Annotated in this window: 841 protein-coding genes, 4 pseudogenes and 3 riboswitches (2 of these 848 only partly in view); of the genes and pseudogenes, 423 read left to right on the forward strand and 422 right to left on the reverse strand. The window is 67.6% G+C overall.

The window, feature by feature from the left end:
• Positions 1 to 179 carry the 3' end of a MarR family winged helix-turn-helix transcriptional regulator gene (locus NA12_RS02780; protein ID WP_067445625.1) on the forward strand. It extends 301 nt beyond the left edge of the window, so only the last 179 of its 480 coding nucleotides appear in the window; the start codon falls outside the window, past its left edge; its stop codon occupies positions 177 to 179.
• A gap of 28 nt (positions 180 to 207) precedes the next feature.
• Here NA12_RS02780 and NA12_RS34930 read toward each other — a convergent pair whose 3' ends face one another.
• Both NA12_RS34930 and NA12_RS34935 read right to left on the reverse strand, forming a co-directional pair.
• Entirely contained in the window at positions 208 to 513 is a 306-nt protein-coding gene (locus NA12_RS34930) for a class I SAM-dependent methyltransferase (RefSeq protein ID WP_307188338.1), read from the reverse strand.
• Complete coding sequence (locus NA12_RS34935) at positions 468 to 920, reverse strand: hypothetical protein (protein ID WP_307188333.1); 453 nt, start codon at positions 918 to 920, stop codon at positions 468 to 470. Before NA12_RS34935 ends, NA12_RS34930 begins: the two co-directional genes overlap by 46 nt.
• 308 nt (positions 921 to 1228) lie before the next feature.
• Between NA12_RS34935 and NA12_RS02790 the strand changes: the two genes are divergently transcribed.
• Entirely contained in the window at positions 1229 to 1669 is a 441-nt protein-coding gene (locus NA12_RS02790) for a hypothetical protein (RefSeq protein ID WP_067445627.1), read from the forward strand.
• Between the two features lie 36 nt (positions 1670 to 1705).
• On the opposite strand, the gene NA12_RS02795 is transcribed toward NA12_RS02790, so the two are convergent.
• Positions 1706 to 2827: an acyl-CoA dehydrogenase family protein gene (locus tag NA12_RS02795; RefSeq protein ID WP_067445630.1), complete on the reverse strand. Its 1122-nt coding sequence runs from the start codon at positions 2825 to 2827 to the stop codon at positions 1706 to 1708.
• Positions 2828 to 2944: 117 nt separating this feature from the next.
• On the opposite strand from NA12_RS02795, the gene NA12_RS02800 reads away from it, so the two are divergent.
• Complete coding sequence (locus NA12_RS02800) at positions 2945 to 3643, forward strand: winged helix-turn-helix transcriptional regulator (protein WP_067445632.1); 699 nt, start codon at positions 2945 to 2947, stop codon at positions 3641 to 3643.
• A gap of 18 nt (positions 3644 to 3661) precedes the next feature.
• On the opposite strand, the gene NA12_RS02805 is transcribed toward NA12_RS02800, so the two are convergent.
• A complete protein-coding gene (locus NA12_RS02805) occupies positions 3662 to 4213 on the reverse strand; it encodes a hypothetical protein (protein ID WP_067445634.1) in 552 nt (183 codons plus the stop codon).
• 129 nt (positions 4214 to 4342) lie between these two features.
• On the opposite strand from NA12_RS02805, the gene NA12_RS33480 reads away from it, so the two are divergent.
• Positions 4343 to 4582 carry a hypothetical protein gene (locus NA12_RS33480; RefSeq protein WP_132369842.1) on the forward strand — a complete coding sequence of 80 codons (240 nt, stop codon included), beginning with the start codon at positions 4343 to 4345 and terminating at the stop codon, positions 4580 to 4582.
• 75 nt (positions 4583 to 4657) lie between these two features.
• Positions 4658 to 5860 (forward strand): site-specific integrase, encoded by a 1203-nt coding sequence (locus NA12_RS02815; protein ID WP_067445638.1) that lies wholly within the window; start codon positions 4658 to 4660, stop codon positions 5858 to 5860.
• Between the two features lie 500 nt (positions 5861 to 6360).
• On the opposite strand, the gene NA12_RS02820 is transcribed toward NA12_RS02815, so the two are convergent.
• The 4 genes from NA12_RS02820 to NA12_RS02835 all read right to left on the reverse strand — a co-directional run bounded on the left by NA12_RS02820 (position 6361) and on the right by NA12_RS02835 (position 9041).
• Positions 6361 to 6819, reverse strand: coding sequence for a hypothetical protein (locus NA12_RS02820; RefSeq protein WP_067445640.1), 459 nt, complete (start codon positions 6817 to 6819; stop codon positions 6361 to 6363).
• Between the two features lie 363 nt (positions 6820 to 7182).
• Positions 7183 to 7551: a hypothetical protein gene (locus NA12_RS02825; RefSeq protein WP_157106374.1), complete on the reverse strand. Its 369-nt coding sequence runs from the start codon at positions 7549 to 7551 to the stop codon at positions 7183 to 7185.
• A gap of 366 nt (positions 7552 to 7917) precedes the next feature.
• Positions 7918 to 8241 (reverse strand): YcxB family protein, encoded by a 324-nt coding sequence (locus NA12_RS02830; RefSeq protein ID WP_132369844.1) that lies wholly within the window; start codon positions 8239 to 8241, stop codon positions 7918 to 7920.
• An 8-nt stretch (positions 8242 to 8249) separates the two neighbouring features.
• Complete coding sequence (locus tag NA12_RS02835; RefSeq protein WP_132369845.1) at positions 8250 to 9041, reverse strand: hypothetical protein; 792 nt, start codon at positions 9039 to 9041, stop codon at positions 8250 to 8252.
• 254 nt (positions 9042 to 9295) lie between these two features.
• On the opposite strand from NA12_RS02835, the gene NA12_RS02840 reads away from it, so the two are divergent.
• Both NA12_RS02840 and NA12_RS02845 read left to right on the forward strand, forming a co-directional pair.
• A complete protein-coding gene (locus NA12_RS02840) occupies positions 9296 to 9565 on the forward strand; it encodes a metal-sensitive transcriptional regulator (RefSeq protein WP_067445649.1) in 270 nt (89 codons plus the stop codon).
• A gap of 31 nt (positions 9566 to 9596) precedes the next feature.
• Positions 9597 to 9989: a DUF302 domain-containing protein gene (locus NA12_RS02845; protein ID WP_067447374.1), complete on the forward strand. Its 393-nt coding sequence runs from the start codon at positions 9597 to 9599 to the stop codon at positions 9987 to 9989.
• Between the two features lie 87 nt (positions 9990 to 10076).
• On the opposite strand, the gene NA12_RS02850 is transcribed toward NA12_RS02845, so the two are convergent.
• Complete coding sequence (locus NA12_RS02850; RefSeq protein WP_067445651.1) at positions 10077 to 10559, reverse strand: nitroreductase family deazaflavin-dependent oxidoreductase; 483 nt, start codon at positions 10557 to 10559, stop codon at positions 10077 to 10079.
• Between the two features lie 308 nt (positions 10560 to 10867).
• On the opposite strand from NA12_RS02850, the gene NA12_RS02855 reads away from it, so the two are divergent.
• Together NA12_RS02855 and NA12_RS02860 are read left to right on the forward strand one after the other, a co-directional pair.
• The gene (locus tag NA12_RS02855; RefSeq protein WP_067445654.1) at positions 10868 to 12190 is read left to right on the forward strand and encodes a family 1 glycosylhydrolase; all 1323 of its coding nucleotides are present in this window, start codon (positions 10868 to 10870) and stop codon (positions 12188 to 12190) included.
• A gap of 38 nt (positions 12191 to 12228) precedes the next feature.
• A complete protein-coding gene (locus NA12_RS02860; protein ID WP_067445656.1) occupies positions 12229 to 12951 on the forward strand; it encodes a TetR/AcrR family transcriptional regulator in 723 nt (240 codons plus the stop codon).
• Between the two features lie 18 nt (positions 12952 to 12969).
• On the opposite strand, the gene NA12_RS02865 is transcribed toward NA12_RS02860, so the two are convergent.
• The 4 genes from NA12_RS02865 to NA12_RS02880 form a co-directional block, all read right to left on the reverse strand.
• Positions 12970 to 13968, reverse strand: a complete 999-nt coding sequence (locus NA12_RS02865; protein ID WP_067445659.1) for an AurF N-oxygenase family protein — start codon at positions 13966 to 13968, stop codon at positions 12970 to 12972.
• Between the two features lie 117 nt (positions 13969 to 14085).
• Positions 14086 to 14679 (reverse strand): hypothetical protein, encoded by a 594-nt coding sequence (locus tag NA12_RS02870; protein ID WP_067445661.1) that lies wholly within the window; start codon positions 14677 to 14679, stop codon positions 14086 to 14088.
• Between the two features lie 84 nt (positions 14680 to 14763).
• On the reverse strand, positions 14764 to 15504 hold the full coding sequence (locus NA12_RS02875; RefSeq protein ID WP_067447376.1) for a TetR/AcrR family transcriptional regulator: 741 nt from the start codon (positions 15502 to 15504) through the stop codon (positions 14764 to 14766).
• A gap of 7 nt (positions 15505 to 15511) precedes the next feature.
• On the reverse strand, positions 15512 to 16243 hold the full coding sequence (locus NA12_RS02880; RefSeq protein WP_067445663.1) for a MerR family transcriptional regulator: 732 nt from the start codon (positions 16241 to 16243) through the stop codon (positions 15512 to 15514).
• A 100-nt stretch (positions 16244 to 16343) separates the two neighbouring features.
• Here NA12_RS02880 and NA12_RS02885 point away from each other — a divergent pair, with 100 nt between their 5' ends.
• Entirely contained in the window at positions 16344 to 18071 is a 1728-nt protein-coding gene (locus NA12_RS02885; RefSeq protein ID WP_067445666.1) for a GMC oxidoreductase, read from the forward strand.
• A 46-nt stretch (positions 18072 to 18117) separates the two neighbouring features.
• Here the strand turns inward: NA12_RS02885 and NA12_RS02890 are convergent, their stop codons facing one another.
• The 7 genes from NA12_RS02890 to NA12_RS02925 all read right to left on the reverse strand — a co-directional run bounded on the left by NA12_RS02890 (position 18118) and on the right by NA12_RS02925 (position 26009).
• The gene (locus tag NA12_RS02890; protein WP_132369846.1) at positions 18118 to 18999 is read right to left on the reverse strand and encodes a DUF5995 family protein; all 882 of its coding nucleotides are present in this window, start codon (positions 18997 to 18999) and stop codon (positions 18118 to 18120) included.
• Positions 19000 to 19153: 154 nt separating this feature from the next.
• On the reverse strand, positions 19154 to 20746 hold the full coding sequence (locus tag NA12_RS02895; protein WP_067445670.1) for a permease family protein: 1593 nt from the start codon (positions 20744 to 20746) through the stop codon (positions 19154 to 19156).
• A gap of 15 nt (positions 20747 to 20761) precedes the next feature.
• Entirely contained in the window at positions 20762 to 21448 is a 687-nt protein-coding gene (locus NA12_RS02900) for a cysteine hydrolase family protein (protein ID WP_067445672.1), read from the reverse strand.
• Positions 21445 to 22830: an allophanate hydrolase gene (locus NA12_RS02905; protein ID WP_067445674.1), complete on the reverse strand. Its 1386-nt coding sequence runs from the start codon at positions 22828 to 22830 to the stop codon at positions 21445 to 21447. The genes NA12_RS02900 and NA12_RS02905 overlap by 4 nt, the downstream gene beginning before the upstream one ends.
• A gap of 57 nt (positions 22831 to 22887) precedes the next feature.
• Positions 22888 to 23553: a GntR family transcriptional regulator gene (locus NA12_RS02910; RefSeq protein ID WP_067445676.1), complete on the reverse strand. Its 666-nt coding sequence runs from the start codon at positions 23551 to 23553 to the stop codon at positions 22888 to 22890.
• Positions 23554 to 23595: 42 nt separating this feature from the next.
• On the reverse strand, positions 23596 to 24915 hold the full coding sequence (locus NA12_RS33485; protein ID WP_132369847.1) for a DUF8017 domain-containing protein: 1320 nt from the start codon (positions 24913 to 24915) through the stop codon (positions 23596 to 23598).
• A gap of 164 nt (positions 24916 to 25079) precedes the next feature.
• Positions 25080 to 26009 carry an IclR family transcriptional regulator gene (locus NA12_RS02925; protein ID WP_243654889.1) on the reverse strand — a complete coding sequence of 310 codons (930 nt, stop codon included), beginning with the start codon at positions 26007 to 26009 and terminating at the stop codon, positions 25080 to 25082.
• Positions 26010 to 26096: 87 nt separating this feature from the next.
• Here NA12_RS02925 and cysD point away from each other — a divergent pair, with 87 nt between their 5' ends.
• From cysD to NA12_RS02950, 5 genes are read left to right on the forward strand one after another with little or no spacing between them, the layout of a single operon-like run.
• Positions 26097 to 27002 carry a sulfate adenylyltransferase subunit CysD gene (cysD, locus tag NA12_RS02930; RefSeq protein WP_067445682.1) on the forward strand — a complete coding sequence of 302 codons (906 nt, stop codon included), beginning with the start codon at positions 26097 to 26099 and terminating at the stop codon, positions 27000 to 27002.
• On the forward strand, positions 27002 to 28876 hold the full coding sequence (gene cysC / locus NA12_RS02935) for an adenylyl-sulfate kinase (protein WP_067445686.1): 1875 nt from the start codon (positions 27002 to 27004) through the stop codon (positions 28874 to 28876). The genes cysD and cysC overlap by 1 nt, the downstream gene beginning before the upstream one ends.
• Positions 28873 to 30090, forward strand: coding sequence for a hypothetical protein (locus NA12_RS02940; RefSeq protein WP_067445689.1), 1218 nt, complete (start codon positions 28873 to 28875; stop codon positions 30088 to 30090). Before cysC ends, NA12_RS02940 begins: the two co-directional genes overlap by 4 nt.
• Positions 30087 to 30872 (forward strand): SDR family oxidoreductase, encoded by a 786-nt coding sequence (locus tag NA12_RS02945; RefSeq protein ID WP_067445692.1) that lies wholly within the window; start codon positions 30087 to 30089, stop codon positions 30870 to 30872. Before NA12_RS02940 ends, NA12_RS02945 begins: the two co-directional genes overlap by 4 nt.
• Positions 30873 to 30884: 12 nt before the next feature.
• Entirely contained in the window at positions 30885 to 32018 is a 1134-nt protein-coding gene (locus NA12_RS02950; RefSeq protein WP_067445694.1) for a sulfotransferase family protein, read from the forward strand.
• A 67-nt stretch (positions 32019 to 32085) separates the two neighbouring features.
• On the opposite strand, the gene NA12_RS02955 is transcribed toward NA12_RS02950, so the two are convergent.
• Positions 32086 to 32679: a hypothetical protein gene (locus NA12_RS02955; RefSeq protein WP_067445696.1), complete on the reverse strand. Its 594-nt coding sequence runs from the start codon at positions 32677 to 32679 to the stop codon at positions 32086 to 32088.
• Positions 32680 to 32931: 252 nt separating this feature from the next.
• Between NA12_RS02955 and NA12_RS02960 the strand changes: the two genes are divergently transcribed.
• On the forward strand, positions 32932 to 33168 hold the full coding sequence (locus NA12_RS02960; RefSeq protein ID WP_084472309.1) for a hypothetical protein: 237 nt from the start codon (positions 32932 to 32934) through the stop codon (positions 33166 to 33168).
• 222 nt (positions 33169 to 33390) lie between these two features.
• On the opposite strand, the gene NA12_RS02965 is transcribed toward NA12_RS02960, so the two are convergent.
• Positions 33391 to 33870: a MarR family winged helix-turn-helix transcriptional regulator gene (locus tag NA12_RS02965; RefSeq protein WP_067445699.1), complete on the reverse strand. Its 480-nt coding sequence runs from the start codon at positions 33868 to 33870 to the stop codon at positions 33391 to 33393.
• Positions 33871 to 33976: 106 nt separating this feature from the next.
• On the opposite strand from NA12_RS02965, the gene NA12_RS02970 reads away from it, so the two are divergent.
• Entirely contained in the window at positions 33977 to 35107 is a 1131-nt protein-coding gene (locus NA12_RS02970) for a GDSL-type esterase/lipase family protein (protein ID WP_067445701.1), read from the forward strand.
• A gap of 223 nt (positions 35108 to 35330) precedes the next feature.
• Here the strand turns inward: NA12_RS02970 and NA12_RS02975 are convergent, their stop codons facing one another.
• Both NA12_RS02975 and NA12_RS02980 read right to left on the reverse strand, forming a co-directional pair.
• Positions 35331 to 36764 (reverse strand): MFS transporter, encoded by a 1434-nt coding sequence (locus tag NA12_RS02975; protein WP_067445704.1) that lies wholly within the window; start codon positions 36762 to 36764, stop codon positions 35331 to 35333.
• On the reverse strand, positions 36764 to 37204 hold the full coding sequence (locus NA12_RS02980) for a helix-turn-helix domain-containing protein (protein ID WP_067445706.1): 441 nt from the start codon (positions 37202 to 37204) through the stop codon (positions 36764 to 36766). Before NA12_RS02980 ends, NA12_RS02975 begins: the two co-directional genes overlap by 1 nt.
• Positions 37205 to 37428: 224 nt before the next feature.
• On the opposite strand from NA12_RS02980, the gene NA12_RS02985 reads away from it, so the two are divergent.
• Positions 37429 to 38085, forward strand: coding sequence for a TetR/AcrR family transcriptional regulator (locus NA12_RS02985; protein WP_067445708.1), 657 nt, complete (start codon positions 37429 to 37431; stop codon positions 38083 to 38085).
• Entirely contained in the window at positions 38082 to 38924 is an 843-nt protein-coding gene (locus NA12_RS02990; protein ID WP_067445711.1) for an LLM class flavin-dependent oxidoreductase, read from the forward strand. Before NA12_RS02985 ends, NA12_RS02990 begins: the two co-directional genes overlap by 4 nt.
• Here the strand turns inward: NA12_RS02990 and NA12_RS02995 are convergent.
• The 4 genes from NA12_RS02995 to NA12_RS03010 form a co-directional block, all read right to left on the reverse strand.
• Positions 38913 to 40538 (reverse strand): dipeptide ABC transporter ATP-binding protein, encoded by a 1626-nt coding sequence (locus tag NA12_RS02995; protein WP_067447385.1) that lies wholly within the window; start codon positions 40536 to 40538, stop codon positions 38913 to 38915. The two genes, NA12_RS02990 and NA12_RS02995, sit on opposite strands and share 12 nt — an antisense overlap.
• Positions 40535 to 41350, reverse strand: coding sequence for an ABC transporter permease (locus NA12_RS03000; RefSeq protein ID WP_243654947.1), 816 nt, complete (start codon positions 41348 to 41350; stop codon positions 40535 to 40537). Before NA12_RS03000 ends, NA12_RS02995 begins: the two co-directional genes overlap by 4 nt.
• Before the next feature lie 89 nt (positions 41351 to 41439).
• Entirely contained in the window at positions 41440 to 42393 is a 954-nt protein-coding gene (locus tag NA12_RS03005; protein ID WP_067445713.1) for an ABC transporter permease, read from the reverse strand.
• Positions 42394 to 42399: 6 nt separating this feature from the next.
• On the reverse strand, positions 42400 to 44016 hold the full coding sequence (locus NA12_RS03010; protein ID WP_067445716.1) for an ABC transporter substrate-binding protein: 1617 nt from the start codon (positions 44014 to 44016) through the stop codon (positions 42400 to 42402).
• A 243-nt stretch (positions 44017 to 44259) separates the two neighbouring features.
• On the opposite strand from NA12_RS03010, the gene NA12_RS03015 reads away from it, so the two are divergent.
• The 6 genes from NA12_RS03015 to NA12_RS03040 all read left to right on the forward strand — a co-directional run bounded on the left by NA12_RS03015 (position 44260) and on the right by NA12_RS03040 (position 49252).
• Positions 44260 to 44742, forward strand: coding sequence for a nuclear transport factor 2 family protein (locus NA12_RS03015; RefSeq protein WP_067447387.1), 483 nt, complete (start codon positions 44260 to 44262; stop codon positions 44740 to 44742).
• A gap of 378 nt (positions 44743 to 45120) precedes the next feature.
• Positions 45121 to 45612 carry a nuclear transport factor 2 family protein gene (locus tag NA12_RS03020; RefSeq protein WP_067445719.1) on the forward strand — a complete coding sequence of 164 codons (492 nt, stop codon included), beginning with the start codon at positions 45121 to 45123 and terminating at the stop codon, positions 45610 to 45612.
• A 29-nt stretch (positions 45613 to 45641) separates the two neighbouring features.
• Positions 45642 to 46067, forward strand: a complete 426-nt coding sequence (locus tag NA12_RS03025) for a MarR family winged helix-turn-helix transcriptional regulator (protein ID WP_067445721.1) — start codon at positions 45642 to 45644, stop codon at positions 46065 to 46067.
• Between the two features lie 16 nt (positions 46068 to 46083).
• On the forward strand, positions 46084 to 46971 hold the full coding sequence (locus tag NA12_RS03030; RefSeq protein ID WP_067445723.1) for a TIGR03621 family F420-dependent LLM class oxidoreductase: 888 nt from the start codon (positions 46084 to 46086) through the stop codon (positions 46969 to 46971).
• 40 nt (positions 46972 to 47011) lie between these two features.
• Entirely contained in the window at positions 47012 to 48295 is a 1284-nt protein-coding gene (locus NA12_RS03035) for a Rieske 2Fe-2S domain-containing protein (RefSeq protein ID WP_067445725.1), read from the forward strand.
• A gap of 12 nt (positions 48296 to 48307) precedes the next feature.
• On the forward strand, positions 48308 to 49252 hold the full coding sequence (locus NA12_RS03040; protein ID WP_067445727.1) for a PDR/VanB family oxidoreductase: 945 nt from the start codon (positions 48308 to 48310) through the stop codon (positions 49250 to 49252).
• An 82-nt stretch (positions 49253 to 49334) separates the two neighbouring features.
• Here the strand turns inward: NA12_RS03040 and NA12_RS03045 are convergent, their stop codons facing one another.
• Complete coding sequence (locus NA12_RS03045; RefSeq protein WP_067445729.1) at positions 49335 to 50120, reverse strand: IclR family transcriptional regulator; 786 nt, start codon at positions 50118 to 50120, stop codon at positions 49335 to 49337.
• A 174-nt stretch (positions 50121 to 50294) separates the two neighbouring features.
• Here NA12_RS03045 and NA12_RS03050 point away from each other — a divergent pair, with 174 nt between their 5' ends.
• From NA12_RS03050 to NA12_RS03060, 3 genes are all read left to right on the forward strand, one after another.
• Positions 50295 to 51056 (forward strand): CoA transferase subunit A, encoded by a 762-nt coding sequence (locus NA12_RS03050; protein ID WP_067445731.1) that lies wholly within the window; start codon positions 50295 to 50297, stop codon positions 51054 to 51056.
• The gene (locus NA12_RS03055) at positions 51053 to 51694 is read left to right on the forward strand and encodes a CoA transferase subunit B (protein WP_067445734.1); all 642 of its coding nucleotides are present in this window, start codon (positions 51053 to 51055) and stop codon (positions 51692 to 51694) included. The genes NA12_RS03050 and NA12_RS03055 overlap by 4 nt, the downstream gene beginning before the upstream one ends.
• 102 nt (positions 51695 to 51796) lie before the next feature.
• On the forward strand, positions 51797 to 52129 hold the full coding sequence (locus NA12_RS03060; protein ID WP_084472438.1) for a carboxymuconolactone decarboxylase family protein: 333 nt from the start codon (positions 51797 to 51799) through the stop codon (positions 52127 to 52129).
• 71 nt (positions 52130 to 52200) lie between these two features.
• Here NA12_RS03060 and NA12_RS03065 read toward each other — a convergent pair whose 3' ends face one another.
• Together NA12_RS03065 and NA12_RS03070 are read right to left on the reverse strand one after the other, a co-directional pair.
• Positions 52201 to 52392, reverse strand: coding sequence for a ferredoxin (locus tag NA12_RS03065; RefSeq protein WP_067445736.1), 192 nt, complete (start codon positions 52390 to 52392; stop codon positions 52201 to 52203).
• The gene (locus NA12_RS03070) at positions 52389 to 53816 is read right to left on the reverse strand and encodes a cytochrome P450 (RefSeq protein ID WP_307188334.1); all 1428 of its coding nucleotides are present in this window, start codon (positions 53814 to 53816) and stop codon (positions 52389 to 52391) included. Before NA12_RS03070 ends, NA12_RS03065 begins: the two co-directional genes overlap by 4 nt.
• Before the next feature lie 108 nt (positions 53817 to 53924).
• Here NA12_RS03070 and NA12_RS03075 point away from each other — a divergent pair, with 108 nt between their 5' ends.
• Entirely contained in the window at positions 53925 to 54575 is a 651-nt protein-coding gene (locus tag NA12_RS03075) for a TetR/AcrR family transcriptional regulator (RefSeq protein WP_067445738.1), read from the forward strand.
• A gap of 24 nt (positions 54576 to 54599) precedes the next feature.
• On the opposite strand, the gene NA12_RS03080 is transcribed toward NA12_RS03075, so the two are convergent.
• The 6 genes from NA12_RS03080 to NA12_RS03105 are packed head-to-tail and all read right to left on the reverse strand — an operon-like array spanning position 54600 to position 74356.
• Positions 54600 to 56198: an MFS transporter gene (locus NA12_RS03080; protein WP_067445740.1), complete on the reverse strand. Its 1599-nt coding sequence runs from the start codon at positions 56196 to 56198 to the stop codon at positions 54600 to 54602.
• Between the two features lie 39 nt (positions 56199 to 56237).
• Positions 56238 to 57755: a GMC family oxidoreductase N-terminal domain-containing protein gene (locus tag NA12_RS03085; RefSeq protein ID WP_084472313.1), complete on the reverse strand. Its 1518-nt coding sequence runs from the start codon at positions 57753 to 57755 to the stop codon at positions 56238 to 56240.
• Positions 57752 to 58519: a thioesterase II family protein gene (locus NA12_RS03090; RefSeq protein WP_067445742.1), complete on the reverse strand. Its 768-nt coding sequence runs from the start codon at positions 58517 to 58519 to the stop codon at positions 57752 to 57754. Before NA12_RS03090 ends, NA12_RS03085 begins: the two co-directional genes overlap by 4 nt.
• A complete protein-coding gene (locus NA12_RS03095; protein WP_067445744.1) occupies positions 58516 to 59727 on the reverse strand; it encodes a cytochrome P450 in 1212 nt (403 codons plus the stop codon). The genes NA12_RS03090 and NA12_RS03095 overlap by 4 nt, the downstream gene beginning before the upstream one ends.
• 30 nt (positions 59728 to 59757) lie before the next feature.
• Complete coding sequence (locus NA12_RS03100; protein WP_067445746.1) at positions 59758 to 64749, reverse strand: thioester reductase domain-containing protein; 4992 nt, start codon at positions 64747 to 64749, stop codon at positions 59758 to 59760.
• Complete coding sequence (locus NA12_RS03105; protein ID WP_084472316.1) at positions 64739 to 74356, reverse strand: type I polyketide synthase; 9618 nt, start codon at positions 74354 to 74356, stop codon at positions 64739 to 64741. Before NA12_RS03105 ends, NA12_RS03100 begins: the two co-directional genes overlap by 11 nt.
• Positions 74357 to 74693: 337 nt before the next feature.
• Between NA12_RS03105 and NA12_RS03110 the strand changes: the two genes are divergently transcribed.
• Positions 74694 to 75635 (forward strand): SDR family NAD(P)-dependent oxidoreductase, encoded by a 942-nt coding sequence (locus NA12_RS03110; RefSeq protein WP_067445750.1) that lies wholly within the window; start codon positions 74694 to 74696, stop codon positions 75633 to 75635.
• Between the two features lie 208 nt (positions 75636 to 75843).
• On the opposite strand, the gene NA12_RS03115 is transcribed toward NA12_RS03110, so the two are convergent.
• Positions 75844 to 77082 (reverse strand): PucR family transcriptional regulator, encoded by a 1239-nt coding sequence (locus NA12_RS03115; RefSeq protein WP_067445752.1) that lies wholly within the window; start codon positions 77080 to 77082, stop codon positions 75844 to 75846.
• A gap of 222 nt (positions 77083 to 77304) precedes the next feature.
• Complete coding sequence (locus NA12_RS03120; RefSeq protein ID WP_132369848.1) at positions 77305 to 77982, reverse strand: TetR/AcrR family transcriptional regulator; 678 nt, start codon at positions 77980 to 77982, stop codon at positions 77305 to 77307.
• Positions 77983 to 78093: 111 nt separating this feature from the next.
• Here NA12_RS03120 and NA12_RS03125 point away from each other — a divergent pair, with 111 nt between their 5' ends.
• The 3 genes from NA12_RS03125 (at position 78094) to NA12_RS03135 (ending at position 80967) form a co-directional block, all read left to right on the forward strand.
• A complete protein-coding gene (locus NA12_RS03125) occupies positions 78094 to 78771 on the forward strand; it encodes a hypothetical protein (RefSeq protein WP_067445754.1) in 678 nt (225 codons plus the stop codon).
• The gene (locus NA12_RS03130) at positions 78768 to 79577 is read left to right on the forward strand and encodes an SDR family oxidoreductase (RefSeq protein WP_067445757.1); all 810 of its coding nucleotides are present in this window, start codon (positions 78768 to 78770) and stop codon (positions 79575 to 79577) included. The genes NA12_RS03125 and NA12_RS03130 overlap by 4 nt, the downstream gene beginning before the upstream one ends.
• Positions 79578 to 79737: 160 nt before the next feature.
• Positions 79738 to 80967, forward strand: coding sequence for a metal-dependent hydrolase family protein (locus tag NA12_RS03135; protein ID WP_067445759.1), 1230 nt, complete (start codon positions 79738 to 79740; stop codon positions 80965 to 80967).
• A gap of 210 nt (positions 80968 to 81177) precedes the next feature.
• Here NA12_RS03135 and NA12_RS03140 read toward each other — a convergent pair whose 3' ends face one another.
• Complete coding sequence (locus NA12_RS03140; protein WP_207905592.1) at positions 81178 to 81975, reverse strand: TetR/AcrR family transcriptional regulator; 798 nt, start codon at positions 81973 to 81975, stop codon at positions 81178 to 81180.
• 135 nt (positions 81976 to 82110) lie between these two features.
• Between NA12_RS03140 and NA12_RS03145 the strand changes: the two genes are divergently transcribed.
• Together NA12_RS03145 and NA12_RS03150 are read left to right on the forward strand one after the other, a co-directional pair.
• Positions 82111 to 83565: an MFS transporter gene (locus NA12_RS03145; RefSeq protein WP_067447397.1), complete on the forward strand. Its 1455-nt coding sequence runs from the start codon at positions 82111 to 82113 to the stop codon at positions 83563 to 83565.
• A 15-nt stretch (positions 83566 to 83580) separates the two neighbouring features.
• Positions 83581 to 84687, forward strand: coding sequence for a GGDEF domain-containing protein (locus NA12_RS03150; protein WP_084472318.1), 1107 nt, complete (start codon positions 83581 to 83583; stop codon positions 84685 to 84687).
• A 143-nt stretch (positions 84688 to 84830) separates the two neighbouring features.
• Here the strand turns inward: NA12_RS03150 and NA12_RS03155 are convergent, their stop codons facing one another.
• The gene (locus NA12_RS03155; protein WP_067445765.1) at positions 84831 to 85190 is read right to left on the reverse strand and encodes an Rv2640c family ArsR-like transcriptional regulator; all 360 of its coding nucleotides are present in this window, start codon (positions 85188 to 85190) and stop codon (positions 84831 to 84833) included.
• Positions 85191 to 85288: 98 nt separating this feature from the next.
• On the opposite strand from NA12_RS03155, the gene NA12_RS03160 reads away from it, so the two are divergent.
• The 4 genes from NA12_RS03160 to NA12_RS03175 all read left to right on the forward strand — a co-directional run bounded on the left by NA12_RS03160 (position 85289) and on the right by NA12_RS03175 (position 87774).
• Positions 85289 to 85807 carry an ArsI/CadI family heavy metal resistance metalloenzyme gene (locus tag NA12_RS03160; protein WP_067447398.1) on the forward strand — a complete coding sequence of 173 codons (519 nt, stop codon included), beginning with the start codon at positions 85289 to 85291 and terminating at the stop codon, positions 85805 to 85807.
• 76 nt (positions 85808 to 85883) lie between these two features.
• Complete coding sequence (locus tag NA12_RS03165; protein WP_067445768.1) at positions 85884 to 86258, forward strand: ArsR/SmtB family transcription factor; 375 nt, start codon at positions 85884 to 85886, stop codon at positions 86256 to 86258.
• Positions 86255 to 87343: an ACR3 family arsenite efflux transporter gene (arsB, locus tag NA12_RS03170; protein ID WP_067445770.1), complete on the forward strand. Its 1089-nt coding sequence runs from the start codon at positions 86255 to 86257 to the stop codon at positions 87341 to 87343. The genes NA12_RS03165 and arsB overlap by 4 nt, the downstream gene beginning before the upstream one ends.
• A complete protein-coding gene (locus NA12_RS03175) occupies positions 87340 to 87774 on the forward strand; it encodes an arsenate-mycothiol transferase ArsC (protein WP_067445772.1) in 435 nt (144 codons plus the stop codon). Before arsB ends, NA12_RS03175 begins: the two co-directional genes overlap by 4 nt.
• A 50-nt stretch (positions 87775 to 87824) precedes the next feature.
• On the opposite strand, the gene NA12_RS03180 is transcribed toward NA12_RS03175, so the two are convergent.
• Positions 87825 to 88394, reverse strand: coding sequence for a helix-turn-helix domain-containing protein (locus NA12_RS03180; protein ID WP_067447400.1), 570 nt, complete (start codon positions 88392 to 88394; stop codon positions 87825 to 87827).
• Between the two features lie 110 nt (positions 88395 to 88504).
• Between NA12_RS03180 and NA12_RS03185 the strand changes: the two genes are divergently transcribed.
• Together NA12_RS03185 and NA12_RS34875 are read left to right on the forward strand one after the other, a co-directional pair.
• A complete protein-coding gene (locus NA12_RS03185) occupies positions 88505 to 89881 on the forward strand; it encodes an MFS transporter (RefSeq protein ID WP_067445774.1) in 1377 nt (458 codons plus the stop codon).
• Between the two features lie 69 nt (positions 89882 to 89950).
• Complete coding sequence (locus NA12_RS34875) at positions 89951 to 90541, forward strand: nitroreductase family protein (RefSeq protein WP_279388135.1); 591 nt, start codon at positions 89951 to 89953, stop codon at positions 90539 to 90541.
• Between the two features lie 171 nt (positions 90542 to 90712).
• Here NA12_RS34875 and fabD read toward each other — a convergent pair whose 3' ends face one another.
• The 16 genes from fabD to NA12_RS03270 all read right to left on the reverse strand — a co-directional run bounded on the left by fabD (position 90713) and on the right by NA12_RS03270 (position 108476).
• Complete coding sequence (gene fabD / locus NA12_RS03195) at positions 90713 to 91666, reverse strand: ACP S-malonyltransferase (protein WP_067445777.1); 954 nt, start codon at positions 91664 to 91666, stop codon at positions 90713 to 90715.
• The gene (locus NA12_RS03200; protein WP_067445779.1) at positions 91663 to 92922 is read right to left on the reverse strand and encodes an MFS transporter; all 1260 of its coding nucleotides are present in this window, start codon (positions 92920 to 92922) and stop codon (positions 91663 to 91665) included. The genes fabD and NA12_RS03200 overlap by 4 nt, the downstream gene beginning before the upstream one ends.
• Complete coding sequence (locus NA12_RS03205; RefSeq protein ID WP_067447406.1) at positions 92915 to 93934, reverse strand: LLM class flavin-dependent oxidoreductase; 1020 nt, start codon at positions 93932 to 93934, stop codon at positions 92915 to 92917. Before NA12_RS03205 ends, NA12_RS03200 begins: the two co-directional genes overlap by 8 nt.
• A gap of 14 nt (positions 93935 to 93948) precedes the next feature.
• Positions 93949 to 94158 carry an acyl-CoA carboxylase epsilon subunit gene (locus NA12_RS03210; RefSeq protein WP_067445781.1) on the reverse strand — a complete coding sequence of 70 codons (210 nt, stop codon included), beginning with the start codon at positions 94156 to 94158 and terminating at the stop codon, positions 93949 to 93951.
• On the reverse strand, positions 94155 to 95726 hold the full coding sequence (locus NA12_RS03215) for an acyl-CoA carboxylase subunit beta (protein ID WP_067445783.1): 1572 nt from the start codon (positions 95724 to 95726) through the stop codon (positions 94155 to 94157). Before NA12_RS03215 ends, NA12_RS03210 begins: the two co-directional genes overlap by 4 nt.
• Before the next feature lie 37 nt (positions 95727 to 95763).
• Positions 95764 to 97719 (reverse strand): SDR family oxidoreductase, encoded by a 1956-nt coding sequence (locus tag NA12_RS03220; protein WP_067445785.1) that lies wholly within the window; start codon positions 97717 to 97719, stop codon positions 95764 to 95766.
• Entirely contained in the window at positions 97700 to 98647 is a 948-nt protein-coding gene (locus NA12_RS03225; protein WP_067445787.1) for an aromatase/cyclase, read from the reverse strand. Before NA12_RS03225 ends, NA12_RS03220 begins: the two co-directional genes overlap by 20 nt.
• Positions 98648 to 98676: 29 nt before the next feature.
• On the reverse strand, positions 98677 to 99459 hold the full coding sequence (gene fabG, locus NA12_RS03230; RefSeq protein ID WP_067445789.1) for a 3-oxoacyl-ACP reductase FabG: 783 nt from the start codon (positions 99457 to 99459) through the stop codon (positions 98677 to 98679).
• A gap of 33 nt (positions 99460 to 99492) precedes the next feature.
• Positions 99493 to 99756, reverse strand: a complete 264-nt coding sequence (locus NA12_RS03235; RefSeq protein WP_067445791.1) for an acyl carrier protein — start codon at positions 99754 to 99756, stop codon at positions 99493 to 99495.
• A gap of 14 nt (positions 99757 to 99770) precedes the next feature.
• Entirely contained in the window at positions 99771 to 100994 is a 1224-nt protein-coding gene (locus NA12_RS03240; RefSeq protein WP_067445793.1) for a ketosynthase chain-length factor, read from the reverse strand.
• A complete protein-coding gene (locus tag NA12_RS03245; protein WP_067445795.1) occupies positions 100991 to 102268 on the reverse strand; it encodes a beta-ketoacyl-[acyl-carrier-protein] synthase family protein in 1278 nt (425 codons plus the stop codon). Before NA12_RS03245 ends, NA12_RS03240 begins: the two co-directional genes overlap by 4 nt.
• A complete protein-coding gene (locus NA12_RS03250; RefSeq protein WP_067445797.1) occupies positions 102265 to 102591 on the reverse strand; it encodes a TcmI family type II polyketide cyclase in 327 nt (108 codons plus the stop codon). Before NA12_RS03250 ends, NA12_RS03245 begins: the two co-directional genes overlap by 4 nt.
• A 23-nt stretch (positions 102592 to 102614) precedes the next feature.
• Complete coding sequence (locus NA12_RS03255; protein WP_067447407.1) at positions 102615 to 104069, reverse strand: FAD-dependent monooxygenase; 1455 nt, start codon at positions 104067 to 104069, stop codon at positions 102615 to 102617.
• 20 nt (positions 104070 to 104089) lie between these two features.
• Entirely contained in the window at positions 104090 to 105844 is a 1755-nt protein-coding gene (locus tag NA12_RS03260) for an acetyl/propionyl/methylcrotonyl-CoA carboxylase subunit alpha (protein WP_067445799.1), read from the reverse strand.
• A gap of 29 nt (positions 105845 to 105873) precedes the next feature.
• Positions 105874 to 107049, reverse strand: coding sequence for an acyl-CoA dehydrogenase family protein (locus NA12_RS03265; protein ID WP_067447408.1), 1176 nt, complete (start codon positions 107047 to 107049; stop codon positions 105874 to 105876).
• A gap of 284 nt (positions 107050 to 107333) precedes the next feature.
• Positions 107334 to 108476, reverse strand: a complete 1143-nt coding sequence (locus NA12_RS03270; protein WP_165914799.1) for a helix-turn-helix transcriptional regulator — start codon at positions 108474 to 108476, stop codon at positions 107334 to 107336.
• A gap of 800 nt (positions 108477 to 109276) precedes the next feature.
• Here NA12_RS03270 and NA12_RS03275 point away from each other — a divergent pair.
• Complete coding sequence (locus NA12_RS03275; protein WP_067445803.1) at positions 109277 to 110155, forward strand: sulfurtransferase; 879 nt, start codon at positions 109277 to 109279, stop codon at positions 110153 to 110155.
• A gap of 129 nt (positions 110156 to 110284) precedes the next feature.
• Positions 110285 to 110854, forward strand: a complete 570-nt coding sequence (locus NA12_RS03280) for a GNAT family N-acetyltransferase (RefSeq protein ID WP_067445805.1) — start codon at positions 110285 to 110287, stop codon at positions 110852 to 110854.
• A gap of 11 nt (positions 110855 to 110865) precedes the next feature.
• On the opposite strand, the gene NA12_RS03285 is transcribed toward NA12_RS03280, so the two are convergent.
• A complete protein-coding gene (locus tag NA12_RS03285; protein ID WP_067445807.1) occupies positions 110866 to 111297 on the reverse strand; it encodes an STAS domain-containing protein in 432 nt (143 codons plus the stop codon).
• Positions 111298 to 111625: 328 nt separating this feature from the next.
• Here NA12_RS03285 and NA12_RS03290 point away from each other — a divergent pair, with 328 nt between their 5' ends.
• The gene (locus NA12_RS03290; RefSeq protein ID WP_067447409.1) at positions 111626 to 112570 is read left to right on the forward strand and encodes a helix-turn-helix transcriptional regulator; all 945 of its coding nucleotides are present in this window, start codon (positions 111626 to 111628) and stop codon (positions 112568 to 112570) included.
• A gap of 25 nt (positions 112571 to 112595) precedes the next feature.
• Here NA12_RS03290 and NA12_RS03295 read toward each other — a convergent pair whose 3' ends face one another.
• Entirely contained in the window at positions 112596 to 112976 is a 381-nt protein-coding gene (locus NA12_RS03295) for an ATP-binding protein (RefSeq protein WP_067445809.1), read from the reverse strand.
• Between the two features lie 320 nt (positions 112977 to 113296).
• On the opposite strand from NA12_RS03295, the gene NA12_RS03300 reads away from it, so the two are divergent.
• Positions 113297 to 113653, forward strand: a complete 357-nt coding sequence (locus NA12_RS03300) for an STAS domain-containing protein (RefSeq protein WP_067445811.1) — start codon at positions 113297 to 113299, stop codon at positions 113651 to 113653.
• On the opposite strand, the gene NA12_RS03305 is transcribed toward NA12_RS03300, so the two are convergent.
• From NA12_RS03305 to NA12_RS03315, 3 genes are read right to left on the reverse strand one after another with little or no spacing between them, the layout of a single operon-like run.
• The gene (locus NA12_RS03305; protein ID WP_067445813.1) at positions 113650 to 114111 is read right to left on the reverse strand and encodes a response regulator; all 462 of its coding nucleotides are present in this window, start codon (positions 114109 to 114111) and stop codon (positions 113650 to 113652) included. The two genes, NA12_RS03300 and NA12_RS03305, sit on opposite strands and share 4 nt — an antisense overlap.
• Complete coding sequence (locus NA12_RS03310) at positions 114108 to 115730, reverse strand: sensor histidine kinase (protein WP_067445815.1); 1623 nt, start codon at positions 115728 to 115730, stop codon at positions 114108 to 114110. The genes NA12_RS03305 and NA12_RS03310 overlap by 4 nt, the downstream gene beginning before the upstream one ends.
• Complete coding sequence (locus NA12_RS03315) at positions 115727 to 116887, reverse strand: PP2C family protein-serine/threonine phosphatase (RefSeq protein WP_067447410.1); 1161 nt, start codon at positions 116885 to 116887, stop codon at positions 115727 to 115729. Before NA12_RS03315 ends, NA12_RS03310 begins: the two co-directional genes overlap by 4 nt.
• Before the next feature lie 458 nt (positions 116888 to 117345).
• Between NA12_RS03315 and NA12_RS03320 the strand changes: the two genes are divergently transcribed.
• Positions 117346 to 118122 (forward strand): SDR family NAD(P)-dependent oxidoreductase, encoded by a 777-nt coding sequence (locus NA12_RS03320; protein WP_067445817.1) that lies wholly within the window; start codon positions 117346 to 117348, stop codon positions 118120 to 118122.
• 46 nt (positions 118123 to 118168) lie between these two features.
• Here NA12_RS03320 and NA12_RS03325 read toward each other — a convergent pair whose 3' ends face one another.
• The 9 genes from NA12_RS03325 to NA12_RS03365 form a co-directional block, all read right to left on the reverse strand.
• Positions 118169 to 118966 (reverse strand): SDR family NAD(P)-dependent oxidoreductase, encoded by a 798-nt coding sequence (locus NA12_RS03325; RefSeq protein ID WP_067445819.1) that lies wholly within the window; start codon positions 118964 to 118966, stop codon positions 118169 to 118171.
• 134 nt (positions 118967 to 119100) lie between these two features.
• A complete protein-coding gene (locus NA12_RS03330) occupies positions 119101 to 120426 on the reverse strand; it encodes a TerD family protein (protein ID WP_243654891.1) in 1326 nt (441 codons plus the stop codon).
• A 148-nt stretch (positions 120427 to 120574) separates the two neighbouring features.
• Positions 120575 to 122410: an ATP-binding cassette domain-containing protein gene (locus tag NA12_RS03335; RefSeq protein ID WP_067445823.1), complete on the reverse strand. Its 1836-nt coding sequence runs from the start codon at positions 122408 to 122410 to the stop codon at positions 120575 to 120577.
• 12 nt (positions 122411 to 122422) lie between these two features.
• Positions 122423 to 123592: a type III polyketide synthase gene (locus NA12_RS03340; protein WP_067445825.1), complete on the reverse strand. Its 1170-nt coding sequence runs from the start codon at positions 123590 to 123592 to the stop codon at positions 122423 to 122425.
• A 45-nt stretch (positions 123593 to 123637) separates the two neighbouring features.
• Positions 123638 to 125104 (reverse strand): fatty acid desaturase, encoded by a 1467-nt coding sequence (locus tag NA12_RS03345; protein WP_084472322.1) that lies wholly within the window; start codon positions 125102 to 125104, stop codon positions 123638 to 123640.
• 252 nt (positions 125105 to 125356) lie between these two features.
• A complete protein-coding gene (locus NA12_RS03350; RefSeq protein ID WP_067445827.1) occupies positions 125357 to 126163 on the reverse strand; it encodes an LppX_LprAFG lipoprotein in 807 nt (268 codons plus the stop codon).
• Positions 126164 to 126342: 179 nt separating this feature from the next.
• Positions 126343 to 127242: a helix-turn-helix transcriptional regulator gene (locus tag NA12_RS03355; RefSeq protein WP_067445829.1), complete on the reverse strand. Its 900-nt coding sequence runs from the start codon at positions 127240 to 127242 to the stop codon at positions 126343 to 126345.
• 93 nt (positions 127243 to 127335) lie between these two features.
• Positions 127336 to 127950, reverse strand: a complete 615-nt coding sequence (locus NA12_RS03360; RefSeq protein WP_067445830.1) for a YdeI/OmpD-associated family protein — start codon at positions 127948 to 127950, stop codon at positions 127336 to 127338.
• Positions 127947 to 128912, reverse strand: coding sequence for a helix-turn-helix transcriptional regulator (locus NA12_RS03365; RefSeq protein ID WP_067445833.1), 966 nt, complete (start codon positions 128910 to 128912; stop codon positions 127947 to 127949). Before NA12_RS03365 ends, NA12_RS03360 begins: the two co-directional genes overlap by 4 nt.
• Positions 128913 to 129023: 111 nt before the next feature.
• Here NA12_RS03365 and NA12_RS03370 point away from each other — a divergent pair, with 111 nt between their 5' ends.
• Positions 129024 to 129968, forward strand: coding sequence for an alpha/beta fold hydrolase (locus NA12_RS03370; protein WP_067445835.1), 945 nt, complete (start codon positions 129024 to 129026; stop codon positions 129966 to 129968).
• 24 nt (positions 129969 to 129992) lie between these two features.
• Here the strand turns inward: NA12_RS03370 and NA12_RS03375 are convergent, their stop codons facing one another.
• Positions 129993 to 130940, reverse strand: a complete 948-nt coding sequence (locus NA12_RS03375; RefSeq protein ID WP_067445837.1) for an LLM class F420-dependent oxidoreductase — start codon at positions 130938 to 130940, stop codon at positions 129993 to 129995.
• Positions 130941 to 131032: 92 nt separating this feature from the next.
• A complete protein-coding gene (gene car, locus NA12_RS03380) occupies positions 131033 to 134524 on the reverse strand; it encodes a carboxylic acid reductase (RefSeq protein WP_132369849.1) in 3492 nt (1163 codons plus the stop codon).
• A 205-nt stretch (positions 134525 to 134729) separates the two neighbouring features.
• Between car and NA12_RS03385 the strand changes: the two genes are divergently transcribed.
• From NA12_RS03385 to NA12_RS03395, 3 genes are read left to right on the forward strand one after another with little or no spacing between them, the layout of a single operon-like run.
• Positions 134730 to 135857 (forward strand): sulfotransferase family protein, encoded by a 1128-nt coding sequence (locus NA12_RS03385; protein WP_067445839.1) that lies wholly within the window; start codon positions 134730 to 134732, stop codon positions 135855 to 135857.
• Positions 135858 to 135868: 11 nt separating this feature from the next.
• Entirely contained in the window at positions 135869 to 137104 is a 1236-nt protein-coding gene (locus NA12_RS03390; RefSeq protein ID WP_067445841.1) for an aminotransferase class I/II-fold pyridoxal phosphate-dependent enzyme, read from the forward strand.
• A 2-nt stretch (positions 137105 to 137106) separates the two neighbouring features.
• Entirely contained in the window at positions 137107 to 138399 is a 1293-nt protein-coding gene (locus NA12_RS03395) for a cytochrome P450 (protein WP_067445843.1), read from the forward strand.
• A 1-nt stretch (position 138400) separates the two neighbouring features.
• Here the strand turns inward: NA12_RS03395 and NA12_RS03400 are convergent, their stop codons facing one another.
• From NA12_RS03400 to NA12_RS03430, 7 genes are all read right to left on the reverse strand, one after another.
• On the reverse strand, positions 138401 to 139285 hold the full coding sequence (locus tag NA12_RS03400) for an acyl-ACP desaturase (RefSeq protein ID WP_067445845.1): 885 nt from the start codon (positions 139283 to 139285) through the stop codon (positions 138401 to 138403).
• Between the two features lie 15 nt (positions 139286 to 139300).
• Complete coding sequence (locus tag NA12_RS03405; protein ID WP_132369850.1) at positions 139301 to 140134, reverse strand: SAM-dependent methyltransferase; 834 nt, start codon at positions 140132 to 140134, stop codon at positions 139301 to 139303.
• The gene (locus NA12_RS03410; RefSeq protein ID WP_067445847.1) at positions 140131 to 140394 is read right to left on the reverse strand and encodes an acyl carrier protein; all 264 of its coding nucleotides are present in this window, start codon (positions 140392 to 140394) and stop codon (positions 140131 to 140133) included. Before NA12_RS03410 ends, NA12_RS03405 begins: the two co-directional genes overlap by 4 nt.
• The gene (locus tag NA12_RS03415; protein WP_067445849.1) at positions 140391 to 140930 is read right to left on the reverse strand and encodes a PaaI family thioesterase; all 540 of its coding nucleotides are present in this window, start codon (positions 140928 to 140930) and stop codon (positions 140391 to 140393) included. The genes NA12_RS03410 and NA12_RS03415 overlap by 4 nt, the downstream gene beginning before the upstream one ends.
• A gap of 5 nt (positions 140931 to 140935) precedes the next feature.
• Positions 140936 to 141724 carry a ferritin-like domain-containing protein gene (locus tag NA12_RS03420; protein ID WP_067445850.1) on the reverse strand — a complete coding sequence of 263 codons (789 nt, stop codon included), beginning with the start codon at positions 141722 to 141724 and terminating at the stop codon, positions 140936 to 140938.
• Entirely contained in the window at positions 141619 to 143394 is a 1776-nt protein-coding gene (locus NA12_RS03425) for an AMP-binding protein (RefSeq protein WP_084472324.1), read from the reverse strand. The genes NA12_RS03420 and NA12_RS03425 overlap by 106 nt, the downstream gene beginning before the upstream one ends.
• 115 nt (positions 143395 to 143509) lie before the next feature.
• The gene (locus NA12_RS03430; RefSeq protein ID WP_067445851.1) at positions 143510 to 144877 is read right to left on the reverse strand and encodes an FAD-dependent oxidoreductase; all 1368 of its coding nucleotides are present in this window, start codon (positions 144875 to 144877) and stop codon (positions 143510 to 143512) included.
• 141 nt (positions 144878 to 145018) lie between these two features.
• On the opposite strand from NA12_RS03430, the gene NA12_RS03435 reads away from it, so the two are divergent.
• The 3 genes from NA12_RS03435 to gad all read left to right on the forward strand — a co-directional run bounded on the left by NA12_RS03435 (position 145019) and on the right by gad (position 147518).
• Entirely contained in the window at positions 145019 to 145582 is a 564-nt protein-coding gene (locus tag NA12_RS03435; protein WP_067447417.1) for a TetR/AcrR family transcriptional regulator, read from the forward strand.
• 130 nt (positions 145583 to 145712) lie between these two features.
• Entirely contained in the window at positions 145713 to 146111 is a 399-nt protein-coding gene (locus NA12_RS03440; protein ID WP_067445852.1) for a DUF7144 family membrane protein, read from the forward strand.
• A gap of 24 nt (positions 146112 to 146135) precedes the next feature.
• Positions 146136 to 147518, forward strand: a complete 1383-nt coding sequence (gene gad, locus NA12_RS03445; RefSeq protein WP_067445853.1) for a glutamate decarboxylase — start codon at positions 146136 to 146138, stop codon at positions 147516 to 147518.
• A gap of 21 nt (positions 147519 to 147539) precedes the next feature.
• Here the strand turns inward: gad and NA12_RS03450 are convergent, their stop codons facing one another.
• Entirely contained in the window at positions 147540 to 147878 is a 339-nt protein-coding gene (locus NA12_RS03450; RefSeq protein WP_067445855.1) for a hypothetical protein, read from the reverse strand.
• Positions 147879 to 148304: 426 nt separating this feature from the next.
• Between NA12_RS03450 and NA12_RS03455 the strand changes: the two genes are divergently transcribed.
• Positions 148305 to 149222: a DAPG hydrolase family protein gene (locus NA12_RS03455; RefSeq protein WP_165914800.1), complete on the forward strand. Its 918-nt coding sequence runs from the start codon at positions 148305 to 148307 to the stop codon at positions 149220 to 149222.
• Positions 149223 to 149385: 163 nt separating this feature from the next.
• Here the strand turns inward: NA12_RS03455 and NA12_RS32950 are convergent, their stop codons facing one another.
• Positions 149386 to 149697, reverse strand: a complete 312-nt coding sequence (locus NA12_RS32950) for a hypothetical protein (protein WP_132369851.1) — start codon at positions 149695 to 149697, stop codon at positions 149386 to 149388.
• A 13-nt stretch (positions 149698 to 149710) separates the two neighbouring features.
• Between NA12_RS32950 and NA12_RS32955 the strand changes: the two genes are divergently transcribed.
• Together NA12_RS32955 and NA12_RS03465 are read left to right on the forward strand one after the other, a co-directional pair.
• Positions 149711 to 150037 (forward strand): hypothetical protein, encoded by a 327-nt coding sequence (locus NA12_RS32955; protein ID WP_243654892.1) that lies wholly within the window; start codon positions 149711 to 149713, stop codon positions 150035 to 150037.
• A gap of 323 nt (positions 150038 to 150360) precedes the next feature.
• A complete protein-coding gene (locus NA12_RS03465) occupies positions 150361 to 150870 on the forward strand; it encodes a MarR family winged helix-turn-helix transcriptional regulator (RefSeq protein WP_067445859.1) in 510 nt (169 codons plus the stop codon).
• 71 nt (positions 150871 to 150941) lie between these two features.
• Here the strand turns inward: NA12_RS03465 and NA12_RS03470 are convergent, their stop codons facing one another.
• Entirely contained in the window at positions 150942 to 151721 is a 780-nt protein-coding gene (locus NA12_RS03470) for a hypothetical protein (protein ID WP_067445861.1), read from the reverse strand.
• Positions 151722 to 151799: 78 nt separating this feature from the next.
• On the opposite strand from NA12_RS03470, the gene NA12_RS03475 reads away from it, so the two are divergent.
• Complete coding sequence (locus NA12_RS03475) at positions 151800 to 152264, forward strand: SRPBCC family protein (RefSeq protein ID WP_067447421.1); 465 nt, start codon at positions 151800 to 151802, stop codon at positions 152262 to 152264.
• Positions 152265 to 152280: 16 nt separating this feature from the next.
• On the opposite strand, the gene NA12_RS03480 is transcribed toward NA12_RS03475, so the two are convergent.
• Entirely contained in the window at positions 152281 to 153111 is an 831-nt protein-coding gene (locus NA12_RS03480; protein WP_067445863.1) for an SAM-dependent methyltransferase, read from the reverse strand.
• A 173-nt stretch (positions 153112 to 153284) separates the two neighbouring features.
• On the opposite strand from NA12_RS03480, the gene NA12_RS03485 reads away from it, so the two are divergent.
• Positions 153285 to 154709 (forward strand): MFS transporter, encoded by a 1425-nt coding sequence (locus NA12_RS03485; RefSeq protein ID WP_084472327.1) that lies wholly within the window; start codon positions 153285 to 153287, stop codon positions 154707 to 154709.
• An 87-nt stretch (positions 154710 to 154796) separates the two neighbouring features.
• On the opposite strand, the gene NA12_RS03490 is transcribed toward NA12_RS03485, so the two are convergent.
• On the reverse strand, positions 154797 to 155288 hold the full coding sequence (locus NA12_RS03490) for a glutathione peroxidase (protein WP_067445865.1): 492 nt from the start codon (positions 155286 to 155288) through the stop codon (positions 154797 to 154799).
• Positions 155289 to 155468: 180 nt separating this feature from the next.
• Between NA12_RS03490 and NA12_RS03495 the strand changes: the two genes are divergently transcribed.
• Positions 155469 to 156950 carry an FAD-dependent oxidoreductase gene (locus NA12_RS03495; protein ID WP_243654893.1) on the forward strand — a complete coding sequence of 494 codons (1482 nt, stop codon included), beginning with the start codon at positions 155469 to 155471 and terminating at the stop codon, positions 156948 to 156950.
• Between the two features lie 145 nt (positions 156951 to 157095).
• Entirely contained in the window at positions 157096 to 158685 is a 1590-nt protein-coding gene (locus NA12_RS03500; RefSeq protein ID WP_067445867.1) for a GMC family oxidoreductase, read from the forward strand.
• 92 nt (positions 158686 to 158777) lie between these two features.
• Here NA12_RS03500 and NA12_RS03505 read toward each other — a convergent pair whose 3' ends face one another.
• Entirely contained in the window at positions 158778 to 159254 is a 477-nt protein-coding gene (locus NA12_RS03505; RefSeq protein ID WP_067445869.1) for a hypothetical protein, read from the reverse strand.
• A gap of 182 nt (positions 159255 to 159436) precedes the next feature.
• Here NA12_RS03505 and NA12_RS03510 point away from each other — a divergent pair, with 182 nt between their 5' ends.
• On the forward strand, positions 159437 to 160666 hold the full coding sequence (locus tag NA12_RS03510) for a PucR family transcriptional regulator (protein WP_067445872.1): 1230 nt from the start codon (positions 159437 to 159439) through the stop codon (positions 160664 to 160666).
• A 67-nt stretch (positions 160667 to 160733) separates the two neighbouring features.
• Here NA12_RS03510 and NA12_RS03515 read toward each other — a convergent pair whose 3' ends face one another.
• From NA12_RS03515 to NA12_RS03525, 3 genes are all read right to left on the reverse strand, one after another.
• Complete coding sequence (locus NA12_RS03515; protein ID WP_067445874.1) at positions 160734 to 161915, reverse strand: esterase/lipase family protein; 1182 nt, start codon at positions 161913 to 161915, stop codon at positions 160734 to 160736.
• 185 nt (positions 161916 to 162100) lie between these two features.
• Positions 162101 to 163462, reverse strand: coding sequence for a lipase family protein (locus NA12_RS03520; RefSeq protein WP_067445876.1), 1362 nt, complete (start codon positions 163460 to 163462; stop codon positions 162101 to 162103).
• A gap of 252 nt (positions 163463 to 163714) precedes the next feature.
• Positions 163715 to 164944, reverse strand: coding sequence for a lipase family protein (locus tag NA12_RS03525; protein ID WP_067445878.1), 1230 nt, complete (start codon positions 164942 to 164944; stop codon positions 163715 to 163717).
• A gap of 274 nt (positions 164945 to 165218) precedes the next feature.
• On the opposite strand from NA12_RS03525, the gene NA12_RS03530 reads away from it, so the two are divergent.
• The 4 genes from NA12_RS03530 to NA12_RS03545 all read left to right on the forward strand — a co-directional run bounded on the left by NA12_RS03530 (position 165219) and on the right by NA12_RS03545 (position 167317).
• A complete protein-coding gene (locus NA12_RS03530; protein WP_067445880.1) occupies positions 165219 to 165470 on the forward strand; it encodes a hypothetical protein in 252 nt (83 codons plus the stop codon).
• An 81-nt stretch (positions 165471 to 165551) separates the two neighbouring features.
• Complete coding sequence (locus NA12_RS03535) at positions 165552 to 166043, forward strand: DUF2599 domain-containing protein (protein WP_067445882.1); 492 nt, start codon at positions 165552 to 165554, stop codon at positions 166041 to 166043.
• Positions 166044 to 166055: 12 nt separating this feature from the next.
• Positions 166056 to 166712, forward strand: coding sequence for an SDR family oxidoreductase (locus NA12_RS03540; protein WP_067445884.1), 657 nt, complete (start codon positions 166056 to 166058; stop codon positions 166710 to 166712).
• Positions 166713 to 167065: 353 nt separating this feature from the next.
• The gene (locus NA12_RS03545; protein ID WP_067445886.1) at positions 167066 to 167317 is read left to right on the forward strand and encodes a hypothetical protein; all 252 of its coding nucleotides are present in this window, start codon (positions 167066 to 167068) and stop codon (positions 167315 to 167317) included.
• 105 nt (positions 167318 to 167422) lie between these two features.
• On the opposite strand, the gene NA12_RS03550 is transcribed toward NA12_RS03545, so the two are convergent.
• Both NA12_RS03550 and NA12_RS03555 read right to left on the reverse strand, forming a co-directional pair.
• Positions 167423 to 168307: a Sco1979 family transcriptional regulator gene (locus NA12_RS03550; RefSeq protein WP_067445888.1), complete on the reverse strand. Its 885-nt coding sequence runs from the start codon at positions 168305 to 168307 to the stop codon at positions 167423 to 167425.
• A gap of 18 nt (positions 168308 to 168325) precedes the next feature.
• The gene (locus NA12_RS03555) at positions 168326 to 168559 is read right to left on the reverse strand and encodes a DUF397 domain-containing protein (RefSeq protein WP_067445890.1); all 234 of its coding nucleotides are present in this window, start codon (positions 168557 to 168559) and stop codon (positions 168326 to 168328) included.
• 353 nt (positions 168560 to 168912) lie between these two features.
• On the opposite strand from NA12_RS03555, the gene NA12_RS03560 reads away from it, so the two are divergent.
• The 6 genes from NA12_RS03560 (at position 168913) to NA12_RS03585 (ending at position 174991) form a co-directional block, all read left to right on the forward strand.
• Entirely contained in the window at positions 168913 to 169101 is a 189-nt protein-coding gene (locus NA12_RS03560; protein ID WP_067445892.1) for a hypothetical protein, read from the forward strand.
• A gap of 88 nt (positions 169102 to 169189) precedes the next feature.
• On the forward strand, positions 169190 to 169624 hold the full coding sequence (locus NA12_RS03565) for a CBS domain-containing protein (protein WP_067447426.1): 435 nt from the start codon (positions 169190 to 169192) through the stop codon (positions 169622 to 169624).
• Between the two features lie 86 nt (positions 169625 to 169710).
• On the forward strand, positions 169711 to 170979 hold the full coding sequence (locus NA12_RS03570; protein WP_243654894.1) for an aminotransferase class V-fold PLP-dependent enzyme: 1269 nt from the start codon (positions 169711 to 169713) through the stop codon (positions 170977 to 170979).
• 39 nt (positions 170980 to 171018) lie between these two features.
• A complete protein-coding gene (locus tag NA12_RS03575) occupies positions 171019 to 172272 on the forward strand; it encodes a heavy-metal-associated domain-containing protein (RefSeq protein WP_067445894.1) in 1254 nt (417 codons plus the stop codon).
• Positions 172269 to 173678, forward strand: a complete 1410-nt coding sequence (locus NA12_RS03580; RefSeq protein WP_067445896.1) for a type III PLP-dependent enzyme domain-containing protein — start codon at positions 172269 to 172271, stop codon at positions 173676 to 173678. Before NA12_RS03575 ends, NA12_RS03580 begins: the two co-directional genes overlap by 4 nt.
• Positions 173678 to 174991 carry a pyridoxal-phosphate dependent enzyme gene (locus NA12_RS03585; RefSeq protein ID WP_067445898.1) on the forward strand — a complete coding sequence of 438 codons (1314 nt, stop codon included), beginning with the start codon at positions 173678 to 173680 and terminating at the stop codon, positions 174989 to 174991. The genes NA12_RS03580 and NA12_RS03585 overlap by 1 nt, the downstream gene beginning before the upstream one ends.
• On the opposite strand, the gene NA12_RS03590 is transcribed toward NA12_RS03585, so the two are convergent.
• Positions 174992 to 176512, reverse strand: a complete 1521-nt coding sequence (locus NA12_RS03590; protein WP_243654895.1) for a condensation domain-containing protein — start codon at positions 176510 to 176512, stop codon at positions 174992 to 174994.
• Between the two features lie 216 nt (positions 176513 to 176728).
• On the opposite strand from NA12_RS03590, the gene NA12_RS03595 reads away from it, so the two are divergent.
• From NA12_RS03595 to ligD, 3 genes are all read left to right on the forward strand, one after another.
• Positions 176729 to 177109 carry a cold-shock protein gene (locus NA12_RS03595; RefSeq protein ID WP_371855970.1) on the forward strand — a complete coding sequence of 127 codons (381 nt, stop codon included), beginning with the start codon at positions 176729 to 176731 and terminating at the stop codon, positions 177107 to 177109.
• Positions 177110 to 177294: 185 nt separating this feature from the next.
• Positions 177295 to 178374 carry an ATP-dependent DNA ligase gene (locus NA12_RS03600; protein ID WP_207905594.1) on the forward strand — a complete coding sequence of 360 codons (1080 nt, stop codon included), beginning with the start codon at positions 177295 to 177297 and terminating at the stop codon, positions 178372 to 178374.
• Positions 178371 to 179369, forward strand: a complete 999-nt coding sequence (gene ligD / locus NA12_RS03605; protein WP_067445904.1) for a non-homologous end-joining DNA ligase — start codon at positions 178371 to 178373, stop codon at positions 179367 to 179369. Before NA12_RS03600 ends, ligD begins: the two co-directional genes overlap by 4 nt.
• 3 nt (positions 179370 to 179372) lie before the next feature.
• On the opposite strand, the gene NA12_RS03610 is transcribed toward ligD, so the two are convergent.
• Entirely contained in the window at positions 179373 to 180080 is a 708-nt protein-coding gene (locus NA12_RS03610) for a hypothetical protein (protein WP_067445906.1), read from the reverse strand.
• Positions 180081 to 180341: 261 nt separating this feature from the next.
• On the opposite strand from NA12_RS03610, the gene NA12_RS03615 reads away from it, so the two are divergent.
• The gene (locus tag NA12_RS03615; protein ID WP_067445908.1) at positions 180342 to 180695 is read left to right on the forward strand and encodes a hypothetical protein; all 354 of its coding nucleotides are present in this window, start codon (positions 180342 to 180344) and stop codon (positions 180693 to 180695) included.
• Here NA12_RS03615 and NA12_RS03620 read toward each other — a convergent pair.
• A complete protein-coding gene (locus NA12_RS03620; protein WP_371855971.1) occupies positions 180692 to 181261 on the reverse strand; it encodes a TetR/AcrR family transcriptional regulator in 570 nt (189 codons plus the stop codon). The two genes, NA12_RS03615 and NA12_RS03620, sit on opposite strands and share 4 nt — an antisense overlap.
• A 235-nt stretch (positions 181262 to 181496) precedes the next feature.
• Between NA12_RS03620 and NA12_RS03625 the strand changes: the two genes are divergently transcribed.
• The 3 genes from NA12_RS03625 (at position 181497) to NA12_RS03635 (ending at position 184840) form a co-directional block, all read left to right on the forward strand.
• Complete coding sequence (locus NA12_RS03625) at positions 181497 to 182927, forward strand: SDR family NAD(P)-dependent oxidoreductase (protein ID WP_067447439.1); 1431 nt, start codon at positions 181497 to 181499, stop codon at positions 182925 to 182927.
• 69 nt (positions 182928 to 182996) lie between these two features.
• Positions 182997 to 183371 carry a DUF2784 domain-containing protein gene (locus NA12_RS03630; protein WP_067445910.1) on the forward strand — a complete coding sequence of 125 codons (375 nt, stop codon included), beginning with the start codon at positions 182997 to 182999 and terminating at the stop codon, positions 183369 to 183371.
• A 101-nt stretch (positions 183372 to 183472) separates the two neighbouring features.
• Positions 183473 to 184840 (forward strand): CoA transferase, encoded by a 1368-nt coding sequence (locus NA12_RS03635; RefSeq protein WP_084472446.1) that lies wholly within the window; start codon positions 183473 to 183475, stop codon positions 184838 to 184840.
• 10 nt (positions 184841 to 184850) lie between these two features.
• On the opposite strand, the gene NA12_RS03640 is transcribed toward NA12_RS03635, so the two are convergent.
• Positions 184851 to 185420 carry a TetR family transcriptional regulator gene (locus NA12_RS03640; protein WP_067445912.1) on the reverse strand — a complete coding sequence of 190 codons (570 nt, stop codon included), beginning with the start codon at positions 185418 to 185420 and terminating at the stop codon, positions 184851 to 184853.
• Positions 185421 to 185526: 106 nt separating this feature from the next.
• Between NA12_RS03640 and NA12_RS03645 the strand changes: the two genes are divergently transcribed.
• The 3 genes from NA12_RS03645 to NA12_RS03655 are packed head-to-tail and all read left to right on the forward strand — an operon-like array spanning position 185527 to position 188714.
• The gene (locus tag NA12_RS03645; protein WP_067445914.1) at positions 185527 to 186741 is read left to right on the forward strand and encodes an FAD-dependent monooxygenase; all 1215 of its coding nucleotides are present in this window, start codon (positions 185527 to 185529) and stop codon (positions 186739 to 186741) included.
• Between the two features lie 54 nt (positions 186742 to 186795).
• Positions 186796 to 187836, forward strand: coding sequence for a nucleoside hydrolase (locus tag NA12_RS03650; RefSeq protein WP_067445916.1), 1041 nt, complete (start codon positions 186796 to 186798; stop codon positions 187834 to 187836).
• Positions 187833 to 188714, forward strand: coding sequence for an amidohydrolase family protein (locus NA12_RS03655; RefSeq protein WP_067445918.1), 882 nt, complete (start codon positions 187833 to 187835; stop codon positions 188712 to 188714). The genes NA12_RS03650 and NA12_RS03655 overlap by 4 nt, the downstream gene beginning before the upstream one ends.
• On the opposite strand, the gene NA12_RS03660 is transcribed toward NA12_RS03655, so the two are convergent.
• A complete protein-coding gene (locus tag NA12_RS03660; protein WP_084472329.1) occupies positions 188715 to 189752 on the reverse strand; it encodes an alpha/beta hydrolase in 1038 nt (345 codons plus the stop codon).
• Positions 189753 to 189959: 207 nt separating this feature from the next.
• On the opposite strand from NA12_RS03660, the gene NA12_RS03665 reads away from it, so the two are divergent.
• On the forward strand, positions 189960 to 191312 hold the full coding sequence (locus NA12_RS03665; protein WP_067445922.1) for a TIGR01777 family oxidoreductase: 1353 nt from the start codon (positions 189960 to 189962) through the stop codon (positions 191310 to 191312).
• 187 nt (positions 191313 to 191499) lie between these two features.
• Here the strand turns inward: NA12_RS03665 and NA12_RS03670 are convergent, their stop codons facing one another.
• Positions 191500 to 192336, reverse strand: a complete 837-nt coding sequence (locus tag NA12_RS03670) for a MerR family transcriptional regulator (RefSeq protein WP_067447441.1) — start codon at positions 192334 to 192336, stop codon at positions 191500 to 191502.
• Positions 192337 to 192509: 173 nt separating this feature from the next.
• Here NA12_RS03670 and NA12_RS03675 point away from each other — a divergent pair, with 173 nt between their 5' ends.
• The 7 genes from NA12_RS03675 to NA12_RS03705 all read left to right on the forward strand — a co-directional run bounded on the left by NA12_RS03675 (position 192510) and on the right by NA12_RS03705 (position 199229).
• Positions 192510 to 193103 (forward strand): lipocalin family protein, encoded by a 594-nt coding sequence (locus tag NA12_RS03675; RefSeq protein ID WP_371855972.1) that lies wholly within the window; start codon positions 192510 to 192512, stop codon positions 193101 to 193103.
• Positions 193100 to 194410, forward strand: coding sequence for a cryptochrome/photolyase family protein (locus NA12_RS03680; RefSeq protein WP_067445924.1), 1311 nt, complete (start codon positions 193100 to 193102; stop codon positions 194408 to 194410). Before NA12_RS03675 ends, NA12_RS03680 begins: the two co-directional genes overlap by 4 nt.
• A gap of 63 nt (positions 194411 to 194473) precedes the next feature.
• Positions 194474 to 195367: an alpha/beta fold hydrolase gene (locus NA12_RS03685; protein WP_067445926.1), complete on the forward strand. Its 894-nt coding sequence runs from the start codon at positions 194474 to 194476 to the stop codon at positions 195365 to 195367.
• A gap of 129 nt (positions 195368 to 195496) precedes the next feature.
• Positions 195497 to 196150, forward strand: coding sequence for a fasciclin domain-containing protein (locus NA12_RS03690; RefSeq protein ID WP_067445928.1), 654 nt, complete (start codon positions 195497 to 195499; stop codon positions 196148 to 196150).
• Between the two features lie 113 nt (positions 196151 to 196263).
• A complete protein-coding gene (gene sigK, locus NA12_RS03695; RefSeq protein WP_067445930.1) occupies positions 196264 to 196911 on the forward strand; it encodes an ECF RNA polymerase sigma factor SigK in 648 nt (215 codons plus the stop codon).
• Positions 196908 to 197639, forward strand: a complete 732-nt coding sequence (locus tag NA12_RS03700; RefSeq protein ID WP_067445932.1) for an anti-sigma factor — start codon at positions 196908 to 196910, stop codon at positions 197637 to 197639. Before sigK ends, NA12_RS03700 begins: the two co-directional genes overlap by 4 nt.
• Before the next feature lie 48 nt (positions 197640 to 197687).
• Complete coding sequence (locus NA12_RS03705) at positions 197688 to 199229, forward strand: molybdopterin-dependent oxidoreductase (protein ID WP_084472331.1); 1542 nt, start codon at positions 197688 to 197690, stop codon at positions 199227 to 199229.
• Between the two features lie 4 nt (positions 199230 to 199233).
• On the opposite strand, the gene NA12_RS03710 is transcribed toward NA12_RS03705, so the two are convergent.
• On the reverse strand, positions 199234 to 199707 hold the full coding sequence (locus NA12_RS03710) for an SRPBCC domain-containing protein (RefSeq protein ID WP_067445935.1): 474 nt from the start codon (positions 199705 to 199707) through the stop codon (positions 199234 to 199236).
• Entirely contained in the window at positions 199704 to 200069 is a 366-nt protein-coding gene (locus NA12_RS03715) for an ArsR/SmtB family transcription factor (protein WP_067445936.1), read from the reverse strand. Before NA12_RS03715 ends, NA12_RS03710 begins: the two co-directional genes overlap by 4 nt.
• A gap of 171 nt (positions 200070 to 200240) precedes the next feature.
• Here NA12_RS03715 and NA12_RS03720 point away from each other — a divergent pair.
• Positions 200241 to 201305 (forward strand): annotated as a pseudogene (locus NA12_RS03720) (magnesium and cobalt transport protein CorA).
• Here NA12_RS03720 and NA12_RS03725 read toward each other — a convergent pair.
• The 4 genes from NA12_RS03725 to NA12_RS03740 form a co-directional block, all read right to left on the reverse strand.
• Positions 201247 to 201630, reverse strand: a complete 384-nt coding sequence (locus NA12_RS03725; protein WP_067445937.1) for a hypothetical protein — start codon at positions 201628 to 201630, stop codon at positions 201247 to 201249. The pseudogene NA12_RS03720 and the gene NA12_RS03725 overlap by 59 nt on opposite strands.
• Before the next feature lie 193 nt (positions 201631 to 201823).
• Positions 201824 to 202921: a methylmalonyl Co-A mutase-associated GTPase MeaB gene (gene meaB, locus NA12_RS03730; RefSeq protein ID WP_084472332.1), complete on the reverse strand. Its 1098-nt coding sequence runs from the start codon at positions 202919 to 202921 to the stop codon at positions 201824 to 201826.
• On the reverse strand, positions 202918 to 205182 hold the full coding sequence (gene scpA / locus NA12_RS03735; protein ID WP_067445938.1) for a methylmalonyl-CoA mutase: 2265 nt from the start codon (positions 205180 to 205182) through the stop codon (positions 202918 to 202920). The genes meaB and scpA overlap by 4 nt, the downstream gene beginning before the upstream one ends.
• Positions 205182 to 207053, reverse strand: a complete 1872-nt coding sequence (locus NA12_RS03740; protein WP_067445939.1) for a methylmalonyl-CoA mutase family protein — start codon at positions 207051 to 207053, stop codon at positions 205182 to 205184. Before NA12_RS03740 ends, scpA begins: the two co-directional genes overlap by 1 nt.
• 173 nt (positions 207054 to 207226) lie before the next feature.
• On the opposite strand from NA12_RS03740, the gene NA12_RS03745 reads away from it, so the two are divergent.
• The 7 genes from NA12_RS03745 to NA12_RS03775 all read left to right on the forward strand — a co-directional run bounded on the left by NA12_RS03745 (position 207227) and on the right by NA12_RS03775 (position 215091).
• Positions 207227 to 207913, forward strand: a complete 687-nt coding sequence (locus NA12_RS03745) for a TVP38/TMEM64 family protein (protein WP_174551044.1) — start codon at positions 207227 to 207229, stop codon at positions 207911 to 207913.
• A gap of 50 nt (positions 207914 to 207963) precedes the next feature.
• On the forward strand, positions 207964 to 208905 hold the full coding sequence (locus NA12_RS03750; RefSeq protein ID WP_067445940.1) for a glycoside hydrolase family protein: 942 nt from the start codon (positions 207964 to 207966) through the stop codon (positions 208903 to 208905).
• A 275-nt stretch (positions 208906 to 209180) separates the two neighbouring features.
• Positions 209181 to 210608 carry a condensation domain-containing protein gene (locus NA12_RS03755; RefSeq protein WP_067445941.1) on the forward strand — a complete coding sequence of 476 codons (1428 nt, stop codon included), beginning with the start codon at positions 209181 to 209183 and terminating at the stop codon, positions 210606 to 210608.
• A gap of 2 nt (positions 210609 to 210610) precedes the next feature.
• On the forward strand, positions 210611 to 211867 hold the full coding sequence (locus NA12_RS03760; RefSeq protein WP_067445942.1) for a glycosyltransferase: 1257 nt from the start codon (positions 210611 to 210613) through the stop codon (positions 211865 to 211867).
• Complete coding sequence (locus NA12_RS03765) at positions 211864 to 212826, forward strand: ATP-binding cassette domain-containing protein (protein ID WP_067445944.1); 963 nt, start codon at positions 211864 to 211866, stop codon at positions 212824 to 212826. The genes NA12_RS03760 and NA12_RS03765 overlap by 4 nt, the downstream gene beginning before the upstream one ends.
• 29 nt (positions 212827 to 212855) lie before the next feature.
• On the forward strand, positions 212856 to 213680 hold the full coding sequence (locus NA12_RS03770) for an ABC transporter permease (protein ID WP_067445945.1): 825 nt from the start codon (positions 212856 to 212858) through the stop codon (positions 213678 to 213680).
• 10 nt (positions 213681 to 213690) lie between these two features.
• Entirely contained in the window at positions 213691 to 215091 is a 1401-nt protein-coding gene (locus NA12_RS03775; protein ID WP_067445946.1) for an amino acid adenylation domain-containing protein, read from the forward strand.
• A gap of 19 nt (positions 215092 to 215110) precedes the next feature.
• Here the strand turns inward: NA12_RS03775 and NA12_RS34055 are convergent, their stop codons facing one another.
• A complete protein-coding gene (locus tag NA12_RS34055) occupies positions 215111 to 215509 on the reverse strand; it encodes a DUF779 domain-containing protein (protein WP_067445947.1) in 399 nt (132 codons plus the stop codon).
• 569 nt (positions 215510 to 216078) lie between these two features.
• Between NA12_RS34055 and NA12_RS03785 the strand changes: the two genes are divergently transcribed.
• From NA12_RS03785 to NA12_RS34060, 6 genes are read left to right on the forward strand one after another with little or no spacing between them, the layout of a single operon-like run.
• Complete coding sequence (locus NA12_RS03785) at positions 216079 to 217128, forward strand: 3-oxoacyl-ACP synthase III family protein (RefSeq protein WP_067445948.1); 1050 nt, start codon at positions 216079 to 216081, stop codon at positions 217126 to 217128.
• 9 nt (positions 217129 to 217137) lie between these two features.
• Positions 217138 to 218037, forward strand: coding sequence for a beta-ketoacyl-[acyl-carrier-protein] synthase family protein (locus NA12_RS03790; RefSeq protein WP_067445950.1), 900 nt, complete (start codon positions 217138 to 217140; stop codon positions 218035 to 218037).
• Positions 218034 to 219692: a fatty acid CoA ligase family protein gene (locus NA12_RS03795; RefSeq protein WP_067445953.1), complete on the forward strand. Its 1659-nt coding sequence runs from the start codon at positions 218034 to 218036 to the stop codon at positions 219690 to 219692. Before NA12_RS03790 ends, NA12_RS03795 begins: the two co-directional genes overlap by 4 nt.
• Entirely contained in the window at positions 219689 to 220732 is a 1044-nt protein-coding gene (locus NA12_RS03800; RefSeq protein WP_067445958.1) for an NAD-dependent epimerase/dehydratase family protein, read from the forward strand. The genes NA12_RS03795 and NA12_RS03800 overlap by 4 nt, the downstream gene beginning before the upstream one ends.
• A gap of 60 nt (positions 220733 to 220792) precedes the next feature.
• Positions 220793 to 221995 carry a peptide synthetase gene (locus NA12_RS03805; RefSeq protein WP_067445959.1) on the forward strand — a complete coding sequence of 401 codons (1203 nt, stop codon included), beginning with the start codon at positions 220793 to 220795 and terminating at the stop codon, positions 221993 to 221995.
• A gap of 53 nt (positions 221996 to 222048) precedes the next feature.
• Positions 222049 to 222210, forward strand: a complete 162-nt coding sequence (locus tag NA12_RS34060; protein ID WP_165914802.1) for a hypothetical protein — start codon at positions 222049 to 222051, stop codon at positions 222208 to 222210.
• Positions 222211 to 222593: 383 nt separating this feature from the next.
• Here NA12_RS34060 and NA12_RS03815 read toward each other — a convergent pair whose 3' ends face one another.
• Positions 222594 to 224066 carry a PLP-dependent cysteine synthase family protein gene (locus NA12_RS03815; protein ID WP_067445961.1) on the reverse strand — a complete coding sequence of 491 codons (1473 nt, stop codon included), beginning with the start codon at positions 224064 to 224066 and terminating at the stop codon, positions 222594 to 222596.
• Between the two features lie 211 nt (positions 224067 to 224277).
• Here NA12_RS03815 and NA12_RS03820 point away from each other — a divergent pair, with 211 nt between their 5' ends.
• The 8 genes from NA12_RS03820 (at position 224278) to NA12_RS03855 (ending at position 232593) form a co-directional block, all read left to right on the forward strand.
• Positions 224278 to 225018, forward strand: coding sequence for an IclR family transcriptional regulator (locus tag NA12_RS03820; RefSeq protein WP_067445962.1), 741 nt, complete (start codon positions 224278 to 224280; stop codon positions 225016 to 225018).
• 327 nt (positions 225019 to 225345) lie between these two features.
• Positions 225346 to 226428: an ABC transporter substrate-binding protein gene (locus NA12_RS03825; RefSeq protein WP_067445964.1), complete on the forward strand. Its 1083-nt coding sequence runs from the start codon at positions 225346 to 225348 to the stop codon at positions 226426 to 226428.
• Complete coding sequence (locus tag NA12_RS03830) at positions 226425 to 227288, forward strand: ABC transporter ATP-binding protein (protein WP_067445966.1); 864 nt, start codon at positions 226425 to 226427, stop codon at positions 227286 to 227288. Before NA12_RS03825 ends, NA12_RS03830 begins: the two co-directional genes overlap by 4 nt.
• On the forward strand, positions 227281 to 228174 hold the full coding sequence (locus tag NA12_RS03835; protein ID WP_067445968.1) for an ABC transporter permease: 894 nt from the start codon (positions 227281 to 227283) through the stop codon (positions 228172 to 228174). The genes NA12_RS03830 and NA12_RS03835 overlap by 8 nt, the downstream gene beginning before the upstream one ends.
• A 13-nt stretch (positions 228175 to 228187) precedes the next feature.
• Entirely contained in the window at positions 228188 to 229528 is a 1341-nt protein-coding gene (locus NA12_RS03840; protein WP_132369854.1) for an LLM class flavin-dependent oxidoreductase, read from the forward strand.
• A 108-nt stretch (positions 229529 to 229636) separates the two neighbouring features.
• Positions 229637 to 230572 carry a TauD/TfdA dioxygenase family protein gene (locus tag NA12_RS03845; RefSeq protein WP_067445972.1) on the forward strand — a complete coding sequence of 312 codons (936 nt, stop codon included), beginning with the start codon at positions 229637 to 229639 and terminating at the stop codon, positions 230570 to 230572.
• A gap of 93 nt (positions 230573 to 230665) precedes the next feature.
• A complete protein-coding gene (locus tag NA12_RS03850; RefSeq protein ID WP_067445973.1) occupies positions 230666 to 232258 on the forward strand; it encodes an FAD-dependent oxidoreductase in 1593 nt (530 codons plus the stop codon).
• The gene (locus NA12_RS03855) at positions 232255 to 232593 is read left to right on the forward strand and encodes a 4Fe-4S dicluster domain-containing protein (RefSeq protein WP_067445975.1); all 339 of its coding nucleotides are present in this window, start codon (positions 232255 to 232257) and stop codon (positions 232591 to 232593) included. The genes NA12_RS03850 and NA12_RS03855 overlap by 4 nt, the downstream gene beginning before the upstream one ends.
• A gap of 13 nt (positions 232594 to 232606) precedes the next feature.
• Here the strand turns inward: NA12_RS03855 and NA12_RS03860 are convergent, their stop codons facing one another.
• Complete coding sequence (locus tag NA12_RS03860; protein ID WP_132369855.1) at positions 232607 to 233302, reverse strand: 2'-5' RNA ligase family protein; 696 nt, start codon at positions 233300 to 233302, stop codon at positions 232607 to 232609.
• A gap of 185 nt (positions 233303 to 233487) precedes the next feature.
• Between NA12_RS03860 and NA12_RS03865 the strand changes: the two genes are divergently transcribed.
• Complete coding sequence (locus NA12_RS03865) at positions 233488 to 233829, forward strand: hypothetical protein (RefSeq protein WP_067445979.1); 342 nt, start codon at positions 233488 to 233490, stop codon at positions 233827 to 233829.
• Here the strand turns inward: NA12_RS03865 and NA12_RS03870 are convergent, their stop codons facing one another.
• Positions 233830 to 234231: a YybH family protein gene (locus NA12_RS03870; RefSeq protein WP_067445981.1), complete on the reverse strand. Its 402-nt coding sequence runs from the start codon at positions 234229 to 234231 to the stop codon at positions 233830 to 233832.
• A 79-nt stretch (positions 234232 to 234310) separates the two neighbouring features.
• Complete coding sequence (locus NA12_RS03875; protein ID WP_132369856.1) at positions 234311 to 234886, reverse strand: hypothetical protein; 576 nt, start codon at positions 234884 to 234886, stop codon at positions 234311 to 234313.
• Positions 234887 to 235627: 741 nt separating this feature from the next.
• Between NA12_RS03875 and NA12_RS03880 the strand changes: the two genes are divergently transcribed.
• From NA12_RS03880 to NA12_RS03900, 5 genes are read left to right on the forward strand one after another with little or no spacing between them, the layout of a single operon-like run.
• On the forward strand, positions 235628 to 237169 hold the full coding sequence (locus NA12_RS03880; protein ID WP_067445984.1) for a condensation domain-containing protein: 1542 nt from the start codon (positions 235628 to 235630) through the stop codon (positions 237167 to 237169).
• 4 nt (positions 237170 to 237173) lie between these two features.
• Positions 237174 to 238529 (forward strand): glycosyltransferase, encoded by a 1356-nt coding sequence (locus NA12_RS03885; protein WP_067445986.1) that lies wholly within the window; start codon positions 237174 to 237176, stop codon positions 238527 to 238529.
• Entirely contained in the window at positions 238526 to 239473 is a 948-nt protein-coding gene (locus tag NA12_RS03890) for an ATP-binding cassette domain-containing protein (protein WP_067445988.1), read from the forward strand. Before NA12_RS03885 ends, NA12_RS03890 begins: the two co-directional genes overlap by 4 nt.
• 20 nt (positions 239474 to 239493) lie before the next feature.
• A complete protein-coding gene (locus NA12_RS03895; RefSeq protein WP_067445989.1) occupies positions 239494 to 240330 on the forward strand; it encodes an ABC transporter permease in 837 nt (278 codons plus the stop codon).
• A gap of 9 nt (positions 240331 to 240339) precedes the next feature.
• The gene (locus NA12_RS03900; RefSeq protein ID WP_067445991.1) at positions 240340 to 241713 is read left to right on the forward strand and encodes a hypothetical protein; all 1374 of its coding nucleotides are present in this window, start codon (positions 240340 to 240342) and stop codon (positions 241711 to 241713) included.
• Positions 241714 to 241724: 11 nt separating this feature from the next.
• Here the strand turns inward: NA12_RS03900 and NA12_RS03905 are convergent, their stop codons facing one another.
• The 10 genes from NA12_RS03905 to NA12_RS03950 all read right to left on the reverse strand — a co-directional run bounded on the left by NA12_RS03905 (position 241725) and on the right by NA12_RS03950 (position 251397).
• Positions 241725 to 243098: an FAD-dependent oxidoreductase gene (locus tag NA12_RS03905; RefSeq protein ID WP_067445993.1), complete on the reverse strand. Its 1374-nt coding sequence runs from the start codon at positions 243096 to 243098 to the stop codon at positions 241725 to 241727.
• Between the two features lie 89 nt (positions 243099 to 243187).
• Entirely contained in the window at positions 243188 to 243991 is an 804-nt protein-coding gene (locus NA12_RS03910) for a HEAT repeat domain-containing protein (RefSeq protein ID WP_165914803.1), read from the reverse strand.
• Positions 243992 to 244146: 155 nt separating this feature from the next.
• Positions 244147 to 244650, reverse strand: a complete 504-nt coding sequence (locus NA12_RS03915; RefSeq protein ID WP_067445997.1) for a hypothetical protein — start codon at positions 244648 to 244650, stop codon at positions 244147 to 244149.
• The gene (locus NA12_RS03920) at positions 244644 to 245294 is read right to left on the reverse strand and encodes a hypothetical protein (RefSeq protein ID WP_067445999.1); all 651 of its coding nucleotides are present in this window, start codon (positions 245292 to 245294) and stop codon (positions 244644 to 244646) included. Before NA12_RS03920 ends, NA12_RS03915 begins: the two co-directional genes overlap by 7 nt.
• Positions 245287 to 245910 carry a hypothetical protein gene (locus NA12_RS03925; RefSeq protein ID WP_067446001.1) on the reverse strand — a complete coding sequence of 208 codons (624 nt, stop codon included), beginning with the start codon at positions 245908 to 245910 and terminating at the stop codon, positions 245287 to 245289. The genes NA12_RS03920 and NA12_RS03925 overlap by 8 nt, the downstream gene beginning before the upstream one ends.
• Positions 245907 to 246662, reverse strand: coding sequence for an ABC transporter ATP-binding protein (locus NA12_RS03930; protein ID WP_067446004.1), 756 nt, complete (start codon positions 246660 to 246662; stop codon positions 245907 to 245909). The genes NA12_RS03925 and NA12_RS03930 overlap by 4 nt, the downstream gene beginning before the upstream one ends.
• On the reverse strand, positions 246655 to 247662 hold the full coding sequence (locus NA12_RS03935) for a FecCD family ABC transporter permease (protein ID WP_243654896.1): 1008 nt from the start codon (positions 247660 to 247662) through the stop codon (positions 246655 to 246657). The genes NA12_RS03930 and NA12_RS03935 overlap by 8 nt, the downstream gene beginning before the upstream one ends.
• A 55-nt stretch (positions 247663 to 247717) precedes the next feature.
• Positions 247718 to 248788 carry an ABC transporter substrate-binding protein gene (locus NA12_RS03940; RefSeq protein ID WP_165914804.1) on the reverse strand — a complete coding sequence of 357 codons (1071 nt, stop codon included), beginning with the start codon at positions 248786 to 248788 and terminating at the stop codon, positions 247718 to 247720.
• Between the two features lie 312 nt (positions 248789 to 249100).
• On the reverse strand, positions 249101 to 249796 hold the full coding sequence (locus tag NA12_RS03945) for a hypothetical protein (RefSeq protein ID WP_067446009.1): 696 nt from the start codon (positions 249794 to 249796) through the stop codon (positions 249101 to 249103).
• Between the two features lie 140 nt (positions 249797 to 249936).
• Entirely contained in the window at positions 249937 to 251397 is a 1461-nt protein-coding gene (locus tag NA12_RS03950) for a dihydroorotase (RefSeq protein ID WP_067447454.1), read from the reverse strand.
• Between the two features lie 139 nt (positions 251398 to 251536).
• Here NA12_RS03950 and NA12_RS03955 point away from each other — a divergent pair, with 139 nt between their 5' ends.
• From NA12_RS03955 to NA12_RS03965, 3 genes are read left to right on the forward strand one after another with little or no spacing between them, the layout of a single operon-like run.
• The gene (locus tag NA12_RS03955; protein WP_067446011.1) at positions 251537 to 252724 is read left to right on the forward strand and encodes a CaiB/BaiF CoA transferase family protein; all 1188 of its coding nucleotides are present in this window, start codon (positions 251537 to 251539) and stop codon (positions 252722 to 252724) included.
• The gene (locus tag NA12_RS03960) at positions 252721 to 253539 is read left to right on the forward strand and encodes a cyclase family protein (RefSeq protein ID WP_067446013.1); all 819 of its coding nucleotides are present in this window, start codon (positions 252721 to 252723) and stop codon (positions 253537 to 253539) included. The genes NA12_RS03955 and NA12_RS03960 overlap by 4 nt, the downstream gene beginning before the upstream one ends.
• A complete protein-coding gene (locus tag NA12_RS03965) occupies positions 253536 to 254954 on the forward strand; it encodes an MmgE/PrpD family protein (protein WP_067446015.1) in 1419 nt (472 codons plus the stop codon). The genes NA12_RS03960 and NA12_RS03965 overlap by 4 nt, the downstream gene beginning before the upstream one ends.
• Before the next feature lie 14 nt (positions 254955 to 254968).
• Here NA12_RS03965 and NA12_RS03970 read toward each other — a convergent pair whose 3' ends face one another.
• Positions 254969 to 255886, reverse strand: coding sequence for a hydroxymethylglutaryl-CoA lyase (locus NA12_RS03970; RefSeq protein WP_067446017.1), 918 nt, complete (start codon positions 255884 to 255886; stop codon positions 254969 to 254971).
• 93 nt (positions 255887 to 255979) lie between these two features.
• Between NA12_RS03970 and NA12_RS03975 the strand changes: the two genes are divergently transcribed.
• Together NA12_RS03975 and NA12_RS03980 are read left to right on the forward strand one after the other, a co-directional pair.
• Positions 255980 to 257194 carry a CaiB/BaiF CoA transferase family protein gene (locus NA12_RS03975; RefSeq protein WP_067446019.1) on the forward strand — a complete coding sequence of 405 codons (1215 nt, stop codon included), beginning with the start codon at positions 255980 to 255982 and terminating at the stop codon, positions 257192 to 257194.
• A gap of 9 nt (positions 257195 to 257203) precedes the next feature.
• Positions 257204 to 257821, forward strand: a complete 618-nt coding sequence (locus NA12_RS03980; protein WP_067446022.1) for an isochorismatase family protein — start codon at positions 257204 to 257206, stop codon at positions 257819 to 257821.
• A gap of 9 nt (positions 257822 to 257830) precedes the next feature.
• Here the strand turns inward: NA12_RS03980 and NA12_RS03985 are convergent, their stop codons facing one another.
• A complete protein-coding gene (locus NA12_RS03985; protein ID WP_067446024.1) occupies positions 257831 to 258574 on the reverse strand; it encodes a maleate cis-trans isomerase family protein in 744 nt (247 codons plus the stop codon).
• Entirely contained in the window at positions 258571 to 259140 is a 570-nt protein-coding gene (locus NA12_RS03990; protein WP_067446026.1) for a TetR family transcriptional regulator C-terminal domain-containing protein, read from the reverse strand. The genes NA12_RS03985 and NA12_RS03990 overlap by 4 nt, the downstream gene beginning before the upstream one ends.
• A gap of 81 nt (positions 259141 to 259221) precedes the next feature.
• Here NA12_RS03990 and NA12_RS03995 point away from each other — a divergent pair, with 81 nt between their 5' ends.
• Positions 259222 to 260115, forward strand: a complete 894-nt coding sequence (locus NA12_RS03995; protein WP_067446028.1) for a DUF4437 domain-containing protein — start codon at positions 259222 to 259224, stop codon at positions 260113 to 260115.
• Between the two features lie 45 nt (positions 260116 to 260160).
• Here NA12_RS03995 and NA12_RS04000 read toward each other — a convergent pair whose 3' ends face one another.
• Positions 260161 to 261042, reverse strand: a complete 882-nt coding sequence (locus NA12_RS04000) for an alpha/beta hydrolase family protein (RefSeq protein WP_067446030.1) — start codon at positions 261040 to 261042, stop codon at positions 260161 to 260163.
• A gap of 95 nt (positions 261043 to 261137) precedes the next feature.
• On the opposite strand from NA12_RS04000, the gene NA12_RS04005 reads away from it, so the two are divergent.
• Positions 261138 to 261845, forward strand: coding sequence for a hypothetical protein (locus NA12_RS04005; RefSeq protein WP_067446032.1), 708 nt, complete (start codon positions 261138 to 261140; stop codon positions 261843 to 261845).
• Between the two features lie 2 nt (positions 261846 to 261847).
• Here NA12_RS04005 and NA12_RS04010 read toward each other — a convergent pair whose 3' ends face one another.
• Positions 261848 to 262633, reverse strand: coding sequence for an IclR family transcriptional regulator (locus NA12_RS04010; RefSeq protein ID WP_067446034.1), 786 nt, complete (start codon positions 262631 to 262633; stop codon positions 261848 to 261850).
• Positions 262634 to 262810: 177 nt separating this feature from the next.
• On the opposite strand from NA12_RS04010, the gene NA12_RS34065 reads away from it, so the two are divergent.
• From NA12_RS34065 to NA12_RS04035, 5 genes are read left to right on the forward strand one after another with little or no spacing between them, the layout of a single operon-like run.
• The gene (locus tag NA12_RS34065) at positions 262811 to 263296 is read left to right on the forward strand and encodes a flavin reductase family protein (protein ID WP_165914806.1); all 486 of its coding nucleotides are present in this window, start codon (positions 262811 to 262813) and stop codon (positions 263294 to 263296) included.
• Entirely contained in the window at positions 263293 to 264735 is a 1443-nt protein-coding gene (locus tag NA12_RS04020; protein ID WP_243654898.1) for an acyl-CoA dehydrogenase family protein, read from the forward strand. The genes NA12_RS34065 and NA12_RS04020 overlap by 4 nt, the downstream gene beginning before the upstream one ends.
• Positions 264732 to 266120, forward strand: coding sequence for an aldehyde dehydrogenase family protein (locus NA12_RS04025; RefSeq protein WP_067446037.1), 1389 nt, complete (start codon positions 264732 to 264734; stop codon positions 266118 to 266120). The genes NA12_RS04020 and NA12_RS04025 overlap by 4 nt, the downstream gene beginning before the upstream one ends.
• Positions 266117 to 267256 (forward strand): FAD-dependent oxidoreductase, encoded by a 1140-nt coding sequence (locus NA12_RS04030; protein ID WP_067446038.1) that lies wholly within the window; start codon positions 266117 to 266119, stop codon positions 267254 to 267256. Before NA12_RS04025 ends, NA12_RS04030 begins: the two co-directional genes overlap by 4 nt.
• Positions 267253 to 268674, forward strand: coding sequence for an aldehyde dehydrogenase family protein (locus NA12_RS04035; protein WP_067446040.1), 1422 nt, complete (start codon positions 267253 to 267255; stop codon positions 268672 to 268674). The genes NA12_RS04030 and NA12_RS04035 overlap by 4 nt, the downstream gene beginning before the upstream one ends.
• A 111-nt stretch (positions 268675 to 268785) precedes the next feature.
• Here the strand turns inward: NA12_RS04035 and NA12_RS04040 are convergent, their stop codons facing one another.
• The 3 genes from NA12_RS04040 to NA12_RS34070 are packed head-to-tail and all read right to left on the reverse strand — an operon-like array spanning position 268786 to position 271054.
• Positions 268786 to 269376: a neocarzinostatin apoprotein domain-containing protein gene (locus tag NA12_RS04040; RefSeq protein ID WP_132369859.1), complete on the reverse strand. Its 591-nt coding sequence runs from the start codon at positions 269374 to 269376 to the stop codon at positions 268786 to 268788.
• Between the two features lie 20 nt (positions 269377 to 269396).
• Positions 269397 to 269975, reverse strand: coding sequence for a neocarzinostatin apoprotein domain-containing protein (locus tag NA12_RS04045; RefSeq protein ID WP_067446042.1), 579 nt, complete (start codon positions 269973 to 269975; stop codon positions 269397 to 269399).
• Positions 269972 to 271054, reverse strand: a complete 1083-nt coding sequence (locus NA12_RS34070; protein ID WP_067446047.1) for a hypothetical protein — start codon at positions 271052 to 271054, stop codon at positions 269972 to 269974. The genes NA12_RS04045 and NA12_RS34070 overlap by 4 nt, the downstream gene beginning before the upstream one ends.
• A 316-nt stretch (positions 271055 to 271370) precedes the next feature.
• Here NA12_RS34070 and NA12_RS04055 point away from each other — a divergent pair, with 316 nt between their 5' ends.
• The 9 genes from NA12_RS04055 to NA12_RS04095 are packed head-to-tail and all read left to right on the forward strand — an operon-like array spanning position 271371 to position 279639.
• A complete protein-coding gene (locus NA12_RS04055) occupies positions 271371 to 272996 on the forward strand; it encodes a carbon-nitrogen hydrolase family protein (protein ID WP_067446048.1) in 1626 nt (541 codons plus the stop codon).
• On the forward strand, positions 272996 to 273802 hold the full coding sequence (locus NA12_RS04060; protein WP_084472337.1) for an oxidoreductase: 807 nt from the start codon (positions 272996 to 272998) through the stop codon (positions 273800 to 273802). Before NA12_RS04055 ends, NA12_RS04060 begins: the two co-directional genes overlap by 1 nt.
• Positions 273803 to 273816: 14 nt before the next feature.
• Positions 273817 to 274773, forward strand: a complete 957-nt coding sequence (locus tag NA12_RS04065) for an alpha/beta hydrolase family protein (RefSeq protein WP_084472450.1) — start codon at positions 273817 to 273819, stop codon at positions 274771 to 274773.
• Entirely contained in the window at positions 274767 to 275888 is a 1122-nt protein-coding gene (locus NA12_RS04070; protein WP_067446052.1) for an aromatic ring-hydroxylating dioxygenase subunit alpha, read from the forward strand. The genes NA12_RS04065 and NA12_RS04070 overlap by 7 nt, the downstream gene beginning before the upstream one ends.
• Complete coding sequence (locus NA12_RS04075; RefSeq protein WP_067446054.1) at positions 275885 to 276589, forward strand: hypothetical protein; 705 nt, start codon at positions 275885 to 275887, stop codon at positions 276587 to 276589. Before NA12_RS04070 ends, NA12_RS04075 begins: the two co-directional genes overlap by 4 nt.
• Positions 276586 to 277494 carry a hypothetical protein gene (locus NA12_RS04080; protein WP_067446056.1) on the forward strand — a complete coding sequence of 303 codons (909 nt, stop codon included), beginning with the start codon at positions 276586 to 276588 and terminating at the stop codon, positions 277492 to 277494. Before NA12_RS04075 ends, NA12_RS04080 begins: the two co-directional genes overlap by 4 nt.
• Complete coding sequence (locus NA12_RS04085) at positions 277491 to 278261, forward strand: SDR family oxidoreductase (RefSeq protein WP_067446058.1); 771 nt, start codon at positions 277491 to 277493, stop codon at positions 278259 to 278261. The genes NA12_RS04080 and NA12_RS04085 overlap by 4 nt, the downstream gene beginning before the upstream one ends.
• Positions 278258 to 278899, forward strand: a complete 642-nt coding sequence (locus NA12_RS04090; protein ID WP_067446059.1) for a hypothetical protein — start codon at positions 278258 to 278260, stop codon at positions 278897 to 278899. The genes NA12_RS04085 and NA12_RS04090 overlap by 4 nt, the downstream gene beginning before the upstream one ends.
• Positions 278896 to 279639, forward strand: a complete 744-nt coding sequence (locus NA12_RS04095; RefSeq protein ID WP_067446061.1) for a maleate cis-trans isomerase family protein — start codon at positions 278896 to 278898, stop codon at positions 279637 to 279639. The genes NA12_RS04090 and NA12_RS04095 overlap by 4 nt, the downstream gene beginning before the upstream one ends.
• A 13-nt stretch (positions 279640 to 279652) precedes the next feature.
• On the opposite strand, the gene NA12_RS04100 is transcribed toward NA12_RS04095, so the two are convergent.
• The gene (locus NA12_RS04100; RefSeq protein WP_067446062.1) at positions 279653 to 280471 is read right to left on the reverse strand and encodes an HpcH/HpaI aldolase/citrate lyase family protein; all 819 of its coding nucleotides are present in this window, start codon (positions 280469 to 280471) and stop codon (positions 279653 to 279655) included.
• A gap of 113 nt (positions 280472 to 280584) precedes the next feature.
• On the opposite strand from NA12_RS04100, the gene NA12_RS04105 reads away from it, so the two are divergent.
• The 7 genes from NA12_RS04105 to NA12_RS04145 all read left to right on the forward strand — a co-directional run bounded on the left by NA12_RS04105 (position 280585) and on the right by NA12_RS04145 (position 286993).
• Positions 280585 to 281541 carry an alpha/beta fold hydrolase gene (locus NA12_RS04105; protein WP_067446065.1) on the forward strand — a complete coding sequence of 319 codons (957 nt, stop codon included), beginning with the start codon at positions 280585 to 280587 and terminating at the stop codon, positions 281539 to 281541.
• A 253-nt stretch (positions 281542 to 281794) separates the two neighbouring features.
• The gene (locus NA12_RS04115) at positions 281795 to 282022 is read left to right on the forward strand and encodes a hypothetical protein (protein WP_067446070.1); all 228 of its coding nucleotides are present in this window, start codon (positions 281795 to 281797) and stop codon (positions 282020 to 282022) included.
• A gap of 158 nt (positions 282023 to 282180) precedes the next feature.
• Entirely contained in the window at positions 282181 to 282636 is a 456-nt protein-coding gene (locus tag NA12_RS04120) for a MerR family transcriptional regulator (protein ID WP_067446072.1), read from the forward strand.
• A 98-nt stretch (positions 282637 to 282734) separates the two neighbouring features.
• A complete protein-coding gene (locus tag NA12_RS04125; RefSeq protein WP_067446074.1) occupies positions 282735 to 283754 on the forward strand; it encodes a zinc-dependent alcohol dehydrogenase family protein in 1020 nt (339 codons plus the stop codon).
• Between the two features lie 33 nt (positions 283755 to 283787).
• On the forward strand, positions 283788 to 284201 hold the full coding sequence (locus tag NA12_RS04130; RefSeq protein ID WP_067446076.1) for a (R)-mandelonitrile lyase: 414 nt from the start codon (positions 283788 to 283790) through the stop codon (positions 284199 to 284201).
• Positions 284198 to 285091: an aldo/keto reductase gene (locus NA12_RS04135; RefSeq protein ID WP_067446077.1), complete on the forward strand. Its 894-nt coding sequence runs from the start codon at positions 284198 to 284200 to the stop codon at positions 285089 to 285091. Before NA12_RS04130 ends, NA12_RS04135 begins: the two co-directional genes overlap by 4 nt.
• A gap of 378 nt (positions 285092 to 285469) precedes the next feature.
• The gene (locus NA12_RS04145) at positions 285470 to 286993 is read left to right on the forward strand and encodes a sulfatase family protein (RefSeq protein WP_067446084.1); all 1524 of its coding nucleotides are present in this window, start codon (positions 285470 to 285472) and stop codon (positions 286991 to 286993) included.
• A 66-nt stretch (positions 286994 to 287059) separates the two neighbouring features.
• Here the strand turns inward: NA12_RS04145 and NA12_RS04150 are convergent, their stop codons facing one another.
• Both NA12_RS04150 and NA12_RS04155 read right to left on the reverse strand, forming a co-directional pair.
• Positions 287060 to 287569 carry an SRPBCC family protein gene (locus NA12_RS04150; RefSeq protein WP_067446086.1) on the reverse strand — a complete coding sequence of 170 codons (510 nt, stop codon included), beginning with the start codon at positions 287567 to 287569 and terminating at the stop codon, positions 287060 to 287062.
• Positions 287566 to 288345 carry an SDR family NAD(P)-dependent oxidoreductase gene (locus NA12_RS04155; RefSeq protein ID WP_067446088.1) on the reverse strand — a complete coding sequence of 260 codons (780 nt, stop codon included), beginning with the start codon at positions 288343 to 288345 and terminating at the stop codon, positions 287566 to 287568. Before NA12_RS04155 ends, NA12_RS04150 begins: the two co-directional genes overlap by 4 nt.
• 80 nt (positions 288346 to 288425) lie before the next feature.
• Here NA12_RS04155 and NA12_RS04160 point away from each other — a divergent pair, with 80 nt between their 5' ends.
• Entirely contained in the window at positions 288426 to 289001 is a 576-nt protein-coding gene (locus tag NA12_RS04160) for a TetR/AcrR family transcriptional regulator (protein WP_067446089.1), read from the forward strand.
• A gap of 50 nt (positions 289002 to 289051) precedes the next feature.
• On the opposite strand, the gene NA12_RS04165 is transcribed toward NA12_RS04160, so the two are convergent.
• The 5 genes from NA12_RS04165 to NA12_RS04185 all read right to left on the reverse strand — a co-directional run bounded on the left by NA12_RS04165 (position 289052) and on the right by NA12_RS04185 (position 295005).
• A complete protein-coding gene (locus tag NA12_RS04165; RefSeq protein ID WP_067446090.1) occupies positions 289052 to 289861 on the reverse strand; it encodes an ESX secretion-associated protein EspG in 810 nt (269 codons plus the stop codon).
• Positions 289858 to 292299, reverse strand: a complete 2442-nt coding sequence (locus tag NA12_RS04170; RefSeq protein ID WP_067446092.1) for a WXG100 family type VII secretion target — start codon at positions 292297 to 292299, stop codon at positions 289858 to 289860. The genes NA12_RS04165 and NA12_RS04170 overlap by 4 nt, the downstream gene beginning before the upstream one ends.
• A 62-nt stretch (positions 292300 to 292361) precedes the next feature.
• Complete coding sequence (locus NA12_RS04175) at positions 292362 to 292835, reverse strand: YbaB/EbfC family nucleoid-associated protein (RefSeq protein ID WP_067446093.1); 474 nt, start codon at positions 292833 to 292835, stop codon at positions 292362 to 292364.
• Between the two features lie 7 nt (positions 292836 to 292842).
• Complete coding sequence (locus NA12_RS34075) at positions 292843 to 293184, reverse strand: hypothetical protein (protein ID WP_067446094.1); 342 nt, start codon at positions 293182 to 293184, stop codon at positions 292843 to 292845.
• Between the two features lie 27 nt (positions 293185 to 293211).
• Positions 293212 to 295005, reverse strand: a complete 1794-nt coding sequence (locus NA12_RS04185; protein ID WP_067446097.1) for a WXG100-like domain-containing protein — start codon at positions 295003 to 295005, stop codon at positions 293212 to 293214.
• A gap of 232 nt (positions 295006 to 295237) precedes the next feature.
• Here NA12_RS04185 and NA12_RS04190 point away from each other — a divergent pair, with 232 nt between their 5' ends.
• Both NA12_RS04190 and NA12_RS04195 read left to right on the forward strand, forming a co-directional pair.
• Positions 295238 to 296350: a hypothetical protein gene (locus tag NA12_RS04190; protein ID WP_067446099.1), complete on the forward strand. Its 1113-nt coding sequence runs from the start codon at positions 295238 to 295240 to the stop codon at positions 296348 to 296350.
• A gap of 191 nt (positions 296351 to 296541) precedes the next feature.
• Positions 296542 to 297486 carry an SMP-30/gluconolactonase/LRE family protein gene (locus tag NA12_RS04195; protein ID WP_243654900.1) on the forward strand — a complete coding sequence of 315 codons (945 nt, stop codon included), beginning with the start codon at positions 296542 to 296544 and terminating at the stop codon, positions 297484 to 297486.
• Positions 297487 to 297516: 30 nt separating this feature from the next.
• Here NA12_RS04195 and NA12_RS04200 read toward each other — a convergent pair whose 3' ends face one another.
• Positions 297517 to 298188, reverse strand: coding sequence for a response regulator transcription factor (locus tag NA12_RS04200; RefSeq protein ID WP_067446102.1), 672 nt, complete (start codon positions 298186 to 298188; stop codon positions 297517 to 297519).
• Positions 298189 to 298332: 144 nt separating this feature from the next.
• Between NA12_RS04200 and NA12_RS34080 the strand changes: the two genes are divergently transcribed.
• The 3 genes from NA12_RS34080 to NA12_RS04210 all read left to right on the forward strand — a co-directional run bounded on the left by NA12_RS34080 (position 298333) and on the right by NA12_RS04210 (position 299359).
• Positions 298333 to 298488, forward strand: coding sequence for a DUF6131 family protein (locus NA12_RS34080; protein ID WP_165914807.1), 156 nt, complete (start codon positions 298333 to 298335; stop codon positions 298486 to 298488).
• Positions 298489 to 298607: 119 nt separating this feature from the next.
• Positions 298608 to 298808, forward strand: coding sequence for a CsbD family protein (locus NA12_RS04205; protein ID WP_067446104.1), 201 nt, complete (start codon positions 298608 to 298610; stop codon positions 298806 to 298808).
• A 119-nt stretch (positions 298809 to 298927) separates the two neighbouring features.
• The gene (locus NA12_RS04210) at positions 298928 to 299359 is read left to right on the forward strand and encodes a BLUF domain-containing protein (protein WP_084472340.1); all 432 of its coding nucleotides are present in this window, start codon (positions 298928 to 298930) and stop codon (positions 299357 to 299359) included.
• On the opposite strand, the gene NA12_RS04215 is transcribed toward NA12_RS04210, so the two are convergent.
• Together NA12_RS04215 and NA12_RS04220 are read right to left on the reverse strand one after the other, a co-directional pair.
• A complete protein-coding gene (locus NA12_RS04215) occupies positions 299356 to 299865 on the reverse strand; it encodes a TetR family transcriptional regulator C-terminal domain-containing protein (protein WP_067446111.1) in 510 nt (169 codons plus the stop codon). The genes NA12_RS04210 and NA12_RS04215 overlap by 4 nt on opposite strands.
• A 270-nt stretch (positions 299866 to 300135) precedes the next feature.
• A complete protein-coding gene (locus NA12_RS04220; RefSeq protein WP_067446112.1) occupies positions 300136 to 301233 on the reverse strand; it encodes an MBL fold metallo-hydrolase in 1098 nt (365 codons plus the stop codon).
• A 192-nt stretch (positions 301234 to 301425) separates the two neighbouring features.
• On the opposite strand from NA12_RS04220, the gene NA12_RS04225 reads away from it, so the two are divergent.
• From NA12_RS04225 to NA12_RS04235, 3 genes are all read left to right on the forward strand, one after another.
• Positions 301426 to 303426 carry a CocE/NonD family hydrolase gene (locus NA12_RS04225; RefSeq protein WP_243654901.1) on the forward strand — a complete coding sequence of 667 codons (2001 nt, stop codon included), beginning with the start codon at positions 301426 to 301428 and terminating at the stop codon, positions 303424 to 303426.
• A gap of 209 nt (positions 303427 to 303635) precedes the next feature.
• On the forward strand, positions 303636 to 305309 hold the full coding sequence (locus NA12_RS04230; RefSeq protein ID WP_067446116.1) for an FAD-binding dehydrogenase: 1674 nt from the start codon (positions 303636 to 303638) through the stop codon (positions 305307 to 305309).
• 2 nt (positions 305310 to 305311) lie between these two features.
• The gene (locus NA12_RS04235) at positions 305312 to 306199 is read left to right on the forward strand and encodes an alpha/beta fold hydrolase (RefSeq protein ID WP_165914808.1); all 888 of its coding nucleotides are present in this window, start codon (positions 305312 to 305314) and stop codon (positions 306197 to 306199) included.
• 230 nt (positions 306200 to 306429) lie between these two features.
• Here NA12_RS04235 and NA12_RS34545 read toward each other — a convergent pair whose 3' ends face one another.
• The gene (locus NA12_RS34545; protein ID WP_255284063.1) at positions 306430 to 306558 is read right to left on the reverse strand and encodes a hypothetical protein; all 129 of its coding nucleotides are present in this window, start codon (positions 306556 to 306558) and stop codon (positions 306430 to 306432) included.
• A gap of 313 nt (positions 306559 to 306871) precedes the next feature.
• Between NA12_RS34545 and NA12_RS04240 the strand changes: the two genes are divergently transcribed.
• Positions 306872 to 307810, forward strand: a complete 939-nt coding sequence (locus NA12_RS04240) for an undecaprenyl-diphosphate phosphatase (protein WP_084472451.1) — start codon at positions 306872 to 306874, stop codon at positions 307808 to 307810.
• A gap of 301 nt (positions 307811 to 308111) precedes the next feature.
• Here NA12_RS04240 and NA12_RS04245 read toward each other — a convergent pair whose 3' ends face one another.
• The 4 genes from NA12_RS04245 to NA12_RS04260 all read right to left on the reverse strand — a co-directional run bounded on the left by NA12_RS04245 (position 308112) and on the right by NA12_RS04260 (position 312746).
• Positions 308112 to 309449, reverse strand: coding sequence for an oxygenase MpaB family protein (locus NA12_RS04245; RefSeq protein WP_084472343.1), 1338 nt, complete (start codon positions 309447 to 309449; stop codon positions 308112 to 308114).
• An 887-nt stretch (positions 309450 to 310336) separates the two neighbouring features.
• Positions 310337 to 310978: a TetR/AcrR family transcriptional regulator gene (locus NA12_RS04250; protein ID WP_084472344.1), complete on the reverse strand. Its 642-nt coding sequence runs from the start codon at positions 310976 to 310978 to the stop codon at positions 310337 to 310339.
• A 149-nt stretch (positions 310979 to 311127) separates the two neighbouring features.
• Entirely contained in the window at positions 311128 to 311967 is an 840-nt protein-coding gene (locus NA12_RS04255; RefSeq protein WP_067446122.1) for an SDR family NAD(P)-dependent oxidoreductase, read from the reverse strand.
• Positions 311964 to 312746 carry an SDR family NAD(P)-dependent oxidoreductase gene (locus tag NA12_RS04260; RefSeq protein WP_067446123.1) on the reverse strand — a complete coding sequence of 261 codons (783 nt, stop codon included), beginning with the start codon at positions 312744 to 312746 and terminating at the stop codon, positions 311964 to 311966. Before NA12_RS04260 ends, NA12_RS04255 begins: the two co-directional genes overlap by 4 nt.
• A 219-nt stretch (positions 312747 to 312965) precedes the next feature.
• Between NA12_RS04260 and NA12_RS04265 the strand changes: the two genes are divergently transcribed.
• Positions 312966 to 314327, forward strand: coding sequence for a flavin-containing monooxygenase (locus tag NA12_RS04265; protein ID WP_067446125.1), 1362 nt, complete (start codon positions 312966 to 312968; stop codon positions 314325 to 314327).
• Positions 314328 to 314396: 69 nt separating this feature from the next.
• The gene (locus NA12_RS04270; RefSeq protein ID WP_067446127.1) at positions 314397 to 315335 is read left to right on the forward strand and encodes an alpha/beta hydrolase; all 939 of its coding nucleotides are present in this window, start codon (positions 314397 to 314399) and stop codon (positions 315333 to 315335) included.
• A 205-nt stretch (positions 315336 to 315540) separates the two neighbouring features.
• Here the strand turns inward: NA12_RS04270 and NA12_RS04275 are convergent, their stop codons facing one another.
• The 4 genes from NA12_RS04275 to NA12_RS04290 form a co-directional block, all read right to left on the reverse strand.
• Positions 315541 to 316374, reverse strand: coding sequence for a hypothetical protein (locus tag NA12_RS04275; RefSeq protein WP_067446128.1), 834 nt, complete (start codon positions 316372 to 316374; stop codon positions 315541 to 315543).
• Entirely contained in the window at positions 316371 to 317081 is a 711-nt protein-coding gene (locus NA12_RS04280) for an ABC transporter ATP-binding protein (RefSeq protein ID WP_067446133.1), read from the reverse strand. Before NA12_RS04280 ends, NA12_RS04275 begins: the two co-directional genes overlap by 4 nt.
• A gap of 15 nt (positions 317082 to 317096) precedes the next feature.
• On the reverse strand, positions 317097 to 317570 hold the full coding sequence (locus NA12_RS04285) for an MTB12 C-terminal domain-containing protein (RefSeq protein ID WP_067446135.1): 474 nt from the start codon (positions 317568 to 317570) through the stop codon (positions 317097 to 317099).
• 184 nt (positions 317571 to 317754) lie between these two features.
• Positions 317755 to 318408, reverse strand: coding sequence for a helix-turn-helix domain-containing protein (locus NA12_RS04290; protein WP_067446137.1), 654 nt, complete (start codon positions 318406 to 318408; stop codon positions 317755 to 317757).
• Between the two features lie 78 nt (positions 318409 to 318486).
• Here NA12_RS04290 and NA12_RS04295 point away from each other — a divergent pair, with 78 nt between their 5' ends.
• Both NA12_RS04295 and NA12_RS04300 read left to right on the forward strand, forming a co-directional pair.
• Positions 318487 to 319281: a class I SAM-dependent methyltransferase gene (locus NA12_RS04295; RefSeq protein ID WP_067446139.1), complete on the forward strand. Its 795-nt coding sequence runs from the start codon at positions 318487 to 318489 to the stop codon at positions 319279 to 319281.
• The gene (locus tag NA12_RS04300; protein WP_067446141.1) at positions 319278 to 319622 is read left to right on the forward strand and encodes a cupin domain-containing protein; all 345 of its coding nucleotides are present in this window, start codon (positions 319278 to 319280) and stop codon (positions 319620 to 319622) included. Before NA12_RS04295 ends, NA12_RS04300 begins: the two co-directional genes overlap by 4 nt.
• A 388-nt stretch (positions 319623 to 320010) precedes the next feature.
• Here the strand turns inward: NA12_RS04300 and NA12_RS04305 are convergent, their stop codons facing one another.
• Complete coding sequence (locus NA12_RS04305; protein ID WP_067446145.1) at positions 320011 to 320289, reverse strand: hypothetical protein; 279 nt, start codon at positions 320287 to 320289, stop codon at positions 320011 to 320013.
• A gap of 364 nt (positions 320290 to 320653) precedes the next feature.
• Here NA12_RS04305 and NA12_RS04310 point away from each other — a divergent pair, with 364 nt between their 5' ends.
• A complete protein-coding gene (locus NA12_RS04310) occupies positions 320654 to 321595 on the forward strand; it encodes a methionyl-tRNA formyltransferase (RefSeq protein ID WP_067446147.1) in 942 nt (313 codons plus the stop codon).
• A gap of 74 nt (positions 321596 to 321669) precedes the next feature.
• Positions 321670 to 327585, forward strand: a complete 5916-nt coding sequence (locus NA12_RS04315; RefSeq protein ID WP_067446148.1) for a non-ribosomal peptide synthetase — start codon at positions 321670 to 321672, stop codon at positions 327583 to 327585.
• A gap of 48 nt (positions 327586 to 327633) precedes the next feature.
• On the opposite strand, the gene NA12_RS04320 is transcribed toward NA12_RS04315, so the two are convergent.
• Positions 327634 to 329355 carry an ABC transporter ATP-binding protein gene (locus NA12_RS04320; RefSeq protein WP_132369860.1) on the reverse strand — a complete coding sequence of 574 codons (1722 nt, stop codon included), beginning with the start codon at positions 329353 to 329355 and terminating at the stop codon, positions 327634 to 327636.
• A 16-nt stretch (positions 329356 to 329371) separates the two neighbouring features.
• Between NA12_RS04320 and NA12_RS04325 the strand changes: the two genes are divergently transcribed.
• Both NA12_RS04325 and NA12_RS34550 read left to right on the forward strand, forming a co-directional pair.
• Positions 329372 to 330025, forward strand: a complete 654-nt coding sequence (locus NA12_RS04325) for a TetR/AcrR family transcriptional regulator (RefSeq protein ID WP_243654902.1) — start codon at positions 329372 to 329374, stop codon at positions 330023 to 330025.
• Positions 330022 to 330156 (forward strand): hypothetical protein, encoded by a 135-nt coding sequence (locus NA12_RS34550; RefSeq protein ID WP_255284064.1) that lies wholly within the window; start codon positions 330022 to 330024, stop codon positions 330154 to 330156. The genes NA12_RS04325 and NA12_RS34550 overlap by 4 nt, the downstream gene beginning before the upstream one ends.
• 395 nt (positions 330157 to 330551) lie before the next feature.
• Here NA12_RS34550 and NA12_RS04330 read toward each other — a convergent pair whose 3' ends face one another.
• On the reverse strand, positions 330552 to 331844 hold the full coding sequence (locus tag NA12_RS04330; RefSeq protein WP_067446156.1) for a GAF domain-containing protein: 1293 nt from the start codon (positions 331842 to 331844) through the stop codon (positions 330552 to 330554).
• A gap of 398 nt (positions 331845 to 332242) precedes the next feature.
• Here NA12_RS04330 and NA12_RS04335 point away from each other — a divergent pair, with 398 nt between their 5' ends.
• Together NA12_RS04335 and NA12_RS04340 are read left to right on the forward strand one after the other, a co-directional pair.
• Positions 332243 to 333067: a transglutaminase domain-containing protein gene (locus NA12_RS04335; RefSeq protein WP_067446160.1), complete on the forward strand. Its 825-nt coding sequence runs from the start codon at positions 332243 to 332245 to the stop codon at positions 333065 to 333067.
• Positions 333068 to 333530: 463 nt separating this feature from the next.
• Complete coding sequence (locus NA12_RS04340) at positions 333531 to 334484, forward strand: quinone oxidoreductase family protein (RefSeq protein WP_207905595.1); 954 nt, start codon at positions 333531 to 333533, stop codon at positions 334482 to 334484.
• Positions 334485 to 334577: 93 nt separating this feature from the next.
• Here the strand turns inward: NA12_RS04340 and NA12_RS04345 are convergent, their stop codons facing one another.
• A complete protein-coding gene (locus tag NA12_RS04345; protein ID WP_243654903.1) occupies positions 334578 to 335795 on the reverse strand; it encodes a flavin monoamine oxidase family protein in 1218 nt (405 codons plus the stop codon).
• 1 nt (position 335796) lies between these two features.
• Between NA12_RS04345 and NA12_RS33490 the strand changes: the two genes are divergently transcribed.
• The gene (locus NA12_RS33490; protein WP_165914788.1) at positions 335797 to 336048 is read left to right on the forward strand and encodes a hypothetical protein; all 252 of its coding nucleotides are present in this window, start codon (positions 335797 to 335799) and stop codon (positions 336046 to 336048) included.
• A gap of 159 nt (positions 336049 to 336207) precedes the next feature.
• On the opposite strand, the gene NA12_RS04350 is transcribed toward NA12_RS33490, so the two are convergent.
• Complete coding sequence (locus NA12_RS04350; protein ID WP_207905597.1) at positions 336208 to 337737, reverse strand: MFS transporter; 1530 nt, start codon at positions 337735 to 337737, stop codon at positions 336208 to 336210.
• A 128-nt stretch (positions 337738 to 337865) separates the two neighbouring features.
• Between NA12_RS04350 and NA12_RS04355 the strand changes: the two genes are divergently transcribed.
• On the forward strand, positions 337866 to 338864 hold the full coding sequence (locus NA12_RS04355; RefSeq protein WP_067447465.1) for an AraC family transcriptional regulator: 999 nt from the start codon (positions 337866 to 337868) through the stop codon (positions 338862 to 338864).
• Here the strand turns inward: NA12_RS04355 and NA12_RS33495 are convergent.
• The 7 genes from NA12_RS33495 to NA12_RS04385 all read right to left on the reverse strand — a co-directional run bounded on the left by NA12_RS33495 (position 338816) and on the right by NA12_RS04385 (position 345727).
• Positions 338816 to 338983, reverse strand: a complete 168-nt coding sequence (locus NA12_RS33495) for a hypothetical protein (protein ID WP_157106375.1) — start codon at positions 338981 to 338983, stop codon at positions 338816 to 338818. The genes NA12_RS04355 and NA12_RS33495 overlap by 49 nt on opposite strands.
• Before the next feature lie 271 nt (positions 338984 to 339254).
• A complete protein-coding gene (locus NA12_RS04360) occupies positions 339255 to 341447 on the reverse strand; it encodes an ABC transporter ATP-binding protein/permease (protein ID WP_067446170.1) in 2193 nt (730 codons plus the stop codon).
• Positions 341444 to 342418 carry an ABC transporter permease gene (locus tag NA12_RS04365; protein ID WP_084472346.1) on the reverse strand — a complete coding sequence of 325 codons (975 nt, stop codon included), beginning with the start codon at positions 342416 to 342418 and terminating at the stop codon, positions 341444 to 341446. Before NA12_RS04365 ends, NA12_RS04360 begins: the two co-directional genes overlap by 4 nt.
• A 4-nt stretch (positions 342419 to 342422) precedes the next feature.
• Positions 342423 to 344003 (reverse strand): ABC transporter substrate-binding protein, encoded by a 1581-nt coding sequence (locus NA12_RS04370; RefSeq protein ID WP_067446175.1) that lies wholly within the window; start codon positions 344001 to 344003, stop codon positions 342423 to 342425.
• Positions 344004 to 344019: 16 nt separating this feature from the next.
• Positions 344020 to 344211: riboswitch (cobalamin riboswitch) on the reverse strand.
• A gap of 53 nt (positions 344212 to 344264) precedes the next feature.
• Positions 344265 to 344504: a hypothetical protein gene (locus NA12_RS04375; RefSeq protein ID WP_067446178.1), complete on the reverse strand. Its 240-nt coding sequence runs from the start codon at positions 344502 to 344504 to the stop codon at positions 344265 to 344267.
• Positions 344504 to 344866 carry a hypothetical protein gene (locus NA12_RS04380; protein WP_067446181.1) on the reverse strand — a complete coding sequence of 121 codons (363 nt, stop codon included), beginning with the start codon at positions 344864 to 344866 and terminating at the stop codon, positions 344504 to 344506. Before NA12_RS04380 ends, NA12_RS04375 begins: the two co-directional genes overlap by 1 nt.
• Positions 344867 to 345157: 291 nt before the next feature.
• Positions 345158 to 345727: a hypothetical protein gene (locus tag NA12_RS04385; RefSeq protein ID WP_067446188.1), complete on the reverse strand. Its 570-nt coding sequence runs from the start codon at positions 345725 to 345727 to the stop codon at positions 345158 to 345160.
• A 1046-nt stretch (positions 345728 to 346773) separates the two neighbouring features.
• Here NA12_RS04385 and NA12_RS04390 point away from each other — a divergent pair.
• The 4 genes from NA12_RS04390 to NA12_RS34945 are packed head-to-tail and all read left to right on the forward strand — an operon-like array spanning position 346774 to position 348309.
• Positions 346774 to 347010 (forward strand): hypothetical protein, encoded by a 237-nt coding sequence (locus NA12_RS04390; RefSeq protein ID WP_067446190.1) that lies wholly within the window; start codon positions 346774 to 346776, stop codon positions 347008 to 347010.
• Positions 347011 to 347043: 33 nt separating this feature from the next.
• Positions 347044 to 347679: an LVIVD repeat-containing protein gene (locus NA12_RS04395; RefSeq protein WP_067446195.1), complete on the forward strand. Its 636-nt coding sequence runs from the start codon at positions 347044 to 347046 to the stop codon at positions 347677 to 347679.
• Positions 347676 to 347939, forward strand: a complete 264-nt coding sequence (locus tag NA12_RS34940; protein WP_307188335.1) for a DUF305 domain-containing protein — start codon at positions 347676 to 347678, stop codon at positions 347937 to 347939. The genes NA12_RS04395 and NA12_RS34940 overlap by 4 nt, the downstream gene beginning before the upstream one ends.
• 55 nt (positions 347940 to 347994) lie before the next feature.
• Entirely contained in the window at positions 347995 to 348309 is a 315-nt protein-coding gene (locus NA12_RS34945; RefSeq protein ID WP_307188336.1) for a DUF305 domain-containing protein, read from the forward strand.
• Between the two features lie 175 nt (positions 348310 to 348484).
• On the opposite strand, the gene NA12_RS04405 is transcribed toward NA12_RS34945, so the two are convergent.
• Together NA12_RS04405 and NA12_RS04410 are read right to left on the reverse strand one after the other, a co-directional pair.
• Positions 348485 to 349726, reverse strand: coding sequence for a TMEM143 family protein (locus tag NA12_RS04405; RefSeq protein ID WP_132369862.1), 1242 nt, complete (start codon positions 349724 to 349726; stop codon positions 348485 to 348487).
• A gap of 325 nt (positions 349727 to 350051) precedes the next feature.
• Positions 350052 to 350996: a hypothetical protein gene (locus NA12_RS04410; protein WP_067446199.1), complete on the reverse strand. Its 945-nt coding sequence runs from the start codon at positions 350994 to 350996 to the stop codon at positions 350052 to 350054.
• 467 nt (positions 350997 to 351463) lie between these two features.
• Between NA12_RS04410 and NA12_RS04415 the strand changes: the two genes are divergently transcribed.
• Both NA12_RS04415 and NA12_RS04420 read left to right on the forward strand, forming a co-directional pair.
• Positions 351464 to 352006, forward strand: coding sequence for a hypothetical protein (locus tag NA12_RS04415; protein ID WP_132369863.1), 543 nt, complete (start codon positions 351464 to 351466; stop codon positions 352004 to 352006).
• Between the two features lie 7 nt (positions 352007 to 352013).
• Entirely contained in the window at positions 352014 to 353075 is a 1062-nt protein-coding gene (locus NA12_RS04420; RefSeq protein ID WP_067446203.1) for a hypothetical protein, read from the forward strand.
• Here the strand turns inward: NA12_RS04420 and NA12_RS04425 are convergent.
• The 4 genes and pseudogenes from NA12_RS04425 to NA12_RS33500 all read right to left on the reverse strand — a co-directional run bounded on the left by NA12_RS04425 (position 353050) and on the right by NA12_RS33500 (position 356566).
• Positions 353050 to 354963: a sensor histidine kinase gene (locus NA12_RS04425; RefSeq protein ID WP_132369864.1), complete on the reverse strand. Its 1914-nt coding sequence runs from the start codon at positions 354961 to 354963 to the stop codon at positions 353050 to 353052. The genes NA12_RS04420 and NA12_RS04425 overlap by 26 nt on opposite strands.
• Before the next feature lie 278 nt (positions 354964 to 355241).
• Positions 355242 to 355910, reverse strand: coding sequence for a response regulator transcription factor (locus NA12_RS04430; RefSeq protein ID WP_067446216.1), 669 nt, complete (start codon positions 355908 to 355910; stop codon positions 355242 to 355244).
• Positions 355911 to 356134: 224 nt separating this feature from the next.
• Positions 356135 to 356287 (reverse strand): annotated as a pseudogene (locus tag NA12_RS35000) (LuxR C-terminal-related transcriptional regulator); the annotation flags it as partial.
• Between the two features lie 21 nt (positions 356288 to 356308).
• Positions 356309 to 356566 carry a hypothetical protein gene (locus NA12_RS33500; protein WP_132369865.1) on the reverse strand — a complete coding sequence of 86 codons (258 nt, stop codon included), beginning with the start codon at positions 356564 to 356566 and terminating at the stop codon, positions 356309 to 356311.
• Between the two features lie 369 nt (positions 356567 to 356935).
• Here NA12_RS33500 and NA12_RS04440 point away from each other — a divergent pair, with 369 nt between their 5' ends.
• A complete protein-coding gene (locus tag NA12_RS04440) occupies positions 356936 to 357259 on the forward strand; it encodes a hypothetical protein (RefSeq protein ID WP_067446220.1) in 324 nt (107 codons plus the stop codon).
• 90 nt (positions 357260 to 357349) lie between these two features.
• On the opposite strand, the gene NA12_RS04445 is transcribed toward NA12_RS04440, so the two are convergent.
• Positions 357350 to 358045 carry an ATP-binding cassette domain-containing protein gene (locus NA12_RS04445; RefSeq protein WP_067446223.1) on the reverse strand — a complete coding sequence of 232 codons (696 nt, stop codon included), beginning with the start codon at positions 358043 to 358045 and terminating at the stop codon, positions 357350 to 357352.
• A 505-nt stretch (positions 358046 to 358550) separates the two neighbouring features.
• Complete coding sequence (locus tag NA12_RS35005) at positions 358551 to 358814, reverse strand: hypothetical protein (protein ID WP_165914809.1); 264 nt, start codon at positions 358812 to 358814, stop codon at positions 358551 to 358553.
• An 82-nt stretch (positions 358815 to 358896) separates the two neighbouring features.
• On the opposite strand from NA12_RS35005, the gene NA12_RS33505 reads away from it, so the two are divergent.
• Entirely contained in the window at positions 358897 to 359064 is a 168-nt protein-coding gene (locus NA12_RS33505; protein ID WP_157106376.1) for a hypothetical protein, read from the forward strand.
• A 270-nt stretch (positions 359065 to 359334) separates the two neighbouring features.
• Here NA12_RS33505 and NA12_RS04450 read toward each other — a convergent pair whose 3' ends face one another.
• Positions 359335 to 361512 carry a malate synthase G gene (locus NA12_RS04450; RefSeq protein WP_067446226.1) on the reverse strand — a complete coding sequence of 726 codons (2178 nt, stop codon included), beginning with the start codon at positions 361510 to 361512 and terminating at the stop codon, positions 359335 to 359337.
• 241 nt (positions 361513 to 361753) lie between these two features.
• On the opposite strand from NA12_RS04450, the gene NA12_RS04455 reads away from it, so the two are divergent.
• Genes NA12_RS04455 through NA12_RS04475 form a run of 5 tightly spaced genes read left to right on the forward strand, consistent with a single transcriptional unit; the run spans position 361754 to position 368944 of the window.
• The gene (locus tag NA12_RS04455) at positions 361754 to 362389 is read left to right on the forward strand and encodes a TetR/AcrR family transcriptional regulator (protein WP_067447467.1); all 636 of its coding nucleotides are present in this window, start codon (positions 361754 to 361756) and stop codon (positions 362387 to 362389) included.
• Between the two features lie 2 nt (positions 362390 to 362391).
• Complete coding sequence (locus tag NA12_RS04460) at positions 362392 to 363681, forward strand: acyl-CoA dehydrogenase family protein (RefSeq protein WP_067446229.1); 1290 nt, start codon at positions 362392 to 362394, stop codon at positions 363679 to 363681.
• A gap of 42 nt (positions 363682 to 363723) precedes the next feature.
• Positions 363724 to 365883 (forward strand): choline BCCT transporter BetT, encoded by a 2160-nt coding sequence (gene betT / locus NA12_RS04465; protein ID WP_084472349.1) that lies wholly within the window; start codon positions 363724 to 363726, stop codon positions 365881 to 365883.
• Positions 365880 to 367394, forward strand: coding sequence for an aldehyde dehydrogenase family protein (locus NA12_RS04470; RefSeq protein ID WP_067446232.1), 1515 nt, complete (start codon positions 365880 to 365882; stop codon positions 367392 to 367394). Before betT ends, NA12_RS04470 begins: the two co-directional genes overlap by 4 nt.
• Positions 367391 to 368944, forward strand: a complete 1554-nt coding sequence (locus NA12_RS04475; protein ID WP_067446235.1) for a GMC family oxidoreductase — start codon at positions 367391 to 367393, stop codon at positions 368942 to 368944. Before NA12_RS04470 ends, NA12_RS04475 begins: the two co-directional genes overlap by 4 nt.
• Position 368945: 1 nt before the next feature.
• On the opposite strand, the gene NA12_RS04480 is transcribed toward NA12_RS04475, so the two are convergent.
• Entirely contained in the window at positions 368946 to 369218 is a 273-nt protein-coding gene (locus NA12_RS04480; protein ID WP_067446238.1) for a hypothetical protein, read from the reverse strand.
• On the opposite strand from NA12_RS04480, the gene NA12_RS04485 reads away from it, so the two are divergent.
• The 3 genes from NA12_RS04485 (at position 369217) to NA12_RS04495 (ending at position 371838) form a co-directional block, all read left to right on the forward strand.
• Positions 369217 to 369759: an HNH endonuclease gene (locus NA12_RS04485; RefSeq protein ID WP_067446240.1), complete on the forward strand. Its 543-nt coding sequence runs from the start codon at positions 369217 to 369219 to the stop codon at positions 369757 to 369759. The genes NA12_RS04480 and NA12_RS04485 overlap by 2 nt on opposite strands.
• Positions 369756 to 370010 carry a WhiB family transcriptional regulator gene (locus tag NA12_RS04490; RefSeq protein WP_067446242.1) on the forward strand — a complete coding sequence of 85 codons (255 nt, stop codon included), beginning with the start codon at positions 369756 to 369758 and terminating at the stop codon, positions 370008 to 370010. Before NA12_RS04485 ends, NA12_RS04490 begins: the two co-directional genes overlap by 4 nt.
• 160 nt (positions 370011 to 370170) lie before the next feature.
• Positions 370171 to 371838, forward strand: a complete 1668-nt coding sequence (locus tag NA12_RS04495; protein ID WP_067446244.1) for a vWA domain-containing protein — start codon at positions 370171 to 370173, stop codon at positions 371836 to 371838.
• Positions 371839 to 371847: 9 nt separating this feature from the next.
• Here NA12_RS04495 and NA12_RS04500 read toward each other — a convergent pair whose 3' ends face one another.
• From NA12_RS04500 to NA12_RS04545, 10 genes are all read right to left on the reverse strand, one after another.
• Positions 371848 to 372681 carry a Vgb family protein gene (locus NA12_RS04500; RefSeq protein ID WP_481354940.1) on the reverse strand — a complete coding sequence of 278 codons (834 nt, stop codon included), beginning with the start codon at positions 372679 to 372681 and terminating at the stop codon, positions 371848 to 371850.
• Between the two features lie 218 nt (positions 372682 to 372899).
• Positions 372900 to 373673 carry an FkbM family methyltransferase gene (locus tag NA12_RS04505; RefSeq protein ID WP_067446255.1) on the reverse strand — a complete coding sequence of 258 codons (774 nt, stop codon included), beginning with the start codon at positions 373671 to 373673 and terminating at the stop codon, positions 372900 to 372902.
• Positions 373673 to 398095 carry a non-ribosomal peptide synthetase gene (locus NA12_RS04510; RefSeq protein WP_084472351.1) on the reverse strand — a complete coding sequence of 8141 codons (24423 nt, stop codon included), beginning with the start codon at positions 398093 to 398095 and terminating at the stop codon, positions 373673 to 373675. Before NA12_RS04510 ends, NA12_RS04505 begins: the two co-directional genes overlap by 1 nt.
• An 876-nt stretch (positions 398096 to 398971) precedes the next feature.
• On the reverse strand, positions 398972 to 401782 hold the full coding sequence (gene gcvP / locus NA12_RS04515) for an aminomethyl-transferring glycine dehydrogenase (RefSeq protein WP_067446260.1): 2811 nt from the start codon (positions 401780 to 401782) through the stop codon (positions 398972 to 398974).
• A gap of 155 nt (positions 401783 to 401937) precedes the next feature.
• Positions 401938 to 402037: riboswitch (glycine riboswitch) on the reverse strand.
• 110 nt (positions 402038 to 402147) lie between these two features.
• Positions 402148 to 402705, reverse strand: coding sequence for a MerR family transcriptional regulator (locus NA12_RS04520; protein ID WP_131816826.1), 558 nt, complete (start codon positions 402703 to 402705; stop codon positions 402148 to 402150).
• A 175-nt stretch (positions 402706 to 402880) separates the two neighbouring features.
• Positions 402881 to 403354: a bifunctional nuclease family protein gene (locus NA12_RS04525; RefSeq protein WP_067446263.1), complete on the reverse strand. Its 474-nt coding sequence runs from the start codon at positions 403352 to 403354 to the stop codon at positions 402881 to 402883.
• Between the two features lie 159 nt (positions 403355 to 403513).
• Entirely contained in the window at positions 403514 to 404302 is a 789-nt protein-coding gene (gene ftsR / locus NA12_RS04530) for a transcriptional regulator FtsR (protein ID WP_132369867.1), read from the reverse strand.
• Between the two features lie 70 nt (positions 404303 to 404372).
• Entirely contained in the window at positions 404373 to 404858 is a 486-nt protein-coding gene (gene odhI, locus NA12_RS04535; protein ID WP_067446269.1) for an oxoglutarate dehydrogenase inhibitor Odhl, read from the reverse strand.
• Between the two features lie 178 nt (positions 404859 to 405036).
• Positions 405037 to 405435, reverse strand: a complete 399-nt coding sequence (gene gcvH, locus NA12_RS04540; protein WP_243654906.1) for a glycine cleavage system protein GcvH — start codon at positions 405433 to 405435, stop codon at positions 405037 to 405039.
• 42 nt (positions 405436 to 405477) lie between these two features.
• Complete coding sequence (locus NA12_RS04545; RefSeq protein ID WP_067446275.1) at positions 405478 to 406119, reverse strand: CDP-alcohol phosphatidyltransferase family protein; 642 nt, start codon at positions 406117 to 406119, stop codon at positions 405478 to 405480.
• A 70-nt stretch (positions 406120 to 406189) separates the two neighbouring features.
• On the opposite strand from NA12_RS04545, the gene NA12_RS04550 reads away from it, so the two are divergent.
• The 3 genes from NA12_RS04550 to NA12_RS04560 all read left to right on the forward strand — a co-directional run bounded on the left by NA12_RS04550 (position 406190) and on the right by NA12_RS04560 (position 409223).
• Positions 406190 to 407632, forward strand: coding sequence for a DUF2252 domain-containing protein (locus NA12_RS04550; protein ID WP_067446278.1), 1443 nt, complete (start codon positions 406190 to 406192; stop codon positions 407630 to 407632).
• Between the two features lie 96 nt (positions 407633 to 407728).
• Positions 407729 to 408607 (forward strand): nuclease-related domain-containing protein, encoded by an 879-nt coding sequence (locus tag NA12_RS04555; protein ID WP_243654908.1) that lies wholly within the window; start codon positions 407729 to 407731, stop codon positions 408605 to 408607.
• A 31-nt stretch (positions 408608 to 408638) separates the two neighbouring features.
• Positions 408639 to 409223, forward strand: a complete 585-nt coding sequence (locus NA12_RS04560) for a phosphatase PAP2 family protein (RefSeq protein ID WP_243654909.1) — start codon at positions 408639 to 408641, stop codon at positions 409221 to 409223.
• Positions 409224 to 409286: 63 nt separating this feature from the next.
• Here the strand turns inward: NA12_RS04560 and NA12_RS04565 are convergent, their stop codons facing one another.
• On the reverse strand, positions 409287 to 411218 hold the full coding sequence (locus tag NA12_RS04565; RefSeq protein WP_067446284.1) for an acyl-CoA dehydrogenase family protein: 1932 nt from the start codon (positions 411216 to 411218) through the stop codon (positions 409287 to 409289).
• 101 nt (positions 411219 to 411319) lie between these two features.
• Between NA12_RS04565 and NA12_RS04570 the strand changes: the two genes are divergently transcribed.
• Genes NA12_RS04570 through NA12_RS04580 form a run of 3 tightly spaced genes read left to right on the forward strand, consistent with a single transcriptional unit; the run spans position 411320 to position 414465 of the window.
• A complete protein-coding gene (locus NA12_RS04570; protein WP_067446287.1) occupies positions 411320 to 411940 on the forward strand; it encodes a TetR/AcrR family transcriptional regulator in 621 nt (206 codons plus the stop codon).
• Between the two features lie 3 nt (positions 411941 to 411943).
• Positions 411944 to 412864 carry an ABC transporter ATP-binding protein gene (locus NA12_RS04575; RefSeq protein ID WP_067446290.1) on the forward strand — a complete coding sequence of 307 codons (921 nt, stop codon included), beginning with the start codon at positions 411944 to 411946 and terminating at the stop codon, positions 412862 to 412864.
• Positions 412861 to 414465, forward strand: a complete 1605-nt coding sequence (locus NA12_RS04580; RefSeq protein ID WP_067446294.1) for an ABC transporter permease — start codon at positions 412861 to 412863, stop codon at positions 414463 to 414465. Before NA12_RS04575 ends, NA12_RS04580 begins: the two co-directional genes overlap by 4 nt.
• Positions 414466 to 414525: 60 nt before the next feature.
• On the opposite strand, the gene NA12_RS04585 is transcribed toward NA12_RS04580, so the two are convergent.
• On the reverse strand, positions 414526 to 416025 hold the full coding sequence (locus NA12_RS04585) for a sugar transferase (protein WP_067446297.1): 1500 nt from the start codon (positions 416023 to 416025) through the stop codon (positions 414526 to 414528).
• A gap of 486 nt (positions 416026 to 416511) precedes the next feature.
• On the opposite strand from NA12_RS04585, the gene NA12_RS04590 reads away from it, so the two are divergent.
• The 4 genes from NA12_RS04590 to NA12_RS04605 are packed head-to-tail and all read left to right on the forward strand — an operon-like array spanning position 416512 to position 420246.
• The gene (locus tag NA12_RS04590; protein ID WP_067446301.1) at positions 416512 to 417771 is read left to right on the forward strand and encodes a class I SAM-dependent methyltransferase; all 1260 of its coding nucleotides are present in this window, start codon (positions 416512 to 416514) and stop codon (positions 417769 to 417771) included.
• A gap of 14 nt (positions 417772 to 417785) precedes the next feature.
• A complete protein-coding gene (locus tag NA12_RS04595) occupies positions 417786 to 418562 on the forward strand; it encodes a glycosyltransferase family protein (protein WP_067447474.1) in 777 nt (258 codons plus the stop codon).
• Positions 418559 to 419209, forward strand: a complete 651-nt coding sequence (locus NA12_RS04600; protein WP_067447472.1) for a PIG-L deacetylase family protein — start codon at positions 418559 to 418561, stop codon at positions 419207 to 419209. Before NA12_RS04595 ends, NA12_RS04600 begins: the two co-directional genes overlap by 4 nt.
• Positions 419210 to 419211: 2 nt before the next feature.
• Positions 419212 to 420246, forward strand: a complete 1035-nt coding sequence (locus NA12_RS04605) for an NAD-dependent epimerase/dehydratase family protein (RefSeq protein ID WP_067446304.1) — start codon at positions 419212 to 419214, stop codon at positions 420244 to 420246.
• On the opposite strand, the gene NA12_RS04610 is transcribed toward NA12_RS04605, so the two are convergent.
• On the reverse strand, positions 420224 to 420787 hold the full coding sequence (locus tag NA12_RS04610) for a dTDP-4-dehydrorhamnose 3,5-epimerase family protein (protein WP_067446307.1): 564 nt from the start codon (positions 420785 to 420787) through the stop codon (positions 420224 to 420226). The genes NA12_RS04605 and NA12_RS04610 overlap by 23 nt on opposite strands.
• A 14-nt stretch (positions 420788 to 420801) precedes the next feature.
• Between NA12_RS04610 and NA12_RS04615 the strand changes: the two genes are divergently transcribed.
• Positions 420802 to 421887, forward strand: a complete 1086-nt coding sequence (locus NA12_RS04615; RefSeq protein WP_067446310.1) for a class I SAM-dependent methyltransferase — start codon at positions 420802 to 420804, stop codon at positions 421885 to 421887.
• 41 nt (positions 421888 to 421928) lie between these two features.
• Here the strand turns inward: NA12_RS04615 and NA12_RS04620 are convergent, their stop codons facing one another.
• Genes NA12_RS04620 through NA12_RS04645 form a run of 6 tightly spaced genes read right to left on the reverse strand, consistent with a single transcriptional unit; the run spans position 421929 to position 428827 of the window.
• On the reverse strand, positions 421929 to 423026 hold the full coding sequence (locus tag NA12_RS04620) for a glycosyltransferase family 4 protein (protein ID WP_067446313.1): 1098 nt from the start codon (positions 423024 to 423026) through the stop codon (positions 421929 to 421931).
• The gene (locus tag NA12_RS04625) at positions 423013 to 424059 is read right to left on the reverse strand and encodes a glycoside hydrolase 5 family protein (RefSeq protein ID WP_084472353.1); all 1047 of its coding nucleotides are present in this window, start codon (positions 424057 to 424059) and stop codon (positions 423013 to 423015) included. The genes NA12_RS04620 and NA12_RS04625 overlap by 14 nt, the downstream gene beginning before the upstream one ends.
• Positions 423986 to 425584 carry an oligosaccharide flippase family protein gene (locus NA12_RS04630; protein ID WP_067446319.1) on the reverse strand — a complete coding sequence of 533 codons (1599 nt, stop codon included), beginning with the start codon at positions 425582 to 425584 and terminating at the stop codon, positions 423986 to 423988. The genes NA12_RS04625 and NA12_RS04630 overlap by 74 nt, the downstream gene beginning before the upstream one ends.
• Positions 425581 to 426645: a glycosyltransferase family 4 protein gene (locus NA12_RS04635; RefSeq protein ID WP_067446322.1), complete on the reverse strand. Its 1065-nt coding sequence runs from the start codon at positions 426643 to 426645 to the stop codon at positions 425581 to 425583. The genes NA12_RS04630 and NA12_RS04635 overlap by 4 nt, the downstream gene beginning before the upstream one ends.
• Positions 426642 to 428006 (reverse strand): O-antigen ligase family protein, encoded by a 1365-nt coding sequence (locus NA12_RS04640; RefSeq protein WP_067446325.1) that lies wholly within the window; start codon positions 428004 to 428006, stop codon positions 426642 to 426644. The genes NA12_RS04635 and NA12_RS04640 overlap by 4 nt, the downstream gene beginning before the upstream one ends.
• Positions 428003 to 428827: a glycosyltransferase family 2 protein gene (locus NA12_RS04645; RefSeq protein WP_243654910.1), complete on the reverse strand. Its 825-nt coding sequence runs from the start codon at positions 428825 to 428827 to the stop codon at positions 428003 to 428005. The genes NA12_RS04640 and NA12_RS04645 overlap by 4 nt, the downstream gene beginning before the upstream one ends.
• 302 nt (positions 428828 to 429129) lie before the next feature.
• On the opposite strand from NA12_RS04645, the gene NA12_RS04650 reads away from it, so the two are divergent.
• From NA12_RS04650 to NA12_RS04670, 5 genes are all read left to right on the forward strand, one after another.
• The gene (locus NA12_RS04650; RefSeq protein WP_132369868.1) at positions 429130 to 430530 is read left to right on the forward strand and encodes a hypothetical protein; all 1401 of its coding nucleotides are present in this window, start codon (positions 429130 to 429132) and stop codon (positions 430528 to 430530) included.
• Positions 430531 to 430539: 9 nt separating this feature from the next.
• Positions 430540 to 431859 carry a GNAT family N-acetyltransferase gene (locus tag NA12_RS04655; protein ID WP_132369869.1) on the forward strand — a complete coding sequence of 440 codons (1320 nt, stop codon included), beginning with the start codon at positions 430540 to 430542 and terminating at the stop codon, positions 431857 to 431859.
• Entirely contained in the window at positions 431859 to 433190 is a 1332-nt protein-coding gene (locus tag NA12_RS04660) for a glutamate-1-semialdehyde 2,1-aminomutase (RefSeq protein WP_067446338.1), read from the forward strand. Before NA12_RS04655 ends, NA12_RS04660 begins: the two co-directional genes overlap by 1 nt.
• Positions 433187 to 434299: a glycosyltransferase gene (locus tag NA12_RS04665; RefSeq protein WP_067446341.1), complete on the forward strand. Its 1113-nt coding sequence runs from the start codon at positions 433187 to 433189 to the stop codon at positions 434297 to 434299. Before NA12_RS04660 ends, NA12_RS04665 begins: the two co-directional genes overlap by 4 nt.
• A 276-nt stretch (positions 434300 to 434575) precedes the next feature.
• Entirely contained in the window at positions 434576 to 436588 is a 2013-nt protein-coding gene (locus tag NA12_RS04670) for an SDR family oxidoreductase (RefSeq protein WP_067446345.1), read from the forward strand.
• Between the two features lie 62 nt (positions 436589 to 436650).
• Here NA12_RS04670 and NA12_RS04675 read toward each other — a convergent pair whose 3' ends face one another.
• The 5 genes from NA12_RS04675 to NA12_RS04695 all read right to left on the reverse strand — a co-directional run bounded on the left by NA12_RS04675 (position 436651) and on the right by NA12_RS04695 (position 440372).
• A complete protein-coding gene (locus tag NA12_RS04675) occupies positions 436651 to 437535 on the reverse strand; it encodes an NmrA family NAD(P)-binding protein (protein ID WP_067446348.1) in 885 nt (294 codons plus the stop codon).
• A 68-nt stretch (positions 437536 to 437603) separates the two neighbouring features.
• Positions 437604 to 438797, reverse strand: coding sequence for an NAD(P)/FAD-dependent oxidoreductase (locus tag NA12_RS04680; RefSeq protein ID WP_067446351.1), 1194 nt, complete (start codon positions 438795 to 438797; stop codon positions 437604 to 437606).
• Complete coding sequence (locus NA12_RS04685; protein ID WP_067446354.1) at positions 438794 to 438976, reverse strand: rubredoxin; 183 nt, start codon at positions 438974 to 438976, stop codon at positions 438794 to 438796. Before NA12_RS04685 ends, NA12_RS04680 begins: the two co-directional genes overlap by 4 nt.
• Positions 438973 to 439146 carry a rubredoxin gene (locus tag NA12_RS04690; protein WP_067446357.1) on the reverse strand — a complete coding sequence of 58 codons (174 nt, stop codon included), beginning with the start codon at positions 439144 to 439146 and terminating at the stop codon, positions 438973 to 438975. Before NA12_RS04690 ends, NA12_RS04685 begins: the two co-directional genes overlap by 4 nt.
• Positions 439143 to 440372 carry an alkane 1-monooxygenase gene (locus tag NA12_RS04695; protein WP_067446360.1) on the reverse strand — a complete coding sequence of 410 codons (1230 nt, stop codon included), beginning with the start codon at positions 440370 to 440372 and terminating at the stop codon, positions 439143 to 439145. The genes NA12_RS04690 and NA12_RS04695 overlap by 4 nt, the downstream gene beginning before the upstream one ends.
• 149 nt (positions 440373 to 440521) lie before the next feature.
• Between NA12_RS04695 and NA12_RS04700 the strand changes: the two genes are divergently transcribed.
• Entirely contained in the window at positions 440522 to 441124 is a 603-nt protein-coding gene (locus tag NA12_RS04700) for a TetR/AcrR family transcriptional regulator (RefSeq protein WP_067446363.1), read from the forward strand.
• 6 nt (positions 441125 to 441130) lie between these two features.
• On the opposite strand, the gene NA12_RS04705 is transcribed toward NA12_RS04700, so the two are convergent.
• Both NA12_RS04705 and NA12_RS04710 read right to left on the reverse strand, forming a co-directional pair.
• Positions 441131 to 441784: a cutinase family protein gene (locus NA12_RS04705; protein ID WP_067447475.1), complete on the reverse strand. Its 654-nt coding sequence runs from the start codon at positions 441782 to 441784 to the stop codon at positions 441131 to 441133.
• A 184-nt stretch (positions 441785 to 441968) separates the two neighbouring features.
• Positions 441969 to 442181, reverse strand: a complete 213-nt coding sequence (locus tag NA12_RS04710; protein ID WP_067446366.1) for a hypothetical protein — start codon at positions 442179 to 442181, stop codon at positions 441969 to 441971.
• Between the two features lie 96 nt (positions 442182 to 442277).
• Between NA12_RS04710 and NA12_RS04715 the strand changes: the two genes are divergently transcribed.
• The gene (locus NA12_RS04715; protein ID WP_067446368.1) at positions 442278 to 443966 is read left to right on the forward strand and encodes an FAD-binding dehydrogenase; all 1689 of its coding nucleotides are present in this window, start codon (positions 442278 to 442280) and stop codon (positions 443964 to 443966) included.
• Here the strand turns inward: NA12_RS04715 and NA12_RS04720 are convergent.
• From NA12_RS04720 to NA12_RS04730, 3 genes are all read right to left on the reverse strand, one after another.
• Entirely contained in the window at positions 443963 to 444790 is an 828-nt protein-coding gene (locus tag NA12_RS04720; protein WP_067447476.1) for an IclR family transcriptional regulator, read from the reverse strand. The genes NA12_RS04715 and NA12_RS04720 overlap by 4 nt on opposite strands.
• Positions 444791 to 445051: 261 nt before the next feature.
• A complete protein-coding gene (locus tag NA12_RS04725) occupies positions 445052 to 445972 on the reverse strand; it encodes a LysR family transcriptional regulator (RefSeq protein WP_067446371.1) in 921 nt (306 codons plus the stop codon).
• 36 nt (positions 445973 to 446008) lie between these two features.
• On the reverse strand, positions 446009 to 446614 hold the full coding sequence (locus NA12_RS04730) for a YdcF family protein (protein WP_067446374.1): 606 nt from the start codon (positions 446612 to 446614) through the stop codon (positions 446009 to 446011).
• A 107-nt stretch (positions 446615 to 446721) separates the two neighbouring features.
• Here NA12_RS04730 and NA12_RS04735 point away from each other — a divergent pair, with 107 nt between their 5' ends.
• Positions 446722 to 447723 carry a YeiH family protein gene (locus NA12_RS04735; RefSeq protein WP_067446377.1) on the forward strand — a complete coding sequence of 334 codons (1002 nt, stop codon included), beginning with the start codon at positions 446722 to 446724 and terminating at the stop codon, positions 447721 to 447723.
• Between the two features lie 88 nt (positions 447724 to 447811).
• Positions 447812 to 448072: a hypothetical protein gene (locus NA12_RS04740; protein WP_067446380.1), complete on the forward strand. Its 261-nt coding sequence runs from the start codon at positions 447812 to 447814 to the stop codon at positions 448070 to 448072.
• A 48-nt stretch (positions 448073 to 448120) separates the two neighbouring features.
• Here the strand turns inward: NA12_RS04740 and NA12_RS04745 are convergent, their stop codons facing one another.
• Positions 448121 to 449782, reverse strand: coding sequence for a 2-isopropylmalate synthase (locus tag NA12_RS04745; RefSeq protein ID WP_067447477.1), 1662 nt, complete (start codon positions 449780 to 449782; stop codon positions 448121 to 448123).
• A 265-nt stretch (positions 449783 to 450047) separates the two neighbouring features.
• Here NA12_RS04745 and NA12_RS04750 point away from each other — a divergent pair, with 265 nt between their 5' ends.
• Together NA12_RS04750 and NA12_RS04755 are read left to right on the forward strand one after the other, a co-directional pair.
• Positions 450048 to 450719, forward strand: a complete 672-nt coding sequence (locus NA12_RS04750; protein ID WP_067446383.1) for a FadR/GntR family transcriptional regulator — start codon at positions 450048 to 450050, stop codon at positions 450717 to 450719.
• Positions 450716 to 451498: an ABC transporter ATP-binding protein gene (locus NA12_RS04755; protein ID WP_067446386.1), complete on the forward strand. Its 783-nt coding sequence runs from the start codon at positions 450716 to 450718 to the stop codon at positions 451496 to 451498. Before NA12_RS04750 ends, NA12_RS04755 begins: the two co-directional genes overlap by 4 nt.
• Here NA12_RS04755 and NA12_RS04760 read toward each other — a convergent pair.
• The 3 genes from NA12_RS04760 to NA12_RS04770 form a co-directional block, all read right to left on the reverse strand.
• On the reverse strand, positions 451465 to 452400 hold the full coding sequence (locus NA12_RS04760) for an ADP-ribosylglycohydrolase family protein (RefSeq protein ID WP_067447478.1): 936 nt from the start codon (positions 452398 to 452400) through the stop codon (positions 451465 to 451467). The two genes, NA12_RS04755 and NA12_RS04760, sit on opposite strands and share 34 nt — an antisense overlap.
• 56 nt (positions 452401 to 452456) lie before the next feature.
• Positions 452457 to 452666, reverse strand: a complete 210-nt coding sequence (locus NA12_RS04765) for a hypothetical protein (protein ID WP_067447480.1) — start codon at positions 452664 to 452666, stop codon at positions 452457 to 452459.
• Positions 452667 to 452856: 190 nt separating this feature from the next.
• Entirely contained in the window at positions 452857 to 453351 is a 495-nt protein-coding gene (locus NA12_RS04770) for a hypothetical protein (protein WP_067446389.1), read from the reverse strand.
• 179 nt (positions 453352 to 453530) lie between these two features.
• Here NA12_RS04770 and NA12_RS04775 point away from each other — a divergent pair, with 179 nt between their 5' ends.
• Positions 453531 to 454055, forward strand: a complete 525-nt coding sequence (locus NA12_RS04775; protein ID WP_067447482.1) for a DinB family protein — start codon at positions 453531 to 453533, stop codon at positions 454053 to 454055.
• 1 nt (position 454056) lies between these two features.
• Here NA12_RS04775 and NA12_RS04780 read toward each other — a convergent pair whose 3' ends face one another.
• Positions 454057 to 454713 carry an HAD family hydrolase gene (locus NA12_RS04780; protein ID WP_067446392.1) on the reverse strand — a complete coding sequence of 219 codons (657 nt, stop codon included), beginning with the start codon at positions 454711 to 454713 and terminating at the stop codon, positions 454057 to 454059.
• Positions 454714 to 454869: 156 nt separating this feature from the next.
• Here NA12_RS04780 and NA12_RS04785 point away from each other — a divergent pair, with 156 nt between their 5' ends.
• From NA12_RS04785 to NA12_RS04820, 8 genes are all read left to right on the forward strand, one after another.
• Positions 454870 to 455544, forward strand: a complete 675-nt coding sequence (locus NA12_RS04785; protein ID WP_067446395.1) for a PaaI family thioesterase — start codon at positions 454870 to 454872, stop codon at positions 455542 to 455544.
• Positions 455545 to 455732: 188 nt separating this feature from the next.
• Positions 455733 to 456509 (forward strand): GntR family transcriptional regulator, encoded by a 777-nt coding sequence (locus NA12_RS04790; protein ID WP_067446398.1) that lies wholly within the window; start codon positions 455733 to 455735, stop codon positions 456507 to 456509.
• The gene (locus NA12_RS04795; protein ID WP_067446401.1) at positions 456509 to 456736 is read left to right on the forward strand and encodes a 4Fe-4S dicluster domain-containing protein; all 228 of its coding nucleotides are present in this window, start codon (positions 456509 to 456511) and stop codon (positions 456734 to 456736) included. Before NA12_RS04790 ends, NA12_RS04795 begins: the two co-directional genes overlap by 1 nt.
• Positions 456737 to 456752: 16 nt before the next feature.
• On the forward strand, positions 456753 to 458183 hold the full coding sequence (locus NA12_RS04800) for an ABC transporter substrate-binding protein (protein WP_067446404.1): 1431 nt from the start codon (positions 456753 to 456755) through the stop codon (positions 458181 to 458183).
• Complete coding sequence (locus NA12_RS04805) at positions 458180 to 459109, forward strand: ABC transporter permease (protein WP_243654911.1); 930 nt, start codon at positions 458180 to 458182, stop codon at positions 459107 to 459109. Before NA12_RS04800 ends, NA12_RS04805 begins: the two co-directional genes overlap by 4 nt.
• Positions 459106 to 459849 carry an ABC transporter ATP-binding protein gene (locus tag NA12_RS04810; RefSeq protein WP_067446407.1) on the forward strand — a complete coding sequence of 248 codons (744 nt, stop codon included), beginning with the start codon at positions 459106 to 459108 and terminating at the stop codon, positions 459847 to 459849. The genes NA12_RS04805 and NA12_RS04810 overlap by 4 nt, the downstream gene beginning before the upstream one ends.
• Entirely contained in the window at positions 459846 to 462584 is a 2739-nt protein-coding gene (locus NA12_RS04815) for a fumarate reductase/succinate dehydrogenase flavoprotein subunit (RefSeq protein ID WP_067446410.1), read from the forward strand. Before NA12_RS04810 ends, NA12_RS04815 begins: the two co-directional genes overlap by 4 nt.
• Before the next feature lie 236 nt (positions 462585 to 462820).
• Positions 462821 to 464071 carry a serine hydrolase domain-containing protein gene (locus NA12_RS04820; RefSeq protein ID WP_067446413.1) on the forward strand — a complete coding sequence of 417 codons (1251 nt, stop codon included), beginning with the start codon at positions 462821 to 462823 and terminating at the stop codon, positions 464069 to 464071.
• A gap of 34 nt (positions 464072 to 464105) precedes the next feature.
• Here the strand turns inward: NA12_RS04820 and NA12_RS04825 are convergent, their stop codons facing one another.
• Both NA12_RS04825 and NA12_RS04830 read right to left on the reverse strand, forming a co-directional pair.
• Positions 464106 to 464690, reverse strand: a complete 585-nt coding sequence (locus NA12_RS04825) for an NAD(P)H-binding protein (RefSeq protein WP_067446416.1) — start codon at positions 464688 to 464690, stop codon at positions 464106 to 464108.
• A 25-nt stretch (positions 464691 to 464715) separates the two neighbouring features.
• Positions 464716 to 465006, reverse strand: a complete 291-nt coding sequence (locus tag NA12_RS04830) for a hypothetical protein (protein WP_174551054.1) — start codon at positions 465004 to 465006, stop codon at positions 464716 to 464718.
• Positions 465007 to 465286: 280 nt separating this feature from the next.
• Between NA12_RS04830 and NA12_RS33510 the strand changes: the two genes are divergently transcribed.
• The gene (locus tag NA12_RS33510) at positions 465287 to 465433 is read left to right on the forward strand and encodes a hypothetical protein (protein WP_157106377.1); all 147 of its coding nucleotides are present in this window, start codon (positions 465287 to 465289) and stop codon (positions 465431 to 465433) included.
• Positions 465434 to 465495: 62 nt separating this feature from the next.
• Here the strand turns inward: NA12_RS33510 and NA12_RS04840 are convergent, their stop codons facing one another.
• Positions 465496 to 466140 (reverse strand): response regulator, encoded by a 645-nt coding sequence (locus NA12_RS04840; RefSeq protein WP_067446425.1) that lies wholly within the window; start codon positions 466138 to 466140, stop codon positions 465496 to 465498.
• Positions 466137 to 467309 (reverse strand): sensor histidine kinase, encoded by a 1173-nt coding sequence (locus NA12_RS04845; protein ID WP_243654912.1) that lies wholly within the window; start codon positions 467307 to 467309, stop codon positions 466137 to 466139. The genes NA12_RS04840 and NA12_RS04845 overlap by 4 nt, the downstream gene beginning before the upstream one ends.
• An 84-nt stretch (positions 467310 to 467393) precedes the next feature.
• Between NA12_RS04845 and NA12_RS04850 the strand changes: the two genes are divergently transcribed.
• Positions 467394 to 467942: a hypothetical protein gene (locus NA12_RS04850; protein WP_067446428.1), complete on the forward strand. Its 549-nt coding sequence runs from the start codon at positions 467394 to 467396 to the stop codon at positions 467940 to 467942.
• A gap of 127 nt (positions 467943 to 468069) precedes the next feature.
• Here NA12_RS04850 and NA12_RS04855 read toward each other — a convergent pair whose 3' ends face one another.
• Genes NA12_RS04855 through NA12_RS04890 form a run of 8 tightly spaced genes read right to left on the reverse strand, consistent with a single transcriptional unit; the run spans position 468070 to position 475630 of the window.
• The gene (locus NA12_RS04855) at positions 468070 to 469014 is read right to left on the reverse strand and encodes an ABC transporter substrate-binding protein (protein ID WP_067446431.1); all 945 of its coding nucleotides are present in this window, start codon (positions 469012 to 469014) and stop codon (positions 468070 to 468072) included.
• A complete protein-coding gene (locus NA12_RS04860) occupies positions 469011 to 469730 on the reverse strand; it encodes a class II aldolase/adducin family protein (protein WP_067446434.1) in 720 nt (239 codons plus the stop codon). Before NA12_RS04860 ends, NA12_RS04855 begins: the two co-directional genes overlap by 4 nt.
• A 14-nt stretch (positions 469731 to 469744) precedes the next feature.
• Positions 469745 to 470914, reverse strand: a complete 1170-nt coding sequence (locus NA12_RS04865) for an LLM class flavin-dependent oxidoreductase (RefSeq protein ID WP_067446437.1) — start codon at positions 470912 to 470914, stop codon at positions 469745 to 469747.
• A complete protein-coding gene (locus NA12_RS04870; protein ID WP_067446440.1) occupies positions 470911 to 472011 on the reverse strand; it encodes an LLM class flavin-dependent oxidoreductase in 1101 nt (366 codons plus the stop codon). Before NA12_RS04870 ends, NA12_RS04865 begins: the two co-directional genes overlap by 4 nt.
• Positions 472008 to 473033 (reverse strand): ABC transporter substrate-binding protein, encoded by a 1026-nt coding sequence (locus tag NA12_RS04875; RefSeq protein WP_067446443.1) that lies wholly within the window; start codon positions 473031 to 473033, stop codon positions 472008 to 472010. The genes NA12_RS04870 and NA12_RS04875 overlap by 4 nt, the downstream gene beginning before the upstream one ends.
• Complete coding sequence (locus NA12_RS04880; RefSeq protein ID WP_067446446.1) at positions 473030 to 473788, reverse strand: ABC transporter ATP-binding protein; 759 nt, start codon at positions 473786 to 473788, stop codon at positions 473030 to 473032. Before NA12_RS04880 ends, NA12_RS04875 begins: the two co-directional genes overlap by 4 nt.
• Complete coding sequence (locus NA12_RS04885; protein WP_067446449.1) at positions 473785 to 474600, reverse strand: ABC transporter permease; 816 nt, start codon at positions 474598 to 474600, stop codon at positions 473785 to 473787. The genes NA12_RS04880 and NA12_RS04885 overlap by 4 nt, the downstream gene beginning before the upstream one ends.
• Position 474601: 1 nt before the next feature.
• Positions 474602 to 475630, reverse strand: coding sequence for an NrtA/SsuA/CpmA family ABC transporter substrate-binding protein (locus tag NA12_RS04890; RefSeq protein ID WP_067446452.1), 1029 nt, complete (start codon positions 475628 to 475630; stop codon positions 474602 to 474604).
• 212 nt (positions 475631 to 475842) lie between these two features.
• On the opposite strand from NA12_RS04890, the gene NA12_RS04895 reads away from it, so the two are divergent.
• Positions 475843 to 476589: an IclR family transcriptional regulator gene (locus NA12_RS04895; RefSeq protein ID WP_067446455.1), complete on the forward strand. Its 747-nt coding sequence runs from the start codon at positions 475843 to 475845 to the stop codon at positions 476587 to 476589.
• A gap of 107 nt (positions 476590 to 476696) precedes the next feature.
• Positions 476697 to 478109 carry an MDR family MFS transporter gene (locus NA12_RS04900; protein ID WP_067446458.1) on the forward strand — a complete coding sequence of 471 codons (1413 nt, stop codon included), beginning with the start codon at positions 476697 to 476699 and terminating at the stop codon, positions 478107 to 478109.
• 1 nt (position 478110) lies between these two features.
• Here NA12_RS04900 and NA12_RS04905 read toward each other — a convergent pair whose 3' ends face one another.
• A complete protein-coding gene (locus NA12_RS04905) occupies positions 478111 to 478749 on the reverse strand; it encodes a hypothetical protein (protein WP_132369870.1) in 639 nt (212 codons plus the stop codon).
• Between the two features lie 85 nt (positions 478750 to 478834).
• Between NA12_RS04905 and NA12_RS04910 the strand changes: the two genes are divergently transcribed.
• Positions 478835 to 479665, forward strand: a complete 831-nt coding sequence (locus NA12_RS04910; RefSeq protein ID WP_067446464.1) for a class I SAM-dependent methyltransferase — start codon at positions 478835 to 478837, stop codon at positions 479663 to 479665.
• Between the two features lie 40 nt (positions 479666 to 479705).
• Here NA12_RS04910 and NA12_RS04915 read toward each other — a convergent pair whose 3' ends face one another.
• The gene (locus tag NA12_RS04915; protein ID WP_067446467.1) at positions 479706 to 480734 is read right to left on the reverse strand and encodes a hypothetical protein; all 1029 of its coding nucleotides are present in this window, start codon (positions 480732 to 480734) and stop codon (positions 479706 to 479708) included.
• A 212-nt stretch (positions 480735 to 480946) separates the two neighbouring features.
• On the opposite strand from NA12_RS04915, the gene NA12_RS04920 reads away from it, so the two are divergent.
• The gene (locus NA12_RS04920; RefSeq protein WP_067446470.1) at positions 480947 to 481939 is read left to right on the forward strand and encodes an LLM class flavin-dependent oxidoreductase; all 993 of its coding nucleotides are present in this window, start codon (positions 480947 to 480949) and stop codon (positions 481937 to 481939) included.
• 14 nt (positions 481940 to 481953) lie between these two features.
• Here the strand turns inward: NA12_RS04920 and NA12_RS04925 are convergent, their stop codons facing one another.
• Positions 481954 to 482781, reverse strand: coding sequence for an NADPH-dependent oxidoreductase (locus NA12_RS04925; RefSeq protein WP_067447486.1), 828 nt, complete (start codon positions 482779 to 482781; stop codon positions 481954 to 481956).
• Between the two features lie 136 nt (positions 482782 to 482917).
• Between NA12_RS04925 and NA12_RS04930 the strand changes: the two genes are divergently transcribed.
• Complete coding sequence (locus tag NA12_RS04930; protein WP_067446473.1) at positions 482918 to 483556, forward strand: pyridoxamine 5'-phosphate oxidase family protein; 639 nt, start codon at positions 482918 to 482920, stop codon at positions 483554 to 483556.
• On the opposite strand, the gene NA12_RS04935 is transcribed toward NA12_RS04930, so the two are convergent.
• The gene (locus tag NA12_RS04935) at positions 483499 to 484422 is read right to left on the reverse strand and encodes an SMP-30/gluconolactonase/LRE family protein (RefSeq protein ID WP_067447488.1); all 924 of its coding nucleotides are present in this window, start codon (positions 484420 to 484422) and stop codon (positions 483499 to 483501) included. The two genes, NA12_RS04930 and NA12_RS04935, sit on opposite strands and share 58 nt — an antisense overlap.
• A 294-nt stretch (positions 484423 to 484716) precedes the next feature.
• Here NA12_RS04935 and NA12_RS04940 point away from each other — a divergent pair, with 294 nt between their 5' ends.
• Entirely contained in the window at positions 484717 to 485463 is a 747-nt protein-coding gene (locus tag NA12_RS04940) for a M50 family metallopeptidase (RefSeq protein ID WP_067446476.1), read from the forward strand.
• On the opposite strand, the gene NA12_RS04945 is transcribed toward NA12_RS04940, so the two are convergent.
• The gene (locus NA12_RS04945) at positions 485454 to 485936 is read right to left on the reverse strand and encodes a gluconokinase (protein WP_067447490.1); all 483 of its coding nucleotides are present in this window, start codon (positions 485934 to 485936) and stop codon (positions 485454 to 485456) included. The two genes, NA12_RS04940 and NA12_RS04945, sit on opposite strands and share 10 nt — an antisense overlap.
• 104 nt (positions 485937 to 486040) lie before the next feature.
• Positions 486041 to 488071 carry a CocE/NonD family hydrolase gene (locus tag NA12_RS04950; protein WP_067446479.1) on the reverse strand — a complete coding sequence of 677 codons (2031 nt, stop codon included), beginning with the start codon at positions 488069 to 488071 and terminating at the stop codon, positions 486041 to 486043.
• A 307-nt stretch (positions 488072 to 488378) separates the two neighbouring features.
• On the opposite strand from NA12_RS04950, the gene NA12_RS04955 reads away from it, so the two are divergent.
• Entirely contained in the window at positions 488379 to 489125 is a 747-nt protein-coding gene (locus NA12_RS04955; protein ID WP_243654913.1) for a VOC family protein, read from the forward strand.
• Between the two features lie 5 nt (positions 489126 to 489130).
• On the opposite strand, the gene NA12_RS04960 is transcribed toward NA12_RS04955, so the two are convergent.
• Positions 489131 to 491125, reverse strand: coding sequence for an alkyl/aryl-sulfatase (locus tag NA12_RS04960; RefSeq protein WP_084472355.1), 1995 nt, complete (start codon positions 491123 to 491125; stop codon positions 489131 to 489133).
• 111 nt (positions 491126 to 491236) lie between these two features.
• A complete protein-coding gene (locus NA12_RS04965; protein WP_084472356.1) occupies positions 491237 to 492865 on the reverse strand; it encodes a PucR family transcriptional regulator in 1629 nt (542 codons plus the stop codon).
• A 132-nt stretch (positions 492866 to 492997) separates the two neighbouring features.
• Here NA12_RS04965 and pruA point away from each other — a divergent pair, with 132 nt between their 5' ends.
• From pruA to NA12_RS04980, 3 genes are all read left to right on the forward strand, one after another.
• On the forward strand, positions 492998 to 494644 hold the full coding sequence (pruA, locus tag NA12_RS04970) for an L-glutamate gamma-semialdehyde dehydrogenase (protein WP_067446485.1): 1647 nt from the start codon (positions 492998 to 493000) through the stop codon (positions 494642 to 494644).
• Complete coding sequence (locus tag NA12_RS04975; RefSeq protein ID WP_067446488.1) at positions 494644 to 495600, forward strand: proline dehydrogenase family protein; 957 nt, start codon at positions 494644 to 494646, stop codon at positions 495598 to 495600. The genes pruA and NA12_RS04975 overlap by 1 nt, the downstream gene beginning before the upstream one ends.
• Positions 495601 to 495711: 111 nt before the next feature.
• Entirely contained in the window at positions 495712 to 496335 is a 624-nt protein-coding gene (locus NA12_RS04980; protein WP_067446491.1) for a TetR/AcrR family transcriptional regulator, read from the forward strand.
• Here the strand turns inward: NA12_RS04980 and NA12_RS04985 are convergent.
• The 4 genes from NA12_RS04985 to NA12_RS05000 all read right to left on the reverse strand — a co-directional run bounded on the left by NA12_RS04985 (position 496318) and on the right by NA12_RS05000 (position 501395).
• Positions 496318 to 498381 (reverse strand): AMP-binding protein, encoded by a 2064-nt coding sequence (locus tag NA12_RS04985; RefSeq protein WP_067446494.1) that lies wholly within the window; start codon positions 498379 to 498381, stop codon positions 496318 to 496320. The two genes, NA12_RS04980 and NA12_RS04985, sit on opposite strands and share 18 nt — an antisense overlap.
• Before the next feature lie 248 nt (positions 498382 to 498629).
• Entirely contained in the window at positions 498630 to 499022 is a 393-nt protein-coding gene (locus NA12_RS04990) for a hypothetical protein (protein ID WP_067446497.1), read from the reverse strand.
• A 162-nt stretch (positions 499023 to 499184) separates the two neighbouring features.
• Positions 499185 to 499982, reverse strand: a complete 798-nt coding sequence (locus NA12_RS04995) for an N-acetylmuramoyl-L-alanine amidase (protein WP_084472457.1) — start codon at positions 499980 to 499982, stop codon at positions 499185 to 499187.
• A gap of 174 nt (positions 499983 to 500156) precedes the next feature.
• Positions 500157 to 501395, reverse strand: a complete 1239-nt coding sequence (locus NA12_RS05000; protein WP_067446500.1) for a cytochrome P450 — start codon at positions 501393 to 501395, stop codon at positions 500157 to 500159.
• A 214-nt stretch (positions 501396 to 501609) separates the two neighbouring features.
• Here NA12_RS05000 and NA12_RS05005 point away from each other — a divergent pair, with 214 nt between their 5' ends.
• Entirely contained in the window at positions 501610 to 502164 is a 555-nt protein-coding gene (locus tag NA12_RS05005; RefSeq protein ID WP_067447497.1) for a TetR/AcrR family transcriptional regulator, read from the forward strand.
• Between the two features lie 26 nt (positions 502165 to 502190).
• On the opposite strand, the gene NA12_RS05010 is transcribed toward NA12_RS05005, so the two are convergent.
• From NA12_RS05010 to NA12_RS05040, 7 genes are all read right to left on the reverse strand, one after another.
• A complete protein-coding gene (locus tag NA12_RS05010) occupies positions 502191 to 502568 on the reverse strand; it encodes a DUF5313 family protein (protein WP_067446503.1) in 378 nt (125 codons plus the stop codon).
• Positions 502565 to 503026, reverse strand: a complete 462-nt coding sequence (locus NA12_RS05015) for a MarR family winged helix-turn-helix transcriptional regulator (protein WP_067446506.1) — start codon at positions 503024 to 503026, stop codon at positions 502565 to 502567. The genes NA12_RS05010 and NA12_RS05015 overlap by 4 nt, the downstream gene beginning before the upstream one ends.
• 106 nt (positions 503027 to 503132) lie before the next feature.
• A complete protein-coding gene (locus tag NA12_RS05020; protein ID WP_067446509.1) occupies positions 503133 to 504338 on the reverse strand; it encodes a cytochrome P450 family protein in 1206 nt (401 codons plus the stop codon).
• On the reverse strand, positions 504335 to 504937 hold the full coding sequence (locus NA12_RS05025) for a GTP-binding protein (protein ID WP_067446512.1): 603 nt from the start codon (positions 504935 to 504937) through the stop codon (positions 504335 to 504337). The genes NA12_RS05020 and NA12_RS05025 overlap by 4 nt, the downstream gene beginning before the upstream one ends.
• Positions 504912 to 505262 (reverse strand): DUF742 domain-containing protein, encoded by a 351-nt coding sequence (locus NA12_RS05030; protein ID WP_067446514.1) that lies wholly within the window; start codon positions 505260 to 505262, stop codon positions 504912 to 504914. Before NA12_RS05030 ends, NA12_RS05025 begins: the two co-directional genes overlap by 26 nt.
• Entirely contained in the window at positions 505259 to 505672 is a 414-nt protein-coding gene (locus tag NA12_RS05035; RefSeq protein WP_067446517.1) for a roadblock/LC7 domain-containing protein, read from the reverse strand. Before NA12_RS05035 ends, NA12_RS05030 begins: the two co-directional genes overlap by 4 nt.
• On the reverse strand, positions 505650 to 507029 hold the full coding sequence (locus NA12_RS05040; protein ID WP_067447499.1) for an ATP-binding protein: 1380 nt from the start codon (positions 507027 to 507029) through the stop codon (positions 505650 to 505652). Before NA12_RS05040 ends, NA12_RS05035 begins: the two co-directional genes overlap by 23 nt.
• Before the next feature lie 295 nt (positions 507030 to 507324).
• Here NA12_RS05040 and NA12_RS05045 point away from each other — a divergent pair, with 295 nt between their 5' ends.
• The gene (locus tag NA12_RS05045; protein WP_067446520.1) at positions 507325 to 507756 is read left to right on the forward strand and encodes a type II toxin-antitoxin system Rv0910 family toxin; all 432 of its coding nucleotides are present in this window, start codon (positions 507325 to 507327) and stop codon (positions 507754 to 507756) included.
• A gap of 55 nt (positions 507757 to 507811) precedes the next feature.
• On the opposite strand, the gene NA12_RS05050 is transcribed toward NA12_RS05045, so the two are convergent.
• Positions 507812 to 509344, reverse strand: coding sequence for a DHA2 family efflux MFS transporter permease subunit (locus tag NA12_RS05050; protein ID WP_084472357.1), 1533 nt, complete (start codon positions 509342 to 509344; stop codon positions 507812 to 507814).
• A gap of 65 nt (positions 509345 to 509409) precedes the next feature.
• Entirely contained in the window at positions 509410 to 510300 is an 891-nt protein-coding gene (gene dapA, locus NA12_RS05055) for a 4-hydroxy-tetrahydrodipicolinate synthase (protein ID WP_067446523.1), read from the reverse strand.
• Between the two features lie 71 nt (positions 510301 to 510371).
• Between dapA and NA12_RS05060 the strand changes: the two genes are divergently transcribed.
• Together NA12_RS05060 and NA12_RS05065 are read left to right on the forward strand one after the other, a co-directional pair.
• On the forward strand, positions 510372 to 511244 hold the full coding sequence (locus NA12_RS05060; RefSeq protein ID WP_067446525.1) for a LysR family transcriptional regulator: 873 nt from the start codon (positions 510372 to 510374) through the stop codon (positions 511242 to 511244).
• Between the two features lie 85 nt (positions 511245 to 511329).
• The gene (locus NA12_RS05065) at positions 511330 to 512475 is read left to right on the forward strand and encodes an LLM class flavin-dependent oxidoreductase (RefSeq protein ID WP_067446528.1); all 1146 of its coding nucleotides are present in this window, start codon (positions 511330 to 511332) and stop codon (positions 512473 to 512475) included.
• Between the two features lie 111 nt (positions 512476 to 512586).
• Here the strand turns inward: NA12_RS05065 and NA12_RS05070 are convergent, their stop codons facing one another.
• Positions 512587 to 513360, reverse strand: a complete 774-nt coding sequence (locus tag NA12_RS05070; protein ID WP_067446531.1) for a GntR family transcriptional regulator — start codon at positions 513358 to 513360, stop codon at positions 512587 to 512589.
• 107 nt (positions 513361 to 513467) lie between these two features.
• Here NA12_RS05070 and NA12_RS05075 point away from each other — a divergent pair, with 107 nt between their 5' ends.
• From NA12_RS05075 to NA12_RS05100, 6 genes are all read left to right on the forward strand, one after another.
• On the forward strand, positions 513468 to 514460 hold the full coding sequence (locus NA12_RS05075; protein WP_067446534.1) for a BMP family protein: 993 nt from the start codon (positions 513468 to 513470) through the stop codon (positions 514458 to 514460).
• 6 nt (positions 514461 to 514466) lie between these two features.
• Positions 514467 to 516125 carry an ABC transporter ATP-binding protein gene (locus NA12_RS05080; RefSeq protein WP_067446537.1) on the forward strand — a complete coding sequence of 553 codons (1659 nt, stop codon included), beginning with the start codon at positions 514467 to 514469 and terminating at the stop codon, positions 516123 to 516125.
• A gap of 143 nt (positions 516126 to 516268) precedes the next feature.
• Positions 516269 to 517330 carry an ABC transporter permease gene (locus tag NA12_RS05085; RefSeq protein ID WP_067447503.1) on the forward strand — a complete coding sequence of 354 codons (1062 nt, stop codon included), beginning with the start codon at positions 516269 to 516271 and terminating at the stop codon, positions 517328 to 517330.
• Entirely contained in the window at positions 517327 to 518253 is a 927-nt protein-coding gene (locus tag NA12_RS05090; protein ID WP_067446540.1) for an ABC transporter permease, read from the forward strand. Before NA12_RS05085 ends, NA12_RS05090 begins: the two co-directional genes overlap by 4 nt.
• A 28-nt stretch (positions 518254 to 518281) precedes the next feature.
• A complete protein-coding gene (locus NA12_RS05095; RefSeq protein WP_067446543.1) occupies positions 518282 to 519262 on the forward strand; it encodes an ornithine cyclodeaminase family protein in 981 nt (326 codons plus the stop codon).
• A complete protein-coding gene (locus NA12_RS05100) occupies positions 519259 to 519735 on the forward strand; it encodes a nucleoside deaminase (protein WP_067446546.1) in 477 nt (158 codons plus the stop codon). The genes NA12_RS05095 and NA12_RS05100 overlap by 4 nt, the downstream gene beginning before the upstream one ends.
• A gap of 55 nt (positions 519736 to 519790) precedes the next feature.
• Here the strand turns inward: NA12_RS05100 and NA12_RS05105 are convergent, their stop codons facing one another.
• The 3 genes from NA12_RS05105 to NA12_RS05115 form a co-directional block, all read right to left on the reverse strand.
• Positions 519791 to 521149 (reverse strand): MFS transporter, encoded by a 1359-nt coding sequence (locus NA12_RS05105; protein WP_067446549.1) that lies wholly within the window; start codon positions 521147 to 521149, stop codon positions 519791 to 519793.
• Positions 521150 to 521247: 98 nt separating this feature from the next.
• Positions 521248 to 522534 carry an RNA polymerase sigma factor gene (locus NA12_RS05110; RefSeq protein ID WP_067446552.1) on the reverse strand — a complete coding sequence of 429 codons (1287 nt, stop codon included), beginning with the start codon at positions 522532 to 522534 and terminating at the stop codon, positions 521248 to 521250.
• A gap of 6 nt (positions 522535 to 522540) precedes the next feature.
• Positions 522541 to 522960: a YciI family protein gene (locus tag NA12_RS05115; protein WP_067446555.1), complete on the reverse strand. Its 420-nt coding sequence runs from the start codon at positions 522958 to 522960 to the stop codon at positions 522541 to 522543.
• Positions 522961 to 523214: 254 nt separating this feature from the next.
• Here NA12_RS05115 and NA12_RS05120 point away from each other — a divergent pair, with 254 nt between their 5' ends.
• A complete protein-coding gene (locus tag NA12_RS05120) occupies positions 523215 to 523994 on the forward strand; it encodes a crotonase/enoyl-CoA hydratase family protein (protein WP_067446558.1) in 780 nt (259 codons plus the stop codon).
• A gap of 3 nt (positions 523995 to 523997) precedes the next feature.
• Here the strand turns inward: NA12_RS05120 and NA12_RS05125 are convergent, their stop codons facing one another.
• Entirely contained in the window at positions 523998 to 524606 is a 609-nt protein-coding gene (locus NA12_RS05125; protein WP_067446562.1) for a TetR/AcrR family transcriptional regulator, read from the reverse strand.
• A 119-nt stretch (positions 524607 to 524725) separates the two neighbouring features.
• Here NA12_RS05125 and NA12_RS05130 point away from each other — a divergent pair, with 119 nt between their 5' ends.
• Complete coding sequence (locus NA12_RS05130) at positions 524726 to 525652, forward strand: metal-dependent hydrolase (protein WP_067446565.1); 927 nt, start codon at positions 524726 to 524728, stop codon at positions 525650 to 525652.
• A gap of 12 nt (positions 525653 to 525664) precedes the next feature.
• The gene (locus NA12_RS05135) at positions 525665 to 526816 is read left to right on the forward strand and encodes a hypothetical protein (RefSeq protein ID WP_067446568.1); all 1152 of its coding nucleotides are present in this window, start codon (positions 525665 to 525667) and stop codon (positions 526814 to 526816) included.
• 87 nt (positions 526817 to 526903) lie between these two features.
• Here the strand turns inward: NA12_RS05135 and NA12_RS05140 are convergent, their stop codons facing one another.
• Positions 526904 to 527290, reverse strand: a complete 387-nt coding sequence (locus NA12_RS05140) for a VOC family protein (protein ID WP_067446572.1) — start codon at positions 527288 to 527290, stop codon at positions 526904 to 526906.
• 103 nt (positions 527291 to 527393) lie between these two features.
• On the opposite strand from NA12_RS05140, the gene NA12_RS05145 reads away from it, so the two are divergent.
• Together NA12_RS05145 and NA12_RS05150 are read left to right on the forward strand one after the other, a co-directional pair.
• A complete protein-coding gene (locus NA12_RS05145) occupies positions 527394 to 528380 on the forward strand; it encodes a helix-turn-helix transcriptional regulator (protein ID WP_067446575.1) in 987 nt (328 codons plus the stop codon).
• Between the two features lie 89 nt (positions 528381 to 528469).
• Complete coding sequence (locus NA12_RS05150; protein WP_067446578.1) at positions 528470 to 528829, forward strand: nuclear transport factor 2 family protein; 360 nt, start codon at positions 528470 to 528472, stop codon at positions 528827 to 528829.
• A 61-nt stretch (positions 528830 to 528890) separates the two neighbouring features.
• On the opposite strand, the gene NA12_RS34085 is transcribed toward NA12_RS05150, so the two are convergent.
• Positions 528891 to 529067, reverse strand: coding sequence for a hypothetical protein (locus NA12_RS34085; RefSeq protein ID WP_165914810.1), 177 nt, complete (start codon positions 529065 to 529067; stop codon positions 528891 to 528893).
• Positions 529068 to 529103: 36 nt separating this feature from the next.
• Between NA12_RS34085 and NA12_RS05155 the strand changes: the two genes are divergently transcribed.
• The 3 genes from NA12_RS05155 to NA12_RS05165 all read left to right on the forward strand — a co-directional run bounded on the left by NA12_RS05155 (position 529104) and on the right by NA12_RS05165 (position 531477).
• Positions 529104 to 529742, forward strand: a complete 639-nt coding sequence (locus NA12_RS05155; protein ID WP_067446581.1) for a hypothetical protein — start codon at positions 529104 to 529106, stop codon at positions 529740 to 529742.
• Between the two features lie 349 nt (positions 529743 to 530091).
• Positions 530092 to 530871, forward strand: a complete 780-nt coding sequence (locus NA12_RS05160; protein WP_067446584.1) for a class I SAM-dependent methyltransferase — start codon at positions 530092 to 530094, stop codon at positions 530869 to 530871.
• Positions 530872 to 531039: 168 nt separating this feature from the next.
• Positions 531040 to 531477 carry a hypothetical protein gene (locus NA12_RS05165; protein ID WP_207905599.1) on the forward strand — a complete coding sequence of 146 codons (438 nt, stop codon included), beginning with the start codon at positions 531040 to 531042 and terminating at the stop codon, positions 531475 to 531477.
• On the opposite strand, the gene NA12_RS05170 is transcribed toward NA12_RS05165, so the two are convergent.
• Positions 531434 to 532306, reverse strand: a complete 873-nt coding sequence (locus tag NA12_RS05170; protein WP_067446590.1) for an alpha/beta fold hydrolase — start codon at positions 532304 to 532306, stop codon at positions 531434 to 531436. The genes NA12_RS05165 and NA12_RS05170 overlap by 44 nt on opposite strands.
• 97 nt (positions 532307 to 532403) lie before the next feature.
• Between NA12_RS05170 and NA12_RS05175 the strand changes: the two genes are divergently transcribed.
• Positions 532404 to 532817 carry a winged helix-turn-helix transcriptional regulator gene (locus tag NA12_RS05175; protein ID WP_067446593.1) on the forward strand — a complete coding sequence of 138 codons (414 nt, stop codon included), beginning with the start codon at positions 532404 to 532406 and terminating at the stop codon, positions 532815 to 532817.
• A gap of 6 nt (positions 532818 to 532823) precedes the next feature.
• Here NA12_RS05175 and NA12_RS05180 read toward each other — a convergent pair whose 3' ends face one another.
• The 5 genes from NA12_RS05180 to NA12_RS34555 all read right to left on the reverse strand — a co-directional run bounded on the left by NA12_RS05180 (position 532824) and on the right by NA12_RS34555 (position 535387).
• Complete coding sequence (locus NA12_RS05180; RefSeq protein ID WP_067446596.1) at positions 532824 to 533165, reverse strand: MazG nucleotide pyrophosphohydrolase domain-containing protein; 342 nt, start codon at positions 533163 to 533165, stop codon at positions 532824 to 532826.
• Between the two features lie 83 nt (positions 533166 to 533248).
• Positions 533249 to 533683, reverse strand: a complete 435-nt coding sequence (locus tag NA12_RS05185) for a DUF6086 family protein (RefSeq protein ID WP_067446598.1) — start codon at positions 533681 to 533683, stop codon at positions 533249 to 533251.
• 5 nt (positions 533684 to 533688) lie between these two features.
• Positions 533689 to 534117 (reverse strand): alternative ribosome rescue aminoacyl-tRNA hydrolase ArfB, encoded by a 429-nt coding sequence (arfB, locus tag NA12_RS05190; RefSeq protein ID WP_067446600.1) that lies wholly within the window; start codon positions 534115 to 534117, stop codon positions 533689 to 533691.
• A gap of 14 nt (positions 534118 to 534131) precedes the next feature.
• Entirely contained in the window at positions 534132 to 534482 is a 351-nt protein-coding gene (locus NA12_RS05195; RefSeq protein ID WP_243654914.1) for an HNH endonuclease, read from the reverse strand.
• 113 nt (positions 534483 to 534595) lie between these two features.
• On the reverse strand, positions 534596 to 535387 hold the full coding sequence (locus tag NA12_RS34555) for a lipase family protein (protein WP_243654915.1): 792 nt from the start codon (positions 535385 to 535387) through the stop codon (positions 534596 to 534598).
• A 677-nt stretch (positions 535388 to 536064) separates the two neighbouring features.
• Between NA12_RS34555 and pyrE the strand changes: the two genes are divergently transcribed.
• Positions 536065 to 536613, forward strand: coding sequence for an orotate phosphoribosyltransferase (pyrE, locus tag NA12_RS05205; RefSeq protein WP_243654916.1), 549 nt, complete (start codon positions 536065 to 536067; stop codon positions 536611 to 536613).
• 329 nt (positions 536614 to 536942) lie between these two features.
• Positions 536943 to 538382 (forward strand): FAD-dependent monooxygenase, encoded by a 1440-nt coding sequence (locus NA12_RS05210; RefSeq protein WP_067447506.1) that lies wholly within the window; start codon positions 536943 to 536945, stop codon positions 538380 to 538382.
• A gap of 136 nt (positions 538383 to 538518) precedes the next feature.
• Here the strand turns inward: NA12_RS05210 and NA12_RS05215 are convergent, their stop codons facing one another.
• The gene (locus NA12_RS05215) at positions 538519 to 539025 is read right to left on the reverse strand and encodes a hypothetical protein (RefSeq protein WP_132369871.1); all 507 of its coding nucleotides are present in this window, start codon (positions 539023 to 539025) and stop codon (positions 538519 to 538521) included.
• A 47-nt stretch (positions 539026 to 539072) separates the two neighbouring features.
• Complete coding sequence (locus NA12_RS05220; RefSeq protein ID WP_084472460.1) at positions 539073 to 539525, reverse strand: winged helix-turn-helix transcriptional regulator; 453 nt, start codon at positions 539523 to 539525, stop codon at positions 539073 to 539075.
• A 112-nt stretch (positions 539526 to 539637) separates the two neighbouring features.
• Here NA12_RS05220 and NA12_RS05225 point away from each other — a divergent pair, with 112 nt between their 5' ends.
• From NA12_RS05225 to NA12_RS32980, 3 genes are all read left to right on the forward strand, one after another.
• The gene (locus NA12_RS05225) at positions 539638 to 540921 is read left to right on the forward strand and encodes an MFS transporter (protein ID WP_067446609.1); all 1284 of its coding nucleotides are present in this window, start codon (positions 539638 to 539640) and stop codon (positions 540919 to 540921) included.
• Between the two features lie 260 nt (positions 540922 to 541181).
• The gene (locus NA12_RS05230; RefSeq protein WP_243654917.1) at positions 541182 to 542381 is read left to right on the forward strand and encodes an acyl-CoA dehydrogenase family protein; all 1200 of its coding nucleotides are present in this window, start codon (positions 541182 to 541184) and stop codon (positions 542379 to 542381) included.
• Positions 542382 to 542714: 333 nt separating this feature from the next.
• Positions 542715 to 542885 carry a hypothetical protein gene (locus NA12_RS32980; protein WP_243654918.1) on the forward strand — a complete coding sequence of 57 codons (171 nt, stop codon included), beginning with the start codon at positions 542715 to 542717 and terminating at the stop codon, positions 542883 to 542885.
• 77 nt (positions 542886 to 542962) lie between these two features.
• Here NA12_RS32980 and NA12_RS05235 read toward each other — a convergent pair whose 3' ends face one another.
• Positions 542963 to 544861 (reverse strand): LuxR C-terminal-related transcriptional regulator, encoded by a 1899-nt coding sequence (locus NA12_RS05235; protein WP_067446613.1) that lies wholly within the window; start codon positions 544859 to 544861, stop codon positions 542963 to 542965.
• A gap of 416 nt (positions 544862 to 545277) precedes the next feature.
• On the opposite strand from NA12_RS05235, the gene NA12_RS05240 reads away from it, so the two are divergent.
• Genes NA12_RS05240 through NA12_RS05250 form a run of 3 tightly spaced genes read left to right on the forward strand, consistent with a single transcriptional unit; the run spans position 545278 to position 550516 of the window.
• Positions 545278 to 546156, forward strand: coding sequence for a menaquinone biosynthetic enzyme MqnA/MqnD family protein (locus NA12_RS05240; RefSeq protein WP_067446615.1), 879 nt, complete (start codon positions 545278 to 545280; stop codon positions 546154 to 546156).
• Complete coding sequence (locus NA12_RS05245; protein ID WP_067446618.1) at positions 546144 to 549278, forward strand: type I polyketide synthase; 3135 nt, start codon at positions 546144 to 546146, stop codon at positions 549276 to 549278. The genes NA12_RS05240 and NA12_RS05245 overlap by 13 nt, the downstream gene beginning before the upstream one ends.
• On the forward strand, positions 549278 to 550516 hold the full coding sequence (locus NA12_RS05250; protein ID WP_067446620.1) for an FAD-dependent oxidoreductase: 1239 nt from the start codon (positions 549278 to 549280) through the stop codon (positions 550514 to 550516). The genes NA12_RS05245 and NA12_RS05250 overlap by 1 nt, the downstream gene beginning before the upstream one ends.
• Position 550517: 1 nt before the next feature.
• On the opposite strand, the gene NA12_RS05255 is transcribed toward NA12_RS05250, so the two are convergent.
• Positions 550518 to 552287, reverse strand: a complete 1770-nt coding sequence (locus NA12_RS05255; RefSeq protein WP_067446622.1) for an FAD-dependent monooxygenase — start codon at positions 552285 to 552287, stop codon at positions 550518 to 550520.
• Entirely contained in the window at positions 552287 to 553129 is an 843-nt protein-coding gene (locus NA12_RS05260) for a hypothetical protein (protein ID WP_132369873.1), read from the reverse strand. The genes NA12_RS05255 and NA12_RS05260 overlap by 1 nt, the downstream gene beginning before the upstream one ends.
• Positions 553130 to 553385: 256 nt before the next feature.
• Here NA12_RS05260 and NA12_RS05265 point away from each other — a divergent pair, with 256 nt between their 5' ends.
• The 9 genes from NA12_RS05265 to NA12_RS05305 all read left to right on the forward strand — a co-directional run bounded on the left by NA12_RS05265 (position 553386) and on the right by NA12_RS05305 (position 569848).
• Entirely contained in the window at positions 553386 to 559967 is a 6582-nt protein-coding gene (locus NA12_RS05265) for a type I polyketide synthase (RefSeq protein ID WP_067446625.1), read from the forward strand.
• A gap of 36 nt (positions 559968 to 560003) precedes the next feature.
• On the forward strand, positions 560004 to 561290 hold the full coding sequence (locus NA12_RS05270) for an SAM-dependent methyltransferase (RefSeq protein WP_067446627.1): 1287 nt from the start codon (positions 560004 to 560006) through the stop codon (positions 561288 to 561290).
• Entirely contained in the window at positions 561287 to 562381 is a 1095-nt protein-coding gene (locus NA12_RS05275) for an SDR family oxidoreductase (protein ID WP_067446629.1), read from the forward strand. The genes NA12_RS05270 and NA12_RS05275 overlap by 4 nt, the downstream gene beginning before the upstream one ends.
• Before the next feature lie 3 nt (positions 562382 to 562384).
• The gene (locus tag NA12_RS05280; RefSeq protein ID WP_067446631.1) at positions 562385 to 562930 is read left to right on the forward strand and encodes an SRPBCC family protein; all 546 of its coding nucleotides are present in this window, start codon (positions 562385 to 562387) and stop codon (positions 562928 to 562930) included.
• Complete coding sequence (locus NA12_RS05285; RefSeq protein WP_067446633.1) at positions 562927 to 565428, forward strand: FtsX-like permease family protein; 2502 nt, start codon at positions 562927 to 562929, stop codon at positions 565426 to 565428. The genes NA12_RS05280 and NA12_RS05285 overlap by 4 nt, the downstream gene beginning before the upstream one ends.
• Before the next feature lie 31 nt (positions 565429 to 565459).
• Positions 565460 to 566173, forward strand: coding sequence for an ABC transporter ATP-binding protein (locus NA12_RS05290; protein ID WP_067446635.1), 714 nt, complete (start codon positions 565460 to 565462; stop codon positions 566171 to 566173).
• A 27-nt stretch (positions 566174 to 566200) separates the two neighbouring features.
• The gene (locus tag NA12_RS05295) at positions 566201 to 566737 is read left to right on the forward strand and encodes an MTB12 C-terminal domain-containing protein (RefSeq protein ID WP_067446637.1); all 537 of its coding nucleotides are present in this window, start codon (positions 566201 to 566203) and stop codon (positions 566735 to 566737) included.
• A gap of 22 nt (positions 566738 to 566759) precedes the next feature.
• Positions 566760 to 568568, forward strand: a complete 1809-nt coding sequence (locus tag NA12_RS05300; protein WP_067446639.1) for a hypothetical protein — start codon at positions 566760 to 566762, stop codon at positions 568566 to 568568.
• Positions 568569 to 568873: 305 nt separating this feature from the next.
• Positions 568874 to 569848, forward strand: coding sequence for an oxygenase MpaB family protein (locus NA12_RS05305; RefSeq protein WP_084472364.1), 975 nt, complete (start codon positions 568874 to 568876; stop codon positions 569846 to 569848).
• An 18-nt stretch (positions 569849 to 569866) separates the two neighbouring features.
• Here the strand turns inward: NA12_RS05305 and NA12_RS05310 are convergent, their stop codons facing one another.
• On the reverse strand, positions 569867 to 570499 hold the full coding sequence (locus NA12_RS05310; protein ID WP_067447515.1) for a TetR/AcrR family transcriptional regulator: 633 nt from the start codon (positions 570497 to 570499) through the stop codon (positions 569867 to 569869).
• A 298-nt stretch (positions 570500 to 570797) separates the two neighbouring features.
• Here NA12_RS05310 and NA12_RS05315 point away from each other — a divergent pair, with 298 nt between their 5' ends.
• Complete coding sequence (locus NA12_RS05315; RefSeq protein WP_084472366.1) at positions 570798 to 571703, forward strand: oxygenase MpaB family protein; 906 nt, start codon at positions 570798 to 570800, stop codon at positions 571701 to 571703.
• A 17-nt stretch (positions 571704 to 571720) separates the two neighbouring features.
• Here the strand turns inward: NA12_RS05315 and NA12_RS05320 are convergent, their stop codons facing one another.
• A complete protein-coding gene (locus NA12_RS05320; protein WP_371855973.1) occupies positions 571721 to 572545 on the reverse strand; it encodes an alpha/beta hydrolase in 825 nt (274 codons plus the stop codon).
• A gap of 684 nt (positions 572546 to 573229) precedes the next feature.
• Here NA12_RS05320 and NA12_RS05325 point away from each other — a divergent pair.
• The 5 genes from NA12_RS05325 (at position 573230) to NA12_RS05345 (ending at position 578899) form a co-directional block, all read left to right on the forward strand.
• Positions 573230 to 574492, forward strand: coding sequence for an ABC transporter substrate-binding protein (locus NA12_RS05325; RefSeq protein ID WP_174551045.1), 1263 nt, complete (start codon positions 573230 to 573232; stop codon positions 574490 to 574492).
• A gap of 88 nt (positions 574493 to 574580) precedes the next feature.
• The gene (locus tag NA12_RS05330) at positions 574581 to 576593 is read left to right on the forward strand and encodes an ABC transporter permease (RefSeq protein ID WP_067446641.1); all 2013 of its coding nucleotides are present in this window, start codon (positions 574581 to 574583) and stop codon (positions 576591 to 576593) included.
• On the forward strand, positions 576583 to 577380 hold the full coding sequence (locus NA12_RS05335; protein WP_067446643.1) for an ABC transporter ATP-binding protein: 798 nt from the start codon (positions 576583 to 576585) through the stop codon (positions 577378 to 577380). The genes NA12_RS05330 and NA12_RS05335 overlap by 11 nt, the downstream gene beginning before the upstream one ends.
• On the forward strand, positions 577377 to 578162 hold the full coding sequence (locus NA12_RS05340; protein ID WP_067446645.1) for an ABC transporter ATP-binding protein: 786 nt from the start codon (positions 577377 to 577379) through the stop codon (positions 578160 to 578162). The genes NA12_RS05335 and NA12_RS05340 overlap by 4 nt, the downstream gene beginning before the upstream one ends.
• Positions 578163 to 578224: 62 nt before the next feature.
• Positions 578225 to 578899 (forward strand): TetR/AcrR family transcriptional regulator, encoded by a 675-nt coding sequence (locus NA12_RS05345; RefSeq protein ID WP_067446647.1) that lies wholly within the window; start codon positions 578225 to 578227, stop codon positions 578897 to 578899.
• A 68-nt stretch (positions 578900 to 578967) separates the two neighbouring features.
• Here NA12_RS05345 and NA12_RS05350 read toward each other — a convergent pair whose 3' ends face one another.
• Positions 578968 to 579966, reverse strand: a complete 999-nt coding sequence (locus NA12_RS05350; protein ID WP_084472461.1) for an oxygenase MpaB family protein — start codon at positions 579964 to 579966, stop codon at positions 578968 to 578970.
• A 448-nt stretch (positions 579967 to 580414) separates the two neighbouring features.
• Between NA12_RS05350 and NA12_RS05355 the strand changes: the two genes are divergently transcribed.
• Entirely contained in the window at positions 580415 to 581167 is a 753-nt protein-coding gene (locus tag NA12_RS05355; RefSeq protein WP_067446649.1) for an oxygenase MpaB family protein, read from the forward strand.
• 81 nt (positions 581168 to 581248) lie between these two features.
• Here the strand turns inward: NA12_RS05355 and NA12_RS05360 are convergent, their stop codons facing one another.
• On the reverse strand, positions 581249 to 582415 hold the full coding sequence (locus NA12_RS05360) for a thiolase family protein (RefSeq protein WP_067446651.1): 1167 nt from the start codon (positions 582413 to 582415) through the stop codon (positions 581249 to 581251).
• A gap of 570 nt (positions 582416 to 582985) precedes the next feature.
• On the opposite strand from NA12_RS05360, the gene NA12_RS05365 reads away from it, so the two are divergent.
• Genes NA12_RS05365 through NA12_RS05420 form a run of 12 tightly spaced genes read left to right on the forward strand, consistent with a single transcriptional unit; the run spans position 582986 to position 593977 of the window.
• Positions 582986 to 583210, forward strand: a complete 225-nt coding sequence (locus tag NA12_RS05365) for a hypothetical protein (RefSeq protein WP_067446653.1) — start codon at positions 582986 to 582988, stop codon at positions 583208 to 583210.
• Positions 583210 to 583395: a hypothetical protein gene (locus NA12_RS05370; RefSeq protein ID WP_067446655.1), complete on the forward strand. Its 186-nt coding sequence runs from the start codon at positions 583210 to 583212 to the stop codon at positions 583393 to 583395. Before NA12_RS05365 ends, NA12_RS05370 begins: the two co-directional genes overlap by 1 nt.
• 46 nt (positions 583396 to 583441) lie before the next feature.
• The gene (locus NA12_RS05375) at positions 583442 to 584293 is read left to right on the forward strand and encodes an MlaE family ABC transporter permease (protein WP_067446657.1); all 852 of its coding nucleotides are present in this window, start codon (positions 583442 to 583444) and stop codon (positions 584291 to 584293) included.
• A gap of 1 nt (position 584294) precedes the next feature.
• A complete protein-coding gene (locus NA12_RS05380) occupies positions 584295 to 585158 on the forward strand; it encodes an ABC transporter permease (protein ID WP_067446659.1) in 864 nt (287 codons plus the stop codon).
• Positions 585159 to 585167: 9 nt separating this feature from the next.
• Positions 585168 to 586610, forward strand: coding sequence for an MCE family protein (locus NA12_RS05385; RefSeq protein WP_067446661.1), 1443 nt, complete (start codon positions 585168 to 585170; stop codon positions 586608 to 586610).
• Positions 586607 to 587629 carry an MCE family protein gene (locus NA12_RS05390; protein WP_067446663.1) on the forward strand — a complete coding sequence of 341 codons (1023 nt, stop codon included), beginning with the start codon at positions 586607 to 586609 and terminating at the stop codon, positions 587627 to 587629. Before NA12_RS05385 ends, NA12_RS05390 begins: the two co-directional genes overlap by 4 nt.
• Positions 587626 to 588639: an MlaD family protein gene (locus NA12_RS05395; protein WP_067447528.1), complete on the forward strand. Its 1014-nt coding sequence runs from the start codon at positions 587626 to 587628 to the stop codon at positions 588637 to 588639. The genes NA12_RS05390 and NA12_RS05395 overlap by 4 nt, the downstream gene beginning before the upstream one ends.
• On the forward strand, positions 588639 to 589739 hold the full coding sequence (locus NA12_RS05400) for an MCE family protein (protein ID WP_067447526.1): 1101 nt from the start codon (positions 588639 to 588641) through the stop codon (positions 589737 to 589739). Before NA12_RS05395 ends, NA12_RS05400 begins: the two co-directional genes overlap by 1 nt.
• Positions 589736 to 590848, forward strand: coding sequence for an MCE family protein (locus NA12_RS05405; protein ID WP_067446665.1), 1113 nt, complete (start codon positions 589736 to 589738; stop codon positions 590846 to 590848). The genes NA12_RS05400 and NA12_RS05405 overlap by 4 nt, the downstream gene beginning before the upstream one ends.
• Positions 590845 to 592029: an MCE family protein gene (locus NA12_RS05410; protein WP_067446667.1), complete on the forward strand. Its 1185-nt coding sequence runs from the start codon at positions 590845 to 590847 to the stop codon at positions 592027 to 592029. Before NA12_RS05405 ends, NA12_RS05410 begins: the two co-directional genes overlap by 4 nt.
• A gap of 15 nt (positions 592030 to 592044) precedes the next feature.
• The gene (locus tag NA12_RS05415; RefSeq protein ID WP_174551046.1) at positions 592045 to 592647 is read left to right on the forward strand and encodes a hypothetical protein; all 603 of its coding nucleotides are present in this window, start codon (positions 592045 to 592047) and stop codon (positions 592645 to 592647) included.
• Between the two features lie 40 nt (positions 592648 to 592687).
• A complete protein-coding gene (locus NA12_RS05420) occupies positions 592688 to 593977 on the forward strand; it encodes a TetR/AcrR family transcriptional regulator (protein ID WP_067446669.1) in 1290 nt (429 codons plus the stop codon).
• Between the two features lie 70 nt (positions 593978 to 594047).
• Here the strand turns inward: NA12_RS05420 and NA12_RS05425 are convergent, their stop codons facing one another.
• Positions 594048 to 595193: an acyl-CoA dehydrogenase family protein gene (locus NA12_RS05425; RefSeq protein WP_067446671.1), complete on the reverse strand. Its 1146-nt coding sequence runs from the start codon at positions 595191 to 595193 to the stop codon at positions 594048 to 594050.
• A gap of 46 nt (positions 595194 to 595239) precedes the next feature.
• Here NA12_RS05425 and NA12_RS05430 point away from each other — a divergent pair, with 46 nt between their 5' ends.
• The 5 genes from NA12_RS05430 (at position 595240) to NA12_RS05450 (ending at position 600717) form a co-directional block, all read left to right on the forward strand.
• Complete coding sequence (locus NA12_RS05430; protein WP_067446673.1) at positions 595240 to 595485, forward strand: hypothetical protein; 246 nt, start codon at positions 595240 to 595242, stop codon at positions 595483 to 595485.
• 228 nt (positions 595486 to 595713) lie between these two features.
• Positions 595714 to 596700, forward strand: coding sequence for an NAD(P)H-dependent flavin oxidoreductase (locus tag NA12_RS05435; RefSeq protein ID WP_174551047.1), 987 nt, complete (start codon positions 595714 to 595716; stop codon positions 596698 to 596700).
• A complete protein-coding gene (locus tag NA12_RS05440) occupies positions 596697 to 597503 on the forward strand; it encodes an enoyl-CoA hydratase-related protein (protein WP_067446675.1) in 807 nt (268 codons plus the stop codon). The genes NA12_RS05435 and NA12_RS05440 overlap by 4 nt, the downstream gene beginning before the upstream one ends.
• A 28-nt stretch (positions 597504 to 597531) precedes the next feature.
• Positions 597532 to 599103 (forward strand): fatty-acid--CoA ligase FadD5, encoded by a 1572-nt coding sequence (gene fadD5, locus NA12_RS05445; RefSeq protein ID WP_067446677.1) that lies wholly within the window; start codon positions 597532 to 597534, stop codon positions 599101 to 599103.
• A gap of 480 nt (positions 599104 to 599583) precedes the next feature.
• Positions 599584 to 600717 (forward strand): PucR family transcriptional regulator, encoded by a 1134-nt coding sequence (locus tag NA12_RS05450; protein WP_243654919.1) that lies wholly within the window; start codon positions 599584 to 599586, stop codon positions 600715 to 600717.
• Between the two features lie 111 nt (positions 600718 to 600828).
• On the opposite strand, the gene NA12_RS05455 is transcribed toward NA12_RS05450, so the two are convergent.
• Positions 600829 to 602151 carry a PucR family transcriptional regulator gene (locus tag NA12_RS05455; RefSeq protein WP_132369875.1) on the reverse strand — a complete coding sequence of 441 codons (1323 nt, stop codon included), beginning with the start codon at positions 602149 to 602151 and terminating at the stop codon, positions 600829 to 600831.
• Between the two features lie 255 nt (positions 602152 to 602406).
• On the opposite strand from NA12_RS05455, the gene NA12_RS05460 reads away from it, so the two are divergent.
• A complete protein-coding gene (locus tag NA12_RS05460) occupies positions 602407 to 602847 on the forward strand; it encodes a group I truncated hemoglobin (RefSeq protein ID WP_084472369.1) in 441 nt (146 codons plus the stop codon).
• A gap of 29 nt (positions 602848 to 602876) precedes the next feature.
• Here NA12_RS05460 and NA12_RS05465 read toward each other — a convergent pair whose 3' ends face one another.
• Positions 602877 to 604505, reverse strand: coding sequence for an acyl-CoA synthetase (locus NA12_RS05465; RefSeq protein WP_207905601.1), 1629 nt, complete (start codon positions 604503 to 604505; stop codon positions 602877 to 602879).
• Positions 604506 to 604721: 216 nt separating this feature from the next.
• Here NA12_RS05465 and NA12_RS05470 point away from each other — a divergent pair, with 216 nt between their 5' ends.
• The 4 genes from NA12_RS05470 (at position 604722) to NA12_RS05485 (ending at position 609067) form a co-directional block, all read left to right on the forward strand.
• The gene (locus NA12_RS05470) at positions 604722 to 605579 is read left to right on the forward strand and encodes an oxygenase MpaB family protein (RefSeq protein ID WP_067446684.1); all 858 of its coding nucleotides are present in this window, start codon (positions 604722 to 604724) and stop codon (positions 605577 to 605579) included.
• A gap of 10 nt (positions 605580 to 605589) precedes the next feature.
• Positions 605590 to 607527: an AMP-dependent synthetase/ligase gene (locus NA12_RS05475; RefSeq protein ID WP_067446686.1), complete on the forward strand. Its 1938-nt coding sequence runs from the start codon at positions 605590 to 605592 to the stop codon at positions 607525 to 607527.
• Positions 607528 to 607584: 57 nt separating this feature from the next.
• A complete protein-coding gene (hemC, locus tag NA12_RS05480; protein ID WP_067446688.1) occupies positions 607585 to 608514 on the forward strand; it encodes a hydroxymethylbilane synthase in 930 nt (309 codons plus the stop codon).
• Between the two features lie 229 nt (positions 608515 to 608743).
• The gene (locus NA12_RS05485; RefSeq protein WP_067447536.1) at positions 608744 to 609067 is read left to right on the forward strand and encodes a WhiB family transcriptional regulator; all 324 of its coding nucleotides are present in this window, start codon (positions 608744 to 608746) and stop codon (positions 609065 to 609067) included.
• 23 nt (positions 609068 to 609090) lie between these two features.
• Here NA12_RS05485 and NA12_RS05490 read toward each other — a convergent pair whose 3' ends face one another.
• Both NA12_RS05490 and NA12_RS05495 read right to left on the reverse strand, forming a co-directional pair.
• Positions 609091 to 609723, reverse strand: coding sequence for a TetR/AcrR family transcriptional regulator (locus NA12_RS05490; protein WP_067446690.1), 633 nt, complete (start codon positions 609721 to 609723; stop codon positions 609091 to 609093).
• Positions 609724 to 609769: 46 nt separating this feature from the next.
• Positions 609770 to 610513: an SDR family NAD(P)-dependent oxidoreductase gene (locus NA12_RS05495; RefSeq protein WP_067446693.1), complete on the reverse strand. Its 744-nt coding sequence runs from the start codon at positions 610511 to 610513 to the stop codon at positions 609770 to 609772.
• 817 nt (positions 610514 to 611330) lie between these two features.
• Between NA12_RS05495 and NA12_RS05500 the strand changes: the two genes are divergently transcribed.
• The 3 genes from NA12_RS05500 to NA12_RS05510 all read left to right on the forward strand — a co-directional run bounded on the left by NA12_RS05500 (position 611331) and on the right by NA12_RS05510 (position 614191).
• On the forward strand, positions 611331 to 612572 hold the full coding sequence (locus tag NA12_RS05500; RefSeq protein WP_067446695.1) for an oxygenase MpaB family protein: 1242 nt from the start codon (positions 611331 to 611333) through the stop codon (positions 612570 to 612572).
• 70 nt (positions 612573 to 612642) lie between these two features.
• The gene (locus NA12_RS05505; RefSeq protein WP_067446697.1) at positions 612643 to 612921 is read left to right on the forward strand and encodes a hypothetical protein; all 279 of its coding nucleotides are present in this window, start codon (positions 612643 to 612645) and stop codon (positions 612919 to 612921) included.
• 616 nt (positions 612922 to 613537) lie between these two features.
• Positions 613538 to 614191, forward strand: coding sequence for a class I SAM-dependent methyltransferase (locus tag NA12_RS05510; RefSeq protein WP_165914811.1), 654 nt, complete (start codon positions 613538 to 613540; stop codon positions 614189 to 614191).
• Positions 614192 to 614253: 62 nt separating this feature from the next.
• Here NA12_RS05510 and NA12_RS05515 read toward each other — a convergent pair whose 3' ends face one another.
• The 11 genes from NA12_RS05515 to NA12_RS33515 form a co-directional block, all read right to left on the reverse strand.
• A complete protein-coding gene (locus tag NA12_RS05515; RefSeq protein ID WP_084472462.1) occupies positions 614254 to 615282 on the reverse strand; it encodes an alpha/beta hydrolase in 1029 nt (342 codons plus the stop codon).
• A 135-nt stretch (positions 615283 to 615417) separates the two neighbouring features.
• Positions 615418 to 616452 carry an alpha/beta fold hydrolase gene (locus NA12_RS05520; protein ID WP_067446701.1) on the reverse strand — a complete coding sequence of 345 codons (1035 nt, stop codon included), beginning with the start codon at positions 616450 to 616452 and terminating at the stop codon, positions 615418 to 615420.
• Positions 616453 to 616507: 55 nt separating this feature from the next.
• Positions 616508 to 617836, reverse strand: a complete 1329-nt coding sequence (locus NA12_RS05525) for a lipase family protein (RefSeq protein WP_067446702.1) — start codon at positions 617834 to 617836, stop codon at positions 616508 to 616510.
• Entirely contained in the window at positions 617833 to 618792 is a 960-nt protein-coding gene (locus tag NA12_RS05530; RefSeq protein ID WP_067446704.1) for an AurF N-oxygenase family protein, read from the reverse strand. Before NA12_RS05530 ends, NA12_RS05525 begins: the two co-directional genes overlap by 4 nt.
• 84 nt (positions 618793 to 618876) lie before the next feature.
• Entirely contained in the window at positions 618877 to 619560 is a 684-nt protein-coding gene (locus NA12_RS05535; RefSeq protein WP_067446706.1) for a TetR/AcrR family transcriptional regulator, read from the reverse strand.
• Positions 619561 to 619701: 141 nt separating this feature from the next.
• On the reverse strand, positions 619702 to 621927 hold the full coding sequence (locus NA12_RS05540; RefSeq protein WP_067446708.1) for an acyl-CoA dehydrogenase family protein: 2226 nt from the start codon (positions 621925 to 621927) through the stop codon (positions 619702 to 619704).
• Positions 621928 to 621929: 2 nt separating this feature from the next.
• Positions 621930 to 622808 (reverse strand): SDR family oxidoreductase, encoded by an 879-nt coding sequence (locus NA12_RS05545; protein WP_067446710.1) that lies wholly within the window; start codon positions 622806 to 622808, stop codon positions 621930 to 621932.
• Between the two features lie 12 nt (positions 622809 to 622820).
• A complete protein-coding gene (locus NA12_RS05550; RefSeq protein ID WP_067446712.1) occupies positions 622821 to 623693 on the reverse strand; it encodes a MaoC/PaaZ C-terminal domain-containing protein in 873 nt (290 codons plus the stop codon).
• Positions 623690 to 624130: a type II toxin-antitoxin system Rv0910 family toxin gene (locus NA12_RS05555; protein ID WP_067446714.1), complete on the reverse strand. Its 441-nt coding sequence runs from the start codon at positions 624128 to 624130 to the stop codon at positions 623690 to 623692. Before NA12_RS05555 ends, NA12_RS05550 begins: the two co-directional genes overlap by 4 nt.
• Positions 624131 to 624165: 35 nt before the next feature.
• Entirely contained in the window at positions 624166 to 625356 is a 1191-nt protein-coding gene (locus NA12_RS05560; protein WP_067446716.1) for a lipid-transfer protein, read from the reverse strand.
• A gap of 162 nt (positions 625357 to 625518) precedes the next feature.
• Positions 625519 to 625677 (reverse strand): hypothetical protein, encoded by a 159-nt coding sequence (locus NA12_RS33515; protein WP_157106378.1) that lies wholly within the window; start codon positions 625675 to 625677, stop codon positions 625519 to 625521.
• A gap of 426 nt (positions 625678 to 626103) precedes the next feature.
• On the opposite strand from NA12_RS33515, the gene NA12_RS05565 reads away from it, so the two are divergent.
• The 3 genes from NA12_RS05565 to NA12_RS05575 are packed head-to-tail and all read left to right on the forward strand — an operon-like array spanning position 626104 to position 629017.
• Positions 626104 to 627363: a sensor histidine kinase gene (locus tag NA12_RS05565; protein WP_067447540.1), complete on the forward strand. Its 1260-nt coding sequence runs from the start codon at positions 626104 to 626106 to the stop codon at positions 627361 to 627363.
• Positions 627363 to 627791 (forward strand): roadblock/LC7 domain-containing protein, encoded by a 429-nt coding sequence (locus NA12_RS05570; protein WP_067446718.1) that lies wholly within the window; start codon positions 627363 to 627365, stop codon positions 627789 to 627791. The genes NA12_RS05565 and NA12_RS05570 overlap by 1 nt, the downstream gene beginning before the upstream one ends.
• A gap of 2 nt (positions 627792 to 627793) precedes the next feature.
• On the forward strand, positions 627794 to 629017 hold the full coding sequence (locus NA12_RS05575) for a cytochrome P450 (protein ID WP_371855977.1): 1224 nt from the start codon (positions 627794 to 627796) through the stop codon (positions 629015 to 629017).
• A gap of 43 nt (positions 629018 to 629060) precedes the next feature.
• Here the strand turns inward: NA12_RS05575 and NA12_RS05580 are convergent, their stop codons facing one another.
• A complete protein-coding gene (locus NA12_RS05580; RefSeq protein WP_067446722.1) occupies positions 629061 to 630290 on the reverse strand; it encodes a cytochrome P450 family protein in 1230 nt (409 codons plus the stop codon).
• A gap of 204 nt (positions 630291 to 630494) precedes the next feature.
• Positions 630495 to 630818 carry a hypothetical protein gene (locus NA12_RS05585; RefSeq protein WP_243654921.1) on the reverse strand — a complete coding sequence of 108 codons (324 nt, stop codon included), beginning with the start codon at positions 630816 to 630818 and terminating at the stop codon, positions 630495 to 630497.
• A gap of 172 nt (positions 630819 to 630990) precedes the next feature.
• Between NA12_RS05585 and NA12_RS05590 the strand changes: the two genes are divergently transcribed.
• Positions 630991 to 631788, forward strand: a complete 798-nt coding sequence (locus NA12_RS05590) for an SAM-dependent methyltransferase (RefSeq protein ID WP_067446724.1) — start codon at positions 630991 to 630993, stop codon at positions 631786 to 631788.
• Between the two features lie 97 nt (positions 631789 to 631885).
• On the opposite strand, the gene NA12_RS05595 is transcribed toward NA12_RS05590, so the two are convergent.
• Positions 631886 to 632512: a TetR family transcriptional regulator gene (locus NA12_RS05595; protein WP_067446726.1), complete on the reverse strand. Its 627-nt coding sequence runs from the start codon at positions 632510 to 632512 to the stop codon at positions 631886 to 631888.
• A gap of 105 nt (positions 632513 to 632617) precedes the next feature.
• On the opposite strand from NA12_RS05595, the gene NA12_RS05600 reads away from it, so the two are divergent.
• Positions 632618 to 634540 carry an acyl-CoA dehydrogenase family protein gene (locus tag NA12_RS05600; RefSeq protein WP_067446728.1) on the forward strand — a complete coding sequence of 641 codons (1923 nt, stop codon included), beginning with the start codon at positions 632618 to 632620 and terminating at the stop codon, positions 634538 to 634540.
• 19 nt (positions 634541 to 634559) lie between these two features.
• On the opposite strand, the gene NA12_RS05605 is transcribed toward NA12_RS05600, so the two are convergent.
• The gene (locus NA12_RS05605) at positions 634560 to 635267 is read right to left on the reverse strand and encodes a TetR/AcrR family transcriptional regulator (protein WP_067446730.1); all 708 of its coding nucleotides are present in this window, start codon (positions 635265 to 635267) and stop codon (positions 634560 to 634562) included.
• Between the two features lie 212 nt (positions 635268 to 635479).
• Between NA12_RS05605 and NA12_RS05610 the strand changes: the two genes are divergently transcribed.
• The 5 genes from NA12_RS05610 to NA12_RS05630 all read left to right on the forward strand — a co-directional run bounded on the left by NA12_RS05610 (position 635480) and on the right by NA12_RS05630 (position 641187).
• The gene (locus NA12_RS05610; protein WP_067446731.1) at positions 635480 to 636406 is read left to right on the forward strand and encodes an alpha/beta fold hydrolase; all 927 of its coding nucleotides are present in this window, start codon (positions 635480 to 635482) and stop codon (positions 636404 to 636406) included.
• A gap of 20 nt (positions 636407 to 636426) precedes the next feature.
• A complete protein-coding gene (locus NA12_RS05615) occupies positions 636427 to 638205 on the forward strand; it encodes an N-acyl-D-amino-acid deacylase family protein (protein ID WP_067446733.1) in 1779 nt (592 codons plus the stop codon).
• Complete coding sequence (locus NA12_RS05620; RefSeq protein ID WP_067446735.1) at positions 638202 to 639101, forward strand: metal-dependent hydrolase; 900 nt, start codon at positions 638202 to 638204, stop codon at positions 639099 to 639101. The genes NA12_RS05615 and NA12_RS05620 overlap by 4 nt, the downstream gene beginning before the upstream one ends.
• The gene (locus NA12_RS05625; RefSeq protein ID WP_067446737.1) at positions 639098 to 640204 is read left to right on the forward strand and encodes a PDR/VanB family oxidoreductase; all 1107 of its coding nucleotides are present in this window, start codon (positions 639098 to 639100) and stop codon (positions 640202 to 640204) included. Before NA12_RS05620 ends, NA12_RS05625 begins: the two co-directional genes overlap by 4 nt.
• Positions 640205 to 640314: 110 nt before the next feature.
• Positions 640315 to 641187 (forward strand): CE1 family esterase, encoded by an 873-nt coding sequence (locus NA12_RS05630; RefSeq protein ID WP_132369876.1) that lies wholly within the window; start codon positions 640315 to 640317, stop codon positions 641185 to 641187.
• Positions 641188 to 641223: 36 nt separating this feature from the next.
• On the opposite strand, the gene NA12_RS05635 is transcribed toward NA12_RS05630, so the two are convergent.
• Positions 641224 to 643284, reverse strand: coding sequence for an AMP-binding protein (locus NA12_RS05635; protein WP_067446741.1), 2061 nt, complete (start codon positions 643282 to 643284; stop codon positions 641224 to 641226).
• Between the two features lie 254 nt (positions 643285 to 643538).
• Here NA12_RS05635 and NA12_RS05640 point away from each other — a divergent pair, with 254 nt between their 5' ends.
• Both NA12_RS05640 and NA12_RS05645 read left to right on the forward strand, forming a co-directional pair.
• Positions 643539 to 644330, forward strand: a complete 792-nt coding sequence (locus NA12_RS05640; protein WP_067446744.1) for a GTP pyrophosphokinase — start codon at positions 643539 to 643541, stop codon at positions 644328 to 644330.
• A gap of 115 nt (positions 644331 to 644445) precedes the next feature.
• Entirely contained in the window at positions 644446 to 645993 is a 1548-nt protein-coding gene (locus tag NA12_RS05645) for an FAD-binding oxidoreductase (protein ID WP_243654922.1), read from the forward strand.
• A 25-nt stretch (positions 645994 to 646018) separates the two neighbouring features.
• Here the strand turns inward: NA12_RS05645 and NA12_RS05650 are convergent, their stop codons facing one another.
• Complete coding sequence (locus NA12_RS05650) at positions 646019 to 647296, reverse strand: MFS transporter (protein ID WP_067447547.1); 1278 nt, start codon at positions 647294 to 647296, stop codon at positions 646019 to 646021.
• A gap of 163 nt (positions 647297 to 647459) precedes the next feature.
• Here NA12_RS05650 and NA12_RS05655 point away from each other — a divergent pair, with 163 nt between their 5' ends.
• The 4 genes from NA12_RS05655 (at position 647460) to NA12_RS05670 (ending at position 652151) form a co-directional block, all read left to right on the forward strand.
• Positions 647460 to 648920, forward strand: coding sequence for a phospholipase D-like domain-containing protein (locus NA12_RS05655; RefSeq protein ID WP_067446746.1), 1461 nt, complete (start codon positions 647460 to 647462; stop codon positions 648918 to 648920).
• 113 nt (positions 648921 to 649033) lie between these two features.
• Positions 649034 to 650098 carry a PQQ-dependent sugar dehydrogenase gene (locus NA12_RS05660; RefSeq protein WP_084472372.1) on the forward strand — a complete coding sequence of 355 codons (1065 nt, stop codon included), beginning with the start codon at positions 649034 to 649036 and terminating at the stop codon, positions 650096 to 650098.
• A gap of 699 nt (positions 650099 to 650797) precedes the next feature.
• Positions 650798 to 651226 carry an SRPBCC family protein gene (locus NA12_RS05665; protein ID WP_067446748.1) on the forward strand — a complete coding sequence of 143 codons (429 nt, stop codon included), beginning with the start codon at positions 650798 to 650800 and terminating at the stop codon, positions 651224 to 651226.
• Between the two features lies 1 nt (position 651227).
• The gene (locus NA12_RS05670) at positions 651228 to 652151 is read left to right on the forward strand and encodes a DNA-3-methyladenine glycosylase family protein (protein ID WP_067446750.1); all 924 of its coding nucleotides are present in this window, start codon (positions 651228 to 651230) and stop codon (positions 652149 to 652151) included.
• Positions 652152 to 652168: 17 nt separating this feature from the next.
• On the opposite strand, the gene NA12_RS33520 is transcribed toward NA12_RS05670, so the two are convergent.
• Positions 652169 to 652333, reverse strand: a complete 165-nt coding sequence (locus NA12_RS33520) for a hypothetical protein (protein ID WP_165914812.1) — start codon at positions 652331 to 652333, stop codon at positions 652169 to 652171.
• A gap of 211 nt (positions 652334 to 652544) precedes the next feature.
• Between NA12_RS33520 and NA12_RS05675 the strand changes: the two genes are divergently transcribed.
• Both NA12_RS05675 and NA12_RS05680 read left to right on the forward strand, forming a co-directional pair.
• Positions 652545 to 653240, forward strand: coding sequence for an LmeA family phospholipid-binding protein (locus NA12_RS05675; RefSeq protein WP_067446753.1), 696 nt, complete (start codon positions 652545 to 652547; stop codon positions 653238 to 653240).
• Between the two features lie 73 nt (positions 653241 to 653313).
• Positions 653314 to 654657: a PE-PPE domain-containing protein gene (locus NA12_RS05680; protein ID WP_067446755.1), complete on the forward strand. Its 1344-nt coding sequence runs from the start codon at positions 653314 to 653316 to the stop codon at positions 654655 to 654657.
• On the opposite strand, the gene NA12_RS05685 is transcribed toward NA12_RS05680, so the two are convergent.
• Entirely contained in the window at positions 654641 to 655228 is a 588-nt protein-coding gene (locus tag NA12_RS05685; protein ID WP_067446757.1) for a TetR/AcrR family transcriptional regulator, read from the reverse strand. The two genes, NA12_RS05680 and NA12_RS05685, sit on opposite strands and share 17 nt — an antisense overlap.
• An 89-nt stretch (positions 655229 to 655317) precedes the next feature.
• Here NA12_RS05685 and NA12_RS05690 point away from each other — a divergent pair, with 89 nt between their 5' ends.
• Entirely contained in the window at positions 655318 to 655779 is a 462-nt protein-coding gene (locus NA12_RS05690; RefSeq protein WP_067446759.1) for a PaaI family thioesterase, read from the forward strand.
• 42 nt (positions 655780 to 655821) lie between these two features.
• Here NA12_RS05690 and NA12_RS05695 read toward each other — a convergent pair whose 3' ends face one another.
• Positions 655822 to 656904 carry a fatty acid desaturase family protein gene (locus NA12_RS05695; RefSeq protein ID WP_067446761.1) on the reverse strand — a complete coding sequence of 361 codons (1083 nt, stop codon included), beginning with the start codon at positions 656902 to 656904 and terminating at the stop codon, positions 655822 to 655824.
• Positions 656905 to 657152: 248 nt separating this feature from the next.
• Here NA12_RS05695 and NA12_RS05700 point away from each other — a divergent pair, with 248 nt between their 5' ends.
• Entirely contained in the window at positions 657153 to 657413 is a 261-nt protein-coding gene (locus NA12_RS05700) for a hypothetical protein (protein WP_132369877.1), read from the forward strand.
• A 63-nt stretch (positions 657414 to 657476) separates the two neighbouring features.
• Here NA12_RS05700 and NA12_RS05705 read toward each other — a convergent pair whose 3' ends face one another.
• Positions 657477 to 657677, reverse strand: coding sequence for a hypothetical protein (locus NA12_RS05705; RefSeq protein ID WP_067446765.1), 201 nt, complete (start codon positions 657675 to 657677; stop codon positions 657477 to 657479).
• 123 nt (positions 657678 to 657800) lie between these two features.
• Complete coding sequence (locus tag NA12_RS05710; RefSeq protein ID WP_067446767.1) at positions 657801 to 658184, reverse strand: DUF1304 domain-containing protein; 384 nt, start codon at positions 658182 to 658184, stop codon at positions 657801 to 657803.
• 125 nt (positions 658185 to 658309) lie between these two features.
• On the opposite strand from NA12_RS05710, the gene NA12_RS05715 reads away from it, so the two are divergent.
• The gene (locus tag NA12_RS05715; protein ID WP_132369878.1) at positions 658310 to 658873 is read left to right on the forward strand and encodes a hypothetical protein; all 564 of its coding nucleotides are present in this window, start codon (positions 658310 to 658312) and stop codon (positions 658871 to 658873) included.
• 103 nt (positions 658874 to 658976) lie between these two features.
• Positions 658977 to 659543 carry a hemerythrin domain-containing protein gene (locus NA12_RS05720; RefSeq protein ID WP_067446770.1) on the forward strand — a complete coding sequence of 189 codons (567 nt, stop codon included), beginning with the start codon at positions 658977 to 658979 and terminating at the stop codon, positions 659541 to 659543.
• Positions 659544 to 659610: 67 nt separating this feature from the next.
• Here NA12_RS05720 and NA12_RS05725 read toward each other — a convergent pair whose 3' ends face one another.
• The 7 genes from NA12_RS05725 to NA12_RS05755 form a co-directional block, all read right to left on the reverse strand.
• On the reverse strand, positions 659611 to 660702 hold the full coding sequence (locus NA12_RS05725; protein ID WP_067446772.1) for an alpha/beta hydrolase: 1092 nt from the start codon (positions 660700 to 660702) through the stop codon (positions 659611 to 659613).
• Between the two features lie 120 nt (positions 660703 to 660822).
• Positions 660823 to 661500, reverse strand: a complete 678-nt coding sequence (locus tag NA12_RS05730) for a TetR/AcrR family transcriptional regulator (protein ID WP_067446774.1) — start codon at positions 661498 to 661500, stop codon at positions 660823 to 660825.
• Positions 661501 to 661518: 18 nt separating this feature from the next.
• Positions 661519 to 662415: a 3-hydroxyisobutyrate dehydrogenase gene (gene mmsB, locus NA12_RS05735; protein ID WP_067446776.1), complete on the reverse strand. Its 897-nt coding sequence runs from the start codon at positions 662413 to 662415 to the stop codon at positions 661519 to 661521.
• Positions 662412 to 663482, reverse strand: coding sequence for an enoyl-CoA hydratase/isomerase family protein (locus NA12_RS05740; protein WP_067446778.1), 1071 nt, complete (start codon positions 663480 to 663482; stop codon positions 662412 to 662414). The genes mmsB and NA12_RS05740 overlap by 4 nt, the downstream gene beginning before the upstream one ends.
• The gene (locus tag NA12_RS05745) at positions 663479 to 664618 is read right to left on the reverse strand and encodes an acyl-CoA dehydrogenase family protein (RefSeq protein ID WP_067446780.1); all 1140 of its coding nucleotides are present in this window, start codon (positions 664616 to 664618) and stop codon (positions 663479 to 663481) included. The genes NA12_RS05740 and NA12_RS05745 overlap by 4 nt, the downstream gene beginning before the upstream one ends.
• A 7-nt stretch (positions 664619 to 664625) precedes the next feature.
• Positions 664626 to 666125 (reverse strand): CoA-acylating methylmalonate-semialdehyde dehydrogenase, encoded by a 1500-nt coding sequence (locus NA12_RS05750; RefSeq protein ID WP_067446782.1) that lies wholly within the window; start codon positions 666123 to 666125, stop codon positions 664626 to 664628.
• A 186-nt stretch (positions 666126 to 666311) separates the two neighbouring features.
• On the reverse strand, positions 666312 to 666929 hold the full coding sequence (locus tag NA12_RS05755; protein ID WP_243654923.1) for a TetR/AcrR family transcriptional regulator: 618 nt from the start codon (positions 666927 to 666929) through the stop codon (positions 666312 to 666314).
• Between the two features lie 99 nt (positions 666930 to 667028).
• Between NA12_RS05755 and NA12_RS05760 the strand changes: the two genes are divergently transcribed.
• The 7 genes from NA12_RS05760 to fadD11 are packed head-to-tail and all read left to right on the forward strand — an operon-like array spanning position 667029 to position 675503.
• Positions 667029 to 667910, forward strand: a complete 882-nt coding sequence (locus NA12_RS05760) for a metal-dependent hydrolase (protein WP_067446784.1) — start codon at positions 667029 to 667031, stop codon at positions 667908 to 667910.
• Positions 667907 to 668938 carry a PDR/VanB family oxidoreductase gene (locus tag NA12_RS05765; RefSeq protein WP_067446785.1) on the forward strand — a complete coding sequence of 344 codons (1032 nt, stop codon included), beginning with the start codon at positions 667907 to 667909 and terminating at the stop codon, positions 668936 to 668938. Before NA12_RS05760 ends, NA12_RS05765 begins: the two co-directional genes overlap by 4 nt.
• Before the next feature lie 20 nt (positions 668939 to 668958).
• On the forward strand, positions 668959 to 670431 hold the full coding sequence (locus tag NA12_RS05770; protein ID WP_067446787.1) for an aldehyde dehydrogenase family protein: 1473 nt from the start codon (positions 668959 to 668961) through the stop codon (positions 670429 to 670431).
• Between the two features lie 2 nt (positions 670432 to 670433).
• Entirely contained in the window at positions 670434 to 671891 is a 1458-nt protein-coding gene (locus NA12_RS05775; protein WP_067446789.1) for a flavin-containing monooxygenase, read from the forward strand.
• A complete protein-coding gene (locus tag NA12_RS05780) occupies positions 671888 to 672763 on the forward strand; it encodes a short-chain dehydrogenase/reductase (protein WP_067446791.1) in 876 nt (291 codons plus the stop codon). The genes NA12_RS05775 and NA12_RS05780 overlap by 4 nt, the downstream gene beginning before the upstream one ends.
• Positions 672760 to 673707 (forward strand): alpha/beta hydrolase, encoded by a 948-nt coding sequence (locus tag NA12_RS05785; protein ID WP_084472373.1) that lies wholly within the window; start codon positions 672760 to 672762, stop codon positions 673705 to 673707. Before NA12_RS05780 ends, NA12_RS05785 begins: the two co-directional genes overlap by 4 nt.
• Positions 673704 to 675503: a fatty acid--CoA ligase FadD11 gene (gene fadD11, locus NA12_RS05790; RefSeq protein WP_067446793.1), complete on the forward strand. Its 1800-nt coding sequence runs from the start codon at positions 673704 to 673706 to the stop codon at positions 675501 to 675503. Before NA12_RS05785 ends, fadD11 begins: the two co-directional genes overlap by 4 nt.
• 7 nt (positions 675504 to 675510) lie before the next feature.
• On the opposite strand, the gene NA12_RS05795 is transcribed toward fadD11, so the two are convergent.
• Positions 675511 to 675984 carry a MarR family winged helix-turn-helix transcriptional regulator gene (locus NA12_RS05795; protein WP_067446795.1) on the reverse strand — a complete coding sequence of 158 codons (474 nt, stop codon included), beginning with the start codon at positions 675982 to 675984 and terminating at the stop codon, positions 675511 to 675513.
• Between the two features lie 135 nt (positions 675985 to 676119).
• On the opposite strand from NA12_RS05795, the gene NA12_RS05800 reads away from it, so the two are divergent.
• Positions 676120 to 676956: an SDR family oxidoreductase gene (locus tag NA12_RS05800; RefSeq protein WP_067446797.1), complete on the forward strand. Its 837-nt coding sequence runs from the start codon at positions 676120 to 676122 to the stop codon at positions 676954 to 676956.
• A 45-nt stretch (positions 676957 to 677001) separates the two neighbouring features.
• Positions 677002 to 677505 (forward strand): SRPBCC family protein, encoded by a 504-nt coding sequence (locus NA12_RS05805; RefSeq protein ID WP_067446799.1) that lies wholly within the window; start codon positions 677002 to 677004, stop codon positions 677503 to 677505.
• A 28-nt stretch (positions 677506 to 677533) separates the two neighbouring features.
• Here NA12_RS05805 and NA12_RS05810 read toward each other — a convergent pair whose 3' ends face one another.
• Positions 677534 to 678346 (reverse strand): alpha/beta fold hydrolase, encoded by an 813-nt coding sequence (locus NA12_RS05810; protein ID WP_067446801.1) that lies wholly within the window; start codon positions 678344 to 678346, stop codon positions 677534 to 677536.
• 163 nt (positions 678347 to 678509) lie between these two features.
• Here NA12_RS05810 and NA12_RS05815 point away from each other — a divergent pair, with 163 nt between their 5' ends.
• On the forward strand, positions 678510 to 679793 hold the full coding sequence (locus NA12_RS05815) for a class I SAM-dependent methyltransferase (protein WP_067446802.1): 1284 nt from the start codon (positions 678510 to 678512) through the stop codon (positions 679791 to 679793).
• Positions 679794 to 679894: 101 nt separating this feature from the next.
• On the forward strand, positions 679895 to 681376 hold the full coding sequence (locus tag NA12_RS05820; protein ID WP_067447555.1) for an SDR family oxidoreductase: 1482 nt from the start codon (positions 679895 to 679897) through the stop codon (positions 681374 to 681376).
• A 3-nt stretch (positions 681377 to 681379) separates the two neighbouring features.
• On the opposite strand, the gene NA12_RS05825 is transcribed toward NA12_RS05820, so the two are convergent.
• The 4 genes from NA12_RS05825 to NA12_RS05840 all read right to left on the reverse strand — a co-directional run bounded on the left by NA12_RS05825 (position 681380) and on the right by NA12_RS05840 (position 685733).
• The gene (locus NA12_RS05825) at positions 681380 to 682342 is read right to left on the reverse strand and encodes a phytoene/squalene synthase family protein (RefSeq protein WP_067446804.1); all 963 of its coding nucleotides are present in this window, start codon (positions 682340 to 682342) and stop codon (positions 681380 to 681382) included.
• On the reverse strand, positions 682339 to 683865 hold the full coding sequence (crtI, locus tag NA12_RS05830) for a phytoene desaturase family protein (protein ID WP_067446806.1): 1527 nt from the start codon (positions 683863 to 683865) through the stop codon (positions 682339 to 682341). Before crtI ends, NA12_RS05825 begins: the two co-directional genes overlap by 4 nt.
• 34 nt (positions 683866 to 683899) lie before the next feature.
• A complete protein-coding gene (locus tag NA12_RS05835; protein WP_243654924.1) occupies positions 683900 to 685027 on the reverse strand; it encodes a polyprenyl synthetase family protein in 1128 nt (375 codons plus the stop codon).
• A 73-nt stretch (positions 685028 to 685100) separates the two neighbouring features.
• The gene (locus NA12_RS05840; RefSeq protein WP_067446808.1) at positions 685101 to 685733 is read right to left on the reverse strand and encodes an NAD(P)-dependent oxidoreductase; all 633 of its coding nucleotides are present in this window, start codon (positions 685731 to 685733) and stop codon (positions 685101 to 685103) included.
• Positions 685734 to 685869: 136 nt separating this feature from the next.
• On the opposite strand from NA12_RS05840, the gene NA12_RS05845 reads away from it, so the two are divergent.
• From NA12_RS05845 to NA12_RS05855, 3 genes are all read left to right on the forward strand, one after another.
• Positions 685870 to 686508, forward strand: a complete 639-nt coding sequence (locus NA12_RS05845) for a TetR/AcrR family transcriptional regulator (protein WP_067446811.1) — start codon at positions 685870 to 685872, stop codon at positions 686506 to 686508.
• An 85-nt stretch (positions 686509 to 686593) separates the two neighbouring features.
• Positions 686594 to 687520 carry an SMP-30/gluconolactonase/LRE family protein gene (locus NA12_RS05850; protein WP_067446813.1) on the forward strand — a complete coding sequence of 309 codons (927 nt, stop codon included), beginning with the start codon at positions 686594 to 686596 and terminating at the stop codon, positions 687518 to 687520.
• A gap of 72 nt (positions 687521 to 687592) precedes the next feature.
• Positions 687593 to 688306, forward strand: a complete 714-nt coding sequence (locus tag NA12_RS05855; protein ID WP_084472376.1) for a cutinase family protein — start codon at positions 687593 to 687595, stop codon at positions 688304 to 688306.
• 46 nt (positions 688307 to 688352) lie between these two features.
• On the opposite strand, the gene NA12_RS05860 is transcribed toward NA12_RS05855, so the two are convergent.
• A complete protein-coding gene (locus NA12_RS05860; protein WP_165914814.1) occupies positions 688353 to 688904 on the reverse strand; it encodes a DUF2637 domain-containing protein in 552 nt (183 codons plus the stop codon).
• Positions 688905 to 689208: 304 nt separating this feature from the next.
• On the opposite strand from NA12_RS05860, the gene NA12_RS05865 reads away from it, so the two are divergent.
• The gene (locus NA12_RS05865) at positions 689209 to 689877 is read left to right on the forward strand and encodes a hypothetical protein (protein WP_067446819.1); all 669 of its coding nucleotides are present in this window, start codon (positions 689209 to 689211) and stop codon (positions 689875 to 689877) included.
• 7 nt (positions 689878 to 689884) lie between these two features.
• On the opposite strand, the gene NA12_RS05870 is transcribed toward NA12_RS05865, so the two are convergent.
• Positions 689885 to 691054 (reverse strand): serine hydrolase domain-containing protein, encoded by a 1170-nt coding sequence (locus NA12_RS05870; protein ID WP_067447559.1) that lies wholly within the window; start codon positions 691052 to 691054, stop codon positions 689885 to 689887.
• 106 nt (positions 691055 to 691160) lie between these two features.
• The gene (locus tag NA12_RS05875) at positions 691161 to 691643 is read right to left on the reverse strand and encodes a nuclear transport factor 2 family protein (RefSeq protein WP_067446821.1); all 483 of its coding nucleotides are present in this window, start codon (positions 691641 to 691643) and stop codon (positions 691161 to 691163) included.
• Positions 691644 to 691817: 174 nt separating this feature from the next.
• On the opposite strand from NA12_RS05875, the gene NA12_RS05880 reads away from it, so the two are divergent.
• Genes NA12_RS05880 through NA12_RS05890 form a run of 3 tightly spaced genes read left to right on the forward strand, consistent with a single transcriptional unit; the run spans position 691818 to position 693872 of the window.
• Positions 691818 to 692300, forward strand: a complete 483-nt coding sequence (locus NA12_RS05880) for an MTB12 C-terminal domain-containing protein (protein WP_067446823.1) — start codon at positions 691818 to 691820, stop codon at positions 692298 to 692300.
• A 31-nt stretch (positions 692301 to 692331) separates the two neighbouring features.
• Positions 692332 to 693081, forward strand: coding sequence for an ABC transporter ATP-binding protein (locus NA12_RS05885; protein WP_067446825.1), 750 nt, complete (start codon positions 692332 to 692334; stop codon positions 693079 to 693081).
• Complete coding sequence (locus NA12_RS05890) at positions 693081 to 693872, forward strand: ABC transporter permease (protein ID WP_067446827.1); 792 nt, start codon at positions 693081 to 693083, stop codon at positions 693870 to 693872. Before NA12_RS05885 ends, NA12_RS05890 begins: the two co-directional genes overlap by 1 nt.
• A 30-nt stretch (positions 693873 to 693902) precedes the next feature.
• Here NA12_RS05890 and NA12_RS05895 read toward each other — a convergent pair whose 3' ends face one another.
• The gene (locus NA12_RS05895; RefSeq protein ID WP_067446829.1) at positions 693903 to 694439 is read right to left on the reverse strand and encodes a hypothetical protein; all 537 of its coding nucleotides are present in this window, start codon (positions 694437 to 694439) and stop codon (positions 693903 to 693905) included.
• 165 nt (positions 694440 to 694604) lie between these two features.
• Positions 694605 to 695009: a MarR family winged helix-turn-helix transcriptional regulator gene (locus tag NA12_RS05900; RefSeq protein WP_067446831.1), complete on the reverse strand. Its 405-nt coding sequence runs from the start codon at positions 695007 to 695009 to the stop codon at positions 694605 to 694607.
• A 77-nt stretch (positions 695010 to 695086) separates the two neighbouring features.
• Here NA12_RS05900 and NA12_RS05905 point away from each other — a divergent pair, with 77 nt between their 5' ends.
• Positions 695087 to 696904: an ABC transporter ATP-binding protein gene (locus NA12_RS05905; protein ID WP_067446833.1), complete on the forward strand. Its 1818-nt coding sequence runs from the start codon at positions 695087 to 695089 to the stop codon at positions 696902 to 696904.
• 88 nt (positions 696905 to 696992) lie between these two features.
• Here the strand turns inward: NA12_RS05905 and NA12_RS05910 are convergent, their stop codons facing one another.
• The 5 genes from NA12_RS05910 to NA12_RS05930 form a co-directional block, all read right to left on the reverse strand.
• Entirely contained in the window at positions 696993 to 698060 is a 1068-nt protein-coding gene (locus NA12_RS05910) for a family 2 encapsulin nanocompartment cargo protein polyprenyl transferase (protein WP_067446835.1), read from the reverse strand.
• Positions 698057 to 699448, reverse strand: a complete 1392-nt coding sequence (locus NA12_RS05915) for a family 2B encapsulin nanocompartment shell protein (RefSeq protein WP_243654925.1) — start codon at positions 699446 to 699448, stop codon at positions 698057 to 698059. Before NA12_RS05915 ends, NA12_RS05910 begins: the two co-directional genes overlap by 4 nt.
• On the reverse strand, positions 699445 to 701730 hold the full coding sequence (locus NA12_RS05920) for a terpene synthase family protein (RefSeq protein ID WP_067446837.1): 2286 nt from the start codon (positions 701728 to 701730) through the stop codon (positions 699445 to 699447). The genes NA12_RS05915 and NA12_RS05920 overlap by 4 nt, the downstream gene beginning before the upstream one ends.
• A gap of 4 nt (positions 701731 to 701734) precedes the next feature.
• Positions 701735 to 703156: a family 2B encapsulin nanocompartment shell protein gene (locus NA12_RS05925; RefSeq protein ID WP_067446839.1), complete on the reverse strand. Its 1422-nt coding sequence runs from the start codon at positions 703154 to 703156 to the stop codon at positions 701735 to 701737.
• A gap of 1153 nt (positions 703157 to 704309) precedes the next feature.
• The gene (locus NA12_RS05930; protein ID WP_067447563.1) at positions 704310 to 705062 is read right to left on the reverse strand and encodes a bestrophin-like domain; all 753 of its coding nucleotides are present in this window, start codon (positions 705060 to 705062) and stop codon (positions 704310 to 704312) included.
• Positions 705063 to 705617: 555 nt separating this feature from the next.
• Between NA12_RS05930 and NA12_RS05935 the strand changes: the two genes are divergently transcribed.
• Together NA12_RS05935 and NA12_RS32985 are read left to right on the forward strand one after the other, a co-directional pair.
• Positions 705618 to 706613: a helix-turn-helix domain-containing protein gene (locus tag NA12_RS05935; protein ID WP_165914815.1), complete on the forward strand. Its 996-nt coding sequence runs from the start codon at positions 705618 to 705620 to the stop codon at positions 706611 to 706613.
• A 240-nt stretch (positions 706614 to 706853) separates the two neighbouring features.
• Positions 706854 to 707309, forward strand: coding sequence for an NUDIX hydrolase (locus NA12_RS32985; RefSeq protein WP_165914816.1), 456 nt, complete (start codon positions 706854 to 706856; stop codon positions 707307 to 707309).
• 44 nt (positions 707310 to 707353) lie between these two features.
• Here NA12_RS32985 and NA12_RS05945 read toward each other — a convergent pair whose 3' ends face one another.
• The 5 genes from NA12_RS05945 to NA12_RS05965 form a co-directional block, all read right to left on the reverse strand.
• The gene (locus NA12_RS05945) at positions 707354 to 708796 is read right to left on the reverse strand and encodes an NAD-dependent succinate-semialdehyde dehydrogenase (RefSeq protein ID WP_067446843.1); all 1443 of its coding nucleotides are present in this window, start codon (positions 708794 to 708796) and stop codon (positions 707354 to 707356) included.
• Positions 708793 to 709917, reverse strand: coding sequence for an alcohol dehydrogenase catalytic domain-containing protein (locus tag NA12_RS05950; protein WP_067446845.1), 1125 nt, complete (start codon positions 709915 to 709917; stop codon positions 708793 to 708795). Before NA12_RS05950 ends, NA12_RS05945 begins: the two co-directional genes overlap by 4 nt.
• Positions 709917 to 711044, reverse strand: a complete 1128-nt coding sequence (locus tag NA12_RS05955) for an acyl-CoA dehydrogenase family protein (RefSeq protein ID WP_067446847.1) — start codon at positions 711042 to 711044, stop codon at positions 709917 to 709919. Before NA12_RS05955 ends, NA12_RS05950 begins: the two co-directional genes overlap by 1 nt.
• Positions 711045 to 711053: 9 nt before the next feature.
• On the reverse strand, positions 711054 to 712217 hold the full coding sequence (locus tag NA12_RS05960; protein ID WP_067446848.1) for an acyl-CoA dehydrogenase family protein: 1164 nt from the start codon (positions 712215 to 712217) through the stop codon (positions 711054 to 711056).
• Positions 712218 to 712309: 92 nt separating this feature from the next.
• Positions 712310 to 712894, reverse strand: a complete 585-nt coding sequence (locus NA12_RS05965; RefSeq protein ID WP_243654927.1) for a QsdR family transcriptional regulator — start codon at positions 712892 to 712894, stop codon at positions 712310 to 712312.
• A gap of 161 nt (positions 712895 to 713055) precedes the next feature.
• On the opposite strand from NA12_RS05965, the gene NA12_RS05970 reads away from it, so the two are divergent.
• Positions 713056 to 713820: an EI24 domain-containing protein gene (locus tag NA12_RS05970; RefSeq protein ID WP_243654928.1), complete on the forward strand. Its 765-nt coding sequence runs from the start codon at positions 713056 to 713058 to the stop codon at positions 713818 to 713820.
• A 25-nt stretch (positions 713821 to 713845) separates the two neighbouring features.
• On the opposite strand, the gene NA12_RS05975 is transcribed toward NA12_RS05970, so the two are convergent.
• The 3 genes from NA12_RS05975 to NA12_RS05985 form a co-directional block, all read right to left on the reverse strand.
• Complete coding sequence (locus NA12_RS05975; protein WP_084472380.1) at positions 713846 to 714496, reverse strand: zinc ribbon domain-containing protein; 651 nt, start codon at positions 714494 to 714496, stop codon at positions 713846 to 713848.
• A gap of 98 nt (positions 714497 to 714594) precedes the next feature.
• Positions 714595 to 715038 (reverse strand): RDD family protein, encoded by a 444-nt coding sequence (locus tag NA12_RS05980; RefSeq protein WP_067446852.1) that lies wholly within the window; start codon positions 715036 to 715038, stop codon positions 714595 to 714597.
• A 133-nt stretch (positions 715039 to 715171) separates the two neighbouring features.
• The gene (locus NA12_RS05985; protein ID WP_067446854.1) at positions 715172 to 715816 is read right to left on the reverse strand and encodes an LppU/SCO3897 family protein; all 645 of its coding nucleotides are present in this window, start codon (positions 715814 to 715816) and stop codon (positions 715172 to 715174) included.
• A gap of 273 nt (positions 715817 to 716089) precedes the next feature.
• Here NA12_RS05985 and NA12_RS05990 point away from each other — a divergent pair, with 273 nt between their 5' ends.
• Together NA12_RS05990 and NA12_RS05995 are read left to right on the forward strand one after the other, a co-directional pair.
• Positions 716090 to 716698 (forward strand): DUF8020 domain-containing protein, encoded by a 609-nt coding sequence (locus NA12_RS05990; protein WP_067446856.1) that lies wholly within the window; start codon positions 716090 to 716092, stop codon positions 716696 to 716698.
• Between the two features lie 144 nt (positions 716699 to 716842).
• Positions 716843 to 717394, forward strand: a complete 552-nt coding sequence (locus tag NA12_RS05995) for a Cif family virulence factor (RefSeq protein WP_067447567.1) — start codon at positions 716843 to 716845, stop codon at positions 717392 to 717394.
• Between the two features lie 122 nt (positions 717395 to 717516).
• Here NA12_RS05995 and NA12_RS06000 read toward each other — a convergent pair whose 3' ends face one another.
• Positions 717517 to 718596 (reverse strand): NAD(P)H-dependent amine dehydrogenase family protein, encoded by a 1080-nt coding sequence (locus tag NA12_RS06000; protein WP_067446858.1) that lies wholly within the window; start codon positions 718594 to 718596, stop codon positions 717517 to 717519.
• 71 nt (positions 718597 to 718667) lie between these two features.
• Here NA12_RS06000 and NA12_RS06005 point away from each other — a divergent pair, with 71 nt between their 5' ends.
• From NA12_RS06005 to NA12_RS06020, 4 genes are read left to right on the forward strand one after another with little or no spacing between them, the layout of a single operon-like run.
• On the forward strand, positions 718668 to 719411 hold the full coding sequence (locus tag NA12_RS06005) for a glucose 1-dehydrogenase (protein WP_067446860.1): 744 nt from the start codon (positions 718668 to 718670) through the stop codon (positions 719409 to 719411).
• A gap of 29 nt (positions 719412 to 719440) precedes the next feature.
• On the forward strand, positions 719441 to 720526 hold the full coding sequence (locus tag NA12_RS06010) for an S-(hydroxymethyl)mycothiol dehydrogenase (protein WP_067446862.1): 1086 nt from the start codon (positions 719441 to 719443) through the stop codon (positions 720524 to 720526).
• A gap of 39 nt (positions 720527 to 720565) precedes the next feature.
• On the forward strand, positions 720566 to 720823 hold the full coding sequence (locus tag NA12_RS06015) for a hypothetical protein (RefSeq protein ID WP_132369881.1): 258 nt from the start codon (positions 720566 to 720568) through the stop codon (positions 720821 to 720823).
• A 43-nt stretch (positions 720824 to 720866) separates the two neighbouring features.
• A complete protein-coding gene (locus tag NA12_RS06020) occupies positions 720867 to 721721 on the forward strand; it encodes an LLM class F420-dependent oxidoreductase (RefSeq protein ID WP_067447569.1) in 855 nt (284 codons plus the stop codon).
• A 58-nt stretch (positions 721722 to 721779) separates the two neighbouring features.
• Here the strand turns inward: NA12_RS06020 and NA12_RS06025 are convergent, their stop codons facing one another.
• The 3 genes from NA12_RS06025 to NA12_RS06035 all read right to left on the reverse strand — a co-directional run bounded on the left by NA12_RS06025 (position 721780) and on the right by NA12_RS06035 (position 726044).
• Complete coding sequence (locus NA12_RS06025; RefSeq protein WP_067447571.1) at positions 721780 to 723447, reverse strand: 4Fe-4S binding protein; 1668 nt, start codon at positions 723445 to 723447, stop codon at positions 721780 to 721782.
• Between the two features lie 69 nt (positions 723448 to 723516).
• A complete protein-coding gene (locus NA12_RS06030; protein ID WP_067447573.1) occupies positions 723517 to 724416 on the reverse strand; it encodes an SDR family NAD(P)-dependent oxidoreductase in 900 nt (299 codons plus the stop codon).
• An 89-nt stretch (positions 724417 to 724505) separates the two neighbouring features.
• Positions 724506 to 726044, reverse strand: coding sequence for an aldehyde dehydrogenase family protein (locus tag NA12_RS06035; RefSeq protein ID WP_067446866.1), 1539 nt, complete (start codon positions 726042 to 726044; stop codon positions 724506 to 724508).
• A gap of 259 nt (positions 726045 to 726303) precedes the next feature.
• Here NA12_RS06035 and fadD1 point away from each other — a divergent pair, with 259 nt between their 5' ends.
• From fadD1 to NA12_RS06050, 3 genes are read left to right on the forward strand one after another with little or no spacing between them, the layout of a single operon-like run.
• Complete coding sequence (gene fadD1, locus NA12_RS06040; protein ID WP_067446868.1) at positions 726304 to 727908, forward strand: fatty-acid--CoA ligase FadD1; 1605 nt, start codon at positions 726304 to 726306, stop codon at positions 727906 to 727908.
• Positions 727895 to 729019: a TIGR03857 family LLM class F420-dependent oxidoreductase gene (locus NA12_RS06045; protein ID WP_067446870.1), complete on the forward strand. Its 1125-nt coding sequence runs from the start codon at positions 727895 to 727897 to the stop codon at positions 729017 to 729019. Before fadD1 ends, NA12_RS06045 begins: the two co-directional genes overlap by 14 nt.
• Positions 729016 to 730101: a phosphotransferase gene (locus tag NA12_RS06050; protein WP_174551049.1), complete on the forward strand. Its 1086-nt coding sequence runs from the start codon at positions 729016 to 729018 to the stop codon at positions 730099 to 730101. The genes NA12_RS06045 and NA12_RS06050 overlap by 4 nt, the downstream gene beginning before the upstream one ends.
• Positions 730102 to 730139: 38 nt before the next feature.
• Here the strand turns inward: NA12_RS06050 and NA12_RS06055 are convergent, their stop codons facing one another.
• Genes NA12_RS06055 through NA12_RS06065 form a run of 3 tightly spaced genes read right to left on the reverse strand, consistent with a single transcriptional unit; the run spans position 730140 to position 733242 of the window.
• On the reverse strand, positions 730140 to 730919 hold the full coding sequence (locus tag NA12_RS06055) for an SDR family NAD(P)-dependent oxidoreductase (protein ID WP_174551050.1): 780 nt from the start codon (positions 730917 to 730919) through the stop codon (positions 730140 to 730142).
• Positions 730916 to 731863: an alpha/beta hydrolase gene (locus tag NA12_RS06060; protein WP_067446872.1), complete on the reverse strand. Its 948-nt coding sequence runs from the start codon at positions 731861 to 731863 to the stop codon at positions 730916 to 730918. Before NA12_RS06060 ends, NA12_RS06055 begins: the two co-directional genes overlap by 4 nt.
• Positions 731860 to 733242, reverse strand: coding sequence for a flavin-containing monooxygenase (locus tag NA12_RS06065; protein ID WP_067446874.1), 1383 nt, complete (start codon positions 733240 to 733242; stop codon positions 731860 to 731862). Before NA12_RS06065 ends, NA12_RS06060 begins: the two co-directional genes overlap by 4 nt.
• 146 nt (positions 733243 to 733388) lie before the next feature.
• Between NA12_RS06065 and NA12_RS06070 the strand changes: the two genes are divergently transcribed.
• Entirely contained in the window at positions 733389 to 733994 is a 606-nt protein-coding gene (locus NA12_RS06070) for a TetR/AcrR family transcriptional regulator (RefSeq protein WP_084472468.1), read from the forward strand.
• Positions 733995 to 734006: 12 nt separating this feature from the next.
• Here NA12_RS06070 and NA12_RS06075 read toward each other — a convergent pair whose 3' ends face one another.
• Both NA12_RS06075 and NA12_RS06080 read right to left on the reverse strand, forming a co-directional pair.
• Positions 734007 to 734915, reverse strand: a complete 909-nt coding sequence (locus NA12_RS06075) for a hypothetical protein (protein WP_067446877.1) — start codon at positions 734913 to 734915, stop codon at positions 734007 to 734009.
• Positions 734916 to 735029: 114 nt separating this feature from the next.
• The gene (locus tag NA12_RS06080; protein ID WP_067446879.1) at positions 735030 to 736190 is read right to left on the reverse strand and encodes an aminotransferase class I/II-fold pyridoxal phosphate-dependent enzyme; all 1161 of its coding nucleotides are present in this window, start codon (positions 736188 to 736190) and stop codon (positions 735030 to 735032) included.
• Between the two features lie 151 nt (positions 736191 to 736341).
• On the opposite strand from NA12_RS06080, the gene NA12_RS06085 reads away from it, so the two are divergent.
• Entirely contained in the window at positions 736342 to 737400 is a 1059-nt protein-coding gene (locus NA12_RS06085; protein WP_371855974.1) for an NAD-dependent epimerase/dehydratase family protein, read from the forward strand.
• A 27-nt stretch (positions 737401 to 737427) separates the two neighbouring features.
• On the opposite strand, the gene NA12_RS06090 is transcribed toward NA12_RS06085, so the two are convergent.
• The 3 genes from NA12_RS06090 to NA12_RS35125 are packed head-to-tail and all read right to left on the reverse strand — an operon-like array spanning position 737428 to position 740556.
• Positions 737428 to 738456 carry a sensor histidine kinase gene (locus NA12_RS06090; RefSeq protein WP_067447582.1) on the reverse strand — a complete coding sequence of 343 codons (1029 nt, stop codon included), beginning with the start codon at positions 738454 to 738456 and terminating at the stop codon, positions 737428 to 737430.
• Complete coding sequence (locus NA12_RS06095; protein ID WP_067446881.1) at positions 738446 to 739147, reverse strand: response regulator transcription factor; 702 nt, start codon at positions 739145 to 739147, stop codon at positions 738446 to 738448. The genes NA12_RS06090 and NA12_RS06095 overlap by 11 nt, the downstream gene beginning before the upstream one ends.
• A gap of 11 nt (positions 739148 to 739158) precedes the next feature.
• Positions 739159 to 740556 carry a hypothetical protein gene (locus NA12_RS35125; protein WP_424453537.1) on the reverse strand — a complete coding sequence of 466 codons (1398 nt, stop codon included), beginning with the start codon at positions 740554 to 740556 and terminating at the stop codon, positions 739159 to 739161.
• Between the two features lie 115 nt (positions 740557 to 740671).
• Here NA12_RS35125 and NA12_RS06105 point away from each other — a divergent pair, with 115 nt between their 5' ends.
• Genes NA12_RS06105 through NA12_RS06120 form a run of 4 tightly spaced genes read left to right on the forward strand, consistent with a single transcriptional unit; the run spans position 740672 to position 743602 of the window.
• Positions 740672 to 741334 (forward strand): glycosyltransferase family 2 protein, encoded by a 663-nt coding sequence (locus tag NA12_RS06105; RefSeq protein ID WP_243654929.1) that lies wholly within the window; start codon positions 740672 to 740674, stop codon positions 741332 to 741334.
• Positions 741331 to 742014 (forward strand): TIGR04282 family arsenosugar biosynthesis glycosyltransferase, encoded by a 684-nt coding sequence (locus NA12_RS06110; RefSeq protein WP_067446883.1) that lies wholly within the window; start codon positions 741331 to 741333, stop codon positions 742012 to 742014. The genes NA12_RS06105 and NA12_RS06110 overlap by 4 nt, the downstream gene beginning before the upstream one ends.
• The gene (locus tag NA12_RS06115) at positions 742011 to 743189 is read left to right on the forward strand and encodes a molybdopterin-dependent oxidoreductase (RefSeq protein ID WP_084472382.1); all 1179 of its coding nucleotides are present in this window, start codon (positions 742011 to 742013) and stop codon (positions 743187 to 743189) included. Before NA12_RS06110 ends, NA12_RS06115 begins: the two co-directional genes overlap by 4 nt.
• Positions 743186 to 743602 carry a hypothetical protein gene (locus tag NA12_RS06120; RefSeq protein WP_067446885.1) on the forward strand — a complete coding sequence of 139 codons (417 nt, stop codon included), beginning with the start codon at positions 743186 to 743188 and terminating at the stop codon, positions 743600 to 743602. Before NA12_RS06115 ends, NA12_RS06120 begins: the two co-directional genes overlap by 4 nt.
• A 61-nt stretch (positions 743603 to 743663) precedes the next feature.
• Here NA12_RS06120 and NA12_RS06125 read toward each other — a convergent pair whose 3' ends face one another.
• The gene (locus NA12_RS06125; RefSeq protein ID WP_165914817.1) at positions 743664 to 744626 is read right to left on the reverse strand and encodes an L-histidine N(alpha)-methyltransferase; all 963 of its coding nucleotides are present in this window, start codon (positions 744624 to 744626) and stop codon (positions 743664 to 743666) included.
• A gap of 424 nt (positions 744627 to 745050) precedes the next feature.
• Here NA12_RS06125 and NA12_RS06130 point away from each other — a divergent pair, with 424 nt between their 5' ends.
• Positions 745051 to 745518 carry a pyridoxamine 5'-phosphate oxidase family protein gene (locus tag NA12_RS06130; RefSeq protein ID WP_067446887.1) on the forward strand — a complete coding sequence of 156 codons (468 nt, stop codon included), beginning with the start codon at positions 745051 to 745053 and terminating at the stop codon, positions 745516 to 745518.
• 106 nt (positions 745519 to 745624) lie between these two features.
• Here NA12_RS06130 and NA12_RS06135 read toward each other — a convergent pair whose 3' ends face one another.
• The 4 genes from NA12_RS06135 to NA12_RS06150 form a co-directional block, all read right to left on the reverse strand.
• Positions 745625 to 746458 (reverse strand): LLM class F420-dependent oxidoreductase, encoded by an 834-nt coding sequence (locus tag NA12_RS06135; RefSeq protein ID WP_067446889.1) that lies wholly within the window; start codon positions 746456 to 746458, stop codon positions 745625 to 745627.
• Between the two features lie 52 nt (positions 746459 to 746510).
• On the reverse strand, positions 746511 to 746846 hold the full coding sequence (locus tag NA12_RS06140) for a DUF732 domain-containing protein (RefSeq protein ID WP_067446891.1): 336 nt from the start codon (positions 746844 to 746846) through the stop codon (positions 746511 to 746513).
• Between the two features lie 165 nt (positions 746847 to 747011).
• Positions 747012 to 748331: a glycoside hydrolase family 183 protein gene (locus NA12_RS06145; RefSeq protein ID WP_243654930.1), complete on the reverse strand. Its 1320-nt coding sequence runs from the start codon at positions 748329 to 748331 to the stop codon at positions 747012 to 747014.
• A 208-nt stretch (positions 748332 to 748539) separates the two neighbouring features.
• A complete protein-coding gene (locus tag NA12_RS06150; RefSeq protein WP_067446893.1) occupies positions 748540 to 749436 on the reverse strand; it encodes a LysR family transcriptional regulator in 897 nt (298 codons plus the stop codon).
• A 74-nt stretch (positions 749437 to 749510) separates the two neighbouring features.
• Between NA12_RS06150 and NA12_RS06155 the strand changes: the two genes are divergently transcribed.
• The gene (locus NA12_RS06155) at positions 749511 to 751052 is read left to right on the forward strand and encodes an MFS transporter (RefSeq protein WP_067446895.1); all 1542 of its coding nucleotides are present in this window, start codon (positions 749511 to 749513) and stop codon (positions 751050 to 751052) included.
• Here NA12_RS06155 and NA12_RS06160 read toward each other — a convergent pair.
• Positions 751031 to 752587: a WD40 repeat domain-containing protein gene (locus NA12_RS06160; protein WP_067446897.1), complete on the reverse strand. Its 1557-nt coding sequence runs from the start codon at positions 752585 to 752587 to the stop codon at positions 751031 to 751033. The genes NA12_RS06155 and NA12_RS06160 overlap by 22 nt on opposite strands.
• 219 nt (positions 752588 to 752806) lie before the next feature.
• On the opposite strand from NA12_RS06160, the gene NA12_RS06165 reads away from it, so the two are divergent.
• Entirely contained in the window at positions 752807 to 753502 is a 696-nt protein-coding gene (locus NA12_RS06165; RefSeq protein ID WP_243654931.1) for a GNAT family N-acetyltransferase, read from the forward strand.
• 142 nt (positions 753503 to 753644) lie between these two features.
• Here the strand turns inward: NA12_RS06165 and NA12_RS06170 are convergent, their stop codons facing one another.
• On the reverse strand, positions 753645 to 754955 hold the full coding sequence (locus NA12_RS06170; RefSeq protein ID WP_084472386.1) for a lipase family protein: 1311 nt from the start codon (positions 754953 to 754955) through the stop codon (positions 753645 to 753647).
• Between the two features lie 503 nt (positions 754956 to 755458).
• On the opposite strand from NA12_RS06170, the gene NA12_RS06180 reads away from it, so the two are divergent.
• The gene (locus tag NA12_RS06180; RefSeq protein ID WP_165914818.1) at positions 755459 to 756769 is read left to right on the forward strand and encodes a sensor domain-containing diguanylate cyclase; all 1311 of its coding nucleotides are present in this window, start codon (positions 755459 to 755461) and stop codon (positions 756767 to 756769) included.
• On the opposite strand, the gene NA12_RS06185 is transcribed toward NA12_RS06180, so the two are convergent.
• The gene (locus NA12_RS06185) at positions 756731 to 757180 is read right to left on the reverse strand and encodes a tautomerase family protein (RefSeq protein ID WP_067446904.1); all 450 of its coding nucleotides are present in this window, start codon (positions 757178 to 757180) and stop codon (positions 756731 to 756733) included. The genes NA12_RS06180 and NA12_RS06185 overlap by 39 nt on opposite strands.
• A 101-nt stretch (positions 757181 to 757281) precedes the next feature.
• Here NA12_RS06185 and NA12_RS06190 point away from each other — a divergent pair, with 101 nt between their 5' ends.
• Entirely contained in the window at positions 757282 to 758241 is a 960-nt protein-coding gene (locus tag NA12_RS06190; RefSeq protein ID WP_084472389.1) for a GlxA family transcriptional regulator, read from the forward strand.
• Between the two features lie 12 nt (positions 758242 to 758253).
• Here NA12_RS06190 and NA12_RS06195 read toward each other — a convergent pair whose 3' ends face one another.
• A complete protein-coding gene (locus NA12_RS06195) occupies positions 758254 to 758523 on the reverse strand; it encodes a hypothetical protein (RefSeq protein WP_132369882.1) in 270 nt (89 codons plus the stop codon).
• A 226-nt stretch (positions 758524 to 758749) separates the two neighbouring features.
• Here NA12_RS06195 and NA12_RS06200 point away from each other — a divergent pair, with 226 nt between their 5' ends.
• On the forward strand, positions 758750 to 759667 hold the full coding sequence (locus NA12_RS06200) for an SMP-30/gluconolactonase/LRE family protein (protein ID WP_067446908.1): 918 nt from the start codon (positions 758750 to 758752) through the stop codon (positions 759665 to 759667).
• 191 nt (positions 759668 to 759858) lie between these two features.
• Positions 759859 to 759940, reverse strand: a riboswitch (ZMP/ZTP riboswitch).
• Positions 759941 to 760003: 63 nt separating this feature from the next.
• Here the strand turns inward: NA12_RS06200 and NA12_RS06205 are convergent.
• Entirely contained in the window at positions 760004 to 760879 is an 876-nt protein-coding gene (locus NA12_RS06205) for an aminoglycoside phosphotransferase family protein (protein ID WP_067446910.1), read from the reverse strand.
• Positions 760879 to 761298 (reverse strand): MerR family transcriptional regulator, encoded by a 420-nt coding sequence (locus NA12_RS06210; RefSeq protein WP_084472390.1) that lies wholly within the window; start codon positions 761296 to 761298, stop codon positions 760879 to 760881. Before NA12_RS06210 ends, NA12_RS06205 begins: the two co-directional genes overlap by 1 nt.
• Positions 761299 to 761344: 46 nt before the next feature.
• Here NA12_RS06210 and NA12_RS06215 point away from each other — a divergent pair, with 46 nt between their 5' ends.
• Positions 761345 to 762277: an MBL fold metallo-hydrolase gene (locus NA12_RS06215; protein ID WP_067446912.1), complete on the forward strand. Its 933-nt coding sequence runs from the start codon at positions 761345 to 761347 to the stop codon at positions 762275 to 762277.
• Here NA12_RS06215 and NA12_RS06220 read toward each other — a convergent pair.
• Positions 762274 to 762546: a hypothetical protein gene (locus NA12_RS06220; RefSeq protein ID WP_067446914.1), complete on the reverse strand. Its 273-nt coding sequence runs from the start codon at positions 762544 to 762546 to the stop codon at positions 762274 to 762276. The two genes, NA12_RS06215 and NA12_RS06220, sit on opposite strands and share 4 nt — an antisense overlap.
• 72 nt (positions 762547 to 762618) lie before the next feature.
• Positions 762619 to 762990 carry a hypothetical protein gene (locus NA12_RS06225; RefSeq protein WP_067446916.1) on the reverse strand — a complete coding sequence of 124 codons (372 nt, stop codon included), beginning with the start codon at positions 762988 to 762990 and terminating at the stop codon, positions 762619 to 762621.
• Between the two features lie 63 nt (positions 762991 to 763053).
• Between NA12_RS06225 and NA12_RS06230 the strand changes: the two genes are divergently transcribed.
• From NA12_RS06230 to NA12_RS06255, 6 genes are all read left to right on the forward strand, one after another.
• A complete protein-coding gene (locus NA12_RS06230) occupies positions 763054 to 763668 on the forward strand; it encodes a TetR/AcrR family transcriptional regulator (RefSeq protein WP_067446918.1) in 615 nt (204 codons plus the stop codon).
• Between the two features lie 206 nt (positions 763669 to 763874).
• Positions 763875 to 765119: an esterase/lipase family protein gene (locus NA12_RS06235; protein ID WP_067446920.1), complete on the forward strand. Its 1245-nt coding sequence runs from the start codon at positions 763875 to 763877 to the stop codon at positions 765117 to 765119.
• A gap of 145 nt (positions 765120 to 765264) precedes the next feature.
• Positions 765265 to 766608: an FAD-dependent oxidoreductase gene (locus NA12_RS06240; protein WP_067446921.1), complete on the forward strand. Its 1344-nt coding sequence runs from the start codon at positions 765265 to 765267 to the stop codon at positions 766606 to 766608.
• Between the two features lie 13 nt (positions 766609 to 766621).
• On the forward strand, positions 766622 to 768667 hold the full coding sequence (locus tag NA12_RS06245) for an ATP-binding protein (protein WP_067446923.1): 2046 nt from the start codon (positions 766622 to 766624) through the stop codon (positions 768665 to 768667).
• A 400-nt stretch (positions 768668 to 769067) separates the two neighbouring features.
• Complete coding sequence (locus NA12_RS06250) at positions 769068 to 770159, forward strand: phosphotransferase family protein (RefSeq protein ID WP_067446925.1); 1092 nt, start codon at positions 769068 to 769070, stop codon at positions 770157 to 770159.
• 197 nt (positions 770160 to 770356) lie between these two features.
• Positions 770357 to 771577 (forward strand): amidohydrolase family protein, encoded by a 1221-nt coding sequence (locus NA12_RS06255; RefSeq protein WP_067446927.1) that lies wholly within the window; start codon positions 770357 to 770359, stop codon positions 771575 to 771577.
• Positions 771578 to 771670: 93 nt separating this feature from the next.
• Here NA12_RS06255 and NA12_RS06260 read toward each other — a convergent pair whose 3' ends face one another.
• Positions 771671 to 772063, reverse strand: coding sequence for a pyridoxamine 5'-phosphate oxidase family protein (locus NA12_RS06260; protein WP_067446929.1), 393 nt, complete (start codon positions 772061 to 772063; stop codon positions 771671 to 771673).
• A 190-nt stretch (positions 772064 to 772253) separates the two neighbouring features.
• The gene (locus tag NA12_RS06265; protein ID WP_067447599.1) at positions 772254 to 773168 is read right to left on the reverse strand and encodes a TIGR03619 family F420-dependent LLM class oxidoreductase; all 915 of its coding nucleotides are present in this window, start codon (positions 773166 to 773168) and stop codon (positions 772254 to 772256) included.
• A gap of 174 nt (positions 773169 to 773342) precedes the next feature.
• On the opposite strand from NA12_RS06265, the gene NA12_RS06270 reads away from it, so the two are divergent.
• The 5 genes from NA12_RS06270 (at position 773343) to NA12_RS06290 (ending at position 778667) form a co-directional block, all read left to right on the forward strand.
• The gene (locus NA12_RS06270) at positions 773343 to 774602 is read left to right on the forward strand and encodes a CaiB/BaiF CoA transferase family protein (RefSeq protein WP_255284065.1); all 1260 of its coding nucleotides are present in this window, start codon (positions 773343 to 773345) and stop codon (positions 774600 to 774602) included.
• A 4-nt stretch (positions 774603 to 774606) separates the two neighbouring features.
• The gene (locus tag NA12_RS06275) at positions 774607 to 775410 is read left to right on the forward strand and encodes an enoyl-CoA hydratase/isomerase family protein (RefSeq protein ID WP_067446931.1); all 804 of its coding nucleotides are present in this window, start codon (positions 774607 to 774609) and stop codon (positions 775408 to 775410) included.
• Positions 775407 to 776120 (forward strand): TetR/AcrR family transcriptional regulator, encoded by a 714-nt coding sequence (locus tag NA12_RS06280; RefSeq protein ID WP_067446933.1) that lies wholly within the window; start codon positions 775407 to 775409, stop codon positions 776118 to 776120. The genes NA12_RS06275 and NA12_RS06280 overlap by 4 nt, the downstream gene beginning before the upstream one ends.
• A 218-nt stretch (positions 776121 to 776338) precedes the next feature.
• Positions 776339 to 777259, forward strand: a complete 921-nt coding sequence (locus tag NA12_RS06285; protein ID WP_067446935.1) for an alpha/beta hydrolase — start codon at positions 776339 to 776341, stop codon at positions 777257 to 777259.
• A gap of 178 nt (positions 777260 to 777437) precedes the next feature.
• A complete protein-coding gene (locus NA12_RS06290; RefSeq protein WP_067446937.1) occupies positions 777438 to 778667 on the forward strand; it encodes a CoA transferase in 1230 nt (409 codons plus the stop codon).
• Positions 778668 to 778816: 149 nt separating this feature from the next.
• On the opposite strand, the gene NA12_RS06295 is transcribed toward NA12_RS06290, so the two are convergent.
• The 5 genes from NA12_RS06295 to NA12_RS06315 form a co-directional block, all read right to left on the reverse strand.
• Positions 778817 to 780064, reverse strand: a complete 1248-nt coding sequence (locus tag NA12_RS06295) for an ABC transporter substrate-binding protein (protein WP_067446939.1) — start codon at positions 780062 to 780064, stop codon at positions 778817 to 778819.
• Between the two features lie 67 nt (positions 780065 to 780131).
• Positions 780132 to 780848, reverse strand: a complete 717-nt coding sequence (locus NA12_RS06300) for an ABC transporter ATP-binding protein (protein WP_067446941.1) — start codon at positions 780846 to 780848, stop codon at positions 780132 to 780134.
• Entirely contained in the window at positions 780845 to 783580 is a 2736-nt protein-coding gene (locus NA12_RS06305; RefSeq protein ID WP_067446943.1) for an ABC transporter permease subunit, read from the reverse strand. Before NA12_RS06305 ends, NA12_RS06300 begins: the two co-directional genes overlap by 4 nt.
• Positions 783581 to 783914: 334 nt before the next feature.
• Positions 783915 to 784712 (reverse strand): alpha/beta fold hydrolase, encoded by a 798-nt coding sequence (locus NA12_RS06310; protein WP_067446945.1) that lies wholly within the window; start codon positions 784710 to 784712, stop codon positions 783915 to 783917.
• 77 nt (positions 784713 to 784789) lie between these two features.
• Entirely contained in the window at positions 784790 to 785683 is an 894-nt protein-coding gene (locus NA12_RS06315) for an HpcH/HpaI aldolase/citrate lyase family protein (protein ID WP_067446947.1), read from the reverse strand.
• A gap of 278 nt (positions 785684 to 785961) precedes the next feature.
• Between NA12_RS06315 and NA12_RS06320 the strand changes: the two are divergent.
• A pseudogene (locus NA12_RS06320) lies at positions 785962 to 786744 on the forward strand (TetR family transcriptional regulator); the annotation flags it as partial.
• 170 nt (positions 786745 to 786914) lie between these two features.
• Here the strand turns inward: NA12_RS06320 and NA12_RS06325 are convergent.
• Both NA12_RS06325 and NA12_RS06330 read right to left on the reverse strand, forming a co-directional pair.
• The gene (locus NA12_RS06325) at positions 786915 to 787715 is read right to left on the reverse strand and encodes an enoyl-CoA hydratase/isomerase family protein (protein WP_067446951.1); all 801 of its coding nucleotides are present in this window, start codon (positions 787713 to 787715) and stop codon (positions 786915 to 786917) included.
• Positions 787716 to 787731: 16 nt separating this feature from the next.
• Positions 787732 to 788580, reverse strand: a complete 849-nt coding sequence (locus NA12_RS06330; RefSeq protein WP_067446953.1) for an SDR family oxidoreductase — start codon at positions 788578 to 788580, stop codon at positions 787732 to 787734.
• A 174-nt stretch (positions 788581 to 788754) separates the two neighbouring features.
• Between NA12_RS06330 and NA12_RS06335 the strand changes: the two genes are divergently transcribed.
• Positions 788755 to 790440 carry an FAD-dependent oxidoreductase gene (locus tag NA12_RS06335; RefSeq protein WP_067446955.1) on the forward strand — a complete coding sequence of 562 codons (1686 nt, stop codon included), beginning with the start codon at positions 788755 to 788757 and terminating at the stop codon, positions 790438 to 790440.
• A gap of 82 nt (positions 790441 to 790522) precedes the next feature.
• Here the strand turns inward: NA12_RS06335 and NA12_RS06340 are convergent, their stop codons facing one another.
• From NA12_RS06340 to NA12_RS06355, 4 genes are read right to left on the reverse strand one after another with little or no spacing between them, the layout of a single operon-like run.
• Positions 790523 to 791791 (reverse strand): NAD(P)/FAD-dependent oxidoreductase, encoded by a 1269-nt coding sequence (locus tag NA12_RS06340; protein WP_067446957.1) that lies wholly within the window; start codon positions 791789 to 791791, stop codon positions 790523 to 790525.
• Positions 791788 to 791979: a rubredoxin gene (locus tag NA12_RS06345; RefSeq protein WP_067446959.1), complete on the reverse strand. Its 192-nt coding sequence runs from the start codon at positions 791977 to 791979 to the stop codon at positions 791788 to 791790. Before NA12_RS06345 ends, NA12_RS06340 begins: the two co-directional genes overlap by 4 nt.
• 3 nt (positions 791980 to 791982) lie before the next feature.
• Positions 791983 to 792831 carry a mycofactocin-coupled SDR family oxidoreductase gene (locus NA12_RS06350; RefSeq protein WP_067446961.1) on the reverse strand — a complete coding sequence of 283 codons (849 nt, stop codon included), beginning with the start codon at positions 792829 to 792831 and terminating at the stop codon, positions 791983 to 791985.
• A gap of 52 nt (positions 792832 to 792883) precedes the next feature.
• Positions 792884 to 794347 (reverse strand): aldehyde dehydrogenase family protein, encoded by a 1464-nt coding sequence (locus NA12_RS06355; protein WP_132369947.1) that lies wholly within the window; start codon positions 794345 to 794347, stop codon positions 792884 to 792886.
• 169 nt (positions 794348 to 794516) lie between these two features.
• Here NA12_RS06355 and NA12_RS06360 point away from each other — a divergent pair, with 169 nt between their 5' ends.
• The 5 genes from NA12_RS06360 (at position 794517) to NA12_RS06380 (ending at position 799171) form a co-directional block, all read left to right on the forward strand.
• Complete coding sequence (locus tag NA12_RS06360) at positions 794517 to 795737, forward strand: CaiB/BaiF CoA transferase family protein (protein WP_067446965.1); 1221 nt, start codon at positions 794517 to 794519, stop codon at positions 795735 to 795737.
• Positions 795738 to 795774: 37 nt separating this feature from the next.
• On the forward strand, positions 795775 to 795921 hold the full coding sequence (locus NA12_RS06365; RefSeq protein ID WP_067446967.1) for a DUF1059 domain-containing protein: 147 nt from the start codon (positions 795775 to 795777) through the stop codon (positions 795919 to 795921).
• A gap of 54 nt (positions 795922 to 795975) precedes the next feature.
• Positions 795976 to 797274 (forward strand): amidohydrolase family protein, encoded by a 1299-nt coding sequence (locus tag NA12_RS06370; RefSeq protein WP_084472472.1) that lies wholly within the window; start codon positions 795976 to 795978, stop codon positions 797272 to 797274.
• Positions 797275 to 797351: 77 nt separating this feature from the next.
• The gene (locus tag NA12_RS06375) at positions 797352 to 798860 is read left to right on the forward strand and encodes a class I adenylate-forming enzyme family protein (protein WP_067446970.1); all 1509 of its coding nucleotides are present in this window, start codon (positions 797352 to 797354) and stop codon (positions 798858 to 798860) included.
• 8 nt (positions 798861 to 798868) lie between these two features.
• Complete coding sequence (locus NA12_RS06380) at positions 798869 to 799171, forward strand: hypothetical protein (protein ID WP_067446973.1); 303 nt, start codon at positions 798869 to 798871, stop codon at positions 799169 to 799171.
• An 80-nt stretch (positions 799172 to 799251) separates the two neighbouring features.
• Here NA12_RS06380 and NA12_RS06385 read toward each other — a convergent pair whose 3' ends face one another.
• The 10 genes from NA12_RS06385 to NA12_RS06430 all read right to left on the reverse strand — a co-directional run bounded on the left by NA12_RS06385 (position 799252) and on the right by NA12_RS06430 (position 809918).
• The gene (locus tag NA12_RS06385; protein ID WP_067446975.1) at positions 799252 to 799869 is read right to left on the reverse strand and encodes a cysteine hydrolase family protein; all 618 of its coding nucleotides are present in this window, start codon (positions 799867 to 799869) and stop codon (positions 799252 to 799254) included.
• 4 nt (positions 799870 to 799873) lie between these two features.
• Positions 799874 to 800893 carry an aromatic ring-hydroxylating oxygenase subunit alpha gene (locus tag NA12_RS06390; protein ID WP_067446977.1) on the reverse strand — a complete coding sequence of 340 codons (1020 nt, stop codon included), beginning with the start codon at positions 800891 to 800893 and terminating at the stop codon, positions 799874 to 799876.
• A gap of 64 nt (positions 800894 to 800957) precedes the next feature.
• A complete protein-coding gene (locus NA12_RS06395; protein ID WP_067446979.1) occupies positions 800958 to 802106 on the reverse strand; it encodes a thiolase family protein in 1149 nt (382 codons plus the stop codon).
• Positions 802107 to 802123: 17 nt separating this feature from the next.
• Positions 802124 to 802540: a Zn-ribbon domain-containing OB-fold protein gene (locus tag NA12_RS34310; protein ID WP_067446981.1), complete on the reverse strand. Its 417-nt coding sequence runs from the start codon at positions 802538 to 802540 to the stop codon at positions 802124 to 802126.
• Entirely contained in the window at positions 802541 to 803470 is a 930-nt protein-coding gene (locus NA12_RS06405; protein WP_243654932.1) for an alpha/beta hydrolase, read from the reverse strand. It lies immediately after the preceding gene.
• Positions 803467 to 805125 carry a thiolase C-terminal domain-containing protein gene (locus NA12_RS06410; RefSeq protein ID WP_067446984.1) on the reverse strand — a complete coding sequence of 553 codons (1659 nt, stop codon included), beginning with the start codon at positions 805123 to 805125 and terminating at the stop codon, positions 803467 to 803469. Before NA12_RS06410 ends, NA12_RS06405 begins: the two co-directional genes overlap by 4 nt.
• Positions 805126 to 805146: 21 nt before the next feature.
• Entirely contained in the window at positions 805147 to 806349 is a 1203-nt protein-coding gene (locus NA12_RS06415) for an acyl-CoA dehydrogenase family protein (RefSeq protein ID WP_067446986.1), read from the reverse strand.
• Between the two features lie 13 nt (positions 806350 to 806362).
• On the reverse strand, positions 806363 to 807415 hold the full coding sequence (locus NA12_RS06420) for an acyl-CoA dehydrogenase family protein (protein ID WP_067447608.1): 1053 nt from the start codon (positions 807413 to 807415) through the stop codon (positions 806363 to 806365).
• A gap of 27 nt (positions 807416 to 807442) precedes the next feature.
• Positions 807443 to 808276 (reverse strand): amidohydrolase family protein, encoded by an 834-nt coding sequence (locus tag NA12_RS06425; protein WP_067446988.1) that lies wholly within the window; start codon positions 808274 to 808276, stop codon positions 807443 to 807445.
• Positions 808269 to 809918, reverse strand: a complete 1650-nt coding sequence (locus NA12_RS06430) for an AMP-binding protein (protein ID WP_067446990.1) — start codon at positions 809916 to 809918, stop codon at positions 808269 to 808271. The genes NA12_RS06425 and NA12_RS06430 overlap by 8 nt, the downstream gene beginning before the upstream one ends.
• Before the next feature lie 327 nt (positions 809919 to 810245).
• Between NA12_RS06430 and NA12_RS06435 the strand changes: the two genes are divergently transcribed.
• Both NA12_RS06435 and NA12_RS06440 read left to right on the forward strand, forming a co-directional pair.
• Complete coding sequence (locus NA12_RS06435) at positions 810246 to 811064, forward strand: enoyl-CoA hydratase/isomerase family protein (RefSeq protein ID WP_067446992.1); 819 nt, start codon at positions 810246 to 810248, stop codon at positions 811062 to 811064.
• Between the two features lie 48 nt (positions 811065 to 811112).
• Positions 811113 to 812240 (forward strand): NDMA-dependent alcohol dehydrogenase, encoded by a 1128-nt coding sequence (locus NA12_RS06440; RefSeq protein ID WP_067446994.1) that lies wholly within the window; start codon positions 811113 to 811115, stop codon positions 812238 to 812240.
• A gap of 58 nt (positions 812241 to 812298) precedes the next feature.
• Here NA12_RS06440 and NA12_RS06445 read toward each other — a convergent pair whose 3' ends face one another.
• Together NA12_RS06445 and NA12_RS06450 are read right to left on the reverse strand one after the other, a co-directional pair.
• Positions 812299 to 813798 (reverse strand): acyl-CoA carboxylase subunit beta, encoded by a 1500-nt coding sequence (locus NA12_RS06445; RefSeq protein ID WP_067446996.1) that lies wholly within the window; start codon positions 813796 to 813798, stop codon positions 812299 to 812301.
• Between the two features lie 69 nt (positions 813799 to 813867).
• Positions 813868 to 815097, reverse strand: a complete 1230-nt coding sequence (locus NA12_RS06450) for a cytochrome P450 (protein WP_067446998.1) — start codon at positions 815095 to 815097, stop codon at positions 813868 to 813870.
• A gap of 334 nt (positions 815098 to 815431) precedes the next feature.
• Between NA12_RS06450 and NA12_RS06455 the strand changes: the two genes are divergently transcribed.
• Together NA12_RS06455 and NA12_RS06460 are read left to right on the forward strand one after the other, a co-directional pair.
• Positions 815432 to 816607 (forward strand): cytochrome P450, encoded by a 1176-nt coding sequence (locus tag NA12_RS06455; RefSeq protein ID WP_067447000.1) that lies wholly within the window; start codon positions 815432 to 815434, stop codon positions 816605 to 816607.
• Positions 816608 to 816655: 48 nt separating this feature from the next.
• A complete protein-coding gene (locus tag NA12_RS06460) occupies positions 816656 to 817420 on the forward strand; it encodes an SDR family NAD(P)-dependent oxidoreductase (protein WP_067447002.1) in 765 nt (254 codons plus the stop codon).
• 68 nt (positions 817421 to 817488) lie between these two features.
• Here NA12_RS06460 and NA12_RS06465 read toward each other — a convergent pair whose 3' ends face one another.
• Together NA12_RS06465 and NA12_RS06470 are read right to left on the reverse strand one after the other, a co-directional pair.
• The gene (locus NA12_RS06465) at positions 817489 to 818388 is read right to left on the reverse strand and encodes an enoyl-CoA hydratase/isomerase family protein (protein WP_067447004.1); all 900 of its coding nucleotides are present in this window, start codon (positions 818386 to 818388) and stop codon (positions 817489 to 817491) included.
• Between the two features lie 40 nt (positions 818389 to 818428).
• Entirely contained in the window at positions 818429 to 819679 is a 1251-nt protein-coding gene (locus NA12_RS06470) for a CaiB/BaiF CoA transferase family protein (protein ID WP_084472392.1), read from the reverse strand.
• A gap of 109 nt (positions 819680 to 819788) precedes the next feature.
• Here NA12_RS06470 and NA12_RS06475 point away from each other — a divergent pair, with 109 nt between their 5' ends.
• From NA12_RS06475 to NA12_RS06490, 4 genes are read left to right on the forward strand one after another with little or no spacing between them, the layout of a single operon-like run.
• Positions 819789 to 820592, forward strand: coding sequence for an enoyl-CoA hydratase/isomerase family protein (locus tag NA12_RS06475; RefSeq protein WP_067447006.1), 804 nt, complete (start codon positions 819789 to 819791; stop codon positions 820590 to 820592).
• Positions 820577 to 821392 carry an enoyl-CoA hydratase/isomerase family protein gene (locus NA12_RS06480; RefSeq protein WP_067447008.1) on the forward strand — a complete coding sequence of 272 codons (816 nt, stop codon included), beginning with the start codon at positions 820577 to 820579 and terminating at the stop codon, positions 821390 to 821392. The genes NA12_RS06475 and NA12_RS06480 overlap by 16 nt, the downstream gene beginning before the upstream one ends.
• Positions 821392 to 822897 carry a class I adenylate-forming enzyme family protein gene (locus tag NA12_RS06485; protein ID WP_067447010.1) on the forward strand — a complete coding sequence of 502 codons (1506 nt, stop codon included), beginning with the start codon at positions 821392 to 821394 and terminating at the stop codon, positions 822895 to 822897. Before NA12_RS06480 ends, NA12_RS06485 begins: the two co-directional genes overlap by 1 nt.
• A complete protein-coding gene (locus NA12_RS06490; protein WP_243654933.1) occupies positions 822894 to 823316 on the forward strand; it encodes a PaaI family thioesterase in 423 nt (140 codons plus the stop codon). Before NA12_RS06485 ends, NA12_RS06490 begins: the two co-directional genes overlap by 4 nt.
• Positions 823317 to 823382: 66 nt before the next feature.
• Here NA12_RS06490 and NA12_RS06495 read toward each other — a convergent pair whose 3' ends face one another.
• Both NA12_RS06495 and NA12_RS06500 read right to left on the reverse strand, forming a co-directional pair.
• Positions 823383 to 824882, reverse strand: a complete 1500-nt coding sequence (locus tag NA12_RS06495) for a class I adenylate-forming enzyme family protein (RefSeq protein WP_067447014.1) — start codon at positions 824880 to 824882, stop codon at positions 823383 to 823385.
• A 20-nt stretch (positions 824883 to 824902) separates the two neighbouring features.
• On the reverse strand, positions 824903 to 825412 hold the full coding sequence (locus tag NA12_RS06500) for a DoxX family protein (protein WP_067447016.1): 510 nt from the start codon (positions 825410 to 825412) through the stop codon (positions 824903 to 824905).
• Positions 825413 to 825604: 192 nt separating this feature from the next.
• On the opposite strand from NA12_RS06500, the gene NA12_RS06505 reads away from it, so the two are divergent.
• Entirely contained in the window at positions 825605 to 826792 is a 1188-nt protein-coding gene (locus NA12_RS06505) for an acyl-CoA dehydrogenase family protein (RefSeq protein WP_067447018.1), read from the forward strand.
• 48 nt (positions 826793 to 826840) lie between these two features.
• Here the strand turns inward: NA12_RS06505 and NA12_RS06510 are convergent, their stop codons facing one another.
• The gene (locus NA12_RS06510; protein ID WP_067447020.1) at positions 826841 to 827650 is read right to left on the reverse strand and encodes an NAD(P)-dependent oxidoreductase; all 810 of its coding nucleotides are present in this window, start codon (positions 827648 to 827650) and stop codon (positions 826841 to 826843) included.
• A 283-nt stretch (positions 827651 to 827933) separates the two neighbouring features.
• On the opposite strand from NA12_RS06510, the gene NA12_RS06515 reads away from it, so the two are divergent.
• The 6 genes from NA12_RS06515 to NA12_RS06540 all read left to right on the forward strand — a co-directional run bounded on the left by NA12_RS06515 (position 827934) and on the right by NA12_RS06540 (position 833321).
• Positions 827934 to 828755, forward strand: a complete 822-nt coding sequence (locus tag NA12_RS06515) for a mycofactocin-coupled SDR family oxidoreductase (protein ID WP_067447021.1) — start codon at positions 827934 to 827936, stop codon at positions 828753 to 828755.
• 30 nt (positions 828756 to 828785) lie between these two features.
• Positions 828786 to 829514 carry a 3-oxoacyl-ACP reductase FabG gene (gene fabG, locus NA12_RS06520; protein ID WP_067447023.1) on the forward strand — a complete coding sequence of 243 codons (729 nt, stop codon included), beginning with the start codon at positions 828786 to 828788 and terminating at the stop codon, positions 829512 to 829514.
• Positions 829511 to 830395, forward strand: coding sequence for an HTD2 family dehydratase (locus NA12_RS06525; RefSeq protein WP_067447025.1), 885 nt, complete (start codon positions 829511 to 829513; stop codon positions 830393 to 830395). The genes fabG (NA12_RS06520) and NA12_RS06525 overlap by 4 nt, the downstream gene beginning before the upstream one ends.
• The gene (locus tag NA12_RS06530) at positions 830388 to 831599 is read left to right on the forward strand and encodes an acetyl-CoA C-acetyltransferase (RefSeq protein ID WP_067447612.1); all 1212 of its coding nucleotides are present in this window, start codon (positions 830388 to 830390) and stop codon (positions 831597 to 831599) included. Before NA12_RS06525 ends, NA12_RS06530 begins: the two co-directional genes overlap by 8 nt.
• A gap of 2 nt (positions 831600 to 831601) precedes the next feature.
• Positions 831602 to 832060 carry a MaoC family dehydratase gene (locus NA12_RS06535; RefSeq protein WP_067447613.1) on the forward strand — a complete coding sequence of 153 codons (459 nt, stop codon included), beginning with the start codon at positions 831602 to 831604 and terminating at the stop codon, positions 832058 to 832060.
• Positions 832061 to 832130: 70 nt separating this feature from the next.
• Positions 832131 to 833321, forward strand: coding sequence for an acyl-CoA dehydrogenase family protein (locus NA12_RS06540; protein WP_067447027.1), 1191 nt, complete (start codon positions 832131 to 832133; stop codon positions 833319 to 833321).
• Between the two features lie 58 nt (positions 833322 to 833379).
• On the opposite strand, the gene NA12_RS06545 is transcribed toward NA12_RS06540, so the two are convergent.
• Together NA12_RS06545 and NA12_RS06550 are read right to left on the reverse strand one after the other, a co-directional pair.
• Complete coding sequence (locus tag NA12_RS06545; protein WP_067447029.1) at positions 833380 to 834177, reverse strand: SDR family NAD(P)-dependent oxidoreductase; 798 nt, start codon at positions 834175 to 834177, stop codon at positions 833380 to 833382.
• Between the two features lie 152 nt (positions 834178 to 834329).
• Positions 834330 to 835370 carry an enoyl-CoA hydratase/isomerase family protein gene (locus NA12_RS06550; protein ID WP_243654934.1) on the reverse strand — a complete coding sequence of 347 codons (1041 nt, stop codon included), beginning with the start codon at positions 835368 to 835370 and terminating at the stop codon, positions 834330 to 834332.
• A 61-nt stretch (positions 835371 to 835431) separates the two neighbouring features.
• Between NA12_RS06550 and NA12_RS06555 the strand changes: the two genes are divergently transcribed.
• Both NA12_RS06555 and NA12_RS06560 read left to right on the forward strand, forming a co-directional pair.
• Complete coding sequence (locus tag NA12_RS06555) at positions 835432 to 836673, forward strand: CoA transferase (protein WP_067447033.1); 1242 nt, start codon at positions 835432 to 835434, stop codon at positions 836671 to 836673.
• A complete protein-coding gene (locus tag NA12_RS06560; RefSeq protein WP_084472393.1) occupies positions 836670 to 838118 on the forward strand; it encodes an amidohydrolase family protein in 1449 nt (482 codons plus the stop codon). Before NA12_RS06555 ends, NA12_RS06560 begins: the two co-directional genes overlap by 4 nt.
• A gap of 6 nt (positions 838119 to 838124) precedes the next feature.
• Here the strand turns inward: NA12_RS06560 and NA12_RS06565 are convergent, their stop codons facing one another.
• Complete coding sequence (locus NA12_RS06565) at positions 838125 to 838442, reverse strand: hypothetical protein (protein WP_132369885.1); 318 nt, start codon at positions 838440 to 838442, stop codon at positions 838125 to 838127.
• Positions 838443 to 838572: 130 nt separating this feature from the next.
• On the opposite strand from NA12_RS06565, the gene NA12_RS06570 reads away from it, so the two are divergent.
• Both NA12_RS06570 and NA12_RS06575 read left to right on the forward strand, forming a co-directional pair.
• Positions 838573 to 839430: an acyl-CoA thioesterase gene (locus tag NA12_RS06570; protein WP_067447037.1), complete on the forward strand. Its 858-nt coding sequence runs from the start codon at positions 838573 to 838575 to the stop codon at positions 839428 to 839430.
• Positions 839431 to 839490: 60 nt separating this feature from the next.
• A complete protein-coding gene (locus NA12_RS06575; RefSeq protein WP_067447622.1) occupies positions 839491 to 840747 on the forward strand; it encodes an amidohydrolase family protein in 1257 nt (418 codons plus the stop codon).
• Positions 840748 to 840810: 63 nt separating this feature from the next.
• Here the strand turns inward: NA12_RS06575 and NA12_RS06580 are convergent, their stop codons facing one another.
• From NA12_RS06580 to NA12_RS06605, 6 genes are all read right to left on the reverse strand, one after another.
• Positions 840811 to 841968 (reverse strand): phosphotransferase family protein, encoded by a 1158-nt coding sequence (locus tag NA12_RS06580; protein WP_067447039.1) that lies wholly within the window; start codon positions 841966 to 841968, stop codon positions 840811 to 840813.
• Positions 841968 to 842393, reverse strand: a complete 426-nt coding sequence (locus NA12_RS06585) for a hypothetical protein (RefSeq protein WP_067447041.1) — start codon at positions 842391 to 842393, stop codon at positions 841968 to 841970. Before NA12_RS06585 ends, NA12_RS06580 begins: the two co-directional genes overlap by 1 nt.
• Positions 842394 to 842436: 43 nt before the next feature.
• Complete coding sequence (locus NA12_RS06590; protein ID WP_084472395.1) at positions 842437 to 843174, reverse strand: hypothetical protein; 738 nt, start codon at positions 843172 to 843174, stop codon at positions 842437 to 842439.
• Between the two features lie 151 nt (positions 843175 to 843325).
• Positions 843326 to 844120: a CbbQ/NirQ/NorQ/GpvN family protein gene (locus NA12_RS06595; RefSeq protein ID WP_067447043.1), complete on the reverse strand. Its 795-nt coding sequence runs from the start codon at positions 844118 to 844120 to the stop codon at positions 843326 to 843328.
• A complete protein-coding gene (locus tag NA12_RS06600) occupies positions 844117 to 845643 on the reverse strand; it encodes a nitric oxide reductase activation protein NorD (protein WP_067447045.1) in 1527 nt (508 codons plus the stop codon). Before NA12_RS06600 ends, NA12_RS06595 begins: the two co-directional genes overlap by 4 nt.
• Positions 845644 to 845833: 190 nt before the next feature.
• Positions 845834 to 846442: a TetR/AcrR family transcriptional regulator gene (locus NA12_RS06605; protein WP_067447047.1), complete on the reverse strand. Its 609-nt coding sequence runs from the start codon at positions 846440 to 846442 to the stop codon at positions 845834 to 845836.
• Positions 846443 to 846780: 338 nt separating this feature from the next.
• Between NA12_RS06605 and NA12_RS06610 the strand changes: the two genes are divergently transcribed.
• Entirely contained in the window at positions 846781 to 848949 is a 2169-nt protein-coding gene (locus tag NA12_RS06610) for an acyl-CoA dehydrogenase family protein (protein WP_067447049.1), read from the forward strand.
• A 100-nt stretch (positions 848950 to 849049) separates the two neighbouring features.
• On the opposite strand, the gene NA12_RS06615 is transcribed toward NA12_RS06610, so the two are convergent.
• The 4 genes from NA12_RS06615 to NA12_RS06630 form a co-directional block, all read right to left on the reverse strand.
• Complete coding sequence (locus NA12_RS06615) at positions 849050 to 849820, reverse strand: SDR family oxidoreductase (RefSeq protein WP_067447050.1); 771 nt, start codon at positions 849818 to 849820, stop codon at positions 849050 to 849052.
• Positions 849821 to 849869: 49 nt separating this feature from the next.
• Positions 849870 to 850631 (reverse strand): crotonase/enoyl-CoA hydratase family protein, encoded by a 762-nt coding sequence (locus tag NA12_RS06620; RefSeq protein ID WP_067447626.1) that lies wholly within the window; start codon positions 850629 to 850631, stop codon positions 849870 to 849872.
• Positions 850632 to 850660: 29 nt separating this feature from the next.
• Positions 850661 to 851842 (reverse strand): thiolase family protein, encoded by a 1182-nt coding sequence (locus NA12_RS06625; RefSeq protein ID WP_067447052.1) that lies wholly within the window; start codon positions 851840 to 851842, stop codon positions 850661 to 850663.
• A gap of 126 nt (positions 851843 to 851968) precedes the next feature.
• Positions 851969 to 853198 carry a cytochrome P450 gene (locus NA12_RS06630; RefSeq protein WP_067447054.1) on the reverse strand — a complete coding sequence of 410 codons (1230 nt, stop codon included), beginning with the start codon at positions 853196 to 853198 and terminating at the stop codon, positions 851969 to 851971.
• A gap of 168 nt (positions 853199 to 853366) precedes the next feature.
• On the opposite strand from NA12_RS06630, the gene NA12_RS06635 reads away from it, so the two are divergent.
• The gene (locus tag NA12_RS06635; RefSeq protein ID WP_067447056.1) at positions 853367 to 854152 is read left to right on the forward strand and encodes an SDR family oxidoreductase; all 786 of its coding nucleotides are present in this window, start codon (positions 853367 to 853369) and stop codon (positions 854150 to 854152) included.
• 115 nt (positions 854153 to 854267) lie between these two features.
• On the opposite strand, the gene NA12_RS06640 is transcribed toward NA12_RS06635, so the two are convergent.
• The 12 genes from NA12_RS06640 to NA12_RS06695 form a co-directional block, all read right to left on the reverse strand.
• Positions 854268 to 855935, reverse strand: coding sequence for an acyl-CoA synthetase (locus NA12_RS06640; protein WP_067447058.1), 1668 nt, complete (start codon positions 855933 to 855935; stop codon positions 854268 to 854270).
• Between the two features lie 75 nt (positions 855936 to 856010).
• Positions 856011 to 857462, reverse strand: a complete 1452-nt coding sequence (locus tag NA12_RS06645) for a coniferyl aldehyde dehydrogenase (RefSeq protein ID WP_067447628.1) — start codon at positions 857460 to 857462, stop codon at positions 856011 to 856013.
• A 214-nt stretch (positions 857463 to 857676) separates the two neighbouring features.
• On the reverse strand, positions 857677 to 858345 hold the full coding sequence (locus NA12_RS06650) for an Rv1363c family protein (RefSeq protein WP_067447060.1): 669 nt from the start codon (positions 858343 to 858345) through the stop codon (positions 857677 to 857679).
• A gap of 10 nt (positions 858346 to 858355) precedes the next feature.
• Positions 858356 to 859663 carry an MlaD family protein gene (locus NA12_RS06655; RefSeq protein WP_067447062.1) on the reverse strand — a complete coding sequence of 436 codons (1308 nt, stop codon included), beginning with the start codon at positions 859661 to 859663 and terminating at the stop codon, positions 858356 to 858358.
• Complete coding sequence (locus tag NA12_RS06660) at positions 859660 to 860769, reverse strand: MlaD family protein (RefSeq protein ID WP_067447064.1); 1110 nt, start codon at positions 860767 to 860769, stop codon at positions 859660 to 859662. Before NA12_RS06660 ends, NA12_RS06655 begins: the two co-directional genes overlap by 4 nt.
• Positions 860766 to 861872 carry an MCE family protein gene (locus tag NA12_RS06665; RefSeq protein WP_132369886.1) on the reverse strand — a complete coding sequence of 369 codons (1107 nt, stop codon included), beginning with the start codon at positions 861870 to 861872 and terminating at the stop codon, positions 860766 to 860768. The genes NA12_RS06660 and NA12_RS06665 overlap by 4 nt, the downstream gene beginning before the upstream one ends.
• Positions 861869 to 862924, reverse strand: coding sequence for an MCE family protein (locus NA12_RS06670; RefSeq protein WP_084472398.1), 1056 nt, complete (start codon positions 862922 to 862924; stop codon positions 861869 to 861871). Before NA12_RS06670 ends, NA12_RS06665 begins: the two co-directional genes overlap by 4 nt.
• An 8-nt stretch (positions 862925 to 862932) precedes the next feature.
• Positions 862933 to 863973 (reverse strand): MCE family protein, encoded by a 1041-nt coding sequence (locus tag NA12_RS06675; protein ID WP_067447068.1) that lies wholly within the window; start codon positions 863971 to 863973, stop codon positions 862933 to 862935.
• Positions 863970 to 865235, reverse strand: a complete 1266-nt coding sequence (locus NA12_RS06680) for an MlaD family protein (protein WP_067447071.1) — start codon at positions 865233 to 865235, stop codon at positions 863970 to 863972. Before NA12_RS06680 ends, NA12_RS06675 begins: the two co-directional genes overlap by 4 nt.
• 1 nt (position 865236) lies before the next feature.
• Positions 865237 to 866091 (reverse strand): ABC transporter permease, encoded by an 855-nt coding sequence (locus tag NA12_RS06685; protein ID WP_067447073.1) that lies wholly within the window; start codon positions 866089 to 866091, stop codon positions 865237 to 865239.
• Positions 866091 to 866918, reverse strand: coding sequence for an MlaE family ABC transporter permease (locus tag NA12_RS06690; protein ID WP_132369961.1), 828 nt, complete (start codon positions 866916 to 866918; stop codon positions 866091 to 866093). Before NA12_RS06690 ends, NA12_RS06685 begins: the two co-directional genes overlap by 1 nt.
• Positions 866919 to 867656: 738 nt before the next feature.
• Positions 867657 to 869264, reverse strand: a complete 1608-nt coding sequence (locus NA12_RS06695; protein ID WP_084472474.1) for an MFS transporter — start codon at positions 869262 to 869264, stop codon at positions 867657 to 867659.
• 461 nt (positions 869265 to 869725) lie between these two features.
• On the opposite strand from NA12_RS06695, the gene NA12_RS06705 reads away from it, so the two are divergent.
• The 3 genes from NA12_RS06705 to NA12_RS06715 all read left to right on the forward strand — a co-directional run bounded on the left by NA12_RS06705 (position 869726) and on the right by NA12_RS06715 (position 874771).
• A complete protein-coding gene (locus tag NA12_RS06705) occupies positions 869726 to 871939 on the forward strand; it encodes a molybdopterin-containing oxidoreductase family protein (protein WP_243654935.1) in 2214 nt (737 codons plus the stop codon).
• Positions 871936 to 873618 carry a 4Fe-4S binding protein gene (locus NA12_RS06710; RefSeq protein WP_067447082.1) on the forward strand — a complete coding sequence of 561 codons (1683 nt, stop codon included), beginning with the start codon at positions 871936 to 871938 and terminating at the stop codon, positions 873616 to 873618. The genes NA12_RS06705 and NA12_RS06710 overlap by 4 nt, the downstream gene beginning before the upstream one ends.
• A 70-nt stretch (positions 873619 to 873688) precedes the next feature.
• Complete coding sequence (locus tag NA12_RS06715; RefSeq protein WP_067447084.1) at positions 873689 to 874771, forward strand: NAD(P)H-dependent amine dehydrogenase family protein; 1083 nt, start codon at positions 873689 to 873691, stop codon at positions 874769 to 874771.
• Between the two features lie 140 nt (positions 874772 to 874911).
• Here the strand turns inward: NA12_RS06715 and NA12_RS06720 are convergent, their stop codons facing one another.
• The 5 genes from NA12_RS06720 to NA12_RS06740 form a co-directional block, all read right to left on the reverse strand.
• The gene (locus tag NA12_RS06720) at positions 874912 to 875958 is read right to left on the reverse strand and encodes a TIGR03857 family LLM class F420-dependent oxidoreductase (RefSeq protein WP_067447086.1); all 1047 of its coding nucleotides are present in this window, start codon (positions 875956 to 875958) and stop codon (positions 874912 to 874914) included.
• Between the two features lie 293 nt (positions 875959 to 876251).
• Positions 876252 to 876488: a hypothetical protein gene (locus tag NA12_RS06725; RefSeq protein WP_132369887.1), complete on the reverse strand. Its 237-nt coding sequence runs from the start codon at positions 876486 to 876488 to the stop codon at positions 876252 to 876254.
• A 242-nt stretch (positions 876489 to 876730) separates the two neighbouring features.
• Complete coding sequence (locus NA12_RS06730) at positions 876731 to 877558, reverse strand: extracellular catalytic domain type 1 short-chain-length polyhydroxyalkanoate depolymerase (RefSeq protein ID WP_067447634.1); 828 nt, start codon at positions 877556 to 877558, stop codon at positions 876731 to 876733.
• Between the two features lie 156 nt (positions 877559 to 877714).
• On the reverse strand, positions 877715 to 878080 hold the full coding sequence (locus NA12_RS06735; protein ID WP_067447091.1) for a VOC family protein: 366 nt from the start codon (positions 878078 to 878080) through the stop codon (positions 877715 to 877717).
• A gap of 76 nt (positions 878081 to 878156) precedes the next feature.
• Complete coding sequence (locus NA12_RS06740; protein WP_084472400.1) at positions 878157 to 878621, reverse strand: HIT family protein; 465 nt, start codon at positions 878619 to 878621, stop codon at positions 878157 to 878159.
• Positions 878622 to 878809: 188 nt separating this feature from the next.
• Here NA12_RS06740 and NA12_RS06745 point away from each other — a divergent pair, with 188 nt between their 5' ends.
• Positions 878810 to 879706 (forward strand): aminoglycoside phosphotransferase family protein, encoded by an 897-nt coding sequence (locus NA12_RS06745; RefSeq protein WP_067447092.1) that lies wholly within the window; start codon positions 878810 to 878812, stop codon positions 879704 to 879706.
• A gap of 44 nt (positions 879707 to 879750) precedes the next feature.
• Here the strand turns inward: NA12_RS06745 and NA12_RS06750 are convergent, their stop codons facing one another.
• Positions 879751 to 880866: a MerR family transcriptional regulator gene (locus NA12_RS06750; protein WP_067447094.1), complete on the reverse strand. Its 1116-nt coding sequence runs from the start codon at positions 880864 to 880866 to the stop codon at positions 879751 to 879753.
• A 390-nt stretch (positions 880867 to 881256) separates the two neighbouring features.
• On the opposite strand from NA12_RS06750, the gene NA12_RS06755 reads away from it, so the two are divergent.
• The gene (locus NA12_RS06755) at positions 881257 to 883263 is read left to right on the forward strand and encodes a sensor histidine kinase (RefSeq protein WP_165914819.1); all 2007 of its coding nucleotides are present in this window, start codon (positions 881257 to 881259) and stop codon (positions 883261 to 883263) included.
• A gap of 117 nt (positions 883264 to 883380) precedes the next feature.
• Here NA12_RS06755 and NA12_RS06760 read toward each other — a convergent pair whose 3' ends face one another.
• The gene (locus NA12_RS06760; RefSeq protein ID WP_067447098.1) at positions 883381 to 884961 is read right to left on the reverse strand and encodes an aldehyde dehydrogenase family protein; all 1581 of its coding nucleotides are present in this window, start codon (positions 884959 to 884961) and stop codon (positions 883381 to 883383) included.
• A 145-nt stretch (positions 884962 to 885106) separates the two neighbouring features.
• Complete coding sequence (locus NA12_RS06765; RefSeq protein ID WP_165914820.1) at positions 885107 to 886258, reverse strand: PucR family transcriptional regulator; 1152 nt, start codon at positions 886256 to 886258, stop codon at positions 885107 to 885109.
• Between the two features lie 202 nt (positions 886259 to 886460).
• Here NA12_RS06765 and NA12_RS06770 point away from each other — a divergent pair, with 202 nt between their 5' ends.
• Entirely contained in the window at positions 886461 to 887678 is a 1218-nt protein-coding gene (locus tag NA12_RS06770) for a PucR family transcriptional regulator (RefSeq protein WP_067447638.1), read from the forward strand.
• 38 nt (positions 887679 to 887716) lie between these two features.
• The gene (locus NA12_RS06775; protein WP_067447102.1) at positions 887717 to 888412 is read left to right on the forward strand and encodes a dihydrodipicolinate reductase C-terminal domain-containing protein; all 696 of its coding nucleotides are present in this window, start codon (positions 887717 to 887719) and stop codon (positions 888410 to 888412) included.
• A 24-nt stretch (positions 888413 to 888436) separates the two neighbouring features.
• Here the strand turns inward: NA12_RS06775 and NA12_RS06780 are convergent, their stop codons facing one another.
• A complete protein-coding gene (locus NA12_RS06780; RefSeq protein ID WP_067447104.1) occupies positions 888437 to 889174 on the reverse strand; it encodes a GntR family transcriptional regulator in 738 nt (245 codons plus the stop codon).
• A 238-nt stretch (positions 889175 to 889412) separates the two neighbouring features.
• On the opposite strand from NA12_RS06780, the gene NA12_RS06785 reads away from it, so the two are divergent.
• Positions 889413 to 889937, forward strand: coding sequence for an acyl-CoA dehydrogenase family protein (locus NA12_RS06785; protein WP_067447106.1), 525 nt, complete (start codon positions 889413 to 889415; stop codon positions 889935 to 889937).
• A 69-nt stretch (positions 889938 to 890006) separates the two neighbouring features.
• Here NA12_RS06785 and NA12_RS06790 read toward each other — a convergent pair whose 3' ends face one another.
• From NA12_RS06790 to NA12_RS06825, 8 genes are all read right to left on the reverse strand, one after another.
• Positions 890007 to 891152, reverse strand: a complete 1146-nt coding sequence (locus tag NA12_RS06790) for an LLM class flavin-dependent oxidoreductase (protein WP_067447108.1) — start codon at positions 891150 to 891152, stop codon at positions 890007 to 890009.
• 11 nt (positions 891153 to 891163) lie between these two features.
• Positions 891164 to 892270, reverse strand: coding sequence for an acyl-CoA dehydrogenase family protein (locus tag NA12_RS06795; RefSeq protein WP_067447110.1), 1107 nt, complete (start codon positions 892268 to 892270; stop codon positions 891164 to 891166).
• A 2-nt stretch (positions 892271 to 892272) separates the two neighbouring features.
• Positions 892273 to 893340: an SDR family oxidoreductase gene (locus tag NA12_RS34090; protein WP_067447112.1), complete on the reverse strand. Its 1068-nt coding sequence runs from the start codon at positions 893338 to 893340 to the stop codon at positions 892273 to 892275.
• The gene (locus NA12_RS33535) at positions 893337 to 894620 is read right to left on the reverse strand and encodes a nitroreductase family protein (protein ID WP_067447114.1); all 1284 of its coding nucleotides are present in this window, start codon (positions 894618 to 894620) and stop codon (positions 893337 to 893339) included. Before NA12_RS33535 ends, NA12_RS34090 begins: the two co-directional genes overlap by 4 nt.
• A 62-nt stretch (positions 894621 to 894682) precedes the next feature.
• Positions 894683 to 895429: a class II aldolase/adducin family protein gene (locus tag NA12_RS06810; protein ID WP_132369891.1), complete on the reverse strand. Its 747-nt coding sequence runs from the start codon at positions 895427 to 895429 to the stop codon at positions 894683 to 894685.
• A gap of 31 nt (positions 895430 to 895460) precedes the next feature.
• Complete coding sequence (locus NA12_RS06815; protein ID WP_067447116.1) at positions 895461 to 895721, reverse strand: acyl carrier protein; 261 nt, start codon at positions 895719 to 895721, stop codon at positions 895461 to 895463.
• Entirely contained in the window at positions 895718 to 897169 is a 1452-nt protein-coding gene (locus NA12_RS06820; protein ID WP_067447118.1) for a class I adenylate-forming enzyme family protein, read from the reverse strand. Before NA12_RS06820 ends, NA12_RS06815 begins: the two co-directional genes overlap by 4 nt.
• 22 nt (positions 897170 to 897191) lie before the next feature.
• A complete protein-coding gene (locus NA12_RS06825) occupies positions 897192 to 898067 on the reverse strand; it encodes an alpha/beta fold hydrolase (RefSeq protein WP_084472406.1) in 876 nt (291 codons plus the stop codon).
• Positions 898068 to 898235: 168 nt separating this feature from the next.
• Between NA12_RS06825 and NA12_RS06830 the strand changes: the two genes are divergently transcribed.
• Positions 898236 to 900500 carry an MMPL family transporter gene (locus NA12_RS06830; protein WP_067447120.1) on the forward strand — a complete coding sequence of 755 codons (2265 nt, stop codon included), beginning with the start codon at positions 898236 to 898238 and terminating at the stop codon, positions 900498 to 900500.
• Positions 900497 to 901102 (forward strand): DJ-1/PfpI family protein, encoded by a 606-nt coding sequence (locus NA12_RS06835; RefSeq protein WP_067447122.1) that lies wholly within the window; start codon positions 900497 to 900499, stop codon positions 901100 to 901102. Before NA12_RS06830 ends, NA12_RS06835 begins: the two co-directional genes overlap by 4 nt.
• Before the next feature lie 88 nt (positions 901103 to 901190).
• On the opposite strand, the gene NA12_RS06840 is transcribed toward NA12_RS06835, so the two are convergent.
• The gene (locus NA12_RS06840; protein ID WP_067447124.1) at positions 901191 to 901715 is read right to left on the reverse strand and encodes a YbhB/YbcL family Raf kinase inhibitor-like protein; all 525 of its coding nucleotides are present in this window, start codon (positions 901713 to 901715) and stop codon (positions 901191 to 901193) included.
• A gap of 79 nt (positions 901716 to 901794) precedes the next feature.
• Here NA12_RS06840 and NA12_RS06845 point away from each other — a divergent pair, with 79 nt between their 5' ends.
• Complete coding sequence (locus tag NA12_RS06845; RefSeq protein ID WP_207905602.1) at positions 901795 to 902226, forward strand: MarR family winged helix-turn-helix transcriptional regulator; 432 nt, start codon at positions 901795 to 901797, stop codon at positions 902224 to 902226.
• Positions 902223 to 902480, forward strand: coding sequence for a hypothetical protein (locus NA12_RS06850; RefSeq protein WP_067447125.1), 258 nt, complete (start codon positions 902223 to 902225; stop codon positions 902478 to 902480). The genes NA12_RS06845 and NA12_RS06850 overlap by 4 nt, the downstream gene beginning before the upstream one ends.
• Positions 902481 to 902684: 204 nt before the next feature.
• On the opposite strand, the gene NA12_RS06855 is transcribed toward NA12_RS06850, so the two are convergent.
• Positions 902685 to 904115, reverse strand: coding sequence for an MFS transporter (locus tag NA12_RS06855; protein WP_067447127.1), 1431 nt, complete (start codon positions 904113 to 904115; stop codon positions 902685 to 902687).
• Positions 904116 to 904228: 113 nt separating this feature from the next.
• Here NA12_RS06855 and NA12_RS06860 point away from each other — a divergent pair, with 113 nt between their 5' ends.
• Positions 904229 to 904711 carry a MarR family winged helix-turn-helix transcriptional regulator gene (locus NA12_RS06860; RefSeq protein WP_084472408.1) on the forward strand — a complete coding sequence of 161 codons (483 nt, stop codon included), beginning with the start codon at positions 904229 to 904231 and terminating at the stop codon, positions 904709 to 904711.
• 19 nt (positions 904712 to 904730) lie between these two features.
• Here NA12_RS06860 and NA12_RS06865 read toward each other — a convergent pair whose 3' ends face one another.
• Positions 904731 to 904988, reverse strand: a complete 258-nt coding sequence (locus tag NA12_RS06865) for a hypothetical protein (RefSeq protein ID WP_067447129.1) — start codon at positions 904986 to 904988, stop codon at positions 904731 to 904733.
• A gap of 276 nt (positions 904989 to 905264) precedes the next feature.
• Between NA12_RS06865 and NA12_RS06870 the strand changes: the two genes are divergently transcribed.
• The 5 genes and pseudogenes from NA12_RS06870 to NA12_RS06885 all read left to right on the forward strand — a co-directional run bounded on the left by NA12_RS06870 (position 905265) and on the right by NA12_RS06885 (position 910135).
• Complete coding sequence (locus NA12_RS06870; protein ID WP_067447131.1) at positions 905265 to 905762, forward strand: MarR family winged helix-turn-helix transcriptional regulator; 498 nt, start codon at positions 905265 to 905267, stop codon at positions 905760 to 905762.
• A gap of 37 nt (positions 905763 to 905799) precedes the next feature.
• Positions 905800 to 907332: pseudogene (locus tag NA12_RS35015) on the forward strand (MDR family MFS transporter); the annotation flags it as partial.
• A gap of 198 nt (positions 907333 to 907530) precedes the next feature.
• The gene (locus tag NA12_RS35020) at positions 907531 to 908352 is read left to right on the forward strand and encodes an MSCRAMM family protein (protein WP_243654957.1); all 822 of its coding nucleotides are present in this window, start codon (positions 907531 to 907533) and stop codon (positions 908350 to 908352) included.
• 71 nt (positions 908353 to 908423) lie between these two features.
• Positions 908424 to 909170 (forward strand): YceI family protein, encoded by a 747-nt coding sequence (locus NA12_RS06880; protein WP_243654958.1) that lies wholly within the window; start codon positions 908424 to 908426, stop codon positions 909168 to 909170.
• A gap of 278 nt (positions 909171 to 909448) precedes the next feature.
• On the forward strand, positions 909449 to 910135 hold the full coding sequence (locus NA12_RS06885; RefSeq protein WP_132369893.1) for a hypothetical protein: 687 nt from the start codon (positions 909449 to 909451) through the stop codon (positions 910133 to 910135).
• Here NA12_RS06885 and NA12_RS33540 read toward each other — a convergent pair whose 3' ends face one another.
• From NA12_RS33540 to NA12_RS06900, 3 genes are read right to left on the reverse strand one after another with little or no spacing between them, the layout of a single operon-like run.
• Positions 910136 to 911458 carry a hypothetical protein gene (locus NA12_RS33540; protein WP_067447137.1) on the reverse strand — a complete coding sequence of 441 codons (1323 nt, stop codon included), beginning with the start codon at positions 911456 to 911458 and terminating at the stop codon, positions 910136 to 910138.
• Positions 911455 to 912801: a hypothetical protein gene (locus tag NA12_RS06895; RefSeq protein WP_067447140.1), complete on the reverse strand. Its 1347-nt coding sequence runs from the start codon at positions 912799 to 912801 to the stop codon at positions 911455 to 911457. The genes NA12_RS33540 and NA12_RS06895 overlap by 4 nt, the downstream gene beginning before the upstream one ends.
• Entirely contained in the window at positions 912795 to 914189 is a 1395-nt protein-coding gene (locus NA12_RS06900) for a hypothetical protein (RefSeq protein ID WP_132369895.1), read from the reverse strand. The genes NA12_RS06895 and NA12_RS06900 overlap by 7 nt, the downstream gene beginning before the upstream one ends.
• A 60-nt stretch (positions 914190 to 914249) precedes the next feature.
• Here NA12_RS06900 and NA12_RS06905 point away from each other — a divergent pair, with 60 nt between their 5' ends.
• Both NA12_RS06905 and NA12_RS06910 read left to right on the forward strand, forming a co-directional pair.
• Entirely contained in the window at positions 914250 to 914537 is a 288-nt protein-coding gene (locus NA12_RS06905; protein ID WP_371855975.1) for a LuxR C-terminal-related transcriptional regulator, read from the forward strand.
• 81 nt (positions 914538 to 914618) lie between these two features.
• Positions 914619 to 915020, forward strand: a complete 402-nt coding sequence (locus tag NA12_RS06910; RefSeq protein WP_067447144.1) for a hypothetical protein — start codon at positions 914619 to 914621, stop codon at positions 915018 to 915020.
• A gap of 6 nt (positions 915021 to 915026) precedes the next feature.
• Here the strand turns inward: NA12_RS06910 and NA12_RS34580 are convergent, their stop codons facing one another.
• On the reverse strand, positions 915027 to 915302 hold the full coding sequence (locus NA12_RS34580; protein ID WP_067447146.1) for a LuxR C-terminal-related transcriptional regulator: 276 nt from the start codon (positions 915300 to 915302) through the stop codon (positions 915027 to 915029).
• Positions 915303 to 915556: 254 nt separating this feature from the next.
• On the opposite strand from NA12_RS34580, the gene NA12_RS34390 reads away from it, so the two are divergent.
• Positions 915557 to 916789 carry a TetR/AcrR family transcriptional regulator gene (locus NA12_RS34390; protein WP_084472414.1) on the forward strand — a complete coding sequence of 411 codons (1233 nt, stop codon included), beginning with the start codon at positions 915557 to 915559 and terminating at the stop codon, positions 916787 to 916789.
• Here NA12_RS34390 and NA12_RS06925 read toward each other — a convergent pair.
• Complete coding sequence (locus NA12_RS06925; protein WP_067447150.1) at positions 916776 to 918194, reverse strand: phenylacetate--CoA ligase family protein; 1419 nt, start codon at positions 918192 to 918194, stop codon at positions 916776 to 916778. The two genes, NA12_RS34390 and NA12_RS06925, sit on opposite strands and share 14 nt — an antisense overlap.
• A 196-nt stretch (positions 918195 to 918390) precedes the next feature.
• On the opposite strand from NA12_RS06925, the gene NA12_RS06930 reads away from it, so the two are divergent.
• A complete protein-coding gene (locus tag NA12_RS06930; RefSeq protein WP_067447152.1) occupies positions 918391 to 918891 on the forward strand; it encodes a hypothetical protein in 501 nt (166 codons plus the stop codon).
• A 289-nt stretch (positions 918892 to 919180) separates the two neighbouring features.
• Here NA12_RS06930 and NA12_RS06935 read toward each other — a convergent pair whose 3' ends face one another.
• On the reverse strand, positions 919181 to 919651 hold the full coding sequence (locus NA12_RS06935) for a hypothetical protein (protein ID WP_067447154.1): 471 nt from the start codon (positions 919649 to 919651) through the stop codon (positions 919181 to 919183).
• 164 nt (positions 919652 to 919815) lie between these two features.
• Here NA12_RS06935 and NA12_RS06940 point away from each other — a divergent pair, with 164 nt between their 5' ends.
• Both NA12_RS06940 and NA12_RS06945 read left to right on the forward strand, forming a co-directional pair.
• Entirely contained in the window at positions 919816 to 922143 is a 2328-nt protein-coding gene (locus tag NA12_RS06940; protein ID WP_067447156.1) for a tetratricopeptide repeat protein, read from the forward strand.
• A 416-nt stretch (positions 922144 to 922559) separates the two neighbouring features.
• On the forward strand, positions 922560 to 922746 hold the 5' portion of the coding sequence (locus NA12_RS06945; protein ID WP_165914821.1) for a J domain-containing protein. The gene runs 911 nt beyond the window's last position; 187 of the gene's 1098 nt are visible here — the first part of the coding sequence; the start codon lies at positions 922560 to 922562; its stop codon lies beyond the right edge, outside the window.

A 922746-nucleotide genomic window follows, 5' to 3' on the forward strand; every position in this document is an offset into this window, starting at 1 on the left:
CCGCCCCGGGCAAACGCCAACTCCGTCGCCTGGAAAAGCAACTCGCCCACAGCCAAGAAGAACTCCTCGAACCGCTCTCCCCCACCGAGCGAGACCAGCTGACGCACCTGCTGTCGACCCTGCTGAACCATCACAACCGGCGAACCGGCATCGACGACGAGCGGGCACCCCGAACCTAGGCGGTCGGCGCGAGGCGATCGGATGCCATCACACCGCCAGCTCGCACACCAGCATCTCGTTCGCGCCCACCTGGAACTCGTACTCCACCCGCACAATCCGGCCCTCGATGCCCGACACCGACAGATCGGCGAGCAACATCTCGAGTTGCGGATACCGCTGCGAGGAGCCGATCGGCATCAAGGGAAACAGCCGAATCTCGGAGGTAGCGACACGCGCCAATTCGATGATCGATTCGCGGTGGAAGGCGTAATCGAGGTCGTCGGCGTAGCTGAACAGCAGGTGGGAGCTCAGGACCAAATCGAAGGTGTTGTCGGCGAACGGCAGTGCGGGCAGCCTGCCTGGGACGTAGCGGTGCGGGAATGCTCGAGTGTCGGTGGCGAAGTGCTCGGCCGACTCGCGACGGGCGCGATGGTGTTCCCCGGGTCGGCGAAGAAAGTCCAGCGGTAAGCGTCGGCGTGCTCGCGCACATAGCGGTTGCCACGATCGGCCTCCGCGACCGCCGTCGCGGCGACCCGGTCGATACCACTGTCGAAATAGGCTATGTCGCAGGCGGTGACATCACCGCCGCGGCGGCTGACCTCGGCGGCGAATCCGGCCGCACCACCGGGGCAGTCCAGAATCCGGCGCTCGAGATCGTGGTCGGTGAGCGCGAACATCGCCTGGTACTCGCGCAGCGAGCGCGAGCTGACGAGAATCTCGCCGAAGCCACCGGTCCCCGGCGAGGTGTCGTTGTCGATCATGGTCGTCCTTCCATTCCGGGACCGCCCGTCAGGCCGGAACAGATGTCGTCACGACAGATCTGGCCGCCCTGGAGGCGGCCGAGCACAACTCGGTCAGCCGCTAGGTCAGCGGCCACCACAGTTGCGCGAACATCATCACCGGAAGATTGAACCACGCGAGAGTTCGCTCGAGTAGGAGATTTCCGCGCTCTGACGGATCATGTGGCGGTGAATCAAGATCGATGGAGAACCCAGGCGACGGAATTCGCCGGCACGCTCGAGATCCGAATGCTGGTCCGGCACCTGGTCGTGATGATCGGCGGCCCGAAGTGAGCCCGACCGAACTCGCGGCTGACCTGGATGAACGGCAGTTCGCCCGGTACGAATGCCCCTGCTGCGCCGAGCCGATCGAGCGCACCTGGAACATGATCACCCGCGACGGAATCGCCTACGCGGCGTACTTCGCCAACAGCTACCACCACACCGACCAAGCCCACGACACCTGGATCGACGTCATCCTGGGGACCTGGGACTCCGAATCCGATGACGATCACGTAACTTTCGGTTGCCGCGTCGGCCCGGTACAGAGCAACCCGTCCCCCGCGGCGACCCTGGTCCAAGCATGCCTGGACGGATCCGCCGATGATGTACACGGGACGGTGCTCTCGCGAAGGGACGGCCTGGCCCACCCGCGCCTACCAGAATTCTGGGATGTCGTCGACTTCGTCCTGGCCAACGACCCGACCGTCACCGCTCACCTGTACGGGTAGCCAAGGGGTCATCCGGTGCGGATGACCCCGCGTGTATCAGCCGACTGGGCTGTGCCCCAACAGAACTCGCCCACTGAAACGAGTCTGCTTGGCGCGCGGCAACGGGTGGAACTGGCAGCCGTGGATATCGCGGTAGAGCCGTTCGAGGTCGCAGGCGCGGGAATAGCCCGCGCCGCCGGTGGCCTCGATGGCCAGCCGGACGGTGGTGATGAGCGCGTCGGCCGCGACAGTCTTGCGGCACAGCGCACGGGCGGCGTAGGTATCGGTGTTGGGGAAGTTCAGGTTCTCCGACGCGATGAACATGGCATCGATGAGGTCCTCGGCGGTGGTGTAGGCGTTGAGCATCTCGCCCGCCGACTGCACCGTGTGGGCGTCGGACCGACCCTCCAGCAGACTCGCGGTGAGCTCGACAGCGGCGTCGGCGACCCCGAGGTAGGCGGCCAGAACCAGGGGAAGAGCCGCGCCGATCACCACATTCAGCACCGGCGGCCACGGACCGGCCGGGCGGGTCATCGAGATCGCGGCATCCGGTACGAACACCTCGTCGAGCACGACCGTATGCGAACCGCTCGCCCGCAGACCGAACGAATCCCAGGTCTTGTCGATGCTCACCCCCGCGGCGGCCAACGGTATCGCGAAATGCAGCACCTCCCCGTCACAGCGAACACTGGTGACGAGCACGTCGCCCACCTCGCATCCACTCGCGGGCGCCTTGCGCGCGCTCACCCGACACCCACCATCCACGCGCACGGCCTGCCCGTTGGAATCGACCCAATCCGAGGCGCCGGTACTGACCAGAATCGCCCCACCGGCCACCTTCGCGAACACCGCCGAAGCATCCACCCCGTGGTTGTGCCGCCACACCTGCGCGGCTACCAGGTGCGAGTGCATCGCGAACGCGACCGCCGTCGACGGATCATGCCTGCCGAGTTCGCGCAGAATCTCCCCCATCTCCCGATGAGAGGCGCCCCCACCGCCGAACTCGACCGGCACGAGCGCCGCGGACAGACCGCTCGCCCGCAATCGATCGAACGCGGCGACCGAGATCTCGCCGGTGCGGTCGCGCTCAGCGACCTCGAGTCGCAAGGTTTCACCGATCTCGCGGGCCACCGAAACCCGGTCGGTGCTGGACGTGGTGTCAGAAATTGTGGAAGTCATGTTTCGAAGGTAGGAAGCGCCGCGATAACCAGATAGTCCAGAAAGTGGACTCTCCCGGTCCAGAAAGCGGACCCCGTCGATACGACGCAGGAGCAAACGCCGACCACCGAGGTGCCCATGACGATCACGACCGCAGGCTACGGCCAGTACTGCCCCATCTCCCGCGCTCTCGACGTGCTCGGCGAGCGGTGGTCGTTGCTCATCCTGCGCGACCTGTTCCTCGGCACCACCCGCTTCAACGACCTCGCGCGCGGCCTACCGGGCCTGTCGCGCAGCCTGCTCGCCAAACGGCTGCGTCAGTTCGAACGCGCCGGACTCATCGACAAAATCGGCGCCGATCACCTGCTCACCGAAGCGGGCAGCCAACTCGAACCCATCCTGTTCGGCCTCGGCGAATGGGGCGCGCGCTGGACCTTCGGCGCACCACAGGAGGAAGAACTCGACGCCGCCCTGCTCGTGTGGTGGATGCACACCCGCGTCGACACCTCGATGCTGCCCGGCAGACGGCAGGTGCTGCACGTCCGGTTCACCGACGACGTTCGCCGCTTCTGGATCGTGATCGAAAGCGCGGTGCCGTCGGTGTGCGAGACCGATCCCGGCTACCCCGTCGACGTCACGATCAGCGCGGATGTCGCCGGACTCTACGAGGTGTGGTTGGGGCGCATGCCGCTCACACACGCGCAACGCACGGGACGGATCACCTTCACCGGCCCGGCCGCGCTGACCCGCCGCATGCCCGCCGTGTTACGGCTGAGTCCGGTGGCCGGCTACGTCGCGACCACGGCCCACCCGGAACAACGGACCCGCGCGTCGTGAGACGAAAAGTACTGCCGCTCAGCTCGATACAGCCCGCCCGGCGATTTCCATCGCCCAGCGGTACAACGCTACCGGATCTCCCAGCGTCGCTCGCGCTTCAGGTCGCGTGAGAACGCCGTTCGCCGCGGACAACAGGTCGTAGAGGTTCAAATGCACCCACTCCCACAGCATGCTGTCGAAGTTGTAGGACATCATCGCCCGTTCGACGCGACCACGGATCTCGACGATCTCCTGCGCGGCGAGTCCCACCCCGAGCAACCGCGCTTCGGTCGCCCGCTGGTCCTCGTCATCGAACCAGGTGTCGAGAAACGGTTCGAGCAGATCAGCCCAGACATCGAGGCGCCGTCGCACCGCGATCGTGTTGCGTCGGCAGAAATCGTCGAGCGCGGGTCGATGCTCGGCGTGCACGAACAGCATTTCACCGGTGACGGTACGCAGGTGTGGGGGTATCGCGCCCGGATCGGCTTCGGTGATCGCCGATACCTCGATCACCCCGTCGGGGTACACCAACGCGCCCGCGAAAGGGTAGTCGACGAAACGAATCTCCGTGTCGGCGATGTCCACCTGCATCACTCCATGATGTCGAGTCGAACACGCTCCGACCGGGCGTCATGAACAATATGGAACAAAACGTGTCGGTCATCACTACTTGTCACGTCATGTTGGCAGCCGCCGTAATCAAAACGTTAGGATTCGACCATGGTGCGTACCGGAGCAGTAACCTCACAGCCGTACGAGCCGAATGCTTCACTGCCCCAACATCATCCAGCGCGCCTCGAACTCGTCAGCGAAGCCGCGGGCGCCCCTCCGGCACCAGCCGCGGAGGTCGACGACAACTTCCCGCGCCTCGGCGACACCAGCTTCCTCACCGGCGCGGCCCGACACCGCCTCGCCGCCTACATCCACACCCAGCTCGCCGAACTCGAAGAGATGCCCTGACAGCGCGCCGATGGCATAAGCTGCGACGCCGGTAACCATCGGCGACAGCGGCGATTCACCCGAGGAGATGCGAGCTTGAGCGACGCAGCGGTGGTGCTTCCCGAGCAAGTCCGCACCGAACTGCGGCGCGGAGTGCGCAGCGTCCTCGTCGACACCGCCGCCCTGCGCCTGGTCCGCGAACGCTTCGACGACACCCAGGCAGGCGCGCTGCGCCGCTACCTCGAAGCGTCCCAATCGGCGAACACCCTGCGCGCCTACCGCACCGACTGGATCGCCTGGGCAGGCTGGTGCGCGGCCGAACACCGACAGGCACTGCCCGCCGATCCACTCGACGTAGCCGTCTACATCGCCGCCTCCGCCGACGCCCGACGAGGAAACGGCACATGGGCATTCAGCCCCGCCACCCTGGACCGCAAGTCCGCCGCCATCGCCGCGGTCCACGCCGCCAACGGACTTCCCTCCCCGACCCGCTCCGACGTCGTCCGGCTCACCCTGCGTGGCATCCGCCGCACTCGACGCACCCCGCCGACCCGCAAACGACCGGTCCTGCTGCACACCCTCGACCAGCTGCTCGCCGAACTCCCCGAACCCGGCTGGCCCACCGAACCCGCACGCCGCCGCGACAGGCTGGCACTGCTGGTCGGCTTCGCCGGCGCACTGCGCCGCAGCGAACTCGCGGGCCTGCGCATCGGCGACGTGCACGCGCGCACCGACCACACCACCGGCGAACCACTGCTCGTCGTCCACCTACCGACCACGAAAACCGACCCGACCGGTGTCGCCGAACAGCGCATCGCCCTGCCCCGTGGCAAACACCCACGCACCTGCCCGATCTGCGCGTTCGCCGACTGGGTCCGGCTCCTGGAAATCCGCGCCGACACCGGCGACACCGGCACCCGATCCTGGACAACCGACAACCTCGCCACCGACCCCACGATCCACCGCTGCCACGGCTTCACCGGAACCCGGCTCAGCACCGACTCGGACCGGCCACTGTTCCCCACCATCAACCGGCACGGCTCGATCGGCGACTCCGCACTGTCGGGCCGAGCCGTCGCCGAGCTCGTCAAGCGCTACGCGGCCCGCGCCGGCCTCGACCCCGACCTGTTCTCGGGACACTCCCTGCGCGCCGGCTTCGCCACCCAGGCCGCCCTCGGCGGCGCCAGCGACCGCGAGATCATGCGCCAGGGCCGCTGGGCCAACCCCCGCACCGTGCACGGCTACATCCGCACCGCGAACCCCCTCGAAGACAACGCCGTCACCAAACTCGGCCTCTGAATCCGCGCTCAGGATCGGTCCGCGGCGCTTAGCCCTCCCCATCCGGCTAGCGGAAGACGCCGTCACCGGCGACGCAATCAGCGGCGGACAGCTCGGCCTCGGCGCGGGCGCGGTCCGTGCCCACTGGGGGTCCAAGTAGCATCCGCCGAAAATCGGGCGGATATGGCGTAGTTGCTGGTCCAGGTCATCAATTCGGGGATGGCGCTGGGCGGTCGAGGTGGCGGTAGATGGTTTTGCGGGAGACGCTGAACGTTTCGGCTATCTGAGCGACCGTGTAGCGGCATTTGCCGTGTCCGTCGGTTTCGTCATGCATCTGGCGTGCTTTGAACGCCTGCAACTCCGTCAGTGCTCGCCGGGCGCCGACAGACCGGCACGCCCTGCAGTCAATCCGAGTCCTCCCCGTCCGTGTAGGCCCCGGCCTGGACGAACTACTGTCGGGGTCGGGGGCCAACACGGCTGCTCGCGGGACGCACTGTTGGTACTGCGCCGTAGCCGCATGGTCAGTCCGAGGCGACGTGATCCTGGTACTGATCGACAAGGTGCCGGTAGAAGCCATTACTCGGGTCCTGAATCGAGATGGGCCGCAGACCGAGGCTGACGTGCCCTCCAACCGCAGTCGAGTACCCGTCCCTGTCGACTCCGAGATCGGCCACAATCGCTTGCGTCAGTTCGTCTAGCTCGGCATCGGTCGCGTAGACGGCCAGGCTGCATTCGACTGGCAAGGTCGACGGGTCGATATTCTCTCCGAACGCCCTCTGCGCGAATGCCGCGATCTCGATGGATGGACCGTACTCGGTGTAGCAGGGAATGCGGTTCACCCCGCGGACGCGGTGAGCACTCTCCTCGAGAGCTCGTGCGATCGGGGGGATTTCTTCGCTGTCGACGGAATCGTGCGTCGTCGTTCCTGGCCCCAGGCCGACCACGATCTGCCAGACCGAGCGGTCATCGTCGTCGTCCATGCGCGACCCTTCTGTCATTTACTTCTTCCACGTCTTTTCTGTGTTGCAGTGCTTGACTTTCCATCCGCGCTCTGCGGCGGCTTGGGCTTTGGCCTTGGCATCCTTCACTGCATCGACCTCGTTCACCCTCGGACTCGAGCTGCTTGACCCGGGCCGCCAGCAGACTGGTTTTCCCGCTACCTTCGAACTTCTGCGGACCCTTGGCGTGTGGATGATCGCAGCAGCCCCGGACATCTGTGGCCCACAACGATTAGCGGCCACCCAGGAGGTTGCCCGGGCGGCCGCTAACTTCTGTCTGACGGTCTGGTGTGGTCGGATCGGTGGACGATCACTCGTCGGTGATGCTGGTCGAGCAGGTCACGCTCAGGAGCGCTGGGCGTGGTTCTGGCCTGCGCACGCACAGTCCCGCTTGATCACGACCCTGGTGACGTTGCCACCGACGCTGTAGTAACGGTTGCTCTGCGCTCCCGCACTCCAGACCAACGCCCCGCCCGAGTTGTACATCCACACCGAGTACGTGGTCGAGCAGATCGAGCCACCACAGTTGCGGTTCGCCCACAGATTCAGAGTGAAGGCGGGGTGACCGTTCGGCCAGTTCATGGTGGTGGTCACGTCCGAATCGATCGCACCCCACGCATTGTTATAAGTGCCCGCTGACGCGACGCCGGAACTCGCTACCGAAACCGCGAAAGCAGCCATACATCCGGCAACGAGCACACGTGCCCTGGTCATCGAGAGAATCCTGGTCACCACACAACCCCCTTGTGGTAGATGAAAATTAGGCTGCATCGAACGGTACGGGGACCGCGCGCGCCCGGGTATCGGCCGAACGACCGACCTGCCCCGCTCGGCACCGGCTGTACCCTCACCAGCCTTCGAGCTGAGATCGTCGACACCACCCCATCGCGGACAGATCGACAGCGGCTACGTGCTAGTGGCCGCCTCCGCCGAGCAGGTACGAAACCCGCGCGGCTGCACGCTGATACGCATCAAGTGCGGCCGGATCTCGTCGGCGCGCTGATACCCAGGCCGGCCAGTCGTGCTAGCTGGCTGGGCTACTGCTGCTACCAGTCACCAGCTGCGTATTTGTCCTCGCCGTCAACCGCCATCTGACCGACCGTCGGCAGGGACGACAGCGAGAAGACGGTCGATAGCCCAGTCCGGGAACAGTTCTCGCGGGTAGATCCACAGGCCGCCGCCGAAAAGAATCACCGCGTCAGCCGTGCAACGAATCGACTGAATCTCTTCGAATCGGATATCGACGCGGTAGATATCGGTACGAATCTCGAAGCCACCATCATAGAAACGAGAGGACAGGGATTGCCCCGATCCCACAAAGCGGGCTACAGCGGTTCGCCCGCTTCGTATACGGGCAAAGACCCAGGCCAGGTAGACAACCGCGAAGGCGGCAATACCGGTCACGCCTGGAATCAATGCGTGCGCCCCTCCGCAATCCACACGGTCGTCAAGATCAGCGGACCCATCACAGCCAGCAGAATCCCGAGATTGTGAACGGGCCGTCCGGTGTACGCGCTCACCAGCTTCCGTGTGGTTTCCGGACCCGCGACGAAGACCGCGGTCGGCGTATCCAGAGGTGGGATCGGTGGCAGGTCCCGGGCGGGCGGTCGCGTCGTCGGGCGGGCCGGGCGTCGCCGGAACCAACCGCGGACCATCGTGCGAAGGTAGGCGACCGTGTGGTCCGGGAACAGTTCACGGGGGTAGGCGATGCAGAGGCCGTCGTACTCGATGACTACGACATCGGAGCCCGCGTGGATACGGCGGATACAACCGTAGCTGAATCGGGCGTGGCCGCTCGCCTGCACAATATCAACGGCATCGGGGCCGAACTGGGACGTCAAGACCTGGCCACGGCTCGCGTAGCGTGCGATCCGCGCAGCGAGTCGGCGCACCCTACGGCCATAATCGGCCCAATATACGGCGCACGCCAGGAAGACCACAATCACGGCGGGCACGAACCCTGCCATCAGCCCGACGATGCCGAATATCAGGCTCGCCAGAACAAGCAGCTGTATTCCGGTAGCCAAGGAGAACACCGCGTATTTCATGGCGGCCCGCGCCAGGAGATCGGCTGTCTCATCCTGGGCGTGAAAAACCGCAGTGGGCTCAGGCAGTGATGAGCCGGCGGCAGGCCCAGCTGGTAAGGGAACTACGGGCTCCCGCACTTCGAAATCATCGGAACCACTATCAACTGTGCCATCCACCCGGCGAGCCTAGTCTTCGCGCCAAGGTTGCGAACCAGCCTCGGCTCTCAGAAATCTACGACAACGCCGAAACCGGTCCACCACCTGCTGTCGGGCGAGACGGCACTCAGGCGAGGTCCGCCCGAAATACAGCCGATACCGCGGCTACCCCCGCTGCTTCGGGCACGTGCAACGACCGGTACGCACACGACACCGTGATCGCCGAATACCCCCAGGGGTATGATGTAGTGAGGCCGGAGAAGGGAAACCCACTGATGATCAGCAACGACGACGCACTCACTCAGGTGCTCAACAGACTGCGCCGCGCCCAAGGTCAGCTGGCCGGGGTCATCGCGATGATCGAGGACGGCCGCGACTGCAAAGACGTCGTCACCCAGCTCGCCGCGGTCTCCAAAGCCCTCGATCGCGCCGGGTTCAAGATCGTGGCCACCGGACTACGCGAATGCCTCACCGAAACCCCCGACGGCCGGCCCGCGCCGCTGAGCATCGACGAACTCGAGAAACTCTTCCTCGCCCTGGCCTGAACGAACCGACGATCTGGAAATGGAGCACCTCATGGACTTGGCCCTATCGACCACCCTGCGCACCAGCTTCGAGGACGCGATCGAGGCCACCCGCACTGCGCTGGCCGAGCAAGGATTCGGCATCCTCACCGAGATCGATATGCGCGCGACGCTGCAAGCCAAACTCGGCCACGAGATGGAGGACTACCACATCCTCGGCGCCTGCAACCCGCCCCTGGCCCACCGCGCGATCGACATCGACCGCCAGATCGGGCTGCTGCTGCCCTGCAACGTCGTGGTCCGCCGCGACCGAACCGACCCCGAGACAATCGTGATCGAAGCGATGAATCCCGAACTCCTGGTCGAGGCCACCGGACAACCTGGCCTCGACCCGATCGCGAACGAGGCCACCACTCGGCTGCGTGCCGCGCTGGCGGCCCTGTAGCCACGACACTTTGCGGCTATCGCCGCGAGTGTCCGCCCAGATCGGTTAGAAAAGGGTGCCGTGCACCTGCAACGCCCGGATATCCGGTCAGACGATCCGGTCGAGCCGGAAGATGCGGAACTCACGGCCGCCCGAGCGCTGGAATTCCATCTCGTATCCCGGCCAGAACTCCACGGTTCGGTCCCACACACGCTTACGCTCGACGCCGGTGATCTCGGTGACCGCTACCGGGAACGCGGAGCTGCCGTCGAAGCGGGCCGACGCCGTACGGGCGGCGCGGAGGTTCGCCGACCAGGCCGGATGCTCCGGCTTACCCCAGTTCGAGCCCACCAGATAGAAGCCGTCGCCGTCGGGTACACACAGCAGCGAGGTGGTGCGCGGCTGTCCGGACTTGCGTCCGACCACCGTGATCTCGATCGACGGGAGACCGGCTAGGTCGAGCACACCCCACCGACCGCCACTCAGTCTGCGGAGCAGCCGCTCGGTCGGCAGTACGACACCGGCACCACGCATCACCCACGGTTGAGACGCGACAACGCGCGCGAAGTCCGGCACGGGATTCCACACCATCCCCGAATCCTGGCTCGAGCAAGTCCGGATCGCCTACTCACGACGGTCCCCTGAGAGGCAACTCACTCGGCGTCGCCGCCGAGCAGAGGTCCTCCCCTGTCTGTGCCGGTGAGTTCGATGTTTGGTTAGGACATGTTGTGTGGTGAGTGAAGGCTGTAGGACCTGAAGGAACTACATAGTTAGATGCGCATATCTACGTAAGATGATATATTTTTCTCGAGGTACGCCGTTCCGCCCCAATTCCGGCGCGCAATCCCCCCGATACCGCACACTGATCTTGCTACCCTCCCCTAGCCGCCAGGAGCACGATGCCCTCCCCCAGTGGCCGACGCCTCGTCGCTACATTCGCTGTGGCTGCCTCGGCCCTCCTCATGACCGGCCCCTCCCCCGCTCTCGCACGACCACCCGCACCAGCTCAGCTGGCGCCACTCGGGCCCGAATTCCTGTGGGGCGTCGCGGCTTCCGGCTTTCAGTCCGAAGGTGACGCGCCGGACAGCAACTGGCGCCGCTATGCCGAATCGGGGAGTACGGCCGACCCCTACCTGAACGCGGTGGACTTCCACGCCAGGTATCGCTCCGACATCGCCCTGGCCGCGACACTCGGGGTGCGCGTGTACCGCGTCGGCATCGAGTGGGCCAGGGTACAACCGCAACCCGGTATCTGGGACGAGTCGGCGCTCGCGTTCTACGACGACGTCGTCGCGGCGATCACCGAGGCCGGAATGCGACCGATGTTGACCCTCGATCACTGGGTGTATCCGGGCTGGGCAGCCGACCGCGGCGGCTGGCGCGATCCGGAGATCGTCGCCAACTGGCTGTCCAATGCTCGCCGCGTCGTCGACCGGTTCGCCGCGGCCGACCCACTGTGGGTGAGCTTCAACGAACCGACGATGTACCTGGTGAACGAACTGCGCCACGGCGGAATCGGCGCCGCCGACGTGCTGACCATGGGCGAACGAATCACGCACGCGCACAACAGCATCTACGACTACATCCACGCCGTGCAGCCCGGCGCCCAGGTGACGAGCAATGTCGCCTACATCCCGACGGTCGAGGATGCGGTCAGCGGAGCGGTGCTCGACCGCATCTCGGCGCGCCTGGACTACATCGGCATCGACTACTACTACGGCTTCTCCCCCACCGAACTGCAGGTCCCCGATTTCGACAAGTTGTGGACGATGCCGCTACAGCCCGAAGGCATCTACTACGCCCTCGACCACTACGCACGGAAGTTTCCCGGCCGCCCGCTCTACATCGTCGAGAACGGCATACCCACCGAGAACGGACGCCCGCGCGCCGACGGCTACACCCGGGCGGATTCGCTGCGCGATACCGTCTACTGGCTTCAGCGCGCCGTCGCCGACGGGATCCCGCTGATGGGCTACAACTACTGGAGCCTCACCGACAACTACGAATGGGGCTCCTACACACCGCGTTTCGGCCTCTACATGGTCGACGTGCTCACCGATCCCACGCTGACCCGCAGACCGACGGACGCGGTCGAGGCCTACCGCGCGATCACCGCGACCGGTGGCGTCGCCCCCGGATACCGGCCGACGCGCCCCGTCGCCGCGTGCTCGCTCGTCGACGGACTCGCCAGTTGCACCGATCCGGTGTCGCTCCCCCGGTAGCGGTCTGAAGCATCAACGGTTGCTCTACACTCGGGCGGGTGTCGAGCACAGCGTCACACCCCGCCGGCGCCGTGAGCGGCAGGCAAGCCCGATGGCAGCCACACAACGACAGCCGCCGGGAGCGGATCGTGCTGGCCGCTGTCGAACTGATCGAACAGGCGCCCGTCGGTGTCGAGGTGCCGATCATCCAGGTCGCCGAGCACGCCGGGCTCGCGAAGTCGGTGGTCTACCGGCAGTTCGCCGGGCGCGACGAGCTCGATCGCCGGATCAGGACCGAGATCGCCGACCGCTTCGTCGCCGATATCGAGGACGCGCTCGATATCGCCGAGGGCTCCATCCACGAAATCCTGGTGCGCACCATCGGCGGGGTCGTGACCTGGATTCAGGATCACCCCCGATTGCACGAGTTCTTGCGAACAGGTCCGTCGGAGGCCGATCCCGACATCGACGCGATGAGCGCGCTGATCACCACCCTCGCGGCGTCGACCAGAGCTCTGGTCACCGGACTGGCCGGCGTAGTCGGCGTGACCGACGAGGCCTCGGCCGACACCATGACTTTCGCCATCGTGTCGATGACCGAGGCCACCGTCACCCGCTGGGCCAACGACCCCGAGCCCGCGCTCACCAGAGATCAACTCATCGAGGAAGTCGCGTCCTACGCCTGGCACGTGGTCGACGGCGTCGCCCGTCGCCACGGCCTGAACCTCGACCCCGACCAGCAACTCACCGAGATCATCACCCAGCTGATCGCCGGCAACTGAAACGCTGCCGAACCCCGCTCACGCGACGCGACGCGCGCTGCGTTCGGGCTCGCTGCGGTAGCGCGACACAGGCCCATCGATACCGCACTTGCGCCACAGCCACTTGGCGGTCGGATTCATCAGACCGAGGTCGTTGGCCAGTTTGCGCATGTCACCGAAGTAACTCGACAGGATCTGCTGGGAGTGCTCGGACTTCCAGAACGCCTGCTCGATGACCTCGCGCGGAATATCGAACTCGCGCTCGAACGAGCGCGGTGGCGCCATGATCTCGCCGACCAGCCAGCGCATCGCGATCGGGAACGCCACCGAGCAGACCCCACGATTGAACTTGCCCATCCGGCTGATGTGCGCGGTGAGGAAGTCTCCGGCAAAGGAGATGTGGCGCGCTTCCTCGGCGATGTGGATCTGCATGGTGCGCAGCACCATCGGCGGCATCGACGCGCCTTCGCGGATCATCGCCTTCTGGTAGTGATCGATCGGCTCCTCACCGCCGAGGATGCCGATGAACAGAATGGTGTGGGCGTAGCCGCCCGCGACGCCGATCAGCGGCGACAGCGCGCGAAACAGCGGCCGCATCCCGGGCACATCGACATCGATGCGGTTGACCAGCTCCTGGAACATCTGGATGTGGTTGCACTCTTCGGTCATCTCGTGCAGGCAGTACCGGAATTCGGGCGAGCCGTTCGGCAGCTTCATGATGTATTGCATCATTCCGCGGATCAGGATGCTCTCGAAGGCGGCGCCGACCTTGACCGAATTGGCCGTACGCCACTTGCCGATCGCGATCTGCCGGTCGAGTGGTTGGTCGCGATACCACTGGGTGGCGCCGAGTGGGTCGACCCGCGGCGAGAGCACCCATCGCACATCGTTCGGGTCAAGGGCGAGCTCGGGCGAATCCCAGTCGATATCGAGGTAGGGATCGAAATGACGATCGACAGATCCCTGTGACAGGGTTGCCAGCGCCTCTCGGTACTCCTCGGTGATAGGTCCGCCGCGGCTCGATTCGGTCAGCGTCATCGGTGCCTCCTCGGTTCACGTCCGGCGCGCGCGCTGTTAGCGCCGTCACACCACTCTCCGAGAATAACTGAGACCGCCAGTCCCACACAACCCTGCCGCAGTAACGTTTTCTGGCGCCTACTCGACCAGCAGCACTACCAATTGGCGGGCCAGGTCGACGTCGCCGGGGCCGCCGAGCCAGATCAGCGGGCGTCGCTGGTCGAGATGGTCGAGCGCTTCGGGCAGAGATACGAAGACACGATCGGCACGCACGACACAGATCTGCGGAACGGACTCGGAAACGGCGGGCCCTCCATCGACATCGAGCGCCAGCGAACCGGTCGATGCGTCACCGGCCACCGCGTCGCGAACCACCGCCTCGCCGGTCTCGACAGACCCCGGGCCGCTGTGCACAACCCGATGCCCGGGCGCACTGGCCCAGCGATCCAGCCACGCCGGACCCGGCTCGACAGCGGCGAGCACGGTCTGCACGCTCATCCCGTACAGGACGTCGGCGACCGCGGCGGGCAGGCCCGCGATGTCGACAGTACGCACCAGCGAACCGTGCTCGCGCAACCGGTCGACGAACCGCTCGATCACCTCGGCTCGCTCGGTCGGATCCACGATCGCGTGCCTGCCCGCGGATCGACGCATGGGCACCCGACGCTCGTCCTCGGGCAGGTCGAGCAGCCCGTCACGGACTCGGCGCAAGATCTCCTCGCGAGAATTCACTCGGGCACTCTCCTTCGTTGGCGACGCCGATGTCGCCGTTCACGCATTCCCTCTCCCCGCATACCGCGAGAACACTTCGTTTTGCTACCGTACCGACCGGTCCACATGATCTGAGCGCGGCACGACGAAGCCGAGCAGGAGCATTAGCTGATCGACGATCAGGTCGAAGATCTCCGCGCGATTGCCGAAGGTGTCGCGGCCGTACATGTCGAACACGTCGAAGTTCACGGCGCCGAACAGTGTGGTCCACGCGGTGAGGGCGGACGCGATCACCGAATCGGGAACGGCCAGACCGAACTGCTCGCGGATCGTCGTGAAGTCGGCTGCCGTTTGCGCGGAGATCACGGGGTCGATTGCGGGACCGGTGAGCAGGCCGCATCGATACGCGTTGTCGATGATGCCGAGCAGAATCGCGATCACTCGCACGCCCGGCGCTATGGTGTCGGCCGCCGGTGCGGCGTAGCCGGGGACCGGCGTGCCGAAGAGCAGTCCGTACCAGGCGGGTTCGGCCACGGCCCAGGCCCGCACCGCCCGCGCGGTGATCCGGAAACGGGTCGCGGGGTCGTCGGGTGCGTCGGTCAGTGCCGCGTCGACCGCGTCGCCCAGCGCGTTGTAGCCGTCGACGACCAGCATCGTCAGCAACTCGTCACGGCTGCTGACATACCGGTACACCGCCGAGGACACCACGCCCAGATCGCGGGCCACCGCGCGCAACGACAACGCCGCTGCCCCCTGCGTCGCCAGATGCTCACGGCCGATCCGTTTGATGTCGGCGATCGTCTGGGCGCGGGCCAACGCACGCGGGCCCGGATGGTCGGAGCTCATCGTCTGATCATCGCCCACCGGCGACGCGGACCGGATCCGGGCGGGTGGCCGTGTCGCTTTCGGTGGCCGTGTCGTCCTCCGCGGCGGCGCGTTCGACCTCGGCGGCGAAGGTCGCGCCGCCGACCGCCCAGGCCATCGCCAGCAATCGGTCGCGGAAGCGGCTCAGATCGACGCCTACCCCTTCACCGCCGTACCCGGTTTCGGCCGCGTCGCGAACCGTGCCGACCACCTCGTCGGCGAGCTCGGCGATGCGCGACTGGATCAGCGTTCGCAAGACCCCGCTGAGCGTGACGTCGATACCGACGTCGTAGAGCACGAGTGCGGCCTTGAGCATGGTGCGGTCCGCGACGAACCACTGTGCGCCGCGTTGTTCCAGGTATCCCGCCGAGGCCAGTTCGGTGAGTACATCGGTGCCGCGCTCGCCCAGCATCGCGACGAGTTCGGCATCGTCGAGGTAGGACGAGCGTTCGATAGCCTGTCCCGCGCGTGGATCGAACAGCGTGCGCCAGTCACCTGCCTGTGGCTCGGTGTCGAATACCTCACGGATGGCATCGAGTCGCAGCCCGCGCGCCTGCATGGCGACGATGTCGCGCAACCGGTCCAGGTGCTCGTCGGTGTAGACGACTTCCTTGCCCGCGCGGCCGGGTCTCGGCAGCACGCCGAGCGAGTGGTAATAGCGGATGGTGCGCGACGCCACGCCGCTGACGTCGGCGAGTTCCGCTCGGGTGTATCGGTCCACGCGACCAGCATAGGTTGAGGTCGGCGCCTACGTTGACAGCTCTGACTGTCGCCGTTAGCGTTACCCGCGTCACTGTCGACACCGATCGAGGAGCTCCCCCATGCCCGAGCGCACCACCGACTTCGACGTTCTGATCGTCGGTTCCGGCTTCGGCGGCAGTGTCACCGCACTGCGGCTGGTGGAGAAGGGCTACCGGGTCGGTGTCATCGAGGCCGGTCGCCGCTTCGCCGATGACGAACTCCCCGAGACCAGCTGGGACCTGCGCAAATTCGTGTGGGCGCCCAAGCTCGGCTGCTATGGCATCCAGCGCATCCACCCGCTGCGCGACGTGCTGATCCTGGGCGGCGCGGGTGTGGGTGGTGGCTCGCTGAACTACGCCAACACCCTCTACGTGCCGCCGGAGCCGTTCTTCCTCGACCCGCAGTGGCGTGAGATCACCGACTGGCGCAGCGAGCTGACCCCCTACTACGAGCAGGCGAAGAAGATGCTCGGGGTGGTGACCAACCCCCATATGACTCCCGCCGACGAGATCTTCAAAGCCGTCGCCGAGGACATGGGCGTGGGCGAGACCTTCGTACAAACCCCGGTCGGCGTGTTCTTCGGTACACCCGGCGAAACCGAGGCCGATCCCTACTTCGGTGGCGTCGGTCCCGAGCGCACCGGCTGTGTGGAATGCGGCGACTGCATGGTCGGGTGCAAGTTCGGGGCCAAGAACACGCTGGTGAAGAACTACCTCTACCTCGCGGAACAGGCAGGCGCTCAGGTCATTCCGATGACCACGGTCTCGGCGCTGCGGCCGCTGCCCGACGGCACCTGGGACGTGGCCACCGAGCGCACCGGCGCCTGGGTGCGCAAAGCGCCCAAGACGCTGACCGCCGCTCACGTCGTGCTCGCGGCCGGAACGCTCGGCACGCAGAAGTTGCTGCACGCGATGCGCGATGAGGGTGCGCTGCCGAACCTGTCGGACAAGCTCGGGCTGCTCACCCGCACGAACTCCGAGTCGATCGTCGGAGCCGCGACCAAGACACTCGGACCCGATCAGGACTTCACCAAGGGTGTCGCGATCACCTCGTCGATCCACCCCACCCCCGACACCCACGTCGAGCCGGTGCGCTACGGCAAGGGTTCGAACTCGATGGGCATGCTGCAAACGCTCATGGTCGACGGCGGTGGGCGGATGCCGCGGTGGCTGCGGTTCCTCGGTCTGGTGCTGTCCAATCCCCTGATCTTCCTGCGTTTCATGAGCGTGAAGAACTGGAGTGAGCGCACGATCATCTCCCTCGTCATGCAGCACCTGGACAACTCGGTCACCACCTACACCAAGCGCGGACTGTTCGGTGGGCGCAAGCTCACCTCCAAACAGGGCCACGGACAACCGAACCCGACCTGGATCCCAGCGGGCAACGATGTGACCCGCAGGGTCGCGGAGAAGATCGGCGGTGTCGCGGGCGGCACCTGGGGTGATGTGTTCAATGTGCCGATGACGGCGCACTTCCTCGGCGGGGCGGCCATCGGCGCCGACGGTGAGCACGGCGTGATCGACGCCTACCACCGCGTGTACGGCTACCCCACGCTCAGCGTCGTCGACGGTGCCGCCGTGTCGGCCAACCTCGGCGTGAACCCGTCGCTCACCATCACCGCCCAAGCCGAGCGCGCGGCCGCCTACTGGCCGAACAAGGGCGAACTCGACACCCGCCCCGAACAAAGCGCCGGCTATGCCAAGATCGCCCCGGTCCGCCCGAACCAGCCGATGGTGCCCGAGGGCGCTCCCGCCGCACTGGTCCTGCCGATCGTCGAGATCCGTACCTCGGAGAAGACCGCGGGCTGACGAACGCTCGGCGAAACGGGATCTCGCCGGAGCTTCGCGGACAGGTTCAGAGTGCGTTGATCCGGGCCAGGGCTTCGAGAGCCAGATCGGCTGCCTGCCACAGCGCCGTGATCTCGGTGCGGATCGTTGGTGCGAGAGCGGGGTCCTGTAGGGCGAGGCCGTTGGTGAAGATCACTGTGTTCGCGCCCAGGTCGGCGGCGATGAGCAGTTGTTCGGTGGCGACCCCCGTGCCGAACAATTGGTCCAATCCCTCACCGACGAAATAGAACCGCCACAGCGGGCCGAGGTCGGCGCCGTAGGCCGCTTTGGTGCGGTCGATGATCACGTCGCCGGCCGCGGCGATAGCGGCCACGATCTTGAAATAGTCCGGGGCGTTCTCCGGCCTGCTGTGCACGGCCGCGGTCGAGTAGGCCAGGTCGACGGTGAGGTGCGCGTTGTAACCGGCCATAGCGGTGCGGGCGCGCGACGCCTCGCAGTCGCGGGCGAGCGAGAAGTAGTGTGCCCAGTGTGGTTCCACGATGCCGCCGGTGAATTCGGCGTGCAGATTGTCGAGAAATCGGCCGAGCAGTTCCGCGCTGATCGCGTGCGCGTACTCGCTGTCCGCGAACGCTGACGGGTCGCGTTGCATCGGCATCACGGCCGCGTATTCGACGCCGTCGAGTCCGATCGAGAACAGCCCACGCAGGTCGCGGTGCTCGACGAGGATCTCGGTGATTCGTTGGTGGCGGGCCACGGCGTCCTCGAGCCGGGCCAGTCCGTCGATGCCGGAGATCGCCGACGTGTCCGACAACCGCACGATCTCGGCGATGTCGGCCTGCGACAGGGTGGACCCGCAGGCGGTGTCGGCAACCGCGCCCGCGGCATGGCCCGCGGGGATGAGCAGCGCCGCGACAGCGGCGATGGCGGCTATTGCAATCGATACGCGCACAACGCCGATTCCACCATCTCTCGGCATGATTCGCCCATCGACGCGCGCATCGACACACCCGTTTGGCGTGTCGGCCTTCAGCGCCACGGCGAGACCGACACTGGCGACGATCCAGATCCATGACCCCGGCTCCGGCGAGCCGGGGTCGATCGGCTCACGCGGTTGTAGGCTCGGCCGCGGTGGTCTCCTCGGCAACAGGAGTCGCCGTCGGCAGCAGCGAGTACGCCAGGCAGACCAGCGCGAAGAACAAGTAGCCCAGTGCCACACCTGGTGCGGCGGCCCACTCGACCGCGTGCGCGTGGATCAGTCCGATCCAGCTCAATCCGGCCCCGATGACCGCCGCCACGCCCGCCGCACGGAAACGTTTGTCGAGAATGAACGTGACGATCGCGCCGAGGACCAGACCGGCCAGCACCGCACCGGACCCGAAAACCTTCAGTCCGTCGTACACCACACCCGCCTGACCGAGCGCGTCCGAACCGACCTTCTGCGCCGACGTTCCCGCCGCGGACAGCGCGTTGTCGATCTGGGTGACCGCCCACTCCGCCAGGTTGGGCAGCAGCGCCGCCACCACCGCCACCGCGTGGATCCGCGGTACCGCCTGGAACGCCTGGGCGCCGATCAGCAGGCCGATGTAGAGCAGGATCGGGACGATCGCCGGGATGGGCAGCAGGGTCGCGAGGATGCCGAAAAGGCCGAGTAGACACATGATTCCGATGGTCAGGCCGCTGGCGAGCGAATAGCCGGTGCGCCCGCCCGCGTCCTTCCACCCGGGGTGGCCGATGTAGACCGCGGGCGGGAAGGGTGAGCCGAAGCCCGCGCCGATCACCGCGCCGAAACCGTCGGCCAGCAGCACACTGCGCAGGTTGTAGTTGTCGCCCGCGGCCGCGGCGCTTTCCACATTGCTCATGGCTTCGGTGAAGTTGTAGATGCCCAGCGGGATGGCGGTGGCGAGCAGCGGAGCGAGGTTGCCCAGTCCGTCGAAGAGCAGGCCGAGGCGCAGATCGGGCAGTCCGAGCGCGATGTCGTGCGCGGCCTGGCTGACATCAGGTGCCGACATGTACCCACCGATCCAGCCGATCGCCGTACCGACCAGCAGCGCGACCAACCCGACCGGGATGTTGCCCGGCAGCTTGATGTCGGTGAAGAAGCCGATCAGGATGATGGCCAGCACCGGCAACCCGATCCAGGCCACCTCCCACATCTGCGCCGCGGGGCGCATGGCGATGAAGGTGATCGAGATTCCGGCCAGGGTGCCCAGCATCGCGGCACGCGGGGTGACCTTGCGGATGTAGGGACCGACGAAGGCTCCGATCATCACGATCACGCCGATCATGAAGGCCCAGGCCAGACCGGCTGCCCAGGCCCGCAACGGATCTCCGGTCGCCAGATAGATCGGCAGCATCACCACGAACACGACGATGAACATGTGCGGAACGCTCGGCCCGTACGGCAGTGCGGTGACATCGTCGCGTCCTTCGCGGCGGGCAAGGCGCCGAGCCAGCACCATGTAGTACAGATTGCCCAGCACGAGCGCGACGCCGAGTGCGGGCAGCACGGTACCGAGTACATCGGTGCTGGGAATCTTCACCACCGCGATGGTGAGGGTGGTCAGGGTGAGGACATTGACCAGGATGTTGAACGCCAGCCCGAAGAAGGCGTTGGTGTCTCCCCTGGTCCACCACGGCAGGGCCAGGGGTGTGGGAGGTTGCGGTGCGGTGGTCGTTTTCGAGGTGTCGACGGACATGGTGGATCCTGTTCGCTAGGCCGTGACGGTGGCGGTGGTGGTGTCGAGGGCGGCGATGACGGCCGCGGAGTCGGCGACCCAGCCGAAGATCGCGCCCTGAGCCGAGATCATCGACAGTCCGACGCGCTGGAATTCGGGGAAATAGGAGCCCACGCAGTCGGCGATCACGAGACATTCGTAGCCGCGATCGTTGGCCTCGCGGACGGTGGTGTGGACACAGACCTCGGTGGTGACGCCGGTGACGAGCAGCGTGGTGATCGACTGCCGGTGCAGTACAGCGGCCAGTTCGGTCGCGTAGAACGCGCCCTTGCCCGGCTTGTCGATGACGATCTCGCCGTCGATCGGCGCCAGTTCGTCGATGATGTCGTGGCCGTATTCGCCGCGGATCAGGATGCGCCCGAATCGCCCCTGGTCACCGATGCGCTGGGAGGGGTTGCCGCGCCGCAGTTTTGACGGCGGGCAATCGGACAGGTCGGGCAGGTGGCCTTCCCTGGTGTGGATCACGGTGATGCCCGCGGCTCTGGCGGCGGCGAGCACACCGGCGAGAGGGTCGATGACGGTGCGCAACAGAGCGACGTCGTTGCCGAGGCTCTCGCCGAAGCCACCGGGGAGCAGGAAGTCTCGCTGCATGTCGATGAGGACCAGCGCGGTTGTCGTGGGATCGAAGGTGAACGGGCTCGGGGTGGCGGGGATTTCGGTCATCGTCGCTCCTGCAGGGTTACCGGGCCGAAGTGATGGGGTAGTGCCGTGCTGCGTGGTTCGTCCAGTAGCCGGGCGGCGGCGGCGAGAACGACGTCGTCGGCGAGTGCCGGGCCGAAGACCATGAGCGAGACCGGTCTGCCGTCGCGGGTGGTGCCGGCGGGGACAGCGATCGCGGTCAGGTCGAGAAGGTTGCCGAAGTGGGTGTAGTGACCGAGCACGGTGTTGGTGGCGATGGGGTCGGCCAGCACCTGCGCGACGGTGAAGGTGGTGCCGATGGTCGGAACGACCACCGCGTCGACCTCGTCCCACATCCGGGCGACCTCGGCGCGCAGTTCCTGCAGCCGCTGTTGCGCGCGGAACACATCCACGGCACTGAATTGCCTTCCGCTGTCCAGGATTTCCCGGATCACGGGCAGGATCGAGTCCGGCCGTTCGGTCAGAAAATCGTCGAATTCGACCAGGCGTTCGGCGACCCATGGACCCTGATAGAGCAGCGCGCCCGCCGCGAGAAACGGTGCGAGTGTCGTGTCCGGGCAGCGGAATCCCTTGCTCGGCAATCTGTCTCGCGCGGCGATGTGTGCCGCGCGCATGGCCTCGTCACCGAAGAACTCGAGCTCCTGCGGGGCCGGTAGGCCGAGACGGATCGGGCCGCCGGGGAAGCGCCCGCCTCTGGCGCGGGTCCACGGATCTTCGTGATCGACCGCCATGATCACCTCGGCGACCAGATCCAGGTCCTCGACGGTGGTCGCCATCAGGGTGAGACAGTCCAGCGACTTGCACGCGGGCACCAGCCCGACAGTGCTGATCAGGCCACGCGACGGTTTCCAGCCGATGATGCCGTTGAGCGCGGCGGGTACGCGGCCCGAACCCGCGGTGTCGGTGGCCACGCAGAACGGCACCTGGCCGAGGGCGACCGCGAGCGCCGATCCAGAACTCGAACCGCCGGAGATGAGATCGCCACCGAAGACGCTGCGCGGCACCGGGTACGGGGTTCGGGTGCCGTTGAGGCCGGTGGCGAACTGGTCGAGATTGGTCTTACCGACGAAGAGCGCGCCCGCATCGAGCAGCCGCTGGACGGCGGGCGCGGTCCGGGTCGCGAGGTAGGCGTAGTCGGGGCAGGCCAGCGTGGTCGGATAGCCGGCGACGTCGATGCTGTCCTTCACCCCGAAGGGAACGCCGTACAGCGGTAGTGTGCGGGCGCCCGGCATTCGTTCGATCGCCGCTGCGGCGGCGAGCAGTTCGTGCCGGGGAACCGGGGTGATCCAGGTGCCGTCGTCGCCGCGCGCGGCGATCGCGTCGGCCACTCGGGCCGCGGTTCTGGTCGGGGAGCCGTTGCCGCCCTGGTGCTGGGCGAGGATTTCCGTGACCGTAGAGCCTGTCATGTTGTCGATTGTCGACAGAAATTGTGACGACGGAGGGATCGGTCTGTATCGGATGTGTTAGCGGATACCGAGTTTCAGGTATGTTTGCTCGCCGTGCGCGCGCAGCGCGGCCTCCGCACGCAGCGGGTCGTTGCTCTCCAGAGCGGCGAGCAGTTCCTGATGTCTGCGCACGCCTTCGCGGCGGGCGCCCACCTCGGTTTCCTCACGCAGATTGCGTGCCATCGCGAGCTGGAGTTTCACGAGGATCTGTTCGTACACCAGGTTCAGTTGCCGATTGCCTGCCAGCGCGACGATTTCGACGTGGAAGCGGCGATGTGCGTCGTCGCGGGCGACCCAGTCCTTACGCAGGTCGGCCGTGGTGAGGTCCCCGAGTGCCGCGCGCACCCGCTCCAACCGCAGGTCCGCGCTCGGGAGCGCGGCGGTCAACGCGCTCTGTTCCAGCGCGCGGCGCACCTCGAACAGTTCGACGATGTCGTGCGCCGACCACACCACGACCCGGTAGCCGCGACGCGGCAGATGCTCGACGAGACCCTGCTCGGCCAGGCGCCGCAGTGCCTCCCGCACCGGCGCCCGGCTGATGCCCAGTCGCGCGCAGAGGGCTTCCTCGCCCACCCGCTCCCCCGGCGCCAACGCGCCGCTGAGCACTGTCGCGCGCACGTGCTCCGCGGTCATCTCCACCAGACTCGCCGGGAGATCGGTCGGATGCGATGCGGCTGCCGTCATGAGTCGAGTCTACGAACAGTCGGCGGTGTGGCGCCGACGCCGCTAGACCAGACGCAGGCTGTCGATCAACTTCTTCGCCTGATCAGCGGTCAGTTCGCCGGTGGTGCCGCGGTCGACGAGGATGGTCAGGACGAGCACGGTGCCTGCGGCGTTGCGGAAGCCGAAGGTGTAGACGGAGTAGGCATTCGCGGTGCAGCCGGGGACCTGCGGGGTCCATGGGCCTGCGGTCTCGACGAATTGGCCGCTGATTCCGCTCTGGGTCTTCAACGACACCGGCGTGCTGACTTTGCCGCCGGTCGGGTCCGAATAACCGCCTGCCGCGGCTATTTTCGCGACGTTCTTGGCGGCGGCGGCCAGATCGGTCCCGGTGGTCGAGGTCACCGCGGCCATGGCGCGATACACCGAACCGGGGCAGTAGTTGGCTCCCTCGGTCGACTGACCGCGACCGTCGATCGCGCCGGTGGCGTTGGAGAACGACATGGTGTCACTCTCGGAGTGGACGGTCCACGTCGACGGCACGTCGTAGGCGACGCGATAGCCGGCGATGAGCACACCCTTCGAGCCCGGCGTGAGCGGTGCGGTACTGGTGCCCGACAGCGGTCCCGCTTTTGTCGTGGTGGTCGATGTGCTCGCCGCGACGGTGGATTCGTCGGAAGAGCTGGCGGCGAACCCGATGGCTACGGCTACCCCGACCACCAGCACGAGAACCACCGCGATCACCGCGATGATGGTGCCCGAGCCGCCGCTGCGCCGTGGTGGCGGCGAATACTGCGGCGGCACGGGCGCATAGCCATAGGGCTGTTGACCATACCCCGCCTGGGGGGCGTACTGACCCGGCCCGAACTGCGCCCCGTAGGGCTGCTGACCGATCCCGGGCTGGGACGGATAGGCCTGCCCACCATCGGGCTGCGCCGCGTACGGGTTGTGCACGGCGCCGGATTGCTGCTTGTACGCCTGCGGCCCGCTCCCGGGCTGGGCCGCGTACGGATCGTGGCCTACTCCGGGTTGTTGCCCGGTCCATGGCTGACCGGGTGCTGTCGGCGGCGCGTACGGTTGCTGTCCGGTCCCCGGCTGTCCCACTCCGGGCTGCTGCCACTGTTGCCCGGTCCCGGGTGGCGACCCGTACGGCTGCTCGCCCGTCCCCGGCGGTGCGAAGGGCTGCCCGAACACGGTGGGCGGCGCCATCGGATGTTGCCCGCTCCCACCATGGTTCGCTCCCGATTGCGGGCCGGGGGCCGACTGCTCGGCCGGGTTGGCGGGCGAGCGCAGGATGGTGGGGTCGGCGGTAGGCTGCGCGGCGGGGTCAGGGGTGGGGCCTGACATTCCGGGCGCCTCCCACCACCGATCACTGTCGTTTGCCACGGTCCGTCCTTCCTCACCATCCGCCTCCGCGACCGTCGAGCGGGCCGCGTCCGGTCGGATCCCCTCCCAGAGTAATGGCGAACCACCCTCGCCGAGAACTCGAATCGGCGCGTTCCTCGGCCGTTCGGTGGCGACTCCGGTCGCGGTCGAACCCGACCGTGTGGTCAGTCGTGTGACCCGCCGGAGGTGATCCGGTCGGCGGCACTCACCGTCGCCACGCCGAGCTGACTCAAGGCGAGAGCCGACAACCGAGTATCGGGGCAGCTCACGACCGCGGCGACTACCGCACCGGAGCGATCGCGGATCGGGGCGGACAGCGTGACGACGGCGTTCTCGGGGCCGAGTTCGTCGGGAAGGTAGTCGATGGTGATCAGTTCGGTGATGACCGACCCCAGTTGGGCGCGCAGGGCGGCCGTGATCGGTGAATCACGCAGGCCCGCCAGTACTTCCAGCATCGGCGTCGAGTCGTCGACCAGCCGTTCGACCGAGTAGCCGCGGGTTCGGATTTCGGCGAGTACGCGGGCGAGGCGGTCGTGGTGGGCCGGGTCGGCGGTGGCGAGCCAGGCCTGCTGGACGGGCTCGGGCGCCCAGGCGACGAATTCGCGACAGACGGGCGGCGCGAGCGGCAGGCGCCTGCCCGGACGGATCCAGCCGGCCGACGGATGCCCGACCACCTCGGTCACGACGATGCTGTTCCCGGCGCGCTCGGCCAGGAACACCGGGACACCGGCCTGTTCGGACAGCTCCCGCAGGTGCGGCACCGCCGTGCGGCGCAGCGGAAACGCTGCCTCGGCGCGCCTGGCCACGGTCAGCAGCCGTAGTCCGATGCCGTAGCAGCCGTCGTTGTCGCGCACGGTCCAGCCCTCGGCGGTGAGCTGGGCGAGGACAGCGTGCGCTGTGGCGCGGGAGAGCCCCGCTTCGCGCACGATCCGAGCCAGCGACAGGCGTTCGGTGGCATGTCGCGACAACAGCTCCAGCACTGCCACCACACGCTGCGTCGGCGGCGACGCGGCACCGGGGAGCTCGGCATCGCCGATCGAATCCGGGGCCACCTCTTGACCGGCGCGTCCGGCCCGGCTTATCGTCGGTGTCACAATATCGAACAATAGCGTCGAATATTCGACATTGCAACCCGTGGGGCGAAATCGCCCAGCGGATTGCGCGAACGAAGTGGGTGAACAGTGCAGGCGGGGTACGAGTTATCGCATCTGGCGGCCTTGGAGGCCGAGTCGGTGCACATCTTCCGGGAGGTCGCGGCCACGCTCGCGCGACCGGCCCTGCTCTTCTCCGGCGGCAAGGACTCCGCCGTGCTGCTGCACCTGGCGCGACGCGCGTTCTGGCCGGCGCCGCTGCCGTTTCCGCTGCTGCACGTGGACACCGGCCACAACTTCGACGAGGTGATCGAGTTCCGCGACCGCACCGCCGAGCGCACCGGGGCACGGCTCGAGATCGCCCGGGTCCAGGACGACATCGACGCGGGTCGCGCCGTGGAACGTCCCGGCGGCACCCGCAACCCCCTCCAGACCACCACCCTGCTGCGCGCGATCGGTGAACACCGGTTCGACGCGGCGTTCGGCGGTGCGCGCCGCGACGAGGAGAAGGCGCGCGCCAAGGAGCGAGTGTTCAGCTTCCGCAACAGTTTCGGCGAATGGGACCCGCGCGCGCAGCGACCCGAGGTGTGGAACCTCTACAACGGACGCCATCAGCCCGGCGAACACATTCGGGTGTTCCCGCTGTCGAACTGGACCGAGCTCGACATCTGGGAGTACATCGACCGCGAGGCCGTCGAGTTGCCGTCGCTGTACTACGCGCACCGGCGACAGGTCATCGAACGCGACGGAATGCTGTTGTCGGCGACCCGATTCATCACACCGGCAGCCGGTGAACGGGTCTTCGAGGCGAGCGTCCGATTCCGCACGGTCGGCGACGCCACCTGCACCGGCTGTGTCGAGAGCACCGCCGACACCGCGGCGAAGGTGATCGCCGAGACCGCCGCCACCCGGCTCACCGAACGCGGCGCCACCCGCGCCGACGACCGGATCTCCGAGACCGGCATGGAAGACCGCAAGCGAGAGGGCTATTTCTGATGCGCCGCAACCTGTTACGACTGGCGACCGCGGGCAGCGTCGACGACGGCAAGTCCACCCTCATCGGCCGGCTGCTCTACGACTCCAAAACCCTGTTCGACGACCAGCTGGCCACCATCGAACGCGTCAGCACCGAACGTGGTGGGACGGGAGCCGATCTCGCGCTGGTCACCGACGGCCTGCGCGCCGAGCGCGAGCAGGGCATCACCATCGACGTCGCCTACCGCTACGTGACGACACCGCGCCGCAAGTTCGTCATCGCCGATACTCCGGGACACGTGCAGTACACCCGCAACATGGTGACCGGCGCGTCCACCGCGGACCTCGCGCTGATCCTGGTCGACGCCCGCACCGGCGTTTCCGAGCAGACCCGCAGGCACGCGTTCCTCGCGACGCTGCTCGGCGTACCGCACCTGGTGGTGTGCGTGAACAAGATGGACCTGGTCGACTGGTCCCAAGAGCGGTTCGAGGAGATCCGCGCCGAATTCGCCGCGTTCGCCGCCAAATTAACGGTGGGCGATCTGAGCTTCGTGCCCATGTCGGCGCTGCTCGGCGACAATGTCGTCGACGGTTCCGAGCACCTGGACTGGTATCCGGGACCGCCGTTGCTGCGCCACCTCGAGGACGTCCACATCGCCTCGGACCGCAACCTCATCGATGCCAGGCTGCCGATCCAGTACGTCATCCGGGCGCAGGAGGGACTCGACCACCGCAGCTACGCGGGCACCATCGCGGGCGGCATCTTCAAGCCCGGCGACGAAGTGGTGGTGCTGCCCGCCGGGCGGACCTCGCAGGTGAAGCAGATCTGGGGTCCGGGCGGAACGAAGGTCGAGGAGGCGTTCACCGGCATGGCGGTCTCGCTGACCCTCGACGACGACATCGATGTCGGACGCGGCGACCTGCTCGCCCGGCCCGGTAACCGTCCGCACATCGGCACCGACCTGGACGCGATGGTGTGCTGGTTCTCCGAGGATTCCCAGTTGCGCGAGGGCGCCGAGTACCTGGTGCGCACCGCCGCACAGACCTCATCCGCCCAGGTCACGACCATCGACTACCGCCTCGATGTGAACACCCTGCACCGGGTCGAGGACGTCACCACGTTGTCGCTCAACGACATCGCGCGCGTCCGGTTGCGCAGCCGTCATCCGCTGCTGTCGGACCCGTACCGGGAGAATCGGCGCACCGGCAGCTTCATCCTCATCGATCCGGTGACCGATCGGACCGTGGCCGCCGGGATGGTGACGGGCCGAGAATCCGGGACCGACTCCGCGCGCGGCGACAGCGCACACGTGGCCCCGGCCGTGGTCTGGCATCGGTCGGCGGTGAGTCGCGCCGAGCGCGGGCACGCGGGCACGACGGTGTGGTTGACCGGCCTGTCCGGATCGGGCAAGTCCAGCTTGGCGGTCGAGCTGGAGCGGCAGTTGGTCGCGGCCGGTCGCCCCGCCTACCTGCTCGACGGTGACAATCTGCGGCACGGTCTCAACGCGGGCCTGGGTTTCTCCCCCGCCGACCGGGACGAGAACGTCCGCCGGGTCGCCGAAGTCGCGGCGCTGTTCGCAGATTCGGGCGCGGTGGCGATCGTGTCGGTGATCAGCCCGTTCGCCGCGCAGCGCGCCGCCGCCCGGACCACCCACGCCGATCGCGACCTGCCGTTCCACGAAGTGTTCGTCGACACCCCGCTCGCGGAGTGCGAGCGCCGCGACGCCAAGGGCCTCTACGCGAAAGCCAGGGCGGGCGAACTGCCCGGCTTCACCGGAATCGGCTCGCCCTACGAGCGACCCGACCATGCTGACCTGGTCATCACTCCCGAGCTCGGTACACCGACCGAGATCGCCGCCCACATCCTCCGAGAGCTAGGAATCGCAGACCGTTGACCCACTCCAGTACCGCCACCGAATCCGGAGCCGGCGCGCCACCGGAACCGCTCACCGCGCCGTTCCTCGCCGCGGTGGCCCAGGCCGAAACACTCATCGCCGGAGCGGAATTCGTCCGCGACGAGCAGGACCTCGCCGAGGGCTACGACTATCTGGCCGCCAGTGTCGCTGCCTGCCTTCGCCTGTCGGGCGCGCACGGCACCTCGCATCCCTACTTCGTGTCCTCGACGGGTCCGTACGCCAAAATGGGCCTGGATAATCCGGACACGCTCTACTACCACGCGACGATCGAGCCGACCGCCGAGTACCTGGTGAGCGGGGTCCGCGGCAGCACCGTCGATCTCAGTTTCCAGGTACTCAAAGGCGACTACACCGCGACCGATGTGCCCGGCGGCGCCGACGCGTTCGATGACCGGCGCATCCCGATCACCGCCGACGGCAGCTTCTCGCTTCGCTTCGGACCCCCGAAAGCCGATGCCGGGCCGGACTACTTCCCACTCGGGGACGGTGCGTCCATGCTCGCCGTGCGCGAGGTCTACAGCGATTGGACCGAGCACAAGGGTTCGATCCGGATCGAGCGCGTCGATACTGTCGGCACCGCACCGGTGGAACCGGATCTCGCCCGTCTGCGCAAACGGTACGGCGCGGCGGCGAAGATGCTGCTCACCCGCGTGCACACCTGGTTCAACTTTCCGAAGTGGTTCTATCTCGATCTGCCGGTGAACACCCTCACCGCGCCCCGGCTCACCCCCGGTGGACTGAGCACCCAGTACTCCTCGGTGGGCCATTTCGATCTGGCCGACGATCAGGCACTGGTGATCACCGTCCCGAAATCCGATGCGCCGTATCAGGGCTTCCAGCTGGGCAGTCTCTGGTACATCTCGCTGGACTACGTCAACCACCAGACCAGCCTCAATCACTCTCAGGCCCAGGTGGATTCGGACGGCCTGATCCGCATGGTGGTGAGCAAGCAGGACCCGGGCATCGCGAACTGGATCGAGACCACCGGCCGCACCCGTGGCATCTTGCAGTTCCGGTGGCAGCGCACCGATCGGCCGATGACCGAGTCCGATGGTCCGACGATCGTGGTCGTACCGATCGACGCTGTCGCACAACACCTTCCGTATTTCGAAGACAACCGAATCGACGCCGCTGGTTGGCGCGATCGGATCGCCGCCCGGCAGCGGGCATTCGCCGAGAGGATGCTGGGATGAGCGGGGCGCTGTTGGACGGCAAGGTCGTCGTCGTTTCCGGGGTCGGACCGGGTCTGGGCCGGTCGATCTGTCTGGAGGCGGCCGCGGCGGGGGCGACGGTCGTGCTCGCCGCGCGTACCGAATCGCGGCTGCTCGAGGTGGCGGCCGAGATCGAGGCCGCGGGCGGCGCCACGCTGAGTGTGCCCACCGACATCACCGATGAGGCGGCGGTCAGCACGCTCGTGGCACGCACCGTCGACACCTTCGGCCGGGTCGACGCACTGGTGAACAACGCGTTCTCGGTGCCGTCGATGAAGCCGCTCGATCGCACCGATTTCGACCACATCCGATCGAGCCTGGATATGACAGTGCTCGGTGGCCTGCGGATGACGCAGGCGTTCGCGCCCGCTCTCGCCGAGGCCAACGGCGCTGTGGTGATGATCAATTCGATGGTCGTGCGACACTCCGAGCCGCGTTACGGCAGCTACAAACTCACCAAGGCCGCACTGCTGGCCATGTCGCAGACCCTGGCTACCGAGCTCGGCGGCAAGGGCGTGCGGGTCAACAGTGTGCTGCCCGGCTACATCTGGACCGATCAGCTGAAGTGGTACTTCGGTCAGGTCGCCGAGAAGTACGGCATCACCGTCGAGCAGGTCTATGAGCAGACCGCGTCGAAATCGGATCTGAAGCGGTTGCCCGAGCCCGAGGAAATCGCCCGCGCGGTGGTGTTCCTCGCCTCCGATTGGTCGTCGGCGATCACCGGTCAGACCCTCGACGTCAACTGCGGCGAATACCACAACTAGGAGCTTGTCGAAATGACTGTGCGCACCGATGTCGGCACCGTGGCCGACCTGCACGCCTCAGCAACCAAACTCACCGGTCTCACCGATTTCGGGGCCGACGACTACACCGAGGCGTTGCAGGTGCTGCTCGACTCGTATCGCGACGAGGCCGGGCTCACCGAACTCGGCTCCAAGATGTCGCGCTTCTTCCTTCGCGGCACGCTGGTCGCCCGTGCGCTGAGTGAAGCGGCCTGGGCGGCGAACCCCGGCTACGCCGAAACACCGGTCACCCGGCCCATTTTCGTCACCGGCCTGCCCCGCACCGGCACCACGGCGCTGCACCGACTGCTGGTCGCCGACCCGGCCAACCAGGGGCTCGAGATGTGGCTGACCGACTTCCCCCAGCCGCGACCACCGCGCGCGGACTGGGATCACAACCCCGCCTACCAGCAGATCGACGCGGGCCTGCGCCAACACCAGGTGCAAAACCCCGAGTTCATGGGCCTGCACTACATGAGCGCCGCCGATGTGGAGGAATGCTGGCAACTGCTGCGTCAGTCGGGCACGTCGCACTCCTTCGAATGTCTGGCCTACGTGCCGGGCTACGCGCGGTGGCTGGCAGGCCAGGACTGGACATCCGCCTACGCGCGCCACCGTCGCAACCTGCAACTGATCGGTATGAACGACACCCGCCGCTGGGTGCTCAAGAATCCCAGCCATCTGTTCTGCCTGGACGCCCTGCTGGCGAACTACCCCGACGCCATCGTCATCCAGACCCATCGCGACCCCGCCACCATCATCCCGTCGGTGTGCAGTCTCAACGAGCACGCCACCCGAGGCTGGTCGACCGTCTTCACCGGCGACACCATCGGGCGCACCCAGCTCGACCTCTGGGCACGCGGCCTGGCGGAGTTCACCGCCGCCCGTACTCGCCACCCCGAGGCCACCTTTATCGACGTCGACTTCGACGACCTGCGCACCGACCCCCTCGGCGTCGTCGACCGGATCTACACCAGCACCGGAACCACCTTCACGCCCGAGGCCCGAACAGCCGTCACCGCACTCGACCAGGAGAGCCGCACGGGCGACCGCAAAGCCACCCACCACTACTCCCTCGCCGACTACGGATTGTCCGAGGAGATGGTCGCCGAACGATTCCAGCGATGACATCTGCCCTGCCCGCGCGATTCGGTCGTGCGGGCAGGTTGTCCGTTCTCACCCCGGGATCCGGAGTTCACTCCCCGGCCTGCGCCGAATCCATGGCCGCGAGCAGGGCCGCGCCCCGGGGTGAGATCCGGTAGCCGGTGCCCAAGCTGACGGTCAGGCCGAGGTTCTTCAGCTTGCGCACGTTGAGTTTGAAGCGGTACGGGTCACGACGGAGTTCCTCGGCCAGGTCCGGCGCCCGAGTCGCGGGCCGCCGCTGGATGATTCGGAGCGTGTCGTGGGTCCACGGGCCCTCGGGATCGGTGCGGTCCAGGCGGGCGAGGCGGGCGGCCAAGGCCTCGATATCGTCGATCCGGGCGTCGGCGGCCAACGCGTCGCGCGGATCCTCCTCGGCGAGATAGCGGATCCGCAGCAGGTAGATCGGGTCCTGTGGGGCGCCTCTGAGGTCGGCGACCACGTCGGCGGGTGCGTCGTATCCCGCGGCACGCGCGTCCTCGACGCTGATCTGCTCGGCGGTGACCGTCGACATCCGGTCGACGGCGATGCGGCCCGCACCGGTGCGGTAGATCTTGCCTTCGGTGGCCTGCCGATGACGCCACCGGCGAAAGAGCACCGTCACCGCCCCGCTGCGGATGCCTGCCCAGCGCTGCTTCTCGATCAGCATGCGAGCGCCGACCGGCCGGGGTGGATCGTGGTCGGTTCGTCCTCGATCATCTCGCCAGGCTATCGCGAGCAGCGCCGGGCAGGGTACCCCGCGCGTCCCGTTCGGAGGGCATCCACCGGTCTCGATACACAGCCGACTCCCAGCCTGGTCCCACCGGGCTCGACGGTTGCGCCGCGAAGATTCAGCTATCGGCCGCGCATTCGAGCCGGCCGACGATCTCGCCGGTGAGATCGACGATCAGGAGGTACGTGGATGAGAATCAAGTCGACAGTGGCCAAGACCGCGGTGGCGGGCACTCTCGCACTCGGAGTGCTGGGCACCACGGCCGCCGTGGCGAGCGCCGACCCCGGTGAGCACGACCAGCAGCGGCCCCAGCAGGGCCAGGAGCATCGGCCGCAGCAACAGCCGCAGCAACAGCAGGAGCACCACCGCGACGAGGCGCCGCAGCACGGTTTCTGGTTCTTCGGCACCTGGGTTCCCCTGCCCTGAACCCAGCGCGGACCCGGCGTTTGCCGGGTCCGCGGTGCTCGGGTGCGAGTTGCGCTGCGGGACTTGACTATCCAGTTCGAGAAACCCATCCGTGGCGAGGTCGGTGACGAATGGATTGCAGGCGGGTCGGCACCGATAACCGGTACCATTCACTCCCCTGAAGCCGACCCGCCTGCTTTCACCGGCACCGAACAGCGTCCGGCCCACCTCGAGTGACCCTGCTCAGAGCCCGTCGGACCGGGCGGTGGCCGCCGGGTTCGTGGCATCGCGGATCACGCGCAGTCCGGTGATCAAGCCGTCGAGTTGCGCGGGGGTCAGCTGACCGGTGAGCCATTGTTCGAGGGCGGCGAGGTAGTCGGGCAGGACCTGCTCGAGGCGACGAATGCCCGCATCGGTCAGTACCGCGTAGGCGCTGCGCCGATCAGCCGGGTCGAGTCGGCGTTCGACCAGTCCCGCCGTGGCCAGTCGGTCGACCAGCCGGGTGACGCCGCTGGTCGAGAGCTCGGTTTGCGTGGCCAGATCCGACATCCGCAGGCGGCAGCCCGGGGAGCGGCTCAGTCTCAGCAGAGCATTGAGGTCCAGGCCCGAGAGCCCGTGCGCCTTCCAGGTCGGCTCGAGTTTGGCGATGAGCCCACTGTGCGCCTCGAAGAGCAGACCGGAGATGGTGAAGCGGGGGTCGTCGAACAGCTCGCGCACGGACATAGCGCCACTCTAGCCAATATTTGCCATGCGGATAGTTGACACGCGGAATATCTGCGGGTATTTCTATGCATAGACATTATTCCGCACCGCAAATATTGGAGAGATCATGGCGCACACCACATGGGTTGCCGGTTTCCGGACCGGGGTCATCGACCCGACCGAGCAGATCAAGCTCGCCGAATCACGGGAGTTCGGTGACGAGACCGTGCGCCATGTCCTGCGTATGGCAGGCGGTGGCGAGGCGGTGCGGGTGCGGTTGACCAACCGCTACGGTGCCGCGCCCCTGCGGATCGCCGCCACCCGGCTCGCTCAGCGCAAGACCGGCTCGGCGATCGGTACCGATCGCGAAGTCACGTTCGGTGGCGCTGCGGAGGTCACCATCGACGCGGGGGCCGACCTGGTGAGCGATGCGATCGACCTGCCGGTCGAGGCGGGCGAAGACCTGCTGCTCAGCCTCTACATTCCGGCGTCGACCGGCCTTGCCACCTTCTCCCATCAGCCCGGTGAGATCTCCTACATCGTCGGCGGCGATCATGTCGCCGACGTGGAACTCACCGGCGCACAGGAGGTTCCGTTCCGGTTCTTCGTCACCGGGATCGACGTGCTCGTCACCGACCCGACACCGGTCGCCGTCGCCTTCGGCGACTCCTGGTTCGAAGGCGTCGGCACCACGCCGAGCGCCAATCGCCGCTCGGTCGACGCCCTCAACGTCCGCCTCACGCGGGGATGGGTGGTCAACAACGGCATCGCGGGCAATCGCCTCACTGCCGAGGAGATCGGCGAATCCGGTGTGCGCCGTTTCGATTCCGACGCCTTGCGGGTCCCCGGGGTCACCGACATCCTCCTCAATTTCGGAATCAACGACCTCATCCTCGGGGCCATGGGCGGCCAACCGTCCGCGAGCACCGAGGAGCTGATCGCCGGTTTGACCGACTTGGCCGCCCGCGCTCACGCGGCCGGACTGCGCATTCACGCCGCCACCATCGGCCCCTACGCGGGCTGTGTCTTCCCCGGCCTGCCCCTGGTGGAAACCCAGCCGACCCGTCACGCCGTCAACGAATGGTTGCGCACCACCGACGTTTTCGACTCGATCTTCGATGTCGATCGCGCGGTGGCCGACCCGCACCGCCCCGACTACATCCGCCCCGAGTTCGACAGCGGCGACGGCATGCACCTCAACGACGCGGGTGCCGCCGCCATGGCGGCCACCGTCGATCCGACGGCGCTCTTCCGCTGACGCGTCGACCGAGATCGCTACGCGCCCAACGTCTCCTGCTTCGACGGGGCGTCGTCGCACTGAGCCGATAGTGCGGGCCAGTAGACAGCGCTGGGGTCCACGGCAGTGGTCGGTCGGCGCCTTGGAGAAGCTTCTCGCCGCTCGGAGTTACTCGGCGACCACGCCGACCCCTTGTCGAGGCCGGCGCGGCGCCGAGTGGACCGGGTCATCCGTCGCACGGGCCTCAGTCGGCGGCGGCTTCCGGCGCGGGCAGCGCGAAGCAGAGCGCCGCGCTCACCACCAGTGCCGCGATGATCGTGAGGGCGCACGCCGTCAGCGCACTGCGGTAGCCGTCACTGGCGGCGACGCCGAAGAAGACGGCGCTCAGCGATGCGACACCTACGGCGCCACCGAACTGCTGGCCGGTGGTCCAGATCCCCGATGCCGACCCCGCGTAGCGCGTCGGCACCGTCGACAGGAACAGGGTCGTCAACGGAGGCTGCACCAGGTTGATGCCGACGCCGATGACGAACAGCCCTGGCGCGAGCAGCCACGGGCTCACGTCGGTGGTCGCGGTCAGTGCCGCGCCGAGTACCGCCGCGGTGCCGACGGCGCCGAAGAGGGTACCGGCGACGACCGCGTATCGGCCGAACTGCATGGTGAGCCGACCCACCAGCGGGGCGACCGCCAGTCCGCCGACGGAGAATGCGACGGTCACGACGCCCGCGCGCAGCGCGGTGTAGCCCTGGCCTTCCTGGAGCCAGAGCACGAAGACGAGCAGGAATCCGCTGAAGGCGGCGAAGGCGACCAGCTGAACAACGAGCGCCACACTGCTGATGCGCGCGCGAAGCAGTTCCAACGGCAGGAGCGCACCGGCCCGACCGACGGCATCACGATTCTCACCGATGGCGACGAGTGCCACGGCGGCGATGCCCGCGGCCAGCAGCAGCCAGATCCACGGCGCCCAGTCGTAGGTGCGGCCCTCCAGCAGCGGGAACACGATGGCGACCAATCCGGCGGTCAAGCCGACCGCGGCGAGCCATCGCGGCCGCAGCGCGCCTTCGGCCCGGCTCTCCGGAACCAGCCATGCGCCGAGTCCGAGCAGGATCACCGCCGCCGGGACGCTGACCCAGAAGATCGCTCGCCAACCCAGCCCCGCGACATCGGCAGTGACGAGTACGCCACCGAGCAGCAACCCGCCGGCCTGCGCGAGTCCGGCGGCCACGCCGAATATGCCGAGGACAGTGGCGCGCTCGGGGCCGCGGAACAGGACGAACAGGCTGGAGAGCACCTGCGGCGCGAGGATCGCCGCGGACGCGCCCTGGGCGGCCCGACTGGCGATCAGTTCGACCGGGCCGTCCGCGAGTGCCGACCAGGCCCCTGACAGCGCGAACAGCGCCAAGCCGATGAGAAAGACCCGTTTGCGGCCCCATAGGTCGCCCAACCGGGCGGCGGTGATCAGCGCCGCCGCGAAGGCCAGCAGATAGGCCGTCGCGATCCAGCCGACCTGGGAGGCGGTTCCGCCGAGGTCGGCCTGGATCGCGGGGAGACCGACGTTGACGATGGTGACGTTCAGCAGGTCGAGGGTGAACCCGAGGACGAGCACGACCATCGCGGCCCAGCGCCGCGGGTACACCGCCTCGGTCGGGTCGTCTCGGGTGGAAGTCGATGTGCTCATCAGAGGTAGCTCCCTGCGCCGATAGGTGTCGGGTGTGTGGTCGTCAATGGCTCTATCGTGCCGAGCGCCTCGTGGTCCGAGCCGACACCGACCAAACCGTGGCGGCGCAGAATCGCGTGCACTGTCGAGACGGCCGGGACACGAGTCGTACCGGCTCGCAGCAGGTGCGCCCGGATTCTGCGGGCTCCCCACTGCGGGCGGTCCAGCCGCACGCGCACCACGACGGCTTCGATATCGGCCGAGGTCCGGGCGGGGAAGCTCTTGGGGCGGCGCGAGCGGGGCGCCAGTCCCGCCACGCCGTGTTCGCGATAGCGCGCGAGATAGCTGTAGTAGCTCTTGCGCGAGATGTTGTATCGCCGGCAGACCTCGGTGACCGTCAACCCGTTTCGATCGGGTGCCTGAAAGATCTCCAGCCACGGCTCGGCCTCGAGCCCGACCACCGCGCCGCGTTCGTTCGGTGGACGGGTCCCGCCGCGCCGAACATGCTGACGCGCAATCGGATCGAGCCTGTCTCCTGGGGGTTGCCGCATAGATGTCTCCCGACGTGGAACAGAGCAATTGAACTTGCGGGTTCACTTTAATGTCCTCACATACAGCTCGCAACTCGGTATATCAGAATGAACCCACAAGGCAACTTCGTCGGTGGTTGCGCTATGGTTCACAGATGGCTGTAGCAACACCGCCGACCGGACAGTCGGCCTCGCGTGGACGGATCGACAAGCGGCAGGCGATCCTGGACGCGGCGTTCGTCGTCTTCGCTCGCCGCGGGTACGCGCAGGCGGGCGTACAGGAGATCGCCGAGGTCGCCGGTGTCGCTAAACCGACCATCTACAACCACCTCAACGACAAGGAAACGCTGTTCCGGCACACGCTGGCGGCGGTGAGCGACGCGGTGCTCGCCGAGAACCTGGCGGTGGTCGAGCGGCTGCGCAACCCCGGTGCGGATCTGCGCGCCACCCTGGAGGACGTGGCGTACCGACTGATCAGGTCCTGCTGTACCGAGCAGTCGCGGTCGCTGCGCTGGCTCACCTACGGCCAGGTCGCGCAGTTCCCCGATCTGATGGATGTGGTGGTGAGCCGAACCTCCGATCAGCTCGGCGACGCGCTCGCGGATCGACTGGCGCGACTGTCGCTGTCGGGCCACCTGCGCGCGAGCGATCCGGCGATCGCCGCCGAGCAGTTCCTCGTCCTGATCACCGGCCCGATGGAGGGCCGTACCCGGCTCGGCACCCGCAAGGTGTCCACCGCCGAGATGCACGCGGTGGCCGCCGCGGCCGTCGACACCTTCCTGCGCGCTTATGGGACACCGGAGATCCATTGAGCCACCATCCTTTTCGTTTCGGCCTCGTCACTGTTTCCCCCGCCGACCCGAAGTCGTGGATCTCGACCGCGCGTTGGGCCCAAGACGCCGGATTCTCCACGTTGCTGCTGCCCGACCTGCCCGCACCGGTACCCGCGCCGTTGACAGCACTGGCCTACGCCGCCGCGGCGACCACCACACTCCAGGTCGGAACGTGGGTGCTGGCCAACGACTTCCGCAATCCGTTCGTCCTGGCGCGGGAGGCCGCCACCCTGGACCTGGTGTCCGGCGGCCGCTTCGAGCTCGGGCTCGGGGCGGGCCAGACCGCCGTCGGGTACGGCGAACTGGGGATCGCCGCCGAGTCGGGCCGGGTTCGGTTCGAACGCCTCGCCGAGTCGGTGGGCATCCTCAACGCGCTGTTGCGCGGGGAGCGGGTCGAGGCCACCGGGACGCACTACGCGAACACCGCGACGACCCTCGTTCCCACTCCGCCGCGTAAGGTGCCGCTGCTGCTCGCCGCGGGCGGGCGACGAGCCACCGAACTCGCGGCGGCCGAAGCCGACATCGTCGCTTTCAGCACCTTCTCCCGCGACCAGCTCACCCGCCAGGTCACCTGGCTCGACAGTGCCGCGGGCCCACGGCTTTCCGGGATAGAACGCGCGCTGCGCTTCAGCACCCCCACGAGCACCATCGGTCCGCCGATGCCCGACGGCGCTCCGACACTGCTCACCGGATCGCCCGCGCGGGCAGCCGATCAGCTGCGCCGGCTTCGCGACGAGTTCGGCATCTCCTACATCGTTCTCGACGATGACGCGGCCCGCGAACTCGCACCCGTGGTGAGCTTGCTGTCAGGCACCTGAGTCGCCATCCACCCGGTCGGCGCCGGGGATGGCGGCCAGCAGTTCGCGGGTGTACTCGTGGGTCGGCTCGTCGAAAAGCTTTTCGGTGGTGCCGATCTCGACGATGCGACCCTGTCGCATGACCGCGACTCGATGGGCGATCCGGCGTACCACCGCCAGGTCGTGCGAGATGAACAGGTACGCCACGCCGGTCTCGGCTTGCAGCTCGGCGAACAGGTCGAGGATCTGCGCCTGCACCGAGACGTCCAACGCCGAGACCGGTTCGTCGCAGACCACCAGCTCCGGCGACAGGGCCAGCGCCCTGGCGATCGCCACCCGCTGACGCTGCCCACCGGAGAGCTCCGCCGGCCTGCGCCCCAGCGTGGACGCGGGCAGGGCGACCCGGTCGAGCAGTTCACGCGCCCGCGCCACTCGCGAGGCACGGTCACCGATGCCGAAGACCCGCAGCGGTTCGCTGATCACGTCCTGGATCGAGAACCGCGGATCCAGCGACTCGTACGGATTCTGGTAGATCACCTGGGCGCGACGCCGCAGCGCCCGCAACCGAGCACCCTTGACGGCCGTGACATCGTCGTCGTCGAACACGATGCGCCCGGAGGTCGGCGGGGCCAGGCGCAGAATCATTCTGGCCGTGGTGGACTTGCCCGACCCCGACTCCCCCACCAGGGCCAGCGTCTCCCCGCGATGCAACGAGAAACTCACGCCGTCGACGGCGCGGACCGTCTTCGCACGACCGTTGGCGCGCGGCAGCGGGAACTCCTTCACCAGGTTCTCGACCGCGACCAACGGCTCGGTGCCCGATTCGCGGGGCCTGGCCCGCACGCCGGAACGTCCTGGCACGTTACGCAACAGCTGCTGGGTGTACGGATCGCGTGGGTTGTCGAGGATCTCGCGGGTCGGCCCGCTCTCCACGATCCGGCCCCGCGACATCACCGCGATCCGCTGGGCACGGTCGGCGGCGACGCCGAGGTCGTGGGTGACGAGAAGTACGGCAGTGCCCAGAGTTCGGGTCAGGTTCGTGATGTGGTCGAGGATGCGGCGCTGGACGGTGACGTCCAGCGCGCTGGTGGGCTCGTCGGCGATGATCAGCGCCGGATTCGCGGCGATGGCGATCGCGATGAGTGCCCGCTGGCGCATGCCGCCGGAGAGTTCGTGCGGATACTGGTCGGCACGGGTCTTCGGGTCGGGCATACCTGCCCGCTCGAGCAGGTCGACCACGGCTTCCGGCGCGGATCGTCGGGTTGCCAGACCGTGGATGAGCAGGACCTCGGCGACCTGGGTGCCGATGCGCTGCACCGGATTCAGCGAGACACCGGGGTCCTGTGGAATCAATCCGATCTGCGCCCCACGGATCGCGCGCAGCTCCCGGTCTCCCGCTCTGGCCAGGTCCCGGCCGCCGAACTGGATCCGGCCCTCGTCGAGGTGACCCGCGGCGGGCAGCAACCCGGTGATGGCGTGCGCGGTCGAGCTCTTCCCCGATCCGGATTCGCCGACCAGTGCGACGATCTCGCCCGGCGCGATATCCAGGTCGACCGCGCCCACCGCACGCACCCGGCCGGTGCTGGTGCGGTAGGAGATCGACAGGCCACGTACTTCCAGCAGATTTCCGGTCATCGCCGATTCGCCCACTCTCCATCGAGTGCCCGGGCGATCCGGTTGGTCGCGAGCACGACGAACGCCACCATGAGGCCCGACATCGTCGAGATCCACCACGCGTTGGCGAGATAGTTACGCCCGCTCGAGATGAGCGAGCCCCACTCCGGCGCCGGTGGCACCGCGCCGTAGCCGAGGAAGCTCAGCGACGACACCGCCAGCACGGCCGTGCCCAGATCCAAGGTGGCCAGCACCACCACCGGGCCGATCGCGTTCGGCAGGACGTGTCTGCCGAGCACCGTGTACCAGCGCGCCCCCGACGACCACGCGGCCTCGACGAACACCGCTTGCCGCAACCGCAGCACCTCGGCCCGCATCACCCGGGCGAAGCCGGCCACACTGGCCACGCCCACCGCGATCGCAACCTTCACGGTGCCGTAGCCGAGTGCGGTGACCAGGGCCAAGGACAGGAACAGCGACGGAATCGACAGCAGCACATCGGCGAAACGCATCAGCACGTCATCGACCCAGCGGCCGACGAACCCGGCGATCAACCCGATCGCGCCCCCGACGAAGAACGCGACCGCCACCGCGATCACCGTGGCCTGCAACGACAGCGCGGTGCCGTGGACGACGCGGGTGAACAGGTCGCGGCCGAGTTCGTCGGTGCCGAACCAGTGCTGTCCGCTGGGCGGCGCGAAGATCTCCGCCGGGACGCCGAACAGCGGGTCGCGTGCGGTGAACAGCGTCGGCCACAACGCCGCGAGCACGACCAGCACGAGCGTCACCACCGAGAGCACCAGACCCGGCCGGTACAGCAGGAATCGCGGCAGTCTCGGCCAGTCGAAACCCGTGCGGTACTCGTCGTCCGGCTCGTCGATGACGGTTCGGGTGACGGCCGCCTCGGTCAGTACGGTCTCGGTCACGCGTAACTCCTCGGGCGCGCGACCACGATCCGTGGGTCGAGCACCGGGTAGATCAGGTCGACGATGAGGTTCACCACGACGAAGACGAACGCGCCGAACACCACAACGCCCTGCACGAGCGGAATGTCCTGCACGCTCACCGCGCCCGCCATGACCCGCCCCAGGCCGTTACGCGAGAACACGGTCTCGATCACCACCGCGCTGGCCACCAACTGCCCGACGAGCAGGCCGACAATGGTGAGCGCGGGCAACGACGCACTGCGCAGGGCGTGTCGCAGATGGACCCGGATCCGGCTGGCGCCCTTGGCCCGAGCGGTCTGCACGAACGGCGCGTCCAAGGTGGACAGCAGACTCTTCGCCAGTACCTGCGCGATCAGCGCGCCGGTCGGGATGGCGAGCGTGATCGCGGGCAGTACCAACCCGGCCAGTCCGGCGTTTCCGAACGCGGGGAACAGCCGGATCCGAAACGACAGCAGCTGCACCAGCATCAGGCCCGCCCAGAAGGACGGGATCGAGATCGCCAGTGGCGGCAGCGACAGCAGCACGTGCCGCAGCCAGCGTCGCGAGGTGTAGGTGGCCGCCACGGCGAGTCCGCCGCCGAACAGCACGGCGAGCACCAGCGCCGCCGCCGTGAGCTGCAGGGTCGGCGGCAGCGCCGCAGCGATCGTGCCGGTCACCGACCGGCCGGTGGCCACCGAATCACCGAAGTCGCCGACCAGCGCCCGACCCAGATAGTCGAAGTACTGCACCACGATCGGTTTGTCGAAGCCGTACTCCGCCCGCAGTGCGGCGAGCTCGGCCGGGTCCACCGGCGAGGAGGTCAGTCCGCCGCCCGCCATCGCCGACACCGGGTCGCCCGGGAGGAATTCGAGCACGAAGAACGACACGGTGTACGCCGCCCAGAGCACCCCGACCGCCTGAGCGAGGCGGCGTAACACATACCGTCCCATGCCGGTTCAGCTTCGCCAGGTATCGTGCAGCCGGGTCCGGCTCGACGACTCGAAGGTCAGGCCGTGCACGGTCGGCGCCGCCGCGAGCACCGTCTCGAGTTCCACCACCGGGATCACATACGCGTTGCGCACCACCAGCTGCTGGGCCTGTTCCACCAGCGGCGCGCGCTTGGCCGGATCGGCCTCGGCCGCCTGGGCGGTGAGCAGTCCGTCGAGCTCGCTCGGCGCCAGCCGGTAGGCGTTGACCTGCGCGGTGGAGTACAGCGTGCGCAGGCAATCGGGATCGGCCCGGCTCAGGTCGCCGCCCCACAGTCCGTCGAAGTCACCGGAACCGATCAGCGCCGGGAACTGGGTGACCTGCAGCTCCTGCAGCTGCAACTCCACCCCGACCACCTTGAGCTGCTGCTGGACCAGTTCCAGCGCCGCCCGAGTGTTCTGGGAGTTGTTGAACCACACCACGGTCAGGCTCAGCCGGGTGTTGTCCTTGCGCCGGATGCCGTCACCGCCCACCTGCCAGCCCGCCGCGTCGAGCAGCGACTTCGACCGGGCCACATCCAGGGCCAGATCCGCCGACAGATCGGTGTAGCCGGGGGTGGTGTGGGAGAGGATGCCCGTGGCGGGCACCGTTCCGCTGGCGAAGACCGCCTCCACGATCTGACGGCGGTCGACGGCGGACTGAATCGCCTTGCGCACCTGCACATCCCGCAGGATCGGCCGGGAGTTGTTGAGGCCCAGGTTGAAGACCGCGCCCGGGTGCGATCGCGTCAGCAGGGAGATGCCGGACGCCTTCAACCCCGCTTCGTCGGCTCGGCCGAGGCCGGTGGCGACGTCGAGCTGGCCCGACTGCACACTGCCCGCGCGTACCCCGGATTCGGGGATGACGGTGAACTCGATGGAGTCGAGGTAGGCCTCGCCCTGCTTGGTCCACAGCGGCGAGCCCCAGCCGTAGCCGACCCGCTTGTTGATCGTGATCGACTGGTTGGGAACGTATTTCGACAGCACGAAGGGCCCGGAGCCGAGCACGCCGTCGCTGCAGCGCTGCTGGGGAGTCTTGGCGGCGTCGGCCGTCGAGATCAGGCCGAGCGCGGCGGTCGAGGTCGCCTGCAGGAACTGCGCGTTGGGCTGTTCGAAGGTGATCTTGGCGGTGTGCTCGTCGACGACCTCGGTGCCGACGTATCCGGTGATATAGCCCTTGGACAGAATCGCGAGCGCGCCCAGCTTCGGGATCGCGTCGAAGTTCGCCTTCACCACCTGGGCGTTGAGCGGGGTTCCGTCGCTGAAGGTCACATCCGACCGCAGCCGGAAGGTGAACGACCTGGCATCGGGGCTCACCTCCCAGCTCTGCGCCAGCCACGGCACCGGCTTACCGGTCGTCGGATCCTGGTCGGTCAGCGAATCGACCGTCTCGCGCAGCGAGTACAGGGTGTCGCTGCTGCCCACCTGCTGGGGGTCGACGCAGCCCGCGTCGGAGGCGACCGAGAACTTCAGCGTGCCACCGGATCTCGGCGGACCGGCATCGCCGCCTTGCTCGCCACCGGCGCCACAGGCACCGGTGAACAGGGTGACCGCCGCCGCCGACACCACGGCACAACGAATCGACTTCGAACGCACAACACTGCTCACGCCAGAATTCCTCTGTCTACTGCCCGGATTCACGTGGGACTCACGGCGGGCGACACGACGAAACATTCCACATTTTGAAATACCCGGTCAACAATTCGGATCACCGCGCTCGGAACACATCGTCGCACCGAATAGGTGGTATGCCATCGGGCGGTGTACGCCCACCGTGCTAGCTTCGCACCGGGTCGATATTCGAACGACGCGCCGCGCGATGTGTTGTCGTCCGGCAGAGAAAGGACCGACGTGACCGCTGTACATGACAATCTGCTCGCCACGATCGAAGCGGAGCGAGCGATCTTCCGAACGTTCTACAAATTCTTCCGGATCGCCGACACCCAGGAGAGCGAGCGGTTCGGCGAGTGCTTCACCCCTGACGCGCTGATCGAGTACCGGATCATGCCCGGCCCGCCGGTGCTGTTCCACGGCCGCGACGATTTCACCGATCACATGAGCCGGGTGCCCAAGTCGCAACGCTCCCTGGTCGCCCATGTCATCGGGCAGGCCTCCATCGAGTGGAACGGCGACAAACCGCTGCTCACCGCCTACGCGACGGTGTGGCATTGGTTCTCGAGCACCGCTGCCACCGACGTGGGACGACCGGCCGACTGGGTCGTCATCGGGCTGGTGCAAGACGAGTTCGAGCAGCACGAGGGTGAGTGGCTCATCTCCCATCGCGATGTGCGCCATGTCGCGGGCCGGGTCGCCGCGGGCCACGGCCCGGGCTGACAATCACGCAGCACTCCCGCGATTGTCGGGCCCGGCTCGTCGACGAGCCGGGCCCGACAATCGCGTGCGCACGACCTTCGGCGTAATGGCTCGCCGAATTGTTCGGACACATCGGTGACAATTCGTTCCGACGACTCGGGAACAATTCACCGTGTCGATTCGCCGACCCGTGCCAGAAACTGTCACCGATGTTCCGACAACATTTTCTCGACCGTCCAGGTGATATCCGAACCCTGCGGCCGAGACAGCCGAAACCTACGGTCGAACCGCAGGGTTTCCGTAGTGATCTTGTGACCTCCGAATATCGCGTGCAAAGGTGATTTCAGCCCGGCCGCCAGAAAACATGACGGCCGAGGTTCGACGAAAGGCGCCACCGCGATGTCAGAAGTCCTCGACCTGGTCGATCAGGTCGCGCAGCTCACCGAACGGCTCGAGACGCTCGAGGCCGTCCGCGCGCTCAACACCTTGCGTCACGACCTGCCTCGCCACATCAACGAGGGCAGATGGGATCAGGTCGGCGAACTGTTCAGTGCCGATGCCTTTCTCGACTACCGCCATCTGGGTCAGGCGCAGGGGCGAGCCGCGATCGCGGCGTACTTCGCCGGGCTGCCACAGCTCATCGAGGACAACAGCCCGGCGGGGCAGGTGCTGGTCAAGCAGTTCCTGCACGGGCACGACGTGGAAATCGTCGGCGATCGAGCCACCGGGGTGTCGTTCTTCGAGGAGAAGGTCGTCTTCGATACCGAAAGCTCTTTCGTGGCAGGCAAGTTCACCGACGAGTACGTCCGCGAAGGCGGCCGGTGGCGGTTCGCGCGGATCGCCCTCGACCTGTATTGGGTCATCCCGTACTCGCACGGCTGGCAGCAGTAGCCGGCCCGTCGACCACAGAGAGGCTCGTCATGCTCCAGAAGAACACAACCAAGCGCATCGGGTACTGGCTGCTGCACCTGCACCAGCAGTTCGACGCCGCCACCGGCGCCCTGTTGCACGAACAGCGGCTCACCCGCCGGGACTGGCAGATCCTGCACGCCCTGCAGATCGGCCTCGGCAGCGTCGCCGAACTCGACGCGGCCTTCGCCCCGTTCCTGGTCGCCGACGGCGCGCGGACCTATCAGCCGATCGTCGACGACTTCACCGCGCGCGGCTGGGTCGAATCCGCCGGTGCGGCGCTGCGGCTCACCGCCGCGGGCGAGGCGGCGCACGAGCGCGCCGAAGCGCTGGTGAACGCCCACGCCGACGACTCGCTGCGCGGCATCACCGAGGAGGAATTCCTCGCCGCGAACGCGGTGCTGGCCAAGATCTCCGCCAACATCGACACCGACTGAGGACGCGAGGAGCGCCATGACTTCCCTGCACGATCGACCGTTCCGCTTCGGCCTCTGCGTCTTCACCCCCGCCACCCGGGCGGAATGGATCGCCAAGGTGCGCGCGGCGGAGGAACTGGGCTACGACGTCATCTCGGTGTCGGACCACCTCGGCATGCCCGCGCCGATCCCGACCCTGCTGCTGGCCGCCGAGGCGACCGAGCGCATCCGGATCGGCACATTGGTGTTCAACACCGCCTTCTACCACCCGACGGTGCTGGCCCGCGACCTCGCCACGGTCGACCGCTACTCCGGCGGCCGGGTGGAACTCGGGCTCGGGGCGGGCTATGACCGCTCCCAGTTCGACGCGGCCGGAATCCCGTTTCCCACTGCGGGCGAACGGGTTTCCCAGCTGGAACGCACGGTCGCGGAGTTCCGCAAACCGAAGTCCGAGCTCGACCAGTACGCCCGGTTCGAACAGCCCGCGGGTCCGCCGATCCTGATCGCCGGTCGCGGCGCGCGGGTCCTGCGGCTGGCAGCCGCCCACGCCGACATCATCGCCTTCACCGGCACCACCGAGGTGCGCGACGGCGACGGGCTGAAGCTGGGCGGCATCACCGAGGTCACCGACCGGATCGACTACGTGCGCGGGCTGCTCGGCGACCGGATCGACCAGGTGGAGTTCAACATTCCCATCCACAAGGTGGCACCCAAGGGCGCGACCGACGGCGTGACCGATGTCTGGCAGAACCGGCTGGATCTCACGCCCGACGAGCTCAACGAGCTGCCGTCGCTGCTGTTCGGCACCCCCGAGGAGAACGCCGACACCCTGCGCGAACGACGCAAGACCCTTGGCCTCACCTACTACACCGTGCTCGAACCCGAGATGGAGGCTTTCGCCCCGATCATCCAGGCGCTCCGCTAACGGGGCAGCACATCGTCTTTCGCACGCGGAGGAGACCGACATGACCGAACGATCCACGCTGGACACCGGTACCGGGTACGGCCGCGAGGCCCCGTCCTACGACACCCGCCTGACCGAGGTGGGCCCCGGCACACCGATGGGCGAGGCGCTGCGGCGGTACTGGCACCCGATCGCCACCTCGGCGACGCTCACCGCCGAGGCACCGCATCGCACCCGCGTCCTCGGTGAGGACCTGGTGGTCTTCCGGGATGGGAAAGGCCGCGCCGGTGTGGTTTTCGAGCGTTGCGCGCACCGCGGTGCCAGTTTGTTCTTCGGCCGGATCGAGGACGACGGGCTGCGCTGTGGCTATCACGGCTGGAAATACGATGTGCAGGGGCGATGCCTCGAGCAGGCCTGCGAACCCGATCGTGGTAGGCGCCGCGATGCCGTGCGCCAGCCCTGGTACCCGGTCGAGGAACGCTACGGGCTGGTGTTCGTCTACATGGGCCCGCCCGACCGCAAGCCCGTGCTGCCACGCTACGACGTGCTCGAGGATCTCGCTGAGGGCGAGCAGTACTTCGCCGAGTGGCCGTTTCCCGGACTCTCGGTCACCGGCGCCGAGCAGGATTTCCACTGGCTGCTGATCTACGAGAACACGATCGACCCGGTGCACATCAACTGGCTGCACTCCCAGCACAGTGGCTACCAATTCCTCGGCACCGGCACCACCGGCTTTCCCGAGGACTTCTTCGATCCGTACACCCTGCCGGGCCGGGTCAGCTACGACCGCACCGACTTCGGGGCCAAGTACGGCGTCCGGTTCCTGGACAGGGAGCGCGACGGGGAGCGCACCGAGCGGGTGTGGGGCGCCGAGCTGCACCTGCCCAATGCCACGGTGCTGCCGGACTGGGTCGAGCTCACCCCGGATACCAAGGCCGACATGGTGATCTGGGCCGTCCCGATCGACGAGCACCGTCATCGGGCGTTCTTCTCCATCCGGGCCGGCGATCCCGCACGCGTGCGACGGTTCCTGTTCGGCATCACCCAGGACGGCAAGGACGCGTGGGAGCTGACCGACCAGCAACGTCAGCGCTTCCCCGGCGACGGGGAGATCATGACCTCCCAGGGTCCGGTCGCGTTGCACTCCGAGGAGACCCTGGCGACCACGGACCGGGGCGTGGTGTTGCTGCGCCGGTTGCTGCGGACGATGATCGACGACGTGGAAGCGGGCCGCGATCCGCAGGGGGTGAGTCTGGACGAGGAACCGGTGCGACGCACCCAAGCGGGTCTGTTCACCCTCGCGACAGACACCGTGGGCCATGCCGCGCCGGCGGCCCGCGTCTGACCGGGACACCCTGTGACCTGGATCGATGCGGTGGTCGACGCCCGCACCCCGGCGACGCCCGAGATCGCGCTGTTCGATCTCGCTCCGGTCGACGGCACCGAATTCGCTTCCTACACAGCCGGTTCCCATGTGGATGTCGACCTCGGGTCGGGGCTGGTCCGCCAGTACTCGCTGTGCGGACCACCCGAGCCGCGCCGATACCGGCTTGCGGTGTTGAACGTGGCGAACTCGCGGGGCGGTTCGCGGGCGATGCATGCGCTCGCGGTGGGTGATCGGGTGCGGATCTCGGCCCCGCGCAATCACTTTCCACTCGCCGATACCCACAGCCATGTCCTGATCGCGGGCGGCATCGGCATCACGCCACTGCTGGCGATGCTGACACACCTCGAACGGGTCAGGGCGGACTACGTCCTGCACTACAGCGCCCGAACCCGTTCTCGCGCGGCCTTTCTCGACGAACTGTCCGGCAACCCGCGGGTGCGGTTCCATTTCGACGACGAAGACCCGGCCCTGCTCCTCGACATCACCCGCGATCTGGGCGATCCGAGACCGGACACCGCGGTCTACGTCTGCGGGCCGGACGGCTTCATGGACTACGTCGTGGGCAAAGCCGAAGCGCTCGGCTGGCCGCGCTCGGCGCTACACACCGAACGGTTCGGCACGAATCTCACTACCCCCGCCGACGCGGGACAGGCCGGATTCACCGTGCGACTGGCCTCCACCGGCACCGAATACAGTGTGGGCGAGGACCAGAGCGTGCTCGACGTCCTCTTGGACAACGGTGTCGACGCACCGTTCTCGTGCCAGCAGGGCATCTGCGGGGAATGTGTCGTCCGGGTACTCGCCGGCGAACCCGACCATCGCGACGACGTCCTCAGCGACGCCGAACGCGCCGACGGGATGTTCACCACGTGCTCGTCGCGAGCCCACTCCCCGGTCCTCGAGGTGGATCTCTGAGAACTGTCCGCCGAAACGACAGCTCAGATCTCAGCGCCCGACAGTGGGCGCTCGCTCGGGACGCCCCGGGCGGGCTCGGCGTTCACCGGGTGGCCGGACCAGGGCGCCGGGACAGTGCCAGTGAGAGCTCGTGGGCGTGGCGGAGTAACAGCGTGCCCAACGCGTCGTGACGCTCGGCACGGAATCGACTCTCGACGCCGGTCAGGCTCAAAGCCCACCGTGGCTCGTCGCGGCGATCGAAGACGGCCGCCGCCATTCCCCAGCTTCCCTCGACGAGCAGGCCCGGATTCACACACCACCCGGTTTCCCGTGTCGCGGCGATACGCTGCGCGAGCTCCTCGCGCGTGTGGCGCGCACCCCACTGCGCTGCCAGGTCGTTGCGGCTGAGCCAGTCCTCGATGTCGCGGTCGGGCAGGTGCGCGAGCAGCACCAGACCTGCTGAGGCGACGCCGAGGGGAAAGCGGATGCCGACGTGGAGCACGTGCGAGCGCAGTGGAAAGCTGCCTTCCTCGCCGACCAGGCACACCGTCTCGTTGCCTCGCCGCGCGGACAGGAACGCGCTCTCCCCGGTCTCGCGGGCGAGCTCACGCAGCACGGGCCGCGCCACGTCGGCGATGTCGTAGCGCTCGGCGGCGAGCGAGCCCATGAGGAACAGTTCCGGTCCGAGAAACCACAGACCCGAGCTCGCGTCGCGGTCGAGGAAGCCCTCCTCGGCCAGCGAGGAGAGCAACCGATGCGCGGTGGGCCTGGCGAGGTCGGTCCGGCGTGCCAGCTCGCTGGTCGAGACTCCGATGTCGCCGCCCGCGGCGACCGCACGCAGTAGGGACGCCGCGCGTCCGAGGACAGAGGGGCTCGACTCCGCGGTCATGGGTTGCATGATACGTCCACTCAGTGAACATCCTATCCACCACCGTCCACTCGCCGAGCAATTTCACGTCGTCCGGGATAAGTATCTTGCCAGTACCAACAGTCGGAGTGTTCTGTAGACGCGACCAGCGCAGGCGTCCGAACAATGAACGCCTTGATGAAAGGCAGTTCACGAATGAACTCGAAAGTGGTGGATACGGCAGTCGCCGCCGTAGCCGACATCAGCTCGGGGGCGACGTTGGCCGTCGGCGGGTTCGGGTTGTGCGGCGTCCCGGATGCGCTGATCGCGGCGATCACCGAGGGTAGGGCCACCGACTTCGAAGTATTCTCCAACAACTGCGGCGTCGACGACTACGGGCTGGGGATCTTGTTGTCGGCCGGGCGGATCGCCCGGGTCACCGCCTCGTACGTGGGTGAGAACAAGGAGTTCGCGCGCCAGTACCTCGGCGGTGAGCTCGAGGTGGAACTGATCCCCCAGGGAACCCTCGCCGAGCGCCTTCGCGCCGGCGGAGCCGGCATACCCGCCTTCTACACCCCCGCCGGCGTCGGAACCCCGATCAGCGACGGCGGCCTCCCGTGGCGCTACGCATCGGACGGGTCGGTGGCGCTGGCCTCCCCGCCGAAGGAAGTTCGCGAGTTCGGCCGGCGCCGCTACGTCCTCGAGGAATCCATCGTCGCCGATTTCGCCCTCGTGCACGCCGCCGTCGGTGACACCGAGGGAAACCTGGTCTTCGAGAAATCGGCCATGAACTTCAACCCCTTGGTCGCGATGGCAGGACGGATCACCATCGCCCAGGTCGAGCGCCTCGTCCCGGCCGGCGAACTCGACCCGGCGCACGTTCACCTTCCGGGGGTGTTCGTACAGCGGATCGTGCACACCGGCGCCCAGGAAAAACGCATCGAGAAGCGAACCGTTCGACAGGAGGCCACCCGATGAGCTGGACACGCACACAGATGGCCGCCCGCGCCGCACAGGAACTCGCGCCCGGGGAATACGTCAACCTCGGCATCGGTCTGCCGACCCTGATCCCCAATCACCTGCCCGCCGGCGTCGCGGTGGTACTGCACAGCGAGAACGGCATCCTCGGCACCGGCCCCTACCCCGACGAGGACGACGTCGACGCCGATCTGATCAACGCGGGCAAAGAGACCGTGACAGTCGAACCGGGCGCCTCGTTCTTCGACTCGGCACTGTCGTTCGGCATGATCCGGGGCGGGCACATCGACACCGCGGTACTGGGCGGGATGCAGGTCTCGCGAACCGGCGATCTCGCGAACTGGATGGTGCCCGGCGCGATGGTCAAAGGCATGGGCGGGGCGATGGACCTCGTCCACGGAGCCCGCCGGGTGATCGTGCTGATGGAACACACCACCCGCGACGGCGCACCCAAGATCGTCGAGACATGCACCCTGCCCCTCACCGGCCAAGCCGTCGTCCAGCGGGTCATCACCGACCTCGCGGTCCTCGACATCGCCGAGGGCGAGGTGATTCTGCGCGAGACCGCGCCCGACGTGAGCGTCGAACAGGTACGCGCGGCGACCGGAACACACCTGACCGTCGATACAGTGAGCTGAGTGCCCGACCCCGACGACCAGGAGGTAGCAGTGCCTTTTCCGCAGAGCTCGCACGCCGACGCCGGACTGTGGGAGCAGGGTCTGTCGGTTCGCCGGGAGGTGATGGGCGATTCGTACGTCGACCAGGCGCTGGCCCGCACCGAGGGAACCGAGTCGGCCGAACTGCAGCGGTTCGTCACCGAACACGTCTGGGGTGCGGTGTGGACTCGTCCCGGTCTGGACCGCCGCAGCCGCAGTCTGCTCAATCTCGGGATGCTGACTGCCCTGCGAGCACACGAGGAGCTCCCCGGCCACGTCCGTGGCGCACTCACCAACGGCCTCACCCGCGAAGAGATCGTCGAGGCGATCATCCACACAGCCGGGTATTGCGGTGCCCCCGCGGCACTGTCCGCCATGCGTGTCGTGCAGCAGACCTTCGACACGATCACCGAGTAGGCGAACGCGGGCCCGGGCTCGACGAACAGGTGGCTCGCGCGCTGCGCGCGGGCCGACGTGCGAGTGCGCTTTCAGTCGGACAGGCGCAAAGCCTCCACCGGGCAGCTGTCGACCGCCAGTCGCACATCGTCGAGTTCGGCTTCGGGGACCTGGTCCGTCGACACCTCCACGATGCCGTCGTCGTCGACCCGAAAGATGTCGGGCAGCAATGCTTCACACATGCCGTGTCCCTCGCACCGGGTGCGATCGGCGGCGATCCTCATACGGGCACCGAGGCGTCGAGGCGTTCGAGCCGGATGGGTAGGCCATCGAGAGGAACCGGGCCGGTCGCCCAGCCCATCGGCGGTGCGTAGTCGGCCGGCACGGTCCAGCGGTAGTGCAACAGCATGCGGTGCATGATCGCCTTGACGGTCATACCGCCGAAATAGAGTCCGATGCATTTGTGCGCGCCACCACCGAACGGGGCCCAGGTATAGCGGTGCGTCTTGTCCTCGTGACGTTCGGCGGTGAACCGTTCGGGATCGAACACATCGGGCTCGTTCCACCAGTGGGCCTGACGCATGGCCGAGTACGAGCCGATCATCACCAAGGTGTGCGCGGGGACGAATCGGCCCCCGATCGCGGTGTCGCGCACGGTTTCGCGGATCTGCTGCCCGACAGGTGAGTACATGCGCAGGATCTCTCTGAAAACCAGATCCAGGGTGGGTAGCCGGTCCAGATCGGCGTAGTCGAGCGAGTCCTTGCCCAACGCTTGCGATTCGGCGCGCAGCCGGTCCTGCCATTCGGGATGCAATCCGAGCTGATACCCCATCATCGACACCGCGATCGTGCTGGTGTCGTGCGCGCCGAGCAGGACGAAGATCAGGTGGTCGACGATGTCCTGGTCGGTGAATGTGTGGCCCTCCTCGGACGCGGTGCGACACAACACGCTGAACAGATCCTCGCCGTTTCCCGCGCGTTTGGCGGGCAGCTCGCGACGGCAGTAGTCCTCCAACACCGCGCGCCCGCGCAGTCCGCGTGCCCACAGACCGCCGGGCAGATTCGTGCGTACCAGCGCCTGGCCGCCACGCACCGCGTCGATGAACGCCCGCTCGAGCGCGGCGGCCTCCGATCCGAGATCAGCCCCCATGAACACTTCCGAGGACAGGCCGAGCAGCAGGTGTTTGACCGCCGGATACAGCGGGAAATCGTGATTCGGTGTCCAGTCGCGCATACCGCGCGCAATGGCCGGAGTGGTGATATCGAGATAGCCGACCAACCGCGGCCGGGTGAAGGCCTGCTGCAAGATCCGACGGTGGTAGCGGTGTTCCTCGAAGTCGCGCAGCAGGATGCCGCCCTGGAAGAACGGACCGATGAAGAAGGTGTAGCCGCGTTGCGCGGAATACACCTTGTCGCGGTCGGCGAGCACCTCTTCGGTGGCTTCCGGTCCGGTCACCATGACCACGCGTCGCCCGGCGATCCCGATCCAGTGCACCGGCCCGTACTTGTCGAAGCGGCGGCGGGCGAAACCCAGACTGTCGCTCATCGCGGGGATAGCGTGCCCGATGAGTGGAACACCGTAGTCGCCCATGATCGGCCGTAATCCGCTGTCGGGCAGTGGGTCTGCCAACGCGCGGGTCGGCGAGGGATATCGCTCGGCAACAGCGGATACGGCGGATTTCGCCCGTCGTCCCAGGGTCGACATCATGGTGTTGTCCTCTCGCACCGTGGTGATGTGGTGTGACTTGAAACATACAGGAATCAGTCGTTTCCGTATACGGTTGATTCCTGTTTTGGATCCGGCATACTGAGGGTTGTGACACGGGCAGCGACCGGCATCTATCGCGGCACCTCGGCCGAACAGCGACGCGACGAACGCCGTCAGCGGCTGATGGACGCTGCCCTCGACATCATCGGCACCCAGGGCTGGGCCGCGACCACCGTGCGCGGAGTGTGTGAGCAGGCCAAGGTCGGTCCGCGGTTCTTCTACGAGAGCTTCGCCGACCTCGACGCACTCGCCGCCGCCGTACACGACGAGATCATCGAGACCGCGGTCCGTAGTTCGCTGGACGCACTCGCCGCCGCACCCGATGACATCGCGGCTAAAACGCGGGCCGCCGTCACCGCCATCCTCAATTCCGTCGTCGAGGACCCCCGCCGAGCCCGCATCGCTTTCGCCGAAGCGCACGGTAGCGAAATCCTGATGCGCCGCCGCGCCGCCGCGATGCGCACTATCGCCGACGTGGTCGCCGAACAGGAACGCGCACTGTTGAACCCGCCGGCCGGTAGTGAAACCTTGGTCCGTGCGGTCTCTTTGATGATCACCGGCGGCGCAGCCGAATTGGTCTTGGCCTGGCTCGACGGCAGTATGGACATCAGCCGCGACGAACTGATCAACCTGTGCGTCGAATTCGTGCTGACCTTCGCGGACAACCTGACCACGATGGCCGCCCGAATGACCTCGTGAACCCACACCGGACACGCTGTCCGCTCAGCCGTTCACCGGTCGTTCGTCATAGTCCTCGATAGGGACCCCGGGCGCTGCGAGCGCGTTCACGTCCAGATCCTGTCGACGAATCGATAGCAGCGCCACGATGCCTGCCACCCCGGCGACGACCGCCGCCCCGATCAGAACTTCATGCAGACCGGCGATGAACGAACCGCGGACGGCATCGGCCACTGCCGCGGCCAAGGGCGTCGGCACGGCGTCGATGACCTGCTGGCCCGCACCGACGGCGGTCGCCTGCGCCGCCTCGTCGGCGCGCGCACCGAGCAGACCTGCTACTTCGGTCGCATGGAACGCCGTCTCGACCCGGCTGTGGAACACCGAGCCCAGCGCGGCGACCCCGATAGCCATCCCCGCCTGCTGCATCGTCTCGTTGATGCCCGAGGCCATCCCCGCCTTGTCCGGGGTGACCACCGCGATCGCGATCGCGGCACGCGGCGGGTTGAACAAACCCATGCCGAAGCCGATCAGCAGCATCGAGGGGATCAGCGCGGTCCACTCAGAAGAGGCGTCGACCCACAGCACCGCGACCAGACCCGCGGCGATGAACAGCTGTGACGCACCGACGAGCAGCCCGGGATCGGCGCGAGCGGTGAGAATCCCGGCGACGACCGCGGCGGCGAACAGCGTCAGGGTCAGCGGCAAGAACCTGATTCCGCTGTCGAATGCCGTGTAGGACAGCACATTGCGGACGTAGGAGATCAGCAGGAACAGCGCAGGCATCACCGACATGGCCGATAGCGTCGCCACGATCGACAAGCCGTTGAACGTCCGGTTCCGCAACAGCGACAGATCGACCATCGCGTCGGTGCCGCGTCGCCGCTCGATGACGACGAACACGACCAGCAATCCCACTGTCGCGAAGAAACTGCCGACCACCGGCACGCTGGTCCAGCCATGTGTGCCACCTCGCATCAGCCCGAAGACGAGGAGGAACAGCGCCGACGAAAAGGTCAGCATGCCGAACCAATCGACCCTCGGCGCGTCCTTCTCCGACGATTCCCGCATCCGCTGCCGGCCGATCAACAACGCGACCACCGCGAACGGCACATTGACCAGGAATATCCAGCGCCAATTCCACGTCTCGGTGAGCACACCGCCGATCAGCGGCCCGAACGCGATCGCCAACCCGACGACCGCGCCGAAGACGCCGAACGCGCGGCCCCGGTCCTTGCCACGGAACTCGTGCCCGAGCAGGGCGGGGCCGACCGCGAACAGAACCGCACCGCCGAGCCCCTGCACGAACCGCGCGCCGATCAAGACGGTGTCGCTGCCTGCCAGCCCGCAGGTCAGGGAAGCGAGGGTGAAAACGACCATGCCGTACTGGAATACCCGGCGTCGCCCGATGCGGTCGGCCAGCGACCCGGCGGCGAGCAGCACCGTTGCCAATCCGAGTGCGTAGGCGTCGAGAATCCACTGCAGCTCGGTGAAACTGGAATCGAACGTGGCCCGAATGTCGGAGAGCGCTACGTTCACGACAGTGAGGTCCAGCATGAGCATGAAGGTCGCGATCGCGACCGCCGCCAACGTCCAGCCTGCGGCACGGCTGTCAGTTTCGCGAGTGACGTCCACGGACACTGTCACGGTATCTCCCTCTCGGTATCGGATGTGCGGGTCGAGTGGTCAACGGGTCAGGTCCGCGACCAGCGCGCTCGCGCAGCGGTCGGCCAGTGCGGTCACTGTCAGAGCGGGCGGAACCGCTCCGGTCGAACCGGGAATGAGTGAGCTGTCGACCACGTACAGGCCGGGGTGCGCGTCGATGCGCCCGTAGCTGTCGGTCACCGTGCCGAGTACCGCACCACCCAGCGGGTGCGAGGTCACCGCGGGCAGGGCGAGCGCAGGTGCCGATCCTGAACTCACCGAGTCGAGTTTGGCGAGGATGGTGCCGATGTCCTTGGTTACCCGGGCGATCTCGGGAACCTCAGCCGGCCAGCGCAACTCGACGGCATCGATGGCCGCGTCGTAGACCAGCGAGCCCAACGGTGGGGCGATGCTCACCGCCAACGCGTTCTGGCTGAGGCCACCCAGGACCGGCACGCCGAGCGGGAAGTTCAACAGGGTGGTCGGTGTCGGGCCACTGTGCCAGTCGAGGGCGACGATGTGCGCCGGTCCGCCCTGTCCGTCCGCGGTTCTGCCGAGCCGAACGGTCACGTGGTCGCCGGAGGAACCCCACGACCGCCCGACTTCGGTGGACAGGCGGGGCAGATCGCCTCGGGCTCCGGCACGGACCAGCAGCTTCGAGGTGCCGACTGATCCCGCGGCGAAGACCACAGTGCTGGAATGGAATTCGGTGGTGGAACGCGTTCGGCCGGCGGCATCGAGCACGGCGCAGGTGAGGGTGTAGCGATCGCCGTCGACACGGACGTCGGTCACCGAGTGCAGGGCGAGGACGGTGACAAGTCCTGTCGCTTCGGCCGCGGCGAGGATGGTGCGATCGACGCTGAGCTTGGCGCCGCTGTTCACCCCGAGGATGCAGTCCCCGACCGTGGCCGACGGACGGATTCGTCCGCTGATCTCCTCGCGCACCACATCCCAGTCCGTGGCCATCGGCACTCGTCGCACTTGCAAGCCCGCGCGCTGAGAAAGCTCGTCGAAGGCACGGGCGGCCGAGTATTGATCGGCGGCGAGGACATCATCGGGAATCGGGCTGCAGCCGATGAGTTCACGTGCGCGTGGATACCAGCGGTCGACCATCTCGTCGTAGTCGAGACGATCGTCGAAACTGGCCCTGAACAGATCTTCTTCAGGGGTCATCATCACCGTGTAGTTCACCAGCGAGCCGCCGCCGACGCCCGCGCCGGCGAAGCAGTTGATGCCCGAACCGGTGACGACTTCGAGCACGCCGGTGGCCACTCCCGGCAGCCACAGCGCGCGGGTATCGGGATCGACCGCGCTCGCGAAGGTATCCCCGGCGGCGGTGATCGGCCACCGCCGTCCCCGCTCGAGGACTGTGCAGGAGATCCCCTTCTGCGCCAGGCGCAGTGCCGTGACCGCACCCGCGTATCCGCTACCGATGACCACCACATCCGCGCTCGGCTGGGCCCGGCTCATCGGTGCTCGTGCGATCGGCAGCGCGGCGGCCGCCATCGCGCCCGTCGCGGCCAGCAGGACCTCGCGCCGGGTCGTCTTCGTCGTTCTCACTCCATGGTCTTTCTGCCGAAGGCTCGCTCGGCCGACAGTTCGGTGGCGAGTCGAGCGGGGGTGCGGTGGACGCCGAAATGATCGGTATCGAGCACGCGTACGCGAAACCGGCCGCGGGTATGGGCCCGCCAGCCTTCTGCCGTCGCCGCTGACACCAGCGGGTCGCGCAGCCCGGCGATCACGGTGATCCCGCACCCGACATCCGCCGACTCGGCGGCCCGATAGCGTTCGACCGCGCGATAGTCGCTGCGCAGCGACGGCAGGTACATCGCCCGGGTCTCGGGGTCGTCGAAGATGCTCGACTCGGTCCCACCGAGAGTGGTGATCCGCTCCAAGAACTGCGTGTCGTCGAGCTCGTGCAGCGGTGGACGTGGCGAGGGCGACGCGGGCGGCCGCGCGCTGGTGACCGTCAGGTGTCGCACCCGCGTGGCTGTCTCGGTGTCGAGCGAACGCGCGACTTCGAAGCCGATCAACGCGCCCATGCTGTGACCGAGCAGTTCGAACGGACCGGCCACCGTGGTCCGCAGCGCGTCGGCTAGTGCGGCCGCTGTCGACTCGATGTCGCCGATCAGCGGTTCACGGAACCGGTCCTGGCGCCCGGGGTACTGCACGGCGAACACCCGATGCGTGCGGGCGAGCGTCACCGACAGTGGCCGGAAGAATCCCGCCGTTCCACCCGCGTGCGGGAGGCACACCAGCACGGGCAGCTCCGGCGCGCCCGCACCGAACTCCCGCAACCACCGGACCGCCGGGTCGGCACTCACAGGGCCTGTTCCGCCCGCGGATGCACCTTCACCCACATCTGGGACAGCCCGTAGGAGCCCTGCTGCTCGCGCAACCGCGCGGGACGTTCGGCATCGAGGCTGAAGCGGTCGAGTACCGGCAAGAACGCCGCGAACGTGGTTTCGGCCAACAGCCGTGACAACGCCGCACCGGGGCAGAAGTGCACGCCCGCACCGAAAGCAAAGTGCCGGTTGACATTCGGACGACTCAGGTCGAGCTCGTCGGGATTGTCGAACTGTCGTGGGTCACGGTTGGCGGCCCCGAGCACGACATGGATCAGCGCACCGGCCGGGATGGTCGTGTCATGCAGGGTGAGCTCTGTCGCGGTCCGGCGCAGCAGCCACTGGGTCGGGCTGTTCAAGCGCAGGTACTCCTCGATGAACGCCGCGTGCTTGCTCGGATCGGCGCGCAGTTCGGCAGCGAGGTCGCGGTCGCGCAGCAGCAACTCGATGCCGCCACCGAGCAGGTTCATGGTGGTCTCATGGCCCGCGGCGATGAACGACCAGGCCATGGTGACCATTTCGTCGCGCGTCAACGCCCCGCTCTCGTGCTCCTCGACCAGCTCGCCGAGGATGTCGCCTCGGTTGGGTTTGCCGCGGCGTTCGTGGGCGAGTTCTTCCATGTAGTTGCTGAACTCGACGATGTCTTCGAAGAAACCGGGAACCCGGTCCGGGTCCAAGCCCGCCGACACCGCGAAGGAATTCATCACCGCCTGCGACCAGCGCCGCAGATCCGCCTTGCGGTCGAGCGGAACTCCGAGCATGCCGCCGACGACACGCAGCGGCAGCGCGGTGGAGTAGGCATCGACGAATTCCACCGAGTCGTGGCGGTAGAGCTCGGCGAGCAGTTCGTCGACCAAGGTTCGAACCCAACCGCTGAGCTGCCGTACCAAGCGGGCATTGAACGCACGATTGGTCGAGTGACGCAGGCGAGTGTGTTCGGGGGCATCGCGATTCACCAGCATCGGCAGGTTCATGTAGTTGTCCTGCTGGATCTTCGACGAGAACTGGGTCTTGTCCTTGAGTGCGAAGCCCACGTCCTCGTAGCGGCTGAGCACGTAGAGGTCCTCACCATCCCAGCTGCCCTCGGGCATGTAGTACACCGGGTGCTCGTCACGCAGCCGCCGATAGATGTCCCACGGGCTCAGCCGGTATTCCGAACTGGCCAGATCGATCAACGCAGTCGACACGACAATTCTCCTTATCGAGGATGGGGACGCTCAGGACTCGGTCGGCGCGGGCAGAAAGCCCGAGGCGACGAAGGCGTCGAGGTAGCGGTGAATCAGTGCGCGGTCCAACGCTGGACAGCGGATATCGAGTTCGCGCAGCGCCGCCCTGGTGTGGACCGACTCGGAGAAGGGCAGCCGCACGTCGTCGACGGATTCGTGCAGGAACGGTGTCAGGCCGACCAGCGCCATCGTGCCCGCGCGCCGATTGACCACTTGGTCGCGCCATGCTTCGAATGACAGCCCGTCGAACCGGTAGCCGTAATCGGCGATGTGGCCGAACAATTCGGCCCAGCTCAGCTGCTGCGGGTGCACGAGGTGAAAAGTGTGACCGACCGCCGACTCGGTGTGGCTGAGCGCCACGATGCCGCGCGCGACATAGTCGATCGGGGCGGGCTGCAACGGCATCGGCGCCTCGGTCGGCGCGATCCGTGCTTCGACGCAGCCCTTGATCATCATGCTGAGGTGGTCCTGGCGATTGAACGCACCGGTGACGCTGTCACCGCCGGTGTTGATCCGGTGGATGGTCGTGGGCACCCCGCGTTCGTGCGCGATCCGAACCAGCTTCTCCGCCACCCACTTCGACTGCGCGTAGCCGACCGCGAGCGGACCGCTGGTGTCGAGTTCGGCGTTCTCCTCGACGGTGTCGGCGGTGTAGGTGCGAGAGGAGAACACTCCCACTGTCGAGATGAAATGCACCGGCCGGGGGGCGCCGACGGTGGCCAGACGCAGCACCTCGACCGTGCCTGCGACGTTGGCCGGCGCCAGACCTTCGTAGGGGTAGGTCCACTTCACCATGCCGCCGCAGTGCAGGATTTGACCGACGAGCCCGTGTACCGCGTCGAACGCTTGTCGTGACAGCCCGAACCGCGGCTCCGCGAGGTCGCCGACCAGCGGAATGATGCGATCGCGATGGTCGGCTCTGTCGAGGCCGTACTTGGCCAGGTTCGCGCTGATCCGCTCGGCGGCGTGTGTCTCGTTCTCGGCACGGACCAGGCACACCACATCGCTGTCGGTAGTGCGGAGCAGTTCGTCCAGCAGGTAGGCGCCGACGAACCCGGTAGCCCCGGTGAGCAGCGTTGCCGCGGGAGCGTCGGGGTCGGGTGCGCCGGTGGCCGTGATGTCGGGGTCGAGCAGCGCTCTCGCCGACATCTGTTCGACGGTCATCAGGCGCGACCGACGGCGCCGCGGTCGCCGCTCGGGGGCGGCGGGTGTTTCGACGGTCGCCGGGTCCGACGCCGGTTGCGGGGTCGATACCGTCGGCAATTGGTCGGCGATCCAGCCGGCCAATCCTGTCAGCGAGGCCGCGTCGAACATCGTCTCGGTGTCGAGTTCGAGCGGGAAAGCCTGCTCGATACTGTCTTTCAATTCGATGAGCATCAGCGAGTCGAGCCGCTCGACCAGCGATTCGGACGCGGTGAAGTTGGCCGCGTCGTCTTTGGTGATGCGGGCCAACGCCGCTCGGAGATATCCGATCACCCGCTCGACCCGCTCGGTCCGTGGCAGCGCCGCGATGGCTGTGGCGTCTACCTCGGCCCGTGGATCGACTCGCCCGACGGGGGCGTCGCCACTGTGCACCGCCGCTGCCATGCGGGTCAGCATCTCCGGGATGACCTGGGCGAACGAGACGCCTTCCAGGAATCCCAAGTGCTCGCCGTCGCTGCCGACCAGTGTGACGTCACCGAGCAGCTGCCCGTTCGGTCCGGCCACAGCGGTCGCCGTCGCCCGGATCGGGCCGTTCGGAACCTCGGTCCGCATGGCCATGCGTCGATACCCTGTGCCGAGTCGCAACGGTCGCTGCGGGCCTGCTGTCGAGGCCGGGTCGTGCGCTGCCAGGGCGACCAGCTGTACTGCCGCGTCCAACAGCAGCAGTTCGGGGCGGATGCCGGCGCGGACACCGCGAGTATCACTCGCCGGCATCGTGAACGACGCTTCGGCCCAACCGGATCCGCCGCGCGCATCGTCGATGAGTTGGAAGCTTTCGCCGAGCCGAAACTGCGGGTGCCAGAAATCGGTGTAGAACTCGTGTGTGCTGTAGCGCGGCAGGTCGTCACCGCGAGCAGTGTCGACCTGGCGCAGCGGTTCGATCTGTTGAGCTACGCCGCGCCGGACCTGTGCTGACAGATGCAGATGCCAGCCACCGTCGACGCTTCGACTATGGACGGCGGCGGTATAGGCGTTGTCGGCGCCGGTCACCGAGACCTGCACCGTCGCTTGCGCATCGGGGCGCAGCACGAGGGGACGCTTGATCTGGATCGAGTCGATCCCGACCTCGGTACCCAACAGTTCGGCGCCGGCGCGCAGCACGAGTTCGATGAACACCACCCCGGGCACGACGTACTCGTCATACACCCTGTGTTCGACCAGGAACGGCAGGTCAGCGACTGAAATGGTGGTTTCCGCGACCAGCCCGCCCGAGGCCAGTGAGGTGAAGCGGGGTTCCAACGGCCGTGACACCAGCGCGGTGGAGGCGGCGTGGGTGTCGATCCAGTACCGCTCGCGCTGGAACGGGTAGTGCGGCACGGTGATCGGCGGGGATGTTCGGGCGGTGGCGGACTTCCAGTCGATCGCTGTGCCCGCCCGCCACAGCGCCGCGACGGCATGGGCCATCCCCCGTGTCGGATCGTCGCGATCGAGGGTGGAAATCCGGGGGCCCACGTGCTCGACATCGTCGAAAGTCGCGAGCAGCGAGCCGACACCGAGGGCGATCACCGTGTCGATGCCACGCGCCACGATCTCGAGCGCGGCCGGCTTGAATTCGTCCGGCGCACAGCTCCACTCGGCCCAGAGGGCGGCAGTGGTGAAGCGCGCCGCGTCCAGTTCCCGGTCGTCGGACAGGAGCAGGTCGATCCGCGGCGCGGCCAAGCTCACCCCGGCACACAGCTGCGTAGTCGTGGTGTCGGACATGCCGGTCTTCGCGGCGACGATGCGAGCACCGTCGATCACCGAGAAGACCCCGGCCAGGGCGGCAGCGGCGTACCTGCCGAACCCATGGCCGACGAGTACCTCCGGTTCCACCGCGCGCGCACGCCACCACAGGCCGACAGCGACAGCGACCACGTATTCCGCGAGTCGGCCGATCGTGGGGTCAGCCAACTGCGCCCGGTGCTCGGCGCCGTTCTCCAGCAGCACCGATATCGGAAAGTCGGTCGCCTCGACGATGCTGTCCACCGTCGCGGTGACGGCGGGATCGAATCCGTAGACACCGTCGAGGATTCCGACGAGGTCAGCGGCGTCACCGCCGCCGACGACGAACGCCGTCCGTGGTGAGCCGGACACCCGCTCGGGTGCGAGCACACTTGGATCGACCCGCGCTTCGGCGAGGACCCGTAGGCCTTCGAGCAATTCCGCCGGTGTCCGCGCGATCACCGCGGCGCGCTCCGGCAAGTCCGCCCTACCGACGTTGGTCGCACGTGCCACCTGAACCGGATCGATGTCAGGGCGCCGGGCGACGAAGTCGGCCAGCAGCGCGGCCGACTCACGAACGGCCCCGACACTGCTGCCGGAAACCTTGACAGCGACACAGGTTCGCGACCCACTCGGTGTCGCGTTCGAGTCGGTGCGATCCGGTGCGACACCGAGCACCGCGTGCGCGTTGGTGCCGCCGAAGCCGAACGACGACACCCCGGCCACCCGGTCGGACCCGGTCCAGGGGGTGATAGTGGTGGCCACTCGCACCGGGATGGCCGACCAATCGACATGCGGATTCGGGGCGAGCAGATTTCGGTGCGGCGCAATGACACCGTGTTCCAGCACCATCACCGTCTTGATCAGCGCGGCGATTCCCGCAGCCGCTTCCAGGTGGCCGATATTGGTTTTGACCGAGCCGATCACCAACGGGTCCTCCGGGGCACGATCGGGCCCGAATACCGCGGCCAGAGCCCGCACTTCGATGGGATCGCCCAACGGTGTCCCGGTTCCGTGTGCCTCCACATAGCCGACTTCTGACCCCGACACCCCGGCCGCCCCCAACGCGGTACGTATGACATCTTGCTGCGCGCGACCATTCGGCACCGTCACGCCCGAGGACTTGCCGTCCTGGTTGACCGCGGTCCCCCGCACCACCGCCATCACCCGATCGCCGTCAGCGAGCGCGGCGGACAGCCGTTTCAACACCACCACGCCGCAGCCCTCGCCACGCACGTAGCCGTCGGCGGCGGCGTCGAAGGTGTGGCACTGGCCCGAGGCCGACAACATGCGCCCCTTCGACAACGCGACCGTCGTCACCGGCGACGACATCACGTTCACTCCGCCGACGAGCACCACCTCCGATTCCCCGGAACGCACGCTCGCGCAACCCAGGTGCAACGCCACCAACGATGACGAACACGCCGTGTCCACAACCACGCTGGGGCCCTGCAGTCCCAGCGTGTACGACAACCGGTTCGCCCCGAAGTTCGAGGAGTTACCCGTCGCGGCGTAGGCGTCGACTCCGGCCAACCCGGCCGCCGACAATCCCAGCTGCGCGTAGTCGCCCGACGCCATACCCACGAACACCCCGGTCGATGACCCGCGCAGCGAATCCGGAGCGATGCCCGCGTGCTCGAGCGCCTGCCACGCCACTTCGAGCATCAACCGATGCTGCGGGTCCATCGTCGCCGCCTCGCGGGGAGACACCCCGAACAGGGCCGCGTCGAATTCCGCCACTCCGGTGAGGAAACCGCCGTGGCGGGAATAGGTGCGTCCGGCGACGCCGGGATCGGCGTCGAAGACATCGTCGATCGACCATCGATCGGCGGGCACGACCCCGACACCGGAGCCCCCCGCTACCAGCAACTCCCAGAATTCGTCGGCACCCGAGACTCCACCGGGAAACCGGCAACCGATCCCGATCACCGCGACCGGCTCCGACAGGCGCGAGCGAGCCTGTGCGAGTTCCCTTTTGGTAGTGCGTAATTCGATGAGTGCGCGCCGGACGATGTCGTCACGGTCGGGCGTTGCGCCGGTGGTGGAGGCCGAGGCCTGGCTCAGCGACTCAGTTGTCATGGTTTTCCAGCTCCTGATCCAGCAGTGCGAGCAGTTCGTCGGCGGACAGCGGATCGAGTTCGGCGTTGTCGGCCTGCTCCACCACATCGGTGGCGGTGTCGTCGCGGAGATCGAGAATGTCGTGGAGCAGATAGCTGCTCATGGTGTTGACGGTGGGATGCTCGAACGCGGCTGTCGCTGGAACCGATACGCCGAGCAAGAGGTCCAGTCGCCGTTTGAGCGCCACGCTGGCGATGGAATCCATGCCGGCGGAGAAGAAGCCGAGGTCCGGGTCCAGGTGGCTGTGGGGATCACGGCCGAGCACCTGGGCCACCTCGCGCTGTAGGGCGGTGACCATCAGTCGCGATCGCGCGGCCGGGGACGCCGCACCGCGCAGACCCGCGTGGAACTCGGTGGCCGTCGACTCGGTGGCCATGCCCTCGAACTCGGCGAGCAGCGGTCTGGTTCGTTTGGCTTCCAAGACCGGCTTGAACTGCTCCCAGTCCACCGACGCGACGGTCAATTGCGCGATGCCGGAGCCGATCAGCCGATCGAGGGCCTCGAAGGCGACCACGTCGGGCAGTGCGGACAACCCCATCGATTCGAAGTAGGCGTCGTGGTGGGCACCCATGTGGCTGTCCGCGAACCAACCCCAGTTGAGCGCATAGGTCGGCGCACCGGCGCGCGAGCGCCGATGGGCGGTCATGTCCAGGTAATAGTTGGCGGCGGCGTAGTGCCCGGCCAACGCCGATCCCCAGACCGACGAACCCGAGGAGTACAGCACGAGGAAGTCCAGATCGGCTTGTGCACAAGCCTTTTCGACGACACGGGTGCCGCCGACCTTCGCGGTCAGGGTTTCCTGGAAGGTCGGCCAGTCGAGCTGGCTGATCGAGGCCGGGGTGAACGCGCCCGCCGCATGCACCACGCCCGCGATCCGCGACCACGGACGATCCTGGGCGAACAGGTGATCCATCTGTGCCTGATCGGCGACATCGACACTCGGGGTGTGCACAGTGACCCCCTGGCCTCGCAGCCGCTCGATCGTTGCGAGAACTCGGCCGGCGTGTGTGTCGGGCTGTGCCGACTCCGGCAGCGGCGACCGTCCGAGCAGGACCAGCTCCCGCGCGCCCCGGCGTGTCAACCACTCGGCGATGCGAAGGCCCAAAGTGCCTCGCCCCCCGGTGACCACGTAGGTGCGGTCGTCGGCGATGCGCACCAGGGGTGCTGTCGGACGGGCCAGTTCTGACCGGCGCAGCCGGGCGACGAGCCGGCGACCGGCCCGCAACGCGATCTGGTCTTCGCCGTCACCGTCGATCACCTCATCGAGAGCCGCGGGGAGCGAATCGGTGACAGCGGCGGCTGGGTCCAAGTCGATCAGACCTCCCCAGATCTCTGGGTGTTCGAGCCCGATTACCCGGCCCAGACCCCACACCGGCGCCTGCTCCAGGGCGATCGGCGCCGACCCCGCCTCGACAGCGCCGCTGGTCAGCAGCCACATCTTCGCCTCGGAGCCGCGCGCTGCCAGTGCCGAAGCGGTCGCCAGTGCCGCCGCGCAGGAGACGGTGACCACGGTGTCGAACCCCGCGGTCGCGACGTCAGCGGCGGCTACCAGCTGGATCACACCACGCACCGGGCCGCATTCGGCCACCAACGCCGCCACGTGTTCACGAATCCGGTCGCCGTCCAGCACCAGTTCGGGGTCGTACAACGCCGCCTCGACGACAGACGCGCCGCGTTGGTGGAGCAACTCGACCAGCGTGTCCTGGGCTGCGCACGGTTGACCGACCACGAGCCAGCGCCCCGACGCTTCGGTCGGGTGGGCGACACGGTCGACGTCGAGCCAGTGCACGTCGTAGACATTGCGCCCCAACAGGTCCGGAGCAGCCGCCTTCGCTACCGGTGAACCCGACCCGAAGTCGAGCCAGTGCCGCTGTCGCTGCCACCGATAGGTCGGCAGTTGCGCACGCTGTGGTGTTTCCGGTTGGAGTCGGTCGTGGTCGATGCGATGACCACGCACGTGCAGGGCCCCCGCCGCGGTGAGCATGCTGTGGCCCACCGGAGCACCCCGCTTCATCGAGGCCACCGACTCGACGTCCCCGGGCAGGGACTGCGCGATACTGCCGCGCAGGACCGCGTTCGGACTGATTTCGACCACGGTCACCGATTCGGCCGACTCACAGGCGGCCACCAGCGCGTCTTGGAACAGCACCGCGCGCGACATGTTGTCGGCCCAGTAGTCGGGTGTGGGACGGAAGCCGGCCGGGACCCGCCGGCCGGTGACGGTCGAGTAGTACGCGATGCGCGGCGCCTCGACACCGATCGAGCCGATCTCGCCGATCAACCGCTCACGCAGCGGAGTCATCTGGTAGCTATGGAACGCGTAGTCCTGCTGAATGCGCGTGGCGAGCAGGCCACGCGACTTCGCGATCGCCTCCACTCGTTCGACACTGGACTTGGCACCGGCCAGCACGGTGTTGACCGGACTGTTGGCCGCCGCCACGGTGATGGTGTCGGCGAACTCAGCGCTCAACTCCGCCGCGACCGTCCGGGAGGCACCGATGACCACCATCGCACCGTGCCCGAAGGTTTCGCGCATCACCCGCCCGCGCCGCACGGCGATCCGCAACGCCGATTCCATCGTGAGCGCTCCACTGCAGTAGGCGGCGGCGATCTCACCGATGCTGTGACCGACCACCGCGTCGGGTTCGACGCCCCAGCCGCGCCACATCTGGACCAGGGCGATCTGTACCGCGACGATCGCCGGCTGGGCGATCTCGGTGCGGGCCAGCAACGAATACGAGTCGTCCGCGGTGAGCTGCTCGATGAGCGACCACCCCGCGACCTCGTGAATCGTCGCCTCGCATCGCAGGAGGGTTTCGCGGGCGACGTCGTCGGAGAGCAGTGCGGCGCCCATCCCGGCCCACTGGGTCCCCTGGCCGCCGAAGGCGAAGATCAGGCGTGGCGACTGGTCAGGCTTCACCACCGTGGACACCTCGGCGAAGGAATCGGTGTCAACGATCGCGTCGAGCCGGTCGGCAGCCTCGGCCGCCGACCGCGCGACCAAGGCCAGGCGGGCCGGGTGGTGCGGGCGGTAGCTCGCCGCGGTGCGGGTGATCGAGGCCCACTGATCCGCGCGTTCAGGACCCCGCAGCCAGGATCGGTAGGTCTCGGCGGTCGCGCGCAGCGCGTCGTCGGTGCGCCCGGACAGCACCAGCAGCCCCGGCGAGACACCATCGGTCGACACCGGGTTCGCGCCGGGCATCGTGACCGGCGCCTCCTCGACAACGACGTGGGCGTTGGTGCCGCTGAACCCGAACGAGCTCAGGCCGCAGACCATTGGCCGTCGCGCGGGCCAGTCGGTCAGTTCGGTCGCTACCCGCGCCCCGATACTCGACCAGTCGATGTGCGCGCTCGGTCGGTCGAAGTGCAGGGTGGCGGGGACCTGGCGGTGATGGGCCATCAGCGCGACTTTGATCAGGCCGGCGACGCCTGCCGCCGCCTCGAGGTGGCCCAGGTTGGACTTCGCCGAACCGACCAGCAACGGCGTCGACCCACCGCCGTGCGGGCGCAGCGCCGTGGTGAGAGCGCTCATTTCGATCGGGTCCCCGAGTGGGGTCCCGGTGCCGTGCGCCTCGACATAGCCCACCGCATCGGCGGTCAGGTGTCCATCGCGCAGCGCCTCGGCGATCACAGCGTGCTGACTCGGCCCGTGCGGCACTGTCAGCCCCGCACTACGACCGTCCTGGTTGACCGCGCTACCCCGGACGACAGCCCAGATCCGATCACCATCGGCCTGTGCGTCGGACAACCGCTTCACAACCACGACACCGCAGCCTTCACCGCGTCCATATCCGTCGGCGGAGGCGGCGAACGGCTTGCACCGCCCGTCCGGCGACAACGCGTTGAGCTTGGACAGACTCACTGTTGTCGCGGGCGAGAGCATCAGGTTGACGCCACCCACCAGCGCCGCGTCGCTCTCCCCCGAGCGCAGACTGCGCACGGCCAGGTGCAACGCGACCAGCGACGACGAGCACGCGGTGTCGATCGCCATGCTCGGTCCACGAGCACCGAGATGGTAGGAGAGCCGCCCCGCGGCCACGCTGAAGGTGTTGCCAGTGGCCAGATAGGGGTCGATCGCCACCCCGGCAGCCGTCGCCCGCTGCAGGTAGTCGGAGGTGTTGATGCCGATGAATACGCCGGTGGCACTGTCGGCGATCCGGTCACGGCCGTACCCGGCGTCATCGAGCGCCTCGGTGGCCACCTCGAGCAGCAATCGCTGCTGTGGGTCCATGCTGCGCGCTTCGACGGGGGCGATACCGAACGCGTCCGCGTCGAAGCCATCGACGGCCGTGTCGAGGAAGCCGGCCCGGATCGGATAGGTGGTGAGGTCGGCTTGTGGATCGATGGACGCGTAATCGTCCAGGTGCCAACGCTGTTGCGGGACCTCGCAGGTCGCGTCACGACCTTCGCGCAGCAGGCGCCAGAACGCCTCGGGATCATTCGCGCCGCCCGGGAATCGACAGCCCAATCCGATGATGGCGATGGGCTCGTGGTTGTCGGCCGGCTCGGTCGCTACCTCGGCAGCGCGCGCGCTCTCGATCGGTTCCGCGTTGTCGGAGGTGAGGTCGACGAGATAGTCGGCCAGTCGTTCGATGGTCGGGTGGTCGAACACCGCGGTGCTCGGGATGGTTCGGCCGGTGATCGACTCCAATTGGTTGCGCAACTCGACCACCATCGCCGAGGTCAGACCGAGGTCGAACAATCCGGCCGCGGGGCTGAGACTCTCGGTGACCCCCATCAGCTCGGCCAATTGCCGGCCCAGGAGCTGTCGCATGTGGTCCCGGGCCGCGACGTCGACCGGCGGATGCTGTTGCGATTTCCGCCGTCGCGGTGCGGGGGCAGGGCGGTCGGGCTCTGGTTTCACGACCTCGGGTTCGAGCGGTTCGGTGATCCAGTAACGCTGACGTTGGAATGGATAGGTGGGCAGCGTGATCGAGGTGTCGGGTCCGGGCCCGCCTGCGCGCCAGTCGATCCGGACTCCGCGGGTCCACAGCAATCCGAGCGCGCGGGTCAGCGCGCGCTGCGGGAGATTCTTGGCGACCGCTGCCACACACAGCACCGTCCGCTCCCCCGCCGCCCGCTCTACATGCGACAGCAAACCGCCTGGCCCCAGTTCGACGACGATGTCGACACCCCGTCCGATCATCGTGTCCAGTGCCGCCGCGAAGTTCACCGGAAGTCGTGTGTGCGCGGCCCAGTACGCGGGGTCGCAGACGGCGGCGCCGACCGGCTCACCGGAGGTATCGGAGATCATCGCGGTGGTCGGCGGCGAGAGGGCGAATCGTGTGATGAACTCGGGCAACGCCGCCGCCACCCGGTCCATCTGGCGGGAATGGAATGCGCGCGTCACAGGCAGCTCGATGACCTCGATTCCCTGCGCGGTCAGCAGTTCGCACGCTGACGCGACCGCCTCGATCGAGCCCGACACCACGTGATGGTCGGGGCCGTTCGCGACAGCGACGGCAAGCGTGCCGTCGAGCACCTGGGGAAGTTGATCTATCTGCGGGCGTGCGCATTTGGCGACCACCATGCGACCCGGCCCGGCGAGTTCATCGACCAGGCGGGCGCGATCGGCGATGATGCGGGCACCGTCTGTCGCCGAGAACACTCCGGCCAGGGCGGCCGCCGCGTAGGCGCCGACACTGTGGCCGATGACCATGTCGGGTTCGACCCCACGGGCACGCCACCACATACCCAGCGCCACCGCCACCGCGTACAACGCGGGCTGGGCGACACGCGTATCCCGCAGCGCGTCCCTGGATTCGTCCGACGCCGTGGTCAGCACCGAGAGCGAAAGCCCTGTCGCAGAGATGATGTCGTCGATGACTCGGGTGACAACAGGATCGCTGCCGTAGATCTCGTGCAGCGCTCCAGCGACGGCCGCCCCGTGTCCGGGCACGATGAAGGCGACCTTCGGCGGTGCCCCGACGACCCGGGTCGGGGCGAGGACCGCGGCGTTCACTCCGCCGGCAGCCAGTGCCCGCAACCCGTCCACCAACTCGGTGCGCGTCGCGGCTACCACCGCGGCACGTTCAGCCAGGTCCGCGCGTCCGACGTCTGCGGCCCACGCCACCTGGGTGAGATCGATTCGCGGTCGGCGGCCCAGGAAATCGGCCAGCGATCCGGCCGACGCGCGAATCGCGTCGACACTGTTGCCCGACACCTTGACCGCGACACTGCCCGATGCACGGACCGGACCAGAACTTTCCCGCTCCGGCGCGGCGCCTACGATCGCGTGGGCATTCGTTCCACCGAACCCGAAAGACGACACCCCGGCCAGCCGCCCTGCTCCTGGCCACGCGGTCACTTCGGTCGCGACCCGCACCGCCACGGACGACCAGTCCACATGGGGGTTCAGCTCGACGAGGTTGCGGTGTGGCGGGATGACACCACGCTCCATGATCAGCACTGTCTTGATCAGCCCGGCGATGCCGGCGGCAGCCTCCAGGTGGCCGATATTGGTCTTGACCGAGCCGATCACCAACGGCGAATCCTCGCCACGATCAGCGCCGAGGGCCGCGGCGAGAGCCCGGACCTCGATGGGATCGCCCAGCGCGGTTCCCGTGCCGTGCGCCTCGACATACCCGACCTCGGGCGGCTCGACACCGGCCGCCCGCAGCGCATCACGGACGACGTTGTGCTGAGCTCGACCACTCGGTGCGGTGAGGCCGTTGCTGCGGCCGTCCTGGTTAACCGCGCTGCCTCTGATCACCGCCAGCACACGATCACCGTCGGCGATCGCGGCCGACAGCCGTTTCAGGACGACGACGCCACACCCTTCGCCCCGCACATAGCCGTCCGCACCGGCATCGAAGGTGCGGCACTGCCCCGACGGAGACAACATGCGCCCCTTCGACAGCGCGACTGTCGTCGTCGGGGAGGACATGACGTTCACACCACCGACCAGCACTGTGCTCGACTCGCCCGACCGGATGCTCGCGCAGCCCAGGTGCAGTGCGACCAGTGACGACGAGCATGCCGTGTCGACGACCACGCTCGGGCCCTGCAGTCCCAGCGCATAGGACAGGCGGTTCGCGCCGAAGTTCGACGCGTTCCCTGTCGCGGCGTAGGCATCCAGACCGGCGGTTCCACCCGATTCCAACCCGACCTGCGCGTAGTCGCCTGCGCCCATCCCGACGAACACCCCGGTTGCCGATCCGCGAAGCGAGTCGGGCGCGATTCCCGAGTGCTCCAATGCCTCCCACGCGACTTCCAACATCAACCGATGCTGGGGATCCATCGCCGTAGCCTCGCGAGGTGCGATCCCGAACAGCGCCGCATCGAACTCGTCCACTCCGGCGACGAACCCCCCGTGCCGCGAGTACGTCCGGCCCGCTGCCGCGGGATCAGCATCGAAGACGTCGTCGATCGACCATCGATCGGCGGGAACCACGCTGATCCCGGAACCGCCCGACACCAGCATTTCCCAGAATTCGTCGACTCCCGTGACACCGCCGGGAAAGCGGCAGCCCATCCCCACCACGGCCACCGGTTCGTCGACGGCGACATCGCGCACCGCGGCTGCGACGTCGTCGCCGCCGAACAGCTCATCTGCCAGCGCCTCGACGGTCGGGTGTTCCCACATCGATGTCGGGGCGATGTCGAAACCCGTGGCCGCGGCGATGTCCTGGGCGATCTGCACACTCTTCACCGAATCCAGGCCGAGCGCGGCGAAAGGTACTCGGGTGTCTATGGATTCGGGCGTGGAGCCGAGCCGGCGAGCCAGCGCCGCCACGATCGCGGCGACAATTTCGGTGCGACTCACCGCCGCGTCGGGTCGCACAGCCGGCGCGGCGGGCGCGCTGACGCTATTCGTACCGAAGACAGCGAGCACATCGGGCAATTCATCGGCAAGGAACATGGCGCGCGCGGACTTGCGACGGACCTTTCCGCTCGAGGTGAGCGGTAGTCGTCGGGCCGTGACGAGAACGATCGTCGCGATCGCCAGACTGTGTTCCTCCGAGACGCGGGTACGAATCGACGCCGCGATTTCGGCCAGCAGCGCTGTTGTCGCTTGCCGATCGGAAACTTCCTGAACCAACACGATGCCCGAATCATCGTCCATCGCGAAGGCAGCCGAACGACCGCCAGAAACACCGACATGTGCTGTTGCACTTGATGATTCGATATCTTGCGGATAGATGTTGCGGCCCCGGATGATGATCAGGTCGCTTGCCCGGCCGGTGATGTAGACCTCGCCGTCGACGATCACACCGAGGTCGCCGGTCGCGAGATATGGTCCGCGCCCGTCTGGGAGAAATCGTGCAAACGCTTGTGCGGTCGCTTCGGGAAGTTCGAAATAACCCGCCGCTACGCTCGGCCCACGGACCCAGAGTTCGCCGATCGCATCCGCGACGGCAGGGGCACCGGTCTTCTGGTCGACCACGACAGCCTCGGTACCGGCAGGTATCGAGCCGGAACTCACCAGCGAGCGCGCGTCACGCGCGTCACGCGGCGTGGCGATGAGCCCCGCTGCCAGCGAGTTCACCGAGACCAGGCGTGATGTCGACTCGCGCCGGTCGCGACCACCGGAGATGACGAGGGTCGTCTCCGCCATGCCGTAGCAGGGGTAGAAGCCGGAGCCGTCGAACCCCTGCGCCGCGAATCGGTCAGCGAAATCATTGAGCACCGTGGCGTCGACCGGTTCGGCACCGCACAATGCGTGAGTCCAACTCGACAGATCCAACGATTCCGCGATTTCCGGAGAAATTCGATCCGAGCACATAGCGAACGCGAAGTTCGGACCAGGACTGTGCGTTGCCCGGTATGTCGAGATGACCTGGAGCCAGGATTCGGGGCTGCGAACGAAAGTCAGCGGAGACAACAGATTCGATGTGACTCCCGCGAAAAGCGGGAAAATAATTCCACCGATCAAACCCATATCATGATACGGGGGCAGCCACGAAGCGCAAACGCTTTCCTCGGTGATGTCGAAACATTCGACCGCCATTTCCGCATTAGCCAGGATGTTCTCATGAGTGATGATCACACCCTTGGGATCGGAAGTCGATCCTGACGTGTACTGCAGGAATGCGGGTGATGTCGCCAGCGGCGCGAATTCCGCGAATTCGATCGAATCCTTTTGCTCTCCGAATTCTTTCACCGAAAGCCAGCCGATATCCGCGACCGACTCATCGGCAAACATCGCCGCCCGGTTCTCGTAGAAGATCTGGTCGCAGATCAACAACTGCGCTCTCGCCGATCGCACGACCGCGAACAAGCGGGGCAGGTGCCGCGGCGACGTCGGAGGATAGGCCGGAACAGGCACCCTACCTGCATATATGCAGGCAAAGAACGAAACAATATAGTCGAGACCGGGGGCGGCGAGCAGCACAACCCGGTCGCCGAGGGCACTGCGATCGGCGATGGTCGCCGCCGCCGCCCGAACCCGAGCACGCAACTGGCGGAAAGTCACCTCAGCGGGGTCGAATGTACCGTCGCCGCGAGGTTCCAAAAATCTGTACGCAATCTGATCAGGATTTCGATCGGCACGAAAGTCGATCAATTCGACCAGGGTAGCCGGAACGCCGCAAGCAAACGAAGTCAACACTACAACATCCCTACACATTGATTCCAGCACGAAGACGCGGAATAGCGAATGAATTGAACAACTGGAATATCGATTCGCACACACAACCGACAGGCAGTCAAATCCTGCAATCCCTTGGAGCTTCCCTGCTCCACCCGGCTCAAGTCTAGGATGGCGATTTCAAAAATAACAAGGTGATTCAGATCACGCAATCGTGCGTACGCAAACTGTGCAAACTATCCAGAAGCTTTGCACGCACAAACTGTGCATACTGTCCAGAAGCTTCGAATCTCGGACCGAATTCGAACGCCCCGACTTGTGCGGGGACACAACTACGAAGGGCAACTAAATGAATCCGACAACCAATGGCGCCACAATGTTGCTGACCGGAGCTACATCCGGCCTCGGGCTGTCCATGGCCCGGCTGCTCGCCGGTGTCCCGGACTGGACCGTCGTCGCCACCGCACGCTCTGGCACGCGTGCCGAGGAGCTGCGCGCGCTCATCGGCGATCCAGCCAACTTTCGCTACGTCGTCTGCGATCAAGCGGACCTCGCCAGCGTTCGTGACGCAGGTAGCAGGATCAATGAACTTGTTGCGACACAGTCGATTCCGCCCTTGCGCAGCCTGGTTCTGAACGCCGGCATCCAGACCGGTTCCACCGACTCCGCGACAGTCGACGGCTACGAACTCACCTTCGGTACCAACCTCGTCGGACCGCATCTGCTGGTCGGGTTGCTGAGCGGTGCCTTGACCGCGCCGGCCCGGATCATCTGCGTCGGATCGGGAACCCACTACGGCAAGTTCCGACGTTCCTACGGCATGGTCGCGGCCCCGCGCTGGGAGGCGCCGCAGATCCTGGCCAAGCCTCGGGCCGGCGACGGCATCCGCGCCTACTCCACCAGCAAACTCGCAACCCTGTACTGGGTACACGAACTCGCCCGACGCGCTCCCCGACACATCGACGCGATCTGCTACGACCCGGGCATGATGCCGGGCACCGGACTCGCGCGCGACCGCAGCGCGATCGAGCGATTCGGCTGGAAGTACCTACTCCCCGCGATGCGGGTCGTACCCGGGGTGTCGACGCCGAAGCGATCGGCGACCAACCTCACTGCGATTGCCACCGCGAACACCCCCATCCCCGAGGTCGACCTGCGGGGCGGGTATGTCGAGATCGATCATCTCGTCCCGTCCTCACCGGACTCGTACGACCCGGAGCGCGAGCACGAACTGTTCGAGTTCCTCGACACCACAACCGGTCTGGGCAGCCATCCCGTCGCGCCCTGGTGGTCGGGGGGTTCTCAACCGATCGACTAGTCGACTGGTCGGCGAGGCTGTCGGTGTCCGCGAACCTTCGGTCAGGTGGCGTACCCCGGCGGCCGTCGACGAATGCACGATCACCCGCATGTCCGCCCGGAATCCGCCGCAGCGGATGACGTGCCGCGCGGCCGATCGCGACATCGGATTCCGATGCCCTGACAGCTCATCGCTGATCGGCATGCCCCAGCGGCAGCGAAAAGTGCCCCTACGCCTTGGTTCGATCAGGGGAGAGTCCGAGCCGGTGCACGGTGAGCGCCGCCGCCAGCATGCGCGAATCCTGGGGATCAGCCGGGTCGAGGCCGGTGAGTTCGGCGATGCGGTGCAGCCGGTAGGTGAAGGTGTTGGGATGGACGTGAATGGTGCGCGCGGCTGTTTTGCGGTCGGCGCCGTACTGGAGGTGCGCCTCCAATGCCTCGAGCAGATGAGGGCTCGCGAGCAGCGGATTCACGCGCTGCGCCAGCCGTTCTCGCGCAGGACCCGGCCGGGTCAGCTGATATTCCAGCAAGAGGTCGTCGAGCCGGTAGCAGCCGCCAGGTCTGCCGTGCAGCCGGGCCAGCTCGGTCAGTTCGCGCGCATCCTCGACCGCTGTCGGAATGTCTTCGCGACGCACACCGGAGAATTCGGCGAGATGGACGGCGACGCCGAACTGCTGTGACAAACGAGCGGCCAGCGCGTCGAACCGCTCGGCGTCGATGATGTCGGATTCGGAACTGTTGGCCAACAACGCGATTCCGCTCACGCCGTCGAAAGTGGCCGGCGTGGTGGCACCGGTGAGTTCGTAGAGTGCGCGTTGCAGCAATCGAATGCGGCGCCGGGTCACCAGGTTGACCGCGCTGCCGGTGCGCGCCGGTTCGCTGACATGGATCGCGAGCACCGTGTACTGGTCGGTGAGGATGGTGTCCGCGCGCACGGCGAGTTCTTCGGCGGGCAGCCCGCGCACCAACGCCGAGCACAGTTCGCGCCGGGCCTCCCGTTCGGCATGGTAGATCGACTGCTCGACCTCGGTGTAGGTGTCGACGACGGTCATATTGATGCGCCGCAGCAATTCGAGCAATTGGTTGAAGACCGCGACGAACTCGTCCATCTGCGTGGGGTCGGCGACCGCCGCGGCTTCGGCGAGCACTGCCTGTGCCGATCTGTGGATCGCGCTGATCAGCATCGACAGCGGCAGTCTGTCCTCGGCGTGACGTTCGGCGACCGGCGCGACGAACGCGGTGACCTCGGCGCGGGTGAACTCGCGGTCGGCGGCGATAGCTTCGAGTACCGCCCGCCCGCACGCATAGATCGTCGGCAAGACCTCGGCGGTGAAGTGATCGTCGGGCAGTTCGGCGGGCGCTGTCGCGTCCAAGCCCTCGGTCAGCATCCGCTCGGCGATCTGTGGCCAACGGCGGAGCAATCGAGCCGTCAGCGGGGTCGAGGCAGAAACGGGTTGTTGCACGAGCATGGCTCCGATTGTGTCTGCACACAGCACCGCGGGAGACGACCTGGTGAATATGGTGCAGAACCTGGTTGCTACGACAATTGTAGGAGCATTCTCTCGGTGCGCGAGTGCAGACACTGCGCAGGCAGCGGCCGCGAAGGATTTCGATGTCGCCCGCGCTGGACAGCGGTGCTCATGCCCGTCGGCAGTTCGCCGCTCTCGGCGCAGCTATATCCGGGCACCGCGTCAGCGCCGCTCCGTCGCTTCGAGCCTCGAACGGGCGATACCCGCCGCACTTTCGCCCACGGCGAGCCACAGTGAAGCGATGTCCTCGACGAGGCTGCAGCGGTCGATGGGTACGGCCCCCTCCGCCCAGGACAGGATCGCCTGCGCGGTTCCGCCGATGACGAAGGCCGGAGCGCTCGCGGCGAGCGAGTCGTTTTCCAGCTCGACCCCGTGCACGCTGCGGGCGTGGCCGATGAGAATCGCGGTGAGACCCTGCATCGCCTCCGCTCGCCGGGCTTGGGCAGCGGGGCTGTCGGCCACACCACCGAGAAGAACCAGCGCCTTGCGTGGGTCGGTCCCCAACGCGCCGACTACCGCATCGACCGCGGCGCGCGCTTGATCGGCGAGGGGCAGCTCGATCGAGGCCACGTAGGCGGCGACCGCGGCGTGACCCACTTCCACCGCAACCTCGTCGATCACCGCGCTCGCCACCGTGTCGAGATCGACGAAGCTCTCGTAGAAATACCGCTTGTTGAGCTGGGCCTCGGCACAGAGCCCCGCGACGGTCGCGGACCGCCACCGATTCTCGGCCATCGCGGTGAGGGCCACATCGATCAACCGGGAGCGCCGCCGCCGAACGCGTTCCGGTGCGGACTCTCCCCCGTAGCTGCGTTTACCGGCTGAGGACACGCGCAGCATTCTCCCACCTCCGCGATAGCCGATTCACCGTTGACATCCGTCGAGCAATTCTGGCACAGTTTCGTACCAGTTGATTTAGGTACCACTACGTACCAGATTGGAAGTCATGCGATGACCGCAGACCTGAAGGACGTCGACCCGCCGACGGAGCACTTGCCGAACGCCGCCGTGATGCTCGATGAGCTCCGTGCGCTCGCCGAGCACAGCCCGACACGGGCGCGGACGGAGACATGGTCCTACCTGCGCGCACTGGGCAGCCGCGACGACCGCGACGCCCTCTCACAGCTCTTCGGCGCGGGCGTGGAACCCCGCGATCTGGACGGCAAGCTCGAAGGCCGGATCGTCGGGAAACTGTTCGGCATTCCCGAAGCACTGCTCGCCAACCAGCTCATGAAGATCGACCCGACGTGGCGCGGTAAATCCTTCGACCTGGCGGCAGGCACGGGCTTGAATCGCCTGTCCCCGATCGCGCTGCTGGCGATGCCCCTGGTCACCTTCGGCTACCTCGGACTGCGGATGGTCCGCGGCGAAGCGGAAGGGTTTCATTTCCACCATCGCGTCGACCAGGGTCTCATCGAACCGCGAGTCACCGTGCGCGCCTTGGACTATGGCGTGCCACAGCACAAGAACCCCGGCGTTCGCACCTTCCCGATCCGCAAGACGCGCGACGAGATCGTGGAGCTCACGCCCGGCGTGTACCTCGGCCGCGCACTGTTGTTCACCGGGGCCGAGAAGATCCGTCTCATCGCCTACTTCGCCCTGCGCCACCCCGTGGGCAGCCCGCTGTGATCGGGCTCGACGGCGCCAACGTCTGTGTGACCGGCGGCGCCCGGGGCATCGGACGCGCCACTGTCGCGGAATTGACCCGACGCGGAGCCACGGTCTGGATCGGTGATCGTGACCTCGTGGCCGCGCGGGAAACCGCCGAGGCCCTCGGCGCCCACGCGCACCACCTCGACGTCACCGACGAAGCCAGCTTCCAGGAATTCCTCGGCGCAGCATCGGAGCGAGCGCCGATCGATATGCTGGTCAACAACGCGGGAATCCAGCTCATGGGCCGTTTCGTCGATCACGACCTCGCCGCGTTACAGCGCGAACTGGCGATCAACCTGGCAGCGGTGCTGACCGGAACGCACCTCGTCCTGCCCGACATGATCCGGCGTGGACGAGGACACATCGTGAACGTGTCCTCGATGGCGGGCAAGGTCACCACCCCGGGTATCGCGACGTACTGCGCGTCGAAATTCGGTGTGGTGGCCCTCTCCCGGGCCGTTCGAGCCGAACTCGCCGGCACCGGCGTCACGCTGACCACCGTGATGCCGGCCGCCACCCGAACAGACCTGACCGCCGGGGTATTGCTTCGCCTGCAACCCACCCTCGCACCCGAAACCGTCGCCGCGGCCATCGTCGACAGCGCGGGACACGGCCGAGGCGAAGTGACTGTTCCCCGATATTTGGCCCCGATCGGCCTACTCGAGGAGATCATCCCCGCCCAGATCATGTGGCATCTCAAACGATTCGTCGGTGGTGCCGATTACGGCGCTTTCGACCCGGTCGGACGACAGGCCTACCTCGAGCGGACCCGATCATCCTGAGCGCGCGCCCGCTGGACCGCTCGCTCGGACCTCACGAACGATAGTCGTGGCGACGGGCCGGGTTCGCCCGATCACGCGCCGCCTCCACCTATGATCGGTCAGTTCGCCCAGAGTTCGCTGATTGCCCATACGATGTCGAACGCCCATCGGAGGACACGCAATGGCCACAGTACTGACAGGCGCGACTGTGTGGGACGGGTTGAGCGACACGCCGATCGGGCAGCGCGACATCCTCGTTGAGAAGGACCGGATCACCCTGGTCGCCGAGTCCGTCCCTGTCCCCGACGACGCCACCGTGATCGACCTGACCGGCCACACCGTCACACCGGGTTTCATGGACTGTCACACCCACGTCACCCTCACGCCGGCGTTGGTGCCCGCGATCGCGCAATCGGCCACGGCCACCGCGCTGGCGTCGATTCCCGTGTTGAAGACCATGCTGCTCAACGGTTTCACCACTGTCCGCGATCTGATGACGGCCGACCTCGGATACAACGCGATCGATCTACGCGACGCCATCGCGGCCGGGCTGATCGCGGGCCCCCGGATGCTGGTGGCACCGCACCTGATTTCCGCGCGCGGTGCGCACGGCGACTACAGCGCCGTCCTGAACGACCAGTACCAAGGCGAGCACCGACTGCTGGAGATGGCCTCCGCCGATGGCTGCGACGAGATCCGCAGGCGGGTGCGCACCGAGATCCGCGCGGGCGCCGACTGGATCAAATTCGGTGCCACCGGCGGGTTTTCGAGTCCCGCCGACGACCCGACCAAGACCACATACAGCCAGGAGGAAATGGACACCCTCGTCGCTACCGCCCGCGACCTCGGCCGCCATGTCACCCCGCACTGCTACGGCGACGAAGGGGTGCGGCGCTCGGTTCGCGCCGGGGTCCGCAGCATCGAACACGGCAACCTCGCCACCAGGGAAACCTTGCAGATCATGGTCGACAAAGGCGTGTTCCTCGTGCCCACCCAGTTCGCCATAATCGATGACGCCCGCCACGTCGACGACGATGCCTACTGGGCCGTCAAACCGGCCTTCAAGCGGCGCAAGTTCCAGATCCACAGCAAGGCCCTGCTCGACAGCGCGGCCTTCGTCGCCGACAGCGATATCAAGATCGCGTTCGGCACCGACGCGGGCATGTTCCCGCATTCGGAGAACTGGCGAGAATTCCCCATGCTGGTCTCCACCGGGATCTCCCCCGCACGAGCCTTGAAATCCGCCACCAGCGTGGCCGCGGAGCTGCTCGAACTCGACGACCTCGGAGTCCTCGCCCCGGGCAAGATCGCGGACATCATCGCCATGCCGGGCGACCCGTTCACCGACATCGAGGTCACCGGCAAGGTCGACTTCGTCATGAAGGAGGGCACGATCTATCGACGCCCGTGAGCACGGTGCGGTCACGTTGCCGCGACTATGCCTTCGACCCGGTCCTTCGCGTCGCCGAACAGCAGGCCCCGGTGCGGGTCAGGGTTACGCGGCGGTGCCGTCCGGCGTACGAATGTGCCCGACGCGCCGCCGCAGGCTTCACCGACAACCCAGGTTGTCGATGCTGCGCGCGGCTACAGCGGCCGCGCCACGCGCAAATAGTCGACAACTTTAGTTGTCACCATCGCTGTCCAGTGGCCACCGCTTGCGCGCCGCCTGCCGACTGATCCCGACTGATCGCCCCACGTCACCGTACGAGGCTCCGGCAGCGAGAGCTTGCCTGGCGCACTCGTCGACCCGCTCGACGGCCGCCCGACGCGCGGTATCGGCCTCGGCCAGCGCGGCCAGGGCCGTGCACGGTTCCGGCTGCTCAGGCGCGATCCCGTCCATGACCAGTGGCCGCAGACACGGACCGAGCAACTCGACCAAGCGCTCCGCCGGCGCGTCCGACACCCCGGGAATGTGCACCATATAGCGTGCGACCAGCACGCCGAGCACGAGCGTGCCGATCAGCGCCGACCGCCGATCAGCGTCGGGACCGACCAACACCCGCGTCCACGGGCTGGTCTCCGGATTCATGATCGCGCAGCGCACCGCGTGCGCTGCCTCCGGATGGGTGAGCATCGACCGCAGGACCGGCATCGTCCGGTCGTCCTTGCGATCCACATCAGCCAGGGCATGCCGCAGCAGGCGCTCACCCAATTCCTCGGGCGGACCCTCCAACGCGTCGTCGAGGGTGACCGGAATGCCCGACACCGCATCGAACAACGCACTCTTGGCACCGAAATGCTGCATGACCAGAGCCGGATCCACATCGGCACGCTGCGCGACGGCCCGGATGGTCGTCTCGATATAACCGCGCTCGGCGAAAAGTTCACGAGCCGCGTCCAGAATCAGCTGCCTGGTCTGGCCACGCCGCTCGGCCCGGCTGACACGCGCCGGCGAGCCCTCCAGTTCATGCACTGTCATCGCGACCTCGCTCAACATCCGTAGACGAAACTCGGGGACTTACCTATGCTGGTCTCAGTCTACAAGCGTAGAGCAGAAACGCAGCGTCGCGCAGCAGCTCGCATCCTCCCTTCCGAATCCTTCGAACGGATGTCGATGACCAGCCGAGATACCCAGCCCGTTACCCGCGCTCCCGACGAGCAGCTACCGACCGAACCGACGAAGCACCGTCGCCTGTCCATCGTGTTGGGCATCATCGTGACCTGCCAACTCATGGTCGCGGTGGACAGCAACGTCGTCAATATCGCCCTGCCCGAGATCCGATCCGGGCTCGGCATGTCCGCGTTGGCACTCGCATGGGTATTCAGCGCGTACTCGCTGGCCTACGGCGGCCTGCTGCTGCTCGGGGGCCGAGCCAGCGATCTGCTCGGCAGGCGGCGGATGTTCGCCTGGGGCCTCGGCCTGGTTGTCGTGGCCTCGATCCTGGGCGGAATCGCCCCGAACGAGTCCGTGCTGATCGCCGCGCGGGCGCTGCAGGGCGTCGGCTTCGCCTTCGCCGCGCCCGCCGCCCTGTCGATGATCGCGGCCACCTTCGCCGAGGGGCCCGAACGCACCCGCGCGCTCGGGGTGTTCTCCATGGTCACCGGATTCGGCATCACCCTCGGCCTGATCCTCGGCGGCATCCTCACCACCCTGAGCTGGCGCCTGGTGTTCTTCGTCAATGTGCCGATCGGCGTGGTGACCATCATCCTCGCACTGCGCTATCTCACCGAAACCGAGCGCCACACAGGCACATTCGACCTGCTCGGGGCGATCCTGTCCACGCTCGGCATGGTCGGCATCGTCTACGGCCTGACCCATGGGTCCAGCGGCTGGACCGAGGCGGGCACCGTGGTGCCGATCGTCGTCGGTGCCGTGCTGCTCGGAGTGTTCGTCTACATCGAAGGCCGCGCGGACCATCCGATCATGCCGTTGCGGTTGCTCGCCGACCCGGTCCGGGCGGGGGCATACCTCACCTTCGTGCTGTTGATGGCGGCGATGGCAGGCACCTACATCCTGCTCTCGATCTACCTTCAGGAATCGCTCGGTTTCAGCCCCCTCGTCGCCGGAATCGCCTTCCTGCCCATGGCATCGGCCCAACTCGCGGTGGCGAAGTCGGCGCCGAAGCTGATCGCCCGCTTCGGCCGCAAACCGGTGCTGCTCGCCGGCGTCGTGTTGATGATGCTCGAAGCGATCTGGCTGACCACCACCAACGAATCGACCGACTATTTCACTGGCGTCCTCGGCCCGTTCATCCTGCTCGGTGCCGGCTCGAGCCTGGCCTTCGTGACGTTGAACCTGACGGTGCTCGGTGGACTCGCACCCCGCGACATGGGGGCCGCCTCCGGACTCCTCCAGGCGACTCAGCAGATCGGGCTCTCGCTGGGTGTCGCGATTCTGACCACCCTCTATCAGGCGGCAAGTACCGACCACGCGCACCAGCACACCGGAACGCACGACGTCCTCGCGCACGGCCTGTCCAGTGCCGTGATCGCCGCGGTGATCTTCACTGTCGCGGCTCTGCTGATCGGCCTGTTCGTGATCAAGATGCCCAAGGGTCCGAGGCACTAAAATCTGCTGGTAGCGATGGTGTCGCAAACTGGATCGGCGGTGGCGAAGCTGGTGGGCCGTTCAAGTCGGATCGAGCTGGGGATCATACGCTCCTGGTGGAGCGATCCCCTGGACTATCGCTGGCTGATTCGGACCTTCCAGGCGCGCGGCGCATTGGGCATGATGCGTGGCATCGTCGTGACGGTCGGTCTCACATTGGCGGTGACCACGAGCCTCAATCTGTACTCCTCCTCCGGTTCCGAAGGCTGGGCACGAGCGGTTACCGTCTTCAATACCGGGATGGCGGTCGCCGGGTCGGCGGCCTGGGCATTCGGGCCATGGCCGAGCGAGCGGCTCTCGCTGGCCTTGATGGCCACCCTGGACGTGCTGATCACCTGCGGATGCCTCGCCGAGAGCAGTCGGGTGTTCGGTGCGTTCAGCTTGATGCAACTGGTCGCGCCAGGCGCGTACATCGCTATGTTCCATGGACCACGGGTGCTGGCGTTACATGCCGGATGGTCACTGCTATCGGTATTGGTCCTGGCAGCGCTGGTGCTGCGCGCACCCGGCGGTGACGTCGCCTTAGCAACGTCGGTGGTGCTGACGGTAGCTGCCGTGACGATCATACTGATGCCGGCGCTGCAGTTCTGCTACTGGATATTGCGGATGGACGCGCTGACAGATCCGTTGACCGGACTGCTCAACCGCCGTGGCCTGGACTACTACGCGTCCTCCTGGTTCGGGCCCGGCGCCCACCTGCCGATCTGCTTGATGACCATAGATCTGGACCGGTTCAAGTCCGTGAACGACACCTATGGCCATTCCGCTGGAGACCGGGCGCTGGTCCGAGTCGCGGAGAGTTTGCGGGCGACCGCACCGCCCGGCGCGGTGGTCGCTCGCAGCGGCGGCGAGGAGTTCGTCGTCCTCGCCCGGCTGGGCAACGATGCGGCGGTCGCCGAGGCCCAGCGGCTGTGCCGAGCCATCAAGTCACACTGCGGTCCGGTCACCGCGAGCATCGGCGTCGCCTGCACGGGAGCCCTCCCCGCCCACCTCCGAGATCTGATGTGTAGCTCCGATACCGCGATGTATCGCGCGAAACAGCTGGGTGGAAACAGGGTGTTCACTGCGACCACTACGGCATAGTCGCCGAACTGACTGTTCCTGCCCGCGCCCACTCCGACGCCCCGGAGTCGAGGAGATCGGTGGCGGCACGGAAGGCGCCGCGGCGGGCGATGATCGGGTCGACGCAGCCGCGTGGCGAGCCCGGTGCCGCGCTCGACCGGTAGTCAGCGACAGCAGTGGGGATCGAGCACCACGCACAGCGCCGAGAGTGCATCGCGGCGCGCGCGGTGGAAGGTGTTCATTCCGCGCCGCTCGGACTCGACCATGCCGGCCTTCCGTAGTTGGCCGAGGTGATGCGAGACAGTCGACTCGCTCACCCCGACCGCCGCGGCGAGGTCGCCGCTGTTCTGTTCACCCGACGGCGTGGTCAGCAACAGTGACAACAGCTTGACCCGTACCGGGTCGGCGATCGCCTTGAGCCGCAAAGCCACTTCCAGGGCGGCAGCATCGTCGACCGGTCTCGCCGCGACCGGGGCACAGCAGACCGGGGCGGACATGTCGATCACAGGTAGCGCCTTGGGCATGGGATCAACTGTACGCACGGCATTGACATATGTCGAAAAGGTAGCGCAGACTCGACCTCACAAGTTCTTCGACATATGTCTCACAAGTGGAGGTTCTCATGTCCCGCGTCCAGCTCGCCCTCAACGTCGACGACCTCGACACCGCCGTCACCTTCTACTCGACCCTGTTCAACACCGAACCGGCCAAGCGCAAGCCCGGCTACGCCAACTTCGCCATCACCGAGCCGCCACTGAAGCTCGTGCTGATCGAGAACACCGGCCAGGGCGGCTCCATCAACCACCTCGGCGTGGAGGTCGAGTCGTCGGAACAGGTCCACGGCGAGATCGCCCGCCTCTCCGATGCCGGACTGTTCACCGAGGAGCAGATCGCGACCACCTGTTGCTTCGCCACCCAGGACAAGGTGTGGGTCACCGGCCCCGGTGGTGAGCGGTGGGAGATCTACACCGTGCTCGCCGACAGCGACACCTTCGGCACCAGCCCGGACCTGGGCCTGACCGACGCCGAAGCGACGAACGTGTGCTGCGGCACCGCCGCCGAAGCCGAGGCCGAGGGCGCCTGCTGCGGAACCGAGGCCAAGGAGAAGGCGGTGGCGTCCGGGGCGAGCTGCTGCGGCTGACCCGGTCCGACGCGTGCGAGCGAGTTCACCCGATGTTCGCTTGCCTTCTTGATTCGACATCAATCAATATCGACGCATGTCGAATCAAGAGTTGCCGTTGAGTGTGGCCGCACCGGGGTGTGTGGCCACACGCCAGCTCCGCCCGCCCATGACCGGCGAGACCGCGGTCGAGCTGGCGGCGGTGTTCAAGGCACTGGCCGATCCGGTCCGGCTGCGGCTGCTCTCGGCCATCGCCTCGCGTGCCGACGGCGAAGCCTGTGTGTGCGACCTGTCGACCGGGATCGATGTCAGCCAACCGACGATCTCGCACCACCTCAGGGTGCTGCGCGAGGCCGGATTGCTGACCAGCGAACGCCGCGCCTCCTGGGTCTACTACCGCGTCGTGCCCCACGCCCTGACTCGGCTCGCCGAGGTGCTCGCGACCGAGGCAGGCACGGTGGTGAGCGCGTGAGCACTCCCACTGATACCCCCGCCGTGGTCGGCAAGCTCTCCACTCTCGACCGGTTTCTGCCGGTGTGGATCGGTGTCGCCATGGTGGCCGGTCTGCTGCTGGGCCGGATGGTCCCCGGCCTCGGCGACGCACTGTCGGCGGTGGAGGTCGACGGGATCTCGCTGCCGATCGCGATCGGGCTGCTGATCATGATGTATCCGGTGCTGGCGAAGGTCCGCTACGACCGCCTCGACTCGGTCACCGGTGACCGCAAACTCCTGGTCAGCTCCCTGGTGTTGAACTGGATCCTGGGACCGGCGCTGATGTTCGCCCTGGCCTGGCTGTTCCTGCCCGACCTGCCCGAATACCGGACCGGCCTGATCATCGTCGGCCTGGCCCGCTGCATCGCCATGGTCATCATCTGGAACGACCTCGCCTGCGGGGACCGCGAAGCCGCCGCCGTTCTCGTCGCGTTGAACTCGGTGTTCCAGGTCTTCATGTTCGCCGTTCTCGGCTGGTTCTACCTCTCGGTCCTGCCCGGCTGGCTCGGCCTGGAACAAACCACCATCGACGTCTCCCCCTGGCAGATCGCGAAATCGGTGCTGATCTTCCTCGGCATCCCGCTACTCGCGGGGTTCCTGACCCGCCGCTTCGGTGAACGCGCCAAGGGCCGGGACTGGTACGAATCCAGGTTCCTGCCCTCGATAGGGCCGTGGGCGCTCTACGGGCTGCTGTTCACCATCGTGATCCTGTTCGCGCTGCAAGGCGACCAGATCACCTCCCGGCCCTGGGATGTCGTGCGGATCGCGATCCCGCTGCTGGCCTACTTCGCGATCATGTGGGGCGGCGGCTACGCCCTCGGCGCAGCCCTCGGGCTCGGTTACGAGCGCACCACCACGCTGGCGTTCACCGCTGCGGGCAACAACTTCGAACTCGCCATCGCCGTCGCGATCGCCACCTACGGCGCTACCTCCGGCCAAGCCCTGGCCGGTGTCGTCGGCCCACTGATCGAGGTTCCGGTGCTGGTCGGGCTGGTCTACGTCTCGCTCGCCCTGCGCACACGTTTTCCGGCGACCACGACCGCTGATGGGGTGGCAGCGCGATGAGCACAATTCCCTCCGTGCTGTTCGTATGTGTGAAGAACGGTGGCAAGTCCCAGATGGCGGCCGGGTTGATGCGCGCCGCCGCCGGTGACCGCGTCCAGGTTCATTCCGCCGGAACAGAACCCGGCACAGCAGTCAACGCCCTCTCGGCCGAGTCGCTGCTCGAGGTCGACGTCGACATCCGCGCCGAGACCCCGAAACCGATCGACCCCGCTCTGCTGCGCACCGTCGACCTCGTCGTCACCCTCGGCCGCGAAGCCCACGTCGACCCGGTCGAGGGCGTACGCATCGTCAACTGGGACACCGACGAACCCTCCGAACGCGGCATCGACGGCATCGAACGCATGCGCCTGGTTCGCGACGACATCAATTCCCGCGTCCACCACCTGCTCACCGAACTGACCACCCCACCGCCGAGCGCGGGCCCGTCCTGAACCGGTCATGGTGCCCCGGTCCGGGGTTCGCTACCCGACCGTGACCGCGCTCAGCGGTGGGTGACGCGGGGGACGGGCTTGTCGCCGTGCGGGCCGAAAAGGTGCAGGATTTCGACCGGGGTGGCGTCGGCGGGTCCGAACCAGTGCGGGGTCCGCGGGTCGAACTCGGCGGTCTCGCCGGGGGCGAGCAGATACTCGGCGTCACCGATGAGCAGGCGCAGGGTACCGGCGAGGACGTAGAGCCAGGCGTGGCCCTCGTGGGCGCGCAACCGTGGTTCGCGTGGACCGAGAACGTGTTTGAACACCTGGACGCGGCCCGGATAGCCGGTGAGCGGGACGATGATCCCGCCCGAGGCGTGCCGGTGTGGTCGCAGGTGCATTCGCGGGTCGCCGGTCGCGGGGGCGGCGACCAGGCTGTCCAGCGGGGTCTGGTAGGTCCGCGCGAGCGGGATGAGCAGGTCGAGGGTGGGTTTGCGATGACCGGTCTCGACCCGCGAAAGGGTACTCACCGCGAGACCGGTGCGCTCGGCGACCTCGGTCAGCGTGAGCCCGCAGCTGGTGCGCACGGCCCGCAGCCGGGGGCCGATGGCGTCCAGGATCGCCTCGGTCTCCGTATCCATACCTGTCATTTTGCAGGTTCAGCAAAAAGTATGGGGTGTGCGCTCGGTGCGCCGACATGATCGTGCGAACCCGGCGATTCGGCCGGGCCCGATCGAGAGGCTGGTCTCGGATGACCCCGCAGTCGAGTACACGTCGTCGCTGGACGGTCCTGGCGATCTGCGCGCTCGCGCTCTTCCTGGTCGGTCTCGACACGACCATCGTCACCGTCGGCCTCAGCGAGATCGGGCGCGGGCTCGGTGCCGAGGCCGGACGCCTGTCCTGGGTGGTCGACGCGTACACGATCACCTTCGCGAGCCTGTTGATCAGCGCGGGCGCGGTGGCCGACCGGTTCGGTCGGCGGCGGGTCTTCCAGACCGGGTTGGTCGTGTTCGCGCTCGCCTCGCTCGCCTGCGCGCTCGCCCCCTCGTTGAGCTTCCTGATCATCGCCAGGATCGCCCAGGGCGTCGGGGCGTCGATGCTGACCCCGGTGGCGCTCGCGATCGTGGTCAGCGCCATGCCCGATCCGCGCGAGCGCGCCCAGGCGATCGGGGTGTGGGGGGCGATGTTCGGGTTGAGCATGGCCGCGGGACCGGTGACCGGGGGCGCGCTCATCGCCGCGTTCGATTGGCGGGCGGTGTTCTGGATCAACGTGCCGGTGGTCCTGGTCGCGATCGCGCTGGTGCGCGCGCTCGTGCCCGAGTCGCACGGCCAGCGTGCGCGGCGGCTCGATCTGACGGGGCAGGCGCTGTTGATCGTCCTCCTGTGGATCGCGGTCGGGTTGCTGATCGAGGGGCGGCGCATCGGCTGGCTCTCCCCGCTCGCGCTCGCCGGTTACGGGCTCCTGGTCGTACTGGTCGCAGTGTTCGTGCGGGTCGAGGCGCGGCGGGCGGACCCGTTGATCGAGCCGGGGCTGTTTCGGGTGCCCAGTTTCGCCGGGGCGATCCTCAGCGCGGTCGCGGTGTTCGTCGCGTTCAGCATGACGTTGCTGATGACGACGCTGCTGCTCGACGTCTCCGGCTGGTCTCCGGTCGCGGCAGGCGCGGCGACCTTGCCGATGGCGCTCGGCGCGACGCTGTGCGCCCCGCTCTCGGGCTACCTGGTCGGTCGTTACGGCCCGCGCCTGCCACTGCTGCTCGCCGGTGGCTGCCTCGTCACGGGCGGCCTGCTCCTGCTCACCCTCGCCTCGGGGCTCACCCTCGCGGTGCTGCTCGCCGCCTACCTGTTCATCGGTATCGGCGTCGGTTTCGCCAACGCGCCGATCACCAACACGGCCGTGAGCGGGTTGCCGCCCGAACGCGCCGGGGTAGCCGGCGGAACCGCCTCCACCGCACGCCAACTCGGCATCGCCATCGGCGTCGCCCTCGCGGGCGGCTTGGTCGCGGGCGCCGACCGCGCCGACTTCCCGGCCGAGGCGACCCCCGGCTGGCTGGTCATCACCGCGTGCGGGACGATCCTGCTGGCAACGGGGTTTCGCGCCGGGCAGCGCACGGTGCCGGCACCGGTGTGATCGCAACGGCCGCTGGTCGCCGGCCATCGCTGACGCCAACTAAGCGGGCCGGGTAGGTCGACGGAGGACTTGCGCTATCGACGCGGGCATATCGCGCCCGGCTCGCTGGTTGCGCTGAAGATGCCCGACCGCGATCGCCTGCACCCCCTCCTCGCCGGACGCTTCAGCCCGCGCGCCTTCCACCCGAGTGAGATCGACGACGCCACCGTCGACCTCCTGCTCGAGGCCGCCCGCTGGGCGCCGTCGGCTGGCAACTCACAGCCGTGGGGCTTCTTTCCGGTCCGCCCGCACGAGACCGAATACGACCGCGTCGTCCGTCATCTGGCCCCGAGCTCGGCCACGTGGGCGCTCGACGCCAGCCTGCTCATCGTCACCCTCGCCCGCCGCTTCCTCGACGACGGCGTCCTCCCCTATTCCGAGTTCGCCGACTACGACCTCGGCCAAGCGGTAGCCCATCTCACCATCCAAGCCCAGGCACTCGACCTCGCAACCCACCAATTCCGCGCCTTCGACCTCGAATCCCTCACCAAGGAACTCGACCCCAACCCCGGCTGGACCATCATGTCCATCATCGCCGTCGGCCCCCCAGCCGACCCCTGCCCAGCCACAACCCGCAACCCCCTCCCCCACCTCCGCACCGCCCCCTGGACAGCCCGCTGACCGGTATCGGAATTGACGCATTGCTGACCATCGAATCGGCAAGAGAACGCGCCCATCAGGCAGATGGCGTAGCTACCCCAGGATGGGGCTGACCGGTGCTCGGCTGTTCCGGGGTCGACTGATGTGCATACTGGTCGAATCACCCTGGCGTAAGCCGCTGGAGCGAAACCGCTAACCCTGTTCTTCGGGTGTGGATATCGCCGTCGAGCTGACGTCGGGGACGATGCGGCGGGAGAAACCGGTCAGCACCTGGCCCGGGCCCAGTTCGACCAGTTCGTCGTATCCGTCCGCGGCGGCGCGCTGGACGGTCTCCACCCAGCGCACCGGGGCCAGGAGCTGGCCGCGCAGAAGTGCGCGGATCTCGGTGGGGTCGGTGACGTAGTCGGCGGTGACGGCGCTGAGCAACGGAATGCGGGGGGCCTGGAGCTCGCTGCGATCGAGTTCGGTGCCGAACTCCTCGGCGATCTCGGCCATCAGTGGGGAGTGAAACGCGCCGGCGACTCGAAGCCGCACCACCTTTGCCGCACCGGCGGCGCGGGCCAGGTCCTCGAGGTCGGCCACCGCCGCCGCCGCGCCCGAAACGACGGTCTGGGTCGGCTGGTTGTAGTTGGCGACACCGACGACCCCTGAGGTCACCTGTGCGCACAGCGCGTCGACCTGTGCGGCGGCCAGCCCGATGACCGCGCTCATCGCTCCGTCGTAGCGGCGCGAGACCTCCGCCATGAGCTCGCCGCGGCGGCGCACCAGGCGTAGCACTGTGTCATTGTCCAGCGCGCCGGCGACGGCGAGGGCGGTGAACTCCCCCAGGCTGTGACCCGCGACGGCCGCGGGCGACAGACCCTGTTGCGCGCGGACCGCGCTGAGCGCGAGGCTGGTGGCGACGATGGCGGGCTGGGCTACCTCGGTGGCTCGCAATTGCTCGGCGGTGCCGTCGACACACAGCTGGGTCAGCGGTAGCCCGAGGATGTCATCGGCTCGGCGGAAGACCTCGGCGGCCGCCGGGTATTCGGTGATCCACGCGGCCATGCCGGGCCGCTGGGAGCCCTGGCCGGGAAACACGGCGAGGGTCCGTCTGCCGGTGATCGTGGTGTCGGGTTGTGCGTGGCGGAAGACGTCTACGGTCATGACGAGGACCTCTCGGATTCGATGGTGTTTGTCGGAGAACGTTTTTCGTCGCGGTTCGCGCTCGGACGGCGGGTGGCGCGGAATTCTCCGCTCGCGGCGGCCACCGCGAGCAGACCCGCGAGCGCGATCACCGCCGCCGCCGGACGGTACGCATCGACGGCTACGGCCACCCCGACCGTGAGCGGCAGCACCAGTGCGGCGCCGAACTGGACGCCGGTTTGATAGAGCGGCACGGCGATCGGGCGGAGTTCGGGAGCGACGGTCGCGGTCGACTGCATGTTCAGTGCCGCGAACGAGAGCACGAAACCCGCCTCGACCAGCAGCAGCACCGGCAGGACACCGCCGCGATAGTCACCGATGTCGGGCCGGGCGAACAGCAGCAGGTGACCGGCCAGGGTCGCTACCGCACCGGCGAGAATCAAGGGTGCGGTGCCGAACCTCGCGACATAGCGTCCCGCGAACGGAACCGACACCGCCAGCGGCACACTCGCGGGCAACAGCCCGAGCGCGATCTGCCAGGGCGACCAACCGAGCACGTCGTGCAACTGCACCGCGAGAACCACCAGCAGCGACAGGTACCCGCCGTTGAGTGCCGCCGCCCCCAGCGCGGATCGCACCAGGGAACCGTTGCGCACCAACGCCTTCGACAATCGCGGGGGCGCTGATACCGGCGCGTCGGGGATCACCCGCCACCCGGCGATCAGCAGCACGATCGCCACCGGTGCGGGGAAAACGAACAGCAGGTGCCAGTTCAGTGCCGCGAGCCAGCCCGAGAGCAACAGGCCCGTGGTGAACCCGGCGGCCCCGAACACCGCGTACACCGAGATCGCCCTGCGCTGCTGGGTGCCCGCCGGGAACTCCGCGGCGATCACCGCCAGCCCGGCGGGCGCGGTGAGCGCGGCGGCGGCGCCCTTCACCACCCGGGTCGCGACCAGCAGCGTCAGGTCGTCGGTCAGGCCGCCGACCGCCGAGGCGACGGCGAACACCGCCATCGCGGCGAGATAGACCCGCTTGCGGCCGAACCGGGCGGCGAGGGTGGGCCCGGCGAGGAGCAGCGCCGCGAAGCCCGCGGCGAATCCGGCCAGCAGCCACTGGGTTTCCCAGCTCGAGCGACCGAGCCCGGTGGTGAGCACCGCGAACGCCGGCACCAGGATGGAGCCCTCGATGGCGTCGAGAATCATGTTGCCCGACAACACCAGCAGCAGGACCCAGCGGCGCCGATCCCAGGTCGGCGCCGCTGCTCGCGCGTCAGCCATGGCCGTTGCGCGTCGAGATCGGACCGCCGGTGGCGAGCTGGAACTGCTTGTCCAGCAACGGTGGCAGCTGTTGGCTCACCAGCTCGATGTGGCGGGTGACCAGATCGTCGGGCATGCCGGCGATGCTGGCCCAGAAGATTAGATGCCGTACCGGGAGCCCGGCGACCCTTTCGCGGATTCGCGCGGCGGCCTGTTCGGGGGTGAGGATCTCGAGCAGCCCGAAGGATCCGTCCTCGGGTTGATGGCGCAGCTGATCGAGTTCGAGGGCGGGCGGCACCGGGGCGTCGGTGCCCTCCACCGACAGCTGTCGGTAGGAGTTCATCTGGTGCGCGAGATGCGGTGCGACCCTGGCCCACGCGGCTTCGGGATCGTCGGCCAGCAGGATCGGCAGCAGATCGGAGACCCGTGCGGATTCGGGATCGTGGCCGCCATCGATGAGGCCCTCGCGGTACAGCGGGAACAGCTGGTGCGAGATGTGCAGGAAACCGATGCCCAGCCGCCCGGCGAGGCGAGCGCCGCGCGGACCATAGAACCCGCCCCACAGCGGCACGGGGTCCTGGATCGGGCCCGGCGTGATCGCGCCGGTGGCCCACAGCCGCTGGATCTCGGCGATGTTGTCGCCGGTGCGGGTGAACCGGCGGCCGAAATCGGTGTCGAAGAGCCGGTATTCGGGCAGACGGTAGCCCGCGCCGAGACCCAGTTCGAGGCGGCCGCCGCTGATCAGGTCGACCAGCGCCGCTTCCTCGGCGAGCTGGGCCGGCTTGCGTAGCGCGGGCAGGACGACGGCGGTGCCGATGCGCACTCGCGTGGTTCGCGCCGCCGCCGCGGCGGCGAAGGTGAGTGGCTGGGGCAGGTACCCGTCGTCGAACAGGTGGTGCTCGGTGAACCAGACCCCGCCCGCGCCGCGCTGATCGGCCTCCTCACAGAACTCGAGGGTGCGGGCGTAGTGGTCGGCCCACGGGCGCTGCCATTGGGTGGGGTTGCGCAGGTCGAAGAGCAGTCCGACGTCCATGGTGGCTCCGTTCGTCAGCGGGTGGATCCGGTCCACGCGCGGGGGTCGGTGAAGGCGGGTCGACGTTCCAGCCGCCGCCAGCGGGCGACCGGCGTGGTGGGGACCGGCGGGGCGACCGCGGCCCGCCGGCGGGCGAGCAACAGTACGAGCAGCGCGCCGAGCTCGTCCGGGTCGGCGTTGCCCTTCTCGACGCGCAGGAAGGGCGCCGGGTCCGTGGCGCTCATTGCGGTGGGTTTCCGTGCTTGCGGCGGGGCAGGTCGGTGTCCTTGCCCGCCAGCATGGCGAAGGCCCGGATCAGCACGCCACGGGTGTCGCGCGGGTCGATCACGTCGTCGATGAGTCCGCGTTCGGCCGCGTAGTAGGGGTGCACGAGTTCCTCGCGGTACTCCGCGATCTTGCGGTCCCTGGTGGCCACCGGATCCTCGGCCGCGCTGATCTCGCGGCGGAACACCACATCCGCGGCGGCCTCGGCGCCCATCACGGCGATCTCGTTGGTCGGCCAGGCCAGGGCGAGGTCGGTGCCGATCGACAGCGAGTCCATCACGATGTAGGCGCCGCCGTAGGACTTGCGCAGTACCAACGAGATTCGCGGAACCGTGGCGTTGCAGTAGGCGTAGAGCAGTTTCGCGCCGCGACGGATGATGCCCGCGTGCTCCTGGCCGACGCCGGGCAGGAACCCGGGCACGTCCACCAGCGTCAGCAACGCGATGTTGAAGGCGTCGCAGAACTGGACGAAGCGCGCGCCTTTCTCGCTGGCGTCGATGTCGAGTACCCCGGCCAGGCTCATCGGCTGGCTGGCCACCACCCCGACCACGTGGCCGTCGAGCCGGGCCAGCGCGCACACCAGGTTGGTCGCCCAGGTGGCCTGTACTTCGAAATAGTCACCGTCGTCGACGATTTCGGCCAGCACATCGCGAATGTCGTAGGGGCGGTTGCCGTCCAACGGCACCAGGTCGGTCAGTGCCGCCGTCTGGCGGTCGGCGGGATCGGCGGTGAAGGCCACCGGCGGCAGTTCCCGGTTGTTGGCCGGCAGCATCGACAGCAGCGCGCGGACATCGGACAGGCAGGACTGTTCGTCGTCGTAGACGAAATGGGCCACCCCGGAGACCGACGCGTGGATGTCGGCGCCGCCGAGTTCGTTGTGGGTCACCTGTTCGCCGGTCACAGTGCGCACCACATCGGGGCCGGTGATGAACATCTGCGCGATGTCGCGCACCACGAAGACGAAGTCGGTGAGGGCGGGCGAGTACGCCGCCCCGCCCGCGCACGGCCCGAGCATGACGCTGATCTGCGGAATGACTCCCGAAGCCCTGGTGTTGCGGCGGAAGATCCCGCCGTAGCCCGCCAACGCCGTCACTCCCTCCTGAATGCGCGCTCCCGCACCGTCATTGAGCGAGACCAGCGGGGCTCCCGCGGTGACGGCCATGTCCATGATCTTGTGGATCTTCTGGGCGTGCGCCTCGCCGAGCGCGCCGCCGAAGATCCGGAAGTCGCTGGCGTAGACGAAGACCGTGCGCGCGTCCACTGTCCCCCACCCGGTGATCACGCCGTCGGTGTGTGGCCTGCGCGTTTCGAGCCCGAAGCCGGTGGCACGGTGTCTGCGCAGCGGCTCCACTTCGACGAACGAACCGGGGTCGAGGAGCAGGTCGATGCGTTCGCGGGCGGTGAGTTTGCCCTTGGCGTGCTGGCGGTCGGTGGCTGTCGGGTCGGGGCCGAGACGGGCGGCGCGTTTGAGTGCGTCGAGTTCGTCGAGCCGGTGGGTGTACCCGGTGGGTTCGTGCACTGTCGTCATCGGATCTCCTGATGTCTTCTCGGCCGCGGCCGTGCTGTCAGCCGAGTAGTGTTCCGCCGGTGGCGTCGATGAACGCGCCGGTGATCCAGCGCGCTTCGTCGGTGGCGAGGAAGGTGACGACATCGGCGACGTCGACCGCCTCGCCGACGCGTTTGAATGCCGAGAACTGGGCCATCTGTTCGACCGCCTCGGGGATGTCGAACACGGCGCTGCCGTTGTTGGTGATGCCGGGCGCGACACTGTTGACAGTGATCCCGCGCGGTGCCAGGTGCCGGGCGAAATGCAGCGTGATCTGTTCCACCGCACCCTTGGTCATCGAGTAGGCCACCTGATCGGGGCTGGCGAATCGGGTGAGTCCAGAGGAGATGTTGATGATCCGACCGCCCTCGGGCAGCAGGCCGAGGGCACGCTGCACGATGAAGAACGGCGCGCGGACATTGACCGCGAACAGCCGGTCGAAGTCCTCGGGTGTCACGTCCTCGGGAGCGACCCCGGCTGGGGTGGTGACGCCGGCGTTGTTGACCAGGATGTCGAGCGTGGTCTGCCCGGTCCGTTCCTTGAGTCCCTGTTCGAGACCCAGGAACAGCTCGTGCACGCCGCCGGTCGTGCCGAGCTCGGCACGCACGGAAAACGCACGGCCGCCGTCGTTCTCGATAGCCTCTACGGTCTCGCGGGCAGCGGCCTCGTTGTCCACGTAGTGCACGGCCACGAGCGCGCCCTTGGCGGCGAGCCCGCGGGCGGTCGCGGCTCCGATGCCACGGCTGGATCCGGTGACCAGGGCGGTCTTGTTCGTCAGGCTCATCGGTGTCTCCTCGGAATCGGGTGGTGCGGGTGCCGGGTCACCGGGACCGGGCAGGCCGCTGATCATGCGGGCGAGATGGGATCGGACATCGCCGAGACTCAGAAGCTCGGCGAACAGCTGCCGGGCGGGTTCGACCTCGGGTCCGCCCAGCAGCAGCAGGGTCTGGGCGCGGATGTTGGTCAGGGTGCGGGCACCGACGGCGTGGCGGGTGCGGTGATAGCCGTCGAGTTCGGTCTCACCCGCGCGGCCGGTGACTGCGGCGATCAATCGGCCGGACAGGTCGGCCGCGTCCTGCAGGCCGAGGTTGAGGGCTTGGCCGCCCACCGGCATCTGTCGATGGGCGGCGTCACCGGCGAGCAGGACCCGACCCCGCCGATACCGGGTGACCTGCTGGCTGTTGTCATCGAATGCGTTGCGCCATAAGGGAATTCCGTTGCCGATTCGTTCGCCCGTTACCTGTTGCCAGGCGTCGGCGATCTCGGTGAACTCGGGTTCCCCACCTACGGCGCGCGGTTGGGCACCGTAGACATGCACCATCACCCTGGTACTGCCGTCGGGCCAGCGTGAGGACACCGCGAGCCCGTTCGGGAGTCGCTCGAAACGTCGGGCCGGGATATCGATTCCGGCCACGTCGGCTCGCAACATCTCCCGGGTGGCCTCCGCGCCCGTCAGTTCGAACCCGGCCAGTGCGCGCACGGTGCTGCGTTCACCGTCACAGCCGACCAGATAGCCGCCCCGGTGCTGGTGCCGTTCGCCGTTCGCGGTGACGGTTTCGACCAGGACCTCGTCCGTTCGCGCGGTCACGGCGGTGACCCGGTGCCCACGCCGCAGCACCGCGCCCGCCGCACGCGCCCGGTCCGCGAGCACCTTTTCGAGCCGGACCTGCGGGCACTTCCACTGGCCGGAGAACCGGTGGCCCGGATCGGCTTCGGTCAAATCCAGGCGCAATCCGCCGAAGTGTCCCGGACCGCCGTCGGGCAGCTCACCGAGCCGGTCGAGCACGCCCCGCTCGGTGAGCACGTCCATGGTGCGGGCGTGCAGGGTGGAGGCCCGCGATTCGGTGGTGGGAGTGCTGCGCTGTTCCACCACCGTCACGCGGACGCCCGCGCCGGCCAGATCGCCGGCGAGCAGCAACCCGACCGGCCCCGCTCCGACGATCAGGACATCGGTGTCATCGACGGGCTTCGGCATAGTTCTTGGCGTGGTTCAGCGTGGCCCGGCTGTTGCCCCCGAGCGCCTCGCGCAGAAAGGTCCGTGCCTCGGGCACTCCGGCGTCGGGACCGAGGATCTCGGTGATCCGCGCCGCCTCGATGATCACCGTGTGCTGCGAGGACGCGGTGGTCGTGCCGTCGGGGTTGGTCCGGAACTCCCAGTAGCCGGTGTGCAGAGCCATCAGGGCGGGCAGCGTGGTCTGCTTGTAGGCGATCCGGTGCTGGGGGAAGCAGACCCGAACCGATTCGGTGGTGTGGCTCGAGCCGTCCTTGGTCAGGGTGTCCATGCGCAATACCTGCACACCGGGGGTGTTCTCGGTCAGCTGCACCGAGGCTACGTGCGGCAGGCGCTCGGTCCACCGGTCCGCCTCGTTGACGAAGTCGTAGACATCGCTTGCCGCACCGGCGATCTCGACCGAGTCGACGAACGACAGGGTCAGCTCGGCGGTCCGCACCGCCGACTCCACCGCGGCCTTGAGACCGGGCAGTTCGGCGCGGCTGTTGTCGTCGACCGCTTTCTCGATCCACGCCAGCCCGTCGGGATCGTCGTCGATGGCGCGGTAGGAGTGCAGCAACCGCAGCTCGGTCCCCCCGTCCTCGCGCGGTTCGATGATCCAGGTGCCGCTCATCTGCGCGACCGGAGGCGCGGATACCTCCTGCCAGAACGTGATTCGCAGTTGTTCGGGTTCGAGCACGCGGCGTGAGATCCAGGTTTTGGGTTCACCGTTGGCGGTGGCCCAGATCTGGATCCGTTCCTCGTTGCCGTCGTGTTCGAGCTGGGTCACATACACCGAGGGCGGGAAGAGCCGGGGCCAGTTCTGCACCTCGGCCAGCAGCCGGTACACCTCGGTGGGCGGGGCGGCCACGGTGATGGTGTGCTCTACCTCGCGGGTGGTCTGGGTCGTCATGGGAGTCTCCTGGTGCTCGTCGACCGGAATCAGAAATTGCCGAGTCCGCCGCAGACGTTGAGCGCCTGCGCGGTGATGGAGGCGGCCAGATCGGACGCCAGGTAGCCGACCAGGCCGGCCACCTCCTCGGGGGTGGAGTAGCGGCCGAGCGGGATCTTGGCCTCGAACTTGGTGAGAATCGCGTCCTCGGTGGTGTCGTAGGCCGCGGCGTAGCCGGACCGAACCCGTTGCGCCATGGGCGTTTCCACATAGCCGGGGCACACGGCGTTGACCGTGATCCCGGTGGGGGCCAGCTCGTTGCCCAGTGCCTTGGTGAACCCGACGACGCCGTGCTTGGATGCCGAGTACGGCGCTCCGAGCACCACGCCCTGCTTGCCTGCCGTGGAGGCGATGTTGATGATGCGGCCGCGCTGTTTGTCGCGCATGCCGCCGGTGGTCAGCACCTCGCGGCTGGCCAGGAACACGCTGTTGAGGTTGGTCGCGATCACGTCGGACCACAGTTCCTCGGTGAGGTCGGCGGTGACGCCGCCGCCGGAGCGGCCCGCGTTGTTGACCAGCACGTCCACCGGGCCGTACCGGTCGACCGCGGCCCGCACGAACGCCGAGATGTCCTCAGCCGCACGGACATCGGCGGTGGTGCCGTCCACCTCGAAGCCCTCGCCGCGCAGTTGCGCGACGGTGTCGGCCACGGCTTCCTTGTTGCGCGCGCACAGGAACACCCGGTGTCCCTGCCCGGCCAGCGCACGAGCCGAGGCCAGTCCGATACCGCTGGTGGCGCCGGTGACCAGGGCCACCCTGTCGTCGTTGGTCATGTCTGTACTCCTGTCGGGCAATCGGTTTCGCGCTCAGCTGGGCTGTGGCGCTTCGAGCAGCTGTTCGTTGACCAGATCGACCAGCGCGCGCGGCGTGGTCACGGCGACGACGGCGTCGTCATCGAGGGTCACGCCGAATTCGCGCTTGATCCGGCCGGTGGTCTCGAGCAGCGCCAGCGACTCGTAACCGAGGTCTTCGAACTCGATCTCGGCGAATTCGCCGTCGAGGCCGGGGCTGTCACCGCTGCCTTCTCGCAGGATGCGGCGCAGATCGTCGAGTGTGAACAGTGTCGACACGGGCTTTCCTTTCCTCAGGGGCGAAGGTGCTGGGGGCCGCGAACGACCATGACGGAGTTGAATCCGCCCACCCCGCGAGCGATCACGAGCGCGGTCCGCACGGGTGCGGGCCTGACCTCGGTGACCAGGTCGAGTTGGTAGTCGGCGGCGAGATCGGTGCCGATGGTCGGCGGGATCACGCTGTCGCGGATGGACAGGAAGGCGGCGGCCAGGTCGAGCGGTGCGGCGCCCGAATAGAGCCGTCCCGTCATGGTTTTCGGCGCGGTGACCGGCACGCCACGCGCACCGAACACCGCGACCAGAGCGTCGGCCTCGATCCGGTCGAGTTCGGCGATGCCGGCGGCATCGGCGAAGACGACGTCGATCTCGGCGGGAGTGACCCCCGCGTCGCCCAGGGCGAGTTCGATGGCCCGGCGGAGTCCGGGCTCGCCCGGACCGTCGGGACGCGGGTCGACGGTCGCCGCGTGTCCGGCGATCTCGCCGTAGATCTGCGGCGCCTCGCGTTGTCTCGCGTGCTCGGCGTCTTCGAGGACGAGCAGCGCACCGCCCTCACCCGGGACGTAGCCGCCCGCCTGCGCATCGAAGGGCAGGTAGGCCCGGTCCGGGTCGGTGACGGTACTCAGGCCGCCGCCCGCCAGCTGTGCCACCCACCCCCACGGGCAGATCGAGGCATCGACCGCGCCGGTCACCACCAGCGCGGTGCCGCGCCGAATCTGCCTGCGCGCCTGGGCAACCGCGTCCAGCCCACCGGCCTGGTCGCTGACCACCACACTGCTCGGCCCGCGCAACCCGTTGCGGATGGAGATCTGTCCGCTGTTCACCGCGTAGAACCACGCGAAGGACTGGTAGGCGCTCACGTACTCGCCGCCCTTGCTCCACAGGGCGCGCAGTTCGTTCTGCCCGAACTCGAAGCCGCCCGAACTGCTGGCGGTGATCACGCCCGCGGCGTAATCGGGAAGTTCGTCCGGTCGCACGCCCGCGTCGGCGAAGGCCCAGTCCGCGCTCACCAATGCCAGGCGCGTCATCCGGTCGGTCTGTGGCAACAGTCTGCCCGGGAGGAGCTCTTCGGCCTCGAATCCGGTGATCTCCCCGGCCAATTGCGCGGGATAGGACTGCGGGTCGAACCGGGTGACCCGGCGGATCCCGGTACGCCCGGCCAAGGTGGCGCTCCAGTACTGTTCCAGCCCGAGACCGGTCGGCGCGGCGACGCCGAGCCCGGTCACCACCGCGGCGGTCATCGCCGGCTCCGGAAGGGATCGGCGAGCACGACAGCGCTCTGGAATCCACCGAAACCGCTGCCCACCGACAGCACCACGTCGACCCGGTGGTCACGCGCGGTCAAGGGCACATAATCCAGATCGCATTCGGGATCGGGATTGTGCAGGTTCGCCGTGGGCGGCACCACGTTGTTGACCAGCGCCAGTACCGACGCCGCGATCTCGATGGACCCGATCGCGCCGAGCGAATGCCCGACCATCGACTTGATCGAGCTCATCGGCGTGCGGTAGGCGTGGTCACCCAAAACACGCTTGACCGCGGCGGTCTCGTGCCGATCGTTCTGTTTGGTGCCGGAACCGTGCGCGTTGATGTAGTCGATCTCGGTGCCCTCGATCCGGGCCTGGCCGAGTGCGGTGCGGATCGCCTCGGCCATCTCCTTGCCGTCCGGGCGCAACCCGGTCATGTGGAAGGCATTGGATCGGGTGGCGTGTCCGGCCAATTCGGCGTAGATCGTCGCGCCACGTTTGCGCGCGCTCTCCAGTTCCTCCAGCACGAACACCGCCGCGCCCTCGCCGAGCACGAAGCCGTTGCGGCTGGCGTCGAACGGCCGCGACGCGTGCGCGGGGTCGTCGTTGCGCGGCGTGGTGGCCTTGATCGCGTCGAAGCAGGCCACGGTGATCGGGCTGATCGGCGCGTCGGTGGCGCCGGCGATCATCACATCCGCCCCGCCTTCGCGCAGTACTTCCGCGGCGTAGCCGACCGCGTCCAGACCGGAAGTGCACCCGGTGGACACCACGGTCGACGGGCCCTGCGCGCCGACGGCCCAGGCCACTTCGGTCGCGAACGAACTCGGGACGAAGTAGTTGTAGAGATGCGGCACCGCGTAGGTGTGATCGACCAGTTCCAGCCGCCCGCCGTCACTGACGGTGCGGTACTCCTCATCGAGGCCCATCGTGGCGCCGACCGCGCTGCCGATGGTGACACCGGTGCGGAACGGGTCGATGTCGTCGAATTCGAGCCCACTGTCGGCGACCGCCTCGCGGGCACTGACCACCGCCAGTTGCGCAGCCCGGTCCATCCGCCGGATCTCCTGCGGGGTCAGGCCGTGTGATTCGGGATCGAAGTCGATCTCGGCGGCCACCTGGGAACGGAACGGCGCCGGGTCGAACAGCGAGATCCGTCCGGTCGCGGTGCGGCCGTTGGAGATCAGGTCCCAGAAGCTCTTGGTACCCACCCCGCCGGGCGCGGTGACGCCGACGCCGGTGATCACCACCCGGCGTTCCGGGGCGCTCATCGCGCGTTCCAGTCGTAGAAGCGGTGCGCCATCGCGTCCGCCGGTGAGCGCCAGGTCTTCGGGTCGTAGGCCTCGATGAACGGTTTCAGATCCTGGCTGATCCGCACGAAGCGGTCGTCGGTCTTGGCATCCTCGATTCGTTCGCCGCCGTTGTCCTCGTCGAAGTCCTGCAGGTGGAAGTACAGGCCGCGGTAGTGGAAGAGCTGGCGACGGCGCGTGCCCATCCGGTGCGGCAGCTCGGTGGTGTCGAATTCCCGGAACAGTCCGGCGACATCGCCCGCGGACGCGAGGTCCATGCGGGCCACGATCAGTGTGCTGAACATTGACTTCCCCTTCTCTCGGATGTTCATCGGGCCGGCCCGAACCAGCGGTCCAGGGCGGTCGGTAGGTCGTCGTGTGTACCGGGGGCGACCCAGGCCACATGGCCGTCGGGCCGCACCAGCAGCGCGGTGGTGCGCGCGTCGGCGTCGATGGGTTCGGTGGCGGTCGCGGTGACCACGTCGATGCGGTCGGTCCACGGCTGCGCCCGGCGGCGCAGTGCCGGGTTGTCGGTGAGATCGAGCAGAACGCCCCGCCCCGGCCGCAGCAGGGCAGCGGTGTCGGTGGCCTGGGCACCGCGCACGAGCCCGCGCCGTGGCAGCCGCGCACCCAAGAGCGGATGCGACCCCCCGCCCACGTCGTAGCGGATGTCGAGACCGCTCACCCGGGCCGCGAGATGACGCTCCACGGCGGGATAGGCGACGAGCTCGCGCAGCACCTCACGCAGTGGCCCGACCTCCTCGCCGCCGAGAATGAACAGGCTCTGCGCCTTCGTGTTGACCAGCAGCCGTTGTCCGACCGGGTGGCGTTCCCCGTGGTAGGTGTCGAGCAGGGCGGTCGGCGCCTTGCCGCGGACCACCGCGGCGAGCTTCCAGCCGAGGTTCACCGCGTCCTGGATGCCGGTGTTCATCCCCTGCCCACCGGCGGGCAGGTGCACGTGCGCCGCGTCGCCCGCGAGCAGGACCCGCCCCCGCCGGTACTCGGTGACCAGCCGGGCGGCGTCACCGAAGGCGCTCACCCACACCGGTTCCGCGTGCGAGATGTCGACATCGGTCAGTCGCTTCCAGACATCGGCGACCTCGGCGAAATCCGGTGGGCCGGTGCGGCGCCGGGGTGCGGCGCCGCGTTCGCCGACGATGATCCGGTAGGCCCCGTCGGGCAGCCGGGCGCTCATCACCATGCCGCCGGATACCTGCTGGCCGATCATTCGCGGCGCGATCTCCACCCCGCGGACATCGGCGAGCAGCAGTTCGGTAGTGGCCGGGGTGCCGGGGAAGTCGAACCCGGCGGCCTTGCGCACCACGCTGCGACCACCGTCGGCGCCGACGAGGTAGTCGGCCCGCAACGACGCGTGTTCCGCGAAATGCACGGTGACGCCGTCGGTGTCGCTGTCGAGTCCGACCACTTCGTGTCCGCGCCGGATATCGGCGCCCAGCTCCCGCGCCCAGGCCTCCAGCACCGCTTCGGTGGTCGACTGGGGTACGACGCGGGGTGCTTGCAGCGGTGCGCCGAGGACGGTGAGGTCGAGCGGGATCCCGCCGAAGTGCCCCGCCGAACCGGTCTCGAGTTCGCCGAAGCGGCCGAGTAGTCCGCGCTGGTCCAGCACTTCGGTGGTGCGCAGGGTCAACCCGATGCCGCGCGATTCGCCGGTGCGGGCGGGCAAGCGGTCGACGACGATCACGTCGACGCCCGCCAGTCGCAGTTCCCCGGCCAGTGTCAGCCCGGTCGGGCCCGCACCTGCCACGATGACCGCAGTGTTCATGGTTTCCTCCTGAATCCCGTTCATGCCGCATGACTTCCGGAGTCGTCGAGCCGGCACAGCGTGGTGCCCGAGCTCACCGTCGTGCCGACGGTGGCGGTCAGATCGCGCACGATGCCCGGCCGGTGCGCGGTGAGCGGCTGTTCCATCTTCATGGCCTCGAGGACGGCGACGAGGTCACCGGATTCGACCCATTGCCCTTCCGTCACAGCGATTTTCACGACCGTGCCCTGCATCGGCGCGACCAGCGCGTCGGAGGCGGCGATGCCACGTCCGCCACGCTCGGTGCGAGGGTTTCGGCGCGGTGTCGCCGGACCCGTGCCGATCCGGTCGGGTGCGGGCAGCGACACCTCGACCCGCCGGCCGCTGATCTCCACGACCACCGTCTCCCGCTGCGGTTCGGGTGGCGTCTGCCCCGCGATGTCCTCGGCGGCGATGTGGTTGTCGAAGTCGGTCTCGATCCAGCGGGTGTGCACGGTGAACGGCGCGCCGGTGAAGGCCGGGTCGTCGAGTACTACCCGGTGGAACGGCAGTGTGGTCGCGACGCCGTCCACGGTGAGCTCGGCGAGCACCCGGCGCGAGCGCGCCAGTGCTTGCTCCCGGTCGGCACCGGTGACGATCACCTTGGCCAGCAACGAGTCCCAGGCCGGGCCGATCACCGAACCCTGTTCCACACCGGCGTCGACACGCACCCCCGGACCCGAGGGCGCGACGAACGTCGTCACGGTGCCCGGTGCGGGCAGGAATCCACGCCCCGGGTCCTCGGCGTTGATGCGGAACTCCACCGCGTGACCGCGCGCCGCTGGGTCGTCGTAGCCAAGCGGTTCACCGCGCGCGATCCGGAACATCTCCCGAACCAGGTCGATACCGGTCACTTCCTCGCTCACCGGATGTTCGACCTGCAGCCGGGTGTTCACCTCGAGGAACGACAGCGTCCCATCACGCCCGATCAGGAACTCGCAGGTGCCCGCGCCCACGTACCCCGCCTCGGACAGGATCGCCTTCGACGCCCGATACAGCTCGTCGCGCTGGGCGCCGGTGAGGAACGGCGCCGGCGCCTCCTCCACCAACTTCTGGTGCCGACGCTGCAACGAGCAGTCCCGTGTCGATACCACCACCACGTGCCCGAAAGCATCAGCGAGGCACTGGGTTTCCACGTGACGCGGCTGCTCGAGGTAGCGCTCCACGAAGCATTCGCCCCGGCCGAAGGCGGCGGTGGCCTCGCGCACAGCGGCGTCGAACAGTTCGGCGATCTCCGCACGCTCGCGTACGACCCGCAACCCGCGACCGCCGCCACCGTGTGCGGCTTTGATCGCGATCGGCAGTCCGTACCGGTCGGCGAAGGCAACCGCTTCGCCCGCGCCCGCTATCGGATCGCGCGTGCCGGGCACCAGCGGAGCGCCCACGGCCTCGGCGATCCTCCGGGCCGACACCTTGTCACCGAGCGCGCGGATCGCCGCGGGCGGCGGGCCGATCCAGGTGAGACCGGCATCGAGCACCGCCTGCGCGAAATCGGCGTCCTCGGAGAGGAATCCGTATCCCGGATGCACCGCGTCCGCTCCGGCGGCGACCGCGACGCGCAGCAGCTTCGCGGCGTCGAGGTAGCTGGTCGCCGGTGTGTCCCCGCCCAGCGCGTACGCCTCGTCGGCGAGCCGCACATGCGGTGCGTCCCGGTCGGGTTCGGCGTAGACCGCGACCGCGGCCAATCCTTCGTCGCGGCACGCGCGCACGACGCGGACCGCGATCTCGCCCCTGTTGGCGATGAGTACCTTGCGCATGGTCGCTGCTCCCTGTCGCCGGGGCCCGGTCACAGGTAGACCGTGTTGGGCGCCAGACCGACCAGCGAGCGGCCGTACAGCTCGATGTTCACGCTGGGCGTGATCATCGCGTGCAGGGAGGTCGCGTGAATGTCGCGCTGCAACCGCGCGATCGGCACGTCGCGCTGGATCGAGGAGCCGCCGCTGGCCTGCGCCAGGATCTCCACCGCGGCCTTGGCCTGGCGCGCCACCCAGCCGATCTGTACCCGCGACCAGACCCGTTCCTGTTCGGTCCACGCCTCGTTCGCCCCGGCCTTCGCGTCGATCACGTCGGCGAAGGTGCGCGCCCGCGCCTCGGCGTCCTCGATGAGCAGGGCTGCCTCGCCGACCTGCAAATGGGTGACCGGCGCGTCGAGCTGGCTGGGGTAGTCGGTGTAAGTGATGGGCCGACCGGGCAGCCGTTCGACGAACGCCGCCAGCGCCGCCCGCGCCGCGCCGACCAGTTGCCCGGTCTGGATCGCGGTGACCGGCACCAGCACCGGCGCCGCGTACTGCGGCTTGAGCACGTTCACCGCCGACTTGGACCGGTTCTGGTAGAAGTCCTCGCCGGTGATCACCCGGTGCTCGGGCACGAAGACGTTCTCGGCCACCGTCGAGACACTGCCGGAACCTTCCAGCCCGGAGGTGTACCAGTCGTCGACGATCCGTAGCTCAGCCGTGGGCACGAGGGCGAAGATCGGCACCGGGGCGGCGTCCGGCCCGGTCGGCAGCGCCACGGTGACCTTCCAGTGTGCGTGCAGCACACCGCTGTTGAAGCGCCACGTGCCGTTGAGCACCCAGCCGCCGTCGACCTTGGTCGCGGTACCGCTCGGCGCTGTCGTGCCCGAGACGCGCACATTCGGTGTCGCGAAGACCTCGTCGAGCGCCGCGTCGGGCCACAGCGCCGTCATCCAGGTCAGCGAGGCGTAGATCGACAGGCAGAACGCCACCGAGGTGTTGCCGCGGGCAACCTCGGCGAGCACGTCGACGAAATCCCGGGTGCTGGATTCGTAGCCGCCGTACTGCGCGGGAACCTGCATGTTCAGCAGCGAGGATTCCTCGATCGCGTCGATCACATCGTCGGGCAGTCGGCGGTTCTCGTCGATCCAGCGTGCCCGCGAACGCAATAGCGGCGCCAGCTTCGTGGCACGCTCGACGAGTTCCTCACGGGACGGGTTGGCAGACATGGTCGATTCCTCTCGCCGAATATCGTGAATACCGAAGCGGTATCGCCAGAAGTTCGAAATCATTCGGCGACAACGCTGCTCACCGATCTCCAAAAATCTCGCACAGAATTCGACGGCGATTCAAGAGCCGCGGAACTTGTCTACGGTCCACCCGTAGGTTTTCCCGGTGCGACCACAGGATCGACACCGGGGCAATGTGTTCGACAACGACGACACACGCACAAAAGGACGGCAGCCGTGTGGAACACGACTGCCGTCCGAGTAATTCGATTACGGAAACTACCTCACGCACACCCTCGCGCGTTCATTACCCCGGCCAGTTGGCGCCGGCCCGCGACACCGAGTTTCCGGTACACATTGGACAGGTGGAATTCGACGGTACGCACCGTGAGGAACAACTGCTCGGCAATTTCCTTGTTGCTGAGTCCACGCACCGCGAGGCCGGCGATCTTGCGCTCCTGCCTGGTCAAGCCGGTCCCTCGATGCTGGGTGTCCAACGCGCCGAGCATCGAGTCCGCGCGCTGCAGTACGGGTTTGCTACCGGCGGCCGCCGCCAGCTCGGTGGCCGCTGTCACGGCCCACCGTGATCGCTCCGCGTCGCCCTCGATCGCGTGCAACTGGCCCAGGTCACACAGTGCGCCCATCAGCTCGTATCGTGCTTGCGCGAGTTCGAGCAGCTCCACGGCGCGTTCGAGTGCGCCCACCGACCGACTGGTGCGCTTGGCCATGCCGACCGCGTGCAGGGCCCGCCCCACCGCCCCCGGTGAGCCCCAGCGCCGGGCTGCCGCGAGCTCGTCGTCGGCCAGTGCCGCCGCGAGATCACAGCGGCCGAGCGCGGCCGCGACCAGCGCGGCGCGCGAACGCCACGGCACGATCGCCGGATTGGACACGTTCAGCGCGGTCAGCACCTTTCCGCAGGCCAGATAGTCCGCCAGGCTGCGCTCGAGGTCGCCTTCGGCGCGGTGCAGCGCACCACGGGCGGCGAGCACGTGCGCACGGTCCGGCATGGCTTCCACCGCGCTCATCCGGTCCTCGAACAGACACCGCGCACTGCTCAGATCGCCGACCTGCACCAGTGCCTCGACGAGCCAGGCCAGCGCGATGCCGCGGAGCGCCGGCGACCCGCCGCGACGCAGTAGCGGTTCCATCGCCGCGATCGCCGCGGCGGGACGACCGGACTGCGCGTCGATCCTGGCGCGAATGAGCGTCAGCGTTTCGAACAGGCGAAACGGGATCGCTCCGCGTTCGGCGGACAGCAACCGGGTGCAATAGGCTGCCGCCTGCGCACCTCGATCCGCGTACACCAGCGACAGCAGCGACAGCCACAGACATCCCGGATCGGGTGCTCCGGTTGCGGTGTCGAGCACGAGTTCCGATCGCCGGACTATGGTCTCGCGGTCCAGGATTCCGCAGTGCACGAAAAGCATGCTCTGCACTCCGCCACACAGCGTATCGGCATCGCCGAAACGGAGGCGGGCCTCTGCGCGACCGACGCCGGATAAATAATCGATCTTATCCGTGAGCCGAGGGTCGCGGCGTTCACACCAGGTCGATTCCGCGTGACCACATCTGGCCGACTCGACGCGCACCGAGCTTCGAGGCGTATCGATCGACAAGACTTTCCGACGTTCGGACATAACATTCATTACGCTCGGAGGCGACATGCCTTCCGGACGGGACACAGGATGATCGGTCATGAAGTCTCCCTGATGCAGCAAGCCGAGCTTCCACGACCACCCTGCCGATGGCCGCGAAAATCCCCCCGGTTGTCAAAGTACCAGTGACACAGCTCAATTCGAAGTGATGTTCGACATAAGAATTCGATGATCTTATCTCTTGCAAACTACATCACGAATTACCCTCTCGCACAGATCATTAGCGGAGCAAGATCACGTATTGCCATGACACGAAATATGATGGTAATCGTACGCGCGGTGAATCATGCCACCGACCGGCTCGGCACAGACCTCGAGTCGGGATCGTCCGCGGGCCGGCGCGGTCGGAGCCGCGCGAGTTGCCTCCTCGTCTCGTCGAACAGTCTCGCCGTTCAACGGTAACGGGATAGTTCAGCGATGTCATCTCGTAAGACCAGAAGACTGTATCCACGAGTTCAACTCGACGACCCGCCCCAGCTTGATTAGATTCACGACGATCGATGCCCTGGCGAGCGCTCCCGAAGCTCGCTAGATTCGTATCCCGTTGCCCACCAGTGCAATCGGAGGTTCAGATGGGGAAGACAGTCCCCCACGCAGTGTCCGTTCCCTGGCTGCGTGACCATCACGGCGAGCCCGACCTGCTGGTTGTCGACGCGAGCGTCGATTTCACCGTGCTCGAAGACGGCACATCGACGCTCGAGCCCGGCCGCGCCGCCTACATCGCGGCACATGTCCCGGGCGCTGTGTTCGCGGACCTGCTCACCTCCTTCGCCGATGCCGAGTCGGAACAGCCGTGCACCGCACCGGAATCGGAACATTTCGCCATCGCCGCGGGTGCGATCGGGATCGGCGACGGGGTGCGGGTCGTCGTCTACGACCAGCACGACGGAATGTGGGCCACCCGCTTCTGGTGGCAATTGCGCCTGGAGGGTTTCGACGACGTCGCGGTACTCGACGGCGGCCTCGCCGCATGGCGGGCCGCGGGCGCCGAGGTGTCGAATTCCCCGGTGGCGCCCACACCCACCGTCTTCACCGCCCGCCGCCGACCCGGCCTCATCAGGTCCACCGACGAGGTCGAGGCGGCGGTCGCCGATGACGCCTTCCGGCTGGTGGGCGTCCTCGACGCCGCGACGTACCGGGGCGAGACAGACTATTTCGCCCGCCCCGGCCACATCCCCGGCAGTATCAACCTGCCCGTCGACCAGATCCACGACCCACGGACCGGCGCACTGCGCCCCGTCGAGGAACTGCGGGCCCTGTTCTCCGCCGCGGGCCTGCTCGACCCAGCGGTCACGCCGGTAACCTATTGCGGCGGAGGTGTCGCGGCCACGAAAGTCGCCCACGCACTGGCTCTCGTCGGACGTGACGACGTCAGCGTCTACGACGGTTCCCTGACCGCATGGGCCGCCGACCCCGCGCTACCGCTGGTCGTCGGCGAACAGCCTGGTTGACCGAATCACTCGGATGCGCCACACAGGGCGAAAACCGAACGGCCCCTTCCAATAGCGCGCCGGCCCGCCCACAACACCGATTGATCCCAACCGTCCACTCCGCGGCCCGCGCAGGCGGACAATGTCGGAATGCCCGAGTTGATGTCGGCCGTGATCCATTCCGACGCTTTCGCCACCGACCAGCCCACACTCACCGCGCACGACGACCTCGCGCTGCGCCCCTGGACCGACGCCGACGCGGCCACCGTCTACGCGGCATTCCAAGACCCCGACATTCGCCACTGGCATGTGCGGACGGCCGAGTCCGTCGAGCAGGTACGCCAATGGATCGTCCGATGGCGCTCGGCCTGGGCGTGCGGCAACGGCCAGTGGGCCGTCACCAGCAATGGGGAGATCGCCGGGCGCATCGGGTTGCGACAGTCGGACCTCACCGAGGGCGTCACCGAGCTCGCCTACTGGACCCTGCCCGCCCGGCGCGGACACTCGATCGCGCCACGCGCCGCGAACATTGTGACCCGGTGGGCTTTCCACGACATCGGATTCGACCGGATCGAGCTCACCCACTCGGTCCACAATGCGCCCTCGTGCCGGGTCGCGGAAAAATCCGGATTCCGGTTCGAGGGCACGCTACGTCAAGCGGGCCGCCACAGCGACGGCCGCCACGACATGCACCTGCACGCCCGACTCCGCACCGACTGACCCAGCCGGGCTCACCTGTCGGAGCGCGGACCGGTGGTAGCGGCGATCGCCGTGTCGACGTCTTGGTGGATGGACAGCGACTCGCTCATTCCGGCGAGGTCGATCACGCGCGCGATGGTGGTGGCGGCCCGCCGGGCGGCGAGATGCATCGCGATGCCGCGGCGATCCAGGTGCTGGGCCAGGTCGGCGAGGACCATGATCGCGCGGACCGACAGGAACATCACCTCATCCAGATCGACGATGAAGTGGCCGTCGGCAGCGGACTCGGGGACAGCGGACTCCAGCAGGCTCCGCCAGCGTGGGAGGGTGTACGCGTCGATCTCCCCGCGCGCGTGCAGCACGACGACCTGACCCTCGGACTCCGAGACGGCGCTCAGGCGACGACGGAGATCGGCCGGATCGTCGGCAGCGGGCGGGCGGGTTTCGTCGGGACGGTTGTTCAAAAGACTCAATTCTTCAGCACCGGGAGAACAGTGCGCGCCGATAGTCCTGTGTGCTCGAGCGCGGGTCCTCCACCATCATTCCAGCACGTGGCCCAGCAACTATCATGTCCCGTCGCCGCCTGGCGCGCAGGTGTTCGCTATCAGTACTGCCCCGTGGTGTTCCGATTTCGCATTCTGGCTCTCGGCCCGGTGCCACGGGCAGCGACACACGATGCGCCGGGGGCGCCACAACGGGTGCGGCGCCTGCTGTCGGGCCAGTAATATGGAACGAGCAACCGTACGGGCGCCCCGGTCGACCCCGTCGTTTCTCGTCGTCGAAGGGGTGGTCGTGCAGAGTCTGGATTTCGAGAGCGACGACCTCGCCGCGACCGAAGGGTTCCTCAACGACGCCTATACCCGGGTGGAGATCGGGAATCACAGCTCACACCAGGTACGTACCCGGATCCGTCGCGAGGTGCTCGGCTCGATCAATTTCGATCGGCTCGACATGGGCTTCGACATGGGCTACGACGCCGATCCGCTGGGCCGGGTCTGTCTGGTCACCGTGAACAGTGGCCGGATCGAGGCGAACTACCACGATCACGGCCCCGATACCTTCACCCCTGGGCAGACCGGCCTGCTCACCCCGCACGACCTGCCCTACTCCGGCGTCATCCGGACCAGCCGCTACGACGTCACCATGTTCGACCCCGCGATCCTGAACCGCATCGCCACGGCCGAGGGCGGGGCGCGGGTGCGGGTGGATGGGCACCGGCCGGTCAACCCAGCGGCCGGACAGCGGCTGTGCCGGGTGATCACGCATCTGCGGCTGGTCGCCGCGGACCCCGACGCGGCCGACAGCCCGCTCACCGTCACGACCGCCGCGGACTATCTCGCCGCGACAGTGCTGGCCACCATGCCGACAACCGCCGAGCGTGAGCCGAATACCACCGACCGTCACGACGCTCACCCGCACACCGTGCGTCGCGCCATCGCTTATCTGGAGTCGCATCTGGGTGACAGAGTCGCGATCACCGACGTCGCGGCCGCGACATTCGTCACGCCCCGTGCCTTGCAGTTGGCCTTTCGCCGTCATCTGGACACGACCCCGCTCGAGTACCTGCAGCGGATGCGGCTGGCGGCGGCACACGAACAGCTCAGGGCAGCGCTGCCGGGTGACGGACTGACGGTCGCGGCAGTCGCTTTCCGATGGGGCTTCACCCATCCCGGCCGCTTCGCCACGGCCTACCGCCACGCGTACGGTCAGCCGCCGAAGCAGACGCTGAACGAATAGCCGCCGCTCGGACCGACCCGACGCCTCACACCAGGGCGAACCGCATATCCACCACGGTGCCCGCCTCGGAAGTGCTGATCTCGAATTCGCTGCTGAGAGCACGCATGATGCCCAATCCACGCCCTCGTGACTGATCGGCGTCCGGATCCGGGGCAGCCCAGCGACCCCGATCGGTCACGACGATATGAACGTGCGTTTCGGTGAGCGCGGCAGACACGGTCACCGTGCCCCCGTCACCCTGGTGGCCGTGCTCGACGGCGTTGGTACACGCCTCACCGACGGCGAGCACGATGTCGTAGGACATGTCCGGGTCGACCGACCCGTCGGCCAGCCACGCCTGCAGCGCGTGCCGTACCTCGGCCAAGCGCGCGGCGTCCGCCGCGAAATCCACCTCGAACGGCTTCACGGCTCTGTCTTGCCGAGACGGGTGCGTCGTCACCTGATGCCTCCCTCTTCATCTCGACGTCGAACGTATCCGCGAGAACCTCGCGCCATGTCAGTACCCGCGCGGTCCACGGATATGCCGCTTGCGGACGTGACAAGGCACTCTCGCGACGTCCCCCCGGCGTATACGTCCGAGCCAGAGTACCCGGTGCCGCACAACGGTTTGTGTCCCGAGCCGATGGGGTAGGTTGCTGGGGCAAGAATCGCTCGTACATTCGCCGACCCGGCGAAGCTAGAGGCAAGAGGTGGAACAGTGGCGAATCGCAACCGAGGAGACTTTCGGTGAGTGTAGAAGGCGGCTTCCGAGACCTCGACGTACAGGCCCGGGCACAAGACGAATTCGAAATCCTCACCGTGCGGGGTGAAGTGGATATGGCCTCGGCGCCGCAGTTGCAAGCGGAGCTGGAGAAGGCACAGCGGGGCGGTAAGACCCTGGTGGTCGATATGACCCAGGTCGGCTTCCTCGGCTCGGCCGGGCTGAGCGCGCTGCTCGTGGTGTCCAAGGCAGCGCCCTATCAGCTGCGGGTGGTCGCCTCCCGTGAGGTGTCGCGACCGATCGAACTGACCGGGCTGGACAAGCTGCTCGCGGTCTACGCCACCCTGGAGGCGGCGATCGCCGCGGAACCGAACGCGCACTAGGTCCGAGGTCGCGGCTCCCGCACGCGCGGGAGCCGCACGACCTGCACGAAGAACTCATCGATCTGCCTGATCGCGGCGATGAACTGATCGAGATCCACCGGCTTGGTGACGTAGGCATTGGCGTGCAATTTGTAGCTGCGCAGGATGTCTTCCTCGGCCGCGGAGGTGGTGAGCACGACCACGGGGATGTGCGACAGGTCCGGATCTGCCTTGATCTTCTCCAGCACCTGTCTGCCGTCGTACTTGGGCAGGTTCAGATCCAGCAGAATCAGATCGGGCCGTGGCGCGTCGGCGTACTCACCGGTGCGATAGATGAAGTCCAGCGCCTCCTGCCCGTCCCTGACCACGTGCAGCGTATTGCCGATCTTGTTGTCCACGAACGCTTCCCGCGTCATCAATTCGTCGCCGGGGTCGTCTTCGACGAGCAGGATGTCGACCGGCTGGCCGGGATCGGTCATGCGTATACCTCGTTCTCGATGGATGCGGTGATGGTCACGGGCGCAGCCGCCCGCAGGGTGAAGCACAGGCGGGTACCGTCACGGTAGTCGGTGTCGAGCCAGATGCGGCCGCCATGGAATTCCACGATCTTCTTGCACACGGCCAGTCCGATACCGGTGCCGCCGTAGGAATCTCGCGGATGTAGCCGCTGGAAGATGACGAAGACCTTCTCCGCGAACTCGGCCGCGACGCCGATCCCGTTGTCCGACACCGACAACTGCCATACCGCCGGGTCGTCGGCGCTGGGCTCGCACGCTACCCGAACCACCGGGGCGAGGTCGGGCGTACGGAATTTGATCGCGTTGCCGATGAGGTTCTGCCACAGCATGGTCAACAGGGTCGGTTCCCCGACGAGCTCGGGCAAGGTCTCCGGGCGCTCGATCACCGCCCCGGATTCCTCGATGGTCGCCGAGAGGGCGGCCAGCGCCTCGTCCAGGGTCTGATCCAGACCCACCGGCTCGGTGCCCTCCGACATCCGGCCGACACGGGAGAACGTGAGCAGGTCGTTGATGAGTACCTGCATCCGTTTGGCGCCGTCGACGGCGAAGTCGATGTACTGCTTGCCGCGCTCGTCGAGTTGATCGCCGTAGCGCTTTTCCAGCAGCTGGCAGAACGAGGCCACCTTGCGCAGCGGCTCCTGCAGATCATGGGACGCCACGTAGGCGAACTGCTCCAATTCGGTGTTGGATCGGCGCAGTTCCTCGGCCTGGATGTCGAGGTCCTGCTTCTGCCGCAGCAGTGTCGCCTCCTGATCGCGCGTGGAGTCGAGCTCGGCGACGATGTGGTGGCGCATGTTCTCCACCGCCTCGCAGACCAGCGCGATATCGGAGGGGCCGACCGCGTCGATGTGGGCGTCGAATTCCCCCGCGGCCACCCGTCGTGACGAGTCGGTGAGGTAGCGCAACGGCCGAACCACCAGTCGCCGTACCAGCACGGTGAGAAGTATCCCGGTCAACAGGAAGACCGCGACGATGCCCGACAGCACCAGGGTGCGCGTGGTTTGCGCGCGTGCCAGCTCGCCGGAATCGCTGTCGACGACTGCGACGAGATTGTCGTTCTGCACCGCGAAGGTATCGCGCACGGCGTCGAAGAGCGCCTTCCTGCGCACTGCTCCCGTGGCGGCATCGAGACCGATGCCCGCGCGAGACGAGACCGCGCCGGTCGCCGGATCGCTGAAATCGGCGCGCCACCGCTGGGCGGCGAGATCGACCGCGGCGAGGTCGGCGAGCAACCCCGGATGGCCGGCGAGTAGTTCCCGCAGGTGATCCGCGGCGCGGATCTGTTCCTGCCGGCCGCGGTCGTAGGGCTCGAGGAACTGCGGGTCGCCGGTGATGGCGTAGCCGCGGATACCGGTCTCCTGATTCAGCAGCGCACCCTGCAACCGATGGGCTTCGGTCGCGGCGGGCATGGTTTCGGTGAGCAGACGATCGGTGACCCGGCTGGTATGCGAGATGACCTGCGCGCCCGCCGCAGCACCGACGATCACCACCAGGATCATCAGCGCGAACACGAGCTGGAACCAGCCCTGCGCGGTCAATCTGCCGACCGTTCCCGATCCGCCGGACGTTCTACTCGTCACGTGTTCCGCCTCATCACATCACTCCACCGCAAATACAGGATCGCCACATCGTCATCCAAGCCACCTGCCGCCGAGGACAGTTCCGCGACCTGCCCGATCAGCGCGTCGACGAAGGACTCGGGCTGCTCGGTGGGCAGGGTTTGCGCCAACGCGAACAGTCCGTCTTCGCCGAGCCGGGTGCTGCCGTCGCCGACGCGCCCTTCGAACAGCCCGTCGGTGAACAGCATCAGTCCCGCGTCGGCATCCAGTGCCAGCTCGTGCGCGGGCCACAGTGCCTGCCCCGGGATGAATCCGAGGGCGGGTCCGCCCGGCACCTCGAGCCAGCTCAGTCCGGCATCGGCGCACCGCAGCATGCCGGGGTGTCCCGCGCGGCGCACCGATACCTGTCGGGTCGCCGGGTCGAGCACCAGGCTGGTCGCGGTGGCGAAGGTTTGCTGGTCGGCGCGTTCGGCCACCAGCACTTCCTCGAGCAGATTCAGTTGCCTGGCGCCGGTGACGCCGCTGAGCACCAGCGTGCGCCACGCCAACCGCAGGGCGACCCCGGTCGCCGCGGCGTCGGGGCCGTGGCCGGAGACGTCACCGATGATGGCATGCACCACGCCGGTCGGGTCCTGGACCACGTCGTAGAAGTCGCCGCCGAGCAGTGAGTGGTCACGGCCGGGGCGATACCGCGACACCACCTCGACCGCGGCGTCGGCGCCGAGCAGTGGGGTCGGCAACAGTCCGCGTTCCAGCCGGGAGTTCTCTTGGGCCCGCATCTGACTGGCCTGCAGGGCGGCCTGGGTGAGTTCGGCCTGCTTGCGCTGGATCGCGTAACGCACCGCGCGCCCGAACAACTCCGGGTCCACCCGACCCTTGACCAGGTAGTCCTGCGCGCCGGAGGCCAACGCGGACAGCCCGGTGCGCTCTTGATCGAGCCCGGTCATCACCACGACGGGGACCTGGTCGTTCTGATCTCGGATCGCGGCCAGCGCCTCGAGTCCGTGCGCGTCGGGAAGATGCAGATCGAGCAGCACACAATCGGGGGCGTCGGCTCCGAGGCGGTCACCGGCCTCGGTCAGGGTGCGCACCCAATCCAGTCGGGGGCGTGGGGACAGGTCGGCGACCATCTCCTCCACCAGCAAGGCATCGCCCGGATCGTCCTCGACCAGCAGCAAGTGGAGTTGCCGTCGCGATCCCGGCCCGACGGCGAACAGATCGGTGTTCAACGCGTCACTGCGCACCACGACCACCGTCGGCACGGCCGAGAGTTACCTGCGTGCACCGCATCGGACCTGCCCCTCCCCGCCTGGACAGCACGAAACCCACGGTGTGCACGAAAGCCTCCGATCACAGGCGCCCACTGCGCGAACTGATACCGCCGGCCGGTTGCTGGACCGAGAGGTTGTACCGAGGATGCTAACCGATGCCGCCGACACCCATGTCCACGCTGGATTTCCCCACGGCTGGAAGGCGCGACGCCGCCGCCCGGAACAGTGGTTTCGGCAGCCGGTCCGTCCGGTCAGCGGGTCACCGGGTTTGCCTCAGCGGTATTCGAATGCCATCGACTGTCGTGGCGCGGGCGTTGTCCGGGGAGGTGTATCCACCTCGCTCCCCGCACCGTGAAAGGCATCAGATGACCGAGCCCTCCCCCGCCGGCACCCGTCGCGTCGCGATCGTGACCGGCGCCGCGTCCGGTATCGGCCGCGCCACCGTCGAGTTGTTCGCCGAACGCGGACACGACGTGGTCGCGGTGGATATCGCCGAACGCGGCCTCACCGGACTCGACGACGCCATCGTGACCGTGGCGGGCGACATCTCCGAGGACGCGGTGAATCAGGCGGCTGTCGATATTGCGCTGCAGCGCTTCGGCCGGCTCGATACCGTGGTTCTCAACGCCGGGACCGGTGGTACCCCGCCGCTGGAGTCGGCCGATGCGGTGCCGGCGGCCGATCGCATCTTCGACGTGAACCTGCTCGGGCCGATTCGCGGCCTGCGGGCGGCGATTCCGGCGCTGCGTCGTTTCGGCGGCTCGGTGGTGGTGACCGCGTCGGTGGCGGGGCTGCGGGGTGATGCGGGTAACTGGGCGTACAACGCGTCCAAGGCCGCGGTGATCAATCTGGTCCGCGCGGTCGCGATCGACTATGCCGCGCAGGGGATTCGGATCAACGCGCTCGCGCCAGGACTCACCCGCACCGCGATCACCGCCGGGGTGCACCAGGACCCGGCACTGCTGGCCGACATCGAACGCCGGATTCCGCTCGGACGATTCGCCGAACCCCGCGAACAGGCGGAGGCCATCTGGTTTCTCGCCTCGCCCGCCGCGGGCTACATCACCGGCACCACCCTCGTCGTCGACGGCGGGCTCGACGCCAACCTCGGCATCCTGCCACTGCCCGGCCGAACGTTCTGACGGCGCCGCACACCAGCGAAAGAAGGGCCCGATCGCCTGCCGACCCTCAGTAGTAGACCGGTCCCGGCACGCCGCCGCCGGCCGCGATGGCATCGCCGGTGATGGCGATGCTGCGCGGCGAGGCCAAGAACGTCACCACATCGGCGACCTCACTCGCGTCGATGATCCGCCGGAGCGAATTCGCGACCAGCTGACCCTCCAACTCCGCGACGTCGCCGCCGTCCTGCTCGACCTGGCGGGTGAGCCGTTCGGTGAGACGTTCGGTGCGGGTGAGTCCCGGGTGTACGACGGTGACGTTCACTCCGTGCGGACCCAATTCGTCGGCGAGGTTCTTGGTCAACGCGGACACGCTCACATTGCGAATGGTCTGCCCGATCGAATTGGCCTGCCGCGCACCGAGTCCGCTGATATTGATGATCCGGCCCCACCCTTGCGCCACCAGGTGCGGTGCGACAGCGCGGGCGGTCCGCAGATATCCGAGCACCTTGATCTCGACTTCCCGGCGCACGACATCGTCGGTGGTGGCCGCCAGATCGCCGCCCGCGCCCGCGCTCCACGGTGTCGCGGCGGAGTTCACCAGGATATCGACGCCACCGAGTTCGCTGACAGCGCGCGCGACGAGTTCTTTGACCTGGTCGTCGTCGCCGGTGTCGGTCGGCACCGCGATCACCCGCCGCCCTGTCTGCCGAGCGATCTCCGCCGCGGCGGCACTCAGCGGCTGCGCCGACCGTGCCGCGAGGACGAGATCGACCCCCTCGTCCGCGAGTCCGCGCGCGATAGCGAGACCGATTCCCTTGCTCGCGCCGGTGACGATCGCCCGTTTTCCATCCAGTCCCAGATCCACGCTCCGACGGTAACAACCCCGCCCGTACCTCGACCTGTTCCCGCTCGAGCTGATCGAAACCGAGCACCGACCACGCTCGAACCGTCTCCCGTACACAGAGTCCGAGCTCGGCGGTCGCCGAGGCGTTTCGTGGCTCAGCGAGGCGTCGGGCACTGGCCTTCGTAGCGGCTCAAGCCCAGTCCGTTGGCCTTCTTGCTGCGCCCGACGGGGCCGTTCTTGGCGGAGCGGACCCAGGTGCCCGCGGTGTCGAGCACGGGCATGCGTTCGCTGAAAGCTCGGCTGTAGTGGATGGTGCCGTCGACGGTGAGAATGCCGTCGCGCACGTCGATGTGGGCGACGGTAGCCCAGAAGGAGCTCTTGCCGTTGCCGATGACGACGGTGATCTGGTCGGCGTCCCTGTCGGGGAGCCCGTCGGGGCCGGGACGGCCGTAGCGGACCCGGACTCTGGGATTACCGAACTTGTCGATGGCGCCCGCGCCGTTGTCCACGGATTGGTACACATTGAGAAGCAGGTCGCCGTTCTCGGTAGGGCGGACGGTGACCTGTTCGGTGGCGGGCAGGTTGTTCGCGCCGGGTCCGCGGGTGTCGCCCTGGTGGTGGATGTAGGGCCACGTCGAGAGGTCGCCCTGGTGTCCCTTCTCACCGCTGAGGACGACGTAATCGCCGGTGATCTCGTTGCGGCAGAAGAAGTACACGTCGAGGTCGCCCGTGCCGAACTCGGTGACACGGCCGTTCGCGTCGTATTTCGCACCGCGTCCGTCCCATTCGAGGCCGACGGTCAGCACGTAGCCCGGATCACCCTTGCGCAGGTCGATCGTGGCGCGCCGATCCGGTGACTCCTTGGTCAGGACCACATCGACCTTGCGCAGATCGACCGACGCGGCTGTGGGCGTAACACGCTGGGGCGCAGGCGCTTGCGTCACCGGCGCCACATCGGCCGGTTCCTCGTCCGCGTCGACGACGATGCCGTGATCGGTCGCGAACGCCGCCAACCCGGCGCTGTAGCCCTGACCGATCGCATCGAGCCGCCACCCACTTCCCCGCCGATACAGCGCCACGGCTTGCAACACCGTCTCCGAATCCAGCCCCGGCGGCACGAAACTCACCGATTGGCCGGCACCGACGACCGATACCCGCAGCCCGGCGACCGCACCGAACCGGATCCCCTGCGCCTCGGTGCTTCCGGTGATCACCACGCGATAGATCTCGGCGGGCAGTGCCGAGAGATCAACCGCGACAACAGCATCCGATTCCAGGCGCACACCGGAGGCCGCCGGGTTGTTGAAGAACACGAAGTCGGCGTCGGAACGTACCTTGCCCTCGGCGGTCAGCAGCACCGCGGCGATGTCGACCGCCCCGGCCGGGCTGTCGAGATCCAGACGCACCGTGTACTTCCCGTCGACGAGATCGGTCTTGGAACCTTTGGAAACCTCGACCATCGTTGTCGCACTCCCACTCATGATTCTGCCCCTCCACCGGTCGGCTCAGCCCCACGGTACCCGCAGGGCCGACCGGCGGGGCCCGCGTTCGGTGACCGGCACCGACCTGTGGGTATGCCGAGCCGACAGACGAAAACGCCGGCCCCTGTGCGGGACCGGCGTTCACGCGTCACACCGCGACGAGACCGAAGTCGAGCTTCACCAATTGGTCGGCGCAGTCGAAGTACCGGTCGTCGTGGGTGATCACGATGACCGTTTTACCGCGACGCTTCAGATCGGTGAGGATCTCGTGGTAGAACACGTCGCGGAACCGCGGCTCCTGGTCGGCGGCCCATTCGTCGAAGACATAGATCTGGCGGTCTTCGAGCAGGGCGGTGAGCAGGGCCAACCGCTTGCGCTGACCCTGCGACAGGTCGACGGTGGACAACCGACCGTCGCGCACCGTCACCTTGTGCGCGATCTGCAATTCGTCGAGGTAACGCTGGACTTCGGCGTCGATACCGGGGCGGTCGAAACCCAGGTAGTCCTCGAACAGGTGGAAATCGGTGAACACCGCCGACGAGTTCTGCCGGTACCACTCGATGTTGTCGTGGTCGATCCTCTCCCCGTTGAGCGACAACGACCCCGAGCGTGGCACATACAGACCGGTGATCAGCTTGGCCAGCGTCGACTTCCCGCTGCCGTTGCCACCGACGATGAACGTGATCTGGCCCGGTTCGAAAACCAGGTCGATCGGACCGAGACGGAAACCGGCGTCCTCGGACTCGTCGAGTCCGGGCGGCGGAGCCAGCGGTCGCACATCGACGCCACCGTGGTCGACCCAGTTCTTGCCGTTGACATCCACCGGGCCCCCACCCGGGTGGGCACCGGGGTGAGCGGGATGCGGATGCGGCGGCCTGCCGTCACCCTCACGCGGTGGCTTTCCCGGCCGCGGCGGATGCCCGCCCGGTCCGTGCGCTCCCGGCGGCGGCGGCACCGAGGACGGCGCCTCCGCACGATAGATGTAGCTGACGTTCGTCAGTTCCAGCTTGGCCTCCCCTGCCGCTGGACGCTCCGAATACGGCAGCGACTCCTCGTCGTGCAGCGTCGTCATCGACAGGTTCATCGCCCGGATCTTGGCCAACGCGACATCACCACGCAGCAGATCCGGGATACGGTGCATGAAGTTCTGCATCGGCATCGCCAGGAACGTGGTGACCAGCACGTAGCCGACCATCGTGTCGCGCGGCAGATCCAGGGCGGCCGCGATGACGAACAGGATCAGCGCCATCGTGCCCAGTTGCAGCGCCTGGCCGAAGCCTTGGGCGTAGGAGAACTTCGAGCCCGCGTCGGTGTTCTGATCGCGCAGCGTGCCCGCGGATCCGAGCAGGTGCCGGTCCATGAAGTCACGACGCCGACCACGGTGCAGTTTCAGTTCCTTGATGCCGAGCGTGACGGCCTGGAACGACCGCAGCAGCGCGTCCTCGTTCTCCCGCGCTTCCCGGTAGATGCCGCGAACGCGCTTGAGAACCAGTTCGACACATGCGATGCCGATCAGTGTACCGCCGACCGTGACCGCGAAAATCGGGCCCGAGACCACGGCCAGGAACACGAAGCAGCCGACGATGGTCGCCACATCCACGCAGATCGAGGGGATAGCGGTGACCGCCTGCGACAGCGAACGCACATCCTCGGTGAGCGTCGCCATCAGGCGATGCATGCCGAGCCGTTCGAGGTGTTCCAGTGGGGCGGATACGATTCCGGAGCTCAGGTCGCTGCGCAACCGGTAGATCGCGTCCTGGGACAATCGGATCAACAGAACCTGCGACAGCACACCGCTGACGAGGATCACCACACCGGTCGCACCGAAGTGCAGCAGCAGGCTGTCCGGCTGTGGCCGCGGCGAGACCACCGCGTTGATCAGCGTCACCAGATAGGTGTTGGCGGCGCCGCAGATCAGACCCGCGACGACGACGGCCGCGATCCTGGCCGGCGACAGCGCGGCGAGAAAACGGAGCAGATGCATAACCTTCGGCTCTCAGGATCGGATGACATCGAACACGATGCCCTCGAGGGTGACACCGGGTGCGAACGAGAACGCCACACCGGTGGAGATCGGTGCCGCCGTCTGCGCGTCGCGGATCATCCGCTCCAACACGAAGATCAGCGAGACACTGAGCATGTTGCCGTGCTCGGCGAGCACCGCCCAGCTCGGCGCCGCCAGCTCGACGGGAATGCCGAGCGAACGCGCCGACTCCTCGATGATGCGAGGACCACCGGGGTGGATCCCCCACAACTCGATATCGGACTTGCCGAGTCCGTTGCGCGCCAACACTTCCGACACCACCGGGTCGACACCGCGGTAGATGTAGTCGGGCAGGCTGGTCGCCAGCTCGCAGGTGATACCCGAGTTCTTCACCCCGAGCACGATGCCGTCCTCGGCATCGTCGAACAGGTGGCTGAAGCTGTCGCGGATCACGACGCTGCCCGGCGCGAGCGGCTTGTGCACCTGGTTGGCGCCGATCACCACCGCACCGCAGCCGTCACCGAAGAGGCTGTGGGTGATCACGTCGTTGACATCGTCGTCGAAAACGGCGTTGACCGAACTCAATTCGATGCACAGCACCATCGCCTTCTTGTCCGGATGAGCCCGGACGTAGTCGACGGCGGCGCGGATGCCGTTCATGGCCGCGGCGCAACCCATGAAGTTGATGACCATCCGGCCGACCTTCGGCGACAGGCCCAGCTGCTTGACCACGGCGACGTCGACGCCGGGGGCGATGAAGCCGGTGCTGGTGACGAAGATCAGCTGGCCGATATCCTCGGCGGGGTTGTCCAGTCCGGCGACCGCGCGGGCGGCCACATCGACCGCCAGCGGCACCGCGTGCTCGAAGAACAGGTTCATCCGCTCCCGGATGGTGCCCGGCTTGCGGCTGAACTCGAGAAAGTCGGGGTCGAGGGGGTCGATGGCCAGATGTCGGGTGTCGATCCTGGTCTTGGCGTAGATCCGCGGAATGCGCTGGCGCTGTGCGGGATCGGAGAACAGCTCGGCGACGCGGCCCGCGTTGACGGACTGGTCGACGACCAGTGCGGGCGAACCGGTGGCGACGGCTTCGATCACGCCGACAGTCGTCGGCGGCGTGGGTGGTAGCAGGTCGTGCCCGCGCTCGACGTCGGGCGTGCGGAGCAGGTCAAAGGAGACAGACACGGGCACTTATCCTTTCGAGACAGATGAGAAGTGGCAACGGCCGGATCAGACGGTTCCGATGCCGGAGAAGCCCTGTGCGGTATAGGTGACACAGGTCTTCAGCGCTGACGGTGCGCAGTGTTCGCGCACGAAACCCCACCGGTTCTCCTCGGCCTCACGGGAAGGCGCGAGCAGATAGGTCCGGCACAGCTTGGGGAAACGATCTCCGAAGAAGCTCTTGGCGGGCAGCCACTCCACCCCGAACTTCGCGGCTTCCTCACGCACCACGTTCTCCGAGGCGATGTTGGCGAAACCGCTGCGCTGGAACGGAAGTACGTGATGGGCCCGGTGCGAGCTCAGGCCGGCCGAGAGGAAGCAGTCGACGTACTTGTTGCCGACCACGGTCAGGTCGTAGGCCTGCTCGAGCTGGTTCACCGCCCAGTCCTCGGTCTCGGTGTGCAGTTCCTCGGTCGGCACCTCGAAGTCGTGGCTGGCCACCACCATGAAGGTGCTGATCCACAGCGTGATCACGAATTGCAGGCCCCAGGCGAGCAGGTCGCCCGCGACGGCGAAGGCCACGAACTCGGCCACCAGCAGGAACCGCATCCCGAACGAGCCGATGAAGTGCGGCAGCGCGCCGCGCCAGCTGCCGTACATGTCCTTGATGCCCACCTTGCGGGTGAGCCGGCAGACGTCGAGCAGGCGAATGATCATGCCCGTCAACAGGTGTCCGAACTTGTGCACCGTGTGCACCGGCACCCGGTACAGGCGCGGAATCTGCATCATCATCGTGAAGACGTTCTTCTTGATGTCGACTTCACTCTGGGTGTGCGGGTGGTGTAGCAGCGCGTGCCCGTCGGCGGTGACGAAAGACAGTGCCACGTAGTTCATGTCGAAGGCGTTGACCGCGTACTTGTTCGCGCCCTTCTGCGCGCGGTGGATCGCGTAGTGCCCGAACCCGGCCAGCGAGCTGCGCAGCAGCACCATCGCGATCACGAAGGCGGGCAACGGCATCCAGCTCGTGTCGTACAGACGCAGCGCCTGCACGGCGATGTAGGCGAAGATCAGCACGCCGACGACGATGTCGAACGCGCGGTCCATCCGCTTCAGGCGCGCCGCCAGCTCGGGCTCCTTGAGCCGTGCCTTGACCTGGTGGAGCAGATCGGCCTTGTTGTCGAACTTGTACTTGGGGGTGTCGTCCCAGCTGTTGAAGCCGTCTTTGAACAGGAAGTCGGGGGCGTTGTTCTTCGGGTGGATGTCCTCGGGCGTGGCATCGCGACCGAGGCTGTAGCGCTCGATCATCCGCGCGATTTTTTCCGGATCACGGTGGTAGGAACCGATGATCGAGGTGATATCGCGGTTTTTCGTACGTCCGATGAAGAATTCACCGCCTGGATGCTTGGAGATCCAGTCACTCAGGTCGTAGGCTCTTCCGTTATAAACCCATACGTTGTTGACGGGAGGCCGACCCCCCGGGCCGGGCGGTGGCGGGAGCTCGCGCTCCGCTTCATCAGGTCGATCATCGATCGTCATTAGTTCTTCCTCCGTGTCCGATCGGCGTCCGATGCGTGTTGCCTGCCGACCAGCGTCCCGACACGTATAGTCCTTGTGGCGCCTTGCATCTCGCTGAACATTCTCTTATTGGATGCGCATTCGTGCGTTCGTGATTCGTTTACCGCGGGCGACACCCAGACGACACACCGGTCCGGGGCTGCGGAGGGCACTGCGTGCCAAGCTCCGCTGACCCCGGACCGGTGTGGGTTGGTCCGGAACTACCGGCGAATATCAGCCGGCGGGCTTGATGATGTTGACCTTCTCGGCCCACTTCGACAGACCGACGGTGACCTCACCCTGGTCCTTCTTCACCACGGCGCGAACAAGATTCGGGCCGTCACCGGTGGAGGGCGCGTCCGAGGGCTTGGTGGAATCGGAGGCGGGCGGGGCGGTGTCCTGGATCCACACGGTGATCGGCATGGTGCCCGCGTTCTGACCGATGCGCGGCACGATCGGGTCGATCACGGCCGCGTCGATGGTGCCGGAGACCTTGACGGTGTTGATGCCGTCGATCACCTCACGGCCCTCGGTCTTCGCGTTCTGGATATTGGCGATCACATTCGCGATGCCCTTGTCCTTGTCCAGGATGACGCCCGGATCGTAGACCTTCTCGGCCGGACCCGTCGGCACGTAGCGACCGCCGGCCTGGGTGTAGAGGACCTTGTCCACCACAAGGAACTTCGCCTCGGTGAACGCGGCTTCGGGGGTGAGCTTGACCTTCGCCTCGCCCATCGCCGCGCCCGAGCCCTGGGTCTCGTTGGTGACGTCGGCGGATACGGTCTCCACCGGCAGATCGGGCAGGTTCTTGACGTTGATCTTCAAGTGCACGTTGTGCAGGGTCTGCGTGGTCTTCGCCGACTCCTTCACGATCTGTGCGCCCTCGGGCAGCGCGCCGGTGGGCGCGGGGCCCGCGGTGGTGGCCGAATCATCCTTCGTGCAGCCGGTGACGAGCGCCGCACACAGGGCCGCCACCGCGACGACCGAAGTGATGCCGGAACGTCGCGCGAAGCGGCGACGCGAGGTGGGGTTCGGTGTCATGTCGATCAAGTTTCATCCCCTGGAGATGGTGGTATATCGGTATAGGGCAGCCGAAGACCAATGTTCATCTCGTGCTCCCCCGTCGGCGATAATACCTGAGGATTTCGATTTGCGAGATGTCTCGTCGCGCTCTCGATTTCGGATATCCGAGGCCCGGAGCACGGCGCCATTTCCCCAGGTCAGACAACCGCGTGGAACCGCCGCCGATGTTCGTCGACCGGGCGCAGCCGCTCCTGCTCCGGCATCGCCAGGAGCACCGACAGCCGTGCGGCCTCCTCGTCGTCGATCGGGGTGAAGACCTGGATCCACTCGCCGTCGCTCGTGGACAGTGACATCATCGTCAGGTGCATCGCCAGGTCCCCGATGGCGGGATGACGGACCACCTTGACCAGGTTCACCGGCACCGCGACATCGTTGCGAGCCCACATGTCGGCGAATTCAGCGCTCGCCCCGCACAATTCGTCGATCAGCGCCTGCCACGTCGGGTCATCGAGGTGACGGACATAGGCGCCACGCAGGTAGGCGACCATGCGGCGCTGGTCGTCGATCTTGTGCTGATACGGATTGCAGCACGCGGGCGTCAGGAACACCGTCCGCAGGATATTGCCCCCGGATTCGGTGAGACCGGGGAACAGCGCGCGGTAGACATCGTTGTGCGCCAGCACGTTGTACTTGGCATCGAGCAGCACAGCGGGCAACGGCGACAGCGTGTCCAGGATCATCGGCAGGCCCGGCGGCAGCGTCGCGGGCACCGGCGCGGCGGGCACCGACGGGACATCCGCGAGCCGGTAGAGATGCACCTTCTCCGCGTGATCCAGGCCGAGGGTGCGCGCCACCGCGTCGAGCACCTGGACGCTGGCATTGATCGGCCTGCCCTGTTCCAGCCACGTGTACCAGGTGACCCCGACGCCGGAAAGCTGAGCGACCTCTTCGCGGCGTAGACCTGGTGTGCGCCTGCGCGATCCCCGCGTCATCCCGACGTCATCGGGACTGATCCTGGCACGCCGCGACTTCAGGAACTCGGCGAGCTGCGCCCTCTTCGCTTCGCGGACCGTACTCGCACCGACCGCATCGCTCATCCGGCCATTGTCGCGAACTTCACGGCCGGTATCCAGGTGCTGCTGGTACCCGGATCAGCGGGACCGATCGGCTGCACCGAGCTGACACGGCGGTCACCGACGGGCGCGGCGGCCCTCGTGCGCCTCGGTGACGACCTGTTCGATCCGACCCGCTCGGGTGGCGTCTCGCGCGGCGCTGACGATCCACCACAGCATCAGCTTGCGCGCGCTGGGCGGGAAGCCGTCCCAGTGGGCGCGAGCGGTCGGGTCCCGGTCGAGGGCCGCCGCCAGTTCCGGTGGCTCCCGGAGGTCTTCGACTTGGTCGGCGATGGTCCACCAGCCGGTGGACTTCGCCGCCGCGATCGCGCGGCGGCCCGCGTCGGTCATGAGGCCCTCGTTCTCCATGTCCGACGCGCGGCGGCGGTTGAGCCGGGTCCACGCGCTCTTGGTGCGGCGTGGTGTGAACAACTGCAGGCCGCGCTCGTCGTCGAGGACGGTGACAGTGGAGTCGATCCATCCGAAGCAGATAGCCTCCTCGACAGCCTCGGGGTACGGGCAGCGTGGACGTTCGGCGCGCCAGGAGCACAACCACACACCGCGCACGGAGTCGTGGTTGCACGCGAGCCAGGTCCGCCACTGCGACCGGGTTTCCGCGTGGAAGATCGGGTAGTCGAACTTCCCGGTCGCGGCGTGGACGGAGGCCGATCGCGGCGATTCCGATGAGGTCATGTGTTCTCCTCGAGGTGAGTCGTGAGGCGCGCGACGATGTTCGCGAGTTCGGCCGGTTCGACGACCGTCACCGGGGCGGTGAGCGCGAGGCGGGCAACGGTCATGGCGAGGCGTCCGAGATCCTCGCCGCGGATCAGCAGGAGGCAGTAGTCCGCCGCCACCTCGATCGGCGTGTGGTCGATCCATCGAAGCACCCCCGCGAGCTCGGCGAACGTCGAACGCACGCGCAGGGTCGCCTCCTGCGGGCGCCGAGTCGAGCCGAGTGTGTTCGCGACGAAGGTCGCCGCATCGCCACCCGGGATCGCGCGGGGCTCGAAGTGACCGCCCGCCGGTCGGACCTCCCGAATCCGGTCCAGCCGGAACGTCCGCCAGCCGCCGCGATCCCGGTCCCAGGCGACGAGATACCACCGACGGCCCGCGGTGACGAGGCCGTGCGGCTCGACGATTCGCCGGCTCTCGCCGCCGTCACCGCGCCGATAGTCGAACCGTACGTGCTCGAGGTCGCGGCACGCGGCGGCGAACGCACTGAGTGCGCACGGGTCGACGATGTCGTCGTCGGCAGTCCGGCGCATCGGTGTGACGCTCGAGTGCAGCGCCGACACACGTCGGCGAAGTCGATGGGGCAGCAGCGATTCGATCTTCGTCAGCGCGCGCAGCGACGTCTCCTCCATGCCCTCGATGGCGGCGGCGGCCGCGTAGCCCAGCCCGACCGCGATCGCGACGGCCTCGTCGTCGTCGACGATCAGCGGCGGCACGTGGGCTCCCGTCGCGAGTCGGTATCCCCCGTACTGTCCCGACGTGGAATCGATCGGGTACCCGAGTTCGCGGAGACGATCGACGTCACGGCGCACCGTTCGCTCCGTGACCTCGAGCCGTGCGGCGAGCTCATGACACTGCCAGAAGCGATGGGTCTGCAGGAGCGAGAGCAATCGGAGCGCTCGACCCGTGGGATCGTTTCGCATGTCCGTCAGTCTGCCGGACTTCCAGGACAAATCCTGTCCGCGATGTTTCCTACGCTCACGGCCACCGCGCCGATCCGTCCACGAGATCGGCGCACGTACCGAGGAGTACCCGTGCGTCGAGCTGCCGACTTTCCCCCGCCGATCCTGCTTCCTGTCAACGGCATCGAACTGGAAGTCTTCGAAGCCGGTCGGCACAACGCCGGGAAACCCGTGGTGCTGTGCCACGGCTGGCCCGAGCACGCCTACTCGTGGCGTCATCAGGTGCCCGCGCTCGTCGCGGCGGGCTACCACGTCATCGTTGCGAATCAGCGCGGCTACGGTCGCTCGTCGCGTCCGGCCGAGGTGACGGCCTACGACATCGAGCACCTGACGGGTGACCTCGTCGCGTTGCTCGATCACTACGGCTACGACGACGCGACCTTCATCGGTCACGACTGGGGGTCCTTCGTCGTCTGGGGGCTGACCCTGTTGCACCCCAACCGGGTGAACAAGGTGATCAACCTGAGCCTGCCCTACCCCGAGCGCGGACAGACGCCCTGGGTGGCGGCCATGGAAGCCGCGCTGGGCAGTGACTACTACTTCGTGCACTTCAATCGACAGCCGGGCGTCGCGGACGCCGTCCTCGACGCCAACACTGCCCGGTTCCTCCGCAACATATACCGAACCGACGAACCTTCCGCCGTCCCGAGGTCGGGCATGGTGATGATCGATCTCGCCCGAGCCGAGCAACCGGTCGGCGAACCGGTGATGAGCGAGCGCGAGTTGGACGTCTTCGTCGCCGCTTTCGAGAGTTCGGGTTTCACGAGCAGTATCAACTGGTACCGGAATCTGGACCGCAATTGGCATCTACTCGCGCGGGTGAACCCGATCATCGAGCAGCCCGCCCTCATGATCTACGGCTACCGCGACGCGGTGGCGCGAGCCGAGAACCTGGCGGCGTTCGTACCGCACGTCGAAGAAGTCACGATGAACAGCGGTCACTGGATCCAGCAGGAGAAACCGGACGAGGTGAACCGAGCGATCCTGGGGTGGCTGCAACGCCACGATGCCGACTGACCCACCAGCACTTCCGGTGTGGCGTCAGTGCACCAGCGGGCTCAGGGCTTTGCCTGCCAGTTCGAGGATGCCCGGCTCGTGCCCGTTGGCGACCATGTTCACGATGATGCCGTCGACCCCGTGATCCAGGATGCGGCGCTGGATCTGCTCCGCCACATCGTCGGGGGTGCCGGCGAACACACTGTCCGGCGAGATCACCACCACCACATCGCGTTCCATGAACTCCCGCGCCAGCTTGCGCGCCCGGTCGCCGTCCTGGTCGAGGACGACGACGGCGCGGAAGCTGGTCTCCAGGGTCTGTGGGTCGCGCCCGGCTTCCTCGCAGCGGCGGCGCAGTGCGCTCAGTTTGCGCGGCAGGTCGGCGGTGTGGCAGAGGATGTTCAGGTGGTCGGCGTATCGCGCCGCCAGGCCGAAGGTCTTCTGCTCGCCGCTGCCGCCGAGCAGGATCGGCAGATCGTCGCGCACCCGCGGCTCGTTGATCGCGTTCTCGGCGCGGTACCACGTGCCCTGGAAGGTCGGTCGCTGCCCGCGCAGCATCGGCGAGATGATCTGCATGGCCTCCTCGAGCCGCTGGAACCGCTCGGTGAAGGTGCCGTATTCGAAGCCGTAGCCGATGTGCTCGAGGTCGAACCAGCCCGCGCCGATGCCCAGGGCCGCACGGCCGCCGCTGACCACGTCCAGCGTCGTGACGATCTTGGCCAGCAGTGCCGGATTGCGGTAGGTGTTGCAGGTCATCAGGGTGGCCAGTTGGATTCGCTCGGTGACGGTCGCCAGCCCGGCCAGTGCCGTGTAGGCCTCCAGCATCCAGTCCTCGGGCTGACCGTAGACCTGATAGAAGTGGTCCATGAAGAGCACGGCGTCGAATCCGGCCGCCTCTGCCTCCCGCGCCTGTGCGATCACCTGCGGGAACAGTGCGCGCGGCGAGGCCGCGTAGCCGAAGTAGGGCATCTGGTATCCGAGACGAATGCTCATATTCTGCGACCCTACGGTCGTTTTCGGTGGCGACAGGCAGCGATAGCCCATGGCAATCAACCGGATGTCACCCGGCATGGCTCGGTGGCCACTCAGATCAGACGCAGTCGACGGAGGTCGGTGCTGTACTTGCGGATGAGCGAGCCCGACAGCGGGGGAATGCCGATTCCGGCAGCCCGCATGGCGGTTTCGAAGCGGAGGGTGGGGAATTCGGCGCGGTCGAGGGTGTCGCGGGTATTGCCGAATGCCTGGAGTAGCGGATGCAGCGAGTGGCGGCGCCGACTTTCCGGCAGGGCGCGAATAGCGGTTTCGAAGCGGGTGAACCACTCGTCGTAGTCGTCGATTCGCGTGATGGGATGGCCGGCGTCGATGAGCCAGTCGACGACCACGTCGAGCGGGACGCCGCGCGGATCGAGGACGTTGAACGTGCGATATCCGGTCGTGTCCGGCGCACTGAGCGCGGCGATGGCCGTGGCGGTGCACTCGACCGGAAGGCCACCGTGGTGGGCGCGTGCCCGGTCCCGGGCCGCGGCGAACGATCGCGGCGCGATGCCGGTGACGATGAGGCTGAGCAGCAGGCGGGTGAAGACGTCGGGCACGTTCAGCTGCCCCGAGTAGCTGCTGTGCGCGAGGATCATGTCCGACCGGAACACCGAAACCGGCAGACCGAACTGTTCGTGCGCCGCACGCAGCAGAACCTCGCTCGCCCATTTGCTCGTCGAGTAGCCGTTGGCGTAACTGCCGTCGAGGTCGCGAACCGGGCTGGTGAGCCGGATGTCGGCGTCCTCGTCGGCCGACGACGTCGCGGTGGCCACCACCCCCATGGTCGAGACATAGCTGATCCGCTTGATGCGCGAAGTGAGCGCCATCCGGATCAGCTCGGCGGTGCCGAAGACATTGGGGCCGAACAGCTCTGGATAGGGCAGAACGTGATTGACCAGCGCGGCCGGGTGGACGATCAGATCGACGGTATCGGTCAGCCGGTGCCAGGTCGATTCGTCCAGGCCGAGGCCGGGCGCGCTGATATCGCCCGCGAGCACCTCGAGCCGGCCTGCGGCTGATTCGTCGAAGTGGCGGACCAGGTCCGGGTCGCCCCGATCGAACGCCGCGGCGAGCCGCTCGCGCGCGATGGCGTCGGTCGCGCCACGGACCAGACAGATCACGGTGCCGCTGGTGCGGGTCAGCCACTCCAGGCACAGGAACCGGCCGAGGTAGCCGTTCGCGCCGGTGATCAACACCGTGTTCGTCGCGCCACTCGGCGTTGGCAGGGCGCCTGCGGCGTCGAGGGTGGCAGCGTCGATGAATTCCTCCAGCGTGAGGTCGTCGGCTCGGACCCGGGTGCTGCCCGCGCCGTGCACCGACGCGAATGTCGGCTGTCGCGGCCCGCCGAGCAATGCTGTCTCGATGTGTCTCGCCAGTTGTCGAAAGTCGTTCGCGGGGTTGATGATGACGCTCACCGGCACCTCGACATCGAAGATCTCACCGAGCAGGCCGGCCAAGGACAGCGCCGACAGCGAATCCCCGCCGAGATCGGTGAAACGCGCGTCGGCACCCAACCCGCCAGTCTCACCTCCCAGCAACGCCTGCGCGGCCCGCAGGACGGCGGCGGCGACCGGCTGGTTCCGGCCGGCCCGACGCAGGGCGCTCAGTTCACCGGCCTCCCGGTCCGCCGAGGCGGCGTACATCCGCTCCAAACGCTCGCCGTAGCGGTCTTTCAGTTTGGGACGCAACAGTTTACGAACATCGGAGAGCAGTCCGTTCGCCGTGCTGAACGGCTCGGTCTCGATCAGATAGTCGCGCGGGATCTCGTGACGCGGCAGGTTCGCGTTCTTCGCGATCGTCCGCAATGATTCGCCGATCAGCGGTTTCAGGTCCGCGACCGTGTCGCCGACGCGGTCGAGGGCCGCCGAGGTCGGCACCACGACCGCGAGCGGATACGCGCGCTCGCTGTTGCCGTAGACGAAGATCTGCCCGACCAGCGGGCTGGTGACGAACAGCGCCTCCAACCGGGCGATGGAGACGAACTCGCCGCTGGACAGCTTGAGCACGTTGGTGCGGCGATCGAGGTAGACCAGCTCGTCCGGCCCGATCTCGGCCATGATGTCGCCGGTCCGGTAGTAGCCGTCGTGGTCGAAGATCTCCGCGGTGGCCTCGGGACGCTGGTAGTACCCGGGAATGATGGCATCGGTCTTGACCAGCAATTCCCCACGCGGATAGGGCGAGTCGGTCCGCGCGTAGCCCAGTTCGGGCACGTCGACCAGCTTGTAGTCACGCACCGGCGGTCGGCACACCTTCCCGTTGACCATGATTCGACCCGCTTCGGTCGAGCCGAAGCCGTCCTGCAACGGAAGGTCGACACAGGATTCGACGAAAGCGGCCATCTCCGCCGACATCGGCGCCGACCCGGTGCCCGCCCACACCACCCGGCCGCCGAGGAACCGTTCCCGCAGCGCCTCGCGCACCCGCGCCTGCGCCGCGACCCGGTCGCCGCTCGCGTCCTGATCCAGTTCGCGGTGGTATCGCTGGAAGAGCATGTCGCAGACGCGCGGCACCAGCCGCAGCGCCGTCGGCCGGACCAGGGCGATGTCCTCGAACAGCGTGGACAGGTCGCTGTTCGCCGTGAAGTAGCCGATGCCGCCGACCGCGAGGGTGCCCGAGAACGCGGCGCGTCCCGACACATGGCTCATGGGCAGGCAGTGCACGCCGATGATCGGCAGCTCGTCGGTCCCCGGCCAGAATCCGCGCCACGCCGGGATGACCATGCGGTCGGTGTACATGGCGCCCTTGGGTGTCCCGGTGCTGCCCGATGTGTAGATGAGCATGGCCAGTCGGTCGCTCGCCGGGTCGGCGTCGAACGGCAGTCTCGGGGGCAGGCCGGCTCCACACGCGAGCACGTCGCCCAGTGCGTCGAGCGCGATCGGGCTGTCGGCCAGGCGCCGGCGCGCCGCCTCGACCTGCTCGCGGTGCTCGTCGACGGCCGGCTGATAGTCGAAGACCACCAGGCGCCGCACCGACGGGCTCGCCAGTGCGCACGCGACGGCGGTGGTCAGCCGTTCGAGGCTGGTGGCCAGCACGCGGGGCCCGGTCTCGGCGAGGATCGGAATCAGCTGGTCGACGGAGGCGCTGGCGTGCAACGGCACCGACACCGCGCCCAGCCGAAGGCAGGCCAGTTCCACGGTGACGTAGTCGGTACTGGTGAATCCGACGACGGAGACGAACTCCCCCGGCCGCACCGGCGAGCTGGGATGGTGATGCCATTCGGTCGCCACCGCGCCCGCCCGCGACCACAGTTCGCCGTAGCTGATGGTCTCGAAGGCAGGCAGCAGGCGAAGTGTCGTGCGGCCGGTCGCCGGGTCGGTGCTCGTTTCCCGCGCGCGTTCCCCCAGGGCGGGCCGGTCGGCGTACCCCTCCATGATCGTGGCCACGATCCGGCCCAGCGACAGCCCCGGCCGCCGGATCGCCGCGGTGACGGCCGCATCCGGTACGGTATCGCGGAATTGTCGGTCGGTGGCCCGCAACTCGGCGATTCGGTGTGCGCGTCGAGCGTCGAGAGCGCTGGTCTCCGAGCGCGAAACCGTCACCATCGTCAGCCTCCGTAAGCAATGTCACTGTTCGCCGAACGCGACTGGCGAGATACGGACTCTACGGCGATCAACGGATGCGCATTCGGTCGTGAAGTCGATAAATCGCTTTCCTATCGACCGATTCGCAAAAATGACCACACCACACGAGATCAGCTCTCTTCCTTAATGTTTCGAATCAATAGAGGACGAAGCAAAAGGATGTGACGTGAATAAACTCGGCACAGTGGAGGAACTGGAGTCGGCGGCCTCCAGCCTCACCGGGCTCACCGATTTCGGCCCGTCGGAGTACCGAGCCGGACTCGCGGTACTCCTGTCCTCCTATCAGGACGAGGCCGACCTGAGCCCGCAGGGCCTCCAGGCGGTGCAGGGCGAGTTGACCGGCATCCTCGCGTCGCGGCTGATCAGTCAGGCCCAGTGGGCCGCGCGCCCCGAGCACGCCGAGGTCGCGATCGAGCGGCCGGTGTTCATCGTCGGCATGCCGCGCACCGGCACGACCACCCTGCACCGGATGCTGACCGCCGACCCGGCGCACCAGGGCCTGCAGATGTGGCTCGGTTACGCGCCGCAGCCCCGACCGGCCCGCACGGACTGGGCGGCCGACCCGGTCTTCCAGATGGTGCAGAACGGCATCGACGGATTCGTCGAACAGGTCCCCGGCTACCTGGGCATCCACAATCGCCGAGCCGACGAGGTGGAGGAATGTTGGCTGTTGACCCGCCAGTCGATGCTCTCGGCGTACTTCGAGTTCACCGGGAACCTGCCCTCCTACTCCGCGTGGCTGGCGGAGCAGGACTTCACCGAGACCTACCGACGGTACCGCCGCAACCTGCAACTGATCGGGCTGTCCGACATCGGCAAACGCTGGGTGCTCAAGTCCTCGAGTCATCTCGTGTGCCTGGACGCGCTGCTGGCGACGTTCCCTGACGCGCTGGTGATCCAGACCCATCGTCGGCCCGCCAGCGTGGTGCTCGGCTCGGCGTGCAGCATGGTGGACAAGATGGTCGCGGGCCGGTCGGCGAGCTTCCAGGGCGAGGCGATCGGCCCCATCCTGCTCGAGTTCGCCGTGCGCACGCTCGACCGCTACGCCGCCGACCGCTCCCGCCACGACCCGGCCGTCTTCCACGACGTCGAGTTCGACGAGTTCACGGCCGACCCGCTGGCCGTCGTCGCCGGCATCTACGAGCGTCTCGGCCGCGACCTCACCGACGAGATCCGCACCGCGATGCGCGCAGTGGTCGCCGAGGACGATCGCCTCCGTTCCCACACCTACGACCTGACCGACTACGGCATCACCGCCGACGAGGTCGACGCCCGACTCGGCACGCTGATCTGAGGGCAACGATCATGACGACGCAGTCCTCGGTATCGGCACTGGATCGCTGGGGCTTCTCCACCTGGCTCGAAAGCGCGCGCGGGAGCGGCGAATTCATCACGTTGCCCGAGCTCGACGGCATCAACGACGCGGTCGTGAGCATCGACGGCAAGTCACTGGTCAATTTCTCCGGCATCGGTATCCTGGGCTGGCAACACGACCCGCGGGTGCGCGAGGTCTTCGCCGAGACGGCGAGGGACTACGGCCTGGTCGTCGGCGGATCCCGGATCATCCAGGGCGTCTCGCGGCCGCATCTGGAACTGGAGGCGCTCGTCGCCGAGATCACCGGCAAGGAGCGCGCGCTCACCTTCGCCACCGGGATGCTGGCCAATCTCGGTTTCGTGAACGCGATGAGCACCCGGTTCTCGTTCAACAACAGCCACGGCGTCGACAACACCGACACTGTGCTCGTGCTGGACCGGGAATGCCACTGGAGCATGTGGAAGGCCGTCGAGCGTTTCAAGTTCGGCCGCAATCTGATCATGTTCGACCACAACGACACCGCCGGTCTTCGACGCGAACTCGAGCAGCTGGCCGGACGCAAGATCGTCGTCGGATTCGAGGCCGTGTACTCCGCCGACGGGTCGATGGCCCCGGTCGCCGAGATCCTCGATCTGTGCGAGGAGTTCGGCGCGATCAGTTTCGTCGACGACGCCAACGGGTTCATGGTCTACGGCAACGGCGGTCACCGGTTCGCCGCCGAGTACGCGGCGTTGCGCCGGGCGACCTTCCTGATGGTGTCGTTCGGCAAGGGCGTCGGGCTCAGCGGCGGCGCGCTCGCCGGACCGGCCGATGCCCTCGACGCGTTCCGATTCCTTTCCGGCACCACCGTTTTCACCACCAACATCCAGCCGCCGACCGTCGGCGCCATCGTGCACGTGCTGCGTCGGATGCGACAGGACCCGTCGATCATGGAGAACTATCTCGACCGGGTCGACCGGCTCCGGGAGCGACTGCTGCGGATCGGCTGCACGATCAACCCGACACCCACCTACGTGACCTCGATCCTGGTGGGCGCCAACGACACCGCCGTGCGCGTGCGGCAGGAGTTCATCGACCGCGGCTACCTGGTGCCGATGTTCGGCTACCCGGCCGTGCCGAAGGATCGCGCGGTGATCCGCCTGTTGGTCAACAACAGGATCTCCGACGAGCAGCTCGACGGCTTCGTCGACACCCTCGCCGAACTCCGGGAGAAGTACGGGTTCTGAGCATGACCGCGATCTCGCTGCCGCCGGGTCCCCGACTGCCCCGTTCGGTCCAGGGACTGCTCTACCTCAGCGGACGCCGCCGGATGATGCGGCGGTCGCGGCGCCGGTACGGCCCGGTGTTCACGCTGAACCTGCCGGTCATGGGACCGTCGGTCTTCGTCGCCGACCCGGTGCTGGCCCGTGCGGTGTTCGCGGCCGGCGCCTCGGTCGCGGGCAAGGCCGAACCCAATCTCGGCGCGTTGCTCGGCCCCGGTTCGGTGTTCAGTCTCGACGACGATCCGCACCGGCGCCGTCGCCAGCTGCTGTCCCCGCTCTTCCACGGCAAACGGATGCGCGAGTACGAGGCGCTCATCGAGCGGGAATACGCGCGCGAGGCGGCGACGTGGCCGGAGAACACCGAATTCCCGATCCTGCCCTCGACCATCCGCATCGCGCTCAACACCATCCTGCGCGCGGTGTTCGGCGCGGACGGCGAAGAACTCGCCGCCTTGCGGCAGCTGATGCCGACTCTCGGGGACGCGGGCTCGCGATTGGCGACCGGCGGTGCGATCGGATTCGCGCGTGGCCGTTCGACGCGAGCCCGGTTCGATGCGCGCCGCGCCGAATACGACGCGCTGATCGAGCAGCTGATCAGCCGCGCACTCGCCGACCCGGGCCTGCCCGACCGTGCGGACATTCTCGCGTTGCTGCTTCGAAATCACTATGAGGACGGAAAGGCCATGTCGCACAGCGACATGGCCGATGAGTTGGCGACCTTGCTCACCGCGGGCAACGAGACCTCCGCCAACACCATGGCCTGGACGCTGGAACGCCTGCGCCGACACCCGCGGGCGCTGGCCCGGCTGGTGGACGACCTGGATGCCGGAAACGACGAGGTGCTCCAGCAGACGATCTGGGAGGTTCAGCGCGTTCGACCGGTGATCGGCACGGTGTCGCGGCAGGTGAAGGCGCCGAGCGTGGAGTTGGGTGACTGGGTGATCGCGCGCGGCCACCGGATCATCGTCTCGATCGCGCTGATCCACGGCGACGAAGCCGTCTACCCCGACCCCGAGGTCTTCGATCCCGGTCGTTTCGCCGGTGGCCGACCCGATCCCCTGTCGTGGCTGACCTACGGCGGCGGCAATCGCCGCTGTCTCGGCTCGGATTTCGCCGAGACCGAGATGAAGATCGTCCTGCGCTGTCTGCTGCGGGATTTCGAGCTGGTGCCGACCACCGCGACCGGGGAGCGGATGCGCGATCGCGGTGTCGCCTACATGCCGGGCAAAGGCGGTCGGGTGGCTTTGCGCCGTCGATAGTTCAGTCGAGGGCGCGGCATCCCTCGATGAAGCGGACCAGTTCGTCGAGCTTGTCCGAGCGCACGTCGACCGCACGGTCGACCACCTTGACCAGGTGCGCGTAGGCGGCGGTGTGGTCGTATTCGGCCACGTCGGCGATACGAAGGGCCCAGCGCCAGTAGCCACGCATGGTGTCGGCCAGCGGCATCCGGAATCCCTCGATGACCTCACGGATCGGTTCGACCACCGCGTCGCCGTGCACCCGCAGGTACCGGCTCACGACATCGGCCATGAAGGTGAAATGGCGGGCCTCGTCCCGGGACAGGCGCGTCAGCACCTCACCGAGCACCGGATCGGCGACCACATCGCGTAGCTGCTGGTAATACATCTGGGTCGCCTTCTCCTGCACCAGCGCGTAGGCGAAGAACTGCACCGGATGCCGATAGGGCAGATCGAACGGTTTGCGGCCCTCGACCGCGAGATCGGTGCGCAACGTCGCGCGGTCGGCCATCCCGGCGGCCTCCTGATAGCGCGCGAGCGCCCGCGCGTGGGTGTCCTCCTCGGCCGCCCAGCGCACGGTGAAGTGATACAGCTCGCGATTGTGTACGAACGTCTCGGCGTCCACCGTGTCGTCCACGGGGAAATACCGGTGGTAGACGTCGAAATAGCCGGGCAGGTGATCCTCGATATAGGTGATGAACTGCACGGCAGAGCGCTGACCCTCGGTGAGTCGGCCCGCGTCGGCCCGCGCCCAGTCGAAGGCGGTTTCCACATCCCAGCCGCGCGCGGCCGGGGAGGCGGCGAAGAATCCATCGACGGCGGCGCCCACATCGCCCGCCGGGATCAGCTCGGCCCCGGCGATCGGTCGTGGCGTCACAATGCGCTCGGGCGTTGACTTCTCGGACATGGGGACTCCTCCCGGTCAGCGGGCATTGCGGCAGGTCAGGGCGTAATGCTTGGTGGTATAACCCCAGCCGGCGTTGGCGATCTCCAGATAGCGCGCCAGCTTGGCGGCCAGGCCCGGTTCGTGCGCGTCGATCCGCTCGGCGGCCGCCTCCACGTTGGCGATCCAGTCGTCGATGGTGCGGCGGTAGTCGTCGGTGAGATCGTCCACCGCGTCGATCGCGAACCCGGCATTCTCGGCACCGGCCACCAGTTCCGAGAGCGGGCGCAGCTCACCGAATCCGAAGATGTCCGAACGGATGAACCGGGTGCCGGTGCGATCGTCGAACGCGGCGCGAGTCCTGGCGCTGCGAAAGCAGCTCTCCGACACGTAGAGCATGCCGCCGCGGCGCAGTGTGCGCCGGGCGCGGGCGAACGCGGTGTCCAGATCGGGCATGTGCACGATCGACCCGAGCATCGTGACCGCGTCGAAGGCGCGTGCGGGCAGTTCCAGCTGCTCGAAGTGCGCGACCTGGGTCCGCACCCGGTCGGTGAGCCCACGCGCGGCGGCCTGCCCGGCGATGTATTCGTGCTGGCGCGGCGCGGGACTCACGCCGACCGTCTGACAGCCGAACTCCTCGGCCATGAACAGGATCAGCGAACCCCATCCGCAGCCGGCGTCGAGTACCCGTTCGCCACCCGAGAGACCGAGCCGCCCCGCGACGAACCGCAACTTGTGCCGCTGCGCCTGTTCGAGGGTGTCGGTGTCGCTCAGGTACCGGCCGGAGCTGTATTTGCGCAGCGGGTCGAGGAATTCGCCGAAGACCTCGGGATCGAGGTCGTAGTGCTGGTTGGTTTCGGCGACCTCGATCACGCGGGAACCTCCGCCAACGCCCGGTGCACCACGGCCGCCACGTCGGCGAGGGTGGACATGCCGAACACGTCCTGGTCGTCGAGTTCGATGTCGTAGGTGCGCTCGATGCGGGCCACCATGCGCAGCACGCGCACCGAATCGACGCCCACCACACCACGCAGGTCGACGTCGGACCCCAGTTCGGCGGCGGGGACGCCGATCTCGGCGGTGGCGATCTCGGTGACGGTGGCCAGGATGTCGGCGACGGTGGAGGTGCTCATGGGCGTCCGTTCTGGGTTGAGATGGCGTGCTCGAGCCGGGCGGCGTCGGCGTCGTCGAGGGTGAGAAGGTGGCGGACGTCGCCCAGGGCGAACGGCCGATAGGTGGCCGTGGCCGACGCGCAGAGTTCGTCGTCCACGTCGTGGATTTCCGCGCTCGCCGTGATGACGTCGGCCTCCGCGCGGGAGATGGTCGCGGTGCAGTGGTAGTCGTGGTCGACCCGCAGCGGCGTCAGGTAGCGGGTGCGCATCGAGATGGTGAAGGCAGGCACCCCGCGCTCGACCATGATCACGTTGGCCATCACCTCGTCGCAGATCACGCCGACCAGACCGCCGTGCAGGACGCCGGGATACGACTCGAAGGACCGAGTGGGGCGGAAACCGGCGCGCAGACCGTCGGGGTGGCGGGTGAAGCGCAGCCCCAGACCCGCCGGGTTGTGCGGCGAGCAGCCGAAGCAGTGGTAGTCCGGCACCGCCTCCCATGGCAGCCGCACCGCGAGGTCGGGGGTGTCCGCGCGGGCGGGCTCAGGGGTGCGCATCCAGCTCAGGCGATCGCATCGGCCAGGGCGCGCCGCACCCGGGCATTGGTGGACAGGTCGAGTCCGGTGATACCGGCGAACGTGCGCCGAACCTTGTCGTGCAGCACCGCGAGCTCGCCCTCGGCCGCGATCTGTTCCAGGAACAGTTCGAAGCCGGTGTCGATCGTCTCGTGCTCGCCGAGTTCGGTGAGGCCGGATTTGAACGTGCTCACCGGATGCTTGATCTTGGCTTCGGAACTGTAGACGTAGAGCGTTTCCAGCACCGACGCCAACTCCTCGGGTCGCCGGGCGAGCCGCTGCGTGGTGTAGTGGATGAACTCCCGAGCGTGGCCCGCCTCGTCGCGGCTCGCGTTCAACAGCAGCCCCTCGAGCACCGGCTCGCGCACCCACTGCGACACCGCGCGATAGACGTGGTTGACGGTGAGCTCGGAGATGATGTTGGTGGCCAGGGTCGCCGACGGCGTCGTGCCCGGCGCGTACGGCGCACGCATCGCCCCGACCGCGTTGTCGTCGACGCTCTCGCCGACCGCGGCCAGCCAGGACCGGAACGCGTAGTGGTGCTGCACTTCCTGGTAGCCCCACACCACGGCGAAGGTGGAGAAGTCGTAGTCGTCGACGAATTCGTTGAGGAATCCGTGCACGGCGGCGATGACATTGGATTCGCCCATGGTGGCGCTCTTGGCGAGAGTCACGTACTCGGGCCGGACCAGCGCGGGGTCGATGGCGTCGAGGTCGAGGTCACCCAGCCGCCAGTGCTGGCGCTCGTAATGGCGGAAGACGTCGTAGCTGTGCATGGTTGCTCCGAATCTGTCTCGGTGGCGATCAGTTCCCTGGCGGCCAACCGCCGGAGTTTGCCGCTGCTGGTTCGGGGGATGCTGCGCGGCGCGACCGGATACACCCGTACCGCGGTCAGGCCGAGCCGGGCGGCGATCCGTCCGGCGATGGCGGTGCCGAGTTCCTCGGTGGCGGTGGCCGCGAGGTCCGTTTCGGCGATGACGACGATGGTGTCGCCGCCGTCGGGGTCGGCCGCGGCGATGCAGCGGCCCTTGTAGACGCCGTCGAGATCGCGGACGGCGGCCTCCACGTCGTGGGCGTAGTAGTTGACCCCGCGCACGGTGATCATGTCCTTGCTGCGGCCGGTCACATACAGCTCGCCCGCGCGCTGATAGCCCAGATCGCCGGTCCGCAGCCAGCCCTCGGTGAACAGCTCGGCGGTGGACGCGGGGTCGGCGGTGAGGTAGCCGTCGGTCACCGACTCGCCACGAATGAGGATCTCGCCGACCTCGCCGTCGGGCACGGTCGCGCGCGAGTCGGGGTCGACCACGCGTAACCGCAGGCCGGCGACCGCCGTGCCGACGCCCGCGACCGCCCTGGCGCCCTCGGCATCGGGGGAAACCCGCTGTGCCCTGGCGTAATCCGACAGGGTCACGCGGTCGACCCAGTCGAAGACGGGTTCGCGGCCGAGCGGCGGGAAGGTGACCGCGAGGGTGGCCTCGGCCATGCCGTAGACCCCGAACATGGCCGCGGGGTCGAATCCGGCCGGTCGGAAGCGCGCGCAGAACTCGCGCACCACCGTGTGGACGATGGGTTCCGCGCCGTTGAAGGCGATCCGCCAGTGCCGCAGGTCGTAGTCGGCGGCGCGATCCGGCGGTACGGCGGCCAGCAGGGTCTCGTAGCCGAAGTTCGGCATCGCGGAGATGGTCGACCCGCTGGCGGCGAATTCGCGCAGCCACCGCTCGGGATCCTTGACGAAAGCCGTCGGCGACCACAGATGCGCCGGGATGCCGCGCAGGATCGCCGACAGCGTGCCGATCAGGCCCATATCGTGGAACAACGGCAGCCAGAACCCGCCCTGGTCGGCCGGTCCGAGGTCGATCCCGGTGCGGATGGCGGCCAGCCCGGCCAGTACCTGCCGGTGGGTGAGCCGCACACCCTTCGGCGCGGCGGTGCTGCCCGAGGTGAACTGCACGACCGCCACGTCATCGGGATCGACCCGGGGCAGCTCCGCCGTCGTCGTCGATTCGGCGAACAGGGCGGCGGTATCGAGGAATTCGACGTCCATCGCCGCCCGCAGTGGGTCGACGAGGGCGGCGAACTGCGGCGATACCAGGATGGTCCGCATCCCGGCGGCGGCGACGATTCCCGCCAGACGCGCCGGGTAGGAGGCCAGTTGGCGGGCACCGGCGGGCAGCGGCAGCGGGGTGGCCGCCCCGCCCGCGGTGGTGGTGGCGAACAGGCCGATGAGGAACTCCGGCGCGTTCGGGCAGAGCAGACCGACCGGCTCACCGCGCCCGATGCCGCGCGCGAGCAGCGCCCCGGCGGCGGCGACGGATTGTCGCTGGAGTTCGGCGTGGGAGAGCGTCGACTGCGACAATGACCAGAACGTGGTGCGAACCCGCGGGTGCGCGATCGCGACCTCGGCCAATCGCTGATGCAGCGTCAGGTCCGATGCGGACGATGTCATTGCTGTATGACAAAGGCCTCAGGTATCCAGACCCTGAACGATCCGTTAAATGAGCGCTCCGATAGCAGAGTCCGCTGCGGCAATAGCAATACCGCGAATTCCCTTGGGCGCTCGACTATTTCCGATTCGCCGCCAGCAGTCCGCCGAGGCTTTCCACCGCCGCGCGGGCATTGGCGATGCCGATGCGGGCGACGATGACGGGCGAGAACAGCGCGCTGGGTTTATCGACGAGTCCCATGACCCGGTACAGGGTGGTCGCGACGGCGGTATCGCGCTCGGCGGCGATCAGCACCGGATCGAGCGCCGCGACGGCGGCCCGCACCGGCAACGAGGCACTGGCGCTGACATGCGGCATGGCACCGTCGGCTATCACGGTGAGCAGCCAGGCGTTGTCGATCTCGGGCGTGACCGCCGTGTAGAACCGCGCGGCAAGGTTCTTGTCACCCTGAGCGAGGCACTCACGCAGCACGGCCATCTGGATCGCGGCGACCGTCATGCCCTGGCCGTAGACGGGGCTGAAGCTGCACAGACTGTCACCGACCGCGAGCAGCCCCTCGGGAAAACGATCGAGTCGCTCGTAGCGGCGGCGCAGGTTGGCCTTGTAGCGGAAGGTCGAGATGTCGCCGAGCAGTTCACCGTCGGCGAGGGCAGCGAGGACGTCGGGTGGGGCGATGCCCGCGGCGAAATCGAGGAATCCCGCCTGGTCCTTCGGCGGTTCCTCGCCGTCGTGGCCGATCAGCGTCAGGATGTGGCGGTCGCCTTCGACGGCGAACAAGGCGAGAGCGCGCGGGGGCAGATCGCGGACACCGATGGTGACCAATTTGTCGTGGGGCAGTGCGTGCGGCGGCAACTGGATGACGGCGCTGCGGTACACGATGTCGATCGCGGTGCCTTCTTCGGCCGGGCGGTCGTAGCCGAGCTTGTCCAGCCAGGAGGGGACGACACCGGCACGGCCCATCGAGGCCACCACGAGGTCGGCGTCGATGGTTTCGCGCGCACCGTCCGAGCGGTCCACGATCCTCACCCCGGTGATCCGCGCTCCGTCGGCGCTGACAACGGGCGCACCGGCATCGCACCTGTCGCGAATGGTGACGTTGGACAGTTTCTCGACTCGTCGGCGAAGGTGATGCTCGAGGTGCGGGCGACTTGCCTGAAAAGCCTTGTGCCCGGTCGATACTCGCTTGAGCGTGCGACCGGCCATCGTGAAGCTGACTTCACGGAGTGCGTCGCATTCGACCACACCGCTGGTTCGCAGGTCCTGTCCGAACCCGGGGAACAGTTCCTCGATGATGTCCTTGCCCCGCGGCAGCAACCCGTGCACGTGGCGCCCCTGCGGGACGCCCTTTCGCGCCTCGGAATCCGGGGCCAGGGCATCGCGCTCGATCACCGTCACCGTCGAGTAGGCCTCGCTGAGCACCCGAGCCGCCAGCAACCCCCCGATGCCCGCGCCCAACACGACCGCGTGCTCGCCGATTTTCCGCATTGTCCTACCTCCGAACGTCGTTGTTCCGAGTCCAGTCCATGGAGCGAATCACGAATCCATCACTGAGACTGATTGCGAATGTAGTCTCAGTGAGGACGCGGTCGCAACCGGTCGCCGTGGGGAGCATGCAGAATGACCGGCATGACCAATGCGACACAGTCGTCCTCGTTGCTCGTGGACACCGCCTTGGCGATGATGGCCGAGACCGGCCTGGACAACCTGACACTGACCGAGCTCGCTCGCCGCGCGGGCGTCTCCCGCGCGACGGCCTACCGCGAGTTCGGTGACAAGGACGGGCTCATCGCGGCCGTCAGCAAGATCGAGGTCGCCCGTATGGTGAGCGCCGCCTACCTCGAGATCGACATGTTCGCCCCGGTCGGGCAGCTGGCCAAAGACGCTGTGGTCTTCGCCATCCCGTACCTGCGCCGACACCCGGTGATCTCCCGGCTGCGCGATCAGGAACCCGGATGGCTGATCGATGTCGCGATCGAACACGAAGGGTCCGAGCTCAACCTGGTCGAAACAGTCGGCACCTTCATCGCACCGCTGCTGGCGGCCCGCGACGACAGCGCGACACTGGCGGTCTCACCGGTCCAGGCGGCCGAGATCGCCGTCCGTACCGTGCTGTCGCATGTGCTGATCAAACGCAGCAGCCTGACCGACGAACAGGTCGGCGACGCGGTCGCCCGCGCGATCAGCCGTTAGCGGATCCGATCCTGAGACGAATAGCGGTATTTGCATCAGCCTGCGAGCCCGATGACCTCGGCGGACCAGCGCAGGATTTCACCCGTTCCGGGGGATACGGGCCGAGCGAGGACAGCTCTACCGTCGAACCATGACCACTTCACATCCCGTCCGCCGGGGCCTGGCCGTGGGCATCACCATGCTCGCGGCGACCGCGCTGTTGATCTCGGGCACCCTGAGCATCCTGCGCGGCATCGCGGGCATCAACGAAGACGAAGTATTTCTGATCCCCGGTGACTACGTGTATCAGCTCGACGTCAGCTCCTGGGGCTGGATCCATCTCGTGCTCGGCGTGCTCCTCGTAGCCGTCGCCCTCGGGATGATGGTGACCGCGACCTGGGCCCGCATCGTCGCCTACGCCCTGGCCGGCCTGTCGATCATCGCCAATTTTCTGTCCCTGCCCTATTACCCGTGGTGGTCGGTGATCGTCATCGCCGTCGACATCCTCGTGATCTGGGCAATCGCCACCTGGACCCCGAACCGAGCCTGAGCTCCGCCGATCGAAGGGATCCCCATGTCGCGAAAGCGCACGCACGTTCCTCAGGTCTCCCCCGCCTATACCGGCCGGATGTCCATGGCCCCGGTTCCCGCGCTGCGGATGCCCGAGGAATGCATGGATCCTGACGTCGCCTATCGATTCATCCACGACGAACTGATGCTCGACGGGAGCAGCAGACTGAATCTGGCCACCTTCGTGTCGACGTGGATGGATCCGCAGGCCGAGCGGCTGATGGCGGAGACGTTCGACAAGAACATGATCGACAAGGACGAGTACCCCGCGACCGCCGCGATCGAGCAACGATGCGTGTGCATGGTCGCCGATCTGTTCCACGCCGAGGGTCTGCGCGACGACGACCCGTCCAGCGCCATCGGGGTGTCGACGATCGGGTCCAGCGAGGCGGTCATGCTGGCCGGGCTCGCCATGAAATGGCTGTGGCGCGAGAAGGTCGGCGACGGATGGAAGGGTCGCACACCGAACATGGTGATGGGTTCCAACGTGCAGGTGGTGTGGGAGAAGTTCTGCCGCTATTTCGACGTCGAACCGCGGTATCTTCCGATGGAGAAGGGTCGCTACGTCATCACCCCCGAGCAGGTACTGGCCGCTGTCGACGAGAACACCATCGGCGTCGTGGCTATCCTCGGCACGACGTTCACCGGCGAACTGGAACCGATCAGTGACATCTGCGCGGCGCTCGACACACTCGCCGCCGACGCGGGACCGGACATCCCGGTGCACGTCGATGCGGCCAGCGGCGGCTTCGTGGTGCCCTTTCTGCATCCGGAACTGGAGTGGGACTTCCGGCTGCCGCGCGTGGTCTCGATCAATGTCAGTGGCCACAAATACGGATTGACCTATCCCGGTATCGGATTCGTGGTGTGGCGCGGTCCCGAGTACCTGCCCGACGACCTGGTCTTCCGGGTCAACTATCTGGGCGGCGACATGCCCACCTTCACACTCAACTTCTCCCGGCCCGGCAATCAGGTCATCGGCCAGTACTACAACTTCCTCAGACTCGGCCGCTTCGGCTACCGCAAGGTCATGGCTTCCCTCTCGCAGACCGCGCGCTGGCTCGGCGACCAACTGCGCGAGAGCGGACGCTTCGAGGTGATCACCGACGGCTCGGCGATCCCCGTACTCAGCTTCCGGCTGTCCGGCGATCCCGGCTATACCGAGTTCGACGTCTCACACGAGTTGCGCGCCTACGGCTGGCAGGTGCCCGCCTACACCATGCCCGACGATGCCACCGATATCTCGGTGTTGCGCGTCGTGGTACGCGAAGGGTTCTCGGCGGACATGGCCAGGGCGTTGCACGACGACATCACCGCCGCGCTGGGGCACCTGGACACGCTCAAGCCCAACGGCTACTTCGACCGCCTGAAGCCGTTCGCCCACTAGCCTCGCCAGGTCGGCTCGTCGTCACCTCCGTGGTGGCTGTAGGTGGTCCTTCGCGAACACCGCCGTCACATAGTCGACGAGGTGGAGACGGAGGGCGGCGGGCCAGTCGGCCGAGAGATCGTCGATGTCCACACCGAGCGCCTTCTCGACTTCCCGCAAGACGAAGGGCAGCGGAATGCTCTCGCGCGAACAAACCTGTACGGCGTACTCCAATTGATCCACGACATCGCGGAGATGAGCGGTCTCGCTATCCTGAGATTCAGCGCCGAGAGCCGAAAGCCGGTATTCCCGATTCTGTGAAATCTGATCGCCGCCTTCGTCATTGCGCCATCGCGCGATGCCACCGATATCCTCGTTCATCAATCCCCCTGCCGAAGTAGTTCCACGCCAGTGCTCGACCGTACGCGAATTTTCGCAGAAAATGAAGAGGTAGCCGGAATTTTTATAGCTAATTAATAGCTAATCAAGGTCACTTTGTGAGCCACACCAAAGCATGTGATCTGCACGAGATCTGTAACGCCACCGACAACAACACCGCCGATTTCGCATTCGGCTGCGAAGTCACTTGCGGCACAGAATAATCCGACTTCTCCGCTCAGAATTCGTCGTACCGCGCTGCCCGCGCTCGGCCACCGCCGCGTCATTCGTCGAATATCGCGGTGAGCAACTCGCCGCCATCGGCCGCCCGTCGCGAGCCGACACCGATGCCATCTCGGCGATTTGTGGTACTTCACAGACCCTGCCCAGGTTCTCGGTACGCCGTCGCCGTGACCATAGGGTCGACAGATGGCGAGTCACCCGAAAATCAACCGGCGCGACGCGATCCAGTGGGCGGCGACCGTCGGCGCGGGCCTGGCACTGACCGGTCTCCCGGTCTCCGCCGCCGCTGATCCGAACGTTCGATACCACGGATACTCCCCCGAGGATCGCGCCCAACCGTACGCGAAGTACATGGCCACGCACACCGATCCCGCCCCGGCTTCGGTCGCCACGGCCTATAGCCGCAGCCCGACGCCATCGGAGCAGATTCCCGAGTTCTCCGCACTGGCGAGCGATCTCGCACCGCGCGGTGTCGCCGCGGTGGAAACCGGCTACGGACACACCACATCCGGCGTGGTCTGGGTCGCGGTCCATACCGAGATGCCCGGCGTCACCGCCGCAATGTGGGACTGGTGGTTCGCTTGGCACACTGTGGAATCCGCGCGCTACAAACTGTGGCACCCCGACGCTCACCTCTACTGCGGAATTGCCCGAGACCGGTCGGCCGAGCGGATCTGCGACCGCGAGAAATACATCGGCAACATCGCCTATGTCGACGAGTACATCGGCCCGAAACTCCAGCAACTCGCGATCGCCTTCACCGACCCACGTGTGCACGGCTTCGACGTCCCCGATCGGCACACGATCATTCTCGGACGGGTCGGCAGCATCGTCGCACCGGTCGATCTCGGGTGGCTGGCGCACCAGGTGAGGCCGACACCCGCCGGTTGCGAGATGCGCAGCCGCTTCTACCTCAACCTCCACGGTCTGCACCGACCCGACCTGGCCCGTGCGGCGCAAGCGATCGAACGCGGGCCCGCTGTCGATCCCCGGGACCTCGTCCTCGATGTCGACCTCGCCCGGGAACTACTCCTGCACTGCGGTCAGGAAATGAACCATCTGGCCGGATTTCTGCCGCAGCTCTACCACGAATTCTCCCGCTGACACCGACCTCGCCTCCACAGAAACCTTTCTGAAGTTAATTATCCGCAATAGATATTTAATTGTGGATAATGAAATTCGCCACGCTCGGATTTGCGATTTCAACAACAGGAACCTGAGAACAGGTTATATTTTTCGAACACCCATTTTGCGGTTGGACAACCCGTCATACCGCTGCTCGATATTTCCTGGAGATCGCCATGAGATCGACCTCTTCCCTTTTTCGCGCCGGATTTCTCGCGCCGGTGGCCGTCGCTACCGTCTTCTGTCTGGCCGCACCGGTAAATGCCGCCCCCGTCAGCGTGAACTGGAGTTGTCGGGGCACAGTCCTCGGCATCGGCCAGAATTCGAGCATGAACACGTCGGTGACCGGCACCGCACCGGCCTCGGCGGCGTCGGGCTCGGCGGTGGCCATCACGATCACACCGGGCTCGTCGTCGGTTCCCAGCTCGGCATCCGGCTTCACCGTGAACAACATCAACAACCTGAAGATGACCATTCCGACGCCGGCGAATTCGACAGTGGTCTCGGCTACCGTCTCCGGGGGAACCGTGGCGGGCACTGTCGCGACGTCGGGCGGCAATGTCGTGCTGACCGTGCCGGGTCCGATCGCCGGCGGCACCAGTTTCACCCCACCGGCGGTGACCATCAATGTCACCGCCGGTGCCGCCGGGACATCGATCACCAGTAAGTACGCGGGGACCAGTTACACCAGTCCCGGCATGACCATGACGACCAATGTCGCCTTTGTCGGCAATGTCGCGACATCGTGCTACCCGAACCCGTCCCCGACCCTCACCACCACCACTGTCGTCTGAGCCCGCGCACGGGTGCCGATGAACGATGACCGGTGTCCCGTGACGAACATGCCCGGACCGGGTCGCAACAGCGGCCCGGTCCGGTCTCATCGGGCCACGCGAGACGCGCATCCATCCGATAGTGGTTGCCCTGCTTATGGTTTGGCGTAGACAGGCCATCTCGATCGAATAATCCGATGCGCGGTATCGCCTCCCCCGCTGTGTCGTACAGTGCATGTCCAGCACAGCCACGGCCGCTTCGCTGACCGCAGCGATGCCGCTGTCGTGATGTTCGTCAGCCGCGCTTCACCGCTGCCGGTCGATCGTTTGACAGGAGCCTCCCCATGGGAAAGCCCGGGTGCCCGACAACCAGCGAACCCGCCCGGATCTCGGTCGAGCTCAAAAGGGCGCTGGAGTTCTATCACGGCAGTGTCGAGGATCTGATCCGCGAATTGATCAGGGTGCTGGGCGTGAACGAGACCGATCGGCGGGCACTCGAGATCGTTTTGCTCGAAGAGGAGAAGGCCACGACCCCGGGAAGGCTCGCGCAACGGCTCGGCCTTACCGCGGCCGGCGTCACGATCATGCTCAACCGCCTCGAGAAACAGGGCTATATCGCGCGTTCCCTACACCCGACCGATCGTCGTCGCGTGATCGTGATGGCCACCGAACTCGCGGCCGATCGTGTTCAGGAACTCGTCGTTCCCATGATCGTCGAGAGCTACAAGATGTTGCTGAACTATTACGACACCGCCGAACTGGAAATAATCGCCGACTTTCTCACGCGTGCGGGCGAACTGCAACGCATTCACCGGCAGCGGCTGCGCGAAGTAGATCCCTACTCGCGCCCCTGAGAACACGCATATCGCGCGGTGTTGCCGCCGGTGTGCGGCGGTCGCCTCAGTTCGAGGAAGAAAGCAGGAATTCACATGCGAACACCGCGGCGACAGCTGTCGCGTGCCGCCTTGGCGGTCGCATCAGCGACCACGGTTATCGGGATCGCGCTCTTGATGAGAGCGGATTCGAACCCGCCGGTGTGGGCGAACAGCGCGGAGACGTTCTCGGGCGAACCCACCACACAGACCTCCGACCACAGCGCCGATCCGAGCCTGTCCGGTGTGACGACCACGAGCCCGATATCCGACCCAGCGAGCGAGGTGTCCGCACCCGACGACGTCGCGGATGCCGACCCCGCCGTCGGGGCCGAGACCTCACAACCCGATGCCGATTCCCCGACCACAGCCGGCTCGACCGAGACGACGGCAACCGTGACGACGGAGCCCTCGTCGGCGAACTCGACGGTTGTCTCGGCAAGCGCGAGTTTCTCTGTCACAGCCGGCCTTTCGGTCCAGGTCACCTCCGCTGTGCCGGACACGGCAACTGCCACCTCTCCTCCGGTGTCCACGGTGACCGTCGCCGTGACAGCGACTGACACGTCGACGACCACGGTGACAGCCGATCCGAGCACGGTGACGGTGTCGGCCGATCCGTCCACTGTCACCGCCACGTCCGCCACCGCGGCCCCGACTGCCACGACAACGTCATCGACAGGCACGACAACGCCGACTTCGACCACGACGCCCAGGTCACCGCAGGCATCCACCACCTCGGCTCGGCCGACGACGAGCACATCGCCGACCACCAAGCCCCCGACCACCACGAAGCCGCCACGTCCGACTCCATCGATCGCCCATCCACCGACCACAGCGTCGAAATGACCGCAGCCGACTTCCGTGGGTCGGTGGCGGACCGCGGCGACGCCGAGTGTGCGAGGGTGGAGGACATGACGGTAGAACGGTTCGAAGTGCAGCGGCAGATCTCCGCGTCGCCCTCGGAAATCTTCACACTGCTGTGCTCCCCCGACGGGCACGTAGCCATCGACAGTTCGGGCATGCTGCAATCGGCGGAGGGAAAGCCCGTCGCGGGCGTCGGCGACGAGTTCATCGTGCACATGGACCGCGAGTCTCTCAACGACTTTCCGATGGGCAAATACGACGTCACGGTGATCATCACCGAATTCGAGCAGGACACGCATCTCGAGTGGACGATCTCGGGCGCCATCCAACCGCCGATCGAGCACCTGTACGGCTATCGCCTCGAACCCAGCGACACCGGCACCCTGGTCACCTCGTACTACGACTGGAGCAAGATCGCGCCCCGCTACCGCGAAGCGGCGATCTTCCCGATCATTCCCGAGGCGGCCCTGCGCGCCACGCTCGGCATCCTCGCCCGCACCATCGCGCGGTAGGCCCTCCCGGACCCGGCTACGGTTTGCGGCCGACGCCACCGACGATGCAGTTGCGGACGTCGGAGAGGGGGGTGAGGTGGGGGCCGTCGGACCACCAGTCGTCGCAGCGGACCAGGCCGGGTTCGACCATGTCGAGAGTGCCGAACATGGCCTGGATCTCGTCACGAGTGCGGAAGCGACCGCTGCCCATCGGGCTGTGGATGAACTTCTCTTCCATCTTCCGGGCCAGATCGCTGTATTCGGCGGTTTCCGGGTCGTGGAAGTGGGCGATCGCGACGAACGAGCCCGAGGGCAGTGCGTCGATGTAGGTCTGCATCAGGGCGGGGGCGTCGTCGCCGAGGTAGTGGTGCAGGGTGCCGATATGGAACAGGGCCAGCGGACGGGTGAAATCGAGTTCGCGGCGAACCGTCTCGTTGCCGAGCACCGACAGGGGGCGGAAGATGTCGGCTTCGGCGATGCGGGTGCGGCTGTTGCTGGCCAGTAATGCCTGCGCGTGGACGAGAACCGACGGGTCGTTGTCGACGTAGACGACCTTGGACTCGGGGTTCACCCGCTGGACCACCTGGTGGGTGTTCTCCGCGGTGGGCAGACCCGATCCGAGATCGAGGAACTGGTCGATACCCGCCCTGGCCAGGAATCGGCAGGCGCGGATCAGGAAATCACGGTTGGCCCAGGCCAGGTCGTTGACCTGCGGAGCGACGGTGCGAACCTGGTCGAGCACCGCGCGATCCACATCGTAGTTGTCCTTGCCGTTGAGCGCGGCGTCGTAGACCCGAGCGATACTCGCCCGGGTGGTATCGACCCCGACCGGCACAGAGCTGGGGTACGCGGCAGAAGAATGCGACATCGAGAGCGCCTTTCGAACATCGGAGCCGACTGGACGAACTCAGCCTAGAGCATCAGTTTCGTTGGCAGACAACCCAATCCGATCCCCTTCGGGTCGGCCGCGAACCTGGTGCCCAGAGTACCCGTATCAGTGGACTCCTATTCCCACGTCCCTGCCGGTCCCAGGATTCGAGCATGATCCAGATGCTCGTAACAGGGCCGAAGCCCGAATCCGTGGCGGGCAGGCGTTCGATCGCCGTGCTCGTCGTCATCCTCACCGGCCAGTTCATGACAGTGCTCGACGGCTCCATCGTCAACGTCGCGATCGCGGCCATTCGTTCCGACCTCGATACCGGCGGGGCCGCACTGCAATTGATCGTCGCCGGGTATGTGATCGCGTACGCGGTGTTGCTGATCGGTGGTGCGCGCCTGGGCGATCGGTTCACCCAGCGACGCACCTTCATCGCGGGCCTGGCGGCGTTCACCCTGGCCTCCCTCGCCTGCGGGCTGGCATGGAACGAGTTCTCGCTCATCGTGTTCCGTTTCGGGCAGGGCGTCGGCGCGGCCGCGCTGGCGCCGCAGGTGATGACGCTGATCCAGCGCACGTTCACCGGGGCGGCCCGAGCCAGGGCCCTGAGCATCTACGCGGCGATCGTCTCCGGTGGTCTGCTGGCGGGCCAGATACTCGGCGGGCTGATCGTCGACGCCGATCTGGGCGGCACCGGTTGGCGCGGGGTGTTCCTGGTGAATGTGCCGATCGGTATCGCGCTGCTGATGCTGGCACCGCGGGTTCTGCCGGTCACTGTCGCGCGCACCGATCGCACGGTCGACGGGCTGGGCCTGGCGACGCTCACATCCACTGTCCTGTTGCTGGTCGTGCCGCTGGTGCTCGGTCGTGAGCTGGGGTTTCCGCTGTGGTCGTGGCTGTGCCTCGGGGCGGGGGCGCTCGGGCTCGCCGTGTTCGTTCTGGTAGAGCGGGCCGTCACCCGGCGCGGTCGCGATCCCCTGTTCGCGCCGCGGGTGCTGCGCGCGCCCGGTCTGCTCGCGACCGCCGTGACCCTGCTCATGGTGATGGGAACCTTCGGCGGATGGCTGTTCGTGAGCGCCCTGCACATGCAGAGCGACCTCGGCTACAGCGCGTTGCGGGCCGGCGTGCAGTTCTTGCCGATGGGGGTTACCTTCGCCGCGGCCGGGCTGTGCTGGCAGCGTATTCCGGCCGTCGCGCACGCGCGGATGATTCCGTTCGGGCTGGTATTGAGCGCGGCTTCGCTGGGCTGGCTCGCGTGGTTGTCGAGTGCGGGTGCCGGGATCGGAGCCGCGGCATCGACCGCGTTCGCACTGTTCGGCCTCGGCAACGGGCTGGCGTTCAGCCCGTTGATGACACGGGCGCTGGCCGCGGTGCCGGTGACCCTCGCCGCCGATGCCAGCGGTCTTCTCACCACCAGCGTGCAACTGGGGACCGTGGTCGGGATCGCGAGCATCGGGTCGGTGTTCTTCGAGCTGATGGGGACCACCGCGTCATCGGCGGCCGACGCGGTCGCGGTCGCGCAGCTGATCTGCGCGGGGACCGCGCTCGTCGCCGCCGCCTCGGCCGCGCTCGCTGTGCGCAGAATGCACTGATCGCCGGTCATCGACCCTGAACCGACGCGACACCTCGCGCGAGCTCAGGGCCGGTGACATCGTCGCCGGCTATCGAATCGAGCTGGTTCAGAGTTGGGCTTCGATCGCCGACACGACCTCGGGGGCGTCCGGGGTCGTGCGCGGACGGAAGCGGCCCGCGACGGTGCCGTCCCGACCGAGGAGGAACTTCTCGAAGTTCCACTGCACATCGCCGGCCGCGCCTTCGGCGTCGGCGGTCTCGACCAGCGCGGCGTAGAGCGGGTGCCGGTCGTCGCCGTTGACATCGGCCTTGGCGAGTAGCGGGAAATCGACACCGTAGGTGACCGAGCAGAACTCCTGGATCTCCTCGGCACTGCCGGGCTCCTGGCCCATGAACTGGTTGCTCGGGAAGCCGATCACGGTGAAACCGCGCTCGCCGTAGGCCTTCTGCAATTCCACCAGGGCGCCGTACTGCGGGGTCAGGCCACACTTGGAAGCCACGTTGACCAGCAGGACCGCCCGCTCGCCCGCCAGCTCACCCAGTGTGGTGTCCTCGCCCGCCAGGGTCTGCACCGCAATGTCTCGAATGTTCGCGCTCATCACATCACCACCAGATCTCGTCGATGTCGGTTCGATCGCCACCGTACCGGAGCCGGATCGGCGCGCAAGTGTCCCGCCGAGCGGGAGATTCTGTAACACGTTCTTGTTTTGTGGCCCGGTTCACGGCACCATTCCAAGGAGGGGCGGTGACGCCCGCACCCCGAGCACCGGAGGAAGCGCGTGAGCGACAAGCCATATCGGATCGATACCGTCCGCCCATTGCGCGCGAGCGAGGTGACGCAGTGGGATTTCGAAGCCGATGTGGTGGTTGCCGGTTTCGGCATCGCCGGCGTGTGCGCGTCGATCGAAGCAGCGCGAGCAGGCGCGAAGGTCCTCATCCTCGAACGGACGGGCGGCTGGGGCGGCGCGGCGTCGCTGGCGGGCGGATTCGTCTACCTCGGTGGCGGCACGCCACTGCAGAAGGCACTCGGATTCGACGACACCCCGGAGAACATGGCAGCCTTCCTCACCGCCGCGCTCGGGCCCGGCGTCGACGAGGCCAAGATCAACGACTACTGCGCGGGCAGCGTCGAGCACTACAACTGGCTCGTCGACTGCGGTGTGCCGTTCAAGGAATCATTCTGGGGTGAGCCCGGCTGGGAGCCTCCACACGACGAGGGCCTGATGTACTCCGGTGGCGAGAACTCCGCGCCGTTCCTCGACATCGCCGAACCCGCTCCACGCGGCCACGTTCCAGAGCTGGCGAACAAGAAGACCGGTGAGCGCGGCGGTGGCTACATGCTGATGAAGCCGCTGGCCGACACCGTCGCCGAACTCGGCATCGACGTCGAATACGACACCCGCATCCGCCGGCTCGTCGTCGACGACGAAGACCGGGTGGTGGGTGTGCTGGCCACCACCTACGGTAAGCCCGTCACCGTGCGGGCCGCGCGTGGCGTGGTCCTGGCCACCGGCAGCTTCGCCTACGACGCCGAGATGATCGACCGCTACGCCCCGCGCCTGAGCGGCAGGCCCGGCGCGGCCATCGAGGAACACGACGGCATCGGCATCCGGCTGGCCCAGGCGCTCGGCGCCGAGCTCGCGCACATGGACGCCAGCGAGGTGGCCATCTTCGGCGATCCGCAGATGATGGCGCGCGGCATCCTCGTCAACGGACGCGGTCAGCGATACGTCACGGAGGACACCTATCCCGGCCGGATCGGTCAGGCGACGCTGTTGCAGAACGACAACCAGGCCTTTCTGATCATCGATGAGAACTCGCTCGAAGAGGCGCTCGCGACCGAGAGTGCCACCCCGTTCTTCCGTTTCCAGCCCAAGTGGGTCGCCGAGACGGTCGCCGAACTCGAAGCCGAGATGGGCCTGCCCGCCCAGACATTGCAGACCACTATCGCCACCTACAACCAGCACGCCGAGCACGGCGCCGACCCGATACTGGGCAAGAAGCCCGAATGGGTTCGCCCGATCACGGGGGCGCTCGCGGGCTTCGACCTGTGCGGGTTCACCGCCGGATTCACCCTGGGCGGGCTGCGCACCGACCTGGATTCGCGCGTGCTGCACGTGAGCGGTGAGCCGATCGCCGGCCTGTTCGCGGCGGGACGCTGCACCTCCGGTCTGTGCGCGTACGGCTACGTCAGCGGAGCATCGCTCGGCGACGGCAGCTTCTACGGCCGTCGCGCGGGCAAGGCGGCGGCAGCGGGCTGACCGGCGTTCGACCCACCGCGAGGGTTCTGTCAGTACTCTGCTTGCAGCGTCACGCCCGACGACGAGTCCGGCTGGGCTCACGGTCTTTTCACACCCGGGAGCAGGCGCGCCGAACGACAGACGTAGTGCAGATCGGAGTTGGACAGTGCAAGCAGGTGGGACGTCCGCGGATTACGTGATCGTCGGCTCCGGATCCGCGGGGGCGGTGCTCGCGAATCGGCTCAGTGCCGACCCGAGCACCACAGTCGTGCTGTTGGAGGCAGGCCCCGATGACGACGACAAGTTCGCCCATATCCCGGCCGCGTTCTCGAAACTGTTTCGCAGCGAGCGTGATTGGGACTATCTGACCGAGCCGCAGGCGCAGCTCGGCGACCGCCGGATCTACTGGCCGCGCGGGAAGACCTTCGGCGGCTCGTCATCGATGAACGCGATGATGTGGGTGCGCGGCTTCCGCGCCGACTACGAGGAATGGGGGCTGCTGGCAGGCGAGAAGTGGAACTTCGCCGCCGCGGTGGAGCAGTTCCGCAAGATCGAGAACGTCCAGGACGCGCAGTTCCCCGACGAAGGTTCCAAGGGGCCGCAGCACGTGCAGCGCCAGCGCAGCCCGCGCGCATCGACACACGCGTTCCTCGAGGCCGCGCGCCAGGCCGGCCACGAGCTCGAATCGGCGAACCGACCCGCACCCGAGGGCTTCACCCAGACCATGGTGACCCAGCGTGACGGCAGGCGCTGGAGCACCGCGGACGGGTACCTTCGCCCGGCAATGAAGCGGGCGAACCTCACCGTGCTGGCGTCCTCGCTCGCCACCCGTGTGCTGTTCGAGGGCACCAAGGCGGTGGGCGTCGAGTACCGCAACGGCGACCAGACCCTGCGCATGACCGCGAATCGCGAGGTCATCCTGTGCGGTGGCGCGGTGAACAGCCCTCAGTTGCTACAGCTTTCGGGCATCGGTGATCGGGACGAGCTGACCGAACACGGCATCGAAGTGGTCGCCCACTCCCCCGAGGTCGGCGCGAACCTGCAGGACCACCTCATCTCGGCGCTGGGCTACAGCGTGGACACGGACTCGCTGTTCACCGCCGAGAAGCCGCTCGAACTGATCAACTACCTGGTCCGCCATCGCGGCATGCTCACCTCCAATGTCGGTGAGGCATACGGCTTCGTACGCAGCGAACCCGACCTCGAGCACCCCGATCTGGAGCTGATCTACGCACCGGCGCCCTTCTATCACGAGGGTCTGGTCGAAGCCACCGATCACGGCGTGGTGATCGGTGCGATCCTGCTCCGCCCGCGCAGTCGCGGCAAGATCAGCCTGGCCTCGGCTGATCCGACGGCCAAGCCGGTGATCGATCCGAGGTATCTGTCCGACGCCGAGGGCGCCGACCGGGCCGCGCTGACCGCCGGACTTCGGGTGTGTGCCGGGCTCGTGGAGCAGCCCGCGCTCAAGAGCGCGCTCGGCGCCCTGATCTACCCCCCGCAGGCGCCCGAGGACGTGGACGCGGCCATCGCGCTGTCCATCGAACAGTTCTCGCACACGCTGTACCACCCGGTGGGCACCTGCCGGATGGGCACCGACACCGCCAGCGTCGTCACGCCGGACCTGTTGGTCCGCGGGGTCGAGGGTCTGCGTGTCGCCGACGCCTCGGTGATGCCGTTGATCATCCGCGGCCACACCAACGCTCCCGCCATCTTCATCGGTGAACAGGCCGCGGACTTCATCCTCGCGCAGGCCTGACAGAGGCGAGCGTGGCGCGCGGGCAACCGCGCGCCACCTCCTTGCTCACGCTCTCGCGAGACCCAGCGAAGCCGGCAGCGGTTCGACCCGGGTCAGACGGCGGGAACGCGGGCGAATCCCAACGGTGGAGTCGGCGCGGGACCCGACCGCAGATCGTGGCGGAAGTCCGGGAGCAGCGGGAGCATGTCGACATTGCGGGCGGCGTAGCAGCGCACCATCGGCAGTGCTCGCGAGACCTCCGCGCGTTCGACCGGCTCGGCGTCGACGAACGCGAGCGAGTCGAGGCCGAGGCCGAGGGTGCCCGCGATCCGGACGATCGAGGCCGACTTGCGACCCCAGCCGACCTCGACCGCCGAGAACATGTCGTAGAGCCCGTGTCGGTACAGCGTGTGCAGCGTTGCGGCTCGGTCACCGCGCGTGGCGACAGCATGCAGCACACCGCGCTGGCTCAGTTTCGTCAGCGTGCACAGTGCCGGTGGGAGCGGCGTGGTGCCGGTCTCATCGTGGACGACACCCTCCCACAAGGTCTCGTTCAGTTCCCAGACCAGACAACGGACGGCAGGTCGCATGGCGCTGAACTCTACAACCACTCATAGCGAAGAACCAGACTTGTGACGGCTCACAACGTCGACTCCCAGCGGTGAGCCCCCTACCCATAACCTGACAATCCATTCCGGTTTCGTTTGCAGTTCGTTAGGGTGGGGTTCGCTGGACAGCGGGGGGTACAGCCGAAACTGGCGAAGGGAACAAAATGTCCGTCCACAATCCACCCCGACCGTCGCTGACCGTCTCGGGCAAGCCGATGTCATTGCCACTCAAGGACGTTCGCGCACTGTCGCGGCAGATGGTCGGCCATTTCGTCGCTACCGTCGCGCCCTGTGGCACGCTGCCCGGTGACGCCATTTCCGGCGATGTCACCACGATCACCCGGATCTGCCTCGAATTCGCGGTCGGCATGCTCGACGGGCGTGATGTTCCCAACCAGCTGCAACGCCTGCAAGAGGCAGCCGGCGCGTGGGCCAGGGAAGGTGTGCCGATCGACACGATCCACCACTCGATCGCCGAGGGCTTCAAGATCGGCCTCGACCTGGTGGTGTCGAGCGCTTCCGGCAATGATTTCGACAGCCTCGTCGGCGGGGTCAAGGTCGTGATGGAACTGCTCGACACCATCACCGCACAGATCTCGCTGGCCTATGTGCGCGAGCTGCGCGGCGTGGTCAGCGAACATCACACCGCCGTCCACACCCTCACCTCGGCACTGCTCGGCGGTCACAGCACCTCGACGATGGCCCGCGAATGCGGCATCACCATCGCCGAGAACTACGCGGTGTTCGCGCTGGCTATCCCCCAGCACCGCGAGGAAGCCAATCCGGCGTTGGATTCGAAGGTCGTCGCCCGGCGCAAACTGCGCCGGGTGCAGGCCGAGCTGGCCAAGCGCTGCGGCGACTCGGCCCTGTCGCTGCTCAGCGTCGACGGCGGGACGGTACTGATTCCCGCCGACGCCTTCGACCGCGAGGGATTGACCGCACTGGTCGCCCAGCTCTCCCAGGCCGCCCAGGTCGGCATCACCGCCGCTATGGTCGAAACGACAACCACCGGAGTTCCCGATGCCGCCGACCAGGCCCACGAACTGCTGGACATGGTGCAGCGGCTCGAGGTGACCTCCGGTCTGTACCGCTTCGATGAGCTCGCGCTGGAGTACCAGCTCACCCGCCCCGGGCCCGGTCGCGAATTCCTCGGCTCGCTGCTCGATCCGCTGGATCAGTACCCCGAACTGCTCGAGACCCTGCAGCGCCACATCGCCAACAACCTCAACCGCCAGCGCACCGCTCGCGTGCTGCACGTGCACACCAACACCGTCGACTACCGGCTCAAACGGATCGGCCAGCTCACCGGTTTCGATCCCACCCAGCCCTCGGGGCTGTGGTACCTGCGTTCGGCGCTCGTCGCGCGCAGCTACCGCGCCGTGCCGGCGGCCTGACCCACAGACGACGAAGGCGCTGCCCACCATGGTGGGCAGCGCCTTCGTCGCTGTCAGCGCACGCGCGTCAGATCGAACCGCCGCCACCGACCAGCCACGGGTTGAACGCGCAGGTCAACTGCGGGTTCTGCACCGGGTCGAGCGCGCGAAGCGCGATCGAGAGGGCACGCGGTGAGTACATCATCGTCAGGTGATCGGAGATGTCCTGCTCGCAGCCGTCCTGCAGCGTGATGTTGGTGACCGTCGCCCCGGGGCCTGCCTTCAGGAAGGTCAGTTCGTAGGGGTTGGTCACCTCGTCGTAGCGGGTGCCGACCACGGTGTAGTCGACACCGGCGACGGTGTCGCCGCCCGCGTTGAGCTTGTTGACGAAGTCCGAGCCGATGGTCTGCTGGATACCGGCATGCCCGACGAAGATCTCGATCGGACCCAGGATGTCGATACCCAGGTTGTTGATCATGCGGCCGAGGGCGCCGATGCCGTCGAGGCTGGTGCCGTGGTGGGTGGCGCCGAAGGTGATCAGCTTGTTGACCTTGGCCGCGCCGCCCTTGAACTTCGTGTAGTAGTTCGCCATCGCCCCGCCTTGGGAGTGCGCGACGATGTCGACCTCGTCGGCGCCGGTCGCCGCCAGCACACGATCGACGAAGGCCGCGGTCTGCGCGGCCGAATCCTCGATGTACCCGGTACCCATCACACCGGGCAGCAACGATCCGAGGCCGCCGCCTTCGACGAGGTTCGAGCGACCGTAGTTGAACGTGAACGTGCAGTAGCCTGCGTCCTTGATCGGTTGCCCCATGTAGGCGTAACCGTTGTAGGCGTTCATCCAGGTGCCGTGCAGCAGGACCACCGGGCGAGGATGGGCGGCGGTCGGTTTGCAGTTCCAGTCGTTCGTCCCGGGCGCGGCGGCATCGGGGTTGCCGAGACCGTAGGCGAACGCGGCGAGAAACGCTGTCGACTCCGGTCCGTACGCACCGGGATCGGAGGAGTAGCCGCCCGAGGAACCCGAGCTGGAACCCGAACCGCCGTAGCAGTTACCGGACCCGTTGCCGGATCCGGCGCCACTGCCGGAGGTGCACGCCGACCCCGACCCGGCGACCTGCCGACCTTCGGAGACGATGCCGGCGAGGTCCTGCTCGGTCGGCGCCGAGGTGGGAGCCGCGCTCGCCCCCGGTCCGGTGAGCGCCATGGAGAGGGCGCCGACTCCGGCGAATACCGCCGTGTGCAGTGCGCGCCTGCGACTGGGAGTTCTCATGTGTTGACTTGTCTTCCTGTGCGATTCGAATATTCGTCGCCCTTTTCCTGCCGGGAGACCGAATGGCTTGTCGAAACCGCCCAAAACATAAGCCGCGGAATTACTTACGAGACGATTGTCACGCGCGGTCTGGGCAGGTCACCACGGCCCGTCGAAAACGCCCATGACAGGGCACAGGAAAATGTTCAGCACTCGCTGCGCGCCGCGACTCCGAGCAGTCGTTGGTCGAGCCACAGCATCGCCTCCGGATAGCCGGTCGCCGCGCCGATGATGTGCTCACCGAGTACACCGCGATATACCGCGTTCGCACCGAGTTCGCACTGCTCATCGTAGAGTTTGCGGGCACCCTCGGCCGGAATCCACCACTCCTGGTCGCCGTTGTAGATGTAGAGCGGAGTCGTCGACCGCATCCCCTGCATCCGGGTGATCTCGTAGATGTCGATGGCCAGTTCCGAACGCAGCGGGTCGACGATATTGGCGCCGACATCGATCGGCAGGTGCAAGATTCCCGGCACCGCGAACACGCTGGCGCACGTATCTTTCATGAACGATGTCGTGACCCAGCGCCCGAGATTGTTCATCGCGGCGAGGATTTCGGGACGCTCGCGGCCGATCGCGAAGGTCGCGGCCATAAATATTCCGGACGCGAGATTGGCATTCATACTGCGCGACAGGATCTCGAAATCGGCGGGCACGCCGCCCAAGGCCGCGCCGACGATGACATCGGCCAGTTCCGGTGCGTAGGAACCGATCAGCTTGGCCGCACCGTGGGTGGCGATGGCACCCCCGGAATAACCGGTCATCGCGAAGCGGCTCTCGCCGTAGGCCGCGGGGTCGATGCCGCGCACCGCTCGGATCGCGTCGAGCACCGCGTGCCCGGCCACATACGGTTCGGCGTAGGCCATCCACGGGCCCTCGTGATCGGGCACCAGGACCGCGTACCCCCGCAGCACCGCCAGTTGGGTGGTCGGTGGAATGAACTCGGTCGAGCTGGACTGCGATGTCAGGCCGTGCGCCAGCGAGTAACCGGGAGTGCACTTGCGCCCGAGCGCGTCGATCGGCAGGTTGTTCACCAGCACGGGGCGATCCCCCGGCCCCGCCCACTCGGTGGCGGGCACGATCAGAGTCGCGGTGGCGTAGGAGGGCAGGCCGTGCGCGTCGTCGGTGCGGAATTTCAGCAGCGTCGCCGAACGGATCGGGACCAGGGTCAACCACGCCGCGGTGGCGGTGACGTCGCGGGATTCGATCAGATCGCCGGGCGACAACGTGTCGAGCCCGGTCGGCCACTGGTCGAAGATCGGATCGCCCACCGCCGACGGGAGCACCGCCGCGCGCAGCGCCGCGAGTTCGGCCGCCGGATCGGCGTTCGCCGGGATCGGTGAGGGAATCACCTGGTCGATCCAGCGCTGTAGATCGGGCAGGAAACCGGGTGTGCCCACCTGCGGCACCGGGAATTGCTGGGTCGGTTGCGGATCGGCAGCCGCGGTGCCTGCCGCGAAGGAGCAGAGCAGCAGCATCGAACCGACAAGTACTCGAACAGATCTCATGGCACACACGCCTTCGGGTGGCAACGGATTCGTCGATGACGTGCCACTATGCGGTGCTCCGCCCCCCGCCGAAACTCCCCCACCGAGCCGTCGTCAGATCTTTCACGCTACGGGGGCAAGCGTTCGGACTTCGGCGTTGTGCCCGAGTCGTGTGCGCAATGCCGCTGTATCGCAACAAGAATCGCTCGTAACGGCACACAACAGCCCGGATTCGCCTCGGGGCGAGCGGATCCGGGCCGATCGACTACCTGCTCAGCAGGTGCTGGGCGCCGGTTCACCCCGCAGCCTGGCATCGAGCCAACTCAGCGCGGCGGGAAGCCCGAGCACCGCCGCGGTCAAATGGTCCGGCGTCGGGGTCTGCCGACTGACGACCTTGGCGCCCGCGGCACACCAGCGGTGGGTGGTGGAGGTGATCGCGTCGACCGGAATGAGTCCGTCGATCGGCGAATGCCATTCGAAGACAGGCATTGTCGGTGTGCCCGGATACAACTCCAAGCTGTTCTCCTCCACCACGGCGCGCGCTTCGCGATCCTGCACCAGCGAGGTGGTGGCCGCGAAATCGAGGATGCCGTGCCCGGCTCCCGCGCCGAGGATGTCGTTGGTGCAGGCGTCGCGGATCGACGCGCGGGCGGCCAAGCCGCTGGCATTCATCTGATCGCTGATCGGAAACCGTTGGGGGTATTCGCGTTCCAGCCCGATCCCGGCGGCCAGCGCGAGGCCGAAAACCGGGTGCGAACCGAAGCCGAGCCCCTCGAGCATCGACACCAGGTTCATGGGCACCCCACCCATCGCCGCACCCGCGATCTCGAGCTCGGGCGCGTACTCGGGCTGCAGCGCCGCCGCCCACGCCGTCGCCATGCCGCCGCCGGAGTACCCGGCCATCGCGACCCGGCTGCCGCGCACCCGCAACTGCTCGACCTGGCGCACCGCGCGGATTCCGTCGAGGGTCACCTGGCCGCCCAGTTTCGCCGCGCCATAGGCGAAAGTGGGTCCCAGATGGTCGGGCACAGCCATCGTCCAGCCGCGTTTGAGCGCGTAGTTCCACGCCACCGCCTCGCGCACCATCAGGTCCGGATCGTCGGTGTAGAGGACCTTGGAGACCGAGCACCGGGTGCCGAGCCCGTTGATGATGTGCTGATAGGACAGCACCGGAGCGTCGGCGCGATGGTTGTCGGGCTGCAGCACCGTGGTCGTCGCGGCGATCGGGTCACCCGCGGAATTGGTGGAGCGGAACTGGATCAGGGTGATGGTGGTGTCGGGAAACATCGACAGCGACGGCATCTGTCGCACCCCGAGTACCTCACCGGGCTCGCGCCCGGCGAGGTCGGCCGGCTGGTCGTAGAAGGGGTCGGGGTCGGCAGTCGGATACAACGGTGCGCTGTGACCCACCGCGGCGGACCACACGGTGAGTACCGCTGCCGCCAGACCGAGCACGGCAGTTCGGCCCGGCCGAGCGTGCCGTGCCGCGGCAAACCGGATCATGCGGCTGTCCCTCCCGTGTCGCTGCTGTCGACAGCGATCTTCGCCGGTACCGTGGCTCCTCGTCGACGGGCCGCCGCGAACATCGGCGGAGCTCACAAACCCACCTCGGTGCGGTTGTGACCGGAGGCAGAACGCCGATATGCGCGCGCACCGCCGCGGCGACAGGTGGTTGTGAGATCTCCAAGCAGAATCAGAACGTGTTCCGCTCGATGGTGCGAGTACCTACCGTCGAGTAGGAAGGCGCTCACCAGTGCCGGGGCGAAAGGAGCACGCCATGATTCCCACCGACGAGAGCATCGCCGCCACCCTCCACCGCATCGACCCGAACGAGCTACCGACCCGGCGGATCACGGTCTACTTCGACGGCCCGACTCCCGAGGACGCACTGGTGCTGGAATACGCCGCGACTCAGGCCGAGGCGTGGGAGTTCACCTCGGCGGCGGCCCACTCCGGGCTGGTGGTGACCGTTGACGGCAACGTCGGCCCCGGCCTGCGCCGGCTGCCGTGCCGATCGCTGTGGCATTGACACTCGTGGCACCGCGACGCCGACCGCACTAGGCTGGCCCGGCGGGCGCTCGTCGGCCCGCGGTGAGGAGAAAGGGCTTTCGTGACACGGTGGCAGTTCCCGCTCGCACTCGCCGCGACGGCCGCCCTCACCGGGTGCGGCGCGGCCGACACCACAGAGGTCGCCACCCCGCCCGGCACCACCGTCCCGGCAACCACGACCACCACCACCAAGCGAGTGCCCGCCACCATCGCACCGCCGACCACCACCGTCGACCCCTACGCGGGCCTGCCCCTCATCGATCATGTGACGTGGACCGAGAACATCGACGGTCCCCGGCTGCTCGTCGTCCCCACCCAGGCCGGCCGCAAAACCGCCGCGACCGGCGCCGACGAACTCGCCTGGCAGGAAGTACGCGCCCTCGACCCCGACGCCGACGCGCCGGGGATGCGCGACCAGTTCGTGTGCCACTGGGTCTGGGCCAGGATGGTAGCGCCCGACAAACCGAGCTGGAATCTCGAACCATGGCGCCCCGACGTCGGCTATCAGGCCACGGTGGCGGCGAACTGCAATCCCGGCGGCCCCGAACGCTGATAGGAGCATCCCATGCGCATTGTCATCGCCGGTGGACACGGCAAAATCGCTCTCCTGCTCGCCCAGGCGCTGACCCGGCGCGGTGATCACGTGCACGCGCTCATCCGGGATCCCGGCCAGGCCGCCGATATCACCGCGACCGGCGGCGTACCGGTCATCTACGACATGGAGCGCGACACCCCCGCCGATCTCGCGGCCGCGGTCGCCGGTTCGGACGCGGTGGTGTTCGCCGCGGGCGCGGGCGCGGGCAGCGGCGCCGCGCGCAAGTACACGGTCGACCTCAACGGCTCGGTACAGCTGGCCGACGCCGCCGAACGGACGGGCGTCGCGCGCTTCGTGCAGATCTCGACGATGGGAGCGGGCAGCCGGCCCGCACCGGGGACCGACGAGGTGTGGGCCGCCTATCTCGATGCCAAGACCCGCGCCGAGGACGACCTGCGGACTCGTGCGCTGGCGTGGACGATTCTGCGACCGGGTCAACTCACCGACGCCGAAGGCAACGGTTTGATCACGCTCGGACCGCCGCCGATTCCGCGCGATTCGATCCCGCGCGCGGATGTCGCCGCGACGCTCGCGTCGGTCTTGCTCGCGGACAATACCTTTCAGCGCACCCTCGAGCTGGTCTCCGGAACGGTGCCGATCGAGTCGGCCGTCGCAGCCATTCAATAACCAGAAATTAACTATTGCGAGATTCTCCACCCCTCGATCACGATTACCCTGGGCTCATGCAGTATTGTCGCCAACCAGGAAACACAGCGAGCCGCCGGTCACGCCGCTATTCGAGCGTCATCGATGACAGAGGTGGTGCCGCCGCCCTGGATTCGCCGCTCAGAAGCCGGGAAATGCACCGCATCGAGACGAAAACGATCGTGCAGATGTGCTTGCATCTGAAAGTGTCCCCGTCCTAAACTCATGGCCGCAACACAATTCAGGGGATAGTCAGGGGAGGCCGCGAGCGGCACACCCGGGGCAATTATTTGCCTTGGGTTTGCCACAGCCTGAGCAGCACAGGGGCAATTCAAATGAACAACACCACGGGCCGTTTCGGCCTCGCTGATCGCACGGCGACCGCCGCCGGCGCCGCACAGGCGTCGAGAGAAAGCGCGGTCGCTTTTGTCATCGATGCCGTGGAATCCACCGGCGCGGCCACCCGTAACGACTTCGATATCGACCGCATCGTGACCACCGCGCACGATCTGGCCGACGACTGGGATCTGCAGACGCTGACGCCCGATACCTTCTGGCGCATCGCCGCCGGCTGCATCCGGTACTGAACGGAGAACACGCTTTCACCGATCGGACCGCGCGCCCGAGGAGCGCGCGGTCCGATCGGTTTCTCGGTTTTCGACCCCGCCCGGCCGTTCAGGTCGGCTCGGCTGCTACTCCCGCTCCGCGTAGGACAGCAGGATCTCGCGTGAGCGATCCGGCCGTTCGGCCTGGACGCTGAGCTGATCCATCACCGACAGATACATCGCGAGGTCCTGGCGGCGCTCGAGGTAGAGCGCGCTGGTGAGTTGCTCGAGGTAGACGATGTCGGGCAGTTCCGGCTCGCCGAAGCGCAGAATGCTGAACGAACTACCCGCCGCCGCGTGTCCGCCTGCGGCGTACGGCAGCACCTGCACCGTCACGTTCGGCAGCAGCGAGAGCTCGGCCAGGTAGCGCAACTGGGCCCGGTGTACCTCACGCCCGCCGATCGGACGATGCAGCACCGCTTCGTCGAGCACCGCCCAGACCACCGGCGGGTCGATCCGGCGCAGGACATCCTGGCGCAACTGCCGAACCTGAACCCGACGATCGGTTTCCGCGTCGGCGAAACCGAGGGTCACGATCGCCCTGGTGTATTCCGGCGTCTGTAGCAGGCCGGGGACCAGCTGCGCCTCGTAGGTACGGATCTGACTGGCCGCCTGCTCGAGCCCGAGGTAGGTGCTGAACCACGACGGCAGCAGATCGCTGTAGCGATGCCACCAGCCGGGTTCGCTTGCCTGCCTCGCCAATTCGAAGAACGAGGTACGTTCCACCGGGTCGTGCACGCCGTAGAGCGTGAGCAGATCCCGGATGTCGCGTTCCTTGAACCCGGTGCGGCCCAGCTCTAGTCGGCTGATCTTGGCGTGCGATCCGCGGATCGCGTCACCGGCGGCCTCACGGGTGATGCCTTTGCCCTCGCGTAGCTTGCGCAATTGGCCACCCAGCGCGATACGCAGCACGGTAGGGCCGCGGTCGGCAACAGGTTGTACGCGACCGATCTCGTCGGGTTCAGCCGTCATGGACCCAGATCCTACCGATTACCCGGTGAGGTAGTCGAACTCTCCGGCCTTCGCGCCGCGGATGAACGCGTCCATCTCGGGCCGGGTGTAGAAGATCACCGATCCTTGCGGATCGCGCGAGTTGCGCACGGCGACCGAACCGTCGACGGCTTCGGCGACTTCGACACAGTTGCCGCTGGGGTTGCTGAAGGTGCTTTTGCGCCACGCACCGTCTCCCGGGCGTTCACGCTGATCATGCTGCATTCCGGACATACCGCACTCCTCCTTGTCGAATGATGCCCACTGGTACGAACATTGCAGATGCACGCACAAACGTTCTTGCATCTGCGTTGCGCGAGGGGACATTAACACGCGAATAGCCACCGCGCACCGGTCGGTACTTTCCTGATGCCGGGACCCCGGGACAGGCCTCGACCGACTCGTCCAGCCCCCTGAATTCACAAGCGCCGCAACTTCATCGCGGTGCAACACAGCCACAACGAACGTGCAGATGTGCTTGCATTCGAAAACGACGCGCCCGTAGACTCGGGCCGCAAGATCATCGGGAGGTACGCCGGCTCCACCGAGCCGGGCAGACCTTCCGTCGCCGAATGGGAGGGGACGCGATGAGCAGTCCGTTTCAGCGACACCTCGGTGCCGCAGGCGCACCGCCCACGGCGTGTAGCGACGAGCCGAACGGGCTCACCTACCGTCAGGCGCGCGAAATGCTGAGCCAACACGACATCCACGGTCCGCAGTGTCGCCAGTGGCTGGCCGCGGCCGCGTACCTGTCCGCGGGGCTCGACGACGAATAGCGCGGTCGTAACGTCTTCGTGCTGGTCAGGTCGGTGACGACCGGTCATGCTGGTGGGCGACGATCGATCCCGGATGGGTGGTGCGCGTATGCGGATAGCGGAGATCCTGCGCAACAAGGGCAGGGCGGTCACGACCGTCGTGCCGCAGACCACGGTGCGCGACCTGCTCACGGCACTGGCCGACCACAACATCGGCGCGGTGGTCGTTTCCCCCGACGGCGCCGTGATCGCGGGCATCGTCTCCGAACGCGATGTGGTGCGTCATCTTCATGTCCACGGCGCGGCGCTGCTTGATCGGCCGGTCACCGACATCATGACCGCCCGCGTGCGCACCTGCGGGCCCGACGAGGACGTGTCCTCGCTGCGGGATGTGATGACCGAACATCGGATCCGGCACATGCCGGTGGTGCGGTCCGACCGGCTCGTCGGCATCGTCAGTATCGGCGATGTGGTGAAGAGCGAGATCACCGAACTGGCCGCCGAGCGCGAACACCTCGTCGACTACCTCCAGGGCAATTACTGAACCACGCGGTACCTCGTGACACCGAAAACCCTTGCGCCTGATAATTCTTCGCGAGCCACACCGAAAACCTGCGTATCGTTGAGCTGGTGCACCCCGAGCTCGCCGCCGCCCCGGCGACCCGGCACGCGCCCACCCCGGTGCCCTCCTCGTTTCGCGCGCGGTTTCCGGCCCTGGCCGACCCCGCGGTGGTCTATCTCGACAGTGCCGCGACGACGCAGAAGCCCGACACCGTCATCGCCGCCGTCAGCGACTACCACCGCGAGCACACCGCCAACGCGGGCCGGGGCACCTATGGCTGGGCCACCACGCTGTCGGCGCGGATCGCCGCCGTCCGCACCAGGGCGGCCGATTTCCTCGGCGCGCGCCACAGCGACGAGATCGTGTTCACCAGCGGAGCCACCGCGGCTCTGGGCGCGATCGCGCACAGTTGGGGTCTGGCCGCACTGACCGACGGCGACGAGATCCTCTACAACCCCGCCGATCACGCCGCCAATGTGCTGCCGTGGCACCACCTGCGCGACACTCTCGCCCGGTTCGGCCGTCGCATCGTGTTGCGGCCCTATCGGAGCACCGCGACCGGCGAAGCCGATATCGAGGACATCCTCGCGCAGGTCGGTCCGCGCACCCGGCTGATCACCACCAGCCATCTCCATCACGTGTACGGCGGACTCACCACCCTCGAGGAATTGCGCGGCCGCATCGACCCCGAGATCCTGCTGTGCTTCGACTGCTCGCAGAGCGGCGGGCACCTGCCGGTGGATGTCACCGCGTTGGGTGCCGATTTCGCGGTCTTCGCGGGGCACAAGATGTTCGGTTCGCCCGGCACGGGGCTGCTGTACTGCCACCGCAGGGTGCACGCCACGCTGCGGCCCTTCCTACCCGGCGGGAACTCCGGGGTCAGGATCTCCGATGCCGGTCTCGTCGGCACCGGAATGCCCGAGCTGCTCGAGGGCGGTACGCACAACATTCCCGGGATCCTGTCCCTCGCTCCCGCTTTCGACCTTCTCGACGAGCTCGACCGCCGCACTGTCGCCGAGCACAACCGGGTGCTCACGCTGCGGCTCATCGACGGCCTGCGCGAGGTGGCCGGGCTCGACTTCCGTCCCGGGCCCGCGTACGCCGCCTGCGCCGTCGGCTACGGGATCGTCTCGTTCACTCTCGACACGATCAGCGCGGCCGACCTCGGGTTCGTCCTGGCCGACGCCGGGTTCCTGGTGCGAACCGGCGCGCATTGCGTGCCCTCGGCCGAGGCCGAGCAGGGGTCGGTACGGGTGAGTACCCACCTCTACAACACCCTCGACGAGATCGACCGCTTCGTCGCCTGTGTGTCCGGCATCGCCGCACCCGGGCGCTGAACGACCTGTCCGTCAAGCCCCCGACGCCGAGGAGGAACGATGGGCTCGCCCACCGTGCAGCAGTATGATCGTCGCGCCGCGTCCCGGGTACTGGCCCGGCTGGCCGCGCCCGGACTGTTCGCCGCCACACAACCGCCCCCTTCGGCGCGAATAGCGTTTCGCGCCACCGCATTACAGCCCGAGACCGGTTCGGCACTGACACAGTCACAGCGGATGTACCTGGAACGGTTCATGCGACCGTGCCGCCCCGATCAGGTGACCAGCGCGACCCACCGCCTCACCTGGACCGACAGCGCGGGCATCCCCAATACCGGGTACTTCCACACCGCGGGCGCGGGTCCCGAACTCGCGGTACTCGCCCGGGAAACCGTTCTCGCACTGTGGCATTCGCTAGCGGCATCCGGCCTCCCCGCGCGGGCCGCGGCCCTGTCCGACCACGATCGGGGTGTCCTCACCGCGACCACCACCGACCACGATCCGCACGAGATCTTCCGGGTCGGCATCGAGGCGACGGGGCGCGCACTGGTCCAGCACGGGCTGATCGCCGCCGACACCCCCTATCGCGGACTGGTCGAATTCGCGACCGGGCTGCGCGATTCCGGCGTTTTCACCGCCGTCGCGACCCGCTGGTTCTGGGAACTGCAGGCGTCGACGTTCCGGCGCGGGATGATCCCGGTGCGCTTGGCCACCCAGCCCGACGGGTCCGTGCGCTATACCGCCGACTCGATCGCCGTCCTGCGCGCGATGAAGGACGCCACCATCGCCGACGCGCACGCGGTGATGCTGCGCGCGACCACCGAGGAGGGTCTCGAGATCGAAGCGGCCGTCGCGAAATACCACGACGACCTCGACCTGATCTCGCGGCAGTACGCCCTGCTGCCCGCCGACACCCGACCCACCTGTCCTGCCGCGACGCAGCACGACATCGACGGTGCCGGTGTGCACGTCCTCGCCATGGTCGTCGATCGGTTCGTCGAAACGTTCGCCGCGCTGGCGGGCTCGGTCGAAGCGGTCGAGGACCCGACCACGGAGCGGCCGGGCACCGGCCCCGACGGCGACGACGGCGTTTTCTATGTCCCGGATATGAGTTGCCGTCATTGTGTCCGCACGATCACCGCCCTGCTCGAGTCGATGCAGATCGCGGTCGTCGAGATCGACCTGGAGTCCAAACGGGTGATTGCCCGAATCCGCAGCCCGCGCAACCGGTTCCGGGTCTTCGAGGCATTGCGCGACGGCGGCTACAACCCGGTCGACGACGTGTCGGCGCAGGTGCCCGGCGCGTCGGTGGGATGATCCCGCCCGCCGTTCCCGCCGCGCTGGATCCACTCGTCGCCGCGTTCCTCACCGATCGCGACGGCGTGCGTGCCGCGCTGCGCCGCTACGGCTCCCCCCTGCACCTGGTGTTCCCGCAGATCTTCACCGCCAACCTCGCCGCGTTGCGGGCCGTGCTCGATGTTGGCGCCATCCGGCATCGGATCTGCTACGCGCACAAAGTGAATCGTTCGGCGGCGTTCGTTCGGACGGCCGCGCACGCGGGAATCGCCGTCGACGTGGCCTCGGTGGGCGAACTGCGTTCCGCGCAGGCCGCCGGATTCCCCGCCGATCGCATCGAGGTGACCGGACCCAAGGGTGCCACGGCGCTGCGAGCCGCGCTGGGGGCCGCGGCGACGGTCAATGTGGACAACCTCTGGGAACTCGCGACCCTGGCCGACTTGGCACCGGCGGAGACGATAGTGCCCGTCCTGCTGCGGGTTTCGGGCTTCTCCGGTAGCTCACCGAGCCGGTTCGGCATCGATCTCACCGAGGTGGCGACAGCACTGGAACTGCTGGTTCGGCACCGAAACCGGTTGCGGCTGCTCGGCTTCGCCTTCCACCTCGATACGGCCGCCACCGCGGAACGGGTCAACGCCGTGGGCGACTGTCTGGAACTGATCGAGCGGGCCTACGCGCACGGGCTCGCGCCGACGGTGCTCGATATCGGCGGCGGTCTTCGTCAGGTCTTCACCGCCGACGCCGACGGGTACGACGCCTACGACCGGGCACTGCGGGCCGGCCTGCTCGGGAGCGGCCCCGCGATGCACTGGGGCAACAACACCTTCGGCTATCACGTCGCCGAGGCGAAGGTGCACGGCGGACCGGTGTTCCACAAGTACGCCAATACCGAATCCGCCGCCGACATCCTCGCCGCACTACTCGCCGCCCCGCTGCCCGGGCACGGGGGACGAGCGCTGGGCGCGGTCCTCACCGACAATCTGCTCGAGCTGTGGCTGGAACCGGGCAAAGCGCTCGTCGATCACGCCGGCATCACCGTGGCGCAGGTCGAGTTCGTCAAACAGGCGGGCACCGGCGCGACGCTGGTCCATCTCGATCTCAGTCGCGACACCGTCACCGCCGCCGACCAGGAGGTCCTCATCGACCCGATCGTGCTGGCCGAGGTCGCCGAGCCACGGCCCGCCGGGGTGTATTTCGCCGGGCACCTGTGTCTGGAACGCGACCTGATCACCCAGCGGCAGGTGCGGGTCGCGCGGCTGCCGTCCCCCGGCGACCCGGTGATCTTCCCCAATACCGCCGCCTACCACACGGATCTGTCGGCCGCACAGGCCGCCATGCACCCGACTCCCGCGAAAGTCGCTGTGCTGCACCATGAAGGACGGTTCGTTCTCTGCCCCGACGCCGACTACCGCCCTGGGGGCCGGTGATGGTCTACGCCCACATCACCGAGCTGATCGGCAACACTCCCCTGCTGCGCCTCGACCCCGCCGTACACGGCCTGCCCGATGTCGACCTCTACGCGAAACTGGAGTCGCACAATCCCTTCGGTTCGGTGAAGGACCGCGTCGCCTGGGCGATGATCCGCGAGGACCTCGCGCGCATCCGCGCGGGCGAACAGTCGTTCATCGAGGCGTCGAGCGGCAACACCGCCAAAGCGCTGCGGGTACTCGGCGCGCTGCACGGCATTCCCCTGCGCGCGGTCACCAACCGGATCAGGGTGAGCGAGGTCCGCCAGCTGCTGCAACTGCTCGGCACCGAGATAGTGGAACTGCCCGGCCTGTCCGAATGCCCCGATCCCCATGCGGCCGACGATGTTTCGGCCGTCATCGAGCAGACCATCGGCCAGGCGCCGGATCGCTGGTTCCACCCCTCGCAATACACCAACGAGCGCAATATCGCGGCCCATCACGACGGCACCGGCACCGAGATCGCCACCGACCTCGCCGACGCGGGCATCGACCATCTCGACTATCTGATCGGCGGCCTCGGCACCACGGGCTCGACCAGGGGCACCGCGACGGCGCTGCTCGCCCACCATCCGGACCTGCGCACCATCGGGGTGGTGTCGGACCGCTTCGACTTCATCCCCGGTATCCGCTCCGAGCGCGAGATGTGGGACGTCGGCCTGTTCCGTCCGGACTTCTACGACGAGATCGTCACCGTCGATTCCGCCGCCGCCATCGAGGCGACCCTCGATCTGATGCGCGGCTACGGTGTGCTCGCCGGACCCACCAGCGGCGCGGGCTATTGCGCCGCCCTTCGCACCCTGGCCGCCGCGCCACGCCCCGAGGGTCGGGCGCTGGTGGCCGTGCTGATCGTGTGCGACCGGATCGAACCGTATCTGTCCTATCTCTCCACCCGCAGGCCGGACCTGTTCGGCAAGCCCACCGTGCCCGCGCCGCCGAGCCCTGACGACACCGCGCCGACGCTGTCCCCGGCCGAGCTCGCCGAACTCGACCGCACCGGCAGGCCCACCGTGGTCGATACCCGCGGCGCGATGGCCTACCGCGTCGGACACGTCCCGGGCGCGCTCAACATCCGCGACGACCAGCTCGACGAGATGCTCACCCAGGGCGTGCCGTTTCCGCGGTCACGGCCGCTGGTGTTCGTGTGCCCGGTCGGGGAAACCTCGCTGCGTTTCGCCGCGGTGGCCCACCGGGCGGGCTACCAGGCGTTCAGCCTCGCGGGCGGCATCGTCGCGTGGCGCGACGCCGGGTACGCGATGGAGCGGGGTGGCTGATCAGACGAGCACCCTGGTGGCGCGACGGGCGGGGCCGCGCGCGCGAGGATGACCGGTCGTCGCCAGCAGCGCCGCGAGCGGGCCGCGATACCCCTCGGCGAGCAGCCCGACGACCGCCAGGAAGCGGGCCACGAACTGCTGCGCGGTCGCCTCGTCGAACCGCGCGATCGGATAGATGAACGACCCGTCGACCCCGGCGGGCGCGCCGAGCGGATCGTAATGATCGGTGAGCCCGAACTCGAGGTCGTGCTTGGCCCTGACCACACCGGTCGACACCTCGGTGATCGAAAGGCCCGGCGCCGCAGGGGGTTCGACGGTGGCACGTCGCGCTTGCGCGCGCTGCAGGATGAGCGTGGCCTGGAACAGCGGCAGGGCGGCGTCCTGCGGCAGGCAGCGCTTGAGGCGGGGGTTGGGGGTGTCGGGGTGGGCGTACGCGGCGAGCGCGACCCGGCGCACCTGTTCGAGGAGCTCGCCCACATCGGCGGCACGGTCGAGGCGCACGCGCATCAGCACGTCATCGGAGAAGTTGCCGACGAGATCATCGAGCAGCCGGTGATCGCGGCCCGACACCGCGGTGGCGACCGTGACATCGCCGCTGCGCGCGAACGCGCCGACGGTGAGCGCGAACGCGGCCTGCAACACCATGAACAGGCTCGCGCGCCCCTCCTGCGCCATCCGCAGCAGCCCCGCGTGAGTCACGGCGTCGAACGAAATCGGCAGCAGCGCACCGGCGACCGGATCGATCGGGGGCGCGGGGAGTTCCCGGACGGGCAGGTCGAGCAGGGCCGGGCGACCGGCCAGCGCGTTGGCCCAGTACCGCAGCTGATGGGTGGCCCGGCTCCACTCGTCGGTGAACTCGCCGAGCTGCTCGTGTTTCCACAGGGTGTAGTCGATGTAGCTGATCGGCAGCGGCGGCCAGTGCGGGCACGTACCGGCGCGGCAGGCCGAGTAGGCGGTGACGAGGTCACGGATCAGTGGGCCCATCGAGCGGCCGTCGACCGAGATGTGGTGCACGACAAGGGCGAGCACCACATCGTCGGGACCGAGCACGAACAACCGTGCCCGCACCGGCAGGTCGCGGGCGAGGTCGAAGGGCTGTGCCGCCAGTGCGGCGACGGCGGGGGCGAGGTCGGCTTCGCTGACGCCGTGTTCGGCCACATCGAGCACGACATCGTCGGGATCGACGACCTGCTGGGCCGGACCGAACTCGGTGTCCGGATACCGGGTGCGCAGTGGAACATGGCGCACGACAAGAAGTTTCAGCGCCGCCCGCAAGGCCGCTACGTCAACGGAGGCGCCGCGCAAGCGCAGGGCCCGCGCGACGTTCCAATCGCCCGAACGACCGAGCTGGGCGGCATGCCACATGCGCTCCTGCGCGGGCGCCAGCGGCACCCGCGCCGGACACGGTCGCGGCGCGAGCACCGGTGTCGCGACGGGCCGCAGGCAGACCGGGTCACGCCCGGTGCGCGCCGCCGCCAGTACGCCGCTACCGGCGTCGAATCCCCCCGATCTGCTCCCCACACCGGGGTCCGACACGCGTCTACAACCTCCACACCGTTCCGACAGGTGAGCAACGCTAACGAGTGGATGTGAACGCGCAGTTACCGAATTGTGACCATGTCCGGTCGGTCGCCCCTGTCGCGCATCCCGAGATTTCGTCGACTATCCACTTTCCGGGCGAATCGCCCAAAAGCCGCGTTAGAGTATCGGCGGGGAAGCGGAGCGAGGAGTTGGTTGGTGTCCATCGGGAAATTGGTGTCTTTCGACGGCTCACGGGGTTTCGGGTTCATTCGGCCCGATGACGGCGGGCCCGATGTGTTCGTCCACGTCAACGACATCGGCCTCGACGAGGACGAGCTGCGCCAGGGTCGCCTGTTCGAATTCGATGTGACCGAAGGTGACCGGGGCCCCAAGGCGATCAACCTGACCGCGGTCGGACAGCCCCCCGTCGCGCCGAAAACGCGCAAGGGCGGCGACAAGCTCGGTCCCGACGAACTGCGTCAGCAGATCACCGAATTGCTGCTGGAAGCCTCCCCCGCGCTCACCGCGGCCGAGATCATCACCATCCGCGACCGGTTCACCACCTTCGCCGACGAACACGGCTGGCTCGACAGCTGAGCGCACGCCCGAGCGGCTGCCCCGCCCGCCGATGCACCGCGGCGCGGACTCCCTCGGAAGGCGACAGACGCGCACTCGATGTCCGCGCACGTGTCGGTCCCCCGTCCTACGATCGCCTCACACACCGATGAATCGGGCGTGCTCGCGTCGTCGACACGGGTGAACACACCCGCGAGGAGGATCGGATGGATCTACCGGTGATGCCGCCAGTGCGCCCGATGCTGGCCAAGTCGACACCGTCGCTGCCCCGCGAACCGGGACTCAGCTACGAGCCCAAGTGGGACGGCTTCCGCTGCATCGTGTTCCGTGACGGCGACGAGATCGAACTCGGCTCCCGCAACGACCGCCCGCTCACCCGGTATTTCCCCGAGCTGGCCGAGCTGCTGAAGCAGTCGTTGCCGCCACGCTGCGTCATCGACGGGGAGATCGTGGTCGTCACCGAGCACGGTCTCGACTTCGACACCCTGCAGCAGCGGCTCCATCCGGCCGCGTCGCGGGTCGCCAAGCTCGCGGTAGAGACTCCGGCCAGTTTCGTCGCGTTCGATCTGCTCGCCCTCGGCGATCGCGATCTCACCACCGAACCCTTCGCGCGGCGGCGCGGCGAGCTCGAGTCGTTGCTCGACGCCGCGCCCGGCCGGATCCATCTCACGCCGATCACCCACGATCCCGATGTGGCTCAGGACTGGTTCACCCGGTTCGAGGGCGCGGGCTTCGACGGCGTGATGGCCAAGTCCGACGAGCTGGCCTACCTGCAGGACAAGCGAGTGATGCTCAAGATCAAGCACGAACGCACCGCCGATTGCGTGGTCGCCGGATACCGGATGCACAAGGACGGCGAGGGCGTCGGTTCGCTGCTACTCGGCCTGTTCGACGACGAGGGCCACCTGCACCATGTGGGGGTGGCCTCGAGTTTCACCGCGGCCCGGCGCCGCGAACTCCTCGGCGAACTGGCGCCGTTGCGCGAGCACGCGCTCGACGATCATCCGTGGCGCGACTGGGCCGACGCGGCCGCGCAGGCGAACGCCGACGGCAAGATGCCCGGCGGGCAGAGTCGCTGGAGCGGCGGCAAGGATCTGTCGTGGGAACCCTTGCGACCGGAATTGGTCGCCGAGGTGCGCTACGAGCACGTGCAATCGGGGCGGTTCCGCCACGGTGGACGACTGGCGCGGTTCCGGGCCGACCGCACACCCGATTCGTGTACCTACGCCCAACTCGACGAAGTGGCACCCGCCGAACTCGACGCGATCTTCGGAGTGGCTCGATGAGCGCCGCGGTGGAACTCGACATCGACGGGCGGACGCTGAGCATCAGCAATCCCGACAAGGTGTACTTCACCAAGCGCGGGGAGACCAAGCTCGACCTGGTCAACTACTACCGGGCCGTCGCCGAACCGCTGCTCGGGGTGATCGGTGGTCGGCCGCTGCTGCTGGAACGCTATCCCGACGGGGCGTCGGGCAAGTCCTGGTTCCAGAAACGGGTGCCGAAGTCGGCGCCGGACTGGTTGCGGACCGTGGAGGTATCCACGCCGAACGGCACCACCAGCGACGCGCTGGTGGCCCACGATCTCGCGCACATCCTGTGGGCGGTGAATCAGGGCTGTCTCGGTTTCCACGTGTGGCCCAATCACGTCCCGGATCTGCGGATCGCCGACGAACTGCGCATCGACCTCGATCCCTCGCCCGGCATCGGTTTCGACGATCTGCGCCGCGCGGCGGTACTGACCCGCGCGCTGCTGGCCGAGCTCGGCCTCGACTCCGCCATCAAGACCTCGGGCTCTCGTGGCCTGCACATCTACGCGGCGCTGGAACCGCGCTGGGACGGTTACGAAGTGCGAGCGGCCGCGGTGGCGCTGGCCAGGGAACTCGAGCGCAGGCATCCCGAGGAGATCACCGCGCAGTGGTGGAAAGAGGAACGCGGCGCGCGGGTGTTCATCGACTTCAATCAGAACGCCCCGCACAAGACCGTGTTCGGCGCGTGGTCGGTGCGACCGAAGGTCGGCGGTCAGGTGTCGACGCCGATCACCTGGGCCGAACTCGACACCGTCGTCCCCGACGAACTCACCCTCGCCACCGTGCCCGCCCGCCTCGCCGAGTCGGGTGATCCCTGGGCCGGCCGGGCGCCGCAATCGATCGAACCGCTCCTGGCGATGTCGGAGCGCGACATGGCGGCGGGGCTGATGGACGCGCCATGGCCACCGCAGTATCCGAAGATGCCGAACGAGCCGCCGCGGGTGCAACCGAGCCGGGCCAAGAAGGACTGAGCGCTATTCGGAGGTCCAGGCGGACCACACCGCGGCGCTGCCCTTGCCCTCGCACACGAGCGCGTGGTTGTCGGAGGTACGACCCGACTTGTCCACCGAGGGATCGCACTTCGCCCCCGCGGTGTAGTACGACCCCGACACCTTGAACGGCCCTGACCAGGTGTAACCGCTCGCCCCGCGCAGGCACAGCAAGGTCGCGCCATCGGCCGCGACGCCGAGCAGACCGGCCTTGTCCGCGGCGCACTCCGTGCCCTTCGCGACGACGCCGACCTTCTCACCACCGCCCGCCGGACTCGTCACCGGGGCGGCTTCGGTCACCGTCGGTGCGGCGACGGAGGTCACCGCTGCCGGTGTGGTCGTCGCCGCCGATTGGGCCAGGGTCGGAACCGCCACGTCCAACCCGCCGAACACGGCGAGCCCGACCACTACCGCCACCGCCACCTCGCAAATACCGAGCAGCAACGCGAGCATCGCGATCCCCCGCCCGCGCGGATGCCCGAACGACAACAGCCCGAACACGATCGCGATCGGGAACAGCAGCACCAGCGCGGCCGCGAGCGCCACCATCGCGTACGGATTCACCCGCGGTTGGTCACCGTGACGGCCACCCGCCGCGCTCTCCGTGCTGACCTGCGGCCAGCGCTGACCGTCCCAGCGCCGATCGTCGGACTCCTGCTCGAGGCCGTCGTCCCATTCCTCGTACCGTGCCATCAACCCCGAGTCCCTCTCCGATCTCCCCGGGCGCACAACGAAACAGGTGCGACGCCGGGTTACGCGACGAGAATAGGGACTCAGAGCCCGTGAGAACAGCTCAAACGCGAAATAGGGTCACAGTGGCATAACGTGTCACAACACCGCGGCCCGCCCGGTAACGAACCGGCTAACGCCCTTACCTCGGTACCCGCGACGGGTTCATGCTGGTAATCAAGTGCGGTGCACCATCGCGCACTCCTTGGCTCGCGAGGAGGAACCATGTCCGACAGCACGCCTCCGGCAGACCGCGCCTGGCATTCCCAAGCCGGCGATCTACTGGCCGACGACTACAACGTTCCCGGCATCATCATGTGCGCGATCGGGGTGGTCGGGCTTGCTTGCACCCTCGTGGCGGCGGGAACCGAGCACACCGGATGGGCGATCGCGGCCGCGATCATGACGCTACTTTTCATCGGCGGCGGTGTCGGTGCGTTGCTGTTCGAGCATCATCGGGAGAGGAAGATCGAACAGGCGCTCGGCCGCACCGGCCATGCGCCCGGCCACGCCGGACCCCAGCGCTACGGTGCCGCACCGATCGAGACGCGACGCTCGGACAGCGAGCCCGATTCCTAGCCTTCGCCCGCGTCCGCGGTCGGTTCCGGCTCGGTGATCAGGACGCTGGGAATCGTCACGGTGATCATCGTGAGCAAGGTGTCGGCCAGCAGGCGATGCACCTGTGCCCTGGTGAGGGTCGCGCGCATGATCCATTCGCGCCCGGCGACCTTCACCAGACCCGCGTAGGCGAGTACCAGCGCACGCGATGGTGCGCTGTCGGCCAGATCCGCGCGCCCGATCATCACCAGCATCCGTTCGGCGGCGGCGTCGTCGGCCTGGTCGAGGATCTGCTGCACCTCGGGGTCGTCACCGACCCCCTCGTGGCTGGTGACCTTCACCCAGGTGGTGCCGTGTTCGGCGATGGTGTCGAGCAACCAGCCCACGATCGAGTCGACTCGTTCGCCCGGTGTGCCCTCGGGAATGGACACCTTGTCCTGCCGGGGCAGGGTCACCATCCGACGCACCACCGCCAGATACAGGTCCCGCTTGTTGCCGAAATAGTGGTTGATCAGGCCACGGGCCACCCCCGCGCGCTGGGCCAGTTCCGCGGTCGACACCGCGGCGTAGGGCCGTTCCCCGAACATGCCGATGGCACACGCCAGGATCTGCGCTCGTCGCTCGTCGGGTTCGAGCCTGCGCCTGCGCGGCGCGTCTGCGGTGTCGATGTCCAGCGGGGAAATCGCGGTTCTCCGTCGAGTTCGATAACCGTCGCGCGGTTGCAGCGACGGCCCATCACGATACCCAGCGGGTCGCTCGCGCGGCCAATGCGACAATAGATGTCGTCCACCGCTCCCGCACGAAGGAATGTCGCACTCCCCGATGACCGAGAACATGATCGATCCGGATGAGTTGGCGACCTGTCTGCGAGTACTGGAACGCGCCGGGCAGCTGGAGAAGGAACACCCCGACTCCATCGCCGTGCAGCGCGCCGTCGGACATATGTTCAAGAAGCTCAAGCACCGCCGCCGCATCGAGGCCAGGGAACAGGTCTCCTCGAACGACCGGGCCGTCATCGCCGCGACCGCGACCGGGTCCCCGCAGCGCATCGACGACGAGACCGCGGGCATCCCGATCAGTTCGTCCACCGCGGGCGCCAGCGCGGGCACCCTGCTCAAGGCCCGTCCCTGCTACATCTGCAAGCAGAAGTACACCCAGGTCGACGCGTTCTACCACCAGCTGTGTCCCGACTGCGCCGCCGCGAGCCACACCAAGCGCGACGCCCGCACCGACCTGTCCGGCAAACGCGCCCTGCTCACCGGTGGTCGCGCCAAGATCGGCATGTACATCGCGTTGCGCCTGCTGCGCGACGGCGCGCACACCACCATCACCACCCGCTTCCCCAACGACGCGATCCGCCGCTTCGCCGCGATGGAGGACAGCGCCGACTGGCTGCACCGGCTGCGCGTGGTCGGCATCGATCTCCGTGATCCCGCGCAGGTGGTCGCCCTCGCCGACGACGTCGCCGCACAGGGCCCGCTCGACATCCTGATCAACAACGCGGCCCAGACCGTGCGCCGATCGGCGGGCGCCTACAGCGCCCTGGTCGACGCCGAGACCGCGCCGCTGCCCGCGGGCACGCTGCCGGAGATGGTCACCTTCGGCAAGACCATGCAGGCACACCCCACCGCGCTCACCGCCTCCCTCACCCCGTCGCTGTCGGCCCGCGATGTCGCCGAACTCGCGCTGGTGGCCGGTTCGGCCACCCCGGAGCGGATCGCGGCGGGCGTGGCCATCGACGCCGGTGGTCTGGTTCCCGATCTCGCGCACACCAACAGCTGGGTGCAGACCGTCGGCGAGGTGGAGGCGACCGAACTTCTCGAGGTGCAGCTGTGTAATTCGGTCGCGCCGTTCATCCTGGTGTCGCGGTTGCGCCCGGCGCTGGCCGCCGCGGCGGGCAGGCGCAAGTACGTGGTCAATGTCTCGGCGATGGAAGGCCAGTTCGGCCGCGGCTACAAGGGCCCGGGGCACCCGCACACCAATATGGCCAAGGCCGCGCTCAACATGCTCACCCGCACCAGCGCGCTCGAGATGTTCGAGGCCGACTCGATCCTGATGACCGCGGTCGACACCGGCTGGATCACCGACGAACGTCCGCACTTCACCAAGATCCGCCTCGCCGAGGAGGGCTTCCACGCCCCGCTCGATCTCGTCGACGGCGCCGCCCGCGTCTACGACCCGATCGTGCAGGGCGAGGACGGTGTCGATCTGTACGGCTGCTTCCTGAAGGATTACCGGCCTTCGCCCTGGTGACGCAAGCGATGCCGAACCGGAATGATGATCATGATGCCGCCGGGTGGCGCCGCTACATATCCTGAGTAGGTGCCGTTCCGGGTGCTGGCCGACGTTGTCGCCGTCACCCACGTCGCGTTCATCGCGTACGTGGTCGCCGGCGGTTTCCTGGCGTGGCGATGGCCGCGCACGATCGGCCCGCACGCGCTGGCCGTGGCGTGGGGCTTCGGCACCATCCTGATCGGCTTCGACTGCCCCCTCACCTACGCCGAGAACTGGGCTCGCCGACGAGCCGGGGTCGGCGAGTTGCCCGCCGCCGGGTTCATCGACCACTACCTCACCGGGGTGATCTACCCCGACAGCGCGCTCGGCTCGGTGCGCGCGCTCGCCGCGCTGGCGGTGCTCGTATCGTGGCTCGGCTACGCGCGCCGGTATCAGCGTCGACTCAGCTCGCGTGTCGTGTGATCTCCCCGCGCGACCGCGGTATCCGAACCCACTTGGGTCGCAGCCGTATTCACACTCACATCACACTCCTCGCCGCCGTCACCGCAACTAGGCTGGTGGATGTGATCACCGCGCAGCAGCTCGTCGACGCCTACGAGACGGGACTCGGACTCCCGCCGTCGAGCGATGCCGAGGTGCCGGACCCCGGTGCGCGCTTGGCGGCCACCCTCCCGGTGTGGGCGCTCGCGGCGGGGTCGGTCGCGGCGGCGAGCGCGGCCGCGAATCGGGTCCGGGTCGCACACGCGCTGCCCACCCGCCCTGTTCGCCTCGATGTCGACCGGGTGAGCGCGGCGTTCAGCAGCGAACGACTGTTCCGGCGAGGCGGTAGCGCGCCCGTGTTCTTCGCCGACCTGTCGGGCTTCTTCCCCACCGCCGACGGCTGGGTGCGCACCCACGCGAACTACCCCCATCACCGGCAACGACTGTTGCGCGCGCTCGAACTCCCGGCATCGAGTGACGCCGCCGGGCTCACGGCCAGGTTTTCCGTGATGAAGGGCGCCGAGATCGAAGACGCCGCCGCTGCCGCGGGGGCCATCGCGGCACGGGTCCGCACCGAGGGCGATTGGGCGGATAGCCCGATGGGCCGTGCGGCCGCCTTCGGGCCGTTGGTCGCGGTCGATACTCGCACGTCGACCACGCGCCGGCCGGGTGCGCGGGCGCACGTCGCGACGGTCGAGCGGCCGCTGACCGGTATTCGCGTACTCGACCTCACCCGCGTCCTCGCGGGCCCGGTGGCCACCCGAACGCTGGCTCTGCTCGGCGCAGACGTGCTGCGCGTCGACCCACCGCAGCTACCCGAGATCGACTGGCAGTTCGCCGACAACTGCCAGGGCAAACGCTCGACACTGCTCGATCTCCGCAGCGACCTGGCGACCTTCGAGGCCCTTCTCGCGGAGGCTGATGTGCTGGTCACCGGCTATCGCCCGGGCGCCCTCGCCGCAGCCGGTGTCCACGCGGCCGGACGATCCGGTCTGATCGAGGCCTCCGTTTCGGCCTGGGGTACCAGTGGACCGTGGGGTGAGCGACGCGGTTTCGACAGTATCGTCCAGGCGGCCTCCGGCATCTCGTTGCTCGAGGGCACACCGGATCGCCCCGGCGCGCTTCCGGCCCAGGCACTGGACCACGGGTCGGGCTACCTGCTGGCCGCCGCCGTCATGGACGCCCTGGTGGCTCGCACCGATGACGGTTTCGGCCGCGGCATCCGGGTGTCGCTGGCGCGCACGGCGTCCTGGCTGCTGACCGCGGGCGACCGCTGTCCCGACCATCCCGCCGCGACACCGCCGAAACCGGGGTCGACTGTCACCCACAGCGAACTGGTCACGGCCGCACCGGTATTCGCCGATTACGACGACTACCGCTGGCCGGCGCCACCCTACGGATCAGCGCAGCCGTTCTGGGTGGAAGCGCCCGATCACTACCACCGCCCGTGACCGGCCGCGCTCACGCCCCCGTGAGCGCGCGGACCGCCAGGGCGAGCTGATCACCGTCGAGGGCCACCTCGTTCGGATCCAGCAACGACAGCATCCCGAGCCCCTGGGCGATCACGAAATACATCCGCCCGATCGCGGCGGCCTGCGCGGCATCGAGCTCGGGGTGGGCCGCCCGCACGTGGGCACCGAGGTCGTCGAACGCGCCGGACAGCTGGTCGCCCAGCTGTGCCCGCGCGTCATCGGAACGCACGATCCGCACGATGTTCTCCAGACTCGCCGACATCGCCTCGCGATTGCCCGCGAACACCTCGGGCATTCCGTTCCACAGCAGCGCGAGCCCCTCCAGCGGTGACTTGCCCGCGCCCGCGGCGATCAGCTCGTCCATCGCGTCACCGATCGAGGTACCGAGCGCTTCGCTGAGCGCCTCGGTGACGAGGCGATCCTTCGATCCGAAGTGGTAGCCGATCGCGGCCAGGCTCACCCCCGCCGCGGCGGCGATATCGCGCGCGGTGGCCTTCGCGACGCCGCGCTCGAGAATTACCTTGCGCGCCCCCGCCAGTAGATCTTCTCGATTTCCCATGTTCAGCACCCTACCCGATCGTCTGAGACGTTTGTTCTAGACATACGTGCAAATCTTTGTTAGACATATGTCTAAGACATTCGTACATCAGACGGGAAACATCATCATGAGCATCACCAGCACCCTGCGCGTTCTCGTCTCCGGCGGCGGTATCGCCGGCAACGCGGTCGCACTCCAGTTGCTGCGCAACGGCATTCACACCACCGTCATCGAACGCGCCGCGACTCCCCGACCCGGCGGCCAGGCCGTCGACCTGCGGGGCCCGAGCAAGGAGGCTGTGCGGCGAATGGGTCTGATGGAAGGCATCGCCGAGTACCGACTCGACGAGCGCGGGATGTCCTACATCGACGGCGACGGCAAGATCTACGCCAGGATGGCGATGGCGGACTTCGACGGCCGAGGCGCCGTCGCCGAGATCGAGATCACCCGGGGCGACCTCAATCAGGTACTCCTCGACGCACTGGCCACCGCCGACAACGGCAGGCTGGACTATCGCTACGGCGAGTGGATCGAACAGATCGTCGGGGACGACAACGGCGTGGACGTGACGTTCGCCTCCGGGGCCACCGAGCGGTTCGACCTGGTGATCGGCGCCGACGGCGTGCACTCGGCGACGCGGCGACTCGTCTTCGGACCCGAGGAGCAGTTCAGTACGAACCTCGGCGGCTACGGCGCCTTCTTCACCATGCCCAAGCCCGCCGATGTGGAGCCCGGCTGGTTCAGCATGCGCCTGGTGCCCGGCGCCATGTTCGGCATCCGCCCCGACGCCGACCCTAGCACCGCCAAGGCGATCATCACCGTGCGCACCGAGACGAACCCGGCGCTGCGGCGTGACGTCGACGCCCAGCGCGCGCTGATCAGCAAGACGATCGGCGATGCGGGCTGGCACGCGCCCGCCATCCTCGCGGCGATGGATTCCACGCCCGATTTCTACTTCGACGAAGTGGCTCGCGTCGATGTACCCGAGTTGTCGGTCGGCCGCGTGACACTGATCGGCGATGCGGGTTACTGCGGCTCGCCACTGAGCGGTATGGGCACCGCGATGGCGATCGTCGGCGCCTACATCCTGGCCGCCGAGGTCGCGGCCACCCCCGATGATCTGCCCGGTGCGCAGCGGCGCTACCAGGACAAGATCTCGCCGTTCCTGGACAAGGCCAAGGAGATCCCCGGTGGCGGTATGGCGATGATGATCCCCAAGTCGGCGCTGTTGACGCGCCTGGCCAAGGCGAACGTGCGGCTGATGATGTCGCGGCCGATGCGACCGCTCACCAAGAGGGTCTTCTTCGGCCACACCGAGGAGTTCGCCCTGCCCACCTACTGATCCACCCGCGGACTGGCCGCGGACCTCGAACGGTCCGCGGCTACCCTCGACGACGTGCCGCAGAAGATCATCCTCGACGTCGATACCGGAATCGACGACTCGCTGGCCATCCTGTACCTGCTGGCCTCCGACGACGCCGAGATCATCGGCATCGCGGCCACCGCGGGCAACGTGGACGGGGCGCAGGTCGCGGCGAACACCCTGGCGATGCTCGACCTGGGCCGGGCACCCGAGATCGAGGTGGCGCTCGGCGCGGCCGCACCACTGGCCGTTCCGTTGCGCACCACCGAGGACACTCATGGCCCGCAGGGCCTCGGCTACGCCGAACTGCCCGTGTCGGCGCGCACGCTGTCATCGCGGTCGGCTGCCGAGCTCTGGGTGGACCTGGTGCGGGCCCACCCGGGCGAGGTGACCGGGCTGTGCACCGGTCCGCTCACCAATCTCGCACTGGCCCTGCGCATCGAACCCGAACTGCCGCGACTGCTGAACCGCCTCGTCATCATGGGCGGCGCGTTCAACCACCCCGGCAATACGACCCCGACCAACGAGTGGAACATCCACGTCGACCCCGAGGCCGCCAAGGAGGTGTTCGACGCCTTCTCCGCCGCGCCCCAGGACCGCAGGCCGCTGGTGTGCGCGCTGGATATCACCGAGTCCATCGAGATGCTGCCCGACCATCTCGCCGCGCTCGCACAGGCGGCACACAGCGCGCCGATCGAGCAGGTCGGCGCAGGCGATCCGCCCGAATTCCGTTCGGCCGCAAGCAATCCGATCATCCGCTACCTCACCGACGCGGTGCGGTTCTATTTCGACTTCCACTACCAGTACGACCTGGGCTATCTGGCCCACATGCACGACCCGTTCGCCGCCGCGGTCGCACTCGACCCGGCTTCGGCGACCACCCGACCGGCCACCGTCGACGTGGAATTGGCCGGCACCATCACCCGCGCCACCACGGTCGCCGACTGGGCGGGCATGTGGGGCCGAGAACCCAACGCCGACATCGTGATCGGCACCAACCCTGCGGCGTTCTTCGAACGCCTCGTCACCCGCGTCGGCGCTCTGGCCCGCCGCCTCTACCCGGAGCAGTCATGACCGTAGACACCGTCGTTTACCTCGCCGAGTTCCGCGCGCGCTACCAACTGCCCGCGATCATCGACGTCCACACCCACTTCATGCCCGATCAGGTGATGCGCAAGGTCTGGGCCTATTTCGACAACGTAGGACCGATGACGGGCCGGCCCTGGGAGATCACCTATCGCGATGACGAACAGGTGCGTCTGAAGACCCTGCGCGACTTCGGCATCCGGGCCTTCACCTCCCTGGTGTACCCACACAAGCCGGAGATGGGCGCCTGGCTCAACGAATGGACCGCCGAGTTCGCCGCTCGCACCCCCGAGTGCCTGCACACCGCCACCTTCTACCCCGAGCCCGACGCGCCGCGCTATGTCCGCGAGGCCATCGACCGTGGCGCACGCGTGTTCAAGGTGCACATCCAGGTCGGCGCGTTCTCGCCCTTGGATCCGCTGCTCGACCCGGTGTGGGCGATCCTGGCCGAGACCGGCACGCCCGCGCTCATCCACTGCGGATCGGGCCCCGCCCCCGGCGAATTCACCGGCCCCGCGCCGATCGCCGAACTCCTGCGGCGCTTCCCGACGCTGCGCTTGATCATCGCGCACATGGGAACCCCCGAGTACACCGAGTTCCTCGATTTGGCCGAGCAGTATCCGCAGCTCTACCTCGACACCACCATGGTGTGGACCGACTTCAGCGAAAGCGGTGCGCCCTTCCCGCCCGCCGAACGAGATCGCCTGCGCCACTTCGCCGATCGCATTCTGTTCGGCAGCGACTTCCCCAATATCCCGTATCCCTACGCCGAGGCCATCGCCGCGCTGGAACGTCTCGACCTCGGCCCGGAGTGGCTGCGCAAGGTCTGCCACGACAACGCGGCGCGGTTGTTCGAGCTCGACTGATCAGGCGTGGATCTCCATCCCCTCGGCCAGCAGCGGCCACGAGTTCTTGAAGGCCTTCTGCCAGTAGCCCCACGAGTGGGTGCCCTGGGTCGACAGGTCGAAGGTCGCGGGGATGTCGAGTTCCTCCAGGCGATTCTGCAGGTTCACGGTGCACCAGCGGGTCGTCGCCTCGATGACGCCACCGATGACGATCTGGTTGGCCAACCCGACCGGGCCCCAGGTCACCAGGTGCGAGTCGCCGGGCTTGTCGAACTCGCCGGGCAGTCCGTTGCCGTTGGACACGTAGAGCTTGGTGCCGCGCAGCCCCTCGGCGTTCACGACCGGATCGTTGGCCACCCAGGCCGGATCACCCGGCGGGCCGTACATGTTCGACGCGTCGCCGCCGCCGGTGGCGACCACGACATCGACGAACTGCTTGCCGACCGGATCGCTGATCTGGGCGCAGCCGCTGTAGGCGGCGACCGAGCGGAACAGTCCCGGTTTCGCGATCGCGAGCTGCAGTACCGAGGTGGCCGTCATGGAGTTCGCCGCGATGGCGTTCTTGCCGGTCGTGGCGAACATCGTGTCGACGAGGGCGGGCAGTTCGTCGAGGAAGAAGGTCCGCCACTTGTTCACGCCCAGCATCGGATCCGGCTCGCGCCAGTCGGTGTAGTAGCTCCACGCACCACCGATCGGCATGACGACGTTGACGTCCTTACCCGCCAGGAAGTCGACGACGTCGGTGTTCTGCTCCCAGGTGGCGGTGTCCTCGCCGCCGCCCGCGCCGTTGACCAGATACAGCGACGGCCGCGCCACCGTGGTGTCGGCCGGGCGCTGCACCTTGACCGACACCTCGCGCCCCATGGCGGCCGAGCGTATCCGCACTGTCACCTGTCGACCGTCGATCGCAGTCACCTCGGCCCGCGAACCGCCGATCGAGACGATCCGATCCAGCACCGCGGCAACCGGTTCCGGCTCTTGGGCGTGCGCGCCGCTCACGCCCGTCACGATCGAGCCCACGACGACGAGCATCGCCGAAACCGCGCTGCGGCACCTCATCGATTCCGACCTCCTCGCGAAAACCGACCGCTCTGTGCGGTCTCTCTCGATATTCGGGCAAGATCACATCATCGTTACCGGTTCCTTACCGATTTGTCACCGAGCACAACGCCGCCGCGGCGAATCCTCGCTGCGGCGACAGCGAATCGAACCCGCGCGAGGCGACGGCGGGGACGGGTCACGGCCGATCGTGACTACAGTCGAGTGATGGGCATCGAGTGTTCTGACATCGTTGCGTCTCCCCGGGTCGACGTGTTCGCCTGGTTCGCCCGTCGCGGTGCGTTCGCGCGCTTGGCGCCACCGTGGCAGCCGGTCACCCTGCTCGCCGAAGCCGACTCGCTGGCCACCGGGCGAGCGGTGCTCGGCCTGCCCGGCGGGCTGCGCTGGATCGCCGCGCACGACCCCGAGCAATATCGGCCGCCCGAGCGGTTCGCCGACGCCGTCGCGGCGGACGGACCGGCCTCGATGCCGATCGCGCGGCTGGTTCCGTGGCAGCACGTCCACGAATTCGCCGAGGTCGACGACACCCACACCCGCGTCATCGATCGGGTCAGGACGCCGATTCCGGAATCGGTGTTGCGGCCGATGTTCGACTATCGCCACCGTCAGCTCACCCACGATCTGGCGAGCCACCGCCGGGCATCCGAGGCAGGCCTGGCGCCGGCGACGATCGCGATGACCGGCGCGTCCGGGCTGGTCGGCTCCGCCCTGAGTGCCTTCCTCAGCACCGGCGGGCACCGTGTGGTGCGGTTGGTCCGCCATCGCGCGCGGCATCGCGACGAACGCCAGTGGGACCCCGCCGCACCCGCCGCGGACCTGCTCGCCGACGTCGATGCGGTGGTCCATCTGGCCGGTGCGTCCATCGCGGGCCGATTCACCGACGCGCACCGACGCGCCGTGGCCGACAGCCGGATCGAGCCGACCCGGCGCCTGGCCGAGCTGGCCGCGGCCACGGGTGTCGACACCTTCGTCAGCGCTTCCGCCATCGGCTACTACGGCTATGACCGCGGCGAGCAGGCGCTGACCGAGAAGTCCGAGCGCGGTGACGGATTCCTGGCCGATGTGGTCGAACAGTGGGAGAACGCCTGCGAGCCCGCGGCGGCGGGTGGTGTCCGCGTCGTGCGGGTCCGCACCGGCATCGTGCAGTCGCCCGGTGGCGGCACTCTGCGGTTGCTGCGGCCGCTGTTCAGCGCGGGCCTCGGTGGGCGGATCGGGGACGGCCGACAGTGGTTGTCCTGGATCGGTATCGACGATCTGGTCGATGTCTACCACCGCGCAGTGTGGGACGACACCCTGTCGGGCCCGGTCAATGCTGTTGCGCCACAGCCGGTTCGCAACAGCGAGTACACCCGCGTGCTGGCGCGGGTGTTGCATCGCCCGGCACTGCTGCCGGTTCCGAGCTTCGGTCCCGCGGTACTGCTGGGCAAACAGGGTGCGCGCGAACTGGCCGAGGCCAGTCAGCGGGTGACGCCGACCGCACTGGCGAAGGCCGGGCACACCTTCCGGACCGAGGATCTGGAGCAGACGCTGCGGCACCTACTCGGACGGACCGCCGGCTGAGCAGCGCTGGCGGACCGGTGAAGTCGTCACCGGCGGGCGATGTAGCAGCGAGTTCGCCGGTACCGGAGTCGGCCGTTCCCGCAACGCATCGCCTCTGCATCGTTGCACAGCGGTGGAGTGAGGTCTCGCGGTCACACACAGCGGCAACGGTCACATCGAGCCGCGAACATGATGTGCCCGAGCGCATTCAGCGCAGCGCGGCGACCGCGTCCGCCAGGCCGGCGACCCGCTCGACCGTGTCGGGCAGCAGCACCGCGTCCCAGCCCGGACCACCGATGAGCACCCGGGCACCTGCCCCCGCGCAGGCCAATACCGCTGAGGTCAACGCGGTCGACTCGCGTTGGGACCACAGCAGCACCGCGGCCCCGCGCGCATGCCGGGCGAGCGCATCCGACAACGCCACCGTCGGTACGTCCGCGCCCAACATGCGCGCACCCACCCCGTCCTGCGCCAAGGCGGCCCGCAGCACATCGAGTGGGAGCGAATGTGTTTCACCGCTCGTGCACGCGAGCAACACCGGCGCGCTGCTGCGCGCCGGTTTCACCTGCTGCATGACCGCCGCGATCGACCACGACAGCGCGTGCTCGACGTCGATGCATCCCTCACCGCCGCCCTGGCGCGCGACGATATCGGTGAAAGCGGGCCTGCACAGGGTGTCCCAGGTCCGCACCACGCCGTGCACCCGCACGTGGGCTTCGAGATGGGCACAGACAGCCGTGGTGTCCAGCGCGAACGCCGCGTCGAGCAGGCCGACGCGGTCACCGAGGACCGGCACCGGCCCGCGCGCCGCCGCGGCCGCCCCGGCGGGACTCGCGCCACTGCCGATCAGCGCGACCATGTTCTCGAGCACGGCGATATCGGTGTCGGTGTAGAGCCGATGACGGCCCGGGCGGTCCTGGGCGGGACCGATACCGTAGCGGCGATTCCAGCTCCGCAGGGTCGCGGTCGGGATGCCGAGACGGTCGGCTACCGCGCGCACCGTGAATCCGGCCGCGGCGGAGGCAGGAGCAGAACCGGCGGGCATCGTCTCATTCTGCCCGGCGCGCTCCGACCGGCGCGTCACGGCCCGGCCTCCGCGCGTCGACGGCAGGCCGGGCCCGTGCTGCCGACACCTCGCTGCACCGCCCGTCTCATGCATCAATAATGCATCAATTGCTGCTAGCATGGGGAAACACCGACTACCGCGAGGAGTTTCCTGTGCGTACCCGATTCGGCCCGTGGACCACCGCCCTGCTGATCGCCGCGGGCCTTTGTCTGACGGGCTCCGGTACCGCGGCCGCCGCGCCACCCGAACCGGTGCCCAACCTCGAACTCGACCGCTATCTCGGTGATTGGTATCAGCTCGCCGCGGTGCCGCAGCCGTTCAACCTCAACTGCGCACGCGACACCTCCGCGAACTACACCCTCGACGCGAGCGGCGACATCGCCGTCTACAACCGCTGCCGCACCTGGAACGGCGGCGTCGACGAGATCCGCGGCACCGCGACCGTGAACGACCCGGTCACCAACGCCCAACTGCACGTGAGCTTTCCGGGCGTCCCCGGCCAGGACGGGCGCGAGGGACCGACCAACTACCTGGTGGCCGCGCTCGGCCCGGACTACTCGTGGGCCCTGGTCACCTCGCCGAGCAGGCTGTCCGGTTTCGTCCTGTCCCGTACCCCGGCCCTGGACGAGAGCACCTGGCAGCAGATCGACGAGGCGATCAGAATCGCGGGCCAGGACCCGTGTATCTACCTCACCTCACCCACCACCGGCGGACGTGAGGGTGTGCAGCCCCTCTGCGCACGATGAGCGTCGCGATCGCGCTGTTCACCCGTGACCTGCGCGTTCACGACAATCCGGTCCTCACCGCGGCCGCGCGCGCGGCCGACCGGGTGGTACCGCTGTTCGTTGTCGACGAGGCACTCGTGCCCGATCGCTGCCCGCCCAATCGCGCGTATTTCCTCGCCGCCGCGCTCGCCGAACTCGACAAGGAGCTGCGTGGGCTGGGCGCCACGCTCGTCGTACGCCGGGGCGCGGTGGCCGATGTCGTCGACGCGGTGATCGAGGAGACCGGTGCCACGAGCGTGCACCTGGCCGAGGATGTCAGCCGCTACAGCAGACAGCGCGAGCAGGCGTTGCGCCGCAACCCGGACACGGTCGTGCACCTCCATTCCGGTTCTGTCACAGCCACTTCCGCCGAGCTCGTCCCGTCGACCGGTCGCGATCACTTCGCCGTATTCACCCCCTATTTCCGGCGCTGGAGCGAGGCCCACCGCCGCACCCCGCTGTCCCCGCCCCGGTCGCTGTCGATGCCGTCGATCCACAGCGATCCGCTGCCACAGCCCGCCGATCTCAGTTCCGGGCGGCCGTCGCCACAGTTGCGCGTCGGCGGGGAATCGACCGGACGTGCGCTGCTGCGCGACTGGCTCGACGGACCGATCACCGGCTATGCCCACGACAACGACGATCTCGCCGCCGACGCCACCTCCCGGCTCTCCCCGTATATCCACTTCGGGTGCGTCTCCCCCACCGAGGTCGTGCGCCGCGTCGACACGTCGACCGACGGCGGACTCGCCTTCGCCCGGCAACTGGCCTGGCGCGACTTCCACCACCAGGTACTCGCCGCCCGCCCCGATGCCGCCTGGTCGGACTACCGCACGCGGGTGACCGCGGGACCCGACGACGAGCAGGCCGTCACGGCGTGGCGCGACGGGCGGACCGGCTACCCGATCGTCGATGCGGGCATGCGTCAACTGCGAGCCGAAGGCTGGATGCCGGGACGGGCACGGCTGATCGCGGCCAGCTTCCTCGCCAAGTCGCTGCACCAGGACTGGCGGGTCGGCGCGGCGCATTTCCTGCGCTGGCTCGTCGACGCCGACCTCGCCAACAATCAGCTCAACTGGCAGTGGGTCGCCGGCACCGGCACCGACACCCGGCCCAACCGGGTGCTCAATCCGTTGCGTCAAGCCGACCGCTACGACCCCGACGGCGTCTATGTGCGACGGTGGCTGCCCGAACTGGCGCACCTGCCCGGTGCGAGCATTCACCGTCCGTGGCGAGCGACCGTCGACCCGGCGCAGTATCCCGCGCCGCTCATCGACTGCGTGGGCAGCTAGACCGATGAGTTCGGGCTGCGGACTTCGTCTCTTCGAGAAAGAGGCAACCGCAGAGGAGTCGTCATGCCGCACGGTCCGCAATCGCCGGAGCACATCGTTACCGTCGGTGACGTCGACCTGTGTGTGAGCACCTTCGGGGATCGGCGGCAGCAGGCGGTGCTGCTGCCGAGCACCTCCAGGCTGTTCTGGGAAGACCGATTCTGCACCCGGCTCGCCGACGCGAACCGATTCGTGCTGCGCTACGACATCCGCGACACCGGCCGGTCGACCGTCTCCGCGCCGGGCGCTCCCGGCTACCGCCTGCGTGATCTGGTCGCCGACCTCATCGGGCTACTGGATGTCGTCGAACTTCCGTGCGCCCACCTGGTCGGTTTCTCGGTGGCCGGCTGGATCTGCCAGCTCGCGGCCCTCGACCACCCCGCTCGGGTGTCGTCGTTGACCCTGATCAACACCCGGCCCACGGCCCCCGGACCGGCGGACCCGGATCTACCCGAACACGCGGACCGGATCATGACCTTCTTCACTGAGCGACCCCACCCGGACTGGTCCGACCGGGCGGCGGTGATCGACTACGCCGTGGCACAGGCTCGGATACGCGCGGGCACACACGGATTCGACGAACACCGGGCACGGCAGCAGGCGACCCACATGGTCGAGCGCACCACCGACATGGCCGCGAGCACGCTCAACCTGGCCTATGTCGAGGCCGGCGCACGCTGGCGGGAACGTCTGGGCGAGATCGCCGTGCCGACGCTCGTCGCGCACGGCACCGATGACCCGTTCTTTCCGTTCGGCAACGCAGTGGCCATGGCCCGCGAGATCCCCGGCGCCGAACTGCTCGCGCTGACCGGCATCGGCCACGAATTTCCGGACACCACCTGGGATCTCGTGCTCGCCGCCATGCCGCGGCCGCACCCGGATTCGGTGGCGCGCGGGTCGGCCGACGCGATGCCATGACACCGACGCCGTGGCCGAAAAAATTTCCACGGCCATCACAGCAGTCCGAACAGCCGAGCCAACCGAACTCCGTTACATCCAGCATCCATGCGGCACCTTCGCCGCCACGACGGAAGTGATGGAAATACCATGCGATCCCTGCCGAAAACTCTCGTAGCGGCCATGCTCCTCGGCTCGGCGCTCGGCCTGTCTGCCTGTTCCGACGACTCGAGCAGCACGTCGGCAACCTCGTCCGCGACGTCCGCGCCGATGACCTCGTCGCCGACGACCACCGGTGCGTCCGCCGCCGCCGACCTCGTCGGGCCCGGCTGCGCCGCGTACGCCGCCCAGGTACCCACCGGCCCCGGCTCGGTCAGTGGTATGGCCCAGGAGCCGGTCGCCGTCGCCGCGTCCAACAACCCGATGCTCACCACGCTGGTCTCGGCGGTCTCGGGCAAACTCAATCCCGACGTCAATCTCGTCGACACCCTCAACGGCGGCCAGTTCACCGTCTTCGCGCCCGTCGACGCGGCGTTCGCGAAGATCGATCCGGCCACGATCGAATCGCTGAAGACCGACTCGGCGACGCTCACCTCGATCCTCACCTACCACGTGGTGCCGGGCCAGATCCCGCCGCAGAGCATCGCGGGCACGCACAAGACGGTCCAGGGCGCCGACGTGACGGTCACCGGCTCGGGTGACACACTGAAGGTCGGCGACGCGAGCGTGATCTGCGGCGGCGTGAAAACCGCGAACGCCACCGTGTACATGATCGACAGCGTGCTCATGCCGCCAGCGGCGTGATGAGCGCGACGGCGCTTTTTCCGGCGTCGCCACAAAAAGTTCTCGGCGGCGCCCATCCGAACCCGAAGGCAGGCCGAAATCCCTCATATGCTGATGCAAGCAGGGACCACCCGATGACGGCCCGGCGCGGCTTCGCACCGATCAACCTGCGATCGGTCACCGACCCCGCTCCGGCCTGCCCGACGGTCGATCGCCGTGACCACGCCGCCCAAGCGCGGCTGGTCGACCTGCTCGACGATGTCGCGGCCGGTGATCGAACGGCGTTCGCCGAATTCTACCGTGCCACCAGCCCGCGGGTGTTCGGGCTCGCGCTGCGGGTGGTCCGCAACCACAGCGCCGCCGAGGACATCGCTCAGGAGGTGTTCCTTCAGGTCTGGTCGCTGGCCGGACAGTACGACGCGACCAAGGCCAGCCCGATCGGCTGGCTGATGATGCTGACCCATCGGCGCGCGGTCGACCGGGTCAGAGCCGAACAGTCGGCCACCCGTCGCGACATCGTGTTCGGCCACGCCCATCTCGGCCGCGACCACGACGTCGTGGCGGAAGAGGTGAACCAGCGGCTCGACGAGCAGTCGGTCATGGACTGTTTGCAGACCATGACCGAGCTCCAACGCGAAGCGGTGGCGCTGGCGTACTACGGCGGCCGCACCTATGTGGAGGTCTCCGAGACCTTGGCGGTGCCGTTGCCGACGGTGAAGAGCCGCATCAAAGACGGCCTGAAAAGGCTGGAGAACTGTTTGACCGGAGGGAATACCCGATGAGCGAGACCGATCGGCGGACCCCTTGGTCGTGGCTGGACGAGGCATACCCCTATGCCATCGACGCGGTGGATCCGCCACAGCGACAGGCCATCGAGGAGTGGCTCGGCGCCGCCGAGCCCGACCGCGTGGCCGAGTTCGAGGCCGCCGTCCGCCGCATCCAGGAGACGATGGCGGACCTGACCGTGTTCGACTCGGTCCCGCCACCGGCACGACTCGAATCCGCTCTGATGCGAGCGCTGGACCGCTACGACACCCGAGCACATCCGCTCGGACGGCGCGGCGCGCCCGGCAGAGGGTGGCACCTGCGATGGCTGACCGTTGCCGCCGCGGCGATCGTGGCGGTCGGTGCCGGTGTCGGTATCGGCGTGGTGATCGAACGGGGAAACGACGCGACGGACACGGTCACCGCACAGCAGGTGCTCGATCAGCCCGACAGCCAGGAGTCCTCGGTGGCCGTCACCGGCGGCGGCGCGATGACGGTGTCGCAGTCGAAGTCGCTCGGCGCGGCAGCGGTGTCGTTCCAGGACATGCCCGCGCTACCCGGCGATCAGGCGTACCAGCTGTGGCTGATACGCGCGGGCACGCCGAAATCGGTGGCGGTGATGGACGGTGCGGCCTCGGTCGTGACCACCGTCGATGTCGCCGACACCCTCGCGGTGACGGTCGAACCCGCCGGTGGTTCGCCCGGGCCGACCACCTCACCGATCGTCAGCATGACAGTCGGCTGACCCGCTGCGGCGGACCATGCCGACACTCGAAAACACAGGAGTGACAGCATGGTCCGCCCTTTCAACTACACGCGTCGCCATCCGGGCCGACTCGCGGCGGCCGCCGCCGCCGCGGCCGCCGCCGCGCTGGTCCTCGGGGTCGGACACTTCGTTGCCGTGTTCATCGAACCGGCCGCCTCCCCCTTCTTCGTCCTCGGCGCCACCGTGGTCGATCACACGCCGAAGTGGTTGAAGGACAGCGCGATCCGCTGGTTCGGCACCAACGACAAAGTGGCGCTGGCCGTCACGATGGCCGCAGTCATGGCCGTGGCCGCCGCCATCATCGGACTGGTGGCCCGTCGCAGTCCAGCATGGGCGGCCGGTCTACTGGGTGCTCTCGGTCTCACCGTCGCAGGCTTGGCACTGACGCGCCCCAGCGCCACACCGCTGTTCGCCCTTCCCGCGGTGGTCGGATCAGCGGCGGGCATGGTGGCACTGTGCGCGCTGTTCCTCGTGCCCGTCGACGAGGACCGGCAGGCAGGGCCGACGCGGCGAGGCTTCCTGCTGGCGCTGACCGCGGTGGCGGCGGGCGCCGTCGCCGCGGGCGCGGCGGGACGGATCATCGGCGCCCGTCTACGCGATATCACCGGCGACCGTGCGGCATTCGTGGTGCCCCGGGTCGCCGCGCCGGTGCCACCGGTCACCCCCGAGATGGACCGTGTCGTTCCGGGTCTCACCCGATTCATCACTCCCGCAACGGATTTCTATCGCATCGACACCGCGCTCCAGCTGCCCTCGCTGACCCGCGCGCAGTGGCGGCTGCGCATCCACGGCATGGTGGAGCGCGAAATCCGTCTCGACTTCGACGACTTGAGCAACCGGCGTGCCGTGGAGTCGCTCATCACACTCACCTGTGTCTCGAACGAGGTCGGCGGCGATCTCGCCGGAACCGCGCTGTGGACCGGATACCGCCTGACCGAACTGCTGGCCGAGGCGGGCCCCTCCCCCGACGCCGACATGATCCTGTCGCGCAGTGTCGACGGATTCACCGCGAGCACCCCGGCGGCCGCTGTACTCGGCAACCCCGATGCCCTGCTCGCCGTCGCGATGAACGGAGAACCGCTGCCTGTCGCACACGGCTACCCGGCGCGGATGATCGTGCCCGGCCTCTACGGCTATGTCTCGGCCACCAAATGGGTTGTCGACCTGGAGCTCACCCGATTCGACCGCGCCCAGGCGTATTGGACCCAACGAGGCTGGGCCACGCAGGCACCCATCAAAACCGCGTCCCGGATCGATGTCCCGGCGGCGTTCGCCCACCTCGATGCCGGACCGGTCACCGTGGCGGGGGTGGCGTGGGCCCAGGGCCGTGGCATCGCCGCCGTGGAGATCCAGGTCGACGAGGGACCGTGGCAGCCGACCACTCTCGCCGCCGCCTACTCCCTCGATACCTGGCGCCAGTGGACCTGGACCTGGGATGCCACACCCGGCACGCACGCCCTTCGCGTCCGCGCGGTCGACGCGACCGGATCGGTGCAGACCGACGCGAGAGCGACCCCGTTCCCCGATGGCGCGACGGGCAGGCACTCGCGCGTTGTCATGGTGCGGTGAACCCTCAGGCCTGGCCGACGAGATAGCGAACCAGAGCATCGACGAGGCCGAGGGTGCCTTCTTCGCGCTGGGCACCGGTGTCGAAACCGTCGAGGTGCGCGCCGAATTCGACCAGGGTGAGCTTGGTGCCGACAGTCGTGGTCTCGAACTCCCAGGTGGCCACCGAGGTGGAGATATGGGAGCCGTTGACCCACATGTCGTAGGTGTAGACGAGGCGTTCGTTGTCGATGATGTCGGTATAGGTCGCGACGAAACGGGAGGTCATCTTCTGATGGAAGGTGCCTTCGTTGATCTCGCGGCCGCCGACACGGAAGTCGATCGAGGATTCGCCCTGCTCCCAGCCCTCCTCGCCGCCGAACCACTCCGCCTTGACGGCGGGATCTGCGAAGGCCTGGAACACGACGGCGGGCGCAACGGGCACCTCGCGTTCGATGGTGAACTGAGCATGGTTGATGGAGCGGGTCACCGTGTCGGTCATTGTTGTTCTCCCTCTGAGTTTCTCATTGATTCCACGAGTAGTGCCGTGAGCCGGTCCACCTGCCGTTGCACCGGCGGACGTTGACGGTGCAGCCAGTCGATCGCCGTCCCGAAGGCATCCGGCACCAATTGGTAGGTGCGCACACGGCCGATCTTCGCCGAGCTGACGAGCCGACCAGCTTCCAGCGCCTTCAAGTGCTGCACGATCGTCGGGAGCGCGACCTCGAACGGTGCGGCGAGATCCGACACCGATGCGGGCCCACGCGCCAGCCGTTCGACAATCGCGCGACGAGTCGGATCGGCCAATGCCCGAAAGACGCTGTCGAGTCCGCCGTCCGGTTCGTCGCTCGAATACTTAGGCACATACCTAAGTATTTACGACCGGGCGGATTCGCGCAACCCCCGCTTCGGTTGCGAACGCGTCGGCCACCGTGGGATGCTGCGGCACGATCGAAGAGAGCGAGGTGCACGATGGTCGACAGCCCTCGCGTCATACCCGCTCCCCCCGGGACCCGGCGCGGTCTCGGAGCCCGGGTGGCGGATTCCCCGCTCCTGTCGCGCAGCAGACGCCGAGCAGTCGACGTTCGTCAACCCTCGGTGCCGACCGCGCGCGCCATCATCGACTGCGCCGCCTATGTCGACGGCAAGCGCCTGCCGGGCCGGTTCACGCCCGAGACCGCACTGACCGAAATCCGTGCGCGCGGTACGGGTTTCGTGTGGATCGGCCTGTTCGAACCGGACCTGCGCCAGATGGGCGAGATCGCCACGACGTTCGGGTTGCACGAACTCGCCGTCGAGGACGCCGTCACCGGCAGGCAGCGCCCGAAGTTCGAACGCTACGACGACACCATGGTGACGGTGATGCGGACGGTCGCCTACGTCGAACACGATATGCACACCGTCAGCGAGATCGTGCAGACCGGCGAGATCATGGTTTTCCTCGGCCCCGATTTCGCCGTCGCGGTCCGCCACGGTGAACACAACGAACTCACCGCGGTCCGGCGTCGACTCTAGGCCGACCCCGATCGGCTGGCGCTGGGCCCCGGTGTGGTGCTGCACGCGATCGCCGATCATGTCGTCGACACCTACATCGATGTCGCCCAGGCGACCGAGTTCGACGTCGAGTCGATGGAGGAAGAGCTCTTCAGTCCGCGCAGCGATATTCCGATCGAGGCCATCTACCAGCTCAAACGCGAGATCGTCGAACTCCGCCGCGCGGTGCGCCCGCTCGCCGGCCCACTGCAGACCCTCACCGCGCCGCGCACTCCCCTGCCCAAGGAAGTACGCCGGTACCTGCGCGACGTCGCCGACCATCACAGCGGTGTCGCCGAACGCATCAACGACCTGGACGAAACCCTCACCACCCTCGTGGGCGCCGCGGTGGCCAAGATCGCGGTCCAGCAGAACACCGACATGCGCAAGATCTCCGCCTACATCGCCATCCTGGCCGTTCCCACCATGATCGCCGGCATTTACGGCATGAACTTCGATCACATGCCCGAACTCCGGCAGACCTGGGGTTATCCGGCCACTTTGATCGTCATGGCCACCATCTGCGCTGCCCTGGTGGTCGCCTTCCGCCGTATCCGATGGTTGTGAACGCCGCCATCGGCCCGATTCTCGTCATCAGGACAGCGCACAGGGCCAGGGAGCCGATGATGCTCTTCCACAGGCGAATCACCGCCTGGTCGAGAATGATGCCGATGCGGTCGGCGCAGGTGGTGGCTTCGGCGATGGCCATGCGGTCGTTGACCAGAGCGGGATCGCTGAGGATCTCGTCCAAGCGGACGCCAGCGATCGCCTGCTCGCGGGTGAGCGCGAACTCGGGAAGCCAGGTGAGTCGCCATCGGCCGTCGTCGCCGAGAGTGGCACGTTCGGGAGTGCGGTCACTACCGATCGTTCGGTCCGTGCGGAAGATCGCCATCAGTGCCTCCTAGGGGGGCAGCTTCCACCTTCCACGGTCCCCGAAAAACCCTCCAGACAACAGCTGGCAAATAGACAATCGGTCGACTATCCTGCGGGCGATATTCCGACCTACCTGCGTAGACAGTCGGCGAAGGCCTCCGGTCGGCCGGTTATCGGCTGTGCCAGCGAATTCGCAGTGACACAGCAGTCATCTATTCGCCGTCGAAGGCGCTCAGAATCGCCTCGGCGGCGAGGGCGGGAGTGAGCGATCCCACACGAACGTCCGCTTCCACCCGCGCGCGAACCTCTTTCACGTTCGGGTTGTCCGTGAGGCGACGCAGGATCTGGTCGTGCACCATGGTCCAGGTCCAGTCGACCTGCTGGCGGCGACGCTTCTCCGCGAACTCGCCTGCCTCGGTGAGTACTCGCCGATGGTCGAGGACGGTGGCCCAGAACTTTTCGAGGCCGATACCTTCCAGGCCACTCATGGTGAGTACCGGCGGTTTCCACAGCGCGTCGTGCGGGTGGATCAGGCGCAGGGCGCCCGCCAGCTCGCGGGCCGCGCCCTTGGCTTCGATCTCGTGCTTGCCGTCGGCCTTGTTGACCGCCACCAGCTCGGCGAGTTCCAGCACGCCTTTCTTGATGCCCTGCAACTGATCTCCGGTGCGAGCCAGTGTGAGAAAGCAGAACACGTCGACCATATTCGCGACGGTCACCTCGGACTGACCGACGCCGACGGTCTCCACGAGGATCACGTCGTATCCGGCGGCTTCCAAGAGCACGATCGTCTCGCGGGTCGCCTTGGCCACGCCACCGAGCGTGCCCGCGGTCGGCGACGGCCGGATGAACGCGTCGGCTTCCAGCGACAGCCGCGCCATCCGCGTCTTGTCACCGAGGATCGAGCCACCGGTGCGGGTCGACGACGGGTCGACCGCGAGGACCGCGACCCGATGCCCCTTGCCGAGCAGGTACATGCCCAGCGCGTCGATGAACGTGGACTTGCCGACACCGGGAACCCCGGTGATACCCACCCGGTTCGAGACGACACCGCCCGGTTCCGCGGCTACCCGCAGCAGCAGCTGCTGCGCGAGTTCCCGATGATCGGAACGGGTGGATTCGACCAGTGTGATCGCGCGAGCCAGCGCCGACCGCTGCCCCGCCTGGATCTCCGCGGCGAGCGCGTCGACGTCGATCGTGCGGCGAACGCCAACGGCGGTCCGGCCCTCGTTGCGTGGCGAACCGACGCCCGCGGTGGTCCCGAGCCGAGGGTGCGCGTCGGCACCCCCGGCCGGCTGTGCGGCGTCGCTCATGCCGGTGTGCCGCCACCGATCTCGTGCCCGAGAGCCGCGCCCAGCTTCTTCAGCAGGTCGATGGCCGCGTCGGCGATGACGGTGCCGGGCGGGAAGATCGCCGCCGCACCGGCCTCGTAGAGCTCGTCGAAGTCACCGGGCGGGATCACACCGCCGACGATGACCATGATGTCGGGACGACCCACCTCGGCCAGCGCCTGTCGCAGCGCGGGCACCAGCGTGAGGTGACCGGCGGCCAGCGAGGACACACCGACGATGTGCACGTCGTTGTCGGCCGCCTGGCGCGCCACCTCTTCGGGCGTCTGGAACAGCGGGCCCACATCGACGTCCATGCCCAGGTCGGCGAACGCGGTCGCGATCACCTTCTGGCCACGGTCGTGTCCGTCCTGACCCATCTTGGCGACCAGGATGCGGGGACGACGCCCCTCGGCCTCGCCGAACTCCTCGACCAGCGCGATGGCGGCGCCGATGTTGGATGCCTTGCCTGCTTCGTCACGGTACACACCGGACAGCGTACGGATTTCGGCCTGATGGCGGCCGTACACCTTCTCCAGCGCGTCGGAGATCTCACCGACGGTGGCCTTGGCGCGCGCCGCGTCGATGGCCAGGGCGAGAAGATTGTTCTCCGCGCCGCCCTCCGACGATGCTGCCGCACGGGTCAATTCGGCCAATGCCTGCTCCACGGCGACCGAATCACGTTCAGCGCGAAGACGTTCCAGCTTCTCGATCTGCTCGGCACGCACCCGCGAGTTCTCGACCTTGAGAACCTCGACCGCGTGGTCCTCTTCCACCTGGTACTTGTTGACGCCGATCACCGGCTGCTGCCCGGTGTCGATGCGCGCCTGGGTCCGCGCGGCGGCCTCTTCGATGCGCAGCTTCGGAATGCCCTCCGAGATCGCCTGTGCCATCCCGCCGTGCGCCTCGACCTCGGCGATGTGGGCGCGCGCCCGCTCGGCGAGCTGATGGGTGAGCCACTCGACGTAGTACGAACCGCCCCACGGGTCGATCGGGCGGGTGGTGTTGGACTCCTGCTGGATGAGCAGCTGGGTGTTGCGGGCGATGCGGGCGGAGAAATCCGTCGGCAGGGCCAGGGCTTCGTCGAGCGCGTTGGTGTGCAGCGACTGGGTGTGCCCCTGGGTGGCGGCCATCGCCTCGATGCAGGTGCGCGCCACATTGTTGTAGGCGTCCTGCGCGGTCAGCGACCAGCCCGAGGTCTGCGAATGTGTCCGCAGCGACAGCGATTTCGCGCTCTTGGGTTCGAACTTCGACACCAGCTCGCTCCACAGCAGACGCCCCGCGCGCAGCTTGGCGACCTCCATGAAGAAGTTCATCCCGATGGCCCAGAAGAACGACAGGCGCGGCGCGAACTTGTCGACATCCATGCCCGCGGCGATCCCGGCCCGGATGTACTCCACCCCGTCGGCGAGGGTGTAGGCCAGCTCCAGATCGGCTGTCGCACCGGCCTCTTGGATGTGGTAGCCGGAGATGGAGATCGAGTTGAACTTCGGCATCTTCGCGCTGGTGAAGGCGAAGATGTCGGAGATGATCCGCATCGAGGGCTTGGGCGGGTAGATGTAGGTGTTGCGGACCATGAACTCTTTCAGAATGTCGTTCTGAATGGTTCCGGCCAACTGCTCGGGCGTGACACCCTGTTCTTCGGCGGCGACGACGTAGAGCGCCAGGATCGGCAGCACCGCGCCGTTCATGGTCATCGACACCGACACCTGATCCAGGGGGATCTGGTCGAAGAGCTGACGCATGTCCAGGATCGAGTCGATCGCGACACCGGCCATGCCGACGTCACCCTGGACGCGAGGGTGGTCGGAGTCGTAGCCACGGTGGGTGGCGAGGTCGAAGGCGACCGAGAGCCCCTTCTGACCCGCCTGCAGGTTGCGGCGGTAGAAGGCGTTGGAATCGGCGGCGGTGGAGAAGCCCGCGTACTGGCGGATGGTCCACGGCTGATTCACGTACATGGTCGGGTACGGGCCGCGAAGGAACGGCGCGACGCCGGGTACTGTGTCGAGCGGATAGCCCTGCGCGACAACAGCATCCCGGTCGGCCTTGGTGAACACCGGCGGCACGTCGATGCCCTCCGGGGTCGACCAGACCAGCTGCTCGGGCGTGGTGTGGTTCGCCGTCGCCGCTTCGGCCACGAACGCGCTGATCTGCTCGGCGTCGACATCGGCCGACGCAGGCGCGTGGTCGGCGAGCGGCACCTCGGCGAAACTGCCGATGATGTGCTCGATATCGGATGTGGTCATCAGGCTCCCACCTTCTCCAGCAGCTGAGACAGGACCGCCACCGCGTCGATGCGCAGGGCCAGATACCCGTCGGGACGCTGCGTCCCACTGTATTGCTCGACCGACTTCTCCGCTCCGGCCAGCAGCACGGTCTCGACTCCGGCGGCCCGCAGGGCGTCGGTGGCGGCGCCCGCCTGTTCGCCGTAGCGCTTGTCGGCACCACACAGCACCGCGATGCGCGCACCGGATTCGGTGGCGGCGGCAGTGATCGCGTCGACCGTGAGCGGACCGGGGTTCACCGATTCGATGCCGCCCGAGGCGAGCACGTTCGCGGTGAAGATGGTGCGCGCGTTGTGTTCGGCGACCGAGCCGAGCGGCACGATCAACGCCTTCGGGCGGGCGCCGTTGGCCGCGAGGTAGGCATCGGAGCGGTTGCGCAGCGCTTCGAAAGCCGCGCCGTACCGTGCGTTCGGGCCGGGTTCGCGGGCCTGCTCCGACAGCGGGGTCTCGGCGAGGTTGGGGAACTCGTTGACGCCGGTGACCGCGGTCCGGCGATGGGCGACGTCAGCGGCGCGCGTGGCGGCGGTCTCGGCGATCCGGGCCGCGAGCACCCCGGCATCGAGCGCGGCGAGATAGCCGCCCGCCGTCTCGAGCTCCTGCATGAATTCCCATGCCTTGGCGGCGAGTTCGTCGGTCAGCTTGTCGACGTACCAGGAACCGGCGGCCGGGTCCTGCACGTGCCCGAGCCGGGATTCCTCGAGCAGCAGCAGCTGGGTGTTGCGAGCCAGTCGCTGGGAGAACGTGGTGGACACGCCGAGTTCGCCCGCGGGCAGAGCCGCGTCGAAGGGCAGCACGGTCACCGAATCGGCACCGCCGACGCCGGCGCCGAACGCGGCGAGCGTGGTGCGCAGCAGGTTCACCCAGGGGTCGCGCTGGGTCATCATGGCGGCCGAGGTGATCGCGTGCTGCGGCGCGGCGCCGAAGGCGGGCGCACCGGCGACCTGGGCCACTCGGGCCCACAGGCGCCGGGCCGCCCGGAATTTCACGATGGTGGCGAACTGGTCGTCGGTCGCGGCGAAGCGGAATTCGAGCTGACCGAACGCGTCGGCGATGTCGACGCCGGCGTTGGTCAGCAGGCGCAGGTAGGCCAGACCCGCCGCGACGGCGGCGCCCACTTCCTGTGCGTCGGCGGCACCGGCGTTGTGGAAGGCGATGCCGTCCACCGTGATGGCGCGGACGGTCTCGGGCCGGGCGATCGCGCGCACGGCCAGTGCCACGGTCTCGGCCTGGTCGAGGTCTTCGGCGCCGGCGAAGGCACTGGTCAGTGGGGCGGCGCCGAGGCCGACCCGGACCTGCGCGCGCTCGGCGATCGAGTACCCGTCGAGCACGTCGAACACCCGCTCGGCAGCGGTGCTGGTGGCCGCACCGGCCACCAGCGTCAGCGGGGCCAGCTCGAACAGCATGCCGCGCAGGGCGACGGCGATGTCGTCGACGGCCACGCCGTGGGTGCCGACGCCGAGCGCGATCGCGCTGACGCCGTTCTCCAGGCCGGTCAGGATCGCCCGGTTGGTCGCTTCGGCGTCGCCCGCACCGGCGAACGCGCCGACGAACCAGCCGCGCTGCGGGTCGCGGGTGGCGTCGCCACCGCGCACATACGGGAAGGATCCGGGCAGCGGCTGCTCGGGCAGCTCGTCGCGGCGGGTGTAGAGCGGGGCGATCGTGAGCCCGTCATAGGTGGTCTCGTCGAGCAGATGTTCCGGTTCGGCGGGGAGCTCGGAAGCCTCGACCCGTCGCGCTTTCGCCAGCACACCCGCCACGCCCTTGCGCCACGCGGCGTACTCGGGCACCGGATCCGGAGCGAGCCCCGCCCCGGACTCTGAACCAATCGGCATAGCTGCTGTTCTCTCTTCCATTCGACGACCACACCCCGGTGTGCTGGGAGGTCCGTGAAATCCCACAAACGGGCCAACCGCGAACCAGGATGTATCCGGTTGCTCATGATGCTATCTGTGACAGGGTGTCCACCCACTCGGCCCATCCCCTACCGGCCGGTACGCTGACCCGGGTGTCCCGACTGATCCGCTCGCCGCGCCTGCTCATCGCCATGGCCGGGCTCGCCACGCTGTTCGTGGTCGCGATGATGGTTCCGTTGCCGGGCCCGCAGCTGATCCGCGACTGGGCCGGTGACGCCGGGCCGCTGTTACCGGTGCTGTTCTTCCTCTTCTATGCGGTGCTCGCCGTCGCCCCCGTTCCGCGCACCGTGCTCACCGTGACCAGCGGCGTGCTGTTCGGCCCGGTCCTCGGTTCGGTCATCGCCATGGCCGCCACGGCGGTGAGCGCGACCGTGGCACTGCTCGGGGTACGCGCGCTGGGCCGCGAACGGGTCGCCGACCACCTCACCCACCCCGCGGTGCGGGCGATCGACGCGCGGCTGGCCCACCGTGGTTGGCTCGCGGTCGCCGCGCTGCGGCTGATCCCGCTGGCGCCGTTCTCGATCGTCAATTACTGCTGCGGCCTGTCCTCGGTGCGGGTCCGGCCCTACCTCGCCGCGACAGTGATCGGTTCGGCGCCCGGCACGATCGCGACGGTGGTGCTCGCCGGATCGCTGGCCGGCGATACACACCCGATCGCGATCACCGTCTCGGCGATCTGCCTCTCGCTCGGCCTGATCGGGCTGATCGTCGACGCCCGATTGCCGGTGGACCCCACCGCGGTCGACGGGGACGCCGAACCGGTCGTTGTCACCCGCTGATCGGCGAGTCTCCCCTGCCGCCGCGGGATTCGACCGGATAATCATCGGCCATGGCGATAACCGTGGGCCGACGATCCGCACTCGCGCTGCTCGCCGGGCTGCCACTGCTCGCCGGTGGAAAGGCCAGGGCACAATCCTCGCTCGGCCCCGGCGTCGGCATCGACCCGCCACGCACCCCGATCCGCTACACGATGACGGCTTTTCGCGCCGACAACGACACCACGCTCGCGGTGTACGAATCCAGCGACGGTACCGATTTCGTTCCGGTCAGCACGCACGCGTTCACCCCACCCACCGGCCTCGTTCGCGACCCCAGCGTGCTGGCGCACACCGACGGCGCCTATTACCTCACCTATACGATCGCCGGTGACGCCACCGCGATCGGCTTGGCACGCAGTCGAGACCGGATCAGCTGGACGTTCCTCGCCAACGTCCCGATCCTCGTGCCGGGACGGCTGGAGGGTGCGTGGGCGCCGGAGTGGTATGCCGACGCCGCGGGCCGAGTCGGGATCATCGTCTCGCTCACCTGGGGTCGCGGTTTCACCCCACATCTACTGATCCCCCTCGATGCCGGACTCACGACGTGGGCGCCGCCGTTGCCGCTGGCGGGTCTCGGTCCGAGCGGGCCCGGCTCGCTGGGCTATATCGACACCACACTGCAACGACTGGACGGGCGACTTTTCGCGTTCGCGAAGAACGAGGACTCCAAGCTGGTCGAGCTGGCCGTCGCCGATCGTCCGCTCGGCCCCTACACTTTCGTGGCCAGGGGCGACTGGGCCGGGTGGGGCGGTCCACGCGAAGGACAGTCGGTGGTCCCCCTCCCCGGCGGCGGCCATCGCATCTACCTCGACGCCTACGCCGACGGCCGGTACTACTTCAGCGACAGCTACGACGGGTTCCGCACCTGGTCGGCGCCGACCGAACTGCCAGGCCTGTCCGGGGTCGTGCGGCACGGCACGGTGCTCCCCGAATTCGGGCCACTCACCGACTGAGCGCACCAGTGCGGACGGAATGTCCATTACCTCAAAGACCCAGTTTATGTCGGGATTTCGACACAGAGTGAAAGTGATATTGTTCATATCACCCAATAGTGACCAAGTGATATTTCACAAATCCGTCCGGTTATAAGCTGTAGACTCGGGATAACCCAGGGTTCGCCGGAAGCATCCGGTGCGGTATCCAGAGCAACATCGGTGACGCTGCTGAGGTCACCGAGTCCCCTTTCGTTCGTGCCGTTCTCGGCTTTTTCCCCTTGAGGTGACCCGGTATGGAATACACACATCTCTCCGAATTCCGGATTCGCTCCGGCGATCTGTCGATCTGGACTCCCGACACCATCACTACCGATACCTGGACTGACGACCAGCGCCCGCTGGCCAGCGTGCACGAGCAGTACCTCGGCTTCCTCGATCCCGAAGACCCTCGACCGGGTCGCGGTCGTTGGATCGGCACCATCTTCGAAATGGACGCCCCCCTCGACGAGCAGGCGTGGGCGACCACGCTACAGCTGTGGCACGATCGCCACGAGGGCTTTCGCACCACCGTCGCCCCCACCGGCGACGGCGGCTATCACCGGGTGACCACCGCCCCCGGCACCGTCCGGGTCACCGGCGTTCCGGTCGCCGAACCGACCGACGGTGACGACATCAACGAATACCTGTGCGAGCTACTGGAATTGCGCCTGTCGGCCCTGATCTGGCCGCACCTGCTCGTCGCCACCGTCGCCCACGAGACCGCCGACTTCACCGTGCTGGTCGGCGCCGATCACTCGGTACTCGACGCCTACTCCCAGGCGTTGCTCATTCTCGAACTGCGCACGCTCTACACCGCGGTCACCACCGGCGGCGAGATCCGCGACTCGGGCACCTTCGGCAGTCCCGCCGACTACGCCGTGATCGAGCGCGCCGCGGCCGAAGAGCTGACCCCCGACTCGCCCGCCGTCACGCTGTGGGGCGAATTCCTCGGCGCCCCAGGCTCGCCCATGCCCCGCTTCGCCGCCGACCGGATCGCCCCGCTGAACGGTGAACACGCCCAACCCAGCGTGTCGCGCACCCTGCTCACCCTCGCACAGCTCGAAGAGGTCGAGGACGTGCTGGAACGAGTCAAACACCGGCTCTCGGTGACCGTGTTCGCCGCGCTGGCCATCGCTACCCGAGAGACCTTCGGCGAGAACCGATTCCGCACCATCATGCCTATCGTGACCCGGCCCGACCTGACCTGGCTCGAATCGATGGGCTGGTTCGTCAATGTCGTGCCGGTCGATATCACCCTGCCCCCCGGCGCCGACATGGCCGTGGCGCTGGAGCACACCCGCACCGCGCTCAAGCGCTCCCGCCACTGCAACGAAGCCTCCTGGGGACGATCGTTGGCGATGGCCGGCGCGACCGAAGGCCCGACCTCGGGTGCCTCGTTCCTCGACATCCGCATCCTGCCGGACTACGAACTGGTCGCCGACCTGCGCGGACGCACGCTGCGGGCAGTGTCGTACTCCACCGACGAGACGTACTTCTGGATCGTGCGCGGTCCCGACGGTCTCTACGTGTCCACCCGCTACCCCGCGGGCCTGCCCGCCGAGGTGATGGACACCTTCCTGGCCGAATTCGCCAGGGCCATCTACGCGGTGACCACGATCGCGGCGCCGATCACGGCCGTGCCTACCATCGAGACCGCGGCGGCGGCGCTGAGCGCGGGCTGACAATGCGCGCACTGCTGGCCTTCACCGGAAGCCGCGGCGATGCTCAACCCGGCATCCTGCTGGCCCGCGAGCTGCTGGCTCGCGGGCACTCGGTGACACTCGCGCTCTCGCCCAATCTCGTCGAATTCGCCGCCACCCACGGCATTCCCGCGATCGGTTTCGGCCGCGACAGCGCCGAGATGCTGCACACCCAGCACCACGATCGGCGGTTCCGTAGTCCGGACCCACGCCAGCGAGTGCGCGCGGTGCTGGCCTTGCAGCGGCGCGGGGTGGCCCACGCGCTGCGGGAACTCCACGTCCTCGCACCCGGTCACGATGTGCTGGTCACCGGGATGGCGGGCGAGGAGACGGCGGAGAAGGTCGCGCGCAGAGTCGGATTGCCGTTGGCCGCGGTGCACTTCTTCCCGATCCACCCCAATCGCTCGGTCCCGGTGATCCCCACCGCGTGGGGGGCCCGGATTCCCGGTGCGCTCAACCGTCGCATCTGGTCGGCGCTGAGGTGGGCGCGCGACGCCGCGCTCGCCCTGCCGTTCGCCGAGTTCGGAGTGGTGGAACATCCACTGCCGGACCGGGTCTCGATCCAGGCATACGACGTCGACCTGTTTCCGGGGTTGGCGGCCGAACTGCCGGATCGGCACCCGATCGTCGGGTTCGCCGTCGATGTCGACGGATACCTCGGCGGTTCGGTCGACGCCGAGCTGGCCGCGTGGCTCGACGCGGGGCCGGCACCGGTGTATGTCGGCTTCGGCTCGATGGCGCTCGGCGATCCGGCGGCGCTGCTGAGCGTGCTGCGCACGGTGTGCGCGCGGCGCGGGCAGCGCCTGCTGCTCGCCGCCGGGTGGGCGGGCATCGAACCCGTCCTGACCCCCGAGGTGGCGATCGTCGAACAGCTCGACCATGCCACGGTGTTCCCACGCTGCGTCGCCGCGGTCCATCACGGCGGTGCCGGAACGACCGCCACCGCGCTGCGAGCCGGTGTGCCACAGGTGATCTGCGCGATCCAGGCCGACCAACCGTACTGGGGTCGCGCGCTAGCCCGGCTCGGCCTGGCGGGCACCGTGCGCGCCGCCGATCTCGACGAGCGTCGTCTCACCGCACTGCTGGACCAGGTGGCCGCACCGGATGTCGCGTCACGGGTCGCCGATTACGCCGGCCGGTTCCGCGACGACGGCGTGTCCCGGGCCGCCGATGAGGTGGAAACCCTTGTCCGCCTGCCGTTTCCGAAACCAGCCCTCGACCATGCCGGGAGGCTCGGATGAGCACCGAAATCGCCGTTCGCACCAGCGGACTCGGAAAATCCTACGGTGACTTCACCGCGGTCGGCAGCGTCGACCTCGACATCGCGGCCGGCTCGGTGTTCGCGATGCTCGGCCCCAACGGGGCGGGCAAGACCACCACGGTGCGCATGCTGGCGACCCTGCTGCGACCCGATCGTGGCACCGCCGAGGTGTTCGGCTACGATATCGTCTCCGAGGCCACGGCCGTCCGATCGATGATCGGCCTCACCGGTCAATACGCCTCGGTCGACGAAACCCTTACCGCCGCAGAGAATCTGCGCCTGTTCGGTCGCCTGCTCGGGCTGTCGCGCCGGGAGGCGGCCGGGCGCTGCGACGAATTGCTCGAGCAGTTCGAGCTCTCGTCCGTGGCACGCCGCAGTGTCAGCGCGTTCTCCGGGGGCATGCGGCGACGACTCGACCTGGCGGCGACCCTGATCACCGTGCCACCACTGATCTTCCTCGACGAGCCGACCACGGGCCTGGACCCCCACACCCGCGAACGCATGTGGGGCATCGTGCGTGGCCTGGTCGAGCGGGGAGCGACGGTACTGCTGACCACCCAGTACCTCGACGAGGCCGACGCGCTCGCCGACCGGATCGCGGTCATCGACCGGGGCAACCTCATCGCCGAGGGCACTCCGTTGGAGCTGAAATCCTCGATCGGTGACCAGGTTCTGCGCCTGGACATCCCCGACACCGCGGACCTGCGACGCGCCGAGGCGCTGATCCAGGACCTCACCGGCGAGATCCCCGACGGGTCGTCGACCGGCACCTTGACCGTCGCCCTGTCCGAGGTCGCGCTCGGCGCCGACATCGTCGCGGCCTGCCGCGAAGCGGGCATCGCCCTGCGCGGCTTCGCGGTGGACCGACCCGATCTCAACGAGGTGTTCCTGGCGTTGACCGGACACACCCACACCGCCGACCGAGCCGACGTGGCGTGAGCGACCTACGCGAAACTTGGAGGCCCGCAATGACTCTCGCTGTCGAGACCGCACCGGCTCCCACTCGGGTCGTGCGCGCGCCGCGCGTGACCCGCGTCGGCCCCGTCGCCGCGCTCCAGCACGCACTGATGATGGCGTGGCGCGGACTGTTGACCTTCCGGCACAGCCCACAGTTGCTCTACGACGCCATCTTGCTGCCGATCGTCGGGCCGATCCTGTTCGGCAGCATCTTCGGCACCGCCATCGCGGGCAGTATGGCGGCCTATCTGCCGATCATGATTCCGGGCGTGCTGGTCCAGATCGTGCTCACCTCCTCGGTCGCGACCGGCGTGCAACTCTGCGAGGACATCCATTCGGGTGTTTTCGATCGCTTCGTCGCCATGCCGATCGCCCGCTCGGCACCGGTTGCCGGAACTTTGCTTGCGGGGGCGGTGCGCTATCTCATCGCCGCGACCACGGTCGTGATCGTCGGATTCTGCATGGGCTATCGACCCGAGCACACCGCAGGATTTCTGGCCGGCGCGGTGTTGGTCGTCGTCGCGACAACCGCGATCAGTTGGTTGTTCGCCTTCCTCGGTGCCACGATCGCCCGCCCGGCCGCCGTGCAGGGCATGTCGATGCTGGTGCTGACCTTCCTCGGCTTCGCCTCCAACGCACTGGTGCCCGAGGAATCCATGCCGACCTGGATGCGCCACGTGTCCGACCTGAATCCGGTGTCCTACCTGGTCTCCGCGGTGCGCACGCTGGCTGCCGACGGCACGGTCGGCGCCGACGCCGTGTGGTCCCTGGTCGCCTCGGTCGTCGTGGTCGCCGTATTCGCGCCGTTGACCGTGCGCACCCTCCGTTCCCGATGAGGAGTACCCGATGACTGTCACCAGCCCTGCCAACACTTCCCCTGCCACCGCGCGGGCCACGGGTTCCGTCGGCCTCAACCGGATCACCGCCGACGACGACCTGTTCTTCAAACTGCACAGCCTCTACCCGAACGCCCTGGTCAACCAACTGGCGTACCGCTTCGACACCGCCGTGGACCGGGATCTGCTCGCCGACTGGCACGCGCACCTGGCGACCGGGTTCATCGCGCGGCGGGTCCGCACGACGCGTTTCCCGATCGCCCGCGCGCACTGGGAGCCCGCCACCGAATCACTGCCGTTGCGCTGGTCGGACACGCCGATTCCCGAAAGCCGGGTCCTCGACTGGTTTCTCGAGCAGGCCGCGGTCGAGTTCGACCCCGAGCGCGGGCTCGTGTGGGAGCTCGCGGGCGCGCCACTCGAATCCGGTGGCACCGTGGTCACCTTGGTCGCCTCGCACGTGGCGTGCGACGGCGGCGCCATGATGCACGCGATCGTCGACTCCCTGGACCGGCTCAACCGCGGGCAGGCACCCGACCGCCTCGCCGGCGCGGGCAGACTCGTCGGCCCGGTGGCAGGCGCGGGCCGTTTCGCCGCCGACCTCGCCGATGCTCGCGGGCAACTGCGTGCCGTCGTTCGCGGCATCGGGGCGGCGCGCCGGGCACGCGGGGTCAGTGAACCGGCCCGCAACCCGCGGCCCGCCGCGCCACGGCTGCCGCACGCCGATACCTGGCAGGCCGCCGAGGCCATCGTCCAGCTCGACCTCGCCGACTGGGACGCGGTGGCCGCCGCGCACGGCGGCACCACCAACGGCCTGCTGATCGGCGTCGCGGTCGGGCTGCTCGGGCGCAGCGGCCGTGTCGCCGACGGCGCCGAGGTTCGCGTCGACATTCCGCATTCGATGCGCCAGGCCGACGACCCCCGCGCCAACGCCACCACCGGGCTGCCGATCAGCGTCGGCTACCGCGCGGGCGAACGCGCCGATCTGCCCGCGATCCGCGCGGCGCTCAAGGCCGCGGGCCTGGCCTACCGCGATCCGGCGACCATCCCACCCATCCAGCACCTGCAACCGGTGCAGATGTTGTTGCCGAAGGTGGTCCTGCACCGGTTCGCCCGCACCGCCAAGGCGCCGGAATGCCTGTGCACCAATATGGGTCGCACCGCGCAGAACATCGCGGTCCTCGGGTCACACCGCGCACGCGACGTCATCATGCGCCCGGTGGTCAATCCCGGTCCTGTCGAGTTGTTCCGCCAGGTAGAGGTCGGCGTCAATCTCGCGTTCTCCTGCGATGACGACACCGTGACACTCGTGGTCACCGGCGGCGACCCCGACCGGTTCCCCACCCGCGCGGCACTGCGCGAGCTGTTGGCCGCCGAGTTCGCGGACTGGGGGCTGACGCCGCGCTTCTGGTGAAAGGCTCGCCGGTTCGGGTCTAGGAGGCTTCCTCGACGAAGCCGGCAGCAGCGTCGACCTGATCGATCCGCAGCGCGAACCGGAATCCGCACGCGGCCTCGAGCGAAGCGGAACCTCCCTGCGCGCGGTTGCGCACCTCGACGCTCACATCGAGGTCGTCGAACCCCACGTGGAACCGTTGCGCCATCCACAACGGGGTGTGCCACGCCGTCTGCCCGGCGAGCACATCGCCGGGACCGGGCCGGAAGTCCCGCAGCCGCACGCAAACCGGCGTGTACCCGTCGGTGTCGGGCGCGAGGTACAGCACCACCGGGCCGTGCATCTCGATCAGCAGTCGCAACACCCGCAACGCGTCATCACTGGCTTCGACCGCACGGTGGCGATGATCTACCTTGCGGCCGTGTGGATGTCGAACCATAGTGCACTCCTCGCTACTTCTGGACGGTGAATCGCGTTCGGAGCACACTATGGTGGCGCAAGGTTGGTCCGGGGTTGGTGCCCGGCCGATTCCGCGCGGATCGTGGCACGCCCGGCGACGATGACCCACCGGCCAGGCCGCCGCTTCGAGTAGTCGCTCGGCCGCGCGTCGCCGGTCGGCGGACTGGTTCTCGCAGACAAAGTTCACGAGAGCGCTTGTGCTCATAAACCAAGTCCGCCTGTCTCAAAATTAATTCGACGGCGTAAACAATCGTGAAGTGACTCACTGCGTGAGCACCGTTCCGCAGCGCCGCATCACCGCGACGAAGTCGATCCGATCGATTGCCGTACTATTGCCAACAATCGAGTAATTGCCTCCTCCCAGGTGATATGCGCCACCGTAACGGGTTGCCGGAATTCCCGTAACACTATGTCGCACAAACATTTTCATGCCGAACAGTGCGCTGGATCACTGCACCTGACGACGCCGAACGACCGGTAGGGTTCGATTCCACCGGCACTAGCGTTTTCGTCCGGCAACCCATTCTTCGACCGCATCCGGGAGCTCACGTGTCACAATCGCGTTTCGAATCCATCGGGGCATATCTTCCGTCGAACATCCTGTCCACCACCGAATTGATCTCCCGGCTGGCAACGCCGCCGTCCTTCGATCTGGAGCGCATCACCGGCGTGAAAGAACGCCGGGTGCGCGACACCCGCCCGGAATCGGTCGAGGACTCGTTCACCCTCGCCGTCAACGCCGCGCAGGACTGCCTGTCACGGTCGCGCTACGCGCCGGGCGAGCTGGACGTGATCATCTCGTGCTCGATCACCCGCAGCAACGACGGCACCCGCATGTTCATGGAGCCCTCGTTCGCGTCGACGATCGCCAAGACCGTCGGCGCCGAGCGGGCCATCACCTTCGACGTCTCCAACGCGTGCGCCGGAATGCTCACCAGCACTTACATTCTGGACCGGATGATCCGCTCCGGCGTGGTGCGCAACGGCATGGTGGTCAGCGGCGAGGCGATCACCCCCATCGCCGAGACCGCGGTGAACGAGATCACCGAGAAATACGATCTGCAGTTCGCGTCGCTGTCGGTGGGCGACTCCGGGTGCGCGATCGTGCTCGACCGCGCGGTCGACGACGCCGACAAGATCCACTACGTCGAATTGTTCACCGCCGCGGAGCATTCGCACCTGTGCCTGGGCATGCCGAGCGACAAGTCCTCGGGCGTCGCGCTCTACACCGACAACCGCAAGATGCACAACGAGGCGCGGTTCCTGCTCTGGCCCGACGCCCAGGGCGACTTCCTCGAGCAGCAGGGTCGCGACTTCGCCGGCGAGCAGTTCGACTACATCATCCATCACCAGTTCGGCGCTGCCGCGGTGCCCTATATCAACGCGGTGGCCGCGCGCGAGTTCGGCGCCGAGATCCCGCCGGATCTCAATGTGATCGAGAAGTACGGAAACACCTCGACCACTTCACATTTCATCGTTCTGCACGATCAGCTCGCCGACGACAACATCGCGGCGGGGTCGAAACTGCTCATGGTGCCCGCCGCGTCGGGCGTCGTCGCGGGGTTCCTGTCCGCCACCATCTCCTCCCTGAAGGTCTGAGGTCAACACATGGGCATCCGCATCCGCGCCACGGGCACGAGCACGTCGACCGACACCCACAGCGTCGTCACCCACAGCGGGCGCGCCGCCGCGCAATGTCTGGAGCGGGCCGGCGTCCGCCCCGACCAGGTCGGCGTGCTGATCAATACCGGCGTGTTCCGCGACTCGAACACCGTGGAACCGGCAGTGGCCGCGCTGATCCAGAAGGCGGCGGGTATCGGGCTCGACTACACCAAGGCCGATCCGCGGACCTTCTCCTTCGATCTGATGAACGGCGCGGTCGGCGTCGTCAATGCCGTCCAGGTGGCGGGCTCGGTCTTGACGACGGGTAGTACCGAGCACGTCCTGATCGTCGCGGGCGATACGCATCCATCGTTGGCCAGGTCGAGCGCCGACGCCGAATTCCCTTATGCCACCTCGGGTGCCGCGCTGCTGCTCGAGCAGGTCGACGACCCCGAGGGCTTCGGCCCGGTGCACACCGCGACCGCGCCCGGCACTCCCGCCGGACAGGCCTACGTCGACACGGCCGCCATGGGCACCGTCGGACGAACACTGATGACGGTCGAACGCGAACCCGACTACGAGGACCGAATCCTCGCGGTTGCCACCGACGTCGCGCACTCCGCGCTCACCGACCTCGACACTGCTACCGTCGCGTTGATCGCGTCCACCCCGAGTCCGCGTTTCCCCGGGCGGCTCGCCGACGCGCTCGGCATCGACCAGGCCGCGGTGCGGGTACCCGACCTGTCCGACGGCGACCCGCACACCGCCGCCCTGCCGTTGGCCTACGCTCGCGCGAACGCCGAGGGCACTCTCGCCGGCTACACCCACGTGCTGTTCGTCGCCGCGGGTGCGGGCCCGTCCGCGGCCGCCACGCTGTACCGACTACCCGCGGAGACCACGGCGTGACGACGGCGACCTACTGGGCGACGATCGACCGGTTCCGGGCGCTCGCCGACCAGGAGCCCGATCGCGAGGCGGTCATCTATCCCGACGGCACCGCCGCCGACGGGCTGCCCGAGTACCGCCATCTCAGCTACCGCGACCTCGACCGCTGGTCAGACGCCATCGCCGAACATCTCACCGATTCCGGGGTGGGCAGCGGCACCCGCACCATCGTGCTCGTGCTGCCGAGCCCGCAGCTGTACGCGATCCTGTTCGCGCTGTTGAAGATCGGCGCCGTTCCGGTCGTCATCGATCCGGGCATGGGCGTGCGCCGCATGGTGCACTGCCTGCGCGCGGTCGAGGCGGAGGCGTTCATCGGAATCCCGCAGGCGCATGCCCTGCGGGTGCTGTTCCCGCGAAGTTTCCGGCGCGTACGCACCACGCTCACCGTGGGGCGTCGCTGGTTCTGGGGTGGACCGACCCTGGATTCGTGGGCTCGCACCCCGTCGGGCACGCTGCCCGAGCGAGTTCCCGCCGAGTCCGACCAGTTGCTGATCATCGGATTCACCACGGGCAGTACCGGTCCCGCCAAAGCCGTCGAGCTGACGCACGGCAACCTCGCCGCGATGGTGGAGCAGGTGCATGCCGCTCGGGGGAACACCCCACCCCACACCTCGCTCGTGACGCTGCCGCTGGTCGGTGTGCTCGACCTGCTGCTGGGATCGAGATGTGTGTTGCCGCCGCTGATTCCGAGCAAAGTCGGCTCGACCGATCCGGCGCACGTGGTCGACGCGATCCAGCGTTTCGGGGTGCGCACGATGTTCGCCTCGCCCGCGGTCCTCATCCCGCTGCTGGAACGGTTGCGCGCGCATCCGGTCGAGCTGGACTCGCTGGCCAGCATCTTCTCCGGTGGCGCACCCGTTCCGCACTGGTGTGTCGCCGGATTACGCGAGGTCTTGCGCCCCGATGTCGAGATCTACGCCGGATACGGCTCGACCGAGGCGCTGCCCATGTCGACGATCGAATCGCGGGAACTACTCGACGGTTTGGTCGAACGCGCCACCAGCGGTGCGGGCACCTGCATCGGCAGGCCCACCGATCGCGTGCGGGTACGGCTGCTCGCCATCAGCGATGACCCGGTCGCGACCTGGGCCGACACCGAGGAACTCGCCCCGGGCGAAGTCGGCGAGATCGTGGTCACGGGTCCGAATGTGAGTACCCGCTACTACTGGCCCGCACAGGCCAATGCCGCGGGCAAGATCAGCGACGGCGCGCGGACCTGGCATCGCACCGGCGATCTGGGGTGGCTCGACGAGCAGGGTCGAATCTGGTTCTGCGGGCGCAAGAGCCAGCGGATCACGACCATGCTCGGCCCGATGTTCACCGTGCAGGTCGAGCAGGTCTTCACCGCGGTCGCCGGGGTCGCGCGGACGGCGCTGGTCGGTGTCGGCGCCCCCGGCGCCCAGCGACCGGTGCTGTGTGTGGAGCTCGAACCCGGCGCGGACGCGATGGCCGCGCTCACCCGATTGCGCACGCGCGCTACCGAATTCGATACTCTGGTGCCGATCACGGAGTTCCTCGTACATCCGAGCTTCCCTGTCGATATCCGGCACAACGCCAAGATCGGCCGCGAACAACTCGCCCGCTGGGCCACGAAGAAACTGGACTCGCGACGATGAAGATCCTGGTCACCGGCGCGTCCGGATTCCTCGGCGGCGCCATCGTGCGGGCGCTGATCGCGGCGGGCAACGACGATGTCTCGATCCTGGTGCGGCGCACCAGCGTTCTCGACGATCTGGGCCCCGCCGCCGAGCACGTCACGCTCGTCTACGGCGACCTCGCCGACGCGGCGTCTCTGCGCAGGGCCACCAGCGGCATGGACGCGGTGATCCACAGCGCGGCGCGGGTCGACGAACGCGGTACCAGGGACCGCTTCTGGACCGAGAACGTGCGGGCCACCGAGCTCCTCCTGGACGCGGCGCGCCGCGGCGGCGCGAGCCGGTTCGTCTTCATCTCGAGTCCGAGTGCCCTGATGGAGCGAGACGGTGGCGATCAGGTCGAGGTGAACGAGTCGCTGCCCTATCCGAGTCGCTATCTCAACCACTACTCCGAAACCAAAGCCGCGGCCGAACGTGCCGTACTGGCCGCTGACACACCGGAATTCACGACGGTGGCGCTGCGGCCGCGCGCGATCTGGGGCGCGGGCGACCGATCGGGGCCGATCGTTCGGTTGCTCGACCGGACCGCCGCGGGCTCGCTGCCCGACCTGTCCTACGGTCGCACCGTCGAGGCCTCGCTGTGTCACGTGGACAATATCGTGCACGCCAGTCTGCTGGCGGTGCGCTCGGACGCGGTGGGTGGCAAGGCCTATTTCATCGCCGATGCCGAGAAGACCGATGTCTGGGGATTTCTCGGCGAGGTCGCCACTCGCCTGGGACTGCGGCCCCCGACGCGCCGACCGAACCCGCGCGTGCTCGCCGCGGTCGTCGCGACCATCGAGACGATCTGGCGCATACCGGCGGTGGCGAATCGCTGGTCACCACCGTTGTCGCGCTATGCCGTCGCGCTGATGACACGCACCGCCACCTACGACACCGGGGCGGCACGCCGCGATCTCGGCTACGCGCCCGTGGTGGATCGCGACACCGGTCTGACCGAATTCCTGGCATGGCTCGACGAACAGGGCGGCATCGAAGTGCTCGCCGAGGACCTTCGATAGTTCGCGGCGTGTGCTCGCCCGACACCTTCGCGCACCACCGACGACGCCCAGGAGGCAATCATGAACGGCACCAACGTTTTCCGTCGTCCGGTGACGACCACCGAGCGGATGTACTTCCCGATGCGCGAGCTGGCCCCGCCGTTCCTCATGCAGCTCGCGATTCCCGGTGAGGGCAACATAGACCCGGAGTCATTGCGCTCAGCGGTAACCATCGCAGCGGCGGCCACCCCCGGCGCGCGACTGCGACGCCGCGGCGACGAATGGGTCGACAGCGACATCGTCCCGGCCGTGCGCGTGGTCGACCACCGGCTGAGCTACCCCGCCCTGGAAACCGATCCCGTCCTCACCGGCGCGATCGGACCGACCGCTGATGCCACCGTCGAGGTACTCCTGCTCACCGGCGCGCCGACAACACTGATCTTCCGCGTCTTCCACGGTGTGATGGACGGCGTCGGCATGGTGACATGGGCGAGGAACGTGCTGCGCGCACTGCGCGGCGAGGATCCGGTTCCCCAGCGCGATCCGATCGCCGACCAGGAGCTCGTCGCGAAAGTCGGCGCCGCGGGCAGGCCGACTCCGATGATCCCGCGCTACCGCACCGCCCTCGGCCGAGGCCGGCAGCATCGCGATCTCGCGCCCCATCTCCTGCGTCATCGCCGGATCGAGGCCGCCGGTCCCGGCGCGCTGGCCCGCGTCTGCGCCCTGCTGGCCGCCGAGACCCCCGGCACTTCGCGCATCATGATGCCCGTCGACCTCCGTCGCCACGATCCCGACCTGCGCTCCACCGCCAACCTCGCGCTGCCCCTGTTCCTCGATATCGAGCCCGGTCGCGACTGGACCTCGATCAAGGACCAGATCAAATCGGGACTGCGCGAACGGCGCGAGCTCGATCAGCTGGCCAACACCCGCATCACGCTGATCCCGGACTCGATCAATCGCGGCGTGTTGCGCGCCACGAACTGGCTCGGCGCCCGCCTCGACCGAAACCTCGCCTCCGCCACCGTCTCCCACATGGGCCGATTCACTACCGATGAGCTCGCCGTCCCCGGCTTCCGGCCGACCGGACTGTTCGTCCTGCCCCAGCACAGCGTCGCCATGCCCCTGCTGTTCGGGCTGACCGAGTTCGACGGCCACACCGACCTGACCGTGTCGGCCCGCAACGGCGCGGGGATCGAGTCCCGCCTCGAGGCCCTACTCGATCGCATCGTCGCGATGCTCGAAGCCGAACTTCCCACCCACAGCCCGGCGGACCGGTCACAGTAGCCACACCCGCACCATCGGCGACCCGGGTCGCCACCGTGACTATCCTGGACCTCGTGGGCATCATCGGCGAACTCTTCCCAGGCAAGAAGCTGCAGAACGAAGGCAGCGGCGACTCCAACGGCCAACCCCACCTCGACTTGGACCTCGAAGCAGGCGTCATCCGCGTTTCCGGCACTGCCACCCAGCGCCCGACCGACGACGAACCCGACGCCTGACCGGCGCTCATCGCCGGTCGCGCGCGATCCACGGGTCGTCGGTCACCGACCGCGCACCGTGCCCGATCGCGGCGCGGCCGGTTCGCCAGGGTTATCCACCCAGAAAGGCCGTCCACGCGAGCACCGAAGCGGCGAGCGCGTCCTCCCATTCCGGTTTCCGCTCCCCTGGCTCGTTCCGCGAGCCGACAGGCGGAATCAGCGGCCGATTCGGTGTCCACCGGGCGACCCGGTCCCACCATCGGCGTTCACCCCAGCGGGAATCTCCGCTGCCCATCGCCACCGTCGCCATCACCGCACCGCGCAAGCGTCGGCCGCCGGATACCTACGTCGGCGCCGGACGAAGGCCACTGCCGCCGTCTCGGGCACGGCCCCTCTCGTGCGCCTCATGGCGCCTCCGCGCGCGCGACAGCGGCGACGAACGCCGCGGCGTCGACCCCGCCGACCACCCGGCCTTCGTGCACGATCAGCACCTCACCGTGATAGTCGGCGAGCCGTGTGATCGCGGCTCCCACCGGCTCGGTGGTGCCGACGAACGCCGGCGGCGGATCCAGGTGTGCGCCGACCGGATCCTCGTCCGCGGCGCCGACGAGCCGAGCCTGCGTCGCGGTCCCGAGCACCTCGGCGACCACGACCGGTCCCGCGGTCTGCCTGGCCAGGACGACCGGAAGCGACCGACGCGAGGCCAGTTCCGCGCGCACCGACGACACGGTCGTCGTCGACGGGAGCAACCGCGCCTCGGCGAGCACCGACGAACCCACCCCGACCGACCGGGCGCCCTCGACCACTCCGAGCGCCGAACCGACCGTCGGCTCACCGTGCGCCGCGAGCAACGGGAAACCGAACTGCCCGAGCCACCCGTCGTCGAAGTACTTCGACAGGTATCCGCGTCCGGAGTCGGGCGCGATCACCACCACCACATCCGTCGGCCCGAGCGAACGAGCCACCCGGAGCGCGGCGGCGATCGACGTGCCCGAGGAACCACCGAGCAGCAGTCCTTCCTCCTTGGCCAACCGGTGCAGCACCCGCAGCGACTCCCCGTCGGAGATCCGCTCGATCCGGTCGATCACCTCGGTGTGATAGGACAGCGGCCACTCGTCGAGTTCGGTGTCCGGATGCCGGTAGTGGCCCACCGATTCGACATACCAGGCCCGACCGTCGCCGCCGCCGTACACCGAGGTCTCGGGATCGGCGCCGACGATCACGACCCGCCCGTCCGAGGCCTGCTTCAGGAATTCCCCTGCGCCGCTGACGGTTCCGCCCGTGCCGATACCCGCCACGTAGTGGGTGACGGCGCCGCCGGTCTGCGCCCAGATCTCGGGACCGGTGGTTTCCCGGTGCGCGGCCGGATTGGCCGGGTTGTCGTACTGGCCGGCGAACCACGCGCCGGGGATCTCCTGCGCCAACCGCAACCCGACACTGCGCAGGTGCTCGGGGTGCCCGACCGGGCGGCCGCCGGGCGTCACGTGCACCTCGGCGCCGTAGGCCCGCAGCAGCGCGATCTTGTCGCGGCTGGACTTGTCCGGCACGACCACCACCGTGCGATAGCCACGTGCCGCCGCGATCGCGGCCAACCCGATGCCGGTGTTGCCCGACGTCGCCTCCACGACAACCCCACCCGGGCGCAGCTCCCCCGCGGCCTCGGCGGCGTCGAGCATGAACAGCGCCGCCCGATCCTTCACGCTCCCACCGGGATTGAGATATTCGAGCTTGACGTACACCGTGGCCTCGATACCGTCGGCGATCCGGTTCAACCGGACCAGCGGGGTGTGCCCGACGGCCTGGTCGATGGAGTCGAAGACCGCGGCGCTACGCGCGCTGCCCGGAAGTACCGCGCCACCCGGCTCGGAATTACTCATCGAAAACCTCGTTCTCCGCACACGATTCGGCGCGGACCCTCCGCCGCGCGTGCTTGCTCCAGATTCCCCGCAACCACAGCGCATCGACAGGTTTGTTCTCAGCCCGATTCGATCGAGGCCTCGCGAATTACTCGCACCCGTGCGCCGAATCATTGCGCCTGGATAGCGCGATGGCGATAGTTCTCGGCACGTCGTCGAGTAGGAGGCCGCCATGACCGCGACCGAACCACCCCGTTCCGGCGCACAAGCCGTCGACCGTGCCGTGTACGTGTTGAACTGCTTTCAGGGCGGCGACCCCGAATTGTCGCTCAGCGAATTGGCGCAGCGGGCGGGGCTGCCGGTGAGTACCACCTTCCGGCTGGCGCAGGCACTGGTGCGCGGCAGGCTGCTGGAGCAGGACCCGGCGACCGACCGCTACCGGATCGGGCACGGGCTGGCCTGCCTGGCCCGTCCCGCGCTGTCGCGCCTGGGACTCGACGACGCGGCGCCGCACCTGTACGCACTGGCCGCGGGCATCAAGATCACCGTCAGCCTCAGTGTCGCCGATGCCGACGAGGCCCTCACAGTCTTCCAGGCTCGACCCCCGATCCACTTCTGTCACAACCAGATTCCGCGGGAGCGCAGACCGTTGAGCACCAGCGCCGTCGGCCATGCATTGCTCGCGCACACCACGGCGGGACTCGACCGCGGCAACAGCGAACTGTTCGACACCATCCGCCGCCGCGGGTTCGCCACCGAGGAGATCGACAGCGACGAACCGATCCGCGCGATCGCCGTTCCGGTGCTCGGGCCGGATCGCCAGGTGTGGGGCGCGATCGGGGTGCAGGCGCGCGCGGTGCGCCTCGATCGCGATCTGGTTCGCGCCGTACTGCCCGCCATTCACCAGATCGCGGTGCGCATCGGCCCCTATTTCCATACCGCAGCCGCAGGTGAGGGATTCGACGCACCATGATTTTCACGATGTGGAAACAGTATTGCCGAGATATTATCTGTTGACGCATTATTGAATCGAGGCGGCGTTCCCAACGCCGATCCCTTTCACGAAAGTCACATCATGATCGAATCCCCCGCGCTCGTCCGCCGTCGTACGGTGGACTTGATGCGCCTGTCCCCCGGATTCTGTCGCAGCTGAAATAGCGGCGACATTCTTCCGTCGTCGAACTCCGCCTTCTCTCATACCCACCCGTTCAATCCGTCCCCTTCGTGTGCGGATCGTCGCGGCGTGGCCCGTTGTGGCCCGCCGCGTGCTCCGCCACGCCGTCGAAAGAATTCGCGAACCATGCTGTCCACTACCTTCCGACGACGTCCGCTGCGTGCGCTCGCCGCCGCGCTCGTCGCCCCCGCCGTCCTCGCGGTCCTCACCGCGTGCGGCGGCACCGATGCGCCGACGACCGCCGACGGCAAAACCGTCCTGCGTTACCAGGGACAGACCGGACAGGTCACGCCGTTCGAGCTCGCTGACAACCTGGGCTACTTCACCAAGATCAGCTTTCAGTGGGAGGGCGACACCACCAGCGGCCCGGCCAATATCCAGGCGGCCGCCACCAAACAGGTCGAATTCGGCAGCGCGTTCAACGGCGCGGTGGTCAAGCTCGCCGCGGGTGGTGCGCCGGTCCAGGCGGTGCTGAGCTCCTACGGCTCCGATGCCAAGTCGTTCACCGGCTATTTCGTGCGCGACGACTCCCCTATCACCAGTGCCCGTGACCTGATCGGCAAGAAGGTCGGCGTCAACACCCTCGGCGCGCACCACGAATTCGTCACCCGCGAATGGCTGCACCAGCAGGGGCTCAGCGAGGCCGAGATCAAGCAGGTCCAGCTGATCGTGGTGCCGCCGGTGAACACCGAGGAGGCGCTGCGCAGCGGTCAGATCGACGTCGGCGCGCTCAACAGCGTGTACCGCGAGACCGCGGTCGGCCGCGGCGGCCTGCACCCGCTGTTCACCGACACCGGAATCTTCGGTGAATTCGATTACGGCACTTACGTTTTCCGCAAGGACTACATCGCCCAGAACCCCGAGGCCGTCAAGGACTTCGTGCAGGGCACCGCACGGGCGACCCGGTGGCTGCAACTCACGCCGCGCGACGAGGTCGTCGCGAAGTTCACCGAGATCATCAACAAGCGCGGACGCAACGAGAATCTCAAGCTGCTCGACTACTGGCGCAGCCTCGGCATTCCGGTGCCCGGAGCGGTGATCGCGGACAAGGAGATCCAGATCTGGATCGATTGGCTCGAGCGCAACGGTGAGCTGCCCAAGGGCAAGATCATCGCCAAGGACCTGTTCACCAACAAGGACAACCCTTACGCCAACGGCACCTACCAGCCGACCAGCGGTCCGACCGGAGAGGTGGTGGCCGCGAAATGACCGCCACCCCAGCCAAACTCGCGCTGCGCTCGGTGAGCAAGCAGTTTCCCGTGCGCGGCACCGACGAGAAGTTCACCGCGATCGAAGACATCTCCATCGAGGTCGAAGCGGGCGAGTTCCTCGTCCTGGTCGGGCCCAGCGGCTCCGGCAAATCCACGCTGCTCGATCTGCTCGGCGGACTGAGCAAACCCAGCTCCGGACAGATCCTGCTCGACGGCGCCCCGATCACCGGTCCGGGCCTGGACCGTGGCGTGGTGTTCCAGCAATACGCGCTGCTGCCGTGGCGCACCGCCCGCGCCAACATCCAGTTCGGCCTCGAAGCCAAAGGCATCGCACGCAAAGAACGCAAGGCGATCGCCGAGCACTACCTGGAACTGGTCGGCCTGGCCGGCTTCGGTGACCGATACCCACACGAATTGTCCGGCGGCATGAAGCAGCGGGTGGCGATCGCCCGCAGCCTGGCCTTCGACCCCGAAGTGCTGCTGATGGACGAGCCGTTCGCCGCACTCGACGCGCAGACCAGGGAGTCGCTGCAGGACGAACTCCTGCGGATCTGGCGCGCCACCGGCAAGACCATCCTGTTCATCACCCACGGCATCGACGAAGCGGTGTACCTGGGCCAGCGCGTCGCGGTGCTCACCTCACGCCCCGGCCGGGTGAAGGCCGTGATCGACATCGACATCGAGCGCGGTGGCGATATCGACCTCCGCTCCAGCGAACAGTTCCGTGACTACCGCCATCGGATCTGGACCGAACTACGCAGCGAGGTGAGCCGGGCCCAGCGCCTGGAACTCGCCGCCGACGACAGCACGGCCGCCGACGCGGTCGCGTCCACCGACAGGAGTCCCGCCCATGTCTAGCGCTGTCCCCCTGCTCGTCCGTCCCGTCGAGGCCCCCGCCGCACCGGCCGCATCCGCGCGAACACCCACCGCGCCGCCCGCCGCTCGCTCCGCGCTCGCCCGCACGATCCGCTCGGCGGGCAGCGCCGCGCTTCGCGTCGCCAAGCCGCTGCTCGCCTTCGTCCTGCTACTCGGCGTGTGGGAGCTGGCGCCCCGGTTCGGCCTGGTCGACGAGGTGTTCCTGCCGCCGTTCTCCACGGTGGTCCAGGCCTTCGTCGAGCTGGCGGGCAACGGTCAGCTGGCCGAACACACCTCGGCGAGCCTGACCCGGTCGGTCACCGGCTTCTCCATCGCCCTGGTGATCGCCGTCCCGGTCGGTATCGCCATCGCCTGGTACAAGCCGGTGTCGGATTTCATCAATCCGGTGCTCGAACTGTTCCGCAACACCGCCGCGCTCGCGCTGCTGCCGGTGTTCGTGCTGATCCTCGGCATCGGCGAGACGTCGAAGATCGCGCTGATCGGCTACGCCACGTTCTTCCCGATCCTGCTCAACACCATCACCGGTGTCCGCACCGTCGACCCGCTGCTGGTGAAATCGGCGGTATCGCTGGGCTTCTCACCGTTGCGGTTGTTCCAGAAGGTGATCCTGCCTGCGGCGATCCCGTCCATCTTCACCGGTATTCGGATGGCCGCGGCGGGCTCGATCCTGGTCCTCATCGCCGCCGAGATGATCGGCGCGCGAGCCGGTTTGGGCTATCTCATCACCGCCGCGCAGCAGAACTTCCAGATTCCGCAGATGTACGCGGGGATCGTGGCGATCTCGCTGATCGGTCTCGGTTTCAACTTCGCCCTCGTCGCCCTGGAACGCCGCCTCTCGCGCTGGCGCACCTCACCGACCAACGCCTGATCAGGAGATCACCATGGCTCGCAAGACTTTCCACCTGAACGCCTTCCTGATGGGCGTCGGTCACCACGAGGCCGCGTGGCGCCATCCCCGCACCGACGAACAGCGTGTGCTCGACGTGCGCCACTTCCAGGAGCTGGCCCGCATCGCCGAACGCGGCAAGCTCGACTCGGTCTTCTTCGCCGACAACCTCGCCGTGGGACCGCGGATCGAACGCAACACCCTCACAGTGTTCGAACCGATCACGCTGCTGTCGGCGATCGCCGCGGTCACCGAGCGGATCGGCCTGATCGCCACCGCGTCGACCAGCTACAACGAACCGTTCAATCTCGCGCGCAAGTTCGCCTCGCTCGACCACATCAGTGCCGGCCGCGCCGGGTGGAACATCGTGACCTCCGGCAATGTCGACGAGGCCTACAACTTCGGGCTCGACGCGATTCCCGAGCACGCCCGCCGCTACGAACGGGCCGAGGAGTTCGTCGAGGTGGCGCTGGCGCTGTGGGACAGCTGGGAAGCCGAGGCGATCGTGCTCGACACCGAGACCGGCGTCTTCGCCGACCCGACCCGGGTCCACACCCTCGACTACGCCGGCGAGCGCTTCCGCGTGCGCGGCCCGCTCAACTCACCGCGCGGACCGCAGGGCAGGCCGCTGCTGGTGCAGGCCGGATCCTCGGAATCGGGCAAGGAGTTCGCCGCCCACCGTGCCGAAGCTGTGTTCACCGCCCAGCGCACCCTCGACGAGGGCGTGCGGTTCTACCGCGATCTCAAGTCGCGCCTGGCGAAATACGGTCGCGCACAAGACGACTTGAAGGTGCTGCCGGGTCTGGTGCCGTTCATCGCCGACACCGTCGAGGAGGCCAGGGCGCTCGAGCAGGAGTTCACCGATCTGATCTCGCCCGATTACGCCCTGCGCCAGCTCTCCTCGATGCTCGGCGTCGACCTCACCGCGCATGCGCTGGACGCGCCGTTGCCACCGCTGCCCGCCGAGAGCGAGATCGAGGGCGGCAAGAGCCGGTTCACACTGGTCAAGGAGCTGGCCGAGAACGAGGACCTCACAGTGCGCCAGCTCATCGGCAAGCTGGGCGGCGGTCGCGGGCACCGCACCTTCGCAGGCACCCCCGAACAGGTGGCCGACGAGCTGCAGAGCTGGTTCGAGGCGGGCGCGGCCGACGGGTTCAACATCATGGCGCCCTACCTGCCCGGTGGCCTCGCGGATTTCGTCGACCGCGTAGTGCCGATCCTGCAGGAACGCGGACTGTTCCGCACCGACTACGAATCCACCACGCTGCGCGGCCATTACGGCCTCGACCCGGTGGAAAGCCAATTCGCCGAACAGGATTCACGGGTGAGCGCCTGATGCGAGCGCGCCGACTCGACATCGAGTTCATGCGGGTGGTGAGCAGCGCCTGTCCGGGGTGAGCCCGCCCGCGTCCCCGCACCAGACTTCTCCCGAAGGACCACCGACATGACCACCATCGAAAGCCCCCGCGTCGTCACCGCGCTCGAGATCACCCCCGTCGCGGGCCACATCGGCGCCGAGGTGACCGGCGTAGACCTGCGTGAGGAACTCGCCGCCGCCCAGGTCGACGAGCTCACCGCGGCGCTGCATCGCCACAAGGTGCTGTTCTTCCGCGATCAGCAGATCGGACACACCGAACAGATCGCGTTCTCCCGTCGTTTCGGCGCCGTCACCCCGTCGCATCCCTACGACGACGACGCGCCCACCGAGCACCCGGAGATCCTGGCGGTCGACAGTCGCCTCTACGAGAAGAAGTTCGGCCGCAAGAAGTTCAGCTACACCAACCAGTGGCACACCGATGTCTCGCCGCTGATCAACCCGCCCGCGGCCTCGATCCTGCGGGCCGAGATCGCGCCGGAGACCGGCGGCGACACCCAGTGGACAAACCTTGCCGCGGCCTACGCCGGCCTGCCGGAATCGCTGCGCACCTTCCTCGACGGCCTGCGCGCCGAACATCGCTTCGGCGGCCGGATCCCGCCGTGGGAGGCAGGCAGCGAATACGCCCGCAAGATCGCCGCCGCGCCGCTGGTGACCGAACACCCCGTCGTGCGCGTCCACCCGGTGACCGGTGAGCGCGTGCTGTTCGTCAACCCCGGCTTCACCACCAGGATCCTGGGGCTCACCCCGCCGCAGAGCGATGCCCTGTTGCAACTGCTCTTCGACGAGATCTCCCATCCCGCCTACACCGTCCGCTTCCGCTGGACCAAGGGCAGCATCGCGTTCTGGGACAACCGCGCCACCGCGCATCTGGCCCCCAGCGACCTCGACCACCTCGACGTCACCCGGGTCCTCTACCGCACCACCCTCGAGGGCGACATCCCCGTCGGCGTCGACGGCCGGTCCTCCACCCCGATCGCCGGCGCGAAGTTCACCGGCGCCTGAGAACCCGATGCGGCGCCCGCCCTTTCGCGGCGGGCGCCGCATCCCCCGGCCGTCGGTGGCCACTACCTCCCTACGCGACACACAGGAGCACACATGACCCAACCGTGGCACACCGCAACCGATGTGCTCGTCATCGGCGGCGGTCCGGCGGCAGCCTGGGCCGCGATCCACGCCCGCGAGGCAGGCGCCGAGGTGATCCTGGTCGACAAGGGATACTGCGGAACCAGCGGCGCCACAGCGCCTTCCGGGACCGGCGTCTGGTACGTCGCGCCCGAGGCGCAAGCCCGTGCCAACGCGAAAGCGAGCAGGGAGGCCCTCGGTGGCTACCTCGCCGACCACTACTGGATGGATCGCGTCCTCGACCAGACCTACGTCAACATGAACCGGCTCGCTGTCGAGGGCCGCTACCCGTTTCCCGTGGATCCGGCCACCGGCGCGCAATTGCGGACAGGTGTGCAAGGACCGGAGTACATGCGCCGGATGCGAGCGTGGCTCACCCGGCTCGGCGTGCAGGTCCACGATCACTCCCCCGCGCTGGAACTGCTGGTCGACGACGCGGGCGCGGTGCGCGGCGCGGCGGGCTATCAGCGACAGCTCGACCGGGACTACCGGATCACCGCGGGGGCGGTCGTGCTCGCGACCGGTGGTTGCGCGTTCCTCTCGCGCGCGCTGGGCACCAACGTCGACACCGGTGACGGCGCGTTGATGGCCGCCGAGGCGGGCGCGCGATTCTCCGGCATGGAGTTCTCCAACGCCTACGGCATCGTGCCCAAAGGTTCCACCATCACCAAGACCGCCTACTACGGCTATGCCACCTTCTTCGGCGAGGACGGCCGGGTGCTCGAGGAGGCCGGGTCGACGAAGGGCCGCTCGGTGATCGCCCGAACCCTGTTGCAGGAGAGAGTGTTCGCTCAACTGGATCGTGCGGACGAGACCGTGCAGGCGCAGATGCGGGTCGGTCAGCCGAACTTCTTCCTGCAGTTCGACCGGCGCGGCATCGATCCGTTCACCGACCGATTCGAGATCGACCTGCTCGCCGAGGGCACGGTGCGCGGCACCGGCGGCCTCGACGTGGTCGACGACGACTGCGCCACCACGGTTGCAGGTCTCTACGTCGCGGGGGACGCGGCCACCCGCGAACGTATCTGTGGTGGTTTTACCGGCGGCGGTAGCCACAACGCGGCGTGGGCGATGTCGTCGGGCAGCTGGGCGGGCGCGGGCGCGGCCGACCATGCCAGGACCGCCGGCCGGTCCACCGGCGCGGTGCACGGCATCGGGTCGGTCGGGTTGCGCCCCACCGGCGCACCGTCGGTGACCGCGTCGGAAGTCGTCGCGGCCGCGCAGGACGAGCTGATCCCGTTCGAGAAGAACTACCTGCGTCACGGTGATCGGCTGCGCCCCGCCCTCGCGCGGCTCGACGAACTGTGGGATGCCGCGTCGGCCGGTCTGGCCGGTGCTACCGGCGACGAGCGGGTCAGGGCCCGGCAGGCGGCGGCGATCACCGCGGTCGGGCGCCTCATGTACCGATCCGCGTTGGCGCGCACCGAGACTCGCGGCATGAGCAAACGCGCCGACCACCCCGACCTCGACGCGACGCAGCATCACCACCTGCACTCGGGTGGGCTCGACCGGCCGTGGGTCGATCCGGCGGACGCCCGCAACTCGGGTCTGGCGGTGGCGTCGTGATCGAACTGCTGCGCGCGCAGGACTGCATCGGCTGCGACAAATGCGTGAGCGCCTGCCCCACCAACGTCTTCGACCGCGTCGAGGGCGGGATTCCGGTTATCGCTCGGCAATCCGATTGCCAGACCTGTTTCATGTGCGAGGCGTACTGCCCGACCGACGCGCTCTACGTCGCGCCCGACGTCACCGCGCTGCCACCGGAGGCGACGGTACCGACCGAGCACATCGGTCGGTACCGGCAGAAGCTCGGTTGGGGCCACGGGCGCACCGCCGGCGCCCAGCTCGCGGTGGGACCGCGGCTCCCGCACGGCGCGCCGCCGCCCCGGCTCGGCTCCTGAGCGCGGACACCGGCTACTGCCGCAGCGGGCCGAACAGCGGGTCGTCGAATACGCTGCCTTCGACGACCGGGTCGGGTTCACGCAGCAGGTCGGCGGTGCTGACGTCGGTCCAGCCGTAGCGCCCGTCCTCGCACTGCAATTCGACCATCGAGACCGCCGAGACGGTGTCGTCGAGGGCGAAGTCGGTGAACCCGTCCTCGGCGAGCGCGGTGCGAATCTCGTGCACCGGTGTCGGGTGGGTCGCGTGGGCCAACTCCAGGTAGGGGCGCAATGGGTCGCCGTAATCGGGGATCCGCTCGCGGATCCACACCGCGGTGAGCGCGTCGGTCAGGTCCGCGCGCACCCGCAGCAGTTCCTCCGACACGGTGACCGGCAGCCGGATCGAGTCGGTGGTGACCTCGGGCGGTCCGACCGCGAGCTGGAACGGCGAGAGCTCGGCGAGCAGGTCGCGGGCACCCGACACCAAGGCCGCCAGGTGCACCCCCTTGACCCCGTCGGCGAACCCGATGCCCTGTACGCCGATCCGCAGCCGGGCGGCGTCGACCTGTTCGAGCCCGGGCAGGCGGGACAACGTGGGCGCGAAGATCTCGACCAGTTTGTCGGCGACCGGCTGGGTCGGTGCGATCTGCCAGTTGTAGAACGACCGACCCGGCGTCCATCCCGGACGCCACCACCAGCGACTGGCAACCGTCATTTCGCTCGCGACCATCGTGCGCCACCTCCCGATCTCGGCCGACCCCCGAGTGAACATCCGGCTGACCGGTGCTCCGCCCGACACGATCGGCACCGATGCTGCGATGCCAGCTACCTCACAGCGACGGTATTCCCGGCGTGACCGGCGGGCAACCTGGCGAGACCGTTCCGTTGCGTCTTCGACGCACTACACTGACAGCCATGCCTGTTCGACGGCTGATCACGCTCTCCGCGTTCGCCCTCCTGCTTCCCCTCGCCGTCACCGCGTGCACCATGACCGGGCCCGGCACCACCTCCGAATGCAGCGTGAGCGGGTGCACCGTCACCTTCGACCGCGGCGTGAGCGCCAAGGCGTCGATCCTCGGGATCGACGCCGAACTCGTCGCGGTGAACGGTGACCTGGTCACCCTGAGCGTCGGCGGGCAGCAGATCACGGTGCCGGTCGGCCAGTCGCAGGCCAGCAACGGCACCGATGTGCGGGTCAGCGAGGTGACCGACGACAAGGTCGTGGTCGTCTTCGCGACCGGGCTCAACCCGAACTGATCATCCGGCTATGTTCGTCCGGGCTGCCGGTTCGCTGACCACCCACGGCGCGTTCGGCTGATCGAGAATCCAGCGCCAGCTGCCGTCGGACTGTCTGCGCGCCACCTCCACCGTCGCGCCGGTTCCCCCGGGCAGACGTGACGATGTCAGCGCCAGATCGCCCGCGAGCAGGGCAGGGGCCTGGTGCCCGGGCTGGAACACCGGCCGGTCGGCGACCAGGCGCGCGTACGCCGCCCGTATCTCGTCCACGCCGGTCGCGACGACCCCGTCCGGCAGCGCGAGCACCGCGTCGGACTCGTACAACTCGACGAGGCCGTCCACATCACCGGCGTTCAATCGCTCGACCACCAGCCTGCTCAGATCCTCTGGGTGCTGCGCACGTTCACGCGTCTTCTCGGCCATCGCCACCCTCCCTCGACTCGGGTTGTGCGACAACGGTAACGCCGGGGTCCGACACGAATCGGACACTCGGCGCCCGAGGTCACGGGTGATCGTGCATCGTCACCGCGAACAGATACCAATTCCCGTCGTAGGGCGTATAGACGGGCTGATACCCCTGACCGCCGTGATCGGGCGGTGGGGTCCCCGGCGCGAAGTAGGCAAGACCGCCGATAATCGCCATGTCATCGAGAGCGAACTGGCACCCGCCGTCACCGGATCTCACCGTGTCGGTCCGGATCACCCCGAACCACGCGCCGGCGGATTCGCGGCAGTCCCGCGCGGCCTCGGTCATCGCGTCGGCCGATAGCCACCACGCCACTTTGTCCGGCACCCCGAACCACACCAGGGCCACCCCGAGGATCACCACCACCGGGGCGACGACGACGGCCCGGAACTCTCGGTACCGAGCACACCCGATCGGCGCCAGGATCATCCAGGACAGCCCACCGGCCAGCAATATCACGACCGCCAGGGCCCACCACAGCACGTCGATGCGCGTGGCATCGACGACGACCATCACCGCGATCGCCATCACCGCGGCCCCCGTGGTGGCCCACATCGCCACCGACCACCACCGCGGCACCTGTACGGCCGCGCGCGTCCCCACCGTTGTCATCAGCCCACCCTACGGCCGACTCGCATCCGCGTGAATGCCGAAACCCCCGAAGGCCAACGGCCCCCAGGGGTTTCACGGACACCAGGTGATGTCAGCCGATCACAGCGGCGGGAATCCCGACGATCCGGTCGCCATCCAGTTCCAGAACTCGGTGACGCGGTTGAGGACCAACGCCATGATGTCGAGGGCAGTGCTTCCCATTGTCTTCCTTCACATCCGAACGAACACTTCGCGCGTTCACCATAGCAACCGGCATCGAGTGCGCAACGTTGTGATAACGAACAGATGACAGCAACTGCGATGGTCTCCGATGACCATTCGAACTGCCCGATAACGAACGGCGCCGACGAATTCGCGTTGAGTGAACACCAGGGAAACGCACGTGAACAGCCGACCACCACCGATGTGACGGTCCCTACAGAAATCTTCCCATCCGGAATGAACAAAATATCCACAGACAATCACGTACCCGATCGCGGACTATTCCAACTGCGATGCGGTACAGGTAAATCCGTAACACAATCACCAAAACGCACAGGCGACAGAATTTTGTTCAGCTAAACCGTGATGCCCATCACCGTCTTGTCCACAGCGCAATCACAGATACGCTCTATCTCGCCGAGGCTTCACGGAAATGTTTTCACCGCCGAAGTTCGACGCATCAGGTGACACAATGCGGTGTTCCCCTCACACTCCACTCTCCGCCGCTTCGGCATGCATTCGTCACGAGGTGAACCGGCCATGGAATACACCCACCTGTCCGAATTCGAAATCCGTTCAGGGAATTTGTCGATGTGGACGCCCGAGCTCGCCACCGACGCGTGGCAGCCCGACGATCGCCCGCTCACCAGCGTCCACGCCGGCTACTGCGCCGGCGTCGATCCCACCGACCCGCTGCCCGGCCGCGGCCGCTGGATCGGCACCGTCTTCGAGATGGACGCCCCGCTCGACGGTTCCGCGTGGCGTGAGACGCTGCGGCGCTGGCATGTCAGGCACGAGGGTTTGCGCACCACGGTGACCACCGCGTCGCCGGGCGAACCGCGCAGGTTGATCGCCGCGTCCACCGCCGTCGAGATCGCCCAGCAGCCGGTCACCGGACTCACCGACGGCGCCCGGATCAACGAGTTCCTCAGCGCGACGCTCGAACAGCGCCTGTCACCGCTGGTCTGGCCGCACTGCCTGGCCGCCACGGTCGAGCACGCCGAGACCGGCGACTTCACGGTGCTCGTCGCCGCCGATCACTCCGTGATGGACGCGTACTCCCAGGCCATCCTGATCCTCGAACTGCGCACGCTCTACCGCGAGGTCATGGCGGGCGACGCCTCGCGCGAGTCGGTGACCTTCGCCAGCGCGGCCGACTTCGCCGTCCTGGAGCGGGCGTGCGCGGCCGAACTGGATCGGAACTCCCCGGCGGTCGCGATCTGGCGCGAGTTCCTCGCCGACGGCGCCATGCCTCGCTTCGCCCCACAGGCCCAGCGGCCCGCCCGCGCGGACCTACCCCAGCCCAGCGTTTCGCGGCGACTGCTCGATCTCACCGCGCTCGAACAGGTCGAAGCGGTCCTCGAGCAGGTACGGCACCGGATGTCGGTCGCGGTGTTCGCCGCGCTGGCGGTCGCCCATCAGCGCCGATTCGGCGCGGACCGCATGCGGACCGCGATGCCCATCGCGACCCGCCCCGACCTGCGCTGGCTGGAGTCGATGGGCTGGTTCGTCAATGTGGTCCCGGTCGACATCGCGCTGACCCCCGATACCGGCATCGGCGCGGCCATGGATCTGGCACGGGCCGCACTGCGTCGTTCGCGCACCGCCAACGACGCCTCCTGGTCCCGTGTGCTCGATCTGCTCGACGTCGACGAGACGCCGCGATTCGGCATCTCCTTCCTCGACATCCGCGTGCTGCCCGGCTACGAACTGGTCGCTGACCTGCGTGGAAGAACCTTGCGCGCGGAGTCGTACTCCCCCGATGAGGTGTTCCTGTGGGTCGTGCGGGCGGCCGACGGTCTGTACGTGTCGACCCGGTATCCCGCCGGGTTCCCCGCCGAGGTCATGGACGAGTTCCTGACCGCTTTCGGCCACGCGCTGTCGTCGATCACCACCGCCGTGCACGCGGATGCGGTTGTCGACGCGGGTCGCGCCGCGCAACCTTTCGCAGCGGTTTCTCCGGGCGCGGTGGTCGAGGAGCAGGGCGAACCGTCGTCGCCGGTCGCGGCGGATAGATCGATGCCTGCCGACGCACGCGCACTGCGCACCGATACGCTGCGCGTCGCCGTGCAGGCGGGATGAACGGATGCGCCCACTGTTGGCCTTCACCGGCAGCCGAGGAGATGCCCAACCCGGCATCCTGCTGGCTCACGCGCTGCGTGCGCGCGGCCACGACGTGACCTTGGCGCTCGCGCCGAACCTCGTCGCCTTCGCCCATGACCACGGGGTACCCGCGGTGCCGTTCGGCCGCGACAGCGCCGACCTCCTGGCTGCGCAGCGCACCGACCGCCGCTTCGCCGATCGCGATCCCCGCGCCCGGCTGCGGGCACTGTTCGATCTGCAACGGCGTGGGGTGCCAGAGCAGTTGGCGGACCTGCGCGCGCTGGCACCCGGACACGATCTGGTCGTGGCGGGAATGGCGGGCGAGGAGGTGGCCGAATCGGTGGCGCTGGCGCTCGGGCTGCCGTTCGCGGCCGTGCACTTCTTCCCGATCCAGCCGAACAGCGCGGTACCTGTCGCGCCGGTCCGCTGGGCCCGCCACCTGCCCGGCTTCGTACACCGAGGGGGGTGGTCGATGCTGGCCCGCGCACGAGCCGCTGCCCTCGCCCCGGTCCTCCCCGCCGCCACCGGACCCAGTGCGGCGAGCGTGCGAATTCAGGCCTACGACCCCCGGCTGTTTCCTGGTGTCGACAAGCAGTTGCCGGGGCCGTTCGTCGGATTTCCGGTCGATTCGAACGGATTCCTCACCGGTACACAAGGTTTCGAGCCCTACGCGAACGACACCCGCGATCGGCTTTCGTTCAGCGGTCCGATCGCTGGAATCACGTGCGAATCAACTGATGGCACAGCCATTTTCGAGCCTCGGACACCGTCATCGACGCTGGATTCGTGGCTGGACGAGGGATCGGCGCCGATCTACGCCGGATTCGGCTCCATGGATGTCGGCGATCCGGCCGCGTTCGTCGCGACCCTGCGCGCGGTGTGCGCCCGGCGAGGTCGTCGGCTGCTGCTCGCGTCGGGCTGGGCGACGATCGGTCCGGGATTCGAGGACACCGTCGCGATCGTCGACCAGGTCGATCATGCTCGGGTACTGCCTCGTTGTGTCGCGGCCGTGCACCACGGCGGCGCCGGAACGACGGCGGCCGCGCTGAGAGCGGGTGTGCCGCAGGTGATCTGCTCGGTCCAGGCGGATCAGCCCTACTGGGGTCACACGTTGCGACGACTCGGCCTCGCCGCCACGATTCCCGCGAAGAAGCTGACCGCCGACCGCCTGCACGCACTGCTCGATCAGGTCTCGCGTCCCGAGGTGGCGCTGCGCACGGCGTCCTATGCCGCCGGTTTCGCCACCGACGGTGTCGAACGCGCCGCCGATGCCATCGAGGCGCTGCGGGGTTCGCCGGACGCCACCGAACTGCTCCGATCCGCCGGGAGGCACCTGTGACCACCGATATCGCCATCCGCACCACCGGTCTCGGCAAGTCCTACGGCGATTTCACCGCCGTAGGCAGCGTCGACCTCACCATCGCGGCGGGCACCGTGTTCGCGCTACTCGGTCCCAATGGCGCGGGCAAGACCACCACCGTTCGCATGCTCGCGACGCTGGTCCGCCCCGACCGCGGCCACGCCGAGATCTTCGGCTACGACATCGCGCGCGACGCGACCGCCGTGCGCTCGATGATCGGGCTCACCGGACAGTACGCGTCGGTCGACGAAACCCTTACCGCTGGAGAGAATTTGCGGCTGTTCGGGCGCCTGCTCGGGCTCTCCCGCCGTGATGCCGCGCGCCGTGGCGCCGAGCTTCTCGACGAGTTCGAGCTGGCGAAGGTCATCGACCGGCCGGTGAACCAGTTCTCCGGCGGGATGCGCAGGCGGCTCGATCTGGCGGCGACGCTGCTCACCGATCCCCCGCTGATCTTCCTCGACGAGCCGACCACCGGTCTCGACCCGCACACCCGCGACAAGATGTGGGGCGTGATCCGGCGTCTGGTCGCCCGGGGCGCGACCGTCCTGCTCACCACGCAGTACCTCGAGGAGGCCGACGCGCTGGCCGACCGGATCGCGGTCATCGACCGGGGGGCGATCGTCGCCGAGGGCACCGCCGCCGAGCTGAAGTCCTCCATCGGCGATCAGGTGTTGCGCCTGGAACTCACCGATCCGGCTCAGTCCGCCAACGCTCGAGCCCTCGTCCTCGCGCTCACCGGCGAGGTACCCGAAGGGTCGTCGGCGGGCACGCTCACCGTCGCCCTGACCGACGCGGGCATCGCCGCCGATATCGTCGCCGCCTGCCGCGCCGCGGGTATCGCACTGCGCGGGTTCGCCGTCGACCGTCCCGATCTCAACGAGGTCTTCCTCGCACTGACCGGCACCGACCGCGTCGCCGCCTGATCCGAAAGACCGAGGCCACCATGACCGCCACCATCGCCGAGATCACCGTCGAGCCCGCCACGCCGCCGAGGATCGACCGCCGCCCCCGGATCACCCAGGTCAGCCTGCGCGCCTCGCTGTGGCAGTCGCTGATGATGGCGTGGCGAGGGCTGCTCACCTTCCGGCACAGCCCACAGTTGCTCTACGACGCGCTGCTGTTGCCCATTGTCGGACCCTTGCTGTTCGGCAGCATCTTCGGCACCGCCATCGCGGGCAGCACGCAGGCCTACCTGCCGATTCTGATTCCCGGCGTGCTGGTGCAGATCGTGCTCACGTCGTCGGTCGCCACCGGAGTGCAACTGTCCGAGGACATCCGGTCCGGGGTCTTCGATCGGTTCGTGGCCATGCCGATCGCCCGGTCCGCTCCTGTCGCCGGCGCCCTGCTGGCCGGGGCGACACGATATGTCATCGCCGCGACCACGGTGGTGATCGTGGGGTTCGCGATGGGTTATCGGCCGGATCATCCGGTCGGCTTCCTCGCCGGTGCGGTGCTGGTCGTCGCGGCCACCACCGCGATCAGCTGGTTGTTCGCGTTCATCGGCGTCACGGTCTCACGGCCCGCCGCGGTGCAGGGTATGTCGATGTTGGTGCTCACCTTCCTGAGTTTCGCGTCCAACGCGCTGGTGCCCGAGTCGGCGATGCCGACGTGGCTGCGCTACGTCTCCGACTACAACCCGGTGTCCTACCTGGTGTCCGCGGTGCGCGGGCTCGCCGAGGACGGCGTCATCGGCGCCGACGTCGGGTGGTCGGTGGTGGCCTCGCTCGCGATCGCCGCCGTCTTCGCACCCCTGACCGTCCGCACCCTGCGTGCTCGCTGAGGAGTTCTGATGGCACTCACCTTTTCGACCCCACCGGTCATCGCCGGCATCGGCGTCAACCGGCTCACCGCCGACGACGATCTGTTCCGCCAGCTCCACAGCCTCTACGGCAACGCACTGGTCAATCAGCTCGCATGGCGGTTCGACGAGCCGCTCGACCCTGAACTGCTCGCCCGATTCCACGCGCGATTGGCCCAGGGGTTCCTGGCCCGGCGCGTGCAGCCGGCCCGGGTGCCCTTCGCCCGCCCCTACTGGCTGCCGGCCACGGAATCGATTCCGCTGGGATGGGATTCGGTGCCCGTCGCCGACGAGGGGATTCTCGACTGGTACTTCGCGCAGAGCCGGGTCGACTTCGATCCCGAGAGCGGTCGGGTGTGGCGGCTGTCCGCCGCGCCGACCACGGCGGGTGGGACGCTGGTGTCGCTGGTGACCTCGCATGTGGCATCCGACGGCGGCGCGGTGCTCTTCGCGGTGGGCGACGCGCTGGCCCAGCTCGATGAGAGTCCTGACGTGACAACGGGTTCGGGGCGGCTCGTCGGCACGCCACCACCGAATGTGTTGGGTGCGAACATCATCGATGCGGGCCGGCAGCTGCGCGCGGTCGCGCGCGGGATTCGCGCGGCGATCGCCGCCCGTGGCGTCGTCGAGCCCGATCGCAACCCTCGTCCCGCGCTCCCGGAGCTGCCCCTGCCGACCCGGTGGTCACCGGCGGATCTGGTGGTCCAGCTCGATCTCGCGGAGTGGAACGCCGCCGCCGCACGGCACTGCGGCACCACGAACGGGCTCCTGATCGCCCTCGGCGCCGGCCTGTTCGGACGCAGCGGGCGCGTCGGTGACACCGCCGAGATTCGCGTCGACATCCCCCATTCGATGCGCACCAGTGACGACCCACGCGCCAACGCCACCACCGGCCTGCCGATCTCGGTCACCTACCGCACCGGCGAACGCGTCGACCTCGCCGCTGTTCGCTCGGCGGTGAAACGGGCGGCGACCGCCTATCGCGACCCGGCGACCACGCCCGCGTTACAGCACCTGCAACCGTTGCAGATGATCGCGCCCCGTTTCGTTCTCCGCCGTGCCGCCCGCACCGCGCGAGCCCCGGAATGCCTGTGCACCAATCTCGGTGAAACCGCCAGTGGTGTAGCCGATTTCGCAGGTCAGCGCGCTCGCGCCGTCCTCATGCGGCCGGTCGTGTGCACCAACGACACCGCCATGTTCCGTCGAGTGGAGGTGGGCGTGAACCTCTCCTTCTCCACCGACGGCCACACGGTCGTCCTCGCTGTCACCGGCGCCGACCCCGACCGCTTCCCCAGCCGCACCGTCCTGCGTGAGTCGCTGACGGCGGAATTCGAGTCGTGGGGCCTCACCCCCCGCTTCTGGTGACTTCCGCGCCCTCAGCCGCCCTTCGCCACCGCGCGGACAGCCGCCCGCGCGGCGACCAGAACCGGGTCCCAGACCGGGGAGAACGGTGGTGCGTAGCCGAGGTCGAGCGCGGTCACCTGCTCCACCGTCATTCTCGCGGTGAGCGCCACTGCCGCGATGTCGATTCGCTTGGCGGCACCGGTGTAGCCGACGATCTGCACGCCGAGCAGCCGACCGGTGCGACGTTCGGCGAGCATTTTCACCGTCATGGGTTTCGCGCCGGGGAAATAGCCCGCGCGGCCGGTGGATTCGATGGTGACAGCGTGGAACTGCAGGCCTTCGCGCCGAGCGTCGTCCTCCCCCAGGCCGGTTCGCGCCACCTCGAGGTCGCACACCTTGCTCATCGCGGTGCCGACCACGCCGGGGAAAGTGGCGTATCCGCCACCGACGCCCGAGCCGATCACCTGCCCGTGCTTGTTGGCGTGGGTGCCGAGCGGAATGTGGCGCATCGTGCCCGACACCAGATCCAGCACTTCCACGCAGTCGCCGCCGGCCCAGATGTCGTCGTATCCGCGCACGCGTTGGGCGAGGTCGGTGAGCAGACCTCCGCTCTCGCCCAGCGGAAGCCCGGCCCGTCGCGCCAGCTCGGTGGCCGGTTCCACGCCGATTCCCAGCACGACCACATCGGCCGGGAATTCGGTGTCGGCGGTGGCCACGGCGCGGGCCTTGCCGTCCTGCGATGTCGGAATACCGGTGACCTCCGCGTCGCAGACGACCCGTATTCCCATCCCCTCCATAGCTTCTCGCACGCGCGCACCCATATCCGGATCGAGCGTGGACATGGGTTGCGCACCCCGGGTGACCATGGTGACCTCGAACCCCCGGCGCACCAACGCCTCGGCCATCTCGACACCGATATACCCCGCACCCACCACGACGGCCGCGCGCCCGTCGGCAGATTCCAGACCGTCGATGAGCGCCTGTCCGTCGTCGAGGGTCTGCACCCCGTAGACCCCCTCGGCATCGATACCGGGCAGTGGGGGCCGGATCGGCGTCGCCCCCGTGGCCAACACGAGCTTGTCGTAACCCGTCCACCCCTGCGCGCCGGTGTCGAGATCACGGGAAAGGACCCGTCGCCCCACCGGGTCGATCTCGATCACCTCGGTCCGCATCCGCAGATCGATATCACGAGCGCGATGTTCGGCCACCGACCGTGCGATCAGGTCATCCGCGTCGGCGACATCGCCCGCGACCCAGTACGGGATCCCGCACGCCGAGTACGAGGAATGCCGTCCCTTCTCGAACACCACGATCTCGAGCTCGCCGGCATCGCGCAGCCTGCGCGCCTGCGACGCCGCCGCCATCCCGGTCGCGTCCGCCCCGACAACCACCATCCGTACGCCCATGTCACCACCGTACGAGAGCGTGCCGCGGTTCGGTCCACCAGCACCGCGCGCCGACGGTTCCGCGCGTCGACCCTGCTCGCGTCGGGCGCTCAGGATTCGCGGGCGGCGATCGCGGCTTGGATCCGGCGTAGCGTGCGCAGGCCCTTCTTCGCGGCAACGCTCACCATGCCGTCGAAGACGGTGGAGCCGCGATCGTCGGCCATCAAGCGTTCGAGGGTCGCCACAGCGCGGTCGTCACCGGTCGAACCGAGGGCGACGGCCGCCCAGTATCGCTTATCGGGATCGTCGTCCGCGGCCGCCTCGATGAGTCGGGGGATGATGTCCGGCGCGAATTCCGACAACGCGCTGGCGATGTAGCCGATGCGGTAGTAGCGGCGGTTCTCGAATTCGTCCCAGAGGGCGGCCAGCGCCGCGTCGCCCCCGATCATGCCGAGCGCCTCGGCCGCGCGCTCGCGCAGCCCGCTGACCGAGTCCCCCAGCAGCGGCGCGAGCACCGGGACGGCCGATTCGTCGCCGAGCACGCCGAGCGCGATCACCGCCTGGTCCCGGGCGAAGTCCTGCGGATGATCCAGCATGGCGACCACGCCGGGGACCGCCTCCTTGATGCCGAGCGCCGCGCAGCCCATCGCGGCCCACGCCTGGCAGTTGTAGCGGGTGTCGGTGAGGGAGGCGAGCAGCGGTTCGCGCAAGGAGTCGTCGCCGAAGACCTCCGCCCGGTTCAGTGCCCTGCTGTAGAGCGACCGGTGGTAGTCGGGGTAGTCACGCACGAGCGCGCGCAGTGTCTCCTTCGCGGAAGTGTCGCCGTCCTCAGCCCGCACGAGCAGGAGTCGCAGATTGTCCTCGCGGGTCTCGAGATCGCCGTCTTTCAGGAGTCGCGCGTCAGCTGGGTTCACCGCCCAACGGTACCCGGCGAACAGCCCGATACTCGACACGCCGCAGGTCACAGCGCCGGACGCGGTGATACGCCATTCGGCAGCGCCCCGACCACGTGAAGGCTGGACCGACATGCCAACGTCCGGTCGCTCTGGTCAGTGGAGTGGCGTCCGACTCAGCGTGTCGGCGGGGGCACCTCTTCGTAGACCTCGCCGACCTCGCCGCTCAGCAGTCGGTCGGTCATCTCCTGTTTCAGCACGGTCAGTCGTTCGTCGTCGGCCGGAGCGCGGTCGTCGCGGGCTCCGAGTTCGATGAATTCGTCGGTGACGAATCCCGCGTCGCGCAACCGCACCAGCACGGTCCGGTCGTGGTAGCCGAATTCCCAGACGTAGCGGGCCAGGGTGGCGCCGCGGTCGGTCGCCGCGAGTTCGGGCGCGACGACGAAACGGCCGCCGGTGACCGCGCGCAACGCCATTTCGATCGCGTCTCGTCCGCCGGGGCCCGGGAACGCGGTGCGAACGGTGACGTCGCGGCGCTCCACCGGACCGAGCACCGCGACGGCGTGGCGCATCGCGCAGTACGCGTGCGCCACCCCGCCGGGGAAGTGTGGTCCGTGGTACTTCATCAGATCGGTGAACGAGATGTCGATCGGCGTACCCGATTCGAGGACTGTCAGCATGTCTTCCTCCGGTCGGCGGTGGCCCAGTACAACGCCGAATAGAGCAATTGCGTTGCACCGGGCATGAATCCGGACCCGTGGTGGTACACCGGGTCCATGGTGGTGACCAGGAGACGACCGGGGGTCGACTGCTCGTCGAGATAGAGGATCGAACCGTCGCGGGCACCGTCCTCGGTGTGCAGATCGACCAGGCTCACCGCGCCGGGCGGGGGCTCGAGCACACCGTGGTAGTGCCAGATCACGGCGCGATCGGCGAAGAAACCCCACACCGGATGGTCCGGCGCGCGAGTGCGGAGCCGGTGGTCCTCACCGGTGCGCCACCACCAGAACACGGTGGGACGGCTCTGTTGCCGGACACCGGGCACCCAGCCCTCCACGGCGTTCTCGCCGAAAATCAGGACGGTAGCGCCCCGGTCGAGGGCAGCGAGAATGCTTGTGGTCCAGTGCCGCAACAGATCCGGGCGGAGCCGGTCGGACACCACGATCACGTCGATGTCGGTGAGTTCCTCGGATTTCCCGGTGCGCACGTGGATCGGACGGAGCCGGTACGGCGCCAGTGCGGGATCGGCCAGGGTGGCCAGTTGCGCGTGACTGCCGCCGTGCAGCAAGGCGATCGAGCAGGCGGCGCGAACGAGGTCAGTCATCGCGGCCTTCCAGCCATCGGACGAGCTGGGGGCGCAATCGCCGCGTTCCGCGAGCGGCGGTGGCGAACTGCAGCAGATCGTTGCCGCCGTGTACCAGCACCCGGCCCGCGCCGAGCGGGTAGTCGTAGTCGATCGGGGCGTCGGTCGTGCCGAGTGTGTGCACCGATCGGGCGTCGGCGGGCAGGTCCGCGTACCAGCCACGCCCGTAGAAGCCGGCCACGCCGATGCGGGCCAGTTCGTCGAACGGCACAGGTCCTGGCGTGCCGGTGCTGTACAGGAAGGACTTCGGATCGGTGCCTGCCCACACGGGATGCTCGTTCACGCGCGTCAACGCGAGATCGCGCGGGTTACGGAAGTCGAGCTTTCGCCAAGTGCTCAGGCCGTCCAGGAAGCGGCGCTGCACATGCCCGTTCACGACCACGCGTCCGCCACGGGTGACGAAGGAATCCAAGAACGGTCGCTGGTGGAGCAGGTACTCCTGATCGACATCGCCGGTCAGATAGACGCCGGTGACCGAGTCGTCGCAGGCAGTCGGCAGGTCGTAGACATCGACTTCTCGCATCCCGTCGATCACCTGCCCGTCGCAGGGGGCCATGCGGGCGTTCAGCACCGTCACGAGATTCCCCTGCCGAAATCCGGAACGGTCAGTCGCCTTGTCGCACTCGGCGTTTCGACGTCGGCGGTGACAATAGGGACCCCGTACATCTCGGAAAGCAGTGCGCTGGTGAGTAACTCGCGGGTCGGGCCGATCCGCTGATCGTCGGCGCTCACCATCAGCATCGACTGTTCGGCCACGTGCAGTGCGTGGTCAGGGTGGTGGGTGGTCATCACGACCGCCAACCCCTCGTCGGCGAGCGCGCGGAGCACCGTCAGCACCTGGGCCTGGTTGCGGAGGTCGAGGGCGGCGGCGGGTTCGTCGAGCACGATGGTGTCGCAGTCGCAGACCAACGCCCGGGCGATCAGCACCAATTGACGCTCGCCGCCACTGAGTCCGGTGTAGTCACGGTCCGCGAGATGCGAAACGCCGACCCGGTGCAGCGCCTCCCGGGCGGCTTCGCGGTCGGCGGCGGTGGGCGTGCTGTAGATCTTCACCGTCCGCGCCCTGCCCATCAGCACGATGTCGAGCACCGAGAACGAGAACACCACCGAATGGCTCTGGGGGACATAGCCCACGCCGCCGGTCGTCGCGACGGAACCGGCCACCGGGCGCGTGATTCCGGCCAGACACTTGAGCATCGTGGTCTTGCCCCGTGCGTTCGGTCCGAGCACCGCGAAGACCTGACCCGCCGCGGCGCGCACGGAGACATCACGAAAGATCCACGGCCCCTTGGCCGAATACCGGAACGACAACGAGCTCGCCTCAAGCATCCGAACCCCACAGGCGAGTTCGGTTACGAATCAGCAGCGCCACGAAGAAAGGTGCGCCGATGATCGCGGTGAGGATGCCGATCGGGATCTCGGCGGTGCTGATCGTGCGCGAGAGGGTGTCGATCAGGGTGAGATAGATGGCTCCGAGCAACGCGCTGACCGGCAGCACCATCCGGTTGTCGGTACCGACCATCATGCGCACCAGGTGCGGGACGACCAGCCCCACCCAGCCGATCACCCCGGCCACCGACACCGATCCCGCGGTGATCATCGCGACACAGACCAGGAGAAGGTTGCGCAGCCGCCGCGGCGAGAGCCCCAGCGCGGTGGCGTCCTCGTCGCCCATGGCGAGAATATTCAGCCGCCAACGCAGCGCGAGCACCACCAGTCCCGCCGCGACGATCGGGATCGCCGCGGTCGCCACCTTGGTGTAGCTCGCCGTCGCCAGCGAACCCATGAGCCAGAAGACGATCGAGGGAAGTTCGCTGTAGGGGTCGGCGATATAGGTGATGAACGAGACCATCGCCGCGAACATCGCGCCGACCACAGTGCCGCCGAGGATGATCATCAACAGCGGTGCCCCCGGCACGGCCCGAGCGATCGCAACGACCAGCGCCAAGGCCGCCGAGCCGCCGAGAAACGCCCCGCCGACCAGGGCGGCGCCGCTGAATCCGGCGAGCAGGATCAGCACGCCACCGAAGGAGGCGCCCGATGACACGCCGAGGACCTGGGCACTGGCGAGCGGGTTGCGGAACACCGCCTGCATCACCGCTCCGGTGAGCGCGAGCCCCGCCCCCAACAGGATCGACAGCAGGACGCGGGGAAGCCGCACGTCGAGCACCACCGTGGCCTCCTGCGGGTACCAGGTCCGCTCGATCGGCAAGAACTGCCCCAACAGGATTCGAACGATCTCGTTCGGCGGGACGGCGTAGCGGCCGACGGCCAGTGCGCCGACCGCTACGACGATCAACAGCAGGAAAAACCCTGGAACGGCCAGCATTCGACGATCGAACCGCGCCCGCCGCGGCGCCGGATCCACCGGCGCCGCCATCTGATCAACGGAGGAACTGGTCATAACCGGCCGCGTCTTTGTTGAGGTCCAGGCGCAGCACCTGGTCGATCTCGTCGTCGGTGATCCGGTAGGCGAACAGATTGTCGAACCCGGCACGAATGTCTTCGCGCAGTTGCCCATTGCGCGTTCCCGGGTACAGGATCTGGTGCATCCACAGCCACATCAGCGGTGATTCCGCGCCCGGCACCTGCCATCGGTAGCCACCCAGCGGGGTCTTGTATACGCGCTTGTTCTGTACAGCGCTCACATTCGCCAGCCTCGGGTCGGCGTAGATGTCGGCGGGAGTGCTCTGGTCGAATCCGCTGAGCATGATGACCTCGGGGTTCCAGGCCAGGATCTGTTCGGGACCCACCTGTCCGGAGTCGGAGACGAAACCCTTGCTGACCAGATCCCCACCGACCAGGTCGAACTGGAATCCGTCATACCCCTTGGCGCTGGTGGTGCTGTAGGTGTCACCGGTGCGCGACAGGATCATCGCCCGCGGCCGTTGACCCTGCGTCGAGGCCACCCTGGCACGCATCTCGGCTTGCTCGGCGCGCTGCCAGTCGACCAGTTGCCGCCCACGTTCCGGCTTACCCGCGATCTGCGAGAACAGGGTGATCCACTGTTCGAGGTCGTCCTGGGTTCCGTATTTCAGTCCGACCACCGGGAAGCCCGCCGACTCGATCGGCGCGATCACGTCGTTTCCCCGATCACCCCACTGGACTACGACATCGGGATCGAGCTGCAGCAGTGTCTCCACATTCGGCACGAAATCGCTGCCGGCGACCACCGCGGAGTCGGCCGAGGCGGGGAACATGGTCGCGAACATGCCACCGCGATTGGCGACCAGCGTCGACTGGTTGAGGCCGACGATGCGGTCGTAGCTGCGATCCACCGCGGCGAAGATCGAGGGTGCGGGCATGACAGTGAACGCCACCTTGCCGGCGGGGCCATCCAGCGTGACGGCCCGGCCGCGCTGGTCGATGATCGTCAGCGCGCCCGCGCCGGCCGCGTTGTCGGCCTGCGCTTCTCGGCTCGAGCACCCAGCGGTCAGCGCCAGGGCTGCGATCATGCCGACAGCCATCCATCGTTGGGGCCGCAGGCTCTCGCGCCGCCGTGCACGCTGCGTATTCGCCATGCGCTGTACCGTCCTACTCTGAAACCATCAGCCAATAAGTTGCGTTAGCCTAACCTATGTTCGCGATTAGCTGGGAAGTTCCTCACAGCCCCTTCCGCCGCCGGTCAACCGCGTGACATGGCGCCGGACACCCGGGCGGCAGCGACCGATCCGGCGATCAGCTCGGCGGTAGTCAGGCCCCACTGTGGGCCGGTACTCGAATCGGGGCGCAGCTCAGCGATGTCGGGCCGATGCGGTGCGCGCCTATCAACTCGCCGTGGGCGGCGTCGGCGACGAGTTTCTCGAATCCGATGGTTCGCCCTGTGCTGGACCCTTGCCCGAGTCGGACGAATTGCGCCCCGACAGAACGAGTTCCGCTCCGACGAGCGCGGCGAGCATTATCGCCTCGCCGACATTGCCCAGTGGCGGGCACAGTGCCGCGGCGCCCGATGCCACGACCAACAGTGCGATGCCGAGCAACGGGAATCGCAGGCCGTCCGCGCGCCACAGGATCGTGCCGGCCGCGAGCAGCACCACGGTTACCACGAGCGCGGGGATCGGGACGGCGGGGGTCTCCCCCGCGTAGCGCAGGGTGTCGGCGAACCTGCGCGGCACCAGTCGCAGATGCGCGAGTTCGCCGATCAGGCCCCAGCCCACCAAGATCACGGTGAGGACCACGGCCGCACGGCGCCACCGCACGCTCGCCCCGACGCGGTCGACCGCCCACAGCACCAGCAGCGGGGTGAGCAGGGCGTGGCCGACGAACCGCCCGACACTCAGGCCGTGCAGGACCGTTCCCTCGCCGATCAGCGCGCCGAGACCGAAAACCGCCGAGTCATAGGCGATTCCGAGACCCACCACCCCGAGTAGCAGCACCCGTGGTGCGCGTGCGGTGCGTACCCACAGCAAGCCGACACACACCAGCTCGACCACCGCGACAACCACCATCGCGAGTGAAACCACGGCACTCCTCCAGATCCATCACCAGGTCACTGCCGCAGACGTCGGCAGGCTGCGGCTTCACGGTAGCCGAGGGCACTGTTGCCACGGCGGCCCCGAGCCGAGCTCGGGAGTATCGCCGGGTGATCGGTGCCCACCGTCGATCAGGCCGGGTCGCGCCGCAGGTAGCGACCACGGGGGTCGCCGACCACGCGGCCATCCGCAAAGACCGACCTGCCACGCAGGAATACCTCGGTAACCCGGGCCGACATCTCGAATCCCTCGAACGGCGTGTATTCCTGCGCTGATTCGGAATCGGCGGCGCGGACCGTCCAGCGCGCGTCGGGGTCGACCAGCACGATGTCGGCATCGAATCCGACGCCGAGCACGCCCTTTCCGGTCAGGCCATAGCGTCGCGCGGGATTCGCGGCGGTGAGTTCGGCGATCCGGGTGAGCGACAGTCCGCGCTTGCGCCCCTCACCGACCAGACCCGGCAGCAAGTACTCGGCGCCGCCGAAACCCGATTTCGCGGCGAAGACATCATCGGGGTCGGCGCCGAACTTCTGTTCGTCGCGACAGCACGCGTGGTCGCTGACCACCCAGTCGAGTTCGCCCGCCAGCAGGTGCCGCCACAGCGCCTCCACGTCCTCGCGTTCGCGCAGCGGCGGGTTCACCTTCCCACCGATGCCGTGCGCGATGTCGACATCGGCGAGCAGATGACCGATGGTCACCTCGCGCCGGAAATCCACCTCGGGAAAGGCGGTGGCCATGGTCAGGGCGGCCTCGACGGCCTTCGCCGAGGACAGATGCAGCAGATTGATTCCCGCCAGCCCGGTTTCGTGGGCGAGGTAGGCGGCCATCGTCACCGCCAGCCCTTCCGAATGCGCGGGCCGCGACGCGCTGTAGGCACGCAGGCCCGTCAACTCGCCCGCCCGCTCGACCAGCTCGGTGTAGGCGGCCATGATCTCGGCGGTCTCGCAGTGCAACGACAACGACAGGCCGGGGCCGAAACGCGCACGCGCGCGCTGGATCGCGCGCATGACGAATTCGAAGTGGGCCAGGTCGTAGCGCTCAGAGGGCGGGATCATCAGGAACTCGGCCTGGTCCGCCGAGCGACCGTGCAGACCGTGACCACCGTAGAACATGAAGATCTTGAACGAGGTGATCCCGAAATCGGTCACCAGCGAGGGGATTTCGGCGATGTGCTCGGCTGTCATCGGGGCCAGATGCAGTGCGTGGTCGACGAACGAGCGACCCGCCATGCGGTCGAGTACCTCGGGCACGAACTCGCGATAGGGGCCGCCCTTGTTCAGGTAGTAGCGCCCGGTGCGCATATAGGTGATCGACGTGGTCACCCCTCCCTGCGCGCACGCGCGGCTCTCGGTGTCGGTGTCGGCCGCGAGGTCCTGGTAGATGCCCCAGTGTTGGTGCGCGTCCACCACTCCGGGTAAGGCGAGCAGCCCCCGCGCGTCCACGACGCGATCGGCGCCTCCGCTCGACAACCCGGGACCGATCTCGGTGATCACCCCGCCCGCCACCGCGATATCCACCACGGGCGGCTCGTCGGCGTAGTCCCCCTGCCGCACCGCTCGGGCGTTCCTGATCAGCAGTTCGGTCGTCACCACAGCCCACTCCGGTTTCTCTCTGCGAAACATATGTTTCCGAAACTCGATCATCGCAGTACTATTCGCAGATGGTCAATGCCACGAGCCCGATTGAGTGTTTCGTATCGGGAAACTCCTCGTGGCGGTGAGGAGTCACGACATGGCCGGACCGCTCTCCGGAATCAAGGTGATCGAGGTGGCGACCCTGTTCGCCGGGCCGCTGGCAGGGACGCTGCTCGCCGACTTCGGCGCCGACGTGGTCAAGATCGAACATCCGGTCGGCGATCCCGTCCGCGGCCACGGCCCCCAACGCGACGGGGTCGGCCTGTGGTGGAAGATGCTGGGCCGCAACAAGAAGTCGGCCACGCTGTATCTGGGATCACCGCAGGGTCAGGAGATCTTCCGACGGATGGTGGCCGACGCCGATGTGGTCGTGGAGAACTTCCGCCCCGGCACACTGGAACGGTGGGGACTCGGCTACGCCGAACTCAGCGCCATCAATCCGGGACTGATCCTGACCAGGGTCACCGGCTTCGGCCAGATCGGGCCGTACGCGCACCGGCCCGGCTTCGGCACGCTGGCCGAGGCGATGAGCGGTTTCGCCGCGATCACCGGCGAGCCCGACGGCCCGCCGACGCTGCCTCCGTTCGGGTTGGCCGATGGAATCACCGGCCTGGCAACCGCTTTCGCCATCATGACCGCACTGCGAGCCCGTGCGAACGACGGGCTCGGCCAGCAGATCGACATGGCCATCATCGAGCCGATCCTGACCCTGCTCGGCCCGCAGCTCATCGCCTACGACCAACTCGGCCAGCTCGCGACCCGCACCGGCAACCGGTCGACCAACAACGCGCCACGCAATACCTACCGGACCGCCGACGGCGGCTGGGTGGCGGTGTCGACGAGCGCGCAATCGGTCGCCGAACGGGTCCTGCGCCTGGTCGGCAGGCCCGAGTTCCTCGACGAGCCGTGGTTCGCGACCGGGACCGGCCGCGCCGCGCACGCCGATGAGCTCGACGAGGCCGTCGGCGGCTGGATCGCCCGCCACGACACCGCGGCGGTGCTGGCCGCCTTCGACGCCGCCGAGGCGGCCGTCGCACCGGTCTACACCGCCGCCGACATCCTCGACGACCCACATTTCCGTGCTCTCGGCACCATCGCCGAGGTCCCCGACGACGAATTGGGACTTCTCCGCATGCAGAACATTCTCTTCCGCCTCTCCGCGACGCCCGGCGCCATCCGCTGGGCCGGGCCCCCGCTGGGCGCGCACACCGCCGAGGTACTCGAGTCCTACGGTGTCGATGCCGCCCAGCTGACCCGCTTGCGCGAGTCGGGGGTGGTGCGGTGACCCCGCGAGATCCGCTGGTGGAGTTGGTGCGAGGCGGTGTGCGCCTGATCGAACTCGGCCAGCCCTTCTTCACCGGGATGCCGTGCTCGCCCAACCATCCCGGCTTCCGGATGACCCTGGCCCGCCGTCACGGTGACATGGTTCGCGCCGACGGCGGATCGGCGGCGGCCGAGATCATCGTGACCGGCGGACACGTCGGTACCCATATCGACGCGTTGAGCCACGTCAGCCAGGACGGCCTGCTGCACGGCGGCATCGATGCCGCGCGGGCCCAGCGCGGCGGCGGTTTCAGCAGCCACGGTGCCGAGCAGCTGCCCGGATTCCTGTGCCGCGGTGTCCTTCTCGATATCGCGGCACTGCACGGCACCGACATCCTGCCCGGCGGCTACGAGATCACCGACACCGATCTCGCCGCCGCCGCGGACCGGGCGGGGATCACCGTCGAGCCCGGCGACGCGGTGCTGCTGCGCACCGGCTGGGCCCGCCGATTCGACGACGCGGCGACCTATCTGGGCGCCGCGTCCGGTGTTCCCGGCGCCGGCGTGGCCGCCGCCCGCTGGCTCGCCGAACGCGGGATCCGCGCGACCGGTGCCGACACCACCGCCTACGAGCGCTTGGCGCCGGGCGCGGGCCACAGCCTGCTACCGGTGCATCGAATACTGCTGGTGGAGTCGGGAATTCCGATTCTCGAGCATCTGGCCCTGGAGGAGATCGCCCGCCAAGCACTGCCCGAATTCGTGTTCGTCCTCGCGCCGCTGCGGATCGTCGGCGGCACCGGATCGCCGGTACGCCCACTGGCGGCGGTGACCGGATGACCGAGCTCACCATCGCCCAGCGACTGGCCCAGTTCGCCCATCTCGCCCGCGCGCACGGCGTCGCGGCACCACTACGCGCCGACGCCGCCCGCCGGGTGCTCGACGTGATCGGCAACAGTCTCGCCGCGCTCGACACTCCGGCCGCCGCCGCGGTCCGCGCACTGGTCGGCGAGTGGGCGGGCAGTCCCCAGTCGACCACGTTCGGGCACCAGGGCCGGATACCAGCGGCCAACGCGGCCCTCTGGAACGGAACCCTGGCCCACGCACTCGATTTCGACGACACACAATTGCCCTCGGTGCTGCATCCTTCCGCCTCGGTGGTCCCGGCCGCGCTGGCCGCCGCCGAGGCGAACGGGGCGGACGGCGCGGCACTGCTGGACGCGGTGGCGGTCGGCGTGGAGATCACCGCCCGGCTCGGACTCGCGGGATACGATGCCGCGCTCGGCAATTCGATCTTCTTCGAGCGCGGACTGCACGCCACCGCGATCTGCGGCACCATCGGCGGTGCCGTGGCGGCGGCGATGCTGTCGGGGCTCGACGCGGCGGGCACCACCCACACCATCGGCATCGCCGCGAGCATGGGGTCCGGGTTGCTCGAGGCCAACCGCACCGGCGGTACCGTGAAGCGGGTGCACTGCGGCTGGGCCGCGCACGCCGCGGTCACCGCGGCCACACTCGCCCGGCACGGGCTCACCGGGCCGCCGAGCGTCATCGAAGGCAGATTCGGTCTCCTGCAAGCTTTCTGCGGTGACCAGGCAGATCCCGCCGTGATCTGCGCGGACCTCGGCGAACGGTGGGAACTGCCCGGGATCTTCTTCAAGCCCTACCCGTGCAACCACTTCACCCACGCCGGGATCGACGCCGCACTGCGACTGCGCGGGCGCGGGATCACCGCGGACCGGATCGAACGTCTCGTCCTCGGCGCGCCGACTCCGGTCCTGCGGACCATCGGCGAGCCGACGGCAGCCAAGCAGCGCCCCGAATCCGGTTATCACGCAGCGTTTTCCGGCCCCTACACGGTGGCGGCGGCACTGTTGGGCGGTGGCGGTCTCGGGGTGTTCCACGAGGACTTCACCGACGCCGCCGCCGGCGATCCGGATCGGCTCGCGCTCGCCGCGAAGGTGACCTGTGTGCCGGACGCGCGCTGCGACGCCATCTTCCCGCACCAGTTCCCCGCGGTACTCACCGCCGAACTCGTCGACGGCACCACCGTCACCGAGCGGATCGAGGTCAATCGCGGCGGGCCCGGCAACCCGTTGACACCGCGGGAACTGGCGACGAAGTTCGCGCTCAACACCGCGGGCGTACTCGACGCGGCCGGCGCCGAGCGGGTCGCCGATATCGTGTTCGGGCTGGCCGATATCAGCGATCTCGGTATCCTGCTGCGCCTGCTCGACGGTAGCGACCGTCACTGAGGCGCGGCAGCGACCTACGTGGGTGAGGGAAAGGGCCCGGCCCGCCCCAGCAGAGCGGGCACGGGGCGGCCGAGTACCGAACCGAGCCACTGTCCCGTCTCGGCCACCTCGATCGGCTCGATCCCGGTCCGTATTCCCATCCGGTGCAGCAGATACAGCAGATCCTCGGTGGCGATATTGCCGGTCGCGTTCGGCGCGAACGGGCAACCGCCGACCCCACCGGTACTGGCATCGAGGACCGAGGCGCCCGCGTCGAGCGCGGCGACCGCGTTGGCGTAGCCGGTGTTCCGGGTGTTGTGGAAATGGCACCGCAGGTCGGCGTGGGGAGCCGCGGCTCGGGCGCCGGTGACGAGAGTGCGCACACGGTCCGGTGTTCCGACACCGATCGTGTCGGCCAGTGCGATCTCCTCCGGTCCGGCCTCGGCGACCCGATGCACCAGTTCGAGCACGGTCGCGGGGGCCACCTCGCCCTCGAAAGGGCAGCCGAACGCCGCCGCGATGGTGACGGTGCGCCGGATGCCCGACTCCGCCGCGCGCCGGGCCAGCGCGTGCCAGCGCTCGATGCCCACCTCGGTGGTGCACCCCTGATTCCGATCGCTGAGGGTATCGGTGGCCACCACCACGACATTGATCTCGTCGAGGCCCGCGGCCAGCGCACGGTCCAGACCTCGATCGTTGAAGACCAGTCCCGCGTAGGAAACCCCGGACACGCGCGGCACGTCCGCCATCACCGCCTCGGCATCGGCCATCTGCGGCACCCGGCCCGGGTGTACGAAGCTGACCGCTTCGATCCGGCGGATTCCGGCCGCGACCGAGCGCTCGATCAGGCGCACCTTGTCGTCGGTGATGACGATCTCGGCCTCGTTCTGCAATCCGTCGCGCGGGGCGACCTCGAGCACAGTGACGTCCACCGGTCCTCCTGAATGCCACATCTTGCCAGCGCGTTTCGCTGGTGGATACAGTGTATCCACCAGCGTACCCGCCGGGACGCGCACAGATCCACCCCACACGATCGGGAGCCGCGCATGTCAGCCGAACCGACCCCCGCGCCGGGCCCACTGCAGGGCCTGCGTGTCATCGAAATGGGCCAGCTGCTGGCGGGCCCGTTCTGCGGTCAACTGCTGGGCGATTTCGGGGCCGAAGTGATCAAACTGGAAGCACCCGGGTCCGGAGATCCCATGCGACAGTGGGGTCGCGAGCAGGCCGACGGAGCATCGCTGTGGTGGCCGGTGGTCGCCCGCAACAAGAAATCGGTCACCTGCAACCTGCGCGACCCGCAGGGCCAACGCCTGGCCCGCGACCTGATCGCCGGAGCCGACATCGTGATCGAGAACTTCCGGCCGGGCACCATGGAACGCTGGGGCCTGGGCTATGACCAGCTGCGCGAGACGAACCCGGGCCTGATCATGGTTCGGGTCACCGGCTACGGGCAGACCGGGCCGTACGCGCCGCGTGCCGGGTACGGGTCCATCGGCGAGGCGATGGGCGGAATCCGTTACACCACCGGCGATCCCGCGCACCCGCCGGCGCGGACCGGCATCTCGATCGGCGATTCGCTGGCCGCGGTATTCGCCACGATCGGCACCCTGGCCGCGCTGCACCATCGCGACCGGACCGGCCATGGCCAGCTCGTCGACGCGGCCATCTACGAGGCGGTGCTGGCGATGATGGAATCGGTGCTGCCGGAGTGGGAGGTCACCGGCTACCAGCGCGAACGCACCGGTTCGGTGCTGCCCAATGTCGCGCCGAGCAATATCTACCCCACCGCGGGCGGCGAGATGGTTCTCATCGCCGCCAATCAGGACACCGTCTTCGCCCGGCTGACCGAACTCATGGGCAGGCCCGAATTGTCTACCGACGCACGGTATGTCAACCACGTGGCGCGCGGCGCGCGGATGGACGAACTCGACGACCTCATCGCGGACTGGACCTCGGGACTCGAGGCCGATGTGCTGCTCGAACGGCTGCACACGGGGGGTGTGCCCGCAGGCCGGATCTACACCGCGCGGGACATGTTCGCCGACCCGCACTTCGCGGCACGTGAGGCCATCGTCCGAGTCGCCCACCCGGTGCTGGGCGAGTTGCCCATGCAGAATGTCGCGCCCAAGCTCAGCGCGACGCCCGGTTCGATCCGCCACGCCGGACCGGCGCTCGGACAACACAATCAAGAAATCTACGGCGAGTTGCTCGGCTTGGACGCCGACAAGATCGCCGAACTCGTCCGCGCCGGAATCGCCTGAGGACACCCGATGAGAGATCTCCACGATGATGCCCGCGGCGCGGGCTACGGCAGACCACTGGGTGCCGGTCAGCGGCCCGCGGTGCTGGTGATCGACATCTGCGCCGCCTACCTCGACGACGCCTCACCGCTGCGCGCCCCGGTGGAAGACGCGGTGCGCGCGACGATCACGGTGGTCGACCACGCCAGGGCGAACGGACATCCCGTGCTGTTCACCAGGGTCACCTACCGGCCGGGCACCTCCGAGGGCGGTCTGTTCCGCCGGAAGGTGCCCTCCCTCGCGGTCTTCGAGCAGGGCAATCCACTCGCCGACTTCCTGCCCGAACCCGCGCCACAGCCCGGGGAAACCGTGGTGTCCAAGCAGTATCCGAGCGCGTTCCACGGCACCGCGCTCGCCGCCAATCTCACCGCCGACGGCATCGACACCCTGATCATCACCGGGCTCACCACCAGCGGATGTGTCCGGGCCACCGCCACCGACGCCATGCAGCACGGGTTCCGGCCGATGGTGGTCGGGCAAGCGTGCGGCGACCGTGACCCGCGACTGCACGAAGCCAATCTGTTCGACCTGGACTCCAAATACGCCGACGTGATCTCGCTCGACGCCGCGCTGCGCCTACTGCCGTGAGCGGTGGGCTCAGTGCTCACGCAACAGCGTGCCCGCCCCGTCGATCCGGTCGTCGAAACCGTGCTCGCGCAGGGCATGCCACAGCGTCGCGGCGTTGATCGCCAGTACCGGTTTGCCGAGTTCGGCCTCCAGTTCGTCGGCCAGCCCGACGAAGGACAGGTTGGTTCCCACCTGGACAACGGCGTCCACGTCGGGTCGGTCCAGCTCGGCGACGACGGTGCGCAGCCGGTCGGGGTCGACCCGGGCGATGTCCATCGCCGTCGGGCAGCGCAGCCCGGTCACCTCGGCGACATCGAACCCGGCCTCGGTGAAGAAGCGACCGACCTCCACATCGGCGACCGGCTGATACGGCGAGAACACCACGATGCGCCGACACCCGAGTTCGCGCAGCGCCGCTCGGCACGAACTCGCGCCGGTGGTGACGGGTAGCCCGGTCCGTTCGCGCAGCCTGCGCTCGAAATTCGCATTGCCCTCGATCCCGCCCCAGAACGTTTCGGCGGACATGCCCATGACCATGCGGTCCGGTTCGGCGGTCAGCACATCGCGCACCGCGGTGTCGATCGAGGCACGGATCTGGCCGAGCAGGTCGCGGAAGTCGTCGTCATCGCCCATCACCGGGTTCGGGATGTACATCGAACCGGCACGAAAACTGATGCCGGGCAGTGCTGCCCGCCAATAGTCGTGTTCGACGACGGTATTCGTGCTCGGCACGATCACCCCGAAAACCGCACGGGCACCGACGATATTGGTCATCTCACATTCCTCGCACTATCGATTCGATTCAGGACATCAGCGGCGGCGCGGTGCGCCCGATCCCGGTCGACCGCGCGATCGAGCAGCATGCTGTCGACGAGTAGCGGCGCGACGATTTCGGTTGCCGCCGACTCCGCCACCTCCGGCGACGCCAGCCCGTCGAGCACGGTGCGAAACGGTCGCGTCAGATCGAGCACATACCGCCTGCGCAGCTCGACACACGTGGGATCACTCGCCGAGGCCGTGACCAGAGCGCTCAGGAACTCGGCAACCGGCTTGTCGCGCAAGCGATCACAGAGCAGGTCCACCTCGGCGTGCAGGTCCGTCACCGGGTCACCCGACGGCGGCGCCGGCTCGAGCGGGGCCACCGCGATCAGCGCGGCCAGGAAGTCGCGCGGCGCGGGCCAGTGACGGTACACCGTGGAGCGGGCGACACCGGTGACCGCGTGTAGCCGCTGCGGCGTCAACGCGAGCGCGCCCTCGGCGAGCAGGAGCTCGAGCGCGGCGGTGAGCACCACGGCTTCGGTATCGGCGGCGGGCCCCGCGGGCCGTCCAGGTCGGGTCACAGAATTTACGATACATCTTGTCGTGGAAATATATAACCACTACAGTTTGTAGCGTAATTCTCACTCCCGCGAGGAGGACCCATGCGTCCACATGTAGAACTCATCGACGACCGCGACCTGATCACCCATCCGTCCGAATTCCCGCACGCCACCGGCACCGCCGAACAGCGTCACCTCAGCTACGACGAGGAGGACGGATCCGCCTCTCTCAAAGTCACTTTCACCAGCGACTGGTCGCGACCGGCCGGCGTGCACGTGGCCGAGACCGAATGGTTCGTGCTGTCCGGCCGGGTCGATATCGGCGACGCCACCCTCGGCCCGTCCGGATTCTGGATGGCGCCCACCGGGGTACTGACCCCCGCGATCACCGTGACCGCGGGCACCGAGATCCTGCTGTTCCGCGAACGCGGAGACTGGCATTTCGAACCGGCCGACGCCGACCGCGACTTCGTCCGACCCGACCAGAAGCTGGTGGTGCTCGACGGTGCCGCGATGCCGTGGATCGACGTGAAGGACGGCAGCCCGATGCGTTTCGATCTGGGCGGCACGCCCGTGCCCGGCCTGTACATCAAACTGCTGCACCGTGACGAGAAGACCGGCTTCTACACGCGCCTGATCAAAGCCAAGCCCGGCTGGCGTGAGGAACCACTGGCCCACCATCCGTGTTCGGAGGAGGCCTACTGTCTCGACGGCGGATTCGACTACAACTTCGGCAAGATGTGGCCCGGCACCTACTTCTGGCGGCCGCCCTTCATCCGCCACGGCGACTTCACCGCCGACGCCGAACAGGGCTGCACCTGGTTGGTCCGCTCCGACGCCGATCTGGTCGACTGGTACACCGACAACGCGAAAGTCGTGATGACCGGCGACGCCACCAACTGGGGCGACGATTATCCGAACACGTTGCCGCCCAGATTCATTCAGCCGGTGCGGTCCCGGACCATCGGCGCCTGGGACGATCCCACGCACCAGTGACGAGCGGTACCCGCGTAGCGGCGTCGCCACGCGGGTACCCACCGGTCAGCGCACGCGCACTTCGACCGCGGGGTCGGACACCGTCAGTGTGTGCGCGACCTCGGCATCGCCGAGTTGGGCCAGGAACCAGCACGCGATCCAGTGCGCCACTGTGGCCACGGTCCGCTCGCGGGGTACGGTCTGCGCCCGTGGGTCCGGGGTCGCGCCCGCTGGGTTGTCGATGTCGGTGATCCCGAAGTGGTTGGCGCCCAGCACCGTCACGAACATCGCCGAGGGCGCGCCGGTCAGCTTGTCGTAGCTGGCCAGCGCTTCATCGGGCTCACTGATGCCGTCGGCACTGCCGTTGACGTACATCACCGGAATACCGGCGACCGCGACCTGGTCGATGATCGGGCCGATGGTGGTGTTGAGCCCGAACCCGGCGACGGCGACGAGTTCGGCCGGATGCGGCAGCGGCGGACCGAAGCAGAACGGAATCTGACATCGGTCGGCGGCCGCGTAGAGCGCGGTCGCCGCCCCGTAGGAGTGCCCGGCGACGACCAGGCGGCCGGGATCGAGGATCGATGCGAGCGCGGAATCGCCGCGCGTGACCGTTTCCCTGGCCCAGCCGAGCGTCGCGCCGAGCGCGTGCTCACTGGGCAACCGGTAGCCGGGGAGGATGTAGTGGTCGGGCACCACCACCACGAACCCGAATCGCGCTACCGCGGTGGCGAATTCGCTGTAGTTGGCGCGATCGACGTTGGCGCCGGGCAGGAACAGGGCGACCGGGAGACGCCGGTCGCGATGGACCGGATACCAGATGCTGGCGTCGTCGCCGGCGATCGTGGCCGCTTCGGTCCGGACACCGTCGTCCGCGTCGGCCGCGGCGGTAGCGGCCGGAGACCAGAGCAAGAGCAGGGACAGGGCGGTTGTCAGCACGGTGCGCATGACACCCCGTTTCGATTGTGGAAACAGTGTTTCGATGTGAGACTGAGCGAAGTCTATACTCCGAAACAGCGTTTCGCAGAAGGGAACGATTGTTCATGGGCGCACATCCGCACGGCTGGTGGATCCTGCTCCACCTGCTGCTGTTCGTGTTCTGGCTGGGCGGGGACCTCGGCGTCTTCTATTCCAGCCGGTTCGTCATCGACCCGGCGCGCCCGCCCGCGGCACGCGCCGCCGCGCTCGGCATCATGAGCGGACTGGATCTGGCACCGAAGATCTGCCTGGTGTTGTTCCTGCCCAGCGGGATCACCCTGATGGCGCTGGAACCACACGGCGCGCGCGCCTTCGGCATCGACCTGTTTCCCTGGTGGTCGGTCGCACTCGTGTGGGTGATCGCGGCGATCTGGCTGGCGCTCACGATCCACGCCCACCGCACCCACGGCCGGGTCCGCGCGACCTATCTCGGCGACCTGGTCCTGCGCGTCACCGTGCTGGTCGGGATGGCCGCTGCCGGGATCTACACCCTGATCGTGGCCGAGCCATTCGGCGTCACCACCGATCCGAAGTGGCTCGGCGCCAAGATCTCGCTCTACAGCCTGGCCGTCGCGGCCGGGCTCGGCATTCGAATGACCTTGCGCCCGTTCGGTTCCGCTTTCGCGGCACTACAGACCGAGGGCTCCACCCCGGCCATCGAACACATCATCAAACGTAGCGTCGACGGCTGTCTGCCCTATGTGTGGACGATCTGGGGCAGCGTGCTCGCCGCCGCCGCGCTCGGCGTCTTCAAGCCGGGGGCGGACCTGTGAACTCAGCCGCTGTAGCCGAGTTGCGCCGACACCGCGTTCGCCGCCTTCTGTAGCAGCGGCACGCAGTCGAGCATGTGCGGCTCGAACCGGGGCAGCGGACCACAGGCACTGATCGCGGCCACTACCCCGCCGTCGTGGTCGAGCACCGGCGCGGCCACCGAGGCCGCGCCGATCTGCCGCTCGCCACGCGAGATGGCAAAGCCCCGCTTGCGGATCTCGGCGAGTTCGGCGCGCAACGTGCGCGGGGTGGTGATGGTCGCGTCGGTGAACGGAGTGAGCTCATGCCGGTCGAGGTACTCGTCGATCTCCTCGGCGCGCAGGAACGCCAGGATCGCCTTGGACGAGCTGCCCGCATGCAACGGATACGGCACCCCCAGCGCGACTTCCATCCGAAGTTCCTGGTCGGGCACCACCTGGTCGACATACATGCGCGTATCGCCACGCCGGATCGACAGCGTCGCGGTCTCGCCCGCCACCGCGGCCAGCCGTCGCAGTTCGGGCGCCGCTATCACCCGCAGGTCGGTGCGCGCGAGGTAGGCGCGCCCGAGCGCGATGGCGGCATGCCCGAGCGCGTAACGCCGGGTGACCGGCTCCACGGTGATCAGCTCGCGATTGCGCAGCGCGGTGAGAATCCGGTGCACCGCGGCTTTGGTGAGACCGAGCTCGTTGGCGATCTCGGTGACGCCCAGATCCGGCCGACCGGTCCGGCCGAACAACAGCAGAACGTCCATGGCACGTTCGACGGCGGCGATGGAGCGGCTCTGGCTCTCGGTCTCTACGTCCGACACCCTCCCAGCTTAGGCCACAAGATTTCCCGATGGGAAACGCCGTGCCGTGCGCCGGGAGTCGACACGCCGTTATCAACGACCCACCGCGCCGCAGCACCATGCTCAGCGGTTGCCGCAAGCACCGCAGTTCGTTACCCTGTGCGTAACAGCGTTTCCCCTATCGAAACGGAGGTCGCTGTGGGACTCCCTGATCTGCGCACGGCGCTCGCCCAGTGGGCAACCGGGGTCGTCGTCGTCACCACCGTCCGCGAAGACGGCACCCGCCACGGCATGACCGCGAGCTCCTTCACCAGTGTGGCCCTGGATCCACCGCTCGTCTCGGTGTGCCTGGCCTCGGCGGGCACAACCTGCCGGTCGGTCCGACGCAGCGGGACCTTCGCGGTCAATGTGCTCGCCTACGACCAACGCGATATCGGCGGGCGCTTCGCGGGCATGAATAGCTCTGCCGAAGACCGCTTCGCCCTGGGCAATTGGCTCACCACAGGAAACGGGGCGACAGTCCTCGACGACGCGGTGGCCTGGCTGGACTGCGCGGTGACCGGATACCACCTGGCTGGTGATCACACCATCGTGCTCGGCCGGGTCCGCGCCGCGGCGACACCACGGGCCGCTGCCCCACTCATCTACCACGACCGCACCTACTACGAGGGGATTGCCCGATGATCGGCGAACGGCTCGTCGAAGACATGACCGAGGCGGAACGCGAACGCGCCCGCCGGGTCGACGCGATACTGCCCGCACTCCGCGCGGCGGCCGCGACGGCCGACCACACCGCCACCTTCCCGGCGGGTCATGTCGAGCTCCTGCGCGAGGCCGGACTACTCGGCCTGGTAGTCCCGGTGGAATACGGTGGCCTCGGCGGCACCCTGCGCGATCTGGCCGCGGCCACCTTCGCCATGGGTACCGCGTGCCCGTCCACCGCACTGGCCTACTTCTTCCACAACACCAGCGCCTCGCGGGGACTGCTCCCCCTCGAGGCGATCGAGGCGGGGCTGTTCACCACCGACGAGATACCGGTGGTGCGCGCCTTCGCGGAGAAGGTGCTCACCCGGATGGGCACGGGCACCTGGCTGGCCAATTTCGCCTCCGAATCGGTGAAGACGGCCGCGGCCAACATCACCATCGCCACCACCGCGACCGAGGTCGAGGGCGGCTGGATCCTGCAGGGCGAGAAGTCTTTCGGCTGCGCGACCGGGGTAGCCGACTACTACCTCACCTCCGCGAAACTGGCGGGCTACGACACCGCCGAGGGCTTGGCCACCTTCTTCGTCCCACGCGGCGCGCCCGGCGTCAGCACCCGTGCGCCGTGGGACGGACTCGGCATGCGGGCCACCGCAAACAACGGGATCCGGCTCGATCAGGTGTTCATCCCGCACGACGAGGCACTCACCGTGCCCGGCGCGTTCACCAGGATGCTCACGGTGAGTCGCGGCAGCTTCGTGGGCAATCAGCTCGCCATCGCCGCGGTCTATACCGGGTGCGCCCAGCAGGTCTACGACGACACGCTCGCGGTGACCACCCGCAAGACCTTCGCCGACACCGGCGCTCCCATCGCCTCGTCCCCGGTGCACCAGGTCATCATCGGTGAGATGACCAGGCAATTGGAGACCGCATACCTGTGGCTGCGCTATCAGCTCGCGATCGAAACCAGTGACCCGCCGGTCAAACCGAAGCCGGAGGTCTTCACGCAGTGGCGGCTCGGTAAGGGCGCGGTCACCGAGGCGTGCTTCCAGGTGGCCCTCGGTGCGCTCAAAGCCGGTGGGACCTCGGCAGCGTCGATGAGCGGTAGCGCGGGTCGGGCACTGCGCGATCTGGCGATGGGTCTGGTGATGACCTTTCCCGCCGAACGTGGGGTGCTCGAAGTCGCGCGAATCCGGACCGACGCCGAGGCCAACCAGCTCTTCGCCACTGCGCCCACGGATTCCGCGCCCGTCGCCGGCGCGGCCGTCGCCGACGCGCCTGCCGGCACCGGGCAGGTCGGCTACGCGCCTACTGACGCTGCGCTTGCCGCCACGGGGTCCTCCGCCCCGGCGTCCTCGAACACGGCATCGTCAGGTACGGCGTCCTCAGACACGGCCCCTGCCACGGGAGGCGTCCGATGACCGCCGCGCTGCCGCCGATCACCGATCTGGTGGATGGCGACTGGGGCACACCGTCGGTGGATCTCGGTGTGGCACTGGAGGATCCGGCTACCGGTGCAGAGGTTGCCCGCGCGGTGGCCACGTCATCCGAGCGCATCGACCGGGCACTGGCGGTGGCGGATGCCGCCCGGGGCACCGTCGATGCCGATCTGCTCGACACGATCGCGAACGCGTTGGAGCCGCGGCTCTCCCATATCGCCGAACTCGACGCGCGCGCCACCGGTGTGCCGATCGGGCAAACCGCGCTGCTCGGCGTGATCGTCGCCGGGTCGTTCCGGCTGGCGGCCGCGCAACTGCGCGCCGGCGCGCTGCGCGAGGATCGCGATGCCGTCCAGGTCCATCGGCTGCCGCTCGGTCCGGCGCTGTGCCTCGTGCCGTGGAACGCACCGGCGCCGATGGCCGCGCACAAAGTGGCGAACGCGCTGGCGGCGGGCTGTCCGGTGATTCTCAAGGTGAGCGAGTTGGCACCCTACAGCGCTGTTCCGTTCGCGCAGGTCCTCGCCGAGCATGTCCCGGACGGCATGTTCCAGCTCGTGCAGGGCGGCGCCGACGCCGGCGCGCAACTGGCCGCCGACCCCCGGATCAAGGCCGTTTCGTTCACCGGCGGACTGGCGGGTGGGCGATCGATCGCCGCCGCGTCGGCTCCCCTGCTGCGCCCGGCCCAGCTCGAACTCGGCGGCAACAATCCCCTGGTGGTGTTGCCCGACGCCGACACCGCCACCGCGGCCCGCATCGCGGCCGAGCTGCTCACCACCCTCAACGGCCAGTGGTGTCGCGCGCTGGGCAGGCTGATCCTGCCCGCCGCGCGCGCCGACGAGATCCGTACGGCGATCGGAGAACAGTTGCGCGCCTTGCGCATCGGTGATCCGCTCGATCCGGCAACCGAGTTCGGCCCGCTCGTGCACTCGCGACATCGCGACGCCGTGCGGGCGGCGATCGCCCGGCGCGGCCACACCAGCTACGGCACCGTGCCCGAGACGGGCAACTACCTCGCCCCGACACTGCTCGACGGCGACCTGACCGAGGAAGTGTTCGGCCCGGTCGCGGGGGTGGTCACCTACGAGACCGTCGACGAGGCGATCGCGCTGTCCAACGCACTGCCCTACGGCCTGGAGGGCTACGTCTGTGGTGTCGACGAAGGCGCGGCGCTGGCCGTGGCGCAGCAGATCAGAGCGGGCGAGGTGAAAGTCAACGGGTCTTCGATCATGAGCCTGGACCTGATGACACCGCGACCCGCCTGGGGTTGGTCCGGTCTGGGCGAGGAGGGAACCGCCGAAACGCTGCGGTTCTTCACCGGCGCCCGGGTCGTCGGCGTAGAGGGCCGCTTCGCCCTCCATCGGTCATGACCGTCGCGGTGGTCGGTGCGGGACCGGTCGGATTGACCGCCGCGCTGATCCTGGCCCGACGCGGCGTCGAGGTCGTCGTCCTGGAACAGGGCGCGGCGCTGGCCACCGAATCGCGCGCGTCCACGTTCCATCCGCCCACCCTCGAGATGCTCGACACCCTCGGGGTGCTGGAACCGTTGCTGGACAGAGGGATCATCGCGCCGACCTTCCAGTACCGCGAGCGCGGTGGCGGCGCGATCGCCACCCTCGATCTCGGACTGCTCGCCGGCGACACCCCGTACCCGTTCCGCGTGCAGTGCGAGCAGAGCACCCTCACCCCGCTCCTGCTGGACGCGCTGCCTGCCTCGGCACAGGTCCGCTTCGGCCACCACGCCCTGGATGTGACCGTCGACAAGGGCGGCGCCACCGTGCACACCACCCGTGGCGATGTGCGCGGTGACTGGGTGATCGGCGCCGACGGCGCGCATTCGGCGATCCGGCGCGGCCTGAACGCGAGCTTCGACGGCACCACCTACCTGGAACGGTTCCTGGTGGCCTCGGTCGACGAGGACCTCACCGCCGCGCTGCCCGGCATCGCACCGGTGAACTATGTCTTCGACGCCGACGAGTGGCTCGTGCTGCTGCGCACCCCGCAGCACTGGCGGGTCCTGCTGCCCACCGCGCCCGCCACCCCGGACCAGGAGGAGTTCGGGCGCCTGCCGGACCGGTTGACCGCCGTGGCCGACCTGGGCCGCCCGTGGCGGCTGCGCCACGCCTCCCTCTACCGCGTCCATCAGCGCGTCACCGACCGGTTCCGGATCGGGCGGGCACTACTCATGGGCGACGCCGCGCATGTGAACAACCCGCTCGGCGGCCTCGGCATGAACAGCGGCATCCACGACGCCGTGCAACTTGGGACCGCGCTGGCCGATGTTCTCGACGGCTGCCCCGACGCGGTGCTCGACACTGTCGCGCGCAGGCGGCGCACGGTGGCCGTCGAGCACGTCCAACGGGCCAGCCACACCAACTGGGAACTGTTGCGCGGCAACGACGGCGCGTTCCGCGAGCACCTGCGCGCCCTCGTCGCCGATCCGGCGGCCGCACGCGCGTACCTGCGCCGATCGTGTCTGCTCGATTCCCTCGAACCGCGACCATGATCGGGGCACAGCTCGTTCGGGAGAACCCGGCCCGGCCCGCCGAACGCGTCGGCGCCGTCCCGGTCACGCCGGTCGATCAGGTGGACGCGACCGTGCGCGCCGCCCACCGCGACTTCCTCGATCGCGCCGCCGTCACCATGGCGCGACGGCTCGTCGAACTCGCCGACGCCGCCGACCGGCTCGACCTACGCCGAGCCGAGCTCGCGGCGCTACTCGCGCGCGAGACCGGCAAGCCGGTCACCGACTGCCATGGTGAGATCGCCTTCGCCGCGACGTATCTGCGCTGGGTGTGCGCGAACGCGCAGCGAGTCCTGACACCCACGCTGCTCGACGACGAGTTGGGCAGGCTGAGTTGCGCGCAGGCACCCTACGGGGTGATCGTCGCGATCACCCCGTGGAATGCCCCGATCATCCTGGCCGTGCTCAAGCTCGGTCCCGCGCTGGCCGCGGGAAACACCGTGGTGCTCAAGCCCTCTCCGCTGGCACCGCTGACCGTCACCGAGGTGGCCGCGATGCTGCCCGGTGTTCGGGTGGTCCACGGCGGCGCCGAGCTGGTCACCGCGCTGGTGTCACATCCGCTCGTCGGCAAAGTCACCTTCACCGGCGGCGGGCAGGCAGGCCGCAGCATCGCCGCGACCGCGGGCGGTGCCCTCACCCCGGTCGTGCTCGAACTGGGTGGCAACGATCCGGCGGTATTCCTCGACGACTTCGCTTTGACGGCAGACGATTACGAGCGACTGGTGCTCGCCTCGTTCGCCACCGCGGGACAGGTGTGCATGGCCGCCAAACGGCTGTACGTGCCTGCCGGACGACTCGACGAGTTCGTCGAGTCCTACCGGGCCGCGGCCCAGCGGATCCTGCTGGTCGGCGATCCGATGATCGACGAGGTCACGATGGGACCGGTGGTCACCCGCGCGGCGGCCACCCGAATGTCGGAGCTGCTCGCCGATGCCCGGCACCGCGGCGGCAGCGTGCTCCGCCTCGCCGACGCGCCGACCGGTGACGGCTATTTCGTGGAACCAGCGCTCGTGCTGGGACTGCCCGACGACGCGAACCTGGTGTGCCAGGAGCAGTTCGGGCCGCTGGTGCCCGTGCTGGGCTACTCGACCGAAGACGACGCGCTCGCCAGAGCCAACGACTCCGAACTCGGCCTCGGCGCGTCGGTGTGGTCGGCCGACGAGGACCGCGCCTTCGCCTTCGCCGCCCGGATCGAGGCGGGCTTCACCTTCGTCAACACCCACAACCGCACTGGAATGTCGCTGCGGGCTCCCTTCGGCGGCACCAAACGCAGCGGTTCCGGGCGTGAGTACGCCGAGGAGGGACTCCGGGAATACGCGCAGCCCACCGTGATCCACGCCCCGGCCGCTTTCCGGGCGGGTGGTCCGGGACTGTCGGCCCGCGCGTATCCGACGAACTGACAGTCGCCGCTGAGCCGCGCCCCTGACTCGGCGGAAACCCGACTCCAGATGAGTGGGGGCTGTGGCAGTTTTGTCGGAGCCGCCGTGAGCTCGGAGCTCACGGCGGGATCCTCAGCTTTTGCGGCGGCGAAGTACAGCGGTGGCGACCACTGCCACCGCGGCCCCCACGACAAAGCCGACGCCGACGATGAGCGCGACGTTGGTGTCGTCGTCATCGCTGTCCGGTTGTGCGGCAACGGAAGTGGTGGGGGGTGGGGTCGTGGTCGGGGCACCGAAGGCCAGCGGGGTCGAGGCCAGGATCTTGGAGGGGTCGGTCAGACTGGTGACGGCCAGGGTGCAGGCGCCCGCCGCGGTGGTGCAGTCGGTGCCGCCGACGGCGGCGATCAGGGTGACCGTTCGTTTGCCGCCCGTCGGTTGCCAGACGCCCTTGTCGTCGGCGGTGCCGAGGAGCGAGCCGGTGAGGTTGCAGTCCGTGGGCGCGACGATCGCCGGTTTGCATTGGCCCACAGCCACACTCGCCAGATTCGCGGGCAGGCCGCCGACCTCGACCGTGATCGACTGGCCGACGCTCAAGCCCGTGTTCGCGCTGGGTGCAACCGTGACGTCGGCGGCGGCGTGTGGTGTGCCGGCTACGACCGAACCGAGGACGGCGGCCGTGGTGGCGGCGGCCATGACTGCGCACCGGATTGCGGTCTTCTTCATTTGTTCCTCCTGAGGGGATTTCACAGACGCCTGCGTCCGATGAGGGTGACGGCGGCGACGAGGAGCAGCAGGGCGGCGGTGATGCCCCACAGCACGATGGACGGGCCCTGGATGTCGCGCTCGGTGGCGACAGTGGAGCCCGGAACGGGGGTGCTCCGGGGCGACAGAGCCGATCCGGCGAAGGTGACGGCGACCTCGGCCGAATTCGCGGCGCGGACCGCGGGCGGTTCGGCGCCGGGTAGCGGAGCGGCGGCGATCACACACTGCTGGGTCGCGCAGTCGATGGCGTTGAAGCGGGCACGGGCGGTGAGGGTGACCGTGGGGAAGGTGCCGTCGGCGCCGATATTGACGAAGGTGGCGCCGCCTTCGAGGTCGCAGTCCTTGATTCCGCTGACGAAATTCTGTTTACACAGACCGACGGCGACCGCGGACAGCCCCGGCTGAAAACCGCTGCCGTTCACGGTGATCCGTTGCAGTTCGCTCACCCCGCTCGATGCGCTTACCTCGACGGTAGCACCGGGCGCTGCGAGAGCAGGCGGTGCCGCGATCGTGGCGAGGACCGCCGCGGCGGCCGTCGCGGTCAGGACGGTGCGGATCACGCGATACCTCGCTCGGGTGCGGGGGTGGTGCGGGTGCCCAGTGACACGCCGCCGAGGACGGTCAGGGTGAGGACGGTGAGTGCTGTTCCGTTGCCGAGGAATTCGCCGGCCACCGACACCGCGCCGAAACCGGCCGCGACCCCGAGGGCGGTGAGGATCGCGGTCGGTCCGGCGGACCCGGTCGCGACCCGGTCCAGGCCGCGGGCCGCGCAGGTCGCGGCCACGACGGTGACGCACACGCCGATCGCCACGGTCACCGAACCCGGGGCGGTCGCCACCAGCAGTGGGCCGCCTGCGGCCAGAATGATCAGGGGCGCGATGTTTCCCGCGGACGGGGCGGGCAACGCCATCACCAGCAGCGCCAGCACGCCGGCGGGGAGCAACAGCATGGCTTGTTCTCGGCCGAGCTCACTCCACCGGAACAGCAGCAGGTGCAGGGCGGGCAAGACGGTGCCGCCGACGACGAGCCCCGTCAGGCCGTAGAAAACAGAGGTGCGCCACGGTATTCCGACAGGCTCGCGCCGGGCACCCGTTTCCTCCTGTGAGACAGGCGAGTCCTGTGGCGTAGACGAAATCACGTAGGAGACAGCACCGGACACCGCGGTGAGAATGCCCGCCGCGACCAGCCCCGCACCGGGTGCGAGCTGGGTGAAGGCCGCGACCGCCGCGGCGCCGGCGAATCCGGCGATCATCGCGGTCTGCCACCAGGTCGACGAGGCGCTCGCCCAGGTCAGCGACCGGCTACAGACCAGCACCGGACCAGCGAGCGCGCCGGCGACGATCACACCGACCGAGAACACCCACACAGCCGACGTCGCACCGGCGATCGCCAGCCCCGCACCGGCCGGTATCGCCAGGATCGCGGCGAGGCCCGGCGACAGCGGATATCGCATCGTGACGACGGCGCCGAGAATGCCCGCGGCGAACGCGGTGAGCGTCAGATAGCCCACCACCTGCGCGGGCACCCCGACCACACCGCCGAACGGTTTCGTGAGCAGGGTCAGCAGCCCACCGGCGAACGGGGCCGCCGCGGCGGCGGCGAGCGTCAGCGTGGCATCACGGATTCGATCGGCCGCCATCTCAGACGAACCTCGAAAGTCGAGTGGAGCAAGGGATTACGGAGGTTGTCATGGGCCACCCCGCCAGCAAGCGTTTCGCTATAGGAAACGCGGTTTCGGAATTGACCTATTGAACCCACAGCGCGCGAAGAGTGTCAAGGCGTGGCGGCAGGTCCGCACAATGCACCGGCGACAATCGGTTTCCACGGTGTTTCGCCCCGTGAAATCCGGTGTCGCCCCTGGACAGATCCGAAGACCGGGTACAGAATCTTCCGTATTGGAAACGCTGTTTCGTTCTACGAAACGCTACTGCTACTCAGGAAGTGGGTGCGCATCCATGACGAGAGTCGCGGCCGCACAACTGGCCGCAGGCACCGATGTCGCGGTGAATCTGTCCGCGTGTCTGCGGATGATCGACCGCGCGGCGGACGCCGGAGCCGAGCTGGTGGTGCTGCCCGAGTTCTGTAACCACCTATCCTGGTACGCCGACCGCGCCCACGCCCGGCGAATGGCCTGCAGACCGGGTGATCCATTCCTCACCAGCGTGGCCGAGAGTGCCACGCGCCACAGGATGTACGTCAAGATCGGGGTCACCCTCGCTCGCCCGGACGGCGCGACGACCGGCACGAGCCTGCTCTACAGCCCCGAGGGGGTGCTGCTGGGTGAGTCCGACAAGCAGGTTCTCATGGGCGCCGAGAACGACTACCTCGATCCGGGCACCCGCGATTCCCCGGTCATCGACACCCCGATCGGACGCATCGGCATGTACGCGTGCATGGAGGGCGTAGTCAACGAAGTGGCTCGGTCCCTGGCCGTGCGGGGCGCGCAGCTGCTGCTCAACAGTCTCAACTCCTTCGCCACCGACGAGGCGAGCCTGCACATTCCGGTGCGGGCCGCGGAGAACAAGGTGTGGGTGGTCGCCGCGAACAAGGTCGGACCATTGCTGCCCGAGGCACAGTTGCCCGCGATCGCCGCGAAGCTCGGTGTCCCACCGCACCGGTTGCACGGGGCGGGCGAGAGCCAGATCGTGGCGCCGGACGGCATCCCGGTCGCGCTCGCGGCCGCCACCGGGGAGGACCTGGCGGTCGCCGATATCGACGTCACCCGGGCCGACGACAAACGTCGCCCCGACGGCACCGATGTGCTCGCCGCGCGCCGACCGAGCCTCTATATGCCGTTGCGCGCGGCGGACGGTGCTCGCGTAGCCGCAGTCGGCGCGGCCGAGGCCAACGCCGCGGTGTGCGCCGCGCACGCCGGATCGATCGCGCAGCGGGCGGCCGATGGCACCGATCTGATCGTGCTGCCAGAACTGACTGACCTGCCTGTCGATGCGATCGTCACCGCCCTGCACGGCACCGGGGCGTACGCGGTCACCACGGTGCGCGACGGCGGTGCCCATGTCGGGCTGCTGCTCGATGCCGGTGGGGTCGTCGCCCGGCAGGCCCAGTTGCATCCGACCGCCCGTCATCCCTGGCTGACAGACCCCGGTGACGACCTCGCGATCATCGATCTGGCCTGGGGCCGAATAGCTCTCGTGATCGGCGACGACGCGCTGTTCCCGGAGACGTTCCGGCTGGCCGCGATCCGCGACGCCGATGTGGCGGCGGTGCCGTGCACACCGACCGAGAACTGGGAGCTGAGCCTCGGCCTGGCCGAACGGTCCGCGGAGAACCGGCTCAATGTGGTCGCCGCGGGCGTCCGCGACGGCGAGCTCACCGGCGCGATCTACGCCCTCAGCCCCGACTTCACCCTGTGGACCGCCTGGAGTGGGCCGTTCACCGGTGTGATCAGTCATCCCGAGGTGACGACCGTCCGCCCCGGCTCGGACGGCGTCCGGGCCACGATCCGCCCCGCCCAAGCCGTGAACCGGATGGTGTCCAAAGGCACCGACCTGGTCGCGGGCCGACCCCGGCCTGCGCTGAACGCCATGACCGCCTACGCCACAACCCTTTCGGAGCAGTGATGAGCGAGACCGTGCAACACGTCGAGCAAATGGTCGACGAGAACCCTCGAACCGATGTGACCGAGACCTTCGAGGAGTGGCGAGAACTGCTCACCGGCCTGAAGGCCGAGATCGCCGAACGTTTCGAACTCACCCGCGACCCCTCGACCGTCGACCTCGAGTCCTACGGCACCCCCGGCGGCGCTTCCGGCAGCCTGGCCGCCTATAGCGGTCCCGAGATCGACTGGCTGGTGCACTCCTGGATCGGTGATCCGCGAACAGGTTTCGTCAACCTGCATCTCACCGCCTGGCTCGGCCCGGCGACCCGGGTGCCACACCTGGGTTCGGCCATGCTGCTGTGGCCAGAGGGCTGGTTCTATGTCGACGCCATCGCGCGCGGTGACCTGGTCGGCGACGGCGACTATTTCGACCGCTTCTACGCGCCCAACGAACAGCCGTGGCTGGATTTCAAGGCCGACCACCCCGATTTCACCTGGTTCACCAGCCGCACGGCGTTCATCCGGTCGAGCCTGTCCCCCACCGCGTTCTGCTACTCCTTCCCGGCGACCCGCCCCAATCTCGACACCGTCGCCGAGGTGCTGACCGGGCGCGTCCAGCAGTGGCTGCGATGGGTAGCCGCGGGCGAGCAGGTGCCCGCGGCGCAACGGCCCGAGCTCGCCGCCCGCGATCTGGCCATCCGCCGCAATATCGCCGAGCGCGATCCCGCCAATGTCATGGGCGAGCGCATGTTCGGGCGTGAACTCACCGAACGGCTGGTGCGCGCCCTGTGGGGTGGCGACCGAGAACTGCCGCGGCCGGGCCTGTGAGCGAGGAGAAACTGTTGATCCGATCTCTCTGGTGGTCTGTCCGCACCGACGGCACGGCCCCGTTCGATACCGCGCACCTGAAGGTCTACTACCCGGCTGTGGCCACCGGTGACGACGCCGAGCGTCTTACCGGCGTGTTCGGTCCGGATCCGGCCGGTGCGCCCTATCCGGTGGTGCTGTTCATGTCCGGGGTCAATGTCGGGCAGGAGGCCTATCGACGGTTCGCGGTGGCGATCGCCGAAGCCGGGTTCGTAGTGGTGACCGTCGACCGGGTGGGTGAATTGTTCGGTGGGCTGCGCGGTCTCACGCCGGGAGTGGAACTCGACGCCGCCCGTCCCGACGCGTACGGCACCCGTCCGACCTGCCCGGCCATCGGTGCGATCCTGGCCTCGCTGGCCGAACTCGCCGAGCTCGCGCCGCTGCGCGGCGCCCTGGACCTGGACCGGGTCGCGCTCGGCGGTCATTCGGCGGGCGGCACGGTCGTGCTGCAGTCGGCGCGCTACTTCCCCGGCGTGCGCGCCGTCTTCGCCTGGGGCGCACACAATATGGTCGCCACGATGCTCGGCTGGGAGCCCGGCACCGTGCTGCCGGCCCAGGTCGCCTGCCCGGTCCTGCTGGGTGTGGGTACCAACGACGGAGTTATCCAGGGCAGTGCCGACCGCTACGGCGAGGACGGGGCGAACCGGCCCGACCCGGTGCGCCGCACCTTCGACGAGGCCCTCCCCGAGGGCGCCAATCTCCTCGCGATCATCAAGGGCGCCAATCACTTCGGCATCGCCGATGCCGACCCCACCGCGGCCAGGGCCTTCCTGGACGGCCCCGCCGAGACCGACGCGCTCCCCCCGTTCGCGGCGCTCACGGCAACCTTCCTGCACACCCATCTGTCGGGCAGACCCCACGCCGAGGTCGAGCTGGCCGGGTTCGAGGCCGAGCACGTACAGCTGATCCGGCCTAGGAGCGACGAATGCTGAAGAACTTCTGGTATGCCCTCGAATTCGCGGACAAGGTGACCCGCGAGCCACGCAAGGTGACCTGCCTCGGCCAGGACTTCGTGCTCTACCGCACCCGGGCCGGGGCGCCGGTGTGCCTGTCGGACCTGTGCGTGCACCGCGGCGGCGCCCTGTCGATGGGCACGGTGACCGACGACTGTATCGCCTGTCCCTATCACGGCTGGCAGTACGACCCCGACGGCGCGTGCGTGAAGATCCCCGCCAATTCCGCGGAGCGGTCGATCCCGCGTAAAGCCCGGGTGGACGCCTATCCGACCCAGGAGCGCTACGGCATGGTGTGGGCCTTTCTGGGCGATCTGCCCGAGGAGGAACGCCCACCCATCCCGGTCATCCCCGAGCACGACGATTCCTCGTTCAAGGCCGTCCAGTTCGAGATGGAGGTCAACGCCAACTACGAGCGCACCTTCGAGAACGTCGTCGACGCCGCCCACACCCCCTTCGTGCACGGAACGGCTTTCGGCAATCCGGACAAGCCACAGATCCCGGATTTCCGGATCCGGCAGACGGAATGGTCGGCCGAGGCCGATATCGATCTGAGCCCGCCGCCCCCCGGCGGACTGTGGGGAATGCTGTACAAGCGCAAGGTCCGGCCGGAATTCGTCACGGTCACCAATGCCTGGTACCTGCCCAATATCGTCAAACTGCACATCCGGCTGCCGATCGGGGACATGCTCCTCTACGACTTCAACATTCCGCTGTCGCAGGATCGCACGCTGATCAAGATCCTCGGCTACCGCAATTTCTTCACCGGCGGCTGGGCCGACGGCAATACCCGCAAACGGATCGAGAAGATCCTGCTGCAGGACCGCCCGGTGGTGGAATCGCAACGACCCGAACTGCTTCCGTTCGACCTGTCCGACGAACTGCACGTGCGCAGCGACGGTCTGCAGGTCGCCTACCGCCGACGCAGGCTGGAACTGATCAAGCAGGGCTGGTGGGTCGGCGGCGACGACATCATCACCGGTGACGGGCCACGGCGCACCGCCACCGTCCTGCCCTCCCCGTCCCGCCGTGACAATCCCGAATTGGCCAGTGCCTGGGTGCACAAGGCCCGCACCGGAGGCGATCCTCGATGACCACCCCCACCACCAGCCTGCCCGCCGCGCTGAGCGAGCGGACCCTGGCCACGCTCACCACCGCGCTGAAGCTGTCGACCGTCGACGACGTCGATCTGACCAGCCCGATGTCGCCCACCCCGGTGGGACGGTTGCGGGTGTGGCGCGGCGGACCGATCGACAAGGTCGTGTCCGTCCAGCTGGTCGTGCCGCCGATCGGTCTGGACTCGCACATGGTGTTCGCGTTCACCCCACCCGAGTCGGCGGTGCCGCACTTCACCCTCGATTCCGTCTACGGCGGTGAGTATTTCGCCATGCACCTGGATCTGATCCCGCGTGCGGATCTGGCGGTACACCTGGACTATCTCGACGCCGCGTTCGGGCCGCTGACCTCGCTGCTGGAGCAGGCGTGGCAGATCGAGGGGGTGTCGGCCGCCGCCATCGGACCCCGACAGCGCGCGATGATGTCGCCGTGGATGCTGGTGTGCCGGGCCACCGAGGACGCCTTCACCGCCCTCGGGGACACCGTCGAGGGCTATCTCGCGCAGTGGCTGAGTCTTGTGGAGCAGGGCGTGCCGCCGGTGACGGCCGACACCGCGACCCGGGATCTGGCCAACCGGGCGAACCTGTTCAACCCCGAGGTCGACCCGGTCTGGGCACAGGTCACCCGGCTGCTCGGCCCCGAACAGACCGAACGGGTCCGTGGGGAGCTGCTCGCATGAGTACGCCGAGCGCTTTCCAGCAGCGCATCGAGGGCGAATGGATCGGGCGCCCTTCACTGTTCGACGCCAAGGGCACCTGGCTGGGTTTCGAGGACATCCGCCGGTCCTCGGTCTTCGCCGACGGGGTCACCACCTATTTCATGGACGGCGGCCTGACCGGCGGCGGCGAACTGGCGGGCCGGTTCGCCCTGGGCGCCCCGTTCGCCTTCGGTGTCGTCGACACCGGGTCCGAGCGGATCTACACCGGTCCCGACTTCCACGGCTCCGGTCAGCCCTACGGCGGTTTCGTCGACGCGCACTACTACGGGCCCGGATGGCAGGTCTGCCTCGACACCTGGAATCTCACGATCGGCGACACCCAGGTGTACTCCTCGGTGCTCTCGCAGGGACCCGCGGTGATCGGCGTCTTCGACGGGCTCTACACCCGCGACCCGGCCCTGGCCGACGACCATATCGACCACGAGACCCGCTGCGGTTCGGAGGTTTTCATCCTGCCGACCAAGGAGAAGAGCTGCTATCGCGGCGATCTCGAACTGTGGGACGCGGGCGGAGAGGCGGTCGGCAGCGTGGCCGTGGAACTGACGGTGGACCCGATCGACCTGCTGACCGCCGTGCACCGGCTGATCATGAAGGACCCGCTCGGTCTCGACGCCACCTTCCGGCTGCGCCGCGACGGTGTGCGGTCCTTCCACGAGGGTCCGCAGCTGTGGGGCAACGCGAACGCCTACGGGCGAGCGAATTTCGTCCGCATGCACACCACCGACGGGCGCCGGATCATCGGCCGCGAGTTCATGACCGACGCGGAACCGGGGATGGGCGCGGGCCGCACCATCGCCGTGGTGTACCAGATCTTCGAGCACAACGTGTTGGCCGCGGTGCTGCACGGGACAGTGGAGCGCGCATGAGTACCGTGGTGATCACCGGTGGCACCAGAGGGATCGGCCTCGGCATGGTCTCCGAGCTCCTCGCTCGTGGTCATCAGGTGGCCACGTGCGGCACCGACGCCGCCCGCGTCGCCGAAGTCGACACCGCGCTGGGCGGCGCCGCGCTGGTGACGACGGCCGATGTGACCGACCGCGACCAGCTGCGGGCACTCTGGGACGACGCCGCCGCCCGCTTCGGACCCATCGATGTCTGGATCAACAACGCCGGTGTCTCCCATGACCGAAAACCCCTGTGGGAGTTGCCCGCCGACACCGCGCGGGCAGTCTTGGAGACCAATCTGCTCGGTGTCGTCCACGGGTCGGCCGTGGCGCTGGCCGCGATGGCGGCCCAGCGCCACGGCCACCTCTGGAATATGGAAGGACTCGGCAGTGACGGTCGCACGGTCGCAGGCCTGACCACCTACGGCGCGAGCAAACGGGCCGTCACCTATCTCACCAAGGCGTTGAGCAAGGAAGTGCCCGACGGTGTCTCGGTGGGACTGCTCAGCCCCGGCATGGTGGTCACCGATCTGCTCACCCACGGCTATGCCGATCCGGCGGAACTGGCCAAGGCGCAGAAGGTGTTCAACATCCTGGCCGACCGAGTGGACACCGTGGCGCCCTGGCTGGCCGAACGGGCGGTCACCCGGACCCGCAACGGCGCCCACGTGCGCTGGCTGACCACCGGCAAGGTGATCGGCCGGTTCGCCACGGCGCCACTGCGCAAACGCGACCTGTTCGCCGCATGAGCGCCACCGTGGACTACCCGGTCTCGCTGGCGATCGAGGACTTCGCGCCGGTGCTGCTCACCACGATCGGGGTGGTGCTGCTGCGGCGCACCGTGCCCGATCGGGGTGCGGTCCTCGTCGCGGCCGCGCTGATCGGCTGCGGCGGCGCCGCCAAAGCCACCGCCAAACTCCTCGCCGCCACCGGCCACGGCGACTACCCGTGGCTGCGTGGCGCGCTGTTCCCTTTGCTCACACTGGGATTCGGACTGCTCTGCCTGGTCCTGACCCGCGCGGCCGGGCCGATCCCCCGGTGGTTGCTGGTCCTCGTTCCCGGCCTGATCGTGACCTGCGCGGCCGGTGCCGTGCTGGCGGGCGACCCGATCGTGTTCCTGGTCAGCACCACGGTGTTCGCGACGCTGGCCGGCATCCGGCTGATCGACACCGCGCGCCGCCGCGGCGACACCCTCGCGGCGAGCCTGTTCGGCATCCAGCTGCTGGTGTTCTTCATCCTCGGCTCGCTGGCCTCGCGACCCGACCAGACCGTGGCCCTGCAGTGGGCCGAACAACTCAGCAACACCGTGGCCCAAGCCGCCTTCGCCTATGCCGCGTGGCGACTGGGTTCGAGCCAGGCCACCGACACCACCCAGGAGACCCGATGACCGACGTACTCGGCTGGCGCCGCAAGTTCGGCGTGATCGCACCGTCGACGAACACCATCGTCGAGCCCGATTTCTACCGGATGACGGTGCCCGGCGTCACCGCCCACTTCAGCCGGATCCACATCCGCGACCAGAACATGAGCGACGACGACGGCATGGCCCGACTGCTCGACCAGATCAGGGCCGAGATCGGCGCGGCCTGCGAGCGGGTGCTCACCTGCGAACCGGACTACATGGTGATGGGTATGTCCGCGGAGACGTTCTGGGGCGGGGTCGCGGGCAATGTGGAGTTCGTCCGCCAGATCACCGAGATCACCGGGCTCTCGGTCGCCACCGGCGCCGAGGCGTGCCGGAGAGCACTGGAACTGTACGGGGCTCGCCGCATCGCGGTAGTCACCCCGTATCAGCCGATCGGCGACAAGAATGTGGTGATGTTCTTCGGTGAGCTGGGTTTCGAGGTGACCGCGATCAAGGGACTGCGGTGTCCGACCGCGGTGTCGATCGCCCATGTCACCGAGGACGAACTGCGCGCGGCGATCCTCGAGGTCGACAGCCCCGAGGTCGACGCGATCGTGCAGTGCGGCACCAATCTGTCGATGGTGCGCCTGGCCGACGAGGCCGAGCGTTGGCTGGGCAAGCCGGTGCTGGCGATCAATGCGGTCACCTGGTGGATGGCTCTGCGCGACAACGGTATCCAGGATCGGATCGACGGTGCGGGCGCACTGTTGCGCGAGCACTGAGCCGCTCGCGGCGTCACTGTTCGAGCAGCCTGCGGGCATGCCGGATCACCGCCAGGTCCACCATCGCGCCGGTGTCGTCGACCATCACCCCGCTCGCGGCGGCGTCGAAGTCCGCCACCAGTGCCCGCGCCCGCTCGAGGTCGGCAGCGGACGGGGTGAAAACCTCGTTCACGACCGGCACCTGTGCCGGGTGCACGCAGGCCCGGCCGCGAAAGCCGAGCCGCCGCAGCGCGTGGGTGGAGACCCGCAGCGCGTCCAGATCACGAAAGTCGGTGCGCACCGGCGCGAGCGGCGCGGCGATCCCCGCCGCCGCGGCGGCCAGCACGACCTGGCTGCGCACCGCCAGCAGCTCCCGCTCGTCGGCGCCCGGGCTGATGCCCGTGTCCGCGCACAGGTCGGCCTCGCCGATCTGCAGCCGCAATACCCGCGGTGCCATGGCGATCTCGCGGGCGGCATAGATCGCGGTCGCGGTTTCCAGCAGGGGACACACCCGCACCGCGTGCGAGCCGGATTCGTATCTGTCCAGGATGTCGGCAGCGGCACCGACCTGGCGGGCCGATTCGGTTTTCGCCAGGCACACCGCCGCGGGTCCGCACGCGGCGACCGCGGCCAGGTCCGCGTTCCCGAGTTCACCGGAGTTCACCCGCACCCAGATACGGCTGCGGTGCGCGGGTACCGACCGCACCCACGCGATGACTTCCGCCCGCGCGGATTCCTTGTCCCGCAGGGGAACCGAATCCTCGAGATCGAGCAGGACCACGTCGCAGCGCCCGGTCAGGGCCTTGGCGAACAGGTCGGGCCGATTGCCGGGAACATACAGCGCCGATCGCATGATCCGCCCCTTCCACCCACCCCGGTCAATTAAGGAAACATCGTTTCTCGATACGAAACATATCGGGATCGTTCGCGTTCGTCCACCCTTCCCGTCCCACCTGAGGAGTCATCGTGCTCGTCCGCACTCCACTGCTGGCCGCAGTCGCCGCAGCCTTCCTGCTCCTGCCCACCGCGCCCTCCGCACTGGCCACCGACTACCTGCCCGGCACCGTCGAGATCGGTTGCGCCGGTGGCACTCTCGAACAGACCGCCGACTGGTACCTGCCCGCGAGCACTCCGCGCGCGCTGATCTGGCTCCAGCACGGTTTCGCCCGCACCAGCGCGCAGCTCGCCGACCTGGCCACCGACTTCGCCGACCACGGCTATCTCGTGTTCGCGCCCAGCCTGCCGTTTCTCGACCTCTCCGGGTGCACCCTGCAGAACCTGGGCGACAACACCGGCTTCCTCGACCACGTCAGCGAACTGTTCGCCACCGCCGACGATCCGACGTCGGCCCTGCCGAGAAGCCTGGCGACGGCCGCCGCCGCGGCGGGACGGCCTGCACCCGCGCTGCCCACCGACCTCATCTTCCTCGGACATTCCGCCGGCGCGGAGGCGGTCGCCTACGTCGCCGATCACCTGCGCACCGACGCGCCACGCACCTGGGCGAACCTGCGCGGCATCGTGCTCCTCGACCCGGTGAAATCATTCCTCGGTACCAACACCGACACGGCGCTGACCGGCATCGACGCCGCCGGACTACCCGCGCTCACGATTTCCGCGCCGCCCTCGCTGTGCAACAACCTCGGCACCGGCACGGCCGCCGTCCAAGCCCATCTGCACCGACCTTTCGTCGGCGTCCTACTCCCCTACGGCGTCCACACCGACGCCGAGGGCACCAGCTCCGATGCCATCGGCGAAGCATTGTGCGGACGCCCCCGCGTCGCCGACAGCACCACGCTGCACACCCTCGCCATCGGCTGGACCGGCGACTTCCTCGCCGCGACTACCACTCCGGCCTTCTACCCGAGCCCACCGGCATGGATCGTCCCCGCCGCTCCCGAGGCGATTCCCCTGTCCGGCAGCTGAGCGGGCATCGGCTCGAGACGAGACGAACTGTTAGATGCGAATATCTATACCTCTTACTATCACCGTGTGGGTGGGCGGCCAGGACAGATCGAACTCGACCGTCTCGACGGTGTGGTCGCTGTCGTCGAGTTTGTCCGGGCCGCGCAACTCGGACAAGAAGCTGTCCGATCGACCATGATCGAGGCTATTCCGGACGTCGAGATCGTTTCGACACGGTGGCATCGACGGAAGGACAAAAGACCTTGGCGCACAAATGATCGACACCGGCGAATCGGGAGGCCGCCGCTGGTGGGGCATTCCCGATGTGCCCGACGTCTACCGCGTACCGATCCTGCGATTGATCGACGACGATGTTTCCCCGTCCGGCCTGCCACGGGACGGCCGATACTTCTACGCGGTCGTCTTCGACGGTCCGGACAAACTGTCCCTGACCTATTTCAACGGCCTCGGCCGGGTTCTCGACTACACCCGCGTCTCGTGAACGACCTGGGCTACGCCGCAGCACAGGCCGCGCCCACCTCGCCGCAGTAGGCCACCGGATCCGCGCGGAGTGCCGAATCGAACCGCAGGCTCACCTCGTGGTGTGCCTGCGAGCGCATTCGTTGACTTCGAGCACTCGAAGTTTTTACGGTGGATGAAGTGACAGCGGAAACCACCGACCACACGTACACGATCAAGGAAGCGGCGGCTCTGGCCGGGCTTCCCGCCAGTACGTTGCGTTACTACGAGACGATCGGCGTGATCGCGCCGGTGGGCCGGGGCGCGACGAGTGGACATCGCGTGTACACCGACGAGGACCTGAACCTGCTCGTCGGCGTGGCGTGTCTGGCCGCCACCGGCATGTCCGTCAGCGATATGCGGCGTTATGTGGCGAACGGACAGCTCGGCACCGCCGCCGCGGACGAGCAGATCGCGCTGCTGAGCGCGCGGGCCGAACGCCTGGCCGAAGAAGCACGGTTGGTCGAAATCCGGCAGCGGTACGTCAGGATCAAGATCGAGTATTGGCGTGCGGCCGCGGCGGGCGACGCCGCCGAGGCCGAGCGGCTCGCGGTGACAGCGCGGTCGCTGGTGAAACAACTGCGGCCGACCGAGTAGGTAACCGGTACGCGAGCGGACTGCCCGTCGGTCCGCCACTCGATGGCACCCGAAATCAGTCGCGACCGAGAACAAGCGAGGAATAGGAGTCCCGTCTCATGCGTCAGGTAGTTATGACAAGGCCGAGGGAGATCGTGGTCGAGGACCGTGCCGATCCCACGATCGTGGAACCGACCGATGCCGTCATCCGGCTCGCCGCCACCTGCGTCTGCGGGTCGGATCTGTGGCCGTACCGCGGCGTGCAGGACGTCGACCACCAGGTCATGGGGCACGAGTACGTCGGCGTGGTGGAACAGATCGGAACCGAGGTCGAGACGATCGCGGTGGGCGATTTCGTCGTCGGGTCGTTCTGGGCGTCGGACAACACCTGCGAGATCTGCCGTGCGGGCTATCAGTCGCACTGCGTGCACCGCACGATCATGGGATCGATCGGCACCCAGTCCGAGCGAGCGCGTATTCCGCTGGCCGACGGCACGCTGGTCGCCACGCCCGGTCAGCCTGACGCGGACCTCATCCCCTCGCTGCTCGCCGCGTCCGATGTGCTGGGCACCGGCTGGTTCGCCGCCGACACCGCCCAGGCCGGTCCGGGCAAGACGGTCGCTGTGGTCGGTGACGGAGCGGTCGGTCTGCTCGCGATCCTGGCTGCCCGGCGAATGGGCGCCGCGCGAATCATCGCGTTCAGCCGCCACGCCGACCGCCAGAAACTGGCTCGCGAGTTCGGCGCGACCGACATCGTCGAGACGCGAGGCGACGAGGGTGCCGCCGAGGTGGTGGCCCTGACCGGTGGGCTCGGCGCGCACAGCGTCGTCGAGGCGGTCGGTACCCAGGAAGCCATGATGCAGGCGATCCATTCGGCGCGTCCGGGTGGACACGTCGGGTTCGTCGGGGTCTCCCACGACGTGAGCATCCCGGGCGAGCTGCTGTTCGGCACCGGCGTGCACCTCGCCGGTGGCCCGGCACCGGTACGCCGGTATCTGCCCGAGCTGATCGACCTGATCTGGAGACGCGAAATCGACCCGGGCAAGGTCTTCGACCTCACCCTGCCGCTCGACCGAGCGGCCGAGGGCTACCGGGCCATGGACGAGCGCCGCGCCATCAAGGTGCTGCTGACGGTCTAGACGATCGGCACCCGAACCGACCAGGAGGACGTTGTGAAATACAGCAGGAGCGGCGGCCGGACCGCGGCCGGGCCCACGGCCTACTTCACCGGCACCGTATTCATCGACGGCATCCGCGATCCCGACGAGCAGACCGCCATAGGCTGCGCCCACGTCCGGTTCACCCCTGGTGCCCACACCGCCTGGCACCACCATCCCAAAGGCCAGACCCTGTACGTCACCGACGGCGTCGGCCTGGTCGCGACCCGCGCGGGCGGCGTCCAGGAGATCCGGCCGGGCGATGTCGTCTACATCGAGCCGGGTGAGGAGCACTGGCACGGCGCCACCGCCGATCGATTCATGGCGCACCTCGCCGCGCAGGAAGCCGACGACGACGGCCAGGTGGTGACATGGCTCGACCACGTCAGCGACGACGACTACACCGCGGCACAAGGAGCACGATCATGAGCGAGATCCCCACCGTCACCCTGAACAACGGCGTCACGCTGCCCGCGATCGGCTACGGCGTCTTCCAGACACCCCCGGAGGAAACAGCGACCGCGGTCGAGACCGCCCTGAAAACCGGCTACCGCCACATCGACACCGCCGCCGCCTACGGCAACGAGCGCGGCGTCGGCGAAGGCCTGCGGCGCGCCGGCCTCGACCGCGACGAGGTCTTCCTCGAGACCAAGGTCTGGGTCACCGACTACGGCTACGACCAGACGCTGCACGCCTTCGACAAAAGCGCCGCGAAACTCGGCGTCGACGTGCTCGACCTGCTGATCCTGCACCAGCCGATGCCACAGCACTTCGAACGCACCCGCGAGGCCTACCGCGCTCTCGAGCACCTGCTGGCCGAGGGCCGGGTGCGGGCGATCGGGGTCAGCAACTTCATGCCCCGCCACCTCGACGACCTCATGGACAGCGCGACGATCGTGCCCGCCGTCAACCAGGTCGAACTGCACCCGTACTTCACCCAGCCCGCCGTCCGAGCGGCCGACACCGCGCGGGGCATCCTCACCCAGGCCTGGTCACCGATCGGCGGCATCACTCACTACCCGGGGTGGGGTGCGGGCCGCACGAACGTCCTCGACGACCCCACCATCGCCGCCATCGCCGCCCGAGCCGACAGAACACCGGCCCAGGTCATGCTGCGCTGGCACCTGCAACAGGGACGCTCGGCGATCCCCAAATCCACCACTCCGAGCCGCATCGCCGAGAACTTCGACATCGTCGACTTCACGCTGACCGGTGATGAGCTCGCGCAGCTGGACGGACTCGACACCGGACGACGCGGCGGTCCCGACCCCGACGAGAAAGACCCCGCCGAATGGGACCTCGAAATCCCCGAGGCATGACGTCCGAACAGTTTCGGAATCGGCGCGTAGCTTCTGCGCCATGATTGCCGATGCACGTAACTTCACAGCGAACCAGGTGTCCCGCGCGGAAATCCTGGCCGCCATCGACGGTTTCCGGGAGGTGAAACACCGCGTGATGCAAGGAGTTCCACTCGAGACACCACCGGTCCTCCTCTCGACGTCAGCCGAGGTGCCGGCTGGACTCGATTCCTTTGTGGGTACTCGCGTCGCGGGCTCGGAGTAGGCGGGCGAAACCGGCTGTAGTACTCCACCGTCCCGCGAAAGGGATTCGCGGTGGCTTAGTCTCGACGGCGGAGAACCACCGCGCCGGATGCAAAGAAAACCAACACCCCGTTGCCCCTCTCGAGGAGAAGCTCAATGCGCGCACGTCGCTTGTCTCGTCGTTTCCCGACCGCGGCGGCCGCGGTCCTGCTCGCGGTGACCGGGTGCGTCTACACAGCGTCGGCCTCGCCGACAGCCGGAGACCAGCGGCCGAACGTGGTGATGATCCTGGCCGACGACCTCGACGCGGCAACCACCCCGGTATGGCAGGCGATGCCGCGCACCGCGGCACTGATCCGTGACCGCGGCGTGGAATTCACCGACAGCTTCGCGCCGATGCCGATCTGCTGCGCGGCTCGCGCATCCATCCTGACCGGCGAATACGGGCACAACACCGGTGTCCTCACCAACGCCGGCGAGGTCGGTGGCTTCGAGGCCTTCCGCGCGGGCGGCAACGAATCCCACACCATCGCCACCACCCTGCACGACGCCGGATACCGCACCGGCATGGCCGGGAAGTACCTCAACGGCCTCGAACACGACCCCGGCCACATCCCGCCCGGCTGGGACGACTGGAACGCCGGAATCGACAACTTCCTGTACTCCGGCTACAACTACACCCTCAACGAAAACGGCACCCGCGTGAAATACGGTGTGGCACCGGCCGACTATGAAACCGACGTGATCCGCGCCAAGTCCGAGCGGTTCATCACCGACGCCGCCGCCTCCGGGCAGCCGTTCTTCTGGTACGCCGCCTCCACCTCCCCCCACTTCCCGATCCCGCCCGCACCCCGCCACCTGCCCAGCACCCAGCCCACCCTCGCCCCGCGGTCACCGAACTATCAAGAACCCGACGTGTCCGACAAACCCTCATGGCTGATCGACACCGCCGACGCGAGGGCCGCGACCATCGCCGCGACCAACGACATCGACTACACCAACCGCCTCGGCGCTCTCGAGTCACTCGACGAAATGGTCGCCGGAATCGTCGAAACCCTCGAACGAACCGGCGAACTCGACAACACCTACCTGATCTTCACCTCCGACAACGGCTACAGCCTCGGCGCCCACCGCCTCACCCAGAAAATGGCCCCCTACGAAGAATCCATGCGAGTGCCCCTCGCGATCAGCGGCCCCGGCATCCGCCCCGGACGCAGCGACGCCATGGCCCTGTCGATCGACCTCGCACCCACCCTCTACGACTGGGCGGACATCCCCGTCCCCGACCGGGTCGACGGCCGATCCCTGACCCCCGTACTGTCCGGCGACACCATCGGCTGGCGCACCGATTTCGTCGCCGAATACGGCGGCAACGGCGACGGCCGCAACGGGATCGCCCAGGAACAAATCCCCGGCACCGACACCCCCATCATCTACGCACTCGACATGCCGTCCTGGAGCGCCGTGCGCGACCGCCGCTACCTCTACGTACGCTGGTACGAGCGAGAACGCCCCCTCGACCAGCGCGAATACGAACTCTACGACCTGTGGGCCGACCCGTACCAACTCACCAACCTCATCAAAACCCCCCAGGGCCGCGCAGCCCACACCGACATCGTCACCGACCTCGACCACCGCCTCGGTGAACTGACCACCTGCGCCGGACGCTCCTGCCGGTGACAACCTCACCTATACAGGCGATCACCGAACTCGACAGCCGCACCCGATTCCGCGCTCGTGACCGGGTCAGGACTTCCGTTGGGCTACAGCAGATTCGGCGTAGGACGCCAATCCCGCCGCGAAGCGGTCGAACATCGGCGCGAAGGTCTTGGACACAATTCGTTCCTGGACCGGACGCAACATCGCGGCGGTGTCCAAGTGGACCTGCCATCGCAGGACGCACCGGTTCTCGTCGAGCGGCACGAAGATGATGTCCTCGATCATCCTGCGGGCCAACGGGATCGACATGGCGTCGGCCGAGAAGCTGAATCGTCGCCCCGGTTCCCACGCGAGGAATCGTTCACGGACTGTGATCCAGCGAAGGTGGATGTCGCGCACGGTCGCGCTTCCGTAGGGCATCGTGCCGTACCACGTGGTCGATCGGTACCCGTGGGCCCACTCACGCTGACCCTCACCGGTAGCGAGGATGTCGAAAGCGCGAGCGGCAGAGGCGTTCACCCTGCGCTCCGTCCGCAGATGATGACGCATCGCCGGGATGTCTTCGAGGTAGCTGGGCTGCAGCGCATACAAACTCATTTCGGCGCCACCAACCCTCGCGTCACACGAATCACCGTTCGCCGCGGCAAGATCCGAGGAAGACGAGTCGACCATTTGTTGGCCGATCCGGAAACCACGCTGGGCGGACTACTGCGGCGATCCAGCGCCCGCATGGCCGTAGCGGCCACTTTTGCCGGGGTCTGGCGCCCTCCCACGCTGGCGGATTCCCCCGCGACATCGAAGAACTCGGTATCGGTAGCACCGGGGCACAAAGCGAGGACGTCGACACCCGTGCCGTCGAGCTCACCCCACAGCGCCTCGGTGAACGACAGCACGAAAGCCTTCGTCGCGCCGTACACCGCCATGTAGGGAATGGGCTGGAACGCCGCGGTGGACGCGACATTCACGACGACACCGCGCCCGCGAGCAACCATCTCCGGCAGCAACGCGTGCGTCAGTGCCACCACAGCACCCACGTTGACCGCCAGTTCGTCCACGACCCGACCCGCCGACCGCTCAGCGAAGATGCCGTGCGTCGCGAATCCCGCGTTGTTGATCAACACATCAACGGGAGTTTCGGCCAGGCGCTGGATCAACTCCTGCACCTGGGCCGGAACCGACAGGTCCGCCGACAAGACTCGGACAGCGATGCCGTGCTCGGCCTCCAACCGTGCCGCGAGGGCCCGGAGACGATCCTCGCGGCGTGCGACGAGAACGAGGTTGCACTGCCTGCGAGCAAGCTCTGCAGCGAACTCGGCCCCGATCCCGCTGCTCGCCCCGGTGACAACGGCGGTGACGCCGCTCCAATCCTTCATTCCGACCTCCTAAGTGAACACATGTTCAGTGATATAGACTTAACACCCGTTCAGTTATCGATGTCAAGAAGGAGAATCTCGTGAGTGGCGCTAGACAACGGGCGGTCCGCGGCGACGGTGACCGACTGCGCGCAGAGCTCGTCGGTTCCGCCATCGACCTGCTGTTGCAACCGCAGCCCGCGCAGGCCCCCTCACTGCGCGCCATCGCGCGTTCCTGCGGTGTCGCGCCCAGCGCGGTGTACATGCACTTCGATTCACAGGAAGCCCTGATGTACGCGGTCACCGACGAGCTGTTCGGACGCCTGCGCACCGCACTCGACCTGGCCGATGTCGACGTCGAACCGGTCGGTCGACTCGCCGCGATGATCGATGCCTACCTCGATTGGGCGCAACACCATCCAGGCGCGTACCAACTACTGTTCGAGCGGCCCGATCCCCCACCCGGGACCGGTATCGGCCCGGGTCTGGACCTACTCGACCGCCTGGGCAGCGCGCTCGCCGCGGTCACCGGACACCGAGACCCCACCGCTGCACTACAAGCCTGGAACGTACTCCACGGAATCGCGTCGCTGCGCATCCACAAGCCCACTGCCCCATGGCAATCGACGCCGCAGCAGGATGCCCACGCCATCATCGGCGCACTGATCAGAACCTGACGATGCGCACTGGGCCTCGGCACGCCGACTATCCACCGGCAGGGTGCTGCTCACTCCTCGGTTTCACTGTGCGATTCCATTCGGGTGAGAATTTCCTCGATTCGATCGCGCGTCCAGAGTGCCAACCGGTCGCTGCTCATGGCGCTGGCGACCGGGGCAGGATCATCGAGCGGTATCACGTAGCGCCCGTCGTCGGGCAGGTCGCGCCACAACAGGCCCGTTTCGATCCGCCCACGGGCACCGTATTTCGAGCGGCCCTGCAGCACTTTGATGATGCCGGTGCTGAGCGCGGGGGTAGCGAAGAACCCGGCGCTGCGGACGTGGTCGTTGCCGAGGTCGTCATCGTCATCGTCGTCGGCGATGCTGGATACCGGGCGGTCGCGCTCCTGTGTCGGTGCGGTGTCGGGCAGTGACAGCGCGATGTCGGCGAGCTTGCCCGCGCCGCAACGCGGGAGTAGTCCGATCACGGTGTCGGCCAGGGAATACGGGTCGCATTCGACGGCGTCGAAACCGGCGCTGTGCGCGAGGGTTTCACCCGGGCGCTGGGTGATCACGTAGCCGCGGGCCCGATGCCGGATCGCGTGCACCCGGATGCGCGCCGCGGGATTGGCGAAATCCTGGTCGTTCCACGCGTGCGCGACAACGAAGACGTCGGGTTTGGCGATCGCGCTCGCCAAGACGTCGAGATCGTGGTCGAGCCGGTGTCGCAGTTGTTCGCGGACCTGCGATTTCTCCCGCTCGTAGTCCGCTTCGAGACGGGTGCGGCTGGTGAAGATGAACGGTGCGGGCAGTTCGCCCCGCCGGACGTCCTCGCAGAGGAGATTGAACTCCAGGTCGGTGAATTCCCAGGTCTGGCTCATGAGTCGGCCACCGGTCGCACTCGGTCGGGCATCGGGCCGATGGCTTCGTCGAGATGGACTCTCGACTGCAGGAATTTGGCGGTCTTGTGCCCGCCGCCGGCGTTCTGTCCCGCGCCACCGGCGGCGGGCGGCATCATGGGCATCCCGCCGCCGGGCATGCCGTCGGTCCGGGCAGCGGCCGCCGCGGCGGGATAGATCGGCTGTTCGGCGCCGGGCAGTCCCGCGCGCGGGTACAGCGCGGTGCCTGCTTGTTGGGTCGGCGATTCCAGTGAAGCGGCGCCGACTCCGCCTCCACCGACTCCACCGCCGCCTGCCCCAGCACCGCCCGCACCAGCGGCATCGACTGGGGAGAGCCCCGCAGCCGCCGACAACGCGTTCGGATCGAACTGCTGTAGCAGGTCTTGCATCTGCTGCGCGCCTGGTAGTGCGCTACCCAGTTGGGTGAGCGAATCCAGCCCCTGGGTCAGCGCCTTCCCTATCTGCCCGAGGAAGTCGCTACCCGCGGATGTCAAGGAACTCGCCATTCCCCCGGCCCCCGATGCCGCGTTCTGCGAGGCGATCCCGGCCCCGGAGGACGACAGGCCGTTCGCGCCACCGGTCGCCGCCGTGAGCGCCCGCTCGTCCAATGCGGCCGGGAGGTTCTCCAGGACCGAGCGCACCCCGGCCGGATCCACACCGCTGAGTTCGGCGAGCTTCTTCTCGTCGACTACGTCGGGAATGCTGTCCAGAATCGACCGCACCTTTTCCGGTGGCAGTCCGGTCAGCGTCGACAGGGCGTCTTCGTCGAGGAGTCCGGGCAGGTTGTCCAGGACCGACTCCACCTGGGCGGGGTCCGCACCCACCGCCGCGGCGAGGGCGTCGCCGAGGGATCCCGTATCCGCACCGGAACCCTTGCTGCCCGGTTTCGACGATTTCGCGCCCGATGCCCCACCCGCACCGGAAGCCCCCCGCGGTAGCGGGGCCGAACCGAGGGAGGACACCGATGGCATACCGGCACCCGCGGCGGATGCCACCTCGTCGGCGGAAGGCAAGCTGCTGCGAGGGAAGGGAGAACTTCCCGATCCGCCTGCCGACCGCGTGGGCGTCGCACCACCCCCGCCTGCGGGCGCGGCTCCCCCACCCGCGGTTGCACCCATCGCGCCCGCACCGGCGGGGTCGTAGCCCGCAGTCCGGGTTTCGGCGCCGGGCAGACCGGCTCCGGACCCGACGCCGCCACTGGTCTGCTGGCCCGGCAGGGTTTGGCCGCGATAGTCGTCGCCGTATCCCTGGGCCCCATACTCTTGCGAGCCATAACCTGGCGGCCCATACCCCTGGCTGCCGTACTCTTGGCCGCCGTAAGCCTGGTTGCCGTAAGCCTGGTTGCCATAGCCGATCCCCGCGGGATCCGGGCCGGGGGCGCCCTGCTGTCCGCCGCCCGGCCCGTACTCATCACCGCCCGGCACGTTCTGCCCCGGACCCGGGGCGGGCTGTGGGGTGGCGATCGGCCCGTCGACTGCCGGAATCACCGACACCGTGTTCTTCATGCCCTCGCCGTAGTGCTTCTGCCACTCGTCGCGATACCGCCTGGTCACCCGCCCGGGGCAGCAGTCGCCTGCGTCCGACGTCGCGGGCATGCTCAGCTTGGTGAGATGCAGCCACTGCGCGGTGTAGTCGAGATTCTGGCTCATGGCGATCATCGAGTTGATCAGCGGTTGCACACCGTTGGAGTAGTTCGTGACCGCGCTCGCGGCCGCAGTGGCCCCCTGTCCCTCCCAGCCATCGGTACCCGCAGAGATCACCGTGACGAAATTGTTCAGCCTGCTGAGCAGATCGGTCGACAGCGAGTGCCAGGTCCCCGCGGCCGCGAGCACCGGTTGCGGATCGAGATCGCGACCCAGCTCGTACATTTCGGTGAAGCTGAGACTGTCCTTGTTCTCGATGCTGGCTGTGGCGCCGGTGTCCTTCGCGCCTTGATAGTCCTTCAACGACGAAGGGAAACTCTCGGCCTTGAAGGGCGACGGATTGCCGAAGGTGGCGTCGGGGGCACCAGGGGCCGCGGTGCCCGGTGTGTACGGGGTCGCCGCGGTGGGCATCTTCAGTTCGCCGAGCGCCTTGATGTTGTCACGGGAGTTGTCGTCGGTGCTCACATACGTCTTGCCCGCGGCGATGTAGGTATCGCCCATATCGGTGACGATCTTCGCGTGGTCATTGAGGATGGTGAACAGACGGGAACCCTTGTTACTGAACACCATCGCCAGCTGAGTACCGGAGGTCAAGGTGCCGATGGGCGCGAAATTGTTCAGTCGCAGATCGGTCACCGCGGCGCTCATTCCGAGCAGATCGTCGGCCAGATCGGCGCAGGCTTTGGCCGCGGCCAAGGCCTTGGCCGGGTCGAACGCCAGATATCCCGCCTTCGCCTGGTTCTCCAGGCCGGACCACGTGTTCGGTTCGAGGGCCATCGTCGCCTTCCTTCGCCGGGAATCGGGTTCCCGCTTCGTCTGAATATCCGCGTGCGGGTGAGTCAGTCGTCGTTGTCAGCGACCGCGGAGCGGGGACCGGGGATGCCGGAACCGTCCGTCGGCCACCGGGTGTGATCAGGCAACTCCGTCGGCGGAGCTGGCGCGTTCGGCAGCATCGAGCCCAGATCGGGTGCGCCCTCGATGATCTCGGAAAGTTTCGGCAGCGCGTCGCGCCGTTCGAGCAGCGGCGTCATCAATTCCCTACTGCGACCGGCAACGTCGGCGGCCGCGGATTGGACGGCCGCCGTCAGGTTCACGGCGATCTCCTCGAGACTCAGCTCGAGAACGTCCTCGGCGAATTTCGTGTCGATCAGAAGTCCATCGGCGTTCACCGTCACTTCGATGCGCTTGTCGCACGCGGTCGCGGTGGCCGTGAGAAGCGCGCGCTGCTTCTGGAGTTCGGCGATCCCGCGGAACTGTTCGCCGAGTCCGTCGAGCATCGTCGCCATATCCGCACGCAAGCGGTCGTTCAACATGGAGCGCTCACACCTTCCCCGGGCCGAGGTTCTCACTGGAGGCTTGGTCGGTGCCTGCGAGCGAGTTCGCTGCCTCGCGCTGGCCCTTCGCCATATCGCTGAGGGTCTGCGCGGCCCCGGTGGCACCGTCGAGCAGGTTGTCGCGCGCCGCGATGTAGCCCGTGGCGCCATCGGCGAATTTCTTGCCACGCTTGTCATTTCCCCATGGCAGGAAAGTGAGGTCGGCTTCCACACCGCTGAGCGCGCCGCGTAGTTTCTCGGCCGCTGCCGTCACTTTCGTCGACAGCTCGTCGGTCAATTCCGATGCCTTGCGCAGTTTCTGGGGGTCGATCTCGACATTTCCGGCCATCGCGCACTTCTTCCGATATGGGTGGGTCTACAGGGTGAAGGGAACATCGACGTCCGCCTCGACCGGCGCGGGATCCACGCTCGCCCAGTCGCTCGGCCGCGAAGCGCCCGCGGGGGGCGGCTCGTAGGGCCCGGGCAGCGGCTCGACCGATGGCACCAGCTTCGGGCGAGGCTTACCGCGTAGGTCTTTGCCCTCACCCAGGAACGGTTCGTCGGGCCCGGCCCGGTGTTGACCGGCACCGTCCGGGGTTGGCGGCCGACTGTCGATCGGGGTAGGTGGTTCGCCGCCGACCGGGGGCGGCAGCTGCCCACCCCCGACCAATCCGGTGTTGCCGTGCGGCGGCTGTCCGGTCGGGCCCCAGCCGTCCACCGACGACTCGAACGAGGTCGGTGGCCTGCCGGTGACAGCGCCGGGTTGGCTGGCAGCCGTCACGAAGCTGGGGGTCGATCCCGCGTGCGATCCCGCGACCGTGCTGGCCGCGTCGTGATACACCGTCTCCGGTGTGCCCGGGCGAGAGGCGGGCCCGCTCGACGCATCGTGATACACCGACTCGGGTGTGCCCGGGCGTGGAGGGTGCCCACTCGCTCCGTCCCCGCGCACGGAGGATCCCGAACTCGAGCCACCGGAAGACGAACCACCGTCGCCGCGACCGGAATACGTCCCGGCCACACTGCCACCGCTGAACTCCGAACCGGGACGCGGCGGGGCGACGCCGGCGCCGGACGAGGAGCTGGTGGACGATCCATCGGTGACCGGCGGAGCGGCGGTACCGCCTGCCGCGGGTTTCGGCATCCACACATAGGAACGAATGTCTCCGCGCCCCGGGGGTATCGGGGTTCCCAGGGCGAATCCGCCCCGCGCCCCGCCGAGGGCGGCGCCGCGCGCGATGCCGCCGGTCCAGCCCGCACCGGAGGCGAAAGACGACCAATCGCCGGTAGCCGCACCCACCGCCAGGTTGCCGAACGCGGTACCGACACCACCGGACACACCGCCGATCACGACGCCGCGGCCCACGCGCCCCGCCACGTTGTTCAGGTGCTTGCCCGCGACATTGTCGATGCCCTTGCCGAGGTAGCGACCGGCCTCACGGCCGGGAATCATTCCGGCGACGCCGGCGAGGACCGACAGCCCGAACTCGCGCCCGTTGAAATGTCGGCGCTTACCATCCAGGATCTGGCCGACCTGCACCCCGCCGTTGATCGCGCCGACGATGGCCGTGGCCTCGATCGCCCGCGCACCATAGACGCCGTAGCCCTTGGCGGTAGGCAGTACCGGCTTGAGCCGCACCGCCTGGGACCAGAAGTGTCGTTTCACTGTCGGGGCGCCGAGTCTGGCGGCGATCGACGTGATGATCTTCTGCACGAAATCCTCGAACACCTTGAGAAAAGACCGGGTCGTGGTGATCGCGGCCGCCTCGACCGCGGGCGCGGTCGGCGGAAACACCCATGCCCACAGGATTTCCAGCGCCAGCCAGACCAGGGTCACGATGACGGTGATCTTGGTCGCCTGGATTTCGGTGCCCATGTCGAACGCGCTGTCGGAGATCGTTCGCATCAGCTCGGCCAGCGCCTCCACAGACTGATCCCCGGTGCGCAGGATGTCATAGCGGCTGCCCATCGCGACGCCGCCTTCGCCTTGCGGATAGGCCGCCACGGTGGTCGCCTTGGCCTCGTCGATGCCCGCGAGCAGCGCCTCGATCTCCGCGCTCGCCGTCTTCCATGCCTGCGCGACAGCCCAGCACGCGTCCTCGTCGCCCTCCGGCCATGCCGTGCCTGCGACCCAGGCCAGCCACTTCAGTCCGTCCGGCATGATGAGCGTCACGACTGCTCCGCGCGGCGACGGAGCACTCTTGGTTCGCTCGGCAAACCGGTCCTCCTCGGCGTTGATGTCCTCGGATTAGACCTCGAGAAGTTGAACCCGCAGCGACCTGAAAGCGAATTCTGCTCGTGCACAGCATGTGTCGGCTATCCGTGAACGAAAGTTACGTTTCGCCAACACTGTTCGTTTCCCGCCGGGTGGTAACCTGCGCCGCGATCGAGGAGGTGCCCATACCGTGACCGCAACCGAGGATCAGACCGAGGCCGGACCGCCGCCACCAGATGCGGCGAGTCGTCGTATCGCCGACCTGCTGATCGGACTCGGGCCGAGGCCCTGCGGGGGAATTCACGCGATCTTCGTGCTGACGGTAGCCGCTGAACTGGCCTCGATCGTCGCTACCGACGAGCAGCGCCAGCAGGTCCAGATCTTGGCGTCGGAGGAGATCATGGATCTGGTTCGCGTCCATCGGGAAGCATCGGCGGTCCGGGCCGACGGCCCCTGGTGGCGCTACCTGCTCGTGGTCTCGGAATCAGGCGAGGTGCGAACGGACTACGACTTCGGCGAGCAACCGTTTCCCGACGAACACCTTTTCCCCGCCGAGGTCTATCGAGCCGATCTCGAGGCCTTCCCCCGACCCCGACTGCCCGTGTGGCTCGCCGCCCATATCGGGCACGCCGACAGGCAGTCACGCCCCGCCGACATGGCGGCGAGCGCCGAGCAGGTCGCGGCATCCGTGACCGACGAGCTACCCGCGCTGCCGTTGCTGGCTGCACGATGGGCGGTGCTGTCGGCGGCCTTCGTCGCGGTCGGCTCACCGTGGGGGCCACGGGTGCTACCCGCGCTCGGCTTGTTCGAGGGGATCGAGCGCAGCGGCTCTTCGCTCTGGATCATGCCCGGTGACCGCGCCGTCCTGTCCGGCGGAGTGTGGAACGATCCCGTTCTCGACGCCGTCTACAACAGCGAAGCGCCGATGCCGGACCTCTACGCGGGCGCGCCGGCGTGGGTCGCGAATGCGACGCTGAACCCGCGCGCGGGCATCGGCCTGCTGTCCTTCTGCTATTGGTGGGACGACGGCCGGTGGTATCGCGCGCCCGGGCACGCCGCCGGCGATATCGCCGCGGCTGTACCCGGTATCTGGAGCGAGGAGAGTGCCGCGGCCATCGTGGCCGCGCTGATGGCGGACGAACCTGACGCCCACACCCGTGAGGCTGCGCTCGGGCTGGTCCGCGCTGCCGATCGAGGGGAGGTCGGCCGTGGCTTACTCGCCTCGATTTTCGGCGAGGGCGCCATCGACGACGCGTACCTCCAATTGACCATGGCCGGTGTATCCACACCGCGCTCACCATAAAAATGCCCATCGGGTCGCGATAGTTCCGGCTCCCCGATCGCGTGGCGATCGGTAGCCCGTGGGTCGCACGAATACAATCGGCGCCGTGCAACCATCCTTGTCCCCGGCACATGTGACCGAAGTCGGTGCGCGGGTCGACAAGTCGGTTCACGCATCGGTCCGATGAGCCACCCGACATAGCGAGGTACCGAGTGCAGGCCCTACGCCGAATTGTCCTCCCCATCACAGCAGCGGCGTTCGTTGCCGCTACCGCCATCGGCGCACCGAACGTGCACGCTGCCGCCGACTGCCCGGGCGCCGGTCAGTCGGCGGTGCAGGTCGGTGCTGTGTCGGGCGCCGTGGAAGGTCTCACCGTCGATGCGCGGGGCCGCGCGTACGCCACAGACCTCGTGAGCGGACACATCGTGCGGATCGACGCCCCCGGCGCCCCCGCGGTAGTCATCGCCACCGTGCCCAGCGGCGGCGCCGGTGCGCTCGCCTGGACCCGAGACGGCAAACTGCTGGTCGGTTACGGCGCGGACGCCCGGGTCGTCATCGGCGACCTGGCCCGCACGGCGGGCATCATCGAGGTCGACCCCGACACCGGTGCGGTGACGCCGTTCGCCTCGGGCCTCAGCGCCGCCAACGGCATGGACGTCGCGGCCGACGGAACCGTCTACGCCACCAACGACTTCGGCAACCTCGTCGGCCGCGTCAGCCCGAACGGCGCCGTGCAGGCGGACTGGGCGAGCTTGCCCAGCGCCAACGGTGCCGTGCTCGACGCCGACGACGAATACCTCTATGTTTCACGCACTTTCGTCAACCCCGGGGTCAGCCGGATACCCACCGCAAATCCCGGCGCGCCACAATCGCTGCTCGACCTGTCCGGCGCCGACACCCTCGGTACACCCGACGGGCTGACCTTGGACTCGCAGAATCGACCCGTCGTCCCCTTCAACCTCTCCGGGCGCGTAGTCCGCATCGACTCCCCCGGCCAGTACTGCGTCCTCGGCACCGCGGCCCCGTCGACCAGCGTCCTCACCTACGGCCGCGGCACCACCGGCTTCTCCGCCGGCCGCCTATTCGCCGCCACCTTCACCGGCGCGATCTACGAAATACCGGGTGGCTTCGACTCCACTGCGCGAACCGCGCCCTGATAGCCGGGTGTACCTTGTCCTGTCGAGCGATCAGTTGGTGTCGGAGGCGGATTCCTCGGGGGAGGGGTCGGTGATGCGCTGTCGATCGGGGCGGAAGCCGTGTTCGACTCCCCAGAGCACGGCCTGTGAGCGGCTGGTCACGCCGATGCGCCGGTAACAGTTACGGATGTAGGTCTTGACCGAATTGATCGACAGGTGCGCCCGGTCGGCGATGTCGGCGTTGCTCAGTCCCTGGGTGATCAATGCCAAGACCTCGGCTTCACGTTGGGTCAGCCCTTCCTCGCGCCCGGGCCAATCGCCACCGATGACCTTGGTAGTGCTCGACGCACCACCGTGCACAGCTTGTCCACCCCGGTGTATCGCTTCGATAGCGGCGACCAGTTGCCCGGCGGGCAAGCCCTTACTCACGTAGCCGTGGGCCCCGTTGGCCAAGGCCGCCGCCACCAGTGAGTCCTCCAAATTCCACGAGTAGACGACGACCTTGTCGACCACCGGGTTCATCGAGAGCTTGCGCACCTGGTCCCGATCGCCCTGGGGATTGGCGAACGAGTCGTAGAGGGCGATGTCCACGCGGTGGCTGACGGGTGTGTTGGCATTCAGTTCCACGATTTCGATGCGCTCGTGGTAACTGCGCAGCATCGCGGCCAAGCCTCGAACCACGACCTCGTAGTCATCCAGCAATGCCAGCCGTATGGGACGCATAACGTCAGCTTACAGACGGTGAATACACCCTTAGGGGTGAAGACAGACGCCCTGGGGGTGAATAGCCTTTTGATGTCGTGACATGTCGAGAATGGGCGCACACCGTGTGCCTATCGTCGCGCTATCAGTGGAAAGGAAGTCGTAGTGATCACCCTGGGAGTCATCCTGCTGATCCTCGGTCTGCTCGTGGGCATCCCGATCCTGTGGTACGTAGGCGTCGTGCTGGTGGTGGTCGGTGCGATTCTGGCCTTGGTAGGAAGTTCCGGGCGCGTCGTGGGCGGCCGCAAACATTGGTACTGACCATGGCTGCCGACTCAGACCATCACCGAAGACACGACACGGCGGGTTGGACCTCGTGGCGCGACCCGGTCCGCCTCGGGGAAACCATCGATCCGACACCACCACAAGGAGAAACCGAAATGGGTGTGCACGACAAGTTCGAGAACAAGGCCGAGGAACTCGAGGGCCGCGCGAAGGAAGCCGCCGGTGCGGTGACCGGAGACGACGAACTGAAGAACGAGGGCAAAGCCGATCAGGCGTCCTCCGCCCTGAAGCAGGGCAGCGAGAAGATCAAGGACAAGGCCAACGAGGTCGTCGGCAAGATCGTCGGCAACGACTGAAAGTCCACCCGAGGCGGCCTCCGACGATCCACCCGGAGGCCGCCTCCTTGTGCGCGGAGCCGAGTTCTGCAGCTGTGCTCTGGAATTCGCCCTGGTCGACAGACAGCCGAAGTGAGCCCATGCCAGAGAACTCCATGCCCTATACGCTCATCTACTCCAGCACGGCCAGCTTCGTCCTGGACGACGAGGAGATTTCCGTCTTACTGGACCATGCCCGCGAACTCAACGCGGCCAACGATGTCACGGGCCTGCTCGTCTACGTGCGCTTCGACGATGATCGCGCAGCATTCGTGCAAGTCCTGGAGGGCGATGAGAACGCGGTCGAGCAAACCTACGCCCGAATCCAGCGCGATGAACTCCACACCGATCTGCTCGTACTGGTTCGCGCTGCGATCCCACAGCGCCGTTTTTCCCAGTGGTCGATGAAATTCGTTCGTATGAATCAGGCCGTCTTGCAGCAGGTGTTCTCAGGATCGATGCCTGCCGACGGGAGAAGCCCGCTTGCTGATCGCGCCGCGGCGGAGCGAGTGATCGCAGTCGGTGATGTCTAAGTCCTCGGCTCGACCAGTCCGAGCTGAGTGATCAATCGGGCAAGCCATGCGCGGGCTGCGGCTTGATCGTTGTCGAGTAACAACTGCACGGTGACGCCGTCGTAGGCAGCGATGACCGCGTGGGCCGCCTCGCCGATCGATCCGAAGCTCGCGGGCAGGTTGAACCGGCTCCGTGTCAGCTTGTCCTCGAGTGCGGCGCGCAGCTGCGCGCGGTGGGTGATCAGCCGTGCCGCGGTCTCGGGTCGACGCGCGGCGTAAGTGAGGAAGTCGGTCTTCACCAGCAGCCAGTCCCGATCGAGCAGCAACGTGGCCGAAAGCCGATCTACGAACGTCGTCAGTTCCGTCGGGTCCGCTACCGCATCCAGCGCGGCCCGCACCTGGTCGGTGATCAGCGTTGCGCGCTGGTCGTAGAGGACGAAGAACAGCTCCTCGAGGCTGGCGAACTGAGAGTAGAACGCGCCGCGCGTGTATCCCGCCGCACCGCAGACGTCCTCGATACGGACCAATCCGAAGCCCTTGTCCGCGAATACCCTGAACGCGGCGTCAAGGAGACGCGCCCTCGTCTCGGCTCGACGCCGGGTTACCCGAGGCGGCTTATCGGCGTCCCCGACAGAACCGGCGAGCGACGTGGGTAGCGCGGATGGACGGGGACTCACACTCCGACTGTATACCGGGCTTGTTCCAGCGCCTTCGGCCTGCTGCGCGGAGAACCCCAGCCCAATTGATGCTCGATGCCACCGACATCCTCATTGTGTCTCGAATGCTGCGGCCGTCGCTCAGAGCGGGAACGTCAGGGCGTCCGGTCGAAGATAGTCGCCGGGATCGGAGAGGAAGCGTAAGGTCGGGCGCCCCCGCGCGGGAATGCGTTCCAATTCGCCGCGCAAGGTGTGCTCGTAGGTGTCTCCACGCGCGGTGAAGCCGGGGAGCCAGTTGTCGTGATGGCTGGGTACGAACATCGCCGGTCTGATCGCCTCGATGTACTGGCGGACATCGCGTAAACCGTTGAGCGGCTGGTTGAAACCCTGGATGGCGCCCAGTTGCACGTCGCTGCCGGGCAGCGCTCTCAGAACGTCGAACACCTCGGGTGCTGCTTCTGTCAGCGGCCCGGCGGAGTCGTGCCAGGTGAGGGTGAAGGCACCCACCCGGAACTGGTAGAGCAGGCTGCCGCCTTCCTGGTCGGACAGCGAGGACCCGAGGGCGACGAGATCACACAGTTGCGGCGGGTTCGCGATCGAATCACGAAGGTCGGGCACCGGAAAGAACGGCGCGGAACCCTCGGCGCTGCGGTCGGGAGGTTTCGGTCCCGAATGCACATGGCGGACCGCGGTCACCTCGACCGAGCCGATCGTGTGGCGATAGGTCTGGCCGGGCGCCGAGGTCGCGTCACCGAGGACTACGGTGCGCAAGGCTGTCGCTCCGGCCTGGCGTTGCGCCTGGGCACAGTGCTCGGCGGTGCCGAACAGCGCCGCGCCGGAGGCCTGCGCCAACGCGGCCGCGTCACCGGCATGGTCGAAATGGCCGTGCCCGAGGAAGATCGCCTCCGGGCGCAGCTCGCCTACCTGCGCCACAGTGGTCGGGACGTATCCGCTGTGGGCTCCGCGGGGAACCCAAGCGTCGAGCAGGACCACGGTGCCACCCAGCGCCGCGGCGAAACTCGTGCAGCCGAACCAGGACAGGATCACCCGATCCGCGCGCACCGCGCCGGTCGCCGGATCGACGTTGGCAGCGCCGAAGAAGCGGGTGCGCGCGGCGATCATGCGCTCGCCGGAATCCGCGACGGCCCGTCCCGCTGTGGCGATCAGTCCGGCGCCGATCGCCCCGCCGAGGAGAGTGCGCCGGGTGAGGGAGCGTGGACTGTGCGTGAACTCTGACACGTGGGCATCCTGACAGCTATCGGAAACGGGCACCAGTTTCGGGCTCGGCTAGACCTCAACCCATCTGGATACATAAATGTATCCGATGTGTATTGTGGCTGAGGTCGCATTCGCTGATGAATGTGCGATACCCGATCGGGGAGTTCATTGAAGAGGGTCCTTCGACATCGGTCGATGAAGGTGTCGGCTGTCATGCTGGCCGCGGCTGTGGTCGCCGCGTTGGCATGGGTGCCCGCCACTGCGGCTCCCGACGGCGGTGCTGACGGAGCCCGCTGGCTGGCCGACTACGAAGCGCCGCCCAAATACCCTGACGTCCATATCGATTGGGACGTACCCCTCACCATGAGTGACGGCACGGTACTGAAGGCCAACGTCTACCGACCGGCGGACGCGCGCGGGCCGATCGCCGACAAGACGCCCACGATCGTCAACATCACCCCGTACACCAAGCTGTTTCAGATGCTGATCGACTCCGCCATCGCGATGCCGGTCCTCTATGACGCTCTCAACCGATTACTGACGCTGGCCGACTTCACGACGGTCGGGATGAGCGGGCTCTCCGATATGGGCCAGAACCTTCCCGCCGGAGTCGCGCGCATCTTCGCCGGTGTCGACCGCAAGCTGATCCAGAGCGGCTACTCCGTCGCGGTGGTCGACGCACGAGGTACAGGTTTCTCCCAGGGCGTCTGGGATGTGTTCGGCGAGCGCGAGCAACTCGACGCCGCCGAGATCGTCGACTGGGCGGGAAGTCAACCGTGGTCGACCGGCGATGTCGGGATGACCGGCACGTCCTACTGCGCGATCAACCAGCTACACGCCGCCCAGAAGGGCCCGACCGCGCTCAAAGCGATCTTCCCTATCGACGCAGGCAACGACCTTTCTCACGACATCATCAACACCGGTGGCGGATTCGGCGTGGGCTTCCTCGCCCCCTGGATCGCTTTTGTCAACACGAGCAAGGCGTTGCCCGATCTCATCTCGATGCTGACGGGAACGTTCGACTGGCGGTGGCTCGAGGATCGAGTGAACAACCCGTTCACCATGATCGATGCCCTACTCGGCTATTTCTTCAGCGCCACACCAGAACTGATGCCCCCAGCCACTCGAGATGTTCTGCAGTCGAGCAGCCCCAGACACAAGGCTTGGCTCGGCAGCGGCGTCGACAACATCACGGTGCCGACATTCATGGTGGGTAGCTGGTTCGACCTCTTCGCCTACTCCGAGGTCAAGGCGTTCGAACAGATACCGCTGTCCTCGGACAAGAAGAAGTTGATGATGGGTAACGGCTACCACATCACTCCGCTCTCGCGGCACGGCGAGCCAGGTACACCACCCCGCCTCGATGTCCTGCAGCGCGCCTGGTTCGACAAATGGCTCAAAGGCATCGACAACGGAATCGACCGGTATGACCCTTTCACCCTGTTCCAGCAGGGCGGAGGATGGACGGGCGGCGCCGCGTTCCCACGACCCGACGCCGTCCATCGCCGCCTCTACCTTTCCGGTGTCCCGAGCGATACGGCCCGCTTTCCTGTCGCCCATGACGGCAGCTTGACCGCCGAGCCGCCCACCGAGAGCCGACGACTCACCGTCGCCCCAGGGCTGGCCACGATTTGCTCGCGCGACTCGGCGCAGATCACCGCCGGGATCACGTCGGTATTCGATATCTGCGCCAAGGACAGCAGGGTGGCCGAAACCAGCGCGCTGACGTTCACCAGCCCGCCGGTCGATCAGCCGACCATCATCTCGGGTCCGATTGCGCTGCATTTGAACACGGTCCACGACACCACTGACGGATATTGGACCGCCACCGTGAACGACGTTGCCCCTGATGGCACCTCGACGGCGATCACGTCGGGTCAGCTCGTGTCCTCGATGCGCACGATCGATGAAGCCGAGTCGACCCGATCCGCCAATGGTGACTACACCGATCCATACCCAACACTTGCCATCGAGGACCGCCGGCCGGTCGTGTCCGGTGAGCCGACCGTGCTCGACATCAGCATGTGTGCCACCGATGCGATCCTGAAGCCGGGGCACCGACTGCGAGTAGATGTATTCGCGAGCAATTTTCCGCGCGGTGTTCCGTTCGGACCGACTTTCGTCGACAGCAGGCTCGCGCCTCAGCACCTCCAACTCGATCCGGACTCGCCGAGCTACGTCAACATTCCGGTCGGCGGCAGTACTCGCTGGTGAGACCACATCGGCCGTCGTTACCGAGAGGCATGCGAGACATAATGATACTCTAATGAATCCGATACTTTATAGTATTCATAGGGCAGAGCGGGGTCCGCGAGCAGCCGCCGTAGCCGAGAGACCCGTCGGCGACTGATCGAAGCCACGCGAGCCCGTCGGACCGATCTGTTCATCCTGCTCGTCGAGCACCACACCAGGGAGATCCGTTCATGACCGACACATTCGAGCCCGATGTCATCGTGGTCGGCGCGGGCCTGGCCGGCCTGGTCGCCACTCACGAGCTGGCCGCCGCGGGGCGCCGGGTGCTGGTACTCGACCAGGAGAACCGCGACAACCTGGGCGGGCAGGCGTTCTGGTCGCTCGGCGGCCTGTTCCTGGTCGACAGCCCCGAGCAACGCCGCATGGGCATCAACGATTCCTACGAACTCGCACTCCAGGATTGGCTGGGTTCGGCGGCTTTCGACCGCCTCGACAACGAGGACATCTGGCCGCGCCGGTGGGCGCAGGCGTATGTGCGTTTCGCGGCGACCGAGAAGCGTCGATACCTGCACGACCTCGGTCTGCGGTTCGTGCCGTTGGTGGGGTGGGCGGAGCGAGGCGCCGGGTCGGCCACCGGTCACGGCAACTCGGTGCCTCGGTTCCACCTCACCTGGGGAACCGGACCAGAGGTCGTTCGAGTGTTTCGCGAACCCGTCGAACGCGCCGAGCGGGCCGGGCTCGTCCGTTTCGCCTTTCGCCATCAGGTCGACGAGCTCCTGATCGAAGGCGAAGCCTGCGTCGGAGTTCGCGGCACCATCCTGGAAAGCAGCACCGCGGCACGTGGCGTCGCCTCGACGCGATCCGAGGCCGGATCATTCGAACACCGCGCACCGGCGGTCATCGTCACCTCCGGCGGTATCGGCCACAACCACGACCTGATTCGGAAGAACTGGCCCACCGATCGACTCGGCCCCGCGCCGAAGCACCTGATCTCGGGAGTCCCCGCGCATGTGGACGGACGGATGCTCGCGATCAGCGAGCAGGCCGGGGCGAGCATCGTCAATCGCGACCGCCTGTGGGCCTATACCGAAGGCATCCACAACTGGGATCCGATCTGGCCCGACCACGCGATCCGGATCATTCCCGGTCCGTCATCGCTGTGGTTCGACGCGACCGGACAGCGAATGCCCGCACCCCATTTCCCTGGTTTCGACAGCCTCGCCACGATGAAGCAGATCCTGGCAACCGGGCACGACTACTCCTGGTTCGTGCTCACCCAGACCATCATCGAAAAGGAGTTCGCGCTGTCGGGATCCGAACAGAACCCCGACATCACCGGAAAGAGCATCCGCCAGGTCCTCGGCAATCGTCTCGCCAAGGGCGCGCCGGGACCGGTAGAGAAGTTCAAGCAGAACGGACAGGACTTCGTGGTGGCCGATACCCTCGCCGAACTCGTCGAAGGGATGAACAAGTTGTCCCGAGGGCCGCGATTGGACGCCGCCGACATGGAACGCCAGATCATGGCCCGCGATCGCGAACTGGGCAATCCCTTCAGCAAAGACCTTCAGCTGATGGCGGTCGAGAACGCCCGCCGATCACGCAGCGACCGCCTGGCGCGGGTCGCCGCACCGCATCGCATTCTGGACCCGGCGCACGGACCGCTCATCGCGGTTCGCCTCAATATCCTGACCCGTAAAACCCTGGGCGGCCTCGAGACCGACCTCGACAGCCAGGTGATCCGCCCCGACGGCACACCACTGACAGGGCTCTACGCCGCCGGCGAGGTAGCGGGCTTCGGCGGCGGCGGCGTCCATGGGTACAACGCGCTCGAGGGCACGTTCCTGGGCGGATGTATCTTCTCCGGTCGCGCGGCCGGTCGCGCGCTCGCCCGACAATCGGTCTGAGCGTGCGCCGACTCGCTCTGCGGCGTCCATCTCACTCCCCCACGGCAGCACCGTCGCACAGCACCCTCCTGCTCGACACCGACTCGGGTCCCGTCAACGTCGGCATCGCCGGGCCCGAACACGCCTCGACGCTGGTGCTGCTGCACGGATTCGGGTCGTCGCTGCACTGGTGGAACGCCATAACACCATTGCTCGCCGACCGATTCCGCGTCATCAGCATGGACTTGCTCGGTCACGGCAAATCGGCGAAGCCTTCGACTGGTTACCATCCCAGCGACCATGCCCGCGCGGTCGCTCAGGTCACCGACCGGCTCGGAGTCGGCGAAGACATCACGGTGGTCGGGCACTCGATGGGCGCCGATGTCGCCATCGCCCTCGCGGAAGGCGCCACGCCGGTCCGCCGCGTGGTCGTCATCGGCGAGGGCCCCGACTACAGCACGTTCCTGCCGGGCAGGGCCACGAGACTGCTGCGCGTGCCGGTACTCGGTCACGCGCTACGCCGACACCCACCCGCGCCGGCGGTCCGGCTCGGTTACTCCCGCGCGTTCGCACCAGGATTCGGTCAGCGCACCGCTTTCGCGGACCCTGATCAAATTCTCCACGACGACCGAGCGGTGCAGTTCACCGCGTTTCGCCACTGCCAGCTCGGGAAGGAGGCATACACCCGAACCTGCCCCCTCGACCATCGCATCCGCGTGCTCGATGTGCCGACGCTGGTGATCTTCGGGGCACGCGACCGCATGTGGAATGCGGAGATCTCGGTTCGCCGCTACCGCGCGGTCCCCGGTGTACGGGTCGAGGTCATCGACCGAGCAGGTCATTCACCCCAGCTGGAAACCCCCGGCCAGGTCGCGCGACTGATCGCAGAATTCGCCGGCGCTGACCGGTAGATACGGTCCGGCGCTCGCCCACCGCCACGGTCGTGAACGCTTTGTCGAGCAACGGTTTACGAGGGGCGGTGCCCGAGCCGATTCATGCCTCGTGCGCTGCCATCACGGTCGGGGACGCAGTGCGTAGCCGGGCACGAGTTGGTCGGTCAGCGGCAGCGGTGCCCGGCCGTCGTGTGGCCCCGGTTCCCGAAATGGGGGTGCCGGGGCCACGCTCGCCCGCGAGTTCGTTGTCAGTTGGCGAGCACGATCACCTTGGTCGTCGCGGCGGTGTTGGATACCTTGATGTACGGCTTGTCAGTTTTCGAGCCCGGCGAGAACACCACCGAGGTCACCCCGGACTTACATTCGTTCTGGCTCACCCGCGATCCGGCACAGACCGCATGGCTGTGCGATTTCTGTAGAGCGCGAGGGCCGCTCGCGCGCCGACAGCAGCTCCCACGGTGAGGGCAAAACCGCCATACACCACCATGAAGACCGTCCGGCCATTCCGCACGCGCTTCGACCAAGATCTCCAGGTGTTCGTAGGCCGTCTTTCTGCTGGTGCGCGAGAGAAACCAGCGCGCGATGAACACCGAGATCACGAAAGTCGCTGCGGGATAGATGATTCAGACAATTCAGACCGGCATGGGGCCGTTCCGGCGACCCCGCCGCGCCCATGCGAAACTCGTCGCGATGCTGACCTACTTCCAAGCGACCGTCATCGGTGCCGTGCAGGGTGTCACCGAACTGTTCCCGATCTCCAGTCTCGGACATTCGGTACTGGTAGCGGCCTGGCTCGGCGGCGATTGGCAGGATCTGGTGACAGAGAGCGAATCTACAACGCGCACACCATATTTGGCATTCGTGGTGGCCCTGCATGTCGGGACCGCGGTGGCGCTGCTCGCACACTACCGGCGCGACTGGATCGCCATCGTGACCGGTCTGCTCAGCACCGTACGGACCGGCAGACTCGACACGGTCTCGCAGCGGCTGGCGATCCTGATCCTCATCGCGACCGTCCCCGTCGCCATCCTCGGTCCGCTGCTCCAGCATCCCCTGCACGTCCTCTTCGCCGCGCCGCTGTGCGCCGCGACCTTCCTGGTGTGCAACGGCGTCGCGCTGATCATCGGCGAGGGGCTACGCCGACGCAACGAACCGTCGCTCGCGGAATACGGGAGGCGCTTCGCCCTACAGCAGCACCGCACCGGTATCCACACCGCGGCCGTGCCGCCGCGACGTCAGTCCGACCGGCCGCTCGCCGCCCTCGGCTTCGGCGACGCCCTCGGGATCGGCGCGGCCCAGGTCGGCGCGCTGCTGACCGGATTCAGCCGGGCAGGTCTGACCATCGTCGGCGGTCTGTGGCGCGGCCTCGAACACGAACACGCCGCCAAATTCGCGTTCCTGCTGGCCACTCCGGCGATCCTGGGCGCGGGGATACTGCAGATTCCGGAACTGATCGGCCCGGAGACCGCCGGTATCAGGGGGCCGGTGCTGGTCGGGGCCGTGGTCTCCGGACTGTCGTCGTGGCTGGCGGTGCGGTTCCTGGAGCGATACTTCCAGACCCGCACGCTGCTGCCGTTCGCCGTGTATTGCGTTGTCGTCGGCATCTTCTCGATCATCCGATTCGCCTGACTCCCCGCCGTCATTTTCCCAGGACCGACCCAGCTAGACGTGATCTTGTCGACTTTCTTTGTCTATATTTTTGTTCCTCCTCGAGGCGGTCGACGATGTTGCCGATTCGGACGAAATCCGCGCATGACTCACAGTTCGCTACAAAGGATGCATTGGTCGAACAGGTGTACCACCACCTATCTCACCAGAAAGGCGCTCCTCGAACTGCTGATTCAACCTCGGAAAAGTCGAACCATCCGATATCAGAGCGCCTTTCGCCACAAGAAAACAACAACAGATCAATTGGCGTGAATCGGCGAGGCTAGCTGTGAGGCGTCGTCGTCGCGGGTGCTGTCGTAGTGGGCGGTGTCGGAGTCGTCGTAGCGTAGGGGGTGGTGGTGACGGGCGGTGTGCCGGTGATCGACGGGTTGTTCGTGGTGGGGATCGGGAGTTCCAGTTTCAGGCCGCCGTTATTGAGGTACAACAGCGCGGCTACCTTGATGAACTCGGTCAATTGGAAGTAGATCGCGTCGACACCAGGGACGATCTTGCCGAATTGGTAGAGCTGGACGAACGGCCCCCACAGCGTCGCGAAGATACCGTCCCAGATCCCGTCGGTCTTCAGATTGAGCCATTTGGCGACCTGGTTACCGAGCACGAACTTGGTGAACGAGGCGAGCATCGGCTTGGTGATGAAACTGGTAGCAGCCAGTACCGGCCCGATGGTGAGGAGGTGGTCGGCGATCTTGGTGCCCTCGGGCGAGGGCCCCAGAGCCGGGTCCAGCACCAGCTTGGACTGAGCGTTCGCGGAGTCCCATGTCGCGGGGATGTACTGATCCTGTACGCCGAGCAGGTGTGCGGTCACCTGCCACGAGTGCAGGAGGCCGGCCGAGTGGGCGTCGGTTATGGGCACCTTCCAGGCCTTCAGCTTCTGCATGATGGTAGTCGGCAGGCTGTGCCAGGTAACCAGGATGTCGTTCTGACTGATCGGAATCTTGGGCGACTCGGTTGCCACCTGCAGCCACGGCGCCGATCTGGGCAGCAGGTGCCGCACCGCCGCGTGCACCATGCGCGTCTTGACGCAGGTCACGATCAGATGACCGTTGGGCCCGAACGGCTGCTGGGCCATGAGGTCGTAGCCGAGCTTGGCGGTCTTGGCGATGCGATCCTGGAGATCAGCGCCGCCCTTGGAGTAGTACACGGCGCGTGACTCGTGCGGGATCACGGTCGCCAACAGACCGGCCCCGAACCCGTAGGCGGTGCCGATGAACGGCCCCTGCTTGGCGTTGAAGTCGTCCGCCGCAGTCAGTTTCGACTGATCGGTCCAGGCCGGCAGCTGGCGCGCCTGCTCGATGAAGGCGGTCAGATTCGGGGGAAGGCCCGACGGCGTGGGCTGATTGTTCGTGGTCCAGGTAGCCAGTATCTTGTTGATCGCGGGCACCTGGCCGCTCTCGAGTATCTCGGCTATGACCTGGTCGGCTGCCGGATCCCACACGGTCATCGGATCGACCCCGTCGCCGGAGCCTGCGATCGAGCCGCTGGCCGACCAGTTCCACGCCTGCGCTCGTGGCGGGGCGGTGAACAACGACAGGGACAGCGCCCCGATCCCCGCCAGCACCCCGCCGGCCTTCAATGCGTCACGTCTGTTCAGGTTGTCCATCGACTCACGTCCTCAGAAATTGCAATGACAGCCGCTGCAGTGATGAGCAGAGGCAAGTGCCATATTTTTTATCATCGGGCGAGGCCGATCAGGACCACGTCATTAGTACTCTGGGTCGATTCACATCGCCCCCATCCAATTCCGGTGTGCATCGTAGGAACCACCCCGTCTGTTCTGTTGCCGCATCAGATCTTGATGAAAATTGGCCCCATGCCGGGCATCTATGAGGTCTATATTGCGTTGGATGCGTGAAACATGCACTAGGAGAAAGGTTCGGGGTGGATCAGGACAGTCAGGTCGTGTGGTGTTTCACAGAACGTGCGTTCACTTCGACCAGAATCGCCATCGATTGGGAGCGCGGGTTCGACTGAAGTTCGGGTCCGAACACTTCGACGAATATTCGAACCGAGGCTTGGAGATCGAGATGATTCAGCTGCACGGCAATTCCTTTCAGGCAGCACTGCCACACTGTCTGATGAAGGAACTCGCTGAGAGCTAGCGAGAGGTTCCACCGCATTGCGATGGCGACCGGGGCTCACCCAAACCGGCCCGGTGGCGACCCGCTTGAGCCTCATCCAATCCACCCCGGCCACAGAGGGATTACACGTTGCAGCGGCCGCTACGCAACACTGCACCGGTCCCGACGATGCCAGCGCGTTCGGTCTGTGACCGTTTTGAGCGTGACCGGCCGATATTCAGGGTGATCTCCGGTGACGACAGAGGCCGTACTTTGGGGCCCGACGAGCTCTCCGCGGAGGCTACCGACCGCGCAGCACTGACTCAGCAGCGCCGCCTACCACGTCACCTCCCACAACCGAGACCAAGTTTCGCCCATGGCCCACGCCTACTGCATTCCACCAAAGAGTCAACGACCGAAGTTGATCACCTCAGCGGACGTCCGATTCCGGTGCCAGGTAGATCGCCCGTGACCAGATCGCGAGCAACGCCTCGATCCGCTGCGAGAGTTCGGGTGGTTCATCGAGGCAGGCCCGCTCGAGCGCGCCTTCGTTGAGTTCCAGCAACACCGACGCCAATGCCCGACTGTCGGGTTCGGCGTGGGCGAGGCCCGCTCTACGCTCCTCATCGATGAGGTCGGCGACCGGTTTCACAAAAGACTTCCGCGCGGAATCCCACAGACCCTTCACCGTCACGTTGCGTTGACGAGCCACGATCATGGCTCTGAAATAGTTGCGATGCTTGTACGCCACCGCGAACAGGTCCCGCAGCGTGCGTTCGAGTCGTTCGCGGGGCGCTCCGGTGCCGCTCATCAAGGTCTCGGCCGCGGCCACGACCTCCGCGTAGAACTCGGCGCCGAGCGCCGCCGCGCAGGCCGCCTTGTCCTCGAAGTAGAAATAGAAAGCCGAGCGGCTGACACCGGCGACGGAGGTGAGATCCGCGATGGTGATCTCGTCGAGGGTTCGCTCAGCCAGTTGATCGTCCAGCGCGCGCAGCAACGCGTCACGGCGCTGATCGCCGCGTTTCGGGGCGCGGCGATCCAGCACCTGCGACAAATGGTCAGCTTCACGCATGATCGACCGTCTTTCCAGTGCGCGCGATGCCTCCGGCGTACCTCCACATCGACATCCGTCGAGGATAGTTGATCGGTGTCGATGCGATCGGCCCGTCGCAGCCGGTCTACTCGGGCTCCCCGCTATCGCCACGCGCGGACCGGAACGGATCAGGTCACCGATGAAGAACTCGTCTGTCTCCGCACGAAGTCGATCAATCGGCGCTCGATGAACCTCGGAGCGATCCGACTGACGAACCAGCCGATTCTCGTCCGTCGTGGCACCACGAGCACGCCGTCGCCGCGGGCGACCGCTGCCAACACCTCCTCGGCCAAGCGCTCCGGAGAGTACGCGCGAGTGGAGTTCTCGGCGCCGAGAAAGAAGTCACGGCCTCGGAAGTCGCCGACTTTCCCGGTCTCGAGCAACGGCGTCTCCACCGCCGAAGGACAGACCACCGTGACGCCGACGCCGTACTGCGCGGCCTCCGAACGCAGCGCGTTGGACAGCCCGACTACGGCGAACTTCGTCGCCGAGTAACTGGTGAGGAGTCCGGAGGCCATCAGCCCGGCCGCCGACGCGGTATTGACGATATGCCCGCCGCGCGCCGCGATCATATGCGGATATGCCGCGTGCACCCCGTGCACGACGCCACGCAGGTTGATGTCGATGATCCGGTTCCATTGCTCCAGAGCCAGCAATTGCGTTCGACCGCCGATGACGATTCCGGCATTGTTGAACATGAAGTCGATGCGTCCCCTGGCGGCGACCACCGCCTCGACCAGATCCCGGACCGCGTCGGCATCGCAGACATCGAGGCGCACCGCGCTCGCCTTGTCCGGTCGCGCGATCGACTCGACCACGCGCTCGGCCGCCGCGAGATCGATGTCGGCACACCAGACTTCGGTTCCGGCCGCGACGAGGGCCCGGGTCAGCGCCGCGCCGATCCCGGACCCGCCGCCGGTCACGATGGCGGTCCTGCCGAGGAAACGGGCGCCGGTGGGTGACTTCACAGGAGTCCCGCGAAATGCGTCCGCAGCCGGGGGTAGCGCATCATGTGCGCGCCGCCGTTCATGTCGAGGACCTCCCCGGTGATCCAGGTCGCCCGGTCCGAACACAGGAAGACCACGGCATCGGCCACTTCCTCGGGCAGTCCCGCGCGCCCCAATGGGGTGTTGTCGAGGTAGTCCTCGGTCACGCCCGGAATCACCTGCATACCCTCGGTCAAGGGAGTGATGACCAATCCCGGCGCGACCGCGTTGACCCGCACGCCCCGCGACGCCAGTTCCAAGGCGGCGACCTGAGTGAGCATGGACAGGCCCGCCTTGGCCGAGCAGTAGGCCGCCAGTCCCTCGCCCGGCTGCCTCCCGTTCAGCGAGGTCAGCGAGACCAGCGCCCCGCCGTCCTCGACGACCCTGCCTCCGTGCTTCAACACGAGAAACGCGCCGACCAGGTTCACATCGATGACAGTGCGGAACTGCGCGACATCGTGGTCGACAACCGGCGACCAACCGCTCAGGCCGACGGTATTCACCACCACGTGCACCGCGCCTTCGCGTTCGCGCACCCCGGTGAACAGCGCTTCCACCCGCGCCTCGTCGGTCACATCGACGGCTTCGGAGTGGCCTCCGAATTCGGCCGCGACCGCCTGCGCCGCCGGGCCGTTGACATCCGCGACGGTCACCCGATACCCGTCCTCGTGCAGTGCGCCCGCGATGGCTTTGCCGATCCCCGACCCTCCCCCGACGACAACCGCTACTCGACTGTTGTTCACAGTGACTCCACTTCGCATCCATTCCTCGATCGGTCGGCGACCTGCCGCGTTCGGAACCGGTCGTCCGGATCTTTGGTCCATAGGCCGACGAAACCGTTCCAGAAAGCATTACTGTTGCTCATTCGACGCCGCGTGTCCAGAGGTGTCACGCAGCCATCTGACAATCGACAGTAGTTATTGACGTGCGTCAAATATTGGCTCTACTATCGCTCGAACCATATCCGGAGGAAGAACCCTATGAACGCGCCTTTCGCCCCACCCTCGACCGCCATCATCGGGGCGGGCATCGCCGGGCTCACCGCGGGCAAGATGCTCGGCGACTACGGCGTGCCCTACACCTGTTTCGAGAGTTCGGACCGCATCGGCGGCAACTGGGCCTTCGGCAATCCGAACGGCCACTCCAGCGCCTACCGCTCACTCCACATCGACACCTCGAAGTACCAGCTCTCGTTCAAGGACTTCCCCATCCCGGACGACTATCCGGACTTTCCGCACCACTCCCAGATCAAGGCCTATCTCGACGCCTACGCCGACGCGTTCGACCTGCTCGACAACATCGAGTTCGGCACCCAGGTCGTGGCGGCCGAACGCCGCGATGGAGGCGGCTGGACACTACGCACCCGCGACGGCGCGGCCCGCGACTTCGACTTCCTGATCGTGGCCAACGGACACCACTGGGACCCGCGCCATCCCGACTTCCCCGGCCGATTCGACGGTCGAACCCTGCATTCGCACCACTACATCGACCCGTTCGATCCCATCGATCTGCGCGGTCAGCGCATCCTGGTGGTCGGCATCGGCAACAGCGCGGCCGACATCGCCGTGGAGGTTTCCTCCCGCGCGCTACGCAACACTGTGTACCTGTCCACTCGCACGGGGTCTTGGATCGTGCCGAAGTACATGGCAGGCCGCCCGGTCGACAAGTACGGCGCCGCACTGCCGTTCCTACCGCGAAAGATGTTCCGGGGCATCGTGAACACCATCGCCGAAGGGCTGGCGGGCGACCCCACCAGATTCGGTCTGCCCAAACCACCGCACCGTTTCATGGACGCGCACGGCACCCAATCGGTCGAACTTCCCCTGCGACTGGGCTCGGGCGATGTGATTCCCAAACCCAACATCGCCCGACTCGACGGATCGACAGTCCACTTCGCCGACGACACCTTCGCCGAGGTCGACGTCATCATCAACGCCACCGGCTACAACATCACCTTCCCCTTCTTCGATCCGGATCTGATCAGCGCCCACGACAACCGAATCCGGCTCTACAAGAGAATTTTCAAACCCGGCGTGGACGATCTGGCCTTCGCGGGCCTGGCACAGTCGGTACCGACGTTGTTCCCCTTCGTCGAATGTCAGGCCCGCCTCATCGCCGCCTATGCCGCGGGCCAGTACCGCCCGCCCACGGCATCGGAGATGGAAGCCACCATCGACGCCGACGAACAGATGTACCTCGGTCATGTCGTCGACCGCCCGCGCCACACCCAGCAGGTCGAGTACTTCACCTACGAACGACAGGTCCGCGTCCAAGAACTGCCCGAGGGTCGAGCACGAGTTCGGACCGGCGGCCCGGCACTGCGAGCTCAGAGCCGCGTATAACCGAAACCCGCTCGGCGCGAACGCGATCTGACGGAACGCGCGCGCCACGACGACCCGAAGGGGTGGCCGATGCCGCACTCTCTCACCTTCATCTCCACAAACGCCTCCTGCGACGCCTGGCACTTCCCCGCGGTCGATGACCGACTCGCGACCCCAGCCGGCCGCCCCGCCGCGGTCATGGCACACGGCTTCGCCGGAACCAAGGACTGCGGACTCGACTCGTTCGCCCAAGGTCTGGCCGAGACCGGCCTGGACGTCATCGCTTTCGACTATCGGGGATTCGGCGACAGCGGCGGCGAACCGCGTCAGGTGATCTCACCGGCCGACCAGGTCGAAGACTATCGCGCCGCCCTGCGCGCGGCCGCCGAACTACCGGGCGTGGACGCGCGCCGACTCGTCCTGTGGGGCGTGTCGATGTCCGGCGGCACCATCCTCGAGGTCGCCGCAGGACGAACCGATATCGCCGCGGTCATCGCACTCACACCGATGGTCACCGGCCTCAGCCTCGAGCGCCCGCGGCACAGCGCGCCCGAGGACACGGCGCGTAGCTCGACGAGCACCGTTCGCCTGCTGTTACGGGCGGGCCGGGACAAAGCGGCCACCGCCACTGGTCGGGGCCGCGTGATGCTGCCCGTGATCAGCCGCAGACCTGGCGATCCAGCACTGATGAACATCCCCGGCGCCCACGACGACTATCTCTCGATCGCTGGACCCACTTGGCGAAACGAAGTCAACGCCTCGATCGCGCTCGACGCACTGAGCTTTCGACCCAGCCGGTACGCGACCCAGCTCACCTGTCCCGCTCTTTTCCAGATCGCCGATTTCGACCGCTACGTTCCGACCGCGGCCGCCCTGAAGGCGGCGGTGCGCGCGCGGGCCCAGGTCCGGCACTACCCCTGCGACCATTTCGACGTCTACCCCGCCAAGCAGTGGCACGAAACGATCCGAGATCACCAGTCACGTTTCCTCGGCAAAGTCCTCGGAAAACCGGCCGTCGCCATCACGTGACGATCCCGACCCCCATCGGAGGACATCGCAGGCGATTGCAGCAGGGCGAGACGTTGCGTTCGACGATCGAGGTCGGAGCGAGTCCGGAGACCGTATTCGAGCTAGTCTCCGACATCACCGGTATCCCGCAGCGGAGCCCGAGACGACCCGGGTTCGACGGCTGGACTCACGGCGGTTCCGCCGAACTTCCCCGCGCCGCGCTCACTCAGGTCGAGCGTGCCCTACCTCGGCGTACGAGTGTCGCACCGGCTCGGCGAAGGGTGGGCAGGGCAACCGCGATAGTGAACAGAGACAGGGTGATCGCCAGGAAGTAGAACAGGGAGCCGTTGTGGCCGAAGCGCGGGAAGAAGGCCATTTTCTGGCCGGTCCCGACTACCGCGTTGAGGAAGGGGGCGTATGCCTGGAGGGTGTACCCGTTGGGGAGCAGGCTGATCGAGTTCTCGGCGACGTAGATCCAGAAGAGCAGGACGGCGACCGCGGCGGAGGGGGTGCGGATCAGGGTGCCGATCGCGATGCCGATTCCGCAGGCGGTGAAGGCGTAGAGAGGCACGGTCCACAGGAATCGGCGGCCGGCGGGATCGAAGAGATCGACGGTGCCGTACACGTGCGGAAACAGTCGTGGCAGCGCGCTCATGACCACGACGAGCAGGATCGACGTGCACACCGCCGCCAACATGCCGTAGTAGATCCAGCGGGCGACTGCGGCCGTCCATGCTCGGGGGAACAGGAAGGCGTTGAGATCGCCTGTGCGGCCGTGCCATTGGGTGGCATGCGCGTAGGCGGCGGTGACGATCATGATCGCCACCGACAGGGTGATGACCCAGTACACCGAGTTGGCCGTGGTCGAGGAGGTCACCTGGATCTTGCCCGGCATGGTCGCGAATCTTTCTGCGACAGCGGCGATCCCGAAGGTGATCAGCAACGACAGGCCGAAAGTGAGCGGGACGGCGACGGTCCAGAGGAAGCTCCGTCCGCCGGTGCGCGTCCACTCGGCCGCGACGCCTCGGCCGATCTGGGTCAGGACGGACGGATCGGTCACGACAGTCCCGCTATGCGGAGGTAGGCGTCCTCGACAGTGCTTTCCCCTGGCATGAGACCACCTTTCAGGTCGGCGAGGGAGTGATCGGCGAGTACCCGGCCGCCACCGAGGACGACGACGCGGTCGGCATTGCGTTCGACCTCGTCGAGCAGATGCGTGGACACCACCACGCACGTGCCCGCGTCGGCCAGCTCACGCAGCAGTCCGCGCATCCACCGGATGCCCGCGATGTCGAGTCCGTTGAGCGGCTCGTCGAGCAGGAGGGTGCGCGGCCGGGACAGCAGGGCCGCAGCGATACCCACGCGCTGGAGCATGCCGAGGGAGTAGCCCTCGAGCCGCCGACCGGCGTCGGCGGTGAGATCGACCGCGTCGAGCGCCTCGCCCACGCGGTCGATGGGCAGTCCCCGTGCCCTGGCGATCCAGCGCAGGTGTCGACGAGCGGTGTGGCGGGGATCGAAAGCCCGGAAATCCAAGTGCAATCCGAGCGTGCTCGCCACGGTCCGGTGGGCGATCACCGGCGTACCGTCGACCGTCACCGTCCCGGTGGCGGGCGCGATGATGCCGCTCACGCAGCGCAACAGCGTGGACTTGCCGGTGCCGTTGAGTCCGAGCAGATAGGTGAGACTGCCGTCCGGCACGACCAGGTGGGGTACGTCGAGTACCCGCACGCCGGGATAGCGCAGGGTGAGATCACAGACTTCGATCATCGCGCCCGGCCGAGCTCAGAAGGTACAGGGGATCGGCAGTCCCACGGTCTTGACGCCCTCACACAGCGACTTGCTCGCCATCTTCCAGGCCCCGTCGACACGCTTCCAGGTGACCTGCATGACGATGCCGGGACGGCCCGCCGAATTGCTGTGCAGCATCGCGGTGTGCTCGTCACCGTTGTGCGTTTCGGGGCCGGTGACCTCGTTCGAGCCGAGCGGGGCGCGGAACAGCCCGAGGTTGTAGACGGTGCGCGGGACGACAACCGCGTTCATGCCCGCCTCCAGGTTCGCGGCTTTGGCTTGGTCCGACGCCGAGGTCTCCACCAGGAACTCCACCTGCGCGTTGAGCTCGGCGAGGCTGGGCACGTCACTGGTGATGAGGAAATCGCCGGGGGCCGCCGACGCAGCGCCCACGTGCAGACCGGTCGCCGACACCACCAGCCCGACCGAAGCCAGCGCGGCGCCTGCCAAGACTCTGTGTGAACTCATCTTTTTGCCCCATCGAATGATTGACCACACACCCACCAGTGTGGGTAAAGTACCAGTTGACACCGGTAAGTTAGCCTGACCTAATCTAGTACGTCAATAGTTATTTAAATAGTCATAGACCGGGCGGCGGGCAGACGGCCGTCCGCCACAGAAGACGAGCGAGGTGAGAGCAGCGCTGACGAACTCAGCTGTCGGCGCGCTGCGAATTGCCGAGCAGTCGCAGGGTGACGCCGCAGTCCCCGGTGGTGTCGGGACGGACCTCGACGCGGTACTGCGACACGAGCAGCGGCGAATGCCGTTGCAGCACACGCTCGATGAAACCCTGCTGGATACCCACCACGATCTCGGGCGCGTTGCGGGCGACCCGACGCAGCGGGCAGTTACAGATCCGGATCTCGTGGTCGCCGAAACTCGAGATCGTCGACACCACTTGGAAACCCAACCGGGCCAGGGTCGCGGTGACCACCGTGACGGGGTCGGGGACCTCGGTGGCCTCGACCTCGGGAGTGCTCAGCGTGTCGGCCCAGACCCGTCCTGCGGCAGCGGCTTTGCCCTGCCGTTCGGCGGCGGTGTCACCGAGCTGAGCCAACAGCGCGTCGAGCAGGGCCGCGGCCGGGTCGGCACCGACAGCCACATACCCCTTGCGGGGACGGCCCACGGTCTGCGACGGCAGCCACGTTCCTTCGACGGCACCGTCCTCGATCAGGGCGTTGAGGTGGAACCGCGCGGTGGTCGGGTGGATGTCGAGGGCGCGCGCGATCACCGGCGCGTCCAACGGCTCGAGCGAGTCACGCACGAGCGCCAACACCTTGTCCCGCTGCCTAGGGGCGGCTGACATCACACTCCCCTCATCCGCAGTACCGAACCACAGTGTAGAACCGCCGTCCCCGGCGGCCGAAGCGACAGGAGCACTTCGATGACCATCCCCCTCCCCTTCGAACAGCGCGGCACCGCGAACATGCCCGGCCACTGGCTGCTGGCCCGCCTGGGCAAGCGCATTCTGCGCCCCGGCGGCAAGGAGATGACCGAGCACATGCTCGATGACGCGCAGTTGCGCGGCGCCGATGTCGTCGAGCTGGCACCCGGTCTCGGCAAGACCGCCGCCTCGATCCTGCACCGCGAACCGACCAGCTACCGCGGCATCGAATCCGACGCCGACGCCGTCGCCCACAGTGCGGCGGCGGTCGGCACCGTCGGGGTGGTCACCCAGGGTGACGCCGCCGCCACCGGCCTGGCCGCCGACTCGGCCGACGCCGTGGTCGGCGAGGCGATGCTGTCGATGCAGACCGACGCGCACAAGGCCGAGATCATCGCCGAGGCCTTCCGCCTGCTGCGACCCGGCGGTCGCTACGCCATCCACGAACTCGCGCTGCAACCCGACGATCTCGACGTCGAGACCAAGACCGAGATCCGCAAAGAGCTGGCGCGCGCGATCAAAGTCAATGCCCGCCCGCTCACCCGCACCGAATGGACCGAGCTGCTGACCGCCGCCGGATTCGAGGTCAGCGTGGTGCGTTTCGCCCCGATGGCGCTGCTGGAACCCCGCCGGATGATCGCCGACGAAGGCGTGGTCGGTACCGCGCGGATCGTTCGCAACATCCTGCGCGATCCGGCCGCCCGCAAGCGCGTCCTCGATATGCGCGGCACCTTCACGACCTACCGCCGCTACATGTCGGCCATCGAAATCGTCGCGAGCAAGCCGCAGCGATGACCGAGACCGCCATCCCCCTCGTCGACGCCACCACCGCCTGGCACCCCCGCGACGGCATCGTCCCCAACGCCCAACGACTCCTCAGCGGCGCCGGACTGACCCTTGTGCGGATCAGTTTCCGCGCGGGCCAGATCCTCGACGACCACCGCGCCGGCGGTCCGATCCTCATCCAGTGCGTCTCGGGCGCAGTCGATGTCGACGTCACCACCGACATCGAGGTGCGCGGTCACCATCTGGTCGAGGGCAGCGTCCTGCACATCGACGCCAACCTCGTGCACCGCCTCACAGCCGAACTCGACACCGTCGTCCTCGTCGTCCTGCATCGCAAACTCGCCGACTGACGTCGAACGGCCCGCATTCGCGGGACCCGAGACACGATCGGCGACGAGGTGCTGATGTCCCGACCTCGATGCTCCACTCGGACTCCCGGCAGCTCTCGCGGTCAACGTCATGTTCACCGCGAGACCGTCATCGATCGTGATCCGGTCTGTCAGGGCCGGGTAACGGCATCGCTCGCGGGGGGTTCGGTGGTGGCGGGCGATGACTTGGCGGCCGTTGGTCACCGCGTAGCGGTTCAGCCGACCGCGTCCGGTGCGGACCGCCGAAGACGTAGTCGGCGCGGCGGAGTCCGTCGTGCACGTAAGGCCAGAACCTGCCCGGGTCCATGGGCAGCTGCGTGGGGTCCACACGCCAGCGCAGTTCGGCCGCAACTGCTCGGACAGGTGCAGGTCATGGACGCGAAGCATGGTGGCCGTAGGCGCCGTCGAGTATTCCGATGGCGCGCAGCACCCTATGCACATGCGGTTGACGAGTAGGTGGAACTGGGGGTGGTTCGCGACCGGCCTGCCACTTCTCGTTGAGGTGGTGCCAGTAGAACGCCTGCACGCAGTACAGCAGGATCTCGTAGGCGCCGCGGTCGTCAAGCCGCACGGGGGTGTGTTCGGGCAGACCGATTCTGGAGAGGTCGATGCCGAGGTTTTTGAAGTCGTGTCCCAACGAGGTGCCCATGGCCCGGCATTAGCGCACGGGCAGCACCATGACATCGACTGTAACGAAGCACCTTTCAGCCATCGTCCGTAGCTTCTCAACCGGTTCGGCATCGGTGTGGACGTGCAGCAGGTCGAGGTCGCTGATGAGCAATCGGCCGTTCGAGCACATTCCATCGGCCACCCGGATATGGGCTGATTCGCCCTTCCGTGGCCCCGGATGTCACCGACACACCATCAATGGCACCGCGGTGCGTTTGTTTCGCAGTCCAGGGTCGCTCTGGCGCAGTCGTCCACCACACCGAGGAGCTTTCTCGGCCGCGCACACAGACATATCCCGGTCTATGTAAGGTAAGCCTACACATAGATGAAAGTAGGGCAGTTCCATGCGCATCGTGTCGTTCGGCTTCCAAACCTGGGGCCGCAAGACCCTGCAGGCTTTGATCGACTCGGAGCACGAGGTGGTGTTGGCGGTCACCCACCCGGCCGCGGAGTCTGCCTACAAGGCGATCTGGAACGATTCGGTCGAGGAACTCGCCGCAGAACACGGGATTCCGGTGCACCTCACCGAACGTGCCGACGCCGAGACCATCGCTTTGGTCCAGCAGGCCGAACCCGACGTGATCGTTGTCAACAGCTGGTACACCTGGATGCCCGCGGAGCTGTACGACATGCCGCCCCACGGCACCTTGAACCTGCACGATTCGCTGCTGCCGAAATTCACCGGGTTCTCGCCGGTGCTGTGGGCGCTGATCAGCGGCGCTGAGGAATTCGGCCTCACGGTGCACCGCATGGACGCCCAACTCGACACCGGCGACATCCTGGTCCAGAAGCGCCTGCCGATCCCGCCCGGCGCCACCGGCACTGAACTCGTCCTCGCCGGAATGGAATTGATCCCCGGTGCGGTTCACGAGGCGCTCGCGGCGCTCGAGAACGGCACCGCGGTGTGGACTCCGCAGAACAAAGCCGAGCGCACCTACTTCCACAAGCGGTCCGATCGCGACAGCCGGGTCAACTGGTCCCTGGACGCGACCGAATCGGAGCGGTTCGTGCGCGCGCTGTCCGCGCCGTATCCGCGCGCTTACTCCTATTACCGCGGTGAACGCATCGAGATCCTCGACGCGGTGATCTCCGAGGCACGCTACGGCGGCACCGCGGGCCGGGTGATCGTCCAGGAAGGTGGCGGCGCGGTCGTGTGTGGTGCCCAGCCACACCGTGGTGGCAACCACGCGCTGGTGATCACCCGCGTCCGTGGCGCGGCGGGCACCGAACACGACGGTGCCGAATTCTTCGCTCGCGGTGGCTATCTCACTGACACCCCCGCCTGAGTTCCCGGTTCCGCAGCGCCCGACCGTCGGCACGGGCGCTGTCTTCCATCTTCTCTTCCAGCTTCTGAGGCACCATGATTCCCCACGGTTCGATCCCTGCTGTCCGCCCGCTCACCGCGGCACAACGCGAGGTGTGGTTCGCTCAGCAATTGCTCGGACCGGTGTCACTCGCCATCGCCCAGTATGTCGACCTGCGCGGACCGCTCGACCTCTCGGCGTATCGCCGCGCGGCCCACCTGGCCGCGCGCGATCTGGGCGCCTATGTGTGCTTCACTCTCGTCGACGGGCAGCCGGCACAGGTACACGACGAGGGCATCGACGATCACATCGCCGTCGTCGACTACAGCACGGAATCCGACCCGGAGGCCGCCGCCCGAGCCTGGATGCGGGCCGATCAGTGCGCGCCGTTCGATCTGATCGCCGATCCACCCATCGTGACCACGGTCCTGCGACTGAGCTCGCAGCGTCACCTGCTCTACACCCGTGCCCATCACCTGGCACTCGACGGGTTGGGCGCCGTCCGCATGCAGCAGCTGCTGAGCGGTCACTACACAGCGCTGCTGGCGGGAACCAAACTACCTTCGGCCGCAATCGATTCCACTGCTGTGCTCACCGCCGCGGAGGAAAGCTATCTGGGCTCGCGGCGCTGCAGAACCGACCGCGAATACTGGCGCGAGCAGCTCGCCGGGCTGCCTGCCCCGGTCACCCTCGCGACGCGACCCGGTTCTCCCGATCCGCTGCCGATCCACGCCCGCGCCGAGCTGCCGGAATCGCTGGTCGAACGACTGCGGACGCGAGCCGACTTCCCCGGCATCGCGCCCGTGCTGGTGGCGGCGTTCGCCGCGTTCCTCGGCAGGCTGACCGACACCGACTCGGTGGCGCTGAGCCTGCCGGTCACCGCACGCACCACCGCCGCGTTGCGTGAATGCGGCGCCATGACATCGAATATCGTGCCGCTGCACTGCTCGGGTGACACTGTCGGCACCGCCATCGCTTGCGCGCGTGCCGAACTGAGCGGAGCACTGCGCCACCAGCGCTATCGCGGTGCCGAGATGGTCCGCGACAGTGGGCGCCGAGCCGAGTCGCTGAGTTTCGGACCGGCGGTCAACATCATGAACTTCCACACCGAGGTGATGCTCGGGCCAGCGCGCGGGGTCATCGAACTACTGTCCACCGGGCCGGTCGAGGATCTCGCTCTCAACGTGTATCCGGTGACCGGTTCCGGCTTGCGGATCGAATTCGAAGCCAACCGTCACCGCTACACCGAGGCCGAGGTCACCGCGCAGCTGGACCGGTTCGTCGGCTTCCTGACGGCGTTCGCTGCCGCTGGCGACGATGTTCGGATCGATCGGTTGCCGGTCCTCACCGCCGCCGAGGCGAATCTGCTCGTCCCCTGGCGCGGGCCGACGGCGGGTACGCCGGCCACACTGGGTGAGCTGATCGCCGCCGCCGTCGCGGCGAACCCGGACGGCATCGCCGTCGTCTACGGCGAGAGGCGCTGGACCTACCGGGAATTCGACGCGTGGACCGACCGCCTCGCCGGTGCGCTGCAGGCCGCCGGTGCCGGCCCCGAGACCTTGGTCGCGATGGTCATGGAGCGTTCGGCCGCCTCGGTCGGCGCGGTCTGGGCGATCGCCAAGACCGGTGCGGGTTTCGTGCCGATCGACGTGGGATACCCGGCCGAGCGCATCGCCCACATCCTCGGCGACTGCGGTGCCACCCTCGGCGTCATCGGCGTCGAGCACCCGGCGGATCTGCCCGGATCGGTGCACTGGACGATCGTCGACCCCGATACGGCGCCGGATGCGCAGCTGCGTCGACCCGTCTGCGCCCGGCCCGCGCACCCCGCCTACCTCATCTACACCTCCGGTTCGACCGGTGTCCCCAAGGGCGTGCTGGTGACCCACGGTGGACTCGCGAACCTGGCCGCCGAGCGCCGCGACCGGTATGCGTTGCGACCCGGAGCACGCACCCTGCACCACGCCTCCCCTGGTTTCGACATGGCGGTCGGCGAGATCCTGTGCGGGCTGGCCGGTGCGGCGACACTGGTGGTGGCACCGCGCTATGTGATGGCCGGACCGGATCTGGCCGAACTCATGCGGCGCGAGCGGCTGACCAATGCCATTATCACTCCGGCGGTGCTGGCCACCCTCGACCCCGAAACCCTGCCCGACCTGCGTGTCCTCGGCGTGGGAGGGGAGGCGATCAGACCCGATCTGGTCTCGGCCTGGTCGCGAACCCGGTTGATGCGCAACGGGTACGGCCCCACCGAGGCCACCGATATTGCGACCATCGCGGAGCTGACGCCGGACCGGCCGGTGACGATCGGCGCGCCCCTGCGCGGATTTCACGCGCTGGTGCTGGATGCCCGGTTGCGGCCGGTGCCCCCCGGCGTCATCGGCGAGCTCTATCTCGGCGGCCCGGCCCTGGCCCGCGGCTACCACGGACGGCACTCGTTGACCGCGGCCCGATTCGTCGCCGATCCGTTCGGCCCGCCCGGCGGGCGGGTGTATCGCACCGGTGACCTGGTGACGCTCACCGCCGATGCCGAGCCCGAACTGATCTACCACGGCCGCAGCGACTTCCAGATCAAGGTGCGCGGTCACCGCATCGAGCCGGGCGAGATCGAGACCACGCTCACCGGCCTCCCCGGTGTCGGCCGGGCCGCCGTCACCGCACATCAGGACTCCCGGGGCACCCATCTGGTGGCCTACCTGGTGCCGGACGGTCCACTCGAGGTGGAGCGGGTGCGGCTCCAGATCGCCGAGCGGCTGCCCGCGTATCTGCGACCGAGCGCCTACCAGGTACTCGACACCTTGCCACTGACCCCCAACGGCAAACTCGACACCCGTCGCCTGCCCGCACCGGTGTTCGGTCACGACGGTTCCCGGCCCGTCTCGACGGACACGGAGCGGACGGTGGCGGCGGCTTTCGCCGAGGTACTCGCGGTCGAGGTCGCCGGGGCCGAGAGCGACTTCTTCGAACTCGGCGGGACCTCGCTCACCGCAACCACACTCGCGGCGCGCCTGGGCATCGGTGTCCGCACCGTCTTCGACGCACCGACCGTCGCGGCACTGGCGCTGCGGGTCGAGGATGCCGAGAACCAGGCCGAGGACCCACCGGTGCCGACAGCCCGGCCCGAACACCTGGCGCCTGCCCCGGCACAGCTGCGGATGTGGCTGCTCAATCAGCTCTACCGGGATTCCTCGGCGTACCACTTGCCGATCGCGTTGCGGCTGATGGGATCTCTCGATGTGGCGGCGCTCGATGCCGCTGTGCGGGATGTGGTGGACCGGCACGAGGTGCTGCGCACGGTGTATCCCGCCGGCAGCGCCGGGCCGCAGGTGCGCATCCTCACCGTCGACGCGGCGCTGGGCGGTGCACCGCTGATCGCGCACACACTCGACCGGGCCGGGCTGGATGCCGAACTCGCGGTGGCGGTCGCCGCGCCCTTCGACGTCACCACCGACGCGCCGATCCGGCTGGCGCTGTGGAATCTCGGTCCCGACGACCATGTGCTCGCGCTGGTCGCCCATCACATCGCCGCCGACGGCTGGTCGCACAGCCCGCTCGTGGCCGATCTGTCCGCGGCGTACACCGCGCGGGCGGCCGGACGGCCACCGCGGTGGGAGCCGCTGCCGCTGCAGTACGCCGATTACACACTGTGGCAGCATCGACGCCTCGGTGATCGCCACGATCCGCGGTCCACCGCCGCTCGTCAGCTCGCCCACTGGGTGCAGGCGCTCGACGGCGCGCCCGACCGGCTGCCGCTACCGACCGATCGAGTCCGTGTTCCCGGCTCCGGCAGGCCGGGCGGCACCGGCGCGGTGATCGACTTCGAGATCGGCGCCGACATCGGCGCGGCACTGACCGAGCTGACTCACCGGCACAACGCGACGCCCTTCATGGCCGGTTACGCGGCGTTCGCCGTGCTGCTCGGCGACCTGGCCGGAATCGCGGACGTGACGGTCGGGACCCCCGTCGCGGGCCGTGGCCACCCGGCCCTCGACCGCTTGGTCGGCATGTTCGTCAACACCCTGCCACTGCGCCTGCCCCTCGATCCGCGAGAACACTTCACCATGCTGCTGGCGCGCGCCAGGGAGGTCGCGCTCGCCGGGCTCGACAACGCCGACGTTCCCTTCGATCACATCGTCGAAGCGGTGAATCCGCCGCGCGACAGCACCAGACACCCGCTGTTCGAGGCCGTGTTCTCCTACGAGAACCTGCCCCTCTCCCCCGCGCTGAACCTCGGCGGGCTTACCGTCAACGCCCTCGATATCCCTTGGGAAACAACGCATTTCGACCTGGCTTTGACGCTGCGTGAGCAGTCGGGCACCGGCGGACTGACAGCGAGCCTGCGCTACGCCACCGACCTCTACGACGCGGCGACGGTGGCCGGGTTCGCGGCGCGGTTCGTCGAGATCCTCACGGCGATCGCCGCACATCCCGACGCGACTGTCGCGCAGTTGGCCGGCTCCGTCGCGGCCGGGCCCGCTCTGCCCGAGCGTCCGGAGCGGGACAGCGACGCCGCCGCGGCCGGTGGCGGTGAGCCGGCGACCGTGCGCGAGCTCGCCGTGGCCCAGGTGTTCGCCGATGTGCTGGAACGAGATTCGGTCGCGATCGATGATAGCTTCTTCGATCTCGGCGGCACCTCACTGCTGGTCTTCACCCTCCGGTCGGAGCTGCGGAACCGGCTCGGCATCGACGCCGACCCCCGCATGCTGTTCGAAGCGCCGACGCCACGGGCGGTGACGGCGGCCGTGACAGCGGAGTCCGGCACAGCGGCCGCCGGGCACTGGACCGACATGCTGATCGACGACGCGCGCCTCGACCCCACGATCATGGTGCCGGAAACGTTTGCGGCGCCACCGATCTCGGCCGACGATGTACTCCTGACCGGTGCCACCGGTTTCGTCGGCATCCATCTGCTGCGCGAACTGCTCAACCGCACCGCCTCGCGCGTCTGGTGCCTGGTCCGCGCCCAGGACGCCGACGACGTGCGCCGCCGCCTCGCGACGACACTCCAGCGATACGGACTCGGGACCGAGGGGCTCGCGGACCGGGTCGTACCGGTGCCGGGCGACCTCGCCGCGCCGCACTTCGGTCTCGCCGCCGATACCTGGGCCGAACTGGCCGCGCGGATCGAGGTCATCTACCACAACGGCGCCCGCGTGAATCATCTGGAATCCTATGCCGCCCTACGCCCGGCCAACATCGCCGGAACCGTCGAAATCCTGCGGCTGGCGGTCGACACCCGGGTGAAGGCCTTGCATTTCGTGTCCACCGTGTCGGCCGCGGTCGGTGTCGGGCACACCGGAATCGTCACCGAGCGCACCGCGATCACCGCCGATCAGGTGCCGCGCAATGGGTACCTGGCCACCAAATGGGTGGCCGAGCAGCTGGTCCTAGCGGCAGCCGAACGTGGGTTGCCGGTCGCGGTGCACCGGCCCGGTCTGGTCGCCGGATCGATCAGCAGCGGCGCGAACAGTGCTGATGACGCGTTCTGGACGCTCATCCGCTCGGCCGCCCACCTCGGGGTCGCACCCGACATCGAATCCGCCGACGTCACCTTGGCCCCGGTCGACTACGTGGCACGGGCGCTGGTCACCCTCGCCACCGCCCGGCAGCCGAACACCGAGATCTACCATCTGGTCAACAGTGCACCCACCAACGTCGGAGACATCCTGAACACCCTGCGCCGCAGCGGTTTTCCCGTCGAAACCGTGTCGGTGGCCGATGCCGCCGAGCGATTGGCCGACCGAATCGCGCAGCACGCCGACCTCATGCGCGCCGCGCTCGTCGCCGACAACTACCTCAACGGCGGCGGCGACGCCCTGATCGTCGACGACACCGGCACCCGAGCGGTACTCGCGCAATCAGGTGTGCGTTGCCCGGCCATCGATGCCGCTGTCCTACAACGCTATGTCGACGGTTTCATCACCGCGGGCCTGCTACCGACCCCGGTCGCCGACCCGACCGAGGTCCGCTAGGCGTATGAGGCCGGGCCGTGGTCGACGACGCCGCGAAAGATTGTGCGCCTACGCGAATCCGCCGGCGCGGACCATCCGCGCGTAGAGGTCGTCGGCTCGCATCAACTCTTCGTGCGTTCCGACCGCCCGTACGCTGCCATCGTCCATCACCACGATCCGATCGGCGTGCCGCACGGTCGACAAGCGGTGAGCAATGGTGACGACGGCGTGGGTGCGCGCCCGCACGGCGATCGCTTCGACGATCGCCGCCTCGGTCAGGGTGTCGATCTGCGACGTCGCTTCGTCGAGTAGCAGCACGTCTGCGTCACCGAGCATCGCGCGGGCCATCGCGATCCGTTGCCGTTGCCCACCCGAAAGGTCGGTGTCGCGAACGTGGGTGTCCAGGCCGTTCGGCTGGGCCGCGACGACCGAGTCGAGTCGGAGGAGGCCAAGAACCTCGGCCACCTCGTCGCGGGTGGCACCGTGGCGCAGGAACCGCAGGTTGTCGCTCAATGTGCCCGGCACCAGGGGGGATTCCTGCTCGACGTAGGCGATACGCGCGCGAACTTGCGACATCGTCAGATTCCGGTACGCCACGCCGCCCACCGAGATGGTCCCGGTGTCGGGTTCGACGAATCGCAGGATCGTCGAGAACACAGTTGTCTTGCCCGCGCCGGAGGGCCCCACGATGGCTGTGTGGCCGGTCGCGGGAATCCTCAGCGTCAATCCCTTCAACGCGTGTGGCGCATCAGGTGCGTAGCGGACCGTGACGTCGTCGAAACGCAAAGCCGAGTCGGGCTCGGCGGTCGTCGCCGGCGCCGGCTCGTGCGCCACGTCCGCTTCGGAGTGCAGCGTCTCCATCTCTCGGATACGCATGGCGGCCGCGATTCCCGACTGCATGGCCGTGATGTGCGTAGTCAGTTCTTGGATCGGCCCCATCAATGTGAACGCGTACAGCAGGAACGCGATCAGCGTCGACACGGTCAGCGAACCGTTGTCGACGCGCCAGGCGCCGATGGCCAGGATCGCGATGATGGCACCCTGCACACCTGTCCACGCGACGGTCCATGCCGTTGCCGACACCCGCACCGACTCGATCGCGTGGGTCCGGGCATTGCTCGCGTCGGCGCCGATCAAGGTGGCGATGCGGTGCTCGGCGCGTGCCGCCTTGACGGTACGCACCGAACGCAGGCTGGTTTCGAGCACGCCACCCAGCCGGCCCAGCGATTCCTGAGTTTGCGCGTCCGCCTTGGCAATTCGCGGCATAAGCGTTCCGAACAGCACACCGACGACGATGATCGCCAGCACGGTGACGCCCAGCAGCATCAAGTCGAGCACCCCCATGAGGATCACGGTGCCCACCGTCAGGAAGGTGGCATTGACGATGCCGATCACCGCCGACGACGCGGCCTCCTTCAGCAGCAAGGTGTCAGCCGTGACGCGGGTGACCAACTCGCCTGCGGGACGCGCTTGCACCGACGGAACCGTGGCGCCGAGCAGTCGTCCGACGAGTGTCGTGCGTGCGTCGAAGACGATGTTCTCGGCGACGGTCCCGAGCAGGATCCAGTAGCCCCATCCGAGAACAGCGCCGACGACGAGCAGTACCAACAGGGCAACGGTCGGGCCCATGACAGAGGCGCCGGTGCCGAGAGCATCGAGGATCGACTTCGTCACCATCGGCGTCGCCATCACCGTCGCGGAACTGCCGAGGGCGAGTACGAGTCCGATCAGCAGGGTGCGCGTGTGCGGTCGGGCATAGGCGATCAGGACACGCAGGTTCGACACGGTCATCGGTGGAGCGGTGTGGGTGGGAGGCGCCATCGTCGTCACCCCACCAATGGAACAGCATTGTTCCATTTTAGTAAAGGAGATATCCAGTGTGGAACTCGCTTATGCTGCACCCGTGGATGTCGAACAGACCGGTGCCCGCGAACGCACCCGTCGCGCGATTCTCGATGCGGCAGTGGCGACGTTCGCGAAATCGCCCAACGCGTCACTGACCGAAGTCGCCGAGAAGGCCCGCGTCGGGCGCACGACGCTGCACCGCTACTTTCCCGAGCGATCCGACCTGATCACCGCCGTCGGGCGGCTCACCGAGCAGGCCGTGGCCGACGCTTCGAAGCGCGCGCGCCTAGCCGACGGAACAGGGCTCGACGCGGTCTTGCGGCTGTGTCAGGAGTACTTCGAACTCAGCGATGTCCTCACAGTCATGTTCTTCACGTCAGGGGTGTACGACGAGACCGCATCGTGCCTGTCCGACGATGATGCGATCACAGCAGTGGAACGAGGACGCGACGACCGCTCGATCGACGCGACGCTCGACGCCTCGTGGATCCTGAACATGATGTGGGCACTGCTGTATGCCGCTGTCGACCACGTCAACCGCGGGGCGGCCAGCCGCATGCATGCGCAGACACAGGCGCTGACGAGCCTGCGCAAGGCAATCTGCTCGCCGGCGTGACCGATACACCCCTGCGACGAAGATTGATCCACTTCGAACCGGACGTCGGCTCGCTGAAGCCTTACGGCAACGGCGCCTACTCACGCCTGCTCGACAACAAGAACCCTTACAGCTGGAAGTGCTGGCGCTGATCGCGTGCCAAGCAATTCGCGTCATCGCCGACCGTACCGGCAACCACCGAGACCAACGCTAGTGGTATGGATCTGTTGACGCAATATCGCTTCCCCTGACACTGATGGCCGCCCTATTGAAGCGGCCGAGGCGTTGAGGCTATACCTCAGCAATCCATGTCGTCGTGAAGATCGAGAAATGAATACCCCTGAAACCCTTGACATGGCGGGATATTCAGCTCATTCGGCGATACAGCTCGGTAAAATACTGGCGGTGGGCAACCCCATAGCATCCGGCCGTCGAAACGTGCATCGCACAGGCATCCACCTTGGACCGAGCATCCGCTCGCAGTTCATCGTCGGTGACCGCATTACGTGGTGGGCGAACAAGTCACGGCCACAGGCACGGTCGAAGATCAGCGGTCGCGGTACGCGGCCAGACCACCCATGTCTTCGCTGGCGATGAACACCGAACGCACGTGCAGCAGCGCTTCCTCGACATGGTTGACACAGCCCCACGCCGCATCACCCCACGAATCGGCAACCTTGATCTCCGCGGGCTCGTCGCATCGGGTGGGCCCGCCCAGCTGACAGCGATCGGGATGCGGCGCCTCGGCCTGCGCCGCGGCGGCGCTGCGCATCCGGGCGGCGAGTTCGGCGGCGGCTGCGGCGCGCTGCTCGGCCTCGGCCCGCAGTTGGTGCTCGGCGCGCAGCGCGGCAGCCAGCTCCTGCTGGGCTGCCTCGGTGCGCGCGTCGGCGGCCGCCTTCGCCTCTTCGGTGTGGTGGCGTTCGATGGCCAGAGCGGCGGTGTCGGCGAAAATCCGAGCCAAGGCCAGGTCGCTGTCCTGCGGAGCGCGCGGGGTGCGGTGATACATCGCGAAGGTGCCCAGCAGGGCGCCGTCACGTGCCAGGATCGGCGTGGACCAGCACGCGGCCAGCTCGGCCTGCTGGGCCAGGTCACGGAAGTCGTCCCAGAACGCGTCGGTGCCGATATCGGTGACGATGACCGGTTCGCGCCGGTGCGCTGCGGTGCCGCACGAGCCGACGCCCTCGCCGGTGGCGATGCCGTCGATGGCGGTGTTGTAGAACTCGGGCAGGCTCGGGGCCGCGCCGTGGCGCAGGTGCAGGCCGTCGGGGTCGGCGAGCAGCACCGAGACCAGGACCTGCTCGGGGGCGAGCTGTTCGATGCTGCGAGCCATCCCGTCGAGCACTTCGCCCAGGGGGGCCTGGCGGGCGATCTGCTCGACCAAGGCGCGTTGCTCGGCCATCAACCGCTGGGCCTGTTCGAGCTGGGTCGTCTCCACCCCGATCAGCCGGATCCCGGCGACCGAGCCATCGGCGTTGTGGTGTGGTTCGTAGGTGAAGTCGAAGTAGGCCGGATGGGCGTGAGCGCCGCTACCCACCACGATCGAGACATTGCGGCTCGTGCGGGTCCGGCCGGTGCGATAGACCTCGTCGAGCCCGGTGATGCCGTCGGGGCCGGCCAGCTCGGGCATGAGTTCGCCCAAGGCGATCCCGGTGAGGCCGCGGTGTTCATCGACCATGGCGGTGAACACCGGATTGGCCGACTCCACCACATGGGTGGGACCGTGCAGCGAGGCGAATACAGCCCTGGACTGACCGAACAGCGCACGCAGATCCTGCCCGGCCGTGTCTTCACCACCGGGAGGATAGGTCCCGGCCGGTCCTTGCCCGTTGATCGCTGTCATGTGTGTCTCGCTCTCTCACTGCAGCTGGCCAACCCGGAGATCAGGAAGCGCACCGCAGGGTGAAACGTTACCGGTCAATCCCTTTGGTGGATTCGTGTGGAGTCGAGACGCACCACAACCCGACTCGCCGCCCAGACCGGAGGCACCTGGATGCCGCCGGAGCAGACAAAGGATGAGTGCCCAGTACAGGTGTAGTCGGCGGGCGAGTGGCGAAGTCCAGGTGTTGTTGGCGAGGACGGGTAGAAGGGCCAGCACCCCTCACCGGCGACCGTGCTGCCATACTGCGACCACGACCACAGGCTGAAACTGGTTGATTCTCAACCGATCTAAAACGCGCGAGGACGATTACTCATCCGCGAACGAGGCTGTTCGCGGTACTCCTGATTACGCTTGCCTGCATGGTTACGGTGATCGACTACAGCAGCCCCGGCCCGCTGACCAGCCTGCACGGAGTCCACCTAGAGGCGGTAGAACCAATCCCCACTGGAATCATCGATATCTGCGGTCTTGCCGCCGGCCTGGTCATTCAGCCCAACGACGCCCAGGCCCTCGGGTTGCCAGACGAACGGTTCCCGCAGAACCAGATTCGTCCGGTCGGCGAGCTGGTCGACGCGATTCTGTCGCTGGATTCGAGACCTTTGACCGTCCGGCGAGAACCCAACCACCGCGTGATCGGCACCTGTCGACATTTCGCCGTGATCAGTTGCGCGCTGCTCCGGCATCGCGGGATCGCATCCCGTGTCCGATGCGGCTTCGCCACATACTTCCAGCCAGGAAAGGGCCTCGACCACTGGATCACCGAATACTGGAATGACGTTGAACATCGTTGGGTGCGCATCGACTCCGAGATCCTCGGCCAGTCGATCCTGAAGCACCCAGAAGACCTCCGTGCTGAAGAGTTCCTCAGCGGCGGAGAAGCATGGACCGCCTTCCGAGAGGGCCGCATCGACGCCGCGACATTCGGTGTTCACGGGACCGCCAATTGGGGACCAGCCGAGATCCGCGGCAACGCGATCAAGGATCTCGCCGCCCTGAACAAAGTCGAGACTCTCCCATGGGACGAGTGGGGGCGCATGACCGCGTCATACAACGGCGAGACCGGCGCGGACTACGACTCACTCCTCGACACGATCGCCGTCACCGCCGCCGGCGATGATCTCCACGCTATCGCCGAACTCTACGCACACGAAGAACTCCGCGTGCCTGCCGAACTCATCCGCTGAAGTACTCGAGTTCTAATGCCGCGCTGGTGTCCTGGGCCGATACCACGGCGATGAGAGTGGTCACGCACGTCCGCTTCTGCCGACGGAGAATTTCACTGCTTGGGAGGGTAGTTATCGGGCAACACTGCTAGCCGGATGCGGGCACGGTGACCTGCCGGCCGTCACCACCCGTGTGAACCGCGGGAAGCTTCGATAGCGAACGCGGGCCGAGTGTTCGCGGGCTCGCGTCCGCATCGAGTACCTGGACCCGAACCGTCACCGGTTTCTGTTCGGTAAGTACACCGTTCGGTGTTCCGATCATCGTGAGCCTGTGCTCTCGCAGGTCACGGGCACGGTGGCGGCACCGCATCGCGCCCCGGAATGTTGGAGACGAGAACGAGGTTCTTCACCTTTCGACATGTCCGACAGATCACGGGAGTCATCGATGAGGGCGTTGGGTTTTCGATCGAACGGCGGTCCGGAAGTGATCGAGCTGATCGAGCGTCCCCAGCCGGACCCCGATCCCGGGCACGTGGTGCTGCGGGTGGCCTACGCGGGAGTCAACTTCGCCGAAGTCCAGCACCGGCGGGGCGAATTCGGGCCACCCAAAGGCATCGACGGATACGACGTGCCAGGCCTGGAAGTGTCCGGCGTCGTGGCTTCGGTCGGTTCGGGTGTCACCGGTCTGAGCGAGGGACAGTCGGTGGCGGCCTATCTACCCGCGTTCGGCGGCTACGCCGAATACGTCTCGGCCGACGTACGTTTCGTCGCCCCGACCGGCGCGCTGCCTTTGCCCGTCGCGGCGGGTGTGCCGTGTGTTTATCCAACCGCCTACGGTCTACTGCTCGATGCTGGAGGACTGTCCCCCGGGACAGACGTCCTGATCCACGCCGCGGCCGGCGGAGTCGGAACGGCAGCGGTCGCGGTGGCACGCACGCTCGGCGCGAAGCGGGTATTCGGTACCGTCGGCACCCCGGACAAGCTGGCCTCGGCCGACGCACTCGGCTACGACGCACTGTTCCTGCGCGAGGAGTTCGGCGCGGCAGTCGCCGAAGCCACCGGCGGGCGTGGAGTCGACCTCGTCCTCGACCCGATCGGCGGCGCGACAAGAGCCCAGAGTCTGGCAGCGTTGGCACCGTTCGGCCGCGTCGTGGCCTACGGTGACCTCGCCCGATCCCAGGACTGGACCGTCGACGCCTGGGCACTGTGGAAACAGAACCGCACGCTAGCCGGATTCAACATCGGCGACCAGGCACGACGAGCGCCCGAGCGCATCGGAGCTCGACTGCGCCAAGCACTGACCGCGCTCGTCGACGGCGCCCTCCCGCGCGTCGACCCTATCGTCGTGCCACTGGCCGAGGCCGCTGACATCCATCGGCGAATGGAAGCCGGGGCCACCAACGGTAAGACCGTCCTCGCGGTCGCAGCGCCGGATTGACGGCACACTTTTTCGGCACACCGTCGCGCGCGGACCCCGCCGACGGCCCGAGCCGTGTTGCGGTCGCAGGTGAAGCAGGCGGCAGGTCTATCGCTATGGTTGGGCGCCGAGTCCGGTGAGAACTTCGAGGGCTGCGCGTTTTCCGGACTCGACAGCGCCCTCGAGGTAGCCGTTGCAGCGTCGCGCTGTTTCTGTGCCCGCCCAATGGATGCTGCCGGTCGGCGACGCCGCCGACATCAGCGCATCCAGATGGCCCGGTCGCGGAAACGCGGAGTAGCCACCCATGACGAAGGGGTCTGTGTGCCAGGACTTCTCGTGCCAGTCGACGGGCTCGAGAGCGCCGGAGCCGAAGTGTCGGGCGACCTCCCGCAGGAGGGCGTCCCTGCGTACTTCGGCTGTGAGGCGATCGAGTGCCCGGGCTGATTCGCCAGGCGCCAGAATGCACAGATGCCCCGCCCCTGCCGGTGGTGAGACGTCGAATGTCGACGGCAGCGGGCCGTCGAGCCCGATCGATTCGCCACTGAGTCCCTGTCCCCGCCAGAAGGGAGACCGGTAGACGGCGATCGCCTTGTAGATCGTCCCCATCACCGTGTTCTGCTGGACGTGGCGGCGTTCGCCGGGCAATGTCGGCCGGTGTTCAATCATGGCTGCGACCGGCGGCGGCACCGCGACGACAACCCGCTCGGCCGCCATCGTACCGGCCGAAGATCGCACCACTACTCCTGCCGGTGACCGCTCGATGGCGCTGACTCGATGGTTGAGCCGCACCGCCGAGCCCAGTTCGTCGGCGAGCGCCTGGGCCAATGCGCCCGCGCCGCCGGTCAGCAGCGATTGCTGGGCGCCGCCCGCGGTGCTCAGCATGACCCGCAGGCCCCCAACCGACCGGATCCCGTGCACGACAGCGGCAACCGAGATTTCGCCGGGGTCACACGAGAACGCCTCCGACAAGACCACTGATGTCAATCGCTGTGCCCGCGCACCGGGAATCCTCGCCACGAACTCTGCGAGCGTGACACGGTCCCATCCTGCCCGCACTGTCGTGCGGGCAATCAGTTCCAAACGCAGCAACGCCCACCCGGTCGCGGCGACGGTCAGTGGGCTCAGGCGCACCGGGCCACGGTGGGTCAGGACGAGGCTCTTCCCGAACTGCGGTGTCGGAAACAAGGGGCGAGCGAATTCTCTTGCCAGCGTCGCCATCTGGACGTGATCGTGCCCGATCCATTGAGCGCCGAGGTCGAGTGCTGTTCCAGCGCTCGATTTTTCGGTCAGCGCGCGTCCGCCGACCCGGTCGGCTGCCTCCAGAACGGCCACGTTGACTCCGGCTGCACGCAGTGTGCGCGCCGCTGTCAAACCCGCGAATCCTGCGCCGCGCTTGCACCAAGCCCTGGCCTCGGCCGGCATCACCGACACCGACCAGGCCGCCGACCTGATCAATGTCGTCGTCGACGGCCTGATTATCGGCGCCTTCGACAACGGCCACCCGTGGCCACCGCGACGCAGGCAGCGCATCCTCGCCACCGCCTGGTCCGCGCTCGGCGTCGCGCCGCGCGAGAAGCGGCCGTGATCGCCTCGTCAACTCCAAGATCCGACGACCGGATTGCCTGCCGAAGGTTGCTTGACGAGGCATCAGCACAACTAGTGGTCTGTATTCGATAGGTCCGATGATGATTGAGACGACGGCCGAGGTGTACCTGCAGGTCTTCGACTGGCACGTTGCAGACAATCAGACACCCGGCTTGTCCCGTAGCACCAGAAACGCGACCGTGGTGAGGATCGCCACAACCAGCGCACCGATCGAGCTCACCACAGTCAACGACAGCGCGAACGCCGCACGGCCCGCTGCCACAATCTCAGCCGCCACCTCACCAGAGAGATCGCTCGCCGACGCCAACGCGCCGGCGAGAGTATCCCCGGATCGCGCGGCCGCGTCTTCCCCCAGCTCCCCGGGCAAGGATCCGTCGATACTGGCGCGGTACACAGCGGTTCCCACGCTTCCGAGCAGTGCGACGCCCAGCGATATACCGAGTTCGGTGCTGGTCTCCGACAACGATGCCGCCGACCCTGCCTTTTCGGGGGGCACAGAGCCGACCACGAGGTCTGTGCCGAGTGCGGTCATCGGGCCCGCGCCGAAGAACACCAGCGCGATTCCGGTCGCCACCAGGGCGAGCCCGGAATCGGCACCCGCCGCGGCCATCAAGAGATACCCGACCACGGCGACCGACAAACCACCCGCCAGTACACGTCCGGATCCGAATCTACGCGCCAACGGCGGCGCTATCAGAGAGCCGATCACGCTCGCGATCGCCGTCGGAACCAGCCACACTCCAGCAACGAGCGGAGTCAGACCTGACACCATCTGCAGGTATTGCGTCGCGAAGAGGTAGAGGCCGCCGCCTGCCGCCGTGCACACCAGGATGATGACGAGTGCGGCTGTGAAGGCCCGATCACGGAACAACGTGACATCGACCAGTGGGTCGTCGAGCCGTCGCTGACGTCGAACGAACAAGACAGCGAAGATCGCGCCCGCCACGATGACGAGCGCGGGTTCGGCACCGAATCCGTGCTCGGCCATCGTCTTGAGGCCGTAGATCGTCGGAAGTATCGCGGCGAGCGACAATGCGACGCTGAACAGATCCAGTCGGCCGGGGTCATCCTGCCGGTATTCCGGCAGCAGCAACGGAGCCAGAATCAGAAGAAGCACCATCACCGGGACCGCGAGGAGGAAAACCGAGCCCCACCAGAAGCTCTCCAGCAGCACGCCGCCCAGAATCGGGCCGATTCCCATACCGGACATGAAGCATGCGATCCAGACCGAGATGGCGGTAGTTCGTTGGTGTGCGTTCTCGAACATGTTGCTGATCAGGGCAAGAGTCGACGGTGCCAGCGTCGCCCCCGCGATACCCAGCAACGCTCGCGCCAGGATCAAAGTCACCGGCTCGGAGGCATACGCCGCGACGATCGAGGCCACAGCGAACGCGAATCCACCGACCAACAGCAGACGCCGACGACCTATCCGGTCGCCGAGTGTGCCCATGGTCACCAGGAAACCCGCGATCATGAACCCGTAGATATCCATGATCCACAGGAGCTCGGAGCTCGTGGGCCCCAAATCCGCTCCCAGGTACGGTGACGCGAGGTAGAGGACGCTCATGTCCAGCGCCAACACCAGCGTCGGCAAGGCCAGCAGGGCGAGCCCCGCCCACTCCTTGCGGCCGGCGCGCACGCCGGAATCAGTCGTCGCTTCGGTACTCACCACATACTTCCCCTCGATGCGAATCCGGCTTGCGAACAAGTCAATCCGCCTCGCCCCGGCGAGGCGATGGCGGAGACGCCGAGATGCATGTCCGATCGTCCGACCGTGCTGGTCGCTACGATCGCGAGGTGGATGCGCTGGCAGAACTCCTGTACGGAACGCGCGCTCGCGGCGCCGCGTTCGGCCGGTCGATCCTGGAGCCTCCGTGGTCGCTGCGTTTCGTCGGCGGTGCGCCTCTCACGCTGACGACAATGCTGTCGGGCGAGGCGTGGATCGTGCCGGATTCCGAAGCCCCCGTGCATATCCATCCGGGTGACGTGGCGATCGTGACCGGATCCTCGCCGCACACTGTCGCGGATTCGACGACCACCGCGCCGACCATCGAGGTCCGAGGCTCCGACCAGTGCGTCACCTCCGACGGCATCGACATCACTGACGTCATACGGCTCGATCTCAGAACGTGTGGCGAGCACTACGAGGGCTCCGCGGTGCTTGTCACCGGGATGTATGAGGTGCGCGGCGAGATCATCGGTCGTCTGCTCAGCGCACTGCCTCCGGTACTCGTCGTCCCTTCGGATGGGCGGGCGAGCCCCCTCCTCGACCTGCTGGGCGAGGAGGTCGAGCGTGTCGGCCCAGGGCATCAGGTGGTGATCGATCGGATGCTCGACCTGCTGCTGGTGCACACCGTTCGGCGATGGTTCGAACGACCGGAGGCGGAAGTACCCGGCTGGTACCGGGCTCTCGGCGACCCGGTCGTGGGTGCGGCACTGCGGTTGCTGCACGACGCGCCCGCACAGCCCTGGACCGTCGGTTCGCTCGCCGGCAAGGTCGGGCTGTCCAGATCCAGCCTGAGCGCGAAGTTCACCGCGCTCGTGGGAGAGCCGCCCATGACCTATCTCGCCGAGTTGCGAGTCACGTTGGCGAGCGATCTACTCAGCGCCACCGACGCCACGGTCGGCTCGGTGGCCCGTCAGGTCGGATACGCCGATGCCTTCGCTCTCAGTACGGCGTTCAAACGAATCCGCGGCATTCGTCCCACCGACGTGCGCGCGGCGGTGTGCAAGCAGTCCGAGGGCTGTCACGGCACCGGCGGGAAGAAGCCGACACCGATGAAGAACGCGACATAGCGATCGAGCACTTCGTCGTCGACGAGCGGAAAATCCATATCCAGTTCGGCCAGTTCCGCATGAGCGTGCAAGGGATCGACCCCCAACGTTATACACCGTGCGGCACGTGTGGCGATCACCGGTACCATTGGCGCGCAACACGGTTGAGAACCGACATGTCCTTCTACCAGCTGGTATCGCCGCGCAGTTCACCGATCGGCGCGATCACGCCCTCAGTACGCGGATCGAGCCACACAGGCACCCGGTCTACCTCGGTGCGGCCTCCTTCTGGGTGGCCAACACGGCCCCGCTCCTCAGTCGGTGCGGTCCCGCCGCCCTGGCGGCGCGGAGAAAACGCCAGCAACAACGGCTCGACCAGCTCCCGACGAATAGACGACGCCCCGGGCAGCCTCACACCCAATCGTCGGCTTCGGTCAGCGTCACCACCGAGTCGGCGAGACGGTCGATCACCTCACGCTGGTGGCTGATCACGATCAGCGCCATCCCATCGTGGCGCAACTCGTCGAGCAGATCCAGCACTACGGACTGCGTCGCTGGGTCGAGGGCCGAGGTGATCTCGTCGCATACGAGAACACGCGGCCGGGCGGCCAAGGCGCGAGCGATGGCCGCTCGTTGCTGTTGCCCGCCGGAGAGCCGGGAGGGGTGGTGTCGGGCGAGGCGCTCGTCGAGTCCGACTCCGTCCAAGAGCTCGCGGGCTTGCTCGCCCGCCGTGGAACGGTTCTGGCCGTGCAGCAGACGTAGCGGCCGGGCCACCTGAACACCCATGCGGTGCGCCGGGTTGAGGGAGGTCGCGGGGTTCTGGAAGATCAGTTGGATCGCCCCGCGATGGGCGTGCCGATCCGGGCCACCGTTCATTCGGATCCCCTCGAACTCGATGAATCCGCTTGCGGGCGTGTGCAATCCGGCCAGAGTCCGCGCGACCGTCGTCTTTCCGGTGCCGGACCTGCCCTCGATCGCCAGGCATTCTCCCGGACGAAGGGCGAACGACAGGTCCCGCACCACCGGCCGAGACCGATGGTGGCCGACTGTCAGATTCTCGACGCGCAGGATCGGCGATCCTGTTGTTCGCGAACCGGATACAGCGGTAGCCACGGCGGTGACCGATGGTCCGGCGGTCGCAGCGGTGACCGAGACCACGCGGCCCTGATCGAGTTCGACGACCTCGTCCACCAGAGAGGCCACGGTGGGCAGGTCGTGGGTGATCACCAGCAGCGCGGTGTCGCCCCGGATCTTTTCCAGCGTGGCGACCAGATGCGCTCTGGTCCGCTGGTCCAGACCGGTGGTCGGCTCGTCGAGGACCAGCAGCAGCGGATCACCCAGCATCGCCATCGCCAACAACACCCGCTGCTGCTGTCCGCCGGAGATCTGATGCGGGTAGCGCCGCCGGAATTCCCGATCGGCGGGCAGATCGACCTGTTCGAGCGCGCGGAGAACAGCGGCCCGACGATCGGGATTCGCGTTCGCCCGCGCGATCTCGTGTAGGGCGGTGCCGATCCGCAGCGCGGGATTCAGCGCGGTGGAGGGATCCTGCGGGACGTAACCGATACGGCGGGAGCCCGCGCGCCCTCCGATGCCGACGGTGCCCTCGGTGGAGAGCTCGGTGGGCAGCGCGCCGAGCAGGGCTAGCGCGAGGGTGGACTTGCCCGCACCCGAGGGTCCGACCAACGCCACCGCACGACCCGGCGCGATCCGCAGCGAAACATCCTCGAGTACAGCGTGTCCCGTCGAGTCGCGCACCGTGAGCCCGGAGACTGCAACCCCATCGGCATCGGTCGTGGCGGGCACCGCGCCGCGCGACCCGCGGACCTGGTCGAAGGCTCGGTCGGTGACCATGTTCACCGAGATCACCAGCACCATGACCAGCAGCGTCGGCGCGAGCACGGCCCAGGGCTGCATGACGAAACCCGCCCGGTTCTCGGTGATCATCAGCGCCCAGTCCGGCGACGGCGGGCGCATACCGAGACCGAGGAATCCGCTCACCGCGACCAGGGAGACGCTCGCCGAGATCCGCACCCCCAGATCGGCGAGCACCACGGCCCGCAGATTGGGCAGGACCTCGACCACGGCGATCCACCACAGCGATTCCCCACGGGCCCGCGCCGATTCGACATATCCGGTGTCGGCCAGTTCGAGGACGCCGGTGCGCACGATGCGCACGATCCACGGCACCGTCGTCACCGTCGCGGTGACCACGATCGAGGTGGGCCCGGTGCCGAGCACCGTGGCGATGACCGCGAGAAGCAGGAACCATGGCAGGACAACGACGGCGTCGACCGACGGCCTGATCCAGCGGTCATGGCCGCGGCGCAGTCCGGAGAGCAGGCCTAGCGTCAGGCCGAGACCGTAGGCGATCACCAGGGCGAGCCCGGCCAATGTCACCAGCGACAACCCACCGTGCAGCACCCGGGACAGGACGTCTCGGCCGACCACATCGGTCCCGAGCAGGTACCGGTCCGACGGCGGCTGGAACGGTCGCGCGACCACGGCGGTGGGCGCGTGCGGTGCGAAAAGCGGGCCGGTCACCACCAACAGCAGGACCAAGGCGATGACGACCGACCAGCCTGATCGCAACCGTGCCTTCACCCGCGACCACCCAGGACCGAGTGGCGGGCACGCGGACTCACCAGCAGGGTGGCCAGATCCGCGACCAGATAGACCGCGACCCCGACCGCCGCCAGCAGCACGGCGGTGGACTGCACGAACGGGAAATCACGCGCGGCGACCGCTCGCAACAGTTCCTGGGAGAGGCCGGGATAGCTGAACAGCGTCTCCACCACCGCGATGCCGCCGATCAATCCCACGACCGATCCCGCCAGCGGATGAATCGAGGCCGAGATCGCGTTGGGTGCCACGTGCCGGAGCATCAGTCGCATCCCGCCGATCCCGTTGAGGCGGGCGGTGCGAATGTAGTGACTCGCCATCACCTCGGCGGTCTGCGCCCGCACCATCCGCACGGGATGCGGCGAGAGTCCGATCAGCAGGCAGATCACCGGCAGCACCAGAATCTCGGGCCGATCCCACGCACTCGCGCCCGTCGGCAGCAGGGACACCGCGGGCAGTAGATGCAGCGACAACGACACCGTCGCCACCAGCAGCACACCGAAGACGAAGGAGGGCACCGATTCGGCGGCGATCGCGCTCATGCTGACCACCCGGTCCAGCAGCGAGCCCGCGCGGGCACCGGCCACCGTTCCGAGCGCGATCGCCAGCGGAATCAGCAGGGCGGCGGTCAGAAACGCCAGGGTGACACTGTTGACCAGCCGACCGGACAGCACGTCGCGCACCGGGCGTCCCGAGATCAGCGAGTCACCGAGATCTCCATGCAGGAAAGCGAATTGCCACTCGGCGAAGCGGACAACGGCCGGTCGGTCGAGACCTAGTTCGGCGCGCAGCGCGGCCAGCTGCTCCGGCGACGGGTCACCGCCGCCGCTCCGGGTCAGGGTGACCACGGCCGCGTCCGAATCCAGGACCTCGAACAGGCAGAACACGATCACCCCGACGACGAACACAACGAGCACCGCCGCGCCGAGGCGGCGGGCGATATAGCGGATCACCGAACTACGCCGAGAGCCAGGCGGACGCGTAGTTCGCCCAATCGTCGGTGCCCGGCACCCCGGCAGGCACCCCGCGCACCGACTTCTTGACAGCGTCGGGACTCTTGGCGAAGCCGAACAGGATGTAACCGCCCTCGTTCCAGAGTTCTTCTTGGAGAGCGCTGTACAGCTCGGTCCGGCGGCGCGGGTCCATCGCTGCCCTGGCCTGGGCGAAGGTGGCGTCCCAGCCCGGCCGCTTCCATCCGGTGCCGTTGCTCGGCGACGTGCTCGTCATAGTCTGGCCGTAGAAGTAGTCGAGGCTGTAGTTCCACCAGCCGAGGTGCGACAGCGCCGCCTTGCCGCTGACCTGCGTGAAGTAGGTGTCGGCGGGCACCGATTCCAGGCGAATCGTGATACCGGCCGCCTTGGCCTGTTCGGCGAACAGGGTCGCCGACTCCACCATGCCGGGCATCCCGTCGGCGGTCGGCAGGGTGACGGTGAGGTTCTCTTTTCCTGCCGCCCGCAACAGTTCCCGAGCGCGCTGCGGGTTGTAGGTGCGTTGCGGCAGCCGATCGTTGTAGAAGGGCGCTCCCTTGCCGTAGATGTCGTTCCCGATCTCGGCGTAGCCGTAGTACACCGAGTCGACGAGGGCCTGACGGTCCACCGCGAGGCGCATGGCCTCGCGGACCCGGGGATCGTCGAATGGCGCGGTGTCCACCCGCATCTGGAACGACGACATCAGCCCGGACGGCGGCACGATCACCGTGGTCGACGGGTCGCGCTCGAGCGACCGCGCCTGCAGGTGCGAGAGTTCGTGCACCACATCGGCTTCGCCGGAGAGGAAGGCGTTGACCCGCGCCTCGGTTTCGGCGATCTGGATCACCTCGACCTCGTCGAGGAAGACCTCGCCGCCCCAGTATTTCTCGTTGCGCTGCAGCAGAGTCCGGTCCCCCGGTGACCATCGGGCCAGCGCGAAAGGACCGGTACCGACAGGCAGGGTCTTGCCGTCGATGATGTCGGTGCCGTCCTTGACGATGTAGCAGTACCATCCCGCCAGCACGGAACCGAAGTCCGCCAGGGGCGTTTTCATCGCCACGACCACGCCGAGGTCGCCGTCGGCGCGGGTGCGCGTCATATCGACGTTGGACAGATCTCCCGAGGAGCTCCGGGAAGGATCGAGCATGCGCCGGAAACTCCACAGCACATCGCGGGCGGTGAGCGGAGACCCGTCGCTGAACACCACACCCGGCCGCAACCGGATCCGCCACTCACTTCCGTCAGCGTTGGGCTCGAGCGCCTCGGCCAGCCGGTACCGCAGGGTCAGATCATTGTTGTAGGCGACCAGTTTGTCCCACACGTTCTTCGAGACCGCGCCGCCGGCGGAGCTGCCCGCCTCGTGGGGGTCGAGCACGTCGACGGCGGCCGATCGACCCGCGATCACCGCCCGCAGCCGTCCGCCAGCGCGCGGGGGCCCGTCCGCTCCAGCGGCCGGGTCGGCGGCACCGCAGGCCGCCGATCCCAGTGCGCCGATCGCCATCAGGCCCAGTGCGCTCGCACGCAGAAACTCGCGGCGGCCCAGGGCCGTCCGCGCTGTGAAGTTGTCCATTCGCCATCCTCGTGGGGTGATCCCGTTGTCGCTGGCGCAGGTATCCTGGCTCCCGGATCAACGCTCCCCACCAGCCTTCCAACCTGGGCAGGTCGTGGCAGTAGACGGTGGGTCACTCCTCGGTGACAGTTGCGGGACAGCCCCGGATTCACACCGGTGTTCCCTGCACCAGGTTCGAAGACTACCGCCCGGCGGCAGAGGAACGGGCGCTCACATCACGGTCCGCGGGCCGGGCGACCGGCTCGGGCGACTCACACAAGGTCAGACGTGAGCGACTTCCCGCCGCTTCCGGATTTCCGCGTCGTTGCCCGCGAGAGGCCGACAGGCCAGTGTCAGTGCCGGTATCGCGGCGAGCAGACACCCGATCACCACCATCGAGTGCGAGCACCGACCGCCGCGAGCAGCCCCGCCGAGCAATCGGCTCACCGGGGCGACTGCCGCCCCGAGTGCTGTCCGCGCGGTGAACAGCGCCGCGAACTTGCGAGTGTCGAAGAGATCCATCACCGAGATCCACTTTGCGGCAAGATATTCCAGGACGGCGCCGCTGAGCATGCCCAGCGCGAAACGATCACCATGTCGACATCGACCACAATCGCGATCGGCCCTACCGCGATCACGCCGACGATCAGCAGCGGCGGGACAAGTCTCGGGGCCGTCGATACCCGGATCGTATGGATTCCGGCTGCCACGGCCCCGACCAGCGGCGCTGCCGCCAGCATCAGCCATCGGCTCTCGTGCTCGGTGCACTCGTGCAGAGCGGGTGCGCCGACCTGGGTCGCGGCACCCCAGCACAGCTGGAACAACAGCTCCGGGCATGCGACGAGCAAGAAGGCCGGATTCGAGACCAGCACGGCGGTGGCCACCGCTACCTACACTGCGCCCAGAGCACGGCGAACGCCCGCGCGACCGCACGCCGCACCGGAAAACGCGGCCCGGCCTACCGAACCGACATCGGCACGGCCTACGTCCACACCGTCATCGACGACCACTCCCGCGTCCGATGCCAAGCATCGGCCGCGACGGTGCTGACACCGGCCTCGTCGGCGTAGGCAATCAGTCGCGCGGTCCGCGCACCAGCAGTTCCGAGTTGAGCGGATCGAGAGTGCGGCGAGGCACGCACACGGCTCCATGAGCGTAAACCGGATTGTCTGTGGTCAGCGGTGCCAAATTCTCCACATCGCGAGACTGTCGTTGTAGGTCCGGACTCGCTCGACCGCGTCCAGGAGTTCGCGCCCCTCGGTCAGCTCGTAGAACAGCAGTAGCGAAGCGATGAATGCCGCATGACCGTCTGGTTGACCAGTGGGCGCGACGTAGCTACTGGCACCGACCTGCAGAAATGCCTCGGCCAAAGCGGGTTCACCGGTTTCGCATCCGAGCGATATCACGGCGCTCCCGGGTATCTGCAGGTGTTTCCTGACCTGGTCAGGGCCGATATTCCCTGCGAAGGGCTGGGCATCGGCGATTTCGCCGCCGAGCTCGGGGAGGTAAATCGAGCCGCTGTCACCGTGGCAGCACACGATCACATAAGGCGCGATCGGGCGGTTGCTACCCAGCGCGGCGATAACATGGCGTGCCTGGCCAACCGGCAGATAGTTGACCTGAATTCCTAGTTCTTCCAGCGCACTTCGCAGGGTCAGTGCTGAGCTGTCGCCGATGTCGAGTAAATCTACCTCGGTCCAGGCGAGCTTCCCGTTGACGACGTCTTCGATTCGCGAATTCGGCACCAGCCCAACACTACCGAGGTGAGCAAACAGGTCTGCGGATCGTGTGCGCTGACCCATTGAGACCAAGCCGCGACCCGCGCGTCCCGAAGCGTTCGGCGCAGTTCGGCGGAAGATCAATGGCCAGAAAGTATCTCGGCATCCATAACGCACGGTCGTGCCGATCTCAGAATGCGTCGAGAGCCGGCGTGTCGGCTGGCAATGTCGCGATCCCGCGGGTCGACGCAACCAATAGCCCGCACCCCGCCAAGACGTCCACATCAAGACCGCTGGCAACACTCGCGCACCAACCCCGGCCGGGCCGCGACCACGCCGCCAGGGTTAAAACTCAAGCTAGCGACTGTTCCGGATCCGCCGCCGCGGCACCAAAAGCTAACCAGCGCAAGACCACCAACCTTTACCGCTGCCCCGGGACCGGTCCGACGCTGCCCTGTTCGTGGGGCGGCTGCAACAGTGGCTGGTCGTGCTCGATGCCCACGACAGTGCCGCGGCCCGCGAGCTCCATCGTGCTGGTGACACCGGAACAAGCACCACTGGCTTTGTGATGTGATGTTTCAGGCCGTGAGCACAGGACAGGCATGCAAGGCGACGTCCCAGCCGCCGACCGCGGCAACGGCCGAAGCACTCAGGGCTACACCTGCAACATCACCCGCGTCGGAAGCTACGCCGGACACGGCGGCGGCGTGGTGTCGGCGGCCTTCGACACCTGCGGATACATCGGCAGCTTCATCCCCGGCAGCTTCGACGGCCCCGCGGGTCGGCGTTCAGGTGCTCGATGTCGCGGACCCCGCCAACCCGGTCCTCACCGGCGCTCTCACCGAACCCCCGATGCCGGCAGGCACCTGGGAGTCGTTGAAGGACAACACCGCCCGCAAACTCCTCGCCGCTACCGGCGCGCCCTTCCTGACCGGCGCGGGATTGATGTCGATCTACGACATCTCCGACGGTCGCCATCCACGACTGCTCAACGCCGGCGCGGGAAGCAACCTGTCGCTCCCGTTGTCGATCACCGCCAATGAAGGCGGCTTCTCCCCCGACGGCAACACCTATTGGTCCTCCGGCGTCGCCCCGGCCTGGTCAGCGCCATCGACCTGCGCGACCCCGCCCAACCGAAGGTCATCTGGCAGGACCTGCCCGGCCCGTCCATGCACGGCATTGGTTTCAGCCCCGACGGTAAACGCCTCTACCTCACCAACAACATGGTTGGCGTCACCATCATGGACATCTCCGCGGTCCAGCGCCGCGATTCCGACCCGGTGATCCCCGTCCTGTCGGAGACCACCTAGACCGACGGCTGGGCCACCCAGCACGCGATCCCCGTGACCTACGGCGACACCCCGTACCTGTTCGCGCCCGACGAAGCGGGCAGCGGCGGAGTCAAGCTCATCGACATCTCCGACGAGACCCGTCCACGAGTGGTCAACTCGATCAAACTCGAGATCAACCTTCCCGAAAACCTCGACACCGCACTGGCATCGAGCATGGGTGGGTCCATCTTCTCCTACGATCCCCACTATTACACCGCCGATCGTCGCGCCGACCCGACCGCGCTCGCTTGCGCATGGTTCGGCTCCGGTATCCGGGTCTTCGACGTCCGAGATCCTTTCCACGTCAAAGACATCGGCTACTACAACCCACTCGCGCGCAAGAACGACGTCGATCAGATCATCAACTCCGCGCACAAGACGATGTCGGTCATCGACGCACCCGTCCTCGGCGCGAACGCCCTGATGCAGGCCATCGCCGGTGGTGTGTTCGACCCCGGGCAAGCGCTGAGCTCACGCTCCGGTCAGCTCGTCTTCGGCGACATGTCCAGCGACTGGTGCACCTCCCCGCCCCACTGGCACGGAAACCAACTCTGGGTCAGCTGCAACGACAACACCTACTCCACCTTGGCACTCGGCCCCGCGGCCTACACCCCACCCGCCGACCAGCAGACGACTATCGGCTCATGAGCGTGCGACACTGCGTGACCGCAGCCGGACTCGCCGGCATGGTCGTCGTCGGCGCGGCAATCCGGCCGCTGTTGATCGACGACGCCGCCCCCACCCATCCGGTCCTGAACCCGGTCGAGGTCGGCCTTGCCCAGGACATGCTCGCCCACCACAGCCAGGCCCTGACGATGAACTCTCGCTTGGACCCCGGCGCCGACCCCGCCGTCACAGCGATCGCCCGCCGCATCGACACGTCCAACGCGGCGAGATCGGCCAGCTGACAGGCTGGCTGAGACTGGCGGGCCAACCCACGACCAACCGGCACCGATGTCCTGGATGCACCCAACCGGAACGCACGAACACCGACAGCCATCCGCGGACATCACCGTTCGGGCCACCTCGATGCCCGGCATGGCAACCCAGCAAGAACTCGACATCCTGTCCGCCGCCCGCGGCCAGGACGCGGATCTGGTCTTCCTCGGCCTGATGCAGCGTCACCACTTCGGCGGAATCCAGATGGCACGCGCCGCCGATCAACTCCTCGAGGGTGGTGTCGTCGAGCAGACCGCGCGCGAGATGATGAGCAGCCAAGGTCAGGAGGCCGGAATCATGGGCCTGCAAATCTCCGCGATCCACAGCCGCTCGGAATGACGGCAGCTCGGTGAGCCCGGTAACCGTCTGTTCCTTCGGGCGCACGCTCACCCCACGCGTGCGGGGATGACAGGTCGGCGTCGACCGGGCTGTCAGGTCATCGTGGTCCGGGCGGCCACGCTCCGCCAGCCGCAGGGTAAAACGCAGGTAGCGACGGTGCGGCCATCGACGACCGTCATGAGACCGACACGCGGACCGAGAACTGATCGTCCCAGTGCCTGTCGACACGAACGCGCGCCTCACCGAGTTCCAGCACGCGTAGTGTGCCATCGGCGTCCTCGATCAGCAGACCGAGCGCGCGCAGAGTGCGCAGACCGTCGGCGACCGCGAAGTCGAAGGAAGTCTCCCACCGGTCGCGGAACCAGTTCTCCACGCGGCGGTCGAGCTCGAGCCCGGTCAGCGGAGTCGGCGCGGTGCGCAGGAAATGGTAGGCCAGCACCGTTTCCTTGACCTCCGAATCCTCCGCCGCGGCCAGCAGCCGCCCGAACACTCCCGAATCGTTGTCGAGATTGCGGAAATACAGATGATCGGACAGGGTTTTCATCAGTTCTATCCGACGGTTCTTGAACTTGGTCAGCTGGCGAACCACATATCCGCCGAATGCCGCCGCGCCCACCCCGAGGGTGATCAGCGCGGTCCGGTCCAGCTGCACCGATTCCTCGCGCAGGCCCAGCCAGAACGCCGCCAGCAAGACGAGCAGTCCCAGTGAGCCGACGAGCTTGGTGACCAGCACAATGATCCCCGACACCACCGCGGGCACACCGATCAGCAGTTTGTCCACCGGACGCATCCTGACTCGGACACTCGGATAGAGCATCTCGAGATCGTTGCGCGGGACATTCTGGAACAGTTTCACCATCACCGTGCTCGCGGTCGGTTCCCGCGAACTCTCGGCGAAGGCGACATACACCAAAACCATGGAATAACTGGTGAATTCGATCCGGCGCCGCCGCAGCCCGAACAGCGAACGCACCGTCTCGCTCCGCTGCGCGATGCCACGCCGGAAGAAGAGAACCTTCTCGATATCGGTGTCGTCGACCTCGAGCCGGACCTTCATCAAGGCGTGTTCGGAGAAGGCGCGCTCGATCTCGTCTGCAGCGATGCGGGTGAAATCGGCCGCTTCGGCCAGCGCGATCAGTTCGCGCTCCACTGTCGCGCGAGCGGCCGCGCGATCGTCCGTGGTGGCGACACCGAGCACGCGGACGTCCTCGGCGGGATCGACGACCTGATAGGCGTCGAGCACCGCGCTGCCGCGCACGTGATAGCCGTAGTGCACAAGGGCCGAGAGCAGATGGGCGAACTCGCGGAACAGCTCACGTTCCCCCTCGGGCAGTTCGCGCGCACACAGCGAGATCACCGTGCCCGGCCGGAACGGCAGGAAGTTCTCGGGCTCATCCTGCGACGGCGATTCGATCAACTGCGTCAACTCCTCTCGGCGTGGCCGACGTAAGCGCCCCCGAATCCGGTGCCACACACAGTCCGCGGGGTCAGGCTGTCGCCGCGCCGGTCCATGGATGCTATCGATCCTCCGCCGATTCCGGGTGGCTGACCGCGACTACCGCGTCCGCTCGTAGCGGCGATCCGGGGGTTGGACGCGCAGGAACTGGGTCACGGAAGGTCGGCGTCCGATCGGCTCACCACGAGCGGCAGGAGTCCGGATACGCCGATCCACCAGCAGCGGAGAACGCCTGACGGTCGACGCCGCGGAGATACCGCACTGCCGCCGTTGATTCGGGCGAGACTCAAGTGTCTCGGATCTTGCGCACGATTCCCAGCCCCAGGTGAGCAACCACAGCGAACAGCGGTGGCCAGTACCAGCTGAATTGGCCACCGGTTTGCGCGAAGGCTTGGTACAGAAGTAGGACGAGCCCCCCGGCGAATCCCGCTATGCCGGCGGGCGAGATCACTTCCTCGCCATCCCGGTACGGGAACACAAGGCCGAGAACGCCGAGAGACACGATCATGGTTGGCAGCAGCACCGCCAGCAATGGATACAGGTCGCCCTCACGGTTCCTGCCAGCCCAGAAGAAGGTCGGGTAAACACCGGGGAACACGAACGCGATCACGTACGCCACCACCGGAGTGAGGGCCCACACCGGAATGGCCAAGACCATCAAGAGGGCCGTCGGCCCGATAATGCGGAGGGGACGATCCCATCGCTTGCGTCGAGCCATGTCGGCGGATCTCCGCTGGTACTCGACATTGTCAAGCGACCGAGGTTCACCGCGGACCTGCATGAGGGCTTCGGTCAGGGCATCTCCGCGCCGCTGAACTCTCACCTGGAAGTTGCGGCCGAGTTCGAACCTGACTCCGGAGGCGTCGCGTTCGACAATCTCATAGTCGGCGAAGTTCGGCCGGTCCATCGCGGAAAGGTGCCGATCCGACATGGGCGTCAGAGGATTCTCCAGCGACGCCACCACATCGACAACCAACGGAACCGTCGGACCAGACGCTCGAAAGTCTGCGCACACCAACGTTCCGTCGGCACGCAGCACATAGATCGAGCCGGCCTCCCAACTCCAGTCGCCACTTCGAGTGTCCCTAGCGCCTTCGTCGACGACCATCCCCAGCACCCAACCGCGCGTCCGATCGCCGGCATGTATGCCCGCGATCGATGCGGCAGTTCGGGCAGCCAGGTCCCGGATGCCGTCCGTATCGACCGTCGAGGATTCGTAATCTTCGCTCATCCGAGCACCTTCTGTTCAGCGGCCGTGACGCGAACGTTCCGACAGCCTGTTACTTCGGAATTGGTGGCGAGTCCGAGCATGACTCGCCACCAATACCACTGGGCTACTTCGATCCTTGGCCGTTGCACGCGCCGCAGTTCACCCAGTTACCCAGATCGCTGTGCCCACCCGAGCCATTGCACCGAGGACAGACAACGTCTCGAAGGAACTGCCAAACACCCATCATGACAACCTCTTTCAGTCGATGAGCCGGAGAGACCCGAGCTCGGACTCGACGAGTATGTGCCGCGTCGACCAGGCAGTGAAAGAGTCAATTTCTGGTGTCATCCGGACGCTCGCGGCAGCCGCGCTCATCGCGCCCGCGCCACCTGACGCTGAAAACTGAATCTGTTCGGAGGTGGACCCCGCGTTCAAGAATCTCCCTATCGGTTGATCGCCACGACATCGTGGCCATACACAAGGCGGCCATGACTACTACACCCGAAAACCTCAGCGACGCCGCACGACGCCGACAGCCCGTGCAGGCCGCCGAAGTCCGCAGTCCGAAAGTCCGCGGAGGGGGCAAGTTCGTCGCGGTCGCGGCTGTCACGGTAGGGACGGTCACGGCCATCATTCAGGCAGGTTTGCCGTTTCTGCTGGCTGTCCGGTTCGGCGGTGGAGGCGCACTGGGCAGCTCGATGCTGGTTATACACGGTTTCCTGAGCGTCGCCTGGCTCCTGATCCTGGTGGCGTTGACGGTGACGGTCCTGCGTGCCTCGACGACGACCGAGCTGGCATACGCCTCGTCGATTCCGACGAAATGCGGCGTCGTCGCGGCGACAATCGCCGCATTCTTCAGCACCGGGGTCAGTTTCGTCTATGGCTCCTACGGCGCACTGGCGTGGGTCACCGCCCTCATCGATCTGGCCAGCGTCGCGATGGTCGCCGGATCGACCATCGGATCAGCCCCAGCGTCCGCGCCGCCTCCCCTCAGCGCCCGGGGTCACTATGCCAACCAGCAGCGAACCTGAGGACCTCATGAACCTGACACGTCCAGCACCTTCGCGCACCGCGATCTTCGGTTTGGCCCTCACGCTCTCGATTCTCACTGCCTGTGACAGCACCAGCAGTCCGTCGAACAGCAGCACGAACCGCTCGCCATCGGCCTTTTCGTCGACGGTCGCGAAATCCGACGTAGGCAATGCTCATCCTTCAGGAATTCTGTATCTCCGCACCGAACAAGGCGACTCCGCGTCGCGACCATCCACCACACTGCGCGCGCTCGACCCGGCAACCGGCTCGACCGCTGTTGTCCGCGAGTTCGTGCACCCGACCAACGTCGCACCGTCGATCGACACGAACAAGGCCATCCGTGCACGAAACGGCTTCTCACCCGACCTGCAGCGCATGGCCGCAACGAAAACCGTTGGCAGCGACAACCATGTGGGCTGGATCGACGCCGCCAACACCTTCATCGACATCAGCGCACACAACGCCAGCACCAACAGCTTCGCGAACAAGCCCCAGGACACTTCTCCGACATTCGACGCAACTGGCGCCTTCTACTACCTCGACCTTGTCGCCAAAGCGGTCATGCGGGTACCAGCAGGAGCAAAGAACGCCGAGCTCGTTCGCACCGAAACATTCACCCCCACAGGCATACTTCGCGACAACCCGAAACTCTACGTGTCCCCCACCGGGACCGCCAGCGTCGCTCGTTCAGGCGGACAACACCTCTACGCCGAGCTCGACACGATCGGTTCCGGCGGCGAACTGGTCGATGACTGGCTCAGCAGTGACACATTCATCTCGCAGAAGGCGGAGAACCCACGCGGCAACCCGATCTACCGATGCACAACAACCCCTCCGCAACGAGCGCACATGCTCGATTGCGCCGACACACCGCTGACTCCCCGCGCGAGCGACCAAGACATCAGCACACCGGTCGCGAGTCCTGACAAGAGCCGAATCGCGTTCAGTGCCCGCCGTGATGGCACCACGAAGGTTTACGTCATCCCTGCGACAGGCGGCAGCCCGATCGAGATCGAGCGATTCCTCGTCACCAGCGACAGCGTTACGCTGATCCAGTGGCTGCCCTAGCTACCGATGCTGTTCTGGCAATAGAACGTCGCCGCGTTCCTTCCGGGGTTCGAGCAACGACGGTGGCCAGGAGGTCGCGGCCGGGCGGCCCGATTCGGACGATGAACTGCCCGGCCTCGGCGGCGGCGAGTTCCGTGGTGACAGCAGCGAACAGTTCTGTTCGAGTGTCGATCGGGCAATCGTCGGCACCGTGGTCGTCGTAGAGCAGGACTTCCACGCCGCGCTCACGAGCGAGGTGAATCGCCTGCGCGAGGACAGGTGTCGACAAGATCCCGCCACGCAACTCGTCTCGTAGCCGGGCTTCGAGCAGGATACTTGCCCGCCGCGCCCGGTCGGTCAAGGAGTCACTGTGCGCGATTTCGGTCAGGATCGGCCGGGCGATCAGATCGAACGCGCGCCGCCGTTGCCGACGTTCGGCAACGGCGGCGCGCGCGACAGATTCACGGCGCGCCAACTGAACGGACTCCTCGCGTAATTCGACGATGTGCTGCAGCCGCGGTCGAACAATCCGAGCGAACGCGGTGGCACCCACCATCGGAGCGAAGTCAGCGAGACGGCTCACCACCAACGGCACCGCGTCGAATCCTTCGTTCGCGGCCCAGACCGTGCACACCGCGACAACTCCGACTTGACCGCACCAGGCCATCGCGGGACGGCCACGCAGTATCAGCAGCGCGTAGATCGCAGCGGTCGCCGAGGCAGGCCACAGCTGCTCGGGCGAGTGCAGCGCCGCTGACCCCCACACAGCGACAGCCGTTCCCACCGGACCCAATGCCACACCGAGACCCACCCACCGCGACACCGGATCGTGCGCCGCCATCACGAACCACACAGCCATCGCGGAATAGCTCAGCAGCGCGATCACGGCAGCAATCCCCAGCGCACCATGTGTGCTCATCACTGCGAGCGCGGCGATTCCGACCAAATACGTTGCTGCGACCAGAACCGCTGACCTCGTCCGTATTCCGAGGAACTGCCGAATGTCTGGACCGCCTGCTGCAACGGGCCTTCGCCACGCCAGCTGTACCCGGGTACCTTCGCCCGGCGCCGACTCCACCGCGACGGTGCCGCCATCGATATGTTCGAGCTGTCGGATAGTTCCCCGGATGCCGAACCTGCCCGCGGGTGTCGCGGATGGGTCGAACCCTGGTCCGTCATCGCTAACGGTCACCCGGAATTCGCACGCTCCGACGACAGCATGAACCGAACACCGAACACCCGTATGGCTGTGGCGCACACTGTTGCGCACCGCCTCCGCGGCGCCGGTAACAGCGGCACGTACAGCGTCAGCATCCAGTTCGCTGTGCTCGGCGGTCATCACCGCCTCGACAACGATGGCGGGCGCCACCTCAGCGATCGCCGAACGAAGCGACTCGACCACCGCCTCGGCAGTGACGGGCCGGGCAGACGAAACCAGCGGCATCGCATCCATTTTCGCCAACGTGAACCGCGCCTCCCGGCGCGTCCGTTCGCTGTCCTGCAGCTGGACGGCGGCCAGTAACGTCGCGATGGCCCAATCGTGCACAACGTTATCGTGGATACGGCGCTGTGCCGCACGGGTTTCCGCTGCTGCGGTCGCCTCGGCTTGATGCAGGGTGGCGGTCCGCGTCCGGTCGAGCATCCGCGCGGTCCGAAGCCCTTCGAGCACCATCGCGACGAAGACCAGGGAGAACCCGAACGAGTAGAGCATTTCCAAGCCGAAGGCGAAATTTGCAGTGGAAGCTCGGTTTTGATTGAGAAGCTGTACTGCGCCGGTAGCGACAAGTAGGTACAGGACGGCAAACCACGACTGCCATGCCAAGGCTGCCGACATCGCGGCCAGTCCGGGCACAAATGACAGCCACAGCGATCCGGGCAAAGGCGTTCCGTTCCAGGCCAGCGGCCACAACAACGCCACACCGAGAAACATCGCGGGGACCGACATCGCGATCCTGCGCAGAGCCGCCACCGAGCGGGTCTGCGCCGACTGGAACAACAACACCGCCGGCGCCACCAGCACGGCCAAGACCGACGCGATCGTCCACCACCAGGCCACGAACGCCGAGTCAACGATGATGCGTGATGCCAGCAAGAGTGCGTAGGCGCCGAAGGCAACCGCGATCAGGCGGGCGAGCGACCGCAGTACCTGCTCATAGCTCGCGTGGGCCGATTCCCTTGCGGCACGGTTCATTTCCTCGCGCGCCACCATGGCCGCGGAACGATCCCATCGCGTTGCGCGGTCCGACGCAATTGCGTACGAGAAGCCACCGGTGACCCGGCCGCCGCGTACTTGGCCCGAATCCTCGTCAAGTACAGGTTGACAGTGTTCTTGCTGACGCCCATCAACTCTGCGACGTCGGCAGCGGACTCACCGGCGGCATACAGCGCCAGCGTCTCCTCTTCCCTCGGCGCCAGTCGCGGTCGTGACAAATCGGCGTCGATGGCTGTGGCCCAGTCGATGGTCCCGATCGGCTGGCCTGCAGCCGCGGACCGCATTGCAGCGCAAATCGCTCCCGCGGATTCGGATTTACGGATCACCCCGAGCACTCCGGCACGCGCCGCTTCGCGCGCCAAGTCTGGCCGGTCCCCTGTCGTGAGAACCAAGACCTTGTCGATCCCGGCCTGGTGAAGTTGTTCGACGTTGCCGCGCGGTGTCGAATCATCGTCCAACGACAGGTCCAGGATGACCATGTCGACCGGAATATTCAGTGCCAGTATGGCATTCACGGATCCTCCCGCCGCGACAACCTCCAGATCCGGTGCCGCGACCAAGGCCTGGCGTAGACCCTCGATCAGCAACTCATGGTCCTCGACAACCCCGATTCGAACACCCCGCGATTCCCCAGCACCGGTCATCGCCACATCATCTCAGCACCGAGCCGACCATACCTGCCACACAGGCGGATCCAATCCGGCTGGCGAGCCTTACCCCGCTGCCCGCCGCTACGAGCTGACGCTCCTCCATTAACCCCGGCGGCCGCCCGTAGAGACCCACTCCCTCCCGGCGGCCGCTGGACCCCAAACCACCTCCCGTAGGCCAGAACCGCAATGATCCGGTTCGATTCATGCTCTGTGATTCATCAGGGCGGCAAGCCCGTCACGACTGTTGGTCCCCGTGCGTTGGGAAGCCCGAAACAGGTGGCCTTCCACTGTCCGTACGAGGTGACGAGTTGTTCGGCGATCTGGCGGTTGGTCAAGCCTGCGGCGACCAGTGCGATGACCTCGCGCTGCCGCGGAGTTAGCGGGCTCGAGCACTACAGCGCACGCAGCGCGGGAGTAGCGGCGCCCGTCGACGCTGCGAGTCGTTCCGCGAAGGCCGCTGCGGTCAATCCTTGCCCACGTAATCCGTTGGCCCGCAGGATGTTCGCTGCTTGCGCTGCGGCGTCGGCAGCGGCGACCCGGTCTCCGAATTGCTCATAGCGGCAGGCGGCTCGATTCAGACCCTCGGCGTCACCGGCTTCCAGGGAGATGGCGTGCAGCGCAGCAGCCGCGACGCGTGGCCCTTCGACCATCGACGCGAGCTCGGAAAGTCGGTGTGCTTGGTCGCGGTCTCCGAACTGAACCGCAGTTTGGCGGCACAGAACTTCGTAGCCGAAAAACTCTTGTGCGCAAGCCATCTCAGCACCTTCGACAGCGAGGCAGATGGCGCGGCTGGTGACTCCGGCCGCAGCGCTGGCCCACGCCCGCGCCAAGAGGTGGACGTTGCGCGGACGCAGCGCTTCAGCGGCAGGCCCCGGTGACCGGTACTCGTGTCCGGCGCGGAGTCCAGGATCCCGTCGAGAGAACAGCGATCAACTTGCGTTAGCAAACCTTAAGCGCGAGAGAAGAATTGGCGTGCACTCTTCAAGAGCAAGTCACCCGAACGAACCAAAGGACACAGAATGAACAAGTCGACCAAATTCCTCGCCACCGGTATCGCCACCCTGATCGGCACCGGCCTGATCGGCGCATTGGCCGCACCGGCGAACGCGGAAACCAAGAGTTACTCCACTTCGGCGTTGTGCTCCTCCGCGTCGAAGAATATGGCCGCCGACTCCAAGCAGGCATACAGCCGCAATACCGCCAAGGTCCAGGAGCGGGACCGCACCAATCCCAAGGCGGGTGTCTCGCTGGAGCCCGTGTACACAGTGAGCGGTTGCACGAAGAACAACAACGGCAAGTACACCTTTACCTACAGCCCTGCACCCCGCCAGCACGGCGCGTGACATCCGTCTGATAGAGCGACAACCGTCGGTTCCGAGGTCATCGGAGTTCTCCACCGCACTCTGCAGCACTGGCTCCGAGCGGTTCCACGGTCAGCCCAGAGAGCCTCGAAAGTACATCTGCACCCGCGGATCCTCGGAGACAGACAGTTCCGCCATCGTTCCGGCCTCGAGGATCTGTCCTTTGCTCATGATCACCAGGCGATCGGCGTAGCCGGTGGCGGCGAGCAGGGGCAGGTCGTGGGTGATGACGAGCAGGGCCGCGCCGGTGTCGGCGTATTCACGCAGTGATTTCCACACACCGAAGGCGGTGCCCTGATCCAGGGAAGCGGTCGGGGCGTCCGCGACCAGGATGTCAGGGCCTGTGAGCAGAGCGGCAGCGATGGAGGCGCGCTGGATCTGGCCTGCGGAGTTGTGCTGCGGAAGAAGATTCAGAGCGTCGAACGGGTAGTGGGCGGCGGCACAGGCTTGCTCGACGGTCCAGGATCGGTATCGGAGTTCCAGCTGTTGAAGTTGAGCGCCCACAGTGCGGTCAGGGGTGAAGGCATCGATACCGTCCTGGGGGCTGTAGCCGACGTTGCCGTTGATCAGCACTTCGCCGGTGGTCCGGGCCGAGTCGGGCAGCCGACCGGTCAGGGCGTAGGCGATCATCGTCTTGCCGTCGCCGGGGCCGCCCAGTAGGGCGGTGATCTGCCGGGCGGGGACGCTCAGATCCACTTTCGTGATGACTGTGTCGCTCCAGCGGCCGGTGTCGATGTCGACGGTGAGGGAACGCAGTTCTGCTGCCACGCCTCTAGTGTCGTCGCGGCCCATCGGCGCCACATGACAATACGAGAACACCGCCACTTATCGCTGCGAGCCACAACGCGGACACCGTCGCCCTGCCGGCGTCCGGCAAACGTTCTTGGTCTCCACCGGTCAGCGCATCGTTGGCTGTCAGAATAGCGGTCGATTGTCCGTTCCCAATTGACCTGATGCAGGGGATGCGTCGTGAGCAGCGGTGCGCCCAGTATGTGGCAGACGATGGTCCAGGGCTCTTGCCGAATAGTTGACGCAACTTGGCGTGTTCGGCAGGTGTCAGAGACTCGATTCGAGGGTCAGTTCGGTCAGCCGGGTGACCATGGCCGGCGGAGCCGCTTGGGCGAGGCACGAGCTTGTCGTCCTCCAGTAGTGCCTGCTTTGAAGGCAACCCCGAGCACGGTGATCTGTCGACCGATAGGGGCTCTTAGCTGTCGCTGAATCGTTTCGACGACGTAGTCGACCCGCTGGATGTTGGAAGCAAGCGCTGCCGCGATCAGTGGCAGTCGCAGGCCCGCTGCAGTGGATTGGCGAATGAGCGGAGGTGTCCTTCGGCAGGCAGGGACCGCCCCCACCCCGGACCGGAGATCAAGTGGCCGACGCCTATCCGTCGGTCGCTAGCGAGAGTTTGTTCGATGTCATCGATATCGGCTCCAAGCGCATCACAGATGGTGGGGATCGAGTTGATGAATGAGACCTTGGTCGCGAGAACTGCGTTGGCGGCGTACCTCGTCGAGATGATGCATACGCGTGTACCCACCAGTTCGAGTGGGATGTAGTTCTGGCTTACGAACAGTCAAGTCCCGCCGAGCGACTGCAGTTCCCTCGCAGACGTTGACCACATGAGCACCGGACCCACCTTTCGCGATTGCGAATTATTGGCTGCAATGAAAATCTATCGGCGCGGCGGCGCGACGACACGCCGGGAGAAGGTCGTCGGCAAGTCACTCGGCACGCTGGTCGCGAAGCCGGTTGGATGCTCGGATCTCATGCCGGTGGTGGCCTGCTGACGCAGTAGCCGATCGAGTGTGTCCAAGCGACGCGACAGCGGCCGCCCCTTCGAGTCCGCACGCCACGACCGTACCCATCGAGGATGGGTGGCAGCCATCGACGCCGATAGCCTTCCCGCGGTGTGACCGTTTTTGTGACCGTTTTGAGCGTGACGAGCCGGTATCCACCGTGATCTCCGGTGACGACAGAGGCCCCGCCTCGGATTTCTCCGACGCGGGGCCTCAGACGAAAAGTGCTGCTACGAGCTACTTTTCAACGACGAAACAGCACTACTTCTGTGCGGCCTTGAACTCGCGACGACGGCGGTGCAGGATCGGCTCGGTGTAGCCGTTGGGCTGCGTGGTGCCTTCCAGGACCAGTTCCTTGGCGGCCTGGAACGCGATGTTGTCATCGAAGTTCGGGGCCAGCGGGCGGTAGGTCTTGTCGTTCGCGTTCTGGCGATCGACGACCGGGGCCATCCGCTCGAGGCTGGCGATCACGTCGGCCTCGGTGACGATGCCGTGGCGCAGCCAGTTGGCGACCAGCTGGCTCGAGATGCGCAGGGTGGCACGGTCTTCCATCAGGCCGATGTCGTTGATGTCGGGCACCTTGGAGCAACCGACACCGTGATCGATCCAGCGGACCACGTAGCCCAGGATGCCCTGGGAGTTGTTGTCCAGCTCCTGGCGCTTCTCATCGTCGGACCAGTCGGTGGACTGGGCCAGGGGGATTTCGAGGATCTGGTCGACGGTGGCGCGCGGGCCGCCCTTGGCGATCTCGGACTGCCGCTTGAACACGTCCACCAGGTGGTAGTGGGTGGCGTGCAGGGTGGCGGCGGTCGGCGAGGGCACCCATGCGGTGTTGGCGCCGGCCTTGGGGTGGCCGATCTTCTGCTCGAGCATGCCCGCCATCAGGTCGGGCATGGCCCACATGCCCTTGCCGATCTGCGCCTTGCCGCTCAGGCCCTTCGCCAGGCCGGTGTCGACGTTCCAGTCCTCGTAGGAGGTGATCCAGGTCTGGGCCTTCATCTCGGCCTTGCGGACCATGGGCCCGGCCTCCATGGAGGTGTGGATCTCGTCGCCCGTGCGGTCGAGGAAGCCGGTGTTGATGAACACCACGCGTTCCTTGGCGGCCTCGATGGAGGCGGCGAGGTTGACCGTGGTGCGGCGCTCCTCGTCCATGATGCCGACCTTGAGGGTGTAGCGGGTCAGGCCGAGCACGTCCTCGATGCGGCCGAACAGCTCGTTGGTGAACGCGGCCTCGTCGGGACCGTGCATCTTCGGCTTCACGATGTAGACCGAGCCGGTGCGGCTGTTGGACAGCGCGGCCGAACCGTTGAGCGAGTGCACGGCGATCAGCGAGGTGATCAGACCGTCGAGGATGCCCTCGGGCACCTCGTTGCCCTCGGCGTCGAGGATCGCGTCGGAGGTCATCAGGTGGCCGACGTTGCGCACGAACAGCAGCGAACGACCGTGCAGGACCAGCTCGGAACCGTCGAGCGCGGTGAACACGCGGTCGGGGTTCATGGTGCGGGTGAAGGTCTTGCCGTTCTTGGTGACCTCTTCGGCCAGATCGCCCTTGTTCAGGCCGAGCCAGTTGCGGTAACAGGCGACCTTGTCCTCGGCGTCGACCGCGGCGACCGAGTCCTCGAAGTCCATGATCGTGGTGAGCGCGGACTCGAGCACGATGTCCTTGACACCGGCGGTGTCGGTCGAGCCGATCGGCGAGGTCGCGTCGATCTGCAGCTCGATGTGCAGGCCGTTGTGCTTGAACAGCAGCGAGGTCGGGGCCTCGGGGTCACCGAGGTAGCCCAGCAGCTGCGAGGCGTCGGCCAGGCCGATGTCGGTGCCGTCCTCCAGGCCGACCTCGAGCTCGCCGTCGACGATCTTGTAGTACGCCGAGCCGAGGTGCGAACCGGTGATCAGGGTGACGGCGTCGTCGAGGAAGTTGCGGCCCCACTCGATGACCTTGTCGCCGCGCACGCGGTTGTAGCCCTTGCCCTTCTCCGCGCCGTTGGCCTCGGGGATGGCGTCGGTGCCGTAGAGCGCGTCGTAGAGCGAACCCCAGCGCGCGTTGGCGGCGTTGATCGCGAAGCGCGCGTTCATCACCGGCACCACGAGCTGCGGGCCCGCGGTGGTGGCGATCTCGGCGTCGACGTTGCCGGTGCCGATCTGGAACGGCGCGGGCTCGGGCCGCAGGTAACCGATCTCGGTCAGGAACTGCTTGTAGGCGGCCTTGTCGTAGCCGGTGCCCGGGTTCTCGCCGTGCCAAGCGTCGAGCTTGCCCTGGAACTCGTCGCGCTCGGCGAGCAGAGCGCGGTTACGCGGGGCGAGGTCGTTGATGATCTGCTCGGCACCGGCCCAGAACGCGGCGGAATCTACGCCGGTACCGGGGAGCGCCTCGTTCTCGATGAAATCGTGAAGAACGCTCGCCACCTGGAGCCCGCCGACCTGAATCCGCTCTGTCATCTACTGCCTCACTTTGGTGAAAACCGGATGGGAAAACTCGATGTCATGTTACCCGTGGGTACAGGTGACACCTCGTGTGGGTTCGAACGCCCGATGCGCTCCGTCCATTCCGACACGCCGAGCCACGAAGGTCGCGAGCGCGGCCGAGGCCGGTCACCCTCTTGATTGTAGGTGCGGGGGCGATTAATGTACTGACCGGAACATTAAGTCGCGTGTCGGACCGGACGGAGACGCCGTGACCATCGACCCGACATCCCCGGCACGCCGTCGCGGACGCCCCCGTGCCACCGAGCGCGCCGACACCAGGGAACGGATCCACAACGCCGCGCTCGAGCTGTTCGCCGAACGCGGCTTCCACGCCACCGGCGTGGCCGAGATCGGCGCGAGAGCCGACGTCCAGCGAGGCGCGCTGTACTACCACATCGGATCGAAGGAAGACCTGCTGTGGGCGATTCTGCGGGACTACACCCGCCTGCTGCTCGCCGACGCCGAACGCATCATCGAGGCCGACGCCGATCCGGTCGAGACCCTGCGCAGACTGATTCGCAGTCACGTCGAACTGATCGTCACGCATCGGCGCGCCGTGGCAGTACACCTGCGTGACGCCGACGCGCTCACCCACGAACACGCGGTCGTGCTCCAGCAACTCCGTGACCGACTACAGCGCCACTGGCAGGACGTGATCGACGCGGGCCACGCCGCCGGACAGTTGCGCACCACCGACCACATCGTCACCAACGGCGTGCTCGGCATGCTCAATTCCCTCGGCTACTGGTATCGCGAGAGTGGCACCCACTCCCCCGCCGAGATCGCCGACATTCTCACCGACACCGTCTTGTCCGGGCTCCGCGCCGCGGGCGACAACACGAAAGGCTGACCATGGCTTGGGATTTCGAGACCGATCCGGAGTACCAGCGCAAGCTCGACTGGGTGGCGGAGTTCGTTCGCACCGAGGTCGAGCCCCTGGATCTGCTCTACCCCAATCCCTACGACCGGGCCGACCCCGAGATCCGGGCGCTGATGCGGCCGCTGCAGCAGCAGGTCAAGGATCAGGGCCTGTGGGCCTGCCATCTGGGACCCGAGCTCGGCGGTCCCGGTTTCGGCCAGCTGAAGCTGGCGCTGCTCAACGAAGTGCTCGGCACCTCGATGTGGGCGCCGCTCGTCTTCGGTTGTCAGGCACCGGATTCCGGGAATGCCGAGATCCTGGCGCACTTCGGCACCGAGGAGCAGAAGGCGAAGTATCTGCAGCCGCTGCTCGACGGCGAGATCGGCTCCTGCTACGTGATGACCGAGCCCACCGGCGGCTCCGACCCCACCGCGTTCCGCACCACCGCGGTGCGCGAGGGCGACGACTGGGTCATCAACGGCGAGAAGTGGTTCAACTCCGCCGCCGAATTCGCCACTTTCCACATCGTGATGGTGGTGACCGACCCCGCCGCCGAACCACATCAGCGGTTGTCGATGTTCATCGTGCCCGCCGACGCACCCGGGCTCGAGCTGGTCCGCAACTTCACGGTGCCCGGGTTCAGCGAACACGAAGCGCATCTGCGCTTCACCGATGTCCGGGTGCCCGCCGATCATCTGCTCGGTGCGATAGGCGCCGGGTTCGTCGTCGCGCAGACCCGGCTCGGCGGCGGACGCGTGCACCACGCGATGCGCACGGTCGCGCTGGTGCGCAAGGCTTTCGACATGATGTGCGAGCGCGCGGTGTCGCGCCCGGCCCGCAAGGGTGTCGTCGGCGGCTTCCAGATGACCCAGGAACGCATCGCCGACAGCTGGATCCAGATGGAGCAGTTCCGGCTGTTGGTCCTGCGCACCGCGTGGCGCATCGACCAGGCACAGGACTACCGCGCCGTCCGCAAGGACATCGCCGCCATCAAGATCGCCATGCCGACCGTCATGAACGACATCGCCCGCCGCGCACTGCATCTGCACGGCGCGATGGGCGTGAGCACCGACCTGCCCTTCCTCGACATGACCACCTACGCCGAGGTCATGGCCATCGCCGACGGCCCGACCGAGGTCCACAAGATCACCCTCGCCAAGGAAGTGCTCAAGAACTACGCGCCGGGAGATCCGGTGTATCCGAGTGGATACCGACCGGCGCTCGTCGAACAGGCCCGCGATCTGGTGGCGCGCAGGCTCGAACACGAGGTGGGCAACCGCTGAAGGTCCCCGATCGCGGGGTAGGCACGAACTAGCCTGCCTCGCATGGGTGGTGTCAGCAATCCCGGGGACAACGGCACGCAGCGATCACCTACCGGGACCACGCACGAGGTGGTCGCGGTCGCTGACCGGCGGTCGGTCAACAAGCCCGTATTCGGCTTCGCGGCAGGCACTGTGCTCGCCTTCGGGATCTGGGCACTGGCCTCCCCGTCGACCGCCGAGACCGTCGTGGGCGAGGTCAAGACCTTCACCACCACCTGGTTCGGCTGGTGGTACTTCGTGCTCGCCACGGGCATCCTCGGCCTCGTCGTCTTCCTCGGCGCCAGCCGGTACGGCCGCTACCGGCTGGGGCCGGAGGAGTCACGGCCGGAATACAGCCTGTTCTCCTGGACCTCGATGCTGTTCGCGGCGGGTATCGGCATCGACCTGATGTTCTTCTCGGTCGCCGAACCCGTCTACAACTACCTGCGCCCCCCGCTCGGTGAGCCGGGCACCAACGAAACCGCCCGCAACGCGGTGGCCTGGACGATCTTCCACTACGGCATCACCGGCTGGGCCATGTACGCGCTGATGGGCGGCGCGCTCGCCTACTTCGCGTTCCGGCACAACCTGCCGCTGACGATCCGCGCCGCGCTCTCGCCGATCTTCGGCAAACGCGTGCACGGCCGGTGGGGCGACGCTATCGACGTGGCCGCGGTGCTCGGCACCATCTTCGGTATCGCCACCTCGCTGGGCATCGGCATCGTGCAGCTCAACTACGGCCTGCACCAGCTGTTCGGGATCCCCCAGGGCAAGGCGGCCCAGATCGGGCTGATCGCACTATCTGTTGCGATCACCACGATCTCGGCGACCACCGGGGTCGACAAGGGCATCCGGCGATTGTCCGAGCTCAATGTCATCATGGCGATCGCGCTGCTGATCTACATCCTGGTGACCGGCCACACCGATTTCCTGCTCAACGGTCTGGCCCAGAACGCGGGCGACTACCTCTCGACCTTCCCCGACCGAACCCTCGACACCTTCGCCTGGGAGCGCAATCCGGAGACGGCGAACGCGCCGTCGACCTGGCTGGACAGCTGGACGCTGTTCTTCTGGGCGTGGTGGGTGGCCTGGGCGCCGTTCGTCGGCCTGTTTCTCGCGCGTATCTCGCGCGGGCGCACGTTGCGCCAGTTCATCTTCGGCGTACTGGTCGTGCCGTTCAGCTTCACCCTGATGTGGATCTCGATCTTCGGCAACAGCGCGCTGGAAGTGGCCAGGGACGACCGGGACTTCGCCGAGAAGACCGCGGCCCAGGCCGAGCTCGGTTTCTACTCCCTGCTCGAGAAGTATCCCGGCGCGACACTGCTGCTCGGCGTCGCGACCATCACCGGGCTGCTCTTCTATGTGACCACCGCCGATTCGGGATCGCTGGTCATGGGCAATTTCACCTCGAAACTGCCCGATCCGATGGCCGACTGTGCCACCGGCACCCGCATCTTCTGGTCGGCCGCGATCGGCGTGCTCACGTTGTCGATGCTGTTCGCCGGCGCGGGCGGGTCCATCACGACCCTGCAGAACGCCACCATCATCATGGGGTTGCCGTTCTCGTTCGTCTTGGCGCTGATCGGCGTCGCGCTGCTGCGCGCCGTCCACAACGAGTCGTTCAAACTCGACAGCTATCGCACGTCGTTGCCCAAGGCTTTCGCCGCGGGCCGTGGCCCGGCCGAGCTCAGCAGTTGGCGTCGCCGGTTGATCTCGACCATCAATTACCCGGGGCGCGGCGCCACCCACGCGTTCATCACCGGCACCGTCGAGCCGGCGATGCACGATGTCGCCGCGGAATTCGAGCACATGGGCATGACGGCCACCATCGACGATTCCCAGTCCAACGAGGGTCTGCCGTCGCCGCGGCTGCTGGTCGATCAGGCCAGTGAGCCCCGGTTCGAATACGGCGTGTGGCCGGTCTCGGCACCGGCCCCGACCTACGCGGTGCTCGCGCAGCGCTCCAGCGACCGCTACTTCCGCTGTGAGGTCTATCTGGCCGAGGGGTCACAGGGCTACTCGCTCAACGCCTACAGCCGTGAGCAGATCATCGGCGACATTCTCGACCAGTACGAACGCCACCTCGGCTACCTGCACCTGCGCCGCGCGGCGGCCGATCACCACGAGCCGGAGCCCACCGACGGCGACAGCACCGACCGCGAACCGCGAAGGGATCCAGTATGAGCGACACCCTCTATATCGACGGTGCCTGGCGACCGTCAGTTTCCGGACAGACGCGCGAAATACGGTGTCCGGCAGACAATTCCCTGGTCGGTGTCGTCGCCGAAGCCGGGCGAGACGACACGGTCGCCGCGATCACGGCGGCCCGCCGGGCCTTCGACGAAGGACCGTGGCGACGCACCGGCGCCACCGAACGGGGCGAGCTGCTGCTGCGCGTCGCCGACGCGATCGACGCGATGCGCGAGGAGTTCGCGCACGCCGAAACCCTCGACACCGGCAAACGCCCCTACGAGTCCGACATCGACATGACCGATATCGCGAACTGCTTCCGGTACTTCGGCAAGCTCGCCGCCGACGACGCGGGCCGGGTCGTCGACGCGGGTTCGGCCGACATCGACTCCCGCGTCGTCTACGAACCGGTCGGTGTCTGCGGGCTGATCACCCCGTGGAACTACCCGCTGCTGCAGGCGGCCTGGAAGATCGCCCCCGCGTTGGCGGCGGGCAATACGTTCGTCCTCAAACCGGCCGAACTGACTCCGCACACCGCGATCGCGCTGATGTCGGTATTCGACTCCCTGAAAGTGCCCGCCGGGGTGGCCAATCTCGTCCTCGGCGCGGGCGCCACCGCGGGGGCGCCGCTGTCCGAGCATCCTGACGTCGACCTGGTCTCGTTCACCGGCGGGCTCGCCACCGGCAAGATCATCGCGCGCGAGGCGGCCGCCACGGTCAAGAAGGTGGCGCTCGAGCTGGGCGGCAAGAACCCGAATGTGATCTTCGCCGACGCCTGCGATACCGACGAGCGGCTGGCCGCGAGCGTCGACAACGCCTTGAACGGGGCGTTCCTGCACTCCGGCCAGGTGTGTTCGGCGGGCGCGCGGCTGGTCATCGAGGAGTCGGCGCACGACCGTTTCGTCGACGAACTGGTGCGTCGCGCCGAGCACATCCGGCTCGGCCTGCCGTTCGCCGAGAGAACCGAAACCGGGCCGCTGATCTCGGCCGCCCATCGCGACAAGGTGCACGCCTATGTCGAGCGGGCCCGCGCCGAGGGCGCCGTCATCCGCACCGGTGGCGCGTTCGCCACCGGTGACCACGGCTCCGGGAATCTCGACGACGGCTGGTTCTACCTACCGACCGTCATCGACGGCGCCACCCGGGCGATGGCGTGCGTGCACGACGAGGCGTTCGGCCCCACCGTCACCGTGGAGACCTTCACCACCGAAGACGAGGCCGTGGCCATCGCCAACGACACCGAGTACGGACTCGCGGGCGCGGTGTGGTCCGGCGACGCCGCCCGCGCCCGCCGCGTCGCCGCCCGGCTCCGGCACGGCACGGTGTGGGTCAACGACTTCGGGCCCTACCTGCCGCAGGCCGAGTGGGGTGGGTTCGGTCGCTCGGGGGTCGGCCGCGAACTCGGTCCCACCGGGCTGCACGAGTACCGCGAGGCCAAGCACGTCTACGAGAACCTCCGGCCGGGCGTCACCGGCTGGTTCGCCGATCGGGAGGAACAGCGATGACCACCTACGACTACGTGATCGTCGGCGGCGGTTCCGCGGGAGCGGCGATCGCGGCGCGGTTGTCGCAGGACCCGTCGGTGACGGTCTGCCTGCTCGAGGCAGGGCCCTCCGATGTCGACGACCCGGCCGTCCTGCGACTCGACCGCTGGATGGAACTGCTGGAATCGGGCTACGACTGGGACTACCCCATCGAGCCGCAGGAGAACGGCAATTCCTTCCTGCGCCACGCTCGCGCCAAAGTGCTCGGCGGCTGCTCCTCACACAACAGCTGTATCGCGTTCTGGGCGCCGCGCGAGGACCTGGATTCCTGGGAACGCGAATACGGTGCCACCGGGTGGGGTGCGGATTCGGTGTATCGGCTGTATCCGCAGATCGAGACCAACGACGCCCCCGGTGCCCATCACGGGCGCGGCGGCCCGGTACACATCATGACGGTGCCGCCGAACGATCCGTGCGGGGTGGCTCTGCTCGACGCCTGCGCGGCGGTGGGTATCCCGCGCGCCGAGTTCAACGCCGCACGCACAGTCGTCAACGGCGCCAACTTCTTTCAGATCAACCGGCAAGCCGATGGGACGCGCGCGTCGTCGTCGGTCAGCTACCTGCACCCTCATCTCGGCAGGCCGAACCTGACCGTCCGGACAGGCGCCTGGGCCAAGAAGATCGTGGTCGAGAACGGGCGAACCGTCGGGGTCGACATCACCGACAACGCGTTCGGCCGCACCACCCGGATCACGGCGAACCATGAGGTGATCGTCTGCGCGGGCGCCATCGACTCGCCGAAGCTGCTCATGCTGTCGGGCATCGGCCCCACGGTTCACCTGCGCGAGCACGGCATCGAGGTGATCGTCGACTCCCCCGGCGTCGGCGCGAACCTGCAGGACCACCCGGAGGGCGTGATCGGCTTCGAGACGACCCGACCGATGGTGGACAGCTCCACCCAGTGGTGGGAGGTCGGCATCTTCACCCCGACCGAGGACGGACTCGACCGGCCGGATCTGATGATGCACTACGGCAGCGTCCCCTTCGACATGCACACCCTGCGACAGGGGTACCCCACCGCCGAGAACACCTTCTGCCTGACACCGAACGTCACCCATGCCCGCTCTCGCGGCACAGTGCGCTTGCGCTCGCGCGATTTCCGGGACAAGCCGAAGGTCGACCCGCGCTACTTCACCGACCCCGAGGGCCACGATATGCGCGTGATGGTCGCCGGTCTGCGCAAGGCGCGCGAGATCGCCGCGACCGCACCGCTGTCGGAGTGGGTCGCGCGTGAGCTGTACCCGGGGCCGGACGCGCGGACCGACGCCGAACTGGCCGACTACGTCCGCCGGACCCACAACACCGTTTACCACCCGGTGGGAACCGTCCGCATGGGCGCGCCGGACGACCCCATGAGCCCCCTCGACCCCGAACTGCGCGTGAAGGGCGTCGAGGGTCTGCGGGTCGCCGACGCCTCGGTGTTCCCCGCCCACACCACCGTCAACCCGAACATCACCGTCATGCTCGTCGGCGAACGCTGCGCCGAGCTCGTCGCCGCCGACCGAAAATAAATCAGCCGACATTTCGGACGCGATATGCCACCATGATTTCACGCGGGTGATTCGCATCGGGCGAGGAACCGACGAACAGCATCGAGAGGAGGAGACGGCCGTGAAAAAGCAAGCGCCACAGCGAGAATCGGGTAGGACCTATCGCCGCGCGAATTCGGTCCATCGCGCGATGCGCCTGGATATCGAGGCATCGGGCCGTCTCCTGATCGTGGCCTGACCGGCCCACCCACTTCCGTACCTGACGTTCCTTCTCTCGAAACATGGTGATTCCCATGATGATTCGTCATGTCGTCGACCCGACGGCGCCCGCTTCCGACACCTGGATACACACCAGGGTGCTCGTGCTGAACGCCAGCTACGAGGCCCTCGACGAGATCACCGCCGATCGGGCCGTGACCCTGCTGATCAGCGGCGCCGCCGAGACCGTGCTCGAGCGGGCGCCGCGTTTCCCGATCCGCTCGCAGCATCTGGTCATCGCGTTGCCGGAGACGATCCGGCTGGTGCGCTACGTCTACCTGGCGCACGTCGCGCCGATCGGTGACGACAGTCGCGCCACCCTGGCCGGGGTGTTGCGTCGGGACAAGCACCGATGCGGCTACTGCGCCGACTGGGCGCACACCGTCGACCACATCCGCCCGCGCAGCCGGGGCGGACCGAATACCTGGAGCAATCTCGTCGCCTGCTGCGCACCGTGCAATTCGGGCAAGGCCGACCGCACCCCGGAAGAAGCGGGAATGCGGCTGCTGTGGGAGCCCAAGGCTCCCGACCCCCTCGCCCGCAAGCAGCGCCGGATCTGGAAGGAGTACGCGCCGTGACCACCACCGACCTCGCACTGACCGAACTGCTGACCCTGTCCGATTCGGGGCAGTGGCACCGCGCCGCCTGTCGTGGTGACCCCAACCATGAGGCGTGGTTTCCCTACCCGTCGCAGGACTTCGACTACGCGCGCGAGATCTGCGCCGGGTGCCCGCTGCTCGCGGGGTGCGGCGAGTACGCGGCGCAGACAGGTCAGTCCGGGGTGTGGGGTGGTCGTGAATACGATCGCGGCCGCGTGATTCGCGCGTGAGCGGCCGAGCCGGGCGCACTGCGGTGCCCGGCTCGCCGCGTTCGGCACACACCGCATGGTTGCGCGAACTGCCTCGACCGGGCCGCATGCTGTGACCTGCGGCGATGCGCATCGGGATGCGCTGTGCTGCGGTTGGGTGCGGTGTCCCTAAACTTGCCGCGTGGGTACGCATCGCAACGGGACCAGTTCTCGAGGTATCAGCAAGGGTCCGGTTATCGCGGCATCGGTACTCGTCGTGGTGCTCGTCGCCGTCTTCGGGTGGTTCCAGCTCCGCGATCGCGCCGCGACCACCGACGTCGCGGCCGCCGCCGAGTGCGTCGAAGGGGCTTCACAGCTCGACGTCACCGTCGATCCCGCGATCGCGGGCCCGGTGCGCGCCGCGGCCGACCGCTTCAACGCGACCAAGCCGCGCGTGCGTGACCACTGCGCGCAGGTGAAGGTCGCGGCCCGCCCGTCGAGCGCGCTGGTCGTCGGCCTCGCCGACGCGACGAAGTGGGATCCGGGTCTGGGGCCGCAGCCAGGGCTGTGGATCGCCGACTCGAGCCGGTCGATCGAGCTGGTTCGCGTTCCCGGTCTGATCGAGGGCGCCCCCGCCTCGATCGCCACCAGCCCGATCGTGCTGGCCGTACCCGATGCCCTGCGCCGAGCGCTCGAACAACACCAGATCGCGTGGGCCGACCTGCCGCGCCTGCAGCAGGGCTCCCTCGATGAGATCGGTCTGCCGGGCTGGGGCGGCCTGCAGATGGCGCTGCCCGCGGGTGACGCCACGAGCGCCGCCGCCGCGTCCATCGGCGCCGCGATCTCGGGGACCGAACCGTTGACCGAGCAGGCCGCCAAGTCGGGTCAGGTCGTCGCCGCGATCTCCGGACTCGCCGCGGGCGCGCAGACACCGGCCGACCTGATGACCGCCATGTCGGCGATCAGCGCGAATCCCGCTGACGACGCTGTGCACGCGGTCGCCGCGACCCAGCAGCAGCTCGGTACCGGGGGACTCACCGCGTACCGGCCGGTCGGCAGCGCGCCGCTGGCCGACTATCCCGCGGCACTGCTGTCGGGTCCGTGGGTCGACAAGACCCAGAACCTGATCGCGTCGCGATTCATCGACTTCCTGCGCGCGCCGGAGCAGGCGGGTGCGCTCGCCACCGAGGGCTTCGGGCCCGCCATCGGCTCGGCACCGGCGAATCCGCCGCGCACGGCGCTGGAGAAGGTGCAGTCGGCGCTGGCGAATCCGGTTCTCGGCGTCAACGCGACGGTCCTGCTCGACGTGTCGTCGTCGATGGGTACCGCGGAGGGGTCGACCACCCGGCTGTCGAACGCGATCGCCGCTGTCGCCTCGACGCTGCAGGTGATGCCGCCCGATTTCGGGCTCGGCCTGTGGACGTTCGGCAAGAACATCGACGGCACCACCCCGTACAAGACACAGGTGGCCACCGCGCTGCTCACCGACTCCCAGCGCAACGCGGTCGGTTCGGCGGTCACCGCGGTGAAACCGAGCCAGCTCACCGCGGATCAGGCCTACCCGAGCTTGCTCGCCGCCTACCGCGCCGCGGTCGCCGGGTACGCCCCCGGTCGCACGAACTCGATCCTGCTGATCACCGACGGCCCCGACGACGATTCGACGCTGACGGGTACCGCACTGGTCCAGGAGATCACCGCGGCGACCACATCGAGCAAGCCCATCCGTGTCGACGTCGTCGTGATCGGCGGCCAGGGCACCCAAACGCTGCAGACCCTCGCCGACCAGACGGGCGGCACCTACACCCGGATGCCGACGAGCAACGACCTCGGCTTCGGCACCGCGGTCGTCAAGGCGCTCACCACACCGTAAGGCACGCCATCACACGGAAACCTGCACCAGCGCACCGGATTCCATCGCTACCCAGAGATAGCCTGCCGCATCGACGGTGAGTCCGTGCGGTTCGGCGCCCGGTAGGTCGAGGTGGGTGATCGCGCCGTCGACGGTGATCCGCCCGAGACGGCAGCTCGCCCACTCGGTGAACCACAGCGCACCGTCCGGTCCCGTCACGATCGCGTGCGGTCGAGCGTCGGTCACCGGGAGGGCGAACTCGGTGATCTCACCGTCGGGGTCGATGCGACCGATGGCGCCCGCGCCGATTTCGGTGAACCACACCGCGTTGTCGGGACCTGCGGTGATGCCGACCGGCGCGGCCGACGGCGTGGGCAGCGGGTAGACGCGCGGCGCGAGGTCGGCGTCGACGCGGGCGATCGCGTGGGCCTGGTTCACCGTGAGCCACAGTGCGCCATCGGGCCCCGGCGTGATCATCGACGGCATGCCGTCGACCTCGACGCCGGTGACCTCGCCGTCCACGCCGAGTCGCCGGACCCGACCTGCCCGCAGTTCGGTGAACCAGAGCGCACCGTCGGATCCGACGCAGGCACCGTACGGTCCGTCCACCGACCTGCTCGTCACCGCACCGTCAACAGTGATCCGTCCGAGCCTGTCACCCTGGAACTCGGTGAACCACAGCGCATCATCGGCACCGGCGACGATCACCGTGGGTTGTCCGTCGGACTGCCCCAGCGGATGAGACCGCACGAGCCCTTCGGCGAATCGTCCGATAACGCCCTGTGCCACCAGCGTGAACCACAGCGCCCCATCGGGTCCGACGGCGATCCCATACGGAGCGCCTGGCACGTCGACCACCTGCACTATCTCAGCCAAATGTTCTCAGTTCCCTTCTGCGTTCCCGGGAACGCAGAAGGGAACTACGCCACCGAGATCATCCGGCACAGGCTCGCACCGCTGCCGTCCATCATCCAGGAGCCGGTCACCGCCGACCGAGCGAACCGAGCCGTCGGCGTGGCAGCCGCGCCGGCGAAACATCGATCGGCTCCTGAATCAGCTTGGGCGACAGTATGACCCGTGCGTCAGGTCCGCTCGGCATACACCTCGTGGAGTTCGGTGCCCGCCAGCGACGGGTCCTGCCTGGTGCGCGAGGTGAGGCCGTGCGCACTGAGGAGCTCGCAGAATTCGGCGAGGCGGCCGTCCCGGTTGTGTACCTCGGCGACAACGGCGCGAATCCGCGACCAATCGGATTCGGTGATACCGAGCAGCACATCGAGCTCGGCACGCTCGACGTCGATCTTGAGCACGCCGATCTCGGCGGCCGGATCCTCCTGCGCGAGGATCGCCGACACCGTCGTGACCTCGACATCGATCTGCTCCCCGTCGTGCAGGCCGCGGGTGATGAGAGTGATCGCGTCGTCGGGCAGGCCGCTGTTGCGCAGGAAGGTTTTCGTCGCATCGTCGTCGGCATCGCGATCGGCGTACAGACTCGAGTTCGCGGTGGCGCGGGGGTACCAGGTGAACGGCAGCACACCGGGTGCGGCGCCCACCGCGACCTCGAGGGCGACACCGCCGGGCACGTGGGCCTCCATATTGCGGTGCAGGCAATCGAAGGTGGCGGGAGCGGGTTCCGCCGCGATCACCCGCACCCCGGGGCGCGTTTCGGCGAACATCATCGCGCTGAGTCCGATGTTGGCACCGATGTCGACCGCGAGGTCGCCAGGCCGCAGGGTGGCGGCGGCCTGGCGGTAGTACCCGTCGGCGATCATCTCGTTCCACAGCATGCGCGCTTCGGCGGGGCTGGTGCAGGTCACGGTGCGGCCGTCGTCGAGGCGCAGTTGCTGCTGTGTCGTCATCAGTCCATGAATCCTTCGATAATCGGGCCGATCACGGCCAGCGCGGACGGGTGGGTCAGTTCGAGATGGCGAGCGTCGAGAACGGTGTTGTGAATACGGCCGGTGATGTGCGGTTGCCACGTCCGCGCGAGCGCCTCGGTGTCGGCACGGTCCTTGCCTGCGGTGAAATAGACCAGGTCACCGTCGAAGGTGCGCGGTTGATAGTTGTCGGCGAGGTCGCCGGCGGTGGAGAAACTCTCCATCACCCGGTCGATCTGGTCGACGCTGAACAAACCGGTGCCCGCGATCTGATCTCGGACCACCTGCCAGGCCTGCTCGGTAGTGCTCGCGGTGACGGTGTCGCCGAGTTCGAACAGTTCCCGCCAGCCGCCGAGCAGATCGGCGATCAGCTCCCCCGGCGCGGCTTCGGGGTGCGCGGTGATCGGCGGCGCGCCGACCGCGCTGTCCATCATGGCCAGCAGCGCGACCTGTTCGCCCTGCTCCTGCAGCTGTGTCGCCACCGCGTGCGCGATCTCGCCGCCCAGTGACCAGCCCAGCAGGTGATACGGCCCCGTCGCCTTGGCCCGGCGGATCTCGTCGACGTAGCGGTGCGCGAGCGCGTCGATCGAGGTGGCCGGGGGCTCGGCGGCGACCACGTGCGGGTCCTGCAGCCCGAACACCGGTCGGTCGCCGCGCAGATGTCCGACGAGTCCACCGTAGAACCAGGCCAGCCCGCCCGCCGGGTGGATCGCGAACAGCGGGGTCGCCTCGCCGGTGGGCCGCAAGGGCAGCAGGACCTGCATGCCCGAACTTCCCTCGGCCTCGTCGACCCTGCGGGCCAGTGCCCGTGGTGTCGCGTCGTCGAACATCCACGGCAGTTCGAGTCGTACGCCGCGGCCCTGGAGTTCTGCCACCGCCATGGTCGCGAGCAGTGAGTTGCCGCCCAGGTCGAAGAAGCCACCTCGGGCACCGACCCTGGCCACGTTCAGGATGCGCGCGAACACCTCGGCGATCGCGACCTCGGACGGTGTTCGCGGAGCGTCGTATTCGTCTTCGACGCGGTCGAAGTCGGGTGCGGGCAGGGCATTTCGATCGAGCTTGCCGTTGACCGTGACCGGCAGTTCGGCGAGCACCACGACGGCCGAGGGCACCATGTAGCCGGTGAGCAGTTCAGCGGCGGCGGCGCGAACCCGCGCCGGATCGAGGTCCTGACCGTCGACCGGGACGACGTAGCCGATCAACTGGTCCACGCCCTCGGCGTGGCGATGCACGGCGGCCGCCGCCTGGGCGACGCCGGGATGACGCAGCAGCGCCGATTCCACCTCACCCAATTCGATACGGAAACCACGCAATTGGATCTGCGCGTCCGCGCGCCCGAGGTAATCCAGTTCCAGTCCGTGCCCGCCGCGACGCCACCGGCCGACATCGCCGGTCCGGTACAGGCGGCCACCCGCTGCGCCGAACGGATCGGCGACAAACCGGCCCGAGGTGAGCGCGCCCGCCCCGTGGTAGCCGCGGGAGAGCTGCCCGCCGCCGACGTAGAGGTCACCGGCGACGCCCACCGGCACCGGCAGCAACCGCTCGTCGAGGACGTACACCCTCAGGCCGGGCAGGGCGCGACCGATCCCGCCGCCGCCGGTCTGATCGACCTCGGCGTAGCTGACATGCACGGTCGTCTCCGTGATGCCGTACATGTTGACCAGGGTCGGCGTGCCCGCCGGGTGAGCGAGGAGCCAGCCGGTCAATCGGGACGGGTCGAGCGCTTCGCCGCCGAACACGATATAGCGCAGCGCGAGGTCGGCGCCCGCCGCGCCGCGGTGGCGGCGCTCCGCGTCGATGAATCCGTAGAAGGCTGACGGCGTTTGGCTGAGCACGGTGACCTGCTCGCGCGCCACGAGCTCGACGAAGGCATCGGGCGTGCGCGTGGTGTCGTAGTCGACGACCACCAGGCGTCCGCCCGAGAGCAGGGCGCCCCACATCTCCCACACCGCGAAATCGAAAGCGTAGGAATGGAACAGCGTCCAGACGTCGTCGGGTCCGACGTCGAACTTCTGCGCGGTGTTGGCGAGCAGCGTGACCACATCGCGGTGGGTGACCGCGACGCCCTTCGGGCGTCCGGTGGAGCCGGAGGTGTAGATCATGTAGGCGATGTTGTCCGCACGCGCGGGAACCCGCTGCGCGTTACCGATCGCGTCCCGGTCGTCGAGAAGAACTGTCGGCCCGGCGAATTCGGGCGTCTGCGACGCCATCGCCGACGTGGTCAGCATCGCGACCGGCGCCGCGTCGTCGAGCACGAACCGGAGTCGCTCGGCCGGATATGCCACATCCAGGGGCAGATAGCCCGCACCCGACATGACCACCGCCAGCAGCCCGACCGCCAACTCGGCAGAGCGTGGCAACGCGACCGCCACCAGTGTTTCCGGACCGGCGCCGGCGGCGATCAGCCGGGCGGCGACAGCCTTGGCACGCTGATCGAGCTCGGCGTAGGTCAGGACCGTTGTCCCATCGGTCACCGCGACCGAGTCCGGAGCCACGGCCACCCGCCGCGCGAACAAGCCGCCGATCGTTTCCTCGGGAACCCGCGCACCCGCCACCCCTGCGGCGTCGAGGATCTCGTGGCGCTGCCGCGGTTCCATGAACTCGATGTCACCGATGACAGCCCGTGGATTCGTCGTCACCGCCTCCAGGATCCGCCGATACCAGTGCGCGAACCGCTCCATCGACTCGTCGACGAAAAGGTCTGTGGCATAGGTCAATCGGCCGATTATGCCCAGCGCGTTGCCGTCGGCGTCGAACCGCTCCACCAGCTTCACATTGAGATCGGACTGCGCCTGTTCGACATAGTCCTCCACCGGTTGCACCGAGATCCCCGGCAGTTCGAGCACCACCTGATCGAGATTCTGGTAGTCGATCGTCACCTGGTACAGCGGCAGGTGCGCGGTCGTGCGGGTCGGGTTGATGGCCTCCACGATCTGTTCGAAGGAGACGTCCGCGTGCGCGAGCGCCGCCAGATCGTCGGCCATCACCTGCGCCAGGAGCTCGTCGAACGGCTGATCGGCGGACACGGTCGTGCGCAGGACGACGGTGTTGACGAACATGCCGATCAAGTCGTCGAGTTCGCGTTCCCCTCGTCCGGAGACCGGCGTGCCTACCGCGACATCGCGGGTACGCGCCAGCCGCGCGAGCAGAACCGTCAGGGCGGCGTGGGCCACCATGAACGGCGTCGCGCCCGCGGCGCGGGCGAGCGCGCCGATCCGCTCCTGCAGCGGTGCCTCGATGTCGAAGTCGATATTGCGGCCGCGCATCGACGCGACCGGTGGGCGCGGCATATCGGTCGGCAGTTCGAGGAGTTCGGGCAGCCCGGCGAGGGTCTCGCGCCAGTAGTCCAGCTGACGCGACAGCAGCGACTCGGGATCGTGCTCATCGCCGAGCAGATCGCGTTGCCACAGTGCGTAATCCGGATACTGGACCGTGAGTGGCGGCCACGCGGGCGCGCCCGCCGTGGTCACGGCGTGATAGGCGGCCGCGACGTCGCGAGTGAGCGGAATCATCGAGAGGCCGTCCGCGCAGATGTGGTGCACGGCGATCACCAGCACGTGATCATCGGGACCGAGATCGAACAGTTCGGCCCGTACCGGGGGCGCCTCGGTGACCCGGAACGTTCTCGACAGCACCGCCGCGGCGGCCTTCGGCAACACCGCTTCCTCGATGACGATCGGGACCAGGTCGGGCACGATCTCGTCGGCGTCGACGATCACCTGCCGCGGGACACCATCGATCACCGGGAATTTCGTGCGCAACGATTCGTGGCGGTCGATCACCATCGCGCACGCGGTGCGCAGCGCGGCGACATCGAGCTCGCCGGTCAGCCGGATCACCAGCGGCACGTTGTAGGCGCCGACCGAGGCGTCGAGCTGGTTGAGGAACCACATTCGCTGCTGGGCGGGCGAGAGCGGCGCCGGGCCGCTGTCGGACCGACGGGCCAGCAACGGACGGTCGACGCGGTCACGTCCGGTGAGCCGGGCGGCCAGATCGGCCATTCTCGGGTCCTCGAACAGGTCGCGCACCGCCACCCGGATGCCGAGTGCGGAGCTCAGTCGAGCGGTCAGTCTCGTCGCGGTCAGCGAATTGCCGCCGAGGTCGAAGAAGTTGTCGCGCATGCCGACTCGGGGCAGATCGAGTACCTCGGCGCAGAGGTCGGCGACGAGACGCTCGGTCGGGCTGCTCGGCGCCAGGTATCCGACGGCGGCGAAACTCGGCATCGGCAGCGCGCCGCGGTCGAGCTTTCCGGAGGCGGTGAGCGGAAGCTGTTCCAGCACGACACAGATGTCGGGCACCATCGAAGCGGGCAGTCGACGGCGGGCCGAGGCGCGCACGTCCTCCGGGTCGACAGCGTCGCCGACGAGGTAGCCGACGAGGCGCTCTGTCCCGTTGGCGTCACTGCGCACCAGCGCTGCCGCGTGGGTGACCGCGCGATGTTCGACCAGAACGGCCTCGATCTCGCCGAGTTCTATCCGCTGCCCACGGATCTTGACCTGATGGTCCGCGCGGCCGACGTAGTCGATGCTGTGGTCGGCCGTCCAACGGACGCGGTCGCCCGTGCGGTACATCCGGGTGTCCGGATCGTAGGGGTTGGCGAGGAAGGTCGTGGCGGTGAGGGCGGGCCGGCCGAGGTAGCCGCGGGCCAGCTGGATTCCGCTGACATACAGTTCGCCGGTCACCCCGATCGGTACGGGCCGCAGGTGCGAGTCCAGCACCACAGCGGAGGTTCCGCGGATCGGACCACCCAGCGTGATCGGTTCGGTCGGCGCGATCGGGTCGCTGATGGCGACCATGATCGTCGTCTCGGTGGGCCCGTAGCCGTTGAACATCCGGCGTCCCGGCGCCCAGAGCTCGACCAGTTCCGACGACACGGCCTCGCCGCCAGCCACCAGCACCGCGAGGCTGTCCAGCCCGTCGGGCGACATGGTCGCCAGCACGGTCGGTGTGAGGAAGGCGTGGGTGACCGCGTTGTCGCGGATGAGTCCGGCCAGCTCCGTGTTGGCGTAGACGTCGGGTGGTGCGATGACGAGTGTCGCGCCGTTCGGGTGCGCCATCAGGACCTCGAGCATGACTGCATCGAATCCTGTTGCGGCACAGTGCAGCACCCGAGAATCGGAGTCGACCCCGAACCGGTTGCGCTGCTCGGCCGTGAAGTTCACCAATCCCGCCTGGGTCACCGCGACGCCCTTGGGAGTACCGGTGGTTCCGGAGGTGTAGATGACGTAGGCCAGGTCGGCATCGCGGACCGTCCGTGCCATCGAGCGCGCCGGGCTGCCTGCGATCTCCTGCTCAGCGGCCGGATCGTCGACTACCAGCGGTGTCCACTCTCCTTCCGGCACACCATCACTCACCTGCTCGACCGTCAACACGACGCGCGCCGCGCAGTCGGACAGCATGACCGCGAGCCGCTCCTGCGGATTACGTGGATCGAGCAGCGCGCACGCGGCGCCGATCTCGGCGAGTGCCCAGATCGTGGTGATCAACGAGATCGACCGGGGCATGACCACGCCGACGGTGTCGGACGAGTCGACGCCGTGCTCGACCAGCCAGCACGCCATCCGCCGTGCCGACGTACCCAGCTCGCTGAAACTCAGTGTCTCGGATCCGTACCGCACCGCCACACCGTCGGGGTGCCCGGACACACCGTGGCGCAACAGGTCCGCGAGCGGCTCGAATGCCACCGGTCGCGCACCCATGGCGGGGACCAGTGCCGCGTGTTCGGCCGCCGACAACAGGTCAATGTCGCCGACGCGCCGATTCGGGTCGGTGGCGACGGCGCGCAGGACGCGCTCGACGCGCTCGGCGAGCCCGGTCGCGGTGAGGTCGCTGACGCGAGCCGCCTGGTACCGCAGCCGAATGTGCACGGTGTCGGTGTGGTGGGCCTGCACAGTGATCGGGTAGTGCGCGGCATCGGTGCCGACCACGTCCGTGACCCGAACACCGTCGATCTCGGCGTCGCCGAGTCCGCTGCTGTCGACCGGGTAGGACTCGAAGGCCACCAGGGTGTCGAACAGTTGCCCACCGCCGAGCGCGGACATGATGCCCGACAGTTCGACATGGTGGTGGTCGAGCAGCCGGGTCTTGGTCGCCTGCAGCTGTTCCAGCGCCGCGATGATGGTCAGGTCCCCGCGCACGTGGATCGCGACCGGCAGGGTGTTGATGAACAGCCCGATCATCGATTCGACGCCCGGCACCTCGGCCGGCCTGCCGGAGACGGTCTCGCCGAAGACGATCCGCTCGCGGCCCAGCTGGGTGGCCAGCACCGTCGCCCACGCGAATTGCACGATGGTCGACATCGTGGCGCCCGAGGTGCGGGCGAGTGCGGTGAGTGCGGTGAGTGCGGTGGTGATGTCGTCGTCGAGATCGATGCTCAGGTCGGTCGGCACCTCGGCGGCGGCCTCGCCGACCGTGTCGGCGATCAAGGTGGGTTCGGTGAAGCCCGCCATGGTCGCACGCCAGATCTCGACGCCGGCGGTGCTGTCGCGCCGGTCCAGCCAGGCGAGGTAGTCACCGTAGGACGGCGCGGCGGGCAGCATGCCCGCATCGGCGCCCGCTGCGTACAGACCGACCAGATCGCGCAGCAGCAACGGCAGTGACCAGCCGTCGATCAGCAGGTGGTGCGCGGTCAGGATCAGCCGGAATTCGGTGGGCGTGACGGCGACGAGAACGAATCGCACCAGTGGTGGATCGGCCGGATCGAACGCCGTTTCCCGTTCGGACGCCAGGATTTCCGGCACTGTGGTCTCCGACGCCTCGACGCGGCGCCAGTGCACGGTGGAGTTCGCCGGAACCACCTGCGCGACAGCACCATCGATCGTCCGGGTGAACGCTGCCCGCAGGTTCGGATGCCGATCGAGCAAGTCCGCCGCGGCTCGGCGCAGCCGGGCCTCATCGACCGGACCGGTGAGCGTGATCTCCGATTGGGCGGTGTAGACGTCCAGTTCGCCCTCGGCGAGTTCGGCGTGGAACAGCAGCCCCGCCTGCAACGGCGCCATCGACCAGACGGCCTCGATCGGCCCGTAGCGGTCGGCGAAGAGGTCCAAGTCCTGCTGGGTCAGCGCGACCAGTGGGGTGTCGGACGGAGACAGACCCCAATCCTGTTCCCGTGCCGCGGCTTCGGCGATCTGGCCGAGGGCCGATGTCCATTCGTCGAGCAGTTCACGCACCTCCCCACGATCCAGAAGCCGTGCGGCGTAACCGATCTGCGCGGCCATCGTGGGCCCGTCGGGAGTGTCGATGATGCTGACGTCGACAGTCAGCGTGGCGGAGGCGGGCATGTCCGGATCGAAAGCGCCCTGGTGGTCGAATTCCTCCCCGGCGGGGATCCAGGCGAGCCCGGACAGTGCCGAGATATCGACGCCTGCCCGGCCGAGGTTGTTGAAACTGACCTGTGGTGCGGACAGTGCGGCCAACCGGTCGGCGGTCGCCGGGTTCAGGTAGCGCAGCATGCCATAGCCGATGCCCTTGTCGGGCACGGCCCGCAGCTGCTCCTTGACCGCCTTCACCGCGGTCCGTGGATCGATGCCGTCGATGTCGAAGTCCACCGGGTAGGCACTGGTGAACCAGCCGACAGTGCGGGAAAGGTCGGCACCCGGGGCGAGTTGCTCTTCGCGCCCATGACTTTCGAGCAGGATGCGCGCACCGGAGTGGTGGACACCGCGCTGGGCGCGCCAACGCCCCAGCGCGAGCACGAGACCCGTGAGCAAGGCGTCGTCGGTGGTGGCATGCGCGGCGCGGGGCACCTCGCGCATCAGGGCGGTGGTCAGCCCGACGGGCAGCGTGAGTGTCAGGCGTTCGACCGTGGCGTGCACGTCGACGGCCGGGTCGAGCGGGGCGCGCCCGAGCAGCGGTTCGGGGCGTGACCCCATCCGTTGCCACAGGGCGAGCTCGTCGGTCCGGCTGCCGGCCGCGGTCGACACGGCCTGGGCCCACCGGCGCATCGAGGTGGCGACCTCGGGCAGTTCGACGGTTCGCCGCTGCTCGACCTGCTGCCATGCCGAGACGAAATCGGGGATCAGGATGCGCCAGGAGACGCCGTCGACCACCAGGTGGTGGATCACGATCAGCGCACGGCCCCGCGACACCACGCCGGGCTCGGGCACCAGGCAGACAACCTGCATCATCGTGGCAGCCGCGGGGTCGAGCCGACCCGATGCCTGCTCGAGAGCGTCCTCCACCAGTGCGGTGAAACCCGCACTGCCGGGCGCACTCTCGGCACCGAATTCACGCGTCGACACCAGCTTCTCGGCGTCGATCCGGCCCGGTGCCAGCACTTCGAGGTGCTGGAGATCCGGAGCACCCGGTGTCGACGCCCCCGAGCGCTCGGTACCAGCCGAACTGTCGGGGTTCGCGCCACACACGCGTGCGCGCAGCATGTCGTGCCGATCCAGGACAGCGCGGACCGTGGCGACCACATCCGTCGATCGCGCGTCGCCGGGCAATTCGACCAGCAGCGACTGCGCGAAGCGGTCGCCGGCGGGACGGTCGAGGTACCAGGACACGATCGGCGTCCGCGCCACGTCGCCGATGCCACCACCGGGCAGTTCTTCGAGGGCCGCCCGACCCCCCGTCTCGGCGACCACGGCCAAGCCGCGAACGGTCTGGCGCTCGAAGATGTCTCGCGCCGTGACCACCACGCCGGCCGTCTTCAATCGCGACGCCAACTGGATCGACATGATCGAGTCACCGCCGCGCGCGAAGAACGACTCGTCGGCCCCCACCGAGTCCACACCGAGCACCTCGGCGAAGATCCCCGCGATAGTGGCCTCCAGCCCGGACGCCACGACACCCCGGGCCGAATCCGGCACCTCGGCGGTGGGTTCGGGCAGTGCGCGCCGGTTCACCTTGCCGGTCGACGAGACCGGCATCTCCTCGAGAACCATCAGCACCGCGGGCACCATGTGCGCGGGCAGAGCGCCCGAGATCCGGCCGCGGATCTCGGCCGTGTCGATCGTCGCGCCCCCGGTGGCCACCAGGTAGCCGACCAGCGTCGGCTGCCCTGCCGTGCCGCGCCTGCTCACCGTGACCGCCGAGGCGACATTCGGGCAGGCGACCAGCGCCGCGTCGATCTCGCCGAGTTCCACACGCTGACCACGGATCTTCACCTGGAAGTCGGCACGACCCACGTATTCGATGGTGTGTTCGGCGCTCCAGCGCACCAGGTCACCGGTGCGGTACATCCGGGTTCCCGGCGCACCGAACGGATCGGCGACGAACGCGCCCGCGCTCGCCCCCGGTCGATTCAGGTAGCCGCGCGCCAGCGCGTCGCCCGCCAGGTACAGCTCTCCGACGATGCCGACCGGTACCGGCCGCAATCGCCTGTCGAGCACGACCGCGAGCACCCCGTGGATCGTGGTGCCGATGGTGATCGGGTCACCGGGCAGCAACGCCGAGCTGACGCTCACCGCGATGGTGGCCTCGGTCGGCCCGTACACATTGTGGAAGCGCCGGCCCGGCGCCCACGCGGCGACGAGCTCGGCGGAGAGCGCTTCGCCGCCGATGGTGAGCATCCGCAGCGCGTCGAGCCCCTCGGGCCGCAAGGTCGCCAGCACGCTGGGTGTCAGGAAGGCGTGCGAAACCTGGTGCGTGCGAATCAGTTCGGTCAGTTCCGCACCGGCGAACACCTCGGCGGGCGAGACGACCATGGCGGCACCGGCCGCGTAGGCGATCAGCGATTCCATCATCACCGCGTCGAACGCGGGCGCGGCGACCTGCAGGACCCGCGATGTCCGATCCGCCTGATAGTGCTGGTACTTCGCGGCCGCGAACGCCGCCAGTCCCGCGTGTGTGACGACCACGCCCTTCGGATTGCCCGTCGAGCCGGAGGTGTACACCAGGTAGGCGGCCTCGTCCAGGCGCGCTGCCGGGAAGGAATGATCCGTCGGCGTGGTCGCCAGCTCGGCGATCACTTGGTCGTCGTCGAGGCACAGCCAGTCGACCGTGTCCGGCAGCATCGAACGTGCCGCGGCCAGCGTCACCCCGAGTACGGCGCCGGAGTCCTGGGCCATGTGCGCCAGCCGGTCCGCGGGGTAACGCAGATCCATCGGCATGAACGCGGCACCGGTCTTGGTGATCGCCCACAGCACCACATGGAAGGCCACCGAGCGCGGGACACCAAGGGCGACATAGGTTCCCGGTGCCGCACCGGCCCGTGACAGCAGCACGGCGAGCTGATCGGATCGCCGGTCGAGTTCGCCGTAGGTGAGGGTCTCGTCGGCACCGATCAGCGCGGTCGCCATCGGGTCGGCGGCAGCGGTGGCGAGCAACGCGGGCAGCGTGCTCGGCACCGCGGCGGTCGCGTGCCCGGCGGGGACCAGCTGTGCGGTCTCCTCGTGGCTGAGCAGGTCGATGGCGTCGAGCGCGATATCGGGTTGTGCGGTGATCGTGTCGAGGACGCGCACCAGTCGCTCGGCGAACCGGGACGCGGTGGCCTCGGTGAACAGATCCGTCGCGTAGACGATCTCACCGTCGATACCCGCCCCGTCGGCGCGCTCGTTCAGCAGCACAGTGAGATCGGTTTTGGCCTGTGCCACACCGGGATCGAGCACCTCGACGCCGATATCGTCGAGTTCGAAACGCGTCGGGTCGGCGTTGCGGAAGCCGAGCAGCACCTGGTAGATCGGTGAATGCGCGGACGACCCGGCCCGATCGAGCACCTCGACCAGACGATCGAACGGCACGTCCGCGTGCGCGAGCCCTTCCAGATCTGTGCCGCGGACCTCGGCCAGAAACGCGCGGAAGGACAGGTTTTCGGCGACACGGGTACGCAGGGCGACCGTATTGACGAACATCCCGACCAGATCGTCGAGCTCGGGGCGGCCGCGACCGCTCACCGGGGTGCCGATCGTGACGTCGTCGGTGTGGGCGGTGCGCGCGAGCAGGATCGCCAGCGCGGCGTGCAGAACCATGAACACCGTGGCGCCCTCACGACGGGCGAAGTCGACCACAGCCGCGTGCAGGGCCGGCTCGACGGTGAAGCGGACACTGCCGCCGTTCATCGTCGCGACCGCGGGCCGCGGACGATCGGTCGGCAACGCGAGCAGCTCCGGTGCGTCGGCGAGAATCCCCTGCCAGTAGGCGAGCTGCCGGGCCGACAGCGAGGCGGGGTCGTCCTCGGCACCGAGCAGATCACGCTGCCAGATCGCGTAGTCGGCGTAGTCGACCGGCAACGACGGCCACAGCGGCGCCGTGCCGGTGCGGCGAGACCGGTAGGCGGCGAACACATCTCGGGCCAGCGGCGCCATCGACGCACCGTCGGCGGCGATGTGGTGCACCACCAGGATCAACACGTGTTCCTCGGCGCCGGTGCGATAGAGCCGCGCGCGGACCGGGGTAGCGGTGGCGATGTCGAAACCCGACTCCACCACCGCGCGCAGCCGACCGGTCAGCAGCGCCGGGTCGTCGAGGGCGGCGATCTCGATCTCCACGGCTCCGACCGCGCCGTCCTGGATCAGTTGCCGTGGTCGTCCACCCACCGCGGGATAGATCGTGCGCAAGGTCTCGTGGCGGCTGACCACATCGACCATCGCCGCACGGAGCGCGGCCACGTCGAGCGGACCGGTCAGGCGCGCGGCGAATCCGATGTTGTAGGCACCGGAGGTGGGGTCGAGCTGGTTGAGGATCCAGATGCGTCGCTGTGCCGCCGCCAGGGGGATCTCGGCGAGGTCGGTGCGCCGCACCAGCGGGACGCCGGCATACCGGTCGCGTACCGCGATCCGCTCGGCCAGCGCACCGATGGTCGGGGCGTCGAAGATGTCGCGAACACCGACGCGCACCCGCAGGGCGGCTTCGGCGCGCGCGGCGATCTGGGCTGCCGACAGCGAGTTCACCCCGATGTCGAACAGGTCGGCGGCGACGCTGACCCGATCGGCGCCGACGATCTCGGCGACGATCTTGGCCAACACCGTTTCCCGGTGGGTGCTCGGGGCGACGAATTCCTCCGCGTCGTCGAAGTCCGGGCGGGGCAGGGCGGTGCGGTCCAGCTTGCCGTTCGCGTTGAGCGGCAGGGCATCCAGCACGAGCACCGCACCCGGCACCAGGTAGGACGGCAGCAACCGGGTGAGCGCGCGTCGGATGTCGCGCCCGTCGAGCGTCGCGCCCGACACCGGCGTGACGTAGCCGGTGATCCGGTCCTCGGTGACGATCGCGACCGAACGGGCGACCGTGTCGATCGAGTGCATGGCGGCTTCGATGTCACCGGGCTCCACGCGCTGACCGTGATATTTCACCTGGAAGTCGCTGCGGCCGAGGAACTCCAACGTGCCACTGGTTGTCCAGCGCGCCAGATCGCCGGTGCGATACACACGCGCGCCCGGCGCCCCGAACGGGTCGGCGAGGAACACGCCACAGGTCAGGTCGGGTCGGTCCTGGTAGCCGCGGGCCAGCTGAACCCCCGAGACGTACAGGTCGCCGACGACACCGACGGGAACCGGCCGCAATCGCGCGTTCAGCACCGTGGCGGACATGCCGGCCACCGGCTCTCCGATCGGAACACTCTGTGGTGCATCGGGATTCGTCGTGCAACGGTGGGCGGTGACGACTTCCGCTTCGGCGGGGCCGTACCAGTTGACCACCTCGGCGCGGTCGAAAACCTCCCGTGCGCGTGCGACGGTGCGCTGGGCCAGCGCCTCACCGGCCGGGAAGACGTGGCGAACCGACGAAAGCCCGGTGGTGCCTACGTGCTCGAGCAGCACGTCGAGCATCGACGGGACGAAGTGAACCGTGCTCACCTGCTCGTCGGCGATGATCTGCGCCAGGTAGGCAGGGTCGCGGTGGCCGCCGGGTTCGGCGACGACGATCTGCGCACCGGTCTGCAACGGCCAGAACAACTCCCACACCGCGATGTCGAAGGTGATCGGAGTCTTGTGCAGCACCACATCCGACCCGTTGTGCGGGAATTCGCTTTGTGCCCAAGCCAACTGGTGAGTGGTGGCCGCGTGCGTGAGCGCGACGCCCTTCGGTGTGCCGGTGGAGCCGGAGGTGAACAGCACATACGCGGTGTTGCCCGCCCGCAGCGGCCGGTGACGTTCGTCGTCGCCGACCGGTCCGGCGGGTCGGGCGCTCAGGTCGAGCTCGTCGAGGCGAACCCGCTCGAGGTCGTCGGGCAGCGCGCTCTCGTCATCGGATGTGGTGACGACCAGCAGTGGCCGCGCGACCGACAGGACGTGCGCCAGCCGGGCGCCGGGATGATCAGGGTCGAGCGGAACGAACGCGGCGCCGGACTTCACGACGGCGTAGACCGCGGTGATCAGGTCGATCGAGCGGTGAATCGCCACCGCCACCGTCGTTTCCGGGCTCGCACCGAGATCGATGAGGTGTCGGGCGAGACGGTTCACCGTGCTGTCGAACTGACGGTAGGTGAGGGCGGGGCCGCCCGGAACTCGGACCGCGACAGCATCCGGGGTCCGTGCTACCTGCTCATCGAAGGCATCGACCAGCGTGTGGTCCGCGCGCACCAGCGGCGCGTCGTGGGGGCGCAGCAGCCGAGCGCGGGTCGTTTCATCGGCGAGGTCGATCTCCCCGGCGATGATCTGCTCGTCGGTGGTGACCGCGTCGAGGACCCGCACCAGCTGTTCGGTGAACCGGCGCGCGGTGGCGTCGTCGAACAGATCGGTGGCATAGGTCAGGCGCAGGGTCATACCCGCGATCTCGTTGTGCGGACCCCGATCCTCGGTGATCATGAGCAGCAGATCGCAGATCGCCGCGTCGGCGCCGACATCGATGCTGCCGACCGCCAGCCCCGGCACTGTGAGCTGAGCGGGCGCCATGTTCTGGTAGGCGAGCATCACCTGGAACAGCGGCGAATGTGCCGTCGAGCGAGCCGGATTCAGGACTTCCACCAGCTGTTCGAACGGAACGGCCGCATGATCGAACGCCTCGATGTCGGTGCGCTTGGTCAATTCGATCAGGTCGACGAACCGATGGTCGGGACGGACACGAGTACGCAGGACGAGCGTGTTCACGAACATGCCGACCAGGCGATCGAGAGCTCGGTCGCCGCGACCCGCGTACGGGACACCGATGGCGATGTCGTCGCTGCCCGACAGCTGCGCGAGCAGCACGGCCAAAGCGGTGTGCGCCACCATGAACGGGGTCACCCCGCGGCGCCGTGCCAGGGCAGCCACAGATTCCGCGACCCGGGCCGGCACGGTGGTGTGCACGGTCGCGCCGTGGTGGGACTGCTCGAGTGGGCGCGGGCGGTCGGTGGGCAGCGCCAGCACATCAGGGATCCCCGCGAGCTGGGTGCGCCAGTACAGCAGGTCACGACCGGGAGCGGAATCGGGCTCGGCGAGCAGTTCACGCTGCCACAGCGCGTAGTCAGCGAATTGCACCGGTAGCGGCGCCCAATCGGGTGCCGCGCCGGCTCGGCGCGCACGATAGGCCTCGATGATGTCGGCGGCCAACGGCGCCACCGAGTAGCCGTCGCAGTTGATGTGGTGCACCGAAAGTGCCAGTGCGTGCGCGGTGTCGCCGAGCCGCAACAGCGCCACCCGCAGCGGTGCCCCCGCCGAGACGTCGAAGCCGGTGCCGAAGAACTGCGCCAACCGTGGGAGCAGGGCATCGGCGGACACCGGGTGCACGACGAGATCGCACGCCGCGACAACCTCATCGGCGCTCAGCACGACCTGCGCGGGGGTGCCGTCGTGGGCCGGGTAGGTGGTCCGCAAGATCTCGTGCCGGTCGATGACATCGCGCAGCGCGGCCGTCATGGCCTCGACATCGAGATCACCGTCGAGACTGATCGACAGTGGCACCACGTAACTCGCCGACTCGGGGTCGAGCTGATTGAGCAGCCACATCCGGCTCTGCGCGGGCGAGAGCGGGATGCGGTCGGGTCGCGGTTTCGCCACCGGTCCGGCCGTCTCCCCGACGGCGCGCAGTTGTTCTACCCACCTGGCCAGTTCCGCGACCGTCGGCGCTTCGAAGACGGCGCGCACGGGAATCGTCACACCGAGGACTTCGCCGACCCGGCTGAGCACACGGGTCGCCAGCAGTGAATTGCCACCGAGGGTGAAGAAGTTCTCGTCGGCACCGACCCAGGGTGTCTGTACCAGTTCGCCGATCACGGCGGCGATGGTTTCCTCCGTGATCCCGCTGGGCGCGCGGTAGCGGGTCGTGGTGGCGCGGGCATCGGGGGCAGGCAGGGCGCGGTAGTCGATCTTGCCGTTGGGTGTGAGCGGGACCGTATCGATCCGTATCACCTGCACGGGCACCATGTACGCGGGCAGACGCTCCAGCAGGTGCGCCCGCAGTGAGTCGGGGTCTATCGCCTCGTCGCTCACGGCGTAGGCCACCAGGACCTGGCCCTCGGCGGCCGGATGGACCCGCACGACCGCGGCATCGATGTGCTCGTGCGCGCGAAGCGCGGCTTCGATATCGCCGAGTTCGACGCGCAGGCCGCGAATCTTCACCTGGGAATCCCGGCGGCCGACGTACCGCAGCCGGCCCGTCGTGTCCCAGCGCACCAGGTCGCCGGTGCGATAGAGGCGTGCTCCCGGCGCCGAGCCGAACGGATCGGCCACGAACGCGGCCGCCGTCAGATCCGGGCGGGCATGATAGCCACGGGCGAGCTGGATTCCGCCGAGATACAACTCACCTGTCACACCGGTGGGAACGGGACGCAGCCGGGCATCGAGCACGTGCGTGACGACATTCGTCTCGGGCGTGCCGATCGACACCACGGGTCCGTCGAGTTCGCCGATCTCGGAGGCGGTGACGCTGACGGCCGCTTCTGTCGGGCCGTACAGGTTGTCGATCCGTGCCGCACTGAGGTCGCGGAACCGGCGAACGGCCGCGGAATCCAACGCCTCACCGATGCACAGCACCTGGCGGACGGTGGAGAGATCGTCCGGGGTCGCGATGTCGAGGAACGCCGACAGCAGCGAGGGGACGAAGTCGACCACGGTCACACCGTGGCCGGCGATCAGCCGGGCAATGTCGGTGGGGTCCAGGTGGTCGTCGCGTCCGGCGACGACCAGCGCCGCACCGGCGGTGGGAGCGGTGAACAATTCCCAGACCGACAAGTCGAAAGTCACGGGCGTGCGCAGGAGCAGCACGTCGTCGGTGGCGATCCCGTACTGCGCAGTGAGCCAGCGCAGTTGGTTGACGACCGCCTCGTGGGTCAGTGCCACGCCCTTCGGGACGCCGGTCGACCCCGAGGTGAAGATGACGTAGGCCAGATCGTTCGGGCGCAATGGCCGGATCCGATCGGCGTCGGTCACCGGCGCATTGTCGATCACGGCGCCGTTCCTCGACTCGGCCGAGGCCGCGCGGAGTTCCGACAGCCGCCAGACCGGCGACCGCGTCGGCATGTCCATCTCGTCGCGGATCAGCACCGCGTCGGGACGTGCCGTCGCGAGGACGGTGCGCAGCCTGTCGACGGGATGATCGGGATCCAGCGGGAGGTAGGCGGCGCCCGCGGCGTGGATGGCGTAGAGCGTGGTGAGCAATTCGACCGAGCGGTGCATGGCCACGGCCACCACACTGCCCGGACCGATACCGCGGCCGATCAGCAGGCGCGCCAGCGCATTCACCTCGGCGCCGAACGCGGCGTAGGTGAGCACTTCTCCGCTGTCGCCGTCGACGACCGCGCGATGCCGCGGTGTCGCCGCGACCTGCGCCGCGAACAGATCCGCTGTCGTCGCGCCGTCCGAGGCAGCGACGGGACCGGACTCGCGCCGCGCCAGTTCGTCGAGTTCAGCCGGGCTGAGCAGCGGCAGGTCACCCACTGGCACATCGGCATCGGCGACGACACCGCGCAGGATGGCGACGAATCGATCGAAGATCGGCACGATCGTGGCTTCATCGAAAAGATCTGTCGCATAAACGAACTCGACCCGCATATCGCCGGGCGCGCCGTCCGCGTCGATCGTGTCGACCAGGGTGAGGTGCAGGTCATATTTGGCGACACCCGGCTCGACGAGGTCGGCAGCCACGGTGAGCCCGCCCAGACGCAGCGTCGGAATGTCGATGTTCTGGAACGAGAAACCGACCTGGGTCAGCGGCTCGTGCGCGGTGCTGCGCGGCGGATTGAGGACCTCCACCAGCTGTTCGAACGGGATCGCGGCGTTGTCGAACGCACCGAGATCGCATTCGCGGGCACGCTCGAGCACCGCCGTGAACGGGGCCGCGGGATCGACCCGTACGCGCAGCACCAGCGTGTTGACGAACATGCCGATCAGCGGGTCGAGGGCGGGCTCTCCGCGTCCGGCGACCGGGGTACCGACCGCGATGTCATCGGTGCCGGACAGCCTCGCCAGCAGGACCGCGAACGCGGCATGGGTCACCATGAACAACGTCGAGTCGTGGCGCCGTGCGAGCGCGATGATGTCGCGATGCAGGTCGGCGGGAATCGTGGCCGACATGCTGGCTCCGCGGAAGGACTGTCGCGCGGGTCGAGGACGGTCGGTCGGCAGGTCGAGCATCTGTGGCAGGTCGGACAGCGCCGCGATCCAGTACCGGATCTGGCCCGCGCTCACACTGGTCGGGTCTTCCTGCGTGCCGAGGTTTCGCCGCTGCCACAGCGTGTAGTCGGCGTACTGGACCGACAGCGGCGCCAAGGCAGGTACTTCGCCCGCCATCCGCGCCCGGTAGGCCACGGTCAGATCGCCGGCCAGCGGCGCGAGCGAGGATCCGTCGATGGCGATGTGGTGCACGGTGAGCACCACCGTCCACTCCTCGGCGGCAGTGCGCAACACCGCGATCCGCAACGGGACCTCGGCGCTCACGTCGAAGCCGAGAGCGGTCTCCTGTGCGATCCGATCGGCGATCTCGGCCTCGGCGACCTCGTCGAACCGGACTTGTGGAACCGAAGCCGGTGACAGGATCTCCTGCCACGGTCCGCTGTCGCTGTCCGGGTATCGGGTGCGCAGCGTCTCGTGCTTGGCGATCACGTCGACGAGCGCCGACCGGAGCGCGTCGATGTCGAGTGGGCCGGCGACCCGCACGACGACGGGCACGTTGTAGACCGCCGCGGAGGTGTCGAACTGGTTCAGGAACCACATCCTGGCCTGTGCGGGCGAGAGCGGAATCCGATCCGGACGCTGCTGGGGTCCCAGCCTGAGCCGGACCGATCCCCAGTTACTCTGTCCACCAGCAGAATCCAGCTCACGGGCGAGCGCGTCGACGGTCGGGGTCTCGAACAGCGCTCGCACCGCGATATCGGTACCGAACACATCGGACAGGCGCGCCGCGACCTTGGTGGCGGTGAGCGAGTTGCCGCCCAGGTCGAAGAAGTTGTCGAGGGCACTCACCTGCGCTGCGCCGAGCACGTCGCGGTAGACACTGGCGACGAGTTCTTCGGAGGGCGTGCGCGGCGCGATATCCTGCGCGGGCTGCGGGAACACCGGGTCGGGCAGCACGGCGCGATCGAGTTTGCCGCTGGCGGTCACCGGGAATCGGTCCAGCACCATGCACACATCGGGCACCATGTGCGCCGGAAGCCGGTCGCGCGCGGCCGCGCGCACCCGCTCCGCGTCGACACCCGCACCGACCAGGTAGCCGACGAGACGGTCGGTTCCCGCGCTGCCGTGGATCACGACGACGGCGTGGGTCACCGCGGGATCCTGGGCGAGTACGGCTTCGATCTCCCCCAGTTCGGTGCGCTGGCCGCGGATCTTCACCTGATGGTCGGCGCGGCCCAGGTACTGGAGGGTCTGCTGCGGGGTCCACCGGACGAGGTCGCCCGTGCGGTAGATCCGGCTGCCCGCACCACGCGGATCGGCGACGAAACTGGCCGCTGTCGCCATGGGCCGCCCGAGGTAGCCGCGCGCCAGTTGCACACCGCCGATGTAGAGTTCACCCGCCGTACCGACCGGCACCGGGCGCAGCCGGGAGTCGAGGACCTGCGCGGAGATCCCGCGAATGGGACCGCCGATGGTGATCGGACCCCGCGCGGAGATCGGGTCGCTGATCGCGACCATGATCGTGGTCTCGGTGGGTCCGTAGCCGTTGAACAGCCGACGCCCCGGCGCCCAGGTCGCACTGAGCTCAGCCGTGAGTGCTTCGCCACCGGAGACCAGCACCCGCAGGCACTCCAAGTTCTCCGGCGACATCGAGGCGAGGACGGTCGGCGTCAGGAAGGCATGGGTAACCTCCTGCGCCCGAATGAGTTCCGCCAGTTCGATGCCCGCGTAGACATCGGGCGGGGACACGATCAGCGCGGCGCCACCGGGGTGGGCGAGCAACACCTCGAGCATCACCGCGTCGAATCCCGGTCCTGCGGCCTGCAGGACCCGCGCGGTCGGCTCGACGTCATAGCGGTCCTGCTGTTCGGCGGCGAAGTTCGCCAGCCCCTGATTGGTGACCTCGACGCCCTTCGGTACACCGGTCGTTCCGGACGTGTAGATCACATACGCCACGTCGCCGGGGTGTACCGGCCTGCCACGGTCGGCGTCGGTCAGCGGCGCGGACGAGTACCCGGCGGTGACGCTACGCGAGACCGGGTCCGCGACCACCAACAACGACCACGGCCCTTCGGGCGCGGCGACTCCGGCTTCCGCACTGGTCAAAACCGCCCTCGGGGCGCTGTCGGCGAGCATGGCACGGACCCGGTCCCGCGGGTTGCGCGGGTCGATCAGTACCAGGGCCGCGCCCGTCTTGGCGACGGCCCACACCGCGACCACGAAATCGACCGAGCGCGGCAGGACCATCGCCACCACCTCGCCGGGCCGGGCTCCTTCATCGAGCAGTCGCCGGGCGAACCGGTTCGACAACGCGTCCAGCTCCGTGAAGTTCAGGCACCGCTGCCCCGAAACGACAGCCGTCCCCTCCGGCGAGATCGCGACACCTCGGGCCAGCAGATCCGTCAGCGCTACGCCGGGGACCGCGTCGGCGCCCCGAACCGAGTGCAGCACAGCACGTTCGGCGGTGGACAGCAGTTCCACATCACCCACCGGCGCGGAAGGCTTCGCCACCACCGACTCGAGGATGCGGGCCAGCCGGGCGGCCATGTGTTCGATGGTGGCGGGGTCGAACAGCTCGGTGGCGTAGTTGATGCGCAGCGCGACGTCGCCGGTCGCGGCGGCGTTCGCGCCGACCGTGAAGACGAGGTCGACCTTGGCCGGTTCGGCGCCCGGATCGATGACGTCCACCGTCAGATCGGGCAGGGCAAGGCTGGGCAGGGCGGTGTTGTCGAAGGCCAGATACACCTGGCACACCGGCGCGTAGGCCGCCGAGCGCCGCGGATCGAGCTCTTCCACGACCCGGTCGTAGGGCAGGTCGCCGTGCGCGAAGGCATCGATGTCGATGTCCTTCACCCGTTCGAGCAGGGCGGTGAACGACTCGTCGCCGCGAATCCGGGTGCGCAGTGCCACGGTGTTGACGAACATTCCCACCAGCGGAGCCAGATCCGGCTCACCACGTCCGGCCAGCGGGGCGCCGATGACGATATCGTCGGTTCCCGACAGCCGGGCCAGCAGCACGGCGAGCGCGGCGTGGACCACCATGAACGGGGTCACGTCCGCGGCGCGCGCGAGTCGCTCGATCTCGGCGTAGGTCCCGGCGGGCAACTGCGTCGTGATGGCCCCGCCGCGCATCGAACGGCTGGCCGGCCGCGGTCGGTCGGTCGGCAGTTCGAGCACTGCGGGCGCATCGGCCAATTGAGTTGTCCAGTAGCGCAACTGGTCGCCGGCGAGCGAGTCCGGATCGGCGGCGTCGCCGAGCAGACGACGCTGCCAGTCGGCGTAGTCGGCGTACTGCACCCGAAGCGGCGGCTGCTCGGGCACGGTAGCTTGCGACCGCGCCGCGTAGGCGACGGCGAAGTCGGCCGCCAGTGGCGCCAACGACGTACCGTCACAGCAGATGTGGTGCAAGACCAGTACCAGCACATGCGCATCGGGTCCGGTCGCGAGCAGGTTCGCACGCAGCGGCGGTCGCGCGCAGACATCGAAGCCACGCACCGTGAGCTCGCGAATCCGGTCGGCGAGCCGGTCCTGCCCGACATGTTCCGGGACGCAGTCGAATTCGGCCAGGGCCGCCTGCGCCGACAGGATTTCTTGACTGCCGTAGCTGTCGCGGGCGGGGTAGCGGGTTCGCAACGACTCGTGGCGATCGAGGACATCGCCCAGCGCCGTACGCAGTGCGGCGTGGTCGAGTCGGCCGGTCAGTCGCAGCACCAGGGGAATGTTGTAGGCGGCGGATTCCGGATCGAAGCGGTTGATCAGCCACATCCGGTATTGCGCCGGAGCGAGCGGCAGCAGACCTTCCCGCGCGATCGGCGTCAGCGCGGGCCGCACCCGGCGCCGCGCCCGGCCGACGCACTCGGCGAAGCCCGCCACCGTCGGATTGGCGAACAGATCACGCACCGACAGTGCGCATTCGGTGGCATCGGCGACCCGCGCGACGGCGCCCGCCGCGGTGAGCGAGTTGCCGCCCACCTCGAAGAAACTGTCGAACGCGCCGACCCGGTCCACCTCGAGCACCTCGGCGAAGACGCGCGCGACGAGCTCTTCGGCCTCGGTGCGCGGCGCGACATAGCTCGCGGCGCCGGCGGCGACCGGTTCCGGCAGTGCGCGCAGATCGAGTTTGCCGTTGACCGTCAGCGGCAATTCGTCCACGACCATCACGACATTCGGGACCATATAGTCGGGCAGCAGCGAACCTGCCCGCGCGACAACGGCATCGACATCGCACTCGGCGCCCGCCGGTACGACGTACCCCACCAGACGCGCGGCGTCGGTGTCGGCGCGATGCACCACCACCGCGGCGGCGGCCACCGCTGGATGGGCCAGCAGCGCGGCACGGACCTCGTCGAGTTCGATACGGAACCCACGCAACTGCACCTGCTGATCCGCGCGCCCACGGTATTCGAGGTCGCCGTCATGATTGCGGCGGGCCACATCCCCGCTGCGATACATCCGCTCCCCCGGCGCGCCCCACGGGTCGGCGACGAAACGATGCGAACTCAGCGCGGCCTGCCCCAGGTAGCCGCGAGCCAATTGTGTTCCCGCTACATAGATCTCGCCCCATGCGCCCACCGGCGTCGGCCGCAGGCGCCGATCCAGCACGTAGGTGCGAAGGCCGGGAAGCGCCGTGCCGATCACGCTGGGCGTGCCGGGTACCGCCAGATCCGCGCTCATGTCGGTTCGAGTGACGAACACAGTGGTCTCGGTGATGCCGTAACTGTTGACCACGATCGGCCCGTCCGGGTTGTCCGCGTACCACGGTGCCAACGCCGCCGGATCCAGGCCTTCGCCGGACACCACGACCAGCCGCAGACCCAGCTCGCCCTCTGGCGCGCCGACCGCGAGGTAGCGCCGCGTCGCCGCGGCGAATTGGTAGAACGCCGAGGGGGTTCGACTGAGCACGGTGACGCGTTCGCGCGCGGTCAGGCGCACCAGCTCGTCGGGCGCGCGCGTGGTCAGCGCATCGGCGACCACCACCCGGCCACCGGTGACGAGCGGCCCGAAAACCTCCCAGATCGAGTAGTCGAAGGCCACCGAGTGCAGCCATGTCCATACGTCGTCGGCCCGAATATCGAGGGCGGCGCACGCATTCGCCAGGTAGGTGACAACCGAGCGGTGGCTGATCACCACGCCCTTCGGTCGCCCCGTGGAGCCGGAGGTGAAGATGACGTACGCTGCGTCGTCGGGACGCAGGGGCGCGGTGCGCTCGTCATCGGTGATCGGGTCAGCGGCACCGTGGAGATCATCCTCCGGGCCGAGAACCAACGCCTGGCTCCAGACCGCCGACAGCCCGGCGTCCTCCACGAGGACAACTGCCGGATCCGCCTGACCGACAACGTAGTCCAACCGCTCGCGCGGATGCGTGATATCCAGCGGCAGGTACGCGGCACCGGTTTTCAGGACAGCGAGCATAGCGACGATCAGGTGGGTGCCGCGCGGCAGCGCGATGGCGACCACCGAGCCCGGACCCGCGCCACAGGCCATCACACGCCGGGCGAGCCGAGTGGAACGCTCGTCGAGGTCCCGATACGTGATCGTCTCGTTCCCGGCGGTGACAGCCGCCGCTCGCGGGGTCGAACGGGCTTGTCGCGACAGCGAATCCACGAGTGTCTCGACCGGAGCGACACCGTCGGCACCAGCCGACTCGGCGATGATCGCGAGCTCGTGGGCGGCTGATACCAGTGGGAGTTCCACTACCCGCTCGCTGGAGCCTGCCTCGATGAATCGGCGCAGGAAATCGATGAACCGGTCGACATGCGCGTCGATATCGCGCTGGCTGTAGAGGTTGTCGTTGCCGTGCAGCTCGATCAGCAGTGGGGCGTCGGGCCCGGTCCGATACAGGTTGATCTGCAGGTCTTCGAGCGCGCCCGAGGTGAGCGCGTAGTAGCGGCCCACGGCGTCGCCGAGGCGGATCTCGGAGTCGAAGAACAAGATGTTGAGGACGGGCCCGAAAGTATTGGCGGAGTTGTCGATCGAGGCGGACTCGCGGCGCAGATCTTCGAAGCGGTAGCGCTGATGACGCAGCGCGGAGACCAGCTCGCTGATCGATGCCTTGACCAGCTGAGCCACGGTGGTCGTGTCACCGACCGCCAACCGGATCGGCACCATATTGGCCAGCATCGCCGCGGCGTTGCGCAGCTTCATGGTGACCCTGGCGCTCATCGGCACCGAGAGCACCATCTCGTCGGCACCGGTCATCCGCGTGAAGAAGGCCGCGAACGCCGCAACGACGACCTGGGCGGCCGACGCGTCGAGCTCGGCCGAGCGTTGATCGAGCAGTGCGCACAGCTGCGCCGGCAGTTCGCGCGCCGCGACCTTGTCCACCGTTGTCGCGCGTGCCGAGCGGCCGGCCAGGCCGACGGGCGCGGGCAGATCAGCGACTTTGTCGAGCCAGTACCGGCGGTCGGCCTCGAACCGTGAGCCCTCCCGATAGGCCTGTTCCCCCGCGGCGATCTCGCGCAGGTCAGCGGCCACCAGTCGAGCGGGCGGCCTGCCTTCCGAGAGCGCGTTGTAGTGCTCGGCGACCCGGCACAACACGCTGAACGCGCCGTAGCCGTCGATCACGAGATGGTGGGCGCGCGCGTACCACAGGTGCCGGTCATCGCTGATTCTGATCAGCCGCGTGATCGCGAGCTGGTCCCGGGTGATCTCGACCGGTCGGGAGTAGTCGCGGCGCATCCATTCCAAGGCAGCCGCCAACGGATCGCTGTGCGTACCGAAGTCGAGCACGAGTTCGTTGAAGGCGAGGCCGCGGTCGACGACCTGGTAGGGACGCCCTTCCACCTCGACCACCCGCACCATGAGCGACTCGGTCTCCTCGGCAGCCTCGCGCACCGACCTGTTGAACAGGTCGACGTCGATCCGCCCCGCGATCTCGACGTACTGCGCGATATTGGTCGCCTGTCCATTATGCGCGCTGTCCGCGAACCACATGCCATATTGCGCGGAGGACAGCGGAATAAGATCCTGATTACCGGCGCAAATCTCGACAGACTCCATGATTACCTTACCGACCCCTCGCATGGCTTTCGCCCCAGCACGGACTCCGAGTACGGAGATCCGCGCGCTTTCCAGCCCCACATGTCAACGTGCACCACGACCGCCGAACGCGGGTCCATTCACTGCCGAGCAGCCATACCTATCCCCCTTGCTGTATTAGGTCCTATACGTAGACAGCAGAGACCGAGCCGATGTCCCGCTGGACGTGGTAACCGGCCGATTCCTACCCGAAACTTCTCCCTGAGATTAGCCTGAGAGCAAATAACTGGCACACGGATTTCATAGAACTCCCCAGTAACAATTCACTTCAGTACGATCGTGAATACGGACATTTCACGCACACGCAATGCCCCGAGAGTGACACTGGTAGAGAGCCCGGGGCAGGAGATCGAGCACTGACAGTAGCGACGAGAACCACAACGATCCCGCTGCGCTCTCTGCATCAATCTTGCACATCTCCAGCGTAATCAGCAAATTCCGCAAATGGGTCAGGCGAACTGATCGAGTGACCGAATCCAACCGATGGCGTCGTGCCAGCACATTCGCCGCCAAGGAACGCCCAGAGAATACCAGTGCACCGGATTTACGAGGGACAACCTGACGCCACACCTGTCGCCCGCGAAATATCCATTCGCTACCCACAACATTGCGGGATCGACTCAATTATGAGTTTATTTGACGCCTCGGGACATACTGGACATTACTCGAACCGACTATAAAAAAGGCTTCAGGTTCGTAACACGCCGCTATTCCGGCCAATGAGAATTCACTCCAGGCAACGATGCCACGACTGCAACATCGCCCGCCCGTACGCGCCCGCACCGACGACGACGGGCTCCGCCGATAATCGGCGGAGCCCGTTGTCAGGACTGCTGGTCAGTCTTCGTAGGCATCCAGCGGCGGGCACGAGCACACCAGATTGCGGTCACCGAACGCTCCGTCGATGCGCCGCACCGACGGCCAGACCTTCGGACGGGCATGGCCGACACCGCGCGGGTACACCGCGGTCTCGCGGCTGTACGGGTGGTTCCACTCGGCGACCAGGCTCGCCGCGGTGTGGGGCGCGCCGCGCAGCGGGTTGTCGGTCACCGGCCACACACCCGCGGCGACCTGGTCGATTTCGCCGCGAATGGCGATCATGGCGGCGATGAACTCGTCGATCTCCTCGAGGTTCTCGCTCTCGGTGGGTTCCACCATCAGGGTGCCCGCGACCGGAAAGCTCATGGTCGGCGCGTGGAAACCGTAGTCCGCCAGGCGTTTCGCCACATCGTCGACCGTGACACCGGTCTGTTTGGTGATGTCGCGCAGATCCAGGATGCACTCGTGGGCGACCATGCCGTTCTCACCGGTGTAGAGCACCGGGAAGAAGGCATCGAGGCGCCGGGCGATGTAATTGGCCGACGCGATCGCGGTCAGGGTCGCCGCGCGCAGGCCCTCGGCGCCCATCATCCGGATGTAGGCCCAGGTGATCGGCAGGATCGACGCGGAACCGTAGTTCGCCGCCGAGACCGCGTGCGAGCCCGCTTCCAGCGGGTCACCGGGCAGGTACTGCGCCAGGTGCGAGCGCACCGCGACCGGGCCGACACCGGGACCGCCGCCACCGTGCGGGATACAGAAGGTCTTGTGCAGGTTCAGGTGGCTCACATCGCCGCCGAACCGGCCCGGACGAGCAAGGCCGACAAGGGCATTGAGGTTGGCGCCGTCGACGTACACCTGGCCGCCCGCGTCGTGCACGAGCGAGCACAACTCGGCGACCTCGTGCTCGTAGACACCGTGGGTGGACGGGTAGGTGATCATGATGCAGGCCAGCCTGTCGGCGTGGTCGGCGATCTTGGCGCGCAGGTCGTCGAGGTCGACATCGCCGTTGGCGCGACACTTCACCACCTCCACACGCATCCCGACCATCGCCGCCGAGGCCGCGTTGGTGCCGTGCGCACTCGAGGGGATGAGACAGGTATCGCGGTGGTCGTCGCCGCGATCGAGGTGGTAGCGGCGGATCGCGAGCAGACCCGCGTACTCGCCCTGGCTACCGGCGTTGGGCTGTAGGCTCACCGCGTCGTAACCGGTGATCTCGGCCAGCCAGTGTTCGAGGTCGGCGATCAACGTGCGGATGCCAGGGGTGTCCTCGGTGGGGGCGAAGGGGTGCAGGCGGGCGAAGCCGGGCCAGGTGATGGGCTCCATCTCGGCGGTCGCGTTCAGCTTCATGGTGCACGAACCGAGCGGAATCATGCTGCGGTCCAGCGCGATGTCCTTGTCCGAGAGCGCGCGCAGGTAGCGCAGCATGGCGGTCTCGGTGTGGTGGCGGGTGAACGCCGGGTGGGTCAGGTACTGCGAGGTGCGGGTCTCGATCGCATCGGGCTCGCTGCCCGCGCCCGCGTCGGGAGTCAGTGCGGTGCCGAAGGATTCGACGACGGCGGCGACGTGCGCGTCGATGGTGGCCTCGTCGCAGGCGATGGCGACGTGGTCGGCGTCGACCAGGCGCAGATTGATGCCCTTCGACTTCGCCTTGGCGACAACGGCTTCCGCGCCGCCGGGCACGTGCGCGAGTACGGTGTCGAAGAACGCGCTGTGCACAACGGCCCCACCGAGACCGGCCGCGACCGCGGCGGCGTGCTCGTGCACCCGGCGCGCGATGGCGCGCAGGCCGTTGGCACCGTGGTAGCTCGCGTACATCGCGGCGACGATGGCCAGCAGCACCTGGGCGGTGCAGATGTTCGAGGTGGCCTTCTCCCGGCGGATGTGCTGCTCGCGGGTCTGCAGCGCCAGCCGGTACGCGGGCGCGCCGTCCGCGTCGACGGACACGCCGACCAGGCGGCCGGGCAGCTGGCGAGCGAAGGCCGTGCGCACCGCCAGGTAGCCGGCATGGGGGCCGCCGAAGCCCATCGGTACGCCGAAGCGCTGGGTTGTGCCGAAGCACACATCGGCGCCCTGTTCACCGGGCGGAGTGCTCAGCGTCATCGCGAGCAGATCGGCACCGGCGGCGACCAGTGCGCCGCGTTCGTGGGCGGCGGCGAACAAGGCGGTCCAGTCGACGATCCGGCCCGACGCGCCCGGGGTCTGCACGATCACGCCGAAGAACTCGCCTTCCGGCAGCGACCCGGTCGACAGGTCGGCCTCCACGAGCTCGATGCCGAGCGGCTCAGCCCTGGTGCCGATGATGGTCTTGGTCTGCGGGAACAGATCGATGTCGATCAACAGTCGGTCGGACTTGGACTTGCCCGCACGGCGCAGCAGCGTCATCGCCTCGGACGCGGCCGTGGCCTCGTCGAGCATGGAGGCGTTCGCGACGTCCATACCGGTCAGATCCGACACCATGGTCTGGAAGTTGAGCAGTGCCTCGAGCCTGCCCTGGCTGATCTCGGGCTGGTACGGGGTGTAGGCGGTGTACCAGGCGGGGTTCTCCAGCAGATTGCGCACCAGCACCGGCGGGGTGAGGGTGTCGTAGTAGCCCAGACCGATCATCGAGGTGGCGACGGTGTTCGCCTGCGCCAGCGCGGCCAGTTCCTCGAGCACCCCGTGCTCGGAGGCGGGCGCGGGCAGTACGCCGAGGCCGGATTCGTCAAGGATCGTGGCAGGCAACGCCGTGGTCGCGAGTGCGTCGAGGGACTCGACGCCGATGGTCGCGAGGATCCGGGCGAGTTCGTCGGAATCGGGTCCGATGTGGCGGTCGGCGAACGAACGGGTCACGGCAGCTCCAGGTCGGGCGGGTCGACCTCATGGTCGACGGGTACCAGCCCTCCCCCTCTGTCTGTGCGCCTGAGAGATTCGGAAACCCGGCCCGTGGACCGTGCCCCTTTCCCCGTGGGCGGGCAGCCGGATGCCACCGCTTTCCAGAGGCGTCGAATCACCGTGCGGTCCCTGTTGCCTGAGAGATTGACGGGGAGGTGCTGCTCCTTCGGCGCCCCGACTCTCACGAATCGAGGACTCTCCCGCACGGCGGCGACGCGGTATCGATTCTAGATGGAGCAAACCCCCGGCCGCGCCACCAGGGGCACGCCGGGGGTGTAGCGCTCATCACTGCGGGTGGGACCGAGCCGCAACCGCAGGCACCGCTAACCGGTCTTGCGGTTCTCCCGCACCTTGCGACGGAAGGACAGTTCGTCCTCGGGGCGGTCGGTGATGGCGGTCGCCCGCTCTGCCGGGAAATCGGCGATCGCGCCGGTCAGTTCCCGCATGGCGCCACCCACGGCAATGCCGAAGACGCCCTGGCCGCCCTGCAGTAAATCGACGACCTCCTCGGGCGAGGTGCACTCGTACACCGAGGTCCCGTCGGAGAACAGGGTGATCCCGGCCAGATCGCCCACGCCACGACTGCGCAGGTGATCGACGGCGATCCGGATGTTCTGTAAAGAGATGCCCGCGTCCAGCAGCCGCTTCACGATCTTGAGGACCAGGATGTCCTTGAACGAGTACAGCCGCTGGCTGCCCGACCCGGCCGCACCACGAATCGACGGCACGACCAGCCCGGTCCGGGCCCAGTAGTCGAGCTGACGGTAGGTGATACCGGCGACCTGACACGCGCTCGGCACCCGGTAGCCGACCAGATCATCCGGAACCGAGTCGTCCGGGAACAAGCCAGGCTGCACGACATCCTGCGTTTGTTCTTCCACTGATCGCTCCTTCTGCCGACGTTCTCGGGTCGGAGTCACGACGGATGTTGCCCGACTTTCGAGGTTACTCCTGCCATTGTCGGACCTGCGGTGTCGTCACACCAAGCACCAAACGCCGCGATTCCCTGGACCTCTACTTCAGGATGAGTCTTCTGGCGGCTAGCGCCGCGGGCGCTCAACTGTCGGTGGCCTTGAAGTCGTCGGGTGAGACCGACTCCAGGAACTCCTTGAACTTCTCCACCTCGTCCTCGCGTTCGTCGGGCATCACCAAGCCCGCCTCGGCGAGCACCGGCTCCTCTGCATAGATCGGGCACCCCACGCGCAGGGCGATCGCCACCGAGTCCGACGGTCGCGCCGAGACCCGTAGGTCGCCGTCGAAGACCAGATCGGCGTAGAACGTGCCCTCCTGCAGATCCACGATCCGCACTTCCTTGAGTGTGTGTCCCAGCTCGGTGATCAGAATCTTGATCAGATCGTGCGTGAGCGGACGGATCGGCGTGACCCCCTCCTGCTCGAGCACGATCGCGGTGGCCTCGGCCTGCCCGATCCAGATCGGCAGATACCGCTCCCCCGAAGCCTCCCGCAGCAGCAGCACGGGCTGGTTCTGTGGCTGCTCGACACGGATGCCGATGACACGCATCTCGCTCATGAGTAAGTCCTGCCTCCCATACTCGGCCGCCGGCCGGCACGACAGCTGCACAGCTCGCCGTATCAACGAGTCTAGGCGAATTCTGAGACGCGCAAGGAAGACGTTCGAGCCGAAATCGGTGTGTAGCCGGGGCGATACCTGATCATCCGGCCGGGTGTGTCAGCCGCCGAGGGCTGTGCGCACCGCGGCTTTCACCAGTGCGGCGTGCAGGTTCAGCGACAGTGCCGCGAGTTCGCGGACGGTCTCCTCGGCGCGAGCGCGCGCATCGGCATCACGGCTCTTCGCGATCGGCGCGGCGATCTGCGCGATCAATGCTGCCTCGCGGTCGGCGGCGAGCTTGAAGGCGCGCAGATGACGTGCCTCCAAACCGAATTCGGCCATCGCCTTCGCCGCGTGCGCGAGTGTCACCGCGTCGGACTCGAAGAAGCCGCCCACACCGGGGACGATCAGTCCCGCGCGCAGCAGATCGTCGAGAAAACGGTCGTCGATATCAGCTTTGGCGAGCAGGTCGGACCTGGTCAGCCGCACGCCGACATCGACACGTAGTTCCTCGGAGGTTATCGCGCCTGCGACGATGCCGAGGCGACGCGGCGCGGCCGGACTCGTCGCCTCGGCATCGGCGCCCGCGGGGCCGGACACACTGTGCCCGGCCTCCGCGGTGCCGTGGTGGGAATGCGCGCGGGCGCGCGCTTCACGCACACCCAACGTCGCAGCGCCACTGTCGATCGCTTCCAACTGTTCCTTGATCACCTTCAACGGCAGGTACTGATCGCGTTGCGCGGTCAGCACGAAACGCAGCCGTTCGTAATCGGCCACCGAGAACCGCCGGTATCCCGACGGTGTCCGTTCCGGCCGGATCAGGCCCTCGGATTCGAGGAACCGGATCTTGGAGATGGTGATATCAGGAAAATCTGGTCGCAGCAGGTCGAGTACGGAGCCGATCGACATCCCTCCGCGCGCCCACTGCGCCGCCCCTGTCACAGCACTGTGCCCTTCGCGGGCACCAGTACCGGTGGGGTCATCGCGACCCCGCGCCCGACGCCGACTCGTTCGCCTGGGTGCGCGGACCGGTCAGGAAGACCAGCCGGAACTTGCCGATCTGGACCTCGTCGCCGTTCTGCAGCTCCGAGGAATCCACCGGCTCCCGGTTGACGTAGGTGCCGTTGAGGCTGCCCACATCGACGACCTGGAACGAGTCGTCGTCCTGACGGAACTCGGCATGCCGACGGCTGACGGTGACGTCATCCAGGAAGATGTCACTGTCGGGATGGCGGCCGGCCGAAGTGGTCGGCTGATCCAGCAGAAAACGCGAGCCCGCGTTCGGGCCACGCTTGACCACCAGGAGGGCCGCACCGGCAGGCAGGCCCTCGACGCCCTGAACCGGCTGTTCGCCGGCCGGCTCTGCGGAGCGCGACGCGTCGACCTCGTTGAGGAAGTCCGCGCGGAAGACCGATGTCGTCTCGGCCGCGGTTTCCCCGTAACCCGGGTCCCTGTTCTCGCTCACCGTTTCTCTCCTCCTCGAACCTGATTATCCATGCAAGCAGGTGCTGTATTCGGCGACACGACCGGCGCGATCACATCGCCAGGATAAAGATCCCGGCGTCGATTCCCCGACGTATCCGCTTGGCTTTGACCGTACCCTGCCGGGGCGTGCCCGTGCAGGGAGAACTGTGAAGGCTGAGTCAGCCCCCGATAACTCCTTGATAACCCGCCGCATCCAGCAGTTCACCCAGGGCGGAATCGAGAGTTGTCTCGTCGTCGAACGCGAGCTCGAACAGCCATCCTTCGTCGTAGGGATCTTCGTTGAGCGTCTCCGGCGTCTGGACCAGATCCTCGTTCACCGCAACGACTTTGCCGGTGAGCGGGGCGTAGATGTCGGACACGCTCTTGGTCGACTCGACCTCGGCGATGCTGTCGCCGACGGTCACGTCTGCGTCGACCTCGGGCAGCTGGACGAACACGACGTCACCCAGCTGTGACTGGGCGTAATCGGTGATGCCGACACGGACCGCAGTGGGGCTGGTCCGCCGCACCCATTCGTGCTGTTCGGTGTAGCGCAGTTCCTCAGGGGTCCGGGTCACTGGACGTCCTTTCATCGTCGACGTTGCACGCAACAGTATCGACTAGCTCCCACGGTGGGGCACAGGCGGTATCGATCGCGCGACCGCGATCGCGAGCCCCGCGTAGAGCAGCCCGGTCCAGACATAGAGCGCCGTGCCCCAGATCAGCAATGCCCAGCCGAAGGCCCATCCGAAACTCGCCCCCGCCCAGTCCATTTCCCCGGTCAATATCCACGGCAGGGCCGACATCAGCGCGAAAGTGGCCGCTTTGCCCAGGTAGATCACTTCCGGCGCGGGTAGTTCGCGCCGCTTATATACCGAAAGGGTCGCGGTGAGCACCAGATCGCGTGCGATCAAGATCACCGCCAGCCACCACGGCAGCAGGCCGCGCACGACGAAGGCCACCAGGGTGGTCACCAGGTAGAGCCGATCGACGAGCGGATCGAGCAGCGCTCCCAGCCGCGAGGACTGATCGAGCAGGCGGGCGAGTTTGCCGTCGAGGAAATCGGTGAAACCGCTGGCGATCAGCAGGGCGAAGGCCCAGCCGTCGGCCTGGCGGACCAGCAGGAGCCAGAGGAAGACGGGGATGCCGATCAACCGCACCACGCTCAATGCGTTGGGCACGGTCAGGATGCGGTCGCTGAACACGCCACCGTTTTCGGTGTCGTGCGTGCCCGGCGTTCCTGATTCGGTTGCCACGCCCATGCTTACCTCAGCGACCCCGGCTCGCGCCATCCGGCCACGCCGAAACGCCGTCAACTCCGCTGTGTATCGAATGCGGCGCTGCCCGGCGCGCGGCGAACGACTAATCTGGGCAGTCGTGTCCGACAGTGGTATCGATCTGCGCTCCTACGTTTCCGCGGAGGACGCCCGCGAACGCGGCCGGGCGGCCAGCAAGCGGGTGCCCGTCACCGAGCGTGACCGCGCCGCGGCGAGCCCCGATCGCCCGACGGTGCGCGAATTCATCGACATCAGCAACCGGGGCCGGATCGAGCGGCTGGTGCCGCTGCGGATCGGCCGGATGATCGCCTCGCCGTTCACCTTCTTTCGCGGTGCCGCCGGTCTGATGGCCGCCGACCTCGCCGCCGGGCCCGACAGTGGTCTGGCGGCCCAGATCTGTGGTGACGCCCACGCCGCCAACTTCGGCCTCTACGGCACCCAGCGTGGCGAGATCGTGATGGATATCAATGATTTCGACGAGACGGTCATGGGCCCGTGGGAGTGGGATCTGGAACGCCTGGCGGCGAGCCTCGTGCTGGCGGGACGAGAGAGCGGCGTCGACGAGGACGACTGCCTGCGCGCGGCACGCGATGCCGCCCGTTCCTACCGCCACACCGTCGCCGACCTGGCCGACATGCCGTTCATGCAGTCCTGGACCGCGCTGCCCGACGAGTCGATCCTCACCAGCGCCAAAGCCGAGGACCTGCTCGACGACTTCAAGAAGGCCGCGAAGAAGGCCCGCAAGAACACCAGTGCCAAGGTGGTGGCGAAGTGGACCGAGCACCTCGACGACCACGAGACCGACATCCGCAAGCATCGCTTCGTCAGCGATCCGCCCGTGCTGACCGCGGTCGAGCGGCCGGTGTCGGAAGCCGTAATCGACGGACTGCAACGCTACGCGGGCACGATCAGGGAGTCCCGCCGCAATCTGCTGGCCAGGTTCGCGGTCTCCGATGTCGCTTTCCGGATCGTCGGCACCGGCAGCGTCGGGCTGCACAGTTACGTGGCGCTGTTGCACGGCAACGACGGCGAGGCGGTGGTGTTGCAGGTCAAACAGGCGCGTCCGTCCGCGCTCGCCCCGTTCCTGCCGCCCGCCGAGCCCCGGCACGAGGGCGAACGGATCGTGGTCGGCGCGCGGAGCGTGCAGTCCGAGACCGACATCCTGCTCGGTTGGACGACCATCGAACTCGACGAGTCGCTGCCGTTCATCGTGCGCCAGTTCCGCAATCTCAAGGGCAGTATCGACCCGGCGGCGCTGTCGGCCGACGATCTCGACGACTACGGTCGGCTCGCGGGCGCGCTGCTCGCCCGTGCGCACGCACGCTCGCTCGACCCGCGCGCGCTGGCGGGGTATCTGGAAACCGACGACGATGACGACGACCGGTTCGAGGACTCGGTGGCAGGCTTCGCGGTGCGCTATGCCGACCGCACCGAGGCCGATCACGCCGAACTCGTCGCGGCCGTGGCGGACGGCACGATCGCCGCCGAACAGGATTGACCGAGCTACGATGTACGCCAACGGTTCTCGGCACAGCTCCCGTGTGCGCAGGGCCGCGCCAACGACCAACGAAGGGCGGTCTCCATGCTCGTGCGCGTGCAGAATGCGGCAGGCAGCGATGCCGAGGCGGCACTGATCGATTGGTTGCGCAGGTGGAAGGACCCATCGAGCCCGCACGGCGTCGCCACGATCAACTGCAGCCTGTTCCACCAGGATCGGCTGCACCAGTTCGACGCGGTGGTCTGGACCCCGACCAGTTGCGTGATCATCGAGGCCGAGATGTTCACCGCCCCGCAGGACGGCGTGCTGGAGATCCCGCTCAACGGTCCGTGGATGGTCTCGGGCGAACTCGCCCAGTTCGCGGGCGCGGAGAAATCCACGCCGCTGGAACGTTCGCGTGATCACACCTTCGCCCTGCAGGACTATCTCGCCGCGCGCGGGCTCGGCCAGCGCGCGGTGCACGGTCTCGGCCTGATCGTGCCGATGCCCGGCGCCCAGATCGACGTGCACCAGGGCTGGAGCGATCCGAGCTTCGATGTGATCGTCACCGACGACCCGTATCGGCTCGAGATGTACTTCGAATTGCTGGCCGAGAAGGAACACAACCTCTGGACGGCCAACGACGTCGCCATCGCGTTCCGTGGTCTCGGCATCCTGCCGTACCTGCCGGCACCGCAGGATCTGCTCAACGAGGGTTTCCTCGGTCCGATCGACGTGACGCTGTGGCACGGCGGGCCCACCCAGGCGGCCGCGGAGACCTACGCCGAGGAACAGGCCGAGTACGAACGTCAGGCGCAGTCCCGTGGCATGGTCGCGCCGTGGTACAGCCCGTGGAAGCTGTATCCGCGGATCGACGGCGATCTCGATTTCGGCCGGGCGTTCCTGCGGATCACCCTCGCCCTCGGCATGATCGTGGCCATCGTGTGGGTGCTGTGGTTCCTGGTGACGGCGGTGCTCACCTACGGTCCGGCCTGAACGGGACCGCGCGGCGGCCGTCGTCGCGTCCGTGATCGTTCGTGGCGCCGGCGTTGTCCGGATGACGATGATCGGCGCCGGTGCCGCACTGACCGCGACGATTCCGTTGACGTTCTCCGCGCACGGCGGCCCGAGCGAGCTCGATCGCGTGGTGTCGGACAACACCGTCTCCCCCGGTCTCGCGCAGGTACTCGTCGCACCGAGCAACGCGCCGGTGGTCGTGGCGCTACTGGTGGCCGCGAGTGCCTGGTTCGCCGTGCGCCGGCAATGGTGGAAGGCCGTGACGATGCTGGTGGTTCCCGAGATCGCGTTGGCGGCCAACACCTGGCTGCTGAAACCACTGTGGGATCGGCAGCTGGACGACCACCTCGCCTACCCGAGCGGGCATACCGTTCACATGGTCGCTGTCGCAACAACTTTCGCGTGCCTGGTGACCGATATCCGGATCCGGATCGCGGCCGCAGCCGGCACGGCGTCCGCGCTGATCATGATCACCGCGGGCATGGTCGAACTCGGGTACCACCACGCCACCGACGTGCTCGGTGGCGCGGCGGCGGCCCTCGCCATGACGGTCGGGCTGTGCTGGATCTGCGAGGTGCTGCACCGCCGCGTCTGACCGCCCACCCGACGGACCCGCGCCCGGGCCCGTCCGTCGACGAGCCGGGCGCGGTGCACGCCGCTACCGACGATCGAAAACGCTGGCGTCGCTCAGCATTTCGGCGCGCAGCATCGTCTCGGGCACGCCCATCGCCTCCACCAGCGTCAGCGCGTCGGGGCGCAGCCGGTCGACGAGTTCGTTCACCCCGCGCCGCACCGCCTTGGCCCGCTCCACCGACATGAACCGGTGCATGATGTACCAGGCCAGGTTGTCCTCCAGCGAGGCGTACACGTAGAGGTCGCAGACGGTCTCGGCCAGCGCCTTGGCATCCGGGTCCTCGATGAGGGCGATGCCGTCGACGAATTCCTCGAGCACGAGCCGGTCGATGTGCGCCGTGCCCGCCGCCAGGATGTGGTCCTGAGCATTGTTGAACGCCTCGAACGGGCCGGTGTCGGCGGCGCGGGCGCGCAGTCGGTGCGCGGCGGTGCGCAGCAGGTAGTCCTCGCGGTCGGCGAACAGCTGCAACTGGACGTCGCGTTTGGACAGGTCGCCTTCGTCGACGGTCTCGTCGTTGCGGTCACGCAGGGTCTGGATCAGCTGGCGCACACCCGAACGTTTGCGCACCACGTCACCGGCCATGGTGGCCGCGAACCGCACCCAGCCCAGTGCGTCGAGGTCGCGAACCTCGTCGGAGTAGGCCGTGAGCAGCTCCTTGGCCACCAGCTGGGTCAAGACGACATTGTCACCCTCGAAGGTGGTGAAGACATCGGTGTCGGCTTTCAACGTCACCAGACGATTCTCGGTGAGGTAGCCCGCACCACCACAGGCCTCGCGGCATTCCTGAATCGCCCGCGTGGCGTGCCGGGTCTGGGCGACCTTCAGACCGGCGGCACGCTTCTCCAGCGCGCGCTGGGAACTCGTTTCGGTGTCCTGGCCGCGCTGGACCAGGTCCATCCGGCGCACGAGGTCGTTCTGGGCGAAGGCCAGCGCGAACGACTTCGCCACCAGCGGCAGCAGCCTGCGCTGATGGCTGCGGTAGTCCAGCAGCAGGGTCTCCTCGCCGGTGTCGGGGTCGGCGAACTGGCGGCGTGCCAGCGCGTACCGCACAGCGATGCTCAGCGCCACCCTGGTGCCCGCCGCGGCCGCGCCGCCGACGCTGACCCGGCCGCGCACCAGCGTGCCGAGGGTCGTGAAGAAGCGGCGGCTCGGGTTCTCGATCTCGGAGCTGTAGGTGCCGTCCTCGGCCACGTCGGCGTAGCGATTGAGCAGGTTCTCGCGGGGGATCCGGACGTGGTCGAAGACGATCCGGCCGTTGTCGACACCGGGCAGGCCGCCTTTGAGACCGTCGTCGTAAGTGGTCACGCCGGGCAGGTCGGCGCCGAGTTCGTCACGGATCGGCACCAGCAGGCAGTGCACCCCTTTGCTCTCGCCGCCGACGATCAACTGCGCGAACACCGCGGCCATCCGCGCGTGGACCGCAGCGCCACCGATGTAATCCTTGCGCGCCGACGGGGTCGGGGTGTTGACGACGAATTCCCGCGTGGCCGGATCATAGGTGGCCGTGGTCTCCAGATCGGAGACGTCGCTACCGTGCCCCGACTCGGTCATCGCGAAACAGCCGAGCAGGTCGAGCGAGATCAGTCGCTTGATGAAGTCACGGTGACGTTCGGTGCCCAGGTTCTCCACCGCGCCGCCGAACAGGCCCCACTGAACGCCGGATTTCACCCACAGCGACAGGTCGGCATAGGCCAGCATCTCCAGACCGGTGACCGCCCCGCCGGGATCGCCCGTGCCGCCGTTCTCGGGCCGGAAGCCCCGCTCTGGGTAGCCCATGGTCGCGATGGCCCGCATCTGGTCGAGCACGCGAGCCCTGGCGGCGTGGATGTCGAGTTCGGGATCGTCGGTGAATTCCGCGCCGGCGAGCTGGGTTCGCGCCTGTTCCCTGACCGTGCGCCACGGTCCGTCCAGCGCTGCGCGCAGGTGTTCTGCCGTCGTCGTTGTGCCGGTAGCCATGTACTCGACAGTAGCCCGCGCACGATGTGTCCCCCAGGCCCGAAACTCGGTTCGGGCGAAAGTCTTGCCCACCGATTGAACATACGTTTAACATATTGAACATGCGTTCAGCCGATCTCACCACCGCCGCCAGGATTCGCGACGCCGCGATCGAATTGTTCGGTGAGCAGGGCTTCGGCGTCGGCGTTCGGGCGATCGCCGCCGCGGCGGGAGTCTCGCCCGGGCTGGTGAATCACCACTTCGGCTCCAAGGACGGCCTGCGCGCGGACTGCGACGATCGTGTGCTCGAGATCATCCGCGACGAGAAGTTGCGGGCGATCCAGGCACCGGGTCCGGCGGGGATGCTGAACGCGATGGCCGAGATCGAGATGTACGCCCCCCTGGTGGCCTACATGCTGCGCAGCTTCCAGGCAGGCGGCGCGCTCGCGGAGTCGCTGCTCGAACACATGATCACCGACGCGGAGCAGTACATGCGGACCGCCGTCGAGGCAGGCAAGATCAAGCCGAGTCGCGATCACGCCGCGCGGGCCCGCTACATCGTGCTCTGCCACGTCGGCGCCATGAATCTCTACCTCCAGATGCGCCTGCACCGCGACGGAAAACTCGACTACCGCAAGGCGATTCGCGCCCTCTCCGACGAGATCACCTTTCCGGCACTCGAGCTCTACACCCAGGGATTGCTCACCGATTCGACCATGCTCGACACCATTTTCGAGGAGTAGACGATGCCCTCCCCCACCACCGACCGGGTCATCGATGTCGCGGACCTGCGAAAGACCTTCGGCCGCTTCACCGCGCTCGACGGACTCGACCTCCAGGTCGGCGCCGGCGAGATCCACGGCTTCCTCGGCCCCAACGGCTCGGGCAAGTCCACCACCATCCGGATTCTGCTCGGCGTCCTCCGCGCCACCGGCGGCGAGGCCGCGGTCTTCGGCCGTGACCCGTGGTCCGATGCGGTGGAACTGCATCGCCGGATCTCCTATGTGCCCGGCGATGTCACCCTGTGGCCATCGCTGTCGGGCGGCGAGACGATCGATCTGCTCGCCCGCATGCGCGGTGGATCGGACCGGTCACGGCGCGACGAGCTGATCGAACGCTTCGACCTGGACCCCACCAAGAAGGCGCGCGCGTACTCCAAGGGCAACCGGCAGAAAGTCGCACTGGTGGCGGCGTTCTCGGCGAACGCCGACCTGCTGATCCTCGACGAGCCGACCTCGGGTCTCGACCCGTTGATGGAGCAGGTCTTCCAGGACTGCGTGCGCGATGCCGCGGCCCGCGGAGCGACGGTGCTGCTGTCGAGCCACATCCTGTCCGAGGTCGAGCACCTGTGTGACCGGGTCACCATCATCCGCGCCGGGGTGACCGTCGAATCCGGTTCACTGAACGAGCTCCGCCACCTGAGCCGCACTGCCATCACCGCCGACCTGATCGGCGATCCCGGTGACCTGAGCACCATGGCCGGTGTCGGTGACGTCGAACGGGACGGTTCGACCCTGCGCTGCCAGGTCGACGCCGACCACCTCGGCGCACTGATCCGGGTACTCGGCGACGCGGGGGTCCGCAGCCTGACCAGCGCCCCACCGACCCTCGAGGATCTGTTCCTTCGCCACTACCACGTCGACGACGCCGAGAAGGTGCGAGCATGACCGCGATCACCCGTACCGCAGGCGAATTCGCCGGCACCGGTCAGATGCTGCGCCTGTTCCTGCGCCGCGATCGGGTGGTCGCGCCGCTGTGGTCGCTGCTGATCGGGCTGATGCCCGCGCTGCAGATCGTGTCGATCGAGGACATCTACAGCACCCAGCAGCAGCTCGACCAGTTCGCGGCGACCACGGCGGCCAGCCCCGCGCTGATCGCCATGTACGGGCCGGTTTTCAGCTCGGCGGTCGGTTCCATCGGCACCTGGAAGGCCGGTGCGATGTACGCGATGATCGCGATCGCCGCGGTGCTGACGGTCATCCGCCACACCAGGGTCGAGGAGGAGACCGGGCGCGCGGAACTGGTGGGCGCCACCAGCATCGGCCGCTTCGCCGGGCTCACCGGCGCGCTCGCGCTCACCTACGGCGCTTCGGTGCTCGCCGGAATCGCCTGCGCCGCCGGCCTGATGGTTACCGATCTGCCGATCGCCGGATCGGTCGCCTTCGGCGCGGCGCTCGCCGCGTCGGGTGTCGTCTGGGGTGCGGTGGCCGCGGTCGCCGCACAGGTCAGCACCGGCGCGCGGCTCGCGCGTGGGATCGCGCTCGGCACGCTGGGCGCGGCGTTCGCGGTGCGCGCGGTCGGTGACGCGGGAAACGGTGTGCTGTCCTGGTTTTCGCCGCTGGGGTGGTGCCTGCAGATCCGCCCGTTCGCGGACGAGCGCTGGTGGGTGCTCGTGCCGTCGGCGGCGCTGGCCACCGGCGCGACCCTGCTCGCCTATCGGTTGCTGCGGACCCGCGATATCGGGGCGGGCCTGCTCGCCGAGCGCCCCGGACCGGCCGTGGCGGGCACCGCGCTGTCGGGTCCGGTGGGTCTGGCCTGGCGACTGCAGCGTGGTTCGCTGATCGCCTGGACGACCGGTTTCGCACTGTACGGCCTGCTCATCGGCGGTGCGGTGAACAGCATCGGAGGCATGCTCGATGACAGCGGCACCCTGCGCGACGTGGTCACCTCGATGGGCGGGTCGGCCGATCTGGAGAAGTCGTTCATCGCTTACGCCGTCACCATGCTGGCCGCCGCGGCCGCCGCCTACTCCGTGTCGGCTGTGCTGCGGTTGCACGAGGAGGAGAACTCCGGGCGTGCGGAAACCGTCCTGGCCGCGGCGGTGGGGCGCGTGCGCTACGCGTCGAGCCATCTGCTGTTCGCGATCGCGGGCCCGGCCGTGGCGCTACTGACCGCGGGCCTGGCGATCGGCATCGTCTGGGGTGCCACGAACGGCGATCTCGCCGGCAGAGTCGGCGAATCCCTGGGCGCGGTCGCGGTACAACTTCCCGCGGTCTGGGTGATCACCGCCGTCGCGATGGTGTTGTTCAGCGCGCTACCCCGGTACGCCACACTCGCCTGGGGCGTGCTGAGCGCGGTGATCGTGATCTTCCTGCTGGGTTCGCTGGGTAGCTTGCCGCAGTGGATCCTCGACCTCGTGCCTTTCGTCCATCCACCGAAATTGCCGGGTGCGGCGTTCGACCTCGTGCCGATCGCCTCCCTGATCGCCGTCGCGGGAGCGGGAATCCTGGTCGGTCTCCTGGCCTGGCGCCGACGCGACCTGCGCTGACCGCCGAGCACGCGCTACCCAGCCGAACAGGGGTGGTGAGGCGACCGCACCACCCCTGCGTCAGTACGCCCCGTCGCCGCGAGTGACCACCCCGATGGTGCGCGCGATCAACGCCAGATCCAGCACCATCGACCAGTTCTCGACGTAGGACAGGTCCAGGCGCACCGAATCCTCCGGCGACAGATCCGACCGCCCACTGACCTGCCACAGCCCGGTCACGCCCGGCTTCACCAACAGCCTTCGCCGCATCTCCCCGTCGTAGCTGTCGACCTCGCGTTGCACCTGCGGCCGGGGCCCGACGACGCTCATGTCACCGCGCAGCACGTTGAAGAACTGGGGCAGCTCGTCGAGGCTGTACTTGCGCAGGAACCGACCGACGGTGGTCACTCGCGGATCGTCTTTGACCTTGAAGAACAGCGGATTTCCACCGTGGCGCTCGATGAGCGCCTCCACCGTGGTGTCGGCGTCGACGAGCATGCTGCGGAATTTGATCATCCGGAAGGCGATCCCGTCGCGCCCGATCCGCTCCGACAGGTAGAACACCGGCCCCGCACTCGTCATCTTGACGGCGATCGCGATGGCCACGAGCATCGGCGCGACGAGCACCAGCACGGTCACGGCGAAACACAGGTCGAACAACGCTTTACGGCTCGACTTCGCGCGTTCGTAGCGTGGGGGATCGATGTGCAGCATCGGCATCCCGGCGACGAGTCGGTTGGTCAGCCGCTCCCCCGCGATGTCGGCGACGCCGGGCGCCACGATCAGATCGACGCCCAGCGGATCCAATGCCCATGCCATCCGGCGCAATTCGGCGGGTCCGAGATGATCGGTCGCGGCCACGGCCACCGAATCGGCGCCACTGCGGCGCACCGCCTCCAGCACCGAACGATCGTCGCCGAGCACCGACGGCCCGTCCGACGTATCGAACTGCGCGCCGACCGATCCCGCGGGCACGCAGACACCGACCACGCGATAGCCGGAGCCGGGATCGCCCGTGAACGCGGACGCCATCGCCTGCGCGGCCTCCGGAGAACCCACGACGAGCACCGCGATGTGACACCGGCCCTTCGCCCGCCACCGCCGCAACCGCCACCTCCAGGCCAACCGCCCCACGACCAGCGCGATCAGCCCGGCGGGCAGGGCGATGGCGAGATAGCCCCGCGCGACCTCCACCCGGAACAGCAGCGCGAGGATGGCGAGCACACCGAACAGCCGCAGGGTCGCCGACACCAGCCTGCGAAACTCCTCGGTCCCGGTTCCGACCACCTGCGGCGTGCGGGTGCCGTATCCGTGCAGCAGCGCCAGCCACCCGCCGGCCAGCGCCAGCGACACCACGGAGTAGCCGATCTCATACGGCAGCGGCCAGGCCAGGGGCGGCGCCGCGGGCCCGTCGAAGCGGATGACCTGCGCCGCGGCGACCGCCCCGAACACCGCGATCACATCGGTCACCGCTAATCGCTGACCCAACGCGGTCTGCCAACTCTCGCGCTGCGTACGGCGCAGCACTTCGACACCGTTGACAACATCCACGTCGCCATTCCCGGTGAGCTCGTAGCTCATGAACCCACACCTCCCCTTCGGGAGACAAAAATCGTTTTCCCGATCCCCGTCGATCGGAACGCGGCCGTTGCGACCGGCCTACTTCCCGTCGATTCGAAACCCGCCCGCTGATTGTTACAGACCACCAGTAACGGTTCTTCCCGAAGACTCACCGCCACAAACGATTCCGGTAGTTAGCCAAGTCACAACGCGAACGAAAAGCTATCACCGAACCGCTATTGCCTTTCGATATGAATGCAGAACAATCACTCCAATGAGTGATCGGCATCACAGAGTTGTGAGGAATGGTCACCCGCGCCGACAGTTAGCCGGTGCCGGAATAACCCGGTGTGAGCCCGAAAATTACCATGAATCTGTTTCGGTCCGTAGGGTTCGGGCCATTCCTGATGCCCGCCGCTGTAACGTCTCGGCCCGCCGGTTCGACTTCCGGCATGACCGGCACGCACCGCGGCAGCTCGGGTGAACAGGTATGAAGGTGGGCTCCACGTGCAATGTCGACTCTGTGATTCCGAACGGCTCACGAGCGTGCTCGACTTGGGCGCCACCCCGCCCTGCGAGAGCTTTCTGTCCGCGGCCGAACTCGACCTGCCCGAATCGACGTATCCGCTGCACCTGCGGTTGTGCGAGGACTGCCTGCTGTTGCAGATCCCGGCGCTGATCACCCCCGAGGACACCTTCACCGAGTACGCCTACTTCTCCTCGTTCTCCGACAGCTGGGTCCGCCACGCCGAGCAGTTCGTCGCCACGACCGCCGAGCGGCTCGACCTGGGTGGCGATTCGTTCGTCGTCGAGGTGGCCAGCAACGACGGCTATCTGTTGCGGCACGCGGTCACGCGCGGCATCCGTTGCCTGGGCATCGAGCCCTCGGTGAATGTCGGGCTCGCGGCCCGCGAGATCGGCGTGCCGACGGAAACGGCGTTCCTGGATCAGGATTGCGCCGCCCGGATCCGCGCCGAGCACGGCCCCGCCGACCTGGTGGTCGCCAACAACGTCTACGCCCATGTGCCCGATCTGCGCGGGTTCACCCACGCACTGCGCACCCTGCTCAGCGACGACGGCTGGTGCAGCATCGAAGTGCATCACGCGCTGAATCTGGTCCAGCTCGGCCAGTTCGACACCATCTATCACGAGCACTTCCAGTACTACACCGTCCATTCGGCACAGCGCGCGCTGGCGATCGCCGGCCTGACGGTCGTCGATGTGGAACTGCTCGACACCCACGGTGGCTCGATTCGGCTGTGGGCCCGCCCCGACGCCGTCGCCGAACCCACCGCCGCCGTCGGCGAGGTCCTCGACCTCGAGCGCGCGGCGGGCTTGCACGAACCCGCCGGCTACGCCACGCTCGGCGCCCGCGCCGAAGCGGTTCGCCACGAGCTGCTGCGTTTCCTGCTCGACTGCCGCGCTGCGGGAAAGCGGGTGGTCGGCTATGGTGCGCCGGGCAAGGGCAACACGTTGCTCAACTACTGCGGCATCCGACCCGACCTGCTCGAGTACACCGTGGATCGCAACCCCTACAAGCACGGCCGCTACACCCCCGGCACCCGGATCCCGATCCATCCGACCGAACGCATCGACGCCGACGAACCCGATGTCGTGCTGGTGCTGCCGTGGAATCTCGAAACCGAGATCACCGCCCAACTCGGCCACGTCGGGCAGTGGGGTGGCGAGCTGATCTACCCACTGCCGGTGCTGCACCGCGCCGCCACGGCAGTCGACCCGGCCGTGGCGGGCGCACTCTCCGAATGAAGGTGATCGAACCGATGAAGGTCGTACTGTTCTGCGGCGGATACGGCATGCGCATGCGCGGCGGATCCGACGACATCGTCCCCAAGCCGATGCAACTGGTGGGCCCGCGCCCGCTGCTGTGGCACGTGATGCGCTATTACGCCCACTACGGCCACAAGGAGTTCGTGCTGTGTCTGGGCTACGGCGCCGAGCACATCAAGAACTTCTTCCTCAGCTACCAGGAGTCGGCGTCCAACGACTTCGTCATCCGCAACGGCGAGGTGGAACTGCTGAGCAGCGACATCAGCGACTGGACGATCACCTTCGTCGACACCGGTGTGGAATCCGCGATCGGGGAGCGACTGCGCCGCGTGCGCGAGCACCTCGACGGCGACGAGTACTTCCTGGCCAACTACGCCGATGTCCTCACCGACGCCCCGCTGGACACCATGATCGACCGCTTCCACGCCTCGGGCGCGGCCGCGTCGATGATGGTGGTGCCGCCGCAGTCCTCGTTCCACTGCGTCGACGTCTCGCCCACCGGTGAGGTGAAGGACATCGTGCCGGTCGCGCAGATGCCGCTGTGGGAGAACGGCGGATACTTCGTGCTCAGCCAGGAGATCTTCGATCTGCTGCCCCCCGGTGGCGATCTGGTAGCCGACGCCTGCGGAACCCTCGCCGGGCAGGGCAGGCTCTTCGGGTATCAGCACCTGGGCTTCTGGAAACCGGCCGACACCTTCAAGGAACGCGCCGAACTCGACGACGCCTACCGCAACGGCACGCGACCGTGGATGGTGTGGGACCGACCGTGATCGGGTTGTTCACCACCCCACCGCGCCGGATCGCGGTACTCGGCGCGCACTGCGACGACATCGCGATCGGGATGGGAGCGACGCTGCTCGCGCTCACCGGCGCCGATCCCGGAGTCGAGGTGCGGGCCCTGGTTCTCTCCGGCGGCGGGACCGCTCGCGAAGCGGAGGAACGGGCGGCGCTCACCGCGTTCTGTTCGGGCATCGAGCCGCAACTGCACGTCCTCGATGTGCCCGACGGCCGCGCGCCCGCGCACTGGGACCGGATCAAAGACGCGCTGGCGGCCTTTCGACGGGGCGGCGAACCCGACGTCGTATTCGCCCCGCATCGTGGCGACGCCCACCAGGACCACCGCTTACTCGCCGAACTGGTGCCGACCGAGTTCCGCGACCACCTGACCCTGGGTTACGAGATCCTCAAATGGGAGACCGACACCCCAGCGCCGACCCTCTACCACCCGTTGAGTCACGCACTCGTACAACAGAAGTCGCGTCTGCTCCACGATCACTATCCGTCGCAGACGGGCCGCGACTGGTTCGACGAACAGGCCTTCCTCGGGCTGGCCCGAATGCGTGGGGTGCAGTGCCACGCACCGTACGCCGAGGCGTTCGTGCTCGACAAAGCGATCATCAGATGGGAACAGACGTGAACATGCGGGTACTGGTCACCGGGCACCAGGGCTATCTCGGCACCGTGATGGTGCCGGTGTTGCGCGCGGCGGGACACCAGGTCACCGGCCTCGACATCGGCTACTTCGCCGATTGTCTGCTCGGCGAATTCGCCGGTGACCCCGATGGTCTGGCAGTGGATCTGCGGGCGGTGACCGTCGAGCAGCTACGCGGTTTCGACGCGGTGATCCACCTCGCGGCATTGTCGAACGATCCGCTCGGCGCCCTGGCGCCGGAGATCACCTACGACATCAATCATCACGCGTCGGTGCGGCTGGCCCGCCTCGCCAAGGAGGCCGGGGTGACCCGGTTCCTGTACGCGTCGACCTGCTCGGTCTACGGCGCCGCCGGAGCCGACCTCGTCACCGAGGACGCCCCGCTGCGCCCGATCACCCCCTACGCCGAGAGCAAGGTCCGCGTCGAGGACGATGTGGCCGCCCTGGCCGACGCCGACTTCGTTCCGGTATTCCTGCGCAACGCCACCGCTTTCGGCTTCTCGCCGCGCCTGCGCGCCGACATCGTGCTCAACAATCTGGTCGGGTACGCGGTGCTCACCGGCGAGGTGAAGGTGCTCTCCGACGGCACCCCGTGGCGACCCCTGGTACACGCCGCCGACATCGCCGCCGCGTTCGCCACCTGCCTCACCGCCCCCGCCGCCGACATCTCGTGCCGAGCGTTCAATATCGGCACCGAGGTCAACAATCTGACCGTCGCCGAGATCGCCGCTTCCGTGGTCGACGCGGTGCCCGGCTCCCGGCTGCTGATCACCGGCGAGAACGGCGCCGACCCACGGTCCTACCGGGTCGATTTCTCCTCCGCGCGTAAGGTTCTCGGCTTCGAGGCGCAGTGGACGGTGCCCGCGGGCGCGGCCGAGCTGTTCACCGAATACACCGCGCGCGGGCTCACCGCGGACGCGTTCTTCCACCGGTTCACCCGGCTGCCGCATCTGCAGGGCCTGTGCGACTCCGGGGTGCTCGACGCGCAGCTGCGCCGGATCAGTGCGTCGGCGTCAGCGTAGTCAGCAGCGCGGCCCAGCTCCCGGCCCGCGCGTCACGCGCGGAGACGGGGCCGACGGGCAGCGGCCACTCGATGGCCAGTTCGGGGTCGTCGTAGGCGACCCCGAGGTCCTCGGCGGGATCGTGCGGACGGTCGATGCGATAGCAGACGTCGGCGATCTCGGTGAGCGCCTGGAATCCGTGCAGGAATCCCGGCGGCACGTACAGGTGGTGGAACTGCTCGTCGTCGAGTCGAAACGCTTGGCGCGCACCGAATGTCGACGATCCCGGGCGGATGTCGACGAGCACGTCGTGGACGGCGCCGTGGGCGCACCGCACGAGTTTGGCCTCACCACGCCCGCCACGACCGTGCATGCCACGGATCACCCCGCGCACCGATCGCGACTGCGAATCCTGCACGAAGGCCGCCGCCGCGCCCGATATTCCCAGGTGGGCGTCGAACTCGCCCGCGTCGAAGGTACGGGTGAACAACCCCCGCTCGTCCCGGAACGGTTCGGGCACGAAGACCACCACGTCGGCCAGTTCGGTCCGCTCGATACGCACGAGGACATCCTGCCATGACCCGCCGATGCCGCGGCTGCGCGAAGACCACGCTCACTACCGTCCTCGATCTGGGGTCGGTCCCGGCGGCGGACCACTTTCCGCCACGTGACACTCCGGTCGCCGATACCGAATGTGGTCATCCGCTGCGGATGGACCGTTGCGCCGCGTGCGGGCTGGCTCAACTGGCCGACGACGACACCGTCACCGCGGAGCCGCGCGGCGTCGAACCACGGGCACTGCGCGACCAGGCCGCCGAAGCGGTGGGTCTGGTACACGCCGCCGGGCTGCTGCGCGGGTCGACGGTCACCGAGTTCGGCAGCCCCCACGGCGGCACCTGGTTGCCGCTGCTCGCCGAGCACGGTTTCACCGAGAGCACCGGCGGGCCGAGCGATGTGGTGCTCGACTGCTTCGGGATCATGCACGAACCCGATCAGCGTGCGGCGTTCGCGGCACGGGCCGCGGCGACGGCTCCCGACGGCGTGCTGCTGGTGCAATACCACTCGCTGGCCACCATCGTCGCGCAGGGACAGTGGAACGCGTTGCGGCACGGGCACTTCGCCTACTACTCGCTGTCCACGCTGCGCACCCTGCTGCGGGCGGCCGGGATGAGTGTGGTCACCGCGTGGGAGTTCGACCTCTACGGTGGCACGGTGCTGCTGGCGGTTCGCCACGGCGATCACACCCCGGATACCGTGATCGACCGACTCCTCGCGGCGGAAGCCGATGCGCTGAGTTCGACCGCCGAATTGCAGCAGACGGTCGACCGTCACGTCCATGCCCTGCGCGATTGGCTGGAAACCGCGGTCGCCCAAGACCTTCGGGTCTACGCCTACGGCGCCGCGTCCAGGGCGGTGGCCCTGCTGAGCATGGCGGGCGCGCACCGCGGGCTGCTCGCCGGCGTCGCCGACGCGTCACCGGGAAAACAGGGGTGCCGGATGCCCGGCACCGATGTTGCGATCATCTCCCCCGCCGAACTGGTCGCCGCCGAACCCGACGTCGTGCTGCTGACACTGCCGGACCTGCTCGCCGAAGTGAGCGCCGCACTGCCCGAACTCGACGGACGGTGGGTGATCGACGACCCGGCGGGCCCCCGCGGGTGATCGGTGCGCGCGCAGACTGCCACGCTGTGATGTCGAGCCCGTCAGGGCGACGGGTCGAGCAGCGCGTCGAGCATCCGCGGTAGCGTGCGGGCCCGATCGTGGGCCGCCGCGACGCGAGCCCGACCGTCCTCGTGCAAGCGCGACCGCAACCCCGGATCGCCGGTGACCCGCTCGATCGCCGCCCGCAGCGCGGCTGAATCGTCAGCGGGAACGCACACCATGACGCTGTCGTCGGCATATCCGCCGTGGTCGGTGGCGATCACCGGGACGCCGAGGCTCATCGCCTCCAGCACGACGAGCTGACCGGCCTCGGGCAGCACGCTGGCCGAGATCACCGCGTCCCAGCTCCGCAGGGTGGTCATCGCGTCGACCTGACCGAGGAACTCCACCCGGCCGGCGAGGTCGGGCCGCTCGGCGCGCTCGCGAAGCTCGGCCAGGTAGTCCACGTCGCCGGGGAGTGCCCGACCGGCGATCTCGAGGCGAACCCCGGGCAACCCCGCGACGGCCTCCAGCAGCACGTGGTGGCCCTTCCATGAGGTCACCACGCCCAGAATGCCGATCACCGGCGGCGTGCGCTCGACCACGGCCGCGGGTTCGACCGGCCAGCGCACGCCGTTGAACGCGACCGCCACCTCGAAGCCGCGCTGACGCAACGGCGCCGCGGCGGTCTCGGAGACCGCGATGGCGTGGCCCACCGCCGCGCGCCCGGCCCACGCCGCGCCGTATTGCCGCCGGCTGGCCAGGATGTCGTGGACCAACCAGGCCGCCGAACGCCGATGCGGACGGGCCAGTGCCAGCGCGGGCAACGCCATGGTCGAATTGACGATGATGCGGGTATCGCTGTCCCGCAACGGCTTACGCAACCGCCACGCCGCGCCGATCCAGTTCTTCAGCATGACCAGCGCGGCCGCCAACCGGCGCGGGCCCCGCTCGCCCGTCAACCCCAGCGGGGCGATCCCGATGTGCTCGACGCCGGCGGGTAGCCGGTCACGCAACGGACCGTCCGGGCAGGCGACCCGCACCCGGTAACCACGCTCGAGCGCCAGGTCGACGAGCGCGAGCATGACATTCTCCGCCCCCGATGCCTGTCCGGTGTGCGCGACGAATACCAGCTCGCGCACGTCGTCAGCGCCCGGCACCGAGCACCTCCGCGCGGGCGCGGACCTGCGCCAGTGCCGGTTTGGCCGAATAGTCACGACGGAGCATGCCGAAGTTGTCCTCCAGGTCCTGGCGGTCGTCGCCCGCGTCGATCAGGGAGTAGACGAAAACGGGGCCGACAAGGGGCATCTGCGCGATCAAGTCCAGTCCGCCGCCGAGTATCTCGGCTTGGGTCTGCTCGTCGACCGCGCGCGCCCCGGTGCCGGTCGGCGCCCCGAATTCGGTGGGCCACAATCGCTTCGACGTGTCGCCGCGCGCGTCCATGATCGCGCGGATCCGTGTCAGATTGTGGAAGGCGTTGTCCCGGCTCGGCGCGGCGGGCAGTTCCGGATACGAGTACGGGTGCACCGCGACGGCATCGAAGTCGGGCGCCGAGCCGAGGGCGTAGAGACGCTCGATGAACGTCGTGGGCGCGATGTCGCGGCCGTTGTCGGCGGCGGGCGCCAAGCCTCCGACCAGTACCTGGCCGCCCGGCTGGCGGGTGCGCACGGCGGTCGCCGCCTGGTGGAGCAGCTGCGCGTACAGACCCACGTGGGGCAGTGGTGCGAAGAAGCTGGTGACATTGGGCTCGTTCCAGACCTCCCAGTGCCGGATCTGATCGCGATAGCGATCGACCGCGTCGGCGACGAACTGGCCGAACAGCGCGGGATTGGGCGCGGCCTTGTTCCCGGCCCCCGGATTCTGACGTGCCCACGGCGGCGAGTAGGTGAGGATGGCCAGCACGTGCAACCCGTGCGAGCGCGCCGACCGAACCACTCGGTCGGTCATCGACCAATCCTTGCGCCCACGGTCGTGCTCGATGAGTGACCAGTCCAGATCCATCCTGATCCAGGTGGCGCCCGCGTCGACCACGCCCGCCATCTGGCGGTCGAGTTCACTCGCGCTCATGCTGAGCCAGGGGTGTCCGCCCGCGATCCCGAGTCCGGTCTCGTTCATGTGCTCATCGAGCACCGTCGGCGTCGTCGGTGTCGAGCAGCCGAGCAGGGTGAGGGTGAGGGCCACGGTGGTGATCATCCGAGCGAATCGCCACAGTGTCATCAGTTTTCGGCCCTCGCACGCTTCTTATCGTCAATCCGTCGGTCCAGCGCACAACGCAGCCGGCGAGGAAAAGGTACAACACACCGGCCACGGCGCAGGTAATAATCCACGGCGGCTCCCACCGCTGCTGGATCATCGTCGCGGGTGCGATCACCGCGACGGCGACAACGCTGACCGACACCACCGAGGTGACCGGGAGCAACCGCCCGATCCGCACCGTGGCGACCAGTCCGACCCACACCCCGACCAGCAGCACGACGTTGGCCACCAGACCGGCGATGGCCGCGCCTTCGAACGACTGCCACGCGATCAGCGGCCACGACAACGCCAGGTCGACCACCAACGCGAGCAGCGCGATCCAGGGAATCAGGTAGTTGCGCCCGGCCGCCATCAGCGCGACCAAGCCCAGATGGGCCAGCGCGCCGAGCAGTCCGCCGATGATCTGGTAGCGACTCGCGTCGGCCGCCGATTCGAACTTCGCACCGAAGAGCAGGTCGATGACCTGGGTCGCGACCGGCCAGAAGGCGACGAGCGCGGTGAGGCCCAGGGCCGTCAGCGCGGCACCCGCCTGGCGGAAATAGCGTCGGAACCGGGCGGGGTCGGCGGGCCATACCGCGATCAGCAGCGTGGTCAACGGGGCGACGACCGCGATCGCCGCGGTATCGACGAGGTCGGCGAATTTCATGCCGACCGCGAACATCCCGACGGATTCGAAGGTGTCGAAGTGACCCAGCAGCAGCAGGCCCACCTTCTGCAGCATGATGATCAAGGCCAGGCCGATGCTGAGCGGCAGCGCCTCGCGCAGCATGCCGCCCCACCAGCGCAGTTCGACGTGGCGCGCCGGGATCGGTCCGCCGAGTCCCCGACCGACGCCGACGATCTTGATCGCGATGGCGATCAGTTCGTACACCACCGCGGGGATCACCACGATCAGCAAGGTCGGTGCCCACAGCACCGCGATGACGGTCAGCCCCACCTGAACGGCCCGCGCGATCGCCTCCGCCGCGGCGACCAGGGTCAACCGCATGGTCGACTGGAACAGCACGGTGAGCGCGTTGCTCGGCGTGGCGACCACCACGACCAGCCCCGCGACGGCCGTCGCCGCGATGACCTCCGGTGGACAATCGAGCAGCACCACGTAGCCGAGTGCCACCCCGTAGCCCAGCAGCCCGAGCGCGGTCCGCAGCACGATGAACGACGTCGCGATCTCGGCGACCTCGGCGGGCTCGCCGTGCACGAGTTTGCCGATGACCGCGCGCCCGACACCCAGGTCGGTGACGATCGCGAGCATGCCGAGCAGACCGAACACGAAGGAGAAGTAGCCCCATTCGACCGCGGGCAGCATGCGGGCGGTGAGCATGGTGCCGAGCAGACCGAGCACCGCGGCGAAGATCCGGCTGGCCAGCATCGCGGCGGTGTTGTTGGCGGCGGCCCGGCCCGACATCGCGGCGCGGCCCTCGGCCGGTCGATCGGGGACCGCCGGTTTCGCCTCGGTCGTCACGAAATCAACCCGGCGCCGCGATAGGCGTCGACCGTCGCCTCGGCGGTAGCCCGCCAGCTCAGCTTCGACGCGGCGGCCAGACCTCGTTCGCGCAGCGCGGCGTTGTCGGCGCTGTCGTGCAGCAGGGGGCGCACGGCCGCCGACCACGACTCGACATCGGCGCGCGCGACCAGCACGGCACCGTCACCGCAGACCTGTGGCAATGCGCCGACCGCGCCGGCCACCACCGCGCCACCGCACGCCATGGCCTCCACCGGCGGCAATCCGAATCCCTCGTACTCCGAGCAGTAGGCCACCACGGTCGCGGCGGCGTACAGCGCGGGCAGATCGGCGACATCGACGTAACCGAGGCCGATGGCCGTGGCAGGCGCCTGCGGACCGGTGGATCCGGCCCCGGCCAGCACGAGCGGAATGCCGAGGGCCTGTGCCACCTCCGCGAGCATCGCGACCTGTTTGCGTGGCTCGACCGTGCCCACCTGCAGGATGAATCGAGCCGGCAGGTCGTAGTCGGCACGCACCCGCCGCACCGCGGACGGCTCGGGGACGCGGGCCCATGCGGCCGGTGCGAGTGGCACCACGACCGCCGTACGCCCGAACCTGTCCGCGATCCGTTCGGCGGTGAACTCCGAGACCGCGATCAGCAGGTCGGCACGCGTCAACGAGGTCCGGACCAGCACCTGCTCACCGCGCGCCCGATACCGGCTGAACGCCCACGGCACATCGAAGACGGACAGGTCGTGCACCGTGGCGACCGTGGCGCGCGGACCGATCAGCGGAAGGTCGACATCGAGCCCGTGGAAAACATCGAATCCGCGCAGCGGTGCGACACCGTGCCACGCGCGGCGAGCGCCCGCCGCGACCGGCCTCGACACGGCGGAGACGGTGGCGGGCAGCGAACTCGCCGCGTCGGTTTGGACCAGCGCCGACAGTTGCGCGCCCGGCAGCAGCGCGGGCAACTGCGCCAGCAGTTCCCGCTGATAGGTCGACACCCCGGCGCCGTCGGGCCGGTAGGCCAACGCCCCGAAGCACACGGTGGCTCGCTTGTTCGCAGCAGAATTCATGACGCCTGTTCCTTCACGGGGCTGCGCTCGACGGCCTCGGCTGGGGACTGCTGGGAGACCGCGCAGCCGACAACCGCGGCGAGCAGCCAGAAGTAGAAATCGCTGGGAAAGATCTCGAAGTAACTCGACGCGACCGCGGCGACCGCACTCGACAGCACGGCCGCCGCGACCCCGAGCGCCAGAGCGGCGTCGTTGCCGGTCATGGTGCGTGCCCCACGCAGCGCTAGCAGAAAGATCACCACCAGGATCGCGCAGAACAACCAGAGCCCGATCGGCCCGAGTTCGATGAGCAACTTCACGTAGTAGTTGTCAGGTTGGTACGGGCGTCCATAGATCTGGACTTCGCCGGTGGCATAGGGCAATTTCTCGGCGGCCGGGCCGAGCTCGGCCACGAGTTGGGCCGCCTTCGCCGCCCCGGTCGAGCCGAGGCCGTCCCCGAACGGATGGCTCGGAACCGTCCTCGTCACGACCTTCCATCCGGTCTCGCGCGCGGCCAGGCTCTCCGAGGACAACAGCGAACTGCGCGCCTGCGAGGACGCCGCGACGACGGCCACCACGATCAACGCGGCCCCGCCGATCAACACCGCTTTGAGCTGTCGCCGATAGCGCACGACCGCGAGCACCAGCACGCCGATCAGCAAACCGAGCAGCGCGGCCCGCACAACGCTGGCCGCGACCCCGGCCACCAACAACGGACTCGACAGCAGGAACAACCGATTGCGGAACCGTCTCGGCGCGGCCAGCGCGACCGATCCGCCCACCAACAACACGGTGACCAGGTAGAAAGCGAACGGGAACGGTTGGTTGAACGAGCCGAACGAGCGCATCAGACCACCGGAGAACCGGATCGTCTCGTTGAACTTGTACCCCATCTCGGCGAGCCCGGCGGCCCCGATCCCCTGCTGCATCAGGCCGAAGATCGCGATCCCGACCGACTCGACCATCATGATCGTGATGAGCAGATCACGATCGCGCGCGTCGAACGGCCGCAGATACAGGATCAACGGCACCACGATGAAGTAGAAGAAAGTGATCTTGATAGCGAAGATGCCCAGTATTCCCGCTGTCACGAACGCCGACCCGACCCCGAACACACACAGCACCGCACCGATCGACCACCACGGCAACGCCGGACGCGGTTCGGTTCGCCCATGGGGGACGAACGCCGCCACCGCGAGGGTGAGCAGCAGCATCGCCTCTTTCCAGCCGTCGACCCGCATCCACTCGGGCGCGATCAGCAGCAATCCGTTGAGCGGCACCAACGCCGCTACCAGCAACAGCCCACGTTGGGGCCGATGCCAGATCCAGCGCAGGAACACCCATGCCACCGGCAGGGCCGCCACATATAACAGGGAGTTCATTGCCGCAAGCCTCGCCCGAACAATTGCCCGGCCCGCGCCAACACCCGAACCAGCACCTGCCGCAGCACGCGACCGTCGCCGATCGCGACATCGAGCACACCGACGCGGTCGCGGAACTGCCGCCGTTGATGGTGGTTGAACCGCACCACGTCGGCGAATTTGCTCGCCGACGATGTCGTGCTCGAATAGTTGAACACCGACGCGCGGTTGATCGCGAACACCTGATCGTGGCCGTAGAACTCACCGCGGTCGCACAGCTGCGCCACCAGGTCGACATCCATCGCGTACAGGAAATTCACCCGAAAACCGGTGGTCAGGGCGAAATCGGCGCGCCGGAAGAGGAAAGCCGCGGTCGGGCACACGTCGTCGGGCATCTTCTGGACGAGGGTGCGCAGGATGGTCCGCGACGAGCATCGACCCACCAGCCCCGGCAGCCCGCGCCCCCGCGCGAGCACCACGCCGTCGTCGTCGACGACGTCGAACTTGGCCCCGACAACCGCGATCTCGCTGTCGGCCATCGACTCGACCTGCGCCGACAGGCACCCTGGCGTGATCATGTCGTCGGCGCAGACGAGCTTGACCAGCTCACCGTCGGCCAGTTCGATCGCCCGATTCCAGTTCTGCACGATCGGCAGCGTCGTGTCGTTGGTGTACAGCCGAATCCGCGTATCGCCGAACGCGCGCACCAGATCGCCCGTACCGTCGGTGCTCGCGTTGTCGAGGACCACGATCTCGAAGTCGTCGAAGTCCTGGGCGCTGATCGACTCCAGCGTCTCGACGATCGTGCGTGCCGCGTTGAAAGCCGGTACACATACCGACACTCGAACCCCCACAGCGGTTACCCCTCAATGACACAGTTTTGCCGACGGCTCCGCCGTCCCGCACCCATCGAGGGCGAACGCCGATCAGACTACCTGTCCGGCCACTCGGATGTTCGCCGAGGAATTCCCAGCGACCTACCGGTGAGTGAACGGTACTGGCGGGGCAGGGTTGGGCCCGGTTCGCCGACGCGACCCTTCGGCGGGCCTGAGGTATCGTCTTGGCAACTCGGTCGTGCCGAAGTGACGGCGCACCGGCTACGGGGGCCGGTGATCGAGAAGTGTTGATGCTGGAATGGGGAAGTGTGAGCAGTACCGAGTCGCCGTCGACCGCCGACCTCGACTCCGGCGGGCGATCGATGCCGACGGTGAACATCGCCGGCCATCTTCGTCAACTGATCCGGGTCCTGCCGTTCGCCCTCGTGGCCGCCCTCGTTGTCGGTGGTGTGGTGTGGTTCGTCCGTGACGGAAGCGAGCGGACCTATCAGGCGAGCATCACCGTGCAGATCTCGCAGCCCTCGATCGGCGCGGTGTTCAACGAACTGACCCAGCCCTACATCGTGATGGTCTCCGATACCCGCGTGCTCTCGGATGTGGTGAAGAACGGGCTCGCGCCCTCGGAGGCGGATCTGCGCTCCCGGGTATCGGCGATGACCGGTCCCGCGCCGTCGTTGCTGATCATCACCGCCGAGGCCGGGTCGCCCGAGCAGGCCTCGAAGTTGGTCGTGGCCGTCGGGCAGTCGCTCGACAGCGTCGGTTCCCAGATGCGGACCGAGGCGATCGCGCGATCCGCGGCCGATCTGGAAGCACACCGGCGCGCGGTGGAGGACACGTTCTCCAAGCGCCTCTCCGATGACCCACTGCGCCCGGAGTTGAGTTTCGACGCCCGTGATGTCGCGCGCGAGACCGAGTTCCGTCAGGTACTCGGTCCGGCACGCCTGACAGTGCTCACCACGCCCTCGTGGGAGCTGGTCGCCCCGCACCCGCTGCAGGAAGGGCTGTTCGCCGCGCTGGCCACCTTGATCGTGGTAGCCGAAGGTCTTGTGCTGGCCGGAGTGGCGCGAAGCCGTCGACGTGGCAACCAGAAGCCCGCCGAAACAACGAGCGTCGAAGCCGACCAGGTCCCGCCCGCGGTCGACACCCGAGTCCCGGCGACCGATCCACGACCGCCCGCAGTCGACCCGCACTTTTCCGCGACTCAGATCAGAGTGCCCGCGACCGACCCGCGACCGCCTGCGGTCGACACACGTTCGTCCGCGGCCCAGAACCGAGCGCCCGGCGCCGACCCACGAACACCCGCAACCCAGAACCGGGCGCCCGGTGCCGACCCGCGACCGAGCGCAGCTGACCCGCGCTCAGCCGCGACCCAGACCCGGGTGCCCGCGACCGACCCGCGACCGCCGGCAACTCAGAACCGCGTGCCCAGGGCTGACCCGCGACCGCCGACAACCGACCCGCGACCGCCCGCAGATCAGACCCGGGTGCCCGCGACCGAGACCGAGACCCACCCACCCGAGACCGATTCCCGGGTGCCCATGGCCGAGACTCCCCCGGCACCGTCGTTCGACAAGCAGCCACGTCGCGCCGCTCCGGTCGCCTCGCGCTCGTCCACCGTCTCGCACGATCCCGAGACCATGGCGCTGCCTCGGGTTCGGTTCACGCCGGACAGTCCGCGCCCGACCACCCCCGAATCACACGAGAGCTAGCTCCACGGCGTGACCATTACCTACCGCGGCAGGCAACGGCCGGGCTCCCCGGAATTGTCGCGGGTGATCCTCGGCCCGGTGCGGCACAACGGACACGCGATCCGGCTACGCCCACCCCGAATGTCGGATTTCGCCGCGTGGCGCGAGATCAGACTGCGCGATCGCGCCCATATCGAGCCGTTTTGGAGCACCTCTCCGGTGCCGTGGGAACGACGGCACACCGCGCGGCGTTGGGCGCGCGAATGCCTGCTCGCCCGTGCCGACATGCGCGCCGGACGCCGCTACGCGAGCGCGATCGAGGTCGACGGACAGTTCGCCGGACAGCTGGAGTTCTGCGTCATCGACGCCGCGACGGGCACCGCCGAGTCCAGCGCCTGGATCGACGCACGCCTGGCCGGCCACGGAGTGCTCACCGTGGCGGGCGCGATGTTGCTCGACTTCGGGGTCACCGCGCTCGGGCTGGTCCGTGTGATCGCGCCGATCTCACCCGCCAATCTCGCCGCGGCGGGATTGGTGCGTGCCCTCGGCTTCCGCAAGGAAGCCACCATGGCCTCGGCTTTCGACGCCGGTGGGTCCCTGTGTGACCACGCGTTGTGGGCGTGGAGCCCACAGGACGGCACGACCACCGCGGCTGTCGCGATCGAGCTCCAGACCGAAGCGCCGGCGGCCGACCGGCACGCTCGCGCCGATTCGCCCGCACCGATGATCATCGCGATCGCCGCGCTGCGGCTGGCGCTGTGGGTCTTGGTTCGCCGATTGCGTCGATACACGCTCGCCCGCGCTGTGCCGATCACCGTCACCGACGCACCGAACATCTCGGTGCGCGGCCTGTCTCGCGCGGACCGCGACGACTGGCAGGCGGCCGCCGCCGCGCACGGTGCCCGACTCGCACCGGCCGACCGGAGCCGACGACGACCCGAGTGGCATCGCGCTCTGCGCGACGCCCGCCACGGCATGCGATCACCGGCCGGGCTGGTGCTCGTGCTGCTCGCCGGGGAAAGGTACGCCGGCGAGATCCGGCTGTTCGAACCGACGATGGCCGGGCGCGTCGCCCGGCTGGCGGCCTGGGCGGATCCCGAACTCGTCGACGCCGCACAGCTGAGCGCGGCGCTGCGAGCGGTCGCCGAGTACGGATTCGGCGCACTCGGGCTGCGGCGGATAGCCGCCGAAGCCGACTGCGCCGACCCGGTGTCGAACGCCGCGCTGGCGGCCGCCGATTTCGCCGAAGAAGGCGTGCTGCACGACCATTGCGGCCCTACCGGCGTGCGCGCGGACCACCGTCTGTGGGCAACGACCACCCCACCACACAGCCATCGAGGCCGCCACTGATGCGAAACTTCCAGCACAGCAATGCGATCCAGGCTCGCCTGCACGAGCTCGTGCCGGGCGGCGCGCACACCTACGCCCGTGGCGCCGATCAGTATCCGGAGAACATGGCGCCGATCCTGGTGCGCGGCAAGGGTGCCCACGTGTGGGACGCCGACGGCAATCGCTATGTCGAATACGGGATGGGGTTGCGGTCGGTGACGCTCGGCCACGCCTACCGACCGGTGCTGGACGCGGTGACCGCGACCATCGCCGACGGGGTCAGCTTCACCCGCCCCACCGAGCTGGAGCTGCTGGCCGCCGAGGACTTCCTGGATCTGGTCCCCGGCGCCGACATGGTGAAGTTCGCCAAGAACGGTTCCGACGCGACCACCGCCGCGGTGCGCCTGGCCCGCGCGGTGACCGGACGCGAACGGGTCGCGGTGTGTCAGCAGCCCTTCTTTTCCGTCGACGACTGGTTCATCGGCACCACCCCGATGTCGGCCGGTATCCCTCGGGCCGACACCGCGACCTTTCCCTACAACGACCTCGGCGCGCTGCGTCGGGTGCTGGCCGCGACGCCGGTCGCGGCCGTGGTCATGGAAGCGGCGTCGGCCACCGGTGAGCCCGAACACGGCTATCTGCCCGCCGTCCGCGATCTGTGCGACCGGTACGGCGCCCTGTTGATCTTCGACGAGATGATCACCGGTTTCCGCTGGTCGGCCGGTGGTGCGCAGGCCGTCTACGGCGTCACTCCCGACCTGTCGTGCTGGGGCAAGGCGATGGGCAACGGTTTCCCCCTCGCGGCGCTGGCGGGCAAACGCGAGTTCATGGAACGCGGCGGACTCCGTACCGACCACGACCGGGTGTTCCTCCTGTCGACCACGCACGGCCCGGAGACCGCGTCGCTGGCGGCGTTTCGCGCGGTGGTGCACGCCTACCGGACGCAGGACCCGATCGCCCGGATGGAAGCGGCGGGTACCCGGCTGGCCACGGGGGCGAACGCGATCGCCGCCGAGCTCGGGATCAGCGAGCACCTGTCGGTGACGGGTCGCCCGTCCTGCGCCATTTTCCGGACTCATGACGCCGATGGTGTTGCTTCCCAGGCGTTTCGGACTCTGTTCATCCAGGAGATGCTGACCCGCGGTGTCCTCGGTCAGTCGTTCGTCACCTCGGCCGCCCACGACGACGTCGCGGTCGACGACACCATCGCCGCGTTCGCCGAGGCCGCCCAGGTGTACCGCACCGCCCTAGACCGCGGCAGCGTCGACGGTCTGCTGACCGGTCGCCCGGTCGCCCCCGCCCTGCGCCGCACCGCGGCACCCCGACAGATCGAAGCGAGCACCCTCCGATGACCCGTGTCGCCATCGTTCACGAACGCTTCACCGAGTTCGGGGGCTCCGAGGCCGTCGTCGGTGAATTCGTCGAAACCTGGCCCGATGCCGAGGTTTTCGCGCCGATCGTCGCACCGGGCGGGCTGCGCGAACCCGTGCGCACCGTGCACGACACCTGGCTCAGCACGGCACACGCCTACACCGGTGGCAGGCACGCCCCCCTGCTCCCCCTGGTGCCTCGCGCGCTGCGGCGAATGCCGTTGCGCGACTTCGATGTCGTCGTGGTCAGCCACCACGCCTTCGCCACCCAGGCCGCTTTGGCCACCGAGGCGCCGGTGGTCGCCTACGTGCACTCCCCCGCCCGCTGGGCCTGGGATCGCGAGTTCCGCGCGCAGGAAGCAGGCGGCCGCGTCGGCCAGTTGGCCCTCGGCGCGCTCGGCACGCTGGCTCGACGTGGCGAACTGCGCGCCGCGCCACGGCTGACGCACGTCGTCGCCAACTCGCACGCGGTCGCCGAGCGGGTCACCCAGTGGTGGGGGCTACCCGCCTCGGTCGTCAACCCGCCCGTGCAGGTCGACCGCTTCACTCCCGATCCGTCGGTAGCGCGCGAGGACTTCTTCCTGTGCGCGGGCCGGCTCGTACCCTACAAGCGCGCCGACCTCGCTATTCGCGCCGCCCAGCGGGCCGGAGTCCGGCTGGTGGTGCTCGGCGAAGGCCGGTTCCGCGCGCAGCTCGACGAGATCGCGGGTTCGGAGACGACCTTTCTCGGCGCCACCTCCGGCGAGCTGCTGCAGGACATGTACCGGCGCTGCCGAGCCCTGCTCATGCCGGGCATCGAAGACTTCGGCATCGTTCCGGTGGAGGCGATGGCCTGCGGCACGCCGGTGCTCGCGGTCGGTGCGGGCGGCGCTCTCGATACGGTGCGCCCCGGCGTCACCGGCGAGTACGTGCCGGCCGGATCCGATGACGAGGTCGTCGCGGCACTGGCGGACCTGATGCGCGAATTCCGGTCGGCGTCCTACGATCCCGCCAAGATCCGCGAGCACGCCAATACCTTCGCCCCCGAGGTGTTCCGCACCCGGATCGCGAACACTGTCGACGAGGTCGTGGCGAACCACGCACGTCGGTAGCCGCGAGTTTCCTGAAACTTTCGGTTACTGAAAATAACTGTCACACATACCGTTTGACCTGCGACAATGCGTGACAATTCCCACACGGCAATACCACGCCATCAGCTTGCCCGTCTAGGTTACTGGCGAGTACGGTAGTCGTACCGGGACGACGATGTGCCCGGTTTCTCCCCGCCCAGCCACTTCGCTGCTGGACTCAACCGTTGATTTCGCATTCACCGCCGCATGCCGATCACTGTTGCGCGACACCGTGTTTCGAAATTCTCAGGAGGAGCGATGGTTTCCTACATCGTGACAGGCGGTACCGGATTCCTTGGTCGACGTGTGGTGCGGGAGCTGCTCGCAGCTGACCCCACCGCGATCGTGCACGTGCTGGTGCGCGCCGAGTCGCTGGCCAAGTTCACCGCGCACAATGCGCAACACCCCGCGAGCGACCGCGTGTTCGCGCTGGTCGGGGACCTGACAGCCGAGGGACTCGGTCTCGGCGACGGTGCGCCGCGCGCCGATCACGTGCTGCACCTCGGCGCGGTCTACGACATGACCGCCGACGAGGAGACCGCCCACGCGGCCAACGTCGCGGGCACCCGCTCGGTCATCGAGTTGGCCCGGCACCTCGACGCCACCCTGCACCATGTGTCCTCGGTCGCGGTGGCGGGCGATCATCCCGGCAAGTTCTTCGAAGAGGATTTCGACCTCGGCCAGAACCTGACCTCGCCGTATCACCGCACCAAGTTCGCCGCCGAGAAGCTCGTCCGCGAGGCCACCGACGTGCGCTGGCGGGTGTATCGCCCGGCGATCGTCGTGGGTGATTCACGGACCGGCGAGATGGACAAGATCGACGGCCCGTACTACTTCTTCTCGGCCATTTCGACGCTGGCCGCACTGCCGTCGGAACTGCCGTTGCCGCTGCCCGATCTGGGTGCGACCAACGTGGTGCCGGTCGACTACGTCGCCGAGGCGATGGTGCGCCTGGTGCGCCGCGACGGCCTGGACGGACGCACGTTCCACCTGGTCAACCCGCGCCCGCAACCGTTCGGGGAGATCTACCGCGCGCTGGCCACCGCCGCGGGTGGCCCGGTCGGCATCGGCACCGTACCCGGCAGCGCACGTGCGCTGAGCGGGCTCGGACACGTGCCCGGCGCGAACACCGTGCGCGACTTCCTGTTCGAACAGGCGGGCATTCCCGCCGAGGTCGCACCCCACGTCGGATTCACCGCCGACTTCGTCTCCGACTCCACCCGGGCCCTGCTGCCCGGCCTCACCGTGCCCGCCTTCGACACCTATGCCGGCCGTCTCTGGGATTTCTGGCGTGCCAACCTCGATCCGCACCGCGGTCGTCCCGCCGCCGACGCGGACCCGCTCGCGGGCCGCACGGTGCTGATCACCGGAGCGTCCTCGGGTATCGGTCTGGCCACCGCCCACGCTGTCGCCCGACGTGGCGCTATCGTGCTGATGATCGCCCGCGGCGTCGAAGATCTCACCGCCGCGGCGGAATCCGTGCGTGCCGAGGGCGGCACCGCGTTCGACTACTCCTGCGATATCACCGACGCGGAGGCTGTCGATCTGCTCATCAAGACCGTGCTGACCGAGCACCACCATGTCGACTACCTGATCAACAACGCGGGTCGCTCCATCCGTCGCTCGGTGGCCAACTCGGTGGACCGGATGCACGACTTCGAACGCACCATGGCGGTCAACTACTTCGGTGCTGTCCGCCTCATCCTGGGTTTGCTTCCCTCGATGCGCGAACGTCACTTCGGCCACATCGTCAACATCTCCTCCATCGCCGTGCAGACCAAGGTGCCCCGCTTCGCGGCCTATGCCGCGAGCAAGTCCGCCCTGGACAACTTCAGCGATATCGCGGCCGTCGAAAACCGCGGCGACGGTGTCACGTTCACCTCGATCCGGATGCCACTGGTCCGCACCCCGATGATCGCCCCCACCGAACTCTACCGTTCGCTGCCCCTGCCCGACCCGGACCGGGCGGCCGACATCGTGGTCCGTGCGCTGCTCGAACGACCCGACCGCATCGACACCCCCGTGGGCACCTTCGCCCAGGCGGTCGAGATGTTGCTGCCCTCGCTCAAGCGCACGATCATGCACACCGGATTCCGGTTCTTCGGCGAATCCACTGCGGCACAGGGCAAGTCCCGTCCCGCCGTGGTCACCGAACCCGCCGAACCGACGCGCAACGCCCTCACCGTCCTCGGCCCGGTCTTCGCGCCGCTGATGGTGATGCCGAACTCGGCGGCCCGAATGAGCCGGGTACTGCCCGGCGTGCACTGGTGACCGCACCCTGAACAACAACCGGCCGGTCACGATGTTCGCAATCGTGACCGGCCGGTTCCTGTTCACCGCAGAAGGCCGCTCGCCCAGGCCGCGAGGGTCGTCGGCGTGGTAGTGAGCACCATTCGCTGGTTCTCCGCGACGAATCCGGTGCTCAGTCCCGCCGACATGCCGGCGATAGCGTCGATCCGGCCCTGACCGAGGCCCGCTGACCGCAGCATTTCCCGGAACTCTTTGTCGACGAGGCGGATCGGGGTGACCTCGCGACTCATCTGCCGACCGAGGATCTCGGCGACCTGGGCGAATGTCAGATCCTGCGGCCCGTGCACGGCCTGCACCACACGCCCCGACCACGCGTCCGACAGCAGCCGGGCCGCAGCCACCTCACCGATATCGCGCGGATCCACCCAGGCCATCGCATGGTCGAGCGGCCACGGCGTGGACAGCGTGCCCGCCCGGATCTCGTCGAGCTGGCTCAGCAGATTGGTGAAGAAATAGCCACACCGCAGATGCACTACGTTCGCCCCGGTCTCGTCGAGCAACTCCTCGGTCCGCGCCAACCCGTCGATCTCCCCTGCCCCGCCCCGCTTCTCGGCGCCGACACTGCTGACGAACACCGTCGCCCCGATCCCGTTCTCGGCAACGGCACGCGCCGCCGACGCCCCCATCCGCGCGAACCCCGCCACCGGATCACCGTCCACCAGCGCGGGTGGATCCACCCAGAACAACCGATCCGCCCCCACGGTTGCCCGCACCACCGCGTCCGCGTCCCCCTGATCGACCCGCACGACATCGACGAACTCACCCATCGCACTGTCGAGCCGCCCCGGATCGCGCATCAGCACGGTCGGCCGTACCCCCGCCTGCACCAGCAACTGCACGACCCGGGCCCCTACGTGCCCGACCGGCGTGGTGACAACAATCTTCTTCGCGTCCTCTCCGAGTTCCATGACCCCACGCTGAATCGCATTGCGGCCAGTTCTCGACCACAACAGCCGACAGGCTTCCGGGCTTCGGTTCAGCGTGCGCGAACGAGGTCGAGGGACGCGTTCGGTGACCATGGGTCGCCCGCGGCGATGAGGGTGCGGGTGGCTCGGAGTTCTCTCGGTCTTGCCATGGCTACGGCGCCGACGGGGTGACCGTCGCGTAGGGCGATCGCCAGGAAGTCCCGGGAGTGGAGGTCGCCGTCGACGACCAGCTCGTCGTGGGGGTGGAGCCAGCCCGCGAACTGCATCGACGAGCCGTGCTGGTCGGTCCAGCCCCACGGGACTTCGGCGGGAGCCGCGGGGTGACCGAGGATCGCCTTCGCAGCCGCGGCGCCGTCGGACATCGCGGTATTCCAGTGTTGGCCGCGTTCGAATGCGCCACGACGGGAATCGAACGCCGTGGTGGCGTCACCCGCGGCGAAGACGGCGGGAGCCGAGGTGCGGTAGTGCTGGTCGACGATGATGCCGTCGTTCACCGCGATGCCCGCGGATTCGGCCAGGATGGTGTCGGGAACCGAGCCGATGGCGACCAGGGCGGCGGCCGCGGTGAACGTGCGTCCGTCCGTGGTGGCGGCGGTGACGCCGACGGCGGTGTCCGCGAGCCGCGTGGTGGTGACGCTGTTCTCGACTACGACGCCGTGTTCGAGGTGGATGTCGCCGACCAGGTCCGACACGGCCCGCGGCACCACCCGGTCGAGCAGTCCCGGTCCGGCGTTCAGCAGGGTCACTTCGGCGCCGAGACCGCGCGCGGTGGCGGCGACTTCGCACCCGACGAGCCCGCCGCCGATGATGAGCAGCGAACCGCCCGTGTCGATCGCGGCTTGCAGCGCCGCGACGTCGGACTGCCCGCGCAACGTGTGCACGCGGGTGGACGCGGTGTCGATCGTGCGCGCGCGGGCTCCGGTGGCGAGCAGCAGGCTGTCGTAGCCGAGCACCTCGCCGGTGCTCAATCGCACTGTCGCACTGTCGGTATCGATCGCGCGCACGAGCGTGGCCGGGCGCAGATCGACCGCGTTGTCGGCCCAGAACTTCGCCGGCTTCAGCACTGCGCGCTGCCACGGCGTCGTGCCCGCGAGCAGCTCCTTGGAGACCGCCGGTCGGCGATAGGGCAGCTCCGGCTCCGCCCCGACGAGCACGATCTCGCCGAGGTAGCCCTCTCGCCGCAGGGTCTGTGCGGCGGTGGCGCCGGCGACGCCGGTGCCCACGATGACGATCCGCCCACTCATCCGCGGCTCATCTCCCGCATGTCGAAATCGGCTTTGGCCGCACCGCAGTCGGGGCAGGACCAGTCCTCGGGTATGTCGTCCCAGCGGGTGCCGGGTGCGATACCGTCCTCGGGCCAGCCGAGCGCCTCGTCGTATTCGAAGCCGCACTGGACACACTGGAACAGCCGGTAGTCGCTCATCGGGGCGCACCTTCCCTCGGTTCGAAATCGACCTTCTCGCGCACACCGCAGTCGGGGCAGCACCAGTCGTCGGGTATCCGCGACCAGACCGTGCCGGGCGCGAAACCCTCACGGGGAGCGCCGCATCGCTCGTCGTAGACGTAGTCACAGATCGGGCACAGGTACGTCATCGGTTCACCCCGTACTTCGCCAGGACCCGCTCCCGCTTGCTGGGCTGGATGTTCACGCGAGTGATGTCGCCGTTGTAGTGGGCCAGGACGCGATGGTCCATCACCTTGCGCCACAGCGGCGTCACGTAGGCCAGACCGATCAGGCTCGCGTAGCCGCTGGGCAGCTCGGGCGCGCCGTCCATGTGCCGCAGGATCTGGTAGCGGCGGGTGGGGTTGGCGTGATGGTCGCTGTGGCGCTGCAGGTGGTAGAGGAAGATGTTGGTGACGATGTGGTCGGAGTTCCAGCTGTGCTCGGGGGTGCAGCGCTCGTAGCGGCCCGTGGCGGTCTTCTGCCGGAGCAGACCGTAGTGCTCGAGGTAGTTCACCGTCTCCAGCAGCGAGAAACCGTAGATCGCCTGGATCACCAGGAACGGCAGGATCGACGGACCGAACACCGCGACCAGCCCGACCCACAGCACGACCGACATGAGCCAGGCGTTGAGCACATCGTTGCGCAGCGAGAACGTGCTCTTGTCCAGCCGCCGCAGACGGGTGTGCTCGAGCTCCCACGAGGACGTCAGACTGCCCCACACGCTGCGCGGTAGGAAACTCCAGAACGATTCGGCGAAGCGCGCGCTGGCCGGATCCTCCGGCGTCGCGACGCGGACGTGGTGGCCGCGGTTGTGCTCGATGTAGAAGTGGCCGTAGAAGGTCTGGGCCAGCGTGATCTTCGACAGCCAGCGTTCGAGTTCGTCCTTCTTGTGGCCGAGTTCGTGCGCGGTGTTGATGCCGACCCCGCCCATTGTGCCGATCGTGAACGCCAGGCCGATCTTGGAGACCAGCCCGAGGCCACCGTCGATGCCGAGCCAGGACAGATTGTCCGCGGTCCACAGGTAGCAGGCGAACACCAGACTGAACAGCTGCAACGGAATATAGGCGTAGGTGCAGTAGCGGTAGTACCTGTCGTTCTCCAGCTGCGCCATCACCTCCTCGGGCGGGTTCTCCCCATCGGGCCCGAAGAACCGGTCCAGGGTAGGCAGCAGCACGTACAGCAGGATCGGCCCGAGCCACCACCACACGGGTGCGACTGCCTGCCAGCCGAATTGGTTGAAGGCCCAGACGAATCCGCTCGCGAGCAGGGTCGCGCTGGGGGCGATGAGGCCGAACAGCCACAGGTATCGCTTGGGGTCTCGCCACTGTGGCGGCGCCACCGATTCCGCGTGGTCACCGATTCGAGATGTCGTCATTGCCACTCTCCTGATCACCGAGACCTCGGACACCTACTCGCCCGAAGTCGCCTTCGTTTACACATTAACCGATTGTGTTCCTGTTGCATACACATCTGGTCATATTGTCAGCGAACGAGCACATCAGGGGGCACATGTAGGATGAGTGAGTGGCCGAACCACCGAACTTTCAGGCAGAAATGCGCCAGCTGCTGCGCGACCGGATGATCGACGCCGCGCGCACGATGGTCGTCAGCGAGGGCTGGGGCGCGGTCAACATGTCACGGGTGGCCAAGGAGGTCGGCATCAGCAGGCCGGTCCTCTACAAGGAGATCGGCACCAAGCAGGCGCTCGCGGATGCCCTGATCGAGCGTGAGACCGGCATCTTCCTGACCGGCATCGCCGAGACGCTGGCCCGGCACCCGGACGACCCACTCGCGGGTATGACCGCCGCGGCCGAGTACACGCTGCGCACCGCAGGCGACAACACCCTGATCAAGGCGGTGCTCTCCGCCCGTCAGGACGGCGATACCGCCCTGCTGCCCGCCCTGGTGAGCGACCCGGAACCGGTCCTCGGACGGGCTGTCGCCGCGCTCAGCGCCACCGTCCGCGAGCAGTACCGCTTCGCGTCCCTCACCGATGACGAGCTGACCTCGGTCGTCGAGATCATGGTCCGGCTGACATTGAGTCATCTGTTCCAGCCGACAGGCAGCGTCGACCGCGCGGTAACGCAGGTCGGCGCTGTCCTGTCGGGGGTCATGCCCGCTCTCTGAGCGGGCTCACAATCGCGCACCCACCTGCCCGGTGGCGGCCGAGAACGCCCAGTCGTAGCGGCCGTGCGCGGCCGGGAAGATGCCGCCCGCGCAGATCGGATCCCCGGCGGTGCAATAGTTCGCCGTGCGGTCGGCGTACATCGGTGGCACCGTGGCGCCGATCAGGCGCAGGGGGTCACCGAACAGCAGCACTGCGACGACGCGCGAGGACAGCTCGGGAGGGAGCACCCACGCGCCGGGCATCGGGATGGAGCCGAGGACAGCGTGGGTCACCACCGCGCCCTGGGAGTAGCCGACGAGAACGAATTGCTGGTCGGGGCAGGCGGCGGCCTGATCGATCAGGTGGCCGGTCATGGCCCGGGTGCCGTCGCTCATCGAGGACGGCACCAGCAGGTCGGCTGGGTACTCCACGCGATGCGCGGTGGTGTCCACCGGTAGTTGCGCGCTCATCTCCGCGTAGAGCGGGTCGCCGATGACAGCTCCGAGATAGCCGGGTTCCATTGTGCCGCGGGCGACCACGACATCGAGCGTGGCGCAATTCTGCGCCCACGCTGTCAGTCCCGGGGACATCGCTGTCCCGATTCCCGCAGTCAGTAGCAACACCGACAGCGCGCGCGCCGTCTGCCTCGCGACGATACGAATTACCTTCCGATTGGTCATCGTGCCCACCTGCTCACGCCGTTGTGAGAAATAGAGAAAGAGCGATTCACCTCCTGCCCCAAGGGCATTCGGCCTGCTCAGTGGTGGGATACCCGCTGACCCGTATCGTCATGGCACGATCTCGGCATCGGCTGCGCCACGGTTGCGTCTCGGATCGCCTGCGGCACAACGCCGCTGCCGAATCTCAGTGCTTCTTGGGCTTCTTCTTGTACTTCGGCTTGTCGTGATCGGGCTCCCATTCGTAGCCCGCGACACCACGTTCGCAGTAGGAGTCCGCGACGAGAACGTCGCCCTGGTCGCGCTCACACCAGCGCGACTTCGAGCACGAGGTGGCGCCGAGGCCGGCCACGACGGCGAGTGTGAGGACGGCTGCGCCGGTACGGGTTCGGACGTTCATGAGCTGTTGAGCCTTTCCTCGAATGAGATACCGCTGGTCAGGGCGTTTTGCAGGACTCTCCCCCGCCTGCGGACGAACCAATGCTACGTTCCTGGGATGTCGAGCACAGCGCCTGCGCCACACGAAGATTTCACCCCCGACGCGATTGTCGTCGGCGCCGGACTGGCTGGCCTGGTCGCCGCGCACGAGTTGGTGCTCGCCGGGCGCAAGGTCTTGGTGCTCGATCAGGAGAATCGCGCCAACCTCGGCGGGCAGGCGTTCTGGTCGCTGGGTGGGCTGTTCGTCGTCGACAGCCCGGAACAGCGCAGGATGGGTATCAAGGATTCCTACGAACTGGCACTGCAGGATTGGTTCGGTTCGGCCGGTTTCGACCGCGAGGACGAAGATCGGATGGGTCGCGAGTGGGCGAAGGCCTATGTGCGGTTCGCCACCGACGAGAAGCGGGATTACCTACACGCCTTGGGTTTGCGTTTCACCCCACTGGTCGGCTGGGCCGAACGGGGCGGCGGGTTGGCCGGTGGGCACGGCAACTCGGTGCCCCGATTCCACCTCACCTGGGGTACCGGACCCGAGGTACTGCGCGTGTTCCGTGAGCCGGTCCTGGCCGGCGAGGCGAAGGGGCTGGTCCGCTTCGCGTTCCGGCATCGCGTCGATGAGCTGACCGTCGAAGACGGCGCCGTGACCGGCGTGCGCGGCAGTGTTCTCGCACCCTCCGACACCGAACGCGGTCAAGCGTCGAACAGGGATGTGGTGGGCGAGTTCAGCTTCGAAGCGCCCGCGGTTCTCGTGAGCTCGGGTGGCATCGGTCACGCCCATGACCTCATCCGCCGCAACTGGCCCACCGAACGTCTCGGCCCGTGCCCGGAGCACATGATCTCCGGCGTCCCGGCCTATGTCGACGGCCGGATGCTCGCCATCTCCGAGGAGGCCGGGGCGGCGCTGGTCAACCGCGATCGGATGTGGCACTACACCGAGGGCATCCACAACTGGGATCCGATCTGGCCCGATCACGCCATCCGCATCATCCCCGGCCCGTCGTCGCTGTGGTTCGACGCCAACGGAAACCGCATGCCCGCACCGTGTTTCCCCGGTTTCGATACCAACGAGACCATGCGCCAGATCCTGTCGACGGGCTACGACTACTCGTGGTTCGTCCTGAACCAGTCGATCATCGAGAAGGAGTTCGCGCTGTCGGGTTCGGAACAGAACCCCGATATCACCGGCAAGGATTTGAAATTCACGGTGCGCAGCAGGCTCGCCAAGGGCGCGCCGGGACCGGTGGAGGCCTTCAAGCAGCACGGCGTGGACTTCGTGGTCGCCGACTCACTGGCCGAACTCGTCGACGGCATGAACGAGATCTCCCGTGGCCCGAAGCTGGACGTGGCCGCTCTCGAACACCAGATCGCGGGCCGCGACCGCGAGGTAGCCAACTCGTTCTCCAAGGACGCGCAGGTGACCGCGATCAACGGGGCCCGCAAGTATCTCGGCGACAAGGTCCGCGTCGTCAAACCGCACCGCATCCTCGATCCGGCGCATGGTCCGCTCATCGCGGTGCGCCTCAACGTGCTGACCCGCAAGACCCTCGGCGGGCTGCAGACCGACCTCGACTCGCAGGTGCTGCGCCCGGACGGCTCGGTGTTGCCCGGGCTGTACGCGGCCGGTGAGGTCGCCGGATTCGGCGGTGGCGGGGTGCACGGCTACAACGCGCTGGAGGGCACGTTCCTGGGCGGGTGCATCTTCTCGGGTCGCGCGGCCGGGCGGGCGATGGCGCGGCGCGCGGGCTAGTGCGGGTGCCGGGGGGCCAGGGTACGTGACGCCTCCTTGGCCACCTCGGCCAGCGCCCTGGCCAGCCGTGCGGTGTCGAGGGCGCTGCGCTCGGCCTTGACCGTGCCCGACAGCGAGATCGCGGCCACCGCCACGCCGCGACCACGGATCGGCACCGCTACGCAACCGACGCCAGGCAGCGACTCCTCGGTATCGACGGCCACGCCTTGGCGGTTGCGGATACGGGCGAGTTCACGGTGCAGTTCGGCCCGGTCCACGATCGTGCGCGCGGTCCGTGCCACGGCATTGCCCCGGAGCGCGGCCTCCGCGATTCCCGGCTCGAGGGTGGCCAGCAGTGCCTTGCCCACCGCCGTGGAGTACGCGGGCAGTCTGCCGCCGACGCGGGTCGGGATGACCACCCCGCCGCGGCCGCCCGACCGATCGAGGAACAGCACCTCGCGCCCGTCCAGCACCGCGAGGTGCCCCACCAGCCCGGTGCGTTGGCTGAGTTCGTAGAGCAGTGGCCCCACCACCTCGCGCAGTTCGTTCTGCTCGGCCGCGAGTCCGCCGAGCTCGAGAACCCGCAGTCCCAACCGATAACCGCCGGGGGTATGCGCGAGCCAGCGCAGCCGGATCATCTGGTCGAGGATGCGATGCACGGTCGAGCGTGGCAGCCCGGTGCGTTCGGCGAGCCCGAGCAGCGTCAGCGTGGGCGTGGCGGCGTCGAACGCGTCCAGAATGAGCGTCATCCGCTCGATCATCGACGTCGGCGGTGCCCCGGCCGCCCGGTCCGATCCGGTCCACAGGTTCTCGGGCGCCGGTTCGGTCACGATCTCGACCGTCATGTGATCCAACCTCCACAGTGCGTAGCGCTACCAGACTAGAGCCGTCGACTCCGCTCACGCACTATTTCGCCTCGATCTCGGGTCCGTGCCCGGCTGACCACCAGGTCGAGCGGGATTCGACCGCTGACCGAGAAGTGGGCGACAGTGGTGGGCCGGCTGCTCTCACGTGACGGATCGAGCGAGCCGTCGCCATCAGCGGCCACAACGGCGCGGCGAAGGCCGTAGCTGTGGGGCGAGGCGTTCGGACAGGACCGGCGCCGCTCAGCCGCGCGCGGTCTCGAGCAGCGCGGCCCGCTCCACGAGCAGTTCGCCCGGCCCGGTCGGTGGGGTGTTGCGGCGCCAGATGGCCCGGAATTTGCGGGTCAGCCGGGCGGCCTCGGCGGTGGGGATTTCCACCAGCGCGCCGGTACGCAGGTCGGGTGCGGCGATCAATCGGCTCACCACCGCGGGGGCCATCCCGGTTCGGGCGGCAGCCACGATCGCGGCGGTCGACCCGAGTTCCGCGGCCGGGCCGACGGGCGGCGCCGCGGTAGCGAGCAGGTCCCATACGGTGTCGCGGGTACCCGAACCCGGCTCGCGCCACAGCAGGGCCGTACCCGCCAGCTCGGCGAGCGTGACCGGGGTCTTCCGTTGCGCCCATGGATGATTCGGTGCCGCGACCACGACGAGGTCGTCGGCGCCCAGCACGCGACTGCCGAGTCCGGCGGGTGGATGCGGACCCTCCACGAAGCCCACATCCGCGGTGCCGTCGCGCACGAGACCCGCGACCTGGGTCGAGTTCTCGACTTCGAGGGAGATCACGACCTCGGGGTGATCAGCGCGCAGGGCGGCGAGCCAATGCGGAATACGGTGGTCGGCAATGGTTTTGGAGGCGGCGATGCGCAGACGTGGGGCTTGCGCGGCACGCAGCCGGGCGAGGTCGGCCACGAGGTCGGTCACAGCGGCGAGGACGGTGCGGGCGTGGGCGACCACCGCGCGCCCCGCGTCGGTGAGTTCGGAGCCGGTCGGCCCACGGTCGAGCAGCTTCACGTGTAGGCGGCGTTCCAGGGCGCTGATCCGCATGCTCGCCGCGGGCTGGCTGATTCCGTGCCTGCGGGCGGCGGCGCCCAGACTGCCCAGCTCGGCCACCGACACGAGGAGGTCGAGGACCTCCAGGTCAGGGGTTCCGGGTGGCAGGGTCATGGGCCGATTATGGGCGACGGGCGACGCGACACCACATCAGGCGCCGTTGTCGTCGTGATCCGAGCCGAATCGGCCGCGCAGCTCCTTGGCCACGCCGTAGAGGGCGAACACCGGTTTCAGTGGCATCCACTCGCCGAACCGATACTCCCGGCCTGCGACGAGCCGGGCGGCCAGTTCCGGGCTCTGCTCGGCGAGGTAGGCGCGGGCGGTCTCGGCGTGCGTCGGCAGCGAGACGATCTTGATGCGGTCGACATCCTTCAGATACGGGATCGCGAACGCGATGTTCTCCCAGGTGGATCGGCTCGACTCCTCCAAGACGAGTTCACCCCGGTATCCGCGGGATTGCACGGCGTAGCGGCCCATCAGCGCCGCCTCGGTCTCCGGACCGGCGACGGCACCCCCGCACAGGACGAGGCGGGTCTCGGGTGCTCGCGGATCGATAGAACGCAGCCCGGCGCGCACGCGCCAGCGGTTCATGCCGTTCGCGCGTGCACCGGTGTTGCGGTATCCGAGAACCACGACGGCCTCGGACCCGGGGCGTGACGGTCCGACGCCTCGACGGGAGGCGCGCCGATTCGCCCATTCACCCCACAGCATCAATCCGACACCGGTGGCGAGCGTCAGCCGGGTTCGTTTCCGCACGGCTCCAGCAAACCACACGCCCCACCGGCGCAGCCATAAGCCGACATTATGGCCACCTCCGAATTCGGTCTCTACCTCGGAATCGTCCGTGCCGCGAAGGTGAAGGAGTGAATCGCGCACTCGCTCCCGGCCTGTTCCTCGCCGCTGTGCTGGCTACCGTGGCCACGCCGTTCGGCAAGGCGCTACCGATGATCGGCACGCCGGTGCTCGCGCTCGGCGCGGGCGCCCTGGTCGGCATGGTGCTGCGACGCAAGGACCCGACCGGCGAGACCTTCGGTCCCGGGCTCGACGTCGCCCGGCAACGCCTGCTCGGGCTCGCGATCGTACTGCTGGGGCTCGGGCTGCCGCTCGGGTCGGTGCTGAGTGTGGGGCGCGAGACGGTGGTGGTGCTGCTCGGGACGCTGCTCGTCGGCGGTGTGGCGGCGTTCTTCGTCGGCCGGATGCTCGCGGTGGATACGGAGTCGGCGACGCTCATCGCCGTGGGCACCACGATCTGCGGCGCGTCCGCGATCGCCGCCGCCACCGCGGTCCTGCGGCCCGACAAGCAACGGGTCGCCTACGCCCTGTGCACCATCTTCATCTTCAATGTCACGGCCGTGCTGGTGTATCCACCACTGGGCCGGGCGCTGGGGCTGTCGCAGGAGGCGTTCGGGCTGTGGGCGGGTACGGCCATCAACGACACGTCGTCGGTCCTGGCCGCAGGTGTCATCTTCGGCGCGGGCGCGGCACAGTTCGCGGTGATCGTGAAGATGGTGCGCAGCCTCGCCATCATCCCGCTCTGCGTCGGCCTGCACGTCGGCCGCCGCCACCTCGCCGAGCGGACCGACCTACCCCAGGCCTCGCTGCGCCGGGCGGTCCCACTCTTCGTGGTCCTGTTCCTGGCCGCCTCCGTCATCGCGGGCCTCGGCATCATCCCCGCCGAGCTCACCGCACCGCTGGCCACTCTCAGCGGCTGGCTCATCGCCGCCGTCCTCGCCGCCATCGGCACCTCACTGAGCATCGACCGCCTACGCACCGCGGGCATCCGCCCCCTGATCCTCGGCGGCGCCCTCGGCCTGATCCTCGGCACCACCAGCCTCGGCCTCATGTACCTGACCGGCTGGTGCTGACGGCGACAGCGTTACCGGCCCTCCAGCACACGGTCGCGCGGCGCTAGCATTGCCTGACATCGCATGTCGGCACGGACAGGAGGATGTTATGAGCAGCGTTTGCCGGATCATCGCCACCGTGGGAGCCACCGCGGCCCTGAGCCTGGTCACCGCAGGAGTCGCGGCAGCCGAGGACGCCGAGCCACCGTCGTCGCCGCTGGTCGAGTACATCGAGTCGTGGCCGCCGGCCCCCGAGTGGTGCAACGCGCGGTGGGACCCGATCGAGGAAGCCATCGAGGACTCGATCCCACCCCGGTACGAGCCGGAATTCGACGCCTTCGACGACTGGTGCGAGGGCGACGCGGACTGACTCGCGCGGGGAGGCGGGGCGGCCCGCTACGCGACCGCCCCGATCGATCTAGCCCATCGCGTTGACGGCGTTCAGCACGGCTTGCAGCGAGGCCGCGACGACCGAGGTATCGCGACCGAAAGCCCAACCGGTGCCCTGCGGCACTCGATACTCCACATAACTCACGGCGGTGCTGCCCGCGCCCTCGTCCACCGAATGCTGGGTCAGCCCGAGGATCTCGATGGGATGGCCTGCCTCGTCGAGTGCGGCGGTCAGCGCCTCGACCGGGCCGACCGCGTGGTGCACCGAATGCCGTTCGCGGCCGTGCGCGTCGAGGAGGATCTCGGTGGTGCCGTCACCGATCCGCCACTGCGACAGCGTGATTCGCGGAGCGTTGGTGGTGTATGCCCGCTCGAACAGCGTGAACAGTTCCTTGGCGGTGATCTCCGCGCCGCTGTCGTCGGTGTGTTCCTGCACGCGCTCGGCGAGATCGATCTGCAGGCGACGTGGCAGGTCGAGGCCGTATTCGGCGTGCAGCAGATAGGCGATTCCGCCCTTGCCGGACTGGGAGTTCACCCGGATCACGGCGTCGTAGGAGCGGCCGAGGTCGGCGGGGTCGATCGGCAGATACGGTACCCGCCACTCCGATTCACGCTCGGTGACGCCACGCACCGCAGCCCGCTCACGGTGTTCGGCCATCCCCTTGCTGATCGCGTCCTGGTGGGTGCCGGAGAAGGCGGTGTGGACGAGATCGCCCACGTACGGGTGCCGTTCGTGCACGGGCAGGCGGGTGCAGTGCTCGACCGTGCGGCGGATCTCGTCGATGTCGGAGAAGTCGATCATCGGGTCCACGCCCTGGGCGTGCAGGTTCAGGGCCAGGGTGGCGATGTCGACATTGCCGGTGCGTTCACCGTTGCCGAAAACGCAGCCTTCCACGCGCTGGGCGCCCGCCAGGACGGCCAGTTCGGCGCAGGCGATGCCGGTCCCCCGGTCGTTGTGCGGGTGCACCGACAGGATCACGCCGTCGCGGCGAGCCAGGTTGCGGTGCATGTATTCGATCTGGTCGGCGTAGATGTTCGGGGTCGCGACCTCCACTGTCGCAGGCAGATTCAACGTCACCGGACGCTGTGCACTCGCCTGCCACAGCTCGGTGACCGCGTCGCAGATCTCGAGGGCGAAATCCGGTTCGGTCAGATTGAACACCTCCGGCGAGAACTGGAAGCGCGCGTTCGGCAGTTCACCCGCCAGTTCCAGGACGTCGCGGGCACCGGACAGGATCAGTTCGCGCAGCTGTGCGCGATCCTTGCCGAGAACCACCTCACGCCAGACCGGCGCGGTGGCCGTGTACAGGTGGATCACTACCTCGTTGGTGAGACCACGCACCGACTCGACGGTCCGTTCGATCAGGTCACGCCGTGCCGGTGTGAACACGACGATGGCCACGTCCGGCGGGGCGATCGAGGTGTCGGCCAGCAGACGCACGAAATCGAAGTCGGTCTGTGAGGCGGACGGGTAGCCGACCTCGATCTCCTTGTAGCCCATGGCGATCAGGAGTTCGAAGAACCGGCGTTTGCGCGCCGGGTCCATCGGTTCGGCCAGCGCCTGATTGCCGTCCCGGAGATCGACCGGGACCCACAGGGGCGCGGTGGTCATCCGCGCGTTCGGCCAATCACGTTGTCCGACAGGAATATTCACGCGCTGATGGACATCGCGGTAGCGAAACGACGGCATCGCCGAATGGCGCTGCCGATTCCACGCGGGTGCGCCGGCGGCGACAGCGCCGGCGGGGGTTGTCAGGGTGGGGAATTCGGTCATGACCTGCTCTGCTTCCCGGCCCGTTTCGGGCCACGAGACGACGGTGACCGGCCATGACGGAGCCCCACGGCGGGGCGGCCGGTCGGTCAGGCCCCGCCGTGGCGGCCGAGAAGAAGCGCGGAGTAAGTCATGATGGGTACACTTCTACCACAACTCCTCAGACAAGTAGAGAGGTTTGCCGGTGGTATCGCAGGTACGACGTCAGCCGCTGGCCGCGCAGGCGGCCGAACTGCTACTCGCACGGATCCGCGCGGGCGAGTGGCCGCTGGGTCATCGATTACCGGGTGAGGCGCTGCTCGCCGCCCAGTTGGGCGTGGGCCGATCGACCCTGCGCGAGGCGATCCGCGAACTCGCGGGCAAAGGTGTACTCGACAGCAGGCAGGGCTCCGGGGTGTTCGTCACCGCGCTCGACGCGGGGCAGGACTGGGATGTCGTGCTGCGCGGGGCCACCATCGCCGCGGTGATCGAGGCGCGCATCGCGATCGAGGCCGAGGCCGCCGCCCTCGCCGCGCAACGGCGCACGCCCGCCGATCTGCGGGCCATCCGGCGGGCCCTGATCGGACGGCGCGCCGAGGGCCAGACCGTCGCCGCGCATGTCGATGCCGACATGGCCTTCCATCGCGCGGTCATCGTGGCCGCGCACAACGACGTGCTCACCCAGCTGTTCGACAGCTTCCTGCCGCGCCTACGCCTGGCCATGATCGACATGCTCGAATTGCGTCCGGTCCGCTCCGAGGAGGCCGACCACCGCGCACACGAGCAGCTCGCCCAGGCGATCGCCGACCGAACCCCCACTGCCGCCGCGGAATTCAGCCGCACCCACCTGTCCGCGTTGAAGGAGGCCTTCACATGACCGGCGCACCCGTGATCGAACTCGACGAGGTGACCTTCCGTCGCGACGGTAAGAAGATCATCAACGGGATCTCGCTGACGGTCCGCGCCGGTGAGCACTGGGCTCTGCTCGGCCCCAACGGCGCGGGCAAGAGCACGCTGCTCGGTTTCTGCGGCGCGGTCACCTTCCCCACCACCGGCGCCGTGCGGGTGCTCGGCGAACAGTTCGGCCGGGTGGAGCTGGCTCGGCTGCGACGCTCGATCGGCCACGTCAACCCGCGTCATCCCCTGCGCTACGCCCTGACGGTGCGCGAGGTCGTCCTCACCGGCGTCACCGGCACGATCGATACCCCGATGCGCTGGTCACCGACCACCGCCGACCTCGCTCGCGCCGACGCGATCATCGACGCCCTCGGCTTGTCCGGCAAAGCCGACGACATCTGGCCCACCCTGTCGCAGGGCGAACGCGGCCGCACCCTGATCGCCCGCGCCCTGATCAGCGACCCCGACGTCCTGCTCCTGGACGAACCGTCCACCGGCCTCGACCTGGCCGCCCGCGAGCAACTCCTCACCACCATCGACACCCTCGATCGCACCCACCCCGAGGTCGCCTCGATCCTGGTCACCCACCACCTCGAGGAACTCCCCAGCACCACCACCCACGCCCTGCTCATCGCGAACGGTCACACCGTCGCCGCGGGCCTCGCCACCGACGTCATCACCACAGACCACGTCTCCACCGCCTTCGCCCACCCGATCGAAGTCCGCTACGACGGCCGCTGGAGCGCCCGCGCCCGCTGAAGCCCGACCACCCACCCGGGCAACGCTTCCCGTGCCGCGAGCCACTCCTCCGGAATTCCGCGGGTCGCACCGCCGTCTCCGGCACCGGTGTGGGCGGCCACGATCCCGCCGACGATCGCGGCGGTGGTGTCGACGTCGCCACCAGCCTGCACACAAGCGGTGACGGCACGCGGATAGTCCTCCAGGTAGGTCGCGGCGACCCACAGGGCGAAGGGCACCGTGTCCTGAGCGCTGACGCGAGCGCCGTTGCCGAGCTCGTAGGCCACTTCGGCTACCGTTCGACCGAGCAGCTCCCGAGCTCGACGGATTCCGCGCGACGTGAGCCCCTCGACCAGATACGGCTCGACCGCACGCAGCAATTCATCCGGCGCGCAACCCTTTCCGCGCATGTGCGCGGCATGTGCGGCGGCAACCGCCACTGTCATCGCCCCCACGATCGCCTCCGGATGCCGATGGGTGATCTCGGCGGACAGCGCCGCCTGCACCGCGGCTCGAGCCGGGTCCCCGGCGAAATGCGCCCCGAGCGGCGCTACTCGCATCGCGGCACCGTTGCCCCACGATCCATTCCCCCCGAAGACCGCACCGGCCGCCTCACGCCACGGACGCCCGTCTCGAATCTCGTGCAGCACAACAACGGTGCCGGGCCCATAGCCACGGTACGGTTCGCACCGCTGCGCGAACGCGTCGGCGAGAGCATCACGATCCACGCTGCCGCGACGGCGGATTTCCGCATACACCGAACACGCCATTTCGGTGTCATCGGTCCAAGGCCATGGCGCCGTGGGCGGTCGACCCGCGAGAAGATCAGGAACCGAACAACCGGGAACGAAGAATTGCGCACCCAGCGCATCACCAACTGAAAGGCCTTGAAGACTGTCGAAAGCGGGATCGGAATTCAGCATGCTGCCGCAATCATCGCCCACCAGCGACTGATGTCGCAAGACGAACTCCGGTCGAATCACATGAGCTCGACCTCGCCGAATCCGACGGTCAGCGTGTGCCGACGCTCGCGCAGAACATTCCCCTCACGACGGACGGTTCCCTCCCCGAACTCGATGCGCAATTCCGCGCGCCGCGCGTCGACCTCCCGTACGACCCCACAGATGCCGCTGAACGGACCCGCCGGGAAATACACGACATCGCCCGGCCCATAGTCGGTAAACCCCACGGCGCCAGGGTAATTCACGTCAGCGCTTATCGCCGCTCAGCGACGGGACCGTCGAGCGAAGAATCGGTTCGTAGAGGTCGAGCCGTCCCCCGCACGTACGAACGCACCGTATTCCGCGTTCTGCTCCTCGGGAACCGTGGCCGAGATACTCAGGCCCAATCGGGCGATGAGATTTCGGGCCCCGGCGATATCAGGGTGCGTCATCGGAAGGGTCGAAGTCGGGGTCGAAGTTGTCGAGGAGTTCGTCGGCTCGGGCGAGGGCCTGGTCCAGTTCGTCGGTCACGGTGTCCATGAGGGACATGCCGTCGAGCATGTCGGACAGTTCGGTGTGCAGGGCGTGGAGTTCGGCGATGGCGGGATCGACCGTGGTCCAGGCGACGGTGTCGGACCACCAGGTGTCGCGTTGGATCCAGGACCACACGATGTCGCGGACGAGCAGGGCGTCGGTGGTGAACAGCTGGCGATGGGCGGCGCCGCCGGTGTGTTCGAGTTCGTAGGTGCCGTCGTCGAGGTAGCGCGCCTGGATGCGGTCGTCCGGGGCGCGGGTGAGGAGCAGGAAGGGAAATTCGGGGGCCGGATCGGCGGCAGAGGTACCGGGTCGGGCAGGGTCGACGGGGTGCGGTCGCGCCGAGCCGTCGCCGACGTGGACTACGACTTCGGGTTGGTCGTCGCGCTGGGCACCCATCGGGTCAGTCTGCCGGATCGGCGAACAACCCCGAACAGCCGGACCGATGAATGGGTGACGCGTACAGCGTCTGTTCGGCCGGAACTGCGCGCGCGGCGACCCGATCATCCGGCCGACCACGCGGACCGGTCGGCGAAATCGAACTGCGTCACGACACGACGGCGGGTAGCCTCGCACCGATGACGTGGACAGCTCCCGAACTCCAACCCACCAGGACGCTGGTCGGCGCGGATGAGAGGCCGATGTTGCAGTCCTGGTTGGACTTTCATCGCCAGACCCTGCTCGGCAAATGCGGCGGACTCGACGGTGAACAGCTCGCCACGCGCTCGGTGGAGCCGTCCTCGCTGTCGCTGCTCGGCCTCGTCCGGCACCTCACGGATGTGGAGCGAGGCTGGTTCCGGACCTCGGCCGCGGGCGAGGAGATCGAACCGGTCTACGGTACCGAGGCCGAACCCGACGCCGATTTCGACGACGTCGCGGCCCTGCCCGCCGACGAGGTTTTCGCAGCCTTCCACGCCGAGGTCGCCGCCTGTGACGCCGCGGTCGCCGCGCTCTCCCTCGATCACGTGTTCCACGTCCCGTGGCGCAGCGACGACTACACCCTGCGCTGGGTGTATCTGCACATGATCGAGGAATACGCCCGCCACAACGGCCATGCCGACCTGCTGCGCGAGCGGATCGACGGCGTCACCGGCAGCTTCTGAGTCAGGCGCCGCCGGTCACCACACCGGAGGTGAGCTCGTCGAGATCGTCGATGACGACGTCGGCCAGGGCGAGCGCGTCGGGCGATGGCGGGAACTCCGGGCGCGGCGCCGCGATCAGCCGCATTCCCGCGCTGTGGGCCGAGCGCAGACCGTTGGTCGAATCCTCCACGGCCGTACAGTCGTTCGGCTCCACCCCGAGGCGCTGCGCGACGGTGAGGTAGACGTCGGGAGCGGGCTTGCCGCGCCCGACCTCCTCGGTGGACAGCACCACGGTGAAATAGTCGAGCAGCCCCGATTTCGCGAGCACCAGGTCGATCACGGTGGCCGGTGACGAACTGGCCAGGCCCAGTTTCCACGAACCCGCGCACCGGCGCACCGCGTCGACCGCACCGGGCAGCAGGGGAACGTGGTGCGCGTACTTGTCGGCCATCAGGTCGATGACAGCGGCGGCCACCTCGTCGGCCGGTTCGGCCACGCCCAGCTCGTCGGCCAGATACGACGACCACTCGACGGTGTTCATGCCCATCATCTTCTTCTGCGAATCCGGTTGCCACCGGCCGCCTTTGAGAACCACGTACTCGTGCCTGACCTGTTCCCAGATCGGCTCGGAGTCGATCAGCACGCCGTCCATATCGAACACAACCGCCGCGATACCCATGCGTTCAGCCTTTCGCCGCTCACCCGGAGGGACACCACCGGTGGTGCGCCGACGCTCCGGTACCAAGGACCTACTCGGTGATCGGGACCCAGCGTAGTTGACTCGACACCGATCCCCGGCGCGAACATCCAGCTCGGCAGCGATAACGTGTTGCATATGGACGATACACAGGTCGGCAGCTCGCTTCCGGACGAGCAGCATCACGAAGGCGGATTCCGGCCGGTTGCCGAGCTGATCCAGGCACGCAAGGAACGCGGCTTGCACAACACGGTGGGCGGACCGCACTACGGCGAGCTGATCGACCAGGTCCGCGCGCTGATGGACCGGGCACGGCTGGTGAACCCGTCCGACGAGCTCGCCAAGGAGTCCATCGCCACCCTCGAACAGCTCAACTCCCGGCTCGACGAGGCGGTGACAGACGAGTGGTCCTCGCCCAGCTGGTCCCGCACCGACCTACCCGCGCGCGGCAATATCACGCTGCCGCCGTACACGGTGATCAGCGGCGACAGCGACGGCGTCACGGCCAAGGTCACCTTCCGTACCTTCCACCTCGGCGGCAACAACGCCGCCCACGGTGGGCACATCGCCCTCGCCTTCGACGACATCATCGGCATGACCGCCGCGCTGTCCACCAAATCGGTGACCCGTACGGCCTCGCTCACCCTCGACTACCGGTCGATCACACCGCTCAATCGCGAGCTGACGGTGCGGGCGTGGACCGAACGCGTCGAGGGCCGCAAGGTGTATCTTCGCGCGACGCTGCACGACGACGAGCGGTTGTGCGCCGAGGCCAAGGGTCTGTTCATCGTGCTCAACCCCGGCCAGCCGTGACCGCGCGCCGACATTGCGATCGACGTGATCGCAATGTCGGCCGGCGCCACCGAGGTGGCGCAATAGCGGTTTCGTCGCCGATACCCGCAGGTCGCGCGAACCGCCTCCCGGCGTAGAAACATCCGCTGAATTCACCCCGTGATCACGGCGGGCGTAGTGCCGCGAAATCGCCGCTATCGTCGCTGTTCATGCAGGTCAGCGAGAAAACAGGGGTTACGGAGCCCACCCCGATCCGCGGTCAGCGCGCCGATCGGGCGCGCCGGGTCGCCGATATCCTGCGCCACCAGATCCTGGCGGGCGCGGTGGCGGGTACGGTCCCCGGCGAGCAGGAACTCGCCGCCGAGCACGGCACCTCCCGCAATACCGTCCGCGAAGCGCTGGCGCTGCTGCGCGACGAAGGACTCATCGACCGCGCCCCGAAACTCGGTACCCGGGTCGCCGCCCGCAAGTTCGACCACGGCCTCGATGCCCTGCTCGGCCTGCAGGAGACGCTCAAAGGGCACGGCACCGTCCGCAACGAGGTCCGTGCCGCCACCACCATCACCGCGCCCCCTGCCGTCGCACGCCGGCTCGAGCTGGCGCCGGGCGACAAGGTCGTCTACATCGAGCGCCTGCGGTTTCTCGCCGATCTGCCGCTGAGTCTGGACCTCACCTATCTCGCGCCCGATATCGGCGCCGAGGTGCTCGCCCACGATCTCGAGACCACCGATGTGTTCGTGCTGCTCGAACAGGTCACCGGACGGTCGCTCGGCGCCGCCGACCTCGCACTGGAAGCCGTCGCGGCCGACCCGCACACCGCGACCACCCTGGACACTCCGGCCGGTGCGCCGCTGCTGATGCTCGAACGTCTCACCCACCTCGACGACGGCCGCCCCGTCGACCTCGAATACATCCGCATGCGCGGTGACCGCATCACGATGCGCGGCAGCCTCACCCGCAGCACCCCCGAATGGAAGGTCCTGTAATGGCACTGGTCCCCCAGCGCGCCGACGTCCCGGTCACGATCGACGAATCGCTGTGCATCACCGGCTGCACGCTCTGCGTCGACATGTGTCCGCTCGATTCCCTTGCCATCCGGGATGATTCGGGCAAGGCCTACATGCACGTCGACGAGTGCTGGTATTGCGGGCCTTGCGCGGCCCGCTGCCCCACCGGCGCCGTCACCGTCAACATGCCCTATCTGCTCCGCTGAACCGGGATTCCCACGCATGAAGATCACTCGATTCGCCCCTGTCGCACTGGCTCTCGCGCTCACCGCGGCGGGCTGCTCGCTCGAAAGTTCCGATGCCGCGCCGGCGGGCACCGTCAAGGTCGTCATCGGCTACCAGTCCAAGACCATCAACACCGTCACCGCGGGCACGCTGCTCAAAGCGCAGGGCTACCTGGAGCAGCGGCTACAGAAGATCACCGACGGCGGTGGCGCGAAATACCAGGTGGAGTGGCAGGACTACGACACCGGCGCGCCGATCACCGCCCAGATGGTGGCCGAGAAGATCGACATCGGCTCGATGGGCGACTACCCGTTGCTGATCAACGGATCTCGCACGCAGGCCAACGAGCGCGCACGCACCGAACTGGTGTCGATCACCGGCTACAACCCCAAGGGCGCGCTGAACATGGTGGTGGTGCCCAACGACTCGCCCGCGCGTTCGCTCACCGATCTGGCCGGGCAGAAGATCTCGGCCAGCGTGGGTTCGGCCGGCCACGGCACCCTGGTGCAGGCGCTGAGCCGGGCCGGGATCGACCCGGCCAAGGGGGTCGAGGTGCTCAACCAGCAGCCGCAGGTGGGGGCGACCGCGCTGGAGTCGCACCAGGTGAGCGCGCTGTCGCAGTTCGTGGCGTGGCCGGGTCTGCTGGTGCAGCAGAACAAGGCGAAACTGCTCTACGACGGCGCCGAACTGAACGTGCCGACCTTCCACGGGGTGGTGGCGCGCCGAACCTACGCGGCCGACCATCCCGAGGTGTTGCAGGCGTTCCTCGCCGCGCAACTGGACGCGACGACCTTCCTCAACGAGAAACCTTTCGAGGCAGCCGATCTCGTCGCCAAGGGGTCCGGCCTGCCGCGAGAGGTCGTGTATCTCTACAACGGACCCGGCGGTACCAGTTTCGACACCACACTCAAGGCGAACCTGATCGCGGCGTTCAAGGACGACGTGAACTACCTGAAGTCGATCGGCGATTTCGCCGATCTCGATATCGACGCCTTCGTCCAGGACGGCCCGCTGCGTCGGGCCTTCGCCGAGACCGGTCGTGGCGACTACGACGCGGCGCTGGCGTCGGGGGTCAACCCGAGCAAGGTGACCGGAACCGATCCGATCTGCGCTGTCGCGGTGAGTGATCCGGCGCTGGCCGGTGAAGTCTGGGTCGACGGCGCGGACAAGCCGCAACCCGCTGCGAACCCCGGCTGCCTGTTGCGGGCGGTTCAGGCTGCGAAGGCACAGGGCAAGACGATTCGCGCGGTGTATGTCCCCGATGCCGAACTGGGAACCCGATGGTTCGCCGACAAGGCCATCTGGTTGCGCGAGGGCGCGCGGTACCTGCCGTTCACCACGCAGGCAGCGGCCGACCGCTACCGCGCCACCCATCCCGCCGCCGCGCCGCTCTCCTATGAGCAGGCCGTGACGGAAGTCCGCGGATGAGCACGGTATCCGGCCAGGTCGCCGCGATCGAGACCGACGAGAACCTCCACGCGGCCCCGTCCCGCACTGTCGCGTCCGCTCGGCCCGACGATATTCCTGTCGTCGACGGCGATTCGCGTACCGACACTGCCGATCACGACGTGCCCGCCCGGTCGGTATGGGTGTCACGAACGATCCGAGTCGCCTCGGTGGCGGCCGCGATCGGCCTGTGGCAGTTGCTCACCGCGGGCGATGTCCGCGCGGGGCTGCGGTTCGACACGCTGCCGACGGTCACCGAGATCGTCGCCGAGTTCGGTGAGCATCTCGGGACCGGCCAGTACTACCTCGATGTGGCGCAGTCGCTGATCCGGATCGTCACCGGATTCGGGCTGGCCGCGGTCGTCGGTGTGCTGGCGGGCATCGGCCTGGGACGGTCGCGGCTGCTCGCCGATGTCTTCGGCTCGCTGGCCGAGCTGATCCGGCCGATTCCGGCGATCGCGCTGGTGCCGGTGGCGATCCTGCTGTTTCCCAGCGACGAATCCGGCATCGTGTTCATCACGTTCACCGCGTCGCTGTTCCCGGTGCTGGTGAGCACCCGGCACGCGACGCGGGCGCTGCCGACCATCTGGGAGGACGCGATCCGCACGCTGGGCGCGTCGCGGCGGGAGGTGCTGACCAGGGTCGTCGTGCCCGGCATCCTGCCCGGCGTGTTCAGCGGGTTGTCGGTGGGTATGGGCGTGGCCTGGATCTGCCTGATCTCGGCGGAGATGATCTCCGGCCGACTCGGTATCGGCTACCGCACCTGGCAGTCCTACACCATCGTCGACTACCCGGCCGTGTTCGTCGGGATGATCACCATCGGCGTGCTCGGTTTCCTCACCTCCGGAATCGTCGAACTGGCAGGCCGTCGGGTCACCCGCTGGCTGCCGCGAGAGGTCGCGTCATGACCACCACCACCGCCGCACCCGCCGTCTCGGTCGGCATGCGCTTGGACCTCGAGTCCGTGCGGATCAGTTACGGCCGCAAAACCGTGGTGCACGATCTAGACCTGACGGTCGCGGCCGGGGAGATCCTGGTCCTGGTCGGCAAATCCGGCTGCGGCAAGTCGACCCTGTTGCGCGCGATCGCCGGACTGCGCAAGCCCGCCGCCGGGGTGATCCGCGCCGATGCCGACACCGTCACCGGTCCGTCGGCCGATCGCGCGCTGGTGTTCCAGGACGACGCGCTGCTGCCGTGGCGCACCGCGCGCGCCAATATCGATCTGGCGCTGCGTCTTCGCGGCGTCTCGCGCGGTGACCGGGCGGCACGGTCGCGGCGTTGGCTCGACGAGGTCGGCCTCGGTGCCTACGCCGACTATCTGCCGCGCGATCTGTCCGGCGGGATGCGCCAGCGAGTTCAGCTCGCGCGCAGCCTGGCGGGTTCGCCCCGCGCGGTGCTCATGGACGAGCCGTTCGGCGCGCTCGACAGCCAGACCCGGGCCGAAATGCAGCGTCTGCTGGTCGACACCTGGCGCGCGCACCCGACCACGATCGTCTTCGTCACCCACGACCTCGACGAAGCCCTGCTGCTCGGCGACCGGATCGCCGTACTCGGCGCGGGTTCGCTGCGCGCGATCGTCGAGGTACCCGACCCGCGCGAACCGGTCGACCGGAGCGCCCTGCGGGCCCGAATCCTGGAGTCCCTGTGAACATTCCCGAACTGTCCGACCGCGTTCGCCTCGACTGCGATGTACTCGTCATCGGCGGCGGAACCGCGGGCACCATGGCCGCGCTCACCGCCGCCGAGTCCGGCGCGAACGTACTGCTCCTCGAGAAGGCGCATGTGCGCCATTCCGGTGCGCTGGCCATGGGCATGGACGGCGTGAACAATGCCGTCATCCCCGGCAAGGCCGAGCCGGAGGACTACGTCGCCGAGATCACCCGCGCCAACGACGGCATCGTGGACCAGCGCACCGTGTATCAAACGGCGACACGGGGTTTCGCGATGGTGCAACGTCTCGAGCGGTACGGGGTGAAGTTCGAGAAGGACGAGTACGGCGAGTACGCGGTGCGCCGGGTGCACCGGTCGGGGTCGTACGTGCTGCCGATGCCCGAGGGCAAGGACGTCAAGAAGGCGCTCTATCGCGTACTGCGACAACGGAAGATGCGGGAGAAGATCCGGATCGAGAACCGGCTGATGCCGGTGCGGGTGCTCACCGCGGGCGGACGCGCGGTGGGCGCGGCCGCGTTGAACACGCGCACCGGCGAATTCGTGGAGGTAGCCGCGAAAGCGGTGATTCTCGCTACGGGTCCCTGCGGTCGACTCGGTCTGCCCGCCTCGGGCTATCTCTACGGCACCTACGAGAACCCCACCAACGCCGGTGACGGCTACTCGATGGCCTATCACGCCGGCGCCGAACTCTCCGGGATCGAGTGCTTCCAGATCAACCCGCTGATCAAGGACTACAACGGTCCGGCCTGCGCGTATGTGGCCAATCCGTTCGGCGGCTACCAGGTCAACGCCGAGGGCGAACGTTTCGTCGATTCCGACTACTGGTCGGGGCAGATGATGGCCGAGGTGAAGCAGGAGATCGAATCCGCGCGCGGGCCCATCTATCTCAAGGTGTCGCACCTGCCCGATGAGACGTTGTCGACGCTCGAATCGATTCTGCACACCACCGAGCGGCCGACACGCGGGACTTTCCACGCCAACCGTGGCCACGACTACCGCACCCACGATATCGAGATGCACATCTCCGAAATCGGCCTGTGCGGTGGACATTCCGCCTCCGGGGTCTGGGTGGACGAGAACGCGCGGACCACCGTGCCCGGCCTGTACGCGGCGGGCGATCTGGCGTGCGTGCCACACAACTACATGATCGGGGCGTTCGTCTACGGCGATCTGGCCGGTGCGCACGCGGCCGCCACCTCGACCGAACTCGCGATGCCCGCCGATCTGCCCCAGGATCAGCTCGCGCAAGCGCACGAACTGATCTACCGGCCGTTGCGTCAGCCCGAGGGCCCGCCACAGCCACAGGTCGAGTACAAGCTGCGCCGGTTCGTGAACGACTATGTGGCGCCGCCGAAGACGGCGGCCAAGCTGTCGATCGCCGTCGAGACCTTCGAGCGGATGCGCGCCGAGGTCGACGGGATCGGCGCGCAGACACCCCACGAACTCATGCGGGCCGTCGAGGTGCAGTTCATTCGCGATTGCGCCGAGATGGCGTCGCGGAGTTCGCTGACCCGGACCGAGTCGCGCTGGGGCCTCTATCACGACCGCGCGGACCTGCCCGATCGCGACGACGAGTCGTGGAACTTCCATTTGAACCTACGCAAGACCGTCGACGGCGAGATGGAATTCGTCAAACGATCGGTGGCGCCGTACCTCGTGCCGGTGCCCGGCCTCGATGATGTGCCCTCCGCTGAGGCGATCGTCGAGGTGATCGCCCAGCCCGCATTGGTGGGAACGCGCGCGCCGCAGCGCGAAGCCCCCGCGCGCACCGAGGCGGCGCGGGTGTCGCCGTCTTCACCTCGGCTTGTCACCCTGCTGGCACTGGATTCTCCTGCGGTCGAGGATCTTTCGAGCTATCTCACCGACCCCGATCCGGTCGTGCGAGTGGCGGCGCTGTCGGTGCTCACCGAGAACACCCCCGACGGATTCGCCGATGAGCTCATCCGGGCGCTGGGCGACGAGGCCGCCTCGGTGCGCCGCGCGGCCACCGAGAGCCTGCGGGAACTGGTGGAGGTGCTCGCCGGCGCCGGGGCGCTGAGCGAGCATCTGAACTCCCCCGACCCGCTCGTCCGCGCGACCGTCGTCGATCTGCTGCGCGCGCTGCGGGCGGGGTCCGGGTCGGACTTCCGTGCGGCACTGGGTGATTCCGACCATCGCGTCAGGATCGAGGCGGTGCGCGCACTGGTCTCGCTCGACGACGCCGACGCGGTCTCCTCGATCGCGGGCGATGTCAACCGCGAGGCGCGTATCGCGGTCGCGCACGGACTCGCCTCGATCGGCGGCGGTGGTGTCGAGGTGATCCGCGGGCTCGCGGGCGACCCCGATCCCCTGGTCCGCGCCGCCGCGCTCACCGCGTACGCGGCGCTCGGCACCGCCGACGCCGATGTCGCCGGACTCGGTGCGGCACTGCGTGATTCCGCGTGGCAGGTGCGGGTCGGCGCCGCGCGCGGGCTGGCCGGTTCGACACCGGAGGTGGGCGTGGCGCCCCTGAGCGAGGCACTCACCGACCGTCACCTCGATGTGCGCAAGGCGGCCGTACTCGCCCTGTCCACCTGGCCGGGTAGCGCCGCCGCCCTCGACGCGCTGGAGTCGGCGATCACCGATCCCGACGCCGACGTCCGCGCCTACGCGCGCCGCGCGGTGACCGCCGCCGGTCGCACCCCGGTCGACCCTGTTCGCGCCGACGCCGAACTGACCGAGGCCAGGGCGTGATCGGCACACCGCCGTGGCGGCGTTGTCGCAGCGCGGGTGCGACACGATCGACGTTGCTCCGGTCGAGTGCCGTCGATGTCGGACAGCGGCGATCGGTCACCGACGAGCACTCGGGTGAGATCCACGATCTCGGTCCTCACGGGCCGGAGTTCACGGACCGTGCGACGGCGCTATGCCACCGTTCACCGGGTAGCGCGCTCAGGATAATCACAGCTCACCGTCGGTAGGCTGGGCCGATGAGCGCACTTCCTGCCACGCTGGTGACGGTCTCCGACGACCTGGACGCGGTGACGACGTTCGGCCACGAGGACCATCCGGCCGACGTCGGGTCGAGCCGTACCGATGTCGAGGCGATCTGGGCGTCGGTGCGCACCTGGTACGCGATGGGCACCACCCCCGCCATCCAGGTGTGCCTGCGCCGCAACGGCGGGATCGTGCTGAACCGGACGATCGGTCACGGTTGGGGCAACGCGCCGAGCGACGCACCCGACGCCGAGAAGATCCTGGCGACACCGGAGACACTGTTCTGTGGGTTCTCCACCGCGAAGGGTGTCGCCGCCACCCTGATGTTCATGCTCATCGAACAGGGCGCGTTCGGGCTGGAAGACCGTGTGTCGGACTATATCCCCGAGTTCGCGTCCCACCGCAAGGGCGTGATCACGGTCGGCGATGTGCTGTCGCATTCGGCGGGTATCCCGTTCATCACCGCGCCACACAGCGGAACCGCGGCGGTCCTGGACGAGGAACTGGCCCTCGCCGCGCTCACCGACCTGGTGCCGAGCTGGGCGCCCGGACGTTTTCGCGTCTACCACGCGTTGACCAGCGGATTGATCCAGCGCCTACTCGTCCAGCGCGCGACCGGCAAGCGCATGCGCGAACACCTCGCCGAGCAGGTACTGACGCCACTCGGCTTCCGCTGGAACAACTTCGGCGTCGATCCCGCCGATGTCGACAAGGTCGTGCCGAGCGTGAAAACCGGGCCACCGCAACCCCGTCTCGCCCGATTCCTGGCGAACAAGGCGCTCGGCGGCCATCTGGACAAGGCGTCGAAGGCGACCAACGACGCGTTCCTGGCCGCCGAACTCCCCTCCGGCAACCTCGTCACCACCGCCTACGAACTCTCCCGCTTCTACGAGATCCTGGCGCGCGGTGGTGAATTGGACGGCACGAGAATCATAGAAACCGGCACCCTGCGCGAGGCGATCGCCCCCGCCGATCGCATGCTCGGGGTGGCGGGCCGCGTCAGTCGCGCCGGGTTCGAGCTCGGCGCGCGCCGGTCCAAGTTCGGCCGCGACACCGGCTCGCATTTCGGCCGCAGCGGTCTCACCACCCAGTACGGCTGGGCCGATCCCGATCGCGGCCTGTCGGGGGCCATTTTGACCAACGGCAAGGCGACCACCGATCTCGGTCGACCGTGGCAGCTGGTCGCCCAGATCTCCGATACCCTGCGCCCGCTGCCCCCGGCCGGCCGGCTCTTTCGTCCCTGATCGCGGCGGCCAGGAAGGCCACCACGCGGCGCCGCTACTGCGGGTCGACGACGACCACGACGCCGCTCGGCGCTTCGAGCAGGTCGATCGTCCGCGCGGCGGCGGTGTCGACGTGGATACGCGGAGGCGCCGGTGGTGCCGACTCGTAGTACGTTCCGGGACCATAGAACTGGCCGTAGCGCAGGACCACACCACCCGCGGCGAGGACAGCCGATTCATGGGTCGCGATCGCGTCACCACGGCCGGCGGGCGGCGACCACGCAATGCTCTGGGCGAGAAAGCGTTTCGCCCCCGCGGCTGCGGCTGCCGCGAGCAGGTTGGCGGTGCCCTCGGTGCGGATGCGGGAGTTCGCCGCACCGGCGGTGGCCAAGCGCGCCACCTCGTCGGGGAGGTCGGTGAGCTGGTGCATGACCAGGTCGGGGGCGAAGTCGACCACCGCGGTGGTCAGGCCCTCGCCGTCGTAGACGTCGTGGACCACCGCGGTGGCTCCGCTCGCGCGGACCGCCGCCGCTTTCTCGGGGGATCGGGTCAGGCCGGCGACCGCGTGACCCGCGCCGACCAGCAGCGGCAGCAACCGTGATCCGATGACGCCCGTGGCGCCCGCGAGGAAGATACGCACGCCCCGAGCCTAGCGGGGCCGACGATCAGGCTCCGATGACCGCGTTCATGATCGTGCCCGCACTGGTGGCGACCGCGCCGCCCGCCATGGCGCTGGCGATCATCTTCGGCGATTGCAGGCCGCCGCCGTTCCACTTCTCCCAGGCGAAGCGGCCGCCCCCGTAGGTAATGGCGGTGACCCCGGAAAGCAAGATCATCCAGGTGAAATACCGGCCCAGCTGCATTACCTTCTCGGCCATCGGCGGTGCCTCCGGCGTGGGATTGCCCACCTGGGCGACAACGATGCCGTAGGTGTCGTGCACAGCGGCCAGGATCATGCTCACGATCGGTGCTCCTTCGTCGGTTGTTCGTGGTGAAGCCGATGTCGAGAACTCGTGACGCGGTAGAACCCAGAGATGTTGAACATTCAACCTGATGAGCGGATCGGTGACGTGGGTGACACTCCGCGCAAACCATGACCGCAGTCACAGTCGCGGATGCGTGCCCGCGTCGCGCCGTGCCCCTAGTATCGAACGTGCGGGGCTCGTTCACATTCGGCGCGACGAGGCGCTGACCACCACCTTCATCGCACGACTACCGTACCGCGAGGAGGGCACCATGGCTTTCCTGATTCCCCTGTTCGTCGCGTTCCTTCTGGTCACCGCGGCAGTGGTGGTGGCTTCCTACGCCACCGTCTCCCTGACCTATTGGTATGAATCACGCCGCAATAGTCCGAACAAGTCCGACCCGCACCCCGCACGCTGAGCCCTGTTCCGACCCGATGTCCCGGTACCCGACGCGGTACCGGGACATCGTCGGTTTCGCGCTCAGTGCAGATCGAGACCGGACTGCGATGCGATCACCGCCGCCTGCACCCGCGACTGCACGCCGAGTTTGCTCAGCACCCGGGAAACATGCGTTTTCACCGTCGCCTCGCCGATGCGCAGGCGCGTGCCGATCTGGCTATTGGACAGGCCGGCGCCGAGACCGGCGAGCACCTGTCGCTCGCGGTCGGTGAGCGCGGACAGATCGGGCGGGGGCGCGATGTCGGCCGCACGGGGCAACGCGGCGATCACCGCGCGCGTCACCTTCGGGTCGAGGACCGCGTCGCCGTCGGCCACCGCCAGCACGGCGCTGACCAGGTCGTCGCCACCGACGGACTTGAGCAGGAATCCGCTCGCACCGGCCGAGAGCGCGCCGAGGACATACTCGTCGAGCGCGAAGGTGGTGAGGACCAGCACTTTCGCGCTGGTCTGCGCGACGACAGCGGCGGTAGCGGCCAAGCCGTCGACGCGCGGCATCCGCACGTCCATCAGCACCACATCGGGGCTCAGGGCCCTGGCTTGCCGGATCGCGGCGGCGCCGTCGGCCGCCTCACCGATCACCCGCACCGCGCCGGACACCTCGAGCAGCATTCGCAGGCCCGCACGGATAGTGGCGTGGTCGTCGGCCACCAGCACTGTGACTGTCACTTGTCTCCCAGGGGAATTCGCGCGCACACCCGCCAGGTACCGTCCCGCGCGCCCGCGGTGATGGTGCCCTCTACCGATTCCGCGCGAAACATCATGTTGCGCAGGCCATTTCCTCGACCTTCCACGCTGCCGGGTGGTATCGGATTCGTGGCGGTCACCACCAATCGTGTCGCGTCGCGGCGCAAGGCGATGTCGAGGGGCGCACCGGGGGCGTGTTTGGTCGCGTTGACGAGCGTCTCGCTCAGGATCCGGGTCACGACGGCTTCCACGGCGGTGGGTAGCGCGAGGTCGGCGGGTCGGCGCAAGGTCACCGAGCCGCCCGCGGCCTCGGCCGCGTCGATCAGGCCGTCCAGGGATGCCAGTCGAGTGGTGACCACGGTGTCGTCGGGCGCGGTGAGCAGCTCGATGGTCGTGCGCATCTCCTCGACCGCGGCCAGGCTGCCCGAGCGGATCGTCGCCAGCACCGCGGTGTTGCCGGGATCCTTCATGGCGACTTCGGCGAGGATCGCGACGGCGCTGACGTGGCCGGCCACCGCGTCGTGCAGGTCACGGGCCAATCGTCGGCGCTCCTCGCCGATCGCGGCGGACCGCTCGGCGTCGCGGGCGGTGAGTTCGGCGCGGGCCGCGGCCCGTTCGGCCTCGACCGTGCGCCGCGAAGCCCGCACCGCGCGGGCGTACCCGAGCGGCGACCAGGTGAGCGCGACCCCGATCAAACCGGTGTAGAAGGCCGCTCTGACCCCGAACACGGTGAGTGCCAGCAACGACCCGCCCAGGGTCACGGTCACCGAGAACCAACCGACCACCGTGCCCAGCCGGTCGGATCCGGCGCTGACCGCCAGGAAGATCACGTCGGTCAGCGCGATCCACAGCGGCAGCGATGGACCGAGCACGAAGTCACCGGCGAGCAGCGCGATCATCAGGCCGAAGGCGAGCGCGGGTCTGCGTTGGGCGGTGAGCTGGATCGCGAACGCCGCGCACAACAGCGCCAATTTCGCCGGTGGTGGATACAGATCGCGGTCGGCCGCGACTGCCCAGCCGCCTGCCGCCCACAACAGCACACCCACCAGGAACACCCCGACGGCGGCCGCCGTCGAGCTGTCGAAGACATCCGCGAGCCGGCTCAGCAGCGTGCGGGACGTGAGCATGCCCCATTGGAGCACATCGTCCACCGGGGCCGAGTCCCCCGAAAGGCGGACGGCCGATGGACCACAAGCGGGACGACGGCGGACCGGCGTGCCCGCCACAGTGAAGCGATGAACGAACTGAGCAACCCGGTACTGCTGACGATCGCCGCCTGCGAAGTCGGTTTCTGGGTGCTGGTGGTCGTCGGCTTGCTGCTGCGCTATGTGCTCCGATCGCCGCGGGCGAGCGCCGTGGCGCTGGCCGCGGTGCCGGTACTCGATGTGGTGCTGGTCGCGGCGGTGGCGATCGACCTGCACCGTGGCGGCGAGGTGAGCTTCGCCCATCGCGTCGCCGGGATCTATCTGGGTGTCACAGTGATGTTCGGCGGGCGGATGATCCGATGGGCCGACGAGCGATTCGCCCACCGATTCGCGGGCGGTCCGGCCCCGGTGAAGGTCCCGAAGTACGGGCCGCAACGCTCCCGCAAGGAATGGGCCGATTTCTCCCGCTGGCTCGGTGCGGCGGCCATCGCCGGCGCCCTCACCCTGGTGTTGAGCTACACCGTCGCCGATGCCACGCAGCGCGAGCAGTTGATGGGAGTGTTCGGCAGCCTCGGGGTGATCACCGTGATCTGGTTGCTCACCGGGCCGGTGTGGGTGACGGGTTCGCGACGCGGTTGAGCACGCGGAACGACCGGTGTTCGCCGCGATCTCGGCGCGGACCGACCAGCAAGTCCGCTGACAGGGCTGATATCCGACGATGCCCCGGGTGATCGCGTCGAGCACCCGGGGCATCGTCGTGTCGGGCTCAGACGGCGGCAGCCGCCTGAGCGGTGACGACCGAACCGACCCATCCCAGCACGGCGGACCGCACATCGACCGTGTGCGGGAGCAGCCCGTTCGCGGCGAGGAGATCGGCGGCGCGTTGCTGTTCGTCGAGGAAGTCCTCACTCACCGGTCGCACGCCGAACGGGCGGCCGCGCAGCGCCGCCTCCCAGGCGTCCAGATCGGCGGGGATGCCACGCGCTTCGGCGTCGTCGACGAAGTACTGGGCGGCCGCGCGTGGGTTCGCGGCGATCCAGGCATCGGATTCCTGCAGCGCGGCCAGCACCGCTTCCACCGCGGCGCGGTTGTCCTCGGCCAGATCACGGCGGGTGAACCACAGCGACGGATGGCTGAACACCGAGGCGGTGTCGACCAGCGTGGTGAGCTCGGTGGCGGCCTCCACCTCCCCGAGCCCGGGGTAGGTGCCGACCCAGGCGTCGAGTTCACCGGCCAGCAGCGCGGCGCCGCCGCCGCGCACGTCGACGTCGACCGGTTCGACATCGGCCCAGGTGAGACTCGCCTGGTCGAGGGCGAACAGCAGCAGTGTGGTCTGCCACGAACCGTGGGCGATCCCGACCCGCTTGCCTTTCAGGTCCGCGGCGGAGGTGATGCCGCTCGCCGCGGTCGCGACCAGCCTGCCGTTCTCCACTCGCGGGCCCGAGATCCCGAGGTAGACGATGTCGCGCTGGTTGGCGAGGGCGGTGAGCGGCGGCGTGAAGCCGGTACCGATGATGTCGTAGCCGCCCTCGGTGAACAGCCAGTCCGAATGTTCGCTCGGCAGTGCGGTTTTCGGGTCGACCCGGTCGGGGTGCGGCAGCGCGCGCAGATCGACCCATTCGACCTCGGGCAGCAGGCGTTCCAGGATCCCGCGATGACGCAGGACGAACAGCGAGTTGTTGTGTGGGAAGTAGCCGACCCGAATGCTCATCGCGCGTCCCCGATCAGGCCGAGACGACGGGCCTCGTCGGCCAGCCCACTGCGCTGCCACTGCACGGCGAGGTTCGACGGATCGAATTCGACCGAGCCGCCGAGAGTTTCGGCGATCGCCTGATACTGCGCGCCCTCCTCGAGCAGCACGACGAACTTCGCCAGCTCCAGCAGACCCGCGCGACCGAGCACATTCGCGCCACCGTTGGCCTCGAAGATCGCGACCAGGTGCGGGTCGACCGCGAGGCGGCCGAGAATGAAATCGCCCGCGCCGACCGTGCGGTCGATGTGCGGCGGGATCTCGCGCGACAGGGTGAGTCGCTGCGAGGCGGCATAGCGGATCGGCAGCGTGCGATGGGTCTGGGCCCAGCCGCCGAGCCACGGCGTGTGGATGTGGACGACGGAGGTGATCTCGGGGTGCGCGCGGAACACCTTCGCGTACCCGGTCACGAACCCTGCGGATCCCCTGCCGGACAGCACTTCTCCGTCGAAGGTGGCGACGACGGGTTCGACGGTCCGGTCAGCGGCCCACGGTCCCGGTGCGTTGAGGGCGACGGCGATCTCCTCGCCGGGCACTCGCTCGACGAAATTGACGGTGCCGTTGCCGCTGACGGTCCCGGTCTCACGGAACACCCGGATCGCGGTATCGGCCTCGCGGGTGACCGCGTCGACGAAGGCGGCGACCGCCTCCGGCAGACGGGTTTCGGTGGTGGTCACAGTTACTCCTGCGTTTATCGGGCCGTCGCGAGGACGGTGTCGGTGGACGGGGTGGTGAGGCGGGAACGGCCGAGGAGGGGAAGGACTTCCTCGCCGATTCGGTAGGCCTCCTCCAGATGCGGGTTGCCCGCGAGGATGAAGGCGTCGACGCCGAGTTCGATCAGTTCGTCGAGCCGCTCGGCGACTTGCTCGTAGCTGCCGACCAGGCCGAAGGCCGGGCCGCCGCGGATCAGGCTGAAGCCGCACCAGACATTGGGCTGGACTTCCAGATCGCGGTAGCCGGTGATGGTCTCGGGCACCCAGCCGGTGATGCGGGCGGCCCCGACGGAGTCGCCCTTGGCGGCACGGTTGGCGGCGTCACGGTCGACGAAGGCCCAGCCCTTCTCGATCTCGGCCCAGGCCGCTTCCTCGGTGTGGCGGGCGACGATGTCGATGCGGACCGCGAACTTCGGGGTGCGGCCGGTTGTTTCGGCGTTGCGGCGGACGCCGTCAAACTTGGCGCGCAGGTCGGCGTAGGGCTCGAGCCAGGACAGGTAGTAGTCGGCGTGGCGGCCCGCGGCGGCGACGGCGGCGCCCGAGGAACCGGAGAAATACACCTCGGGGAACGGCTGTCCGGCCAGGCCGGGCGGGAGGGCGGCGCCCTCGGTGCCGAAGAAGCGACCGTCGTGGTCGAAGGGCTCGCCGTCCCACACCCCGCGCAGCACGTCGAGGAATTCGCTCGTTCGCGCGTAGCGGTCGTCATGGGAAACCTTGTCGCCCCACCATAATTGGGCCGGTCCGCCGCCACCGCTGATGATGTTGTAGACGAGTCGCCCGCCGGTGGCGCGCTGCAGGCTCGCCGACATCCTGGCCGCCTGCACGGGATGGAGGAAGCCGGGCTGGAAGGCGACCATGAAGCGGTAGGTGGTGGTTTCGGCGGCGAGCGCGGCGGCCACGGCCCACGGGTCGTCGGTCACCGGAAACGAGGGCAGCAGCCCGCCGAGGAAGCCCGCCGATTCCGAGGCCTTGGCGACCGCGGCGACGTGATCGAGGTAGCTGTAGTGATCGAGTGCGCCACCGCGAATGGCAGGTGCGATATTTCCGGGCCCGTAGCCGCCCGCGTTGCCCCGGTTGTAGCGGCGCGGGGTGCGCAGGGAGGCGTGGTCGCCTTCCATGCCGATGCGCCAGTAGACGTCGATGGTCATGCGGTGAGCTCCTGCGCGGTGGTGAGTGTGCGGCCATCCGGGTCGGCGAGGAACAGCAGGTGTTCGCCCGCGCGATGGATTTCCTCGATATTGGGGTGGCCCGACAGCACGAAGGTCCGCACCCCTGTTGCCCGGTATGCCGAGAGCTGTTGGGCCACTTGCTCGTAACTGCCGACCAGGCCGATTCGCTGGGCGTGGCCGAATGCGTCGAAGCCCGCCCAGCGTCCGTCACCGAGCGCGTGTTCGGCGGCGGTATCGGGGCGCCCGAGCTCGTCCCACTGGCGGTGGACCCTGGCCCACGCTTCGTCCTCGGTCTCCCTGGCGATGATCGGCAACTCGAGACCGGCCCGCACCCGGCGCCCCGCCGAGGCGGCTCGCTGCTCCAATTCGGTGACGGCGGAGGAGATTCCGTCGGGCTGCTCGACGAACAGATGGACGTCACCGTGCGCGGCGGACAAGGCCAGCGCGGCGGGCGAAGTGCCACTCAGGTGGACGGTCGGGAACGGCAGACCGGACAGGATGCCGCGGAAGCCCCCGTCGATGACGTCGTAGTATCGGCCCGCGTAGTCGAAGCCGGTACCCGCGAATCCCGCCGCGCCGATGTCGTTCTCGTTCCAGACGCCACGCGCGACGGTGAGGAATTCCGCGGCGCGGTCGTAGCGCTCGTCGCCGGTGACGCGATCGCCGCGCGTGCGGGCCTCGGCATCGTCGGTGTCGACGGCGAGCCGCCAGTTCAGTCGGCCCGCCGAGTGGCGCTGCAGTGTCGCCGACACCTTGGCCGCGTAGACCGGTGTGCCGAAAGCGGGCTGGAATTCGACGGTGACCCGCGTGTAGCGGGTGGCGCGCAGGGCGGCGGCCGCCACGATCCAGGATTCCTCGCCGAGTGGATCGTAGGGCGCGAGCACTCCGTCGAATCCGGTCAGTTCGGCGGCGTCGACGATCTGGGCGAGATCGTCGAACGGACCGAAGCGGCCGGGCCGCACGTCGGTGGTCTCGAGGGCAGGCGTCGACGGGCCGAAACCACCTCGACCGCGCTGCCCTCGGTCGGCGCGGCGACCGTCGCCGCGGCTGGGTAGCCGCCACAGGAACTCAGTCATGCGGGCACCCGCTCGGCCGCGACGAGCTCGCGTGCGCGCGCCAACGGCTCAGGGGCGACCCAGGATTCGAGATCGAAGTCGGCGGCCAGGAACCCATGGGTATAGAGGAACTGCTTCTGCACGCCCAGCAGTTCGACGCGTTCGGCGGTGAGCGAGGGATGCAGGCCGCGATGGAACTCGTTGCCATAAGCGGCGACGACGCCGTCGGGCCCGGACAGCGTTTCGCGCTGCAAGACCGCACGCACGCCGTCGAGGTCACCCGCCGCCCAGTCGGCGGCGCGCAAGCTCTGGGCGAGGAAGCCGATGACCACCTCGGGCCGGGATTCCAGGAGATCGGCATGCACCGTGATCGGGCGCGGGGTGCCGTTGTTGACCCGCAGGTGCTTGGTGGCCGAGGCATCCAGATCCAACGCGACCCGCAGGCCGTTCTCCGTCGCCACCTCCTTGGCCCTGGCGCCCTTCACGTAGATCGCGTCGACCTTGCCATCGAGCAGTTCCGCCACACCCCAGGTCGTCGAGCGACGCGCGCTCTGGATCTCGGTGCGTACCTGCGGATCTCGCTCGACGGCGAGTTCGACGACACGAACATCGGACAGGGTCAGCCCGGCCGGGCGCAGGGCGTTGGCGAAACCGTGCAGCGCCATCGCGCGCGGGAAGCTGCGGGCCTGGTCCTGCGCCCAGGCGGGAACACCGATGCGCAGACCGGCCAGTCCCGCCGCGTCGGTGACCGGCGAATCCGGCCCGACCAGGATCGCCTGGGACTCGTCGATCCAGGTGAGACCGATCAACCGGGTCGGCGAGCCCTGCGCGCGGGCGGCCAGCGCGGGCACATTGCCACCCTCGCGGATCAGCCCGGACAGATCGTGGGAGAAGTGGTGGCCCGCGAGTTCGGGACCCGCGTCCTGGAGGACACCGAATTCGAGGCCCGCGTCGGTCGCGGTCTCGCCGAGCCAGCCCAGGCTGTGCGCGAGACCGCTGGCGGTCGGCACGGGGCAGCGGGTGTACCACAGGGTTTCGGTCATGACAGGCTCCTTGGGTGTGGTCCGACGCCGAGCTGGGCGAGGAATCGCGTGCGGTAACCGAGGGTTTCGGGTGCCGCGTGATCGCGCGGACGGGGTAGGTCGATCACCTCGTCGACGGCGAAAGCGCCGCGGTCGAGGATGATCACCCGGTCGGCGAGCCGGATCGCCTCGTCGACGTCGTGGGTGACCATGAGGACAGCGGGGCGGTGCCGGGCGACGAGATCGCCGACCAGGTCCTGCATCCGGAGTCTGGTGAGGGCGTCCAGCGCCGCGAAGGGCTCATCGAGCAGCAGCAGTTCCGGTTCGCGCACCAGGGCCCTGGCCAGTGCGGCGCGCTGCGCCTCGCCACCGGACAGCGTGGCGGGCCACTGTCCGGCCTTGCCCTCGAGCTGCACCTCGTCGAGTGCGCGCAGCCCGGCTTCGCGCTGCGGCTTGCCGCGCCGCAGCCCGACGATCACGTTGGCCAGCACTCGCTTCGACGGGATCAATCGTGGTTCCTGATACACCGTCGTTCGCCGCGAGGGCACCAATACCTCACCGGCATCCGGTGTTTCGAGCCCGGTGAGCAGGCGCAGCAGCGTGGTCTTGCCGGTGCCGCTGGGGCCGAGCAGCACCACGAACTCGCCGCGACGGATGGTCAGATCGACGCCGTCGAGCACCGTCTTCTCGCCGAACGCCTTGCGCAGTCCGGTGATCGATACCGCGACCGGTGCTTGTTTCGCCGCCTGGATCGGTGCGGCCGCTGTTGTCGTCATCGGATCGCCACCTGTTTGCGCCACGGCATCGCGTAGCGTTCCGCCAGCCGCACGAGTGCGTCGAACACCAGACCGAGCAGCGCGTAGAGCACCACGCACAGCACCATGTAGTCGGTGCGGTTGTATTCCTGGGCGAGGGTCACCAGGTAGCCGACGCCCTCCTGGGTACCGACCTGCTCGGCCGCGATGAGCGCGGTGATGCTGATCGACAGGCACACCCGCAGCGCCATCAGGATGCCGGGCAGCGCGGCGGGCACGATCACCTCGACGACGAGCCTGGTCCCGGTGAGCCCGAAACTGCGTGCCGCCTCGACCATCTTGCGATCGACATTGCGCACGCCGAGGTAGGTGTAGGCGTACATCGGCGCGGTGGTCGCCACCGCGATGAGCGCCACCTTGTACAGCTCGTCGATGCCGAACCAGGCGATGAACAACGGCACCAGCGCGAGGAACGGCACCGCGCGCACGATCTGCATGGTCGAGTCGACCAGCTCCTCGCCCAGGCTCGACAGGCCCGACAGCAGGCCGAGCAGCAGCCCGACCCCCACGCCGATCGCCACGCCCACGGCCGCGCGCCAGAACGAGGCGAGCGCGAAGTCGACCAGCTGGCCGCTGTCGAACAGTTCCACGAAGGCCGACCAGACCGCGCCGGGGCCCGCGATGACCCGCGGCGAGATGGCACCGCCGGCCGAGCCCGCCCACCAGAACAGCACGATCGCGGCGGGCAGGACGGCGCGCAGGCTCAGCGACAGCCAGCGGGGCCGCTGCCGGGCGACGCGCGCCCGGGGTGGAGCCAATGCGAGGGTGCTCATCTCACTTTTCCTTCAGTGCCGCGAGCTGTTCGGGGGTGAGTTTGGCTTTCAGGTCGTAGAAGATGTCGGCGGCGGTGATGCGGCGGGTGATGACCCCGTTGTCGGCGAAGGTGTTCACCACATCGGCCAGGTCGGTGGCATCGGCGGCGGCGGGCAGCCGGGGCACCGTGGCCTCCCCACCGACCCGGACCGCGTCGGCGAGCCGGTCACCGGTCAGCGCGCGCGGGCCGGTCTTCTCGAACACGTTCTCGAAGTCGGCGGGGGTGGCCTTCTGCTTCGCGGTCAGGCCCTGCAGGACTTCCAGATACTTCGCGGCGATATCGGGACGCTTGTCGAGGACCTCGGTCCGGAACACCACGACGGTGTTGTCCTTGGAACCGATCGACTTCTCGGTGGCGATCTCCTTCGCACCCGCGGCCTTGGCCTCCTGGTATGGCACCAGGAACGACGCCCACGCGTCGACCTTGCCGGTCGCGAACGCCGAGGCGGCGTCCTTCTGCTGCAACGGCACCCGAGTGACCTTGTCGGCCGGAATGCCGGCCTGAGCCAGCGCTTTGAGCGTGATGTACTCGCCCTTACCCGCCGGATTCACCGCGATCCGCTTGCCGACGAGACCGGCCACGGTGGTCGCCCCCGACTCCGGGGTGACGATGATGCCGCTCTGATCCTGGCCCGCAGGGTCGGCGACGGCGACGATCTTCACGCCCACGTCCTTGGACAGCGCACCGACCACGGGACTGAAGGCGGCGCCGGAGACATCGAGTTCGCCGGTGTTGAACAGCTTGAGCATGGAGCTGAAACCCGGTGTGGTGCTGACCCATTGGACCTTGGCGCCCAGTGGGGCCAGGGCGGCGTCGAAGCTGCCGTCGCGCTTGGCGACCGCGAGCGGGCCGCTGTTGCCAGGGTCGGTGACCTTGAGCACGAACGTGGGTTGTTCCCCCTGTTCCGGCGTGGAGCCACACGCCGCAATAAGGGCTACGGGGAGGATCGCGAGGGCGATCCGCGAGAAGGCCGGCAGCCTGCGGGACATCGGGGCTCCTGTTCGGGGCTGGGGGTTGATGCCTTCGCAGCGTAGGAGCGGGCGGCGGGCCGAACGAGGTATGGCTTTCCACGGATCGGAAAGCTTGACACGGCAGCAGTTGTCGTTCTATGGCGTTAATCCCCCACCACAGCGGTCATTCTTTCCATATATCGGAAGTTCTGACCGGCTACTGATCGAACGCCTGTGTTACCGTCGGTGCTGTGGAGACCTCCGGCGTGCAGACCGTGACCAGGGCCCTGTCGGTACTCGACTGCTTCCGCGGCGGCGAGGAGCGCGGGGTCTCGGAAGTCGCTCGCGCCCAAGGGTTGGCCGTCAGCACCACCCATCGACTCCTCGCCGCACTCGTGCAGGCCGGGTTCCTGGAGAAGGACGCCGAGTCCAGCCGCTACCGCATGGGCGGCGCCCTCGCCGAATACGGCCAGATCGCCTACCGCCAGCATCGGATCTACCTCGCCGAGCCCTACCTGGAACAGTTGGCCGCCACGACCGGCGCGACCTGCTCGGTGGCCACCCGCCACGGCATTCACGCCGTGCTGCTCGGTACCAGCCGGTGGCGCGAAAGCGACGGCCACGAACTGCAAGGCGTCCGACTTCCCCTGCACGCCAGCGCACTCGGCAAGGCGCTGCTCGCCTGGACCGATGCCGGGGACGACGAATTGCGTTCGCTGCCCTACGAAGAGGGCACGGAGCGATCGGTCTCGGGACCGGAGGAGCTTCGCGCCGAACTGATCGCGACCCGCGACCGTGGCTACGCGTTCAACGACCGCGAGCTCGATCCAGGGTTTCGCACCATCGGCCTGCCGATCCTCGACCCACAGGGCGGCTGCCGTTTCGCGCTCGGCCTGCGCGGACCTGTCACCTTGATGATCGACGAACGGGTGCCGTTCTTCGTCGAACTGGCCAGGGTCACCGCGGCCGAGATCGCCGCGCGGTTCGCGCAGGACTGAGCCGCGCCGAACCGATCGCGCCACATGCTGGGAAAAGGGCGCGCGGGAACAGTCGTGCGGCCGATACCTTCGATCGCGTACTGAGTCGGAGCAACGAAAGGACCTCGGTGGCTACCGATACCGCGAGCCCGGCAGTGGGCCTGCGCTCCGAACGGGGCGCGATCCTCGCCTCGCTGATGCTGTCCACCGGGCTGGTCGCGCTCGACTCCACCATCATCGCGACTGCGGTCCTCACCATCACCGACACCCTCGGCGGGTTCGCGATGTTCCCGTGGTTGTTCTCCATCTACCTTCTCGCGCAAGCTGTTACGGTGCCGATCTACGGCAAGCTCGCCGACACGGTCGGGCGCAAGCCGGTGATCCTGTTCGGCATCGCGGCGTTCGCGGCGGGATCGCTTCTGTGCGGCCTGGCCACGAGCATGGTGGCACTCATCGCTTTTAGGGCGATCCAGGGCATCGGGGCGGGCGCCATCCAGCCGATGACGATGGTGATCGCCGGTGATCTGTACACCCTGGCCGAACGCGCCAAGGTCCAGGGCTATCTGGCCGGAGTGTGGGCGAGTTCGGCCGTGCTCGGTCCACTGCTCGGCGGCCTGTTCGCCGACCATCTGAGCTGGCGGTGGATCTTTCTGATCAATCTGCCGCTGTGCGCGGTCGCGGCCGCGATGTTGGTGCGCAACTTCACCGAATCGGCGGTGCGCCGCACCCAGCGCATCGACTATCTCGGCGCGGTCCTGCTCACCGTCGGCGCAGGTGCGTTGATCCTCGCTCTGCTCGAAGGTGGTCAGGCCTGGCAGTGGACCTCGCCGATCTCGGTCACGCTGTTCGCCGGCAGCGTGGCGGTGCTGGCACTGTTCACGATCGTCGAAATGCGGACGCCGAATCCGATTCTGCCGTTGTGGATCTTCACTCGACGCGTGGTGGTCGCGAGTAGCACGGTCTCGCTGGTCGTCGGCGCCGTCGTGCTCGGATTGACCTCCTACGTACCGACTTTCGCTCAGGGTGTGCTCGGGACCACCGCCCTGGTCGCCGGGCTCGCCGTCGGTGGGCTCACACTGGGCTGGCCGCTCGCCGCGACCCTGTCCGGACGGCTGTACCTGCGCTGGGGCTTCCGGACCAGCGGCGTCATCGGCAGCACGATCGCCGTGCTCGGCTGCGCGACCACGCTGCTCGTCGGCCCGCAGACGAGCCCGTGGCAGATCGCGGCCTCCTGCTTCTTGATCGGCGCGGGCATGGGCCTGGTCGCCTCGCCTACTCTCATCGCCGCCCAGGCCAGCGCCGAATGGCACGAACGCGGCGTCGTCACCTCTGCCAACATGTTCGCTCGCTCCCTGGGCAGCGCGGTGGGTGTCGCGGTGTTCGGTGCCATCGTCAACGCGGGCATCCACGACCCCGACCACCCGGCACCCGGCGAACTCGCCCATGGCATCCACCTGGTCTTCATCGCGGTGCTCGCCATGGCTGTCGTCATGCTCGTCGCCGCCGCGACGATGCCGGGCGGTATCCGCCGACCTGAGTAGCTCAGCCGAGGGCGTCGAGCTGGTGAGTGGCCGTGTCGGAGGTGTCCTTGCGGACGAACTCGTGGCGATTCGACCTGAGCACGACGAGGTGGCCGTCGAGATCGGCATCGGCCCCGGGTTCGATCCCGAGATCCTCCCGGATCGCTCGACGCAGGACGCGGACACCGAAGCCCAGCGAGTCGTCCACGAAACCGTAGAGCGCCGCCACCGCCACGGCGTCGTTGGCGTCGATATCGATCGCGGCTCGATAGCCCACGTCGAGGCTGCGATTCACCTCGGACGCGAAGTCGAGCGCCCGGTCAGACACCACCATCTGCGCACGGGAATAGCTGTCGCGCAAGGCCTCTCGGGCCGCCTCGAGCTTCGCGAGGTCAGGAGTGTGCCCGCCGCACTTGTCGTCGAGATGGTGCCGGATCGCCGTACGACAGGAATGCGCCGTGGTGTTCAGGCTCGCGTAGACCGTCCGCTTCTCATCGGTGGCCTCTTTGCGGGTGAGCTCCCGCAATTCCTCCGCTCGATTGTCACGTTGCGCCTTCGTGTCGATTCGCTTGCTGCGAATCGCGAACACCTGGGTCACGATGCCGCCCCCGAGCGTGCCGACAACCGTGATCGAGGCAACCGCCACATTGGTCCAATCCATGGTGTCCATTCTCTCTGCACCGCAATAAAATTCACTACCGGCGCGGTTATTCCGCAGACCGACGACCGTCGATAGCTTCGTAGTCATGGTGGGAATCGGGAATTCTGAGGATCGGACCGAGGACGAGGTCGCGCGGCGCAAGCGCAGGGCAGGCTCGTTCGGAACGCAGGCGGCCGTCTACGCCGAACATCGGCCGGACTATCCGGCGGCGGGGATTCGGTGGGCGCTGGAGACGCTCGGCGACAGGGAGGGGCTCGTCGTTCTGGATCTCGGGGCGGGGACCGGGAAGCTCACCGAGGGTTTGCTCGCCGCGAAGGTCGAGGTGATCGCGGTGGAACCCGACCCGGGGATGCGGGCGGAACTCGTCCGCCTGTTTCCCGATGTGCGAGCGCTTCCCGGTGCGGCGGAGGAAATTCCGCTGCCCGATGGGTCCGTGGACGCCGTCTTCGCCGGGCAAGCCTTCCACTGGTTCGATCGAGCACGAGCCTTCCCCGAGATCGCGCGGGTGCTGCGCGCCGACGGGGTGTTCGCCGCATTCTGGAACGACAACGACCACACCGTCGAGTGGGTCGCGGGGCTGGGCAAAGTCTCTCGCTCGTCCGCGTCGTTTCCCGTGTCCTCACCCGATGACACGCTGCCCGCGCATCCGTTGTTCGCGCCGTTCGAGTCCGCCGAGTTCGCCCACAGCCAACGACGGACCGCCGAATCACTCACCGCGTCCATCGGCACCAATTCACACACGGTGGTGATCTCCGCGCGCGAACGAGCCCAGGTGCTCGCCCGGATCCTCGACTACCTGCGGACAACGCCGGAGACCGCCGATGGTGAATTCGATCTACCACTGCGCACCGAGGTGATCCGCGCGGTCCGGCTCGCGAATACACCCCCGGTGAGCGAGGATCACGCGCACGGGTGAATCCCGCTCCGGACCGCGAGATTCACCCGTGCGCGCCACCTCATCCGGGTTCGGCGACCGCCCGTGGAGCCGAATGTTGCTCCTCTCTACGCACCACATCGACGACCTCGTCGGCGGCGAATTCGACCACTCGACGAACGCGGGAATTGGCCACCGGCGCCAGATCGACGACGATGGACGCGCTCGCCGCGGATCGGGTGATCGCGGTGATGCGATCTTGGAGAAAGCCGCCGTCGGGCACGGGGACACGAATGACGTCGCCGACGGTCAGCGCTTCGGCGCGGATCCGGCCGCCGGTGCCGGTGGCGTCGTAGGTGCCGCAGCGGGTGTGGCCGACTGTCGCGCCCAGACCGCGTTCGGCGATGGTCCACCATACGGTCGCATCCGTTTCGTCCGGGCCGATTCTGTTGTGCCAGGACAGGATTCGGTCGCGCTCGGCTTCGGCTTCGGCGCGGGTCACGTGCAGCGACAGCTGGCGGCGGACCGGGGCGTTGCGCGGGCGGGTGGTGCCCGCGGCACCGTCGACGACGAGGATCCAGCGGGCGCCGACGGCTTCGTCACGCCGGGCGGTGACGCGTTTGGCCAGGGCGAGGCCCGGGGTGGCGCCGAGTCGGTCGGCGGCTTCCTCGATGCTCTCGACCAATCCCAGCGCGCGCAGCAACTCGGCGACCGACAGTTCCGAGGTGGCCAGTTCCTGGGCCAGTGCGGGCATGGGCGTGCGGCGGCGCCAGCCGATGCGGGCGCAGTGCTCGTGGCGGGTGAACCACAGGCCGCTGCGGGAGCGGCGGTGATGTTCGACGACCACCGCCCACCAGTCCCATTCCGGTTCGGCGACGAGGCGTGTGCGGATCCAGCGTTCTCGTTCGGCGGTCGGTACCCGATCCTCGGGCGGCACGAAATTGCGCAGTGCGGTGCGCACCGCACTTTCGGTGCGCCCGACCGTGATCGCCGTGCGAGCCAGATCGGCGCCCGCGCGCAGATCGTCGGCCAGTATCCGGTATTCCGATTCCCGCCAGGTGGTCCCGTGCTGGCGTGGCGGCCGTAGATCGCCGCGGTTCTCGTCACTCATCTCGTGTGCCCCCGTTCTCGCACCGCCCGGCCACCGTCGTGTCCGGGCTGGTTGTGTGACACTGGCAACGATACCGACGGGGTATGACAGAAAAGGAGTCTCTGCCAGCGGCTTTTCAGCAAACGGGGCGATCGTCTCCGAGGGTGGGTGGAAATATCGGCGGCCCGGCGCGGGTTGGCCCTTCCAGGGGCACTACACACTCGAGGAGGCTCATGAGCGCCGTCACGCTGTCGGTTCTGGATCTGGCACCGGTGCAATCCGACGCGACGGCGGGCGCGGCGTTGCACGCGACGACCCGATTCGCGCAGCACGCCGAGGAGCAGGGCTTTCGCCGATTCTGGGTCGCCGAGCACCACAACATGCCCGGCATCGCGAGTGCGGCGCCCGCGGTGGTGCTGGCGCATCTGGCCGCGTCGACCGCACGGATCACGGTCGGTTCCGGCGGGGTGATGTTGCCCAATCATCCGCCGCTGGTGGTCGCCGAACAATTCGGTACCCTCGAGTCACTGCACCCCGGACGGATCGATCTCGGGATCGGCCGGGCGCCCGGCACCGATCCGGTGACAGCGCGCGCACTGCGCCGCAGTGCCGACGGGCTCGGTGGTGACGAGTTTCCCCAGGAACTCACCGCGCTGATCAATTTCTTTCGTGGCGCCGATCCGAACGGGATCGTGGCGAGCCCCGGTCACGGCGCGGAACCGCAGGTGTGGCTGCTCGGCTCGAGTGGCTACAGCGCGCAGGTCGCCGCGGTGCTGGGTCTGCCGTTCGCGTTCGCCCATCACATCGCGCCGGACAACACCGTCGCCGCCCTCACGCTCTACCGCGACAATTTCCGGCCGTCACAGACCCTGAGCGAGCCGTACACGATCGTGGCGGCGTCGGCGATCTGCGCCGACACCGACGCCGAGGCCGACCGCCTCGCCGCACCCCGCGATCTCGCCTTCGCCAACCTGCGCTCCGGTCGCCCGCAGGCGCTGGCCACCCCGGAGCAGGCCGCGGGCTTCCCCGGGACCGATGCCGAACGCCACTTCGCCGCCCAGCGCCGGGCCGCGCAATTGCAGGGCTCGCCGGAGACGGTCCGCGCCCAGGCGGCCCAACTGCTCGATGCCACCGCTCCCGACGAGCTCATGCTCAACACCCTCGTCTACGACCTCGACGCCCGCATCCGCTCGCTCGACCTGACCAAGAAGGCGATCGAGGGCTGAGCGGACCGCTGGGGTCAGTGCAGCCGGAATCCCCTGGCGGCCAAGGACTCCCGCAGCCGGTGGCGGCCGTTGAGAGAGGCCGCCGAAGCCAGGCGGGCCAGCGTGCGCTCGGTCCACGAGAACGGCAGGCCCTGATCGGTGTAGATCTCGCCGATCCGCTGTTCGTACTCGGCGATCGGCTCGCGCTGAACGGGCAGGTCGTAGGTCTCGTGATGCAGCACCGCCGCCTGGGGTAGCCGCGGCTTGACCCTGGTGCCTTCCGCCGGGTCGGGGTGGCCGACGACCAGGCCGAAGACCGCGAAGACGTGCTCGGGCAGATTCAGTTCGGCCGCGACCGCTTCCGGGTCGTTGCGCAGGGCACCGATGTAGACGGTGCCGAGGCCGAGTGATTCGGCGGCGACCACCGCGTTCTGCGCGGCGAGCGCGGCGTCGACGAAACCGACATAGCTGGATTCGAGGTAGTCGGCGCCCTCGAGCGGTGCGCCGTGATCGTCGGCGAGCTGGCGCAACCGGGCGAAGTCGGCCGTCCAGACCAGCAGCACGGGCGCCTGCTCGATATGCGCCTGGCCGCCCGCGATCGCGGCGAGCCTGGCCCGGCGCGCGGGATCACGAACCTCGATGACGCTCCACACCTGCAGATTCGACGAGGTCGCTGCCGACTGCGCGGCCGAGACCAGCAACCGGATCGTGGCCGGCGACACGGGATCAGGGAGATAGCGCCGGACCGATTTATGCGCGTGCAGAACCTCGAGCACCGGATTCCACTCGCCCGGGATCTCGGTGGCCGGGTCCGCGTAGCGTTGCTGTACGGGGTGGGCGGGGCTCGGTGCGGTCTGCGTCATAGGGATATCGTCGACCAACGCGCCGCGTCCGTCGTCGGTAACCCTCACCGTGAACCGAAACGGTGGGCCGCGCTCACCAGGTCGATACAGTGGGATGTGGGGAGCCCTCCGACGGGTGGGACGAAAAGGGTGCGCCATGGGCAAGGTGTTCGATCGGATCGACGACAAGTTGCGGGCATTCATCACCGAACAGCCGATGTTCTTCGTCGGCACCGCGCCGTCCGTCGGCGGCCACGTGAACGTCTCTCCCAAGGGTTATCGCGACACCTTCGCGGTGCTCGACGACCACACCGTCGCCTACCTCGATCTGTTCGGCAGCGGCTCGGAGACGATCGCCCACCTGCGCGACAACGGCAGGATCACGGTGATGTTCTGCTCGTTCACCCGCACCACCCGCATTCTGCGACTCTTCGGCGCGGGCCGGGTGGTGCGCCCCGATTCCCACGAATTCGACACGCTACGTGGGCATTTCGGTACCGGCCACACCGGCATCCGATCGGTGGTGACGATCTCGGTCGACCGGATCGCCGACTCGTGCGGCTGGTCGGTGCCCAAACTCGACCTCGTCGAGGAGCGCTCCGTCCTCGACGAGGCCCATACCCGCCGCACCGACGCCGATTTCGCCCGTCGCATCGCCGGCGACAACGCCACCAGCATCGACGGTCTGCCCGCGCTGGAGCCGGACCATCCGGTGCCCTCCACGGTGTGGCGCGCCGGTCAGGACGCCGGGACCGAGGTCACCGCGATCGCCGGTTCGGACAGACTGCCGAGGTAGAGGGTGCCGTTGTGTTCGGCGACCGCGGTGACCAACGCGTAATCGGCGCCGTCGCGCTGCAGATCGTGCACGAGGGTGCCGTCGATGTCGAACGCGAGCGCCCACACCGAGCGCACGGGCGCGGGCGTCAGGCGATCGGGTAGCGCGTCGACGAGTCGTCGCAGGATGCCAGGGAGCGGAAAGAGCCTGTCCAGCAACGGGTTGCGCGGGGAGACGATGCCGACCCAGACCAGCCCGTCACTGCCGATCAGCATGTTGTCGGGGGAACCGGGCAGGTTCTCGACGACGTAGTCGGTGGTGCCCGCGCGCGGACCGGTCAGCCAGTAGCGCGTGATCCGGTAGGCGCCGGTCTCGGCGACGAGCAGACAGGAGCGGTCGGGGGCGAGCACCACACCGTTGGCGAATTGGAGACCGTCGACGAGCACCTCCAGATGCCCGTCCGGATCGCGACGAACCAACTGTCCGCTGCCGGAATGTTCCAGGATGTCGGTCATCCACTGCTCGAACGGCCACCGCCGCGACGAGATCGAGAAGTAGATCGTGCCGTCGTCGTCACGGATCACGTTGCTGGGGAACGCGATCGGCGCACCGTCGAGCTCGGCGACGACGACCTCCAGGTCCGCTCCGGCTTCGGCCAGCCGGAGGATGCCGCGACCCGCGACGCAGATCAGCAGCGCGCCGTCTGGCTCGGCGTGCATGCCCAGTGGCCTGCCACCGGCGTCGGCGATCCGCTCGACCGCACCGGTCGCCGGATCGACGCGCCAGATCGCGCCGTCCTCGGTCCCGGTCGCGATCCGGCCGTCGGGCAGCACCACGACATCCTCCGGGCCGTGACCGGGCAGCGGCAACAGCCGGGTCGGGGGCATCGGCGGATCGCTCCGGGTCCGGCGCGCACGAGCGGTGAGGCGCGGCGGAGTCCAGCGGTGCGGGCTCATGTGCATGCCCTATTGCTACCACGACAGGGATCGTCGCGGGGTCGGTGCGCGATCGCGCGATTCGGTGTCGAACAGCGACTCACACAATGAGTCTGTGCGCTGTCGATCGAGTCGGCCGTCACCGAACCGGGTCCGGCCACGCACGGTTCGCTCGCCGGGCGTGGCGCCGTCGCAGGTTTCGACTCGCGGCCTCCGCGAGCACCCACCCACCGCTAAAGTGCGACGGTGAACACCGGATCCGCCAGCACGCTTCTCGACCACCTCCTCGAACCCCAGCCCGCGCCCGCCTGGTGGTTGGTGCTCGCCACCGCCGCGGCGGCAGTGATTCTGGTCGGTTACCGACCGCTGTGGCGGCTGACCCGCGCCGTGGTAACCGTGGCGCACGAGGGCGGGCACGCGCTGGTCGCGCTCCTCACCGGGCGCAGGCTGCACGCGATCACGCTGCATACCGACACCTCGGGGTTGACCGTGTCGAGCGGCAAACCGAGTGGTCCCGGCATGATCCTCACCGCGGCCGCCGGGTATCCGGCGCCGGCACTGCTCGGTCTCGGCTACGCGGCGCTGCTCGGGACGGGCCGGGTCACGGTGATGCTGTGGGCGACGCTGGTGATGCTGGCCGCGGTGCTGATCAAGGTGCGCAATGTGTACGGGCTGCTCACCGTGTTCGTGCTCGGCGCACTGGTGTTCGGGGTGTCGTGGTTCGGCAGTGATCTGTTGCAGGCCGCGTTCGCGTATCTCGCGGCGTGGTTCCTGCTGGCCGCCGGGGTCCGGCCGGTTTTCGAATTGCAGCGCAGTCGGCGCGGGCAACCCGGGCGCGCGGACTCCGACGCGGACCAGCTGGCCCGATTGACCCATCTTCCCGCGGTGCTGTGGGTGCTGTTCTTCACCGCGGTCTGTCTGGCGGCTCTGGCCCTGGGCGCGATGCTGATGCTGGCTCCGGTCCAAGAGCTTCATCCCCTGCTTCAGCGGTGATCGGCGATCCAATAGTCAACGGACTCGGTGACGAGCGAACTCGGCGGTTGGAGCGCGTTGAGGGTGACGCCCGCCTCGTCGACCCGCAGCGGCTCGAGCGTGTCGAGCTGGGAATCCAGCAGGATCGTCGGCATGAAGTGACCGAGCCTGCCAGTCATCCGGCGCAGCAACTCCTCGCGAGTGGCGGCCAGATGAACGAAGTAGGCGTTCGGCGCCTTCGCGCGCAGCCGGTCGCGGTAGGCCCATCGCAGGGCCGAGCAGCTCGCGACCCCGCCCGTCGTCTGATGGTCGACGAGCCAGTCCGCGACGGTGTCGAGCCAGGGCAGCCGGTCCTCGTCGGTGAGCGGGATGCCCGCGGCCATCTTGTCGATATTGGCCTGCGGATGGAAGTCGTCACCCTCGGCGTACGGGACTTCGAGCCGGTCGGCGGTCAGCGCGCCGACGGTCGTCTTCCCACACCCCGATACCCCCATCACCACGATGACAGGTTCGGCCACGGCGACCTCCTCGTCGAAAAGACCCCACAGCGACGCCTACGCGTCCTGCCAGACCGAGGGTAGCGACTTCCCGGCGACGATCAGGGAATCGGGCGGTCGGTGGGCAGGTTGACGAAGCTCGGCGCCGCGGGGTCGAGCCGCACGTGCTGGGGCTCGAGACCGCTGGCGTTCAGCATCGGCCGGAACGGCAGCGCCTTGGGCGCGTTGCCGGCGAAGACGTCGACGCGCAGCCGGTGCCCCGGCGCCAGGACCGCCTGGGTCGGGATGACGGCCACGTCGAGCTCGGTGGGCGCGCCGGGCGATACCGGGAGCAACCGGTCGACGGTGAGCGGGTTGAACGGGGCGGTGAAGTCGCCGTTGATCGAGCGCGCGCTACGGCGTTCGTCGACCGCCCGCATCGACGAGGTGAGCTGGCCGGTGGTGAGCACGGTCGAGGTCCCATCGGGCGCCACGTCGTTGACGGTGACGTTCCAGAATCCGTCGGTGGCATCGTGCACCGTGTTCAGCCGCACATTGATCGGTCCCGAGATCACCGTCTGTTCGGTCAGCGGGGCACTGGTGAAGGTGAGGCCGTTGCGTTCGGCGATGCGGGAGTCCTTCGCGCAGGTATCGAACGCGGCCGCCATCCCCGCTGAGCCCTGCGCCGCGTCGCGGGAGCAGATCTGATTCAAACCCGGTGCGACAGTGAGTGTTTCAGAGGCAGTCGGACCGGTGGCGCTGAGGGATCCGTCGTGCAAGCTGTCCTCGGTGCTGCCGCTGGGCGCGGCGGAGAGGTAGACGCGGCGATGCGTCACACCGGGCTGTGGGAACTCGCGCAGCGTCACCCAGCCGCCACCCTGTTGTTTCACCGTGACGGGCCCGAATCCTTCGACGCCGCTGTCGATGTCCTTGAGCCAGGTGTCGAACCAGGCCCGCTGCAGCACGTCCAGGCGCGGGGGTGCACCGGGAACACCGGTGCCCGCACCGGGATTGGCGTGATAGGTATCGCCGACCACGAGCTGCTTGCGCCCCGGAGGCAGCGGGATCTGCTCGTAGAGTTTGGTCGCGCTGTTGGCGAAGATATCGTGCCAGCCGCCGTAGACGAAGGTGGGCACCGTGATGTTCTCGGGGTGACCCATCAGCGCCTCGCGGAACGCCGAGGTGTCGTCGAGCGCACCGTCGAGCGCGGGCGGCATATTCGACAGCGACGGGGTGAGCAGCGACTGAGCGAGCAGGTCGAAGTTGGTGGTCGGGTCGGCGAGACGGTCGTGGAACCAGGTCCAGTCGAAGCTGCCGTCGACCATCGAGCCCACGTCGGGGACGAGTTTGAGCTGGTTGACCGAGTTCAGCCACAGCGGAAGGAAGGTGGTGCCGACACCGCCGCCGGGGGCGACCACGTCGCGCATGAGGTCGCTGCCGGGCTCGACCGGGAAGATGGCTTGCAACGCGGGTGGGGCGTGCTCGGCGGCCCGCAACTGGTTGATCCCGGCGTAGGAGCCGCCACTCATCCCGATGCGCCCGTTCGACCAGGGCTGGGTGGCCGCCCACTCGATCACCTCGCGGGTATCGAGCTGTTCGCGCGCGCCGAGGGTGTTCCATGTGCCCTGCGACAGGCCGGTTCCGCGCACATCGGCCACGACCACGGCATAGCCGGCGCCGACGAGTTTGCGATCGACGCCGAGCATGGTCTGAACCATGCCGCCGTCCAGCGCCTGCACGAGGTCGCCGAAACCGCTGATCAGGGTGGTGGACAGGTTCAGCCTGCGCACGATGTCGACGGCCGTGGACTGCAGGCCCGGGATCGCGGCGGCCGATTCGATCAGCCCTGTCACGAGTTTCGAATAGGGCGTCAGGCTGACGATCACCGGAAGCGGCCGCTGCTCGATCACCCCCGCGGCGTCGGCCGGGCGGTAGACGTCGGCCACGAGCTCCACACCGTCGCTCATCGTGATCCGGACGCCACGCTCCACCCGAACCTCGGGGTAGGCGCCCGGTCCGTCGTGCTGGGCGGTCCACCGCGCGGCCGACGGCTGCGCACCAGCGGGACCGCCGCCGCAGCCGAGTACGACGACCACCGCGAGAATCGTCACCAGAATGCGCACGAACCCGTGTTCGGAACCTCTACCCACCATGTCATCGCTCCCGACCGGTTCGTCGCCGACATCGACCGAGCCACCGCACGATCGGCGCCGAAACCATAACAGGGGTAAAGAGTTTGCCGAGTGAGCGTCGGCCCGCCCGGACTGTCGCTGTGAAGACCCATTGTTCCAGTTCAGCATGGTCGCGGGCTTCGCGTTTCTGTCGGTGGCTGGTGGTTGACTGGGTCTCGTGCCGGTGCGGTTGGGACCGGTCATCATTCCATCGCCGAGGAGGACGTTCGACATGCCGACACGCGACGAAGCTTGGCCGCAGGGAACTCCCTGCTGGATCGACTGTCAGGTGAACGACACCGCCGCCGCCCGTGATTTCTACAGCGCGCTGTTCGGTTGGGAGTTCCAGGACGGTCCGCCCGAAGCCGGCGGCTATCTCATGGCCACGCTCGACGGCCGCCCGGCAGCGGGCGTCGGCCCGAAACCGGAAGGCATGGGCGAGATGCCGTCGGTATGGACGACCTACTTCGCCGCCGAGCGCGCCGACGAGATCGCCCACCGGGTGAGCGAGTCCGGCGGGCAGGTGCTCATGCCACCGTTCGACGTGCTCGACGTGGGCCGGATGTTCGTCGCGGCCGACCCGGCGGGCGGAGTGTTCGGCGTATGGGAAGCCAAGGCGCACAATGGCTCCGGCGTCTACAACCAGCACGGCGCCTACTGCTGGAACGAATTGCACACCCCCGCCTACGACCGGGCGCACGAGTTCTACCACTCGGTGTTCGGCTGGCAGTACACCGAGATCGGCGACGGTGAGAACTTCACCTACTCCACGTTCGCGCTGCCCGGAGACGGCCACGAGCTCGGCGGCGTCATGGATGCCTCAGCACTGAGCACCCCGCCGTACTGGCTCACCTGGATCCAGGTCGACGACACCGACGGCGCGCTGGCCAAGGCCACCGAGCTGGGAGCATCGGTGATCATGGGCCCCGACGACGGCCCGTTCGGCCGCAGCGGCATCCTGCAGGCGCCCCAGGGCGAGGTGTTCGCCGTGATCGATCCGGCCAAGGCGGTCGGCGAGGTACCCACCGGTTCCTGAGCTCGTCAGGGCGTGACGATGGCGAAATTCGGGTCCGGCTTGTCGATCAGGCCGGGCAGCTTCGCCAGCGCGGTGACATCACCGTCCAGGGCGATGTCACCGCTCGCGACGCCCTTGCGTAGATCGGCGCCGCCGACCAGGGTGGCGATCAGCGTCTGACGGGTGAGGGTGACCGTAGCGTCGGGCGCGGGCAGCGCGTCACCGGGGAATCGGTCGTAGTGCACGAGCACGCCGTTGCGCAGTTCGACGCGGTGCACGCGGTTGTCCTCGTTGCTGATCCGCCAGTCCGTGCTCATCCGGACATCCCAGGCCTTCGGACCGTCGATGCGCAACGCCACCGCGTCGAACACCTGCTCCACGCTCAGCGCCGCCGCCATCCCCGAGGAGTTGGCCGTTGTGGGCGTGCCGAAGGAACCGTTGCGCAGTTCGTAGGCGCCGCTGAGATAGAAGTTGCGCCAGGTGGCGTTCTCCGCGCCGTAGGCCAACTGTTCGAAGGCGCACGCCTGCAAGTCTTTCGCCGTCTTGTTGGTGGGGTCGGCGAAGATCACGTAGTTCACGACCTGGACGACCCAGCGGTAGTCGGCGGCGTCGTAGGCCTTCTGCGCGGTGCGCAGGGCCGCGTCGGCGCCGCCCATCGCGTCGACGTGGCGGCGCGCGCTCTCCACGGGCGGGTGCTCCCATAGGTGCGCGGGGTTGCCGTCGAACCAACCCATGTACCGCTGATACACGGCCTTGACGTTGTGACTGACCGAGCCGTAGTAGCCGTGCGTGGACCAGGACGCGGTCAGCGCCGGTGGCATCCGCAGCATTTCGGCGATCTCGGCGCCCACATAGCCCTGGTTCAGCAGGCGCAGCGTCTGATCGTTGAGGTAGCCGTACATGTCGCGCTGCAGCGACAGGAACTCCACGATCCGCTCGGTGCCCCAGACCGGCCAGTGGTGCGACGAGAACACCAGATCGGATCGGCGACCGTAGCGGTTGATCGAATCGGTGAGGTACTGGGCCCAGACATGCGGGTCGCGCACGAGCGCGCCGCGCAGGGTGACGATGTTGTGCATGGTGTGGGTGGCGTTCTCGGCCATGCACAGGATGCGGCGGTCGGGGAAGTAGACGTTCATCTCCGAGGGCGCCTCGGTGCCCGGCGTCAGCTGGAAGACCATCCGCACGCCGTCGACGATCTCTTCCTGATCGGTGCGGGTGACGAGCACGGTGGGCGGGATCAGGGTCACCGTGCCGATCGACGTTGTCTGTCCGAGACCGGCTCCCACCTGGCCTTTCGGGCCGCGAGGCAGGGCGGCGCCGTACATGTAGGCGGCGCGGCGGGCCATCGCCGTTCCGGTGTAGACGTTCTCGGCGACGGCGTGCTCGACGAATCCCGACGGCGCGATCACCGGGCAGCGCCCGGCGGCGACGTCCTGCGGGGTGATGACGCCGTAGCTGCCGCCGAAGTGGTCGACATGGGAGTGGGAGTAGATCAGTCCGGTGACCGGCCGATCACCGCGATGCTTGCGATAGAGCGCGAGTCCGGCGGCCGCGGTCTCGGCCGAGATCAGCGGATCGATGACTACAACGCCGGTGCTGCCTTCGATCAACGTCATGTTCGACAGGTCGAAGCCGCGGATCTGGTAGAAACCCGGCGCGATCTCGTAGAGGCCCTGTTTGACCGTGAGCTGGGACTGCCGCCACAGGCTCGGGTTCACCGACTGCGGGCAGGAACCGGCGAGGAAGTCGTAGGAGTCGTTGTCCCACACCACTTTTCCCGACGGATCGGTCACTGTCCCCGGTTCGAGGGAGGCGATCCAGCCGCGGTCGGCGTCGGCGAAATCGGCGGTATCGCCGAAGGGCAGCGTGTCGGCCAGCGCGCGGTTGGCGTCGAGGATGGCCTGGGTCGGCTCGGTCTGCGTGCTCGACGGGGTGACGCCCGCCGGTTGGTCGCCGCAGCCGGTGACGGTCGCGCCGACAGCCACCGCGGCGGCCGCGCCGACCCCGACACCCAGCATCCCGCGCCGCGACAGCTCGCCACGACCCCTGTGTGCACTGCTCACCGATACTCCTTCGCTCCACGGCCGTCCGACCCGGACAACTATTGCAGACTAACTGCAATATATGTGCTATTTCTGAGCGATCGGCAGCGCGGCGAGCTGAACAGCGAGCAGCAACCGGTCCTCGGGGTCGGTCAGGTCGATGCCGAGAATCGCCTCCACCCGCCGAAGCCGATACCGCAGCGTGTTCGGATGCACCCGCAACGCGGCCGCGGCGGCACGCACCTCACCGTGTGCGCGCAGATAGGTGTGAACCGATACCCGCAGGTCAGCGGCATGAGCGCGGTCGTAGGTGTCGAGTTCGGCCAGGCGCGGATCGTGCAGGCGCGGGCGTTCACGGATCAGCTCCATGATCTCGGCCAGCAGCACCGCGGTCCTGGCATCGGCCAGTGTGGTGACCCGGCTGCCCATGGGGTCAGCGACCGGACTGTCCATGACCCGATCGACCTCGGCACGAGCGCCCGCGACCGCGGTGAGACCCGCGACCGGTGCGGCGATCGCGGCCCGCACCACCAGTTCGCGCGTCTGCTCGAGCTGGGTGACCAGCTCGCGGACCCAGGAACCGACGCTGTGCTCGGACTGGTAGGCGGGTAGCAGAACGTAGACCCGCTCGCCGATCGACTCGGTCACCGAATCGTCGCGAAAAGCGCTCGCGTGCAACCGGATCAGTCCACTCGATTCGGTCAGGCCCGCGGCGGGGCCGATCGGCGCGAAGCCGATCACCGCGGCGGGACCGGCGGTCGGCAGGTTCAGCGCGGCGGCCACCGAGGGCACGTCCACGCCGTCGCCGTGTGCCCCGAAGAGCCTGCGCACGAGCAATGCCTCGGTCGACGGCGCGTCCAGCCGCCGCGCGATGATCCTGGCGGCCACCGCCGACGCGCCGCGCAACACCTGCGCCGCGTCGGGGCGCAGCGGCGCCGCGCCCTGCTGCAGCCAGATGGTTCCGAGCATTCTCGATGACGCGCCGTCGGCGCCGCGCCGGATGCCGACGACGAGTCTGCGGCGGATATCGAGCTCGGGATGTTCGGGCACATCGACGACCTCGTCGCCGCGCCGGACCCGGTCGAACACTCCCCAGTCCCGCAGGATTCGCAGGTAGTCACTCGGGCCCTCCCTGCCGAGAATGGACTGGATGCGCAACCGGTCGGCCGAGGCGTCCGAGGCCGAATACGCCAGGACGTGGGACTGGGGATCTTCGATCGAGACCATGCCGCCGGTTTCCCTGGCCAGTACCTGCGCCAGCCCGAACAGGTCGGTATCGGGGGCGAGCAGATCGTTGTCATCGGAGGCGGCGCGCTGACCGGGTGAACGGGCCAGCGTCCGCCGGATCACCGAGAACACCCGATCCCACCGCGCCTGCCGGTGGACGTGCACCAGCGCGACACCCGCGTCGTGGGCGGCGACGCGCACCGCGGGCGAATCGTTGGCGCCCTTGGTCATGAGCACACGTGGTCGCTGGGCGGGGTCGCGGTCGCCGACGTCGCGCAGCCAGCGCGTTGTCGCGTCGGGGTCGACACCGACCAGCAGGTACACCTCGGGCAGCGCGCCCTCGGAAAGGTGTTCGGGCAGGTCGGCGGGTTCGACCACCGCGACGGTTCGCACCGCGATCCCGTCGCCCGCGGGGGCGTCGACGAGGGTGGCGACGGTGTGGTCGACGGCGGCGAGCAGCGCGCGCAACGTGATGGACCCGTCGGACATCGAACACCTCCGGTTTGGTCGATCGGACAAACAACTGACCGAATATTCAGCCGATCAGATGATTATGACCCCGGCCGACCGGTGTTGACTACGTCACATCCCGCTAGCCGCCACAACGCAGGAGACGCACTCATGGATGCCATCGTGAACACTCCGCCGCCGGTCAACGAACCGGTCGGCACCTTCGCTCCGGGCAGCCCGGAACGCCGACGACTCCAGACCGCGCTCGCCGAGTTGTCTGCCTCCCCCACCGAGATCACCCACGTGATCGGCGGCCGCCACCTGCCCGGTGCGGGTCCCGCCGTCGACGTGGTCCCACCGCATCGTCACGCCGCCGTCCTCGGCACCCTGCGGGAGGCGAGCACCACCGAAGCCGCCGCGGCGGTCGAGGCCGCCTGCGCCGCGGCGCCCGCCTGGCAGGCGATGCCGTTCGACGATCGAGCCGCGATCTTCCTGCGTGCCGCCGACCTGCTCTCCGGGCCGTGGCGGGAGCGGATCGCCGCCGCGACGATGCTCGGGCAATCCAAGTCCGCCTATCAGGCCGAGATCGACGCACCCTGCGAGCTGATCGACTTCTGGCGATTCAATGTCAGCTTCGCCCGCGAAATCCTGGCCGGGCAGCCGATCTCCGCGCCGGGGGTGTGGAATCGGATGCAGTACCGCTCGCTCGAGGGCTTCGTCTACGCGGTGACCCCGTTCAACTTCAGCGCGATCGCGGGCAATCTCCCCACCGCACCCGCGCTGATGGGCAACACCGTGGTGTGGAAGCCGGCCAGAAGTCAGGCCGTGGCGGCCTATCTGACGATGCGACTGCTCGAAGCGGCAGGACTGCCACCCGGAGTGATCAACCTGGTCAACGGGCCCGGTCCGGTGATCTCCGACGTCGTGCTCGCCGATTCACGACTGGCGGGCGTGCACTTCACCGGGTCGACGGCCACCTTCCAGCACCTCTGGCGTGAGGTGGCGCAGCGGGTGGACAGCTACCGCACCTATCCCCGGCTGGTCGGCGAGACCGGTGGCAAGGACTTCGTGCTCGCGCACCCGTCGGCCGATCCGGCGGTGCTCACCACCGCGCTGGTGCGCGGAGCGTTCGACTATCAGGGCCAGAAGTGTTCGGCCGCCTCGCGCGCCTTCATTCCGCGTTCGGTCTGGGCGACGATGTCGGAGGACCTGATCGAGGCGACCTCGAACCTGCGCTACGGCGATGTCGCCGATTTCACCAATTTCGGTGGCGCGCTGATCGATCGGCACGCCTTCGACCGCAATACCACCGCGCTCGAGCGCGCCAAGGCCACACCGGGCCTGACCGTGGTGGCGGGCGGACACAGCGATGACAGTGTCGGCTGGTTCGTCGACCCCACCATCGTGGTCGGTGACGATCCGACCGACGAGGTCTTTCGCACCGAGTACTTCGGCCCGATCCTGGCGGTGCACGTCTACGACGACAGCACCCCCACCGCCTTCGCCGACGCGATGGACCTCGTCGACAGCGGCAGCCCCTACGGGCTCACCGGGTCGGTGATCGCGCAGGACCGCACCGCGATCACCGAGGCGACCGATCGGCTCACCTTCGCCGCGGGCAACTTCTACATCAACGACAAACCGTCCGGGGCGGTCGTGGGCCAGCAGCCGTTCGGCGGCGGACGCGCCTCGGGCACCAACGACAAGGCGGGCTCGGCGCAGAATCTGCTGCGCTGGACCTCCGCGCGCACGATCAAGGAGACCTTCGTTCCGCCCACCGACCACCGCTACCCGCACCAGGCGCCGGAGGTCGACTGATGTCGGCGCTGCTGCGTTCGACCGTGCTCGCCGCCGCCCGCTCGCCCCGGCTCGAGCGCGCCATCACCCGACTGCCGGTCAGCCGCGCGGTGGTGGCCCGCTTCGTCGCGGGGACCAGCACCACGCAGGTGCTGCGAGCCTGCGAATCACTGTTGCGCTCACAGTGTTTCGTCAGCATCGACTATCTGGGTGAGGACACCACCGACCCGGCGGGCGCCGACGCGACCGTCGCGCAGTATCTGGCGTTGATCGCCGCGCTCGGCGCACTCCCCCAGGCGGAGGTAGCGGCGGGAGCTGTTCGGCCACTGGAGGTTTCGGTGAAACTGTCCGCACTCGGCCAGGCGATGCCGGGCGCGGGCCACGCCATCGCCCGCGAGCACGCCCGACAGATCTGCGCCGCCGCCGAGGCCGCGGGGATCTGGGTCACCGTCGATGCCGAAGACCACACCACCACCGATTCGACCCTGTCGATCGTGCGCGAACTCCGCGCGGACTACCCGTGGCTGGGCGCGGTGTTGCAGGCCTATCTTCGCCGTACCGAGGACGACTGCCGCGCGATGGCGGGCCCCGGTTCGCGCATTCGCCTGTGCAAGGGCGCCTACGACGAGCCGGAGTCGGTCGCCTTCCGCGACAAGGCGGAGGTCGACGCGTCCTATCTGCGGTGCCTCGGCGTGCTCACCGCGGGCGCGGGCTATCCGATGATCGCCTCGCACGACCCGGCGGTGATCGCCGCGGCCGGGGTGGGCGTGCAGGCGGCGCAGCGCAAGACCGAGGAGTACGAGTACCAGATGCTGTACGGCATTCGCGCCGACGAGCAGCGCCGACTCGCCGTCGCGGGCAACCATGTTCGCGTGTATGTCCCCTTCGGTGACCAGTGGTACGGGTATTTCGTGCGCAGGCTCGCCGAACGGCCCGCCAACCTCGGGTTCTTTCTGCGCGCGCTGGTCGGGAACTGACCGCGTTTGCCCGCGCACTCGGCGCCGCGGTCTCGCGCGCGGTCGGTGCTGAACCGGACCGTGTCGGAGCCGAGCGGGTAGGTCGGCGGCGAACTGTGCTGTGATGGGTCGGTGAGATCGGAGCGAGACGTCGACGCGGCGGGCGCGAGGCAGGCGCGCGTGCCGCGGCGGCGCGATCCGGCGAAGACGCGCGAAGCGATCATCGACGGGCTGCTCGCCGCCGTCACCGCGGGTGATTTCGCGCCGACCGCGCGCGCGATCGCCGCCAGAGCGGGGACCTCCGAACGCAGTGTCTTCGTGCACTTTCCCGATCGGGAAGCGTTACTGGTGGCCGCGACGCAACGCCAGTCCGAGATGGTCGAAGCATGCCTTGTCGTCCCGGATTCCGGTCTTGCCCTGACCGAGCGGATCACGATCGCGGTCCGGCAGAGCGCGGCGATCTTCGACCTGCAGCGCGTGCCTCGGCTGCCCGGGCTGCAGGAATCCCGAACGATCGACGCGATCGACGAACGGATGCGGCGCACCGACGATCACATCCGCGCCGTGCTGGCCGCGCTGTTCGCACCCGAACTGTCGCGGGCCGACGGTGGAATCGACGACGGGCTGCTCGACCTGATCGACGGGGTCCTCGCCTGGCCCTCGCGCCACCATCTGCAGGACCGGCGTGGGCTCTCGGGCGAGCAGGCGTCGGCGACGATCGAGCGCGCGGTGCGGTTGCTACTCGCTCAGCACTGATCCGGGCACGAGCACCCGCTTGAGGATCTTGCCGGTCTCCCCGCGTGGCAGCGCGGGCAGGAACGTGACATCGCGTGGGACCGAGAACCGACTCAGGCGGTTGCGGATGTAGGTCCGGACCATGTCCGAATCCAGTCCCGCCCCTTCGCGTTTCACCACGAACGCGGCCAGCCGCTGACCGAATTCCCGGTCGGGAACGCCGACAACGGCGACTTCGCTGATCTGCGGCAGGTGGGCGAGCGCCTCCTCGACCGGGCGCGGGAAGACGTTCTCCCCACCGGAGATGATCATCTCGTCGTCACGGCCCACCACGAACAACCGTCCGGCGGCGTCGAGATACCCGAGGTCACCGGTGTCGAGCATGCCGTCGGCCTCCTCCGGCGGCGCGGAGTTCACATAACCGTCGAACAGCATGTGATTGGCGACGAAGATGTGTCCGGTGGAGCCGACCGGCACCGGGCGCAGGTCGGGACCGAGCACCGCGACCCGGGTGCCCAGCGGCGGACGACCCGCGGTCGTCGGGGACGCCCGCAGGTCGTCGGGGGTGGCGACGCTGGCCCAGGAGACCTCGGTCGAGCCGTACACGTTGTAGAGCACATCGCCATAGCTGTCCAGGAATCGCAGCACCGTGGCTCCGGCCAGCGGCGCACCACAGCTGACCACGAACCGCAGACTCGACAGATCCAGGCTCGCGCGCACCTCGTCGGGGACCTCGAGCAGGCGTTCCACCATGGTCGGAACCACGATCACCGTGGTGATCCGGTGTTGCGCGACCGCGCGCAGGCAGTCCATCGCATCGAAACCGTCCGTCAACACCACGGTGGCGCGCAACGCGGTGCTCAGCTGCAACCCGGCCAGCCCCCAGGTGTGGAACAGCGGCGCGGGAATGAGCATGACCTCCTCCACGCGCAGCGGGATCCGCGAGAGCAGCGCGGCGATGGTGCCGAATCCCTTGGCGTGCGGGCGGCGTGCGCCCTTCGGCGAACCGCTGGTGCCGGAGGTGAGCACGATCAGCCTGCCGGGATGGGCGGGCACCGGGAAGTCGTCGGGCGCCTGGGCGATCAGGTCGTCGATCGTCGTACGGTCAGGGCTGGGCGGACAGTCGTCGGTGGTGTAGCGCGGTACCTCGTTGTGCAGGTAGCGGATCAGTGTCTCCAGCGCGCCGTCGACGAAGACCGCACTGAGCCGGTGCCGCTGCACGATCTCCTCGATCCGCCGTCCCGACAACCCCGCGTTGAGCAGCGCCACGTCGACGCCCAGTTTGCCCGCGGCGACCATGGTTTCGACCATGCCCGAGTGGTTGCGCGCCAGCAGACCGATGGCGTCGCCCTTGCGCAGACCGATCGAGTGCATCGCCGCGGCCAGCGCGGTGGATCTGGCGTCGACCTCGGCGAAGGTGCGGTGCCCGCCCGCGTCGATCAACGCGAGCCGATCGGGTTCGTACGCCGCGCCCGCCGCGTAGCCACCTGCCAGGTTGAATCCCCACTTCGACAGGGAGCGAAGCTGTTTCACGATCGACACCGGCTCGGGCCGCATCAGCCCGGTAGCCGCGATGTTGCGCGCCACCCCGGCATTGCGGCGCACCGACGAGCGTTCGGCGTTGACCACCACCGAGGAACGGGTGCCCGCGATCGAGTCGGAGGTCCGGCGCAGCCCGGCCTTCACCCAGTCGGTGACCTGCGCGTTCCCGCCCTGCTCCACCACGGGATGGACCCGCGCGGTCGCGAAGAGGGTGATGTCGAGCCGCGTTCGCTGCTGATCGCCACGCAGGCGGATCGCGGCGAAACTGCCAAGGACCGGGCTGCGCAGTTCGAAACTCTCGTACCAGCGGCCGATGGCGAGGACGAACTCGTGCGTGTGGATGCCACCGCTCGCCGATCCGACCCGCACCTGCCAGTGGACGGCACCGTCGGGGCGTTCCACCGGTTCGCAACTGCCGATCCCGGTGAACATGCGGGGGTAGGTCTGGGGATCGAGCAGTACATTCCACAACGCTTGACGCGCGATGGTGAAATCCGCGCTGACATCGATGACGTCGGTGACCAATACTCCGTGCTCTACTTCCCGTCGGCCTGTTCGACCCAATTGGTCGGCGGGCGAAAATGGGCGCTGCGGCCGTTACCACCTCGCGGGTCGCCACGCTACCCGGCGGCGGCGCCCCGTCATCAAGAATCGGACAAAACCGGTAGTTCGGAAGCATTTCGGCCGAATTTTGGTTGGTGAGCCATACCTTTCGACATCGCCGATGTGAAACTGTCCAACCCCTCGCGCGCCTTCCGGGACCCGGCGAAGGGTCAGCCGCCGGTGACCACGCAGGATTCCCCGAGACGGAAGCCCCTGCCCACACTCACGTTCGCGCTGCCTGCGATGCCGTCCTGGACCGCGGTCATCGTGTGGGGGCCGGTGTAGGACGGCACCCAGTTGAACATGGCGACACCATCGGTCGGTGCGACCACGGCCAGCAGCTCGCCGTTGTCGTAGAAGGCGACAGGAATGATGCCGACACTGAGCCTGGCCAGCAACTGGTGGGTGCATCCGGTGCCGTAGTTGGTTGCCGAGCCGACGCTGAGGTTGGGTTTCACCGTCAATTGCGAAACACCGGCCGAGGCGGTGGGTGCGCCGAGGGTCGTGGCCAGTATCGCCGTCCCGAGGGCAGCGAGGGTGGCGGCGAATTTCCTGTCACTCATGTTTCTCACGTCCTTGTGCTGCGGGGCCGACCGAACGCGAGGCCGGCGAGTCGGTCTCATCCTCACCCCATCGCGAGACCGATGGTGGGAGAACACACGAACTGTTTCGCCGACTACACCCGCCACCGGCGCGCGGGAGTGGTCGGCGGACTCGGCCTCGGATCAGCCGAGGAACGCGAGGATTCCGGCGGTGATGAGTTCGGCGTAGCGAGCCCGGCCCTGCGGCGTCTCGATCAACGCGGCGTCGGTCGCCGAACGCATGTTGCCGCATTCGACAAGCGCGCTCGGCCGTTCGGCCAGGTTGAGTCCGGCCAGATCCGCCCTCGGATTCAGTCCCGCCGAGCCCACATACGTCGACGGCACGGCACCGCCGGAGACCATCGCGTCGCGCAGCGCGGTCGCCAATCGCGTTCCCGCCTCGGCCTGTACCGGGTTCAGCGCGGGTTCTGCGTAGGCGATGTGGAATCCGTGCGCGCCCGCGCCGGTGTTGCCGTCGGCGTGGATCGAGACCACCGCGTCGGCGCCCGCCCGATTCGCGATGGCGGCCCGCTCATCGACACACGGTCCGACGCCCGCGTCGTCGGTGCGGGTGAGCAGCACTCGAACGCCTCGGGCGGCGAGCAGATCGCGCACGCGCAGGGTGACGTCCCACGTGAACTCGTGCTCGGTATAGCCACTCGCCGCCGAGGTCCCCGTGGTGTTGCAGGCCTTGGTCGCGCCGCGCCCGTCCGGCACCGGCGCGTTGATCTGATCGGGATGCGCGGCATTGCCACCGTTGTGGCCGGGATCGAGGACAACGGTGCGGTTCACGGTGGGCGAAGTCGGCGGCACGGCACTCTCCGAGGCAACGGCCATCACGGTCGACGGTGCCGGGTTCGCATCCGGGATGGTGGACGCGCATCCGGCGAACAGCGCCGTCATCGCGATCAGGCAGGCGGACAGGAACAGACGGGATCGCACCCTGACACCGTGCCACATTCCGCGAATCGAGCAACCGCGCCCGTGCCGAGTCAGCGATCCGACACCGATGACGAGCAGCGCCGACTCCGCCCCCGGGCCATCGGGTGGGTCTGCCATCGCTCCCGGATGACTCCGAGCCACCGCCACGCGACGAGAACCGGCAAGTGACCGAACTCAGGCGCGCGTGATGCGAAGCGGAAGAGTCGCGTGGCGGCGGACGAAGAGGCTGGGTACCCACCGTGGTGACTCGGCGTCGATGAGGCCGAACCGCTCGGTGCGTTCCAGGAGCAGGGTGATCGCGGTGGTCGCTTCCAGCCGGGCCAGTGCGGACCCGATACAGAAGTGGGCTCCCGCGCCGAATGCCGCATGGGCACGGCCGCGCGGCCGGTGCAGGTCGACGACGTCGGGATCCGGGTAGGCGGCGGGGTCGCGATTGGCGGCACCCCACAGCAACAGCAGGTGGCTTCCCGCGGGCAGATCGACGCCGCCGAGCCGAGTGTCGGCCACTACGTGGCGGTGGTGGCCGCGGAAGGGCGACTCCAGGCGCAACACCTCATCGAGGAACGCGGGCACGAGTTCGGGTTGTTCCCGCAGGCCCGTCTGTAGTGCGGGGTCGGTGGCGAGCAACCGCGCCGCCGACGCGATCAGACCCGCGGTCGACTCCCCGCCCGCACCGATCAGTTGCACCACGATCAGTACCGCCTGCTGCTCGTCGATGGCGCCCGCCGCTATCGACGCGACGAGTATCTCGAGCAGCGTTCGCGGCGAATTCGTCTGGACTACTCGCGTTTTCGCATGGTTGATCGCGAGGTACGCGTAGTGGGCGAGCTCGGCCGCCGAGGTGATCAGGGCGGGCATCCGACCGTCGGCCACGACACCGCCCAGCATCTCGGTGGAGTCGTACGCCAGCGGCAGCAATGTCGGCGCGTCACCCCCCGGCACGCCGACGAGTTCGGCGATCACCGCCAGCGGCAGTCGATCCGCGACCCCGGTGGCCCAGTCGATCCGATCGCCGTCGAGTTCCTCCGCCCACAGCCGTTCGGTCAGCGCGGTGACGAACGGGCCGAGCGTGCGCACGCGTTTGGCCAGCGCCGGCCCGACGATGCCACGGTGGGCGGCGTGGATGTCACCGTCGGCGGTGGCGAGCACATGGACCCCCTGTCCGGTCGCGTCGAGGTCGAAGGTGGTCGGCGCGCCCCCCGGCTGGGCGACGAGCACACCGGTCAGATGCGAGGAGAACTCCGCCGGGCGTTGGGTCGCCTCGGTGACCGCGGCCCAGGAGGCGACGAGGTAGAAATCGGTGCCGGGGACTCGGTGGACGGGGGCTTGTTCGCGCAGCGCGCGATACATCGGGTAGGGGTCGTCGAGTACCGCCGCGTCGAACAGGTCGATCGCTTCGAGGTCCGTGGTCATGGCCGCCGCCTTTCCTGGTCGGGCTGTCGGCGCTCACCGTGCATCGAGGAGAGGCGGGCGGTCAACGGCTGTCTCAGCATGAGATTGCCGGGAAAGCTCGCAGACACCGGCCCGGCGAGTATTTCGGCGAAAATGCTCTCGGCCTGGTCTAATTCGGCTAGACAGATTCCATCGAACGTCTCACCCTGAGAAAGACGAGCCTGGAGGGTTGCCCGTGACCGACCGTGTGGACTGGCTGACCGGCGGTGACCGACGCACCATCGCCGTCGACCGCATCGAACGCGCCGCGCTCGCGCTGTTCCTCGAGCACGGCATCGACAACGTCACCGCCGACGACATCGCCGCGGCCGCGGGGTGCTCGCGCGCGACCCTGTACCGCTACGTCGGCGGCAAACCACGACTGGTGCGCGCCGTGATGGTCAGGGCCGCCGGCTCCGTTGTCGCGCGCGTCGAGGCGGTCGTCGACACCGTCGCGCCCCGCAGCCGACCCGTCGAGGCGATCCTGGCCGCCGTCGCCGCGATCCGCGCCGATCCGGTGCTGCGCCAGTGGCTGATCCGGCACCGCTCCCCCGATACCGATGAATTTCTCGCCGGCGCACCGGAACTCGGCCACATCGCGACAGCGCTGACCAGGATCGCCCCCGACGACGAAGCAGCGGGCTGGGTCGTGCGCGTGGTCTTGTCGCTGCTCACCTGGCCACTGTCCGACGCCGCGGCGGAACGTCACCTGGTCGAACGATTCGTCGGTCCCACGCTGCGCGCGGGCTGAACCCGGTCCGCGCTGTTGTCGCCAGCTCAGCCGCGGTGGTGACGACTCTCGTAGGCGACGCGTTCGGCTTCGGACCGACGACGTTCGGCCTCGTTCGCCAACGCGGGATCGAACCCGTGGCTGACCAGGCGGTGGCGCCGATACACGTAGACCAGCGCCACGGTGAAGTAGACCAGCGGCAGGTACAGCAACGCCATCATCGACAGCCCGATCCACAACGGGCCCGGCACCAGCAAGAACAGGCACAGCACCGGGAGCACGGGCAGCAGGAACCGCATCAGGTATCGGCGGGTCGCACCGGGGCCGGTGAGGTCGGCCAGCACCCAGTCCGCCATCGAGGGCGGCAGAGTGCCGCCGGTGGTGTAGCGAACGCGCTGCCACAGATTCGGGGAGGAGTTGCTCATGACCGCTCTCTCACGTCGCCTGCGCGTCGCGCGGCCGCGTTCACCCGGCCGAGGACATCGCGCAATTCTTCCAGATCCGCCAAGCTCACGCCGAGGCGCGCGACGACGGCGGGCGGGATCTGCTCGGCCTGTTCGCGCAGGTCACGGCCCATCTCGGTGAGGTCGATGTGCAGTGTGCGTTCGTCGTGCGGATCGCGGCGGCGGGTGATGAGTCCGGCGGATTCGAGCCGCTTGAGCAGCGGTGACAGGGTCGCGGAGTCGAGCTGGATCGCCTCGGCGACCGCCTTCACCGACATCGGCGCCTCACCCCAGAGAGCCAGCATCACCAGATACTGCGGATGCGTCAGGCCCAGCGGTTCGAGCAGCGGGCGGTAGACCGCCAGCACCGATCGATGTGCCACCGCGAGGGCGAAGCACACCTGCCGGTCGAGGCGCAACGGGTCGTCGAGCTCCTGCATCGTCCACCACCTTCCTTCGCCCACACACTATTACGCCACCAACTGTTAGTGCAATAACTATTAGTGGCGTCACAGTTGAGCCGGGACGAGGCGTATCAATCGCCGCTCATGGCATCGGCAACGGTGGTGTCTGCGGGAATTTCACGGGCAGCGCCGCGAGCGACCGATGGAACGGGCCGGGCCGCCACACCAGTTCCTCGACAGGAACGGCGAGGGTCAATTCCGGGAGCGCGTCGAGCAATTGGTCGATCGCGTCCTGCACGATCAGGTACGCGACCGGCTTGGCCGGGCAGCCGTGTGGGCCCGCACTCCAGGCCAGGTGCGCCCGGTTGTCGACGACATCGCGCCCGGCGATGGCCGGATCGTTGTTGCAGGCCGACATGCTGATGACCACCGGTTCGTGCGCGGGCAGCCAGGTGTCGTCGACCAGGGTCGGCTGTCGCGGGTAGGTCATGCAGAAATTGGCCAGTGGCGGGTCGGTGAACAGCACTTCGTCGAGCGCGTCACGGGTGGACAGGCTGCCGCCGAGCACATCGCCCGCGAATCGGTCGTCGGTGAGCATCAGCCGCAACGTGTTGACCACCAGGTTCAGCATGGGCTCGATGCCCGCGCCGTAGAGCACCAGCAACTGGTGCACCATCTCCTCGTCGGTCAGCGCCGCCTGGTGCTGGAGTAGACGGGTGGCGACATCGTCACCGGGTTCGCGTTGACGCAGCCCCACCAGATCGGCCAACGCGGAGGCCAGCAGGTTGTTTCCCGCCTCGGCGTCGTCGCCTTCGAAGATCTGCGCCATTCCGGTGGCGACCTGCTGTCCGATCTCGGGTGTGCACCCGAGCATCGAGTTCAGCGCCTGGAACACCAGCGGAAACGCGTACTGACTCAACAGGTCCGCCGACCCGACCGCGCAGAAGCTGTTGATCAGCGGGATGGCGAACTGTTCGACAGTGCTGTGCATCGCGTACAGATCCACCCCGGCGATCCCGGCGACATTGGCCTGCCGGTATCGGGCATGCTCGGCGCCGGTCGTGCGCAGCGCGGCCGGGCGGAACTGCAGCATCGGCAGCACCGGGCAGTCCAGCGGGATGTCACGTTGCCACATCCGGGGGTCGGCCGGGAAGTGCTCCGGATCGTTGAGGATGCGCACGGCGGTGTGATAGCCGATCACCAGCGTGGCCCGGATGCCCGGCGACAACTCCACCGGCACCACCGAACCGAACCGGCGGCGCATCTGCTGGTAGGCAGCCTGCGGATCGGCGGCGAACTCGGGTGCCCACATCGCCACCCGTTCGTCGGCGGCGATATCGACCGTCATGACGCTGTTGCTTCCTGTCTGCGAAAAAGGTACTCCGCCAAGGTGATCAGCGCCCGCAGGCCTTGATCACGACGACGTGCGTCGAGCGCTATCACCGGGGTATCGGGGGCGAGGTCGAGCGCCTCACGCACTTCCTCGAGCGGGTAGCGCCGGAATCCTTCGAATTCGTTCACCGCCACCGCGTACGGCACGCCACGCTGTTCCAGCGCCGAGAGCACGTCGTCGGCCTTCTCGATCCGCCGAGTATCGACCAGCACCAGCGCGCCGAGGGCGCCACGAGCCAGTTCCTCCCACAGCGGGGCGAACCGTTCCTGCCCCGGCGTGCCGAACAGATACAGCGCCAGTTGCGGATTCAGGGTGATGCGGCCGAAATCCAGTGCGACAGTGGTCGACACCTTGGTGCCCAGGCCCGCCATGTCGTCGACACCGATGCTGGCCTCGGTGATCGTCTCTTCCGTCCGCAGGGGCCTGATCTCGGACACCCCGCACACGAAGGTCGTCTTGCCGACGCCGAAATTACCTGCGACCAGGATCTTCACCGACCGCGTCACGGTTTCCGCGACGTAGTCGACCTCATCCCGCGATGGCGCGGAGGCCATGCAACACCTCCTTGATCAGTGCGAGTTCGGGCTTCACCTGTGCCGGAGTGGGGCAGTGCAGGTGGCCGCTGTCGAGCAGATCGGAGACGATGATCTTCACGACGGAGGCGGGCAGGTCGAGATAGGCCGACAGCTCGGCGACCGACAGCGCGCCGCGGCGGCTGGTGAGAGCCAGCAGGCGACGTTGTTCGGGGCGGTGATCGGGGCGCGCGTCGTCGACGGCACGGACCAGGGTCACCAGATCCAGATCGTGGCCGGCCCGCACCCGCCCGCCGGTGCGCACATAGGAGCGCACCAGGTCGGGATCACGCCTGCCGCGGCTCAATTCCTCCCGCCTAGGCGGGGCGCGCTGCCGATCTCGTGACCGACGCGCGAGGCCAGTTCGTTCATCCGATGCGCCACCAACGCGACGTCGACATCGGTGGTGGTGGCGACACCGAGCAGCGCGCCCGCCCCGGCGGCGGTGATCATGATCATGCCCTCGTCGTACTCGGTCATGTTCTGGCGCACCGTGTTCGACGGACCACCGCAGAACTCGCCGAGCGCCTTGCCGAGCGAACGCAGGCCGGACGCGGCCGCGGCGAACCGTTCGGCATCGTCTTTCAGCACGCCACGAGAGTGGGCGATGCGCAGTCCGTCATCGGAGAGCAGGACCGTGAAGCGGACGCCGGGGATCTCGAGATCCTCGAGCAGCCACGCCAATCGGTTGGTGCTATCGGCTACCGGTGTGCTCATCGGCTGTTCCTTCCGTGGTTCGCTCGGCCGCAGCGGCACGACCGCTGCGGGATCCGCTGCGCCAGGCAGCGGCGAGGTCGGGGCGCGCCTGCCCCGACTCGATTGTTACCCCCGCCGAATCCGGGGCAACCGGTCTACGGCGGCGTTTTGGCAGCCCGCCGCTGGTGATCTCGTGGACGTCGGCGCCGGGCGATTCGAGTTCGGCGACCGGCACCGGAATGTGGGCGGGTGCGGCGAGTTCGGGCTCGGGCAACCGCGGCGCGTCCCCGCTCACCAGCAGCGCCGACGGTACATACACCATGGCTCGCATGCCACCGAAGATGTTGGGCCCGTCGACGTGCACGGAGAATCCGTAGCGCCGGGCCAGCGCCGCGATGCCGGGGAAACCGACCTTCGGCGCGGGACCGAGATCGTGGATGTCGACCGGGCGTTCACCGCTGAGCACCAGGCGCGCGTCCTCCAGCTGCTCGGGACTCATCCGCATGCCCGCGTCGTCGATGATCACGGTGACGCCGTGATGGCCCTCCTGGAAACCGATCTCGACGAACGACGACGGCGGCGAGTAGCGCAACGCGTTGTCGAGCAGGGTCGCCATGGTGTGCACGAGCGGTTCGACCGCGCGGCTGATCACGATCCGGTCCGACTGCGCCGCCCGCACGCGCAGGAATTCCCGAACGCGCCCGGTCGCGCCGCCCGCCACATCGGTGAGCGACTGCTGTGGCCACCGGCGCCCGGGCAGACCGCCGGAGACGATCACATAGGACTGCGCCTGCCGGATCATCTGCTGCACGGTGTGGTCGATCCGGGTGAGGGTTTCGTAGATGGCGTCGTCGCGGTGTTCGCGCAGCGCGGCACTGACGACCTGTCCGAGGTCGGTGCCCAGGCTCACCACCGAGGTGCCGAAGGAGCGCACCGCGGCGCTCGTGGCCGCCCGCGAGGACGCCGAGAGCTCACCGCGGGTCTGGTCCTGGGCGGCCTGTATCTCACCCAGGCGACGCTGTTCGCCGTAGCGTTCGACCATCGCCCTGGTTTCCTCGGTCACCACGCGCAGGTCCTCGGCATGACCGGTGGCGATCCACTGCAATGCCTGGCCGAACTGCGAATCACCCAGTTCCACCGGCAGTTCCACCGCGACCGAGGGAATCTCGTGGCGGCGCACCGCGTCGGTGATGGCGGGCAGGGTGTTCTGCGCCAGGTGTATCAAGGCGTTCTCGCAGGCGAGGCGTTCCCGGATAGCGGCGTCGGCCCGCTGCCGGTGCCGACGCTCGTTGCGCATGGCCAATACACTGACCGCGATCGCGAGCAGTAACAGCGGCGCACCGATGACGAGCAACAGCACCGCAATTCCTGAGTTCATCAGATCTTTCGTCGTTCTCGACCACACGGCATTGTTGCCGGCGGCCCTCGGCGGCGCGCCCGCCGAGGCATTCACTTTTCATCGCGGAGTGATTTCGAATACTCGATTCACACGCTCCGTTTTCAGCGATCCGCACACATTAGCAGGATACGTAACGATCGCGACACGGATCTTACTGTCCGGCATCATGTTTCCCGCTCGAAACTTCCCACACTACTGGACGATTGATCTATTCTAGTTCGCTATGCCTCGAGCCGACCGTCACGGAACCCCGGGTACCGGATATTGTTTCAGCGTGGCGAAACTGAAGCTTTCCGTCGATGTCCCCGTCCCGCCGGACCAGGCCTGGGCACACGCATCCGATCTTCCGCATCTCGGCGATTGGCTGACCATCCACGAGGCGTGGCGCGGCACGTTGCCCGAGGAGCTCACGCCGGGCACCGTACTCGTCGGCATCGCCCGCGTGAAAGGCTTCCGTAACAAGGTCACCTGGACCGTACGCACCGCGCGACCGCCGCGCGAACTCGCTCTCACCGGCGCCGGCATCGGCGGCACCAAATTCGGACTCGGGCTACTCGTCGAGCCGAGCGGCAGCGGGTCGAAGGTGAGCGTCGACATCGACCTGGGCGGCGCGCCGCTGTTCGGCCCGATCGGGTCCGCCGTGGCCAAGGCACTGCGCGGCGATATCGAGCGCTCGCTGGAAATGTTCGTCAAGCTCTACGGCTGAATCCGGCACGAAAGCCCGGACCGCTTGTTCGGTCCGGGCTTTCGTGTACGACCGATCAGGCCAGCGCCACAGCTTCGGCGTCGATCGGCGCCTTCGGCTTGGTCCGCGGCAGGAAGAACGCCGGGATCAAGGTCAGCGCCGCGAGCACCACGGTGACCCAGTAGGTGTTACTGAACGCCGTCGCCGCCAGGTCGAGTCCCTGTTCGAGGACCGACGGTGGAACCTGCGCGGCGAGATCGGGCCTGGCGTTGGCGCCGATCGCGAGCTTCGCCTCCGGGTGATCGTTGAGCTGGGCAGCGAGAACCACCGACATCGTCGCCGTGCCGATCGACGCCGCGGTCTGGTTGATGATGTTCATCAACGTCGAGCCGCGCGCGACCTGCGCGTGCGAGAGCGTCTGGATCGCGGCGGTCATCACCGGCATCATGGTGCAGCCCATGCCGAGACCCATCACGAACAGCGCGCCGCCGATCAGCAGATACGAGGTGTCGGCGCCCAACTGGGTGAACCCCGTGAGGCCGACGGTGATGAACGTGATGCCGAACATGACGATCTTGCCGGGACCGATCTTGTCGACCAGGAATCCCGCGACCGGCATCGTCAGCATCGCGCCGATACCCTGTGGCGCCATGAGCAGGCCGGAATCGAACGCCGTCTCGCCGCGCACCTGTTGCAGGTAGTTGGGCAGCAGGAACCCGGCGCCGAAGAACGCCGTCGCGAACAGCGACATGGTGAGCACGGAGAAGCGCAGCGACGGATTGGCGAACAACCGCAGGTCGATCAGCGGGTGCTCGGTACGCAGCGCGTGGAACACGAACGCCACCAGCAGTGCCGCGCCGACGATCGCCGGAACCAGCACGCGCGCGTCCATCACGGTGCCCTTCTCCGGAATGGAGGAGACACCGAACAGGAACAGCGCCAGACCCGGTGAAGCCAGCAGCATGCCGAGGAAGTCGAACGATTCCGACGGCTTCGGCTTGTCGGGTGCGAGCACGATCCAGGCCAGGATCAACGCGACGATGCCCAACGGCAGGTTGATCAGGAAGATCCAGTGCCAGCTGAAGGAGTCGATGAGCCAACCGCCGAGGATGGGGCCGCAGATCGGGCCGAGCAGCATGGGCACGCCGAGCACCGCCATCACGCGCCCGATCCGCTGTGGGCCCGCGGCGTGGGTCATGATCGTCATACCCAGCGGCATGAGCATGCCGCCGCCGATACCCTGGATGACGCGGAACGCCACCAGCGACTCGATACTCCACGCCATCGAACACAACACCGACCCGATGATGAAGAAGGTCAGTGCCGTCATATAGAGGCGTTTGGTGCCGAAGCGGTCGGCGGCCCAGCCGGTCATCGGGATGACCGAGGCCAGCGCCAAGGTGTAGCCGGTCATGGTCCAGGCGACGACCTCGACAGAGGCGTTGAAATCCTGCATGAACGTCGGGATCGCCACGGTGACGACGGTGATGTCGAGAATCGACATCACCGCACCGAGGACGACGACGCCTGCCACCTTCAGTACGGCGGCATCCAACTTGTCAGTAGTGGGGTCGGGCGCCGCGGCGCCGATATCCGGAGGTTTCGTCACCGCTTAACCCAAGCACTTTTCGCTTCCGATGACCAGTGACACCCCTGTTCGTGATCTCGTCCGTGTCACACCCGCGCGATCGTCGCCGCCTCGCTCGCCATGAGCGCCGCCCGGGTCGCGACGCTGGAGGCGGGCAGCATCGGCAGCCGAACGGCCGCGCTGGGAATCTGGCCACGCTCGGCGAGTACCGCCTTGATGACCGTCGGGTTGGGTTCGGCGAACAGGGCCGCACCGAGCGCGTCGAGGCTGTTGCCGAGGGCGCGGGCCCTGATCACGTCGCCGACCTGCCAGGCCTCGATGAGATCGCCGTACTCGCGGGGCGCGATATTGGCCGCGGCCAGGATCGCCCCGTGCGCGCCGAGGGCGAGCAGCGCGGAGGCGAATCGATCGTCGCCACTGAGCACCGTCGCCGGGGTGTGCGCGGCCATCAATTCGACACTGGCCGCGTCGATTCCGCCGACGGCGTGTTTGAAGCCGGCGATATTCGGGGTGTTCGCGAGCCGAATCAGCGTGCTGCCGCTGAGCGGGCGGCCCGTGCGGTGCGGCACGTCGTAGACGAGCACCGGCGCCGGACTGACCGCCGCCAGCTGCGTGAAGTGCGCGATCACGCCCTCCTCGCTCGGTCGCACGTAGTACGGCACGACCGCCAGTACCGCCGCGACGGGCCGCGCGAGTTCGGCGATCGCCCTGACCGATTCCCCGGTGGCGTTGCCCCCCGCGCAGGCGATCAGCGGTGCGTCGCGGTCGGCGCACACGCGCGCGCAGATATCCAGGACTCGCACGCGCTCTTCGGCGGTGAGCGCGGACGGCTCCGCCGTGGTGCCGAGCGCGACGAGCCCGGTCGCCCCCGCGTCGAGGACCGAGTGCGCGTGGCGTTCCAACGCGGCGGGCTCCAGTGTCCCGTCGGCGGTGAACGGCGTGATCAGGGGAACGAAGAGCCCGTGCAGTGATGTCATCACTCCATCGTCGAGCCAGGACTACCATCAGGTCCAGTTCACATTCATGATGCCGACCGTAAGGTGAACTGATGCTCGATGTCCGCAAACTTCGCCTGCTCCGCGAACTCGCCCACCGCGGCACCATCGCCGCGGTCGCCGAGGCACTCAGCTATACGCCCTCGGCGGTGTCCCAACAGCTCACCGCCCTCGAACGCGAAGCGGGCGTCGCGCTGCTCGAACGCTCGGGCCGCGGCGTTACCCTCACCCCCGCCGCCGAGCTCCTCGTCGGACACACCGAGACGATCCTGGCCGCCCTCGAACACGCCGAAGCCGACTTGTCCCGCACCCGGGACGAACTGGCGGGAACCCTGCGCATCGGCACTTTCCCGACGGCGGCCCGTACCCTGCTGTCCCCCGCACTGGTCACGTTGAGCACCGACCACCCTCGCCTGGAACTCACCGTCACCGAGATCGACCCCGCCGACATCCCGAACGCACTGCGCGCGGGCACCCTGGATATCGCGCTCACCCATGACTACGACCTGGTCCCCGCCGACGCCGACGCGTCCTTGCAGACCGAACCCCTGCACACCGAAACCGTCTACCTCGCCACGCTGACCCCCGTGGCCACCGAGGACGCACTGGTCGCGCACCGCCGATCCGCCTGGATCGCGGGAACTCCGGGAACCCTGTGCCACACCTTGACGATCCGAGCCTGCCAGGCAACAGGATTCACCCCCCATATCCGCCACCACGCCGACGACTTCGACACCGTCCTCACCCTCGTCGCCGCGGGCGCGGGCACCGCGATAGTCCCGGCCCTAGCCCTCTACGCACCCCCTGAACACATCACCCTCACCCCCCTGCCGATCCGCCGCCACACCCAGCTCGTTTATCGGAACGGCACCGGTCTACATCCCGCCATCCACGCCGCCCGCGTCGCCCTGCACGCCGCGGCCTAGCGATACCCGGCTTCGCCGACCGGTGAGACAATCGAGGTGGTCGTGTGGAGACCGGACGAGCGACATCGAGTAGTGGGAGAAACCCATGGCACGTGTCAAGACCGGAATTGTCGATCCAGGCCTGTATTCCCGCTGTGCGCCGGACTTGACCCAGCGCACGGCGAAATTCGTCGCCGCGACGAGCGGTGCCGACTCGGTGTGGGTCATCGACCATTTGATCGGGCTGTTTCCCTCCTCGGTCTGGAAACCGAACCATGTCGGCGGCGCGCGGATCGCTCCCGCCGCGGACGCGTTCTACGAGCCGTGGACCCTGCTCGGGCGAGCGTCGGCACGGAATCGGTGGAGCCGGCTACGACTCGGGGTGGGAGTCACCGACACCGCTCGCCGGCATCCTGCGGTGACCGCACAGGCCGCCGCGAGCTTGCATCTACTCAGTGGCGGACGAGCTATTCTCGGAATCGGTCCGGGGGAACGCGAGAACAATGAGCCCTACGGTGTCGATTGGCAACGCCCGGTGGCGCGCTTCGAGGAAGCGGTGGCGACGATTCGGGCGTTGTGGGAATCCAACGGTGAGCCGATCTCCCGGGATTCGGAATTCTTCCCGCTGCGCGACGCGGTCTTCGCCCTGCCTCCGCACCGCGGCACCCGACCGGAGCTCTGGATAGGGGCACACGGGCCGCGCATGCTCAGGGCGACCGGTCGATTCGCCGATGCGTGGCTGCCCGCCTTTCCGAGTAGCCCGGCCGAATATCGCGACAGGCTCGATACCATCCGGGCCGCGGCCTCGGACGCGGGACGCGACCCGGCCGCGATCCGAGCGGCCGGCTGGCATTGGATCGTGACCGCGAAGACGCGAACGATCGTCGACGAGATTCTCGACTCGGCCGTGATCCGCGCCTACGCGCTCGCCGCGTCCGCGCGGGCCTGGGCACGCCACGGTGTGGAGCATCCGTTGGGTCCCACGTTCTCCGGTGCACAGGACATTCTTCCGCAGACCATCGACGAAGCCACCGCGCTGGACTACGGTCGTCGCGCACCCCGGTCGTTGATCAGCGAGATCTTCCAGGTCGGCACACCGGCAGAGGTGATCGACCAGTTCGCCGAACGACACGACCACGGCCTGACCTACGCCGTGATGGTCGACCTCGGCGCATGCCACCCGAAACTGCGCACGGGCCTGCGAACCGGGTCATCGTTCGCCGCGGTCGCACGCGGAATCCGCCGGTTGTGACACTGCGGCGAGGTCGGTGGCGGCCAGGAAGGAAACTGCCACCGACCTGGTGACCAAGGCCCGCACCGCGGCGCCGAACCGCTCGCCGACCGGGACCCGAAACACCGCGATCTACGCGGTTCTGTCGCGGTGAGCGCCGCGCTGCCTGGTACGGGTGGCCGAGACGGGGTCGATGTCGGGCATGGCCCACTGGGCGGACAGGGCGAGGCTGGGTTCACGACCGGAAGCCACGTGGCGGTAGGCGATTTCGGCGGCCGCGTCGGGGTCGTTGGCGGCGATGGCGGCATAGAGGGCTTCGTGTTCGTCGCACTGGGTACCGGGGTCGCGCTCCTTGGTCAGATGGAACAGCCACCGGACTCGGGATTCCAAGGGGCGCAACAGCGATTGCAACAGTGGGTTGCCCGAGACCTCGACGATGACAGCGTGAAAGCCCGCGTTCGCGGCGGCGATCGCGGCTTGGTCGCCCCGCGCGGTCGCCTGGCGGGCCGCGGTGAGCTGTTCTCGCAGAGCGGCGAGGTCGCCCGGTTCGGCGCGGTCGGCGGCCAGGCGCGCCGCCAGCACCTCCAGACTCTCGCGAACATCGAAGAGGTCGCGGACGTCGGTCACGGTGAACGGGGCGACGATCGCGCCCTGCCTCGGCACGATCACGACGAGGCCCTCACGTTCGAGCAGCTGCAACGCCTCGCGCAGCGGGATCCGCGAGATGGCCAGCTCGGTGGCGAGGTCGCGTTCCACCAGCCGCTGCCCAGGACTCAAGCGCAGGTCGATGATCCGATCGCGCAACTGCTCGTAGGCATGATCGCGCAGCGACTTCTTCGCCGGTTCCGCTGCCACCGCACCATCCTTCTGCTCCCGCACGTCCCTACGGTAGCCCGCTCGGCGCATGCGACCGTTTCTTACTTTTCGGTAATCCGCCCGTCATCTCCGAGCCGCAGGCTGACACTTAACGGTATACCGCTAAGTGAGCGGTACGTTCGATCAAGGAGTACCCCGTGCACAAGTCCACTCGGCGCGCTGTCGCCGTCGGCTCGGCCGCCCTCGCCGCCGCTGCCCTCCTGTCGGCCTGCGGTTCCGCGGATACCACGGCGTCGGGCGGCAAGCTGAAGGTCGGCGTGTTCTTCCCCGGCTCGCTCTCCGACACCGGCTTCATGCAGTCCGGATACCTCGGCTACCAGCGCGTCGCCGACGCGCTCGGCGACAAGGTAGAACTCAGCAAGGTCGAACAGGTCGCGGCCAGCGACTATCAGCAGGCCCTGGTCCGTTTCGCCTCGACCAACGATCTGGTGATCTCGCTCGGCGGCCAGACCGACGCCGACGTGCGCAAAGTGGCACCGCAGTTCCCGAACGTGAAGTTCGTCGAGATCGGCGGACCGGCCGACGCCAAGCCGCTCGCCAACCTCGCCTACTACGACCCGCAGCAGGCCGAGGCCGAATTCCTCAGCGGCGCGGTGTCGGCCGCGGGGTCCAAAACTGGCGCGGTGGCCTTCGTCGGCGGTGTCGAACTGCCCGCGATCGTCAACGCCGCCAACGCCTTCGGCAACGGCGCACGATTCGCGAAGCCGGACGCGAAGGTGCTCACGCCGCAGTACCTGGGCGACTTCAACGACCCCGCCAAGGCCAAGCAGGCCGCACTGGCCGACTACGGCGCGGGCGCGGGCACGCTCGGTCAGATCGTGAACCTGGGCAAGGCGGGTATGGAACAGGCCGCGACCCAGGCCGGCGCCACGATGGTGGGCGGTCCGATTCCCGGCGACTGCGCCAACCCCGCCTACCTGGGTTACGTACACACCGATATCGGCACCGAGGTCGAGTTCGCGGTGCGGGCCGTACTGGACAACTCGTGGAAGGCCGAGAACGTGCGCTTCGGGCTGACCTCACCCAACGACGGCACCGATTTCGTGTTGTGCAGCAAGGATTCCGGGGTCGCCGACGCCCTCGCGAAGGCGAAAACGGCCCTGTCCACCGGCGCGGTCAAGCCGTACTGATCCACGATGAGCACTCCCGCATTGACCCTGCACCGGGTCGGTAAGCAGTTCGGTGCCGTGCAGGCGCTGCACGAGGTGGACGTCACTGTCGAATCCGGCACTGTCCATTGCGTTCTCGGCGAGAACGGCGCGGGCAAATCCACGCTGTGCAACCTCGTCTTCGGTGGCTATCGCCCCGACGCGGGCCGAATGCTGCTGGGCGGTGCCGACTTCCGGCCCGACTCCCCCGCCGCCGCGATGAGAGCGGGGGTCGCGATGGTGCACCAGCACTTCAGTCTGGTCACCACCATGACCGTCGCGGAGAACCTGCTGCTCACCCAGCACGGGCTGCGCGTGCGTCGCAAGGATCTGACCGACCGGCTCGGCGAGATCGCGCAGCGTTACCGCCTGCGCGTCGACCTCGACCAGCAGGTCGCGACGATGCCGGTCGGCGCACGACAGAAGGTCGAGATCGTGAAGGCGTTGCTGCGCGATCCGTCGCTGATCCTGCTCGACGAACCGACGGGAGTGCTCGATCCGGCCGAGATCGATGCCTTGATCGACACCTGCCGCGCCATCGCCGCCGATGGCAAAGCGGTGGTGCTGGTCACGCACAAGCTCGGTGAAGTGGCCAGGGTCGCCGATGCCGCGACGGTGCTGCGCCGGGGCACGGTCGCCGGTGGCGGGCGGATGTCGAATACCACCATCGCCGAACTGCTCACCGCGATGGTGGGACGCACGGCCGCGAACCTCGATCCGACAGTCGCCGCGACGATCGGCGCGCATTCCGCCGACGCGGCGCAGACAGCCGCCGTCCCCGCCACGTTCGCCGCATCGGGCTCACCGGCACCGGATCTCGCCGACGACCAGGTCACCGAGCGCGACGCCGAATTGATTCCATCTCGAACTCAGCGCGGGGCCGAGTCCGGCTCCCCCACAACGGTTCTCACTATCGACCGGGTCACCGTGCATCGCGCCGACGGCAGCGCCGCGCTGGCGGACGCGCGGCTGGTCGTGCGGCCCGGGGAGATCGTCGGAATCGCCGGCGTCGAAGGCAACGGGCAGAGCGAACTGGTCGCGGTCCTCGCGGGCGGCACCCCGGTCAGCAACGGCACCGTCACGCTCGCCGATACCGATATCACCACCGCGAGCCCCGCGACCCGAACCCGGCTCGGTCTCGGCGTCGTGCCCGAGGATCGCCACCGCGACGCGATGGTCGCCGAGATGACCCTGGCGGAGAACCTGTTCCTCGGCCGACTCGGCCGCTTCCGACGCTTCGGCCTGCTCGACAAGCAGGCGATGGGCCGCGCCGCCAAGGCCGAACTCGACCGCTTCGATGTGCGCGCGGCCGGACCGTGGGTGCCGATGGGCTCGCTCTCGGGCGGCAATCAGCAGAAGGTGGTGCTGGCCCGCGAACTGTCCACGGCGAACCTGCGCTGCCTGGTCGCCGCCCAGCCGACGCGCGGATTGGACATCGGCGCAGTCGATTTCGTGCTCACCCAACTGCGTCGCGCGGCCGCCGACGGCTGCGGGGTGCTGGTGGTCTCGAGCGAAGTACCCGAACTGCTGGCGTTGTGCGACCGGGTGTTCGTCGCGTATCGCGGGGCCCTCGCCGGACCGGTGGAGACCACCGATCCCACTGCGGCACAACAGATCAGCGAATTGATGATGGGAGTCGCGGCATGAGCGCACCGAGTCGGGTCACCACGGCGCAACCCGCGCCGCCACCTCGACGCACCGCGCAGGCCCTGCTGCGCGCGGCGGGTGGGCCCGCGACGACCGGCCTGCGCCAGTGGGTACACCATCCGATCGTCGTCGCCGTCGCTGCGATGATCGCCGCGGGGTCGATCGGGCTGGCCCTGGCCGCCGGCGCCGGCGCGGCCCCCGGCGCGACGATGGCCGCCCTGTGGGAGGGCATGTTCGGCAGCGACTACGCGATCGGCGCCTCACTCAATGTCGCGGCCACGCTGATGCTGGTGGCCGTCGGCTTCACCATCGCCCACCGTGCCGGGCTGGTCAATGTCGGTGGCGAGGGCCAGATCTGTGCCGGTGGTATCGCCGCCACCGCGATCGGCACCACGCTCACCGGGGCACCCGCCGCGATCACCCTGCCCGCGGTGCTGATCGGGGCGGCGACCGCGGGCTGGCTGTGGGCGGCCATCGCGGCCTATCTGCGGGTCGCCCGCGGCACCAGCGAGATCATCACCACCCTGCTGCTCAACTTCGTCGGCCTGGCGCTGGTGCTGCTCGTCGTGCACGAGCCCGCGCTGCTGCGCCAGCCGGTGACCTCCTCGGAGACGCTGCCACAGTCCGAGCCGCTCACGGCGGCGGCGCAGCTGCCGCTGCTGGGCATCGAACGCTCACCCGCCACCATCGCGCTGTGGATCGCTGTGGTGGCCGCGTTCGGCACCGCGATCCTCGTGCGCCGCACCGCACTCGGTACCCGATTGCGTGCGGTCGGGCTCAATCCCGACGCGGCGGCCCGGCTCGGACTGCCGGTGCGGCGGCTGCGTTTCCTGAGTCTGTCGGCAGCGGGCGCGTTCTCCGGTGTCGCGGGCGGGCTGCTCGTGGCGACCGCGCCGTTCGTCCTGGCCGAAGGGTTCTCCTCCGGATACGGATTCTCCGGTCTGGTCGTCGGACTGCTGGCCCGTGGCTCCTTGGCCGCCGTCGTCGCGGTGTCGCTGCTGCTGGGCTTCCTGGTCTCCGGCGGGATCAATCTGCAGCTGGCCGCGAATGTGCCCGCGTCGACCATCTCGGTCGTGGAGTCGCTGATGATCGTGTTCATCGCGGGCGCCGCGATCTGGACCTATCGCCGCCGCAAGGCCGAACCCACCGCACCACCACCGGTTTCCTCGATGGTTACCGCCGAGCCGGCGGGAGCGCCACGATGAGCCTCGATACCGTCACCGATATCGCCACCAGCGGAGTCGGTTTCACCCTGCCCATTCTCGTGGCCGCGAGTGGTGAGCTGGTCAGCGAGCGCGCGGGCGTGCTCAATCTCAGCCTGGAGGCGATGATGCTCACGGGCGCGTTCGCCGGCGTGCTGGGCGCCGTCACCACCGGTTCGCCGGTGCTCGGGGTGGCCACCGGGGTGATTGCCGCGCTGATCTTCGGTGCGCTGCAGGCGATCTGGAGTATCGGCTTGCGTGCCGACCAGATCGTCGTCGGGATCGCGAGCAACGCGCTGGCGCTGGGCGCTACCACCTACGGTGCGCGCCTGCTGCTCGCCGACGGCAAGGGCCACACCGTTCCCGGTTTCGACGCGCTGCGAATTCCGGTGCTGCACCGCATCCCGGTCCTCGGTCCGGCCCTGTTCGGGCAGACCGCGCTCGGCTATCTGTGCATCGTGGTCGTCGCCGTCTCGGCGTTCGTGTTCTCCCGTCGCACCAAGCTGGGTCTGATGATCGACGCGATCGGTGAGGACGCCGTCGCGGCCGACCGCACCGGTTTGCCGGTGAAAGCGGTTCGCTACGGCTGTGTGCTGCTCGCCGCGTTCGCCGCGGGTCTGGGCGGTGCGCAACTGGCGCTGTCGGAGGTGCATTCGTTCAGCGACAACATGACCGGGGGCATCGGCTATCTCGCCGTGGTCGCGGTGATCGCGGGCCGGTGGCGCGCGCTCGGGGTGATCTGGGCGTCGGTGTTCTTCGGTCTCGCCCAGGCGCTGCAGTTCGCGTTGCCCGCGCTCGGTGTCGATGTGCCGTTCGCGTTGCTGGTGATGCTGCCCTATCTGATCGCGATCATCGCCGTCAGCGGCTTGGTCGGCAGCAGCCGCTCGCCGCGCGACCTCACTGTCGCCTTCGCCCGAACTTCCTGACCTGCCACTCTTTTCGTAGGAGCCACCGTTGACTCTGATCCTGTCGCACTCCGATGTGACCGCCGTCCTCGACCGCGGTGAGGTGCTCGCCGCCGTCGAGCGCGCGCACGCCGATCTGGCGCTGGGCACCGCGTTCGTCCCCGCCCCACCGGCGATGACCCTCGGCGAGGCGGCTTTCGTACCGATGGTCGCCGCCGCCGAATCCGCCGGTGCCGCCGCGGTGAAGCTGCTCGCCGACCTGCCCGCCAATCGCGAGCGCGGCCTGCCCGTGCAGCGGTCGGTGATCGTGGTGACCTCGGCGGCCGACGGTAGCTGCGAGGCACTGATCGACGGACGCCTCGTCACCGCCGTCCGCACCGCCGCCGCAAGTGCGGTGGCGACGAAACACCTTTCCCGACAATCGAGTTCGGTACTCGGTGTGATCGGCGCGGGCAATCTGGCCGTCGAGCACACGCGCGCGATAGCGACCGTGCGGACGCTCGAGACTGTGCTGGTCTGGTCGCGCAGCGCGGCCACGGTCGACCGATTCCGCAGTGCGATAGCCGATCTCGGCCTCGAGGTGCGCGCCCTCGACAGCCCGGAGGCGATCACCCGGGCCGCCGACGTGCTGTGCACCCTCACTCCGTCACGCGAACCGATCGTCCACGGTGCCTGGTTCGGCGCCGGTCTGCACGTCAACGCCGTCGGCGCACCGCCGAGGGCGGATCACCGCGAGGTGGACGGCGAGGCCATGCGCCGGTCCAGGGTCGTCGTAGACTCGATCGGCACCACGCTCACCAAGTCCGGCGACACCCTGCTGGCCATCGCCGAAGGCGCGATCACGCAGGACGCGGTGAGCACCGAACTGGGCGAGGTGATCGCGGGCCGGGCATCCGGCCGTCGCGACGACCACGACATCACATTGTTCAATTCGGTGGGCATCGGCCTGCAGGATCTGGCCGCCGCCCGCCTGCTCATCGACAAGGCCCGCGCCAACGGCATCGGAACGGAAGTGGATCTCACCTCATGAGCGAGCTGACCGATCTCGACATCACCCATCTGCGCCGTGCCATCGACCTGGCCGGGCACGCCACCGCGCTCGGCGATCGTCCTTTCGGCGCGGTCGCGGTAGGCCACGACGGCGCGGTCCTGGCCGAGGGTGTGAACGCGGTGAACACCACCGGCGATGTCACCACCCACGCCGAACTGGTCGCGATCACCCTCGCGACCGCCGCGGGCCACGCGGCCGAACTGGGTGGCGCCACGGTCTACGCCAGCGGCGAGCCGTGCCCGATGTGTGCCGCAGCGATGGTGTGGGCCGGGGTCGGCCGTATCGTCTTCGCCGCGGCCGCGGCCGAATTCGGGCCGATCATGCCCGCGGGCACCAGCTTCGGACTCACCTGCGCCGAGGTCGTCGCCAGCTCGAACATAGCGGTCGAGGTCAGCGGACCACACCTCGGCGAGGAAGCGCTCGCCGTATTCCGCGCGGCCGCGAAGAACTAGCCCGAAGACACCGAGGGCGCGGCGCCGGATCGACGCCGCGCCCTCGGTGCCCGGTCTATTTCACCGGGACAACCTCGACTGGCTCACCCAGCTCACGCTGTTCCTCGATCGCCTCGGGAGTGCCCGGCACCTGGGTACCGCGCAACGAGACGCCCTTGGTCTCGATGAGGAAGAAGGACGAGACGAGGCCGACCGCGCACGCACCGAACATGTAGTACGCGGGCACCATGTTGTTGCCGGTCGCGCTGATGAGCGCCTCGTTGATCACCGGGGCGGTACCACCGAACATCGAGGTGGCGACGTTGTAGCCGATCGCCACGCCGGCGAATCGCACGATCGTGGGGAACATCGCGGGGAACGTGGCCGAGATGGTCGCCAGCTGGGGCGCGTAGAGCAGGCCGAGGATCGCGAAGCCGACGATGGCGCCGGTCAGCGAGGACCCGATCAGGTGGTAGACCGGGACGACCGCGATCATCATCGCCGCGCACGAGAACATCCACATCGGTTTGCGCCCGATCCGGTCCGACAGCGCGCCGAGGAACGGCAGAACGCACAGCATCGCGAGCTGGCCGATCAGCGGCACCAGCAGGGCATCGGATTCCTCCATTCCCAGCGTGGTGCCCAGGTAGGTCGGGGTGTAGCTGAGCAGCGAGTAGTTGACCACATTGAGCGCGATCACCAGGCCGAACAGGGTCAGCACCGGACGCAGGTACTTCGTCGCCAGATCGCGGTAGACGCCGGAGACCTGCTCGATCTCGTCCTTGCTCTCGACTTCGCGGAACACCGGGGTGTCCTCCACCCGGCTGCGCAGGTACATGCCGATCAGGCCGAGCGGACCGGCGATCATGAACGGGATGCGCCAACCCCACGAATCCATCGACGCGTCGTCGAGCACATTCACCAGCAGCAGTGCGACCAGGTTGCCGAGGGTGAAGCCCGCGAGTGTGCCGACTTCGAGGAAACTGCCATAGAATCCGCGCTTGCGATCCGGCGCGTATTCGGCCATGAATGTCGCGGCGCCGCCGTATTCACCACCGGCGGAAAGTCCCTGGATCATGCGCAGCGCGTACAGCAGAATCGGGGCGCCGATACCGATCATGTCGAAGCTCGGAATAAGGCCGACGGCGAGGGTCGATCCGGCCATCAGAATAATCGTTGTGGCGAGCACCCGTTTGCGCCCGATGCGGTCACCGAGCGGACCCCAGATCATGCCGCCGACCGGCCGGATCAGGAACGATACGGCGAAACCGAGAAGTGTGTAGACCACCCCGGACTCGCCGTCACCGGGGAACAACGACCTGGCGATATAGGTCGCCAGATAGGCGTAGACACCATAGTCGAACCATTCGACCGCATTACCGATCGCGGACGCACCGATTGCTCGGTGCAGCACCGATTTCGATTCCTTTGACATCTACAGCACCCTCTCGTCGTCGCCTTTCACGAATACCCGGCCACTGTTCGAGCAAACGTTACGAGCGCGCGAAGAAAGGATTTGTGGCCGCTGTCGAGCTACTCGGCGCAGGTGAGGGCAGCGAGCTTTGTCGCGAGGACGGTCTTCTCCCGTTCGTTGCCGCACCGGCGGATGGCCTCGGTGAGCTCCGCACGGGCTTCGGTGGTGCGGCCGAGCCGGGTGAGCAGTTCACCGCGCACGCTGGGCAGCAGGTGCGAGGTGGACAGAGCACCGGATGCGGTGATCTCGTCGACGATCGGCAACGCCGCGGCCGGCCCGTCGGCCATCGACACCGCGACGGCCCGGTTGAGGTCGACCACCGGTGAGGGCGCGAGCCTGCTCAGCGCCTCGTACAGCACGACCACCCGTTCCCACTCGGTCCGCTCGACCGACGGTGCGACGGCGTGACATTCGGCGATCGCGGCCTGGAGTCCATAGGCGCCCAGACCACGACCGACCGCGCCGGCTCGCACCAGCGCGGCACGGCCGCGCCGGCTCGCCGAGCGGTCCCAGCGGCGCCGGTCCTGTTGTTCGAGCAGGACCGGCTCCCCACCGGGACCGGTGCGGGCGGGGAACCGCGCCGCGGTCAGTTCCAGCAGCGCCAGCAGTCCGAAGACCTCGGGCTCGTCGGGCATCAACCGAGACAGCACGCGGGCCAACCGCTGCGCCTCCCCCGCCAGGTCGAACCGGATGAGGTCGTCGCCGGTACTGGCCGAGGATCCTTCGGTGAAGATCAGGTAGATGACACCGAGTACCGATCCCAGCCGGGCCCGGCGCTCGGCGGCGGTCGGCACCTCGAAGCGGACCTCGGCGGCGCCGAGGGTCTTCTTCGCCCTGGTGATTCTCGCCTGCACGGTCGCGGTCGGCACCAGGCACGCCTTCGCGATCTCGTCGCTGGTCAGACCGCCGACGACGCGCAGGGTCAGTGCCAATCGCGCCTCCCGGGAGAGCACCGGGTGACACGAGATGAACATCAGCGCGAGCACGTCGTCATCGATCTGATCGGGATCCCACAGCACATCCTGCCCGGCCCGCACCGGGTCGCCGCCGGTGAGCGCGTCGCCCTCGCCGAGATCGGCGGCGAGGGCGGTGTAGCGGTCATCGAGGGCGGCGCGACGCCGGAACGCGTCGATGGCCCGGCGCCTGCCGACGGTGAGCAACCATCCGGCCGGCTGCCGTGGCACGCCTTCGCGCGGCCAGGTCACCAGCGCCTCGGCGAAGGCCTCCTGGGCGAGATCCTCGGCCATCGCGAAGTCGCGGGTGTAGCGCGCGAGCGCGCCGACGATCCGGGCCGATTCGATCCGCCAGACCGCGGCGACGGCCTCACGGCCGGAGTGGTCGCTCATCGTGGTTCAGACCTGGCCGGTGGCTTCACGCCACGCGCGCTCCTTCACGACCCAGACATTGTCCTGCGGGAACTCATCGATACTCGGCACCCGACGGATCTCGGTCTTCGTGCCCGGCACCACGACCGGCATCCGCTTGGCCCACTCGATCGCCTCCTCCTTGGAGGCCACGTTGAGAATGTAGAACCCGCCGAACAGTTCCTTCGTCTCCCCGTACGGCCCGTCGGTGACCACCGGGGTCTCCGACGAGTAGTCCACGACCACGCCCTGGGCCGCGTCGTCGAGCCCCTCGGCGGCGACCAGCACCCCGGCGCTGATCAACTCGTCGTTGAACTTGCCCATGGTCTCGAGCATCTCGTTGAAGTCGATATCGGCCGCCGCGGCCCAGGCTTCGTCGGTGGCGCGCATGATCAGCATGAACTTCATGGTTTCGTCTCCTCGGATCGGTGTGGACCCGCCTGCCGGGCCCTGCGTTCATCCCTAGGTCGAACGGGCACCGCTGCGGATCGACACCCGGCCGAAAATTCTTTTTTCGCGAGCGTTCGGCAGCCTACGACGGTTACCGGATGCGCGCGCCGACGACGATCTCGAATCCCCGATTCGGGTATTCGAGATCATCCGGCGTGATACAGATCGAACAGGTTTGTCATGCCGACAGCCATCCAACGAAGGAGTCACCCATGAGCGCAGTTCTCGTCGAGCAACGCGAGCACGTGCTCGTTATCGTGCTGAATCGGCCCGAGGCGATGAACTCGGTCAACGCCGAGGTGAGCGCGGGAGTCGGCGAGGCCCTCGAGCGAGCCGAGGCCGACCCGGAGATCCGCGCGGTGGTGCTCACCGGCGCGGGCGAGCGAGCATTCTGCGCGGGCGCGGATCTGAAAGCGCTGAGCCGCGGCGAGTCGATTCTCGCACCGGGACATGAGGATTGGAACCTGGCCGGGTACGTCCGGCACCCGATCAGCAAGCCGACCATCGCCGCGGTGAACGGTTTCGCGCTCGGCGGCGGCACCGAACTCGTGCTGGCCAGCGATCTCGCGGTCGCCGCCGACACCGCCACCTTCGGCCTGCCCGAGGTCGCTCGCGGCCTGTTCGCCGCGGCCGGTGGCGCGTTCCGGCTACCGGAGCAGCTGCCCCGCAAGGTCGCGATGGAGATGATCCTCACCGGCGAGCCGATCACCGCGGCCCGCGCGCTGGAACTGGGACTGATCAACCGTGTCGTGCCCGCCGCCGAGGTCCTCGACGCGGCGCTGGCGCTGGCCGGTCGGATCACCGAGAACGCGCCGCTGGCGGTGCAGGCGAGTAAGCGGGTGGCGCTGGGCCTGCTCGACGGCAAGCTCGCCGACGACGCCGCCTGGGACCAGACCAACCGTGAGATCGTGGCCGTCGCCCAGACCGCGGACATGCGCGAAGGCGCCGTGGCTTTCGCGCAGAAGCGCAAGCCGAATTGGCAGGCGCGCTGACGTTCAGTCCCGCTGCTGCGCTCCGATCGCCGATCCCATCCATCGATGCAGGTAACGGCGCAATTCTTCGTCGGAGCGCGCCGGGTTGCCCGGCGACAGAATGAACGACTGCATCGTGCGCAGGACGTATTCGACGAGCTCGCGCAGCGCGGGCTCGTCGTATCCGTAAGCGGCCCAGTCGACATCGAAGCGGCCGATCATGGTCATGCCGAAGGCTTGGGCCGCATCGGAGGTCATGTCTTCCGGGTGGGCGTTGGAATACGAGCTCGACAGCAGAATTCCCATGTGGGGAGTTCTGCGGATGTCGGCGAGGGTGAAGACGACGGCCTCCGTCATCGCTTCGACGGGGTCGCCGAGACCGCCGACCTGGTGGGTCAGTCGATCGAGGAAACCGTCGACCGAGGCGATGGCCGAGGCGGTCATGAGCGCGTCGGCGCTGGGGAAATATCGGTAGACCGTCTGACGGATGACGCCGAGTGATTCCGCCACGTCGGCGATGCTGATCTCCGCACCGGTCCGGCCGATCAATTCGACTGCGGCAGCGACGATCCGGCGCGTCGCCTCCGCATCGTCACCCGGCGGACTGCCGCCCCACCCACGTCTACGCGCCACCAGGTGGACGGTAGCACAACCCCAGGTCAGAGCGAATTCCCGAAAAGTTATCATACACAGAACGGACTAGTCGTATGATTACTTGGGTCAGCCGTAGCCGAACAACGAGGTAACTCACCGTGACCGACCTTCAAGTCCGCAAAATGGATTTCGCGTTCTCCGACTACGACGTGCCGTTCCTGTGGAATCCGCAGAACCCGGCGTTCTCGTCGATGGCCAATGCCGTCTCGTTCCTGGCGATCGGCTTCGAGAAAATGATCGTGCAGCTGATCACGCAGGCGAAACCGCAGATCACCGACCCCGAGGTGGCCGCGGAGGCCGATGCGTTCATGCGCCAGGAGGGCCAGCATTCGACCGCGCATCGCCAGCACGTCAAGGCGCTGATCCGCCGCTATCCCGGCTTGCAGCAGACCCTCGACGCGGTGATCGCCGAGTTCGACAAGCTCACCGCCGAGACCTCGGTGAAGTACCGCCTCGCCTACGTCGCCGACCTCGAGGCGACATTCACGCCGGTGTTCAAGTTGATGCTCGACAACGACAAGAATCTGTTCGCCCCCGGCGATGACCGCGTCGCCTCACTGTTCATCTGGCATTTCGTCGAGGAAGTCGAGCATCGGAGCTCGGCGCTGATCATCTTCAATTCGGTGGTCGACAGCGAGCTCTACCGCATGCGGGTGGCGGCATCGATCTTCCGCCATGTCCTGCAGGTGATCCGGGTGGCGTGCGTGGGCTTCAACGAGCATGTACCACTGGAAGAACGGCAGGTCGACGCGCTGTCGATGTTCGCCAACTACCGCCGGGGCCAGACCCTGCGCCGGTGGCTGCCGTTCCTGCGGCCCGCCGACAACGGGACGATGCCGCGCGCGTTCGACGACCTCGGCCTGCGTGAACAGCTCGTCGCACTGGGCGGCATCATCCGCAGCCAGACGCCCGGACACAATCCCGAGCACGAGAACCTGCCCGCACTCGCCGACGAGTGGTTTCAGCGCTACGAGCAGGGTTACGACGTAACCCGTTGGTACACCGCCGATTCCGTCAGCTCGTAGAAGGTAGCCCCAATGGCCGAACACTGTTCCACCACCTTCGCCGAGCTCGCGCACGAGCTCGGTTTCTCCTGCGAGGAGGCGGGCGGACTCGTCGAGTTCCGCAATCCGTTCGCCCTCGAGAACTGGACCCTGCCGGTCCTCGAACTCACCATCGTCGTCGGCGCGATTCTCGCGCTCTGGTTCGCGATCGTCCGCCTGCGCCGCCACGGCGACCCGACCAATCTCGTGTTGTGGTTCGGCGCATGCGCCTACCTGTTCATCATCGAACCGCCGCTGTACTTCCCCGCCGCGTTCGGCATCGAAGAACACATCGATACGATGTTCGCGCACAACGTCTTCACCGTGGACTTCCTCTGGGGCCGCCTCCCCATCTACATCATCGCGATCTACCCACTGATGGCGACGATGGCCTTCGGCATCGTCCGGATACTCGGCATCTTCCGCCGCTACGGCACCCTGATCGGGGCCACCTGCGTCGGCTTCGTCCACCACGCCTTCTATGAGATCTTCGATCACCTCGGCCCCCAATTGCGCTGGTGGGAATGGACGATCGACAACCCGATCAACCAGCCGATGTTCGATTCGGTGCCGATGGGCAGCGTCGTCGTCTTCGCCTTCCTGTGGCCGATGTCGCTGGCGTTCTGCGTGCAGTTCTTCGTCGGCCGCCACGTCGACGACGGCAGACACTTCTCCGGCGTCGAATTGACCTGGCGCACCATCGTCATCGGCCTGCTGGCCTCGCTCGGCACGTTCCTGCTCCCCCTTCCCGCCACCGTCATCGGCATGAGCAGCACCACCGTGCGCGGCATCGTCTACGCATTGGAACTGGCCGTCCTCGCGGTGGTCGCCGGGGTGGTGATGGTCCGCCAGTGGACCGAGCTCCGTCGGGGAACCGCCACGCCCCCGCAGTACGAAGACCCCTTCGTCCAACGATTCGCCACCCTCTACCTCGTCGTCTTCGCCGGCCTCTGGATCGCCTCCCTGCCCGACTTCTTCGCCGCCGTCGACGGCGAGACGACCAACGGCGACCCCACCGGAAACCTCTGGTACACAGCGGCCTGCTTCGCGGTAGCGATCGCCTCGGTGGTGGCCACCTTCACCGTGCCGCGCGCCCGACCCACCCCGGACACACCCGTGGCGACAGCCGCACAAGTCCCCGGCTGACCCGCCGTCGGCGGCGTCCGCCGAATATCTTCTCCCGTATGGCTTCTCACCTGCGGCGAGACATTCCAGGCGGGCGCTGCCGATGCCCTACCCGACTGCTCGCACGGTAGCCGGGGTGAACAGGTTGACCAGGTTGCCGTCGGGGTCTCGAAGCAGGAGTGACCGGTTGCCCCACGGCATCGTCGTCGGCTCGTTGACGAAGTCCTCGACGGTGTCGCGCAACCTGCGGTAGTCGGCGTCGACGTCGGGGACCATGAACTCGATGATCGCGGTGTGGTTGTCAGCCGGGCGCGCACTGCCCGCGCCGAACAATGCCACAGTACGGACGCTTCCGATCGCGAGCGTGCCGACCGGCGTGACAATCTCAGCGAAGTCTGTTGTAGCCCAACGCGCTTCGATGCCGGTCACCCGCTGATAGAAGTCGACCAGCTGTTCGATGTCGTCGGTGATCAGGCGGATCGAGACAAGGTTCATTGCGCACTCCTGATGTCGGCAGGGCGGTGAGTTCCACCGCCGAATCCCACGGTAGAGGCGATACCGGACAGTTTCCGCCCGGTATCGATGGGAGAATTGCCGGATGACGCGCCCCACTGCCCGAGTCCTGGCCCTACTCGAGCTGCTGCAGGCGGGCGGCACCCATACCGTCGGCGAACTCGCCGCACAGTTGGGCGTGGACGAACGCACTGTCCGGCGATATGTCACCCATCTCACCGACCTCGATATCCCGGTCCACTCGGTCCGCGGCCGCTACGGCGGGTACCGCCTCGCGCCCGGCTATCGGATGCCTCCGCTGATGCTGACCGACGACGAGGCGGTGGCCGTGTTACTCGGACTCCTCACCGGCCATTCCACGACTTCACCCCACGCCGCCGCCAGCGCGACAGCCAAACTCCGCCGTGTCCTGCCCACCCGCCTGGGTGCCCGCCTCGACGCCTTGATGACCACCGCCGAATTCACCACCGGCACAGACCCCGAAATCCCGGCGGAGACCGCCGTCCTCCTCGGCATCGCCGAGGCTATCCACGAACATCGATCGGTCGCGATCGGATACACCGACCGGAACGGACAACCCACTCGACGGACCGTGCACCCCTACGGACTCGTCGCCCACTCCGGCCGCTGGTACCTCACAGCGCTGGACATCACCAGCGACGCCCTACGCCGGTTTCGACTGGACCGCATCGCCGATACGACCACACTCCCCGAAACCTTCACTCCACCTGTCGAATTCGACCCGACCACCGATCTCCTCATCGCTCTCGCCACCGCCCCCTACCGACACGACGTGTCGATTCGGGTCCAGGGCACACTCGCCCAAGTCCGTCCACATCTGCCCGAAACCATCGCGATACTGCACGAAATCGACTCCCCACCCACCGACCCCACCCCGTGGATCCGAGTCCTGATCCGCGCCGAACACCTCGACTGGATCCCTCCCGTCCTCGCGACCCTGGACCGCCCCTTCGTCATCGAACACCCCGACGCCCTCACCGACGCCGTGCGCGCCCTGGGCCAGCGCCTCACCGCGGCCACAACACCTGACCAGAATCCCACCGTCCGGTAACGCGGAGTGGCCGTTCCGGCGTATTCGACTTCGATGCGGCGTCCGGAAATTCCATTGCCGGTCGCTGTTCGAGTGCGAAAACTGTGCCCGTGCGTTTCACGAGCGAAGATCCCGAGATCGAGTGTGTGGTGGCGGCTGAGCTGCGGCTGACGGATCGCGATATCCGCAACTCCCGAGAGACAACATCTGCGCTGCTGGACCCGGAGTTTCACGAGTTCGGCGCGTCCGGCAGGGTGTGGGACAAGGAGTCGATCCTCGATATGATGAGCCGCGACACCTCGGCGACCCCCACAGTCGACGAGATGACCGCGGTTCGCTTGGGAACCACTGTCATTCACGTGACCTACCGGACGCGTAGCCCGGAGAGAACGGCCGTGCGCAGCTCGATCTGGCTGCTTCGCGACGGCAGATGGACCCTCTATTTTCACCAGGGAACACCGCTGGCCTGAATACGCGATTCCAGGAAATGCCTGCCGAGCTGAGCCCTCAGTGCCGTGGGATCGCGACTACCTACTCCGGCGTGGTGGGACTCGTTCGGTTGGAATCATCGCCGAGGCGCGCGTGCAGCCGTTCGCGGACCTGGTCCGGGGTGTATGCCCGACGTTTGCGTTCGGCCCGGACGATGACCACCCCGGTCGCCGCGACACCCGCGGTCCCGGCCAGACCCAATATCTTCCACCAGCGCATGCGCCTAGGCTAGTCGCTGTGCCACGCGAAACACCGATGAGTATCAGCTTGGACGAAGCAGTAGAGCAGACGCGAACGGGAGATCTATGGTTGTTCCGTGGGCATTCCGGCGCCGACCGCGCGATCCGGGGGTTGACCAACAGTCCGGTGAACCACGTCGGCATGGCCGTGGTCATCGATGATCTACCGGCACTGATATGGCATGCCGAGCTCGGTCGGGCACTGCCCGATATCTGGTCGGGTAACCATCATCGCGGAGCCCAGCTGCACGATTTGCGGGCCGCGGTCATCCGATGGAGCCAGGAATACGGGCAACAGGCGTGGTTGCGTCAGCTGGATCGGCCGGTGACCCGCGAGATGGAGGATGCGGCGCTGCGGGTGGTGGCGAGGCTGGACGGCATGCCCTTCCCCTCCACCGGCGCGCTGGCGGGGCGCTGGTTGCTGGGCCGGGTACCGGTTCCGAAGCGGTCGAAAAAGCGCGAATCCGATCAAGCCGGTCTGGAGAACGCCTACTGCGCGGAGATCGTCGCCATGACGTATGAGGCCATGGCCCTGTTGCCGAAAAGACGTCCGAATTGGTATGACCCGGGCAGATTCTGGAGTGGCGACAACCTGCGATTGGCCGAGGGGTATCACCTCGGCGGGGAAATCACGGTGCGTGTTCCCGAACACTGATCTCGGCGTCGGACCGATTGTCGTTGTGGATGGCTAGGATTCGCGTCGTGCCACAGACCTTGCATGGCGGCTGCCTCTGCGGCAATATCCGTTTCCCGTCTTCCAGGTTGCCGATCGTCCAGGACCAGTCGACACCTGCTGCCAGGCAAGCGATATGGAGGCCCCGGTCGATGTCGGCCCGCATGCTCGGATGCTAGCTCTCGCGGCCAGATGCGTTGGGACAGCTGAGCGTTAGGCCAACTCCCTGTTGTGTCGCGACAGTGGCGTGGGTCCGGCCCAGGCCTCCACCCAAAGCAAGGTGTACCGATAATCCTTTGCCGCCGCGTGCTGCGCTGGTCGAGCATTGGGCATGACTTCTGATCTCGCACAGCATTACTCCGGTGCTTCGGAGAACGATCGTCTCTCCAGGTCCCCTCACGGCCGTCTGGAGTTCCTTCGCACACAAGAACTGATCCGTCGCGCCCTCACGGCTCCGATGAGAGTGCTCGATGTCGGCGGCGGGACCGGGGTCCACGCCGAATGGTTGGCGCACGACGGTCACATCGTGCACCTCGTCGATCCCGTGCCCTTACACGTCGAGACAGCTGCGACACTACCCGGGGTAACCGCCGAGCTGGGCGATGCGCGGCGGCTGCCCGCCCCCGACAACAGCTTCGACGCTGTCCTACTGCTCGGACCCCTGTACCACCTCACCGAATCCGTCGACCGGACAACAGCTTTGCACGAGGCCGTACGCGTGCTTCGTCCCGGAGGCGTTCTTATCGCGGCCGCGATCAGTCGCTACCTGTCGGCCCTGGAGACCGGTACCAACGGCACCCTCGACGACACACTGACAACCGCGGTGGGCGAGGTGATCACCACGGGTGACTACGACGGCCACGTCGGTTTCGTTCGAACTCACTGGCATACGGCAGACGAATTCGGTGCCGAGATCGAAGCAGCCGGACTCGTCGATGTCATTACCTACGGAATAGAAGGTCCGGCCTGGCCCACACTCGATCACGCCGGACAACACAGCTTCCGATCCCTTGTGACAGCGGCACTGCACTGTGCACGGCTACTAGAGCGAGACCCGCTGCTGATCAACGCGAGCGCACACCTATTGGCAGTCGCGAGGACCGAGCACTGACCTTGCCCGTGATATCACACGTGAATTTCCGGCGCAGATCGCGTGGCCGGCGGTTGGGATCCGCGAGTGTCAGGTATCCGCATGTGCCGATCAGCGTGGTCCACACCGCCCGAGGTGGTGGCGGATATGTTTGGACACGCTGCGGATCAGCTGCCTACGCTCCCACTCATGACCGCGAACGAGCCGAACGCCAGGTACCTCGACGATTCGAAAGTGCTTGCCGCTATCGGAGAATGGATCGCCACTCGGGTTGAGCCGGTCTCCGTTCGCTTGCCTCTCGAGTTGGCCGAGGCAGCCGTGGCTGCCTGGAATCGCGACGAGACCGGTGAGGTCGGGGAGGAAACCCCCGACCAATTCGCCCTACGAGACCGCGCTGCGGAGTTGGCCCTGATCGGGTTGGCAGTCTCCGAACGTGGCCGCCGCGACGGCGAAGACGTGGTGGTCGACCTCCATGCCGCGTCCGTCGCAGCCGCGATACACGCAGCGCAGTCCCCGGACATCGGTGACAGCGCCGAGCGCGGACCGCACGGGTTGATTTCGCTCGGCCAGACCGAACAGCCTGTCAGGCGGTCTGCTCGCCGGCGAGGAAGGGCATCACGAGGCTGAGCAGTTCCTGCGGCCGGTCCAACGGGATGATGTGACCGCAATCCGGAATGACATGTCCGGTGAGGTCATCGGCGATGGGGCGTAGTTGCCGTTCCAGTGCGTTCCCGACCGGGTGGGCGCCGATCGCCAAGGTGGGGGTGGTGAGCCGGTGGGTTGCCACGGCCTGATCGATCTGGTGGGCGCTGGTCGGCAGTGCGCGGTAGTAGGAGAAAGCGCAGCGAAGGGCATCGGCTCCGGTGTAGGCGTCGATGAACGCATCGTGGATATCTTCTCGCACGCCGCGGCCACGGGTGCCGGTGGCGAGAAACCACGCTATGTAGCGCGCTTCGTGTCCGAGCAGGACCGTTTCGGCGAGACCGGGGACGGAATGGAATCCGAACCACCACGGTGGGCCCGCGACGAGAAAGTCCTCGGCGCCGGGCAGCGTGCCCACCAGTGCTTCCATCACCACCAACCGCCGTACCAGGTCTGGATACCGAAGGGCGAGCAGGACCGCGACCGGAGTGCCTGCATCGATCGCTACCACGGCCGCGGTGGGTTCGCCTAGGGCATCGAGGATTCCCGCGATATCGGCGGCCAGCGTGCCTGCGTCATAGCCGTCCGACGCACGGCTGGTGGCTCCGAACCCGCGTAGGTCCGGGGCTATCACCCGGTACCGCGCGGACAGCGGGCCGATGATCTCGCTCCACAATCGCCAGGTGTGCGGAAAGCCGTGCAGCAGAACGACCGCGGGGCCGGAGCCGGCGACGGCGACATTGGCGCAAATGCCGTTGGTCTCGATCTGCCGCAGCTCGACAGGCGCGCAATGGAGTGGCCGCGGGTGGGACATGAGACCTCCGAGTAGTAACCAATAGTTACCAGGGAACAGTAGGTAACCTCAGTTAGGCTGCCAAGACGGCACGTTGACTACAGGTGGTGAGGTCCAGGTGACTACTCGATCAGCGCACGCGAAGGCAGCGGGTCGCGGCGATCTGTTCAATTCCCAATGCCCTACCCGACAATTGCTGGACCGCATCGGCACAAAATGGACATCGATGGCGGTCAAGGTCCTCGCACAGGCCGACCCGGATGAAGTACGCTTCGCCGAGCTGCGCCGACGAATGCCTGGTGTATCCCAGAAAATGCTGTCGGTGACCCTGCACAACCTGACCCGGGACGGTCTCGTCGCCCGGCGAGTGGAACCGACGGTGCCACCACGGGTGCACTACCGGCTCACCGAGCTAGGCTTATCCCTGGAGGTCCCATTGGCGGCACTGCGCACCTGGGCCGAGGATCATATGGCCGAAATCAACCGTGCCGTTGCCGCCGGCGACGCACAAGCCGGCCCAACCGCCGAATAGCTCGAGTCACCGCTGGGTAGAGCGCTCGACCAGCCGCGCAGCGATGATCGCTTTCAGTTCATCCATCGTTTTGGAGAAGGCGGCTTCGAGATCCACCTCGTACCGGTGGGCCAAGATCAGAACGGACCAGAGGCAATCAGCGAGTTCATGCTCGAGTGCTTCACGACCACCTGGCATGGATCGCGTACCCTCCGCTGCCATCACGAGTTTCGCGAGATCTCCGACATCGCCCACGAAACCGAGCATGAAGTCTTGTCGAGTCCATGTACTTCCTCGTTCGACGAGGTTCAAGTCGTCGTAGAGGTCGTGCACTTCGATCGCACGTGCTTGAAGATCTCGAATGTCCACAAGTCAGGTCTACCAAGATCTTGTGTCCGACGACGAGTGCCGGATAGCGGCTCATGCCGCAGGTACCCGGGGGTTGCGATCGACTAGGGCATGAACCTGTCGAGTTGACGGGCGTGCTCGCGAATGGTGGCTATCCACTCGAACTCGCCGCCGTGACCGGGCAATGGATTCGGGCCGGCCTGCGCATCCTGCATCCCGGCCGCTCCGTGGTCGACCACTGCAGACAGAGACATTGTGATGCCGGCCCGCCGCGCGATAACCAACAGTGTGGCGAGAAACCCGTCCGACAGCGCCTGCACAACTGCGTGACCGGTACGGCGACGCCAGGCTAGAACGGTCGACAAGAACATCTCCAGCACAACAGGATCGACCTCGCACACGTCCGATTCCATCCGGCCGATCCCGGAGGAAATACCTAGTTCCCCCTCGAAGAAACGCACGTGGCTCGAGAACAGCCGTGAAGCGCCGTTCGAGGGATTCCACAGCGTGATCCCGTTCAGCTCGTAGTACTGGCTCATCCGAGCTAGTCCTCGGGGGAAGCGCGACGGTTGCGTTTGGTGACGCCGCGCCGCTTCTTCGCGGCGATACGGCGTTCCTTCGCTCCGCGCGAGGGTTTGGTGGCGCGGCGAACGGGTGGCGGGGCGGCAGCGGCGGCGCGGAGGAGCGCGGCAAGGCGGTCGCGGGCCGCCGCGCGGTTCTGTAGTTGTGCGCGTTGCTCCGAGGCGGCGATCGTGAGCACGCCGTTGACCAGGCGGGTGGCCAGGCGGTCGAGCATGCGGGTGCGTAGCCACTCCGGCAGCGAGGGTGAGTTGGCGAGGTCGAACGACAGCTCTACCCGGCTGTCGGTGGTGTTGACATGCTGCCCGCCCGGACCGGAGGAACGCGAGAAACGCTCGTGCAGCTCGGACCCGGGTATCACCAGCTCCCGAGTCACGGTCAGGTCCTCCGCCATGATCCGACCCCGCTCTATCCGAACCTGGCGACGAGTTCGGTCGCGATCTCGTACTGGCGCACGAGGAATGAGCGTTCGTCGAGCTTCTTGCGTCGCAGCCAGCCGGTTACCTCCGCATTACTTTTGCTGGCATTGCACGACGCACACGCGGGCACGACGTTGCCGAGCGTGTAGCGGCCGCCACGGGAGAGGGCCTGTACGCAGTCCTTCTGCAACGAGGTGGCGGGAGATCGGCAGTACGCGCACCCGCCCCAGGACATCTTGAGCGCGTCCCACTGAGCGTCGGTGAGGTCGTGGGCGACCGCCGCCATCCGCTTCCTGCGCTTGCGTGCGGCGCGAACCTGTTTGCTACCGCCAGTAGGCACGGGGGTCAGAATACGCGTCGCGATGATCGGCAGGGCGCAGGCCGGGCGCACGTTCATGGGTCCGCGCGGTAGATACGGGCCGGCGTCCCCGGGCGGTCGAGGCCTGGTGCCGCTCAGCAGGTGTTCGCCGCGGGCGCGGCGGCGAATCGGTCGGCCAGATAGGTCAGGGCCGTCGGCATTCCCAGCATCGCCTCGGTGCCGTGTTCGCCGATCGGGTTCTCCACCAACTGCACCGGATTACCGGCGGCGCAATACTTCCCGGCCAGCGCCCGTGCCGAGTCGATCGGAGCGAACTCGTCGGCGACAGCGTGATGGAGCAGGACCGGCACGCCGGGTACACCGGGGCGGAACAGGGGGCTGGCTCTGCGCACCACCTGGCTCAATTCGGGGTTGTTCGTGATCGACCCGGGCCACGCTTCCAGCGCGGCCGCGTCGAGGAACGGATACGCGAAGGCGGCGTTGGGCACACAATCGGCGCGGCTCGCGGCCAGCATCGCGCGGCCGGTTTCATTGAGATACTGCGCCACATCGGCGTCGGGATAGGACCGGTCCAAGCCGACCAGACCGACTACGACCGCACCACCGGCGATCCCACCGCTGAAGCCGGCCATGGTGGCTTCCAGGTCAGCGACGACCCCGCCCAGGACGACACCGCTCAATGGCAGTTCCGGGGCGTAGGTGCTGTGTGCTTGCGCGGCGATGGCGGTGGCCTGTGCCCCGCCGGAGTATCCCCACATGCCGATCGGCGCGGCGGGGTCGACGGCCGCGGGCGCGAACGCTCTGGCGGCGCGAATACCGTCGAGCACGCCGTGGACGTAGCCGTCGGCACCGAACAGGTCGGAGTCCGGCCCCTGATAGTCCGGTACGACCAGCGCCCAACCCTGTTGCAGTGCGAACCGAATCATCCCGGTCTCCGCGTACGCGCCGCTCGGACCTCCTTCGATCCCCCCACGCAGCGCGTACGATGGTGCGCATTTCGAGCCGACACCGTCTTCGGCAACCTGGTACGATAGCAGCGGACGCGGCCCATCGCCAGTCCATTCCTGGTGCGGCACAAGGACTGTCGCGATGTAGGCACGGGGCGCCCCATGATTGTCGATTGTCTTGTACTTCACCTGCCACGCGGCAGCGGGCAGGGGCTGCCCGAACGACTCCGCCTCGATCACCCGGGACGCGAGCACGGTCCCATCGGCCGTACCGAAGAGACTTCCGGGCTCTGCGTAGAACGAATCCTGTTCCGGCAGTGGCACTGCCGCAGCCCACCCAGCACACGCCGCTACCAGCGCGCAAACCGCACCGATCGCCGTCGCCCGCACTGTCGCGATCTCCACCGCCCGCATCGAACACCCCACCCCTGAGAACCTGTTCTAGTTTTGCTGGCGAGCGTAACGCATTCGACAGGACCCGCCGCCCGAATCAGTGATCGGGCAGCCGACGGACTCGCACCGCGAACATGCGGGTACCGCCGCTTACCTGCGCCGACCTCGCCGACGGCTTCGTCATCGGATGATCGAAGCAGCGCGAAGGGTGGCCGTTGCGAGGCTGTGCGCACGTGTCGCGGGCAGTCTGCGAACATGATGTCGTGCTGGACGATCGCAACGACCCGGTCCTTATCGAACTAGCCCGTGACATCGACCAGCGTTGTCGGCTGCGTGGGTCCTTCCAGTTGCGATCGGGAATTGTCGCCGATGAGTACTTCGACAAGTACTTGTTCGAGGCCGATCCTCAGCTCCTGCGTCGGATCACCGAACGGATGGTCGCGCTGATCCCGGAAGACACCGAGCTGCTCGGCGGCCTCGAACTCGGTGGCATCCCGCTTGTGACGATGCTGAGCCAGTTGACCGGACTGCCCTCGTTGTTCATCCGAAAGGCAGCGAAAGACTATGGCACGCAACAGCTTGCCGAAGGTGGCGATGCACGAGGCCGTCGCGTCGTGTTGGTCGAGGATGTCATCACCACCGGTGGAGCGGTGGTCGCCGCTGCCGAGCAGTTGCGATCGCGGGGGGCCATCGTCGACACCGTCATCTGCGCGATCGACCGCTCGAATCCGGACCTGAACCAGCTTCCGTCGGTAGGCGTCACCATGCGCCCCGTCCTGACCAAGCGACTTCTCGACACCGTGCATCAGTAGGCGCACGGAGATCACCGGATTGGACAGATCCGGCGAACGACACCTCGACTGATGGTCGTGACAGTGCGATCAGCCGCAGGCTCGCGCTGTCGGCCGCCGTGTGAAAGTAGCCCGTCTGCGTGCCCGCTGCTCTTGCCCGCCGTCGTCGAGGCGAGAGTCGTCCTTCCCACCGTCGGAGCTCGATCGCGCCTGCCCTCATTCTCGGCATATATCGCTTGCGGCGAGTGTAGGCGGTACCGCACAATTGGCGGCCGAGGCCAGGACCTGCGGAAATCGGCGTGATTCGTATGTGGTGCCCGGTAGGCGAGAATTCGGCGAATGGGTGGTTCATGTTCGATGTGATCATTGCGGGCTGTGGGCCGACCGGGGCGATGCTGGCCGCCGAATTGCGGTTGCATGATGTGCGAGTGCTGGTGGTGGAGAAGGAGCCGGAGCAGGTCTCCTCGCGCGTCCGGATCGTCAGTCTGCATGTGCGCAGCCTCGAACTGATGGCGATGCGCGGACTGCTGGATCGATTGCTGGCGCACGGACGACAGCGTCCGGTCGACGGGGTTTTCGCCGCCATCGCCAAACCCGCGCCGGTGGGGCTGGATTCCGCGTACGCCTATCAGCTGGGAATACCGCAGCCCTTCATCAATCGACTGCTCGAAGAACACGCGATCGAGCTGGGTGCGCAGGTCCAGAGTGGTTGCGCGGTGGCCGGTTTCGAGCAGGACGACGAGGGGGTGACCGTCGAGCTGGCCGATGGGGAGCGGCTCCGGTCGCGGTATCTCGTCGGCTGTGACGGCGCGCGCAGTACGGTACGCACACGGCTCGGTGTCGGCTTCCCCGGTGAACCGGCGCGGACCGAGACGTTGATGGGCGAGATGGCAGTGGGCGCGTCGCGGGAAGAGATCGCCGCCACGGTGACGAAGGTCCGCGCGACCACTCCGGCATTCAGTCTCAGGCCCTTCGGCGAGGGTGTCTACGCCGTCGTCGTTCCCGGCGCGGCAGTCCGCGAGGACCGCACGCAACCGCCGACGCTCGAGGATTTCCGACAGCAGCTGCGCGCGATCGCCGGAACCGATTTCGGTGTGCACTCCCCCCGCTGGCTGTCTCGCTTCGGCGATGCCACCCGGTTGGTCGAGCGCTATCGGGTCGGTCGGGTGCTCCTGGCGGGCGATGCGGCGCACATTCACCCGCCCGCCGGTGGTCAGGGGCTGAATCTGGGTGTTCAGGATGCCGTCAACCTCGGCTGGAAACTGGCCGGGCGGATCCACGGCTGGGCGCCGGAAACGCTGCTGGACACCTACCACTGCGAGCGTCATCCGGTCGCCGCGGACGTGCTGGACAACACTCGCGCCCAGGTCGAACTCGCGTCGACCGAACCGGGGCCACAGGCCGTGCGCAGGCTACTCACCGAACTGATGGACTTCGACGCGGTGAACCGCCACCTGATCGAGAAGATCATCGCGACCGCCATCCGTTACGACTTCGGCCCCGGCCCCGACCTTCTCGGCCGCCGCCTGCCCGATCTCGACCTGGAATCGGGGCGCCTCTACGACCGCTTGCGTCACGGTCGCGGCGTGGTGGTGGACCGCACCCGACGCCTGAGCGTCGACGGATGGTCCGACCGGGTCGACATCATCACCGATCCTGGTGCGGCACTGGATGTTCCAGCGCTGCTCCTGCGCCCCGACGGCCACGTCGCCTGGATCGGTGAGCACCAGCAAGACCTGAACAGTCACCTCACCCGCTGGTTCGGCGAGCCCACGGACGCGCCTCGATGACGTCCGCGCGCATCCACACCACCGAGCCATCCGATACTCCAGGCAGGGGACGACCTCGCACGGCGCCCTCCGGCCACACCGCATGGCGCGGCCGCTTCACGGCCCTCCATGGTGTCGGGGCCGGGATGATCGGGGCTCAGCGGCCGGGTTCGTCCGGATGCGACGAACCGGCGTTACCACCATCGCCCGACGCCGGGCCGATCCTGCGTGGCCTCGCCATCCGCCGACCGCCGCCGGGGCGGCCTTCCCCGCCGACGCGTCTGCGGCGCGACGCGTCGAAGTCGAGCAGACTCGCCTGGTGTTCGGCGTTGCCGCCCGGCTCCGTCCCGGCCTGCGCCGCCTCATCGATCGGCAACGATCCTGATTCGCGCTCCAATTCCGCCCGCGTCACCGGCCGGGTCGCCGCCGGGTCGTAGGCGCCGTCGGGAACCGGGGACCAGCGCGAGGCCGCACCGATCTCCCCAGGGTGTCGCCGCGGCTGTCTCGGCAGGCGCACGACGTTCGACGGCCCGTCCCCGCCCGGGCGCTGAGCCGTCTCGGCGGCCCTGGTCTCCGCCAACTTCCGACGCAGCCGTTCCACCGCCTCGAATCGCCTGTCGCCGGGTCCCCGCCCGGATCCCTGCCCTGATTCCTGGTCCGACATCGAACTAACCGCAGGCAGGCGCCGCGACACCCGTCCCGAACTTCGTCTTATTTATTCCGCGCACGTCCATATTCTGCCTCACGACCCGGCCCCAGCGTCAGCCTGTCAGGCCCACCACCTGTGACGACCTCCTGGTCGACGGCCGACGTGGCGCGCAGACCTTCGACGTATTCCGCACCCCAGCGGTTCAGCTCGGAGACGAAACCTCGCAGCTCCCGCCCGGTCGCGGTGAGCGAATATTCCACGCGTGGTGGAACTTCGGCGTAGGCGTGTCGGTGGACGATGCCGTCTTGTTCCAGCTCGCGGAGTTGACGGGTGAGTACGCGCGGGGTTACCTCGCCGACTTTGCGGCGTAGTTCGCCGTAGCGCAGTCGCTCGTCGAGGAGGTACTTGACGATGGTCATCTTCCAGGCGCCGCCGAGTACGGCGATGCTCACTTCGACGGGGCAGCTCCGGATCGCTCGCAGGATCGGCGCTCGAACTTCATCCGTAGTGGCCATGACCTCGATGGTATCCATCTCAGCCATATGGACGAGATTGTGCATACTGCCGATTTCGGTCGCTGGTTGATAGAAACGAGAGTAAGGACGTCGAGTAACGCGAAGGATTCCGGTGGGTATTTCCGCAGTCGATATCGACCAGCGCGCGATCAGCCGAGCGCCTCGTTTCCATCCCGCGTGGACGATCGTGGCCGCGGCGGCCCTCGCGCTCGCCGCGGCGGGCAGTTTCGCCACCATCGCGGGGCTGATCACCGAACCGCTGGTCGAGACGAAAGGGTGGAGTCGCACCGGAATCGGCGCCGCGGTGGCGGTGAACATGGTGCTCTACGGGGCGGTGGGGCCGTTCGCCGCGGCCATGATGGACCGTTATGGCATCCGCCGGGTGACGGCGTACGCACTGACAGCGCTGATCGCGAGTTCGGTGCTCACCGCGATCTGCACCCCGTCGGTCTTCTGGTTCGTGCTGTGGTTCGGCTTCGCCATCGGGGTCGGGACCGGGTCGATCACCACGGTGTTCGCCGCGACCGTCGCGAATCGGTGGTTCTACCGCAGGATCGGCCTTGCCACCGGATTACTCACCGCGGCGAGCGTATTCGGTCAGTTCGCGATGCTGCCGCTGCTGTCGGTGCTGCTCGGACGAGCCGACTGGCGAGCGCCCGTGCTCACGTGCGGAGCCTTGGCGGCGGCGGCCCTGTTCGGCGTGCTGCTCTGGCTGCGCGAGAGCCCGGCCACCATCGGCATCGTCCGCTACGGCGCGGATGTCGATACCGAACAAGCCGTCACCGATCGCCAGGTGAACGCGTTCGCCCGCACGACCACCGCTCTGCTCCGCGCTGTGCGCGACAGAAGATTCTGGGTGCTGGCCTCGATGTTCGCCCTGTGCGGGGCGACCACGAACGGTCTGATGTGGAGCCACTTCACCCCCGCCGCGCACGATCACGGCATGGCCGCCACGGCCGCGTCGGGCCTGCTGGCGATCATCGGTGTCGCCAATATTCTCGGCACCGTCTCCGCGGGCTGGCTCTCCGACCGCATCGATCCGCGACTGCTCCTCGCCGTGTTCTTCCTCGGCCGCGGCGTGTCCCTGGCCCTGCTCCCGATCCTGTTCACCAGCGGACGGTCTCCCGATCTCGTCGCCTTCGCCGTGGTGTTCGGCGTTCTCGATGTCGCGACCGTGCCGCCGACACTGACCCTGTGCCGACGCTACTTCGGCGTCGACAGCGCCCTCACGTTCGGCTGGATCAGCGTCTTCCACCAACTCGGCGCGGGCGCGATGGCCCTCACCGGCGGCCTGATCCGCGACCTCAACGGCTCCTACACACCCCTCTGGATCGCCGCCGCATTCGCCTGCCTCACCGCCGCCGTACTCGGCGCGGTCGGCGCCCGCCCCCGGTGAGCCCTAGGCGGATCAGGTCATTCATTGCGCACAACAACCAGTAACATACAACACATATTTTGCATGAATCGCCTGCTCGCTACGGATGATCGAACCATCACAAGACAGAATCTCTGTTAACTTATAACAGGTACGTCGAAGGGTCGGCGTACGCCGAGGAGGGCCATGATGTCCACAGCCATCGTCGATAGTGGCCGAAGCGCCACCTTCCAGGTCCCGCGACACCCCGCCTGCTCGGGCGCGGACGCCACGATCACCGAATGGCTGAGATGACTCCCGACAGCACGGCAACGGTCGTCGGCCTGACCAAGAAGACCGAGTACCTGGTGCGGCAACTGATCTTGCCGGTCGAGGAACAACACGGCGGAAACGCGCACGATCTGCCCGATGACGTGCGGCGCGCGTTGCAGACCGCGGCGCGGACGGCCGGGGTCTTCGCCCCACAGGTGGGAGCCGCGTTCGGCGGTCTCGGACTGAACATGCATGACCGCGCGCCCATCTTCGAGGCCTCCGGATACTCACTGTTCGGCCCTGTCGCGCAGAACTGCGCGGCGCCCGACGAAGGCAATATGCACCTGATGGAGCGTCTGGCCTCGCCGGATCAACAGCGTCGATACCTGCGCCCGCTGGCCGCGGGCCGAATCCGCTCGTGCTTCGCGATGACCGAGCCGGTACCCGGCGAGGGGTTCGACCCCTCCGTCCTGAACACGACGGCCGAAAGGACCAGCGGCGGTTGGGTGATCAACGGCCGCAAATGGTTTGTCACCGGGGCCGACGGTTCCGCGTTCGCCATCGTGGTGGCGCGCACGAGTGGCGAGCCGGATTCCCGCAGTGGTGCGACGATGTTCCTCGTCGACGCGGACTCACCCGGTCTACGGATTCGACCCGACCGGGAAACGCACCGGGCGACAGTGTTCGCGCGGGAGTCGGAGTTGATCTTCGAGAATCTCGAGGTGAGCGACGACATGGTCCTGGGCGAGGTGGATCGGGGCTTCGACTACGCCCAGACCAGACTGTGGAACACCAGGCTGACCAACTGCATGCGCTGGCTCGGATCGGCGCGGCGCGCCGCGGACATCGCGGTGACGCGGGCCGCGAGCCAGTCCTCCGCCGGGCGCAGACTGGGCGATCTCGGCATGGTCCAGCAGTTGATCGCCGACAACGAGATCGACATCGCGGCGTCACGGGGATTGGTGGAGCGGGCCTGCCTGCTACTCGACGCCGGCGAGCCGTCGGCGCAGGCGACCTCGATCGCGAAGACCTTCGTGGCCGAGGCGGTGGGGCGAGTAGTCGACCGGTCGCTGCAGATCTGCAGTGCGCCAGGATATTCGGAGGACGCGCCGCTGTCGTGGCTGTATCGCGAGGTTCGCTTGTTCCGCATCGACGACGGGCCGTTGGAGACTCAACGCTGGGCGATCGCACGTCGAGCGCTACGAATGGCCGATGAGCGGGCGTCGTGAGGGTCGGCGTATGTCACACGGGGAATCCGGTCAAATTTCCGAACCCTCCCTATAGCCGCTAAGTTAATGTCTATTCTAGACTGAGTTCATCCAGAATTATCGCACTCCAAGTGCTACATCACCGCATATGCCGAACCGACACGGCGATGGAAACGGAATAAGTCATGGATCATTTCAGCAATATTCAGACAGAGCGGGGAGGCTCGGCATCGTCGGCCGCCGAGACCGACCCTCCGCCGACCTGACTGTCGTCAGTACAGCCCGAGCAAGTGAGAGCCACCGATGCCGCTGCCTCGATCACCGCGCCCCGAAGAACCCGATACTCACCTGCGAGTGACCAGTGCCGACCTGGTGGTGGACTTCTGCGGTTGCCGCACCGCCGTACGAAATTTCCTGCACGACAGGCTATCCCACCCGCATCCCTCGATCGTCGCCGTCGAAGTCGCCGACGGCTTCCTGCCGAATCGGCGCATGCCCTGCGAGGCGCTGTGGCTACACCCGTGATCGAAGGCCGGTGAGTTCCGCGCCGCCGATCGGCCGCTCGACATCGCACCGGCGAACCAGCCCAGGCAGTCGGCCGACTATTCGCCGCGACGATCCGGATCCGGCGGCTGAACCAGGAACCGCAGTTCGGTGCGCCGTTTGACGCGCAACTTCCGGTAGACCTGCGTCAGGTGCTGCTCGACGGTGCTGCTCGTGATCCCGAGTTCCACCGCTACGTCCTTGTTGCGCATCCCGGCCGCCGCCAGTTCCGCGACGCGGCGCTCGGCGGTACTGAGCTGGTCCGCGCTCGCGCGGACATCGTCGTCGATCGCGACGTCCGTCGGCTCCGGCGCACGGGTCGCACCCGCGGTAGCCTCCTTGATCAAACGGGTCGCGGTACGGCGCAGCGATTGTGCGCGCCGAGGTTGCCCGAGGGTGTCGTAGGCGCCACCGAGTTCGCCCAGAGCTCGCGCGAGTTCGTATTTGTCGTCGTTGTCGCGGGCGATGGCGGCGGCCGATCGCAAGATCCGCACCCGGTTCTCCCCCGTGGTGGTCAAAGCCAGCAAACGCAGTGAGACCCCCCTCGTGCGATGCAGTTTCGCGGTGCGCTCCAGGTGCCGCAGATGTTCGTTCGTGTAGTCGCCCGCGGCTTCGGGCCGCCCCATCGCCAAGTAGGTCTCGGCGAGATCGTTGCGCCAGGGGACCAGGTGGGGTAGGTCGAGGCCCCACTCCCGCATCAGCGCTCCGCATCGCTCGAAATCGAGCAGCGCGCGATCAGGATCGCCGACCGCGAGGTGGTAGTGACCGCGCGCGTGCAGATACAGCAGCCCGTATCGAGATCGGAACATCGCCTCCGGCACCGGCCGGTCGAGTTGCCTGCGCGCCTCGTCGTACTGCATCGTCGCGGTCAACCCTCGGATGAGGCAGGCGAGGGGGCGTCCGATTCTGGTTCCGAGTCCTTTCGCCGGCACGAGATTCAGCGCGTCGAGGCCATACTTCACCGTGTCCGGCATATCCCCCTGCCGCAGTGAGATCTCCGCGCGCAACGCGGCGAACAGCGCCTGCCAGGTGGGTGCTCGCCGAGCTACCGCCTCGGCGAGCAAGGTATCGCACCACGCGGCGGCGTCATGGAGATTGCCGAAATGAATCAAGCCCTCCACCGCCACGACCAGCGCGTCGATCGTGGCCGCGCCGAGCCGGTGGTGGTTCAGGATCGACTGCGCGGCGAACACCGAACTCTTGTGATCGGCACCCGACATCATCCCGTGCAGAACATCGACGGCGTACTCGTAGGGCAAGGTCGCCGGGTCGGTCCGATCAACGATGGAGCGTTCGCCGACGTTGCCGGGAATTGCCCGCGGATGCGTGAATTCGAGCCAGGACCAGAGGAACTCGATGGTCCGATCGGGATCGTGGGTCTGTACGCACAGCGTCAGCAGGACCTCGTGCGCGTCCTCCTCGTTACCCTGCCACAGCAGGTGGATGACCAGATTCACCAGGTACCCGGGCGCCAGTCGTTCGTTGCGGGCAGCGGCCCGCAGTCGGCCGAAGTTCCGCGTGGCGACCGAGGGATTGCTGCGCCATTCCACTGACACCAGCATCGCCGCGATGGCGGTCCGATCCTCGACATGGACGCTGGCGCGATACGCGAGCTCCAAGAACTTGACCGCCGACCCCGTCTGGTTGTGCAGCAGCGCGGAGTCGGCGGCAGCACGCAACACCGCCACCGCGCCGGGGAAGCGCGCGTATCCGGCCTTGACGAGAAACTGCGCGACGCTGCTCGGCGCCGCGCCCTGACGGTGCAGCACCTCAGCGATCCGGTGATGCAGCCACGCGTTGACGTCGGGGGAGATCCGATCCAGCACGCTGCGGCGCAGTCCGGGGTCGGGGAACCTGAGCCCGGAGAGCAACCCCGAATCGCGTAGTCGGCCGATGACGCGCGCGACGATGTGATCATCTTCGTCGACCACCTGATTGATGAGCTCAGGGGTCGCCAAATCATCCAGAATGGCTATCGCCTGGCATACCAATAGCGATTCTCTACTATCGCTGTTGAATAGGCCACCCAGTAGCCGACGATTCGCCGAAGCATCCGACCGCTGGTAATTCAGCATATGTCGAATGGACGATTTCTCCGCGTGCCAACCGGATGTCCATTGCACCATGACTCCCCCAAACTCGCAGCCCTGCAACGGAGCCTACCTGTGCACGTTACTATCAGCCTCCTTACTGATGCGTCAATAAAAGACGGTGCGATCGACCAGTCGGATCCCTTGACAGCGACCGGCCGTGGAAGTCCATGGCACAAAAGTGAACCAACTGGTTCGTTCTCTATTGCGATAGGGGATATCCGGGACCCGACTAGGGGTTATGACAGCCGCACCTCACAGTCCATGGTGAACGTGGAGGAATCATGACTGAGAGCATCCTGACACCCCTACGTGTCCGGCAGGCACGACCGCGCGTAGGCCACATCAGCTACTTGAATTGCGCGCCACTGCTCTGGGGATTGGCGCGCACCGGGAAATTAATCGATATAGATTTGGTGAAGGGCACACCCGATGTCCTCGGAAAAGAAATTCTCGAAGGCCGCCTGGATATCGGCCCGGTAAGCCTGGCCGATTTTTTACAGCACCAAGAATTGCTGGTTCCATTGTCCGAAATTGCTATCGGCAGCGACGGCCCGGTGATGTCGTGCGTCATCGTGAGCCAGGTGCCGTTGGAAGAACTGGGCGGTGCGCGCGTCGCACTCGGCTCGGAAAGCCGGACCTCAATTCGGCTGGCCCAGTTGGTGCTCGGTGAAATGGTCGGCGTACACGCCGAATACTTCAGCTGTAAACCCGATCTCGAATCCATGCTGGACGCGGCCTCGGCGGCGGTGCTGATCGGCGACGCGGCCCTGCGGGTAGCCACCCTCGGGTCGACGCGATCCTCGCTCACGGTGCACGATCTCGGCCAGATGTGGCGGGAGTGGACCGGACATCCCTTCGTCTTCGCCGTGATCGCTGCCCGACGCGAATTCGCCGCCCGGGCACCCGAACTGGTCTCGGAGGTGCATGCCGCGCTGGTCGAAGCCCGCGACCTGGCACTGACCGAGATCGACGAGGTCAGCCAACGGATCGCGCGCTGGGAGGACTTCGACGCCGAGTTGCTCCGGCGGTACTACACCCACGCGCTGAACTACGATCTCGGCGACCGGCAGTACGCGGGCATCGCCGAATTCGCGCGCCGCGCCGGTTTGCCGAGGACTCTCGACGCTCGTGTGCCACGGGATCTGTCATGGTCGATCTGAGTCCGGCCCGGCGCGTCTCGGCGCTGGCCGCCCTCGCGGGTGAGCGGATCGCGCTGTCGGTGGACGGCGCCGACGATGTCACCTATCGCGAACTGTCGAGTCGCGTCGGCGCGTTCGCCGCCCACCTCGCCGAATCGGGCATCGGGCCAGGCGACCGGGTCGGTTTTCTCGGTGGCAACTGCGCTTCCTTCGTCGCCACCTATCTGGCCTGTGCCCGGCTGGGAGCGGTTTTCGTTCCGGTGAACTCCCGGCTCGAGGTGACCGAGGTGGCGGGCGTACTGGCGGACTGCCGACCCGAAGCGCTTGTCGCCGAACACGACCGGCACGCACACGCACACGAGGCGATCGCGGAGCTCGTCCCCCGCCCCGTTCTCATCGACCCGGACACGATCGAGCGTGTGTCCGGCGCCGAGTCCACGGAGCCGATCGTCCTCGGCGAGGACGATCTCGCCATGCTGGCCTACACCTCCGGTACCACCGGTCGACCCAAGGGCGTGCGGATCACCCACGGCGCGCTCTGGTGGAACGGCGTCAACATGGATCTGGCGGCGCCCGTCACCTCCCAGGATGTGACACTCGTGGTGGCACCCATGTTCCACACCGCGACGTTCGGTTGCTTCCTGCTGCGCGGGTTGCTGCGCGGAGCGACCGCGCTCGTGCGGCGCGCCTTCGTCCCCGAACAGTTCCTGGCCGATCTCACCTCGGGCCGCGTGACGACCGTCTTCGCCGTCCCCGCCATGTATCAGGCAGCCACCACGCTGCCGGGGTTCGGCGCGGCCGACTTCACCGGGGTGCGGGTGGCCGTCACCGCGGGCGCTCCCGCTCATGGTGGGCTCTCCGATGCCTACCGTGCGCGCGGCCTGGTGCTCCAGCAGGCCTACGGACTCACCGAGACCCTCTTCGCTACCTGTGTGCCGCTCCCCGATCAGCGCGACTGCGGCGATTCGGTGGGGCCGGTCCTGCCCTATACCCAGTTGCGCCTGGTCGACCTCGACACCGGCGCCGAGCTCACCGACGTGGGTGCCCTCGGCGAGATCTGCCTGCGCGGCCCGACGGTTACCAGCGGCTACTGGCTCCCGCCCAGCAACACCGGGTCCCCGTTCGACGCCGACGGCTGGTTCCACACCGGCGATATCGGATTCCTGGACGGTCGCACGCAGGTGCGCCTGGTGGACCGGATCAAGGACATGATCCTGGTCGGCGGGGACAACGTCTATTCGGCCGAAGTGGAGCAGGTGATCTCCCGATTCCCCGGCATCGCGGAAGTGGCTGTGATCGGCATGCCGGACCCGCACGCAGGCGAACGCGTCGTCGCCGTAGTGATCAGCGCCGAGCACACAGCGCCCGAGCTGAGCCGGTTGCGCGGCTTCTGCGCGGGCGAACTCGCGCAGTACAAGCTTCCGGCACAGGTGGTCACGGTCGCCGAGCTGCCGAGAACCAGCACCGGCAAGATCGACAAGGTCGCCTTGCGGACAGCCATGACGAACGGAACAGTCCCTCGCACGCCATCGGTCGCCGAGACGCCGGCCGCGGCAGGCGAACCGGCGATCGGTCAGGTCACCGCCACGGTCACCGCGCTGGTCGCCGACCTGATCGGACGGACACCACGGCCCACCGAGGTCGACGAGAATTTCGCCGACCTCGGTGTCGGCTCGCTGGCGGCGGTCGAACTGATCAGACGGCTCAACACCGCACTCGACTGCGAGCTCGCCACGACCGCCCTCTACGAATTCAGCTCCATCACCCGCGTTGTCGAGCACATACTCGACCAGCGCGCAGGCACGACGGTCGCGGTCGGCGGCGCAGGCCCGATCGAGCCGGCGCCGGGCGAACCGATCGCCGTGGTCGGCATCGGCTGCCGCTTCCCCGGCGGCGTCGAGTCACCCCGTCAATTCTGGGAGCTGCTGGCGCGCGGCGGGGACGCCATCTCGGCGTTCCCGCCCGAACGCGGGTGGGATCCGCGCGTCCTGTTCGACCCGGACCCGGACCATCCCGGCACCACCTATGTCTGCGCGGGCGGATTCCTCGACACCGCGGCGGATTTCGACGCGCACTTCTTCGGCATCGCGCCGAACGAGGCACTGGTGATGGATCCACAACAACGCCTGCTGCTGGAAACCTCGTGGGAGGCGATCGAACACGCGGGCATCGATCCGACCACACTGCGCGGATCCGACACCGGCGTATTCGCGGGCGTCATGTACCACGACTATCGCGCCGCCGGCTCGGGCTCACCACGCGCGGCCCAGTCCTACCTCGCCACCGGCCGGGCCGCGAGCGTCGCCTCGGGCCGCATCGCCTACAGCCTGGGGCTGCACGGTCCCGCGCTGACTGTTGACACAGCCTGTTCGTCGTCACTGGTCGCGGTCCATCTCGCCGTCCAGTCACTGCGCCGCGGTGAATGCTCGCTCGCGTTGGCGGGTGGGGCGACGGTGATGTCGACCCCCGAGGTCTTCGTCGAGTTCTCCCGCCAGCGCGGGCTGGCCGCCGACGGGCGATGCAAGGCCTTCTCGGCAGCCGCGGACGGCACCGCGTTCGCCGAGGGATCGGGAGTCCTTGTGCTACAACGCCTCTCCGAGGCACGGCGCCAGGGCCGCACCGTGCTGGCGGTGATCCGCGGTACAGCGGTGAACCAGGACGGCGCCTCCAACGGCCTGAGCGCGCCGAACGGCTCGGCCCAGCGGCGGGTGATCCAGCGAGCTCTGGCCGACGCCGGTCTGACGGCCGCCGACATCGACGTGGTCGAGGCACACGGCACCGGCACCACGCTCGGCGACCCGATCGAGGTACAGGCGCTGTCGGCGACCTACGGCCGGTCGCGGCCATCCGAGCGACCGCTCCTGCTCGGCTCGGTCAAGTCCAATATCGGGCACACCCAGGCCGCGGCCGGGGTCGCCGGTGCGATCAAGATGATCGAGGCGATGCGGCGTGGCACCGTACCGGCCACCCTGCACGCGGAACCGCCTACGCCACATCTGGATTGGTCCAGCTCGGGCATCAGACTCACCACCCGGCCGACCGCGTGGCCGGTCACCGGGCGGCCGAGATCCGCGGCTGTCTCCTCGTTCGGCATCAGCGGAACCAACGCGCATCTGGTGCTGGAACAGGCACAGGAGGGATAGTGCAGCGTTATGACGTCGTCGTCGCCGGCGGCGGGTCGGCGGGTGTCGCCGCGGCAGTCGGGGCGGCGCGGACCGGAGCACGCGTGTTGTTGATCGAACGCGGGCCGTGTCTGGGTGGCGCGGCCACACTGCGCAACGTGTTGACCTACTGCGGTCTGTACACCCGAGCCGATCCACCCGAGCAGGCGGTCTTCGGCATCGCTGATGAGGTGCTGCACGGGCTGCGCGCCATGGAGGCGGTTACCGAGCCCACTCGATTCACTTCCGTCGCTGTGGTTTTCGATCCCGAGGCGGTCAAATGTGTCCTCGACGAGTTGTGCGCGCGGGCCGGCGTGGACGTGCGGCTGCACAGCCAGGTGATCGGCGCGCAGAGGGTGGGCGCGACGATCCGCTCGGTCCGGTTGGCCGACCATCAGGGTATCCACACCATCGGCGCGGCGGCCTTCGTCGATGCGACCGGTGAAGCGGATCTGGCCGTCTTCGCCGGTGCCGCGATCCGCTACGGCAACAACGGCCGAGTCCAGAACGGAACACTCGGCGTCCGATTCGGCGGCGTGGGCGCGGACGCGGATCTGTCCCGTGGCACCATCGCCGCGACGCTGGCACGAGCGCACCGCGCGGAGATAGACGCGGCCTGCGGCCTGATCGCACGTCTGCCGGTCTCCGGCGATGTCATCGCCTACCTGATCGATGAGGGCTACGACGCGAGGGACGCGCTGGATACCGCGCGGGCGCAGGTCCGCTCACGTAGGCGGGCCAGAACGTATCTGGAGGCCCTGCGCGCGGTACCCGGCTGGGCCGGGGCACATATCGTCAGCACCGGGCCGGAGATCGGCACCCGCGAATCGCGGCATCTGGTCGGCCGCTACGCGCTGTCGGGACGAGAGATACTGTCCGGCGCCAGATTCCACGACGTCATCGGGTTGGGCGCGTGGCCCGCAGAGTACCACGCGGTCGCGGGCGAGCCCGCCGAGTGGCAGTTCATCGCCGACGACGGACACTACGACATTCCGTTGCGCACCCTGCGCAGCGCCGACACCGTGAACCTCTTCGGCGCCGGCCGGGTCGTCGACGGCGACCGGCAGGCCGGTGCGTCGCTGCGGGTCATGGGTACGGCTTTCGCGACCGGGCAGGCAGCGGGAGTCGCGGCGGCGCTGGTCGCCGCGAGCCCCGCCGAACTGTCCGCCGTCGCCGTCCAAGGCCTGCTGCTCGCGCAGGGTGCGCGGTTGGGCGATTGACTCAGCGTCGCAGAACCGCGCGCAGAACCGCCGCGAGTTCGCCGACGGGATCGGCGACCGCGCCACGCGAGCGCCACGCGACATGATGATCCGGACGCACCAGGATCGCGCCCCCGGTCTGGAGCCCACTGAGCGAGGCCCAGATTCGGTCCCGATCGTGCCAGTCCCCCTCGGCGAGCTCACTGATCCGGGCAGACACGACCGGCACTCCGAGCTCGCCGCCGACCTGCTCGGCGGCGCGCACCCACGCGTCACCGGCCTCGTCGGTGATCACGCCGAAGGCGCCCGTACCCGCCAGATCCAATGTTGAATGGCGCAGTCCGTCCCGATGCAGCCAGGCGTGCGGCAATCGATGGCCGGGACGAGTGGTCGGCCGGTAGATATCGCCCATCGGGGAAGGCGGCCACGCGGCGGTGCCGTCGGGGCACAACGCGCCCTCGGTGTAGGCCACGCCGAGCTCCAGATCGTGTGCCTGGCAGTCGGTCCGGTGGGTTCCGAGTATGTCGGCCGCGCGGGCCCGCTGGGTCGCGCCGCGATCGCTGTCCTCGAAGTAGTTGTGGAAGAACAATTTTCGCGCGATGCGTGGCACATGTGGTCCGAGCCCCAGCGCCGCGTCCAAGATGACCTGCGAGTTGGTGAGAATGCCGAGCGCCCAGTCCAGGTTTCGCCGACCCACCGGCCTGCGCTCGGACTCGTAGGTATCCAGCAGGTCCTCGCCGGCCCAGCCCGACTCCACCGCGGCCAGCTTCCAGGCGAGGTTGTGCGCGTCCTGGATCGCGGTGTTGAGTCCGAGTCCCGCCGCGGGCGGCATGCGGTGCGCCGCGTCACCGGCGAGGAAGACCCGCCCGGCCCGGTAGCGGTAGGCCAGCACCGCGTCGATCGCCCAGTTGCTCGTGCGGTGCACGAGCAGATCCAGATCCGGCAACCCGAGAATCTCCCGGATCCGATCGGCGACAGCGGCCGGATCCTGGAGCGCGGCATCGCTACGGTCGGCCGTGAAGTGCATGCCCCATTCCTCGGAGAACCTGCCCCAGGTCGGGCCCATCTGCACCAGGACAGAGCCGGTGTGCGCGGGATTGTCGGGGCTGATGAAGTAGGTGAGCAGCGCGCCGTCGCGCTGCCACGGCGACAGGTCGGCGGAGAAGTGCACGGTCGAGACGTTGTGGACCTGGCGAAGCCCATCCATGTGGATGCGGGCCCGGGCCGCGGCGGTGCGGCCACCGTCGGCCGCGATCAGATACCTGGCCCGCACCGAATACTCACGGCCGCTGTCGTTGTCGCGCAACTGTGCGGTGACGCCGTCGGCGTCGGAGGTCCAGCCGGTCATCTCGCAGCCGAATCGCACCCGACCCGGTGACCGCTGTTCGGCTTCGCGGCGCAGCACCGGCTCGAGGCGGACCTGCGGCAGGTTCGTCGCCGTACTCGGGCTGTCGGCGCGATAGATTTGTTCCAGCGCCCCCGCGCCGAAGGCGTCCAGTTCGTGGATGATCCTGCCGTCCAGCGGCCCGCCACCACCGAGCGAGGTCTGCCAGCAGACCTTGCCGAACTTGTCGAGCGGAGCTCCCTGGCCCACGATGGGCTCGGCGACCCCGTGCTGGCGGTACAGCTCCATCGTGCGCTGACTCAGGTAGTGCGCTTTCGGCAACTGCGAGGTGTCCGAACGTCGTTCGACCAGCAGATGGTCCACGCCGAGGTTCGCCAGGAAGATCGAGGCCGACAGACCACAGCCACCGCCGCCCACGATCAGTACCGCGACATCGAGATTCGTCATCAGTGGTGCCCTCCGGTTCCGGGCGCCTGCCCGGGAAAATAGAAGCCGTCGTGGGGCTTCCAAGCCGCACCGGCCACCTCCTCGACGTCGTCGAGGATGGCGGTGGTCGGCACGCCGCCGTCCGGATGCAGCCAGATGTGGGTATCCCACAGCCTGGGATGGGGAATGCCGAACGGGGCGGGAGTGATCGGTTGGAGCGCGCCGGTGGCGCCGCCCCGGATCGTCTCCGGAGGCGGCAGGCAGATCATGTCGAAGGACGGGAGCGCGTGGACGCCACGCTCGTGAATGAACCAGTCGGTGGGGTCGAGACACAGCGACGTCGACACGGGATAGACACCCGGGGTGTATTCGGCCAGATGGCCCCACCCGGCCAGTTCGTACGGGTAGTCGGCCTCGACCGGATCACCGAGATCGGCACCGGTTGCCAGCGACCGATAGAACAGCGTCGCGGGCTTACCCGCCGTGACCGTGCGCGGCGCGGGGAGATCGGCGGCGAGGCCTTCGATCGAATTCGCCATCAGCTCGACCGACAGCACCGGATCCGCCAAGACCATGCCCATCCCCGCGTAGCTGACGACACCGTGCGACAGCGGCGTCCAACCCGCCAGCGACACCGCGGCCAGATCCGCTGGGCCGCGCAGAGTCCGCAGCGGTCCGAGCCGATTGCGCACCAGATCGCGATCGTTTTCCAGCGACGCGGTGCGGGCTTGCGGACCGCACCGCGGCGGATCGGCGGAAGCCGGAGCCGCGGCGGCGACGCTGTGACCGACTGTCGCGAGCAGCAGCGCGCACACCGCCGACAACAGCGGTCCGCGTACAGATGGTGATGGATGCTGGCGCATAGGGATACCCCTCTCAGCCGGAAGAAGCCGACCGGCAGTCGAAACCGTGCCCTCGCCGATTGTGGTGATCCACGCTCGCCCCGCAAACCCCTAGTCGCTTCCCCTACCTGCCGGTTAGGGGACAGCTAGGGGTTTTCCACTCCTATCCGACGCTGGGACAGTTCGCCTGACTCCGCAGCGGCAGTGCTCGACCAGCGTTCGGTTCGCCCGACATCGACAGCACCAGGCCGCGTTCCGGTCCAGAAGGGAACAAACAATGGCCACGGAAGAAGAACTGCGTACCCATCTCAAGCGAGCCGCTGTCGATCTGACCAACGCGCGCCGCCAGCTCAAGGAGTTCGAATCCAAGGACCACGAGCCGATCGCCATCATCGGAACAGCGTGCCGGTATCCGGGCGGCATCTCCACGCCCGAGGATCTCTGGCAGCTGGTGATCGATGAGCGCGACGCGATCGAGCCGTTCCCTACCGATCGCGGCTGGGACGTGGAGGATCTCTATGATCCCAACCCTGATTCGCCCGGCAAATCCTACGTGCGCGACGGCGGATTCGTGCACAGCGCAGGCGATTTCGACGCGGCGTTCTTCGGGATCAGTCCGCGTGAGGCACCGGCCCTCGACCCTCAGCAGCGACTGCTGCTCGAGACCACCTGGGAGGCGCTCGAGCGCGCGGGCATCGATCCCTCCGATTTGCGCGGCAGTCGCACCGGTGTTTTCGCGGGCGTGGTCTCCGGGGACTACGCCGCGCGAGCCGGCACCGACGCCGATCTCGATCCCGGGTACCTGATGCTCGGGGTCACCGGCAGCGTGACCTCCGGACGAGTCGCCTACGCGCTGGGACTCGAAGGCCCCGCGCTGTCCGTCGACACCGCCTGCTCCTCGTCGCTGGTCGCGATCCATCTGGCCTGCCAGTCGTTGCGCCGCGGCGAATCGAGCCTTGCCGTCGCCGGTGGCGTGACCGTCATGGCGACGCCCGGCATCTTCGCTGGGTTCTGCCAGCAGGGCGCGCTCGCACCGGACGGACGGTGCAAGCCGTTCGGCAAGGCAGCTGACGGATTCGGCGTCGGCGAGGGCGCGGGCACCCTGATCCTGGAGCGCCTGTCCGACGCCCAGCGCAACGGCCACCCGGTGCTCGCTGTGGTCCGGGGCAGCGCGGTCAATCAGGACGGCGCCAGCAACGGACTGGCCGCGCCCAACGGACTGGCACAGCGCAAGGTCATCCGGCAGGCGCTCGAGGATGCCCGGCTGAGCCCCGCCGAGGTGGAGGTCATCGAGGCACACGGCACCGGAACCTCCCTCGGCGACCCGATCGAGGCCGAAGCGCTGCTCGACACCTATGGCCAACGTGGCGACGGTGATCCGGCCTGGGTCGGTTCGGTGAAATCCAATATCGGGCACACCCAGGCCGCCGCCGGAGTCGCCGGCGTGATCAAGATGATCGAGAGCTTCCGCCACGGCGTGCTGCCCGCGTCGCTGCACGTGGACGAGCCGACGCCGCACGTGGACTGGAGCACAGGACACCTGGCGCTGGCCACCGCGACCGGGCCGTGGCCTGATGCCGACCACCCACGCCGTGCCGCGGTATCGGCCTTCGGCGTCAGCGGCACCAACGCCCATGTCATCCTGGAACAGGCTCCGGAGCACGACATTTCCACCGACATCGACCCGCTCGCGACCGTGCCGACACACCGCGCCTGGGTGGTGTCGGGCCGTTCGCCCGAAGCGCTGTCCGCGCAGGCGAAGCGGCTCGGTGCCGCTGCCGCCGACACCGATGTCGACGATGTCGCCTACTCGCTGCTGACCACCAGGGCGCTGTTCGAACAGCGCGCCGTGGTGATCGGGCGGGACCGGTCGGAGTTGCTGGCCGGTCTCGAAGCCAGGGCCGCCGACGCGATACACGATCGCGTGGTTCACGGCCGTGCCTCGGCCAAGGGAAAAATCGCGTTCGTGTTCCCCGGACAGGGCGCCCAGTGGGTGGGTATGGCGACCGAGTTGCTGTCCGGCTCGGCGGTATTCGCCGAGCACATCGACGCGTGCGAGCGCGCGTTCGCGCCCTTCGTCGACTGGTCACTGCGCAAGGTACTGACCGGCGGCGCGGACGCGCCAAGCCTGGACCGCGTCGACGTGGTGCAGCCCGCGCTGTTCGCGATGATGGTCTCGCTCGCGGCCGTCTGGCGTTCGTTCGGGGTCGAGCCCGACGGTGTCATCGGACATTCCCAGGGCGAGATAGCGGCGGCCTACGTGGCCGGCGCTATCTCGCTGGAAGACGCCGCGCGCATCGTCACCCTGCGCAGCAAGGCGATCGTCGCGCTCGCGGGCACCGGCGGCATGGTCTCGGTGGGCGCGGACGCCGACCGCACCAGGGAACTGCTGGCGCCGTGGGCCGAGCGCATCGGGGTGGCCGCCCTCAACGGCCCGACCGCCACGGTGATCTCCGGTGAGCCCACCGCGCTGGACGAGTTCACGGCCGCCTGTGTGCCGCTCGAGATCCGCACCCATCGGATTCCCGTCGACTACGCCTCGCACTCACAGCAGGTGGAGGCCCTGCGCGACCGCATCGTGTCCGATCTGGCCGACATCGCCGCGCACAACACCGGTGTCGAGTTCTGCTCAACGGTGAGCGCCGAACCGATCGACACCGACGGCCTCGATGCCGACTACTGGTATCGCAACCTGCGACTGCCGGTGAAATTCGAACGCACCACCCGCGAGATGTACCAGCGCGGATACCGGGCGTTCCTGGAGATGAGCCCGCACCCGGTCCTCGTGCCCGCCATCGCGGACACCCTCGAGATCGCGGAGGCCGATCCTGACGGGTTCGTCGTCACCGGTTCGCTGCGCCGTGAAGAAGGCGGGCCCGCCCGGTTGTTCACCTCGCTGGCCGAGGCGTTCGTCCGTGGCGTGCCGGTGGACTGGACTCAGCTCTACCCCACGCCTCGGCAACGGGTCGAACTGCCCACCTACGCCTTCCAGCGGGAACGCTACTGGGTCGAGATGTCCGCACCCACGGGCGACGCGGGCAGTCTCGGCGTCGGCGAAGTGGGCCATCCGCTGCTGGCCGCGGTCTTGGCTCTACCCGACGGTGACCGCACGGTGTTCACCTCGCGTCTTTCGCTGCGAACACACCCTTGGCTCGCCGACCACGCGGTACTTGGCACCGTCCTCGTGCCCGGAGCCGCGCTGGTGGAGCTGGCGCTGTACGCGGGTGAGCGGCTCGGCTGCGCCAAGGTCGAGGAACTCACGATGATGGCCCCGCTGATGCTGCCCGAGCAGGGCGGGGTGCAGATACAGATCGTGGTCACCGACTCGCGCGAGTCCGGCGACCGGGGCATCTCCATCCATTCCCGGCTCGACACCGACGCCGACGCGCTGGATGAGACCAGACCGTGGACGACCCACGCCGAAGGCACGGTCACGCCCGTCGATATCGGCCGAGCCAGTGCGGCCCAAGGTCTTTCGGTCTGGCCCCCGGTCGGCGCCACGCCGGTCGACCTGACCGGCTCCTACGAGCGCCTCGCTGAGCTCGGCTACCAATACGGCCCGCTGTTCCGCGGCCTCGACGCGGTGTGGCGTCGCGGCGACGACGTGTTCGCCGAGGTGGCGCTGCCCCAGGAGCGCGACGCGGAGGTCGCGCAATTCGGATTGCATCCGGCCCTGCTCGACGCCGCCATCCAGGCGTGCGGTGGGCTGGAGGCTTTTCTTCCCACCGACGATTCCGGTACTTTGCGACTTCCGTTCGCGTGGGAGGGCGTCACCCTGCACGCGGTCGGCGCGACCGCGCTGCGGGTGCGCCTGAGCCTGGCCGGGCCTGATCGGGTGTCGGTCACGCTCGCCGATGTCGCCGGGATGACCGTCGCCACTGTCGATTCGCTGGTCCTGCTCGAGGTATCGGCCGACAAGTTGCGCGGCGAACAGGACGGGACGCGACCCCAGGATTCGCTGTTCGGCATCGAATGGGTCCCGGTGAGCGCGCGCACGCTCAAGGTTCCGGCCCGCTCGGGTGCGTGGGTGGTGCTCGGCAGCGGTGACGAGAGCCCGGTGCGCGGCCTTCTCGAATCCGCGGACGGAGTGCGGATTCCGGCGTATCCGGATGTCGCCGCGCTGGTAGCGGCCCTCGGCGACGACGTGCGGGCGCCGGAGGCGATCCTCCTGCCCGTCGGAGGGTCAGCGGCCGGTGGCGACCTGCCGCGCGCGATCCGCGACGAACTGGCCTGGGTACTCGGGCAGGGACAGGCCGTGCTCGCCGAGAGCACGCTGAGCGGGGCGACGCTGATCGTCACCACGCGCTCGGTGGTGGCGGTCGAGAGCAGCGAGGACATCACCGATCTGGTCGCGGCCACGGCCTGGGGCATGATGCGCAGCGCGCAGACCGAGAACCCGGGACGTATCACCCAACTCGACGTGGGAACCGAACCGTGCACGGTGGAAACCGTCGCCGCGGTCCTGGCCTGCGACGAGCCGGAAGCGGTCCTGCGACGCGGTGTCCTGTACGGACGACGGCTGGCGCGGGTGGAGGCGTCGCCGAACCCCATCGATATCACCGAGGAACAATGGCAACTCGCCATCACCGAGCGCGGCACCCTCGACAATGTCGAGATCGTCGCACTGGCACCCGAACTGGCGGCGGCGCCGCTGGCCGACGGGCAGATCAGGGTGGCGCTGCGCGCGGCGGGCGTGAACTTTCGTGATGTGCTCATCTGCCTCGGCATGTATCCGGACGAGAGCGCCGCGCTGGGCGGTGAGGGCGCCGGTGTCGTCGTCGAAGTCGCCGCCGACGTCACCGATTTCGCACCCGGGGATCGAGTGATGGGCATGTTCGCGGCGATGGCCAGCACCGTCGTCACCGATCAGCGGTTGGTGACGCGCATCCCGCTGGGCTGGAGTTTCGCCCAGGCCGCCGCGGTGCCCGCGGTGTATCTCACCGCGTACTACGCCCTGCACGACCTCGCCGGTCTGCGCGCCGGGGAGAAGCTGCTGATCCACGCCGCCACCGGCGGGGTCGGTACGGCCGCGGTACAGCTGGCGCGCCACTTCGGTGCCGAGATCTACGCCACCGCCAGCACGCCCAAGTGGGATACCTTGCGCGACAACGGATTCGATGATCAGCACATCGGGAACTCGCGCACGGTCGAGTTCGAATCGAAATTCCTGGCGCAGACCGACGGCGCCGGTATGGACGTCGTACTCGACTGTCTGGCAGGCGAATTCGTGGACGCCTCCTTGCGGCTGCTGCCCCATGGTGGACGATTCGTCGAAATGGGTCTGGTGGATGTCCGACAGCCCGATGCCGTCGCGGCCGCGCATCCTGGCGTCGAATACCGATCCTTCGTCCTGATCGAGGCCGGCCTGGATCGGCTCCAGGAGATTCTCGCCGAACTCGCCACGCTGTTCGCCTCCGGTGTCCTCACCCCGCCGCCCGTCACCACCTGGGACGTTCGCAACGCCCGCGAGGGGCTGCGCTTCCTGAGCCAGGCGCGCCACATCGGCAAGGTGATCATGACCTGGCCCGCGCCACGCGACCCGGCGAGCACGGTCCTGATCACCGGCGGCACCGGCACCATCGGCGGTCTGCTCGCCAAGCACCTGGTGACCGAACACGGCCTGCGCCACCTGCTGTTGACCAGCCGCAGTGGATCCTCCGCGCCCGGCACCGCGGACCTGGTACGGGAGCTGAGCGAGCTCGGCGCGCAGGTCACGGTCGCGGCCTGCGACACCGCCGACAGTGCAGCTGTACGGAGCCTGCTCGCGGCGATCCCGGCCGAGCATCCCCTCGGCACGGTGGTGCACGCCGCGGGCACGCTCGACGACGCGTTGTTCACCACGATGAACGCCGGGCAGCTGGAGTCGGTGCTGCCCGCCAAGGTCGACGGCGCCTGGAACCTGCACCGGCACACCAGCGATCTGGATCTGACGGACTTCATCGTGTTCTCCTCCGCGGCAGGGGCATTGGGCGCGCCGGCCCAGGCCAACTACGCGGCGGCCAACACCTTCCTCGACTCGCTGGCCCAACACCGCCGGCACCGCGGTCTGCCGGCGACCTCGATGGCGTGGGGCCTGTGGGAGCAAGCCACCGGCCTGACCGGCACACTCAACGCGGCCGATCTGTCCCGAATCAACCGTGGCGGCTTCCAGGCCATGCCGACGCCGCTGGCCCTGTCGGTGTACGACGCGGCCCGGCTGCTCGGCAAGCCGCACACCCTCACCACGAAGATCGATATCGGAGCCCTACGGACCGCGTCGGGTCTGGCGGAACTGCCGCCGTTGCTGCGGGGACTGCTCACCACCCGCAGGCGCGTGGACACCCGTGGCTTCGACGCGGGTGCGCTGGCCAAGAAATTGGTCGGGTTGTCCGAGAAGGAGCAGTACACCGTGGTACTGGACCTGATCAAGGGACACATCGCCGCCGTACTCGGGCACAGCGGCCCCGACGTGGTCGACGCGGACCAGAAATTCCTGGACATGGGTTTCGACTCACTCAGCGCGGTCGAGCTGCGCAACCGGCTCAAGGCGACGGCCGGCGGCGCGAAGATGTCGACCACGGTCATCTTCGACTATCCGACGCCTGCCGCGCTGGCGGAGTTCATTCGCGGTCAGATCACGCCCGAGGACGACGAACTCACCGAGCCCATCCTGACCGAGATCGACCTGTTGCTCGCGCGTCTGGCCGAAGTGCACCCGAACCGGACCGTCCCCTCGGCGGCGGTGGACCGGATCCTGGCCGGCGTGCGCGGATTGCACACGGTCCCCGCAGAAGCGGCGTCGCGCACGCTCAGCACCACCGATCTGGACACTGCCGACGACGACGCGATCATCGCGATGCTCGACGGCGACGACCAGTAACGACACGGCAGCCGCCACGGACGAAGGAGGACACCGATGGTTCCGAGCACAGCGCCCGCGAACAGCGAGGAGTCGACGGGATCGGCCTCGATCCTGCTGGACGGATTCGAACGCCTCACCGGTACCAGAGCCAGGTTCGGGTTGCGCCTGTGGGACGGTAGCCGCGCCGGACGGACCGATGCGCCGACGGCGCTGCTGGGTTCACCGAATGCGCTGCGCCGAATGATATTGCGGCCCGATGACCTGGGCCTGGCCCGCGCGTTCGTGACGGGTGAACTGCGGGTGGAGGGATCGGTGACGGAATTCCTGCAGGCCGGCGCGCTCACTGCCGACGACGCCGATTGGGCCCAGGGCCTGTGGCGGGACCTGCCGGTCCGGGTCCGTGGCGTGCTGTCGCTCGCGGCATGGGCGTTGCGGGCCGGACGGGCGTGGCGCCCTCTCCCACATCCGGCGGTGGAGCTGGCGCGGTGGCGACTGCGCAGCGGCGCGCAGGCGGTACGCCACCACTACGATCTCGGTGACGATTTCTACCGCCTGATCCTCGGCCCGTCCATGGTCTACTCGAGCGCGTACTGGCCCGATCTCGCGCAGCCGGACGATCTGGAGGCGGCCCAGGCCGCCAAACTCGATCAGATCTGTCGGAAATTGCGATTGGGTCCCGGCACCACCCTGCTCGATATCGGGTGCGGATGGGGCAGTTTGCTCGTCCACGCGGCCGAGCACTACGGCACCAGATCGGTGGGCGTCACCTTGTCCTGCGACGAGGCCGAGTACACCCGCCGCCGTGTCGAAGCCGCGGGGCTGGGCGATCGCATCTCGATCCGGCTCGGCAACGCCGTCGACGTGACCGACGGGCAATTCGACGCCATCGCCGGGATCGCGGTCAGCCAACATCTGAACCGACGCCAGCAGCGTCGCTACGCGCAGATGTTGCACGATCTGCTCAGACCCGGTGGCCGGGCGCTGAGCCACGATGTCTGTGTCTCCGAGACCGGGCGCAAATACCAGGATTCGCCCTTCCTGCGCCGCTACATCTTTCCCGAGCTGAACCTGCGTTCGCTCGGCGAATCGGTGATCTCGTTCGAACGAGCGGGACTGGAGGTAGTCGAGGTCGAGAGCCTGCGTCGGCACTATGCCCCGACCTACGACGCATGGCTGGCCAATCTGGAGGCCAACTGGGACGCCGCGGTCCGGGCGGTCGGCGTCGAGAAGACCCGTGCCTGGCAGCTTTTCCTCGCTACCGGCTCGGCCGGCTGCCACCTTGGATGGACCGGGGCCAATCACGTGCTGCTCGCCCGCCCCGAATCGGCGGTGACCCGATGACCGCCGCGGTGACCGGCGGTACCGGTTTCCTCGGGCTGCGACTGGTCCGGCTGCTGCTCGAGCGCGATGAGCAGGTGATCGCGCTGGGGCGGGCCGGGCAGCGTCCGGCGGTGGACCGGATCGCCGAATTCCTGCTCCACTCCGGCGTCGGCGAAGCCGAGCGCACCCGGCTGTTGCGCGGGTTGCGGGTGGTCGACATCGATCTGGAACGACCCCGAATGGGGCTGTCTGAGAGGGTCTTCCAGAAGCTGGCAGACTCGATCGACATCATCTGGCACTGCGGCGGCAGCACCTCGTTCCGGGACGACGAACAGGTGTTGCGCACCAATGTCGCTGGTGCGCAGGCCGTGACGGCACTGGCATCGGCCGGTATCCGCCAACCGACGCTGTGCCACACCAGCACGGTCTCCGTGGTCGGGTCCCAGCAGCGGGGCATCGTCCGGGAAGAGGAGGTGCGCGCGGAACCGACCGAATTCAACTCCCTGTACGAACGCTCCAAGTTCGAGGCCGAACGAATCGTCTGCGACTGGTCGCGAGACACCGGCCGGCCCGCCGTCATCTTCCGTCCCAGCGGGTTGATCGCGCGCTCACCGCGCTACCGGGGGTGCCCGCCCCATCCGCTCCAGGCGGCGGCCAGGGTTGGAAAGTCACTGTTCGACGTAGCCCAGATGGTGTTGGGCGAAAGCGGCGAGGCGGTGCCGATTCCGCTGGTGACCAAGGAGAGCAAGACCAACCTCATTCCGGTCGACCACGCGGCCTTCGCGATGCTGGAGGTCGTGCGTCGACGGCCACCGCGGGCATTGTCGTTCTATCACATCGTCAATCAGGTCGACGTCGCGCTCACCACGGTCGCTGAGGCCTTCTCCGAGTACTTCGGGATCTCGCTGTATCTGGCCGAACAGGGCATGGAGATCTTCTCCGAGCAGGAGCGCGCGATGATGTCCGAGTTCGGGCTGATGGACGACTTCGCGGCGTACCTCAGCTGGGCCACCATCAGCCGCGAATACGACGTGACCGGCCTCACCGAACTCGATCTGCTGTGCCCGGATCCGCTGGTGGACAAGGATTTCATCGTGGCGAGTCTGGACTGACCGATGGACGAATTCGTACAGCGCTGTGTGTGCCCGGCTTCACTGGCGATCACCTTCGCCTTCGTCGACGACGTCGAGCGACTTCCAGCATGGGTGATCGGCGTTTCCGCCTTCACTCACGCCGGCGGACCGAACCAGGGGGTGGGATCGCAATGGCAGATGCGGATCGCGTTCGGGCCGGTGAAGCGACGCGTTCCGATGCGATGTACCGAGTGGATCGACAACGAGCTGATCGTCATGCGGTCGACGAGCGGACGCGAGCTGCGGATCGAGTTCGGGTTCACCGCTGTGACCGCGACCGAGACTGCGGTCGACATCGTTGTCGGTTATCCGAGACCGGAGGGCGCGGCCGAACGGGCAGTGGCCGCCAAACTGGAATCGTTGGCCACCATCGCGCTGGGCCGCGTGGCGACGCGCCTCAGAGATTGTGTAGCACAGGAGTACTCGCGGGCGCCGCGAGCCGATGGTCCGAGTGCTACCGTTTTCGATGGCGCTGGGCAGGCGAACCGTACCGAGCTCGGCCCCACGGGGGAGCGTGATGGACAATGATCCGATCGGGTGTCAATCGGTTTCGCGTGCTGACCCTGCGCGAGATCGGCGCCGGTCCCGGCCGCTCGGCGGCTGTGGTTCTCGTCATCGCGGTGTCGGCGGCGCTGCTGGTGGCGGTGCTGGCGATCTATGGCTCGCTCACCAACTCGGTGCGACAGCTGACCGACAGCATCGCCGGTGACGCGCGGATAGTCGTGAGCGGCTACACCGACACCGGGTTCGACATGGCTGTCGTACCGCGCATCGCGGGACTACCCGGCGTCGGCGTCGCGGCGCCGATCGTGCAACAACAGCGCGAGATCAACGGCCTGCCGGTCACCATCCTCGGGGTCGATGTGAGCGTGTTGGGGCTCGGCTCCGACCTCGGCAGGCTGGCCGAGACCGGACTCGCACCGAGCTCGCCCCTGTTGAAGCTGCGCGACGGCGTGGTGGCAGGCGCTGGACTCGGTGTGGCGCAAGGCGAACGGCTGCGGATCGGCGAGCACACCGTCACCGTCGCCGTCGTCGCCGAACAAGCCGACAGTGCCAGGATGAACGGCGGCCGGTTCATCGTGGCGCCGCTACCGCTGGCGCAGCGAATCACCGACCACGAGAATCGGGTCGACACCGTGGCCATCGCGACGAAGCCGGACACCGATCCGGCGGCGTTGCGGACCGCGATCGTCGGCGTGGTCGACAACCGAGCCGTGGTCTCCGACAGCGACATTCGCAGCACCCAAGCCGAGAACGCGGTGGCGATCAGTCGCGACTCCACGCTGCTGGTCGCCGCGATCTCCCTCGTGGTCGCGGCGTTCCTGGTCTACAACTCGATGACCATGCTCGTCATGCAACGACGCCAGAAGGTGGCCACCCTGCGCGCGATGGGCGCCAGGCGCTCGACGGTCGTGGCCGACCTGGTGCTCGAGTCGGTGGCCACCGGGCTGGTCGCCGCGGCGATCGGAATCCCGCTGGGCTGGTTGCTCAGTCGCGCGGCGATCGAGCAGGTACCGGCATTCCTGGTGCAGTCCGTCTCCGCGCACCTGGTCCACTCCGTACCACCGCTCACCTATCCGATCGTGGTCGTGGCCTGCGTGCTCGCATCGGTGGCCGCGACCGTCGGCGCGGCACGGCAAGTGCGCCGCATCTCCCCGCTGGAGGCCCTACAGAGCGCCGAACTGGCCTCCACCGAGACATTGCGCAGTCGCTGGACCGTCCTCGCGGCGGTGGCGGGCGTGGGGTTGATCGCCACCGCGTTCGGGCTGGCGGTGCTGGTGCGTGGACCGGCTGTGTTCCTGTCGGTGGCGGTGTACACAGTCGGCGGCATCCTGCTCGGTATCGCGGGCATGTCCAGGATCTCGACGTGGGCCTCGATCCTCGCGCGACGATTCGGGGCGCCGGGACGGCTCGCGGCGGCGGCGATAGAACGGGCACCGCGTCGATCCTGGGCTACCGCGGTCACCGCGGGCATCGCGGTCGCCCTCGGCATCGGCGTGCACGGCGCGCTCGCCGATGTCATCGACTCCGGGTCTCATTCCTTTGTCGGACTTCGTGCCACAGACGTCTTCATCTCGAGTTCGCCCAGCAGCGCGCTGCCTACGGGGGCGACGCTGCCCGACGATCTCGCCGATCGCGTCCGCGCGGTGCCCGGGATCGGCACGGTCGGCGCCGGGCAATGGGCCTACGTCACGATCGGCGAACAGCGGGTGGCGGTGGAAGGACTCGGCACGGACAACTCCGGGACCACCGGCGCGCTCATGGACTCCGAGACGCTGCATCAGGTTCGCACGGGGACCGGTATCGCGGTATCGCGTCAAATGGCGAACCGAGAGGAATGGGAGGTGGGCTCGCGGATCGATATCGGCACACCCACCGGCCTGCGATCGACCACGATCATCGCGATCATGGACATTCTGTCCATCGATTCCGGAACGATCGCCATGAGCGTCGAGGACATGCGCGACTGGTTCGACCGCCCGGGCGCGACCTACCTGTCGGTGAGCGTGGCCGCCGGCGCCGATCGACCGGCTGTCATGACCGCGATCGAGCGAATCGCGCGGAACTCCGCCTATGTGTACTCGGGCGAAGAGTCCTACAACGCCGCCACCCACAACATCCGCCAGGCGGGTGTCCTCGCGGGCGGATTGCAGTGGACCGTCGCGCTGGTGGCGGCGGTCGCGCTCCTGAACACCTTCACCTTGGCCGTGCTGCAACGCCGGCGCGAACTCGGCGTGCTGCGCGCGATGGGAGCCACGCGGCGGCTCATATCACGGTTCATCCTGGTCGAGGCGTTTTCCGTGGGGGTGATCGGTGGCGTCCTCGGCCTCGCGCTCGGCATCATGGTGCAGTACCTCGCCACCCTGGTGAGCGCCGAAACCCTGGGCGTCGCCGTGCGTTTCACCGTCGCGCCCAGCGTTCTCGGCTTCGCGGCCATCGGTGTGCTCATCTGCCTGCTCGGCGCCGCGGTACCGGCTGTGCGGGCCGCACGCATGAATATCGTCACCGCGATCTGGAGCGAGTGACGCGCGACCAGCGGGGCCGAAAGGAAGCACTATGTTGACCTTGACAGATGTCGTCCGTGAGTACCGACTCGGCGGGGAGACCGTCCGAGCGCTCGACGGCGTCGCCATGACGATCGAGCCCGGACGTTTCGTCTCCATCGTCGGGCCATCCGGCGCGGGGAAGAGCACCCTGCTGCACTTGCTCGGCGCACTGGATTCACCCACTTCGGGCTCGATCACCTTCCGCGGCGGGGAGATCGGCGACCTGACCGACGACAGTCGGTCCGAATTCCGTTTGCGGCAGGTCGGATTCATCTTCCAGTTCTTCAATCTGCTCCCCACGATGTCGGCGTGGGAGAACGTCGCGGTGCCACGCCTGCTGGCCACCGGCGCTCATCGCGGTGCCCGCCGGCGTGCCACCGAACTGCTGGAACTGGTCGGGTTGGCGGACCGCGCCGAACACCGTCCCGCCGAATTGTCCGGCGGTCAGATGCAGCGGGTGGCAATCGCCCGCGCCCTGATGATGGATCCACCCCTCGTTCTGGCCGACGAACCCACCGGCAACCTCGATTCCCGCACCGGCGCCGACATCATGAACCTGCTCGCCGAGATCGCCCATGACGCCTCCGGGGAACGCGCCGTGGTGATGGTCACCCACGACCAGCAGGCCGCGCACAGCACCGATCGCATCATCACCCTGCGCGACGGCCGCATCCACAGCGACGAATCCCCTACTCCCCCAACGGTCTCCGAAGCACCTGCCTGAGACTCAGACTCCTCGAAAGGCACTCCCATGATCCGCCGTTCCGCTGTCCGCGCCCGCACGCTGGGAATCTCGATCATCGCGGCGGCCACCCTCACCGCATGCGCCTCCGGCGACGACCGAGCGGCGTCGCCGATCCCGACCACGAAGGCCGCCACGAACTGCCCGGCGGTGCCCTCCACCGCGGATATCGACGCGCTGGTGAGCAAGGCGGTGAACCCGAACACTCCGGTCGCGGAGCTGCTCGCGATGGTTCAAGGCATGGAGAACGTCGATCCGGGTCCGATCGAGCAGGCGCGCCGGCGCAACAGCGCGAGTATTGCCGATCTCGGAATGGCGTGGAAGGTCGACAAGATCGTCGACAACTGTGGCACCGCGTCGGCCGAGGGAAACCTGGCGGTCAACAACCAACCGGGTATTCCCCTGACCGTCCCGATCGTCTACGACAACAACACATGGAAGATCGAGAAGTCCACCGTGTGCAGCCTGATCATCCAGGGATCCGGCCAGATCGCCACCGGTGGCGACGTCGACCAGGACCAAGCCCTCACGCTGGCGGGCTGCTGAGCCGATCATCAGGAACCCCGAGATGATCACCCGCGCAGTCGCCGCGCTCGTCCTTGTCGTTCCGCTGCTCGCCGGGGCGGTCCTCACCACCTTCTTCCCGGTAGCGTCGCCGAGCCGGGGACCGGCCCCGGCTGTCGCGATCGTCTCCACACCCGAGCCGAAACCGGATTCCGCCGCGGCGGCACTGATCGCCGCGCTGAGCTCGTCGCCGACCTTCCGGTGGCAGACACGCGATCCGGATTCGGCCGGAACCGAACTCGCCGCCGGATCCGTGGCAGCCGCCGTGGTCGTGCCGTTCGATTGGGGCATGCGGGCAGGCGAGATCGACCGCCAGGTGACGATCGCGCCCGGCAATCACGACCTCGACGCGACCACCTACGCGAACCTGGTGCAGGAGGTCTCAGCCGCCGCGGCGACCGTCGGCGTCCAGCAACTTCTGGTCGGTGTCTCGGCGGCGCGGAAGAATCTCAACTCTGCCCAATTCAGCGCTGCCCTGGTCGATGCCGCGGCCGGACAGGCCGGTGACATGCTCGCCGGGGCGTTCGCGTCAGTGGAGGCCATCCAAGCGCAGGCCGGACCGCTGCTGGCCGACGTCGACTCGATTCTGCCCGCCCTGCGCCAACTGCCCGACAGCGTGAACCAGACCGTCGACCTGTTGACCCGCGTGGCGACTGCGCTGCGGGACTCGGACCTGAGCCTGGGCGATATCCGAACCGGCGCGACCTCGGCACGCGCGCACGCCGACTCCGCCGCGAACGCGATCCGGGAATCCGCCGCGGCCCGCGACCGCGTCCGCGAAGCTGTGGAGCCGCTGGCGACGATCCTGCGCAGTTCCGGCCTGCCGCAGGCCGAATACCTGGCAGACCAGTTGACGGGCCTGATTCACCTGCTCGGCGGCGCGTCCGACGCCGCGGCCACGGCAGGTGCGCAGGTCATCGGCATCGGCGCCGATGCGGTGTCGCCATTGCTCGACGGACTGTCCACGCTGCTGGATGCCACCGTCGACGACACCACCCGCGTGAGCGATGTGCTCATCCTCGCCGCCAACCGGCTGCGCTGGCTGGGTTCGATCCTCGGCCAGAGCGAGCAGTTGCTCACCGGCGTCGATTCGACCATCGATCAGGTCACCGTCATGCAGGCCGAAATCCGCACGCTGCTGACCACTTTCAAGCAGGTCACCTCCGCGCTGGTGGTGTCGATCGATGCCTCGTCCAAGGCGTTGCCGGCCGGCGTCGACCCCGAGGGCGCCCGGGTGAGCGTGACCGATCCCGCCGCTGCGTCGTCGGATCCGGCGGTGGGGCGCGCGATCGTGGTCACCCTGGCCGGCGCACTGTTCATCGCACTGTTGTTCGCCCGGCTCGCCGAAGGCGCTCGTCGACGCGTACTCGCTCTCGGCGCCGCTCTCGGCGCCGCAGTCGCATCGGCCGCGCTGGCCGCGACGGTGCTGCACGCGGTGTCGCGTGCCGACGCGGCTTTCGTGTTCCTGGTCCTGATGTCGCTGACCCTGGCCGCCGCGGCGGTCGCGCTGCTGCGGCTCTGCTCGCTGCGATGGGGCGTCGCGATCTGGATGCTCGTGATCGGCGCGGCGGTGATATTCGACGGCGGCATCGACAGCGATGACGGCGCGAGCGGCCTGGCGCGCCGGTTGCTCCCCAGCGGATACGCGAGTACCGGCCTCACCGAGGCAGCGAGCGCCGGCATCGGTACCCGCGTGTTCCTACCACTCGGCGTTCTCATCGGTGTCGGTGTGACCGCGTTGCTCGCGCTGATGATCCTGCGGGTCGCAGACCGCGCGACAGTCGCGACGGCGTCGGATTCCGCTGCTACGTAGCCGAATCGGCGCTGCCGATCGGCGCGAGGCGGTAGCGCACCGACAGGGCCGCACAGCGTCGACGAGTGCCTCCCACTTCTTCGGCAATCAAAATCTGAATTATGGGTCCGCCAATCGCGGCGCTTTGATAGTTTCGCACCAGACCATCTATCACAATGGTTCGTGACCCTTCCGGTTCGGCGCTGATCCAGCGCGATGGTCGATGGGGTCGCTTCCGCTCCGGTTCGCCGCGCCGCGGCCCGATCCGCATCCGAGCCGCCGAGCAGCCATGACGACGCCGATGTGGCGGAGACAGAAGGAAGACGATGGCCACGACCACTCACCGAAATGCCGACTCCGGCAATGAATCCGAACAGCGCGGCGCGACAGTCGCGATCGATCCCGCCGACCCGATCGAACTGGTCGCCATCGACTCGCTGACCGCCGAGATGGTCGGACACTGGACCTATCTCATGGTCGAAGGCGCCGCCTTCGCCATGCAGGGTCTGCACCCCACCATCCGTGATGTCGTCGACAAGTACTCGGTCTCGCGCACCGATCCGGCGGGGCGCGCCATTCGGTCGGTCGACTCGGTGCTGCGCTGGACCTATGGCGGCGCCGAGGCGATCAAAGAAGGCCAACGTCTGCGCTCGCTGCACGAACCGCTGCGAATGAAGAACGCGGACGGAAAAGCCATCAGCGCCCTGAATCCCGATGCCTACCAATGGGTTATCGCCACCGCGTACGTCACCACCGCCAAGGCGGGGCCGCTGCTGATCGGGCGCGAGTTCACCGCCGCCGAGCTGGACGAGTTGCTGGCCGACAATATCCGCATCGCCCGGATACTTCAGGTACCGATGAAGGGTTACCCGCAGACCAGAGCCGAGTTCGACACTTATTACGAGCATATGGTCCGCGACGTGCTGTGCGCCACCGACGATGTGCGCGAGGAGTACCGGCAGCTGCGTGACGGCGAGATCGAACAGTTGACGAAGGCGCCGTTTCCGCTGAACCTGATAGCGCGCCGGGCGATGCTGCCTCTACTGCGCTTCAACTATCTGTCCATCGTCGGGCTTCTCGACCCGCGACTGCGCGCCATGATCGGCGTCGACTGGAGCCGCGCCGAGCAACGCAGCCTGGAGCGGGCCTACACCGTGATCCGGTTCGCGTACCGGGTGCTTCCGGACCGGTTGACCTACTTCCCGATCGCCTACCATGCGCGAAAGCACCACCAGTCCATCGAGCGGATGAAGAAGCGGGAGCTGAAATCAGCCGCGTACAAGGTGCGCCCGAAGCAGTAGTCCGCCCCTGGTCGCGCGCTACCGGATCGCGTGCGGAAACAGCAGTGGCGCGAGATACTGCCGGGCGAAATCGCGTGCGGCGTCGGCGTCGTGCAGCGGCAGCACCCCGCCGGGATTGGCGATGAACGACATGGTCAGTCGGACGAACAGCTCGGCGACGACGTCAGGGTCGAATTGGCCGAGCTCGCCGCGCTGCTGCCAATAGGCGATGAACCGGGCCACTCCGACGCGCCCGTGCTCGATGAATTCGTCGCCGGTCACGAAATCGGCCATCTGGTCGGCCGCGCCCGACGTGCGCAGGTTTCGAGTCAGCAACCGTGGCGCGGATGCTTCGCTGACGAACGCCGAGAACATCTCCGCGAGCGCACCGACCGGCCCCGCCGATTTCTGCATTGCCTCGTAGATGATGTCGCCGACCCGTTCGGCCTCGGCCATCAGCGCGTATCGGACAATCGCCGACTTGGTCCCGAACCGGCGATACACCGTCGCGACCCCCACTTCGGCGCCGTCGGCGATGTTCACCATCGTCGTTTCCTCGAAGCCGACCTGCACGAAACTCTCACGGGCCGCATCGACTATGCGCCGGGATTTGGCATCGAGCGTATTCAGCTCGGCCCACGATTCGGGCAGCGGGGCGGGATGGTCGTTCACCGGCACCACGCACCCGGCATCCAGGACACGGTCCCGCTCACCGTGCGCAGACCCACGATCCCGTTGACATCCACCGCTTACACCCTACCGGCCGATCGGGCCTTCTCTCGCCGCGCTGGGCCGCCCGCGAGCGACTGGACACCCGAAAGGCGCAGTGCCGATTCCCGAGCACCGATGATAGTCTAAAGTCGGTACTACTATCACACAGAGGTGGCAAGTGACTCGGGACGCGAAGATTCGAGAGGTTGCGGACACTCATCAATCCCCAGCCACACAGCACCCGATCCGTTCCGAGGTGATGACCGAGTTCCGCAAACACACCGCCAGCACCCTGTCGGCCGTCTTCGCCGGCGCGGCATTCGATCAGGTTGCCCTGGTACCCGTCGCGGCCGCGGTCGACCGCACCGGGCGGTTCGCGGACAACTTCACCGATCGTGGTGTGCGCAGCGGATTCTCGACTCTGCTGGCAATCTGGGGCGATCCTGTCGATCGAGCCGCCGAGGCGGATCGGCTCAAGACGCACCACCGCGACGTGCACGGTCACGGCGCCGGCGATTTCCGCGAAATCCGTTACAGCGCACTGTCTCCGGACGCCTGGAAATGGGTCGGCCTCAGTGGCGTCTACTTGACGTTGCGAACCTTCACCTTCTGCACCGGCACCGTGCTGCGTCCCGCGGAGCGCGAAGCGGCCTATCAAATGTTGCGGGAGTCGTTCTCCGACCTAGAACTTCGCGCCGAATCCGGGAAGCTTCCCGCCACGCTGGCGCAGGCCGATGCCTACTACGACCGGATGGCCGACACGCAATTGCGGTCCAATCCGTTCCTGGTGGAGCAGTTCGCCGCGCTCACCCGGCTGCCGTTGCCGACGATCGGCATGTCAGCGCCCGCCCGAGCGGCGCTGTCAGCGCCGTGGTGGCTCATCCGGCCGATCGTCGGTCACGTCATCCAGGTCTGCTCGTCCAAGGCGATGGTTCCGAAAGTGCAGGCACTCACCGGTTTTCGGCTGCGCCCGCACCACGACCTGGAATTCGCCTTCTATACCGCGCTGTTGCGCACCGCATGGCGAGTTCTGCCGGACCGGCTACTGCTGGCGCCGCTCGCGTACAACCGACTCCAGTACGAGAAGCTCGTGCATGTGCATCGAAAGTATGCGCTCGACACCTTCTCACCCCCGGCGCAGCGCAGTGGGGGCTGCCCGATCTGACCGCGGCGAGCAGCGGGTCACGACGTTGCGGCGATCGCCTCGCGGACCACCGCGACTACACTGTCGGGCCGCGAGACCGGGGAGGCGTGCGAGGAGGCGACCTCCACGGTACGTCCGGGCGCGGCGCGCCCTGCCATCATTCGCTGCAGCGCGGGCGGGATCACTCGATCCTGGGTCGAGACGAGATACCAGCTCGGCGTCCGGGTCCACGACGGCGGGCCGCTCGGTTCGAGGTTGGCCTGCAGCGCAGCCGTCTTCTGATGGGTGTACATGTCGGCGGCGACCGCGGGCGAGACATCCTGGGCGAAGACCTGATGGAAGAAGACCTCGGGAATGAACCCGTCGATGCCGATGCCGATCGGGCTGGTCGGGTCCTGCACCGGAGTGACCAGGACGGCGGGCGGCAACAACAGACTGCCCGGGTACATGATCGGATTCAGCAGCAGCTGCAGGATCTCACCCTCGGCGGGCGCGAACGCCGAGACGAAGACATTCGCCGTCACGTCGGGGTCGTGGACGTTGCTGATGACCGACCCACCATAGGAGTGGCCGACCAGCACGATCGGGCCGTCGATGGTCGCGAGGAACGCGGTGAGCGAGGCCGCGTCCCCGGACACGCTACGCAGGGGGTTGTCGAAGGTGCGGACCGGGATTCCCTGTGCGCTGAGCTCTTCGGAGACCTTCGCCCAGCTGCTGGAATCAGCGAACGCGCCGTGCACGAGCACGACTGTCGGGGTTGTCGAGGGCGCGGCACCGGCCGGCGCGACGGCCATCGCGGTGATTGCCAGAAATGCTGTCGCGGCGGCGAAGAGCCGCCGCCGATACGTCGATCGGGAGTTCACAAATCCTCCAAAGCAGAGAAGCTTGTCGGCATGAGATGGCGGGAGAAGACTGATCCGCGTCCAGCGAATATTGACACACCATCAGAATCGTCAATAACTTATAGCCGCGGGGCGACGGCTGCAAGCACAACGCTCGGTTACGTGTAAATCCCCATGAAGGGGTCTCGCATACAGAGAAGATCCCCACTAAGTATGCGCCGAACAGGTCTTATCCATGCATGTCATCGACATCGACGCAGCCCCCGCCCGCCGTGCCCTAGCCCGAAGTGTCAACCAGGCTATCCGAGAATCATTAGACACTTAAAGGTCGCAGGCGCGTCCCCTCTGGCATTCCTCTGTGCCACAGTCGATTCCGTGATCAGCACCGAAGGAGATGACCTGGTCGGCATGAACATTCACAGCGACCCATCCGGCCCGAACATCGGCTTCTCGGCCTGATTCGCGAGCCATCGCCGACCGCTCATCCTCCGAGATATAGCGTCTCACCTCGCCTTTCACACTCGCGAAGTTGATCAAAATTCAGCTTGACACTCGTGTAAGGCTGAGTTAGCTTCTAGTGGCCCAGGTCACAAGCGGTGGTCGGGTCGTCGGATTCGCCGCATGGGCGATCAGGCGTCGGGACATGAGATCGACGGGTTGACCGGCGCTGTTCGCCAGGGCAACCGGCCTGGAAAGGCATTCAGAATGGCCAATAAATCTCGCCGGATCGCCGCCGCCGCGGTGGCCGCAGCGTGCGTGTTCTCCGTCGCTTCGTGTAGTGACGACAGCAGTTCCGGGGCGGGCGGCGCCACGACCGCCATCGCGCCGGGCGTCAAGGCGGCCGGCGCGCCGATCAAGGTCGGCTTGTTCAATCCTTCGAAAGGCCCCGCCACCCAGGCCGGTGTGACCACTGGCAAGAACGCGGCGCTCGAGTACATCAACAACCACATCGGCGGGATCAACGGCCGCCCGCTCGAGATCCTCGACTGCGGCATCGACAACACCTCGCCCGAATCCACCATCTCCTGCGCCAACCAGTTCGTGCAGGCCGGCGTGGTGGCGGCCGTCGACGGCTACAACGCTGAATCGGCGGCGGCGATGCCGATTCTGACCTCCGCGGCGATTCCGCTGATCGGCCAGATTCCCTTCAACACCGCGACCGGCGCTACGCCCGAGAACCGCGTGTTCTTCGGGCCGCCCCCGGCGGCGTTCCTGGTCGGATTCCTGCAATCGCTCAAGCAGTCGGGAAAGAACTCGTTGACCCTGGTCAACTCCGATCTGCCCCAGGCACATCAGGTCTTCGACGCTCTCCTGACCCCCCTGGGCAAGCAGTTGGGAATCGACGTCAAGAGCGCCTACTATCCGCCGGCGGGGCCGAACTTCACCGCGCTCGCCTCCACGATCGCCGACGGTTCCCCCGCGGCCGGCGGTCTGATGACCGCGCCGAATGACAACACCTGCAACAAGCTGGCCCAGGCGCTGAAGTCCGTGAAGTACACGGGCACAGTGTTCTTGGCCGCGTGCACCGAATACGTCGAGGTCATGGGCGCACAGGCGGTCGGCGCGCAGTCCTATTCGCCGGTGTGGCTGCCGCCCGCCATCGACGCGGCTCCCGAACCGGCGAAAACGAATCTGAAGACCGCCGAGCAGTTCATCGACAATGCCGGTGGCACGGCGGGGTTCTACGCGTACGGCACGTTCGCCACTTTCGTCGATCTCGCCAAGGCGCTCACCGCCACGCCGCCGGCCGAATTCACCGGACCGGCGATCCTCACCGCGCTCAAGGGGCTCACCGACTACCAGAGCTTCCTCGGCCCGAAACTGAACTGCGGCAAGGCGACCACGCCCAACTGCACCACCGACATGCTGTTGTTCGAGGTGACCGGGGACAAGAAGACAGCACCCGTCACGGGCGGGTACATCACGCCGAGCCCCGAGGTCCTCAAGCTGATTCCGGGTGCGGCGTAACCGATCTGGACGACCTCGGTGAACAGGACGCGCGCAGTGTCGGCGTCCTGTTCACCGAGGCCCGGGCTATCCACAGAAAACAGGGCACATGGGCCAGTTCTTGCAGTTCGTCTTCCTAGGTCTGTCGACCGGCGCGGTCTACGCGGTCTTGGCCACGTCGCTGGTCGGCGTGCACGCCGCGACGGGAATCATCAATTTCGCGCAGGGCGCGTTCGCCCTGTGGGCGGTCTATGTCGTGGCCGCGCTGCGGACCGACGGGACCTTCGTCCTGCCGCTCGGCAGTATCGCGCTCGGCAGTGAGGATCACCCGACGCCCATGGCGGCGGCGATCGCACTGGGAATAGCCTCGGCGACGGTCTGGGCGTTGCTGGCGCACCTGGTGGTGTTCCGGCCCCTGCGTCACGCGCCGGTGTTGGCGCAGGTGGTCGCCTCGGTCGGACTGATGTTGTTCATCCAGGCCCTGGTGGGTCTGCGGTTCGATACCGAGAACCTCTTCGCCACACCGGTCCTGCCCGAGAACACGGTGACCGTGGCCGGGGCGCTGGTCAACGTGTCCGACCTGATCCTGGCCGCGATCGCGATCGTGATCGCCATCGGACTGCGGGCCTATTTCACGTTCACCACCGTCGGCATCGCGACGCGCGCCGGCTCGGAAGACGAACTCGCCGCGCGCCTGACCGGATACTCCCCCGACCGGCTGGCCGCGATCGTCTGGGCACTCACCGGTGCCGCCTGCGGGCTGATCGGCGTGCTCGCCGCGTTCACCATCGGCTTGAACGAGACGAGCTACACGTTCTATGTGATCCCGGCGCTGGCGGCGGCGCTGGTGGGCCGGCTGTCATCGTTCGGCGTCGCCTGCGCGGCCGGCTTGCTGTTGGGTTCGTTCCAGGCGGTGATCCTGTGGATCGATACCAAGGACATCTGGCCGAATTGGGCGCAGGCCGGGCTCGGCGACGCGGTGCCGTTCGTCATCGTCGTCGTCGCGTTGTTCCTGCTCGGCGGCCGGATTCCGGCCCGCGGCTCACTCGGGGCGGTGAAGATGCCCGCCGTGCGCATCCCCAAGGTCGCGATCGTGCCGACCGCGGCGGTGCTGGCCGTCGCGGTTCTCGCGATCGTCTCGACCACCGGGACGTGGCGCTACGGCGTCGTCACCTCGATCATTCTGTCGTTGATCGCGCTGTCGCTGGTGTTGCTGACCGGATACCTCGGTCAGATCTCGCTGGCCAGTATGGCTTTCGCCGGCACGGCGGGCTTCGCGTTGTCGAAACTGTCCACCGCGTGGCACGTTCCGTTCCCCCTGGGCATCGTCGCGGCCGCTGCGGCTGCCACCGCGCTGGGGATTCTGGTCGCGATACCCGCGTTGCGCATCCGTGGCGCCCAGTTGGCGGTGGTGACTTTGGCTGCGGCACTGGCGATTCAGAGTTTCGTGTTCAACAATCCCTCGCTCACTCCCGCACAGGGCAACATCATCGCCGACCCGACGCTGTTCGGTGTCGATCTGGGCGTTCGTGACGGCACCACCCTTGTCACACTGAACTTCGCGCTGATGGTCCTGGTGGTCGTCGCGATCTGCACGCTGGCGGTGATGCGCATCATGGCGGGCGCGACCGGTCGGGCGATGTTGGCGGTGCGCTCCAACGAGCGAGCGGCAGCGTCGGTCGGCATCGACGTCGCCGCGACGAAATTGCTCGGCTTCGCCGTCTCGGCCTTCCTGGCCGGCGTCGGCGGTTGTCTGATCGGCTACAGCAGAGGGCAGCTCTCGGCGGGTTCGTTCACCGTGATGATCGGTCTGACGCTGATGGCCATGACCTACGTCGGTGGCATCACCTCCGTATCGGGCGCGTTCATCGCCGGCACCATCGGTCCGCTGGGCGTGGGCTACGTATTCCTCAACCAGACACTCGAACTCGGCGAGTACTACGAGATCATCGCCGCGAGCGTGCTGTTGCTGATGGCCGTGCTCAACCCGGTCGGCGTGGCGGGGGCGATGACCTCGGCGATCGAATGGCTCACCACGGTGATCCCACGCCGAGGCGGCCGTGCGATCACCGGCCCCGCGGCCGCCGAGTCGGGAAAGAAGGCGCCAGCGCATGTCCGATAGCGTGCAACCCCTGTTGCGGACCCACGGATTGTCGGTTCGCTACGGCGGCGTCGTGGCCAACAGCGATATCGATCTCACCGTCGACTCCGGCGAGATCGTGGGCCTGATCGGGCCCAACGGCGCGGGAAAGACGACGTTCGTCGACGCGGTCACCGGGTTCACCCCGTACACCGGCAGCGTCACCCTGGCGGGCGCCGCGCTCGACCGACTCGGCACGCATCGACGCCGCCGCGCCGGATTGGCCCGAACCTGGCAGGCGGGTGAGCTTTTCGGCGACCTCACGGTGGCGCAGAATCTCGCCGTCGCGATTCAGCCGACCGGTCTGCGAACGCTGTTCGCCGACATCATCGGCCGTTCCGTACCGCCGAGGCAGACGATCGACGCGGCCCTGGACTTGGTGGGCGTGCCCGGGGTCGCGGCGCAGCGCCCCGATGAGTTGACCCTCGGCCAGCAGAAACTGGTCGGCGTGGCGCGTGCGCTGGTCGGCGGCTCGACGGTGGTACTGCTCGACGAACCCGCCGCCGGACTCGACACGCACGAGAGCCAGGACTTCGGTCGGCATCTGCGGCGCATCGCGGCCGCGGGTATCGGCGTGCTGCTCATCGACCACGACATGTCGCTGGTCCTCGACACCTGTGCGCGCCTCTACGTGCTGGACTTCGGTGTCGTCATCGCCGCGGGCGAGCCTGCCCGAATCCGCGAAGACCCACGGGTGATCGCCGCGTACCTCGGCACCACCCGCACCGACGTCGACGACGCGGCCCGACCCGCAGGAGAGAGCGCATGAGCACATCGGCGACTTCGGAAACACCGCGTGTCGAGGTGCAGCCCGCCCTGCACCTCGACGGGCTCACCGTCGGATACGGCGGCGTGCCCGCCGTGCGGGAGCTGAATGCCCAGGTGCGAGCGGGCGAGATCCTCGCGCTCCTCGGCCCGAACGGGGCGGGCAAGACCACCACTCTGCTCGCCGCGGTCGGGGCGCTGCCCACGCTCTCCGGTTCGATCACCGCGCTCGGCGAACCGCTCGACCGACGGGTGGAGGCCAACGCGCGCCGCGGCATCATCCTGGTCCCCGACAGCCGTGGGGTCTTCCACCGCTTGTCGGTCGACGACAACCTGCGCCTGGCCCGCCGCAAACACGGCCCCACACTCGATGACGTCTTCGACTACTTCCCCGCGCTCCGGTCGATGCGCGCGCGCCGCTGCGGCACCCTCTCCGGTGGCGAACAGCAGATGCTCGCGCTGGCGAAGGCACTGCTGTGCGCACCGAAGATCCTGCTCGTCGACGAACTCAGTCTCGGGTTGTCGCCGATCGCGGTGGAGGGCCTGCTCCCCCGGCTGCGCCAGATTGCCGACGATCAGCAGATGGCCGTGGTGCTGGTCGAGCAACACATCGAACTCGCTTTGTCGATCGCTGATTCGGCGGTCGTGCTCCATCACGGCCGAGCCGTCTTGTCCGGCGCGGCGACCGAGCTGCGTGGGCGCCGAGATATGGTCGAAGCGGCGTACTTCGGAAATGTCGAGGCGCCCTCCGGTGACCGGACCGGAGCCACACTGCCCGCCGGGTAGGCGTGTTCGAGACACGTTCACAGCGCCACGAGCGGTACGTGGGACAGCATCGAGGAGGAAGGTTGGTCGAACCCGGCACCCCTGTTCGCCGCGGAAAAGCGCCTGCGCGCCGCAGCACCCGCAATCGCCCGACCGACGACGGACTCCTCGACGCGGCATGCGCGGTGATCGCCGAGGTCGGCGTCGATCGCGCCACCATGGACAGCATCGCGCAACGCGCCGATACCTCCAGAGTGACCCTGTACGCCCACTTCGGCTCCCGCGACGCGCTCATCGACGCCGTGATCGAACGCGAGCTCGCCGCGCTGACCGCCTGGATGTTCGAGATCTACGACAACGGCGAGACGATGAGATATGGGCAGCGGGCCCAGTACTCGGTGGAATCACTCTTCGACTACGCCCGCCGCCATCCCGAGGGATTCCGCGTCCTGCTCGACAACAGATACGACGACAGCCACCCCGGACGACAATTGTCCGCCGCGCTCGAACCGCGTATCGCAGAACGCTTGCGCGCCAACTACGCCGAACGCGGAACACCCATCAACGCCGGCGCGGACACCCTCGCCACCATGCTGCTCGGCATCAGCCTCGACGTCGCGTATCGGGCCGTGATCCTCGCGGGCGCCGATATCGGCGCGGCCTGCGATCTGGCTGTCACAGCGTCGCTCGCGGTGCTGCGCGCCGTCGACCCCGAGCAGCTGCGGGCCATCGACGTCGGCCTGTCCGCGTCACCGTAGCGCTACGAGCGCGGGGGCGAGATATTCACCTCGCCCCCGCGCTCGTCGGAGTCATCTGTCCCGTTCGATCAGATGAGGGCCCGGTGCTTCTTGATGCGGGTGCGCACATCGCGCATCATCGCGTTGGTACCCCAGAACCGGATGAACTTCGGGATGAAGCGGTTGACGAAACCGACGAACAGGAACAGGTTCTCGAATCGGCGCTGATCCGCGGCGCTCCAATCGATCGCCATCTGCTCACGGAAATGCGGCGGCAGAAAGCCCGCGGTCAGGAATTGCAGGAGACTACCGAACGGCAGCCGCACGGCCCAGTGGACCATCCGCAGGTGCAGCAGATCGTCGATGTAGGCGCGGAACTCGTCGTCGCACACGACCCCCTTGCACGCCTCGAGCCAGTACTCGTCGAATTCGGCGCGCGTCTTCGGCCACATATCGGGGTGTACCTGGAGGGTGGTGCCGAACGTGTCGGAGCCCTGGTAGAACGCCTCGAGTTCGTCGGCGGTCATCTTGCCGCACAGCAGTTGATGGGTGTCCTCGAAACCGATGTAGATCGCCGCGGCGACATACATCTGCAGGTTCCGGTCGAAGGCGTTGTATTTCACCTTCGAATCCGGCCGCGACCTGACCTGGCGGTGTGCGACATTGACCGCCTCACGCATGGCCGACTTGTCCTCGTCGGTGCCGAGCACGGCCACCGCGAGGTAGGCGGAGGTGGTCCGCAACCGCTTCCATGGGTGCACCATGAGCGCACCGGATTCGACCGGACTCTCCATCACACCCGCCGCGACGCCCTGGTGCGCGAACTGCATCGCCACGTTCGCGGCCGCGCCGGCGAACATCCAGAAGTCCAAGGCATCGGCCAACTGCGCGGGCCGCTTACGGGGGGAACGGTAGGTATCGGGAATGTGCAGGCGTACCCGATCGAGGGTCAGCTCGCGCTCCGTCGCGGCGGGTTCCGCCGCCGGGGTCGCCGACCGACGCCACGCGGGTCCGGCACCCTCGTCGACGTAGGAATCACTGTGTGGGTCGACGTAATTGGGTTCGCCAGGCCTGATTGCCGTGCTCATCGTCATCCTTTCCCAGATGTGCCGCGCGACAGAGCAGCCGAGGCGATGCACAGTAGCCCGACCCACCTCGCGAACGCGGTTGGGTGCCGAGATTACCCCGACACCCTCGGTATGTTACCGCCCATTCATCGACATGTGGAGGGGTATATCGAGAACCCTGATATCGGGTTTATCGGTTGTTGACAGCCTCGATCGGGTTCATTAAGTTGATGACCATTCACCAGTCGTCGCGGAGCGGGCATGCCTGCGGCGCCGGGTGGACAGGACCGCCGCCGACAGGCGGCCCTCCGGGGGTTCACTCCCGGAGCACAAGGCTCGCGGCGTGGGACGTCCAGGCCCTTTGCCCCTGCTGCCGCGAGTCTTGTGTGCCCGCCGGTCACCCACCGCCACTGAGACGAGATCGGACCGAGCGCGGCGACCGCGCCAGGCTGGAAGGAATCCGCCCGCGATGAGATCCGAGATATCGCGGACCCGACCGGCGGCGGGTCCGCTGCTGCGCAGACACCTCGGTGATCGGCGCTTTCTCCTGATGCTGCCCCGGGCGGTCGGGCTGCAGATCCTGCACCCCTCGATCGCACCCGCGCTGGTCGAACACGCGTCGACTCGCCTGTGGGAACACAAGAAGCGGGCCGTTCTGCAGATGATCTACCTGGCGTGCGCCGGGCGCGACACAGCCTCGGCGATACGTTTCGCCCACGAGCACGTCAAGGGAAACGACGATCTCGGCCGCCGCTATCACGCGCTCAACCCCGACGTCTTCCTGTTCCAGCACGCCACCTACGTCGAGACCCTCATGACGGCGGCTGACGTGTTCGGCCCACCGCTGTCGGAGTCGACCCGCGCGCTGCTCTATCAGCAATCTTGTGAGTGGTACCGGGGCTACGGAATCAGCGCTCGGAATCTACCCTCCACCTGGCCCGAGTTCACCGAGTACTTCGATGACGCGTGCGCGCGGAGCCTCCGAAGTAGCCCTGCGGCAACACAACTCGTCGACCAGGTGCTGCGCCCCGACGCCTGGATCGTGCGACGGCTGCCCACCGCGGCGGTACGGGCGATGCAGCACGAGCGTGCCGCGCCCCTGCTCGGCGTGCGGCACCGCGATTCCGACGCTGCCGCCCTGCGCACCGTTGCCGCGATGACCCGGGTGGGTTTCGCGACGGCGCCACCGCGAGTCCGCTACGTCAGCCAGGCCGGGCTCTGACGCTCGATCCCGCGTACCGGGCGTGAACCCCGCTCGCCGACCGCGGATGGCGGCCGGCGAGCGGGGTCGCACGGTGCGTCGTCAGAGCCGTTCGATGATCGTAGCGTTGGCCAAACCGCCTGCCTCACACATGGTTTGGAGACCGTAGCGACCACCGGTCTGCTCGAGATGATTGACCATCGTCGCGAGCAGGCGGGTCCCGGAGGCCCCGAGCGGGTGCCCGAGCGCGATCGCACCGCCACGCGGATTGACCTTGGCCGGATCCGCGCCGAGCTCGTGTTGCCAGACGAGCGGGACCGGGGCGAACGCCTCGTTCACCTCGAAGGTGTCGATGTCGTCCACGGTGAGCGAGACCCGGTCGAGCGCCTTGCGCGTCGCGGGGACGACGGCGGTGAGCATGAGGGTCGGATCGTCGCCGACCACGGCGAAGGAGTGGAAGCGGGCGCGCGGGGTCAACCCCAGTTTCGCCGCCATCGCCTCGCTCATGATGAGCGCCGCCGACGCACCGTCGGTGAGCGGCGAGGAGTTGCCCGCGGTCACCGACCAGTTGATCTCCGGAAACCGTTCGAGGAAAGCAGGATCGGTGAAGGCAGGGCGCAGGCCGGCCAGACCTTCGACAGTCGTGCCGGTGCGGATCGTCTCGTCGGCGACAAGGGCGCCCGCGGCGACGAGCTCGGCATCGAAGCCGCCGGCGGCCGCGGTGGCGGCGGCCAGCCGATGCGAGCGGGCCGCGAACTCGTCGAGGACCGCGCGGTCCAGTTTCCAGCGGGCGGCGATGATCTCGGCCGCGATCCCCTGCCCGATCAGACCCGCCGGATAGCGCGCGGCGAGCGGACCACGCAGCGAGTCCTTGCCCTGGGTGTTGGAGAACATCGGCGTGCGGCTCATCGATTCGACGCCGCAGGCTATCGCCACGTCGTACGCGCCGGCGAGCACACCCTGTGCGGCGAAATGCACGGCCTGCTGGCTCGAACCACACTGGCGATCCACCGTGGTGGCGGGCACCGACTCCGGGAATCCCGCCGCCAGCACCGCGGTCCTAGTGATGTTGTTGGCCTGTTCACCGCTCTGGGTGACGCAGCCGCCGATCACGTCGTCGACGAGGACCGGATCGATCCCGGTGCGCGCGACCAGCTCCGCCAGCACCCCGGCCAGCAGGGTGGCCGGATGCACGGACGACAGCCCGCCGCCCTCCTTACCTCGACCCGACGGCGTACGAACCACATCGACGATGACAGCTGACATCATGAACCTCCTGCACAGTCGCCGACCACACGGCGACATCCATCAAGTAAGTTAACTACCATTCTTATCACTTACCGATGGCTGATAACCAATAATATGGTCACCACTCTGGCAATTGGCCCGGTATATGTTACTATCCATTCCGCTGCATCACGAGTTGGGGGCGTGATGCAGCGAAGCCGCATCGGCACCGGAACGCACCCCTCAACGGCGTCCGGCGCCGATGCGATGACCCTTCGCTCCGACCGCTCGCCCGCCCCGAATGCGGACGACCGTCGAGAAGGGCGCCGCGGGCGCGACCTGCGACGGCACCGAATCGGGGGCCCTATAGGCAATCCCGAATCTATGAGATATGTTACCGGTAATTCTCGTCACAACGACGAGAATGGGTAGTAACTTGATCTTCGATGGTCGACCTCCCGAACGGCCGGAGCTTCCCGCCCGATTCGAGAGAAGGCGAGCGTACTTCGAGTCCACCCCGAAGAACGCTCGACAACAACATCGCACCGCCAACGACGGCGACCGGCAGGCCCGACGTCGTCCTAGGTCCCGAGGAAGGACACCGGAACCACCATGTTGCGACGGCTGGACAGGTTTCTCAGCTATGAGATGAAGGTGTCCGAATTCCTCGGCACACTCATCATCATCGGCATCCCCTACGGACTGGTGGGGGTCATCTGGAGTTTCACCCACACCGGTCACCTGCGTGATCTCCACGGAGCCGACCTGATCATCTCGTTCCTCGGATCGATCGTGTGCTGGCCCGTACTCATCTTCGCGAATGTGACGATGACCTGATGATGGCGCTGGTATGGGTCATCGACATCGTCGTGATCATCGTCAAGATCCTCGGCGGGCGGACACAGGTCAATCCTGTTCTCCGAGTGGGCATCTGGATCGCGCTGCTCTGCGTTATCGCGCTGGGCCTGGCTGTTGTCGGCGCACTCGTCGTCCTGCTCGAACACTGGCTGAGCTCGCTCTGAGCAGCCGAGAACACATTTCCCCGCAGCAAGAAAGGATCGGTGCAGCGTGACGCCGCAACCGGCCACCGAACCGTCCGAGCTCGGACGGCTCATCGACAGCGCCACCGGGCTCTGGCGACGGCATCCCCAGCAGTCGATCGAGACCCTCGGCAGGCAGGTCCTGCTCGGTAGGGCCACGATCGCGCAGTTGTTCCTGTCACTCGTGCAACGGCGCTTTCCGTTCCAGGAGTTCATCAAACAGTGCGCGTTCATGGCCAACGTCTCGGCGTTGCCGACCGTGTTCGTCGCGATCCCGGTCGCGGTGGTCGTCTCGATCCAGGTCGGCGCGCTGGTCAACCAGGTCGGTGCCACCACCTTCATCGGCGCGGTCGCCGGGCTCGGCATCATCCGTCAGGGCGCGCCACTGGTCACCTCGCTGATGATCGCGGGCGCGGTCGGCTCGGCCATATGCGCCGATCTGGGCTCGCGCACGATCAGGGAGGAGATCGACGCGATGAAGGTGATGGGCGTCGACCCGGTGCGCAGGCTGGTCGCCCCGCGACTGGTCGCCGCCGTACTGGTGAGCGTGCTGTTGTGTGGGTTCATCGTATTCGTCGGCTTCGCCACGGCCTACATGTTCAACGTCTACGCCCAGCAGGGCACGCCGGGATCGTTCATCAGCTCGTTCGCCTCGTTCGCGGTCGCGAACGACCTGCTGGCCGCGCTGTTCAAGGCCGCGATTTTCGGTGCGCTCACCGCGATCATCGCCTGCGACATCGGCCTGCACACCAAAGGCGGTCCGGGCGGTGTCGCGAACTCGGTGAACTCGGCGGTGGTCACCTCGATCCTGATGCTGTTCGCCACCAACATCATCGTCACCCAGCTGTACAACATCTTCTTCCCCGCGAAGGTCGTGTGAGATGGCCGCCGAGTACATCCCCCCGGCCCTGCGTCCGGTCCGCGCGATCAGCGCAACCGCCAAGATCCCCGTCCAGGCCAATCAGCGCCTGGGCCACCAGGCCATCGTGTTCTTCCAGGCCCTGCTCGCCATCCCGTTCACGCTGCGCCACTACCGCAAGGAAGTCGCGCGGCTGGTCGCCGATGTCGGCTGGGGCAACGGCTCGCTCATCGTCGGCGGCGGCACAGTGGGTGTGGTCATCGCACTGTGCGCGTTCGGCGGCATCACCGTGGGTGTCGAGTCCTACACCGCGTTGAACCTACTCACGATGGGGCCGCTGACCGGTGCCATCTCCGGCTTCGCCACCACCCGTGAGATCGCGCCGATTCTGGGCACGCTCGCCTTCGCCATCCAGTCCGGTTGCCGATTCACCGCGCAACTCGGCTCGATGCGGATCTCCGAGGAGATCGACGCGCTGGAATCCATCGCGATCCGGCCGCTGCCCTACCTGGTGACCACCCGGATGATCGCGGCCACGATCACCATCATTCCCCTGTACACGCTCGGCCTCGCGGTCGCCTATATCGCGACCAAGCTGTCGGTGCTGTTCCTCGGTGGTACGACCGCGGGCACCTATGACCACTACTTCTTCCAGTTCCTGATCGGCGGGGACGTGTTCTTCTCGATCTTCAAAGTGGTGGTGTTCGTCCTCATCGCGGCGTTCATCCAGTGCTACTACGGCTTCGTCGCCTCCGGCGGACCCGAAGGCGTCGGCGTCGCGGCGGGCAAGGCCATCAAGATGGTCATCGTCGTCATGGTCTTCACCAATCTGTTTCTCACGCTTGCGATCTGGGGCATCGACCCCGGATTCCGGATCTCGGGATAGGTCGATCGAATGATTCTCGATCTCAGCGGCCGCGGCCCCAAACCCCTGCAGCTCACGCTCGCGGGCCTGGCGGTGATCACCGCGTTCGCGGTCGCTCTGTTTCTGCTCGCACTGCGCTACAACGGCGAGTTCGAGGACAAGGTGGTGGTCGGGGCCGACCTCACCAGCACCGGCGACGGGCTACCCCAGCGCGCCGACGTGAAGTACCGCGGCATGCTCGTCGGCTCGGTCGGCTCGGTCGAGATGGTCGCCAAGGGCGAACGCCAGCACGCCACCCTGGAACTGAAGCCGGGCATGGCGCAGACGATTCCCGACACGGTCACCGTGCGCGTCATCCCCGACAACATCTTCGGCGTCTCCTCGCTCCAGCTCGTCGACAACGGCGGGACCGCCAACGGGCTGCGCGAGGGCGCGACCATCCGCGAGGACACCAGCGAGGCCACGATCCAGCTGCAGACCACGCTCAACACCCTGCGCGATGTGCTCGACACCATCCAGCCCGAGAAGCTCGGCCGAGTGCTGGCCACCCTGTCCGCGGCGCTCGATCCGAGCAGCCGCGTCCCGGGTTCCACGGTGGAGCGTCTCGACACCTGGCTGACCACCATCCACCAGATCCCCGAGATCGGTCATCTGCTGGGCAACTTCGGTCAGGCGGCGACAGCATTGAGCCAGTCGGCACCGGAACTGGTCGGGGTGCTGGCCGATTCGGTGACCTCCGCGCGCACGCTCAACGAGCACCGCACCCAACTGGTGGAGCTGCTCACCCAGGGCAACTCCACCATCGACTCGGTCAATGCCTTGTTCGCCGCGAACCCCGATTCGGGTAAGGAATTGGTTTCCGGCCTGGATCAGCTGCTCGGTGGCATCGCCAAGGATCCCAGCATGCTGCAGGCGACGGCGGCCAACCTCAACAACTCGCTGCGCAGGCTGCAGCAGACGTTCAACTTCGGCCCGAGCAAGCAGATGACCTGGCGCATGGACGTGTCGTTCACGCCGTTCCAGCAGTACACCGCCAAGGACTGCCCGCATTACGGCGATATGGCCGGACCCCGCTGCGGCGGACCTACCGTGCCCGAAGTCGCTCCGCCGCAGGAGTATCCGGCGCAGATGCTGCCGAAGCGGCTCGAGTCCGCCGGACCGGCGCCGGTCCTGGCGGTTCCCGGCCTGCCCGTACTGCCGAGCGTCACCGTGCCGGCTGTTCCCACGTTGCCGACGATCCCCGGCCTGCCCGTCATCCCCGGCCTGCCCGCCATTCCGGGAATCACGGCACCCGCCTCGTCGGTCGACCCCGCACCTGCCGCGACCCCGGCGGCACGGCCACAGCTCAAGGGCGTCTCCGCGGTATCGGCACTGGTCGGCGGTAAACCGACGTTCAGCCAGCTGCTGCTGCTCGGGTCGATCCTGGGCAACATCGCCATCGTCCCCGACACCGAAGGTGGTGTCCAACAGTGAAATCCAGCAAAGCACTGATCGGGTTCAGCTTCTTCGCCGTCCTGGCGACCTTGCTCACCTACACGATCTGGTCGACCCTGCAACGCAGTGTCCCCGGCAACACCACGAGCTATTCGGCCGTGTTCACCGATGTTCTCGGATTGCGCATCGGCGATGACGTCCGGATGGCGGGCGTGCGCGTCGGCCGCGTCGACAAGATCGATTTCACGGACAACTACATCGCCAAGGTCGACTTCCAGATCGAGTCGCGCCAGCACCTCACCGACACCACCAAAGCCCTGGTTCGCTACCAGAACCTGATCGGTCAGCGCTACCTGGCGCTGGCGCCGGGTGCCGGCGTGGGCACCACTGTCCCCGCGGGCTCGCAGATCCCGCTCGATCGGACCGAGCCGTCGTTCGATGTCTCGGCGCTGTTGTCGGGATTCGAGCCGCTGTTCAGTGTCCTGCAACCCGACCAGATCAACTCGCTGTCGGAAACCCTCATCCAGGCACTGCAGGGCAACGAGGTGTCGCTGGCCGCGCTGATCACCCAGGCCGCTCAGCTGGCGAGCACCTTCGGTGAACGTGATCAGATCATCGGCGATGTGCTGAGCAATCTCAGCTCGGTGATGGCCGGTCTGGCCAACCGCAGCGACGAGCTCGAAACCCTGATCACCCAGACTCGAAGTCTGATGGACGGGCTCTACACCCAGGGCGAATCGCTGAAGAGTTCGGTCGAACGGGTGGCGGGCGCGACGAACGGGCTCGTCTCGCTCATCGAGCAGGTCAAGCCCGGGTTGGCCGACGCGCAACGCAACGCCACCACCGGCGTGATGATGTTGCTCTACAACGGCGCGGCCCTCGATCGCGCCGCGGTCGAATTCCCGGATTTCCTCAACGGCGTCGCCCGGTTCACCCAATACGGCACCTATGGCAATGCCTACATCTGCCGCCTCGACGTCTCCCTGTGGGGCGTTCTCCTGCCCGAGGGCTTGTTCTCGCAGGTCGGCGGCACCTCACAATCGGAAGTGTGCCGATGAGCAAACCACGCGTTCCAACATTTCTGCGGCACAACCGGAACCTGCGACTCGGCCTGATCGCGGCCTTCTCGGTGCTGGTACTGCTCGGCGGTTCGAGCCTGATCAACCAGGTCCAGCTCGGCGACAAGACCGTGACCGCCGAATTCGCTCAGGCCGCCGGCCTTCGGGCGGGCGCGACAGTCGATGTCTCCGGCATCGAGGTCGGTGAGGTCCAGTCGGTGAAGCTGGTCAACGACCGGGTGGAGGTGGCGCTGCGGGTCCGCAAGGACATCCGGCTCGGCGCCACCGCCCACGCGGCGATCAAGATGTCGACCATCCTCGGCAGGCTGCACATCGTGCTGAAGCCCGGTGACGGAAAAGAGCTGCCCGACAACCGGATCCGGCTCGAGAACACCGAGGTGCCGTACAACCTGAGCAAGGTCATCCAGGACCCGCAGTACACCTCCTCGTTCGAACGGATCGAACGGATCGACCCGGCGAAACTGCGCACCGCGCTCGATGTGTTCAGTGCCCAGCTGGGTGATTCACCCGCCATGGCGGTGCAGGCTCTCGACAGCATCGGCTCGCTCGCCCAGGTGATCAACAGCAGGCGCGACGAGGTCGACACCCTGCTCAAGAGCATGGATCAGGTCTCGCAACTGGTCTCGGACAACCGCAACAGCGTGTTGGTGCTGCTCACCAGGGGTGAAGCGATCGGGGCGGCGGTGCAGAAGCGCCAGACCCTGCTCACCCAACTGCTGAACAACGTCGCCGACATGTCGCGGCTGCTGCAGGACATGGGCATCGAGAACAACGGTGAGCTCGGACCGCTGATCGCGAACCTCAACACGATGTCGGACGGCCTGACCAAGAACAAGGAGAACCTGGACCGGATCTACGAGTTCGCCCCGGTCACGTTGCGCCAGTTCAACAATCTGCTCGGCAACGGTCCCTACGGCGAGATCTGGGCACCGTGGATTCTTCCGGACAACTGGCTGTGCTTCGCGCAGGCCATTCAGGGGTGCAACTGATGAGGACGACACGCACGAGCAAGCTCGCGGCCGTCTGCCTGGCCGCAACGCTCGCCTCGGGCTGCTCGCTGCTGCCCGACAGCCTGACCGGATTCGGTAACCAGGTGCTGGGCGAGCAGAAGCGCATCAGCGCCGACTTCGAGAACGTGGCCGGGCTGTACGCGGGCAACGAGGTCTCGGTGCTCGGTGTGCCGGTCGGTGTCGTCGATTCGGTGACACCGCGCGGCAGCTACGTCGAGGTGGTGATGTCGGTCGACCGCGACGTGCGCATTCCCGCCGAAGCGATGGCGGCGCTGGTGTCGCCGCAGCTGATCACCAACCGCCACGTCGAGCTCGCCCCGGCCTATACCGGCTCAGGGCCCGAGCTCGCCGATGGCGCGCATCTTCCGCTGGCGCGCACCAGGACACCGGTCGAGCTGGACCGGATCCTGTCCAACTTCGATCAGCTGGGCGAGGCGCTCAAGGGCGACAGCCAGACCGGCCCCATGGCGAGCCGGGTGCTCTTCCCGCTGCTCGACGGCAACGGCGACCGATTGAAGGAGACGCTCGACCAACTGTCAGCGGCCTTCGAGCTCACCTTCGCCAACAAGGATCAGATCGCCAACACCATCATCGAACTCGGTGAGATCACCCAGATCATCGCCGACAACGATCAGACCGTCCGCGATTTCAGCGGTCGCATCACCGAGTTGGTCGCGCTGTTCGGGCAGCAGTCCCCCGGTCTGCAGGCGGTGCTCGCCCAGCTCGACGACTTCATCACCAATACCTCCTCGGTGGTCGGCCAGAATCAGGACCAGCTCGCGGGCGCGCTCACCAAGTTCGTCGGGATCGCCGCCCAGATGCGGGCCAATGCCCGCAATCTCACCGAGATCATCGATGTCGGGCCGCTGATGTTCCAGAACTTCGACAACGCGATCAGCCGGGAGCACCAGGCGCTGCGCCTGCACGGTCTGCTCGACAAGATCGTGCTCGACAGCGAGGTGGTCTCGACGTTCTGTGAGCGTGTGCAGATGCGTCTGGACGGCTGCCGCACCGGCAAAATTTCCGATATGGGCCCGGACTTCGGGCTGACCGCCGCGCTGTTGGGACTGACGAAATGACTTTGCGCACCACGTTGGCCGCGGCCTTCTGTGCCGCCGCCGTGGCCGCATCGAGCAGCGGCTGCTCGATGACGGTGGCCCAGCTGCCGCTGCCCGAACCGGGCATCGGTGGGCCCGGCTATACCCTGCACGCCACCTTCCGGGACGCGCTCAACCTGCCCGATCGCGCCCACGTCAAGATCGGCGGCACCGATATCGGGATCGTCACCGGGATTTCGACGACGGCGTTCCTCGCCGATGTCGAGATGCTGATCCGCACCGATATCCAGTTGCCGCAGGGCACCACCGTGGAGCTGCGCCAGGCGACTCCGCTCGGTGACATCTTCGTGGCGATGACCCTGCCCAGCGCCGCGGAGGCCGGACCGCCGCTGCGCGAGGGCGCGACCATCGGCACCGAACTCACCGCATCCGCCGCCTCGGTCGAGCAGCTGATGATGTCGGTGTCGATGCTGATCAACGGCGGCGGACTCAATCAGGCGGCCAAGGTCACCTCCGAGCTCAATTCCATCTTCGCGGGCAAGGCACCCCAACTGCAGCACCTGGTCGGGGAGATGACCTCGGTCATCGCCGCGCTCAACGCCCGCACCGGCGACCTCGACGCGACGCTGTCCGGCTTGTCGGTGCTGACCGGCGAATTGGCCCGGCGCAAAGCCGAACTCGGCGCCGCGGCCGACAGCTTCCCGCAACTGATCGGGCTGTTCGCCGAGAACAACCAGGCCATCGTCGACCTGATCAACAAGGTCGCGGTGACCATGGACGCCCTCGGCGACTTCAGCGCGACCAACGGGCCGCAGTTCGTCAGCCTGTTCCAGAGCATCCAGAATCTGATGTCGGGCTTCGCCCAGATGGGCGATGACCTCACCGGCACGCTCGATGGCCTGCACACCATCTACCCCCCGGTCATGAACACCATGCAGGGACCGACCCTGGCCGTCGGAGCGATCCTGTCCTACCTCGATGTCGGTGCGATCACCGATCCGGCCGGCAGCCGCTGGCCCGACGGTACCGACGTGCCCGCGTTCATCGGCAGCATCACCGACGTGATCGCCAAGGTGACCGGGCGTCTCAACAGCACACCGAAGCCGCCGACCCAAGAGGGGCCCCGATGAATTCACCGTTGTGGGAGTGGCTGGTTCGCCGTCGCATCGCGGTCGCCAATGCCGGCCTGGTCGTCGTCCTGCTGTTGGGCAGCCTGTATCTGGGCGGCGCGGTCCTGCGGATCGACCCGACGAGCAAGAACTACGTCGTCACCGTCGAGCTGGCCCTCTCGGGTGGACTCGCCAAGGGCGGCGACGTGACCTTCCGTGGCGTTCGGGTCGGGCGGGTCGATGATGTGCGGGTCGCCGGAGACGGGGTCGCGGCCGTGGCCGAGATCGAGGAGGGCACCCGGATTCCGGTCGGCGGCACCGTCGCCGTCGCCCGCTTGTCGGCTGCCGGCGAGCAGTACCTGGACTTCCGCCCCGTCACCGACAGCGGACCGTATCTGCGCGACGGCTCTGTCGTCGCCCGCGCGGACACCGCCGTTCCGGTGCAGGTGCAGTCGGTGCTGGCGAATATGTCGGGCCTGGTCAGCGGATTGAATCCCGATCGGCTCAATGTCATCGTCAACGAACTCGACAAAGCGCTCGCGGGCGGACCGGACGGCCTGCGCAACATGATCTCCGGGATCAGTCGCGCGATGGCGGGTCTCAACGATCTGCTGCCACAGACCGAGCACCTGCTGCGCAATCTCGAGGTCATCGCCGAGACCACCTCGCACGCGCAACCCGACCTCGGCACTCTCACCAACTCGGGTAGTGCCCTCTTCCAGCAGTTCTCCGCGGCCGATGCCGAACTGCGGCATCTGCTCCAGGAGGGCCCGGGACAGCTGGCCACGCTCGGGGGTTTCATCTCCGATACCCACAACCCGATCACGGACCTGGTGACGAACTTCGTCGCGATCACCCGGGCCGCGAAATTGCGTCAGCCCGCGATCGAGCTGTTGTTCCCGACGTTGAGCCGCTTCGCCGAGGCGGTCGGCATCCCGGCCCACGACAACGCCTTCTTCACGCTGGTGGACCCGTGGCCGCGACCGACCTGCGACTACGACACTGTCCCGATCCTGCCCACCAAGGCCACCACCGATACCAGGGTGCGCCTCTACAACTACTGCGTCACCGACAACCCCGCGCTGCAGATCCGTGGGTCGGCGAACGCACCACGACCCGCCGGCCCCGACAACGGAGCGGGACCGCCGCCCGGTGTCACCGGTGACGAACTGTCCCAGCCCTCGGTGCCCGCACCCAGATAAGGAGAACGAAAAACGATGACCAACGACGAAACATCCACCAGCACCGCACCATCGGAAGGGCAGGCGGACACGGCCGTTTCGACGACGGCGACCAAAGCCACGTGGTGGGCGATGGACCGCAAGACCCTCGGCCTGCGCGGCGCCGCCGCGATCGTCCTCGGCGCCTCGGTGGCGACCTCGGTGTTCCTGTTCGTGGAGAACAAGAACAGCACCGATCTCCTCGACGCCCAGAAGCAGGCCCGCGAGGCCGCGTGCCACTACGCGCCCGCCTTGGCCGACTACGACAGCAAGAACCTCGACACCTACTTCAAGGCTGTCCTCGCGGGCGCGACGGGTGACTGGAAGAAGCAGTTCGAATCCACCAGCACCGAGTTGCGCGACGCGCTCACCCAGGGTGAGGTCGTCTCCAAGGTCACCGATACGCAGTGCGCGCTGCGCGTCGGCGACGAGAACTCCGCCGAGGCGATCGTGGTGATCGGTACCACCATCTCCAGCCTCGGCACCGACCACAAGGCCAAGCCGAGCCAGCTGTCGATGGTGTTCAACCTCCGCAATGACGACGGCCGCTGGCTCGTCGAGAAGGTGAATTCCCCGTTGACCTCACCACCCACCCCATGACTCGATCCGTCGGATCGACCGCGCGCCCCGAGGCGATAGCATGACAGGCAAGATCATCGGGAACTCACTGTCCCCGCGTAGAACGAAGGCGAAGACGACGAGCAAGCAGACAGACGACTCCCCCGCGGACGCGCCGACTCGCCAGGTCAGGCGCAGGCCGAAGAATCGTCGTGCCCAGATCGCGGCGGAGTCGGCCGCCGCCTTCGGCGCGCACGGCTACCACGGCGTCAGCATGGACGACATCGCGCGGCGCCTCGATATCAGTTCGACCGCGCTGTATCGGCATTTCCCGAGCAAATACGCGCTGTTCCGGGAGGAACTGCTGCGCTTGTCCGGGATAGCGCTGGGCGCGGTCGAGCTGCCCGCCGAAGCCGCCGACTGGACACCACGCCAGCGCGTCGATCACGTGCTCGACGCCATCATCGCCTTGACCATCGCCAATCGGCCGACCGTGGCGCTGGCACGCTGGGAGCGCCGCTACCTCGAGCCGTCGGATCTGCAGGAACTCACCGATCAATTCACCACGGCCATCGCCACGCTACGCAGGCTGATCGGCGAGGTACGACCCGAGCTGGACGGTCGGGACCGGGCGGTTCGCGCGGTCTCGATCTTCGCTGTGGTGAGCAGCATCGGCGACCACCATGCCACCATTCCGGCGAAGGCTCTCACCCGGCTGCTCCATTCGACCAGCTGGGCATTGATCGAGGCTGATCTGCGCGGGCTCGACAGCACGAAGAGCACCGCCGGCCAGGGCGAGCAGCCGCAGCCGTTCAAGCACGATCTGCTGCTGGGCAAGGCCGTCGACCTGTTCCATGAGCGCGGCTATCCGAATGTCAGTATGGAGGACATCGCCGCCGCCGCGGATCTGTCGGCGGCATCGGCGGTGTATCGCTACTACCGGAGCAAGAGCGACCTGTTGGTCGCCGCGTTCCGGCGCGCCGCAGACCGGGTCTCGGGAGCGATCGCGCCCGCGGTGGCCGCCGCGGACACTCCCGCCGAGGCGCTGGGCACCCTGATCGAACTCTATGTCGCCGGTTCGTTCGCCGATCGCGCACTGACCTTCGTCTACTACGCCGAGTTCAGCCATGTCGACCAACCGGACCAGGTGACGCTGCGCCATCTGCAGCAGTTGATCATCACCGAATGGGCGAAGCTGGTGGTGGAGACCAAACCGGAATTGTCCATCGGCGAGGCCCGAATTCTCGTGCACGCGGCCTTCAGCCTCGTGGTCGACCTCGGACGCACCTTCGGCGACCATGGAATCAGTCCGCAGGAGACCGTGATCGGCTTGCTGGAAGCGATTCTGCTCGAACCGTCTGTGCCTCGGTAGGCAGTGCGCGACTCGCGCCCGTCCAGCGAAGGGGGCGTCCGACCGTGACCGGTCGGGCGCCCCTTTCGTGTCAGAGACCGAACGTCTTGCCGATGATGTCGCGCTGGATCTCGCTCGTGCCACCGAAGATCGTGGAGACCAGGGCACCGCGGACATGCTTTTCCATGTCGAACTCACGGGCGTAGCCGTAGCCGCCCATCATCTGCATCCCGGCCAGTGCGACCTGCTTGGACGTCTCGGTGGCCTTGAGCTTGGCCATCGACGCTTCGCGCGCGAAGGTCTTGGTGGGGTTGGCATCGACGGCGGCGGCCACACTGTAGACCAGCAGTTTGGTGCACTCGATCTCGGTCGCGAGGTCGGCCACCCGGTGCCGCAGCGCCTGGAAGGAACCGATCGGCCGCCCGAACTGCTTGCGCTCACTGATGAACTGGAGCGTGTCCTCGAAGGCGCGCTCGGCGGCGCCGAGGCTCATCGCGGCCAGGATGAGCCGTTCGAAGTTCAACCCGGTCATCAGCTGACGCCAGCCGTTGCCGACCTCGCCGACCACCGCGTCCTCGGGGAGCAGACAGTCGGTGAAGTACAGGTCGTTGGTTTCCTTCTGGTTGCCCATCAGCTCGATCGGGCTGATCTTGAGCCCCGGCGTGTTGGCGGGCACGTGGAACATGGTGAGTCCCTCGTGCTTGCCGCCGCTGCGATCGGTACGCACGACCAGCAGGATGTTCTCCGAGATGTGCGCGTTGGAGCACCAGGTCTTCTGACCGTTGATCAGCCAGCCGTCGTTGGTCTTCTCCGCCTTGGCGGTGATGTTGCCGACGTCGGAGCCCGCCTCCGGTTCCGACATCGAAATCGACTGCGACGCACCACGAACGATGCCGCGCAGCACCGTGTCCTTCTGCGCCTCGGTACCGAACTTGGCATAGGCGCCACCGGTGATGAGAGTCGGTCCGATCGCGCCGATCGGCAGCATGCCGCGCAGGCTCTCCTCGAGCAGGATGCACATGTCGACCATCGTGGCGTCGGAGCCGCCGTACTCCTCCGGCACGGTCAGGCCGAGCCAGCCCAGTTCGGCCATCTTGCCGTAGACACCCGCGTGGTGCTGCTCGGCATCGTGGTCGGTGAGCGCGTCACGCTTCTCCCTGGTGCCCGCCTCCCGCTTGGCGAACGCGGCGACCGCGGCCGCGAAATCCTGCTGTTCCGGGCTGAATTCGACGCCCATAGTGATTGTCTCCCTTGCTCTTCGTTGGATCGAGGATTTACTACCGGTGGATCCCGGCGCGGAATTCGTCGATGTTGACGGCGAGATGTCTCGCCCGTCGCCGCGGCGCGGCCTTCCTGCCCTCGGCGCGACTGCCCGCCGAGCCCGGTGCAACCACCCGAGCGCGTGCGACGGCATCGGCAGCCTCGTCATCGTTGCGCCGACGTCGCGCGACCGCACCGGCCACAGGATGGCGGGTCTCGAGAAACTGCTGTTCAGCAGCCTCTATGGCCGGAAATTCAGTCATCGGTGACTTCTTTCGAAAGGATCCGGAGTGGGCCCGGCGGCGCAGACCGGAACGTCGGATCGACCAGGGTCGGCCCAGCAATTCCCGTGCTCGGCCCGAGTTCGTTGACAGGAACGCTCCAGCTCGGTTAAGTTAACACCCATTCTCAATAAGTTAATCATGATTCTCGCCGGATGCAAAGAGCCCCTGGGTTTCCAGCCACCGGCGCAGAACTCTCGAGCGGAGAGAGGCTCCATGCTGCGCACCCGATTCACCGAGGCCTTCGGTGTCGAGCACCCCATCGTGCAGGGCGGGATGATGTGGGTCGGCCGTGCCGAACTCGCGGCCGCGGTCTCGGAGGCGGGTGGTCTCGGCATCATCACCGGGCTGACCCAGCCGACCCCGCAGGCACTGCGCGAGGAAATCGCCCGGACCAGGGACCTCACCGACAAACCGTTCGGCGTGAACCTGACGATCCTGCCTTCGATCACGCCGCCGCCGTACGCGGAGTACCGCCAGGCCATCATCGACGGCGGCGTCCAGATCGTCGAGATCGCCGGCGGCAACCCCGCGACCCACCTGCCCTTCCTCAAGGACGCGGGCATCAAGGTGCTGCACAAGTGCACCAGCGTCAAGCACGCGCTCAAGGCCCAGCAGGTCGGTGTCGACGGGGTGAGCATCGACGGCTTCGAATGCGCCGGTCATCCCGGCGAGAACGACACCCCCGGGCTGGTCCTGATTCCCGCCGCCGCTCGCGAGATCGAGATCCCGATGATCGCCTCCGGCGGCATCGCCGATGCTCGCGGGCTGGTCGCCGCGATGGCGCTCGGCGCGGACGGCGTCAACATGGGCACCAGGTTCCTGTGTACTGTCGAGTCGCCCATCGCGCACGTGGTCAAGGAACAGATCGTCGCCAACACCGAGCTCGACACCAAGCTGATCTTCCGGACCTTGAACAACACGGCCCGTGTCGCCGACAACGCCGTCAGTCGCCAGGTCGTCGAGATCGAACGCGGTGGAGGCACCTTCGACGACGTCCGCGAACTCGTCGCGGGCGCTCGCGGCCGCAAGGTCTACGAGGAAGGCGACCTCGACGCCGGAATCTGGAGCGTCGGCCAGTGCCAGGGCTTGATCCACGACATTCCCACCTGCGCGGACCTGGTGGCACGGATCGTGCGCGAGGCCGAGGCGCTCATCGCGGGGCGCCTGTCCAACGCGATCGTCGAGACGGTGGCCCGATGAGCGACAGCATCCTGGCCAAGGAGGAGAACGGCGTCCTGCGCTTGACGATCGATCGTCAAGCACGGCTGAACGCGATCGACCTCGCCGCCATGAACGAACTGGGCGACCTCATCAGCGCCGCCGCGGATACGCCGTCCGTTCGGGTGATCGTGCTGACCGGCGCGGGCAAAGCGTTCTGCACCGGCGCCGACTTGGCGGCCGCCGCTGCCGCGGGTGGCAACGAAGCCTCGCCGGAAGTCGTCATGGACAACGCCAACGCGATGATCCGCGCGATCATCGCCTCACCGCTTCCGGTGATCGCCCGGGTCAACGGGCCGGCCGCCGGTGTCGGCGCGTCGATCGCGCTGGCCGCCGACCTCATCTACGCGGCCGACAGCGCCTACCTGCTGCTCCCGTTCACCTCCATCGGCCTGATGCCCGACGGCGGTGCGACGGCGGTCGTCGCCGCCGCCATGGGTCGCGCCAAGGCCGCGGAAATGGCGCTGCTCGGCGCCCGCCTGCCCGCCGCCGACGCCGCCGCGGCGGGCTTGATCACTCGCTGCGTCCCCGCCGCCGAACTCGACGATCAGATCGACGCCGTCGCCGCTCAGCTCGCGGTGGGGCCCCGCCGCGCACTGGAGCTGACGAAGGCCGCCATCAACGCAGCGACGCTGACCGAACTCGACGCCGCGCTCGCGCGGGAGAAGGACGGACAGATCGAACTGCTCACCTCCGCGGATTTCCTCGAAGGAATGACCGCGATGCTGACCCGTCGCGCGCCGAACTTCACCGGCGCCGCGCATCCGATCGCCGAACCCGCCTAACCCCTTCCGCGCCTTCTAGGAGACGACGATGTCCACAGAACCCCTGCGCTCGCGCCGCAATCACTGGATGAACCAGGTGGCGATCCATGCCACCACCATCCCGGACTCGCCCGCCGTGCGTTACCTCGGCAAGACCACCACCTGGGGCGAACTGCACTGGCGGGTAGGGCGGTTGGCCGACGCACTCGAACGCCGCGGTGTCCAGCCGGGCGACCGCGTGATGATCCTGATGCTCAACAACACCGAGTACCTCGAGTCGGTGTTCGCGATCAACACACTCGGTGCTATCGCGGTGCCGGTGAACTTCCGGCTCACGCCGACCGAACTCGCCTTCCTGGTCGCCGACAGCGGCTCCGCGGTGATCATCACCGACGCGGTGCTGGCCCCGCTCGCCGCGGCCGTCGCCGCCCAGTCCCCCGACCTGCGTACCCGTATCGTGGTCGGCGCACCGACCGACGACGGTGTTCTCGGTTACGAGGACCTCATCGCGGAGAACGGCGAACCGCACACGCCGCGCGATATCGCCGAGGACACCGCCGCGCTGATCATGTACACCTCCGGCACGACCGGAAACCCCAAGGGCGCTGTCCTGACCCACCTGAACATGAGTTCGCAGGCCCTCACCTGCATCCGCGCGATGCGCTACAGCGCCGACGACATCGCCTTCTGCGCGTCACCGCTGTTCCACATCGCCGGATTGGGCAGCGTTGCTTCGTGTTTCGTCCTCGGGGCGTTGACGGTGATCCATCCGCTCAAGGCCTTCGACGCGGGCGAAGTGCTCGATGCCTGGGAGGCAGAGCGCGCGACCTCGGTGTTCCTCGTGCCCGCCCAGTGGCAGGTGGTGTGCGCCGATCCGACTGTCGCACAGCGTGATCTGCGACTGCGGGTGATCAGCTGGGGCGCGGCTCCGGCTTCCGACACCGTGCTGCGGGCCATGGCCGAGACCTTCCCGAACGCGCTCAATGTGGCGGTCTTCGGGCAGACCGAGATGTCGCCGATCACCTGCGTGCTCGACGGCGAGGACGCGATCCGCAAGCTCGGTTCCGTCGGCAAGCCGATCCCGACCATCGCCACCCGCGTGGTCGATGACGAGATGAACGACGTCGCCCAGGGCGAGATCGGCGAAATCGTCTATCGTGGACCGACTTTGATGCGCGAGTACTGGAACAACCCACGCGCGACCGCGGACTCGTTCGCGGGCGGCTGGTTCCACTCCGGTGACCTCGTCCGCGTCGACGAGGAGGGCTTCGTCTACGTCGTCGACCGCAAGAAGGACATGATCATCTCCGGCGGTGAGAACATCTACTGCGCCGAGGTGGAGAACGTGCTGTTCGCGCACCCGCGAATCAGAGAGGCCGCGGTGATCGGCCGCGTCGACGAGAAATGGGGCGAGGTCCCGGTCGCGGTCGTCGCCGTGGAGGACGCCGACGACATCAGTCTCGCCGACCTCGAACCGCACCTCAACACCCATCTCGCCCGCTACAAGCACCCGAAGGACCTCGTGGTGGTCGACGCGCTGCCGCGTAACGCGGGTGGCAAGGTGGTCAAGCCCGAACTGCGCAAACTGTACGGCTCGACGGGCTTGACGCTCACCAGCTGAGTCACGTCGATTCCGCTCCGAATTCCGGCGGTGGTCTCCTCGGCAGCCGAGCCGAGAAGACCACCGCCGGTCTCGTTGTCGACCAGGATCGAATACGTCGGCCATTTCGGCAGCGGTATGCGCGGTCCCAGTAATTCAGCAACTACTTTGGCACCCAAATGACACAATTCGACTGTGTATCAACACAATAGAGCATCATTGGCGCCCCATGTTACTGTTCCTTCCGCATCATTGGTTCGGAACATGATGCACCGCACGAGCGGCCGTCGACGAAGCCGGTTCGCTCGTGCGGACCCGGGAAAGCGTCAACGCCACAATGACAATGGCATCGGGCCATACCGACCGATAACACCCCGCTGAGTCGAACGGTGCTGCGACGAGCAGAGCAGCTCCCCGCCCCGACGTCTGGTCGGCGTGGAAAGGGGCACCACAGTGACAATCCCATCCGATAATGGCGAATGGCGGCCGACGTTGCACGACGTGGCAGCGTTGACCGATCAACTCGTCAGCCATTTCATCGACGAGGTAGCGACCTGCGATATTTCGCCCGGCACACCGATGGCGACGAACCTCGCAGCGATCACCCGAACATCCCTCGAGATAGCGCAGGCAATGCTCGAGGGACGCGACATCGCACACGAACTCGGCGAACTCGCGAATATCGCCGTGGAATGGGCGCGCGAAGGCGTGCCCATCGATCCGGTGCTGCACGGCTTCCATGAAGGCGTACGGATCATTGTCGGCCAATTGTTCGACCAATATCAGGATTGCACTCGCGAAACTCTGATCGACGGATTCCGGATCGCCATGACGATCAACGATCAGCTCTGCACCACAGTCGCTCACGCCTACATCGGCGAGCACGGCGGTGTGACATCGGGACAGGACGCCGAGCGAACGCTCACCTCCGCCCTCCTGGCCGGCCAGTGGACATCCTCGCCGGCCCGCAAATGCGGCATCCCTGTCGCGGACACGTACTCGGTGCTCGCCATCGCGATACGCGTGCACCCGGACGCGGGGATCGCCCTGCACTACCTGCGCAGGTTGCGGAAAGCCCTCAGCCAGCGCAGCGACGGCAAGGCCTTGGCACGGCTGTCCGTCGACGGCGGGACCGTGCTCATCCCGGCCGAGGCGGTGGCCGAGCACGACCTCGATGCACTGGTCGCCGCGCTGGCGGCGGCCGCGCAGGTCGAGCTCGTCGCGGCGGTGGTGTCCGCATCCGCCGCCGATGTCGCGTCAGCGGCGAAAACCGCCCACGAGATTCTCGATGTCGTGGAGCGACTCGAATGCGCACCCGGTCTCTATCGATTCGGTCAACTGGCACTGGAATACCAGCTTTCACGGCCGGGACACGGACTGTCCCGACTCGGCGAGTTGTTGGCGCCGCTGGACGAGCATCCGGAATTGCGCAGAACACTGCGGGTACACATCTCCAACAACTTGAACCGGGCGCAGACCGCTCGGGTCATGAATATCCATACCAACACCGTCGACTATCGACTTCGCCGAATCGCCAGGCTCACCGGGCTCAATCCGGCGCGAGCGTCGGACCTGTGGCAGTTGCGGTCGGCGATGGTCGCTCGGGACTGCCGCGACGACGACCCCGAGTACTGAGAGAGCCCATGTAGCCGCCACTTCGAGCGACTACGTCACGGCAGCGAAATACCGAAGTGAGCACTCGCTCACTTCGGTATCGACACAGCGCTCACAGCGGCGCGGACGTCGCTAATTCTCCTGGTAGTTCGCTTTACGCACGACCAGTGCCGACTGCAGATACCAGAGTCCATCGGCCGACGAAGGGTCGAATCCCGTCAATTTTCGGATGCCTTTCAGACGGTAGTCGATGGTGTTCATGTGAACGTTGAGCTGGCGTGCGGTTCGGCGACGGTTCAGGTTGTTCTCGAGGTGCGTGCACAGAGTTTCCATCAGAATCGGATGCTCATCGAGTGGATTCAGAATCGCGTCGAGGTGACGGCGCACCGGCGACGGCCTGGTCAGCTGATATTCCACTGCCAGATCCGCGAAACGGAACAGGCCGGGTGGGCGCCGCATTCTTTGCGCGAGATCCAGGAGTTCGCACAGCTGATCAACGGTTTCCGGAATTTTCGCCGGCGGCGCCTCCGCGCAGACCGCGGTCATGGCCACGCCGGCTACCGCGGAGAGCGCAGCCAACATCCCGTCGAGGTCCCTCGCCTCCGCCGACGGGATGAGTACGACACCACCGCGCGCATCGAGTCGCGACAACGAACGTACCGACCAATGCGAATCCAGGGTTGCCCGGATAGTCCGAATCATCCGACGGACATCCATCTGGGTGACAAAGGTGTCGGACATGCCGTCGTCGCGGGGCGGAAAATGTAGTGCCAGCACGGCGTAACTCTCGGCGACCTCGATGCCGCTGCACCGCGTCACCGTCGACGTGTCCTGCCCGCCGAGCAGCGCCACCGCCAAGGCGTTCCTGGTCCGCTGATCCTCGACGACCTCGGCCTCGAAATGGTCGGTGTACGCGAGCGAGATCGCCGCCGTCACGCTGTCCAGCATTTCGGTGGCCAGTTGGCGCACGACTGTAAGCTTCTGGTCTTCGGTACCGACCACACTCGAGGCGATCAGTTCCAAACTCGTGGTGAAGCCCTCATCTATCGCACGATTGATCAGTTCACTCGGCACCTCGGTTCGCGCCCGCGGCGACCCGGCGGTGCGATGCCGAACGGCCTCGCCGCGCCCACGGGGCGAACGGGGCACCAGCGCGGAGCTCGGTAGCACGTCAACGGCGGCCATGGCGCCACGATCGTGCGTCGCCATGCTCTCGAGCATTCGGGAGACCAGCTCGTCGGCGAGCGCCCGGACTCTGATGGCAGCCTCCGCCGTGGCCACACGGGGCCGCGCGGAGTCGATTCCGGTTGAATAGTCGGTAGTCATCTTTGACTTCCTCACTGCGTTCAACGTCGCCTCTAGGCGGCGATAGCTGGCAAGCAGTCTCCCACGCGGGAGGTGCCAGCACAAGTTTATGTTAATGCCTATTCCAGCAGGCGTGGGATCGTTCGGCATCGAAAGTCGGTCGCTTCGCAACACCGCAGCGCGATCCCCGCGCTGGTAGCGGCATCGATCAGACCCGCTGAGCTGAGGATCGACCGGCCACCAGCAAACCGGCCGCAGTACGAGACCCTTCGAGCGGACTACTTCAATCCCGAGACAGGAGGCGGCGCTGGAGTTAAGTTACTGACAATTCATTGCCGCCGGGCATTCCGGCAGTCGTCGTCGACTCCACCGTCGGTGACGTCGCGCGAAACGAGGACGACCACCATGGACGGATCGAATCGACGCAGCGCGCCTGCGTCCGACGACGATGGCGACGCATCGCGCGAAGTCCCGCCGCTCTATCAGCGGATCGGCGGTCACGCTGCCCTGGAGACAGTCGTCGACGACCTGTACCTGCGCATCCTCGCCGATGAGCGGCTGTCACCGTTCTTCGCCGGCACCGACCTCACCCGCATGAAGGGCCGACAGGTCGAGTTCTTCGCCGCGCTGCTCGGCGGACCCACGCCATACGTCGGCGCCTCGATGCGAACCGTTCACCGAGGACGCGGCATCACCGCGGGCCATTTCGGCCTGGTCGCAGGCCATCTCACCGACGCACTCACCGCAGCGGGGCTCGATCGAGAACTGACCGACCAGGTGATCGGCGCGGTCGCCTCACTGGCCGGCGACATCGCCACGGCTCGGGAGTCACCGACCCCGCCGTGACCGGCCACCACCGCGCCCGCGACCTGACCTCACCGCGGATCGGCGCTCCCGAGCTTGCGACGCAGCAGTTTGCCCGTGGCATTGCGCGGCAACTCGTCGACGAACACCACATCCCGTGGAACTTTGTGGCGCGCGAGGGTCGCTTTGACATAGTCCTTGATCTGTTGCGCGTCGCAGGACGCATCCGGTGCGAGCACAACGAACGCGCGCAGGCGTTTGCCGAAGTCGGGATCTTCCACCCCCACGACCGCCGCCTCGAGGATGTCGGGTCGCTCCACGAGCAGGTTCTCGACCTCGAGCGGAAAGACGTTCTCCCCGCCGGAGATGATCATGTCGTCGTCTCGACCGTCGATGAACAGCCTTCCCGCCGCGTCGAAATGGCCGATATCGCCGCTGGACTGCATGCCGTCGACAGTCTCCTTACCCGTACCGTCGGTGTAACCGCCGAAACTCAGTGCGCTGGCGACGAAGATGGTGCCGACAACACCCGGCTCGGTGACCCGACGGCGCTGGTCGTCATAGATCGCGACCCGGCAGCCCACGGGTGGGCGACCGACGGTGCCCGGCGCTTCCCGCATATCGGACGGCGTGGCGACGGCCGCCACCGCCACCTCCGTCGAGGCGTACAGGTTGTAGAGCACCTCACCGAACGCCCGCGCGGTACGCCTGCTCAGGTCGGGCGAAATAGAGGATCCGGCCGCGAAGATCACCTTCAGCGAGGACGTGTCGTATTCGGCCAGCACGGGTTCCCCCAGATCGACGATGCGCTGCAGCATCGTCGGCACCAGCACCAGCGTGCCCGCGCGATGGTGTTCGATATCGGCCAGCGTGCGACGCGGGTCGAACTTGCGCTGCTGCAAGACGATCGCGTTGCCCAGCGCCCAGCCCAGAATCAGCTGTGACAGACCGGTGCCGTGAAACGCCGGCGCCGCGAGCACGGTCGCACTCGCCTTCGGCAAGGGGATCCGGTCGAGGAACTGCGCCGATTGCAGGGGCGAAACCTTGCCTCGCGGCGCACCCTTGGGTGTGCCGGTAGTGCCGCTGGTGAGTACCACGATCCCGCCGGGCCGGGTAGGAGCCTTCGGCGGGCGAGTGGTTCGACCCGCTCGAACATCGTCCAGAGTGGGTCGTCCGTGGTTCACCCAGCCGTCGTTCGAGGTCAGAATCATTGGTAACTTATCGGCCAATTCGCCGAAGCGGTCGACGAACTCGGCGTCGAGCAGGACCGCACCCACGTTTTCGCGTTCCGCCACCGAAACGAGCTGCGGGCCAGCCATTCCCGTATTGAGCAGCACGATACGCGCACCCAGCTTGCCCGCCGCGAGAAGCGACAACACCATCCCCCGATGGTCGCGACACAGCGCGGCCAGCACGGTGTCACTCGCGATCCCCCGCGCGACAAGGCCGTTGGCCACCGCGTTCGACAGGCTGTCGAGCTCCGCGAAGGTCAACGACCCCTGCTCGTCGACGATGGCGGTGGCAGCGCCGTCACTGCGCGCAGCGTGCGCGAACGCGGTGACCACCGGACCGAGCACCGCCGCGTCCCTTGCCGTGCGCACCAACTCCGCCGGGTGCTGGAGTTCGATCGCGCCGCTTCTACGCAGCACGCCGACGGCGGACAGGCCGTCAGCCACCGTTCTGACCAGGGCTGCAGGCATGCTCGGGATCGCCGACATGGACACCTCCGAAGGATTCGAGTACTCGGGACAGCCGATCGGAACCTACGCACCGACAGCCGATGGCGATCGTATCCCTAGTCGGAACCATTAGTAACTTATTGCGGTCGAAAGTACCGGGAAAGCATTGTGGAAGCCCGGGCCCGAATGAGAACATGAGTCCGTGAATCTCTCATCCTTTCGAACCGGAGGTCGGTCATGACCCGTGCAGCGAGGGCTGGTCGGCCGCAGGACGTCTCGGACGACATCGCGCGCAGGCACCGCTACCTCAACGGCGTCGGCGCCCTGCTCGGCGGCCCGGCGAACGTGATCATGCAGCTGAGCCTGCCGCCGGTGGGTCGCGGCGTGGTGGAGAGCGTCGTCGAATCGGGCAGCTACGCCACGCGTCCGGCCAAGCGCGGCCGAACCACGCTCACCTACCTCGCGGTGGCGATGATCGGAACCGACGAGGACCAGGCCGCCTACCGTGCCGCGGTGGGCACCGCGCACCGGCAGGTGCGCTCGGGACCGCAGAGCCCTGTTCGGTACAACGCCTTCGACCCTCAGCTGCAACTGTGGGTGGCCGGCTGCCTGTACCGAGGTGTCGTCGACACGATGGACCTGCTCTACGGCGGCATGAACGAGCAGGATGCCGAACAGATGTATCGCGATGCCGCCAGGTTCGGGACAACGCTGCAGATGCCGGCCGAGCTGTGGCCCGCCGACCGCGCGGCCTTCGAGCGGTACTGGGACTCGATGGTCGGTGAACTGTCCTTCGACGACGAAGTCCGCACCTACCTGCTCACCTACGTGGTCGGGCTGGCGGCATGGAGTCGAGGCGTACGCGTGGCGTTCGGCCCGGTGAATCGCTTCTTCACCACCGGGTTTCTGCCCCAGCGGTTCCGCGACGAGATGGGCCTGCGGTGGAGTCCGCGCAGGCAGCGCGTGTTCGAGATCGTGATGCGCACGACGGGCCGACTGCTCGAGGTGTTGCCGGACGCTTGGCGAGCAAAGCCCTTCGAGCGCTACCTCGACGACATGCGTGAGCGTCGATCACAGGGCAAGAGCCTCATCTGAGCCACCTGTGATGAGGCGAGAGTTGCATCGGGCCGGATCCTCCGTCGCTTTCCCCCATCGCTGCGGCGAATTCGTCGTCACCCTGCCCGAGGCATTCCAGGCGACGGTGGCGCTGGGTGGGGACGCGACAGCGTTGCGCAGCCACGACCGAACGACGCGGCTCTCCTGGCGTCGATACGGCGACGCGGTGCGTGACATCGCGTGCGGTCTGCTCGAGTTGTCGGTCGAAAAGGGTGAGACGATCGGCCTGATGTTGGCGAACAGACCGGAATTCCACCTGGTCGATACCGCCGCCCTGCATGTCGGCGCCACGCCCTTCTCGATCTACAACACGATGGCTCCCCAGCAGATCGCCGAGGTGTGTGCCAACGCCCAGAACCGGATCATCGTCACCGAGAGCCGGTTCCTGCCCGTTCTCCGGCAAGCCGGGGTGACGTTCGAGGTCGTCATCTGTATCGACGATCCGATCCGCGGAACGCTCTCGCTGGACCGGCTCGCCGGAATGAGAACGCAGGCACACCTTTTCGAGTCGGTGTGGCGCGATGTCCGGCCCGACGATCTCGCGACCATCAGCTACACCTCGGGGACGACCGGCTCACCGAAGGGGGTGGAGTTGTCGCATGCCAACATCCTGGCCCAATTGGTCGGGCTAGCCGACCATCTCCCCGTGGGTCCGCGAGATCGGATTCTGTCGTACCTGCCCGCCGCCCATATCGCGGACCGGGTCACCGCCCACTACGGCGCGATGGTCCGCGGCGTCGCGGTCACGACACTGCACGATCCCACGAGGTTGGCGGAGGCGATGTCGGACACGCGCCCGACGATCGTGTTCGGGGTTCCGCAGGTGTGGCAGAAGACCCGATCCGCGATCGAGCGTGGCATCGAGACTGCGCCGAGCGCCCGGGTCCGCAGGGTCGGCCGGTGGGCGCTGGCCGTCGGACAGCGCTGCGCGAACATGCGCAGCGAAGGCGCCACGCCCGGGCCGTGGCTGCGGCTTCGGTACCGGTTGGCCGATCGGTTGGTGCTGCGGCGGGTGCTGCGGGCAGCGGGCCTGGACGCCGTGCGTTTCGCGGTGTCGGGTGCCGCACCACTGTCCGAGGACGCGGCACAGTTCTTTCCGGCGTTCGGCATTGCGCTGACCCAGGTCTGGGGGCTCACCGAGGCCACCGGCGTCTGCACCACCACCTCGTCGGCCACGGTCTCGACGAGTTCGGTCGGAACGCCGGTAGCCGGCATCGACATGCGACTCGGTATCGATGGCGAGATCTTCGTGCGCGGACCGGCCGTCATGCGCGGCTACCACCGGGACCCGTCGGCCACCTACCGGGCCATCGATGCCGAGGGCTGGTTGCGGACCGGGGACCTGGGCGAGATCGATACCGAAGGCGGATTGCGCATCGTGGGGCGCAAGAGCGAGATGATCATCACCGATGAGGGTGACAACATCTCGCCCGCCATCATCGAGAACGCCATCGCCGCCGCGTCCTTCCTGATCGGCCATGTGATCGTTGTCGGCGAGCAGCGGCCCTACCTGACCGCGCTGATCACGCTGGACGAGGAGGCCATCGCCGCCGATGCCCGCCTGGCGCAGGTCGAGCCGGCGGCGCTCGAGGTCCTCTGTCAGCGACCCGGGGTTCGCGAAGCGGTGTCCGAGGCGGTTCGCGCCGTGAATTCCACGGTATCGGGACCCGAACAGGTCCGGCGATTCATATTGCTCGACCATGTCTGGCGACTCGGCAGCGCAGAAGTTACTCCCAAATCCAGCCTTCGGCGCCGGTCGATCGAGCAGAACTACGCCGCGCAGATCGATTCGCTCTACCATTCCTCGCCACCGATCAACGCCATTGACGTGACCATTACGCCGGCACCACCGAAGCCCGCATTCCACACCCAGAAGAACTCGCGCACCGAGCCGTATTCGGCCCACTGGCCGTCACGCGGACTGTAACGAAAAAATACTATCCATCTCGCCTGTGCGATACGGCGACGAAGAGCAAGGGTCACAATGCCCAGTTCACGCAGGATTCGGATATCGACACGCTCGAGCCCGATGGCAGTTCATCAGGCCGAGCAGGTGGCCGCGGGACTCGGTCGGCTCGGCGCCGCCACCGAGCTGATCAAACTCACGACGGCTGGTGACCGGTGGATGGGCGACCTGGCCGCGCTCGGTGGCAAGGGCGCGTTCGTCAAGGAAATCGACGGTGCGTTGCTCGCCGGCGAAGCCGATCTGGCGGTGCACTGCTTGAAGGATATTCCCGGCGATGTCCCCATTCCACCGGGTTTGACCTTCGCCGCCTATATGGCCCGCGAAGATGTGCGTGATGCCGTGATCAGCCGCAGCGGTGCCGCACTGTCCGATCTTCCTGTCGGCGCGACCGTCGGCACGAGTTCCGTCCGCCGAACGGCGCAACTGCGAATCCGTCACCCGCACCTCGACATTCAGCCGTTGCGCGGCAACGTCAACACCAGACTGGCTCGCCTCGACGAGGGGCATTTCGACGCGATCGTCGCCGCGGTATCGGGCCTTCGACGGGTCGGCCTGCAGCACCGGATCACCGAGACCCTCACGATCGAGCACATGTGCCCACCGATCGGCGCCGGCATCATCGTGCTGCAGTGTCGCGAGGACGACGACGAGGTGCGCCGGCTCACCGCCCAGTTGGACGATCCGGGCACCCGCCGCCAGGCCACCGCCGAACGAGCGATGCTGCACGCCCTGCAAGGACACTGCAACTCACCGATCGCGGGCCTGGCGACCGACGCCCCCGGCAGTCGGATCATGCTGCGGGGCAGCGTCTTCTCCCCGGACGGATCACGATGGCTCGACGCCCAGGACTGGGGCGTCGACGACGATCCCGAGGCCTTGGGATTCTTCATCGGGTCGAACCTGCTGCGCCAGGGCGCACGTCGATTGATCGACGAAATTCCGCACTGACCCCGGGCCGTTCGGGCGTCACCGTCGATTCTCGACAATTTGCCGCCATTGCGGGCTGGGCACAAAAGGAGAATGCCGACCGCGCATTCGTTCATCCGGCACCATCCACCAGCCCTGGCAATCTACCCCTCCAACTGTTAAGTTAACGTCCATTCTAGATATCGATGAGGCACACCGGATGTACCGCGTTCGGCCTTCGTCGACAACGAACGATCACCAGGAGAACCCGATGGCTGCTGATATTCGACGACCTGATCGCAGCGCGCGTGTCGTTCTCCCCGAGCCGACCGCCGCGGCGTGGGACTGGCAGTTGACCGCCCGATGCAGGCAGATGGAGCAGGAACTGTTCTTTCCGAGCGCCGAGGAACATCTCGGATCGGTCCGCACCCAGGTTCTGCACGCCAAGACGATCTGCCGAGCCTGCCCGGTACTCACCCATTGCCGCGCCTATGCGATCGAGGCCGGTGAGACACACGGCATCTGGGGCGGAATGACCGCGTTGGAACGCGCCAGGCACCGGCGTCGGACTTCTTTGCGCGGCACCGACACTTAGCAACCGCGCGGCCCACCGGTGCGCTAGCCGATTCCGGACAGCCCTGTCCAGAACAGGGCCACGGTGGTGTCGACCGCGTCGATCTTGGGAATCGGACGACCGGCGTCGAACCAGTAGCGAGCCGCCAGGTGGCTGGCACCGACGAGACCGAATGCGCAGGCCCGGGCGTGATAGGGGTCCATCCCCGCCGCGTCGAGTTCGGCACCGACCAGTGCGGCGCATTCGGTCATCGCCCGCCGTACCCGGGCCTCGACGCTCGGCTCACTCGGAACCGGAGTGTCGAAGACGAGCGTGTATCCGGCACCGTTGTCTTCGTCGACGAAGTCGAAATAGGCCGCCACCATGCGCCGCACCGTGTTCTCGGACCCGGTAGTCGTCCGGAGCGCGTCCCGGATACCGCCCACCATGCGGTCCAGATAGCGTTGCAGCACAGTGGAATACAGGTCCACCTTGCCCGTGAAGTGGTTGTAGAGCACCGGTTTGCTCACCTGGGCCCTGATGCTGATCTCTTCCATGCTGGCGCCGTGGAAACCGTGATCGACGAAGACGTCACGCGCGGCGCCGATGACGACCTCGCGGCGCCGCGCACGGGCGGCGCCGCGATCCGCGCGGGTGACGAAGTGCGCGTTTCCCGCCTCGCCGCGCGTCACGGTCATCGCGCCGCGCTCGCGGCCTCGGACCCGGTAGGCGATGAGCAGCCGATCACGCTCGCCACAACTGACCCCCCGCCCGGGATACGACGATATTGGGGACGACCGCGTTCGCGGACAGACGCGTGATGGCCAGCACCAGTTCCGCGATGTCACCGGTGGTGAGCATCGCCGCGCGGTCGAGCTCGTCGCGTTTCCACGCCGTCATATCGGTATCGACGTAGCCGGGCGAGATAGCTGTCGCGCTGACGCCGTTCGCGGATTCCTCCAGCGAAATGGTTTCGCAGAGCGACACCAGCGCGGCTTTCGACGCCCCGTAGGCGGCCAGCCCCGGCTCTCCCGCGACACCGGTGATCGATGCCAGCGCGACGATCTTCGCGCCGACGCCGGGGTTGCCCTTCGCCGTCTCACGCAGCAACGGCAGACAGTGCTGCACGAGAGTGAGGGGGCCACGAACGTTGATATCGAACATGCGGTGGTAACTCGACGAGCTCATCGTCGCCACCGGACCGGCGGTGCCGGTACCGGCGCAGTGCACCAGGACGTCGAGGCGACCGAACCGGTCGGCGTGGGTGTCGGCGAGCTGCTGCAACTGTTCAGGATCGTTCATGTTCGCGACCACGGGCACCACGTCGACGCCGTGGTCGTCGCGCAGCTCGCCGGCGGCATCGTCGAGGACCGCCTTGTCACGGGCGGCGAGCGTGAGGTCGTAACCGAGTTCGGCGAGGCGGCGCGCGACCTCCGCGCCGATCCCGCGCGAGCCGCCGGTGATCAGGGCACAACGTCGATCCGTCATCGCCGCGCCGATCCCGCGCCGGCCGGCACCACGATCAGCGCGCGGCGACGATCAGCCGACTCACCGAGCACGCCGGAGAACACGGTAGCCGGACGCACCCGCGACGGTCCCCCGCCGGACCCTCTCCGGCCAAACGATGGTCGAAGCACGTCGACGATGACTGCGGACATCTTTGGTTCTCCTCACGCCCTCTCGCCGACGGTCGGCGACAGATCAGATAAGTTAACCATGATTCTCGCAATTTCGGTAAGGGCAGCTCAGAACCCTCGCGGCGAGGCGGATTGTCACGCATCGAGCTCTATGTTAAGGACAATTCTCTCATTCCGGCATTGCGCCCGAGGTTCGATCACAGCCCTCCGACAGATCGGCCGTGCGGCAGGAACGTCCGGGCTCGAATCCCGGCGAGTACACGCCCCTATACGGTAGCGTCGCCCTCCGGCATCGGCCGGAGACGACGGCAGTCACCGCCGGGCACTCGGCGCCGACGACCCGATTCCGCGGCGCGGCATGCAGCTAAGTTACCAATCACCCCATCAAAACCGCACCTCAGGAGCTGGTGGCCTGTTCAACCACCCGCGAGCTCCGCGCACGTCCGGTCAGATGTGATGTCCATGCAGGTCATAGCCACCTGATGAGACCTCCGTACAGCGTCACACCACCCGAGCCCACCCTACCGGGTGGTGTCCATCCGCGTTACGTGGACACGGCGCCCCTCCCCCTGTTAAGTTACTCACTATTCTAGGCCGATCCGGTGAAGCGAAGTGAGTGCTCTCGCCACGGCCTAGGAGTCTGATCGTGCTCAATGAGGAGTAAAGTCATGGATAGACTCAACAGGCGCAATGCGCTGAAGGCCGGCGGAATGCTCGGCGTTGCCGGCACCCTCGGGTTGGCTGCGACGGCGCGGGCTGAACCGTGGACCTGGTCACCCGAAGGATCGGTGGCCGGCTCCGGCTCCGGTCTCGACCCGATGACGGTATGGGATCCCGAAGCCGACCAGCTGGTCGCCGGACTGATCGATCGCGGCGAGGTCCCCAAGGTCAACGAACTGTTGCGGACCTGGACCAGGAACGGTCAGGCACTGCCCGCCGGCCTGCCCGCGGAGTTGCGCGACTTCATGGAATACGCCCGCCGACTGCCGCAGTGGACCGACCCGGGCAAGTTGGATACCGCGATCTCGTTCAACAAGAAGCGCGGCCTGTATCTCGGAGTCCTGTACGGATTCGCCAGCGGCATGATGAGCACCGTCATCCCGAAGGAGGCGAAGGCCGTCTATTACTCCAAGGGCGGCCACGACCTCAAGGACCGTATTACCAAAACCGCGAAGCTCGGCTACGACATCGGCAGCTCGAATGCCTATGCCGCGGACGGGGAAATGATCGTCACCTGCGTCAAGACTCGACTGGTGCACGCGGCGGTGCGCCATCTGCTGCCGCAATCCCCGCACTGGGTGCACTCCGCCGAGGAGGACATCCCGATCAGCCAGAACGACATCATGGTCACCTGGCACAGCCTGCCGACGACGGTGATGAAGCACCTCAACAACTGGAAGGTGCCGATCCCGACACACGAATCGGAAGCCTTCCTGCATTCCTGGCAGGTCGCCGGTCACCTGCTCGGCGTCCGTGACGAATACATCCCCAAGTCCTGGCCCGACGCCAATTCCCAGGCGGCGCAGGTACTCGATCCCATCATCGCGGCGACCCCGGAAGGCGCCAAGCTGGCCGACCGGCTCCTGAGCCTGGGCGCGAATATCGATCTGTCGATTCTGAGCAAGCCGATTCTCGGCGCGTTCACTCGGTTCCTGCTCGGCGACAAGACCGCCGACGGGCTCTCGATTCCGCGGGAACCGGTCTGGGATCCGCTGCTCCAGTTCGCGTGGGGTCCGTTCATCGCCGTGCGCGAGGGCGCGCTCAGCATCGTCCCGCCGCTCGAGGATCCCTACTGGCTCCTCGACGAATTCCTGCGCAAGGCCGCGCTGATCTACCTGGCCGAACTGCGCATGCCGATCAGCATCGAGATCCCGACGATGAACCGCGACATGAGCCAGCCACCGCGCTGACGCTCGGCGAAGTTCGGCACGAACCCATTTTTTTCCGGGGAGTTCGCACTCCCCCAGCAAGGAGCACAAAATGCGTAACACCCTTCGTATCGCCGCGGCCTCGGTCGCGGTAGCCGGTCTCGTCGGAACCGCGGCGGGGACGGCGGCAGCCGCGACCGGCTCGTCGGCAGTGGACTCCGGCTCGGCCGCCGCCAGCTCGGCCGTGGAACTGGCCGGACGCGGTGACATCATCGGAACGCTCGTCCTGCTCGTCGTCACTCCGATTTTCATCGTGACGGACACCCTCTGCGAACTGGCCCCCGCCGTCGGTTCGGCGAGCCCGTGCACGCCGGGACCCAAGCACTACTGAAAGGCTGTTGTCTCGAATTGACGCGGCGGCGGACCTGCTGCCGTCGCGACGATCGGGAAGTACGGAAATGCGCGACAGTGCAGCCACCCAGGCAGACGCAGCGCCGTGGACGCCGAAACCGGTCTCGGCGTCCGGGGTTCACGAGGTACTCAATTACTTCGGGAAATGCCCCTCGTGCGGGTATCCATCGCGGGCCAGCACGCACACCGTCTATTACAGCGACGGATCGACATCCGCGATGGTGACGGGCATGTGCGAGTCACCCTGCGGTTGGTCGGGACCGGTGAAACTCACCACCATGACCGCTCGCCGCCCGTTCGATCAGCCGGATTGACGGCAGCTCGACGGACATATTCTCGGTTTCAGCGCACCGGATGCGAGCATCGCACCCGGTGCGCCGAACGCTCTACCAGTACTTTCGATCACCGCCGTCGCCCGGTTCGGTAGCTGAACCGGCCCCTGATCCGGCCCCCGGACGGGAGGCGAATTCGTCGATGTCGTAGCACCGCAATGCGGTCGGACTACGCTGGCCGCGATGCCGTCCATCGATGAATTGAGGGGACTACGCGTGACCAGCAGCGAATTCGCATACACGGGGTGTGACAACCTGGAGGCGATGACCGAAGCGGTCAACTACAACAGATTTCTGATCGACTGTGTAGACGAATACGTCACGTCACCGGACCTACGCATACTCGACTTCGGTGCCGGTAGAGGTACCTACGCCGATATGCTGGCCGAGCGCCGGATAATTCCGGATTGTCTCGAACCCGACACCGAACTGCAGAAGTTGCTGCTGTCGAAAGGCTACAAGGTCGTCGATTACGACGCCGAGCCATCCGAATCCGACATGTACAGCCTTATTTATTCTTTCAACGTGTTCGAACACATCAAGAACGATCAGGAGGCCTCCGAACACCTGGCCTCGCTGCTGCGGCCCGGCGGGACGCTGGTGATCTATGTGCCCGCGCTCGAGCTGCTGTTCACCTCGATGGATACGAAAGTCGGACACTACCGGCGTTATCGCCGGACTCAACTCAATCGCATTCTCCGCAACGCGGGTCTGGAGATCGTGGAGTCGCGCTACTGCGACCCGATCGGCTTCTTCGCCACCTTGGCCTACAAGTTCGCCGGTAGCGACGACGGCACGATCAACACCCGAGCGCTGAAGCTCTACGACCGAGTCGTGTTCCCGCTCAGCAAGCTCCTGCAAGCTGTCACCGGCAAGCTGTTCGGCAAGAATGTGCTGGTAGTGGCCACGAAGTCCTGAGAACCGGCACGCCGGGAGCCCGATGGCCTCGGATCAGGTCATCGGGCTCCGGCTCGGCCGAGTCAGTTGGTCCGGCTGCCCACCGAGCGCGCCAGGAAAGGCCACGACGAGCGAAGGTCGTCCTCCCAGTATCCCCAGGAGTGCGTACCGACCGGACGTTCGTCCAGGGTGACCGGAATGTTCAACTCGCGCAGCCGATTCGCGAGGTTCACGGTGCAGAAATGCACGGCCGCCTCGATGGGGCCGCCGAAGGCGATCTGGACCGGAAGCGGGATCCGGCCCTCCTGGACACGCTTGTCGGCCGGTGTGTCGTGGGGCGCGCCGGGGATTCCGGTACCGGTGCTCAGATAGACCTCGGTGCCGCGCAGTCCTTCCGCGTTGACGAGCGGGTCATTGGCGCGCCACAGGGGGCCGTTGCGCGGTCCCCACATGTTCTCGATGCTCTGCCCACCACCCCAGTTCTCGACCGTGATCCGCACGAATTCCTGGCCTATGGGGTCCGAGGTCTGCGCACAACCGCTGTAGGACGCCACGCTGTTCCAGAAACCGGGCTTGGCGATCGCCAGGTTCAGCACCGAGGTGCCGCTCATCGACACACCGACCACGGTGCGGTTGCCATCGGCGCGCAGGTATCCCTCGATCACCGACGGCAGTTCCTCGTTGAGGAATGTCTGCCATTTGTTGCGGCCGAGCGCCGCGTCGTCGCGCACCCAGTCGGTGTAGTAGGAGCTGGCGCCGCCGACCGGGGTCACGACGTTGACGTCCTTGTCGCGCAAGAAGCTCACCGCGTCGGTCTGCGCGTCCCAGCCGCTCTCGTTCGGGCCGCCCTGCGAACCGTTGAGCAGATACATCGTCGGCCGCGGGTGCTCGGTATCGGCCGCTCGGATCACCTGCACCGGGATCGGCTTGTCCATCGCGGGCGAGAAGACGGTCACCAGTTGACGTCTGCTGTCGATGTCGACGGCCGAGACCACCCCGGCCGTCTCGGCGACAGCGACACCGGCCGGCAACGCCAGCGCGGTGCAGGCCAGCGTGCTCACCAGCGCAGCGCCTACCGCTGCCGTACGGATCGATCGACGTGTTCTTCTCACCAGCGCGAACCTCTCGTCTACCGTATGCACTCGCTCGAGTGCGGGGTCACCCCACGGTGAACGTGGGGCATGAAGAGAGGTTCGGACCGCGTCAGCCCGCGGTTTGGTCGCGCGACAGAAATTCTGCCGCGGTGGTCAGTGGCCGAGGAACTCCTCGATCGCGGGCCAGGTGGTGTCGGCGGCGCTGACCAGTCCGAGGTGTCCGCCGCTGACCTCGACGAACGCCACCTCGGCGGCGTTGGGCAGGACGTCGAGACCGCGACGCACCGAGGCCGCGGGCACCACCACGTCGCTGGGGCTGCCCGCCAGCAGCACCCGGCAGGTGACCTTCGACAACTCGATCACCAGGTCCGACCGCAATCGGATCGACCCGCTCGCCAATTCGTTGCGCAGCACCAGACTGCGGTAGATCTGCCAGTACGAGCGGCCCGGATAGCCGGGCATGGTGGCCATGAAGCGGTCGGTGGCCTCCATTCTGGCCAGCGCCTCGGTGTCGAAGGCGTTGCGCGCCAAGAACATCGGCTTGGCGAGCTCGCGATCGAAGGCCTGGATCCGGAAACCCAGACGTACGAATTCCCGCGGGATGCCGCCCATCGCCTTGGTCGCCACGGCCATCTCGCGACCACCGGTGACCTTGGCGACCAGGCGCAGCGGCAGCAGGAACGCGGTCTGGGCCTGGTCGATCGGGGCGGCCAGGCAGGTGATGGAGGCGATCGGCAGGTCGGCGTGGGCCGCCGCTGTCAGCAGAGCGAGCACGCCGCCCAGCGACCAGCCGATGATATCGACGCCACGGCCGTCGTGTTCCTCCGATACCCGCGAGATCGCCTCGGGCAGGATGTCGTCGATCCAGTCCTCGAGGCCGAGAGCACGATCGGCGTAACCGAATTCGCCGTAGTCGATGACGTAGGGCTGCCTGCCCCGGTCGAGCAGATAGCGAACCAGGCTCTGCCCCGGCCGCAGGTCGAAGCACGCGATGGTCACCGCGAGGGGCGGCACCAACAGCACCGGATTGCCCTTCGCGGACGTGGTGCGGTCGTAGCGTTTCAAGTGCCGGTGCGCGCCGTCGTACACCGTCGACGACGGTGCGGGGCAGTAGGACTCGAGTCCACCGCCGAACGACACCGACCACACATTGCGCAGCGCGCGCGGCAGCTCGGCAACGATCCCCATCGGTAAACCCCTCATCTCACCTGTTCCTGCCGGTCGGCAGACCCACTTTGTTGTTTCAGGCTGCGCGATGTGTCGTGCGCGCCGGACGTTCGCTGCTGTGACCGGTCACCGAGGCCCTGATCGGTCGCCCGAACAGGACCCGGAGTACAGCCGACACAAGGGCACCGAGCCCCCGGCACCCCGCGGGCAGCGCGAGCACGCTGCGCACCGTGCGCGTGTCCGACGGTGTCACCGCCACGCCCGCGAATCGGTCGGCGAGCCAGTTCAGGCTCAGCGGCGTGGACAGCGGCAGCAGCGAAAGGTGCTCGCTCGCCCGATCACGCAGGTAGGTCACGTGCGCGCCCTGCTCGCGGTAGCGCCGCACGAGCGCGTCGATATCGGCCACCGCGATGATCTGATCGTGCACGGCTTGCACCACCAACAGCGGCACCGCGGGCGCGCGGTCCCCCAGCGTGAGGTCGGCGAAGACGGCCAGCATCGCCTCCATCGCGAGCAACTCGGCGATGGGGGTGCCACTGTGCCGGTCGACGTTGTAGCGGGCCAGCCGCAGGACCGCGGCGCCGGTCGTCGACTCCGCGGCTTTGTCGAGCAACGCACGACCCTCGTCGCTGAAATGGGTCACGACCAGTTCTTCGAACGCCGGATACACCCGGCGCAGCGCGGCGACGACGAGCGTCGGCAGGCCCGCGTGCAGGCCGCCGTTGAGTCGATGGAAGGTCGAGACCAGATCGCCCACCGGGGAGCCGAGCACGGCGCCGACGATGTCGAGTTCGGGCGCGTAGGTGGGCGCCATCTCCGCGGCCCACGCCGTGGCCAAGCCGCCGCCGGAGTACCCCCACAGCCCGACTTGCGCCGACGGATCGAGCCCGCCGGGCTCGAACGCCAGTGCCGCGCGAATGCCGTCGAGTGCGCGGTAGCCCGGTTCACGCGGTGCGCCCCACGCGCCGAGCATGCCTTCGTGATCCGGGATCGAGATCGCCCAGCCCCTGGCCAGCGCATCGGCGAAGCACAGCAACTCGACGTGGACGAAGGTGCCGACCGCGCGGGAGCCGCGGCGCAACGCGTAGGACGGGAATGCCCGCGGCGCGATGGCGTCGATCGCGCACTGGAACGACAGCAGGGGGGCGCCGGGCGCGACACCGCCCATCGGCGCCACCACGGTGGTGACGGACGCCTCGGGCACACCGTTGAGATCGGTGGTGCGATACAGCAACTGCCAGGCCCGCACCTTCATCCCGATCACGCCGAACGCGGCCAGTTCCACCGGCCGCCAACGCAGGATCGTGCCCTCGGTGAGACGCTCGAACCCGGGTCGCGGCACGAAGAACGGATCTTCGTCCGGGAGCAGTGCTCGCGTGGGAGCGGACCAGCTTTCGGCCCTCATGCGACCCTGCGCGCGGGTTCGCTGCGGTAGCGCGAGGCGGGTCCGTCGATGCCGAGCAGCTGCCACACGCGGTGGGCGACCGGATTCATCAGACCGATATCGGTCACCAGCGCGCGGACATCGGTGAAGACGTCCCGCTTGATGTGCCGCGAACCGGGACTCGCCCAGTACGCCTCCCGCATCACCTCGGCCGGGATGTCGAACTTGTCGACGAATTGCCGGGGCGGTGTCGCGATCATCGACAACATCACCCGCATCGCGATCGGGAACGCCACCGACAGCACCGATTTCGAGATCGGATGCATCGACGGCACGGCGCGGTGGAGGTATTCGTGCGCGAAGGAGATGTGGCGGGCTTCCTCGGCCACATGGATCTGCATCACCCGTGCCACCATAGGATGCAGGTCGGCACCACCGCGCAGCAGCGACTTCTGCAGGTGGTCGATCGGCTCCTCGCCACCGAGGATCAGGGTGAAGAACAGTTCGGGGAAGTATTTCACCGCGGGCCAGATGATCATCGTCAGCGTGCGATCGATGCTGCCCATGCCGATCACATCGCGATAGCCGATGCGATTGATCATCTCCTGGAACATCATCGTGTGGTTGCACTCTTCGGCGGCCTCGTGGGTGACGTAGCGGAACTCCGGGTCACCGTTGGGCACCGAGATCAGGTACTGCATCAGCCCGCGGATCAGCAGCTGCTCGAAGTCGATGCCGACCTTGGCGATACCGGCCTGGCGCCACATGCCCATCGCGATCTGCCGTTCGACCGGCTGCGCCTTGTACCAGGGGTGGCGGCCGAGCGGGTCCTCGTCGGGCATGATCCAGCGTGGGTCGTCGGAGTGCACGGCGAACTCGGGCGAGTCCCAGTCGATGTCGACATAGGGATCGAAGCGTTTGGTCACCGAGCCTTCGGACAGGCTCTGCAGGACCTCGTGGTAGCTGGACAGCGTCATCGGTGTCTCCTCGGTGCGGTTCCACTGCCCAGTTTAGTGGTACCGGCAGTACCATACAAGGGTTGACGCTACCGCGTGTTACATCTAACTTTGCGCCGTCAGCTCGGCGATCGACGTGCGCGGATCGAGCGTGACGCCGACCTCGCGCAGGCTGGCGTCGATGATCGCCCAGATGGCGATCTGCAGGTAGGACGACAATTCCGCGGCGTCCATCGGCTGCATCGACCGGCTCAACCACCGGTTCACACTGCCGTCGACAAAGCTGACCAGGCCGAACGACATCGGTTCGGCGACCGCCACCGGCGCGGACTGTGCCCGCAGCGCGCTCTCGAACACCTCGCGAACAGTACCCGCGATGGCGATCTTGGTACCGGACACGATCGGCGAGTTGTGATCCTTGCTGGCGCCGGATCCGGCGCCGAGGAAATAGTGCAGACGCGGATTGGTCGCGATCCAGCCCACATAGGCGTCGACGGAGCGCGCGATCGCCTCGGCGACGGTGCCCTCGGGGTTCAGGGTGGGGGCGAGTACCGCCATCAGGTCGTCGATGATGCGGGTGCGCAGCTGTTCGTCGAGATCGTGGCGGTCTTTGAACAGGCGGTACAGCACCGATCGGGGAACACCGGCGAGGTCGGCGATCTCCTGGACACCGACCGAGGCGCCCTGCGACTGCACGGCATCCAGGGCGGCGGCGAGAATGAGCTCGCGGCGGTCGGCGCGGTGACGGTCCCAGCGGCTGGCCCTGCCGTCGGTGCGCTGTGCGGTCACGTCATCATCTCCTTCACCGGACCCGGGGCGAGCACAGCGACCGGATCGGCGCTCCGCGGAATACAACGACGAACTGTAGTCCAGCCGCGCCACCGACCCGGCCACGCCCGGGCGCCGGGGATCACCCGACGCCCGGGGTGCTCATCCGTGGGCCGCGTCGCGCGGCAGGCCGAGCATCCGTTCACCGATGACATTGAGCTGAACCTCGGTGGTGCCGCCGTAGATGGTGGTGGCACGGCCCGCGATCAGCTGCTCCATCGCGTGATCACTGCGCTCACCGGGCACCGACACCACCCCGGCGACGCCGAGTTCGGCGACGACGTACTCCGAAATCGCTTGACCCAGCGCCATTCCCAACAGTTTTCCGACGCTGGACGTGGTGGACACGTCGATTCCGGACAGCTGCTGGAGCACCACCCGCGAACCGATCACGTCCACCGCTCGACTCTCGGCCATGAGCTCACCGAGCCGGTATCGCGCCACCGGCGACAGATCGCGGCCGATCGCGAAGCGCAGCAGGTCGGTGTCGGTGGCGTAGGCCTCCATCTTCTGGCTCAGCGCCACCCGCTCACCCGCGAGGGTCGTGCGGGCCACGTGCCAGCCGTCGTCGACCCCGCCGACCACGTTCTCGTCGGGGATGAACACGTCGTCGAGGAACACCTCGTTGAACAGCGCCGATCCGGTCATCTCCCGCAGCGGGCGCACCGTGATCCCGGGGCTGGACATGTCGAGCACGAAGTAGGTGATCCCCTCGTGCTTGGGCTTGTCGGGGCTGGTGCGCGCGATCAGCATCGCCCAGTCGGAGAACTGCGCGACCGTGGTCCAGATCTTCTGTCCGCTCACCCGCCAGCCACCATCGACCCTGGTGGCTTTGGTGGTCAGGCTCGCCAGATCCGAACCCGCGCCCGGTTCGCTGAACAGCTGACACCACACCAGCTCGCCGCGCAGTGTCGGCACGACGAGTTCCCGCTTCTGCCGTTCGTCACCGTGCGGAACGAGCGCCCCGACCGCCCAGGTGCCCATCAGTAACTGCGGCATCTGGATTCCGGAGGTCTTGATCTCCTGTGCGATCACCACCTGTTCGAGCGGCGAGGCCGAGCGGCCGTAGGGACGCGGCAGATGGGGCAGGTTCCAGCCACCGTCACCGAGCGCGACGAGCTGGTCGTCCTCGTCGTCGATCGCCGCGATCTCGGCCAGCTCGGCCCGCACCGCCGTCCGGATCCGCTCGGCCTCGGCGGGCAGTTCCAGCTCGCTCGACAGGGTGAGCCCCGACAGCGCGTAACCGGCCACCGCGTCGGCCCGTTCGTCGCGCGCGCCGAGCTGCCCGCGCAGCGCGAGCGCCCGCCGGTAGTACAGGTGCGCGTCGTGCTCCCAGGTGAAGCCGATACCGCCGTGCACCTGGATGCACTCCTGGGCGACCTGCACCGCGGCATCGGGGATGATCAGCGCCGCGACGGCCGCCGCGTACTCGGCGGTGTCGTCGGCGCGATCGAGAGCGGAAGCGGCGTCCCACAGCACGGCCCGCGCCTTCTCCAGCGCGATGCCCATCTGGGCGCACTTGTGTTTGACACCTTGGAACTGCCCGATGGGCCGACCGAACTGCACCCGGGTCTTGGCGTATTCCGACGCGGTGGACACACACCACGACATCACCCCGACCGCTTCGGCGCCGAGCACCACCGCGGCCACCGAACGCACGCGCGCCGAACCCACGTCGAGCACCCGATCGAACGAGATCTCGACCGCATCGGCCTGCAACCGGCCGGCACCGCGCAGCACGTCGATGCTGTCCTGGGCGCTGATCGCCAGTTCGATGTTCTCGAAGACGACCCAGCGCTGTTCGCCCGCCACCGCGACGGGCGCGATGACGACATCGGCCGATACCGCCCCCGCCACACCGTCGGCCGTTCCGCTGACGGTCAACGTGCCATCGGTCAGCGTCCCGGTCAGATCCGAGGTCAGCGCCACCGCACCGGTGCGCGACCCGTCCGTCAGTCCGGCGAGCCGAGCCAGGGCCGAATTGTCCTCGGCCCGAGCGCCATAGGCGGCGGCCAGCACCGCACCGGCGAGCACGGTCGGCACGAACGGGCCCGTATGCGCGCCACGCCCGAGCGGTTCGAGCGCGACGGCCAGTGTCAGCAGCCCCGCGCCCTGACCGCCGAGTTCCTCGGCGATGTGCAGGCCCAGCAGATCCTGGGCGACGAGGGCGTCCCAGAACGGCAGGACTTTGCCCTCATCGGTGGACTCGACCGCGGCCCGGACGACCTCGGCGGTGATGGTCCGCTCGACGAAACCGGCGACCGCGTCGGCCAGTGCCCGGTGGTCCTCGCTGACGCCGACTCCGAGCTCGTAACTGTTGCGCGCCATGGCTAGTTCGTCTCTTTCAGCTGGGCGGCCACCTCGTCGATGGTCCACGGACCGTCGGTCTCGACGGTGCGCACGTCGTGCCAACCGGCCAGTTCGACGATCGCCCCGCCCTGGACGGCGAACACCTTGCCGGTGATCGCGCAGTCGGCCTCGGCGAGGTGGGCGACCAGCGGGGAGATGTTGGCCGGGGAGAACGCGTCGAACTCACCCTCCGGCACCTCGGCGGCGAACAGCGCGCCCATACCGGGCGTCGCCAAGGTGAGGCGGGTGCGCGCGATCGGGGCGATCGCGTTCACTCGCACGCCGTAGCGTTCGAGTTCGTCGGCGGCGACCAGCGTGAGCGCGGCGATGCCCGCCTTGGCGGCACCGTAGTTGCCCTGACCGGCGTTGGGCATGAACGTGCCGGAGGCCGAGGCGGTGTTGATCACCGACGCCGACACCGGAGTACCGGCCTTGGACTGCGCCTTCCAGTACGCGGCGGCGTGATGCAACGTGGCGGCGTGGCCCTTGAGGTGCACCGCGATGACCGAATCCCACTGCGATTCGTCCATGCTCGCGATGAACGCGTCGCGCAGGATGCCCGCGTTGTTCACCACGATGTCCAGGCTGCCGTATTCGCTGATCGCTTGGTCGACCAGCGCTTTCGCGCCGTCCCAGGTGGCGATGTCGTCGGTGTTGGCGACCGCGGTACCGCCCGCGGCGACGATCTCGTCCACCACTTGCTGGGCCGGGCCCGCGTCGGTGCCGGTGCCGTCGTTGGCGCCGCCGAGGTCGTTGACCACGACCCGGGCGCCTTCGCGGGCGAACAGCAGCGCGTGTTCACGGCCGATGCCGCGACCGGCGCCGGTGATGACCGCGACCCGACCGTCGAGTTTTCCCATGAGTCTTATCTCCTAGTTGATTTCGACGCGACCGTCGGTGATCGCGAGCGCACCCGCGGCTTCGGTCTCGAAGGCGTAGGCCCGCACACCGGGGTCAGCGGATACGGTGGGCCAGAAGGTGGTGGTCACGTCCTGGCCGGGCAGCACCGGCTTGGCGAAACGCACGGCGAGCCTGCGCAGGCGCGCGGTGTCGCCGTCGGCGAGTTCGGTCAGCGCGGCCCACGAGGTGAACGCCATGGTGCACAGACCGTGGTTGATGATGCCGGGAAGCCCTGCCATGCGGGCGATCTCGTCGTCGAGGTGGATCGGCATCGGGTCGCCCGAGGCCGGTGAGTAGCGGAAGGTCTGGTCGTCGTCGATATGGGCGGTGACCCGCGCCGCCGGATCTCCCGCCCGGTCCTCGTCGGTGATCCGGTGGGCGGGGGCTGGTTCCCCCGCACCGGGACCGGCGTCGACCTTGCGGAAGAACGCGGTCATCCACTGCTCGTTGACGAGTTCGCCCGCCGCGTCACGAGTTTCGGCGTAGATGACCACAGTCGAGCCGTTCGGGCGGCCGACGTAACCGATCGGCTTGGCCCGCACCACCAGTTCGTCACCGGCCCGGATCGGACGGTGGAACAGGAAGTCCTGCTCGCCGTGGACCAGCTTCATCAACAGTTCCACCGGCGCGACCGACAGCGCGGCAGGCGCCATCGAAGTGAACACCGGCACCACCGCGAACACCGGCGGCGCGATCTCGCCCGCGCGGTGCGCGGGGACCGGATCATTGGTCGCCGCGGCGTATTCGGCGATCCGCTCGGCGGTGACCGTGAACCGCTCTTCGTCGGTCCACTCCCCCAGCGCGGAGCCGTCGAAGACGACCGCGGCCGATTCCGACGTGGTCATGCGGCCGAACCGACGAGTTCGGTGAACTTGGCCATCGACTCCTTCAGATCGGCTTCGGCGTGCTTGGCGACGGCCTTGCCGATCGGGCCGACGATCATCGCGCCCTTGAAGCTCGCATCGAACGCGGCGGAGGAGCCGGCGTCGGTGGCGTCCACCTTCAGGACGAATTCGATGGTGACACCGGCCATGCCCGCGCCGGTGATGCGCAGGTACGAGTTCGGCACGACCTCGGCGACGGTCCACTCGATCTTGTTGGCCATGTTCATCACCGACACGACCTCGGTGAAGCGCGAGCCCGCGGCGAGCTCGGCGGGCAGATCGCCGCGCCAGCCCTGGTGGATGGTCAGCCATTGCTCCCAGTTGGCGAGATCGCTCAGCCGGGCCCAGGCCAGCTCGGGTGCGACGGGAAGTGCGGTGGAGACGGATACAGATGCCATGGGTTACTCCTGGTGTGATCGGGTGGGTGAGCGAGTCAGCGGTTGGCGAGGCGGTAGGCGGTCACCACGACCGCGCCACCGAGACCGATGTTGTGCTGCAGGGCGATTCGCGCGTCGGCGACCTGGCGGGCGTCGGCGGTGCCACGCAGCTGCCAGGTGAGCTCGCTGCACTGGGCCAGACCGGTCGCCCCGAGGGGGTGGCCCTTGGAGATCAGACCGCCCGAGGGGTTGACGACCCACGTGCCGCCGTAGGTGGTGGCGTTGTCGTCGACGAGTCGACCGCCCTCGCCCGGCGCGCACAGGCCGAGGGCCTCATAGGTGAGGAGTTCGTTGGTGGAGAAGCAGTCGTGCAGTTCGATGACATCGACGTCCTCGGGTCCGATTCCGGCCTCGGCGTACACGGCTTCGGCGGCGGTCCGCGACATCGACGAGCCGACCAGGTCGATCGCGGTCGGGTCGGTGAACGTCGAGGCGAGGTCGGTGACCATCGACTGCCCGACGATCTCGACCGCGCGGTCGGCCAGGTTGTGCCGATCGACGAAGTCCTCGCTCGCCAGGATCACCGCGCCCGAACCGTCCGAGGTCGGCGAGCACTGCAGCTTGGTCAGCGGGCCGTAGATCTGTTTGGCCTCGAGCACTTCGGCGAGGCTGTATTCCTTCTGGAACTGCGCGTACGGATTGTTCACCGAGTGCTTGTGGTTCTTCACGCCGATCCTGGCGAACTGCTCGGCCGTGGTGCCGTAGAGCTCCATGTGCTCCTTGCCCGCGGCGCCGAACATGTACGGCGCGGGCGGCATCGCGAACTCCTGCAGTTCGGCCAGCGCCAGCAGGTGCTTCATCATCGGCTGCTCACGGTCGTCGTAGGTCGAACCGAGCGAGCCGGGCTGCATCTTCTCGAAACCCAGGGCGAGGGTGCACTCGGCGAGCCCACCGCGCACCGCTTGCGCCGCCAGGTAGAGCGCGGTCGAACCGGTCGAACAGTTGTTGTTCACATTGACCACCGGAATGCCGGTCAGCCCGAGCTCGTAGACCGCGCGCTGACCCGAGGTGGACTCGCCGTACACGTAGCCGACATAGGCCTGTTGGACCTGGTCGTAGTCGATTCCGGCATCGGCGAGGGCCTTGGTCCCCGCCTCACGGGCCATGTCCGGGTAGTCCCACTCCCGCGCACCCGGCTTCTCGAATTTCGTCATGCCGACGCCGACGACGAACACCTTCTGTGTCATGAACGCACTCCCGTGTGCCGTGTGTCCCGAATACCTGAGACACGGTGTCCATGTAATTTAGGTTGGACACCACGTCCAGGTCAATACCCCGGCGAAGACGACCCGAACACGACAAGGGCCGCACCGTGAACGGTGCGGCCCTGGTGGGTCATGCCGGCGGGATCAGCTCTGCTGACCGAACCGGCGGGGTTTCTTCGCGCCCATGATGTCGGTCCACCACGATTGCAGCGGGCTCGGCTCGGGCCAGTGGACAGTGGGGTCCTCATCCCCCGGGTCGGCGGGTGGCATGTCGGACGGGTCGTCGTCGAGATCGCTGGTCATGGGAGGCTCTTCCTCGAATCGATCGACGGCGCCGCGGCGGGGAGACGAGAGGAACAGGAGCCGGAACTCGAAACCGAGTGCGGCGACGACGCGTTGGTCGCCGCTGGTCTACGGCTGACCTGGATGCGTTCAACCGTACACGGCGGGGGTCGGCCGCCGGTATCGATTCACCACCCTCGAACACAATGCGAGTTACGTTCTGCAGCAACCCGTTTCGTGCACCCGCAGGTTCGCTTTGCTAACGTGTCCGACATCGCCGAAACCCCGGGCAGTGAGTCCGGTCTCGATCGACCTCACCTGCGCGGTGTCGAATTGTGTTGCGACGCACACGGTGTGGGAGCGAACGCGGTGAGAAGTCTCGTCGGAGAGACCGGCGAGGACCCGGCCACCACGGCTCTTCGGTCGGTACAGACGACAAAGGAACCGATGACTCCGACGCTCGCGGTCTTCTTGTTCTCCATCGCCACCCTGGTCCTGCTCGGCGCGGTCGCTGTCGCGCTACAGGCCCTGCGCAACGAACGTCAGATCCGCGGCCGCCTGGCGGTGGCCGAGCGCGACCTCCACACCAAGGACACGGCGATGGAGCAGATGTCGCTCGCCCACGCCGAAGAGCTGCGGATGCTCGAACACGAGGCGGCCCGCGCCGACCGGGCCGCCGAAGAACGCATCGCGGCGCAGGTCGAGGCGGCACGGGAAGCCACACGCGCCCAGGTCGGCGCCGACGCTCGCGCCGCCACCAGCAACGCCGTGCGCGCGTTCGGCACCACCGTGGTCAGCCTCGGCGCCGACGTGGGCCAGGTCGTGAGCAACGCGCTGCGGGAGAACCGCAACGACGAGGTCTACGCGACCCTCACCAGGATCGACCACACGGTCCAGCAGATGATCCGCCAAGCCCAGGCCTACGTCATCGTCTCCGGCGGGCTGCCGGGCCGGCGCTGGCCGCAGCAGACCGTCGGCGACGTGGTCGGCGGCGCCACCGGCCGGGTGCGCGACTATCTGCGCGTGCGCGCGGGCAACTGCGAACTGGTCGTCATGAGCCGGGCGGTCGAGCCGCTCGTACACACCGTGGCGACCCTGCTCGACAACGCGCTGCGCTACTCGCCGCCGTCGTCGTTCGTCGATATCTCCTACCAGCAGGGCCATCACGGCGTCACCGTGATCATCGACGACGCGGGCGTGCGGATGAGCCACGAGCAGATGGAGGAGGCGCGCCAGGTGCTCTCGGGCGAGCGCGTCGTCGATATCAACGTGCTCGGCCCGTCGCCGCGGGTCGGGTTTCCGGGCGTCGCGGCGCTCGCGCGCCGCTACGGCTTCGCCGCCTATGTCGACGGACCCAATATCTACGGCGGCACCAGGGCGATGGTGTTCGTTCCCGCGGCACTGCTCGTCACGGCCACCGAGGTGCACCGGCCCAAGCATGCCGAGGCTCCGGAACCCGCACCACCACCGGTTCCCGAGATCTCCAGGGCGGCGCCCGAACCGGAGGTGATCGAGCCCGAGATGGTCGAGCACGACCGGACCACCGGCGGGCTGCCCAAGCGCACCCGCCGCACCGTCGCACCGGCCGACGTGCGTGTCGACACCACCGAGGGGCTCGCCCGCCCCGAGCTCGCCGCGGCCTGGCACAGCGGCTCCCGACACGGCCGCGCCGCGGCCGCGCGTTCGACGAAAGGGCACGACAGCTGATGAGCACTCCCCTCGCGACCACCACCAACCGCCTCGCGTGGCTGCTCGACGACCTGGCGCTCGACGGCGTCCGCTTCGCGGTGTTGTTATCCGAGGACGGTCTACGCGTGGCGCACTCCGGCGCCATCGGCATCGACGACGCGGAGCGTTTCGCGGCGGCCGCGTGCGGGCTGCGCTCGCTGGGCAAGGTGCTCGGCGAGTTCTGCGGCGGGCACGCGAACACCGTGCGCCAGAACATGACCGAATACGACGAGGGCATGGTGTTGATCACCGCGGCGGGCGCGGGCACCCTGCTGGGCGTCGCCACGACCGGCGATGTGGACCTCGCGCTAGTCGCCCATCGCATGAACGAGCTGGCCGCCAGGGTCGGCCACGAACTCGGCGCGTCGCCGAGGCACCGATCCTCGACTCAGGAGTACTCGCTGTGACACTGGACATTTCGCCGGACTCGCGCAGTGGCCAGGACCGGGTGCCGCTGTACTCGCCGGAATTCGCCGCCGACCCCCAACGCACCTACCGCGAGATGCGGCACCGTTTCGGCTCACTGGTGCCGGTCGATCTGGTGCCCGGCGTGCCCGCCACTCTCGTGATCGGCTACCGCACCGCGGTAGCGATCCTCAACGATCCCGACCATTTTCCCGCCGATCCGAAGATGTGGGAGCGTGACATCCCCACCGACTGCCCGGTGCTTCCGATGATGCGCTACCGCCCCAACGCGATTCGCACCGCGGGCGCGGAGCACACGCGCCACCGCCAGGTCACCGTCGCCGGCCTGGCCGGTGTGGACCTGTACCAGCTGCACCGCACCGTCGAGCAGATCGCGATGCCGGTGATCAATTCCTTCTGCGCGGACGGCAGCGCGGATCTGCTGAGCCAGTACGCCTTTCCCGTCATCTTCGCCACCATCAACGCGATGCTGGGTGTGCCCGCCGATATCGGCGGCGACATCGCGACCGGCATGGGACAGATGTTCGAGGGTGGCGACACCGCGGCCGCGGGCACCAAGCTGATGGAGGACGCGCTCTACGACCTGGTGCGGCTCAAGCAGCGCGAACCCGGCGACGATGTGACGACCCGGTTGGTGCAGCATCCGCAGCGGCTCACCGACGAGGAGTTGATGAACCAGGTACTCACGATGTACGGCGCGGGGATCGAGCCGATGCTCAATCTGATCCTCAACACGGTGCGGCTGATGCTCACCGATCAGCGGTTCGCGGGCAGCTTGCTCGGCGGCAGCCTGTCCACCCGCGACGCACTCGACGAGGTGCTCTACACCGACCCGCCCATGGCCAACTTCTGCACCACCTATCCGCGGCAACCGATCCTGGTCGACGATGTGTGGCTGCCCGCGCATCAGCCGGTTGTCATCAGCATGGCCGCGTGCAACAACGATCCCGCGATCGGGACCGGCGATTTCCTCGACAACCGCGCGCACCTGGCGTGGAGCACCGGCCCGCACGGCTGCCCGGCGAAGTCTCCGGCCTACCTGATCGCACAGGAGGCCATCGACCAACTGCTCGACGCCTTGCCCGAGATCACGCTGGCGGTCCCGGCGGACGAACTGGTCTGGCGCCCCGGGCCTTTCCACCGGGCGCTGGCGGGCCTGCCGGTGCTGTTCCCGAGCACCGCACCGCTGGTGGTGCCGGGCAACTGACTCTCCCCTGCTCGGCCGAGGGCCGGCCGAGCAGAGGAGGTCGCTACGCGCCGTGGATGTAGGCGGGCAGGTGGCGGTGGCCGTTGGAGATGAAGCTGGGCACGGTGCCGAGTTCGGCGACGGGAACAGCCAGTTTCAGCTCGGTGAACCGTTCGAACAGCGCCGGCAGCGACACCAGCGCCTCCATCCGGGCCAGCGGCGCGCCGAGGCAGTGATGCGCGCCGTAGCCGAATGCCATGTGCGACTGCTTCTCTCGCGTGGGATCGAACTCGCTCGCGGTGTCGCCGTGCAGCTTCGGGTCACGCGCGGCACCGGCGTAGCTCGCCAGAATCGGGTCGCCCTCGGCGAACTGGACGCCGTCGATGTCGATGTCCTCCACCGCGAAACGCAACGGCAGATGCGCGACCGGAGCTTCGAATCGCAGCGTCTCCTCGACCAGATCGGCCCAGGTGATCGCGCCTTCGCGCAGACTCGTGAGCGTATCGGGACGGGTGAGCAGCGCGGTGATGGCCTGATCGAGCAGGTTCACGGTGGTCTCATGGCCCGCCGAGATGACCAGCAGCAGGGTGGCGACGAGCTCTTCCTCGGTGAGCTGACCCTCGTCCTCGTCGCGCTGGACGATCAGCAGGCTGGTGATGTCGTCGCCGGGCTGTTCGCGCCGCAACGCCACCAGTTCGCCGAGGATCCGGTACATCTCCATGTAGTTGGCCTGCGACTGCTCCGGGGTGAGCGTGGTGTCGAAGATGCCGTCGACGCAGGTGCGCAGGCCGGGGTTCAGTGATTCCGGCACGCCCATCAGTTCCGAGATCACCTGGATCGGCAGCGGGTAGGCGAACTGCTCGCGCAGGTCCACGGTCTGACCGGCGGGCGTGCGGGCCAGCTCGTCGAGCAACTCGGTGGTGATGCGCTCGACCTGCGCGCGCATGGCCTCGGTGCGCCGTGCGGTGAAGGCGGGCGCGACCAGCTTGCGCAGCCTGCGATGGTCGCTGCCGTAGGCGGTGAACATGTTCGGCGCCGAAACCCACAGGTACAGCGGCCAATCCGGGGCGATCTCACCGGCGACGAAGGCGGGCCAGTGCCGGCTCGCGTCCTTGGAGACCCGAGGATCGACGAGCAGTTTCTCCAACAGCGCGGCATCGGTGATCGACCATGCCTGCACCCCGCCCGGCAGCTCGACCCTGGTGGCGGGACCGTGCGCCCTGATCTCGCGGATCTCACCCTGAATGTCTTGCCCAGTCGGGTCCAATACGACCCGATTCGTCACCGTTTCCATGCGAAACCTCTCGATCACCCGGCGCCTCGCGGACCCCGGTCTTCCGAGGTCAGAGCGAAACATCTTGCTGGACTGGCCCTTCCGGGCCGTTAGCGATGCTACCGGCCGAACGGCTTTGTCGCAGTGAACACTTGGAATGGGATCGCACAGTGAAATCGAACTATCGGTGCCGACGAAAAGCTCTGCCCACGGCAGAATTCGAGGTCACTTGGGCACGAACACACCTGTCAGATCGGCCTGCCGAATGGGAGTGTCCGGGTTGGCCTGCGCGCCACACATCAGATCGATGGCCGCGACGGACAGGTCGACGGTGTTCGGGTTCGAGGTCGCATCCTCGCCGCGCTCCTGCTCGAGAAACTTCGTCACCGTCGTGCGCCGGTCCTTCGGCGTCTGGGTGGTGTACTCGCTACAGGGCGTGTCGCCTCCTCTGTTGACCGCCTTCTCCACCTGGTCGCAGCCCGTGGCGAGCGACGCGAGCGCGGCCGCGGCGAGGACGGCGGATACAGCGTTCTTGCGCAGTGTCATCATGTGTCGGCTTTACCCGATTCCGGCCATCACACGCAGTGCTGAAAGTTCGCGGGATTGACCCGCCCGTTTCCGGGTGAATCTTGTACTGTCGCAGCCAGATCAGATGCTATGTCGCTGGTGGTTCTCCCATGGACGGGCGCGCCACTGTCAAAGTTGCAGAGGAGCAAGGCTCATGGCCGACGTGCAGACCCCGGTGATCAGGACCGATATCCCCCATTCCGCCCGGATCTGGAACTACTGGATGGGCGGCAAGGACCACTACGAGATCGACAAGATCGCCGGCGACGCCGGGCTGGCGGTCGACCCCGAGATCGCGACGATGGCCGTGCAGTCCCGGCAGTACCTGATCAGGGCCGTCCGTTTCGTGGCGAAGGAACGGGGCATCAAGCAGTTCCTCGACATCGGCACCGGGCTGCCCACGATGCAGAACACCCACGAGGTCGCCCAGGGCGTCACCCCGGAGGCCAAGGTGGTCTACGTGGACAACGACCCGCTGGTGCTCGCGCACGCGCGCGCGCTGCTGACCAGCACCACCGATGAAGGCGTCACCACCTACATCGACGCCGACTTCCACGACCCCGAACAGATCATCGCCGACGCGCGCAACGTGCTGAACTTCAACGAGCCGATCGCGGTGATGTTCATGGGTGTTCTCGGACACGCCAAAACCTACGACGACCTGCTGCGCATCGTACGCACTGTCATCGGCGCGGTCCCCTCCGGTAGCCACCTGATCTACTGGGACGGGACCGACGACAGCCAGGCCTACGTCACCCTGTGCGAGAACTACACCGGCACCGGCGGCACACCGTACGTTCCGCGCACGCAGGCCCAGATCCGCGGCATCTTCGACGACCTGGAAGTAGTCGAACCCGGCGTCGTCTCGATCACCCAGTGGCGCTCGGAGACCACCGAGGTGGGCCAGGCCCTGCCGATCTCGGCGTACGGCGCGGTCGCCCGCAAACCCTGACCCACGGCGCAGCCGCCGACCATCCTCGACACGCCCCATCCGAGCCCGGCTCGGGTGGGGCGCGGTCATGTGTAGCCGCGGCCCGTGAGTTCGGGCGTCACGCGCTGCGCATGGCGCGGTAGACCGCCGAGCCGACGAACGCGCCGAGGTCATCGGGATTCCATTCGTCGCGGTGAGCGAACAGGGTGCGGACCGCGCTCTCGGCGGCCGAGACCCACAGCTCCACCAGCGCGGGCAATTTGCGTTCGGCGTCGTCGACCCCCCAGGCCTGCAACGTCGGACGGAGCAACGTCGTGCAGCGCTCGATCGCCAGCTGTCGACCGCGTCCGAAGGATCCGGCCACCGCGGGGTCGGGGTTGCCGTAGATCAGCCGCCAGGCATCGGGGCGCTCGGACGCCTTGTCGAGCAGGGTGCGGAAACCCTCGACGAAGACCGTCTCGTCGGCGTCGGTCGTGCGCGGCGGCAGCACATCGAGCACACCGGAGATCAGAAAATCCTCCTCGCGCTGGATCAGCGCGTCGATCAGTTCGACCCGGTCCGGGAAGCAGGCGTAGATCACCGGGCGGGTGACCTTCATGTAGTCGGCCACCGCGCCCATCGTGACCGCGGCGATGCCGTCGTCGGCGGCGATGGCGAGTGCCGCGTCGAGCACCTGCGGTCTGCGCCGCTCGGGGCCGAGGTGCGCGGCCCGCCCTCGCCGCTGCGTGGCCGTCTCGCTACCCATGCGCCCACCATAGCAACCACCCCCGCATTCCTACATAGGTGTATGAAAATGCTACAGTGACGAATGAACCGTCCGACCCGCTGGATGCCCGCCCGAGGAGCGACGATGCCCCAGGACTTCTTCAACCCGAACACCGCCGACTTCGCGCAGTTCGATCCGCAGACGCGCAGGCTGCTGCGGGCGACAGTCGACTGGTTCGAGACCCGCGGCAAGAATCGACTGCTCGACGACGATCGGTCCCGCGTCTGGCCGTCGGAGTTCCTCGACTTCGTCAAGCGGGAACGACTGTTCGCCACCTTCCTCACCCCCGCGGCCGAGGCGGGCGGTGACCCGGACAAGCGCTGGGACACCTCGCGCAACGCCATGCTGAGCCAGATTTTCGGCTTCTACGGCATGACCTACTGGTACATCTGGCAGGTCACCATCCTCGGCCTCGGCCCGATCTGGCAGAGCGACAACGCCGTGGCCAAGAAGAAAGCCGCGGCCCAGCTGGACTCCGGTGCGATCTTCGCGTTCGGCCTGTCGGAGAAGGAACACGGCGCCGACGTGTACTCGACCGACATGATCGTCGACCCACAGCCCGACGGCGGATACACCGCCACCGGCGGCAAGCACTACATCGGCAACGGCAACCTGGCCTCGATGGTCTCGGTGTTCGGTCGCCGCTCGGACAAGCCGATCATCGACAGCGCCGCGGCCTTGCGGGACAAGCCGACGCAGCAGGATTACGAGGGGTATCTCTTCTTCGTCGCCGACTCCCAGCACGACGCGTACAAGCTGAAGAACAACGTCGTGAACAGCCAGATCTACGTCGCGGCTTTCGATCTGGAGAACTATCCCGTCGCCGAGAACGACATCCTGCATCGCGGCGAGGACGCGTTCCACGCTGCGATGAACACGGTCAACGTGGGTAAGTTCAACCTCGGTTTCGGCGCGATCGGCGCCTGTGAGCATTCCTTCTACGAGGCGATCGACCACGCCGAGAACCGGATTCTGTTCGGGCACAGGGTCACCGAGTTCCCTCAGGTCCGCGCGCTGATCGCCGATTCCTACGCGCGCATCGCCGCGATGAAGCTCTACAGCGCCCGCGCGGTGGACTACATGCGCTCGGCCTCCCCGGACGATCGCCGCTATCTGCTGTTCAACGCCATCGAGAAGATGTCGGTGACACGCCAGGGCCAGCGCGTGATCGAGGACCTCGCCGATGTGATCGCCGCGCGTGGATTCGAGAACGACATGTACTTCCCGGTCGCGATGACGGCCATGTTCGGCCTGCCACGACTCGAGGGCACCGTCCACGTGAACATGGCGCTATCGCTGAAGTTCATGGCCAACTACATGTTCCACCCCGCCGACGCCGGCCTGGCGGCAATGCGGTCGTTGCCGGGCGCCTCGGTGGCACCCAAGGCAGCCACCCGCGCGGTCGCCGGCGCTCTCACGTGGTCGAGCCGCAAGGTCACCCCGCGGCTGGGCGCGGTCGTGAAGCCACTGCGTGCCGAATTCGCCAGTGCCGCTTACGCTCCGGTGCCCACACGCCACGACACCGCCGACGACGAGTTCCTGTTCCGGCAGGGACCGAGCAGTGGCCTGGGCCGTATTCGCTTCGCGGACTGGCGCCCCGTGTTCGAGAGCTTCCGCGACATCGCGAACGTCGCGGTGTTCCTCGAGCAGGTGCTGGCCCTGCAGGCACTGCTCGCGGTCGCCGCACCGACCTCGTCGCAGCAGCAGGACGTGGACTTCCTGTTCGCGTTCGGCGAGCTCTTCACCGCGGTGCCCTACGCGCAACTGGTGCTGGAACAGGCGCGCATCGACGGCACCGACCCGGCGGTGATCGACCAGATCTTCGACGGCTTCGTGCGCGCCTTCTCCGCGAACGCGCTCACCCTGCACAACAAGCCGACCGCCACCCCCACCCAGCAGCACCGGGCACTCGACCTGGTTCGTCGGCCGGTCTTCGACGACGCCCGCTTCGAGCGGGTCCTCGGCAAGGCGCGCGCGCTGGCCGGGGCCTACGAGATGAAAGCCTGACCCGCGAACACCGCCGGGGTCAGTCGAGCGGCGGCGCGTTCTCGGTGATGGTGGCCAGGGTCGCCGCCACCGACATGTCGGGCTCGATGACGACGCCCTGCTCGCGCAGGAAGCCGTCGAACAGCTGCACGACGGCATTGGTCGTGCGATCGACGAACAGTGCCGTCGGTTCCGGCAGCGGGACGGGATCGGTGTCGAGCCACAGGTCGGTGACGGCCATGACGAAACCGACGATGCCACGCAGCAGATGATCGATACCGTCGGTATCGAGTGCGACCGAGGACAGCACGCTGCGGCTGCGCTCGGCCAGGTCGTGCGAGAGGCGCCGGCCGATGTCCAACGGCCGAGCCGACGGGTCGGCGCTCGAGACGCTCTGGGTGAGAACGAGGAACCGGAACACATCGGGATGTTCGGCGATGACCCCGGTATAGGCGGTGAGGAACCGATGGATCGTGGCCCTGGGCGGCTGCATGATCAGCGACAGGTCCGGCGCGACGGCCGCGTAGATCTGCGCGACGAGCCAGTCCGAGACGGCGCCGTCGAGCTCGGATTTGTCGGCGAACATGCGGTACAGGCGTGGTTTGGCGACGCCCATCTCGCGGGCCAGCGCCTCCATGCTCAGGTGGGGTCCGTCGCGGTCGATGCACCGGACCGCGCCCGCGATGACCTGTTCGCGGGTGAGCAACCGTACGGGCGACCGGCGAGCCGGTCTAGACGAGGTAGTCACTGTTCTCCCTGATCCGCCTTTCGCGTACGGCCAGGATAGCGGCGCGGCGCGGGGGATCGGCCGCCGTATCGCAGGCGGACACCGAGTGGGTGTCGACAGCGGCAGTTCCACTCCTCGAGACAATCCAGGTACTGCCGGTACCATTTTCTGGTACCGGCGGTACTATCGATGGCGCGCGGAGCAACGGAGCCCCGTGCCGAAAGGAGTCTCGGATGAGGCGCGAAGTCGGCAACCGCCACCCCGTGGCAGCGTCGGCCAGAACACGTCTGGTGCGCAACGGCGACATCTCGCTCGCTGTCTACGAATTCGGCCCGGCGGACGGCATTCCGGTGGTTCTCGTCCACGGTTGGCCCGATACCCACCATCTGTGGGACGGCGTGGTTCCGCTGCTCTCGGACAGATACCGCGTGATCTCCTACGACACGCGCGGGTACGGACAGTCCAGCGCGCCGACCCAGGTATCGGCCTACGAGCTGAACCGACTCGCGACCGACTTCTTCGCCGTGGTGGAGGCCGTGAGCCCCACCGAACCCGTGCACGTCGTGGCTCACGACTGGGGCTCGGTCCAGGTCTGGGAAGCGGTGTGCGAGCCCGGCGCGGACCAGTACGTGGCGTCGTTCACCTCGATTTCGGGCCCCAACCTCGACCACCTCGCCATCTGGATGCGTCGTGGCGTGCGGTCGGGCACCCCGCGCGGCATCCGGGGTGCGCTCAGCCAGTGCCTGTCCTCGGCCTACACCACTTTCTTCATGCTCCCGGTCCTGCCGGGACTGTTCTTCCGTCTCGTCGGCACCGAGAAGATGTGGAAGCTGTTCCTGCGCGTCGTCGAGGGCACCTCCCCCGATCAGATCTCGCTGGCGCCGACCCTGAAACAGGACATGATCTCGGGGCTGCGCTTCTATCGGGCCAACATCATCGCCCGCATGGTCGCGCCACGGGAGCGACGCACCACCGTGCCCGTGCAGTTGCTGGTCAATACCCGCGACATCGCCGTGCGTCCCGCGGGCTACGACGACACCGCCGAATGGGCCGATCAGGTCGTTCGGCACGACCTGCTGCGCGGGCATTGGCTGCCCTATTCCGATCCCGCCGCGATCGCCGGATACGCCGACGCGTTCATCCAGGCCAAGTCCGAGTAGCGACGAAAGAGGCAGAACCCATGCTCGACTTCGACATCGTCGTGACCGACGGCCGCTGGTTCGACGGCACCGGAGCCGCGTCGGCGCGGCGCACCATCGGCATCCGTGACGGCATCGTCGCGGCCGTTTCCGCGGGCCCGCTGCCCATCGGCCCCGACACCGAGGTGATCGACGCCGCGGGCAAGTGGGTACTGCCCGGCTTCGTCGACGTACACACGCATTACGACGCCGAGATGCTCATCAAACCCGCCCTGTCGGAATCGCTGCGCCACGGCGTCACCACCGTCGTGGTCGGCAACTGCTCACTGTCGACCGTGCTGGCCTCCAACGCCGACTGCGCCGACCTGTTCAGCCGGGTCGAAGCCGTACCGCGCGATGCCGTGCGCGACGCGCTCGACAAGCACCGCACCTGGTCGGACCCGACCGAGTACGTCAAGGCGCTCGACGAACTTCCCCTCGGACCCAACGTCGCCGCGTTTCTCGGGCACTCCGACCTGCGCACGCACGTGCTGGGACTCGGCCGCGCGGTCACCCGCGACACCGAACCCACCACGGCCGAAATCGAGCAGATGACCGCGCTGCTCGACGCGGCGATCGACGCGGGTTTTCTCGGGTTGTCGTCGATGACGAACAAGCTCGACAAGATCGACGGGCAGCGGTACCGGTCGCGGTCGCTGCCGTCGACCTATACCCGCGGCAGAGAAGTGCGCGCGCTCAACAAGGTGCTGCGCAAGCGCGGCCGAGTCCTGCAGAGCGCGCCGACGGTGAGCCTGAAACCCAACATCGCCAAGTTCTTCCTCGCCAGCGCCGGCATCGGCCGGGCCAGGCTACGCACCTCGCTGCTGTCGGCCGCCGACTCCAAGGCCTACCCGCCGCTGGTGTGGTTCATGCTCTACGCCGCGCCGCTGCTGAACCGCTTCGCCCGCACCGACTTCCGGTGGCAGCACCTGCCCGTTCCGTTCACCGTCTACGCAGACGGCATCGATCTGGTGGTGTTCGAGGAGTTCGGCGCCGGCGCCGCGGCCCTGCATCTGAAGGACCACGTCGAACGCAACGAGCTGCTGCGGAGCGAGCCCTACCGTCGCTGGTTCCGCAAGCAGTACGACAACAAGTTCACCCCGCGCATCTGGCACCGGAACTTCTTCGACGCCGAGATCGTCGCCTGCCCCGACGAATCGGTGGTCGGCAAGTCCATCGGGCAGGTCGGTGCCGACCGCGGCCTGCATCCGGTCGACGCCTACCTCGACATGGTGGTGGAGTACGGGCCCGCGCTGCGCTGGCGCACCACGATCGCCAACGATCGCCCCCGGTACCTCGACAAGCTCGCCGCCAGTCCCGGCGTGCAGATGGGCTTCGGCGACGCGGGCGCGCACCTGCGCAACATGTCGTTCTACAACTTCCCGCTGCGATTGCTCGAAAGGGTGCTGCGCGCACAGGAATCCGGCAAGCCGTTCCTGAGCATCGAACGCGCCGTTCACCGCCTCACCGGCGAGCTCGCCGACTGGTATCGCATCGATGCCGGTCACCTGCGCGAAGGCAGCCGAGCCGACCTGGTCGTCATCGATCCCGCCGGACTCGACGACGCGGTCCATCAGCTGCATGAAGCGGCGCTGCCCGAATTCGGCCTCGACCGGATGGTCAACCGCAACGACCGCGCCGTCGTCGCCACCGTCGTCAACGGCCGCCGGGTTTTCGGCGCGGGCGAAGTAGTACCCGGCATCGGCGCGGACTGGGGAACCGGACGGTTCCTGCGCGCCGGCCACGACAACTCCGCTCCCCTGGCACAGGAGGCCCGATGAGAGTCCCGTTCCGCCGCGCGGCCAGGACCGTGCGCGCACCCGATGTCGCGCTGGCGGCACGCAATGTGAAGTTCGACTGGACCTCGGCACCACTGCACTGGATGCCGTCCGAGCCGATCGCCTCACACGTGGTGAACTCGCTGAACCTGCTGCTGCCCGAGGGCGAGCGGATGTTCTGCGCCACCTACCGCGACGCGCTGCCCTACGTGCGCGATGCCACGGTGCGCGAGGCCATGCTCGGATTCATCGGCCAGGAATCGATGCACGCCGAAACCCATGCCAAGGTCCTGGATCAGGTTTTCGCCGCCCACCACATCGACACCGCCCCCTACACCCGCCAGATGGAGTACGTCTTCCGCAATTCCCTCGGCGCGCGCGAGGACGGCCCGCGACAGGCGCAGACCCGCCTGGTCGAACGGTTGGCGTTCATCGCCAGCCTCGAGCATTTCTTCGCGTGGCTCGGCGACTGGATTCTCAACGCTGACCTCGAAAAGCACGGCGCCGAACCGCGTGTGCTCGACCTGTTCCGCTGGCACGGGGCCGAGGAAGTCGAACACCGCAGTGTCGCCCATGATGTCGCGATCTACTTCGGCGCGGGCTACCTGCGCCGTGCGGCGATGATGCTGATCGTCATCCCGATCCTGCTGAGCTTGCTCGTGCGCGGCACCAAATTCCTGGTCAACCAGGATCCGGAACTGCCGAACATGGGTTATCCCACGCTGATCCGCAAGATCCTCGGGGCGATGTGGCGCGGTGCGCTGCCGGGCATTCCGGCGCTGCTGATCAGCGCCGGGTCCACCTTCGATCCGCGCTACGACCCCGCGAATGTCGGCTCCACCGAGCAGGCGATCGCCTATCTCGCCAAGTCCCCGGCAGCCAGGGCGGCGGCACAGTGACCGTGTATCCCGCGCCCCGGGTGATCCCGCCGGACCTGTACGGCAAGCACGACCACGATCCGACCACCAAGGTGATCGACACCGTGGCCGCCCTGCGCGTTCGCTGGTCGACGCTGATCAACCGCCGCCCCATCCGCACCAGGGCTGACGATGCCCGCTTCCCGGTGATCGTCACCGACCGGGTGCTGGTGGCGCAGGATCAGGCCGTCGTCGACCTGGGCCTGCGCGCACCCGACGGCGCCGCGCTGCCCCGGTGGGCGCCGGGCGCGCACATCGACATCGAACTCCCGTCCGGGCGTCTGCGGCAGTACTCGCTGTGCGGCGATCCGGCCGAAACCGAGGAGTATCGCATCGCGGTGCGCCGCATTCCGCAGGGCAGCGGGGGCTCGATCGAGGTCCACGACGAGCTGCCGGTCGGCTCCGAGGTCATGATCCGTGGTCCGCGCAACGCGTTCCCGTTCGCGCCGCCGGGGCGTGGTTCCTCGGCGAAACGCCTGCACTTCGTCGCCGGCGGCATCGGCATCACCCCGATCCTGGCGATGGCGCGCGCCGCCGACCGGCTCGGCATCGACTGGACCCTGGTCTATTGCGGCCGAAGCCGCGAGACCCTGCCGTTCCTCGACCAGCTCGCCGAACTCCGCGGACACGTGCTCGTGCGCACCGATGACGAGCACGGAACACCCCGTGCCACAGATCTTCTCGATGGTGCCGACCACGACACGGCGATCTACTGCTGTGGACCTGCCCCGATGACGTCCGCTCTCGTCGCTGCCGTGCGCACGATGCCCGGCATCGAGTTCCACTCCGAAAGGTTTTCTCCCGCACCGGTTGTCGACGGTACCGCCTTCGAGGTGGAGTTGACGAGCACCGGCGAGGTCATCGCCGTCGGCGCCGACCAGACGATGCTCGACGCACTGCTGGCGGTGCGCCCCGACCAGCCCTACTCGTGTCGCCAGGGGTTCTGCCGCACCTGCGTCGTGCGCGTCACCGACGGCACCCCCGACCATCGCGACGGCGCGCTGACCCCCGCAGAACACGCCGCCGGAGTGACGCTGGCCTGCGTCTCCCGCTGCGCGGGAAAGCGCCTGGTTCTCGACCTCTGAGCCAGAACGTAGTTCTTGCCGCCTCATCCCCACGGGTCAATCGGCATCGAAGAACACTGCTGTACGCGTAGTGTGCGACTTGCAATACCGTTCGCACACAAGGAGTTTCCGTGGCGTCCTCTCTGATGAAGCGCCTAGCCGCGCTGTTCGGCGCGTCCTGCGCAGCCCTACTACTCGCGGTACCGGCAGCCGCGCCCGGCCATGCTGACCGAGCAGTTCTCGAAAGTCCGGCCGACCAATGCCCGACCGACCCGAACTACCCCGGCAACATCGGGTTCGACGGCAGGCACTACCGCGTTCACGTCCCGGCCGGTGTACCCACCGGGGCACCGCTGGTGGTCGCCATCCATGGTGGCTACGACTCACCCGAGGGCGTCGAGGCGGAGTGGGGCTGGAACGCCCTCGCCGATCAGCACAAGTTCATCGTCGTGTACCCCCGGGGTACCAAGAAGGAGTGCCAGACGGACGGCAGCCCCGGTTGGGGCTGGAACGCCGATGCGGCCGACGTCACGCATATCAAGAATGTCGTCGACGCGGTCGCCACGCAATACGGGGTGAACCGCAAGCGGGTCCATCTCACCGGCCACTCCAACGGTGGCCAGATGGCCTCGCGCGCGGCCTGCACCGCACCGGAGGTGTTCGCTTCGGGCGCCGTGTACGCACCCGCGCCCCCGCCGACCGGCTGCGATCCCGCCCGCGCGGTCTCCTGGGGCGTGTTCGCCTCGGCGAGCGATCCCATCGTGCTCGAGCCCATCGCCTACGGCCACGTCATGTACTGGAGCTGGGAGAACCGCCCGTGCCAGAACGAGCAGCCCGGCGGCGGCTCCGACGTCAAGGACTCGAGGCACTGGGACTGCGCGTCCGGCACCGAGGTGCTGTGGCGGGTCTACAACGGCGGCAGCCATACCTGGCCGACGGGAGCGCGGCGCACCGAGATGATGAACCGGATGTGGCAGTTGTTCCAGGCCAACCCACGCCCGTGAACCCCCGACCGGAGGGACTGGCCGCCGCGCTCCGGCTCAGCCGGCCAGCCCCTCCGGATCGATCAGCAAACGCTTGAGCACCTTGCCGGTCTCACCGCGTGGCAACGCGTTGAGGAAGGTGACGTCGCGCGGAACGGAGAAGCGGCTCAGGCGGTTTCGCACATAGGTGCGCACCATGTCCGGGTCGAGCCCGGAGCCCTCGTGCTTGACGAGGAACGCGGCCAGCCGCTGTCCGAATTCGCGATCCGGCACACCGACCACCGCGACATCGGTGACCTGCGGCAGGTGTGCCAGCGCTTCCTCCACCGGGCGCGGGAAGACGTTCTCGCCGCCCGAGATGATCATCTCGTCGTCGCGGCCCGCCACGAACAGTCTGCCCTCGGCGTCGAGATAGCCGAGGTCGCCGGTGTCCATCATGCCGTCGGCTTCCTCAGGCGGTGAATCGCTGACATACCCGTCGAACAGCATGTGATTGCGGACGAAGATCCGTCCCACCACGCCGATCGGCACCGCTCGGTGCTCGGCGTCGAGGATCGCGATCTTGGTACCGAGCGGCGGGCGTCCGGCCGTGGTGGGTGCGGCGCGCAGGTCGTCGGGCCCGGCCACGCTGGCCCAGGAGACCTCCGTCGACCCGTAGAGGTTGTAGAGGACGTCGCCGTAGTCATCGAGGAAACGGTCGACGGTGACCGCCGCGAGCGGTGCGCCGCAGCTGATCACCTGCCGCAGGCTGCTCAGGTCGTACCGCTGGCGCACCTGCTCGGGCAGATCGACCAGCCGTTGCACCATCGTGGGCACCGCGATGAGCGTGTGTACCCCGTGTTCGGCGACGCGGCGCAGACATTCCTCGGCGTCGAAGCCCTGCGACAGCACCACCGTGGCCCGCACCGCGGTGCTCAGTTGCAGCGCCGACAGGCCCCAGGTGTGGAACAGCGGCGCCGGGATCATCATGGTGCTGCCCGCGTGGATCGGAATCAGCGACAGCAGCGCCACCAGGGTGTCGAAGCCCTTCGGGTGGGGTCGTCGCGCGCCCTTCGGGGTGCCGCTGGTGCCCGAGGTGAGCACGATCTGGCGCCCCGGCACCGTCGGGACGGGAAACTTGGTGTGGCGGATCGCGATGAGGTCTTCGATGGTGATCCGGGTCGGGTCGACGGGCCCGTCGTCGGTGTAGAAGCGCGGCAGATCGGTGTGCAGGTACTGCACGAGATGGGCCAGGTCCGTATCGACGAACAGCGCCGAGAGCCGGTGTCGCTGCACGATGTCCTCGATCCGCCGCCCCGACAGGCCCGAGTTCAGCAATGCGACGTCGACGCCGAGCTTGCCCGCCGCCACCATGGATTCGACCATGCCGCAATGATTTCCGGCCAGCAGCCCGATCGCGTCCCCCGCCCGCAACCCGACCTCGTACATCGCGCCCGCCAGCGCGGTGGTCCGCTTGTCGGTTTCGGCGAAGGTGGCGGTGCTGCCGTTGTCGATGAGCGCGACCTGGTCCGGGCTGTGCGCGGCGCCTGCGGCGTATCCACCCGCCAAGTTGAATCCCCACCGGTACAGCGACCGCAACTGCCTGGCCGAGGTCAGCGGCGGCGACACCTGGCCCGAGTGCACCCACCAGCGCACGATCTCGGACTTGCGCCGGATCGGCGCCCGGTTGCCGTTGGCCACCACCGAGGTGCGTGCGCCACCGACGACATCGGCGGCGCGCCGCAACCCGTCCTTGACCCACCCGATGATCACCGCGTTCGTCACGCCCGCCAACGTCGGGTGCAACCGCGGCGCCGCGAACACGGTCACGCTCACGCGGGTGCGCTGCTCGTCCCCGGTGAGCCGGACCAGGGCGAAACTGCCCGATTCGGGATTGTGCAGTTCGAAACTCTCGTACCAGCGACCGATGGTCAGCGCCAGCCCGGTGCGCCGTATGCCCGCGGCCCTGTCCCCGATTCTGATCTCCCATACGGTGCTCCCGTCCGGGCCGATCAGGCGGTCACACCCCCCGATCCCGGCCCACAACCGCGGATAACTCTGTGGTTCGAGCAACACATCCCACAGGGCCCGGCGTGGGATGGAGAACTCCACGGACACATCGACGACATCACTGGGCATTGCTGCGCGCTTTCCTCTGCCCGGCCACGTTGCCGGGTAGTGCCCGCTCGCCTCGGCCCCCGTGCCGTGACGGTGCCCGTCTGGAGGCACTGCACCAGAAGTCATCTTCGGCCCATCGGCCCGTGGGCAAACGAAAGATCTACGGATTCTGGCAACTGAACTAACCAAAAACCCGGAAGCTGTGACAGGTGCCAAACGTGATGCCGCACGCACTGGCCGAGGGGTCCGCCACAAGGACGGCACAATGGGTAGTGATGAAACAGTGGCAGCGCGACCCCAGCTCCGATGACGACCCGCTCGGCGACGGAAGCCACGTCGGCATCGATGACCTGCGAATCCTGCGGGAGCAGTTCGTCGACTTCATGCTCGGTTACAAGTTCGCGATCGACGAGGTGACCACCAAGATCAACATCTTGCGTGAGGACTTCAACAACACCCACGAGTACAACCCCATCGAGCACGTGGGCTCGCGACTCAAGTCGCCCGAAAGCGTCCTCGAGAAGGTCCGCCGCAAGAACTACGCGATGAACCTGGCTGCCATCCGCGAGAACGTGCTCGATATCGCCGGGGTCAGGGTGGTGTGCAGTTTCATCTCCGATATCGGCACGATCCGCGACATGCTGGCCGGTCAGGAGGACATCACGGTTCTCGAGGAACGCGACTACATCACCCATCGCAAGCCCAACGGCTACCAGAGCATGCACCTGATCGTGTCCATCCCCGTGTTCCGCTCCGACCGCACCGAACTGATTCCGGTCGAGATCCAGATCCGCACCATCGCGATGGACTTCTGGGCCAGCCTCGAACACAAGATCTACTACAAGTATCGCGGCGAGGTCCCCCCGAATCTGCGCACCGACCTGGCCCAGGCCGCCGAGGTCGCCACCCAGCTCGACGAGCAGATGGAAGCCCTGCACCGCCAGGTCGACCGCGGCGTGCAACCGAAACCCAAGCCGGCCGCGGACTCACTCGACCTCAGTGTGCTGTACAACAGCCTGACCGGCGGCCACCCGGTCTACCTCCGCCCCACCGATCCGCCGACCTGACGCCCGCTCCCGCGCGACAACCACCGCGTTCGCACCGCAGTTGCGCCGTCCGGGCCGAGGCTTCCGCTACTGTCCGAGCAGTCATCCAGCAGCGTGGCGTGAAAGGAACCCGGTGGTGCTCTCACGTCGACAGTTGATCGCCGCGGCGGCGGTCGGTGGCTCAGCGGCCGCGCTCGGCATGCCGATGAGCCGCGCGCGGGAGCTGAGCGCGGACGAGTTCCGATCGCTGGCCGCGCGCGGCTACAACCGGCGATTCCTGGCTCGACCCGCGAAGATCTTCGTGCCTACCGGCGCCGAGGAGGTTCGTCGCGCGGTGGCCGGGGCGGTGGCCGAGAACTCGCCGATCGCGGCGCGCTCGGGTGGGCATTGCTTCGACGATTTCGTCGACAACGACCGCATCCGGTCGATCATCGACCTCGGTCGGATGAACGCGGTGTCCTGGGATGAGCGATATCGGGCGTTCTCCGTCGACGCGGGCGCCGATATCGGCACCGTCTACAACGCCCTGCACCGCTGGGGCGTCACGGTGCCCGGCGGGATCTGTCTCGGCGTCGGGATGGGCGGTCATGTCTGCGGTGGTGGCTACGGTCCGTTGTCGCGACGGTTCGGGCTCGTCGCCGATCACCTGGTCGGCGTGGAGGTGGTCACGGTCGATGCCGAGGGGACCGCGAAAGTCGTGGTCGCGACCGCCGACGGTCCCGACCGCGAGCTGTGGTGGGCGCATACCGGCGGCGGTGGCGGCAATTTCGGGGTGGTGACCCGGTACCTGCTCCGTTCGCCCGGATCCGACGGCGCGGACCCGGCACACGCGCTGCCGAGTCCGCCGGGCGCCATGCTGAGCGCGCGACTGATCCTGCCGATCACGACCGAGGATTCGTTCGTCCGGTTACTCACTAACTATCTCGGGTTCTTCGTACGCCACAGCGCGCCCGGCAACGAATTCGCCGGTCTCTACGCACCGCTGATGATCCGGACCACCGGCACCGCCGCGGCCGAGATGCTGATCCTGTTCGATGCCGGAACACCGCACGCGCGAACGCGTTTCGACGAATTCGTCGCCACGGTGAGCGACGGCGTGTTCCCCCCGCCCCTGCTCACCCCGGTCGCCCGACTGTCGTACGCCGACACCGTGAACCAGGTGTACTACGCGAAGGGCGTGAACACCACCCGGGTCAAGGTGAAGGCCGCCTATCTGCGCACGCCGTACTCCCCCGACCAACTCCGAATCTTCTACCGCTACCTCACCGACCCTCGTTTCCTCGGTGAGTCCCAGCTCGAGTTCCTGCCGTTCGGCGGCGCGATCAATGCCGTCGCCGCCGACGCGACGGCCATGCCTGCCCGCGATTCGTTCATGAAAATGCTGATCCACGCGTCATGGCGACTGCCGTCCGACGACGACCGGTATCTGCGCTGGGCGCGCGAGATGTACCGCGACGTCCACGCCGAGACCGGTGGCGTTCCGGCGCCGAGTGCGGCCTACGGCGGTAGCTACATCAACTATCCGGACGCGGACCTGGCCGATGCGCGATGGAACACCTCCGGTCTGCCATGGCACGCGTTCTACTACGGCGACAACTATCGGCGATTGCTTCGGGTCAAGGCGGCCGCGGATCCGGGAAATGTCTTCCAGCACCGACTTTCGATCGGCAGACCGGACTGGTGAGAGCCCGGCGAGGTCGATGCGCGGGCTACCGGAGGTCGCTACGGTCACCGACGGGTCGCGGATCGTCCGTGTGGGCGAGAACCCGGCGCAGGTCGGCGGGACCGAGCCCCCGCGACAGACCGAGCATCATCGTGGCGCAACCGAGTCCGGACAGCAGCAGTCCGGTGGCGAACAGCGCGGGATATCCGGCCAGGTCACCGACGAGACCGGCGGCCATCCCGGCCACGCCCTGCACGATGACGATCGCGCAGGCGAACAGGGTGTAGTCGCTGCCCGCGTAATCGGATTCGGACGCGTCCATCATGAGCGCGAAAACGGCGACGGTGGCGGCACCGCCGAAGACGTGCTCGGCCAGGCTCGCGGCGACCAGCAGTTCGAAGCCACCGAAGCCCAGGGCGGCCACCAGATACAGCGCGATACTCGCGGTCTGGGTGACACCGCCGATCAGCAGCGCTCGCCGACGCCCGTAACGGAAGGCCAGCCAGCCGCCCACGGCCGCGCCCGCCAGCGCGCCCGCCGAGGCGAGCACGCCCTTGATCAGGGCGATCTCGCCGAGGTCGAGCCCGGCGTCGGACAGGAAGGGCCCGGTGAGCGCCGCGGCCATCGAGTCACCGAATTTGAAGGCGCCGATCAGGGCGATGAAAGCGAGAATGCCGGGGCGGCGCAACCGGGTCAACCAGGCGCCGAGCAGCTGCGCGGGCTTCGGCGGCGGCATCCGGTCCGCGACCGGCTCGCGCATCAGCCACACCGGCACCGTGGTGAGCACGATCAACGCCGCCATCGCCAGGAACAGCGCCCGCCAACCCGCCAGCGCGTACAACCACAGCAGCGCGCCGCCGCCGACGATCATTCCGACGCGATAGGCGCCGACCTGGATCCCGTTGCCCAGCCCGCGCTCGCGGGCCCCGAGCAGCCGCACGGCCAGACCGTCGGTGGCCACGTCCTGGGTCGCCGACAGCAGGTTCACCACCACAATGCCCGCGAACAACCAGCGCAGCGAGGACGACAGATCCAGGCACGCCAGCACCATCGCGACCGCGGCCGCGAGCAGTTGCAGCACCAGCAGCCAGGTGCGGCGAGTGCCGTAGCGATCCACGGCGGGCGCCCAGAGGAATTTCAGCGCCCAGGGCGCGAACAGCACCCCCGAAGCACTGATCGCCACCAGTGAATAGCCCGATTCGCGCAACACCACCGGCAGGGCCTGGGTGAAGAAGCCGAACGGCAGCCCCTGGGCGAAGTACAACGACGACAACAGCGCCAGCGTGCCTACCGTGATCACACCCGGTCGGGTGGTGGTGCTCATGGGCACATCGTCGCAGAGAGTTCGCGTGGGCACAGCGCACGGACTCGGCGTGATCCGATCTCGGCGGGTGGGCCGCCGTCCGGCCAACCGGGGGGCGACACAGTACTGTGAATCGTTCATCTGCGGGGACGGATGGACGGACGGACGAAAGAACTGACTACCTATGCGTGACGAGCAACCGATCCTCACTCCCGGCGAAACCTGCTGGCAGATCGCCGAGGCGGACCGACTGGCCTGCATCGTCGACGCGGCGGACTACTTCCGCCACGCCAAGTCGGCGATGTTGCAAGCCCGCAAGCGCATCGTGCTGATCGGCTGGGATTTCGACACCCGGATCAAGTTCGAACCGCACGGGCGAACTCTCGAAGGACCCGATCGGCTGGGCAAATTCCTGTCCTGGCTGCCGCGGCACCGGCCGGACCTCGAGATCTATCTCCTGAAGTGGAACGTCGGCGCGTTCACCGCGATGGGCCGCGGGATGACACCGATCTTCGTGGTCAACTGGATGACCGATCGCCGCCTGCACTTCGAGATGGACGCCGCGCACCCGATCGGCTCGGCACATCATCAGAAGATCGTGGTGATCGATGACCGACTCGCGTTCTGTGGCGGCATCGACATGACGGTCGATCGCTGGGACACCGGCGACCACCGCGACGACAACCATTTCCGAACCGAACCCAACGGCAACAGCTACGGCCCCTGGCACGATGCGACCACCGCCGTCGACGGGGCCGCGGCGAAAGCCATCGGCGAGTTGGCTCGCGCCCGGTGGAAGTCGGCCACCGGGCGGGAACTGGACGCGGTCGGTGAGATCGCCGGCGACGCACCGTGGCCGGAAGGTCTGGAGCCGACGATGCGATCCGTCGACGTCGGTATCGCGCGGACGCTGCCCGAACTCGCCGACCGGGCCGAGGTTCGCGAGATCGAGGCGCTGTATCTGGCGGCGATCGCGGGCGCCACCGCGTCGCTCTACATCGAGAGCCAATACCTCGCCTCGCGCACGCTCGCGGAGGCGATCGCGGCCCGCCTGCGCGAGCCGAACGGCCCCGAGATCGTGCTGGTGCTCCCTCGCAACGCCGACGGCTGGCTCGAGCAGCAGGCCATGGACGGCGCCCGCCGCCGACTGCTGCACCTGCTGTGGAAGGCGGACACCGAGAACCGGCTGGGCGTCTACTATCCGGTCACCACCGGCGGTGCGCCCATCTACGTCCATGCCAAGGTGCTGGTGATGGACGACCGCCTGCTGCGGGTGGGGTCGTCGAATCTCAACAACCGTTCGATGGGATTCGACACCGAGTGCGATCTGGCCGTCGAGGTCACCGCCGCCACCGCCGACGGCGCGCGTCTGCGCGAGACCATCCTCGACATCCGGCGCACGTTGATCTGCGAACATCTCGACGCCGAACCCGCGAAGTTCGACGCCACGCTCGCCGAAACGTCCTCGCTGGTGCGCACCATCGAGACGCTGCGCGGCGACGGCCGCTCCCTGCGACGCTTCGAACCGGAGACCGTCGAAAACGAGGACAGCCCCCTCGCGGAGAACGACCTGATGGACCCCGAGCGCACCCCGAAGCGACTGTGGGACACCCTGTTCGCGCGCAGCAGCGAACGCCACAGCTGATCGCGGAGTGGTACCTACCTAGTGGTCCGAATCGCGGCTGAGACGTAGCTGCGCGGTTTCGGAGGCGCGCCGACACTGGCAGGCGATCGAACAGCGGGCTTAGTCTCGAAGGCATGGAGTTCGGCACCGGGGTGCTTCTTGTGACGTCCGGCTTGGCCTGCGCTTTGCTGTGCGGTTGTGCGCCCGACGAACGGTCCGAGCAGGCACCCATTCGCACCGGCGTGTCCGGCGGCGACTCCACCGTCACCGAGAACCTCGAAGCCCCGTGGTCGATTGCCTTCCACGGCTCTTCCGCGCTGGTGAGCGAACGAGACAGCGCCCGCATCCTCGAGATCGGCGCCGACGGAACACACTACGAGGTGGGAGTCGTCGACGATGTCGAGGCGTCCGGCGAGGGCGGTCTGCTCGGCATAGCGGTGCGCGAGGAGCAACTGTTCGCCTACTACACCACCGGGCGCGACAATCGCATCGACAGATTCGACCTCACCGGAGCGCCCGGCGCTCTCGTTCTCGGCAGCGGCACAACGATTCTCACCGGCCTGCCCGCGGCCGCCACCCACAACGGCGGCCGAATCGCCTTCGGACCCGACGCGATGCTGTACGCCACGGTCGGCGATGCGGGCAACCGACCGACGGCCCAGGATCGCGCGTCCCTCGGCGGAAAGATCCTGCGCATGACACCGGACGGACGAGCACCCGCCGACAACCCCATCCCGGGATCACTCGTCTACAGCTACGGCCACCGGAACCCGCAGGGCATCACCTGGGCCCCGGACGGTCGGATGTTCGCGAGCGAATTCGGCCAGAACACCTGGGACGAGCTCAATCTCATCGAGCCCGGCGGCAATTACGGATGGCCCGAGGTCGAAGGCATCGCCGGGCGGCCGGGTTTCATCGACCCCGTTCAACAGTGGAAACCGTCCGAGGCCAGCCCCAGCGGGATGACGAATATCGACGGGTTCGTCTATCTCACGAATCTGCGCGGTGAACGACTGCGTCGAATCCCGCTCGACGACCCCGCCAGCTCCACCGAGCTCCTCAACGGCGCGTACGGGCGTCTGCGCGATGTCGCCGTCGCACCGGACGGGTCGCTGTGGCTGCTGTCGAACAACACCGACGGCCGCGGCGACCCTGCCGCCGGCGACGACCGCATCGTCCGCCTCGAACTCGACAACTGAACGACGCCGACGAAATCGACGGTCCCACAAGCACTCACCGCTGTGGACGCAGCACCAGCACGGTGATCTCGCTCGGCGCCCACGAGCGCGGCCGGCGTGATCGGGCAGGGCCGACAGCTCGTACGCGCCGAGCAGGTGCATCGGTACACCTGACACGGCGAGACCGGGGGCGGGATCGTTACACGCTCGATCAGATGCCGTCGAAGGTGACCTCGTCACGGCGGAACTCTCCCAGATCGCCTGATCGGTCACATGCGCGAAAGAAGCGGCGTCCCATAGCGCCACCCACCCACTGCCGGTGTCGGCGACAGCGCTGAACTCGATGACGGAAGTTGTTGTCATACAACCATTTCAGCAGGAGGAACCGACACGACCCGCAATTACCACTTCTGCGTAGAGGTCGACGGCGATCAAACGGTGTCCACGCAGTCGAGTGCACGCGGAAAGGGTGGCGAGCATCCGACGTTGCCGAGGTGGTCGCAATGCCCGGCGGGTTGAGGGCGGCGTTCGGCCGGGATTCGCACTGTTCTCCAGCCGTGGTGGACGCCGCAGAGGCGAGGCGGCGGGCTAGAGCGGGCGTGTCACATGCCGGGCCTGAGACCGCGAAACCTGTCGTACCCATCGAGTACGTTCTCGACGGGGATCTTCTCTACGTCGCACTCTGACAACGCATTCCGTAGCTGAAACAAGGAGAGAATCATGTGGAGGACCGAATACAGCGCCACCACCGATCTGCCCGTGCGTGCCGTGTGGGAGGCGTTGCGCGACATCCACACCGGCGCTGTACCCAACGGCGGGGGTGACCAGTTCGAGATCCACGGCCCGTACGAGGTGGGTACGGAGCTGTCGGTGACACCGCAGGGCCAGGACACTTTCCGGTCGACGATCATCGAACTCGACGAGGACAGGGTCTACGCGGACCGCACCGAATACAACGGCCTTCACCTCACCTTCCGGCACAGCTTCCAGGCCGGCGACGGTAAGCTCACGGTCAGCCACGAACTGATCATCGAGGGGTCGGCCGCGGACGAGGTCGGGCCAGAGCTCGGCCCGCAGATCAGCGAAGACTTCCCGACGGCTATGCAGTCACTGTTCGAGATCGCCGCGGGCTCCCAGTCGAGCAGGTGACATGAACAACACTCGCGCGAAAGATCTTCCGCCCTCGTCGCGAATCGACGTTCGGCAGGGGAATATCTCGGTCTCGGGCCGGTTCTCCCTTGCCGAGTCGATCAACTTCGGTTTCGGTGCCCGCCAGGCCGAGGCGGGCAAGCAGGTGATGCGGTTGGCGTTCGTCACCGACAGCTACGACGATCACACTGCCGTGCTGGTGTCGCAACCCGCGGCCGATAGCATCCATGTCGAGGTCGTCGCCGCTTCCGATCCAGGCCGGGCCCTTCAGCAGGTCGCCCGTATGCTCTCGATCGATATCGACGGCACCGGGTGGGATGAGCTGGGACGCGACGATCAGCTCATCGGTGCATTGCAGGCTGCCCGGCCGGGCCTGCGCCCGCCACTGTTTCACTCCGCGTACGAGGCCACCGCCTGGGCGGTGTTGTCCGCCCGCCGGCCGGCGGCGGCGATGGCCGCGCTGCGTGATCGTCTTTCCGAAGCGCACGGCGCGAGCTTCGACATCGCCGGTGAGACTCTGCACGCGTTTCCCACCCCCGAACAATTGGTGCGAGTCAACTCCTTCCCAGGGCTGCCCGAGGAGAAACTGCAACGATTGCACGGCGTGGCGCGCTGGGCGCTGGAGGGCAAGCTGGACACAGAATGGCTGCGCACAGTCGATCCGGTCGAAGCTCAACGAGGTATCCAGGAAATCAAGGGGATCGGCCCTTTCTACAGCATGCTCGTCGTGGTGCGAGCACTCGGCCACACCGATGTTCTGGCCGAGGGAGAGCCCCGATCACTGGCGACCCTCGGGCGCGTCCTCGGTCGGCCCGGACCGGTAGACCAGCGGGAGTTGGCAGCCCTTGCCGAATCCTGGCGACCATGGCGGACGTGGGCGACAGTCGCAATCCGTGCGGCCGGCAACCGTTTGGCAGGGCCGTAATCCAACTCGGTCCGGACTCACCCTCGCCGGTACTCGAGCAGCGCCCTGGCCGCCTCATCGGTGGTCAGGGTCGCCGAGCGGTTCTCGGTCGACATTTCCAGCAGCCCGGCACTGCGCCTTCGACGGCGCCCGCTCGATCCCGCGACCTGCTCGACGAAGGTCTGACGCAGACAGCATGCCACCACACCCACCCGCGCCCTATTTTCAGCAGGGGCAGAGCCTCGACCACTGGATCACCGAGTACTGGCCGCGATCGCCGAACTGTACGACCACCACGAATTGCGAGTGCCCGCCGAACTCGTCCGCTGATATGGATTTCACGCTTCCGGTGTCAGAACCCATTCTGATGACGGGTCTCAAGCATGATGGGGGGATGGCCGAGATGGTGAATGTATGCGTGCCCTGCTGATTCTGGTTGTGGTGCTGGCGATCGGGTTGGTGGTGGGCGATCGGGTCGCGGTGGTGTTGGCGCAGAACGAGATCGGGCGCGCGGTTGCCGCCGAGTATGACCTCGCGCAGCGACCGGGGGTCGAGATCGCCGGGTTTCCGTTCCTGACCCAGGTCGTCGGCGGTACCTATCACGACATCGACATCCGGATCGGCGACTGGAGTGGGCAGAACATTTCGGTCCATGATCTCGATGTCGCGCTGACCGATGTCTCCGCGCCGCTGAACGACCTGATCGAGAACCGCACGTCGAATCTTGTCGCGGCTACGGCGACCGCGACGGCTGTGGTCCCCTACGACGTTGTGCTGGGTTTCGCGCCGGAGAACGTGGAGTCGATCTCCGACAGCCCGCAGGGGCTGCGCGTCACCGGGAAGTTCGCGGTGGCGGGGATGTCGGTGCCCGCGACGGTTTTCGTCACCGTCGCACCGACCGACGCGGGCATCGAGGTCGTCCCGGTCTCGGTCCAGGCCGCAGCGGGCGGACCGACGCTCTCGCTGGCCTTGCTGCGCCAGTCACTGACCTTCGTCGTGCCGCTCCAAGCGCTGCCGCTCGGTGCACGTCTGACCGCCATCACGCCGGGCGCCGATGGTCTGCACGCCACCGCCGTCGCCCACAACGTGCGTTTCGACGACCTTCCGTGACACTCTCCGTTCTAGAGCACAGTCCGCCAGAATTGCCCTGACCGCGCACTTCCTCCCATCGAAGGGGTAGTCAATGACGCAGGCGTCGAAGAAATACATTGCCGATTCACCCGCCGTCGCGGCCGGATTCGGCGGCCACCATCGCTGGCGTACGGCGGTCCGCGATGGCGTGTCCGTTGCGGTACTGACGACGCTGGGCCTGAGTTGGTTCAAGGCACAGGCTTTCGGCACGGTGGCGTTGGCGACGACAGCGCTGATCGTTCCGGGAACCGGTACCAGCGATCCCGCGGTGGCGCACAACTTCGAAAGCAACGCGTACCAGAACTTCATCGATCCCGGCGCGCGAGGTTGCACGGACAACGACTGCCCCGGCGTGACTTTCGTTCCCGTCCCCTACGACGCGGCGCTGTGGCCGGTCATCTCGTCGAAAGGTCCGGACGCGTCGTCCGCGAAGTGGGACGCCTCGGTGCTCGACGGGGTGAGGAACCTCGACACCGTCACAACGCGCGTCCTGGATTCGGATCCGGACGGCGCGATCGTCATCTTCGGATACTCACAGGGCGCGACCGTGTCCAGTACGGAGAAGGCCGCCGCGTCCGGGCTCGCACAGGCGGACAAGGACCGTCTGTCGTTCGTGCTCATCGCGAACCCGAACCGGCCCAACGGGGGGATCATCGAACGGCCGGTGCGTTTCGGTCACCTCCCGATCGCCGATATCGGTTTCGGCCCGCCCACCCCCACCGATACCGGCATCCGGACCACGGATGTCGCGATGCAGTACGACGGCATCGCGGACTTTCCGGCGTATCCACTCAATGTGCTCGCCACCACGAATGCCGTGCTGGGCACTCTGCTGATCCACCCGTCATACCTACAGCCCAAAGGCGACGGCGCGGGCAGCCAACCCAAGACGGGCGCGACCATCTACGGATACCCGAACCTCTCGGACTTCCTCGCGCAACAGAACTGCGCCACGCATCCCGAGAACTGCCAGCACCACGGCGACACGATCTACTTTTCCCTGCCCAACCCGAAAGGAACACTGCCACTGCTGTATCCATTGCGCGCACTCGGGAAGCACACGAACAACTCGGCGGTGACAGAACCCGCTGCCGCCCTGTTGGAGCCGACGCTGCGGGTACTGATCGAAACGGGATACGACCGCATGGACTACTCGACACCCACGCCATGGCGGTTCGACCAACCACTGAACCCGGACAAGACCGCCCGACTGCCTGCCGAACTCCCCCTCGCCATCGAGCAGGGCATCGCCGATGCCGCTGCGGCGATCGAGAATCCATCACATCACGCGGACCGCACACTCCCGCTGGACGCGATAGTGGCCAATGTCGAGGATCTGCTGCCGCCGAACCCGGCGACACCTCTCGTGCGTGCGCTGCTCACTCCGACGGGCTAGGCCTCGGGGGCTCGAGGAGCCTGATGAGATTGGTCCCCGCGTCATCGAGCGGCCGCAGGGATTTCTCGCTGCGGCATCGAATGATCGCGCCTTCGATCGTGCTGACGATCACGCTACCGATCGACGATGCCGCGGTGGAGTCCATGCCCGTCGATACCAAGAAGTCGGCCAGGCGACGGGTCCAGTCGGCGAAGACAGTGGCCGCCGCCGCTTGGACGCTCGGCGAGTCGGCGCCGCTCTGCGCGGCGGCCACGATCGGGCACCCGGCGGTGAACGATGACGTGTCGAGAATCCGTTTCCAGACCTCCACCAAGCCGGCGACAACCTGCGCCGGTGACGACGATTCGGCGATCAGCGCGTCGATCGTCGCACTGATCTGCTGCCCGGCCCGCAGCGTCGCCTGTTCCATGAGTTCGTTTTTGCCGCCGGGAAAGTGCAGATAGATCGAGCCGCGGGCGGTCTTGCTGTGGGCGAGCAGGTCGGCCAGCCCGGTCGCCGCGACTCCGTGTTCGCGCATCAGGAGTATCGCGCTGCGGATGAGGCGTTCGCGTGGACCCGCCACTGTGTTCATCGACAACCCTTCCGCAATAGACCGATCAGTTCATCGTACGGTATCGTCATCGGCGATAGAACGATCGGTCTATCCACGGAAAGTGCACGATGACAACCGCAACGCACCACCCTGAAACGCCGGATTTCGCCACCATGAGCGGGCTCGAACTGCTGCGCGCGGCTAGTGCGATGCCCGACCGAGCCGGGATCGGCACGCTACTCGGCATGACCGTCGAGGAACTCGAGTTCGGCCGGGTGTCGTTCAGCCTCGTCACGCGCCCCGACTTCGCGAACCCGCTCGGCACCACCCACGGCGGTATCTGCGCGACCCTGCTCGACTCGGTGATGGGGTGCGCGATTCATTCCGCGCTGGACGCGGGAGTCGGATACGGCACGCTGGAATTGAAGGTCAACTACATCCGATCCGTGCCGATCGACGGCCGCCGCCTCGTCGCCACCGGCACGACGCTGCATGTCGGCCGCACCACGGCGACCGCCGAGGGCAAGGTGCACGACGAGGCGGGCAGGCTCGTCGCCCACGCCACCACCACCTGCATCATTCATCGCTGACGGCGGCCGGGCCGAGCCCGGACCGCCGCGGTGTGGCCGTGTTCAGCGATCGGATGACGCCACTTCCGCGACCGGGTGCTCGGCGGCGCGAAGGGGCGCGCCGACGTGGTGCAGGTGGGTCAGCGCCTCCCGATACGAGGCGATCAGCCCGGTCTCGTGGTATGGCACGCCGATCTCGGCGCAGAAGTCGCGGACGATCACCCTGGCATGGCGCAGGTTCGGCGTCGGCATGCTCGGGAAAAGGTGATGCTCGATCTGATAGTTGAGGCCACCGAGGGCGAGGTCGGTCACCGCACCGCCGCGCACATTGCGGGAGGTCAGCACCTGACGACGCAGGTAGTCGGGGCGATCGTCACCGGTCAGGGTCGGCATGCCCTTGTGGTTGGGGGCGAAGATGCAGCCCATGTACAGGCCGAACAGGCCCTGGTGGACGGCGAGGAACACCAGAGCTTTGTCGGTGGGGAGCACCGCGAACAGTGCCGTCAGGTAGAGAACGAAGTGGCCGAACAGCAGCGCGCCCTCCCAGCCGCGGTGTTTGACCGCGCGATTCCCGAGCCCACGAACGCTGGACAGGTGCAGGTTGAGACCCAACAACAGCAGTAGCGGAAAGAACAGGAACGCCTGCGCCCGCCCGATGAGACGCGACAGACCGCGGCTGGAACGTGCCTGCTGTTGTGACCAGATCAGGACGTCGGGCGCGACATCGGGGTCGAGGTCCTCGTGGTTCGGGTTGGCGTGGTGGCGGGTGTGCTTGTCCTGCCACCAGCCGTAGCCGAGGCCGATGCCCGCGTTGCCCACGATTCTTCCCACCAGCTCCGTTGGCTGTCGCAGTCGCCAGACTTGGCGGTGGGCGACGTCGTGCATCACCAGGGCGACCTGTGCGAACGTCACGGCCATGACCGCCGCGACCAGCAGGGTCCACCACGAGTCGCCGACCAGCACGAACGCGGCCCAGCCGCCCGCGAACGCGATTGCGACGAGGCTGAGCCGCACCGCGTAGTAGACGGGGCGTCGGCGCATCAGTCCCGCATCGGAGATTCTGCGCAACAGGCGGGCGTAATCGCCGTCGGCGCCGCGCCGCCGCGACGGTGGAGATGACCCGGGGACCAGGGCAGGTGTCGTCATATCCCGAAGCTATCGGCCGATTTCTCGTCGGCCGTAATCCCAAGGTATGAGAGGGAATCCGACTACGGGGTGGTATTCGGACAGCGACCGCAGGCCGAGACGCCCGACCGATCGTCGGCGAACCCGGCCGGGCGGATACTCGAAGCCGAGGGTTCACACCGGACGCGACGGGGTAAAGAAGGGTCGACACCGTTCGCTGATTCGGCGAACGGGACGTCCTGGCGGACGTTCACAGGGTGGAGAACAGGTTGCTGAAATTGATCGCGCTCGTCCGGAGACCGGCACCGTCGACAGTCCCGATCGAGCCCCCGACCGCGGCGGGAGCGCTGCGGCCGGGCGACATCGTGCTCACCGCCAAGCGCAGCTACCGGGTGGTCAGCACGAGCTTCGCCGACGACGCGCGGCGCGCCGGCCGGGTAGTCGCCGACACCGTCGACCTGGTGACCGGACGCTTGCGGGTGCTCGACTTCCCCAGCGAAGAGACGATGGTGACCGTCAAAGCCGCGTAGTTCGCCGAGCTGGGACTCGACGCCCCGCGCTCGTTCGGTGCACGCCGACCCGGCGGGAGCTGATCAGTGTCGATCGTCGTCGGTGAACGCGGTACGCCGACTGGATTCACCGTTCGCGTAGTTCAGGGGCAGCCCATCGTGCACGTCGATGCCTGCCGCCGCGAACCACTCGCCGCGCAACCGCTGTATCGCGGCTTCCTCACCGCCGTTATCGGCGAGCGCGATGTCTCGGCGCCACTGAGCGATGATGTCCCGGGAATCCATGAACTTCTCCTCCTCCGACGATGTGATGATCCGCTTCGCGCGGCCGACGGCCGCATCCTCGTGTTACCTCGAAATCGGCGACTCAAACAGCCGTCGCCGATGCCGGGTCGCACACGACGCGGATCAGAGCCGGGCGAGCACCAGGGCGGCACAACCGATCAGCGGCGGAACCAATTGGATCAGGGCCGGACGTGCCTTGTCGGGCGAGGAGACGAGCAGCACCACGCCCGCGGCCACCATGGAACCGGCTCCGGCCAGCACGAGCGCGAGCCCGATTCCCTTGTCACCGAACGCGGTGAACCCCATCCCGATCGCCGCGACGACGGCCAGGAAGAGGTTGTAGAACCCCTGATTGAAGGCCATTTCCTTGGTGGCCTCCGCCTGGGCGGCCGATATTCCGAAGGTCGCTCGCGTTCTCGCCGCTGTCCACTGCAGTGACTCCATCACGAAGATGTAGCCGTGCAGCAGTACAGCAACTCCGGTGAAGATCAACCCGATCACGGTCATCGGTCCAGCCTATCGCCCAGCACACCCATCCCTGTGCCCGCGCACGCCGAAGTCCGTCGGATCGCGCACAACCATTGGGAGGACCTGTGAACAGCGACCTCGACGAGATAGCCATCGTAAGTACGGTGAAAGCTGGACGCCGTGCCCTGCGGGTAGAGATCGCCGACCCTCGGCAGGACCCGGGGACGCCGGGTTGGCGATGCGTTTACCGGGTCGTCGGCGGCCCGGCGCACACAGCGCACGGCCCGGATCGATTGGCCGCCATCTACGCCGCGTTGGTCGATATTTCCGACGCCGCGACGCTCGCGAGCGCAACCGGCAACCCGACGGACCCACACCATGCGCGAATTCCGGAGGACCCTCGCCTGCCGGTCGACGACCGCCCCGTCTCCGCGGTCAAGGCCCGCGAGTTCGGCCCGCCGCTGGGGGCAAAGGCCGTTCAGACCACCGAGGGTCCGGTGGTGATCACGCTCGGACGACCCCGCCAGGACCCGGAACGCCCGCACACCTATCTCTGCCCCTTTCGGATCGATGATCGCACCGAAGCCTTCGGACAGGGGATCGACGAGGTGCGGGCGGTGATCTCGGCGGTCCGCGGTGTCGGTTCCATCCTCGGAATTCCGCTGGACTGGCCCGGGTCGAGAACACCGCCGAGCAGGCCGAGTCCGGGATCGCGGCGGTCGAGGTAGCACCTGGGCGCACCATGACCGGAGCGGCGGTGCGCTATCGTCGGGCGGAACGAAACCCCAGCTGCCCCGTCGATCCATGCTGACCTGACGACCAGGGAGAATCGTGGACATTACCGAGCTGATTCTTGATGACCACCACGAGCAGCGTCGACTGTTCGCGATCTTGGAGCAGGTCGATCGCACCGACACCGATGCGCTGTCGTCGATCTGGAACAGGCTCGCGGCCTTCCTCGAGCTCCACGCGCAGGCCGAGGAGGAGATCTTCTACCCGGCGCTGCTCGAGCGGGGCATCGCGGCCCGTCGCACGAGCGCGGTGGAGGACGAGACGCTCGATGCCATCCGCGACCATAACGAGATCAGAGACGCGGTGGCCGATGTCGCGCGGCATCGAGTCGGCACCGACGACTGGTACGCCGCGGTCGCCGCGGCCAACCTCGCCAACAGCGACCACATGGCCGAGGAAGAACGCGAAGGGCTCACCGAATTCCGCCGGTTGGCCGCGGTACCGCGACGCCATCGCTTGGCTGTCACCTTCGCCGCTTACGAAGCGCGTCACTACGCGGGCGTGCGGCCGGTCGACAAGGATCCGGACGGCTACATCGACGCCGTGGAGAAGCAGGTGCCCGCGGCGACCGGATCACTCACCGTCGGCAGTCTGCGACGACACTGACCGAAGACCCAGCGGGTGCGCGGCCACCGGGGCGATCAACAACGCGCTCGCGCTGCCTTTGCGGTGCTCAGGTCTCGTCGAGGAATCTTGAGAGCTGTGCGAGGACGGCGAGTGGCTGTTCCTGCTGGACCCAATGACCGGCATCGGGTATCAGCAGGGAACCGCCGAATCGCGTGCACACGACTTCCGCCATCGTGCGTAGCCCGCCGGGTGTTTGCCAGATACCCCAATCGCACTGTCCAGCAATGAATTGCGTGGGTACTTCGATCCGGGGGTCGGTCGGCGCGTCCGCGCGCGGCAATGTGAGGGCGCGGTACCAATTGAGTGGGCCCTGGAATTGCGTGCGACCGAATTCGCGGGCGTAGAAACCCAGTTCCTCGTCGGTCAGCCAGGCACAGTCGGCCCGCTCCCGCGGTGAAGGTAGGTGCGGCGCTACGGTTTCCGGCATGGTGACACCCGCGTCCATGACGTAGTACCGCGGCAGCAGAGCCAAGTCGTGCGCGGTCGCGCCGGGGAGTTCTCGCGCGTCCGCGTTACCCGGCCAGTCCGCGCTCTTCATGTGGAAATACGCGCGCAGAAAATCGGCGATTCCCTGTGGCGCGCCTATGAGATCCGCGCCGCTCGAGGTTCCCGCGAAGTAATGCTGGTAGTGCCTGCGCGGCGGTGACAGGGCGCGCAGCGCATCGTTCAGGTCGGCCGAGGATTTGGCGAGTCCGACACCGGCGAACGGCGCGCTCATCATCGTCAGCGATCCGACGACACGGGGGTCGGCGAGCGTGGTCCAGCCCGCGACGACGGATCCGAAGTCGTGCCCGACCAGATGCGCCCGGTCGTAGCCGAGCGCGCGAACGAGGCCGAGCGCGTCCCTGGCCAGGTTGTCCGTCCGGAAGGACATCAGGTCGCTGACATCGCTGCCCGTCGTTCGGCCGTAGCCACGTTGATCGGGCGCGACCACGTGAAATCCGGCGTCGGCCAGCGGCGCCAGGACCTTGCGCCACGAGTACGCCAATTCGGGGAAACCGTGCAGGAGCAGCACCAGCGGACGACGGGACCCGCGGTAGCCGGATTCGAGGATGTGCACGCGCAACCCGTTGACATCGTCGACGAAACGGGACCTGATCCCCTCCCCCAGCCCTGGGAACTCGACATCCTGGCCCATGGTGCCCTCCTCCGCCCGCGAATGTGGTTGCGCCGCATTCCTACACGGACGCGGGCGATCAGGCCAACCGGTTCTTCGGCTCGAGGGTTGAATCGCGCACGCTATGCCGTCCGACGCCGTTCACGATCCCCTCGGCACTGGAGCAGGTGCCGCGCCCCAGGGTGACGCGGCGCGCGCCGACGCCGGTGCCGAATCGACGTTCGACAGTCCGTTCCAGCACAGGGCGGCCGCGGTGTCGACCGCGTCGCGCTTGGAGACCGGCCGTCCGGCCTCCAGCCAGTGCCCGGCCGCGAGCCGACTGATGCCGACCAGGGCCCAGGCGTGCATCTCGGCCCTGGCCTCGTCCACGCCGGCCGCGCGCAGTTCGACGCTCACCAGGGCGGCGCAGTCGCGCATCGCGGTGCGCACCCGCCATTCGACGGAGGGTTCGCTGGGTACCGGTGACTCGAACACCAGCACGTACCCACCGACGTCGTGTTCGACGAAGTCGAAGTAGGACAGCACCGCACGTCGCACCCGGCACCGGGGGTCGGTGTCGCGCGCGACGGCGGTCCGCACACCGTCGACCATCCGGTCCAGATTGTGTTGCAGCACAGCCAGATACAGATCGAGTTTGCCCGCGAAGTGGTCGTAGATCACCGGTTTGCTCGCCCCGGACCGCGCGCTGATCTCGTCCATCCGGGCGCCGTGGTATCCGTGCGCGACGAACACGTCCTGCGCGGCGACCAACACCGCCTGCCTGCGGCGGGCCCGCGCGGCGGGCCCCCGCAGACCGGGCGGCGAAGTGTCGGTGCGCATCTCAGACCGCTGCCGCGGTCACCGGTCGGTCTCCGCGGAGCGATCCCGGATGTCGGTGACGATGGCGGAGAAATCCCGCCCGGCGTCGGTCTGGTTGAACCGGGCGTAGATCGCGGCGGCGAGTGCGCCGAGCTGACCGTCGATCCCGTTGGCCTGCAACGCGTTCGCGGCCAGGGTGAGGTCCTTCGACATCAGCGCGGTGGCGAAGCCGGGCTGGTAGTCGTTGTTGGCCGGGCTGGTGGGGACCGGGCCCGGCACCGGGCAGTAGCTGGTGAGCGCCCAGCTCTGGCCGGAGGCCGTGGAGACCACGTCGAAGAACGACTGGTGGCTCAGGCCGAGGCGCTCACCGAGCACGAGCGCCTCCGAGAGCCCGATCATGGAGATCCCGAGCAGCATGTTGTTGCAGATCTTGGCGGCCTGACCGACGCCCGATTCACCACAGTGCACCACCTTGGCGCCCATCACCGCGAGCACATCGCCCGCGTCGGCGAAGTCGGCGGCCGTGCCGCCCACCATGAAGGTGAGGGTGCCCGCGGTGGCACCGGCGACACCACCGGACACCGGTGCGTCCAGCGGTCGATGTCCCGCCGTCACCGCCAGCGCCGCAGCGGCTTTCGCGTCGGCGACGTCGATGGTGGAACAGTCGAGGAACAGGGTGCCCGGTGCGGCGGCGGGCAGTAGCTCGGCGTACACGTCGAGGACGAGTTTGCCGTTGGGCAGCATGGTGATCACCACATCGCGGTTCGCGGCGGCCGCGGCGGCGGTGTCCACCACCGTCGCACCGTCACTGCGCGCCTGTTCCTGCGAGGCGGGGACCGGGTCGTAGGCGAGCACGTCATAGCCCGCCCGCACCAGGTTCGCCGCCATCGGACCGCCCATGTGGCCGAGCCCGAGGAAACCGATCGTCTTCGTCATCGCTGTGCCTCCGCTGTCGTCGAACCCAGTTCCGCCGCGCCCAGCTCGGCGAAGTACGCCGCCACCTGTGCGTCGGTCACCTCGGCGAGCGTCGCCGGACGCCACTGGGGAGTACGGTCCTTGTCGATCACCTGGGCGCGGATACCCTCGACCAGGTCATGGGAACCGAGCGCCGCGACCGAGACCCGATATTCCTGGTCCAGCACGGCCTCGAGGCTCGGTAAGCCCCGCGCGGCCCGCAGCGCGCGCAGCGTGACCTTCAGCGCGACAGGCGATTTCGCGAGCAACGCGGCTGCCGCCTCGGCCGCCTGGGGCGCGTCGTCGGCCTGCAGCCGCGTCGCGATCTCCTCGACGGTGTCGGCGCTGTAGCAGGCGTCGATCCAGTGCCGCTGCGCCAGCAGGTCCGAGGGCGGCGCGGTCTCGGCGAACTTCTCGATCGCCGCGTCCACGCCGACGGCGCCCACCGCGTCGAGCAGCTCCGCCAGCGCGTCGGAGGGCACGTAGTAGTCGGCGAAGCCGGCCGCGATCGCGTCGCCCGCGTTCATCCGCGCGGTGGTCAGTGCCACGTGGGTGCCGAGCTCGCCCGGTGCCCGCGAGAGCAGGTAGGTGCCACCGACATCGGGGACGAAACCGATTCCGACCTCGGGCATTCCGATCTTGGACCGTTCGGTGACGATGCGGTGGCTGCCGTGCCCGGCCAGGCCTACCCCGCCGCCCATCACGATGCCGTCCATGACCACCACGTACGGCTTGGGATAGCTGCCGATCAGCGCGTTGAGGTGGTACTCGTCGCGCCAGAATCGCCCGGTCGGCGAATCGGCGCCCGCCGTACCGCCTTTCGCGTCGGCGTGGATGGCGACGATGTCGCCGCCCGCGCAGAGCCCACGCTCGCCCGCGCCGGTGACCACGACGGCACGCACCGCGTCGTCGTCGGCCCAGGAGCGCAGCGCGTCGGTGATGGCCAGTGTCATCGCGTGATTGAGCGCGTTGATGGCCTTGGGCCGGTTCAGGGTGATCAGGCCGAGACCGTCACGGACGGCGATCACTACCTCGGGTTCGTCGGTCATGCTGCTCCGATCAGCGAGCGGGCGACAACCACCCGCATGATTTCGTTGGTGCCCTCGAGAATCTGGTGCACCCGCAGGTCGCGCACGATCTTCTCGAGACCGTATTCGTGCAGGTAGCCGTAGCCGCCGTGCAGTTGAAGTGCCTTGTTGGCCACCTCGAAGCCGGTGTCGGTGGCGAATCGCTTCGCCATCGCGCACAGCGACACCTTGTCCGGCGCGTCCGCGTCGAGCGCGGCGGCGGCCCGCCACAGCAGCGTCCGCGCCGCCTCCAGTTCGGTGCCCATATCGGCCAGCTCGAACTGCAACGCCTCGTTGCGCGCCAAGGGTTTTCCGAAGGCGGAGCGTTCGGTGAGGTAGCGAACCGTCCGGTCGAGCGCGGTCTGCGCCCCGCCGATCGAACAGGCGGCGATATTGAGACGACCGCCGTTGAGGCCGTTCATCGCGATCGAGAAGCCGTCGCCTTCCGCACCGAGGCGATTGGCCACCGGCACTCGCGCACCGTCGAGGATCACCTGCCGGGTGGGCTGTGCGTTCCAGCCCATCTTCCGTTCGTTCGGTCCCACCGTCAGACCCGGTGTGTCGGCCGGGACGATCAGCGCCGAGATGCCGCGCGGTCCGGCACCGCCGGTCCGCACCATCATCACGTACACGTCGTTGGCGCCGGCGCCGGAGATGAACTGCTTGGCGCCGGACAGGACGTAGTCCTCGCCGTCGCGAACGGCCTTGGTACTCAAGGCCGCCGCGTCGGACCCCACACCCGGTTCGGTGAGCGCGTAACTGCCGAGCAGCTCCATCGCGGCCATCCCCGGCACCCAGTGCTGACGCTGGGCCTCGGTGCCGTAGGCATCGATCATCCAGGTCGCCATGTTGTGGATCGAGATGTAGGCCGCCACCGAGGGGCACCCGGTCGAGAGCTGTTCGAAGATCCGCACCGCGTCGAGCCTGCGCAGTTCGGAGCCGCCGACATCGGCGCGCACCGAGATGCCGCCGAGCCCCAGTGGGCCCGCCTTGTGTAGCACGTCGACCGGAAAGTGTTTGCGCTCATCCCAATCCAGCGCGTTGGGCGCCAAGAACTCGTCGGCGAACTGGCGCGCGGTCTCGCCGATCGCGCGCTCGTCCGCATCGAGGGTGAACATCGCCGCCTCAGTCCATCGTCGGGATGACGAACGCGTTGGACTCCTTGAGCCCGGAGGGCCAACGCTGGGTCACCGTCTTGGTCTTGGTGTAGAACCGGATCGAATCCGGGCCGTGCTGGTTGAGATCGCCGAAGCCGGAGCCCTTCCAGCCACCGAAGGTGAAGTAGGCGATCGGCACCGGGATCGGCACATTGACCCCGACCATGCCGACCTGCACGCGCGCGGAGAAGTCACGGGCGGTGTCACCGTCGCGGGTGAAGATCGCGACACCGTTGCCGTATTCGTGCTCGTCGACCAGCCGCAGCGCCTCCTCGAAGTCGCCCGCGCGCACCACCGTCAGCACGGGGCCGAAGATTTCCTCTTGGTAGATCCGCATATCGGCGGTGACATTGTCGAACAGGCTCGCGCCGACGAAGAAACCGTTCTCGGCGCCGTCGACGGTCAGCCCGCGCCCGTCGACCACCAGCTGCGCGCCCTCGTCCACGCCGATCTGGACGTAGTCGTTGACCCGGTTCACCCCGTCGAGCCCGACCAGCGGCCCGAAGTCGGCGCCCGCGTCGTCGGAGCGGCCGACATTGAGCTTGTGCACCCGCTCGGTGAGCTTCTCGACCAGCCGATCGGCGGTCTCGGCGCCCACCGGCACGGCCACCGACAGCGCCATACAACGCTCGCCCGCGGACCCGTAGGCCGCGCCGATGAGCTGATCGGCGACGTCGTCGAGGTCGGCGTCGGGCATCACGACCGCGTGGTTCTTCGCCCCGCCGAAGCACTGAGCGCGCTTGCCGTTGGCGGTCGCGGTCTCGTAGATGTACTGGGCGATCGGGGTCGAGCCGACGAAGCCGACGGCCTTGATCCGCTTGGCGGTCAGGATCGTGTCGACGGCTTCCTTGCCGCCGTTGACCACATTGAACACACCCGGCGGCAGGCCGGCCTCGAGGAACAGCTCGGCCAGGCGCAGCGGCACCGACGGATCGCGTTCGGAGGGCTTGAGCACGAAGGCGTTACCGCAGGCCAGCGCCGGTCCGGCCTTCCACAGCGGGATCATCGCCGGGAAGTTGAACGGGGTGATGCCCGCGACGACGCCCAGCGGCTGACGCATCGAGTACACGTCGATGCCGGTGCCCGCGCTGTCGCTGTACTCGCCCTTGAGCAGGTGCGGAATGCCGATGGCGAACTCGATGACCTCGAGGCCGCGCTGGATGTCGCCCCTGGCGTCGGCGATGGTCTTGCCGTGCTCGGACGAGAGCAGCGCCGCGAGGCTGTCCATCTCGTCGTTCACCAGGTTCACGAACTTCATCAGCACGCGGGCGCGCTTCTGCGGGTTGAACGCCGCCCAGACCGGCTGCGCCGCGGCCGCGTTGTCGATCACCGCGGTGACCTCGGCGGTGTTCGCCAGCGGAACTCGCGCCTGCACCTGCCCCAGGTTCGGATCGAAGACGTCGCCGAAGGCGCCGGAAGTGCCGGTGACGTGCTTGCCGCCGATGAAGTGCGTGAGTTCGCGAACCATGCCAGTCCTACTCCGTTGATGTCGGTCGCGCGGTGCGCGCGGTTAGAGGGTATCCAATAGTTGGATGTCCAAGTAATTGGTACCTTCACAGCTCGGCGGGTATTTGTCAATGCCGGACCGAATCTATTGACAAAACGCCAACAGGACGTCAACAGACCATGAAGACGGCTACGCGGTTGCCCGCACCTACACCCCGGCGACCAGAATCGGCACCACGTAGGTGCGGGCGAACGACGCCAAGGCCTGCTCCGAATCGGTGTCGATGGTGCCGACCGGCTGCAGGATCAGCGAGTGCACCACCCGGCAGACCACCTCGACCCGGGCGCCCAGATCGGGAATGTCGGGAAACCGGCCGTCCTCGAGCACCTTTCGCAGGATCTCGGTGGACGCCGTGACAGAGAGCAGGAAGAACGACGCGCCGTCGACGGTCAACTGCGGCAGCAGGCGGTCGGCCTCCAGAGTGAGCAACCGCTCGACCAGCGGGTGCGCCCGCCACCGGGTGATCACGGTGGTGAACACGTCGACCACGATGTCGTCGAAAACGTCGTGCCGCGCCGGGATCTCGCTCAGGTCGACGAGCAGCCTGCGCACTTCCCGCTCGAAGGCCGCGCTCACCACATCGTCGCGCGAGCCGATCCGCCGGTAGACGGTGGCGCGGTCGACGTCCGCCGCCCTCGCGATGTCCTCGATGGTCGTCTTTCGCACACCCACCCGTTCGAACTGCACCAGGGCGGCGTCGAGAATTCGTTCTTCGACGGAGTCGGCGGTGGGCGGATTTTCCGAGGTCGCGGCGGCAGAGAGCACGCCTCGACGGTAGCAGGCGCGGCGGGTGCCGAGCACAATCGTCGATCGAATTCGGCTGCAACATTGCGATGTTATTTGTCGCACTGTACGGTCGGTCACATGGCTGATAACGGTGCAACGGCGCGCTCCTATCAGGAACAAGCGCACGCAATTCACGCACGGGACGTGCACTTCGACTTCTCGTCGGTGCCCATGCACTACATCCCGGACGAAGTACTCGCGACACATGTCACCAATGTGATGCATCTCGTGCTTCCCGAGGGCGAACGGGCGATGGCCACCTGCCTCGCCGAGGCTCTGCCCTACATCGAGGACGAGCGGCTGCGGGAGGAGGTCACCGGGTTCATCGGCCAGGAATCGATGCATGCCGCCAGCCACGAAGGCGCACGGCGGCACCTGCAGTCGATCGGACTCGATGTCGAGTCCTATGTCGACAAGATCGCCTGGATGGTCGACCGGCTCCTCGGCGACCAGGGACTCACCGGGCGGGCCAAGGAAGAGTGGCTCAAGGAACGTCTCGGCCTGTTCGCCGGGATGGAACACTTCACCGCCGTCATCGGCGAATGGCTGCTGGAATCCGATGTGCTGGCCGAGCTCGGGATGGACCCGACCATGCTCGACCTGGTGCGCTGGCACGGCGCCGAGGAGGTCGAGCACCGCAGCGTGGTGTTCGACGCCTACATGCACGTCGACGGCGGGTACGCCCGACGGCTGCGCACCGGGCTGCTCGCCAGCGGCACCCTGCTGCCGCTGTTCATCATCTCGACCGCGTACCTGTATCGCCAGGATCCGAGCAAGGACAAGGGTCGCTCCTGGGCCAGACAGTTCGTCAGCGCGACCGTGCGCGGGGTGATCCCGAGTTTCACCACTTTCGTCACCGAGATGCCGCGCTACCTGCGCCCGGGTTTCCATCCCTCCCAGCTGGGTTCGATGGACAACGCCCTGCGGTACCTGGCGCATTCGCCGGCGGCTCGCGCGTGAACCATCCCGCGGGTGTCGCGACACCGAGTCTGCGGGCCATCGGTGCCGCCGTCGACATCTACAAGAAGGTCTTCACCCAGCCCGCGTTGTCGCCGCCACATCCGCTGCGGCACAACGGCTTCGACTTCGACGTCCGGGTGGAGTCGGTGCACGCCGAGGCCACCGACGTGGTGAGCCTGACCCTGGCCGGCACCGAAGGCGGATATCTGCCGTCGTGGCGGCCCGGATGCCACATCGACGTATTCCTCGCCTCGGGTCGCCAGCGCCAGTACTCGCTGTGCGGCGATCCGCGCGACCGGCACCGCTACCGGATCGCGGTGCGCCGCATAGCCGACGGCGGCGGCGGATCCCAGGAGATGCACACGCTGCGCGCGGGTGATGTGCTGCGCATCCGCGGACCACGCAACGCCTTCACCTTCGTCGAGACCGCGCCGTCGTATCTGTTCATCGCCGCGGGCATCGGGATCACCCCGATCCTGCCGATGGCGCGCGCGGCCGGTTCGCGCGGACGACTTGTCTACCTGGGTCGATCGCGTGACACCATGCCGTTCCTCACCGAGCTCCCCCCGGGTGCCGAGGTGCGTCCCGACGACGAGTTCGGTACCCCCGACCTGCCCGCGCTGCTCGCCACCGCCGCTCCCGGCGCCGCGGTCTACGTGTGCGGTCCGTCCCCGGTGCTCGACGCGGCCCAGCGCACCCTGTTCGCGATCGATCCCACCGCCTCGCTGCACACCGAGCGGTTCTCGGCGCGGCCGGTGACCGACGGCGAGGAATTCGACATCATTCTCGCGCGCAGCGGGGAAACCGTGCGCGTCGACAGCACCGAGACCGCGCTCGACGCGATCCGCCGGGTGCGACCCGATGTCGTCTACTCCTGCCGACAGGGGTTCTGCGGCAGCTGCAAGACCACAGTCCTGGCGGGCGCCATCGATCATCGCGATCGGCTGCTTCCCCCCGGCGAGCGCGCCGATCACCTCCTCACCTGCGTGTCCCGCTCCGCCGGTGGCGCACTCACGCTGGACCTCTGACCTCGAAAGGCACGGTCCCCTTGACCACCTCACTCAGCTTCGACGTCCACAGCCCCGCGACCGGCGCTCTGGTCGGTTCCTATCCCAGCCACGACGAGAGCGCCGTCGAGGCCGCCGTCGACCGGGCCCACGGTGCCGCGACCTGGTGGCGCACGGTGGGTTTCGACGAACGCGCTCGTCGTCTCGATCGCTGGCGCGCCGAGATCACCCGAGGCCGTGACGAACTCGCTCGCATCATGAGCGAGGAGATGGGCAAGCCGCGTTCGGACGCCGCCCTCGAGATCGTGATGGCGCTCGAACACCTGAAATGGGCCGCGCGCAATGCGAAAGACGTGCTCGGCCCGCGATCGGTCACCCCCAGCCTGTTGACGGTGAACCAGGCCTGCCGGGTCGAATACCGCCCCTTCGGTGTGGTCGGTGTGATCGGCCCGTGGAACTACCCGGTGTTCACTCCCCTCGGCTCGATCTCGTTCGCCCTGGCCGCGGGCAATACCGTGGTGTTCAAACCCAGCGAGTACACCCCGGGGGTGGGGGTCTGGCTCGCCGAGGCGTTCGCCCGCGCGGTCCCCGAACAGCCGGTGTTGCAGGTGATCACCGGCGGCGGCGAGACCGGCGCGGCGCTGTGCCGCAGCCGGGTCGGCAAGATCGGGTTCACCGGTTCCACCGAGACCGGCAAGCGCGTGATGGCGGCGTGCGCGCAGCGGCTCACGCCGGTGCTCATGGAATGCGGCGGCAAGGACGCGCTCATCGTCGACGCCGACGCCGACCTCGCCGCCGCGGCCGACGCCGCGCTGTGGGGCGGCATGGCCAATGCCGGACAGACCTGCCTCGGGGTGGAACGGGTATACGTCCACACCGACGTCTACGACAAGTTCCTCACCGAACTGCTCGACCAGGCCCGCGACCTGCGGGCCGGGACGGGCACGGCGAAGATCGGGCCGATCACCATGCCGAAGCAGTTGGCCGTGATCCACCGCCACATCGAGGACGCCATCGCGCGCGGCGGCCGGGCCCTGCTGGGCGGGCCCGAGGCCATCGACGGCCAGTTCGTGCAGCCGACAATCCTGGTCGACGTCCCACACGACGCCGCGGCCGTCGTCGAGGAGACCTTCGGTCCGACCCTGGTCGTCACCAGGGTCGCCTCCATGGACGAGGCGATCGAGCGGGTCAACGACTCCGAGTACGGCCTCGGCGCCACCGTGTTCGCCCGCCGCGACGGCGACGCCATCGCCGACCGGATCGAGTCGGGCGCCACCTCGATCAACGCGTTCGTCGCGCACGCCACCATTCCCGCGCTGCCGCTGGGCGGGGTCGGCGCCTCCGGCTTCGGCCGCGTGCACGGACCCGATGGTCTGCGCGAATTCACCTACGCCAAAGCGACTACGCGGCAACGCTTCTCCTCGCCGCTGGCGCTCACGACATTCACCCGCAGCGCGGGGATCGACACCGTAGTCGATCGCCTGGTATCGGTGCTGCACGGAAGGATCGGCTGACCATGCCCGCAGAACATACGCACATCGTCGTGCTCGGCGCCGGATTCGGTGGGATCGGGCTGACGATCAAACTCCGCGAAGCCGGCTTCGACGACATCGTCGTGCTGGAACGCGCCGGTGACGTGGGCGGTACCTGGCAGGCCAACACCTACCCCGGCTGCGCCTGCGATGTCCCCTCCCAGCTCTACAGCTACTCCTTCGCGCCCAATCCGGAGTGGTCGCGCACCTACGGCAAGCAGCCCGAGATCCTCGAGTACCTGCGCACTGTGGCCGAGTCCAGCGATGTCACCCGCCACATCCGGCTCGACACCGAGATGCTCGCCGCGCACTGGGACGACGAGGCGTCACTGTGGCGGATCGAGACCTCGCGCGGTGAGCTCACCGCGGACTATTTCCTCTCCGCCGCCGGCATCTTCGCCGAGGCGAAGTACCCCTCCTTGCCCGGGCTGGAGACCTTCGAGGGCACGGCCTTCCATTCCCTGCACTGGGACCACGACCACGACCTGACCGGCAAGCGCGTCGCGGTGATCGGCACCGGAGCCTCCGCGGTCCAGTTCGTGCCGGAGATCCAGCCGAAGGTCGCCGCGCTGACGGTGTTCCAGCGGTCGGCGCCGTGGATCGTGCCACGGATGGACCGGCAGACGCTCGGGCTCGAGCGTCTGCTGCTCCGGCAGATCCCGTTGGCGCAGAAGGCCGTTCGTGGCACCTGGTATTCGTTGATCGAGGGCTTCGGGCTGGTCGGGTTCGTCGACAACCGGTTCCGTCATCCCTTCGAGCTGCTGGGCCGAATCCAGTTGCGCCGCCAGATCCGCGACCCGAAACTGCGGGCCAAGGTGACGCCGGACTACATGATCGGCTGCAAGCGCGCCATCTTCTCCGATGCCTACCTGCCCGCCCTCGACCAGGACAATGTCGACGTCGTCACCGACGGCGTCGCCGAGGTGCGCGCACGCTCCATCGTCACCCGCGCCGGAGTCGAGATTCCCGTGGACACCATCATCTACGGCACCGGATTCACCTCCACACCGAGCGTGTTCGATCGCATCGTCGGCCATGACGGGCGCTCGATCGCCCAGCTCTTCCGTGAGCGGCCACAGACCTACCTCGGTGCCGCGGTGTCCGGGTTCCCGAACTTCTTCTGCACCCTCGGCCCGTTCGGTGCGGCGGGCAACCAGTCGGCGGTCTTCATGATCGAGTCGCAGATCGCCTACATCGTCGACGCGCTGAGCACGCTGCGCGCCCGCGGTGAGACCCGCATCGAGGTCCGCGCACAGGTACAGCGCGACTTCGTCGAGGAGATGGGCAAGCGCAGCGCCGAGACCGTGTGGCTCACCGGCGGCTGCGAGAGCTACTACACCACCGCCGAGGGTGGCAACGCCGGGCTGTATCCGAACTGGAGTTTCGAATACCGCCGCCGCACCAGACGATTCGACATCGAGTCCTACGAGGTGTCGGCATGATTCGCCTGCCAGATCTCTCGCCGACCACCTGGTTCTCGCAGCCCTACGATGTCGCGGGCAAGGTCGTGGTGGTCACCGGCGCCGCCCAGGGCATCGGTCGCGAACTCGCCGGGATCCTGTCCCACCGTGGCGCGCGGGTCGTCGTGATCGATATCGAAGAGGCCGCGGCCCGCCGAACCGGCGACGAATTGGGCTCGGACGCCCACGGCATCGGCGCCGACGTCGCCGACCGCGCGCAGATGGCGGCGGCGATCGACGAGGTGGTGCGGCGATACGGCAGGCTCGACGTGGTGGTCGCCAACGCCGGCGTGACGCCCGTACCCGCCACCGTGCGCACGATGGACCCGGCGGACTTCGACCGGGTGATCGGGATCAACCTCACCGGTGTGTTCAACACCGTGCACCCGGCGCTGGACCACATCGTGTCCGCGCGCGGACATGTGGTGGTGGTGTCGTCGTGTGCGGCGTTCGCACCGGGCATGGGCGGTTCGCCGTACATGGTGAGCAAGGCCGCGGTCGAACAGCTCGGGCGGGCACTGCGCGTGGAACTCGCCGCGAGCGGGGCCAGCGCGGGTGTGGCGTACTTCGGCATCGTCGACACCGCGATGACCCACGACATGCTCGACTCCGACGACCTGGGCACCCAGCTCGACGCGATGCTGCCGTGGCCGCTCAATGTGCGGATCACCGCCGAGTACGCCGCCCGCACCATCGCCGACGGCATCGCCCGCCGCGCACCGCGCACGATCGCGCCGAGCGGATGGGAGCCCTACGCGCTGTTGCGCGGGGCGATCAACGTCGTGCTCGATCACCAGCTCGCCGCCGACTCCACGGTGCACGCCCTGATCCGGGCGATCGAGCAGCGCCGGTGAGCGCCGAACGTGGGTCGCTGCGGGCTCGCACCGTCCGGCAGGTATCGGCGCTCACCGTCGGCCAGCTGGCCGCGCTCGCGCCGGTGAACGCCTACACCCTGCCGCCGTCGCGGCTGCTGATCGAGCAGGCCATGCGCGCGGGCGCCCCGCCGTTGCGCGCCACGACCACCGACCCTGTGGACGAGGACGGGATCCGCGGCGAGTGGGTACGCGGGCCGCGCGCCGACCGCCGCGACGCGGTCGTGCTCTACATCCACGGCGGCGGGTTCGTCGCGGGCTCGGCCCTCGGGTACCGCGGCGTCGCCTCCCGGTTGTCCACCGCGACAAGGCTTCCGGTCTTCACGCTCGACTACCGGCTCGCCCCCGAGCACCCGTTCCCCGCCGCTCCCACCGATGTGGCCGCCGCCTTCGAGTGGCTGCTACGGCGCTATCCGGCGCACCGGATCGTCGTCGCCGGTGATTCGGCCGGCGCCTTCCTGGCGGCGCACCTGGTGATCGAGAACGCCCGCGGCGGGCAGCCGGAACCGGCCGCGCTGGTGCTGTTCTCCCCGATGGCCGATCTGAGTCTGGGCCTCGCCGTCGGTCACGAGAACGAGCATCGCGACGGGCTGCTGTCCACCCAGATCGCCCGGCAGGCGATCGCCGCCTTCACCGACGAACCGTTCGATCTGCGGCCCGTCCACGGAATGCGGTTGCCGCCCACCCTGATCCATGCCAGCGACACCGAGTACTTCGGCGCCGACGCGGCCGCTTTGGCGCGCCGCTGGCGTGACACCGGAACACACTGCGAACTGCGGGTGTGGCCGGATCAGATGCATGCCTTCCAAACGCTGCCGATGGTCGTGCCCGAGTCACGGACGGCCTATCGCGCGGCAGCCCGCTTCGTCGCCACCCATCTCGACACGGCCCCCGCGGTCATCACTCAGAAAGTTCCCGCCTCGTGAGCATTTCTCGTTTCGACACCCTGCCCGCAGCGTTCCAGCACACCGCCTCGATCGCGCCCGCGGCGGTCGCCCTGCGCTCGCCGGGCGACGCGCAGACCCTCACCTGGGGTGAGTACGCGACCCGCGTCCGCGCGGTCGCCGCCGGACTGGCCGGTCTCGGGGTGCGCCGCGGCGACACCGTCGCGTTGATGATGAGCAACCGGGTGGATTTCTATCCCCTCGAGGTGGGTGCGCAGCATCTGGGCGCCACGTCGTTCTCGGTGTACAACACCCTGTCCCCCGAACAGCTCGCCTACGTGCTCGGCAATGCCGGAGCGCGCGTGGTGATCTGCGAACCGCAGTACGCGAAGCTGATTCTCTCGTGCGGGGTCGACGTCGACCACATCGTCTGCGTCGACGAGGCGCCCGAGGGCACCCTGTCGGTGAGCGAGCTGCTCGCGGCGGGCAGTGAGGATTTCGACTTCGACGCGGCCTGGCGCGCGGTGCGTGGCACCGATGTCGCGACGCTCATCTACACCTCGGGCACCACCGGTGCGCCCAAGGGCGTCGAGACCACCCATGCCGCCCTGCTGTTCCAGGTGTACGGCATCGCCGACATTCTCGGCATCGAATTCGGTGACACCATCACCTCGTTCATGCCGACCGCCCACATCGCCGACCGGCTGACCGCGCTCTACGTGCAGGAGGTCCTCGGCACCCAGGTGACCAGCGTCAACGACCCCAAGCTGATCGCCGGTGCGCTCGCCGAACTGCATCCGACCATCTGGGGCGCCGTGCCGCGGGTGTGGGAAAAGCTCAAAGCCGCCATCGAATTCAAGGTCGCGGCCGAACCCGACGAGACCCGCCGCCAGGCGATGATGTGGGCGATGTCGGTCGCCGCGACCCGCAGCGCCCATCAGCTCGCCGACGAACCGGTACCCGCCGACGTCGAGGCCGAATGGGCGCGCGCCGACGAACTGGTGCTGAGCAAGTTGCGCGCGGCCCTCGGGCTGGACCGGGTGCGGTGGGCCATGTCCGGCGCGGCCCCGATCCCGCCGCAGACGCTGGCCTTCTTCGCCGGCCTCGGCATCCCGATCGCCGAGATCTGGGGCATGTCGGAGCTGTCGTGCATCTGCAGCGTCAGCCATCCGCGCGACGCGAAGCTCGGGGCGGTCGGGAAGTTGTTGCCCGGCATGGAATCACGGATCGGCGACGACGGCGAACTGCAGGTGCGCGGGCCGCTGGTGATGAAGGGCTACCGGGGCCGGCCCGACCAGACCGCCGAGGCGATCGACGCCGACGGCTGGCTGCGCACCGGTGACATCGTGAGCATCGACGACCAGGGATTCCTGCGGGTCGTCGACCGCAAGAAGGAGATGATCATCAACGCGGCGGGCAAGAACATGTCCCCCACCAACATCGAGAACGCGATCAAGGCGGCCACCCCGCTGATCGGCGCGATGGCAGTGCTCGGCGACGGTCGCTCCTACAACACCGCGCTGATCGTGCTCGACGCCGAATCCGTCGAGCCCTACGCCCGCGAGCACGGGCTGTCCGACGCCTCCGCCACCGCGCTGGCCGTCGACGCCACGGTGCGCGCCGCGATCGAAGCCGGTGTGGCACGGGGCAACAGCAGGCTCTCGCGAGTGGAGCAGATCAAGCGCTTCCGCATCCTGCCCACGTTCTGGGAGGCGGGCGGTGACGAGGTCACACTCACCTTGAAGCTCAAGCGCAAGGTCATCGCCGAGAAGTACACCACCCAGATCGACGAGCTCTACGCCGAGAACCCGCCCGCCGAGGTCATCAAGGCCGGGTAGCCGCCGGTCAGCGTTGCCGCGCGGCGTCGTAAGCCCGCGGCAACGCCACACCGGAGTTCATCGTCAGCAGCGCTCGATGCAGGTTGGCGCGCTGATCCTGGTCCAGACCTTCGAAGAGCTCGTCGTTCAGCGTGCGGACGAGCTCCTCGGCCTCGGCCACCGCGCGCGTCCCCTGTTCGGTGATCTCGACGAGAAACCGCCTGCGGTCGCGGTGATCGCGAATCCGGGCGGCCAGGCCCGCTGATTCCAGGTGGTCGATCGCGGCGACCATCGTGGTCGAGTCGATGCGCAGCCGGGTGCCCAGTTCGAGCTGGGAGCTGGCCTGGTCGCCCGCCAGCACCTTCAAGATCATGAAGTGCCTCGTCCGCAGGCCGAGGGTGGCCAGCCGGTCCTCGCTCACGCGGAACATCGCCTGCCCGAGCTTGCTCAGCAGGCAGCTGGTGTGCTCGGCGACCATGTCCGGGAGCAACGGTTCGGTCACTGGTGGAAACCTCGATTTCTGGGCTGGACAGCAGTGGCGATCCTAGTCGCCGCCGTACTCGCGCCCATCACTGGCAACCGTTGGCACCGATAATCCTGACCGGTAATCGTTCGTACTACTGATAGTCTGCCCGGCATGGAGTCAGAGTTCATCCAGCAGATCGACCTTGCCGGCAAGGTTGTCGTCGTCGCGGGCGGCACCAGCGGCATCAATCTCGGTGTGGCCGAGGACTTCGCCCGAGCCGGTGCTCGCGTCGCGGTGCTGAGCCGCTCCGCGGACAAGGTCGACGCGGCGGTCAACCGCCTGCGCGCGCTCGGCGCCGAAGCGTTCGGCGCGAGCGCCGATGTGCGCGACTACAGTGCGACCGAGTCGGTCCTGCGATCGGTGCACCAGGAGTTCGGCGACTTCGACGTGCTGATCTCCGGCGCGGCGGGCAACTTCCCCGCCGCCGCCGTCGGCATGTCCGCCAACGGGTTCAAGTCCGTCGTCGACATCGACCTGCTCGGCACGTACAACGTCCTGCGCGCGAGCTACGAGTTCCTGCGCAAGCCCGGCGCCTCCGTCATCAATATCTCGGCGCCGCAGTCGGAGTTGCCGACGATCACCCAGGCGCACGTCTGCGCCGCCAAAGCCGGCGTCGACATGCTCACCAAGGTCCTGGCGCTGGAGTGGGGCCCGTTCGGCGTCCGCGTCAACGGGGTGATCCCCGGCCCGATCGACGGGACCGAGGGGATGGCCCGGCTGGCCCCGACCGAGCAGGACCGGGCCCTGGTCACCGGCAGCGTGCCGTTGCGCCGCTACGGCACGCCCCGCGATGTGGCCAATGTCTGCCGGTTCCTCGCCTCTCCGCTGGCCGACTTCGTCTCCGGCGTCGTGCTCGCGGCCGACGGCGGGTGGGTCCTCGGCGGCGCGTCGCAGGCGATGGGCGTCATCGGGCAGCCGCTGCTCGATGCGGCACATCAGGGTCAATAGCAACGCCGACGTTTCGACAGCACCGTATCCGGATAGGTTCACGTCATGAGTCGCACCACAACCGTCTTCGACAGCATCGACATCGCCGCCGATCCGGTTTTCGTCTACCAGCAGGTCAGCGACCCGACCCTGATGGGTCGGTGGAGCCCGGAGAACCGCGGCGCGAAAGTTGCCCAGCCACGCGAGTCCACCTATGTGGGAATGGAATTCGAAGGGTTGAACAAGCGTGGCCGTGCTCGCTGGGTGACCCGCTGCGTGGTGATCGCGGCCGAGCCGGGTGAGCGGTTCGCGTTCCGCGTCGAGTCGATCGGTGTCCGGAAGCCATCGATACGCGCGGGTATCGCGACGTGGGAATACCGATTCGAGCCGGCCGACGGCGGCACCCGGGTCACCGAGACCTGGCACGACGATCGCAAGTCATGGCCGAACGCGGCCGTTCAGGTCTTCGACCGGATCGTCACCGGCGGTGACACTTTCGTCGAATTCCAGCGCAAGAACATCCACCGCACGCTACGCAACCTCAAGCGGCAACTCGAGTCGACGGACTGAACGCGAGCGATCCCCCGCCGCCGAACGACTATCGGTCGGCGTCGGGGCTCGCCGAGCGGACGCCCGTCGTGGCGGGCACAGCGCCCGTAGTCGCCAGAATCGTCGTGGCGACCAGTTTCGGATCGTCGATCATCGGCACGTGCCCGACACCGGGCAAGATCTCGAAGCGGGCCCGCGGGAAGCGCTCCTGGGCGATGCGGCCATTGACCTTCGGTGGCAGAATCGCGTCCTTCGCCGACCAGGCCAGGGTGATCGGGCACGGTAACTCCGACACCGGCGCTATCTGCTCTGCGGTGCCGAGCAGGTCTTCGGTCACGGTGCATCCGATGAGATCGGCGGTCGCTGTCAGCGCTTGCGTCGGTGTCAAACGGTCTGCGCGACAAGCGACATCGCGCATCGAGAGTCGTCGGACCACCGCCGATCGCAGGGCCAGCGGGTGGACTCGGCGCGTCGCCCGAACCAGGGTACCGATACGGCGCAGCTTCCTGACCGCCGCTGTCTGCCCGTGTCCACCCCCATCCCAGAATCCCGCGGGTGACAGCGCGCAGACGCTCAATGCCCGACCGCGCAACGCGAGTTCGATCGCCATCCACCCGCCGAGCGAGTTCCCCGCGAGATGGGCCTGCGCGATCCCCCGATCGTCCAGCATCCGCTCCGCCTCGTCGACGAGGTCGCGCACTTCTACCGGGCGCTGCCTCGCCACCGGCCCTCCCCGATGCCCCAGCGCGGTCAGCGCGACCACGTCGTGATGGTCACTCAGAAACGGAACGACGTCCTCCCACGCCGCCGACGACATAGTGACGCCATGGAACAGGACGATCGAGGACTTACCGGAACTCATGGGCAGATGCTACGCACCGCTGGGCAGGGTTGCGGTCGATCCAATTCACGCCCTCCTCCGCCGGATAGTTCCGTCACCCAGGCAGCGGGGGAGTTCCGATCCGGGCAGCGATGGAGCCGCGTCGTTGCCGCGGCGGCGGCGCGGCCAGGGCCATAGTGGTCGAATGGGTAACCAGTCCACGATCGCGACCACGTTCCGACCGCTGCTTCGGGCCACGTTGGGGCCGCGGCCCGCCGTGGGGTTCGAATTCTGGGACGGCAGCACGATCCGGCCCGAGGGTGCGAGCCCCGGCACGATGCGGGTGCGCTCCGAGGACGCGCTGCGCCACCTGGTCTGGGCGCCGGGCGAACTCGGCTTGGCGCGCGCTTTCGTCTCCGGCGCGGTGGATCTGGACGGCGATATCTTCACGATGTTGCGGGCGCTGCAGTCGACCGCGCCGAACGATGCCCGACTCGGTCTCGGCGCGACATGGCAGGCCATCGGCGCGGCGCGCCAGCTCGGGGCGCTCGGTCGCCGGCTGGAACCGCCGCCGGAGGAAGCCCGGCCGCAGCGCGGACCGCTGCACACCAAACGGCGCGACGCGGCGGCGATCAGTCATCACTACGACGTCAGCAACGACTTCTACCGGCTGGTGCTCGGACGGAGCATGACCTACTCCTGTGCGCGGTTCGTGCCGGACGACGACGGCTCGTTGGAGGCCGCGCAGCGCGCCAAGCACGACCTGATCTGCCGCAAACTGGGATTGGCCGAGCGGTCGGACATGCGGCTGCTCGACGTGGGCTGTGGCTGGGGTTCCATGGCCATCCACGCGGCCTCGACCTATGGCGCGCGGGTCGTCGGCGTCACCATCAGCAGTGCCCAGGTCGAGCTCGCACGGCGACGCGTCAGCGACGCGGGATTGTCGGACAGGGTGGAGATCAGGCTCGCCGACTATCGGGACCTGCGGGGTGAGGAATTCGACGTCATCTCCTCGATCGGGATGTTCGAACACGTCGGCTCCGGGCGCGCCGCCGAGTACTTCGACACCCTGCGCGCACTGCTGCACCCGCGTGGACGGCTGCTCAACCACGCCATCTCCTCGCCGGGCGGCTCCATCATGCGCAATCGCTCGTTCATCGGCCGCTATGTGTTCCCCGACGGCGAGCTGGTCGATGTGGGCGAGGTCGTCCTGGCCATGCAGCGCGCCGGTTTCGAGGTCCGCGATGTCGAAGCCTTGCGCGAGCACTACGCGCTCACCCTGCGCCAGTGGGTCGCGAATCTGGAGAACTCCTGGGAACAGGCGGTTTCGCTCGTCGGCGAAGGGCGCGCACGCATCTGGCGGCTGTACATGGCCGCCTCCGCACTGGGCTTCGAGGACGGCGGACTCGGGATCCACCAGGTGCTCGGGGTGGTGCCCGAAGCGACCGGCAACGCCGAGATGCCCGCGACACGGCGCGACTGGGGATAGCCCCCACCTCAGCGCTCGCACAACGATCACCGGCCCGATATGATGAATCATTTATGCATCGAATATGGCGAACCTGACGAGCACAGGGAACGGTGATGAGCATGCGGTGTGTGGTTTTCGGCGCGACCGGCTACATCGGTGGACGGTTGGTGCCCGAACTGATCCAGGCAGGCCATCAGGTCCGGGTGGTGGCCCGAACCCCGGAGAAACTGGCCGAGGTGCCCTGGCGGGATCGAGTCGAGATCATCCGTGGCGACGTCACCGACCGTGATCAGGTGCGCGCCGCCGTCGCCGACCAGGAGGTCGTCTACTACCTGGTGCACTCGCTGGCCCGCGACGACTTCTCCGACGTCGACCGCGAGGCGGCGCGGCTCGTCGCGACCGCGTCGTACTCGGCCGGAATCCGCCGCATCGTCTACCTCGGCGGCATCGTCCCGGAGCACGCGGAGCTTTCGCGCCACCTCGCCTCCCGCGCCGAGGTCGGCGAGATTCTCCGCGAATCCGGTGTCCCCACCGCGGAACTGCGCGCCGCGGTGATCATCGGATCCGGTTCGGCCAGTTTCGAGATGCTGCGATATCTCTCCGAACGCCTGCCCGCGATGATCACCCCGCGCTGGGTGCGCAACCGGATCCAACCCATCGCCGTACGCGATGTCCTCTACTACCTCGTGCACGCCGCCGAATTGCCCGCCGACGTCAACCGCGCGTTCGATATCGGCGGCCCCGACGTCATGACCTACTTGATCATGATGCGCAAATACGCTGCCGTCGCCGGGCTCACTCGTCGAGTGGTGCTCCCGGTCCCGGTGCTCACGCCGTGGCTGTCGGCGCAATGGGTCAACCTCGTGACGCCCGTGCCGCGCGCGCTGGCCGTGCCGCTCATCGAGTCGCTCGTCCACGAGGTCGTGTGCGGCGAGCACGACATCGCCACCTACATCCCCGATCCCGCCGAGGGTCTCACCCACTACGAGCGTGCCGTGGAGCTGGCGCTGACGCGGATCCGCCGTGCCGACGTCCCCACCCGCTGGTCCGATGCCAGCACCTTCGGCGCGCCCTCGGATCCGCTGCCCACCGACCCCGCGTGGTCGGGCGGATCGCTCTATGAGGACCTGCGCGAGCAGCACACCGACGCCGACCCCGACACCGTCTGGGCTGTGATCGAAGCCATCGGCGGCGAGAACGGCTGGTACTCGTTCCCGCTCGCCTGGTCACTGCGGGGCTGGATCGACCGCGCCACCGGTGGTGTCGGGCTGCGCCGCGGCCGCAAACACCCCCGGCGCCTGAGCTCGGGTGAAGCCCTGGACTGGTGGCGCGTCGAATACATCGACCGGCCCCATCTGCTGCGGCTTCGCGCCGAAATGCAGCTGCCGGGACTGGCCTGGCTCGAGCTGGGTGTCGAGCCGGACCCGAACGGCGGCTCCCACTATCGGCAGCGGGCGATCTTCCAGCCACACGGTTTGGCCGGACACCTCTATTGGAAGGCGATCACGCCGTTTCACAACGCCGTGTTCGGCGGCATGGTCCGCAATATCACCGGCACCGCCGAACGCACCGACGCCGACGGCACGGTGTCGACCGGCTGAGGATCATCCGGCGGCTTTCGTCAGCGTGTGCGCGCGGCTGCCACGTCGCGCCCACCACGCGCGAGCCAGCGCCGAACCCGCCACGCGAGTACGCCGCGCGTTGCCCACGGTGGCTCGCGCGGAGAACACCGCGAAGTCGGTCTCCTCGATTCGATCGAGAATCTCCGAGTACAGCACTGCCGCGGTGGCCACGCAGGGGCGCGACACCGGGTGCAGCTGCGCGATTCCGCTGTCGGCGCGGCGATACCACTCGCGCGCGATCTCGTGTTGCGCGGCCAGCGCGGATCGGACCTCGGCGTCGATACGTCGACGCGAACGGCACCACTGCAACCGGGCGCGGTCCACGCCGTGGGCAGCCAGTTCATCGGCGGGCAGGTACACCCGGCCGCGGTCGAGATCCTCGGCGACATCGCGCAGGAAGTTGGTGAGCTGGAACGCTTTTCCCAGCGCCGCCGCGTACGGGGCCGCCTCGGCACGTTCGCCGACGGTGCCGAGCACCGGCAGCACTTGCAGGCCGATCACCGCCGCCGAACCGTGCACATAGCGGTCGAGCGCGGCCCGGTCCGGATAGTCGGTGACGGTCAGATCCATGCGCATCGAGTCGAGGAATTCGTCGAACAGCACCTGGTCTATCTCGTATCTGGCGGCGGTATCGGCCAGCGCGGCGAAGATCGGGTCGTTCACCGCGACACCGGAAAGGCTGTCGTGCAGGTCCTTGGTCACCGCGTCCAAGCGCTGCGCCGGAGTACCCGCCGGGTCATCGGGCAGTGGCTCGTCGACGATGTCGTCTGCCCACCGGGCGAAGCCGTAGAGGGCGTGGATCGCCGGTCGTTGGGCCGGGGCGAGCAGCCGGGTGGCGAGATAGAAGGTGCGCCCGTGACGCGCGTTGAGTTCCCGGCATCGCTGGTACGCCGCACGCAACCGAGCATCGCGGATCCCGGCCGCGTCGAGTTCCGTGCGCATCATCGTCGATCGCCTCCGATCGAGGTCGAGGTCGAGGTCCGCGACACCGACACCGGGCCGGTGACGCGGTCGGCGGCGAGGCGGCCCGACAGCAACGCTGTGGGCACGCCGACACCGGGTACCGTCCCGCAACCAGCGAGCACCGCGTTGCTCGCACCGCGCGGCAGGTTCGCGGGACGAAACGGGCCGGTCTGCGCGAACGTGTGCGCCAGTGAGAACGGGGTTCCGGCCAGCATGCCCTGGCGCTGCCAGTCGGCGGGCGTATCCAGATGCACGACCCGGGAGTCTTTGACGAAGCCCGGGACCATCCGGTTCTCGACGATCGAGGCCAGCTCCTCGCCGTAAGCGGTGGCGCGGCCGTCCCAGTCGAGGTCGCCGCTGCGGTACAGGTTGGGCACCGGGGCGAGCACTGTGAACAGGTCGTGCCCGGGTGGCGCGAGGGTGGGGTCGGTCGCGGTGGGTCGGGTCACCAGCAACGACGGGTCCGTCATCAGTTTTCCCGCACCGATCAGTTCGTCGAAGGTCTGCTCCCACGCGCCGCCGAAGACGAGATTGTGATGAGCGGTCGGCACCGATTCGGGGAGGCCGACGTGCATGACGACGGCCGACGGGGCCGGGCGCCAACTGATCGGGCGACGGGGCAAGCGGTCGAGCAACTCGTAGGCGGTGGGCAGTTCGGTCGCCAGCACGACGGCGTCGCAAGGAATTCGGCGGCCGCCCTCGGTGAGCACCGCGGTGACCTGGGATCCGCGCCGCTCCAGCGAGTCGACTGTCTCGCCGTAACAGAACGTCACACCCGCATCGACAGCGGCGGCGGCCAGGGCATCGGGCAGTGCGCGCATTCCGCCGCGCGGAAAGTAGACCCCGCCCACGGTGTCCATGTAGGAAATCACCGCGTACAGCGCCAGCGCGCGTTGTGGCGAGACGCCCGCGTAGAGCGACTGGAAGGTGAAGACGCGGCGCAGTCGTTCATCGGTCAGGAACGATCCGATCGCCGCGTCGAGGCGCCGGAATCCCCCCAACGCGATCAACCGCGCGAAGGCAGGCGTCAGCAGTGCGAGCGGCGAGTCGACGTTCGACGCGATGAACCGTTGATATTCCACCTGGTACAGCTCGCTCAACCAGGCGCGCAGGCGGCGATACCCCTCCACCTCCTTCGGTCCGGCGAACGCCAGGACCGATTCCTCCATCGCCGATGCGTCGCTGTGGACGTCGAGCCCGGTGCCGTCGGCGAAGTGCGCGCGGTAGGCGGGGGCGACGGGCAGCAACGTCAACCGGGATTCGAGACTGTCACCGACGGCGGCGAGCGTGTCGGCGACGATGTCGGGCATGGTGAGCACCGACGGCCCGGTGTCGAGCAGATAGCCGTCGACGTCGCGCCGTCCCGCCCTGCCACCGGGGACCGCGTCGCGCTCCACCACTGTCACGGCGCGTCCGCGGCCCGCCAGGTGTAGAGCGGCGGCCAGGCCTGCCAGCCCGGCCCCGACGATGACCACTTCATCGGTCGTTCCCGATATCGTGCGCATTGCTTCCTTTCAGTGGGAGCGGCGGGTTCGCCGGTCAGTGCGAGCGGTGCGTGCACAACAGCGACATTCGATGCAGCGCGTCGGCCACCGAGGGTTCGAGGTCGGCGACCTCGAGCAGCCGACGTGCGCGCTCGACGCGCTCGCCGATCATCTGCTCGGCACGGCGGCGGGCGCCGCTGTCGGTGATCACGGCTTGCGCGAGCGCCACGCTCTGCTCGTCGATGGTCCCGGCTCGCCAGAGCTCTCGGAGCCGGGCACGATCCGACGGCTCGGCGAGCTGATCGGCCAGCGCGATCACCGTGGTCGCCTTGCGTTCCCTGACATCGTCGCCCGTGGGTTTTCCGGTGGTCGCCGGGTCGCCGAAGATGCCGAGAAGGTCGTCGCGGAGCTGGAACGCTTCGCCGATCAGGTCGCCGTATTCACCGAGCACGCGCATCACCGGCTCGTCGCAGCCGGCCATCGCCGCACCCAATTCGAGCGGGCGGCGCACGGTGTAGTTGCCGGATTTCCGCCGCGCGATGTCCATCACCGCGTCCAAGCTCGGTAGCCGCTTCGCGTCGTTGGTCAGGTCCGCGAGCTGGCCGACCGCCAGCTCGCTGCGCATCGCGTCGTAGCGCGGCCAGGCCCGGTCCAGCGCGGCGGCGGGCAGGCCGCTCTCGCGCACCATCCGCTCGGCCCACACCAGGAACAGGTCGGCCACCAGGATCGCCGCGGACTCACCGAATCGGGCCGACGAGCCCGACAGCCCCTGATCGCGGTGCCACGCGGCCAGCCGCAGATGCGTCGACTGTCGCCCTCGCCGGACCGTCGACTCGTCCATCACGTCGTCTTGCACCAGCGCGAACGCGTGGAGCAGCTCCGCGGCCGCGGCCGCCCGCAGCGCGGCTTCGGATTCCCCGGCGCCGCCGCAGAGCCAGCCGAGGTAGCCGAATACCGACCGGACGCATTTGCCGCCCGACGCGAAATCCACCATCAATCGGCCCGGCAGCGAGAATCCCGCCGGGTCGAGTTCTGCCGCGCAGCGCGCGCGGACGAACTCGTCGACATGATCGCGGACCGAGCTCTGAGTGCGTGCGAGCCAGTCGGCGAACCGCGCGGCATCCTCACCGCCGGTCGCGGATTGGCTGGGTCGAAGCGCGATTGCTACTCGTTCGGCGTCCACCACTCGATTGTGACACCGATCGAGGAAAAATGCATCGTTAGCGCATCGTTTGACTGTTCGGGGTGGTGTGACCTCAGTTCGAGACGCCAACCGCGGTGCGCAGGTGCCGGCGCTGCTCGATGCTGTCGAGCATGAAGTCGGCGGCATCCGCACAGGTGATGGCGTAGCCCGTGGCCCGTCCGGTCGGGTCGACCTTGACCGTCCCCTTGGCGGCACCCGCCTTCAGGGCGGGTAAACGCACGGCTGTCCACGCCAGTTCACTGTCCGCGAGCCGCGCTTCCATCACCACCTTGGCGTCGAGAATGGGCGGCAGTCGGCGCGCGAACAGCGGCACCAGGACACGCCGAAAGAGGAACGCACCGGAACCGGGTAGCCCCATGTTGCTCGCGCACACGAGTCGTTCGATGCGGTGCGCGCGCATTTCCTCGATGATCACGCGGGTGGCGTCGGGTACGAAGTCATTGGGTTTGCCGTCGCCGAGACCGCCGACGCCCAGGTACTGGATCACGGCATCGGCGCCGTCCAGCGTGCGCGCGACGGCTGCCGGATCCAACGCGTCGCCGCGGACCACGCGAACGCCGGGCGGCGCCTTGTCGGCGCTCGCCTGGGACCGAGCGAGAACGGTGACGTCGTGTCCACGTTCCAGCCCTGCGGCAACGGCGGCGCTGCCGCCCATCCCGGTCGAACCGAAGACCACCAATTTCATGTTCCGAACCCCGCCCTGTGTGGTCGTTAGAGGTCGCGATCGCCCATCCGGGCGGCTCCTCTCACGACAGTAGTTACTGTTGTTTATTACGACAGTAACTACTGTCGTATGGTTGGTCAAGACGGAAGGCGGACACATGGTCAGAACCTGGGCGACAGACGACCCGAAGGCCGCGCTCATGGCGCGCAAACGAGCCCAGATCGTCGCGGCCGCGCGAACCGCGTTCCTCGGCGAGGGCTACGCCGCGAGCTCGGTCAACAAGATCGCTGACGATGCCGGCGTCTCGATCAAGACCCTCTATCGCCACTTCGAGACGAAGGACGAGCTCTTCACCGCCGTCATCGCGGGACTCTGCGCACCCGAGGGACAAAGTCCCCGAAACCCCGCCTGGTACAACGATCCGCCCGAGATCGGGTTGGTCCGCGCGGGCGAGGAGTATCTGCGCCATGTCCTGTCCGGCGAGCAGCTCGCGCTCTATCGGATCGTGGCCCACGACGTACATCGGTTTCCCGAACTCGGACGAATCTATCGACGCGAGGTCCTCGTCCGCGCCGGCCTGCTCTTCGTGGCGTACCTGGACCGTTGGCGTGAGCGCTCGAACTGGCGAATCACGGACGAGTACGAGGCGGCCGCGGTGTTCGGCGGGCTACTGAAAGCCGGGCTCTTCGACCAGGCATTGCTCGGCGGAGCGCGACCCGACGCCGAGCAGATCACCCGCCGAGCGCGCCACGCGACCGACGAGTTCCTGACCGTCCTGGCAGCGGGCTGCCTATAACGCGGCGCACGTCTAAGCTTGGCTCGATCCAGTCGACAACGCCGCAGCGCCACCCAGGGCCACCGGCCCACCCCCGAGGATTCCGATGACCTTGTCCCCCACCATGTCTCGCGCGCTCACCGTATGCGCGGTCACCGCGGCAGCCGCTGTCCTCCCCTGCGCGCAGACCGCTTCGGCCGAACCGGTCTCCTGCCCGCAATGGACTCGGCAGACCGTCGCGACGGGCTATGGCGTACTGGAGAATCTCGGGTTCGACGGTCGTGGAAACCTGCTGTTGGCAGAGCAATCCGCCACTGGATCAGCCGGTTCTCTGCAACGACTCGGTGCCGACGGCGCGAGATCTGTCGCGGTCGCGGACGTCGAGGGGCCCGGAGCCGTGCTGGTCGTCGGCGATACCGCGTATTTCACGACGGGCAACACCGTCACCGCCGCACTGGCCGACCGTGCCGACGGGACGATTCACGCCCTGCACCTGCCGAGCGGCGCCGTGACGACGGTGGCCACCGGTCTGACGATGCCCAACGGATTGGCGCAGTTGCCCAACGGCGACTTCGTCGTCAGCAGAGACGTCGGTGTCGCGACCCTGACCCGGGTCACCCCCGACAACGTCGCGACGCCGTACGCGCCGTCGCTGAGCTCCACCAACGGCCTCGCGTTCGACCGGCCCCGCAACCGGCTCATCGTCTCGACGACGTTCAACCCGACATCGGTCATCGCCGCCGTCGACTACGCCGATCCCGACAGCCCACCGCGTCAGGCCGTGATCCCCGGCATCGGGCCGGTGAACTCGGCCGACGATCTGACCGTCGGGCCGGACGGCACGGCCTATGTGACCCTCAACGTGGCGGGCAGTATCCACCAGGTCGACGTGGACACCGGCCGAACCTGCGCGATCGCGCAGGACCTGCCCCTGTCCTCGTCGGCACGGTTCGGATCCGGACCCGGCTGGGACCCGAAGTCGTTGTACGTCACCAGTTTCCTGGGGACCGTCACCAAGCTGACGCCGCCCTGATCATCGGTTGAGGCAGACCATCACGAGCAGCGAACCCCTACCGATTCTCGTCGGGCGCAATACAGTGGCCGCATGCGTGGACGATTTCGAACAGTGCTGCACTCGACCGCGGCTGCCGCGGCGGTACTGGCGCTGCCCGCGGTGCCGACCGCGGCCGCCGACCCGATCCCCCACTCCGACAACTGCGCGCAGGTCCGGGTTGTCACTGTTCGAGGCACCCTAGAACCGCAGTCCGGGAGTCTGCTGCTCACTCCGCTGGGCGGACGGATCGCCCAGGAATCCGGGCGCCGCGCCACGGTGACAGAGCTCGAGTATCCAGCCTCGATGGCCACCGACGGCGCCGTGCGCGGGGTGGAGAATCTGACCGCGCTGCTCAACGAGGCTGCCGCCGCATGCCCTGACCAGCAACTGGTCCTGCTCGGCTACTCGCAGGGCGCGCGCGTGATCGGCAACACTCTCGCCGCGCGTACCGCGTTGACCGACCGGGCAGCCGCGCGAATCAGCGCCATCGCCCTGTTCGGCAGCCCGCTGTTCAACGGAACGGAACCCTACGATCGCGGCAGCTTCGATCCGGGCCTGTCCGGTACCGGTGCCCTGCGCACCGGCGCGCTCACCGAATTCGGCGATCGCCTGCGTGACTACTGCAACGCCGGTGACCGGGTCTGTCAGGGCGGCGACCCGGCCGCAGGGTTCGGAAATGCCCTCAGCTACGGCCATTTCGCGTACTTCGTCAATGACAATCGTGACCGAGCCGCGGTATTCGTCGGGGAACAGCTCGGCCGATAGCGCGGCCTTCGCCGCGTGCACCCGGTGACCGAGCGACCCGCACTTCCTACGTGCGGGTTCTCGGTGTCGTCGGTGGCGTCCTCGCCTCGCTGCGGTGCTGGTCCCACCAGTCGTTGTCATGACGGGAAGAGCTCGACTCCTTCGACGGCGCCGATTCGGTCGGAATCCCGAGGACCCGCAGTCGCCAGTCGTCCTCAGGGATCGCGGCCACGATCCGGACGGGCACAACCGCGGTGAGCAGCAGGTAGTTGCCCACGCAGATCATCAGGCAGATCGGCGGAACCGACACCACGATCGCCGTCCCGAGGGTGCCCATCTGGATCGGATCACGGGAGATGGCCAGTAGGTTCCCGCAGATGCTGGCCAGCACGGCGGCGACGAGCAACAACTCGTACACCCGGACCAGCGAGGTGGCCTTGTCGTCGCGGATGCCCACCAGCGTGATGAAGGTGCAGGCGACCAGCGCGACGGTGAGACCGACCACCACCGGCCACAGCCAGGTCAGGTGCTCGGGTACGCCCGCTACCCGCGCGAGGGTGGAGGTGAAGGTGAAGGAGGCGATTGCCGCGGCGACGACCAAGATCGACCCTAAGCCCACAAGTAGCTTCGGTACCGTAACAGGGATAGGGCGGGGGAAAGGGTCCGTGTGGTCCATCAGGCTCCATCCTACGGGCTATGGTCACCAAATATGCAGGCACCCAACAGAGTACGTGCCTGCGCGGAGTACGAGACATCGCAGAACTCGCCCCACGTCGCGGCGGTCCTGGTTACCGACCAGTCAGTGCGGATCCGGTTGCCGGGCCGGCCCGTGTGTGGTGCGGCGCAGTACGCTGTCTCCGGCATAGCCGCCTGTCAGAGAAAGCGCGGTCGATCGGCTGCCATCCGACGCCGGAGGAACACCCGTGGGACTCGAGAACGAGGAGTTCGATTGCGCCGACCCACCATTGGCGATTTCGCCCACCGAGGCCCGCCGGTACTGGTCCGACCACCGGCACCACGATTGTGAGCTCGGCGCTGCCGCGTGGGAGGTCCTGGCCGGGTCCCGGGGTCGCCCCTGGTCCGACACGCCCCATCCGAACACCCCGCGGGACTGGCTGACGGCCTATCGGCACCGCGGACTGCCGACCGAATTCACCGCCGACGCGACAGGCGTGGACCTGGTCTGCGACGACACGGTCACCGCGCTCCTCGTTCCCGCCGGACTGGCCGCCGCCACCTACGACCACACCGCGTTGGCGGTACCGACCCTCGCCACCGCACCGCCCTATGTTCCGCTGCATCGCTGGGCGATGCTCACCCGAACCGCACCCGTGTCCGACGACGCCACCAGCGCGCTCGCCGACCTCCATATCACCGTCCTCGCACCCGGCGATCGCCTGCGGCTGCCCACCGGGCCGAGCACCCGCCTCGACCCACCGCGCTACTGGCACGAATGGCCGCGCCGGTCCGTGGCAGGCAAGCCTCATCTCGTCCGATTGCTCCAAGTCGCCAATCTCGCACTGGCCACCGGCGCGGTGGGGCGTCGCCTGACATCGACCGACGGCCGCCTCGTGGTCCTGCGAAACCGGTGATCGCTGCTCAGGGGATCGCCGGTGGGCGGTCGGGAACGAGGAGGCCGGCGATTTCCGCGCCGATGCCGACGGCGTTGTTCCGGTCGGAGTCGGAGGTGGGCCCCAGGGTGTCGTAGACGACGACGGTCGTCTCGGTTTTCGTATCGTAGAAGGCGACGCCGTCGTAGCCGCCGTAGGACGGGTTCATGTACAGCCAGTCGGCGAGGTGAACCACCCCGAAGGCGAAGTATTTCTCGGTGGTGAACGGGCCCAGACCCGCGGTCGACGGGCCCATCATCTGCTGGAACTGGTCGGGGGTGAGTCGTTCGCCGGTGCCGAGTGCATGCACCCAGCGCCCGACGTCGCCGACGGTGGAGTTCATGTTGCCGCTGTGCAGGAAGGCGGTGGGGTTCCAGAAGGTGGAGTCCTCGAAGAAGCCTCGTTCGTTGGTGTAGCCGTGCAGGATCGGCTCGTCGACCTGCGGGGTCAGCACCACCTCGCTGTCGTGCATGCCCAGCGGGACGGTGATGTGCTCGGCGATCAGTTCCCCGAGGGGCTTGCCCGCTGCCCGCTGCAGGACCTCGCCGAGGACGACCAGATCGCTGTGGGCGTAGGCGAAGCTGGTGCCCGGCTCGAACAGCGGCGGGCGCGCGTCGGCACGTTCCAGTAGCTGCGGCGCGGTCCATTCTCGAATCGGGTTCTCGCCGAAGATCTTCAGGAACTCCGGTTCGGTCACATAGTCGGCGATTCCGGAGGTGCTGTCGGCGAGCATCCGCGCGGTGATCTTGTCGGCGCGCGGAAAGTCGGGCAGCCAGCGGGCGATGGGTTCGTCGATTTTCAGCACGCCCCGTCCGTCGAGTCGCCACAGGACTGTCGACAGCATGGGTTCCATGGGCTGGCCGACGCGCAGTCGCATATCAGTGGTCGCCGGCACCCCGAGCGGTGATCCGCCCTGCGCACCCAGCACGATCTGTTCCTCACCACGCCATGCGCCGTAGACCACGGAGCTGAGATCGAGCTCGGTCATCTTCGCGCGCACGATGTCGGCGATCCTCGCCGCGTCGGCGCTGTCGACCGTGGAAGACGGGGAGCCGCCGGATTTCTCCTGCGTCGCGCAACCGCCCGCGGCCGCGGCGAGCACGACCGCGAGCACCACGCATGCTCTACGGCATCCGCGATGCCTCGGAAAGTCGCTCATGACAGAGATCCCTTCGTCGAGGAACACTCACGATCAGCAGCGAAGTCGAATCTACGCGTCGACCGAACCCAGTCGGCCTTTCCGCACAGCGCGTCACCGTATCCGGTCAGTGCTTCAGCGAAGGGTCCCAGCGATTGGCGAGCAGGGTGAAGCTCGGGAGGTCCTCCAACGAGGTCAATGCCTCGTAGATGCGCTCGTATCGCGTGGACGCGATACGCCACACTCCGTCCGAATCGCGACGATACGTATCGGAATAGTATCCGGCACCACGGATCTGAACCTTCGCGCCCGGCACGAGGACGGTGTCCTCGAACGCCCACGACCCCGTCGCGGTGTCTGCGTCGACCTCGATCTCGGGGTGATCGGCGATGTGGACCGTGACGACCCCCGGTCCGAGGTTGTTCCGCATGAAGGCCACGACGTCGGCTCGATTGTCGTACCGCAGTGGCTCGCCCATGGCCTGGGTGCCGTACCGCGCGCTGATGTCCTCGGCGAGGCAGTCCGCGAACTCGCCCCACAGCTTCAGGTCGAGCGTGCGGAAGTAGCGGTGCTTGAGACGTTTGATCTCCTCGATCGCAACCAGGTCCATGACGGGAGTGTAGAACGTGTTCTAGATTCAGCGCGGGAAAAGTGGATCCGCGAACAGAAGGGCACCACGCAAATTAGGTTTGACTAACCTTACTCGCTTGAGTACCGTGCTGAGCATTATCGGCGGCATCGACAGCCGCCGAGCACTGTTTCGAGTGTTCGCGGAGGAAATGCCATGAAGAAGATCGCCGGCTTGCTCGCCGTCCTCGGTCTCGCCGGTCTGCTGACGGTGGGCACCGCGTCCCCCGCGCTGGCGGACCGCTCGGTGCGGGACGCGACGGTCGCGGACCTCTACCTCCGCGACGCCGACCCCTCACTGGACGCGATCGCCGGGCAGTTCGCGGCACTGTGGAATCCGAACCTGCCGATCAGCGCGAAGCAAGAGGTCAGCTTCCACGGCTCGACCGCCGGTCCGGCGCTGCAGGGCATTCTGTCCCAGGGCGGGGTCTACGACTTCCTGTCCATCCAGGAACGCGCGACCTCGAAGACCATCACCGGCAACACCATGACCGCCACCCTGTCCGGCGTGATGGCGGGCTTCCCGGCCACGAGCGGAACCTACAGCTATGTCCGCGAAGACGGACTGTGGAAGGTCGACTGGAAGGCCACCTGTGCGGCCATGGGCGGCTGCTCGGGCAACCCGGACTTCGGCTACTGACCCGCGATCTCGCTCGACGACGCGATCGCCGATGATCACAGTTTCCGGAGTATCCAAGCGATTCGGCGATCGGGTCGCCGTCGACGATGTCAGTTTCGAGGCGGCCCGGGGATCCATCACCTATCTACTCGGACCCAACGGTGCGGGCAAATCCACGACCATGCGCGTTATCGCCGGGTTGACCAAGCCGGACGCCGGCACGGTGCGGATCAACGAGCAGTCACTGCGCGGGTTCACCTCCACCATGCGCGAAGTCCGCTTCAACCTCGATACGTTCGCCAGGAACCCGAAGCACACGGCCGGACAGCATCTGACCTGGCAGGCGCGCCTCGGCGGCATTCCCTCGAGTGAGGTCGGGCAGGTGCTCGCGCGAGTCGGACTCGCCGATGCCGGAACGCGTCTGGTGGGCCAGTTCTCGCTCGGCATGCTCGGGCGCCTCGGCATCGCGACCGCACTGCTCGGCGACCCACGGACCATCGTGCTCGACGAGCCGGACAACGGCCTCGATGTGGACGGCATCCTCTGGCTGCGCGACCTGCTGACCGGCCTGGCCCGTCAGGGCCGGACACTGCTGATCGCCTCGCACAACCTGACCGAGGTCGACATCATCGCCGACCGGATCGTGATCATGGGCCGCGGACGGATCCTCTCCGACGCGAGCCGAGACGAGACCGTCGCACTCGGCTCGGGCCCGCGCAGACTCGAATCGGCCTATCTCACGGTCACCCGCGGCAGCGTCGAGTACGGCGGCGACCCGAGCACGCCGGATGAGGTGCGATAGTGCGCACGACAGTCGATCTGGGCCGTGCGGTCCGTAGTGAACTGGCGAAACTGTCCTGGCGCAGTCCGGTGTGGTTCGCGATCGTGCCGATCGCGGTGTTGCTGCCGATCGCGCTGAACGCGAGCTTGGCGATCGCCACCAGGATGAACAAGGTCAACGGCACCGGCGGCATGGACACCAACAACGCCGGCTACTGGGTGATGATCTTCTCGACGATCGTGCTGATGTCAGCGGGCGTCTCCTCGCTCAGCAACGAGTTCACCTACGCGACAGCGGAATTGGTCTACTGCGCGCAGACCCGTCGCTGGCTGCTCCCGATGGCGAAACTGATCGTCTTCGGGCTGATCGCCGCCACGGCGACACTGGTCACCATGATCATCCTGCTCGCGGTCTTTCCCTCGGTGTTCCCGGAGGTATGGGGGCGAGTCGAGCTGACCTCGTCGGCGGGCCTGCGATTGCTGTGGGCGCTTCCGGTATTCGCGTTCTTCGTCTCCGCGCTGGGGATCGGGATCGCCGGGTTGATTCCGCGGCCGGGTGTGGTGGTCGGGGTGGTGCTGCTGTGGAAGTTCGGTATCGAAACCTTCTCCGCCATGCTGCCGGTGAAGATCGGCAATGTTGTCGCGCAGTGGATGCCGTTCAAGAACGGCGAGCTGGGCGCAGGCCAGTACCCGACGATGCGGCCGATCTTCGGCGGCGCCAATGGCTCGCTCGCCTACTTCGCGCTCATCGCGACGGTGTTCTTCGTCCTCGGGACGATGCGGCTTTCCCGACGCGATTTCACAACGGACTGACCATCAGGTCTCACGTCATTCCGCCTCGGATCAGTGGGTGAGTACCACCTTCGCCGCCACGACCGCGGTGGCCGCGCAGCCGAGCAGAATCGCCCCGATCAGGGTCGACCGATCCGGACGCGCGCCCTCGAGCCTGCGGATCACGAAGGTGATCCCGCCGATCCGCACCAGCATGGCGATCTCCGCCAGCACCTGGGCGGTGCGTGGTTCGAGCCACCCGATCGCCGCCGCCACGAGGATCGCACAGGGCAGCACCGCCGAACTGAGGATGGGCAGCGAATCTCGCAGGTCGGCCAATCGATGGGGAGTCGGGGCCTGCCCGCTGTGGCGCACCGATGCCCCGACGCCCTCGGCGAAGACGTGGGCGATGAAGGTCGACAGGGCGGTCCCGAGCACGACCGCGATGCCGACATCCTCGGCCGACGGCGCGATCGGGATCAACGCCGACAGGATCAGCACGTTCCCGTAGATGTAGGCGCTGATCCGGCGGGCCGCGTTCCGACGGTCCAGCGGCGCGCTCCGGGAGAACAAAGGTCCGTGTAAGAGCTCGTTCTTATGGCGTTCCATCGATCCTCACCCGGTAGTCGCACCCCTACAAGACAGCTCTTGCGAAGCGGGGAGGTGCGGACACACAGGAAGAACTCGAACGGTGCACCTCGTCGAGAGTCGCTACCCACGACTATAGGCGCGGTGCCCCTCGCCGAACCGGCGCACAAGCGGCCCGCGGCCTTTTCAGCGGACCAGCTTGCCGAGAATGTCACGTAGCGAAGCACGCTCGTTGTCGGTGAGTCGACCGAAGAAGTCGTCCGCGTCCTTCGTCCGGGCGGCGGTCAGCGACGCGAGTGTCTGTTCACCCAGCGCGGTCACCGCCACGAGAATCGCGCGGCGATCGGTCGGGTCGGGTCGTCGGGTGACCAGATCAGCGTTCTCGAGCGCGTCCACCACCTCGGTCGCCGACCGGGCACTGATCCGCAACGCGTCCGCGATGGCAGACAGCCGTAGGCCGTCGTGTTCGCCGGTCACGCGAAGCGCGCGGGCCTGGTGTGGCGTCAGCCCCATCGGCGCGTACACCGCCGACCAGCGCCGACGGAGCGTCCTGGCCACCTGCATCAGGAGGTCGCTCTCGTTGTCGGGCATAAACTCGCCTCTCGGTGTGTTTCCCCTACCAGATAGTGAGGTAACCTCAGCATAAACACAACCCGAGGGGGTTGCATATGGCAGTGAAGAACTCCGGCGGCGGGCGCGCCCGCCGCACCGACCCGGCCGACCGCGCCCAACTGCGCGAGTCCCCCGTGTCCCTTCGCCGCGTCGCCGCGCTCTTCGCGCCGTACCGGCTTCAGCTCACCCTGCTGACCGTCCTGATCGTGGCGGGTTCGACGATCGGCCTCGCCTCGCCCTTCCTGCTGCGCCTGGTGATCGATGACGCGCTCCCGCAGCGCGATGTCGCGCTGCTGCTCTGGGCCGTGGGCGGCATGCTCGCCGTCACCGTGCTCACCGCGGTGCTCGGCGTCGGCCAGACACTCATTTCCACCACCGTCGGACAGCAGGTCATGCATGTTCTGCGGACCGATGTGTTCCGCCACCTGCAGCGGCAGTCGCTGGCGTTCTTCACCCGCACCCGCGGCGGCGAGGTCCAGTCGCGCCTGATCAACGATGTCGGTGGCATGCAGTCCGTGGTCACCAGTACCGCGACCTCCATCGCCGGCAATGTGACCACCGTCGTCGGCACCGCTGTCGCGATGGCCGTGCTGTCGTGGCGGTTGTCGCTGCTGTCGCTGGTGGTGCTGCCGCCGGCGATCTGGCTGACCCGGCGTGTGGCCCTGCTGCGCCGCGACATCACCGCCCAGCGGCAGCGCCACCTCGCCGATCTGCACGGGCAGGTCGAGGAGGGACTCTCAGTGAGCGGCGTGCAACTCGGCAAGACCCTGGGCACCGGCCCGCTCGCGTCCGCCCACTTCGAGCGGACCTCGCACGACCTGGTCGGCCTGGAAGTGCGCTCACAGCTCGCGGGCCGCTGGCGGATGGCCACCATGAGCATGCTCTTCGCCGCCATCCCCGCCCTGCTCTACCTCGCCGCCGGTCTTCCGGCGACCAGCAGCGGCATGACGATCGGCACACTGGTCGCCTTCACCACGCTGCAGGCCGGACTCTTCCGGCCGCTGATGGCGTTGCTCAACGTGGGTGTCGAAGTCACCAGTTCGATGGCGTTGTTCAGCCGGATCTTCGGCTACCTCGACCTTCCGGTCGATATCGACGAGCCGGCCCGGCCGGTCGATATCGACCCCCGCGATGTGGTGGGCGAGGTCCGGTTCGAGGACGTCAGCTTCCGCTACGACGCCGCAGGACCCGATGTGCTCGACGGGGTATGTCTCGCCGTACCTCCCGGGTCGACGCTGGCGCTGGTCGGCGAGACCGGTTCCGGCAAGACCACTCTCGCCTCGCTCGTCGCGCGACTGCACGACGCGACCGGCGGTCGGGTAACCATCGACGGCGTCGACGTCCGTGACCTGGAACTGGGCACCCTCGCCCGCATCGTCGGCGTGGTGTCGCAGGAGTCCTATCTCCTGCACACGACCATTCGCGAGAACCTTCGCTATGCCGAACCCGGTGCGACCGACGCCGAGATCGAGCGCGCGGCCCGCGCCGCCCAGATCCACGAGCTGATCGCCGCACTCCCCCAGGGCTACGACACCGTGGTCGGATCGCGCGGTCATCGGTTCTCCGGCGGTGAGAAGCAACGCATAGCCTTGGCCCGCACCCTGTTACGCGACCCGCGTGTGCTGGTGCTCGACGAGGCGACCAGCGCCCTCGACAACGAGACCGAGCGCGCGGTGCAGGCCGCCATCGACGTGGTCGCCCAGGGCCGTACGGTCATCACGATCGCGCACCGGCTGAGTACCATCCGCGATGCCGACCAGATCGCGGTCCTGCACCATGGCCGGGTCGCCGAGCTCGGCGACCACCAGACCCTCGTCGACGACGGCGGACGCTACGCCCGGCTCAACGACGCCGCCGATGTCGTGGCGGCCTGATCGGCGTACCCGGAACCAATCTTCACGCCACCGCCCGATCGGGCCGACGCCTCGATCGGGCGGTGGTGTGCGACACGGTCGCGCGGCGTCAGCAGTCGCGGTCCGCGGCCAGCGCCGCGAGCAGGTCCAGGTCGGCCAGTGCCTCGGCGTTCACCCCGACCGTGCTGATCGTCGACATGGCTTCCTCGGACAGTCGCCTGGCCTGGAGCCGACTCCATTCCCGCCCACCCGCGGCTTCGACCAGCTCAGCCGCATGAACCAATTCGCTGTCGTCGAGTGGTTTTTCGCGGAGATAGAGGTCGGCGAGCGCCCCCGCTTCCGGGGTGTCCGAGCGCAGTGCGAAGACCACCGGCAACGACTTCTTGCGGCTGCGCAGGTCGGAGAACACCGATTTGCCGGTGACGTGGGGGTCGCCCCAGATGCCGAGCAGGTCGTCGGTGTGCTGGAACGCGCGACCGAGGCGTCTGCCGAATTCTTGCAGCCGCAGCAGCTCACCGGAGTTCGCGTTGCCGAACAGGCCGCCGAGAGCCGCCGAACATCCGAACAGCGCGCCGGTCTTCTGATCGACCATGGTGCAGCATTCGTCGAGCTCGACGTCGGTGCGCCGCTCGAATCCCAGGTCCGCGCACTGCCCCTCGACGAGGTGCAGCACCGAGCGACTCATCAGATTCGTCGCTTCGACGATCGGCGCGTCCGGCTCCGCGGCGAGCAGCGCATACGCCTGGGCCACCAGCGCGTCGCCGGCGAGAATGGCGGGCCCGATCCCGAACGCGGTCCACGCGGTCGGCCGGTGCCGTCGGGTGGTGTCTCGGTCCATCACGTCGTCGTGCAGCAACGAAAAATTGTGCACCAGTTCGACCGCGACGGCGGCGCGCACGGCTGCTGCCACGTCCCCGCCGGTCAACCGGGCGGCCGAGAGAACGAGTGCCGGGCGAATGGCCTTGCCGCCGTCGTGCTGTTCCGGTCGCCCGGTCTTGTCCCACCAGCCGAAGTGGTAACCCACGATGGTGCGCACCGTGGCCGGCATCATCTGCACGGTGGCACGCAGGGTGGCGGCACAGGTCTCCCGGCATTGATCGAGTACGTCGGCGGCGGTGCGCGAAACCGTCGGCGGCGGTGCGAGAATCGGTGTGGTCACGAGATCCGGCGTGCTCATCGATTCACCTGCACTTCGGTCAGCGCCCCGAGCGCGTCCGGAACAAGCACTGCCGCAGCATGATTCGCGCTGACGAGATAGGACGCGATCGCGCGGTCATCGATGCCGGTGAACCGGACGTTCACGCCCGGCTCGACTTCGTCGGGCAGCCCGGTCTGGCGCAGGCCGATCACGCCGTCGTCGGATTCACCGACCCGCATCGCCAGGATCGTGCTGGTTCCGTTCGCTGAGATCGGGATCTTGTCCGAGGGCAGCAGTGGCACATTGCGCCACGCGTGCACCCGTTTTCCCTCGATTTCGGTGTGGTCCGGGTAGATGCCCCGCGCCGTGCACTCGTGGCCGAACTGGGCGATGACGCGGGGGTGGGCGAGGAAGAACGCGGTCTTGCGGCGGCGGGCCAGCAACCGATCGAGGTCCTCGGGCGTCGGGCGGCCGGTGGCCGAACACAGGCGCTGACTCGGGTCGATGTTGTGCAGCAGACCGTAGTCGTGATGGGTCAGCAGGTCGCGTTCCTGGCGTTCCCGCAGCGCCGCGATCGAGAGGCGCAACTGCTGGTCGAGCTGGTTCATCGGCTTGTTGTAGAGGTCGGTGACCCGGGTGTGCACGCGCAGCAGCAGCTGCGCGATGCCGAGCTCGAGTTCGCGTGGGCGCGGGTCGTAGTCGACGTAGGTTCCGGGCAGCGTCGGCTCACCCTGCTGGCCCGACAGCATTCCGATCGTCGCCTGACCGTACTTGTCGGCGCCCGTCCGTTCGGCGGCGACCGCAGCCCCGAGGCCTGCGACATGGGCGGCGAGGCGAGAGTCACGAGCACACAGGGCATCGAATACCGCACGCGGCAACGCCAGTACCGTACAGGCGGTATTCGCGGTAGCGGTGTACTCCCAGATCGCCTGCCCGCCGAGGAGAGTGGAGGCGCCGAGGTGGCTGCCGTCGTCGAGCACGTCGAGCTGGACCTGCTGTCCGTACTCACCGGGCCCGGTGAGGACGACCCGGCCGTGGGCCAGCACATACGCCGCGTCGATTTCGTTGCCGAACTCGCAGATCGTCTCCCCCGCCGCGAACTCCTGCTGACAGAACAGGTGGGCGAGCTCGCGCAATGTCTCGTCGTCGTCGACATCGCGCAGCGCGCGCAATTCGCGCAGTTCGGCCGGGACCACCTGGTAGCGGCCGTCGGCCTGCGTGCAGGTGATGTACCCGTCTCCGACGGTGTAGGTCAGACGCCGGTTGACCCGATAGGTTCCGCCGTCGACCTCGACCCAGGGCAGCATGCGCAGCAGCCAGCGGGGCGTGATCCCTTGCATCTGCGGAACGGATTTGGTGGTGGTCGACAGTGTGCGGGCGGCGGCGACACCGAGCGCGGTCGGTGGATGCGGGGCGGTGCTGGTCACGAGGATGTCCTTCCCGGCGAGGTGGCATGGGTGGCGACGAGTCCGACGCGAGGACGCACGCGGGCGGCGGCGGTGCCGATACCCGAGGGTCCCCACGCGCGAATCGGGCGGGCGGCGGTCAGTGATGGACTGCCGACCGGATAGCGCAGGCACTCGGGGCGATAGCGGCTGGTGCCGCGATGCCAGTGCAGGATGCCCGCGATCCAATCACGCAGTTCGTCGATGTAGCTGGTGAGCGCCGCGCGAGCGGTGTCGTCGAGCCGGTGGTGGTCGAACAGGACGGGCAGTTCGTCGGCGACGAGTCGCTGGAACTGTCGCATTCTGGCCCGCATCAGATCGTCGACGATGGTGGCTGCCACGTCGCGGTCGCAATCGAAGAACGACTCGACCACCAGGATCGCGTTGTGCAGCTCGGCTTCGTACTCGATTTCCTTCTGATAGGAGTAGAAATCGTTGATCAGACAGCCGTAGTCCTGCGCGGCGTGTTCGATGCCGCGCAGGGTGGTGGACTCGAACACCGCGTCGGGTATCAGGCCGCCGCGGGCGATCTTCGACAGAGCGATCGTGAGATCCGAGCCGAAGGTGCGCCGACGCATCTCCAGGTAGTCGATCGGGTCGGGGACTCGATGCTGGATGTGGTTGGCCAGCTCCCACAACCAGCTCTCGGTCATCGATTCCACCGCGTGCCGGAAGGTGCGCCGAGCCGCGGGCGACATCGGCCGCGCGGTGCGCGACCACAGGTCGGCCAGCGACCGTTCCAGCGGATTGATCGGCGTGCCAACGGGTTTCAGATCCAGCGGCATGAAGGCCGACAATCTGGCGTTGCACGCTTTCGCCCCGGCCATCGCGGCGCCACCCCGGGTGGGCGCGAAGACGGTGGGAAAGTAGTCGTCGCCCCACGTTCCCCAGGTGAGCCATTCGGCCGACAGCGTCAGCGTGTCGACATCGGCGTCGGGATCCAAACCGGCTGAGCACAGGGCGAAATCGAACCCGGCCGTATCCTCCCGAGTCCACAGCGCCCGCCCACCGAGTTCGGGCAGCGGGTCGTGGAATCCGATCTGTTGCGCCCAGTCGATACTGGCCGAGCGTGCCGAGGGCAGATGCGGTGACAGACTCAGTTCGAACGGCACATCGAAGTCCGGCAGCGCCAACGGCCCGGTGCGGCGCACCGCGGTTCGGGTGTGACTGCGCACTCCGCCGGGCCCGGCGAGGCCCTTCCAGAATCCGGGTCTGGCCAGTTCGGTGCCGATCCCCGAGGGACCGAACGACATCGGTCCGGTCGCGGCGGAGCCGTTCATGTACCGGTTGGACCGCAGGTGCCATTCGTGGCCACCCGACTGCCAGTCCTGCAGACCGTGCGCGTACGACAGCGCCGCCGCGCACTGCGCCGCGTCCAGCCCGTGCTCCTCGAACAGCGCGGGCAGCTCGGTGAGCACGGTGTTCTCGAACTGGTGTATTCGCGACGTGAGCTGGTCGTTGACGATGTCGGCGGCCTGCTGCGGCGAACAGTCGAAGAACCTCTCCACCACCAGGACTCCGTTGTTCACCTCGCCTTCCTCCTCGGTCTCGCGCTGGTACGAGAAGATGTCGTTGCGCAGGTGCACCGCGTCGGAGAACGTGTCCTTGAGCACGCGCATCGGCCGGGTACCGACGATGGCTTCGGGGATCTCGATGCCGCGGGCGTACTCCACCAGATCGGCCGACCACGGTGCCCCGCCGACCCGGCGCCGCATCTCGATGTAGTCGATGGGATTGGGAATCCGGGCGGTAGTGATGTTGCCGATCTCCCAGACACAGTCGAGCAGCAGGTTCCGGGTGCTTTCGCGAAACCGTTCACGCCAGCACCGCGACATCGACGGCACCGTCCGCGTCCAGAGGTCGGCGAGGCCACGTTCGTCGGGATTGGTCGGTTCGGGCATCGCGGCACCGTCGGGCGGCATGAACGTGGCCAGGCGGTCGAGGTATCGCCGGGCACCGTCCATATCGCCGGTGCGTTTGAACGCGTCGAGGAAATGGTCGTCGAAATAGAAGACCCAGGTGTACCAGTCGGTGACGGTGTCGAGCACCGGCACGCCCGCTTCCGGGTGGGTGTAGGCGCACAGGCCGGCATAGTCCATGCCGTCGAAACTCGCCTCGTCCCACACCACGTCGCCACCGACGGTGTCGCCGAGCATTCCCATCTCGAAGGCCCACTGTTTGGTATGTGCCCGTGCTTGTTCCACGTGCGCGTTCAGCCGCGCGGGATGAGCCACGTAGAACTCGGGCAGCTCGAAGGGCTGCACGGTGTCAGCCCTCGGCGCCGAGCTGCACGTTCTCGAGGATCGCGAGGGCATCGGGCACCAGTACGGCACCCGAGTAGTAGGTGCTCACCAGGTAGGAGATGATCGCCTTGTCGTCGATGCCCATGAAGCGCACGTTCAGTCCGGGCTCGTACTCGTCGGGAATCCCGGTCTGGCGCAGGCCGATCACGCCCTGCGCCGATTCGCCGGTACGCATCAACATGATCGAGGTGGTGCGGCCGACCGAGGTGCCGATCTTGTTGCACGGCAGGATCGGAACTCCGCGCCAGGAGGGCACCCGATGCCCGTTCAGCTCGGTACTCGTCGGGTAGATGCCACGGCGGCTGCATTCGGCGCCGAAGGCGGCGATGGCCTTCGGATTGGCCAGGAAGAACGCGGGCTCCTTCCAGACCAGGGCGAGCAGTTCGTCCATGTCGTCCGGCGTGGGCGCACCGGTGCGGGTACTGATGCGCTGCTGCGGTGCGGCGTTGTGCAGCAGGCCGAAGTCGCGGTTGTTGACCATCTCGTCTTCCTGGCGTTCGCGCAGGGCTTCGATGGTCAGCCGCAACTGCTGTTCGATCTGGTCCATCGGCTTGTTGTAGAGGTCGGCGACCCGGCTGTGGACCCGCAGCACGGTTTGCGCGATGCTCAACTCGTATTCCCGCGGGGACAGGTCGTAGTCGACGAAGGTGCCCGGCAACTGCGGTTCGCCCTCGTGACCAGAGGCGAGCTCGATCGAACTCTCGCCGTGGGGGTTGGCCCGCTCACCGGCGACGGCGTCCTCGAGCTGCGCCACCCGCACGTGCTCGCGCAGGCCTTCGATCCGTGCGCTGACTTCGGCCAGCGCGCGGTCGGTGAGGACCAGGCAGGTACACGCCGTCACCGCCTTGACGGTGAATTCCCACGGCTGCGCCTCGGTGCCGAGGATCCGTTCACCGATGAACCGGCCGTTGGTCATGATCTCGAGAACGGTCGATTCGCCGTAGGCGCCGGTGCCGAGTTTGTCGGCCTTGCCGTGGGCGAGCACCACCAGCTCTTCGGCCGGTCGACCGGCTTCGGCGATGATGTCGCCGGGCGCGTACTGCCGTTCGACGAAGGAGTCCGCCACCGCCTGCAGGGCACCGTCATCGGCGTACTCACGCAGGTAGCGCAGTTCACGCAGATCGGGTGCCAGGACGCGTGCCTGGCCTGCGGTGTCGTAGCAGGTGATCAAGCCGTCGCCGACGGTGTAGGTGAGGCGGCGGTTGACTCGGTACACGCCACCATCGGCCTGCACCCAGGGCAGCAGTTTCAGCAGCCACCGCGAGGTGATGCCCTGCATCTGCGGCGCGGACTTGGTGGTGGTCGCGAGGTTTCGGGCGGCCACCGTGCTGAGGCTCAGCTGCGCGGCGGCGATGGTTCCGGAGAATGGTTCAGCCAGTTCAGTCATGAGTTCTTCCTGCTTCGAGAGACATGGGAGAAACGGGATGACACACCACGGGGAGCGAACGAATTAGTTACCCACCGGCTATCTACTGTGGTGCAAACGACTGTAGCGGAGAGCGTGTGGTCTTCGGACCGAATCGATCCGAATTCTGTTGTGCCAGAAACTGATTCCCAGACAGACGGCTATTCGCAACGAGGTGCGCAGCCAGGTTCGACCGGTCATCACACTCCTTTCAGAGGACGCCGGATGATTGCCTCGACGGCTCACGAGCGCCTCATTGCCGCCCTGGCCGCACCCATGCTTCCGATCACCAGTAGCAGGACGGTAAGCGCCCACCGCCGCTGCTCGACCGCCACCGGCTGGGCGACCACCGCCTCCGGCTTCCGCTCGGGCGCTGCGACGAACCGCGCGGGTGTGGGGTCCGGGGCGGGCGGACTCGGCGGTGGTTCCTCGGGTGGCAGAGGCGGGGCGGGTATCGGACTCACCGATACCCTCGGCGGCGACAGCGGGGGTTCTCGCGCGGGTGATGGCTCGGGAGCGGGCAGCGGTGTCGGCTGCGGAGCCGGGTCCGAGGACCGGGGCGTTGGCGCGGGCAGCGGTATGGGCGGCACGGGAACGGGCAATCGGAGCGAGGGCGCGGGCGCGGGCGCGGGGAGAGGCAACAGGAACGGACGCGGGGCCTCCGGTAGCGGCACTGCCGGTCCATCGAACGGGCGGGCGGGCGCGGGCAATTCCAGACCTCCGAGGGGCGGCGCAGGCACCGTGGGCCGCCCGAACGGAGGAACAACCGGCTGCTCGAATGCCCCTCTCGGCGTTGCCGTCTCCGGCCGATCGGACCGTTCACCCTGCCCAGGGAGTCGGGGTTCGACGAACGGTCGCCGCGTGCCGTCCGGCTCGTCGAACCCCGGCACCGATCGAGGAAGCTCGCCCACAGGCGCCTGTCCGGCGGTGACGAGGGGCGCTCCGTGCGGCGTGTCAACGGGTTGCGGCGAGGCCGTGGGCGAGTTCTCGATGCGCGGCGTGGTTCGGGGCGTGCCGACGCTCGGTGGTCCGACCGAGGGTAGCGCCGGCGCCGGAACCGCGCCGACCGGCACGGCCGGAGCCAAGCCCACTCCGGCCAGCGCCACAACCCAGAGTCCCCTGCGCACAGTCTTTTTCACCTCAGCTGCACCAGCACGGCGTCGAAGGCCGTCGGTGCGACCGCAGCGGCTCGGCCGTAGGGATTCTGTAGCTCGAAGATGGTGAAGATCATGAACGTCACCACCGCCGCGAAGCTGGCCACCACGACAACATGGATGCGCGCGCTGGTGCCGGCGAACAGCAGTGACAAACCCACCGACAGAATCGCGCCGAGTGCCAACGCCAGCCACATCATCGGCGACAACGCGCTACCCGCGGCCTCGATCCTGGTCTGCCTCGCCTCGTAGACCTCCCACAGCCGATCGGCTGCCGCGATCTGGCGCGACCGCTGCCATTCGTCTGTGGCGGGGCTGGTCGCGATGCTGGAACGTACCGCCGACAATTGGTTCCACGCGCGGTCGTCCACGGTCCCACCGGAACTCATCGCGGGCCACTCGACTTCGATCACCTGGCCGGTATAGGCATGAACGGCCCTGGTGACGGTGCCGCGGGCCGGCTCCGACAACGCGTCGCCCGCCCATTGCAGGGCGAGCAGCCGGTCCGCTTCGTCGGACGCCGCCTTCGCCGCGCCCGCGTTGGTGTCGAGCACACCGATGAGCAGGAACGACGCGAGTACCACCTGCAGTCCACCGACGAGCGTGAACACCTGCCCCACCGACTCGTTGACGGCCTCGCCGTCGTGCCCCTTGCCACGCCTGCGCAGCAGGTAGGCCGCGGTCCCGGCCAGGCCGGCGGCGACGATCACCCACAGCAGTGCTTCCCACAGCATGTCTGAGTCGTCCTTTGTCGTCGAGGTGGGCGAGAAATCGCGGAATCGCAAGGGGGCCAACGGTGTCGAGGCTAGGCCGAAGGCCGAGGTGCCGCAATATCCGAGCAAACCGACGGCGAGCGCTCGCGATGCCCGCCGGGTACCCGAAATCGGCAGGCGGGACCCGCCTTCGAGGTAGTCACCCACCCCACCCACGCAGACCGTCCTGGCACGACATTCCGGCGAACCTGGCACGGAATGCGAGTGTCGTCCACAGAGCGACACCGATATCCCAGCGACCGGGAACCGCCGTCGAATCACGCTGTTATCCTTGCTCTTTCGAGATACCCCCCATTGTCGACAGGTGCAGGCAGCCGGTAACGGATCCGCGTCCTATCCGTTTCCGGCGATGGCGCACCCCTGCGCGAAGGCGGAAATATGCACAGCGAGGCGGAGGCGAACAGGGTCGAGACCGGCGCGCGACCCGGGCGGGGCGGGCAGCGCCGCGACCGGACAGAGGCCGATCCGCGGGTCTCGACGCGGGAGAAGTCCGTTATGTTCGATTTGGGGCAATCGATGAGCGAATCGGCCGGGCCCGCAGCCTTCTGCCCGCTGGAGCGACCGGGACCCGCGCACAGCCAGGGCGTGACGCTCCGTGGATCGCGCGATCTCCAGCGGGTGGCGTTCGGCTGCCACCTACGCGCCACGGAGGATTTCACCGCGACACTGTGGACCTCCAGCACCGGCACGGTGCTCATCGCCCGGTTACGGTCCACCGACATCACCGCCGAGCGCGGCACCGACATCGGCGACGATCACTACAGCCGGTACCTGCAACTGGGTTTGGTGCTGGCCGGGCGGGCCACAGTCGAGCAGCGAGGCCACCGGTCGACCGCGGTGGCCGGTGAGGCATTCGCGGTATGCCTCGACAGCACCTTCCGATCGACACTCGAGCGGTGCGAGGCCGCGGCCACCGATGTGCTGTACCTCTACCTGCCGGTGGATTCACTCACCGCGTGGGGCCTGGATGCCGTCGCGGCGGGCGGGCGGGCGTGGCCGCTGTCACGGGCGGCGGTGTCGGCGCTGCTGTTCGGCCGCGATATCGCTTGTGGCGCAACAAGTCCTGACCATCTGCGCATCGTGGCGCGCATCGACGAGATCCTGTTCCGGGCCGCGATCGTCGCCCTGCTCGAACGCGATCTCACGGACGCGACAACGGAGCTGACAACCGAGGACGTGCTGCGTCGCCGCGCGGCCGAATTCATCGACCGCAATTTCGCGGACCCGACGGTGAACCCCGACGCGGTCGCGGTCCGGCTGCACGTGAGCAGGCGGACCCTGTTCCGGGCGTTCGAACTCCAGGGCCTGTCGGTGGGGCGGCTCATCCGGACCCGCAGATTGGCCGCCGCGGCGAGCGCGCTCAGCGATGACACCCGTGCCCTGCGCGACATCGCGGACAGCTGCGGATTTCGCAGTGTCGACCAGCTCTCGCGCGCCTTCCGCACCAAGTACGGCCTCACCCCCGCCGCCTACCGTGCCGCACGGCGAAAGGACGCGATGGCCGAGTGCTGACGATGGCACCCCGATGTCGCGAGGCCACCTGCTCTGAGGCCACCTGCTAGGAGGCGCCTGTTCGACTGTTCCCGCCATCGACCGGATCAACAGTCAATTGTCCAGTTCTGCTGCAGCAGCCGCTATCACAAGCTACCCTCCGGTTCGCTTACATCAGCGGCGTCCGACACGTACGGTTGTCATCAACTGTGTTCGTCGAATCCGGCGGTTGTGTCGAATGGGTGTAGGAGTGAAGAGTCGGTGAGTCCTACGGTATCTGAGTCGGAGTTTCAGGATCTGTCTCGCCAGGCCGAGATCGATGGCACCGCACCGAGAGTCGGCGCGATCATCGATCGTGGCGGGCAGATACTACTCTTGGAACGCCACGACACCGGCCCGATCAAGGTGCCGTTGAAGCTGCCCGGCGCGACCGTGCTGCCGGGGGAATCCCTCGCGGCGGCGGTGACCCGTGGTGTGCTCGAGGAAACGGGGCTGGTTGTCACCGGGATCCGCCACCACGTCGGGGATTTCGACTACCTGTCCCCCGACGCGCAGCCGGTTCGCCGTTTGCATTTCGCCGTCGATGTGGCGGCGGCACACCCGATCCACCTCACCGCGCACGCCCGCTACATCTGGGCACCACTCGATGGTGAGCTGCCCGTGACCTCGTCGATCCGCGCTATCCTCGAGACCTACCGCAACCTCGTCCACGGCTGACAGCCCGATCCGCGCCCGGTGCTGTCCGGGCGCGGATCGGCACGTCATCGGTCGATAGCCAGGTACTGCTGTTCCTGGTATTCCGCCAAGCCGGTGCTGCCGCCTTCTCTGCCGAGCCCGGAGGACTTCATCCCGCCGAAGGGCGCCGCCGGATCCGAGATCACGCCGGTGTTCACCCCGACCATGCCGGTCTGCAGGTTTTCGGCGAATTCGAGTGTGTCACCGAGATTTTCACCGAACACGTAACCGGCCAGGCCCGAATCGGTGGCGTTGGCCAGTTCGAGCGCCGCGGCCGGGTCGGTGAACGTGCGGATCGCGGCGACGGGGCCGAAAACCTCCGAATTCCAGAGGCGGGTTCGGGTGTCGACGTCTGTCAGAATCGCGGGTCGTAGGAAGTGACCGGGACTCGCGGTCGCGGTTTCGTCGGTGTACAGGCGTGCGCCTTGGTCGACCGCTTCGTCGATGAGCGTGGTGACCCGCTGTACCGCCGCGCCGTCGATCATGGGTCCGATCCGAGTGGCGCTGTCGAGTCCGTCACCCACCGGCAGAGCGGAAACAGCGGTGAGGAACCGTTCGGTGAACTCGGCCGCCCGCGATCGGTGGACCAGGAAGCGGTCGGCGGCGACGCAGGTCTGCCCAGCGTTGCGCAGCTTGGCGAGCACCGCACCGCCGACGGCCTTGTCCAGGTCTGCGGACCCCAGAACGACGAAGGCGGCGTTGCCGCCGAGTTCCATCGAGACCCGCAGAACCCCCTGTGCCGCCTGCGTCAGCAGGGTCCGCCCGACAGCGGTGGAGCCGGTGAAGGTGAGTTTGCGTAGCCGCCGGTCGGTGAGAATGCGCGCCGACACCAGTGGCGCGCGCGAGGTGGTCACACAGTTGACGACGCCGGGCGGCACGCCCGCCTCCGCCAGTATCCGCATGAACGCCACTGCGGTGAGCGGGGTTTGGGGTGCCGGCTTGAGAACGACGGTGCAGCCCGCGGCGAGTGCTGGGGCCAGCTTGCGGGTGACCATCGCGAGGGGGAAATTCCAGGGTGTGATCGCGAAGACCGGGCCGACCGGTTGTTCGCGGACCACGATGCGTCGGCCACCGCTCGGTGCGCGGAAGAACGCTCCGCGGCCACGGGCGGCTTCTTCGGCGAACCAGCGCAGGAATTCGGCGCCGTAGGCGACTTCGGCGCGGGCCTCGGCGAGCGGTTTGCCCATCTCCAGGGTGATGGTGTGGGCGATCCGCTCGGTGTCGGCGTGCAGCAGGTGGAACGCGCGCGCGAGGATGTCGCTGCGGTAGCGCGGATCGGTGTCCGCCCAGTCTCGCTGCGCGGCCACCGCAGCGTCCAACGCGGCCATGGCTGTGCTGTCGTCGCCGTCGGCGACGGTCGCGATCTCGGCATCGGTGGCGGGGTTGCGCACGGGCATCGTCGTCGTGGCGTCCACCCAGTTGCCGCCGATGAACTGGGCGATCGGGAGGTCGGAAAGGATCGATGTCATCGAGGCTCCCTGTCCGGTTCGAACACGATCACCTGACGCACGGCCGCGCCGTCGGCGAGTTGATCCATCGCCTCGTTGAGGTCATCGAGTGCGATGCGAGCCGAGATCAGCTTCTCGACCGGCAGCCTGCCTGCCCGCCACATCTGCTCGTAGCGAGGGATGTCACGCGCGGGTACCGCCGAGCCGAGATAGCTACCGACCACGGTGCGGGCCTGCGCGGTGAACAGCAACGGTGACAGTGTCACGGTGGCCGACGGGGCGGGCAGACCGACGGTGATCGTGGTTCCGCCGGGATCGGTAGCCAGAAAGGCGGTTTCGAACGCGTCGGGATGACCGGCGCACTCGATCACATAGCGTGCCCGAATTCCTTGCGCCACTACCTGTTCGGGTGTGTAGGTCTCGCTCGCGCCGAGGTCGCGGGCGGCCGCGAGCTTGGCGGGCAGGCGGTCGACCGCCACGATGCGCCGCACCCCGATCGCGGAGGCGGTGAGCAACGCGGCCATGCCGACCCCACCCAGCCCCACCACCATCAGGTCGTCCTCGGGGCCGGGGTCGGCGACATTGAGGACCGCGCCGCCGCCGGTCAGCACGGCGCACCCCAACAGCGCCGCCACCTCCGCGGGCACATCGTGGCCCACCGCGACGACCGAAGCCTGGTCGATCACCGCGTGCGTGGCGAATCCGGAAACGCCGAGGTGATGGCGTACGGGCCGGCCGTCCCTGGTCAGCTTGCCGGGATGGTGCAGGAGTTCGCCCGCCGTGTTCGCCCGGGTCCCCTCGGTGCAGGGCAGCGCTCCGCCGCGCGCGCACGCCGCGCAGCGCTCGCACCGCGGCAGGAACGACATGACCACCCGGTCCCCGACTGTCAGATCATCGACCCGGTCCCCGAACCCCACCACGATGCCCGCCGCTTCGTGGCCGAGCAACATCGGCAGCGGCCGCGCCCGATTGCCGTCGACCACACTGAGATCGGAGTGGCACACACCGGCCGCTTCGATCCTGACCAGTACCTCGGTCGGGCCCGGCTCGGCGAGTTCGAGGTCGTACACCCCGATCGGGCGCGACGACGCGAACGGCCTCGGCCGGTCGGGGTGGTCGAGGACCGCGCCACGGATACGCATCAGATCTCCCCTTTCCGGCACTCGCTGAGCGGGCCCGATAGCGCGCGCAGGTGATCGTTCGCGTCGCCCATGGTGTGCTCGATGGTGGTGAGCCGGGCGGTGTAGTGCCCGACCGGGTATTCGGCGGTCATGCCGATGCCGCCGTGCAGCTGGATCGCTTCCTGGCCGATGTGCTTGCCGGACAGGTCGATTCGCCGTTTCGCCCGGGAGGCCACTGTCGGATCGACGACTCCGTCCGCCAAGGACATCGCCGCGTACAGACTCATACTGCGGGCCAGTTCCAGCGAGACGTACATGTCCGCCGCTCGGTGCGTGAGGGCCTGGAAAGTACGCAGGACGACACCGAACTGCTTGCGGGTCTTCAGATACTCGGTGGTGAGGCGCAGCGCCTCGGCCATCGCGCCGACGGCTTCGGCGCCGAGTGCGGCCTGTGTCGTGATCACGGCTTCGTCGATGATCGCTGCGGCATCGAGGTCGACGCCGAGCAATTCGGCGGGCGCGCCGCGGAATTCGATCTCCGCGCCACGGCCACCGTCGTAGCTGCGATACGCGGTGCGCGCGACCGCTGCCGCACGAGCATCGACCAGGAACAACGCGGTTTCGCCGGTGGGTACCACGGCCGAGACGATCAGCGTGTCGGCCCGATCCCCAGCGGGCACAGGGCTTTTGTGGCCGGTCAGCGTCCACCGGTCGCCGTCGGCAATGGCCAGGGTTTGCGGACGGAGCTCCGGCCAACGGACGCCGGGCTCGGCGTGGGCGAAGGCGAACAGCCGCTCGCCGTCGACGATGCCGGCCAGCAGCGCGGCGCGCTGGGCGGCAGTACCCGCCCGGCCGATCACGAGCGCGGGCAGCAGGGCGCAGTCGAAGACCGGTTCCGGCGCCAGGGTGCGGCCGAGTTCCTCCAGGACGAGCATCGTTTCGATGGGGCCCGCGCCGACGCCGCCGTCCTCGACGGACACGGTCAGCCCGAGCAGACCGATCTCGGCGAAGTTCGCCCACACCGTCGGATCCCAGCCGGGATCGCCGGCGATGACCTCCGCGCGGCGCCCAGTGGTGTAGTGGCGGGTCAGCACGCTGCGCACGGTGTCGCGCAGCAGGATCTGTTCAGCAGTAAAAGTGAAATCCATGGCGGTAACTCACAGTCCGAGGATCGTCGAGGCGATGATGGTGCGCTGCACTTCGTTCGAACCTCCGTAGATGGATGTCTTGCGGTAGTTCAGGTATCCGGCGATGGTGCGGCGCGCCCAGTCGTCGGTCTCGCCCACTCGGGCGACGGCGGCGGGGCCCGCGATGTCGACCAGCAGCTCGGTGACGGCCTGCTGCAGTTCGGTGCCACGCAGTTTGAGGATCGACGAAACGGGGTTGGGGGCGCCGTCACTCGAGCTCGCCGCGACCCGCAGCTGCACCAGCTCCAGCGCCAGCAGCTCGTTGTCGAGATCGGCGATCCGGGCGGCGAAGGCCGGGTCATCGAGCAGGGTGCCGGTACCGAGCCCGGTCTGGGCGGCGTATTCCTTCGCCAGCTCCAGGCGGACCTTGGTCTGCCCGATCGCGGCGATGCCGGTGCGTTCGTTGCCCAGCAGGAATTTGGCGTAGGACCAGCCGTGGTTCTCCTGGCCGACCAGCTGGTCGGCCGGAACGCGCACGTTCTCCAGGAACACCTCGTTGACCTCGAAGCCGCCGTCGATCAGTTCGATCGGCCGTATCGTCACGCCGGGGCTGTCCATGGGAAACAGCAGCATGGAGATGCCTGCCTGCTTCTTGGCGGCGGTGGGATCGGTGCGGACCAGGCAGAACATCCAGTCCGCGCTCTGAGCGGCGGTGGTCCAGGTCTTCTGCCCGTTGACCACATAGTGGTCACCGTCGCGCACCGCGACGGTGCGCAGCGAGGCCAGGTCGGATCCGGCGTCGGGCTCGGAAAAGCCCTGGCACCACCAGATGTCGAGGTTCGCCGTCGCGGGCAGGAAGCGCGCTTTCAGCTCCGGCGAGCCGAACTCGGCGAGGACCGGGCCGATCATGTTCGCGTTGAAGGTGAGCGGCTCCGGCACCGAGGCGAGTTGCATTTCGTGATGCCAGATGTGGTGGCGCACTGCCGACCAGTCCCGGCCACCCCACTCGGCGGGCCAGTGGGGCACGGCCAGCCCGGCTCCGTTGAGGATGCGCTGGACGGTGACGTAGTCGGTCTTGCTCAGCTCGTGCAGGTGTCGGTGCCGCTCGCGGATGTCCGCGGGGATCTCACGGCGGAAGAAGGCGCGCAGCTCGTCGCGGAAGGCGAGCTCGTCCTCGGTGAAGGCCAGTTGCATGGTCCAGTATGTTACATAGAGTTGCCTGTGTATCAAATGGAGGTCATGATCCGGCGCTTTCCGACCACATGGGGCCTGCGCGACAGTGGCGCCTACGCGCGCAGCAGGGCGGCCTGGACGCGGCTCAGCCGCTCCACGTCACCCTGAAAGCCCGCCACCGCGTCGTTGTACAGGAACGCTTCCCACAATCGGACCAGGGCGTACGCGAGGGTGGCGCGGTCGATGGGCGGCTGATAGCCCTGCTCCTCGGCACGTTCGAGAAGGCCTTCGACGATCGAGACCGCCGCCGGATGCACCACTCCATCGCTACGGGTGATCACGCGCAGTGCCGATGTGGATTCCTGATCGAAGTAGGTGCGCAGCGAACCGTCCTCGACCAGCCAGTGAATGGCGCGGTCGAGGATCTCCACGAGCCGTTCCCCGCCGGTGGCGGTGCTGCGCCGTTCGGCGTAGGCGACCATCCGCTCGAGCTGGCGTGCCAAGGCGGCGCCGAGCAACCCGTGCCGGGAACCGAACCACCGGTAGATACTGGTACGACCCAGTCCGAGCTGAGCGGCGATAGCGTTCGCGTCGACCCGCTTACCCGACAGGAAGACTTGCACGGCAGCGTCGAGCACGTCATCACGACTGGCCGCGGCCGGGCGGCCGGGCGCTCGATTTCCTTCGGTGCGTGCCACGCCCGACAGCATAGAGCGAGCCGCGTCAGGCGCCGTCGTTGTCACACCACGACCGCACCTGACAGGTGCGCAAACTCGAACGCCCACAACACCGCTGAGGCGTCGCCCGAACGCGGATAGGCTGCGGCCATGCATGATCTGGGGACAGGGTTCGGTTACTTGTGGAGCGGCAGCGGTGGGTGGTCGGCCACGGTCGCTGGTTCGGCTTCGGGCTGATACCCGGCCTGCTCACGATGGCTCTCTATGTCGCGGTGTTCATCGGTGCGGCGTTCGGCGTCGGCGACTTCACCGCGTGGCTGTCTCCGTTCGCCGATGACTGGGACTCACCGTGGCGCGGGCTGTTTCGCGGGTTGCTGGTGGTGGTGTTGTTCGGGTTCGGCGCCCTGGTCGCGGTGGTGGCGTTCACCGCGATCACGTTGGTGCTCGGACAGCCGTTCTACGAGCGGCTGTCCGAGCAGGTCGACAGGTCCGAGTCGGCGGACGGCACCGCACCGGAGTCGGGCAACGGATTCGCCCGGGATGTGTGGATATCGATCCGCGACAGTGTTCGGCTGCTGATCAGGGTCGTGGCCTGGGCAGTGCTGTTGTTCGTTCTCGGGTTCGTTCCTGTCCTCGGCCAAACCGTCGTTCCGGTGATCGGGATCGGCGTGACCGGCTTCTTCCTCGCCCAGGAACTCACCGCGGTGGCGTGGCAGCGGCGCGGCGTCGAACTGCGCGAACAACTGGCCGTCCTGCGCGGACGACGCATGCTCGCCTGGGGATTCGGCGTTCCGCTCGCCCTGGTCTTCCTGATCCCGTTCGTGGCCGTGCTGCTGATGCCCGGCGCAGTCGCGGGTGCGACGCTGTTGGTGCGCAGCCTGCGCGATGAGAACAGCGCAGACGGCAAACCGCTGGTCAGCGAGGCGCTGATGGCACCGCCCCGATAACGCCCTCCGGCCCGCTCGAACGTGCCTATCGGGCCCGACCGCAGTTCGAGCAGAACATCGCGCCCGCACCGATCGGCGAGCTACAGCCTTGACAGTCGACGCGAACGTCGAGCGCGGCGCCACAGGATGAGCAGAACCGGCCGCCATCGGTCGCGGCCGCGCAGGTGGGGCAGGCGACGCGCGCCGGAGTCGCGAGGTCGTGCTGCCCGGCCCACTCCTGACGCTGGGCCGCCTCGTGGATCTGCGCGCCGCGCGCGGCGGCCTGCGCGCGAGCGATCTGGTGCCCCACCTGCGGCGAACAATGGGTGCATTGTCCGACATGGTCGTTCCAGCAGATCCGCGCGCAGGTCCACGAACCGCAGCCCGCGCACAGGCGGAACTCGCGCGCCACCTCGTCGACAGCCTGGGCGAACGCCGCGTCCTTGGTGCTGGACGCGGCGCCACCCCAGCTGTTGGAGTAGCTGTCCGCGGCGGCGGACGCCTTGTACAGGAAAGGGACTCGGTCGCCGAGCAGATCACGCATCGAGCGCAGCACACCGCGCCCGCGAGACAGGTAGTTCTGCTGGAACGCCGACCGATGGACGGTGGTGCAGCGTTCGCAGCGGAACTCCCATTGGAAACCGTTGTCGTTGGACTGGTCGGAATAGTTGCTGGTGAAGACCACCGGTGCGGCCATGTGTGTTCGGTTCCTCTTCCGGCACGGGAATTTTCGGCGTTCGCCGATCCCTTATCGCGGGGGCGACGAAGAACGCAACACGATCGCGCGGGGCCGTATCAGTCCTTGACCACCTGGGTGCCGCCGGCGAACGTGTCGTGCCAGCCCTGCTTGCTCGAGCTCGAACTCACCGTCACCGCGATGCCGATGGCCGCGATGAACCACAGCAGCCCGCCGAACCACGGAATCAGGTTCAGCAGCATGTAGGCGTTGCGCTTGGCCGATTCGAGGAGATCGGGCTTGGTCGCGCCGCCCGCGCCGTTCACGTGCAGACCGAGCAGCTTCTTGCCCGGGGTCGATCCGGTGACCACTTCGAAGACGACGAAGTACAGGAACCCGAATCCGGCACCGGGCAGGATCGCGATCCAGCTGGGCAGATCGGTGGCTCGCTCGAGTAGCCAGAACAGCACGCCGCCGACGATGCCCGCGATGATCCAGTCGATGAACCTGGCTCCTGCCCGACGTCCGATTCCCGCGGGAGTGATGCCGACTGCGTTGGTCATGATTCCTCCTAGAAATCACCGGTCACGGTGTTACACCGAGGATCTCACACGTATCCGACACCGAGGGGACCGTCGGCCGGATCGAGGCGAGATCGAGTGCCGCGCAACCGCCACACCCGTCGATCGCGGCGGTTCAGCGGGTGCTGACGCAGACCACGAAGCGGCGCTGGCCGTAGACGACACCACGGTCTCCGGTCGTGCACACGTTCACATCCGTGGTGTCGTGCCGGATCTCGAGGACGCGGACCCGACCGGGGGCGTCGGCGGCGCAGTCCACGTGCCGGGCCGAGTCACCCGCCATGTCGAGGCATTCGCCGACGGTCCAGTCGATATCCAGGCAGAGAGTCTGGTCCACACCGCCCGGCAGCGTCCGAGGTTGCGCCCTGTCGACGTCGCCCGGGCACTGACCACCCATCGGCTCCAATCGCGCCACTCTGTAGCGGGAGCTGACGTCGCCACACGCGACCTGCCGAATATCGGCCGGATTCGCATTCATATCCACACAATCGCCGACAGTCAGGTCGACCCAGGGAATCTGCGTCGCGGACTTGGCCAATGTGGAGGCGACACCGCCGTAAATATCGGTATTAGTTCCCAGCGGTTGAGTTGTTGAAACCTCGGTCGGCGAAGTTTTTTCGGCAGCGACCTCGCCGGTCCCGCCGGGCGCTTCGGCCGCGAACCCGATCGCGACGGAAAGCACCAGGTAGAACGCACCTGCCAGGGACAACACCGCCCCGATCGAGACGCCGAGCAAGACCAGGTTTCTCCGACGCGCCATCCGCTTTGTCCCTATTCATCCGAGAGACGTCCCCGACCGACATCCCACTCGCCTGACAGTTCTTACACGGCACACACGACAGTGTCGAATTGTGAATCTGAATCTTTTAACAATGAAATTACGGATCCATCAACCGAATTCGGCGCGGGTTCACCGACAACCGGAAAAGGGTGCTAGGGTCTGCCCGATCTCACTGGCGGACAACATGGTTCATGCCCGAGCCGGGCATGCCGTTCGACCGCGTAATCTTCGTGATGCGTAAAGGAATTCCCCATGAAACTCGGCTACTTCCCTGCTGCCACGCTCCTGGTCGGCGCCGCCGTCTGGATCACCGCCGGGACCGCCGCCGCGCAGCCGGCCACTCCGTCGCCGTCCCCCGCGGCCACCACCTCCGGCGTCGACCGATCCGTGCACTACGAGGCCACGCTCACCGAGTTCTCCCGGGTGCTGACCACCACCGTTGTCGGGGGCACCTTCACCACCACCGACGACGCCGTGACCCTCGTCGCCGACTCGGGCGAGGTCGTCACCCGCATCCCGCTCGTCTACCAGATCTCGGGCAGGCAGATGCGGGTGGCGCAGACGATCTCCGACCATGGGCACCACCTCGTCCTGGCCCCGCAGCCGAACGCCACCGCCGTCGGCGAGATGCAGGCCATCAGCCCGATGTCGCAACTGACGAACGAGATCAACCGCAACGTGGTCGGCGTCGTCGCGGGCGGCCTGCTCGGTGGTCTCATCGGCACGGTCCTCGGTTTCGGTTTCCTCAGCATCATCACCGGCCCCGTCGGCCTGGTCCTCGGCGCGATCGCCGGCGGCTACGCCATGGGCGGCCAGCCCTTCCTCGACGCGGTCACCGCCGCCGTCAGCGGCCGCCCCTGATCCACCGACGTTCCCCGCGCACGCTTGGACATTTAGTTGGACATGTGTCTATACACATGTTCACACACTGTGTACCGTACGAGCTATCACTGCGGCTCGATGCCAGACGGCACAGAGTCGGCTGTACAGATCGGAGCAATGTTCATGTCATTTCCCCGCGCCGAACTCGACGAAATGATCCAACGGTGGTTGCAGGCGAACGTCGAGTGCGAAAAAGCAGGTGACTGGCGGCCGCTGGCGGAGTTCTACACCGAGGACGCCACCTACGGCTGGAACTACGGGCCCAAGCACGACTTCATGGCGATCGGTCGCACCGAGATCCGCGACTACGCGATCGGCCTGGAAATGGACGGCCTCGAGGGCTGGACCTACCCCTATCAGGCCTGGGTCACCGACGAGAAGACCGGCGACATGCTCGGCCTGTGGAAGCAGGTCTGCGAGGTCAAGCGCGCCGACGGCACGAACTACTCCCTCGACGGCATCCAGGGCAGCTGGTTCAAATACGGCGGCGACTTCCAGTGGAAGTGGCAGCGCGACTTCTTCGACTACGGCAACCTCACCGTGCTGTTCACTGAGATGATGACGAACAACGACCTGCCTGCCGGGGTGAACAAGCGCATCGAGCGGGTAGTGAACTCCCGTGGCAAACTGCCGGGCTGGTACCCCCTCGGCACCTCCCCGGTCCCCCTGTGGTGACGACCACCCACGGCGCACCGACCACGTCGCATCCCCTGGCAGCGGTCGGGTAGCGCACTCTCACAACACCTGTCGGCTGCTGTCCCCGGTGGAACAGCAGCCGACAGCTCTGCGCGCGGCGCTCAGACCGAGACCACGACCCGTCCGGGTTCGGTGATCAACGGTAGGTCGAGAGTCGTGCGAATTCCCGGGGCCGCGGCGACGACGGCCGGGATCGAGTTCACGATGCGTCCGGCCGCGGCCAGGATCGCCGCGTAGTTGTGGTCGCCGTTGCGACTCGTCGGGCACACATCGACGTGATACGACGGCTCGCCGACGATCTCGACCCGATACGACCCGCCACCCTGCGCGGGCCGCGGCCAGTCGGGGCACAAATCCTCGCGCAACCGGGTGACATGCTCGATCACGATCAGCGGCTCGCCCGCGACGACACCGCGCACCTCGAAACGCAGGGCGGCCAGGCCACCGGCCGGGATATGCCCCGCCGCGATATCGAAGGCCTCCGGCGCGGGAACCCGCTCGTAGCTCTCGGTGATCGCGTCGACGGTCACGCCGAGCCCGGCGGCCAGCTGCCGGATCGCCGGGCCCCACGCGGCGCCCAGAATGCCCGGCTGTAGGAGCATCGGCACTTCGTCGAGCGACTTCCCGAAACCCATGACGTCGAACATGACGATCGCCCCGTCATAGGTGGCGTAGTCGGCGATCTCCATACAGCGCACCTGCTCGACGGTCTGACAGGTTCCCGTCAGGGCCAGCGGCACGAGATCGTTGGCGAATCCCGGGTCGACTCCAGTGATGAACAGGCTCGAATTGCCCTGCCGAGCAGCATCTTCCACCGGTGTGATGTATGCCTCGGGCAGCGCACCCCAGGGAAACTGCAACATTCCCGGCGCCGAACCCACCACATCGACCCCGGCGGCGAGCAGACGTCGGCAATCATCCATCGCGCCACGCAGCCGCGTATCGCCCATCGCGCAGTAGACGACACAGTCCGGTCGGGTCGCCAGCAGCGCGTCGAGGTCGGCGACAGCGGCGATCCCGGTGACCACGTCGAGACCGGCGAGGTCGCCCGCATCCCTGCCCACCTTGTCCGGCGTACTGACACACACTCCGGTCAACTCGAAGTTCGGGCTCTCGATCAGGCCGGACAGGGCAAGGCGACCGACGTTTCCGGTGCCAACGTGGGCAACGCGGATTGGCATGGTTTCTCCTCTGGTCAGCTATCCAGACACATGTCTGGATTTCAGTACAGACAGATGCTAGCGTGACCGGCATGGGACGTGTAGAGGGAAAAATCGCGCTGATCAGTGGCGGCTCGCGCGGAATGGGCGCCGAGCACGCCCGGCTGCTGGTTTCGGAGGGCGCCAAGGTCGTTATCGGCGACATCCTCGACGACGAAGGCAGAGCGCTGGCCGAATCACTCGGTAGTGCAGCGGTTTTCGTACATCTCGATGTGACAGAGCCCGACCACTGGGCGGCCGCGGTGTCGCGCGCGGTCGACGAATTCGGCGGGCTGAACGTCTTGGTGAACAACGCGGGCATCGTCAACGGAGGCGCCATCGGCAAGTTCGATCTGGACAAGTGGCGTCAGATCATCGACGTCAACCTGACCGGAACATTTCTGGGCATCCGCGCCTCGGTGGCGGCGATGATCGCGACCGGCGGCGGCGGGTCGATCATCAATGTCTCCTCGATCGAGGGCCTGCGCGGTGCACCGTGGGCGCACGGCTATGTGGCGTCGAAGTGGGCCGTGCGCGGCCTCGCGAAATCGACCGCGCTGGAGTTGGCGCCGCACAATATTCGCGTCAACTCGATCCATCCCGGACTGATCCGGACGCCGATGACCGCCGGGCTGCCCGAGGATCTGGTCACCATCCCCCTCGGCCGCCCGGCCGAGTCACACGAGGTCTCGACCTTCGTCCTGTTCCTGGCCAGCGACGAGTCCTCGTACGCGACCGGATCGGAATTCGTCATGGACGGCGGCCTGGTGGTCGCGGTGCCACACAAAACATCCTGAGAGCACGAGAAGACACAAGGAGCGGGGAAGTGACCGAAACAGTGCGGGGCGTCGTTGCGCGCCGAGCCGGCGCCGAGGTGGAGCTGGTCGACATCATCATCCCGGACCCCGGCCCCCATGATGTCGTGGTCAGGGTGGCGGCCTGCGGGGTATGCCACACCGACCTCACCTACCGTGAGGGCGGGATCAATGACGAATTCCCGTTCCTGCTCGGTCACGAAGCAGCCGGAGTCGTCGATCGGGTCGGCACCGCCGTAACCCATGTCGCCGTAGGCGATTTCGTGGTTCTGAACTGGCGTGCGGTGTGCGGCAGTTGCCGCGCATGCCGTCGCGGCCGGCCGTGGTACTGCTTCGATACCTTCAACTCCGAGCAGAAGATGACGCTCGAGGACGGGTCACCACTGACCCCGGCCCTCGGCATCGGGGCCTTCGCGGACAAGACCCTGGTGCACGAAAAGCAGTGCACCATCATCGATTCCACCACCGATCCGGCCGTGGCGGGCCTGCTCGGCTGCGGAGTCATGGCCGGCTTGGGCGCCGCTCTCAACACCGGCAACGTCGGCCGCGGCGACTCGGTCGCCGTCATCGGCTGTGGTGGCGTCGGGGCCGCCGCGATCGCCGGGGCGCGCCTGGCGGGCGCGAGCACCATCGTCGCCGTCGACCGGGATCCGGCCAAACTGACCGGCGCGACCGCACTGGGCGCGACCCACACCGTCGATGCCGCGACCGAGGATCCCATCGAGCGAATCCGCGAGCTCACGAACGGTTTCGGTGCCGACGTCGTGATCGACGCGGTGGGTCGTCCCGAGACGTGGAAGCAGGCGTTCTACGCCCGCGATCTGGCCGGAACCGTCGTCCTCGTCGGGGTGCCGACGCCGCAGATGCGGCTGGAGATGCCGCTGCTGGACTTCTTCTCCCACGGCGGCGCGCTGAAATCGTCCTGGTACGGCGACTGTCTGCCCGAACGCGATTTCCCGACGCTGATCGAACTGTATCGCCAGCAGCGCCTGCCCCTCGACCTGTTCGTCACCGAACGCATCGGCCTGGCCGACGTCGAAAAGGCCTTCGAGACCATGAAATCCGGGCGCGTGCTGCGCTCCGTGGTGACGTGGTGACCACCGGAATACACCGACCACTATTCCAAGGAGCACCCTGTGGCCGAAACAGCTCGGCGGCCAACGCCTTCGCCTGAGTACGACGATTCCGGCATCGCGCGATTGCGCAGCTACCTCACCGACGAGATACGCCGCCGTGTGCACGCGGCGCTGGGTCCCGATGCCGACCCCACAACGACGCGAACCCTCGAACAGTTGTACGCGGGCGCGCTGATCGACGCCGGGGTCGACTACGCGTCGCACGTCGATGGCGGGGCTGATCCCGGACTCGTCGTTCTTCGCCTCCTGCACCGGTGATGTCGGCGCCCGACAATCGAACACCACGAAAGAGTTGACACTGATGAAATTCGGGATCGTCCTGTTCACCAGCGACCGCGGCATTCGGCCCGCGGTGGCGGCCCGGGCGGCCGAGGATCGCGGCTTCGCGTCGTTCTTCGTCCCCGAGCACACCCACATTCCCATCAAACGCGAGGCGGCCCACCCCTCGACCGGCGACGCGTCGCTGCCCGACGACCGCTACACCCGAACCCTCGATCCCTGGGTGTCGCTGGCCATGGCGGCGGCGGTCACCGAGCGGATCGAACTGTCCACCGCCGTGGCGCTGCCCGTCGAACACGACCCGATCACCCTCGCCAAAACGGTCGCGACCCTGGATCACCTCTCCGACGGGCGAGTGACGCTCGGAGCCGGATTCGGCTGGAATACCGACGAACTCACCGACCACGGGGTGCCGCCGAACAAGCGGCGCACTGTGCTGCGCGAATACCTCGAGGCGATGCGGGCGCTGTGGACCGAGGAGGAAGCCGCCTACCAGGGTGACTATGTGTCGTTCGGACCGAGTTGGGCGTGGCCCAAACCCGTCCAGCGCCATGTCCCGGTACTCATCGGCGCGGCGGGCACCGAGCGCACCTTCGAGTGGATCGCGCGCAACGCGGACGGCTGGATCACCACACCGACCGAAACCGATATCACCGCGCGACTCGCTCTGCTGCACAAGATCTGGGCCGACGCCGGGCGCGCCGACCGTCCACGCGTGGTGGCACTCGACTTCAAACCCGACCCGGCCAAGCTGGCGCAGTGGGCGGGCGCCGGGGTCACCGATGTGCTGTACGGACTGCCCGACCGCACCGAAACCGAGGTGCTGCACTACCTCGACCGGCTTTCGGCGAAACTCGCCGACCTGACCGAGCTCTGAACCGAGAACAGATTTCCGAGATGCGGGCCGGGCCACTACAGGCCCGGCCCGCCTTTCGTTATCGTCCGCGTGCGGTCTCGACCATGTCCTCGACCCGGGTGAACTTGACGCGAGGACGACCCGCGGCGGCGCCGTTGGCCCGTTCCGCGGCGTCGATCAGCGCCCATCCGTCCCGGTCGACGAGATCCGGGCAGCGCTGTGACAGCAGGGTGAGCAGGTCTTCCCGGTCGCCACCCGGCACGGCCAAGCGCCCGGCGGTGAAGTCCTCGACGATCCCGGTGACGGTCTGCTCCGCGTCGCCGCGGTTGGTGCCGATCACCCCGCGCGCCCCCCGCTTGATCCACCCGGCGACATAGACGCCGGCCAGCACCTCGCCCGCGCTGTCGAGCACGCGACCGCCGTCGTTGGGGATGATGCCCTTGCCTGGGTCGAACGGTACATCGGCAACCTGCCTGCCGCGGTAGCCGACGGCCCGCAGCACCAGGGAGGTGTCGATGGTTTCCGCGCGCTCGGTCGCCACGGCCACCGGCCCCTGCGGGCCGCTGTGAATCTCGTTGTGTACCAGCCGGAGTGATTCGACTCCTGCCTCGCCCGTCAGTGCCACCGGGGTGACCCGGAACCGGAAGTCGACGAGCCGAGACGCGCCGGTGGTACCTCGCGCGCTGTACTCGCGGGCCAGGGTCAGCTTGAGGCGGGTCGTCGGGTCGGTGGCCGGATCCGACAGTGCGGCGAGCACCTCGTCATCGATATCGGCGGGATCGATCACGACGTCGGTACCGGACAATTGTCCGAGCGCGAGGAATTCCGGGCCGGTGTAGGCCGCCTGCCGAAGTCCGCGTCTGCCCAGCAGCAGTACTCGGCGGATATTGCTGTGGCGCAATGCCTCCACCGCGTGATCGGCGATATCGGTGCCCGCCAGCTGATCCGGATCCGTGGTCAGCACTCGCGCGATATCGAGCGCCACATTGCCGTTGCCCACGATGACCGCTTGCTCGCCGGACAGGTCGAAGTGGTGATCGGCGTAATCGGGGTGCCCGTTGTACCAGGCGACGAACTCGGTGGCCGAGTGACTGCCCGGCAGGTCCTCACCGGGTATGTCCAGTCGGCCATCGGCGGAGGCGCCGACCGCGTAGATCACCGCGTGGCAGTACGTCAGCAACTCCGCGTGCGAAATATCGCGTCCCACTTCGACATTGAGGTGGAATCGCACCGAGTCGCGTTTGAACGCCGACGCGAACATGGTGGTGACGCCGCGCGTCTCGGGATGGTCGGGCGCGACTCCGTACCGAGCCAACCCCCACGGGGTCGGTAGGCGATCGAACATCTCGACCTCCACATCGCCGCGGCCGAGCAGGAACTCGGCGGCGTAGCAGGCCGCGGGCCCGGTGCCGACGATCGCCACGCGCAACCGGCCCGCCGCACGCGGAAGTCGCGGGGGCGCGGCGCCCACGGTGATCGCGGTGTCGAGCGGATGGTGCTGGAAGTACGCGGCGTTGATCTCGGCGTATCGCAGCAGGTTCACCGGCAGGTCGTCCGCGTCGTAGATCGAGTCGACCGGACAGGCATCCATGCAGGCGCCGCAGTCGATGCAGGTATCGGGATCGATGTGCAGCATCTCGGCCTTCGCGAAATCCGGATCTCCGGGTCGCGGCCGGATGCAGTCGACCGGGCACTCCGCGACGCAACTCGCGTCGTTGCAGCAGCGCTGGGTGATGACAAAGGCCATGAGAACACCTTTCATGGACAGTAGATCGGACAGGGTCGTCCCCACACCGGGGCGAAAACCGGCGAATTCTCAGCGCGTGGAGCGATCCGCACCGCGCTCGGGGATCATCTGGCGCAACTCCGCCATCGTCCACGGCGGCGCGTCCCGATGATCCCGGTAGCCGACGAGCGTGGGGGTCGGGCGTTCGAAGCGGCCGACGAATCCGCCTGCCGCGATGTAGATCTCACCGGTGATATCGGCCGAGAGATCGTCGGCCAGGAACTGATAGAGCGGCGCCACGTAGTCCGCCGGCGGCGCGTCGAGCGAACCGCGCATCGTCGCCTCGTCGAGCATCTGCCGCCGGTAGAGTTCGAGAATCTTGGCCTCGTAGGCGAATCCGGAGGAAAGGCGCGTCTTCGCGCCGGGGCAGACGACATTCGCCCGCACGCCGTGTTCTTTCAACTCCGCCGCGATCGCCAACGTCAGACTCGTGACCGCGCCCTTGCCCGCGGGATATCCCGTTCCGCCATAGTCTCCGAGGTAGGCGAAGGAGCTGGTATTGATGATCGAACCGCGCCCCTGCTCGACCATTCGAGGCGCGGCGGCGCGACAGGTATTGAACACCGTGGTGAGATGCGAATCCAGCAGGGCCCGCCAATCCCATGGCTTCGCGTCCAGAATCGACGAGGCGGGCGGTTCGGCGATTCCGGCACAGTTGACGAGAATGTCCACGGCGCCGAATTCTTCGACACAGCGGTCGATCGCCTGGGTCGCGATCGCCGCGTCGGCCGCGGATCCCGTCACGCCCACGGCCGAGTTTCCCGACAGCGTGATGGCTTTGACCGCCCGGCCGACGGCCGCCTCGTCACGACCGTTGATCACCACTCCCGCACCGTTCTTGGCCAGTAGCGCGGCGACCGCGAAGCCGATCCCCCGGCTTCCGCCGACCACGACCGCCCCGCGCCCCCGCAACGATCGCTCGTCGTTCATGCTGTTCTCCACTCACCTCGACCGAGTCCACACCGCGTCGAATCACGGTGTGGACCCCTTGAATTTCTGCTGCGATCGGCGAATCGCGGTCAGGACATCAGGCGGCGCGCTATCGCGCTGCCGAACCCGTACTTCAGCGTGCCCGCGATGGCCGCGACCGAATCCTCGGTGTACGGGTACCAGATCCGCTCGCGCTTCAACTGCCAGCGATCGAGCAGAATCGGCTGGGCGTGGGTGAATCCGCGCAGGCTGTGGCGGCCGTTCGTCTGGCCGAGGCCACTGCGTTTGCGACCGCCGAACGGCGCCTCCGGCACTCCGTAGATCACGGCGGCGTCGTTGTGGACAACCGATCCGGTGTCCAGACGCTTGGCGATGCGCATCGCTTTCGCCGTGTCCTTGGTGAAGACACTGCCGCTGAGCCCGTACTGACAATCGTTGGCCAGTCGGATCGCTTCCTCCTCGTCGGCGACCCGCATGATCGCCGCGACAGGACCGAAAGTCTCCTCCCGCATCAATTCCATGTCATGGGTGACCCCGACCGCGACCGTCGGCGCGACGAACAAGCCATCGGCGGTGTCGGCTTCACCCCCGACCAGCAGCACGGCGCCGCGGCGTTTCGCGTCTTCGAGGTGGCGGGCGACGATCGCCACCTGACGATCCCAGCACATCGGACCCATATCCTTGCCGTCACCGGCACCGTAGGTCAACGATCGCGCCTTCTGCTCGACCAGCCGAATGAATTCGTCGGCGACGCTGTCCACGACGTAGATGCGCTCCACACTCAGGCACACCTGGCCGGCATTGAACATCGACAGGTACACCGCGCCCTCCGCGGCCCGTTCGATGTCGGCGTCGTCGCAGACGATCATGGCGTCCTTGCCGCCCAGTTCCAAGGTGCACTCGATCAGCCGACCCGCGCACGCTTGCGCCACCTTCTGGCCGGTGGCGACACTGCCGGTGAAGGCGATCTTGTCCACCTCGGCGTCGACGAGGGCGGCGCCCGTCTCGCCGTCGCCGTGGATCACCTGCAGCACATCCGCCGGAACACCGGCTTCGTGCAGGATCCGCACCACCCAACCACCCGAATGCGGCGTGACTTCCGAGGGTTTGAGCACGACGGCGTTGCCTGCCAACAGCGCCTGCGCCACCGGATTCATCGACAGCACGAAAGGCGCGTTCCACGGCGTGATCACGCCGACGACGCCGAGCGGGCGGTAGTGCACGGTGAGCTTCTTGAACGGCCGGATATAGCCGTGCAGGCGTTCGCGGCGATCAGCGAGATCACGCTTGGCTCGGCGGCTCCAGTAGTTCAGGAAATCGCACGAGGCCAAGATCTCGATCGTCATGGCTTCGATGCGCGGCTTGCCGGATTCGGCCCGAAGAGTGTCGACGACCTCGTCCTGGCGGGCGATCAAGACCTCGACGGCCGCCCGGATGATGGCGGCGCGTTCGCGCACCGGGCGTGCCGCCCACGCCGGTTGGGCGAGGCGGGCACGGGCCACCGCTTGCCCGACCTGCTCGGGCGTGCTCACGACGATGTCGCCGACGGCTCCCCCGTCCACCGGACTGCTCAACCCGAGACGACGTCGACCATCCGACGCCGGCGGCAACGATTGCACAATCGCCATGTCGATCTCCTCAGCTAGGTCTTCGAGGTGTCGGCGCCGAGCACCCGACGCGACCGGAATCCTCGACACAACAGGCGAGAAGGCGACGGTTGGACACTCACCTGGACACTTGTCTGGACGCTAGCAGGTAGCCGGCTTCCTGGCAATCACCCACCACCCGTTCAGCGGCCACGAGCCGATCCGCACCACGCCGATCCGCCGAGTAGACAATTTCTGAAATCTGTATACATCCGCAAAGAACGTGTTCTAAGTTTGGCCCATGGCTGCAACAGTCACCGAACTTTTGCTCGCGCGAGCCGAGGACGACTCCCTCGCGATCATCTGCCCCGATCGGGCCTGGACGTGGCGCGAGCACATCGCCGCGGCGCGACGCCAGGCCGCGGCGATACTGTCTCTCGCCGACTCCGCCCGTCCGATGCACGTGGGAACACTGCTCGCCAACTCCGCCGAGATGCTCACCAGCCTCGCCGCCGGCGCGCTCGGCGGATACGTCACCGTCGGCATCAACAACACCCGGCGCGGCGGCGCCCTCGCCGACGACATCCGGCGCGGCGACGTCCAGATCCTGCTCACCGACGCCGAGCACCGAGCACTGCTCGACGGACTCGACCTCGACGGCGTCACGGTCATCGACGTCTCGCTGCCGCGCTGGGCCGAATTGCTGAACAGCGCAGGCGAATTGACGCCGCACACGGTGCCGGGCGCGATGGATACCTTCATGCTCATCTTCACCTCCGGCACGAGCGGCAACCCCAAACCCGTGCGGCTCGCGCACATGATGGTGCCGTTCGCGGGGCCGCCGCTGGTCGAGCGGTTCGGCCTCGGCTCCGACGACATCTGCTACCTGTCGATGCCGCTGTTCCATTCGGCCGCGATCCTCGGCGGCTACTGCGTCGCCCTCGCCAGCGGGGCGGCCATGGCGCCGGCCAAATTCTCGGCCTCGACCTTCCTGGCCGATATCCGGCGCAGCGGCGCGACATACATGAACTACGTCGGCAAACCGCTGGCCTACATCCTCGCCACCGAGCAGCAGCCCGACGATGCCGACAACCCGCTGCGCGTCGCCTTCGGCAACGAGGCGACCGACCGCGATATCGACGAGTTCACCCGGCGCTTCGGGTGCACGGTGTGGGACGGATTCGGCTCTACCGAACTGGCGATCATCATCACCAGGGAACCGGGTACCCCGCCGGGTTCCATCGGTAAGGGCTATCCCGGTGTGGCTGTGTACGACTCGGCGACTGTCACCGAATGCCCGTGCGCCGTCTTCGACGAACACGGCGCACTGGCCAATCCCGGCGAGGCCATCGGCGAGCTCGTCAACGCTGACGGAACCGGCCTGTTCATGGGCTACTACGGCGACGAGGAGGCCACCGCCGAGCGGACCCGCGGCGGCCTGTACTGGTCCGGGGATCTGGCCTACAAGGACGCGCAGGGCTACCTCTATCTCGCCGGTCGTACGGCCGACTGGATGCGCGTCGACGGTGAGAACCTCGCCGCGGGTCCGATCGAGCGAATCCTGCAACGGCTCGACGCGGTCAGCCGGGTCGCTGTCTACGCGGTCCCCGACGATCAGGTCGGTGACGCCGTGATGGCGGCGATCGTGCTGCGCGACAACGCCACTCTCGATCCGGGCGAGCTCACCGCGTTCCTCGGCGAGCAACTCGACCTCTCACCCAAAGCCTGGCCGCGATTCGTGCGCCTGACCGCCGATCTGCCGACCACCGCCACCAACAAGATCCTCAAACGCACACTCGTCGCGCAGGGCGCCACGGTGGGCGGCGGCACCCTGTGGCGACGCGAATCACGCTCGACCACCTACGAAATCGTCACATCGGAGGTGACCGTCGATGTCATCGGGTGAACAACTCCCGCCGCAACTGACCGAACTCGGCTATTACGCGCTGTCGCGTCACCCCGTCACCCCGGCCGAGCTCGCGGCCGAGGCCGTGCTGGCCGACCGGATCGGCCTCGGCACGGCCTTCGTTTCCGAGCGATTCAACATCAAGGACGCCGCGGTCCTGTCCGGCGCGCTCGCGGCGGTAACGACCCGGCTCGGTATCGCCACCGCGGCGACCAACCACAACACCCGGCATCCGATCGTCACCGCGAACATGGGCGCGACCCTCGCCGAACTCAGTGGTGGACGCTTCGCGCTCGGTCTCGGGCGTGGCATCGCGCCACTGTGGCAGGTTCTCGGACTGGCGAACGTGACCAGTGCGCAACTGGCCGAGATCACCGACATCGTGCGCAGGTTGTGGCGCGGGGAAACGGTCGTCGGCCACGACGGCGCGATCGGCTCCTACCCGGTGCTGCATCTGGGGGTGACACTCGATGCACCGCCGCCGGTACTGCTGGTCACGATGAGCCCGCGAACCCTGCAGCTGGCGGGCCGGATCGCCGACGCGGTCGTCCTGCACACCTTTCTCAGCGCCGAAGCCACCACGACCGCGGTGGCGACGGTGCGCGAGGCCGCCGAACGCGCCGGGCGCGATCCCGCCTCGGTGCGGATCTGGTCGGTCGTGGCCACCGTCGGTGACGAGCTCGACGAACTCGATCAACTGCGCCGCCTCTACGGCCGCCTGGCCACCTACCTGCAGGGCTATCCCGAGATCCTGATGCGAGCCAACGGCTGGCGCGACGACGATCTGGAGCGGGTGCGGGCGAGCACCGCGTTCGCCTCGGCGCGTGGCGCGATCGACGCGACGGCCGATGCCGCCGAGCTCGCCGAACTCGCCGCGGTGATTCCGCGGGAATGGGTGCGCGACTGCGCGACCGGTTCCCCGAGCGCCCGCGCCGCGGCGGTCGAGCGGCAGTTCGAACTCGGCGTCGACTCGGTGATCCTGCACGGCGCCACCCCCACCGAACTGGTACCGGTCCTGGACGCTTACCGGGCCATCCGCTCGAACCGGCGCGTGTTGCCTGCCAACCCGGGCTCGGTCGCGTTGCCCGCGTCCGCGGGAAGTGTCGCGTGAACGCCGAATACGCTTCTCCCGAAGCGGTTTCGGAGGGTATCCCGACCGATCCGGACGCGCTCACCCCCGCCTGGCTCACCGCGACCCTGCGGGCGCACGGACACGCGGTGGATGTCGATCGGGTAGCCGTGGCGCCGGTGGGTTCGGGTCAGATGGCAGGCTCGTACCGGCTGCTGCTGCGCTATCGCGACAGCACCACCCTGCCGGACAGCATGATCGCCAAACTCGCGATCGGATCCGAGGAGCATCGCCGATTCGGAGCGGGCGCCTTCCGCAACGAGGTGCGCTTCTACCGCGACCTGGCCGCGACGCTGCGTGCGCCGGTGCCGGGCTGCTATGCCGCCGTCGTCTCGGCATCCGGCAGCGAATTCGTGCTGCTCCTGGACGATCTCGCGCCCGCGGTGCAGGGAGACCAGATCGCCGGGTGCACCGTCGAACAGGCGCGCGCCGTCGCCGTCGCCGCCGCCGGGCTGCACGGACCGCGCTGGTGTGACGACACGTTGTTCCAGGTGCCGGGCTTGTCGCTACCCACCGACGAGGATCGGGACCTGATGGACTCGGTGCTGGCGCCGATGGCCGACGCCTTCGTCGCACGTTTCGATGATCAGCTCACCGACCTGGAGCGGGCCGCCGTCGCATGGCTCGTCGCGTCCGCCGGTGACTGGCTGGTCGCCCCGCTGCGCCATTTCGCGCTGCTGCACGGCGATCTGCGCGTCGACAATGTGATGTTCGCGCCCGACGGCACGGTGACGCTGCTCGACTGGCAGACGATCACCCCGGGACAACCACTGCGCGACATCGCCTTCTTGCTCTCGACGAGCCTGACGATCGAGGATCGTCGCCGACACGAGCGGTCCATCGTCGCCGACTATCACCGGGAGCTCACCCGGCACGGTGTCACCGACTACCGCGTGGAGCAGTGCTGGGCCGACTACGTCTCGTCGCTGATCCACGCCCCGCTCATCGTCGTGTTCGGTTGCGGCGCAGCCGCTCCCACGCCACGCGGCGACCGGATGTTCCACACCATGCTCACGCGTAGCGCCGCCGCGATCGACGACCTCCTACCGGGTGCGTTGCGCTGAACCCGGCACTCGGTGCGATCGCCCTACGCGGCAGCAACTTACGGATGTCGCGGGTTCGCCGCCATCGCCCGCACCCGGCCGAGTACATCCGGGTAGCGACGCAGATGCGCGCCGCCGTTGAGATCGATCGCCGATCCGGTCATCCAGCTCGCGCGATCGGAGGCGAGGAAGGCGACAGCGTCGGCGATCTCCTCCGGTCGTCCGCTGCGCCCGAGCGGGGCGTTGTCCAGATACTCCTCGGTCAGCCCCGGCACCATCGAGATTCCCGCGACCAGCGGGGTATCGACCAGGCCGGGCGATATCGCGTTGACCCGAATGCCACGCTCGGCCAATTCCAAGGCGGCGACCTCGACGAGCATGAGCACACCGGCCTTGGCCGCGCAGTAGGAGGCCAACCCGGTTCCCGGTTGTCGACCGTTGAGTGAGGCGATGCAGACGATGCCGGCGCCCTCGGCGGCGTGGCGACCCGCGTGTTTGAGAACCAGGAAGGTTCCGGTCAGGCAGACGTCGACAGTGGTCTGCCAGTGCGCCAGTTCCAGTTCGGTGATCGCGCCCGGAATCGAGAGCCCGGCACAGTTCACCACGGTGTGCACACCGGGCACGGACTCGAACCCCGACGCGACCGAGTCCTCGTCGGTGACATCCATGCGGATCGCCGTGACATCGCCGCCGAGCCGTGCCGCCGCGGCACGGGCCGCGTCGCCGTCGATGTCGGCGATGGTCACCCGATACCCCTCGGCCGCCAGGGTGCGCGCGGTCGCCAGGCCGATGCCGGACGCTCCGCCGATCACCAGCGCCGAGCGTTGATCGCCGGTCATGCCGCCCCCTCCGTGGTGTCGCGAACCTGATCGCGCGCACCGGCGAGCAGATGTCGTCGTAGGAACTGCGCCTGATGGGCGACGGCGGTCTCGAACCACGGGTTGCCCGCGAAGAGATCGAAATGGTCACACGGGTAGTGCCTGACCTCCGCGCGGGCCTTGAACGCCGCCTTGGCCGCGGCGTGGGGTGGTGCGGCGCGGTCGAAGTCGGCGATCTGCACGAGAACCGCGGCGGTGATGCGGTCGGCGTGCCGATCGGCCCGGTAGCCACCGAGCTCGAGGACGACGGCGGCGTCGATTTCGTTGCGCCAGGTCGGCCCGGCCAACGCGGTATAGGACTCGTAGTAGCCCTCGGCGGTCAACGCGGCCCGCTCGCCGGGTTTACCTGCCAGCGCCATCATGATCGGCGCGCGGCCGAAACGCCCCGCGATCGCGCTGCGCACCCCGGTCATCGTGGAGCGGGTGAGGGCACCGACGCCCAGCTGGGCCAGCGCGTGGCGCCCCGCGGAGAGGCTGTCGATCATCGGCACCATCGCGATCACCGCGCTGATGTCGGTCCGGTCCGCGGCCACCGTCAGCGCGTGTCCGCCGGACTGGGAAATGCCCCACAGCGCGATCCGCGCCGGATCGACGCCGGGCTGCGCGCGGGCCGCGACGATCGCGGCGTGGTAGTCCCGCACCTGATCAGCCATCGAAATCCGTTGGCGCGGTTGCCCATCGGAGGCGCCGAAGCCACGGTAGTCGAAGGCCAGCACGGCCAGGCCCGCATCGGCGAGGCGCCGGGCGAACGGCGCGAGACCGGAGTCCTTGGTGCCACCGAATCCGTGCGCCATGACCACCACGGGTGCGCCTGTGTGCGAACCATCCGGTGTCGCGGGGAAGAACCAGCCGTCGCAGGTGGTTCCCTGCGAAAGGAAGGAGATCTGGCGGTAGTCGTCGGTCATCGGTGCGCTCCCACGGTCGTCGCGTCGGTCTCGGCCACTCGGGCCCACGACGGCGGGCCATGGACCAGGGCCCGCTGCGCTCCCGCCGGTATTTCCCGGGTCCGCATATCGTGTTCGTAGAGGAAATAGTCGACCTGCTGGGTGTGGCGGGGGGTAGCGAGCACATGCCCGATATAGCGCTGATGGTCGGCGACGATCACCTCGCGCATCCGCTCCGGTTCCGGCAATCGGTACCGGCCGACCGCGTACGCGCCGACCAGCCGCGCCTGGGATTCCACGAAGGGGAACAGGGTCGGCGTCGCCTGGGCGAATCCGGCGAAGACCAGGTCGTCGATGCCCGGCACGAACATCCGCTTGTACAGATCAATCCGATTGTCGGGGGCGCTGAGGAATTCCGGATCGAAGAACGGGAAGGTGATGTTGTAGCCGGTGGCGTAGATGACGATATCGAAATCGTCGCTGGTGCCGTCGGTGAAATAAACCGTGTGGCCGTCCAACCGCGCGACATCGGGTTTGGGGATCACGTCACCGGATCCCAGCCGCAGCGGGAGCTCGACCGATTGGGTCGGATGCGCCTCGAAGAACTTGTGATTGGGCGTCGGCAGGCCATAGTTTTCCGGGCGTCCCGAAAGAAGCGGCTGGCCCCACTGCAAGAACTTGCGCTGCCACGCGTACGGAATGTGCGGACTGGTCCGGTAGTACTTGTCCGCCGGTCGGCCCGCGACGTACTTGGGCACGATCCACCCGCCGGAACGGGTCGACAGACTCAGGGTGTTGCCCAGCGCCTTCGACGACAGTTCCACGGCGATATCGGCGGCACTGTTGCCGATACCGACCACGAGAATCCGCTGATTCGAGAAATCCAGTGGTGTGCGCAGGTCGACATAGTGATGCGAGTGCAGCGTGGTTCCTGCGAACTCGCCGGGAAAATCGGGGTAGCGCGGGTCCCAGTGGTGTCCGTTCGCGACAACGAGCAGATCGAAGGAGCGCGTCCCGGTGCGCTGGGTTGTCAGTTCCCACCCGCCGTCGGGGAGGCGGCGCGCGTGTTCGACGCCGTTCTCGAATTCGATGTGCTCGGTCAGCCCGAAGGCGGCGCTGTAGTCGTCGAGGTACTCCTTGATCTGGGTGTGGTGCGGGAAATCCGGATAGTGCTCCGGCATGGGGAAATCCCGGAACGACAGCTGATGTTTCGAGGTGTCGATGTGCAGCGACCGGTAGGCGCTGCTGTGCCCGTTCGGGTTGCCGAAGGCCCAGTTACCGCCCACCCGGTCCGAGGACTCGAAGCAGGTGTAGGGCACGCCGTAGTCGTTGAGCATCTTTCCCGCGGTGAGGCCGCTGATACCAGCGCCGATGACGGCGGTGCGCGGTTGGTACGTCATTCTGATCCCTTCGAGCGGACCTGTAGACAGATTCGAAAGAGTGTCTACTCGTAGTTGTCACATTCTCAGATCTGTCCACCGCTTGCTAGGGTTTCGGGAAAACCGATGCCGTCCCCGCGTGCACACCGACCCCGAAAGTGAGCAGCGTGACCGAAGCTCCGACTGCGACGGTTGTCGATCGGTTACTCCACGCCGCACAGAAGTTGTTGGCGACCAAGGGAATCCGGGCCACCACGGTCAGCGAGGTCGCCGAGGAGGCCGGGGTCTCACGCGCGTGGCTCTACCGGCATTTCCCCGACAAGACGACCCTGCTCGGCGCCGCGATCATCCGGCTGACCGACACGTTCTGGACCTATGCGCGCGCAGAACTGGATGCGATCGATACCTTCGGCGAGCAGCTCGCGGCGGGCGTGCGCATCGGCCGAGGCGCCTATGACGATCCCGGAGCGCTGGTCATTCGGCTACGGACCGAAGAACCCGAGGAATTCGCCCTGTGCACCGACGCGGCCGTCGCCGGTCTGATCCCCGACCTCGCGTCCTTCTGGCGTCCCTACGTCGAGACCGCGGTAGCGCGCGGCGAGGTGCACCCCGGTCACGATCTCGCCCAGGTCTCGGAGTGGGTGGCGCGGGTGCTGATCAGCCTGGGCACGATCCATGGCGACACCATCGACCCTGACGACCGGGTAGCGGTGCTGAGCCACGTGCGCCGCTATATCCTGCCCGGCCTGACAGCGGATCCCGGCACCGCCTGAGTCCGCTGCCCGTCACTCGAAGTAGGCCGCGTAGTCGCCGAAGGGAACCTGACCGGTGGGGCTCGCGGTGATGGCGTCGGCGACCTGCGGCGGGATGGGAGCCCAGTGGGCCGGCATCGCGGCCGCCAGGGCCGGGTTGAGAATGTAGATCAGCGCGAAGTTCACAATCCACAGCGGCGGGGCCATCGACATGCCGACCACAGAATTCACGCCGCCCTTGGTGTTGGTCACCAGCTGAGCCGCGCCCGAAATCTGTTGTGCCGCGAAGCCGTAGGCGGCCTGCACCGTATAGGCCGACCGGTAGAGCGCGGCCAGCGTTCTCTCCGCACCGTTGTCGCGCAACCAGGTGCCGATGTACCCGCCGGGCGCGAGCAAGGTGTTCACCTGTCTGGTCGGCGCGTCCGCGTTGGCCGGGCTCTCCAAGAGCCCACCGGGGTTCACGTACAGACCGTAGCTCGCCAGCACCGAGGGCGTGTTCTGCCCGTTGACCTCGGAATAGACGGGACGGCCGACCGTATTGGTGAGAATCTCGACGCAGGCGACGATCACCTCACCGGCCGCCGGGCTGCCGCCGACGCCGCCACCGGTGCTGAGGTCGCGATACTGCTGTTCGGTCAGCGCGTCGGCCCGGTCCAGACCCACCTGACCGGCGATCGTATCGGCCAATGCCTGACCGAGCGGCTGGTTGAGCTGCTCCGGACTGGTCAGCTGTTTCGGCGCCACGTACTCGTAGGCGGGCGCACCGGAGAAAGGAACTGCGAACCCGGTGTCGGAGGGGTTCGCCATGGGTTGCCCGGACACGGTCTGAGTGGCCGTCACAGACAGCAGGCACGCACCGATCAGCGCCGATACCGAGAGGGCTCCGCGACGGACGATCGATCTGCGCCGATGCCCCGGACCAACTAGCCACGTGGTGCCCATCGTCGACCTCTCAGAGCGCTGTCGTAGGAGGTAGAACCGGTTTCCCAGTCAGTCAAAGCCGTGTCCGGCACCCTGTCAAGTCCCGCGCCGAACACGGAGACCGAATTGTTCGCGCTATGAGCTGATGAGCTGCGATGGGTGCTGGGCAGGCGGAATCGGCCCGAAGGTGTTCGCCACGCCGGTGCAGGCGGCGACGATCCGGTCGACCTGTGGGTCGGTGAGCGCGGCGTGCAACGAGAGGCGAATCAAGGTGCCTGCGCCGGGTACCGCCGGCGGGAAGAACACCGAGCCGAGAACTCCTCGCTGCTCGAGGAACTCACGCACCGCGATCGCGTGCCGAGCGGGGCCGGTCGGCAGCGGAACGATGTGGCCGGCGTCGCCGGCGAGCTCGAATCCCGACGCGGACATCGCCAGGCGAATCCGCGAGCCGACCACACGCAGCCGGGCACGACGCGATTCCGCGGATCCGATCACCGCGAGCGCGGCCCGCAGCGCGGCGATATCCCGGGCGGGCACCGCGGACGAGAACACCGCCGGATAGGACGCGAGGCGAAAGCAGTCGGCGATGTCCGGATCGCAGGCGACAACGCCGGCCCGCCCGGCGAATGCCTTCGCCAGACTCGCCGTGCGAAAGGCCACCCGATCGGCGAGATCGAGCGCGGCCACCATGCCCGCACCGCGCGGCCCGTCGACGCCGAGCGTGTGGGATTCGTCGACGACGAGCACACTCCCGGTGTGCTCGGCGAGTTCGCACAGTCGCTCGATCTGGGCACGGCTGCCCGCCGTGCTGTCGATCGCATCGACCGCGACGATGCCCGGGCCGCACGCCGCGATCCGGCAGCGCAGGGCATCCACATCATTGTGGGGAAAGGCGACCACCGTCGCGCCGGCCGCGCGAGCACCGAAGGCCAGTGACATGTGCGCGCTGCCGTCCACATAGACCGGGGTGTCGCAGTCCACGATCGTTTGCAGCAAACCGACATTGGCTTCCCAGCCGGACTGACACAACACCGCCGCCGGCGCGCCGAGATACGCGGCGAACTCGGCTTCCAGGGCCGCCGTGGCGCCGTGATCGGCGGAGGTGGGCGCGGCGTGTAGTGCCGACGCGATGCGCGGATCAGCACCGATTGCCAGATAGTCGTTGCTGTTCAGCGGGATATCGCCGAGTGCGGGCTGTCGGCCGACCAACGGGTGGTGGCCGCCCCATTCCCGCAGACGCGCACGGTTGACGTGCTCGACTCGCGACCGAATGCGCTCGGCGACGCTTGCGGTCACGGCGGTCCTTCCGGTGAACTCTCCTCGATGTCCCATACCGACTCAGCATCGCGCACCGGCGAGCTCGACGGACCCGGGTAAATATGACGGAACCCTGACCAATTGCCGAGCGCCGCGAGAATGCGGTGGAATCACCACCAGAATCGACGGCATGCGCGTCCTACTCACCGGTGCCGCCGGTTTCATCGGGTCCCATATTCGCCGTACCCTCGAGAATTTCGGGCACGAGGTGATCGCCGTCGATCTCATGCTCGCCGCGGCCCATGGGCCGGACGCGCCGACGCCTGCGGGGATCGACCGTCTCGACGTGCGCGATCCCGCGGCGCTCGACTCCCACCTGCGCGGGGTCGACGTGGTGTGCCATCAGGCCGCCGTGGTCGGGGCGGGCGTCAGTGCGCAGGACGCGCCCGCCTACGCCAGTCACAACGATTTCGGCACCGCGGTGCTGCTGGCCGCGATGGACCGCGCAGGATGCCGACGGCTCGTGCTGGCGTCGTCGATGGTGGTCTACGGCGAGGGCCGCTACCGCACCGCCGACGCCGAGCTGTTCGTCCCGCCACCGCGCGCGATCGACGACCTCGAGCGGGGCGAGTTCGATCACCGGGATCCCGGCTCCGGTGATCCGCTCGAGTGGCTGCCGGTCGGCGAGAACACCCCGCTGCGCCCGCGCAGTCTGTACGCGGCGAGCAAGGTGGCCCAGGAACATTACGCCGCGGCGTGGGCGACGGCGACCGATTCGACGGTCACGGCGCTTCGCTACCACAATGTGTACGGCCCTGATATGCCCCGGGACACCCCGTATTCCGGTGTCGCGGCGATCTTCCGGTCGGCGCTGGAAGCGGGTGCGGCACCGCGGGTCTTCGAAGACGGAAAACAGGTCAGGGATTTCGTGCACGTGCACGACATCGCCGCGGCGAACCTGGCCGCCGTCGAAACACCGCTGGGTGGGTTCGTCGCGCTCAATGTCGCCTCCGGACAGCCGATCACGATCGGCGAGGTCGCGCAGGTCCTCGCTGCCGCACACCACGGCAGCGCGCCCGTCGTCACCGGGCAGTACCGCCCCGGCGACGTCCGCCACATCGTCGCCAGCCCTGATCGCGCCCGCCTGCTGCTCGATTTCACCGCCGCGATCACACCTGAGCAGGGATTGGCCGAATTCGCCGTGTCCCCACTGCGCGCGGTAGCGAGCGCCGGAGCTCCGACCTGGTGAATCGCTGTCGGACTCGGAGGGGAAGGACTACTCGTGGGCAGTGGTGCCGGACAGCAGCGGTAGCCGAATCTCGAAAACTGTGCCCTGCTCCAGGTTTCGCGCGGTGACGACGCCGTTGTGTACCGACATCAGACCGGCGGCGATAGCCAATCCCATTCCGCTGCCGCCGTTGTCGCTCGGCGATCGGGCCGCTTTGCCACGATATCCGGCCTCGAAGATGCGTGGCAGATCGGCATCGTCGATGCCGGGGCCGGTATCGCGGATGCGCGCCCATGCCTGTCCGCCGTCCGTGCCCGCTGTCATCTCGACCAGCCCACCCGTCGGGGTATGGGCGATCGCGTTGGCGACCAGATTGGTCAGCACCCTGGTCAGTGCCTGATCGCTGGCCGCCACCATGATCCGGGTCGGCGGCTGGCGGGCGGCGACGTCGATCTGGGCTCGGTGCGCGGCCGGTTGTGCGGCGGCGAGCACCTCGTCGATCAGCTCGCGCAGGTCCACCGGTTCCAGCGACAGCCGCAGTGCGCCCGCGGCGATCTTCGACATCTCGAACAGGTCGTCGACCATGGTCGACAGCCGCGAGGTGTCGCGCATGATCTGTCGGCCGTACCGCGCGACGTCGTCGTCGGCGCGCACCACACCGTCCGCCAGCGCCTCGCCCATCGCGCAAATGCCCGCCAGCGGAGTCCGGAGGTCGTGGCTGACCCAGGCGACGAGTTCACGGCGCGAGCGCTCGGCCTTCCTTTCCTGATCGAGCATCTGTTTCTCCCACACCAACTGCCGGGCCTGGGCTCGGCCGAGCAGCACCGCGGCGGGCACGGTCACCGCCGTGACGACCGCGAGCACCACCGCGACCCGTTCCAGCTCGTCGGTGAACATCATCCGGCTCACCGCGACGAAGCCGGTCAGCGTCGCCACCGTGGGGATCAGGACCAGAATCAGCATGCTCGCACCGAGCAGGCGGTCACGAACCACGCGCAACGCCAGGGCACCGACCACGACCACCGGAATGGTTCCGATCAGCGCCAGTCCGATCAGGCCCGGGAAATCAGTCGGCATCGGGGGCGCCGCCGTCTCCACCGCGGCCCCACGCGTAGCCACGCCCCCACACGGTGTCGATGCGATGCGCCGCACCGAGTTTGGCGCGGAGCCGTTTGATGTGGACGGTGACCGTCGACTGATCACCGAAGGTCCAGCCCCACACGTCGGCCAGCAGTTCGGTGCGGGTGAAGACCCGCTGCTGGTTGGACAGCAGGAAGGCGAGCAGATCGAATTCCCGGGCGGTCAGCTCGACCGGCGCTCCCGCGACCGCGACGGTCCGCGAGGCAGAACGCAATTCGACTGTGCCGCTGCGCAGTACAGGGTCGCCGACCGGCTCGTGAATCCTGGCCCTTCGCAGCACCGAAGCCACCCGCAAGGCCAATTCGCGAGGGCTGAACGGCTTGGTCAGGTAGTCGTCGGCGCCCGCGCGCAAGCCGACCACCCGGTCGTCCTCCTCACCGAGGGCCGTCAACATGATGATCGGGATCTCGGGTCGCGGACCCTCGCGGACCCCGCGACACAGCGCGATCCCGTCCGGCGGCGGCATCATCACATCGAGGATCGCCAGGTCGATCGCCGAATCGCGCAGCGCGGCGGCAGCGCACGCACCATCGGCGGCCTCCGCGACCTCCAGCCCGTCGCGTTCGAGGTAGCGCCGGACCACCTCGCGGACCACCGGGTCGTCATCGGCAATCAAAATGCGCGTCATAGGGTTTCGCTTCACCAACTCGTCAGGATGAGATGTGCTACGAGCAGTGTGCCCAGTGCCTGCACCGCGAGCCATACCCGGGCCGTCGATCTGGGCAGCAGGGCGGTCGCCGCCAGGATCCAGATCTCGAACGGAAGCCAGATCCGCTCGGTCTCGGCCTTGCTCAGCAGACTGGCGTCGGCGAGCAGGATCGCGGCGAGCCCCGCGACAGCGAGCAGAGCGGCGGGGTCGACATCTGTGCGCCAGTTCTTCAGTGCACCAGAGAGATTCGCGCGGACCTCGGTGGGCGACGGCAGCGCGAGGCCCGCCGGAATCCGGCTCGACGCCGCAGCGGACGCCAAGCCGACAGCACACACTGTCGCCGCCAGATTCGCCCAGACCCAATACGACACCGGTCGATCGGTGGCGATTCCCTGGTAGTAGCGCTGCACCACGAGTTGATAGCCATCCCACCACCAGAATCCGGCAGCCGCGAAGGCCACGACAACCAGCACGACACCCACGACGGCGGGCCACACCCCGCGCACTCCACGCACAGCGACCACCGCGCCCGCGACAACGGCCATCAACACCAACCCGTAGTTGAGGAACAAGCCGAACCCGAACAGCACACCGGACCCGAAGGCGAGCAGCGGATTACGCCCGTCCGGTGCGAGCGCGAGCGCGAGCAGCGCCACCGCCCAGGCGGTCACGCCGGCGAACAGGGCGTCAGCCGAGACCGCCAGCCAGATCGCGGCGGGCGCCAGCGCGAGAAATGGTGCGGCAGCACGTGCTCGCTGCTCTGACCCGAGCGCGCGCAATGTCACCACGACCGCCACCGCGGCACTGCAGCCGACCGTTGTACACAGCACACTCGCCCAGACGCCGCCGCCGAGGCCCACCCGATCCGCCAGCACGAAGACCAGCAGCGCGCCCGGCGGGTGACCGGAAACGTGCGTCGTCCAGGAGTCGGGCTGGAAGTCCAGGATCCGGCCGGCGAACCCCCGCACCATCGCCGCGATATCGTCCACGCCGCCGACCTCGTACAGGTATTCGTGATAGGTGGTGAGGCGGCCGGCGAACCCACGCTGCCAGCCGTCGACCATCGCCAGCGCGAACGCCCAGGCGAGCGCCGTCAGCCAGGTCACCAGCAGCAGCCGCCGCCACGGCAGGCGAGCGGCGAGCGGCGGACCGTAGACGACCACCGCGACCGCGATCACTACCGACGGGCCGCTCCCCCACCCGACGTGTGGCAGCCAGCTGCCGAACAGCGGAGCCGCACCGGCGAACACATTCTGGCGCCACTGCCCGCCGACGAGCGGCGGCACCGCGACGGCGAGCCCGAGCAGCGCCGCGGCCGCCGCCGCGCAGTACAGATCGGCGCGGCGGGTTCGGGCCCGGCGCACAGTGGAGACAGACGTATTCCGCACTCGCTCACCGTAGGATCGCGCACCGACCGACCGATACCGGCACGGTCGTGCCGTCACACTTTCGTAAGCGGTTCCATCAGGCTTTTTCCCGCGAGCCGACCCTACGGTCGATGGTGTGAGCATTGACGATGACATCCAGCGGGTGACCGTGGTGATCCCGTGCCGCAACGAGGCGGGAGCCCTGCCCGGCGTGCTGGCCGCGATCCCCGCCGAGTACGCCGTGATCGTGGTGGACAACGGCTCCACCGATCGCACCTCGGCCGTCGCGCGACAGTCGGGAGCCCGGGTCGTCGAGGAGCACCGGCCGGGATACGGCTCCGCCGTGCAGGCCGGGGTCGAGGCCGCGAAAACAGAGCTGATCGCGGTGCTCGACGGTGACGGGTCCATGGACCCGGCGCAGCTGCCCGATCTGGTGGAAATTCTCGTGCCCGGGGTAACGATGGTCGCGGGACGTCGCAGGCCGGTGCCCGGTGCGTGGCCATGGCATGCGCGGCTGGGCAATTGGCTGCTGGCCTCGTGGCTGCGCCGACGCTACGGCCTGGCTGTCCACGACCTCGCCGCCATGCGGGTCATCCGCCGCACCGAACTTCTCGCGCTGGGTCCGCTGCACCCGCGCTCGGGATATCCCCTCGCGCTGCTCGCGCGTGCCGCGACATCCGGTTGGCAGGTCGTCGAGCACGACGTCACCTATCACCCGAGAAGCCATGGAGTATCCAAGGTTTCGGGATCAGTGCGCGGGACTATCGGTGCCGCACGTGATTTCTGGAGTGTGCGATGAACGAGATCGATGCCACGTTGCTCGTGGTCGCCAAGGCGCCGATCCCTGGTTTCGCCAAGACCCGGCTGACCCCACCGCTGAGTTCGGTCGACGCCGCCGACCTGGCCGCCGCCGCCCTGCTCGACACGCTGACAGCGGTCCGCGAGAGCGGCGTCCGACGTGCCGTTGTGGCATGGACCGGCGATCTGTCGCAAGCCCGGTGTGCGAACGAGATCGCCTCGATGCTGGCCGATTTCGTCGTCGTCGAGCAGCGCGGTCACACCTTCGGTGAGCGGCTCGCAGCCGCCCACGCCGATGCGGCGCATCCCGGCCTACCCGTCCTGCAGATCGGCATGGACACCCCGCAGGCCGGTCCCGACCTGCTCGCCGCGGCGGCGGCCGAGATGATAGCCGGGGCCGATACGGTGCTCGGACCCGCCACCGACGGCGGCTGGTGGGCACTGGGTTTGACCGACCCTCGTGCCGCACGCGTACTCACCGAGGTCCCGATGTCGACCGAGCGAACCGGCGAGCTGACGCGAACAGCATTGTGCCGCTACGGTTGTCAGGTCACTCGGCTACAGGAGCTGACCGACGTCGACCACGTCGCCGACATCGCCGCTGTCGCAGCGGCATCGAACGGACGCTTCGCCGCCACGGCCGCCCGACTCGACCCGCTGTTGGCCGGAACCCGAAGATGAACGACGAACACCCGACATCGACCACCAGCGAACTCTTGCTCCCCGATGCGCTCAGCACACAGATCTCCCCCGCACGATCCACTGCCGTCGCGGCCAGAGTGGGCATTCTGCTCGGCATCGCGATCACGATCTGTTTCCTCACCGGCCTGATCAGCCATGGGATCCAGCGCCCGCCCGCCTGGTTCTGGTGGCCGGCCCATCCGGTGTGGCTGTACCGGGTGACCCAGGGCGCGCACGTGATCTCCGGCGTGATCGCCATACCGCTGGTGATCGTCAAGTTGTGGTCGGTGTATCCCCGGCTGTTCGCACGACCGCTGCTCGGCAACCCGCTGCGCATGCTCGAACGCGGATCCATCGCCGTGCTCGTCGGATCGACGATCTTCCAGCTGGTCACCGGGTTGTTCAATACCGCGCAGTACTACCCGTGGCGATTCTTCTTCACCACCACGCACTATGCGTTCGCCTTTATTGCCGCCGGTGCGCTCGCGGTCCATCTGGCGATCAAGCTGCCGGTCGTGCGCGACGCGCTCGCGCGCCCGGAAGTGACTGTGCCCGTCGGTGAGTCGTCGACGGAGGTTGCCGGGATCTCACGTCGCGTCGTGGTCGGATCCGCGATCGCCGCCGCGGCAGTCGCCGCGATCGCGGTGGCGGGCCAGACGGTGCCGCTGCTGCGCCGGGTCTCGGTGCTCGCGCCCCGCAGCGGTACAGGGCCGCAGGGGGTTCCGGTGAACCGGACAGCGGCCCAGGCCGGAGTCACCGAAGCGGCCCGGGCCCCCTCCTATCGTCTCGTCGTCACGGTCGGCGAGCGGACTCGCGAGTTCTCTCTGGCCGACCTGACCGCATTGCCGCAGACCACGGCCACTCTGCCGATCGCGTGTGTCGAGGGTTGGAGTGTCGGTGCCGAGTGGTCAGGTGTCGCGGTCAGGGACCTGTTGGACGCCGTGGGCACCTACCGCGGCGAGGATGTGGTGTTCCAATCGCTCGAGCGCGGCGGTCTGTACAACCGGTCGGTGTTGCCGCAGCCCCACATCGAGGCCGCCGATTCGTTGGTAGCGCTCCGGATCGGCGGCGAGGAACTCGACATCGAGCACGGGTATCCGTGCCGCTTGATCGCACCGAATCGGCCGGGCGTACTCCAGACCAAGTGGCTCTCGACCGTCGCGGTACTGCGATGACGGCCATTCGGGTGATCCTCGGCCTCGGCGGTATCTGGCTCGCGTGGTTCGGGGTACATCTCATCTTCGAGCAGAGTCCCACCGATCTGCTGTCGATCGCCCTGTGGTTCGCCGGTGCGATCGTGCTCCACGATGGCGTATTCGCACCCCTGTGTGCCGCCGCGGGTCTCGGTGGCACACGAATCCTGCCGCCGTCATGGTGGGCGCCGGTGACCATCGGCGCGGTGTGCTCGGTGACCTTGGCACTGATCGCCGTACCGGTCTATGGGCGCGAACTCGCCGTCGCGGGCAACCCGACCGTTCTCGACCGTGACTACCACGCAGGATTGCTCGCGGCGATCGCGGTGGTCTGGTCGCTGGTGCTCGCCACGGTGTTCGTCCAGGCCATGGTGCGGCGGCGACACCGGAGCTGACCGCGGTCGCGGTTGTGCCCACCCAGCGATCGTCGACCGATCCACGCGCAGCGCAGCGCTGTTACCCCATCGACGGCTTGGCCAGCACCAGTGCGTAATTGCCCCGGATATCGGCCCACCATCGATCGATCGTGAGGTCGACTGCCGCCAGCTCGGATTCGAGCTGCTCACGCTGAAATACGGCGACAGTCTCGGTGCGGATCTGAGTACCGCGCTCCAGCGCGACCTCGAACTCGAGTGCCGGGATCCGCACTCGCTGGTCGCACCGCGCGAGCAAGCGCAACTCCACCCGCGAGGCGTTCTCGTCCCAGACCACTCGGTGCTCGAATTGCTCGGTCACGAACTGCGCACCCAGTTCGCGATTGAGCACGCACAGCACGTTCCGGTTGAATGTCGCGTTCACCCCGAACTGATCGGTGCGCGCCGCGATCAGTCGGTGCGATGCGGTCGTCAGGTCGATGCCGATCAGTAGGGTGTCGTCCCACTCCATACTCGTCCGAATCCGGCGCAGCATCCCGGCGCGTTCGCCGGGCAGGCAACCGCCGAATACCCCGCCCAGCAGGGTGATCAGCCTGCCGCCGCGAGCCGGCAGCCGATGTGGTTCACACACGAAGTCGGCCACCATCGCCCGGACGGAGAGCCGAGGATAGGCACGCGCGATCACCACGGCGGCGGCGGCGAGCGCGTCATCGCCGAAGTCGACGGGGATATAGGTCTGCAGGGTCGCCGCGAGCCCGTCGATCAACAGCCGCGCCGCGTTCGGTCTGCGGGCACCCAACTCGAGCAGCGTGCACGCCCCGGTCGCGCCGGCGATCGCACCCGTATTGGCGGCCAGGATGGCGAGTTCGCTGCGCGCGGCGTAGAACTGTGGGAGCCGGACGATGTCGTCGTGTAGCTGAACTCCCCGAGCGTCGAACAGGAGCCGCGCCGGGAGCCACTTCGACGGCGCCGACAACCCCTCGGCGACCCGACCTCCGAAGAGGCCATGGTTCCCGGTGGACTGAAGTCGATCTATCGACAGCATGTCAGCTCCCTGATCTCGTCGTGGCGGGTGCCCTACAGACGCGTCATCGTGAACACTGCGATGCCGCGAAGCCATCGCACTTCGCTCCCACGACCGCGACTCCGGCCAGGACCTCATCCACCTCCGAGCGACGGAGGGCGCCGTCATCGCTGCTGGTCGGCGCACGGTGCGGTGGACGCGATGCACCGGACCTGCACTCCAGGCGAAAATTGCTCCACACGATACAGGCGTCAGTATGCCCTGGACTGTGGCCGTCGCCGCCGGTGTGCGGCGCGTCGTGATCCACTGCGCTGCCGGACTCACTCCAGGGTTTCGCATACTGCGCGCGAGCCGTTGAGCATCACACCGGAGCGGATATGGAATGCTCGCTGGAACCCGGCATCCGCTCCGGCTCCGCCCTGAATGTCACGACAGGAAGGCGACGATGATGGTCAGCGACGACATGAGTGTCCAGGAACTCGCCGTCAACGAATGCTGGGCGCTACTGCGGACCGAGGAGGTGGGCCGACTCGCGGTGTGGGTGGACGACCATCCGGATATCTTCCCGCTCAACTTCGCGGTCGATCACGGAACCATTGTGTTCCGATCCGCGCCGGGCACCAAGATGTCCGCCTCGCTGTCGGATACGCCCGTCGCGCTGGAAGTGGATGGCTATCTCGCTCGATCGCACGAAGCATGGAGCGTGGTGGTCAAGGGACGTGCCGAAGGGATCCGTGAGATCGGCGAGTTGACCGACACCGTGGATCTGCCCCTCTTTCCGTGGCAGGCCGGGGCGAAGAATTTCTTCATCCGACTCGTACCCACCGCGGTGACGGGTCGCCGGTTCGCTGTCGCCGACCCGGGCGCCTGGCAGACCCCGTTCTCCGGGGTACGACGGTCTTCTTCGGAGTAAGTAGAGCACCTGTGCCGGAACAGCTTTCGGTGGCGAGCACGGCCCGCCGGGGCGGTCCCAGGAAGGGACCGGCTCGGCGGGCGGCGCAACAGGTCGGGATGTCAGCTCACGGTGCGAGCGGCAACGCCGTGGCCACCGCGCGCAGCGCCTCGAGGTAGTCCTTGTTCAAAGCCTGGACCGCCACGTGATCCGCCCCCGCCTCGAGATGCGCGACCAACCCGGCCGCGACCTGCTCGGGGGTGCCGTTGACCGCGAGGACATCGATCAGGCGATCGCTGCCCGGCGTGGCCAGGTCCTCGTCGGAGAAGCCGAGTCGGCGCAGGTTGGCCACATAGTTCACCAGCCCCAGGTACATCGGGACCATCTGCCGTGCCACGGCCCGTGCGCGGTCGGCGTCGTCGTCGAGGACGACTTTCTGTTCGGCGACGAGAAGGGCGTCCGCGCCGAGGGTCTCGCGGGCGATGCGGGTGTGCGCCGGCGGGGCGAGGTAGGGCAGCGCGCCCGCGGTCCGGTCGCGCGCCAGTCGCAGTACGCGCGGCCCGAGCGCCGCCAGTGCCCGGCTCTGCTTCGGCACCCCCGCCGCGTCGAGGTCGTCGAGATAGGCCACCAGCGCGTCATACGGCTTGATCGCGGACGCACCGTCGGCCTCGGGGTGACCGACACCGATGCCGAGCAGAAAACGTCCGGGGAACCGCTGTTCGATCCGGTGAAAGGACTCCGCCACCGCGTCGGCGGGCGCCGTCCAGATATTGACGATGCTGGTCGCGACGGTCAACGACTCCGTCGCCGCCAACAGCGATTCGACCACGGGTAGATCCGCGGGCGGTGAACCACCCAGCCACAGCGCCCCGAATCCCAACTCCTCGATCTCCCGCGCGGCTTCCGGGGTGAATCCCTTGTACCCGCGCCACACACCGAATTTCTTGATAACTGGGGTCATAACGAAGGCAACGAGGCACCGCGCTGGATCTATTCCACGAAGCGTCGCCGATTCAGGAGGCGAAGTCAGGGCACAGATTCGTCGACGCCGCGCTGACGAAGAGCACGCCCTGTTCGAACTGGTAGGTCCGCTCGACCGCCGATACCTCATCGAGAACCGATCCACCCGCGCGCAGGTGGTCACAGCTCGTGTAGCCGGCGGCGATCGTCTCGCCCGCCGTTCTACCGGGCAGGGTCGCGCCGTTCAGTGCGATCTCGTCGAGGAACGAAGCCTCTCCGGGGCTGACGCCCGCGGTCGCGGTGGCACCGCCCACCGCGGCGCCGCCGAGTGCCGTGAGGGTCAACGCGCAGGCGAGGGCGAAGGCACGGGGCCGGATTCGGTTGATCATGATGTGGTCCTTCGGTTTCGGAGCCGTTATCGATGTAGTGCCAACGATCCCGCACTCCGCATCGTCACAGAACCCACCCCAGGGCTGACGAAGGCCACCCTCGAACTCCGCTCGGCGCCACGACATCTCGTCGGTCCAGCGGCGGTCTCCGGGAGCCGCCCACGCCTAGCGGGCCGGCACCTTGAAGTGCATCGCCCGATACGGCCAGCCGACGGCGGTGTTCCACTGCGAGACCAGCAGATGCAGGCCGCCGTGGAGCGTGGACCCCGGGATGATGCTCGGGCCGTAGAGCTGCGCGATCCTGTCGTTGCCCTCCGCTCCCCACGCCGAGCCCCGCAGCGGCGTGGTCTTGGGGACGAGGTAGAGATTGTCGGTGGGTGCGGCGAACAGGCGCACATCGATGTCGTATCCCCCGGCGGTCGAGGCGTCGAAACTGACCAGTACCCAGGTGTTCTGGATCTTGCGCAGACACATCTCGCCGAACCTCTCGGCGGAGGGTTCGCGTTCGAGGACCGGGGTGGGCGGGTTGCCCCAGGCCCATCGGCCGTCGCGCCAGCCCCAGCCGATGTAGGCGTCGGGATCGGTGATCCGCTCCTCGCGGACCCGGCGCAGGATGATGCCCCTGTCGCGCTGGAATCCGGTGGAGTAGATGTAGACCCATCCGTCGTCGTCGCGGGCCCAGGTCCACAGTTGCGCGAAACCGTCGTGGAGGTCGGCCTCGAAGATCGCTTCAGTGGGATGCCAGGTCCTTCCGTCGTCGGCCGAACGCCAGATCTGGGTACGGACCACGTTGCCGAGACCTTCGTTGACCATCACGTGCAGGTAGATGTCGTCGCCGAGGGTGATGACATCGGAGGGCAACATCGTCGTGTTCGCGCCGTGGTCGTAGGCCCACAGCTGCCGGGCGTGGTCGGGGTCCGGACCGGCGGCTTCGTGCCAGACGATGCCCTCGTCCAGATCCGTTGTGTCCGAATACAACGCGACCGGCGAGCGCCAGTCGCCGCCGCCGACCACCGGGTCGCGGAAGGTGTCGCCGAAGACCGCGAGGATCCGGCCCGACGGCGTACGGGTCATCACGCCGAGATCGGTGGCGGCCATCCCGAACCGGTCGGTGCGACCGGGCCCGGTCGCATCGGTGATCTTGCGAGCACCGGGGGTGGCGGGCCTCGGCGGCACCGGAAGCCGCCAGCCGCCGGTGATGACGGCGTACCACTCGCGCGCGTGGATGTGCCCCGAGACCGGCCAGCCCTCGGCCCGCTGCAAGGCGATCGCGGCCGTGCGGGTCGCCGCGTCGTACACCCCGGTCCTGGCGATGCCGAGGGTGCTCTGCCAGCGCCGCAGACCGTCTTTCGACGAGGGCGGCTCGGTGCCGAATCTGTTCGACCACGAGTTGCGCGGCCCTTCGAGAGGACCCCAGTACTTGCCCGTCGGCAGCGGGAAGCGGTCGGCGACGTTGCCGTGGGTGCCGTCTGTGGAACGCGTCAAGTGCACCGATCCCGAGGGTGTAGTTGGTGCGGTTCGCGATACCGTGCGCGTCGTCTCCGACACAGTGCGGTCGAGACCCGCTCGATCGGAATGTGTTGTAGCTCAACCACTGTGGCGACGGCGGCTCGCCCATCGCGAACGCCACCGTACCCCGATCATTCTGACACGCGCTCGCCGCATCGCGCAGGTCTTCGCGCTCGAACGGGGATCACCGACCGGCCAGCGCGCCCACGATCGTCTCGCGAAGCCACCGCTGGGCCGGATCGGTATCGAGGCGGACATGCCAGTACTGGCACACCTCCACTTCCGGCAGCGGAGCCGGGACCGGGAACCAGCGAATCCCGAACGCCTGAGCGTGTTGTCGGGCGAACCGCTGCGGGACCAGCCCGATGTAGTCGGTGGAGCCGACCAGCAGCGCCGCGGCGACATGGGTCGGCACCAACGCGGCCACCCGCCGACGCAGACCGGCGGCCTCCAGCGCGTCGTCGAGCGGGCCGCGCGCGCGACCGCGCCGCGACGCGGACACGTGCGGATACCGGCACAGCTCGGCCAGGCCGGGGTTCGGCCCGAGCTCGCAACGCGCACCGGCGATCCCGACCATCCGTTCCCGATAGAGCACCTCGCCGCGGATATCGGGCGCGGTCGCGCCACCGACGCCGATGTCGAGATCCACCGACCCGTCCCGCAGCGCGTCGGCGCTCTCGGCGCCCTCGGCCACGAAACTCAACACGACGCCGGGCGCGAGGGCCGAGGTGGCCTCGACCACGACGGCGGCCAGGGTCGAGGCGATGCCGTCGTTGATCCGGAGGGTGAAGACACGTTCCAGATCCGCGACCCGTACCGCACGTTCGGCGTTCACCAGCACCGACGCCTCCTCCAGCAGCGAGCGCACCCGAGGGGCGATGCGCAGGGCGAACGGCGTGGGCACCATGGCCCGCCCGGCGCGGACCAGGACCGGGTCCCGCACGGCCCGGCGCAGTCTGTTCAGCGCGCGGCTGGTCGCCGGAATCGACAGCCGCAGGCGTTCCGACGCCGCGGTCACGCTGCGCTCCTCGACCACAACATCGAAGACGCGCAACAGATTCAGATCGAACTGGTCCGCCATAGTTGCATCCTACGCAATTCATCTTTATCAAAGTTGCGTCGCACGATAGGGCTGAAAATTTCTACCGTCGACGCATGTCCTTGGAATACCGCTCTTCACCACAGGTCCCGACCGACAGCGGCGGTCCGATCCGGCAGCGTGTGCTGCTGACGGTCATGTGTTCCTGTGTCGTCCTCGTCATCGGCATGGTCGCCGCGGTCAATCTGGCGGTGCCGCTGTTGGCGGCGAGCAGCGTACGGCCGTCCGCGCCCGGTCTGCTGTGGATCGTCGACAGCTATCTCGTGGTGTTCGCGTGCCTGGTCATCCCCGGCGGCGCCGCGGGTGATCGCTTCGGACGCAAGGGAGTTCTGCTGGCCGGGCTGGCACTGTTCGCGGGCGGCGCGCTGCTCTCGGCGATCGCGCCCACGGTTCCCGTGCTGCTGGCCGGGCGCGCGATCACGGGCCTCGGCGCCGCCGCCGTACTGCCCAACACCCTGGCTGTGCTCCTGCACGCCGTCCCCGCCGGTCGCCGCGCCGCGACGATCGCGACCTGGGCGTCGATGACCGGGATCGGCGGCGTCGTCGGAAACCTCGGCGGCGGCGCGATTCTCACCACCGGGTCATGGCGGTGGCTCTTCGCCGCCGCCGCGCCGATCGCCGTTGCCCTGATCGCGGCGACCGCGAGCGTGGTGCCGGTCTCGCCCCGCCACGACCGCCGATTCGATCCGCTCGGCACCCTTCTGCTGGTCGGCGCGTCCACCGCGCTGCTGTTCGCGATCGTCGAGGGTCCGACCGCCGGCTGGACCGGGCCGCCGGTGCTCGTCGGATTCGGCTGCGCGGCAGGATTGTTCGCGGCGTGGGTGGTGACGGAACTACTGGTCGAACATCCGCTGCTCGACCCTCGGCTGTTCCGCATCCCCGCTCTGCGCAGCGCCTGCCTCGGTATGATCGCCGTCTTCTTCGGCATGTTCGCGCTGTTCTACCTCAACGCCTCGTTCCTGCAATACGGTATGGGATTCGGCACCCTGCGCACCGGACTGGCGATCGTGCCGCTGACGGCGCCGATCATTCTCGGCGCGTCACGCGTGGCGCTGCTCACCCGGCGGATCGGTCTCGACGCGACCATCGCGCTGGCCTTCGTCGGTGTCGGTATCGGACTGCTAGGCCTGTCCACGACGGACCCCGACACCCCCTACCTCGCGTACGCGGCGTGGCTGGTGGTCACCGGCGCCGGGGTGACGCTTGCCCTGCCGACCCTGTCGGGCGTTATCGCGGGATCGCTGCCGCCCGAACAGGCCGGGGCCGCCACCGGATTGCAGGCCACCACCCGCGAATTCGGCAGTGCCCTCGGCGTCGCCGTGGCGGGCACCATCCTGACCGCGCGCTTCAGCGCCGCCCTGCCAGACCCCGGCACGGGCGGCCCGGCACCGCACACCGTGGAGGAAGCGGCGGTCGCGGCGGGACCCGAGCACGCCCACGAGATCGCCACGGCCTTCATCGGGGCGGCGGACGGGGCGTTTCGCGTCATCGGGTGCACGGTGCTCGTCCTGGGCGCGCTCACGGTGGGCCAAGCGGTACTGGGCCGCCGGGCCGGCGCGTCGGGCACCGGAACGTCTCACGCGTCGCGCAGGATCTGACGTCCTTCGCGCAGCCAGGTCGCGGCAGTGGTCTCGTCGAGGTAACCGCCGGCGAGCACACCGGAGACGAACACCTCGTCGGCCCGTTCCGGCGGGAAGTTCTCGTCGCCGTAGACGTCACCGATGAGGAACGCGTCGAACTCGGCGTCGGGAATCGGGAAGTACAGGGAGTAGGACAGCACCTGGGCGCGGATCTCGCCGGCCCAGAGCGTCCCGCCGTCGTCACCGTGGTCGCACAGCACCACGGTGGCGACCTCGAGCACACCGCTGATCGACGCGCCGATGCCGTAGCGGAACATCGCCGACTCGGCCCACACATCGCCCTGCACCACCAGCAGACTGCCGTAGCCGTCCGCACCCGCGGTCGCGTCGAGGGCTCCCTCGACGATCAGGTCACCGCGAATCGCCACCGCGTAGCCGTCCTCCGCGTGCGCGTCGAGCAGCGCCGTGGTGTCGACCACGTGGACGTCGCCGTCGTAGAAGACGACCTCGTCGAGGGCGCAGTCCGGCCACGACACCTCGGGCATCAGCAGCGCGGCCTCCGCGAGCGGCATCGTCTTCCCGCTCCCGACGTCGAGCACGGGTCGGCCACCGCGACCGACAGTGCGGCGGCGGGGCGGACCGAACTCCTGCCGGGGCGCCAGGTACACCGTGTCCGGCGCGGCGGTGCCGTCGAAATACAACGCGCCGCTGAACCGGTACGGCGGTCCCTGCTGGGTCCAGCCACCGTAGAGGTGACCGTCGCCCCAGCGCAGGATGCTGGTGAGCCGGTAGGGCGGCTCCACGGCCGGGAATTCCCGCAGCGCACCGTCGCACCCGAGGAAGCCGACGAATCCGTCGCGACCGACGACGAGGAAGCCGTCGCGGTCCGGATCGTGGAGCACCCGCTCCAGGTCGAGCGCGGGAACGTTGTCGCACGGAATCGGCGAGCCACCGGGGGCGGCCAGCGACAGCTGGCCCTCGTCACCGGCGACGGCCAGAGTGCCGTCGGGTGCGAAGGCGGCGGCGGTCAACGGCGCGTGTCCGGAGAACACCTGCCGCACGGAGCCGTCGGCCGACAGCTGGATCAGCTCGTGTCCCGCGACGAACATCAGGTCGTTCTCGGGGGTCACGACCACGCCGACGATGTGGTTCTCGGTGAACCGTGGACGCACGGTCAGCTCGCTGGTTCTCGGGTCCAGGGTGGCGACGAATCCGTCGTCTCCGGTGACCCAGATCGACGCGTCGACGTCGACCAACGCGTACAGGCAGCCCTGCTGATCGGTCGCGATCCGCTCGACCCGCTCCGCGCTCACGATCGCGAGGTAGCCGGATTCGCCCGCCACGACGATCTTCTCGTCGCCGATCGGCAGCACCGCGCGCAGACCGTGCGCGTCGATCGGGCGCGACCGCCAGCCGTCGGCATCGAACCGCAGGACCGCGCTCGCACCGCGACCGCCACCGGCCGCCCAGATCGTGCCGTCGCGACTCGCCAGCGCCAGCGGACCCGGAATCGTGCCGAGCACCGGATGCCCATCGATAAACAACGCGTTCACGAAATCGCAGCCTACCGAACGGATCCGCTCCGATCTCGCCGGCCGCCGGAATCGAATCGCGCGCCCGGCGCAAGCGCCCGCTCTCCGATATCGCCTGTGGCCGAATCGGTTTCGCGAAGAGTCCGCTGAAGATCCGCTCATGCGGGAACCGTCTGCCGATCACGAGCCGCACGCCTCGATCACGTGTGGGTCGCCGGGGTTCGCCTATATTGGTGCACCGTGTCCACGATCGACGACCTGCATCGCTTCGAGCCCGTGTCGGATCCGCGACCGGTCGACAGCCCATGGCCGCCACTGGTGTGGCCGATCCCCGACGAGGTCGTGCTGACCGGTGACGTCGTGCGGCTGACGACAGCCGATCCGGAAGCCGACGCCGCCGAACTGTTCCGCGCCCTCGATCACGAGCAAGCGTGGACCCACATCCCCCTGCGTACCGAGGACGCCGACCGATTGGCGGATCAACTCGCGCGCTGGCGCGCCGATCCCGAATGGCACCCGTGGACGGTGCGCCTGGTTCGCGACGTTCGCGGCATCCCCGCGGGTTCGATCATCGGCATGACGTCCTACCTCAATGTGAGCGTGCGGGACGCGCGGCTCGAGATCGGGGCCACCGTGTACTCGCCCGCGGTCTGGGGTAGCGCGGTGAACCCGGCGGCCAAACATCTGCTGCTCGGTTACGCGTTCGACACCCTGCGCACCGGCCGGGTCCAGATCAAGACCGATGTCAGAAACCATCGCTCCCAGCAAGCCATCGCGCGCCTCGGCGCTCACTACGAGGGAACGCTGCGCCGAGAGTTCCGGCGCACGGACGGCACCGTCCGCGACACCGCTCTGTTCTCGATCACGGCCGAGGACTGGCCGGATGTGAACGAGCGATTGACCGCACGCCTGCGCACTCACGACGCGAAGCTCTGACAACGCCGCCGGTACCCGTCCGCGACGACGTCGCGTTCGGACCGGAACCGCCATATCGCGCGACCCGCGAAAACGACTCGTGGCGGGTGCGAACCGAATCGCACCCGCCACGTTCGCAGTCACACGGACTGCTCAGTCCTCATCAGTCGATCGAGCAGCCGCCGACCGGCTTGTCGGCGATCCGGTCGAGCAGATAGATGAACGCGTTGTCCGGGCCGAAGCCGTCGATGATCTCCGGACCGAAGTGGTTGGGGATCGTCGCGCCCGACAGGATCGGGGGCAGCTCGTTGGTGCGGAAGGTGACCGTCGCGCCCTGGCCACACCACTCCTCGGCGAGGCGGTGCGCCTGGCCGTACGGAACGGTGTCATCGTTGCGACCGCTGGTGATCAGGACCGGCGTCGTCGGTTTGCGGCTGCCCAGACGCAGCTCGGCCAGCACCGGGGCCGCCTCGGGCATGTTGATCAGGTGCTCCGAGAGCGAGCGGCCGTCGATCGTCCACGCATTGGTCCGCTGGAACGGGTAGCGCAGGATCAGGTCGGCGACACAGGTGTTGCTCAGCGTCGCCATCATGGCGCGACCTTCGGGCGTGGTCACCCGGTCGACGGCCCGCTGCAGGTCCGGGTACCGGGCGAGCATCCCGTTGATGCCGTAGGCGATGGCGCCGCCGATCAGTGCGCCGTCGATCCGGTTCAGGATCTCGGTCAGGTCGGCGACCGGGCCGCCGGCCCAGGTGCCCTTGAGGTTCAGTTCCGGTGCGTACTCCGGCAGCAGCTCGGCCGCCGCCGCGGTGGCGCCGCCGCCCTGCGAGTAACCCCAGAACACCACAGGGGTGTCGGAACCGACGCCCGCGATGGCATTGGCCGCCCGCGCGCCGTCGAGGACCGCGTAGGCGCTCTCGAACCGGTTGGCGTAGGTGTGGATTCCCGGAGTGCCCAGACCGATGTAGTCGGTGACCAGCACGCGGGCGCCGAGGGCGCTCCACACCGCCGAGGAAGGCAGTTCCTGGTTCGCCGAGAGGCCGAGCTCCGGAGCGGAGGTCACGGAGATGCCCGTGGAGAACGCCACCGACATCGCGCACTGGTCACCCTGGCCGGAGGTGCCGGGCGCGATCACGACGGTCGGTCGCGGGCCGGGGCCCTGCCACGGGTTGGTCGCTTCGATGTAGGTGCCGGAGACGGCGACGGGGGAGCCGTCCTGGAGGCGGCTCGTGTACATCACGTGCTCGGCCTTCGTCGGCCAGCCGGTCGCGGTCGGCAGGGTCGCCAGGATGGTCATCGGGGCGGTCTTGATGATCGCGCCCGGAGCCTGGGGGATCAGCGTGGGCGGGGTGTAGAACGCGCCGGCCGGGTCCGCGGTCGCCTGCTGGACGCCGATTCCCTGACCGGCCACCGCTGCCACACACACCAACGCCGTCATCGCGGCGTTGCGGGCCCGGGATCGTGCCTTTTGCATTCAAGTCTCCATCGATGCCACGCCCGCATCGTCGCGGGTGTGCCCTGAGTCGCAGCCGTAATCGTTCATGATCCAGGTCACGAAGTCTGCGAACCGAACAGTAACATGGTTACCGAGCTGATAGAAATTCCGGACGAACAGCGAAGGCCTACTACCGAGCGCGCCGAACGGCCGTGCCTGCGCCCAGTGGGAGTCGTAGCACTTCGACACCGAGCAGAGGATGCTGGAGATCAGCGCTCGTCGCGAATCCGACACCGGGATCGTCGGTCCGCGCTCGGTATTCGCGCGGCCCGTCCGCCGATCGGCGAATTCACGGCGAATGCGAGATGACCCACGGATCGGCGTGGTTCCCACGACCGTCTGCCGCCCCGAGGAGACAACCGCGTCGACTATCGACCCCGAGAACGGGCAAGGACGGAGTCCATTCCCCGCTATTCCCGCAAATTCTCAGCTTTCTTCTGGTTGGATGTGACGCAGGGTGTGTACAGGAGGTGTCACCCACGGTGCCCGCACGACGATTCGCTCAGCAATGGGCTGCTCACCTGTCCGCAGTCACGCTGACGACGCTCGAACAGGAGCGACTCGTCGAGGCACTGGAGAGCCTCCTCGACCGGCTGATGATCTCGATGACCGGCCCGTGCTGGGATCTCGACGTCGCCGAGACCCTCGGGAGCGACCTGGCCGAGCTGGGGTTCAACTCACCCGACGCGGTCGAGGCTTCGCTACCGACCCTGCGTGCGGTGTATCGACACCTCGATGCCGACCCCGATCTGTTCGACCGTTTCGCGTCCCGCTTCGGATTCGGCGTCGGTCGCCGCAGCGTGTCGTCCCCGGTGACGCCGTCGGCGGCCGACGGGTTCGAGGTCGCGTTCCGGCACGCCTCGGTGGCGATGTCCATCGGCGACGCGGAGGGCCGCATCATCGACGCCAACCCGGCCTTCGAGCGGCTGATGGGCCACCCGCTCGACCTGCTGCGCGGACTCGACGGCTTCGACCTGGCCGGCGAGGAGGCCGACCTCCAGCGGCGACGCGTGATCGCCGAACTGGCCTCGACCGAGTCGGGCACCGTGCGCTTCGAGATAAGTCAGCCCGGCCCCGACGGCACCATGATGTGGGTCGCGTGGACGGTCACCCAATGCCGCTCGGCCAACGGCGAGCGAACCTACCTCCTCGGCTTCGGCCAGGATCTCACCGAACACCACGCCGCCGCCGAACAGCTGCAGTGGCAGGCCGACCACGACCCGCTCACCGGCCTGTCCAACCGGCGCCATCTCCACGCCGAACTGCGCGCCCTGATCACCGCCGCCGAACCCGCCGAGCGGGCCGCGATCTGCGCGCTCGACGTGGACGGTTTCAAAGCGGTCAACGACACCTACGGCCACCTCGTCGGCGACCAGATCCTCGTCGAGTTGGCCGAGCGATTGCAGCAGAGCCTCGGTTCCGACGGGAAGCTGCTGACCCGCCTGGGCGGGGACGAGTTCATCGTCGTGCTCCCACCGCCCTCGGTCCACCACATTCGCGAGACCATCTGCCTGCTGCGCGGCGCGGTCAACGAACCGTTCACCATGGTCGACACCCCGTTGTCCGTCTCGGTCAGCATCGGCGCGATCGTGACGCCACTGACCGATCTGACAGTTCACGATTTGCTCGCCCGAGCCGACGCGTGCCTGTACGAGGCCAAGGCCCTCGGCAGCAATCGATGGGTGCTGCGCACGGAGTGTCCGACGGCGAGCTCGACGGCTCCCGAATCCGGTCCCGCTGAGCTGGGGTCGGTGTCAGCCGATCGCGGTCAGGTGTTCGAACCCGGCCGATGACGCCATCTCGGGTAGTCGGCGGATTCCGCCGTTCTGCGCCCACTGTCCCTCGGGAACCTCGTGGATGACGCAGGAGGTGACCACCATCCGAGAATCGTCGTCGGCTCTGGTCGCGCGCGCCGCGTCCTGGAGTTCGCGCGCGAACCGCGCCTTGCGCGCCGCGTCGAGGACGCCGGCGCTGACCTGCCAGTCGATGAACACGCCGGCGACCGCGTCCTCGACCCGCTGTCCGGCCGAGTAGAAGCTGCCGGGGGCGAGTTCGGTGAACAGCACCAGCGCGCCCATCCGGCTACGGGGGTCGTCGGGAATCGATTCGGCGCGACACGCCGCCTCGGTGAGCGCGGTAGCCAACCGCGCTTTCTGCTCGTCGTCGAATGCTCTGGGGGTCAACGTCACTCGCATCAGTGGCATGTCGTGCCTTCCGTGTGTCCGGTCTTCGGTGACAACGATGCCCCGCGCGCCCCGGGGGCGACCAGTGGCAGGAATGACAATTTTCTTGCACAATTCGCCACATGATCGGCATCGACGCACTCGTTCTTGATGGTGCCAGCGCCAGCGCGGTGGGCACGACCGTCGACGTGGTGTCCGCGGCGAACCGAATCCTCGGCACACCCACGTTCGACCTGCGTCTCATCTCCCCCGGCAGCCAGGTGGTCCTGCGCGGCGGACTGACCGCGACCGCGCAGCCACTCACCCGAGCAGCGCCACGCGAGGTCGTCGTGGTGCCCGGTCTCGGCGCCGCCGACCCCGAGGAGCTCGCCGACCGGCTCGCCGCGCCCGATATCGACCCCGCCGGACGCTGGCTCACCGGCGCCCACGCGCACGGTACGACGATCGCCGCCTCCTGTACCGCCGTGTTCGTCCTCGCCGCCTGCGGTCTGCTCGCGCGACGCCGCTGTGTCACGACCTGGTGGCTCGGCGGCGAACTCACCCGGATCGCGCCCGCCGCGCACGTGGTGATCGAGGAAATGGTGGTGCGCGACGGGCCGATCTGGACGGCGGGCAGCGCGTTCGCGCACATCGACCTGATGCTGGCGCTGACGCGGTTCCTCGGCGGTGCCGCGCTGACCGACGAACTGGCCCGTCGGCTCGTCGTCGACGAACGCACCTCGCAGGCCGCGTTCCTCATTCCGTCGCATCTGGCAGCCCGCGACGAGACCGTCGCGGCGCTCGAATCCTTCGTGCGGACCCATCTGGACCAGCCGCACACACTGGACTCGCTAGCTCGGTGGTGCCGCGTGAGCCCACGGACCTTGGCGCGACGCACCGATCGCGCCGTCGGCCTCAGCCCGATGCAACTCGTGCAGCGAGTCCGACTCGAGCACGCGCTGCACCTGCTGCGCACCACCCATCTCCCCCTCGGGGAGATCGCGGCGGCCGTCGGCGCGGCCGACCCGGCGACGCTGCACCGGCTCGTCAAACGCCACACCGGGCGATCGCCGGGCGCGCTGCGGCCAGGAACAGCCCGCTGACGCGCCCCGCGACTACGCGGTGAACAGCGCGACGAAGGCCAGCGAGGTGACGGTCGGCAAGAGCAGGCCCACCACCTTGCCGACCGTCGCCCGATACCGCTGCGGAAAAGCCCATGGCAGCGCGCACACGGTGACCATCGAGGTGGGCACCGCCGACACCGTGCCGAAGATCAGTCCGTAGCCGTGCGGATCGAACGCGGGATCGGCGATCAGCCGCGATTCGAACACCGTCACCACACACCGGAGCCAGGCCAGACCCGCCACCACCCCGAGACCACCCACGGCCACCACCCAGCAGCGCCGCCACCACCCTCGGATCGGCACCCTCGGTCGCACACCCGGGCGACCTACACCCTGTGTCGACTCCGCCGAAACCACGAGCCCCTGTCGACCGATCATCCACGCCATGTAGCTCCACCCCCGCCAACATCACACCAGAGATTCGGTTGTCGCACAGAGGAAAAGGTCGCCCGTCGGTGGTTCGGACGTGTCACCGTAGGCTTCCCGAATGAGAATTTCGGGTGTGCGCGCGGGAGCGCTGTGTGTGGCGATGGTGGCCGCGATCAGCGTCGCCGACGCCGCACCGACCACCGCCGCGCCGACGACGACGACGAATTGCACCGGATGGCACAGCGATACCGTGGCCGCCGGCCTCGGCCAGTTGGAGAACCTCGAACCCGACGGTCGGGGCGGCTTCTATGTTTCGGGGTACCGCAAGATCTATCACGTCGACGGTTCCGGATCGGTGCGCACGGTGCTGGACGATGTCGCTGCCCCCGGCGGCTTGCAACTGGACGGAACCACCCTCTATCTACTCACCCGCTCCGACGGCGAGCTGTGGCGCTATGACACTGTCACCGAGCAGCTTTCGCACATGGTCGACTTTCCCGGCAACGGCCTGCTCCGCTTGCCGGACGGCGACTTCCTGACGACCTGGATCGGTACCGAGGACGGACCGTCACGAGGGGTCTCCCGCTACGACCACACCACCGGCGAGGTCGTCGCGAACTGGTCGCCGACGCCGCGAGCGGAAGGACTGTCCCTGAGCCCGGACCACCGCGCGGTCTACACCGACGACCTGTTCACCGGCCAGATCTACCGGATCCCGCTGGACGCGCCCGACCGCTGGACAGTGGTGACAAGGATCCCCGGACTGCTACCCGGCCCCGACGACGTGACCGCGAGCGCCGAGGGCGACCTCTACGTCGCGGGCCACGTCTCCGGCACGGTCCATCGCGTCCACCTCGAGTCGGGCGCGAGCTGCGTCATCGCCGCCGACCTGGCGAAGGGCTGGGCGGGCCCGACTTCGGTCCGCATCGGACCCGACGGCGACCGGTCGGCGCTGTATGTCACCTCCTTCGACGGCACCCTGCGTCGGTTACGTCCGCCGAGCGACGTACGACTCACCCCGATCGACGCCGTCTGACCGGACCGCCCACCCGTCCGAATGAACCGAACACCCGGATCAGTGATGGAACAGGCGCAGTCGCGTCCGAACGAGTCCGATGCGGTGCCCACGACAGACGTCGGCGCCGACATCCACAACGGAGGCTCGCTGACGAGGATCTATGCCGTAGCGCAGATCCATTGCCGCACTCCACTTCCCGAACTCGAGTTCGGGAGCACCCCGGCGGACGACGCGCCGATGATGCGCTTCCTCGTGGTCGTGATCCACGTGACGCCAGTCGCGAAACCCACTCTCGGACACGAGAGGAACGCTCGTATCCGACTCCCGACACCAGCGGCTGCCGAACATCACAAATCAGCGGTGGCGCCACCCGAGTGGACTTCTGCCGTGCGGGTCGTGCAGGGTTCCGGCGCGCAGTCGGGACGTGAAGTTCGTCAGGGCGTGCTCGAACAGCCTACGGTCGCCGACCAGGACTGCCGCCGCCCCCAGCTGCAGCGGGAAACACGCACGATGGCGCAGTGCGCGCTCTATGGAAGCTCCGTTCTCGGCGACAGCCTCGACCGCTCGAGCCCCGTAGAAGCTGATCAGCGACGCGAGGTCGATCGCGGGATCGCCCAGGCACATGTGGTCGAAGTCGATCAGCGAGCGGATCCGCTCGCCGTCCCACAGCACATTGTGCGGTCCGAAATCTCCGTGGACGAGACCGGTCGATGCTTCGGCTTCGGCCGCGAGCAACTCCTGCACGATCCGGCGCGCGAGGGCGGCCTCGAGCGGGTCGAGTATCGCGACGATATGATCGTCGACGATGTCGGGCCACCGTTGCCCACCGCACCACGCGCGGGGCGCGGCGATGCCGCGCGGCACGTCCGCCGGGTCGACCGCGCGGAGCCCGTCCAACAGCCGCGCGAACTCGGCGGCGACCGAGGGCCAGCCGAGATCAGGTCGATGCTCACCGGGCGCCGGGGTCACCAGCATCGCCGAACGGGCACTGTCCTCGACCACGCCCGACAGCGGACGTGGATGTTCGACGGGCAGCCCGAGCGCGGTCGCTGCGGTCAGGTTGGCGTGTTCGCGGGCCAGTCGTCGCGGCTGCGGTCCGTGGCACGACACGCGAGCCACCGCCGTCGCGGTGAGCGCGACGTGGTGGAAGCACCCCTTGTGCAGGACAGCTCGGCGCCAGTCGTGGTCGGGCCAGACCTCGGTGAGCCAGGCGAGCAGCTCGGCGCGCATCAGATCCCCTTGAAGTCACCCGGTGGGCGAGTGTCGGCGTTGGCGGCGAATTCCGAGCATCGCGGGCACTCGGCGACGATCGGATGAGTGCAGGCGGCGAGGTGTTCGAGGAACTGATCCGTCGCCCGCAGCAGCGCGATCCGGGCGCGTACCGCGGCGCGGTGCTCGGCGATCAACTCCAGTCGACCGGGGTGGGCGGACAGGCCGAGTCGGCGCATCTGCTCGAGCGACAGCCCGGCTCGTTGCAGGGTCTGGATCAGCCGGGCGTAGTCGAGAATGTGTTCGTCGTAGATGCGGTGCCCCGAAGGACTGCGCGGTGGCGCGAGCAGCCCGACCGATTCCCAGTGTCGGAGCACATGCGTCTCGACCCCGAGGGCGGCTGCGGCATCACCGATCTTCATCGCCGGCGTCACGGACACGATTTCCCCTTTACTTCATGTCGACATCAAGTATTACCGTGCCGTCATGTCTGATCCAGTACCCACCCCCGGCCTGCTCGAATGCTGCTCTGCGGCGGTCGGAACGGTGCGCGGTGCGGTGCGACCGCGCCCCGCCGACGAGCGGTTGCTGCGTTCGCTCACCGACGCGGGACTGCCCACCGCTCGACGCATCGTCACCGTGACCCCGTTGGCTCAGGTATCCCGATCGGTGCCGACGATGGCAGTCGTGGAAGGGCGTTTCGCACCCCGCCGGATCGCCAACTCGTTGAGCTCGTTCGTGATCCGGCACCCCGAAGCCACCTTCGTCGTCGATCCGGGCTATTGCGTCGACGCCGATCGCCGCGCCATCGCGCAGCTGCCGAGAATATTGCGGATGGCCGTGCGTCCGCCGTCGGACACCATCCCGACGATCACCGCGCTGCGCGCCGAATCCTCGCTGCCCGCACTCGATTTCGCCCTGCCGACCCACGCGCACTGGGATCATGTGTGCGGCTTGCTCGACCTGCCGGGCCTGCCGCTACACCTACACAGTGTCGAGCACCGCTGGATCGCCACCGGCGCGGTCGCTCCCGTCGGCGGGGTGCGCGACGCGCTGACCGACCGTCGTCTCGTCGAATACGACCTCGACGGACCACCCGTCCTCACCTTCGGTCGCAGCCACGACCTGTTCGGCGACGGCAGCGTGGTCCTGGTCGACCTCGCCGGCCACACCCCCGGCAGCATCGGCATCCTCGCCCACACCGGAAGCGGTTGGGTCCTGTTGGCCGGCGACGCCGCCTGGCATTCGCTCCAGATCGACGAACTTCGTCAAAAGTCCAGCTTCCCCGGCAATTTCGCCGACGACGACCGCGCCCTCACCTTCGAAACCCTGCACCGGCTGCACCTGGCTCGCCACACCGTCACGATCGTCCCGACCCACGACTACGACGCGACGCGACGACTCGCGGCGCGCGTCTAGGTCCGGACGAGGTCGTAGACATAGGAACGGTCACCCTTTCGGCTCACCCACACACCTTCGGGCGGGAGATCTCCCGGGCCCGCATCGTCGAACGGGCGGCTCGACACCGTGCCGTTCGCGTCGCACACCACCCAGCCGAAATCCGGCAGCCGACGACACCAGAGATCGAGGTCGACCCGCCGATAGGACGGGTACCCCGGCGCTGTCGTCTCGCGAACGAACTCGTAGGTCAACCCGTCCACCCGCCGCACGAACCGCACACCTGACATCACAGCATCCTGACCGAGATTCGCGGCCCCGTCGATCGCATTTCATGGACCGGCGGGTCCGCACGACGCCGATCACACCGCGACGCGGGCCCGACGCCGGCCCAGCAGCACGCACACCACCGCCGCGATCGCGAAGAGTGGATGCAGGTAGCGATCCCGCATGTCCACCGGAACGGCGGCCACCAGGGTGTTCCCGTCGAATGCCTCCGACACCGTCGCCAGTAGATAGATCGCCCCCACCGTCAGCGCGACCCGGTCGGTCCAGTGCGGACAGGCCACACCGAATACCAACAGCGCCACCATGATCAGCTGCCACACCGAACGCCAGCCGGTGCCGGGCACCGCGAAATCCGCGCCCATCACCAGTGTGGACGTGGCGCGCACGCCGAGCACCAGCGCCAGAGCCGCGCAGTACCACCACGCCGCGGACCGACCAGACACCATGAATCTCTCCTCACCGACCGTTACTGCCACGGTGGCATTAACAGCTCCGACTATAGTGCCACCATGGCAGTAACCGCCACGGGAAGTTCCGAATCACAGCCACGACGCCGTCGCACACCGGAAGCGGCCCGGCAGGAAATACTGTCCGCCGCGGCCGATCTGCTCACCCGTCGACCGATCGAGGAACTCACCGTCGCCACCCTGATGGCGCATACGACGCTCTCGCGCAAGTCGTTCTACGTCTACTTCCACGATCGGGTCGAATTGCTCGAAGCACTGGTGCGACCCCTGCGCGTAGAAGCCGACACCACCCTGGAGCAGTGGTCCCACGCCGACGACCCGGTAGCGGCCGGACTCGCCGCCCTCACCGCCGCCGCGCACACCTACCGACGCCACGGCCCCGTCCTGCGCGCCATCTTCTACTCGAGCAGTACCGAACCCGACCTCGTGGCGCTGCGCGCGGCGCTCGTCGATCCGGTGGTCGCGGTCGCCAACCGCGTCGTGCGACACCTCGCCCCCGACCTACCCGACCCCACCGGGACAGCCTCGGCGCTGGTCACGATGAACGTGCATGTCCTGCTCGGCCTCCGACCCGATACGAGCGAGGCCGACGTGGACGCCACCATCGACACACTCTCGACGATCTGGCGGCGGACACTACGCGTCGAACACCGATAGCCGACCCCGTCAACCAACGGAATCGACACGATCGCACTACCCGACCGGAACACGCACGTAGACAGGCAGTTCGAGCAAATGCATCACGCTCGGAAAATATAGCTTTAGGCTATCACTCGGCTCGGGATTGCCTATCGACAGCGGCGCCCAGCCGTGTTTTCACGCGATGAATCCATCCGTCCATCGACGAGTCGAGGAGCAGGTACATGCCTGTTGTCAACGTTTGGGGTTCGATCAGTCCTACCACCCGTACCGCACATCCCGAACCGCCGGAGCCCCACGACGAGTGGTCGCTCGCCGGAGGTACCGCGTGGGTCTACTACAGCCCGCTCAACCGCCGACAGCTCGTCCGACCGGTTATCCTCGCGGACGGATTCTCCACCGGCGCAAGCGATCTCGCGGAATTGTGGGCCGGTCTCGAAGAGAACGGCGACTACCGTTTCATCAGCGAGCTGCACGCGACCGGTCGTGACGTGATCATCCTGGGCTACCACAACCGCGCGGCATCGATCCTCGACAACGCCGACACCGCCATCGAGTGCATCCGCCGGACCCTGTCCGAGCGGGTCGGTCGCGCGAAGCTCGCGGTGGGCGGCTTCAGCATGGGCGGGCTGGTCACCCGCTACGCGCTGGCCAAGATGGAGAACGACCCGTCGCTGCCCGATGCGGAGACGAGCACCTACTTCTCCTATGACACCCCGCATCGCGGTGCGTGGCTGCCGATCTCGGTGCAGGCGTTCGCGCACTTCACCAAGGACAACTGGGGCTCGAACATGCCCATCTTCGGCCAGTTCTCCGACCTGATCAACAGCGCCGCCGCACGTCAGATGGCTCGCTGGCACATCAGCAAGATCAGCGAAACTCCCGAGCAGGATGCCGAACGCACCGCATTCCTGCGCAAGCTCGACGAGGTCGGTGGCTGGCCGCGCGGCGTCCGCAAGGTCGGCGTCGCCAACGGCGTCGACAACGGCCGAGGCAACGGCATCGAACCCGGTGTCGTCGCCGCTGTCGGACGCGGCCAGGCGCTGCCCGAAGCCACGCTGTTCACCCAGGCACGAGGCGAGCAGATCGTAGCGACCCTGGACAGCGCCGACCAGCCCGCCGTCCACATTCGCACCGCCGGACTGCCCGACCTCGACGGTGCCCCCGGCGGCCTGTTCCCCGAAAGCACCGTGCTGCCGGGCAATCCGGGCAACTTCGGCATGGCCTCCATGCTCATGTTCGCGCTGGGCTGCGAAACCGAACTGCCCGTGAACACTTCGTGTTTCATCCCCACCATCAGCGCCGTCGCCGCGAAGGAGATCGACGACCGCACAGCCCTCTACAGCCCGATCCGCCCCGATGACAGCGAACTCGACGCCTTCCTCTGCGCGAGCACCAATCAGGGCCACACCGCGATGACCGAGGAACTGGGCGCCTGGATCGTCAACGAGATCCTCTCCACCGACTAGTACCGGGTAGCCCTGGACCGCTGCGGCCGTACCGACACGACATGTCGGTACGGCCGTGCGCTCGATCGAACAACGAATCGGACTGGTAACCGAACAATCATCTGCCGCAAGCTCGCACCATCGCCAAGACTTCAGGAGGTTCGCGATGGTTCGCAGAGGTGAACACGCGGTGGTGCTCGGCGCGAGCATGGCAGGTCTGCTCGCCGCCCGAGTGTTGTCCGATTCCTACGACCGGGTCACCGTGGTGGAGCGAGACCGCCTCGACGCCGGACCCGGCCCGCGCCGCGGCGTGCCGCAGGGCAAACACATTCACGCGTTGCTGCCCAGCGGTTCCGAGGCGTTGGAGAGCCTGTTCCCCGGACTGCTCGACGAACTCGTCGCCGCGGGAACCAAGGTGGTCGAGGACTACACCGATTTCTACTTCTCCATCGCGGGCAATCGCCTCTCGGCCGCCGTACAGCCGCGAGTGCCGACCTACCTGCCGACGAGGCCGCATCTGGAAGGCCATGTCCGAGAACGTGTTCGATCGCTACCGTCGGTGCGGATCGTCGACGGCCACGACGTGGTCGGGCTGATCCCGGCGGAGATCGGCGACCGGATCACCGGTGTCCGGGTCATCTCGCGCGCGCCGGGCAGCGCGGCCGAGGTCCTTGCTTGCGACCTCGTCGTGGACGCGACGGGCCGCAGCTCCCGGACACCGGCCTGGCTGACCGGCCTCGGCTACGAAACACCGCCCGAGGAAGCGGTTTCGGTCCACATCGGCTACTCGAGCCTGTCGCTGCGGCCTGCCCCCGGCACGGAGCCGGAGACACTGGTGCTGATCGGACCCGCTCCGGATCGGCCGATCGGCATGGCGTTGCTCGCCACCGAGGACGACACCTGGCTGTTCACCGCCACCGGCTATCGCGACCATCATCCGGGCACGACCTTCGACGAACTCGTCGAGTTCGTCACGCCGTTCGCCCCACCCCACGTCCTCGACGCGCTGCGCCGCGCGGAGCCGTTGTCGAGTGCGGTGACGTACCGCTACGACGCCAATCGCCGTCGGCGCTACGACCTGGTCGGTCGATTCCCGCGGGGACTGATCGTGATGGGCGACGCGATGTGTGGATTCAATCCCATCTACGCACAGGGAATGTCGGTCGCCGCGTTGCAGGCCGTGGCGCTGCGCGAGTGTCTGCGCACCGCGGGCGAGGACCTGGAGCGTCGCTTCTTCCGTGCCGCCGCGCAACCGGTGGGCGTGGCGTGGGGTCTGGCCGTCGGCGCGGACCTGACTCAGCCACTGGTGCTGGGGCGGCGAACGGCCCGCATTCGACTTGTCAACGGTTACGTCCGTCGGCTGCTCGAAGTCGGCAGACACGACCCGATAGTGGCCGCTCGGTTCCTGCGGGTTTCGGCCCTGCTGGATCATCCGAGCCGACTGCTGATGCCGACTACCATCGCGCGGGTGATGCTCGGCACGCGCCGAACACGAGGGATCGACGACTGATGGACCACTGGCGATGACCGACTCCAGCACAACCGTGGCCGCACGGCTGCGTTCAGCACGACGGCGGCGATTCGTGGGACGCGCCGCCGAAGTCGAGCTGTTCCTGTCGGCGCTCGCGGCGACAGAACTGCCCTTCGCGGTGCTGTATCTCTACGGCCCCGGCGGGGTCGGCAAGACCACGCTGCTGGCCGAACTCGTCGAGTTGGCCGAGGCCGCGGGTGCGAGCACCGCCCGGGTGGACGGTCGTGCCGTCGAATCATCGCCCGCGGCGTTCGAAACCGCCCTCGCGCAACTGTCGCCGACGACGCAGCGGTCGGTAGTCTTCATCGATACGTTCGAACACCTTGCCCCGCTGGATGACTGGCTGCGGCAGACCTTCCTCCCAACAATGACCACCGATGTCCTGGTAGTGATCGCTTCCCGTCTGCCACCCACGAGCCAATGGTCGGACGACCCGGGCTGGCGGGATCTGCTGCGTGTGGTCTCCCTGCGCAACCTCGCGCCCGAAGACGCCAGGGCCTACCTCAGAATCGCCGAAGTGCCGGTCGACCGACACGACCGGCTGCTGACCCTCACCCATGGCCATCCGCTGGCATTGTCGCTGCTGGTCGACGTCATGGCCCAGACCGCGGGCGCCCTGCCGACCAGTCTGGTCGATACCCCCGACACGGTGCGCGCGCTGCTCGCCCGTTTCGTCGATTCCGTACCGAGCAAGCGCCACCGTGCCGCACTGGAGGTGTGCGCGCACGTCAGGTTCACCACCGAAGCCCTGCTGCGGGCAGCGCTCGACGAACCGGACTGCGCTGAGATATTCGAGTGGTTGCGCGGTCTCGCGATCATCGAACCGGGCCCACTCGGGCTCGCGCCGCACGAGCTCGCCCGCGACGTCCTCGACGTGGACCTGCGCTGGCGCGACCCCGAGTCCTACCTCGTGGTGCATCGCCGGGTTCGAGGGCACCTGCTCGAGGTCCTCGACGTCGCGGCGCGGCACGGGCGGCGATCGGTCGCCGACCTCGTGTTCCTGCATCGCCACAACCCGACCATCTCGGCCTACTGGGACTGGTCGACATTCGGCCGGGCGTTCCCCGACCAGTACCGTCCGCAACATCGGGAGGCCGTGCTGGCGATGACGAAACGACACCAGGGCCCCGAGCAGGCGGAGCTGGTCGAGTTCTGGCTGACTCGACAGCCCGAACAGTTCGTCATGGTCTTGGGCTCCGGCCGCACACCGATCGGCTACTTCGCCCGCTTGGCGCTGCACCTGGCCACCGAGGACGATCTGTCGACCGATCCGGGCGCACGCGCGATGTGGGACTACGCGACCAGATACGGCACACCACGGCCCGGCGAGCCGGTGTACGCGGGCCGCTTCCTCGTCGACGCCGAGCACCACCAACAGCCGTCCTCCACCATCAATGTGGTCACCGCGTGCTCGACCCATTTCTGGTTGTCCCAGCCCGATCTGACATGGGATTTCATCGGCGCCTTCGAGGACTCCGATGCGTGGGAGCCGTTCATGAGCCACATCGACTTCCATCGCGCCCGTGACGCGGACTACGAGGTGGGTGGCCGGCGGTACGCGGTGTACGCGCACGATTGGCGGCGAGTGGGGATCGCGCAGTGGCTGGATCTGACCAGTGATCGTGTCGTCGGTGCGCTGGTCGCGCGACCTGAGGCTCCCGCGCCCGAACTGGTCCTGTCCCAGCCCGAATTCGCCGACGCTGTCCGGTCGGGCTTGCGTGGACTCGTCCGCGGCGGCGTTCTCGAGCAGAATCCGTTGCTGCGATCGAAAGTCGTGTGCGGCGCGACCGGTCCGGCGACCGGCTCCGCGCTGCGTGAGCTGCTCGTCGCCATGATCGAGTCGGTGCGAGAAGACAACCGGGGCGAGAAGCTCTACCGCGTCCTCGACCGCACCTTCCTCCATCCGGCGCCGACCCAGGAACGGGCCGCTGAGCTACTCGGTCTGCCGTTCTCGACCTACCGACGCCAACTCACCCAGGGCATCGAGCGAGTGATCGCGAAGATGTGGCAGGTCGAGCTCTACGGACCGGCCGAATAGCTCCCGCCGGGCACGCTCCGAGGCCTCGAAGCGGCTCGGACTTCACGGCATCGCAGTCGCCCGGTCGCGACGACGCCGCGAACGTCCGGCCGAGCATGAACCGGGTCGCGCCGCGCACTACTGTTTCCAGAACCGATAACACTACCGTTGCGCTATTGATAACCTCTGCGAGAGGCTTTCCGAACCTCACCGCGCTCGACGAACGCCGGACCTCCGCGGAGCGGAACCGGCACGGGAGTGGCTGACACCCGCCGCCACCGGGGGGCGCCCCGGCAATGCGCCGACCGCCTCCGCGAGGAATTCGGCCACGGCGCCGACCGCCTGATCACGCATGGCGCGCCCGAAGATTCGCCCCCATCGTCGGCGCATACCGCGACACCGAGAAGAAGAGACCGCTGAGATGAGCACTACCCTACCGATTCCGCGCGGCGCCGCGGACGTCACCCACCACTGGCTGCAGGCCGCGCTGGGATCGAACGGCGTCACTGTCGTGGTCGAGGATGTGGAGGTCGCCCCGATCGGCACCGGCCAGACAGGTGCGACCTTCCGAATCACCCCTCGCTACGCGGACGCGGAGCACGACTTCCCCTCGACCTTCGTCATCAAATTACCCGCCGGCGATGACGGCGTGCGTGCCGGTGTCACGCTCGGCTATCTCAGCGAGGTCGCCTTCTATCGGAACGCCGCCGAGCAGACCAGCGTGCCGACGCCGCGCTGCTTCTACAGCGACATCACCGAGGACGGCGCGGAGTTCGCACTGCTGCTGTCCGACCTGTCCCCCGCGATTCCCGGCGACCAGGTCGCCGGCTGCGATACCGTGGCGGCACGTCAGGCCGTCACAGCGTTGGCCGGTCTGCACGGTCCGAGTTGGTGCGATCCGCGCTGGCTCGACCTCGCTGTCGCGATGCCCAAACCGGGCGACACAGCCGCAGCGGGCGGGCTCGGGGACGTGGCACGGATGGCCGCCGGCATCACCCTCGACAAGCTCGGCACGCGCATGGATCGTCGCGACCGTGACACCTTCCGCGACGCACTGAACCTGGTGACACCATGGCTGCGGGCCGAAGCCGACACAGGCCGCTTCGCCTTGCTGCACGGGGACTACCGGCTCGACAACCTCATGTTCGACAGCGCGACCGACCGCGTCAGCGTGGTCGACTGGCAAACACTCGGCATCGGGCTACCCGCGCGTGACCTCGCCTACTTCACCGCCACCAGCCTGGACCCCGACACCCGAGCGGCAGCCGAGCACGGGCTCGTAGACGCGTACCACCGGACACTGCTCGACTTCGGCGTCACCGGATACACACCCGAAACATGCTGGCAGGATTACAGATTCGGAATGGTCCAGGCTCCGTTGATCGTCGCGCTCGGTGCCGCCTTCGCGACGCCGACAGCGCGTGGCGAAGAGATCTTCCTGGTCATGTTGGAACGTAGCTGCCGGGCGATTCGGGAGCTGGGGACACTCGCCCTGATCGACGCCGCGGCCTGACGCTGGGACCGAGGTCTACGGACCGCCGGGAAGTGGGACTTGCGCCGGGTCGTACCGTAAGGGGTACAGTAAGTCAAACGTTTGCGCCGACGACGGTCTTCCCGGAGGTCTCGACGGCGGTGTCCGCGTCGGATGCCGATCGTTAGGTTTCGACGATGGCCGCCCCGACGAGACAACCGGTCACGAAAGGACACAGAATGACAAAACTGGACTACATGGCTGTCGACGTCGACAACCACTATTACGAACCGCTGGACGCGTTCACTCGCCATCTGCCCAAGGAATTCCGGCAGCGCGGCGTGCAGATGCTGAACGACGGCAAGCGCACGCAGGCGGTCATGGGCGGAAAGGTCAACCAATTCGTCCCCAACCCCACCTTCGACCCGATCATCGAGCCGGGTTGCCTCGACCTGCTGTTTCGCGGCGAGATTCCCGAAGGCGTGGACCCGGCCTCACTGATGAAGGTGGACAGACTCTCGGAGCACCCCGAGTACCAGAACCGCGACGCCCGCGTGACGGTCCTGGATCGGCAGAATCTGGAGACCGTGTTCATGCTCCCGACCTTCGCCTGCGGGGTCGAGGAGGCACTCAAGCACGATATTCCCGCGACGATGGCCTCGATCCACGCGTTCAACCTGTGGCTCGATGAGGACTGGGGATTCGACCGCCCCGACCACCGCATCATCTCGGCCCCGATCATCTCCCTCGCCGATCCGGCGGGGGCTGTCGAGGAGGTCGAGTTCGCGCTGAGCCGCGGTGCCAAGATGGTGCTCGTGCGCCCCGCGCCCGTCCCCGGGGTGAATCGTCCGCGTTCACTCGGCGACCCGCTTCACGATCCGGTCTGGGCGCGCTTGGCCGAAGCGGGCGTACCCGTCGGCTTCCACCTGTCCGACAGCGGATACCTCGCCATCAACGCACTGTGGGGCGGCAAGGCGACGTTCGAGGGATTCGGCAAGAAGGATCCACTCGATCAGATCCTGCTCGACGATCGCGCCATCCACGACACGATCGCCTCGATGATCGTGCACCAGGTGTTCACCCGCCACCCGAAGCTGCGCGTGGCCAGCATCGAGAACGGCTCGTATTTCGTCTACCGGTTGATCAAGCGCTTGAAGAAGGCCGCCAACACCGCTCCTTACCACTTCACCGAGGATCCGGTGGAGCAGCTGAAGAACAACGTCTGGATCGCGCCCTACTACGAGGACGACGTCAAGCTGCTGGCCGCGACGATCGGCGTGGACAAGGTCTTGTTCGGCTCCGATTGGCCACACGGCGAGGGACTCGCCGATCCGACGACCTTCACCGCCGATATTCCGCAGTTTCCGGAATTCTCGCATGAGGACACACGAAAAGTGATGCGTGACAATGCCCTCGAGCTGATCGGCTCGAATGTCGCACAGGAATCGGCAGGCCGATAGCCTGACCCGGATGTGGCTCCCCCGTCGACGACGGGGGAGCCACATTTGTCATTCGGGGTGAGGCACGATTCGGGTAGAACTATCGGCGAACAGTCACTTCACGGTGAACTTGGTTACGTCGAGAATCAGCACGACACGGTCGTCGACATCATCGGGCAGCACGGCCTCGACCTCACCGTACAACTCGCTCAGCTCACGATAGAAGGACCCCTTGTCGTCGCCGAGCACGGTGACCAGCCATCCCCGGGTCTCCAGTGATCGGGTCGGCACATCCGGGTCGGTGATGAGAAAGGAGTAATTCGGGTTCGCCTGCAAGCTGGTGAACTTGCGCCGTGGGATCGTATGGCTCATCCGCAGATGCGCGCCATCCCAGGCGAACCGCATCGGCGACAATTCGGGGGAACCCTGCGGGGTCACAGTTCCGAGAACACCGACGATCGGCCGCCGAAGCAGGTCTTCGTATTCCGCAGGCACTCTAGAGGTCATGAGAGTCTCCACCATCGATTCGCAGTGCGATACACGATTCCGCACCAGTGCGCTGCTCTTCGTCCCGGCGCGAATCCCGCATACCGTTATGGTTACAGTAATATTCACTGTATAGCATGACAGTGCTACTGACGACAGCGCTCGTCGACATCCGGTGTCGCCCACTCCGCCCCTCCGGGCGCAGCGCAGGTCACTGTCCGGCGATGACCGTTTCCCCGAATCTCTTCACGAACTGCGTAGCGGCGGCCGGGCTCGAGCCGTCGACGTGCACGACAGCCCACGTGGCGCCACGCCGCTCGAGGTCGTCCAGGTAGACCGAGGCCGCCCGGACGGTATCGGCGTCACCGAAGTCCAGGTGCGGGCACACGACCTGAATGTCGACCGCGTCGACATCTCGGCCCGCTGCCGACAGACCACGGCGCAGGTCGGCCACGGCGGCACCGAACGCCTCGGCGCTCTCGATCGCGGTCGTTCGCATGGCAGCGGCCATACCGGCATCGGCGATGATGGGCATCCACCCGTTGCCGTGCTGGACGACGCGACGCCGGGCCGCCGTTCCGTTGCCGCCGATCCACAGCGGCGGGTGCGGGCGCTGCGTCGGCGACTGCAGCCACAGCGGCCCCGGTGCGCCGAAACCCTGCCCCGCGATAGGTGTTTCAGGCTCGGTCCAGATACGCCGGAGCGCGCCGAGTGCTTCGTCGAGGAGTTCGCCGCGCCGGTCGTGATCGACCCCGACAGCGGCGAACTCGGCACGCAGGTAGCCGGCCCCGACACCGGCGATCAGCCGACCACCCGAGACGATGTCCAGACTTCCCAGCGCCTTCGCGGCGAGGTAGGGGTTACGAAACGGCAGGACATACAGATTGGTGAGCAATCGGATGCGCGTGGTGAACCCGGCCATGTAGCTCAGCGCCGCGATCGGGTCGAGGGTGTTGTGACCGCCGTTGCGTCGCCACTTCACCGACGGCGCCGGGTGTTCGCTGAGCGCCACCGCGGTGAAGCCGGACTCCTCGGCCTGGCTCACCACGTCACGGATGACCGCGGGCTCCAAGAAGTCATCGGGTGCCGTCGGCAGCTCGGCGGGATACTCGAGAACGTACTTCATCGCGCGAATTCCTCTGTCCAGATCACCGCGCACTTTCGTATGCACGACAGCGTGCCAGTCGCCGACGAACCACACCCAGTGCAACAGTGGCCAAATCGGTCTTTACTACTGTATAGCTTACAGTAATATGGTGCGCCAGCGTGGCGCGCGCGGTGACGAGTGATGAGGTGAGCTGTGCACATCCCTGTTCAGGAAGAGTCGGGAGGTCCGCTGGCCGGGATCACGGTCGTCACCCTCGAACAAGCGGTGTCGGCACCGATGTGCACCCGTACGCTGGCTGATCTGGGTGCCCGGGTGATCAAGATCGAGAACCCCGACGGCGGCGACTTCGCCCGGCATTACGACGATGTGGTCCACGGCCTCGCCGCGCATTTCGTCTGGGCCAACCGGGGCAAGGAGTCGATCACGCTCGACCTCAAGCATCCGGACGGGCTAACGGTCTTGCACCGGCTGCTCGAGACCGCGGATGCCTTCGTCGCCAATCTGGCACCGGGGGCGACCGCGGCACTGGGTATCTCACCGGCCCACCTCGCGCAGCGACACCCCGACCTGATCGTGATGGAGATCGACGGATACGGTGCGGGCGGACCGCTGTCACACAAGCGCGCCTACGACCTGTTGATCCAGGCCGAATCCGGAGTCTGCGCTGTCACCGGCTCGCCGGGGGCCCCGGCCAAGCCGGGCCCGCCCATCGCGGATGTGAGCTCGGGCCTGTATGCCGCGCTGACGATCCTGGCGATGATCTGCGGAAAACGAGCACCCGGCGGTACCGCCGGGCTCACCCAGGCCTCGGTGAGCCTGTTCGACACCGCCGCCGAACTGATGGGCTACCAGCTCACCTACACCCGCCATACCGGTGTCGATCAGCAACCGCTCGGGATGAGCTCCCCCGCGGTCGCACCGTACGGGGCCTACCGGACCTCAGACGGCGAGACCGTGGTTCTCGGCACCACCAACGACCGTGAATGGCAACGGCTCGCCCGGGAACTGCTCGACCGGCCCGACCTCGCCGACGACCCCCGCTACGCGGGCAACCTCGACCGGGTCCGACTGCGCGCCGAGCTGGACACCGAGATCGCCCGGTGGTGCGCCCGTCACGACGCGGCCACCGTCCAAACGCGGGCAGACGCCGCGGGCATCGGGAATTCGCGTTTCCGGACGCCGAGCGAGGTCGTCGCGCACCCGCATCTCGCCGATCGCGACCGATGGCAGGAGATCGATACTCCGTCGGGTTCGGTGACCGCCCTGTTGCCGCCGCCGATCATCGCGGGTTTCGCGCCGCCGATGGGGGCAGTACCCGGCCTCGGCGAGCACACCGAAACAGTCTTGGCAGCAGCCGGATTCGCACCTTCCGACATCGCGGAGCTCCGCGATCGCGGTGCGATCGGCACTACTACTCCCGCCCCGTCCTCGGTGACGGCGACGAAAGGATGACCCAGTGACAGACGAGCCAGTGCTGCTCATCGGTAACACCGGTGGCGTGCGCACGCTGACCCTCAACCGCCCGCACCGCAAGAACGCGATCAGCACGCCGTTGTGGCACGCGCTGCGGGCGGCACTGCTCGACATCGCGAGCGACCCGACGGTGCGTGCCGTTGTCCTCACCGGCGCGGGCGAATCATTCTCGGCGGGAGCCGATATCGCCGCCACCGAGGGAATGGACGAATTCCCTGATCCGGCTGAAGAATTGCACACCATCAACGAGACCGTGCGACTGTTGCACGAGCTGCCGGTGCCGACGGTGGCGAAGGTGCGCGGTGTCGCGGTCGGCGCGGGGTGGAACCTCGCGTTGGCGTGCGATCTCGTTGTCTCGACCCCGCAGACGCGGTTCTGCCAGATCTTCGCCCGGCGCGCGCTGTCGGTGGACACCGGCGGGTCATGGTTGCTTCCCCGCCTCGTCGGCTTGCAACAGGCCAAGCGCCTGGCCCTGCTGACCGAGATGATCAGCGGTGAGCAGGCCGAGGAACTCGGACTTGTCACGTGGCTGCGGCCCGTCGAGACGATCGATGAGTTCGTCGACGAAACAGCGGCCACGCTGGCGGCGGGTCCGCCCCTGGCGTTGCGGCAGACCAAGAATCTGCTCAATGCCGGATCCGATCGAACACTGTCCGAGGCTTTGGACGCGGAAGCGCAGGCCGCGGGCGTCAACCTCACAGGGGCGGACGTGCTCGAGGCCTTCGCCGCCTACGCCGAGAAGCGTGCACCGGTGTACGCCGTGCTCGACCAGCAAGTCGCGCCATGACCGGTCGCAAACTCGGGCAGCCACGTCGGCGACGCGAACGCGGTTCGCTCAATCCGTCCGACATCATCGACGGCGCGTTCGAACTCGCCGAGCAGGTGTCGGTCGAGGGGCTCAGCATGCCGCTCCTCGGCAAGCACCTCGATGTCGGCGTCACGAGCATCTACTGGTATTTCCGCAAGAAGGACGACCTGCTCAACGCCATGACCGATCGCGCACTGCGCCAGTTCATCTACGCCGTGCCCTACCCCTCCGTCGACGCGCAGGACTGGCGGGAGTCGCTGTCGCGCCACGCGCGCACCATGCGCCGCGCCTTCCTGAGCAATCCGATCCTGTGCGATCTCGTGCTGATCCGTTCGGCGCTGAGTCAGCACGCCGCGAGGTTGGGCGCCGAGCAGGTGGAGCGCACGGTCGCCAACCTGGTCCAGTCCGGGCTCTCGGTCGACGAGGCCTTCACCGTCTACTCGGCGGTCAACCTCCATGTCCAGGGCTCGGTGGTCCTGCAACGACTCCACGACAGGAACCAGGAGCTCGGCAGCGACGCGACCGCCTACTACGACGTCATCCACGTCGATGCCGAGACGACCCCGTTGCTGGCGGCCGCGATGGCCAAGGGCAGGCGGACCGGAGCTCCGGACGACCAGAATTTCGAGTGGGGGCTGGCGTGCATCCTGGATCAGGCGAAGCGAGCGATCGAGGGAAACAACCACTGAGGCAGCCGAAAGATCCAGCGCTGACATCCGCGATCACCGACGCCCTCGGTGCCGCGGGTGCCATCCTGGCCGACAGAGTCCGTGCCGATCTCCCACACAGCCCGCGACCGGTGTTCGGCTTCTATGATTTCGATGCCCTCGGCCATGCCTTGGCGGCGGGCGGTACGGGTGTGTTCTTCGCGCCGTTCGACTACGACGAAATGGTGGCCTGAGCGTCCGTGGACGAACCTACCGACTTTCATCCCGACCTGCGTTTCGCCCGATACCTGCCACGCAGGGTCGTCGGATCGCGGTCGGTGGGTCTCATCCGGCAGCTGACAGCTCGAAGCGGCAGACGACCACCGTCCGCGGGCACGCTGGAACGGGTCGACGAGAATGTCACGGTCCGGCTGTTCCGCCCCGACAACGCACGACCGAAAGCGCCGGCGGTGCTGTTCGTTCACGGCGGCGGGTACCTCATCGGCAATGCCGCGATGGGCGACGGATTCTGTCGGCGGGTCGCCGACGACCTCGGCGCGGTCGCCGCCTCGGTCGAGTACCGGCTGGCACCTGAAAACCCCTTCCCCCTCCCCCTCGAGGATTGTTACGCGGCGCTACGCTGGCTGGCGGCTCGCCCCGAGGTGGACCCTCGACGAATCGCCCTCGTCGGTGAGAGCGCGGGCGGCGGGTTGGTCGCCGCCCTGGCCCACCTCTGCGCGTGGAGCGCGGAGGTCAGCCCCGTTCTCCAGGTGCTGTCCTATCCGATGCTCGACGACCGGACCACCGCCCGTGGCTATTCCGATCCCGGCCGATTGCGCATGTGGAACGAACACAGCAACCGGCTCGGCTGGCGTTCCTATCTCGGCCGTGCCGACGCCGATACCCTGTCGCCACTCGCGGCCCCGGCTCGCTGCGACGACCTGTCCGGGCTCGCGCCGGCCTGGATCGGGGTGGGGACCAACGACCTGTTCTACGCCGAAGACCTCGCCTATGCCGAACGTCTGCGCCACGCGGGCATTCGGTGCACTCTGCGGGTGGTGCCCGGCGCCTACCACGGCTTCGACCTGGTCGAGCGGCGGACGCCGGTCGCGCGCGCTTTTCTGCGAGCCCGGCTGGATGCCCTCGACGACGCCCTCAACGGCGGAGCGGACTCCGCGTAGGCCGGTGAATCCCGCTCCGCTTCCCCCGGCGGACGATGCTTGATACCTTGTTCGGTACCGTCATACAGTAATACATACCGTATGAAATACAGTATAGAGCGGAACTGGGAGTGCGAGATTCCATGAGCGAGGCCTTCGTCACCGATGTACCACCCGCGCGGCCCGCGAGCGCGCCCCGATGAACGAGACGGCACGATCGGCGGCACAGCCGTTGGCCGGGATTCGGGTGGTGGAGATCTCCAGTTTCGTCGCCGCGCCGCTGGCGGGAATGACATTGAGCCAACTCGGTGCCGACGTGATCCGGGTCGATCCCCTCGGCGGGGCGGCCGACTATCGTCGATGGCCGCTCACCGACGACGGCACGAGCATCTATTGGACCGGTCTCAACAAGGGCAAGCGCTCCGTCGCGGCAGACCTGCGCGGCGACGCCGGACAGCAACTGATCTCGAACCTGATCACCGACAGTGGACCGGGTGGTGGCATCTTGCTCACCAACACGGTGGGCCGGGAGTGGCTCGATTACGACACTCTCGCCGCGCGGCGGCCCGATCTGATCCGCCTCGAGATCCTCGGGCGCGCGGACGGTTCGACCGCCGTGGACTACACGGTCAACGCCGCCATCGGCTTCCCGCTGGTCACCGGCCCGGCCGAACACGCGGGGCCGATCAATCAGGTTCTGCCCGCCTGGGATCTACTCTGCGGTCTGTACGCCGCGCTGGCGATCACCGGGGCCGTGCGGCACCGCGAGGCGACCGGAGAAGGCAGCCGGATCACGTTGCCGCTCGAGGATGTCGCACTGGCGACGGCGGGAAACCTCGGTTTCCTCACCGAGGCGATGCTGTCCCCGACGCCTCGGCCGCGCCTCGGCAACGCTATCTACGGCCAGTACGGTCAGCATTTCAGTGCGGCCGACGGCGCCACGTTCATGATCGTCGCCCTCACGTCCCGCCACTTTCACGCGCTCACCGAACTCACCGGAACTCGCGCCGCCGTCGACGCGCTGGCCACGGCCCTCGACGCCGACTTCACCGACGAGGGCGCCCGCTACCACCATCGTGATGTCCTCACCGGCCTGTTCACGCCGTGGTTCCGGGACCGCACCGGTGTCGAGATCACCGCCGCGCTCGAACAGACCTCGATTCTGTGGGAGCGCTACCGGACCTTTCACGAGGTCGTGGCCGACCCACGGGTCACCGCCAATCCCCTGTTCGCGCCGTTGCCGCAACCCGGCATCGGCACCTACCTCGCCCCCAGCGCACCCGCGTCGGTCGACGGCGCCCACGCTTCGCCGCAAGCGGCCCCGCGACTGGGCGAACACACCGAAGAGGTCCTGCGCGAGCAGCTCCACCTGTCGTCGACCGACCTCGCGCAGTTGCGCGAGGCGGCCGTCATCGCGACCGGAGATTGAGCTCGCGGCCGGAACCGCGCAGTTTCCCCGAACCGCGCAGTTGCTCTGCCCGCGAGGCGAACTCGACGTTGTCCATCTTGTTCGCCTCGCGGTCTCGGACGGAGCCCAGGCGACTGGGTCCGCAGCCGTCGACGCGGCGGATACTCGGCCTAACGACCAGGTGTCGCGAACACCGCGGCGGTATCGATGGTCTTCACATCGACCACCGAGCCGTCTTCCTCCGCTTTACCGAGCAGGGCATTGCCGCTGCAGATGTTCGGACCGAAGGAGATCGGTTTGGTTCCGCATTGGAACGTCGAGGCGGGGGTGAGCGGGAGCGGTTCGGGTTTCGCCATCGAACCGAGTCGGGCCGCGACCGTCGCACGAGTGACCTCGCCCGTCATCCCCTCCAACGCGGACCGGAGCCCCAGAATCGCCATATAGGGCGCGGCGGCCGTGTCCGGCATCTTGGCACCTGATCCGTCGACCACCGCTTCGAAGAGCTTCGTCTCTTTCGAGGCAGGGTCGACGACACTGTTGGCGACGACGAGCAGATCCTGGTAGCCGCCGGGGATCTGCGACGCGATGTCGGAATCGCCGACACATTGGTTGACCGTCATCACCGGCTGGGTCGCGTTCAGCGTCCGCATGGCCTTGATCGCCGCCGCGCAGAACGAGACATCGCCGAGCAGGTGGAACATATCCGGCTTCTTCTCGAGTGCGGCCTGGATCTGCGGCGTCATATCGGCGGTGCCGAGTGGGATCGCGACCACGTCGGCCTGCGCACCGGCGTTTCCGAACGCGAGGGGGCCGAGCTTGGTGAGCGGCTCCACCGCGACGGGCGAATCGACGGTCAGGACCGCGATCTTCTTGTAGCCCTTCTGTTTCGCATACGCCGCCGGTACGCCGATGAGCCCGTTCAGCGGGTTGCCCATCACGTAGGTGTTCGGCAGCACCATCGCTTGCCCGCCGCCGGCGAGTGCGAAATAGGGCATGGCGGAGGGCGAGGTGATCGTGGCGATGGTGTCGGAATTGCCGTAGTCACCGGTGACCACGGCGACAGCGTCGGACTGCACGAACTTGTTCGCGCAGTTTCGAGCCAGGCTCACCTGGATCTCGTCCTCACAGGTGATGAGCTCGATCGGCCGACCGTTGATCCCACCGAGATGGGTATTGACGTAGGCGACGGTCGCTTTCGCCACTTCGAGTTCCTCGGTGTGGACAGGCGCCCGGGGCCCGGTGGTGACGAACCCGAGCTTGATCGGCGCACCGGTTGCCTTGTTCTCCGGACCGAGCACCGATTTGTCGATGGGAGCCGATGAACCGCTGTCGCCACTCGAACAGCCGGAGGCCAGCAACGCTACCGCGAGCGCGGCACACGGCAGGGCAGCCCACCGCTTCCGAAGGGAAAAGGACATGCTTATCTCCTGGGTGTTGAATCGATCGAGACGAACGTGATGTCCGCCCTGGTGGAACGTGCGCGCGTCAATCCGCAGCGGTGCCGGTCTCCCCACCGAGATACGCGGCTCGCAGACGCTCCGGGGAGGCCTTCAGCTCGGTTGCGCTGCCGCGCAGAGTCACCTCGCCGTGCACGAGAACGATCGCTTCGTCGGCGATCTCGAGCGCGAGCCGGACGTGTTGTTCGACGAGGACGACCGCGGCGCCGGTGGTATCGGCGATATGCCGCACGGCCGGAAGTAGCGCCTCCACGACGACCGGGGCCAGTCCCATGCTCATCTCGTCGATGAGCAGCGCTGTCGGCTTCTGAACCAGCGCCCGTCCCACAGCCAGCATCTGCTGTTCGCCGCCGGAGAGAGAACCCGCCGCGACCTTCCACCGCGATCGCAGTGCGGGTAGCAGATCGAGGATCTCCTCCAGCGACGGACCATTGCGCACGCGGGCGATTTCCAGATTCTCGGAGACGGTCAAACTGTTGAACAGCGCGCGATTGTCCGGGACGAGAACCACGCCGGCCCGATTGGCCTTGGCGGGCTTGCCATTCGGTAGGCGCTGCCCGGCCACCGTCACCTCGCCGCCGAGCGCGGGAAGCAGACCGGCCAGTGTCGACATCAGGGTCGTCTTTCCCGCGCCGTTCGGTCCCAGGATGGCCAGCACCGATCCGGATGCGACCTCGAGGTCGAGCTCACGAACGATGGGCAGTTTGCCGTACCCGGCGGTCAGGTTCTGCAGTCGAAGAGTCATTCTGCGACCTCCTCGGCGAACATGCTGCCGAGATAGGCCTCGGCGACTTTGGGATCGTCGCGGATCTCCTCGGGCGTACCCGAGGCGAGGATCCGCCCGAAGTCCAACACCTGAACGTGGTCACAGATCCGCAGCACCAGACTCATATCGTGCTCGATCAACACGATGGTCACCCCGCTGTCCCGGATCGCGAGCAATCGATCACCGAGCCAATGACTCTCGGTGGTATCGAGGCCGGCGGCCGGTTCATCGAGCAGCAGGACCCGGGGCTTACCCGCCATCGCGCGCGCTATCGACACCAACTGACGTTGTCCCTGCGACAGTTCGCCTGCGGGTCTCTCGCGTGCGTGCGCCAACCCGAGCAAGTCGAAGATCTCGTCGAACTCCGCCTCGTCGAAGGCTGCTCCCGCCCTGCCTCGGCCCGACAGTCCGACCACGACGTTCTCACGAACACTCAGATCCTCGTAGAGTTCGATCGCTTGGAACGTACGGCCCAGACCCGCGTGAATGCGTTCGTGGGTCTTCTTGTTCGCGAGCGACTCGTTGCCGATGGTGATGGCGCCCTCGGCGCTCACCGACCCGCTGATCGCGTCGATCAAGGTGGTCTTGCCCGCGCCGTTCGGGCCGATGAGACCGACTATCGCGCCGTCGGGCACATCGAAGGTCACGTTGTCGACAGCGACGACACCTCCGTAGCGCACTGTCACGTCGCGCAGTCCGAGCAGCGGCTCACCTGTTGACACCACGGTCGGCTTCGGTGCGGTAACCGCGGTGGCGACCAGCGACCCCGTACGGTCCGACGAGTTGGGGCCGGTGCGGGCGAGGGCCCGCTGGACAGGGGCGACAATTCCCTCCGGATTCGTCAGCACGGTCTGGAGAAGCCCGATACCCACGATCACCTGATACCAGCTACCCGCCTGGTCACTGATCTGCTCCAGCAGCAGAAAAGCCACACCGCCCGCGCCGATTACGCCGCTGAGCACACCTCCGGAGATCGACGTGACACCCGCGAGGTAGACGGTCGCGAACAAGGTCACACCGGCCAGCGCGGTGAACGATTGGAACGACACGTTCGTCTGCTGATAGGCGAGCAGGCTGCCGCCGAGTCCGGCGATGAATGCGCCGATCGCGAACGCGGACAACTTCGTCCGCACCACGTCGACACCCGAGGCGGCGGCCGAACGCTCATTCGCCCGAACCGCCAGCATGCGCGTACCGAGTCGGCTTCTCCGGAGATACCCGACCCCGAGTCCGACCACCGTCAGCACCAGCAGACAGAACAGCCCGAATTCCAGCCTGGGATAGTTCTCGCCGCGCCCGATTCCGAGGCTGTACCCGAATACGGTCGGGTCCGGAATATTGATTCCGCCCGAACCGACGAAATCCAGATTGCGGAACCACAGCGCTTCGATGGCATAGGCCAGCGCCAGGGTGACCACCGCGACAGTCAGCCCGCGAATCCGCAGGGCGGGTAGTCCCACGACCACACCGAGGACGGTCGCCACGAGCGCCGCGAGCAGCGGAGCGAACGGGAACGGTATGCCCCAGTTCTCGGCAATCGGTCCCAGTATGTAGGCGGCGGCACCGGCGAGGGCGAGTTGAGCGAGCGACACCTGACCCGCGTATCCGGTGACCACCACCTGGGACAGACCGATGACGGCCAGGATGACCGAGGTGATCAACGCGGTGCGCAGGTCGTTTCCAGCGAATGTCAGCGCCAGTCCGACGACCACCACGCCGACCCCGGCGCCCGACCACAACCGGCGGGGGAAAGGCGCGTTGCCCAGTTCGGCGACGATCACCGCGCCGCGGGAGGGCAACGGCCTGGCCCGCGCGACCAGCACGACGAGCAGCACGAGCAGCGGAACCAGCTCGACCAACCCGCTGGAGGGTAGCCACTCGTACACCCGTGAGAGATAGGTGGCTTCCGACTGCAGCATGCCGATCGCCAGGCCCGCCAGGACAGCGGCGACGATCGACGAAAACCGCCCGATGATGGCCGCGGCCAGCGCCGGAACGATGAACAACGAATAGCCCGTCGGTGTCAGTGGCACGATCGGGCAGATGAGAATGCCCGCCGTGCCTGCTACCGCGCAGCCGATCATCCAGTTGTAGGCCGCGCACCGATCTGGCGACAGACCACTCACGTAGGCGCCTTGCTCGCTCTCCGCGGTGGCGCGGGTGAGCAAGCCGAATCTGGTGAAGCGGTAGAGCGCGGCCAGGACCAGAGCGATCACCACGATGGCGATCCCGAAGTACACGCGATCCTGCGGGATCCGAATACCCCCGACGCTCCAGATGCCGACCGGGAAGATCGCCTTGACGCCGATGGTGTTGGTACCGACCTGTTTGGTCGCTATCGCCACCAAGACGATCATCAGCGCGATCGAGGCGACGGCGCGGGCGATCGGCGCAGCGTTGCGCAGCGGACGGAATACGACGATGTAGAGCAGAAGGCCGAACAGTGCCGACAGCAGGACCGCTACGAGCGCCGACACCGCGAACCCCGGATCACCCCCGATACCAACCGATTTGGGCAGGCCGGGGATCAGGATCAAGAACTCGCCGCGCCGCAAGAAGGCGTAGATATAGGCACAGTTGAGCGCGATCGCGCCGGTGGCGAAATTGAGGACGCCGGAGCTGCGATAGATCAGGACCAACGCGATCGCGAGGGCACCGAACACGCCGCCGCTACCGATCCCGAGGATCAGGAACTGAAGATGCTGACTCATGCTCCGAGCCCCTCGGCGAGCTCGAAATCCCCTGTGGTGACGAGCTGATCGTCGACGCGCAATCGCGGCGGATCCGACGTGACAGAAAGCATTGAGCGCCTCACTCGCGATTCGGGCGGCAGCACTGCGGGCCCGAACTGTTCCAACACAGCTGGCGGCCATGCCCATCGGCCAGGTCGTCAGCTCAACCATGTGACGCGAGACACGCTACGGTAATACATACTGTAATGGCAATAGGGAATTTCTGGCTACACCGTGCGAGTACCTGTGAGCAGCGTGGCGCAGGGCGTCGATCCGGCAGCCCCGGCTCGGTCACAGCGGACCGGGGGTGCGGCTAGCTTTCGGTCAGGAAAGCGGTGATCGCGCGGACCGTTTCGGCGGGGCGCTCCAGATGTGCGAGGTGACCGGTTCCGGGCAGATCGACGCGCCGCATGTCCGCGACCATCGCTTCGATGATGTCGGCCATGACCCGGAAATCGTCGAGGTCGTCGCGACCGGTTATCAGCAGTAACGGCATAGTCAGCTCGGTCAGCCGCTCCACGTGCGGCTGCCGCGGTGACGTCTCCCGATCCGCATCGAGCCAGGCCCGGCAGTCGTCCACGGCGATCTCGGCGCGTAGGCGCGCCGAGATCGCCGGGTCGCGCCGGGCCGTGGCGAACAGCGGGTGGCGCCACCACAGATCGCGGACCCGGTCGAGCAGGCCATCGCGGGCCGCCGTGGTGAGTTGCTGCCAGCGTCGCTGCCAGTCGGTCGACCAGTCCCAGCCGGCCAGATTCGGGCTGATCAAGATCAACTGGTCGGCCCGGCCGGGATGATCGAGTGCGAAATCGAGTGCGATGCGCCCGCCCATCGAGACGCCGACGACAGTGGTTCGCGCGATCCCGAGATGATCGAGTATCACTGCGAGGTCGTCGGCATGACGGAACGCCTCGGTGGTGCGGTCCTCGGATGCGCCGCAGCCACGGAGGTCATACCGGACAGATCGGCGAACCGAGTGTAGGTGTGGCCACACCGGATCCCACGTCGAACAGTTTCCCCCTGCCCCGGCGATCAGAACCAGCGACGAGCCGACGCCGGCGACTTCGACCGCGAGCTCGACACCCGACTCGGTCGTGATTCGCTTCCTGACCATCGCGTGCCGCCCTCACCGAATCACGAAATCCGCGCCAGCTCCACCTCACCATCGTAGATCCCCAGCGAGCCCGAGGATCAGGGTTGCCTGCGAGTGGCGAGGAGCGCCCGCGCTCTGGCCAGGTGCGGTCGATCGAGTAGACCGCCTCGGTAACCGATCGCTCCGGCCGCGGGATCGGCGGCGAACAAATCCACGATCTCCTGGGCAGCGGCCAGTTCCTCGACGCTGGGCGCGAACGCCGCGTTGATGATGTCCACCTGATCCGGATGAATGGCCAACATCCCGCGAAAGCCCTCGCGGCGAGCCTTTTCCGCACGAGCTCGCAGACCGTCGAGATCGCGATAGTCGCCGTGGATGGTGTCGATGGCGGCCACCCCGGCACTCGCCGCGCCGACCAGACAGAGACTTCGCGCCAACTCGTAGGTGAAGCCGTAGCCGCCGTCGGGGCCGCGATGTGTACCGGCCCCCAGCGACGCGGCCAGGTCTTCCACACCCCAGCTGAGGGCGGCCAACCTCGGCGCGTCCCGGTAGGTTCCGGTGGTGAAGACGGCTTCGGCGGACTCCGGGGCCAGCACGATCACCCCGATCCGGCCGGGCTCGGCATCGGCGGCGACCTCCAACGCGGACAGATAGTGGTCCAGTGTCCGCACGTCCTGACCACCACGGGATTTGGGCAGCATGATTCCGCCCGGTCGCGCGGGCACGATCGCGGCCAGATCCGCCAGTGTGTGTGGGCCGTCGAGGGGATTGACCCGGACCCACAGTCGGCGGCGGTCCGATTCCGCGTGTGCGGCGAGGAAATCCGCGGTCTGTTTCCTGGCTGCGGGCTTTTCCGCGTCCGCGACGGAGTCCTCGAGATCGATGAGCACGATATCGGCGGCCCCAGCGGCCGCTTTCGCCATTTTCCGCGCGCTGTCGCCAGGAGCGAACAGCCAGGACCTGGCGAATCCGCTGTGTCCGAGAGTGCTCATGAACGGTCCCTTCGATGGATGAGGCCGGCGGGTGCGTTCACCGCCGCCGCACAGCCCTTTGTCCTGTAACTATTACTGTATTCACTACAGTAATAGAGGCTATCTCAATATTCGCGCGTAGCCGACATCAGATCGACTCCTCCCGGTGATCGACTCGACGAGTCGATAGAATGCCTCGCGGTAGCATTTACTGTGGTGCACAACACCAGTACTGGCGGCGCAGCGTCGACAACAGTTAACGTCGGTAAACTCAGGGACTCACAAAGGCGGGTTACGGCATGGCCAAACAGCAAGCGACTACGGATAAGCGGCAGCGACGCGAGCGAGGGTCACTGAATCCGGAGGATATCCTCGACGGCGCATTCGAACTCGCGGAAGATGTGTCCCTCGACAATCTCAGTATGCCGATGCTCGGCAAGCATCTCGATGTCGGCGTGACCAGCATCTACTGGTATTTCCGCAAGAAGGACGACCTGCTCAACGCGATGACCGATCGCGCGTTGGAGCAGTATGCCAACGAAGCCCCGTTCATTCAGGCGAGCGACTGGCAAGTCACGATGCGCGACCACGCCAGGACCATGCGAGCGACGTTCCTGGGCAACCCCATTCTCTGCGATCTGATCCTGATTCGATCGGCGCTCAGCCCCTTGGCCGCCCAACTCGGCGCACAGCTGACCGAGCAGGTGATCGCGAGTCTCATGGAAGCCGGCCTGACGCTCGACGATGCCGTCGACACGTACTCGGCGATCCAGTTGCACACTCGCGGATCCATTGTTTTGCAGCGGCTCTACGACAAGAACAAGGAATCCGGTATCGAACGCGGCGCCTACTACGAGCACCTGACCATTTCCCCGGAAACCACTCCCCTGCTGGCCGAGGCGAGAACGCGAGGCCATCACAGCGGTGCTCCCGACGACGCCAATTTCGAGTACGGACTCGAGTCCATTCTCGAGCGCGCTAGCCGATTGATCGAGGCAGGACCGCCGTCGACCCCGCGCAAGAAGGCCGCCCCCGCCAAGAAGACAGCAGCCGGATCGGCGACGAAGGCCGCGCCCACGAGGAAGCCCGCGGCGGCCGCGAAGACCGTAGCGGCCAAGAAGACCGTAGCGGCCAAGAAACCCGCGGCGGCCGAGAAAGTCGTCGCGGCCAAGAAGGCCGCCGCCCCGCGGCGGAGCAGGTCCGCCGCCCGAGCCGAATAACGATGGCCTAGTCGCGGCTGGTTCGATCGCCATCAGGTCGGCGGCCGACGAACGTTCCACGCCCCGGTGAAGGCCGCTTCTCGTTTCTGTGCGAACGCCGAATACGCCTCGGGCACATCGGTTGTCGCGAAGTTGACCGCTTGCGCGCGCGATTCGCTGGCCAGCGCCTGGTGCATCGTCCGATCAGCGCCTTCGTTGAGCAGGGCCTTCGTCTGCGCGACGGCGATCGGCGGGGCCGCCGCCAGCCGGTCGGCGATGCTGTCGACGAAGTCGTCGATCTCGGCCTCGGTGACGACCCAGGTGAGCAGTCCGAGTTCGAGCGCGGCCGCGGCGTCGATCGTCTCGGCCAGCAGCGCCAGTCGCTTGGCCTGCTGCACCCCCACGAGCTTGGGCAACAGCCACGAACCGCCGCAGTCCAGCGAGAGCCCACGGCGGGCGAAGACCTGGGAGAACGTCGCGTCCGGCGTCGCGACGACCAGGTCACACCCCAGTGCCAGATTCCATCCGGCGCCGACCGCGACACCGCGTACTTTGGCGACGGTCGGGATCGGCAGATCGTGCAGGCGCTGGGCGACGTCCGAGATCGCCTGCAGCTTGGCGAACGGCGCGGCATAGGGATCACTGTCGGTGACGTCGGCGCCGGAACAGAACGATCCACCCGCCCCCGTCAGAACCACCGCCCGCACCGCGGGGTCGTGCGCGATCGTGTCCAGAGCTTCGCGCAGGGCGGTCCACAGCCCGATGGTGATCGCGTTCTTGCGATGGGGGCGATGCAGCGTCAGGGTGCACACCCCGTCGCGCCGGAGTTGATGCAGCACAAGCTCTTCGGTCATCTGGTCGACTCCTGTACTAGAGGAAGAGATCGACGGTCAGCGGCGCGTTCCCCGGAACCGCCCGATACCTGTCCAGGTCGGTGATCCCGTGCTCGGCCAGGACTTCCTCATCGATCAGGAAGTTGCCCGTCATGCGTTCGGCGGGTGAGGTGAGCACCAGATAGGCGGCATCGGCGCAGATCGCCGGTGTGCGTGACCTGGCCATCCGCTCCTCGCCACCGGCCCGGTTCCGGATCGCCGCCGTGGCGATCGTGGTACGCGGCCACAGCGAGTTCACGCCGATACCGTCGGCGCGCAGTTCCTCGGCCAGTCCCAGCGTGGTCAGCGACATACCGTATTTGGCGATGGTGTAGCCGAGATGGGCTCCGGCCCAACGCGGCTCGAGATTCAACGGTGGCGACAAAGTGAGGATGTGCGGGTTGCGCCCGGCCAGTGCCGATTTCCGCAGCGCGCCGATAGCGAGCTTGGACAGCAGGAAGCTGCCCCGGCAATTGATGTCGAGCATCAGGTCGTAGGCCTTCATCGACAGGGCCTCGGTGGTGGCGAGGTCGATCGCCGATGCGTTGTTGATCACGATGTCGATCCCGCCGAAGCGTTCGACCGTTCGATCTATCGCCGCCGCGACCACCGCGTCGTCGCGCACATCACCGACGACCGCGAGAACCGAGCCGCCGGCCTGTTCGATCTCCGCGGCCGCGGTATGCACGGTGCCCGGCAGCTTGGGGTGTGGCTGATCGGTCTTGGCGATCAGGGTGATGTTCGCCCCATCCGCGGCCACCCGCTTGGCGATCTCGAGCCCGATGCCGCGGCTGCCGCCCGACATGATCAGGGTCTTGCCCGCGAGTGGCCTGTCACTGTCCGGCATCACCGGCTCCAATCTGTTCGACCCCGACTCGAATTCCGCCGAAGGGCGAGACTCTGATGAAACCCTTCCAGTTGCCATTACAGTAATATCACCAGTCGAGGTCGGGCGCCAGCGGATGCGGACCCGATCCGCCGAGCGACTTGGCATTTCCACCCTCCCGAAGGAGCAGCACACATGGCCTATGTCATCACCCAGCGTTGTTGCAACGACGCCACCTGCGTCGCCGAGTGCCCGGTCGATTGCATCCGCCCTCGGCCGGACCACCCCGAATTCGCGACGGCCGAAATGCTCTACATCGACCCCGACACCTGCATCGACTGCGGTGCGTGCGCGGACGCGTGCCCGGTCGAGGCCATCTTCCCCGAGGACAGCCTGACCGCGTCGCTGGCCCGGTTCCGCGATATCAACGCCACCTATTTCCAGCATCATCCGTTGGGCTCGACGTTCGATTCGATCGCGCCGACGCCCCGGCTACCGACGGGTCTCGACACGCTCCGGGTCGCGATCGTCGGCGCGGGCCCCGCCGCGTGCTACGCCGCCGATGAGCTACGGCGGCGCTGCTCGGCCGAGGTCGAGATCTTCGACAAGCTGCCGACACCATGGGGACTCGTGCGCGCCGGGGTCGCTCCCGACCATCCGGGCACCAAGACCGTCACGCAGTTGTTCGACTCCGCGTTCCGTGGCGACAGCGTCGGCTTTCACCTCAATGTGGAAGTGGGCGAACATATCTCACACGCGGAGCTCATGGACCACCATCACGCGGTGCTCTACGCCGTCGGTGCGTCGAGCGACCGCCGGATGGGCGTGCCCGGCGAGGACCTGCCCGGTTCGCATTCGGCCACGGAATTCGTCGCCTGGTACAACGGCCACCCCGACTACGCCGATCGCGTCTTCGACCTCTCGGGGCCGCGCGCGGTGATCGTCGGCAACGGCAACGTCGCCCTCGACGTGGCCCGCGTGCTCACGGTGTCACCGGACGAGCTGGCCGGCACCGATATCGCCGACCATGCCCTGGCCGCGCTGCGCGAGAGCAACATCCGTGAGGTCGTGCTGCTCGGGCGGCGCGGCCCGTTGCAGGCCGCCTACACGAGTCCGGAGTTCATGGCGCTGCGGCATCTCGACGGTGTGGACGTGATCATCGATGAGGCCGACCTCGAGCTCGACCCGGTCGACCACGCTGCCCTGGACCACCCGGACGCCGGGCCGTCACCGCGGTTGAAGTACGCACTGGCCGAGGAATACTCGCGTGACCCGGCCACCCCCGAGAACAAGCGGATCGTGTTCCGCTATCTGACTTCTCCGATCGAGATCCACGGCGGCGAGCGGGTCGAATCCCTCGAGTTCGCCCGCAACGAACTGATCGACCGGGACGGACAACGGGTGGCACGGGCCACCGATCAGACCGAGCGGGTGGAGACCGGCCTGGTGTTGCGTTCGATCGGCTATCGCGGAGTCGCCGTGGCGGATCTGCCCTTCGACGAAGCACTGGGCGTGGTGCCCAACGAGCACGGTCGCGTCATCGGCGCGGACGGATGCCCGATCGAGGGTGTGTATGTCAGCGGCTGGATCAAGCGTGGGCCGCGCGGTGTCATCGGCTCCAACCGCGTCGACTCTGCGGAGACCGTCGAGCACCTCGTCGCCGATTTCGTCGCGGGCAGACTCACCGCGCCCGCCGGCGATCGGGCCGCCCTCACCGCGCTGGTCAACGAGCGGCAACCCGATGTCGTCGATCGCGCGGGATGGAAAGCCATCGACCAGGCCGAGCGGTCCGCCGGTGCGGCGACCGGCCGACCACGGGTCAAGTTCACCGATCACGCCGATCTGCTCGACGCGGCACGGACAGCGATGGCGCGCTCCTGAAACGACTCGACCGCCGCTTCGGTGTCGAAGCGGCGGTCGGTCCGAGTTGCGCGCACCAGATCCAGGCGAGCTGTACGAGCGCCTATTCCCGTGCTGATGCGGCGAATTGCTCTGGCGCCGAGGCCAACTCGACCAAATCGAGATCGTCGGCCGCGAGCGCGGCTCGCGGCAGATACGGGCCGTTCTTGATCAGGTTCTGAGCTGCTCGGACATCCTTGGGCCTACCGACGCCGAGCACGCCGACCAGGCGATCCTCGACCAGGGTCAGCGCGAGGAACGGTCCGGCATCGACGTCGCCGTAGACGATCGTCTCCGTGCCGTAGCCCGGCCAGCCCGCGATCTGGAGGTTGCGACCGAACTGGTTGGTCCAACACCACGGAACTTCCTCATACGGCACCCGCGCGCCCAAGATGGTATGCGCGACGGCCGCGCCGTGGGCCTGGGCGTGATTCCAGTGCTCGATCCGGTCGGACCCACCCAGAATCCGGTTCGGCAGCCGCGCGACGTCACCGGCCGCGTACACCCCGGGCGCGGAGGTCGCCCCGAACTCGTCGACGACGACGCCGTCATCGACCGTGAGGCCCGCGCGGACCGCCAGTTCGGTATCCGGGGTCATGCCGACCGCGCCGATCACCACGTCGGCGACCCATTCCCGACCATCCTCGGCGAACACGCGGGTCCGGCCGTTCTCGTTGTGCGCGGCCGCGAGCCGTGTTCCCGTATGCACGCGGACCCCTCGATCCCGGTGCAGACGCGCATAGCTCGCCGAGACCTCGGCGGGCACCACCCGTCCGAGCACCCGGTCCGCCGTCTCCAACACCACGACGTCGGCGCCGAAAGTACGCACCGCGGCCGCCGCCTCCAAACCGACCAGTCCACCGCCGACGACGAGAACACTCGGTACGGCGCCGGTAGCACCGACGCGATCGAGAATCTGCCGCAATCGGGCCGCGTCACGCAGGTGCCGGAGCGTCTCGGCCTCGGGCAGCAGATCCAGCCGTCGCGGCCTGCCCCCGGTCGCGAGAATCAGCGCGTCATAGCCGAGCTGGTCGCCGTCGTCGAGCTCGACACAGGCCGAGGCGGTGTCGAAGGAAAGCACGGTCACACCCGTGCGCAGCTCGATCGACTTGTCCGTCCAGAACGCAGCGGGCTTGAGCCGTGCTTTCTCCTCGCCGACCGAGCCGGACAGCAGTTCCTTGGAGACCATCGGGCGACGATACGGCGCCGCCGGATCGTCGCCGACCAGCACGATCGATCCGGCGAACCCTTCCTTGCGCAGCGTCTCGGCCGCGCTGGCGCCGGCGACACCGGTGCCGACGATCACCGCCCGGCCGTGTCGCGCGATCGTCACCGATCGACCTCGACCATGTCGAACTCGGCCTTCTCGGCGCCGCAATCGGGGCAGGTCCAGTCCTCGGGGATGTCGTCCCAGCGGGTGCCGGGTTCGATGCCGTCGTCCGGCCAGCCGAGTTCCTCGTCGTACTCCCATCCGCAGATGACACAGCGGTAGAGCTTGTACACCGTCGTCGTGTCGCTCATCGCTCACTTCCCCCAGGGCACGGCTTTGACGAAACCACCCGCATCCACCCGTAATTGGCTGCCGGTGATGTAGCGCGAATCCTCGGAGGCGAGGAAGACCACGAGGTTGGAGACGTCCTGCGGCTCGATGTACGGCACGCGCATCGCTTGCATCGCCGGGAACGCCACCTCGGCATCGGCGCGAGTCGGCGCCTCGAGATCGGGACGGAAGATCTTGTACATACCCTCGTTGTGCAGCATGTCGGTATTGACATTGGTGGGATGCACCGCGTTGACCCGAATGGACTTCTTCGCGAGCTGGACCGCCAGGTCGTTCACGTAGTGCGCGACAACCTGTTTCGCGAGGCTGTAGGCGGAGCCGCCCGGTCCCTGCTTGGTCGAGCTCCCCAGCTGCGCGGCGAGGGAACCGGTGGCGATGATCGACGCCCCGGCACCGAGATGCGGCAGGCTCGCCTGCACCACGTTGAACACACCGACGAGGTCGGTATCGATGGTGTCCGACCAGGACTGCATGGTCTGGCCGCTGCCCAGCGGGGCGATGCCCGCGTTGGCGACCACGATATCGAGCCGTCCCAGCGCCTCGACCCCCTGCGCGACCGCCTGCCAGACGGCGCCACGCTCACGCACATCGACGACCACCGGATGGAAACGCGCACCTTCCTTCTCGACCAGTCTGCCCGTCTCCTCGAGGTCCTCGGGCCGCGCGAGCGGGTAGGTGTTGCCTTCGAGGTCGGCACAGATGTCCAAGGCGATGATGCTCGCGCCCTCGGCGGCGAGGTTCACCGCGTGCGAACGTCCCTGCCCTCGCGCCGCGCCCGAGATGACCGCGACCTTGCCGTCCAATTTTCCCACTGGTGACAACCTTTCAGTACTTCGATGGTGAATTGCTGTGCCGGACAGCGACTCAGCGCTGTCGCGGCGTCCGGGCGCCGATGGTCTTGGTCTCCAGGTATTGCTGGAAACCCTCGATGCCGCACTGGCGACCGACGCCGCTGTTCTTGTAGCCGCCGAACGGCGCGTCGGCGCCGTAGAACATGCCGCCGTTGACGCCGACCGCACCGGTCCTGAGTCGACGGGCGATGCCCATACCGCGTTCGTCGGACTGTGACAGCACCGCGCCCGCGAGGCCGAAGGCGCTGTTGTTGGCGATCCGCACCGCCTCGTCGTCGTCGTCGAACGCGAGCATCACCAGGACCGGACCGAAGATCTCCTCCTGGGCGATCGCCGAGTTCGGATCATCGGTCACGAACACCGTCGGAGCGACGAAGTGGCCACCGGCGAGGTGGGCGGGCAGATCGGCGGGCAAGCCACCACCGGTGACCAGTCGCGCGCCGTCGCGAATCGCCCGCTCGCACATATCGAGTACCCGGGTCTGCTGGGCCGCGCTGATGACCGGGCCGACCAGCGTCTGCGGCAGCACCGGATCGCCCACCGGCACCGCCGCGAACATCGCGCCCACCGCCGCGACCATGTCGTCGAACATCGAGCGGTGCACCAGCATCCGGCTCGTCGCCGCGCACGCCTGGCCCGCGTGCACACAGACCCCCACCGCGCTGCGCAGCGCGTGTTCGGGCTTCGCGTCGTCGAGCACGACGAGCGCGGACTTTCCGCCGAGTTCGAGGAAGGTCCGCTTCATCGTGCCCGCGCTCTGGCGCATCAGCGTGCGCCCGACGCCGGTCGAACCGGTGAACGAGATGAGGTCGACGCGGGGGTCGCTCGCCAGGAGTCCGGCCACCTCGTTGGACGGTGTCGTCACGACATTCACAACGCCCGGCGGGAAGTCGGTGTGCTCGGCGATCAACCGACCGAGCCTGGTCGCGTTCCACGGGGTGTTCGGGTCGGGTTTGAGCACGACGGTGTTTCCAGCGGCCAGCGCGGGTCCCAGCTTGTTGAGGATCACCTCGAGCGGGAAGTTCGACGGGCAGATCGCGGCGACCACACCCACCGGTTCCTGTACGACGATGCGCCGGTTGCGATCGCCGAAGACGCCGCCGCCCGCGAGAGTCCGCTCCCACTCGAACTCGTCGATCAGGCCCGCCGGATACCGCAGCGCTTCCGCCAGCGGCCACTCCAGTTGCGCTGTCTGCGTGGTCATCACCGGGCAACCCACCTCGGCGACGAGTTCGGTGCGGAACAGCTCGAGCTCCGACTCCAACGCGCGCTGCAGCTGTTCGAGGCAGCGGCGGCGCAGATCCCGGTCGGTCGACCATGTGGTGTCGTCGAACGCCCGGCGAGCGGCGGCGATGGCGCGCAGCATGTCCTGTTCGTCGGCCGCCGCGGTGGTGCCGAGCACTTCCCCGGTGGCCGGACTGCGATTGTCGAACGATGCGCCCGACGCCGCTGCCGTCAGCTCACCGTCGATGAGCATGCGGAATTCGGCCTCGGCGGCTGCCTGACGGCCCCACTCCGGACTCAGCGTCGTCCGCTCTTCGACGATGTCGCTCACATTGCCTCCCGATGGCCATCCTGGATGAGTAACTGTAATGATTACCGTATAGTACTTCACGACACGTATCAATTGCGGGAGAGGAGCACCGATGTCCGGTTTGCTCAGTGGCGTCACAGTGGTCGAATTGGCATCGTGGACCTACGTGCCCAGCGCGGGAGCCGCGCTGGCCGACTGGGGCGCCGATGTCATCAAGATCGAGGACACCAACGGCGGCGATCCGTGCCGTAACCTGACCATCGGCGGCCTCGACGGCACCGGCACCGAGGTGCGGGCCAACTTCATGATGGAGCTCGGCAACCACGGCAAACGCAGCATCGGCGTCGATATCAAGTCCACCCAGGGCAGGCAGATCCTCGGCCGATTGATCGCCGGAGCCGATGTCTTCCTGACCAATTGGCTCCCCGCGCCACTCGAGCGAGCCGGCTTGACCGTCGAGCAGATCCGCGAGTTCAACCCGAACGTCATCATCGTCCGAGGCAGTGGCCACGGCAGCCGTGGCCCGGAGAAGGACCGCGGCGGCTTCGACGCGGCGAGCTATCTCGCGCGCGCCGGCGTCGCGTACGCGCTGACGCCGACGAATTCCGAATTCCCGATGGCCCAGGGACCCGCCTTCGGCGACCTTCAGGGCGGCATCACGCTGGCCGGGGGCGTCACCGCCGCCCTGTTCCACCGCGAACGCACCGGGCACGCTCCGCTGGTCGACAGTTCCCTACTGGCACAGGGCATGTGGGCCGTCGCACCGGATATCGCCGCAGCCGATTACTACGACATCGACCGCATTCCGGCCGGCGAGGCCGGTACCGCACTCAATCCCGCGGTGAACCGCTATCGAACGCGGGACAACCGATGGGTCCAGCTCGTACTCCTGCAAGCCGACCGGTATTGGCGCGGATTCTGCGAGCGCGTCGGCAGGCCCGATCTCGGTGTCGACGAGCGGTTCGTGCCGCTGGCGAACCTGGTCGTCAATCAGGAGGCCGCCACCGCCGAACTGCGCAAGACCTTCGCCGAGCGCGATCTCGCCGACTGGCAGAAGGCGCTCGCCGACGAGCCCGGCGTCTGGGCGACGATCGCGAGTCCGCGCGAGGTTCTCGACGACCCCCAGGTCGCGGCCAACGGCTACCTGATGACGGTCACCGACAGCGCGGGCAACGACTACCGAACCGTCGCCGCTCCCGTGCAATTCGACGAGCAGCCCGCACCGGCGAGCCGGGCCCCCGAGTACGGCGAGCACACCGAGACGATCCTGCTCGAGCTCGGCCTGGAATGGGACGACATCATCGCGGCGAAAGAGAGCGGGGCGATCCTGTGAGTGCCGAACGCGCCGTGCCGCCGATCGGGGCCGAATCATGAAGCGGCATTTGAGCTGCCCGTGCGGTGAATTCCTGATCGGAACCGATGAAGACGACCTGGTCGCCGCCGCTCAGCGCCATCTCACCGAGCAGCACCCCGACCACCGATACAGCCGCGAGCAAATCCTGTTCATGGCCTACTGAACCGACCATGGGCTATATTGTAACCCTTACTGTAATCATTTAAGGAGTGTGATCGTGGATAAGAACGACATGATCCTGATCAGCGTCGATGATCACATCATCGAGCCGCCGGACATGTTCACCAACCACCTGCCCGCGAAGTACGCCGCCGAGGCACCTCGATTGGTGCGCACCGACAACGGCGCCGATGTCTGGAAGTTCCGCGACACCGTCATCCCCAATGTGGCGCTCAATGCCGTGGCCGGGCGCCCGAAAGAGGAATACGGTCTCGAGCCCGACGGTCTCGACGAGATCCGCCCCGGATGTTTCGATGTCCACGAACGCATCAAGGACATGAACGCGGGTGGGGTACTGGCGTCGATGAACTTCCCGTCGTTCCCCGGTTTCGCGGGACGACTGTTCGCGACCGAGGACTCCGATTTCTCCCTCGCCTTGGTCCGGGCCTACAACGACTGGCACATCGACGAATGGTGCGGCGCCTACCCGGGCCGGTTCATCCCGATGGCACTGCCGGTGATCTGGGACGCCGAGTTGTGCGCCGCCGAAGTCCGCCGAGTGGCGGACAAGGGCGTGCACTCGCTGACCTTCAGCGAGAATCCCGCCGCGCTCGGCTACCCGAGCTTCCACGATCCGTTCTGGAATCCGCTGTGGAAAGCCCTGGTCGATACCGATACCGTGCTCAACGTTCATATCGGCTCCTCGGGACGGCTGTCCATCCCCGCGGTCGACTCGCCGCCGGATGTGATGATCACCTTGCAGCCGATGAACATCGTGCAGGCCGCGGCGGACCTGCTCTGGTCGCGCCCGGTCAAGGACTACCCGGACCTCAAGATCGCACTGTCCGAGGGCGGCACCGGCTGGATTCCGTACTTCCTCGAGCGCGTCGACCGCACCTTCGAGATGCACTCCACCTGGACGATGCAGGACTTCGGCGGCAAAGTCCCCTCGGAGGTATTCCGCGACCACTTCATGACCTGCTTCATCAGCGATCCGATCGGTGTCCGGCTGCGCCACGAAATCGGCATCGACAACATCATGTGGGAAATGGACTACCCACACAGCGATTCCATGTGGCCCGACGCTCCCGAGGTACTCGAGCAGGTACTCGGGCGCGAGCAGGTGCCCGACGACGAGATCGACAAGATGACCCACCTCAACGCGATGCGCTGGTACTCCTTCGACCCGTTTCAGCACATTCCGCGCGAGCAGGCCACTGTCGGCGCGCTGCGGGCGGCCGCGGCCGATCACGACGTCAGCGTGCAGGCCCGCAAGCACAAGAACTCCACATCCGAGGACAAGCTCGAGGCGTTCGCGGCGCAGATCAAAGCGGCTACCGCCCAGAACGCGGGCTGACCGCACGACGACGCGGCCACCCTCGGTCTGCAGACCAGGGTGGCCGCATCCTTCTCCGAAATCGATGAGGTGATGAATTGAGCATTTCGGTAATGCTCGAGATGGTCGCGGCCAGTGAACCGGAGCGGGCCGCGGTCGTCTCCGACGGAACGCGAACGAGCGCGGCGCAATTGAGCGAACTGGCCGACCGGGCGGCCGGACTGATCGGTTCCTCCGGTGCCGAGCATGTCGCGTACGTGGGAACCGGCGGCATCATGCTGCCGCTGTTGCTGTTCGGATCCGCGCGCGCCGCGGTGGCGTTCACACCGCTGAACTACCGCCTCAGCGCTACCGGCCTGCGCGACCTGATCGACCGGCTGCCGAACCCGCTGATCGTTGTCGACTCCGAATACCTCGAGATGGTGGCGGGCTGCGGCAAACAGGTCATCGATTCCGCGTTGTTCCTCGCCGCCCTCCGGACCGCCGACGGGGAGCACACAGTTCAGGACGCCTCGCCCGACGACGTCGCCGTGCTGTTGTTCACCTCCGGCACGACCGCGCGACCCAAGGCCGTCGAACTGACACACGCCAATCTCACCGGCTACGTGATGGGCACCGTGGAGTTCGCCTCCGCCGAACCCGGCGACGCGGCGCTGATCTGTGTGCCGCCTTATCACATCGCGGGCGTCAGCGCGGCGCTGTCGAATCTGTACGCGGGCCGACGCACCGTGTACCTGCGCCAGTTCGACCCGGTCCGCTGGATCGACCTCGTCCGCGAGGAACAGATCACCAACGCCACGGTCGTACCCACCATGCTCGATCGCATCGTCACCGTGCTCCGTGCCGGGCCCGGCGTCGAACTTCCGACGCTGCGCACCCTGGCCTACGGCGGCGCCAAGGCGCCGCTGCCGCTGGTTCGCGCGGTGCTCGAGCTGCTGCCCGAGGTCGGCCTGGTCAACGCCTACGGTCTCACCGAGACCAGTTCGACCATCGCGGTGTCGACCCCCGAGGATCACCGACTCGCCCACGGGTCCAACGACCCCGCGGTCGCCAGGCGACTCGGCTCGGTCGGGCGGGCGGTGCCCGGTGTCGAATTGCAGATCCGCGACGCCGCCGGTGCGGTGCTCGCGCCCGGCGCGGTCGGCGAGTTGTTCGTCCGGGGACCGCAGGTTTCGGGGGTCTACGCCGAGCTCGGTTCCGTCCTCGATGCCGAGGGCTGGTTCCCCACCAAGGACCTCGCCGAGCTCGATGCCGACGGCTATCTGTTCATCGGTGGCCGCTCCGACGACACCATCATCCGCGGCGGGGAGAACATCGCTCCCGCCGAGATCGAGGACGTGCTCGTCGAACATCCCGATGTTCGCGAAGTCGCCGTGATCGGCGTGCCCGACGAACAGTGGGGGCAGATCATCGTCGCCGTCATCGTCGCCTCCCCCGGCGCCACGCCTGATCCGGAACTGCTGCGCGCCCACGTGCGGGCCAATCTGCGTGGGTCGCGCACGCCGGACCGGGTCGTCTTCCGCGACGACCTTCCCACCACGCCGACCGGCAAGATCCTGCGGCGCAACCTCATCCAGGAGATCTCCTCCGCCCCGTCCATCCTCTAGGAGTCATCGTGATCAAGAGCGGCACCCGGCTGACGAGCCAGGTCTGTGAAACACAGGTCATCGTCATCAAATCCACCGACGCCATCGACGACTTGCGTTGTGGCGGTGCCCCGATGGTGCCGTTGGGCAGCGAGACCGGCACCGGGGCGGTCCTCGATCCCGCGTTCGCCGGCGGCACCGCGGTCGGTAAACGCTACGTCCACGACACCGGCGCCGAACTGCTCGTCACGCGAGCGGGCAGAGGCACCCTCGATGTGAACGAGATCCCGCTCGGTCTCAAGGAGGCCAAGCAACTGCCGTCCAGCGACTGATCGGACAACCTACGCAAACGGCGCTCCAGCCTCGAGAAGGCTGGAGCGCCGTTTTGTTGTCGTCGACGAGGTTGCCTGCCTCAGCGCCAAGCGGCCATCAGCTCGGCGGTCGTGGTGACGGTGGCGATCAACGACAAGGTGTTGTCGATGATCGCCTCGCCGTATTCGCTGGGTACGCCCGCGACCGCATCGCGGGGCAACACGACATCGTAGGCGGCGTTGACCGCGTCCATCACCAGGTTCGGAATCGCCACGTTCAGCGAAACACCCACCACCACAATGGTCTTGACACCGAGGTTGCGGAGCACGGCGTCGAGGTCGGTGCCGCCCATCGGCCCGAGACCGTGCTGTCGGCCGAGTACCAGATCGGTGGGTTCCGGGCCCAGTTCGGGCAGCAGGGTCGCACCCTCGCTGCCCGGGGTCACCGCGACGCCGCGGCGCCCGAGGGCGAACAACTTCGCGTTGTGATTGGAGCCGAGACCGTCCGCACGCCGCCACACCAGACAGTGCACGACCCGCACCCCGGCGACGCGGGCCGCCGGGAGCAGGGTCGCGATATTGGGCAGCGCGGCCCGCCGGGCCTCGCGCGCGAGCGCGGGCAACCCGGCGGCGGGGCCGACCACCGCGCCTTGGCATTCCTGGGTGATCACGGCGGTATGGGCCGGGGCCACCAGATCAGCCAGTGACCGCACGCTCATCCGCTCACCGCGCGGACGATACTGCCGCGGCGTCGGCCGGTGGCACGTCGTAGAACTGGGCAGCCCACTGGCGCAGCGACAGATACGGTTTGGCGTCCTTGGGCGAGAGCGGGGGCTTCTCCACGTATTTCTGGTAGCGCCAGATGTCGAGGTCTTCCCAGACCGTCACCAGGAATTGCTTCTCCACCCGCGCACGAACTTCCGGCGGCGGCACATCGCCGTCGTCACCCGGGTTCTTCGGCCACCAGATCGAATAGAACAGATCCGAGCACTCGTCGTCGACCGGAGTGGTCGCGAAGATCAGCCGGTGCTTCGATGACCCCTCGAACGCGCTGATCGAACCGCCGAGACCGAACATCTGGGCGTGGATCTTCAACGCCATCTTGTTCGGGTCGTCACTGCGCGCGTCCGGCCATCCGGTCAGGAAGTTCCACGTGTGGTCGACCGCGCTGTAGTCCAGCATCTGCGGGGTGACCGTCGCGCCGTGCACATACTCGAAATGCAAACTGTCCGGACCGTTCTCGAGCACCACCTGTGGGTGCACGGGCTCACGTTCGGTCTTGCTCGAGAACTCCGGGTACGGGCGGTAGTAGGCGTCCGGATCGGAACCGAGGTCGGGGAACATCGTGAGGATGTCGGGCATCTCCCACTGCGGCGGCTTTCCCTCCGGGTGGTGCCACATGAACACACACCCGTTCTGCTCGTTGACCGGATACACCTGCAGACGCAGACCACGATTGACGCGGTCCTCGCCGGGGATGTTCTTGTTCCGGCCGTCCGGTCCCCAGCGCCAGCCATGGAACGGGCATTCCACGCAGTCGCCGACGACCTTGCCGCCGTGGCCGAGATGGGCGCCGAGATGCTTGCAGTGGCCGGTCAGGATGTGTACCTCGCCCGCCTCGTCGCGGTAGCCGACCAGATCCTCGCCGAAGTACTTCAACGGGCGTGTCTGCCCGATCGGGAACTCGGCCGACCAGCCGACCATGAACCAGCCGGTGACCTTCCAGGTGAACGGAACCTTCACAGCAAACCTCCAGTGCTGGGCAACTTTCCAGGATTTCGGTCTCGGTCGGCCGAGCCCGGCGCGTTCATGTGGTGACGATGGTGGCGCCCGCGGTGCCGGGAGCGCCGTAGAGCAGGGCGAACCCGGCTGTGGGTGTACCGCCGACCTGCCGATCGCCCGCGGTGCCGCGCAGTTGCAGGACGAGCTCGTGCAACTGGCGCATGCCGGAGGCACCGATCGGTTCGCCGTTGGCGATGAGTCCGCCGTCGGTGTTCACCGGCAGAGATCCGGAGATCTCGGTCGCCCCCTCGGCGATCAGCCGTTCCTGCTCGCCGTCGGCACAGAAGCCCGCTTCGGCCATATGGATGATCTCGGCGCCGGCGTCGGTGTCCTGCAACTGGACCACATCGATGTCGCCGGGCGAGACCCCCGCCGACTCGAACGCGCTGCGCGCGGCATAGACCGAGGGCGAGACATCCTCCTGCACCGGGGCGTAGGTCGTATTGACCTCGTAGGCGCCGTAGGTCCGCGTCCGTACCTCGACAGCTCGCACGAAGATCGGCTTGCTCGTGTACCGGTGCGCGATGTCGGCCCGGCACATGATCACCGCGGCCGCGCCCTCATCGGGCGCGCAGAACATGTAGTGGGTCAGGGGGTAGTTGAACATCGGCGAGTCGAGAATTTCCTGCTCGCTGATCGGCTTGCGCCGGAAGGCATTCGGGTTCAAGCCGCCGTTGCGGTAGTTCTTGGCGGCCACCTTGGCCAGGGTCTCCTGGGAGATGCCGTGGTCGTGGAGGTAGCGATTGGCCTTCATCCCGAAGAACTTCGTGGTCAGGTATTGGCCGTTCTCGCCGTACCACTTGGGCATGCCGACCAGGGTCGGGTCGACGGTGAAGGCCCCACGCGGATGCTTGTCCATCCCGATCGCGATGCCGATGTCGTACTTGCCGAGCCGGATCGCGTCGGCGCACGCTTCGGTGGCGCTGGCGGAGGTGGCGCAGGCGTTGAAGACATTCGTGAACGGAATACCGGTCAGTCCCATCATGCCCACGATCGCGTCGGGATTGGCGACCTCCCAACTGCCGCCGACCGCGAATTGCACATCGCGCCATTCCAGCCCGGCGTCGGTGAGCGCGGCCCGGATCGCGTCGGTGCCCATCTGCATGGCGGTCTTGCCCTCGAATCGGCCGAAGGGGTGCATCCCCACGCCGATGATCGCTACCTCGTTGGTCATGTCAGAACTCCTGTCCCTCAGGCGGGTTGGAAGGCGAAGGTGAGAACCTCGGCGCCTTCGGGGTCGGTGCCGAGCGGGACGGTCGTGAGCACGACGTCCATCCCGAATTCGAGCTTGTCCGGGTCGTTCTCGGTGAGTCTGGCCTCGACCCGGATCACGTCACCGAGCTGCACCAGCCCGACGCCGAAGGGCACGAAGGTCCGGGCCGTCTCGTCCCCGAGATAGGGCGCGCCCGGCAGGAATCCCTGGGTGGTCCAGGCCACCAGGGTTCCGGTGCGCGGCAGGGTGATCTGTTCGATCGACGGGCGGCTGCACCGCGGGCACAGGTCCTGGATCGGGAACACCGCCGCACCGCAGTCGGTGCACGATCCGCCGACGAGGTGGAACTCCTCGGCGGGCCAGTTGGAGATTTCCGGAGCGATCATTCGTTGCATCTATGGTTCCTCGACTTCTGATCGGTAGCGGGCGGGGGTCGATCGCAGCGCGCATTCCTCCACGAACGACAACAGGCCCAGGTGATAGGCCGCGGCGCCGTAGCCGACGCTCAGGTTGTGCCCACACCCGTATTGCACGTTGTTCACGAAACGTGATGTAGCGGTGAATAGTTCGGCGATCCCGGCGCGGGCAGCCGGGTCGGTTCGCCACACCTGCTCGTACTCGGCGTCGGTCACCCGGACCGGGACACGCATCCGGGCGGCGAGCGTCGGGAAGTCGGTCGGCCAGTCGTGCACGACGCTGACCTCGTAGCCCGGCGTGCCCGAGGTCAGCGAACGCCCGCCGAGGACCTCCGGCGGGTAGCTGTCCTGCGGGAACCACAGCAGTTCGCGAATTCCGCCTGCCCTGCCCGTCTTTCGGATCTTTTCGATGACCCGGATGGCCTCGGGACGCTTGTCGACACCGGTGCCCGCCAGTTCGAGGCCGAGCAGTTCGGCGCCCCGATCGTCGGCGGCCATCCGCGCGGCCAGGTCACAGCCCGCCGAATGTCCGGCGAGGAAGACCCCGGCGCCGCGTTCGCTCGTTCCCAGCAGCGCGTCGATCGCGGCATAGGTCGCGTCGACGCGGCGCTGCGGCTCGTCGAACAACTCACCCCACGGTTCCGAAGCGCCGTATCCCGGTCTGTCGAGCGCGAGAACGGTGAAACCCAGTCGGGCGCCGATCCGTAGCAGCGACAGCGACGGCCGGTCCGGTAGATCGAAATAGCGCGCCGTCGTCGCGCCGCCGTGCACGGCGACCAGCACGGCGCGAGGATCGGCGACCTCGGCGCACAGCGCCGACATCCGGATTCCCGCGACCTCGACTTCCCTGGTGACGACGGTGTCGACGGCGCTGTGCTCCGGCAGCAGGCCGGTGCCCTCGGCGCTCACGAGTCCGCCCGCAGCAACATCACACCGCTGGGAGTCAGTCCACCGCTGCTGACGACCGCGACCCGGGCCGCTGGAATCTGTCGCTGCCCGGCCCCGCCACGCAACTGTGTGATCGCCTCGTGGATCAAACCCATGCCGTGGGTGCGCCCGTGCGAGAGCTGCCCACCGTGGGTGTTCAGCGGCAGCACTCCGTCGCGCGCGATGTTCTTGCCGCCCTGGAGGAAGTCCTTGGCCTCGCCGATACCGCAGAAACCGAGCGCCTCGATCCAGGACAGGCAGTTGAAGGTGAAGCCGTCGTAGAGCTCGGCGACATCCACATCGTCCGGACCGAGAGTGGTGCGCGACCACAGATGCGCCGCCTGGCCGAGCACCTGCGGTTCGTGGGTGAGCGTGCTCTGATCCCATTCGAGCCGTTCGATGATCTGGGTGCCGACCGCTTCGACGAAGACCGGCGGTTGAGCCAGATCGGCCACGGTTTCCCTGGCCGAGACGATCACGGCCACCGCACCGTCACACGGCACGTCGCAGTCGTAGAGACCGAACGGTGTGGTGATGGTGCGGGCGGACAGATACTCGTCCATGGTCAGTGGGTCCCGGTAGATCGCGGAGGGGTCGAGGGCCGCGTTGGCTCGCTGATTGAGCGCGATCCAGCCCAGCGTCTCCCGATCGGTGCCGTAGCGGTGGAAATGCCGCTGCGCGGTCTGGGCGAGCAGGTGCGCCGCCGAGACCGCGCCGAACGGGGTGAGCCACGGGTCGGTGATCCCGCCGGACGGCGCGATCGCACCGGCGCGCACATGTTCGGCATAGGTGGATTCCCACACCGTGCGAAAGCACAGCACATGACGCGCCAGACCACTGGCCACCGCGAGCATCGCCGCGATCACTGAGCCACCGGGGCCGAAGGTCTCCGCGCTGCCGTTGTACCAGGTCGGGCGGATGCCCAGCGCCGATTCCACCGCCGTGACGCCGCCTTCGGAGAAGGGCCCGAAGTTCCCCGACCCCGGATAGGTCGACAGACCGTCGATGTCGTCGAGGTCGAGTCCGGCATCGGCGACCGCCGCCCGGCACGCCGCCAGGGTCAGCGACAGCGGGTCGGCCATGAGCCGCCGCCCGATCTCGGACCGGCCGATCCCGGTGAAGGCGACTTTGTCCTCGAACTTCTCGCGCGAGGCCATCGGCCGGACGTGCTCGCGCACGGCGGCCGGGTCGATCGGGTCCTCCGGCATCGCCGCGAGCGGCGATGCCGGATCCGCCGGGCGGAACAGCGGAAGCCAGGCCGTACCCGCCTGCTGGAACACCACCTCCATCCGTTGGCCGAGCACAAGATCGGCGGGATCGCAGTCGATCACATTGGTGGTCAACCGGACTCGCGAGTCCTCCTCGAGCGCGACTTGCGCGACGACATAGGGCGCGGGCAGCCCGGGCACCGCGAATCGCTCGTTGACCGTGAAACCGATCAGCGTGGCGAATCCCGAGACCACACTGATCTCGAGCTGATCGCCACGGCAGTACCGGCACGCCGGTTGCGGCGGATGGATCAGCGCCGCGCAGGAGCGGCACTGGGTGATCCGCAAGCGACCGTCAGCGCCGGAGGCCCAGTAGAAAGCGGTCTCCGGCGTGATCGGCGGCGGCGGCCGTTGCGTGGTCTCGGCCACGGATGCTCCTTCCGAGCGCGATCAGCTCGCCTGTGCCTTGGGTTTGGCCGGCAGCGAGTAGTTGGCCCGTCCGAGCCCGAGGATGTGCTGGGCGATCATGTTGCGGAACACCTCGAGCGTGCCGCCGTAGATGCCGCACAGCGGCGCCCAGCGGTAGATGTATTCCATCCCGCCGTTGTCGGCGGCGCCCTCGGTGTCGATCGGCAGCGCGGCGGCGGGGCCGAGGATGTCCATCAGCTCGGGTGAGATGTCGCGCATGGCCTGCGCGATGGCGACGCGGCCGAACATGTGCGGCGCCGCGAGTGCGGCTTCCATCCGCGCGATACTGCGGCCGAGGCGATAGCCGACCGACCGGTCGTCGAGCAGACGACGCCCGTCGGGGCCGGGACGGGCCGCGATGGCGGCGACCTTTTCGACCGAGGTGGCCATCATCGTGCCCTGGTGGATGAGGATGGAGACATCCTGCAGGCCGTCGTCATCGGCGCCGACCACACCGTGTTCCTCGTTGAGTGGGCCCATCAGCACGGCCCACCCGCCGTTCACCTCGCCGAGGCGGTACTTGTCGTCCACCCGGACATCGCTGTAGTAGACGATGTTGGTCCGGTCACCGTCGACGGTGCGGATGCCCTGGATCTCGATGCCGGGGCTGTTCAGCGGCACCAGGAACATGGTGAGGCTCTTGTGTTTCGACGCCTCGGGATCGGTATTGGTGATCAGGAAGACGTACTGGCAGTTGTGCGCGCCGGTGGTGAACATCTTCGAGCCGTTGATCACCCACTGGTCGCCGTCACGCACCGCCCGCGTCTTGCACATCGCGACGTCGGACCCGCCGTCGGGCTCGGTGTATCCCAGGCACAACCGGATCTCACCGCGCTCGAGGCCGGGCAGTACCTCTTCCTGCAATTCGACCGAACCATGTTTGCGCACGGACTTGGAGACGATCGCCGTCGTACCCCAGGTGACCCAGGGAATGTGGACCCGCCGCTTCTCCAGGTCCCACATCCGGCGCCGCAGGCGATTGAGCCCGCCATCCGCTTCCTCGGCGAGCTCCGCCTTCAGCCACCCGGCCGCGCCGAGCGCCTCGTGCACGCCTGCGTCGAAGTTGTCACCGGTCTCGCGATCGCGGCGACGCACCTCGTCGGTGACGTGGGTGGTGAGAAAGGCTCGAGCGCCGTCCAGGAATTCCTGGTCATCGGCAGAGAGTTCAACTCGTGAGAAATCCATGTTCTACTCCGTCCTAGGCCGACGCTGCGGCGAAGAGTTCAGCGACCTGCACTGCGCTGGCGCCCAGATCACCGGCGGCCAACGGCCAGCCTCGGGCCCGCACGAGGTAGGCCGACGCGGCCGCTTCCGTCGCGACCCCGAGTCCGCCCTGCACCTGGACGCAGATCGTCGCCGCCCGCGGTGCCTCCTCGGCGATGTAGACGAACGCCGCGGCGGACAGGCCCGGCTGCGTGTCGGGCTCGTGTTCGAGGAACCACGCGGCGCGCCGGGTCAGATTGCGCGCGGCGTTGACCGTGATCGCGACATTGGCCAGTGGATGGGAAATGCCCTGCAGGGTCGAGATCGGGACACCCATCGTGTAGCGGGTGGTAGCGAATTCCGCGGCGATCCGCAGGGTCTCGTCGATCAGCCCGACCAGCGCCGCGGCGGTCAGCACGCGCCATTCGTCGAGCGCTCGGTTGTACTCGGTGAGCGCCTGCGCACCACTGGCCAGCACGGTCCGACGGTCGGCGGCGGCCGGGTCCACCCAGGCCATCGGCAGCCGGCCGATGTTGTCGACCTTCGCGGGGCGGGTATCGAAGCTCACCCGCACGATGTCGTCGCCGTCACGGACGATGATGTCGTCGGCGACCGAGCCCGCGGCGATCAGCCGCACACCGGTCGCGGGGTCGACGCGGGTATCGAGGCCGAGCAGCCGAGTGCCCTCGACCACCTCGGTGCTGTCACTCTCGCCCGCGGTCAGCGCGCCGAGCCTGCCGAGCAACCGTGCCGCGCAGATGTGATCGATCCACGGCAGTGGAGCGATCACCCGTCCCAATTCCTCGGCTACCAGGGACAATTCGACCAGCGTCGCGCCGTCGCCGCCGACCGCCTCCGGCAACGCCATCGAGGTCGCGCCGGTCGCGCACAGCTGCTCCCACAGATCCTTGTCGAAGCCGGTCCCCTCCGCCGCGCGGACGGTGTCGAGGGAACACCGCGAACGAAAGAACTTCGCGTAGACGGCCTGGATTTCGGTTTGATCCGCCGACAGGCTGTAGTCCTGTCGACGCAATTCGTATCGGTCCAACATCGTATTTCTCCTGATTGTGGCGCGTCAGTCGACGACGGATCGGTCGCCGAAGAAGAACTCCTGCGCGTTGTTGTAGAGGTAGTTGTCGAGCACGTCCGCGGGGAGATCCAATGCCTCGGCCTCGGGCACCAGCCTGCGCATAGCGAGCACCGGCCAGTCCGAACCGAAGATGACCTTGTTCTTCCCGCGGGTACGCATGAAGTGGATCAGGCTGTCCGGCAACCGTTTCGGTGACCAGGCCGAGGTCATCAGGCGCAGGTTCTCGTACTTGATGAGCAGCCGGATCGCGGTGTCCCACCACGGATCCGCGCCATGGATCATGCATAGCTTCAGTTCGGGGAACTGGTAGCACACCCGGTCCAGATAGATCGGATTCTGGACCTCACCCGGGATCGGCGGACCGGGAATGCCGGTGTTCATGCACAGCGGAAGCCCGAGCTCGGCGCATTTGTAGTACAGCGGGTAGTAGACCGCGTCGGTCGGCGCGTACCGGCCGTCGCCCCAGAAGCTCGCCCCGGTGGTGGTGTAGGTGACGGGCAGGTCGCGCACCAGCGCGGTGAGTTCACGCAGCGAGGCGACCGGGCGCAGGAGATCGACGCCGTTGACCGCCAAGGAGAACCGATCCGGCTGTGCCTCGACGAAGGCGAGCGCGGTCTTGGACGGTCTCACCATCGAGTACATCAGGACGGCTTTCTCGACGCCCTGTTCGTCCATCTCTTCGAGCAAGGCACCGAGTTCGACCTGGGCGTACATCGACGCCCCGCCCTTGAAGTAGTCGTCGCGGACCTTGAGCATCCATGTGGGTTGCTCGAGCTCACCGAAGTGGACATTGACCAGGCAGTCGTTGACCTTACGCATCGTCGTTCTCCGATCCTTCGGCTTCCGTGGCGGCGCGCTGCATGGCCCAGCGGTAGTCCGGTTTGCCATTACCGAGCCGACGGATCTCGTCGACATAGATCACGGCTTTGGGCACCTTGAAGCCGGCCAGCCGAGATCGGCACAGCTTCCGCAATGCCGTCGGGCCGACCTGATTCGCGGCGTAGACACGGTCGCCGGGGTCGACGCAGACCAGTGCGACCACCTCGTTGCCCCATTTCGCACTCGGTCTGCCGACCACGAGCGCGTCACTGATCCGGGGGTTCGAGCGCAGCACCTCCTCGACCTCTTCGACGAACACCTTCTCGCCGCCGGTGTTCACCACGAGGGCGTCACGCCCGAGCAACCGCAACGAGCCGTCGGCGTCGACGGTCGCGCGGTCACCGGGGATCGCCATCCGGATGTCGCCGATGACGGGAAAGGTGCGCTCGGTAGCGTCGCGGTCGTCGAGGTATCCCAGTGGGACACGCCCGGACCGCGCCGCCCAGCCGACCTCACCCTCGCCCGGCGTCAGGAACCGGGTGCGGTCGTCGCTGACAGCCGTTCCGCCCGGCATCGGCGCGAAGCTGTCGACTTCGTTGCCCTTGGTGCTGCGACCGAAGCCCATGCCGCCGGTTTCCGACGACCCGTAACCCTCGACGACGAACGCGTGCGGAAGTAGCTCGAGCAGGTCGCGCCGGTGCACCGGATTGGTCGCCGCGCCGCCGGTGCCGATCGCCATCAGCGCGGACAGATCGTAGGTCTGCTCGCGCATCGCGCGGACCAACGGTCCGGCGTAGGCGTCGCCGACGATCGTCATGAGCGCGGCCTTTTCCTGTTCGGCCACGCGCAGCGCACGGTGCGCGTCGAACTTGCGCTGGTCGTCGTAGAGCACGATCGTCTGCCCGGCGAGCAGGCCGGCGAACGAGGTCCAGATCCCGGCCGCGTGCGACAGCGGCGAGACCGCGAACCAGACGTGACCGGTCATCAGCGCGAGCTGGCGCAGCGGCTCGCCCGACTCGTGGTCGGCGCCGTTCATCGAGGAGACGTACATATCGCTCTGGCGCCAGAGCACACCCTTCGGCCTGCCCGTCGTGCCGCCGGTGCACAGCATCACCAGGTCGTCGGGCGAGGTCTCGATCACCGGTTCGTCGGCGCCGAGCGCCACCGCGTCCTCGTAGCCGATCGCACCCGCGAGCTCGGGGACGTCACTGCCATCGTCCACCGAGACCAGCAGTTCGACGCCCTCGGGCACCGACTGCTCGACGACCTCACCGAAGGATCGGTGGTAGACGATGCCGCGCGGCTTGATGTAGGCGAGCAGATCCCGGATCTCGTGGGCGGTGTAGTGGTGGTTGATGTTGACCGGTACGACCCGCGCCTTCATGCCGGCGATCATCACGTCCAGGTACTGATCGTTGCGCATGAGCAGCGCGATCCGATCCTGCCCGCATTCCCATCGGTCCAGCTCCGCGCGCGGGGTGTGCACACCGAATCCCCGCTCGGCCAGGAAGTTCGCGAACTTCCTGGTGCGTAGCGCGGTGTCGCCGAAGGTGCGGCGGCGCTCGCCGCACACCGTCAGCGTCCGATCCGGAACTGCCGCCGCGACCTCGTCGAACACCGCGCTGATCGTCCATTCGGTCAACAGAGCGCTCCGCTGCCTGCGCGGGGATGCGATTGTTCTGTGTGCATGGTTCGGTCCTCGATTGTCCTGGCGCAACGACGCGGCGGGTGTCGGGCGCCGCCTGACGGAAAAGCTTGCCGCAAGCTGAATAGATATGACTACTGTATACGTAACAGTAGAGCGCTGCGCAAGATTTCGCCCCGGGATCGCTCCCGGAGCGCCGAATACCGCGCCAACAGCGAGCACGGCCGATCCGCCACCTCCCGCGAACTCAAACGGTAGTCTTTACTGTATATAAGACAGTATGACGCGACCATACCGCTCGACCAGGAAGAATCGGGGACAACAGTGACCACCGACAACACGCCCGACAACAACGCCGGGACAGTGGGCGTCGAGCACGACGGACCGATTCTGCGCCTCACCATCGATCGCGCGAACCGGCGCAACGCACTCTCGCCCAGCATGATCGACACTCTTGTCGCGACGCTCACCGCCGCCGCGACCGACGCCGAGCTGCGGGTCGTGCACATCACCGGCGCCGGAGCGGACTTCTGCTCCGGTGTCGACTGGGTCGCGACCAACAGCGCGGGCGAGCGTCCGCCGACCGGAGATCTGGTGCGACGCATCCCGCACACCGCCCACCGTGTCATCGAACTGCTCCAGGCTGTCCATCTGCCGGTGGTGTGCACCGTCCGCGGCTGGGCCGCGGGGCTCGGGTGCAATCTCGCGATCGCCGCCGATTTCACCCTCGCCGACACCGACGCTGTCTTCTGGGAGCCGTTCCTGCCGCGCGGATTCAGCCCCGACTCCGGTTCCACCTGGCTGCTCCCCCGCCTGATCGGGCTGGCCAGGGCCAAGCGAATGCTGCTGCTCGGCGAGAAGGTCGGGGCGAGCGAGGCCGCCGACTGGGGCCTGATCCACGCGGTCGCGGCGCCCGATGACCTCGATCGGGCCACCGAGGAGCTGCTCGCCCGGTTGGCCGCCGCACCGACCATCGCCTTGGGCCTGGCCAAACAGTCCATCCATCGCAATCTGGTCACCGGGTTGACCGAGGCCATGGACAACGAGCTCTACGCCCTCGAACTCGCCTGCCGTACCGCCGATTTCAAAGAGGGCCTGACCGCCTTCCGACAGCGCCGTGATCCCGAGTTCCGCGGCCGTTGACGCCGCAGCCGACTCTTCCCACCGTCCGACACTATTGAAGAGGTACCGATGAAGACCAGAGGCGCGTTGATCTGGGACCGCAATCAGCCATGGTCGATCGAAGACATCGAGATCGGCGAGCCGCGCGCGGGTGAGGTCACGGTCAGGATGGAGACGGCCGGGCTGTGCGATGCCGACCGCCATCTCGTCACCGGCGACATCGCCATGGCCGGCTTCCCGGTCCTCGGCGGTCACGAGGGCGCTGGGGTGGTGGTCGAAGTCGGGGCGGGCGTGCACGATCTCACCGTGGGCGACCATGTGGTGATGTCGTTCGTTCCGTCCTGCGGCACCTGCGGGCCGTGCCGTGCGGGACTGTGCAATCTGTGCGATCTGGGCGCAGGCCTGCTCGGTGGCGCGGCCGTCTCCGACGGAACCTTCCGGGCTACCGCACGGGGGCGCGGAGTGCACCCGATGGCACTGGTCGGCGCGTTCGCGCCGTACGCCGTGGTCCATCGGGCCTCGGTGGTCAAGATCGACCCGTCGATCCCGTTCGAGATCGCCTGCCTCGTCGGTTGCGACATCACCACCGGCTACGGCTCGGCTGTCCACACCGCACGGATCCAGCCGGGTGAGGATGTCGCGATCATCGGGCTCGGCGGCGTCGGCGCGTCCACACTGCAGGGCGCGGTGCTGTCCGGGGCGTCGCGGATCTTCGTCGTCGACCCGGTCGAGTGGAAGCGCACGCAGGCCGAGAAACTCGGTGCCACCGATGTCTATCCCGATCTCGCGACCGCCGCCGCCGGCATCACCGCCGCGACGGGCGGACGGATGTGCCACAAGGTGATCGCGTCGATGGGGCGACGAGACGGCGACGACCTCGAGGCGTGGATGGACCTCACGGCGCGAGCGGGCACCTGTGTGCTCACCGCCATGGGCTCCACAGTGGCCGCCCAGGTGCCGCTCACGCTGTCGATGCGGACGTTGTTGCAGAAGAACCTGCAGGGCAGCCTGTTCGGCGGCGGGAATCCGCACGAGGACATCCTCGAGGTGCTGGCCCTCTACAAACTCGGCGACCTCGATCTGGACGGCACGCTCACCAGGGAGTACCGGCTCGACCAGATCAACGAGGGCTACGAGGAGATCCACCGCACCCCCGGTCTGCGCGGCATCATTCGCTTCACCGACGCCGATCGGTAGCACGCACGAAGCAAGGGGGGCCGAACGATGTCGTTCGCCCCCCCAAGCTGTCGGCGGTTCAGGGAATGATGACGGTGCGCTGCACGGGCTGGGCGGGAGTCTGCCGCCCGTAGAGGCCGCGCTGCAGCGAGCGCAGCAGAACGTCGCGGGTTTCCTCGGGCCGGATCAGTTCGTCGAATCCCATGTGTTCGGCTGAATGGTAGGACGCCTTCAGCTCCATCTCGCGCAGTTCGGCGGCCAGATCCGCTTCGGCGTTGGAGGCGTTGCTCAACGCGGCAGCGCCCATCGCGCCCATCGTGGCGCCCGGGTAGGCGAAGGTGCCCGCCTGACCGTCGAATCCGATCAGCGACATCACCATCGAACCGAATCCGTAGGCCTTGCGCAGTGTCACATGCAGTTTCAGCGTGGTCGCCGCGGTCTGCGCGACGAACATCCGCGCGCCGCTGCGCAATACGCCCTCCCGCTCGGACTCGCTACCGGGCAGCATCCCCGGGTTGTCGGCGAGGAAGATGATCGGCAGGTGGAAGGAATCGGCGACCATGATGAAGTGGGCCGCCTTGTCCGCGGCCTCGGTGTCGATCGAACCCGCGAGGACCTGCGGCTGATTGGCCACCACCGCGACCGGGTGCCCACCCAGATGCGCCAGCGCACAGATGATCGGCGTGCCGCGTTCGGGCTGTACCTCGAACCAGTCGGTGCCGTCGAACACGACATCGAGCACGGCCCGCATGTCGTAGCTCTGCACGTTGTCCCGGGAGACGATGTCGAGCAACTCCGGCGTCGCGCGCGGACCCGTGGTCTCGTCGGCGAGGTACACCGGCGGATAGGACCACGCGCTCGGCGGGAAATAGGACAGGTAGCGGCGGATCTCGTCGAGGACGTCCTCGTCGGTCTCGGCCACGTTGTGGACGACACCGCTGGGCAGCGCGACGTCGGGCCCACCCAGGTCTTCCTTCGAGATGTCCTCGCCGGTCGAGACTTTCACGACCGGCGGTCCCGCGGTGAAGATGCAGCCCTGCCTGCTCATGATGGAGAAGTCGGCGACCGGGGCGACCAGCGCGCCGTGGCCCGCCGATGGCCCGAGCACGGCGGTGACCATCGGCACCTTGCCCGAGCACTGCGCCTGGGCCAGCAGATCGGTGGGGGTGCGACCGTAGTGATCGCCGGTCGGGCGGAACCCCGCTCCTTCCAAGAGCATCACCAGCGGCACCTTGTCGCGCACCGCCAGTTCGGCCAGCCGGTAGCGCTTGGAATTGCTGCCGGGAGCGATCGAGCCGGCCAGGGTGGTGAAGTCCTCGGCGCCGACCATGACGGGGACACCGTTGATCAGCCCGGACCCGGTCACGATCGCGTCGGCGGCGGCGATGTCGCCGCCGACGAGTGTGCCGAACTCCTGGAACGTGCCGGGATCGAGCAGCCGTTCGATGCGCGCCCTGGCGTCCAGCTTGCCCTTCCCCCGGTGTTTGGCGACCCGGTCCGGACCGCCCATCTCCAGCACGCGCGCGCGGCGACGGCCGAGATCGTCGAGGGTCTCGTCCCAGGTGTTGGCAGTTGTCATGTCGTGGCCTGTCTTCTGTGATCGGTCGCGCGGACAGCGCGGGAATTCGGGAGGGGCGGGATTCTCAGGTCAGTCGATGGTGAAACGGATCGGCAAATGCTTCAACCCACCCACGAACGTCGTCGCCGTCAACTCCGGCTCCCCCGCCAACTCGATCGACCGCAAACGCGGCAACAACTCCCCCAAGAACTTACTGATCTCCATCCGCGCCAACCCCGCACCCAAACAAAAATGCACACCATAACCGAACGCCACATGCTTGTTCGGCTCACGCTCGATATCGAACCGGAACGGATCATCGAAAACATCCTCATCCCGATTCGCCGACGCGTACGACAACAACAACGAATCCCCCGCCGGAATCGACACCCCGTTCACCACCGAATCCTCAGCCGCCGTGCGCATGAACGCCTTCACCGGCGTCACCCACCGGATGATCTCCTCCACCGCACCCGCCATCAACTCCGGATGTTGCCGCAACCGATCCAACTGCTCAGGATGCTCGATCAACGCACGCATACCACCCGAGATACTGCTACTCGTCGTGTCATGACCCGCCGTCGCGATAATCGCGTAATACGACACCACATCCACATCCGACAACAACTCACCGTCGACCTTCGCGTTCGCGATCGCCGACGCCAGATCATCGGTCGGATGCTCTCGTCGAGAGTTGGTCAACGCGGTGAAGAAGGTGAACATCTCCACCAACGCGTTCATCGCCTCATCCGGCGGCGTCGATCGCTTCAGCTCCTCGTCATCGGAGCCCATCAGCTCCTGGGTCAGCTTCAGCATCAACGGGAAATCGGACTCGGGTACCCCGAGCAACGACATGATCACATACAGCGGGAAATTCACCGCGATCTCGGACACGAAATCACACTCACCGCCGGTATCGCGCATGCGATCCACGTATTGTTTCGCGAGCTCCTCGATCCGCTCACCCATCGCCTTCATCGCCTTGGGCGCGAACCAGTCCGCCGCGATCGCCCGCACCACCCGATGCTGCGGATCATCCATGTGAATCAATGTCCGGATCCCGATCGCGGCCTGCATCTCGTCGGACTCCGCGGTCATCAACACCGGACGCGGCCAGTTCGTGAACCGGCGATTCGCCCGCTCGATCGCCATCACGTCGGCGTGCTTGGTGATCGCCCAGAACGGTTTGTACCCCGCCACTTCCACCCGCGCCACCGGCTTGTCCGCCCGCAACGCGGCCAACGCAGCGTGCAGCCTCGCCTCGTCGGCGTAGGCGGCAGGCTCGGCGAGAACGTTCGCGGCCTCATCAACGATCGGCATCACTATCAGCACCTTTTCCCGTTCCGAGCTGGCAACCCAGCAATCCACCACCTCGCGCGCACCCGCGCCGACGGCGTTGTCTCGCCCACAAGACTGATTTATAGTTACCCTTACTGTCAAGCTTTCTGTAACTGCCGTGGAGCGCTCGATCGATGCGGTACTCTCACCGCCCGCCACCCCGCGCTCGAGGCTCCCACCTCGACAGTCGCATTGCCGACCCGGATGTCGGTCAGATACTGTATGCCTTACAGTAAGTATTACTCCCAATACTCGTACGGTGTGACGAAGCCAGAGGTGAGCTGTGAACAGCCCAGTTGAGGACCGAGCAGAGACGATGGGGGACGTTCCCGATCCCCACGATCCCTACCCCTTCTTCGCCGCGCGGCGGCGCGCGGGCGGCGTATTCCATGGGACGGTGATGGACTACTCCAGAACCCCGAAGGAACTGCGCCCCACCGATACCTACGCCGTGATGTCGTGGTCCGCGGTGAACAAGGTCTTGCGCAACAACACGGTGTTCAGCACCCAGCTCTACGACGCGACGATCGGCGTGTTCATGGGCCCCACCATCCTGGCGATGAACGGCGCACCGCACCGCGCCCACCGCAATCTGGTGTCGGCGGCCTTCAAGCCGCAGTCGCTGGCCGTGTGGGAACCCGAGGTGGTCCGCCCGATCTGCGACGAACTCATCGACGAATTCATCGACGAAGGACGCGCGGACCTGGTCCGCGACTTCACCTTCGAGTTCCCCACCCGGGTCATCGCCCGCCTGCTCGGGCTGCCGGCCGAGGATCTGCCCTTCTTCCGGGACGCCGCCGTGGCGATCATCAGCTACGCGGGCAACGTCCCGAGGGCGCTGCGAGCGTCCAAGGAACTGAAGGAGTACTTCCTCGGTCATATCGAGCAGCGGCGATCCGCTCCGAGTGACGACATCATCAGCGACCTGGTCACCGCCGATATCGACGGCGAGAAGCTCAGCGATCGCGCGATCTACTCCTTCCTCCGGCTGCTGTTGCCCGCGGGCCTGGAAACGACCTACCGCTCGTCGGGGAACCTGCTGTTCCAATTGCTCAACCACCCCGAGCAATTCGCCGCGGTCCAACAGGATCACGGCCTGCTCCCGCAAGCGATCGAAGAGGGCTTGCGGTTCGAGACCCCGTTGACGCTGGTGCAGCGCTACGTCACCGAGGACACCGAGTTGGAGGGCGTCGCCATCCCCGCGGGGGCGGTCGTCGACGTCTGCCTCGGCTCGGCGAACCGTGACGAGACCCGGTGGGAGCGTTCCGAGGAATTCGACATCTTCCGACCGCACATCCCGCACATCAGCTTCACCGCGGGCGCGCACACCTGCCTCGGGTTGCACCTGGCCCGCCTGGAGACGCGCGTCGCCATGGAGGCGCTGCTGGCGCGACTGACCGATATCACCCTGCTGTCCGACGGTGACCCCCATATCTTCGGCCAGCCGTTCCGATCGCCGACCTCGCTGCCGGTGACCTTCGATGTTCGCTGACGCGCGGCAAGTCCACCGCCCCAGCTTTTTTCGACTCCGAGGAGCCCTGTGACCACCCGTAACATCTTCGATCTCATCGGCCGATCGGCGCTGGTCACCGGTGCGGCCGGCGGCATCGGCGCGGCCGTCGCCGCGGCGCTGGCCGCCCAGGGCGCGGCGGTCCTCGTCACCGATATCGACGGCGCCGCCGCGGCGGTCACCGCCGAGAAGATCGTCGCCGACGGTGGCCGAGCCGCCGCCGCGGCGCTCGATGTTCGCGACCGGGCCGCCGCCGATGCGGCCGCGAGTGCCGCCGCGGAGTTGGCCGACGGGACACTGCATATCGTGGTGAACAACGCCGGTGCCACCGACCCCGCGATGTTCGCCGCCACCACCGAGGAATCGGTGCTGCGGATGCTCGACATCCACCTGCTCGGCGCGTTCCGCGTGACGCAGGCCGCGCTGGCGTACCTGCCGACCGACGGCACCGGCCGCGTCATCAATGTGACCTCGTCGGCGGGACTGGTCGGCACGCTCGGCCAGGTCAATTACTCGGCGGCTAAATCCGGCATCGTCGGCATGACGAAATCGCTGGCCCGCGAACTCGCCCGCAAGCAGATCACCGTCAACGCGCTCGCCCCGGCCGCGGCCACCCCGATGACCGCCACGATCCGCACCGATCCGAAGTTCGCCGAGCAGATGCTCAATCGCATTCCGCTGCGGCGCTGGGCCGAGCCGGCCGAGGTGGCGGGCGCGTTCGTCTTCCTCGCCTCCGACGCGGCGTCGTTCGTCACCGGCCAGGTGCTGCCGGTCGACGGCGGCCTGGTGATGTAACGCGACACCGCAACACAATTGAGGCCCGGGCCCCCGCAGGGACCCGGGCCTCAATTGTCAGGTTCTCGCTAGTCCAGTTCCGGCTCGGGCACGTGGAAGTGGGCGTCGCGCAGCCGGAACGCCTCCTTGGTGCCGTGCTCGGCCCTGGTCTTCACAAAATTGAATTCTCCCGGTGAGAACTGCAGGTTGGTGCCGTAGGCGTGGAACAGATAGCTCGCCACCTCCTCGCCCTGATAGGCCTGACTCTGCTCGACCATCCGGAACGCCTCCTTCGCGATCACCACACCGTCGGCCGGCATCTTCGCCGCCTTCTCGGCCCAGTAGCGCGCCCGCGCGGTGACCGCCGCCGAATCGCAGGTCTCGGTGAAGACACCGAGGTGCTCGAGCGTGCCCGCCTCGATGATGTCGCCGGTGAGCAGCATCCGGCGCGCGAGCACCGGGCCGAGCCGATGGAAGAACATGTGCAGGCTGCCCAGCGCCGGGCCGAGGAACCGCGCGGCGGGCATGCCGATCTTCGCGTCGCGGGCGATGACCGAGATGTCGGTCATCAGGGCCATCTCGAATCCGCCGCCCAGCGCGTAGCCGCTGATCTCGCCGACGGTGACCTTCGGGAAGCCCATGAAATTGTGGTAGAAGCCGAAGGACTTGCGGTCCACCGTGAGTCGGCGGCGCTGACTCGGCCGGCTCTTGGCGGGCCGATCACCGTTGGTCGCGGGGCGCTCCCCGTACCAGCCGTAGGCGTTGTTCATGTCGGCGCCGGTGCTGAACACCCCTTCGGCGCCGCGCAGCAGCACGACGGTGATGTCGTCATCCTCGGCGACCTCGTCCAGATAGCGCGCGATCCCGTCCCGCATCTCGGCGTTGTAGGAGTTGCGCTGCGACGGGTTGTTCAGCGTGATGGTGGCGATCCGGCGATCGGGATCGACCTCGTAGAGCACGCGGCCCTCGGCGGTACTGGAACTGGTCATCGAATGTCTCTTCCTTGTTCGAAGGGGATGGGCGTGGTCATCAGACGACCTGTCGCTCGCGCAGGTCGGCCACCTCATCGGGGCTGTACCCGAGATCGGCCAGGATCTGCCCGGTGTGCTCGCCGAGCAGCGGCGCGCGCCGACGAATCCGCCCCGGCGTGCGCGACAACCGGAACGGCGTCGCGATGATCGGCACCGGCTTCGACGCGCCCGGATAGTCGATCCGCTCGAGGTAGCCCAGCTTCTCGACGTGCGGGTCCTCGAGCACGTCCTTGGTGCTGTGCATCGGCGCCGCGGGCAGTTTGAACTGTTCGAGCGCAGCGAGCACCTCGGCCTTCGTCCGACCCCGGCACCAGTCCTGCATGAGGTCGTTGAGGAAGTCGCCGTGCTGCCAGCGCACGTCGTCATCGGCGAAGCGCGGATCGTCCATGAGGTCCTCCCGGCCGATCAACCGGCACCAGCGACGGAACATCGGCTGCCCGGCCACCTGGAGCAGCACCCAGCCGTCGGTGACCTCGTAGAGGTCGCACGGCGCGACCGAGGTTCCCCGATTGCCCATGCGCGGCTTGTCGACGCCGAGCAGGTCGCGCTCGATCAGGAACGCGTTGCTCATCATCAGCGCGGTCGGCAGCAAGGCGCCTTCGACGTGCTGGCCCTCGCCGGTGGCGCGGTGGTGGAACAGGGCCATCATGACCCCGATGGCCAGCGTCATCGCGGTGCCGAAGTCGGTGTAGGGAACCGTGGTGCGGATCGGTTGCTCGGGCAGGCCCTGACGGTGGGTGGCGCCCGACATGACCTGGCCCGCACCGTCGAAACCGATCCGGTCACTGTAGGGACCGCCCTCGCCGTAGGCCGTGGCGCTGGCCAGGATGATGTCGGCCTTGACCGCGCGCAAGGTGTCGTAGTCGAGTCCGCTGGCCCGCATTCCGGCCAACGGCATGTTGGCGACGACGATGTCGGCGCCTGCCACGAGGCGACGGGTGATCTCGGCGCCGTCCGGCGTGGTCGAGTCCAGGGTCAGCGACCGCTTGTTGCGATTGCACTGCAGGAACGTGCCGCCTTCGCCACCCTCGGTCACCGCCTGCACCCAGCGGTCCTCGCCGCCCTCGCGCTTCTCGACGCGGACGACATCGGCGCCCATGTCGGCCAGGATCGCGGTGCACCACGGGGCGGCGATGAACCGGCCGTAGTCGAGCACCCGCACACCGTCGAGGACGCCCTTGCTCGTACTCCCCCCGGCGGGCCGGTCGGCTCCCGTGCCGCCCGAAGGTGTGGTCCCGTTCTCGGCCATCGCCACTCTTTCCTCGTCGGTACTTCACGTCACCTTGGCAGAACCATAACGGTATTGTCTACTGTATATCTAACAGTATGGGCCACGCCCTGTCCCCCAGGAGGAATGCATGCCGTTCGACACCATCGGCTACGAGGTAGACGGGCACACGGCCACCATCACGCTGAACCGGCCCGAGGCCCTCAATGCGCTGAGCCCGCACATGATCACCGAATTGCGCGCCGCCTACGACGAGGCCGAGAACGACGACAAGGTCTGGCTGCTCATCGTGACCGCGAACGGTCGTGCCTTCTGCACCGGCGCCGACGTCAAGGCCATCCCCGGCGACGGCAAGGTCCTCAACGAGAAGCCGTACCTGTCGACCTACGAGCAGTGGGAGGCTCCGCAGGAGGGCACCCCGCCCTTCCGGACCATGACCAAACCGATCCTCGTCGCGATCAACGGAATCTGTTGCGGAGCGGGCCTGGACTGGGTGACCACCGGCGACATCATCATCGCCTCGGATCGAGCCACCTTCTTCGATCCCCATGTGAGCATCGGGCTCGTCGCGGGCCGAGAGGTGGTCCGTCTCGCGCGGGTGCTCCCGCGCACCGTGGCCCTGCGGATGGCGATGATGGGCAAGCACGAGCGGATGAGCGCCCAGCGCGCCTACGAACTGGGCATGATCACCGAGGTCGTCGAGCACGACCGCCTGCTCGAGCGGGCTCGCGAGATCGCCGACATCCTCAATTCCAATGCGCCGCTGGCGGTTCGCGGCACCCGGCTGGCGATCGTCAAGGGCCTGGACGTGCCGATGCACGAGGCCGAGATGCTGGCCGAGTCGTTCCGCGAACGGGTCACCCGCACCGAGGACGCGCTCGAGGGACCACGTGCGTTCGTGGAGAAGCGCGCCCCGGAATGGCAGTGCCGATGAGCGCCGACTACAGCACGATCACGCTCGACATCGACGCCGACGACCGGGTCGCCACCCTCACCCTGAACCGCCCCGAGCGGCTCAACGCCTTCAACCGCACCATGTGCGAGGAGGTGCGCGACGCGTGGCGCCGGATCAGGCTCGACGACTCGGTCAACGCGGTCGTCCTGCGCGCGGCGGGCACTCGCGCCTTCAGCGCGGGACTCGACATCAAGTCCGCCTACGGCCAACCCGACGGGATCTGGCACCACGAGGACCCCGGCGAGCTGTTGAGCCCCAAGTGGCAGAAGATGTGGAAACCGGTGGTGTGCGCGGTCAACGGCCTGTGCACCGCCGGTGCGTTCTACTTCGTCAACGAGTCCGACGTGGTGATCTGTTCCGACGATGCCACCTTCTTCGACTCCCATGTGTCGGCGGGGTTGGTCTGCGCGCTGGAGCCGATCGGACTCATGCGCCGAGTCGGGCTCGGGGAGACCCTGCGCATCGCGTTGATGGGTAACGACGAACGGGTCTGCGCCGAGACCGCGCTGCGCATCGGCCTGGTGACCGAAATCGTGACCCGCGAACAACTCTGGGAACGCGCGCACGCCATCGCCGCCGGCATCGCGGCCAAGCCGCCGACGGCGACCCAGGGCACGGTGAAGGCGATTTGGGAATCGCTGGACAAGCCCTACCGGGCCGCACTCGATCAGGGCCTGATCTACACCCGCCTGGGCAACCCGATCGCCAAGGCGGAACTCGCCGCGGCCGCGGGGGATGCACAACGCCGCGGCATTTCGACCGAACCGAGGATTCGTTGATGACCGACACCCACGACCATCCACTGAGCGGGCGCATCGCCGGAGTCCTCGACCTGGCGCCGAGTTCACGGGCCATCGAATTCGACGGAACCTGGCACAGCTGGGGCGAACTCGCCGAGACCGCACGACGCGTCAGCGCGCTGATCACAACGCCGTGCCAGGTCGGCATCCTGTTGCGCAACCGCCCCGAACACGTGGCCGCGTTCCTCGGCGTGCTGCTCAGCGGCGGCACCGTCGTGGTGATCAACCCCTCCCGTGGCGACGACCGCACCCGCTCCGATATCGCCGCGCTCGAATTGCCACTGGTGATCGGCGGGCAGGCGGACCTGGCCGGGCTCGTCGGGCCGGGGACCGCGACCGTGACCATCGCCGACCTCGACACCGCACCGATCCCCAGCGAGCCGATCGGCGAGCACGACGCGGGCACCCCGTTGCCGGGGATCGCCGTCCGCATGCTCACCAGCGGGACCACCGGGCCGCCCAAGCGTGTCGAGATCACCTACGACATGCTGGCGCGCAGTGTCATCGGCACCGACTTCGAGCAGGCCGCCACACCGACCGCACCGCGCGGTGGCGTCGCGATCGTGAATGCCCCGCTGGTGCACATCGGCGGCATCTTCCGCATTCTGCAGTGTGTCGTCGCTGCCAGGCCGTTCGTCTTCCTGCCGCGCTTCGACCTCGAACGCTGGGCGGCGGCGGTGCGGGCGCACCGGCCGGGCGCGGTGTCGCTGGTCCCCGCCGCCCTGCGGATGGTGCTGCACTCCGACCTCGGCCCCGCGGATCTCGACGGCGTGCGGGTGGTCACCTCGGGCACCGCGCCGCTGTCGGCCGCCGATGCCGACGCCTTCCAGGACAAGTTCGGCATCCCGGTCCTGACGTCGTATGCCGCCACCGAGTTCGGCGGCGGCGTCGCCGGCTGGACGCTTCCCGACCACCAGCAATTCTGGAACACCAAGCGCGGCAGCGTCGGCCGGGCCAGTGGCGGCGCCCGCCTGCGGGTGGTCGACGAGGACGGCACCGCGCTCGGGCCGGACGTGCCCGGCCTGCTCGAGGTCGCACCCGGCCAGCTCGGTCCCACCGCGAGCTGGGTACGGACCACCGATATCGCCCGCATCGACGCCGACGGGTTCCTCTGGATTCTCGGACGTGCCGATCAGGCCATCATCCGCGGTGGATTCAAGATCATGCCCGATGATGTGCGCGCCGCGCTGGAGGGACATCCCGCGGTCGGTGGCGCCGCGGTCGTCGCCAGGACCGACGACCGGCTCGGCGAGACCCCGGTCGCCATGGTCGAGCTGCGCGCGGGTCGCCACACCGAGGTCGACGAGCTGGTCGACTACCTGAGCACTCGATTGGCCCGCTACGAGATCCCCACCGAAATCGCTGTCGTAGAGGCGATTCCGCGTACCCCGTCGGGCAAGGCGGACCTGTCCGCGGTCCGCGCGCACTTCACCGCAACCCCCATCGGCCCACGGCCACATTCCGAAAGTGGTGATCCGACATGATGTCGACCATCCGAGAGATCACTGGATTACTCGACCACATCGGCTTCCGCAAGGCGACCGACCTCGACGGCTCGCTCATCTGGGAGCTGCCCGTCGCGCCGCACGTCGTCAACACCTCCGGCGGGCTGCAGGGCGGCTTGATCGCGACACTGGCCGACATCGCGGCGGGCACCCTCGCCCTGGAGTCCCGGCCGCCGAACGCCGGTATCGTCACCTCGGATCTGAGCGTGCGGTACTTCCGCCCGATCACCGAGGGCACCGCGCGCGCGGTGAGCAAGATCGTGCACGCAGGCAAACGGTCGATCGTGGTCCAGGTCGAGGTATTCGACGGCGAGGACGGAGCGCTGGCGGCGCTGGCGACCGTGAACTTCGCGACGGTGAGCTTCGCGACGGACGGATCGGCGACCACGGGCGGCTAGCCCCGAACGGGCACTACGCCCGCGGGGGTCCCCGCGCGATCACCAGTCGCGCGGAGACCCCCGAAATCAACGCCCGGTGTACAGGGCGGCCACCGCGTCCGTCCTGGCCTTCAGCGCGGCATTACGCGGAAGATCGTCGACGACGGCGATCGCGACGGGCACATGGTGGCTCGGCAGCTGATCCCGCAGGTGTGCGATCAGCTCCGCTTCCGTGGGTTTCGGCATTTCGCGACGCGGCTGCACGGCGGCGAAAGGAACCTGACCCAGTCGGCTGTCCGGGACGCCGACAACACACGCGTCCCGAACCGCGGGATGGGCGAGCGGGGCGGCACGCACGGTTTCGGGCAGGATCTTGAAACCGCCACGATTGATCGCGCCATCGGCTCGCCCGTGTACCGTCACGAAACCGTCGGCATCCACAGAGGCGAGATCGGTGGTCCGGACCCAGGTGGCGCCGAGCGCGGCCACCTCGGCCTCGAGCAGTCCCGTCTCGCCGACGCCCATCTGCGCACCGGTCACCGCGTCGACGATGCGCACCCTTACCCCGGGCAGCGGCACACCGACGCTGCCGGCCTTGGTCGCGCCGAATCGCTCGTACAACTGCGGCGTCCACGCGCACACCGAACCGGCGAACTCGGTGGCACCATAGGCCCACAGCAGTGGAATGCCGTAGCGGCGTTCGAATTCCGCGCGCAGTTCCGGCTCGAGCGGGCCGGAACCACCCGGCAGATACTTCAGGGTCGACAGGTCCTCGCGTGGCACATCGGCTTCCAGCAGCATGCGAAGGATCGTCGGCTGCACGCCGGTCCGAGTGACCCGGTAGGTCTTGACCGCCCGCACCCATTCCTCGACCGTGAATTTCTCCAGCAACACCATGCGCTTACCGAGGAAGGGGGCCGCGAGCAGTTGGCAGATACCGATGCTGCCGAACGGCCAGTACACCAGTTCCGGCGGATCGTCCGGATCGGCGACGGTCGCCCCGCCGGTCATGGTGCGGACCGTATGCCCCAACGCCGACAGGGGAATCGGCACCCGCTTGGGTGGGCCGGTCGTTCCGCTGGTCAGGATGTGCAGTCCGGGCACGGTTGTCACCCGATCGGCGACTCGGCCGATCGACCGGTCACCGCGCACGATGGTCTCGACCGAGGGGTCGTCCAGTGACACCGCGATCCCGGCAGCGCCGACCCGCTCGCAGGCGGCCAGAACCGGCGCCGTCCAGTCCCCCCGATCGGCGATCACCGCGACCGGGCGTGTCTGTTCGATGTCGCGGGCGATACCGGCGGCCGACTGATACGAGTTGATCATCGTGACCGGGCGACGCTGAGTGATGAATCCGAGGATCGCGGCCGCGTGCGGCACCCGATTGCGGACAACGATGCCGATCGACTCCTCGGCGCGCACGCCGGCACGGTCCAGCTCCGCGGTGATCCGGCGGACGTATCCCTCCACGTCGTCGCCGGAATACCAGCGCCGCTCGAACTCGATGCACGGCCGGTCGCCGAAGCCGGCGAGGCCGTCGGCGAGTGTCGTCACGAGCTCGGTCGCGGCGTGGTCCTGTACCGACATTCGTCTGCCCTCCGCTTCGCTCAGGACCCGGCCGGAGCCGGCGGCCGGTAGAACAGCGCGAGCTGGCCGATACCGGCCGCGAGTCCGACGCCCACGGCGAGGCCGAATCCCCACCAGCCGTCCACCCGATCGGTGCCGAAGATCAGCTGGTCGAGGCTGATCCGGCCAGGACCGAGGGTGGCCACACTCACCGCGCCCACCGCCAGCACCAGGTTGTACTCCCAGCCCTCACCCACGATGAAGAAGCCCTTGGACCTGTGCACCGTCCACGCGGCGACCAGCATGAGCGCGACGAAACCCGCGGCCGCGAGCGGGGTGAGGAACCCGAAGGCCAGCGCGAGGCCGACGCCGACCTCACTGCTCGCGGCCAAGCGCGCGTGCAGGATGCCCGGCCGCATCCCGATGCTGTCGAACCAGCGGGCCGTGCCCGGTATCCGACCACCCCCGAAGAATTTCTGGTAGCCGTGCGCGGCCATGGTGAGGCCGAGGCACACCCGCAGGATCAGCACACCCGTGTCGTACGCAGTCATCGTTTTACCGCCCTGTCCATCGAGTTCCGCGCCGTGAGCACGACCCTCGACACATCTCCCGTATTACTTACCGCTGGCATTACAGTAATGTTAGACATAACGCGCGTCCGGTCAATCCGGCGCATCGGGCCATGCCCACGAGACATATCGAACACGACGGCGACACCACGCCGTGAACGAGGAGGCCCTGTCATGACGAGCGCATCCACCGCCACCAGCGCGGTCACCGCGGAGGACTTCCGCGAAATACTCGCCCAGACCAAGGCTTTCGTCCGCGACGCGGTCGTGCCGCGAGAGCGCGAGATCGCCGAACAGAACAAGATGCCCGACGAGATCGTGCGTCAGGCCAAGGCCATGGGACTGTTCGGCTACGCGATTCCCCAGGAGTGGGGCGGCCTCGGTCTCGACCTCGCCCAGGACGTCGAACTGGCCATGGAACTCGGCTACACCACGCTCGCGCTGCGCTCGCTGTTCGGCACCAACAACGGTATCGCCGGTCAGGTACTGGTCGGGTTCGGCACCGAAGACCAGAAATCCCGATGGCTCGAACACATCGCCTCCGGCGCCGTCGTCGCGTCGTTCGCGCTCACCGAGTCCGGCGCGGGCTCCGATCCCGCGGCGCTGCGCACCACCGCGGCCAGGTCGGGCGAGGACTGGATCATCAACGGCGAGAAGCGCTTCATCACCAACGCGCCGGTCGCCGATCTGTTCGTCGTGTTCGCCCGCACCCGCCCCGCCGACGAGGACGGCGCGGGCATCTCGGTGTTCTTGGTCCCCGCCGACACCCCCGGCGTGGAAGTCGGCCCGAAGGACCGCAAGATGGGCCAGGAAGGCGCCTGGACCGCCGAGGTGTATTTCCGCGATGTCCGCGTCGGCGCCGACGCGCTCGTCGGTGGCAACGAGGACATCGGCTACCGCGCGGCCATGACCTCGCTGGCTCGGGGTCGTGTCCACATCGCCGCACTCGCGGTGGGCACCGCGCAGCGGGCGCTCGATGAATCCGTCACCTACGCCGCGACCGCCACGCAGGGCGGTACCCCCATCGGACGATTCCAGTTGGTCCAGGCGCACCTGGCGGATATGCAGACCGGGGTGATGGCGGGCCGCGCGCTGGTCCGCGACGCCGCGCGGGCGTGGGTGGCGGGCGAGGACCGGCGGGTCGCGCCCTCGGTGGCCAAGCTGTTCTGCACCGAAATGGCAGGGCGGGTAGCCGATTCGGCCGTGCAGGTGCACGGCGGTACCGGGTATATGCGCGATGTGGCCGTGGAACGGATCTACCGTGATGTCCGGCTGCTGCGGTTGTACGAGGGCACCAGCGAGATCCAGCGCCTGATCATCGGCGGCGGGCTGATCCGCAATGCCGAGCGGGCCGCGAGGTAACAGGCGGGTCGGCCACCACCTGGGTGGTGGCCGACCCGGTCGCCGATGTCAGTTCAAGTCGAACGGACCGTCGGCGATCACGGCTCCCAAGCCGCCGAGGTCGATACCCAGCTCGGCGGTCGCGCTCACGCAGGCCGCGACGTCCTTACGCAGGAACGGCGCGGCGCGTTTCTCGAACTTCGCCAGACCACCGGTACGCCGGATGGAATCGGCCGCGTAGCTGTTGCCGCTGGCCACCGACAGCGCCTGCAGCAGCTGGTCCTCCTCGATGCCCAGCTTGCGGCCGACCTCGGCCGCCACGGCCACCAGTTGCGCGTTCGCGGCGAACAGGGCGTTGTTGACCAGTTTCACGCCGAGCGCACTGCCGAGCGCACCCGTGGCCAGCACCGAACTCGAGTAGGCGGACAGTACCGGCCGGACGGCTTCGACGGCCGCCGACGGTCCACCGAGCAATACCGTGAGCCGCCCGGCGGCGATGTCCTCGGCCGACCCACTGACCGGCCCATCGAGCAGGACCGGACCGTCGGGTCGCACGGCGGCGAGCTCGGTGATCGTCGAGACCGTGCCGGTCGTGTGCGAGACCATCACCGCGTCGCCTCGCGCCGACGCCAACACCCCGTCCGGGCCCGAGAGCACCTCACGCAACTGCTGATCCGAGAACAGGCAGGCGATGATCACCTCGCTGGATGCCGCGGCTTCCCGCACCGAGTCGACGACCTCGGCCCCCGCGGCCCGCAGGCGGTCGCGCACCGCGTCCTGGCGCGCGTAGACCACGGTCCGATGACCCGCCGCCACAAGCCGAACCACCATCGGCTCGCCCATCTGGCCCGCTCCGATGAACCCGACAACCTTCGACATCCGCGCCGCTCCTCACTCGCGTTGAACCCGTTCGCTACCGAGAACGATGCGACGAGCCACTGATAGACAGCCATCCAGTAATGACAACTGTAACAGCGTCTACCAGCACGGCGCAGCCGCTTCTTGTGCCGTGGACACCCCGACAACAGGGTAACGCGACACAGTACTGTTGCCTTTACGATAAAACATACGATAATAAGCTTCCGGCGCGCTGGTACACGGACATGGGATCGCGACCGCTGTCCCACACTCCAGCGATCGCCCGACAGCTCGAGGAGACAACGTGACCGGCCGACACAGCGACAAAGTCGCCTTCATCACCGGCGCAGCGCGCGGACAGGGCCGCGCGCACGCCGTGCGACTGGCGCGTGAGGGCGCCGACATCATCGCTGTCGACCTCGCGGGCCCGCTGCCCGAGGCGGTTCCCTACGATTCGGCCACGCCGCAGGACTTCGAGGAAACGGTGCGCCTGGTCGAGGCGACCGGCCGCCGGATCGTCGCCGCGACCGTCGACACCCGGGACCTGGACGGGCTGCGCACAGCGGTCGACGAGGGTGTCGCCACCCTGGGACGACTCGACATCATCGTCGCCAACGCCGGCATCTGCATCCCGCAGCGGTGGAACGAGATCACCCCCGAGTCGTTCCGCGACGTCATCGACGTCAACGTCACCGGCACCTGGAATACCGCGATCGCCGGCGCCGACCACATCATCGACGGCGGACGCGGCGGCTCGATCATCCTGATCAGCTCCGCCGCCGGGATCAAGATGCAGCCCTTCATGGTCCACTACACCGCCAGCAAGCACGCGGTGACGGGCATGGCCAGGGCGTTGGCCGCCGAACTGGGCAAACACCGGATCCGGGTCAACAGCGTGCATCCGGGCGCCGTGCTGACCCCGATGGGCAGCGGGGACATGGTCGCCGCGCTCGGCCGCTCCCTCGAGTCCAATCCCCAGCTCGGACACATGACGACACCGTTCCTGCCGGACTGGGTGGCCCAACCCGAGGATGTCGCCGCCACGGTCAGCTGGCTCGCCGACGACGACTCCCGCTACATCACCGCCGCCCAGATCGCGGTAGACCTGGGTTCGACCCAGTACTGAATGCCCGCCATGCCGAAAGGATCAACACCAATGTCACTACTCGAGGGCCGCGTCGCGGTCGTCACCGGCGGGGCGCAGGGCATCGGCCTGGCTATCGCGTCGACCTTCCTGCGCGAGGGCGCGCGGGTGGTCGTCGGCGACCTGAATCCCGATGCGGCGCTGGAGGCGCTGGACTCGGACGACGTCCGCGCGGTGCGCTGCGATGTGACGAGCGCCGCCGATGTCTCGGCGCTGCTCGCCACCGCGGGCGCCGAGTTCGGTTCGGTCGACGTCATGGTCAACAACGCGGGCATCACCCGCGACGCCTCGATGCGAAAGATGAGCGAGGAGGACTTCGACCAGGTCATCGCGGTGCACCTGAAAGGCAGCTGGCACGGGACCCGACTCGCGTCCGCGATCATGCGCGAGCAGGAGCGGGGCAGCATCATCAACATCTCCTCGCTCTCGGGCAAGGTGGGCATGGCCGGGCAGACCAACTATTCGGCCGCGAAGGCGGGCATCATCGGTCTCACGAAGGCGGCGGCCAAGGAGACGGCCCGATTCGGGGTGCGGGTCAACGCGATCCAGCCCGGCCTGATCCGATCCCCAATGACCACGGCGATGCCCGCCCACGTCTGGGACCAGAAGATGGCGGAGATCCCGATGTCGCGAGCGGGGGAGCCGGAAGAGGTCGCCGGCGTCGCGCTGTTCCTCGCCTCGGACCTGTCCTCGTACATGACGGGTACCACCATGGAAGTGACCGGCGGGCGGTTCATGTGACCGGCTGGCAGGCCCATACCGTCGTCACCGAGGAATACGTCGATCCGGCACCCGTCGCGGCGCTGAGCGCGGTTCTCGATTCCGGCGCGCCCCCGCTCGGGGTGGGCGATCCGCTACCACCGCTGTGGCATTGGGCGGCGCTGGCCCGCTGGCCCGTGTCGTCCTCGATCGGGGCCGACGGACACCCGGCCCGTGGCACCTTCCTGCCTCCCGTCGATCTACCGCGACGCATGTTCGCCGGCGGTGACGTGGTGCTGCACGAGGCAGTGGCGATCGGGTCGACGGTGCGGCGCGAAGCGCGCGTCGTCGCGGTGACGCCCAAGAACGGGAGGACAGGGCCGCTGGTGGTGGTCGATGTCGAGATCCGGCTCTACACCGCGGCAGACACGCTCGCCGTGGTGGAACGCCAGAACCTGATCTATCGAGAGGCCGCGCAGCGCGGTGCCGACGTCGCGACACCGCCCGCACCCGAGGCCGCGGGCACTCCCCTGCGCCGCGTGGCCGAGTGGGACTGGGAATTGCGCACCGATCCCACCGTCTTGATGCGGTTCAGCGCCGCCACGGCCAATTCCCACCGTATCCACTACGACTGGCCCTACGCGACCGGCGTCGAGGGGTACCCCGGACTGGTGGTGCACGGACCGCTCATGACCCTGGCGATGGCGGAGACCCTGCGGCGGGAGCGGCCGGAATCGATGCCGACCCGGCTACGCCACCGCAACCTCGCGCCGTTGTTCTGCGCCGAACCGGCCCGCATCCAGCGTCGCGACACCACCGGTATCGAACTCGCCGTCCGCACCGGTGACGGCACCGACCGAACTGTCGAACACACCGTTCTGACCGCCTCTTTCGACCATGACGGAGACCGAACCCATGCGTGAAGCTGTGATCTGCGAACCTGTCCGTACGCCCATCGGACGCTACGGCGGGGTGTTCGCCTCGCTCACCGCGGTCGACCTCGGCGTCACCGCGCTGCGCGGACTGCTCGAGCGCACCGGGATCGACCCCGGCGTCGTGGACGACGTGGTCCTCGGCCATTGCTACCCCAACAGCGAGGCCCCCGCTATCGGCCGGGTCGTCGCCCTCGACGCCGGATTGCCCGTGACCGTCGGCGGAATGCAGATCGACCGGCGCTGCGGGTCCGGGTTGCAGGCGGTCATCCAGGCCGTGATGCAGGTCGCCGCCGGCGCCAGCGACGTGGTGGTGGCCGGCGGCGTGGAGAGCATGACCAACGTCCCGTTCTACTCGCTCGACATGCGCTGGGGCGGCGCACGCGGTGGCGTTCGGGTCCACGACGCACTGGCGCGCGGACGCGAGACCGCAGGCGGCAGGGACTACCCGGTGCCCGGCGGCATGCTCGAGACCGCCGAGAACCTGCGCCGGACCTATTCGATTCCCAGGGAGGAACAGGATCAGCTGGCCGTGACCTCGCATCAGCGCGCGGTCGAGGCCGCGCGCAGCGGTGCCAGCGCCGAGCAGATCATTCCGGTCACGGTGACATCCCGTCGGGGGGACTCGGTGATCGACACCGACGAGCACCCCCGCGCCGATACCACTCTGGAATCACTCGCCCAGCTGAAAGCGGTTCGCGCGAAGATCGATCCGGAGTCGACGGTCACCGCGGGCAACGCCAGCGGGCAGAACGACGCGGCGTCGATGTGTCTGGTGACCACCAGGGAGAACGCCGAGCAACTCGGCCTCACCCCGTTGGTCACCTTGAAGTCGTGGGCAGTGGCCGGCGTGCGACCCGATGTCATGGGGATCGGACCGGTCCCCGCGACCGAGGCCGCCCTCCGGCAAGCGGGACTGTCCCTCGCCGACATCGACCTGATCGAACTCAACGAAGCGTTCGCGGCGCAGGCGCTCGCCGTCATGCGGGACTGGAAGTTCGGCGAGCGCGATCTCGACCGCACCAATGTGCACGGTTCCGGCATCTCCCTCGGACATCCGGTGGGCGCCACCGGCGGACGGATGCTGGCAACCCTGGCCAGGGAACTGCACCGGCGTGAGCTGCGCTACGGACTGGAAACGATGTGCATCGGCGGTGGCCAGGGCCTGGCCGCTGTCTTCGAGCGGGTGGTGTGATCGTGGTCGAGCGCTGCTTCACCTCACTCGATGAGCTGACGGCCGCGATCGGTGAAACCGTCGGCCCCGGGCCGTGGTGCACCATCGACCAGAGCCGTGTCGACGCGTTCGCCGAATGTACCGGCGACGATCAGTGGATCCACGTGGACCCCGCCCGCGCCGTCGACGGCCCCTACGGCACCACCATCGCGCACGGCTACCTGACATTGTCGATGCTGCCCTTCCTGGGCCGCGACCTCTACGCCATCGACTTCGGCACTGCACGAATCAACTACGGCAGCAACAAGGTTCGATTCCCCGCTGCCGTGCGCGTCGGCACCCGAGTGCGAGCTTCGGCAACCCCGGTCGACCTGTCCGTCGACACATCGCGGTGCCTGCTCACTGTTCGATGGGTCATCGAGGACGAGCAGCAGGACAAACCGGTGCTGGTGGCCGAAACCCTCACGGCGGTGGTGTTGTGACCCGCGCCGAGCCCGCCGCAGCCGCCGATCCCCGCCACGCAGGTACCGATTCCACCGAACGGATTTCCCGATGAAACTCGGACAAACTCACGGCCTCACCGAGGTGCAGACCGAAATACTGGCCACTGTGCGCACATTCGTGGACAAGGAGATCATTCCCGTCGCACAGGAGCTCGAACACGCCGATGCCTATCCGGGCGAGATCGTCGACCGGATGGCCGAGATGGGGCTGTTCGGGTTGATGATTCCCGAGGAGTACGGCGGCCTCGGCGAATCACTGCTGACCTACGCCCTGTGCGTCGAGGAACTGGCGCGCGGCTGGATGAGCATCTCCGGTGTCATCAACACCCACTTCATCATGGCCTATCTGCTCGCCCAGCACGGCACGGCGGCCCAGCGGCAACATTTCCTGCCGCGTATGGCGGCCGGCGAGGTGCGCGGTGCGTTCTCCATGTCCGAACCCGAACTCGGTTCGGACGTGGCCGCCATCCGTACCAAGGCGGTTCGCGGGGAATCGGGCGAGTACACGCTCAACGGTCGCAAGATGTGGCTGACCAACGGTTCCACGGCCACGGTCGTCGCCACCCTGGTCCGCACCGACGAGGGCCACGAACGCCCGCACGACAATCTCACCACCTTCCTGCTCGAGAAACCCGCCGGATTCGGCGAGGTCGTTCCCGGACTGAACATTCCCGGCAAGATCCACAAAATGGGTTACAAGGGCATCGACACCACCGAGATGCTGCTCGACGATCACGTCGTCCCGGCGGAAGCGGTCCTCGGCGGCGAACCCGGTCAGGGTTTCAAGCAGATGATGGACGGCATCGAGGTCGGGCGGGTCAATGTGGCGGCCCGCGCCTGCGGAATCGCGCTGCGCGCGTTCGAACTCGGCGCGCGCTACGCCCAGCAGCGCTCGACTTTCGGCAAGCCCATCGTCGAACATCAGGCGATCGGATTCTCGCTGGCCGAAATGGCCACCAAGGTCGAGGCGGCTCATCTCATGATGGTCAACGCGGCACGTCTGAAGGATTCCGGGTTGCGCAACGATGTCGCGGCGGGCATGGCCAAGTATCTGGCCAGTGAGTTCTGCAACGAGGTCACCCAGGCCAGCTTCCGCATCCATGGCGGCTACGGATACTCCACCGAGTACGAGATCGAACGTCTGATGCGGGAGGCGCCGTTCATGCTGATCGGCGAGGGAACCAGCGAGATCCAGAAGCGGATCATCAGCAAGGGTGTGCTGCGCGACTATCGGATCTGAGGTCGCCGAGGACCCGACGGCCGGACCCCTCAAGGGTCCGGCCGAAACCAGCAGTGGCTCAGACGAAGTCGGAGCCGCCGTCGACGTTCACGTTGGCACCGGTCATGTACGAATTGCGGCGCGAGGCCAGGAACGCGGCGACCGGGCCGATCTCCTCGGGCAACCCGGCTCTCGGCATCTGCGCGGGGTGGCCGAAGTGCGTGCCGATCGCCTCCATGAGCCGGTAGGGATCATCGTCGTCGATGCCGACCGAACGTGCCCAGCCGGTGAGCGCGGGCGTGACGAAAGTACCCGGCGACACCACGTTGACCAGGATCTCCTCCTCGGCCAGCAACAGCGAGAGATTCTTCGAAATGCTGGTCACCATCGCCTTCGCCGCGGTGTAGGCGACCAGGGATGTGGTCTGGCGCTGGGTCGAATGCGCGGAGAAGTTCACGATCCGTCCCCATTCAGCCTTGCGTAGCAGCGGCAGCGCCGCGTTGACGCAGTGCACGATGCCGAGGGCACCGTGGTCGACCGCCTCGTGCCACTGATCGTCGGACAGTTCCTCGACCGTGCCCTGGACGTTCGGCCCGACGGTGGTGATCAGCGAGTTGAGTTCGCCACCCCATCGTTTCCCCAGTTCGGCGAAGACCGAGGCCACCTGGCCGGTATCGCGCACGTCGGCGACGAGACCGATCGCGTCGGCACTGCCTCGCTGCGCCAGGTCGGCGCTCGCCCGCTCGACATCGTCGGCCGAGCGGCCGACCACCGCGACCCTGGCCCCTTCTTCCGCCAGGCAGCGTGCTGTGGCCAGCCCCATTCCACGGCTACCGCCGACAACGACCGTCGCCGCGCCACGCAATCCCAAATCCATTCCGCAACCACCTCACTCGAGAGAACCGCCGTTTCCAGTGGGACCCCGCTGCGGACTGTTGACAGCCGACACCGCGACACGATCCTACGAAGCATTACTGTAATGCATTCAGTATGACTGACGGGAGTGGTTGTGGACGGCGATCCACCAGATCATTCGATGGCGTCGACAAGCCCCCACCGCAACGCGGTACCGGTATCGATGGGATCGCCGGTCAGCATCATCCAGGCCGCCCGCCAACGTCCGATTCGCCGCGGGACGCTGACGGTGCCGCCCGCTCCGGGAACCAGCCCCATCGCGATCTCGGGCAGCCGGAAGTACGTGTCCGGCGCCGCGACCAGCCGGTGCGCGAAAGCCGACAGCTCGATGCCCGCCCCGATGCAGGCGCCGTGGACCTGAGCCGAGACCCGCTCGCCCAGCCGGTCGATGACCCGCCACGGCCCCCGCTCGAGCCGCACCTGATACGCGGCGACCACATCGACGGCGGTGCCGAATTCATCGAGATCGCCGCCGCTGCAGAACACCGGACCCGCACCGCGCAGGAGCACCCGGTCGATGCTGTCGTCGAGTTCGGCGAGCCGCAGCGCCTCCAGAAGTTGTTCACGCAGTGGGGCGCTCAGTGCGTTGCGGCGCTCAGGGTAGTCGAGGGTCACCGACAGCAGGTCGGCTTCGCGGTCCAGCCGTACCAGGGGACGATCGGGGAAGTTCACCGGTTTCGGCCCACCGCGTTCGGTGAGCCACCGCCGAAACTCACTGCCCGCCAGCAGCATCGAGTAGACCGCCGCTTCCGCGCCGAGGGCCGCGGTCGTATCGGGCACCGCGGTCTGGCGCAGCAGTCGCCCCAGCGCCACGCTCGCTTGCGGATTGCGCCGCACAGCGTCCGTCAGGTGCCGCACCGCCGCCTCGGGGTCGGGATGGTCGACGATCATCGGCGAGTTCGCGCCGTCCTCGGCCAGCGTCAGGGTGAGCGCGCGCAGCAGCGGCTCCAGACGCGGGGAGACCGCTCCACGCAACACCCCGACAGACAGACGCAGCGAGCCCGCCAAGGCTTCGGCGACCCGGGCGATCCGCTCGGGCGATTCCCCTGCCCACCCGTCGAGCGCAACGACCAGCACCGGATTTCGCGGCGTCCCCTGCGGGCTGATGTCGAGTTCCATGGCATCCGAGGCCAGATCAGTCGCTTCACGGCTCACCGCGCAATAGTGACACGGTGGTGACGGAGACCGGGTAGGCCCCGCGACCTACTATCGAACGGTGCAGGCAACGACAGCGTCGGTGCCCGGTCCGCCCGCGGCGGACTGGGCGGCGAGCGGCGTGGTCGCCCTGTCCGGCCGCCCGGACGGACCAGCTCTGGTGCCGCCGGGGCACGCGGCCACCAGGGCCAGAGAGCTGTCCTCGACGCTGGCCGCGGTCTCGGCGCAGGCGATCGCTGTCGACGGCGCTCAGCTATTGGGCGAACGCGCCGCACTCATGGATTTGCGCCGTCGGGGAACGGTGTCGGCGGGCGGCCACTGCCGACTGCTGCCCAGCGCGGACGGGTGGGCAGCGGTCTCCTGCGCCCGGCCCGATGATCCACTCCTGCTCGGCGCGCTGATCGGCGACGATCTCGACGCGGCGGATCCGTGGCCCGCACTCGCCGACTGGGTACGCGCGCATCGCGGCGACGATCTCCTCGAACGCGCCGAACTCCTCGGCGTGGCGGCGGGTCCGGTGCGGCCCGCCGCGCCTGCGCGCTGTCCGGCACCGCTGACACCGCGGTCGGTCGAAGGGCTGCTCGTCGTCGACTTCAGCGCCCTGTGGGCGGGCCCGCTGTGCGCCCACCTGCTCGGGCTGGCAGGCGCGCGCGTGGTCAAGGTCGAGACCCCGGCACGGCCCGACGGCGCCCGACGCGGCAGCCCGCAGTTCTACGCGCTCCTGCATCACGGACACGAATCGGTGGTTCTCGATCCCACCGACAGCACCGGACGGTCGGCGCTGCGGGCTCTGGTCGACGCCGCCGACATCGTCATCGAGGCGTCGCGGCCCCGTGCGCTCGCCGGTTTCGGGATCGACGCCGAGGCGGCGGTCGGGCGCGGGGCGTGCTGGGTGTCGATCACCGCCGCGGGTCGAGCGTCGAACCGTATCGGTTTCGGGGACGACATCGCCGCGGCCGCCGGACTGGTCGCCTTCGATACCCATTCGGGCACACCGGCTTTCGTCGGCGACGCCATCGCCGATCCACTCACCGGCCTGACCGCCGCCGTACTCGCGGTGTCGGCACCGGCCGATGGGCGCGGCGTGCTGTGGGACATCTCGATGACCGATGTCGTCGCGAGCACACTGACCGCCGATCCGGTCCCGCCTACGTCGCGGCGCGGCGATACCTGGTTCGTCGAGTCCGCGGACGGACCGATTCCGGTCGCGAAACCAGTGTCCCGCAAGCCGATCGGCCCCGCCGCGGACTCCGGTGCCGATACAGCGCGCGTACTCGAGTCGCTGAGGATTCCGGTGCCGTGACCGACGATTCCAGCCGGACTCGCCGACCCGCGCGTGGCCGGGTCGTCATCGTGCTCGACGCGGAGATCGACGGCGTCCCCGGTCTCGCTCTCCGTATCAGCGACGGCAGGATCGACGACATCGGACTGTCGCTGTCCGCAGACGGGGCGACGGAGGTGATCGACGCGCGCGGTGGTGCCGTCATTCCCGGTCTGCACGACCATCATCTGCACTTGCACGCCACGGCCGCCGACGCGGCATCGGTGCGCTGCGGCCCGCCGGCCGTCCTGAACCGCCGCGCGCTGAGCACAGCCCTGGCCGAGGCGTCGGCCGACGAGCACGGCTGGGTTCGCGGCGTCGGCTACGTCGACACCGTCGCCGGCGATCTCGACGCGGTCGCCCTCGACGCCCTGCATGCGAGCCGACCGGTACGGGTACAGCACCGCAGTGGCGCGATGTGGATTCTCAACACCGCCGCGCTCGTCGCCGCGCACATCACCGACGCGGCCCATCCCGGCGTCGAATGTAGTGCCGATGGTGTTCCGACAGGCCGGATCTGGCGCGCGGACACCTGGTTACGCAGCCGGCTACCACTCACGACGCCGCCACCTCTCGGTTCGCTCGGCGCCACCCTCACCGGCTACGGCATCACCGGCGTCACCGACGCGACCCCCGATCTGTCGACCGGTTCGCAAGCCGCGCTGGTCACCGCTGCGCTCGAAGGCGACCTGCCTCAGCGGTTGCACCTGCTCGGGGTCCCCCTGCGCGGCGCGTCTGCGCACAACAGCGCGCCACTGCCCGAACAGGTCAGTGTCGGACCGTACAAGATCGTCATCGCCGACTCCGGACTCCCGCCGTTCGACGCGCTGGTGGATCGGATTCGCGCGGCCCACCGCGACGGGCGGGCCGTGGCCGTCCACTGCGTCAGCCGTGCGGCGCTGCTCCTGCTGCTCGCGGCCCTGGATGTGGCAGGGGATTTCCCGGGCGACCGCGTCGAGCACGCGGCCCTGGTGCCCGCCGACAGCATCGCCGATCTGCGCCGCCACGGCCTACGGGTGATCACCCAACCGGGTTTTCTGTCCCAGCGCGGTGACTACTACCTCGACCACGTCGAACCCGACGACCTCGACGATCTGTATCGCTGCCGAAGCCTGCTCGCGGACGGTGTCCCCCTCGCCATGTCCAGCGATTCGCCCTATGGTCCGCTCGACCCGTGGGCGGTGATCGCCGCGGCCAGTCGCCGGGCCACCGAAACGGGCACGACCCTCAATGCGGGCGAATGCCTCACGCCCGCACAGGCACTCGCGGGCTACCTCACCCCCGCCGACGACCCGGGTGGGCGCCCGCGCCGGATCCGGCGGGGCTCGCCCGCGGATCTCGTGATCCTGCGAGCGCCGCTGGAACAGGTACTACGCGAACCGTCGGCCGATGCCGTCGATCGCACGCTGTTCGCGCGAGCGCGGTGATCGGCGCTACCGAGTGGGGAGCGCGACCGCCGCGACCGCATCGGCGACCTGCGCAGACGAATCGTGCCAACCGCACGGCATCCCACACGTGCGATACAGCCTGCGCTCGACCAACCCGCTGGAGAAGGCCCGGACCGTTTCCGATGCCTGCGCCGCGTAACCGCACTGTGGGCATTTCGCGAAGTAGTCGAGCAGGTCGTGGCTCATGGTGCGAACCACTTCGCCGGGAATCGACCCATCTCGCCCCTCGGCGGCGGAAGGTGCCGCCGATCGCCGGTCGGCGATCGTCAGCGACCTGCGCCGAACACCCTTGTAGTTCGTCATCGACCAGCACCTCGACATCCGCAAGAACCTGAAAATCATACTGTTGCCACAACCATAGGTGAGACAATTCGATCCCGAGTGCAGATCAGAGATATACTGTAACTATTACCGTATGACGTACAATCCTCCCGTGGAAGACACCTGGAACAACCTCGCGGCCTGCCTCGATCTCCGCTCGATACCCACTGCGCCCACCGATGGCCAGGGATCGAGCCCGACCGGTCCGCCACACATCTTCGAGGGGTCGAACCAGCACCTGCCCCATCGGCGTCTTTTCGGCGGCCAGCTGCTGGGCCAGTTCGTGCGCACGGCGAACGCGGTGAACCCGAACAAAGCGGTCAAATCCCTCCATGCGTCGTTCCTCCGGGAGGGCACCTCCGACACCCCCGTTCACTATCTCGCCGATTCGCTGCACGACGGACGCTCGTTCGGCGCACTGACAGTGACCGCGACGCAAGGACGTCGCCCCATCGCCACCTGCGCCGTCTCGCTCCACGCCGCCGAATCGGGCCCGTCCTTCCAGCCGCTCCACCTCGCCACCACGCCGCCGGGCCCCGAGCACCGTGTCCGGTTCGAACTACTCCCCTGGGACACCAGGTCGGTCACCGATCTCGACGCCCCCGACCACGGATCGACCGACTACGACCTGTGGATGCGGATGCCCGTCCTCAACGAAGGCCCGGCCGCGGCGCTGCTGGCCTATTCCACCGACCTGAACGTGATCGGCACGGCGCTGCGCCCGTTCGACGGCATCGACCAACGCGGAAACGGCACCGCGTTCACCTCGGCGACGACCTCACACACGATCTGGTTCCACCGCCCGTTCGTCACCGACGACTGGCTGCTGCTGCGCCACTACGGCGCGACGGTCGCACACGGGCGCTGCTTCGGACGCGGGGACGTCTTCACAGCGGACGGCACGCTGGTCGCCTCATTCGCCCAGGAGGCCCTCCTCAGGTTCCATGTCGACGCCGTCCCGACCAGTTGAACCACAACTTATACTGTATGCATTACAGTAATTAAGACTGCAGTGATGGAAGGGAACCAGATGACGAACACCGCCGACCCGACCGCGAGCCGGACCGAGGAACAATTCCGCGATGCGCCGATCTTCGACGCCGACCAGCACATGTACGAGACCCCGGACTCGCTGACGAAGTACCTGCCGGAGCGGTACGCGCGTGCGGTGCAGTTCGCGCAGATCGGGCGGCAGACCCGGATCGTGATCAACAACAAGGTCACCGACTTCATCCCCAACCCGACCTTCGAGCGGGTCGCCGCGCCCGGCGCGCACGAGAAGTTCTTCGCGGGCGAGAACTCCGACGGGCTCACGCTGCGCGAGATGCAGGGGCCCGCGATCGAGGCACCCGCGGCCACCCGCAATCCGGTGGACCGCATCACCGAACTCGACCGCCAGGGAGTCGTCGAGGCCCTCAACTATCCGACACTGGCCAGTCTGGTCGAGCATTCGGCCGCCGACGATCCGCAGCTCACCCTCGCGATCATCCACGCGCTCAACCAGTGGATGGCCGAGCACTGGTCCTACAACTACGCCGACCGGATCTACTCGACGCCGATCATCAACCTCTCCGAGGTGGACGCGGCCCAGCGCGAACTGGAATACATCCTCGACAACGGCGCGAAGGTCGCCCTGATCAAGCCGGGTCCGGTGAACGGCCTGCACGGCTGGCGTTCGCCCGCGCTGCCCGAATTCGATCCGTTCTGGCGTGATGTCGAAGCCGCGGGTCTGCCGATCGTGCTGCACGCCAGCTACCCACCGCTCGACGGCTACATCGCGTCCTGGGAACCGCCGCACACAGCGAACTTCATGGCGCAGAGCCCGTTCCGCTGGATGGCGCTGGGACACCGCGAGATCACCGACATGATCACGAGCCTCATCTGCCACGGCACCCTGACGCGTTTCCCGAAGCTGCGCGTCGCCAGCGTCGAGAACGGCAGTTCGTGGATCCATCCGCTGTTCCACGACTTCGAAGACCTGTACAAGAAGATGCCGCAGAACTTTCCCGAGCACCCGCACGAGGTGTTCCGCCGCAATATCTGGGTCAGCCCGTTCTGGGAAGGGTGCGTGGCCGACGTCGTCGACACCGTCGGCTGGGACAAAGTCCTCTTCGGCTCGGACTACCCGCATCCGGAGGGTCTGGCCGAGCCGAAGGGCTTCTGGAAATACGCGGAGGGCATGGACGTGCGGCGCACCTACGACTTCATGGGCGACAACGCCCGCCGCTTCCTCGGGCTGCCCATCGCCAACCCCGACCCGAGCGCCGCTACCACGACCACCCGCTGACCCAGCGACTTGTGCTGCCGCCGAATCGGATTCGGCGGCAGCAGCCTTCCGGCGCGCTCGGCCTCAGACGCGGCTGCCATCGAGGAACGCGGCGAGAAGTGCCAGGCTGTTGTGCGCCTCGACGCCCGCGACGGCCCGCGCGACGCCGCAGCGGGTCACCGCGCTCGACTGCATTCTTTCGCCCGCCTCCGCGGTACAGACGATGGCGAGCAGCAACTCGGTGATGCCGACCTGGTACAGCGTCCACAACCGCTCGGGATCGGCCGTGATGCCGGCCGCGGCGAGTCGGGCGGCGTAGCGCTCGACGAGTCCGCGTTCGATCTCGCGCAACAGCTCCGGCTCCACCGACGCGTTCGCGAAGTAGGCGACATCGCGGATGCCACAACCTGTTGTCGAGATCTGCCAGTCCAGGAAGCCGGGTCTCGCGCCCTCGAAGAACAGGTTGCCCAGATGCGGGTCCCCATGGATCAAGGTCTGCGGTTGGCGCGCCCAGAAGGCATCGATCTCCCTGCCGCGCTGGTAGAAGATCCGGATCTGTTCCCGGATCGTCGCCGGGACCAGGTCCGCGGCGGGTCCGGTGAGCTCACCGAGCAAACGGCGCCGGATCAGCAGCCCCAGTTGGGTTTCCACGTCCGACCGTGGGCCCGTCGAGGTGTCCGTCTCCCCCGTCGGGTCGCGCCAGAAGGTGGCATGCAGATCCGCCATGGCGTCGACGACGGCCTCCGCTTCGTCGCGGCCGAGTGGCTCGACGACCGTACGAAAACGCGCGGTCGGCGACAGATCCTCCAAGACCAGAACATCGCGACCCCGCACCCGGTCGGAACGGGTCGCATAGCAGCGCGGCACCCGGATCGGCGGCGCGTCGCCCAGGACGCGATAGGCGCTGACCTCACGCGACCCGAGACTGAACAGGTTCATCAGCACGTGCTGGAGATAATTGCGCGGCGGTAGTTTCAGGAACAGGAACTCGGGAATATCGGCGTCCGCGCTCACCTCGATGCGTGCTCGGGCCGCGGTCCCGGAGTGGGATTCCACTACACGTATCGCATGGATGTCTTCCGGTGCCACCCCGAAGATCTCGCCGAGCCAGGCCGGGGTGACGTCCTCCACACGCAGCGGCACGCGCGCCGCGCCTCCCGGCACGGCGCGGTCCATCGCGACCCGCAACGCCTGTCCGACCGCCGACCCGACGGCGCGGACAGAGAGTAACCGATCGCGCACTATCCGCCCCCGCCTTCTCGAGCGATCCGCTCGTTGTGGCGATGGACGAGTTCCCGGAATCCGATATGGTCCCAACCGGGTTTGGGCTGGACGCCCCATTCGTCACGTGCGGTGGTCTGCCCGGCCGCTTCGGCCTGCCCACCGAGCGGCGGTGCGTTGAAATCGGCGGGATACTGGCATTCCAAGGTGTCGTCGTCGTAGCGGACCTTGATCATCTCGTCGCAGATCTCCTGCAGCGACAGGGTCGGCCAGCCGTACCAGAGCGCGAGCGCGGGTACGGTGAAAGCCCCTTCGACCACCAGCGCGACCAGGCAGATCATGATGCCCCGTTTGAGCCATCGATGCATGCGCGCGAACGGTGGCGTGGTTCCCAGCGGAAGTTCCTCCGGTGGAGCCGATCCCGATTCGGACGATGGTGTGCTCATCGCGAAAACTCTCCTTCAGCAGATAAATCGAGTCGAACCGCGGTCAGTCGGCGAATATCTCGCGATTGACCGTGTGCAGGTAGGGAATTGCCAGGAATGGCGTGATGTAGAAGATGTCGTACAACCACCAACCGAACACCGGCAGCACGACACCGTCGAAGCGGATATCGGCGTACACGGTCATGTTCACGATGTAACCGACCCAGATGACCACACCGAACCAGCAGGTGACGATCAGCCACTGATGACCCCACCGCTTCATCTGCAGGAAGGCGATCGCGGCGGCGATCCGCATCGGGAAGACGATGAGCACACCGGCGAACTCCCAGCCCTTCTCACCGGGCGCGCCCGCCCCGCCGACCCACAGCTCGTTGTAGTGCCACCAGTAGCCCGCGTCGAAGAAATTGCCCCATGCGGTGAAGAAGACCCGCGTGACCAAGGTGTGGCTGGCGAAAACATCGAGCACCCAGCCGACACTGTTGAGGAAGGCATCGAGAATGACGAGATACCCGATCAGCGTGACGATGAGCGGTCGCACGGACAATCCCTCTTGCTGCGCTCGGCGCTGCAACCAGACGCCGCGCAGAAAGATGGGTAGTCCGAACGGGCCAAGGATGTAGGTGCCCATCAGGGCCGTGCCCGCGGTAAGCCAGATGTCGGCGCGGCGTTGACTCGCCCGGCTTTCCGCTTCGTGCTCGTCATAGCTTCCGGCGGTCCGGATCTCGGCGCTGGGCGGTTTTCCTGATCCGGCACCGCGCCTGACGAATGTCGGCAGATTCATGATTTTCTCCTACCAGTCATTGGTCATCAGCATCCGCAACTGGATGAGGAACATCAGCAGCAGAAACCCATAGATGGTGAATTGGAAGACGATCAGCGCATGCTTGCGTCTACGGTCTTGCTCGTTCATGGCAGCGTTCTCCTCGAGGTGGTCACACGGGTTCTTCGCCGGCGAGCAGACCGGCGGTGGCGATCTGGCGCAGGCCGTCACCGATGGCGGTATCGGTGCTCAGCGGCGCCAGCACACAGGCCTGCACCGCGTCGATCTCGCGCGCGCCCGCAGCGATGAGCCTGGCCGCGGCCACCAGTACGCGCGTCGACGGTGGCTCGAAGTGGAATATCTCGTCCGCGCCACGAATAGTGTTCGCGCAGTGCACCAATCGCGTCGCCACGGCTCGATCGACGCCGGATTCCGTTACCACCACGTCGGCTTCGCGCTCGGGTGCCAGGTAGTCCATGGCGATGGTGACGAAGCGCTGCCGGAACGACGGTTTCAGAACCTTGAGCGAACTGCGGTAGGCCGGGTTGTAGGAACAGACGAGCATGAACGATTCCGGGGCTTGCACTACCTCATCGGCGCGGTCGAGGTAGAGCGCGCGCCGGTGGTCGGCGAGCGAATGCAGCACGGCCAGCGAATCGTGGCGTGCCTCGATCACCTCGTCCAGATAGCAGATGGCCCCGCCCTTCACGGCCCTGGTGAGCGGGCCGTCGTTCCAGACCACATCACCGCCGGTGACGAGCAATCGCCCGACCAGATCCGAGCTGGTGATGTCGTCGTGGCAGCTGACGGTGACCACCGGGCGACCCAGCAGCGAGCCCATGTGCTCGACGAATCGGGTCTTGCCGCAGCCGGTCGGTCCGGTGAGCATGACCGGAAGGTGTTGCTGGAACGCTCGTTCGAACAGTTCGACCTCGCCGCCCCCGGCGAAATAGGAATCAGATGTCATAGATCGACCAACTCTCGGTGAATATGTGCGAGAACGCGGGGAAGTTCCTCCACCCGCCGAATCCGTTGCGAGCGGGTGGGTCCGAAGACTTCGGGCAATGGATCGACACGGACGGGTCCGATGCCGATGTAGTAGACAGCGATCCCGGCGGTGACGGCCTCCTCTACGGCGTGTGCCACATCGGCCCACGCGTAGCGGCCCTCGTACCCTTCGTCGGAGATGAGGCCGTCGCCGATGATGATGAGCTGGCGACGTTGCGCGGGTTGGTCGAGCAGCCGACTGGTCAGGTGCCGCAGTGGCGCGCCGAGGCGGGTGTAGCCACCGGCCGCCAGCCCGAGCCCACCGACATCGACGAAGGTCCGGTCGTCGAAGTCCTTCAGGCACCGGACTTCCACGCGATGGCGCGTATTGCCGGTGAACACGAAGATCGCGTGCCGTTCCCTGGCGACCGTCATGGCCCGCGAGAGAGCGTCCGCGCAGTCCAACTCCAACCGGAAGGTCGCGCCCCCGTTGATGCCGAGCGAGGAACTGCCGTCGAGCAGGACCGCGGTCGTGACATCGCGGGCACTGGGCAGCAGTTCACGGAACACCCGTGGTTGCGGAGTCGCGCCGACCTGAGTGTCGACGTAGTGACTGATGTAGCGGTCGATGTCGATGTCGGACCCGTCGACGAGGCCACCGCGCATGGACCGATGGGTGAGTTCTTCGAACCAGCGCCGCACCTCGGGTGCGGCGGGCGCGATCGGGCTCGACGAGGTGGGTTGGCGGCGCTCCAGGACCGCGACGTGGTCGGGCAGGAAACTCGATGTCCACTGGTTCCACTCCGGATAGGGGATCCCCGCGCGCTGGTCGGCGCGGATCTCGATGTCCTCGTTCTCGGGTCGGCTCGGTGGCGGCAGATTCGAGGCCCGGCTGCCGCCTTCACCGCCGACCGGTACCGACCAGACGCGGTAGCTGTCGGTGCGGGTGGAAGTCCAGGGCATCCGGCCGTAGATCCGCCGTGCCGCGATCGACACGCGACTACGCGGCGCGGTGGCCAGCGGCAAACTCCCGAGCAGCGGGTACTGCCCCACCGAACCCGGTGACCGGGCGAGCGCGACGGCGCGCTCGATCATGTCCTCGCCCGACAGATCGGGATCAGTGGACTCGAGGGGGCGCAGCCATCGGCGCAACTCGGGTAGCAGTCCGGGATATCGCTCACCGGCCCACGTCGCGGCGACGTCACCCTCCACGATCGAGAGCGCACCGCGCTCCCGCGGTGACAACTCGTGGAGCGGATACCGCGCGATCCGGTCCTTGGAAGGCGAGCACTGTAGGGCGATGCCGCAGGTCACGGTGGTGCGGTTCCAGTCGGGAACCGGTGGTGGATAAGGCACATGGACGACGCCGAGTCCAGGGCTCAAGCCGAAGCCGCGCCGCTCGCCGGTCACCAGGCGGACACCTTCGCGGCGGCGACCCGATAGCGCGACCGCCGTCACCGCACAGCTGCGTTCGACCGACGCGGCGGGCTGGGCGGCGGTCATGGAGGATCTCCGCGGGTGCACGCTGGTTCACGAACCGTACACATGATCAGAATGTCCCGATGTTGCTCATGATCCAGTACCAGAAGGCGATGATGAGAACCACCGCGCCCCAGGCCAGGAGAAGTCGGACGATATCGAGAAGCATGATCGGGTTTCCCTATCTGTCGGCGGATCGTGTTGTGCGGCAGCATCATCGGGGCTCCAGGCTGCGCAGCGTCGTCGTCACGTAGTCGGCGAGCACCGCGGTGCGCAGCGCTTTCGAGCCGCTCGTAGTGGTGAGCAGGGCGTACAAGCCGATGAGAAAGAACACGGCGCTGTGATACGACTCGACGACGAGTTGCGCTTCACCGCGCTCGGCGGCCTGTTCGATCTCCTGGGCGACCAGAGCGATCACGGAATGCTCTCGCCAGGTGTCGTCCAACGGTCTGGTCGGTGAGAAGTGCACGGCGAGTAGGTCTTTGAACAACTTGCTACCCAATCGCCGCTCCAACGCCGCGATCAGCCGGACGACCTTCGCCAGCACTCCCGCGAGATCGTGCGGTGTCCGGAGGTACCGTTCGAGCTCTCCGGCGATGCGCGCCTCCTCGCGCTGTTCGAGTTCGAGCAGCACGTGCTCTTTGGTCGGGAAGTGGAAGTAGAAGGTTCCGCGCGCCACGCCCGCGTCCTCGACGATCGTGGCGATGTCGGCCTCGGCCGCGCCCGCTCTACCGAATTCCGCAACCGCCGCATCGAGCACTCGCTTCCGTGTGTGGAGACGTTGGGCCTGTCGCCCCTGAGGCTTGTCCTGGATTTCGCTCATGCGGCGAGCTAACTCCCGTCATTGACTCGCGTCAATCAGGCGCGCACAGAGCTCGTGGGGTGTTCACCGAATCCCCTCTCCCCCTTATCAATTCAGGAGAGTAGGTCGCTGATCATCCTGCCAGTGACCATGTCGGTAATACTGACATATGTCATTGAACCACGTCAACGAATTCGCGAACCGTGATCCACGTTGCCCCGGCGCTCGAAGGCGCCGATCAGCATTTCCCCACGTCAGAGATACCGAAAGATATACTGTAAATACCTCTTCGTTCGCGTCACGATCACAGCCTCCCTGCCCGCGAACGCTCGATCGACTCAGCCCCAGAGGACGTATGCATGGGTATCGCACTGACCGAAGAACACCGCGCGCTGGCCGAGGTCACTCGGAGGTTCGCCACCGACCGCGCGGTGAGACAGGCGGCGCGCGAACTGCTCGACGCCGCGACAGAGGACCCGCCCGCGTTCTGGGCACAACTGGCCGAGCTGGGCTTGCTCGGTCTGCATGTGGACCCGGCGTACGGCGGTTCCGGATACGGGTTGCCCGAATCGGTGGTGGTCGTCGAGGAGTTGGGCCGTGCGATCGCACCAGGATTGTTCGTCTCGACCGTGATCACCTCGGCGGTGGTGGCGGCCGTCGGCAGTGCCGAACAGCGCGAACGTTTCCTGCCCGGACTCGTCGACGGAACAGTCACCGCCGCAGTGGGCTTCGGGGATGAGGTCACCATCGACAACCGGGGGCGCGCGCACGGTCGGGCGGGAGTCGTGCTCGGTGCCGGTTCGGCGGATCTGCTGCTGATCTGTGCCGGAGACGACGTAGTGATCCTGGAACGCACCGCCGCGGGCATCTCGATACAGACGCCGTCGAATATGGACCCGACCCGCCGGAGCGGACGCGTCACCCTCCGCGACGTTACCGTCGCACCGCACCAGGTTCTGGTCGGAGCACGCGCCGCCGCTGTGGCGCGGGCGCGGCTGCTGTTCGCCGCCGAGGCGGCCGGCGGGGCAGGCGATTGTGTCGATGCCGCTGTCGGCTACGCCGCGATCCGCACTCAGTTCGGGCGACCCATCGCGACGTTCCAGGCGGTGAAGCACCATTGCGCGAACATGCTGGTGGAGGCGGAGTCCGCGGTCGCGACCGTCTGGGACGCCGCACGCGCGGCAACCGATGACGAGCGTCAGTTCCAGCTGATGGCCGCGGCCGCCGCGACGATCGCGCTGCCCGCCTATGTCCACAACGCCGAACTGAACATCCAGGTGCACGGTGGCGTCGGGTTCACCTGGGCCCACGACGCTCACCTGCATCTGCGGCGGGCAGTGACGCTGCGAGCCCTCATCGGCGGTGACGCGCCCGCCACCGATGTCTTCACCCTGACGTCGGCCGGGGTCGGCCGCACCAGCACCGTCGACCTGCCCGCGGCAGCCGACCAGGTGCGCGCCGGGATCCGCGCGGACGTCGAGCGCATCGCCGCGATGGACGAATCGATCCGCCTGCCGGAATTGATCACCACCGGCTACGTCATGCCGCACTGGCCGAAGCCATGGGGCCGCTCGGCCACCGCGGTCGAACAGGTGGTGATCGACGAGGAGTTCACCCGGGCCCGACTCACGCGCCCCGACTATTCGATCACCGGATGGGTCGTCCTGACCCTGATCCAGCACGGAACGCCAGGGCAGATCGACAGGTTCGTCGAACGGGCGCTGCGCCAGGAGGAGGTGTGGTGTCAGTTGTTCTCCGAGCCGGACGCCGGTTCCGACGCGGCCGCCGTGAAGACCACGGCGATGCGGGTCGACGGAGGCTGGCGAATCACTGGTCAGAAAGTGTGGACCAGCGGCGCACACTACAGCCGACGCGGTCTGGCGACCGTTCGCACCGACCCCGGTGTCGCCAAACACGCGGGCATCACGACGATGATCATCGACATGGCGGCCCCCGGCGTACAGGTGCGACCACTACGCATGCTTCTGGGCAGTTCGGAATTCAACGAGGTGTTCTTCGACGAGGTCTTCGTGCCGGACGCCGACGTGGTCGGTGCCGTGAACGACGGCTGGGCAGTCGCGCGGGCGACGCTGGGCAACGAGCGGGTCAGCATCGGCGGCGGTTCGGGCACCGGCAACGCCGACTCCGGCACGCTGTTGCGCCTGGTCGAGCGACACCGATCCCGCTCGGCCGACACCGATGCCCGCGTCGGCCGATATCTGGCGCAAGCCCACGCCCTGCGCCTGCTCAACCTGCGCCGAGCGGTCCGTAGCATCGAAGGAACGGGCGCGGGCCCCGAGGGCAACATCACCAAACTCAAAGTGGCGCAAAACCTCAGCGAATACGCAGCCATCACAGCGATGCTGCTCGGCCCCGATATCGCGCTGGCCGACGGTGACGCCGCCATGGCGGGACTCATGGTGCTCGGTGCCCGAGCGATGAGCATCGCGGGCGGCACCTCCGAGGTGACCCGGAATCAGATCGCCGAACGCATTCTCGGAATGCCGCGCGATCCGCTCCTACGCTGACGGCCTGTTCGTGCGGTCCCACGACCCGAACAGCCCATGACCGCCGCTCCGTGTCGGAACGGCGGTCATGGGTTATCCACCGGAAGTAACGGTGGCGGATCTACTTCGGCTGGAAACGCTGCCCACCGTCGATACGCACGACCTCGCCATTGATATACGGATTCTCGAGCAGGTGCTGAGCAAGGAACGCGTATTCGGCCGGCTGGCCCAGTCGCTTCGGGAACGGTACCGCCGCAGCGAATTTCGAGAGCTTCTCCTCGCCCAGGAAATCCATGATCGGGGTGTGCATCGTGCCCGGAGCGATACTGTTCACCCGGATGCCGACCGCACTGAGATCGCGAGCGCCGGTCAGGGTCAGCGCGATCACGCCGCCCTTGGCCGCCGCGTAGGCCGACTGGCCGATCTGGCCCTCGTAGCCGGCGATGGAGCTGGTCATGACGATCGCGCCGCGCTCGCCACTGTCCTTCGGCTCCAGCTTGGCGATCTTCGCCGCGGTGAGCCGGAGCACGTTGTAGGTACCGGTGAGGTACAGCCCGATCGTGTCGGTGAAGCCCTTCAACGTGTGCGGCGTGCCGTCCCGGTTGACGACCTTCTCGAGCACCCCGAAACCACCGTGCGCGATCACCGCGTAGCGCAGCGTGCCCAGCTTGTCGGCCGCGGCGAACGCTTCCTCGATGGTCGAGTCGTCGAGCACGTCGGTGCGTACATAGACGGCCTTGTTGCCCAGCTCCTCGGCCAGCGCCTTGCCCTTGTCGTCGTTGACATCGGCGATGACAACGGCCGCGCCTTCGGCGTGCAACTTGCGCACCGTCGCGTCACCGAGACCACCGGCACCACCGGTCACCAGAACTACTTCACCTTCGAATGACACTGCGTCTCCTTCACTTCATGGGTTGTTGATGGGTGGGCGGCTCGTCGGCCTAGGTGCCCGTCCAGTTGGGGGTGCGCTTCTCGGCGAACGCCTGCGCGCCTTCCTGCGCGTCCTTCGTCCCGAAGACCGGGGCGATGAGTTCGAGCTGCTTCTGCCACATCTCGGCGGTGCTCCACTCGGCCGCCTTGACGATGACCTCCTTGGTCACCGCGACCGCGATCGGCCCGTTGGCGGTGATCCGGTCGGCCAGAGCCAGCGCCCGGTCCAGCGCCTCCCCCGACTCGGCCACCTCGTTGACCAAGCCCCACGCGGCGGCATCCTCGGCCGTGAAGGTGTCACCGGTGAGGGCCAATTCGAGCGCCTTCTGGTAAGGAATGCGCTGTGGCAGTCGCAACAGCGCACCGCCGCCCGCGACCAGACCGCGCTTGACCTCGGGGACCCCGAACCGCGCGGTCTTGGACGCGACGACCAGATCCGTGGCCAGCACCAGTTCGGTACCGCCGGCCAGCGCGTAGCCTTCCACGGCGGCGATGATCGGCTTGACCGGTGGCTTCTCGGTGAAGCCGAGGCCCCGACCGGCGACATAGGGGTACTCCCCCGCCGCGAATGCCTTCAGATCCATTCCGGCGCTGAAGTTTCCGCCGCTGCCGGTCAGGACCGCGACGGACAGCTCCGGACTTTCGTCGAGCTCGTCGACGGCGTCGGCGAGCCCCTGACTGACGGCGAGATTGACCGCGTTGCGCGCGTCCGGCCGGTTGATCGTGATCACCAGCGTTCGCCCGCGCCGTTCCACTAGCACTGCGTCCGACACAGATATCTCCATTCTCTCGGTGAAAGCACTCAGACTTCGATGACGAGGGCGCCGCCCATGCCGCCACCCGCGCACATCGCACTGACGCCGATGCCGCCGCCACGACGGCGGAGCTCGTAGATCAGGGTCGCCACCTGCCGGGCGCCCGAAGCCGAAATGGGATGGCCGAGACTGCATCCGCTGCCGGAGAAGTTGACCAGCTCCTCGTCGATGTTGTGCGCGCGGCACGCGGCGATCGGCACCGAGGCGAACGCTTCGTTGATCTCCCACAGCGCCACGTCACCGACGGACAGCCCGGCACGGTCGAGCACCTTGCCGATCACATTCACCGCGGCGATGCCGTTGTCGGCCGGGGTCACGCCCACGTTCGCCCAGGCACGCACTGTCGCGAGAACTTCCAGGCCCGCGCTCGCGGCGTAGTCGTCAGCGGTCACTGTGACCGCGGCGGCGGCGTCGTTGATGCCGCTGCTGTTGCCCGCTGTGACCGAGAACCCCTCGATCTCGGGATGCAGCACGGGCAGCGCCGCCAATCGCTCGGCGGTTGTCTCCCGGCGCGGGTGCTCGTCCACGGCGAAATCGAGGACCGAGCCGTCGGCTCGGGCGACCTTCAACGGCAGGATCTCGTCGGTGAACCTGCCCTCGTCGATCGCGGCGATGGCGCGCTGATGCGACCGCAGCGCCCAGTCGTCCATTTCCTGACGGCTGATCCCGACCTTCTTCGCGGTGTTCCAACCGACGGTGATCGACATGTCCATGGTGGGCGCGTCCGGGGTCTCCGGGTGCGACGGGGGAATCCACGGCTCCTTGAATTCGAGCTCAGGCCCCGACCCCGGCACCCGCCACTTCATCAGGGGAGCCGTCGACAGCGATTGCACGCCGCCGGCCACGATCACCCGTTCCATCCCGACGCCGACGTGGGCGGCCGCGTTCGCGATCGCGGTGAGACTGCCCGCGCAGTGCCGATTGACCGCTTGGCCTGGCACATTCAGCATCCCCGAGGCCACGGCCGCGTGCCGCGCGAGGTCGCCGCCGCCGTAGTTCAGTTCGGCGAGGATCACGTCGTCGACGTGGGTCGGGTCGATGCCCGAGCGCCGAACGGCCTCGGTGAGGATCTCGATGGCGAGCGTCTCCGAGGCCACGTTCACGAGCGCGCCCTTGAACGATCGCGCGATCGCGGTGCGGACCGCACTGACGATGACTGGTTTGGGCATATTTCTCAACCTCTGCGTTCCGGTCGCACCCTTCGGTGCGGCCTCGTGTGTATTCCGATGAATTTCGAGTCGTGTTCTGTGCGCACGGCGCCGGTATCGGCGGCTACGCGCAGCACAGGTATTCGGTCAGTCGATGGTGAAACGGATCGGCAAATGCTTCAACCCACCCACGAACGTCGTCGCCGTCAACTCCGGCTCCCCCGCCAACTCGATCGACCGCAAACGCGGCAACAACTCCCCCAAGAACTTACTGATCTCCATCCGCGCCAACCCCGCACCCAAACAAAAATGCACACCATAACCGAACGCCACGTGCTTGTTCGGCTCACGCCCGATATCGAACCGGAACGGATCTTCGAAAACATCCTCATCACGATTCGCCGAAGCGTAGGACAGCAACAACGAATCCCCCGCCGGGATTGCGACCCCGTTGACGACCGAGTCCTCAGCAGCGGTTCGCATGAACGCCTTCACCGGCGTCACCCACCGAATGATCTCTTCGACAGCACCCGGCATCAGCCCCGGATCAGCCCGCAAACGATCCAACTGATCAGGATGCTCGATCAGCGCCCGCACACCACCCGAAATACTGCTACTCGTCGTATCGTGGCCCGCCGTCGCGATAATCGCGTAATACGACACAATGTCCACATCCGACAAAGGTTCGCCGTCGATCTTCGCGTTCGCGATCATCGACGCCAGATCATCGGTCGGGTTCGCCCGCCGCGATTCGGTCAGCGCCTGGAAGAAGGTGAACATCTCGACCAACGCGTTCATCGCCTCGTCCGGCGGCGTCGACCGCTTCAACTCGTCGTCGTCACTACCGACCAATTCCTGAGTCAACTTCAACATCAACGGAAAATCCGACTCCGGCACCCCGAGCAACGACATGATCACATACAGCGGGAAATTCACCGCGATCTCGGACACGAAATCACACTCACCCCCGGTGTCTCGCATCCGATCCACATATCGCTTCGCGAGCTCCTCGATCCGCTCACCCATCGCCTTCATCGCCTTGGGCGCGAACCACTCCGCCGCGATCGCCCGCACCACACGGTGCTGCGGGTCGTCCATATGGATCAGCGTCCGAATCCCCACGGCGGCTTGCATCTCATCGGACTCCGCCGTCATCAACACCGGACGCGGCCAGTTCGTGAACCGACGATTCGCCCGCTCCACCGCCATCACATCCGCGTGCTTGGTGATCGCCCAGAACGGTTTGTATCCCGCCACTTCCACGCGCGCGACCGGCTTGTCCGCCCGCAACGCGGCCAATGCGGCATGCAAGCGCGGCTCGTCGGCGTAGGCGGCAGGTTCGGCCAGAACGTTCGCGGCCTCATCAACGATCGGCATTCCTATCAGCACCTTTTCCGTTCCTCGGCCGGCATCCCGGCACTCGCCCCAGCCCACACACAGAGCGTGCCGAGGACGTTGTCTCGCCCACAAGACTGATTTATAGTTACCCTTACTGTCAAGCTTTCTGTAACAGATGCCGTATCGGGCATCAGAACGGTGGAACCCATGGTCGCCCAGCAGCGCAGGATCGTCGTCGTCGGAGCAGGGTCCGGCATCGGAGCGGCGACCGCGACGCACTTCCACGAGCGGGGAGACCACGTCCTCGCGGTCGACCTGAACGCGAACGACACGCCCGCCAGTCAGCACGAACAGTGCGATCTGCGCGATGCGGGCGAGATCGCGGCCCTGCTGGGGCGCATCGGGGCGGACTGGGACGCGCTGGCCTACGTCGCGGGCGTGCCCGGCACCGCGCCCGTGGCCGATGTCCTCGGGGTGAACTATCTCGGTATGCGGTTGTTCACCATCGGCATGCTGCCGCTGTTGCGCCAGGGCGGCGCGATCGTCACCGTGGCCTCGGTCGCCGCCCTCGGCTGGGAGCAGCGAATCAACGATCTCGCGGGCCTGCTGGCGGCCGGCGATGCCGATACCGTGGCGCAGTGGCAGGCGACGCAGGACCCCGCCTACCCCGTCTACAGCACGTCGAAGCAGGCATCGATCATCTTCACCAAGCGCCTGGCCCCCGCCGCCTGGCAGAAGTTCGGCGTCCGGGTCAACTCCGTCAGCCCCGGCCCCACCGAGACCCCGATTCTCACCGACTTCGAAGCGTCGATGGGCAAGGAAGTGCTCGACTCGGTCAAGGCCACCATCGGCAGGCACGCCGGCGTGGCCGACATCGTTCCCGTGATCGCGTTCCTCGCCAGTCCTGAATCCCGTTGGGTCAACGCCCAAGACATTCACGTCGACGGTGGATTCGTTGCCCCGCTGACCGTCGGTCCGGCCATCGAACTCTGACCCGTCGCACCTGTGCGGCACCACGCGTCGTGGTGCCGCACAGGCGGTGGAGCCCGAATATCGTGCCGAAACCTCGGACGCCACAACGAGATCGGTGCCGTCCGAGGTCGTTCGATCAGAGTTCGGTGACCTGTTCACGCGCCCAGCGATAGTCCGCTTTCCCGGCCGGGCTACGGCTGATCGCGGAACGGAAGACCACGGCCTTGGGCAGTTTGTAGCGGGCGAGCGACTGCGCGGCGTGACCTACCAGCTCGGCGAAATCGGCGGTCGCGTCGGGCACGAGTTCCACGACCGCGACAACCTCTTGACCCCATCGCTCGTTCGGACGCCCGACCACCAGCACGTCGGCGACCGCGGGATGGGAGACGATCGCCGACTCGACTTCCTCGGCGAAGATCTTCTCACCGCCGGAGTTGATGGTGACGGCATCGCGACCGAGCAGTTCGATCGTGCCGTTCTCGAGGTGGCGCGCACGATCACCGGGCAGCACGAAACGCACGCCGTCGATGACAGGGAACGTCGCCGCGGTCTTGGCCGCGTCGTCCTTGTAGCCGAGCGGGGTGAACTGACGCTTCGCGAGCCAGCCGAGACCGTCATGGCCGGCTTCCAGAACGGTGCTGAAATCCTCGGCGACGACCCTGGTGTCCAGGCCCGCCGAGAATGTTCCGGTCGAGACGAAGCCCGCCGCCGAGACATGATGCAACTGGGTTCCGGTTTCCGACGACCCGACGCCGTCGAGCACCACCAAACCCGGCACCGCCTCGATCCACTGCTGCTTGAGCTGCGGAGTGAGCACCGCGCCACCGTTGGCGATTGCCGCCAGCGAGGAGACATCGGCGGTCTTCGATTCCACCGCGGCGAGCAGCGGCCTGGCCATGGCATCACCCACCACGATGGCGATCGCGACGCGTTCGCGTTCGATCGTCCGCACGATCTCCGCGCCATCGATCCGATCCACCACCGGGGAGAACACAATGGATTGACCGGTCGTCATGGCGGTGAGCACCGCCCACTGCGCCGCACCGTGGATCAGCGGCGGCAACAGCATGAGTTTGACGCCGGGATTCGCCGCCGCGCGCGCGCCGATCTCCTCGTAGGAACTCACCTGCGTACCGGTGTTGATGTCGCGCCCGCCGCAGGCCGCCATGTAGATGTCGTGCTGGCGCCACAGCACGCCCTTCGGCATCCCTGTGGTGCCACCGGTGTAGAGCACGTAGAGATCATCCGGCGAGGGTGTCACCGGCAGGTCCACCGGTTCCGTCGCGGCGATGATCGTTTCGTAATCGACGGCCCCGTCGAGCAATTCGTTGCCGGATTCGTCGGCGATCTGGATGAGGACGCGCAGGTGCGGCAGATCGGACCGGATCTCGGCCACGCGCGGCGCGAAGGTCGCGTGATAGACCAGCGCGGTGGCGCCTGCGTCGGCCAGCAGGTGCTGGAGTTCGCTCTTGACGTAGCGGTAGTTCACATTGAAAGGCGCCACGCGCGCGCGAAACGCCCCGATCAAACTCTCGACGTACTCGTTGCCGTTGTAGGCGTAGATGCCGAGCAGGTCCTGGCCGACCTCGTGGGGTTCGAGCTCGGAACGCTCGGTGTGACACCCCAGCCCCTGAGCATGCAGGTAGGCCGCGAGCCGACGAGACCGTTCGGCCACTTGCGCGTAGGTGTGCCGGTGGTCGCCCTGGATGATGATGTCGCGATCCGGGAGCGCCGCGGCGGCGGCGTCGGCGGCGCCGACAAGAGTCAATTGCGTCGAGTCGGACCCGGTCGCGGAAGGGGACAACGTAACTCCTCGATAATCGGTGGCGCGCTCACGCACGCCCGTAAGTTGTGGTGGAAGAAGGTGGAGACGGGCGTCTCAGCTGGTCGGCTCACGTCGCGGCAGGCGTCCACGCACTCGACGTCCCGTCCGCCAGCGCGCGGCCCGCAGCGCCAGATCGATGAATTGCACCGTTCGACGATCAAAGGGCGGCGCCGCGATCCCGGTGATGGCGAAGGGGAGATCGGTCCCCGCCACCGTGCGCAGGTGGCTGAACGTATCGAAACCGGTCTTCCCGTGATAGGCGCCCATCCCGCTGTTCCCGACACCGCCGAAGGGCGCGTTCTCGGAGAACATGTGGATCGCGAATTCGTTGCGCGCGATCCCGCCACTGCGGGTGCCGTCGACGAACTTGCGGAAGTCCTTGCGGTCGGGACCGAACCAGTAGGCGACCAAGGGCGAAGGCCGCGCGTTGATGTAGTCGATGACATCGGCGAGGTCGGTGTAGGGCTTGATCAACAGAACTGGACCGAAGACCTCTTCGTCAGCGATGCGCATGTCGTCGGTGACGTCACGGATCAGCGTCGGCGCGATCTTCCGCGCGACCGGATCGGGCAACTCCTCCCCCGCCGGTGCGAGTGATTCCACGCTGGCCCCGCGAGCGCGGGCATCCTCGATGAGTGCGACAACCCGCTCGTAGTTGGCGGTGTCGACCGAGGTCGTGTAGTCGTCGTTGGCCAGGATCGACGGGAACATGCCGCGCAATTCGGTGCGCAGGCTGTCGGTGAATTGCTCGATCCGGCTCGCCGGAACGAAAACATAGTCGGGACACACACAGACCTGGCCACCATTGACCATTCTGGCGCGCGCGATCCGATTCGCGGCCCGGTCGAAATCAGCGTCCGGCCCGACCACGATGGGATTCTTGCCGCCGAGTTCGAGGGTGACCGGAACCAGATTCTCGGCGGCGGCGCGCTGCACCAGCCGACCGACGCCAGTCGAACCGGTGAAGAACAGGTGGTCCAGCGGCAGTCGGGTGAACGCCGCGCCGATGTCGGGTCCGCCGGTCACCACCGCGAGTTCGTCCTGGTGGAAATAGCGCCCGGCCAGTGAACGGGTCAGTTCGGCGGTGTGCGCGGTGATCTCCGACATCTTGATCATCACGCGATTGCCCGCGGCGAACGCCGAAGCGGCGGGCACCACGACCAGTTGCAGCGGGAAGTTCCACGGGCCGATGATGCCGACCACCCCGAGGGGCGAGGGATGGATTTCGGTGCGGATGCCGTACAGCCGCGCGAGGCGGTTCGGCCGGATCGGACGCATCCAACGCTCGGTATGTGAGCGGGTGTGCTCGAACGCGGTGAGCATCCCCATGATCTCGGCGAACAGCATCCCGGTCCGCGATCGCGTCCCGAAATCGCGGGACATCGCCTCGACGAAGTCGTCGATATTGTCCAGGACCATGGCCAGCAGCCGGTCGATCCGGTCGCGCCGCACGGCCGCCGATGCCGGGCCCTCACGCAGGAATGCCTGGCGTTGCCGCTCCAGGATCGCGACCAGCTCATCCGGGTCTGTCGTTTCACCGGTTCGATCGGCCTTGTCCAACCCGACAACCTGTGACATCCGCGCCTCCGCACTCACATCGAACCCGCTGCCGCTCACACAGTTACACGTACAACAGATATCGTTCCAGTAATACCAACTGTAACAGTGTCACTCCTGCCCGCGTAGTGTTTGCGCGGGCTGGGCGTGACCAGCGGGCAGGTCAGGGCAGCGCCACCCGGCTCGCGAGCCAGCGACCATCGACGAGCTCCATCGTCATCATCACCCGGCTGCGGTCCACCCGAGGATCGGGCGAGGCCGTGTTGGTCACCGTCTGGTCGACGAACAGGATCGCCTCGACCTTCGTCGGGGTCGCCGACTTCACCGCCGCGTCGAGCACCGTCCCCTTGCCGGTCGCCTTGTTCTCCAGCAGCAGCTGACGCAACTGCCCGCTCGACCGCGTATAGGTGTCCTTGAACTCCCCCGTCGATCCATTGAGCACCGCGGTGAAATCGCGGTCGAGGTTGCCGGAGTCGACGCTGGTCAAGGTGACCGCGTACGCCCGCGCGGCGTCGAGTCCGGCCGCGGCCGCGGCATCGGTGTCGTTGTCCTGCTTCAGCTTCCAGCCGAGAATCGCCGCGGTGATCACGGCCACCACCGCCACCAGCACGAGCAGTGGGATGCGGATCTTCTTCCAGATCAATGCCACGATCATCCGACGGATCGCCCACTTGGACGGCATCACGAATTCGGGTTCGGCGGCCGGGGTCGTCGCGTCCGCGGCGGGCTCCGCGGCCTTGTCGGCGGACTGCACCTGGCTCGTCTCCATGGGGACCTCGGTGGTCGGCTCGTCAGCGGTCGGGCTATCGGCGGAGTCGGTCTTCTGGTTCATCTCGGATTCCTCATCGGGGTGGAGCGGGAACCGTCTGGCCGGACTCGGCCAGCGGCAACGGCAGGGGCAACGACCGGGGGCCGATCGGCGTGGGGTCGGCGGTGCGATCGGCCGGCTCGCCCGCGGGCGGACGGCCGGGCAGGCGTTCTCCCGGCGGGCGCGGCGCATTGTCCGCGCCGCGGACCAGGATCCCCGGATTGTCGTCCGGGCAGTACGTATAGAGATACGGTTCGGAATAGTCGCCCACCGACGGCGGCTTGCGCGGTAGGTCGTAGACGCAGGTGTAGCGCGGGTAAAGGCTGACCAGCCCCCAGAATCCGCCGTCGTGCATCACCGTCGCCAACGCGTCGAGGGCCGATCCGGCGCGCTGGGTCGGGAAGAAGAACTCCCGCATCGCCGGTACCCGGGTGTTCGTCACCTGGGCCACTGTCGAGAGGTTGGTCAACAACCCGACCATCGCGGCGGAATTGTCCGCCAGCACGGTGTCCAGGGCGGTGAGCGTCCCCGGTGCCGCGTCGAGGAACTCCGCGAAACCGCCGGTCTTAACCTCGACGCCACGCATGAAGTGCGCGGCGTCGGCGGAGAACCGTCGCAGCCCTGTCGATCCACCGCCCAGGGTCGAGAGCACGGTCTTGCTGTCGTGTATCAGTGCGACGGTCTGTGGGAGCACAGCATCCAGCGTCGATACCAGAAAGATCCCGCCGTCGAGGATGTCGGTGAGCTTGCGCGGCCCCTCCGGCCCGACGCCGAGCTCCGCGACCACGGAGGCGAGCTGGGCCGGATCCACCTGCGCCAAGCTCGAATCGAGCGTGCCGAGCATTTGCCACAGCGGTGTAGGTGTCGAGGTCTTGTCCGCGGAGATCTCCGCGCCGTCGCTCAGATACGGTCCGGTCGAGCGCGTGGGCCGGAAGTCGAGGAACTGCTCGCCGGCCGTGGACAAACTCGTCACGTCGACCGTACCGTCGGCGGGCACCCGGATATCGGCGTCGATGCCGGCCACCGCGACCACGCCGCCCGGCTCGAACTCGACCGAGCGGACTTCACCGATCGGCACACCCCGCAAGGTGACGTCCTGGCCGGGCAACAGCCCACCGGACTGGGTCAGATGCACCCGCACCGCGATCGTCGAGGCCGAGGGATCGAAGCCGAGCGCACCGAACACCAGATAGGTCGCACCGACGACCGCGACCAGCGCCAACGCCACCGCGGAGAGCGCGAGTCGATAGGGATGCCCCCCGCGCACCCCACCGACCAGCAGTCGCGCGGGCAGATCCGCTACCGCCGAGCCGAATGCGGCGAGCCCGCCGACGGCGCTCATCGGCCGGGTCCGAGGACGCGCTCGCGCAGTGCGAGCAGGGTGTAGGTGAGCGAACCGACCAGTGCCTGCCAATCGCTCGCGTCGGGTATCCGGTTGCCGGGATCGGCCTGATGGCCGGGGTCGGCGAGCGCCCCGATCGCGAAGTCCTGCAGGTCGACATTGCCGTGCGCCGACGTACCGCTGGAGAGCCTGATGATGGTCGGCAGCATGGCGTTCATCGCGGCCAGGCTCGCGTTCGGATTCAGGATGGCGTCGTTGAGCCCCGCGGAGATCCGGTCGAGATTCGCGATCAGCCCGCCGATCTCACCACCGCGAAGAACCGGGAACTTCGCCAGTGCGGTGCTCACATCGTCGACCTGCCGAACGAGTGCGAGCGCCTGCTGCGCGTTCGCCTCGATGACCGTGGACGCGGGGCCGGCCGCGCTGACGAACTCGTCGATCACGGTGCGGTTCGCGGCCAGTTCACTGACCAGCCGATCGGTTTCGGTCAGCGCGAGCCGGATGTCGTCGGATCGGGCGGCCAGGGCCGTGACCAGCTGGGTGGACTGATCCAGCAGCCCACCGAGGTTGTCGCCTCGATCACCGACCGCGCGCCCGAGTCCGTTCACGACGCTGGTCAGATTGCGGATCGCGCCGCCGTTGACCAGCAGCGAGGCTGTGGTGAGCAATTCCTCGACAGTCGCCGCCGCCGAGGTCTCCGCCAGCGCGATGGTATCTCCGTCGCGCAGGGCGGCGGTCGAGGGTGTGGCATCGAGCGGCGCGTCGAGCGCCACATAGACATCGCCGAGCGGGGTCGCGGTGCGCAGCTGCGCCCGAGTGCCGACCGGCAGCTCGACCTCGGCCCGAATGCGCAGCGCCACCTTGGCCCGATAGTCGGCGACCGACATCTCGGCCACCTCGCCGACATCGGCGCCCGCCAGCCGGACCTTCGCCTTCGCGGGCAGATTCAGCGCGTTCGCGAACGTCGCGTTGATCGTGTAGCCGGACTCGCCCGCCCCGGGTGCCGACAGCGGCAGGTCGTCGAGCCCGACGCCGCATCCGGTGGTCACCGTGACCACGGCGAGCGCCAGCGCCGCCATCGTCAACACGGAATTCCTGGTTCTCATCGAGGCAACCTACTCATCGCTTCCAACATGTCGGTGATACCGAAATCCGGTCCGAAATCCTGCAGAGTTCCTGTGCTGCAACCGAGTTGGCGCAACCCGAGGATGTTGCACACCTCCTTGACCATCTGCCCGTCGAAGGCGACCCGGTCCAGGAGCGCGTGAATGCGCGCACCGCCTGTCTCCTGGTCGACCGCGTTGTAGCCGTTGGCCAGCAACATCGGCGTCAGGTCGAGGAATTCGGCCAACTGGTCGCGGTAGTCGGCGAGCGCCTTGACGACGGTTCCCGTGTCGGCGACCGCGGTGCGCAACGGCTCCCGGTTGGCCATCAGCAGATCGTCGGCTTGGCGCATCACCGTGGTGATCTGCGCGCCGGTAGCGCCCGATCCGATCTCGAGCTGGGTCAACATCTCACCCAATTGCCCCGAGGCAGCCCCGAATTCACGGATTGTCTGATCACCGTCGGCGGCCGCCGCGACCAGCACCGACAGCTCCTGCGTGATCTGGGTGACCGCGTCTCGGGTCCCCGCTCCCGCGTCATCGCCCAGGCGCAGCGCCCGCGACAACTCGTCCATAGTCGCGCGCAGCTGCTGCCCGTTGCCGCCGGTCGCCGACGAGGCGACGGCGAGCATCCGTGCGATCGGTCCGTCACCGGGTTTCTCGCCGCCCAGCTCACCGGACAGGCCGTCGGCCATGGCCAGCAACCGATCCACGCCGACCGGTGTTCTGGTGCGCTCCACACCGAGTGTCGTACCGTCGCGCAGCGTTTCCCCGCCCCGGTACACGGGGGTGAACTCCACGTGCCGGTCGGTCAGGACCGAGGTCGACACCGTCACCGCCATCGCGTCCGCGGGAATCTTCGCTTCGCCGTCGACCCGCATGGTCACCTCTACGTAGGCTCCCCGCGGCACGATCGTGGTGACCTCACCGACCGGCATCCCGAGTATCGCGACCGTGTTGTCGACGTAGAGTCCCGCGGCGCTGTCGAAATGGGCCACCACCGTGATGTCGTCGGGTCCGCTCCGCATCGGCGCGCTCGCGCAACCGACGAACCCCAGGACCGCGAGCACCGTGGTGACCCGCGCCAGCTTCAACACTGTTCTCATCGACAATCTCCGAAATACTGTGGCAACTGGGCCAACTCGGCGTGTCCGCTCAGGGCGCACATCCACGAGTCGACGAGAACGCCGCCGGGCGCGTTGAAGTCCACCGAGTTTCCGTTGCCGGAGGCATTGGTCAGGTTGCGGACCGCGACGGGCAGGATCTGCAAGGTATTGCGCAGCAGGTCGTCGTGACGGGCGAGGCTGCCGAGCAGCCCGTTGAGTCCGGTGAGTAGCTGGTCGACATTCGCCCGATCGTCGACGACGATGCCGCGGACCTGCTCGACCAGCCGCGTCGTCGCCGACATCAGCAGCTCGATCGCCTGTCGCCGGGAAGCTATGTCGGTCAACAGGTCTCGACCCATACCGACGATCACCCCGACATCGGACCGCTGATCATTGACCATGGCGGTCAGCTCACGCACGCCGGTCAGCAGTGAACCCAATTCGCCGCGGCGGCTACCCAGAATGCTCGACAACGTCCTGATGTTGGTCAGCACGCCGGGAAGGACCGCGGGCACGCCGTCGAGCTGCGTGGCCAGGGTGTCGAGGGAGCGGCTGATCTGCGCGGCGTCGACCTGTTCGAAGGTGGTGGTGGCGTTCTCCAGCGACTGCTGAAGGTCATAGGGAACAGCGGTGTGCGACAGCATGATCCGGCGATCGCGCAGCTCGCCGGGACCGGCCGGGCGCACCTCGACATAGCGGGCGCCGAGCAGTGTGGTCAGTTTGATCGCGGCGGTGGTCTCGGCGCCGAGCGGTACGTCGTCGGCGATCCGTATCCGCACCACGACGCGGTCACCCACCAGCGTCTGGCCGGTCACCGCACCGACCTGGACGCCGGCGACCGTGACGCTGTCACCGACGCGCAGCCCGGCCGCCTGGGCGAACTCGGCCTCGTAGCTGCGCTCGCCGACACCGAGGCTGTTCCAGCCCAGCGCGCACGCCAGCAACACGACCAGTACGGCCAGCGCCACGAGCCCGAGCGCGCGCGGGCTCTGTTCTTCGATCGGCCGGGCGTACGAGACGCTGAGCCGCCGAATTCGAGTCGATAGTGTCATGAATTGCCTCACCTACAGATCGGCGATTGCTGAACGGTTCCGGCCGGGGTGGCCATTCTGACGATCGCCGGGATCAATTCCGAGAGCGCTGGGATCGCGGTGAAGCCGAGATTGCAGAGATAGACATTGAGGTTCGCGCCTTCCTGGCTGACGCGGGCGATGCCCTTCAACAGCGCGGGCAGGTTGAAACCCAGGTAGGCGAACTGATCCTTGTTCTGCTCGAAATGCCGGGTGAACCCAGGTTCCCGGTTCATCAGTCGCTCGAGCGCGGGCCGGTCCTCGGCGACGACGGTCGCCATCCGGTCCGCGACTCCCGAGACCTCGGTCAACGTCGTCATCAGTTCGTCACGGTGACGCGCCAGCCCTTCGACGATGGTCCGGGTTCGGCTCAGCAATGTGCTGAGTTCGGCCCGTCGACCCGCCAGGTTCTGCACGACCTGGTTGAGATTGGTGATGACCGCGCCGAGCACCTGATCCGGACCGGCCAAAGACTGTGCCAGCGTGGACATCTGCTCGATCAGCCGGGTCAGCGAGCCGACGTCGCCCTGCAACGCTTGCACGAGTGCGGCGGTGACATTGTCGACCTGCTGGGGGTCGAGACCACTGAACAGTGGTTCGAATCCGTTGAGCAGCGCCGAGAGGTCGAAGGACGGCTCGGTGCGCTCCACCGGGATCTCCCCGTCGCTCGCGAGTACGGAGTCCACGCGGTTCTCGCCACGGGACAAACCGAGATAGCGCTGTCCGATGACGTTCTGATAGGTGATGGCGGCCACGGTGTCGCCGTAGAGGTGCTGGGCATCTTGAACCCGAAACCGAACCCGGGCTCGAGTGCCGGCGAGTTCCACCGCGTCGACACGTCCGACGCGTACCCCCGCCATTCGCACGTCGTCGCCGACCCGCAACCCGGTGGCATCGGTGAAGATCGCCGAATACGGCTTCGTCGAGCCGTCGATGCCGCGATTCAGGGTCACGAAGGTCATGGAGATGAGGGCGAACGCCACGACGAGAAAAACACTGAGTCCGGCCACCGAACGACGATGCTGGTTCATCGTGGAGCACCTCCTGTTCCGGGGACACCGGTGGTGAGTAGTTGGGCCAGCACCTGTTCCGCGCTGTTGGCGCCGCCCGCGAGCACCCGGCCGATGAGGTCTTGCATCTGCGGAGTCAGCACGGGTTTCGGTATGGAGCGAGGATCGAGCGACGCGGGCAGCGGCTCGGCCGAGGTCGTCAGCGGCGCTGTCGCGCAGCTCGGGCCCGCGAGGTCGCCGTAGCGGGGGCAGTCCGCCCGTGTGTACGCGGTGTCGGGGGTCAGCCTGATCTGGAACTTTCCGGTCCCGTTCTTGGTCTCCTCGTTCCAGAATTCGGCGAACCACACGTCGGAGAGGTGCTTGATGCTGCCCACGATGGGACCGAAGTTCGAACTACCCGCGGCGAAGACATCCAGGACCGGAGTGAGCTGGTCGGTGACTGTCACCATCTCCTCGACGTGACGGTCCAATCCGCCGCCGACGGTCGACAACGTGGCGGTGCCCGCCGAGAGCAGGTTGCGCAGCTCGGCCTCCTGCTCGACGACAGCACGCATCGGGACGACCGCGGAATGCAGGACATCGAGGAGATCCGGTGCCGCCGAGGCCAATCCCTGCACCGATTCGGTCAGCGCGGTCATCGTCGACGGCTCCCCCGGCGGCGCGATCTGGGCGGCGAGTTCGGTGGTGATGCGGTCGAGCTGGGCACCGGCGCGCACGAGGTCGGCGCCGCGCCGGTCGGTGGCCTTGGCGACCGCGGCGAGCACTCCCACCGTGTCACTCGTGCTGATCCGCGCCGTCGCCGCCACGATGGTCCGCAGCTTGGTCAGCGCCGTCTGCAATTGCACCGTCGACAGACTCGTATCCTGCTGGATCTGCGCGCCGGCCCGCAGCGGTCGTCCGGGACCGTTGTCGACCAGCTGCACCGAGGACACCGCGAAGATGTTGCTGGGGACAACCCGTGCGGTCACCGAGTCCGGAATGCTCACCAGCAGATGAGGTTCGAGCTCCAGTTTGGCTCGATTGCGGCCACCGTTGATCGATGGCGTCACTTCGGCGACAGTCCCCACCAACACACCGCGGAACTTCACGTCCGAGTTGGGCGGGAGCCCATCGCCCACCTGCTCGAGCAGGGCAGTGATCTCGGCCTTCTCTTCGAAGGACCCGGTCGATTTCATGTACACGAGGGTGAGCCCACCGACGATCAGCGCGAATGCAACCAATCCACGCAACAGCAGGGACAATTTCGACGGACCGCGTCCGTCCTTGTCGAACAAGACCGACATCTCACCCTCCCAGCCGTGCGCTGGCCCCGATGCCCCACACGGCGATGGTCAGCATGAGATTGACGACGATCATCACCGAGATCGCCGAGCGCATGGCCCGGCCCGCCGCGATGCCGACACCCTGTGGCCCACCCGCCGCGTAGTACCCGTAGTAGCACTGGATCGTGGTGGTGATCAGTACGAAGACGATCGCTTTGCCGAGCGAGTAGATGATGTCGGGCCCGTTCAAGACGAGCTGGAAGTAGTGACGATACGTCCCGATCGACAGCCCACCCGACATACCGACCACCATTTCGACGGCCACGTAGTTGGCCGCCAAACAGAGCAGATACAGCGGCACGATCGCTACCACGGAGGCCAAGAGCTTGGTGCTGACCAGGTAGGGGATGGATCGGATCGCCATCGATTCCATGGCGTCGATCTCCTCGGAGATACCCATCGCGCCGAGCTGTGCGGTGAACCGGCAACCCGCCTGGGCCGCGAAGGCCAGTGAGGCCATGATCGGCGCCAACTCGCGCGTCGAGGCCGTCGAGGCGACCAAACCGATCGCGGGCTCCATGCCGAGCAGGTGCAGGGCGTTATAGCCTTCCAGCCCGATAATCGCGCCACCGGCGGCGCCCAGGATGATGATGACTCCCGCGGTTCCACCGCCGACGACGATCGATCCGTTTCCCCACGCGATATCGGACAGGGTCCGCATGAACTCGATACGGTAATTTCGGAGCATCACCGGAATCGATGCGGCGGCACGTACGAAGAAGGTGAACATATGCCCGAGCCGCATGAATACGACGCCGAACTTCTTCGCATATGTCGTCACCAACCTGGTGCCGAACGGATGATAGGTGGATGCCATTACAAGCCCTGCCTGGGAAACAACATCATGAACAGCTGCGTGAACAAAACATTGACGATCATGAGCAACAGAATCGAGGAGACCACCGTTGAATTCACCGAATTCGCGACCCCGGCGGATCCCCCCTTGGTAGTCAGACCCTTATGACAGGCGACCACCGCGACGATCGCGCCGTAGACCACCGCCTTCACGAGAGTCAAGACCAGATCCCCGACCGTGGCGAACGAGGCGAACGTCGCGACGAAACTTCCGGGCGCACCGCCCTGAGCGAAGACATTGAAGGCATAGCCCGCCACGAAACCGACGAAGCATACGACCCCGGTGAGCGAAACGCCGATGACGATCGCGGCCAGGAACCGGGGAACCACCATGCGCCGGATCACCGAGACGCCCATGATCTCCATGGCGTCCAGTTCCTCCCGAATCTTGCGCGATCCCAGGTCAGCGCAGATGGCAGACCCGACTGCCGCGGCCATCAGCAGCGCCGCCACCATCGGGGCGCCCTGCCGGATGACGGCCAACCCGCTGGCGGCCCCCGCCAGCGAGGTCGCACCGACTTGGCCTGCCAGCAGCCCGAACTGAATGGAGAGTGTGACCCCGATCGGCAAAGCGACAAAGATTGTCGGCAGCACCGCCGCGGAAGCCATGAAAGCTCCCTGCGCCAGGGTTTCCCGCACAGCCAGCTTTCCGGTGAAGAGGTCGATCAGCAGATATTGCACCGTACGAACACCGAGGACGAATTGGCCACCGACCGTATCGATGGCGACACCGGGATGCCGACCGAGATATCCACGAAACCATGCGGCGACCTCCCTGCTCGCCGGCATGGCAGACCGCTCGGAGCTCACCGCTCGCCTTTCACGGCCCTTGCCTGCTGCCGGATCGAATCCGTTTACCATCGGTTCGCGCGTCTCCATTCGGGTAACACCACCTATTTGCCATCCCGAGTGTGCGGGACGTCACAGGGTCTAGTCAATGAAATTCCGAAATAAATTTTCAGGCCATTTTATGGGCATAATTGAAATGCACGACAATATGCCCGCCTACAAAATAGGCGAGCTTCATCGTCGCGTCGGCGCGTATTTCCGATCGACAAATAATATGTAGAAAATTCAGGTCTATTGGACTGCCCGATCAGTCGGGCACCCCTCCTATCGCGGCGTCGCAGGAATTTCCGGGTCGCGTCCAGCAGCGCGCGGACGGAGTCCACCGTCGATACCAGCTCCGGCGAACCATCCCGCTCCCTCCGACCTTCACGCTACGACCACCATTCGCCCACCAACCCTCGCGGTTGCCACTCGAGATCGGCTACCCGGTCAGCCTCGGACCCACGGGCGGCGTACGCTGTTCGCAGCTGCCCGATACCAACGTGTGCAAGCATACTGTATAGCTTACAGTTAGTCACGCAGAAGGGTCGGCTCCGGCCTGCTGGTGTCCGCCGAGACGTCGGCGAGCGCGAACTGCCCGGCCGACTGCACCAGTGGATCGCGTGGGAACGGAACGTGGTCTCCACTACAGCTGCTGGAGCCGCGAGGCGCGTGACTCGATTACAGCAACGACCCCGGCTAGGGGTTGATCTCGATCGCTTTCCCGGTGACGTGGACCGGCGCGACGTCCGAGGCGAGCTCGGACGTCTGCGGGCCCGCCTCGACGTCGGCTGCGGCGAGGCGCACCCGACCGGGCGCCCAGAAGACGACGACCGCGGCCGCGGCGAGCACTCCAGCCGCCAGCACCATCGCCGCCGCGCCCGACCCGTGCACGAAGGCCTCCTCGATCCGCTCGACGAGCGGACGCGCCGCGGGCCCGATAGCCTCCGCTGCCGCCAGCGCCGCGGCGGGCGAGGCCACCACGGGGGCGCGTAGCTCGAGCGGCAAGGCGGCCACCACCGGCTCGATCCGCTCCCGATACCCGGCGGCGAGCAGACTCCCGACAACCGCGATCCCGATCGCGGCGCCCACCTCACGAGTCGCGTCGTTGACAGCCGCGGCGACGCCGTGTTTGTGCGCAGGCACCGCCCCGACAATGGCCGCCGTGGCCGGTGTCGCGGACAAGGCGATACCGAGGCCGATCACGACCAACGCCCACACCAGCTCGGAGTACCCACCGTGTACCGACAGACGGGCCAAGCCGTACATGCCCACCGCGGTGACGGCCAGTCCCGACGCCATCATCGCGCGCAACCCGATGCGTTCCGACAGCCAGGGGGCGACCGGCGAGACCAACACGAGCGGCACCATGATCGGCGACACCGCCAGCGCCGCGCCCAGCGGACCGTATCCGAGTACCAGCTGCAAATACTGCACGACCAGCATGAAAACGCCGAACACCACCAGAAACTGCGCGGTGATGGTGAACGCGCCCGAGCCGAACTTCCGGTCGGCGAAGAGCCGCACATCCAGCATCGGCGCATCGGCCCGCAATTCCACCGCGACGAACAGCGCACTCGAACCCAGACCGACCGCGAGGAGAACGAGCACGAGCGGATCGCCCCACCCGACCAACGGCACCTCCGACGCCGCGACGACCACCGAGCCGACGGCCACCGCCCCGACCACCGCGCCTGCCGTATCGAACCGGACCCGCGACTCCTCGACGGATTCGGCCACCGTGCACGCGGCGACCGCCAGGACCAGCCCGGCACCCGCCATCGCGATGAGAATGGCCGTCCACGACCACCACATGAGCAGGACACCCGCACCCAGCAGACCGATCGCACCACCACTGGCCACTGCCGCCGCCCAGACTCCGACCGCCAGCCCACGACGCGATGCGGGAAATCCCGCGGTCAGCAACGACAAGGTCGACGGCATGACCAGCGCGGCGCCGACACCGGTGACCGCACGCGCGGCGATGAGCCAGACCGGCCCCGACACCACCAGCGGGATCAGCGAACCGGCGGCGAGAACGAGCAAACCCGCCACCATCATCCGGCGGCGCCCGTACCGATCCCCGAGCGCGCCACCCGGCAGCACCAGGCACGCCAGCGCGAGGGTGTAGGAATCGGTGATCCAGGTCAATTGCTGCTGCGACGCGCCGGTCGCGGTCGCGATGCTCGGCAGGGCCCCATAGAGCGCGACCATGCCCGCGATCACGAGCCCGACCGCGAGGCACGCCACGATCAGCGCCCAGACACGGGCGGCTCCGAGCCCGGCCGAATCGTGATTCCCTGCCATCCGACCCTCCACAAACACACTGTTGAAGCTATTACTGTAATAGTTCCAGTAACCGTAGCATCTGTCGGTTGCCGACACCTCGAATGATCCGATCACCGGGCCCGGACCTGCACGAACCGGCCCATGTGCGGACCACGGATCTTCGGCCCCGAGCACATCGCCACAGCTCTACTCAGCACTCGAATGCACCACGCCCGGCAAGCGGACAGGACCCCGGTCGAGATGCCCGAGAGGCCCGGGTGACGCGGCGCGGACAGCCGGAACCGAAACGCCTGCGCGACAACCATATCGACCAAAGTTGTCGCATCAACTGTAATTCCAACTGTACTATTGTCGACGCAACGACTCGATGCTAGGGTTCGCAGCTACGCGCAATGGTGACCACGGCCGGTTCGGGACTCACCGAATCTTGCGCCGGAGGCGTCGAAGTCGCTCATGAATCTCACGTGGACGGAGCGTTCGTGACTACCAGATCCGATTCCGAGGTCACGTCGAGAGCATCGATGACCAGTGGCACGGCCCCCCTGCCGGTAGTCGAGGCGAAGACCTTCTGTGGCATCTGCGAGGCATCGTGCGGCCTGATCGCCACGATCGACAACGACAGAGTGACCGAACTGCGCCCCGATCCGGATCACCCGACATCGCGCGGCTTCGCCTGTTCGAAGGGCGTGATGTTCCATCACGTGGCGGCCGACCCGGACCGGGTATTGCACCCGATGCGCAGAAAGACCGATGGGTCCTTCGCGCGAGCGACATGGGAAGAGGCACTCGACGATGTCGGCCGCCGACTCGAGTCGATCCAACGGGCACATGGAAATGAATCGATCGGTATCGCCTACGGCAACCCGGTCGCATGGAGTTTCGCCGCGGCCGTGACAGCGAGCGGTTTGGCTACGAGCCTCGGAACCCGACATCTTTACTCGTCGGCCTCCGTTGACGTCAACAACTACTTCGCGGCAGCCGACCTGCTCTACGGCAACACGCTGATCTATCCGCTGCCGGATTTCGTCGCGACCGACTTCGCGTTGATCATTGGGGCCAATCCTGTTGTCTCCCACGGCAGTATGGTCACCACCGGACGTATCCGCGATGTACTCGTCGGAATACCCGAGCGCGGAGGCCGGGTGGTGGTCGTCGACCCGCGCCGTTCCGAAACAGCACAACTGTTCGAGCATCTCCCGATCCGAGCGGGTGCCGATCCGTGGTTGTTGGCCGCGATGCTGCGGGTGATCTTCGATGAAGACCTCATCGACGTCTCGGTTGTTCGCGCGCAGACCTCGGGAATCGCGGGACTGCGAGACATGGTCGCGCGCTTCGACCTCGACCGTGCCGCGGTGGAGACCGGCATCGACGCCGCAGTGATCGCCGAGCTGGCGCGGGCACTCGCGACGGCGCGAACCGCGTGCGTGTACGGCCGCTGCGGCGCCTCGCTCGGCCGGTATTCGACGCTGACCAAATTCCTGCTCGACGCGTTGGCGATCGTCACCGGAAACCTGGACAGACGTGGAGGTATGGTGTTCGGTCACTCCATGATCGAGGCAAAGGGCACCGGCGATCTGGGTGGCTCGGGACGCAACCGCTGGAAAACGCGCGTGCGCGGGGTCGGCGAGGTGAACGGGACCGCACCGATGGCCTGCATGGCCGAGGAGATCACCACGCCGGGCAAGGGGCGATTGCGCGCGCTGATCGCGCTCTCGACCAACTTCGTGAGTAGTGCACCCGGTAGCAGTCAGACGATTGCCGCGCTAGACGAACTCGAGCTGATGGTGTCGCTGGATCCCTACCTCACCGAGACGAGCAGCCGTGCGCATTGGGTTCTTCCACCCACCGTCTGGCTGGAACGCGAACACCTGCCGATCTTCACCCAGACACAGTCCACGGTTCCCAATGCCCAGTGGGTCGCTCCGCTGGTACCGGCGCCCGGCGAAGCACGCGACGACGCGTGGATTCTCGAGCAGATCGCTCATCGGATAGGTGAGACGACACTCGGCATACCCGGCGCGAAGCTGCTGGCGAGAATCGGAATTCGATTCAGCCCTGCGCAACTCATCGATCTTGCCGTTCGTCTGGGTCCCCACGGCGATCTGTTCGGCCTGCGCAGGAAGGGACTCAGTCGGCGTAAGTTGATGGCGACCGAAGGCGCGGTGAAACTGGCCGATGACTGCCCGGTCGGGGTATTCGACGCGAAGATCCAACATACCGATCGACGCGTTCACCTTCTCCACGCCGAGATCGGGTCGGAGATCGACCGGCTGATCGACGGAATCGATGACCCCCGGTATCCGCTGCGACTGTTCAGCGTCAGGGAATTACGGTCGCACAACTCGTGGCTGCACAACATCCCCAGATTGATGTCCGGAGATCGCCGTTGCCGCGCGCTGATGTCGCCCACCGATGCCGCGGCGGCCGGTTTACACGACCGCGACGACGTCACGATCGTCTCCGCGTGGGGCGAGGTACGGGTCCCGATGGTGGTCACCGATGAGATCGCCGATGGGTCGGTCGGCCTGACCCACGGGTGGGGACACGAGGGCGGTTGGCGCACCGCGATCGCGGCCGGCGGTGCCAACTACAACGTTCTGACTCCCAACGACACGAACCAGATCGACCGGCCCTCCGGCAACGCGTTCCTCAACGGAATTCCGGTCACCGTCACTCGATCGGACGAGCGATGACCTATGTGATTGCCCAGAACTGTTGCAACGACGCGAGTTGTGTTGCCGCGTGCCCTGTCGGTTGTATCCACCCGACACCCGACGAGAAGGGCTACGCGACCGCGGAGATGCTGTACATCGACCCGGCCGCCTGTATCGATTGCGGCGCCTGCGTGGATGTCTGCCCGGTCGACGCGGTGGTCCCCGCGGATCAGTTGACCGGCTCGCTGCTTCGCTTCGCGGAGATGAACGCCCAGTACTACCAAGCGAATCCGGTGCGGCACCGTCCGGTGCGACTGGCCGAGAGACCTACGGTGAACGCCGCTGTCGAACCCTTTCGGGTGGCTATCGTCGGCGCGGGGCCGAGTGGGTTCTACGTGGCACAGGCCCTGCTCGCCTCAGCACCCGGCCCGGTCGAAATATCGATGTTCGACAAGCTGCCCACTCCGTTCGGACTCGTCCGATCCGGCGTCGCACCCGACCACCCGAACACGAAAAAGGTGACCGACCTGTTCCGCTGGGTCGCCGCCCACCCCGATGTACACAGTTTCTACAACGTCGAAATCGGTACGCACATCAGCCACGACGAGTTACGGACCCGTCATCATGCCGTCGTGTATACGGTCGGCGCCGCGACAGCGCGCAATCTGGACATTCCCGGCGAGAACCTACCCGGGAGTTACTCCGCCACCGACTTCGTCGCCTGGTACAACGGCCACCCGGACCATGCCGACCTCCCTGTCGAGCTGAGTGGCACGCGAGCGGTCATTATCGGAAACGGCAACGTCGCACTCGACATCGCGCGAATTCTCCTACGAAACGTCGACGACCTAGTCGAGACCGACATCGCCGATCACGCTCTCGCCGCGCTGGCCGAAAGCAGTATTCAGGAGGTGGTGCTGCTCGGACGCCGCGATCTCACCGGCGCCGCCTACACCACCCCGGAACTTCTCGGACTCGATTCACTCGACGATGTCGACGTCGTTGTCGACCCCCGCGACCGGAACGAACATCTCGAGCCGAACAGCCTCGAGACAGACGAACTCGACCAGCTGATCTCCCGCACGAACGGCAGTAAGCGGCTCGTACTGCGCTTCCTGACTTCTCCCTTGGAGATCACCGGCACCGACAGAGTTCGTGGTCTGCGGGTTGGTCGCAATCGTATAGTTGTCGCCGACGGCACAGCGGTCGTGGAGCAGACCGGCCGAACCGAGACAATCGAAACGACTCTGGTTGTGCGCGCGATCGGCTATCGAGGCCAACGGTTACCTGGCTTGCCGTTCGATGAACGCAGCGGCACTATTCCCAACCATCAAGGCAGGGTCGTGGATCCCGCTACTGGCGAAGCGGTGATAGGCGTATACACCTCCGGCTGGATCAAGCGGGGAGCATCGGGAGCAATAGGCACCAACCGTGCCGACGCCGCCGAAACCGTGTCCGCGCTACTCGAGGATCACCGAAACGCGAAGCTGAGCAAGCCAACGGTGACCCCGAGCGATTTCCGCGCACTCGTGCGGGAGCGACAACCGCACCGCTTCGATCGTCAACACTGGCAGCGACTCGACGAGCACGAGCTGGAACTCGGACTTTCCCGTGGTCGGCCTCGCCAGAAGGTTACAGATCGTGATGCCATGATCCGCATAGCGGACCTGTGGCAGCGCCCGGCGCCTCGAATCGATCACATGATCGGCGGGGCGTGAAGACATGCGATCCGGGATCGAGAAACGCGAGCGGCCCGGAAAACTTCCAATATCGAGATAGGTGTGGCCAGTGCGCAGAATAGTCCAGTTCTCCACGGGAAACGTCGGACGGCATTCACTGCGGGCCGTCATCGGCCGACCCGACCTGGAACTTGTCGGGGTGCACGCATCCAGCCCCGCCAAAATCGGGCGTGACGCTGCCGAGTTGTGCGATTGGAGCGAACCGACGGGTGTGATCGCGACCGACGACATCGACGCGCTGATCGGGCTCCGGCCGGATTGTGTGGTCTACACCGCGCTCGCGGAGACGCGACCGATGGAAGCCCTCGAACAGTTGACGCAGATCCTGGCAGCGGGCATCAACGTGGTCGGTACCTCGTTCGTGTGGCTCGCCGCACCGCGATACGCCGGAGACTGGGTGCGCGAACCCTTGGAGAAGGCTTGCGCCGCAGGAGGTTCCTCGCTCTATATCAACGGAGTCGACCCGGGCTACTCCGGAGACACCCTGGTACACACCGCGCTGAGCCTGGCAACCCGGGTCGACTCGATCACCGTCCAGGAGATCTTCGACTACGCCAACTACGATGACGCCGAGTACACCGGTGCCGCCATGGGGTTCGGTGTCGCCGAGGACGAGGAACTACCGCCACTGTTCCTGCCGGGCGTCGTGGAGTCCATGTGGGGCGGACCGGTGCGAGCCCTGGCCGACGGCCTCGGCATCGTGCTCGACGAGGTCCGGCAACGCACCGAACGCTGGTTCACGCCCGAACGTATCGACTGCACGATGATGACTGTGCTTCCCGGACAAATGGCAGCGGTCCGATTCGCCGCCGAGGGTGTGCTGGACGGCGAACCGGTCATCACAGTCGAGCATGTCAATCGGCTCACCGCTGCCGCCGCACCCGGCTGGATCTTCCCGCCCGACGGGCACGTCGGCGTCCACCGTGTCGTCATCGAGGGCGACCCCCGGGTGGAGATCAACACCCACGTCTCCCACCCTCTGCTGGACCCGACCGACGCCGCCTGCATTTCGACCGCGGCCCGCGTGGTCAACGCGATCGAGTGGGTGTGCAACGCCCCGAACGGCATCATCGCCGTCGAGGACATACCTCAGGCCGCGATCATGAATGGGCTGATGTGGCGCGCGAAGTAGCTCCGGGCACCTACCGGGTCGACAGCGTTCATTCGTGCTCGGTCACTACACCGATTATTTCGGTGAGCCGTTCAACCGTGAGATCTTCGGACCGTCGACGGCGGCGGTGTCCATATTTTCCGACATGCGTGGGTACCGAATCAGCTTTCACCGCGGCGATATCGACCGATGATGGGCTCGAGTTCGGCGGGAGTCGCACCGTGCAGGATCACCGCGTCGGCCCCGTATTCGAATTCCTCGCGGATACGATCCACACATTGTTGAGCGGACCCCCTGGCAGAAGGTTCCAGCCACTCGTCCGGGATCAAGGTCGCGATGTGCTCGATCTGATCGGCGGTAGCCTTGTGGTCTATGCCGCCGGGTATCGAATTGACCACCGGATCCTCGCGAAAGCGCTGTAGTACAGCACGATCCCAACCGTTGGTATCGACCAGCAGGTCACCATAGCCCTGTAGGTAAGTGGCCAGTCTCGCGACCGTCTTCTTCAGTCGTAGTGCCTCTGGCAGGTGGTCACCGACGGTGGCAAAGCACGACCATACCTTCACGCTGTCAGGATCTCGGCCCGCCTTCTCGGCGGCGTTCTTCACGATATCGACGCTGCGCCGCAATGTCTCCGGGGTGAAGTAGGTGTGCAGGATGACATCGTCGAACTCCCGACCGCCCAGGGCGAGTGTCTGTGGTCCGAATGCCACCAGGCCCAGCCTGATATCTTCGTCGAAGTCTGGATCCAGGAACAGGACCGGGTACTTTCCGATCGGTCCGTCGTGGTTCAAGACGATCTCGCCGTGCCAGAGTCTGCGCATCACCTGCGCGAAATCCTCCATCTGAGCGGTCGTCACCGCCGGCACTCCGAAGGCGGAATACATGGCCGCGACACCGCGCCCCAGTCCGAGAGTGAATCTACCGCCGGACAACCGGTGCATCGTGGTGGCCCACGATGCGGTGATCAACGGATGGCGTGTGTTGTGATTCGTCGCGGCGGTGGCGATCTGCATGCGGCTGGTGACCGCGCAGGCCGCGCCGACGAGCGAGGATGCCTCCTTGACATTCCATCGCTCCGAGATGAACGCAGTGCCGAACCCGAGTTCCTCACCCTGCCGAGCCTCGTCCATCAAGGTGGCGGGACCCTGACCTCCCGCGCCCGCCAACAGGTAATACCCGAGTTCGTTCAGTACTCGTTCACTCACTGATTCACTGTCCTTTCGACGTGACTACCGGGCGAACCCGGTATGGCTCCTGATGAGCGGCAGGGTGGCGGGCGACGCAAAACCGGGTGGCGCCTGACAGACCGCCGGTACCGCGTTGAGGGCTTTCCTGGATTGACGCCGCAGGCATGCAGACTGGTTCCACCCGGCTCGACACGCTGCCGTCAACCGTTCCTGGTCGTGTACGGGAAGTACCGGCGGGGAGAACAAGAACACCGTGGTGGCGACATTCTTCCCACTGGCAAGCTCGTCGCCTCGAAGCCCAAGCCGTGGCATCAGGGGATCACCCAATTTCGTTCACAAGGGAGTCGCGGCAGCAAGAGCGCGTCGGTTCTGCCGCGCACAGTGGCGTTGCCGTTGGCGTGCTCAGCATTGAACGCGATGATGAACCTGCGTGCGGCACTGGCACAGGCCTCATAGAACAGATCCAGACACTCACCACCGACGTCGGTCCAATGTATTTGGATCACAACATCAGGCTCTGTTGTGCGCAGGATGAAGCCCTCGGACATGAGATCGACCAAACGATAGGTGCCGAAGAGAAATTCCGTCGCGCTCGAGCAACGCACCCATTGACGGGGTCCACATTGCCGCAGCCGATCGGTGGACGCGGACGCCGCAGTACGTGACGCCGGACGATCACCGCCGGACGACAGCGAAGCGACAAACGATATTTCGATCCGAACTACTGGATTACTTACAGTAAGCGATACCATACCAAAGACTGATGCGTGCGACAACGCCGAGAGGTCGGCTAGCGCGGGTGCGCGGCGAAGAACTGCCAGATGGTGTGCGTGGCGCCGGGTGGCCAGGCATGACCACCGCCGGCGATCGTCACCAGTTCGACAGAGCGGCCCCCGGGGCACTCGGCGACCGAAGTGGTGGCCGCACCGACCGAAGTCACCACCGGCGGCGCGCACCCGTCGATACTTCTCCAGGTGGCGTTGAGATCAGGGACGGATGGCCCGTCGATCCGCGCGACGCCGCGGCCCGGCGTGCCGTCGTAGGTGATGTTCGCATCGGCGGTGCCGTGGTGATGAATCACCGAAAGTGGCTGCGGTGAAGAACATTCGCCGAGCTGGGTGCCCGCCACCGGGCCGATCCCCGCGAACAGGCTCGTCCGACACGCCAAGGTGTAGGCCATCACCGCACCGTTGCTCATCCCGGTCACGTATCTGCGCCGCGCATCGATGGGCACCTCGTGCTCCACGGCCGCCACGACCTGCGAAAGGAAACCGATGTCATCGACGTTCGTGCGTTCGGGTACGCCGCAACAGCCGCCGCCGGTGTTCCAAGCGCGGTTGAGCCCATCCGGGTACGCGACGACGAAACCACCCGCGTCGGCCTCGTCGTCCCAGCCGTACGCGCGCTCGGCCTGCGCACCCGACCCGAAGCCACCGTGCAACACCACGACCAGTGGAGCGGGACCGCTCAGATTCTCGGGCACATACAGCCGGAAAGTCCGCGAGACACCCCCGACGTCGATCGTGCGGACCGACGATTCCGACGCAGCCGCCGACGGTCCACAACTCGCGACGAAGAGTAGGCCGACCACTACCGACAACGCACGAAGGAGTGTCACAGCGCCGACCGCACCTCTGATCACCTCCGCGCACCGTGGTTCCAGATCGTCCGCAACTGCCACGAAGCGAGGATAGCGCCCGGCCGCGTTCGGCGACGCGCACACAGTCCGCTCAGCACGTTCATAGCTGAACGTGCGCTGCGTTGTCCGGGCGGTTCAGTCGAGACAGAACTCGTTGCCCTCGACGTCCTGCATCACCAGGCACGACTCGTTGACACCATCGGCGCGCAGTAGTCGTACGCGTACCGCGCCGAGTGGGATAAGTCGCGCGCATTCGGACTCGAGCGCGGCCACGCGCTCGTCACCCACCAGCCCGGTACCGACCCGCACATCCAGGTGCAGCCGATTCTTCACGACCTTGCCTTCGGGCACCCGCAGGAATAACAAGCGCGGGCCCACACCTGACGGATCGACACACGATGAGCCCCGGAACTCGTACCCCAATACCTGCGACCAGAAGCGCGCGAGACGTTCGGGTTCCGCGCAGTCGAAGGTGACCTGGATCGTTTTGACCACTGCCATCGGTTCACGATAGGGAAGGCATCGAACGCGGTCCACAGTTCGAATCTTCACGCGCACAACGCAATACAGGCTCCGATCAGTTCGGTATCGCGAGGTGCGTCGGATTCGGGAACGCAGCGGCCAGCTCGGTGCAGAGCGCATCCAATCCGGTCGCGGGGATCTGTGGCGCGGCCGCAGAATCTGCGTTGTGCCACGCTACATCTGGCGCGGTGTCGGCTGGTCGGGTGAAGACATGCTGGTGGAGGTGGACACCGGCCGCACTGAGCCCGGCCACGAACGTGAAGACGTGGGCAGGTTCGAGCACTCGGCGCAGCGCACCCATCGACGCGCGGACAGCACGAGCGAATGCCACTGTCTCAGCGTCTTCGAGCAGATCGAGGCTCGCGACATGACGGCGAGGTTCGACGAACAGGTAGCCGGGCCGGACCCACTCGTCACGGGCAGGACGGTGGGTCACCATCACCAGGTCGTCGAGATAGACCACCGGACTCACCAGTGGTCCGGTCCCGTTGTGTTTGTCGCAGATCACGCAGCCCCGCATGCGCCGACGATACCGATGCTCCGGCAACCACCGTGTGCGTCCGACTCGACGCATCGAGCAGGCGCCGATCACGTAGTCGTCGTGACCGAGAAAGCGATGGCAGCCGAGTGCCTTCGGACGAGCGAAGAACCGCGGAAGTCGAAGAAATTCGATTGACGGTGCGGATCATTCGGTGTTCGTCTGAGTAGATGGTCGAGATGCACGCGGACGAGCCGGATACCGATGCGGGCCTCGTCCGGCGGCTGTTGCGCGCTCAGTTCCCGCACTGGGCGGACCTACCGGTCGATCGCCTCGTTTCGGGCGGGACCGTCAACGCCGTCTACCGGCTCGGCGACACATTGACGGTCCGGCTTCCACTCACACGAGCAGGCGCTCGCGATCTGGATCGGGAGCGTCGATGGCTCCCGAAGCTCGCGTCCGTGCTGCCGGTCACCATCCCCACCGTGGTCGCCATGGGTGAGCCCGCCGAGGGATACCCCTGGTCCTGGACGGTGCACGAGTGGATCGACGGTGAACCTCCGGTCGAAGGTCGCCTCACCCGACCGGAGCATCTCGCCCACGACGTGGCCGAGTTCGTGACAGCGATGCGCGAGGTCGGCCTCGACGCCGGACCGACCGCCTACCGGGGTGCCCCGCTGGCCACCGTCGACCGTCATACGCGAGCCGCGATCGTGGACCTGAGCCACACCGACGAGTCGTTCGACGCGAACGCGGCCACCATCGCATGGAACGAAGCGCTGGCCGCACCGGCCTGGACCGCGGCTCCCCGCTGGGTGCATGCCGACCTGATGCCGAGCAACCTGCTCCTCACCGCAGGCAGGCTGACCGGAGTACTCGACTTCGCCACCGTCGGAGTCGGCGACCCCGCCTGCGACCTCATTCCCGCGTGGAACCTGCTGTCCACCTCTGCCAGAGAGGTTTTCCGCGACGCCGTCGACGTCGACGACGCCACCTGGCTGCGCGGCCGCGGTTGGGCGCTGTCCATGGCCGTCATCCAGCTCCCGTACTACCGGACCACCAATCCGATCATCTCCGCCAACGCCCGCCACACCATCGGCGAAATCCTCGCCGCTTCGGATACCTGATCTCGAATCGAGGGCCATACCGATCATGCGCTGAGACAACAGTTTCAGGCAATCAGCAGGCGGAGACCGAGATCTGCCGCGTCGAGCCCGATGAGATCACCATTGCGCTCGGCCCACTCCCCCGAAGCCAGGTCGTCGCGGAGGCGTCGCACCGCCCGCAGCTCGGCGTCCTGCCCCACTCGCGTCCAGGTCGATACGGCACGGCGCACGTGTTCCTCCAGATACGCCTTCGGCCGGCGCCAGTACGCCTCGAAAAGCCCGTCCGCGCAGTCGAACGGAATGGGCACCGGCTCCGCGACAGCGCCGATCGGCTCGGCCATATCGGCCGGCGCGGGAAAGTCCGCGAGGAGGTCCCCGAACTCGGGCAGATAGTCGCGAGTCAGCCAGAACCGGTCCTGCCAGCCCGGCTCGCCCGCATCGAAAGTGAGCACGACCACGCGCCGGGCCACGCGCCGCATCTCGCGCAGCCCACCGATCGGGTCGCGCCAATGATGGACCGTGGACACGGCCATGGCCGCATCGAACGACTGGTCAGGGAACGGCAGACTCTCGGCCGCGCCGGCTACGCAGCGCGCCGAGCCGGCGGGACGCTGCGCGCGCATGACCGCCGAGGGTTCGACCGCGGTCACCTCCCGATCGTAGGGCTCATAGGACCCGGTTCCGGCCCCGACGTTCAGCACTGTCCGCGCGTCACCGAGCCCCTCCCAGATCTGCGCGGCGATCCGAGGGTCCGTGCGCCGCGTTGTGGTGTACGCGCCGCCGATCGTGTCGTACAGGCGCGCACCGAACATCCCCAGTCGCTCCGCTGTCCCCACCGTGGCTCCCCTCGCCCGCGCTTCGAGTTCTGTGTCGATGGCAGCGACCATGGCCTGGGTCCGATCACGCTTTTCCAGCAGCAGGCCACGTAGTCGATGCAGATGCGCGATCGCGTCGGTCGACGGGTCGGTGATCAGATCCGCGATCTCCCGTAGCCCGAAGCCCAAGCGCCGGTAGACCAGGACCTCGCGGAGCTGCTCGACCTCGTCAGCCGAGTACGCTCGATACCCGCCTGACGTGCGCGCCGACGGACGGACGAGCCCGATCTCGTCGTAATGATGCAGTGTACGAACGCTCACGCCCGCCAACTCGGCCACGCGTCCCACGGTCAGATGCTCCTCCATGGCATCGACTATGCGGCCTGACGCCACGTGAGGGTCAAGCACCGGCGTCCGTGGCGAGATAGACCGTCCAGGCAACGGCATGACAGCGGGTCTGGTGCCGCTCTGCCCCATACGAATCGGTACCCGGTGTGACCGAGGCTACTTCGCGAATTGGGCGAATTGACCGGATCGTTGCGTGGCGGTTTGGACGAAACGTCCTATCGGCCCAGGTCGGCTGGCGGTAAGACTGCGCGAGGATTATCGGCACTCGGTCCGGATTCACACGCCGGCGATCGGATATTGATGGTGATTACTAGAAGGGCCCTCAGGGGTCTGCTCGCATGGCGGCCCGAAAGCGCCGCCGCGACGGGGAAATTCGGCGTTCGCGCCAGTTTGATAGCGATCGTTCTGGTGCCCAGCCTCGCGCTGCTCGCCGTGGGGGTCGGCGCGGCGGCGTATCTGGTCGCGGCAGGACGAGATGCCCGGCAGTGGGCCGAACTGGCCGCCGGAACCACCGGCCCCGCGGTGCAGATGGTGCAGGCATTCCAGGAAGAGCGGCGCTTGTCGGTGCTGCACATCGCCGGGGAGCCCACCGGTGGCGGATCGCTGATCGCGGCCCGTCAGCGGTCCAACGGTGCGCTGGGGGATGTCAAGACAAAGGGTCAGGAAGCCAGTCGCATGCGCGCGGACTTCGCCACCGACATCGCCGGCTACGACAAGCTGTACGCCTTGCTGCCGGATCTCCGCGCACAGATCGACTCCCGCAAACTGCCGGTCGAGATAGTGGTCGCGACCTTCGGGTCGATCATCGATGTCATCGTGGCCGCGTCGGTGTTGGCCGCGCGGGCGGCGCCGTCGTCGGATGTGTCCATCGAGCTGTTCAAGGGCATCGCGGTACTGCGAGCCTCGGAGGCGTTGTCGCGGGCCAATGCTCTTGCGACCGTGGCCGACACCATCACCGGAGAGCAGTTCATCGCGTTCGCCGCCGCGGTGGGCGAACAGCGTTCGGAAACAGCGTTCGCGACAGCGATCTTGCAAGATCGACAACTCGGTGAATTGCAGGCGATCGTCGCCGGATCAGCCTGGGCGCTCTTGAGTCGGCACCAGCAGGAAACTCTGCTCGCCGGACCGGCGGAGTCCGCTCCCGGCAGGTCCGGTGCCCGCTCCACCGCGGCGACGGTCCGCGCGGAGGTGCAGGCCGCGGCGGTGCAGGCCGGATCGGAACTGGCGGTGTTGTGGGAAGCCCAAACCCGCCGAGCACAGGCGATCGCGGTGCGCGACGCGGACCGAACGGCGCGAGACTCGTTGCTGGGCGGGCTGGCGGTTCTGGCCGCCGCGGTCCTCGGCTTCCTCGCCGTCGTGCTGGTGGCCAACCGGCTCATCGGCCGTATGCGTCAGTTGCGTGCGCAAACCTTGGCGCTCTCGGATGAGCACCTTCCCGAGGCGATGCGACGCCTCGATGCCGGGGAGGATCTCGATATCGATGCCGAGCTGGAGCGACTGCAGTTCGGAACCGACGAGATCGGGCAGGTGGCAGACGCTTTCAACCGGGCACACGGTGCTGCGGTGACCGCCGCGGTCGCCGAGGCGAAATTGCGCGCGGGGGTCAACACCGTGTTCGTCAATATGGCGCAGCGCAGCCAGAGCATCGTGCAGCACCAGCTGGAATTGCTCGATCCGGCCGAGCAGAACGAGCGCGATCCCGCCCGGCTCGATCTGCTGTTCAAACTCGACCACCTCGCCACCCGTGGGCGCCGCAACGCGGAGAACCTCATCATCCTCGGCGGCGGACAGCCGGGACGACGGTGGCGAAACCCGGTGCCGCTCAATGACATAGCTCGCGGTTCGGTCGCGGAGAGTCTGGACTACCGGCGGATCGCGGTGCATCGCCTGCCACAGGTCTTCGTCGTGGGCGCGGTGGTGGCCGATCTCATCCACGTGCTGGCCGAACTCATGGACAACGCGACCGCGTTCTCGCGCCGACAGACCCAGGTGGAGGTCACAGGTCGCATCGTCGGCAACGGCGCGGTGCTCGAGATCATCGATCAAGGTTCGGGAATGAACGACGACGAACTGGCGGCGCGCAACGCGCTCTTGGCCGAGCCTGCGAGCTTCAGCCTGGAAACGCTCGCTGAGAACGGTCGTCTGGGGCTGTTCGTCATCGCCTCGCTCGCCGCGCGGCATCAGATTTCCGTGCAGTTGAGGGAATCGGCCTACGGTGGCATCCACGCACTGGTGTTGATTCCGTCGAGGTATCTCACGAACGAGCCGAACAACGCGGAGGTATCCGCTCGGCACGCCCTGCCACCGGGACCCGTTCCGCCGGTCCCCGTGGCGGTTCCGACGCCACCTTCGATCCCGGTCGCGACCTTCGGCCCGAGCGGCCCGTCCGACTCGGCGCCATCCACCGTTCGGTAACAGCCACGGCGGGCAGTGAGTACTGCGCGCTGTCGAACAGACGGTGGCGGCCCTCCGGCTACCCGCGGCTTGCCGCGAGTAGCCGAAAGGGCCGCCACCGTCGAGATCGGGCCCGGCTCAGTGCTTACTGTTGGAGCCCAGACGACGTCGTCCCCGTGCCGAGACCGCGCGCATCGCCGACTCCATGAAGCCGAACTTCGACGGCGAGTACGGGAACCACAGCAGTTCCTTCTTCTGGGTGGGCATCGAGGGCGCGGTGATCGCCTGCACCCGGCAGTACTTGCGCAGGCCACTGGCACCGCCCCAGCGATAGCCGGTGCCCGACTGTCCCCAACCACCGTGCGGGATGGACGGATTGAACAGGTTGATCACCGAGTCGTTGATGTTCACCGCGCCCGCGTTGATCAACCGAGCCACGCGCTGACCCCGCGAACGGTTGCCCGTCCACACCGAGGCCGACAGGCCGAAGATGGAGTCGTTGGCCAACCGGATCGCTTCGGCCTCGTCGGCGACTTTCATCACCGGGATGGTGGGGCCGAAGGTCTCCTCGACGATGCACGACATCGTGTGATCGACATCGACGAGAACCGTCGGTTCGAAGAACGTTCCAGGTCCGAAGGCTTTTCCGCCCGTCAGCACCTTGGCTCCGGCGGCGACTGCCTCCTCGACATGGCGGGTGACGATATCGAGCTGGGCCTGGTTCGCGAGGGGGCCGAGGTCGAAGGAGTTGCTGCGGTCATCCCGACCCTGCCGCAGTTCCTTCACGTGGGCGACGAGCTTGGCGAGGAATTCGTCGTACACCGGCGCCTCGACGTACACCCGTTCGATCGAGATGCACAGCTGCCCGGTGTTGACCAGCGCGCCGTAGGCGATGCCGTAGGCCGCCCGATCGAGGTCGGCGTCCGACAACACGATGGCGGGGTCCTTGCCACCCAGCTCGAGGCTGTAGGGAGTCATCTGTTCGGCGCATTTGACGCCGATCCTGCGACCGGTCGGTACCGAACCGGTGAACTGCACATAGTCCACGTTCTCGATCACCGCGGCGCCGGTCTCGCCGGCGCCGGAGACCACGGACAATACCGGCGGCGCGCCGATCTCGGCCCAGCCGCGCGCGAGCACCAGCGGGGTCAGCGGGGTCACCTCCGACGGCTTGTGCATCACCGCGGCACCGGCGGCGAGCGCGGGAACCACATCCGCGATGCCCATGCCCAACGGGAAGTTCCACGGCGTGATGATCCCGACGACCGCGTACGGCTTGTACACCGTTGCCAGTCGCTTGACCCGCATGAGTGGGGTGTGCGGGGCGGGGTGCTGCTCGGCGAGGAACTTCGCGGCGTTGCGGGCCCAGTATCCGAGCTGGTCGACCGTGAACGCCACTTCCACTCGCGCGTCGATGCGGGTCTTGCCCGATTCGGCCTGAATCGTGTCCGCCAGTTCCTCGGCGTTGTCGACGACCCAGTCCTGCAGTTTGAGCAGCCACTCCTTACGCCCGCGCGGGCCGATCGCCTCCCACGCGGGCTGCGCCGCGCGCAAGGCCGCTACGTCGGCGGCCACTTCCTCGCGTGAGGCGAACACCACTGTTCCCGCCAGTTCGCCGGAGGCTGGATTCCGTACCTCGACAGGGGTATTCGGAGAGCCAGCGGTGGCGCTGCCCTCTGCCCCCGTGGTCGCCTTCGTCGTGGTTCCGGTATTGGTCACGTTAACTCCTATTCGCGGCGTCTCGGGCGATCGGCCCGAAGAGATTCACCTCCCCGCCGGTCGGATCGTGACACAACGCGGCCGTTTCGGCTTGGACGTTCGATCCGAAATGCGACCGATGGATCTGGTCGATCAGTCCAATCACTCAGCTGGTGGCCCGTTGATGTTTGATCGCCCACCAGACCCGGGCGGCCGTCACCGGAGAACGCAGGTCGGCGTCGGTGAGCTCCTCGAAACGGCTGATCCGATAGCGAATCGTATTGGGATGGACCACGAGCATCTCGGCGGTGGTCTCGATATGCATGCCGGTGTCGAGATGGCGTTCGACCGTGCCGATGATGGTGCGTGCCGCCGAACCGGTACCCACCGGCTCCAAATATTGTTTCACCAGTTCAGAGCCTATATCGGCGTCACCGACGACGGCCGCCAGCAGCCCCACCCTGGTCAGCTCGGTCGGTCCTTGCAGGTCGAAGACGTCCGCGGTCAGCAGGAGTCTGCTCGCCAGCCGAAACGAGCGTCCGAGATCTTCGAGTCGGCACGCGGGCCCGAGGCCGAGCGGGGCCTCGGTGCGCAGCGTCGCGGGCGCGGAAGTGAACCCGGCGATGTCATCGTCGATCGTGGTGGTGAAGACGACCTTGTGCCTGTCCGACCGCAGCAGCTGCAGTAGCTCGGTATCGGAATCACGCGATTCCGAACGGGCGCGGAACGCCTGATAACTTCCGTCGATGTCGAGCCCGTATTGGTGGGCTTGCACCCGGATTCCGGCGGGGCCGAGCGTGCCGTGCAGTACCCGCCGCACGAACTCCGCCCGTACCTGGTGGTCCAGTCGCGCGATCTCGAGTTCGACTTCGCGATGGCCCTGGCCGTAGACGAGCGCGGCCTGATCGACCAGATCCAGCATCGCGTGGCTCAGTTCCAGCAGAACGTCGTCGGCGACCAGATGTGCTCGGCCATCGGCTACCAGTGCGGCACGAAAGCTGCGCAGCGCGATTCTCCAGCCGTGTTGCACATCGACCAGCGAGACACCCTGCTGCGCACGAGCTTCCCCGTATTCACGCAGTTCACGACAGTCATCGCTGTTCAGGTCACGTTCTTCCGACAGCGCGGCGAGCATCCGGCCGATAAGAGTGGCCGCGTACGTCGTCACGGCCGCATGGCCCATTGCCGCATAGGAGGGCATCTGAGCTCTGGCCTCACTGACGACCTGGCCGGTCACATCGGGGATGCGGGCCCTGATGCGCGAGACGACGCCGTGGCGAGCGGAGATCGACGCCGGGGATGCTGGAAATTCGGTCATGAACAACAGGCCTTCGATCTCCATTTGGAGGTGGTCACAAATCATGGGTCACAGATTCGACATGAGGTCCATGGCGTCGCGGTGTTGCCCGTCACTAAAGTTCAGTAACTTACAGCACCGGGTCGACAAGATCCGGTGTCCACTACCGATGAGCACCACCGCGGCTGCCGACACCACAATCCGACATACCCTCGGGGGGGAAATGACGACGTTGACCGTGGGATCCGAAGCCGAAGCCTGGCTTCATCGTCTGGTGCCCGATCTCCTCGACAGCAACCAACTCGAGTCGATCGTCAGCTACACCGATACCCAGATTCTTCGGGACGTGCCAGAGATCGACACCCACGTTCTCCGTACCAACCTGCACGCCAGTTCCGCGGCGTTGGGGCGGGTCATGCTGCCGTCGCTGGTCACCGGCGTCACGCCGAGCGAGCTGCCGGACGAGGCGCACGTGTTGGCGGAGTCGATCGCGTACGCGGGTCTGGATCTGAAGGTGCTGTTGCGGATCTACCGTTCCGGGCAGCAGGCGATGATCCGGACCCTGTCCGAGCAGATCGAGCTTTCGGCATCAGAGGTGGGCCAGACGCGTGAGCTGGTGATGCATTCGGCCGCCTGTGTCGCGGACTGGTCGGGTACGGCGGTCGAGATTCTCAGTGGCACTTTCGCTTTCGATCGAGACCCCGATCCGGCGGGCCGCTTCTCCCGGCGGCGCGAGACGGTGCGTTCGATCATCGCCGGTTCACCGGTCGATCCGGCCATCGCGCAGATGCGGTTGGGCTACGTACTCGACGACTCGCATCTGGCATTCGTGCTGCGCCTAGAGGACAACGCCAGTGGTGGCCTACCCGACCTCGAGCGGGCCGCGCAGCGCATCGTTTCCCAGCTCGAGGCCCGCGGCAGCTTCACCTTGGCGTGCGGTCATCGAGCCCTGTGGGGCTGGGCACGTACTCATCGCAGTCCCACCGCGGAGCTCACGGCCTGCCTGGCGGGCAGCTCGATCCACGCGGCCTTCGGGCTGCCCGCGCACGGGGCGGCGGGCTTTCGGCGTAGCCATTTGGAATCGCTTGCCACACAGAAGATGTCACGCAGAATCGCCAACCCCGGCCGACTCGTGCTCTACGACTCGATCGAGCTCGAGCACCTGATCAGCCAGGACCAGGAGTCGATGGACTCGTTCATCGAGCGAGAGCTCAACGGCCTGCTCGGCGCGGATGCGAACGCGGTGCGGCTGCGCACCACCCTGGCCTGCTATCTGGACTCGATGTGCAGTGTCGAGGCGACCGCGCGAGAGCTCGGCGTGCATCGAAACACCGTGCGATACCGGCTCGAACGTATCGAGCAACTGCTCGGGCACCAGGTCGGCAGCCGACGACTCAAGTTGGAGGTCGCGCTCAGATTGGCTGCGGCACTGCACAACTGATAGTTCTGTACGAACAACGCGGCGGGAAGGGAAATGCGATGATCACCCAGGGTGTCGCGGTGGTGGGTGCCACCGGGCGGCTCGGTGCGGCGATCGTGCGCGCGTGCGCGGAGAACTCCGTGCCGGTGCTGACGGTGGCCTCGACGGCCGGGTGGCGCGAGGGCGAGCAGCGACCCGATGTGGTGATCGATGCCAGTCATCCCGACGCGCTGAGCGACACGGTCGAATTCTGCGCGCGTACCCGCAGCCCCCTGTTGTACTGCGTGTCGAATCCCCACCCGGATCAGCTGGACCAGTTGGACACGCTGAGCCGCCACGTGGCGGTGACGGTCGCGGCCAATCTGTCCGCGCTGCATTGGATCCACGCGCACACCGTGCGACTGGCCGCTCGGCTCGGGGTCGCGATCGGTTGCGACCTCGAGACCGTGGTGCTCGATCGCCATCCGGAGACCAAGCGTGACGCCCCGTCGGCGACCGCGCGGGTGCTGCACGAGTGTGCGGGCGGCACGGGGCGCATCATCTCCGAGCGATACGGCGCGCCGGTCAACGACCACCATGTGTTGTTCGGCGCCCCGTATGAATCCCTCGACATCCATCATTCGGTGCGTGATCTGCGTGCCGCCGCGCAAGGCGCGCTGCGTCTCGCCGCGCAAGCGACCACACTGCCCGCGGGCCGGTACACCGCGGACGATCTGTACGGACAACTGGCCGATCACGATCAGCTCGCCCGGTGAGCGGCGGCTCCCGATACGGGCTGGTCAGCTGCTCGAGTCCGCGAGAGTGTCGGCGGCCGACTCCTCGGACTCGTCCCACACCCCGACGTGTTCCAGATGAGCGAGCAGTCGTTGGGCCGCGTCCGCGAACAGCACCTGGGTCTCCACGGCGATCTGGGTCATGTCCGCTTCCCGCAGCGCCGCGAGCAGTCTTTCGTGGCTCGCCACCGCGAATTCGCCCCACGTGTGGTCGGTGGAGTACATCCGTTGTGGGGCGTACCAGCTCATCTTCAGCGAGAACCACGCCAATTTGCTCGCGCGGGCGAGGTGATTGAGTTCGCGATGAAAGGCGAACTCCGCGTTGGCGATCGCGTCCACATCACGTGCGGTTACCGCGGTACGTAATCGATCGATGTGCCGCTGGAGCGCATCGATTCCCGGCGGAGTCAGGTGGCCGGCGGCCCGTTGCGCCAGCTCGACCGCGACGCGACTCTGTAACCAGAAGATATCCAGGACATCCTCACGGCTGAGTTGAGTGACGACGAATCCGCGCCGATGGCCGGGCTCGACGAATCCTTCCCCGCACAGGGTGAGGAGCGCGTCGCGCACCGGGGTGATGCTCACATCCAGTTCGGTGGCCGTCTCCTCGAGGTGCACAGCGGCACCGGGGCGCAGTTTGCCGGACATGATCCACGCACGCAGGTCACGTGCGACATCGTCGGACAGTTGCGAACGTCGGCGGCGAGGTCGCCCGTTCGAACCTTCTTCCGGTGTTGTCGCCACGTGAACTCTCCTCTCGTTCCTGCCCGAGCGCGGCGAGCCTGTTCGGCTCGGCTGTTCGAGCCCGCTCGGTCAGCGCCGGGGACTTCACCTTAGAGCCCCGTTGCCGGGGGTGAGGGCACCGGCGTACTGGATGGTTCGTCCAGCTGACCCGCTGCCGGTTCGGGCGGAAGGCACGAGCGAGATGGTGACCGAGCACCGGACAATCGAAGTCGTGATCGGCTCACCACAAGGGGAACACATGTCCGGGCAGCGTCTACTGACAGAAGCTCCGAACGACTATCGCATGCACGGCGCCGACCTCAGCGACACCGCGGACCGGATCCGCGCCTACTTACGCGACCAGCCCACGCCCTCCCCCGTGCCGGTGCGCGGCGGCGACGAATGGTGCTCGCTGTTGGAGGAGTTCGGTGCCGACTCGCGCCCGGCCGACGTGCAGACTCGCGCGTGCTGGATGGGAGGGTATTGGGCGGTCATCGGGACCAAGCTGTCGGCTACCGCCGCTCGTACCGCGCGCTGGGGGTTGCTGCTCGCGCGTACCGATCCCTTCTCGGTCGGATCTCGTGGACTCAGTTGCTTCGTGTGCGATATGACCGCAGCGCGGGTCATGGTCACGACGGTGCGCCGCGGCGCCCGCGCGGACCTCACCGAGGTTCGGCTCGATCGTGTCGGTCTGCCCGAGGAATACCGGCTCGGCGAGGTCGGCGCCGGCTGGGATGTCCTGCGAAGTCTGCTCGGCCACGGTGGTCGCGACGCGGTGTGCTGACGCGCGAGTAGACCGATTCGGTGTTCGGCCGGGGTCCGTCGCGGACCCCGGCCGGCCGCTGCTTCCCACTCAGGACGTCGGCGAACCGGTCGGCGCGGAAGCCATCGCCGCGCGTACCGACGCGCGGCGGCCTGCCTCCGCGACCGCGGCGTCGAGGGACCGCCGGGTTCCCTCGTGCCAACGGCGCAGCCGTGGCGCGACCTCGTGCGCGAACCGACGCAAACCCGTGTGCAGGGCCGAGGTCTCCAGCCAGCCCGGAACGTACAGGATCAGCGTGTCGATACCGCCCAGCCGGGTTGCCAGATCGGTGATCTGTTCGGCGCAACTCTCGGGTGGGCCGACGATGAACACACCCGCGTCGATCAGGGCGTTCAACACCGCGCGACCGCTCGTCTCCGATCCCGGCAGCGGCATCCCCAAGCTCGCGCGATACAGGCCGAGGCGCTGTTCCATCCAGCCGCCCATGATCTCCTCGATCCCGGCCTCGCGCGATTCGCACACGTGCACGAAGGCATTGACCCGCACCGTGGCATCGCCTTGCCCGCGAAGGTTCGAAAGCCGTTGTGCCAGGTCACCTATCGGGTCGCCGATCATCCCGGGGCGCATCGCGCCCCAGGGTGGGGTGAGGTTCACCAGTGCTGAGGTGCCGGTCTTGCTCAGCTGGGTGATCGCCTCGGGTCCCAGCGAGCCGGCGACGACGACCTCCACCGGGTCGCGGTAGGGCCGCTGCTGAAGCTGGGCCTGGCGCGCGGTGAACCAGGGGGTCTCGATGTCGACGGTCTCGCCGCGGACCAGGGCGGTCACCGTATCGAGTGCCGCGCTGAAGTGCTCTCGGATCGTCGTGGGGTCGACGCCGATCATCTCCATGTCCTGCACGAACGCGCCGGGCCCGCAGCCGAGGATGGCCCGCCCGCGGGTCAGGTTGTCCAACAGCAGAATTCGCTCGGCCACATGCAACGGGTGGTGGTAGGTGAGCGGGATGACACCGGTGCCGAGGCGGATACGGTGGGTTTCGCGGGCCACGGCGGCGATCAGCATGTCGGGTGCGGCGAGGGTGCCCCACCCGCCCGAGTGGTGCTCACCGATCCAGATCTCGTCGAAGCCGAGATCCTCGGCCAGCAGAACCAGGTCGATGTCCTCGTGCAGAGCGTGGAACGGGTCGCGGCGCGGCGGATGAAAAGGCAGTGTGAAGCATCCGAAGGAAGTGGGGAGCATCGAAACAGGTCCTAACGTAGTTGTGCCGCGATGGCGATCTTCTGGATTTCCGGAGTGCCCTGCACGATCTCGAGCAGGTGGGCCTCCGAAGCCCAGCGCAACACCGGTTCGGTGACGTCGAACGCGCGGGACGCGAGCGTGGCGATCGCGGCATCGGTGGCTCGCCGGACCGTGGTGGTGGCTTGCAGTTTCGCCTGCGCGGCGAGCAATTGCGCGTCGCGGCGACCGTCCTCGGCCGCGACGCAGGCTTCGCGCAGCAGGGCCGCCGTGGCGGCGATATCGGTGCTGACCTGCGCCAGGGGAAACGCCACCCCCTGGAATTCGATGATCGGATGACCGAACTGCTGATGCTCACCCGCGTAGTCGCTCGCCCGCCGCAACGCGGCGCGGGCCAGTCCCAACGAACAGGACGCCACGCCGAGACGGCCCTGCGTGAAGAGACTGTCACCGGCGAGCATGCCGCGATTGACCCGCCCGACCACGTTCTCGGCGGGCACACGAACCGAATCGAAACCGATGTCGCCGGACGGCAGGCTCCCCGCACCGGCGGTTTTGGGTCGGTGGGTGATGGTGATGCCGGGCGCGTGCGCGTCCACCAGGAAGCAGGTGATGCCGGCCAGACCTCGATCGGCGGTCTTGGCGTAGACGAAGAGGACGTCGGCGATCTGCGCGTGCCCGATCCACTGCTTGGTGCCGTCGATGACGTAGCCACCGTCGGGATCGCGGTGCGCGGATGTCGCGATCGCGGCCAGGTCCGAGCCGGCCCGCTCTTCGTTGAAGCAGTTGGAGGCGATCAGCTCACCGGCGCGCAGAGCCGCGAGATAGCGCGCGTGCTGTTCGGGTGAGCCCGACCGCGCGAACGCGCAGATCGACAGCACCTGATAGTGCAACGATTCGGCGAGCCCGACCCAGCGTTGGGCGATGTCGGCGATCGAGGAGCAGAAGAGCCATCGATCGCCGGAGCCGGGCGCACCCGATACCGCGAGTTCGGCGAGCCCGGTACCGAGCAGTTCACGAAAGAGCTTGGTCGGATGTGCCCCAGCGGCTTCCTGCCTGGCGACCTCGTCGGCGTCCAGGGTCGAGAGCACGGCATTGAAAGCAGTGTGATCGAACGACACTCTCAGCCCTTCTGCGCGGCCAAGGGGGCGCTGGACCGGACGAGCGCGCCGAGGAACTCGGAGGTCGCCGCGAAGTCCAGCGGGGTGAGCACGCGGGCCGCGGTGGACTGCTGGAATCGCGATCCGGCGACGAAAGCAGCTCCATAGGAACGGATCTCGGCATCGAACTGTTCCTCGATTCCCAGGCACGACCCGGTGGAGGACACATAGTCCGGCTGGGCCATGCCCAACGCGGTGAATGCCGCGGTCAACACCTGCCCGAGCGCGGTCGCGCTCTGGTTGGTCACATGCACTGTCGGTGCGTCGAGGGCCGGAATCCGCGACAGGGTCACCGCCTGGCGCACGAGCAGATCGACCGGGACCAGATCCACCGTGACATCCGCGTCGAGGGCGATCGCCATCGCGCGCATGGCCATGAGATCCCCGACCAGCGCCTCCACCGCGCCCTTCGTCCGGGCGAGCGCGTCGAGCAACCCGTAGAACGGTGAGGTGCCGACCGCGGCGTAGGTTCGGCTGTGACCGACCACGATCCCCGTGCGCCAGACGCGCGGCGCGAGGGCGCTCGCCTGTGCCACGAGCTGCTCGAGCTCGATACTGCTGCGTTCGAACGCGTTGAGGGCGAACTGCGCGTCCAGGGGGTCGGACTCCTCGATGGCGCCGCCACGCGAACCCGACACATACGCGGTACTCAGGAGATTGAAACGCCGCACCTGTGCGTTCTCGGCGGCCGCGAGCAGCCGCGCGGCCGCGGCGATGTCCACCGGGTTGTCGCCCCCGGGCAGGGTGTCCTCGGTGCGCGTCTGCCCTGGGCAGTGCCAGACCTCGGTGATCGCGTTCGCGGCGTCGGCGAGGACCGCCTCCGGGGAGTCGTCGCGCAGATGGAGTCGGTGCGCGTGCCGGTCCAGGAAATCGCTGCCGTGACCGTAGGCGATCGCGGCATTGCGCAGGACTTCCTCGACCTGTGCGGCCGGCACTGTCGCGTAGACGGCGTCCTCGGTGCGGTCGAGCAATTCCAGTACCAGTGCCGCGCCTGCCAATTCGGTGGCGCCGCTCACCAGGTATCCGGTCACGATTGTCTCCTCTGGGTGTCGTTCTTCGTGGAATGTGTTGCCGCGGTGCCGAAGGCGATCGCGACGAGTGGGGTGATCGTGTGGCCTGATATCGCCGCCAGCGCGGCGTCGTCGAATCCGCCGACGATCGTGTGCGCGATCCCGGACTTGACCGCGAGCAGTTGCACTGTCGAGGTGAGCATGCCGATCTGCAGCAGGCTGTTGCGAAAGACCGCGATCGCGTCCTCGGCGACGTCGCCGCGAAGTCCGGCGATGAGGAACAGGTCGGCCTCTGCCATCAGCGCCTGTCCACCGAACAGCGCGGTGAGCGCGTGATCGGGCAGGTCGTCGATGGCGGTGACATCGATCCGGCCCGCGTGGCTGCGCATCGCGTGCAGCAGCGCCTGATCGCCGCGAACCGCCAGTGTGAGCGCGATACTGTCGCGATGTCGTGCGGGCCACTGCGAGACCATGGCGTGCAGGGCCTGCGGCAACCACGCGCACGCCTGGGCGTCGAGTTCGCCGCGGCGAAGTCCACGGGCGGAGCGGCGCGTATCGATCAGGTGCTGGAGTTCTGCCCGGTCGCCGGTGGCCACGCCGGTACTCACGAGGGCCCGGTTCGGCGCCTCGGCGACTCGCATCGCCCGATCGAGCCGGATGGTGCGCTCCAATTCCGCTGCCAGCATCGGGGATTGCTGCCACGCGGTATCGACGGCACGTGGTACGAGCAGCTGATCCTGGTGTGTCACCTCGGCGCCGCTCGCACCAGCACAGTCGATGATCGCGGCGCAGGCGGTGATCTCGCTCGACGGCAACGCGAGCGCATCGTCGATCCGGGTGAGAGTCCGGTTGTCGAGATGGGTGAGCTCACGGTGTTCGGCACGGCAGACCTGCGCGATGGTGCCCATGACGATCCCCGCGTCGATCAGGCAATAGCGGTAGCCGCGAAAGCCGTAACGCTGCAGGGTGCGCCACAGTGTGCTGGTCACCACGACCACCGCTTGGTCGGCGGTGGCGGTGCCCGCGGCGGCGTCGGGGTCGATGTCGGTGAGTTCACGAAAGACTCGTCGGTGAAAATCGTAGGTCAACGCGGTCCAGCGCTCGGCGATCTGGACGACGCACACCACCTCGGTGGGATACAGGCCGCCGGCCGAGGGGGCACGCCGATAGAGCTTGGTCCCCTCCACCCGGGTGTAGCCGAAGGCGCTCTCGATAATCCGCTGCAGCGTGCGCAGCCGATCGCCACCGGGCCGGTTGAGGGCGGGCCCGCGCAGGGAGTGCGATCGGACTCGTCCGAACACCGGCCGGACTTTCGATGCCGCACTGTGCAATTGCTGTCGCTCGAGTACTCGCCCCAGGTGGATCACGCTGTCACCGTCGAGAGCCACTCACGCACGTGGGGACTACGTTCCTTGATATCGCGCACGCGGTAGTCCCAGTAGCTCTTCACCGCGAGATCGCTGTAGATGTAGTCGTTCTTGGCCTCGATATCAGCACTGCTGGAGTGAAAGAACTTCACCCCGGTGGCGAGCGCCTTGATCTGCAGTTCACACGCTCGTTCGAGCAGTTGCGCCGCGACGACAGCGTGCCGCAGGGTACGTCCGACGATCACGCCGCCGTGGTTGCGCAGGAACACCGCGGGGTTGTACGCCAGCACATCGGCCACCGCGCGACCGGTTTCGATGTCGAGAATCGTGTTGCTGGTCAAGGTGAATCGAGGGCAGCGATCCACGAACGGCGCCGCGTCGTGGGAGAGCGCCACCAGTTCGGTATCGAGCGCGCCGAACACCAGAGTGTTCGGCGCGTGACTGTGCACGATGGCGTTGACATCGGGCCTGGCGGCGTAGATCGCCTGGTGCAGAGGCAGTTCCGGCGGCGCGAGGCGATCCGGCGGTTGGTCCGCGTCGATGCTGGCGACGACCATGTCCGCCGGGGTGGCTTCACTGAACCCCCGCAGGGCGCTCTTGATCAGGAAGCTCTCGGATCTCGGTAGACGCGCCGAGATCTGGCCCTGGTTGAAATCGTCGTGGCCGGTGCCCGACAGTTGCAGACTGCCGAGCGCGAGATTGACCGCCAGCCGGTGTTCGGCGACGGAACCGCTGGGTGTCATGGGTGTTTCCTGTTCCTGGCTGTCCGGGGCACTAGGCGGGGACGCCCAGCTTGTCGGCGATGTGATCGCACATGACCTGCAGATCACTCATGACGGCTTCGTCGACGTCGTCGTCCCACTCGATGCCGAATTCGTCTTCGACCGCGACCAGCACGCGCAGGGTCGCGAGCGAGTTGAGTCCGAGGTGGCGCAGCGAGTCGGGGCCGACTCCGATATCGGACTCCTGGATCTGGCCGTCCGACTCTTTGACGATAAGGGCTTTGACATCGGTCAGGATCTGCGCGCGGTTCATTGCGAAGCTCCTCCTATTCCTGCGAGTTGCGCGGACATGATCTTGCCCGCGGAGGATCGTGGCAACGCGGGAACGATCGTCCAGCGCTGCGGAATCTTGTACTGGGACAAGTACTTTCGACAGTGGTCGATCAGGTCGCTTCTGCCCGCGGTCGCGGATTCGACATAGGCGCACAGGACCGGCTCGGTGGTGGTCGGCTCCGCGCGCACCAGGGCACCACTCACGTCGTGATGCCGTAGCAGGACATCGGCGATCTCGCCGGGATCGATTTTGCGGCCGGCGATATTGACGATGCGGTCCGCGCGACCGGTGATGAAAAGGTCGCCGTCCCGTAGGAAGCCGAGATCCTGGGTGAGGTAGCGGCCGTTCGAATCGAGGTGATCGGCGAAGTCCGGAGGGCGTGGGTCCAGGTAGCGGGTGGCCATCGCGGCGGTACGCACCGCGATACGCGCCGGAGTGGGATCCACAGCGCGCGAGCCATTTTCAGTCTCAGGGGTGGGGATTTCGAGCAGTTCGACTCCTGCCAAGGCCCGGCCCAGTGACCCCGCGACTCGTCCGTCGTTGAACGTCACCGGACCCACTTCCGCGAGTCCGTAGTAGTTGCAGATGTGGGTGCCGAGCTCGGCCGACCAGCGTCGGTCGGTGTCAGGGCGCAACGGCGCCGCGGAGCTGACGAGCAACCGCAGCGAGGTGAGCCCGCCGAGGTCGCGTTCGGCGAGCGCCTCGTAGACGAACGGAAACGCCACCAGAACCGTGGGACTCCAGGTGCGCAGCGCCGCGAGCATCGAGGACGGAATCGGGCGGACACCCGGAAGGACCAGGGTGGCGCCCACCTCGAACACCGCGAGCAGCGAGGTGTTGAAGGCCAAGCCGTTGTTCAGCGCCGCCAGACACATCACCGTATCCGCGCTGGTGAGCTGGGTGGCAGCTCCCCAGGCGGACGCGGCGTTGATCATCGCCTCGATGCCGAATCCCAGGCATCGGGGCGCGCCGGAACTGCCGGAGGTGAAGCGCCCGAAGTCGATGCCGTCGAGATCGTGGCGCAGCGGTGCGCCGGGTTCGGCAGCGAGCTCCAGGTAGCGCACTCCCCCGTCGCCCAGTGTGATGCTCGCCGCTACGGACTCGGGCCGCTGTGCGCGCACCACGCTGGAAGCGCCTGTACGTTTGAGGGTTTCGGCGATCTCGTGTTCGCTCCACGCCGGATCACCGACCAGCGGCACCAGTCCCGAGCGCAGGGCACCGAGGAGCAGGGCCACGTCGCCGGGTGTGTTGCCGGGCAGCAGCAGGAACGGAGAATGGGGCACGACCTCGTGCAGCCAGGCTTCGGCGTGGCGGCTGGCCGGCTCGAGCTCCGCGTAGCTGTACGCGGCGTCGGCGCCCGCCGACACCGCGGTGCGGTCGCCATATCGCTGGGCGTAGCGCGTCAGCAGATCGCCGAGCGCGTTCATGACCGGGATGCTTTCGCGCGGATCACGGGGCGAGCGTGGACTGGACGAATCGATCGATGGACGCCTCGAATTCGGCGGTCGCCTCGAAGTAGGGGGCATGGCCGGAATGCGGGATGGTCTCGACCCGGGCATCGGGCATGATGGCCGCGATCTCGCGCAACATACCCTCGGAGGTCTGGAAGTCGTTCTCGCCGGCGGAGAGCAGGACCGGCGCGGTGAGCCGACGCAGCTTGTCCGGGTCGTCGTCGACCGTGAGCGAGGTCTGCAGGTTGGTGGTCAGCTGCTGTTGCGAGCTCAGGGCGATGAAACGTTCCTTGAGCGCGAGATAGGCCGGGCTGCCGCCATATTCGACTGTGTGGTGGGAGTAGATCAGCGGGTACATCTCGTTGAACAACGCGGTGGGGCCAACGTTGGTCACGGTCGAGAGCCACGATTGGATCAGGCGCTTGCGCCGACGTCCGCCGATCGCGTTGAACACCGGTCCGTACAGTCCGAGTCCGCCCACCTCGTCGGGGTAGGCCAGGGCGTATTCGCGCGCCAGCAGCGTGGAATCCGACGACGCGACCAGGTACGGCCGCTCGACGCCGAGATGGGTCAGGACCGCCCGCAGGTCATGGATGTGTTGCTGGAAGTCCACGACGCCGTCCACCTGTGTGGACGCGCCCTTGTTGCGCAGGTCGTAGCTGACGATCGAATACTTGGTCGCCAGTTCGGTGGTGAAGTTGCGCCACAGCGGCGCGATCAGGAAGAGATTGGGGATGAGCACCACGGTGGTGGGCGAGTCGATTCCGTAGCGCTCGTAGTAGATGTGTACCCCCTCTTCGGTTTCGAGCCGATTGCCGGCGATGTATCCCAGGTCGTAGGCATCGACCTTTTCCGCCGTGACCACTTCAACCATCAGTACCTCCAAGGTGGGTTTGACCTAACAAATAAGTTATATGTGGAACCGACTGTCGAAATGTTACTGTCGTCGCGGTAGCCGCGCAACCCGCCTGTTCGCGTTCGACACCCTCGTCACGCCGGCCGCCCTCACCACCGTCGAACCGGTAGATCTGTTGGGAGCCTTATGTTTACGCGTCTGGCGGCGCTCGTACTTCGAGCGCCGCGCGTCATCCTCATCGCGGCGCTGCTGTTCTTGGTCGTCGCGGGCGGCTTCGGCGCATCCGTCATCTCGCAGCTGCCCGCCGGCGGCTACGACCCCCCGAACGCCGAATCCTCCCGTGCTGAACGGATATTGACCGAGCGCTTCGGCGCCGGCGGATTCTCCCTGGTGTTCGCCGTGACTGCGCCCGAGGGCATCGACACCCCGGCCGCGCGTGCGCGCGCGCAGTCCATCTCCGATGCGCTGACCCAGTCGGGATACGTCAATCAGGTTGTCTCCTACTGGACTTCGCCCGCGGAGGAGGGCGCGGCGCTGGCGGGTACGGACCGGCGTTCGGCACTCGTGGCCGGGCTGGTCGCCGGCAACGACAAGGACGCCATGCAACGCGCGCACGATCTGTCCGAGCCCCTGATCGGGGAGCGTGACGGCGTCACCGTCACGGCGGGCGGACAGGCGATGTCGTTGTACGAGCTCAACCACCAGTCGCAGGTGGACGCGGTGAAGATGGACATGATCGCGATCCCGTTGACCTTCCTGGTGATGGTGTGGATCTTCGGCAGCGCGCTGGCCGCGGCCGTACCGATGGCGGTCTCGATGTTCGCGATCGTCGGCACGCTGGCGTGGCTGCGAATCCTGTTCTCGTTCACCGATGTCGCGGTCTTCGCGGTCAACATCGCCCAGGCGCTCGGGCTGGCGCTGGCGATCGACTACACGCTGTTCATCATCAGCCGGTTTCGCGAAGAGAAGGCCGCCGGGAGCACGCCCGAGCAGGCTTTGATCAGGACCATGAACACCGCCGGGCGCACCGTGGCGTATTCGGCGCTGACCGTCGCGGTGGCGATGTCGGTCATGCTGGTGTTCCCGATGTACTTCATGCGCTCACTGGCCTTCGGCGCCCTGGGAGCTATCGCGTTCTGCCTGGTCGGCGCGCTCGTAGTGGCGCCCGCGGCGATCATCGTGCTCGGGGACCGATTGGACAGATACGATCTGCGCCCGCCGGTGCGGCGGCTGTTCCGTCGCCCCGCGGTTCCCGTGCGCACCGCTGCCGAGGACACCGCGTGGTACCGGATCGCCCTGTTCGCCATGCGGCGCGCTGTCCCGGTGATCATCGTGGTGTCGGGTCTGCTCGCGGTGTTGAGTCTGCCGTTACTGGGCGCCAAGTTCGGCTACCCCGACGATCGGGCGCTGCCGACCTCCACCCAGGCACGCCAAACCGGAGATGTGCTGCGCGCCCAATTCTCCGTCGACAGCCAGGGGCGCGTGCCGGTCGTCTTCCCCGACGCCGCACCGCAGGCGTCGGCACTCACCGACTACGCGCAACGCCTCTCGATGATCGACGGGGTCACCTCGGTCCAGACACCGACGGGGATCATCGCGCGCGGACAGGTGGTTTCACCGCGCGTCGTGGACGCGGCGGCACACGCCGACTCGGCCTACCTCACGGTGCAGACCACCGAGGACCCGTTCTCCGAGGCGGGACGCGCGCAACTCGCGCAGTTGAAAGCTGTTGCCGCACCGCAGGACACCCTGTTCGGTGGGCTGGTCCAACGCGATCTGGACGCGGTGCACGGCATTACCGACAAGCTGCCGCTGGCTTTGACGCTGCTGGTCGTGGCCACCTTCGTGCTGCTGTTCATGATGACCGGCAGCGTGATCCTGCCGATCAAGGCGATTGTCATGAACGTGCTGTCGTTGACCGCCGCGATCGGGGTCATGGTGTGGGTGTTCCAGGACTTCCACCTCGACGGGCTCGGCACGACACCGATCGGCCGCACCGTAGTGACGATGCCGATCCTGCTGGGCTGCATGGCATTCGGGCTCGCCATGGACTACGAGGTGTTCGTGCTGTCGCGGGTGCGGGAGGAATGGGCTCGCTCGGGTCGCACCAAGGCAGACAGTGATCGCGCCGTCGCGCTCGGTCTGGCGCGCAGCGGACGTATCGTCACCGCCGCGGCGACGGTGATGGCCATCGCTTTCGCCGCGATGATGGTGTCGCAGGTGTCGTTCGCGCGCGGCCTCGGATTCGGCCTGACCCTGGCGGTGCTGATGGACGCCTTCCTCGTTCGCGTTCTGCTGGTGCCTGCGTTCATGCGCGTGATGGGTCGCGCCAATTGGTGGGCGCCGAAGGGGCTGGCCCGCTGGCACGAACGGCACCAGTGGACCGATGACCCGACACCCGACACGGCAAGTGGCCGGATCGATCCCACCGTAGAAAGGCAGTCGATATGACGAGCTATGGAGTACTGCTGTACGAGGGAGTCGAGGAACTGGACTTCGTCGGCCCCTGGGAGGTGTTCGCCGTGTCCTCGCTCTTGCGCAAGGACGCCGACCAGGCGGTGTTGATCGCCGAGCGCCCCGATCCGGTGCGCTGCATCAACGCGATGCGGGTGCTGCCGGACTGCACGTTCGACGATCACCCCGACCTCGACGTCCTGCTGATTCCCGGCGGAAGCGGTAGCCGGGCACAGGTCGCGAACACGGTGCTGATCGATTGGATCGCGCGTACCTCGAAACAGGTGAGCTGGACAGCGGGCGTGTGCACCGGGACATTCCTGCTGCACAAGGCCGGCATCGCGAGCGGGCGAAGGGTTACCACGCACCGCCTGTTCCACGAAACATTGCAGGCACGCGGAGAGGTCACCGTGGTGACCGATGCCCGCTACGTCGTCGACGGCGATCTGATCACCTCGCAGGGGATCTCGGCGGGAATCGATATGGCGCTGTGGCTGATCGGGTCGCTGCACGGCCGCGACCACGCCCGACGCGTGCGCGAGCACATGCAATACGAACCCGCTCCGCCCTATCTCGCCGACGAACCTCACGTGCGGTGAGCGTGGCACGGACGACTCCTGTCGATGATTCGACAGGAGTCGTCCGTGGCTCTGTTTCGGCAGCTCGGTTCGTCTGCCGTCGAGCCTGTCAGGCGGGAGCGTCGCTCGTTCCGACGATGACCGCGCGACCGACGGTGTGCGGAATCATCAAGATGTTGAGCATCGCGAGACTCGCTCCTTCCGGCACCTCCAAGCGATCCACCGAAAGCGCTGTCGCGCAGACGAACAGGCGATGGGTGCCGGTTCCGGGAGGCGGCTGCACCCCGGAGTACGCCGCCTGCCCCAGATCGTTGACCAGCGTGACGGCACCGGCGGGCAGACCGGTCCCGCCATCGGCTCCGGCATCACGTTTTATCGTCCCCGTCACGGCGGGCACGTCCTTGACCACCCAGTGCCAGAGTCCACCCGGGATCGGCGCATCGGCGTCGAAGGCGGTGATGACCAGGCTGCGGGTTCCATCGGGCAAGCCCGACCAGATCAGTGAGGGAGATTGATTCGCACCGGCGTCGGTGTTGTAGCACGCCGTCGGGAGCGGGCCTCCATTGTCGAAATCATCACTGCGCAAGTCGAATTCGACGGCGGGGAAGGCGAGCGCGTAGGGGTGGTAGCTCACTGCCAGGTTCTCCTAGGAAGTCAATTTATACAGCCTTGCTGTGTATCTGAACGTACAGCGAAGCTGTATAGTTTGTCCAGTGGACGATGCCGATTACTCCCTGGCCGACGCCGAGCAACTTCGCCTCGCCGTCGGAAGATTCGTGCGCCGCGCCAGAAGCGTGGACACGGTGCCCGCGGGGCAAGCCGCGGTACTCGGCCACCTGCGCAGAGATGGACCCTTGGCGATCGTCACGCTGGCGGATCGGGAACGCGTCCGCCACCAGTCGATGGCCCGAACGGTGCGACTACTGGCGGACCAGGGATTGGTGGATGTCGCGGCCGATACCAGCGACAAGCGACGCGTCATCGTGACACTGTCGACCACGGGCGGCGCGCGAATCGACGATGAGCGAACGAGCCGAGCGACATGGCTCGCTCAGGCCGCGCTGCGAGAGCTGACCGAGGAGGAGCGGACTGTCCTCAAGCGCCTGCCCGCGATCCTGGAGAAACTCGTCACCGAGGACAGGTGACCGCACACCGTTGTTCAGCAGTCAACGGCGTCTGCGACCACATCGACGAAGTCGTCGATGTCATCGCCGCCGGGATGGAGAATCCACAACTCCGGCCCACCCTGCAACGAGTCGAGTTCGGCATGGACAACGTCGTTCTCGACCCACAACCTCAACGCGACTCCGTTCCGGAAGGCGAGTTCCCCTGCGGCGGAATCACTGTGGACAACCTGCTCGGCGAACTGGTCGACCAGCTGCCCGTACAGCGTTTCTGAGGTGTGCGACATATAACTCCTTGCGCGAGCCGAGTGAGCACCAGGTCATGCTCCTCTCCGCATCAAGCTATCGGCACCATGCAGACGGGCAAAGATCAGCATTGAACGCGGGGGCCTGTATGACCTCGCCACCGCGAGTGCGGTTTCGGTGTCGATAAGAGGCGGGTGGTCCCGCCCGGCGACGATGGCATGGCACGGGACCGGTCAGGGCGACGGCGATCGCGAGGGAAACGCCAGGCAACCCACCGCGCTGAAAACCAGTGCTGCCACGATGGCGAAGGCGCTCACGCGGAAAGCGGAACCGTAGTCGCCGTCGGCGGCGATGCCGAAGAAGACGGCACTGAGCGAGGCGACGCCGATCGCCGCGCCGAACTGCTGGCTGGTTGTCCAGATTCCCGAGGCCGAGCCCGCGTAGCGTGGGGAGACGTTGGACAGGAACAGGGTGGTCAAGGGTGGCATGACAAGGTTCATGCCACAGCCGATCGCGAACAATCCCGGCGCCAGCAGCCATGGATCGATGTCGGTGTTCGCGGAGTTCGCGGCGGCGAGAACTCCCAGCGTCCCGACGGCACCGACGACGCATCCCACAAGAACCGTGAAGCGGCCGAATCGGACGGTGAGGCGCCCGACGAAAGCGGCCATCGCCAGACCACCTGCGGAGAACGCGATGGTAACGACGCCGGCCCGCAGCGCGGTATAGCCCTGGCCGTCCTGGAGCCAGAGTACGAAGACGAGCAGGAACCCACTGAAGGCGGCGAAGGCGACGAGTTGCACGAGGAGCGCGACACTGCTGGTGCGCTCGCGCAGCAGACCGATGGGCAGTAGTGCGCCGGCGCGGCGGTCGGGGTCGCGGTGTTCGCCGTAGGCGACCAGGCCGACGGCGGCCAGGCCCGCGACGAGTACCAGCCAGATCCAGGGCGCCCAGTCGTGTGCTCGCCCTTCCAGAAGCGGGAACACGATCGCGATGAGCCCGAAGGTCAGAACCGCCGCGGGCAGCCAGCGCGGCTTCGTGGCGTCGGGTGCGTGGTTCTCCGGAATGAGCCACAGACCGAGAACCAACAGCGCGATGGCGGCCGGGAAGCTGATCCAGAAGACCGAGCGCCAGCCCAGATCCGCGATGTCGGCGGTGACGAGCAGACCGCCGAGGAGCAGACCACCGGCCTGCGCGAGACCGGCGACCACACCGAAGAGACCGAGCACGGTGGCTCGTTCACGGCCCTGGAACAACGTGTACAGGCTGCTCATGACCTGCGGCGCCAGCAACGCGGCGGCGACACCCTGGGCAGCGCGCGCGGTGATCAGCTCCCCCGCGGTCTGCGCCACGCCCGACCACGCGGCGGTGAGGGCGAACGCGGCCAGACCGAGCAGGAACACCCGCTTGCGCCCCCAGAGATCGCCCAGACGAGCGGCGGTGATGAGGGTGACCGCGAACGCGAGCAGGTAGGCCGTGACGATCCAGCCCGCTTGCGAGGCGCTCGCACCGAGGTCACCCTGGATCGAGGGGATGGCGACGTTGACGATCGTGACGTTGAGCAGGTCGAGCATGAAGCCGAGCACCAGGATGACCATCGCCGCCCACCGCCGCGAATACGGTTGGTCGCTGATGCCTTCGAGTGCGGTAGTCGGTGCCGCCATCGCGGTCGCTCCTGTCTTCCGAGTATCGCCGCACAGCGATATAGTCAGAAAGGTAAGTATATCGACTATGCGAGTATCTCGCTTGACCGAGATACTATGCCGGGAGGCTGAGTATGGCAACCGCGTCCGCCGGGCGGTCCGAGACCGCTCGCACCATCGCAGCCGGTATGCGCAGGTACGGAGCGGCTTCGGCCAGGCTCGAACAGGTGGCCGCCGATGAGGCCGGCCTGACGTTGAGCACCTGCGAAGCGAACTTCGTGCATCTGTTGCAGCTGCACGGACCGCTGACCGCGGGTCTGCTCGGACAGTTGACCGAAGGCACCTCGTCGGCCACGACAACGGGCGTCATCGATCGTCTGGAGAACGCGGGCTATGTCGAACGCACGCGCTCCACCACGGATCGCCGCAAGGTGATCGTGTCGCTGCGGGACGAGCGATTCGAATCCGACGACGCCATCCGTGAGCAACGGCTGGCAGGGGTTCTCACCGAATTCGACGACGCACAGCTCACGGTGATCGCGGATTTCCTCACTCGTCTCGCCGATGCCGAATCGACGGCCGCCACCCCGGCGGGTTTCACCCCACCGCCGAGCTGACAACCACTCGGTGTGGTTGTCAGCACCGCGCGAAGGCGTCGGGAGCGAACAGCGACAGTACGGGTCGGCCGCGAGTCGGCACCGGTAGCGGGCCCGCCACATCGTAGACGCCGTGGTGGCGAGTGGCGCGGACCCGTGCGGTGTCGATGTACACGCTGGTAGCCCGGTCGGCGACAACGGCGTCGAAAGCGTAGTCCTGCCACAGATTCCGCGCGATCACCCCGGCATCCAGCGTCGCGGCGATACCGATGTCGACCGGCCGCGAGAGGCCGCGCACCTCCCACGCTCGCGCCCCCGGCCCCCTCCGCGACGGTGTGATCGCGGGCGCCGAGCACCAGGCCGCCGCCACGTGGCGCCACCGTTTGCAGGCTGGCGACGGCGCGAGCCAGATTCCACGGGTGCTCACGGTGGTTGGCCGCGGCGACCGAAAGCCGGGTGCGCGGAAGCCGGGGCGACAAGACCTCCGCGAGAATGGTCGGCAGTTAGTTGCTTACTACAAGCAATCTGATATATAGTTGCATTCTGCAAATAAATACCTTGTCCGGGAGTAGTCATGGCAGTGTCACCCGATACGGCTCAGAGCCTGATCAGAGAGCTCTATTTCATGGGCCGGGCCATCCGTGCCGCCCTCTCCCATCCGGACGAAGGCGACCTGCTTCCGGGCGGCATCGGCGTGCTGGGCTCGCTCGAGGCCGGTGGTCCGTGTCGGCAGGTGGATCTCGCCGCGGACTTGTGCATCAGCCCATCGACACTGAGCAGGCATGTCGCCGAGCTGGTGCGCTCGGGCAACATCGCCCGCCACGCCGATCCCAGCGACGGCCGGGCCACCCTCATCCAGATCACCGAGGAAGGGCGCGATCTGCTGCGGCGCGTCCGCATATCGCGGGCACGGGGATTGCAAACCGCGCTCGCCGATTGGACCGAGGACGAAGCCGAACAGGCCACCTCGGTGGTGCTGAAACTCAGGAATTCACTGGCCACAGTGGCGCCCCACACCGCGGTGGGCGCGCACCGGCCGGATTCGACAGAAAGTCAGGAAGTGGATGTCTAATTCAGTCGAGGCGGGGACGCGGAGCGCCCCGGCCGTGATGACCCACCGTCAAGTCCTCGAGGCTATGACCGGGCTGCTGGCGGCGCTGTTCACCGCACTGCTCAGCACCACGATCGTTTCCACCGCGCTGCCCACGATCATCGGCGACCTGAATGGGTCGCAGACCGCGTACGCCTGGGTTATCACCACCGCACTGCTGGCCAACGCCGCGTCCACCCCGATCTGGGGCAAGTTCGCCGATCTGTTCAACAAGAAGCTGTTGGTCCAGTCGGCCATCATCATCTTCGTCATCGGTTCGGTGATCGCGGGCTTCGCGGGCAATGTGCCGATGCTGTTGGCGGCACGCGTCATCCAGGGCATCGGCATGGGCGGACTGACCGCGCTCGTCGTCGCGATCATCGGTTCCATCGTCTCGCCGCGTGAACGCGGACGCTATTCCGGCTACATGGGTGCCGTGATGGCGGTGTCGATGTCGGGTGGGCCCATCCTCGGCGGCGTCATCGTCGACAGCCCGCTCGGCTGGCGCTGGTGCTTCTTCGTCTGCGTGCCACTGGCCGTGATCGCCTTGGCGCTGCTGCAGCGGACCCTGCGACTGCCGACCGAACGCAAGGACGGGGTGTCGATCGACTGGCTCGGCGCCGCCCTGATGACGGCCGGTGTGTCGGTGCTCCTCATCTGGGTGTCGTTCGCGGGCAAGGCGAACTACTACGCGTGGTTCTCCAAGGAATCGGCGCTGTATGTCGGCGTGGGCGTCGTGCTGCTGCTCGCGACCGTGCTGGTCGAATCCCGAGCCAAGTCGCCGATCATCCCGCTCTCGATCGTCACCGAGCGCACCACCGGTCTGGCGATCATCGCCTCGATCGCGGTCGGCATCGGCATGTTTGGAGCGACCACATTCCTCGGCCAGTACTTCCAGACCGCGCGCGGATACTCGCCGACAGTGGCCGGTGTGCTCACCATCCCGATGGTCGCGGGCATGCTCGTCGGATCGACCGGTTCGGGACAGCTGATCACCCGGTTCGGGAAATGGAAGGGGTTCGTCGTCACCGGCGGCGCGCTGTTGGTGGTCGGATTCGGGCTGCTCTCGACGATCGATCACGCCACCGAACTGTGGCTGGTCGGCACCTACATCGCCCTTGTCGGACTCGGCGTCGGCATGATGATGCAGAACCTGGTGCTGGCCGTGCAGAACACCGTGAGCGTGCACAACATCGGCGCGGCATCGAGCAGCGTCGCGTTCTTCCGCACATTCGGTGGCGCGATCGGCGTCTCGGTGCTGGGATCGGTGCTGGCCACCCGGGTGAGCGAGCTGTCGACAGCGGGTTTCGCGAAGATCGGGGTAACGACCAGTTCCTCCGGCGGCGGCAATCTGAACCTCCACAGCCTGCCCGCCCCGGTGGCGACGATCGTGCGCTCCTCCTACGGTGACGCGACCGGTCGGATCTTCCTCATCGCCACGGGGGCTGCGGTCCTCGCCCTGATCGCGACCGCGTTCCTTCCGAACCGTCCACTGCGCAGCACCATCGATATCGATCCTGCCCAAGACCCGACCACGAAAGAGTCTGCGGCGCAGAATAATCCGGCTGATTCGGACAAAATGTCACCGCTCGACGCCGAACTCGCCGTACTCGCGGAGTCGAGCTGGGACCAAGACCCGGTCTGGGAAGACGCTGAGCGAGTGTTGACCGAGTCCGCGCTGGTGCCGGCCGCTTCGGCCGGACGTCACGCATCGGCAGATCAGAACGGTCATCGAGCGCACCGGGTCGATATGTCGTCGCCGTCCGTTCCGTCCACCGGCACCTCGTCCGAGGCCGGCATCAACGGTGCGACGGTGGCGGGCCACGTCCGCCGCGAGGACGGTCATCCGCTGCCGGGCGCGGTGTTGACGTTGATCGATCAGGATGGTCGACAGGTCGCGCGGGCATCCAGTGCCGCAGATGGTGGCTACACCATCAGCGCACCGCGGTCGGGTGGTCATGTGTTGATCGTGTCGGCGACGGGCCACCAGCCGACCGCGCTCAACGTGTCGGTCGGTCAGCGGACCCAGCGGATGGATGTGGCGCTGGTGGGATCCGGCGAGCTGTCCGGTGTGGTCCGTAGCGCGGGCAACGGGTCGCCGCTCACGAGCGCCACCGTCACCTTGACCGACATGCGTGGTGAGGTGGTCGGAGCCGCGGTCACGGGCGTCGACGGCACCTACGTGTGCCACGGCGTCGTGTCGGGCGTCTACACGCTGGTCGCGGCCGCCGAGCACATGCGCCCCAGCGCGATCACCTTGACCGTGCCCGACAGTGGCGTGTCGCGTCAGGACATCGAGTTGACCGCGATGGCGGTGCTCGCCGGATCGGCGCAGGCTGACGGCGGGCGTGCGGTGCCGGACGTGCTCGTCACCGTGCTCGACGGTGCGGGTGAAGTGACCGCGTCGGTGCGCACCGACGAGAACGGCCGCTACGTCGTGACCGATCTCGCCGAGGGGCAATACACCGTGGTCGCTCGTGGCTATCCCCCGGTGACCGGGCAGGTCACCGTGACCGGTACCGAGGCCGCCTACGACGTGCGACTCGGTTTCGAGCTCGGCGATCGCGGATGAGCGGGCTGACCGCCCGTGTTCGCACCACGGAAGGGTGGCCGGTGCCGGACGCGGTGTTGACGGTGACCGACATGACTGGCCGCCAGCTCGCCCGTGCGGTTGTCGACGAAACCGGAGTGGTGAGCACCGACCCATTGCCCGCCGGTGTTCATACCGCGGTCCTCACCGCCGTCGGCTTCGGGCCGGTGGCACGGGTCGCGCAGATCTCCCCGGCGGGAACGGGCATGCTCGGCGAGGTGGTGTTGACGCCGACGACAGGGGCGGTGGCGTTGCCACCGCCGGGTCCGTGGACGATCGATCCGGCGCATTCGACGGTGATCGCCACCGCGCGTCATCTGGGAATCGCGAGCATCAAAGCGCGATTCGCCGAGGTGAACGGGCGACTCGAGATCGCCGAGTCGTTCGAGCGGTCCACCGGGCACGCCGAGATCGCGGCGGCGGGCATCGATACCGGCATCTCGATGCGGGACAATCACTTACGCTCGCCGGAGTTCTTGGACGTCGACAGATATCCGATGATCACTTTCACCGGTCACGGGTTGCGTCGCACCGGGGGTGACACCTGGGTGATGCCGGGCGAGCTGGCCATGCACGGGCAACACCGCACAGTCGATCTCGAAGTGTCGTTCGGCGGGTTCGGCCCAGATCCATGGGGTGGCGTACGCGCCGCCTTCCACGCCGAAACACTCCTGCGCCGCAACGACTTCGCGATCGACTACAACGCGATCGTGCGCACGGGAGTGGCCGCGGTCGGCACCACCGTCAAAATCGAACTCGACATCGAAGTCGTACAGGGCGAGCAGCTACCCGCGATCTAGCGGATTACCCACACTGCGCAGATCACGCCCCACAGTGTCGCCCATGGCATGTCGAAGGCCGCCGAATCTGCTGACCATTTCCGCCCTGGCAGCCGGCACCTGCATAGCGGTCCCCCATCCCCCACCGAGTCGGCATCCTGAGTGACCCGTGTGGGTCGAACGATCGACTGTTGCTGTCCAGTGGTGCGGCAGAGAATTGGGTGAGGATCGACGAAGGGTGATGCGGTGCGGTTGCGGGATTCTGCGCGGCTGAGTCGAATTCGGCTCCGAGGGTAGCGATGGGAAGCTCAGCATCATCGCGTTCGTTGGTGCCGTTCGCCGACGGAATGGTCGCCGCCGCGGCTTTCGGCGAGTTGGCCGGTTCGTCGTCCGAGGTCGATTCGAGCTCGATCGCGGTGTTCGCGGTATTCGTCGGGATCGCGGCGGCGGTTTTCGCACGGGCGAGTTATCTCATGCCGGTGGGTGAATTCTTCTATTCGGCGGTCGGGGTGATGGCGTGTATTCCGGTCGCTGCCGAATTCCTGCGTGGCACACCGTGTGACGCCGCGCCCGCGGCACTGCGGTATTCGGTATTCGCATTGCTCCTGGTGCTCGCGGGGCTGGGGTTCTTCGCGGCGGTAGTGACCGGTGGAATCGCGCCGAAGTTCGGGTTGCGGTGGTTCGCCGCCGTGGAGTTGTTGGCGGCGGCGACATCACCGTTCGGGATCGACGCGTTGCCGAACCCGGTGCCGGTGAGTGTGATGATCCTGATCGCCATGCCGCTGGGCTGGTTCGCGGCCCACCGGACGAAGGCAGTGCTCGACGGGGGAACCAGCGCGCTGGCGGCCGTGGCGATACTGATCGCGGCGTTCGCGCCACAGTGTGGGAACAGCGCGAACGCCAACGGGTTCGTCATGGTGCTGGTGTTCGTGGCGACGTTCGCCGGGGCGAGTGCGATCGGGGCAAGCACGCGGACCAGACGTTGATCAGCGTCGATGGGGGGCGATCGTGTGACTCAGGGATGCCCAGGTCAGGGGGCTTTCGGCGATATCGCCGGTGGCCTGCCACTGCTGGAGACGGTGGCGCTGCCAGTCGCGGAGTTCGGCGATGGGGTCGGGGCCCTCGTGGGCGCGGTCGACGCGCAGGCCGAGTTCGGTGGTGGGTTTGGCGGTGGTGCCGGGGCCGAAGTCGGCGAAGGCACGATTGGTCGGCAGGGTCCATCGGGTGGTGGTGACCAGGGCCGCGCCGGCATTCACCATCGCCACGACCAGGCCGAAGGTCTCGGCGGAGCGGTAGTCGACGCCACCCTCACAGGCGATCAGTGCGACGCGGGGCGGCATCGGCCACAGCCGGGCGCCCGGTTGCGGTTCGGTGTGTCCGTAGACGCGGTGCGCGGCGGCGTCACCGGCGAGGGTGCCCAACAGCAGGTCGATGGCCGCCAGCGGGCGATGATCGCCACTCGCGACGATCGGGTTGCCGTTCGGGTCGGGGCGGGTCAGCGGCTCGGCCATGCCCCAGTTCCTGCGGGTGTCGTGCAGGTGCAGGGCGGCCGAACCCGGCTCGTCGACAGCGGAGGAGATATGTCCGAAGTAGAACAGGCGGGAGCGTTCGGTGCGCAGGGCGGTCGCGAGGTCGCGGCGACTCACGCGCGCGGCGACACAACGGGCGCGTTCGGCGGCGGGTACTCGGCCCGCCGTCACGTAGTAGTCCACTCGGTCGGTGAAGTCGGTGTGGTCGGCGCGGTCGAGGACCGGGCCGAGGTGGTGGGCCTCGGCGCCGGCGGGCGTTCGCGGGTCGATGAGCAGCAGGGCGGGACGGTGCGCGCTCACCGACCATTCCGGTGGCAGGTTGTCTCGGCCCGCGTGTACAGCCGCCGGTGGCTCGTAGACGATGTCGGCGATCTCGAGCATCCGGTGCACGCTGTCGACGATCAGCAGCTCCCACGGCAGACTCGCGAGCCGAGCGCTCGGTGTCAGTCGTACCCTGACCTGTTCGCCGCGCGCGGCGCGGCGCGACAGTTGGGCGGCGAACGCGACGGGCAACACCGCGGCGGTCAGCGCTTCGGTGAGCTTCAGTTCGGCGTCTCGGTCGGTGTACGCACCGGTCAGCGCGCGTTCGACACCGTCGTTGCCGGTCTCCCCCGTCCGCAGCGCCGGCAGCGCGGCGCTCAGTTGTGCCAGCACCCGCTCCACCGTGTCAGCCGCGACGACGGCGTATTCGCAGTGGTCGGGTCGGTCCAGCCAGCGCCACGACAGGTAGGTGTCGCCCGCGTCGACGGCGCGCACCAGCACCTCGACCGGTGCGCTCACCGATCCTCCGACGGTTCGATCAGTTCACACAGCAGCACCGCACCCTGGCGCGGCTCGGTGCCGACGAGCACGGCGAGATAGGCGTCGATGGCGTCGAGGCGGGCTCGCAGGGCGCGCGCCACCGCGTCGGGGTGGTCATCGAGCAGCAGGTCGTCCACCAGGGCGCGCGCGTTGCCGACGGCGGTTTCGGCCGCCATCACCAGTTCGGTGAGTTCGGGTGAGTCTCCGGTGAGGTGGCGTCGGGTCGCGGCGGCGCGGTCGAAGTTCCAGCCTTCGAGGAGTTCGCGATCCACCTCGATCCCGGTTCGTCCGAACGCGGTGCCGCGCAACTGTTCCGGGTCGATCTCGGCGGAGAACAAGCCGAAGGCACGGGCGCCGGGCTCGCCGCGGTCGGGGAGTTCGGCGAAGAGGTCGCCGTTCGGACCGGCTTCGACGGGGGCGACGCCGAGGAGCCGACCGGTGGTCTCGTCGACTGTGTAGGCGAGCAGTTCGGTGGCTTCGGCGCACCACGGGTCGACGCCCGCCGCGAGCCGGGACCGCAGTTCGTACGCGCCCGCACGGTAGTCGACCCTGATGTCGGGTCTGGCCGCGCCCGGCCAGGCCAGGATTCGCGGGGGCAACACGGTGGGATCGGCCATCGCGTAGGCGGTGTCGTTCTCGGGGGCCGCGCGGTCGTGGGCGTAGGTGCCCGCGCCGACCAGGGCCGATTCGTCGACGGAGCGCCAATCGGTGAGCGCCGCGGACAGGTGCGCCTCCTCGACGCCGGTGAGTTGTTCGGCGAGGTCGGCGATCTCGCCACCCAGCCCCGTCGCCACCGCGGCCGACATCGCGACACGTACCAGTTCTGTTGCCGCCGCGGACAATTCACCATCTATCGCCTGCTCACCGAGAGCGAGTAGCGCGTACTCCCCATAGCCGAACAGTCGATGCGCGAGAGCGAGACGCCCACAACGATATTCGGCCATCGCCTCATCGAGCAGCAGTGCGCCGTTGTCGAGCGGGCGCAGGGTCCACCGGGCCGTCGCGGCGACGTGGGCTCGATGTGCCCAGATCGCGGGCAGCGTGGGGCAGTCCCAGCGCGCGATCGAGGGCCCGTCGGCGCGCGACGCCGCCACGAGCGACACGAGCGCGGCCTCGGCGAAAACCTCGCCGAGCGCGGCGGGATCGGCGCCCGGGTCGATCGACCAGCCGAGCGGATCCGCGGGCGACACGGGGTCGACCGCGAGCGAGATTCCCGCGTCCACCCGCAATTCCGCCGCGGGCAGTGCCGGGGTGCGCAGCGCCAACCAGCTCACCCCGCCGAGATCGTCGACGACGAGGTGACCCGTTCGGACGTTCACCATCTCCCGTCCTCTCCTTCGTCCGCGCCCAAGGCGTAGAGAACCGTCGCGGCGCCGTCGAATCGCGCGCCGATGTCGCGGGCGACCGTGGCGTCGAGGAGTTCGGCGACGTCATCGGTGTCGATCACCGAGGCCACCGCCATGAACAGGATGGCGTCGACCAGACGCGCCGCGACAACCGGGTTGCGCGCCCGCGCGGTGGGCGGACCGTCACCCCCGACAGCGTTCCAGTCGGCACGCACCATCGCGCGCAGATCGTCGAACGGGACGCGACCCGCCCCGCCGCGCAGCAGTTCGGCGGCGAGCGCGCGCTCCCACGACGGTGGGGCGACAGTGTCCAATTCGTCCGCGGCCCTGGACAAGATGTCGGTGTCGAGTAGTCGGCCGAACCCGGTCGGCTCGGTGGCCGAGTCCAGCACGGCCGGGTCGGCCACCGACACCTCGTGCCGTGCGGTGCGGTAGTCGGCGCGGGCGTCGTCGAGTCCCACCGAGCGCAGTTTGGTGTAGAGGATCGTCGCGTCGGTCAGTTCGCGGCCTTCGACGGCCCACCGCAGCATGGTCTTCCTGGCGCGCAGGTAGGCGTCCGCAAAGCGGGGGTCCTCGCGCACGGTCGGGTCGGCGGCGATCCGGGCCGTCAGCAGACCGTCCACGTGGCGCAGTTCGGCCGCGGTCGGCTCGCGCGCGGGTCGGTCGGGGTCGCCGTGGACGGCCAGCGCGGCGACCGCGGCGTCGAATGCGGCGAGCACCCGCTGATCGGCCTGGAAATCAGGGCGCTTGTCCAGCAGGTGGGACGCGTAGCGGCGCAGGGCGATCGACACGTACCGGTCCCGGTGGTCGTGGGGACGGGCGATGAAGGTGTCCGCGTCGGCCGCGGTGTCGATCACACCGCCGATCCCCGGATCAAGGCGTTCGCCCGCCATCGCCGCGCGCACCGTGGGCGGGACCACCAGCTCGTAGCTCTTCACCCGATCGGAGATCTTGTTCGGTATCCCGCGCGGACGGTGCTCGTGGGCGAGCAGGGCGAACTGGGCGCTGAAGCGGGCCAGCGGATCGGCGTAGTCGCCGTAGAGGCGCGAAACGGCCAGCCACCCAGCCGGTTCGTCGATACCGCTGTCGGTCCCGGCGAGAAACACCGCCAGCGCGCCGTATCGTTCGCGCACCCACTCGCGGGTTCCGCCGAGCACCCCGGACCAGCCCTTGAGTTCGTCGACGAACTCCTTCTTGCGTGGCTTGGGCGCCGCCGCCGCGTCGAACCACAGCCGAGCCAACCCGGTGCGCGACACCTCGGCCCGGGAACCCGTTCGGACCCACCACAATTCACGGATCCAATCCGGCTCGGGATATCGCTGCCCGGTCAGTGGAGGCCTCACCCCGCCGAGCATGGCAGCCATCGGCGCACCCCGCTATCGGTCGGCTGAATGACAGCCGTCCGGGGGATCGGTGCAGGCGGTATGGATATCGCGAATACGCCCGAACTGCGCGAGTGCCCCAACTGTGGGATGGCCCGCTTCACCCCCGCGCCGCTGTCGGCGCGCGAACGCCAAGTGCTGCGCACCTGGCTGTTGTCGGAGACGAAACAGCAGGTGACCCGGGAACTGTTCATCACCTTGGGGACCGTCAACACCCATCTGGGCCGCACCAGAACCAAGTACGCCGCGGTCGGCCGGGCCGCGACCACGAAATCGGCGCTGTTGGCCAGAGCGCTGCAAGACGGCATCATCGGTCTCGACGAACTGTGATGTCCTGCGAATCGCCGACTACACGACGACCCCACGCGGACAGCAGACTTGGGCGGTCGCGATGCGATAGAACGGAGGCAGATGAAACACCGGGCGGGCTACCAGATCACCGTGCCTACAGGCGCGCTCGGTGAGCTGATCGATGCTGTACACGAACTCGCGGTCGGCCCGCCCGCACCGACCTGGCGCACCGGCAACGTGACCTATCTCGGTCGGCCGTGCGTGCGTGACCGGCCGGTGCCCGCGACGGATCGATGCGGCCACGCCGTCGCCGCGATCGCGCTGACCCAGCGGAACTGCCCGACCGTCGATGTCGTCTTCGCGATCACCGAGGCGGTGGCCTACGCGGAATTCCTCTGTCGGTCCGGTCATGACGCGAAATCCCCCGATCTCGTCCGCCTGCGCGGCTTGGTGAGCACGACCGCCGCCGCACTCACCGCTCGCGGCATCCCCGCCACGGCCGACCCCATCGCCGACCGGTAGTTCGACTCAGAGCTCGTCGAGCCGAATCAACCCGTCCTGCAATGCTCGAGCGAGCAGCGACGCCTTGGTGGGTGCGGCGCGATCGACGGCCGCGAACTTGTCGCGAATCCTGGCCAGGTGGGTATTCACCGTGCCGATCGCGATATGTAGCGACTTGCCGACATCGGATTTGGTGTCGACGCGGATCCAGGTGAGGAGCACCTCCACCTCGCGGGGGCTCAATTGCGGTGCGATCAGCCCCAACTCGCTGGGTGTTGTCGCGACAACGGGTCCAACAGACATTATTGCTACCCTCCGACACTCGTTCGCTGCGGACGCCCGTCGATTGCTCGGGCGCCTGCAGTCCATCAAAGAGCAACTTCTCAGCGAGATCACTCCCGTCGGTGAACGTGCACGCTCTCAGCTGAGGGCAACTACTCTCACACGATGTAACGGGCGGCTCTCCTCGACGGACTATCACGCGGGGGGACGAGATCGCAGGAGAGATAACCATTTCCGTCGAGGACCCAATTTCCGCGCAGCTCGTCCGCGAGGGCGTGCGCGCGCTGGTCGAGCACCCGGAGCAGATCCTTCTGCGTGGCTTCCGCAGCGAGGAGGTGATCAACGCCGCCGGTGTCTCGCAGGCCACGTTCTATCGCCGATTCGCGACCAAGAACGCGTTTCTGCTCGCGGTGCTCGACGAAATACAGGCCCCCGCCGACTGCACCGTCGAGGCCGTTCGCCACACGGTCGCCGAGCAGGTGGCCGAGCACGCCAATGCCGGTCGTGCGGTGGTGCGCGCGCTCGCCGAACAGTATTTCGACGTCCTCACCGATCGCACCACCCTGACCAAGAACCTGTTGACCCATCTGTTCGCGACCGGCGATCCGCGCACCGCGCGCGCGGTCGCCTCGCACTTTCGCCGGCGCGACGAACTCGCCGTCGCCAGCGTCGATGTCGCCTTCGCCCGGTCGGGTGCCTCCCTGCGCGCACCCTTCACAACCAGGTCCCTCGCCGTCGCGCTCACCGCGCTGGTGGACGGATTTCGGTTGCGCACCGATGGCGATCCGAGCACCGTCACCACGAACCTGGTCACCGACACGATCGTCGCGCTGCTCAACGGCGCGATCGCGAAGCCGGATCGCCACGAGCACATCGACGACGTACTCACCGCCTACTACCCCACCGCCGACACTGCGGTGCTGCCACGCGATCTGCGTGCGGCGATACTCGGTGCCGCGCGCGAAGAGTTCAGTGCCCGTGGATATTTCGCAGCGTCGATGCAGGCGATCGGCGAGCGGGCGGGCGTGCCGATCGGCACGGTGCGCACCCTGTTCCCGAACAAGCCGCATCTGATCATCGGCGCTCTGAGCAAGCACGTCACCGAACTGGCCGAGGCGGTTGCCGACGACGTCAAGCTCGGTCGAGACGAACTCACGATCCTCGGCAACCATCTGCTACGACTTGCCCAGTTGACCGCGAGCGAGACCGCGTTCATGGACGCACTGCTGGTGGCGCTGGCCCACGACGCGCGGGGGGAACCCGACGGGCTGCTCTCGCTGCGCGAGAAGGTCGATCTACCCGCCGTCATCGCGCCGGTGATCGCCACGGCCCAGGCCAAGGGCGTGCTGGCCGAGCTCGCCCCACCCGACGAGCTGGCCGCGACGATCACCAATATCCAACTGCACCGGTGCTTCACCCGTCGGGGCAACCCGCCCGAGGAGAACACCGCGTTCATCGTCGACCTACTGCTGCACGGTCTGCTCCGGGACTCGCCTACGCCTCGCTGACCCGCCCGTCGTGCTTGATCGCGTACCGGAATTCGGGGCTGCCGAAGGGCCGCAGCTCGACCAGGGGTTCGGCGCGCGTGCCGATGCGGGTGCGCAGGTCGCGGTATTCGCGGCTCGCCTCGGTGACGGTGTGCACGAACACCGAGCCGACGGCCACAGCGAAGGCTTCGTCGAGGGCGCGGTCGGGGCGCAGTTCGACCAGCAACCGGAGCCGGTCGCCGCCCGCGGGGTCGAGGTCCTTGTCGAGGACGAATTTGCCAGTGAGTTCGCCGCTGAGCCGCGGATCGGTGAGCGCGGCGCGCACGGTCTCGGGCGCGAACTTCACCGAGTAGAAGCTCACGGCCACATCGGGGCGCCCCCGCAAGGCGATGAAACCCGCTGTGGGCGTATTGGTTCGGACCCGCTGGTCGTGTCCGGCCGCGAGCAGCGCCTGGCCCACTTCGGCCGCCGTGTGGACCGAACCGATGTCGTTGATCCGGTAGCGCACCAGCGGCATCGCGTTGGCGACGGTGCACAGCAGAGCGCCACGGTCGTCGGTCTCGACGTAACGGTAGGTCGGATCGTATTCGACGAAGGTCGGCAGCACCGGGTCGGCACCGAACATTGCGTCACGAAAGGTGCTGTCGCGCTGGGCGAGTCGGCGGATCGTGATCGAACTCGCCGTCTCGTGGCCGAACATGCCCGCGTCGGCGGCGCCGTAGATCAGGCAGGAGTCTTGCGGGCGGTCCGGTTTGCCGAGCAGCGACAGCAGGTTGTCACGCCACGGCTCGCTGATGGCCTCCCCGGCCATCAGGACCTTGATGTCCTGGTCGAGCACGGCGGCGGGGGCACGATCGAGGACGTCGCGCACGAAGGGCGGGTAGCCGGCGAGGACGATCTGGCGGTAATAGGGGCCGAGTGCGGCGATGTCGGCGCGGATCAGATCGATGTCCATGCCGGGGGTCGCCACCGAAACCCGCAGGTCGCGGCGATGCAGGTCGGCGACCGAACGGAAGGTGTAGGTGCCGCCGATCCAGTCGCCCATCGAGAAGCCGACCACGACCAGCGTGGACGCGGTCTCGGCCCGGAACCCGCGCAGGATTCGGGCGTGCAGGTCGACGCCGTGCTCGTGGGAGAGTTCGTCGCGCGCCCAGAATGTGGGCGTGCCGGAGGAACCCGAACTCGATGACCACGTGCCCGCGCCGGTGATCGCCCCGCCGCTGATGAGTTCGTGCGGCGGGTAGGCGCGGATGTAGTTGTCCTTGGTGACCGGGGGCACCTCGGCGAAGTCGGCGGGAGTGCGCACCGCGTCGGCGTCGATGCCGTTGTCACACAGGAACTTCGCGTACGCGGGCACCGTGCGGGCCGCCTGCTGGAACACTCGCAGAGCCTGAGCGAATCCTGGCCGGGTCAGAGTGGAAATCATCGCGACTCCTCGTCGATTTCGCGAGCGGCCGTGCTGCCTCTCGCGAAATCGACACCGATCCCCCGGATCTCGCCGGGTCGGCGTCGGTGTCGGCTGTTCACCCGACAGACAGGGATTCGGGCCTGTGGCAGGGTCGACGAACGCGGGTCGTGGCGGCGACTCGCCTGTCCATGAGCTGCATCGGCGGTGAAAATCCATGCGAACCAACGACTATCTCGCCAGAATCGTGGTGCTCGAGGTCGGTGCGACGCGCGTACTGGTACTCGCTGCCGAGGCCGAGACCCGATGGCAGCCTGCACTCGCCGAACCGGCCGAGCGGGCAGAGCGCGCGCTGGGCGATCGCCGGGCCGGGGTCGGTGGCCAACTGGCGGTGGCCGCCGCTGTTCGCGGTCCTCGGCCACCTCGGCTACGGGCTGTACCGACATCGGCAACAGGAGCGGGGAGCACGATGAGTTCGAATTTCATCGCCTTCGACCTCGTGGGGGCTGCGATCGACGGCGCGGCCGAGTCGGCGGCGCAGGCCGCGCGCGAGCGGGCCGAACTGGATGCGGCGCAGTCGCGCCGGCGACGACTGATCGCGCGGGCACGGGTACACGAGCAGCAATGCGTGTGTGCCGGTGCCGCCGAATTCGTTGTCACCATTGGTACCGATCCGGCACGCGACGTCCGGGCCTCGAGCGCGGCGTGTGCGGCGTGACGATGCTCGTGCTCCTGCCGACGACGATGTCGTGGTGGCACGAGGCGGTAACCTCGCTGCGCGAGTCGGCCTTCCAATTCACCGCACGCTATATGGACTGCGCCAGCCGGGAAATCGAAGCCGAAGACGAGCGGTGGCAGACCGATCTACTCCACCACCGCGCAGGGCACTCTGGTCCGGTTGAAACCGGCCGATGTCACGGTGGAGCTGCCCACCACCGACGGACGCACGATCACGTCCGATCTGGCGGGCAGCGCCGCGGGCAGGTTCGAGAGGTGCGGTGACCGACTCAGCCCGCGATCTTCGAAACCGTCGAGATTCCCGACAGGCGTCGGCCGAGCATCCAACGCTTGGACAGCACCCGGTCCCACGCCGGGACCATGCCCAGCACCGACTCCCATTCCGACATCCACAGGTTCACCTCGGTGGCACCACCGGGCAGATCCTCGAAATCCACACTCAACACCGGATGCTTACGCCCCTGCACCCCGACGCCGAGACCCCGAGACTGGTAGTTCAATTCGCCCCGGCCGTCGACTTCCTTCCACCCCACCTTCTTGAATTCGGCGTATACCCACCCGACAACCTCGCTGCGCGGCGCCGAAACACTGTAGGACACCTGACGTCTCGCCACGGCACTGAGCACCAGGGAAAGGACGAGCAATGCGACGACAACGCCGAGGCCGTACACGAGCACCGCTCCGAACCCGCCGGACGAGGCGATGAGGCCACCGAGCAGCGTGACCACGATGAGAGACACGAATATTTGCATGAATGTTGTCGACTTTCTACGCACACGCCCCACCGAAGAATGCTCGAGCGATTCGCGAATCACCGGGAGCGACAGAGTGTCTCGCGAACTCGACGGTAACGGGCGCGGATATTTCGGAGTATCCGCTATTCATCCGACAGCGAATTCCGACCATGAGTGAGCTACATGGATATCTGGTGCGTGGCATCGAGGCTCTACAAGCCGACGCCCCGATTGCGGCCATCGCCGAGTTCGAGACAGCGATCATGTCGGCCGGCAACGAATTCGAGCTCGCCGATTGCTACTACTGGCTCGCCACCGCACAACACGATAACGGCGACCTCGACGCATCGACCATCACGCTGGAGGCCGCTCTCGAACTCATCGCCGACACCGATGCCGCCGAACTCCGTGGCCGCTGCCACGAATCGCTGGCTGATCTCGCCATGGAGCGCGAGGATGCCACCGGCGCGCACTTTCACTTCGGCACGGCCCGCGCCCTGCTCAGCGACATCGACGCGGAGACCGCGGCACACTGCCTGCTCGGCATGGCAACGGCCGACCTCGGCGTCGACGAGTTCACCCGTGCGGAAGCCCAATTATATTCGGCTGCCACCGAATTCGAGGCTATCGACGACGCCGGCGGAATCGCGGCGGCACTGGATATGCTCGCCCTGTTGCTCACCGAACTGGATCGCGCCGCGGAGGCCATCCCCCACCTCACCCGGCTGGCCGGCATTCTCACCGAGCATTCCGACTTCGCGGGTGCCGCCGACGCGAATTGGCGGCTGGGAAAACTACTGCTGCCTGCGTTGCGCATCGAGGAGGGAATACGTGTCCTCGAATCAGCCAAATTCGATTTCCTGCGCGCCGAGGAACCGCTCGAGGCCGCCGAGGTCGCTCTGAAACTCGGGATGGTCATGGACGATCTCGGCCGATTCGCCGAGGCGGCAGCCAATTACCGCGAGGGTGGCGACCTGTGTGCCACGCACGGCGACCCGGACGACGCGCTCTGGTACGACGTCAATCTCGCGACCGTCGCCATGAATACCGGCGACCATCTCACCGCCGAAGCCACTTTGACCAAGGCAGCCGACCGCTATCGCAACTCGGGCACCGACGTCGGCACCGCGCGGTACGCGCAGACCTTGCGCTTTCTCGGCGCGCTGCGCACCGAACAATCCCGCTTCGAGCTCGCCGTCGGGCACTACGAGGAAGCGCTCGACATCGGCACCTCCGTCGAGGACGAGGAGTTCATCGCCGACTGCCACTATGGCCTCGGCCTCGTAGCCACCCTCACGGGCAGATATCGGCTCGGGCTCGAGAAACTGTCGCACGCCCGAGAATCGTTCTCGCGCACGGGTTCCGATCAGAAGGAGATGCTCTGCCACCACAGTGAGGGGATCTGCTGGTCCGCACTCGGCGAGTACTCCGACGCGACCGATTCACTGCTCGCCGCACGCCGGGGCGCGATCACCTACAGCATGGACCTCCAGCGCGCGATCACCGATATGCACCTCGGCGTGGTCTTCACCGAGACGGGCCGATTCGCCGAGGCCGAACAGCTGCTGCGCGGTGCGCGCGCGGTCATGATCGCGGCCGAGCTACCCGACCGCGTCATCGCCGCCGACGGCAATATCGCGGGCCTGTATCTCAAGCAGGGCCGATACGCCGACGCCGCGAAGATCTACCACAGCTCTGCCGACAGGTTGCGTACCCGCGAATTCCACAGCCAGGCGGCGGTCTGCACACAGAACGAGGGCATGGCGCTGATCATGATCGGCGAACTCGACGCCAGCGCGGCGGCCTTCGATCAGGCGGCCCGCTACTTCGCCGCGGATCCCGACCACCGCGCCAACCTCGCCCTCGTGCACCGGGGACGCGGACTTCTGGCGACGATGCGCCGCGATCACGACACCGCGCTGGCCGAGTTCGCCGCGGGCCGCGCCCTCGCCCTGGAACTGGGCACCCTGATCGAAGTGGCCAAGAGTGACTTCTTCGTCGCCATCACCCTCTTCGACCGGGACGACTCGGCGGTGTCGACCGCGATCGACCTCGCCCTGCCCGCCGTCCTCTATATCAACAGCATCCGCTTGCAATTCGACAGCGCCACCGACCGTGTCTCCTGGTCGGCGCTCTATACGCAACTGCAAGCCCACCTGTTCACCCTCGCGGTGCGCCACCCCGACCCGACGCTGCTCGGCGACCTCATCGAGGTATCCCTGAACTCCGGCACCCACACCACCGCGACGTCCAGGGACCTCCTGCGAACCACGACCCTCACCGCGGCCATGCTCGACATCTCCGGTCCGCCCCACCCCTCCGGTGCGGCCCGAATACACGGCGGCGCGGCCACGCTCGTGGCCGGGGCGGCCCTGCCGATGGCGCCGCCACCGCGACTGCGCATGCCCGACGGTCGACTCGCCCTCGCGCCGTACTTCGCCGCGGCGACCCATCGTTACGGGCTCACCGATCCCGCCAACGAGGTGCGCACCTGGTAGCGCGCGACGAGCAACGTCGACGGGCCGCTATTTCCAGTGCTTGCCGTGGTCCGGGCACACCAGACCTTGACTGCACTGGCCGCAATTCACACGATTACCGAAATCGGATATCCCACCCTTTCCTTTGCACCCCTGACAATCCACCAGCGGACGATGACATTTGCATTTCAGCCCGGCCACAGCATTTCTCCTTCGGATATCGATTCGCTGATGGGGCAACAGTATCGGGCTCGCCGTCGCCGGTCTGTCCGTTCGATGACCGACAGAAAACGGTCGACTTGTCCACCGAACAACCGATAGCGGAGCCGCATCCGGACTGTCACAGTGGGAGTATCGCGACCAGTGCGATGTTCTTCCTACCGAGGCGATCGATTCGCGGCAGTAGGTGCTTTCAGCGACCGATTTGGAGTAAGCCAGTGACCGTGCAGGTCGACTATTACGATCTTCTCGGCGTCGCGCGCGATGCTGCCGAGGACACCATCCGCGACGCCCACAAACGCCAGACCCGTATTTGGACGAAACGGACCGCGAGCGCGGATCAGAGCACCCGCCAGGAAGCCGAGACGAAGACGAGTCTGCTGCGCCAGGCGTTCGATATCCTGC

Source organism: Nocardia alba NBRC 108234 (assembly GCF_001612665.1).
Classification (GTDB): Bacteria; Actinomycetota; Actinomycetes; order Mycobacteriales; family Mycobacteriaceae; genus Nocardia; species Nocardia alba.

Bases quoted from the DNA above. Each gene is read 5' to 3' on its own strand.
- NA12_RS02825 (WP_157106374.1), bottom strand. From the start codon at position 7,551: ATGACCAGGGCACGTGTGCTCGTTGCCGGATGTATGGCTGCTTTCGCG.
- NA12_RS06260 (WP_067446929.1), bottom strand. From the start codon at position 772,063: ATGACCTCTAGAGTGCCTGCGGAATACGAAGACCTGCTTCGGCGGCCG.
- NA12_RS06860 (WP_084472408.1), top strand. From the start codon at position 904,229: ATGGCAACCGCGTCCGCCGGGCGGTCCGAGACCGCTCGCACCATCGCA.
- NA12_RS03775 (WP_067445946.1), top strand. From the start codon at position 213,691: ATGACTGTCACCAGCCCTGCCAACACTTCCCCTGCCACCGCGCGGGCC.
- NA12_RS06290 (WP_067446937.1), top strand. From the start codon at position 777,438: ATGAACGAGACGGCACGATCGGCGGCACAGCCGTTGGCCGGGATTCGG.
- NA12_RS35020 (WP_243654957.1), top strand. From the start codon at position 907,531: ATGTCGTCGCCGTCCGTTCCGTCCACCGGCACCTCGTCCGAGGCCGGC.
- NA12_RS04885 (WP_067446449.1), bottom strand. From the start codon at position 474,600: ATGAGCACCCTCGCATTGGCTCCACCCCGGGCGCGCGTCGCCCGGCAG.
- NA12_RS05665 (WP_067446748.1), top strand. From the start codon at position 650,798: ATGTGGAGGACCGAATACAGCGCCACCACCGATCTGCCCGTGCGTGCC.
- NA12_RS04060 (WP_084472337.1), top strand. From the start codon at position 272,996: ATGAGCGAGACCGTGCAACACGTCGAGCAAATGGTCGACGAGAACCCT.
- NA12_RS03725 (WP_067445937.1), bottom strand. From the start codon at position 201,630: ATGGCGATCTTCCGCACGGACCGAACGATCGGTAGTGACCGCACTCCC.
- NA12_RS03020 (WP_067445719.1), top strand. From the start codon at position 45,121: ATGTCAGAAGTCCTCGACCTGGTCGATCAGGTCGCGCAGCTCACCGAA.
- NA12_RS05670 (WP_067446750.1), top strand. From the start codon at position 651,228: ATGAACAACACTCGCGCGAAAGATCTTCCGCCCTCGTCGCGAATCGAC.
- NA12_RS05750 (WP_067446782.1), bottom strand. From the start codon at position 666,125: ATGGTTCGCGAACTCACGCACTTCATCGGCGGCAAGCACGTCACCGGC.
- NA12_RS02845 (WP_067447374.1), top strand. From the start codon at position 9,597: ATGGACTTGGCCCTATCGACCACCCTGCGCACCAGCTTCGAGGACGCG.
- NA12_RS04670 (WP_067446345.1), top strand. From the start codon at position 434,576: ATGGTTTCCTACATCGTGACAGGCGGTACCGGATTCCTTGGTCGACGT.
- NA12_RS03905 (WP_067445993.1), bottom strand. From the start codon at position 243,098: ATGGGCGTACGGATGGTGGTTGTCGGGGCGGACGCGACCGGGATGGCG.
- NA12_RS33505 (WP_157106376.1), top strand. From the start codon at position 358,897: ATGAGCACCGGACCCACCTTTCGCGATTGCGAATTATTGGCTGCAATG.
- NA12_RS34055 (WP_067445947.1), bottom strand. From the start codon at position 215,509: ATGGTTCGACATCCACACGGCCGCAAGGTAGATCATCGCCACCGTGCG.
- NA12_RS04170 (WP_067446092.1), bottom strand. From the start codon at position 292,299: ATGGCCCTCGAACCGAACACGTGGTCCGGCCTGGAGAACCAGGCGAAG.
- NA12_RS06295 (WP_067446939.1), bottom strand. From the start codon at position 780,064: ATGTCCTTTTCCCTTCGGAAGCGGTGGGCTGCCCTGCCGTGTGCCGCG.
- NA12_RS05930 (WP_067447563.1), bottom strand. From the start codon at position 705,062: ATGCTGTGGGAAGCACTGCTGTGGGTGATCGTCGCCGCCGGCCTGGCC.
- NA12_RS04595 (WP_067447474.1), top strand. From the start codon at position 417,786: ATGAAGGTCGTACTGTTCTGCGGCGGATACGGCATGCGCATGCGCGGC.
- NA12_RS06125 (WP_165914817.1), bottom strand. From the start codon at position 744,626: ATGCTGTCGATAGATCGACTTCAGTCCACCGGGAACCATGGCCTCTTC.
- NA12_RS05120 (WP_067446558.1), top strand. From the start codon at position 523,215: ATGAGCGCAGTTCTCGTCGAGCAACGCGAGCACGTGCTCGTTATCGTG.
- NA12_RS04055 (WP_067446048.1), top strand. From the start codon at position 271,371: ATGACGAGAGTCGCGGCCGCACAACTGGCCGCAGGCACCGATGTCGCG.
- NA12_RS34580 (WP_067447146.1), bottom strand. From the start codon at position 915,302: ATGTCTGTTGGACCCGTTGTCGCGACAACACCCAGCGAGTTGGGGCTG.
- NA12_RS06680 (WP_067447071.1), bottom strand. From the start codon at position 865,235: ATGTCGGTCTTGTTCGACAAGGACGGACGCGGTCCGTCGAAATTGTCC.
- NA12_RS04525 (WP_067446263.1), bottom strand. From the start codon at position 403,354: ATGAGCGAGATGCGTGTCATCGGCATCCGTGTCGAGCAGCCACAGAAC.
- NA12_RS06610 (WP_067447049.1), top strand. From the start codon at position 846,781: ATGGGTATCGCACTGACCGAAGAACACCGCGCGCTGGCCGAGGTCACT.
- NA12_RS04070 (WP_067446052.1), top strand. From the start codon at position 274,767: ATGCTGAAGAACTTCTGGTATGCCCTCGAATTCGCGGACAAGGTGACC.
- NA12_RS06250 (WP_067446925.1), top strand. From the start codon at position 769,068: ATGAGCACTACCCTACCGATTCCGCGCGGCGCCGCGGACGTCACCCAC.
- NA12_RS06825 (WP_084472406.1), bottom strand. From the start codon at position 898,067: ATGGTTGAAGTGGTCACGGCGGAAAAGGTCGATGCCTACGACCTGGGA.
- NA12_RS04915 (WP_067446467.1), bottom strand. From the start codon at position 480,734: ATGAGTGACGAGAACCGCGGCGATCTACGGCCGCCACGCCAGCACGGG.
- NA12_RS03740 (WP_067445939.1), bottom strand. From the start codon at position 207,053: ATGCCGATTGGTTCAGAGTCCGGGGCGGGGCTCGCTCCGGATCCGGTG.
- NA12_RS06200 (WP_067446908.1), top strand. From the start codon at position 758,750: ATGAGAATTTCGGGTGTGCGCGCGGGAGCGCTGTGTGTGGCGATGGTG.
- NA12_RS05395 (WP_067447528.1), top strand. From the start codon at position 587,626: ATGAGCAAACCACGCGTTCCAACATTTCTGCGGCACAACCGGAACCTG.
- NA12_RS05815 (WP_067446802.1), top strand. From the start codon at position 678,510: ATGGGTAACCAGTCCACGATCGCGACCACGTTCCGACCGCTGCTTCGG.
- NA12_RS06185 (WP_067446904.1), bottom strand. From the start codon at position 757,180: ATGCCACTGATGCGAGTGACGTTGACCCCCAGAGCATTCGACGACGAG.
- NA12_RS03060 (WP_084472438.1), top strand. From the start codon at position 51,797: ATGGGCGATTCGTACGTCGACCAGGCGCTGGCCCGCACCGAGGGAACC.
- NA12_RS03815 (WP_067445961.1), bottom strand. From the start codon at position 224,066: ATGAGTAATTCCGAGCCGGGTGGCGCGGTACTTCCGGGCAGCGCGCGT.
- NA12_RS05900 (WP_067446831.1), bottom strand. From the start codon at position 695,009: ATGCCCGACAACGAGAGCGACCTCCTGATGCAGGTGGCCAGGACGCTC.
- NA12_RS04660 (WP_067446338.1), top strand. From the start codon at position 431,859: ATGCGAAACTTCCAGCACAGCAATGCGATCCAGGCTCGCCTGCACGAG.
- NA12_RS06490 (WP_243654933.1), top strand. From the start codon at position 822,894: ATGATGTCGACCATCCGAGAGATCACTGGATTACTCGACCACATCGGC.
- NA12_RS06905 (WP_371855975.1), top strand. From the start codon at position 914,250: ATGGATATCGCGAATACGCCCGAACTGCGCGAGTGCCCCAACTGTGGG.
- NA12_RS03820 (WP_067445962.1), top strand. From the start codon at position 224,278: ATGACCGCGACCGAACCACCCCGTTCCGGCGCACAAGCCGTCGACCGT.
- NA12_RS03155 (WP_067445765.1), bottom strand. From the start codon at position 85,190: ATGCCCAAGGCGCTACCTGTGATCGACATGTCCGCCCCGGTCTGCTGT.
- NA12_RS02985 (WP_067445708.1), top strand. From the start codon at position 37,429: ATGGCTGTAGCAACACCGCCGACCGGACAGTCGGCCTCGCGTGGACGG.
- NA12_RS03205 (WP_067447406.1), bottom strand. From the start codon at position 93,934: ATGGACGTCGGACTGCTCTTCGACCTGCGCAACCCCACCCAATGGCAG.
- NA12_RS03415 (WP_067445849.1), bottom strand. From the start codon at position 140,930: ATGCGCACCCCTGAGCCCGCCCGCGCGGACACCCCCGACCTCGCGGTG.
- NA12_RS03355 (WP_067445829.1), bottom strand. From the start codon at position 127,242: ATGAGCGATGCGGTCGGTGCGAGTACGGTCCGCGAAGCGAAGAGGGCG.
- NA12_RS05025 (WP_067446512.1), bottom strand. From the start codon at position 504,937: ATGGCCTCCGCGCCATCGCGGGATGAGGTCGACTACGTCGCGGAAACC.
- NA12_RS04990 (WP_067446497.1), bottom strand. From the start codon at position 499,022: ATGAGTGACAGGAAATTCGCCGCCACCCTCGCTGCCCTCGGGACGGCG.
- NA12_RS05740 (WP_067446778.1), bottom strand. From the start codon at position 663,482: ATGACCGACGAACCCGAGGTAGTGATCGCCGTCCGTGACGGTCTCGGC.
- NA12_RS05380 (WP_067446659.1), top strand. From the start codon at position 584,295: ATGGCCGCCGAGTACATCCCCCCGGCCCTGCGTCCGGTCCGCGCGATC.
- NA12_RS06480 (WP_067447008.1), top strand. From the start codon at position 820,577: ATGGCAGTGCCGATGAGCGCCGACTACAGCACGATCACGCTCGACATC.
- NA12_RS03425 (WP_084472324.1), bottom strand. From the start codon at position 143,394: ATGACATCGTCCGCATCGGACCTGACGCTGCATCAGCGATTGGCCGAG.
- NA12_RS34310 (WP_067446981.1), bottom strand. From the start codon at position 802,540: ATGCAACGAATGATCGCTCCGGAAATCTCCAACTGGCCCGCCGAGGAG.
- NA12_RS03965 (WP_067446015.1), top strand. From the start codon at position 253,536: ATGACCGAGCTCACCATCGCCCAGCGACTGGCCCAGTTCGCCCATCTC.
- NA12_RS03930 (WP_067446004.1), bottom strand. From the start codon at position 246,662: ATGCTTGAGGCGAGCTCGTTGTCGTTCCGGTATTCGGCCAAGGGGCCG.
- NA12_RS03955 (WP_067446011.1), top strand. From the start codon at position 251,537: ATGGCCGGACCGCTCTCCGGAATCAAGGTGATCGAGGTGGCGACCCTG.
- NA12_RS06470 (WP_084472392.1), bottom strand. From the start codon at position 819,679: ATGGCCGAGAACGGGACCACACCTTCGGGCGGCACGGGAGCCGACCGG.
- NA12_RS04290 (WP_067446137.1), bottom strand. From the start codon at position 318,408: ATGTCAGCCGCCCCTAGGCAGCGGGACAAGGTGTTGGCGCTCGTGCGT.
- NA12_RS03920 (WP_067445999.1), bottom strand. From the start codon at position 245,294: ATGACTGACCTCGTTCGCGCCGCCTGCTCGATCGCCTTGCTGCACGGC.
- NA12_RS06220 (WP_067446914.1), bottom strand. From the start codon at position 762,546: ATGTCAGGTGTGCGGTTCGTGCGGCGGGTGGACGGGTTGACCTACGAG.
- NA12_RS05155 (WP_067446581.1), top strand. From the start codon at position 529,104: ATGAGTATCAGCTTGGACGAAGCAGTAGAGCAGACGCGAACGGGAGAT.
- NA12_RS03375 (WP_067445837.1), bottom strand. From the start codon at position 130,940: ATGAGCATTCGTCTCGGATACCAGATGCCCTACTTCGGCTACGCGGCC.
- NA12_RS06280 (WP_067446933.1), top strand. From the start codon at position 775,407: ATGACCGGTCGCAAACTCGGGCAGCCACGTCGGCGACGCGAACGCGGT.
- NA12_RS03540 (WP_067445884.1), top strand. From the start codon at position 166,056: ATGCGCATTGTCATCGCCGGTGGACACGGCAAAATCGCTCTCCTGCTC.
- NA12_RS05185 (WP_067446598.1), bottom strand. From the start codon at position 533,683: ATGAGCCAGTACTACGAGCTGAACGGGATCACGCTGTGGAATCCCTCG.
- NA12_RS04200 (WP_067446102.1), bottom strand. From the start codon at position 298,188: ATGCGTCCCATACGGCTGGCATTGCTGGATGACTACGAGGTCGTGGTT.
- NA12_RS05710 (WP_067446767.1), bottom strand. From the start codon at position 658,184: ATGACCGTGATCGGGTTGATCTTCACCGGAGTTGCTGTACTGCTGCAC.
- NA12_RS03390 (WP_067445841.1), top strand. From the start codon at position 135,869: ATGACGACGCAGTCCTCGGTATCGGCACTGGATCGCTGGGGCTTCTCC.
- NA12_RS05635 (WP_067446741.1), bottom strand. From the start codon at position 643,284: ATGCCCAGTGATGTCGTCGATGTGTCCGTGGAGTTCTCCATCCCACGC.
- NA12_RS05470 (WP_067446684.1), top strand. From the start codon at position 604,722: ATGACCCGTGCAGCGAGGGCTGGTCGGCCGCAGGACGTCTCGGACGAC.
- mmsB (WP_067446776.1), bottom strand. From the start codon at position 662,415: ATGACGAAGACGATCGGTTTCCTCGGGCTCGGCCACATGGGCGGTCCG.
- NA12_RS03860 (WP_132369855.1), bottom strand. From the start codon at position 233,302: ATGGTCGCGAGCGAAATGACGGTTGCCAGTCGCTGGTGGTGGCGTCCG.
- NA12_RS06090 (WP_067447582.1), bottom strand. From the start codon at position 738,456: ATGCCGACTGATTTCCCGGGCCTGATCGGACTGGCGCTGATCGGAACC.
- NA12_RS04685 (WP_067446354.1), bottom strand. From the start codon at position 438,976: ATGAGCGACTACCGGCTGTTCCAGTGTGTCCAGTGCGGCTTCGAATAC.
- NA12_RS06335 (WP_067446955.1), top strand. From the start codon at position 788,755: ATGGCCTATGTCATCACCCAGCGTTGTTGCAACGACGCCACCTGCGTC.
- NA12_RS06360 (WP_067446965.1), top strand. From the start codon at position 794,517: ATGTCCGGTTTGCTCAGTGGCGTCACAGTGGTCGAATTGGCATCGTGG.
- arfB (WP_067446600.1), bottom strand. From the start codon at position 534,117: ATGGCGGAGGACCTGACCGTGACTCGGGAGCTGGTGATACCCGGGTCC.
- fabD (WP_067445777.1), bottom strand. From the start codon at position 91,666: ATGACCGTAGACGTCTTCCGCCACGCACAACCCGACACCACGATCACC.
- NA12_RS05870 (WP_067447559.1), bottom strand. From the start codon at position 691,054: ATGAGCGACTTTCCGAGGCATCGCGGATGCCGTAGAGCATGCGTGGTG.
- NA12_RS05520 (WP_067446701.1), bottom strand. From the start codon at position 616,452: ATGGGGATCGTTGCCGAGCTGCCGCGCGCGCTGCGCAATGTGTGGTCG.
- NA12_RS05745 (WP_067446780.1), bottom strand. From the start codon at position 664,618: ATGTTCACCCTCGATGCGGACGAGCGCGCGATCGGCGAGACCGCGCGC.
- NA12_RS05680 (WP_067446755.1), top strand. From the start codon at position 653,314: ATGACGCAGGCGTCGAAGAAATACATTGCCGATTCACCCGCCGTCGCG.
- NA12_RS03685 (WP_067445926.1), top strand. From the start codon at position 194,474: ATGCCGCACGGTCCGCAATCGCCGGAGCACATCGTTACCGTCGGTGAC.
- NA12_RS03520 (WP_067445876.1), bottom strand. From the start codon at position 163,462: ATGAGATCTGTTCGAGTACTTGTCGGTTCGATGCTGCTGCTCTGCTCC.
- NA12_RS04550 (WP_067446278.1), top strand. From the start codon at position 406,190: ATGCGGCGCTGCCCGGCGCGCGGCGAACGACTAATCTGGGCAGTCGTG.
- NA12_RS03270 (WP_165914799.1), bottom strand. From the start codon at position 108,476: ATGCTTTTCGTGCACTGCGGAATCCTGGACCGCGAGACCATAGTCCGG.
- NA12_RS04300 (WP_067446141.1), top strand. From the start codon at position 319,278: ATGACCGAGACCGCCATCCCCCTCGTCGACGCCACCACCGCCTGGCAC.
- NA12_RS04875 (WP_067446443.1), bottom strand. From the start codon at position 473,033: ATGACCGAAACCCTGTGGTACACCCGCTGCCCCGTGCCGACCGCCAGC.
- NA12_RS06025 (WP_067447571.1), bottom strand. From the start codon at position 723,447: ATGGCCTTTGTCATCACCCAGCGCTGCTGCAACGACGCGAGTTGCGTC.
- NA12_RS04000 (WP_067446030.1), bottom strand. From the start codon at position 261,042: ATGCGCACCGTGCTGACAACCGCCCTGTCCCTGCTCTTGCTCTGGTCT.
- NA12_RS04460 (WP_067446229.1), top strand. From the start codon at position 362,392: ATGGCTTGGGATTTCGAGACCGATCCGGAGTACCAGCGCAAGCTCGAC.
- NA12_RS06300 (WP_067446941.1), bottom strand. From the start codon at position 780,848: ATGACTCTTCGACTGCAGAACCTGACCGCCGGGTACGGCAAACTGCCC.
- NA12_RS03435 (WP_067447417.1), top strand. From the start codon at position 145,019: ATGACCAATGCGACACAGTCGTCCTCGTTGCTCGTGGACACCGCCTTG.
- NA12_RS05435 (WP_174551047.1), top strand. From the start codon at position 595,714: ATGCTGCGCACCCGATTCACCGAGGCCTTCGGTGTCGAGCACCCCATC.
- NA12_RS04580 (WP_067446294.1), top strand. From the start codon at position 412,861: ATGACCGCGATCACCCGTACCGCAGGCGAATTCGCCGGCACCGGTCAG.
- NA12_RS03550 (WP_067445888.1), bottom strand. From the start codon at position 168,307: ATGACGGCTGAACCCGACGAGATCGGTCGCGTACAACCTGTTGCCGAC.
- NA12_RS03480 (WP_067445863.1), bottom strand. From the start codon at position 153,111: ATGTCGCATTCTTCTGCCGCGTACCCCAGCTCTGTGCCGGTCGGGGTC.
- NA12_RS05590 (WP_067446724.1), top strand. From the start codon at position 630,991: ATGGCCGACGTGCAGACCCCGGTGATCAGGACCGATATCCCCCATTCC.
- NA12_RS06500 (WP_067447016.1), bottom strand. From the start codon at position 825,412: ATGACTGCGTACGACACGGGTGTGCTGATCCTGCGGGTGTGCCTCGGC.
- NA12_RS06035 (WP_067446866.1), bottom strand. From the start codon at position 726,044: ATGGCGATTGTGCAATCGTTGCCGCCGGCGTCGGATGGTCGACGTCGT.
- NA12_RS03180 (WP_067447400.1), bottom strand. From the start codon at position 88,394: ATGGATACGGAGACCGAGGCGATCCTGGACGCCATCGGCCCCCGGCTG.
- NA12_RS03465 (WP_067445859.1), top strand. From the start codon at position 150,361: ATGGGAAAGCCCGGGTGCCCGACAACCAGCGAACCCGCCCGGATCTCG.
- NA12_RS05505 (WP_067446697.1), top strand. From the start codon at position 612,643: ATGCGTAACACCCTTCGTATCGCCGCGGCCTCGGTCGCGGTAGCCGGT.
- NA12_RS03710 (WP_067445935.1), bottom strand. From the start codon at position 199,707: ATGACCGACACGGTGACCCGCTCCATCAACCATGCTCAGTTCACCATC.
- NA12_RS03395 (WP_067445843.1), top strand. From the start codon at position 137,107: ATGACCGCGATCTCGCTGCCGCCGGGTCCCCGACTGCCCCGTTCGGTC.
- NA12_RS05810 (WP_067446801.1), bottom strand. From the start codon at position 678,346: ATGAGTTCCGGTAAGTCCTCGATCGTCCTGTTCCATGGCGTCACTATG.
- NA12_RS04865 (WP_067446437.1), bottom strand. From the start codon at position 470,914: ATGACCATCGACGTCTACTGGCGCATCGGCATGGAAGGCGACCACGCC.
- NA12_RS06565 (WP_132369885.1), bottom strand. From the start codon at position 838,442: ATGACGAACTACAAGGGTGTTCGGCGCAGGTCGCTGACGATCGCCGAC.
- NA12_RS06530 (WP_067447612.1), top strand. From the start codon at position 830,388: ATGCGTGAAGCTGTGATCTGCGAACCTGTCCGTACGCCCATCGGACGC.
- NA12_RS06585 (WP_067447041.1), bottom strand. From the start codon at position 842,393: ATGAGCACACCATCGTCCGAATCGGGATCGGCTCCACCGGAGGAACTT.
- NA12_RS04145 (WP_067446084.1), top strand. From the start codon at position 285,470: ATGCGCGCACGTCGCTTGTCTCGTCGTTTCCCGACCGCGGCGGCCGCG.
- NA12_RS05245 (WP_067446618.1), top strand. From the start codon at position 546,144: ATGGTCGATCTGAGTCCGGCCCGGCGCGTCTCGGCGCTGGCCGCCCTC.
- NA12_RS04295 (WP_067446139.1), top strand. From the start codon at position 318,487: ATGACCATCCCCCTCCCCTTCGAACAGCGCGGCACCGCGAACATGCCC.
- NA12_RS06735 (WP_067447091.1), bottom strand. From the start codon at position 878,080: ATGGCAGTGGTCAAAACGATCCAGGTCACCTTCGACTGCGCGGAACCC.
- NA12_RS06150 (WP_067446893.1), bottom strand. From the start codon at position 749,436: ATGGCGGACCAGTTCGATCTGAATCTGTTGCGCGTCTTCGATGTTGTG.
- NA12_RS05565 (WP_067447540.1), top strand. From the start codon at position 626,104: ATGACTCCGACGCTCGCGGTCTTCTTGTTCTCCATCGCCACCCTGGTC.
- NA12_RS05105 (WP_067446549.1), bottom strand. From the start codon at position 521,149: ATGTCAAAGGAATCGAAATCGGTGCTGCACCGAGCAATCGGTGCGTCC.
- NA12_RS03225 (WP_067445787.1), bottom strand. From the start codon at position 98,647: ATGACGACCCAGACCACCCGCGAGGTAGAGCACACCATCACCGTGGCC.
- NA12_RS06885 (WP_132369893.1), top strand. From the start codon at position 909,449: ATGGGAAGCTCAGCATCATCGCGTTCGTTGGTGCCGTTCGCCGACGGA.
- NA12_RS03455 (WP_165914800.1), top strand. From the start codon at position 148,305: ATGGCGAGTCACCCGAAAATCAACCGGCGCGACGCGATCCAGTGGGCG.
- NA12_RS03515 (WP_067445874.1), bottom strand. From the start codon at position 161,915: ATGAGAACTCCCAGTCGCAGGCGCGCACTGCACACGGCGGTATTCGCC.
- NA12_RS03145 (WP_067447397.1), top strand. From the start codon at position 82,111: ATGACCAGCCGAGATACCCAGCCCGTTACCCGCGCTCCCGACGAGCAG.
- NA12_RS04375 (WP_067446178.1), bottom strand. From the start codon at position 344,504: ATGGATCTCTTCGACACTCGCAAGTTCGCGGCGCTGTTCACCGCGCGG.
- NA12_RS05985 (WP_067446854.1), bottom strand. From the start codon at position 715,816: ATGGCGCGTCGGAGAAACCTGGTCTTGCTCGGCGTCTCGATCGGGGCG.
- NA12_RS02855 (WP_067445654.1), top strand. From the start codon at position 10,868: ATGCCCTCCCCCAGTGGCCGACGCCTCGTCGCTACATTCGCTGTGGCT.
- NA12_RS05620 (WP_067446735.1), top strand. From the start codon at position 638,202: ATGAGAGTCCCGTTCCGCCGCGCGGCCAGGACCGTGCGCGCACCCGAT.
- NA12_RS06600 (WP_067447045.1), bottom strand. From the start codon at position 845,643: ATGACCGCCGCCCAGCCCGCCGCGTCGGTCGAACGCAGCTGTGCGGTG.
- NA12_RS04755 (WP_067446386.1), top strand. From the start codon at position 450,716: ATGACCGGCGCACCCGTGATCGAACTCGACGAGGTGACCTTCCGTCGC.
- NA12_RS03035 (WP_067445725.1), top strand. From the start codon at position 47,012: ATGACCGAACGATCCACGCTGGACACCGGTACCGGGTACGGCCGCGAG.
- NA12_RS03510 (WP_067445872.1), top strand. From the start codon at position 159,437: ATGTCCGTCCACAATCCACCCCGACCGTCGCTGACCGTCTCGGGCAAG.
- NA12_RS05230 (WP_243654917.1), top strand. From the start codon at position 541,182: ATGGCTGAGATGACTCCCGACAGCACGGCAACGGTCGTCGGCCTGACC.
- NA12_RS04625 (WP_084472353.1), bottom strand. From the start codon at position 424,059: ATGATCACCACCGTGGCCCTCACCCTCACCCTGCTCGGCTGCTCGACA.
- NA12_RS03115 (WP_067445752.1), bottom strand. From the start codon at position 77,082: ATGCTCGTGCAACAACCCGTTTCTGCCTCGACCCCGCTGACGGCTCGA.
- crtI (WP_067446806.1), bottom strand. From the start codon at position 683,865: ATGCGCACGATATCGGGAACGACCGATGAAGTGGTCATCGTCGGGGCC.
- cysC (WP_067445686.1), top strand. From the start codon at position 27,002: ATGCGCCGCAACCTGTTACGACTGGCGACCGCGGGCAGCGTCGACGAC.
- NA12_RS05360 (WP_067446651.1), bottom strand. From the start codon at position 582,415: ATGATGTCAGCTGTCATCGTCGATGTGGTTCGTACGCCGTCGGGTCGA.
- NA12_RS04505 (WP_067446255.1), bottom strand. From the start codon at position 373,673: ATGACGACACAGCAGCAACTGCGCCTCGACGACGGCCGCACCGTGACC.
- NA12_RS04085 (WP_067446058.1), top strand. From the start codon at position 277,491: ATGAGTACCGTGGTGATCACCGGTGGCACCAGAGGGATCGGCCTCGGC.
- NA12_RS06465 (WP_067447004.1), bottom strand. From the start codon at position 818,388: ATGACCAGTTCCAGTACCGCCGAGGGCCGCGTGCTCTACGAGGTCGAT.
- NA12_RS03885 (WP_067445986.1), top strand. From the start codon at position 237,174: ATGCGCCCACTGTTGGCCTTCACCGGCAGCCGAGGAGATGCCCAACCC.
- NA12_RS04790 (WP_067446398.1), top strand. From the start codon at position 455,733: ATGCAGGTCAGCGAGAAAACAGGGGTTACGGAGCCCACCCCGATCCGC.
- NA12_RS03755 (WP_067445941.1), top strand. From the start codon at position 209,181: ATGGAATACACACATCTCTCCGAATTCCGGATTCGCTCCGGCGATCTG.
- NA12_RS06790 (WP_067447108.1), bottom strand. From the start codon at position 891,152: ATGCTCCCCACTTCCTTCGGATGCTTCACACTGCCTTTTCATCCGCCG.
- NA12_RS02900 (WP_067445672.1), bottom strand. From the start codon at position 21,448: ATGACCGAAATCCCCGCCACCCCGAGCCCGTTCACCTTCGATCCCACG.
- NA12_RS04810 (WP_067446407.1), top strand. From the start codon at position 459,106: ATGACCACCACCACCGCCGCACCCGCCGTCTCGGTCGGCATGCGCTTG.
- NA12_RS03110 (WP_067445750.1), top strand. From the start codon at position 74,694: ATGTTGCTGACCGGAGCTACATCCGGCCTCGGGCTGTCCATGGCCCGG.
- NA12_RS06900 (WP_132369895.1), bottom strand. From the start codon at position 914,189: ATGGCTGCCATGCTCGGCGGGGTGAGGCCTCCACTGACCGGGCAGCGA.
- NA12_RS05955 (WP_067446847.1), bottom strand. From the start codon at position 711,044: ATGGATTTCACTTTTACTGCTGAACAGATCCTGCTGCGCGACACCGTG.
- NA12_RS06505 (WP_067447018.1), top strand. From the start codon at position 825,605: ATGACGAGCGCATCCACCGCCACCAGCGCGGTCACCGCGGAGGACTTC.
- NA12_RS05065 (WP_067446528.1), top strand. From the start codon at position 511,330: ATGGCACGTGTCAAGACCGGAATTGTCGATCCAGGCCTGTATTCCCGC.
- NA12_RS03750 (WP_067445940.1), top strand. From the start codon at position 207,964: ATGGCGATAACCGTGGGCCGACGATCCGCACTCGCGCTGCTCGCCGGG.
- NA12_RS04075 (WP_067446054.1), top strand. From the start codon at position 275,885: ATGACCACCCCCACCACCAGCCTGCCCGCCGCGCTGAGCGAGCGGACC.
- NA12_RS05640 (WP_067446744.1), top strand. From the start codon at position 643,539: ATGAAACAGTGGCAGCGCGACCCCAGCTCCGATGACGACCCGCTCGGC.
- NA12_RS02805 (WP_067445634.1), bottom strand. From the start codon at position 4,213: ATGCAGGTGGACATCGCCGACACGGAGATTCGTTTCGTCGACTACCCT.
- NA12_RS03640 (WP_067445912.1), bottom strand. From the start codon at position 185,420: ATGGGAAATCGAGAAGATCTACTGGCGGGGGCGCGCAAGGTAATTCTC.
- NA12_RS05895 (WP_067446829.1), bottom strand. From the start codon at position 694,439: ATGGAACGCCATAAGAACGAGCTCTTACACGGACCTTTGTTCTCCCGG.
- NA12_RS03680 (WP_067445924.1), top strand. From the start codon at position 193,100: ATGAGCGTCGCGATCGCGCTGTTCACCCGTGACCTGCGCGTTCACGAC.
- NA12_RS05975 (WP_084472380.1), bottom strand. From the start codon at position 714,496: ATGGCCGCACCGGTGGTCTTCACCAGCAACTATTCCGACCAGTCCAAC.
- NA12_RS06065 (WP_067446874.1), bottom strand. From the start codon at position 733,242: ATGACGTACCAACCGCGCACCGCCGTCATCGGCGCTGGTATCAGCGGC.
- NA12_RS03260 (WP_067445799.1), bottom strand. From the start codon at position 105,844: ATGCGCAAGGTACTCATCGCCAACAGGGGCGAGATCGCGGTCCGCGTC.
- scpA (WP_067445938.1), bottom strand. From the start codon at position 205,182: ATGACCACATCCGATATCGAGCACATCATCGGCAGTTTCGCCGAGGTG.
- NA12_RS04975 (WP_067446488.1), top strand. From the start codon at position 494,644: ATGTCGGCGCTGCTGCGTTCGACCGTGCTCGCCGCCGCCCGCTCGCCC.
- NA12_RS03475 (WP_067447421.1), top strand. From the start codon at position 151,800: ATGACGGTAGAACGGTTCGAAGTGCAGCGGCAGATCTCCGCGTCGCCC.
- NA12_RS05110 (WP_067446552.1), bottom strand. From the start codon at position 522,534: ATGAGCGACCACTCCGGCCGTGAGGCCGTCGCCGCGGTCTGGCGGATC.
- NA12_RS03530 (WP_067445880.1), top strand. From the start codon at position 165,219: ATGATTCCCACCGACGAGAGCATCGCCGCCACCCTCCACCGCATCGAC.
- NA12_RS04095 (WP_067446061.1), top strand. From the start codon at position 278,896: ATGACCGACGTACTCGGCTGGCGCCGCAAGTTCGGCGTGATCGCACCG.
- NA12_RS34075 (WP_067446094.1), bottom strand. From the start codon at position 293,184: ATGGCCGGAAATGTCGAGATCGACCCCCAGAAACTGCGCAAGGCATCG.
- NA12_RS32950 (WP_132369851.1), bottom strand. From the start codon at position 149,697: ATGTTGTTCACGGTGAAGCCGGATGCCGAGCTGGGAACCGACGACGAG.
- NA12_RS03850 (WP_067445973.1), top strand. From the start codon at position 230,666: ATGACCCAACCGTGGCACACCGCAACCGATGTGCTCGTCATCGGCGGC.
- NA12_RS05925 (WP_067446839.1), bottom strand. From the start codon at position 703,156: ATGACTGAACTGGCTGAACCATTCTCCGGAACCATCGCCGCCGCGCAG.
- NA12_RS04225 (WP_243654901.1), top strand. From the start codon at position 301,426: ATGCTGGCCGCGGCTGTGGTCGCCGCGTTGGCATGGGTGCCCGCCACT.
- NA12_RS03580 (WP_067445896.1), top strand. From the start codon at position 172,269: ATGATCCCGCCCGCCGTTCCCGCCGCGCTGGATCCACTCGTCGCCGCG.
- NA12_RS03140 (WP_207905592.1), bottom strand. From the start codon at position 81,975: ATGACAGTGCATGAACTGGAGGGCTCGCCGGCGCGTGTCAGCCGGGCC.
- NA12_RS05550 (WP_067446712.1), bottom strand. From the start codon at position 623,693: ATGACCACGTCGGAATCGGCCGCGGTCGTCTTCGACGGCTCCGCGCTG.
- NA12_RS03585 (WP_067445898.1), top strand. From the start codon at position 173,678: ATGGTCTACGCCCACATCACCGAGCTGATCGGCAACACTCCCCTGCTG.
- NA12_RS03220 (WP_067445785.1), bottom strand. From the start codon at position 97,719: ATGCCGAAGCCCGTCGATGACACCGATGTCCTGATCGTCGGAGCGGGG.
- NA12_RS04090 (WP_067446059.1), top strand. From the start codon at position 278,258: ATGAGCGCCACCGTGGACTACCCGGTCTCGCTGGCGATCGAGGACTTC.
- NA12_RS05145 (WP_067446575.1), top strand. From the start codon at position 527,394: ATGACGCGCCCCACTGCCCGAGTCCTGGCCCTACTCGAGCTGCTGCAG.
- NA12_RS03490 (WP_067445865.1), bottom strand. From the start codon at position 155,288: ATGAGCGCGAACATTCGAGACATTGCGGTGCAGACCCTGGCGGGCGAG.
- NA12_RS02945 (WP_067445692.1), top strand. From the start codon at position 30,087: ATGAGCGGGGCGCTGTTGGACGGCAAGGTCGTCGTCGTTTCCGGGGTC.
- NA12_RS05995 (WP_067447567.1), top strand. From the start codon at position 716,843: ATGTCATTTCCCCGCGCCGAACTCGACGAAATGATCCAACGGTGGTTG.
- NA12_RS06855 (WP_067447127.1), bottom strand. From the start codon at position 904,115: ATGGCGGCACCGACTACCGCACTCGAAGGCATCAGCGACCAACCGTAT.
- dapA (WP_067446523.1), bottom strand. From the start codon at position 510,300: ATGACATCACTGCACGGGCTCTTCGTTCCCCTGATCACGCCGTTCACC.
- NA12_RS04370 (WP_067446175.1), bottom strand. From the start codon at position 344,003: ATGGACAACTTCACAGCGCGGACGGCCCTGGGCCGCCGCGAGTTTCTG.
- NA12_RS05545 (WP_067446710.1), bottom strand. From the start codon at position 622,808: ATGGGAAAACTCGACGGTCGGGTCGCGGTCATCACCGGCGCCGGTCGC.
- NA12_RS04965 (WP_084472356.1), bottom strand. From the start codon at position 492,865: ATGTCCGACGGGTCCATCACGTTGCGCGCGCTGCTCGCCGCCGTCGAC.
- NA12_RS04800 (WP_067446404.1), top strand. From the start codon at position 456,753: ATGAAGATCACTCGATTCGCCCCTGTCGCACTGGCTCTCGCGCTCACC.
- NA12_RS05300 (WP_067446639.1), top strand. From the start codon at position 566,760: ATGATCACCCGCGCAGTCGCCGCGCTCGTCCTTGTCGTTCCGCTGCTC.
- NA12_RS05595 (WP_067446726.1), bottom strand. From the start codon at position 632,512: ATGGGTAGCGAGACGGCCACGCAGCGGCGAGGGCGGGCCGCGCACCTC.
- NA12_RS03800 (WP_067445958.1), top strand. From the start codon at position 219,689: ATGAAGATCCTGGTCACCGGCGCGTCCGGATTCCTCGGCGGCGCCATC.
- NA12_RS06000 (WP_067446858.1), bottom strand. From the start codon at position 718,596: ATGCCAATCCGCGTTGCCCACGTTGGCACCGGAAACGTCGGTCGCCTT.
- NA12_RS02895 (WP_067445670.1), bottom strand. From the start codon at position 20,746: ATGTCCGTCGACACCTCGAAAACGACCACCGCACCGCAACCTCCCACA.
- NA12_RS06085 (WP_371855974.1), top strand. From the start codon at position 736,342: ATGCGCGTCCTACTCACCGGTGCCGCCGGTTTCATCGGGTCCCATATT.
- NA12_RS05100 (WP_067446546.1), top strand. From the start codon at position 519,259: ATGAGCGAGCTGACCGATCTCGACATCACCCATCTGCGCCGTGCCATC.
- betT (WP_084472349.1), top strand. From the start codon at position 363,724: ATGGGTGGTGTCAGCAATCCCGGGGACAACGGCACGCAGCGATCACCT.
- NA12_RS06245 (WP_067446923.1), top strand. From the start codon at position 766,622: ATGACCGACTCCAGCACAACCGTGGCCGCACGGCTGCGTTCAGCACGA.
- NA12_RS02910 (WP_067445676.1), bottom strand. From the start codon at position 23,553: ATGACGGCAGCCGCATCGCATCCGACCGATCTCCCGGCGAGTCTGGTG.
- NA12_RS05490 (WP_067446690.1), bottom strand. From the start codon at position 609,723: ATGACCGTGACGCGCGGCGAGGCGGGAAACGCGCACTTCGTCACCCGC.
- NA12_RS04245 (WP_084472343.1), bottom strand. From the start codon at position 309,449: ATGGACAACCTGAACAGACGTGACGCATTGAAGGCCGGCGGGGTGCTG.
- NA12_RS06450 (WP_067446998.1), bottom strand. From the start codon at position 815,097: ATGCCGATCGTTGATGAGGCCGCGAACGTTCTCGCCGAGCCTGCCGCC.
- NA12_RS06660 (WP_067447064.1), bottom strand. From the start codon at position 860,769: ATGAGAACCAGGAATTCCGTGTTGACGATGGCGGCGCTGGCGCTCGCC.
- NA12_RS04150 (WP_067446086.1), bottom strand. From the start codon at position 287,569: ATGAGTTTGTATGCGCTGCAGCCCAGCTACCTCGAAGACATCCCGGCG.
- NA12_RS04040 (WP_132369859.1), bottom strand. From the start codon at position 269,376: ATGAAGAAGACCGCAATCCGGTGCGCAGTCATGGCCGCCGCCACCACG.
- NA12_RS03700 (WP_067445932.1), top strand. From the start codon at position 196,908: ATGAGCGAGACCGATCGGCGGACCCCTTGGTCGTGGCTGGACGAGGCA.
- NA12_RS02795 (WP_067445630.1), bottom strand. From the start codon at position 2,827: ATGACTTCCACAATTTCTGACACCACGTCCAGCACCGACCGGGTTTCG.
- NA12_RS06155 (WP_067446895.1), top strand. From the start codon at position 749,511: ATGTCCTTGGAATACCGCTCTTCACCACAGGTCCCGACCGACAGCGGC.
- NA12_RS03880 (WP_067445984.1), top strand. From the start codon at position 235,628: ATGGAATACACCCACCTGTCCGAATTCGAAATCCGTTCAGGGAATTTG.
- NA12_RS02840 (WP_067445649.1), top strand. From the start codon at position 9,296: ATGATCAGCAACGACGACGCACTCACTCAGGTGCTCAACAGACTGCGC.
- NA12_RS02875 (WP_067447376.1), bottom strand. From the start codon at position 15,504: ATGAGCTCCGACCATCCGGGCCCGCGTGCGTTGGCCCGCGCCCAGACG.
- NA12_RS04715 (WP_067446368.1), top strand. From the start codon at position 442,278: ATGTCGAGCACAGCGCCTGCGCCACACGAAGATTTCACCCCCGACGCG.
- NA12_RS05475 (WP_067446686.1), top strand. From the start codon at position 605,590: ATGAGGCGAGAGTTGCATCGGGCCGGATCCTCCGTCGCTTTCCCCCAT.
- NA12_RS06495 (WP_067447014.1), bottom strand. From the start codon at position 824,882: ATGTCGGTACAGGACCACGCCGCGACCGAGCTCGTGACGACACTCGCC.
- NA12_RS04935 (WP_067447488.1), bottom strand. From the start codon at position 484,422: ATGCCCCCGACCCGGCTGTTGCCGCTGCCCGGTCACGGCCCGGAGGAT.
- NA12_RS05585 (WP_243654921.1), bottom strand. From the start codon at position 630,818: ATGATGACACTGCGCAAGAACGCTGTATCCGCCGTCCTCGCCGCGGCC.
- NA12_RS04925 (WP_067447486.1), bottom strand. From the start codon at position 482,781: ATGACGCAGACCGCACCGAGCCCCGCCCACCCCGTACAGCAACGCTAC.
- NA12_RS06635 (WP_067447056.1), top strand. From the start codon at position 853,367: ATGGTCGCCCAGCAGCGCAGGATCGTCGTCGTCGGAGCAGGGTCCGGC.
- NA12_RS06775 (WP_067447102.1), top strand. From the start codon at position 887,717: ATGATCACCCAGGGTGTCGCGGTGGTGGGTGCCACCGGGCGGCTCGGT.
- NA12_RS05315 (WP_084472366.1), top strand. From the start codon at position 570,798: ATGACCGAGTTCCGCAAACACACCGCCAGCACCCTGTCGGCCGTCTTC.
- NA12_RS06055 (WP_174551050.1), bottom strand. From the start codon at position 730,919: ATGACCGGCGATCAACGCTCGGCGCTGGTGATCGGCGGAGCGTCCGGC.
- NA12_RS04745 (WP_067447477.1), bottom strand. From the start codon at position 449,782: ATGCCGTCGTTTCGCTACCGCGATGTCCATCAGCGCGTGAATATTCCT.
- NA12_RS05800 (WP_067446797.1), top strand. From the start codon at position 676,120: ATGGAGTCAGAGTTCATCCAGCAGATCGACCTTGCCGGCAAGGTTGTC.
- NA12_RS03935 (WP_243654896.1), bottom strand. From the start codon at position 247,662: ATGCTGGCCGTTCCAGGGTTTTTCCTGCTGTTGATCGTCGTAGCGGTC.
- NA12_RS04855 (WP_067446431.1), bottom strand. From the start codon at position 469,014: ATGAGCATTCGGGTCGGCTACTTCCCACACAACAACTCGCTGTTCGTC.
- fadD1 (WP_067446868.1), top strand. From the start codon at position 726,304: ATGGCTGCAACAGTCACCGAACTTTTGCTCGCGCGAGCCGAGGACGAC.
- NA12_RS05355 (WP_067446649.1), top strand. From the start codon at position 580,415: ATGAGATCCGAGATATCGCGGACCCGACCGGCGGCGGGTCCGCTGCTG.
- NA12_RS03705 (WP_084472331.1), top strand. From the start codon at position 197,688: ATGGTCCGCCCTTTCAACTACACGCGTCGCCATCCGGGCCGACTCGCG.
- NA12_RS06190 (WP_084472389.1), top strand. From the start codon at position 757,282: ATGATCGGCATCGACGCACTCGTTCTTGATGGTGCCAGCGCCAGCGCG.
- NA12_RS02970 (WP_067445701.1), top strand. From the start codon at position 33,977: ATGGCGCACACCACATGGGTTGCCGGTTTCCGGACCGGGGTCATCGAC.
- NA12_RS03240 (WP_067445793.1), bottom strand. From the start codon at position 100,994: ATGACCGCCGCGGTGGTGACCGGGCTCGGCGTCGCCGCGCCGACCGGT.
- NA12_RS03045 (WP_067445729.1), bottom strand. From the start codon at position 50,120: ATGACCGCGGAGTCGAGCCCCTCTGTCCTCGGACGCGCGGCGTCCCTA.
- NA12_RS03575 (WP_067445894.1), top strand. From the start codon at position 171,019: ATGGGCTCGCCCACCGTGCAGCAGTATGATCGTCGCGCCGCGTCCCGG.
- NA12_RS05010 (WP_067446503.1), bottom strand. From the start codon at position 502,568: ATGAGCAACTCCTCCCCGAATCTGTGGCAGCGCGTTCGCTACACCACC.
- NA12_RS03825 (WP_067445964.1), top strand. From the start codon at position 225,346: ATGCTGTCCACTACCTTCCGACGACGTCCGCTGCGTGCGCTCGCCGCC.
- NA12_RS04035 (WP_067446040.1), top strand. From the start codon at position 267,253: ATGATCGGGGCACAGCTCGTTCGGGAGAACCCGGCCCGGCCCGCCGAA.
- NA12_RS06110 (WP_067446883.1), top strand. From the start codon at position 741,331: ATGAACGAGATCGATGCCACGTTGCTCGTGGTCGCCAAGGCGCCGATC.
- NA12_RS06750 (WP_067447094.1), bottom strand. From the start codon at position 880,866: ATGGAGGAGCATCTGACCGTGGGACGCGTGGCCGAGTTGGCGGGCGTG.
- NA12_RS04890 (WP_067446452.1), bottom strand. From the start codon at position 475,630: ATGTCCCGCAGGCTGCCGGCCTTCTCGCGGATCGCCCTCGCGATCCTC.
- NA12_RS03900 (WP_067445991.1), top strand. From the start codon at position 240,340: ATGGCACTCACCTTTTCGACCCCACCGGTCATCGCCGGCATCGGCGTC.
- NA12_RS03280 (WP_067445805.1), top strand. From the start codon at position 110,285: ATGCCCGAGTTGATGTCGGCCGTGATCCATTCCGACGCTTTCGCCACC.
- NA12_RS03330 (WP_243654891.1), bottom strand. From the start codon at position 120,426: ATGAGTGGGAGTGCGACAACGATGGTCGAGGTTTCCAAAGGTTCCAAG.
- NA12_RS05340 (WP_067446645.1), top strand. From the start codon at position 577,377: ATGAGCACATCGGCGACTTCGGAAACACCGCGTGTCGAGGTGCAGCCC.
- NA12_RS04770 (WP_067446389.1), bottom strand. From the start codon at position 453,351: ATGGGTGCCCAGCGCGACGACCAACCCGAAGTCGTAGTCCACGTCGGC.
- NA12_RS02865 (WP_067445659.1), bottom strand. From the start codon at position 13,968: ATGACGCTGACCGAATCGAGCCGCGGCGGACCTATCACCGAGGAGTAC.
- NA12_RS04230 (WP_067446116.1), top strand. From the start codon at position 303,636: ATGACCGACACATTCGAGCCCGATGTCATCGTGGTCGGCGCGGGCCTG.
- NA12_RS04165 (WP_067446090.1), bottom strand. From the start codon at position 289,861: ATGAGCCAGACCTGGGAATTCACCGACCTGGAGTTCAATCTCCTCTGC.
- NA12_RS05945 (WP_067446843.1), bottom strand. From the start codon at position 708,796: ATGACATCGATCCTTTCCGACCTCCCGATCGCCCAGTTCATCGGCGGC.
- NA12_RS05775 (WP_067446789.1), top strand. From the start codon at position 670,434: ATGCCCGCAGAACATACGCACATCGTCGTGCTCGGCGCCGGATTCGGT.
- NA12_RS06315 (WP_067446947.1), bottom strand. From the start codon at position 785,683: ATGAGCACTCTCGGACACAGCGGATTCGCCAGGTCCTGGCTGTTCGCT.
- NA12_RS05325 (WP_174551045.1), top strand. From the start codon at position 573,230: ATGGCCAATAAATCTCGCCGGATCGCCGCCGCCGCGGTGGCCGCAGCG.
- NA12_RS03545 (WP_067445886.1), top strand. From the start codon at position 167,066: ATGAACAACACCACGGGCCGTTTCGGCCTCGCTGATCGCACGGCGACC.
- NA12_RS03025 (WP_067445721.1), top strand. From the start codon at position 45,642: ATGCTCCAGAAGAACACAACCAAGCGCATCGGGTACTGGCTGCTGCAC.
- NA12_RS04100 (WP_067446062.1), bottom strand. From the start codon at position 280,471: ATGCGATCGGCGCTGTATGTTCCCGGCAATCGGCCCGACCTGTTCGCC.
- NA12_RS05990 (WP_067446856.1), top strand. From the start codon at position 716,090: ATGAAACTCGGCTACTTCCCTGCTGCCACGCTCCTGGTCGGCGCCGCC.
- NA12_RS04695 (WP_067446360.1), bottom strand. From the start codon at position 440,372: ATGACGACATCTCGAATCGGTGACCACGCGGAATCGGTGGCGCCGCCA.
- NA12_RS03975 (WP_067446019.1), top strand. From the start codon at position 255,980: ATGTCAGCCGAACCGACCCCCGCGCCGGGCCCACTGCAGGGCCTGCGT.
- NA12_RS03305 (WP_067445813.1), bottom strand. From the start codon at position 114,111: ATGACCGATCCCGGCCAGCCGGTCGACATCCTGCTCGTCGAAGACGAC.
- NA12_RS05840 (WP_067446808.1), bottom strand. From the start codon at position 685,733: ATGAAATTGGTGGTCTTCGGTTCGACCGGGATGGGCGGCAGCGCCGCC.
- NA12_RS05580 (WP_067446722.1), bottom strand. From the start codon at position 630,290: ATGGAAACGGTGACGAATCGGGTCGTATTGGACCCGACTGGGCAAGAC.
- NA12_RS06880 (WP_243654958.1), top strand. From the start codon at position 908,424: ATGACTGGCCGCCAGCTCGCCCGTGCGGTTGTCGACGAAACCGGAGTG.
- NA12_RS03615 (WP_067445908.1), top strand. From the start codon at position 180,342: ATGTCCGACAGCACGCCTCCGGCAGACCGCGCCTGGCATTCCCAAGCC.
- NA12_RS34945 (WP_307188336.1), top strand. From the start codon at position 347,995: ATGCACCCAACCGGAACGCACGAACACCGACAGCCATCCGCGGACATC.
- NA12_RS05265 (WP_067446625.1), top strand. From the start codon at position 553,386: ATGGCCACGGAAGAAGAACTGCGTACCCATCTCAAGCGAGCCGCTGTC.
- NA12_RS06770 (WP_067447638.1), top strand. From the start codon at position 886,461: ATGACGACGTTGACCGTGGGATCCGAAGCCGAAGCCTGGCTTCATCGT.
- NA12_RS03005 (WP_067445713.1), bottom strand. From the start codon at position 42,393: ATGGGACGGTATGTGTTACGCCGCCTCGCTCAGGCGGTCGGGGTGCTC.
- NA12_RS05650 (WP_067447547.1), bottom strand. From the start codon at position 647,296: ATGAGCACCACCACCCGACCGGGTGTGATCACGGTAGGCACGCTGGCG.
- NA12_RS03790 (WP_067445950.1), top strand. From the start codon at position 217,138: ATGGGCATCCGCATCCGCGCCACGGGCACGAGCACGTCGACCGACACC.
- fadD5 (WP_067446677.1), top strand. From the start codon at position 597,532: ATGTCCACAGAACCCCTGCGCTCGCGCCGCAATCACTGGATGAACCAG.
- NA12_RS02800 (WP_067445632.1), top strand. From the start codon at position 2,945: ATGACGATCACGACCGCAGGCTACGGCCAGTACTGCCCCATCTCCCGC.
- NA12_RS06345 (WP_067446959.1), bottom strand. From the start codon at position 791,979: ATGAGCGACACGACGACGGTGTACAAGCTCTACCGCTGTGTCATCTGC.
- NA12_RS04905 (WP_132369870.1), bottom strand. From the start codon at position 478,749: ATGGATTGGACCAATGTGGCGGTTGCCTCGATCACGGTTGTCGGCACG.
- NA12_RS06710 (WP_067447082.1), top strand. From the start codon at position 871,936: ATGACCTATGTGATTGCCCAGAACTGTTGCAACGACGCGAGTTGTGTT.
- NA12_RS04725 (WP_067446371.1), bottom strand. From the start codon at position 445,972: ATGACCCTGCCACCCGGAACCCCTGACCTGGAGGTCCTCGACCTCCTC.
- fabG (WP_067445789.1), bottom strand. From the start codon at position 99,459: ATGACCAACGACGACAGGGTGGCCCTGGTCACCGGCGCCACCAGCGGT.
- NA12_RS06440 (WP_067446994.1), top strand. From the start codon at position 811,113: ATGAAGACCAGAGGCGCGTTGATCTGGGACCGCAATCAGCCATGGTCG.
- NA12_RS06060 (WP_067446872.1), bottom strand. From the start codon at position 731,863: ATGACCGACGACTACCGCCAGATCTCCTTCCTTTCGCAGGGAACCACC.
- NA12_RS05135 (WP_067446568.1), top strand. From the start codon at position 525,665: ATGGCCGAACACTGTTCCACCACCTTCGCCGAGCTCGCGCACGAGCTC.
- NA12_RS05885 (WP_067446825.1), top strand. From the start codon at position 692,332: ATGATCACAGTTTCCGGAGTATCCAAGCGATTCGGCGATCGGGTCGCC.
- NA12_RS05600 (WP_067446728.1), top strand. From the start codon at position 632,618: ATGCCCCAGGACTTCTTCAACCCGAACACCGCCGACTTCGCGCAGTTC.
- NA12_RS06605 (WP_067447047.1), bottom strand. From the start codon at position 846,442: ATGAGCGAAATCCAGGACAAGCCTCAGGGGCGACAGGCCCAACGTCTC.
- NA12_RS03985 (WP_067446024.1), bottom strand. From the start codon at position 258,574: ATGACCAATATCGTCGGTGCCCGTGCGGTTTTCGGGGTGATCGTGCCG.
- NA12_RS05305 (WP_084472364.1), top strand. From the start codon at position 568,874: ATGGCCACGACCACTCACCGAAATGCCGACTCCGGCAATGAATCCGAA.
- NA12_RS04450 (WP_067446226.1), bottom strand. From the start codon at position 361,512: ATGACAGAGCGGATTCAGGTCGGCGGGCTCCAGGTGGCGAGCGTTCTT.
- NA12_RS04205 (WP_067446104.1), top strand. From the start codon at position 298,608: ATGGGTGTGCACGACAAGTTCGAGAACAAGGCCGAGGAACTCGAGGGC.
- NA12_RS03410 (WP_067445847.1), bottom strand. From the start codon at position 140,394: ATGAGCACCTCCACCGTCGCCGACATCCTGGCCACCGTCACCGAGATC.
- NA12_RS05165 (WP_207905599.1), top strand. From the start codon at position 531,040: ATGACCGCGAACGAGCCGAACGCCAGGTACCTCGACGATTCGAAAGTG.
- NA12_RS05910 (WP_067446835.1), bottom strand. From the start codon at position 698,060: ATGAGCACGCCGGATCTCGTGACCACACCGATTCTCGCACCGCCGCCG.
- NA12_RS06415 (WP_067446986.1), bottom strand. From the start codon at position 806,349: ATGGATTTCTCACGAGTTGAACTCTCTGCCGATGACCAGGAATTCCTG.
- NA12_RS06685 (WP_067447073.1), bottom strand. From the start codon at position 866,091: ATGGCATCCACCTATCATCCGTTCGGCACCAGGTTGGTGACGACATAT.
- NA12_RS05695 (WP_067446761.1), bottom strand. From the start codon at position 656,904: ATGACGACACCTGCCCTGGTCCCCGGGTCATCTCCACCGTCGCGGCGG.
- NA12_RS03835 (WP_067445968.1), top strand. From the start codon at position 227,281: ATGTCTAGCGCTGTCCCCCTGCTCGTCCGTCCCGTCGAGGCCCCCGCC.
- NA12_RS06030 (WP_067447573.1), bottom strand. From the start codon at position 724,416: ATGAACGACGAGCGATCGTTGCGGGGGCGCGGGGCGGTCGTGGTCGGC.
- NA12_RS05675 (WP_067446753.1), top strand. From the start codon at position 652,545: ATGCGTGCCCTGCTGATTCTGGTTGTGGTGCTGGCGATCGGGTTGGTG.
- NA12_RS06265 (WP_067447599.1), bottom strand. From the start codon at position 773,168: ATGAAGTACGTTCTCGAGTATCCCGCCGAGCTGCCGACGGCACCCGAT.
- NA12_RS05685 (WP_067446757.1), bottom strand. From the start codon at position 655,228: ATGAACACAGTGGCGGGTCCACGCGAACGCCTCATCCGCAGCGCGATA.
- NA12_RS05020 (WP_067446509.1), bottom strand. From the start codon at position 504,338: ATGACGGTCGATATCGCCGCCGACGAACGGGTGGCGATGTGGGCACCC.
- NA12_RS05170 (WP_067446590.1), bottom strand. From the start codon at position 532,306: ATGTCCCACCCGCGGCCACTCCATTGCGCGCCTGTCGAGCTGCGGCAG.
- NA12_RS04720 (WP_067447476.1), bottom strand. From the start codon at position 444,790: ATGACGGTCGAGATCGTGACCGAACCGGCGCCCGAGAACCTGTGGACC.
- NA12_RS04950 (WP_067446479.1), bottom strand. From the start codon at position 488,071: ATGGTGGGTAGAGGTTCCGAACACGGGTTCGTGCGCATTCTGGTGACG.
- NA12_RS04960 (WP_084472355.1), bottom strand. From the start codon at position 491,125: ATGCTGGGTGTCGGGGTCGGCGCGGCCGCCGCGGTGGCTGTCGGCGCG.
- NA12_RS03160 (WP_067447398.1), top strand. From the start codon at position 85,289: ATGTCCCGCGTCCAGCTCGCCCTCAACGTCGACGACCTCGACACCGCC.
- NA12_RS34935 (WP_307188333.1), bottom strand. From the start codon at position 920: ATGATCGACAACGACACCTCGCCGGGGACCGGTGGCTTCGGCGAGATT.
- NA12_RS05215 (WP_132369871.1), bottom strand. From the start codon at position 539,025: ATGTCGGACCAGGAATCAGGGCAGGGATCCGGGCGGGGACCCGGCGAC.
- NA12_RS03770 (WP_067445945.1), top strand. From the start codon at position 212,856: ATGACTCTCGCTGTCGAGACCGCACCGGCTCCCACTCGGGTCGTGCGC.
- NA12_RS05610 (WP_067446731.1), top strand. From the start codon at position 635,480: ATGAGGCGCGAAGTCGGCAACCGCCACCCCGTGGCAGCGTCGGCCAGA.
- NA12_RS02995 (WP_067447385.1), bottom strand. From the start codon at position 40,538: ATGACCGGAAATCTGCTGGAAGTACGTGGCCTGTCGATCTCCTACCGC.
- NA12_RS03070 (WP_307188334.1), bottom strand. From the start codon at position 53,816: ATGATGTCGACCCTGGGACGACGGGCGAAATCCGCCGTATCCGCTGTT.
- NA12_RS06835 (WP_067447122.1), top strand. From the start codon at position 900,497: ATGACGAGCTATGGAGTACTGCTGTACGAGGGAGTCGAGGAACTGGAC.
- NA12_RS04210 (WP_084472340.1), top strand. From the start codon at position 298,928: ATGCCAGAGAACTCCATGCCCTATACGCTCATCTACTCCAGCACGGCC.
- NA12_RS04475 (WP_067446235.1), top strand. From the start codon at position 367,391: ATGACCACCTACGACTACGTGATCGTCGGCGGCGGTTCCGCGGGAGCG.
- NA12_RS06240 (WP_067446921.1), top strand. From the start codon at position 765,265: ATGGTTCGCAGAGGTGAACACGCGGTGGTGCTCGGCGCGAGCATGGCA.
- NA12_RS05090 (WP_067446540.1), top strand. From the start codon at position 517,327: ATGAGCCTCGATACCGTCACCGATATCGCCACCAGCGGAGTCGGTTTC.
- NA12_RS03345 (WP_084472322.1), bottom strand. From the start codon at position 125,104: ATGACGATCGATGATCGACCTGATGAAGCGGAGCGCGAGCTCCCGCCA.
- NA12_RS03485 (WP_084472327.1), top strand. From the start codon at position 153,285: ATGATCCAGATGCTCGTAACAGGGCCGAAGCCCGAATCCGTGGCGGGC.
- NA12_RS04020 (WP_243654898.1), top strand. From the start codon at position 263,293: ATGATCGGCGAACGGCTCGTCGAAGACATGACCGAGGCGGAACGCGAA.
- NA12_RS06445 (WP_067446996.1), bottom strand. From the start codon at position 813,798: ATGACAACTGCCAACACCTGGGACGAGACCCTCGACGATCTCGGCCGT.
- NA12_RS04740 (WP_067446380.1), top strand. From the start codon at position 447,812: ATGAGCAGCGTTTGCCGGATCATCGCCACCGTGGGAGCCACCGCGGCC.
- NA12_RS06425 (WP_067446988.1), bottom strand. From the start codon at position 808,276: ATGCGTAAGGTCAACGACTGCCTGGTCAATGTCCACTTCGGTGAGCTC.
- NA12_RS06355 (WP_132369947.1), bottom strand. From the start codon at position 794,347: ATGCTCATCGACGGTGAGCTGACGGCAGCGGCGTCGGGCGCATCGTTC.
- NA12_RS05660 (WP_084472372.1), top strand. From the start codon at position 649,034: ATGGAGTTCGGCACCGGGGTGCTTCTTGTGACGTCCGGCTTGGCCTGC.
- NA12_RS06005 (WP_067446860.1), top strand. From the start codon at position 718,668: ATGGGACGTGTAGAGGGAAAAATCGCGCTGATCAGTGGCGGCTCGCGC.
- NA12_RS06740 (WP_084472400.1), bottom strand. From the start codon at position 878,621: ATGCGGGGCTGCGTGATCTGCGACAAACACAACGGGACCGGACCACTG.
- NA12_RS04910 (WP_067446464.1), top strand. From the start codon at position 478,835: ATGGTGGGAATCGGGAATTCTGAGGATCGGACCGAGGACGAGGTCGCG.
- NA12_RS06475 (WP_067447006.1), top strand. From the start codon at position 819,789: ATGCCGTTCGACACCATCGGCTACGAGGTAGACGGGCACACGGCCACC.
- NA12_RS06870 (WP_067447131.1), top strand. From the start codon at position 905,265: ATGGCAGTGTCACCCGATACGGCTCAGAGCCTGATCAGAGAGCTCTAT.
- NA12_RS05420 (WP_067446669.1), top strand. From the start codon at position 592,688: ATGACAGGCAAGATCATCGGGAACTCACTGTCCCCGCGTAGAACGAAG.
- NA12_RS05560 (WP_067446716.1), bottom strand. From the start codon at position 625,356: ATGACACAGAAGGTGTTCGTCGTCGGCGTCGGCATGACGAAATTCGAG.
- NA12_RS06310 (WP_067446945.1), bottom strand. From the start codon at position 784,712: ATGGTCAGGAAGCGAATCACGACCGAGTCGGGTGTCGAGCTCGCGGTC.
- NA12_RS04030 (WP_067446038.1), top strand. From the start codon at position 266,117: ATGACCGTCGCGGTGGTCGGTGCGGGACCGGTCGGATTGACCGCCGCG.
- NA12_RS03245 (WP_067445795.1), bottom strand. From the start codon at position 102,268: ATGAGCGCCCCGGAACGCCGGGTGGTGATCACCGGCGTCGGCGTCACC.
- NA12_RS04115 (WP_067446070.1), top strand. From the start codon at position 281,795: ATGATCGACACCGGCGAATCGGGAGGCCGCCGCTGGTGGGGCATTCCC.
- NA12_RS05690 (WP_067446759.1), top strand. From the start codon at position 655,318: ATGACAACCGCAACGCACCACCCTGAAACGCCGGATTTCGCCACCATG.
- NA12_RS05080 (WP_067446537.1), top strand. From the start codon at position 514,467: ATGAGCACTCCCGCATTGACCCTGCACCGGGTCGGTAAGCAGTTCGGT.
- NA12_RS33500 (WP_132369865.1), bottom strand. From the start codon at position 356,566: ATGGTCGAAGGGCCACGCGTCGCGGCTGCTGCGCTGCACGCCATCTCC.
- NA12_RS04240 (WP_084472451.1), top strand. From the start codon at position 306,872: ATGCTGACCTACTTCCAAGCGACCGTCATCGGTGCCGTGCAGGGTGTC.
- NA12_RS04570 (WP_067446287.1), top strand. From the start codon at position 411,320: ATGCGTTCAGCCGATCTCACCACCGCCGCCAGGATTCGCGACGCCGCG.
- NA12_RS06910 (WP_067447144.1), top strand. From the start codon at position 914,619: ATGAAACACCGGGCGGGCTACCAGATCACCGTGCCTACAGGCGCGCTC.
- NA12_RS04775 (WP_067447482.1), top strand. From the start codon at position 453,531: ATGACGTGGACAGCTCCCGAACTCCAACCCACCAGGACGCTGGTCGGC.
- NA12_RS06925 (WP_067447150.1), bottom strand. From the start codon at position 918,194: ATGATTTCCACTCTGACCCGGCCAGGATTCGCTCAGGCTCTGCGAGTG.
- NA12_RS04280 (WP_067446133.1), bottom strand. From the start codon at position 317,081: ATGATCGAAGTCTGTGATCTCACCCTGCGCTATCCCGGCGTGCGGGTA.
- NA12_RS05260 (WP_132369873.1), bottom strand. From the start codon at position 553,129: ATGCGCCAGCATCCATCACCATCTGTACGCGGACCGCTGTTGTCGGCG.
- NA12_RS05425 (WP_067446671.1), bottom strand. From the start codon at position 595,193: ATGGGCGTCGAATTCAGCCCGGAACAGCAGGATTTCGCGGCCGCGGTC.
- NA12_RS03760 (WP_067445942.1), top strand. From the start codon at position 210,611: ATGCGCGCACTGCTGGCCTTCACCGGAAGCCGCGGCGATGCTCAACCC.
- NA12_RS06045 (WP_067446870.1), top strand. From the start codon at position 727,895: ATGTCATCGGGTGAACAACTCCCGCCGCAACTGACCGAACTCGGCTAT.
- NA12_RS05805 (WP_067446799.1), top strand. From the start codon at position 677,002: ATGAGTCGCACCACAACCGTCTTCGACAGCATCGACATCGCCGCCGAT.
- NA12_RS05530 (WP_067446704.1), bottom strand. From the start codon at position 618,792: ATGACGCTGTCCAGCTACCACGAGGTCCTGCAGAGCCTGTCCGAAGGC.
- NA12_RS06170 (WP_084472386.1), bottom strand. From the start codon at position 754,955: ATGCAAAAGGCACGATCCCGGGCCCGCAACGCCGCGATGACGGCGTTG.
- NA12_RS03350 (WP_067445827.1), bottom strand. From the start codon at position 126,163: ATGACACCGAACCCCACCTCGCGTCGCCGCTTCGCGCGACGTTCCGGC.
- NA12_RS06725 (WP_132369887.1), bottom strand. From the start codon at position 876,488: ATGTCCGAGGGCTTCATCCTGCGCACAACAGAGCCTGATGTTGTGATC.
- NA12_RS05460 (WP_084472369.1), top strand. From the start codon at position 602,407: ATGGACGGATCGAATCGACGCAGCGCGCCTGCGTCCGACGACGATGGC.
- NA12_RS04615 (WP_067446310.1), top strand. From the start codon at position 420,802: ATGACCCGCCGATGCCGCGGCTGCGCGAAGACCACGCTCACTACCGTC.
- NA12_RS05540 (WP_067446708.1), bottom strand. From the start codon at position 621,927: ATGGCGCGCAACAGTTACGAGCTCGGAGTCGGCGTCAGCGAGGACCAC.
- NA12_RS06785 (WP_067447106.1), top strand. From the start codon at position 889,413: ATGTCCGGGCAGCGTCTACTGACAGAAGCTCCGAACGACTATCGCATG.
- NA12_RS06255 (WP_067446927.1), top strand. From the start codon at position 770,357: ATGACAAAACTGGACTACATGGCTGTCGACGTCGACAACCACTATTAC.
- NA12_RS03360 (WP_067445830.1), bottom strand. From the start codon at position 127,950: ATGACCTCATCGGAATCGCCGCGATCGGCCTCCGTCCACGCCGCGACC.
- NA12_RS05730 (WP_067446774.1), bottom strand. From the start codon at position 661,500: ATGCGCACCGACACTTCGCCGCCCGGTCTGCGGGGGCCCGCCGCGCGG.
- NA12_RS03840 (WP_132369854.1), top strand. From the start codon at position 228,188: ATGGCTCGCAAGACTTTCCACCTGAACGCCTTCCTGATGGGCGTCGGT.
- hemC (WP_067446688.1), top strand. From the start codon at position 607,585: ATGCCCAGTTCACGCAGGATTCGGATATCGACACGCTCGAGCCCGATG.
- NA12_RS03940 (WP_165914804.1), bottom strand. From the start codon at position 248,788: ATGATCGCAGCCCTGGCGCTGACCGCTGGGTGCTCGAGCCGAGAAGCG.
- NA12_RS05820 (WP_067447555.1), top strand. From the start codon at position 679,895: ATGCGGTGTGTGGTTTTCGGCGCGACCGGCTACATCGGTGGACGGTTG.
- NA12_RS04565 (WP_067446284.1), bottom strand. From the start codon at position 411,218: ATGGCTACCGGCACAACGACGACGGCAGAACACCTGCGCGCAGCGCTG.
- NA12_RS05330 (WP_067446641.1), top strand. From the start codon at position 574,581: ATGGGCCAGTTCTTGCAGTTCGTCTTCCTAGGTCTGTCGACCGGCGCG.
- NA12_RS03875 (WP_132369856.1), bottom strand. From the start codon at position 234,886: ATGACAACGGTGGGGACGCGCGCGGCCGTACAGGTGCCGCGGTGGTGG.
- NA12_RS03805 (WP_067445959.1), top strand. From the start codon at position 220,793: ATGAACGGCACCAACGTTTTCCGTCGTCCGGTGACGACCACCGAGCGG.
- NA12_RS04250 (WP_084472344.1), bottom strand. From the start codon at position 310,978: ATGCGTGAAGCTGACCATTTGTCGCAGGTGCTGGATCGCCGCGCCCCG.
- NA12_RS06485 (WP_067447010.1), top strand. From the start codon at position 821,392: ATGACCGACACCCACGACCATCCACTGAGCGGGCGCATCGCCGGAGTC.
- NA12_RS06650 (WP_067447060.1), bottom strand. From the start codon at position 858,345: ATGAACCAGAAGACCGACTCCGCCGATAGCCCGACCGCTGACGAGCCG.
- NA12_RS05255 (WP_067446622.1), bottom strand. From the start codon at position 552,287: ATGACGAATCTCGATGTCGCGGTACTGATCGTGGGCGGCGGTGGCTGT.
- NA12_RS02885 (WP_067445666.1), top strand. From the start codon at position 16,344: ATGCCCGAGCGCACCACCGACTTCGACGTTCTGATCGTCGGTTCCGGC.
- NA12_RS05035 (WP_067446517.1), bottom strand. From the start codon at position 505,672: ATGAGCACACCGGTAGCCGATAGCACCAACCGATTGGCGTGGCTGCTC.
- NA12_RS05285 (WP_067446633.1), top strand. From the start codon at position 562,927: ATGATCCGATCGGGTGTCAATCGGTTTCGCGTGCTGACCCTGCGCGAG.
- NA12_RS05845 (WP_067446811.1), top strand. From the start codon at position 685,870: ATGGTCAGAACCTGGGCGACAGACGACCCGAAGGCCGCGCTCATGGCG.
- NA12_RS04665 (WP_067446341.1), top strand. From the start codon at position 433,187: ATGACCCGTGTCGCCATCGTTCACGAACGCTTCACCGAGTTCGGGGGC.
- NA12_RS03100 (WP_067445746.1), bottom strand. From the start codon at position 64,749: ATGACAACTGAGTCGCTGAGCCAGGCCTCGGCCTCCACCACCGGCGCA.
- NA12_RS03335 (WP_067445823.1), bottom strand. From the start codon at position 122,410: ATGCATCTGCTCCGTTTTCTCGCCGCGCTGTCGCCGGCCAGGATCGCG.
- NA12_RS06130 (WP_067446887.1), top strand. From the start codon at position 745,051: ATGATGGTCAGCGACGACATGAGTGTCCAGGAACTCGCCGTCAACGAA.
- NA12_RS02965 (WP_067445699.1), bottom strand. From the start codon at position 33,870: ATGTCCGTGCGCGAGCTGTTCGACGACCCCCGCTTCACCATCTCCGGT.
- NA12_RS05500 (WP_067446695.1), top strand. From the start codon at position 611,331: ATGGATAGACTCAACAGGCGCAATGCGCTGAAGGCCGGCGGAATGCTC.
- NA12_RS02850 (WP_067445651.1), bottom strand. From the start codon at position 10,559: ATGGTGTGGAATCCCGTGCCGGACTTCGCGCGCGTTGTCGCGTCTCAA.
- NA12_RS03895 (WP_067445989.1), top strand. From the start codon at position 239,494: ATGACCGCCACCATCGCCGAGATCACCGTCGAGCCCGCCACGCCGCCG.
- NA12_RS03420 (WP_067445850.1), bottom strand. From the start codon at position 141,724: ATGCACAGCTACGACGTCTTCCGCCATTACGAGCGCCAGCACTGGCGG.
- NA12_RS05880 (WP_067446823.1), top strand. From the start codon at position 691,818: ATGAAGAAGATCGCCGGCTTGCTCGCCGTCCTCGGTCTCGCCGGTCTG.
- NA12_RS05015 (WP_067446506.1), bottom strand. From the start codon at position 503,026: ATGCAGGAGCTCGACGACCCGTTGCGCCTCGACCGGCAGGTGTGCTTC.
- NA12_RS04335 (WP_067446160.1), top strand. From the start codon at position 332,243: ATGGTTACGGTGATCGACTACAGCAGCCCCGGCCCGCTGACCAGCCTG.
- NA12_RS06395 (WP_067446979.1), bottom strand. From the start codon at position 802,106: ATGACCAACGAGGTAGCGATCATCGGCGTGGGGATGCACCCCTTCGGC.
- NA12_RS03365 (WP_067445833.1), bottom strand. From the start codon at position 128,912: ATGCGAAACGATCCCACGGGTCGAGCGCTCCGATTGCTCTCGCTCCTG.
- NA12_RS05405 (WP_067446665.1), top strand. From the start codon at position 589,736: ATGACTTTGCGCACCACGTTGGCCGCGGCCTTCTGTGCCGCCGCCGTG.
- NA12_RS04945 (WP_067447490.1), bottom strand. From the start codon at position 485,936: ATGGGGGTATCGGGGTGTGGGAAGACGACCGTCGGCGCGCTGACCGCC.
- NA12_RS04440 (WP_067446220.1), top strand. From the start codon at position 356,936: ATGAACAAGTCGACCAAATTCCTCGCCACCGGTATCGCCACCCTGATC.
- NA12_RS06120 (WP_067446885.1), top strand. From the start codon at position 743,186: ATGACGGCCATTCGGGTGATCCTCGGCCTCGGCGGTATCTGGCTCGCG.
- NA12_RS04320 (WP_132369860.1), bottom strand. From the start codon at position 329,355: ATGACCGTGTCGAACCTGCGTGTCCTGATCGCCTATGCCCGACCGCAC.
- NA12_RS06325 (WP_067446951.1), bottom strand. From the start codon at position 787,715: ATGACCGAAGAGCTTGTGCTGCATCAACTCCGGCGCGACGGGGTGTGC.
- NA12_RS05780 (WP_067446791.1), top strand. From the start codon at position 671,888: ATGATTCGCCTGCCAGATCTCTCGCCGACCACCTGGTTCTCGCAGCCC.
- NA12_RS03665 (WP_067445922.1), top strand. From the start codon at position 189,960: ATGGGCATCGAGTGTTCTGACATCGTTGCGTCTCCCCGGGTCGACGTG.
- NA12_RS03050 (WP_067445731.1), top strand. From the start codon at position 50,295: ATGAACTCGAAAGTGGTGGATACGGCAGTCGCCGCCGTAGCCGACATC.
- NA12_RS06590 (WP_084472395.1), bottom strand. From the start codon at position 843,174: ATGAATCTGCCGACATTCGTCAGGCGCGGTGCCGGATCAGGAAAACCG.
- NA12_RS06595 (WP_067447043.1), bottom strand. From the start codon at position 844,120: ATGACATCTGATTCCTATTTCGCCGGGGGCGGCGAGGTCGAACTGTTC.
- NA12_RS05725 (WP_067446772.1), bottom strand. From the start codon at position 660,702: ATGGGCCAGGATGTCGAGTTCCCAGGGCTGGGGGAGGGGATCAGGTCC.
- NA12_RS33515 (WP_157106378.1), bottom strand. From the start codon at position 625,677: ATGACCAGCGATCTCGACGACGACCCGTCCGACATGCCACCCGCCGAC.
- NA12_RS03690 (WP_067445928.1), top strand. From the start codon at position 195,497: ATGCGATCCCTGCCGAAAACTCTCGTAGCGGCCATGCTCCTCGGCTCG.
- NA12_RS03450 (WP_067445855.1), bottom strand. From the start codon at position 147,878: ATGAACGAGGATATCGGTGGCATCGCGCGATGGCGCAATGACGAAGGC.
- NA12_RS05350 (WP_084472461.1), bottom strand. From the start codon at position 579,966: ATGAGCACGGCAATCAGGCCTGGCGAACCCAATTACGTCGACCCACAC.
- NA12_RS32955 (WP_243654892.1), top strand. From the start codon at position 149,711: ATGACCATTCCGACGCCGGCGAATTCGACAGTGGTCTCGGCTACCGTC.
- NA12_RS06075 (WP_067446877.1), bottom strand. From the start codon at position 734,915: ATGGGCACCACGTGGCTAGTTGGTCCGGGGCATCGGCGCAGATCGATC.
- NA12_RS06365 (WP_067446967.1), top strand. From the start codon at position 795,775: ATGAAGCGGCATTTGAGCTGCCCGTGCGGTGAATTCCTGATCGGAACC.
- NA12_RS05070 (WP_067446531.1), bottom strand. From the start codon at position 513,360: ATGCGCCGAGCGGGCTACCGTAGGGACGTGCGGGAGCAGAAGGATGGT.
- NA12_RS06385 (WP_067446975.1), bottom strand. From the start codon at position 799,869: ATGAGCGTGCGGTCACTGGCTGATCTGGTGGCCCCGGCCCATACCGCC.
- NA12_RS06625 (WP_067447052.1), bottom strand. From the start codon at position 851,842: ATGCCCAAACCAGTCATCGTCAGTGCGGTCCGCACCGCGATCGCGCGA.
- NA12_RS05060 (WP_067446525.1), top strand. From the start codon at position 510,372: ATGCTCGATGTCCGCAAACTTCGCCTGCTCCGCGAACTCGCCCACCGC.
- NA12_RS03915 (WP_067445997.1), bottom strand. From the start codon at position 244,650: ATGCTGACAGTCCTCGAATCGGGTACGCCGATCGACATCTCGTTCACC.
- NA12_RS04125 (WP_067446074.1), top strand. From the start codon at position 282,735: ATGCGTCAGGTAGTTATGACAAGGCCGAGGGAGATCGTGGTCGAGGAC.
- NA12_RS03970 (WP_067446017.1), bottom strand. From the start codon at position 255,886: ATGTGGCATTCAGGAGGACCGGTGGACGTCACTGTGCTCGAGGTCGCC.
- NA12_RS04485 (WP_067446240.1), top strand. From the start codon at position 369,217: ATGATGATTCGTCATGTCGTCGACCCGACGGCGCCCGCTTCCGACACC.
- NA12_RS04680 (WP_067446351.1), bottom strand. From the start codon at position 438,797: ATGAGTGGGCGGATCGTCATCGTGGGCACCGGCGTCGCCGGCGCCACC.
- sigK (WP_067445930.1), top strand. From the start codon at position 196,264: ATGACGGCCCGGCGCGGCTTCGCACCGATCAACCTGCGATCGGTCACC.
- NA12_RS34085 (WP_165914810.1), bottom strand. From the start codon at position 529,067: ATGCGCTGGTGGAAGATATTGGGTCTGGCCGGGACCGCGGGTGTCGCG.
- NA12_RS03275 (WP_067445803.1), top strand. From the start codon at position 109,277: ATGGGGAAGACAGTCCCCCACGCAGTGTCCGTTCCCTGGCTGCGTGAC.
- NA12_RS02955 (WP_067445696.1), bottom strand. From the start codon at position 32,679: ATGCTGATCGAGAAGCAGCGCTGGGCAGGCATCCGCAGCGGGGCGGTG.
- NA12_RS05655 (WP_067446746.1), top strand. From the start codon at position 647,460: ATGCGTGACGAGCAACCGATCCTCACTCCCGGCGAAACCTGCTGGCAG.
- NA12_RS06140 (WP_067446891.1), bottom strand. From the start codon at position 746,846: ATGATCAACCGAATCCGGCCCCGTGCCTTCGCCCTCGCCTGCGCGTTG.
- NA12_RS03120 (WP_132369848.1), bottom strand. From the start codon at position 77,982: ATGCTGCGCGTGTCCTCAGCCGGTAAACGCAGCTACGGGGGAGAGTCC.
- NA12_RS06135 (WP_067446889.1), bottom strand. From the start codon at position 746,458: ATGACCCCAGTTATCAAGAAATTCGGTGTGTGGCGCGGGTACAAGGGA.
- NA12_RS04605 (WP_067446304.1), top strand. From the start codon at position 419,212: ATGCGGGTACTGGTCACCGGGCACCAGGGCTATCTCGGCACCGTGATG.
- NA12_RS04805 (WP_243654911.1), top strand. From the start codon at position 458,180: ATGAGCACGGTATCCGGCCAGGTCGCCGCGATCGAGACCGACGAGAAC.
- NA12_RS33510 (WP_157106377.1), top strand. From the start codon at position 465,287: ATGGCTTTCCTGATTCCCCTGTTCGTCGCGTTCCTTCTGGTCACCGCG.
- NA12_RS05270 (WP_067446627.1), top strand. From the start codon at position 560,004: ATGGTTCCGAGCACAGCGCCCGCGAACAGCGAGGAGTCGACGGGATCG.
- NA12_RS04575 (WP_067446290.1), top strand. From the start codon at position 411,944: ATGCCCTCCCCCACCACCGACCGGGTCATCGATGTCGCGGACCTGCGA.
- NA12_RS05335 (WP_067446643.1), top strand. From the start codon at position 576,583: ATGTCCGATAGCGTGCAACCCCTGTTGCGGACCCACGGATTGTCGGTT.
- NA12_RS05525 (WP_067446702.1), bottom strand. From the start codon at position 617,836: ATGAGGGCCGAAAGCTGGTCCGCTCCCACGCGAGCACTGCTCCCGGAC.
- NA12_RS03980 (WP_067446022.1), top strand. From the start codon at position 257,204: ATGAGAGATCTCCACGATGATGCCCGCGGCGCGGGCTACGGCAGACCA.
- NA12_RS05290 (WP_067446635.1), top strand. From the start codon at position 565,460: ATGTTGACCTTGACAGATGTCGTCCGTGAGTACCGACTCGGCGGGGAG.
- NA12_RS03210 (WP_067445781.1), bottom strand. From the start codon at position 94,158: ATGAGCGCCACGGACCCGGCGCCCTTCCTGCGCGTCGAGAAGGGCAAC.
- NA12_RS04025 (WP_067446037.1), top strand. From the start codon at position 264,732: ATGACCGCCGCGCTGCCGCCGATCACCGATCTGGTGGATGGCGACTGG.
- NA12_RS03845 (WP_067445972.1), top strand. From the start codon at position 229,637: ATGACCACCATCGAAAGCCCCCGCGTCGTCACCGCGCTCGAGATCACC.
- NA12_RS05440 (WP_067446675.1), top strand. From the start codon at position 596,697: ATGAGCGACAGCATCCTGGCCAAGGAGGAGAACGGCGTCCTGCGCTTG.
- NA12_RS05960 (WP_067446848.1), bottom strand. From the start codon at position 712,217: ATGCAACTGGCCTTCACCGAGGACGAGCTCGCCTTCCGCGACGAGCTG.
- NA12_RS04870 (WP_067446440.1), bottom strand. From the start codon at position 472,011: ATGACTGAGTTCCTGTGGCGGCTACCCAGCCGCGGCGACGGTCGCCGC.
- NA12_RS04430 (WP_067446216.1), bottom strand. From the start codon at position 355,910: ATGACCGGTGCTGGGGAATCGCGGGGTGTTCGAATCGGGGTTGTCGAG.
- NA12_RS06540 (WP_067447027.1), top strand. From the start codon at position 832,131: ATGAAACTCGGACAAACTCACGGCCTCACCGAGGTGCAGACCGAAATA.
- NA12_RS06225 (WP_067446916.1), bottom strand. From the start codon at position 762,990: ATGGTGTCTGGTCGGTCCGCGGCGTGGTGGTACTGCGCGGCTCTGGCG.
- fabG (WP_067447023.1), top strand. From the start codon at position 828,786: ATGTCACTACTCGAGGGCCGCGTCGCGGTCGTCACCGGCGGGGCGCAG.
- NA12_RS06575 (WP_067447622.1), top strand. From the start codon at position 839,491: ATGACGAACACCGCCGACCCGACCGCGAGCCGGACCGAGGAACAATTC.
- NA12_RS04640 (WP_067446325.1), bottom strand. From the start codon at position 428,006: ATGAACTCCCTGTTATATGTGGCGGCCCTGCCGGTGGCATGGGTGTTC.
- NA12_RS03870 (WP_067445981.1), bottom strand. From the start codon at position 234,231: ATGGCCGAGAAGACGCGTGAACGTGCGCAGCACCCAGAGGATCTGAGC.
- NA12_RS04285 (WP_067446135.1), bottom strand. From the start codon at position 317,570: ATGAGTTCACACAGAGTCTTGGCAGGCGCCGCGCTGGCTTCGGTCGGG.
- NA12_RS04930 (WP_067446473.1), top strand. From the start codon at position 482,918: ATGGGCAAGGTGTTCGATCGGATCGACGACAAGTTGCGGGCATTCATC.
- NA12_RS34070 (WP_067446047.1), bottom strand. From the start codon at position 271,054: ATGGCGGCCGATCGAATCCGTGATGCCACGCTGACGCTCGCCGCCGCC.
- NA12_RS04315 (WP_067446148.1), top strand. From the start codon at position 321,670: ATGATTCCCCACGGTTCGATCCCTGCTGTCCGCCCGCTCACCGCGGCA.
- NA12_RS04155 (WP_067446088.1), bottom strand. From the start codon at position 288,345: ATGAAGGATTGGAGCGGCGTCACCGCCGTTGTCACCGGGGCGAGCAGC.
- NA12_RS03185 (WP_067445774.1), top strand. From the start codon at position 88,505: ATGACCCCGCAGTCGAGTACACGTCGTCGCTGGACGGTCCTGGCGATC.
- NA12_RS06810 (WP_132369891.1), bottom strand. From the start codon at position 895,429: ATGACACCCAGCGGTTCCGTCGCCGAACACCGGCTGGCGGTCAATCTC.
- NA12_RS04480 (WP_067446238.1), bottom strand. From the start codon at position 369,218: ATGGGAATCACCATGTTTCGAGAGAAGGAACGTCAGGTACGGAAGTGG.
- NA12_RS05240 (WP_067446615.1), top strand. From the start codon at position 545,278: ATGACTGAGAGCATCCTGACACCCCTACGTGTCCGGCAGGCACGACCG.
- NA12_RS05935 (WP_165914815.1), top strand. From the start codon at position 705,618: ATGAGCGAATCGGCCGGGCCCGCAGCCTTCTGCCCGCTGGAGCGACCG.
- NA12_RS06745 (WP_067447092.1), top strand. From the start codon at position 878,810: ATGGTCGAGATGCACGCGGACGAGCCGGATACCGATGCGGGCCTCGTC.
- NA12_RS04780 (WP_067446392.1), bottom strand. From the start codon at position 454,713: ATGGGTATCGCGGCGGTTGTGTTCGATATGGACGGCGTGCTGATCGAC.
- NA12_RS05210 (WP_067447506.1), top strand. From the start codon at position 536,943: ATGTTCGATGTGATCATTGCGGGCTGTGGGCCGACCGGGGCGATGCTG.
- NA12_RS06830 (WP_067447120.1), top strand. From the start codon at position 898,236: ATGTTTACGCGTCTGGCGGCGCTCGTACTTCGAGCGCCGCGCGTCATC.
- NA12_RS03255 (WP_067447407.1), bottom strand. From the start codon at position 104,069: ATGAACACTGCGGTCATCGTGGCAGGTGCGGGCCCGACCGGGCTGACA.
- NA12_RS06205 (WP_067446910.1), bottom strand. From the start codon at position 760,879: ATGCGCGCCGAGCTGCTCGCCTGGCTCACCGAGGTCTGGCCCGACCAC.
- NA12_RS04585 (WP_067446297.1), bottom strand. From the start codon at position 416,025: ATGAGCTACGAGCTCACCGGGAATGGCGACGTGGATGTTGTCAACGGT.
- NA12_RS06665 (WP_132369886.1), bottom strand. From the start codon at position 861,872: ATGAGAACAGTGTTGAAGCTGGCGCGGGTCACCACGGTGCTCGCGGTC.
- NA12_RS03250 (WP_067445797.1), bottom strand. From the start codon at position 102,591: ATGTTCAGCACACTGATCGTGGCCCGCATGGACCTCGCGTCCGCGGGC.
- NA12_RS06020 (WP_067447569.1), top strand. From the start codon at position 720,867: ATGAAATTCGGGATCGTCCTGTTCACCAGCGACCGCGGCATTCGGCCC.
- NA12_RS06675 (WP_067447068.1), bottom strand. From the start codon at position 863,973: ATGAACCAGCATCGTCGTTCGGTGGCCGGACTCAGTGTTTTTCTCGTC.
- NA12_RS03620 (WP_371855971.1), bottom strand. From the start codon at position 181,261: ATGTTCGGGGAACGGCCCTACGCCGCGGTGTCGACCGCGGAACTGGCC.
- NA12_RS05415 (WP_174551046.1), top strand. From the start codon at position 592,045: ATGACCAACGACGAAACATCCACCAGCACCGCACCATCGGAAGGGCAG.
- NA12_RS02975 (WP_067445704.1), bottom strand. From the start codon at position 36,764: ATGAGCACATCGACTTCCACCCGAGACGACCCGACCGAGGCGGTGTAC.
- NA12_RS04820 (WP_067446413.1), top strand. From the start codon at position 462,821: ATGAGCGCACTTCCTGCCACGCTGGTGACGGTCTCCGACGACCTGGAC.
- NA12_RS04635 (WP_067446322.1), bottom strand. From the start codon at position 426,645: ATGAATTCTGCTGCGAACAAGCGAGCCACCGTGTGCTTCGGGGCGTTG.
- NA12_RS05220 (WP_084472460.1), bottom strand. From the start codon at position 539,525: ATGGCCACTACGGATGAAGTTCGAGCGCCGATCCTGCGAGCGATCCGG.
- NA12_RS05140 (WP_067446572.1), bottom strand. From the start codon at position 527,290: ATGAACCTTGTCTCGATCCGCCTGATCACCGACGACATCGAACAGCTG.
- NA12_RS04690 (WP_067446357.1), bottom strand. From the start codon at position 439,146: ATGACGTACCTGTGCCCGATCTGTGACTACGTCTACGACGAGCGATGC.
- NA12_RS04420 (WP_067446203.1), top strand. From the start codon at position 352,014: ATGAACCTGACACGTCCAGCACCTTCGCGCACCGCGATCTTCGGTTTG.
- NA12_RS06115 (WP_084472382.1), top strand. From the start codon at position 742,011: ATGAACGACGAACACCCGACATCGACCACCAGCGAACTCTTGCTCCCC.
- NA12_RS04135 (WP_067446077.1), top strand. From the start codon at position 284,198: ATGAGCGAGATCCCCACCGTCACCCTGAACAACGGCGTCACGCTGCCC.
- NA12_RS02905 (WP_067445674.1), bottom strand. From the start codon at position 22,830: ATGACAGGCTCTACGGTCACGGAAATCCTCGCCCAGCACCAGGGCGGC.
- NA12_RS03200 (WP_067445779.1), bottom strand. From the start codon at position 92,922: ATGGCTGACGCGCGAGCAGCGGCGCCGACCTGGGATCGGCGCCGCTGG.
- NA12_RS05400 (WP_067447526.1), top strand. From the start codon at position 588,639: ATGAGGACGACACGCACGAGCAAGCTCGCGGCCGTCTGCCTGGCCGCA.
- NA12_RS03320 (WP_067445817.1), top strand. From the start codon at position 117,346: ATGACCGAGCCCTCCCCCGCCGGCACCCGTCGCGTCGCGATCGTGACC.
- NA12_RS05510 (WP_165914811.1), top strand. From the start codon at position 613,538: ATGACCGAAGCGGTCAACTACAACAGATTTCTGATCGACTGTGTAGAC.
- NA12_RS02950 (WP_067445694.1), top strand. From the start codon at position 30,885: ATGACTGTGCGCACCGATGTCGGCACCGTGGCCGACCTGCACGCCTCA.
- NA12_RS05825 (WP_067446804.1), bottom strand. From the start codon at position 682,342: ATGATGCGCACGGAACTCGACGCGGCCGGGATCCGCGATGCTCGGTTG.
- NA12_RS05370 (WP_067446655.1), top strand. From the start codon at position 583,210: ATGATGGCGCTGGTATGGGTCATCGACATCGTCGTGATCATCGTCAAG.
- NA12_RS05705 (WP_067446765.1), bottom strand. From the start codon at position 657,677: ATGGATTCCCGGGACATCATCGCTCAGTGGCGCCGAGACATCGCGCTC.
- NA12_RS03645 (WP_067445914.1), top strand. From the start codon at position 185,527: ATGAGCATCACCAGCACCCTGCGCGTTCTCGTCTCCGGCGGCGGTATC.
- NA12_RS03670 (WP_067447441.1), bottom strand. From the start codon at position 192,336: ATGCCCGCCGGTTCTGCTCCTGCCTCCGCCGCGGCCGGATTCACGGTG.
- NA12_RS04850 (WP_067446428.1), top strand. From the start codon at position 467,394: ATGAACGAACTGAGCAACCCGGTACTGCTGACGATCGCCGCCTGCGAA.
- NA12_RS06305 (WP_067446943.1), bottom strand. From the start codon at position 783,580: ATGAGTCAGCATCTTCAGTTCCTGATCCTCGGGATCGGTAGCGGCGGC.
- NA12_RS06230 (WP_067446918.1), top strand. From the start codon at position 763,054: ATGGCAGTAACCGCCACGGGAAGTTCCGAATCACAGCCACGACGCCGT.
- NA12_RS06655 (WP_067447062.1), bottom strand. From the start codon at position 859,663: ATGAGCGCCGTCGGCGGGCTCGCCGCATTCGGCTCGGCGGTAGCGGAT.
- NA12_RS06545 (WP_067447029.1), bottom strand. From the start codon at position 834,177: ATGGATTTGGGATTGCGTGGCGCGGCGACGGTCGTTGTCGGCGGTAGC.
- NA12_RS04675 (WP_067446348.1), bottom strand. From the start codon at position 437,535: ATGGAACTCGGAGAGGACGCGAAGAAGATTGTTGTCACCACGCCGGTC.
- NA12_RS06330 (WP_067446953.1), bottom strand. From the start codon at position 788,580: ATGCCGGACAGTGACAGGCCACTCGCGGGCAAGACCCTGATCATGTCG.
- NA12_RS05855 (WP_084472376.1), top strand. From the start codon at position 687,593: ATGCGTGGACGATTTCGAACAGTGCTGCACTCGACCGCGGCTGCCGCG.
- NA12_RS06455 (WP_067447000.1), top strand. From the start codon at position 815,432: ATGGGGGACGTTCCCGATCCCCACGATCCCTACCCCTTCTTCGCCGCG.
- NA12_RS06215 (WP_067446912.1), top strand. From the start codon at position 761,345: ATGTCTGATCCAGTACCCACCCCCGGCCTGCTCGAATGCTGCTCTGCG.
- NA12_RS04080 (WP_067446056.1), top strand. From the start codon at position 276,586: ATGAGTACGCCGAGCGCTTTCCAGCAGCGCATCGAGGGCGAATGGATC.
- NA12_RS03560 (WP_067445892.1), top strand. From the start codon at position 168,913: ATGAGCAGTCCGTTTCAGCGACACCTCGGTGCCGCAGGCGCACCGCCC.
- NA12_RS04545 (WP_067446275.1), bottom strand. From the start codon at position 406,119: ATGGGCGTGGCAACCGAATCAGGAACGCCGGGCACGCACGACACCGAA.
- NA12_RS04795 (WP_067446401.1), top strand. From the start codon at position 456,509: ATGGCACTGGTCCCCCAGCGCGCCGACGTCCCGGTCACGATCGACGAA.
- NA12_RS06510 (WP_067447020.1), bottom strand. From the start codon at position 827,650: ATGTCGAAGGTTGTCGGGTTCATCGGAGCGGGCCAGATGGGCGAGCCG.
- NA12_RS04305 (WP_067446145.1), bottom strand. From the start codon at position 320,289: ATGGGCACCTCGTTGGGACACGACTTCAAAAACCTCGGCATCGACCTC.
- NA12_RS04330 (WP_067446156.1), bottom strand. From the start codon at position 331,844: ATGACAGCGATCAACGGGCAAGGACCGGCCGGGACCTATCCTCCCGGT.
- NA12_RS03125 (WP_067445754.1), top strand. From the start codon at position 78,094: ATGACCGCAGACCTGAAGGACGTCGACCCGCCGACGGAGCACTTGCCG.
- NA12_RS05875 (WP_067446821.1), bottom strand. From the start codon at position 691,643: ATGGACCTGGTTGCGATCGAGGAGATCAAACGTCTCAAGCACCGCTAC.
- NA12_RS05365 (WP_067446653.1), top strand. From the start codon at position 582,986: ATGTTGCGACGGCTGGACAGGTTTCTCAGCTATGAGATGAAGGTGTCC.
- NA12_RS03505 (WP_067445869.1), bottom strand. From the start codon at position 159,254: ATGCGACCTGCCGTCCGTTGTCTGGTCTGGGAACTGAACGAGACCTTG.
- NA12_RS05275 (WP_067446629.1), top strand. From the start codon at position 561,287: ATGACCGCCGCGGTGACCGGCGGTACCGGTTTCCTCGGGCTGCGACTG.
- NA12_RS03055 (WP_067445734.1), top strand. From the start codon at position 51,053: ATGAGCTGGACACGCACACAGATGGCCGCCCGCGCCGCACAGGAACTC.
- NA12_RS04710 (WP_067446366.1), bottom strand. From the start codon at position 442,181: ATGAACGTCCGAACCCGTACCGGCGCAGCCGTCCTCACACTCGCCGTC.
- NA12_RS03600 (WP_207905594.1), top strand. From the start codon at position 177,295: ATGGATCTACCGGTGATGCCGCCAGTGCGCCCGATGCTGGCCAAGTCG.
- NA12_RS04410 (WP_067446199.1), bottom strand. From the start codon at position 350,996: ATGAGCGAAGATTACGAATCCTCGACGGTCGATACGGACGGCATCCGG.
- NA12_RS04175 (WP_067446093.1), bottom strand. From the start codon at position 292,835: ATGTTGAACGACCGCTTGCGTGCGGATATGGCGACGATGCTCGACGGA.
- gad (WP_067445853.1), top strand. From the start codon at position 146,136: ATGTCGCGAAAGCGCACGCACGTTCCTCAGGTCTCCCCCGCCTATACC.
- NA12_RS04265 (WP_067446125.1), top strand. From the start codon at position 312,966: ATGAACGCGCCTTTCGCCCCACCCTCGACCGCCATCATCGGGGCGGGC.
- car (WP_132369849.1), bottom strand. From the start codon at position 134,524: ATGGTGACGGTTTCGCGCTCGGAGACCAGCGCTCTCGACGCTCGACGC.
- pruA (WP_067446485.1), top strand. From the start codon at position 492,998: ATGGATGCCATCGTGAACACTCCGCCGCCGGTCAACGAACCGGTCGGC.
- NA12_RS04785 (WP_067446395.1), top strand. From the start codon at position 454,870: ATGGACGATACACAGGTCGGCAGCTCGCTTCCGGACGAGCAGCATCAC.
- NA12_RS05950 (WP_067446845.1), bottom strand. From the start codon at position 709,917: ATGCGTATCCGTGGCGCGGTCCTCGACCACCCCGACCGGCCGAGGCCG.
- NA12_RS06695 (WP_084472474.1), bottom strand. From the start codon at position 869,264: ATGGCAGGGAATCACGATTCGGCCGGGCTCGGAGCCGCCCGTGTCTGG.
- NA12_RS34555 (WP_243654915.1), bottom strand. From the start codon at position 535,387: ATGATTCGGTTCGCACTGCAACAGGGTTGGGCGCTGGTCGTACCGGAC.
- NA12_RS05085 (WP_067447503.1), top strand. From the start codon at position 516,269: ATGATCGCCGCGGGGTCGATCGGGCTGGCCCTGGCCGCCGGCGCCGGC.
- NA12_RS03440 (WP_067445852.1), top strand. From the start codon at position 145,713: ATGACCACTTCACATCCCGTCCGCCGGGGCCTGGCCGTGGGCATCACC.
- NA12_RS05850 (WP_067446813.1), top strand. From the start codon at position 686,594: ATGACCTTGTCCCCCACCATGTCTCGCGCGCTCACCGTATGCGCGGTC.
- NA12_RS04260 (WP_067446123.1), bottom strand. From the start codon at position 312,746: ATGCGAAGTGGAGTCACTGTGAACAACAGTCGAGTAGCGGTTGTCGTC.
- NA12_RS04470 (WP_067446232.1), top strand. From the start codon at position 365,880: ATGAGCGACACCCTCTATATCGACGGTGCCTGGCGACCGTCAGTTTCC.
- NA12_RS34940 (WP_307188335.1), top strand. From the start codon at position 347,676: ATGAGCGTGCGACACTGCGTGACCGCAGCCGGACTCGCCGGCATGGTC.
- NA12_RS06765 (WP_165914820.1), bottom strand. From the start codon at position 886,258: ATGACCGAATTTCCAGCATCCCCGGCGTCGATCTCCGCTCGCCACGGC.
- NA12_RS04510 (WP_084472351.1), bottom strand. From the start codon at position 398,095: ATGGAGTCTGTCGAGATTTGCGCCGGTAATCAGGATCTTATTCCGCTG.
- ligD (WP_067445904.1), top strand. From the start codon at position 178,371: ATGAGCGCCGCGGTGGAACTCGACATCGACGGGCGGACGCTGAGCATC.
- NA12_RS06235 (WP_067446920.1), top strand. From the start codon at position 763,875: ATGCCTGTTGTCAACGTTTGGGGTTCGATCAGTCCTACCACCCGTACC.
- NA12_RS05385 (WP_067446661.1), top strand. From the start codon at position 585,168: ATGATTCTCGATCTCAGCGGCCGCGGCCCCAAACCCCTGCAGCTCACG.
- NA12_RS03215 (WP_067445783.1), bottom strand. From the start codon at position 95,726: ATGACGACAGTGCACGAACCCACCGGGTACACCCACCGGCTCGACGAA.
- NA12_RS03610 (WP_067445906.1), bottom strand. From the start codon at position 180,080: ATGGCACGGTACGAGGAATGGGACGACGGCCTCGAGCAGGAGTCCGAC.
- NA12_RS06815 (WP_067447116.1), bottom strand. From the start codon at position 895,721: ATGAACCGCGCGCAGATCCTGACCGATGTCAAAGCCCTTATCGTCAAA.
- NA12_RS03565 (WP_067447426.1), top strand. From the start codon at position 169,190: ATGCGGATAGCGGAGATCCTGCGCAACAAGGGCAGGGCGGTCACGACC.
- NA12_RS05160 (WP_067446584.1), top strand. From the start codon at position 530,092: ATGACTTCTGATCTCGCACAGCATTACTCCGGTGCTTCGGAGAACGAT.
- NA12_RS04005 (WP_067446032.1), top strand. From the start codon at position 261,138: ATGGGCGCACATCCGCACGGCTGGTGGATCCTGCTCCACCTGCTGCTG.
- NA12_RS06895 (WP_067447140.1), bottom strand. From the start codon at position 912,801: ATGGTGAACGTCCGAACGGGTCACCTCGTCGTCGACGATCTCGGCGGG.
- NA12_RS06690 (WP_132369961.1), bottom strand. From the start codon at position 866,918: ATGCCGGCGAGCAGGGAGGTCGCCGCATGGTTTCGTGGATATCTCGGT.
- NA12_RS06670 (WP_084472398.1), bottom strand. From the start codon at position 862,924: ATGACACTATCGACTCGAATTCGGCGGCTCAGCGTCTCGTACGCCCGG.
- NA12_RS03865 (WP_067445979.1), top strand. From the start codon at position 233,488: ATGCCTGTTCGACGGCTGATCACGCTCTCCGCGTTCGCCCTCCTGCTT.
- NA12_RS04830 (WP_174551054.1), bottom strand. From the start codon at position 465,006: ATGATCCTGGCCGCTGTGCACGACACCTACGGCATCGTTGTCGCCCAG.
- NA12_RS03995 (WP_067446028.1), top strand. From the start codon at position 259,222: ATGCGTCCACATGTAGAACTCATCGACGACCGCGACCTGATCACCCAT.
- NA12_RS03135 (WP_067445759.1), top strand. From the start codon at position 79,738: ATGGCCACAGTACTGACAGGCGCGACTGTGTGGGACGGGTTGAGCGAC.
- NA12_RS03065 (WP_067445736.1), bottom strand. From the start codon at position 52,392: ATGAGGATCGCCGCCGATCGCACCCGGTGCGAGGGACACGGCATGTGT.
- NA12_RS03165 (WP_067445768.1), top strand. From the start codon at position 85,884: ATGTCGAATCAAGAGTTGCCGTTGAGTGTGGCCGCACCGGGGTGTGTG.
- NA12_RS06095 (WP_067446881.1), bottom strand. From the start codon at position 739,147: ATGACGCGCATTTTGATTGCCGATGACGACCCGGTGGTCCGCGAGGTG.
- NA12_RS03105 (WP_084472316.1), bottom strand. From the start codon at position 74,356: ATGTGTAGGGATGTTGTAGTGTTGACTTCGTTTGCTTGCGGCGTTCCG.
- NA12_RS05280 (WP_067446631.1), top strand. From the start codon at position 562,385: ATGGACGAATTCGTACAGCGCTGTGTGTGCCCGGCTTCACTGGCGATC.
- NA12_RS04415 (WP_132369863.1), top strand. From the start codon at position 351,464: ATGACTACTACACCCGAAAACCTCAGCGACGCCGCACGACGCCGACAG.
- NA12_RS05465 (WP_207905601.1), bottom strand. From the start codon at position 604,505: ATGCCTGCAGCCCTGGTCAGAACGGTGGCTGACGGCCTGTCCGCCGTC.
- NA12_RS05615 (WP_067446733.1), top strand. From the start codon at position 636,427: ATGCTCGACTTCGACATCGTCGTGACCGACGGCCGCTGGTTCGACGGC.
- NA12_RS03265 (WP_067447408.1), bottom strand. From the start codon at position 107,049: ATGTCTGCCAACCCGTCCCGTGAGGAACTCGTCGAGCGTGCCACGAAG.
- NA12_RS03150 (WP_084472318.1), top strand. From the start codon at position 83,581: ATGGTGTCGCAAACTGGATCGGCGGTGGCGAAGCTGGTGGGCCGTTCA.
- NA12_RS05295 (WP_067446637.1), top strand. From the start codon at position 566,201: ATGATCCGCCGTTCCGCTGTCCGCGCCCGCACGCTGGGAATCTCGATC.
- NA12_RS03030 (WP_067445723.1), top strand. From the start codon at position 46,084: ATGACTTCCCTGCACGATCGACCGTTCCGCTTCGGCCTCTGCGTCTTC.
- NA12_RS02960 (WP_084472309.1), top strand. From the start codon at position 32,932: ATGAGAATCAAGTCGACAGTGGCCAAGACCGCGGTGGCGGGCACTCTC.
- NA12_RS05115 (WP_067446555.1), bottom strand. From the start codon at position 522,960: ATGAAGTTCATGCTGATCATGCGCGCCACCGACGAAGCCTGGGCCGCG.
- NA12_RS03175 (WP_067445772.1), top strand. From the start codon at position 87,340: ATGAGCACAATTCCCTCCGTGCTGTTCGTATGTGTGAAGAACGGTGGC.
- ftsR (WP_132369867.1), bottom strand. From the start codon at position 404,302: ATGTCGATCGGCTCCGTACTCGACCTGCTGCGACCAGATTTTCCTGAT.
- NA12_RS04920 (WP_067446470.1), top strand. From the start codon at position 480,947: ATGAGCGCCGTCACGCTGTCGGTTCTGGATCTGGCACCGGTGCAATCC.
- NA12_RS05495 (WP_067446693.1), bottom strand. From the start codon at position 610,513: ATGACGGATCGACGTTGTGCCCTGATCACCGGCGGCTCGCGCGGGATC.
- NA12_RS05410 (WP_067446667.1), top strand. From the start codon at position 590,845: ATGAATTCACCGTTGTGGGAGTGGCTGGTTCGCCGTCGCATCGCGGTC.
- NA12_RS03830 (WP_067445966.1), top strand. From the start codon at position 226,425: ATGACCGCCACCCCAGCCAAACTCGCGCTGCGCTCGGTGAGCAAGCAG.
- NA12_RS03660 (WP_084472329.1), bottom strand. From the start codon at position 189,752: ATGAGGTGCCGCAGCGCGGTTTCGGCGATGCTCGTCGTCGTGGGCTCG.
- NA12_RS05570 (WP_067446718.1), top strand. From the start codon at position 627,363: ATGAGCACTCCCCTCGCGACCACCACCAACCGCCTCGCGTGGCTGCTC.
- NA12_RS06820 (WP_067447118.1), bottom strand. From the start codon at position 897,169: ATGAACGCGCTCGGCGATCTGCTGACGCGCTACGCCCAGCGATATGGC.
- NA12_RS06940 (WP_067447156.1), top strand. From the start codon at position 919,816: ATGAGTGAGCTACATGGATATCTGGTGCGTGGCATCGAGGCTCTACAA.
- NA12_RS03625 (WP_067447439.1), top strand. From the start codon at position 181,497: ATGACCGAGAACATGATCGATCCGGATGAGTTGGCGACCTGTCTGCGA.
- NA12_RS02820 (WP_067445640.1), bottom strand. From the start codon at position 6,819: ATGGACGACGACGATGACCGCTCGGTCTGGCAGATCGTGGTCGGCCTG.
- NA12_RS03765 (WP_067445944.1), top strand. From the start codon at position 211,864: ATGAGCACCGAAATCGCCGTTCGCACCAGCGGACTCGGAAAATCCTAC.
- NA12_RS03400 (WP_067445845.1), bottom strand. From the start codon at position 139,285: ATGTCCGAGAAGTCAACGCCCGAGCGCATTGTGACGCCACGACCGATC.
- NA12_RS05000 (WP_067446500.1), bottom strand. From the start codon at position 501,395: ATGACCACGGACCTCGAAGCGATCGACCTGTTCGACGCGGCGGTACTC.
- NA12_RS03555 (WP_067445890.1), bottom strand. From the start codon at position 168,559: ATGTCCGGAATGCAGCATGATCAGCGTGAACGCCCGGGAGACGGTGCG.
- NA12_RS04270 (WP_067446127.1), top strand. From the start codon at position 314,397: ATGCCGCACTCTCTCACCTTCATCTCCACAAACGCCTCCTGCGACGCC.
- NA12_RS05555 (WP_067446714.1), bottom strand. From the start codon at position 624,130: ATGGCATCTGTATCCGTCTCCACCGCACTTCCCGTCGCACCCGAGCTG.
- NA12_RS06930 (WP_067447152.1), top strand. From the start codon at position 918,391: ATGCGAACCAACGACTATCTCGCCAGAATCGTGGTGCTCGAGGTCGGT.
- NA12_RS04880 (WP_067446446.1), bottom strand. From the start codon at position 473,788: ATGACGACAACAGCGGCCGCACCGATCCAGGCGGCGAAACAAGCACCG.
- NA12_RS05485 (WP_067447536.1), top strand. From the start codon at position 608,744: ATGGCTGCTGATATTCGACGACCTGATCGCAGCGCGCGTGTCGTTCTC.
- NA12_RS05760 (WP_067446784.1), top strand. From the start codon at position 667,029: ATGGCTGATAACGGTGCAACGGCGCGCTCCTATCAGGAACAAGCGCAC.
- NA12_RS05040 (WP_067447499.1), bottom strand. From the start codon at position 507,029: ATGAACTCAGGAATTGCGGTGCTGTTGCTCGTCATCGGTGCGCCGCTG.
- NA12_RS06630 (WP_067447054.1), bottom strand. From the start codon at position 853,198: ATGCCGATCGTTGATGAGGCCGCGAACGTTCTGGCCGAACCTGCCGCC.
- NA12_RS03655 (WP_067445918.1), top strand. From the start codon at position 187,833: ATGACCGTAGACACCGTCGTTTACCTCGCCGAGTTCCGCGCGCGCTAC.
- NA12_RS05905 (WP_067446833.1), top strand. From the start codon at position 695,087: ATGGCAGTGAAGAACTCCGGCGGCGGGCGCGCCCGCCGCACCGACCCG.
- NA12_RS04760 (WP_067447478.1), bottom strand. From the start codon at position 452,400: ATGCTGAATTCCGATCCCGCTTTCGACAGTCTTCAAGGCCTTTCAGTT.
- NA12_RS04310 (WP_067446147.1), top strand. From the start codon at position 320,654: ATGCGCATCGTGTCGTTCGGCTTCCAAACCTGGGGCCGCAAGACCCTG.
- NA12_RS03525 (WP_067445878.1), bottom strand. From the start codon at position 164,944: ATGATCCGGTTTGCCGCGGCACGGCACGCTCGGCCGGGCCGAACTGCC.
- NA12_RS05980 (WP_067446852.1), bottom strand. From the start codon at position 715,038: ATGACCAACGCAGTCGGCATCACTCCCGCGGGAATCGGACGTCGGGCA.
- NA12_RS04705 (WP_067447475.1), bottom strand. From the start codon at position 441,784: ATGACCAATCGGAAGGTAATTCGTATCGTCGCGAGGCAGACGGCGCGC.
- NA12_RS33480 (WP_132369842.1), top strand. From the start codon at position 4,343: ATGGTGCGTACCGGAGCAGTAACCTCACAGCCGTACGAGCCGAATGCT.
- NA12_RS05455 (WP_132369875.1), bottom strand. From the start codon at position 602,151: ATGCCGAACGATCCCACGCCTGCTGGAATAGGCATTAACATAAACTTG.
- NA12_RS03430 (WP_067445851.1), bottom strand. From the start codon at position 144,877: ATGCGGAAAATCGGCGAGCACGCGGTCGTGTTGGGCGCGGGCATCGGG.
- meaB (WP_084472332.1), bottom strand. From the start codon at position 202,921: ATGAGCGACGCCGCACAGCCGGCCGGGGGTGCCGACGCGCACCCTCGG.